Genomic DNA, 914524 nt, shown 5'->3' with positions numbered 1-914524 from the left:
GCGACGCGGAGGGCGCCAGGTCCACAGCTGTGTGGGAGCAGGTCCCTGCGCGGCATCGGTCTTGGCCGTTGCCGTCTCGGGCGCGGCGGTCTCGCCCTCGGCGGGAGCCTCCTGTGCCTTGTCCTCCCTGGCGGGCTTGCCGCGCGGTTCGACCGGCTGGAAGCCGCCCAGACGCAGCAGGCGCTCGTAGCTCTCGGGTGTCAGGCCCATCGAGATCGCGCGGGCGGGATCGAGCGGGAAGTTGGGACGCGGGCCCCGGCCACGACCCTTGTCGCGGCCGCGATCTTTGCCCTTGGTCTTGCCCTTACCCTTGCCATCCTTTGCTTCGGTGGCCAGGGGCGCATCCTGGGCCGCAACCTGGGCTGGTGCCTCGGTGGGGACTTCAGCCGGAGCGTCCGCAGCCGCATCGCCCGCGGGGGCCGGGGTGTCGGCCGAGGCCTGCACGTCGGCGGTTTCGGGCTGATCCTGCGCGGGCGTTGCCGCCGCTTCGTCCTCGACCGCCGCCGTGTCGGTCGGGGCGTCCGTGGTCGCTGCGGGCGGGGTCGGTGCCTTGGCGGCGTCCTCGCGCTGGGTGTGCGCTTCGCGCAGGAGCTTTTCGGCCATGTCGATGCGGATCAGCTGCTTGCCGAGACTGCGGTAGCCGGGCAGGCGGTCGCGCTTCCCGGCGGCCAGGGCCGGGGGCATCGTTTCGTCGGGAGCGCCGCCGCGCGGGGCCTTGCCGGCGAGGCGGGCCAGTTCGCGCCACAGGTTGATCGGGTTCGGGCGCAGCATGGCGGGCACGAACAGGTCGAGCGCGCCGACACGTACGCCTAGGCGCGCCAGCATCGTACGGCGTTCCTTGTCGAGCTTCTCAAGGCCCGACTGCTCGCGCGCGAGAATCCCGCCGCGTTCGACGAGAAGGATGAGAAGGGCGCGAAGGTCCGGGCCGGCTTCTTCCGATCGGCTCGCCTCGTCCAGCTTGCCCAGCGGGGCGAGCGGTTCGAGCTGCTTCTCGAGCCAGACTTCGAGCGCGGCGACGAGGTCCTTGCGCGCAGGAGCCGGGATCGCATCGAGCAGACGGTCGGGCACGAACACGGGCGCCAGCAGACCGCGTCCGGCGCCGAGCGCGCCCAGCGGTTCGCCGTCCCAGGTCATCGCCGTGCCCGTCAGCGCGAGCGTGGCCGTTCCTTCGTGAATCGCCTTGGTCAGCTCGGCTGCACGGGCTTCGAGAAGGCCGGGCAGGTGCTTTTCGGCGGCCGAAAGCAGGAGCTTGCGGTCGGTCAGACGGGTTTGCGGGTCGATCTGGAAGGCAAAGCCTCGCAGCGAGCCGATATGCTCGCCCTCGACCAGAACTTCTTCGTCTTCGAGCCGTACAGAGAGCAACCCTGTGTCCGGTCCCAGTTTTTTCATGAGCAGCGCAGTCCTGCGATTAATAAAACGTTCGGTAAGCTTGCCGTGCAGGGCATCGGAAAGCCGGGCTTCGACCGCGCGTGCCCGCGCGGCCATCTCATCGCGTGCGAGCACCCAGTCGGGTCGCTGCGCGATATAGGCCCAGGATCGGATTGCGGCAATCCGCCCCTGAAGCGTGTCGATTTCGCCGCCGGTGCGGTCAAGATGGGCGATCTGCTGGGCGACGAAATCCGCGCCCAATTCGCCATGTCGGAGGTCCTGCCACAGCCGCGCGACGAAGCGCGAATGGGTCTCGGTGCCCTGCTGGCGAAAGTCGGGCAGGCGGCACACGTCCCAGAAGCGCTCGACCCGGGCGCGGCCGCGCACCGAATCGACGATCTCGGGATCTTCGGCGAGACGCTTGAGGACGGCGAGGTCGATGGCCTCGGGCGCAAGGCGCAGTTCGGGGCGCTCGGGTGGCGTCTCCAGGTCGGCGATGAGCGTGTCGAGGCTGTCGAAACGCGGTTCGGGATCGCGCCAGAACAGCTTGGTCAGCGGCGGGAAGCGATGCTCCTCGATTGCGTAGACTTCCTCGGGCTCGAATTCGATCTCCTCACCGCCGCGCCCGCCCCGGTGCATGCCCGCAAGCGTGCCGAAGGTACCGTCGGTCTGGTGGCGCCCGGCGCGCCCGGCAATCTGCGCCATTTCGGCCGAGGTCAGCCGTCGGTGCCGCTGGCCATCGTACTTGGCGAGTCCGGCAAACGCGACATGCTGGACGTCGAGATTGAGGCCCATGCCCACAGCATCGGTGGCGACGAGGTAGTCGACTTCGCCCGACTGGTAGAGTTCCACCTGTGCGTTGCGGGTCTGCGGGCTGAGCGCGCCCATGACGACGGCTGCACCGCCCCGGAAGCGCCGCAGCATTTCGGCAAGCGCGTAGACCTGCTCGACCGAGAAGGCGACGATGGCGCTGCGCGGCGGTACACGGCTGAGCTTCTTGGGGGCGACGTGGCTGAGCGTGGAGAAGCGCGGGCGGGTGATGACCTCGACACCCGGGATCAGGGCCTTCACCATCGGTTCGAGCGCCGAGGAGCCCAGGATCATCGTCTCTTCGCGGCCACGGGCATGTAGCAGGCGGTCGGTGAAGACATGGCCACGTTCGCGATCCGCGCCCAGTTGGGCTTCGTCGACGGCGACGAAGGCAGTCTGACGGTCGGTCACCGGCATCGCTTCGACGGTGCACAGGAGGTAGCGCGCGTTCTTCGGCTCGATCCGCTCTTCGCCGGTGATGAGGGCGACGTTGGCCTCGCCCTTGATCTTGCACACACGGTCATAGACCTCGCGCGCGAGCAGGCGCAGCGGAAAGCCGATCATGCCGCTGGAATGCGCGCACAGCCTTTCGATCGCCAGGTGGGTCTTGCCGGTGTTGGTCGGTCCCAGGACCGCCTTCACCCCGTCTGAGGTGTCTTTGCGCACCATCGCAGGTGGGGGGGTAAGCATTATGGGGTCAAGTGTGGCACTGCCGCTTACCGCTCGCAAGAGGCGTCTCGCCCCCAATGCCGGTTATAATCCACAATGTAAGGCTGGAATTAACCTTGGGCAGGCACGACGCTTCGCGGATTTCGGCGTAAAGCGCCCCGCAGGTGCCACATGGGGTGGCGCCTTTCGGGTAGATTGACGCAAGGCAACAAGGGACGGTGCGGGTGTTCAAGGGCCATGGCAGGGGATCGCAGGACGGGGCGCAGGATACGCGCACGCCTGCCAGTCTGTCACATGACCAGATGATCGGTGCGGACAGGGCGGGCACCAGGAGCGCGCGCGCCGGTCTGCGCGCAGGCGTCGAGGCCTGGTGCCAACGGGTCGATCTTGCCCCGGATCTTGCCAGCGACATCGGCAGCCGCCGCTGGTTCCGTGGGCTTGCGACACTGGTGGGGCTCGGCGCGGTCGCCTTTGCCTTCTGGCCCGATTTCTCCGCCGTGGAAGCCGCGACGTTCACCCCGCTCGAAGAGCGCGTGCGCGACGAATTTCGCAGCCAGACCATTGCCCCGCTTGCGCTGGGCGCGGACAGCGGACGGCACATGGGCGCCAGTCCGCTGGTGCGCCCGCTCGCCAGCGTGCCCGAGCGTCCGCGCATCGATCTCGTTTCCACGCTGGGGCGCGGTGACAGTCTCTCGCGCATGCTTGGCCGGGCCGGTGTCGGTGCGCTCGACGTGGCCGAAGTCGAGAATCTGATCGAAGGCACGCTGTCGCCCTCCGAAATCGAGTCGGGAACCCAGTTCGACATCACGCTGGGCCAGCGGCCGGGGCCGCGCTCTCCGCGCGTTCTGGAATCGCTCAATTTCCGGGCGCGCTTCGATCTCGATCTCTCGGTCGAGCGCGGGGAGGGGGATACACAAGGGCCGCTGCGGCTGGTGCGCCATCCCATCCATGTGGATGCGACGCCCTTGCGCATTCGCGGCAAGGTCGGCTCCAGCCTCTACCGCTCGGCGCGTGCCGCCGGAGCCCCTGTGGCCGCGATCCAGGCCTACCTGCGCGCCATCGACAAGTATATCAGCCTCGACAGCGACATCGGCTCACAGGACGAGTTCGACATGATCCTCGCCTACAAGCGCTCGGCCAAGGGCGACCGCAAGCTGGGTGAGCTGCTCTATGCGGGAATCGCGCATGAGGGAAAGAAGCGCCTTCAACTGCTGCGCTGGGGCGAGGACGGCCAGATGCTGGCCGCCGATACGGCGGGCAAGGCGCGCGAAGTGCCCATCGGCGCGCCGGTCGCCGGGCGGGTCACCTCCAACTACGGCATGCGCCGCCACCCGATCCTGGGCTACAAGCGCATGCACGCCGGGATCGACTACGGCGCGCGGCATGGCACGCCGATTCACGCGGTGGCTGCGGGCCGGGTCAGCTTTTCCGGGCGCCACGGTGGGCACGGCAACTACGTGCGGCTGGAGCATTCGGGCGGTCTTGCCACGGGCTATGGCCACATGAGCCGCATCGCGGTGAAGCGCGGGGAGCGCGTGAAGGCGGGCGAGGTGATCGGCTATGTCGGCTCGACGGGTCTTTCGACGGGGCCTCACCTCCACCTCGAAGCCTACCGCGGCGGGCGTACGATCAACCCGGCGGGGCTCAAGATTCTCGCCAGCCCGCAGCTCGACAAGCGCGAACGCGCGGCCTTCGAGACGCGCCTGCAGAACCTGCTCACGCTCGAACCGGGCGCGGCGCTCGCGGACATCGCCCCGCCCGCTGATGCCGAGGCGGAGACCACGCGTGAGATCGACCGGCTCGCGCCGCAGCAGGTTGGATGAAGGCAAGAGAAATACGAGTTTGATTCAAGGGGCCATCGCCCCTTGACCCCGGAATGGGCGACTTCACCTTTCTCGGCCAGGGCGGCGCGAGAAGCCTGAGGTCGTCGGTTCGGGGAGCCCGAGGGCGATGGCCCTCGGAGTGTCTCTCTTTATCTTGCATGTGACCGGAAGTCCGTCCCGGTGAGGGCAATTGAATTGCCTTGCGAATTGCGGCATCTCCTGCGCCCATGACCTATCCGCACACCCGTCTGCGCCGCGCGCGGGCCACGGCCTGGAGCCGGGCGCTCCATCGCGAGACCATTCTCACGCCTGCCGATCTCATCTGGCCGGTCTTCGTCACCGACGGCGAGGGTGTGGAAGAGCCGATTGCCTCGCTTCCCGGCGTGTCGCGCTGGTCGGTCGATCTTCTGGTCGAGCGGGCGAAGGAAGCGGTCGAACTGGGCATTCCGTGCTTGGCCCTCTTCCCCAACACCCAGCCTGAGCGCCGCAGCGCCAAGGGCGAGGAAGCGCTCAACCCCGACAATCTCATGTGCCGTGCGATCCGCGCGATCCGCGAGGCCTGCGGGGATTCGATCGGCCTTCTCACCGACGTCGCGCTCGATCCCTATACCGACCACGGTCAGGACGGCCTGATTGACGCCGAGGGCTATGTCCTCAACGACGATACGGTCGAGGCGCTGGTCGGCCAGGCGCTCAACCAGGCGCGCGCAGGGGCCGATATCATCGCCCCCTCGGACATGATGGACGGGCGCATCGAGGCGATCCGCGCCGCCCTCGAGGCCGAGGGGCACATCAACGTCCAGATCATGTCCTACGCGGCCAAGTACGCCTCGGCGTTCTATGGCCCGTTCCGCGATGCGGTGGGCTCGCGCGGGCTTCTGAAGGGCGACAAGAAGACCTACCAGATGGACCCGGCCAACACCGAGGAAGCGCTGCGCGAGGTCGAACTGGACTTGGCCGAGGGCGCAGACAGCGTGATGGTGAAGCCGGGCCTGCCCTACCTCGACATCGTGCGCCGGGTGAAGGAGGCTTTCGAGGTTCCGGTCTTCGCCTACCAGGTCTCGGGTGAGTACGCGATGATCGAGGCGGCGGTCGCGGCCGGCGCGGGGGACCGCGATGCGCTGGTGCTCGAGACGCTGCTCGCCTTCAAGCGTGCGGGCTGCTCGGGAATCCTGACTTATCATGCGGTGCACGCCGCGCGCCTGCTCAACGGCTGATCGCGGGCACATGGGGGACGCGCTGCCGATCCGGACCGAGCGGCTGGTCCTGCGGGCCTGGGACGCCGCGCGTGATCTGGCGGCATTTCATGCGATCTGCAGCGATTCCCTCGTGATGGCCACGCTCGGCACGCCTCTGACACGGGAAGAGACGGCCGCGGCCATCGCCCGGATGGAGGCAATGCAGGCCGAACATGGCCACTGCTTCTGGGCGGTGGAACGCGGCGAGGATGCACGTCTGATCGGCTGGTGCGGGCTTATTCGCGGTCGCACCGGGCCGGTGGCCGGCAAGGCGGAACTGGGCTGGCGGCTCGCGTCCGATTGCTGGGGGCAGGGCTATGCCAGCGAAGCCGCGCGCGCGAGCCGGGACTGGGCCTTCGCCAACCTCGGCGATGATGCGCTCTACGCGATCACGAGCCTTGGCAACGTGCGCAGCCGCGCGGTGATGGAGCGCCTGGGCATGACCTATCAGCCTGACCTGGATTTCGCGCATCCTGACGTGCCGCACTACAGCCCGCTCTGCCCGCATGTGACCTATCGCCTGGCGCGGGGGGACCATTCGGCACGGCCGGGCGTTGCCCCGGCATGAGTTCCACGCCGCGCCGCTCCCATAGCGACCGAATCCTCTTCCTCGTCACGATCCTTGTCGGCAGTTTCCTGCTGTTCCTGGTCCAGCCGATGGTGGCGCGCATGGCGCTGCCCTTGCTGGGGGGCGCACCCAATGTCTGGAACAGCGCGATGCTGGTCTATCAGGCGCTGCTCCTGGGCGGCTACGCCTATGCGCATTGGCTGGGGCGTTTTGAACTGCGCACGCAAGGGTGGATTCACGGCGGCCTGCTGGTGCTGGCCGGACTGACTCTGCCTATCGGCCTTGTCGATCTACCTCCGGCGCCCGAAGGCCGCGAAGTGCTCTGGGTGCCGCTGCTGTTGGGCCTCAGTGTCGGGCCGGTGTTCTTTGCCGTTTCCGCGCAGGCCCCCCTGATCCAGCGCTGGTTTGCCGCCGATCCCGAGGCCGGGCAGCCCTGGGCCCTTTACGCTGCCTCGAATCTGGGAAGCTTCGGTGGCCTTCTCGCCTATCCTCTGCTGGCCGAGCCGCTGTTTTCGCTCCAAACGCAGAGCCTGGGGTGGGCGCTGGGCTATGGCCTGCTCGTCCTGTGCGTGCTGGCCTGTGTCTATGTACGGCGCGCGCGCTCGGGGCGTGAACGGGGCTTTGGCGAGGACACGGCGCAGGCATCCGCCCCCTCGGCGCGGCGCATTGCCGTGTGGCTGGCGCTGGCCGCGGTGCCCTCCGGGCTCATGCTCTCGACAACGACGCATCTGACCACCGACATCTTCGCCGCGCCGCTGCTCTGGGTGATCCCGCTCGGCCTCTACCTGCTGAGCTTTACCGTCGCCTTTGCGGACTGGCGCGCACCTGCCCGCCTGATTTCACGGCTCGCGCCGGTCGTCGTGGTGCTGGGTGGTGGCTATGCAATGGCCTCGAACGGGATCGGTGGTCTGGGCGCGGTGGCGCTTTCATGCCTGCTCCTGTTCTGCGTCGCGGTTGCGCTTCACACGCGCCTTTATGACTTGCGCCCGGGGCCGGAGCGGCTGACCCAGTTCTATCTGGTCCAATCGGCGGGCGGCGCACTTGGCGGCCTGTTCACGGCATTGGTCGCCCCCATGATCTTCGACTGGAGCTGGGAGCATCCCCTGTTGGTGCTTGCCGCGGCACTGCTCATGCCGCTGCGCCCGCTGCTCGGCTGGCGCGAGCGGGACGATATCGAGCCGGGCATGGCAGTTCTGGCGCAGAATATCCTGTTGGCGCTGGCCATATTCCTGGCCTGGCAGCTCAAGGACCTGGTGGTCGATCCGGCCGCGGGCATCTGGAGCGTGCTCCTGACCGTGTTCCTTGTCGGTATCGGTGTTCTGCTGATGGCCTCGCGCGCGGCCTTCACTGCCCTCGTGCTGATCGCGATGATCGGGCAGGGCGGAGCCTGGACGGTGCTCTCATCCTGGCGCGGTGAGCGTACGCGCAGCTATTTCGGCATCTACACCCTGCGCGACTACCCCGAGAGCCGGACACGCACCCTGGCGCATGGGACAACGCTTCACGGCAAGCAGTCGCTCGACCCGGCCCAGGCCCACGAAGCGCTCACCTACTATGGTCCCGGTTCGGGTGTCGGCCTTGGGCTGAGGGCCTTGCCCCGGCTCTACGGAGCGGGGGCCAGCGTGGGCGTAGTGGGCTTGGGCACTGGCTCGCTCGCGTGCCTTGCCCGTCCGGGCCAGGACTGGACCTTCTACGAGATCGACCCGGTGATCCGGCGCTATTCGACCGATGGCACCTTCACGTTTCTGAGGGACTGCACGCCGGAGGCGCAAGTGGTGATCGGCGATGCTCGACTGAAACTGGAGGACGTTGCCCCCGGGCGCTTCGATGCGCTGGTGATCGACGCATTCTCCTCGGATTCGATCCCGCTCCATCTCCTCACCCGCGAGGCGCTGGCGGTCTATATCCGCGCGCTTTCGGAGGATGGCGTGCTGCTGGTCCATATCTCCAACCGCTACATCGATCTCGACCCGGTGATTGCCGCGCTGGCAAAGGATGCTGGGCTGGCAGCGAAGTCGCGGTTGGACCTCCCGCAGGACCGCGAACGCTACACTCCCTCGCGCTGGATCGCGCTCTCGCGCAGCGAACAGATCCTCGAGGACCTTGCCGCGCAGCGCCCTGACATGGCCTGGACTGCGCTGCCCGAGGCGCAAGGGGTCCCATGGACGGATGACCATGCCTCGATCCTGCCCTATATCCGTTGGTCCCAGCTGACAGGAACGCCATGACCGAGATTTCCCGCCCCGACATCACAATCGCCGCGATCCACGGCAAGGTGCCCCGGATTCACGAGAGCGCCTTCATCGCACCGGGTTGTCGCATCATCGGCGATGTCGAGATCGGCCCCGAGGCCTCGATCTGGTACAACTGCGTGATCCGCGGCGATGTGAACCGGATCGTCATCGGCGCGCGCACCAATGTCCAGGACGGAACCGTCATCCACTGCGACAGTCCCAAGCCGCAACGCCCCGAGGGCCACGCGACGATCATCGGCGCCGACTGCCTGATCGGCCACATGGCCATGCTCCACGGCTGCAGGCTGGAGGACCGCGCCTTCGTGGGCCTGGGCGCGGTGGTCATGGACGGCAGCGTGATCGAGAGTGACGGCATGCTGGCGGGCGGCGCGATGCTGACCGGCAAGCGCATCGGGGCCGGGCAGCTGTGGATGGGCCGTCCGGCCAAGTTCGCCCGCGATCTCGATGAGGCGACCAAGGCCGCCAACCAGGCCGGGGTGCGCGGCTACGTGCAGAACGCGAAGGATCACGCGGCCGCGCTGCGCGGCGCCTGACCTGCCATGGCGCGGCCCAAGCTTGATCTGCCCGAGGCGGACGATGTCGAAGCCCTGCTAGATGCCGAGGGGCGCCTTGCTGTACGCGTGACTCCCGGCGCCAAGGGGGAGGGGCTGACCATCGAATCCGGGCGGCTTCTTGCCAAGGTCCGCGCCAAGCCCGAAGGCGGCAAGGCGAACGAGGCGGTGCGCGCGCTCGTCGCCAGCGCGCTGCGGGTAGCGCCCTCGCGGCTGGAACTGTTGCGCGGCGCAACTTCGCGTGAGAAGCAGTTTCGCCTTACCCGCTAGGCGGGAGCCTGCTTTTCAGGAGGTGACGGGGTTCTGCGGCGGGCGCGCGGCCATGGCCGCGCACAGGTCTGCGAGAATCTCCCCCATGGCATCGGCGACGCGCTTGGGTTCGGGGGCAACGTCCGCAATCGCGCGCTGCATGGCGCCGGCCCACTGGTCGGCGGCCGAAGCGGTGATGCGAAACGGCTTGTGAATGCTCATCATGCAGCGGTCCGGGTGCGCCTCGAACCAGTCGCGTGGGCCGCCCGCCCATCCGGCGAGAAACTGCGGCAGGGATTCGCGCATGGGGGAGAGGTCGGCGGCATGCATCGCGCGCAGTTCGGCGTAGGCCGGGTCTTCGTCCATGAGGTCGTAGAAGCGCTGGGCGATGGCCTCGAACACCGGCATGCCGCCCAGTATGTAGAAGGGCGTGCGCGGGGTCTCGGGCGCGGGAGCTTCGGCAGTCGGAGCAGGGGCAGACACGGAGCGACATCCTTTGCAGACAGCGTGCGGGATGGTGTGAGAGTACACGTGCAGGGCCAAGCCGAACTTGATGTTGGTCAATTGGAAAAGGCAAAGAGACAGCTCCGAGGGCCATCGCCCTCGGGCTCCCCGAACTGTCTGGCTCACCTTTATCCGGTTGCCGTGGCTGAGTAGGGTGAGGTCGCCGATTCCGGGGTCAAGGGGCGATGGCCCCTTGAAAGGCACTTTCTTGGTCAGTCCCGTATCAAGGCTCTGAGAGATTCGATCCGGTCCGCCTCGTGCGCGGGCTTGTCCGAACGGATGCGGTGGATGCGCGGAAAGCGCATGGCAAGGCCCGACTTGTGGCGCGCGCTGGCGTGAACCGAATCGAAGGCGACCTCGAGAACCAGCGACTTGTCGGTCTCGCGCACCGGGCCGAAGCGGTTGACCGTGTGCTGGCGCACGTGGCGGTCGAGGTCCTTCAGCTCGGCATCGGTGAAGCCGAAGTAGGCCTTGCCGACAGGCAGCAGCTGGCCCTCGCCGTCGGGATCGCCGTCCCAGCAGCCGAAAGTGAAATCGGAATAGAACGAGGAGCGTTTGCCCGATCCGCGCTGGGCGTACATCAGCACGCAGTCGATCAGCAGGGGATCGCGCTTCCACTTGTACCACAGGCCGGTCTTGCGGCCCGCGACGTAGGGGCTGTCGCGCCGTTTGAGCATCACGCCTTCGATGGCCGCGTCGCGGGCGTTCTCGCGCAAGGCGGCCAGTTCGGCAAAGCCGGGCACGTCGATCAGCCGTGAGAGGTCGAAGCGTTCCGGGTCGAGCCGGTGCAGCAGCGATTCGAGGGCTTCGCGGCGCCGGGACCAGGGCAGAGGGCGGAGATCCTCGCCTTCGATCTGCAGAACGTCGTAGAGCCGCACGAAGGCGGGGGCCTCGCGCAGCATCTTCTTCGAGACGGTCTTGCGCCCGAGGCGCTGCTGCAGCGCGTTGAAGCTGGCTGCGCCGCCCTCCTTGCCGCCTTGCGCCTCGCCGCGCACGAGCAGTTCGCCATCCAGGACACAGGCCACGTCGAGCGCGGCCGGGATTTCCGGGAAGCTGGCCGAAATATCGTCGCCCGAGCGGGAGTAGAGACGGCTCTCGCCCGTGCCGCTCTCGCCGGGGGCATGGACTGCCTGCACGCGGATACCGTCCCATTTCCATTCGGCCACGTAGGCGTCGAGGTCGAGGTCGTCGGCCTCGAAGGCATGCGCAAGCATGAAGGGGCGGAAAAGGAGCAGGTTCTCGGTGTCGGGCGGGGCTGAGCCGTGGGCGGCCCAGTCGAACAGGGCGGTATAGGGGGGCGATTGCCCGTGCCAGTGCTCCTCCACGTCTTCGATCGCCACATCGAAGGCTTGCGCGAAAGCCGTCTTGGCGAGGCGCGCGGAGATGCCGATGCGCATGGCGCCGGTGGCCAGCTTGAGGAGCGCGTAGCGTCCCTCGGCGTCAAGCCGGTCGAGAAGGGCAGGAAGTTCGCTTGCGACCGTGGAGCGTGTCATCGCGGCCAGCGCGTCGACGGCCTCGGCAACCGTTGGAGGCGGTCCGGGAGCTTCCTCCGGTTCGGGCCAGAGCAGACTGGCGGTTTCGGCGCTGTCGCCCACGTAATCGCGGCTGAGAGTCCAGAGTTCGGGATCGACCCGTTCGCGCATCAGCGCGCGGATCGTGCTGCCTTTCACGGCCGCAAAGTCGAGTCCATCGGACAAGGCGGCCAGCGCATAGCCCCGGTCGGGATCGGGCGTGTCGCGCAGGTAGCGCGCGAGGGCGGCGATCTTGGCGTTGCGGCTGCGGGTATAGACCAGCGTGTCGAGGAGCGCGGCGAAGGCTTCCATATCAGTCGTCGCCCCCTTCGTCCTCGTAGCCCACAAGGGCCAGGGCGCGGGCCTTCTTCTGGTGCAGCTCGCACCAGCGCAGCATGGCTTCCTCACGGCCGTGGGTGATCCATGTTTCACGTGGAGCAACTTGCGTGACGGTGCGGGTAAGCTCGTCCCAGTCGGCGTGGTCGGAGATGATGAGGGGGAGCTCCACCCCGCGCTGGCGGGCGCGCTGGCGCACGCGCATCCAGCCCGAGGCCATCGCGGTCAGCGGATCGGGCAGGCGGCGGCTCCAGCGGTCGTTGAGAGCGGACGGCGGGGCCAGCACGACATGGCCTGCCATGGCCTCCTTCGAGGGCGCGTCGCTGACGAGGGACAAGGCCCCCAGATCGACGCCGAAATCTTCATAGAGGCGGCACATCTTCTCCAGCGCGCCGTGAAGCCAGATGGTCTGGGTATGGCCTGCTGCGCGCAGTTCGGCGATGACCCGCTGCGCCTTTCCCAGGGCGTAGGCACCGACCAGCACGCAGCGCTCGGGCTCTGCGGCCAGGGCATCGGTCAGCTTGGCGATCTCGTGCTGCGTGGGGGGATGGCGGAAGACCGGCAGGCCAAAGGTCGCCTCGGTGATGAAGACGTCGCAGGGCGTGACTTCAAAGGGCGGACAGGTCGGATCGGCGCGGCGTTTGAAATCGCCGGTGACGAGAATGCGCTCGCCTGCGTGTTCGAGCAGGATCTGCGCCGAGCCCAGGACGTGCCCGGCGGGAATCCAGGTCGCCTGTACCCCGCCGGGAAGCGTGATCGTCTCGTGGTAGGCGACCGGCACCGCGCCGTCCGAAGTTGCGTAGCGCAACTTCATGATCGCGAGAGTCTCGGGCGTGGCAAACGTCTGTCCATGGCCGCCGCGGGCGTGGTCGGCGTGGCCATGCGTGATAAGGGCCCGGTCGACCGCGCGCGCCGGGTCGATCCAGCAATCGGCTGGAACGACGTGAATCCCCCAGGGTTCGGGGCGTATCCAGGAAAACGCGCGCGCCACCCGAGCACAATGGAAGGCGCGCGCGCTTGTTCCCTTCAGGTCGGGATTCTCGGACATGGGAGAAGAGGAAGAACCTATCCAAGGGGCCATCGCCCCTTGACCCCCAAATGGGCGACCTCACCTTTCTCAACCAGGGTGGCGCGCAAAAGGTGAGGTCTACAGTTTGGGGAGCCCGAGGGCGATGGCCCTCGGAACCCTTTTACTGCCTCCTTCTCAATCCACCGAACGCGCAACCCGGAAGCCCACGAAGGCGGAGCGGGTCGCGTTGGTCATCACGCGGCTGGCCGAGCGCATCGAGCCCGGGTGCGGGCTGTGCGAGCCGCCCCGGATCGGGTGCATTTCGCAGGCCGAGCCGTCCTTTGTGCCATCGGTCCAGGCGCTGCCGTCGCTGGGGGCGCCTTCGTAGGTGTCGTGCCAGCAGTCCTCGACCAGCTGGTAGAGGTTGCCGATCATGTCGTAGAGGCCCCAGGCATTGGGCGCGAAGGTCGCGACGGGGGAGGGGCCGTAATAGTCGTCATGGCACTGGGCCGTGATCCAGTCGCTGTCGCGTTCCTGCACGGTGATGTCCGCGCCGTTGGCGTAGGTGCACTGCAGGGTGATGTCATCGCCCCAGTAGCGCGAGGTCGTGGTGCCCGCGCGGGTGGCGTACTCGAATTCGGCCTCGGTCGGCAGGCGATACGGCGTGCCCGTTTCCTGCGAGAGCCAGGAGACGTAGGCGCTGGCATCGTCGTAGTTGACGCAGGTAACCGGGTGCTGGTCGGACTGGGGGAAGCCGATCGACTGCCAGTCGGCGTCCTCGCGCATGCCGTATTTGGTGCCGAGGTACGCGTAGCAGCCCTTGGCCGTGTAGCCGGTCGCCGCGACGAAGCGGGCGAACTGGCCGCGCGTCACCATGGTCGCGGCGATCTCGAAGGCGGGCACGTGGACTTCGTGCTGCGGTTTCTCGCGCGGCGCGAAATCATCGTCGACGGCAAGGCCGGTGTGGTGGGTGAGGGCCTGTTCGGCGTCGGTCTCGGCCTTGGTCGAACCCATCAGGAAAGTCCCTGCGGGAATCGCCACCATGTCGGCAGGGCCGGTTTCGCCGGCCAGAGCCTGCTGGGGCAGGGCTGTGCCTGCAAGTGCCGAGCTGGCGATCAGGATCTTGGAAATGTGCATGGTTCCCCCGTTGGTCGTGTGGGGGCAGGCTATGGGTATTGGTCGGGGGACGGCCCGAACGGGTGGGAGTGATCGCCTTGCGGATAGGCCTCCACATGCAGAAGAGCCCGACCTCGCGGGAGGCCGGGCTCTTCGTGTTGCGTTGGGGACCGGGCGAGCCGGGCCGGATCAGTCGTCCGAGCTGGCCTCGGGCTTGGGATCGGCCGAGGAGTCCGGATCGGTCGTCTTGGGCGGGGCCTTCTTTGCGGCCGGCTTGCGCTTGCGGGTCTTGGAGACCTTGGGCGCGGACGGGGTCAGCTCGAAGTTGAGGCCGTTCGTGTCCTTCACCGTCACGTGGACCTCGCCGCCGTGGGCGAGCTTGCCGAAGAGGAGTTCCTCGGCGAGCGGCTGCTTGACCTTCTCCTGGATCACGCGGCCCATCGGACGCGCGCCATAGAGGCGGTCATAGCCCTTGTCGCCCAGCCAGGCGCGGGCCTCCGCGTCGAACTGGATGTGCACGTTCTGGTCCGCCAGCTGGAGCTCGAGCTGGAGGATGAACTTGTCGACGACGCGGCTGATGGTGTCCTTGGCAAGGTAGGCGAAGGGCACGATGGCATCGAGACGGTTGCGGAATTCGGGGGTGAAGAGGTTCTTGACCGCTTCCTCGCTCGCGTCCGCCTTCGAGATATCGCCAAAGCCGATGCCGTTGCGCGCCATGTCCGAGGCGCCCGCGTTGGTGGTCATGATGAGGACCACGTTGCGGAAGTCGACGGTCTTGCCGTGGTGGTCGGTCAGCTTGCCGTTGTCCATCACCTGCAGGAGGATGTTGAACAGGTCCGGGTGCGCCTTCTCGATTTCGTCGAGGAGGAGCACGCAGTGCGGCTGCTGGTCGATGGCATCGGTGAGCAGGCCGCCCTGGTCGAAGCCGACATAGCCCGGAGGCGCACCGATCAGGCGCGAGACCGAGTGGCGCTCCATGTACTCGGACATGTCGAAGCGCTGCATCGGAATGCCCATGATCGAGGCCAGCTGCTTGGCAACTTCGGTCTTGCCGACGCCGGTGGGGCCCGAGAACAGGAACGAGCCGATCGGCTTGTCCGGATCGCGCAGGCCCGCACGGCTGAGCTTCATCGCGGTCGAGAGGACGTCGATGGCCTTGTCCTGGCCGAAGACGACGCGCTTCAGGTCGCGTTCGAGGTTCTCGAGCGCCTTCTTGTCGTCCTTCGACACCGACTTGGGCGGGATGCGCGCCATCGTCGCGATGACCTGCTCGATTTCGCGCGCGCCGATCGTCTTCTTGCGGCGGCTGGGCGGGACCAGCATCTGCATCGCGCCGACCTCGTCGATCACGTCGATCGCCTTGTCGGGCAGCTTGCGGTCGTTGATGTAACGCGCCGAAAGCTCGACCGCGGTCTTGATCGCGTCGGGGGTGTACTTGACCTTGTGGTGGTCCTCGAAGGCCGAGCGCAGACCCTTGAGGATCTTGATCGTGTCTTCCACCGTGGGCTCGTTCACGTCGATCTTCTGGAACCGGCGCAGCAGGGCGCGGTCCTTCTCGAAGTGGTTGCGGAATTCCTTGTAGGTGGTCGAGCCGATGCAGCGGATCGTGCCGCCCGACAGCGCGGGCTTCAGGAGGTTGCTGGCATCCATCGCGCCGCCGCTGGTCGCGCCCGCACCGATCACGGTGTGGATCTCGTCGATGAAGAGGATCGCGTGGGGCATCTTCTCCAGTTCGGAGACGACCTGCTTCAGGCGTTCCTCGAAGTCGCCGCGGTAGCGCGTGCCCGCCAGCAGCGAGCCCATGTCGAGCGAATAGATCACGGCCTCGGAAAGCACCTCGGGGACTTCGTCCTCGACGATCTTGCGCGCCAGGCCCTCGGCGATGGCGGTCTTGCCCACGCCCGGATCACCGACGTAGAGCGGGTTGTTCTTGGAGCGGCGGCACAGGATCTGGATCGTGCGGTCCACTTCGGGGCCGCGGCCGATCAGCGGGTCAACCTTGCCGTTCAGCGCCTTCTCGTTGAGGTTGACGCAGAACTGGTCGAGCGCGGAGTCCTTCTTGTTGCCAGCGCTCTTGGTCTCGGCCTTTTCCTCGGGCTGCGGAGCGGCGTCCTCGGCACCCTTGGTGCTGCGGTCCTCGATGCGCTTGCCGCCCTTGCCGATTCCGTGGCTGATGTAGCTCACCGCGTCGAGGCGGCTCATGTCCTGCTGCTGCAGGAAATAGACCGCGTAACTGTCACGCTCGGAGAATAGGGCGACCAGCACGTTGGCGCCGGTCACGGTGTCCTTGCCCGAGGACTGGACGTGGAGAATCGCGCGCTGGATCACGCGCTGGAACCCGGCCGTGGGCGAGGGGTCGCCCTTGTCCTCGGTCTTGAGCGACTGGTATTCCTGGTCGAGGTACTGGCGTACCACATCGCCCAGGTCGCCGAGGTCCACGCCGCATGCCTGCATGACCTGCGCCGCGTCGGTGTCGTCGATCAGCGCGAGCAGCAGGTGCTCGAGCGTCGCGTATTCGTGGCTGCGCTCCGACGCATGGGACAGGGCCGAATGCAGTGTCTTTTCAAGGCTTTGGGCGAAACTGGGCATTTAGGACTCTTTCCAGTTGGAGGATAGCTCCTCTTGCGGGTGAAGGGTGATGGATCGTCGTTGCAAATTCAATATAGGCAGTCTCAGGAGGCTTACGAGGTCGCGTTGTGCAACCGATCTTGATCCTGAGGCGGCATTCATGATTGCGGCCTGAATGGATCGGGCGGTGTGCCGGGACCTTCGTCGCCCGCCGTTACCGGGGGCGTTGCGGGGGCAGGGGATTTTCCAAAGAGCGCTTCGGCGGCGATACGATGCGAGGCCGCCTGTGCACGGTGCGCGGTGATCCGCGAAATCTCGTTTTCCAAGAGCGCTTTACGGCCGTCGAGTTCATCAAGCGAGTAGCTGTCCAGACTCTCTTGGGAGAGGAGACTGGCCGCGCCGAACTTCTGTTCGGACGCCGGGGGGCGAGGTCGCTCGTCGTCGTCCATTGCCAGCAGCATCGGACCATGACGGGCCCGTGTCAATGCCTTCGAAAACTGTTCCCAAGGTCTATGGGAATGTGGCAACACGAGGCCCATGATTTCCCTTTTGCCCAAGACGATGACCGCGGTGGGATTCGAATCGCCCGGCGGCCCCGAGGTTCTCCAGAGCATGGCCGTGCCGGTCCCCGAGGCGGGACCCGGCGAGGTCCTCATCGAAGTCGCCTTTGCCGGGGTCAACCGGCCCGACGTGGTCCAGCGCCAGGGTAACTACCCCGCACCGCCGGGCGCTTCGCCGCTTCCCGGGCTCGAGGTTTCGGGCCGGATTGCGGCGCTGGGCGAAGGCGTGACCGACTGGGCGCCGGGCGATGCGGTCTGCGCGCTGGTGGGCGGGGGAGGCTATGCCACCTATTGCCTGGCGCGCGCGGACCACTGCCTGCCGGTGCCCGAGGGGCTGGCGATGGAGGAGGCCGCCGCGCTTCCCGAAACGCTCTTTACCGTGTGGCACAATGTCTTTGAACGCGGCCATGCCCGTGAGGGGGAGACGCTCCTTGTCCATGGCGGGACCAGCGGCATCGGGTCGATGGCGACGCGCCTGGGACGCCTGTTCGGCCTGACCGTGATCGTCACCTGCGGCTCACCCGAGAAATGTGATCGCGCGCGCGAAATCGGGGCACACCATGCCATCGATTACAAGGCCAGCGACTTCGTCGAGGAGGTCAAGGCGATCACGCAGGGGCGCGGCGTCGATGTCGTGCTCGACATGGTCGCGGGCGATTACGTGCCGCGCAACCTCAAATGCCTCGCGATGGACGGCCGCCACGTCACCATTGCCATCCAGGGCGGGGCCAAGGCGCAGATCAACATGGGAATCGTGATGATGCGGCGCTACACTCTCACCGGCTCGACGCTGCGCGCGCGCTCGGACACGTTCAAGGCGCTGCTGACCCAGGAGCTGCGCGCCCAGGTCTGGCCGCTGGTGGCTTCGGGCGAGCTGCGGCCCGTCATGGATCGCCGTTTCGCTCTGGCTGAAGCCGCCGCGGCGCACCGCCACATGGAAGAGGGCGGGCACGTCGGAAAGATCGTCCTGGAGGTCTGACAGCGATCGGCCGGGACCTGCGGGCCAAGGCCCCGAAGCGGGAAAGGATGCGCCATGCGCGAACAACTGGTTCTCCACGAGGATCCCCGTAGCGGCAACTGCTACAAGATCCGGCTGACGGCTGCCCTGCTGGGTCTGCCCCTGCAGCGTGTCGATTACGACATTTTGCGCGGTGAGACCCGCACGCCCGATTTTCTGAGCAAGATCAATGCCCATGGACGCATTCCCGTCCTGCAGGTGGGCACCCGCTTCCTGCCCGAGAGCAACGCGGCCTGCTGGTACCTGGCCGATGGGGGCGAGCGTGAGGGCACGGAAGGGGTGGGGCTCATCCCCGAGGATCGCTTCGCGCGCGCGGAAATGCTGCGCTGGATGTTCTTCGAGCAGTACAGCCACGAGCCCAACATCGCGACGCTGCGCTTCTGGCTGCTCTACGTGGGCGAAGCCAATCTGGCGCCCCAGCAGCGTGAGCAGATCCTGATGAAGCGCGCGGGCGGCGAGGAGGCCCTGCGCCAGATGAACGAGCACCTGGCCACGCGCGACTGGTTCGTGGGCGAGGCGGTCTCGCTCGCCGACATCGTTCTGTTCGCCTATACCCATGTCGCCGAGGCGGGCGGTTTTCGCCTGTCCGATTACCCCGCGATCTGCGCCTGGCTGCACCGTGTCGCCGCTCTCCCGGGTTTCGTCGCCATGGATTCGCCCTGATCCTGATGGTCAGCGCGCCGCATGGTTGGCGTGCATAATGTGCAATCGGGTTTGAATACGGGGCTTTCCGTCCCTATCAAGTGGGCGTGGAAACCGACCCCCCGACACACCATGGGCGCCCGCGAGCGGATCGGCCGAAGGCTGGGCAGGCCGCGGATCCGGGCCTTGCCGAGACCCTGCGCCAGCGCGCGGGGCCGGGCACGCGCACGTTCGCGATTGCGAGCCGGGTGCTGACCGGGGCGTGGAACGACGGGTTCATCCACGCCGGAAACCTCGCCTACATGACACTGCTGGCGCTCTTTCCCTTCTTCATCTGCCTGGCGGCGATCTTTTCGGTACTGGGCGAGGCCGGGCGGCTCGACGCCTCGATCGACACGGTGCTTCTGGCCATGCCGCCGCGCGTGTCCGAGGTTCTCGCGCCTGTCGCGCGCGACGTGGTGGCCGCGCGCCATGGCTGGCTTTTGTGGGTGGGCGGCCTGTTCGGCCTATGGACCGCGACCAGCCTCATCGAGACGATCCGGGACATCCTCTATCGCGCCTATGGCAGCCCCAAGCGCCGCGCCTACTGGCACTATCGTCTCTATTCGACGGGTCTCATCTTCGGATCGGTGCTGTTGCTGCTCGTCTCGCTCTCCTCGCAGGTGCTCATCAGCGCGATCCAGGAGATCGTTGCGATCCTGTTCCCCCGGCTCGACGGCGTACTTGACCGCATCCTCGTGACCCGCAGTGTCAGCGCACTGACCCTGTTCGGCTCGATCTACGGGCTTATTTACCTTCTGACGCCGGGCCGCTATCAGGCGCGAGAATATCCCAAGTGGCCGGGTGCCGCGCTTGTCACCGGATGGTGGCTGCTCGTTGCCTGGGCGCTCCCGCGCGTTCTGCGCAACTTTTTCGTCTACGATCTCACCTATGGAAGCCTCGCGGGGGTGATGATCGCACTTTTCTTTTTCTGGCTGGTCGGCTTAGGGATGGTCGTCGGGGCGGAATTGAATGCAGCACTTGCGGAATCGCCCGAAGATCGAGACAGGGGCGATTCAGGCGCGCGCACCGATGGTGCACGCGACAACGAAACACGGGAAGACAACGAATGACCGGTCTGATGCAGGGTAAACGCGGCCTGATCATGGGCCTCGCCAATGACAAGTCGCTGGCCTGGGGTATTGCCAGGAAGCTGCACGAACAGGGCGCCGAGCTCGCCTTTTCCTATCAGGGCGATGCCCTGCTCAAGCGTGTGAAGCCGCTGGCCGAGAGCCTGGGCAGCGACTTCCTGATCGATTGCGACGTGTCGAGCATGGACGCGCTCGACACCGCCTTTGCCACGCTCGCCGAGCGCTGGGAGACCATCGACTTCGTGGTGCACGCCATCGGCTTCTCGGACAAGAGCGAGCTGCGGGGCCACTACTACGATACCAGCCTCGATAACTTCCTGATGACGATGAACATCTCGGCCTACAGCCTGGTCGCCGTCACCAAGCGCGCGATGCCGATGATGTCGGAAGGCGGCTCGATCCTGACGCTGACCTACTACGGCGCGGAAAAGGTCGTCCCGCACTACAACGTCATGGGTGTGGCCAAGGCCGCGCTCGAGACCTCGGTGCAGTATCTCGCCAACGATCTTGGCCCCAAGGGCATTCGCGTCAACGCGATTTCGGCCGGACCGGTCAAGACGCTGGCTGCGAGCGGCATCGGCGACTTCCGCTACATCCTCAAGTGGAACGAGCTGAACTCGCCGCTGCGCCGCAACACCACCATCGATGACGTGGGCGGCGCGGGCCTGTACCTGCTTTCGGACCTGTCCTCGGGCGTGACCGGCGAAGTCCACCACGTCGACTCGGGCTACCACCTGGTCGGCATGAAGCAGGAAGACGCTCCCGACATCGCGCTCAGCTAAGGCGGGAACACGCACACGAAAAAGGGGCTGGAACGGTGACGTTCCGGCCCCTTTTTCGTGGGTTCAGGGGAACAAGAGATGATTCAAGGGGCCATCGCCCCTTGACCCCGGAATCGGCGACCTCTCGGTTCTCAGCCAAGGTGGCGGGCGAAAGGTGAGGTCGACAGTTTGGGGAGCCCGAGGGCAATGGCCCTCGGAAATCCTCCTTCCTTCCTACGGCTGCGGCGTTTCGCCGTCCTCGGCCTCTTCCTGTGCGCGCTGGCGGGCGAAGTAGGCTTCTTCGGCTTCCTCGACGCGTTCCTGCTGCGCTTCGGCCTCGGAATCGATGGTCGAGAGGCGCTTGGCGCGTTCCTCGGCGATCAGTTCGGAGAAGCGCACGTCGCTGCCGTTGTCGCGTTCCGAGGCGGCGCGGTTGATGAGCTGCTGGGTGCAGCCTTCCTGGCCGGCCGGGCCCACCGGCGAGCAACTCAGCGTGCCGAACGCGCCGACCGTCTCGTAAGCCTCGACGCGGTTGGTCCAGGCCTGCGAGGTGGGGTTGTCGACGCCGCGCAGCGGGGCGGGAATGCGATAGCGCTCTTCCTCGGGCTTGCGCGCGCAGACGGTGATCTCGGCGTCGGAGGACTGCGGGCAGGGGTCCTCGCCATAGACGATGACCTGATTCACGCGGTCGCCGCCTTCGTCCTGCGCGGCGGCGGGGACGGCGCCGAGGGAAAGCCCTGCGCCCAGGGTAGCAAGCGCTGCGGCGGCGGTCAGAAGGCGGGTCATCGTCTCGAACTCCAGTTTGCGGCGGATGGGCTCCGCCATTCTCGTTCTATACCCGGCAGGGACGGGGAACGACACCCCGACGGACGGAGCGAGTTCCATTCCTCTCTCCTGTCCGGAAATGCAGGCGCGTTCAGATTCGTTCCGAGAGCTTGATCGCCGCGCGGCAGCCCATGCGGATGGCGTTGAACAGGAGCGGATAGGCGGGGGCCTTTTCCGCGCCCGAGGCCAGTGCGGTATCGCGGTGCTCGCGCTCCTCGTCGCGGAACTGGCGGATCGCCGCGCCCAGCTCCGGGTCATCCTCGCCCAGTTGGTCGAGCTGCTCGGTGTAGTGCTTGTCGATCTCGGTCTCGATCGCGGCGGTGCAGGCCATGGCCGCTTCCGGGCCGATCAGCGCGGTGCCAGCGCCCAGCGCAAAGCCCGCGACCTTCCAGATCGGTTGCAGCAGCGTCGGGCGCACGCCGCGCTCGGCGATGAACGCATCGAAGCGCTCGCGGTGGACCTCCTCCTGCTCGGCCATGTGCACGACTTCCTGCGAGAGCGCCGTGCGGTTGCCCATCACGGCCATCTGCCCGGCATAGATGCGCACCGCGCCGTACTCGCCGGCCTGGTCCACGCGGATCATGCGGTCGCTCAGCGCTTCGCGGGCCAGCGCCCGGCGGGAGGGAGAAGTCATGTCGTTCAGGCCTTTCTGCCAAAGCCGATCAGGAAAAGGATGGCGAGCGCCGAGGCGGTCGAGATGAGGAAGTTCCAGCCTGCCATCGAGACGCCGAGGAAGCTGAACTGGACGATGTCGCAGCGGATCACGGGTGCGGCCATGATCGCATCGAGCGGGTTGCCACCGCCCGCTGCCGTCGTTGCGCAGGACGTCACGCCTTCCCACCAGCCCAGTTCGACCCCTGCGTGGAACGCGCCGATCAGGCCGGAGGTCAGGATCGCCAGCGCGGCCACCGCGACAAGCGGGCGGACCGGCGCGCGCGCGAAGGCGAGGGCGGCGAGGGCCAGCGCGAAGAAGTGCGGGTAGCGCTGCCACCAGCACATCTCGCACGGATAGAGGCCGAAGACGTACTGGCTGATGTAGGCGCCCCCCAGCAGCCCTGCGGGCACGAGGAAGGCGAGGGCGCGTGCGGCGCGCACCGGGGCAGGAACGGGAACGCTCATGGCGCGAAGGTCTCAGTTCTTCTTGGGCTTTGAGGCGGCGGGCTTGGCCGCAGCTTCGGGAGTCTTGGCCGCAGCCGGCTTGGCGGCGACGGCGGCCAGCGCGGCGGGCTTGCCTGCGGTGCGCTGGAGCGTCGAGATCGCGTAGTGCAGCTGGAAGTCCTCGATGCCCTGCTCCTCCAGCTCCTCAGGCGTGGCCGAGAAGCGCGGATCGGTGGCCTTGTCGCTTTCCAGGTCCTTGTCCTCGAGCCCGGCCTCGTTGATGAGGTGGCCGCGAAGATCGGACTCGCGCACCGCGCGCTCGGCGCGGCGGCGCGCGTCGGGGTCGGAGAGCTGGGGCACCTCGATGTCGGGCTCGATCCCGCCTTCCTGCACCGAATGGCCCGAGGGCGTGTAGTAGCGCGCCGTCGTCAGCTTGATCGCGCTTTCGCGGTCAAGCGGCAGGAAGGACTGCACCGAGCCCTTGCCGAAGGTGCGCTCGCCCATGACCACCGCGCGGTGCTGGTCCTGCAGCGCGCCCGCAACGATCTCGGAGGCCGAAGCCGAGCCCGCATCGACGAGGACGGCGATGGGCAGGCCCTTCACGGCATCGCCCTTGAACATCGATTCGGCGCGATAGTACTGGTTCTCACTTGCCCGGCGGCCGCGCTGCGAGACGATCACGCCCTTCTCGAGGAAGATATCGGAGAGCGCGATGGCCTCGTCGAGCGATCCGCCCGGGTTCGAGCGCAGGTCGAGGACGAGGCCGACCAGCGGCCCGGTGCCGGTGGTTGCCGCCTGCTTCTTGAGATCGGCGATGCCCTTGGCGACGTCGTTGCCGACATCGCGCGAGAACTCGTTGACCGAGATGTAGCCCACGTTGTCCTTGAGCTCCCAGGTCACCGGCTCCAGTTCGATCACGCCGCGCGTCACGGTCACGTCGAAGGGCTCGTCACGGCCCGGGCGGTAGACCGTGAGCGTGATCGAGCTCCCCGCAGGACCGCGCATCTTGGAGACCGCCTCGTCGAGGTCGCGCTCGTAGTAGAGCACGCCGTCGAGGTGGGTGATGTAGTCGCCCGCCTTCAGGCCCGCCTTGTCAGCGGGGCTGCCCTTGAACGGAGAGATGATCTTGACCGCCCCGTCTTCTTCCACGACCGAGAGGCCGAGCCCTGAATAGTTGCCGTCGATCATTGTCTCGAGGCGCTGCAGCGAGGGGCCGTCGAGGTAGTTGGAATGCGGGTCGAGGCTTGCCAGCATGCCGTCGATCGCGCCCTTCAGGAGCTTGTCGTCATCGACCTGGTCGACGTAGTTGTCCTTGATCAGCGCGTAGATGTGAAACAGCTTGTCGAACTCGGGGTTCACCTGGCTGTCGAGCGCGGCAAGGCCGGATGTCGCGACGGGTACGGCGGCAACGGCCGAAACCAGCAGGGCGGCGCGCATCAGGGGTGCGAACTTCATCGGGCGTCTGCCTCTTCTTCGTGGCGGGGCCGTGGCCACCGCCGGTTTGTGGATGCACCCTACCGGGGGCGCTCCTCTCACGCAATTGCGCGTCCCTCCCATATAAACGCGTTTGCAGGCATTTGGAGGGGGCAGGGCCGGGGAACCAAAGCTGTACGGGTCGCATTGAACGAGGGACAACCCGGCGTTCATGGCAGGGACAGGATGAACACATCCTTGCGCATGGCTGGTGGCAGGGAACGAGGACGATGGCTCTTCAGAAATACACGATGGTCTTTCCGGACGCAGCCGGAGGCCCCGGGCGCCGCAAGGCCTTCAAGGCGGTGAGTGTCTCGGATGCCTTTCTGCAGACCCGCAACGCCTCGCTCGAGCATGAGGTCGAGTTATGGAAGGGGCACTCGCGCATCTGCCGCCTGATGCCCGGGGGATGACCCGGCAGACGGTGGCGGCGCTCAGAGTTCGCGGATGAACTGGAGCGGATTCACCGGCTCTCCGCCGCGCCGCAATTCAACCATGACTTCAGGATCGCGCGGTCCGGCAATGCCCATCGGTGCACCTGCAACGAGAGTCTCGCCCACCTCCACGTCGAGTCGGGCCAGGCCCGTTACCAGCGAAATCCAGTCGCCGTCGTGCTCCAGGATGACGATGCGTCCGTGTCCCCGGTAGGGCCCGGCGAAGGCAACGCGTCCCGCCGCGGGCGCGACGATCTGCGCGTTGGGCCGTGTCGCAAGCGTGATGCCGCGCGCACGAATTTCGCCCGGCGCATCTTCTCCGAACCCGGTGACGAGGCGGCCCATGACTGGCAGGCTCCAGCTCGACAGGCCTTCGGGGGGCGGTACGAACTGCGAGGCGTCGATGACGCGCGGCGCATTGGGATCGGCGGGGCGCATCAGCGGACCGGGCAGAGCGGCCAGCTCATCGCGCAGCCGTCCGCGCGAGTCCATTGCCGCGACCAGCTCGCCAAGATCGTTCGCGCGTTCGGCGAGCGCCAGGGCGCGTCGGCTTTCGCGCGCGGCGTTGCCGCCGACTTCATGGCTGGCAAGGCGCTGGCGGGTTTCGAGCGCGGCCAGTTCCTTGCGCTTGGCGAGCATGTCCTTGTGGGCCTTGCGCAAGTTCGCTTCGGCCGCCTGGGCCTGCCGTTCAAGCTTGCGGCCTTCCTCGATCTCGCGCCGCAGTGCCACGGTGCGTTTTTCGACTTCGGGCAGCATCGTGTCAAACAGGGCGCGCATGTAGACCGCATCGCGCACCGATCCCGGGCGCAGCAGCGCCAGCAGGGTGGGGCGGCGCGAGAGGCGCTGCAGCGCGCCGGTCAGCCGGGCAAGCGGCCCCTGCCGCGTGGCGAGCCGTTCACGCAGATCCCGGCGCTGCGCGGTCACCAGCGCGACCTTGCCTTCCTGCACCGCGATCTCGGCCTCGTTCTCCTGGATGCGCGCGGCGAGAGCTGCGGCCTCGCGGGCGGTCTTCTCCACCGCTTCGGAGGCAGCGCGGGCCCGCTTTTCCAGCGCTTCGGCGCGCTTGCGCACCTCGGCCCCCTCGCGCTCGGCGGCGCGGATTTCCTCCCGGGTCTTCGCGGCATCGAGCCTGGGCGCGGCGTCCGAGAAGGGATCCGTCTGCGACAGCGCATGGCCTGCGAGCAGGCCTCCGGCGGCGATGCCGGAGATCAGGAACAGGCGCAGCGTGCGGGTCATTCCCGGTTTCCTAGGCCAGAGCGGGGCAGGGCGGAAGGGGGAGAGGCGGCGCAAGGGCTGACATTCTCAGGAAAATACTTATCTGCGCGGGCAGAAGCGGATAGAAGTGAAGACCAGACATGTTTGCCATCGGGTGCCTCATGCCCGCCGTCCTGTTCGTGGCCGGCGCCATCCTCGGAGCGATTCTCGGGGGCAACAGCGGATCGATGTGGGGGGCAGGCATCGGTTTCCTGGTCGGCTGCCTGATGCCCGTGGCGATGTTCCTGATGGCGAAGAGCCATGGGAATCGGAAAGGCAGATAGCCATAAGGGCGATGAGTCACGAGATTGTGCTCGGATCATCGGGCCTGAAATTTCAGGACAGGACCTGACAGGCAGGAAGATGAATCCGAGGGCCCTCGCCCTCGGGCTCCCCGAACTGTCGACCTTACCGTGCGCGCGCCAGGTTGTTTGAGAATGGTGAGCTTGCCCATTCTGGGGTCCAAGGGGCGATGGCCCCTTGAATCAAATCCTTCTCTTCCCCGCTTCACCCCGAACGGTGATAGGGATGCCCGGCCAGGATCGCGGTCGCGCGAAAGAGCTGTTCGGCCAGCATTGCGCGGGCCATGAGGTGGGGCCAGGTCATCTTGCCGAAGCACAGCAGGTGGTCGGCCTTGGCGCGGGCTTCGTCGCCGTGGCCATCGGCCGCACCGATCAGGAAGCGGCATTCGCGCACCCCGTCGTCGCGCCAGCGGCCAAGGAGAGCGGCGAAGTCTTCGGAGGACATCGCCTTGCCGCGTTCATCGAGGAGAACCTCGCGCACGGGTGTCTGCACCGGAGCAGGAATCTTGCCCCCGACATCGGGCAGTTCGGTGTGCTTGAAGGGCCAGGTCAGGCGCTTGGCGTAGCGTTCGAGCAGTTCGGCCTCGGGTGACCGGGCGATCTTGCCGCGCGCGATGATGTGAAGGAGCATGGCGCGTGTTCTAGAGCGCCGGGGCGCCTGTGAACAGCCCTGCCCCGTGTGGGGAGGATTGGCCCTCGGTGGGCGTGCAAGCGCGCGGCACCGGAGGCGCAAAGGGCAGGTTGGCGCACGGGCGTGCGTCCACGCACCCTGCGGCAATCCCTTCGCGGTTGTCCGGCCCTGTCAGCGGGCCGGGTGATCGTCTTCGGCGTGGGCGGGCGGCCTCAAGCCGCGCCGGACGGTCCGTCAAAGCCCCACATGCGCTCCAGATTATAGAACGTGCGCACTTCGGGACGGAACAGGTGGACAATCACGCCGCCGGCATCGACCAGCACCCAGTCGGCGGCCGGAAGGCCTTCGATGCGGGGGTTGCCGAAGCCGTTTGCTTTCAGTTTTTCGCCGAGTTTCTGCGCCATGGCGGCGACCTGGCGGGTCGAACGGCCAGACGCGATGACCATGAAGTCGGCGATGCTCGACTTGCCTTCAAGGTCGATCGTCACAAGATCCTGCGCCTGATCGTCGTCGAGCGACTGCAGGACTACGGCCAGAAGCGGATCGTCGTTGTCCGTCACGGCCGGGGGCGTTTCGCCGGTCGGCACCGGCTGTACATGTGCCTGTGGCATCTAGGGGTTTACTGCTCCTTTCAGGGGACCATGCAGGACCGGCGCAGACACCCCGAAAGGGTGGCCAGGCTGGAAGCACGATCGGTTTTGCGGGTTTGGCCGGAAGATACGCGGGAAAGGCGGGGCGCCTTGCTCACGCAGCATCTCCACCAATGGGGCGGTGCGTGACGGCATCGCGCGAAAGCCTGTGGCCGGATTGGCCGTTCAGGGACTTCCGGGCCCAGTCCGGATCGGCCTTGCGGATATCCGTGGCCGACCGCGTATCGGGGTCGAATCGCAATGTCACCAGCGCGGGTGCGCTCCATCTCACCGGACGTCTGAGACTGGCAACGGGCGTCCGGTAGCGCCTGAACCAGGCCATCGCGGGGCTCGCGAAAGCAGGGCCATCATACCCCGGACGGGCGATAACCGCAATCGGCATGGTGCGCGCGATGCCGCGCCAGTCTTTCCACTTATGGAATTGCGCGAGGTTGTCGGCGCCCATGAGCCAGACGAAGCGCCGCTTGGGGTAGCGCCGGACCAGCGCGCGCAGGGTGTCGGCGGTAAACCGGGTGCCCAGCTCGCGCTCGATCGCGGTCGGGCGAATCCGCGTTCGGCGGCTCTGCGCGCGGGCCGAGGCGTAGCGCGCGGCGAGCGGCGCCATGCCCTTTGCAGACTTGAGCGGATTGCCCGGTGAGACCAGCCACCAGACCTCGTCGAGGGCCAGGGCCTCGCGCGCAAAAAGGCTGATGCGCCGGTGCCCGCCGTGCGCCGGATTGAAGCTGCCCCCCAGAAGGCCGGTGACGGGGCCCTGTTTCGTCATTGGCGTATCCGAATCACGAACGGGGTGCCTCGCCCGCCTTGGCGCCCTGGCGGTAGCCGCCCTGACGCTCGATCATCCAGCCCGGATAGAGGGGGCTGCGGGGCATCGCTGAATCGAGCGTGGCCATCTCGTCTGCAGTGAGCTCGAGGTCGCTTGCACCGAGGTTGTCGGCAAGCTGCTCGGGCCGCTTGGCGCCGACGATCACGCTGGTGACGGCGGGCTTGGCGAGCAGCCAGGCCAGCGCGATCTGCGGCACGCTGCAGCCCTTGTCGGTGGCCATCGCCTGCATCGTCTCGATCACGTCGAAGGCGCGCTCCTTGTCGACGGGGGGGAAGTCGAAGCTGGTGCGACGGCCGCTCTCGGCCTCGCCCGAACGGGTGTACTTGCCCGAGAGGAAGCCGCCGGCGAGCGGGCTCCAGACCATCAGGCCCAAGCGTTCGCTCTCCAGCATCGGCGCGATCTCGTGCTCAAGGTCGCGCCCGGCGATCGAGTAGTACGCCTGGAGCGAGGCAAAGCGGTGGAGGCTGAGGCGCTCGGAGATGCCCAAGGCCTTGGCGATCTGCCAGGCCGCCCAGTTCGACACGCCGATGTAACGCGCCCGGCCCGAACGCACGATGTCGTCGAGCGCGCGCAGGGTCTCGTCGACCGGCGTCAACGGGTCCCACCCGTGAATCTGGTAGAGGTCGACATGGTCGAGCCCCATACGCGCCAGGCTCGCGTCGATCTGGTCCAGGATGTGGTAGCGCGAGGCGCCGCGCTGGTTGACGCCTTCGCCCATGGGACCCAGCGCCTTGGTCGCGATCACGACCTCGCTGCGCGAAATGCCAAGATCCTTCAGCGCCTTGCCGGTCACTTCCTCGGAGCGCCCCTCGGCATAGACGTTGGCGGTATCGATGAAGTTGATGCCCGCATCGAGAGCCTGGCGCACGAGGCCGTTCACCGCCTCCTGCTGCAGCCCACCCATGACAGACCACATCCCCTCGCTCTCGCCAAAGGTCATCGTGCCCATGCACAGTTCGGAAACGAGCAGGCCGGTGCGGCCGAGGCGGTTGTACTTCATGGGAGCGGGCTCCTTGAACTCAGTTTGAGAAGGGGGGATCGGTTCGGATCTATAGGGTTGAGCTTCTGCGCAATCCGAATTCCCAGAAATCGAAAAACAAGCCGAAAGATGAATCCGAGGGCCATCGCCCTCGGGCTCCCCGAATGGTGCGCCTCACCTTACGCGCGCCAACAGAGCCTAGAAAGGTGAGGTCGCCGATTCTGGGGTCAAGGGGCGATAACCCCTTGAGAAGGTCATTTCCTCTTCTGCCTTTCATGGCTCCTGGGGGCTGAACTCATGATCTTCAGATAGGAAAGCGGCCGCGAAGCTGCAAAGCTCGCGGCCGCTCGTGCAGTCCATTTCAGCGCCCGGAGGCACCTAGATCAGGGACGTGCCTGTCCGGTTCCGCGCACCTGCCACTTGTAGGTGGTGAGGCCTTCCAGGGCGACCGGGCCGCGCGCGTGGAGGCGGCCCGTGGCGATGCCGATCTCGGCGCCCAGGCCAAACTCGCCGCCGTCGGCGAACTGGCTCGAGGCGTTGACCATGACGATCGCGCTGTCGACTTCGGCAAGGAAGCGTTCGGCCGCTTCGTCATCCTTCGTGATGATGACGTCGGTGTGGCCCGAGGAGTGCGCGGCGATGTGGTCGAGCGCCGCGTCGAGGCCGTCCACTATGGCGACCGAGGCGATGGCGTCGAGGTATTCGGTATCCCAGTCCGCCTCGTCGGCCGACAGGATGCGCGAGTCGAGCGAGCGGGCGCGGGCATCGCCGCGCAGTTCGCAGCCCGCCTCGATCAGCGCCGAGACGACCTCGGCCGAGCCGGGGAACTGCGCGTCGAGCAGCAGCGTCTCCATCGCGCCGCAGATGCCCGTACGGCGCATCTTGGCGTTGACGGCCACTTCCTTGGCGACCTTGGGGTCGGCGGCGGAGTGGATGTAGGTGTGGTTGATCCCGTCGAGGTGCGCGAGGACGGGGACGCGGGCGTCCGACTGCACGCGCGCGACAAGGCTCTTGCCCCCGCGCGGGACGATCATGTCGATAAGGCCGGCCGCCGTCAGCATGGCGCCCACGACCGCGCGGTCCTGGGTCGGCACGAGCTGGATCGCGGCGGCGGGAATGCCCGCCTCTTCCAGGCCCTTGGCAAAGGCGGCGCGGATCGCGTGGTTGGAATGCACCGCTTCGCTGCCGCCGCGCAGAAGTGCGGCGTTGCCCGAGCGCAGGCACAGCGCGGCCGCGTCGGCGGTCACGTTGGGGCGGCTTTCATAGATGATGCCGATGAGGCCGATGGGGATGCGCACGCGGCTCATCCTGAGGCCGTTGGGGCGGCTCGATTCCTCGATCACCGAGCCCACCGGATCGGGGAGCGAGGCGACCTGGTCGACCGCATCGGCGATCCCGGCGAGGCGTTCGGCGTCGAGGCGCAGGCGGTCGAGCATGGCGCCCGAGAGGCCCTTTTCCTCGCCCGCGGCGATGTCCTTGGCGTTGGCTTCGAGAATTGCGGCTTCATCCGCGCGCAGCGCCTTGGCGGCGGCGCGCAGGGCCTCGGCCTTCTGCGCATCGCTCATGCGGGCGAGCACGCGCTGGGCGGCGCGGCCGTCGGCGGCAATGCGGGCGACGAGGGCTTCGGGGGTTTCGACAGCGTTGCTGTCGGCGGAAAGAGTTTCAACTGTCATAGGGTGCGGCCTACCATCTGTATTGCAGTGTGTCACGGTCGCGCCCGGCAAGCAGGAGGCCCGATTGGCCCGCCTGCGCCGGTTTTTCTGCGTTCACCTAGGGTTTGTACGAAGTGTACATTCATGAACGTGCAATCTTGAGCGCATTACTCAAACAAGGACTGGGAGCGCAAATGGTTCCTTCGGTTCATCGCTTTCGATGAACGGTTCACCCTGAAATGCGCATGGTGCGCGGCGGCTCGATTCGCCTTGTTAACCCTCCCCTGCTAGCCGGTCTGCCGGGGACTGGTAATAAGCCACAGCGTGGGGTCGTTTTGAAGCTTACATCTGTCAGGGCGCTATGGTCGCGCCTGCGGGCAGGCTTCCCGGATCGCGAATTTATCATGCGTTCTCAGGGGCATGTCCATTTCATCCGGATTTCGTCGCGGACCCAGATGGTCGCCGCGGGCGCCGCTGGTGCGCTTGCCACCGTCTGGCTCGGGTCGATGGGCGCGGTCGCGATCGAGCGCCTGAGCGCGTCGTCGCAAGAGGCCGAACTGCTCAGCCGCGAGGCCCGGGTCGCCCGCGCCGAGGACCGCGTCGAGAACTACCGCGATGGCATCGACGAGGTCGCCTCCGACCTCGCCCGCCGCCAGAAGTTCATCGAACAGATGGTCGAGGCGCACATCGGTGACCTTCCGCGCGACACGAAGGCTGGTGAAACCGTCTCCAACAGCGACGCGGAAGCCAAGCGCACCATCGAGAAGGTCAGCGCGGCCGTTCCCGAGGCAAGCGAACTGGCCCATCTCGAAGCGCGCCAGCTCGCCTTCGTCGAGAATCTCACCCGTTATGCCGACCGCCGCGCCGAAAGCGCGAGTGCGGCGATCCGCAAGCTGGGCCTCAATCCCAAGACGATGGTGGCCAATGCTCCGGCAAGCCGCGCCTCGGCGCGCGGTGGTCCGCTGATCAAGCTCGCGACCCGCGCCGATGGAAGCGTTGATCCGCGTTTCCAGCGCCTGGGCGTCAGCCTCGCGCGGATGGATGCGCTGGAAAATGGCCTTGCCTCGATCCCGCAGGTGAAGCCCGCTTCGGTCGCCTATGTCTCGTCCAGCTATGGCTACCGCTCGGACCCGTTCACGGGCGGCGCTGCGTTCCACGCCGGGCTCGACTTTCCCGGACCGCTGGGCTCGCCGATCTACGCCGCGGCCAAGGGGAAGGTGACCTTCGTCGGGCGCCGCCACGGCTATGGCAACTGCATCGAGGTGCGTCACGGCAACGGCCTGATGACCCGCTATGCGCACCTTTCGCGTTTCAAGTCCAAGGTGGGCGACAAGGTGGAAGCCGGCTCGACCATCGCCCTGATGGGCAGCACCGGCCGTTCCACCGGCTCGCACCTCCACTTCGAAGTGCGCCTCAACGGAAAGCCGGTCAATCCACGTCCCTTCCTCGAGGCCTCCGCCCATGTTCAAAAGCAGTAAGGCCGATCCCATGCCCAAGCCCGTTGCCACCTCGCGTTCGAGCGGCTCCGCGACCTTTTCCGTGCTCGGCAGTGACACGCTCATCACCGGCGACATCGAGGCGAGCGCCGATCTGCATATCGATGGCCGGGTGACCGGCGACATTACCTGCGCCGCGCTGGTGCAGGGCGTCGAGAGCGAGATCACGGGCGCGATCAAGGCGGACAGCGTGCGCATTTCGGGCACCGTGCGCGGCACGGTCGCTGCGCGCGAGATCGTCATTCTCGCCTCGGGCAAGATCGAGGGCGATGTGGCTTACGACACGCTGACGGTCGAGCAGGGTGCGCGCATCGAGGGACGCCTGGCACCCAACGGCGGCGGCATGCCGCCTGCGATCGGTGTCGTGGCGGACGACGTCAAGGACGCCGTTCCGGCTTGAAACAAGTTCCGAGGGCCACCGCCCTCGGGCTCCCCAAACTGTCTGGCTCACGCCCCGCGCGCAGTGGCGGTTGAGAAAGGTGAGGTCGCCCGTTTGGGGGGCAAGGGGCAATGGCCCCTTGAATCAAAACCTTCTTTCTCTGTCTTACCAACGAAAAAGGCCCGCACTTTCGTACGGGCCTTTTTCGTATGCGCGTGTGCGGGGGACGGGCTTATTCGCCGCGTTCCTCAGCTTCGGCGGCGCGCTTGGCCTGGAGCCAGGCGGCGGCTTCGGCTTCCTGCGCGGCTTCGTTGGCGGCCTTGGCGGCGGCGTCACGTTCGGCGCGCAGTTCCTCGATGAGGGCCTGGCGGTCATCGACGAGGCGTTCGTCGGTCGCGCCTTCGTTCTCGATACCGGCCTTCTTGGCGGCCTTGAAGACCATCGCGTCCAGCTCGCGCTGCGAGCACAGGCCCAGCGTGACCGGGTCCTTGGGCGTGATGTTGGCGATGTTCCAGTGCGAACGGTCGCGGATTGCCGCGATGGTGTTGCGGGTCGTGCCGATCAGCTTGCCGACCTGCGCGTCCGAGACCTCGGGGTGGTTGCGCAGGATCCAGGCAATGCCATCGGGCTTGTCCTGGCGCTTGGACACCGGCGTGTAGCGCGGGCCCTTGGTGCGGCTGACGGTTACCGGTGCGCGGTGCATGCGCAGACGGTATTCCGGATTCGCCTGACCCTTCTCGATCTCTTCCATCGTCAGCTCGCCCGCGCGTACGGGGTCGCGGCCGGTGTACTTGGCCGAGGCCAGATCGTCGGCCATGGCCTGGACTTCAAGCATGTGCAGACCGCAGAAATCCGCGATCTGTTCAAACGAGAGCGCCGTGTTGTCGACCAGCCACGAGGCGGTCGCGTGCGGCATCAGCGGAGTGGGCTGGCTCATGTCTCTATCTCCGGCGGAAACAATAAGGGCCGCCCCTTCGCGGAGCGGCCGTACCGGCCCGACTTAGGTGAGTTTTGCGCGTTGGGCAAGGACTAGCGCCCGATTTGCGCGCAAAATCGGTGCTGGAGGGGCCGAATCGGAGCGCGCAGAGCCCATAGCGCAGGTGTGGGAGCCGGGCAGGGAGGGCTAGCAGGGGGGGCGAGCAGGGGATTGCCCGCCCGCCATCAGGCGCGGCGCATTCAGCCACCCATGCGTTCGCGCACGTTGCGGGCATCCTTCCAGCCCTCAAGCCGCTTTGCGAGATCCTCGTCGCCCTCGGGCAGGGTGATTTCGAGGCGGATAAGCTCGTCGCCGCGCGTGCCGTCCTTGCGGGTCATGCCCTTGCCCTTGAGGCGCAGGGTCTTGCCGGAGCTGGACCCGGCCGGCACCGTCAGCATGACCGCGCCGGACGCGGTGGGCGCGCGCACCTTGGCGCCGCTGAGCGCCTCGTCGAGGGTGATCGGCAGGTCGAGGCGCAGGTCGTCGCCGTCGCGCTCGAAATAGGGGTGGTGCGCGATGGAGATGGTGATGATCGCATCGCCCGCGCCGCCCGGACCCGGCTCACCCTTGCCCGAAAGGCGCATCTGGGTGCCGTCCTCGACCCCCTTGGGCAGCTTGAGGTCGATGGTCTTGCCGTCGGACAGGGTGATGCGCTGGTTGGCGAGTTCGGCCGCGTCGGTCAGCGAGACCGAGAGGCGGTAGTTGACGTTGGCGCCGCGCGGGGCCGAGCGCGAACGTCCGCCGCCAAAGCCTCCGCCCATTCCGCCACCCATGCCTCCGGGGCCGCCGCGCTGGCCGCCGCCGCCGAAGATGCCGCCGAACAGGTCCTCAAGGTCGATCCCGTCGTTTCCGCCGAAACCACCAAAACCGCCCGCGCCGCCGCCCATGCCGGACCGATGACCGCCGCCACCGCCGAAACCACCGGCCCCGAAGGGCATGGTAGGGTTTCCCTCCGCGTCGATCTCGCCGCGGTCGAACTGGGCGCGCTTTTCCTTGTCGGAGAGAAGGTCGTAGGCGCGGGTCACGTCCGAGAAGCGTTCGGCCGCCTTCGGGTTGTCCTTGTTCCGGTCGGGATGGAGCTCCTTGGCGAGCTTGCGGTAGGCGGACTTGATGTCCTTCTCGCTAGCGCCACGTGCGATGCCGAGAGTGGTGTAAGGATCTGTTGCCATAATGCCACTTAGCTAGGTTGTAGAGCGCGTTCCGACAAGTTCTTCGCGATGCTCGGGCGGTGCTTTTTCGTTTGCTGTGGCTGCAATACCCGCCCCGGACCTTCCCAGGCGCGGCGGGGCGGGCTATTCGGCGGCGCGAAGCGGCCACGTGCCGCCGATCAAGGTCGCTTCCCTGTACGGGTGTACCTTGCTGGCGACGTGGAGCCTACGGCCACAGCAACAGGACGAGATACGATGGAATCCGAACAGACCCGCGAAGTCATCCCCGATGGCGATCCCTTTGCCCTGTTCAGCGCCTGGTACGACGAGGCGCGCGGGACCGAGCCCAACGATTCCAACGCGATGGCCCTGGCAACGGCAACGCCCGACGGCGTTCCCTCGGTGCGTATGGTGCTCCTGAAGGGCCATGGCCCCGATGGCTTCGTGTTCTACACCAATGGCCACAGCCGCAAGGGCGGTGAGATCGCGGCGAACCCGCACGTTGCGCTGCTGTTCCACTGGAAGAGCCTGCGCCGCCAGATCCGCATCGAGGGAGCCCTGAGCCCGGTGACGCCCGCCGAGGCCGACGCGTACTTCCACTCGCGCCACCGCGATTCGCAGCTGGGTGCGGTGGCCTCCGACCAGTCCGCCCCGCTCGACAGCCGCGAGACCTTCCTTGCCCGCTACGAAGAGGTGCGTGCGCGCTTCGAGGGCGGCGAGGTCGAACGCCCCGCGCACTGGGGCGGCTACCGCGTGGTGCCCGTCGCCATGGAGTTCTGGCAGGACCGTCCCTACCGTCTCCACGAACGCCGCCGCTTCGAGCGGGTGGGCGAGGGGCCCTGGTCGAGCACGCTGCTCTACCCCTGATGTCTCTGGTTACGATGGGAATTGATTCATGAGCGATGGACGCAGCCAGGTCCGCGCAATGCTGACCCGCAGTGCGGCGTTCGCCAGTATCGCGGCGGCGCTGTTTCTGCTCGTGCTCAAGATCTGGGCGGCGATCACCACCGATTCGACCGCGATGCTGGGCAGTCTTGCGGACACCACGCTCGATCTCGTCGCCAGCCTGGCGACGCTGCTGGGTGTGTGGATCGCCGCGCAGCCGGCCGACGACAAGCACCGCTTCGGGCACGGCAAGGCCGAGGCGATCACCGCGCTGTTCCAGATCGTGCTGATCGTCATCTCGGCGTTGGGCATCGCGGCGCGCGCGGTGGAGCGGCTGCTCGTGGGCAACGAGGTGCAGGCCGCCGAGCAGGGCATCGGCGTCTCCATTGCGGCCATCGTGGTGACGATTGCGTTGCTGGCCTGGCAGCGCCACGTCATCCGCCGCACTGGCAGCCTCGCGATCACCACCGACAGCGTGCACTACCAGTCGGACCTGTTTCTCAACCTCGCGGTGATCGTGGGCCTGGTGCTTGAAACCTATGTGGGGCTTGCGGGCGCGGATGCGGTGTTCGGCTTCGGTATCGCGGCCTGGCTCGCCTATGGGGCCTGGGGCGCCTCGGACGAGGTGCTCGACCAACTCATGGACCACGAGTGGCCCGAGGAGAAGAAGCAACGCTTCCTGCAACTTCTGGCGACGTTTCCAGATATCAGCGGGGTCCACGACCTGCGCACCCGGACCTCGGGCGACAAGGACTTCGTGCAGTTCCATATCTGGGTCGACCCGCAGATGACCGTGCGCGAGGCGCACCGGGTGATGGACGGGATCGAGCACCGCCTCGAAGCCGACTTCCCCGGCGTGGAGATCCTCATCCACACCGATCCCGATGGCCTGGTCGATGAGAAGGGCGAGGCAGGACGCGACGTGCTGCCGCCGATCCGTGTCGGGTTGGAGCAGGACGTGAAGCTTTAGAAATGAATATTTTTCAAGGGGTCATCACCCCTTGACCCCCAAATGGGCGACCTCACCTTGCGCCGCCAACGTGGCGCACGGAAGGTGAGGTAGACGGTATGGGGAGCCCGAGGGCGATGGCCCTCGGAATCGTCTTTCCTGCTCTGTGAACTGTTACTTCCCGCCCGGAAACAACGCCAGAAGCGCTCCGATGCGCTCGTGCACGGCGCGTTCCTGGTTGGGCGCGCTGCGGCCCAGGCGCACCACGGTCAGGAGCTGTTCGGGTGAGCTTACGACGTACTGGCCGTACTCGCCCAGGCACGCGAAGACGTCGGCCGGTGCGGTGGCGGGCCAGAGCCTTGCGGTTTCACCGGGAGGCGCGGTGTTGAGCCAGACCCCGGCGCCGTAGGCCGCGTTGCGCGGGCTCGGCTCGCGCATGAACGAGATCCAGCGGCGCGGCAGGATCTGCGCGCCAGCGACCGACCCACGGTGGCGCAGGAATTCGGCGAGCTTGGCCCAGTCGCGCGCGTTGGCGTGAATCATGCCCGAGCCGATCAAGGTGCCCGCCCGGTCGAACCCGGCCTGGGTCGATTCCATGCCGATGGGGGTCAGGACGCGGCTTTGCAGGTAGCCCATGACCGCGGCTCGGCGCGCTTCGGGGGATCCGTCGGGGGCGAGGACCCGTGCGGCAAGATCGGCGAGGATGATCGCGTTCGCGCCCGAATCCGCGAAAGTCTGGCCCGCAGGGGACTCGAGCGGCTGTGCCTCGGCGTAGGCGGCCATGTCGTCGCGCCCGTCGAGGTAGAGGAGGCGCATCGCATCGGACTGCTCCGCGATGCCGCCTTCGCGCCCCGGGCGGCCTTTGGCAAAGCGCAGGCCCGAGCGCATCTGGAGAAGCTGGCGCAGCGTCACTTCGCCGCGCGGATCGCCGGGCCGGCGCCATTCGGGGACAGGCGCGGATTCGTTGAGGCGCAGGCGTCCGTCGCTGACGAGCTGGCCGATCATCAGGCTGGTGAGGCACTGGCCCGCGCTCCATCCCGGCAGGCGCGTCGTGTCGGAGATACCGGGGCCATAGCGCTCGGCGATGACCGACCCGCGCTTCATGATGACAAGCGCGTGCGTCGGGCCGACCGCATCGGTGTTGAACAATCCGTCGATCGCGCGGCCGAGTTCGGCGTGGGGTGCCCCGCCGTCGTCGGCGATGGCGGCTTCGGCCTCTGTGCTGGGCGGGGGCGGGCCCTCGCTCGCGGGTTCTCCACAGGCCCACAGGCTTGGCAGGGCCAGCAGCGGGAGGATAAGGCGGATCGGATGCACCGGCATGACGCGCGGTGTAGTGTGCGAGAAGATCGGGAATGGCAACACCGCCCAAATCGGGAGCCGGGGACAAGCTGCGGCAGGCCTGGCAGCAGCGGCAGGCATCGCGTGGGCTTTGGCGCGGGCGCGCTCCGGATGGACAGGCTGCTTCCGGGGCTGCGCGTGCGCGTCACGCTGCGCGCCAGCCTTCGCGCTGGCTGCGTAACCTGGTGGTCCTTGCGCTGCTGGTGGGGGCCGGGCTCCTGGCCTGGCAGTGGGCGGACCTGCGCGAGCGGACACGTATTGGCGCCGCCTATGCCGCGCGGCTCGGCTGCGTGTGCCGCCATGTCTCGCAGCGCGATCTCAAAAGCTGCGAGGCCGACCTCGCGGTGGCCCCGCTTGGCGGTATCGCGGGGCGCGTCTGGCTGAGCGAGGATACCGAGACGCGCAGCGTCAGCGCCGGGCTACCGCTGCTCGGCTACCAGAGTGCGCGCTACGACAGCCGCCATGGCTGCCGTCTCGAACCCTGGGACGAGTGATCGAGTGATCCGACGCGTTGCTCAGAGCGGAGTGGCGGGCGTGGTGTCCTCGATCCAGCCTCCGCCGACCACGCGCTCGCCCGCATAGATCACCGCGGCCTGTCCCGGCGCGACGCCGTATTCGGGATTGGCGAAGCGCAAGGTGGTCTCCGCGCCCTCGCCGAGCGGACCTTCGAGCGTGACGGGCACGGGCTTGGCCAGCGAACGGACCTTGGCGGTGAGCGGCACCTCCTCGGGGAGGGGGCCGATGCGGTTGGTCTCGATGATCCGGGCCGAGGCGACCGCCAGCAGATGGCGCGGGCCGACAAGGACCCGGCGCGAGGGCGCATCGATCCCCACGACGTAGAGCGGCTCGGGCTGGCCGCCGATCTCGAGCCCCCGGCGCTGGCCTACGGTGTAGTGGATGACGCCCTGGTGCGATCCGAGGACTGCGCCGGTCTCGACATGGACGATATCGCCGGGCGCGGCCCCCTCGGGACGGACCGAGCGCACGATCTTGGCGTAGTCGCCATCGGGCACGAAGCAGATGTCCTGGCTGTCGGGCTTGTCCGCGACCCGCAGGCCCGCCGCTTCGGCGAGGCGCCGTGTCTCGGTCTTGGGCAGGCCGCCGAGGGGAAAGCGCAGGAAGTCGAGCTGGGCCTCGGTCGTGCCATAGAGGAAGTAGCTCTGGTCGCGCGCCGGGTCGGCCGCGCGGTGCAGTTCGGAGCCCGCCGGGCCTTCCACGCGGCGCACGTAGTGGCCGGTCGCGAGGCAATCGGCGCCAAGGTCCCGGGCCATCTGCAGGAGGTCGGTGAACTTGGGCCCCATGTTGCAGCGGATGCAGGGGATGGGGGTGCGGCCGGCGAGGTAGTCGTCGGCGAAACGGTCGACGACCTCTTCGCGAAACGCGCTCTCGTGGTCGAAGACGTAGTGGGCGATGCCGAGGCGGTCGGCGACCGCGCGCGCGTCGCGAATGTCGTCGCCCGCACAGCACGCGCCCTTGCGGCCCGTGGCTGCGCCGTAGTCGTAGAGTTGCAGCGTGATGCCGATGGTCTCGGCCCCGGTGGCTGCGGCCAGCGCGGCGACGACCGAGGAATCGACGCCGCCCGACATGGCCACGACGATGCGGCGCGCCGAGAGCGGCGCGGGCAACTGGAACAGGTCGGCCGGATCGAGGCCGTTGAAGAGATCTGCGTCAGGGGACATGGGCAGCGCTCATACAGCGCCTTGTCGCGAATTCCTACCCGATCGGCGCGAAGGCAGGGCCATTGGGATCGCACCAGGCCTGTCATTAATCTTCCATTGACCATGTGAGCCCTATCCTGCCGCCATAAGCCAGGTCGTTTCGGTGTGGTCCTGCCTTGGCGCGACGGGAAGGTTGCCTGCGCCGAAGGGCTCCTTGACTGGCCATGTGCGTCGGGCCGGAGGTGCGGGAGGCAGGAATGACGATGCAACTTAATGAAAGCTCGAGTTTTTCCTACTTGATGAAAGCCCCCAAACGCCCCGTGGAAAATCCTTAATAAGAGTCCCTAATGCTCGTTAACCGTACTGCTTCAAGCAATGGCAAGTCCGCATGGACAAAGAGAGGCTCACCACCGGCTCCAGCAAAACCGGTGGGCGAGGGCTAAGATGATCGAAAATCAGAAAATCAGACCCGCGCAGGTAATCGGGCCACTGGGTGAACCGCTCACTCTCGAGTCGCTTCCCCCCGCCAATACCACGCGCTGGGTCGTGCGCCGCAAGGCCGAGGTCGTGGCCGCCGTCAATGGCGGTCTGCTGACCATCGACGAAGTGTGTGAACGTTACCAGCTGACGCTCGAGGAATTCGCCTCCTGGCAGCGGGCCGTGGATCGCTCTGGAATGCAGGGGCTGCGCGTCACGCGCATCCAGCACTACCGCGATCTCTACGAGCGCCAGCAAAAGTACTGATCACCCCCCGATCAGTTCCGCGGGACCGACAAACGGCGACGAACCTTCCGGGTTTGTCGCCGTTTTTCTGTGCCTGTTGTTTTCATGCCGTTGAACGAGGCGAGAAGTCGTTGGTCGATCCGGGGGCGTATCTGGCGCCAGATCGCGTTGCCACCCGTCGTAGGCACACGTATACGTCAGGATCAGGGATTAACGGCCATGATCCGGGCCGTGCGGGGCGATGCGTGACCTTGCACGGGAAACTGGGGGACCTGTGAGGGTGCCGGGACGATGCGGCCAGTGCGGTGACGGAATGAATTACACGAGCAAGTTGGACAAGGATCGCGCCGAAGTCGTGAGCAAGGAGGACCTGGGCGCACAGACGGGCGCGGACGGGGCTTTCGAGGCGCACGAGGCGCAGACGCAAGGGCCCGAAAAAGGCTCCTCGCGGCTGATCTGGCTTGGCGTTGCCGGGGCTTTCGTGCTCATCGTGGGAATCTGGTTCTACCTCCACAGCGGTTCGGAAACCGGCCCGGTCGAGGCGGCACAGGTGCCGGTCGTGACCGTCGTCAAGCCGGGCCGCTCGACCGTCGTGGGCACGATCACCGCCACCGGATCGCTCGCCGCGCGCCGCGCCATGCCGATCGGTTCGGTGGGTGAAGGCGGGCAGGTGCGCAGCGTCCTCGTCGAACCGGGCGACTGGGTGAAGGCCGGCCAGGTGCTCGCCGTCGTCGACAGTTCGGTGCAGGTCCAGCAGCAGGCCAGCCAGGCCGCGCAGATCAAGGCCGCGCAGGCCGACGCGCGGCTCGCCCAGTCCAATCTCGACCGCGCGCTCCAGCTGGTCGATCGCGGCTTCATCTCCAAGGCCGACGTCGACCGCCTGACCGCCACGCGCGATGCGGCACTGGCCCAGGTCGAACTGGCCCGCGCTTCGCTGCGCCAGCTTCAGGCCCAGGCCGCGCGCCTCAACATCGTCGCGCCCGCCGCCGGGCTCGTGCTTGAACGCAATGTCGAGCCGGGCCAGGTCGTGGGCGGCGGCTCGAGCGTACTGTTCCGCCTTGCCAAGGGCGGCGAGATGGAACTGCTCGCCAATCTCAGCGAGGACGACCTGGCGCGCGTGCGCGTCGGTGCGCAGGCCGAGGTGACTCCGGTCGGCTCGGAGCGCGCCTTCACCGGGCAGGTCTGGCAGGTCTCGCCGATCATCGACCCGACCTCGCGCCAGGGCACCGCGCGCATCGCGCTGGCCTATGACCGTGCGCTGCGTCCGGGGGGCTTTGCCAGCGCCACGCTGACCAGCGGCACCGTGGTGGCGCCGATGCTTCCGGAATCGGCGATCCAGAGCGATGCCGAGGGCAGTTTTGTCTATGTCGTGGGCAAGGACAACAAGGTGGCGCGGCGCGGGGTCGAAACCGGGCTCGTTACCGCCGATGGCATCGTCATCTCCAAGGGCCTTGCCGGCACCGAGACGGTCGTCCTGCGCGCCGGTGGCTTCCTCAATCCCGAGGACACCGTCGAGCCGCGCATGGCCAAGACCGCGGACTGACGCGTCGGGCAGGGACAGACATGAACTTTCGCAACATCTCGGCCTGGTCGATCCGCAACCCGATCATTCCGATCGTCTTCTTCATCGGCCTGATGATCGCGGGGATGGTCTCGTTCGGGCGCATGAATGTCAACAACATGCCCGATGTGGACTTCCCGGGCGTGGTCGTGCGCATCAGCCAGCCCGGCGCCGCCCCGACCGAGATCGAGACCCAGATCACCCAGATCGTCGAGGGCGCCGCCCGCTCGATCAGCGGGGTCGAGGAGATTGAATCCAACGCCTCGGAAGGCAGTTCGGTCACCTTTGTGCGCTTTGCCATCGGCACCGATGCGGACGTGGCCACCAACCAGGTGAAGAACGCGGTCGACCAGGTGCGCGGCGACCTGCCCGATGGCATTCTCGAACCGCAGATCTCCAAGGTCGAAGCGGGCGGCGGGGGGACCCTTGCGGTCTTCGCGGTCAGCGCCGATGACATGACCATCGAACAGCTGAGCTGGTTCATCGACGATACCGTCTCCAAGAACCTGCTTTCGGTCCAGGGGCTTGCCTCGGTCAGCCGCAACGGCGGCGTGGACCGCGAGATCCGCGTCGTGGTCGATCCCGACAAGATGATCGCCTTTGGCGTGACCGCGCGCGACATCAACACAGTGCTGCGCCAGGTGAACACCGATGCGGCGGGCGGCGAGGCGGAAATTGCCGGTTCGCGCCAGTCGGTGCGCGTGCTGGGCAATGCCGACAGCGCCTACGACCTTTCGCAGACGCGCATCAACCTGGGCAATGGCCGCCAGGTCAAGCTTTCCGATGTGGCCAAGGTCTACGACGGCTATTCCGAGCGCTACCGCATGGCCAAGCTGCGCGGGCGTGAGGTCGTCACCTTCAGCTTCGACCGCGCCATCGGCGCCTCGGACGTCGCGGTCTACGACGGCGCGATGGAAAAGCTCGACGCGATCCGCAAGGCCAACCCGTCGGTCCACTTCACCCGCCTGTTCTCGCAGGTGGACTACACCCGCGAGCAGTACACCAGCTCGATGGAGATGCTGGTGGAGGGCGCGGTGCTGGCCATCGTCATCGTCTACCTGTTCCTGCGGGACTGGCGCGCGACCTTCATCGCCGCCATCGCCATCCCGCTTTCCGCGATCCCGACCTTCTGGTTCATGGATCTCATGGGCTTCACGCTCAACTTCCTCTCGCTGCTCGCGCTGAGCCTGGTGGCCGGTGTCCTTGTCGATGACGCCATCGTCGAGATCGAGAACATCGTGCGCCACATGCGCATGGGCAAGAGCGCCTACCAGGCCTCGATCGACGCGGCCGACGAGATCGGCCTCGCGGTTGTCGCCACCACCTTCTCGATCGTGGCGGTGTTCTTCCCCGTCGGCATGATGCCGGGCATTTCGGGGCAGTTCTTCAAGGCCTTCGGTCTTACAATCGTCGTGGCCGTGCTGATCAGCCTTGCGGTCGCGCGCATGATCACGCCGATGGTCGCGGCCTATTTCCTGAAGTCGCATGGCCATGCCGAGCACGGCGGCGGGCGGATCATGGACCTTTACGTGAAGATCCTCGCCTGGACGCTCGACAGCCGCGAGGCGCTGCGCCGCAAGGCCGCGCTGGTGCGCCCGGAGCATGGCCGCTGGTATGCGCTCCCGGCCGTGGCGCTGCTCTTTGTCCTCCTCCTTGCCGGTATTGCGGGGGCCGTCGCCGCGTTCCAGGCGCTGGCCGCAGGCGTGGCCGCGCTGGGGCTTGGCAACAGCGCGCAGGTCGTCCTGCCCTCGCTTATTGCCCCGCTGGCCGTCCCGCTCGTGATCTTCGGGCTGGGCAAGGTGTTCCGACTGGTCTGGGGGCTCATGGGCACCTTTGGCCAATGGTACCGCTACTGGCACGACCGCGTGGCCGCACGCACACGCGATCACCGCTTCTACGCCTTCCTCGCCGGTGTCTACGCGTTGGTGGTGACCTTCGCGTTGCTGCTGGGCCTGCCGCAGGAGTTCATGCCGGCCAACAACTCCGACACGAGCCGGGTCAATATCGAGATGGTGCCCGGCACCACGCTCGAGCAGACCGAGGCCGTGGCCGACGAGGTGACCCACATCATCGAGGCGCAGTCCGAGGTGGAGCTGGTCATGGCCGCCTCGCGCGAGGGTGAGGCGACGCTCTACATCACGCTCAAGCCTGCCGATAAGCGCGATGCGACCAGCATCGAGTTCGAACGCCGCCTGGCGCCCGAACTGCAGCGCATTCCCGATGCGCGCGTGAGCTTTGCCACCCAGTCGGGCGGCTTCGGGTCGGGCCGCGACATCTCGGTCATGCTGTCGGGCAGCGATTCCGACCAGCTCAACAAGACCGCACAGATCCTGGTCGACCAGATGCGTTCGATCCCGGGCGTCGTCGCGCCGCGTATCGCGGCCGACCTCCAGCGCCCTGAACTTGTCATCGTGCCCCGGCTCGACCTCGCTGCCCAGCTTGGCGTGACCACCACCGCGCTCAGCCAGACGATCCGGATCGCGACCCTGGGCGAGATCGACCAGAACGCGGCCAAGTTCTCGCTCTCGGACCGGCAGGTGCCGATCCGCGTGGTGCTCGACCGGGATTCGCGCCGCGACTTCTCGACCATCGAGAACCTGCCGGTGACGACCAGCGCAGGGGGCAGTGTTCCCCTGAAGCGCGTGGCTGAAATCCGCTTTGGCGCAGGTCCGACCGAGATCGCGCGCTACAACCAGGCGCGCCGCGTCTTCGTTGGCGCCGACCTTGGGCCCGGGCAGATCAAGGGCACGGTGATGGAGGCGATCCAGCAGCTGCCGATCATGCAGAACCTGCCGATGGGCGTCTCCAACGCGCCGGTGGGCGAGGACCAGTGGCAGGCCGAGATGATCACCAACTTCATCATCGCGGTGATCAGCGGCATTTTCCTCGTCTTCGCGGTGCTAGTGCTGCTCTACAAGCGCTTCGTCTCGCCGCTGGTGAACATGGCCTCGCTCCTCCTGGCGCCGCTCGGCGGCCTGCTGGCCATCGCGATCCGGGGGGAACCGATCTCGATGCCGGTCTTCATCGGCATTCTCATGCTGCTGGGCATCGTCGCCAAGAACTCGATCCTCCTCATCGATTTCGCGATCGAGGAAATGCACCGCGGCGTGGAGAAGGTGACCGCGATCATCGATGCCGGGCACAAGCGCGCGCAGCCGATCGTGATGACCACGGTCGCGATGACGGCGGGCATGGTGCCGACCGCGCTGTCGATCTCGGGCGACGGGGCCTTCCGCGCGCCGATGGGCCTCGTGGTGATCGGCGGGCTCCTCCTTTCCACCTTGCTTACTCTGGTAATTGTGCCCGCAGCCTTTAGCCTTGCCGATGGTTTCGAGAAGCGGATCGGACCCAAGCTGCGCACGACGCTGCTGACGTTCGAGCCGCACCATGCCGAGGAGGCGCACGCCCGTTCGCAAGGGGGGACCGCGCTTCCCGCCGAATAAGGGAAAGGCGCGTAGTTTTGGCGCAGGACAGTACATTCAGGGAGATCGGCGCCGGGATTGGCGCCGGTATCGGCAAGGCCGACAGGGCGCGCCGCATGCGCCTCTTCGCGACCGGTCTTCTCCTGACCATGGCCGCGCTGTTCCTGGCGCTTCACCGCCTGCACGGGCTCTTTCCCGCCTGGGACACGCCGCTGGGCTACGCCATCGCCTTTACCGAGGCGGCGATGGTGGGCGGGCTGGCTGACTGGTTTGCGGTCACCGCGCTCTTTCGCCGGCCGCTGGGCCTGCCGATCCCGCACACCGCGATCATTCCGGAGAACAAGGACCGGATCGCCGATTCGATGGCGCGCTTCCTGCGCGAGAATTTCCTGACCCCGCAGGTCGTCGCCCGGCGCCTGCAGGGCTTCAACTTTGCCGCGAGCCTGGGCGGTTTCCTCGGCGATCCGACGCGGGGCGAGAATCCGAGGATCCGGGCGGGCGCGGCCAATCTCCTTGCCGATGTGCTGGAATCGCTCGACCCCGAGCAGATGGGAGGCATGGTCAAGACCGGCCTCAAGTCCCAGCTCGCGCGGATCGATGCCGCGCCGCTCCTTGCCCAGATGCTCGAGAACGCAATTGCCGACCAGCGCCACCTGCCTGTCCTGGAGGCGATGCTGCGCAAGGTGGGAGAGGTGATCGAGGCCAACGAGCCGATGATCCGCGAGATGATCCACGCGCGCGCCAACACGATCATGCGCTGGACCGGCCTTGATGAGCGCCTTGCCAACGGGGTCCTCGACGGAACCTACCGCCTTCTTGCCGAAATCATCGTGCAGCCCGACCATCCCTTGCGCGGCAAGGTCGACGAGGCGCTGACGGCCCTCGTGCGCGACTTGCGCAGCGATCCTGAAATGCAGGCGCGGGTGGCGCGCATCAAGGCCGAACTGCTGGCCAATCCGGCGCTGGGCGCCTGGATCGAGGCGATGTGGGAGCGGGGCCGCACCGCGCTGCTCGAAGCCATGCGCAACCCCGAGGCCGCGCTCTCCGGCTCGCTCGGCGCAACGCTGGGGCAGGGGCTTGGCCAGCTGGGTGCGGCGCTTGGCGGCGACGCGCGCCTGCAGGTCATGGTCAACCGCTTTGCCCGCCGCACGCTCGTCGGCGTGAGTGCGCGCTACGGCAGCGAGATCGTGCGGCTCGTCTCCGAGACGGTGAAGCGCTGGGACGCGCAGACGGTGTCGGCCCGGATCGAGGGGGCGGTCGGCCGCGACCTCCAGTTCATCCGCATCAACGGAACGCTGGTGGGCGGCCTCTTCGGCCTTGCCATCCACACCGTGGAGCGCTTCCTGTGAGCCAGGAGCCGTGGCCCGAGGGCCTGACCGCGCCCCTTCTTACTACCACGCGCTTTGAATTGTGGCAGCCGCGGGTGGGGGATCTGGTGGCGCACATGGCGCTGCTCGCCGATCCGGAGGTGACGCGTTATCTCGCGCCCACGCCCCCCGACCCGGAAAAGCACATGGAGCGTCTGATCCGCCATGCCGAAAGCTGGCTCCAGCACGGCTATGGGCTCTTCGCGGTGCGCCCCCACGGATCGGAGGCGATGATCGCGAGCTGCGGCCTGTTTCACTCCAACCGGGGCTTCGGCAAGGGGTTCGACGATGCCACCGAGGCGGGCTGGATCGTGGCGCGCGACTGGTGGGGCCAAGGCGTTGCGCGCGAGGTCATGGAGGCGAGCCTCGCCTGGTTCGAGGAACGCCATGGCCCGCGCCGCATGGTCTGCATGATCGAGGAGGGCAACCTTGCGTCCGAGCGTCTTGCCGCTGCGCTGGGCTTTGTCGCCTACGACCGCAAGGAGCCCGACGCCGAGGACCCGGTCGCGCTCAACCTTTACGAGCGTCAGCCTTGAGACCTGCCCTAGTTTAGCCGGAAGATGGTCGTGACAGCCCAGTAGCTCGTCACCGGGGTATCATCGGCAAGCCGCGCCGGCTCGAACGTGAGATTCGTCATCCGTTCGCATACCAGTTCGTCGAACCTGGGATCGTTCTGGGATAGGGGGACGCGGCATCCCTGCATCTTCCCTTGCGGATCGACAGTGACGACGACGTTGACGCGGGCTTGTGCGCCTTTTCGAATGAGGTTGCTTGGGAATTTCAATCCCATCTGCCGGCGCAGTTCACCATCTCCGGCCGGGCGAGCTTCGTAGGCAACCTGATCCTGCACATCGGGATCGACGCCCCATTGGCGCAAGAGATCCCGAGTGCATGTGCGCAAGGCGGCCAGAGGCTTCTCGAGAGCGCCGGTATTGAATCTGAGCGTGCGGGGGCCGAGGTCGACATCGAAGTGATCGACCTCGCCGGCGACGGGACGGACGAAATGCCGATCGGGCTCCTCGCCTTTGGCGAGGGCCGAGGTGCGCTGATCGGCGTCCATGCGATCGAGTTCATCGTGATCGATGGCGATCTCGGTGGTGAAGAGCAGGGAGTCATAAGTGTCATCGACTTTCGCGGCGATTGCATCGGCTTCGTAGGAGGGGAAGGGTGCAAAGGCGACTTCGATGTCCCGGTGCGGCAGGTTGAGCTTGGCCGGGCCTCCGGTGAGCTGGATCTGGTAGGTGTAGTCCGGCGTGAAGTTCAGGAAGCGCAGGAGGACGCCTTCGTCGCCTTCGCCGTACATGCGTTGCAGGACGCAGGCGTTGTCGGCCCAGTCCACGTTCCAGGGCGAGGAGGCTTCCAGAACGAAGGTGTCCGGCTTGGCCTGAGCGCCCTGCGCCGTCAGCAGCCCACATACCGCCGCGATGGCCCAACCTGTTCTGCGCATCTCGATATCCCCCTATCCAGTTGACCAAGAATGGCATGAGGCAGGGTAGGGGGCAAGACTCTTGCGGGGAAGCAATGTCGCGTCGATCTACGAAAAAGCCCCCGCCGGGCCGGAGCCGGACGAGGGCTTTTCAAACCTTCGGGCCGAAGCCTCAGAGCTTGCCGGTAAGTTCCGGCACGGCGTCGTAGAGGTCGGCGACAAGACCGATGTCTGCGACCTGGAAGATCGGGGCGTCCTCGTCCTTGTTGATGGCGATGATGGTCTTGGAGTCCTTCATGCCCGCAAGGTGCTGGATCGCGCCCGAGATGCCGACCGCGATGTAGACTTCGGGCGCCACGATCTTGCCGGTCTGGCCGACCTGGTAGTCGTTGGGGACATAGCCCGCATCGACCGCCGCGCGGCTGGCACCCACGGCGGCGCCGAGCTTGTCGGCGAGCGGCAGGATGGTGGCCTCGAAGGTGTCCGCGTCCTTGAGGGCACGGCCGCCCGAGACGATGACCTTGGCGCTGGTGAGCTCAGGGCGCTCGCTGGTCGCGATCTCCTGGCCCACGAAGCTGGAGAGACCCGCATCGCCCTTGCCCGAGACGGCCTCGACGCTGGCCGAACCGCTCTCGGCATCGGCCTTTTCGAAGGCGGTGCCGCGCACGGTGATGACGAGCTTGGCGTCGGTGCTCTCGACCGTGGCGATCGCGTTGCCGGCATAGATCGGACGGGTGAAGGTCTTCTCGCCCTCGACCGAGAGGATGTCCGAGACCTGCATGACGTCGAGCAGGGCGGCGACGCGCGGCGCGATGTTCTTGCCAGTGGTCGTGGCGGGCGCGAGGAAGGCGTCGTGATCGCCCATCAGCTCGACGATGAGCGGGGCGACGTTCTCGGCGAGGCCATGCTCGTAAGCCGCGTCGTCGGCGAGGTGCACCTTGGCGACGCCAGCGATCCTGGCGGCTTCGTCGGCGACGGCCGCGCAGCCTGCGCCTGCAACGATGAGGTGAACTTCACCCAGCTTTGCAGCGGCGGTGACGGTGGAGAGCGTCGCGTCCTTGACGGCGGCGTTGTCGTGTTCGACCCAAACAAGCGTCTTCATTACGCGACTCCCATTTCCTTGAGCTTGGCGACAAGCGCATCGACGTTCTCGACCTTGATGCCGGCGCTGCGCACCGGCGGTTCGGCGACCTTGAGCGTCTTGAGGCGCGGCGCGATGTCGACGCCGTAATCGGCGGGCGTCTTGGCATCGAGCGGCTTCTTCTTGGCCTTCATGATGTTGGGCAGCGATGCGTAGCGCGGCTCGTTCAGGCGAAGGTCGGTGGTGACGATGGCGGGCATCGCGAGCTTGACGGTCTCGAGACCGCCGTCGACTTCGCGGGTGACGGCCACGCTATCGCCCTCGACCACGACCTTGGAGGCGAAGGTGCCCTGCGGACGGCCGAGCAGGGCCGCGAGCATCTGGCCGGTCTGGTTGGAATCGTCGTCGATCGCCTGCTTGCCCAGGATCACGAGGCCGGGGTTCTCTTCCTCGACCACGGCCTTGAGGATCTTGGCGACCGCGAGCGGTTCGACTTCCTCGTCGGTGGCGACATGGATCGCGCGGTCCGCGCCCATCGCCATGCCCGTGCGCAAGGTTTCGGCGGCCTTGGCCGGGCCGATCGAGACCACGATGACCTCTTCGGCGTTGCCCGCTTCCTTGATCTGCAGCGCTTCCTCGACGGCAATCTCGTCGAAGGGGTTCATGCTCATCTTCACGTTGGCAAGGTCCACGCCGGACCCGTCCGCCTTTACCCGCGGCTTCACATTGTAGTCGATCACCCGCTTCACGGGCACGAGGATTTTCATGAGAATATGTCCTCTCAAACTCTGCTGCAGGGCTGTTTAGCCATGCGATTAAATTGCGCGGTGGATGCCATCGCGCCCCACGCTCAAGACGTCAACCCCCGCAATTGTTCCATCGCCCCAAGAGGGGCTTTAGTCGCGCCGGGCAATTGGCCCGCGAAGTGCATGAGGAGGTCTGCTCCCGGCGTACAGAGCGGGGCCGGGCCCTGTTCGAAGGGCAAAAAGAAAGCGGCGGGAGCCCGAGGCCCCCGCCGCTTTGCATGTCGTATCGGTGCCTGTGGGGCCGATCAGGCCGCCTGAACTTCGGCGACGATCTTCTTGGCCGCATCGCCCAGGTCGTTGGCCGGAACGATCGGCAGGCCCGAGTTGGCGAGGATGTCCTTGCCCTGCTGCACGTTGGTGCCTTCGAGGCGAACCACGAGCGGCACGCCCAGGTTCACTTCCTTGGCCGCGGCCACGATGCCCTCGGCAATGACGTCGCACTTCATGATGCCGCCGAAGATGTTCACGAGGATGCCCTTCACGTTGGGATCGCCGAGAATGATCTTGAACGCCGCAGTCACCTTTTCGGTGGTGGCGCCGCCGCCCACGTCGAGGAAGTTGGCGGGGAACGAGCCGTTGAGCTTGATGATGTCCATGGTCGCCATGGCAAGCCCTGCGCCGTTCACCATGCAGCCGATGTCACCATCGAGCTTGATGTAGGCGAGGTCGTACTTCGAAGCTTCGATCTCGGCCGGATCTTCTTCGGTCTCGTCGCGCAGTTCGCGCACGTCGGGGTGACGGTACAGCGCGTTCGAATCGAAGCTCATCTTGGTGTCGAGGACGAGCAGTTGGCCGTCGGCGCTTTCCACCAGCGGGTTGATCTCGAGCATGTCGCAGTCGAGGTCCATGAAGGCCTCATAGATCTGCTTGGCGATCTTCTGCGCCTGCTTGTTGAGATCGCCGGTCAGCTTGAGACCGAAGGCGACGGCGCGGCCGTGGTGGGGCTGGAAGCCTTCGGCCGGGTCGATCGTGATCGTGGTGATCTTTTCCGGAGTCGAGTGGGCGACTTCCTCGATGTCCATGCCGCCTTCGGTCGAGGCGATCATCGCGACGCGGCCGGTGGCGCGGTCAACGAGCATCGAGAAGTAGTATTCCTTGGCGATGTCGACGCCGTCGGTCACGTAAAGGCGGTTGACCTGCTTGCCGGCATCACCCGTCTGGATGGTGACGAGGGTGTTGCCGAGCATTTCCTTTGCGAATTCCTCGACCTCGTCGATCGACTTGGCGAGGCGCACGCCGCCCTTGGCGTCGGGGCCGAGTTCCTTGAACTTGCCCTTGCCGCGGCCACCGGCGTGAATCTGCGCCTTGACGACGTAGAGCGGTCCGGGGAGCTGCTTGGCGGCGGCAACGGCTTCTTCGACGGTCAGGGCGGGGATGCCGGCGGGGATGCCCACGCCGTACTTCGCAAGCAGTTCCTTGGCCTGATATTCGTGAATGTTCATCGGTCAGTCGCTTTCTGCTGGAGTTTCCTCGAAGGAGGGCGCGAATGGTGATTTTTGCAACGCCGCCTAAGCATATCCCTGCGCGCTTGAAAAGGCCTCTAAGGCTCCGCATGACGTGGGAAATGGACATCCGGGCGACTTTGTCGGCAAATCGCGAGGGAGTTTCGGCATAATGCGAAGCAATATCAATAGATCGACGCCGGAGGGCTTCCCACGATGATCGACCGCGCACGTCTCGAAGCGATCGTGCGCGAGGCCGGGCGTATTGCGCTTGCGGCCTGGCCGGGCGACGGACACGTCCTTGCGCACTGGGAAAAGGACCCGGGCAGTCCGGTCAGCGCCGCCGACCTCGCCGTGGATGCCTATCTGAAACGCGAGCTGCGCGCGCTGCTGCCCGCTGCGGGATGGCTGAGCGAGGAGACGCTCGACAGCGGCGCGCGCTGCGCACAGGACCTGGTCTGGCTGGTCGATCCCATCGACGGCACGCGCGACTTCATCGGCGGGCGCGATGGCTGGGCGGTTTCCGTGGCGCTGGTCAACCGCCACCGTCCGCTCTTCGGCTATCTCTACGCGCCCGCGCGCCGGCGCGCGGAAGGCGGGGAGTTCTGGAAAGGTGAACTGGGGCGGGGCGCCACGCGCAACGGCATCCCTCTCACGGCGAGCGCACGTCCCGCCCTGGCGGGGGCGCGGGTGCCTGCGCGCAAGCTCGCGCCCGAAGACGCGGATCTGTTGCGCATCGAGCAGCCCAACTCGATCGCGCTGCGCATGGCGATGGTCGCGGCCGACGAGGCGGACCTGCTGGCTACGCTGCGCTGGGGGTTCGAATGGGACATTGCCGCCGCTGGGTTGATTGCCCGCGAAGCGGGCGCGGCTGTGACCGATGCCTTCGGTAAGCCGCTCAACTACAACAAGCACGATCCGCGTGCCTTCGGCGTCCTGTGCTGTTCGAGCGCGATGCACGGCGAGGCGGTGGCCCGCCTCGCCGACCGGGCCGCGCGTTACTCGGCGTAAGCCTGGGGGGCGTGGCTTTCGTTCGAGGCCCGCCACAGCTCGCGCATCTGGCGAAGACCCGCATCTTCCTGAGGCTGGATCACGCTCGGGGCGAGTTGGGGAAAGACGCTCTCCGGTTCGCTGGTCGCCAGTGCCTTGGCAGAGTGCGCTGCGGCCACAGAGAGCAGCGTCGACTTCAGTTCCTCGGCGCCGCAGGGCCAGGGCAGGTAGGCGCCCGCACCCTTCAGGAGCGCTGCGGAACGGCGCTGCGGGCTCGCGTCGGCCGAGAAGGCAACGAAGGGTAAGTCCTTCTGGTGCATCTTGAGGAGGCGGCACAGAGAATCGACGGTGCCTCCGGAATCCTCGACCAGCAGGACAGCATCCCTTGGCCAATATTGTGTAAGCTCCGAATAATGTTCAAGTGGAATTACGTAACTTGCTAGATTTGTCAGCTCATATGCGATTCGCGCGCGCCGATGAACATCGCTGTCTATCAATACAACCTGCGCTCTTTCCACTTTATCCTCCATACTCAAAACAATCTCTCTCAATAAATTTCATAAAATCAGGAATGAATTGAGTTCGTATTTCACGTAATGGATAACCAATAGTGATTTGAGTATAAGTGTAATTACTAAGAGGTGGGCCCGTATGGTGGAGGAAGGCCTGATTAAGCGTCAATGTGGTGGAAAAAGAACAAGAAGCGAGAGAGGGCGGGTGAGTCAGGCGCAACTGGAGCCTGATTCCCTAGGCCCCGGAAAAGCGTTATTGTTGCGCATTGCGCAACCACATTCGCCGTTTCGTCATTTGCCCGCATCCGGGCTTGCACCTAAAGAGGAAACGCCTTTCAGGCATCCTCTCCCAAATGAACTAAAACGGCCGGTCCGACATGGACCGGCCTTTTTTTTGCCCGGCGCGGGGGCGGATAGGGAAGCGTGCGGCCCCTGGGGACGCACGCTTCGCATGTCGGGGCGATCAATTCGCCGAGCGGGCGTCCTCGGTCGTGACCGGGGTGATCTTGATTTCCACGCGGCGATTGAGCGCACGGCCCTCGGCGGTGGTGTTGTCGGCGACGGGGTAATCCTCACCCATGCCCTGGGTCTGCAGACGGGCCGAAGCGACGCCGCGACTGATCAGGTAGCGCGCGACCGAATCGGCGCGGCGCTTGGAAAGGTCGAGGTTGTAGCTGGCCGCGCCCGTCGAATCGGTGTGGCCGTAGACGTCGACGAGGCTGTTGGGATACTCGACCATCGACTGCGCGACCTTGTCGAGCGAGCTCTGGAACGAGGGGCTGATCGCGGTCGAATCGACGGCGAAGGTCACGTCGGGCAGGTTGACGAGAATGCCGTCGCCTTCCTGCGTCACGTCGATGCCCGAGCCCGCGGTGTCTTCCTTCAGCTCCTTGATCTGCTTGTCCATCTGGTAGCCGACCACGCCGCCTGCGACGCCGCCAATGCCTGCACCGACAATACGTGCGGTCTTGCCGCCGATGACGCTGCCCAGAAGGTAGCCCAGGCCCGCACCGCCGGCACCGCCGATGGCCGTGCGCGACACCTTGCGCTCGCCCGTGTTGGGATCGGTGACACAGGCCGAGAGGCCTACCAGCGAAAGTGCGGCCGCTGCACTGATGAACAAACGCGATTTTTTCATAACGATGCCTTTCCTAGATCCGCATGCCTGCAGGAGGTCTGTGCTGTCGTGCACATTAATCCCTCCTGTCCACCTTGCCCACAACGAACAATGGGTCAGGGTGTTCCGCAGGCAGGGTCAAAGTCGCTTTTGCGAGACAAGGGCTACGCAACCGCTTCGCGCCGCCGTCGAACTCTGCTAGCGCTGAGCCATTGTGACGCCATTTCCCTGGACCGACCTTCTCGTCATCGTTGGGCTGATCCTGCTCAATGGCCTTTTCGCCATGTCCGAGCTCGCGATCGTGTCGGCGCGTGTCCCGCGCCTGCAGGTCAGCGCGGACAAGGGCAATGCGGCGGCCCGGACCGCGATCGCGCTGGCGCAGGACCCGGGCAAGTTCCTCTCCACCGTCCAGATCGGCATCACCCTCATCGGCATCGTCGCGGGCGCCTATTCGGGCGCGAGCCTGGGCGGTCCGGTGGGCGAGCGTCTGGCCATGCTGGGCATGCCCGCCGCCTATGCCGACGAAGCGGGCTTTGCTCTCGTGATCGTGGCGACGACCTACGCCAGCCTGGTGGCGGGGGAACTGGTCCCCAAGCAGCTCGCGCTGCGCGCTGCCGAGCCGGTGGCCATCGTGATGGCCCTGCCAATGGCCTGGATGGCGCGGATCATGGCGCCGTTCGTGTGGCTGCTCGACCGCTCCTCAGGCCTGATCCTGCGCCTCCTGGCGATCCGAGGCGGCGCGCAGGAGCGACTGACCTCCGAGGAACTCCAGATGATCTTCGCCGAGGCCACGCGTTCGGGCGTGATCGAGGAAGAGGAGCGCGCGATGATGGCGGGCGTCATGCGTCTGGCCGACCGTCCGGTGCGCGAACTGATGACGCCGCGCAACCAGCTCGACTGGATCGTTCTCGACGCCAGCGAGGAGGAGCTGCGCGCGCGGATCGAGGAGACACCGCACTCCCTCCTGCCCGTGGCGCAGGAGGAATCGCGCGACACCATCGTCGGCGTCCTCAAGGTGCGCGAAGTTCTCGCCGCGCTGGTCGCAGGCGAGCGCGTCGACATTGCTAAGATGATGACGCGCGCCGAAGTCATTCCCGACCAGCTCGATGCCATGGACGCGCTGCGCAAGCTCCAGAGCGCGCCCGTGGCGATGGCCTTCGTCCACGACGAATACGGGCACCTGGAAGGCATCGTGACACCCACCGACGTGCTTGAGGCGCTGGTGGGCAACTTCGCCAGCCATCAGGACGTGGGCGATGCGCCGCTGGTGATCGACCGCGAGGACGGCTCGATGCTCGTCTCGGGCGCGATGCCCGCCGATGCGCTGGCCGACCGCCTTGCCATGACGCTGCCCGAAGACCGCGAATTCGCAACGGCCGCGGGCTATGTCCTCGCCGTCCTCAAGAAGGTGCCGGGGGAGGGCGAACACTTTACCGAGCAGGGCTGGCGTTTCGAGGTGGTCGACATGGACGGCCTCAAGATCGACAAGATCCTCGTCCACCGGCAGGGCGACGAGGCGGAAGGCGACGGCGTCACCGGCGAGGGGTGAGATGCCACCAGAAGCAGCTTTCCGAGGGCCATCGCCCTCGGGCTCCCCAAACTGTCGAGCGCACCTTACATGCCTAGCCTTGATTCAGGCGGCGTGGGCAGATTCGTACCTCGGGCTTCGCCCCATGACGGACATTCATCAAACCAAACGATATTTCTAGTGGATTGACTCCAACGTTTGGAACCCTCGATTTCGAGCGGCGATGATGTCATCCGGATTGGCCTTCCAGATGAAGGGCTTGGGGTTATCGGCATTGTACTCCCGGATGAACCGGTTGATGGCAGCCTGGAGCTCGACGACGGAGTGGAAGACGCCGTGCTTGAGGCGCCGCCTGGTCAGCTTTGCGAAGAAGCCCTCGACGGCATTGAGCCATGAGGAAGAAGTTGGCGTGAAGTGGAAAGTCCAGCGCGGATGGCGGGCGAGCCACTCCTGGACCTTGTCCTTCTTGTGTGCGGCATAGTTGTCGAGGATCACGTGGATCGCCTTATCCTTGGGCACTTCGCGCTCGATCCGATTGAGGAAGCGGATGAACTCCTGGTGGCGGTGACGCTGCATGTTCTGCCCGATGACGGTTCCGTCGAGTACGTTGAGTGCAGCAAACAGCGTGGTCGTGCCGTGGCGCTTGTAGTCATGGGTCAGGGTACCGGCGCGGCCCTTCTTCATCGGCAGGCCGGGCTGGGTGCGGTCGAGCGCCTGTATCTGCGATTTCTCGTCGATCGACAGGACCACCGCATGGGCGGGCGGATCGACATAGAGGCCGACGATCTCGGTGAGCTTTTCGGCGAAAGCCGGATCGTTCGACAGCGAAGCTGCGCCAGCGATGCGGAGCAAGCCCATGCGCCTTCCAGATCGACTGCACTGTCGAAACGGCAAGCCCGACCGCTTTGGCCATCGCGCGCGCCGTCCAGTGGGTTGCCTCATGCGGCGGCGGTTCCTGCGTCAGCCGGACAATCTCGGCCACGCGCTTGGGCAACACTGGCGCCTTGCCGGGCGGACGGGACTTGTCGCGAAGAAGACCATCTACACCTTCGTGCATGAAGCGCTCCTGCCAGCGCCACACGCAGGTCTTCGACTTGCCTGTGGCCGCCATGATCGCCGAGGTCCCCAGGCCATCGCTGCTCAAAAGCACGATACGGGCGCGCCAGACATGTTTCTGCGGGCTCAAGGGAGCCGACACGATGTCGTCCAGGCGTTGACGGTCGGAAGCCGAAACGGTGAAGCTGATCCCATCGCGCATCCTCCGAGACTGGCACGCCTGCAAGCCGGTGGGAATCCCCAGACGGACTCTTTCGTTGCGGTCAATCCACTAGAACCCGTTGTTGAAAGCCTTCGGTGCAAAGCTATCGTGCAGGTGAACAGCACCGGGATATGTTGATGTCGGACCACTGGAATTTTTATCCGCTTCTCGTAGATGGCGAACCTGCATCCATCTTTGTCGATCTCGGTATCGCCAGGGTCGCGCCAGTGGCCAAATTCCCGAACATGGCTTATCTTCGTGTGCGAATGAATCATCCCCGCGAAGATGGCCTGTCGAGCCAGCAAGAGTTCGACACGCTGGTTGCGCTCGAAAAGGACGTTGCCAAAACTATCGGGAGCAACGGTAGAGCGCTCTATGTTGGCCGCAACACATCAAGCGGAAATCGCGATTTCTACTTCTATACGAATGACCCCTCCATTGAGGCGAAACTAATCGAGGCAATGGAAAACTGGCCTTCTTTCCAGTTCCAGACTGGCACTCGCTTAGATCGCGAATGGTCAACTTACTGGGGGTTCCTCCATCCCTCGCCGGAGGATTTGCAGAGAATTGGGAACCGTGACGTAATTGATCGGCTGCTCGAAAACGGTGATCATATCGACCGTCCCCGGAAAATAGATCACTTTGCAGTGTTCAAAACACCGACTGATCGCGACCAGTTTGCTCGATATATTCTCGCACAGGGCTACTCGGTTTCACAAGAAAGAGATGCAAGCGAGTTCGAATACGGGATCGAGTTCGATCGAACAGATAGGCCAGACCAGATCGACGAAATAACGATCGATCTCTACCGCAATGCGAAGGTGAGCAATGGCGACTACGATGGCTGGGGCTGCGTTGTTGAGGATTGAACGAGGCAAGCCATAGCTTCGTCACCAAGACCCAACCGTCTTGAATCGACCCATTCCAGTCGTTCCGATCAATGCCGAACTTGTTCACGCGGCCTTAGTGCGGTGAGGTCGCCGATTTCGGGGGCAAGGGGCGATGGCCCCTTGAATCGGGCTTTTCTTCTTTCCCGACTTCACACGCAAAAAGGGCCGGGAGAGCATCGCCCTCCCGGCCCTTTTCGTAACTCTGGAAGCCGGGTTCAGCCGCCGACGGCGACCTGGGCTTCGCGGCCGTCGCCTTCCGGGGCGGACAGGATCGAGCGGGTCACCTGGCCCTTGGCCACGGTGTAGGTGTCGGGATCGCCCACGGTCGAGCGGATGCCGGGCTCCGCCTTGCCGGCCATGGCGAGGGTTGCCGTTTCCACGTCGCTGCGGGCTTGCGGGCCGCCGAACAGCGCATCAAGGGTCTGCTCCTGAAGCGCGCCGTCGGAGGGGCGCGGTTCGCCCTGCTTGGGCGGCTGCAGCGAGAAGTCGGGCGGCACGACCAGCGGCGTCTGGCGCTGGACGGCGAATTCGTCCGGCCGCGCGCGGTTGAACAGGCCGCTGCTGCCACAGGCCGAGAGCAGGAATGCGCCGCTCGTGACAAGGATCAGGGCGCCGGTCTTCTTAACGAACATCAAATCAACTCTCCGGAGCGGGGCTTGCTGTGGTTTCGGGCTTGTCGCGCGAAAGGAGCGTGCGGGCAAGGATAATCAGGACGCCCAGGGTAATCGCGGCATCGGCGATGTTGAAGACCAGGAAGGGCCTCCATTCGCCGAAATGCAGGTCGGCAAAGTCGACCACGTAGCCGAAGCTGAAGCGGTCGCGGATGTTGCCGAGCGCGCCGCCCAGCACCAGGCCGAGCGCGCCGATCTCGGGCAGCTTGCGCTCGCGCAGCAGCCACACGAAGACGAACAGCGCGATTCCCGCGGTCATCGCCACCAGCGCCCAGCGCCCCTCGGGCGAGCCCGCGGTAAAGAGGCCGAGCGAGACGCCGAAGTTCTGCGTGAAGCGCAGCGCGAAGAAGGGCAGGATTTCCTGCACGTCGCCCACCCGGTCGATGCCGAGCGGGCCCGTGACCCAGGACTTCACGCCCTGGTCGACAAGGAACACAAGGGCTGCGGCCAGAAGGCCGAGCAGGCGCTTGCGCATGAGGGTCACGCGGGGGTCTCCGGCGCGTCCACCACGTCCTCGCAGCGCCCGCACAGCGCGCCGTCTTCCGAAACTTCGGGAAGCAGGCGCCAGCAACGGCCGCACTTGTGGTGGGTGGTCTTGGTGACGGTCACGTCCTCGCCTTGCCCGCGGCTCACTGTCGCGGTGATGAACAGCGCGGCCAGATCCTCGTCCGAGAAGCCCTCGGGCACGGCGCTGGCGGGAACGGTGACTTCGGCCTCGAGGCTGGAGCGCACGGTCTTCTCACGGCGCAGCGGTTCGATGGCTTCCGTGACCTTCTCGCGCAGGGTGCGCAGGGCCGTCCAGGTGTCCTTGTCGGCATCCGGTGCGGGCACTTCGGGCCATTCCAGAAGGTGGACGCTGCCGCCTTCGGGATAACGCGAGGTCCATACTTCCTCGGCCGTGAACACGGTGACAGGGGCCGCGTAGCGCACCAGTGCGTGGAACAGCGTGTCGAGCGCGGTGCGGTAGGCGCGGCGCTCCAGGCTGGCCGGATCGTCGCAGTAGAGACGGTCCTTGCGGATGTCGAAGAAGAAGGCCGAGAGGTCCTCGTTGCAGAAGTCGAGGAGACGCCGCACGTAGGTGTTGAAGTCATAGTCGGCGACGGCCTGCTTCAGGTCCGCGTCGAGATCGGCCAGCAGCGCGAGCATGTAGCGTTCGAGCTCGGGCATGTCGGCGAGGGCCACACGCTCATCCTCGGCGAAATCGCTGAGCGCGCCGAGCATGTAGCGGAAGGTGTTGCGCAGGCGGCGGTACTGGTCGCCCACGCCCTTCAGGATCTCATCGCCAATGCGGTGGTCCTCGGTGAAGTCGACCGAGAGCGCCCAGAGGCGGATGATGTCTGCGCCTCTGGTTTCCATGACCTTGATCGGGCTGATCGTGTTGCCCAGCGACTTCGACATCTTGAAGCCCTTGGAGTCCATCGTGAAGCCGTGGGTGAGCACCGCCTTGTAGGGCGCATGGCCGCGCGTGGCGCAGGCTTCGAGCAGCGAGGACTGGAACCAGCCACGGTGCTGGTCGGAGCCTTCGAGGTAGAGGTCCGCGTGCGGGCCTTCATAGCCTTCGGGGCGCAGCAGTTCGGGCCACTTGCCCGATTCGAGGACAAAGGCGTGGGTCGAGCCGGAATCGAACCAGACATCGAGAATGTCGACGACGCGCTCGTAATCCTCGGCCTTGTAGGCCCCGCCCAGGTATTCCTGCGCGCGCTCGTCCGACCAGGCATCGACGCCGCTTTCACGGATGGCCGCGATGATGCGCGCGTTGACCGCCTCGTCGACGAGGTATTCGCCGGTTGTGCGGTCGACGAAGAGCGTGATCGGCACGCCCCAGGCGCGCTGGCGCGAGAGCACCCAGTCGGGGCGGCCCTGGACCATCGCGCCGATGCGGTTGCGGCCCTTGGCGGGCACGAAGCGCGTGTGGGCGAGCGCCATCTCGGCGGTTTCGCGCAGGGTCATGCCATCGGGCATGCCCGAGGTGGCGGAGGGCTTGTCCATCGGTACGAACCACTGCGGGGTGCAGCGGTAGATGACCTTGGCCTTCGAGCGCCACGAATGCGGGTAGGAGTGGCTGTAGTCGGCCGAGGCCGAAAGCAGCGCGCCAGCCTCCTTGAGGTCCGAACAGATCGGGCCGTCAGGCGCGGTGAACTTGGGGTTGATGACCGACCCCTGACCGCCCAGCCACAGCCAGTCTTCGCGGTAGCGGCCATCGGCTTCGACCACGAACTTGGGATTGAGGCCGTTGGCCTTGCACAGCTCGAAGTCGTCCTCGCCGTGATCGGGGGCGAGGTGGACAAGGCCGGTGCCCGAATCGGTGGTGACGAAATCGCCCGCCAGCATCGGGCGCAGTTCGGCGTAGAAGCCGCCCAGGTGATGCATCGGGTGGCGCACCTTGGTGCCTTCGAGCCCTGCGCCCTTCATGAAGAAGTGCAGGTCGTGCGTTTCATGGCCCAGGCGCTTGATGAAGGCGTCGACCAGCGGCTCGGCGATGAGGTAGCGCCGACCATCGGCCTCGATCAGGTGGTAATCGATGTGGGAGCCGTAGGCGAGCGCCTGGTTGACGGGGATCGTCCAGGGCGTGGTCGTCCAGATCACTGCGTAGGCGCCGACAAGGTCGGGGTCCTGCGATTCAACGATCTCGAAGGCGACGTCGATCTGGGTCGAGACGATGTCCTCGTACTCGACCTCGGCTTCGGCGAGCGCGGTCTTCTCGACCGGCGACCACATGACCGGCTTGGCGCCGCGGTAGAGCATGTTGCTCTGCGCGAACTTCAGGAGTTCGGTCACGATGGTGGCTTCGGCGTCGAAGTCCATCGTCAGGTAGGGCTGGTCCCAGTTGCCGTTGATGCCCAGGCGCTTCAACTGCTCGCGCTGGGTATCGACCCACTGGCGCGCGTAGGCGCGGCATTCAGCGCGGAATTCCTCGGCGGGAACCTCGTCCTTGTTCTTCTTCTTCTTGCGGTAGGCTTCTTCCACCTTCCACTCGATGGGAAGGCCGTGGCAGTCCCAGCCCGGCACGTAGGGCGCGTCCTTGCCCAGCAGCGTCTGCGTGCGCACGACCATGTCCTTGAGGATGTGGTTGAGCGCATGGCCGATGTGCATGTCGCCATTGGCGTAGGGCGGGCCGTCGTGGAGGATGAACTTTTCCCGGCCTGCGCGCGCGGCGCGAACCTGGTCGTAAATCCGCTCGCTTTCCCAACGCGAAAGAATACCGGGCTCCTTCTGGGCGAGGCCGGCCTTCATGGGGAAATCGGTCTTCGGCAGGAAGACGGTGTCTTTGTAGTCGCGTTGTTCAGTCATGACCGGCCGCCACTAGAGCAATTGCGCGGTTCTTGGAAGGGAGGAAGAGTCCATGAATGGACTCTCTTTTGCCGATCAGGTCAGGGGAGCGAGAAGTTCGCGTGCCTTGACGCAGTCGCGCCCGATCTGAGTCATCATTTCCTCGATCGAGGCGAACTTGGCCTCGGGGCGGATGAAGTGGTGGAATTCCACCTCGATGACGAGGTCGTACATGTCCTCCGACACGTCGAAGAAATGCGGCTCCAGGAGTTCGACAGGCGGCTGGATCGTGGGGCGGATGCCCAGGTTCGCCGCGCCCGGAATCCGGCGTCCGTCCGGGAAATGGCCGATCACCGCGTAGATCCCGTAGTGCGGACGCAGGTAGCTTGCCATGTCGATGTTGGCGGTGGGGAAGCCCATCTGGCGTCCGAACTTGTTGCCGTGCTGGACGGGCCCGCGCACCGCGAAGGGGCGGGTGAGGAGGCGTGCGGCGGCCTCGCAGTCGCCCGCGATGAGCGCTTCGCGCACGCGGCTCGACGAGATAGGTCCATACTGGTCGTGAACGGCGGGGACGGTGCGGTTGGTGACGCCGAATCGGGCTCCGATCTCGCGCAGCACGTCCGGATTGCCCCCGCGGCCCTTGCCGAAGGTGAAATCCTCGCCGGTGACGACGCCGGCCACGCCAAGCTGGCGGTGGAGGACTTCCTCGATCCATTCCGCCGCGGTCATGCTCGCCATCAGGCGGTCGAAGTGGAGCACCAGCATGGCGTCGGCCCCGGCCGCGCCGAACAGGTCCTCGCGCTGGTCGAGGGTGGTCAGCCGGAAGGGCGCCGCGTCGGGCTGGAACAGGCGCACCGGGTGCGGATCGAAGGTCGCCACGATGACCGGGCGGCCCTCGGCGCGCGCCCAGCGGATCGCTTCGCCGACGACGGCCTGGTGGCCCTGGTGGAAACCATCGAAGTTGCCCAGCGCGACAATGGCGCCATGGAGCGAATCGGGGACGGGTACGCGGTTGTCGAGGCGAATCATGTCTGGCGGCTATAGGTTGCGCTGGAGGGTCACGAAAGCGTGAGGCGGAAAATTGCCGTTTGCCGGATGTTCCTCGCGCGCGGTCTCGCGCCAGGTGTCGTCCAGAATCGGGAAATGCGTGTCGCCGACGTAGTCCTCGTGGATTTCGGTCAGCTCGATGCGGTGGGCGTGTTCCAGGAACAGCGCGTAGATCTCGCCCCCACCGATGATCGCGATTTCGCACTCACCGGCCAGCTCCAGCGCAGCGTGCACGGTGTGGACCACTTCGGCGCCCTCGGCCTGCCACTTGGTATCGCGGGTGAGCACGATGTGGCGGCGGCCGGGAAGGGGCGAAGGGAAGCTCTCGAAGGTCTTGCGGCCCATGACCATGGGCTTGCCCATGGTCAGCGCCTTGAAACGCTTGAGATCGGCTGGAAGGCGCCAGGGCAACTGCCCGCCGAGGCCGATCACGCCGTTCGCCGCGCGGGCGGTGATGAGGAAGATGTCCTGCACCTGCCCGCTCAGTCGAAAGTCAGGCGGGTGACGTGGCCCATCTTGCGGCCGGGGCGTACATCGCCCTTGCCGTAGAGATGCAGGTGGTTGGCCGGGTCCTTGAGAATTTCGGCCCAGTCGTTCGCAGCCTCGCCGATGAGATTGCGCATTTCCACAGCGTCCGCGGCAAGTTCGGTGCTGCCTAGCGGCAGCCCACAGATCGCGCGGATGTGGTTCTCGAACTGGCAGGTGACCGCGCCCTCGATGGTCCAGTGGCCGGAGTTGTGGACGCGCGGGGCCATCTCGTTGAAGACAGGGCCCGCCTCGGTCGCAAAGAACTCCAGGGTCAGGACGCCGACGTAGTCGAGCGCGTCGGCGACCTTGGCGGCCAGGTCGCGCGCGGCAGGCACCTGCGCGGTGATCGCATCGGGTGCGGGCACGGTGCTGAGCGCGAGAATGCCGTCTTCGTGGCGGTTGTGCGCGGAATCGAAATAGCGGATTTCGCCGTCCTGGCCGCGGCACAGGATCACCGAGAACTCGGCCGAGAAGTGGACGAAGCCCTCGTAGATGAGCGGCTGGTCGGGCAGGTCGAGGCCCTCGGCGTCTTCGGGCGACATGATCCGCCACTGGCCCTTGCCATCATAGCCGTCGCGCCGGGTCTTGAGGATGCCGGGCGTGCCGATCCTGGCGATCGCGGCGCGCAGGTCCTCGGGCGAATCCACAGGCGCGAAGGGGGCAGGGGTGCCGCCCAGCTTGGTGACGAAGGTCTTCTCGGCGAGGCGATCCTGCGCGGTTTCCAGCGCGCGCGGGTGCGGGAAGACCGGCACCTCGCCCAGCGCGGCGAGCGGGGCTACTGGCACGTTCTCGAACTCGTAGGTCACCACCGCGCAGTCGGCCGCGAAGGCGGAAAGGCCCGCCGCGTAGTCGAACGCGGCCTGGGTGTGCGCCGCACTCACTTCGGCGGCGACCGAGTGGTCCTCGGGCGCGTAGATATGGCAGCGGTAGCCAAGCCGCGCGGCGGCCATCGCGAGCATCCGGCCAAGCTGGCCGCCACCAAGGATTCCGATGGTTTCGCCGGGAGCAATCATGCGCTGTCGTATCTGCCTTTGCGGTCGTGGGGGGGAGAGGGGTGGATCAGTCGGACGTCGGGCGCTCGGCGACGCTCTGCGTCTGCTTTGCGCGGAAGGCCTTGAGCCGGTCGGCGAGGCCCTCGTCCGAGGTCGAGAGGATCGAGGCGGCGAGCAGGCCGGCATTGGCCGCACCCGCCTCGCCGATGGCGAGCGTGCCGACCGGGATGCCGGCGGGCATCTGCACGATCGAGAGAAGGCTGTCCTGGCCCGAGAGCGCGCGGCTCTGGACCGGAACGCCCAACACCGGAAGATGGGTCATCGAGGCGACCATGCCCGGCAGGTGGGCGGCACCGCCGGCACCTGCGATCACGACCTTGAACCCTTCCTCTTCCGCGCTCTTGGCGAAGTCGACGAGGCGGTCGGGCGTGCGGTGGGCCGAGACGATGCGGGCATCGTAGGTGACCTCGAGCGTGTCGAGCATGTCGGCGGCGCGCTGCATCGTCGGCCAGTCCGACTGGCTGCCCATGATGATGGCGACGCGGGGCTTCTCGCTCATCTCAACGCTCCGAGAGGTAGTAGCGGTCGAGAACCGCAAGGTCGGTGTCGAGGTCGTAGACGATCGGCTGGCCGGTCGGGATCTCGAGGCCGGTGATCTCTTCATCGGAGATGCCCGACAGATGCTTCACCAGCGCGCGCAGCGAGTTGCCGTGCGCGGAGACGATCACGCAGGCGTCCGCGCTCGTCTTGAGGTGCGGCACGATTGAGCTCTCGTAATAGGGCAGGACGCGCGCGATGGTGTCCTTGAGGCTCTCGGTCTGGGGCACGTCGATCCCGGCGTAGCGCGGGTCGGAGGCGAGGTCGAACTCGCTGCCGCGTTCGAGCACCGGCGGGGGCGTGTCGAAGCTGCGGCGCCAGATCTTGACCTGGTCCTCGCCGTGCTTCTCGGCGGTCTCGGCCTTGTTGAGGCCGGTGAGGCCGCCGTAGTGACGCTCGTTCAGGCGCCAGTCCTTGGTCTCCGGGATCCACAGGATGCCCGCCTCTTCCAGCGCGAAGTGCAGCGTCTTGATCGCGCGGGTCTGCAGCGAGGTGAACGCGACGGTAGGCAGGATACCCTTGTCCTTGAGCAGGCGCCCCGCCGCGCGGGCTTCGCCTTCGCCCTTCTCGGTAAGATCGACGTCCCACCAGCCGGTGAAGCGGTTTTCGAGGTTCCACTGGCTCTGGCCGTGGCGGACAAGGATCAGACGGGGCAAGGCAGGTATCCTTTGCTGGTATCGTCGCCCCGGTGGCATCCGGCTGATGCCCCGCGCGGGCAAGGCTACGGGTCTTGGCGCAAGCCCCTAGCTTTCCGGGGGCGGTTTGGGAAGCCTGCCTGATTCGTGTCCGGCGCGCGGAGAGGGCGAGTCGCTTGCCGATTCGCTGTCGGATCCGGCCGATTCGGGTATGGCAGTGGCGCGGGCCTGCGCCTTGCGGCGGCGCAGGTTCTCGCGCAGCTTGGCCGCGAGGCGTTCCTCGCGAGTCAGGTTCTTCCCCCCGGAAACCGCAGACTTGTCGGGCTTGGGAGAGGATTTGTCGGGACCGCTCATGGCCTGTGCAATGGCCCTGCGCACGAGAAAGTGCAAGCAGCGCTTGACAATTCATTCCGGCGCGACCAATAGCGCCCCCCTGTCCTCGGGACGCTTCACTTCTCCGCGAAGAGAGGCCCATTTCCAGGACGGCGCTTTGAAATTTTCAGCGCCCGGTTCGGCGCTGCTGTAGCTCAGTGGTAGAGCGCACCCTTGGTAAGGGTGAGGTCGGGAGTTCAATCCTCCCCAGCAGCACCATTCCTCCTTTTTCCAGATATATCTGTATGACGCATTGCAGCATCTGCAGTGCGTCTTTTTCCTGCCTGTTTCCCGCAGGTTGCTGTCATGCAAGTGTGTCGCACCTGTCATGGAACTGACAGAATAACAGCATTCGCCTGTCATATTGCGCGCTTAGGGGGCCCTTCAAACACGTTTGATCAGGGTACACAGGGGCTCTCTTCCTTATGAAAAATTCCGTCCGCATTCTTGCAGGGCTGCTCGCCACCGCCGCATTTCCGGCCATGGCCCACGCCGGCGAGGTCGCCGGTCACGTCTCGGACGCCACCGGCACCCGGGCGCTGCAGTCCGCGAGCGTGCGCATCGTCGAGCTCAACCGCATCGTCGAGACGAGCCGCGATGGCAGCTACATCTTCGGTGATGTGCCCGCCGGCGACTACACGCTCGAGGTGACCTATGTGGGCGCGATCGTCGAGACCAAGACCGTCTCGGTCCCCGCTACCGGCCGGGTCGAGGGCAACTTTGCGCTTGCCGGCATCGGCGGCGAGGCGATCCTGGTCGTCGGCCAGACCGCGAACCTTGCCAGCTCGCTCTCGCGCCAGAAGGCGGCGGACGGTGTCTCCTCGGTGCTGACGCGCGATGCCATCGGCCAGTTCCCCGACCAGAACGTCGCGGAATCGCTGCGCCGCCTGCCCGGCGTCAACATCCTCAACGACCAGGGCGAAGGGCGCTACGTCTCGGTGCGCGGCCTGGCTCCCGATCTCAACGCGACCTCGCTCAACGGCGTGCGCGTGCCTGCGCCTGAATCCGATTCGCGCGGCGTCGCGCTCGACGTGGTCTCCTCCGACCTCATCGAATCGGTCACCATCAAGAAGTCGCTGACCCCCGACATGGACGCCGACACCATCGGCGCCTCGATCGAGATCAAGACCACCAGCGCCTTCGACCTCAAGAAGCCGACCTTCACGGTCACCGCCGAGGGCAGCTACAACGACTATGCCGACACGGTCACCCCCAAGGGTGCGTTCAGCTTCTCGGCGCCTGTCGGCGACAGCTTCGGTATCTCGGGCGGCGTGAGCTACTACGAGCGCAAGTTCGAGACCGACAACGTCGAGTCCGACTTCTGGGACGAGGCCGACGGCGAGGCGTTCAGCCCGACGGTCGAGTACCGCGACTACGACGTGAAGCGTAAGCGCCTCAACGCCAACCTCAACTTCGACTGGCGCGCCTCGGACACCACCACCGCCTACATCAAGGGCGTGTGGAGCCAGTTCGACGACCACGAGTACCGCAACCGCACCACCTTCGACTTCGGCGAGGATCCGAGCGCCTTCGGTGCGAACGGCCCAAGCTTCAGCGACGAGGACGGCGAGATCACCGTCGAGCGCGATCTCAAGGACCGCTTCGAGCGCCAGCGTATCCGCACCGTTGCCCTGGGCAGCGACACCGACACCGGCACCTGGAAGTTCAACTGGGTTGCCAGCTGGTCGAAGTCCACCGAACTGGAGAACAACTCGGTCGACCCGATCCGCTTCAAGCGCGATTTCGAAGGCGATGGCCTGACCATCGATTGGGACTACTCGGATCCGCGCGTGCCGACTTACACCGCCTCGAGCGGTGCGGCGCTGCTCAACGATCCGGACTCCTATGAATTCGACAAGATCGACCACACCACCCTCTCGGACAGCCAGGACGAGGAATGGGCGATCAAGGCCGACCTTGCGCGCACCTTCGCGATGGGCACCGGCGACCTGACCCTGCAGGCAGGCGGCAAGGCGCGCTGGCGCACGAAGTCCTATGACTTCAATGTCACCACCTACAAGGACGGCGACATTCCCTACACGATGGACGGCTGGACGGGCGAGCAGACCTATCGCCTCGCCGACATCGACCTGGGCCCCGTCAGCTACAAGGGTGCGGGCAAGGACTTCCTCGCGCAGTACGGCGACACGCTGGAAATCGACACCTACGGCTCGGCCTACGACTCGGCGGTCAGCGATTACCGCGTGAAGGAAGACATCTACGCCGGTTATGCACTTGCCCGCTGGGACTCGAGCGACCTGCGCGTGGTGGGCGGCGTGCGCATGGAGCACACGAAGAACACGCTTGAAGGCAGCACCGTCACGGACGACGAGGACAACTTCGAGCTGCCTCCGGTCGAAGCCCTGCGCTACAAGCGCAGCTATACCGACTGGCTGCCCAGCCTGACCTTGCGCTACTCGCCGCAGGACAACATCGTGGCGCGTATTGCCGGCTCGAAGAGCCTCGTGCGCCCCAAGTTCTCCGAGCTGGCTCCGCGCAACATCGTCAACGAGGACAACGAGGCCGAGTTCGGCAACCCCGACCTTCAGCCCTTCATGTCGTGGAACTTCGATGCGGGCGTGGAGTACTACTTCTCCTCGAACGGCGCGCTGACCTTCAACGGCTTCTACAAGTCGATCGACAACTACACCTACACGCAGACCTTCGACGACTACACCTACGAGGGCCGCACCTACGACGAGTTCCGCACCGCGCTCAACGGCGAGACCGCCGAGATCGTGGGCTTCGAGGCCAGCTACAGCCAGGCTTTCTCGATGCTGCCCGCGCCTTTCGACGGCCTGCTGACCCAGGTCAACTACACCTACACCCACTCGAAGGGTGAGCTGGCCGATGGGCGTTCGATCTCGCTGCCGAGCACCTCGAAGAACACCTTCAACGCGGTGCTGGGCTACCAGAAGGGCCCGCTCAACCTGCGCTTCTCGGGCACCTACCGCGATCGCTACCTCGACGAGGTGGGCGACGACGTGACCGAGGACCGCTACGTCGACAACCACTTCCAGCTCGACTTCTCGGGCAAGGTGCGTGTCACCGAGAACGTGCGCCTCACGCTCGACGTCATCAACATCAACAACGCCAAGTACTTCGCCTACCAGAACCTTGCCGGCGCGCAGCGCCTGCTGCAGTTCGAGAAGTATGGTCCCACGGTGAAGTTCGGTGCACGGGTGAACTTCTGATGAGAACATCTTTCACGACTCTCAGCATGATCGTGAAGCAGGGGTCGGGCGCATTGCTCCCGGCCCTTCTGCTTGGCGCCTGTGCGACCACCCCCGAGGAACCGGCCGTGCGGCTCCCCGCCGTCGAGGTGCCCGCTAGCGGCGAGACGAAGCCGGTGGGCACGGTCAACGACGATGCGGCCGATGACCCGGCCATCTGGCGCAACCGGGGCGATCCGGCCGCAAGTCTGGTGCTGGGCACCGACAAGAAGGCGGGTCTCTACGTCTATGGGCTGGACGGCGAGGTGCGCGATTTTGCCGCTGCGGGCCGCCTCAACAACGTCGACCTGCGCGAGGTCACTCTGGCTTCGGGGCAGACGGCGGTGCTGGTGGCCGCCAGCGACCGGGGCGATGAGGCCGAGCCGCGCATCGCGCTGTTCTGGCTCGATACGGCGACCGGCAAACTGCGCGACCTGGGAACGCAGAGCTTCCTTGCATCGGGGCACCGCGCGATGGAGGCCTATGGCTTCTGCATGGGCGCGCCGCTGGGCGAGGGGGAACTGGCCCGCGCCTACGTCGTGATGAAGGACGGGACCGTGGCCGAGAGCGCGCTCACCGAGGCGGATGGTCGTATCCGCGCCGCCTTCACGCGCGAGGTCAAGGTCGCGACGCAGGCCGAGGGCTGCGTGATCGACGATGCCACCCATACGCTCTACCTCGCCGAGGAGGACGTGGGGATCTGGCAGGTCGCGCTTGGCGCGGCCACGCTCGTGCCCGAGGCGCTGGCGAAAGTCGGGGCCAGGGACGGTCTTGTCGACGATGTCGAGGGCCTGGCCCTGGCGCGCGGCGAGGACGGTAAGGCCTGGCTCATCGCCTCCAGCCAGGGCGACAGCGCCTATGCGGTCTTCACGCTGCCCGATGGCGTCTACGCCGGGCGCTTCCGCATCAACGGCGGTGAACTTGGCGGCACCAGTGAGACCGACGGGATCGAAGTTGCGCTGGGTGACTTCGGCCCGAAGTATCCGGGCGGCCTGTTCATGGCGCAGGACGGCGACAACGCGCCCCATGCCCAGAACTTCAAGCTGGTCGCCTGGGACGCCATTCGCGCGGCGCTGAAGCTCGACTGACGGCGCGCGGCGGGTGGGCTGCAAAGAGCCTGTCCGCCGCCGCGTTCCTGGAGTAAGGAACAGGGCATGAAACACGGGTGGGCACGGCATCGCGGCAAGCGATTCGCACTGGTGGCAGGCGCCACCGGTCTTGCTGTGTTCAGTGCGCTTCCCGCGCAGGCCGACGTGCTCGAGGTCGGGCAGTCGGGCGCACAGTGGGTGGCAGGTGGCCCGCAGCCGAACGCCGAGCCGGATCTGGCCCTGGACGAGGGCGCGCTCGCCATCGACCAGGCTTCGCTCACACAGGCGCTCGATGCGGCCGGGCCTGAACGCTGGCGCGCGCATGTCGCGCAGCTTGCGGCCAAGTACGACATCAGCCCTGCGCTTCTCGAAGCCGTGGTCTGGCAGGAAAGCCGCTGGAACGAGGGGGCCCGCTCGCACGCGGGTGCACGCGGCCTTGCCCAGCTCATGCCGGGGACCGCGCAGCAGATGGGCGTCGATGCCGACAACCCGCACGCGAACCTGGAGGGCGGCGCGCGCTATCTGCGCGAGCAGCTCGACACCTTCGGCGGGGATATCGAGAAGGCGCTTGCGGCCTACAACGCAGGCCCCCGGCGGGTGGCGCAGGCGGGTGGCATTCCCCGCATCCGCGAGACCCAGGCCTATGTCGCCGCGATCATGGGGCGCCTCGCCGATCCGGTTCGCAAGTAACCGTCTGGCGCGAAGCTGGCCGCCAAGGATGGTCGGCGGGGCAGGGCGCTGCTACGGGCGCGGCCTTGAACCCTGACGAATTCTTGCGGAAAGGCCGCCGATGATTACCCCCACCGACACCTTCAAGGACAACCTCGCCCAGCTTCCCTCGATCGAGGGCGTGGAGCGCATCGACTTCGTCGATGGGACCGGGACCGTGCTCGACACGATCCCCAATGCGCCCGGCAAGAAGGGCTCGCTGGCGCTTTACCAGTATCTCCAGCAGGAATTTGGGACGCTTGATGCCAAGGCCGCGGACCATGGCCTCGCCATCTTCGCCGAGATGGTCGAGGACGCCCAGGCCAATCCGGGTGCGCACCCTAACATCGACCGCCTCGTGGCCATCGTCAACGGCGCCGCGCCGCTTGGGATCAAGGTCATTCCGGCTTCTGAGTAAGGTTCCATTTCAAGGGGCCATTGCCCCTTGACCCCAGAACGGGCGACCTCACCTTCCCCAGCCAGCTGGGCGGGAGAAAGATGCGGCAGCCAGTTCGGGGGCCCGAGGGCGATGGCCCTCGGATATCTCTGTCTGGCACATCAAAAAAGGGCGCTGTTCGTGTGAACAGCGCCCTTTTTTGCAGCAAGGTCCGGGCCAATCAGCCCAGGATGCGCTTGGCCATCGCGCGAACGTCCTCGCCCATGTCCTCGCGGTCGAGAGCAATCGAGAGCGTCGCTTCGACGAAGCCCAGCTTCGAGCCGCAGTCGAAGCGCTGGCCCTCGAAGGTGACGGCGTGGAAGGGCTGGGTGTCGATCAGCTTGGCCATCGAGTCGGTCAGCTGGATTTCGCCGCCCGCGCCCTTGTCCTGGCTGGCGAGCAGGCCCATGACTTCGGGCTGGAGGATGTAGCGGCCCGAGACGATCTTGTTGGAGGGCGCGTCTTCCACCTTGGGCTTCTCGACGAGGCCCTTCACTTCGGTCAGCTTTCCATTCACCGCACCGGGCTTGATGACGCCGTAGCTGGAAACCTCGTTCTCGGGCACTTCCAGCACCGAAACCAGGTTGCCGCCGACTTCGTTGTAGGCCTCGATCATCTGGGCCATGCAGCCCGGCGAGCCGTACATGAGTTCGTCGGGCAGGAAGATCGCGAAGGGTTCATCGCCGGTGACCGCGCGGGCGCACCAGACCGCGTGGCCCAGGCCCAGCGGCACCTGCTGGCGCACGGTGACGAGGTTGCCGGGCTTCATGCGCGTGGGCTCGAGCGGTTCGAGTGATTTACCACGACCGCTCATCGTGGCTTCGAGTTCATAGGCCGTATCGAAGTGCTCGACAATCGCGGTCTTGCCGCGACCAGTCACGAATACGAATTCCTCGATACCCGCTTCGCGCGCTTCGTCGACCGCATACTGAATAAGCGGGCGATCTACGACGGGGAGAAGCTCTTTTGGAATGGCTTTAGTTGCGGGGAGGAAGCGGGTTCCAAGTCCGGCCACCGGGAATACGGCTTTGCGGACTGGCTTTCGGAAGTTGTTGGCAGTCATGGACCTCGCAGTACCCTTCAGATGTTGCAAAGCAATTAAAGCGTTTTCGGCGCTGCAGTGCAACCAAGCCCTTCCACAAACACATGAAGCGGCCAATGGTTGCGCGCTTGCTGGCGCGCCAAATCACGCTAAATGGGTGGGGATGGACAAGATCGTTATTCAAGGCGGCAAACGCCTTTCCGGCACTATTCCCGTTTCCGGCGCCAAGAACGCAGCGCTCACGCTGCTGCCCTGCGCCCTCCTGACCGAGGAGCCGCTGACGCTGCGCAATCTGCCGCGTCTCGCGGACATCGACGGCTTCCAGCACCTGATGAACCAGTTCGGCATCTCGACGGCCATCGCGGGCTCGCGGCCGGAGGATTTCGGCCGGGTGATGACCCTGCAGGCCACCCGTATCACCAGCACGGTTGCCCCCTACGATCTGGTCCGCAAGATGCGCGCCTCGATCCTGGTGCTCGGCCCGATGCTGGCGCGCATGGGCGAGGCGACTGTCTCGCTGCCCGGTGGCTGCGCCATCGGCAACCGCCCGATCGACCTGCATTTGAAGGCGCTCGAAGCGCTCGGCGCGCAGATCGAGATGGCGGCGGGCTACGTGAAGGCGATTGCACCCGAGGGCGGCCTTCCGGGCGGACGCTTCTCGTTCCCGGTGGTCTCGGTCGGCGCGACCGAGAACGCGCTGATGGCTGCGGTCCTGTGCAAGGGCAAGTCGACGCTCCACAACGCCGCGCGCGAACCGGAAATCGTCGACCTGTGCAATCTGCTCACCGCGATGGGCGCCCGGATCGAGGGCATCGGCACGTCGGACCTTACCATCCATGGCGTGCCGCGCCTGCATGGGGCGACCTACATGGTCATGCCCGACCGCATCGAGGCGGGGTCCTATGCCTGCGCGGCGGCGATCACGGGCGGCGAGGTCCTCCTCAAGGGCGCGCGGATCGAGGATATGGAAGCAACCGTGCAGGCGCTGCGCGATGCGGGCGTGCTTGTCGAGCCGCGTGAGGACGGCCTCTACGTCGCGGCCAATGGCCCCTTGCGTCCGGTTACGCTCTCGACCGCCCCGTTCCCGGGCTTTGCCACCGACATGCAGGCCCAGCTCATGGCGCTTCTGTGCAAGGCGGAAGGCTCCAGCGTTCTGACCGAGACGATCTTCGAGAACCGCTACATGCACGTGCCCGAGCTCAACCGCATGGGCGCGCATATCGAGACCAAGGGCCGCACGGCCATCGTCCATGGCGTCGACACGCTGACCGGCGCCGAGGTCATGGCGACGGACCTGCGCGCCTCGATGAGTCTTGTGATCGCGGGGCTGGCCGCCGAGGGCGAGACCCAGGTGCACCGCCTCTACCACCTCGACCGCGGATACGAGCGTCTGGAAGAGAAACTGGCGCTGCTCGGCGCACAGATTGAACGTATCGGCGCCGATTGAGGAACCGCACGGGCCCCTTGTGCATTTTCCCATCAAACGCCCGCAAGGGCGCCTGAGAGGAGATTGGACAATGGGCCTTATGCGAATGGCCGCGCTCGGTGCGGCAGGCTACGCGTTCTACAAGTACACGCAGAAGGACAAGGGCGAGACGCCCAAGGTCCGCGATGCCGGTGCCGCGAACATGGAAACCACGCCCAGGACGTGGTCCAAGACCGACGAAGCGCTCGACGAGACCTTCCCGGCCAGCGACGCGGTCGCCAACTACTGATTACACGTGCATGTCCCTGATGCAGCGTACCCGAGGGGCGGGGCCGAAAGGCTGTCCGCCCCTTTCCCGTTGGGGCGTTGGAAGGCGAAGAGAGAAGGAAAGCCGGATTCAAGGGGCCATTGCCCGTTGACCCCGGAACTATCTACTTCACCGCTCCCAGCCAAGGGTGCGCGCGGAAGGTGAACTGGACAGTTCCGGGAGCCCGAGGGCGATGGCCCTCGGAACTATTCTTCTGATTCCCGTGTCTCCTCACTCTTCAAGCGGGGTCACCGAACTTGCAAAGCGCAGCATCAGCCAGACGCGGATCGCGCTGGCAAGGCCGGGAGGCACTTCGGCCTGCGCGCGTTCGAGGTCGATGCGCGCGACAAGCGCGTTGATCGGCACGCGCTCTTCCTCGGCGGCCGAGACCAGCGCGTCCCAGAACACCGGTTCCAGGCTGATCGAGGTCTTGTGTCCGGCGATTTCCACCGAGCGTTTGACGGGCGGGTGAAAGGGGGAGACCATCCCCCTGCAATAGGGGCACGCCCCCGGGCCGCCTACGATTTTTTTGGGGTGCCCTGTATGCGGTTCGCTCCCTAGGCTTTGCGGGGCAAGTGATTGCGATTACGCGTGGAGACAGATGGGATCATGGCAGAAGGGGACCTTCAGGACGGGTACGCGGCCCTCACTGAGCGGGAGAAGGAAACGCTGCGGCTGATGGCGCGCGGGCATGACGCCAAGTCGCTGGCGCGCCACTTCGAATTGTCGGTCCACACGATTCACGAGCGCCTGCGCAACGCGCGTCGCAAGATGGCGGTCTCGAGCAGCCGGGAGGCCGCCCGTCTGCTCCTGGATCGCGAAGAGGGGCTGGGAGCGGACTCGACCCCCAAATTGCAAGGGGACACGGAAATGGGGGCTGCGCCCGGCCCGGATCGCACAGCAGACCGGGAGGAGCCGAAACGCGCTTCGAAGACCCGGTCCCTTCTTGTCTGGGCGCTCGGTGGAGTCCTTGCCATGTCGTTTGCCCTTGTTGCCGCTCTTCTGATGCTGTCCCCGTCCGCCTCCCTTCAATCCGCACCCGAGGCGCACGGCGTGGAGAGCGCGCCGGTCGCCTCGGCGCGCGCCTGGCTGCACCTTGTCGACGAAGGCGAATGGGAAAAGAGCTGGGCCGAAACCGGAGAGGCCTTCCAGGCTCAGAATACGGCCGCGCGCTGGGCAAGCCTTGCGGGCCAGGTGCGCCCGCCGCTCGGCGAGGTCGTCACCCGCCGCCTGCTGGGCGAAGAGGCCGTGCCCGGCCCGCCGAGCGGGCTCAAGGTGGTCAAGTTCCAGAGCGCGTTCGCCCATAAGGCGAACGTGATCGAGACCGTCTCGCTCAGCCCGGAAGAGGGGCGCTGGAAGGTGGTTGGATACTGGATGTCCTGAGTCCAGGTCGGGGAAAGAGGATTGCCGAGGGCCATCGCCCACGGGCTCCCCATCCCGGCAACCTCACCTTCCGCGCGCCGCCTTGGCTGAGAAAGGTGAGGTCGCCCGTCCTGGTGTTTTAGTACATGTGCTGGCCGCCGTTGATCGACAGCGTCGAGCCGGTCACGAACTCGGCGTTTTCCGAGCACAGGAATGCAACGCCGCGGGCAATCTCGTAGGCGTGGCCGAGGCGGCCGACCGGGATCTTGGCGACGATCTTTTCCAGCACCGGTGCGGGCACGGCGGCGACCATGTCGGTGTCGATGTAGCCCGGCGCAATCGCGTTGACGGTGACACCGTACTTGGCGCCTTCCTGGGCGAGCGCCTTGGTGAAGCCATGGATGCCCGACTTGGCCGCGGCGTAGTTGACCTGGCCGTACTGGCCGGCCTGGCCGTTGATCGAGCCGATGTTGACGATGCGGCCCCACTTGCGCTCGCGCATGCCGGGGAAGGTGGCCTTGGCCATGTTGAAACACCCGCCGAGGTTGATGCGCATCACCTCGTTCCAGTCCTCGAAGCTCATCTTGTGGAGCACGCCGTCGCGGGTGATACCCGCGTTGTTGACGACGATGTCGACCGGACCGACTTCCTCGGCGACCCGGGCCACGCCTTCGAGCGTCGCTTCGTGGTCGCCCACGTCCCACTTGTAGGCAGGGATTCCCGTCTTGTCGGTAAAGGCCTTGGCCTTTTCATCGTTGCCTGCGTAGCTCGCAACAACCTTGTGGCCCCTGTCCTGCAGAGCCAGGGAAATAGCCTCTCCGATACCGCGGGTGCCGCCAGTAACAATCGCAACGCGTGCCATATTCAGCCTTTCGCTTTCGTGTGCATCCACCAAGCACATTGCTAAGAAAGGAATAGGAATGCGGCAAGCTCAGTGTGGCGATATTTGCATTCGCCCTGGCGAATTAAGGGTGCGACAAGTGCAACTGCGCTTGCGTGCCTGCGAATTACAGGCAGCTAGCGGTCACATTTCAACAATTTAGCAATAGTGTCAGAAGCTGAACTGGGTTCCGACATAGACCGCCTGGCTGTCCTGGCGGCCATCGGTGAGCGGCTGCAGGCGTTCCCGGTCCTGCGAGTAACGCACGCCCGCCGTGACGTTGAGGTTCTTGGCCACGCGGTAGGCGCCGCCCAGGTCCACCTCGCCTTCGATCCCCGCGAAGGTGCGGGGGGCACGCCCCGCCGCGCGCTTCTCGTCGATCGAGATGCGGGGGGTGAAGCGCGATTCCTTTTCCTCCCTGGTGCCCGGCGTCAGGCTGTAGGACTGGAGGTCGGGCAGGGCGGCCACGGAGCGCTTCTCCGAAGGCTTGACGAGGTCCTGTGCAAAGTTCTGGTACCCGCGCGACGTACCCAGGCTGAACGAACTGGCGGCGATCTGCGGATTGGCGGCTGCGCGCGGGCTTTCCGCCTTGGGCGCTTGATAGCGTCCGCGCACGATGATCGCCTTGGCCGCGACCGGATCGTCGCGCACGACCACCAGCACCGAGCGTTCGGGGCGATGCGGGGTACCGGCCGGGGTGAAGGCGAATTCGCCGCCCTTGGCGAGCGAGCGCATGGCAACCGCGCGCGAGAGCGTTTCGCCCGAGGCCTGCGATTCCAGCGAGCCCAGGCTTTCGCCTTGCGGATCCTCGCCATGGAACGACGCGGAAAAGGCCATGACTGCGCTGGGCAGCGCGAGCAGACCGACCGATCCTGCCAGCAGGGCACCGGCTCGCACACCGCCGCGCGAAGCGGCCGGGGCTTCTGTCGGGGGTGGAGCAGGGGTCTGCGCGGTCACGTCGAGGCACTCCCGTGTGGTGGCCAGCGCACTGGCCATGATCATGGCGTCTTGGTCTTGCACGATTCTTCTTAACACAGTCTGAGCCGGAAGGGGAAATGGTGATCGCACCGGCGTGGCTCAAGAGGGAGGCCAAGGCCGAGGACAGGCCACCATTCATCGCGGGTTTACCTGCCAGCGGCTCTACAGGGCGCCAGATCCAGGCTCGCCCACGGCCTGGGCTGTCCCGTTTGCGGCAGCATCAAAGGCAAGGGCGCTCTTGCTCCGAGGCAATGGCGGTTATAGAGGCAATGCAACATGTCGGGGACCGCAGGGCCAACCTCTGGGCCGATCCCTGCCGACACAGACCAGGAACCGGGAAGTAAAATGACAGGCAGCACTGAATTCGGCCTTTTCGCCCCGCGCAAGACGATGACCGCCGCGGTATGCGTGGTCGCGGCCCTCGCGCTGGCCGGCTGTGGCGGCAAGAAGAATGACGTGTCGGGCGCGCTGGCGCCCTCGCATGTCACCACCATCGGCGTGAACAGCTACCTGTGGCGCGCGAGCCTCGATGCGCTCTCGTTCATGCCGCTGGTCCAGTCCGACAGCAATGGCGGCGTGATCATCACCGACTGGTACGTGAACCCGGACAAGCCGAGCGAGCGCGTGAAGGTCTCGGTCACCATCCTCGACCAGGACCTGCGCGCCGATGCGCTGCGCGTCTCGGCCGCCCGCCAGATCCGCGAAGGCGACGCCTGGGTGGGGGCTCCGGTCCAGGCCGCGACCGTCCAGAAGCTGGAAAACGTGATCCTGACCCGTGCGCGTGACCTGCGCCGCGATTCGGTCGGCGGCTGATCCGGCCCTTCGCCGACCCAACCCGAATTTCGAAAGGTCCCCTGCGTGGGGGCCTCCCCCATGAAAGAACGCAAGGGCCGCAAGGGTCCTTGCAGGAGACCAGACTGAAATGACCGAGCGGTTCGACCCGGCGCAGGCGGATGTCCGCTGGCAGGCAGCGTGGGACGAAGCCCAGTGCTTCAAGGCGGACGACACCTCGACGAAGCCGCGTAGCTACGTCCTGGAGATGTTCCCCTATCCCTCGGGCCGCATCCATATCGGTCACGTGCGCAACTACACCATGGGCGACGTCCTGGCGCGCTACAAGCGCATGCGCGGCCACGAGGTGCTCCACCCGATGGGCTGGGACGCCTTCGGTATGCCGGCTGAGAACGCGGCCATGGAAAAGGGCGTCCATCCGGGCGGCTGGACGCGCGACAACATCGCCAACATGAAGGCGCAGCTGAAGCGCCTGGGTTTCGCGCTCGACTGGTCGCGCGAACTCGCCACCTGCGAGCCGGACTACTACGGCCATGAGCAGGCGCTGTTCCTCGACATGTACGCGCACGGCCTTGTCTATCGCAAGGAATCGGCGGTGAACTGGGACCCGGTCGACATGACCGTGCTCGCCAACGAGCAGGTCATCGACGGGCGCGGCTGGCGTTCGGGCGCGCTGGTCGAGAAGCGCAAGCTGAACCAGTGGTTCCTCAAGATCACCGACTTCGCCGATGAACTGCTCGAGGGGCTGGGCAGCCTCGACAAGTGGCCCGAAAAGGTCCGCACGATGCAGGAGAACTGGATCGGCAAGTCGCAAGGCCTGCAGTTCAGCTTCGACCTTTCGGACGGCGGCAGCGTCGAAGTCTATTCGACCCGTCCCGACACGATCTTCGGCGCGAGCTTCGTGGCTGTTGCCGCCGATCACCCGATTGCGCAGGGCGTGGCGAAGGACAGTGCCGAGGCGCAGGACTTCATCGCCGAGTGCAAGCGCGGGGGCACCACCGCGGCCGAGCTCGAAACCGCCGAGAAGCTGGGCTTCGACACCGGCATTACCGCGAAGCACCCCTTTACCGGCGCCGAGCTTCCGGTCTTCATCGCCAACTTCGTGCTGATGGACTACGGCACCGGCGCGGTCATGGCCGTTCCGGGCCACGACCAGCGCGACTTCGAGTTCGCGACCAAGTACGAACTGCCCATCCTGCGCGTTGTCGCGGCCAAGGCTGAGGATGCCGATGCGCCCTTCGCGGGCGAGGCGGAAGCCGGGGACGGCGTGCTCGTCCACTCCGATTTCCTGAACGGCATGAGCGTGGCCGAGGCCAAGGCCGAAGTCATCCGCCGTGCCCAGGACGGCGGCTGGGGCGAAGGCAAGACGGTGTGGCGCCTGCGCGACTGGGGCATCTCGCGCCAGCGCTACTGGGGCACGCCGATCCCGTTCATCCACTGCGAGGTGTGCGGTGTGGTGCCGGTGCCCAAGAAGCACCTGCCCGTAACGCTGCCCGAAGACGTCGATTTCCAGACGCCGGGCAACCCGCTCGAACGGCATCCGACCTGGAAGCATGTCGACTGCCCGCAGTGCGGCCATGCGGCGCGCCGCGAGACCGACACGCTCGACACCTTTGCCGACAGCTCGTGGTACTTCCTGCGCTTTGCCAGCCAGCCCGGCGACAAGCCTTTCGACAAGGAGGCCATCGCCAAGTGGCTCCCGGTCGAGCAGTACATCGGCGGCATCGAGCACGCGATCCTGCACTTGCTCTACGCCCGCTTCTGGACCCGCGCGCTGGCCCGCATCGGCCTTGTCGACGTGAAGGAGCCGTTTGCGAGCCTGTTCACGCAAGGCATGGTCACGCACGAGGTCTACTCGCGCAAGGAAGGCGGACGCGACGTCTACTTCGCGCCCTCCGAGATCAATGTGGGGCAAGAGGGTGACAAGCGCGTCGCGACGCTCAAGGCCGACGGTTCGGCCATCGAGGTCGGCAAGGTCATCAAGATGTCGAAGTCGAAGAAGAACGTGGTCGATCCCGACGAGATCGTCGCGACCTACGGCGCCGACGCGATCCGCTGGTTCATGCTGTCCGACAGCCCGCCCGAGCGCGACCTGCCCTGGTCGGAAGCCGGGATCGAAGGCTGCGCACGCTTCGTGCAGCGTCTGTGGAGGCTCTTTGCCCAGTTCGACGCTTCGGCGGAAGGCGAGGACAAGGCGCTCGACCGCAAGCTGCACCAGACGATTGCGGCGGTGGCCGAGGACATCGAATCGCTCGGCTTCAACAAGGCCGTCGCGCGCATCTACGAGCTGACCGGCGCGGTCGAGAAGGCCAAGCCTTCGGCAAGCCGCTCCACCGCGATCCGCGAACTCCTGCTGCTGATCGCGCCGATGATGCCGCACCTGGCCGAGGAAGCCTACGCCACGTTCGGCAAGGGTCTCGTCGCCGAGGCGCTGTGGCCCGAAGTCGATCCGGCGCTGCTGGTCGAGGACGAGGTCACCATCGCGGTCCAGGTCAAGGGCAAGCTGCGCGACACGCTGACGGTTGCCAAGGGCGCGTCGAAGGAAGACCTCGAGGCGCTTGCGCTGGCCAGCGAGAAGGTCCAGCGTGCGATCGATGGCGCTGAAATTCGCAAGGTAATCGTCGTGCCCGATCGTCTGGTCAATATCGTCGCGTGAGGTCCCTTCGCGCCTTTGCGGCCGCGCTTGCGCTGGCCGTTCCGCTGGCTGGATGCGGCCTCTCGCCGATGTACGCGGGCGGTGGCAGCGGCGAAGTCGCGCGCGGCCTCTCCGACATCCAGGTCGCCGCGATCGAGGGGCGCGCGGGCTGGCTCGTGCGCAACGCGCTGATCGACAAGATGGGCGAGCCGCCGGCCGGCACCACGCCGCGCTACCGGCTTGACGTGCGCCTTGACGACCAGCTCGAAGGCTTCGGCCTCCTTTCGGATGACACCATCGGGCGCGAACGGCGCACGCTGCGTGCGCGCTTCCAGCTTGTTGATACGGCCAGCGATGAGATCGTCGTCGACGCGACGGCGGGCTCGGATGCGGGTATCGACGTGGTCTCGTCCGACTACGCCACCATCGCCGCGGAACAGCGCGCGCTGGAGAACCTGGCCAAGGACGTCGCCGACCGTATCGTGACCAATCTCGCGCTGCGCCTGCGCGACGATGCACGTCCCTAAGGTCCCGTGAAGGCCACCCAGAAGGACTTCGCCTCGGTCGCGGCCCGGGTCGCGCGTGAGGCCCGGCTGTTCTTCCTGTGTGGGCCCGACGAATCGGGCGCGAGCGATGCGGCCGCGAAGATCGTCTCGCTTCTGGACGACCCGGGCGAACGTATCGAGATGAGCGGAGCGGAACTGCGCCGCGATCCGGTGCGCCTGGGTGACGAGGCCCGCTCGACCTCGCTGTTCGGCGGCACCCGCCACATCTACGTGCGCGCGCAGGGCGACGAAGCACACGATGCGGTCAAGACCCTGATCGAGAACGAGGTCGAGGGCTGCCCGGTCCTGATCGTGGCGACCGGCGCGACCGACAAGTCGCGCACGGCCAAGCTGCTTTCCGGGCGCGGCGATGCGCTGGTGGGCATGTTCTATCCGCCCGATCTCGCCTCGGTGACCGCCACGGTGCGCACGCTGGCCAACGGGGCGGGGCTCAAGATGGGGAGCGAGGTTGCCCAGCGCATTGCCCGTGCGGCAGGGCTCGACACGCGGCTTGCGCGTTCCGAGGTCGAGAAGCTGGCGCTCTATCTGGATGCCGTGCCCGAGGCTCCGCAGGCGGTGACGATGGAGGCCCTCGATGCGATCGGCGCCTCGACCGAGGACGATGCCTTCGGTCCGCTCGTCGATACGATCCTGGGGGGGAAGCGCGAGCTTCTCGCCTCCGAACTCAAGCGCATGCACGACCTGCAGATCAATCCGGTGGGACTGTTGCTGGCCTTGGAGCGGCGTGTGGCTCAACTGGCCGCTCTCAATGCCCAATTGGGAACGAACGGCGACGTCGGCGCTTTACTCGAAGCCGAAGCCAAGGCGCGTCGGGTATTCTGGAAAGACAAACCGGCCCTGGCGCAGCAATTGCGGGTCTGGCGCGGCCCGCGTCTCGACCGTCTCGTGTCGCGTCTTGTTGCACTGCACCAGAGTCTCCTGTCCAATAGTCAGGATTCGGAGCTCTTGTTGGCCGATGGTCTCGTGCGAATTGCTCGAATGGCGATAGGATCTACAAAACAACGCGCAAGCAGAACCGTCTAAGGTTTTTCGATTGCTACTTGGTGGCCATGGGGACTATACGTATTGCACTGCAGCATTACCGTCTTCGAACTAACGCAGGGGGGCAGGGCAAGGTGAAGCTGGCTGTCGGGAGTGCCGAATCCATGAATGCGCCGTTCGCGCCACGTGCCGTGCTCAATACTTCGCCGGAGCAAGGGGTTAGCCCCGTTGCACCGGCTCTCGTGCGTCGGCGTTTGCAGTGTTACCTGGGCATCATGCTCGGCGATATGCTGGCGATCGCGATCGGTTTCGCGGTGATCGGCTGGGCGATTCACGGCCAGCTCGGGTTCTCGCGGGCGCTCGTCTACGGACAGCTGGTCCTTCCCATCTTCCTGACGCTGGCCCTCTACAACGGCAGCTATTCCCTCACCACGCTGCGTAACGCCTGGTCCGGGGTAGCCCGCACGATGATGGCGATGACGCTGTCGGTCGCGGTCGCGGTTTTCGTGCAGTTCCTTATCCGTCCCTCCGGTGAACTGCCCCGTCTTGCCTTTGTCCTGGGGTCGGTCACGGCGATGATCCTGATGGCCATTTCGCGCCGTCAGATGCGGGCGCTTGTCCGCTGGCGCTGCGGGGCCCAGGTGCTCAACGAACTGGTCATCGACGATGGCGGCCCCAAGGTCGATTTCCCCGGGGCCATTCGCGTTTCGGCCGCTGCAATGGGGCTGCGTCCCGATCTCAAGGACCCCGATGCGCTTGACCGCTTCGGTCTGGTGCTGCGCAATATCGACCGCGTGATTGTAAGCTGCCCGGTCGGCCGCCGCGCGGAATGGGCGATGATGCTCAAGGGCGCCAACGTCGATGGTGAAGTGCTGGACGATGTTGTTGTGCGGCTCGGCGCGCAGGGGGCCCGAGTCTCGGGCCAGCATGGCCTCCTCCTGGTTTCGGCAGGGCCGCTGGGGCTTCGCGAGCGGGCGATCAAGCGCATGTTCGACCTTGCCTTCGCGGGCAGCGCCATCCTTGCGCTCTCGCCGCTTCTGATCGTGATCGCGCTGGCCGTGAAGTTCTACGACGGGGGCTCGGTGCTCTTCGTCCAGCGGCGCATGGGGCGCGGCAACCGCTTCTTCAACATGTACAAGTTCCGTTCGATGACCGAGGCCTTGTGCGATGCCGATGGCAACCAGTCGGCCTCGAAGAATGACCAGCGCATCACGCCGGTCGGCAAGTTCATCCGCAAGACCAGCATCGACGAGTTGCCCCAGCTCTTCAACGTGCTCCTGGGCGACATGAGCCTCGTCGGCCCGCGTCCGCACGCCACGGGATCGCTGGCGGGCGACAAGCTGTTCTGGGAGGTGGACCTGCGCTACTGGCAGCGGCACAGCCTCAAGCCGGGCCTGTCGGGCCTTGCGCAGGTGCGCGGCTATCGCGGCGCGACCGACAAGGAATCGGATCTGGTCAACCGCCTGCAGTCGGATCTGGAATACCTCGAAGGTTGGACGATCATGCGCGATGTGCAGATCATCTTCCTGACCTTGCGCGTCCTGGTCCACGACCGCGCGTTCTGAGCGCCAGCCAAGCCAGGCACGAAAAAGCCCGCCCGGTCCAATGACCCGGCGGGCTTTTTCGTGCCTGTGTCGGCGAGGGTGCCGGCGAAGGTGCCGGCCAGGATCAGTTGGAGGATTTGGGTACGTTGAAGGTGCCCTTGACGCGCCCGCCCGAGGCCGAGGAGACGCCGGTCTTGAGATCGACCACGAAACGACCGCCGCGCAGCGTATCGGTGCTGCCGCGTTTGAGCGAGGCGTTGCCGACCATGGTGATGATGCGTTTGTTGAAGTCGTAGACGGCCACGTCGCCGGTGGCGACTTCGTCGCGCCGGGTCACACGTACACCGCCGGTTGCGGTGATGCGCTGGACCTCGAGGCGGTCGGCGTTGGTGAAATTGACCACGGTGCGCGCGGCCTTCAGCGTCAGGCCGGCCTGGCGGATGTCGACATTGCCGGTGAGCACGACGCGGTCCTCCCGGTCCTGCAGCTCGATCTTGTCGGCCGAGAAGTCGACAGGGGCGTCGGTGTTGTGGCCTTCGAGGGCCTGCGCCCCGATCCGCTGGGAGGCGACAAGGCCGCCAGTTGCCAGGAGCGCGAGGGCAAGGGCCGAACGCAGCGCAAGGGAGGGCAGGCGAACGGACGTCATTGGGGTATCTCCAGCTTGCTGCCGGGGGTCATCCGCAGCTTGGCATTGCCTTCAAGGGTTACGGTGCGCGCTTCGAGGTCGGCCTGCATGGTCTCGGCCTTGAAGGTGCCGCTGGGCACCCGACCTTCGACGCCGCCGGAGCCATGGGCGAGCTTGGATGCGATATCGACCGAGACGTTGTTCGCGGTCATGTGGTAGCCATCGCTCGCGGCGAAATCGACAGGTCCATCGACGTCGAGCAGGTCCTCGTCGTAGTTGTAGCGCCCGCGCGGGGCGACGATCTTGCCGGGCCCGTCGCTGAGTGCAAGCTGGGCGGCGAGGTCGAACATCTCGACGATGGGACTGGCCGCGCTTTCCTGAACGGCCGTGCCTGCCGTGACGGTGAAGGCGCGCCCCCGGTCGTCTTTGCCGCTGTAGGCGGCGTCGTCGACCGAGAGGCGGTTTTCGGTGACCTCGACCTTGTTGCGATCAAGCAGGAAGCTGACTTCGCCGCGCGGGCTGAGGGGCACGAGGATCATCACCGCAGCGACCACGCCGATCGCGGCCGGCAGGGCCTTTATCAGGAAACCCACCAGGCGGTCGTGCGAGCCGCCGGGCGCGGCAAGGTGCCGGCGGCGGTTGCGGATCTGTCTGGCTTCCTCAGACATGGGCGCGTGGTTCCTGCAGCGTCAGGCCGCTTGGTGGCTGAAAATGTCGTGGTCAGGCCACCCGGCGAGGTCGAGACGCGCGCGGGCGGGAAGGAAATCGAAGCAGGCCTGGGCCATCTCGGTGCGGCCCTCGCGGGCGAGGCGCTCGACCAGGATGGTGTGCATCGCGTGGAGGTGACGAACGTCGGAGGCTGCATATTCCTTCTGCGGGTCGGACAGGTCCGGCGCACCCCAGTCGCTCGACTGCTGCTGCTTGGACACTTCCTTGCCGAGAAGTTCGCGCACCAGGTCCTTGAGGCCGTGGCGGTCGGTGTAGGTGCGCACCAGCTTGCTCGCGATCTTGGTGCAGAACACAGGCGCAGCCATCACGCCCATGTAGTGCTCCATCGCGGCGAGGTCGAAGCGCGCGAAATGGTAGAGCTTGAGGCGCGCCGGATCGGCCAGCACCGCCTTCAGGTTGGGCGCGGCATAGTCGCTGCCCGGCGCGAAGCGGACGAGATGCTCATCGCCTCCGCCATCGGAAATCTGGACCACGCACAGGCGGTCGCGGCGGGTGATGAGTCCCATCGTCTCGGTGTCGACGGCAACGGGCCCCGGCGCCAGGACGCCCTCGGGGAGATCTTCTTCGTGGAGATAGACAGCCATGATGCGAAAGTGCTTAGGGATTGCCGGTCGGTTGCGCAATGGGCGCAAGCCCACCTTGTTGCCGGGCGCGGAGGAAATTTGCGATGAGCGGATCGGACAGCCACGCCGGTGCCGAAGGCGCCGAGGCGGTGCCGGAAAGCTGGCGCGCCGCGCTTGCCCCGGTTCTGGAAGCTCCCGAGGCGCGCCGTCTGGGCGCCTGGCTGCATGCCGAGGAGGCGGGTGGCAAGACCATCTATCCCCCGCGCGGCAGCCGCCTGCGCGCATTGGAACTGACCCCGCTCGATGCGGTCAAGGTCGTGATCCTGGGGCAGGACCCTTATCACGGTCCGGGACAGGCGCACGGGCTGGCCTTTTCGGTGCAGAGGGGCGTGCGCGTGCCCCCCTCGCTGGTCAACATCTACAAGGAACTGGCTAGCGACTGCGGTGTGACGGCGCCCGGGCACGGCAACCTTGAAGGCTGGGCTCGCCAGGGTGTGCTGCTCCTCAACAACGCCCTGACGGTCGAGGCGGGGCAGGCCGGTTCGCACCAGAAGCGGGGTTGGGAGGCGATCACCGATGCCGCCGTGGCCGCGGTTGCGGGGCGGCGCGAGCCGTGCGTGTTCCTGCTGTGGGGTTCGCATGCGCAGAAGAAGGCGCAGCGGGTGCCGGGGCTCATGCAAAGTCAGCACCTCATCCTGCAGGCGCCGCATCCCAGTCCGCTCTCGGCGCACCGCGGGTTCCTGGGATGCGGGCATTTCAGCCGTACCAACGCCTTTCTGGAAGAGAACGGGCGTCAGCCGATCGATTGGGGCTGCGTCTGATAGACACAGCCGATCAGGCTGATCGCAAGCCCTGCGGCAACCACTTGCGGGCCTGACGCATTCTTCTTGGCGAACCCCCAATCGCCGAGAGGACCCATCCATGGCCGACAAGCCCACCCTGACCACCAGCGCCGGTGCCCCTGTTCCTTCCAACGAGAACTCGCTGACCGCGGGCACGCGCGGGCCGGTGCTGATGCAGGACTACCAGCTCCTGGAGAAGCTCGCCCACCAGAACCGCGAGCGCATCCCCGAGCGCACTGTCCACGCCAAGGGCTGGGGCCTGCAGGGCACTTTCACGGTGACCAAGGACATCACGAAGTACACCTGCGCGAAGATGTTTTCCGAGGTGGGAAAGCAGACCGAGGTGCTTTCACGCTGGTCGACCGTCGCGGGTGAGGCGGGCGCGGCCGATGCCGAACGCGACGTGCGCGGCTTCTCCCTCAAGTTCTACACCGAGGACGGCAACTGGGACATGGTGGGCAACAACACGCCGGTCTTCTTCGTGCGCGATGCCTACAAGTTCCCGGACTTCATCCACACGCAGAAGCGCCATCCGCGCACCAACCTGCGCAGCCCCGAGGCCATGTTCGACTTCTGGGCCGCCCAGCCCGAGAGCGTGCACCAGGTGACGATCCTGATGTCGGACCGCGGCATCCCCAAGAACCCGATGCACATGAACGGCTATGGCAGCCACACCTTCTCGATGTGGAACGCGGCTGGCGAACGCTTCTGGGTGAAGTTCCACTTCAAGACCCAGCAGGGACACAAGTTCTACACCAACGCCGAGGCCGAGAAGCTGATCGGAAAGACGCGCGAATCCTATCAGGAGGACCTCTACAACGCGGTCGAGAAGGGCGAGTACCCCAAGTGGACGCTCTACATCCAGGTCATGCCCGAGGAAGACGCGCTCAAGACGCCCTACAACCCCTTCGACCTCACCAAGGTCTGGCCCCACGGCGACTACCCGCTGATCGAGGTGGGCGTCCTGGAGATGAACCAGAACCCGGACAACTACTTCCAGATGGTCGAGAACGCGGCGTTCAGCCCCTCGAACATCGTGCCGGGGATCTCGTTCTCGCCCGACAAGATGCTGCAGGCACGCGTGTTCTCCTATGCCGATGCGCACCGCTACCGCCTTGGCACGCACTACGAGGCGCTGCCCGCCAACGCCGCCAAGGCCGCCAAGGTGAATCATTATCACAAGGACGGCGCGATGCGCTTCTTCACCAACGACTTCGGCAACCCGGACGCCTACTACGAGCCCAACCAGTACGATGGGCCGGTCGCCGATGCGGGCGCGCAGGAGCCGCCGCTGCGGATCGACGGGGACATGGATCGCTATGGCAACCCGCAGGAGATGGACGACTTCACGCAGCCCCGCGCGCTCTATGAGATGTTCACCGACGAGCAGAAGCAGCGCCTCTACACCAACTACGCGCAGGCCATGGGGCCGTGCTCGAAGGGCGTGAAGGAACGCTGGTTCGCGGTCCTGGAGAAGGTCCACCCCGACTATGCGGCCGGCGTGCGCAAGGCCTGCGAGGAACTCGACAGCGACGTGAACGCAGTGCCGATCACGAGCGAGACCGCGACCGACGCCGAAGAGGTGAATACGGCGCCCGACACCGTGAAGGCGCACGCGGAGTAAGCGACGAAGTAGAATTCTTATCTTAAGGGGCCATCGCCCCTTGACCCCGGAATCGGCAACCTCACCTTTCTCAGCCAATCTGGCGTGCGCAAGGTGAGGTCGACCGTTCGGGGAGCCCGAGGGCGATGGCCCTCGGATATCTCTTTCTTTCTGGCCGCTCAGGCCGCCGCGCTGGTCCGCCGCAAGGGCTCGCCCTGTCCCGCGATCTCGGGGCGGTCCTCGCGCATGCGGGTGCGGAAGCCCGCCATGAGTTCGCTGAGGCCGCGCGCTTCGCTTTCCAGGCTTCGGGTCGCGGCGGTCGTTTCCTCGACCATGGCCGCGTTCTGCTGGGTCATGCGGTCCATTTCGCCGACCGAGGTGTTGACCTGATCGAGGTCGCTCGCCTGCTGGCGCGCCGAGGTGGCCATCTGCGCGATGAAGCTGCGCAGTTCGCTCACTTGCGCCAGGATGGCCTCGAGCCGGGTGCCGGTCTCGCCGACCAGCTCGACGCCGCCTTCCACTTGCGCGCTGCTCTTGGTGATGAGCTCCTTGATCTGGTGCGCCGCGTCGGCCGAACGCTGGGCGAGATCGCGCACCTCGTTGGCGACGACCGCGAAGCCCTTGCCCGCATCGCCTGCGCGCGCGGCTTCGACCCCGGCGTTGAGGGCCAGGAGATTGGTCTGGAAGGCAATACCATCAATGAGGTCGATGATGGTCGAAATCTCGCGGGCCGAGGTCTCGATGGCGGACATCGCGGAGACGGCGGCGCGGACCACTTCGCCGCCTTCGCTGGCCTCGTCGTGGGCCGTGGTGATGGCCTCCTGCGCCTGGGCGGCGGTGCCTGCCGATTCGCGGATGCGGTCGGTCACTTGCGCCATGGCCGCGGCGGTTTCCTCCAGGCTCGCGGCCTGCTGCTGGTTGCGCTGGGCAAGGTCGTCCGAGCCCGCGCGAATCTCCGAGATCGCGTTCATCACGCTGGAGGCCCCGACGCGCACGGTGCCCATGGCCTTGCACAGTGCGGAGACGGCCTCGTTGAAGTTCGTGCGCAGCGCCTCGTAGCTTTCCGGGAAGGGTTCGGTGATGCGGTATTCGAGGTCCTTGCCCGCAAGCTTGTGGAGGCCGACCGAGACATTCTCGACCACGCGCCGCTGTTCCTCGTCCGCGCTGGCCTTCTCGATCCCGGCGCGGCGGAAGACGTCCATCGAGCGGGCCATCGTACCGAACTCGTCGCGCCGCTCGGTGCCTTCGATGACGATGTCGAAGTCGCCTGAGGCGAGGTGTCCGAAGCTGCGGCTGGCGTTCTCCAGAGGGGTGACGATCCTACGGTCGATCAGCCGGGCGGCATAGGGGATGGCGGCCGCCAGCAGCAGCGCTATGAGAGCGCTGGCCAGCAGGCAGGCGGCGGTGATCCAGGTGTCGGTGCGCATCTCGGCCGTGGTGAAGGCGCGCGAGAGGGCGACGAGCTTGAGCACTTCGTGGCGTTGGCGGTCGTAGATGGGGGAGAGTTCGCGCTCCTGGATCCAGTACATGGCATCCCGGTCGCGGCCCTTGGCGGCCTTGGCGAACTTGCCATCGACGATGCGCCAGAAATGGTCCGCGACCCGGATCACGCGGGCCAGCTGGTCGCGCACTTCGGGAGGCACCTCGTTCTCCTGCCAATAGGCCTGGCGTTCGCGGAATTCGCCTTCGAGGCGCTCCAGCTCGTCAAGGACGAGCGGGGCTTTCCCCGGGTTGGCGGTGGCCTGTGTGACCTGGAGGTAGGGTTCGACGACAAAGGCCGGCGGGGGCAGGATGTCGGCCAGCATCTCGTTCTGGAGGGCGTGCTTGCGCTCGATCGGACCGCCAAAGCGGATCATGTAGACGGCAAGGCCGGTCAGCAGCACGGCGAGCGCAACGAGCGTGGTGAGCCCGCGTCCGGCCTTCCGGGTCTGGTCCTTGATCACCGTCTCGCTCCATCCCTTCTGCGCATCCCGGCGCGCGTCCTTGCAGGCGGCCCGTGGCCGGGCTGCCGCGAAGAGGAGGTAACGGCGCACGGTGAAATGGGCGCCAAGGCGCACCTAGGCGACTTTGCGGGGGAGCCGGGCAGGAACCGGCAAGATGCCAGGAGGTCGCACAGGGCGCGCGCAACGCTTTCGGGAGCCATGAAAAAAGGGGCGCCCTTGCGGACGCCCCTTCGTATCTCGGTTGCCGTGTGGCCCTGTCTCAGCGCGGCAGTTCGCTCGCGCCCATCAGGGCCTCGTCGACGGCGCGCGCGCACTGGCGGCCTTCGCGGATGGCCCAGACGACGAGGCTCTGGCCACGGCGCATGTCGCCGCAGGCCCAGATCTGCTCGTCCGAGGTCTGGTAGACCTGGGTGTCGGCCTTGACGTTGCCGCGCGCGTCGAGCTCGACGGCGGCCTGGTCGAGCATGCCGGCCTTCTTGGGGCCCACGAAGCCCATGGCGAGAAGGATGAGGTCGGCTTCGAGCGTGAACTCGCTGCCCTCGACCTCGACCATCTTGCCGTCCTTCCACTCGACGCGGACGCATTCGAGGCCCTTGACGTCGTTGTCGCCGACGACGCGCTTGGTGAGCACGGCCCATTCGCGCTCCGCACCTTCCTGGTGGCTGCTCGAAGTGCGCAGCTTCAGGGGCCAGAACGGCCAGGACATGCCCTTGTCCTCGTGGACCGGGGGCTTGGGCATGATCTCGAGCTGGGTGACCGACTTGGCACCCTGGCGGTTGGAGGTGCCCACGCAGTCCGAACCGGTATCGCCGCCGCCGATGACGATGACGTTCTTGCCGGTCGCGGTGAGCGAACCGCGCGGTGCGGCGCGCAGTTCATCATCGCCCGCGTTGCGCTTGTTCTGCTGGGTGAGGAACTCCATCGCAAGGCGCACACCGGGCAGTTCAGCGCCCGGGATCTGCAGCTTGCGCGCATCCTCGGCGCCGCCGGCAAAGACGATCGCGTCGTAGTTTTCCTTGAGCGAGCTCACCGAGACGTTCACGCCCACTTCGGTGGAGGTGCGGAAGGTCACGCCTTCGGCTTCCATCTGCGCGGCGCGGCGGTTGATGAGGTGCTTCTCCATCTTGAAGTCGGGGATGCCGTAGCGCATCAGCCCGCCCACGCGGTCGTTCTTCTCGAACACGGTGACCGAGTGGCCCGCGCGCGCCAGCTGCTGCGCGCAGGCGAGGCCCGCCGGGCCCGAACCCACGACCGCCACCGACTTGCCGGTCTTCGCCTCGGGGATCTTCGGCGTGATCCAGCCTTCCGACCAGCCCTTGTCGACGATCGCGCATTCGATCGACTTGATCGTGACGGGCTCGTCGATGAGGTTCAGCGTGCAGGCTGCCTCGCACGGAGCGGGGCAGATGCGGCCGGTGAACTCGGGGAAGTTGTTGGTCGAGTGGAGGACCTGCAGCGCGTTGCGGAAGTCGTCCTCGTAGACCAGGTGGTTCCAGTCGGGGATGATGTTGTTCACCGGACAGCCGGTGTGGCAGTGCGGCACGCCGCAGTTCATGCAGCGTGAGGCCTGCCCCTTCAGCGTTTCCGCCGAAAGGGGGACCACGAACTCCTTGTAGTTCTTCAGACGCTCGTCGACGGGTCCGTACGTACGGTCCTGGCGGTCAAGCTCGAGAAAGCCGGTTTCCTTGCCCATGTCTTCTATATTCCTTCGAACTTATTCCGCCGCGACCGTGGCGGCTTCGAGACGCTCGGCTTCGAGCATCTTGAGCGCCTTGGCGTAGTCGCGCGGCATCACCTTGACGAACTTGCCCAGCGCATCCTCGAAGTTGTCGAGGAGTTCGCTGGCCCGGCTCGAGCCGGTGTGCAGCTTATGGCGTTCCAGCAGGACGCGGATGCGCTCGGCGTCGTGACGCAGCATGTCGCCCATGCCCAGGTCGTTGACGCTGACCGTGCGCTGCTGCGGACGGCCGGTGCCCTCGTCCTCGTCCGGGGTCGCCGAGACGCTTTCGAGATCCACCATCGCGGTGTTGGCCAGGTCCTTGAAGCGGCCTTCCTCGTCGTAGACGTAGGCGATGCCGCCCGACATGCCGGCTGCAAAGTTGCGTCCGGTCTTGCCCAGAACCATCACCACGCCGCCGGTCATGTACTCGCAGCCGTGATCGCCGCAGCCTTCGACAACCGCGATGGCGCCCGAGTTGCGGACCGCGAAACGCTCGCCGCCCACGCCGTTGAAGAACGCCTCGCCCGAGACCGCGCCGTAGAGCACGGTGTTGCCGACGATGATGTTCTCGGTGGGAACGCGCTTCACGTTGTCCGGCTGGCGCACGATCACGCGGCCTCCCGACAGGCCCTTGCCGACGTAGTCGTTGGCATCGCCGACGAGGTCGAGCGTCACGCCATGGGCGAGCCAGGCCGCGAAGCTCTGGCCGGCAACGCCGGTCAGCTGCACGTTGATGGTGTTGTCGGGCAGGCCCTCATGGCCGTAGCGACGCGCCACCTCGCCCGAGAGCATCGCGCCCACGGTGCGGTTGACGTTGATCACCGGCTTCTCGATGCGCACGGCCTCGCCGTTCTCCAAGGCCGGGGCCGCGGCGGCGATGAGCGCGTTGTCGAGCGCGTTCTCGAGGCCGTGGTCCTGGCGCTCCGACCAGTTCAGCGAGGGGCTGTCGCCCAGCGGTGCCTGGTAGAGGATGCGGGAGAGGTCGACGCCCTTGGCCTTCCAGTGGGTGATCGCCTTCTTCATGTCGAGCTTGTCGACGCGGCCGACCATCTCGGCGATGGTGCGGAAGCCCAGCTGGGCCATGATCGCGCGCAGTTCCTCGGCGACGAAGAAGAAGTAGTTGATCACGTGCTCGGGCTGGCCGGTGAAGCGGGCGCGCAGAACGGGGTTCTGCGTGGCAACGCCGACCGGGCAGGTGTTGAGGTGGCACTTGCGCATCATGATGCACCCGGCCGCGATCAGCGGCGCGGTGGCAAAGCCGAACTCGTCGGCACCCAGGAGTGCGGCGACCGCCACGTCACGGCCCGTACGCAGCCCGCCGTCCGCCTGGACAGCGACGCGGCTGCGCAGGTTGTTGAGGATCAGCGTCTGCTGGGTCTCGGCCAGGCCGATTTCCCACGGGCTGCCCGCGTGGGTCAGCGAGGTCAGCGGCGAAGCGCCGGTGCCGCCCTCGTAGCCCGAGACGGTGATGTGGTCTGCACGTGCCTTCGAGACACCGGCGGCAACCGTGCCCACACCCACTTCGGAGACGAGCTTGACCGAAACGCGGCTCGTCGGGTTCACGTTCTTGAGATCGTGAATGAGCTGCGCAAGGTCCTCGATCGAGTAGATGTCGTGGTGCGGCGGCGGCGAGATGAGGCCCACACCCGGGGTCGAGTGACGGGTCTTGCCGATCACCTTGTCGACCTTGTGGCCGGGCAGCTGGCCGCCTTCGCCGGGCTTTGCGCCCTGCGCCATCTTGATCTGGATGTCGTCGGCGTTGACGAGGTACTCGGTGGTGACGCCGAAGCGGCCCGAGGCAACCTGCTTGATCGACGAACGCATCGTGTCGCCGTTTTCCAGCGGCTTGAAGCGCTTGGGATCCTCGCCGCCTTCACCGGTGTTCGACTTGCCGCCGATACGGTTCATGGCGAGCGCCAGCGTGGTGTGCGCTTCCCACGAGATCGAGCCGTAGCTCATCGCGCCCGTGGCGAAACGCTTGACGATCTCGCTGGCCGGTTCGACTTCCTCGATGGGAATGGCCGTGTCGGCCAGCTTGAAGTCGAGTAGGCCGCGGATGGTCAGCATGCGGGCCGACTGGTCGTTGATGCTCTCGGCAAACTCCTTGTACTTGGCGGGCACGTTGCCGCGCACCGCGTGCTGGAGGTTGCCGATGTTGTCGCTGGTCCAGGCGTGGTCTTCACCGCGCACGCGCGAGCCGTAGATGCCGCCCACGTCGAGCATGCCCGCGTAGATCGGGTTGTCGCCATAGGCCTCGGCGTGGCGACGCACGGTCTCTTCGGCGATTTCGGCCAGGCCAGCGCCTTCGATGGTCGTCGCGGTGCCTGCGAAGTAGGTCTCGATGAACTCGCTCGAGAGGCCCACGGCGTCGAAGATCTGCGCGCCGCAGTACGACTGGTAGGTCGAGATGCCCATCTTGGACATCACCTTGCGGATGCCCTTGCCCACGGCGTAGACGTAGTTCTTGGCCGCATCGTCGGCCGAGATCGGCAGCTTCTTGCGGACCCGCATTTCCTCGATCGTCTCGAAGGCGAGGTAGGGGTTGATCGCTTCGGCGCCATAGCCGGCCAGCGCGCAGAAGTGCTGGACTTCGCGGGCTTCACCGGTCTCGATGACAAGGCCGGTCTGCATGCGCAGGCCCTGGCGCACGAGGTGGTGGTGCACCGCTGCGGTCGCCAGCAGCGCAGGCATCGGAATGCGGTCCGGGCCCTGCGCACGGTCGGACAGGATCAGGATGTTCTTGTCCGCGAGCACGGCTTCGGTTGCCGCCCAGCACATTTCCTTGATCGCCATCTCAAGTCCCGCGGCGCCGCTCTCGGCGTCCCAGGTCATGTCGATGGTCTCGGTGCGGAAGGCGCCGTCAAGGGCGGCTTCCACCGAGCGGATCTTGGCCAGACCCTTGTCGGTCAGGATCGGCTGGCTGACTTCGAGACGCTTGTGCGTTCCGGCATCGTGGCCAAGCAAGTTCGGGCGCGGACCGATCATCGAGACGAGGCTCATGACCAGTTCCTCGCGGATCGGGTCGATCGGCGGGTTGGTGACCTGCGCGAAGTTCTGCTTGAAATAGTCGTAGAGCAGGCGGGCCTTGTTCGACAGGACCGGGATCGGCGTGTCGGTGCCCATCGAGCCGATCGGATCATCGCCGTTCATGGCCATCGGCTCGAGGAAGCGCTGAGTGTCTTCCTGCGTGTAGCCGAAGGCCTGCTGGCGGTCGAGAAGCGTGCCGGTGGGCGCGGGGATCTCGGCCAGTTCGGGCTCGATCACGTCAAGGTCGGCGAGCTTGTACTGCGCCTTGTCGAGCCACTTCTCGTAGGGTTCCTCCTCCGAGAGCTTGGACTTGATTTCCTCGTCCTCGATGATGCGACCTTCTTCGAAGTCGATCAGCAGCATGCGGCCGGGCTGGAGGCGCCACTTGCGCACGATGCGCTCCTCGGCGATCGGCAGGACGCCGCTTTCCGAGGCCATGACGCACAGGTCATCGTCGGTGACGAGGAAGCGCGCGGGGCGCAGGCCGTTGCGGTCGAGGGTGGCGCCGATCTGGCGACCATCGGTGAAGGCCACGGCGGCCGGACCGTCCCAGGGCTCCATCAGCGCGGCGTGGTATTCGTAGAAGGCGCGGCGCTTGGCGTCCATCAGCGGGTTGCCGGCCCAGGCTTCCGGGATGAGGATCATCATCGCGTGGACCAGCGAGTAGCCGCCCGCGAGCAGCAGTTCGAAGGCGTTGTCGAGGCACGCGGTGTCCGACTGGCCGTGCGGGATGATCGGCCACATCTTGTCGAGGTCCGCGCCCAGGAGGTCGCTTTCCATGGTGCGGCGGCGCGCGTTCATCCAGTTCACGTTGCCGCGCACGGTGTTGATTTCACCGTTGTGCGCCATGAAGCGGTAGGGGTGCGCAAGGCGCCAGCTCGGGAAGGTGTTGGTCGAGAAGCGCTGGTGCACGAGGCCGAGCGCCGAGACGAAGTCCGGATTGCGCAGGTCGTCGTAGAACGAGCCGACCTGGGTTGCCAGCAGCAGGCCCTTGTAGACGATCGTGCGGCTCGAGAAGCTGGGCATGTAGAGCTCGGTCAGGCCGGGCAGGTCGTTCTTTTCGGCCAGCTTGTGCAGCGGGTTCTGCGTCTGCTTGCGGATCACCAGCAGCTTGCGTTCGAACGCGTCCTGGTCGGGGCAGTCGCCGTCGCGTGCGATCACGCACTGGCGCACCACCGGCATCGATTCCAGAACCGCCTTGCCCAGGCCGTCGAGCGTGACCGGCACGTCGCGCCAGCCCACGAGGCGCTGGCCTTCCTTGGCAATGAACTTCTCGAAGGTCGAGACCACGAAGTCGCGCGAAGCCTCGTCGCGGGGCAGGAAGCACATCGCCACGGCGTAGTCGCCCGGTTGGGGCAGCTCATGGCCATTGTCCTTGGCCCACGTGCGGAAAAGCTGATCGGGAATCTGCGTGAGAATGCCCGCACCATCGCCCAGCAGCGGGTCCGCACCCACGGCGCCGCGGTGGTCGATGTTTTTCAGAATCTCCAGAGCCTGGGTAATAATGGCGTGCGATTTCTCACCCTTGATATGGGCTACGAAGCCCACACCGCAGGAGTCATGTTCATTTCGCGCATCATAAAGGCCCTGGGGCTTAGGAAATCCCATCGATAATACCCATCCTGTCATTTTGTCAGGGGTCGCAAAACCCGCTTCGCCCGCGCAGCGCGCACGAATCGAGCGCCGCTCTTGAGCGACATAGTGACCCCACGGTCCCCATGCAGATTGAGGGGCGGTTTTGCAACCGACTTCGGGCCTCGACGGATGAAAAATTCCAATTGACGCCGATTTTAGGCCATTTTGTTATCAAGAATCAGCGTTTGAGAACTGTCGCAATGGTTTGGTGATACAAGTGTCCGCGGAGCGGAACCCGCTTCGGGGAACAGAAGGCAGGCGATTGCCTCCGCTGCCCCTCCAGCGATCAGGCGGCGCCGCTCATCCGCTGGAGCGTGGCGAGGGCCGCGCGCAGGGCCTTCTCGGTCTCTTCTGCGTCTTCGCGCGCGGGGGCATCGAAGGGGCGGGACTGCGCGAGGGAGGCATCGGCCTGCATTTGACGCGGGAAGGCCAGGGGTTCGGACCCTCCGGCTGGGGCCGCATCGAAGGGACGCGGAGCCTCGCTCGATGCGCGGGCGGTCTGGCTGCGCGCCTCTTCGCCCGGGAAGATCACGACCGGTTCGATCTCGTCGTGGTCGTCGGGTTCCTCGACGCGCACGAAGGACGGCGCAGCTTCGCTCGGGCGCGACAGGCCCAGCAGCGAGGAGTAGCCCTGTTCAAGCACGCTTTCTTCTTCGGCGTCGTTTTCCTCGGGCTCTGCGGGGGCAAGACCGGCGGGCGCCGCGAACGGGGCCGGTGCAGACGGGGGCGCAGGTGCGCGGATGTGGCGGGCCGGGATGTAGTCAGGCAGCGCCTCGTCGTCCTCGTCCTCGAAGGCATCGAAGTCGATCCCGCGCATGGCGGCGGGCAGGCCCGGCTTTGCGGCGGACGCCTCTTCGGGAGTCGTCTGTGCCGCCTCGTGCGTGGCAGGCTCGCGGGTGGCCTCGGAGTTCGGCGCGGCGAAGGGGCCGCGGGCCAGTGCGACCGGGGCCGGTTCGGGCGCTTCGACCTGCGGGCGTGTTGCCTCCTCTGCGGCCGATGGCGTCGGTAGTGGCGGTGCCTCGGTGGCGGCTTCCGGCGAATAGGGCTCCGGGATGGCGGGGCCGCTCGTGGACGGCGCCGGGGTCGGTTCGTCCGATGTCTCCGGGGCCGGGTCCAGCGCCTCGGTCTCGCGGCGGCGCGTCATCGCCAGGGCGAGGCGCTCGAGCAGCTCGATCGGCGAGAGTTCATCGAGTTCGCGCGCGGCGATGCGCTCGGCGCCGCTGCGCGGGCCTGCGCCTGCGGTGAATTCGGCCATGGCGGCTGCGGCGAAGGGCAGCACATCGGGCGCTTGGGCCGGAGCGGTCTGGGCGCTGCGCAGTTCGTCCGTTGCGACGGCCTCGGACACGGTCGGAATCTCGTCCAAAGTCTCTGTGCCTTCGTCGATTTCCTCATCCTTGTGCGGGAGCAGCGAGAAGCCAGGGGCCGCGGTCCTTGCGGCGATAGCTTGCGAATAGGCGTCGAACAGGCGCTGGCCGGGGGCTGCCGGTACGTCGGCCTCGGGCGCAGAGGCGGACGGGGTGCCTGTCCGGAAGACCTGCGCCTCGGGCGGGATGGGGCGCGACGGGGACACGCTGGACTCCAGGGCAACAGGCGCATCCGGGGCGACAGCGGTCGCGGCTGGGGCTTCAGCTTCGGCTTCGCGGGGGGCGGGCATCACGTCCGGCTCGGCAGCGGGGGCCTGTGCATTGTCGAGATAGGCCTCGAGATCAAACTCGCGCATGTCGAGGATGCCTTCGGCGATTTCGCCACGTCCGGTTTCTTCAAGGGGCGCTGCGGCAGATGCAGGCGCAACGATCGTCTCGAACTGCGCGGGGGCCTTGGGAGCCTCGGGCGCGCTATTTTCCAAGGCCTCGGCGGTCTCTGCACTCGCTTCCTGGGCGCTCGCGGTTTCCAGTTCCATGTTGGCCAGTGCCCGACGACGGCCCGCAGGCGCGCGTGTGCTGGCGGGGGCTTCGTCCCGAGCCATTTCGGTGCGATCCACGTGGGCGCGGGCATGGGCGCGGGCAGACGGGCGCGGGCGCACGATGCGCAGGGCCAGGAATCCGCCAAGAAGGGCGCCGAGCCCGGTCATGGCAAGGGCAAGCGCGATGCGGAAGGTGGCCCCCAGCGGCGGCGCGGCCATGGGTACGAGCGTGTCGAGGCCGGTGGCGAGAATCGCCTGCTCGACCACGGCGGGGCGCAGCGCGATGCTGCACAGCCCCGCCAGCGCGCCGCACCACAGCGCGATGATGGCGGGGAAGATCGGATGCTGGCTGATCGGCGGCTTTCCGCCTTTGGTCTTGCGCATCTTATCGGCCACGTCGCACACCCCCAGGAGTGATTATCGGGCCGGGAATCGCGGAACCGATCGCGTTCTAGTGCCCATGTTGCGCCACCACTGGTGACAGCATTTGGTAAACGTCTTGATAACGCCTGGCATTGGCGGACCAGTCGTGCGCGCGGCGCACATGGGCAATGCCCGCGGTGCGAAGGCGTTCCCAACTATCGCGCGCGCCGAGCAGTTCGGCAAGCGCGCGCGCCAGATCCTGTGGATCATCGGGCGCGAAGAGCACGCCGGTCTCGCCATGGGTGACCAGTTCGCGATGTCCGCCCACGTCACTGGCCGCGACGATCTTGCCTTGGGCCATCGCTTCCAGCGGCTTGAGCGGGGTGACGAGGTCGGTGAGCCGGCTGCGCTTGCGGGGGTAGGCCATGACATCGCACAGCGCGTAGTAGCGTTCGACCTCGGCGTGGGGAACGCGCCCCACGAAGCGGATTGCGTGCGCGGCCGGAGACTCTTTGGCCTGCGCGCCAAGCGCCTCGGCACGCGGGCCCCCGCCGACCAGCAGGAGGCGTGCGTCGGGCTCTCGGGCGAGCAGGGCGGGCATGGCCGCGATGAGGTCGTCGAGCCCCTCGTAATCGTAGAAGCTGCCGATGAAACCGATGACGGGGCATGGCCGCCCGTCCGCGCGCTGGAAGCCAAGCGTCCGGGCCAGTGCCTCGTCGCGCGGCGCAGGCGTCCCGAAGAGGTCGAGATCCACGCCGTTGGGCATGACCGTGATCTTGTCGGCGGGCACGCCGCGCCCGGCAAGATCAGCGCGCAGGCCCTCGCAGATCGTCACCACTGCATCGGCGCGGGCAACAACATGGTTTTCAAGGCCGCGGGTCAGCCGGTACTTGATCGAGCCTTCGCGACCCGTGCCGTTGCCTACCGCGGCGTCTTCCCAGAAGGCCCGGATCTCGTAGACGAGGGGGAGCGCGTGGCGCCGGGCGGCCCGCAGCGCCGCGGCGCCGCACAGCGCGGGCGAATGGGCGTGGAGGATGTCCGGGCGCCAGGCCGCGATCGCGGCCTCGATCCCGGTGTGGAAGCGGGCGATTTCGCGCGCCTCGCGCCAGACCGGCGGGCCCTTGGCGGTCCCGGGGGTGCGGTGGAAGAGCAGGCCATCGGCCTCTTCAGGCGCCGTGTCACCTGGGGTGTCTCCGGCCTTGTGGCGCAGCCCCGTGACGCCGCGCACCTCGTAGCCCATCGCCTGCTGTGCCTTCAGGATCGCACGGGTGCGGAAGGTGTAGCCGCTTTGCAGGGGCAGCGAATGGTCCAGCACGTGCAGGATGCGGGGCGGGCGTGTGCTCATGGCGCTCGTTTGCTACAGGACAACGCTTAACGCGGCGTCAACCCGGGCGCCTTAGCAGGTTTTGCGATGGTCGACATCTTTGCCCTTGCCCTCTCCCACGGCCTGATCGCGCTGGCCGTGTGGCGCCTGTTGCAGCGGCCCGATCTCGACCGCGAGGGCGAACCCCCAGCGCCGCGTCGTGCCCCGGGTGGGCAGGGGATGCGCGTTCCCGGCGCCGCTACCGAGCCGCAGTCCGAAGAGGATGCGCGCGCGCCGCGCCCGGGAGCGCCCGGTGCTTAACCTCGCCTTCACCGGCTTCTTTGTCGCGCTTCTGCTGGCCGGGCTGCGCCGCCCGTTCCTGTGGGTGCTGTGCTATCTCTACATCGACATCGTTGCGCCCCAGATCATTTCCTGGGGGTTCCTCTCGGTCATCCCCACTTCGCTGATTGCCTTCGTTGCGGCCTTTGGCGGCTGGCTGGCGCTCGACGGGAAGGAGGGGACGCGCTTCACCTGGCGTCAGGGGGTGATGCTGGCGCTGCTCACCTACTGCGCGATGACCACGCTGCGCGCGGACTATCCGCTGCCCGCGCTCGAGAAATGGAGCTGGGTGTGGAAGGCGCTGGTCTTTGCGATCTTCCTCCCGCTCACCCTGCGCACGCGCCTGCGCATCGAGGCCGCCGCACTGGTGATGGTGCTGGCGGCCAGCGCGCTCATCATCGATGGGGGGATCAAGACCGCGCTGGGCGGTGGCGGCTATGGCACCTTGCGCATCTTCGTGGAGAACAACACGGGCCTCTATGAAGGCTCGATCCTCTCGTGCGTGGCCATCGCGATCATCCCGATCATCCTGTGGCTGGCGCGACATTCGACGATCTTTCCCTCCGACTGGCGGGCCTGGACTTTCGCGGTGGCGCTCATCTTCGCGTGCTGCCTGATCCCTGTGGGCACGCAGGCGCGCACCGGCCTCGTCTGCCTTGCGGCCCTATGCATCCTCTACCTGCGCACCGCGCGCCACCGGGTCCTGATCCTGGCGGGCATGACGCTGGTCGCCTTTGCCGCGATTCCCTTCCTGCCCCAGTCCTTCGTCGCGCGCATGAACACGATCGAGAACCACGAGGCCGACCAGTCGGCAGGCACGCGGCTGGGGGTCTGGAAGTGGACCTGGGACTACGTACGGGAGAACCCGCTGGGCGGTGGTTTCGAGGCCTACCTCGCGAGCCGGGTCGAATACGACACGGTCGTGCATGACACGAGTGGAGACGTGACGACCGTGCGCCGCGAGCATGTCGTCGAGACAGGCCGCGCCTACCACTCCAGCTACTTCGAGATGCTGGGCGAACAGGGCTATCCCGGCCTGTTCCTGTGGCTGCTGCTCCAGGCTTCGGGGCTGTGGCAGATGGAGGCGCTGCGCCGCCGCTACCGCAAGCGGAGCGCGCCGGAGGAGGCCTGGGTGGCCCCGCTTGCCAATGCGCTCCAGCTCTCGCAGGTGTCCTACCTCGTCGGCTCCCTGTTCGTGGGCATCGCTTTCCAGCCCTTCATCCTGATGGTGATCGGCCTGCAGTGCGGCCTGTGGAGCTATCTTGGGCGGGTCGGTACGTCACAGGTGAAGGCCGACCGCGCGAAGCCCCGTGCTCGCGTGGAAAGGAAAATGAAGGTGCGCCCCTTAACCTGAAGGGCACTTCGCCGTTTTGGTTACCGTGGGGATGTGCGGTGGCACGACTAAGAATCTTTCCATAGTCTGCACTTCGCGTCCGCATTTACGGCAAATTAACCTTTAACCTTCATCCCACCTATGGTTAATTCTCGGCAAGGTCCGTTGCGAAGCGGTTACCGCAGTCTACACCGGGAGCCGATAGGGTCGGCACATAAGGGCAACAAGGGGATCACCCAATGCGAGTTCTGTTGATCGAGGACGAACCCACCACTGCGCGTGCGATCGAGCTGATGCTCACGGCCGAGGGGTTCAATATCTACTCGACCGACCTGGGCGAGGAAGGCCTCGATCTGGGCAAGCTGTACGACTACGACATCATACTGCTCGACCTCAATCTGCCCGACATGCACGGGTACGACGTGCTCAAGAAGCTGCGCGTGGCCAAGGTGCAGACCCCGGTCCTCATCCTGTCGGGCATCTCGGAAATGGATTCCAAGGTCCGCTCGTTCGGCTTCGGCGCTGACGACTACGTCACCAAGCCGTTCCACCGCGAAGAACTTATCGCGCGTATTCATGCGGTTGTGCGCCGTTCCAAGGGGCACTCGCAGTCGGTCATCCGCACCGGCAAGCTGGTCGTCAACCTCGATGCCAAGACCGTCGAGGTCGATGGCGCGCGGGTGCATCTGACCGGCAAGGAATACGCGATGCTGGAGCTGCTCAGCCTGCGCAAGGGCACCACGCTGACCAAGGAAATGTTCCTGAACCACCTCTATGGTGGCATGGACGAGCCCGAGCTGAAGATCATCGACGTCTTCATCTGCAAGCTGCGCAAGAAGCTCAGCCATGCCTGCGGTGGGGCCAACTACATCGAGACCGTCTGGGGCCGTGGCTATGTCCTGCGCGATCCGGACGAGATGCAGGAAGTCGCCTGAGCGCACCCGCATCCTGATCTGACCGAATCGAAACGGCCGGCGTTCCTTGAGGGAATTGCCGGCCGTTTCGATTCGCGCTTTTCGCGATTCGGGGAGGATCAGAGCAGCGCGGCGAGGAGCGAGAGCAGGGCCGCCGTCATCACCGCGTTGAGCGCCATGCCCAGGCTCGCAAAGGCGCCTGCTGTCTCGCTGACCTGGAATGCGCGTGCGGCTCCGAACCCGTGCGCGGAAACGCCAAGGGCAAAGCCGCGCGGGCGATAGTCGTCGAACTTCATTGCGTTGAGGAGCGGGGTGGCCACCATCGCCCCCACGATCCCGGCGAACAGGACGATGCAGGCGGCCAGCGCGGGCACGCCGCCCAGCTGCTGGGCGATGGCCATCGCCACCGGCGTCGTCGTCGCGCGTGGAGCAATCGAGGCGAGAATGTCGGCAGGCGCCCCGAAGAGGGAGAGAATCCCGACCGCGCTGACGATCGAGGTGACCGCACCTGCCGCGAGCGACAGAACAATCGGCACGGCAAGCCGCTTGATGCGCTCGCGCTGCGCCCAGATCGGGACGGCGAGACCGACCACGGCCGGGCCGAGCAGGAAGCTGAGGAGGAAGGTGTCGGCCTGGTAGTCGGCATAGGGTGTCCCCGTGGCCCAGAGCAGCGCGATCAGCACCGGCGTGGTCCAGAGCACCGGGTGGCACAGCGGATGACGCCCCGAGCGCTGGGAAAGGCGCTCAAAGATCTCGAAGACGCCCAGTGTCGCCGCCAACCACAGGAGCGGGGTAGCGAGAAGACCGGCGAGAGCGCTCATGCGCCGGGCTCCGCAAGCTGCACGGGGCGCTTGCCGACTTCGTCCGGGGTGAAGCGGCGAAGCGCCCAACGGAACACCAGCGCGGTGACGACGATGGTCAGCACGGTCGAGACCCCGGTCGCGAGCGCGAGCCCCAGCCCATAGCGGGCAAGCGCAGGACCTTCCTGCATGAGGCCGACCGCGGCGGGCACGAACATGATCGAGAGATGCGCGGTCAGCCAGCCACTGACCGCGCCCAGCGTCGGCCGCTCGCGCCGCACCAGCGCCAGCCATCCCAGCAGCAGCACCATGCCGATGACCGAACCGGGAAGCGCAAGCCCGGTGATCCGGTGCAGCGCCTCGCCAACGAGCTGGCAGGCAAGAAGGAGGAAGATGGCGGAGAGCATGGGGAAAGGTCCGGTTCTGGGAGAGGCGGTCGGCGCGGGCTGATCCGGGAGGTATGGCCGGGCCGGGGCGTGCGTGCAATTCGTCCTTTGCGTGGATTCAAGGCACGAAGCCATGTGCGGACAAGGATAGAAAGGTGATTCCGAGGGCCATCGCCCTCGGGCTCCCCAAACTGGCGACCTCAGGGTTATCGCGCCACATGGCCTGAGAAAGGTGAGGTCGCCCATTTGGGGGTCAAGGGGTAATAACCCCTTGAATCAGGACTTCCTTCTTCTTCTCTTCTATCATCCGCCCTGCACCGGGAAAGCGAGGCCAAGCTGCCCCGCCCACCACGTGCAATATTGACCCGCACGCGCTTGCCTGCCAGTGCCGCGGCCCATGACTGCGCACAAACCCGGCGATCCCACGACTCTCAACCGCCTCTACGGCCGCTCCAAGGGCAAGCCCCTGCGTGCGGGCCAGCAGGGCCTTGTCGACAACCTCCTGCCCAAGATTTCGATGCCCGAGGACGGGCCGATCACGGCCGAGGGGCTGTTTGGCGATGATCGCCCGCTCCACTTCGAGATCGGCTTTGGCGGCGGCGAGCACATGGCCGCGCGGGCCGACATGCTGCCCGGCCACGGTTTCATCGGCGCCGAGCCCTTCATCAACGGCGTCGCGCAGGCGCTGATGCACGTTGCGGGCGACAACGGCGCGCATCCGCCCCTGGGCAACGTGCGCATCCACCACGGCGATGCGCTGGAAGTCCTCGCACGCATTCCCGACGCTTCGCTCTCGTTCCTCTACCTGCTGCACCCCGATCCCTGGCCCAAGGCGCGCCACGCCAAGCGGCGCATGATGAACGATGGTCCGGTGGACATGTTCGCGGCCAAGCTGAAGCCCGGCGGCGAGTTCCGCTTCGGCACCGACCACGCCATCTACCTGCGCCATGCGCTGATGGTGATGCAGCGCCACACCGACCAGTTCGAATGGCTCTGCGACAAGCCCCTCGACTTCCAGAAGCGCCCGGGCGGCTGGCCCGAGACCCGCTACGAGGCCAAGGCCCGCGCGGTCTACAAGCACGAGGTCTGGTACTTCCGCTACCGTCGCAAGGGCTGAGCGGAAAAGCAAAAAAATGGTTCCGAGGGCCATCGCCCTCGGGCTCCCCAAACTGTCGACCTCACGGATCTCGCGCCACGTGGCCTGGAAATGGTGAGGTCGCCCGTTTGGGGGTCAAGGGGTGATGACCCCTTGAAAAATGTCTTCCTGCTTCTGCCTCTTCGTACCTCAGAGGTACTGCTGCACCTTGTTCAGCAGATCGCGGCGGCGGCGGCGCTGGCGGATCTGGTCGGTGGCGATGCTGAGCGGCTGGACGCGCGGGCCCTTGGGCACGTTGCGTTCGAAGTGGAAGCTGCGCGTCGCGCCCACGGGCAGGTCCTCCAGCGCGTAGAGCGCGACCACGGTGAGGTCGAACTGGTCGACCTCCTCTTCCTGCACGTCGGTTTCCTCGTTGGCGTCGAGCAGGGTGCGCACGATGTCATCGAAGTGGCCGATGTTCATGAACTGGCCGGTCGCAAGGCTGCCCTGGCCCATGATCGAGCGCGGGTCTTCGCCCAGATCGCCTGGCAGTTCGCGCAGGTCGGTCAGCGCCAGTTCGATCTGGCGCCCGCGCACATGGACTGTCGCGATGAGACTGGAGACGTAGAGCGGCTGGCTGCTCATGTTGGTGACGAGGCAGCGGCTGCGCATGCCCCGGCCCGCCGCGCGGGTGATGAGGATCGTCGAGCGCTTGGTGCCCCGGAACTGGACCAGGAGCAGCTGCAGGTAGATCACCCAGACGATCAGCATGGCAAAGCTGAGAGCGACGCTGACGACCTGCGTGTTCCCTGTAAACCACTGCCACACGGGGGCACCTCCTTCGATCCGCAGCTCCAATACACGTCCGCGTCCCCATGGCGCGGCGTGAGCCAGCCTTTAGGATGGACCCGGGGCGGGTCAATTGAAATTCGCGCCGATCAGGCCGCGTTCGGGCGCCGGACGGCACTTCGCAGGCCAGGCGTTGCAAAAAGGCCCCGGCAGGAGGGTCCTGCCGGGGCCTTTTGGTCAGGTGTCGCCGGGAACAGGGCCGTCCGGGAAGGCGGCCCTGTGCGGCGGTGTTGCTGTGACCTCAGCCAGCGATGCCGGCGGCCGCGAGCACGGCGCTCGTCAGCACGTCGGGCGCGATCGCGGTCATCGGTACGATCTGGACCGGCTTTTCCATGCCCAGCAGGATCGGACCGATCGAGGTCGTGCCGCCGATCTCGCGCAGCAGCTTGGCCGAGATGTTGGCCGACTGCAGGCCCGGCATGATCAGGACGTTCGCCGGAGCCGAGAGGCGGCAGAACGGGTAGAGCGCCATGATCTTGGGGTTGAGAGCGGCATCGGGGGCCATCTCGCCTTCGTACTCGAAGGGCACGTCGTCACGCTCGTCGAGGATGTGCACGGCATCGCGGGTGCGCTCGACCCACTGGCCTTCCGGGTTGCCGAAGGTCGAGTAGGAGAGGAACGCAACGCGCGGCTCATGGCCCATGCGCTTGGCGACCGAAGCGGCTTCGGTGGCGATGATCGCCAGTTCCTCGGCGCTCGGACGCTCGTTGATGGTGGTGTCAGCCAGGAACACGGTGCGGTTCTTGCCGACCAGCATGTGCATGCCGAAGGGCAGCTTGTCCGGGGCCGGATCGAGTACGCGGCGCACGTTCTTCATCGACTGCGCGAAGGGACGCGTCATGCCGGTGATCATCGCATCGCCCACGCCCATCTTGAGCAGGCCCGAGGCGAAGGTGTTGCGGTCGGTGTTGACCATGCGCTGCACGTCGCGTTCCAGATAGCCACGGCGCTTGAGGCGCGCGTAGATCATCTCGACCATCGGGGCGACGTGGTCCGACACCATCGAGTTCTCGATGTGGAAGCTTTCCGGGTTGGGCACGCCCAGCTCGCCCATGAGGTCGAGGATGTTCTGGGTGCGGCCGACCAGGATCGGTTCGCCGTAGCCGAAATCGCGGTACTGGATCGCGGCGCGCAGCACCACTTCGTTGTCCGCTTCGGCGAAGATCACGCGCTTGGGGTTCGCGCGGACCTGCGCGTAGACCGAGCTCAGCACCGAGGTGGTCGGGTTGAGGCGGCCCTTGAGCTGCAGGCGGTAGGCGTCGAAGTCCTCGATCGGGCGCTGCGCGACGCCCGAATCCATCGCCGCCTTGGCGACGGCGGCAGGCACCACTTCCATCAGGCGCGGATCGAAGGGCGCGGGGATGATGTAGTCACGGCCGAACTGCTGCACCGCACCGCCGTAGGCCGCCGCGACGTCCTCGTGGACCTGTTCGCGCGCCAGTTCGGCGATGGCGGTTGCCGCCGCGATCTTCATCTCTTCGTTGATCGCGGTTGCCGACACGTCGAGCGCGCCGCGGAAGATGAAGGGGAAGCCCAGCACGTTGTTGACCTGGTTCGGGAAGTCCGAACGGCCCGTGGCGATGATCGCGTCCGGACGCACGGCCTTGGCCTCGTCGGGATTGATCTCGGGAACGGGGTTGGCCATCGCGAAGATGATCGGCTCGTCGGCCATCTTCTTGACGTATTCGGGCGGCAGCGCGCCAGCGGCCGAGAGGCCGAGGAACACGTCGGCGCCGACCAGCGCCTCTTCCAGCGTGCGCGCTTCGGTGTTGGCCGCGTGCGCGCTCTTCCACTGGTCCATCTGCTCGGTGCGACCCTGGTAGATCGTGCCCGAACGGTCGCAGATGATGACGTTGTCGTGGCGCACGCCCATCGACTTGATGAGCGAGGTGCAGGCGAGCGCCGCCGCGCCCGCGCCGTTCACCACGACCTTGATCTCGTCGATCTTGCGGCCGGTGATGAGGCAGGCGTTGATGAGACCGGCCGCGGTGATGATCGCGGTGCCGTGCTGGTCGTCGTGCATGACCGGGATGTTCATGCGGTCGCGCAGGGTCTGCTCGATCATGAAGCACTCGGGCGCCTTGATGTCTTCAAGGTTGATGCCGCCAAAGCTCGGCTCCATCATCGCGATGGCTTCGATGAGGGCCTCGGGGTCCTCGCTGTTCAGCTCGATGTCGATCGAGTCGACGTCGGCGAAGCGCTTGAACAGGACCGCCTTGCCTTCCATCACCGGCTTGGACGCAAGCGCGCCCAGGTTGCCCATGCCCAGGATGGCCGAGCCGTTGGAGATGACCGCGACCAGGTTGCCCTTGGCGGTGTAGTCGTAAGCCTTCTGCGGATCGTCGGCGATGGCCTGGACAGGCACGGCGACGCCGGGCGAGTAGGCGAGCGACAGGTCGCGCTGCGTTGCCATCGGCTTGGAGGCGATGATCTCGATCTTACCCGGACGGATTGTCTGGTGGTAGAACAGAGCCTCGCGCTCGGTAAACTGGACCTTGCTTTTCTCGGACAATGAATTTCTCCCGGATGAGCGAGGGCCGATAACGAAAGAATCCGGGACGCGATAGGGGAAAGGCAAGGGGCTTGCGCTTCACAAGCCCCGGGGAGCGGGGCTAACGCAGCGCCATGAGTTCCGGCGCAACACCCATGATGGCCCAGTATCTCGCGCTTCGCGAGGAGGCTGGCGAATGCTTGCTGTTCTACCGTATGGGGGACTTCTTCGAGCTTTTCTTCGAAGATGCAAAAATCGCAAGCCAAGTTCTCGATATCGCACTCACCACGCGCGGTGAGCACAACGGAACCCCGATCCCGATGTGCGGCGTGCCGGTCCATTCGGCCGAAAGCTACCTTGCCCGGCTGATCAAGGCGGGCTGCCGCGTGGCCATCGCCGAGCAGACCGAGACGCCCGCCGAAGCGAAGAAGCGCGGAGGCTCCAAGGCCCTTGTCGCGCGCGATATCGTGCGCTTCGTGACGGCAGGGACGCTGACCGAGGAAGCACTCCTCGAACCGCGCCGGGCGAACGTCCTGGCCGCGGCCTGCGAGGTGCGCGGCGCGATCGGTCTTGCCGCCTGCGATATCTCGACCGGGCAGATGGTGCTTGAGGAATGTGCACCTGATCGCTTTCTTGCAAGCCTTGCACGTCTGGGCGCGCGCGAACTGGTCGTGCAGGACGGCTGGGAGCTGGCGCCCGAGGATGCAATCGGGCGTTCGGGCCATGAATTCTCCTCCGAGGGCGGCGAGGAGCGCCTGAAGGGCATCCACGGGGTCTCCACGCTCGACGGCTTTGGGGCCTTTACCCGCCCGATGCTGGCCGCCGCCGGTGGTCTCATTGCCTATCTCGACCATGTCGGGCGCGGTGCGCTGCCCCTGCTGCTTCCGCCCGAGGCGCGTTCGGGCGAGGCGACGCTGGCAATGGACGAGGCCACGCGCGCGAGCCTGGAAATCCTCGAATCCGCGCAAGGTTCGCGCAAGGGCAGCCTGATCGACGCGGTCGACCGCTGCGTGACCGGCGCGGGCGCACGCCAGCTGGCTGAGGACCTTTCCGCGCCGCTGACCGACCGGCCTGAGATTTCGGCACGTCTCGAACTGGTCGGCTGGCTGCATGAGGACCCGATGCTGCGCGAGGACCTGCGCGCGGCGCTGCGCGCGCTGCCGGACGTGGGCCGTGCGCTGGGCCGCGTGGTCGCGGGGCGCGGATCGCCGCGCGATCTGGGCCAGCTGCGCGATGGTCTGGCCGGAGCGCATTCCATCGGCGGGCGCCTTGCTGGCCGCGCGGACCTGCCGGTGCTGCTCGACAGCCTGCTCCCCGCACTGGGCGGCCATGTCGCGGGCTGGGGCGCAATGGTGGAGCATTTCACCCGCGCGCTCGTCTCCGCGCCGCCGACCGAACGCGGGCAGGGCGGCTTCATCGCCGAAGGCTACGACGCCAGCCTTGATGAACTGCGCGTCACCTCGGGCAACGCGCGCAAGGCGATTGCTGCGCTCGAGGCGAAGTACCGCGAGGATACGGGCGTTACCGCGCTCAAGATCAAGCACAACAACGTGCTGGGCTACTTCATCGAGGTCCCCTCGCGCCACGCCGACACGCTGATGCAGGCCGAGAGCGGCTTTACCCACCGCCAGACGATGGCCGGCGCCATGCGCTTCAACGCGCTGGCGCTGCACGAGGAGGCGAGCCGCATCACCGAGGCGGGCGCCCATGCGCTCGCGGCCGAAGAGGCGCATTTCGAGGCGCTGGTCGAGGAGGCCGTCGCTGCACGCCAAGTGATCGCGGCCACCGCGGCCGCGCTCGCGCGCATTGACGTTGCCGCTGGGCAGGCAGAGCGCGCCGCAGAAGGGGGCTGGGCGCGACCCGAAGTGGTCGAGGGGCTCTCGCTGGAAATCGAGGGCGGCCGCCATCCGGTGGTGGAAGCGGCCCTCAAGGCGCAGAACGAGCGTTTCGTCGCCAACGACTGCCGTCTCGCCAGCCACGACCGGCTCTGGCTGATCGGCGGGCCCAACATGGGTGGTAAGTCGACGTTCCTGCGCCAGAACGCGCTCATCGTCCTGCTCGCGCAGGCGGGCGGATTCGTGCCGGCGGACGCCGCGCGGATCGGTCTGGTGGACCGCCTGTTCAGCCGCGTGGGGGCCTCGGACAACCTGGCGCGCGGGCGCTCGACTTTCATGGTCGAGATGGTCGAGACCGCCGCGATCCTCTCGCAGGCGACCGAGCGCAGCTTCGTGATTCTGGACGAGGTCGGGCGCGGTACATCCACTTACGATGGCCTCGCGCTGGCCTGGGCGGTCGCCGAGGCGGTCCACGAGACCAACCGCTGCCGCTGCCTTTTCGCGACCCACTATCACGAGATGGCGCGCCTTGCCGAAACCTGCGAGGCGCTTTCGCTCCACCATGTGCGCGCGCGCGAATGGAAGGGCGAACTGGTGCTCCTGCACGAACTGGCCGAAGGCGCGGCGGATCGCAGCTATGGCCTTGCCGTCGCGCGCCTTGCGGGTGTTCCCCCCAAGGTCATCAGCCGGGCCAAGTCGGTGCTCGAAAAGCTCGAAAAGGGCCGCGCGGAAACGGGTGGTCTGGCCGCTGGCCTTGGCGAGCTTCCGCTGTTCGCCGCCGCCGAAGAAGCTCGCGAAGAGGCCTGCGACAGCTTGCGCGAAAAGCTGCGCGACATGGATGTCGACGCGCTTGCCCCGCGCGACGCGCTGGAAATTCTCTATGATCTCAAGCGCGAGGCGGGAACCGAGGATTAACCGGGAAGACCCACAAGGGGGCCATGATGTTCCTCGGTCCGCGCCTCACTCGCGTCTTCCGCAGCCGCTGGCACGCTCTGTTCTGGGCGGCCAGCGTGCTGCTGACCGCCTATTGCACTGTCCCGGCGTCCGAAGACGGGGGGCGCGACAAGCCGGAAGCTGTCGCCAAAACGCATGGCAAGCATAAGAACCCTTGGGCGAAGGAAACGCCCACCTCTCCCGATTGATTTTCGTGTTTCTGGCGTGAGGCTTTAGCCTCAACTGCCGTCGGATGCCAGATCGGGTTCGGGGGCGCTTTCGCGGCCGTAGCGGTCTTCCAGGTCATCCATCGCTTCCTCGCCCGCGTAGGCGGACATGTCGATGGTGCCGCTCGTGTCCATCTGGCGCATGTGATCGACCAGGTCCTGCGCGTTCGCGCCGTCAAGGCTGGCGGAGAGCTTCTCGCTCTGTTCGAGCCCCAGCACCGAGGTCGAGTGGTTCAGGGCCTGCTCGGCCACTTCCTGGGCCTGCATGGGCGCATCGGCCTGTTCGGAGTTGACCGTCTCGGGGGCGAAATCGTCGTTACGTTGGGCCATCGGATATCTCCTTTGCCACCTGTAACGGAGCGGATGCGAGTCGCGTTCCCCGTGCGGGGCAAGGAGGAAGGGAAAAGGAAGATTCCGAGGGCCATCGCCCTCGGGCTCCCCGAACTTGAGGCCTCACCGCCCGCGCGCCAGGGTGGCCGAGAAAGGCGAGGTCACCCGGTATGGGGTCAAGGGGCGATGGCCCCTTGATTCCTCTTGTTCTTTCAACGCGTGGGAACCGGCTCCTCGCCCGAATAGTCGTAAAACCCCTTACCGCTCTTGCGGCCATACCACCCCGCCTCGACGTACTTCTGGAGCAGCGTGGCCGGGCGGTACTTGGGATCGCCGGTGCTCTCGAAGAGGACCTTCATGATCTCGAGCAGGGTGTCGAGGCCGATGAAGTCGGCGAGCGTGAGCGGGCCCATCGGGTGGTTGGCGCCCAGCTTCATGGCCGCGTCGATGTCCGCGACATTGGCAACGCCCGCGCCCAGCACGCAGATCGCCTCGTTGAGCATCGGGCACAGCACGCGGTTGACCACGAAGCCGGCCTCGTCGCCCGCGAGCACCACGGTCTTGCCCAACTTCTCGCCAAAGGCCTTCATCTTCGCGACGGTGTCCGCGCTGGTGGCAAGGCCCGGGATCACCTCGATCAGGCCCATGACCGGCACCGGATTGAAGAAGTGCAGGCCGCAGAAGCGGGCCGGGTCGATCGTGCCTGCCCCCATGCGGGTGATCGGGATCGAGCTGGTGTTGGAGGCCATGAGCGCGCCGTCCTTGAGTACCTTGCCCGCTGCCTCGAAGATCTTGGCCTTGATGTCCTCGCGCTCGGTCGCGGCCTCGATGATGAGGTCGCATTCGGCCATCGCTGCGTAATCGCCGGTGGGCGTGATGCGGGCGAGGAGCGCGTCGGCATCGCCTTGGGTGATCTTTTCCTTGGCGATCAGGCGGGCCAGGCTCTTCCCGATCTTGGCCTTGCCCTTTTCGGCCGCCTCGAGGCTGACGTCGGTCAGGACCACGTCCATGCCCTTGCCCGCGACGGTCTGGGCAATGCCCGTGCCCATGATCCCTGCACCGATGATACCGACTGTCTGCACGCTGTGTGCTCCCTCTCGAACGTCTGGCCACAGGGACGCGCAGGTCCGGGGCCTTGTGGAAATTATCTCTGTGCGTCTTACCGATTCTGTCCGGGGACCCACAATACGTCGCGCGCGCCGTTCTCGTTCAGCGCACGGGCGAGTACGAAGAGGTAGTCGGACAGGCGGTTGAGATAGGCGAGCGCGGCCGGGTTGACCGGCTCCTCCCCCGCCAGCGCGGTGGCGCAGCGCTCGGCGCTGCGGCAGCGCGCGCGCGCGATGTGGACGCGGGCCGCCGCTTCGCTGCCCCCAGGCAGGATGAAGCTGGTGAGCGGCTGGAGATCGGCGTTGACGGCGTCGATGGCGCCTTCCAGCCAGTCGACCTGGGCATCGACCATGCGCAGGGTCATCTCGCCCGGGGTGAAGTCCTCGCCGGGGGTTGCAAGGTCCGCGCCAAGGTCGAACAGGTCGTTCTGGATGCGGGTGAGACTGGCCGCGTGCGCATCCTCGGCCGCCAGCGCGCAGACAGCGAGGCCGATCGCACTGTTGGCCTCGTCGACGCTGCCGATGGCCTCCATGCGGCGCGCGTGCTTGGGCAGGCGCGATCCGTCGACAAGGCCGGTGGTGCCGTCATCGCCGGTGCGGGTGTAGATCTTGTTGAGCTTGACCATGGTTCTCTCTCGCCGGGGGCGCTGTTCCTAGTGCGCGGCCAAGGCGCGTGCACCACCCAAAGGAAGGGCAACTGCCTGTCGGATCGCTTCCTGGAAAAAAGGTGGCGGGGCTTAACGCGTGAAGGCCAGAAGCAGCGCGCAGACCAGGACCGCGGCGGCCTGGTACTTGATGCGGTTGAACATCATGCGGTTCTGCATCTGCTGGTTCTTGGAGGGGCCGGTTTCGTTGGGATCGCGGTTGAGGTCCTCCTTCGTGCTGTTCAGGAACGCGATGATTCCGCGCACGAGGCTGATCACGACTGCGATCATCAGGGCGACAATGACGATGACGAGTAGAGTGCTCATGGCCTCAGGCTACGCCTTCGCCCAGCGAAAGGCCAGCGGGGAAGGCATGGGCGCGCAGGGCCGCCGCGAGTGCGGGGCCATCTTCGCCCGCGCGGCGCCGGTCGGCGAGCGAGGGTGAGCCGCGCCGCTTGGCCAGCTTGCGCCCGTCCGGCTCGACCAGCAGGGGGTGGTGGTGCCAGGTGGGCACGGGCAGGGCGAGCAGGGCCTGGAGCAGGCGGTGGATGTGGCTGGCGCCGAACAGGTCCATGCCTCGCGTCACGAGCGTGATACCGTCTGCGGCATCATCGAGCGTGGCGGCGAGGTGGTAGCTGCCCGGAAGGTCCTTTCGCAGCAGCACGACATCGCCGTAGGGCGCCGGATCGGCCAGCTGCACACCGGCCCGTCCGTCCTCCCAGGTGAGGGGCCCGGCGCGTGAGATCGCCGCCTCCATGTCGATGCGCCAGGCCGCGCCTTCGGGATCGAGGGCGCGGTGGTTGCAGGTGCCGGGGTAGACCGGCCCATCGGGTCCCATTCGGGTGGCATTTGCGGCTATTTCGGCGCGGGTGCAGCGGCAGGGATAGAGGAGGCCCATTGCCTTCAGGCGCTCGCCCGCGGCCACGTGCGCGGTGACGTTGCGCGACTGGATGCGCACCGGTCCGTCCCAGGCGAGGCCCAGCCAGGCAAGGTCTTTCAGCGCCTCCTCGGCGAGTTCCTGGCGGCTGCGCGCACCGTCGATGTCCTCGATGCGCACGAGGAATTCTCCGCCGCGTTCGTGGGCCAGATCGTGCGCAACGATGGCGGCATAGGCATGGCCCAGGTGAAGCGAGCCGTTGGGGCTGGGCGCAAAGCGTGTACGGGTCATGAAAAAGGCTCGTGAAGTGAAGATGTTGTTCTGATCAGCGCGCAGGTGTTCGTCGCATTTCGGCAGGGCTGTACCATAGGGGACTTGACGCCGAGTCGCGCAAGTGCTGCAAAAGACTTCATGTGCTGCCATGAACTTGTCATCACGGCCTGCGACAGGAGGCCATGCTCAGATCGGAGCTGATAGAGCGCGCGGCCCGTTTCCGCAGCGCGGAGGATGATCCCTCCCGAAGTCTTTCGGACTGCCCTGCGCTCGTTCTCAATGCGGATTACACGCCGCTCTCCTATTACCCGCTCAGTGTCTGGCCCTGGCAGACCGCGATCAAGGCGGTGGTGCTGGAGAAGGTGGACGTGGTCTCGTGCTACGACCGGGCGGTGCGCAGCCCCAGCTGGACGATGCAGATCCCCTCGGTGATCGCGCTCCACGACTACGTCAAACCCTCCGAGTTTCCCGCCTTCACGCGCTTCAACCTGTTCCTGCGCGACAAGTTCACGTGCCAGTACTGCGGATCGCCGCACAACCTGACCTTCGACCACGTGGTCCCGCGGCGTCTGGGCGGAAAGACGAGCTGGGAGAACATCCTCACCGCCTGTTCGCCCTGCAACCTTAGAAAGGGGGGGCGCACGCCCAAGCAGGCGAACATGCCGCCCATGGTTGCGCCCATCAAGCCGACCAGCTGGCAGCTGCAGGACCGCGGAAAGGCCTTTCCGCCCAACTACCTGCACGAGACCTGGCGCGACTGGCTGTATTGGGACATCGAACTGGAGCCTTAGGCACTGGGTCCTAGTGGACTGTGGGCGCGTCGGGCGCGGCATCGCCTTCGCCTCTCTCTTCTCCTGCCACCGCCGTCGTCACCGCGACATCCATCGTCACGTTGCCCAGCGTGCGCATGATGTCGGGCAGCATCTCGACGGCGACAAGGATGCCAAGCGGCCAGAGCGGCGCGCCCATCGCGGCGGCAATCGGCCCGGTGGAGGCGATGAAGCTGACCGTGCCGGGAAGCGAGACCGTGCCGAAGGTGGTGACGAAGGCGACGAGGACACCCGCCGCGATGGCGCTGGCCGAAAGTTCGTACCCGGCGAGCTGCGCGGCGTAGACGGCGACGCCGACGTTCATCGCAGGGCCCGTCGCGCGAAACAGCGTGACTGCGAGGGGCAGCGCAAATTCGGCTGCCGTGGCAGGAACCCGCAGCGCGCGTGCGGCGGCCAGCATTGCGGGCAGGCTGGCGAGCGAGGATTGGGTGGAAACCGCCACGACCTGCGCGGGCAGGACCGCGCGGGCAAAGGCACCGATCCGTCGCCGCCCGACCAGCACCGCGAGCGGATAGGCGGTCAGCAGGAACACCGCGCCCAGCGCCCCGACGAGCAGAATGTAGTGGCCTAGAGTGCCGATCGCCGCCGCGCCGGTGCGCGCGGCAAGCGACAGGCCGAGCGCAAAGACGCCGAGCGGCGCCAGTCTGAGCACCCACCCGATGACGACGATCATCGCGCCGGCAAGCCCCTCGAACAGGAGGGCGAGCTGACGGCGCGGTTCTTCGGCGAGGCGGGTGGAGGCCAGTGCGAAAAGCGCGACGAAGACGATCACCGGCAGCATCGCGTCCTCGGCCGCCGCGCCCAGCACGTTGGAGGGGACGAGCGAGCCGAGGAAATCGCCAAGGCCGGGGAGGTTGGCTTCGGGCGCCTCGCCGTGGCCTGCAAGATCGAGCGTGGGGGCGGGAAACAGACGCAGGAGAAGCGGCATCAGGAGGCCGCCGAGGCAGGCGCTGGCCGCCAGCACGCCCACGATGAGGCCGAGCGTGCGGCGAGCCATGGTGCCCGCCTGCGCGGCCGCGGCGGTCTCGACGATGCCGGTGAACAGCAGCCCTGCGACCAGCGGCAGGATCGTCATCTTGAGCGCGCGCAGCCACAGGTCGCCCAGCGGCTCTGCCAGAATCAGGATATCGCGCAGCGGTGCCGACCCCTTGAACAGGGCGCCCGCGGCCAGCCCGGCCAGAAGGCCGCCCAGCGTGAGGAGACCCGGAACGCGGATCTCGGGCATGCGGCTGGCGCTGGAAGGCTCGGTCATCAAGGTCCCTGGTCGTGTCTGGAGGGGGTAGGAAAAGGCGCATCCGGGTGAAAGGACGGGCGAGGGGGGTGACATTACCAGCCCGGCGCGGCATGGCAATTTGCAAGACGCACGGCAGGTGACGGACAGGCATGAGCAAGCAATTCTTCGGAACCGACGGCATTCGCGGCCGCACCAACCAGGGCGCGATGACCGCCGCGATGGCCGCCAAGGTCGGCCAGGCAGCGGGCAAGCTGTTCCAGCGCGGCACCCACCGCCACCGCGTGGTGATCGGCAAGGACACGCGCCTGTCGGGCTACATGCTCGAGAACGCGATGACCGCCGGCTTCACCAGCGTGGGGATGGACGTGATCCTGCTGGGCCCGATGCCCACGCCCGCGGTCGCGCTGCTCACCCGCGAATTGCGCGCCGATGTCGGCGTGATGATCTCGGCCAGCCACAATCCCTACGAGGACAACGGCATCAAGCTCTTCGGCCCCGATGGCTTCAAGCTCTCCGACGCCGACGAACTGGCGATCGAGAAGATGCTGGGCGAGGACCTGGAGCTTGCCGATGCCGAGGAGATCGGCCGGGCGCGGCGTATCGATGACGCGCGCGGGCGCTACATCCACGCCGTGAAGGCCTCGCTGCCCAATACGGTGCGGCTGGATGGCCTCAAGATCGCGGTCGACTGCGCCAATGGCGCGGCCTACCAGGTCGCCCCATCCGCGTTCTGGGAACTGGGCGCCGAAGTGGTGACGGTGGGCGTGACGCCCAACGGCAAGAACATCAACAAGGCCTGCGGCTCGACCCATCCCGACCTCTTGCAGGAGACGGTCGTCTCGGGCGGCTGCGACATCGGCATTGCGCTCGATGGCGATGCCGACCGGCTGATCGTCGTCGACGAGAACGGCAAGGTCGTGGACGGGGATCAGATCATGGCGCTGCTCGGCACACAGATGGCCGCGCGCGGCAAGCTGCGCGGCGGGGGCGTGGTGGCCACGGTCATGTCGAACCTGGGCCTGGAGCGCTACCTCCAGGGCCTTGAGCTGACGCTGGAGCGCACCAAGGTGGGCGACCGGCACGTGCTCGAACGCATGAAGTCGGGCGGCTTCAATGTGGGCGGAGAGCAGTCGGGCCACATGATCCTGCTCGACCATGCGACGACCGGCGATGGCACCGTGGCGGCCCTCCAGGTGCTCGCTGCGCTGGTCCAGTCGGGCAAGAAGGCGAGCGAGGTGCTCCACCTCTTCGATCCGGTCCCTCAGCTCTTGCGCAACGTGCGCTTTGCAGGCGGCAAGCCGCTGGAGGATGCGCGGGTGCAGGCCGTCATCGCCGAGGCCGAGAACACGCTGCGCGGCGAGGGCCGCCTTGTCATCCGTCCCTCGGGCACCGAACCGGTGATCCGGGTCATGGCCGAGGGCGACGATGCCGCCAAGGTCGAGGCGGTGGTCGCCGCGATCTGCACTGCGATTGAAGAGGTAGCCGGCTGATGGCCCTGGAAATGCGTCCCGATTGCGCGCGCTGCGGCGCCAATCTTCCCGCCGAAGCGCCCGGCGCCTTCATCTGGTCGTTCGAGTGCACCTACTGCGCGGAATGCGCGGAGGATCTCGATGACCTGTGCCCCGAATGCGGGGGCGAGCTGACCGACCGCCCGACCCGCGCCAAGAAGCACCACGACGCCGCGCCGCCGTCCAAGGTGCGCCGCTACAAGGCCAAGTGACAAGCCTCAGGCCATGACCACACCTCCTCGTATTCTTTCCATCGCCGGCTCGGATTCCTCAGGGGGAGCGGGCATCCAGGCCGACATCAAGACGATCACGATGCTGGGCGGCTACGCCATGACCGCGATCACCGCGATCACGGCGCAGAACACCTGCGGAGTGACCGACGTCGTCGCGCTCTCGCCCGAGATGGTGGGCGCGCAGATCGATGCCTGCGTCAGCGACATTGGGGTCGATGCGGTGAAGATCGGCATGCTGGGTTCGGCCGAGATCGCGCACGTGGTGGCCGCGCGGCTGGAGGAACTGGGCGTGCCTGTCGTGTTCGATCCGGTCATGGTCGCGACATCGGGATCGGTGCTGGCCGATGCGGCAACGATCGCGGCCTTCTCCCGGCTCATGGCCTGCGCCGCGCTGACGACGCCCAACGTGCCTGAACTCGAAGCCCTGGGCGGCGATGCGGCCCTGGAAGCGCTAGGCGTGGCCTACCTTGCCAAGGGCGGCGATGCCGAAGGCGACGTGGTCGAGGACCGGTTGATGGTGCCGGGCGAGGCCCCGGTCATCTGGCGCGCACCGCGCATTGTCACCCGCCACACCCACGGCACCGGCTGCACGCTTTCGAGCGCGATTGCGACGGGCCTGGGGCAGGGCCTGTCGCTGCCCGAGGCGGTCGAAGGCGCGCGCGAATTCGTGCGCCGCGCCCTCAGCGCGGCCCCGGGGCTGGGCGCCGGGCATGGCCCGATGGGGCACCAGGCGGTCCGATAGGATTCTTTCAAGGGCCCATCGCCCCTTGACCCCGGAATGGGTGACCTCTCGTTTCCCGGCCAAGGTCATGCTCTCAAGGTGAAGTCGACAAGTTCGGGGAGCCCGAGGGCGATGGCCCTCGGATACGTCCTTTTCTTGCCCTGCCTTACCCGCAGTCGAGATCGTAGAAGGCACGGATCGCCTTCCACCCGTCCTCGGCGGTCTCGCACCAGGTGAACAGGTCGAGGTCCTTCCTCGCAATCACGCCTTCCTCAGCCAAGGCCTCGAAATTGATGACCTTTTCCCAGAACTCGCGTCCGTAGAGGAGCACCGGGATCGGCTTCATCTTGCCGGTCTGGATGAGGGTGATCATCTCCAGCATCTCATCGAGCGTACCAAAGCCGCCCGGGAACACGGCGACCGCGCGGGCGCGCAGCAGGAAGTGCATCTTCCTCAGTGCGAAGTAGTGGAACTGGAAGGAGAGGCGCGGCGTGACGTAGGGGTTGGGCGCCTGCTCGTGCGGGAGGACGATGTTGAGGCCCAGCGATTCCGCGCCGACCTCGTGCGCGCCGCGGTTGGCCGCCTCCATGATCGAGGGGCCGCCGCCCGAGCACACGACGAACTGGCGCATGCCCTTTTCCACCAGGCCGCACTGGCTGGCGATGCGGGCGAGCTTGCGCGCTTCCTCGTAGTACTTGGCCTTGGCGACGAGTCGCTCGGCAACCTTCCTGTCCTCGTCGCTGGAGGCCTTCGCGAGCACGTCGTCGCACTTTTCGGGCGAGGGAATGCGGGCCGAGCCGTACATGACGAGGGTGGAGCCGATGTTGGCTTCTTCCAGCAGCATCTCGGGCTTGAGCAGTTCAAGCTGGAAGCGGACCGGACGCAGTTCGTCGCGCAGCAGGAAATCGGTGTCCTGGAAGGCCAGCTGGTAGGCCGGGTGCTGCGTCTGCAGGGTGCCGGTCTGTTCGCCGGCGAAGGTGGCTTCCTGTTCCGCCTTGTAGAAGCGGCGGTCGGTGAGTTTCTTTTCTTCTTCTGTCATTTGCCTATCCATGGACCGGGAAGGCCGGTCCGTCGAGAGATTTGCCGAGACGCCGCCGCGGGGCGTGGCTAGGGTGCCACACCATGCAGTCCAGACGTCAATGCCTGAAAACCGTCGCGACCCTGGCCGGGGGGCTTGCCCTTTCGGGTCTCCCATCTGCCGTCGCCGATCGCGCGCATGCGAAGGACAACGCGGGCAGGGGCGAAAGGCTCCGCGCCCCGCGCCTGCGGCCCGGCGACGGGCTGGGGCTGGTCGCGCCGGCGGGCTTCATCGGCGACCGGTTCGGGATCGAGGAAATCGCCGAGGCGGTGCGCGCGATGGGGCTGGAGCCGATCCTCGCGCCCAATCTGACCGCGCGGGCGGGCTATCTTGCGGGGGAGGACGCGGCGCGCGCGGCCGCCTTCATGGAAACCTGGCAGGACCCCCGCGTAAAGGGCGTCATGGCCGTGCGCGGCGGCTGGGGCACCGCGCGCATCCTGCCCCGGCTGGACTTTGCCGCGCTGCGCCGTCACCCCAAGCTCTTCACCGGTTTCAGCGACAACACCGCGCTCCACGCCGCGCTGGCCGCCCATGGCTGCGCGCCCAGCCTGCATGGCCCCAATGCCTCGGCCAGCTGGCCGCCCGTGGCCTGGGAAAGCTGGCGCGCGCTGGCCTTCGAGGGCGCGACCCCCACGCTCTCGGTGGCAGGCTACTCCGGTCCCAGCCTGGGCGGAGGTCGCCGGGGCCCGCGCGTCTTTGCGGGCGGGCAGGCGGAAGGTCGGCTTCTGGGCGGCAATCTCAGCGTGCTTTCGGCGCTGGTCGGTACGCCCTATTTTCCCGACATGCGCGGCGCCGTCCTGTTCCTGGAGGACACCAACGAGTCCGAGTACCGGATCGACCGCATGTTGACCCAGCTTGCCCTGGCCGGTGTTCTCAAAGGCCTGGCGGGCGTCGTCTTCGGCCAGTGCACCAATTGCCGCAACCCGGGGCCCGGCTATTCCAACTTCACGATCTACGAAGTGCTCGACCAGCATTTCGGCGGGCTTGGCATTCCGGCTTTCCAGGGGCTCTCGATCGGTCACATGGCCGCGCAGGCGAGCGTGCCGGTGGGGTGCCAGGTGCGCCTCGATGCCGATGCGGGCACGCTCCAGGTCCTCGAACCGGTCGTGACCTGAGCGCGCGGCCCATCGTGGGCGGGTCAGTCCCGCTCTCCGGGCAGCGCGTAGCGCCGCACGAGATCTCCGTAGACATAGAGGTCGAGCGGCTCTGCGAACTCCAGCCCGGCGCAATGCGCGTTGGACCAGGCGACGAAGGCGAGGGCCGGGCGCTGGCCGGGCAGGGCGAGGCGCACCGCTTCGTCGGGTTCGAGCCCCTCCACGCCCTCGATCCGGGCGCCATAGGGGGTCAGATCCTTGAGCATGACCGTGCTGCTGGAAATGGTGCGGCGAAAGCGCGCCAGCATCTCTACGTGCTCGCGCGGCGCCCGCCGCCCGAAGGGTGAGCTGGGGGCACCAGGCGGCGCCTCGACCAGGCTCTCGCTTCTAGCCCGCGATGCCGCGGGGAACAGGGCACGGACCATCCGATCTCCTTCCGGCCATTCGGTTAGCCAGCCAATCAAGCGGCCTGGAGAGGCAATCTAGGTCGGATAGGGTTAGCGGATCGCAAGCGGCAGCCTACGGACATGTGCGTGGCTTGCGGACACGAAAAAGGGGCGGCCTCGTGGGGAGGCCGCCCCTTCTCGGGGCCCGGTCGGTCCGGCGGGAGGATGCGCCGCGGTCAGGGTTTCGGGCAACCGCGGCGGGGAACCGGACGACGGGCGCCGTCCTGTCCGACGGTCCACAAGGGACCGGACCGCCGGACGAGACGCGGGTTGCCTTAGAAGTCCACCTTCGCGCCGATGCGGAAGTAGCGGCCCATGAAGAGCGAGCCCTGCCACGCGGCGTTGAAGTTGTAGATGCCGTAGGCAGCGTTCGGGTCGTACTTGGGCTTGCCGTCGAGGATGTTCATGACATCCGCGTAGAGCGTGAACTTGCCGTCGGCGATCTTCGTCTCGGCGTGGCCGTCGAGGTTGAAGGTGCTGGGGCCATGGCACTGCACGGCACGGCCGCTGTCCGGGTAGGTCACGAGCTGACCGGCCGCCGCGCTGGCTTCGCAGTCCTTGTAGGTGCCGCCGGCATCCGACGCGGTGCTCGAATAGCCGCTGGTGTAGTACGCGGTGAGCGTCACGCTGGTGGTGTCGGCGAAGTCCAGCGTGTTCTGCCACGAAGCGCGGAAGCGCGGGGCGCCCGAGCACGAGGTCCAGTTGCAGCCACCCAGCGAACCGTCGAAGCGGTTGATCGTGCCGTCGATGTCCTGCTGCAGACGGATCAGGTACGAGGCCGTGGCGTTGGTGCGCCAGGTGATCGTGTCGGTGAGCCCGAAGTAGGCCGAGCCCGAGACGTCGATACCCTTGCCGAGCATCGAGTTCGCGTTCTGGAACGAGCTGCCGACTTCGCCGATCAGCGGAAGTGCACCCAGGTTCTCCGGATCGGGCGCACCCTGCGTCACGGTGATGCCGGGCATGTTCACCTGGCCGTTGTTGCCGTAGTACGCGGCGTAGAGCTCATCGGTGGGGTTCACCGAGGTGATCAGGTTCTTGATCTTGGTGCGCCAGTAGTCGACCGTCAGCGTGATGTTGCGGGTCGGCTGGATCACCGCGCCGAAGGTGTACGAGGTCGACTTCTCGGACTTCAGGTCCGGGTTGCCGGCCGAAGTGATGCCCACGCTGTAGCCGCCCTCGTAGTAGCCGGGGTTGCTGGCGTGTGCGTCACAGAACGACTGGAACGCGGCATTGCTGCAGTTGATCGTCGAGGTGATGTAGCCGGTCGAAGGCAGCTGGAACGATTCGTTCAGGTTCGGGGCGCGGAAGCCCTTGGTGAACGTGCCGCGCAGCTTGATCTCGTCGATCGGCTGGAATTCGGCCTCGAACTTGGGCGCGAAGTTTTCCTGGCCGGTCGAGTAGTGGTCATACGAGCCGTCGGCCTTCACGCGGAATTCGTCCACGATCGGAACCGAGATTTCGTAAGCCGCCGACCACACGTCGCGGTGACCCTTCACGCCGATGGCGTTGATGCCATAGTAGCGATCCGCCGGGTTGACGTCGTTGGGGGCGTTCGAGCTCGGGTTGTTGATCGACTCGTAGCGGTACTGGCCCTGGATGGCCACGTTGACCATGCCGCCCGGCAGCTCGAACACGTCCTTGCTGAGGGTCGCCATGACCTGCGCCAGCTTCGAGGTCGCGCGCTTGTGCTGGTCGGGGAACACGCCCTGGATGGCTTCGGCCGAGTTGGCCGAGGGATCCATGAAGTTGTAGGTGCCCTGCGCCACCGCGTCCATCAGGCCCTGGGCGTTGATGTAGCCGGTGTTGGTGACGTCCAGCGTGACTTCCGAAGCGGTCGCGCCGATCATGTAGTCCCAACCGTCACCGAACGAGCCGTCGACGCCGCCCGAGATGCGGTAGGTCTTGGCGTTGGTGTAGGTGTAGCGCGGCATGTCGGGCATGCCGAGCAGGCGGGCCGACTGGCTCTGCGCGGCAAACGGGTTGTTCGGGTTGAGCGTGCCGTTGCTGGCATCGCAGCCCGTGCCGCTCAGGATGTTGTTGGCCTCGCCCGACAGCGTGCCCACGCCGTTCGCGCAGACATAGGCGGGCAGGTAGATCTGGCTGATCGTGACGCGATCGCCACCCGCCGCGGTGCGGCCGGTCCAGCCCGAGGGGGCCATGCGGTTCGCGGTGGTCACGTTGTAGTAGTTGAACATCAGGAACGCCTCGGTGAGGTCGTTCAGGCGCACCGTGCCGCGCAGCGTGCCACCGATACGCTTGGTGCGCGCGGTGTAGGCTTCGTAGTCGTTGGTGAGGTCCTGCTGGCAGACCACCGAGGGGGTGCCGACAACGGTGGCGTTCTGCTGCTGCTCCGGCGTCAGCGTGAGCGCGTTCAGGCGGCCGCAGCCTGCGCTCGGGTTGAGCATCTGGTAATCGCCTTGCGCGACGTAGGCGCCCGTGGCGTCCTGCGTGAAAGGCTGGACGAAGGGCACGATGGTCGACTGGATGCCGCCGTAGCCGCCGTCGGCCTGGATGCCGTTGCGCACGTTGTTGGTCAGGCAGCCGTCGGTCGGGCCGCCGCAGATCGAGGACTGGTCGGCCGTGCTCCACGGACCCTTGCGGGCCGAGAGATCCATCGCGGCGTTCTTCTGGTATTCGAAGTTCGCGTAGATGTTGAAGCCCTGGTCGTCGAGATCGCCGTAGCCATACGTGCCGTTGATGCGCTGCTCGTCACCGTCGCCGCGCTGCGAGACGCCCATCGAGGCATCGAGGTGCAGGCCCTGGATCTGGCGCTTGGAGATGACGTTGACCACGCCCGCGATCGCGTCCGAGCCGTAGGTCGCCGAGGCGCCGTCGAGCAGGGTGTCGACGCGGTCGACAATCGAACCGGGCATCGAGTTGATGTCGACGATGTTGCGCTGGCCGTCGTCCGCAAGCGGGTAGTAGGCGGTGCGCATGCCGTCGAACAGCGTCAGCGTGTAGGCGTTGTTGAAGCCGCGCAGCGACGGGGCGGTGGCGCCCGTGGTGAAGCCGTTGCCCGACCAGCTGGCGGGGATCGTGCCCGCGTTGTTGGCGGTCAGCGTCTGCAGCGTGTCGGCGACAGTCTTGATGCCGCGCTTCTCAAGATCGTCCGAGGTGATCGAGACGACCGGCGAGGCCGTGGCGGCCGCCGGGTTGCGGGTGATCGAGCCGGTGACGATGATGACATCGTCGGCGCCTTCGCTGGCGGCCGGAGCCGGAGCGGTGGCGTCCTGGGCCTGGGCGGTGCCGCACAGCAGGGCGAAAGCGGTCAGGCTGGTGGCGCCGCGCAGCGCGGCCTTCCGGAAAGTGGGTGTCACGTAGTTGTCCTTGTCCCTTGGAACCGGACAGCGTGGGGGCGCTGGGGGATCCGGCTCGGTTGCAGGGCTCCGCGATCGGCAGACGCGAAAGCCATGAGCGCTGCCTGTTGGCGGGCAGGGAAAGGACGTTCAATGCTTTTGGAAACGTTGAAGCAATATATTTGTGAGGCGTTGCAATCATGCAACGCTTTGGTTTTAAATAAAAAATGTATCCTTTGGCCGAATTACTCCAACAAGATATCGGTATTGCAGAAACAAACTGCAACAATGTGATCGGGTGCAAGAAGGCTGCATTGTGCGACGCAATATTTGCGGGGGAGCGGCTCTCGTTGCTCTTTCAAGTTCGATTGCGTCTGTCAACTGATCTGCAGGATGTCCTCTAGGTTTTTCGTGGGCGTAGTGATGCGAACAAAATTGCCATAAAAATGTAATGAAGTTGCCTTTTTCTCCAAGAACTGGTGCGTCGTACGAACCCTTCGTTGCCAGGTCCTCCCGAGCGAGCGGGGGCGTCAGAGACGAGGCCCGAAATTGCGGTCCCGCCCATCCGAGGGGGGATCAGAGCACCTTGAAGCCGACCAGGAGCGTCCTCTGGCTATGCGCCGAGCCTTGCACACGCCATGGCGGGAGGGGCGACCTCAGCTCTCGGGGAGAGCGGGCGCACCCTGAAGGTAGGCGGTGAGCTCGGCCGGGGTCACCGGGCCCAGCGCGGCGTCGAGGTCAGCAGGCGCTGTGCGATGGGGGCGAGTATTGCCTCGTCCGTCCGGCCCGTGGCCTGGGCCCGGCGCAGGCGCCAGGCGGCGAGCCTGGTGGCGTCGACGAGCGCCAGCACGCTCCGGTTATGGGCGAACCGCGCGTCGAGATCGGCCCGCCCATTCGCTGTCCTGGCAGGTCGGCCGGTCCTGGGCCAGGGCGGGCGTGTTCGGGGCTGTCGTGGTCCGGGCCGTACTCGCGGTGAACAGAGCCAGCGTGCGGATCAGTTTCATGAATCGCCCCTTTTGTGCTTCGTGGCGCCGGGTGTCCTGGGATCTAGTCTGCCTTGGCGAGGAGCAGCAGCGTGGCGAGCCCGGCGCTCATGCTGGCAAGGTCGTTCTCGCGGTCGAGTTCGAGGTACTCATCGAGCGAGTGCGCGCGGTGCGTGGTGAAGCCCGAGCCCAGCGTGACGGCGGGAATGCCCAGGCTCATCGGGAGGTTGCTGTCGGTCGAACTGCTGCCGTAGTGGACTTGGAAGCCCATCGCCTCGCTGCTGGCGCGCGCATATTCGACGATCGGCGCGGAGCGCGCGGTGAGGCCGACCGGGCGATCGCCGATGAGCGTTGTCTCATAGGTGATCTCGCCCTGTTTGGTCGAGCGCGCGGCGTTCTCGCGCGCGGCGGCGCCGGGCAGGATGGCGAGGAAGGCGGCTTCCTCCTTTGCCAGTTCCTCGGCGCTCTCCGAGCGCATGTCGACAGTCATCGTCGTTGCGAAGGGGATCGAGTTGACCGAGGTGCCGCCCTCGACGATCCCCACGCTGTAGGTCGTCTTCGGCGAGGCGGGCACCTGCATCCTGGCGAACTGGGTGATCGCATCGCTCATCGCGTAGGCCGGGTTGACCAGGCCAAAGGCGCCGTAGCTGTGCCCACCGGGCCCCTTGAAAGTCACCGTGTAGCGCCTGGAGCCGATGCCGCCATGGGTAATGCGCCCGGCCTTGCCCGGCTCAAAGGAGATGAAGGCATCGATCTTGCCTGCGTAGGGGCCTTCGTTGAAGAGATGGCGCATGCCGCGAAGGTTGCCCGGGCCCTCTTCGCCCACATCGCCCAGGAACAGGATATCGGCCCTGGTCGTGTATCCGGCCTTGTCCATGGCACGGATGAAGGCGAGGAGCACCGGCAGGCTGCTGGTGTCATCGCCGATGCCGGGGGCCGCCAGGCGATTGCCCTCGCGCTTTACGGTGACGTCGGTACCCTCTGGGAAAACCGTGTCGAGGTGTGCGGCGACCGCGATCAGCGGGCCACCACCCGATCCTTTGCGCAGGCCCATGACATTGCCTTGGGCATCGGTCTGGACGTTCTCGAGCCCGGCGGCCTTCAGCATCTGCGCGTAGGCGGCGGCGCGCCTGGCCTCCTTGAACGGGGGCGCCTCGATCTCGGTCAGGGTGATGAGATCGGCGACAATGGTGTCGTAGTCGGCCGCGAGCGATTGCCTGGCGGCCTCGAACCTGGGGCTGGCGAGGAGGCGGCTGGCCTCAATGTCATAGTCCTGCGCCTCGGCGGGCAGGGGTGCCAGCGCAAGGGCTGCGAGGCCAGCGGCAACGCCCCATGCACGCGCCATTGCAGATGTACGTGGGTGCGGGGACGCGTGGCCGCGTGCCGAAAGAACGTGCTGTATGGTCATGAGATCGGCAGGGCCCCCTGTGTTTTCGGACGCGCGCGCCTCGCGGTGCGGATGGAACGGCGCGCCCATTCCGGAGCCACTCTACCGATGGTGTGGGCGCTGGCAATGCGCGGGGATCATGGCGGGATCAGGTATGGTCCCAACCTTCGCAAGCCGAGGCGGCCCTTAATCGTTCGCGTTCCCTTCCTGTGGAGCGGCAAGTCGTCTGGCCAGGATCACCATCGCCCAGGTGTCGCGGGTGCAATAGGCCCGCAATGCCTCTTCCAGCGCGCGGCGGCGCTCGGGCGAGGTGGTGGGCGAACTGGCTTCCAGAAAGCTGTCCTGGGCCATCGCGCCGTCCTGAACGGCAAGCTGCGTGTAAGCGAGTTCCGGGGCAATCGTGGGCAGCACCGCCTTGATCGACCAAGAGCCACGCTGGTCGCGGTGGTACCAGTGGTTGCGGGTGACGGGGAGCAGGTCGACCGTGCGTTCGGCAAGCGCCATCAGGGGGGCTTCGAAGGCAGGGACCTGGCGTGCCAGCGCGCGCAGGATCGCGCGCTCGAACCCGGCGTTGTAGGCAATGATGGTCGCGTTGGGTGGGATCGTGCGCGCCAGCGCCTCGGCGCAGCCCGGTCGCGGGTCGCTGCCATCGACGCACAGGTATTGATGGTGGGTCATCGTGCCATCGGCCTGCTCGAGGTGAAGCGAGAACTGGAAGGGAACCTGCTGGTAGGGCCGGGTGCCCGCCCAGAGCGGTACCGAGGCGGCAATCGTCTCGAAATCGAGCCAGGCGCGTGGCCAGCTCCAGGAGGCCATGGCGCGGCGCGCGCCCTGGGCGTCATGAAACGGTGTGCCGCTCTGGGTGGCCGCCACGATGCGGGCCTCACGTGGCTTGGCCATGGTCGCGGCGTCAAGTTCCAGAAGGTCGCACACGCCCTTGCGGGCCCACTTGCGCCCGCCTCCGTCCGGAAGCAGCGTGACCGGCCATTCCGGCGCGTCCTCCAGCGCCTGGCAATGCGCGGCGAAGGGGCAGGGCGCAGGCTTGCGGCAATGCGGGCCGGTCGGGCAGTCCGGTTCGAGTCCCGCGACGATCCGGCGGGCTTCGCCGAGCAGATCGGCCATGTCGGATTGCTGCGCGCGCGCGGAGGCGGTGACGTCGGTGTCGGCGAAGAGGCCACGATACTCCCCCGGCGTGTCGAGCACGAAGTCGGGGGCGATATGGCGGATCCGGGCGCGCGAGATCGGCAACCCGCACTGCTCGACGATCCACATCTGGGCCGCCAGCCTGGCGACATGCTGAGGCTTGGGCTTGGTGGTCCTGTGGACGGCATGGAGCCGCCAGCGCCCCGGCGCCAGGGGATCGCGGATGAGCAGGTCCGCATCGGCTACGAAGCCTTCGTGGTCGAAGCGGGCCTCGAAGATAGGACCCGGATGCCCAGCGGCCAGGATCTGGCGGGTACGTCGCAGCGCCGTTTCGTGGCTGTGGTGCGGGCCAAGGCGCGTGCCGGCGCCTTCCTGCTCGCGGGCAAGTTCGTGAATGTCGAAGGGCGCGCTCTCGAAGTGGGGCGTGGCTCGCGCCAACTCGGGGTGATGGACCTCCAGCCAGAGCCGACGCGGGCACTGGGCCAGCGCGGCCAGATGGCGCGGAGTTAGTAGCCGGTCAGATCCGGGCAACGTGAGGATCGAAAGCAGGCATCGAATGGAGCGCTCCACGGGCAGGCCGCGCTCGGCCAACCCGGACAGGCGTGTGGTGCGGGCGGCGGGACTCGAACCCGCACGATCAAGGATCAGGGGATTTTAAGTCCCCGGCGTCTACCATTCCGCCACGCCCGCACAGGCGTGGGCAGCGATCTGGCAGATCGCGGGGCCGGCGGCAACGGGGAACTTGCGAGGACCTGGCCGGCGCGCCCGAAGCCCGGCGTGCGGCGGCGCGCCCGGCCCGTTCAGGTGACGTTGAGGCGCGCGCGCATTTCCTTGCCCGGCTTGAAGTAGGGCACCCGCTTTTCGGGGACCTCCACGCTTTCGCCGGTGCGCGGGTTGCGGCCCACGCGGCTGTCACGGTGGCGTGTCGAGAAGGCGCCGAAACCGCGCAGTTCCACGCGTCCACCGTCGGCGAGGCGCTGGCCGATCTCGTTGAAGAAGGTGTCGAGCGCACTTTCCACGTCTTCGGCGCGCAGCTCTGGATTTTCCTTGGCGAGTGCCTGCAGCAGTTCGGATCTGATCATTGCATCCCCCAATTGCACCGGGTCCGACCATGCCGGACGTTCCGGAACTGGTTCCAACAGCGGCCCGAAAAAAGGACCGCACCCCTTCGAATCATAAAATTGCGTATTCAAACGTCCGCGTCGAAAGGGAAAATGACATTTCGTGGCGCATGACGCAACGCCTAACCTTTGCCCGTCCATTTCCAGGCCGAATCGCGGGCCTTCGCGCCGTGACATGGGTGTGCACGAGGCAAGGTCCCCCCTTCACAATGACCGTTTTGGCGCTAGGCTCGCCCGTCATACGCGGCCCGCGCCCCTTTGCTGCGCGGCGCACAGGGCCGAACAACACGATCAATCAAGGGAATTCCGGGGTCGATGGCGACACACTATGCCGAAAGCGGGGATGCCCGCGGCACCATATTGGGGCATCCGAAAGGCCTCTTCGTCCTGTTCTTTGCCGAGATGTGGGAGCGCTTCTCCTACTACGGCATGCGCGCGCTGCTCATTTTCTACCTGACCAAGCACTGGCTTTTCTCGGACGGGGAAGCGGGTGTCATCTACGGCGCCTACACCGCGCTCGTATACATCACCCCGGTGCTGGGTGGCTATCTGGCCGACCGCTACCTGGGGCAGCGCAAGGCCGTGGCCTACGGCGCTATACTCCTGACATTCGGCCATTTCCTGATGGGCTTTGAAGGTTCGGGCGGACAGGATGCGGCCAGCCTCAACGTGTTCTGGCTGGCGCTCGCCTTCATCATCGTGGGCTCCGGCTTCCTGAAGGCGAACATCTCGGTGATCGTCGGCCAGCTCTACCCGCGCACCGATGCCCGCCGCGATCCGGCCTACACCATCTTCTACATGGGCATTAACCTAGGCGCCTTCCTCGGTTCGCTGCTGTGCGGCTACCTGGGCGAGGTCTACGGCTGGTCCTACGGCTTTGGTGCGGCGGGCGTGGGCATGCTGCTCGGCCTTGTCGTCTTCGTCGTCTTCAAGCCGCTCCTGATGGGCCGCGGCGAAGCGCCCAAGCCCTTGTCGAAGGGCTTTGAATGGGCGCTCTACGGCGTGGGCCTCGTGGCCGTGCTGGCCTGCTGGTGGCTGGTCCAGAACCAGGCCGTGGTCGGCACGCTGCTCGGCGTCTTTGGTGGCATTCTGGTCCTGGGCGTGATCCTCTATTCGGTCGTGAAGCTGCCCGGCCATGACCGTGACCGCATCTTTGCCGCGCTGTTCCTGATCTTCGTCTCGATCGTGTTCTGGGCGCTGTTCGAGCAGGCGGGCAACTCGCTCTCGCTCTTCACCGACCGTGAGGTCGATCGCAACATGCTCGGCTTCGAGGCGCCTGCCTCGATGTTCCAGTCGCTGAATGCGGCCTATATCTTCCTTCTGGCCCCGCTTTTCGCCGGGATCTGGACGATGCTGGGCCGCCGCGGGTTCGAGCCTTCGGCCCCGTTCAAGTTCGGCCTGGGCGTCATCCAGGTGGGTCTTGGCTTCCTCGTTCTCGTCTGGGGCGCGAAGGCTGCGGGAATGGACAACGCCGTGCCGGTGCTCTTCATCTTCCTCATCTACCTTCTCCACACCACGGGTGAGCTGTGCCTCTCGCCGGTCGGCCTTTCGGCGATGAACCGACTGGCGCCCGCGCACATGGCCTCGCTCATCATGGGCACCTGGTTCTTTGCCTCGGCAACGGGCAACTTTGCGGCGGGCCTCATCTCGCAGGCGGCAGGCGGCGATGGCCTCGAAGGCGGCGAAGCGGGCAAGGAACTGGTGCTGGGCGTCTACAACACGGTGGGCTGGTATGGCGTGGGGATCGGCGTGGCCGTCCTCGTCCTCAGCCCGCTGGTCAAGCGCCTCATGCACCTCGACAGCTTGCGCGACGACAGCGCGGTGGACGACCTTGCCGGGCAGGGCGAGGCGGGCCTTGAAGCCCAGGAAGGCGGCGTTCACCCCGAGGTGAAGCCGAACTAAGGACACAACCCTCCGGCCCGGTCAGCGATGATCGGGCCGGAGTTCTTTCAAGCAGGGGCATGACACATGAGGATGACGTCGCAGATCGGGCGGTGGAGCAGCGCACTGGCGCTGACCCTCGCGCTTACGCTGGCGCCGGGCGCGCAGGCGAAGAAGAAGGAGAAGGACGCCGAGGCGTCGCGCGAGGTGCCCTACGCCTCGACTTACCGGGCCTATCCCGGGCGCCCGACGGCGCTGGTGGGCGCCACCGTCTATGACGGGCGTGGCGGCCGGATCGACAACGGCACGGTGCTCTTTGCCGAGGGCAAGGTCGTGGCCGTGGGTGCCTCCGACCTCGCCATCCCCGAAGGCTACGACCGCATCGATGGCACGGGCAAGTTCGTGACGCCGGGCGTCATCGACGCGCACTCGCATCTGGGCGACTACGCCTCGCCCGGTGTCGATGCCAACTCGGACGGCAACGAGGCCACCGCGCCGACGACGCCCGATGTCTGGGCGGAGCATTCGGTCTGGCCGCAGGATCCGGGCTTCAGCCGCGCGCTGGCGAACGGCGGGGTGACCTCGCTCCTGATCCTGCCGGGGTCGGCCAACCTCATGGGTGGGCGCTCGGTCATGCTCAAGAACGTGCCCGCGATCACCGTGCAGCAGATGAAGTTCCCGGGCGCGCCCTATTCGCTCAAGATGGCCTGCGGCGAAAATCCCAAGCGCGTCTACGGCTCGCGCGGGATGAAGCCGTCCACGCGCATGGGCAACTTCGCGGTCAATCGCCAGACGTGGATCGACGCCAAAGCCTACATGGAGGGCGACCACGAAAAGCGTGACCTTGCCAAGGAAACGCTGGAGGGCGTGCTGAAGGGCGAGATCCTCGTCCAGAACCACTGCTACCGGGCCGAGGAAATGGCGCTCGTGCTGGATATGGCGAAGGAGGCGGGCTACAGGGTCACCACCTTCCACCACGCGGTCGAGAGCTACAAGATCGCCGACATGCTGCGCGAGGCGGACGTGTGCTCGGCGGTATGGGCGGATTGGTACGGGTTCAAGATGGAGGCCTACGATGGCATCCCCGAGAATGCCGCGCTGATCGCCAAGGAAGGCGCCTGCGTGGTCATCCACTCGGACGACCAGAACGGCATCCAGCGCCTCAACCAGGCGGCGGCCAAGGCGCAAGGTGCCGGGCGCCGGATGGGGATCGACATTCCCGATGCCCAGGTCATTTCCTGGTTCACCTACAACGCGGCCAAGGCGGCGGGCATTTCCGATCAGACCGGCAGTCTGGAAGAAGGCAAGATGGCCGACGTCGTCCTGTGGAACGGTGATCCGCTCTCGGTCTACACCCGCCCGGAAAAGGTCTGGATCGACGGCGCGATGCTGTTCGATGCCACCAATCCCCGGATGCGTCCGGTCAGCGATTTCGAACTTGGCCAGCCCGGTGAAGGAGACGTGAAATGAGCCGTATCCTCGCATTTGCCGCCAGCCTGGCGGCCATCGCCGCGCCGCTTGCCGCGTCCGCGCAGAACCTTGCCGTTACCAACGCCACGCTGGCGAAGGGCGATGGCAGCGAACCCGTCGAAGGTGCGACTGTTCTTGTCCAGGCGGGCAAGGTCGTGGCCGCAGGCGTGGGCGTCGCGGTCCCGGCCGGGGTCGAGACTGTGGACGGCACCGGCAAGTGGGTGACGCCCGGCATCTTCGCGGCGGTCTCGGACATGGGCCTGTGGGACGTGCAGGCGGTCGGCGACAGCAACGATCTCTCGGCCGACAAGAGCCCGTTCAACGCCAGCCTCGATGTCGTGCCCGCCTTGAACCCGGCCAACGAGCATATCGCGGTCAGCCGCGAAGGCGGGGTGACGCGCGCCAGCGTGACGCCGTTCCCGGGCAACGCGATCTTTGCCGGGCAGGGTGCACTCATCGATCTGGGCGCGGATGCCGGGTTGGTCGACAAGCCCCGCGCCTTCCAGTTCGTGGTCCTGGGCGAAGGCGGCGCGCGCGAGGCCGGGGGCAGCCGCATGTCCGCGCACGTCACGCTGCGCAATGCGCTGCGCGAGGCGAAGGCGCTTGCAGGCGCTTCGGCTTCCGCCGAACGGGCCTCCGATGCGCTGCTGACTCATGCCGATGCGATGGCTCTCGCACCTGTCCTCTCGGGCGAACAGGCGCTCTACGTCCATGTCGAGCGCGCTTCGGACATTCGCGCCGTGCTCGCGCTCAAGAGCGAGTTTCCCGCGCTCAAACTCGTGCTGATCGGCGCGAGCGAGGGCTGGATGGTGGCGAACGAGATCGCCGCCTCGGGCGTCCCGGTCCTGACCATGCCGCTGCGTGACTTGCCCGAGCAGTTCGAGGTGCTGGGCGCGACCCAGTCGAATGTCGGGCGCATGGTCCAGGCGGGCGTCAAGGTCGGCATTGGCCTTTTCGTGGGCGACAACCAGCCCCGCCGCGCGGCCGAGCAGGCCGGGAACCTTGTGGCGCTGACCAAGCTGCCGGGAGCGACTGGCCTCACCTGGGCGCAGGCCTTTGCCGCGATCACCTCGATCCCGGCCGAGATCAGCGGCATGGGGGGCAAGGAAGGCGTCCTGGCACCTGGTGCGGTAGGCGACGTGGTGATCTGGGACGGCGATCCGCTGGAGCTCTCCTCGGCGCCCGAGGCGGTCTACATCGACGGGGTCAAGCAGCCCTTCGACAGCCACCAGGCACGGCTGCGCGAACGCTACAAGGACCTCGATCGCACCTACCTGCCCAAGGCCTACAGCTGGTAAGCTGGCCGTCGCGACACTTTCGCGCTCCGCAGGCGTTCATCCCCTGAAACGACGAAGGGACACACGAGGACACCATGCGGATCGCGATTGTGACGGGCGGCGCTCAGGGTATCGGCAAGGGGGTGGTCCTCCATCTCCTTGGCAAAGGGTGGAAGGTGGCTGCCTTCGACCGTGACGACGAGGCGCTGGCCGACCTCGCGGCCGAGAGCGGCAGTCAGCCGCTTCTGACCCAGGCCGTCGATGTGGCGGACGAGGATGGCATGGCGCACGCCTTTGCGCAGGTCGCGCGGTGGACGGACAATGCCGGCCTTGATCTCCTCGTTTCCAACGCGGGGATCGCGGATCCGGTCTCCGGGCCGATCGAGGAGCTTTCGCTACAGGAGTGGCGGCGCTGGCAGGACAGCCACGTGACAGGGGCGTTCCTGGCCGTGCGGGGGGCGGTCGCGCCCTTGCGCGCGCGGGAGGGAAGCATCGTCCTCATGGCGTCCACCCGCGCGCTCCAGTCCGAACCCGATACCGAGGCCTACGCGGCGGCCAAGGGCGCGCTATGCGCGATGACCCACGCGCTTGCCATCAGCCTTGGCCCCGACATTCGCGTGAACGCGATCCTGCCGGGCTGGATCGAGACGGCCGACTGGCAGAAGGCCAGCGCGCGCAGCGAACCCGAACATCGGCCCATTGATCGCACGCAGCATCCCGTGGGGCGGATCGGCGTGCCGGCCGATATCGCCGGGGCTGTCGAATTCCTCGCCTCGGATGCGGCGGGCTTCATCACCGGGCAGCAGTTCGTCATCGATGGGGGAATGACGCGCAGGATGATCTACGCGCATTGAAGGAAGGCGAATGATTCAAGGGGCCATCGCCCCTTGACCCCCAAATGGGCGAGCTCACCTCTCTCCACCAGAATAGCGGGTTAAGGTGAGGTAGATTGGTATGGGGAGCCCGAGGGCGATGGCCCTCGGAACTTCATCCTTCGTTCTTTCGCTCAGGCCCGCGCTTCGCTCACGCCCTGGCTGTTGTGGCGCAGCGCTGAAAGCACGGTGTCGACGATCTGCGGCGCGTTGAGGCCGGCATCGTCGTACTGCTTCTCGGGCTTGTCCTGGTCCTGGAAGACGTCGGGCAGGCGCATGGTGCGGATCTTGAGGCCCGCATCGGTAAGGCCCTCGTCGCTCGCCATGGTGAGGACGTGGGCACCAAGGCCGCCGATCGACCCTTCCTCCAGCGTGATGACCACTTCGTGGTTCAGCATCAGGCGACGGATGAGGTCGGTGTCGAGCGGCTTGGCAAAGCGCATGTCGGCGACCGTCGTCGGCAGGCCCTTGGCCTCCAGCGTGTCGGAGGCCTTGAGCGCTTCGCCAAGGCGCGTGCCGAGCGAGAGAATGGCGACCTTGCCGCCCTTTTCCGCCGAACCGCGCACCACGCGGCCCTTGCCGATCTCGAGGCGCAGCGGGGTCTCGGGCAGTTCCACGCCCACGCCGTTGCCACGCGGGTAGCGGAAGGCGATGGGGCCACTGTCATGCTGCGCGGCGGTGTGGGTCATGTGGACCAGTTCCGCTTCGTCTGCAGCGGCCATGACGACCATGTTGGGGAGCGTCGCCAGGTAGGTGATGTCGAACGACCCTGCGTGGGTGGCGCCGTCTGCCCCGACAAGCCCGGCCCGGTCGATGGCGAAGCGCACCGGCAGGTTCTGGATCGCGACGTCGTGCACGACCTGGTCGAAGGCGCGCTGCAGGAAGGTGGAGTAGATCGCGCAGAACGGACGCATGCCCTGTGCGGCCAGACCGGCTGCGAATGTCACGGCGTGCTGTTCGGCGATGCCGACATCGAACGAACGCTCGGGGAAGGAGGAGGCGAACTTGTCGAGCCCGGTGCCCGAGGGCATCGCGGCGGTGATCGCGCAGATCGTGTCGTCCTTCTCGGCCTCGGCAACCAGCGCCTTGGCAAAGACGCCGGTGTAGCTGGGCGGACCGGCGGGAGCCTTGGTCTGCTCACCGGTGACGACATTGAACTTCTGGACGCCGTGGTACTTGTCGGCGGCATCCTCGGCGGGTTGGTAGCCCTTGCCCTTCTGCGTCACGACATGGAGCAGGATCGGACCTTCGCCCGCATCGCGCACGTTTTCGAGGACTGGAACCAGCGAATCGAGGTCGTGGCCGTCGAGCGGGCCGACATAATAGAAGCCCAGTTCCTCGAACAGCGTGCCACCCATGGCGAGGCCGCGGGCGTATTCGTCGGTCTTGCGGGCAGCCTGCGCCAGCGGGCGCGGCAGGCGGCGGGCGAAGCGGCGTGCAAGCTCGCGCAGACCCAGGAACTTGCCCGAGGACACAAGCCGCGCGAGGTAGGACGAGAGGCCCCCGACCGGCGGTGCAATCGACATGTCGTTGTCGTTGAGGATCACGATCAGGCGGTTGCCCGCGGCCTCGGCGTTGTTCATCGCCTCGTAGGCCATGCCTGCGCTCATCGCGCCGTCGCCGATCACCGCAATGCCGCGTCCGGCCACGCCCTTGATCTTGTTGGCCATGGCAAAGCCGAGCGCAGCCGAGATCGAGGTGGAGCTATGCGCGGTGCCGAAGGGATCGTACTCGCTCTCGGAGCGCTTGGTGAAACCCGAGAGGCCGCCGCCCTGGCGCAGCGTGCGGATACGGTCACGGCGGCCGGTCAGGATCTTGTGCGGATAGGCCTGGTGGCCCACGTCCCAGATCAGGCGGTCGACGGGCGTGTCGAAGACGTAGTGCAAGGCGACCGTAAGTTCGACCACGCCGAGCCCCGAGCCCAGGTGCCCACCGGTCTGCCCCACGGCCGAGATCGTCTCGGTGCGCAACTCGTCGGCAAGCTGGCGCAGCTGGCCGGGCGCAAGCGCACGCAGGTCTTCAGGGGTGGAAACGGTATCGAGGAGGGGCGTTGCCGAGCTGGCGTTCATCAGGTTAGCCTTACACGTGTGCGGCGGGCATGTCGATCTGATCGACTTCGGAGCCATCGGGTCCTAACGGCCGTCCGTAAGGATTGTGCCAAGGAAAAGTCAAGAAATTGGCGGGCGTTTCAAGTTGGCACTGGGAAAAGAGAGCGCTTCAACTGCATGAGGCGCAGGTTCCGCGCAGTTCGACGACCGGACGCACGTCGGCAAAACCGTTGTCGCGGGCGGCCTTGATGAGCGCGCCGGTCAGTTCGTCGTCATCAATGTGCACGACTTCGCCGCAGGCATCGCAGATCAGGAAGATGCAGTCGTGACGACAGCCGGGATGCGAATTGGCGATGTAGGCGTTCGCGCTTTCCACCCGGCGCGCCAGGTTCGTGCGCACGAAGAGGTCGAGAATACGGTAGACGCTGTTGGGGGCTACGCGCTTGCCGCGCAGCGCCGAAACGCTTTCGGCGAGGTCATAGGCCGAAGCGGGCGTGGTGCGTTCGGCCAGCGAGGCGAACACGTCCGCGCGCATGTCGGTCCACTGCTCACCCGCCGATACCAGCACGTCGCGCGCCGCCCTCTTCAGGCCTTCGCCGCTGTGCTCGTGGTGGCCGTGCGTGATTTCGCAGTCGTCGTGAAGATCGGTGCCCATGCTTCCAATATGGGCCATTCGGCCCCGCTTCGCAATGTCGGGTGGGGCCGTGAGTCCGGACGGCTGTGCGCCGCGTCCGGCGTGCCTCAACGCGTGGTGGCGGCTTCGGCCGGGGGGACCATCGAGTCCGAAAGCGAGGTGCCGGTGTCGATGCCCATGACGCCGAACACCAGCACGGCCCCACCGGCGAAGCCGAGAGCGAAGAAGCGGGCGAATTGGGTCTTGAGCAGGCGCATAGGGTATCCAGGCAATCTAAAAGGTTCGGGTCAGAGGTTCTGGCGGCGCGGGCCGCCGGTTTCTTCCGCGCCCTCTTGTCCCAAAACGGCTGACCGTCGAGTGAATAAAGGGCATCATCCGTTGACCGGACGATGAGTTGTTTCATGTGGGCGGCAGGGCGAGGAAATCGGCGGGAACTTGTCACATTCCTGTCGAAGGACTGTGCGTTTCCATCAGCATTTCGAAGAGCGAAAGCGCGGCCAGAATCAGCACCGGCAAGGTCGCGCAGCCGAAGGGAAGGCCGAGCGCGGCGATCCAGCTGGCCGGGCGCGAGAGGCGCCCCATGCGCAGCAGGATGGCCGAAATCAGGAACCCGGCCATGAAGCCGAGCGTCACGAGGGGGCCGAGCCAGAGCAAGGTCATGTTCGCAGCGGCCCCCGGCGTGTCGGTGTCTTAGTGACGGAAATGGCGCATTCCGGTGAAGACCATCGCCAGACCGGCCTCGTTGGCCGCCGCGATCACTTCATCGTCGCGGATCGAGCCGCCGGGCTGGATGATCGCGCTGGCACCAGCTTCGGCGGCGGCGAGGAGGCCGTCCGCGAAGGGGAAGAAGGCGTCCGAGGCCACCGCGCTGCCATGGGTGCGCGGCTTGTCCCAACCGAACTTTTCAGCCGCTTCGGCGGCCTTCACCGCGGCGATGCGCGAGGAGTCGCGGCGGTTCATCTGGCCTGCGCCGATGCCTGCGGTGGCGCCGTCCTTGGCGTAGACGATGGCGTTTGACTTGACGTGGCGGGCCACGGTCCAGGCGAAGAGGCAGTCGGCGAGTTCCGCGTCGGTGGGCGCGCGCTCGGTGACGACCTTGAGGTCATCGAAGCCGATGGCGCCGTTGTCGCGGCCCTGGACGAGCAGGCCGCCGGTGATGGGCTTCACGTTGAGGCCGCCGCGGCGCGGGTCGGGCAGTTCGCCGGTGAGCAGGAGGCGCAGGTTCTTCTTCTTGGCGAAGAAGGCGCGCGCGTCCTCGTCCGCGTCGGGGGCGACGACGACTTCGGTGAAGATCTGGCAGATCGCCTCGGCGGTCGGGCCATCGAGGGTCTGGTTGACCGCGACGATCCCGCCGAAGGCCGAGACATCGTCGCAGGCCAGGGCATCGTTCCAGGCGCCCAGCAGCGTGTCACCCTGGGCAACGCCGCAAGGGTTGGCGTGCTTGACGATGACGACCGAGGGCTTCTGGCCCTTGAACTCGGCGGCGAGTTCGAAGGCAGCGTCGGCGTCGTTGTAGTTGTTGTAGGAGAGTTCCTTGCCCTGGATCTGCTCGGCCTGGGCAAGACCCTTGGTGTAGGGGCCGACCGGCGTGTAGAGCGCGGCCTTCTGGTGCGGGTTCTCACCATAGCGCAGGGTGGTGGAGAGGCGGCCGTTGACGGCGAGCATCTCGGGGAATTCCTGGCCCTGGTCGGCAAAGGCGAACCACTGCGAGATCATCGAATCGTAGGCGGCGGTCTGGGCAAAGGCGCGCGCGGCCATCAGCTTGCGGAACGCCAGCGTGGTGGCGCCGTCGGTGGCCTCCAGTTCGACCATCAGGCCCTCGTAGTCGACCGGGTCGGTGACGATGGTGACGTAGGCGTGGTTCTTGGCCGCCGAGCGCACCATCGAGGGGCCGCCGATGTCGATGTTCTCGATGATCGTGTCGCGGTCCGCGCCCTTGGCGACAGTCGCCTCGAAGGGGTAGAGGTTGACGACGACGAGGTCGATCGCGCCGATTTCATGCTCGGCCATCGCGGCGGCATGTTCGGCGTTGTCGCGCACGGCCAAGAGCCCACCGTGGACCTTGGGGTGCAGCGTCTTGACGCGGCCGTCCATCATCTCGGGGAAATTGGTCACTTCCGAGATGTCCTTGACGGTCAGGCCCGCCTCGCGCAGCGCCTTGGCGGTACCGCCGGTCGAGACCAGCTCGACGCCGCGATCGGCAAGGACCTTGCCCAGTTCGGCAAGCCCGGTCTTGTCGGAAACCGAAAGCAGGGCGCGGCGGATCTGGACAGTATCGCTCATGGTCGAAAGGCTTCCTTGCAAAGAAGAGGGCGTCAAGTCTTTGCGCGCGCCCTTAGGCCGCGGACGGGACAGGAGCAAGGGTACGTGCGGCAAAAAGTGGCCCGCAAGGCCGCGTCCGCACCCGAAGGGCGGACAGGGTGACACAAAGTTGACACAGGTGACACGGTCCAGGGGGTGTCACCGGCCCCCGCGTGTCACCTTCAAAAAACGTTCGGTTCCAAAGGGAGAGTGAGGCGTGCGACCGCATCCGTCCCGTCTCGCACAAGGGCCCGTGTGTAGGAAAGCAAAATCCAAAGCCGCACAGAAACGAAGCAAGGCCAATGCGAGGGCCATCGCCCTCGCGCTCCCGGAATCGGACAGGGCAGGGCGCGGGGTGAAGCCTGCGCTTGGGACCCTCGCGACGGTCGGCTTCAGAGGAAGCGTTGCAGGAAAGCGGCCATTCCCGGACCAGCGAAAGTCCTGTTGGAGCGCAGCTACGCGCCCTTGTCGGCCGTTCGTTGGCCGATTTGGCACGCCAGGAATCTGACGTTCCGCTTTGTGGAGGGGGAGCGCGAATAGCTGGAAATGTGATGCGCCCCCGCTAGCCATCATCAGCTACTCACGCTTATCGTGTCCATCTTATGGGGTTAATAGAGCGGTGAGGCATGAAAGAAGTGATCTACAATATCTTTCTGATGTGGGAAGGCAACGTCTGCTGCGCGATCCGCTACGCTACCCATGAAGTCGAAATGGACGATGAAGCTGCCGTCACGTTCCTCCAAGGCCGAGTTCAAGCGGACCTCCATGCGTCCAAAAAGTTCAAATTGGACACAACATTCACGATAGACGAATACAACGCAAGGATGCGCCTTGGCCAAGGCCATTGGCTCTACGATCCAGTGTTCATCGCCCTTGGAGCAGGGGAACAGCCGCTTCATGTTGCCACGCAGGTCGTCAACAATATCCCGCAAGTGCGCTTCTCAGGCGCTATTGGTGATCCGGATATTTATCTGCGCGAGGACATGACTGATGGCGTTAGCATGCCCGACTGGATAATAAAATACACCAAAGGCAATACGATCGACCTCAGCCAGCTTATCAATGATGATTATTTCCTCGCTATCAAACTCACGTTCAACGCGAAGCTTTATGTCTCGTCGATGAAGCTGCTGCTCAGCGCCATCGATAGCATCGCCTACATCGAATACGGCGACAAGCAGGGCATCTTTGAGAAATGGCTCACGTCCTATGCGGACATTTCGCACCTTGGCATTATACCAAGGCGCGCTGAGGCTGACTCACGCCGGGGATTCCCAAGCGGATGAAAATCTGATTCGACGTTGCGAGCACATGGAGGCTTGCGATGGCGGCAGCGATTGGGGTTCGATCTGACTACACATCGGCGGATTTGCGCCAGTTTGCGCGACGAAGTGGCGATGCCGGTCAGGTCCGGCGTCTGTTGGCTGTTGCACTGATCCTGGACGGCAGGAGCCGCAGCGAAGCGGCGAAGTTTGCCGGAGTGACGCTGCAGATCGTGCGCGACTGGGTTCTGCGCTTCAACGAGGGAGGTCCCGACGGTCTGGCAACGCGCAAGGCTCCGGGGAGAGCGTCGATCTTGAACGACGAGCAGCGCGCGCGGCTTGCCGAGATCGTCGAGACTGGGCCGATTCCTGCAGCGCATGGCGTGGTGCGCTGGCGGCTGTGCGATCTGGCGCAGTGGATCTGGGACGAGTTCGAGTTGTCGGTCACACGTCACACTCTTGGGCGCGAGCTTCGCGCCATGGGCTACCGCAAACTCACGGCGCGGCCACGCCACCGTGGCCAGAAGAGCGATGACATTGCCGATTTTAAAAAAGGTTCGCCGCCCGTCTGGCGCAAATCAAGCGGCGGCTCCCGAGAGGAACGCCGATAGAGCTGTGGTGGCAGGACGAAGCCCGCGTCGGCCAGCAGACCAAGCTCACCCGGCGCTGGGCGAAGCGCGGCACCCGGCCATCAGCGCCGAAGGACCAGCGTCGCTCCTCGGCATGGCTGTTCGGCGCGATCTGTCCCGCCGAAGGCAAGGCCGCCGGTATCGTCATGCCCCGTTGCAACAGCGAGGCGATGAGCATGCACCTCGAGGAAATCGCCTTCCACGTCGCGCCGGGCGCGCATGCGGTCCTCCTGCTCGATCAGGCCGGATGGCACGGTTCGGCCGAACTGGTCGTGCCTCCCAATATTACCCTGATGCCGCTGCCGCCACGATGCCCGGAGCTCAACCCTGTTGAGAACGTATGGCAGTTCATGCGCGACAACTGGCTGTCGAACCGCATCTTCAAATCCTACGACGACATCGTCGACCACTGCTGCTTCGCATGGAACAAGCTCGTCGATCAGCCCTGGCACATCATGTCCATCGGAATGCGCCAATGGGCGCATGGGTACTGATCTATGCACCTTGGTATTACGCCCAAGGAACTATGGGAAATGCGCAATGGCCTACTTCACATGACCAACCTGAATTCGCGCGAGGTCAGCAAGAAAAAGGTGCGTCAGATTTCCTTCTCCGTGGGCACTAAAGATTTTCATGAGCGTGATGGCATCCACTATTTCAGTTTCTATGGCCTCATCAAAGCCTACGGCGCTGCGCTAGTGAAATGGCTGGAAACCTACAACAGCGACACAGAGAAGCGCGTCGATTTCGTTGATCGCTACGACAAAACTATCTCGGACAGCCGCCTTGCGGTTCATACCAATCCAGTCGTGGCCGGCGAATAAGCTAGAGGGAAGAAGGCTATATGAAGTTCATTTATGTCGACGAGAGCGGGGCGCGTGATCAGGGCGACGTGTTCGTAATGTCAGGGCTAATGGTCGACGCCTACAAGTTGCGCAAAAAGACGGCAGACTTCGATGCGAAGCTCGAGGCTATTTTTGCCCAGCATCCTGGCGCACGCGGCGATCTCAAGACGAAGCGCTTCATCAACGGTGCTGGCGCTTGGAAACAAGTGCCCGCCCAGCAGCGCAAGGACTTCCTACGCGAGATATGTGAACTCGCCGTTGCAAATGGTGGTAAGGTCTACGGGATCGCCCTCTCTTACGAACGGTTCGACGCGGCGGTCGCTGCCGGTCATGGCCATCCGTTCGCGAACAGCTACTGGATTGCTAGCGCGATGTTCGTCTCCTCGCTGGTGCAGAAGAAAATGCAAGGGGTGGCGAATGCTAAGGGCCTCACCGTCTTTATAATGGACGACAACAAGCAGGAGATGGCGAACCTCTCCGACGGTCTCTACAAGTGTAGCGAGTGGTATGACGGCTTGTATCAATACCGGGGCACGAAGCGCGGCAAGAGCGTTTGGATGGAACGTAGGCCGAAGGATCGCTTCGACCAGATCATCAATACTGCGTTCGCAATCAAGTCAGATCATTCCTCGCTAGTGCAGGTCGCCGATGCGCTGAGTTGGGTCTACCGACGCCATCTAGAACTGACGTCTCAGGCCGAGGCCTACGCCGGTGAGAAGGCCTATTACCAAAGTTTAGTCGATATTCTTGAGCCGCAGCGTCAGAAGCTCGGACAGTGTCCGAAGGGGGCGTGCGTAACGTTCTATCAAGCCGCTCGTCACGAAGCATGGGACGTTTGACAACCTCTATCCGGGGGAGATGGCTCAGATGTCGCTCAGACCTAAGCTAGAACAATCGACTCTGGTGATTGCGCCCGGCGTCGACTATCCTCGCTGCCCGGCTTCAAACCGGACAGTCTCCTACCGGCCCAGAGACGAAGCTGGGCGAATTGCAGCTCGCCCAGCCTCAACATTCCCAGGTGCCTTAGGCCTGAAGCTGGAGGTGGTCTCCGCGGGTCTGGCTCAGCGCCATGGTGAGGTCGTTGTCTTCGGCGTCGTCGAGCAGGGCAAAGGTCAGCAGGTCGCCCGTGGCGTCGAGCTCGACCCGTTGATGGCCCGGCGCGGCTGCGCTGGCTGCGGCGAGGGCTTCATCAAGGCGCGGCGCGAGCGCGCTGGAGCGGCGCAGCAGTAGGTTGCGCAGCCGACGGTCCACCACGACACGGTCCACGCGCCAGCCCTGCTGGGTGACCAGTGCGTCCTCGTGCATCAGCAGGTTGTCCATCACCAGTGTCGCTCCGATGTCGCGCAGCTCGGCCAACTGTTCCTGCAGGTCGTCGGGGTTGATCCGCGCCATCCCGCGCTCGAGGTGCAGCTCCACCCGCTCGGGGCTGACCCCGCATTCGCGCAAGGCCAAGTTGAGCATTTCCGGAACATCGCTGGCGAGCAACTGCTTGGGATAGAGCGGGATGGCGACCGTCGCCCCGGGCCAGCGCGCGGCCATCTGGCATCCGGCCTGCAGCGTCCAGTCGCCCAGCGGCACGATCAGCCCGCTCTGCTCGGCCACGCGCAGGAAGCGATCGGGACCGATGCGGCCAAGCTCCGGGTGATTCCAGCGCGGCTCGACCGCAATGATCACCTTGCCATCGCTGCCGACACGCAGCTGATACCAAGGTGCATTGATCAGTACCCATGTGCCCATTGGCGCATTCCGATGGACATGATGCGCCAGGGCTGATCGACGAGCTTGTTCCATGCGAAGCAGCAGTGGTCGACGATGTCGTCGTAGGATTTGAAGATGCGGTTCGACAGCCAGTTGTCGCGCATGAACTGCCAGACGTTTTCGACTGGGTTGAGTTCGGGGCATCTCGGCGGCAGCGGCATCAGGGTGATGTTGGGAGGCACGACCAGTTCGGCCGATCCGTGCCATCCGGCCTGATCGAGCAGGAGGACTGCATGCGCGCCTGGCGCGACGTGGAAGGCAATTTCCTCGAGATGCATGCTCATTGCCTCGCTGTTGCAACGGGGCATGACGATGCCGGCGGCCTTGCCTTCGGCGGGACAGATCGCGCCGAACAGCCATGCCGAGGAGCGACGCTGGTCCTTCGGCGCCGATGGCCGGGTTCCGCGCTTCGCCCAGCGCCGGGTAAGCTTGGTCTGCTGGCCGATGCGGGCCTCGTCCTGCCACCATAGCTCTATCGGCGTTCCTCTCGGGAGCCGCCGCTTGATTTGCGCCAGACGGGCGCCGAAGTTTTTTTAAAATCGACGATGTCATCGCGCTTCTGGCCACGATGGCGCGGCCGGGCCGAGAGCTTGCGATAACCCATCGCACGAAGCTCGCGCCCGAGAGTGTGGCGTGTGACCGACAGCTCGAACTCGTCCCAGACCCACAGCGCCAGGTCAGCAAGCCGCCAACGCACGACGCCATGCGCCGCGGGGATCGGCCCCGCCTCGACGATCTCGGCGAGCCGGGCGCGCTGCTCGTCGTTCAGGATCGAAGCCCGCCCCGGAGCTTTGCGCGTTGCCAGACCGTCGGGACCTCCGTCGTTGAACCGCAGAACCCAGTCGCGCACGATCTGCAGCGTCACGCCGGCAATCTTCGCCGCTTCGCTGCGACTGCCGCCGTCCAGGATCAGCGCAACAGCCAACAGGCGTCGGACCTGATCGGCATCGCCACTTCGTCGTGCAAACCCTCGCAAATCCGCCGATGTGTAGTCAGATCGAACCCCAATCGCTGCCGCCATCGCAAGCCTCCATGTGCCTGCCATGATGAATCAGAAAATCACCAGCTTGGAAAGCGAGGACGTGAGTCAGCCTCAGCGCGCCTTGGTATGACGCGTCAGTTCGAACGTGCGCGACTTGATCGCGAACAGCATTTCCTGGGCGAGATGGCGTTCGTCCTGCGTATCCGTACCAAGATCTTCGCCATAGAATGTGTAGGTGCCGCGTTGCTTGCCCTTTGAACGGTAGAGGGCAACGTCGGCAAAGCGGAAGAGTTCATCCTCCTCCAGCGTGTCGTGCGGGGTCTGGGCGATCCCGATCGACAGGCCCACTTCCAGCGTCCGGTTGCCATGGGCAATCGGCTGTGAGATTGCGTGGATCAGGCGCTCGGCCAGTTCCTCGATATCGGCGCGCGCAAGGTCCGTGGCGGCGACCACGAACTCATCCCCGCCGATGCGCGCGGCCAGTTGCCCTTCGCCCGTTTCGCTTTGCAGCCGTGCGGCCACGGTGCGCAGCACGAAGTCCCCGACATCGTGCCCGAAGGTGTCGTTGATGGGCTTGAAGTGATCGAGGTCGAGATAGAACAGCGCCAGCTCGCTGTCGTTGCGGTTGAGGACCTGGTGCATGAACTGGCGCAGGCCCAGCCGGTTGGGAAGGCCGGTCGCGGGATCGTGCCGCACTTCGCGCTGCGCCCGGCTGAGGTCGGCGGCCCGGGCCACGTCGGAGCTGATATCCGTCGCGATCTTGACGATCTTGAAGGGCTGTCCGTTAAGATCGTAGATCGGGTTGTAGGAAGCCTGGATCCAGACCGGCGAGCCATCGCGCGCCACCCGCTGGAACTTGGCGGACATGTATTGCCCCTCGCGCAGCGCGGACCAGAACTGCGCATAGTCGGCCCCGGCGGCGTCCTCGGGGTCGATGAAGATGCTGTGATGGCGTCCGACGATGTCGTCCAGGCCGTACTTCATCAGCGCGAGGAAGTTCTCGTTCGCCTCCAGGATCGTGCCGTCCAGGTCGAAGGAGACAACCGCCTGCGAGCGGTGAATGGCCGCAACCTGCCCCTCGTAGTCCCCCTGACGCAGCTTCTGCTGGGTGATGTCGACGGCGTTCTTGACCACCTTGAAGGGGCGCCCGTTCATGTCGAGGATGGGATTGTAGGAGGCCTGAATCCAGATCTCGCGACCATCCTTGCCGACGCGCTTGAACTCGCCGCTCTTGTACTGGCCGCTGGCAAGTTCCTGCCAGAATTTGCGGTAGGCGGGGCTTTCGCGATCCTCCGGGGCGACCAGCATCTCGTGATGACGTCCGCGCACCTGCGACAGGCGATATCCGGTCAGCTCGAGGAAGTTGTCGTTGGCATCCAGGATCGTTCCATCAAGGTCAAACGTCACGACGCTTTGCGATTTGTGGATGGCCGCGATCTGCCCCTGATGGTCGGCCTGGCGCAGCTTCTCGCGCGTGACCGCCGTTGCATATTTGACGATCTTGAAGGGGTTGCCATCCTGATCGAGCACCGGGCTGTAGATCGCCTGGAACCAGATTTCGCGCCCGTTCTTGCCGAGGCGGCGGAACTCTCCGCTGCGATGGCGCCCTTCGGTCAGGTCGCTCCAGAAGATCTCGTATTCCAGGCTGTGCGCATGGGCCGGCTCTACGAAGAGGCGATGATGGCGGCCTTCGATCTCCTCCAGCGTGTAGCCCACGGCCTCGAGGAAATTGTCGTTGGCATCGAGAATGGTGCCATCGGGCGCGAACGTGACGACGCACTGCGACTTGTCGATGGCGGCCAGCTGTCCGTGGAAATCGGCGGTCTGCTTCTTTTCCGGGGTCACATCGACCGCGTACTTGACGATCTTGGAGGGACGCCCCTCCAGATCGAGGATCGGGTTATACGTGGCGCGCAGCCAGACGGAGGACCCGTCCTTGCGCAGCCTGCGATATTCGCCCGAGGTATGCCCCCCCTCGCGCAGCGTTCTCCAGAACTGCGCATAGTCCTCGCTCTGCGCTTCCCCGGCCTCCACGAACAGGCGGTGGTGGCGCCCGATGATCTCGTCCAGCGCGTAGCCCGTCGCCTGCAGGAACCGGTCATTGGCATGAAGGACGTGGCCGTCCATGTCGAAATGGATCACCGCCTGCGACGTGTTGATGGCAGCGATCTGTCCGGCATGGTCCACCGCGCCCGTCTTGCGGCGGGTGACATCGTGCAGGAGCACGATGACTTCGTGAACCGTGCTGGCCTTGTCGCATACCGGCGTGCACGAGACTTCGGCCCAGAAGGGTTCGCCGTCGCGCCGCTTGAGGGCGATATCCGCATGGACGACCTCGCCGGAGGCAAAGGCCTGTCCGATCGGATCCGATTCGCTTTCATCCTCGCTCTGGCCTGCGTTCACCGGCAGCAGGACCGAGCGGTTGCGGCCGACCATATCCCACCCGGCATACCCGAACATGGCCAGGCAGCGGGCATTGACGCGCAGGATCGCGCCATCACCTGACAGCACGATACGGCCCACCTGATGTTCGAGTGCCTCGATATCGGCAGGCGTCAGGTCAGGTTCGAGAGTCTTGTGAAGCATGGGCCGGTGTTGATCCATTCTTGGTGGGGCGCTGAGAACCGTTGGGCCCAAGCTGGTTAATTGCGCGTGTAAGGGCGTTGCATTTCTCGGAATTCTTCGAGTGTCCCGTGCACGCCGGAGCACCTGACGGGACATTATCGATCCGGCCCTTCCGCTCAGGAGGGAGTGGAATCCGCGGTGGAGCGGCCACAAGGGGGCGCAAGCCGCAAGGCGGCAAGGCATGGGCGGACGTCGCCGGCGTGCGCCTGGCGGGAGGGTTCGGGGAGCCCGGGGGCGATGGCCCTCGGATTCGTCCTCTCTTACCATCGTCAAGAACCCGTGAGGGTTCAGCCCATCTTCTTGAAGAGCCAGCTGAAGGTGCCGCCGCCGCGCGAGGCGAGGCCCTGGAGGACGATCTGGTGGGTAGCCTGGGGGCGGCCCTGGCCATCGACCCACAGCGAATCCTCGATCTCTACCGAGCCCGCGCCCGCGCGGAACTGCCAGTAGCTGCCGTCGGCAAGGACGAGGGCGGCGCCCTGGCCGTCCTCGGTGGGGGCGACGGTGACCTCGGGCGCGAGGTGGAAGCGGATCGCAAAGCCGACCTTGCCGCGCTTGGCCTTGCGCCCGGAAGGCAGCAGCATGTCCTCGCCGCGCAGCTCGGTGCCGTCGTCGCGCAGGATCAGGATGCGGCGGTGGGTCAGCGTGTAGCGCTGGGCATAGCCGTTGTGGCTGGCCTCGAGCCGGGTCGCGCGCGCGCCGCTGTCGGTCTCCATCGTCTTGCGGTCGACATCGACGGCGGTAACACCCTGGCCGATCGCGCCGTTGATGAGGATGGCGGTGGAATTGGCATCGTCGAGCGTCAGGGTGGAGTGCGCGGCGGTGGCGCGCAGGCCCTGGTCGAGGCGCGCGGGGACGAGCCCGCCCGCGCTCGCTGCGCCGCCGCAGTTGACGATCATGCGCTGGCGGTTGTGCGAGAATTCGAAGGCGAGGGTGGAGGCGCAGCCAAAGCGCCCGTCGCGCGGCATCGGCGGCGGGGCGGTGTCGAACTGGAGGATCGACTTGTGTGCGGCGACGCGCTGGTAGCCCCACTGGCGCACGTCGCGCAGCGGGCGGGTGCGCACGCCGCTGGCCGCCACGAGGCCGTCGACGGTGTCGGCCGGGACCGCCCAGCCGCCCTGCCAGGAGCCGAGCGAACCATCGCCGTGGCACAGCGCGAGGAGCGGGGGCACGAGCATTTCGATGACGTGCTCCATCGCCTCGGTGCTGTCGCGCCGTGTGGCCTGGTAGCAGTTGCGCAGGCGCACGAGGAGGGCGATCGCCTCCATCTGCGCGAGCGGGCTGCGCGAGAGGACGCCGCCGTCATCGCCCATCAGCTCGCCCAGCGCCTTCATCAGTCCGGCTTCGCCGTAGAGGCGGCGCGGGCGGCCTTCGGGCAGCAGCAGGCCGCAGGCGACAAGGCCGCACCAGCCCGCAACCGCGCCCAGCGAATCCTCGGCGTGGTGGACCTGCCGGTCGAGCCAGCGGGCGGTCTCGGCAATGTGGCGCAGCATGCGCACGCGCAGCGCCTTTTCGCCCGAGAGGATGAGCGGGGCGTGGACCAGCCAGTTGAGCAGGCGCGCGCCGGTGTGCCCCACCGTCCAGGCCGGGCCGCGGCTGGCCTTGCCGGTCTTGGCAGGGGCCTTCGGGTTGGCCTGGAGCCAGGAGGTGAGGATGCGCTCGGCCACGGGGGCGACCTGTTCGCGGGGCCCGCAGGCTTCGAGGTCGGCGAGCCAGGCGAAGCTGTGCACGGTGCGCTCGAGCGGCGGGGGGACGCGCGCCGCGCCGCCGAAATCGACCTGGGTGATCGGCGTGCGCGCGCCATGGACGAGGAAGTGGCCTGCGCGAAGGGCCGTGCCGGCCGCCTTGTCGCCCGGGACGGTGCCGCGCACGGTGGCGAGCAGGCGCATGCGGGCCTTCTTGCCCATGGGCGCGGTCAGCATCGTGCCCGGCACGCCCAGCTTGTAGGCAAAGCGGATCAGGCGTTCGCCCGCGCTGACGGTGGGCGCCGCGAAGTCGACCAGCGCAAGCGCGCGGCCGGTCTCGGACTGGTCGGCCCCGACGACGGGGGGCTCGGCACCCTTGGGCACGGATGTATCTCCCAGAGGCGGATCCACGCGGCGCGCGGCGCTGTCTTCTGTGGGTTTGTACATGGAGCCCTCCTCGACGCCCGGCTCGGCGGCGTCAGCCGGTAGCGGAACGGCCGAAGGGGGCTCCTGGTTGCGCGCGGCGGCGTCGATGGGAAAATCGCGCCGCACCGTGCTCAGTCGAGGCCCTTGAGCCTGCGGATGTTGGCCGCGTAGTGGTCGGGACCGCCCTTGAAGGTGGCAGACCCAGCGACCAGCACGTCGGCACCGGCGGCCACGCACTGCGGCGCGGTGACGGCATCGACGCCGCCATCGACCTCGATCTGGATGTCGCGGCCCGACTTCTCGATCATCTTGCGCACGGCTTCGATCTTGCGCAGCTGGCTGGAGATGAAGCTCTGCCCGCCGAAACCGGGGTTCACGCTCATGATGAGGACCAGGTCGATCTCGTCGATGAGGTAGTCGAGCATCTTGGCGGGCGTTGCCGGGTTGAGCGAGACGCCGGCCTTCTTGCCCAGCTTCTTGATCGTCTGCACCGTGCGGTGGATGTGCGGGCCGGCCTCGGGATGGACGGTGATGATGTCCGCGCCCGCGTCCGCGAAGGCTTCGAGGTAGGCATCGACCGGCGAGATCATGAGGTGGACATCGAAGGTCTTGGCCGATTGCGGGCGCAGCGCCTTGACCACGGCCGGGCCAATCGTGATGTTGGGCACGAAGTGGCCGTCCATGACATCGACGTGGATCCAGTCGGCCCCGGCTTCATCGATCGCGCGCACTTCTTCGCCCAGGCGGGCAAAGTCGGCGGACAGGATCGACGGGGAAATAAGCGGCGTGGTCATGGATCTCGTGAAACTCCTCTAGCCATCCAGATACGGCACCCCATGTTGGGGCGACAAGGCGGGATCGGGCCGTTTTCCACACACGATGTGGGGTTTGCCTCCGATCCGGATCGACGCGCGGATAGCGTCTTTCGCCCCGCGCGCAAGCCCATGCAGGGGGCTGCGTGACGGGAATGCTTGAAATTCAGAGCCTATTCAGCGCGCCGGGCCTAGGAACCTGCTTCAAGGCCTGCCGGTTGTGCAGGCGCGGTCCTGTCCGAAGTGAGGACAGAGCGCCGGAAAAACGAGTTGTCTTGAGGATTGGATCGACATGATTCGACGTAGAATGGGTGCCCTTGCGCTGGTCGGCCTCGTGGCCGTGGCAGGCGCGGCGCCCGCATCCGCGCAGTACCGCAACGAGATTGCGAACAACCTGCGCAAGTGCACGAGCGCGAGCGGGCCGGGCCTGCTCGTCACGGTCGACGGGGTGAAGGCCTCGCAAGGGAACATGCGCGTGCAGTCCTACCGCGCGACCAAGGCCGACTGGCTCGAAAAGGGCCGCTGGCTCTCGCGCATCGAGGTTCCGGCCAAGGCGGGCACGATGACCTTCTGCCTGCCTGTTCCCGGCCCGGGCACGTACGGGGTGGCGGTGCGCCATGACCTCAACGGCAACGGCAAGACCGACATCAGCGAGGATGGCGGTGCCATGTCCAACAACCCTTCGATCAACATCTTCAACCTGGGCAAGCCGAGCTACTCCAAGGTCGGCGTCGAGGTCGGCTCCACGGTGAAGTCGATCCGGGTGCAGATGAAGTACATGTGAGGGGTGTAAAAAAGGTTTCTTTTCAAGGGGTCATCGCCCCTTGACCCCCTTACTGTCTTGCGCACTTCGTGCCGGGATTGCCGCGCGCGAAGCGTTAAGCCAGCAGGCATGAAAGAGAGGGGCAAAGCCCCTCAATCCAACAGTCCCCTTCCTTTGTCGCGGCCCGGCATCCGGCACACCTGCGCTCGACAGTTCGGGGAGCCCGAGGGCAATGGCCCTCGGCAAACCATCTTTCTGCTTATCTGCTCTTCCGCGCGGCAAGAATCGCGCGCACGTCGGCAAGGTCCGAGGGCTTGTCGACATCGACCGCGGCAAGGCCGTCGCGCGCGGCGACACGCACGGCGGCCACCCCGATCTTGCCGCCGAGCCGGGCAATCGCCTCGGCCATGGTCAGGCGTCCCAGCGCAAAGCGCGGGAGGATGCCGGGGCCAAGGCGCAGCGCGATGCGCCAGGGGCGTTTGCGGTCGGCCTCGACCGCTTTCCAGGTCTCGATCGCGCCTTGCGCGCCGGGACGGGCGAGGAGGAACAGGTTGCAGCCCGACCAGGCGCCGTCGGCCATCTTGAGCCAGGTGCGCTTGCTGCCGGGCAGCGCCTTTTCCACCGCCTCACGCCGTGCAAGCAGGATCGCGACGTCCGCCGCCTCTCCCGCATCCGCGACGAAATCGGTGATCCACTGCGCGTCGAGCAGCGCGTGGTCGGCGGTGGTGACGAGCATCGGCGCGCCCAGGTGCGCGAATCCGGCCGCGACGCTGGCGCTGGGGCCTGCCTCGGCCGGCAGGACTTCGCAGCCCAGATCCTGCGCCAGCGCGTTCACTTCGGGCGTGCTGGTGATGACGGCCACGCGCGCAATTCCGGCGGTCTTGAGGGCGGCCACCACGCGCGCGAGCATCGGCTGCCCGTCGATCTCGATCAGCGCCTTGTGCGCGACCCCTTCGGCGCTGGCGACCGGATCGGGCGCGCCCGGGCGCGAACCGGCCAGCACGAGCGCGCTCAGGGGGCGGGCCTGAGCGGGGGCGGGAGAACCTTGCGAGAGTGTCACGCGGCGCGGTCGTCCGTATCGTTGGGGGAGTTGGCGGCCGCGAGACTTGCGGCCTTGCGCGCGCGCCACACGCTCCACAGCACGCTGGGCGCGGCGAGCACGGGGTGGCGTTCGCGCCAGGGCGTGACAAGGACGGGCACGCCGGTGTGGCGCTCGATCTTCCAGGCGGCGTAGCGCGCGGCGCCTTCGAACGTGGTCGAGGCCTTGATCAGGCGCAGCACGTTGTAGGGCTTGCCCAGCCGCTGGCGGCGCTGCCACCAGGCAAGGATACGGGCCTTCGCCGCCGCATCCAGCTCGGGCCGGATCGTGCCTTGCGGCCCGCCGCGCGCAAAGGGGATCCCCTGCGCGACAAGGGCGAGCGGGAGCAGGCCGTCGAAATGCTCGCGGTTGGCCGAGAGGATCGAATCCTCGCGCCCCGCCTTTTCGACCCGGAATTCGGCGGCGTAGGTGGCGCGGAACAGCGCGCGCCAGTAGTCTTCGGGCGTGCCGCTGTCCGGGCCGAGCGCAACGGCCAGGCGTGCGGCGGTTTTCGCGGCGCCCGCGACGGCCTCTCCGGCGGCGCGCGAGGCGGCGCGGTCGTGGCTCCAGACCAGCGCGCTGGGCTGGACGAAGCGGGCCCAGATGGTGGTGTCGAGGCGCTCTCCGGCGGCGGCCGCGCGGAAGGTCTCGAGCGGCATCGTCGCGACCTTGGCGCGCAGGTCCGCGTCCGGCAGTGCGGTGCCGTCGGGCGCGGTGTCGGCGGGCGAGCAGCGCCATTCGTGGTAGCTGACGCGCGGCCAGATCTTCTCGATCTGCGGGGTGTCGGTCAGGACATAGAAGTCGAGCACGCCCTCCAGCGAGCCGGTGCGCAGGTTCGAGCCGTAGAACAGCACGGCGAGCACGGGCACGGGGGACTGCGCGGCCAGACGGTGCGCGAACGCCGCCACGGCCGGTTCCACCGGGCGTTCGAGTGCGGTCCGGATCCGCCCCAGGAGGTCTACGCTCATGTCCTTATGCTCAGGCAAGGACGCCTCGAAATCAAGACAGATGGAGAAAGGGGTGAAAATGCCTGCGCCCGATGGCGCGCGCTGGGTGGGCTCAGGGCACCACGAAGGTCAGCTGCGGGCCTTCGTCCATGATGTAGCGCCCGGCCGGGAAAGCCTCGCCATCGAGGATGAAGGGACCTTCGATGTCCATGTCGACGTCGCTGGTGGCAAAGCGGTGCAGGCCATGACGGCCCAGCAGGCGTCCGCCCAGGCCCATCATCACCAGCGGCGCGAGGCCCAGTACGAGGCGGCTGGCGCGGTCGAGCACGAGGAGCTTGAGGCCCGGTGCCACCTTGCGCCCGAAGGGGCGCATGCCCAGCGGGAAGCGCTCGAAGGTGGTGGCGATGGTGAGGAAGCGGCGGTCGGTTTCGCCGCTGCCGCGCCTGGCTCCGGCATGGGGCAGCGCGCGGCCCGTCATGCGGTCGATGAGGCGCGTGGGCGTGCCCCGGCGCCAGGTGTTGGCCTCGCGGCCGAAGAGCGCCTGGAGGATGCCCGACAGGATCGAGATGCCCACCGCCAGCGAGTTGAACGCGCCGCGGCGGTGCGCTTCCTGGCCCGCTTCGGTGCACAGCGTGTAGACGCCCGAACCCAGAATGAAGCCCTGAACCGCGGCAAGGCCGGTGTCGGCCGCGTCGGCAGAGGTGATGCGCAGCGGGTGGCGGGTGACCGTCTTGCCCTTGTGGGCCGCGGCCAGCGCCTCGGTCAGCGACCATTCGCCGGGAAGACCCAGGTCCACCGTCAGCGCGTTGGTCTTGCCCTTGGGCAGCACGATCAGGCGCGGCCAGTCTTCACCGAAGATTTCGGTGCCGCAGGTCAGCACGTCGCGCACGGTGCCATCGCCGCCGTCGATCACGAGATAGTCGATCCCGCGGCGGGCGAATTCGCCCAGCGTGTCGAGCAGGGCCTTGCGGTCCCGCGGGGTTTCGGTCAGGATATTCGAGCAGTCCGCCATTTCCGCGGCCTTGCCCTTGTTTCGGTGGCTGCGCGGATTGCGGATGATGCCCACGAGCGGCACGGCGCGTCCGGCCCGGGCACGGGCGACCGCTGTGCGCGAAGGGCGCTGCACGCGATTGCCGAAACGCGGCATCGCTTCAAATTCGTAAATTGATCCGTTCACGCGCTCCACATAGGGACTCACGCGGAAAAAATCATCCCGAAATACGCTCTGACATATTTGTGTGACATATTGATGGCTGTTTTGCGCCCAAGTGATGCCTGGAAGGCACGAAATGGTGGGGGCATGCGGTCCCGTCAGGCCCCCCGACAGTCTGCGCCCGCGCCGCGGCAGGCCCGGCGTGCTGTCTATGCGCCGACTCGTGGCGGCGGGCCCGCCGCGTGGATTGCCAGTCTGTGAAACTCGCAGTAGGGGCCAGTCATGGCACAAGGTGAAAATGCAGTGGGTGGCCCGACGGTGGCGGTCGTCGTCGGGCACAACGACGTGGTCCTGTGGGGCCTTTCGGTGACGGAGCGGGTGGGGCGGATCGCGCGTGCCTCGGGTCTGGAACTGGCCGCGCAGGTTTCCGCTGCGACGCCCGAGTCGGGTACGATCCTGGCCCATGCCGATTTCGCCTGGGACCCCTCCTGGTTTCGCCATGTCCTCGCGCATCCGGGCATGGTGCTGACGCTGGGCGGCGTGCCCGCGCTCGCCCATGCGCGCTCGGGCGAGGAAGCGGCCGCGCTCGCGGCGGCCATGCGCGGCGAGGCGGGGCAGGGGCTTGCCCTCCCGGGGCTGCAGGTCCTGGCCTTCGAGGATGGCCCGACCATCGAGAACAAGCAGCTGCGCAAGCGCGAGACGCCCTTCCTGATGCCGCTGCGCTCCGACAACGTGCGCGCGATCGAGAGGGCCAGCTATTTCGGCGCCTACAAGGGCGTGACCGATATCCTGACCAAGTACCTCTGGCCCGAATGGGCGCTGGTGCTCACCCGCATCTGCGCGCGCTGGCGCGTGACCCCCAACATGGTGACTTTCGTGGGCGCGGTGTTCTGCGTGGTCGCGACGGTGCTCTTCGCCTACGGCCACTACTGGGCGGGCATGGCGACGGGCCTCGTGTTCATGGTGCTCGACACCGTCGACGGAAAGCTGGCGCGCTGCACGATCACCTCCTCGGCCTGGGGCAACGTCTTCGACCACGGCATGGATCTCATCCATCCCCCGTTCTGGTGGTGGCTGTGGGCGACGGGCCTCGCCAGCTGGGGGCTGGCCTACGATGACACCACGTTCTGGTGGATCCAGGGCGTGATCCAGCTGGGCTACTGGGTCCAGCGCGCGATCGAGGGCATCTTCATGCGCATGGCGGGCGGGCTCCACATCCACGTGTGGACGCGCTTCGACAGCTGGTTCCGCCTGATTACCGCACGGCGCAATCCCAACATGGTGATCCTTTTCGTCGCCATGCTCTTCGCGCGTCCCGACATCGGTCTGGCCGTGGTCGCGGCGTGGACCGGGCTGAGCTGTGCGATCCATGCGGTGCGTCTGGTCCAGGCCCTTGTCTACAAGGCGCGCGGGGGCCAGATAACCTCCTGGTTGGCGGAAGGTTGACGATGCACGCGACGCTCGAGAAATTCGGTTACCCGGCCAGTGAAGTGAAGGCCTACGAGCACTGGGTGGTGCTTGTCCGGCCCGCCCAGCCTACGCTTGGCAGCCTGGTTCTGGCCGCCAGGAGCACGGCGACTGCGTTTGGCGACCTGCCAGCCGGCGCGCACGCCGAACTGGCCGAGATCACGCGCGACATCGAGGCCGCGCTCGCCACCTTCTCGGGCTATGAAAAGCTCAACTACCTCATGCTGATGATGGTGGACCCGCAGGTCCACTTCCATGTCATTCCCCGCTACGAAGGTGCGCGCGAATGGCAGGGGATCGCCTTTGCCGACGCGGGCTGGCCCGGCCCCCCGGCGCTGGGCGACGCGCACAAGCTGACAGGCGACGAGCCGGACGCGATGCGCGCCGCGCTTCAGGCGCTCTGGGCCTGAGCCGGGGTCACATTTCGTAGGTACAAGAGAGATCCGAGGGCCATCGCCCTCGGGCTCCCGGAACCGGCTTGGCGAGCTTGCGCGAGGAGCGCAGCGCAACAGGTGCGAAGGCGCGCGTGGAAAACAGAAGGGGCAAAGCCCCTTCATCCTCCTCCAATCCGAATCCTCTCAACCCCGCGGCCCGATGGCAGGCCCGCATGCGCTCGACAGGATGGGGAGCCCGAGGGCGATGGCCCTCGGAATCACCTATCTTTCTGACGTCCCGGCTGGCGCGATCAGGCGGCCCACTGGTCGGTGAGCTGGGTCGCGATCTCGATGTCGTTGAGGAAGTCGACTTCGGCCCAGTCCATGCCCTCGATCGAGAGCGTGCCGACCTTGCCGGTGGGGGCGATCGAATCGATGACCTTGAGGTACCAGTGCTGCACGCCCTCGGGCGTGCGCATGGCCTTGCGCACGGTTTCGCGGAAGAGGTCTGCGCCTTCGCCGCGGAAGGCCAGGAAGCCGATCGATTCGGCGTTCGACTGCTCGGCGGTGAGCGTCTTGCCGATATGGACGAGGCGCCCCTCGGGGGTGCGTTCGACCTTCATGTCGTCGCTGTCGTAGCCCTCGGCCTTGACGTCGACGGTGACCGCGATGGGCCAGGGGTTGGGTTCGGCCAGCACCGCGCGGGCAATGTCCTCGGAGACCAGCGTGTCGCCGTTCAGGATCACGAAGTCGCCGCGCATCGCCTCGCGCGCGATCCAGCATGAACCCAGGTTGTCGGCGACCTTGAAGAAGGGGTTGAAGCGCACCGTGATCTCGACGCGCGGGTCCTCGATGGTGGCGAGGTGGGCTTCGAGCATGTCGGTCATGAAGCCGGTGACGACGTCGATCCGCTTGATCCCCGCGCGCGCCAGCATCTCGATCTGCCAGGCGATCAGCGAACGGCCCGAAAAGTCGATTAGGCACTTGGGGCGTTCGGCGGTGAGGGGGAGGAGACGCGAGCCCTGGCCGGCGCTCAGGAGGATGGCATGTTCGATCATGGGGGTCACTATATGGTCTGCTGGGGAGGCCTAGGCCTCTAGCGCGCGGCGCGGCGAAGGGAAAGGCAAACGCGCCGTTTCGCGTTGAATTGCGCGCGGGGCGTGTATCGACAGCTTGCAAGTCGGCGCGCGCTCGTCCACATGCCCGCCAATGTCGGCCAAACCCAACCGCCCTAAGACCGAATCTTCGCTGGGGCGGATCCTTCGTAACACCGCCTGGCTGCTGGGCGGCAAGGGCTTCGGTGCTGTGTGCAGCATCGCGTATCTTGCCATCCTGACGCGCACCCTGGGCCTGAAGGACTTTGGCCACTTCTCGCTCATCTTCGGAACCGCGCAGGCGATCATCGCGCTGACCGGTTTCCAGACCTGGCGGGTGGTCGTGCGCTACGGCAGTGCCCACGTCCATGAAAAGGAATGGGGCCGCTTTGGCCGTCTCGCCATGCTGAGCGGGGGGCTCGATGCCATCGGCGCGGTGCTCGGCACCGTGGTTGCGGCGGTCGCGATCTTCGGCTTCGGGCACATGCTCGAATTGAACCAGGCCTACGTCAATGTCGCTTTCTGGTTCTGCTGCGCTTCGCTCTGGGCGCTCGTCTCCGCGCCCACGGGCGTGGTGCGCGCGCTCAACCGCTTCGATGCGGCGGTCTATGTCGAGGCGGTGGTGCCCACCGGGCGCCTGCTCGCCGCACTGGTGATCTGGTTTACAGGACCCAGCGTGGCCCGCTTCCTGTTCGCCTGGGCCGCGATCGATATCGTGGAGGCTGCACTCTACTGGATCGTCGCGCGCCGGCTGTGCCCGGAGGGTATCCGCCTTTCCAATTTCTGCCGCCTGGGCACGGCCCTGCGCGAGAACGAGGGGCTCGCCCACTTCTTTCTCGTCTCCTACTTCGGCTCCTCGATCGACGCGCTGATGAAGAACGGCCCGCTCTTGATCGTGGGCGGCTGGGTCAGCACGAGCGCGGCCGGTCTCTACCGCCTCGCCTCGCAGCTCTCGCAGGCGATGAGCAAGCTTTCGACCCTGCTCACCCGTTCGGTCTACGCCGAGGTCGCCCACGTCAGCGCCTCGTCCGAGGCTTCGGAACTGCGCAAGCTGGTCGGCCAGACCAGCAAGATCGCGGGCGGCGCGGCGCTGGTTGTCGTGCTCCTCGCGCTGGTGGCGGGCAAGTACCTCCTGCAGCTCATCGGTGGCGACGATTTCGAGCAGGGCGCGGCGATCCTTGTTCCGCTCGCCATCGGCGCCAGCTTCGATCTGGCCAGCGTCTCGTTCGAGCCGGTGCTGCATTCGACCGGGCGGGCCAACCTCTCGCTCTTCGCGCGCGTGGTCGCACTCATCGCGATGGGCATCAGCCTGATCTTCCTGATCGGCTTTGGATCGACGGGCGTCGCCTGGGGCGTCGCCATCGGCGGGGCGTGCTCGTACCTGTTCATGGGTGGCTTGGCGCTGCGCACGCTGCGCCGCCTTGAGCGCGAGGAGAAAGCCGCCGCGGCGGCCTCCTGATTCGCAGCAGCGCTCGACACCCTGCGCGCCGTGCGTATCATGGCGCCATGAACGTATTCCTCGAGGCGGACTGCCCCGCCGCCATTTCCGAGCGCATCGTGGCCCTGCGCCGTGCGATCCATGCCGAGCCCGAACTGGGCCTCCACACGCCCCTGACGCGCGACAAGATCCGCGCCGAACTGGCCGACCTGCCGCTCGCATGGGAGGAGGGCCCCTCGACCACGGGCCTTGTCGCGACCTTGCAGGGGGGCGCGGGACCGGGGCGCAGCGTACTCCTGCGCGGCGATACGGACGCGCTCGCCATGCCCGAGGAAACCGGGCTCGAATTCGCCTCCACCATTCCGGGCGTGATGCACGCCTGCGGGCACGACACCCACGTCGCCATGCTGGCGGGCGCGGCGCGGCTGCTGGCGGAAAAGGCGGACACGCTGACCGGCGAGGTGCGCTTCATGTTCCAGCCCGGCGAGGAAGGCTGGCACGGCGCGCGCTACATGCTCGACGACGGCCTCCTGGGTGGTCCCGGCACGGCCCGCGCCCTGCCCGAGGCCGCCTTCGCGCTCCATATCATGCCCAACGCGCGCCACGGCATGATCGGCGGGCGGGCAGGGCCGCTGATGGCCTCGGCCGACCAGCTTGCGATCACCGTCAGGGGCCGGGGCGGACACGCCTCGATGCCGCACGACACGATGGACCCGATGCCCGTGGCCTGCGAGATCGTGGCCGCCATCCAGACCATGGTCGCGCGGCGCTTTTCGGTCTTCGACCCGGTCGTCGTCACCATCTCCAAGATCACCGCAGGCAGCGCGCACAACGTCATTCCCGACCATGTCGACATGCTGGGCACGATGCGCTCGCTCTCGGCCACCAACCGGGCACGCCTGCGCGAAGAGGTGACCGCGCTCGCCGCCGGGATCGCCGGTGCCCACGGCCTTGCCGCCGAGGTCGAGATCATCGAGGGCTTCCCCGTTACCGTGTGCGACGCGCGCGCGGTCGATTTCGGCGAAGGCGTGGCGCGGGATCTGTTCGGCGCCGACACTTTCGAGCGTCTGGCGAACCCCATCATGGGCGCCGAAGACTTCGCCTATGTGCTGGAGAAGACACCCGGCGCGATGTTCTTCCTGGGCGTGGCGGCCGAAGGCGATGACTGGAGCCAGTGCTGCGGCATCCACTCGACCCGGATGATGGTCGATGAGAGCGTGCTGCCCCGGGGCGCGCTGTTCCTGGCTGGGCTGGCCGAGCGGTACCTTGCGAGGGGATTTAGGTAGAAGAACAAGGATCGATCCGAGGGCCATTGCCCTCGGGCTCCCCGAACTGTCGAGCGCAGGTGGGCCGGACAGCGTGGCTCGGGGGTGAGAGGTCTCGTCTCGATAGGGATTGAGGGGCTCTGCCCCTCTATTTTTGTCCGCAATCCTCACGTTTCATCCGCTCCGTTCCAGGCTCGAACTGCCCAGGACGGTTCCGGGGTCAAGGGGCGATGGCCCCTTGAAGCTTCTCCTTCTTCCCCCTTGATTTGCGCTTTCCCCCCTTGGTCGCCATGTAGGTCCCCATGACGGACAACTGGCAATTCTGGGTCGATCGCGGTGGCACATTCACGGACGTGGTGGCGCGCGCGCCGGACGGGCGGTTCGAGCGGCTGAAGCTCCTGTCCGAGGACCCGGGCCGTTACGAAGACGCGGCGGTCGAGGCGATGCGCCGCCTGACGGGTGTCGAGGAGGGCGATCTCCCGCCCAGCGAGCTGCGTCTGGGCACCACGGTCGCCACCAACGCGCTGCTCGAAGGCAAGGGCGAGCCGGTCCTGCTCGCCATCACGCGCGGTTTTGGCGATGCGCTGCGGATCGGCACGCAGGAGCGTCCGGACATCTTCGCGCGCCACATCGCTCTGCCCGATCCGCTGGCCGCAAAGGTGCTGGAGATCGACGAGCGGATCGGCGCGGATGGCACGGTCCATCGCCCGCTGGACGAAGCGGCCGCGCGTGCGGGGCTCGAAGCGGCCTTCGCGGACGGGTTTCGCGCCATCGCCGTGGTCCTCATGCACGGCTATCGCCACACGCAGCACGAAGCCGCGCTGGCCCAGCTCGCGCAGGAAATCGGCTTTGCCCAGGTTTCGGTCAGCCACGAGGTGGCCCCGCTTATCAAGCTCATCGCGCGCGGCGATACCAGCGTGGTCGATGCGCATCTCTCGCCCGTGCTGGACCGGTACATCGACGGGCTCGAAGCCGGTCTCGGGCCTCATGTCGATGCGCTCTACATGCAGTCGAACGGCGGGCTGACGACGGGCGGCATGCTGCGCGGCAAGGACGCGATCCTGTCCGGGCCTGCGGGCGGCATCGTGGGCATGGCGGCCATCGCGAAGGAGGCCGGTTTCGGGGAAGTCGTGGGCTTCGACATGGGCGGCACCTCGACCGACGTGTCGCACTATGCAGGCGCGTACGAGCGCGACAGCGAGACGCGCGTCGCGGGCAACCGCGTGCGCACGCCGATGATGCGCATCGAGACGGTGGCCGCGGGCGGCGGCTCGGTCTGCGCCTTTGACGGCGCGCGCTTCCTGGTCGGTCCGGAAAGCGCGGGCGCGGTGCCGGGCCCGGCCTGCTATAGGCGCGGCGGTCCGCTGGCGGTGACCGACTGCAACCTGCTCCTGGGCAAGCTGCGCCCCGCGCACTTCCCCCACGTCTTCGGCCCCGAGGGCGACGAGCCCCTCTCGCTCGAGGCCGCGCAGGCGCGCATGGACGCGATCCTGGCGGAGGCAAAGGCGGCGACGGGGCGCGAACTCACCCGCGAGGAGGCCGCCGAGGGCTTCCTGGAAATTGCGGTCGCCAACATGGCCAACGCGATCAAGACGGTCTCGCTGCGCCGGGGCCATGACGTCACCCGCGCGGCGATGGTGACCTTCGGCGGGGCGGGCGGGCAGCACGCCTGCAAGGTCGCCGACGCACTGGGGGTGACGACGGTGCTGTGCCACCCGCTGGCCTCGGTGCTCTCGGCCTACGGCATGGGCCTCGCCGACCGCCGCGTGCTGCACGAGCGCACGCTGGGTCTCGACCTCGCGGGCGAAAGCCAGGCCGCGCTCGATGAGGCGGTGTCCGCACTGGGCGCGGCTGCGCGCGCGGACCTTGCCGCGCAGGGCGTTCCCGAAGGAACCATCGCGCTCGAAGCCTCGCTCGCGATCCGCCCGCGCGGCAGCGAGAGCACGATTTCGGTGCCGCTCGGCGATCTCACGCAGATGCGCGCGGCCTTCCACGAGGGCTGGGACCACCTGTTCGGCTTCGCGCCGGGCGAGGATCTCGTTGCAGAGACTCTGCGGGTCGAGGCGGTCGCGGGCGGCCATGCGGGCGGCGGCGCGGTGATGCCGCTCCCGGCGACCTCGGGCGCGGCGGCCGAGACGGTGCCGGTGTGGACCGGCGGCGCGCGCCATCAGGCCCCGCTCTACCACCGCCGCGATCTTGCCGAGGGGTTTACCGCTTCGGGCCCGCTGCTCGTCGTCGACGATGTGTCCACCACTGTTGTCGAGCCGGGCTGGTCGGTGCGTGTCGATGCCGTCGGCAATCTCATCCTGTCGCGCAGCACGCCGCAGCAATCCGCGCTTTCTGCCAGCACCGAGCGCGATCCGGTGCGGCTCGAGATCATGGGCGCGCTGTTCATGGCGATTGCCGAGGAAATGGGCGCGGCGCTGCAGCAGTCGGCGCGCTCGGTGAACATCCGCGAGCGGCTCGATTTCTCCTGCGCGCTGTTCGATGCGGCTGGAAACCTCATCGCCAACGCCCCGCACATGCCGGTGCACCTGGGCTCTATGGGCGAATCCGTGCGCACCGTGCTGGAGCGGCGCGGGAACGCGGCGGATGGGCGCGGCATTCGGGCGGGCGACGCCTATGTCCTCAACGCGCCTTATGACGGGGGCACGCACCTCCCCGACATCACCGTGGTCATGCCGGTCTTCGCCGAGGATGGCGATGACGCGCCCGCCTGGTTCGTCGCCGCGCGTGGGCACCATGCCGATATCGGCGGGATCAGCCCGGGATCGATGCCGCCGCGCAGCCGCACGCTGGACGAGGAAGGCGTGCTGATCGACAACGTCCTCCTTGTCGATAGGGGCACCCTGGAGGAGGCGGCGATGCGCGACCTTCTGGCCTCCGGCCCGCACCCCTCACGCGCGATCGAGCAGAACATCGCGGACCTGCGCGCCCAGTTGGCCGCGTGCCGGCGCGGGGCCTCGGAACTGCGCCGCATTGCAGGCGAGCAGGGCCGCGCGATGGTCGATGCCTACATGGGCCACGTCCAGGCCTATTCCGAAGAGGCCGTGCGCCGTCTGATCGAGCGCCTGACGGACGGCACCTTCGTGCTGGAGATGGACAACGGCGCGCAGATCCACGTTGCCGTCACCATTGATCGCGACACGCGCAGCGCCGTCATCGACTTTGCCGGGACCTCGCCCCAGCTGCCCGACAACTTCAACGCGCCACTGCCGGTGGTGCGCGCGGCGGTTCTCTATGCGGTGCGCACGCTGATCGACGATCCGGTGCCGATGAACGAGGGGTGCCTGCGGCCCATCGCGGTGCGCGTGCCCGAAGGCTCGATGCTGCACCCGGTTGCGCCCGCCGCGGTCGTTGCGGGCAATGTCGAGACCAGTCAGGCGATCACCGATGCGCTGTTCGGCGCGCTGGGCGCCATGGCGGCGGCGCAAGGTACGATGAACAACTTCACTTTCGGCGATGCCGCGCACCAGTACTACGAGACGGTTGCGGGCGGTTCGGGCGCGGGGCCCGACTTCGACGGGACGAGTGTGGTCCAGACCCACATGACCAATTCGCGGCTGACCGACCCGGAAGTTCTGGAAACCAACTTCCCGGTCCTGCTGGAGGAATTCTCGATCCGTACCGGCTCGGGCGGGGCAGGGCGGCATCGCGGGGGCGATGGGGCGGTGCGCCGGGTGCGCTTCCTGGCCCCCATGCAGGCGGGCATCCTCTCGCAGCGCCGCAAGGTTGCGCCCTTCGGGCTGGCCGGCGGCGCCGATGGTGCGGCGGGCATCAACCGCATCGAGCGCGCCGACGGCACCGTCGAGGAGCTGGGCCCCACCGCCAGGGTGGACCTTGAACCGGGTGACGTCTTCGTGATCGAAACGCCCGGAGGTGGCGGCTTCGGGGGTTGATACCGCCCCCCCGTTACCCGTCGCACAGGGCAACCTTTGCCTTGCGCGGCGCGTTTGTCCTGTGCCACCATGCGCGAAAATAAATTAGGCACGGGAACAGGATGATGTCGCGTTTGCGAAATGAGAGTGCGCTGCGATGAGCGGGCCGGTCTTGCCCACGACGCTCGATTCCAGCGCCCCGGAGGCGCAGGCGCGCACCCGGCACAACCGCGCTCTGGTCGAAGATCTGCGCGAACGCGTGGCGCAAGCCGCGCTGGGCGGCTCCGAAAAGGCGCGGGAACGCCACGAGGCGCGCGGCAAGATGCTTCCGCGCACCCGCGTCGAAGCGCTGCTCGATGCGGGCGCGCCGTTTCTGGAGATCGGCCAGCTGGCCGCCAACGGCCTCTACGAGGACGAGGTGCCCGGCGCCGGGATCATCGCGGGGATCGGGCAGGTTTCCGGGCGCACCTGCATGATCTTCGCCAACGACGCGACGGTGAAGGGCGGCACCTACTACCCGATGACGGTCAAGAAGCACCTGCGCGCGCAGGAGATCGCCAAGGCTTGCCGCCTGCCGTGCATCTATCTGGTCGATTCGGGCGGGGCGAACCTGCCCAACCAGGCCGAGGTCTTCCCCGACCGCGACCACTTTGGCCGCTTCTTCTTCAACCAGGCGCAGATGAGCGCGGCGGGCATCGCCCAGATCGCCTCGGTCATGGGCAGCTGCACGGCGGGCGGCGCCTATGTGCCCGCGATGTCGGACGAGACCGTGATCGTGCGCGAGCAGGGCACGATCTTCCTCGCCGGTCCCCCGCTGGTCGAGGCGGCGACAGGCGAAGTCATCTCGGCTGAGGAACTGGGCGGGGGCGAACTGCACGCGCGGACCTCGGGCGTTGCCGATCACCTCGCCGACGACGATGCCCACGCGCTCTCGCTCGTGCGCGACATCGTCAGCCACCTGGGGCCGGGCGAGCGCGCCAACGTGGAGCGCCGCGCGGCGCGCGATCCGCTCTACCCCGCCGAGGACCTCTACGCGCTCATCCCCGAGGACGTGCGCGCGCCCTACGAAGTGCGCGAGGTCATCGCGCGGCTGGTCGATGGCTCGGAATTTCACGAGTTCAAACCGCTGTTCGGCGCCACGCTTGTCTGCGGCTTTGCGCATATTCACGGGTTTCCGGTTGCGATTCTCGCCAACAACGGCGTGCTCTTTTCCGAATCCGCGCAGAAGGGCGCGCACTTCATCGAGCTGGCCTGCCAGCGCGGCATTCCGCTCCTCTTCCTCCAGAACATTTCCGGCTTCATGGTCGGCGGCGCCTACGAGGCGGAAGGGATTGCCAAGCACGGCGCCAAGCTGGTGACGGCGGTCGCGACCGCGCAGGTGCCCAAGCTGACCGTCATCATCGGCGGCTCGTTCGGGGCGGGCAACTACGGCATGTGCGGGCGCGCCTATGACCCGCGCTTCCTCTTCACCTGGCCCAACGCGCGCATCTCGGTGATGGGGGGCGAGCAGGCCGCCTCGGTGCTCGCCACCGTCCACCGCGACGCGAAAAGCTGGTCGGAGGAGGAGGCCGAGGACTTCAAGGCGCCGATCCGCGCCAAGTACGAGGCCGAGGGCAACCCCTATTATGCGACCGCGCGGCTGTGGGACGATGGCGTGATCGACCCGGCCCAGACTCGCGACGTGCTGGGCCTCGCGCTTGGTGCCGCGCTGGAAGCGCCGTTTCCCGCAAGGCCGCAGTTCGGCGTGTTCAGGATGTGATGATGACGATGGCCAAGGACACTCTCTACGTACTCGACACTGATTGGGCCGACCCGGCGCTGGGCGGTGTGCGGCGCTTCTACTGCAAGGACTGCGTGACGGTGGAGGGGCTGCTCGCCCTCTTCCCCGAGCGCGCGGCCGGAATCGAGGTGGTGCGCGTGCCCTGGCCGCGTCCGCGTGCGGCGGTGATCGACCGGTTGGGCGAAGCGCACCAGGATCTTCCCGCGCTGGCCTTTGCCGAGGGCGGCTTTGCGGGCGATATCGAAAGCGTGCTCGCCGCGCTCCACACTCGCCATGGCTTTCCGGAGCGTCACCCGTGATCGGCGCGCTGCTTATCGCCAACCGGGGCGAGATCGCCTGCCGGATCATCCGCACCGCGCAGCGCATGGGGATACGCACCATCGCGGTCCATTCCGATGCGGACGCTGAGGCGCTCCACGTCCAGATGGCCGACGCGGCGGTGGCGATCGGTCCCGCGCCTGCCAGCGAAAGCTACCTGTGCGGGGACAAGATCCTCGCCGCGGCACAGGCTGCGGGCGCGGATGCGATCCATCCGGGCTACGGTTTCCTGTCCGAGAACGCGGACCTTGCGCAGGCCGTCCTCGATGCCGGACTGACCTGGGTGGGCCCGTCCCCCGCCTCGATCCGCGCGATGGGCCTCAAGGATGCGGCCAAGGCGCTGATGGAAAAGGCGGGTGTGCCGGTGACGCCGGGGTACCTGGGCGAAGACCAGTCGCCCGAGCGGCTGGCCCGCGAGGCCGAGGCCATCGGCTATCCGGTGCTGATCAAGGCCGTCGCGGGCGGTGGCGGCAAGGGCATGCGTCTTGTCGAGGAGGCGCAGGGCTTCGCCGACGCGCTCACCTCATGCCAGCGCGAGGCGCGTTCCAGCTTCGGCAACGACCGCGTTCTGATCGAGAAATACATCGCCACCCCGCGTCACATCGAGGTGCAGGTCTTCGGCGATACGCAGGGGTCCGTCGTCCACCTGTTCGAGCGCGACTGCTCGCTCCAGCGCCGCCACCAGAAGGTGATCGAGGAAGCGCCCGCACCCGGCATGGACCCGGCCACGCGCGAGGCGCTGTGCGCCGCCGCCGTGCGCGCGGCGAAGGCGGTTGACTACGTGGGGGCGGGAACCATCGAGTTCATCGCGGACGGGTCGGGGCCGCTTGATGCGGAGAAGATCTGGTTCATGGAAATGAACACGCGCCTCCAGGTCGAGCATCCCGTGACCGAGGAGATCACTGGCGTTGATCTCGTCGAATGGCAGCTGCGCGTGGCAAGCGGGGAGCCGCTGCCAGCGGCGCAGGAGGACCTCTCCATTTCGGGCTGGGCGATGGAGGCACGCCTCTACGCCGAGGACCCGGCGCGCGGGTTCCTGCCCAGCACCGGGCGGCTGGAAATGCTCGAATTCGGGGACGCGCCGGGCGGGCGGATCGAAACCGGGGTGGAGACAGGCGATACCGTCTCACCGCATTACGATCCGATGATCGCCAAACTGGTTGCGCATGGCGAGAGCCGCGAGGAAGCGCGCGAGAGGCTGTGCGACATGCTGGCCGAGAGCGCGGTCTGGCCGGTGAAGTGCAACGCGCCTTTCCTCGTGCGCGCGCTCGAACATCCCGAGTTCGTCGCAGGCACGGTCGATACCGGCCTCATCGCGCGCGACGGTGAAGAGATGGCGCAGCCCTCAGCGCCCTCGGCCGAGACGCTGGAAGCCGCCGCGCGCGCGCTCGTCCCGGCCGATCCGTTGCTGGGCTTTCGCCTCAACGCCGCGCCCCGGCGCAATGCGCGCTTCCTGTTGGATGGCGAGCCGTGCGAAATCGCCTTCGAGGGCGGGAGCGAGGACCCGGTCGAGGCCGTCCTGCTCGCCGAACGCGGCGAGGCCTGGCAGCTGACCCACTGGCGGCGCGATGGCGCCCATGGCGCGAGCGCAGGCTCGGGCGCGATCCTGGCGCCGATGCCGGGGCGGATCATCGCGGTGGCCGTTTCCGAGGGCGAGGAAGTCGTCCGCGGGCAGAAGCTCGTGACGCTCGAAGCCATGAAGATGGAGCACACCCTCGTCGCGCCGTTCGATGGCGTGGTGGGCGAACTGGCCGTGCGTGAGGGGCAGCAGGTTGCTTTGGAGGCTTTGCTGGTTCGGATTGATGAGGTGGGTTGAGTAGAAGAGAGAGAATCCGAGGGTCATTGCCCTCGGGCTCCCCGAACTGTCTGGCGCAGTGTATTCGCGCGGAGTTGGTGGAGATGGGAGAGTCTGGGGCTTGGAAGATTGAGGGGCAAAGCCCCTCTAAAATCTTCTGATACGAGCCCTCACGTCCCGCACGCTGTGCAGGCTGCGAAAACCCAGGTCGCCGATTTTGGGGTCAAGGGGCGATGGCCCCTTGAAAATCCCTCTTAAACCCCTCGCACCTGCGCCAGCAACGCGTCGAACTCCCCGGGCCAGGTCGCACTCCACTGCGCGCGCTGATCCTCGCTCGCCCACGAGCCTTCGATCCCGTTCAGCATCATTTCGCGCAGCTGGGACAGTTCGAGGCCCAGGTGGCTGTAGAGCAGCTGCCAGGCCCCGGCCGGCGTCACCTGGTGGAGCGTGGGATCGTCGGAATTGGGGTGCAGTTTGAGGCCCATCTCGGCCATGCGGCGGATCGGATGGTCGAGCGCCCAGCGCTCGTGGTCGAGCGTGCGCAGGTAGTAGGAATTGGTCGGGACGATGGTGAAGACGAGGCCGCGCGCGGCATAGTCCTGCGCCAGTTCGGGGTTGTCGATAATGGTGTAGCCATGGTCCACGCGGTCGACGCCGATGGTGTCGATAGCCATCGCGACATTGGTCCAGGGCATGCCGAATTCGCCCGCGTGCGCGGTGGTGCGAAGGCCGTGTTCCTTGGCGAGCGCGTAGGCCTTGGCGAACATCTCGGGCGGGCGGTTGTCCTCGCGGTAGTCGATGCCGATGCCCACGACCTTGGGGTGGGGATGGGCGATCATCTCTTCGACCATGAACACGGCTTCCTCGGCCGGGGCCTCGCGGTCGATCGAGGGGGTGAGGAGCGAGGAAATGCCAAAGTCCGCCTCGGCCTCCTCCATGCCCTGGAGGATACCGGCGACGGCCTTGGCGTAGGGCAGGCGTCCATCGCGGATGGTGGCGGTGGGGTTCCAGAAGAACTCGGCGTGGCGCACGCTCTCGCGCGCGGCGTCCTCGAGGTACTCGTAGGTGATGCGGCGCAGGTCCTCGGGCGTCATCAGGAGGTAGTCCTCCAGCGCGCGCAGCACGCGCAGCACGCCGACCGGGCGCTCGCCGCGGGTGTAGAAGGCCTCGATCTCGGCGCGTTCGAGCGGGGCGTCGTACTTGGCGACGAGGTCGAGGAAGGTCTCCTTGCGCACGGTGCCCAGCAGGTGGCAGTGCAACTCGACCTTGGGCATCGCCACGAAGAAGGCGCGCAAGGCCGCATCGACGTCGCGCCCGATCGGGGACGCGGGGACGCAGCCGATCGCCAGCGGGGCGACCGAGGGGGGAGGGGTCTCAGGCATGGGTTATTCCCGGTATGCGGCGCAGGCCTGCGTCAGTGGAGCGTGGCTGCGGTGTAGAAGTAGTAGCCGAGCGGAAGGCTGAGGACGAAGAGGCCGACAGGGATCTGCCGCCAGCGCCCCGCCAGCACCTCGACGAGGACGTGGACGAGCAGGCCTCCGGCGATGCCGGTGCCAAAGCTGTTGGAAATGAGCGTGAGCAGCATCATCGCGATGGGCGCGAAGAGCGAGATCGTGTCCTCGCCCGGGGCCTGGCGGATGGTGCCCATCATGGCGATGCCGATGAGGATCAGCGCGGGCGCGGTGGCCTCGCGCGGGATCGCCATGGCAAGCGGCATGGCGAGGAGCGTGGCGGCGAACAGGATGGCCGCGACCATCGGAGTCATGCCGGTGCGCCCGCCCGCCTCGACGCCGGCGGCCGATTCGACGAGCGCGGTGCCGCCCGGAACGCCGACGAGCGGGCCAAGCGTGGCGGCGAGCGAATCGATCAGGAACGGGCGCTCGATCTGCGGGAGGTTGCCTTCCGTGTCGGTGAGGCCCGCCTTGCCGCCGATGGCGAGCGTGGTGCCCAGCGTCGAGAAGAACTCCGAGGCGAAGAAGGTGAACATGTAGGGCAGCGCAACGAGGCTGATCGCGCCCAGCATGTCGACCTTGCCGGTGACCGGCGCGGGCGAGTGGGGCAGCGAGAACACGCCGTCGAAGCGGGTCAGGCCCAGCGGCACGCCGACGAGCGCAGCGACGATGATACCGGCGAGGACGGCGCCCGGCACGCGGCGGGCCTGGAGCGCGATGGCAACGGCAAGGCCAATGAGCGCGCAGACAGGGCCGGGCTGGCCGAAGTCACCGAGTTTGAGCGCATGGCGCGCGACGTCGACCGAGACGAGGCCCGCATCGCGGCAGCCGAGCATGGCGATGAACAGGCCGATCGAGGCCCCCAGCCCCAGCTTGATCTGGGGCGGGATGATGCGCACGACCATTCCGCGCGCGCCCGTCAGCGTGAGGATGATGAAGGCGATGCCCGAGAAGGCCGCGATGCCAAGGCCGGTCTGCCAGGGTACGCCCTCGATCTGGGCGAGCGTGATGCCCAGGATCGCCGAGCCGCCGATGCCCGGACCCACGATGAAGGGCAGGTTGGCGTAGAAGGCCATGGCCAGGCTGCCGATGGCCATGACGAGGATGACGCCCGCGGTCACCGCCGCGCGGTCCATGCCGCCGCTCGAAAGCAGCGAGGGAATGACGACGATGAGATAGGCCGCCGCGAGGAACGTGGTGAGCCCCGCAAGCGTCTCGCGCGCGGGCGTGGTGCCGCGTTCGCTCAGCGCAAAGCGGCGTTCGAGGAAGCCTGCGATCACTGCTGCGCCTGCGCGATGAAGTCCTTGAGGAAACGCGCCTCGTCGATGCCCAGGATCAGGTGGACGGGGCGCTCGCCAGCATTGGGGGCCATGTCGTCCTTCCACACCTGCGGCTCGCCGTAGTGCATGCCGGGCATGGTATCGACGTCCATGCGCACGACGAGCTCCTCGGTGACGAGCGAGCGGTCGATGGCGACGGCGACGGTGATCTCGTCCCACAGCGGCTGGCCGAGGCGGGCGTAGGTCTCGAAGTAGGTCGCGACCGGGGTTCCGGCCTTGCCGATGCGCTTGGCGACCTCGGGCGTGACCTTCACTTTGGAGCTGACGTTGCCGACCAGCGTGATGCGCTTCCAGGGGGCGGTCAGCACGATGTGCGCGGCCTCGGGGTCGAACAGGAAATTGAAGTCGGTCGAATAGTCGGTGTTGCCGGTGGCCCGCCCGAGGGCGGTGTCCAGCTTGCCCGGTTCGATCACGATCTCCCTGGCCAGCGTCGCGATGTCCGGTGCGACTCGAAGGGCCAGCGCGATGTTGGTGAGGGGGCCGGCCGAGACGATCGTGATCTCACCGGGGTGCTGGCGCACGGCCGACACGAGCGCGTCGACCGCGCCCGTGTCGGCGACCGCGACGCTGGGCATGCCCTCGGGCATGGGGGGGACCAGGTCGGGGTCTTCCGGGTGGTACGTGCGACCCGGACGGGGCGTGCTCCACGCCCCCTTGAAGGGAATGCGCCCATAGCGCGCTTCCCAGTTGGCCATTTCCGCCTGCGTGCGCAGCAGGGGCATCTTCGCGCCGGCATGAACCGGCACGTCGGTGCGCCCGGCGATCTCCAGGAAGCGCAGGAGGTGCTGCGTCTCCTCGGTCATCCAGGCATCGCCCGTCACCACGCCCACGCCCATGAGGTCCACCCGGGGATCGCGCAGCAGCGGGATCATCGACTGGATGTTGCTCTGGCCGGGGCCAAGGAAGTCGTTGTCGAAGAAGATCCGGACCTTGCCATCCTGCGAGGCCTCCGTGGGGGCAGAGGCGGGCGCAGCCGTGGGGGCGGCCGCGTCCTTCGCCAGCGCCGGGACCGTGGGGGCGATCGCCAGCGCTGCGGCGGCAAGGAGGGTGGGGAGGATCTTCGTCATGTCACGCGTTTCCCTGGACAGGAGCGGAAAGAGGGCCCCCCGGACGCGCCGGATGGGGGGAGGGGGACGCGTCCGGGAAGTTCAGGTGGCCAGGCTCAGAACTTGGCCGTGACGCTGGCGAAAAGATAGCGGCCAAGCGAATCGTACATGCCCGCAAAGAACGCGCCGTTCGAGGTCTGCCCGCTGGTGCTGGCGGTGAGCGGCGGATCGCGGTCGAACACGTTGTTGACGCCCAGGCGCAGCGTGTAGCTGTCCTCGATGAAGAAGCTGGCGGCGAAATCGATGTAGTCCATTGCCTTCAGCTTGCCGTCGTAGGGCTGGTAGCTGCCCGAGAGGAAGTCGGCATCGCTCGCGCGGTCGTTGCGGGTCGAACTGATGTGACGCCAGGTGGTGGCGAGCTTCACGTCGCCGCCCGGAGCCGTCCAGTCGAACTGCGCGCGGTGGCGCCAGGTCGGGATCGGCTGGCCGCAGGTCGCGCCGAAGTAGCCGTCGCAGCCGTAGGGCTGGGTGCCCGGCACGATCTCGACTTCGTACTTGTTGGTGCGCGTGCCCGAGAAGGTGACCGAGACGAGACCCAGGTCCGCGCCGAGGAGGTCATAGAGGTCCTGGCGGGCCGAGGCGGAGACGTCGATGCCGGTGGTCTTGAGGTAGCCCGCGTTGACATTGGTGGTCAGCACGTAGCCACTCGTCACCAGCGAGCCGGTCGCCGGGTTACGCTCGATCTGCTCGCAGAAGGTGCCTGCCTCGATGCACTGGCTGAGCGTGATCGTCGCCGGGATCGTGGTGATCAGCTTGTCGACCTTGATGTCGAAGTAGTCCGCGGTCAGCGTCACGCCCGGCAGGAACGAAGGCGTGAGCTGGATGCCGAAGGTCTTGGTGTTCGACTTTTCCGGGCTGAGGTCGGGGTTGCCGCCGACAAGGGCGCCCGAAAGCTGGCCTGCCGCCGGAGCGATCGAGCCGTACTGCGCCGCCGTCACGCCCGAGGCCGCGCAGGCCTCGAAGGTGGCGACCGGGTTGGCGCCCTCGCACGGGTCAGAGAGGCGCGCGGTGCTCACGCGCTGGGGACCGTAGAGCTCGACCAGGTTGGGCGCGCGCACGGCGTGCTGGAAGCTGGCGCGCAGGCGCACGTCGTTGACGGGCATCCACTCCGCCCCGGCCTTCCAGGCCACGGTGTCGCCTGCGGTCGAGTAGTTGGAGTAGCGGATGCCGCCTTCGAGCGCGAGGCTCTCGAGGAAGGGGCGGTTCTCGGCCAGCGGCACGCGGATTTCGCCATAGACTTCCTTGACGTCGAACGAGCCCGAGATCGGGTATTCGCCGCCCGAGTTGCCCGCGACATCGCGGCTGGAATAGTGCGTGTCGGGGGTGAAGCCGATGCGCTCCTTGCGGTATTCCGCACCGAAGGCGACGCTGATCGGGTTCGCGGCGAAGGGCAGGGTGAGCCCGAGGTCGCCGGTGACCGAGCCGCTGACGATGCTCTCTTCGGTGAAGCCGGTGCGGGTGAAGGTGCCCTGCACGTAGCCCAGCGCTTCCTCGGTCACGCCGGTGGGCGAGAAGATGTTGATGGGCACGCAGGCCGGGTCGCTGCCCTCGCACACGACCGTGCCATTGGCTCCGGGCACGGCGCGCAGCGCGTTGGCGAAGCGGTCGAGCGAGATGTCGCCGGTCAGGCGCGAGGAATAGTTGGTGCGGCCGTACTGGGCGTAGGCGTCATAGCTCCAGCCCGGCGCGAACTCGCCGCGAAGGCCGCCCACCGCGCGGTAGGAGGTGTGGTTGGTGTAGTCGTGGCGCGAGCCGCCCGGCGCGTTGCGCATCGAGACGTTGACGGTGGCATCGTCCTGCGGACCCAGGCCCACCGAGTTGCACATCAGGTCCTGCTGCTGCGCGGAAAGGTACGGGTTGGAGCAGTTGATGCTCTCGGCCACGGTGAAGATGCCGGTGGGCGAGAGGCGGATGTCCGCCTTGTCGCGCATGTACATGAACTCGCCGTAGACCTCGATTGCGGGCGATATCTCGAAGTGGCCCATGATGTCGGCGTTGATGCGCTCGTCGGGGGCCTGCAGGTCGTAGGTGTTGCCGTTGTTGAAGCCGTCCGAGCTCTGGTAGGGGCGGAAGCCCTCGCCGCCCAGCGTGTAGCTGCCGCGCGTGGTGCCCGTCGCCGGATCGGTCAGCTGGAACTGCGCCGGGTAGGTCGTGGACGAGAGCGAGCAGGCATAGCCGGTCGCGTTGGCGCGCAGGTTGCAGGTCGCAAAGTCGCGCGAATCGGTGCCCACGCCGTTGATCTTGCGGTAGTTGACGAAGGCGGTGATGTTGCCGCGCCCGTCGGCAAAGTTGGTGCCCGCAGTCAGCGCGAGGCTGGTCTGGAAGCCGTCGACCGTGCTGCCGGTCGGCACGCGCTGGCCCGCCGCTTCGGCGACCGAGGCAATCGCGTTGCCGTTGTCGTGCTGGAAGACGCCGGTGCTGCCGTCGAACTGCAGGCCCTCGAAGTTCTGCTTGAGCTGGAAGTTGACGACACCGGCCAGCGCGTCCGAGCCGTAGACCGCCGAGGCGCCGCCGGTGACGACGTCGATGCTCTCGACCAGGGCGGCGGGGACGTTGTTGATGTCGGCGGCTTGCGCGGCCGAGCGGGCGGGATCGCCCTGCATCAGGCGGCGGCCGTTGATGAGGACGAGCGTGCGCTGGTTGCCCAGGTTGCGCAGGTTGATCGTCGCAGTGCCGCTGGCGCCCACGGTGCCGCCGCGGTTGCCGCCACCCTGGTCGGCGTAGACCTGGGGCAGGGTGTTGAGGAGGTCCTCAAGACGCGTGGCGCCGCGCGCGGAGATGTCCTCGGCGCCGACCGTCGAGATCGGGCTGACGCTGGTCGCGTTGGGCGAACGGATGCGCGAGCCGGTGACGACGATCGCTTCCGAAGCGCCCTCGGCCGGTGCGGCGGCAAGATCCTGCGCGGCACCGGCGGCGGGCACGAGCGCCAGGAAGGTGGCGCTCAGAAGTGCGCTGCGACGGCGCGCGAAGATGGACCCAACGGTGTTGGCAACAGACGACATGACTGACCCCCTGGAAAGAACTTCGGACCCCTTGCGGGATCTCCCGTGCCACCCGAACTCCCATGGCAGACCCGGCATGGGGGATGGAACGGGCCGCCGGAACCCTCATTTTTTCGCACCGGCGGTCTGGATGGGTGGGACCCTATGGTGGCCCGGTTATCAGGGGAAACTGTTTATATTTATCATTCTATAATTCCGTATTATAAGAAGGGCCGTGCCGTGCCGCCCGGAGTCCCGCCTAGCCATGTCCACGCCCGCCGTACCGCCCTTGGGGCCTGTGGCTAACTCCCCGCCGCACATGCCGATTTCGATCCGGCAACTGCGCTTTTTCGTGGCCTTGAGCCAGACGGGCAACTTCAGCCGGGCGGCCGAGGCAATGGCGGTTTCGCAACCGGCGCTCAGTGCTTCTATCCGACAGGTGGAGACGATTCTCGGTGTACGGCTGTTCGAGCGCACGACTCACCGGGTGAATCTGACCGAGGCGGGCGAGGCCCTGCTGCCCCACGCCTGGCGCCTCCTGACGACGGCGGACAACGCCTTCCGGGACATGAACGACACGCTGCGCCGCCGTACGACGACGGTGCGGATCGGCACGATGCCTTCGGCGCTCCCGGCGCTGGCGCAGTTCGTCGCCGGGCTCGATCAGGACGCGCGCGCGATCAGCGTCGACATCACCGATGGCACGAGTGATACGCTTATCACCGGGCTCCAGCGCGGCGCGCTCGACATGGCGATCTGCGCGACTACGCTGATCGAGGAGGGCCTCTCGGGCACCCCACTGATCGAGGACGAAATGGCCCTCGTGCTCGGCGCCGAGCATCCCTTGCCGCGCGCGGCAGCGTGACCTGGGCGGAACTTGCCGGGCTCGAGGTCGTCCACTTCCGCTCCGGCAGCATCGGCGAGATCAGTACCGCGGCGATGCGCGAGGCCAACATCGTCCATTCGCGCCACTACCGCGTCGATCACATGGAATCGCTGTTCGGCCTTGTCGCCAGCGGCCTCGCGGTCGGGGTCATGCCGCGTCTCTACGTGCGCGGCTACGACCCCGCGCGCCTCGCCGTTGTCGCGCTCACGGGGCCCGTCGTGCGCCGCCGCCTCATCTTCCTCCACCGCGATCGCCTTGCCGAGGAACACCCCGAAGCCGCCGCTCTCGCCCGCGATCTCGTCCAGATGCTCCCCGCCGCCCTGCGCGAAAGCTGACCGCTACCCACCGCACGCCCGCGCATGGCGAGTTCAGATTTTCCATAGATTGAGGGGAAATTGGAGGTGAAGGGAATCGCAAAGTGTGCTGTAAGTCCTAATATTCCGGCATATCCAAATGGCGCATGGCGCAGCATACCCCCAATCATACCCCCAAAGGTGTTTGCTAGGCTACTTGGGTAGATCCCGAATTCGGCTGTTTCGTCCGAGATGTATCGATCTAGGCCGTTCAACAGAGCTTGTGTCGATCACATCGAACCGCGCCTCCCCCGGCGCCGGACAGGTTTGATCGTCGAAACGCCCAAAGGACTTCCCGAGCTGCCAGTCGGCCGTGTGAGGAAATCGCATCAGAAAACTCTATCCGTAGCGCTGGCGGTATCCAACTGGGGGGGGCGGTAGAGCCGATGGCTGCGACAAAGCCGATCGTTCAGGAAATAAATGTATTTTTTCAGTGCTTTGTCACATGAAATGTGTGGGGCTGCCAGTTCCCTGCGCCGACGGCTCTCGGGCATCGGCCGGTGTCGTAGGTTCATCGCTCAAGGCGCCGCTCAAAGGGCTCCAGGATGGCATCCGCCCTACCTTGCATACCGACCATGGCCTAACAGGCGTGCCGGATGAGGAGCCGACAGCAATTCGCGACGAGCTTGAGTATTATCCCTTTGTGAACGTACTGGCTCGCGAAGGCAGGACGATGCCGTCTCGACAATCGCCGCATTCAGACTTCAAGAAGATCGCTGGACGATTTCAACCAGTCAGCCAACTTCGACGCCACTTTCTGAGCGCCAGATTCCTTGAGTGAACATTCCCAGACGATCCCTGTTCGCCAGCCCGCAATCCTCAGTTGACTTCTGTTCCGGCGATCTCTCGCAACATTCGCATCGAATTTCTGCTGCCAGAACTCGGTTCTCGTTGCCGGTGTCGTCGCAAATCGACAGTCGCTGTGGCGATGCCAGAAGCAGCCATTCACGAAGATGACTGCCTTGTATTGCGCGAAGACGAGGTCCGGGCTCCCGGGCAGGTCTCTGCGATGAAGTCGATATCGGTAGCCTGCCGCATGAAGTGCACGGCGCAAGGCCAGTTCCGGCCTGGTGTTCCGCCCGCGAATCCGGGACATCATTAGCGACCTGGTCTCGGGATCAACGATATCGACCAATTCTACCCCTGGCACTGTTCGGGCAACCTGGTATCAGGCGGCTTCAAAGGAGAATGATCGTCGCTATGGGCTGCACTTACAAGACTATAGACCTATTTGCTGGCCCTGGAGGTCTTGCAGAAGGCTTCTCGACAATCCGGAACGGCGATGGCGACCGCGTGTTTCCGATCGCGCTTTCGGTCGAGAAGGAGCCCTCAGCCTTCGCCACTCTGCGCCTGAGGTCGTTTTTCCGGCAGTTCGAGAGCCCGCCCGAAGACTACGACAGGTATCTGGCTGGGCAGATTTCGAAACAGGACCTGATCGACGCCCATCCGGACGAGTGGGCGCGCGCTGTCGCCGAAACCGCAATGCTCGAGCTGGGATCCGAGCAGGCAGCCGCCGAACTCGACGAGAGGTTGAGTTTGGTCGAGAGCGAGAAGGGTGTGCGCACAGTCGTTATCGGTGGTCCACCGTGTCAGGCCTATTCGCTGGTGGGGCGCGCGCGAAACAAGGGTATCGCAGGATACGATCCGGCCGAAGATCATCGCCATTTCCTGTATCGGGAATATATCGGCATTCTTCAGCGCCTGCAGCCGGCCGCCTTCGTGATGGAGAACGTCAAGGGGTTGCTCTCTGCCAGGGTCGCGGGCGAACGGATCATCGAAAAGGTGCTGGCTGACCTGGAAACAGCTGGCGGTGGGCTTGGAAGCTACGTGCTCTTTCCGCTGGTTGACGATGATCGCGGCGGGCTTCCGGGCCATCTGATCCGAAGCGAGAACTTCGGCATCCCGCAATGCCGGCACCGTGTCATCCTTCTTGGACTCAGGAGGGATATTGCCGACGTACTTCCGGACAGCATGAAGGCTGGTCTCCGCCTCCAGCCGGTCGATCGACAGGTGACAGTGAGGGATGCCATTTCGAGGATGCCGGAGCTGCGCAGCGGGCTGAGCCGTGGCGGAGACAGTCCGGGCGCCTGGGTCGAGGCTGCAATCCGGGCCTTGCGGTCGGCTTCTGCCGCATGCCGTGAGGATGGTGACTGGCTTGCCGATGTCCAGATGCGGCTGCTCGATTGCGCCATGGAGCTTGCGTCACGCGAGAAGATCCTGCCCAGAACGAGCAGAATCGTGACGCCCCTGAAGGACAATGCGCTCGGTGCCTGGATCTCGAAGGATGCGCCGACGACCCTGCCCAACCACGAGAGCAGAGGGCACATGGAAGGAGATCTCGCGCGCTACGCATTCGCAGCGGCTTTCGCTGAAGTGTTCGAGCGTTCGCCCAAGGCAGGGGAGTTTCCGAAGGCGCTGGCGCCCGATCACGGCAACTGGGAATCGGGCAAGTTCGCGGATCGGTTCAGGGTCCAGGCCTGGGGGCGAGCGTCAACCACGGTGACGAGCCATATCTCGAAGGATGGGCATTATTTCATCCATCCCGATCCCATGCAGTGCCGCAGTCTGACGGTTCGTGAAGCAGCGAGGTTGCAGACCTTCCCTGACAACTACTTCTTCGAGGGGAACCGTACCCAGCAATACGTGCAGGTTGGCAACGCGGTCCCGCCACTTCTTGCCCGGCAGATTGCCGAGATCGTCGCGAGGATGTTGGGGGCGATAAGCTGAAATATTGCAAAATTAAGTTATTGAAAATAAATGAATTACTAGGCTCAGGACCCATTGATTGGCATGCCGTGATGTGATTCAGGCTCTGCGAGGAGACTGAGGATGAGCGACCTTTATTGGCTGACGAACGAGCAGATGGCGCGTCTTTCGCCGTATTTTCCCAAGCGTCACGGAAAGCCGCGTGTCGATGATCGGCGCGTTCTGAGCGGGATCATCTTCGTCAATCGGAACGGCTTGCGTTGGCGTGATGCACCCAGGGAGTACGGGCCTCACAAGACCTTGTACAATCGCTGGAAGCGGTGGGGTGAGATGGGCGTGTTTAGCCGGATGATGGAAGGTCTGTCCGCCCAGAGGGCCGAACCCCAGACCGTCATGATAGATGCGACCTATCTCAAGACCCACCGCACGGCTTCCAGCCTTGGGGTAAAAAAGGGGATCTCGGACGCCTGATCGGACGGACCAAAGGCGGCATGAATACCAAGCTCCACGCCGTCACCGATGCCAACGGACGGCCTTTGAGCTTCTTCATTACGGCGGGCCAGATCAGCGATTACACCGGCGCAGCGGCTTTGCTCGATGACTTGCCAAAGGCACAGTGGATGCTGGCCGACCGGGGCTACGATGCCGAATGGTTCCGGGACGCGCTTGAGCAAAAGGGCATCAAATCTTGCATTCCTAGCCGGAAATCCCGCTCGATGCCCGTCAAATACGACAAGCGTCGATACAAGCGTCGCAACCGCATCGAGATCATGTTCGGTCGCCTCAAGGACTGGCGCCGCGTCGCAACCCGCTACGACCGCTGCCCGACCGTATTCTTCTCAGCCCTCGCTCTCGCAGCCACTGTCCTCTTCTGGCTTTGATCAACGAGTCATCGTGTAATTGCGGCTGCTTCCCTCGGGCCTCGGTTGAGGCGCACACTTCTGGTTGTCGAATCTTGAAGGAAGGAAGCAGCCATGAAGCATTATGCCGGACTGGACCTGTCGATGGAAAGCACGCAGGTCTGCATCGTTGACGAAAACGGTCGGAAGCTCGTGTCGGAGAAAACGGAGAGTTCTCCGGAGGCGATCGCGGCGATGCTGGAGCGCTACGGCCCAATCGAGCGTGCAGTGATCGAGACGGGGCGCATGTCGCCGGCGATCTGCCTGGGCCTACGCGAACTCAGCGTGCCGATCGTATGCATCGATGCCCGCCAGGCGCACCAGAGCCTGAAGGCGATGAAGGCGAACAAGACCGACCCGCACGATGCCGCCGGGCTCGCACAACTGGCGCGGACGGGGTTCTACAAGGAGGTGCACGTCAAATCCCCGGCAGCGCATGGCGTGCGCAGCGTGATCACCGCGCGTGGCCATCTGGTCGAAGCACGTGTGCGGCTCGACAACATGATCCGCGGTCTTTGCGCCACGTTCGGTTATCGCCCCGGTCCGGGACAGGGGAAGGCATTCCTTGAGCGGATCATGCAGGCTGCCCACATTCCCGGCTTGGGCGAGGCCATTGTATCTCTGCTGGCTGTACGCGCTGAACTGGTCGAGCAGATCAAGGAAATGGATCGCCGGCTGCGCGTCATCACCAGCCAGTCTCAAGCCTGCGAGATCCTCATGACCATCCCAGGCGTTGGTGTGCAGACATCCGCCGCCTTTGCTGCGGCGGTGGATGAGGCAGGCCGCTTCCGACAATCCCGCAATGCCGGCGCATACTTCGGCCTGGTGCCCAGACGCCACCAATCGGGCGAACTCGACTGGACGGGCCGGATCACCAAACAGGGTGATGGCACGGTGCGCAAGCTGCTCTACGAGGCGGCTAACTCGATCCTCACCCGCAGCCGCGAGACCTTTGCTCTGAAAACATGGGCCATGAAGATCGCCAAGCGCCGAGGTCTTAAGAAGGCCCGCGTCGCGCTTGCACGCCGCCTCGCGGTGATCATGCACGCCATGCTGCGCGACGGCACTTTGTTCCAGGCATGAGGTAGGGTAGAATGTGTTTGCCAGCGGTGAAGCGTCAAAGCTGATCCGAGGGCGGTGTCCCGCGAGGGAACGCAGGGACGGACGATCTGCGAAGGTGCTCAGATGGGTCAACAAGCCCGCGTCGAGTCAATGCAACGTTCGCCTCTGTGAGACCCGATACAGCACGACCAGCTTCCGGCTCGGCCAGTGCGGACAGATCCATGAAACCCTCAAGGGATCGCACCGCCTAGCTCTGCAATTACAGATCCTGAGCCTAGCACTACTTTGGCAGAAGTTTACTGGGACGTCTGATGAGGCAACATCCGCAGTGAGGGCAATGCCCCGGCGGTGAGCGAGACAGGCGGTCAAGGATGGCCTGCCGCACTGCTGGCAAGGTGGGTTGGGGAGGCGGACCGAGGTTTCTTTTTTTTTCGCCCCGCCTGAGCGAGCCTTTGAGATTGCAGGAAGGCGTAGGCCATCATCGACATCAAGGCGTGGCGGTGAAGCCCGGTCCAGGATCGTCCTTCGAAGTGATCGAGGCCGAGTTCCTCCTTGAGTTGCTGATGCGCTTGTTCGCAAACCCAGCGCGCCTTGATCGCACCGGCGAGAGCCTTGATCGGGGTGTCGCCGGGCAGATTGGAGAGATAGTATTTGCGCTCGCCATTCGAGCGATGCTCACCAACCAGCCAGGCTTCCTCGCCCGGCATGTGCTGGGCCCCGGCAGAGCCGATCCGTTGAGGCGCACCATCGGCAATGCGCACGCGCATGGCGGCAAAGCGGGCCGTCAGCCGTCCCTTTGTTCCTTTGCGCCAACTGACCTGTCGCCACTTCGCGCCTTCGAGCATTGCGTGCGCGGCCATGGATTTGACGTCGGGCACATGTCGCACCCGTGGGCGACCGCGTCCTGCGACTGGGAAGATCAGTTGCACATCGGCCGGATAGACCTTCTGATGCCGGGGGATGCCAACCGCCCAGCAAAGGCTACGCGCACTCAGTGCCTGCCGGAACGGAGCCGACAGCCCGTAACCCGCATCGGCCAGCACGCAGCCAAAGCGCACCCCGGCAGCGATAATGCGATCGATCTCCTCAATCGCGATCTCTGGCTTGGTGCGGTATTCCTGCAAGGGCGTAGGCACGCCAACCTTGTCCATGCGCGCAGCATCGCTCGTCCAGCTTTCCGGCAGGAACAGCCGCAAGCTTAACATGAGGGGAACTTCGCCCGAGGCCAGTGTCACCGATACCATCGTCTGGCAGTTGGCATTCTTGCCCAGCGCCGTGGCGTATTGGGGCGCGACGCCAACCGAAGCCTTGCCCTTCTTGGGCAGGGCGGTGTCGTCGATGATCAACCAGGCTCCCTCACCGCCAACCAATTCATCCGCCTGGTTCCACAAGGTCGCTTCCAGTGGGGCGCTGTCCCATAAGCCAGCCCCGATGAAATGATGTAGCCGGTCGTAGGGTATCGCATCCGAACGGGCTGCCATGGGTTGGATGCTCTTGCGATCGCCGGGCCCGATCAGACCGGCGATATAGGCCGGGCACATTCTACGGCGAGTCTTGTTCCCCAAGGCTTCCAGATATGGCGCAAGCCACCGTTCAAGATCCGCCTGCCACGCCTCTTCCATCGCCAGCCTCCATCAAAGCTGGCTCCCCATGAATCACGCATTCAGCGACATGGGAATCCCGAAAATCAAACTTCTGCCAAAGTAGTGCTAGTGCAACAGTGTTGGACAAGAATACCATGGATAAGCGAATTCAACTAGCGGCCGACATGTTTGATCGCCATAGGCCGATTATCGGAAATACGACTTTGGCGCGCGCACTTGGATTCGCAAACTTGGCGGCCCTTCGACAAGCCCGCAGGCGCGGCCATATTCATCTTCACATTTTCAAAGTTTCCGGGCGACGTGGCTTCTTCGCTCTGACGGCCGATGTCGTTGAGTGGTTGCAAGCCGCTGCGGCAGACAATTACGGCTCTGCGCAAGAACAGGGGCTTTTTCAAGGTCATCCAAATTTCGCTGATGAGGGAAAGGCATGATGATCGACGCTGAACTCATTGAACTGGCGAAATTGCTTGCCCGGACTGCAGCGGCCGAAGACAGTTCTGTATGCAAGGTACAGCACCGGCCTCCAAAATCCGCGTTCGACAGATGATCAACTGCAGGACTTGAGGAATAGGTGCGCCCGCGAAGGTTGGGAAGTCATTGGCGAATTCAAAGACGAGGCAATCAGTGGCGCAGCCGGTATCAAAGCCGATGTTCGCCCAGGCTTCGCAGCGATGCTGGAGGTAGTGGAAGCCGGACAAGCCGATCAGATATTAACGGAAGCGACAGATCGGCTTGCCCGTCATCAGCGAGACGCCCTCGAGATATTCGAACGAGTTACATTCGCCGGCGCGCGAATATTTATACCAAGGTGCATTGATCAGTACCCATGTGCCCATTGGCGCATTCCGATGGACATGATGCGCCAGGGCTGATCGACGAGCTTGTTCCATGCGAAGCAGCAGTGGTCGACGATGTCGTCGTAGGATTTGAAGATGCGGTTCGACAGCCAGTTGTCGCGCATGAACTGCCAGACGTTTTCGACTGGGTTGAGTTCGGGGCATCTCGGCGGCAGCGGCATCAGGGTGATGTTGGGAGGCACGACCAGTTCGGCCGATCCGTGCCATCCGGCCTGATCGAGCAGGAGGACTGCATGCGCGCCTGGCGCGACGTGGAAGGCAATTTCCTCGAGATGCATGCTCATTGCCTCGCTGTTGCAACGGGGCATGACGATGCCGGCGGCCTTGCCTTCGGCGGGACAGATCGCGCCGAACAGCCATGCCGAGGAGCGACGCTGGTCCTTCGGCGCCGATGGCCGGGTTCCGCGCTTCGCCCAGCGCCGGGTAAGCTTGGTCTGCTGGCCGATGCGGGCCTCGTCCTGCCACCATAGCTCTATCGGCGTTCCTCTCGGGAGCCGCCGCTTGATTTGCGCCAGACGGGCGCCGAAGTTTTTTTAAAATCGACGATGTCATCGCGCTTCTGGCCACGATGGCGCGGCCGGGCCGAGAGCTTGCGATAACCCATCGCACGAAGCTCGCGCCCGAGAGTGTGGCGTGTGACCGACAGCTCGAACTCGTCCCAGACCCACAGCGCCAGGTCAGCAAGCCGCCAACGCACGACGCCATGCGCCGCGGGGATCGGCCCCGCCTCGACGATCTCGGCGAGCCGGGCGCGCTGCTCGTCGTTCAGGATCGAAGCCCGCCCCGGAGCTTTGCGCGTTGCCAGACCGTCGGGACCTCCGTCGTTGAACCGCAGAACCCAGTCGCGCACGATCTGCAGCGTCACGCCGGCAATCTTCGCCGCTTCGCTGCGACTGCCGCCGTCCAGGATCAGCGCAACAGCCAACAGGCGTCGGACCTGATCGGCATCGCCACTTCGTCGTGCAAACCCTCGCAAATCCGCCGATGTGTAGTCAGATCGAACCCCAATCGCTGCCGCCATCGCAAGCCTCCATGTGCCTGCCATGATGAATCAGAAAATCACCAGCTTGGAAAGCGAGGACGTGAGTCAGCCTCAGCGCGCCTTGGTATGAGATGAACAGGTCAGCCAAAGCCGCCAGAACATCCTCATGCTTGAGCTGCCGTGCAACGATGAGCGCCAGGCATTCCCTGCTGGCCTCGTCGATGATGGTCAGGATACGGAACTTGCGGCCATCGTGCGTGCGCCCTTCGACGAAGTCGTAGGCCCACACATGCCCCGGATACTCAGGCCGCAGGCGGACGCATGATCCGTCGTTGAGCCACAGGCGTCCCCGTTTGGGCTGGCGCAGCGGAACCTTCAGTCCCTCGCGCCGCCATATCCGCTCGACCCGTTTGTGGTTCACCGTCCACCCCGCATGGCACAGCAACGCCGTCACCCGGCGATAGCCATAGCGACCATATTGCTTCGCCAAGGCGATGATGTCCTCCGTCAGCGCCTGTTCGTCATCCGCCCCACGCGGCACTTTACGCTGCGTCGATCGATGCTGCCCTAGCACCCGGCATATCCGTCGCTCGGACAACCGGATCGGCAGATCTCGTCGTACTTGCTCGATGCAGCGCCGCCGCCGCGCGGGGCTCAGAAGTTTCCCTTGGCAGCTTCCTGCAGGATCAGCTTGTCCAGCGTCATACCAAGGCGCGCTGAGGCTGACTCACGTCCTCGCTTTCCAAGCTGGTGATTTTCTGATTCATCATGGCAGGCACATGGAGGCTTGCGATGGCGGCAGCGATTGGGGTTCGATCTGACTACACATCGGCGGATTTGCGAGGGTTTGCACGACGAAGTGGCGATGCCGATCAGGTCCGACGCCTGTTGGCTGTTGCGCTGATCCTGGACGGCGGCAGTCGCAGCGAAGCGGCGAAGATTGCCGGCGTGACGCTGCAGATCGTGCGCGACTGGGTTCTGCGGTTCAACGACGGAGGTCCCGACGGTCTGGCAACGCGCAAAGCTCCGGGGCGGGCTTCGATCCTGAACGACGAGCAGCGCGCCCGGCTCGCCGAGATCGTCGAGGCGGGGCCGATCCCCGCGGCGCATGGCGTCGTGCGTTGGCGGCTTGCTGACCTGGCGCTGTGGGTCTGGGACGAGTTCGAGCTGTCGGTCACACGCCACACTCTCGGGCGCGAGCTTCGTGCGATGGGTTATCGCAAGCTCTCGGCCCGGCCGCGCCATCGTGGCCAGAAGCGCGATGACATCGTCGATTTTAAAACTTCGGCGCCCGTCTGGCGCAAATCAAGCGGCGGCTCCGAGAGGAACGCCGATAGAGCTATGGTGGCAGGACGAGGCCCGCATCGGCCAGCAGACCAAGCTTACCCGGCGCTGGGCGAAGCGCGGAACCCGGCCATCGGCGCCGAAGGACCAGCGTCGCTCCTCGGCATGGCTGTTCGGCGCGATCTGTCCCGCCGAAGGCAAGGCCGCCGGCATCGTCATGCCCCGTTGCAACAGCGAGGCAATGAGCATGCATCTCGAGGAAATTGCCTTCCACGTCGCGCCAGGCGCGCATGCAGTCCTCCTGCTCGATCAGGCCGGATGGCACGGATCGGCCGAACTGGTCGTGCCTCCCAACATCACCCTGATGCCGCTGCCGCCGAGATGCCCCGAACTCAACCCAGTCGAAAACGTCTGGCAGTTCATGCGCGACAACTGGCTGTCGAACCGCATCTTCAAATCCTACGACGACATCGTCGACCACTGCTGCTTCGCATGGAACAAGCTCGTCGATCAGCCCTGGCGCATCATGTCCATCGGAATGCGCCAATGGGCACATGGGTACTGATCAATGCACCTTGGTATTACGCTTTCGGACGGAGAGGTGACCGAGATCACAGCCGTTTTCAAAGGCTTGATGGATGCCAATTACCGCAAGGACCTGGGTGCCAAGATCCGAAGAGGCCAGCGTGGGGCGGTGCAGCGCGGGCGAATACCCGCAGGCCGAGCCTATGGCTACGAAGTCGCCAATCAGCTGGCGGCTGACGGCTCACTGACACGTGGTCTTCGACAGATCAAAATCGAAGAGGCAGATGTCCTCCTGCGCATTTTCCGCGAGTTCGCGGCTAATACTAGTCCGAGGTCAATCGCAGAGCGTCTGAATCGAGATAATATACCGGGGCCAAGTGGTGGACCATGGTTGGCAAACACTCTGACGGGCGATCGGAAGCGGCGGAACGGCATTCTGCAGAACCGGTTGTACCGGGGCGAGCTGATTCATAATCGGACAAGCAAGGTAATCGACCCAATTTCCAGAAAGACTCGGATCAGACCTAACGCTGAGAGCGAATGGGTGATCGAGAACGTGCCTGAGCTTCGGATCATTCCCGAGGAGCTCTGACAAGCTGTTCAAGAAAGGCGAGCACAAAGTTTCGGAACGCCATTCTCTCGGCAACAGCTGCCGAAGCGCTTGTTGTCAGGGCTGGGGGTCTGCGGAATCTGTGGTGCGCGATGGATCGTCTTCGGCAAGGAACGATGGGGGTGCTCCGGCCACCGCAATGGACGGGGGTGCACGAACTCGAAATCCATAACTACGGCGAGTTTCGAGCGACGCGTTCTGAAAGGCTTGCAGGAGAGAATGCTCGATCCCGATTTGGTCAAGGCCTTCGTAACCGAGTACCATCAGGAATTCGCACGCCGCACAGCCGACCAAGCTGCTCGTCGACGGAAGCTCGAGCGTCAAATCGACGAAGAGGGCAGGAAAGTTCAGCGACTGGTGGATGCCATCGCCAACGGAGCGGAATTTGACGAGATCAAATCCGCCTTGGCAAAAGCCCAGCAGGCCCGGGAGCGGTGCAAACTTGAACTCTCGGAGCTTGCCGCAGTGCCGGTGATCGCGCTTCACCCGGAGATTGCGAAGACCTATCGCAAGCAGGTCATGGACCTCACCCGCTCCTTGACAAGCGATGAGCAAACGACGTTACAAGCACAAACGATCATCCGCAGCCTGATTGATCAGGTCATACTCTACCCTCGTGATGCGGAGCGCGGGGTTAACGTTGAGGTTTCCGGCAGACTTGCCTCTATCCTCGCGCTCGCAACCGGCGAGCAGCCTTCGACAGCCATGTATGCTGCCGGTGGAGCGGGTGAAGGGAATCGAACCCTCGTCGTCAGCTTGGGAAGCTGCTGCTCTACCATTGAGCTACACCCGCGAAGGCAGGTCCGATTGCACCGGTTTGGTCGTTTGGTCAATGGGGTTTTGTGGCCCGTCCAGGGCCGCGGGGGCTCGGAGCGTCTTCGGGACGTGCGTATTCCTGCGGGGGCGAGGCTTCAGGGCTTTGTTCAAGGGCGCGTGGTACCCGCGCCGGGGTCACGACAGGGCGTGGCGGGAAGACGGACATCGCGATGGTACTGCTGGGCAATCTCAAGATTCGGACGGTCACTCTGGTGACGACGCTGCTCATCGGCGCCCTGGCGCTGGTGAGCGGGGCGATGGCGCTGCGCTTCATTGATGGGCTGGGCGATAGCCTGTCCTATTCCTCGGACAACACCGTGCCCAGCCTGTCGGTCCTGGGCGAGGTCGCGCAGCACCAGGCCCAGGCGCGCATCCTCATCTCGCAGCACATCCTGGCCGATACGCGCAGCGAGACGCGCCGCATCGACGAGGAACTTGCAACGACGCTCAAGGAGACCGACGCGCGGCTCTCCCATTACCGGAACCTGGTGTCCGACGCCGAGGAGGAAAAGCTCTTCAGCCAGCTCACGACGACCTGGAACGAATGGAAGCGCGAGGTACAGGGCGTGCGCTCGGCCTCGATGGGCCTGCGCACCGATGAGGCGACCGGGCTCTACAACCGTGACTTGAAGCCGCTGGGCTACCGTCTCGACTCGCTGGTGAAGGAGGAATTCGCCTACAACGTGGAGATCGGCAACGCCGCGGGCGAAGAGGGCAAGGCGACGGTCGCAAGCTCCTTCAACTGGATCGTCGGACTGCTGGTCCTGATCGGCGCGGCCTGCGTCCTCGTCCTGGTAGTGATGACCAACCGCGTGGTGCGCCCGCTCGCCGGGCTGACGCGCGCGATGGAGGACATGGCGCGCGGCGACCTCGAGCGTGCCGTGCCCGGGCGCGAGGGACGCGACGAGATCGGCGCGATCGCCCGCGCGCTGGAGGCCATCAAGGAGGCCGTTGCCGAGCGTGCCCGCAAGCGCGCCGAGGCGGCGGCCAAGGCGCAGCGGGTCGTCGTCGAGGAACTGGCCGGTGGGCTCGAGGCGCTGAAGGGCGGCAAGCTCGATTGCGCGATCACCACGCGCTTCCCGGAAAATTACGAGCGCTTGCGCGTCGACTTCAACGAGACCGTGACGAGCCTCGCCACGGTGCTGGGCGATGTCGCAGGCGCGGCGGACAACGTCAACAATGGCGCGAGCGAGATCGCCAGCGCCGCCGACGATCTGGCCGGACGCACCACCGCGCAGGCGGCGGCGCTCGAGCAGTCGGCCGCGGCCGTGCGCGAACTGCGCGAGTCGGTTTCGGACACCGCCCGCGTGGCGCAGGACGCGCGCGACAACGCGCAGGCGACCGAGCGCGAGGCCGAGGATGGCAGCCAGATCATGGTTCGCGCGAGCACCGCGATGGAGGCCATCTCCAAGTCGAGCCAACGCATGGCCGAGATCGTCACCCTGATCGATGGCATCGCCTTCCAGACCAACCTCCTGGCGCTCAACGCCGGGGTCGAGGCCGCGCGTGCGGGCGAGGCGGGCAAGGGCTTTGCGGTGGTCGCGACCGAAGTGCGCGCGCTGGCCGAGCGTTCGGCCGAGGCCGCGCGCGAGATCAGCGGGATCATCCAGACCAGCTGCGGCGAGGTGCACAACGGCGTCGAGATGCTGGGCCAGACCCGCGAGGCGCTGGGCAAGATCGTCACGCGCACCGGGGAGCTGGCGAACATGATCGGGCGTATCGCGGAATCGGCGAACGAACAGGCCAATGCCATCGGCCAGGTCGACCAGGTGGTGGGCCAGATGGACACCACGACCCAGCAGAACGCGGCGCTGGTGGAGGAATCGACGGCCGCCTCGCGCAGCCTGGCGCAGGAAGCCCAGCGTATGGGGCAGCTCGTCGGACGCTTCGATCTTGGCGCCCATGCGCGTGGCGGCATGGGCGGGGCGAATGTCCAGCGTCTGCCCGTGCGCGGCCCGGCGCGCGCACCGTCCCCCGCGCCGATGACGCAGGGCAACCTCGCCGTGCAGGACGATTGGGCCGAGTTCTGAGAGGTCAGGCGGCCTCGTCGCGGGAGGTGGCCGTCCTCTTTTCGCGCAACGTGCGCTCGATCTCGATCAGGCGCTGCTTGCGCCACAGGCCGCCTGCATAGCCGGTGAGTGAGCCGTCCGCGCCGATCACGCGGTGGCACGGGATCATCAGCGCGATCTGGTTCGCGCCATTGGCCCTTGCGACCGCGCGCACCGCGCTGGGGCGCCCGATCTGGCGGGCAAGTTCGCCGTAGCTGCGGGTCTCGCCGGGGGGGATCGTGCGAAGCGCCTCCCAGACCTGGCGGGTGAAAGGCGTTCCGGCCATGGCGATGGGGGTCTCGAAGGTGCCCGATTGCGCCGCGAAGTAGGCGGACAGCTCCTGGCTGGCCTGCTCGATGGGCCCGAGCGCGCCGATGCCGATCCGCGCGTTGGTTCCGGCCTGAAGCTTCTTCAGCTCGGCCGGCAGGCCCTTGCGGTCGACGAATTCGAGCAGGTGCAGGTGATGCGCGGAGGCGACCGCGATCATGTCGCCCAGCGGGGTCGGGATCCAGCTGGCGCGCAGCAGCCCCTCGCCGTGGACGAGCTCGCCCGGAGCGCAGCCCAGGAGGCGTGCGAAAGCGGCGCGAAAGGCGCTGGGGGATTCGAAGCTGGCCTCCAGCTGCGCCTCGATCACGTTGCCGCCCTCGGCGAGCGTGGTGAAGCCTTCGCGCACCCGGCGCTGCCGGGCCATCTCCAGGAAGGTCATCCCGAAATGGCGCTTGAAGGCGCGCCGCACGGTCGAGGCGTCGAGCCCCATGGCGGCGATGTCGCCCTCGCTCCAGCGGCGGGCGGGCGCGCGGTCGAGTGCGGCCAGCAGCGTCTCGATCACGGGCTCGGCCCTGGCGGCGGCTTCCAGCGGGTGGCAGCGCTTGCAGGGCCGGAAACCCGCCTCGATGCACTCCCCGATGGTGGGGCGAAAGGTGCAGTTCTCGGGCCTGGGCTTACGCGCCGGACAGGTCAGGCGGCAGAACACGCCCGTCGTCGCAACGCAGACATAGGCCTGCCCGTCGAAGCGCGCATCGCGGGCAAGCAGGGCGGCATAGAGCGCCGCGTCATCGGGAAGATCGAACAGCATGGCCCGCTTGTACCACTTTGGCCGCCGCCTTGGCGCCGGATTTCGGGCGTCTATTTCTGCGGGGGCTAAAGTGTTGGAAGACGAGGATATCCGAGGGCGGTGGCCCTCGGAGTCTCGCCTTTGTCTTCTTACGACTTCGCTTCGGCGATCAGCTTCAGGGCCTCCGCGCTGGTCCAGTCGTTGCCGCCGGTCCAGCGCCACACTTCCTTGCCCTTGGCGTCGAACAGGATCGTGACGGGCAGGTTGCCGCCGTACTGGAAGGAGAGGTCGGCTTGCTCGTCGATCCAGGGCTCGATGTTGTCGAGCTTGCGGCGGCGCAGGATCTCGACGACCTTGCCGCTCTGGCCCGCGTCCTGCGAGATGGGCAGGACGGTGACGCCCAGGTCGTCCTCGCGCCCGATCAGGGTGTTGAGCGTGGGCAGTTCCTCCACGCACGGCGCGCACCAGGTTGCCCACAGGTTCACCAGCACCGGCTTGCCCTTGAGCGAAGTCAGATCGAGGCTTTCGCCGCTGGGGTCGCTGAGCGCAATCACGGGCATCGGCTCGCCCTTGTGCGAACGGTCCAGCTTGCCCTGCGCTGTGGGCACGGTGGGCGCCTCGGCGCCCCCGCCTGCCGGAGCCTGCGAAGCTGTTGGTTGCGCGTCGGGTGCGCTTTGCCTATCGCAGCCCGCGAGCAGCAGGGCACAGGACCCGGCAAACGAATACAGGACGAGCGACGTGAGCGATTTGGACAATGGCACGGGCGGGGGCTCCAACCAGATGTGGGGCGGACGGTTTGCGGAAGGACCGTCGGCGATCATGCGCGAGATAAACGCGTCGATTCCCTTCGACAAGGCACTGTGGCGTCAGGACATCGCGGCAAGCAAGGCGCACGTCGCGATGCTGGGCACGCAGGGCATCGTGACTGCGCAGGATGCCAAGGCGATCACCGAGGGTCTCGACCAGGTCGCCGCCGAGTACGAAGCGAACGGCGTTCCGGAGAACTGGGACCTCGAAGACATCCACATGACCACCGAATCGCGTCTGGCCGAACTGATCGGCCCGGTCGCGGGGCGCCTCCACACCGCGCGCAGCCGCAACGACCAGGTCGCGACCGACTTCAAGCTCTGGGTGCGCGAGGCGATCGACGAGGTCGACGCGGGGCTCGAGGCGCTGCAGAAGGCGCTCGTGGCGCAGGCCGGAACCCACGCGGCCTCGATCATGCCCGGCTTTACCCACCTCCAGACCGCGCAGCCCGTGACGCTGGGCCATCACCTGATGGCCTATTACGAGATGATCGCGCGCGACCGTTCGCGTCTGGCCGACAACCGCGTGCGCATGAACCGCTCGCCGCTGGGCGCCGCGGCGCTCGCGGGCACGGGCTTCCCCATCGACCGCGCGATGACCGCAAAGGCGCTGGGCTTTGATGGGCCGACCGCGAACAGCCTCGACACCGTCTCGGACCGCGACTTCGCGCTCGACTACCTGATGGCCGCGGCGCAGTGCTCGCTGCACCTCTCGCGCCTCGCCGAAGAGTTCATCATCTGGGCGAGCCAGCCCTTCGGCTTCGTGCGCATGGCCGATTCGCTCTCGACCGGCAGCTCGATCATGCCGCAGAAGAAGAACCCGGACGCCGCCGAGCTGGTGCGCGGCCACGCGGGCCGCATCGCGGGCTGCCTCACCGGCCTGATGATGACCATGAAGGGCCTTCCGCTCGCCTATTCCAAGGACATGCAGGACGACAAGCCGCCCGTCTTCGAGGCGCACGGCCTGCTCGCGCTTTCGATCGCGGCGATGACCGGCATGGTCGCCGACAGCGACTTCAAGACCGAGCGCATGCGCCAGGCCGCCGAGATGGGCTTTGCCACCGCGACCGACCTTGCCGACTGGCTGGTGCGCGAGGGCGACATTCCCTTCCGCGAGGCGCACCACATCACGGGCGCGGCGGTGAAGCTGGCCGAGGCCCGCGGCGTCGCGCTCGACCAGCTGCCGCTTGAAGACCTGAAAGAGATCGACAGCCGCATCGACGAGCGCGTATTCAAGGCGCTCTCGGTCGAGGCGTCGGTTGCCGCGCGCATGTCGCACGGGGGCACCGCGCCCGACCAGGTGCGCGCGCGCGTGGCCGAGGCCCGCGCCGCGCTCGGCATGGCCTGAGGACAGGCGAGGAGACACGGGAATGCGCAACGTAGCGGCTCTTCTGGTCCTGGCGGCGCTGGCGGCCTGCGGCCAGCGCGCGGATCTTGCGGTCAAGGAAGGCGCGAGCCTGCCTCCGGCGCCGTACGGGCGGGCGCAGAAACCCGCGCCGCGCGAACTGCTCACCATCCCGACCATCGCCATTCCCAAACGCAGCGTCGAGCTGCGCACGCGCTCGGAGGAACGCGAGGACGATCCCTTCGATCTTCCCCCGCCCGAGCGCGCGGTGGATCCGCAGTAACCACGCCTCACTCATGCAGCGGCCCGCCCCGGTGGCGGGCCCACACCGAATTTTCCGACAGGACACCCATGGACCATTTTCAGCTGATCGACGGCCAGCTTTGCGCCGAGCAGGTGCCGCTCGCCGACATCGCCCGCGACGTCGGCACCCCCGTCTACGTCTACTCGCGCGCGACCTTCGAGCGCCACGCCCGCGTCTTTCGCGAGGCGCTCTCGGGCCTGCCGAGTGTGCACATCGCGTTCGCGGTGAAGTCGAACCCGAACCTGGCCGTGCTGCGCCTGCTGTCGAAGGAAGGCTATGGCGCGGACGTGGTCTCGGAAGGCGAGATGAACCGCGCGCTGGCCGCCGGAATGCCGGCTGAAGACATCGTCTTCTCGGGCGTGGGCAAGTCGAAGCGCGAGCTGACCGCCGCGGTGAAGGCCGGGATCGGCCAGTTCAACCTCGAGAGCGAGGAAGAGGGCGTCGAATTGGCGGCCATCGCCTCCGAACTCGGCGCCACGGCCACCTGCGCGCTGCGCGTCAATCCGGACGTCGATGCGCGCACCCACGAGAAGATCTCGACCGGCAAGGCCGAGAACAAGTTTGGCGTCTCCTATGACCGCGCCGCCGGGATCTACGCGCGCCTCTCCGCGCTCGAGGGCCTCAACATGCGCGGGCTTGCCGTCCACATCGGCAGCCAGATCAGCGACCTCGAACCCTCGCGCCAGGCTTTCGTGAAGATGGGCGCGCTGATGGAGGAGCTGCGCGCGCAGGGCCTTTCGGTCACCCACATGGACCTGGGCGGAGGTCTCGGCGTTCCCTACAAGGGCAACGAGAGCCTGCCCACGCCCGCCGATTACGGCGCGATGGTGGTCGAGGTGACGAAGGGCTGGGACGTGACCGTCATGTTCGAGCCGGGCCGCGTGATCTCGGGCAATGCGGGCGTGCTCGTCTCCGAGGTGATCCGCGTCAAGGAGGGGACCTCCGCGCCCTGGATCGTCGTTGATGCGGCGATGAACGACCTTGCCCGTCCGGCGATGTACGATGCCTGGCACGACTTTGCCGCGGTCAAGCCGACTGGTGAGACCTTCACGGCCAATGTCGTGGGTCCGATCTGCGAGAGCTCGGACACCTTTGCCAAGAACCGCGAGGTCGACGTGGTCAAGGCGGGCGATCTCGTCGTCTTCCGTACCGCGGGCGCCTATGGCGCGACGATGGCCAACACCTACAACAGCCGCGCGCTGGTGCCCGAAGTCATGGTCGATGGCGATGCCTGGGCGCTGGTTGCAGGTCGGATCGAGCCCGAGACGATCCTCGCGGCCGAGAGCGTGCCGGACTTCCTCGTCTGATTGAGCCCCTCGCGCTGGCTTGGTAAGGAGCGGCGATGATCGACAATCTGCCGCTCTTCCACGCCGTCCGGGACCGGCCCGTCCTCGTCCTCGGACGCGGCGAGGCCGCTCTTGCCAAGCGCCGCCTGGTCGAGCGGGCGGGCGGCCTTGTGATCGACGATTTTCGCGAAGGGCTGCTGCGCGGCGCGCGGTTGGTCTTCATCGCGCACGAGGAGGAAGAGCTTGCCGCGCGCGATGCGCGCCGCGCGCGGGGGGCGGGCCTGCTCGTCAACGTCACCGACCGGCCCTCGCTCTGCGATTTCACGGTGCCCTCGATCCTTGACCGCACGCCGGTCCTCGTGGCCTTCGGGACCGGCGGGGCCTCGGCGGGGCTGGCCAAGCACTTGCGCCTGCGCCTTGAAACGCTGCTTCCGCAGTCGCTCGGCCAACTGGCGGGGGCCTTGCGCGATGCGCGCGGGGCCTTGCGCAGCCGCTGGCCCGCTGCGGCCGACCGGCGCCGCGCCATCGATGCTGCGTTGACTGCAGGAGGTCCGCTCGACCCCTTGCGCGAGGACAGCGCGGACAAGGTCGAGCAATGGCTCTCGGGCACGGTGCAGGAACAGGCGCGCGGCCTGTTCGAGATCGCGCTCACCAGCCTTGACCCCGACGACCTGACCCTGCGCCAGGCCCGCCTCATCGGTGAGGCCGACACGCTGGCCTGTGAACCGGGTATCCCCGAAGCGCTCCTCGTCCGGGCCCGCGCTGATGCGGTACGCCATGGGATCGAGAATGGCGCTGCGGTCGAGGCCGATGCGGGGCTGACCGTGGTGATGCGCGCGCCAAGGGATTAGCTTTTCAAGGGGCCATCGCCCCTTGACCCCAAAATGGGCGACCTCACCTTTCACAAGCTACGTGGCGCGCGGAAGGAAACCTCGACAGTTCGGGGAGCCCGAGGGCGATGGCCCTCGGATAAATATTCTTCTTTCTACTCGCGCGCGCCGGATGCGGCGAAACGCCGGTTCGAGGCCAGCTCCGCCGTGGTGTAGGGGCTTTCGTTCCACACGTTGCCCGGCGGATCGTAGCGGCACACGAGGTATTCGTGGTGGGCGCTCTGGGCGAGGGCGCAGCCGACCGCGCTCGTGCGCGCCCAGATCATCTGCGTGTAGTGTCCCACGCGCGGGAAGTTGGCCTGCCAGGAGGTCCGGGCGCTCAGCGCGGTTTTCTCGTGGGCCCAGCCTGCGACCATGTCCGCGAGGCTGTAGGCGCCGCGCGTACCCATCCACAGGTTCTCGCCGGTGTCGCGGTTGGAGGTGTCGTGGCGGAAGGTGCCGGTGGCCGCGAGCCGCTGCGCCCAGCCTTGCGCCTCGCGGGCCAGGGCGGGGCTCCAGCGCAGCGGTGGGGCACCGACGGCGGCGCGTTCCTGGTTGTGGATGGCAAGGACGACATCGGCCAGGCCCGACCTGTCTGCCGCGCTGCCGATAGCGGTCGCACCGCCACTGCCCGATACCGCCACGGCCGCGGCGGCGAGTATGCCCAAACCCATCTTGCAACCCCGTCTTCGTGACAGCGGCGCCTAGAGGCGCGTTCCTGTCAATTTCCGGAACATTGCAGGGCTTGGAACTGAAATCGTTAAAATCCGATGTGCGGGACGCCGGGACGGCTCAGAACATGCCCCCGGCCAGTCCGTCGATGGCGCCCTGCAGGATGACGGCGGCGGCTGCGCTGTCGATGCGCTCCTTGCGCTTGGCGCGGCTCATGTCCTGGTCAAGTAGGCCGCGTTCGGCGCCCATGGTCGACCAGCGCTCGTCCCACAGCAGGATGGGCAGGCCCAGCGCGGCGAGGTTGCGCGCGTAGGCGCGGCTCGACTGCGAGCGCGGGCCTTCCGAGCCATCCATGTTGAGCGGCAGGCCGATGACGATGCCGGTAATCGAACGCTCCGCGACAAGGGCGGAGAGCGCGGCCTTGTCGGCGCCGAACTTGCCACGCTTCAGGGTCTTGCCGGGCGAGGCGAAGCGCCAGCCCGCATCGCAGAAGGCGGTGCCGATGGTCTGGGTGCCGAGGTCAAGGCCCAGGAGCGCGCCCGCATCGGGCAGGGCGTCGCGAAAGTCGAGCGCGCTGGTGGTGACGGTGCTCATCAGCCGACGGCCTTCACCTTGGGGGCGCTTTCCTCGGGCGCTTCGTCTTGCGCGGCGAGCCAGGCGGTCAGGCGCTTGCGGGCGTCGGCGCGCAGGTTCTCCCAGAACAGGAGGATGTCGTAGACGTGGTAGTTATTGCCCGGCAGCACGTAATCGCCCAGCTCCAGCTTGGGCGGCGCGCCGATGTGCAGGAAGTTGTCGAGCTCGCAGGCCGCGGGCACGACCTGCGGGGCCAGCGTGCCGGTCTTCTCGGCGAAGTCGGGGACCAGCGTGCCGGTGTTGGCGCGCGCATCCGCCGCGCCGTCCTGCGCGCCGATCAGCGGGTTGGTGCACAGGAACGGGCTGCCATCCAGCTTCTGCCCGTCAAGCCCGGTCTGGCGCAGGTAGCCCGCCGTCAGTGCCGAGGTGTCGGCCGGGTCGGCGACCGAGAGCCAGGAAAGCACGCAGCCCGCCTGGTTGTCGCTGGTGCACTGGGGCAGGCCCATCTTCGGCAGGTCATGGTCAAGCGAGACCGGCCAGCCGGGCAGGTAGGCTGCGGCCACGCGCGCGGCGACGGGCGTGCCCGCCACGTGGTCGCGCAGCAGGCGGCGCAGCAAGAGCGCGCCCTGGCTGTGGCCGACAAGGACGATGGGCCCTTCCGGGTTTTCGCGCAGGAACACGGCAAAGGCGCTCTCAAGGTCGCCATAGGCAAGGTCGAGCGCCTGCTGCGCTTCGGGCCGGGCGGTGAAGAAGGCGCCGATCGTGGCCTGACGATAGCGCGGGGCCCAGACATCGCCCGCGGCGGTGAAGGCGCTGGCCATGGTCTGCGTGAAGAGCGCGGCGCGATTGTTCGCGTCCTCGTCGTCGAGCGGCGCGTTCCAGTGCGCCTTCTCCATGTAGCTGGTGGGATGCACGAAGAAGATGGCCGCGCGGGCCGAGCCCACAGGTGCCGTGCTCGCCCCTTCGGGCAGCCATTGCGCGGGATCGTTCTGAAGGCCGGGCCGCGCAACCCACATCGCGGGCGCGTCCCAGTCGCCTTCGGGCTTGGCGGGCCGGGTCTCGAACTCGCCCGAGGGGACGAAGGTGAGCTCGGTCAGCTCGTCCGACCAGAAGGTGAGCGCGAGGCGTGCGGCCACGAAGAGCACGAGGCACACGGCGACGACGTAGAGGAACTTGCGGGCCATGGTCTCTCCTGTTGCCGGTTCGGCCGGATCGGTCAAGCGTCGCCGCAGAGAGTGGGCCTTACGCGTGCAGCGCGCCTGCAGGATCGGTGTCGGCCTCGGGCGGGACTTGCGTGCCGGGGGGCAGCACGCGGTTGCGCGCGGCTTCGCGCTCCAGCCAGATCTTGAGCATGGCCACCAGCGGGTCGGCAAGGGCCAGGCCCAGGATACCGAACAGGACGCCCAGAATGAGCTGGGCGGCGAGCACCAGCGCGGGCGGCAGGTCGACCGTCTTGCGCGCGATCATGGGCACGATCACGTAGCCATCGATGAGGTGGACGATGAGGTACACGAACATCGTGTAGAGCCCCATCTCCATGCCGCCCGAAAAGCCGACAAGGATCATGATCGCGCCCGAAATCGGCGCGCCGATGTTGGGGAGGAAGGCGAGGAGCGCGGTGATGATGCCCAGGAGCGCGGCCATCGGCACGCTGTAGGCCTCCAGCATGGCCCAGGTGAACAGGCCTTCCACACTCATGCCGATGACGCGCCCGAACAGCAGGCGGCGCAGCGCCGCCCCCATCGCGCGCGCGGTGCCCTCGAAATGGTCGCGCCGGTCGACCGGCAGGAACCAGCCCACACCCCGGCGGTAGAGGCGCGGCTCCAGCGCGAAGTAGATGCCCAGGACCAGGATCAGGAAGAGCGTGGTGACCGCGCCGATGAGGCCGCCCACCACCGCCGTGACCTGGCTCATCCCGCCCATCGCCTCGCGCGCCATGGACCGCAGGTCCACTGCCGTGACGTTGAGACCATGGCCGCGCAGCCATTCCAGCGCGAGGTAGTATTGCCCTTCGATCGTGGCGGGAAGTTCGGCGGCTTGGACCGCGATCTGGCTCCCGGCAAAACGCGCGATCCATATGACCGCCATCAGAGCGAGGGCGAGCACGATGGCCACGCACCAGGTGCGCCCGAGCGGCACCACCCGGCCCAGCAGGCGCGCGCCGCCATCAAGCAGCGCGCCGAACACGATGCCCCCGAAGATGACCAGCAGCGATTGCGAGAGGAAGATCGCCAGCGCGAAAAGCAGCAGCATGCCGATCCACACGAAGGCCTTGCGCGCCTCGGTGCGGATCAGCGGATCGGCGATGTCGGTGGGGCCGACGCGGCGCACGCGCGAAGGCGTCTCGGGGGCGGGGGAGGGCGCCGCAGGTTCCTCGGCGCCCGGAGCGGTCTGCGGGGGCTCCCCCGCAGCAAGGCTCACTGCGCGGCCTTGCTCGCGTCGAGGGCAGGGCGCAGGCTGGTCAAGGCGCGGCCGGGGCGCAGCGCGCTCCACCAGGTCAGCGGGTTCCAGGTCTGGGTGCCATCGAGCGAGAACGTGATGAACTCGGCGCGCCCGCCAATGTCGGAGAGCGGCACCGGGCCGTTGAGGCCGCCTCCGGGCACCCCGGCCCAGTCGTCGAACGGGGCACGGCTGTCGGACGAGCGGTCACGGTCGTCGCCCATCAGGAAGACGTGGCCTTCGGGCACGCGGGTCTCCGGGTAGTTGTCGAGGCGCTGGTTCATGTAATCGATGACGTTGTAACTCGCGCCGTTGGGCAAGGTTTCCCGGTAGGTCGGCATTTCGTAGACTTCGCGGCCCGAGGGCAGGCGGGTGCGGAAGGCTTCGAAGCCGTCGTAGCAGTGGCCCACCTCCTGCCCGTCGCACTGGAGCGCGGGATCGGCGCCCAGCTGCGTGGCGGGCACGACCTCGCGCGGGATGAAGCGGCCGTTGAGGCGAATGCGCCCGTCGATCACCGCGATCCGGTCGCCGGGGCGGGCGACCACGCGCTTGATGAGGTCTTCCTTGCGGTTGCCCGGCACGACGATGACGATGTCGCCGTATTCGGGCGTGGAACCCAGGATCCGCCAGTCGCTGCGCGGCAGGGCGTGGAAGCTGATCGAGGACCAGTTCCAGCCATAGGCGTACTTGGAGACGACGAGGCGGTCCCCCACCAGCAGGCCCGGCATCATCGAGATCGAGGGAATGTAGAAGGGCTTGGCGACGAACGAGTGGAACGCCAGCACCCCCAGCAGCATCAGCGCGAGGCCGCGCACTTCGTGCAGCCAGTTGACCTTTTCCTTACCCTTACCCTTACCCTTACCCTTCGCCTTGGCGGATGTGGAGTTTTCGGAAGAGGGGGCGGACGGTTCGCGCATGGTCTGGGACAAGAAACTCTACTCGGTAGCGGCGCAAGGGGCGAGCGGGCGCGCCTCGATGACGACGAAAGCCTGCGCCCATGGGTGATCGTCGGTGAGCGTGAGGTGAACCACGGCTTCGTGCCCTGCAGGGGTCATCGCATCAAGCCGCTCCTTCGCGCCGCCCGACAGCGCCAGCGTGGGCGCGCCGGACGGGGCGTTGACGACGCCGATGTCCTTCATGAAGACACCTTGCTTGAAGCCGGTCCCGACCGCCTTGGAATAGGCTTCCTTGGCCGCGAAACGCTTGGCCAGCGTGCCTGCGACGGTGTGTGGGCGCCGCGCGGCCTTGGCGCGCTCCTGCTCGGTGAAGACGCGATTGAGGAAGCGGTCCCCGTACCGTTCGAGCGAATTGGCGATGCGCTCGATGTTGCACAGGTCCGAACCCAGGCCGATGATCACTTGCGCCTTCTCCTGTTGCGCCAGTCTGCACGAATGCGCTCGGCCGCGGTCAGCGCGGGGCCCGAGAGCACGAAGACGGCAAAGCCCCAGCCGATGAGCCCCAGCCCCGAAAAGATCGGGTGCGGCTCGAACGGCCGTCCGGCGCGGTAGTCGCTCCAGAGGGCAAGTGCCGTCGTGATGCAGGCGACTATGGGGACGAAACCCAGGCAAACAAGGCGGATGCGGCGTTTGAGGCGCGTAAAATCCGCACCTTCACGTTTCACCGGACCTCGTCCATCAGCGCGCGCATCTTTGCGATGCTGGCCTCGAGCCCGGTAAAGATGGCCTCGCCGATGAGGTAGTGGCCGATGTTGAGCTCGGCGATCTGGGGGATGGCCGCGATCGGCTGGACGTTCTCATACGTGAGGCCGTGCCCGGCGTGGGGCTCGATCCCGTTCTTGGCGGCGAGCGCGGCCATGTCGGCGATGCGCCTGAGCTCTGTCGCCACGTCCGGGCCGGTGGCGTGGGCGTATTCGCCGGTGTGCAGCTCCACCACCGGGGCGCCCAGCTTCATCGCCGCCGCGATCTGGTGCGGTTCGGGGCCGATGAAGAGGCTGACGCGCACGCCCGCCTCGGTCAGCCGGCCGACGATGGGGGCGAGCTGGTTGTGCAGGCCTGCAGCATCAAGCCCGCCCTCGGTGGTGCGCTCCTCGCGCCGCTCGGGCACGATGCAGGCCGCGTGCGGGCGATGCCTGAGCGCGATTTCCAGCATCTCCTGGGTCGCGGCCATCTCCAGGTTGACGGGCAGGCCGGTTGCGTCCTGCACGCGCTGGATGTCACCGTCGACGATGTGGCGGCGATCCTCGCGCAGGTGCACGGTGATGCCATCCCCGCCCGCCTGCGCCACGATCTGCGCGGCACGGGCCGGATCGGGATGGAGCCCGCCGCGCGCGTTGCGGATGGTGGCGACGTGATCGATGTTCACGCCAAGGCGCAGGTGCGCGGGATTAAGGACGCTGGACACGGGAGGCGGGCCTTTGCGTTGCGGGAGGACAAACGGCGAGGACGGCGCCCGGGGCTACCGGGCGCCTGTGGCTCAGGGCTGCTGGCGGCTGCCCGGCTTGATCGCGGGGGTGGCGGCAAGCTCGGCCGGAAGCTCGTCCTCGGCATACGTCGGGAAGCTGAGCGCGACGAGCGGATAGAACGGGACGCCCAGGTCCACAGCGCCCGCCGAACGGTCGACGAGGGCGGCTGCGGCAATGACCGTGCCGCCGGCGGCCTCGATCGCCTTGATCGCCTCGCGGCTGGACTTGCCGGTGGTGACCACGTCCTCGACCATCAGCACCTTGTCGCCCGGATCGAGCTCGAAGCCGCGGCGCAGCTCGAACGTGCCGGTCGGGCGCTCGACGAACATGGCATCGACCTGGAGCGCACGGCCCATTTCCTGGCCGATGATGACCCCGCCCATCGCGGGCGAGACGACCTTCTGGATCTGCTTGCGCACGTCGTGGGGGAACGTGGCGGCCAGCGCGACGGCCAGGCGTGCGGCGCGGTCGGGGCTCTGCAGAACGCGCGCGCACTGCAGGTAGTGGGCGCTGTGGCGGCCCGAGGAAAGAAGGAAATGTCCTTCCAACAGGGCCTTGCTGGCGCGGAACTCGGCGAGGACCTCTTCTTCCTGCATGGCGGTCAACTTCCTTTCATTAAAAACACGTAATTCGGCGGCCTTGCGCGGCGCCCAAAGTCAAAAATTCCCTAGTAGCGCTTGAGACGCGCAGCAAGCGCGCGTATAGGCCAAGATGGAAGGGGGGCAAGAGCCTCCGCATTTGGGGTGCGTGCAGGCGGGGCGATTCGCGTGTACGTTATAAAAGAGAAACGGAAGCGCTATAACGATGATATCCGGACACATCGCCCGCTCACCGCGCCTTTTGGGGAAGGCCAGCCTTTTTTTCGCAGCTGCATTTCTGGCCGCGCCCGCGCTGGCGCAGGAGGAAGGTAGCTACACGCCGATGACGCCGACCGAAGGCGTGGGCATGCCGACGCCGGGCGGGATCGGCTTCCAGGAACAGTATTCGCCGATTGGTGAATACGCGCTGAAGATTCACAACTACGCTCTGATGCCGATCATCACGATCATCACGCTGTTCGTGCTCGCGCTGCTGATCTGGGTCGTGGTGCGCTACAACCGCCGCGCCAACCCGGTCGCCTCCAAGACCAGCCACAACACCGCGATCGAGGTCGTCTGGACGATCCTGCCGGTGTTCATTCTGCTCGGCATCGCGGTCCCCTCGATCGACCTCATCGCCAAGCAGTACAAGCCTGCGCCCAAGGAAGCGCTGACCATCAAGGTCACCGGCAACCAGTGGTTCTGGACCTATGGCTACCCCGACAATGGCGAGTTCGAGGTGATCTCGAACATGCTCAACATTCCGGGCCAGCCGGTCATCAACAACGGTGTGCGCGAAGTCGGCTCGCAGGCCTGGGATGGCCCCTCGCACCTCGAAGTCGACAACCGCCTCGTCGTGCCCGCGGGCGAACCGATCCGCCTGCAGATCACCGCGGCCGACGTGATCCACTCGTTCGCCGTGCCCTCGCTGTGGTTCAAGCTCGACGCGGTGCCGGGCCGCATCAACGAGAAGGTCCTCTTCGTCGAGAAGCCGGGCGTCTACTACGGCCAGTGTTCGGAACTGTGCGGCGCGAAGCACGGCTACATGCCCATCGCGCTCGAGGCGCTCCCGCGCGAAAAGTACAACCAGTGGGTCCTGACCCATCCCGGCGCCGTGATCGACGGGCGTGAAGAGCCGGCCGCGGCCGCTCCGGCGGGCGAGGGCGAAACCGTCCCGGCCGACATGCCGGAAGACGCCGCCACCGAAGCCGCCGCCTGACGGCCCCGCGAACGCAAGGATTAGGGTTTACCACCATGGCAACCACCGCAGACCAGTTCCAGGGCCACGTCGCAGACCACGGCCACGATCACGGGCATGACCACCCGGGCTTCTTCGCCCGCTGGTTCATGTCGACCAACCACAAGGACATCGGCACGATGTACCTGATCTTCGCGATCATCGCGGGGATCATCGGCGGCGCCTTCTCGGGGATGATGCGCGTCGAGCTCGCCGAGCCCGGCATCCAGTACCTCGACATGTTCGCCAAGTGGTTCGGGGCCGAGAATCCCGATTTCACCACCACGCTCCACACCTGGAACGTGCTGATTACCGCGCACGGCCTGATCATGGTCTTCTTCATGGTCATGCCCGCGATCATCGGCGGCTTTGGCAACTGGTTCGTGCCGATCATGATCGGCGCGCCGGACATGGCCTTCCCGCGCATGAACAACATCTCGTTCTGGCTGACCGTGGCGGGCTTCGTCTCGCTCTTGTGCTCGGCCTTCGTACCGGGCGGTACGGGGCTTGGTGCGGGGACCGGCTGGACGGTCTATGCGCCGCTCTCGACCTACGGTTCGCCCGGACCTGCCGTCGATTTCGGCATCTTCGCGCTGCACCTTTCGGGTGCGGGCTCGATCATGGGCGCGATCAACTTCATCACCACCATCTTCAACATGCGCGCGCCGGGCATGACGCTGCACAAGATGCCGCTGTTCGTGTGGTCGGTGCTGGTCACCGCGTTCCTGCTGCTGCTCTCGCTGCCGGTCCTGGCCGCGGCCATCACCATGCTGCTGACCGACCGCAACTTCGGCACGACCTTCTTCGATCCCGCCGGCGGCGGTGATCCGGTGCTCTACCAGCACCTGTTCTGGTTCTTCGGCCACCCCGAAGTCTACATCATGATCCTGCCCGGCTTCGGCATCATCTCGCAGATCATCTCGACCTTCTCGAAGAAGCCGGTCTTCGGCTACCTCGGCATGGCCTACGCCATGGTCGCGATCGGCGTCGTCGGCTTCATCGTGTGGGCGCACCACATGTATTCGACCGGCCTTTCGGTGAACACCAAGATGTACTTCACCGCGGCCACCATGGTCATCGCGGTGCCGACCGGCGTGAAGATCTTCTCGTGGATCGCCACGATGTGGGGCGGCTCGATGGAGTTCAAGAGCCCGATGATCTGGGCCATCGGCTTCATCTTCCTGTTCACCGTGGGCGGCGTCACCGGCGTCGTGCTCGCGAACGGCGGTGTCGACGACAACCTGCACGACACCTACTACGTCGTCGCGCACTTCCACTACGTGCTCTCGCTGGGCGCGGTGACCGCGCTCTTCGCCGGCTTCTACTACTGGTTCCCGAAGATGAGCGGCAAGATGCACTCGGAGTTCCTCTCCTACGTGCACTTCGCGGTGTTCTTCGTGGGCGTGAACATGATCTTCTTCCCCATGCACTTCCTGGGGATGCAGGGCATGCCGCGCCGCTACCCGGACTACCCGGAAGCCTTCACCTACTGGAACCACATCGCGACGATCGGCTACATGGTCATGGCCGCCTCGCTGGTCGTGTGGTTCGTGAACATTGCCTACGCCTTCCTCGCGGGCCGCAAGGCCGAGGACAATTACTGGGGCGAGGGTGCGACGACGCTGGAATGGACGCTGACCAGCCCGCCGCCGTTCCACCAGTTCGAGACCCTTCCGGTCATCGAAGAGGCCGCGCACCACTGATCGGTCCCGGTCCCTCCCAACGGCGCACACGCGACGATTTGCCGGGCCTTCGGGTCGGGCAAATTGTCCGTCTCGCCTGAAAGGCACGAACGGTGTATGGGCACGCCACCATGACCACCTCGATTACCCCCCCGAATCCGGCTCCCGCCCGGCGTCCGGCCGAATGGCGTGACCTCATCGCGCTGACCAAGCCGCGCGTGATGAGCCTTGTCATCTTCACCGGCCTGTGCGGCCTCATCGCCGCGCCTACGCGCATCCACCCGGTCCTCGCCTTCACCGCGATCCTGTGCATCGCCATCGGGGCCGGCGGCGCGGCCGCGCTCAACCAGTGGTGGGAAGCCGACCTTGATGCGGGCATGAAGCGCACCGCCAAGCGCCCGCTCCCGCAGGGCCGTCTCGACCGCACCACCGCGCGCGACTTCGCGCTGGTGCTCTGCTCGGGCTCGGTGTTCCTGATGGGCTTTGCGATCGGCTGGCTGCCGGCCGCGATCCTGGCCGTCTCGATCGTCTACTATTCGGTCATCTACACTATCTGGCTGAAGCCCCGCACACCGCAGAACATCGTCATCGGTGGCGGCGCAGGCGCGTTCCCGCCGCTGATCGGCTGGGTTGCGGCCACGGGCGAGATCACGCTCATGCCAGTGGTGCTCTTTGCCATCATCTTCATGTGGACGCCGCCGCACTTCTGGGCGCTCGCGCTCTTCGTGAAGAGCGACTACGCCAAGGTCGGCATCCCGATGATGCCGGTCGTCGCGGGTGAAAAGGCCACGCGCCGCCAGATCCTGATCTACTCGGTGCTGCTCCTGCCGCTCACGATGGTCCCCTGGTGGATCGGCGGTACGGGCCTCGTCTACGGCGCGAGCGCATTCGTGCTGTCCGCGCTGTTCCTCGCGCTCTCGGTCCGGGTCGGCCTGCGCACGCGGGGCGAAGAGGACACGATGAAGCCCGAGAAGCAGCTCTTCGCCTACTCGGTCATCTACCTCTTTGCGCTCTTTGCCGCGCTGGTACTCGACCGGTTCATCGTCATCTGAGGGAGTTTATGGACGAGGAAAAGCCCGACACCCCCGTGCCCGATACCCGCAGCGTCGAGCAGATCCGCAAGGACCGCAATCGCGTGCTTGGCCTGGGTCTCGCCGCCTTCGTGGTCCTCGTCTTCTTCATCTCGATCGCGAAGATGGGCTGAGCCATGGCGAGCCTGTCCACGCCCCACGATGCCACGAGCCAGGCCGCGCAGACGCGCCGCCGCAACCGCAAGGTCGGCCTGATCGGTCTTTCGATGGCGCTGGGCATGCTGGCGCTGGGCTTTGCGGCGGTTCCGCTCTACCGCATCTTCTGCCAGGTGACGGGCTATGGTGGCACCACCCAGCGCGTCGACGGGGCGACGGCTGAGGCTGTCCAGGTTGCCGCGCGGCCCATGTCGATCCGTTTCGACGCCAATGTCGCGCACGACATGCCCTGGAATTTCAAGCCGCTCCAGACCACCCACGACATCACCGTGGGTCAGCGCGACATGGCGCTGTTCGAGGCCACCAACACCTCGGACAAACCCGTGACCGGCACCGCCAGCTTCAACGTGGAGCCCGAACAGGCGGCCAAGTATTTCAACAAGATCCAGTGCTTCTGCTTCACGCAGCAGACACTCCAGCCCGGCGAAACCGTGAAGATGCCGGTGCTCTACTACGTCGATCCGGCGATCCTTGGCGATGAAGACAACAAGGACGTCGAACAGATTACGCTCAGCTACACCTTCCACCTCAACGAAGTTCAGACATCTCCTGCGGATGCAAAGGGTCTGGACCGCGCCGGGGCGGGAAGTTAAGGCTCATTTGGGGACCGTTTCCTCCGGCACGTGGCGCCGGGCGCAGCGGCTAGAACAGTATTCGATAAACGGGGATGAAGGCACATGGCCGGTACCAAGAACCACGATTACCACATCCTGCCGCCGGACATCGCGCCGCTGGCGACCACGCTGGGCGCGCTGATCTTCACCTCGGGCATGGTGCTGTTCATGCACGACATGCCCGGCGGTGCCTTCGTGCCGTGGATGGGCTTGGCGCTCCTCATCGCCTCGATGTGGATGTGGTTCTCCAAGATCGTCCACGAAGCGCGCGCAGGTGACCATACCCCGGTCGTCCAGTTGCACCAGCGCTACGGCATGATCCTGTTCATCGCCTCGGAGGTGATGTTCTTTGTCGGCTGGTTCTGGGCCTTCTTCGATTTCTCGCTGTTCCCCTCCACTCTTACCGAGGTGGTGGACGGACAGTGGCCGCCCAAGGCGATCGAGGCGGTCATGGATCCCTTCGCGCTGCCGCTGCTCAACACGCTGATCCTGCTGACCTCGGGCACCACGGTGACCTGGGCCCACCACTCGCTGATCCACGGCGACCGTGAGGGCCTCAAGAAGGGCCTGTGGGCGACGATTGCGCTGGGCGTCCTGTTCAGCGCGATCCAGGGCTACGAATACCTGCACGCGCCGTTCGGCTTTGGCGGCAACACCTATGGTTCGGCCTTCTACATGGCGACCGGCTTCCATGGCTTCCACGTCATCGTCGGCACCATCTTCCTCGCCGTGTGCCTCGTGCGCAGCTACCAGGGCGACTTCACGCCGCGCCAGCACTTCGGCTTCGAGGCCGCGGCCTGGTACTGGCACTTCGTCGACGTGGTGTGGCTGTTCCTCTTCGTCGCGGTCTACATCTGGGGCGGCTGGGGCTATCCCACGCACTGATCCGCGCAGGTCTCGCAAAGCCGCAAAGGGCAGCCCGCGTTCGCGCCGGCTGCCCTTTCGGTTTGGTGGGGCCTCACGTGCGATTGTTAGTAGAGAGATGATTTCCGAGGGCCATCGCCCTCGGGCTCCCCAAACTGTCTACCTCACCTTTCGCGCGCTGCGGTGGCCGGGAAAGGTGAGGTCGCCGATTTTGGGGTCAAGGGGCGATGGCCCCTTGTATCTCTCTTCCTGATTCCCGTGCCCGACGAAAAGGCCCTGATCCATGCGCTCCATCCCCATTGTCTCCACGCTGGTCGTACTCCTGGCCGTCGGCGTGATGATCGCGCTTGGCCTCTGGCAGCTGGAGCGCCGCGAGGAGAAGGCCCAGCTGCTCGCGCACTACGCCGGGGCGGCAGGCCTCACGCAGGAGATCGCCTGGCCGAGGCAAGGTCCGGGCGCGCAGCTGCTCTATCGCCGCGCCCATCTCACCTGCACCGCCGTGACCGCGACCAGCGCGGTGGCGGGCCGCAATCGCAACGACGAGACCGGCTTCGCGCGCACCGCGACCTGCGCGCTGGCAGGCGGCGGCGAGGCGCGGGTGGTGCTGGGCTGGACCCGGCGGCCCGATGGCAAGGGCACCTGGCAGGGCGGCGAGGTGCACGGCGTGATCGCGCCGGGCCCGCGTCTGGTGGCCGACCCGGCGCTGGGCGGACTCGAGGCGAACGCGCTTCCCGACCCGTCCGATCTGCCCAACAACCACCTCTCCTACGCGGTCCAGTGGTTCTCCTTTGCACTGACCGCGCTGGTCATTTACGCAATGGTCTTGCGCCGGAAGGGGCGTTCATGAGCCTTGCGTTTCGTGGGGCCGCGTTTCACAGCGGGATTGCCTTGCCGCCTCGCGGGCGCTAACCGCGCCTGCAAAGGCCGCGGGCACACCGGGCAGAACCACCGAGCAAGGTCCGTTTCGGCAGGCCGGATCCGACGAACAGGGAAGTCATGGACTACATCAGCACCCGCGGCAGCGCACCGGCGCTCGATTTCGAAGGCGCCACGCTGGCTGGCCTCGCCAGCGACGGCGGGCTCTACGTTCCGCGCGAATGGCCGCGTTTCTCCAAGGACGAGATCGCGGGCATGGCCGGTCTCTCCTACGCCGAACTCGCCGCGCGGGTCATGGCGCCGTTCGTCGGCCAGAGCCTGACCTACGAGCGCCTGCTCGAACTCACCACCGAGGCCTATGGCCGATTCGCGCACAAGGCGGTGACACCGCTCAAGCAGCTCGACGAGCAGCACTGGGTGCTCGAACTGTTCCACGGCCCCACGCTCGCCTTCAAGGACGTCGCGCTCCAGCTGCTCGGCCTCTTCTTCGAGGAATTCCTCAGCCGTTCGGACCGCAACCTCACCATCGTGGGCGCGACCTCGGGCGACACCGGCTCGGCCGCGATCGACGCGGTGGCGGGCCGCGCCAAGGTGGACATCTTCATGCTCCACCCGCACGGCCGCGTCTCGGACGTGCAGCGCCGCCAGATGACGACGGTGCTCGCGCCCAACGTCCACAACATCGCCATCGACGGCTCGTTCGACGACGCGCAGGCGATGGTGAAGCGCATGTTCAACGATACCGCGATGACCGACCGCTTCGCGATCGGCGCGGTGAACTCGATCAACTGGGCGCGCCTGATGGCCCAGGTCGTCTACTACTTCGCCGCCGCGCTCCAGCTTGGTGCGCCCGAGCGCGAGGTCGCCTTCTCGGTGCCGACCGGCAACTTCGGCGATGTCTTCGCCGGCTATGTCGCGGCGCAGATGGGCCTGCCCGTTGCCAAGCTGGTGGTGGCCACCAATGTGAACGACATCCTGCACCGCGCGCTCTCGAGCGGCGACTACTCGCAGGGGACCGTGACGCCGACCGCCGCGCCCTCGATGGATATCCAGGTCTCCTCCAACTTCGAGCGCCTGCTGTTCGACCTTGGCGGCCGTGACGGCGCGGCCATGGCCGAGCAGATGAAGGGCTTTGAGGCGACCAAGGCGATGCAGCTTTCGAACGCGCAGCGCGAAGGCGCGGCTGCACTCTTCCAGTCGGCCCGAGCCGACCAGGACGAGATGGCCGAGACGATCCGCTGGGCCTGGGAGAACTGCGGCGAGCTGATCGATCCGCACACCGCCTGTGGCCTCTTTGCCGCGCGCACCGCCGGGATCGACGCGAAGACGCCCGTCGTCACCCTGGCGACCGCGCACCCGGCCAAGTTCCCCGAGGCGGTCGAGCGTTCGACCGGCCACCGGCCGAGCCTGCCCGCGCGCGTGGGTGACCTGTTCGACCGCGAGGAGAAGTGCACGAAGCTGGCGGGCGAATACGACGCCGTGGCCGAATTCGTCGCGGGGCTTGCCGCACCCAAGGTCTGAGGGCTAGGGCACAGCCCATGGCAACGCTCTTAACATCCCCCGTCCTGATGATCGGCGAAGGCTGGGACGACTACGGCCTCGTCGACTCGGGCCACGGCCGCAAGCTCGAACGCTATGGCGCGCGCCGCTTCGTGCGGCCCGAACCGCAGGCGATGTGGAGCCCGCGCACCGAGACCTGGGATGCCGACGGCGAATTCGTTCCCGGCTCGGACGAAGATGGCGGGGGCAAGTGGCTCTTCGACCGCGACGTCCCGCGCGAAGGCTGGCCGCTCGCCTGGAACGAGGTGGCCTTCACCGCCAGCTGCACGCCGTTTCGCCACCTCGGCTTCTTCCCGGACATGGCGCCGGTGTGGGACTGGATGCGCGCGCAACTGGCCGGGCGCGACGATGCCGAGACGATGAACCTGTTCGGCTACACCGGCGTGGGCACGCTGGCGCTCTCCGCGCATGGCCGCGTCACCCACGTCGATGCCTCGAAGAAGTCGGTCGCACAGGCGCGCGAGAACGCCGCGCTGGCAGGCCTTGAGGATCGCCCGGTGCGCTGGATGATCGACGATGCCGCCAAGTTCGCCGCGCGCGAAGTGCGCCGTGGCCGCCGCTACGACGGCATCATCCTCGATCCACCCAAGTTCGGCCGCGGCCCCGGTGGCGAGACCTGGCGCCTTGAAGAGAACCTGCCCGAGCTCCTCTCGAACTGCCGCCAGCTGCTCGACGGCGACAGCCGCTTCCTGTTCCTCACCGTCTACGCGGTGCGCATGTCCTCGCTCGCGCTGGCCGGGCTGATGGATGAACTCTTCACAGACCTCCCGGGCACCATCGAACACGGCGACCTCTCCGTGCGCGAGGACGGCGAAGGCCGCCTCCTCCCCACCGCCATCTTCGCGCGCTGGTCGAACCCGGCGTAAGGAAGGGAAGGCGATCTACTGTCCCCTGACCGCGTGAACCGGCGGTCTGATCGAGCGCCCTTCGGAAGGGGGCTGGGGATAGAAGGCCATGGATATTCGATCCCGGAGAGCGCGGCCTACCGGTCTGCGGCCACCGCGGTTTGGGTCTGCTCGTCAAAGCGCGCGTAAAGGTCGTAGACCTTCAGTGCCGGATCAAAATGGTCCCAGCGGACGGCGGCCTTGCCGTATATGACGTTCTGCGGCGTGACCTGATCCGGCTCGTCCAGCGAGCCCGCCTGAATCATGATGAGGTGGTGCCGGTTTTCTGGACAGGGTGTTAAGCTAGTCCCGACCTGGTGGATTGGTACGGAAATGAAGGCGACGAGGAAGCGCTACAGCGCGGATCTTAAGGCCAAGATCGCGCTGGAAGCGATCCGGGGCGATCTGGCGCTGGCGGAGCTGGCAGCCAAGCATGGCGTGCACCACACGATGATCCGTCGTGGAAGTGGCAGGCCATCGACGGGATCGCAGGCACGTTCTCCGGGGCTGGCGATGTCGCCAAGGCCGTCAGCAAGAGCGAGGTCGAAAGGCTGAACGCCAAGATCGGGCAATTGGTCGTCGAGCGGGGTTTTTTAGCGAAAGCCTTCGGTCGATGAGCGTGGACCGGAGGCGGGCGATGGTCGAAGCTACTCACCACCGCCTATCGATCACGGCGCAGTGCCACCTGCTGCGGATCAGCCGCTCGTCCTATTCCTATGCCCCGGTGCCGGAGACGGATGAGGCGCTGGCGATCGAACGGTCCAATCATGTGTGGTGCGCCGACATGACGTACATTCCGATGCGCCGTGGCTTCCTCTATCTGATGATCAAACAGTCGGCATGAACGACAACCGGGATTAGCTTAACTCAGCCGCCAAACTGTCGAAGAAGGCTGAACCACCTCACTCCAAGGCCGGCAGGGTCACATGGGATAGTGGACCGTCAAGCTGTAATAGCTTACAACCGGCATGCCATCAGCCAATCGAGCTGGTTCGTACTGAGTTCGCATAAGTTCCTCGCAGACGAGATCATCGAAGCGCTTATCATTAAGCGACTGAGGGACCCTGCAACTGGTCGCTTTGCCATCGCCGTCGACTGTGACGACGGCACTGACCAGCCCAATTTCGTTCTGCCGCGCAAGATTCAAGGGATATTGAAACTGAATCTTACGCACAAAGGCTTGATTGTCCCTGAGCTTGGCGGGCGTTACGACGAGCCGATTGATCTCGGGATCGATGCCCCACGTCTTCAACAGGTTGTCTGCACAGCGATTTAAGGCGGCAAGGGCTTTGTCGAAGGCCCCCGTTTCGAGCTCCAACTGTCGGGTGCCGAAATCAAGTCTCATACCGGTCACGTCTCGGGCCAGTGCCGGAGCTAGGACCGCATCGGGGAAATCGTTCGGATGCTGGTTTGCATCAGCTTTCATCATCTCCAATTTCTCAGCCTGTTCAACCTCATCGCGGGCAAACGAGCTGGTGAAAATGAGAGTGGGGATCTTGTCGGGACCATCTACGCCCGCCCGCATCCCCACCTTTCGACTGGGGTCCGGCAGATAGGACAATCCGATTTTTTGTCCCTTTCCATCAACATGTGCGAGCTGACCTGACAGTTCTGTTCGGAAACTCGAACCCGGCGTAAAGGCCGAAAAGCGCAGCAGGACGAGATCATCTCCCGTGCCGAACACACGCTGCAATCTGCAAGCATTTTCGGCCCAATCCGCGTTCCAGGGCGAACTGGGCGACAATCTACGCAGCGCATCATGGGCCTGAGCGTCGCTGATTGAGGCGAGCACAGCGATTGCCCGCATCGACGCACGATAAATCCACTTAATGATTCAATCCTTTCGCCACACTCTATCCGGCCGCCAATAATGTGCAGGAAAAACCAGCAAGATCCCTGAACATCCTGCGCCCTCCTATGGCAGAATACCGAAATGCCCAAAAGAAGGTTGCTCTAATTGCGCGGAATGCGAACTTTCTTGGAATAGGTAAGCACACGGGAGATCCGTGCTGTTAGCAAAACGAACGGCTCGGGAGGAATGCAGGCTGACAGCGCCTGTCTATTGAAGTCATCGCATCCCTTAGGCATTTTGATGTCAATGCAAAGGCAACGCCCCATCCGTCACGATTGTCTTTTCAGATTGCCAACGCCCCCCGACATTTTTGCAATCATCTCTTTTGCAAAGTGCAAGGTTCGCCCTGGCCACTGTCCATCGCGTTCTTATTCGCAGCTTCACTGCTCGTTGGCATGGATCTCGAGTGTTCAAGCCTCCATCGCGGTGTGGACGCGCTAGCGGCCGCTCCGGTCCCACCCAAGCCTCTCCGATTCCGGGAGCCCGAGGGCGATGGCCCTCGGTCATCTTCCTTCTTTCTATCTCTCTGCCTGCGTCTTGATCGCGTGGTAGGCCGCCTCGCGCGGTTCGGGCTCCAGCGAGAGCAGGTAGCGTTTGGCCTCCTGGAAGGTCAGCAATTCGCGCCCGTCGACGCAGATGGGCGTCGTGCGGGCGTTGAACAGGCGGGCGAGCAGGCGGCGCTGCGGGCGCGGGAGCGTGGTGTCGCTTGGAGGGGTGTCTTGTGGGGTGGTCATGGCATTAAGTCCTGTCACAGCCGCGCGCTCTATGCCAACAGGGCGCGCGATCAAGCCTTATCGAAAGCACACCATGGCCCGCAAACGCCGCAATGACTGGGAATTGGACGACGAGACCGAGGAAGAGGCCGCGCCGCCGCCCGACTGCTGGCTGTGCGGGCGGATGACCGGGTCGGAGATCGTCTGGCACCATCCCATTCCCAAGAGCCGGGGCGGCAAGGATACGGTGCCGATGCACCCGATCTGCCAGCGGACGATCATCACCCACTTCACCAACTCGCAGCTGGAGCGTTTCGGGATGGAGGCGCAGGGGCTTCTGGACGATCCGACCATCGCCAAGTTCGTCGCCTGGGTGGCCAGGAAGGACCCCGATTTCAACGCGCCGATCACGAAGAAGAAGCGCTAGGGCATTCTCCAATCAGGTGATGCAACCTGACTGGAAAATGCTCTAAGGGGCGCCATGACCGATTCGCTTATCCTTGAAGTCGCGGACTTCGAACAGGACGTCCTCACCGGGATCTACTCCGAAGAGACCGGCAAGCCGCAGCCGCTGCGCTTCACGATCTCCGTCGCTCTGAAGCCCGCGGCGCACTACACGCCCGACACCCCGCTCGAGGCGAGCAAGAACTACATGGACCTGAAGTTCGCGGCCTCGGGCGCGATTCCCGAAGGCGTCCACTTCACGCTGATCGAAGCCGTGGCCGACCATGTCTGCGACACGCTGTTCCTGCAGGACGCGCGGATTACCGCGGTCACCGTCAAGATCGTGAAGCTTGCGATTGCCGAGGCGGGCGAGAAGATCGGCATTACCCTGACCCGGCACCGCCGCTAAGGGCATGGGCATGGGCGAGCTGCTCTATGTCGGCCCGCTGGCCGAGGATCCGCTTGAGGCGTCGAGCGATTTTCACGCGCGCGTCCTGCCCGGCGTCGAGCTGACACTGGGCGGCGGCGCGGACCCGCTGACTCTGGTGTTCGAACCTGCGGGCGCGGACCACCGGGCCTGGCGGCTCGCCACCGTGCAGGGGCTGGCCCGCCGCTATGCCCCTTCGCGGGTCAATGCGGTGGAGACCGACAGCACAGAAGCGCTGGCCGCTACAAGGCAGTGGCTAGAGGGGGTAAAGGCCATAACCGGCCAGCTGTTCGCTCTTGATGGTAATGGTGCCATGTCAATGGTATGACGGGGCGGATGACCTCAGCTGCTCCCCTTGTCGACCAGTTCCAGCGCCGGATCACGTACCTGCGCCTTTCGGTTACCGATCGGTGCGATCTGCGCTGCTCCTACTGCATGCCCGAGCGCATGACCTTCCTGCCGCGCAAGGACGTGCTCAGTCTGGAGGAACTGCACGAGCTCTCGCTTGGCTTCATCGCGCGCGGCATCCGCAAGATCCGCCTGACCGGCGGCGAGCCGCTGGTGCGCCGCGACATGATGGAGCTGGTTCAGGCGCTGGGGCGCAAGATCGGCGACGGGCTGGATGAACTGACCCTCACCACCAACGCGACGCGGCTGGCCGAATTTGCCGATGGCCTGGCCGCCGCCGGGGTAAAGCGCGTCAACGTCTCGCTCGACACGCTCGACCGGGAGGGGTTTGCCGCTCTTGCGCGCCGCGATTCGCTGCCGCAGGTCCTTGAAGGGCTTCAGGCCGCGCGCGAGGCGGGGCTTGTCGTCAAGCTCAACACGGTCGCCCTGAAGGGCATCAACGAGGCCGAGATTCCCGACATCATCGCCTGGGCGCACGGGCAGGGCTTCGAGATCACGCTGATCGAGGTCATGCCGCTGGGCGAGGTGGAGGAAGACCGCTTCGACCACTACCTGCCGCTCCTGGCCGTGCGCGAGGACCTGGAAAAGCGCTGGACGCTCCAGCCCAGCGAGCACCGCACGGGCGGTCCGGCGCGGTACTTCGACATTGCCGAGACCGGCGGACGCCTGGGGCTCATCACCCCGCTCACCCAGAATTTCTGCGAGGGCTGCAACCGCATCCGCGTGACGGCGACGGGCCAGCTTTATGCCTGTCTTGGCGGGAACGAACAGGTGGACCTGCGCGCCGCGCTGCGCTCCGACGCGCCCGACCGGGCGCTTCAGGACGCGCTCGACACCGCCATGCGCATCAAGCCAGAACGCCATCACTTCGCCATCGAGGAACCGGGCGCCGCGCCAGCGCTTTCCCGTCACATGTCGATGACCGGAGGATAACGCGAAGATGGCGCTCAACATGGTGTTTCTGGGCAAGCTCGAAGACTTGGCGGGCTGCGGCGCGCGCGAAGTGGAACTGACAGGTACGCTCGATGACGCGATCGACAGCCTCGGTCCCCAGCTGGCGAGCGCCCTGCGCGAACCGCGCGTGAAGCTCGCCGTCAACGGCATCCTGCTTCAGGACCGGGACGCGCCGGTGCTGCGCGATGGCGACGAAATCGCCTTCCTGCCCCCGGTCTCCGGCGGATGAGTGCAGAGCCGACCCGCAGCGACGTGCGCCTTCTGACGCAGGCTTTCACCCCCGGCGAGGAAGTGGACCGCTTTACCCGCGCCCATCCCGCAGCCGGGGGTATCGTCAGCTTCCTGGGGCAGGTGCGCGAGGGCGGCGGGGTCGAGGCGCTCGAACTCCAGCATTACGAACCGCTCACGCTTCCCGCGATGGAGGACCTGGCTGCCCAGGTGCGCGGGCGCTGGGCGCTCGACGGGCTCCTCATCCTGCACCGCAGCGGCGAGATGGCACCGGCCGATCCCATCGTGCTGGTCGCCGCGGCGGCCCGCCACCGCCGCGATGCCTTTGCCGCGGCGGACTTTGCGATGGATCACCTCAAGAGCCAGTCCTGGTTCTGGAAGCGCGAAAAGGTGGACGGCACCTGGCGCTGGATCGAACCACGCGAGGAAGATTTCGAGGATATCGCGCGCTGGGACAGCGCGGCGGCCGAATAGAAGGCGCAAGCCAGTAAGAAGGTGGATTTTCAAGGGGCCATCGCCCCTTGACCCCGGAATCGGCAGCCTCGTCTTTCTCAGCGCCCGCAGCTTGCGGAAGGTGAGGGCACGCATCGGATGATTCTAGAGGGGCTTTGCCCCTCGATATCCACCAACGCGGCGGGAGACTGCTGCGCTGGACAGTTCGGGGAGCCCGAGGGCGTTGGCCCTCGGAATCATCTTTTCTCGTAGTTCGCTTCATCGCGTGCCTCTGGCCTGCGGTCTTACGCGAAATGTGCAAAGTTGATCCGCATCAATTCCCCCCATCCCAAGCCATGGCAAGCCCTCCTTCAGGCCCTGCACGAGACTGTCTGAGGGTACATGGTCTTCTCGTCGCTGGAGTGTGCGCGCCTCGTCATGGTGGCGGCGCACCGCCGGTCGGGACCTTTGCGGTTTTGACCACCTGATCCTGGAATGCCGGTGCCGGGGGGCTTGCAGGCGTTTTACGGATCAGGCGTTCGGGAACCCCTTCTCGCATACGCGGGGAGGGGTTTTCACGTTCTGGAGGTGGCGATCAGCCCGCGAGTCGTGCCGAGAGACCGTCGATCACGGAATCCTGAGCCGAGATGATGTCGCTGACCGTATCGCGCGCGGCCGCGATCGATTCGGCCTTGGGCGAAGGGGCGAGCGGGGCTTCGTCGCGCGCATCGACATAGAGCTGGTCGAGTTCGGCCAGCGCGGTCATCGCGTGCGAGCGGTGGCTTTCGAGCGCGGCGAGCGCGATCTGGGCCGCGCTCCACGAATCGCTGGTACGCCCGCCCGCTGCGGCCACCGCGCGCTCGGCCCTGTTCTTTTCATCCGCAAACTGGCCATCGGCGGTGCGCGCCATCGCGACCAGACCGTCGAGGCGAGTTGCAAGGTCGGCGCTGGCGGCGGGCAGCTGGGGCGTTTCGGCTTCCTCGGCCTTGCTCGGGCGGGCGCGCATGTTGCGTTCGACCTCGCGGATCGAGAGCGAGGGATAGTCGCGCGTGCTCGCGCACCCGGAGGAAAGAAGGGCGGCGGCAAGCGGCAGGGCAAGCGCGGCAGGGCGCGCGAAACGGCGGATGAAGCGGGCAGGGCGCGTGGTCATGGCGCCGCTCATAGCACGCGCGCGCACGGGATCGACAGCGAATCGCTTGGCGCTCCACGCGATTCGTGCAAAGGAGCGCGCGATAGCGGGCGCCATGGTGGCGTCCGGTTGGAAAGCCTCGGGCGTCTTTCCCGATATGGGAAGGCGCAGGAGAGCCGACTCTTTCGGTTGACACGAATCGTCGTGTGCCCTAACGGCTCGCTCTCTTTCCGGCATCGCGCATTCAGATCCTCGATTTGCAGCGTGTATGTCGGTGCGTCGCCCGCAAGGCTTCCCACGGTTCTTCGTCGGACCAAAGCGGCCGGGGCAAAAACATTGTTTCGGCTCGTTTCGGGCACACACGAGATTAGGTAAGGGCACCATGTTCGCAGTAGTGCGCACGGGCGGCAAGCAGTATCGGGTTGCCGCCGGAGACAAGATCGCGGTTGAAAAGCTGGCTGGTGAAGCTGGCGAGACCATCACGCTGGGTGATGTTCTGATCGCAGGCAAGGACGGCGATGTCGTCGACGCGTCGAAGGTTTCGGTTTCGGCCGAGATCATCGCGCAGGCCAAGAGCGAGAAGGTCATCGTCTTCAAGAAGCGTCGCCGCCACAACTATCGCCGCAAGAACGGCCACCGCCAGCAGCTTACGCTGCTTCGCATCACCTCGGTCGGCTAAGCGCCGAATTTCGAAAGGAAAACGAGATGGCACATAAGAAAGCAGGCGGCTCGTCGCGTAACGGCCGCGACTCAGCAGGCCGCCGCCTTGGCGTCAAGAAGTTCGGCGGTCAGGAAGTGATCGGCGGCAACATCATCATCCGTCAGCGTGGCACCAAGGTGTACCCGGGCGTCAACGTCGGCATGGGCAAGGATCACACCCTGTTCGCGCTGGCCGAAGGCCGCGTGCGCTTCCACGATGGCAAGCTCGGCCGCAAGTACGTGTCGGTCGACGCTGCGATGGCTGAAGCCGCCGAATAAGCGGATGGTCGCCATAGGGGCCATCCGGACAGGATGGCCCTGCCGAACCTTGTAAGGTTTCGGCTGCACGAGGGAGAGGGCCTGGCCTGTCTCCCTCTTTGCATGTCTCCCTCATTTCATCGCTTCGGTTGACCGGCACGGCCGGCGACGGGGCTCGAACCTCCGGGATCGCCGCGCACCTGTGGATGCGGCGTAACCGGGTTGTCACGCGCAGCGCCTAAGCGGCCGCGCGGGGCTGATGAATGGAGAGAGACAATGTTCCTTCGCAGCGAACGGCTGTTCCTGCGGCCCGGCTGGGCCGAGGACCGGGACGAACTCTACGCCGCGATCGCGGATCCCGAGGTCGTCTGCAACCTGGCGTCCGCCCCCTGGCCCTATGCGCCGGGCGATGCCGCGCGCTTCCTGGCGCGCCCGGCCGAGCACGGCCTGCCCACCTTCCTCATCACGCGTCCGGACCTTCCCGGCGCCCCGATCCTGGGCTGCATTGGCCTTGCCCATCTCGGTGACGGGGCGGCGCAGCGTGACGAGGTCGAGCTCGGCTACTGGATCGCACGCCCCCACTGGGGGCAGGGTTACGCCAGCGAGGCGGCGCGCGGGGTCCTTTCGCTCGCCCGTACGCTGGGCCACACCCGCCTTGTCGCCAGCCACTTCATCGACAACCCCGCCTCGGGCGCGGTCCTGCGTAAGGCCGGTTTCCGGCCTACCGGACGCCTTGTCGAGCGCTACAGCTCGGGCCGGGGCGAGAGCGCGATGGCGCTCGAGTACACGCTTGCGCTGGAAGATGGGGGCTCGGACGGGGACGCGGATCGCGGCGATGGCGCGGGCGATGCGGGCATGGTCCGCAAGGCGGCCTGAAACCCGCGTTCGCTCCTGTGCGAATCGGGTGGCCCGACCCACCCTGCGATTCGGTGCGTGAAGGCAATCCGCAGGGCACCGGAGCCGCCTGCTGTCGTGTTCTTAATGTCCAGACTTCAGACCCTTTACGGCAGGAGCGAAGCTCTTTTGCGCAATTTCCGTGCAATGTGAGTTGGGGTGTTGCATAAGGGCGGTTGCGGAAAAGAAAAAACGACGGAGAGACGTACGATGTTCATCCGCACGGAGAGGTTGTTTCTGAGGCCCGGCTGGCCGGAGGATCTCGAGGATATCTTCGAGGCCCTCAATTCGGATGCCGTGCCCCGTACACTGACTGTGCCCGGGTTGCCCCGGTCCCTTGGTGAGGTGCGCGCGCTGCTGGAAGGCGAGCGTGACCAGCGCCTGCCCCAGTTCATGATCTATCTGCGTGCGCCGGGAGGGGCGCGCCTGGTGGGGCATATCGGCCTTGTGGCCGGGGAGCGCGGCGAAGTGGAGCTTGTCTACTGGATCAAGGGCCGGTTCTGCGGCCTGGGCTTCGCCCGCGAGGCGGTGCGGGCCATGCTCGACCACGCCCGCGCGCTGGGCCACCACCGTATCGTCGCCTACGAACCGCTCGACAGCGAGAGCGACGCGCGCGTCCTGCTTGCCGCAGGCTTCGAGGACAGCTTCCGCATCGAGGAGCGCTTCAGCGCGGCTCGCGGGGAAGCCGTCGCGGTGCATTGTTACGAGGCGCCGCTCGAATGGCGGGCCATGCCCCCAGTCGGCCGGGTTGCCTACGAACGCAGCAGCGCGCAGCCGCTCAGCGCCTGAAGAAGGGGACCGCTTCAAGGGGCCATCGCCCCTTGACCCCGGACTCGGCACCCTTGGCTTTCTCCGCACGCGCAGTTTGCGCAAGGAGAGGGCACGCATCCACGCATCGGATGATTTTAGAGGGGCTTTGCGCCTCCATATCCGCCAACGCGCCGGGCGACAGCTGGGCTGGACAATTCGGGGAGCCCGAGGGCGATGGCCCTCGGAAAATCCCTTCTGCCTTACTCCGCCTCGTCCTTGGCCAGCTCCATCCAGCCCGGCACGCATTCGGCGGGAATATCCGCGACGCGCAGGTGATCGACGGCAAGGCCCAAGTCGGTGTAGGCCGCGCGGCGGCGTTTCTCGTTCGAGCTTTCGAGCGGGACCACGACCAGGCGGCGGTTGATCTTCTGGCGCCAGTTCATGCGCGCGGTGTTCTCCTGCCCCACGTAGCAGCCCTTGGTGAAGCTGACGCCGTGCAGTTCGGTCGCGTTGCATTCCAGCCAGAGCAGTTCGCCATCGCCCAGTTCCGCGCGGCCCTCGCACACGCCGTGCCTGAGGCGATGCGCGCGCCAGGCCTCGTCGGCGCCGGTCACGATATCGTCCGGGTCATTGGGGTCAAAGGGCGCGATCCAGCGTTCGCCCAGCGCGGAAAGGCGCGGGTCCGAGGCCGCGCCGTCCCCGGTGTGGGGGCGCCAGTGGACGACGAGGTGATCCTCGCGCGCGATGTCGATCGCGCGGCGCAGGCGGTACATCGAGAGGCGCTTCGCCAGCGCGTCGGCGACATTCGCCTCGCAGTCGATCAGGAGGTCCTCGCCCGAGGGCCAGACCAGGAAATCGAACAGGACCTTGCCCTGCGGGCTGAGCAGCCCGGCCCAGACGGGAAGCGATCCCTTCACATCGGATGTGACGAGCCCCTGCAGGAAGGCGGCGACGTCCTCGCCGGTGTCGGGGCGGGCGGAAAGCCGGATCACGGCTCGGTCGAACAGTCGGGTGGCGCTCATGTCTGAGCACATGGGGAGATTGCGCCCAAGTGCAAGATCCCAAGGTGCGAATCAGGCCGTGCTCGCGGCGTGTTCGGCAAGGCGCGTGCGCAGTTCCTCCAGCACCCACAGCGCGGCGGGGCCAGGCCGGTTGTCGCGCCGCCACAGCGCGAGGAGGTGGTAGGACATCATCCGCCGCTCGGGCAGGTCGAGCGCGACGAGCGTGCCATCGGCAAGGTCGCCGTGCACCGCATCGCGCGGCATCGAGCCCCAGCCGATGCCTTCGCGCAGCAGCGCGTGCTTGGCGCCCAGATCGGCAAGGCGCCAGGTGTGCGGGCTCATCACCGCGAAATCGTGGCCCTGCGTCAGCGTCGAGCGGTCGGTAAGGACAAGCTGGAGATGGCGGCGTGTGTCGCCCGGTGCGATCCGGGCCTGCTGTGCAAGCGGGTGCGAGGGTGCGGCGACCGGGACCATTTCGACCGCGCCGATCACTTCGCGCTCGAAGTCGCCAAGCTGGGGGAGGTCGGGCCCGGCGATGGCGAGGCTGGCGCGCCCCTCGATAAGCGAGGCGGCGACCGCGCCCAGCGCCTCGATGTGAAGGCGCAGCGGCACGCGCGGGTAGCGCTCCTGGAAGGCGCGCAGGAGGGGAGCGAGGACCTGTCCCGGCACCATGACGTCGACCGCAAGGGCGAGTTCGGCCTCCAGCCCCTGGCGCAGGCTGCGCACGCGGGCGAGCAGGGCCTCGCTGTCCTCGCGGATGATCTGCATGTCGGCGAGCAGGGCCCGCCCGTTCTTCGTCAGCACGGGTTTGCGCGAGCCTTCGCGTTCGAACAGCACCAGATCGAGCTGGGCCTCGACTTGCGCCACGGCATAGCTGACGACCGAGACCGCCCGCCCCAGCTTGCGCGCGGCGCCCCCGAAGCTGCCCTCCTCGACGACGGCGAGGACGATGCGCAGGTGGTCGAGACTGGGCGTCACCAGGTTGGGCATTCAAGATCCTTGAACATTTCCATCCATTTTATCGCAATTTTCCGATCAAATGAAAATGCCTATCTGGGACGGGACACGCGAAAGCGCCCCTCCCATCGATCCCGGGGCCCTTCGGTTCGCAAAAATGGTCCGCAAGAGCCCTTCAAGGGCCGGACCGCCTTTTCGAGGGGCCGCCGCAGGATGGGACGGCGGCCTCTTCGCCCCAGGAGTTGAATAGCATGATCGAGCTGCGTCCCTTTGCGGGGCTCGGAGCGGCCAACCATGGCTGGCTCGATGCCCACCACCACTTTTCCTTTGCCAACTACCATGACCCTGCGCGCACCAACTGGGGGCGCCTCAGGGTCTGGAACGATGACACCATCGCGCCGCAGACGGGCTTTCCCCCGCACCCGCACCGCGACATGGAAATCGTCACCTATGTCCGCAAGGGCGCGATCACCCACCAGGACAACATGGGCAACGCGGGCCGCACGGTCGCGGGCGATGTCCAGGTGATGAGCGCGGGCACCGGCATCCAGCATGCCGAATACAACCTGGAAGCCGAAGAGACCCAGATCTTCCAGATCTGGATCCTGCCCGACAGCCGCGGCGGGGCGCCTGACTGGGGCACGCGGCCTTTCCCGAAGGACGACCGCGCGGGCCGCTTCGTGGCGCTTGCCAGCGGGCAGGACGGGGACGGTGACGCGCTGCCGATCCGCGCCGATGCGCGCGTGCTGGGCGCGACCGTTCCCTTGGGCGAAACCGCGCACTACGAAGCCGCGCCGGGCCGCCATCTCTACCTGGTCTCGACGCGCGGGCGCATCCGCGTGGCCGATGGAGCGTCGGGGGGCGAGGCTGTGGAGGCTGAGGCGCGTGATGGCGTTGCGATCACGGGCCTTTCCAGCCTCGCGGTAACCGCGCTAGAGGATGCGGAAATCGTTCTGGTGGATGCCGCCTGACGGTTGTGGCGAAGGACGCCGGTGCGTCGACCCTGTCGGCACGCTAGCGTCCTTTGCTGCCATTTCTTTCGCCTCTCTCCCATCCCGATTGCCAAGGATATCCCGACATGACTGCCCAATCGCTCGGACGCACCGCCCACGCCAAGGTCGAGAAGCTGATCGTCGATCGCTGGTCGCCCCGCGCCTTTGACGGAAGTGCGATTCCCCAGGACGACCTCGACGTGATCTTCGAGGCGGCCGGTTGGGCGCCTTCGGCCTACAACGTGCAGCCCTGGACGTTCCTTTACGCGGTCAAGGGCGATGCCAACTGGGACCTGTTCCTCTCGCAGCTGATCGACTTCAACAAGGGCTGGGCGCAGAGCGCCTCGGCGCTGGTCTTCGTCGTCTCGGACACGCAGATGCGCTCGGAAAAGGGCAACTCGGACAACTACAGCGCCAGCTTCGATGCGGGGGCGGCCTGGATGGCCGCGGCCCTCCAGGCGCAGGCACTGGGCTACCACACCCACGGCATGACCGGCATCAAGTTCGGTGAGGCCGAAGCGGCGCTGGGCGTTCCGGCCGACCACCGGCTCGAAGCCGCCTTCGTGATCGGCAAGATCGGCGACAAGGCTACGCTTCCCGACTACCTGCAGGACCGCGAGGCGCCGGTCGGCCGCAAGGCCGCGAGCGAGATCGCGCGCGCGGGCACGTTCGCCTGACGGGATAACCCGGCAGGCACCCCGGCACCTGCCAACCACCACCATCACCGGCGGGTACCGAACCGGGCCCGGTCCGCGGGCCGATCTTCTGGCAAGGTCGGCGTGCGGGCCGGGCCTTTTCGCATGGGCTCAGAACGTGACCTTGCCCCCGAACATGACCCTGTTGCTGACCATGCCGTTGGGAAGGCCGTACGAATCGAGGTGGACGTCGGCCTCGATATTCTCGGTCAGCTTGATCGCCGCGCGGGGCGGGCCGGTATCGGCCGGTTCGAAGTCCTGCGCGCCGGCTATCGTGCCAAGGCGCTCGGCCTCGGGATCGGGGGCGCAGACCACGATCTCGCCGGGCCGCGAGGCGGGCGCGCAGCGCCGCTGCACCGCGCTGAAATCGATTGTCTTTTCCGCGGCGCCGAGGTCCGCAAGGTCGAAGCTCTGCGCCGTGCTCTGCAGGGAGAGGATCGGCGGGGCAGGCGCGGGCTCGGCGAGGGGCATGGGCGCTCCTGTTGGACAGATGTGCAGGCGAAATTGCCGTCCAATTGGGGCCGAAAGAGGGCGGTTTGGCGCTCTCGTGCCTTGCGCCCCCCGCGCGCCGGTCCTAGTTCGACGTGCATGACCCCCGCCTTCACGCGCGGGACCCCAGGACAAAAGAGGCGCAAGCGACATGACTGACCCGGCTGACATGGCACCCGAACTCGTACTTTCCGGCGGCACCGTGCACACGCCCAACGGTTCGGGCGTGGCGGACGTCGCCGTGCGCGGCGGCAAGATCCTGGGCGTGGGGTCCTACCCCGATGCCGCGCGCCGCATCGACTGCACCGGGCTCGACGTGCTGCCCGGCGTCATCGACAGCCAGGTCCACTTCCGCGAGCCGGGCCTCGAACACAAGGAAGACCTCGAAAGCGGTGGCCGCGCGGCGGTCATGGGCGGCATCACCGCCGTCTTCGAGATGCCCAACACCAACCCGAACACCGATTCGGTGATGCGCATCCAGGACAAGCTCGACCGCGCCTACCACCGCATGTACTGCGACCACGCCTTCTACGTCGGTGCGACCGCCGAGAACGCGCCCGAACTGGCCGATCTGGAGCGCATTCCGGGCACCGCGGGCGTCAAGATCTTCATGGGCGCTTCGACCGGCAACCTGCTGGTCGCCCACGACCCGGAACTGGCCCGCGTGCTGGCCAGCGGCACGCGCCGCGTCGCGATCCACTCCGAGGACGAGGACCGCATGAACGCGCGCAAGGGCGAGCGGGTCGAGGGCGATCCCTCCAGCCATCCGGTCTGGCGCGACGATGAGAGCGCTATGCTCTCCACCAAGCGCATCCTGCGCCTCGCGCGCGAAGCCAAGCGCCCGATCCACATCCTCCACATCACCACGCCCGCCGAACTGGAGCTGATCGCCCAGCACCGCGACATCGCGACCTGCGAGGTGACCCCGCAGCACCTCACGCTCTGGGCCGAGGACGCCTATCCGCGCCTGGGCTCCTACGCGCAGATGAACCCGCCGATCCGCTCCAAGGCGCACCGCGACGGGCTGTGGCACTGGCTCCAGCAGGGCGTGCCCGATGTGCTGGGGTCCGACCACGCACCCCACACCAAGGAGGAGAAGGCCAAGAGCTACCCGGCCAGCCCCTCGGGCATGCCCGGCGTGCAGACGCTGCTGCCGCTGATGCTCGACCATGTCGCCAAGGGCAACATGACGCTCGAGCGTCTGATCGACATGACCTCCTCGGGCGTGCAGCGTGTCTTCGGCCTTGTCGGCAAGGGCCGCATCGCGACCGGCTATGACGCCGACTTCACCGTGATCGACCGCAAGGGCCGCTTCACCATCACCGAGGACTGGCTGGAAAGCCGCTGCGGCTGGTCGCCGTTCACCGGCATGGAGCTGGAAGGCCGCGTCGTCGGCACTATCGTGCGCGGCCACACCGCGATGTGGGAAGGCCAGCTGGGCGAGCGCGCGCAGGGCGAACCGCTGCGCTTTGCAGGCGCTCTCTAAGGCTCAGGCTGCCTTTGGTCTCACTCCTGCGCGCGTCCGCTTGCGGCGACGCAGGAGGTCGAGGCTGAACAGCACGATCGCGCTCCAGATGAAGGCGAAGCACACGATCTGCGTCGTGCGCACCTCTTCGCGAAAGACGAAGACGCCGAGCAGAAAGACCAGCGTGGGCGTCACGAACTGGACGAAGCCCAGCGTCGAATAGTCCATGCGCCGCGCGGCAATGGCGAAGAGCAGCAGCGGCAGGCCGGTGAATACCCCGGCGAGCGCCAGCAAGGCGTCGGTGGTGAGCGACTGCCCCAGGCTCGAGCCCGCAGGTGACAGCGCCTGGTTGGTGACGATGGCGATCCCCGGGATCAGCAGGAACAGCGATTCGACCGCGAGCCCGGGCAGCGCCTCCACCGCCACGCGCTTGCGCAAGAGGCCATAGCAGCAGAACGAGAGGCTGAGCCCCAGGCTCACCCACAGCATCGTCAGCGCGTTGAAGGCGAGGATGGCGACGCCCAGCGCGGCGAGCGCTACCGCGCCCCACTGCAGGCGCGAGAGCCGCTCCTTCAGGAAGAGCGTGCCCGCCAGCACGTTGAGCAGCGGGTTGATGTAATAGCCGAGACTCGCGGCCAGGACGTGGCCGCTCTGTACCGCCCAGACGTAGATCGTCCAGTTGGCCCCGATGAACAGCGAACTGGCTGCGAGGATGCCGAGGGTGCGCGGATTGCGCAGCGCGGCCAGCACCGCGCCCACGTTGCGCCGCCACAGCACCAGCACCGCGCAGAAGGGCAGCGTGAAGACAATGCGCCAGCCCACCATCTCGAACGCGGGCACATGGCGCAGTGCCGCGAAGTAGAGCGGGAACAGGCCCCAGAAGACATATGTCCCCAGCGCGTAGGGCAGGCCGCTGGCAGGGCTTGGGGTGGGGGCGGTCATCGGGGGGACTTTCGAGGAGGGGGGGGGGGCAGGCAGGGGCCAGAAGAATAGGGAAGAGAGGACTTTTTCAAGAGGCCATCGTCCCTTGACCCCCGAATTGGCGAGTTCACCTCTCTGCGCCGCCGTGGCGCGGGGAGGTGAGTTTGGCCGTTTGGGGCGCATCTCACCCCCGCAATCGTATCATTTCGTCGCAAAAGGGGAATCTGACAGCGCCGTTGCACTCCGTTCAGCTTCAGTGCTCTAAACCTGAATGCGTACCGCGGATAGGCCCCCGTCCACCGGGCCCGGGTCCCGCAATCGAGGAGAACACCGATGCACGCATTCTTCAAGGCAACCGCGCTGGTGGCGGCGAGCGCCAGCATCGCCACCGCCGTTCCCGCTTCGGCGGCCATTCAGAGCCAGGCCGCGCAGCCTGCGCCTGCGGCGGTCAGCGCGTTCGAGGTGAACCAGGCCGATACGCAGAGCTATGGCCGCGACCGTTACCGCTATTCGCGCGAGGATCGCCGCCGGGGCTACGGCCGCAGCAGCTATCGTGGCTACGACGAGCCCCGCCGCGTGTGGCGCGGCAACAACGGACGCTACTACTGCGAAAAGAAGGACGGCACGACCGGCCTCCTGATCGGCGGTGCGGCGGGCGCGCTGCTCGGCCGTGAGATCGACGGCGGACGTGACCGCACGGTCGGCACGCTGATCGGCGCGGCGGCTGGTGCCCTGCTCGGCCGAGAGGTCGACCGTGGCGGCCAGAGCTGCCGCTAAGGGCGATAGGGCCTCACGCGCTGCGGACAGGGTCGCTTCGACCGCTCTCTCCCTCCCCTGATGGAGCGGCCCTGTCCCGTCCGTGAGCTCCCCCAATCCTTGAAATCCCTGTCCGCGCAGACGGCGATGCGCAGGTGGGGGCACGCCCGGCGGTGCTGGCACGCTTCACGGCCTGCCCGCTCGGGTGGAAGGGCGTCTGCACCACATGTGCAGGCGCCCTTTTTCGTGTGCGGTGCTTCACCCACGGCAAGGATTGTGCGCGTCCGTTTCCCGAAATGGGACGCTGGGGGTCAAGGCGCTGGTCTTTACCTGCCGTTTGCCCTTTGAGTGCATGTCCCCGGTGCCATGAGGCACGCGGGCAGGAAGGATACCGGGACGATGCAGGAGTTGGTGCGAGGAAAGCGGACGGGCGGCTGGGCCTGCGCGGCGCTGGCGAGCGTTCTCCTGGCAGGCTGCGGCACCTCCGAGGAGCCGACCTCTCCGGCCAGCGATCCGGCGATGAGCGGGGCTCTGGGGGAGGACATCATGGTCGACCCCGAGATGGCCGGCCAGGCCGGCGCGGCGCTCGAAGCTGACGAGGGCGAGGTGAGCCTGCCCCCGGCCGATCGCTCGCCCGAGGCCATCCGTGATGCGCGCGCGAAAGCCGAAAAGCTGGTGGGCCACCCGATCCAGCCTGCGCCCGAAGCGCGCCAGGGCGGGGTCAACGTCCTCACCGAAAGCGCGGCGACCGCGGCGCAGGTCGCCAAGGCGACCAAGCTGGCCAAGACCGACTGCACGACCAAGCTCGCCTTTTCGAACACTTGGGCGGCCAAGGTGCCCACGGCGCTTCCCGTCTACCCGCGCGGCGCGGTGCAGGAAGCGGCCGGTGTCGCGGGCGAAGGCTGCGCAATGATCGTGGTGAACTACGCCACGCCCATCGGCGCGGGCGATGTCGTGGCCTTCTACCACGCCATGGCCGACAAGGCGGGCTACAGCGCGCAGGTGCGCCGCACCGGCACGAACTACGCCATCGGCGGGCGCAAGGGCGATGCGGCCTATGTCGTCTACGCCGGGCCGTCCGGGCCGGGGACGACCGAGGTCAATCTCGTGACTACTGGCAAGTAGGGCGCCAGAGCAGCAGAAAGAGAGTGATTCAAGGGGCCATCGCCCCTTGACCCCAAAATCGGCGACCTTGCCTCTTTCAGCCACCGTGGCACGCGCAAGGTGAGGTGGACCGTTCGGGGAGCCCGAGGGCGATGGCCCTCGGATTCATCTTTTTGACCTGTTCCTCAGATCAGGACTTCAGTCCCACGCCGATCACGGCGCGGGGCTGTTCCATCTCGCCCGAAGTGACCGGGTAGGCGCAGTAGTCCGCGGCGTAATAGCCGGTCGGGCGGTGGTTGCCCGAAAGGCCGATGCCGCCCATTGGCGCGGCGTGGCTGGGGCCCACGGTCGCGCGGTTCCAGTTGACGATCCCGGCGCGCATGTTGGCCCAGAAGCGGTTGTACTCCTGCGGGGTGCCCCCGATCAGCGAGGCGGCGAGGCCGAAGCGGGTGTTGTTGGCTTCCGCGATGGCCTGGTCGAAGTCGTCGACCTTGATGACCTGCAGGATCGGGCCGAACAGTTCGACGTCGGGGCGGCTGGCCATCGCGGTCGTGTCGATGATTGCAGGCGAGAGGAAGGGCAGCGTGCCCTCGGGGCGCTGGAGGTGCTTGATCGCCTTGCCGCCGTGGCTCATCAGGTAGAGGAAGCTTTCCGACAATCCGTCGGCGGCCGCGTTGTCGATGACCGGGCCCATGAACGGGGCGGGCTCGTCGAACGGGGCGCCCACGATGATGCGGTCGGCAAGGCTTTTTACCAGCGGCACGATCTGGTCGTAGAGCGAGGCCTTGACGATCAGGCGCCGCGCGGCCGTGCAGCGCTGGCCCGCGGTCGCAAAGGCGGACTGGACAATGAGCGCGGCCGCATCGGCAAGCTTGGGCGTGTCCCACATCACCATCGCGTTGTTGCCGCCCATCTCCAGCGCCACGATCTTGTCGGGGCGGGTGGCGAGCTTGCGGTTGATGGCGATGCCGGTCGGCGCGGAGCCGGTGAACAGCACGCCGTCGATCCCGTCGTGGGCAACCAGGCGCTGGCCTTCGCCCGGGCCGCCCGGTGCGAACTGCATGACCGCGGCCGAGACCCCGGCGCGCTGGAAGCAGCGGGCGAGCAGCTCGCCCGAAGCCGGAGCCTTCTCGCTCGGCTTGAAGACGATGACGTTGCCCGCGATCAGCGCGGGCACGATGTGCGCACCGGGCAGGTGGCAGGGGTAGTTGAAGGGCCCCAGCACGACGAGCACGCCGTGCGGCTTGTGGCGCAGTGCCATCTTGCCCTGGAGCGCGGAGTCGAGCTTGCGCTGGCTGGTGCGCTCGGCATAGGCGCGGATCGAGATCTCGACCTTGGCGATGACCGCCTCGACCTCGTTGTGGGCCTCCCACAAGGGCTTGCCCACTTCGCGCGCGATGGTGCGCGCCAGCGTGTCGGCCTCCTTGCGGACCTCGTTGGCAAAGCGGCGCATGAGCTCCATGCGCGTGGTCAGCGGCTGGGCGGCCCAGGCCGGCCAGGCGCGCCGTGCACGCGCAACGACGTCGTCGACGTCGCAGGGCTTGCCACGCCAGACCTCGGCGCCGGTCGCCGGTTCCAGAGAGATGATATCCGGTGCGCTCACGTTCCCGGCCGTTCCCCGATCGTTTGTCTGTGCTTAATGCACGTTACTGAGAAGTCCCCTTAGAGCCTGCGATCCCTAAGGGGAAGAAGTTGGAAATCCTGCATTCCCTTGCACAGGTATCCCTACCGGGTTCCTAATGCGAGTTACAAAAGCGCGCAGCGGCCTGCTGGCTTCGGTTTTGCCCCCAGCCGGTCCCCCAGCGTCCGGATCGCTTGTATCTTGGTTTCGAGTTCGCTCCAGTCGTCGTGTTCGGCAATGGCGGCCCAGATGCGCTCGACTTCCTCGATGTGGAGGTCGGGCGGGGTCTCCTCGTGCCAGAACGGATCGTCGAGCCCGGCGGCGGGGGCATAGGCGGCAAGGCGCTGGCCGAAGGCGTCCTCGCCCGCGTTGCGGGCCGCGCGGTGGTGGAAGAAGAAGCGGTCGGGCGAGAAGCCGGTCTCGACCATGGCGTCCTCGGCGGCCTGGATGAGCGCGGTGTCCGCCTCCTGCCCGCGCGACTGGACGCCCAGGCGCCAGCAGAAGCGCCGCGCCATGGCGGCCTGGTAGAGCGGGGCGAAGCGGTCGAGCGCGGCGATCAGCGGCTTCGTTTCGGCAAGGGGGCTCAGCGCCTGAGCCAGCTGGCCGCAGTTCCACAGGAGCGCCTCGGGCTGGCGGCCGAAGGCGTAAAGGCCGGTGCGGTCGAAGTAGGCGGCGGTGAAGCGCGGGTCCCAGCGCGGTGCCCAGCGCCAGGGGCCGTAGTCGAAGCTCTCGCCCGAAATGTTCATGTTGTCGGTGTTGAGGACGCCGTGGACGAAGCCCGCGACCATCCAGGATGCGGCAAGATCGGCGAGCCGCTCGACCACCTGGTGGAGGAGCACGATGGCGGGATTGGCGCGGTCGGGCGCGTCCTCGGGCGGCTGGCCTCCCGGGTACTGGGCCAGCGCGTAGTCGACGAGGCGGGAAAGGTGTTCCCTCTCTTCCAGCGCGTAGAGGCGCTGGAACGAGCCGATGCGGATGTGCCCGTGCGAGAGGCGCACCATGACCGCCGAGCGGGTGGGGGAGGGTTCATCCCCGCGCCACAGTTCCTCGCCGGTCTCGACCACCGAAAAGGTCTTGGAGGTGTCGACGCCGAGCGCCTCGAGCATTTCGGTGGCGAGGATCTCGCGCACGGCCCCTTTCAGCGTCAGGCGCCCGTCGCCATCGCGGCTCCAGGGTGTCTGGCCCGAGCCCTTGGTGCCCAGATCCAGCAGGCGTCCGTCCGAGCCTCCTTCGCGCATCTGTGCGAACAGAAAGCCGCGTCCGTCGCCAAGGTCAGGGTTGTAGTTGCGGAACTGATGCCCGTGGTAGCGCAGCGCGAGCGGGCGGGGAAGATTGCCCTCCAGCGGCTCGAACCGGCCGAAGTGGGCAACCCACTGGTCTTCGCTGAGCTCGCCAAGGCCCACCGCCTGCGCCCATCGGTCGTTGCGAAAGCGCAGCGTGTGCGCGGGGAACCGGGCGGGCGAGACCGAATCGGCCAGCCAGTCGGCCAGCGCGGTGATCGGGGTGTCGGGGCAGTAGGGGGCGGACGCAGGGGGGGAGCTTGCCATCCCTCCTAGGTGGACGTCTCCGCGCGCGGCTTCAAGCGCTAAGCGCGTGCGCCGCGCGCAGGGCGAGCGTCCCTTCGCAGCGCCTCGGCCAAGCCGGGTGTTCAGATGGATCGGGGAGGGCTATCAGTCGCTTGCCCCTGGCGCCGGCAATGCGCAGAGCGCCAGGCAACCGCAACAGGACGAGACCGGGACGCCATCGCGACATGACCAATTACGAGGAACGGCTCTGGGAGGATCGCTACTGGTCGAGCGCGGACGGTCTCAAGCTCCACTACCGCGACTATCTTCCCGCCAGCGTGGAGGGCGCGCAGGTGCTGGACGAGGCGCGCCCCGTGGTGCTGTGCCTCCACGGCCTCAGCCGCAACGCGCGCGATTTCGACGGCCTTGCCCCCCACCTGGCGCATCGCGGCTGGCACGTGCTGTGCCCGGACCTGCGCGGGCGGGGCGAGAGCGACTACGCGAAGGAGGCCTCCAGTTACGGCCCTGTCCAGTACGTCGCCGATATCCTCGATCTCATCCGCCACGAGGGGCTCCAGAAGGTCGTTGTCATCGGCACCTCGCTGGGCGGGCTTCTGGCCATGGGGCTGGTCCAGGAGATCCCCGAGCGGATCGCGGGCGCGGTCATCAACGATGTCGGCCCCTGGCTTGAACCGGCAGGGATGGAGCGCATCCGCGAGTACCTGGGGCAGGGGCGCAGCTATCCCACCTGGGTCCACGCCGCGCGCGGGATCGAGGACGCGCACGACGGCTCGCACCCCGACCAGCCATTGGACTTCTGGATCCGCATGGCCAAGCGGCTGATGACGCTTTCGAGCAGCGGTCGCGTGGTCTTCGACTACGACATGAAGATCGCCGAGCCGGTGCTCGACATCGACCTTGCCGACCAGCCCGACCTGTGGCCCTCGTGGGAGGCAATGGCGGGGCGTCCGCTGCTGGTGGTGCGCGGCGAACTTTCCGACGTGCTCTCGCTCAAGACCCTGGCGCAGATGCTGGAGCGGGTGCCCGGCGCCGAGGCGCTGACGCTGGCCCACGTGGGCCACGCCCCGACGCTTGATGAGCCCGAGGCGCTCGCCGCGATCGAGGCGCTGCTGGCGCGCACGCTCTGAACGGGGCGGGGAGAGGAAAGGGGGCGCCTGTGCATGTCCTGCACCTTCATTCGGGCTTCAACGCAGGGGGCAAGGAACTGCGCGCGGTGCGCCTGATGCAGGCGTTCGGGCCGGACATCGCGCACACCGTGGTCTCTGCCCAGCCCGGCGCCTATGGCGCGGCCGATGTGCTCGATCCGGCCTTGCAGGTGACGCTGGGAGGCGATTTTCCCGCGCTTCAGGGGCGGCCCACACCCGCCCGCCTGTGGCGTATCGCCCGGGCGATGCGGGGGTACGATCTTGTCCTCAGCTACAACTGGGGCGCCATGGACGCGGTGCTGGCGCACCGTCTTTTCGTCCGGCGCCTTGGCCTGCCCCCGCTGGTTCACCACGAGGACGGCTTCAACGAAGACGAGGCGGGCGGGCTCAAGTGGCAGCGCAATCTCTTCCGGCGCGTGGCGCTGGCGGGGGCGGCGGCGCTGGTCGTTCCTTCGCAGCGCCTTGCCGCTATCGCGCGGGACGCCTGGCACCAGCCTTCCGCGCGCGTGCGGCTGATCGGCAACGGCATTCCCACCGCGCGCTATACCGTGCGCCCGGCGTCCGATTCCCTTCCCGGCCTCACCAAGGCGTCCGGCACGTTCTGGCTGGGGACGCTCGCGGGCCTGCGCGCGGTCAAGAACCTGCCCCGGCTGGTGCGCGCCTTCGCCGCGCTGCCGCAGCCATGGCAACTGGTGATCGTGGGTGAGGGGCCCGAACGCGCGGCGATCCTCGCCGAAGCGCAGCGGCTGGGGGTGGCGCAGCGTGTCCACCTGCCCGGCTTCGTTGCCGATCCGGCGCGCGTGGTGGGGCTCTTCGATCTCTTCGCGCTTTCCTCCGACAGCGAGCAGTTTCCGATCTCGGTGGTCGAATCGATGGCGGCGGGCCTTGCCATCGCCGCGCCGGCCGTCGGAGACGTGGCGGCGATGGTGGCTGGGGAAAACCGCCCCTTCATTACCGCGCCTGGCGATGAGGCCGCACTGGCCCGCGCGCTGGGCGAGCTTGCCGGGGAGGGGGCCCTGCGCGCCCGGATCGGTGCGGCGAACCAGGCCCATGCGCAGGCCTTCTACGATGAAAACGCGATGATTTCGGCCTATCGGGAAACCTACGCAGCGGCTATGGGAGGCGCGCAAGGCTGGCCCTTGCCGTCCTGAAAGGCCCGTTCAGTTCCGCTTCAGAGCGGGACGTGCAGCGATGATGGCCGTTGAAAAGCCGCATTCATACGCTAAACAGCCCCAAACCCACCTCGTACCGCAGAAAGCGCCCCGATCTTGGCCCTGCCACCTGACACGAATTCCGCCTCCACCGGCTCCGACAAGAACGACAAGGCCGCCGCCCAGAAGGCCGCGCAGCAGGACGTCTTCGTCCGCGAGGTCGACGATGCCCTGCGCCAGGACCAGATGGAAAGCTTCCTGAAGGGCAAGGGGCTGGCACTCGCCGTGCTGATCGTGCTTGTCCTTGCTGGCTTTGGTGGCTGGCTTTACTGGAACCACCACCAGAAGACCCTGCGCGAAGAGCACGCCGAGGCCTATATCCAGGCGCTCGACAGCGTCCAGTCGGGCAATCTCGACGACGCCAAGGCCAAGCTTCAGGCGCTGAGCGGCGAGGATGCCAAGGGCAACGCCGTGCCCGCCAGGCTGATGCTGGCCGCGATCGCGCAGGAGCAGGACGACGTTGCCGGTGCCGCCAGGATCTACGAAGGCGTCGCCGCCGATGAAGCCGCACCCAAGCCGCTGCGTGACCTCGCCACCGTGCGCCTTGTCGCGGCGCGCTTTGACGAGATGAAGCCGCAGGACGTGGTGGACCGGCTCAAGCCGCTCGCCGCGCCCGGCAACGCCTGGTTCGGCGTTGCGGCCGAGATGGTCGGCATGGCCTACCTCAAGATGGACAAGCCCGGCCAGGCCGGTCCCCTCTTCGCCGAGATCGCCAAGGACAAGAACGCCAGTGAAGGCCAGCGCAGCCGCGCGCGCCAGCTTGCCGCCGTGCTGGGCGTCGATGCCGTGCCCGACGTGGTCGATGCGCGCGGCGAGGCAATCGAGGACGCCGAGACCACGTCCGAATCCGAAGCCGCGCCCAAGGGCGCCAAGGCGCAGGCCGCCGACAGCGGCGATACGGCCGCCGAATGAAATCTACCTGTAAGGATAAAGGCATGACCGCAGTCGACCTGACCCATCGGGCCCCGCGCCGCGCCGTGTGGCGCCGCCGCGCCGCTCCGCTCCTGGCGCTCGCGCTGGTGACGGGCCTTTCGGGCTGCAAGCTCTTCGGCGGTGGCGGAGACGGTGGTCCCAAGACCCCGACCGTGGGTGAGCGTATCCCCATCCTCTCGCGCATCGAGAGCGGCGCCGAAGTCGATCCCTCGATGGCCGGCGTCTCGGTGATCCTGCCCCCCGAACAGGTCAACGCCACCTGGGCGCAGGGCGGTGGCAGCGCCAGCAAGTCCTACGGCCACCTCGCGCTGTCCTCCAACCCGTCCGAGGTCTGGAGCGCCAGCATCGCAGGCTCCACGCAGCGCGCGCGCCTCGCCGCCTCGCCGGTGGTGGGTAACGGACGTCTCTACGTCATCGACACGCGCGGTGTCGTCCACGCCTTCAACGTGGAAACTGGCAGCGAGGTCTGGACCAAGAGCTTCAAGGTCTCTGGCGAGGACGAGAAGTCGATCTTCGGCGGCGGCGTCAGCTTCGATGGCGGCAAGGTCTTCGTCACCACGGGCGTGGGCGAAGTGGCCGCGCTTGACGCGCGCACCGGTGAGCAGAGCTGGTCGGTCAAGCCCGCAGGCCCCTTGCGCGGCGCGCCCACGGTCGCCTTCAACGCGATCTACGTGATGACGCAGGACAACCAGATCTTCGCGCTCAACGCGGCCGACGGCAAGGTGCTGTGGAGCGAATCGGGCTCGATCACCCAGTCCGGCGTCTTCGGCGTGGCCTCGCCCGCCGCCGCGCGCGGCACCGTGATTGCCGGTTATTCGTCGGGCGAGCTTGTCGCCTACCGCTACGAGAACGGCCGCCAGCTCTGGTCGGACGCGCTCGCACGCACCTCGATCTCGACCGAAGTAGGCAGCCTCACCGACGTCGATGCCGATCCCATCATCGACCAGGGCCGCGTCTTCGCGCTGGGCCAGGGCGGGCGTATGGCGGCGTACGAACTGCTCACCGGCCAGCGCGTGTGGGAGCTGAACCTGGCAGGCATCTCCACCCCGGCGGTCGCGGGGGACTGGGTCTTCACGCTTGACGACAAGGCCGAGATCCTCGCGATCTCGCGCGCCAACGGCAAGGTGCGCTGGCTGACCCAGCTGACCCGCTACGGCAACCCCAAGAAGCGCAAGAACCCGGTGTTCTGGGTCGGTCCGGTGCTGGCGGGCAACGCGCTGTGGACGGGCAACTCGGACGGCGAGGTCTACCGCATCGACCCGGCAAGCGGTGAGGAAACCCTCTTCACCAAGGTCAAGGACGCGGTCTCGCTCGCCCCTGTGGTGGCCAACTCGACGCTCTTCGTGCTCGACGATTCGGGCCGCATTACCGCGTTCCGCTAAGGACGGTGGGGCGCGTGTTCGGCTCCGGACATGCGCCCTTATCCTCTCTTCGCGCCGATTTCCTCCGTTTCGGTCGCTTTAACCAATTGCGGGTAGCTCTCTTGGCATGACGAGCCAGAGGGACACGGGGGATAGCGAGACAGGCGCACAGCGCCCGGCCAGTGACGTGTCGGCGGGTGTCGGCCTTGTCGGGCTGGCTGCGCTCCTGTGTTGGCTGCTGATCTGCCGCAACTGGGCGAGCCTGGCCGCGATGTTCGGCATTCCCGGCCCCCGGGCCCCGATGAGCGGTCCTTACGCCTCGCTCGCCGCGCTCTTCGTGACGGGCACCGCGATGAGCCTCTATGCGCTCTTCGTCGACAAGGTTCATCGCAACCCCTCCACCGGCATCGACTGGGCCCGCCCGCGCCCTTGGCGCGCGGTCCGCGAGATCTCGATCACCAAGATCGCCGGGCTCTGGGCGACCTGGGTCGGGATCGGCCTCTTCTACTGCATCGCGCGCTGGTACTGGGACGGGCAGTATCTCTTCGCCATGCAGGTGATCGGCGCGGCGGCGCCGGTCCTGTTCCTCCTCTCGATCCCCTATGTCCTGTGGCTCGACCGGGTCCTTGTCGAACCGCGTGACGCCTCCTGGCACTTCGGCGCGCTTCTTCTGGGTCGCGAGGCATGGGAAGCCGAGCAGGTGAAGAAGCACTGGCGCGCCTGGGCGATCAAGGGCTTCTTCGGCGCCTTCATGATCTCGATCCTGCCCGGCGGCTTTGCCCAGATCGTCGAGGCGGACCTGTCGCGGATCGGCTCCGACCCGGTCGAGACGGGCTCGCTCCTGATCGGCCTTCTCTTCCTCATCGACGTGCAGATCGGCACGGTCGGCTATATCTTCACCTTCCGCCCGCTCGACGCGCATATCCGCAGCGGCAACCCGTTCCTGGCGGGCTGGGTGGCTGCGCTCCTGTGCTACCCGCCCTTCGTGTGGGGCACGATCGGGCGTTCGGACGTGCTGGGCTATGAAGTCCACACCGGCGGGTGGGCCTACTGGCTGGAGGGCTACACGCCGCTTCTGTGGCTCTGGGCAGGGCTGATGGTGGTGCTGACCGCGATCTACGCCTGGGCGACCTTTGCCTTCGGCCTGCGCTTTTCCAACCTCACCTATCGCGGCGTCCTGACGAACGGGCCGTACCGCTTCACGCGCCACCCGGCCTACCTGTCGAAAAACGCCTTCTGGTGGCTCTCGACGCTGCCCTTCCTCGTCACCAACGGGTCGCTCACCGACATGGTGCGCAACACCGTCCTCCTCGCCATCGTCAGTTCGATCTACTTCTGGCGCGCGAAGACCGAGGAAGCGCATCTCCTGCGTGAGGACGCGAAATACCGCGAATACCACGCGTGGATGGCGCGCAACGCCTTCATTACGCGCACCATCTCGGGGCTCTGGACGCGCGTTGCGCCCAGGCCGGTATCCGCGCAGGCCGCCGAGTAGGGCGGCCCGGCCGGATCAGAAGCTCTTGACCTTGTAGACAGGGGCGATCTCGCCCTGCCACTCGCCGTTGTAGAGGTCGAGCAGGCGCTGGGCGGGAACCCGGCCGCTGGCGACGATCTCGGCGAGCGGTTCCAGATAGCCGGTCTCGTTGTCGCCGCTCGCGTTGAGGCGGCCACGTGCGGCAAGCCCCTGCCGCGCGATGTCGAGCACTTCGCCCGCGATGTCGCGCAAGGTGCCCCCGGTCGGGATCGGCGCGTCGAGGCCGAGTTTCGGGACCGAGCTGCGCAGCGTTTCGCGCCCTTCCATGTCCCAGTCCTTGACCAGGTCCCAGGCCGCGTCGAGTGCGCCCTGGTCATAGAGCAGGCCGACCCACAGCGCGGGCAGCGCGCAGATGCGGTTCCACGGGCCACCATCGGCGCCGCGCATTTCCAGGAAGGACTTGAGGCGCACTTCGGGAAAGGCGGTGGAGAGGTGGTCGTTCCAGTCCGAGATGCGCGGCTTCTCGCCGGGCAGGACCGAAAGTTCGCCCTTCAGGAAGTCGCGGAAGGAGAGGCCGGCGGCATCGATGTACTTGCCGTCGCGGAAGACGAAGTACATCGGCACGTCGAGCATGTACTCGACATAGCGTTCGTAGCCGAAGCCCTCTTCGAACACGAAGGGCAGCATGCCCGTGCGCGCCGGGTCGGTGTCCGACCAGATGTGGCTGCGGTAGGAGAGCATGCCGTTGGGCTTGCCCTCGGTGAAGGGCGAATTGGCGAACAGCGCGGTCGCCAGCGGCTGTAGCGCCAGCGAAGTGCGGAACTTCTGCACCATGTCCGCCTCGCTCGAATAGTCGAGATTGACCTGGATGGTGCAGGTGCGCAGCATCATGTCGAGGCCCATCGAGCCGACGCGCGGCATGTGCCGGGTCATGATGTCGTAGCGGCCCTTGGGCATCAGCGGCAGGTCCGCGCGGGCCTTGTCGGGCCACATGCCCAGCCCCAGGAAGCCCTTGCCGATGCGATCGCCGATGGTCTTGACCTGGGCCAGGTGACGTCCGGTCTCGGCGCAGGTCTGGTGCAGGTTTTCCAGCGGCGCGCCCGACAATTCGAGCTGTCCGGCCGGCTCCAGGCTGACGGTGCCGTCCGAACCCTTCATCGCGATGACCTTGCCGCCCTCCAGGATCGGCTCCCAGCCGAATTCCTCAAGCGCGAGGAGAAGGTCGCGGATGCCGCCTTCCTCGTCGTAGGAGGGGGCGTGGTGGTCGCTCGTGTCGTAGACGAACTTCTCGTGCTCGGTTCCGATCCGCCACGCCTCGCGCGGCTTCTCGCCCGCGGCCATCGGCGCGGCAAGCTGGTCCAGGGTCTCGATTACCGGATCGTCACGATCCGAAGCCTCGCGGGTACTCATGGGCCCGGAGGTAGAGATGCGAAGGCCTTAGCGCCAGCCCCATTTTTGTTTCCAGGCATACAATATGGCTAGGTATTCACACGGTGGACCAGTCGCCCCGCGTTGCCATCCACACCGCGCAGGCCGCGATCGTGGCGGTTTCACCGCGCAGGATGCGCGGGCCCAGCGTGATCGCGCGGGCGGCGGGATGGGCGCGGATGGCGGCACGCTCGGCATCGTCAAAGCCGCCTTCCGGGCCTACCAGCAGCGCGGCGGGGCCGCTGTGCGCGGCAAATTGTGCGGCGGCCGGTTCCCCGCCCTGCTCGTCGGCAAAGAAGAGGGCGCGGTCCTCCGGCCAGTCGGCCAGCAGCGCGTCGAGCTTCATCGGGCCTGTCAGTTCGGGCAGCGCGGTGCGCGCGCACTGCTCGGCCGCTTCGGACACGATCGTCTGCGCGCGCTCGGGGTTGAGCTTGTCGGCAACGCAGCGCCGGGTCAGTACCGGCTGGATCCGGGCGACGCCCAGTTCAGTGGCCTTTTCCAGCACGAGATCGAAGTTGGGCTTCTTCAGAAGCGCGGCGCAGAGCCAGAAATCGGGCACCGCCTCGCGGTCGCGCAGCTTGTCACGAAGGGCGAGGGTGACGTGGCGCTTGCCCGCGTCGAGCACCTCGGCCGCCCATTCGCCGGTCACATCGTCGCACAGGATGACGGCATCGCCCGCGCCCACGCGCATGACCCGCGCGAGGTAGTTCGCCGGGTTGCCGTCAAGGGTCAGCTCCTGCCCCTCGGCGAGCGGGCCGGAAACGAACAGACGGGGGGCCGAACGCGGCGGCCAGGCGGGAGTGGCGGGCATGGGCGGATCTCGTTGCAGCAGATGGGGGCGCCTTAGAGGGGGCGGGCAGGGGAGATCAAAGGGAAAGATTGAAGAAGGTGAGGTCCGAGGCCCATCGCCCTCGGGCTCCGCAGCCCGTCCAGTTTACCTTTGGCCTGTGATCTTGGCTGAGAGTCCGCCAGAAACCAGAGGGGAAGGGCGTGAAGGAAATATCTTTTCAAGGGGTTATTACCCCTTTACCCCAGAATCGGAGGGCTCGGAGTTCTCGGCCAGGGCGGCAGGAGAAAGCTGAGCTCGACCATTTGGGGAGCCCGAGGGCGATGGCCCTCGGAAACTCCCTCTTCTTATTTGCTCACTTCAACAGCGTACGCAGCAGCGTCTCCCACTGCTTCACCGCCGGGTCGAGCGTGGCGAGCGGCAGGCGTTCGTTGAGGCCGTGGGCAAATTCGTCCTTGGGCTCCATGAACACGGCCGAGACGCCGAAGGCGGGGATGCCCTTGGAGCGAAAGTGCATCGAATCGGTGGCGCCCGCGCTCATGCCCGGAACGATGGAGAGCCCGGGCGCGCGTTCGTGGACGGCGACCTCGACGGCTTTCAGGACGTCGCTGCGCAAGGGGCTCTCGATCGATTCGAGCGTGCCGTTGTCCTGGAAGGCGCAGGTGATCTCGGGATCGGCGATCACCTGCGCCAGCGTCTCCTGCACCTTGGCGCGGGAGGTGCCGGGGAAGATGCGGCAATTGACGTTGGCGCTGACCGACTGGGGCAGCGCGTTGGGGGCATGGCCGCCCTCGATCATGGTGGGCACGCAGGTCGTGCGGATGAGGCCGATATATTCGGGCCGCGCGGAGAGCGTGGCGGCGGCCTTCGCGTCGGTGGGATCGGCGATGAGCGCGCGCATCGCGGGCGCCACTTCGGCGGGGGCAGCAGCCACGCTGCTCTCGAAGTAGGCCTTGGTCAGCGGGCTGACGGTGACCGGGAATTTGTAGGCCCAGATCTTCTCCATCGCCGCGCTCATGGCGGCAATGGCGTTGGTCGCGCCCGGACGGCTGGAGTGGCCGCCGGGATCGGTCAGCGTCAGCTTGTAGTCGGCGTAAGTCTTCTCGCCCGCCTGGACCTCGTAGACGAAGGGCTGGCCCGCCTCGTCGAGCGTGCCGCCGCCCGAATCGGCGTTGAGGACGAGATCGACCTTCCCCGCCTCCTGGACGATGGCGCTGGCCATGGCGGCGGTGGTCGCCATCTGGGTTTCCTCGTCGCCCGAGAAGCCGAGCACGATGTCGTGGGCCGGGACCCAGCCCTCGCGGCGCAGTTTCATCATCGTCGCGGTCACGATGGAGAGCCCGGCCTTGTTGTCGAGCGAACCGCGCCCGAACAGGTAGCCGTCCTCGATCACCGGGTTGAAGGGATCGCGCTCCCAGTCCTCGGGCTTGGCCTCGACGACGTCCATGTGCGCGATGATCGCGGTGACCGGCGCCTTGCGGTCGCGGCCCGGGTAGCGGGCGAGGAGGTAGCCGGTCTCACCCTGGGGCACGAAGGTCACCTCGTCCTCGGCGAATCCGGCGTCGAGCAGGCGCGCCTTGAGCTTGGCGGCGAGCACGGGGACCTGTCCGCGGCCCTGAACGGTCGGAATGGCGACGGCTTCCTGGAGGACGGTGAGCGCTTCGCGGCCCGCGGGCGTCTCGGGCGCCTGGGCCATCGCGGGCGGTGTGGCGAGTGCCAGGACGCTTCCCATCGCGGTGCAAAAGGCGAGTGTGTTCAAGCGCATCGTTTTCGTGTCCCCCGTTCGTGATCGCGTTGTGAGCGAGCCTGTGTTGTTGCGCGTTCAGGCACCTGGCGCAACGCCAAAGCGGCAAGGCTGTGTGCATGGGACACGCAGGACATGACAGGGGCGTCCCGATCCGGTATTTCCCGGGGGGTGAGTGATCCTACCTTCGTCCCCGACAGCCAGCAACGTGGCCTCGTCGCGGCCCTGCCGCCCCAGCTTCGCGATTACGCGATGCTGGCCCGTTTCGACCGTCCTATCGGCTGGTGGCTGCTGTTCTGGCCCTGCGCGTGGAGCGTGATGCTGGCGGGCGGCGAACAGCGCCTGGGGCTCATCGCCTGGCTGCTGGTGGGCTCGATTGCGATGCGCGGCGCGGGCTGCGTGCTCAACGACATTGTCGATGCCGACCTTGACCGCAAGGTGGCGCGCACCGCGCAGCGCCCGGTGGCAAGTGGTCGGGTGAGCAAGAAGGCGGCCTGGGGCTGGCTCCTGCTGCTCTGTGCGGTGGGCCTTGTGGTTCTCTTCCAACTGCGCCTTGAAGCGCAGCTGGTGGCGCTGGGCAGCGTGGCGCTCGTGGCGGCCTATCCGTTCATGAAGCGCATCACCTGGTGGCCGCAGGCCTGGCTTGGCCTGGTCTTCACCTGGGGCGCGCTGGTCGGCTGGATCGAGATCCGGCAGGACCAGCTGGGCGCGCTGGCCGCGCTTTACGCAGGCTCCATCGTGTGGTGCATCGGCTACGACACGATCTACGCCATCCAGGACCGCGAGGACGATGCGCTGGTGGGCATCCGTTCGTCTGCGCGGCGGCTGGGCGAGCACGTGCGGCTGGGCGTCGGTGGCTTCTACGCGCTGGCCGTGGCGTTCTGGGGGCTCGCCTTCTGGACGGTGCGCCCGGACTGGGTGGGCCTGATGGCGCTGGTGCCCGTCGCGATGCACCTGGGCTTCCAGGTCGTGACACTCGACACAGCAGACGGCGACAACGCGCTGGCGCGGTTCCGCTCGAACCGGGATCTGGGTTTCGTGATGGTGCTGGCCTGCTGGGTGGTGGGCAACGCCGGGGTCGTCTGAGGACGCGCCCCAACGGCCATCATGTGCAATCTCTACCGCATGACCAAGGGCACCGCCGAGGTCGCCGCCCTGTTCGAGGTTCTGCCCCAGGAAGGTGCCAACTTCGCCGAGGAAGTCTATCCCGGTTACTCCGGCCTTGTCGTTGCGGAGGGGCGCGCGCAGACGATGACCTGGGGCTTTCCGCTCGTGCTGAAGGGCCGGCAGGGCCAGCCCCTCAAGCCCAAGCCCGTCACCAACGCGCGCGACGACAAGCTGCACACCCGTTTCTGGAAGGACAGCTTCGTCCACCGCCGCTGCCTGGTGCCCGTCACACGCTGGGCCGAGCCCGAGGGGAACGCGGGGCAGATGACGCGCACCTGGTACGGGATCGAGGGGGTGGACACTTTCGCGGTTGCGGGCCTGTGGCGCGACAGCCCGGAATGGGGCCGGGTCTACACCCTGGTCATGGCACCCGCCTGCGAACAGATGGTCGATGTCCATGACCGCATGCCCGTCCTCCTCCCCCGGCGCGACTGGTCCCGCTGGATCGAGGCCGCGCCGGAAGAGGCGTTTGGTCTGTGCGTTACCTCCCCGGCGCCGCTGACGGTGGAGCGAACACGGCGGCTATGGACCGGCGCAGGCGATCTGCCAGCGTCGGCCGAAGAGGGCGCGGAGCCCGACGGGGACGCGGACGAGACCATGCCCCGGCTTCTCTGAGCACGGGCTCATTCATAGCTGACCACCTCGAATTCGATGTGGTCCCAGTCGAAGAAATAGAAGCGCCGCCCCGGCTCGTAGTCGCCATGGTTGAACGGGGTGAGCCCGGCTGCGATCACCACCGCCTCGGCCGCGTCGAGATCGTCCACCACCAGCCCGATGTGGTTGAGCGGCTGGCCCTTGGCGAACCCTTCGTGCGCCTTGCGGTCGGTATAGACCGCCATGTAGCTGAACGCCTCGCCGACATGGATCGTCTCGCCGCCGTTGATGGCGGGCCCGCGCCAGCGCTCGTGCCAGCCGAGCAGGCTCTGCAGCAGGCGGGACGAGCGATCAATGTCGCTGACGGTGATGTTGGCGTGCTCCAGACGGCCACGGGCCATGACTTTTCTCCTGTTGTGTCACCGGCGAATCAACCGGCTTGGAGAAAGTGCAAGTTCAAGTTAGGTTGAGATCAAGCGGGAAATGTGCGTCCTGTGTGAAGGCGGCGCGACAAAGGTGAGCTCGACCGTTTTGGGAGCCCGAGGGCGATGGCCCTCGGAATCATGCCTGTTCCTTTTTCCATCTTCCCGGAGACCGCGATGCCCAGCTTCATCACCATCGGCGAACTGGCCCGGCGCACGGGCGTAAAGACCTCCGCGATCCGCTTCTACGAGGAGAAGGGCCTGCTCCAGGCGCTGCGCACGAGCGGGAACCAGCGGCGGTTTCTGCGCTCGGACATCCGGCGCGTGAGCTTCATCCTCATCGCGCAGAAGCTGGGGCTGCCGCTTGCCGAGATCGAGCGGGAACTGGCGCGCCTGCCGCAGGGCCGCACGCCGAGTGCACAGGACTGGGCGCGCATCAGCCGTTCGATGCGCCGGGCGATCGAGGACCAGATCGCCATGCTCGAGCGCACCCGCGACCGGCTCGACGGGTGCATCGGCTGCGGCTGCCTCAGTCTTGCCAAGTGCCACCTCTACAACGCCGAGGATGTGAAGGGGCGGGAAGGCCCGGGGCCGCGTCTGGTGCTGGCCCCCGACTGAGCGTTCACGAAAAAGGGGCCGCGCATCGGCGCAGCCCCTTCGTGCGTCTCGACGAGGTGGAGCCTCAGACGTCGGGCGCGTCCTCGTTGGTGAAGTTCTGCCAGTCGGGGGTGATGAACTTCTCGTCGATCAGCGTGCGCTGGTAGCAGATGCCGTCGCGGAACCACTGCCAGGTGCGCGAGCGGTGGGTGCGCGCGTCGTTGTTCTGGATCATCTCGTAGAGGTAGATGCCCGGCTCGTTCTTGCGGGTCCAGTTGAGGCAGGTCGAGCGGTTGAAGTCGTCGGGCTGCATCTCGGCGGCCCAGCCCTTGATGAGATCGTTGTCCCACCAGATGCGGCCGTCCTTGTAGACCGCGGGGAAGTCGCGCACTTCCTTGCGGCCGTCGTCCCAGAAGTAGTGGTTGGTCTGGTGGTAGTGATCGACGCCGTCCTTGTGGATCAGGCGGCAGATCAGGCGCGAGCGGTGCTGGTCGACGAGTTCGCCGGTCTTGGCATCGTAATAGCGGTACCAGCCTTCCCACACACCTTCGTTCGAGGCGAGGATCGGCATGGCTTCGCGCACGCCGGGCTGGTTGATCAGGTCGGTCACGGGTACTCTCCTTCCGGGGGATCTTGCGCGCCACCTTCGTGGCAACGTGGGCCTATTCTTGGAGGATCGCGGCACCGGGGGAGAGCTCTTTGCGGGGCTATCCGGGGTGCGATCAATTGGTATGCCATTAAGCCAATTGATCGGGAGGGCAAGTGTTTTGGATGAAAGATGAAAGGACATTTCCGAGGGCCATCGCCCTCGGGCTCCCAAAATGGTCGAGCTCAACTTGGTCGCGCTACGTGGGACTAATGGGGTGAGGTCGCCCATTTCCGGGGTCCAAGGGGCGATGGCCCCTTGTATCCTCTTTTCTTCTACTCTGCCGCGAGCAGCTCTTCCGCCCCGCCCAGGTCCACGCTGACAAGGCGCGAGACGCCCTTTTCGACCATCGTGACCCCGAACAGGCGGTGCATCCGGCTCATGGTCACGGCGTTGTGGGTGACGATGAGGTAGCGGGTCTGCGTCTCGCGGGTCATGGCGTCGAGCAGGTCGCAGAAGCGCTCGACATTGGCATCGTCGAGCGGGGCGTCGACCTCGTCGAGCACGCAGATCGGCGCGGGGTTGGTGAGGAAGAGCGCAAAGACGAGCGCGACCGCCGTCAGCGCCTGTTCCCCGCCCGAGAGCAGCGTCAGCGACTGGAGTCGCTTGCCCGGCGGCTGGGCATAGATCTCGAGGCCCGCTTCGAGCGGATCGTCCGAATCGATGAAGGCCAGGTGCGCGTTGCCGCCCATGAACAACTGGGTGAAGAGGCGCTGGAAGTGCGCGTCGACCGCCTCGAAGGCCGCGCGCAGCCGCTCGCGCCCCTCGCGGTTGAGATTGCCGATCGAACCGCGCAGGCGCGCGACCGCCTCGGCCAGTTCGTCCTTCTCGCTGACCGAGGTGCCCAGCTGCGCTTCGGCGGCGGCGAGTTCGTCGGCGGCGACGAGGTTGACCGGGCCGATCCGTTCGCGCTCGGCGGAGAGTTTTTCCAGCTGCGCATTCTCGGCCTCGGCGGAGCCCACGTCGGCGGCGGTGAAAGCGTAGCGTTCGGCCAGGACCGGGGGCGGGCACTGGAAGCGCTCGCCCGACAGGCGCGCAAGTTCGACACGGCGCGCGTCCTCGTTTTCGGCGCGCGCGTTGGCCCCGGCGCGGGCCTCGCGGGCGCTGGCGAGCTCCTCTTGCGAGGCGGCGAGCGCCGTGTCGGCGGCCTTGGCAGCCTCCTGCGCGGCCTCCACGGCCTCTTCTGCGCGGGCGAGGTCGTCCGCGAGGCGGGTACGGACCGCTTCGGCCTCGGCGATCTGGTCGTGGAGCGCCTCCGGCTTGGCCGCGACGATGCGCAGCTCGGTCTCGATCTCGTCGAGCCGCCCGGCCATCTGCGCGAGGCGCGACGCTGCATCGCCCGCGCGAGTCTGCCAGCTCTGGATGTCGCTGGCTTGCGTTGCGTGCCTCTCGCGTGCGACGGCCAGCGCCTGGTCGTGCGCGGCCAGCTGGGCGGTTGCGGTCTGGTGCGCGTCGCGGGCCTCGGTGTTGCGGGTGCGCGCGGCGTCGAGCGCGGCGCGGCCCGCTTCTGGATCGGGGAGCCCCGCGCGCTTCGCCTCGGCCTGGGCAAGCTCGTCCTGCGCGACCTCGCGGCGCTGGGCGAGGTCCTCCAGGCCCGTGGCGACTTCGGTGGACCGGGCGGCGTGGCGTTCGCGTGCGGCCTCGGCCTGATCGACGCGGCGCAGGGCCGCGCGGTCGGTGTTGGCGGCCTCGGCTACCGTGCGTTCGGCGGCCACGATCTCGCTCTGAAGGGCGGACAGCGCGTCCTGCGCGTCCGTCTGCTGCGCTTGGGCCGACGTGACCGCCGCGTGCAGGGGGGGCAGGCGCTCCTCCAGTTCGGCGAGCCGGTTTTCCGCTTCCAGCCGCGCGGCTTCGGCCCCGCCTTCGCCGCGCGCGACAAAGCCGTCCCAGCGCCGCAACACGCCGCCCAGCGTCACCAGCCATTCGCCCGGGGCGAGCGCGCGGCCATCGTCTTCGGGCGCGACATGGACCAGTGCGAGCCGGGCGGCCAGTTCCTCGGGGCATTCCGGCACGTGGGCGGCGAGGCTGTCCGCCACGGGGTCAGGGGCCTGCGCCCCGCTCCAGAAGCGCCCTTCGGCCCCATCCACGAGCCCGAGCGGCACTTTGGCGTCGCGCCCCAGCACGGCGGCGAGCGCGCGTTCGTAGCCGGGCTCGGCGCGCAGGGCGTCGATCGCGCGGGGGAGGCCATGTGCCGCCTTGGCGCCCTTGGCGCGGGCCTCGCGGTCGCGCATGAGGGCGGCGTGCTCGCGCTCCACGCCGGTCAGGTCGGCCTTGGCGCCCGCCAGCGCGGAGGCGGCGGCGTCACGCTCGGCCTGCAGCGCGCTCTTGCGCTGGCCCAGCGCTTCGAGCGCGGCGCGCGTGTTGGCCAGCGCGGTGCTGGCCGCTTCGGCCTGGGTGTGGGCGGCGGCGAGGGCCGTGTCGGGATCGTCCTCCTGGGCGAGGGCGGCGCGCTGCTGCTCCAGTTTTGCAGCTTCGGCGGCGAGCCGGTCGAGGCGGCCCTGTGCCTGCTCCAGCTCGGCGGCGGCGATGCGCCATTCGGCGTCGACCCCGGCCTGCGCGGCGGTGGCCTGCGCAAGGTCGAGTTCGGCGCTGCGGGCGGCGCGCTCCACCCCTTCCAATGCGTTGGCGAGGCGCGGGCGCAGGGCCTCGTCCTCGGCCAGCTTCGCGGCGCCCTCGGAAAGGTCCGTCTCCAGCTTGGCCAGCGCTTCGGCGGCTTCGCGCGTGACGCGGTCGGCGTGGTCGCGGTCTTCCTCCAGCCGGGCCTTCTGGCGGTCGAGGTCGGCGCGCCGCTCCTCGGCCGCGTCCAACTGGTTGGTAAGGGTGGACAAACGGTGCGCTTGGGCCTGGACATCGTCGCGCCGGTCGGTCTGCTCATCGCGCGCGGTGACAAGGCCTTGCGCGGCGGCGCCTTGGGCTTTCTGTGCCTCGAAGGCGGCGCGCTGGGCAGCCCCGACGCGGGTGTCGGCGGCCTCGGCCTCCTTCTTCGCGGCCTCGGCGGCGGCGGCGGCATCGCGCCAGCGCGCGTAGAGGAGGCGCGCCTCGGCGTGGCGGATCTGCTCGGAGATTTGCTTGTAGCGTTCGGCCGCCTTGGCCTGGCGGCGCAGCCCGGCGACCTGCTTGTCGAGGCCGGCCATGATGTCCTCGAGCCGGGCAAGGTTGGTCTCGGTCGCGCGCAGCTTCTGCTCGGCGTCCTTGCGGCGCACGTGGAGGCCTGAGATCCCCGCGGCATCCTCCAGCATGGCGCGGCGCTCGGCAGGCTTGGCCGCGACGACCGCCGCGATGCGGCCCTGGCTGACGAGCGCGGGGCTGTGCGCGCCGGTGGCGGCATCGGCAAAGATGAGCGCGACGTCCTTGGCCCGCACGTCGCGCCCGTTGACGCGGTAGGCCGAGCCTGCGCCGCGCTCGATCCGGCGCACGACCTCGAGCTCTTCGTCGTCGTGCGTCCGGGCCTGGAGGACGACTTCGGCAAAGGCGCGCGCGGGGCGGCCCGACGTGCCTGCGAAGATCACGTCCTCCATGCCGCCGCCGCGCATCGACTTGGCCGAGCTTTCGCCCATGACCCAGCGCAACGCTTCGAGGAGATTGGACTTGCCGCAGCCGTTGGGGCCCACGACGCCTGTCAGGCCGGGCTCGATGTGCAGTTCGGAAGGTTCGACGAAGCTCTTGAAGCCGGTGAGCTTGAGACGCCGGAAATGCACGGCGGTCCTACGCCCGCTCGGGGCAGGGAAGGACCGCCCGTAGCATCAGCGCGCGCCGGCCTGCTGCAGCTTGGCTTCAAGCGGCTTCCATTCCATCGATCCGACGTTGGCGCCGTTGATGAAGAAGGTGGGGGTGCCGGTGATGTTCTTTTCCTTGCCGGCCGCATCGGTCTGGTCCGCGAGGGCCTGCGCGGTCTCGGTCTTGGCGAGGCACTGTGCGCCCTGCTCCTTGGAGATCCCGCGCGAGGCGAAGAAGTCGGTCATGCCCGAGGCCTCGGCAAGCGCGGCGAACTGCTTGTCGCGCGGCATTGCGCCGATCTGCTGGAGCTTTTCCTCGCCCGCGCTCTGCAGGTTCTCGAACATGTTGGGCTGCCAGGCCCAGAACTGCTCGGCCAGCGGGATTACCGCCTCGTCCGAGCCGCAGGTGGCGAGCATCGTGGCCGAGAAGTCATAGGGGTTGAGCATGAAGAAGCGGATCTCGTAGCTGACGCGGCCGCTCTTAACGTAGTTATCGCGCAGGTCCGCGAAGCTTTCCTCGGCGAACAGTGCGCAGTGCGAGCACGACAGCGCGCCGTATTCGACGAGCTTGATCGGCGCGTCGGGGTTGCCCATGCGGTAGCCGCCGTCCTCGGTCTTGCTGATGACGCTGGCCCATTCGGTGCCCTCGGGCGGCGCGACGGTGGCGAGTGCCTCGCTGGCGACCGGCGCTTCGCTTTCAGCGGCCTTGTCGCCGCAGGCCGCGAGGCCAAGAGCGAGCGGGGCCACGAAGAGGCCGAGGGCGATCTTGCGCAGGGCAGGGGAAGTCATGTGTCGCGAATCCTTGGTTGATGAAGCAGTCTGGCAGAAACCGGGCGCAAGGTTGAGGGGCGCGCAGCCCCGCATGGCCATCTTTGCACAGTTGGGGGGCACAGTTGGAGGCGGAAAAAAGGCGGGCTCAGATCTGCCCGGCGGTGTTGGCGGCGAGCGCCTTGGTGATCGCGGCGGACAAGTCCTTCCACTGCGTCGCCTGGAGCGGGCCGCCCATCGGGCTCTGGAGGACCTTGCCGTCCTTCGTGGCGTAGAGGACCTTGCCGTTGATGACGATCCCGGGCGTGCCGGTCAGCTTGAGCTGCGAGGCGGCCTCGTACTGCGCCATGACCTTGTCGAGTTGGGCCTTGTCGGCGAGGCACTGGTCGGCCTTGCTGCGGGTGATGCCGAAGTGTTCGACCTTCTTGTAGAAATCGAGGTCGCTGGCGATGGCGCGCAGGCGCTGGGGCAATTCGCCTTCGGCCCAGCGCGTGCGCTGCGCTTCGCTGGCCGATGCCGCCTTGGGAAGCCAGGTGTCCTGCGAGGCGAGGAAGGCGTTGTGGCGTACGAAGAAGGTCTTGGGATCGCCGCACGAGGTGAGGAGCGCAATGGTGATATCGACCGGGTTGCGCACCAGGTTCGAGACGGTGAGCGCCACCTTGCCCTGCGGGATCGCGGTCGTGCGCAGGACGGGATCGGATTCGCGGTGGAGCGCGGCGCAGTGCGAGCAGGTGTAGCTGATGTACTCGGTGACCTTCACCGGCGCGGCGGGGTTGCCCAGCGTGTAGCTGCCGTTGCCCGTCACCGTGACCTGCCCGTTGCGGTTGGTCTTGCTTTCGGCGGCACTGGCGTGCGTTGGCGCAGTCAGGCTGCCCGCCGCCAGCGCGGCCGCGCCCAGCGCGAGGAGGGAGAGGGTCTTGGTGGCAGGTGTCATGTCTCGTCGTTCCGTTCGGCTTTGGCGCCCATGCTGCGGGCCAGCGATTCCAGCACCGCGCGCAGCTCCGGGTCGCCGATGTCGCGCAGCGATTCGCCCAGTTCGTAGGGGACCGGTTTGAGGGAAGGCGGCGCGGCGCGGCTTTGCGTGGCAGGCGGTGGCTTAACCTCGCCTTGCCGGATCTTGACCTTGGCGACCGCCTTGTAGCCGAAGAAGCGGTTCACCCGGTCCATGATCTCGGGGATCACGTGCTGGATCAGCGTGGCGTGGGCGGGCTTGACCACCAGCTGCAGGATGCCGTCGCACTTCTCTCCGGGCGGGAAGCGGATCGCCTCGGGCGTGCAGACGCGGGCGTGGCGCGCGCCCACGATCTCGGGCCAGCGCGTCACCACGCTCGACTGCACGAAGCCGAAGCGGCGAAAGGCGGTGCGCCCGACATTGGGCATGAGGTCGCTGATCGCGCGGGCCTGTCCGCCGCGCGCGCGTTCGAAGGCCTTGGGCGCGGCCTTGCCCTTGGTCTTGCTCGGCTTCTTGTCCACGGTGCTGTCCAGAGTCTTGCTGTGCCTTTTGCGCGATTTGGGCCGTTCCCTTGCGCGGCCTCCAATGCCATAGGGGGCGCATGGATGCCAGCCGCGAAACCACCGCCGAGCGACTTCTCGACTGGTACGATGTGAACGCGCGCACGCTGCCCTGGCGCGCGCCGCCCGGAACGCCCGCACCCGATCCCTACCGCGTCTGGCTTTCCGAGGTCATGCTCCAGCAGACCACCGTGGCTGCGGTGAAGGAGTACTTCGCCAAATTCATCCGCCTGTGGCCGAGTGTGGCCGACCTTGCCGCCGCGCCCGACGAGGAGGTCATGGCCGCCTGGGCGGGGCTGGGCTATTACGCGAGGGCCCGCAACCTGCTCGCCTGCGCGCGCGAGGTGGCCGCGCGCGGCGGGACCTTTCCCGAGACCGAAGCCGAGCTGCGCACGCTGCCGGGCCTTGGCCCCTATACCGCTGCCGCGGTCGCCGCGATTGCCTTTGGCGCGCGCGCGGTCGTGGTTGATGCCAATGTCGAGCGCGTCGTCTCGCGCCTTTTCGCGATCGAGATACCGCTGCCCGCCAGCCGTCCCGAGATCCGCGAGCGCACCGAGGAAATCACGCCCGATGCCCGCGCGGGTGACTTTGCCCAGGCGATGATGGACCTGGGCTCGGGTATTTGCACGGTGCGTGAGCCCAAGTGCCTGCTCTGCCCGCTCTCGGACACTTGCGCCGCACGCGCTTCGGGAGACCCGGCGCGTTTGCCGGTCAAGGCACCCAAGAAGGCGAAGCCCACCCGCACGGGCCGGGCCTTCTGGATCGAGACACGGATCGCCGGCGAGGACCATGTCTGGCTGGTGCGCCGCGCGGGCAAGGGGATGCTGGGCGGGATGCGCGCGCTTCCCGACGATGGCTGGGCCGCGCGCCAGGACGGCCATGGCGAGGACCTGGCGCAAGGGCCCTGGGAGCCGGCGGGCCGGGTTTCCCATGTCTTCAGCCACTTCGCGCTGGACTTGCGCCTCGCCATCCACGCCGGAGCGAGCCCGCCTCAGGACCTGGGAGAAGGCGAGTGGTGGCCGCTTGAAAAGCTGGATGAAGCCGGGCTCCCCACGCTCTTTGCCAAGGCCGCGCGGCTGGCGCTGGCGCACACGGGAGAGGATGCATGACGCGCGAGGTCGAGGGTTTGCAGCATGCGCTCGACCGGCGCCGTCTTCTCATGCTGGGCGCCGCGGCGGGGCTGGGCGCGCCACTGCTGCCCCGGCTGGCGCTTGCTGCGCAGGACCGTGACCTGTTGCCGCGCGTGCGCGCCGTCCTCGCGCGCTGGACTGGGCCGGGGCGCTTTCCGGGCATGATCGCGACGCTGGGGCTTCCCGGGCAAGCGCCCGAATATGTCCTCTCGGGCATGCAGAGCTTTACCGAAGACTCGGCGATGCGGCCCGACAGCCTCTTTCGCATCTATTCGATGACCAAGCCGGTCACCGGCATGGCCGCGATGCAGCTGATCGCCGATGGCCTGCTCGGCCTCGACCAGCCGCTGCACGAAATCCTGCCCGAATACGCGGACATGCAGGTGCAGGACCGCTACGACGGCTCGCTCGATGCGCTGCACGACGCGCCCCGCGCGATCACCATCCGCCATCTCCTCACCCACACCGCCGGGATCGGCTACACCATCGTCCAGAAGGGGCCGATCAAGGACCTGATGGAGCAAAAAGGCCTGATCCCGGGGCAGGTCAGCCGCCTGAAGGTGCCGGGCATCTTCAATGGCGAGACGGTGGGCAGCCTCGACCTTTTCGCCTCGCGTCTCGCGCAGGTGCCGCTGGTGGCCGATCCGGGCACCAAGTGGATCTACTCGATGGGGCTGGACCTGTTGGGCCGGGTCATCGAGGTGGTCTCGGGCCTTGCCTTCGACAGGTACCTGCGCGAGGTGATCTTCGCGCCCGCAGGCATGGAGAGCACCACCTTCCAGGTCCCGCGCGAGGAGGCGGGGCGTCTTACCACCAACTACGGGGCGCTCGGGCAAGGGCTCGTGCCCATCGATACGGGCGCGGATTCGATCTACCTCGATCCCCCGCCCTTTCCCTTCGGTGGTGCCGGGCTGGTCAGTACCCCGGCCGACTATGACCGCTTCCTGCGCCTGCTCGCCCAGTTCGGCGAGCTGGACGGGCGGCGCATCCTCTCCGAACTCGCCGTGCGCACGGGCACCCGCAACCTCCTGCCCGAAGGCGTCGCAGGCCCGGTCACGCAAGGGCGGCCGTCCAGCTTCGGCGCGGGTGGGCGCGTGGGGATGGGGCCGGAGAGCGGTATGTTCGGCTGGTCGGGCGCGGCCGGAACGGTCGCCATGGTCGATATGGCCAAGGGGCTGCGCTCGCAGATCTTCGTCCAGTTCATGCCGCCCGAGGCCAGCCGCCTGCTTCCCGAATTCCAGTCGGCGCTCAAAGCCGACGTGACCGCGCTCCTGGAGAGAACCTGACATGCCCGCCCGTCCTGCCACCGTCCCGATCGCGCCGATTTCCTACGCTGGATCGCCGCTCGACCGGGCCGATCACATCCGCACCAGTCCCGAGGCGCTGGCGCAACTGCGTGGGCCCGGCGCGCGGGTGCTCCTGCTCGACGGGCTCGACCCGGTGCTGACCTCGCAGGACACGCTGCGCTGGGGCGATCTCGATGCCGTGTCGCCCGAGGCTGAACTGGTGTTTCTGGGCCTCGACGGTGAAGGCACGGAGCGCCGCGCCTGCTTCGCGCCCGTCCCCGTGGTCAAGCCGGGCGAGACCCCGCACGCCGGGCCCGCCAGCTGGAGCGCGATGGCGGTGCTCTCCCACGAGGAACTGGCGATCTACGGCGGCGCGCGCGCGCTCGTCGGCTGGCACGCGCGGCACCGCTTCTGCGCGCAGTGCGGCAGCGAAACCGTGCTCGACAAGGGCGGCTGGCAGCGCACCTGCACCTCGGCCACGTGCGGCGTGCCCCATTTCCCGCGCGTCGATCCGGTCACGATCATGTCGGTCGAGCATGAGGACCGGCTGCTCCTGGGGCGCCAGCCGCGCTTTCCCGAAGGGCGCTACTCCGCGCTCGCCGGGTTCGTGGAGCCGGGCGAGACAGTGGAAGAGGCGGTTGCCCGCGAGGTTTTCGAGGAAGCGGGCGTGCGCGTCCATGACGTGACCTACATCGCCAGCCAGCCCTGGCCCTTCCCGTCCTCGCTGATGATCGCCTGCCACGCGGTGGCCAAGGACGATGCCATCACCATGGACGAGACCGAACTCGACGACGTGCGCTGGTTCACCCGCGCCGAAGTCGAGGAAGCCGTTGCGGCCAAGACCGAGCGGGGCGAGGCGGGCCTCGCCTTCGACGCCCCGTCGCAGAGCGCGGTGGCCTATGTCCTGCTCAAGTGGTGGCTGGATCGCGGGCCGGTGACGTAAGGGAAGAAGTGATGATTCAAGGGGCCATCGCCCCTTGACCCCCAAATGGGCGACCTCACCATTCTCGGCCCACGCAGCTGGTGAGAGGTGAGGTCGACGGTATGGGGAGCCCGAGGGCAATGGCCCTCGGAATCATCCTTCTGACGTCCTCATTTCGTCTTGAAACCCGGCTTTCCGATGTTCGACGACGCCTTAAACCAGCCCCAACTTCATCAGCTCGCGCGCCAGCTTGGGGGGCATGATGTCGCCGCTGTCCTCGCCGTCGGTGAGGTCGCGCGGGGCGTCCTCGTCCTTGAGGTAGCGCCAGCCCTGGTGGGCGCGCTTGGGCTTGGTGACGACCGGGATCAGGCGCGGTTCGAGGCGGATGTGCCAGCGCCCGTCGCTCTCGCGTTGTTCAAAGCCCAGGATCGGCGAGCGTCCGATGAGCGCGTGCTCGAAGATCCAGTAGAGCGATCCGCCCACCATCTCCTCCTGCCGCTTGGGCACGTAGCGGGTGGTGAGGCGCGCCTCGCCGAAGGGCGCGTGGCTTTCCAGCCAGGCGCGCAGGTCGGCGGGGCTCTGGGCGGCAAAGGCAATCTTCGTCATGTGCAGCGGCATCACAGGCTAGATAGGGAGGATGGGCGCGAACGCCAACACGGTTCTTGCGTGTGCGCTCAGCCCACCAGCCCGGACATCGTGGCCAGGCCCAGGAAGACGAGGAAGCCCATCGAATCGGTCGTCATCGTCACGAAGACCGAGGACGAGATCGCCGGGTCGGCGTTGAGGCGTTCGAGCGCGAGCGGGATCAGCACGCCCGCCATTCCCGCGATCACGATGTTGGTCATCATGGCCGCGGCGATCACTCCGCCCAGCATAGGATTGCCGAAGATCAGCGAGACCGCGAGGCCGATGATGACGGCGACCGTGCCGCCATTCAGAAGCGCGATGGACATCTCGCGCCGGACCGCGCGCCAGGCGTTACTCGGGGTAAGCTGGTTCATCGCGAGCGCGCGCACGGTGACGGCCAGCGTCTGCGTGCCTGCGTTGCCACCCAGCCCCGCCACGATCGGCATGAGCGTGGCGAGCGCGACCATGGCCGCGATGGTGTCCTCGAACATGGCGATGACCGCCGAGGCGAGCGTGGCGGTGAGCAGGTTCGCGATCAGCCAGCGCACGCGCCCCGACCAGGCATCGCGGATCGGCTCGTTGATGTCGCCGTCGCCCGCGCCGGAGAGGAGCAGGGCGTCCTCGCCCGCTTCCTCGGAAATGATGTGGACCACGTCGTCGACCGTGATCTGGCCGATCAGGCGGCCCGAGGTGTCGACCACCGCGGCCGAGATCAGCGCGTACTTCTGGAAGCGCAGCGCGACCTCTTCCTGGTCCATGTCGACCGGGATCAGCGTCTGCTCGCGCTTCATCACGTCGTAGAGCGGGATGTTGCGCGGGCAGCGCAGGATCCAGGACAGGACGCAGGTGCCGATCGGGCGGTGCATCGGATCGACGATGAACACTTCCCAGAACTCGGTCGGCAGTTCGCGGTGTTCGCGCAGGAAATCGATGAGGTCGCCCACCGTCATCGTCTCGGGCACGGCCACGAACTCGCGGCTCATCATGCGCCCGGCGGATTCGTCGGGGTAGGACAGCGCCGATTCGATGGCCGCGCGGTCTTCCGGCTCCATCTCGGCCAGGACCGCGCGCTGGTTGTCCTCGTCGAGGTCCTCCAGCATCGCGACGGCATCGTCGGTGTCGAGCTCGCCGGCAAAGCCCGCGACCACTTCGGCGGGCAGCGTCTCGACGAGGAGCTCGCGCACCCAGTCGTTCAGCTCGGCGATGACCTCCACGCCCATGAGGTCGCGGATCGAGCGCGCCAGCACCGGGCGCTCGTCGGCATCGACCAGCTCGAACAGGTCGGCGATGTCGGCGGGGTGGAGCGGTTCGACCAGTTCGTAGACGCGGTCGAAGTCTTCCTCCCACAAGGCGTCCTTGACCGCGCGGACGTAATCGGCCTTGAGGCGGTTGTCCTCGTCGAGGCTTTCGCTCTCGGTTTCAGGCTCACCGTCCGGATCCTCGGGAAATTCGGACGCAGCAAGGCTCTCGTCGCGCAGATCCGCGTCCTCGATGCGTTCGTCCTTGAGATCCGTATCGCTCATGGGGCGGGTCTACGCGGCAATTTCGCAATTGCAACAGTTCCCCCCGGCGCGGATGAATTTCGTGCACGCTGGCCGCGCGGAACGTGACAACGGCGCACCATCGCCTATATCGGGGGCCGGTTCACATGGCGCCCGCCCCCGCGCGGCCTGCCAGCCCACCTAACGGCCCGCATCCGCGCGGCGACAGGAGTTTTCGATGGCTGATGAATTTCTCACCTTCACGCTCGACACCGGCAACGGCGAAGGCGGCGACGTCAAGATCAAGCTGCGCCCCGACCTGGCCCCCGGTCACGTCGAGCGCATCAAGGAGCTGACCTCGGAAGGTTTCTACGACGGTATCCTCTTCCACCGCGTGATCCCCGGCTTCATGGCGCAGGGCGGCTGCCCCAACGGCACCGGCATGGGCGGTTCGGACAAGCCCGACCTGCAGGCGGAATTCAGCGCCGAACCGCACGTGCGCGGCGTGTGCTCGATGGCCCGCACCAGCTACCCGCACTCGGCCAACAGCCAGTTCTTCATCTGCTTCGACGATGCGCGCTTCCTCGACAAGCAGTACACCGTCTGGGGTGAAGTGGTCGAAGGCATGGATCACGTCGACGCGCTGCCCAAGGGCGAGCCGCCGCGCGAGCCGGGCAAGATCGTGAAGGCCGCGCTCTCGTAAGAGTGCGGGCCGCATCCGCGCCCCATGTGGGGGGCGGATACGCTGAAAAAGGGCGCTTCCTCTTGAGGGGGCGCCCTTTTTTCGTGGGCGTGATCCAGAACACACCCCTTGCGGCGAATCGCTTGGTATCCTCGCCCCTTGATGGAGGGTGTGATGAGCAGCGAACGGGTGGCGGTGCACATACGCGCAGAGGATTGCGGGGCCGGGCGGGAGGAGCGCCCTGGTCCCGTGATTCCCTGGCAGGACTATGCGCCCGGTTGGGCGCTGCTGGGCTTCATGGCTTACGTCTTCGTCGTACGCCTGTTCGACACCGACCGGATGCTGGCCTGGCGGGTCTCGCGCGAGGCGCTCGGGGAGGGGCACCTCGCCACGCTGCAGATGCACATGTTCGCCCATGCCTCCGCGCTGCACCTTGCGATCACGGCCTTTGCCTTCGTGCCGCTGGCCGCGCTGGCGGTGCACCGGCTGGGCGGGGGGCTGTGCGCCTGGCTGCGCCTTGGCCTGCTGTTCGAGGCCAGCGGGCTGGCCGGGGGGCTGGCCTATCTTGCGCTCCACCGCGCGGGAGGCGAGGGCCTGCTGGGGGCCTCGGGCGTGGTGTTCGGGCTGATCGGCTTTCTCGCCCGGCACAAGGCGATGACCGCGGGCGTGGGCGAGGTCTGCTCGGTGGCGATGGGGCGCGAGGTGCTGGCCATGGCGCGGACCCAGTTCTGGGCGGTCTGCGCGCTGGGCGGGGTGCCGGTGCTCTTCGAGGCCGCCTCGGGGCTCGCCTGGGAGGCCCATCTGGGCGGATTTGTCACCGGGTTCCTGCTTGCCCCGGCTCTGGTGGCGCTGGGCGCGCTGGGCAAGACGGGCGCTTGCGGCGAGGGATAGACCGACGGGCCGGATCGCGCTGATCCGGCCTGACGGACGTAAGGGGGGGGCTTGCGGTGTTCGGGCCTTGGCCCGGAAGTCTTAGAGGCCAGCCTGCTGCAGCCACTCGTGGAACATGCGCACGGGACGCGTTTCGAGCGCCTTGGGGCGGCACACGAACCAGTAGCGGTAGGGGCTTTCCACGTCGATGTCGTAGAGGCGCGCGAGGCGGCCGTCGTTCGAGCGGCGGAAGTGATCATCGTGCATGATCGCGATGCCCAGCCCCTGCGCGGCGGCTTCGAGCACGAGCTGGCCGGAGTCGAACTTGTCGACCGAGGCGGGCTCCAGATCGGGCAGGCCGATCGCCTTCTTCCACGCATCGAGGCTGTCGGGCAGATCCTGGTGGATCAGGAAGGTCTGTTTGGAGAGCTTGTCCTTGTCCGGGCGCGGTCCCAGGTCGTTGGCCATCTCGCGCGAGACGATGCCATAGACCTTGTTGTGGTCAAGCTGGACACGGTAGAAGGCCGGGTCGGGTTCCTTGGCCAAGATCACCGCGGCGTCGAGCGTGTCGCCCACGCGCGCTTCGAGGTGCGTGCCGGTGTCGATGTCGATGTGCAGGCGCGGGTGCAGCTTGCGCAGCTCGGGCAGGCGCGGGAACAGGCGCTGGCCACCGAACAGCGAGGGGACGCCCAGGTGCAGGCGCAGGACCTGGCCGCGGTCGATCTGCGATTCCACCGCCTCGGCCAGCTCCTCGAGCTTGGGGCCGACGACGTTGTAGAAGGCCTGGCCTTCGTCGGTCAGCTTCATAGCCTGGTGCTGACGGGTGAACAAACGCTTGCCGGTGAAGTCCTCGAGAGCGGCGACACGGCGGGAGAGGGCGGACGGACTGAGCGCGAGCTCGTTCGCGGCGGCCTTGGCGGAACCTAGGCGGACGACGCGGACGAACGCTTCAAGCGCGCGCAGTGGGGGAAGTCGACGTACGGGCAATGTCTCTGGTCTTTTCGCTTCGGTTCACCGCGCGCGGGAGTGCGCCGGTGTGCATGGGTACTCTCAGTCTTCCTCTCGGACGGGCTCTTCGAGAGGCGGGTGGAGGCGAAGCCTCGTGACGTGCCGCTCGTTGCCGTCGGTAATTTCTATGCGCCAGCCGCTGTCGTGCTCCAGGATCGTGCCGACCTGGGGGACCTGCTCGGCGAGGACGAAAGCCAGGCCGCCCAGAGTATCCACGGCTTCCTCGATCTCGGCAAGGCGCGGGTCGATGCGCTCGGCCACATCCTCAAGCTCGGCGCGCGAATCTGCGTCCCAGACCCCGTTCTCGAGCGGCACCAGCCACTCCTCGGCGGCCTCGTCGTGCTCGTCCTCGATATCGCCGACGATTTCCTCGACGAGGTCCTCGATGGTGATGATGCCGTCGGTGCCGGTGTACTCGTCGATGACGACGGCGAGGTGCACGCGCTGGGCGCGCATGTCGGCCAGCACGTCGAGCGCGCCGCGCGACTGGGGCACGAACAGCGGCCGGCGCAGCAGGCTGGTCCAGTCGGCCGGGGCCGGCTCCCCGCGCGCGAGGATCGGGAACACGTCCTTGATGTGGATCATGCCCTTCACGTCATCGAGCGATTCGCCATAGACCGGCAGGCGCGAATGGCCGTGCTCGGCAAAGGCCTCGACCACTTCGTCAAAGCTGGCCGAGGCGGCAATCGCCACGATCTCGCCGCGCGGGATCGCGATGTCGTCGGCATCGTGCTCGGAAAAGTGGAGGAGGTTGCGCAGCATCTGGCGCTCGAGCGGCGACAGGTCGCCGCTGGGCGCTCCGTTTGCGTCGGTCTCGCCCTCATGGTTGTTGATGACGTCTTCCAGCTGCGCGCGCAGCGACTGGTCGGCGTCCCCCTGGAACAGTTTGCGGAATGCACGCCAGAGCGTGCCGGTACTGTCCCCGTCTCCTGGGTCGGTGTGGCGGCCATTTTCGGCCATCGTGATTGGGTATCCCTCGAAGGTTAGTTGCGGTCCCCATATGGGTCGGCAATGGCAAGAATCGCAAGTGCCTTTGTTTCGAGCGCCTCCATGGCCTCGGCATCGGCGTCGGAAATCTCATGGTCGAGGCCCGCCAGGTGCAGCAGGCCGTGGATCAGGAGGTGTGTTGCATGTTCCTGAATAGAAACGTTTTTCTCGCTTGCTTCGCGCGCGCAGGTCTCCGCGGCGAGAGCGATGTCACCCAGCATTTCGGGCGGGCCGTCTTGCTGTAAATTCAACAGTTCGACACGTTCCAGCATGGGGAAGGAAAGAACGTTGGTGGGCTTGTCCTTGGCGCGCCACTCGCGGTTGAGCGTGTGCACCTGCGAATCCGAGGTGAACAGAACGCTGGTAAGCAGCCGTTCGTGCCCCAGTTCGGGAGCCACCTGGACGAGCGCCTCGAGCGCCCGTTCGGCCAGGTCCACCCAATCGGTGTCGCCGGGCCAGGGGGCTTCGATGTCGATCTCGAGTTCCATCGCCGCCCCTTAGCGCTCCAATGCGTCCGGGTCGAGCGGGGAAAAGCGGGAATTCGGCCCTTTTTGCAATCGATATTGCAGGGCGCGCGTCACGTTGAGGTCACAAAGCGCAAGGCAATAATCCAGGCCGAAAGGTCTGTGCGCAAACTGCAAGGGCGCCTGGCAGGGAGCAAGGAAGAGACCTTCCGAGGGCCATCGCCCTCGGGCTCCCCAGACTGTCTGGCTCACCCTTGTCGCGCTGCGTTGGCGAAGGACGGTGAGGTCGCCCATTCTGGGGTCAAGGGGGATGACCCCTTGAATCGTGTCTTCCTTCCCTTCTTAGCCCTCGTCGTACTGCGAAAGCGGGCCCTCGTAGGCTTCGACGATGCGGCCCACGATGGGATGGCGCACAACGTCGGCGGCGGAGAAGCGGGTGACGGCAATCCCGTCCACGCCTTCGAGCTTGGTCACGGCATCGGCAAGGCCCGACATGCGGTCGCCACCGGGAATGTCGACCTGCTTGGGGTCACCGCACACCACCATCCGGCTGTTCTGGCCGAAGCGGGTGAGGAACATCTTCATCTGTTCGCGCGTGGTGTTCTGCGCCTCGTCGAGGATGACGAAGGCATCGGCCAGCGTGCGTCCGCGCATGAAGGCGATCGGCGCGATCTCGATCTCGCCGCTGGCGAGGCGGCGTTCCACCTGCTCGGGCGGCATGCAGTCATAGAGCGCGTCGTAGAGCGGGCGCAGGTAGGGATCGACCTTGTCCTTCATGTCGCCGGGCAGGAAGCCCAGCTTCTCGCCCGCCTCGACCGCGGGGCGCGAGAGGATCAGGCGCTGGACCGAGCCGGTCATCAGCTGCGAGACGGCCTGCGCGACCGCGAGGTACGTCTTGCCCGTGCCCGCCGGGCCGAGCGCGAAGATGACGTCCGACTTGGCGAGCGCGCGCATGTACTCGATCTGGGTGGTCGAGCGCGGCACGATGGTCTTGCGCCGGGTGCGGATCATGATCGGCGGGCCCTTGCCGCCGTTGTCGGCATCGCCGGTGATGATGCCATCGAGAGTGGGTTCGGCCGACATCGAGATGAGCGCCTCGATCGCGCCCGAATCAAGCTCCTGGTGGCCCTGTTCAAGCTGCCGGTACATGCCCGTCACCGTTTCGCGCGCGCGGGCGACGGCGTCTTCGGGGCCCTCGATCTGGATCTTGTTGCCGCGCGCGGCGATGTAGACGCCGAGGCGGTTCTCCACCTGCACGAGATTGGAATCGAACTGTCCGAACAAGGCCCCCAGCAGCGTGGGTTCGTCGAATTCCACTTCGACACGGGCGCGACGGTGGGTGTCGGGCCTCAGGTGCACCGTATCGTTGTCGGCGCGGGCTGCTTTACGGGCCATGCGTTCCTTTCTGATGAGGATGGTTTGCTTCCAAGGCGAAAGATGGCCCTGTGCGCGCCCGCTTGCAAGAGGGGGGTGGATCGCAGGGGCGTTGGCGGTGGAAAAGAATCGGCCCGGAAAGCCCGCACGGGGCATCGCCCAAGCCGTGCAATCTATCGGATACTGGAATTATTTTCAGAGGGTTGCTGTTTCAATCTGGCGGGCGATCCCACGCATTTGCGCGGGTTTCCCGGGACCTGTCGCAGCGCTGCGACACTGCTGAGCGGGAGGTGTACGGCGCGCTCCTGCTTCGTTCATTTAGGGTGGGTAAAACCTGAATGCACAGACCGCCACCCCGGCTGCATGTTGAAGGAGTTTTTTCATGCGTAAGTTCATCCTGATGGCCCTTGCCGCCAGCGTTGCCGTTCCCACCCTGGCGGTGCCGACGATGGCCTCGGCCCAGAGCTACCGCGAGGCGCGCGAAAGCCAGCGCGACCTGCGCGAGGCGCGCCGTGACCTGCGCCAGGCCGAGCGCCATGGCGACCGCCGCGATGTCCGCGAGGCGCGCCGCGACGTGCGCAGCGCGAGCCGCGAGGCGCGTGAGGACTGGCGCGACTACCGCCGCAGCCACCGCAACGTCTACCACCGCTCGGCCTACCGCGGTCCCTCGGGCTATCGCTACAGCCCGGTTGCGGTGGGGCACCGCTTCCAGCCCGCCTATTACGGCAGCCGTTACTGGGTGAACGACTACGCCCGCTATCGTCTCCCGGCGCCCCGCGCCGGTGCGCGCTGGGTGCGCTACAACAACGACGTGGTCCTGGTGAACGTCCGCAATGGACGTGTTCTCACCGTCTACAACGGCTTCTTCTGGTAAGTTGCCCCCTTCCAGCGAGTCCCCTACGGCGGCCCCGGTGAGCAAGCACCGGGGCCGCTTTGTATCTGGGGAATGCGAAAGGGAGAGGGCGAAAACGTCAGAAGAGATATATCCGAGGGCCATCGCCCTCGGGCTCCTCGAATTGTCGAGCGCACCTTTCACGCGCTAGCGCGGCCGAGAATGGCGAGGCTGCCCATTCTGGGGGCTAGGGGCGATGGCCCCTTGAAATGATGCCTCCCTTCTCCCCCTCGAAAAGGCGCGCCTTTGCGGCGAGTTGGGGCCTGCGCGGCGCGGGTGCGCTTGCCCGGGCCGCACAGGGCCGATAGCCTGAGCTACATGAACCAATCTCTCGTGGCTTCGTCCGCCGCTCCGTCGGCTCGTCTCGGTCTCGCGCGCAAGGGTGTTCCCGTGGCAGCGCTCGCCCTCGCTCTGGCGCTCGCGGGCTGCAAGGGCGATGCGCCGCCCGCCGGAGAGCCGAGCGCGACAGCCAGTGCGGGGGCGTCCGACGCGCTCGTCGCGGATCCCGAGGCCTTCGTGCAGAACTACGTCGAGGACGAACTGGGCGGCGATCTGGGCGTGGTGCATGTCAATAGCGCGAAAATGGACCTCGATGGCGATGGCACCGAAGAAGTGCTGGCCTACGCCAGCGGGGCAATGATGTGCGGGACGGGTGGGTGCAACCTGCTCGTGCTCAAGCCCGAGGGCGACAGCTTCCGGATCGTGGGCGATCTTTCGGTGGTGCAGCTCCCCGTCGGTGTGCTCGACAGCACGACCAACGGCTGGCGCGACCTTGCCGTTTCGGTTTCCGGTGGGGGCATGGCCGCCGGTATCCGCCGCGTTCCGTTCGACGGAGAGCGCTACGCCTCCAACCCGACGAGCGCCGGGGTGGATGAGGCGGCAGGCATGGGCACCGTGCTCATCACGCCCGACGATCTCAATCCGCCCGAGGACGAGGACGCCGCCGCGCAGCCCTGAATCGGGGCCCTGAGGCGGGGCCAGAGCTGGCGCGTCAGGCGGCGAGCCAGTCGCGCAGGTGCGCGGTGACCGCCGCGCCCTTTTCCATCGGCGCCATGTGGCCGCATTGCTCCACGAGTTCGAGCCGCGCACCGGGCGTGTGGGCGGCAATGTCGCGCGCGCGCTCGGGCGGTGTCAGCTTGTCCTGCGCGCCCGCCAGCACCAGGGCTGGAACATTGATCCGGGCAAGGTCGGCGCGCGAATCGGGGCGAGCCATGATCGCGCGCTGCTGGTTGGCGTAGGTCTCCAGTCCGACGCCAAGCGCCATTGCGACGACCGCTTCGGCCGTGGCGCGCGCCGTGTCGGGATGGACGAGCCGTCGCAGGCTGCCGCGCAGCACCGCCTCCAGGCTGCGCTTGCGCGCGGTGGTGATCGCGGCCTGGCGCAGCCGCGCGGCGTCGGCATCGTCCGCGCCCGCGCTGGTGTCGAGAAAGGCGATCCGGCTGATCCGTTCGGGGGCCTGGCGCCAGATTTCCATCGCCACGTAGCCGCCCATCGAGAACCCTGCGAGCGCGAAGCGCGGCGGAGCCGCGGCGAGGATTCGGCGTGCCATCGCGGGCAGGGTGTCGTCGTGCAGCGTGTCGCCGATCATGGGTGCGGCGACATCGGCAAGCCCCTCGACCTGCGCGGCCCACAAGGTCTCGTCGCACGACAGGCCCGGGACGAGCACGAGCGGCTGGCGCGCGTCGGCGCCCCTCGGCATGTCGGTCATGGTCGCAGCGTCAGGCCGAGGCCGGGACCTTCAGCGCACCCGCGATCGAGTTGGGCCCGGCTTCGACCAGTTCGACGGTGACGACATCGCCCACGGCGACATCGCCCGTGAAGTGGACCGACTGCAGCCAAGGCGACTTGCCCAGCCATTGGCCGGGGTGCTTGCCACGCCGCTCGACCAGGACCTCGCAGGTCTTGCCGACAGAGGCGGTGTTGAAGGCGTACTGGTCGCGGTTGAGCGCTGTCTGCAGGCGCTTCAGGCGCTCGTCCATGACGGCCATGGGAACCTGCTCGCCCATCGTCGCGGCCGGGGTGCCCGGGCGCGGCGAATACTTGAAGCTGAAGCACTGCGCGTAGCCGACCGTATCGACCAGCCCGAGCGTTTCCTCGAACTCGGCGTCGGTCTCGCCGGGGAAGCCGACGATGAAGTCGCCCGAAAGCGCGATGTCGGGACGTGCCTTGCGCACCTCTTCCAGGATCGTGAGGTATTTCTCGACCTGGTGCGCGCGGTTCATCGCTTTGAGCACGCGGTCGCTGCCCGACTGCACGGGAAGGTGCAGGAAGGGCATGAGCTTGGCGACATCGCCGTGCGCCTCGATCAGGCCCTGGGTCATGTCGTTGGGGTGGCTGGTGGTGTAGCGGATGCGGGCCAGATCGGGGATCTCGGCCAGCTCGCGGATGAGGCCGTCGAGCCCGACGCTCTGCCCCTTCGCGTTTGCGCCGGTCCAGGCGTTGACGTTCTGGCCCAGGAGCGTGATCTCGCGCGCGCCGGCCTCGACAAGGCGCTTGGCCTCCTCGATGAGGTCGGCGTGCGGGCGCGAGATTTCCGCGCCGCGGGTATAGGGCACCACGCAGTAGGTGCAGAACTTGTCGCATCCTTCCTGCACGGTGAGGAATGCGGTGGGCCCGGAGCGGCGGCGCTTGGGCAGCGCGTCGAACTTGGTCTCGGCGGGCATGTCCGTATCGGTCATGCGCCGACCTTCTGAGGCCGCCTTCACCATGTCGGGGAGGCGGTGGTAGGCCTGCGGGCCGACGACCATCTTCACGGCAGGGGCGCGCGCCATGATCTCTTCGCCCTCGGCCTGCGCGACGCAGCCCGCGACCGCGATCAGCGGCGAGGAGCCATCCTCACGGCGCAGGCGGCCGATGTCCGAATAGACCTTTTCGGCGGCCTTTTCACGGATGTGGCAGGTGTTGAGGACGACGAGGTCGGCGTCCTCGCCCTCGGGCGCGGGGGTGATCCCCTGCTCGGCCAGGAGTTCGGCCATGCGATCGCCGTCGTAGACGTTCATCTGGCAGCCAAAGCTCTTGACCCGGTAGGTCTTCGGATTCGCAGGTGGGGGCGCGGAATGGGACATGGCGCGCCGTTACACGCCTTTGCGCGGGTTTTGAAGAGGGGGAGGTGCCGGGAGCGACGCGCAAGGGCGCTCCCGGCGGGCAAAGGTTTCAGGAGACGGAGGCTGCCGCAGCGTCCAGGGCCGGTTCGTCAGCACCTGTCTCGCCGCCCTGGGTCATGGGAACCTGGAGGGGGCGACAGGCTGCGCGGCGAAGGCAAGTTCGACGTCTTCGTCGATGAAGCCGCCCACCTGGCCGCCCATGGGAAGAACGGCGCTGGTCCCGGTCATGAAGAAACCGGCCACGGGCACGAGCGCGATGGCCCCGACCACCCCGGCCGTTCCGGTGACGCCCTTGTCATCGAAGTTCCCGGTCAGGCGGATCTGGCGCCCGTCGACGCGCAAGTACAGGAGCCGGGCTTCCAGCTTGCCCGACTTGCCCCACATGCCCTTGTTCCGCACGCTCGTGAGTTCGCCCCACGCGGGAGACCCCGCCGGAATGACCTGGACGCCATTGACCTCGACGGGGGCGGCAACCTCCAGCTGGAAGCGCTGCCCGACCTTGGCGACCTTCTTCTTGGTGGTGATCTCTTCAAGCAGGCGGAGCTGGATGGGGGTTCCCGCGCGAAGGACGGCGTTGCGCGTCGCCGGGGTCGCAGGAAGGAGGGCAGGTGCGGCCTGCGTTGCCAGGGGTGACCTGGAGGCATCCCCCATATCGGTGTCCTGGGCGTGCGCCGTGGAGGCCAATACCGAAGCCAGGAAGAAAGTCGTTGCGATGCGTTTCAATCGAAGAGCCCCCGATTCAGGAAAATCTCGACATGAGATCTTCGTGGTCGGGCTATGGCGTCGTCTCGGCAAAAGAGTAGTTAATCGATTTTCATCACAATTTCTTTTGCCGGGGGGTGGCCGAAAGGATGCACCAGGTGGGCAGGGCGCTCAGGTCAGCACATAGCCGTCCGGTTCGAGGACAGGGGGCAGGTCGCGGTGGCCGGCGGCGTGGAGGAGGTCGCGCTCGATGGTGCGGACCATGGCGGCAAGCGGCAGGTCGTTCTCGTCGCGGCCGAAGGGGTCGCTGAGCTGGTCACCCAGCGCATCGAGACCGAAGAAGGCATAGGCGACGAGGAAGGCCGGGAAGGGCGCCCATAGGCCCAGCTGCGGGACCAGCGCGAAGGGCAGCAGCAGGCAGAAGGCATAGGCCGTGCGGTGGAGCAGCAGCGAATAGGAAAAGGGCACCGGCGTCGCCTTGATCCGCTCGCACCCGCCCTGGACCGAGGCCATCTCGCTCAGTTGCGTTTCGAGGACCGAGTAGTGGATCGCATCGATCGCGCGCGCGTCCGCCAGTGCGCGGCAGCCCATGCCGACCGCGCGCAGGACGGCGTCTGTGGGGTTGGGCGCGCCCGTCCACTCCGCGTCGCGCGCGGCGTGGCGGGCAATGGCGGCGACCTCGTCCTCCTCGCGCAGGCGTGCGGCCAGCCCGGCGGTGAAGCCCGCCAGCGTTTCGAGCAGCGGGGCGGCGTGCGCGCGCTCCAGCGTCGCGGTCTGGCGCGCGAAACTGCGCGCGGCGACGATCAGGCGGCCCCACAGCTGGCGGCCTTCCCACCAGCGGTTGTAGCACACCGTGTTGCGAAAGCTCATGAAGATGGAGAGCGAAAGGCCGATCAGCGTGAAGGGCATCGCGTGGAGCGGGGCCAGCCAGGACGGCGCGGCCTGTCCGATCAGCACGGCTATCAGCGAGGCCGCCAGAACCACCAGGAGCGGACGCAGGATCTGCGGCAGGATCGAGCCGCGTGTGGCGATCAATACATCGCGGAAGCTGGGGGTGTTGCGTACGATCATCGGGGCAGGGCTCTGGATGGGGCGCGAGTCGCGCCGGGAACGGACGCCTTAGCCAATCCGAAGGAGAGTTCCGAGGGCTATCACCCTCGGACTCCCCATACTATCTGGCTCACCTTTCGCGCCCATCCTTTGCTGGGACGCAGGAGGTTGCCGATTCTGGGGTCACGGGGCGATGGCTCCTTGAACGAGTCTTGTCCTGCCTGCTTTCGTCGCGGCTGGAGAACGGCCTGCCAGCGCAATTTGTTGCCTGTTTGTCAACGGCTTCGTTTTGTCTCTGGAGAGCCACGCGGCGTCAGGTGCGCGCTTGCATCGAGGGCCCGCGTGCCGAGATTGAGGCTCGAACGTGACGAAAACGATCGGAGAACGACATGAACCGCATGAAGCTTGCCCTCGCGGGCACCGCAGCCCTTGGCGCCGTCGCAACCGGCGGTGCCGTCCAGGCCCAGAGCGCACCGCAATCTGCCCCCCAGCAGGCCCCCGGCGCAGCGGCCTCGAGCGCGGATTTCAGCGACCAGGAGGTGAAGCAGTTCGCCACCGCCGCGGTCAGCATCCAGAACATCCAGAAGGACACCGCGGTCTCGGCCGAGGAAAAGCAGACCAAGATGGCTGGCGCCGTCCAGAGCTCGGGCCTGTCCCCTGAGAAGTTCAACCAGATCGCGGTCGCCTCGCGCAGCGACACGACCCTCATGCAGCGCATCCAGTCGGCCGCAACCGGCAATCCGTGATGGCGTGATGCGTTGTTGCGGCCCTGCCGGGCCGCATGGACCGGGAGGCCGCTGCGTCTCCCGGCTGTCTCTCCCCGCCTTTGCCCCTCTGATTCCGGCGGGTCGGGAGACAGGGAACAGGCAGGCGTCCTCCGGGATGCCTGCCTTTTTTCGTGGGATGGGCGGCTGCGCGCGGATCGGGGGCGCTACGGCCTGTTCCCCTTTTCGCAAACTTGGGCTATCCGCGCGCCATCATGACCACGATCCAGACCCTTTACGCCGCCTTTGCAGGCCACCTTTCGACCGCACTCGACGCGCTGGAAGCCGCCGGAACCTTGCCGGGCGAACTGAAGCGAAGCGCGATCACGGTCGAGCCGCCGCGTGATCCCTCCCACGGGGACCTCGCCACCAACGCGGCGATGGTCCTGGCCAAGCCTGCCAAGATGAAGCCGCGCGACCTTGCCGAGGCGCTCGTCGCCGAGCTTTCGAAGCTCGATGCGGTGACCTCTGCCGAGATCGCGGGACCGGGCTTCATCAACCTGCGCCTGGCACCTGCCGCGTGGATCGATGAGCTGGGCGCGATGGCCGCGCTGGGCGCCGACTACGGCCGCTCGACCCTGGGCGGGGGCAGCACGGTCAACGTCGAGTACGTCTCGGCCAACCCGACCGGCCCCATGCACATGGGCCACTGCCGCGGCGCGGTGGTCGGCGATGCGCTGGCGACCCTGCTCGAATACGCGGGCCACAAGGTCATCAAGGAATACTACGTCAACGACGCGGGCGCGCAGGTGCAGGTCCTCGCCCGTTCGGCGCACATCCGCTACCGCGAGGCGCTCGGCCTTGGCGAGGCGGTGATCCCCGAGGGGCTCTACCCGGGGGATTACCTCAAGCCCGTCGGTGCGAAGCTCGCCGAAGAGTTCGGCGACCAGTACGCCGAGGCGCCCGAGGCCGAATGGCTGGCCCTGTTCCGCGTCAAGGCGGTCGCTGCGATGATGGACATGATCCGCGCCGACCTTGCCCAGCTGGGCATCCGCCACGATGTGTTCAGCTCGGAAGCCGAGCTGCAGGCGAGCGGCAAGCCCGACGAGGCCGAGGCGTGGCTGCGTTCCAAGGGCCTTGTCTACGACGGCGTTCTCGAAGCGCCCAAGGGCAAGACGCCCGAGGACTGGGAGCCGGTCGAGCTGCCGCTGTTCAAGTCGACCCAGTTCGGCGACGATCAGGACCGCCCGATCAAGAAGTCGGACGGGACCTGGACCTACTTTGGCGCCGACCTCGCCTATCACTTCCAGAAGGCGCAGAGTGCCGACGCGCTCGTCGACATCTGGGGCGCGGACCACGCAGGGACGGTCAAGCGCATCAAGGCCGCGGTCAAGGCGATGACGGGGGCAGAAGGCGAGGCGACTCCCTTCGAGATCAAGCTGGTGCAGATGGTCCAGCTGCTGCGCGACGGCGAGCCGGTCAAGATGTCCAAGCGTTCGGGCAACTTCATCACCATCGCCGACATGGTCGAGGAAGTGGGCAAGGACGTGGTGCGCTTCACCATGCTCACCCGCAAGCCCGACGCGCAGATGGACTTCGACTTCGCCAAGGTGGTGGAGACGAGCAAGGACAACCCGGTCTTCTACGTCCAGTACGCCCACGCGCGCATCCAGTCGATCCTGCGCAAGGCCAAGGCCGATCTCGACACCGTCGCTTCGGCCGAGCACGTCGCGCTGCTGGGCGAGGACGATCTGGAGCTGGCCAAGCTGCTCGCGCAGTTCCCGCGCGTGATCGAGGCGGCTGCCACCGCGCGTGAACCGCACCGCGTGGCGTTCTACCTCCACGATCTGGCCGCCGCGTTCCATGGGTATTATAACCTGGGTAACGATAGTCCGGAAAAGCGGATTGTTAACGCATCGGACGTTAACCTTACATCCGCGCGGCTGTTCCTGGCCGTGCAGGTGGGGCAGATCATTCGCAACGGCCTGGCGCTTCTGGGCGTCGAGGCCGTGGAGGAAATGTGATTTATGACGCATGGGGCTTCGGACAGGACTGAGGACGGCATGTCCGCGGCAAATGGATCTGGCCTGGGTCCGGGCGCAGGTGCGGGAGGGGCCTGGACCTCGGCCAATGGCCTGGGCACCGATCCCCAGACGCCCGGTGCCGAGCCCGACCCCTTCGGTCCGGATCCCTTCGCTCCGGATACTTTCGGCGAGGAGCACGATCCCTTCCCCATGCCCGGCGCCGCCCCGGCTGCAGGTGTGGCGGCGAGTTTCGGCACGGCCGCTCCCGCTGCGTCCGAGAACGCTGGCGAGCTGGACCTGGGCGATGGCGAGATGCGCCTGCCCTGGCTCGAAGGCGACGATGAGGACTATGAGGACGAACGCGGCGGGATGGGGCAGACCACGATCCTGCTGCTGGCCGCGCTCGTGGCGATTGCGCTTCTGGGCGGCGGTATCCTGTGGGCGCTCGCCGGGCGTTCGGACGAGGAGCTCGTCGCCGATGGCGGCGTGATCGAGGCGCCCGAGGAACCCTACAAGACCCGTCCCGAGAATCCCGGCGGCGAAGTCGTGAGCGGTACCGGCGACACCAGCTTCGCGGTGGCCGAAGGCGAGTCGCGCACCCCCCAGATCGCCGAGGAGGAACTTCCGCAGCCCGGCTTCGGTGGCCTGGAGGACGAAGAGCCCAGTGCCGCCGCGGCCCAGCCCCAGTCCAAGTCCAATCCCAAGCCCGCGCCTGCCGCCAAGGCCGAAGAGCCCGCCGCACCGAGCGGCGTGGGTGTCCAGGTCGGCGCCTACACCTCGCGCGAAGGGGCGGAGAAGGGCTGGCAGACGCTGAAAGGCCAGTACGCGCCCTTTGGCGAGATGAACCACCGTGTGGTGCAGGGCCAGGCCGACATCGGCACGGTCTACCGTCTCCAGGCGGTTCCGGGCGATCTCAAGGCGGCCAGGGCGCTCTGCGCGAACATGCGCGGCGCAGGTCTGGCCTGCCAGGTCAAGAACTGAGCGGAGCATCGCGGCGGGCGGGGGCGGCGTATCCGCCTCGCGCTCGTCCACACATCGTGCGTGGGCCTTGCTTGCCTGCGCGCGCGGATTGGGCGATAAATCGGCATGGTTCCTGCGATTTTCGGCCTTTCGGGGCACGTCCTCACGGCGGATGAAGCCGCCTTCTTCCGCGACGCCGATCCGGCCGGCTACATCCTCTTCGGGCGCAATGTCGCCGACCGCGCCCAGCTGCGCGCGCTGACCGACGCGCTGCGCGACCTCCACGGACGGGCCGACCTCTTCATCTGCATCGACCAGGAAGGCGGACGTGTCGCGCGCATGAAGCCGCCGGTCTGGCCTGCCTATCCGCCGGGCGAGGTGTTCGACCGCGTGTACGATCACGCACCCGCCAGCGCCATCGAGGCCGCGCGGGCCAACGGCGAAGCGCTCGGGCTCGATCTTGCGCAAGCGGGCATCACGGTCGACTGCCACCCCTCGCTCGACGTGCGCCAGACGGGCGCACACGATGTCATCGGTGACCGCGCCTTCGGCCACGATCCGATGCGCGTGGCCGCGCTCGGCCGCGCGACGCTTGACGGCTTGGCGCGCGCGGGCGTGGTGGGCTGCATCAAGCACATTCCCGGCCACGGACGCGCTCTGGCCGACAGCCACAAGGAACTGCCCACGGTGACCGCCAGCGCAGAGGAGCTGGAGACGGACCTGCGCCCCTTCCGCACGCTGGCGCACGCGCCCATCGGCATGACCGCGCACGTGCGCTACACCGCCTGGGACGCGGACAATCCGGGCACGCTCTCACCCTTCGTGGTGCAGGAGATCATTCGTGGGCGCATCGGCTTCGATGGGCTGCTCCTGACCGACGATCTCGACATGGAGGCGCTTTCGGGCTCGGTGCCCGAACGCGCGGCGCGCGCCATTGCAGCGGGCTGCGACATCGCGCTCAACTGCTGGGCGAAGATGGACGACATGGTGGGGATCGCGAAGGCACTGCCTGCAATCACGCCCGAAGCCCGTGCGCGGCTGGAGAGAGCCATGGCCTCCTGCCCCGAAGGGGCAGGCACTGGCGATCACGCCGCGCTCGTTGCCCGGCGCGAGGCGCTTTTGGCGCAGGGCGTCGCCTGAGACGTGGCCGGGGACGGCGAACCTGCGCCTTCGCGCGGCGAGCCCCGCGGATCGGGCCCGCGTGAACCGGTCGGACGTGACCCCGGCATCGCGCTGGGCGAAGCCGAGGCGGTGTGGGACGCGGTCTCGCCCGCCGAGCAGCGGCGCCAGGCGCTCTACATCGAGATCGAGGGCTGGGAAGGGCCGCTGGACCTGCTGCTCGATCTCGCGCGGCGCCAGAAGGTGGATCTGCGCCGCATTTCCATCCTCGAACTCGTCGATGCCTATCTCGATTACATCGACACAGCGGGCGAGATGCGTCTGGAAATCGCGGCGGATTACCTCGTGATGGCGGCCTGGCTCGCCTATCTCAAGTCGTCCTTGCTGCTCCCCAAGGAGGAACAGCCCGATCCCAGCCCCGAGGAACTGGCGATGCGCCTGCAACTGCGTCTCCAGCGCCTGGGCGCCATGCGCGAGGCGGCGGCCCGGCTGATGGGGCGTGACCGGTTGGGGCGCGACGTTTTCCCGCGCGGTGCGCCCGAGGGGCTGCGCGTGGAAAAACGCAACGCCTGGCAGTGTTCCTGGCTCGACCTCGTGCGGGCCTATGGCGATGTGAAGCTGCGCGCGCAGCCCGCCGTCCATCTCGTGCGCGAGCGCATGGTGATGAGCCTCGACAGCGCGATTGCGCGGGTCTCGGCGATGGTGGGCGTTGCCCTCGACTGGATGGAACTGCGCGAATTCGTGCCCCCTTGCAAGGAGGACTGGGCCGATCCGCAGCTGCGCAAGTCCGCGCTCGCCTCCAGCTTCGTCGCCGCGCTCGAACTGGCCAAGGCGGGCAAGGTCGAACTGGTGCAGGAGAGCGTCTTCGGGCCGCTCCAGGTGCGGGCGCTGTCGACATGAGCGCGCCGGATAGTCCTGTGCCCGACGATATGGAACGCGCGGTCGAGGCGACCCTGTTCGCCGCCGAGGCGCCGATGACGGCCGAGCAGATCTCCCGGCACTTGGGCGATGGCGAGGTGCGTCCGGCGCTTAGGGCGCTCCAGGCGCATTATCAGGGGCGCGGCATCCAGCTCGTCGAGCGGGGGCGCCACTGGCACTTCGAGACCGCACCCGACCTGGCCCACCTCCTGCGCCGCGAGAAGGAGGAGGTGCGCCGCCTCTCGCGCGCGGCAACCGAGGTCCTGGCCATCGTGGCCTACCATGAGCCCGTCAGCCGCGCCGAGATCGAGGCGATCCGCGGCGTGCAGACCGCCAAGGGGACGCTCGACGTGCTGATCGAGGCGGGCTGGGTGCGCACGGCGGGGCGCCGCGAAGTGCCCGGCCGGCCCGTGATCTACGCCACGACCGACGCATTCCTGGCGCATTTCGGACTGTCGTCGCGCAAGGAATTGCCCGGACTTGACGAATTACGCGCCGCGGGGCTGCTCGAAGCGGTCGATGATGCTATGGTAGAGGACGCATTGCGACCCGGAATTTCAGCGGAAACCCAAGAAGGTGACCGTCCTGCGACCGAACCGGGTCTAAACGATGACAGGCTTTCAACTTAGTTGGAAAACGCCTAGATGACCCGTGAAGGGCCGGAATCGGTCGCACGTATTTTTGGAGTTGGGATAATGGGTAGCTTCTCGATCTGGCACTGGCTGATTGTCCTGGTGATCGTGCTCGTGCTGTTCGGTCGCGGCAAGGTCTCCGAAATCATGGGTGACTTCGGCAAGGGCATCAAGAGCTTCAAGCAGGGCATGAACGAGGACGAGGACGAGGCCAAGCCCGCCAAGTCGGACGCCAAGCCCGCGCAGATCACCTCGGCCGACCCCGCGCCCAGCGCGAGCGAAACCACCAAGAGCGACCAGGCCTGAGCCTGACGGCCGGATACGGCTATGCTGGATATCGGAGCCACGGAACTCCTGATGGTCGTCATCGTGGCGGTCGTCGTCATCGGGCCCAAGGACATGCCCCTGGCGATGCGCACGGCTGGCCGCTGGATCGGCAAGTTGCGCAAGGTTACGGGGCACTTCCGCGCCGGGATCGACGCGATGGTACGCGAAGCCGAGCTCGAGGAGATGGAGCAGAAGTGGCGCGAACAGAACGAGGCGATCATGAAGGCGGCCCCCAAGCTGCCGACCGCCGAGGACATGGAAGCGCCGCGCAAGGCCAAGACCGACGCGGAAAAGGCGAACAACGTCGAGGGTGACGCCCCGGCAGAGCCCGAGGCGCTGCCCGCGCCCGAGCCGGCCTCCACGCCCTCTGGCGAAGTCTCTGCGCCGGAAACCACGTCCGAGCCCCAACCCGTGCCGGCCTCCGACCCGGCCCGCCCCGCGTCCTGATCGAGCATTCGCGCCATGGCCTTCAAGATTTCCGACATCGACGATTCGCAGGCTCCCCTGCTCGATCACCTCGTCGAACTGCGCGCGCGCCTGGTGCGCGCGTTCCTGGCCTTTGGCGTTGCCTTCGGCATCTGCTTCTATTTTGCCGACGACATCTTCGGCTTCCTGGTCCGCCCGCTGACCGCCGCCTTCCCGGCGGGCGAGGGCAAGCTGATCTACACCAAGCTCTACGAAGCCTTTTTCGTGGAAGTGAAGATCGCGGTCTTCGCCGCCTTCTTCTTCAGCTTCCCGGTGATCGCCAACCAGATCTGGGCCTTCATCGCACCGGGCCTCTACGCCAAGGAAAAGAAGGCCTTCCTGCCGTTCCTGATCGCCACCCCGATCCTGTTCACGATGGGCGCGGCGCTGGCCTACTACGTGGTGATGCCCACCGCCTTCCACTTCTTCCTGGGCTTCCAGGGCAGTGCAGGCGGGCTCAAGCTCGAGGCGCTCCCTGGGACGGGCGACTACCTCTCGCTCGTGATGCAGTTCATCCTCGCCTTCGGCATCAGCTTCCTGCTGCCCGTGCTGCTGATGCTGCTCAACCGCGCCGGGATCGTCAGCCGCGTCCAGGCCGTGGCCGCACGCCGCTACGTCATCGTCGGGATCTTCGTGGTCGCCGCGATCGCGACCCCGCCCGACGTGATCTCGCAGGTCCTCCTCGCGGTGCCGCTGCTGCTCCTCTTCGAAGGCACGCTGCTGCTCATGTGGTTCACCGAACGCCGCGATGCGAAGGTCGCGCAAGATGATCCGGTCGAGGCTGCGGCGGAGTAGGAGAATGATTCAAGGGGCCATCGCCCCTTGACCCCAAAATGGGCGACCTCACCGTTCTCGGCTACGAAAGCGTGGGAGCCTTGAGGTCGACGGTTTGGGGAGCCCGAGGGCGATGGCCCTCGGATTCGCTTTTACCGCCCTTCCTGGCCGTCTTCTTCTTCGGGCCGCAGCGCTTCTTCGCTCTTTGCGCTTTCTTCCGCCGCCCAGGCCTGCTGGCCGCCGATCCAGGTTTCCTTGACCGTGAGGTCACGCAGGGCTTCGGGGCTGACCGTCATCGGGTCCTTGTCCACGAACAGGAAGTCCGCGCGGTAGCCCTTGGCGATGCGCCCCAGGCGATCCTCGGCGAACATCGCGTAGGCCGCGCCTGTGGTGTAGGCGGTGAGCGCGGCTTCGCGTGAGATCGTCTCCTGCGGTTGCCAGCCGACCAAGGGCTGGCCGTCCGCGCCCTGCCGGGTCACGGCAACCGCCATGCCGGTGAAGGGGCGCGCGGGTTCGACCGGGGTGTCCGATCCAAAGGCGAGCGTGGCCCCGGCGTTCGCCAGCGACTTCCAGGCATAGGCTCCGGACAGGCGCGCAGGGCCCAGGCGCGCTTCGGCCATGGTGCGGTCGCTCGCCTCGTGCTGGGGCTGCATTGAGGCAATGGTGCCGTGCGCGGCAAAGCGCGCGATGTCGGCGGGATCGAGGATCTGCGCGTGTTCGATGCGCCAGCGCCGGTCGCCGGTGTAGGTCGAGGACAGTTCCTCGAGCGCGTCGAGCACGACCGCGTTGGCCTCGTCGCCAATGGCGTGGACCGCGACCTGGAAGTGGTCGAGCGCGGCGCGGCTCATCATGTTGGAAAGCTGGGTCTGCGAGAGGAGCGGCAGGCCGCGTGTTTCGGGATCGTCGGCGTAGGGCTGCTTGAGCCAGGCCCCGCGCGAGCCGAGCGCACCATCGAGGAACAGCTTCACGCCGCTGAGGCGCAGGCGGTCGTCGTAGACCCAGGCCGAGGGGCCGGGCCCGCCGATCAGCTCCATGTTGGCAATCGAATCGGCGTAGGAGACGATGCGCACGCGCAGCCGCCCGGTATCGCCCGCGCGGCGGAACGCCTGCCAGTCCTCGATGCTGGTGCCCATGTCGGCAACCGCCGTGACCCCGTTCTTGAGGAAATCGAGCTGGGCTTCGGCGAGCGCGGCGTCGCGGTCCTCCGGGCGCGGAGCGGGGAGCTTGGCCGCGACCAGTTTGGCCGCCGCATCGACAAGGACGCCCTCGGGCGCGCCCGAAGCGGTGCGTACGATGCGCCCGCCCTTGGGGTCCTTGGTCTTGGCGGTGATGCCTGCCGCTTCGAGCGCGGCGGTGTTGGCCCAGCCTCCGTGCGCATCGATGCGGGTCAGCCAGGCAGGCTTGCCGCCGGTCACGCGGTCGAGTTCGGCGGCGGTAGGTAGACGGCCCAGGCCCCACTCGACCTCGTTCCAGCCCGTGCCCAGGATCCAGGGCGCCTCGGGGTGGGCGGCGGTCCAGGCCGCGATGCGGGCGAGCGCCTCGTCGAGCGAGTGGGTGGAGGACAGGTCGAGCGTCAGCTTGGAAAAGCCCAGCATCATGACGTGCGTGTGCGCGTCGATCATGCCCGGGACCACCACCTGGCCCTCGCCATCGAGGCGGTAGTCGGCGTATTTGGGGCGCTTCTCGCCCTCGTGGTAGACCTCAGCGACGTGGCCGTCCGGCGCGATCAGGAAGCCGTCGAAGTGCTCGATCCCGCCCTTGCCGTCGGGCGAGAGCCCTTTGATGTTGTCGATGAGCGTGCCGGGGACCGGCTTCTCGACCTCCTCGGCCTTCTTCTTCTTGCGGGCTTCGGCGGGCACGGCGACAAGCGCCGTTCCCAGCATCGCGGTCAGAACCGCACGGCGAGCGAATGTCACGGACGGCTTTTCCTCGGCAGCCGCTTGACGATGGCACTGGTGTCGAGACGTCCCCCGCCCATCGCCTGGATCTCGGCGAAGAACTGGTCAACGAGGCCCGCGACGGGGAGCGAGACGCCCAGGCCCCGGCCTTCCTCAAGGCTGAGCCCCAGGTCCTTGCGCATCCAGTCGATGGCGAAGCCGAAGTCGAATTCGTCGGCGTCCATCGAGGACCAGCGGTTGTCCATCTGCCAAGACTGCGCTGCGCCGCCCGAGATCGCCTCGTAGACCTTGTCCATGTCGAGGTGGGAGGCCTGCGCGAAGCGGACCGCTTCGGCAAGGGCCGCGATGTTGCCCGCGATGCAGATCTGGCAAGCCATCTTCGCGGTCTGCCCCGCGCCCGCCTTGCCGACGTGGACGATACGGCTGGAGTAGGCCTCCATGACAGGACGGGCGGCCTCGATGGCCGCATCGCGCCCGCCGCACATGAGCGTGAGCGTGCCCTGTTCGGCGCCGATCTGCGAGCCGGTCATCGGCGCGTCGACACACTGGATCTGGAGGTCGCGCGCTTCCACCGAGATCTGGCGGGCGATGCGCGCCGAGACCGTGGTGTGGTCGATGAAGGTCGAGCCCTTGCGCATCGTGCGAAAGGCGCCATTGGGGCCGAGCACGACGTCGGCCAGATCATCGTCGTTGCCCACGCAGGTGATCACCACATCGGCGTCGAGCGCGGCGTGCGCGGGGTTGGCCGCGACGCGCGAGGCGAGGCCCGGGTTCTCCTCCTGCCAGCGCTTGAGCCGGTCGGGGGAGCGGTTGTAGATCGTCAGTTCATGGCCCGCTTCGGCAATGTGCCGCGCGATTTCGCCGCCCATCACCCCAAGGCCGATGAAGGAGACCTTGCGCGGGTCCACGGGAGGCCGCTCCGGCGTGGTCTCCGCGCCGGTCTGCGGCTCCTCGGCGTGTGCATCACTCATCTGTTCGGTCATGGCCTTGTCCTTAACGTGTTTTGGCCAAATGCAAACCGTCGTGCGACGGCGCTGCGCCCAGTCGAGAGGATAGGCGGCCCTTTGCCGCCTTTCAATTCCCCGGTAATTCCTTTAGGCGCCCCCGGATGGAACAGCCTGTATCGAAGCCTGCCGAAACGGCCGCAGACGCGGTCCTGACCCTCGATGATGTCCGCGCGGCATCGGGGCGCATTTCGGGCAATATTGTCCGTACGCCCACGATGCGCAGCCAGACGCTCAGCGAGATTACCGGCGCCGATATTTGGCTCAAGTTCGAAAATCACCAGTTTACCGCATCTTACAAGGAGCGCGGCGCGCTCAACGCGCTCATGCAGCTGAGCGAGGAGCGCAAGAGCCGCGGCGTGATCGCGGCCTCGGCCGGCAACCACGCGCAGGGGCTGAGCTATCACGGCACGCGCCTGGGCATCCCGGTCACCATCGTCATGCCGCGCACGACTCCGCTCGTGAAAGTCATGCAGACCGAGAGCGTGGGCGGCAAGGTGGTGCTGGAAGGCGAGAGTTTCGACGACGCCTATGCCCACGCGCGCAAGCTGGAGGCCGAGCACGGCTACACCTTCGTCCACCCCTTCGACGATCCGCATGTCGCGGCCGGGCAGGGCACCGTGGCGCTGGAGATGCTGGAAGACGTGCCCGATCTCGACACGCTGGTCGTGCCGATCGGCGGGGGCGGCCTCAGTTCCGGGATGGGCACGGCCGCGCGCGCGCTGAGGCCCGAGATGAAGATCTACGGCGTCGAGGCGCAGCTCTACCCCTCGATGTACAACGCCCTCAAGGGCATGAACCTGCCGATCGGCGGCGACACGCTGGCCGAGGGCATCGCGGTGTTTTCGCCCGGCGCGTTCACCTCGCGCACCCTGAAGGGCCTGCTCGACGACATCCTGCTGGTGAGCGAGCCCAAGATCGAGAGCGCGCTGGCGCTGCTTCTCCAGATCGAGAAGACGCTGGTCGAGGGCGCGGGCGCCTGTGGCCTGGCCGCACTCATGGACAACCGCGACCTGTTCAAGGGCCGCAAGGTCGGCATCGTGCTGTCGGGCGGCAACATCGACACGCGCCTGCTCGCCAACGTGCTGCTGCGCGACCTGGCCCGTTCGGGGCGCCTCGCTCGCCTGCGCATCGGCCTGCAGGACCGCGCGGGCGCGCTGTTCAAGGTCGCCAAGGTGTTCCACGAGCAGAACGTGAACATCATCGAGGTCTTCCACCAGCGCATCTTCACGCATCTTCCCGCCAAGGGGCTGGTGACCGAGATCGAGTGCGAGGCGCGCGATTCGGCGCAGCTCGACGCGCTGATCGCCGCGCTCCACCGCGAGGGCTACGAAGTGCGCCGGGTCGAGACCGACTGAACTTCGCGTCCGGACTTCCGCCGGGGTGAACGCCTGGCCTCGCACGGCCACCTGGGTGTGAATACTTGGGGTGATACCCGGCCCGATCCGGGACAAGGCTCCGGGATGGCGTGAATTTCGCGCGATCCCGGAGGCGCTTGCGCCACTTTTGTGGTTAAAACACTTTCAACGGCGGATACGCTTGGGCATATTTGCCGGAACAAGGGGCCGCCGTGGTGCCTTGATCGACCACGCAGGTAAGAAACAAGAGGACGCAGCGCCCCCGTGACGGCACCGGTTCGATTTCCCCGCTTCTTCGTGACCAGCCCCGCGCCGTGCCCCTATCTGCCGGGCCGGAGCGAGCGCAAGGTGTTCACGGAGCTCAAGGGGCCGCACGCGGATTCGCTCAACGATGCGCTCAGCCGCATCGGCTTTCGCCGCAGCCAGACCGTTGCCTATCGTCCCTCCTGCATCGACTGCAGCGCCTGCATCTCGGTGCGCGTGGTCGCCAGCGAATTCGCCGCCTCCTCTTCGCAGAAGCGCGCGCTCAAGGCGAACGACGATCTGGTCGTCACCGTCTGCCGCCCCTGGTCCACCAGCGAGCAGTTCGAACTGCTTCAGGCCTATCTCGCCGAACGCCACCCCGAAGGCGGGATGACCGCGATGGACGAGATCGACTACGCCGACATGGTCGAGCATACCCCTGTCACCAGCTACGTGGTCGAATACCGCGAACCGTCCGAGGACGGGGTGACGCCGGGCCGCCTTGTCGGCGCCTGCCTGACCGACCGCCAGTGCGACGGGCTGTCGATGATCTACAGCTTCTATGACCCGCAAAGCCCGCGCAAGGGACTGGGCAACTTCATCATCCTCGACCACATCCGCCGCTCGGTGGAGATGGGGCTGGGTTATGTCTACCTCGGTTACTGGGTCGAAGGCTCTGCGCGCATGCAGTACAAGGTGCGCTACCGCCCGCTTGAAAAGCTGGGCCGCGCCGGGTGGGAGCGCATGGCTCCTGAAGACCAGGACCGCCTCATCGCCGATGCGGTTGCCAATCCCCGCAAGGAAGAGGGCCTCGGCACCACGATGGGCAAGGACGGGATGACCGCCATTTCGCGCGACTGAGGCGTCGGTTCGGGGTTTTGCGAAGAATTGCGGGATTGAAGGGCGCGAATCCTGGCGCGATCGTCCGTGGCCCACTGTATCTGCACGTTTGACTTCTGCCTGCGCAGAAGAACTTGAAGGTACGGTGCCGACCCCTTGCCGTCATTTGGGCAGTGGGTCACAAGTTCATTCCGGTCATCTTGGAATGGACAGGCGATGAGAGCGAACCACTTTCTCCAGATTTACAACCAGGTTGCACTGGCCGTTTTCCTCACATGCGGCCTGGTTTTTCTTGGCGCGATTGCTGTCGCATGGTGGAATTCGACGCAAGGGGAGTTGATTGAGGAGCCCTGGGACACGGCGAGCGCGACACCGCCCGCCGGAGAAGAGCTCGAAACTTCCCAAGGGACAATCACCGTCTACAAGTCCAGATCGCCAGATGATCCCGAAGCGGTCCGAAACGTCCGGTACGTGGCCATGTCTTCGGGCAAGATCGCTAGGATCACAGACGATACGAACGCGTCTGTCTATGGTGAAAGGGGTGTTGGCGAACTCGGGCGCGTGGCTCTGGTCAAGACCGGGATGCGCCAGGACAGGCCCGTCTTCGACATCGTCTTCATCGCTGTTCCCAAGCTGGACAGGCATGTGATCGCGAAGTCCGTGGACGCGCTCGACACCGTGCAGAAACTGGACGATTCTCTTTTCAGTGCGATTATCTGGGACAGCGTCGAGGACGCGCGCTTTGTCATCGTTGATGCGCACACGGGCGCGATACGGGACACGCGCAGCCTCAACTTTCCAGATACCCGGCGGACATCGGGCGATAGCTAGGCGCCGCGCTGTTCGGGTCAGATCCCTGCGGACCACGCCAATGCGTAGCCAGTCGGGCTTGGCGTGGCCGTCCGCCCGTGTTGACAAGCCCGCGTGCATTGCCTCTTGGGGCGCCATGACGACCAACTCCCGACTTCTCCTTGGTAAGGTGCGCTGATGCCCCATGGCTGGATCATTCTCGACAAGCCGGTGGAGCTGGGCTCCACGCAGGCCGTCGCCGCGGTCAAGCGCAACTTGCGCGAGGCGGGCTTCAACGTGAAGCTCAAGGGCGGGGTCAAGGTCGGCCATGGCGGCACGCTCGATCCGCTGGCCTCCGGCGTTCTTCCCATTGCGCTGGGCGAGGCGACCAAGCTGACGGGCCGGATGCTCGATGCGGACAAGACCTACCTCTTCACCCTGCGCTTCGGCGAGGAGACCGACACCCTCGATGCCGAGGGCAAGGTGATCGCGACGAGCGATGTCTTGCCCAGCGCCGAGGAGCTGGCGGTGGTCCTGCCGCAGTTCACAGGCCCCATCACCCAGGTCCCGCCCGCCTATTCCGCGCTCAAGGTCGACGGCAAGCGCGCCTATGATCTGGCGCGCGCGGGCGAGGAAGTCACCCTTAAGTCGCGCGAGGTGACGATCCATGCCCTTGAGATCCATGGCTTCGATGCCAGTGACGGGGTGACCTTGCAGGCGCAGGTCTCCAAGGGGACCTATATCCGCAGCCTCGCGCGGGACATCGCGCACGCGCTGGGAAGCTGCGGCACGGTGACGATGCTGCGCCGGATCAAGGCCGGGCCCTTCGACCTCTCGGGGGCGATTTCGCTGGACAAATTGAACGAAGTCGGTAAGGGCGCGCCTCTTGAGCAGTTACTCTTGCCGCTGGAGGCGGGGCTGGACGACATCCCGGCCATCGACCTCGACCCGGAGCAGGCAAGGGCGGTCCGACAGGGCCGCGTTCTGACCGGGATGCCCCAGGATGACGGGCTCTACTGGGCACGGCTGGAAACCATTCCGGTCGCGCTGGTGGAGCTTTCACACGGCGAAGTCCGCGTGGTCCGGGGGTTCAACCTCACAGATGTCGCGGAGTGAATGACATGACGGTTACTGCCGAAAAGAAGACGGAAATCATTACGGACAACGCCCGCGTTTCGGGTGACACCGGATCTCCGGAAGTTCAGGTCGCGATCCTCACCGAGCGTATCCGCAACCTGACCGAGCACTTCAAGGCTCACCACAAGGACAACCACTCGCGTCGCGGTCTTCTCGCCATGGTCAACAAGCGTCGTTCGCTGCTGGCCTACCTCAAGAAGAAGGACGTGCAGCGTTACAACGACCTGATCCAGAAGCTGGGTCTGCGTAAGTAACAGCCAAATGTTTCGGCCCGCCTCTGGCGGGCCGTTTCATATTTCCGGCCAGCGTACGGGACCTATCCACCTGCGTTCCCCGTTGTGCTAAGGAAGACTCCGCCGGGGCCGGATGGCCGGCCCGGGCACCGAAATAGACAGGTATCCTCGCAATCCGGCGAGGGGCCTTCGGGGCATGACAGGCCCCGTACCGGACCGGGACGGCATCCCCGGCAGTAAATCCCGCAGGCAATAGGGCCGGCGGGCTGAGGAATATTCTATGTTCGACGTCAAGACCGTATCGATGGAGTGGGGCGGCAAGACCCTCACTCTCGAAACCGGCCGCATCGCCCGCCAGGCGGACGGTGCCGTTCTCGCCACCTACGGCGAAACCGTGGTGCTCTGCGCGGTGACCGCCGCCAAGTCGGTGAAGGAAGGCCAGGACTTCTTCCCGCTGACCGTGCACTACCAGGAAAAGTTCTCGTCGGCGGGCCGTATCCCCGGCGGCTTCTTCAAGCGTGAGCGCGGCGCGACCGAAAAGGAAACGCTGACCAGCCGCCTGATCGACCGTCCGGTGCGCCCGCTGTTCCCCGAAGGTTTCTACAACGAAATCAACGTCATCTGCCAGGTCCTGAGCTATGACGGCGAAACCGAGGCCGACATCGTCGCGATGATCGCCGCTTCGGCTGCGCTCACCATCTCGGGCGTGCCCTTCATGGGCCCGATCGGCGCGTGCCGCGTCGGCTTCGAGGATGGCGAATACACGCTCAACCCCAAGCAGACCGCCGCGCTCGAGAACGGCCGCCTCGACCTCGTCGTCGCCGCCACCGGCAACGCCGTGATGATGGTCGAATCGGAAGCCAAGGAGCTGACCGAGGACGAGATGCTGGGCGCCGTCATGTTCGCGCATGACGAGTGCAAGAAGGTCGTCGACCTGGTCATCGACCTTGCCGAGCAGGCCGCCAAGGAGCCTTGGGAAATCGACCTGTCGGACAACACCGCCGACATCAAGGCGAAGCTCAAGAAGGCCGTCGGCAAGGACGTTGCCGCCGCCTACAAGCTGACCGACAAGTCGGCCCGTTCGAACGCGCTCAACGCGGCGCGCGCCAAGGCCAAGGAAGCTTTCGGCGAGGAATCGGCGCAGACCCAGATGGTCGCCATCAAGACCATGAAGAAGCTCGAAGCCGAGATCGTTCGCGGCGCCATCCTCAAGGACGGCACCCGTATCGACGGCCGCAAGCTCGACCAGGTCCGCCCGATCGAATCGATGGTCGGCTTCCTGCCGCGCACCCACGGTTCGGCGCTGTTCACCCGCGGTGAAACGCAGGCGATCTGCACCACGACGCTGGGCACCAAGGACGCCGAGCAGATGATCGACGGCCTCGAAGGCCTGTCGTATTCGTCGTTCATGCTGCACTACAACTTCCCGCCCTACTCGGTCGGTGAAGTGGGCCGCTTCGGCGCGCCGGGCCGCCGCGAAATCGGCCACGGCAAGCTGGCATGGCGCGCGCTGCACCCGGTGCTGCCCGCCAAGGAAGACTTCCCCTACACCATCCGCATCCTCTCGGACATCACCGAGTCGAACGGTTCGTCCTCGATGGCGACGATCTGCGGCGGCTGCCTCTCGATGATGGACGCGGGCGTTCCGCTGGCACGTCCGGTTTCGGGCATCGCCATGGGCCTGATCCTCGAAGGCGATGACTTCGCGGTTCTTTCGGACATCCTGGGCGACGAGGATCACCTCGGCGACATGGACTTCAAGGTCGCAGGCACCGAGAACGGCATCACCACGATGCAGATGGACATCAAGATCGCCGGCATCACCAAGGAAATCATGGGCAAGGCGCTCGAGCAGGCCAAGGCCGGCCGCGCGCACATCCTGGGTGAGATGACCAAGGCTCTGGGTTCGGCCCGCACCGAGCTTTCGGCCCACGCGCCGCGCATCGAGACGATCCAGATCGACAAGTCGAAGATCCGTGACGTCATCGGCACCGGCGGCAAGGTCATCCGCGAGATCGTCGCCGAGACCGGCGCCAAGGTCGACATCGACGATGAAGGCGTGATCAAGATCTCCTCCTCGGACATCAACCAGATCGAGGCCGCCAAGGCCTGGATCCAGGGCATCGTCGAGGAAGCCGAAGTCGGCAAGATCTACAACGGCAAGGTCGTCAACATCGTCGACTTCGGTGCCTTCGTGAACTTCATGGGTGGCAAGGACGGCCTCGTCCACGTCTCCGAAATGAAGAACGAGCGCGTCGAAAAGCCGACCGACGTCGTCAAGGAAGGCCAGGAGGTCAAGGTCAAGGTCCTCGAGATCGACAACCGTGGCAAGGTCCGCCTCTCGATGCGCGTCGTCGACCAGGAAACCGGCGAAGAGCTGGAAGACACCCGTCCGCCCAAGGCGCCGCGCGGTGATCGTGACGGCGGTGGCCGTGGCGGCGATCGCCGTGGCCCGCGCCGTGGTGGCCGTGACGGTGGCCGCGACCGCGGTCCGCGCGGTGGCAACGAAGGTGGCGATCCGGGCCACATGCCCGCCTTCCTCAAGGAAGACTGATCAGCACCTCGGAGCTGTCCGAACAAACCTGGAAAGGCCCTGCGAAAGCGGGGCCTTTTCTTTGTGTGCCGGGCACGGCGTTGATGCAGGAGGTGTAAGTCCTTTGCAGGCCTGCTGGTGGGAACTGCTAGCTGAAGGCAACTGCGTCGCCGCGAGGCGGGGTGGGGAGGAAGCCGGAGGCAAAGCTCGGAGCTGACGAACAGGAATCGGATAGAAGGCCGGTGCGGCGGGATAACCCAGCAATGGATGGGGATGTCCGATAGCCAGACAGACGCGCGCATTGGTAAATCCGGCAGCGACCGAGTGAAGGATCAACGTCTTACCCCGGGAGATCTCCTGGCCTCTCCGGACGATCCGGAGAACAGCGGCAGTGATGTTGCTGGATGGGCCCGGAGAAGTCAGCAGCGGTCATAGTAGCGGGCGCAAGCCGGCGAAGGACCAAATTCGGTACCCAAGGAGCAAGACTGGGCACATTCGATGGGTGTGGAGCGGCAGCAAGGTAGCGGGAAGCAGCAGGACTTCTTCGATGAAGCCCTGAAGGCATCGCTTGGCCACGACGTCACCGGCAAAGGCGGAACTGGCGCTGGGACGATCGAGGAGCGGCAATCACCCACGGCATGGGCCGAGCCCCTCGCCTTGACGCGTTACGTGATGGAGGAGGTGGCCAGCTCGGCCAACCTGAACCAAGCCTACAAGCGGGTGAAAGCGAACAAGGGGGCGCCGGGCGTGGACGGGATGACCGTCCCCGACCTGCGTGACTGGATTGCAGGAAACCGTGAGAGGCTGATCGCCTCGTTACTCGACGGTACTTACCGTCCAAGCCTGGTGCGCGGAGTTGAAATTCCCAAACCCGGCGGGAAAGGAGTGCGCCAGCTGGGCATTCCGACGGCTGTCGACCGGCTGGTACAACAGGCGATACTGCAAGTCCTGGATCCCGTCCTTGATCCGACATTCTCGGCATCGAGTTTTGGGTTCCGCCCCGGACGCGGCGCACACGATGCGCTGCGTCAGGCCCGGGACTATGTGCGGGACGGCTATGCGATCGTCGTAGACCTCGACCTGGAGAAATTCTTTGATCGGGTGAACCACGACATCGTCATGGCCCGTCTGGCCCGGCACATCGCCGACCCACGCCTGCTCGTCATCATCCGCCGGTTTCTACAGGCCGGGATGCTGTCGGGTGGTGTGCACGTCGAACGGCAGGAGGGGACCCCGCAAGGCGGCCCTCTCTCGCCGCTGATCGCTAACCTCATTCTGGATGACCTCGACAAGGAGCTCGAACGCCGGGGCCACCGGTTCTGCCGCTACGCCGACGACTGTAACATCTATGTACGGTCACAGGCAGCGGGGGAGCGCGTCATGGCTTCGGTTACCGCCTTGCTGGAAGGCAAGCTCCGACTCCGCGTCAATCAGGCCAAGAGCGCGGTTGCACACGTCCGGGAACGTACCTTCCTCGGCCACCGTCTGACAGCGGGAGGCTTTTTGAGCATAGCGAACAAAAGTCTCACGCGGCTGAAGGAGCGGCTCAGGGCGATTACGCGCCGCAACCGAGGCATCAGCCTCGCGGCGATGATCGCACAGACCAATGCCTTCACTACAGGGTGGGTCACCTACTACCGACACGCCCGGGCTCAGACGGTTTTGCGCGAGATCGACAGCTGGCTCCGGCGCAAGCTTCGCTGCGTCCGGCTCAAACAGTGCAAGCGCACCATGACGATCGCCACTTTCTTAAGGGAAAACGGCGTCCCAGAATGGCAGGCTTGGATCTTCGCGCTCTCGGGAAAGGGCTGGTGGCGCCTGTCGGGCAGCCCTCAGGCCGCCCACGGCATGCCCAACGCATGGTTCGATCAGGCAGGTCTCTCAAGCCTCGCTCTCCAACATGCCGCCTTAAACCGTACCGGAAACCGCCGTGATACGCAGTACGTACGTCCGGTGGTGTGAGAGGGGGGCGCCGTGAGGCGCCCCCCTACTCGATTGTCCTATGGACTTGTGAGGGGGGCTCCGGGCAGGGTATCTGCACGAGTGGGGACACCAGGCAGGCAGGTAGGGGCAAGAATACCATGCGGGGATCGAGTGGGCGCTGGGCCCTGGCAATGGCCACCGGGATGGCACTGGCGCTGGGGTTGGCGAGCGGGGCGGGGGCAAGCGGGGACTTCGGCTGCACGCCAAGCTGGCGTCTGGGCCTCTCCGATTACGAATGCGCCGGCGTTCCCTTCCTCTCGGCCCGCAACGATACCCGTACCAACCTGGCCTGGCTGATGATGGAGGCAGGGGGCGGTATCCCGAAGCAGGCCGGCACGCCCGTGAACTCCTGGGAAACCGCGCCGCTCGGCCATGTCTTCCTGACCTGGGACGCCATGCGCAGCGCTTTCTGGCCCGGCGTGCAGGCCGAGGAAGAGACCTGGCCACTGCCCGCCTACAGCGGCACCTTGTGCCAGACCCTGGCGAGTGGTGGCGAGGCTTTCGCGGCCGCCCTGGCAAACACGCGATCCATTCCCGAGGCCGAACGCGGGGCGCTTGTCAGCGCGCGCACCAACCTGAAGGCGGCGTGTGACGGGACGCGGGAGGAGCCCTCCTGGCCGGCCTCCGTCACCAGCCCGGCAGGGCGCGATTATCTGGCCTACCTGAAGGGCGCGCGGGCCTTCTACGCCGAGGACTTCGGCTCTGCGCGGGCCACTTTCGCGGGTCTCGAAGACAGCGGGCAGGACTGGGTGGCCGAGACCGCGCGCTACATGCAGGCGCGCACCGCGCTCGCCGCCGCGCAGGTGCCCGCCATCGACGAATGGGGCTGGTACGACAACACGAAGACCGATGCCGCGCTGGCCGCGCAAGGACAGGCCGCGCTTGAAGATTACCTGCGCAGCTATCCCGAAGGGCGCTACGCGGCCTCCGCGCGGGGGCTCACGCGCCGGGCCTTCTGGCTGCGCGGCCAGCGGCCCGAGCTGTCCCGCGCCTATGGTGCGCTGCTGGAGCGGGAGAGCGCAGCGGATCCGGCAGCGGCCCACCTGATCGAGGAAATCGACACCAAGCTCTTCTTCGAGGCGGCCGGGGACGGGGACATCGACAGCGCGCTGAGCCTCGCGACCTGGGACCTTTTGCGCTTGCGTGCGAGTGAGCCGGTGATGTCCGAACGCCGCACTGCGCGTCTGGAGGCGGCGGAACTTGCTGCGCAGGCGCCGCACTTTGCCGGGCATCCCAAGCTCTACACCTATCTCCAGGCCGCGCAGGCCTTCCATGTTCAGCGCGACTATGCCGCCGTCCTGAAGCTCCTGCCCGACGATGCGCGCAAGGGGCAGTACACGCCGCTGGCCTTCAGCGCGCAGATGCTGCGCGGGCTTGCGCTGGAGGCCTTGGGCGATGCCAACGCGGTGGGCTTCTGGGAGCAACTGGCGAAGGGCGCGGACCCGCGTTTCCAGCGTCCGGCGGTCGAACTTGCGCTTGCCCACCACTGGGAGCGCAGCGGCGAACTGGCGAAGGTCTTTGCCGCGAAGAGCCCCGTGCAAGTGCCCGAGATCCGGGCCATTCTCCTGGAACATGTCGCGGACGGGGCGATCCTGCGCGCGCAGGCGAAGGCAGGCACGAGTAGGCTGGAACGCGAGGTCGCAGCGATGACGCTCCTCTACAAGGACCTGACGCGCGGGCACTTTGCTGACTTTGGGCGCGACCGGGCGCTGGTGCCGCAAGGTGCTGCGCGCGAGGGCTGGATCGGCGGATGGCTGCGCGATGCGGCCCGCGCAGTGCCGCTCGGCAGCTTCACGCACGGGCGCTGGCAGCAGGATTTCGCCTGCCCGGCGCTGGCCGAAACGGCGCAGGACCTGGCGCGCGATGCGTCCGATCCGGGCGCACTTCTGTGTCTTGGCGACTTCTACCGGCTCAACGATTTCGACAGCTACATGGCGGGTGAGCGCTGGCGCGGGCGCGAGGAACTGGGCGGCACGCCGTCGCGCTTTGCAGGCGAAATGACGGACCGCGCGGCGATCTATGCGCAGGTGCTGGCGGGTTCGCGCGCAAGTGCGGACGAGCGCGCCTATGCGCTCTACCGCTCGGTCATGTGCTACGCGCCCTCGGGCAACAATTCGTGCAGCACAACCGATGTCCCGGAAAGCCAGCGCAAGGCCTGGTTCCAGCGTCTCAAGCGCGAGTATCCCAAGAGCCGATGGGCGACCAAGCTCAAGTTCTACTGGTAAGCCGCCGCGCGCTGCTGGGCGCTGGCGTGGCGGCGTTCGCGCTGGTGGCCTGCGGGACACGCCGGGAAGGCCCTGTCCGCGCGCGCGACTACGACGCCTTCTTCCTGTGGGCGGGCGTCGCACCTCCGCCCTGGCTGGGGGAGGCGTCGCGGGTCTATCTGCTGGCGGGCGAAGTACGCGCCACACGCCTCAGCGGTTACGTCCCCTTGCGCGCGGTTCCCCGTGTGACGGGGCCGCGCGTGTGGATGAGCGTGCGGGTCGAGCGGCTCGACTGGGAGGAGAGGCTCTACGCGGGGGTGCTGGGCCAGCTCACCCGCTGGGCCGCGGCGGGCAATGCGGTGGAGGGCCTGCAGATCGATTTCGATGCTGCGACGCACGGGCTCGCCGGATACGCGCAGTTTCTCGAAGGCCTGCGCGCGCGACTGCCCGTGCGCTTCAAGCTGGGGATCACCGGGTTGATGGACTGGAGCGCGGGAGGTGCGGCGGATGCGCTTTCCAGCCTCGCCGACTGCGTCGATGAGATCGTGGTGCAGACTTACCAGGGGCGCGCGACGATTCCCGGCTACGAGCGCTATCTGTCCTCGCTCGAGCGCCTTCGCCTGCCCTACCGCATCGGGCTGGTCGAGGGCGGCGCGTGGCGCGCCCCACCCGGCCTGGAGGCCGGGGCGGGGTTTCGCGGCTACGTGGTGTTCCTGGTCGGCGGCGCACAGGCCGCCGAAGGCCCGCCTCAGACGTAAGGCGGCTTGTGGCGTTCGCCCGGGCTCAGCGTGAAGATCTCGCAGCCATCCTCGGTAATGCCGATCGAGTGCTCGAACTGGGCCGAGAGCGACTTGTCGCGGGTCACCGCGGTCCAGCCGTCGTTGAGAAGCTTCACCGCCGGTTTGCCCAGGTTGATCATCGGCTCGATGGTGAAGAGCATGCCCGGGCGGATTTCCGCGCCGGTGCCCGCGCGCGCGGCGTGGACGACTTCGGGCGCGTCGTGGAACAGACGGCCCAGGCCATGCCCGCAGAATTCGCGCACGACACCGTAGCGGTGCGATTCGGCGTACTGCTGGATGGCCGCGCCGATGTCGCCGATGTGGTTGCCCGGCTTGGCCTGTTCGATGCCGATCATCAGGCACTCGTAGGTTATCTCGACCAGGCGGCGCGCCTTGAGCGAGGGCTCACCCGAGAAGTACATGCGGCTGGAATCGCCGTGCCAGCCGTCGAGCAGCGGGGTCACGTCGATGTTGAGGATGTCGCCGTCCTTGAGCGTCTTGTCCGACGGGATGCCGTGGCACACCACGTGGTTGATCGAGATGCAGCACGAATGCTGGTAGCCGCGGTAGCCGAGCGTTGCGGGAACGGCGCCCGCATCGAGGGTCATCTCGCGCACCTTGTCGTCGATCGCGGCGGTCGTCACGCCCGGCTGCACCATGTCGGCGATCTCGTCGAGGATCTCGGCGGCGAGTCGTCCGGCCTTGCGCATGCCTTCGAACGCTTCTGCGCCATGCAGCTTGATGGTGCCGTCGCGAAGGACGGCCTGGTCGTCAGGTTCCACAGTCTGGTATTCGGTCATGCCCCTCCCATAGCGGGAGGGGGCGCGAAATGCGAGAAGATCTCAGTCCGGTATCGAAAAACTGGCGCGGTACTGCGGTTTGAGCGCGCGCATCACGGCGCCGTCGACGGGCAGGGTGATCTCGTAGCTGCCCTCGGCGTAGGGGCCGGCCTCGTAAGGCGCGATCTGGAAGCCGATGCGGTCGAAGGTGGCGCCGTTGGAGGAGCCGAGCAGCACCGTCTGGCGCACGGGATCGATGCACTCGCTGAAGGTGCCCTCGGGGTCGAGCGGGCCGCCGCGCCTCTCGATGCGCTTGTCATCGAGCGCCTTGCAGAAGCGCGTGCGCAGGGCGCCCGAAAGCGCCTCGGGGCTGGTGAAGAGGTCGGTCGCGCGCTGGAGCGTTGCGGTCTTGCGGTTCCAGACACGGGCATCGAAGCCGCTCATGCCGTGGGCGCCGCCGGTAAAAGTGTAGAACTCGGAGGAAAGCGAGAGCCAGTCGGGCAGGTCGGTGACCACCTGCCAGTTCGCCCCGAAGCTGTGGGGGTGAAATGGATAGCCGCTTTTCTCCGCCTCCTCGCGGTCGCGCCTGGACGCGCTTGCAAGCTCGGCCCGTGCCGCGCTGCGGCGCGCCTCGAACCAGGACCTGAGTTCGGGGATGGCCGCGGCCTTCGCCGGGTAGGAGAACTGGAATTCGTACGAGTCGGTGTCTTCCTCGAGGTTGAGGTCCGCGACATCGACGGCGGGATCGTCCACCTCGGGCGCGGAGGCGCTGGCCTCGTCCTGCGGCGCGGACGGGGCCGCGGTGTCCGAGGCCGTGGGCGGGCTTGCCGTTCCACCTGCGTCCGGGGCCGCGGCCCCGCTGCATCCGCCGGCCATCAGTGCCAGTGCTCCGGCGCATCCCAGTGCCAGCTTCGCGCGCATCGTCCTTAATCCCTGTCCGGTGTTCGTAGTGCCCCGTAAGGCGCTGAAGAGGGACCATGAAGCACGCGGCGACCTGAATCCAGCCTGAGCGTTGGCGCGCGGCGAACCACGCGCGCCTGCGAAGTGGGGGTTGGGGGGGACTCCGCACGGCCGGGCGCGCATTGGGCAATTGCCCTTTGCCGGACCTGCGGTCTAGATAAGCGCCATGAGCGACAAGAACGCATTGATCCAGCCTGACCGCGGCCAGAACGCGGTTTCCCTCCACCTCGTCGACAAGAACGGTCTCGACGCCTTCCGCAAGGGGCTCAACGCCGCCCAGCGCACCGCGCTCGAGGCGCAGCGCTTCGAGGGCGATGCGGGCAGCCATGCTATCCTTCCCGACGGCGAGGGCTGGATGGCCGTTGCTGGTGTCGCCGATGCCGGCAAGCTTTCCAGCTGGTGCATGGCCAGGCTGGCCGAGACGCTGCCCGCAGGCACCTACCGCCGCATCGGCGGCGAGCCGGGCGCGGCGATGTTCGGCTGGGTCACGGGCCAGTACCGCTTCGACCGTTACGTCTCCGAACCCAAGGAAGAGGGCCCGCGCGTGCTCCTCACGAGCGAGGTCAAGGCGATCGAGCCGATCCTCGCCGAAGCCGAGGCGGTCATGCTGGTGCGCGACCTTGTCAACACGCCCGCCGAGGACATGGGACCTGCCCAGCTCGAGGCCGAGGCGGAGAACCTGCACAAGGCCTACCGCGCCGAGATCCGCGTGACCCGGGGCGATATGCTCGAACATGATTTTCCGATGGTCCACGCGGTGGGGCGTGCCGCGGCGCGCAGCCATGCACCGCGCATGATCGAGCTGGAATGGGGCAACCCCAGGCACCCGCGCATTGCCATCGTGGGCAAGGGCGTGTGCTTCGATTCGGGTGGTCTCGACGTGAAGCCGAGTGCGGGCATGCTGCTGATGAAGAAGGACATGGGCGGGGCGGCCCACGCCCTCGCTCTGGCGCGCCTCATCATGCAGGCCCAGCTGCCGGTCCGTCTGCATCTGCTGGTCCCGGCGGTCGAGAACGCGATTGCAGGCAACAGCTTCCGACCGGGCGATATCCTGAAGTCGCGCGCGGGGATCTCGGTCGAGATCGGCAACACCGACGCGGAAGGGCGCCTTGTCCTGGGCGATGCGCTGGCACGCGCGGGCGAGAACGAGCCCGAACTGGTGATCGATTTTGCGACGCTGACGGGGGCTGCACGCGTGGCGCTGGGCCCGGACCTGCCCGCGCTCTTCGCGCGCGAGGATGCCACGGCCAATGCCCTGCTTGAAGCGGGAATCGCCACCGACGATGCCTGCTGGCGCCTGCCGCTTCACGAAGGGTACCGCGAGTACATGAAGTCGGACATTGCCGATATCAACAACGCAGGTTCCGGCGGGGGCTTTGCAGGTTCCACCACGGCCGCGCTGTTCCTCGACCGTTTCGTGCCCAAGGGCGTGGACTGGGTCCACTTCGACACCTTCGCATGGCGCCCTTCGGCCAAGCCCGGCCGCAGCAAGGGCGGCGCGGCGCTGGGTCTTCGCGCGGCCTGGAAAATGCTCCGCAACCGCTATGAGGAGGCCGGTTAACGGCGTGTAACTCTCTGTTTATCAGATGTTTCCAGACGTGGTTACCGCATCGTTAGTTATGTGAGATCAAAGTCAGGGGATGGCGATTCGGATTAGTCCCCGCGTGTCCAACACGCAGGGACAAGGAGCCATCCATGACATTCGAACCGACAGGAGCATTCCACGAGGTCGCCCTCGATGACCTGTTCTTCTCGACGACCGATTCCAAGGGGGTCATCGAGCAGGCGAACCAGGTGTTCGTCGAAATGGCGCGTCTCGATCGCAAAGATCTGATCGGCGCGCCGCACAACCTCATCCGCCATCCCGACATGCCGGGCGGTGTCTTCCGCCTGATGTGGGAGACGATCGGGGCCCGCCGCGCGTTCAGCGGCTACGTCTTCAACCTGGCGGGCGACGGCAGCAGCTACTGGGCGCTGGCGACCGTTTCGCCGCTGGGCAAGGGCTATATCTCGGTGCGCGCGCGCCCGATCGACCTGGGCATTCGCGATGCGGTCCACACCGTCTACGAAACCGCCCGCGAGGCGGAGGTCCAAGCCATGGCGCAGGGCGAGAGCGCGGGCCGCGCAGCGCGCATCGGCGAAGAGGTGATCCTCGCCGAACTCGAGAAGCTGGGGTACCCAAGCTACGAGGCGTTCCAGAACGCCTTTCTCCCGCGCGAGCTGGAGCTGCGCTTCCAGGCCGGCGTCACCATTCCGACCCGCCCGTCCGCGACCGGCGGCGCGCGCGCGCTGCTCGACGCGGGGGCCGCGATCGAGGGGCAGGTGCGTACGCTGGCAGACGCACTCGCCAACGCCGACCATCTGGCTGAAGCGCTCGACGCGCGGGTCGCCAAGGCAGTCCATAGCCTGGGACGGCTGGAGGAGGCGGTTGCCAACGCGCGCTTCGTCGTCACCGGCAATGCCAAGGTTGAGCCGCACGTCGCCAAGGCCGCCCCGGCGCTGGAGGACCAGTGCCACAAGGTCGCGGCAACCATGCAGGGCGTGCTCGATGCGGTTGATCAGACCTGCGTCCAGCGCCACGGCCTGCGCGCCTCTGTCAGCATTGCGCAGCTTCAGGCCGAATCGGTCTGCCGCTTCGCCGCCGACACGATCGACGGGCGCGAGGACCTGGAAACCTCGAGCGCGGCCACCCAGACGCTGGTCCAGGCGCTCGAGAACGGGATCGATTCGATGCACACCAGCCTCGACGATGACCGCGACCAGGCCCGGCACATGGCGGCGCAGATCAAGGCCACCGAGAGCACGCTCAAGGTCACTACCCTGTTGCTGCGCAAGTGGCGCAGCCTGATCGAGAAGTCGGACATTCGCCATGAAATGGAAGCCCTTCTCCCGGTCCTCGACGACGCGCTGGCGGGTCTTGTCGACGAACTGGCGGGGCTTCACGATACCGCCGAAGCCTTCGCAGGCGGCGTGGTGGCTTTCGAGAGCGCCGAACTCCAGCGCAGCCTCGATACGATTCTCTCGCTCAACACGGTTGCCGCCTGAGACGCTCGGGCCCGACCTTTTCCCTATCGATACACCTCTCGCGCCGAGCGCTGCCCCTGAGAGTGCGCGCAGCCGGGCCGAGACACAGCTTTCAAGGATTTACACCATGGATTTCGAAGCCAAGCTCGCCGAACTCATGACCATCAACGGCGCCATCGCCGCCGCCCTCGTCGACAGCGCGAGCGGCATGACCATCGCGACCGTTGGCGAAATGCGCGACGGCGGGGACCTCGACCTTGCCGCGGCGGGCAGCAGCGAGGTGATGCGCGCGCAGATGAACGTGCAGGACCTGCTCAAGCTCAACGATCCCGTCGAGGACATGCTCATCACGCTGGGCGAGCACTACCAGCTGATCCGCCCGCTGACCGACGATTCGGGCGCGGGCCTGTTCGCCTACCTGCTGCTCGACCGCAAGCAGGCCAACCTCGCGCTTGCCCGTATCAAGCTGCGCTCGGTCGAAGCCGAACTCGCGATCTGAACCTGACCGAACCGCCCGGCGCTCTTCGAAAGCGCCGGGCCACGCGTCCCTGCGTGAGGGAGGGGGCCGCATGACTGGACATGTGGCCCCCGACTTGTGCGTGGTTTCCGGGGGTGCTTGGAAAAGCATAGTATTCCAAGAATGATGTATCCGAGGGCCATCGCCCTCGGGCTCCCCATACCCGAAACCTCAAGGCTCTCGCGCCGAGCTTGCCGAGACCGGTGAGGTCACCAGTTCCGGGGTCAAGGGGCGATGGCCCCTTGGAAAGGCCTCTTTCTTCCGTTCTTGCCCTTTTCGGGTTTGCGCCTTCGGGGTGTTGGCCGCACCATCTTCTTTTCAATCAGGCGTGTGACCTCGCGCAACGAAGGAGAGCAGAACCCCATGTCCGATCGCCTCCGTAGTAAAGCCCGGCATGGGGCGATTTGCCCTGCGGACCCTGTGAAACTTGCGTATTTGCGATGAGCGGGATAAGCGCCCCAATCTTCCGTTTCACCGATGGCCTCAACGTGACCGAACACGACACTTATACACGCACCCTCCCGCTTGACGGCATGCTGGCGATGACCGGCCCTTCGGTAACCGCCGAACCGGGCTGTCTGCCGGTGCGCGGCGATCTTGCACACATCAAGCTCGCGGGTCTGTGCTTCGTGCCGCACTACGCGGTGCCGGTGGCCTACACCGCGAAGGCGGGCGCGCAGCTGGTCTCGGCGCCCACCACGACGGGCGAGGTTCTGGCTGCGCTGGACGAAGGCGCGGTCTTCAACGTGCTCGACATTGCAGGCGTCTGGAGCTGGGGCCAGATCGGTGAGGACGGCCTTGTCGGTTACGTGGCGCTCGACCAGATCGAAGCGCCGCAGGCAGGAGAATAAGCGCAGATGGCACAGACGGTCTTCATCGACGGCGCGGCCGGAACCACGGGCCTTGAGATCGCCGATCGTCTGGGCGCCCGCCCGGAGTTCGAGCTGGTCATTCTCGATGATGCGCGCCGCAAGGACGATGCCGCGCGCGCCGAGGCGCTCAACGATGCGGACTTCGTGATCCTGTGCCTGCCCGACGAGGCCGCAAAGGCCGCCGTTGCGATGATCCGCAACGACACCACGCGCGTGATCGACGCCTCTTCGGCGCACCGCACCGCACCCGGCTGGGCCTACGGCTTTCCTGAGCTTGTCGGGCATGAGACGATCGCGGGCGCGCGCTTCGTCAGCAACCCGGGCTGTTACCCCACCGGCTTCCTCAGCCTCGTCGCGCCGCTCGTGCGCGCAGGCCTGCTGCCCGCCGACTGGCCCTATGTCTGCCATGCGGTCTCGGGCTATTCGGGCGGAGGCAAGGCGCTCATCGCGCGCTTCGAGGACGAGGGCGACATTGCCTTTCGCGCCTATGGCCTGGCCATGGGCCACAAGCACCTGCCCGAGATGAAGGCGCACTCGGGCATCGCGCACGATCCCGTCTTCGCGCCCGCCGTGGTGCCTGCGCACCGGGGCATGCTGGTCGAAGTGCCGCTGCACCTTGCGATGATGGACAAGGCGGGGAGCGCCGATACCCTGCGCGCCGCGCTGGCCGACTTCTACGCTGGTAGCCCGGTCGTCTCGGTGCTCGACGAAGAGCCGGGCGAACTGCTCCTGCGCAGCGCGATGGAGCCGAGCGACGCGCTCACCCTGCGTGTCTTCGGTTCGGCGGATGGCAGCCAGGCACGCATGGCCGCCATGCTCGACAACCTGGGCAAGGGGGCGAGCGGGGCTGCGGTGCAGAACCTCAACATCATGGCCGGTCTCGACGAGACCGCGGCCTTGCGTCTCTGACATCGGCGCCGGGTCCTTCGGGACTTTCCGAAAAAAAGAGCATCTCGTGCGGGCCGACAAGGCTCTGCGCGTTAACCTTCGTACGCGCTGGTGCCGGGGGCACGTGCGTGCGCCGAGCGCCCCTCTCTTTGCGACGATGTGCGATTGCACAATTTTCAGGCAGCGATTGCCCGAAACTTGCACACACTCTTGCGGGCCTTGCTGTTAAAACTTTGCGAAAAAGCCACCCTTGCGGGGCAAATCATGCAAATCCGGTCTTTTCGCGCCTGCGCAGTTGTCCTACGACTGTATGATATCCAATGGCACGATTCTTGTTAGGATCGGCAGCGAGGAATCTGGGTCCCGGACGGGATCCTCGTGAATGCAGTCCGGGCGCAAAGGCAAGAAGGTCCAGTCAGGCGTGAAGAAGATCGAAGCTATCATCAAGCCCTTCAAGCTCGACGAGGTCAAGGAGGCGCTGCACGAAGTGGGCGTATCCGGGATCACCGTGACCGAAGCCAAGGGCTTTGGCCGTCAGAAGGGACACACCGAACTCTACCGCGGCGCGGAATACGTCGTCGATTTCCTGCCCAAGGTGAAGCTGGAAGTCGTCGTTTCGGATACGCTGGCCGAGCGGGTGGTCGAAGCCATTGCCGATGCGGCACAGACCGGACGCATCGGCGACGGCAAGATCTTCGTCGTTCCCGTCGAGACCGCGATCCGCATCCGCACCGGAGAGCGCGACGACGAGGCTCTGTGAGCGCCACGAACCACACCGTCCGAGCCATCTGGCTCCGGGCATAACCATTCTGGGCCGGTTCGCCGGTCGGATACTCGGGAAAGCTACCGGCAGGGGGCCCGGCGCGTTCCCGGACAGCGCATCCACCCCTATGCCTTTTCCCGAGGCGGAAAAGTAAGATTGGAGAACCACACATATGGCTACTGCAAAGGACGTCCTTGCCAAGATCAAGGACGAGGAGATCGAATGGGTTGATCTGCGCTTCACCGATCCCAAGGGCAAGTGGCAGCACCTGACGATGTGTGCGGGCGTCCTGGGTGAAGACGAGCTCGAAGACGGCCTGATGTTCGACGGTTCCTCAATCGAGGGCTGGAAGACGATCAACGAGTCGGACATGATCCTCAAGCCCGACCTCGAAGCCGTCTACACCGACCCGTTCTCGGCCAGCCCGATGCTGATCGTGTTCTGCGACATCGTCGAGCCCTCGAACGGCGAACTCTACGCCCGTGACCCGCGCTCGACCGCGAAGCGCGCGGAAGCCTTCGTCAAGTCGGCCGGTTTCGGCGACACCGTGTTCGTCGGCCCCGAGGCCGAGTTCTTCATGTTCGACGACGTGAAGTTCTACGACGGCTACGACGGCAACGGCTTCAAGATCGACGACGTCGAGCTGCCGACCAACACCGGCCGCGACTACGACACCGGCAACCTGGGCCACCGTCCGCGCGCCAAGGGCGGCTACTTCCCCGTCGCTCCGGTCGACAGCTGCTCGGACATCCGCGCCGAGATGGTCACCACCATGCTCGAAATGGGCCTGCCCTGCGACAAGCACCACCACGAAGTGGCGGCTGCCCAGCACGAGCTCGGCCTGACCTTCGGCACGCTGACCACCACCGCTGACCGCATGCAGATCTACAAGTATGTCGTGCAGATGGTTGCGCAGGCCTACGGCAAGTCGGCCACCTTCATGCCCAAGCCGATCCAGACCGACAACGGTTCGGGCATGCACACGCACATCTCGATCTGGAACGACGGCGACAACACCTTCGCGGGCAATGGCTACGCTGGCCTCTCGGAGACCTGCCTGTACTTCATCGGCGGTGTCGTGAAGCACGCCAAGGCGCTCAACGCCTTCACCAACCCGACCACCAACAGCTACAAGCGCCTGGTCCCGGGTTACGAAGCTCCGGTTCTGCTCGCCTACTCGGCGCGCAACCGTTCGGCCTCGTGCCGCATCCCCTACGGTGCGGGCACCAAGTCGAAGCGCGTGGAATTCCGTTTCCCCGACGCGATGGCCAACCCCTACCTGTGCTACTCGGCGCTGCTGATGGCCGGCCTCGACGGCATCAAGAACAAGATCCACCCCGGCGAAGCCATGGACAAGAACCTCTACGACCTGCCGCCGGCAGAGCTCGCCGAAGTTCCGACCGTGTGCGGCTCGCTGCGTGAGGCTCTCGAAGCCCTGCAGGCCGACTACGCGTTCCTGCTCGAAGGCGACGTGTTCACCGCCGACCAGGTCGAAGCCTACCTCGAACTCAAGTGGCCCGAAGTGCTGCGCTGGGAAACCACGCCCTCGGCGGTCGAGTTCGACATGTACTACAGCGCCTGATCGCGCATTTCCCTCCCCTTCGCGGGGAGGGGCAAATCGGTTCGCCGAGTGGGGCGCCTGGAGCAATCCGGGCGCCCTTTTTGCATGCCGTTTCGGGGCAGGGAGAGGGCCGCGGGCGAGCGTGCATCGCGACCTTGCGGGGAACAGGCACGCCGATTGCCGCGTTGAAAGGCCCCGAAAGGAGATTTTCGATGCGGCAGGCGCAAACGATTTTGGCCGGAACGGTTGCGGGGTTCGCCCTCGTGGCGGGCGCGGCGCTCGCCCAGCCCGGGAATGGCAACGGCAACGGGAAGGGCAACAACGGCGGCAACGGCGGTGGCCCTCCTGCCGCGCAGGAACGGGGTAACGGCGGCGGCGGCCCCGGCAACAAGGGCGGCAACAGGGGCGGCAACAAGGGCGGAGGTCCGGCCAAGGCCCAGAACCGGGGGCGGCGGTCCCGACCGCGGCGCAGGCAACGGTAAAGGCGGTGGCAACGGCCCCGGCAATGGCAGCGCGGTCGCAAAGGGACCGGGCAATGGCCCTGCGCGCGGGGCCGGGAATGGTAACGGCAATGGCAACGGCGGGGGCAACGGGAAGGCCCCGCCCATGGCTGGTGCGCCGGGTATCGGCAACAGCAACGCGCGGCTGCGCGGCAATGCCCACCCTTCCAACGTGGTCCATCGGCCCGAGCGCGGCGACATCCGCCGCGTCAGCTACAGCGGGCCGGGCGGACGCGATTTCATCGTGCCCACCAACGATCGTGTGCGCGTGCTGACGCGGGATCGCACAATCGACTGGGGCCGGATCGACCGGCGCCGGGTCTACGACGGCTGCCCGCCCGGCCTCGCCAAGAAGTACAACGGCTGCACCCCGCCCGGGCTCGACCGGGGACCGCGCTATTCGTGGTCGCGCCCCGACTGGTACTGGAGCGGCTTCAACCGGGGCGGCAACTACCGCTACCTTGATGGTTACATGGTGCGCACGGGATCGGGTTCGTCGATCCTCGACTACATCCCGCTGCTCGCGGGCGCGCTGGCGATCGGCAACGTCTGGCCGGGGTCCTACGACAGCGTGGCGATGCCGGACTACTACAACAGCTACTACGGCCTGGGGGGCGGCAATTCGTACCGCTACTATGACGACACGCTCTACCGCGTGAACCCAGGTTCCTCGCGCATCGATTCGATCGCGGGGCTGCTGATGGGCAGCGACATCGCGGTCGGCCAGCCGATGCCGCGCGGCTATGACGTCTACAACGTCCCCTACGGCTATCGCGACCAGTATTACGACACGCCCGACGCGCTCTACCGCTACAGCGACGGCTACATCTACCAGCTCGATCCGACCTCGCGCCTGGTCCAGGCCGCCATCGAACTGCTCGTCTGAGACCCCCAGGAGAGACCCCAAGATGACACAGATTTTGCACCGCGCCTCCGGCCTTCGGGCCGGGACGCTCACGCTGATCGGGGCCTGCGGGCTCGCTTTGGCCGGCTGCTCGGGCGAGACCCCGGCGTCCGATGAAACCGGTGCGGCCGTGCTGGCCGAGCCCGCTTCGGATCCCGTGCCCGAACTCCTGGACGATACGGACGGCATGGAGACCGTGGCCGACGCGCTGGACGATACCGGCCTTGCGGGTATCTTCGAGGGCAACGCCAGCTACACCCTGCTGGCGCCCGACGACGCCAGCTTCGCCGCGATGGGCGAAGGGGGCAAGGCCCTCATGGAGGGCGAGGACGAAGCGGCCATGGCCGCGCTCCTCAAGCAGCACCTGCTTCCCGGCTATCTCACGCCCCGTGACATCGAAGGGGCAATCGGGCGCAGCGATGAGGGTTCGGTCACGATCACCAGCCTGGCCGGTGAGGACCTGACCTTCCGCCGCAACGGCGATGCGATCACCGTGACGTCACCTGATGGCGCGGAAGCCACCTTCAAGGGCGAGGCTCTTGCGGGCGGCGCGAGCGTCGCGATCCCCGTATCGGGCCTGCTACGTCAGGCGGAGAGCTGAAGACCAAGGGGCAAGAAGGAAGTCTTTTTCAAGGGGCCATCGCCCCTTGACCCCAAAATCAGCGACCTCACCATTCTCAGCGAGGGCCGCGCGCGGGAGGTGAGGTCGACATTATGGGGAGCCCGAGGGCGATGGCCCTCGGAATCATCCTTCTTCTTGTCCCGCGGCCCGATTTCCAGGCTTCAGAAGCTCAGGACGGCCTCACCGATGGCGTCCCACACGGTGGCAAGTTCCTCGTCGGTGATGCCATAGGGCGGCATCACGTAGACCGTGTTCCCGAGCGGGCGCAGCAGCACGCTGCGTTCGCGGAAGAAGGCCATGAGCCGGGGCGCCAGGTCGTTCATGTAGCCCGTTGCCCCGTCGCTCTTGAGGTCGAGCGCGGCAATCGTGCCAAGGCTTCGTGCGTTGTCGAAGTGGTAGACCTGCCCCAGCTTGTCGAGCCAGGATGCCTGGCTGGCGCTCAGCTGCGTGATGCGTTCGCGCACCGGTTCCTCGCGCCAGATCGCCAGGTTCGCGGCAGCTGCGGCGCAGGCGAGCGGATTGGCGGTGTAGCTGGAGGAGTGGAAGAACATGCGCGCGCGGTCGGTGGAGAGGTGCGCCTCGTAGATCGCCTCGCTCGCCATCGTCACCGCGAGCGGCACCGCGCCCCCCGTCAGGCCCTTGGAGAGGCACAGGATGTCGGGTTCGATACCTGCCTGTTCGCAGGCCAGCAGCGTGCCGGTGCGGCCCCATCCGGTCATGACCTCGTCGGCGATGAAGAGAACGCCGTGCCGTGCGCAGATCGCGCGCATCTGGGCCAGCACGTCGGCGCTGTAGAACAGCATGCCGCCAGCCCCCAGTACCAGCGGCTCGACGATCAGCGCGGCGGTGTCGCCCATCGCGCAGTAGCGTTCGAGCGCTTCGAGCGTGGCGTCTTCGCAGCCTGTGGCCGGGAAGGGAATGCGCCCGACATCGAAGAGCAGCGGGTCGTAGGGCTGGTTGAACACGCCGCGTTCGCCCACCGACATCGCCCCGATGGTGTCGCCGTGGTAGGAGTGTTCCATGACGAGGATGCGCGAGCGCGCCTCGCCTTGCCAGTGCCAGTAGCCGAGGGCCATCTTGAGGGCGACCTCGACGCTGGTCGATCCGGAATCGGAGAAGAACACGCGCGTCAGGCTCTCGGGCATGATCGCGCGAAGACCTCGGGCGACCTCCTCGGCGGGGCCGTGGGTCCAGCCTGCAAAGATCATCTGGTCGAGCTTGCCCGCCTGCTCGGCGATCGCGGCCATGATCCTGGGATTGCAGTGCCCGTGCGTCGTCACCCACCAGGATGAGATCGCATCGATCATGGAGCGCCCGTCGGCAAGGTGTAGGACCGCACCCTGCGCGCGGGTGACTTCGGGGATCGGCTCGCCCAGGCCGTGCTGGGTGAAGGGGTGCCAGATCGACGATGCGGGGGGCGTGCTCATGGGGCGAAGTCCTCCAGGTTGAAGTTCGCGGCGAAGGCGGCGGCCAGCGCCTCGGGGCTGAGCGGATCGAGGCGCGGCAGGCGGCCCAGCCGCTTCGCGCCGCTCATGGCGCAGATGATGTCCTCGCTGTCCTTCACTTCCTCGCCCACGAAGGCAACCCCGAGCACAGGGATAGCGCGGGCGCGCAGCGCTTCGAGCGAGAGTAGCGTGTGGTTGATCGTGCCCAGCTGCGTGCGGGCGACCAGGATCACCGGCGCGCGCCAGCGCACGAACTGGTCGGCGTAGGTTTCGCGCCGCGAGATGGGGACGTGGACGCCGCCCGCGCCCTCGACCACCAGCGGGCCGGACACGGCGGGGAGCGCCAGACGCGCCGGGTCGATCTCCACCCCGTCGATCTCGGCGGCGAGGTGGGGCGAGCAGGGGGTGGCCAGGCGATAGGCCTCGGGCAGGATCTTTTCGCGCGCCAGCCGGGCCAGCCCTGCGACGCGCAGCGCGTCGGTTTCGCCAAAGGCGTCTTCGGGCTCGACGCCGGCCTGCACCGGCTTCCAGTAGTGCGCACCAAGGGCGCCTGCCAGCGCGGCGGCAAAGACCGTCTTGCCGATTTCGGTGTCGGTGCCGGTGACGATCAGGGTGTGGCGGGCGGAAGGCAGGTCGGTCATCGGTACAATCACCTTGTCCGGATCGGGGGGCGGGTCAGGTGGATCGTCACGACTTCGTAGGTGGCCGTGGATCCGTTAATGTCGAATTGCGCCATGACCTCGCGAAGTTGCGTAGGGGTGAGCGGCGTGTGGGCGGCATGCGCGGTGCCTGCACCGATCGCCTTGACGCTGCGCAGGAAGGCGCGCGCGTCCGCGCTGCGCTGGACGTGGTGCGTGACGGTGACGTCGGCTCCGGGAAGCTGCGTATAAGCTTCGGGCGGGAGAAAGGCGGGGGTGCCAGGCGTGAGGCCGAGCGCTTCGTGCGCGGCGCGCCACTCGGCAAATGTCGCGGGCCCCAGCGTGGTGACGACAAGATGGCCGCCCGGCGCCAGCCATCGGGCCATCCGGGCAAGCGCTGCGGGCGCATCGGTAAACCACTGCAGGGCCAGACTGGAGCAGAGAAGGTCGAAGGGGCCGCCCTCGGGGGTTCCGGTCTCACCGTCGAGCGGGGCGAAACGGTGGCCGGAGCTCTCGCCCAGGGCCGCGCGGCAGCGTGCGAGCATGTCGGGCGAAAGGTCGGTGACGAGCCAGTCCCCGGTGACGTGGGCGGCCTGCAGTTCGCGGGTCAGGAAGCCGGTGCCACAGCCGATTTCCAGGCCGCGAAGGTCACAGGGCAGATCCAGCGCGGCGATGCGGGCGGCCAATGCGCGGGCGACCTCGCGCTGGACCGGCGCGTGGGCCTCGTAGCCGTGGGCGCCCGAAAAGGCGCGGGCGATCTGGTCGCGGCGGACGCGCAAGGCCGGCCTCAGGCGACCAGCGCGCCGACCATGGCGCGCACCGTCTCGGCGCAGAAGGCCGGGTCCTCGACCGGGAGGAGATGGCCGCCTGCATGGCTCACCCGGCGCACTTCGCCGCGTGGAAAGACGCTCTCACGCATCTCGCGCGCAAGGAGCGGATCGGCGCGGCCCTGAACCGACGTGAGCGGGACGGCAGGCGTCGGGCATTCGCCGTCGCGCAGACGCAGCAGGTCTTCGCGCAGGGGATCAGGGACGGGCGTGGGCACCGGCGCCGTATCGCCGCAGGTCGCGCGAAATTCGGCAAGCACGGTCTCGGGGCTCTGGATGAAGCGGCGCAGCATGCGGTCGATCACGCGAACAGGGACCCCGGCGCGTCCGGTGCGCGCGCTGAAGCGGTCGAAGCCGTTGAAGGCGACGATGCCGACAAGGCCCGGCGGCGGATCGGAAAGAACGCGCATGGTGCCGAAGCTGTGCGTCACGGCAAGGCAGGGGCCTTCGATTTCCGCCGGGGTGGGCGCGCCGAAATAGCCGCGGTCGTCGAACACGTGCGCGTGCTCGGGCAGGAGGGCGGCGAGCGGCTCCCAGAAGGCGGCATCAAAGCCCCAGCCGTGGGCGAAGAGAAGGTTCACAAGGCGTCCTTGAGCGCTGTCAGCAGCGCGTCGATGTCGTCAAAAGAATGGGCGGCGCGCAGCGCGATGCGCAGACGGCTGGACCCGGGGGGAACGGTGGGCGGGCGGATCGCCGAGACGAGGAACCCGGCCGTATCGAGCCGCGCCGAGAGCGCGAGGGTCTCGCCTTCCGGGCCGATCACGGCCGGTACGATCTGCGTGCTGGAGGCACCGCAGTCGAGCCCGAGCGCGCCGAGCCCTTCGCGCAGCCGGTCGCCCAGAGCGGCCAGATGCGCGCGCTCGGCGTCCAGGGAGGGCACGAGATCGAGCGCGGCGTCGATGGCGCCGAGCACCGCAGGCGGCGGCGCGGTGGTGAAGATGAAGCCGCTCGCCGCGTTGACGAGGTAGTCGATGAGGACACGCGAGCCTGCGACATAAGCGCCAAAGCCGCCGAGCGCCTTGCTGAAGGTCCCCATGACGAGATCGATGCGCCCGGGCACCTCGCCTGTGAGGCCGGTGCCGCCCGGTCCCAGGACGCCGGTCGCGTGGGCCTCGTCGACGTAGAGCGCGGCCTCGTGGCGCTGCGCGATGTCGGCGAGGCGAGCAAGGTCGGCGCGGTCGCCGTCCATCGAGAACACGCTCTCGGTCAGGATCAGGCGTGCGGGTGCCTCGCGGCCCTTGCTTTCCAGCAGCGTTTCGAGGTGGTCGAGATCGTTGTGGCGAAAGCGCACCTGGCGCACGCCCGCGCTCGCCAGCCCTGCGTGCATCGAGGCGTGGATCAGCCGGTCGGTGAAGACCACGCAGTCCGGCACGGCGGCCAGCAGCGCGGGGATGACGGTGGCATTGGCCTGCCAGCCGCTCGCAAAGACCAGTGCGGCCTCGGTGTGCTTGAAGCGGGCAATCCGCGCCTCCAGCGCCAGCTGCCCGGCGCTGGTGCCCGTGACGAGGCGCGAGGCGCCCGATCCGGTGCCGAAGCGCTGGGTCCAGGCGATGGCGCGCGCGCGCAGTTCGGGGTGGCGGGCGAGGCCGAGGTAGTCGTTGCTGGAGAAGTCGACGAGAGTGCGCCCCGCGCGCACGATCCGGCCTGCGCCTTCGAGATGGGCGGGGCGCAAGGTGCGGCGCTGCCCGGCCGTGTCGATCCGCGCGAGGGCCTGGGTCAGAAAGGGGTCGAGCCGTGTCATTCTCGGTGCCGGTTATGGCAAGCGGGCCCAAGAGACAATGGCGCGGGGGGAACTTCCTGTTGCGCGCTCAGGCATCGCGGCCTGGCAGGCGCCGGGAAATCGCGTCGCCCCAGATGGTTGTCATCGGAACACCGCGTTCCGACATGGGTTGGCAAGGATACGGAAAAAGGCAGGCGTGCTGCGCCTGCCTGTCGCACCAGAACAGGAACGAATACCATGAACGTCTTCATCATCGGTGCCGCTGGCAAGGTCGGCTCGCGTCTCGTCCCCCTGCTGGCCGATGCGGGCCATGTGCCGCTGGCCATGCACCGCAAGAGCGAACAGGCGCAGATCCTCGCCGACAAGGGTGCCAAGCCGGTGGCGGGCGACATCACCGCGCTTACCGTCGATGAGCTGGCCGAGCTTATGGAGAGCGCCGATGCGGTGGTCTTCTCGGCCGGCGCGGGCGGGGCGGGCTACGACCTCACCCAGGCGGTCGATGGTGACGGGCTGGTCAAGGCCGTCGCAGCCGCGCGCAAGGCGGGGGCCACGCGCTTCCTCCTCGTCTCGGCCTTTCCCGAGGCAGGGCGCGATGCCGAGCCCAAGGAAGGGCTTGAGAACTACATGCGGATCAAGAAGCTGACCGACGCGCACCTCTCGCAGAGCGATCTCGACTGGGTGATCGTGCGCCCGGGCACGCTCAGTTCCGAGGGCGGCGATGGCAAGGTCGCGCTGGGCCTCGCGCTGCCCTATGGCAATGTGTCGCGCGATCACGTGGCGCAGGTTCTGGCCGGGATTCTGGAGCGCCCGCAGCTCTCGCGCGTGATCCTGGAATTGACCGATGGCGATACGCCGGTGGGCGACGCGCTCGACGCAATGGCCTGACCAGGGCTTTGCCCCTACCTAAACCCACGGTCCGGCGCGTTTCTTGTACGGGATAGCGGTGAGGTGACGGGGTGGCGGGACGGGCTGCGTGCGCCCTGCTTGTCGCTGCGGGGCGCTATGCGCAACAGGGCCGTCTGCATGCGCGGGGGAGGCCGTGTGTGCCTCTTTGTGCATACCCGAAAAGGATACGAACCATGTCGCACCGCCACATCCTCGCCCTAGCCGCTGCAGCCCTGGGCGGATCGCTGCTGGCCGCCTCGCCCGCTGCGGCGCAGGTCACCGCCGAGGCGAATGTCGCCAAGTGGAAGGGCCAGTGGGGCGGCGAACTGGGTGTGGGCTACCCGATCCTGCGCGACGGCGGCTTCGCCGTGACGCCCTCGGTCGGCGCCTTCATCTACGACAAGGACCACCCGCGCTACACCTCGGACGATGGCGTGTGCTACCGCCGCATCGACGATGTCGCGGTGAACGACGACCATTGCGACGGCACCGGCCTCAAGGCTTATGGCCGCGTGGAAGCCAGCTACAGCCTGCCGATGGTCACGCTGGGCGTGGGCGCGCGCTACATGGGCGATTCGGTGCGCGCTTACGGCACCGCCTCGATGCCGGTCATGCCGATGCTCGATGCCAAGGTGAACGTGGGCGACGGCTATGTCGCAGGCGGCCTGCAGGCGCGCTTCTAAGGATCCGATAGGGATCGGCAATCGCCGGTCCTTGCGAACTGCCTGTCCCACCGCGTACGGCCACCGAGGCACCTGCGGGGTGGGGCAGGTAGAAGAAAGGTTTCCGAGGGCCATCGCCCTCGGGCTCCCCGAACTGTCTACCCCACCTTTCGCGCGCGGCGTTGGTTGAGAATGGTGAGGTTCCCGATTCTGGGGTCAAGGGGCGATGGCCCCTTGAAATATCGTTCAACCTTCCAGCAGGTCGAGATAGGCAACGACATCGTTGTCGGTCGCGATGAACAGGCCTTCCTGCGTCGCCTCGTCCTGCTGCGCGGCGATCTGCATGGCCTCGGTCAAAGTGCCGTAGAACAGCGTTTCGGCCGCGCCGCCCTCCATCGCATCGCTCAGGTGGTAGAGGCGCACGGTCGCCTCCAGATAGGTCGATCGCATCAGTCGGTGTCCTTTTTGCGGCGGGCGCCCTCGACAGTGCGCTCCAGCCGGGCGATCTCCGCCGATGTCTTCTCGCGCGTTGCCTTGGTGGCGCCATGACGGGCGCGCGCTTCCTCGGCCTGCGCGCGGGCATCGGCGCGGGCCTTCGCCTTGCGGGCCATGCGAAGGTTGACGATCTCGGCCATGTGGAGGGCTTTTACGCCTCGACGGCGGCGGTTGTCACGCCCAGATCGGGCACGCCGACCGAGCGCTTGCCCGCAAAGTCGGTGCGCACCACGATCAGCCCGTCCTTTTCGAGGTAATCGAGCAGACGCTGGATGCGGCGCGGCGAACTGGTGCCGTAGATCTTGGCGAGCCGGTCATCGTCCGGGCACGGCTCGTTGTCCATCGCCGCGCGGGCGATGACGTAGAACGGGGCAAGCGCGTCGTCGGGGACGTGCTTGGCCAGGTTCACAAGGTCGAACCAGCGTTCGTCCTCAGGGTCCTCGATTCCCGCGACGGCGGCGGCAAAGCCCCGGCGGAACATCGTTGCATCAAGGCTGCGCACCGAGATGCCCTTCATCCGGCAGCGGATCGTGAAGTCCTGGAACAGCGTGGTCGAGGACTGGAACAGGCTGTCCTCGTCGCGCGCCATCGCGTTCAGGATCTCGAGCATGGCGGCGCGGTTTTCCTCGGGCTCGGGCTCGGGGCGTTCGGGGCGCGGGGGCAGGGCCTCGGCGGCGGGGCCCGATGCGATGCTCTGGTCGAGCTCCTCCATTTCCATGCGGCGGCGTACGGGCCGCACGAAGTCGGGCTTTTCCGGCTCGACGTGCAGGTTGTCGTGGAGCAGCTCGCGCATGTCCTCGGTGGAGGCTTCAGGGAGCGGCATGAGGCCGGGCGTCACCGACTTGGCACCGGTCTTGACCGAACCGATCTGCGTCTTGACCGGGCGGCGCGAGATCGCAGGGCCAAGCCCGAGGAACTGGCCGCGTCCCAGGTCTCGGATTTCCTCGGCCTGGCGGCGCTCCATGCCCAGCAGGTCCGCCGCGCGGGCCATGTCGATGTCGAGGAAGGTGCGGCCCATCAGGAAGTTGGAAGCCTCGGCGGCCACGTTCTTGGCGAGCTTGGCAAGGCGCTGCGTCGCGATGACGCCGGCCAGGCCGCGCTTGCGCCCACGGCACATGAGGTTGGTCATGGCACCGAGCGAAATGCGGCGCGCCTCTTCGGAGACTTCGCCCGCCGCGGCGGGGGCGAACATCTGCGCCTCGTCGACGACGACGAGCGCGGGGTACCACTGGTCGCGCGGGGCATCGAACAGGGCGTTGAGGAACTGGGCCGCGCACTTCATCTGGCTGTCGATTTCCAGCTCGTCGAGCGCGAGCACGACCGAGGCGCGGTGCTGGCGGATGCGTGCGCCGAGCTTGACGATCTCGGCCTCGCCATAGGCCGCGCCGTCGATCACGACGTGGCCGAATTCCTCGGCCAGGCTGACGAAGTCGCCTTCGGGGTCGATCACGATCTGCTGGACAAGGCTGGCGCTCTCTTCGAGCAGGCGGCGCAGCAGATGCGACTTCCCGGACCCGGAATTGCCCTGCACCAGCAGGCGGGTCGCCAGAAGTTCCTTGATGTCGATCTCTGTCGGCTGGCCGTGTGGCCCGTCGCCGATGACGATATTCGCGCTCACGGGAGCCCTATTGGCAAATGCGGGTGGGGGGAGGCAAGGGGCGCTTGTCCGGTTTTCCAGAAGAGCGGCGGTTTCTTGCGGGCGAGGATTTGTTTCGACATGAAATTGGATCCATTGGTTCGCCGGACCCTCCGATCCCCGACCAAGGTCTATCGTCCCATGGTACAATTGGCTCTGGCGGCCCTGCGGCCCAATGTGGCCTTCCAAAAATCGCGCAAGAGCGATGTGGTCACGTTTGGAGATATGGGGATGCTGGAGCAGGCCATGAGCAAGTTCTCGGGTGAATCGCTGATCCGGGACAAGTTCGACAATTTCATCGGCGGCAAATGGGTCGCGCCCGTGAAGGGGCAGTACTTCGACAATGTCTCGCCCGTCACCGGACAGGTGGTGTGCCAGGTGGCGCGCGGTACGGCCGAGGACATCGAGCTCGCGCTCGATGCCGCGCACGCGGCGAAGGACGCCTGGGGGAAAGCCTCCTCGACCGAGCGCTCCAACACGCTGCTGAAAATCGCCGACCGGCTGGAAGCCAACCTCGACAAGCTCGCGCTGGTCGAGACCATCGACAACGGCAAGCCGATCCGCGAGACGACCGCGGCCGACGTGCCGCTGGCGATCGACCACTTCCGCTACTTCGCGGCCTGCGTGCGCGCGCAGGAAGGCTCCATCGGCGAGATCGACCACGACACCGTGGCCTATCACTTCCACGAGCCGCTGGGCGTCGTGGGCCAGATCATCCCGTGGAACTTCCCGCTGCTGATGGCGGCCTGGAAGCTTGCTCCGGCGCTGGCGGCAGGCAATTGCGTGGTGCTCAAGCCCGCCGAGCAGACCCCGATGTCGATCCTCGTGCTCGCCGAGATGATCGCCGACATCCTGCCCGCGGGCGTCCTCAACATCGTCAACGGCTTTGGCGTCGAGGCGGGCAAGCCGCTCGCCACCAACAAGCGCATCGCCAAGATCGCGTTTACCGGGGAGACGACCACCGGCCGCCTCATCATGCAGTACGCGAGCGAGAACCTCATTCCCTGCACGCTCGAGCTGGGCGGCAAGAGCCCCAACATCTTCTTCGAGGATGTGATGGCGCAGGACGACGATTTCCTCGACAAGGCGCTCGAAGGCTTTGCCATGTTCGCGCTCAACCAGGGTGAGGTCTGCACCTGCCCGAGCCGCGCGCTGGTGCACGAATCGATCTACGATGCCTTCATCGAGAAGGCGATCAAGCGGGTCGAGGCGATCAAGTTGGGCAGCCCGCTCGATCCCGCCACGATGATCGGCGCACAGGCCTCGAACGACCAGATGGAGAAGATCCTCTCCTACATCCAGATCGGCAAGGACGAGGGCGCCAAGGTCCTCACCGGCGGCGAACGCGCGCTCCACGAGGGCGACATGGCGCAGGGCTACTACGTGCAGCCCACCGTGCTCGAAGGCCACAACAAGATGCGCATCTTCCAGGAGGAGATCTTCGGGCCGGTGCTGTCGGTGACCAAGTTCTCGACCGAGGAAGAGGCGCTCAGCATCGCCAACGACACGCTCTATGGCTTGGGCGCCGGTGTCTGGACCCGCGACGGCACGCGCGCCTACCGCTTTGGCCGTGGCATCCAGGCCGGGCGAGTGTGGACCAACTGCTACCACATGTACCCCGCCCACGCGGCCTTCGGCGGCTTCAAGCAGTCGGGCATCGGGCGCGAGAACCACAAGATGATGCTGGACCACTACCAGCAGACCAAGAACCTGCTTGTCAGCTACAGCCCCAAGGCGCTCGGCTTCTTCTGATCCGAACGTCCTGGGCAAGCCCCCCAAGGAGCCCTGCAGAGCTCCGCTCCCGGCGCCCATCTCTCACTCCACCAGTCCAGTGGCGCCGGGTCTCTCGGGTCGGTGGATGGCCCTCGGGTCATCCACCGTCTTTTTTTAGAGGCGAAGAAGAAGAGGGATTTTTCAAGGGGCCATCGCCCCTTGACCCCCAAACGGGCAACCTCACCTTGCTCCCGCAACGGTGCGGGTGTCAGGTGAGCAGGACGGGTTTGGGAGCCCGAGGGCGATGGCCCTCGGAATTGTCTCTTTCCTTCTTCGGGACCGTAACGAAGGGAGCGCAGCGATGACCGACACGACACCTCCCCCGCGCATTTGCGCAACCGCTGAGGCCGAGGACTGGATACTGCGCCTGCGCGCGCAGCATGGCCCTCTCATGTTCCACCAGTCGGGCGGGTGCTGCGATGGGTCGGCGCCGATGTGCTTTCCGGCAGGCGAGTTTCGCGTGGGCGGGCAGGACGTACGGCTGGGCACGCTGGTGGGCGATACCCCGGTCTGGATCGGGGCGGCGCAGTTCGAATACTGGCGCCACACGCAGGTGACCATCGATGTCGTGCCTGGGCGCGGTTCGGGCATGAGCCTGGAGGCGCCCGAGGGAGTGCGTTTCGTGATCCGCAGCCGTGTTTTCACCGACGCGGAAAACGCTGCGCTCGAAGCCGCCGGTGCGCCGCCGCGCGGCGATGCCGCAGTGTCCTGAGGCAGGGCCGTGTGCGCACTTGCGCCATGTCGCAAATTCCTTGGCCTATGGGCTTTCCCGGCGTAAGACTAAGGTCTGCAAAACGATTGCACGGCACCTTTGCGGGCCGCGCAGGGTTGCAAGGGCCTCCCACCGAACGAGGAGGTCCGATGGGAGAAATAGTCAAGGCATGCAGATCCAGCTGGAGCATGGCGATACGCCCCTTCTGACCTGTTCCTCGCGCGCGGCCGATGTGGCCAGCGTCGTGGCCGATCTTGCCGCCGCTGTCGGCACGATGGAGCTGGCGGGCGCGCTCCTGTTCTGCTCCAACCGTTTCCCGCGCGATGAACTTGCCAAGGCCTTGCGCGAAGGGCTGCCCGGCGTGCCCCTGATCGGTTGCACCAGTGCAGGCGAACTGACCGACCGGGGCTACGACACCGAAACCGTGGTGCTTGTCGGCTTTCCGGCGGAGAGCTTTTCGATGGTATCGCTGCGCTTCGATGCGCTCGACCATTTCGACCCGCAGGAAGCGCAGGGCGCGATCCGCCAGCTGGTGGCCGGGGCACGGCTCGACCATGCCGCGGTCCAGGACGTGCACCAGGTCGCGCTTTTCTTCGTCGATGGGCTCTCGCACCGCGAGGAACTGCTCACGATGACCGCGCAGCACGCGCTGGGCGACATCCAGCTGATCGGTGGGTCGAGCGGGGATGGCCTCTCCTTCAGCGAGACCGGCGTGTTGCACGAAGGGCGTTTCCATGGGGACTGCGCGGTGATCGCGGTGCTCACCAGCCGCCGCCCGATGCACGTCTTTTGCGAAAGCCCCTATCGGCCCGGCCCCGCGCGCATGGTCATCACCGAGGCCGATCCCCAGACGCGCACCGTCTACGAGATCAACGCCGCGCCCGCCGCCGAGGAATACGTGCGCCTCACCGGCCAGACGCCCGATGCGCTCGATGCGCATTTCTTCGCCGCGCACCCGCCCATGGTGCGCACGGGCGGGCAGTACCACGTGCGCTCGATCCAGTCGGCCAACCCGGACGGTTCGCTCACCTTCTACTGCGCCATCGACACCGGCGTCGTCCTCACCATCGGCGAGCCGATCGAGCGCATTGCCTGGATGAACGAGCTGATCGGAAAGGTGTCCCAGCGCATTGGCACGATCGATCACGTGACCGGCTTTGACTGCGTGCTCAACCGTCTGGACGCCGAGGACCGCCAGATCGTGCGCGAACTCTCCCGGCTCTACGTCGACAACAAGATCATCGGTTTCAACACCTATGGTGAGCAATTCCTCGCAGCGCACATGAACCAGACCTTCAGTGGTCTGGCGATAGGGCGCTGAGCCAGGACGGGAGACACAGGAGCGGGAGAGAGACCGGCCATGCTGCGCGAAAAGTCGGGGGAGACACCGGCGCCGGGGGCGAAGGCCCTGGAGGAGACGACCGAGGACCGGGACGCCGAACTGGCGCGGCTGCGCACGCGCGTGAAGCAGCTGGAGAAGATCAACGCCGCGCTGATCGACCGGGTGGAGCGCTCGACCGACCTGCAGGGCGGGGCCTTCTCGATGTTCGAGACGGCGATCTCGCTCGAAGCCATGGTGCGCGACCGCACCGGCGCGCTGGAGATCGCACTGGAGCGCCTGAACACGGTCAACGCCGAGCTTGCCCAGGCCCACGCCGATGCGACCGCCGCGCGTGTCCTCCTGCGCGATGCCATCGAATCGCTTTCGGATGGTTTTGCCCTGTTCGACGATGAAGACCGGATGATCCTGTGCAACCGGGCCTTCCTGAAGATCTTTCCCTACTTCGAGGCGATCTCGGACCGCGCGCCGGAATTCTCCGAACTGGCCTCGCGCGTGGCGCCCGAGCGCTGGCTGAAGGACCGTGTGGCGCAGCATCGCCGCGCGCAGGGCGCGCATGTCCAGGCGCTCTCGGACGGGCGCTGGATCCAGATCAACGAGCTGCGCACCAGCCAGGGCGGGACCGTCGGGATCTACACCGACATCACCTCGGTGAAGGCCGAGGACGCGCGCCAGCGCGCGCGCGAACTGGCCGAACGCAACCTCGCGCTCCAGGCAACGCTCGACACGCTGTCCGAAGGCGTGTGCCTGTTCGATCAGACCGGTCACCTCCAGGCCTGGAACGAGGGTGTGCTTGCGATGCTGGGCCTCGAAGGCGAAGCCGGCGAAGGGGCACCCGAGATCGAGAATCACGAGATGCTGCGCAGCTGGTGCCTCGAACGCCAGGAGCTCGACCGGGCCGAGGCGCTCGACTGGCGCGAGGAGGGGGAGGCGCGCTCGCTCGGCCAGCTGGAGACGATGTGCATGATGGGCGAGCGCCACGTCGTGATCCGCTCGGTTCCGCTCAAGAACGGGGGCATGGTCTTCACCTTCGACGATGTCACCGACCATGTCCGCTTCCAGCGCTCGCTGACCGAGACCGCCGAGACGCTGGAGCGGCGCGTGGAGGAGCGCACCGCCGAACTGGTCGAGGTCAACCGCCAGCTGGTCGATGCCAAGAACGAAGCCGAGACCGCCAACCGCTCCAAGACGAGCTTCATTGCCTCGGCCAGCCACGACCTGCTCCAGCCGCTGAACGCGGCGCGCCTGTTCGTCTCGGCGATGGACGGCATGGCCATGCCCGAACGCGCGGCGAGCCTTGTCCAGCAGGCCTCGACGGCGCTCGATTCGGTGGAAGAGCTGCTGGAAGCCCTGTTCGAGATCTCGCGCCTTGATGCGGGCGCCGTCCAGCCCGAGATCCAGCCGCTGGCGCTCGACCCGATCCTGACGGCACTGCGCATCGAGTTTGCCCCCCTCGCCCAGGCCGGGGGGCTCGAGTTCGCCATCCCCGAGACGGACCTGTGGGTGCGTTCCGACCCGCGCCTCTTGCGCCGGGTGCTGCAGAACTTCGTCTCCAACGCGATCCGCTACACCGAAGTGGGGCGTGTCTGCGTGGAAGTCAAACATACGAAGGACGAAGTCAGCGTGCGCGTGCGCGATACCGGGCCCGGCATTGCGCAAGAGGACTGCGCGCAGATTTTCGAGGAGTTTCGCCGGGTCGGCAAGACGCAGAAGATCCCCGGCAAGGGCTTGGGCCTGGCCATCGTGCGCCGCGTGACGGCGGTGCTGGGCCACGCCATCGAACTGGAGACCGCGCCCGGACAGGGGGCCTGCTTCACGATCCGCGCGCCGCGCTGCGCGCCCGAAGCGCGCGCGCCCGAATTGCCCGCCAGCGCGCAAGGCACGCGTGCGGAGGAAGGCGGGCTGGTGCTTGTCGTCGACAATGACCCCGCGATCCTGCGCGGCATGGAGGCGCTGCTGGAGAACTGGGGGCTCGATGTCGTGGCGGTCCCCGACCCCGGCGATCCGGCGGCTGCGGCCGCGCTGGAGCAGGGGCCCGTGCTGATGATCGTCGACTTCCACCTCGACGAGGGGCGCACGGGCGACGAGGCGGTGGCGCTCCTGCGCGGCCAGACCGAACGCGAGATCCCCGCGATCCTCATCACCGCCGACCGGGGCGACGAAGTGGCGGAACTGGCCGCAGGGCAAGGGCTGCCCGTGCTCAACAAGCCCGTGAAACCGGCACGCCTGCGCGCACTTCTGCGCCAGCTCGACGTGCTCTGAGCGCTCAGGTCAGCGCGGCGAAGGCGGTGCGCCAGTCCTCGGGCAGCGGGGTCGGGCGGCGGCATTCCCGGTCGACATAGACGTGGGTGTAGTGCGCTTCGGCGGCAGGCGCGTCCTCGCCCGCAACGAAGAGGCCGAGGTGATAGGTGACGCTGGAGGAACCGAGCCGCGCCACGCGAAGGCCCACCTCCAGCTTCTGCGGGAACTGTACCGAGGCGGCATAGCGGCACCCTGTCTCGACGACGAGCCCGATGGGACCTGTCGGCGCTTCGCTTTCAAGGTCGAGCAGGCCCGCCTCGATCAGCCAGGTGTTCACCACCGTGTCGAACCACGAATAGTAGACCACGTTGTTGGCGTGGCCGTAGATGTCGTTGTCGCGCCAACGCGTGGCGACGGGGACAAAGGCGCGGTAGTAGGCGCGCTCGCGCAAGGGTTCACGGCTCATGGGAGGGGGCTACCAGCCAGGCGGCCGAAGGCAAAGAGGATCAGAATAGATTATCCGAGGGCCATCGCCCTCGGGCTCCCCGAACTGTCCACCTCACGGTGCGCGCGCCGCCGTAGCCGAGAAAGGTGAGGTCGCCGATTCCGGGGTCAAGGGGCGATGGCCCCTTGGAAAAATCTTCTTCTTAACTACCCGCGAAAGCCGATCTTTCCGGCCATGATCACGGCCTGCGTGCGCGAGAAGACGTTCATCTTCTGCAGGATTGCGGAAACGTGCGCCTTCACCGTCGTCATCGAGACGTCGAGTTCGTAGGCGATCTGCTTGTTGAGGCGGCCCGCGACGAGGTGGCCCAGGACCACGCGCTGCTGGGGGGTGAGCGTCTCGATCCGGGCGCGGATCATGTCTTCCTCGGCGGCCTGGGTCTCGTCGCATTCGAGTTCGGGCATGTAGATTTCGCCCGAGAGGACAAGTTGCAACGCCTCGACGATGGCCGTGCGCTTGAGCGACTTGGGCACGAACCCGGCGGCCCCTGCGGCCAGCGCATCGCGCACCACGTTGCGGTCGGTCACGCCCGAGACCATGACCACGGGGGTGGCCGGAAACCGGTCGCGCAGCGCCTCAAGGCCGGAGAGGTGCGAGACGTCGGGAATGTTGAGATCAAGGAGGACAAGGTCGACATCGTCGGCTGTGTCCAGCGCCTGGAGCGCGCTCTGCAGGCTGTCGGCTTCCAGGATTTCGCAGGTGGGAAAGGCGTCGTCGAAGATCGAGCGCAGGCCATCGCGCACAAGCGAATGATCGTCGACGATCAGGACCTTGTCGGGGCTCGTCAGTCCGCCCATTGCGCGTTCCATTCCTGCCAGTGCGTTCATGTTCCTATCCCGGGGAGGGAGGGAGCGCCAGCCTCGGGATGATCCCTTGTGCCAGCGCTCCGGTTACTGTTCTGTTGCGTCTTACTTGGGCAGCTTGAACACCCAGAGCATGCCGCCCTGGCTGATGTCCTTGAAGGTCTTGGCGACTTCGCCGCCCCACAGCGGCACCGCGCCGCCCCAGCCCGACATCACCGCGACGTACTGTTCGCCGTCCTGCTCCCAGGTGACGGGCGAGCCGACCACGCCTGAGCCAGTCTGGAACTTCCAAAGCTCCGTGCCGGTCTTGGCGTCGAAGGCCTTGAGGTAGCCCTCGGGCGTGCCGGTGAAGACGAGGTTGCCCTTGGTGGTCAGCACGCCGCCCCAGAGCGGGGCTGCGTTCTTGTATTCCCACACGATCTTGCCGGTCTTGGGGTCCATGGCGCGCAGGGCCCCGATGTGGTCCTCGGCAATCGGCTTGATGGTGAAGCCCGCACCCAGGTAGGCTGCGCCCTTCTTGTAGGCGATGGGCTCGTTCCAGATGTCCATGCCCCAGTCGTTGCTGGGGATGTAGAACAGGCCGGTGTCCTGCGAATAGGCCATCGGCATCCAGTTCTTGCCGCCCAGGAACGAAGGCGAAGAGAACACGACCTTGCCCTTCTCCGCGCCGCTCGGAGCGCCGGGGCGGCCATCGCCGATGTAGTTGGGGCGGCCGGTCTTGAGGTTGATGCCGTCAGCCCAGGTCGTCTGCATGACGAACTTGTGCGCGCCCAGAAGCTTGCCGTTGGTCCGGTCGAGCACGTAGAAATAGCCGTTGCGGTCGGCCTTGGCGCCCAGCTTCATCGGCTTGCCGTTCATCGTCGCATCGAACGGGATGAACTCGTTCACGCCGTCAAAGTCCCAGCCATCGTGCGGGGTGGTCTGGTAGTGCCACTTGATGACGCCGGTGTCGGCGTCGATGGCGAGCGTCGAGGAGGTGTAGAGGTTGTCGCCCGGACGCAGGTGGCTGTTCCAGGGCGCCGGGTTGCCGGTGCCGAAGTAGAGGAGGTTGGTGCCCGGATCGTAGGTGCCGCCCAGCCAGGTGGCGCCGCCGCCGGTCTTCCACAGATCGCCTTGCCAGGTCGCGTTGAGCTTGCCGGTCATGCCGTTGGGCTGGCCGTTCAAGGTGCCCATGTGGCCTTCGATCACGGGGCGTTCCCAGACCAGCTCGCCGGTGTCGACGTTGCGGGCCTGGACCGCGCCGACCACGCCGAATTCACCGCCCGAGTTGCCGGTGATGACCATGTCCTTGACGATCAGCGGGGCGGCGGTGGCCGAATAGCCTTCCTGATAGTCGGCGGTCTTCTTGTTCCAGATGACCTTGCCGGTCTCGCGGTTGAGCGCGATCAGGCGCGCGTCGAGCGTGGCAAAGATGATCTTCTCGCCGTGGATCGCGGCGCCGCGGTTGACGACGTCGCAGCAGGGCATGATGCCGTCGGGGAGGCGCGCGGTGTATTCCCACTTCTTCTCGCCGGTGCGCGCGTCGAAGGCGAACAGGCGCGAGTAGGAGCCGGTGACGTAGATGGTGCCGTCATAGACCAGCGGCTGGGCTTCCTGCCCGCGCTGCTTCTCTCCGCCGAGCGAGGCGGCGAAGACGGGGACGAGCTTGCTGACGTTATCGGAATTGAGCGCGTCGAGGCCGGAGAAGCGCTGCTGCCAGGGACCCATGCCGTAGCTCAGAACGTCGCCCGCGCTGGCCGCGTCGTTCATCAGGTCGGAGCTGGTGGGCCCATGGTGGTCGGCCAGCGCCGGGGCTGCGACCAGTGCGGTGGCGGCCGCAAGGCCGGCCAGAAAATGTGAAAAACGCCGCTTCATCCTATCCCTCCGTTATTGGGGTGACCTCGCCGGGGATTCGTTGCTCGGGATGTGCCCCCATGATCTCCGGTCGTCGGCGGTCAGCCTAGACCTCGCAGGGGCGCAAACAATTGCACCTTGGGATGAGGGGTATGGCGATTGGGTGTGCGCCAAGTCCCGGGAAAGTCCCGATTCCGAAGCGGTCGGATGGTGTGCGGGAGGGTTCCGGGACGGTTCGGGGGGCGCCGGTCGCAGTCGGCACCCCCGTCCCCCCGTTCACGCTGCGCTCTGGCTCGCCAATGCGGGCTGCCAGTTCACACCGTGCCTGGAAAACAGGGCGGCCATCCGGCCATCGGCGATCATCGCGTTCATCTCGTCCTCGAGCGCGAAGCCGAGTGTGCGCGAGTTCTCCTTGACCGCGATGCCGATGTCCCAGCCGGGTGAAAGCATCATCGGCAGGGGCCCATGGCGTTTTCGGATGCCCGCTTCGGGCGCGTCGGCCAGGGCGGCCTCGATCTGCGCGCGGCTGGCCACTGCGAAGTCGGCTTCGCCCGTGCCGAGCGCGGAGATCGCCTCATAGCCGGTGCGTTTGTGGACGAGGTCGCTGGCCAGGACCCCTCCGGCATGGCCCAGAAGGTAGAAGTCGGGGATCGAATCGAGTTCGGCCGCGATCGGGTGGCCCTTGAACTGCGCAGGCACGACCTCGCAGTTGCCCGCATCCGGGCTGCAGGCCGCGCCGAAACTCTCGCGGTAGTAGGGCGCCATGAAGGCGACGTTGTCCTCCTGCTGCATCAAGGTGCGGTCGAAGGGGACGTGGAGCATGACATCGCAGGGCTGGAAGCCGAGCAGGCCCCCGCGCCAGACCACGTTGCGCAAGTCGTCGGAGACTTCCTCGTCGGCGATGAACAGCGCGATGTCGGCGCGAAGGCCCAGGCTTTCGGCAAGCGCGCGGGCAAGGTCGGCATCGATCCCGGCAGGTGTGCCAGCCTCATCCCAGGACCAGGGCCGGTTGTCGGTGTAGAGCCCGACGCGCAGCACGCCGGCCTCGCGCACCTTGGCAAGCGGGGCGGCCCACAGCGACGAAGGCCGCAGGGCCGCTGGCATGGCCAGCGCCCCTGCGGCGGCGAAAAGGCTCTTCAGGAGAGTCCTGCGACCACTCTCCATCGGTTTACTCGTCGGTGTACTTGGTTTCGAGCCAGGCGCGGATCGCCCAGCCTGCCTTCTGGCCGAGTACCTCGCCGAAGGGTGGCATGTAGACTTTGCCGTCGTGGCTGGAGCCGTTGCGGAAGCGCTCGACGAACCATTCATCGCCCGAGGGGCCGGGTTCGAGGTAGCGCAGGTCCGGGGCGATGCCGCCCGAAATGGCTTCGAGGCCATGGCAGCGCGCGCAGTTCTGGCCATAGGCGCTTTCGCCGATGGCAATGGCTGTCGCGTTGCCGGAATAGGGGTTCTCCGCCATCCAGGTGTCGTTGCCGCCCTCGATGTCGGGCAGGGCCGAGGTGTCGACCGCCTGGGGGGTCACGTTGCCGTGGGCCAGCAGGCTGGTGCCTGCGGTAAGCGAAGCAATGGCCGCCGCCGCGATCAGGGCCGCGCGGCCTGTACGTATCGTCATGGTGTCAGTCATCCTCTGCGACCTCAGGGCTCGGTCAGGCGTCCCCGAATGGTGTCCATGATCTAGCGCAAGCCTTTAACTTTCCCCAATTGGACCATGGTACAAGACCAAGGTGCAATGGGCCCGGGGCGCGCAAATGCCTAGGTTTGCAAGGCAAATGGAGAGGATCATGGACATGTCAGCCCGCCGCGCGTTCACAGCGTTTCTGACCCTTGGAACAGCGCTTGCCGCGAGCGCCCCGGCAAGCGCGGGCACGCGCGTCTATATCAGCAACGAGCGCAGCTCGACGGTCTCGGTCGTTGACCTGGAGAGCCGCGCGATCGTGGCTGAATGGCCGGTCGGCCAGCGCCCGCGCGGGATCGTGCTGACGCGCGATGGCAAATATCTTCTCATCTGCGCGAGCCTCGACAATGCGGTCGAGGTGCGCGACCCGGCAACGGGCGCGCTCGTGCGCACGCTTCCCTCGGGCGCGGACCCCGAGCAGTTCTTCCCGGCCTTCGACGGGCGCTACCTGTTCGTGGCAAATGAGGACAACGCGGCGGCAACCGCGGTCGATCTGGTGGAAGGCAAGGTCGCCTGGCAGGTTGCGGTGGGCGAGGAGCCCGAAGGCATCGCGCAGAGCCCGGACGGCACATGGCTGCTCGTGACGAGCGAGGAGGACAACACCGTCGCCTGGGTCGATGTCGCCAGCCACGAGGTCCGCCTGGAAATGGAGACCGACGCGCGCCCGCGCCATGTCGAGTTCACGCCCGATGGCACACAGGTCTGGATCGGGGCGGAAATGGCGGGCACGGTCCACATTGCCGATGTTGCGACGCGCACGATCACGCGCACCATCGCCTTCGCGCCGCCGGGAGTGCCCGCCTACAAGGTCATGCCCTGCGGCATCCGCTTCACGCCCGACGGCCGAACCGCCGTGGTGGCGCTGGGACGCGCGAACGCGGTGGCCGTGGTCGATGTCGCGAGCGGGGAAGTGCGCGGCTATGTCCCCGTGGGCGAACGCCCTTGGCACCTGGCGATCCTGCCCGATGGCGGGAGCGCGCTGGTCGCCAACGGGGCGAGCGACACGCTGTCCCTCATCGACATTGCGATGCGGGAGGTCATCGCCACGATCCCTGCCGGAAAAGGCCCCTGGGGCGTCGCGCTGGGCCACTGAGGGCGCGGTTTGCACCGAACCGGGTCAGTTCGTCCCAAAGTCCAATTTCGCACATTCCCATCCGCTCCCATGCTGAGAACAGTCGCAGGAAAAGACGACACATAAACCTCAGGAGGGGATGAACGATGATCGGCAAGATCATGCTGCGCAGCACCGCTGCGCTGGGGGCTATCGCCATGTCCACGACGCCGGTCTTTGCCGGTACGGGCGAGACCCTGCTCAAGCGTCTGCATGAAAAAGGTATCCTGACCGACGAGGAGTACAACGAACTCCTCGCCGAAGAGGCCACCGAGGCCGAGACTACGCCTGCTCCGGCCGTGGCCGTGCAGGGCGGCGAGGTCGACACTGGCCTTCTCGTCAAGCGCACCCAGAGCGGCATCGGCTTCGAGGTCGGTCCGGCCACGATCCAGTTCGCAGGCTCGGTCAACGGCTTCTACGTTCACGACAATCCCGATACGCCCTCGGCCACCACCCCGGTCGTGGGCGGCATCGCCAGCGTGGGTACGAAGAATTCGAGCGCGGTGCGCAACGGCCTTCTTCCCGGCTTCCTGACGGTCTCGGTCTCCACCCAGCAGGCAGGCTGGGACATCAACGCCTTCTTCGGCCTCTACCCCGGCATCAACTCGGCCGCCTGGGGGACGCTGGGCGCCAACAACGGCGGCCAGCCCACCGCGCTCGCCACCTCCGGCATCGACGCGCGCCAGACCTACATGAGCTTTGGCCGCGCGAATTTCGGCACGGTCAAGCTGGGCCGCGACATCGGCCTGTTCGGTTCCGACGCGATCCTCAACGACATCACGCTGCTCTCCTCGGGCTCGCCCGGAGGCAACGTGGCGCCCGCCAATACCACACTGGGCCGCATCGGCTCGGGCTACATCTACACCGATTTCCAGCCGCAGATCACTTATACCAGCCCCAAGCTGGGCGGTTTCCAGGCCGCAGTCGGCGTGTTCCAGCCGCTCTCCTCGCTGACGGGGCCGGCGCAGGCCAACTCCGAGCCCGGCTTCCAGGGCAAGCTCACCTACGACGGCCAGTTCGGCGGCGTGGGAGCGCACCTGTGGGCATCCGGCATCACCCAGAAGCACGACATGCTGACCGGCGGCGATTACACCGGGCGCGGGCTCGACATGGGCGCCAAGGTCACGGCGGGCCCCATCGCGGTGACCGGCTACTACTACACCGCCAAGGGTCTGGGCACGACCGTGCTGGGCCTGTTCGACACCGACGCGCAAGGCAACCCGCGTTCGAGCGATGGCTTCTACGTCCAGGGCCTCGCCACCTTTGGCAAGTTCGCGGTGGGCGGCAGCTATGGCGAGAGTTCGCTTGATTTTGCCAACCCGGCCGACGCGCTCGCCAACCCGGACCTCGTCAGGACCAACTCCAGCTATGTCGGCCAGGTGCGCTACAGCCTGACCAGCTGGGTGACGCTGATCGGCGAGTACATCCACTCCAAGGCCGAGGCCCATTCGGGCAACGAGGCCGAGAGCGATGCGCTTGCCATGGGCGGCATCCTCTTCTTCTAGGCGCTTTCCCCGAGGCACCACCGAACCGGGGGCGCTGTGCGTCCCCGGTATCTTCCCGGAAGGCCGGTTGTCCGCAGGACAGGTCTTCCGGGACCACATTGTCCCGACATATCCCCCCTCGTCACCCGGAAAAGGTCGCAGCCATGGATGACTTCACTCCCAAGCGGCGCGCGCGCGCTGCGCAGATGGCTGCCAGCGCGCTGGCGCTGGCCCTGCTTGCCTCCACGTCCCTTTCCTCGCCTGCCCACGCCGAGGATGCCGACGACGCCGCGTTCGCGGGCGAGATCCTCGTCACCGGGCGCGGTCTTTCCGAGACGCCCGGACGCCCGGCCTATTCAACCCGCACCCTGGAACGCCGGGACATCGTCTCGTCGGCCTCGGGCCGGGCCGAAGACGTGCTCTCCTCGGTCGCGGGCTTCCAGCAGTTCCGCCGCGCGGACAGCCGCTCGTCCAACCCTTCCGCGCAAGGGGTGACCTTGCGCGCACTGGGCGGCAACGCCACCAGCCGCGCGCTCGTCCTCCTTGACGGTTTGCCGATGGCCGATCCCTTCTTCGGGTATATTCCGCTCACCGCGCTTTCGCCTGACACGCTGGGCGCGGTGCGGGTGACGCGCGGCGGGGGCTCGGGCCCCTTTGGCGGCGGCGCGCTTTCGGGCACAATCGAACTGGAAAGCGCAGGTGCAGAGCAGCTGGGCCTCCTCACCGCCAGTGCACTTGGCAACCAGCGCGGCGAGAGCGAGCTGAGCGCAGCCATCGCGCCCCAGCTGGGCAGCGGTTTTGCGGTCGTCTCGGGCCGCTGGGACCGGGGCAAGGGCTTCTGGACGACCCCGCGCGATCAGCGCGCCGAGGCGAGCGTACGGGCGCGCTACGAATCCTGGTCGCTGGGCCTGCGAACCGTCGTCCCGATCCGCGAGGACGTAGAGCTCCAGGCGCGCGGCCTGATCTTCCGCGACGATCGCACCTTGCGCTTTGCCGGCGCCGATAGCGCGAGTGAGGGGCAGGACGCGAGCCTGCGTCTCGTCGGGCGCGGCGCCTGGCAGTTCGACGCGCTGGCCTATGTCCAGGCGCGCAATTTTGCCAACACGGTCATCTCCTCCAGCCGCTTCACCCCCGTGCTCGACCAGTACAAGACCCCGGCGACGGGGATCGGCGGCAAGTTCGAGCTGCGCCCGCCCGTAGGCGATGCGCACACGCTGCGCCTGGGGACCGACTGGCGGCGCTCCTCGGGCACGATGAACGAGATCGCGATCAGCGCCTTTTCGGGCAACGTGACCGAGCGGCGCCAGGCGGGCGGGGTGAACAGTGACCTCGGGTTCTTCGCCGAGGACGACTGGCGCCCCGGCGCGCTCACCCTTACCGGAGGCGTGCGCGCGGATCGCACGGTCATTGCGGGCGGCTATTACGCCACGCGCGATGCGCAAGGGACGCCGACCGGGCGCACCGACTACGCCAGGCAGGCGGACTGGACGGTGACTTGGCGTAGCGGCGCGCGGCTGGCGCTGAGCGAGGCGCTGGCCCTGCGGGCGGCGGCCTATTCCGGCCTGCGCTTGCCCACGCTCAACGAACTCTACCGGCCCTTCGTGGTCTTTCCTGTGGTCACTGAGGCCAACGCGCAGCTGCGCAGCGAGAGGCTGGAGGGCTACGAGGCCGGGCTCGATCTGACGCCCATGTCAGGGATGACGTTCACGCTGACCGCCTTCGACAACCGCGTGAAGCACGCCATCGCCAATGTCACGCTGGCGCCCAACGTGCGCCAGCGCCAGAACCTGCCTGCCATCGCTGCGCAGGGGATCGAGCTGGGCGCGCATCTGGCGCGCGGGATCGTGCGGTTCGACGGTTCGCTGCTGTGGAACGAGAGTAAGGTGGATGGGCAGGGCGCCTCGGCCGATCTGGACGGCTTGCGCCCTTCGCAGACCCCGAACTTCGTCACTTCGGCCACGCTCGGGCTGGAGCCGAAGGAGGGGTGGCGGATCGCGGCCACGCTGCGCCATGTCGGCGCGCAGTACGAGGACGACCGGGAAAGCGACGTGCTGCGCGCGGCCACAACGCTCGATCTCTTCGCGCAGGTTCCGCTTGGCGGGAAGGCCAGTCTGGTGCTGCGCGCCGAGAACGTGACCGACGAAACCATCGTGACGCGCAACCAGGCAGGGTCTATGGATACAGGTGTGCCCCGCACGCTGTGGGCGGGGCTGCGTTGGGGGATGTGAGGACATGGGGACCGTACGGTACAATGCAGGTGCGCGCACGCTGCACTGGCTGATTGCGCTGCTGATTATCGCCAATATCGCAGGGGGCCTGCTGCACGAGCCGCTGGACGGGGTCATCTCGATCATGCCGCTGCACAAGGCGGTGGGGATGAGCGTTCTGGTGCTCTCGCTGGTGCGGCTGGGCTGGCGCATGGCCTGGACCGCGCCCGCCTATCCCGCGACGATGACACGGGCCGAAGTCGGCCTTGCGCATCTGGTCCACGTCGTGCTCTATCTCTTCATGATCGCGATGCCGCTGACGGGCTGGATCATGTCTTCGGCCAGTCCCTATCCGCTGACCTGGTTTGGCCTGTTCGACATCCCCCGCCTGCCGGTGGTGAAGGACAGCCTGCTCGCAGGTCTGGGGCACGAAGCGCACGAGATCGGCGGCTACCTCCTGATCGCGCTTGTCGCCGGCCACGCCCTTGCGGCGCTGCGCCACCATTTCATGCTCAAGGACGATATCCTCAAGCGCATGCTCTGAACGGTGATCGCCATGTCAGCGATTGCATAAGTGATTGCATCTCAACTTTTCTTGTCTGCTCCGGTGGCGTTGACTTAGGGTGTCGCACCGGTGCCGGTCGTGACCTGACCGACGCTCCGCGTCATTGGCGGCGCGCGCCGGGGGACGCGCAGATCCGGCGAGCGACAAGGAGAGTGCGAGGACGTGATTTTCCAGGCCATGACGGCGGCCCTGCTGGCCGCCCTTCTGCCCACGACGGCCCTGGCGCAGATAGCGGATATCCGCAGCTACTCATCGGTCCCGCCCGAAAAGCTGACATCCATCATGGTTCTGGGAACGCCGCATCTCAGCGCTCTTGAGGATGTCACCCCCTCGCACGTCAAAACGGTCGTCGACCAGATTGTGGCCGCGAAGGCGCGCGTCATCGGCATAGAGCGACTCTCGGCGCTCGAGATCGTGACCATGCAGGCAAGTCCTCTCCTCGCACCGGCGCTCGAGCAGTTCGTGGGCCCCACGTTGCTGAAAATCGCCGCTGCCGCCCAGTCCCGCACGGGCATGGGCGCTCTCGAAGCGGCGGAAGTGACCTCTGCGTGGACGAGCGGGTCCGCAGGTCTGACGCAGGAGGAATGCCTGGAGCGGCTGGACATTGCCCTGGCTGCCTATCAGCCCGAAACGGCCCTGCTCTATCGCGAACGCATCGCTGCGGACGCGCTCGACCAGGAAGCGGCGCGCTATCTCGACACGCAGCGTACCTCGATGAACGAGCGGGTGAGCGTGGCCTTGGCCGCGGCCAGAAAGCTGGGCCTTGCGAAACTCTGGTCGATCGATTCGCACCTGGACAAGCGCCTGATCCTGCCCCGAATGAAGGAGCTCCAGGCCGCCTTTGCCAAGGCGCCGCCGGTCACGCAGATGCCCCATTTCGTGGAGCAGGAAGAGATCACAGATCGCGCTATCACAAAGGGCGACCTCCTGCCTGTCTATTGCCATATCAACGCGCAGAGCTTTGGTGCTGCGGATGTGCGCGGGCAGTTCGACTTGCCCAATCGCCTGGAGTTCGAGGGCGATATGGGCCGTATCCGGGAGGCCGCCTGGGATGAGCGGAACCACCGCATCGCCGCCCATGTTCGCCACGCCAGCGCCTCGGCCGTCGGCGGGGCGATGGTCGTGCTGATCGGGGTGGGCCACAAGCCGTTCCTCGACGAACTTCTCCTCACCAGCCTCGACAGCACCACGCAAGGCGAAATCCTCGCCTGCGATTGACGCCTGCCCGCCGGAGACCATGTCCGGGACTTTTCAGAGGGCGGGGAGCAGCTCGGCCTCAAGCGCGGGGTAGAGATGGCTGACGCTGCGCTCCAGTTCATAGCGCGCGGCCTTGAGCGGGGCGAAGCGGGGCGGGATCTCGGTGTATCCGGCCTCCACCATCGACAGGCCGCGGGTCACGGCTTCGCGTAAGAAGCTCTCCAGCCAGTCCAGCCAGTCACGGGTCTGCGCGATGGCGCGTGCGCCCGTATCGGGCGGGCCATGGCCGGGCAGGAGCTGCCGGTGGGAGAGCGCCTGCAGTGTTTCCAGCGCCCGGCGCCAGCGATCAAGGTCGGCGTGCGGCGTGGACGGCGCACGGTCGTGGAAGACGAGATCGCCGGCAAGCAGCGTGCCCGTAGCATGGTCGAGCAGGGCCAGATCGCCCCCGCTGTGCCCGTCCAGCGCCAGGAGCTGGAAGGTGCGTCCTCCAAAGGTTACTTCGCCCGCGGCCACATCGCCCCGGGGCAGCGCGATCTGGGTGCCCTTCATCCAGTCGGCAAGCAGGCGGTACATGGCATCGGAAAACCCCTCCACATCGCGCAGCAGGCCCTCGCGCGTGGCGGGAAGGGCATGGACGATGGCGGGATCGAACGCGGCCGCGCCCATCGCGTGGTCGGGGTGGAGGTGGCTGACATAGACACGCGCGACCTCCCGCCCGGTCGTGCGACGGGCCAGCGTGGCGAGCGCCGTGCCATGGGCGAGCGAGACTCCCGGATCGAACAGCACGGTGCCCGCATCGGTTGCCAGGAACGCGCTGTTGGCAATGGCGCCGCCGTTCTTGAACAGGATCGGCGCGTCAGCGCCGCGCACCATCCAGACACCATCGCCGATTGCCTCGGCCCGTGGGGCATAGCTCCCGGCGAAGACTTCGGCTCTGGCAAGAGCGGGGGCAAGGGCAGGGGCGAGCGCGGGGAGGGCCATCGCCCCGGCCACCATCGTGCGGCGCGAAAGGGTCATGGCGTGGGGCCTTCGATCCTGGCTTCGAACTCGCGGCCCGAGGTGTCGCGCGCGATGACCCGGTAGCGCGCTTCGCGCCCGGCCAGGAGCAGCGTGAAGGCCGGGTCCTCGGCCACCGCGCCCGAGACGGCGACATGGGCACGTTCGCGCCCGTCCTCGCCCAGCACGCGCAGCGTCTCCAGATTGTAGGCGGGAATGTTCTCGACAAGCCCTGTGTCCATCGGGTGGCGCAAGGTCAGGCGCAGGCGCGTGTCCTCGCCTTCCGCCCAGGTTTGCCCGCGCATCTCGCCCAGGTGTTCGGCCCAGTCGCCCTTCACCCGGCTGACCGGCGGGGCCGAGCAGCCTCCGCCTGCCGCATCGATCCACTGCCCCGCGACATGCCAGGTGCCGTCCCGGGTCTGCACTGCGGCGCGTACCGGGGTGCGCTGGTCGAGCTTGATGCGCGTTGCCAGGAACGAACGCGCGGCCAGCGGGCGGTAGTCGATGGCAAGCGGGATCGGGTTGAGATCGGCGAAGATCAGCAGACGGGTGACATCGGGCAGGGCGCGCGCATCGACCATGACCGGGAAGATGCGCTGGTTCTCGGCAATGCCCGGGATCGCGAGTCCCACCTGCGCATCGAAGACGACGCGCGCGCCTGCGAAAAGGCGCTCGGCATGATAGGTCCACATCGGTGAGCCGAGCGGATCTGTGGGCAGGTCCGTTGCCGTTGCCGCACGGGCCGGGGCGACCTGGCCCATGAGGGCCGAGAAAAGAGCAAGGCGCTTCATACCAATGGGCAATGTAGGCAGGCGCAGGGCCTTCCCATATTGCACCTTGGACCGAGACGGGAGGCACGATGGCAAGGCACGCGTGGCAAAGGGGAATGGCACTGGGCGCGCTGGCCCCGGCCCTGCTGACGCTGGCCTGTGCGCCCTTGCCCGGTCGGCCTTCGCCCGAGCGTGCTTTGTCCGAAGAGGGCCTGTTCGATGCCGAGGGCTACCGCACCGCGCGCTTCCGAGCCCCGGTCACGCGTGATCCCGCTCCGGCACGGCGTATGGCCGAGGTGGAGGTGCTGGCGTTGCAGCCGGGGCGCGATGCGCTGTTCCTCGATGTGCTGCCCGTGACAGGCGGCTGGCGCGATCCGGCGACGGGGCGCTGGCACCTTTCCGAACCCCACCGCAGTGTGCCCGGCGCGCACTGGCACCCGGAAACGGGGCGCAGTCCGCCTGATGCACGGCTCTGGGAGGCCCTGCGTGGTGCCATTGCCGAGGCGCGGCGCGAGGACGCGCACTTGCCCGTCATCGTGTTCTGCCGCTCGGATTGCTGGATGAGCTGGAATGTTGCCCGTCGCCTTGCGCGCGAGGGCGTGGGACAGGTCTACTGGTACGAGGAGGGCATCGAGGGCTGGCACGCGGCAGGCCGTGATCTGGTGGAGGTCACGCCGTTGACAGTGCCGCCCTGAGCCTGAAGGAAGCAGGAAGGCCGGTCCGAGGGCCATTGCCCTCGGGCTCCCCGAACCGGGCAACCTCGCCTTTCCTGCGCTGCCCTGGCCGAGAAAGGCGAGGTCGCCGATTCCGGGGTCAAGGGGCGATGGCCCCTTGAATAGGATCCTCTTCCCTTGTCCTTCTTCTCAGCGCAGCTTCTTCAGATAATCGATAATTTCCTGGCGCTTGGCTGCGTCCTTGATGCCGGGAAAGCTCATGCGGTTGCCCGGGACCAGCTTGCGTGGGTTCTCCAGCCACTGGTGCAAGGTGGCTTCGTCCATGGTGAGCCCCGCGTTCTTGAGCGCGTCCGAATAGGCGAAGCTGCCCTGGCCCATCGGGTGGCCGAAGGTGCCGAAGAGGTTGGGCCCCAGCTTGTCGGGCGCGCCTTTCTCCGCGTTGTGGCACACCGCGCAGCGCCCGAAGGCGGCGGGCGGGCCGGCTGCGGCTACAGGTTCCGGGCTTGGTGTCGGCGCAGGTGCGGGTTTGGGTGCCGGGGCGGCCTTGGTCTCGGTGGGCGTGGGAGTTGGGCTCGGCTCCGGGCTGGCCTCGGCTTGCGGGGAGGGGCTTTCGCTCGGCTGGCTGGCGGGCGGGCTGTCCGGTTCGGCCGGGCTCTCGGGCAAGGTCGCGCTTGCGCTGGGTTCCGGCGTGGTCGGAGCCTCGCTCTGCTCGCCGCCCGAACAGGCGCAGAGGGCCAGCGCAAGACCAAGGCCAAGGGCGATGGACGAGGTCCCAGGGCCTCGCGAATGGGCGCGTGGATGACGCATGGCGAAAAATTCTCCCCGTTCATGATCTTTGCGCAGGGTTTCGCATGGAAGGCGCGGCGTCCGATATTGCACTTTGGTCCGCATCACTGCGGCTGCCTGAAACTTTTTTTGCGCGCCGAATTTCAACTGAAATGGCGGAAATGCGGGAGTTTTTGCCATGCGGGTGCGGTGGGAGCGCAGGCGCTGCAAAAATAATCGAAACGAATCACTTGCCGGGTCCGGAAAGCCTTGCTAGGGGCGCGCTCCTGCCGAGGGACGCTTTCAAAAGCTCCTCTGATTTAGCGGTCGTGGCGGAATTGGTAGACGCGCAACGTTGAGGTCGTTGTGGGCGAAAGCCCGTGGAAGTTCGAGTCTTCTCGACCGCACCAGGCAGATTTCTGAAAAGAAACGGATAAAAGCCTTCGGGCACCCCTCCCGGGACACCGGAAGGCTGGTGCCTTTTGGCGTGTCTGCGTGGTGCGCGTGGTGCGTGCAGGGGGGGCGTCAGGAGGCGCTGAGGGCAGTGTCCTGAACTGTTGCCACCGCGCGCGCGCGCGCCTCAAGCTGGTGGCGCACGATGGCGTAGCTCTGCTCGTTTCCGACATCGATGGCCTGTGTGCCGTCCGGCGTGATGACCGCCTCCACACGGGCCCGCAGGCGGCGCGAGGCGCGTGCAAGAGCGCCGCTGCGCGTCTCGAGGCCCAATGCCAGCAGGAGCAGGCCGACAAGGCCCATGGCGCGTGCAATGCGCAAGGCCACCCGCACCGAGGCGCGGCGTCCCCGGAAGATCGAGGCGGCCCCCAGGAAGTCCGCGCTGCGCACACCGTAGAGGTCGCAGGGCGCCAGGTGCCCGTCACGCAAGGTCAGGTAATGCGGTGAGCCGCTGGGGTGGACCGCCTCGACTGCGTCGCGCGGGGCGAGCGCGAGCGCGATGTCGGCGCTCTCCAGGGCCGTGACCAGCTGGTCGATGGTCTCGCCGCTCAGGAGCGCATGGTCGGCGGTGGTGACGAGGAGCGGGCCATCCCACCCTTGCGCGGCGGCGCGAATGCTCTGGGCAACATCCTCGCGCGCTTCGACGAGAGTGACCGCGCCCCGGCCGGGAAGGCGGGTGAGCACGTCCCAGACCGGATCGAAGGCCTCCTGCTCGATGCAGATGGCGAGGCTGCCGACCTTGGGGTGCTGCGCGCCGGTCTGCAGGACATGGGCAATCAGCGGGCGGCCGGCGAGTGGGATCAGGCTGCGGTGGCTGACACCGAAGCGTTCGGACAGCGGGTCAGAAGACGGGCAGCGCTGCCCGGCCAGAACGATCAGGCGGACAGGGCCGGTTTCGGCCACGGTCGTCGGGTGTGGGGGATGGGAAGGCATGCCCGGCCCCTATGGCGCGGACGTATGACAACGGCGTGACCGGTCTATGGGGCGCGGCGCTTTGTCAGGCCCCGTTCGCTGCGGGGGTTCAGTCGGGCTTCCAGCCGATCTCGGCGGTGGTCGCGGCCTTGGGGATGTCGGTCAGGGCCTCGTTGATGGTGATGACTTCCCCTGCCGCCAGCTTGCGCGTGGGGGGCACGATTTCCTTTTCGTAGATGATCCGCTCGCGCGCGTCGCGCAGGACGACCAGCAGCGAGGGCACGTAGCGGGTCTCGCTGCCGATGTTGCCGATCGTGCCGCTGACGCTGAAGAAGTCGCTGCCATCGGCCAGGCGCTGGCGGTCCTGGCGCTTGCGCGGAAAATCGAGCTGGAGGTCAGGTTCGCCCTGCCGGAACGTCTCGTGCGGGGTGGGGATCCAGTTGGGCAGGCCGCCCCAGGCGATGGCGCCGGTCAGGCCCAGCGTCACCACCGCAAAGATCGAGGCCGCGTAGGTGCCGATCTTCGCCCAGTTGCGGCGGGGCTGGAAGGGCGGTGCGAAATCGAAGCTGGAGCTGCGCTCGTCGGCGTAGTGGACCGTGTTCTCGGTGTCGTCGTAGACCGCCGCCGGGGGCTTTCGCAGCGAGGCGGGCGTCGCCATCTCGGCGCGTTCCGCATCGGTCCGCACCTTGGGCTTGCCGGCTGGCCTGGGCGCTGCGCGTGGTGCCGGGGCAGGTGCGGGAGCCGGTGCCGGTGTGGGCGCTGCGGGAGCTGGCGTTGCGGCCACCGGCTCGGGAGCGGGCGGGGGAGGTGCAGCCTCGGGTTCCCGCGCCGGCTGCGGGCTCGGCGCCGGTGCGGCCGCAGGTGCCGGGCGGGGCTGGGGAGCGGGCGCGGCCAGTTCCTCGGGGGAAGAGCCGTCCTGGTACCAGCTGTGCTTGCACTTGGCGCAGCGGACCGTGCGGCCTTCCACGCCGATGGCGTTATCCGGTACGGCGTAACGCGTAGAGCAGGCAGGGCAGGCGATAATCATACGAGTACCTCATAAGCACCATTCGCTAAGGGACGACAAGCACCCGACTTGTGGGTACGGGGCGTATTGCCCTTTTTTCCACATGGATTGCTCGCTATAGCGCGCAAGGCCGCATCTTTTCGGCCCTGCCAGGACTATTCACCAGAAGACGAATGACTGCCGAGGGCGAAATCATCCACTTCGACAATGTCGGGCTGCGCTATGGCACCGAACGCGAGGTGCTGAGCGACCTGACGTTCACCCTCTATGCAGGGCGCTTCTATTTCCTGACGGGCGCCAGCGGTGCGGGCAAGACGTCGCTGCTGAAACTTCTCTATCTCGCCCAGCGCCCTTCGCGCGGCGCGGTGCGCATGTTCGGCAACGATGCGATCACGCTCTCTCGCGCGAGCCTGCCCGCGCTGCGCCGCCGGATTGGCGTGGTCTTCCAGGACTTCCGGCTTGTCCCCCACCTCTCCGCCTTCGACAACGTGGCCCTGCCGCTGCGCGTGGCCGGCCACGGGGAGAAGGACATCGCCGGCCCCGTGCGCGACATCCTCGAATGGGTGGGGCTTTCCGAGCGGATCGACGCGGTGCCCGCCACGCTTTCGGGCGGTGAGCAGCAGCGCATCGCCATCGCCCGTGCGGTGATCGGGCGCCCGGCCGTCCTCGTCGCCGACGAGCCGACCGGCAACGTCGATCCCGAGATGGCGCTCAAGCTTCTGCGCCTGTTCGAGATGCTCAACCGCCAGGGCACGACCGTGGTGGTCGCCACCCACGATCTCGATCTCCTGCGCAAGGTGCCCGACAGCCTGATCATGCGCCTGGAGCGCGGGCGGCTGGCCGATCCGACCGGCGCGCTGCGCCATTCTCCGGCCCGTCGGACATGAGCGGGAGGCGCACATGAGCCGCGATGGGACGACACGGCGCGAGCGGCGTCTGGGCCCTTCGATGCTGCACGGGATGCGGCGTCTGGGCGGGGGCGGTGCCGAGCTGATCCCGCAGGGGCGCATGTCCGGGCCCATGCCCTGGGTGATCGCGATCATGGTCGCCCTGACCGCGATTGCGCTCGCCGCCGGGCTTTCCATCGGCAACGCGGTTTCGGCCGCGAAGGCCGAGATCGAAGGCGGCGTCACCATCCAGATCATCGAGCCGCGCGAGGATACCCGGGATCGCCAGACGCGCGATGTGGCGAAGGCCGTGCAGCAGCTCCCCGGCGTCAGCGGCCTGCGCATCGTGCCGCGCGAGGAACTCGACAGCCTGATCGAGCCGTGGCTGGGCAGCGGCATCGCCGAGGCGACCGGCTCGGCCATTCCTGTCCCTGCGCTGATCGACGTGCGCCTCGCCACCGGCGCGACGCCGCAGCGGGTCGAGACGATCCGCGCCGCCGCGCGCAAGGTGACGGAGGCGGCCCGCGTCGATGCCCAGTCGAGCTGGCTGCGCCCGGTGTTCGAGGCGATGGTCTCGCTCCAGATCCTCGCCATTGCGCTGGTCGCACTGCTTACCCTGGCGCTGGCCGCCGCGGTACTTCTGGCGGCGCGCTCGGCGCTTGGCGCCAACCGCGACGTGATCGAGATCGTCCACCTCCTGGGCGGAACCGACAAGCAGGTGGCGCGGGTGTTCCAGCGTTCGATCGGCTTTGATGCCGCGGGCGGCGGCGCGGTCGGGCTGGCGCTGGCGCTGGTCGTCATCGTGCTCCTGGCTCGCCGATTCGAGGGGCTGGGGGCAGGCCTTGTCGACAACGGTGCGCTGGTCTGGAGCGACTGGTTTCTGCTGGCGCTGGTGCCGATCCTCGCCACGCTTCTGGCCATGATCACGGCCCGCTTCACCGTGCTTCACGCCCTGCGCAAGATGCTCTAGGGCAAAGAGCACTGGTACACGCGGGCAAGTGTCGCCATAAGGCCCGCGAAAGCAATCAACCGCTATTTCCTGCAAGGTCATGTTTCGTCGCACCGCCGCCTTTGTCGTGCTTGTCTGGTTCTTCGGCTTCGTCTGGTTCGCCGTGACGCTGCCCGGGCCGATGGTGGGTGCGTCCAAGAGCGATGCGATCATCGTGCTGACGGGCAGCAGGGGGCGTATCGAACATGCGCTTGATGGGCTGGAGAAGGGCGCTGCGCCGCGCCTGTTCGTTTCCGGCGTCGATCCCGAAGTGCGTCCGGTCGAGTTCGCGGCCGAGTTCAAGGTGCCTGCGCGCACCATGCAGTGCTGCGTGGACCTGGGTTTCGAGGCCTATGACACGCGCTCGAACGGGGTCGAGACCGCGCGCTGGGTGGAGCGGCACAAGGTGCGCACGATCCGCCTGGTGACCGCCGACTGGCACATGCGCCGCGCCGAACTGGAATTGCTGCGCGAACTGCCCGAGGGCGTTGAGGTGCGGCGCGATGCGGTTCGCTCGCGCCCCAGCTTCAGCGCCCTGTTCCTCGAATATCACAAGCTCCTCTGGCGCCTCGCCAGCAACCTGTGGGAGCAATGGAGCCCGTGATGGAGACCCGTTTCGCAGACGTCGTGCGCAGCCTTGCGTTCTACGCCATCTTCTATCCCGGCTCGGTGATCATGGTTTTCCTGGCCCTGCCGTTCGCGGCGCTGGGTGAGCGCCAGATCTGGCTGCTGGCGTACAGCTGGAGCGCCTTTCACCGCTTCTGCTGCCGTTGGCTGCTGGGCATCCGGGTGGAGATAAAGGGCGAATTTCCCGAAGACGGCGTGCTGGTGGCGATGCGCCACGAGAGCTTCTTCGAGGCGATCGAGCTGCCGCTGCTGACGCCCTGGCCCACGCCTTTTCCCAAGTCCGAACTTCTCAAGATTCCGGGGTGGGGCTGGGCTCTCTCGCGCTTTGGCGTGGTCGCGGTCGAACGCGCGGGCGGAGCGGCCTCGCTGCGCCGGATGATCGCGACCGCGCGCGGGTTCGCGGCCAGGGGGCGCCAGCTGGTGATCTTCCCGGAAGGCACGCGCATGCCGACCGGCGCCACCGCCCAGCTGCGTTCGGGATTTGCCGGAACCTACAAGATGCTGGGCCTTCCGGTCGTGCCGGTCGCGGTCGACAGCGGGCGGCTCTATCATCGCATCTGGAAGAAGGCGGGGACGATCACCTACACGCTGGGCGAACGCATCGAGCCTGGCCTGCCCCGCGCCGAGATCGAGGCGCGCGTAGGCGCCGCGATCACCACGCATCACTAAGGGGTGAATGAAGATTTCCGAGGGCCATCGCCCTCGGGCTCCCCAGACTGTCCAGCTCACCTTCCGTGCGCCACGGTGGCGAAAAGCGGTGAGGTCGCCCATTTAGGGGTCAAGGGGCGATGGCCCCTTGAATCACTCCTTCATGGCCCTGCGGGCGGCGGCGCTTCGGCCTCCCGCTCGATCCTCCGGCGCGCCTCCTCCAGCGTTCGTTCGCCCTGAAAGCGCAGGCCCTCGCTGTCGAGCTGGATATCGAGCGGCAATCCGTTGAGGTCGGTGGTGATGATCGCGGTTCCGTCCTCGATGCGCAGGCGGTTGCCTTCGCCCAGCGGCAGGCCGCCGTCGGGGATCTGGTCGAGCCCTTCGATGTCGAGCGGCTGCACCGGGCCTTCGGGGCGCGGCTTGGGGGCTGCGGGAGCCGCACGCTCGCCCAGCGCCTGCTGCATGAAGCTGCGCCAGATGCGTGCCGGGGTCGAGCCGCCCGACACCCGCCCGAGCGGGGAATTGTCGTCGTTGCCGACCCACACGCCCACCACGTAATCGCCCGCATAGCCGACGAACAGCGCGTCGCGGTTCTCCTGGCTGGTGCCGGTCTTGCCGAAGTTGGCCGAGCGCAGCATCGCGGCGCGCCCCGTTCCCCGGTTGACCGCGGCGCGCAGCATCTTCTCCATCGCTGCGTGCTGCGACTTGGACAGGCTGTGCTTGCCATCGAGCAGGCGGGCGAACCAGCCCTTCTCCTCGACCGGGAAGGCGCGTGGCTCGACCGGGAAGCTGTTGGCGGCCACGCCCGCATAGGCGGCCGTCAGTTCGATCAGCGGCATTGTCGCGGTCCCCAGCGCCAGGCTGGGGTCGCCTTCGGGCAGGGGCTCGGTAATGCCCAGGCGCCGTGCGGTCTTGATCACCTTTTCATCGCCTACCTGCTGGAACAGGCGCACGGCCGCGACATTGCTCGACCGCGCGAAGGCGTCCTCCAGCGTGATCGTGGGCGAATAGTGCCCCCCTGAGTTCTTGGGGCGGTAGCCGCCGGTCTCGATGGCCGCGTTCGAGATCGTGTCCTCGGGGCTCCAGCCGTCCTGAAGCGCGGCAAGATAGACGAACAGCTTGAAGGTGGAGCCGGGCTGCCGCTTGGCCTGCGTCGCGCGGTTGAACGGGCTCTTGGCGTAGTCCTTGCCCCCGATCATGGCGACGACCTCGCCGTTGCGGCGCATGGCGACGAGCGCGACCTGCGCGGAGCCCAGTGCGGCGCTGTCGATGGCGCGCCGGGCGGCCAGCTGCAGACGTGCATCGAGCGTCGTCGTCAGCGTCTGCGCGGCGTAGCCCTGTTCGGTCATGCTGCGCGCCTGGGGCAACGCCCAGTCGGCGAAGTAGGTGCCGGTAGGAAGATCATTGCCGTCGCGCACGTCGAGCGGGGGAGGGGGAATGGCAGCGGCTTCCTCGCGCGTCATGTAGCCGGCATCGACCATCGCGGCGAGGACCACGCGCATGCGCTTTTCTGCGGCCTCGTAATGGTTGGTCGGTGCAAGGCTGGAGGGCGCCTTCATCAGTCCGGCCAGCATCGCCGCCTGCCCGGGGAGCAGGCGTTCGGGGCGACGGTGGAAGTAGTGCATCGAGGCCGCGCGCAGACCATAGGTGTTGTCGCCGTAATAGGCGTTCGAAAGGTAGCGCTCGAGGATCTCGTCCTTGCTCAGCCAGGCTTCCAGCCAGAACGCGATGAGCGACTCGCGCGCCTTACGCGTCAGGCTCTGTTCGGGCGAGAGGAAGGTGAACTTGGCGAGCTGCTGGGTGATCGTGCTGCCGCCCTGCGTGGTCCCGGTGGTGAGGTTGGTCCAGGCCGCGCGCGCGATGCCGTAGGGATCGATCCCCCAGTGCTCGTAGAAGCGCCGGTCCTCGGTCGCGATGAAGGCCTGCTTGACGTGGTCGGGCAGGTCCGCGGCCTTCACGGGCGCGGCGACAATGGCCCCGTTGCGCGCGATCGGTGTGCCGTCGGCCGCCAGTAGCGTGATCTGAGGGGGCGAGACAGGCTGGAGCGACTTGGAGAGCGGCGCGGTAAAGGCCAGCCAGGCGATCAGGAGCAGGAAGGCAAAGAGGACGCCTGCCACCCCGCGCGAGATCCACCACCAGCGCGAACGCCCGGCGCGCGGCGTCTCGGGCGCGGCATCGACGCCCGGGGCATTGTCGGAAAGAGGCTGGGTGTCCGCGACCGGCTCAGTCGGTTCGGGAGCGCGCTTGAATCTGAACATGGCCTCGTCACGAATACACGATCGGGCGCGCAGGCGCACCACCTCGTCTCGTGCGATATCGTGGAGAACCTTTCGCGCAGCCGAACGGCCCTGTCACGCAAGAGAGCTTGACGCCCTCGCAAAATGGCGTAATGGGCACCTCTTCTGCGGCGCAACAGCGCCTGCGGGCGGTTAGCTCAGTTGGTAGAGCATCTCGTTTACACCGAGAGGGTCGGGGGTTCGAGCCCCTCACCGCCCACCATGGATTACACCTCATCACATCTCACTGAGCGTTGTAACCCGCAGAAAACTGCGATATTTTTAGGGCCTTCCTGCTCATCGCGTCCGCCGCCATCTCATGACTGCCCATCCTTTTGGGGCATATTTGGGGGCCTCGCGATTCTCAATTCGGGACGAGGCCCCCAATCATGTCGCTGACCGACTTTACCATCAAGAACGCGAAACCCCAGGCGAAAACCTACAAGCTGGGTGACGGCGCCGGTTTGTACCTTCAGGTCAACCCGTCCGGAAGCAAGCTGTGGCGGATGAAATACCGCTGGGAGAAGCGCGAGAAGAAGCTGGCCATTGGCCCTTATCCGCTTATCTCGCTGGCCGAGGCGCGCGCCAGACGCGACCAGGCCCGCCTGCAGCTTCTCGAAGGCATCGATCCTTCGCGCGAGAAGATCCTCGCCAACTATCTGGCCCAGGCCAGCGGTGATGATCCTTTCGGCAAGGTCGCCCAGGAATTCATCGACAAGCGGCGGCGTGAGGGCATGTCGGAATCGACGGCCACGAAGAGCGAATACTACATCACCCGGCTTGGCTCGGCGATCTCGCGGCTGCCGATCGGTGCAATCACCACGATCGAGATTCTCGTCGCGCTGCGGCGGATCGAGGCCAAGGGCAACTACGAGACGGCCAAGCGCGTCCTGCAGCTTGCCGGGCGCGTCTTTCGCTATGGGGTCGCAACCGCCCGGATCGTCTCCGATCCCACGCGCGACCTGCGCGGCGCCCTCATCGCGCCCCGCCCCAAGCATTACGGCGCGATCGTCGAGGCCGACCGGGTCGGTGAACTGCTGCGCGCCATCGACGGCTATGATGGGCAGGAACTGACCCGGCTTGCCATGCAGATCCTCCCGCACGTCTTTGTGCGCCCCGGCGAACTGCGCCATGCGGAATGGCATGAGGTCGACTTTGATGCCGCGATCTGGACCATTCCGACCGAGAAGATGAAGATGCGCCGTGCGCATCAGGTGCCCCTTTCGCGCCAGTCCATCGAAATCCTGTGCCGGGTCGAGGAGATTTCAGGGCCGACTGGCTATGTCTTCCCTTCGATCCGCAGTCGGCGGCGACCGATGAGCGAGAACACGATCAATGCGGCCCTGCGCCGGCTTGGATTCTCGGGCGACGAGATGACGGCGCATGGCTTTCGGGCGATGGCGAGCACGCTCCTGAATGAATCGGGGCAGTGGTCGCCCGATGCCATCGAGCGCGCGCTGGCCCACGGCGACAGCAACAAGGTGCGTGCTGCCTATCATCGCGGCATGCACTGGAAAGAGCGCGTCGAAATGGCGCAGTGGTGGTCCGACAATCTCGATACGCTCCGCAAGGCGGCTGGCAGGAGAACTGGTCACGGGCGTCCTGCGGGCACGGGTCCGGTGCGCACACGCCGGGGCGACGCGATCCGCGAGGACACGCGGCGGGGCCCGCGTGAGCGTGGTGGGAACCGGACATCGTCGCGGTCTTGGAGTTGAAGTTCGGCCAGCACGCTCAGCAATCCTGCGCCAGTGCAGGGAGGTGGCTCTCAGTCTTCGGCGGTTTCGACCAGATATTGATCAAGTTCAGCGACCAGATCACTCTCGCGTATATCTCCGGTGACGGCCGCCTTGAAGAGTTGCCCCAGGGTTTCGTCATTCGGCATGTCTAGGCCGTAGCCATTGATGGCGAAAAATTCGAGCATGGCGAAGGCGCCAGCGCGCTTGTTCCCGTCAATGAAGCCGTGATTGTCGGCAATCGACAGTCCGAGCCGCACTCCGAGAACGAGAACATCTTCTTCGCCTTCGTAGTGGTAAAGCGTGCGGGGCCGATCGACGGCACTTTCAACGAGAGTGAGGTCCCGCACACCGTGGGGACCTCCATAAAGTTCGATTTGCTCTTCGTGAATTTCGACGACCTGATCGGCGTCGATCCAGTATGGTTCGCTCACTGAGCCAGATAGGCAAGCGACTTGGAAAACTTGGTATTGATTTCCGCACGGAGCTTCTTGCGGTCAATTTCGCGCTTCGGCTTCGCCTTGCGGGGTTCGCGATTCTTCGCGTCAGGCTTGTCTGCGTATTCGAGCATGCCTTCCTCCATATGCGCTGAAACACCAGATATGTCACATATAGTGTGACGGTCAACGTGACTCTTCAACGACGTTGATATTCGTTGGTTTCAAAATTTCGAGTTAATGTGTGCATAGCACATTCGAAATTTCTGCTGTCTGAACCACTCGCATGAACGATACCATTGCGGTCACAAGTCCATAACAAGCTGCAAGCATAATGGTTCGGCAACGGCCAGGTCGTTTGCGCGGCAAGCGTGCAATGACAGGCTTACGGCTTGGATTTCAACGACCCTGCTGTCACGCAGACGACTTCACAACAGATCAGCATCATCAGAAATTAGCTCGTCCAATGCTTGCGAGCGGAGACGATCTCTGTCCGCCTTGTAGCGGAGCACGTCGTCGGCCTGGATGCGGCGATGCCGGCCGACCCATGTGTAAGGCATTGTTTCCTGGTCCAGGAGCTTGACGAGGTGCGGGCGCGACACATTGAGCAGGTCTGCGGCCTGCTGTGTCGTCAGCATTGCCCGGATCGGCGTAAGCCTCACCGCATGACCCTTGCCGATTTGGTCAAGCATTTCGCGAAGCAGATCGAACAAGGTGGGTGTGAGCTTGATATCGACCGACTTCCCGGACTCCCCTGCCTGTACGCTCAGGGATGCCTCATCTGACTTCTGGACCGCGAGCAGGTCGCGAAGCTGGTTGGCAATCTGGCGGTCTTCAACTGAAGGGATGTCGCCGTTCAACGGCCTGGAATTCGCGGGAGGTGTCATGATGGCTCTCCGAAGAGCAATCTTCGTTAGCGCATATTCGAAATAAACGAAAGATCACGCGGCGAGCCAGACCTGATTGAGAATTTGCGCTGCCAAGGCCGATTTGTCCTGTGGAAGGAAGCGCCCGTAGTGCTTGGCGACCATGTCGGGCGTGTCCTGGATCGCGTAGCTCGCGCGCTCGTATGACCCCGTCTGCTTGAGGATGTGGGTCGCCAGAACGTCGCGAATGTTGTGCGGCCCGTGCGGAAGCAGTCCCTTGATGACGCCTCTTTGCGTGTAGGGATTGAAAATGCCGTAGCGCTGGATCACGAGCCGCCAGGCCTCGTAGAAGGTGTTCTGGTCGTATTCTGCGGTTCGGCTGGTGACCTTGGTGGTCTTGACGAAGAAGGTGCCCGGATCGGCGATTGTGCCGAGCAGCACCGGGCGGTGGCGGCGGATGAATTCGTCGATGTGCCGGTGCAGGCCTCCCAGGTCCGGAAGGACGAGCCGGAACGGGCGGCCATCGAAGAACGAGGACCCCGCGTTCTTGAAGGCGTTGGCGGGGATGACGACTTCCCAGCCGTGGTCGCGTTCGCTCCAGCGGATCTCGCCACGCTTCAGCGCTTCGAGCTGACGCTCGGACCGGGGCAGGCGGTCACGCGGGCAGACCATGAGCTGGCGCAGGTTCTTCTGCCGCAAGCCCAGATGGAGGCCGAGGCGAATGAGCAGGAACGCGCGCGCAGCTTCCGCCGCCGCGCGCGGATAGCGATCGGGATCGGGCGCGAGCCGCAGAACTTCATCGGCGATCTTGCGGTACTCGCCCACCGGGCTGTCCGCTTCGAGAACGGGCAGGATGGGCTCGAAGGGATCGCGATGCACGCGCGCGACGCGCTCGATTTCCTTGGCCCGGGCGACGGCGTGCGCGTGGAGCCGGTCGCAGGCCGTATCCCAGTCCTGCCGCGCGGCCTCAACGTCGGCCGCGCTCAGCAGGCCCTCGATAGGCAGAAGCCGCATTGCCAGTTCGGGCATCTGGCGCAACCATCCGGTACGCTTGCGGGTCAGCGCCGCACCGAGGCGAAGCATGTCCACCTCCCAACGGGTGAAGAAGCCGCGCCGTGCCTCGCGCCACTGGATATACCAGTCCCAGGTTCGCGGAAACACGAGCAGGGCCAGCGTGAGCTGCCCTGCGGGAACGCCGAGACCCGCGACAGCGTCATCCGGCCCGGCGTGCATGGCGCCGAACAGAAGGCCCAGGTGCTCTACCTTCTGTTGAATGGTCTCGTCGTTCCAGACCCCGTTCCGGTGAAAGCCGATGTCGGTGAGCGTGCTCGATTTGAATCGGATCAGTTCCGCGAGTTCGCCGGTGAGGCGCGGCGGAGCCTCCTTTGCCGTGCGGGAAAGGCTGGTGCCGGGAAGCGCTTCGCCGTCTTCGTCCTGGCCCTGTATCGGTGCCGGTCGGCCTTGAGGCTTGCGCCCGGTCAGCGAAGGGAACCGCAGGCCATAGCGCAGCTTGGCGGCATCGGCCTGATAGCGTCGATATTCGGTCGAACCGGAAACGATGACGGTGCGGACCCATTCGAGGATTTCCGCCCGCTCCTTGCGCGAGCGCTGGGCGAAATCGTCTGGCAAATGCCAGGACAGGCGGCGCTGTTCGGCCGGGGCAATGCCTCGCACGCCGTGATCGGCGGGAGCGCGTCCTGGATGCGGCAGCTTCGCCTTGAAATAGTCCGAAGGCAGCCCGTAGCGCGCCTCGATGCGCGCAAGCACGTCCAGGCTCGCGACGTTGCGGGGCAGACGCTTGCCCCGGCTCCAGCCCTTGAGCGTGTCGGTATGGAAGGTCTCGTCGGGGCGAATGATCGCGCGATGGAGGAGAAGGCTTGTTTCGTTGAAGCGTTTCAGGTGCAGGCGCAGAGCCTCGTCGAAGCTGTCTGGTTCCTCCCATTCGTGGAACTGCGCAACGGGACGTTCGGCCGGTTGCCTGCGCTTCGCTCCCCGTTTGCCCTGGCCCTGCTTTGAGGCCGCTGTTGGTTTCTGGGAGCTGGGGCGGGGCATGGAATTCTTTCGGCCAGGGTGTGAGGCTTGCCGGGCGAGTGAAGCCCGATCGCGAGGGCGCGGGCCTATTCCTCAACGAGGTGACTAAGTCACTATGCTGGAATGAAAATTCAGAGGGTATCTTGTGGTTCGATGTTGGTAGCAGGTTGTAGGCGGGGGCTGACCCGCGCCTGCGGCGCGGCCGGGCTCTATTTCGCTCGGTCTCAACCGAGCCACCGGCTGCGCCGCCGTCTCGTCGGCAGAGCCGTGACGATCCCTGTCAGGTTGCGGACTGCCCTTGGCATCCCGTCAATGGTCACCGCGCATGAGGCGCGGCGGCGTTGAGCCTTGACGGCTCCGTGGTGGCGGGGGGCGTCGCGGCCCTCTAGCCCCGCCTCGACGGCGCGCAACCCGTCCGCTGCGCTCCCGGGTGCTCCTCTTCGTTTCGCCCCTTCGGGTGCGCCCCGCTTTTAGCCGGCGGGGCTTCTGGTCTGCTCCTGCCGCCCCCCGCCACCCTGGCGCCGGTCAATGGCGGTTGAGGAAAGGAGCAGGAGTTATGGCCGACCGTCAGAGCCTTTATGGCGAGGTGACCGCACGTGTGATCGCCGAGCTGGAAGAAGGACGCCTTCCGTGGGTGCAGCCTTGGGACAAGGCCCGGTGTGCATGCACGATGCCGCACAACGCGGTGTCTGGACGGGTGTACTCCGGAATTAATGTGTTGATCTTGTGGTGCGAGGCGGTGGAGCGCCAGTTCACCTCGCAGCGCTGGCTTACCTACAAGCAGGCCGAGAAGGCAGGCGGGCATGTCCGGCGCGGAGAGAAAGGCACGGTCATTTGCTATGCTGATCGCTTCACCCCAAAGGACGAAGCCGCGAAGGCCGCAGGCGAGGACCGCGAGGCGCGTACGATTGCCTTCCTGAAGCGCTTCACGGTGTTCAATCTCGACCAGATCGAAGGGTTGCCCGAACAGCATGCCAACGAGCCGGTGGTGCCTGATCCCGTGATGGCGATTGCCGAAGTGGACAAGCTGATTAGGGCCAGCGGTGCCGACTTCCGGATCGGCGGGAGCGAAGCCTTCTATTCGCCCAGGCAAGACTATGTGCAGGTGCCCCCGCAGGCAGCCTTTCATGAGCCCGTGAACTGGTTTCGCACGGCGCTGCACGAGCTTGGCCATTGGGCTGGCGGCAAGGGACGGCTGGAGCGCGATCAGAGCGGTAAGTTTGGTTCAGCCTTGTACGCCAAGGAGGAACTCGTCGCGGAGATGACATCCGCCTTTGCCTGCGCATCGCTGGGTATCGAGCCCACGGTTCGCCATTCCGATTACATTGGGGCGTGGCTTGAAGTCCTGCGCGCCGACGAGAAGGCTATCTTCCGGGCGGCGAGCGCGGCCAGCAAGGGCGCCGACTACCTACTGGCTTTCGGGGAGGACGTGGCATGATGCGGCGTTTCTACCAGCTGGAGCAGCTTATCCGCGAAGTGTTCCTGCGCGATGCCTTCCCCGAGTATGAGGACCCGCAAGTGCGGCGGATGGCGCGGGCGGTCCATTCGCTGCCGCGCTTCCACCGTCAGCTGTTCTGCCTCGTGCGCTACGAGAACTGGTCCTACGACGAGATCGCCGCGTGCTTCGACATCAGCGTGCGCAGGGTGGAGATCGAGATGGGCCGTACCTTCTTCATGTTGAGCCTGTCGCTGGATCGGCAGAAGCGCAAGGGCTGGTGAGCAAACGGGCGCGCCAGGCTCCAATTGGATTGGGGTGGCTGCTCATGCCTGTGGCGGGAAGTCATCAACTGAGTAGAAGATGGGATTGCGCATCCATTCGGTGACGGCGCTTTCGCGCCAGCCGCAGCATCGTTCGGCGAGGCGTACTTGCCTCGGAAAGGTCCCGCTCTGAATCTTGCGATAGAGGGTCGCGCGGGAAAGCCCCGTACGGTCGAGCACATCGCCGAGGCGAAGAAAGCGGTCAGGTGGCGACATCATATTCATGTGGCATGTCCTCCGATTTGGTGAGGTGGACTGGCCGGCCACGAACAAGAATGGGCTAAAACGAGCCGGGATCAAGGGTATGCAGACATCGCCGGGAGCGCAGAACCTAGCGAAGTGAACGATCCGGGACGTCTAAGGACGATCGGGGATGATCAAAAAAACATGTCGCCAGAATTTCCATTTTGACGTTTTGCTCGCAGGCCGTCTCAACAGGCATCGGGAGCCACCCGATATACCGAATATCTGACCGAATCACTCAGCGTAACGCAATGCTGGATGGACGGCGATACGGCATACAGGCCACGCAGATCTGAACTCAATTCGGGCTGAAGGCAGAATGGAGGCTTCTGACCAGTTGTGCCAGAAAAGCGGACACGCCAGTGTTGTAGGGCAACGGTCGCAACAGAATGGCGTCGCACCCATGTGCAAATGCCCCGCTCAAGACTATCGACCCTTTGTCGGCGTAGGGCAGGCGATATACGGATCAATAATATTACCGAGTAATATGTCCGCGATATGGTGGCCCGAGACTGCCGCCATGCTTCTCTCAAGCGACATCTTTCTTGCCCAATAGCAAATGAGTTCGACTTAACGCAGCTAAGGCGCTGAGCGCGGGAGGCTGCTCCAAATGCACGCAGGAGGGCGTTGAAAATTTGCGGTAACCGGCGCTGGCGATGATAGCGGCGAGCAGCGCTGAATACAGGTCATTCATGCACGGGATGCTTTACGTCCTAAGGACGTAAAGCATCCCGTGCTGCATCGAAACTACCAATTATTTACGTACTGATTGGCCGTAACGCTTGACAGTTCATGTACCGAACTCCATACGTCCTAAGGACGTATGGAGTTCGGTACTGTGTCACTCTACCTTAGTCAGGCGATTGCTCGAATGCTGGAAGAGGCCGATCTTCCGCTCGTTACCGAGTACCAGCTATATCAGCGGGTCCAGCCGCTTTTGGCCGCCGGGCAATATTCCGGAGAGCGGATTCTGCGCCTCCCAACCTACTGGTCGCAGCCTCAACTCCGCGCGATGATCCGCACATTGGAAAAGCGTAGGGTTCTCGCGCCAGACGAAGACTTCAAAGCTGGCGTATGGCGCGTCGTTCAGGCAGCGGCAGCGCCCACTGCGGAAGAGGCTATCTGCCTTGTCGATCCCTTCTCGTACATTTCGCATCTGTCTGCCATGCAGCGATATGGCGTCACGGATCGTTCGCCCGAGGCGCTGCACGTTACAACACCAGCTCGCACGCTATGGACACATATGCGGGACGTCCAGATGGCCGAGGATTACGAAGGCGAGCTAGCCGGATCTCTCTTACCGCAACTCAGCAAGATCGGCATTCGCGAACAGGTTCGACGTCGCCAGGTTATCATACACGAATCGAAGCATCCTGCCGAACCGGTACCTATCGCCGGGAGCGTCAGCAGGATCGCCACGATCGGTCGTGTCTTCGTCGACATGCTCGACCAACCGCAGCTCTGCGGCGGTATTCGCCATGTGCTAGATTGTTACGATCGGCACGCCGAACAATGGTTCGATGAGATCGTTGCCGCAGTGGATACGACCGACAGCCCGATCGTGAAGGTGCGAGCCGGCTACATCCTCGATGAGATGTTGGGTCTATCGCACCCGAACATCAATGGATGGACGCGATGCGCACAGCGGGGAGGCTCTCGCAAGCTCGACCCGCAGGCGCCATACGGGCATGTCTTTTCGGAGAAGTGGATGATAGCGCTCAATGCCTAATATGGACCCAGTCGTCGAAATCGTCGATGTCGATGTTCGCGCATGGGTCGAAAATGCCCGCGCCGACCCCCAATTATATCGAGACCGACAAGTTACCGAGATCGTCCTCGCTGCAATCGGGCTTTCACCTTCGCTTAATCAGAGCCTTGTTTTGAAAGGCGGCACGCTCATGGCACTCGCCTTCGGTTCGCGCCGCGTGACTGGCGATGTCGACTTCTCTGCGACCGTACCGCCGGATGGCTTCGACGACCTGCTAAGAGATGAGCTCAATGCGAAATTTCGCGTGGCGGCCATCAAGCTTGGTTATCTTGATCTCGTCTGCCGGGTGCAGGGCGTGAAGCGACGCCCACATTCCAATTTGTTCGAGAATGCTGAATTTCCAGCGCTCGAGTTGCGCGTGGGTTCGGCAGAGCGGGGCAGCAAGCAGGAAGCGGCGCTGGCAGAAGGAAAAGCGAGCCGCATCTTGTTCGTCGAGGTCAGCTTTCGCGATCAGGTCTACGCGTTCCAGGAGCTGAATCTGGGACAGGCGGATGCTGCCCTCCGCGCGTTCACGCTCGCCGAGCTCATCGCCGAAAAATTACGTGCGCTTCTGCAACAGCCGATCCGCAACAGAAACCGGCGACAGGATGTCTATGACATCGCTTTGCTACTCGACGACAACCCGCCGGACGATGCGCTTCGAACAACGATTTTGGAGACGTTGATCGAAAAGTGCCGATCACGCGAGATCGAGCCGACGCGCGAGTCGATCGATGACCCGGAGGTGGCGAAACGCGCGCAGCGGGATTGGGAAACGCTACGGCTCGAAGTGTCCGACCTGCCGCCCTTCGAAGAACGCTTCGCTGCCGTCAGAGAGTTCTATCACTCCCTGCCGTGGTGAGTACTCCGTCCGCCTGAAGGACGGCTGATCATTTTGCCGCAGGGAATGGGCGAGGGGGACGTCACTCCGGCTTTAATCCTCCCCTCTCTGGAGGAAAGCCTGGGGTCGCGTCACCTCTTCTCCCAGGATCAAGAAGGCCTGCCCCGTGCCCTTCCCCGCGATCGCGCATGCCCCGTCACATGGCACACATGATCGACGAGCCCGCAGACCAACGCGCGAACCGTGTCCGGCGTGAACCCGCCATCGTCCGGTAGCTGCCCGCCAACCACATTCTGCTGGTTCCATTTCCAGTACGGCGAGAGCACCTGCATCAACCGCTCCGTCTCGGGGCAATCGTAGCCAAACGCCGTGACGTTCGCATAAGCCAGCGAACGATCGACATGCAGGCCGACATGCCGCGCGCACCAGCTGTCCGGAAAGCCTACATCGAGCAGATGCGAGGAAAGCGCGAGCTGCGTCACGATCCCGGCGGTGTAGAGAAAATAGGGCCAGTCGCTCCGGCCATTGGGTTCGAGCCCGTGCATGAATTCCAGCGCCCGTTCGTAGCGCGCCCGGCTGAGGCTTCGCCCCTCCTGGGTGCGCAGCAACCGAACGGGCTGTGCACCGTAGATCTTCCAGAGCGCAGCGAGCGCGGAATTGTCGTTTGGCAGGGAACGCAGCGCTGCGGAAACAGCGGCGATCTCATCGGGTGAAGCAACAGAAACAATGCTGTCCATCGGCACCTCCGGGTCCGCATCTGGGCGGTTGAGCGGAAGAGGCGAGACATCATGCGGACCAGTCCCGAACTCCCGCACACTGGGCGCGGGAGCCGCCGGAGCTGGTAACATGCGAAAGCACATGCGCCGCCGCCTTTCACCCGAAGGTTTGGACATACGCGACGGCACCCCGGAAAACTGAGTTTTCCGAGCCGTTTGCTTTCGCGGGATTACCAGTCCCGGCGCTGCCCTTTGCGCAGCGCCCTTGCACGTTACCAGACGCGAATCTCTACGCCAAGGCCGGTTCAGTAGCGGGCCGTTTTGTGCGGTGTGATGGCTACGCGACGGCGTCTTGGGCGAAGGCCCGCTTGCCCCTTCGCCGCCACAGCGTCAGGGCTTGCTCACGATCCTCGGTTCGCAGCCTGGCTGCGGCTTCGACAAGCAGGCCAAGGATCACGGCGCGATCGTCGTCGGCTAGCTCGACAAGTCCGGCTTTCACGACCAGCCCGCCCAGTTCGATAAGCTGGCGGGTACGTTCGCGCCGCTTCACCTGCCATTCCCGTCTATCATGCCGCGCCTGGCCCATCGAACAGCGGTTGCGCGCTGCCCGGTTCCGTCGGAGCGCGGCGCGGCTCGCGTTCAGTTCGCTGGCGAGCCTTTGCTTTCCCTTCGCCCGAAAAGAACGCCGCGCCCCGTTTGCGCCAGGCCTCCTTTCGTGCCGCGTCCGTGTTGCTGGCGGCATCGAGCAGAACGCCCGCCAGTTCTTCTGCCGTGAGAGCATCGGCGCCGGTCGCGGTGACCAGCTCGCCAAGCTGGCTCACCTTGCGGCTTTTGAGTTGCTTTGCCTTGTCGGTCAGCGCCTTCAGCTCGGCATCGTAGTCCCTGGGTTTGCGCATGGTCCGTCCTTTCGTTGAGGAAGTCGGACCATTCCGCTATCGGGAGTCTCAGCCCCCCTCAATAGCGTGAAATGCTCTGGGATTTCGTGTTCCCGAGTGCGATGAAATCGTTCGAGGGCGCGCTTATACGTCGTGCCGACGTGCGCTTTTAGGGGTAATTGGTAGGTCGCCATGGCGATCTACCACTTCTCGGCCAAAGTCATTTCCCGCGCCGCCGGATCGTCCGCCGTGGCCGCCGCCGCCTACCGCTCGGCCTCGCGGCTCCACGATGCGCGGTTAGAGCGCAGCCACGACTTCACCAACAAGGCCGGCGTCGTCCATTCCGAAGTCCTGCTCCCCGAGCACGCACCCGACGAATGGCATGACCGCGAGCGGCTGTGGAACGACGTCGAGGCGGCCGAGAAGCGCAAGGACGCACAGCTCTCGCGCGAAGTCGAGTTCGCCATTCCGCGCGAGATGAAGCAGGCCGATGGCATCGAACTGGCGCGCGACTTCGTTCAGCGCGAGTTCGTCGACCGGGGCATGGTTGCCGATCTCAATGTGCACTGGGACATGGGAACGGACGGCATGGCCAAGCCGCACGCCCATGTGATGCTGAGTTTGCGCGAAGTCAGCGAAGAGGGCTTTGGCGCGAAGGTGCGCGACTGGAACCGCACCGAGCTGCTCACGCACTGGCGCGGAGCCTGGGCCGAGCACGTCAACACCCGGCTGGCCGAACTCGATATCGACGCGCGTGTCGATCACCGCTCGCTGGAAGCGCAAGGCATCGAGCTGGAGCCACAGAACAAGATCGGCCCAGCCGCTTCGCGCATGTTCGAACAAGGGCTCGAAAGTGAACGCCTCGACGAGCACCACGCCATTGCAAGGGCCAACGGCGAGAAGCTGCTCGCGGCCCCGCACATCGCGCTCGATGCGATCACGCACCAGCAGTCGACGTTCACCAACCGCGACCTTGCGATGTTCGTCCACCGCCACAGCGAGGGGAAGGACCAGTTCGACCAGATCATGGCCGTGGTGAGGGCCTCACCCGAGCTGGTGAAGCTGGGCAAGGACGGGCGCGGCGAAGACCGCTTCACCTCGCGCGCCATGCTGGAGACCGAACAGCGGCTTGAACGGCAAACCGTCCGGCTTGATGCCGAACGTCATCACAGCGTGCCCGACCGGCATCGTGACCGCGCGCTCACGCGCGCCGAGGCGCGCGGCATGGTGCTCTCGCCCGAGCAGCGCGGGGCCTTCGAGCATGTCACCGATGCGCGTGGGATCAGCAGTGTCATCGGCTATGCCGGGACCGGCAAGAGCGCGATGCTCGGAGTTGCGCGCGAGGCCTGGCACTCGGCGGGATATTCGGTCCACGGCGCAGCGCTCTCAGGGATAGCGGCTGAGAACCTTGAACAGGGTTCGGGCATCGCCAGCCGAACGCTCGCCAGTCTCGAACACCAGTGGGGAAAGGAGCGCGAGTTGCTGACCAGCAAGTCCGTTCTTGTCATCGACGAGGCGGGCATGATTGGCACGCGTCAGATGGAGCGCGTGATGCGCGAGGCCGAGAAGCGCGGCGCCAAGATCGTGCTTGTCGGCGATCCCGAGCAGCTCCAGGCGATCGAGGCGGGCGCCTCGTTCCGCAGTATCGCCGAGCGGCACGGCGCGGTCGAGATCACCGCTATTCGCCGGCAGTCCGAAGAATGGCAGCGCGAGGCGACGCGTCAGCTTGCCACGGGTCGAACCGGTGAGGCACTCGCCGCCTATGAAGACGCGGGGCATGTTCATGCCGCCGAGACGCGCGAGGACGCGCGCGCCAATTTGATCGATCGCTGGGACGCGGATCGGCAAGCGCATCCTGACGCCAGCCGTATCATCCTCACGCACACCAATGATGAAGTGCGCGAACTCAACGAGGCCGCGCGCAACCGCCTGCGCGTCGCGCAGATGCTCGGGCAGGACGTGGGGCTGACAGTCGAGCGCGGCGAGCGGACCTTCGCCTCGGGCGATCGCGTGATGTTCCTCAAGAACGAGCGCAGCCTTGGCGTAAAGAACGGCACGCTGGGCACCGTCGAATATGCCAGCGCCGCCGACATGCGCGTGCGCACCGATGATGGGCGGTCGGTCGCTTTTGACATCAAGGACTATGCCCACGTCGATCACGGCTACGCAGCGACGATCCACAAGTCGCAGGGCATGACGGTGGACCGGGTCCATGTGCTGGCAACGCCGGGGCTCGATCGGCATGCCTCGTATGTCGCGCTGTCGCGCCACCGGACGCAGGTCGATTTGCATTATAGCAAGGACGACTTTGCCGAGCGCAGTCGGCTTGTCCGCGCGCTCAGCCGGGAGCGCGGCAAGGACATGGTCTCCGACTACACCCGCGTGCCCGAGCAGGTGCCGAAGCCGGAGCCAGCGCCGACACCGAAGAACGAACCCGAGGTTCGGCGCAATCCCTTCGCCGGGATGCGCTTCAAGGTGCAGCCGGAACCGGCCATTCAACAAGCCCAGCCACTCGACGCCGCCGTCGCGCGCTACGGGCGGGCGCTGCGCGACATTGACCGGATGCAGCGCCAGCGGCTCAATCCGATTATCAGCCAGGTGCACGCCCTCGATCGCGCGGCCAAAAGCCTCGATGCGCAGCGTCCGCACGCGGCAGAGGACATGTACGCCGCCATGAACAAGGACCCGTCGCTGATCGATGAGGCGGCCCAGGGCAAAAGCGCGCGAGCCATTCAAGCGATGCGCCTGGAGAGCGAGATCCGTGTCGCGGGCGATGAGCGAGCCGATCGCTTCATCGAAGAATGGCAGACCCGCACCCGCCAGTTCCTGCGCATGCAGAAGATGGGCGATCCCCTCGGCGCCGAACGCGCGGCGGAACGAATCGATTACCTGTCGAAGAGCTTTCATCGCGATCCGGAACTGGAATCCCGGCTCCACAGGAGATCTTATGAGCTGGGCTTCAAGCCCCGCGAAGGCAGTACCCTGTCTCGGGACATGCAGGATTGGATCAGCCGCTCGCGCTCACGCGGGCTTGAGCGGTAGCCTTCGCGCATGACTGAAACCAACCCACCTGAAGAGCTCGACGCTGCCGAAGCGTTCGAGGCCATGAACCGCCGTCTTGCAGGCATGTCGGCGGCCATCGATGGCTTTGCTGCGCGCTTCGATCACCTGCAGGAGCGCGACTACAGCACGGATCTGGCCAGAATCGATGGGCGGATCAATCAACTCGGGAAAGAGGTCCTATCCCTGAAGGGCCAGCCCGCGATGACCTTGACGCCCGAACGTGTAAACAGCCAGATCAAGGCGGCTGCACATGAAGCGCGGCAGGCGGAGCAAGTCGCCTGGACCCGGGCACGCAATGAGCTGAACATCGAGGCAAACTCGATCCGTGAAGTCGTTTATTCAGCTCGGGAGGCATACAAACAGGACAAGTTGCTTCTCTACGTTTTGGGTGGTGGCTTCGTGATGGGCGCACTACTGATGTTCTCTGCCCCAACTGTCGCCCTGGATATCGTACCGGACAGTTGGCACTGGCGCGAAAAATCCGCTGTGGCGGCCATGAAGCGCGATGGCTGGACTGCCGGTCAGCGCCTTATGCAGGTCTACGATGAGAAGCGCTGGGAGGAAGTGGCTCACTTCCTGCGATTACCGGACGAGGAGCGCGCAAAGTTCGCCGATTGCGCGGCGAAGGCGGAGGAGAAGGAGAGCGAGACCACCTGCCCTATCCACATGAGTTCGACGGGCGGCAAATAAGGGCGGGCCTTGGGACATTCGCGACAGTCGGCTCTGGAGTGGCCGCCTTGGGTAAGCCGACGTTCACTCTACGGCTGTGATGAGAATCAGCCAATGCTGCTCTCCAAATTTTGGCGTACCCATCCGGTGAAGGCCGCAGTGGCCGTGGCTAGGTCGCCTTTGGTTTGATGATGCGCTTTGCTGCGGCGTTGCGTCTGACAGCGATACGAGCGAGCCCCGCTTCGATCGGCAAGATGTCGAGTTCGTCCGGGTCGTAGCCGTCGAGCCAGTCGTTGATTTCGATATGCTGCTCGTGCGTGGGATCAGACCTGATCTCCAGCATCTCGTAGAAGCCGGAGATCCCGCCGCAATCCTCGGGTGGACACTCGCGCTCGCCGCCGATGAAGCGGGGATAGGCGAGAGCCGGATCTCCCTGCCGAACGTCGCTCAAGGTGAGCGTGTGCTGCCAGTCGTCACCAAAGTCGTAGGAATACGCGATCGTGGTCGCGCCGGGAGCGAGTACGTCGCGCAGGCGGATGCGCGCGGCAATCTTGCGCGGAGCGGTTCCCCAGTCGTCTTCCATCGGCAGGCCATAAGTCTGGTCGTCAATGCGCATCTCCCAGAGATGGTAATCGAACCATCCCATCGCGGCCTGCACGATGTCGTGCAGGACCTTGAGAGTGACCGAGGTCGGCACTTCGACCAGGCGCCAGATTGGCGGATCGCTGTCCTCAAGCTCGATGCGCAGCCTTGCGATCTGCAGGAAACTGTCGGTGGCTGTGGGCCTGTCTGTCGATCGGGCGGTCATGCCACCTGCGATAGCACTCCGGGCCGGACTTGCCAGTTCCAGGGGAGCAGTTCGTCGATCCGGTTGACGGGATGCTCGGCAATGCGCGCGAGGACATCGGCCAGCCAGGCCTGCGGATCGACATCGTTGAGCCGGGCGGTCTGGATCAGCGTATAGAGCACGGCGGCGCGCTGTCCGCCGCGATCGGAGCCGCAGAACAGCCATGCCTTGCGCCCGAGGGGCACGCAGCGCAGCGCCCGCTCGGCTGCGTTGTTCGTGAGGCAGATCCGGCCATCTTCGAGGAAGCGGGTGAAGGCCCCCCAGCGTCGGAGCATGTAGTTGATGGCCTTGGCCAGATCGTGGCTGCGCGAGAGCTTCGCGAGCTGGGCGGTGAGCGGGCGTGCAGATCCGCCATCTGCGGTGCGCTGAGGTCCTGCCGGACGGCGAGGCGCTCTTCGGTGGCCTTGCCGCTGATGCCACGCTCGATCTCGAACAGGGCATCGAGGCGCTGCACAGCTTCCAACGCGATCGGATAGATCATGCCGGTACGCTCGCCGCGGCTCTTCCTGCGTGCGGCGGCCTCGACGTCGGCGAGTTCGAAGAACTTGCGCCGTGCATGCGCAAAGCAACCCGCCTCGGTCACGGGTGCGGGCTGACGGCCGGGCGCGTAGAGCTCGTTGTAGCCGCCATAGGCATCAGCCTGCAGAATCCCGGCCCAGGACGCCAGATGCGCCCGAGGATGCTCGCCGCGCCGGTCGCGGGAATAGTGGAACAGGGCTGCGGGCGGATCGCTGCCGGCAAAGGACCGGTCATCGCGGACGTAAACCCACAGGCGCGCGGTATCGGTCTTGCCCTTGGCCAGGACCGGCACGGTTGTATCGTCGCCATGCAGCCGCCGGGCCGCAAGCACGTGCGCCTCGATCCGTCGATAGAGCGGCATCAGGGCGAAGGCCGCCGCGCCCACCGTCGGCCAGCGTCGAGTGCTGAGCGCCACGCCTTCGCGCGCGAAGCGCTCGGCCTGGCGGTTGAGGGGCTGATGCTGGCCATACTTCTCGAACAGCAGCATGGCGAGGAAACTGGGGCCGGCCCATCCGCGCGGCACGACATGGAACGGCGCTGGAGGCTGCGTGATCGCCTCGCAATCCCGGCACGAGAACTTCTCGCGTACCGTTTGGATCACCTTCCACTGGCGCGGGATCACTTCGAGCGTCTCGGTCACGTCTTCGCCCAGCTTCGACAGGCGCACGCCGCCGCAGGACCGGCATGAACACGGTGCGGGAATGACAACGCGCTCGCGCGGGAGGTGTGCGGGGAGCGGCTTACGGCTCGGCCGCTTGCGCGCGAAGGCGGCAACGTCGGCTGTCCTGGCGGCGGCAACTTCGGCGGCTAGGTCATCCTCGCAGGCATCGGCCTCGAGGTCTTCCAACTGAAGCTCAAGCTGGTCGAGAAGTCGACGGCTGCGCTCGGCACTGGCGCCATATTGCTCGCGGCGCAGCGGCGATCTGCAGCTTGAGGTGGGCGATCATCGCCTCGGTCGCGCTCTCGCGGGCCCTGGCATTGGCGAGGCGCGCCTCGGCCTCGTCGGCGCGTTCAAGCGCGGCGGACAGCAGCGCCTTGAGCGCTTCGACGTCGTCCGGAAGGGGCGATGCGGCCGTGTCCATGACGAGCATGGAATCACAGATCGGCGCAGCATTGAAGCCGAAAATGCGCCGGAAGGCGAAGAAAGTGGCTGGTCTATCCGGCGCTCTGCGGGCGCCAGGAATACTGCGGGTTACGCCAGTCGATCCCTTCCAGCAGGCAGGACAATTGCGCGTTGGTCAGCGAGACGATCCCGTCCTTCGCCGAGGGCCACACGAAGCGTCCTTCTCGAGCCGCTTGGAATAGAGCGACATGCCTATCCCGTCGTGCCAGATGATCTTGATCAGCGATCCCGTCCGTCCGCGAAACACGAACAGGTCGCCCCCATGCGGATCGCGCTTCAGGCCCTGCTGGACCTGCAAGGCCAGCCCTTGCATCCCTTTGCGCATGTCCGTGTGCCCCATGGCGATCCACACCCGCGCGCCCGCTGGGATCACCGCAGCGCCTTCAAGGTCGCGGTGACCAGTGCAGCGGGAGCTTCGGCCGAAATGCGAACGCGCCGACCTTCGCCCAGTTCGACGGTGATCACGCCGCAGCGATCACAGCCGTCCACCTTCTCGTCCTTAGTGAGGACCGCCTGGGCAAAGGCTGCCTCCACCATCGGAAGGGATGCCCCTTTGGCTTGTTCGCGTCGCAGATTGCGCCGCCAGGTGTAGATCAGGCTGGTCGATACGTCCCGCCGCCGGGCTACGTCCGCGACACATGCGCCCGGCGCGAAGGCCTCGGCCAGGATCTTGAAGCGCTCCTCGTCCCGCCACCGACGCCGCCGCTCCGGCCCCGTCATCACCGTAATCTGCCCCATGCTGCGCTCCTAAGCTCGCTCATACGAGCGCTCTTAAGACCGGTCGTTCACTCACCGGACAAGGCGGGGCTCACCGGATGGGTACATTTTGGCCGGCGGAGGACGCAAAGATATTTCACTTGAGCATCGCTGCATCCCGACAGTAGCAAGGACACTACCGGGATGCAGCTTTCTTTAAATTACTTCGTTTCAGCGTCCTTAGTAGTACTGACTTCCTCCGCCTTAGGAGCGAGCAAGCCGGGTGCGGCAACAGCTTCTTGACGGGAATCCGTCAGAAGGCCTGAGCCGGTCGCGGGCCAAGACTTACGGTTGTTCCGTGAAAGTGGATTACGTTCACCGAAAGGCAGGCCCTGACCTGGTGCAGACAGAGCAGCCAGATTTGCTTGCATCGCCATCGGAGTAAAATCAGATCTGGTATTGTTGATTAGAGCAGTAACTGCTGTTGCGAGCAAATCGGCGAAAATGTTGCCAGACGACGAGTTCGGAGCGTAAACATACTCCTGTTGATCTTGCCAGAGCACCTCGCCAGTGCGGCCTGACTTGAGAGTGTAAAGGAACTCAGTCTCGATCGACGACGAGATGACCTGATATTTCGAGCTCCAGTCAAGCACTTCTACATAAAGAACTGCGTCGGCCCCGAACAACCCTGCCAGATCCTGTGCCTTTGCCTGATGAACGAAACCAGGGTCGCCTAGCCCCTCTGCCTGCATGAGGGTTTTGATGGCATTGGTTGGAAAGGCGTAATATCCGCGCTCGGCCAGAGGTGCAGCCATCGTGGCAAAAAACAAGTCGGAGGCATCGACCTCGTTCGAATTGTTGATCACAGGAACAACGAGAATTGAGGCTGGTTGCTGAGCGTAATAGGCGGTGTAGTCCTTCGACGGAGGCGCGTTTCCGGCACAAGCACCAAGCAGCGGCGTGGCCGCAAGTGCGGCAATGGCGAGTAGCCGCTTCATTGCGCAGTCTCCTCTGACTGACTTTCAGCCCCAGCAATAAGTTTGGTCATAAAAACGCCGGATTCCGGGAAACGTTCGCGTTCTTTTACAAAGTAGGTCGCTGCCTCGGCGCCTTTTCCCTGCTCCATAAGCAGGTAGCCAAGGTCCGCGTAAACGCCCGGCGGAACGCGATCCTTCTTCTCAGCCTTGGCGATGGTTTCGCGAAGTTCTTTTTCGAACGCAGTCTTATCTGCATTCTTTGCGTAGTTTACCAGTGCTGGCTGGTAGCTACCCCACTCGTACATTGTCTTTTGCCCTGCGCAGCCAACAAGCAAAAACGCAGCGCCTACAATCGGCACCAACTTCATGAATTGCCCCCTAGTTTCTTAGAAGCCCTGTCGCCCACCCGGCTTAGGGAACCAGATCGATAATCTTGTGCGATCCGTCCTGAAGAAAGACGCGTTGGTGGTGAACAACATCGCCGCCACTCATCACGTCGACATCATGCCATCCGTCCTGAACGGAAATGAGCGCCCGCCCCTTGCTGTCGACCGGAACGGCTTTTTCATCGATCACGACAAGGGCCCCTTTGGGAGCGTCGATGACCTCGACCGCGGACGCTTTCGTTCCTCGCACCAGATCGTGGCGAGGGCTCATCCCGCAAGCAGAAAGCGCAGTGAGGGTCGCAAAAGCAAATGCCCAACGGAGCAGGCGTGATTTAGGTTGAATCGTCATTTTGCCACCACATAAATCTGCTCATCGTCGAGACCGACAACAGAGCCGGAAACCACTTTGGCGATAGATCCCTCGCCGAGTTCCCCACTGCCGAAGTGCGAAACGACCTGAAGCTGCGCGACTTCCGTGGACGGAAGCTGGATATCAAGCCCGGTCTGGCGACTTTTGACCGAGCGCCCGGCCTTCATCACCTTGAGCTGCGCGCCGCTCTGCAACCCTTGGCTCGGGCCACCAGATACAAACACTTGGCCATCTTCGATTGCGAGAATGTCTGTACGCCACTCTCTAGCCTGAATGGTGTTTGACAGCTCTTCGAGAACATCCTCAATCGCGACAGACAAAGCCTTGTCCGTCAGGGAACCGTCGAAGCGTGCAGTACTGCCCATGCCAAGGGTGGTCTTTGTCTCAGTGGTGGCCTCGCCAGAGCCGGTAGCGGAATGGAATGCAAGGCCGGTCCGCACGTCGACCAAGCGGATGGCGACCTTCGCGTGCGCACGCTGAGTTCGCTCACGATTCAAAAATCCCCGCTTTCCGTCTTCACTGCGACCGAATTCAACGATTGACCCGATGATGAGCGTATCTACGCCGACCATGGATTGGTCGCCTTCCCCGAGACGCTTCTGCTCACTTGCAATCTGGCTCATATCTCCCCGCTCAAAGACAAGGAAATCACCAGACTGGACTAAGTATGCGGCCAAGATGTCAGCGGCCTGCTTGCCCAGAGGATCCAGGTTGGAATCTCGTAGCAGCGTCTGGCCGTATCGCGTTTCGTTAGTGAAGCGGCCGATGGCAATCTTTCGCTTCAGAGACAAGTCAGAACCAATGGCCCCATTTGGAGCTTCTTGTGCTGCCGCCTCTGTGACCGTGAGGTCGCCACTTCCGGAAATCAATGCAGCAGCCGCAAGTGCTGCGCAGCCACGCGCGGAAAATACTTTAAACATAATCCCCCTGATTGTCCCGCAGCCCCTGAGCGCTCGGCTCACCACCAACCAAACCCAGTCCGTTAAGGATAAATCGCCAATATGCTATTAACGCTGGCGGATCTTTTTTAAAGCTCCATCTTATGCAATCGATACTCCAAGTGCGCCAGTTGGTATCGAGTGGCATTAACCAGTCTGCTCAAAGGCAGCATCCCTCAGATGACCAGTAAGGCATAGACAGCTGCTCGGCCGCCTACGAGAACTGGAAATTCGCACCTCAGCGGCGGGACGTGATAGGTCGCATAGTGCCTTCGTGCGTAGCGCAGTAGACAGAATTTAGCTGGATCGTTTGTCAGGAGTGAGTGAACAATCTGCAAGCTATCCGTCCGGAGCTAGAAGCCTTTACGAAACTGCTGAACGGCAACAATGGGTCGGCTGCGGCAGCCGGGATCACCAATCAAAAAACGTTATGGAGTATGACCTTGCGCGCTCCGCTATATTGCGTAGCCAATGCATCGAAGCGAAGCCTCTGATAGGCCTCCAGCTTGGCGGGCCGGATCGACGAAGGGGGGACGGCGCGGAATTTGTCGGGCGACGCTGAATGGTGCTTGTCTGATCGAGGGGTGGGTAAATGTTTGGTTCGATCCTTGGCTTTCAGATCGCGATTTTTCTATCGATCTTGGCTGTACGTGTCCTCGCCAGAGGCAAACTTGAACTGCTGTGCATTGGCTGGACGATCTTCACGTTCGTAATGGTCTACGCATCGCCACTGATTCTGCTGCAATTGCTTGTCATTTGGGGAAGTTATGGCCTCTTGTCAGGAGGCGGCGGCAGCGGTCACTCCTCGGCAAACAGTGATAATCGCCCAAGCGCGTCCGTTCCATCCGCGGCGAGCACGGCTCCCGTGCTCAACCGGGTAGAGGTCCAGGCTGGCAGAAGCACAAAGACCGCGCAGCCGGTGACCCCGCCGGCTCCGGTTGAAGGATTTATCGATAGCCTCTCGACTGGCGCGGAACATCTTCAGCGCAAATCTGAAAAATTGCTGGATGCCGTTCAGTTCAAAGTCGCAATTCAGGAAAGAGTATCGGCGGTCGTTGGTACGACCTACCCTGAGCAGGCCGTTTTGAATGCGGCACTCAAACAAGCTGCTGAGCAGGACCGGATTGATCGGACTTACGATACGCCGGAAAAGCGCGCCCGGTACGACAAGAAATTGGCTGAACTCACATCAGCCTTAGAGCAGACGAAAACTGCACCTCCTCCGCGTGCGCACTCGGCACCGCCGAATTTCAGTTTCCCGCCACGGCATCCCGACGCGCGAGTGGCCGACGGAGTGGAAGCGGGTATCCTGCAGGCAAAAGAAAAGCATGAGCGCTTTCTTGATGATGTTTGTTCGCAGCTGAGGGCGAATGCAAACCTTGCAGGGCATTTTTGGCGGAAGCTGGACAAATTGGACGAGCCGGCGATTGCAAGAGGGTTTGAGCGATACGCGAAAAGTCGGGGAGGTGTCGATCCTTCTGCGGTCCACGCGCAATTGGCCTTCGCGCAAACCGAAAAGAAGTCCGCCTCGCCCGACATTGTGCCAGCACCGGCGTCCCAGCATCCATTTCGTGGCGCCATTGCTGCCGCCCTGGCGGAAAATAGGCGGCTTCAGGTTTCTCCGCTCAGCCCCTTCAAGCAGGAAGCGGAGCAGATCCGTGCCATCTGCGAAATGCAGGGAATTGCCTCGCTCTATCATTTTACGCGGGTCGAAAATCTCCCATCCATCTTCCAGCACGGATTGCTCCCGGTAAAGGCGTTGCAGGCCAACCGGATTGCGTTTCGCTGGAATGACGAACACCGGATCGATGGGCATGAAGACGCAATCTGCGTTTCCGTCTCGCATCCGAACGAGAGGCTTTTCTATCGTTGGCGGATGACCAATCCGGCGCAGCGCTGGGTTGTGCTCTCGCTCGATCCGGCCATTCTCTGGAAGAACGAGGTGGCGTTTTGTGCTCACAACGCTGCGGATAGCCGGATCAGCAAGCAGGACAGGATAAAACTGGGAAGCGCCACGGCCTTCGCTGGTCTTTTCGTGAATAGCGATGCCCGGCCCACTCGAGCAGAGCAAGGATTGGCACCGTGCGATCCAACTGATGTACAAGCCGAAATTCTAGTCTTCGAGAACATTCCAGCCTCAGCGATCACGGGAGCCGTTTTCAGTGACGCGGCGAGTCTGGCCCGGTGGCAGTCTGTCGTTGGCAATCGAAATGCGATCGTCCATCCCGACCGCACGGGCCTGTTCGGGCTTCGCAGCGTAGCCCGCAAGATTAGAGGTAATTGAGACGATGGCGGTTCGGCCAGTATTCATTCCCGTCAATGATGGACCTGTCTTCGTGCGGACGGAATTGGTGCCCTTCACCTGGCATCCGGGCCTCTCCGCATCGCAGAAGCAGAAATCGGTGGCCTCGCTTCACGAGGCAGCCAGCGAAACTCTGGGGCTATCTACCATCTTGGAAGTGTCGAGCAAATCGACCGAACAGCTTGGCATTATTCTCAGTGCGTTCAATCTGCCGATCTTTCATCCCGTCGTCGGGCGGCAGGTAAGCGTCGAATGCGCTTTCCAGGCCGGTAAGGTTTTTCAGAGAGGAGGCCCCTTTCTTGACCTTCTCCACGTGACGTCACGCGATGCGAAGCGCGACCCCCGCCTTCGAGAGTCTGGACAACTGACCGAATTCCGGTTCGATGAGCAGAAGTGGCCTATTGAACCGCAAACAGCGTTCTATGACTGGCTCTACATTACGGCTCTGCTGAGTAGGCCGGAACTCGCCAAGCCCATCCTCGCCCATGACGCGTTCACCGACATTGAGTTTAACCCGCAACAATCGATCAACTGTCAGGCCTACGCGGTGGCCCTGTGTGTTTCGCTCGCGCGAAGGGGGATCGTGATGGACGTGGCCAGCACCCGCGAGACTTTCCTGGATTGCGTGAAAGGCGCAGCAACGAACAATGTGCGGCAGAACGACGTTCAACAGGGCTTCCTGTTCTGACAACTGCCTGGTGGCTTGCCGTTTGCGATACATTCAAAAACGCAGGTTGGCTCACTTCCCACACCGGATGGTCGGAAATGGTGGAAGCCGAATTGGGTAGTCGGCGGTTCACCCAGCACTGATGGGGTAATCTCACTAAGAACGATACCCGAACCTCGCAATGCCAGATTGGCATGGTTTGGTGGTGAACTGACGGGATAGCGGAACGTCCGCACCTGGTAACGCGAAATCGGCGTCTGAGTGGCCGGGAAGGGTCGACGGCTGAAACCACTTCAGAACGCCAAAGGCAGCCATCACAGACGCCCGCCAGATTGCGCTAAATTCGACTTGTCGATTCTCTTGCCAACTTCGACGGGAAGCAAGGGAGATAGGATTTGGAGACAAGGGGTAAAATCGGAATGAGCCCTTGTCTGATGCCACAAGATCATATGTCACGACAGCATTCCCGTTTACAAGACACTGAGACCGGTCACATGTCGCGCGAAAGCGAAATTGGGCAGGAAGAACGGCATACCAACCATGGGAACTTCGGAAGTCTATTTAATCGCTCTCACGGTGATCCTCTGCGTGCCCTATCTTGTCTGGCGCCTGCTGCGCACCGAACACTGGGCGCCGCTTGTCGTGGTGCAGATCGTCGGGGGCATCCTGCTTGGCCCCGGCGTGCTCGGCGCCCGGTTCCCCGAGATCCATGCCTTCGTGTTCAACCCCCAGGTCATGATGGCGCTCAACGGTGTCGCCTGGTGGGCGGTGATGATGTTCGTCTTCGTTGCCGGCCTCGAGCTTGACCTCACCGACGCCTGGACCCACCGCCGCGAGACGTCGATCACCGCCGCCTGCGCGCTGCTGACCCCGCTCGCCTTCGGGGCGCTCGCCGCGGCGCTGCTCCTGCGATCGCCTGGCTGGATCGGTTCGCGCGGCACATACCCGCAGGCGGTGTCAACGGCGGAGCAAAAGTCGGCCATGGGGCGGCGTAAAACCAGGCCATCGTGTTACACGCCGGGGGGAGTGGCGTGAGGGCGTAGCCCGAGGGCCACTCCCCCCGGCATTGGCTTGCTTTTCAGGGTCTGATTTTGGCCTTGCGGGCCCGGCTGTGAGCGAGGCGATAGCTTTCGCCGTTCATCTCGAGGATGCTGACGTGATGGGTCAGGCGATCGAGGAGCGCGCCTGTGAGACGCTCGGATCCGAAGGTTTCGGTCCATTCGTCGAAGGGCAGGTTGCTGGTGATCAAGGTGGAGCCGCGTTCGTAACGCTGGGAGATCAGCTCGAACAGCAGTTCGGCGCCGGTCTTGGAGAGCGGTACGAAGCCCAGTTCGTCGATGATGAGCAGTTTGTATCCGACCATCTGCTTCTGGAAGCGCAGGAGACGCCGCTCGTCGCGCGCCTCCATCATTTCGCTGACCAGCGCCGCCGCAGTGGTGAAGCCCACCGACAGCCCTTTCTGGCATGCTGCCAGTCCGAGCTAACGCTACGTGCGTCTTTCCGGTGCCCGATGGCCCCAGAGCGATGGCGTTCTCACGCCGCTCGATCCACTCGCAGCGCGCCATCTCGAGCACCTGCATCTTGTTGAGCACGGGATGACGGTGAAGTCGAAGCTGTCGAGGCTTTTGACGGCGGGGAAGCGCGCGGCCTTGATGCGCCGCTCGACCATACGACGCTCCCTGTCGATCATCTCCATCTCGACAAGGCGGGCGAGGAAGCGGATATGATCGACGCCTTCAGCGGCACATTGCCGGGCGAGCTTGTGGTGCTCTCGCAGGCACGTAGGCAGCTTGAGTGCCTTGAGATTGTGAGCGAGAAGAAGCTCCGGGGTCTGATCGCTCATGCGGCCTCCTGCTGGTCGGAGAGCAGGCTCAGATAGGCTCTGGCAAAGGTCTTCTCGACCGTTGTGCGTGGCAGGAAGGGATAGACGTCGGTCCAGCACGGGCGGTACGCGTTCGACCCGGCACAGGGCGAGGTGCTTGACGGCATCGAAGCCGATGGCGCCAAGATCAATGGCCTGTTCCACCGCCGCACGGAGATCGGCGAGGGTGAACGTTTCCAACAGGCGCAGCACCTGTACATATTCACGCCTGCCATGCTTGTGCATGCGGCCTTCCATCAACCGCTGCAGTGTCGTGAACGCTTCGGGCAAATCCCAGCCCTGCAAAGGCGCGGCACGGTCGAATGCGTTGATCTTCTGCTCGATCAGCGGGAGATAGTGGAGCGGGTCGAAGATAACCTCCTCGCGGGCATAACAACGAGGATGACGGGCGATGACTTCGCTGCGGCAGCCGACCACCACCTCATCGACATAGGCCCTGATCCAGACCTCCTGATGGCCCCGGCCACCGGAACCGAATAATCGTTGGTCCTGTAGCGCACGGGGATTGCGAGGAGACCCGCCCGCTCGTCTGATCGCAGGCCTCGAAGGGTGTAGCGGGCAGAGGCTGCATGGCTGCCAGATCGCGTTGCAAGCGCTCACCGATCGTCTCGCTCTGTCCGCGCACCTTGTCCTGCTGGCGCTTGCGGCATTGCTCCTCCAGCCATAGGTTGAAGGCCTCCCAGGTCGGGAACTTCGGGATCGGCACCATGAAATTGCGGCGGCAGTAACCAACCAGCCCTTCCACATTGCCTTTCTCGTTCCCCTTGCCCGGGCGGGCATAGCGGTCGCGGATCACGTAATGCGACAGGAAAGCGCTGAACAGCGTGGCACGCTTACGCGTGCCGTCTGGCAGGATCTTCGCCACAAGGCAGCGATCGTTGTCATAGACGATCGAGCGCGGCACCGCGCCGAAGAACGCGAAGGCATGAACGTGTCCGTCCACCCAGGCCTCCGCCACCGCCGCCGGATAGGCCCGCACATAGCAGGCATCACTGTGCGGCAGATCGAGTGCGAAGAAGTAGGCCTTCTGCTGCACCCCGCCGATCTCCACCAGCGCTTCCCCGAAATCGGCCTGCGCATCCCCCGCCGGGTGGGCCAGCGGCACGAACATCTCCCGGCTGCGTTGCTCACGCTCGCGGATGTAATCCTTGATGATCGTATAGCCGCCGGTGAAACCATGCTCGGCGCGCAAGCGGTCGAATACCCGCTTCGCCGTATGGCGCTGTTTGCGCGGGACGCAGCGGTCCCCTTCAAGCCATCCATCAATGATCGCCACAAACCCGTCCAGCTTCGGACGCTGCGGGACAGATTGACGCCGGTAACCCGGTGGCGATGAAAACGACAGCATCTTGCGCACCGTGTCGCGCGACACATTGAAACGCTTCGCCGCCGCCCGCTGGCTCATGCCATCCGCGCAAGCCAAACGGACCTGAAGATAAAGTTCCACGCTGTAGATCCCCACACCTCCCTGACTTGGCAGAAAGGCTTCAAGGTGGACGACTTTTACGCCGCCCGCAGCAGGACTATCCCGCCGCTAGCGTGGTCGAATATTGCTCCGCCGTTCTCATCCCTCAGCAGCTACTGCCCGAGGCTGCTGTTCAACTAGTGGTTGGAGAATGGCTGAACCTGGTCGCGAGCTGCCGAAATTGCAGACGGTCCGCACCTTGGGACTGAAAATCGGCGTCTGAACGGCCATAAAGGTTCGGCGGCCGAAGCGGCGAAACCACCAATACAATGTTCGGCAGAACGGGCCGTCGATCGGGAAAATACGTGGTCCGACACCTGCTCAATCCCATTTAGCGAAGTGCATCGAGCACGTTATGCAGGTCCGTAGTAAGCTTGCGTCCGCACTTGGCGACGGCTCGAACAGGTCTTCATCCCAAGCTTGAATCGCGCCCAAGTCGCCGCATCAACCCATTTCAAAACAGCCTCTTAGAGCTGGCTCACTTCTTCGGCCGAGAAAAAACGCTTAATCACGTCGCTTGCCAAGCGCGCGGGCCGCATGGTCGCCGCATCAAGACAACACCAACTGGACTTCACTTCAGCCAGAACCTCTTCCCCACGCCTGATCACCGTTTCGTAAAAAGCTCTGGCCCCTTGCACTTTTTCCAAAACCACCGTGGCTATGACATCATCTTCCAGAAAAGCCGGTCGACGGTAAGTGATTTCGTGCTTGATCGCTACCCACAGATGCTGCCTGATTGCTTCTGCAGGCGCCAACGCAAGCCAATGATCGATGACAGCAGCCTGCACCCATTTCAAATAGCTGGCGTTGTTGACATGTCCCATGAAGTCGATGTCACTCGGGGCGATGCCGATCGGAAACCGGTGGGGAATGGAATGGGTCACGTATACGTCAATATCACGCCCCTTGGGTCAAGGAAAGCGGCCCTTCCGAACCTGGAAAGTAACCACCGCCCCCTGAGCGGCTTGAATGGGTCGTTACGCCCTTCTCGTTGGGACCTAGGCTGCTGCGCCACTTGACGAACTGGGGCGTGCAAGCCTCTGCGGCCTGTTAATGCGGAAGACTGCGACATGCAGTGCAATGTGATACCCCTTGAGATCACGTCACATCACAGTGTGACGTGGGCGGGGCTGGCTCAGGGCCTTGGTTAGCGCAATTTTGAATTTTAAAATTTAGATTCAGTCGCTTGTACTGTTTTTTGTGAGCCCCTCACCGCCCACCAGTACTAAAACGCTGTTTTTAAAGAATTATTCGGACATTTTGAGAGCCGGCCAAATCGCCTGCTTGAGCGAACGATTTCGCTTCGGGCCGTAACGCCCGGCGTGCTCTCGGACCAGGCTTGCGCATTGCTGCGGGCGGGAATGATGGCGCAGGCATCGCGCGCGGCAATGGCTTCGTGACTAGCAAAGGCGCCACCGGCGCTGACGGTCGCGATGGCTTGATCGGGTGGGATCTGGTCCGGCAGTTCGGCCAGCATGGGGGCATCGGCCAATCAAGCCCGGCCATCTCGAGAAGGCTGGCAACCATGCGTGTGGCCCCTGGCGCAAGGGCAGCTTGAATACGCGCTTCAGTGTCAGGCAGGCCTGGATCGCGGCGTCCGAAAAGACAGGCTGGCGCCCGCGCTTGCCGGTTGGCGCGGACAGCCATTGGATCCGGGGATCAAACCCGACCTGAAGCGAACCTCTCTGCGCCAGCGCTGCGGTGTAGGACTTCCAGTTTGTCGTGCGGTGGCGGGGCCGGGGCGGCTTGCTCATGGCCTCTCCCTGACCAACTGAATTCACGAACGGAAACCCTCGGTCATTTGCGCAACCAAGCCTGTTTCAAGGTCTCGGTTCAGTCATTCTGCTGCGAGGATGAACCGTTCCCCTTTGCCATCAATGCTTCCGTGTCGAGATAAAGGTAATGCGAATTGAAGTTGCCGCGTCGGGCGAGGCCTGTGGGATCGAGAAGTTCAACTGTGGGGGCATGAACCTCGCACAATCCGGCTTCGCGCAGCTGGCGCAAGGCGCGGTTGGTGTGGACGGTGGTGAGGCCGCAGATTTCGGCGATATCGGCCTGGGTCAACGGCAAGGCAAATCGCATGCCGTCAGACAGTCCGATAGCCTGGAGGCGCAGGTTCATCTCGCTCAGAAAGTGGGCCACACGGCCAACCGCATCGAGCCGGCCAACTCGAAAGAGCCACGCACGATGTAGGGCCGCGTCAAGCAGTGTCGAGAACCAGAGCTTGCGAGCAAGCTCGGGCCGTGGATCCAGGATGCGCCTCAGGGCATCATGCGGGACAATCGCGACCCGCGCAGGTGTCAACGCGCCGATGCCATGATCGAGCTCACGCATGGGGTAGGCGTGCAGATCGACGAACTCGCCGGGAACGTGGACGGCGACAAGCTGGCGAAGGCCATGGCGGTCATCGATGAAGCGAGAGACCAGACCCTCGATCAGCAAGGTGCTGATCTCGACCGTGGTTCGTGGAGGAACAATGACCTGTCGACTTTCGATCTCGCGGACTTCTGCAATCGCGGTTTCAAGCAGAGCCCGGTCTTCCAGACTGAGGACGACATCGCGACGATTGGCAAGAAAGGCATCCATTAGCACGACGAGGAGGGCTCCATTCGAGTACACGGCACGCACCGAAGTAATTCGTGAAAGGCCACGGTGCTCCCGGGACAGGTGCCTTTTTATTGCGGGTCCGTGTCCGGGGCGGATGGTGGGGCAAGCTTTCGTCCTCGCCAGGCTTCAGCCCACGGCGCGCGTGTGCACTTGATAACTATCAAGGGGATTTGGCGCGTGGTGCCTTCGTCGCCATGCTATCCAGATGGCGCACGAAAGATGCTCGGGCCGTGAGAGCTGCGGGCAGAAAGGTACTTCATGCCCATCTATACGTTGACGTTTGCCGACGACGATCATGGTCTCGCCAAACGCCTGGATTTTACAGCGCCTGACGCCGGTGGCGCGCTTTCAGCGGCGAGGATCGAGGCCGAGAACCGGCCTGCGGAACTGTGGCTTGGAAAGAAGCGGCTGTGCCGTGTCCAGCGCACCAACGAAGTCTGGTATATTTCACCCTGACAAAGCGCCGCAACAACCTGTCTCCAGGAGTGGACCGTGTCAGCCGAAAGGCTGGAGTTCCCGCTCCTGGAAAGCGAGGTCGAGCGCTTTGAGGCTCGAGCGCAAGACATTCAGAAAATTGTGTGCCCAGGACGTGGCATCGGTCTTGCGCACAACTTCAAGACAATGCCGATAGCGCCGCTGGCGTTCGCCCAGAGGCATGCGGAACGCTTCATCGATCCTGTGCGCCATGGCCTCGATATCGTAGGGGTTGACCAGAAGAGCCTCGGTCATGTCTTCGGCTGCTCCGGCGAACTGCGAAAGAACGAGCACGCCGGGATCCGCCGGATCCTGCGCGGCGATGTATTCCTTGGCGACCAGGTTCATCCCGTCCGCAAGAGAGGTGACGAGGCCGCAGCGCGCCATGCGGAAGAGGTGGGCTAACCGGGCGCGCTCCACCGAGCGATTGATGAACCGGATCGGCGTCCAATCCAGTTCGGCAAACTGCCCGTTGATCTTGCCGGTCAGGCCCTGAAGTTCTTCCGTGATGTCTTCGTAGGCCTGGACGCCGAGACGGGTCGGAGGGGCTATCTGGATCAGGCAGGGGCGGGTATGCTCGGGACGCAGGTCCGCAAGGTATGTGCCGAAGGCCCGAAAGCGGTTCGGCAGGCCCTTGCTGTAGTCCAGGCGATCGACCCCGATCGCGAAGGGCGCGGGACTGGCACCGCCAAAGACATCGGGCAGCTCGCGCCGGGCTTCGTCCTCGAACGCCTTGGCGTCGATCCCGATCGGGAACGAGTGCACCAGCGAGACATGCTCGCCGAACTTGATGGACCCATCCGTCATGAACTCCGCGCGCGGATCGTCGCGGAACATCTCCAGACAGCGCGCGACGTCTTCGCGTGTCTGCAGTCCGATGAGATTGTAGTGCGCCAGGCATTCGGCAAAGGTTTCGGCCTGCGGCATGATCGAGAGGTCTGCCAGGACGGGAAAGGGAATGTGCAGGAAAAAGCCGATGCGGTTGGTGACGCGCAGTTTGCGAAGCTCTCTGGCCAGCGGAATGAAATGGTAGTCCTGCACCCAGATGATGTCCTCGGGGGACACTTCGTGTGCGATCATGGCCGCAATGCGGCGATTGACCGCTTCATAGGCCTCACGATACGCGGGCCGGATCTTCACCAGGTCCGGACGGCGATGGCACAGCGGCCAGAGCACCGAGTTGGCATAGCCGAGATAGTAGTTTTCCATCTCGCTTTGGGTGAGTCGGAAAGCGAGGCGCTGGTAAGGCTCCTCGCCGATGCGCTCGAACGCTCCGTGATCGTCTCCGGCCTCGGGGTGCGAGCCGATCCAGCAGCCGCCCGATGCTGCGAGGACGTCGTGGAGCGAAACCACGAGCCCACCTGATGGCGTGTCTCCCATCGGCAGGCGGTTCGAAACCACGATCAGGCGCTCATTCATTGGTCTTACTCCACCTGCATGTGAAAGCTGGTGCAGCGAGAATGCGGCAGTCGAGCGCCTCGTTCCGCTCGTCGCGGGTCAATTGACAATTATCATAGGCTTTGACCGGCCTGCGCGAGACAGGCCTCTCTGTGGGCCTGTTCAGAGGCTTCTTTCGCCGCTGAGGAACTGTTTGGATCAGATCACGTTCCGTTGGGGAGCGGGCAATGGATACACTCCGAAGGGCTTGCGCGCTTCGACGAGGTCTCGTTCCTACCACGTATTCCGTGGCTGCTTGTGCCCTGCGCCTACCCGGAACGTAAATTCCCGGTTGGCGCCCCCATTTCACGCAACACCCGAGAATCGCAGAGCGTAGGGAGACTGGAGCCAGGTCCGTGAACCAATTCTATTTCCAAGTTCGTGACGGCACGCCCGACGCTGGCGACGTGTCGGCGGACTTCGCGAACGAGGAAGCCGCCATCCTTGCCGCGATCCAGCTTGCAGGGGAGCTCCTGCTCGAAGCTCCGCAGCGCTTCCGGCAAACCCAGCCCTGGCAGGTACGTGTCGTGGACGAGCGCCGCGAAGAGCGCTTTGCGATCGCGCTTGGTTCGGAGCAGGACGGCTAACGGGCCAAAGCGGCTATCGAGAAAGTCCGCGGATCAGCCGGTCGAGACCATCTTCGAGCCGTGCGCACGGGCAGGCGAAGTTGACGCGCACGAAGCCTTCCCCCTGTGCTCCAAAGATCGAGCCGGGCGTGACACGCACGCCAGCCTCGCGAACCAGGCGATCCGCAAGAGCCTCACTGGACAAGCCCAGCCTTCGGCCGTCGATCCAGGCGAGGTATGTTCCCTCCTGCTGGATCACATCGATGTGGGGAAGGTGCCGGGCAAAGGTCTGGCGCAGCAGGCGCTCGTTGCCTTCCAGGTAGGCGATGAGTGCGTTCAGCCAGGCTTCCCCTCGGGTGTAGGCGGCCGTCGTGGCGGCCAGCCCCATCGGGTTCAGGTCGCGGATCTGATGCGCGGTCATGGCGGCCTCCACAAGCGCTCGCAATTCGGGATCGCCTACGACCACAAACGCGTTCTGCAGCCCCGAAATGTTGAACGCCTTGCCAGCCCCGGTGCAGGTGATGCAGCCTGCTGCCGCGTCTTGCGCCATTGCGGCGAAAGGGGTGAAGGGGTGGTCGGAGAAAGCCAGGTCGCCATGGATCTCGTCGCTCACCACCCTGACGCCATGGCGCGCACAGATCCGGGCGAGCTGCTCCAGTTCCGCGCGTGTCCAGACGCGACCGCCCGGATTGTGCGGGTTGCACAGCAGGAGCACGCGCGCCTGCGAACACGCCGCCTTTCGTTCCAGGTCGGCGAAATCCATTTCGTAGCGGCCCTGGCGCAGCACCAGCGGGTTCTCGATCCGGCGGCAGCCCATGTGCTCAAGTGCGGAAAGGAAGCGGTTGTAGACCGGGGGCTGCACGATCACCCCGTCACCCGGGGCGCACAGGGCACCCAGGATGGCTTGGATGGCTGGGACGACGCCGATCGTCGGGATGATGCCGCTGCGGCGCACGCGCACGCCGTGGCGCCGCGCGAACCAGTTTGCGATAGCCTCGAAATAGGCCGAATGGGGTGCGGGGTAGCCGAACACGCCGTGCGCCACCCGCGCTTCGAGCGCCGCTTGCACGGCCGGTGCGCTGCGAAAGTCCATGTCGGCCACCCACATCGGGAGGATGTCTGGACCCTCCTGCCACTTGGCGGCGTCCGATCCGCTGCGATCCACAGCAGTGTCAAAGTCGAAAAGTCCCTCAGTCACGCCGAATAGCCTTATTCGCAGGCAAGGGTGCGGTCACGCTAGCCTTGTTCGGGCCGCTCGAATGCGGCACCCTTGGCAGATGCACGGCGAAGCCAGCCACAGCGCGCACAGCGCCGAACCCTTGCCTTCTGCTCGTCACGTGCCGATGCCCCGGCGTTCGATGGTCATTGCCGCGCTCTCGACGATGGTCGAGTGGTACGACTTCACGCTCTATCTCTATTTCGCGACTGTGTTGGCGCGGGTGTTCTTCGCAGCGGACGGCCATTCGATGACGCAGACGCTGGGCGGCTTCGCCATCGCCTACCTGCTGCGTCCCATCGGCGCCCTGGTGTTCGGCCACCTTGGCGACCGCTTCGGGCGGCGCGTTGCGATGCTGGGCTCGATGGCATTGATGACGGCGGCCATGCTGGCAACGGCGGTCCTGCCCACCTACGCACAGGCGGGCCCTGTGGCGGGCGTGCTGCTGGTGCTCCTGCGCTGTGTGATGTCGTTCTCGGTCGGCGGTGAATATACCGGGGTTGTCGCCTACCTGCTCGAAGGCGCGCACGCGCATCGCCGTGGCCTCGTTGCCAGCTGCGCGTCGGCATCGAGCGAGATCGGCGCTCTTCTGGCGGCGGGCGCCGCGGCGCTGACGGTCTGGGCCTTGCCGCCCGACGCGCTTGTCGTATGGGGCTGGCGTATCCCGTTCCTGTTTGGCGGGGCGCTGGCAGGTTGTGTGCTGATCGCCCGCGCCGCGCTTGCCGAAACCCCCGAATTCCATGCTCAGCAACGGAGCGGCACGGTCCCCGATCGGCCGATCCGGCACATCCTGTCGGGACATCGCGCCGCCATCGCACGTGGCTTTGCGATCTCGGCCCTGGGGTCGATCACCTACTACGTGGGGATCACCTATGTGCCCGCGTTTCTCGACGCGACCGGAACCATGCCCGAAACGCAGGCCCTCTCGATCTCGACCCTGGCCGCGCTGACGGTGATCCTGGTGACGCCGCTGACGGGCATGCTGTCGGACCGTATCGGCCGTCGCCCGGTGCTCGTCGCGCTGGCGCTGGTCGCGATCGTGGTGCCTTCGGCGCTCTTTGCGGGGATGACCGCGAACGGCCTCGCGACCTGGACAGGAGCTCTGGTCATGGCGGCGCTGGGCGGAGCGGTCAGCGCAGTGGGGGCGGTCACCACGGCCGAACTGTTCCCGGGCGAGGGGCGCCTGAGCGGCCTGGCCCTGGGCGCGACGAGCGCGACCGCCATCTTCGGAGGTCTTACCCCCGTGATCGCGCATCTCCTGGTGACCGGTACCGGTTGGGCCGGGGCGCCGGGCGCCATGATATCGGCTGTCGCCCTGTGCGTGATCGCGGTGTTCGTGCGCATGCCCGAAACCGCGCCTCTTCGCCAAACCCGCTAGCCTCTCAGCCGCGCGCGTGATCGTGCGCGCGGGCCAGCAACAGGGAATAGTCCCCATCCGCATCGCTCCAATGGCACTGCGTGGCCCAGCCCCCCGCGGCGAGCAGGCCTTCCATGCCCTGAGGCGTGTACTTATGGCAGTTTTCCGTATGAATGGTCTCGCCATGGTCCATGGTGAACGGCGTGCCGGCGACTTCGAAGCGGACATCGCGAAGCGCCTCGAGGTGCATCTCGATACGGCTGCGCTCGTCGTTCCAGAGAGCCAGATGGCGGAAGCCGTCGAGGGGGATCGAACCATCGAGTTCCCGGTTGATGCGGGTCAGGAGGTTGAGATTGAACCGGGCGGTCACGCCCAGGGCATCGTCGTAGGCGGCAATGAGCCGGTCCGGCTCCTTTGTGCGGTCCATGCCGATGAGCAGCCATGCGCCTTCGCCGAGGGTGCGGCGCATCGCGCGCAGCATGTCGATCGCTTCGGCGTGAAGCAGGTTGCCGATGGTGGAGCCGGGAAAGAAGCCGAGCGCTTCAGGGGACGCGCCGTCGGAGGACTTCACGCAGGAGGGCAGCGGCACTTCCTGCATGAAATCGCCTTCGACGGGCAGGATCTCCAATCCGGGGAAGCGCGCGCCGAGCTCCGCGCAGGCGGCATCCATGAATTCGCCGCAGATATCGATGGGGACGTAGGTTGTTTTCGGCATGTGTTCGAGCAGGATGCGCGTCTTGAGCGAACTGCCCGATCCGAATTCGACGACCGGCGCGTCCGCGCCGCTCTGGCGCACGACGTCCGCGCTGTGAGCTTGCAACAAGGAGGTTTCGGTGCGGGTCGGATAGTATTCCGGAGCCTGCGTTATGGCCTCGAAGATCTCCGAGCCTGTCTCGTCGTAAAGCCATCGGGCCGGGATGGACTTCGCTGGTCCCGCAAGGCCGCGGAGCACATCGGCCCGAAAGGCAGGGTCAAAGGAGGGCTGTAGCGCCCGCCGGGGGGCGTCGAGCGGTGATGTGGCCATGTCTAGAGGTCCCTTGCAAGTCGCAGGCCGGTGAATTGCCAGCGCTGGTGCGGATGGAAGAAACTGCGGTAGGTCGCGCGCACGTGGCCGCGCGGGGTCGCGCAGCTTCCTCCGCGCAGCACGAACTGGTTGGACATGAACTTGCCGTTGTATTCGCCCACAGCGCCGGGGGCAGGGCGAAAGCCGGGCCAGGGGCGGTAGGCCGACCCCGTCCACTCCCAGACGTTGCCGAAAATCGAGGCAAAATCCCCTTCCGGACTTTCGGCGCGTGGCTGCACAGCCGCTGCGCGGTCGAGTTGAATCCCGTGCGTCGCCGGATGAGCGCTGGCGGCCGCTTCCCATTCCTGCTCGGTCGGGAGGCGCGCGCCGGCCCATGTCGCATAAGCATCCGCTTCGTAGAACGAGATGTGGGTGACGGGCGCATCGAGGTCGATCGCACGCCAACCGGAAAGCGTGAAGGTCTCGCGCGCCTCCGGCTCGCCCTGCCCACGCCAGTAGAGCGGAGCCGCGACGCCCTCGCGGCGGACCCAGTCCCACCCATCGGACAGCCACAGGGAGGCCGTCTCATAACCTCCATCGGCGATGAAGGCGCACCATTCGCGGTTGGTAACAGGGCGATGGGCAAGGGCGTGGGGCGCAAGCCATTGCGTGTGGGCTGGGCCCTCGTTGTCGAATGCGAACCCCTTGCCGGCGTGGCCGATGGTCCGCGCGCCGCTCGGCCCTTCCAGCCATTTTAGTTCGGCGGCAACGCTTGTTGGCGGCGCGGCGCCTTCCTCGCGGTAGGCCGGGCCAAGCGGGTTGCAGGAAAAGAGATGCTTCAGGTCGGTCAGGAGCAGTTCCTGGTGCTGCTGTTCGTGCTGAAGGCCCAGTTCCAGCAGGGCGGCATGGTGCTCCTGAAGGTCGGGCCAGACGCGCGCGAGCGCAGCGTCGACATGCGCGCGGTAGGCGAGGACCTCCTCCAGGGTGGGGCGGGTGAGCAGGCCGCGCTGGGGGCGAGCGAGCCGGGCCCCTTCGGCTTCGTAGTAGCTGTTGAAGAGGAAGGGCCACTTTGCGTCGAACAGGCGATAGTCGGATCGCGTGTCGCGCAGCAGGAACGTCTCGAAGAACCAGGTCGTATGCGCCAGATGCCATTTGACCGGAGAGGCATCGGGCATCGACTGGACCGTTGCGTCGGCTTCGTTGAGCCCGCTGGCAAGGGCGACGCTCAGGTCGCGAGTTGCCCGGAAATGCGTCAGGTCGGGTGGACCGGCCCGGACCCGTTCGGTTCCAGCGGACGCGATTGGAGCGCGGGGTGAATACATGCCTTCGGCCTCGATCCCGGTGGACGGTCGGTATGGCCGCCCTTCCCAATCAAAGGCCGTTCACCGCGAAAGTTCCAGGTCGGCACGCCGGATATGGCCGTGAGGCCGCTTTGACGTCCCACATCGCGGCATGTCCGGGGGGCCTTGTCGCGCAAATGGCCGAGGAATTCCTTTGGTAAATACAGTCGGTTGATTGGCGTCGATGAGCAAACCGTCCCGGGCCATCGCCCGCTATTTCACTGCCGACGAGACGAAGGATCCAGAGCGCGTGGCGCAATGCCTCACGCAGGCCCCGCTCGTTCGGGACGAAGGCGAAAACCATGAAGGGCGCGCCGCGATCAGGAACTGGAAAGCGTCATCCTCGACGAAATACAGCTATACGGTCGAACCGTTTTCGATTGAGGTCGACGCGGATCGCATTGTCGTCACCAATCACCTGGAGGGCGATTTTCCCGGCAGCCCGGCCGATCTTCGCTACCTCATCGTGCTGAAGGGAGTGAAGATCAGCGCGCTGGAGATCAAGCCGTGACAGACTTTCTCAGCCTGAAGGGCAAGCGGGCCTGATCACCTCGGGCACGCGCGGCGCGGGGGGGCTGCAACAGTGAGCCTCTTTCGCGAGCCTGGTGCCCAGGTTCTAACGTGTCGGTTGCGATGTCCGCTCCTTGTTTCGTTTGTCCGCGACATAGCTCTGACCATTCTCGTTCCGCACTACCTGGAACAAGCCCGTAGCCTCGAAGAGCGCGGTGAAATTCCGAACGCCATAATTGCGTGGATCGATCGGAGCCTGCCGTCGGGCGGCAAGTCCGGCCGCCGCCATATGGGCCCAGCCATCCTCGCGGGCCGTGGCTTCGACTGCCCCGCGCAATATAGTGACAAGCTTCGTGTCCTGCGACAGGATCGTGCCCGCTGGTTTGGGGGCGGGCGAGGTTGCTCCGTTGCCATTCGGCTTGGCTTTGGGCTTGGATTTTGCAGCCGGCGCTAAAGGAGCTGCGGCAACAAGCGGTTCACCCAGAGTATCGAGGAAAAGGAATGCCGTGCAGGCATTGACGAATGGAGAAGGTGTTTTGCGCTCACCGAAGCCGTAGACCTCGTGCCCGTTCGCTCGGAGCTGCATCACCAAAGGCGTGAAATCGGCATCGCTGGAGGCGATACAGAAAGCTTCCAGTTTCCGCGTGTAGAGCAGTTCCATGGCGTCGATCACCAGCGCCATGTCCGTGGCGTTCTTGCCTGTGGAATAGCTGAACTGCTGAACCGGGCGGATCGCGAAATCGTGCAGTTTGTCCTTCCAGTTCTTCAGGCCTGCGCTCGCCCAATCTCCATAGGCGCGTCGAATGTTGGCTGTCCCATATTTGGAGAGTTCTGCCAGCATCTCCGCGATCTTGCCATGCGGCACATTGTCGGCATCGATAAGCAATGCGATCTTGCGATCCTGCGTACTACGCTCCCGGTCTTCCAATTCCACCGTGTTCCCCAAAATGTCAACGGCGGAGCAAAAGTCGGCCATGGGGCGGCGTAAAACCAGGCCATCGTGTTACACGCCGGGGGGAGTGGCGTGAGGGCGTAGCCCGAGGGCCACTCCCCCCGGCATTGGCTTGCTTTTCAGGGTCTGATTTTGGCCTTGCGGGCCCGGCTGTGAGCGAGGCGATAGCTTTCGCCGTTCATCTCGAGGATGCTGACGTGATGGGTCAGGCGATCGAGGAGCGCGCCTGTGAGACGCTCGGATCCGAAGGTTTCGGTCCATTCGTCGAAGGGCAGGTTGCTGGTGATCAAGGTGGAGCCGCGTTCGTAACGCTGGGAGATCAGCTCGAACAGCAGTTCGGCGCCGGTCTTGGAGAGCGGTACGAAGCCCAGTTCGTCGATGATGAGCAGTTTGTATCCGACCATCTGCTTCTGGAAGCGCAGGAGACGCCGCTCGTCGCGCGCCTCCATCATTTCGCTGACCAGCGCCGCCGCAGTGGTGAAGCCCACCGACAGCCCTTTCTGGCATGCTGCCAGTCCGAGCCCCAACGCTACGTGCGTCTTTCCGGTGCCCGATGGCCCCAGAGCGATGGCGTTCTCACGCCGCTCGATCCACTCGCAGCGCGCCATCTCGAGCACCTGCATCTTGTTGAGCACGGGATGACGGTGAAGTCGAAGCTGTCGAGGCTTTTGACGGCGGGGAAGCGCGCGGCCTTGATGCGCCGCTCGACCATACGACGCTCCCTGTCGATCATCTCCATCTCGACAAGGCGGGCGAGGAAGCGGATATGATCGACGCCTTCAGCGGCACATTGCCGGGCGAGCTTGTGGTGCTCTCGCAGGCACGTAGGCAGCAGGTGCCTTGAGATTGTGAGCGAGAAGAAGCTCCGGGGTCTGATCGCTCATGCGGCCTCCTGCTGGTCGGAGAGCAGGCTCAGATAGGCTCTGGCAAAGGTCTTCTCGACCGTTGTGCGTGGCAGGAAGGGATAGACGTCGAGTCCAGCACGGGCGGTACGCGTTCGACCCGGCACAGGGCGAGGTGCTTGACGGCATCGAAGCCGATGGCGCCAAGATCAATGGCCTGTTCCACCGCCGCACGGAGATCGGCGAGGGTGAACGTTTCCAACAGGCGCAGCACCTGTACATATTCACGCCTGCCATGCTTGTGCATGCGGCCTTCCATCAACCGCTGCAGTGTCGTGAACGCTTCGGGCAAATCCCAGCCCTGCAAAGGCGCGGCACGGTCGAATGCGTTGATCTTCTGCTCGATCAGCGGGAGATAGTGGAGCGGGTCGAAGATAACCTCCTCGCGGGCATAACAACGAGGATGACGGGCGATGACTTCGCTGCGGCAGCCGACCACCACCTCATCGACATAGGCCTGATCCAGACCTCCTGATGGCCCCGGCCACCGGAACCGAATAATCGTTGGTCCTGTAGCGCACCAGGGATTGCGAGGAGACCCGCCCGCTCGTCTGATCGCAGGCCTCGAAGGGTGTAGCGGGCAGAGGCTGCATGGCTGCCAGATCGCGTTGCAAGCGCTCACCGATCGTCTCGCTCTGTCCGCGCACCTTGTCCTGCTGGCGCTTGCGGCATTGCTCCTCCAGCCATAGGTTGAAGGCCTCCCAGGTCGGGAACTTCGGGATCGGCACCATGAAATTGCGGCGGCAGTAACCAACCAGCCCTTCCACATTGCCTTTCTCGTTCCCCTTGCCCGGGCGGGCATAGCGGTCGCGGATCACGTAATGCGACAGGAAAGCGCTGAACAGCGTGGCACGCTTACGCGTGCCGTCTGGCAGGATCTTCGCCACAAGGCAGCGATCGTTGTCATAGACGATCGAGCGCGGCACCGCGCCGAAGAACGCGAAGGCATGAACGTGTCCGTCCACCGGGCCTCCGCCACCGCCGCCGGATAGGCCCGCACATAGCAGGCATCACTGTGCGGCAGATCGAGTGCGAAGAAGTAGGCCTTCTGCTGCACCCCGCCGATCTCCACCAGCGCTTCCCCGAAATCGGCCTGCGCATCCCCCGCCGGGTGGGCCAGCGGCACGAACATCTCCCGGCTGCGTTGCTCACGCTCGCGGATGTAATCCTTGATGATCGTATAGCCGCCGGTGAAACCATGCTCGGCGCGCAAGCGGTCGAATACCCGCTTCGCCGTATGGCGCTGTTTGCGCGGGACGCAGCGGTCCCCTTCAAGCCATCCATCAATGATCGCCACAAACCCGTCCAGCTTCGGACGCTGCGGGACAGATTGACGCCGGTAACCCGGTGGCGATGAAAACGACAGCATCTTGCGCACCGTGTCGCGCGACACATTGAAACGCTTCGCCGCCGCCCGCTGGCTCATGCCATCCGCGCAAGCCAAACGGACCTGAAGATAAAGTTCCACGCTGTAGATCCCCACACCTCCCTGACTTGGCAGAAAGGCTTCAAGGTGGACGACTTTTACGCCGCCCGCAGCAGGACTATCCCGCCGCTAGCGTGGTCGAATATTGCTCCGCCGTTCTCAGTGTTGAACATCGTTGCCCCGTTGGTGTCTTCGGACGGATCGTCCCTGCCCCCCAGAACGAGTGACGCGCAAAACACCCCGACACCGTGTGACGGTTTTTTGATCTTTTTTTTGCGCAGTGCACAATTTGGCGTAAGGATATGCCAAACGGACCTGCACAGCAGGCCGCTCAGGAAGGCGTGCCTCAGGGGGCACATGACGGGGCCGATGAACGAGACACTTGAGAAGATTGCCTGGTTCCAGGAGGTTATACTCCCATGTGAACCGGCGTTGCGGGCGCGATTGCGCCGCATGGTGACGAGCGAGGCCGATCTTGACGATCTGGTTGCGGAATCGCTCAAGCGCACCTACGAGGCCGCCGACTGGCGCACGATGCACCAGGGCCTGCGCTTTCTCACGCGGGTTGCCCGCAACATCCTGATCGATCAGGCCCGGCGCGACCAGGTGGTCTCGTTCGACTACATGGCCGACATCGAGGACCTGCAACGCAGCTTTTCTCCGGAACCCCTGCTCAATGCCCGCGACGAATTACGACGCCTGGAAAGCGCCATTGCGCAATTGCCCGAGCGCCAGCGCCGGGCCTTGCTCTTGCGGCGTGTCCATGGCCATTCGCGGGCCGAGATCGCGGCGATAATGGACATTTCGGTGTCGACCGTGGAAACTCATCTTACCCGGGCGCTTTCAGGTCTGGCCCGTATCAAGTTGGAAATCTCAGAGTATGTCGCAGCAGGATCGGACGGAGAGGGCAGAGCAGCAGGCGCGCATCGACGCGAAGGCGGCCGCGTTCGTCGTTCGCCGCGATAGCGCGCCAAGCGCAGCGCTCGAGGCCGAACTGTGCGCCTGGATCGAGGCCGATCCGGCCCATGCCGTGGCCTTTGCCCGCGCGGACGCCAACTGGCAGGCAATGCCTCGGGTGCGTCTGGATGCGGACCATCCCCTTGCCCCTGATGCCGGGCATCTGCCCGTTCGCTCCGTGGCCGCGCGGGCAGGCGCGGCGGTTCCTTTCCTGACCCGGCGCCGGGCGCTGGCGGCGGCCGCGTCGGTGGCCGCAATCGCCGCGCTGGGGTGGTACCGCTACACCCCGGCCGAACGGCGCAGCACCGGCTTTGGCGAACGCGCGATCAAGTCGCTGGCCGATGGCTCGACCATCGCGTTGAACACCGAGACCAGCCTGACCATCGCGCTTGGCCGCACGCAGCGCGCGATCGTTCTCGAGAAGGGCGAGGCCTTTTTCGAGGTCGCCCGCGACCCCGACCGCCCCTTCACGGTGGAGGCGCCGGATGTGCGTGTGCGTGTGCTCGGCACGAAGTTCAACGTCAGCCGCAGTGGAGATACCACGCGCGTGGCCGTGACCGAGGGAAGCGTAGCCGTCACCGGCCCTGACGGGACCGTGCACCAGCTTACCCGCAACAGTCTTGCCGAGATCACCGCCTCTTCGGTTGCGATCCGCCACAACGACGCCTTCGCGGTGGAACGCAGCATCGCCTGGCGCGAGGGTTTCATCCAGTTCGACGGCGAGCGTCTTGCCGACGTGCTGGCCCAGTTCAACCGCTACCGCGCCAAACCGCTGCATGTGGCCTCGGGTGACCTTGCCGACTTGTCGATCACGGGCCGCTTTGGGGTCAACGAAAGTCGCGAATTCCTCCAGGCGCTGGAAAGCAGCTTCGGCCTCGTGACCCGCACGGGGCCAAGCGGGATCGAGGTCGTGCGCAAGGGCGATGCGGGCCGTGAAAACGGCAGCGTGCTACGCGAGTAACCGCAGGCGATCGCGAACATGCGGGCCCGAAGGATGGCGTCGAGGTGATCCGTTTCTAGTGAAGTCAGAGCCTTGCACCGCTCCCCCAACCCTTCAGAACACGGGCGGAAGAATAGGACGGGCTAGTCGGCCAAGTTTGCAGTGATCTTGCGTAGCAGGACGTTGAGGTTCGCGATCTCGGCTTCGCTGACCTCTTCGAATGCCCGCCGGTAGATCCGGTTCGCCACCGCCCAGGCCTTCTCTCCAGCCTCATGCCCCTGGCTTGTCAGGCGCACCTCGGTCACGCGCCCATCGGTCGGGCTTTGCTGCGCAATAACCAGGTTCTCTGCCTGCATGCGCTGGATGATCTTGGTCATCGTGGGAAGTTTGACGATAGCATGATCGGCGATTTCGCTCACGCTGAGAGACTCTCGACCGCGCAGCGACATGAGCACGCGCCAGCGTGGAATGTCGAGGCCAATGCCTTTCAGGCCCAGTTCGATACGCCGCAGATAGCTCCCGGTGAACTGCGTCATCCAGTAGAAGGGCCATTGCTCCATGCGAAAGCTGGTCACGTCAGTTCCGTTCTGGACGGCCTCGTCTGCATTCACCTGGTCATGTCTCCCTTTTGCACCCGAACCTGAAGGTTCGGATATATGCGCTTCATACGCTCTTTGGCGGAATACACAATTGCTTGAGAAATTAGTTGACATTTCACGCGAAAAATACACCAATTGCAGGGTGAGGAACGCGAAACCAACGCCTCTCGGGAACGACCACGCACCATGGAGGGCAGTATCTCCATGAGCGGGTCGGCCATCGCCCGCACGGCACTGCACGGCGCTGCGTGCGCACCAGGGACAGCTTCTTCGCGGCACAATTCGTGCCACTCCCCGGTGCCGATGCGACCCTGCGCGCCAAGGCGCACGGTCGTTCTCAACACTGATCCGGCTTAAGGATTACGCGATGGATATGGTCACAGCCAAAGACACCGGCGCGCCGCCTGCGGGCGTGGGACGTCTGCCTGCAGAGCAGGCGATACCCGATAGCTTTCTCGCATCCCTCAAGGCACGGCGCCGCGAATTCGATGCGCTTGGCCAGTTGCCTGCCGACGTGGTTGAAACGCTTCGCGAACTGGGCATCTACCGCGCACTCGTCGCGCGGGCCTACGGCGGCGACGAGTGTTCGCCCGAGCAGTTCCTGCGCGCGATTGAGCGTCTGTCCATCGGCGATGGGTCGGTCGGATGGGTGGCCAGCTTCGGGGTCTCGTGCATGTACCTTTCCTCGCTCGGAAAGGAGACACTGGACCGGCTCTACGCCGACAGTCCCGACCTGATCTTCGCAGGAGCCCTCTTCCCGCCGCAGCCGGCCGAGCGCGTGGACGGCGGTATCAAGGTGCGCGGGCGCTGGCAGTTCGGCAGCGGCGCGACCGGGGCGGACCTGATCGGGGTCGGGGTCAAGGTGACCGGAGCGGACGACGGCGGCTTGCCGCGCATGGCGGTGATGCCGGCCTCGGCCGTTCGCATCGAGCCCAACTGGGACGTCATCGGGCTGCGTGGTACCGGCAGCCATGACATCGTGGTCGAGGACGTGGTCGTACCCGAGGCCTGGACCTTCGTGCGCGGCGGCGCACCCACGCTCGATTCGCCGCTCTATCGCTACCCCTCGATGGCCTTCGCCGCGCAGGTGCTTGCGGTCGTGGGGCTGGGTGTGGCCCGGGCCGCGCTTGATACCGTCACCGAGATGGCCGGGACGCGCGGCTCCATTACCGGGGCGCCCACTCTGGCCGACCGTGCCTACGTCCAGAGCGACCTTGCCAAGGGCGAAGCCGCACTGCGTTCGGCCCGCGCGTTCTTCTACGAGGCGACGCAGGACGCCTGGAGCACCATTTGCGCGGGCGACCCGGTCTCCGCCCAGCAGGCCAACCTTCTGCGCCTTGCCTGTTCGCATGCCGCGAAAACCGGCGCGGAGGTGACCCGGCTCGCCATCCAGATGACCGGGACCACCGGTATCTTCAACGACCACCCGCTGTCGGGGTACGTCCAGGATGCCCTGGTCGTCTCCCAGCACGCATTTCTCTCCGAAGGCACCTGGCAAAAGGCCGGGGGCGTTTTCCTGGGCCGCGATGTCGGCCCCGGCTTTCCCTGATTTCAGACAAGGATACCTACGATGACAGACCAAGCCCCCAAGCCCCTTCGCGTCCTGTTCTGCGGCGCGGTCCTGCAGAATTTCTTCGACCTTCCCGCCGCCGAGATCGGCAAGGTCTGGGCGGGCGTTTCCGAGATGCTGACCGGCATCCGCGATCTGCCCGGCGTCAAGGTGCTCGGCACGCTCGACGATGACGAGACGATGGTCGGCACCTCCCCCAATGGCTGGCCCTGGACCTTCTACATTCTGGCCGAAGCGCCCGACCGCGACACCGTGAAGGCGGCCTGCAACTTCTTCCGTACCGTTGAAGTGGGCGAATACCGCCTGTGGAAGTACATCCGGGTCGAAGCGCGCATTGGCCGGGAGCTGGTCATCCCCAACTGATCGGGACGGAGTAGCTCGCGTTTCGGGTCGGGCCCCTTGCGTGGCCCGGGACGCGCTGCGCCTTGCCGCCCGGCCCCTTCGCGCCTGTGCGGCACATGGGTCTGCCACGGGCCCCGAGGGGCAGGGCATGGCCGTGACCGAAGGGTCTGGCCGGGCGTGAACTCGGCGATTTTCAACACACTATCAGGTGCTTGCTTTGAACACGACTGTCTCTTCCTCCCGTTCGCGCACGGTCCTTGTGACCGGCGCCTCACAGGGTCTTGGCGCTGCGATCGCCGGGGCCTTCCACCGCGCGGGCTACAACGTGGGCCTTTCCGACATCGACGAGGAGGGGGTCTGCGCTGCGGCGCGCGCGCTCGATCCCACCGGTGAGAGCGCCATTGGCCTGGCTCTCGACGTGCGCGAGCAGACCGCCTTCGAGGCGGCCCGCGATGCGCTTGTCGCGCGCTGGGGCGGTGTCGATGCGCTGGTCAACAACGCGGTCGTCACCATCGTGCGCCCGGTTCTGGAGATCGCGCCGGACGAGTTCGACCAGGTTGTCTCGGTGAACCTTCGCGGCACCTTCGTGGGCTGCCAGGTCTTCGGGCGCTATTTCAAGGAGCGCGGGGTCGGGCGCATCGTCAATATCGCTTCGCTGGCAGGGCAGAACGGGGGCACGGCGACGGGCGCGCACTATGCCGCCTCCAAGGGCGGTATCATCACGCTGACCAAGGTCTTTGCGCGGGATCTGGCGCCCTTCGGCATCACCGTGAACGCGATTGCGCCGGGCCCGCTGGACCTTCCGTCCGTGCGCGCGCTGGTCCCGGCCGACAAGCTGGCCGGGATCGTCGAAGGCATTCCCGTGCGCCATCTCGGCTCGCCCGATTTCGTGGCCGAGACCGCCGTCCATCTGGCCTCTGCACAGGCCGCGTTTGCCAATGGTGCCGTCTGGGACATCAACGGCGGCCTGTTGATGAGGTGATCGTATGATTGAGATGAAGGACTTTCGCACCGCCATGTCGCGTCTGGGAGCGGCGGTGAACATCATTACGACAGATGGTCCCGAGGGCCGCTTCGGGATGACCGCGTCGGCCGTGTGCAGCGTGAGCGACGAGCCCGCCTCGCTGCTGGTGTGCATCAACCGTTCGGCGCGGATGAACCGGTATCTGAAGGCCAATGGCCGTTTTGCCGTCAACGTGCTTACGGCGGCCCAGGAAGGGCACTCGCGCACGTTTTCGGACAGTGCGCTGACCATGGATCAGCGCTTCGAGGGGTGCGGCCCGTGGATCGAGACGGGCGGCCTGCCGGGACTGGGCGAGGCTCTGGCGGTGCTGGGCTGCTCGGTCGAGAGCGTCGCAGAGGTGGGCACCCACAGCGTCTTCTTCGGCACCGTGGAGCATCTCGCCCTCGGCTCGGAAGCGGACGGTCTGGCCTATTTCGCCCGGCGACACCACCTGGTTCGCCGCTGCGGACAGCCGAGGGCAGGTCGTGAGCTGCATCCAGAGCACCTACTTCGAGTTCGGCTCGGGGCTGGTCCTGCCCGAAACCGGCATCATCTGGCAAAATCGTGGCTCCAGCTTCCGCTTGGCACCGGGCTGGAACGCGCTGGAGCCGGGGCGCCAGCCTTTCACCACGCTCAATCCCGCGCTTGCGCGCTTCGCCGATGGCCGCGTCATGGCCTACGGCACGATGGGCGGTGAAGGCCAGCCCCAGACCCAGGCCGCGATCTTCGCACGCTATGCCCGCGGCGTTGCGCTGCAGGAAGCCGTGACCGCGCCGCGCTGGCTCCTGGGCAAGACCTGGGGGCAGGAAACACACACCCTGAAGCTGGAGGACAGTTTCGCGCCGGACCTTCTGCAAGCCTTGGCCAGCGCGGGCCACGACGTGGAAGCGGTGCCTTCCTTCAATTCGATGATGGGGCATGCCGGGGCGATCGTGCGGCATGACACCGGGCTCCTCGAAGGGGCGCAGGACCCGCGCAGCGACGGCTGCGTCGCGGCATACTAGGAACTGGATTGCACGATGGCTCGTCTTACCCGCTTTTTCGATCCCTTCATCGGCTTCCTGGTCGGCACGGTGGTACTTGCCTCGCTGCTTCCGGCCCGGGGGGCCTGGGCGGATCGGGTCGATGTCCTGGCCGATATCGGCATCGTCCTGCTCTTCTTCATTCATGGCGCGAAGCTCTCCCGGCGCAACCTGATCGATGGCGGGCGCAATCTGCGCCTGCAACTGGCAGTCCTGGCGTGCACGTTCCTGGTCTTTCCGGTCCTTGGACTGGCGCTGTCGAGCCTGCCGATGCTCAGCGCGTCGCTGGCCACCGGCTTCCTTTTCCTCGCGCTCTTGCCGTCGACCGTGCAATCCTCGATCGCGCTCACGGCGATCGCGCGCGGCAACGTGGCTGCTGCGGTCTGCAGCGCGACCTTTTCCAACTTTGCCGGGATCTTCATCACACCCCTGCTGGTGGGCCTCCTCCTGGGAGGGGCCGGAGAGCTCTCGATCATGGCCTCGGTCCAGAAGATCGTTCTGAACCTGCTGCTGCCGTTCCTGGCGGGCCATCTCCTGCGCCCGCTCGTCGGCGACTTCATTGCCCGGCACATGGCGGGCGCGCCATCGGGGGCAGGCGAAGCGCCGCTCCCGGCCGCGCAGCGCTGAGGCACGCCCAGGCCGTGCCGGCTTTGATCCCAATTTTTCCCGGTGCGCCGAGGGGCCGCCACCAGAACGGAGGCCATATCGCCATGCCCAAGCTCTCGCCTGCTTGCCGTGTCGTCCTGCTGTTCGCGTTCGGGCTCGGGGGCGCGGCAGCGATGCCGGCCCTGGCCCAGACTGTCGAGATCGCGCAAGGTGCCGTGCGCGGAGAGGCCCAGAGCGACGTCACCGCCTATCGCGGCATACCCTATGGGGCGCCGCCCGTCGGTGCGCGGCGCTGGTCCCCGCCCGAGCCCGCTCCGGCCTGGCAGGGCGTGCGCGACGCACGCCGCTACGGCCCGGCCTGCATTCAGCCCGAGATGTGGCAGGAACGCGCGCCAGACCAGTCCGAAGACTGCCTCAACCTCAACGTCTGGACACCGCGCAAGGCCGGATCACACGAAGCGCCGCTGCCGGTCATGGTCTGGATTCACGGCGGCGGTTTTGTCGTCGGCTCGAACGCCATGCCGGTTTATGACGGCGCGCAGTTCGCCCGGCGCGATGTCGTACTGGTGTCGATCAACTATCGGCTCGGACTGCTCGGCTTCTTTGCCCACCCGGCGCTGCTGGCCCAGTCTTCCGATGCGCCGACCGGTAACTTCGGGCTGCTCGATACGGTGGCTGCGCTTGAATGGGTGAAGCAGAACATCGCCGCATTCGGAGGCGATCCGCAGAATGTGACGATCTTCGGGGAAAGCGCGGGCGCGGCAATGGTCAATGACCTCATGGTCAGTCCCCGCGCGCGCGGTCTCTTCCACAAGGCCACAAGGCGATCTCGCAAAGCGGTTTCAACCGCAATCCCGCCCCGCCGGCGCTGGGTGACGGACCGTTTACCGGCGAGGCGACGGCGATGCTCTTTGCCGCAGGGCAGGACATTGAAGGGCGCGACGCCACAGCGGCCGCGGCCCTGCGCGCGCTGCCCGCAGAGCTGTTTGCCGGTCCCGAAGTCGCACTGGGCATGGCCCTTCCCATGATCGATGGCTATTCCCTGCCCGAGCAGTCCGAGGAAGCCTTCGCGGCGGGGCGCGAAGCACAGGTTCCCTTCATCACCGGGAGCAACAGCTGGGAAGCTTCCTTGATGCGCGAGAGTATCGCGCAGGACCCGGAACGGGCGCTGGCCTCGCTGGGCCCGCTGCAGAGCAGGGTAGAGGCGGCTTATGCAGGTTCAGGCGACCGGCTGGCCATGGCCCAGGTTGTTCGCACCGACGTGACCAGCACCGAGCCTGTGCGCCATCTGGCACGGCTGCACGCGGCGAACGGGCAGCCATCCTATGCCTACTTCTTCGACTACGTGCCCAGGGCGCTGCGTGCGCAGTTTCCCGGCGCCGGGCATGGCAGTGAAATTCCTTTCGTGTTCGACAACCTGACGGACGAAGGTTTCACGTTCTACGGCGCGCCGCAGCCGCCTGCGACGGCGCAGGACCATGCAATCGCGAAGGCCGCAATTGGCTATTGGGTGAATTTCGCGCGGGATGGTTCGCCCGGTGCGGTCGACGGCCTGGAATGGAAGCCGATCACGCCCGAGGATGCTTTTCTTACCTTCAGAGACGAAGGGCCTGAAATGCAATTGCATTTCCGAAGTGACAAGCTCGACCTGCTTGAAGCAGTGCCTGCCCAGACGCGCAGCCCGATCGGATAGGATCAAGCGGGAGGGGCAGGAAGTGGCGCGCTGGCGCGAGCCTGGATCAACCGCCTGCCCTGGAACGAGGCCGCAACGCCATACAGGCCGGACAGTGACGCTCTGGCCGCGTTCCCAGGGCGAAAGAGCATTCGTCATGCGCTAGCAATTCAGATGATGATGGCGCGGCGGCCAGCAACCGGGGCGCGAAGCCCGTTCGCTCACACCTTTAGGCTATCTCCATAGCGGCTGGAATGAAGTCCTGACCGGCCGCGATCCAGGGGAAGCCGCCTCCGTCCTGCAGGAACATGGGCTCCTGGTTCCCGGTGACGGTGGACGGCCCAAGCGTACACAGCGTGTCGGACGTCAAAGCCTGCGCTTCTACTTCGAAATCACAAAGGTCGGATACCTGGCAGATCGCCAGTGCTATGCCAGCGAGCGCAGCAGGATGCTCGTCTCACTGTTGAGCACGCCTTCGATCATGCGCACCTCGCGCAGGACCCGGTCGAAGTCGGGAAGCGTCGGGCTGACAATCTCGGCGACGAGGTCCCAGGCACCGTTGGTGGTGTGCAGGGCATGGATCTCGCGGATCCCGCGCAGGAGGCGGATCACCGCATCGGTCGAACGGCCGGCGACCTCGACCAGCATGATCGCCCGGATCGCCCCTGTGGGCGCTTCCTCCTGCGCGCGGATAGTGAAGCCCAGGATCGCGCCGCTCTGCACCAGACGGTCGAGCCGGGACTGGACCGTCGCGCGCGACACGCCCAGGATCTGCGCGATCTTGGAGACGGGCGCGCGGCCATCAGTGCGCAGGATACCGATCAGGCTCTGGTCCAGCTTGTCGAGACTTATCATGTCAAATTGCTCGTCATGGCCATGCAAATAGCCTAATATCTAGCACAAATGTAGCCATTTTCGACATTCACCATGAAACCTGCCTGCCTATCCTGAGCGAAAATCAGGAGACACAGCATGGTACCTTTCATTGGCGTTGCAGATCTGGCCGAGATCGTCGAAGCGGTCGGCCTCGAGGCTTTCCTGCGCGGCCTCGCCGAGCGGATCGAGGCCGATTTCGAGCGCTGGGAGGAATTCGACAAGTCCCCGCGCTATGCCAGCCACGTGCCCGGCGGCGTGATCGAACTCATGCCCGCGGCCGACCGTGAATATTTCGCCTTCAAGCAGGTGAACGGCCACCCCGGCAACACCGCCGCGGGCCTTCAGACGGTCGCGGCGCTGGGCGTGCTCACCCGCGTCGATACCGGCTACCCGGTCATGGTCAGCGAGATGACCTTGCTGACCGCGCTGCGCACGGCCGCGATGTCGGCCCTTGTCGCGCGCTATCTCGCCCGGCCCGCCTCGCGTGTGCTGGCCATGATCGGACAGGGCGCGCAGTCCGAATTCCAGGCGACCGCGTTCAAGGCCCTGCTGGGCATCACCCGCGTGCAGGCCTGGGACATTGATACGGCCGCGTCGCGCAAGTTCGCCCGGAACCTCGCCGACAGCGGTATAGAGGTCGTGATCGCCCCGTCCGCCGACGAGGCCGTGATCGGCGCGGACATCGTCACCACCGTCACCGCAGACAAGGTGAACGCGCGCATCCTCAGCGCCAACATGACCGGCGCAGGGCTGCACATCAACGCGGTGGGCGGCGACTGCCCGGGCAAGACCGAGCTTGCCCCCGAGATTCTCCAGCGCGGCCGTGTCTTCGTGGAGTATACCCCGCAAACCCGCATCGAAGGCGAAATCCAGCAGATGCCCGACGATTTCGAGGTCACCGAGCTGTGGTCGGTCTTCTCGGGCAAGGCGTCCGGGCGCACGAGCGACGAGGAGATCACGATCTTCGATTCGGTGGGCTTCGGCATCGAGGACTTCTCCGCGCTGCGCTATCTCTACGACCTCCTGCCCGAACACGCGCCGCACACCGAGCTCGATCTCATTGCCCAACCGCAGGACCCGCGCGACCTGTTCGGCCTGCTCGCGCCCCGCCAGCCCGCACACGCCTGATGCCCTCGGTCCAGGCGCCCGGGGCGGTCGTGATGATCCGCCCCCATTTCTTCGCGCCCAACCCGCAAACCCGATGTGACAACGCCTTCCAGAGCACGGCCGCCATCCGGGCCGATGCCCGCGCGGCGCTGGCCGAGGCCGCCCATGCCGAGGTCTCGCGCGCGGCGGACCGACTGGAGGCGGCGGGGATCCGGGTCCACCTGTTCGAGGACAGCACCGCGGCGACACCCGACTCGGTCTTTCCCAACAACTGGTTCTCGACCCACTCCGGCGGGCATCTGGCGATCTTCCCGCTCTTCGCACCCAACCGCCGTCCGGAACGCCGCGAGGACATCGTCACTTTCCTCAAGCGGGCCTACCGTGTCCAGGAAGTGACCGACTGGTCGGGGCTGGAACATGATGGCCTCTACCTCGAAGGCACGGGCGCCATCGTGCTCGACCACTGCGAGCGGGTGGCCTATGCGGCCCGTTCCAACCGCGCCAGCGAGGTCCTGCTCGAGCGGTTCTGCACCCGCTTTGCCTTCGAACCGATGATGTTCGAGGCAACGGACGCAGACGGGATGGCGATCTACCATACCAACGTCATGCTCAGCATTGGCACGCAGCTGTGCGTCGCGGGTCTCGACACGCTGCGCGATGCGCGCCGCCGCGATGAACTCTACGCCAGGCTGACCGGCAACGGGCGCGAGCTGATCGCCATCGATCAGCACCAGGTCGGCGAATTCTGCGGCAACCTGATCGAGCTCGACGGGCGCTCCGGGCCGGTCATCGCGCTGTCGTCGCGCGCTCTGCGCGCGTTCGATGCCAGGCAGATCGCCCGGCTGGAGCGGGTCGCCCGCCTTGTTCCGTTGGACGTGCCGACCATCGAAATGGCCGGAGGCTCGGTCCGCTGCATGCTGGCCGGCGTCCACCTCGCGCCGCGTCCCGCTTCCTGAGGCCCTCCATCTCCCGGATCGTGGCAATGCGAAAAAGCGCACTTGCATCCCGGTCCGGGATTTGGTCCCCTCGCGCGTGAAGGGAAGCGGCGTCTTCAATGAGTTCCAAATCCACATCGAAGGACGTCGTCACGCCCGCCCCGTCCGGTTCGGGCGAGGAGCTCGATCGGCTCTATCGCGGCTACCGGGACCGGCTGCGCCGTTACGTCGCGGCGAACTTCGGGCCGGGTCCACCCGATCCGGAAGACGTCGTCCAGATCGCCTTCGAGAAATTTGCGGTGCGCGAGGACCGTCATGCCATCGAGAGCCCGGAGGCCTTCCTGGCCCGTTCGGCGCGCAACTACGTCCTCGACCAGCGCCGCCGCCAGAAAGTGCGCAGCGACCATGCCGAGGGCGAAAAGATTCTGGGCGCCCTGCATGACGACTGCGATGCCGAGCGCGTCTTATCGGCAAAGCAACGATGGCAGATCCTCGAGCGGACAATCCGCGCGATGGATCCCCGCCGGCAACAGGTCTTGATTATGAACCGCATTCACGGCGTAAGCTACGCAGAGATAGCGCGCCAACTCAAATGCTCGCCGACCCTGGTGAAGATGCACGCGGCCCAGGCCCTCGTGCAGTGCGAGCGCGCGCTGAGGGAGGCGGAGGAAGAAACATGACGTCGCAGGCCGCCCGCGAAGACAGGGACCGTATCGACGAGCAGGCGAGCTACTGGGTCGTGCTCGCCAGTGAACGCGAGCTTGGCGCAGAAGAACGGCGCGAACGCGATGCCTGGCGCGCGGCCGACCCGCGCCACGAACGCACCTGGCAGGAGCTTTCGCGCACCTGGGGCGATATCGCTGCCCTGGAAGGCCTCGCCGATCTGGCCCCGCCGCCGGAAGCAGAGGCGGACGGCGCGCCTATGCACTCATCTCTTACCCGTTTCGGACGGCACCCGATGGCATGGGCCGCGATGGCCGCCGTGCTTTTCGCCGTCGTGGCCATCTCGCTGCTGCTGCGCCCGCTTGCCCCGGAACGCTACGAGACCCGCCTTGCCGAGACGCGGCTCATCACGCTGCCCGATGGTTCGCAGGTGACGCTTGCGCCGGCCTCCACGCTCGAGGTGCGCTTTGCCGATGCGCAGCGCCGCGTTGCGCTGACCCGCGGCGAAGCGTTCTTCGAGGTCGTCCATGACGCCAGTCGGCCCTTCACCGTCGAGGCCGGGCAGTCACGCGTGCGCGTGCTGGGCACCAAGTTCGACGTCAACTTCACCGACCAGTCGGTGCGCGTCGCAGTGCTCCAGGGCAAGGTCGAAGTGGCCCATCCCGGAGGCGATGGAGCGCCTTTGCGCGCCACCCGGCTTCGCGCCGGGGAGCGCACCGAGGTCCAGTTCGCCGCTGCCGCAGCAGCCCCGGCAGCACCGGGCCCATCTCGCGAAATGTCCGCCGGAGCATCGCGTCCAGCCCCGCCATCGCCTGCCCCTTCCCCCGGGGCCTGGCGCGAAGGGCGCCTCGTCTATGACAACGTGCGGCTTGCCGATCTCGTCTCCGATGTGAACCGCTACTACGCGCCGGGGGTGACGATGCGTGATCCGGCCATCGGGGGCCTGCGCGTCACGGCCGCCTTCAAGGTCAGCGAGATCCCCGCCTTCATCAGCGCGCTCGACGGGGTCATCCCGGTCACGGCACGGGAGGCCCCGGACGGCGCCTTCCGCCTTGACCGCGCCCGCCGCTGAGAACCTCCCGACCCCGTCTTTCCGACATATTGCATCGCGTGCAGTTCCCTTGTGACAAAAAAATTTCACCCACCCCCTGACGATCGCCTGACCGCGTGCGTCACCGGGGTGTTGGTCGGTGCATGCGGACACTGCGTCGCGGCACCGGGCAGCGCCACCGTTCAGGGACGGATCAGGGGGAAATGCAAATGTTGAGCCTATTCAAGTCGCGTCTGGTGCTGGCCTCGGCGCTCGGGGTCTCCGTGTCGGCACTCGCCACGGCCACGCCGGTCATGGCGCAGACGCAGGTGCGTCAGTTCGATATCCCGGCCCAGGCGCTGGCCTCCAGCCTGCTGGAGTTTTCGCGCCAGTCCGACATCATGGTCGTCGTCGCGCCCGATCTTGCCGCGGGCCGGACCGCGCCTGCGCTGCGCGGTCGCTATGCCAGCGAAGAAGCCATCGCCCGCCTGCTGCGGGGAAGTGGCCTTCGCGCGGTGGCCAACGCGCGCGGAGGATATCGCATCGAACGCGTGGACAGTGCGCCCTCCGCGACCCGCCAGGACGCCGCCACGAGGCCGGGCTCTTCGGGTGAAGGCATTGTCGTGACGGGCTCGCGCATTGATCTTCCGGGCTACGAATCGCCCACTCCGCTGCTGCGCATGACCCAATCGGACCTCCAGGTCGTGAGCCGTCCGAACCTGGGCGCCGCCTTCGCCGACCTGCCCCAGTTCAAGGCCGCCGAGTCCCCGGTGACGTCGAGCACGAACACCGGCGCTGGGCGCTTTCCGATCAACATCCGCGGCCTTGGCGCGCAGCGCTCGCTCCTGCTCATGGATGGCCGCCGCCTGGTCGACGGGGACCTGAACTCGGTTCCCTCGATCATGATCGCCAACGTCGATGTGGTCACAGGCGGCGCTTCGGCCGCCTGGGGTTCGGACGCGGTCGCGGGCGTCGTCAACCTCATCGTCGACGGCGACTACGAAGGCGTACGTCTGGGCGCCCACGGCGGCATTTCCTCGCGCGGGGACGCGCAGGAGTACGGCTTCTCGGGCAAGTTCGGGACGCGCTTCGCAGATGGTCGGGGCCATTTCGTGATCGGCGGGGAATACGTCGACAACAAGGGCATTCCCCGGCGCACCGACCGGGCCAACACCGGCCGCTGGTCGAGCCTTGGCAACACCACGCTGACGCCGGACATCGGCTATGCCACGCGCCTCAAGGGCGGCTACATCACCTCGGGCGTTCTGCAGGGGCAAGGCTTCAACCCGGACGGCACCTTGCGCACCCCCGACATCGGTACGGTCATCGGCAGCAACATGATCGGGGGCGAAGGCCCCTCGAACGACGATTACAGCGTGCTCGTCACCCCCCAGCGCCGCTACGCGATCATGGGAAAGGCTTCCTATGAACTGACCGATACGCTGGAGATCAGCGCGGACCTTCGCTATTCGCGCTTCTACAATTCCTATGCCTGGTTCGGCAGCCACATCGACAACTGGACGATCCAGGCCGACAACGCCTTTCTCAACAACGATATCCGCCAGGCGCTGGCCGCGGCCGGGCAGGACAGCTTCACGCTGTCGCGCTTCAACGGCGATCTTGCCTTCGCGGACATCGACGTCGACCGCCGCAACATCCAGGGCACGATCGCCCTTGATGGCAGCTTTGGCGACGGACGCTGGCGCTATGGCGCCTATTACAGCCACGGCGAATACCGCAACAAGCTGCGCACGCCCGGCTTCCTCATCGCCGAGAACTTCGCCAACGCGGTCGACGCCGTCATCGACCCGGCCACCGGCGCGCCGGTCTGCCGTGTCCAGCTGACCCAGGGCGACAGCGGCTGCGTGCCGCTCAACCTCTTCGGCGAGGGCGCGCCCAGCCAGGCCGCGATCGACTACACGACCGGAACTCCGCGCTTCAACGGGCTCGACAAGCTCGACACCTATGGCGCCTCGCTGCGCGGCGAGCCGGTGGACCTGCCCGCAGGCCCCGTCTCGATTGCCGTTGGCGTTGAGGGTCGCCGCCTCTCCACCCGCGCCAACATCAGCGAGATGGACGCAGCCGGTGCCTTCCGGACCTTCAACTTCAGCGGCTTTTCGGGCAGCTACAACGTGAAGGAAGCCTTCGCCGAAGTCGTCCTGCCGCTCGTCCACGACACCCCGCTGCTGCGCAATCTGCAGCTGAACGGCGCGGTGCGCGCCTCCGACTACAGCACGAGCGGCACGATCTGGTCCTGGAAGCTGGGGCTGACCAACGAGTTCTTTCCGGGCGTTATCGGCCGCGTGACCCGTTCGCGCGATATCCGCGCGCCCAATCTGACCGAGCTCTACACCACCCCGACGATGAGCTACGGCGGCATCGTCGATCCGCGCAATCCGGATGCCGGGACCACCAGCACGCTGATCTACGGCGGCGGCAATCCGCAGCTGCAGCCTGAACTGGCGAACACCTGGACCGCGGGCCTGACGATGGCTCCCCTTCCTGGCCTGACCGCCTCGATCGACTACTTCAACATCGCGATCAACGATGTCATCTCGACGCTGGGCGGACAGAACATCGTCGACCGCTGCGAGGCGGGCAACACGAACCTGTGCGGCTACATCAACCGGGACAGCGCGGGCCGGATCACCAGCATCACGTCCTCGCAGGTGAACCTCGCGCAGTTCAAGACCGACGGGATCGACGCCGAAGTCGCCTATAGCCTGCCGCTCAACAATTCGGCGAACGGTCGGATCGACGTGCGTCTCATCGGGACCTGGGTGAACAGCTTCACCCGCGACGATGACATCACCAAGATCGAGTACGTCAAGACCCAGGGCTATGCCTTCACCGACGGCACCCCGCGCCTGCGGGCCAACCTTTCGGTCGGCTACGCCAGCGACGGGTTCAGCGGCCTCGTGCGCGGGCGTTTCATCTCGGCCGGCTACTGGGACCGCACACGTCCCACGCTGACCAACAACGACTACGCCGCCTTCATGTATTTCGACCTCAACCTCAGCCAGAAGGTCGCGGTAGCAGGCGGCAAATTGCTGGAAATCTACGGCAACGTCGCCAACCTGTTCGACAAGGACCCGCCGATCTACTCCACCTTCACGCCGTACTACGACGTGATCGGTCGGTACATGACGATCGGCGCCCGCCTCGAGTTCTGATCGGGTCCCGACCGGACTGCGGGGCACGCGTACCTGCCCCGCAGTCCTTTTTTGCGCCTTGAACATTCCACCCCGCGCATGAGGACATTGCAAGTGAAGGGACTTTCACGCGCGGCGAGCGCGCAGCTCCGGCAGGTTCTGCTGGCCGGCGGACTGGTCGCCAGCCTCGGTATGGCATCCCCGGCCCAGACCGCCGAGCCAGACGACACGGCCCGACCCGCATCCAAGGTGCAGGACGCGCGCCCGATCACGCCGGACGACATCCAGGCTCTGACCGGAGTCCATGACCCGCAGATCGCGCCCGATGGCGCGCAGGTTCTCTACGTCACCCAGCCCCGCCTGGCGACGGGCGCGCCGGATCGTTCGGAAATCTGGATCGCGGCGCGCGACCGCGCCTCGCCCCCGGTGCGCCTGACGCAGGGCACGTGGAAGGAGGGGGGCCCGCGCTGGTCGCCCGATGGCACGGCCATCGCCTACCTCTCGAACCGCAAGGCACCTGACGATGCGACCGGCACCGCCACGCGCCAGATCTGGATCGTGCGCCCCGGCCGCGAGGCACCTCGCCCCGTCACGCGCTTCGAAGATGGAGTGCGCAGCTTTGCCTGGGCCCCGGACGGCCAGAGCCTCGCGGTGCTGGCGCGCGCACCGCACGAGGACACCGCCCACCCGATCAAGGAGGTCGATGCGCCGGGTACCCCTGTCGACCTGTGGATCCAGGACCTCGCCTCGGGCGCCGTGCGCCGCATCGCGGTCAAGGGGCGCACGCTGTCCGATGTCAGCTGGTCGCCCGATGGGACGCGCATCGCGGTTCGCGCGGCCGCGACCTCGGGCCTCAACGACCGCTTTTACCATTCCGAACTGCGCGTGCTGGATGTTGCCAGCGGCACGAGCCTGCGCACCTTGCGCGAGAGCGCCTACAGCGGAGCCAGCTGGTCGCCGGACAGCCGCAAGGTCGCCTTCACCGCACCCGCCCAAGGGACCATTGGAATCGACGCCTTCGTTGCCGACGTCGCCTCAGGCAGAGTGCGCAAAGTCGGTGCCGATCTCGACGGTACGATCCGGCAGATCGTATGGTCGGGCGAGGCCGACACGCTCCTCGCCCGCGCCGTCGTCCATACCCGCCAGCAAATCGTCCGCATCGACGCCAGAACCGAACGGGCCAGCCCGTTCGTCCCCTTTGAGGGACGCATCACGGACTTTTCGGTGGCGGCGGACGGCCAGATTGCCTTCGCGGCGAGTACGCCCGAGCGTCCTGCCGATATCTGGATACACGGGGATGCCACGCTCACCGCACTCACCGATCTCAACCCCCAGATCCGCGGGATTGCGCTCGGCTCCGTCGAGGAAGTGCAATGGACCAGCCAGCGTGACGGGCAGACGATCTATGGCGTGCTGGTGCTCCCCCCGGACCACGTGCCGGGCAGCCCGCGCAAGACGGTCGTCCTCGCGCATGGTGGCCCGCACGAAGCCTGGGCCACGGCCTGGCAGGGCAGCTGGATCGACTGGGCGCAGCTTCTCGCCAGCCACGGCTATGCAGTCCTCCTGCCCAATCCGCGCGGTTCGGCAGGTCAGGGCAACGCCTATGCGCGCGGGGTTATCTCAGGATGGGGCACGCGGGACTACCAGGACCTGACCGACGGCGTGGACATGCTGGTGGCGCGCGGCATCGCCGACCCGGCACGTCTGGGTATCGGAGGCTGGAGTTACGGCGGCTTCCTTTCGGCCTGGGCGGTGACCCACGACCGCCGCTTTCGCACCGCGGTGATCGGCGCGGCCCCCACCGATCCGCTGACCCTCGCGCTCGCCACCGACACGCCCGACTTCGTGACGGCCTATTTCGGCCTTCCGCCCGAAGCGATCGCCCGGATGGACCGATCCGCCCCCTTGCGCGCGCTCGACAAGGTCTCGGTGCCGGTGCTCGTCCTTCATGGCGAAGAGGATGCGCGCGTTCCCCTTTCGCAAGGGCTCGCCTTCTATCGCGGCCTGCGCCTGCTCGGAAAGCCGGCCAGCATGGTCACCTATCCGGGCGAGCCGCACCGGATCGGCGGTCCCGATCATCAACGCGACATCCAGGAGCGCGTGCTCGCCTGGTTCGATGCGCACCTGTGACCCTGTACCCCTGTGACAAGGAGACTTCGGCATGACACAAGGAACCACCCCTGTGGGTCTGCGCCGGCGCGACGTGCTGACCCGCTCCGCCGCGCTGGCCCCCGCTCTGGGCTCTGCCCTCACCGCCCCGGCCGTGCTGGCCGCTTCCAGGGAGAATGCGCCTGTGAATGACATCCTCGACATGAGCGCGGTCTCGCTCGCCAAGGCCTTGCGCGGTAAGGAACTCTCTGCGCGCGAAGTCATGTCCGCGCATCTCGAACGGGTCGATGCCCTCAACCCCCGATTCAACGCCATCGTCTCGCGGATCGATGGCGATGCCGCGCTCGCCCAGGCCCGCAGGCTGGACGAGGACGCCGCCAAGGGCCGCTTCCACGGACCTCTCCATGGCTTCCCTCACGCGGTCAAGGACACCGCCTCCACCCGCGGCATCGCCAGCACGCAAGGCTCGCCGATCCTGAAGGACAACATCCCCGACGCAGATTCGCTGGTCGTCGCCCGCATGCGCGCAGCCGGAGCGATCTTCGTGGGCAAGAGCAACGTGCCCGAATTCGCGCTGGGCTCGCATTCCTACAACCCTGTCTTCGGGATCACGCGCAACGCCTACGATCCGCGCAAATCCGCCGGGGGCAGCACCGGGGGCGGCTCGGTGGCGCTGGCGCTGCGCATGGTGCCGCTGGCCGATGGCAGCGACTTCGGCGGTTCGCTGCGCAACCCGGCCGGATGGAACAACGTCTTCGGCTTCCGCCCGTCCTGGGGCCGGGTTCCCTCGCTCCCCAACACCGACCTGTTCTGGCAGAACTTCGCAACGTCAGGACCGATGGGCCGCCATGTCGAGGACGTGGCGTTGCTGATGTCGGTCCAGTCCGGCCCCGATCCACGCGCCCCCTTCGCGCAGGACGACGACCCGGCCCTTTTCGCGCAGCCGCTCGCGCGCGACTGGAAGGGCGCGCGCATCGGATGGCTGGGCGATCTGGGCGGAGCCCTACCCATGGAAGCGGGCGTGCTGGAGACCTGCGAGAAGGCGCTGGGTGCCTTCGCATCCCTGGGCATGGAGGTGAGCGAGGCGAGCTTGTCCGAAGACGCCGAGGCGAGGTGGCAGACCGCCGTCACGCTGCGCCATTGGTCAGTAGGCGCCGACCTTCAGGGCTTCTACGACGATCCCGAAACGCGCCGTCTGATGAAGCCCGAGGCGATCTGGGAAGTCGAAGGCTACAAGCGCCAGACCGCGCCGCAGCTGGTCGCCGCGAGCGAAGGCCGCACCCGCATCGCCAAGGCGTTCCAGGAGGCGTTCACCCGCCATGATTTCCTTGCGCTTCCGACCGCGCAGGTCTTCCCCTTCGATGTCGATCAGCACTGGCCCCACGAGATCGCCGGACGCCGCATGGATTCCTACCACCGCTGGATGGAAGTTACCCTGCCTGCCACCATGGCCGCCCTGCCGGTCCTCGCCATTCCGGCAGGTTTCGGCGGCGCGGGGAAGCTTCCCATCGGCATCCAGCTGATCGGCCCGCGCAACGCCGATCTGGCCGTCCTGCAACTGGGTCACGCCTACGAGCAGGCCAGCGCCTGGATCGCGCAGGCCCGCCCGCCCGTGCTGCGCGCCTGATTTCCCATGCGGGCCGCGCCCGCGCGCCCCTTCCCGACAAGGCTTTCGACATGACCTTTCCGACAGGCGCCCCGGGCGACCTTGCCGACCTCATCCGCTCCCACCCGCTGGCCTGGCTCGTCACTTCGGGCGCAGAGGGTTTCGATGCATCTGCGCTTCCGCTCGTCGCCGAGACCGGCCCGGACGGAGAGGTCAGTGCGCTCATCGGCCATTGCGCGCGCACGAACCCGCAGGTCGCGGCCCTGCGCCAGGAGCCCCGCGCCTGGGCGCTGTTCATGGGGGCGCAGGGCTATGTCTCGCCCGGCCATGTGTCGAGGGCCCACTGGGTTCCGACCTGGAACTACGCCGTCGCCGTGCTCACGCTTGAGGTCGAACTGCGCGAGGAGGGCACCGAGGAGGCCGTGCGCCAGCTGGTCGACGAGGCCGAGGCGGACCGGCCCGTGCCCTGGCGCATGGAAGATGCGGGATCGCGCGCGCCGCAGATGCTGTCACGGATCATCGGCTTTCGCGCCGCGATCACCGACCGGGACCTGCGCTTCAAGCTGGGACAGGACGAGGACCTGCCCACCTTGCGCGAAATCCTGACCGGGCTGGAAGGGACCAGGCTTGCCGCCGCGATGCAGCGCGCAAACGCGGGGCGCCTCGGCACTGACCCGCAGGGCTCGCCCCGTTGGTGAAGGAGCCTCCGTTGGAAAACGCGGCGCGTCACCGGTTGCTGCGCCGTCGCCACCGGCATCGCCGCTGGCTGCCAAGATTGCAGACCGAAGCCGCAGCCGGCAACGATGTCCCGCTGAAGGGCCTCGAGGGCATCACACCGCACCTGCGTGATTGAGGCCAGCCTAGCCTGCCATCGCCACCACATCCTGCGGATACCGGGCAGGTCGACAATTCTTCTCGTTGCTTGGTGCGTGAGGAAGCCGAACATGCGCTCGACGCGATTGCGATCTCGATCGCGTCGATAGTTCGGATGCTCCGGAGCAGGTTCTCGCGCAAGCGGTCGCCATCCTGGCCTTTGTCGTCAAGCAAGGCGGCGGCCTCTGCTGTGATGGAAGTTGGTGCCACTTCATGGACTTGGGGGGCAAATGGGGGGTGCTTTGCGGAATGCGATTATAGAGATCGTTTATTCGTAAAAATTTGAAGCTGAAATCTCAGCCCCTCATCGATCAGGGGTGCGTCAGGGTCTCGATCAGGGTGACGCCGTTGTCCGCGCAGGCCTGGCGCAGGTCCGGGTCGGCCAGGGTGTCGCACACGAAATAGTCGATCGCTTCCATTCCGCAGACCCGCACCGGGGCCGAGCGGCCAACCTTGGAGCTGTCGGCAACCAGGATCACCTTGCGCGCATTGCGGATGATCGTTTGCGAGACTTCCACCTCGTCGATGGCGAAGTCGAGCAGGTTGCCGTCGGGATCGAGCGCGGAGATGCCGATGAGTGCGTAGTCCACGCGAAAGCTCTCGATGAAGCGCATGGCAAGGGCGCCCACCACCGCGCGGTCGGCGGTGCGCACCTTGCCGCCCACGCACACCAGTTCCATGGACGGGTGGACCGAGAGCGTGTCGATCACGTTGAGGTTGTTCGAGATCACCATGAGGTTGCGATGGTTGCCGAAACTGGCCGCGACGGCCTCGGTCGTGGTGCCGATGTTGACGAACAGCGAGGCTCCGTCGGGTACCAGCGCGGCGGCAGCTGCGCCGATCCGGGCCTTGGCGTCCGAGGCGACCGAACGGCGCGCCTCGTATTCCAGGTTGATGACGCCCGAGGTGACCACCGCGCCCCCGTGCACGCGCGAGAGCAGCGCCTGCCCGGCCAGCACATTGAGGTCCTTGCGTATGGTCTGGGGGGTCACATCGAGCCGTGTGGCGAGATCGTCGACCTCGACGCGGCCCGCGCCGCGCGCGATCTCCAGGATGCGCGTGCGCCGGCGCGTCACGATATCGCCCTGGCCGTCCTCGATGCTCGTGTGTGCGCTCATGCGCCTGCAGCCCCCGTCATGGCGCCACCCTAGCGGCGCGCACGCGCCGTGCAAAGCGCAGGCGCTCAGGCGTCCTGCGAAAGATAGGTGGCAAGCCTGGCGGCGGTACCTTCAGGAACATGCAGGCCCAGCTTGGAGCGGCGGTAGAGGATGTCCTCGGCGCTGCGGGCCCATTCGTGGGCGACCAGATAGTCGACCTCGGCAGCATGGAGGCCGCCGCCGAAATCCTCGCCCAGGTCTGCAGGGCTCTGCGCGCCCGACAGGATCGTCTCGGCGCAGGTGCCGTAGGCGCGCGCGAGGCGGTGGAGAAGGGCGCCGGGCATCTGCGGAAAGCGGCGGGTAAGGTCCTGCACGAAGCGGGCGAAGTCGCCGTTCGGGATATCGCCGCCGGGCAGCACTGCGCCGCCGGTCCAGGCGGTCTTCGCCTGCGGGAAGACGTGCGCGATATGCTCCAGCGCGTGTTCGGCGAGCTTTCGGAAGGTGGTGATCTTGCCGCCAAAAATGCTGAGCATCGGCGCGCCGCTCTCCGGCCGGTCGAAGTCGAGCACGTAGTCGCGCGTCACCGCCGAGGCGTTGGCGGCGTGATCGTCATAGAGCGGGCGGATCCCGGCGTAACTCCAGGCGATGTCGGCGGGGGTAATGGCGCGATCGAAATAACGGTTGGCGGTCTCGCACAGGTAGGCGGTCTCGGCCTCGCTGATCTCGGCCTTGCCGGGCTCCTGCGTCCAGGGCTCGTCGGTCGTGCCGATGAGCGTGAAGTCGCGTTCGTAGGGAATGGCAAAGACGATGCGGCGGTCCGGGTTCTGCAGCATGAAGGCGTGATCGCCCTCGTAGAGCCTGGGCACGACGACGTGGCTGCCCTTGACGAGGCGCACGCCGCGATCGTTCTTGGCCCGGCCCAGGCGCTGGAGCACCTTGTCGACCCAGGGGCCGGCCGCGTTGACGAGCATTTTCGCACGCACCTCGCGCGCGCCATCGGGACCTTCGATCTGCGCGGTCCAGGTGCCATTTGCGCTCGTCGCGCCGGTGAGGCGGGTGCGGGTCTCGATCCGCGCGCCGCGCGCGGCCGCGTCCATGGCGTTGAGGACGACGAGGCGGCTGTCCTCAACCCAGCAGTCGGAATAGACGAAGGCCTTGCCCTTGCCCTTGCCCTTGTGAGCGCCCGTGTCCGATACGGGAGAGAGGCCGCGTCCCTGCGGCGCGGTGTCGAGGTTGAGCGTCTCGGTGCCCGGCAGGCTCTTTCGCCCGCCGATGTGGTCGTAGAGGAAAAGGCCGAGGCGCACCATCCAGGCCGGGCGGGGGGACTGCGACTGGGGCAGGACGAAGCGCAGCGGCCAGATGATGTGCGGGGCCATGGACAGCAGGCGCTCACGCTCGATCAGCGCTTCGCGCACGAGGCGAAATTCATAGTATTCGAGGTAGCGCAGCCCGCCGTGGATCAGCTTGGTCGAGGAGGAGGAGGTGTAGCTGGCAAGGTCGTCCTGTTCGACCAGCAGCACCGAGAGCCCGCGCCCGGCCGCATCGCGCGCGATGCCAGCCCCATTGATGCCGCCGCCCACGATCAGCAGGTCGTAGGTGGGCTCTTGCGAGGGAAGGGGCGTTGCAGATGGCAAGGTGGGGACTCCACTTCGGTGTGGCCGGGCCGGGAAACACATCCCGGTGAATTTCGTTTCAAGGTATAGTTTGTCAAAAACGAAAATTCAAACGAAAGTCTTGACCTTCGTATGAAGGTGCGTGCAGGGAGGGGCCGAAAACGAAGACCAATAGAGGGGAGATCTCGGATCGTGCCTGCCGGGACCGAAGATTCGCGCAAGCTGCGCGGCGAACTGATTGCCGAGATGATCGCGGTGATGATCATCGTGACGCTGGGCGATTCCGCGGCGGCCATGATCACGCTCTATGATCCGAGCCCCTATGCGCAGGCCTACTGGGGCGTGTGTATTGCCTGGGGGCTTGCGGTGACGCTGGCGATCTACGTGACCGGCTCGGTCTCGGGGACCCACGCCAATCCGGCGGTGACCCTCGCGCTGATGGTCTATCGCGGCTTTCCCCGGCGCAAGGTTCTCCCGTATATCGCCGCGCAGGTCGCAGGCGGCGTGATCGGCGCTGCGCTCGTCCTTCAGCTGTGGCATCCGGTGATCGACGCGTTCAACGCCGCGCAGGGCCTGACCCGGGCTGAAGGCGGCGCGGCTGGCGTTTTCTTCACGCTGCCCGGCGCGCACATCACCCCCTGGCACGCCTTCTGGGACGAGGTGATCCTGACCGCATTCCTGCTGCTGGGCATCTTTGCGATCACCGACGAGTACAACGAGATGGCGCCCCGGGCGAACTCGGGCGCGTTGATGATCGGGCTGCTCGTTGCGGCCATCGGCGCCTCGGGCGGCTACCTTGAAGGCTGGCCGATCAACCCTGCACGCGATTTCGGGCCGCGCCTCTTTGCGACGTTCACGGGCTGGGGCGCCTCGGCCCTGCCGGGCGCGGGCGTCTACTTCTGGGTGCCGATTGCCGGGCCCTTCGTGGGCGGCCTTGTCGGCGCAGGTCTTTATCACTTCGCGATCAAGCCCTACCTGCGCCCCGCCGCGAAAACCGAAACCGCATCTGAAACCGGCGCTGAATAAGCCGGCCCCGTTACCCCAGTTACCCCGACGGAGAGTTCCCGCATGTCCCAGCCCGGCCATCTACTTGCTATCGACCAGGGGACGACCTCGACCCGCGCCATCGTCTTCGACGCCGAGGCGCGCGCAGTCGCAACCGCGCAGTGCGAGTTCGAACAGCACTACCCGGAACTGGGCTGGGTCGAGCACGACCCGGAGGACATCTGGCGTGATGTGGTGAAGACCGCGCGCGAGGCCATGGCCCAAAGCGGCGTCGCGCCGCGCGACATCGCCGGGATCGGTATCACCAACCAGCGCGAGACCGTGGTGGTGTGGGACAAGGCGACGGGCACGCCGATCCACAAGGCCATCGTGTGGCAGGACAGGCGCACCGCGCGGCTGTGCGCCGACCTCAAGGCCGACGGGGTGGAGGCCGACGTGCGGGCGCGCACCGGGCTCCTTGTCGATCCCTACTTCTCGGCGACCAAGCTCGCCTGGATCCTCGACAACGTGGCGGGCGCCCGCGCCGCGGCCGAGCGCGGGGAGCTTGCTTTCGGCACGATCGATTGCTTCCTGCTGTGGCGCCTGACCGGCGGCAAGGTCCACGCGACCGACGTCACCAACGCCGGGCGCACGATGCTCTACAACATCCGCACGCAAGGGTGGGACGAGGAACTGTGCCGCCTGTTCCGCGTGCCGATGCAGATCTTGCCCGAGGTCCACGACAACAGCCATGTCTTCGGCACCACTGCGCCTGGCCTGTTCGAGGCCGAGATTCCCATCGCGGGAATGGCGGGCGACCAGCAGGCCGCGCTGTTCGGCCAGGCCTGTTTCGCGCCGGGCATGGCCAAGTCGACCTACGGCACGGGCTGCTTCATGCTGCTCAACACGGGCGAGGAGGCGCTGGCCTCGGACAACCGCCTGATCACCACGCCCGCCTATCGCCTGAATGGCCAGATGACCTACGCGCTCGAAGGCTCGATCTTCGTGGCGGGCGCGGCGATCAAGTGGCTGCGCGATGGCATCGGGGTCATCACCCATGCGCGCGAGACCAACGACATGGCGACGCAGGTGCCCGATAACCATGGCGTCTACATGGTCCCGGCCTTTGTCGGTCTGGGAGCTCCGCACTGGGACCCCGACGCGCGCGGCGCGATCTATGGGCTGACGTTGGGGGCCGGGCAGGCGCATCTTGCCCGCGCGGCGCTGGAGGCGGTGGCCTACCAGACCATGGATCTGGCCGATGCGATGGTCGCCGATGGTGGTCGCACGCCCGAGCGGTTGCGCGTTGATGGCGGGATGGCCGCGAACGACTGGCTGTGCCAGTTCCTCGCCGACATGCTCGATGTGCCGGTCGAGCGTCCGGTGCACCTGGAAACGACGGCGCTGGGCGCGGCCTTTCACGCTGGCCTTGCGACAGGCGTCTGGAGCGATCTCGACGCGCTCTCGCGCACCTGGCGGCAGGGCGAGCTGTTCCGCCCGGCGATGAAAGCCGAGCGCCGCCGGGATCTTGCCGCTGGCTGGAAAGATGCTGTGCGCCGGACGATCTCCAAATGATCTGGCCCGAAATGAGCCATCACGGCATGTATCTCTCAGACGTGCGCAATTTCTTGCCCTGAGTGAAAAAATGCACCAGATCGTTGCGCCCTGAACAGCCACCCCACCGGGAGAAGAGCACCGTGGCCGCAATGATCGATACCAGCCCCAGTGGCGATGCTGAAACGTTCGGGGAAGAAGTCCCGGGCGGCCACGTCGATGCGCCGGAGTTGCGCTACTTCGTGTTTGCGCTGTTCTTCATCTTCGGGGGCATCACCAGCCTTAATGATGTCATCATTCCCAAGCTCAAGGAGCTGTTCACGCTCAGCTTCACCGAAGCGATGCTGGTGCAGTTCTGCTTCTTCACTGCCTATGCGGTGATCGGCATTCCGGGCGCGATGCTGGTGCGCAAGCTGGGCTACATGCGCGGCGCGGTGGTAGGCCTGGTGGTGATGATTGCGGGCTGCCTTGCCTTCATCCCGGCCTCGCAGACGGCCTACTACCCGCTGTTCCTGGCCGCCTACTTCGTGCTGGCCGCGGGCGTGGTGATCGTCCAGGTCGTCTCCAACCCGCTGATCAGCCTGCTGGGCCCGCGCAAGACCGCGTCCTCGCGCCTGACGTTCGCGCAGGCCTTCAACTCGCTGGGTACCACGCTCTTCCCCATTGCCGGTTCGGTGCTGATCCTGGGAAGCCTCGCCAATGTCTCGGCCGGTGAACTGACCGGCGCGGCGCTCGACACCTACCGCCGCCAGGAAAGCCAGGCGATCGTCCATGGCTACCTCGGCATTGCCGCGGCGCTGGCGCTGGTTGCCCTCGCGGTCTGGATGTTCCGCAATCGTCTTCCCGTCGAGAAGCACGAGGCGCACGCCAGCAAGGGTATGCTCGAACGCTTCGGGCTCGATCTCCTTGCGCGCCTGCGCTTTGGCTACGGCGCGCTGTGCATCTTCCTCTACGTCGGCGCCGAGGTCACCATCGGCTCGCTCATCGTGAACTACCTGATGCAGGACCACGTGATGGCGCTGCCCGAAGCGAGTGCGGGCAAGCTCCTGGGCTTCTACTGGGGCGGAGCGATGGTCGGCCGTTTCCTCGGTTCGGCGGTGCTGCGCCTCGTCAGCCCGGGCAAGGTGCTGGCCTTCAACGCCTGCGCGGCCATCGTCCTGATCGCAGTCTCGACCACCGGCACCGGACCGCTCGCGGGCTACACCCTGCTGGCCGTGGGCCTCATGAACTCGATCATGTTCCCCACCATCTTCAGCCTTGCCTGCGAGAAGCTGGGCACGCGCGCGGCCGATGGTTCGGGCATCATCAATGTCGCGATCTGCGGCGGGGCGGTTATCCCGGTCCTTACCGGCGCGCTGGCCGATGCGACGGGCGGCAACCTCTCGATCGCCTTCATCATCCCCGCGCTGTGCTATGCGGTGATCGCGGGCTTTGGCCTCTACGCGCGCCGCCCGGCTTGAACCGGGCGGACCGCAAGAGGTTAATGGAAGGTCAAGAAAACAGGGCTATTGATACCTGAATGAGCCGTCCGATCATCCCCCGGCGCTCCGTGCGCAAGCCGGTCTCCATGACCGTACAGTGCCGGACCCACAGCGGTCTGCGGGACACAGGCGAGATCTACGATCTTTCGCCCGAGGGGTGCTGTATCCAGATCACGGGCATGTTCTTCAAGGTGGGCGGGCGCATCGTGCTGCGCCCGGCCGGGCTGGAAGCCTTCAGCGGGGTCGTGCGCTGGATCAGCGGCGACTTTGCCGGGGTCGAGTTCGACCGGCCGCTCTATGGCCCGGTGGTCGACCACCTGGCGCTGCACAACCCGTCCAAGGGCATGCCGCGCGGCTTCTGATCCGCGTGCAAGGGCGCGGCGCTCAGCCGCGCTGGACGCTGGCCATGGGCTCGGCGCAGACCGGGTAGCCACGTCCTTCCGGAATCGTCAGCCAGTCCCCATCCTCGCGGTGCTCGATCACGGGCCGGATTCGGCGCGGGGGATGGGCCTGCGCGTCGGCCTTGGCCTCTGCAAAGGTGGCATGTCCGGCGAGGCGCTCCAGGTTGCGGCGGGTGGGGAATATGACCCGTCCCTCGCCGCGCTCGCACAGCGCCAGGGTGTCGCGCGCGCTGGCCCAGAACAGGTGCGTGTTCTCGGTCTCGTCGACCGCGATTTCGACCTGCCCGCGGCCAAGATCGGTCAGGAAGAAACGGGTGTCGAAGGGCCTGGTCCCCGGCGCGCACCAGTGGGCGTAGAATGTCAGGCGCCCGGGATCGAGCTCCCAGCCCATCCGTTCGAGCACCGGGGCAAGGGCGCCCTCGCGCAGCAGCAGCTCGCGGCCCTCGCGCACGGCCTGCGGCGAGACGGCGGCCGGGTTGGCGATGAGCAGGCCGGTCTCTTCCAGTGTCTCGCGAATGGCGGCGATCCGCCCCGCTCCCAGCGTTTCGTCCTCATCTGGCAGGAGGCGGCGGGCAAGGGCGGTGTCCTCGGCATCGACGCGCCCACCCGGAAAGACGAGCGCGCCTGCGGCAAAACGCATCTTCGGCGCGCGTTTGACCATCAGCAGTTCGGGCGGGCCGCCGGGCCGGGGGCTGCGCCGGAAGATGACGACGGTAGCGGCGGGCACCATGTCCTCGGGCGGGTCGGTGGGAGCGTGGGACGCGGTCATGGAACAGCTTTCGCGCGCCGTGCCGCCGGGGGCAAGAGGTCGGTTGCCTTGCAGGTAAGGCGCGCGCACGGTTGACGCCCTCCGGGCCCCAGGGAGAAGGGGGCGGCGCTGGCCGCAGGTGCGTTGGTCCCGATGCGCCTCCCGGAGCCAGAACGGGGTTCCGTTGTGTCGAGATTTCTTACACATCGTCCTTGAGGCATGATCGCGTCGGAGGCTCGAATGCGGGTTTTGCGTAATTTCGCGAGTTTGGCACGGACCATGCTTTGTATCCATTGTACCCAAAGCAGTCTCGATGGGGCAGGGCCATCATGTCTCCTGGCCCTGCCTCCCCGACAGACGCACGAAGGGCCCGGACACCGTAGTGGTCTCCGGGCCCTTCTTGCGTCGGGTGACGGTGCTTGCGAACGCGAATCAGGCCTGGGGCGCGATTCCCGCATCGGTGACGAGCTGCTGCAGTTCGCCCGCCTCGTACATCTCCATCATGATGTCGCTGCCGCCCACGAACTCGCCCTTCACGTAGAGCTGCGGGATCGTCGGCCAATCCGAGTAGGCCTTGATGCCCTGGCGAATTTCCTGGTCCTGCAGGACGTCGACCGATTCGAACGGGACGCCGATGTGGTCGAGAATGGCGCAGGCGCGGCTCGAGAAGCCGCACTGCGGGAAGAGCGGCGTGCCCTTCATGAACAGGACAACATCGTTGGCCTTCACGAGGTCGCCGATACGGGCGTTAACGTCGGACATCTGATTCAAATCCTCAAAAGCGTATGCGCGTCACTTGGGAACGGCGGTGGTGAGTTGCAAGGCGTGGAGCTCGCCGCCCATGCGGCCTCCAAGCGCTTCATAGACCATCTTGTGCTGCGCGACACGCATCTTGCCCGCGAACTGGGGCGCGACGACGTGCGCTGCGTAGTGGTCGCCGTCGCCGGCAAGGTCGGTGATCGTGATTTCGCAGCCGGGCAGGGCCTCTGCAATGAGGCGCTCGATCTCGCTGGCGGGCATCGCCATATGGGCTTCTCCTATGGCCGTCGTTGGGGGGCAGGGTGCGGCCGGCACCTTGGTCTTGCGCCTCGCCCTAGCACCGCTGGCGCACGGTTTCGAGCCGTTTCGGGCACGGGGCTTACGAGGTGGGCGAGGGGTCAGGCCGTGCCGAGAAAGGCGCGGCGCGCTTCGACCTGCTTGGCTTCCAGGGCGGCGCGCACTTCGCTTTCGGTCGTATCGACACCGGCGGCGGTGATGTCGCCCAGGAGCTTGCGGATCACGTCCTCATCGCCCGCTTCCTCGAAGTCGGCCTGGACCACCGCCTTGGCGTAGGCTTCGGTCTCGGCCTCGGAAAGGCCCATGCGCGCAGCGGCCCATTCGCCCACGAGGCGGTTGCGGCGCGCCTGGATGCGGAAAAGCACCTCGGCGTCATGCTCGAGCCCGGTCGGCTCGCCGCCATCTGCGCCGTGCCCCTTGCTGCTGAAACTCTTCATCACACAATCCCGCAAAAGCGTGAGCCCGGCGCACCTGCGCGCCGCGTCACGGTTCGTTCCCATTGCGATAGGGCCGAGCGGGGCCGGGTTCAATCCCGATTCCGGCATCGTGCGCGGGGCCCAAAGGCAACCGGCCCGGCGGGAGGGTCCCGCCGGGCCGGAAAAAGTATCCCAAAGGGGATGCGAAGCGCTCAGGCCTCGGCGAGCTTCGGACTGGCCAGGAAGGGCAGATCTTCGCGCGCCTTGGCCTCGTAGGTACCGATCTCGGCGTCCTGCGCCAGCGTCAGGCCAACCTCGTCGAGGCCGTTCAGCAGGCAGTGCTTGCGGAACGGGTCGATCTCGAAGGTAAAGCGATCCTGGAAGGGGGTGGTCACCGTCTGGGTTTCCAGGTCGACGCTGATCGGATCGGTCGTGGCGACCTCCATCAGGCGGTCGATGGCTTCCTGCGGGATGGCCACGGTGAGGATGCCGTTCTTGAACGCGTTGCCCGAGAAGATGTCCGAGAAACTGGGTGCGATCACGCAGGTCACGCCCATGTCCAGGAGCGCCCAGGCCGCGTGCTCGCGGCTCGAGCCGCAGCCGAAGTTGTCGCCTGCGATCAGGATCGGCGCGCCTTCGTAGGTCGGGTCGGTGAAGACGTTGCCCGGCTCGGCCTTGACCGATTCGAGGCAGCCCTGGCCAAGGCCCTCACGGGTCACGGTCTTGAGCCACTGGGCAGGGATGATGACGTCGGTGTCGACGTTCTTGCGGCCGAACGGGTAGGCCCGGCCGGAAACCTGGGAAATCGGGTTCATGGGTGTGCTCGTCTCAATCCGTCTCGTGGGCCTGTTCGGGGTGCGCAGGCGCGTTCTTCTCGGCGCGCGACTTGCGGCGCTTCACGAAGAGCAGCGCAGCGGCAACCGCCGCCGAGCCAATGGCCGCACCGGCCGCGATCGCGGCGCGTCCGGCGAGCGAGGTATCGGGTTCGTCTGCCATCTTGCGTTCGTCCTTCAGGCGTTCTCGGCCAGCTCGCGCACGTCGGCGAGGCGTCCGGTGACGGCGGCTGCGGCCGCCATGGCGGGGCTGACGAGGTGGGTGCGCGCACCCGGACCCTGGCGCCCGGTGAAGTTGCGGTTGCTGGTGGACGCGCAGCGCTCACCGGCGGGCACCTTGTCGGGGTTCATCGCAAGGCACGCCGAGCAGCCCGGCTCGCGCCATTCCAGGCCTGCCTCGATGATGATCTTGTCGAGCCCTTCGGCCTCGGCCTGCGCCTTGACCAGGCCGGAGCCCGGCACGACGATCGCCCAGGTCACGTTGTCGGCCTTCTTGCGGCCCTTGAGGACCTGGGCTGCGGCGCGGATGTCCTCGATGCGGCTGTTGGTGCACGAGCCGATGAAGACGTTCTGGACCTCGATGTCGGTCAGCTTGGTGCCGGGCGTCAGGCCCATGTAGTCAAGGCTGTGCTGGACCGCCTGGCGCTTGGAGGCGTCGGCGAAATCGTCCGGCGAGGGGACGACCGCGCCGATAGGGGCGGTGTCCTCGGGGCTGGTGCCCCAGGTCACGGTCGGCTCGATGTCCTCGGCGCGGATGTGGATCGACTTGTCGTACGTCGCGCCCGGATCGCTCGCGAGGCTCTTCCACCAGGCGACGGCCTTGTCCCAGTCCGCGCCCCTGGGCGCGTAGGGACGGCCCTGGACGTAGGCGAAGGTGGTCTCGTCGGGCGCGATCAGGCCCGCGCGCGCGCCTGCCTCGATCGACATGTTCGAGACCGTCAGGCGGCCCTCGATCGACATTTCGCGGAACACGTTGCCGGTGTACTCGATGACGTAGCCGGTGCCGCCTGCGGTGCCGACCTTGCCGATGATGTGCAGGATCACGTCCTTGGGCGAGACGCCTGCACCCAGGGTGCCCTCGACGTTGACCTGGAAGGTCTTGGACTGCTTGAGGAGCAGGGTCTGCGTCGCCATGACGTGCTCGACCTCGCTGGTGCCGATGCCGAAGGCCAGCGCGCCCAGGCCGCCGTTGCAGGCGGTGTGGCTGTCGCCGCACACGATCGTGGCGCCCGGCAGCGAGAAGCCCTGTTCGGGGCCCACGACGTGGACGATGCCCTGTTCGGGGTCGGCATCGCCAATGTAGCGGATGCCGAATTCAGGCGCGTTCTTCTCCAGCATGTCGAGCTGCTGCGCGCTCTGCGGGTCGGCGATGGGAACGCGCTTGCCGGCTGCATCGCGGCGCGCGGTGGTCGGCAGGTTGTGGTCGGGGACCGCGATGTGCAGGTCCGGACGGCGCACCTTGCGCCCGTTCGCGCGTAGCGCCGCGAAGGCCTGCGGGCTCGTCACCTCGTGCACGATGTGCCGGTCGATGTAGATGAGGCAGGTACCGTCGTCGCGGGTGTCGACAACGTGGGCGTCCCAGATCTTCTGGTAGAGTGTGCGCGGCTGTGTGGTCATGATGCGAGCCGATTAGGCCCCTGCGCTTTGCAATTCAAGCAGTACAGCGCAGGGCGTGTGTTCGATTTATCCGGCAGGAGGACGAACGGCGTATTTTTCAACCCGGTAAGGGGCAAGTTGCGCCACGAAGATGCGGTGAACGGCGTGCGATCAGGCGCTGACACGGGCGCCGCATCGGTCTAGGAGAAGGGGGTGACTGTTCTTATCGCCATTCTCATCGTTCTTGCGAGCGCCGCCGCCATGGAGCTGGTCGCCTGGTCGAGCCACAAGTACATCATGCACGGCTTTGGCTGGGGTTGGCACCGCGACCACCACGAGCCCCATGACAAGCTCCTGGAAAAGAACGACCTCTACGCGCTGGTCGGTGCGGGGATGAGCATTTCGATGTTCGCGCTCGGCTCGCCGCTCGTCATGGGCCAGCACGCCTGGTGGCCGGGGACGTGGATCGGGCTGGGGATCCTCGTGTATGGCATCATCTATACGCTGATCCACGATGGTCTCGTCCATCAGCGCTATTTCCGCTGGGTGCCCAAGCGTGGCTATGCAAAGCGTCTGGTCCAGGCGCACAAGCTGCACCATGCGACGATCGGCAAGGAGGGCGGGGTCAGCTTCGGGTTCGTCGTGGCGCGCGATCCGGTCCGGCTCAAGCAGGAGCTCAAGGAGCAGCGCCGCCGGGGCATCGCGGTGGTGCGCGAGGCGGTGGAGGACTGAGCAGAAGGTCACACAAGCGGCAACCTGCCACGATCTGGCGCGTTACAGGCGTTCCAGATCTTTCAGGAGACATCCGAACGTGATCGATACCGCCGGCTCCGGTGCAGGGACCTCTTCCGGTCCTGCCGAGGCGGAGCAAACCGAAGAAGAACGCGAGGAGGAACTGCGCCGCGCCGAACAGAAGGCCGAGCGCGAGAACGTCGAGCGTGAAATCGAAAGCGGCAATTCCACCCTGACCCGCCGCGAACGCCGCCGTGTGTCCGCGCACAGCCGCCTGTCCGCTCTCACCGTCTTTTCGATCATCCGCAGCGAGGGCGAGGAGGAACTGCGCCGTCCGACCTCCTCACTGTGGTGGTCGGGCATTGCCGCTGGCATCGGCATTTCGACCTCGGTCTTCGCCCAGGCGCTTCTCTACGAGGCGCTGGAAGGTAGCCCCAACCGCTGGGTCGTCTCGAGCCTTGGCTATTCGGTGGGCTTCATCCTCGTCATCCTCTCACGCCTCCAGCTCTTTACGGAAAACACGCTGAGCGTGGTTCTGCCGATGCTCTCCGAGCCGAGCTGGGGGAAGCTGGGCCTCTCCGCCCGGCTCTGGGCGATCGTTCTTACCGCCAATTTCATCGGCACTTTCCTCACCGCCTTCTTCGTGATGGTGATGTCGGATGGGGGCGATGCCGAGGCAAGCAGCCATGTGACCGCCATGCTCGAGGTCTCGAAACACGCCGCGCAGTCGCAAGGCTGGACCGCGCTGGTAAAGGGCATTCCGGCAGGCTTCTTCATCGCGGGCCTTGTCTGGATGCTGCCCAGCTCCAAGGGTTTCGAGCTGTGGGTCATCATGGTCTTTACAGCGCTGATCGCGGCGGGCGGCTTTACCCACGTCATCGCGGGATCGACCGAGATGTTCATGCTCGTGATCGACGGGCAGAAGTCCATCGAGGCCGCCTTTACCGGCTATCTCCTGCCCACGTTCGCGGGCAACGTGATCGGGGGCACCGGGCTCTTCGCGATGCTCTCCTACGGCCAGATCCACGCCGAGATCTGAGCAGGACCACCGGCCCGGGGGATTACTCGGGCCGGGTCCAGATCCACGGGCCCAGTAGGGCGAGTACGCCAACCGGGATGAAGGCCAGCGGGAAGCCCGCCACGAACCAGGTGAAGGGAATGCTCGCGCTCATCGCGAGGATGGCCGAGACCTTGCCCTTGCGGCTGATCGCCCGCCGGTCGCGCCAGGCGACGAGATGGGGGCCATGCTTGGGATGGTTGTACAGCCGCTCGGCCCATTCCGGGTGGCTCTTGGAAAAGCACCAGGCCGCCGCGATGTAGAAGACGACGGTGGGCATGACCGGCAGGAAGATGCCGATGGTGCCCAGCGCCACGAACAGTACGCCGCCAAGCATCCAGACCGAGCGCTTGACCTTCTTCAAGCTCGCGCGCTCCGGTCGGAGGAAGGCTGGGTCAAGACTGCGGGTCCGCGTAGCGCGCCGCGGTTTCCCGGATCAGAGCGATCATGTTGGGAACGCCTTGCGTGCGGTTCGAGGAGAGCTGGTTCCTGAGGTCGAACGGCTCGAGCGCGGCGACGATGTCGGTCTCGGCAACCTCGGCGGCAGGCTTGTCCTGCACGCCTGCAATGACGAGTGCGACGATGCCCTTGGTGATCGCCGCGTTGCTGTCCGCCAGAAAGTGAAGCGTGCCACCTTCCGCTTCGGTGGGGTAGACCCAGACCGAGGCCGAACACCCGCGCACCTTGGTCGCGTCGGTCTTGAGCGCGTCGGGCATCGGGTCGAGTTCGCGTCCCAGCTCGATCAGCAGGCGATAGCGTTCATCGCCCTCAAGGAATTCATACTCTTCGCGGATGTCATCAAGGCTGCGCATGCAACGTCATTTAGGGCCGTGTCGCCACAGGGCAAGGGGGCTTGGGCGTGGGGCGCGGTCCGATAGGGCTGCAATCGAAATAAAGATACAGGCAGAGACGAAGAAAGGACAGATTCAAGGGGTCGTCACCCCTTGCCCCCAAACGGCGACCTCACCTTGCTCCGCCAGGGTGGCGGGTGTGAGGTAAGGTCGACGGTATGGGGAGCCTGAGGGCGCTGGCCCTCGGAATTATCTTCCTGCTTCCTCCTGTTTTTCGGCATCACGCCAATTGCACCCGCGCGCGGTTCCTGTCAGGGAAAAGGCCATGAACGCTTCTGCCGCCGCCGACCGCAGCCATCCCTTCTTCTCGCTGCACGAGCATGGTTTCGTGCGCGTCGCGACCTCGACCCCGCACGTGCGTCCTGCCGATGTCGCCGTCAACCGCGATGCGATTCTGGCCGAAGCGCGCCGCGCGCATGAAGCGCATGTCGATCTTCTGGTCTTTCCCGAGCTGTGCCTTTCGGCCTACGCCATTGATGATCTGCACCTGCAGGGCGCGCTGATCGCGGCGGTGGATGCCGCGCTCGCCGAGATCGTCGCGGCCAGCGCCTCGCTTTCGCCGGTGCTGCTGGTGGGGGCCGCGCTGGTCCACGGCTCCAGCCTCTACAACTGCGCGGTGGTGATCGCGCACGGCAAGCTCCTGGGCGTGGTGCCCAAGTCGTTCCTGCCCAACTACCGCGAGTTCTACGAGAAGCGCTGGTTCGCAAGCGGCAAGGCCGTGCGCGGGCAGTCGATCACGGTGGCCGGGCAGAACGTGCCGTTCGGCGTCGACCTCGTCTTTGCATCCGAAGTGCTCAAGGATTTCCGCTTCTTCGTCGAAATCTGCGAGGATGTCTGGGCGCCCACGCCTCCCAGCACGCTGGGCGCGCTCGCCGGGGCGACGATCCTGTGCAATCTCTCGGCCTCCAACATCACCATTGGCAAGTCGGACGAACGCCACGCGCTGTGCAAGGCACAGTCGTCGCGCACCTCCGCGGCCTATGTCTATTGCGCCGCAGGGCACGGAGAGAGCACGACCGATCTGGCCTGGGACGGGCAGGGCATCGTCTACGAACTGGGCGAATGTCTCGCGCAGTCCGAGCGTTTTGCTTTGGAGCCGCAGCTGTGCATCGCCGATATCGACTGCGAACGTATCGTCGGTGATCGGCTGCGCCTGCCGACCTTCGCCGACGCGGCCGAACTTGCCGGATCGCCCGCGCAGACGTTCCGAACCGTTCCCTTCCGTCATGCGCCGGTGCGCGGGGATATCGGCCTCCAGCGCCCGATCCGCCGCTTCCCCTTTGTGCCCAACCGCCCGGAAAAGCTCGACGCGGACTGCTACGAGGCGTTCAACATCCAGGTCGATGGCCTCATGCGGCGCCTGGAATCGACGGGCTCCAAGTCGATGGTGATCGGGATCTCGGGCGGGCTCGATTCCACCCACGCGCTGATCGTCGCCGCACGCGCCTGCGATCGCCTGGGCCTGCCGCGCACCTTCATCCGGGGTTACACCATGCCCGGCTTCGCGACGAGCGAGGGGACGAAGTCGAACGCCTGGAAGCTGATGGATGCGCTGGGCATCACGGCCGAGGAAATCGACATCCGCCCGGCCGCAACGCGCATGCTGGAGGACATCGGCCACGCCTTTGCCGATGGCGAGCCGGTCTACGACGTCACCTTCGAGAACGTCCAGGCGGGGCTTCGCACCGACTATCTCTTCCGACTCGCCAGCCAGCACAGCGGATTCGTGATCGGGACGGGTGATCTTTCCGAACTGGCGCTGGGCTGGTGCACCTACGGCGTGGGCGACCAGATGAGCCACTACGCGGTCAATGCGGGCGTGCCCAAGACGCTGATCCAGTACCTCATCCGCTGGTGCGCGGATGGCGAGGACTTTGCGGCCGAGGCCGGGGCGATCCTTCACGCCATCCTCGATACCGAGATCTCGCCCGAACTCGTGCCCGCCGGCGCGGACGGCGCGATCCAGAGCACCGAGGAGAAGATCGGGCCCTACGCGCTCAACGACTTCTTCCTCCACCACATCATGCGCTACGGCCAGACGCCCTCCAAGGTCGCGTTCCTCGCCTGGCACGCCTGGCACGACGCCGCGCAGGGCCAATGGCCCGACGGCTATCCCGCCGACAGGCGCCTTGCCTATGACCTGCCGGTGATCCGCGGGTGGCTGGAGAAGTTCCTGCGCCGCTTCTTCGCCTTCAGCCAGTTCAAGCGCTCGGCGATCCCCAACGGACCCAAGGTCTCTTCGGGCGGAGCGCTCAGCCCGCGCGGCGACTGGCGCGCGCCGTCCGATGCCCGCGCCGAGGTGTGGCTGGCAGAGCTGGATGCGAAGGTGCCTTTGGAAGGGTAGGAAGATAAGGGGAGGTTCCGAGGGCCATCGCCCTCGGGCTCCCGGAATCGGTGAGGGGGCTTTTGCGGGCAGTGCGGCGTTGAAAGACGAAGCCACAGGATAAGAAAAAGAGGGCTTCGCCCCCAATACCTTTTCCCCGACCTCACCATTCCGACGCCAGGTGGCGGCGTGAACGGTCCCAGACAGTTCGGGGAGCCCGAGGGCGATGGCCCTCGGACCTACTCTTTTACCTTCAATCCCTTAAACTCTCGATCTCTTTCGCAAGATCCTTGCCCCGGCGTTCGTCGGTGGCGATGCGTTCAAGGACATTGATGCGTTCGCGCAGCTGGGCGATCTCGTCCTCGAGTTCCTGCTCGTGGGGATCGCGCCGACCGATGGTGCGACCATGGTCCGAGCGTTCGGAGGGCAGGTGCAGCTTCTTGGCGCGCAGCCAGGTAATGCAGCCGATGACGAACATGACCACCACGGCCGTCCAGAAACTCATTGTCGTGGTACCTTATGTATGCGCGAGGAGGGGCATGGCCTGCTCCTCGGTCGGGTGGGTCAGCTGGTGCGCGCTATCCTGCGCATCGCGGTGGGGCGAGGCAAGGTTTTCGAGGTGGCGCAGGCGTTCTTCAAGGTCGCTTTCGCGGGCCTTGAGGGCGTGGGTGTCCGCCGCCAGTTCCAGCTTGCGTTCCAGGTAGGCGAGGTAGCGCTTGTAGGCGCTGGCAAGAGTCGCGAAAAGCAGCACCACCGTTCCCATGACAATGGTGACGGTAAGAAGGTCTCCCAGATTCACTGGCGCGTCTCCACAGGTACGTCGGCGCGGGCGAGATCGCGGGCTTCGCGCAGCGATTCGATCTGGCGCGCCACGTCATAGCCCTTGTCGGTGACGATGCTCTCGACTGCGGCGAGGCGGTCCTTCACCGCGCTCATCTCGGCGCGCAGTTCCGCGTTCTCCTGGGTGAGGAGCTGGACGCGGGCCTGCGCCTCGCCGTCGGTCCTGGGGTAGATGCTCTTGCCCCAGGAATTCTCCAGCGGATAGCCGTGGCGCATGCGCAGCCAGTTGTTGAAGATCCAGCCCGCCGTGGCGACGGCGGTGCCCACGATGATGACCGGGCTGAGCATTTCGATGGTCGCGATATCGAGAGCCATGACGGTGTCCTTTCGGGAAACGGTGGCCGGCGTCAGCGCGCGCGGGAGGCAGGGGCGGGCGTTGCGGCCGGGCTGCGGGCGGTGTCGAGCGCGCTCAGCGCCTCGATCTGGCGGGCGAGGTCGTAGCCGCTGTCGGTGACGATGGCCTCGAGCGCGGCGGTCCGCTTTTCGAGATACTCCACGCGTTCGAGGAGTTTGGCATGGGCTTGCGTCTGGTGCCGTGCGGCAGCCGGGTCAGTCTTCTCGGTCTTGCCGAACCATTCATCCTCCAGCGCGTAGCCGTGGCGCGCGCGGATCCAGTTGTTGAAGATCCATCCGCCGGTCGAAAGGGCGATGATGGCAAGGACGAATTCGGGGCTTCCCCAGTTCATGCTCGCTCTCCCCTCAGTTCACGCGCTTGGCGGGGGCGGGCGCACGCTGGGCGTCGGCCTCGCGCTGGTCGCGCAGGGCTTCGATCTGGAGCGCGGTGTCGTAGCTGCCATCGGTCACGATGCGTTCGAGGACACGGACGCGTTCTTCCAGTTCGCGCGCGTTCGAGGCGTACTGGGCGGCCTTTTCCGCGGTCGCCTCGACCTGGATCTCGGCCATCTTGCGCTGGTGCTTGGTCCAGACCACGAGGGCGCCGACCAGAAACGGTGCAAGGGGAATGAGAAGCGCGAGTGAGCTGGTGTCCATGATGATCGTGTCCCTGTCTGATGCCCGGTAGAAGAGATGCGCCTTAGCGCAGGCTCTCGATCTCGGCCGCGAGGCGCGAGTTGCTGTTGGAGTAGTGCGCTTCCATGTCGGCGACGCGCCGGTCGATGTCGCTCAGCTCGCCGCGCAGGCGTTCGCCGCGGCCGATCCCGGCCTTCTTGGCGCGACGGCGTTCCATGCGGCGCAGCAGGCGCTCTTCCTCGTGCGCGCTGTAGTCGGACAGCGGGCGCTTGTCGGCGATGAGCGCGACCGCGATGTAGATCGCGATGACGATGGGGAAGCCGAAGAGCAGCAGGAGCACGGCGCCGAGCCGGATCCAGAGCGCATCGACATCGGTGAAGTCGGCGATGCCCGCGCAAACGCCTGCAAGCTTGGCGTTCGACTTGTCGAGATAGAAATGTCCACGTGACACTGTGCTGGTCCCTTCCCTTGGGTTGTCCCTTGCAGGAGACCTTCGTGTCTCCCGCGCCCCCGGACCATGGCCCCTTGCCACGGATGGCTGAGGGCCCTTGATGAGGGCTCGCGCGGCGATCCGGGTGTCTGCCGCGCGGCCCGGTGGCCTTTGGTTTACTGCCCGGTGGTGTCCGAGCCCTGGCCCATCGTCTTCTTCATCTGCGCCAATTCGGCCTCGATCGAGTCGCCATCGGCGAGCGCGGCAATTTCATCGGCGAGCGTCGGCTGGCGGCTGTCGTCGCCGATGTTCATCGCCTCGGCGCGGCCTTCGGCATAGTCCACCCGGCGTTCGAGCTGGTCGAAGCGGGCCAGCGCCTCGTCGACGCGCTCGCTGGCAAGCAGGGTGCGCAGCTTCACGCGGTTCTCCGCGCTCTTGAGGCGCGCGGCAATCGCGCTCTGGCGGCTGCGGGCTTCGCGCAGGCGGCTCTGCAGCTTCTCGATGTCCTGTTCGTAGGCGCCGAGCGAATCGTCGAGCACCGCGATCTCGGAACGCAGCTGCTCGGCCATGTCGGAGGCCTTCTTCTTTTCAAGGAGGGCGGCGCGGGCAAGGTCCTCGCGGTTCTTGCTCAGCGCCAGCTGCGCCTTGTCGGCCCAGTCGGCCTGGAGCGCGTCGAGCTTGTCGGCGTGGCGGCGCAGTTCCTTCTGGTCGGCGATCGTACGGGCCGAGCTGGTGCGCACCTCGACGAGGGTCTCTTCCATTTCCAGGATGATCAGGCGGATCATCTTGGCCGGGTCTTCCGCCTTGTCGAGCATGTCGTTGAAGTTGGCGGCGATGATGTCGCGGGTGCGCGAGAAGATACCCATGCTGGCTATTCCTTTGTTGTGGCTCGGGCGGCGGGTGGTGGTGGTGAACGAGGCGTGGCTGTCGTTGGCGGCGTGCCAGGTGCGACCGCCCTGGCGTTGTCCGCGATCATCGCACGCATCGCTGGAGGCGTGAAGGATTTCGATTTCGGTGTCGAGGCGGCTCATGCGAGGGGTACTCCGCAGATGGGGGCAGCATAGGCCTTGGCCGGGCCGAGCTGGTCGGCCATCGCCATCAGGTTGAGGGCACCCATCGCCAGCAGGCTGGCAATGATCGCCCAGTCGAGCTTGGTGCGGGCAAGGGTCGCACGCGGCTGGCGGGCGGCGAGGTCGGAACCGGTCTGGTCGGAGCTGGCGGTACGCAGCGGCATGGCGAAAAATCCCTGTTGCAGTGTGCCTTTCGGCGTGTCGCCCAAGACATTGCAGGAGCCGTGCCAAATGCGAAAAATGGCTGAATTGCAGCCTTTGCTAACTGTCTGGCTGATGAACCGCATTTTGCATATTGCCAAATAATGGTAAAATACGCCAAATATTGGTAATGGATCGTGATGTTCAGTTCGTCGGCCAGTCGGTCGCCTTTCTCGATGCGGTGGAGCGCACCAGTCGCGCGGCTCCGATCACCCGTCCCGTGCTGGTCATCGGGGAGCGCGGCACGGGCAAGGAACTGATCGCCCAGCGCCTGCACCGCCTGTCGCCGCGCTGGGGTGAGCCGCTCGTCACGCTCAACTGCGCGGCGCTGCCCGAAACTCTCATCGAGGCTGAGCTGTTCGGTCACGAGGCGGGCGCCTTTACCGGCGCGACGCGCGCACGGGCGGGCCGTTTCGAGGAGGCCGACGGGGGCACGCTGTTCCTCGATGAGCTGGGCAATCTCTCGATGGCCGCGCAGGAGCGCCTCCTGCGCGCGATCGAATATGGCGAGGTTGCGCGCATTGGCGCCTCGCGTCCGATCACGGTTGACGTGCGCATCGTTGCGGCCACCAATGCGGACCTGCCGCGCATGGCGCGCGAGGGGGCGTTCCGTTCCGACCTGCTCGACCGGCTGAGTTTCGAGGTGATCACGCTTCCGCCGCTTCGCGCGCGCGAAGGCGATGTCTTCGAGCTGGCGGATTACTATGGGCGGCGCATGGCGGCCGAACTGGCCTGGGAGGGGTGGCCCGGCTTTGCCCGCCCGGCGCTGGACGAGCTGGAGGCCTACGCCTGGCCGGGCAACGTGCGCGAACTGCGCAACGTGGTCGAGCGCGCGGTCTACCGCTGGGATATCCCGGAGGAGCCAATCGGGCAGGTCGTCTTCGACCCCTTCGGCAGCCCCTGGCGGGTGGAGGACGCGTCCGAGCCCGGCCAGCTTGCACCTGCATCTTCCCTGCAGGCGCCGCCTGCCACTCCAGACGCGGTGCGCCGGAGCGCCGAGGAAAGGGTGCCCGCCTCCGGCCCGCTCCCGGACGACCTGCGCGCCGCGGTCGATGCCTTCGAGTGCGATCTGCTGCGCCGGGGGCTCGAGGCGAATCGCTGGAACCAGCGGCGCGCGGCCAAGGCGCTGGGGCTCAGTTACGACCAGCTGCGCCACGCGATGAAGCGCCATGCGCTTGCTCCGGGCGCCTAGCGCAGGGCGGCTGTGGGCCGGGGTGGATCGCAACAGGGGGCGAATTCGCGCACTTTGTCGATAGGGATAGCCGTTTTGACGATGATCGGGCAGGGGCGGCTGTTCTTGTTGATGGCTCTGTTGCAATATCGGACACATGGGGAATTTCGGTCCCGTGGCGATTTTGCTACAGTCCGTGCCCCGACGATGAGCGATTGTAACGTGAGCCATGCCTGCTGAGATGGATGAACACCGCGCCCGGGCGCTGCTGGATGGCCTGACCGCCAAGCAGCGCGAGGTGCTCGATCTGCTGGTCCTGCACCGCACGACCAAGGAGATCGCGCGCGAGCTGGGTATCGCGCCCAACACGGTCGACCAGCGCATTGCCGGGGTGCGCGACAAGTGGGGGACCTCCAACCGCAAGGAAACCGCGCGTTTCTACGCCCGTCTGTGCGACCTATGTGGAAAACCCACATGTGATTTTTCGCGTGTCGACGAACCGGGGGCAGACGTCGAAAGTCTGCTCCATGACCTGCCGGAAACGCCGCAGTTCGTTCTCTCCGATGCCCGCCCCATGATGGGGTTTCCCGAGTGGCTGGAGGAGGAGCGCGAGCCTGTCGTGACCGCTCCGGTGGGCCTGGAGACCCTGGACCAGAAGTTCGGGCGTATTGGCCGCGTTGCCGCGATCCTCGTTCTTGCGATGGTCATGGCGATGACGCTGGCCACCTCGCTGGCGGTAGCCGACGCGTTGGAGCGCCTTATCTGACAGTTCGTGCCGGGGTCTTCGCCAGACCCTGGTCGACCTCCTTCAGGTCGGCCGCTCGCGCCGCGGCCCTGCTTTCTCGTGTGGCCCCGGCATTAGGACCGGAGACGACGACATGACCATGACCCCTGAAGTTGCCAGCCTGCGTATCGGCCGTTCGGTGACCTCGCTCGAGGATGCCATGGACGAACTGCTTGCCCGCTCGGGCGATCTCATGGCCGAAATGGCCCGCGCCCGTGTCGCCACCGCCGAAGCCGCGCACGCCGGCCAGCGCCCGATGATGCGCATTGCCGCCATGCAGAAGAACCTCATGGCTGCCCGCGGCGAACTGCTGCGCGCCCACGGCGACCTCTCGCAGCTTGCCGAAACCATGGGTATTCCGGTAGCCGGGTGCCCTGAAGAGGGAAGCCTTGCCAGCGCCGCGGGCGAGGATCTGGAAGGTGACGTTGCCGTGGAGCGCGCCGCCTGACACCCACGGGTGCGGCTGTAATGGGGGAATCTGCGATGCTCTCGGGCATCTTCCTGCCCGCGTTCTTCCTGCTTCTGGTCGTCAGTCCCGGACTGGCGGCCTGGAAGGGGGGCGAGCCGGAACGCTGGGGCGGCATGGTCATACTGGCCATGTGGGCGCTCCAGTCGGTCGGAGAATTCGTTCTTCCCAGCCAGTATTACGCGGTCGATCCCGTGGCCTTCCTGACCGACGTCGTCGGCATGCTGGGCTTTGGCATCATCGCGCTCAATGCAAGGAGGGTCTGGCCGTTATGGGCAGCCGCGTTGCAATTGCTGAGTCTGAGCGCGCACTTCGCCCGCTGGGCGGACCTCGACATTCCCGCGATTGTCTACGCGCTGATGCGCGATGGTCCGACCTTCGTGGTCATGATCGCGCTCCTGATCGGCACCTTGTGCCACATGCGCCGTGTGCGCCGCGAGGGGACGGACATCGCCTGGCAGAGCTGGCCGACCAGCTAGCCCGGGTGCGGGTGCTGAGCCGGGATTTCCCGCCGCTCCTTGCCGACATGATGGGGCCCTTGGCGCGTGAGGTCCTGCTGATCGCCTATCTCGATACGCACGGGCATGCGCTTGGCCATGTGTTTCTTGGGGGCGAGGATGCGAATGCCGTCCATGGCCGCTACCGCCCGTTGATAGCGCCCGCGCTGCGGCTGGGGGCGGCGGGTTTCCTGCTCGCGCACAACCATCCCTCGGGGGATCCGCGGCCCAGTGCGGCGGATATCCGCGCGACTCATGGCCTGCAGGCGCTGGGCCGCGCACTCGAGCTGGAATTTGCAGATCACCTCGTGGTCGGTGGCCGACAGGTGACGAGCATGCGGGCCTGTGGCCTGCTGGGAGGACGTATCGAGCGCCGCCGCCGCGCGGCGTAATGGAATTTCGCGATCTTCGCGCAGGGACTGCACTTCAGACGCACAGCACCTGCGTGGAGCACATGGGGGAGTGATGACAGGCCCATGTGGATCGGTTTGTGCCGGTCCGGGTCCGTCTCGCTTCGTGGCGGCGGGAGGCCTTCAGGGCGTCTCGCCGCCCTTTTTGTCCGGATCATGGCGCAGGTCTGTCCGGTGCCCGGCGGTGCAGGCCGTGCCTCGGCCCGAACGTGACCCTTGCATCTTTGCGCGAAAGAGCCTATCTGCAGGCTCATCCCGACATTGGTGAAACATGGATCGGGCTGGCGCCGGACAGGGGCCGGCGCGAAACCGCGTTTCCCGATGCGTTTTATCCCGCGACTCGCCCGAGGGCGAATCGCCTTGTTCTGTAGCTGGAGTTCCGCTTGGCCGATCTTGCACGCCTTACCGAAGTCATCGAACCGGAGGTCACCGCCCTCGGCTTCGAGCTCGTGCGCGTGCGCCTGTTCGGCAAGAGCGAGGTCGGCGACGACGAGATCGCGCTGCAGATCATGGCTGAGCGTCCCGAGACCGGGCAGCTCGTGCTGGACGATTGCGTGGCGCTCTCGCACCGCATCTCGGACCGCATGGATGCGCTCGAAGAGGCCGGTGACGTGCTGATCGAGGAAGCCTACCGCCTCGAGGTCAGCTCGCCGGGCATCGACCGTCCGCTGACGCGGCCCAAGGACTACGCCAAGTGGGTCGGCCACGAGGCGCGCATCAACCTGACGGTGCCGGTCGACGGCAACCGCAAGGCTCTCACCGGCGATCTCGTCGGCATCGAGGGCGAGGCGGGCGCCGAGGTCGTGACCATCGAGGACAAGAAGTCGGGTCGGGTTTCCTTCCCGCTCGGTGACATCCATTCCGCCAGGCTTGTCCTTACCGACCGCCTGATCGCAGCCACCCGCCCGCTCGACACCGACGGTGCGGACGACATTCTTGAGGAACAGGAAGACTAAGCCATGGCCAGTGCGATTTCCGCCAACCGCGCCGAGCTGCTCGCGATCGCGAATGCCGTTGCCTCCGAGAAGATGATCGACAAGGCGATCGTCATCGAGGCGATGGAGGAAGCCATCCAGAAGTCGGCGCGCAACCGCTACGGCGCCGAGAATGACATCCGTGCGAAGCTCGATCCGCGCACCGGCGACCTGCGCCTGTGGCGTGTCGTCGAGGTGGTCGAGGAAGTCGACGACTACTTCAAGCAGGTCGACCTCAAGCAGGCGCAGAAGCTCGACAAGGAAGCAAAGCTGGGCGACTTCATCGTCGATCCGCTGCCCCCTGTCGACCTTGGCCGCATCGACGCGCAGTCGGCCAAGCAGGTCATCTTCCAGAAGGTGCGCGACGCCGAGCGCGATCGCCAGTACGAGGAATTCAAGGACCGCGCGGGTGAAATCATCACCGGCGTCATCAAGTCCGTCGAATTCGGCCACGTGATCGTGAACCTGGGCCGCGCCGAGGGTGTGATCCGCCGCGACCAGCAGATCCCGCGCGAAGCCGCCCGTGTCGGCGAGCGCGTGCGCGCCCTGGTCCTGCGCGTCGAGCGCCAGAACCGCGGTCCCCAGATCTTCCTTTCGCGCGCCCACCCGGACTTCATGAAGAAGCTCTTCGCGCAGGAAGTCCCCGAGATCTACGACGGCATCATCGAGATCAAGGCCGCCGCCCGTGACCCGGGCTCGCGCGCCAAGATCGGCGTGATCAGCCACGACCACTCGATCGACCCCGTCGGCGCCTGCGTCGGCATGAAGGGCAGCCGCGTCCAGGCGGTCGTCCAGGAAATGCAGGGCGAGAAGATCGACATCATTCCCTGGAGCGAGGACACCGCGACCTTCGTCGTCAACGCGCTCCAGCCCGCGACCGTCAGCCGCGTCGTCATCGACGAGGAAGAGAGCCGCATCGAGGTCGTCGTGCCCGATGACCAGCTTTCGCTCGCCATTGGCCGCCGCGGCCAGAACGTGCGTCTCGCCTCGCAGCTCACCGGCTCGCAGATCGACATCATGACCGAGGCCGAATCCTCGGAGAAGCGCCAGAAGGAATTCACCGAGCGCTCGACGATGTTCGAGAACGAGCTGGATCTCGACGAGACGCTCTCGCAGCTGCTGGTGGCCGAAGGCTTCACCGAGCTGGAGGAAGTCGCCTACATCGACATGAGCGAACTCGCCTCGATCGAAGGCCTCGACGAGGAACTCGCCGAGGAACTCCAGAACCGTGCTCATGAGGCGCTCGAGCGCCGCGAGGACGCCTACCGTGAGGAGCGCCGTGCGCTTGGCGTCGAGGACGGCCTGGCCGAACTCCCGCACCTCACCGAGGGCATGCTGGTCGTGCTCGGCAAGGGCGGCATCAAGACGCTCGACGATCTGGCGGACCTTGCCACCGACGAGCTCATCGCCAAGAAGCGCACCGAGCAGCGTCGCCGCGACGGTTCGGTGAACCGCCGCGCCCGCGACGAGGACAAGGGCGGCGTGCTCGGCGAGTACGGCCTGACCGAAGAGCAGGGCAACGAGATCATCATGGCTGCGCGTGCGCACTGGTTCGACGACGAGGAGCCGGTGGAAGCCGACGCCGCGATCGAAACCGAAGCGGACACGGCCGACACGGCCGCTGCGCCCGAAACCGAGGAGGCCGCCGATGCGGAATCCTCGCAATGAGCGCGTAAGCTCCGACATCGATAGCACCGGGACGGAGAGGACCTGCATCCTCTCCGGTCGGAAAGGTGCGCGCGAGGACTTCATCCGTCTGGCGATCTCGCCGGACGGTCTGGTCCTTCCCGATATCCACGCACGTGCCCCCGGGCGCGGGGCGTGGATCGGCGTTTCGCGCGACACCCTTGAAAATGCACTCGCGAAGGGCAAACTAAAGGGAGCGATGGCGCGTGCCTACAAGGGCGCGCCCCTGTCGATCCCCGAGGACCTTGGTGCGCGCATCGCGCAGGGGCTCGAGAAAGCCCTGACCGAACGCCTGGGGCTGGAATTGAAGTCCGGGCGCCTCCTCATGGGATCGGACCGGATCGCGCAGAACGCACGTGAGGGGAAGGTGGCCTGGCTTGCCCATGCCGCCGACGCCCGCGAGGATGGATCGCGCAAACTGGACCAGGCTTGGCGTGTCGGCCGCGATGCCGAAGGCTCGGGCCTGAAAGGCGCGCGCTTGCCACTGGACCGCACCACACTGTCTGTGGCATTGGGCCGCGACAATGTCGTGCACCTGGCGCTGAACGATCACGGCGCGGCCCAGAGGGTCAATTCGCTGCTGACGCGCCTCCTGAATTTCCAGGGGCAGGACCCACCCGATGACGGGGCGTCCACACACGAAGATGGCAAGGGGCAGGCCCAAAACGCTGTGCCCACGACGACACCCGACATGGGTCGGGCACACGCAGATTGAGATTTGAAGGGCAAAACGAGAATTATGAGCGAGACCGATAACAAACCGACCCTGGGCCGCAAGCCGCTTGGGCTGAAGCGTTCCGTGGAAGCCGGTGAGGTCAAGCAGACCTTCAGCCACGGCCGCACCAACAAGGTCGTGGTGGAAGTCAAGCGTCGCAAGGTGATTGGCAAGCCGGGCGCGGACACCGCGAGCGAAAGCAAGGCGGCCGAGACCAAGGCCCCCGAAACGAAGGCTCCCGAGGCCGAGGCCCCGGCGCCCGCGCCGACCCCGGCTCCGGCACCCACTCCGGCTCCGGCCCCCGAGGCCAAGACCGAAGCGCCGGCCGCTCCGGCACCCGCGCCTGCGCCCGCTCCCAAGGCGGACGCGGCTCCGGCACCCGAGGCGAAGGCCGCTTCCGAGCCCGAGGCCAAGGCGCCCCCGGCCCCCAAGCCCGCTCCGGCACCTGCTGCAAAGGCGGCGCCTGCGCCCAAGGCCGCTCCGGCGCCCCGCCCGCGCAAGCCCGCGCCGCCGCGCAAGGGCCCTCCCGGTGAAACGCCGCAGGAGCGCGTGAAGCGTCTCCAGCGCGAGGCCGAGGAAGACCGCCTGCGCATGGGCGAGGAAAACCGTCGCCGCGAGGAAGAAGCCAAGCTTCAGGCGATCGAGGAAGAAAAGCGCCGCGCCGAAGACAACCGCCGCGCCGAGGAAGAAGCAGCTGTGAAGGCCGCTGCCGACGCCAAGGCCAAGGCGGAAGCCGAAGCACAGGCCAAGGCCGAAGCCGAAGCGGTGGCCAAGGCCGCGCCTGCGGAGGACAGCAAGCCCGCCGCCGCGACGCCGGCATCGGATAACGGCGCTGCCGCACCCGGTCCGCGCCGCTTCACCCCGGTCAAGCGTCCCGAACCCGCGCGCAAGCCCGAGGGGGCCGGTGCGGCTGGTGGTGCCAAGCCGGCGGTCGCCAAGAAGGGCGGCGCGCCTGCGCGCGGCGCCGAGCGCAAGAACGACCGCCGCCAGTCGGGCAAGCTCACGGTCAACCGTGCGCTGAACGACGACGAGGGTGCACGTGCACGTTCGCTCGCCGCGCTCAAGCGTGCGCGTGAGAAGGAGCGCCGTGCGCAGTTCTCGGGCCGCTCGCAGCCGCGTGAGAAGCAGGTGCGCGATGTCATCGTGCCCGAGGCGATCACCGTTCAGGAACTCGCCAACCGCATGGCCGAGAAGGGCGCCGACCTTGTGAAGGCGCTGTTCAACATGGGCATGATGGTCACCGTCAACCAGACGATCGACCAGGATACGGCCGAGCTGCTGGTCGAGGAATTCGGCCACAACATCGAGCGTGTCTCCTCGAGCGACGTGGACATCAACGTCGACAGCGACGTCGATGCGCCCGAGACGCTGAAGCCGCGTGCGCCGGTCGTGACCATCATGGGCCACGTCGACCACGGCAAGACCTCGCTGCTCGATGCCCTTCGCGGCACCGACGTGGTGCGCGGCGAAGCTGGTGGCATCACGCAGCACATGGGCGCCTACCAGATCAAGACCAAGGGCGGGGACAAGATCACCTTCCTCGACACCCCGGGTCACGCGGCCTTCACCCAGATGCGCATGCGCGGTGCCAACGTCACCGACATCGTCATCCTGGTCGTGGCCGCCGACGACGGCATCATGCCGCAGACGATCGAGGCCATCAATCACACCAAGGCCGCGGGCGTTCCCATGATCGTCGCGATCAACAAGTGCGACAAGGAAGAGGCGAATGCCCAGAAGGTGCGCGAGCGTCTGCTCGAGCACGAGGTCATCGTCGAGGCCATGTCGGGCGATGTGCAGGACGTCGAAGTCTCGGCCAAGACCGGCAAGGGCCTCGATGAACTGATCGAGAAGCTGCTGCTCCAGGCCGAGTTCATGGAGCTCAAGGCCAACCCGGACCGCAACGCAGTGGGCACCGTGATCGAAGCGAAGCTCGACAAGGGCAAGGGTCCGGTCGCCACGGTTCTCGTCAACCGCGGTACGCTCAAGCGCGGCGACATCTTCGTCGTCGGAACCGAGAGCGGCCGTGTGCGCGCCATGAACGACGACAAGGGCAAGCAGGTCAAGGAAGCTGGCCCCTCGATGCCGATCGAGGTGCTGGGTCTTGGCGGCGTGCCGATGGCCGGCGACGTGCTGACCGTGGTCGAGAGCGAACAGCGTGCTCGCGAGGTCTCCTCGTGGCGCCAGGAGCAGGCAACCGCCAAGCGCACCGCCACGGCTCCGGCCTCGCTCGACACGATGTTCTCCGCGCTCAAGGCCAAGCAGGACGTCATCGAGTACCCCGTCGTCATCAAGGCCGACGTGCAGGGCTCGGTGGAAGCGATCGCAGCCGCGCTCCACAATCTCTCGAACGACGAGATCAAGGTGCGCATCCTGCACTCGGGCGTGGGCGCCATCACCGAGACCGACGTCTCGCTGGCATCCGCTTCGGGCGCTCCGATCATCGGCTTCAACGTCCGTCCGAACGCCAAGGCGCGCGAGCAGATCGAGAAGAGCAAGACCGCGATGATGTATTACGACGTCATCTACGAGCTCACCGAGGAAGTCGCCAAGCAGATGGCCGGCATCTGGGGCCCCGAGAAGATCGAAACCGTCGTCGGCCGCGCCGAGGTCAAGCAGGTCTTCCCGGCCGGCAAGAAGGACAAGGCAGCGGGTCTTCTCGTTGTCGAGGGCGCGATCCGCAAGGGTCTCCACGCCCGTCTTACCCGCAACGACGTCATCGTTTCGGCAACGACCATCGCCTCGCTGCGTCGCTTCAAGGACGACGTGGACGAAGTGCGTACCGGCCTCGAGTGCGGTGTGGTCCTGGCCGACACGAACGACATTCGTGCGGGCGACCAGCTCGAAGTCTTCGAGGTCAGCCATCGCGAGCGTACGCTGGGCTGATAGGCCTTGCCCGTCTCGCGAAAGCGACACAGACAGCTGCGGCCCGCGTCGGACACCACGTCCGGCGCGGGCCGTCGCCGTTTGGGGCGCGGCAAAAAGGGGATTGGGGGAAAACTGGCTGGCGGACTTGCCGATGCGGCTGTCTCCCAGGGGCTGGAACGGCTAGGCTGCGGGTGCTTTTCCGCGCTGGCCTGTCTGGGCGGCGTGGCCTTGTTCGGAGTTCTTCGCTGATGCCCCGCTACTGCGCCTTCTTCAGTTCGCTCAACGTGGGCGGCAACCGCCTGACGATGGAGGAACTGCGCCACGCGCTGCGGCGCGAGGAGATCGACAACGTCGAGACCGTGATCGCCAGCGGCAACGTCCTGTTCGATTACGAGGACCGTCCCACCGAGGGGCTGGAGGAGCTCTTTGGCTTCATCATGGCCGAGCGCTTCGACATCGACAGCTTTGTCGCGATCCGTACGAAGGACGAGGTGCGCGCGGCGCTGGAGGACAACCCCTTCGTGGGCTTTGGCGAGGACGCACAAGTCCACACCCATTTCCTGCAGTCCCAGCCCCCTCAGGAGAACTTCGACGCGCTCCTCGCCGCCTACAAGGGCCGCGGCGAGGAGAAGTTCGCGCTCGGCGAACGCTGCCTCTTCGTGGATTACGTCCACGGCGTGGGGCAAAGCCGTCTGACTCCGGCCTTCATCGAGCGGCGTCTGGGGTGCCGCACGACCGCGCGCAACGCCCGCTCGCTGGGACGCATTCTCGCCAAGATGTGAAAGCCATCCGGGGCCGGTTTCACAGCTGCGGAACGAGTCGTCGGATGCCGGGTTGTCCCTGCAAAGGAGATACCCCGATGATGTCACTGATAACGCTGGTCGCGACCGTTCTCTTGCCGCCGCTTGGCGTCGCCCTGAAGCATGGGCTGGGCAAGACATTCCTGCTCAACCTGATCCTCACGATCATCCTGTTCCTGCCCGGTCTGCTGCACGGCATCTACGTCAATTACATGCGCTGAGCTGGCTGTCTGTGTCGGCACCAGAAGGGCAAGCGAAGGGAGGATGCGAGGGCCATTGCCCTCGGGCTCCCGACTTGTCGACCTCATCGGTCGCGGCCCGCGTGGCGCGTATACGGTGAGGTCGACCGTTCGGGGGCGGGGGCCATGGCCCCTTGAGAGCGGGTCTGCCCCCCCAGTTCGTCGTCCTAGCGGAACAGTCCGCCATAGACCTGGAAGACCTTGTAGCTGGAGGTCCCGATCAGAAGCACGTCGTTACCCGCGCGCACGTAGCGGTAGCCGCGCTTGGGGGCGGGCAGCTTCCTGAAGCGCTTGTAATCGACGATCTGGTAGTTGCGTGCGTGGGCCTGGTCGAACCTGTCGCCCTTGCGAAAGCTCTTGTAGCTCTTCGGGCTGGCCTTGGCCTTCTTCACATATTTCGCCGGAGCCGGTGCGCCGTGGCGGGTCTGGCTCTTTGCCGTGGGCGCGTGGCCATGTTGCGGCGCGGCCAGGGCAGGCGCGCCGGCGAGGGGAAGGGCCAGGGACGCGCCGAGGAGGGTTGCGGCAAGTTTGTTCATTTTATTGTTCCTTTATGTGAACGCCTGTACCTCCTTAACCCCACGCCGCATGGAAAGTGGCGTAATCAATTGTTGCAAATTGTCGTGTTCGGCCCACATGGAGGACAACCATGGCTCGACAGCAAATCACACCCGAACAGCACTCCGTCCGCCTGCTCAAGGTGGGCGAGCAGGTGCGCCACGTCATCTCCGAGATCCTCACCCGCCAGCAGGTGCATGACGCTACGCTGAGCGGCCACTCGGTCTCGGTCACCGAAGTGCGCATGACGCCGGACCTGCGGCAGGCGACCGTCTACGTGAAGCCGCTCCTCGGCGAGGACGAGGAGGCGGTGCTCAAGGCGCTGCGCACGAACACGGCCTATTTCCAGAAGGAGGTGGCCCAGCGCCTCAAGCTCAGGTTCGCGGCCAAGATCCGCTTCCGCGCCGACGAGACCTTCGACGAGGCGAGCCGGATCGACGCGCTTCTGAACGACCCGCGCGTCCAGCGCGACCTCGACGACGAGGAAAAGGACGGCGACGAAGACTGATCGCGCCATCGCCTTGCACCAACCAAAAGAGGCCCGGACACTGTGTCCGGGCCTCTTTTGGTGTGTGGGGCTGGAATGGCTGGAGCTATCAGCTGGGCACGAACAGCGCGCGCGCGCGGTCCCAGTTGCCGTGCGCGGCGTCCTCGGGCGCGATGCGGATCTGGAAGCGGGCTTCCTCGGGCCAGCACCATTCGATCATGTCGTCCCAGGCGAGGTCGACGAGCACGATCTCGTCGCTGTCCTGGGCGGGCACGAACAGGCGGTGCGTGCCTTCGGCGGGGAGGCGGTACTCGGCGTTGAGGCGCGCGAGCATGGCTTCGGGAATCGCCGCGACCGCTTCGGGGGGGCCTGAAATCGCCGCGCGCAGCGAGACCGTCGCCATTTCGCCCAGCGAGCCGGGAATGCTCTGGCCGATCAGTTCGCCATAGCGCTCGTGCGCTTCGGGCAGGAGGTCGCGCACGATCTCGAGTTCCTGCTCGCTCAGCACACCCCAGGGTGCGCGGCCCTCGGTGAAGCTCTCAAGCGCGGCCAGCATGTCAGGCAGCGAGCCGCGTTGTTCCTCGATCCGGGCGAGGTCGGCTTCCAGGCCTTCGATGTCCTCGCGCGCGTCTTCCAGCTCGTAAGGGTCGGTGTCGGGATCGTTCTCGATCCGCTTCAGTTCCTCGCGGGCCTGAAGCAGGTTCGCGCGGTGCGCCGCGATCGGCGCGTCGGCCTGTTCAAGTCCCTCGCGCAGGCGATCGGCGAAGTGCTGGACCGAATGCCACCACAGCGTCTCGACCGGCTCGCCCACGCCCACTGCGTAGAACGGGTGGTCGCGTTCAAGCGGGGTGCCGATGGCGTCTCCGGCATGGACCTCGATGGGCCAGTAGGGAAAGAGCCAGCGGGTCAGGCGCGAGGTGTGCTGCGGGAAGGGCATGGCCGCACCTTCCTCGAAGGCGGGGGGCAGGTCCTGCGGGGGATCGGTGAAGTCGGCGGTAACGTCTACGGCAAGCGGCACGACGCCGCCGTCGCCGAGGAACACCGCCAGCGAGCCGGCGCGGGGCAGCGAGCCTTCCGCGCTGCAGGCGGCGATGTCGGCGAGGTCGATCTGGGCGAGGAAGGGCAGGGCGATGCCGGAAAGGTCGCGCGGCCAGGGCGTATCGCCCAGGCGCGGGAGGCCGCCGAACCAGCTGCTGTCGCCAAACCAGTCACGGCCCGGTTCCCGCACCTTGCGCACCAGGGTGAGCGGGGTGGCGGTGAAGGGCTCGGGCGTGGGCTGCGCAGGCAGAGGCTCGGCCGCAATGGGCTCTGTCGGTACGGGCTGGGCGGGTACCGGCGCGGGCTGTGCCGCGCGTTCGACCTCGGGGGCCGGGGCTGGCCGGGGAGCGGGTGCAGGCGCTTCGACAGGCGCATCTTCGTCCTGTTCGGCCTCGATCAGGTCCTGCGCGCCGGGGGCCTGGGGGTAATGGTCAAGATCGAGTTCGTCGGACGGGTTGAAGAAGGGCTCGCCCTCCTCCTCGTAGCGCGTGCGCGTGGGGATCAGCGCCAGGACGAGCGAGAGCGCGAGGCCGATCCCGATCGCGATGAGGGCACCGGTGCTGCGCCCGACTGCGGCCTCGATGCCGTCGACCAGGCCGTCGAGCCCGGCGAGGAAGCCGTTGAGCGCGCCATCCGCCGTCGGCGAGGCGACCGGGGCCATCGCGATGTAGATCGCGACCGCTATCGCCAGTCCCATCAGGACGAAGGCGGCGATCATTCGTTTCATGGCGTGCTCCACTGCCGTGCTGTGCTCTGTCGACGGCCGCGCAGGCCGCCTTGCGGACGCGCGCGCCCGGTGCAACTTGGCGTTGATCCTTCCTGCCGGGGAGAACGCAGAGCAAGCCCGTAGACAGCGGCGCGAGCCCTGTTATCCCCAGCAGCGATGGCCAAGCTCTACTTTTACTACGCCAGCATGAACGCCGGGAAGTCGGCGACCCTGCTCCAGGCGAACTTCAACTACAACGAACGCGGCATGCGCACCATGCTGTGGACCGCCGCGCTCGACAGCCGCTCGGGTGGGCTCGACGATGCCTACGCGATCGAGAGCCGGATCGGACTTCATGCCAGCGCGCACCGCTTTGCGCCCGAGACGGACCTCTATGCGCGGGTGAGCGCCGCGCACGCGGCCGAGCCGCTGTCCTGCATCCTCATCGACGAAGCGCAGTTCCTGACAGCAGGGCAGGTCTGGCAATGCGCGCATCTGGCCGACAAGGCCAATATCCCGGTGCTGTGCTACGGCCTGCGCACCGACTTCCAGGGCGCGCTCTTTCCGGGCTCGGCGGTGCTGCTGGGCATCGCGGACACGCTGGTGGAGCTCAAGGGGGTATGCCACTGCGGGCGCAAGGCCTCGATGAACCTGCGGGTCGATGCCACCGGCGGCGCAGTGAGCGAAGGCGCGCAGACCGAGATCGGCGGCAACGAGCGCTACGTGGCCTTGTGCCGCAAGCATTTCAGCGAGGCGCTGGGCCACTGATCGCGCGGGCTTTCGGGCGGGCGTTCAGCACCCGGCCATAGGGGCCAGGCTAAGGGACGGGACCATGGAACTTACAGCTTTGCAGATGGCGGCGATCCCTCTGCCACTGATCCTCGCCATCGTCTTTCACGAAGTCTCGCACGGCGCCGTGGCGCGCCTGCTCGGCGATCCCACGGCGCACGCGGCCGGGCGCCTGACGCTGAACCCGCTGCGCCATGTCGATCCGGTGGGGACCCTGCTGGTGCCGGGCTTCCTGGCGCTGGTCCACGCGCCGGTCTTCGGGTGGGCGCGGCCGGTTCCGGTGAACAAGCGCCGCCTGAACCATCCGCGCCGCGACATGATGCTGGTGGCCGCGGCAGGCCCGGGGAGCAACCTGGTGCTGGCCGCGCTTTCGGCGGTGCTGTTCGGCCTCCTCGCCCGTTTCCTGCCCGAAGAGGGTGGCGGTGTGAGCGAGTTCGCCGCGCTCAGCCTGACGCTGTTCATCCAGTTCAACGTCTTTCTGGCGCTTTTCAACCTGCTGCCTGTGCCGCCCTTCGATGGCTCGCACATCGTCGAGGGCCTGCTGCCCCCGCCCGCCGCGCGCGTCTATGCCCGGGCGCGGCCCTTCAGCCTGGGGCTCATGTTCCTGATCCTGCTCGGCGTGCCCTATGTCTTTCCCGACTGGAACATCGTCGAGCGGGTGGTTGTCCCGCCCTTCCTGTGGGTGATGGAGCAGTTCTTCGCCCTGGCGCAGGCGGTGGCGGGGCTGAGCGGCTAGGCCGCGGTCCCGGAGGCGGGATCGGGCGGAATGACGCGAAAGCCGTTCCAGTCGTCATGGCCTGCCGCGATGACCCGGTTGCGTCCGGCCAGCTTGGCGCGGAACAGCGCCTCGTCGGCTGCGCGCAGGGCGCTCTTGCGGTTGGGGTAGGCGTGGACGTCGGCGACCCCGGCCGAGAAGCTGATCCGTCCGAAAGGGGTGTTGGTGGCGCGGTTGACGAGACGGCGCGCGGCGATCGACGCGCGCGTCTCGTCGAGGATCGTACAGGCCGTGGCCAGGTTCGATCCACGCAGAAGCACCACGAATTCCTCGCCGCCATGACGTGCGACATGGCACTTGTCGTTGGACAGTTCGGCCAGAGCCTGCGCGACGGTGCGCAGCACGCGGTCCCCGGCCTCGTGGCCGTGGGTGTCGTTGACGCGCTTGAAGCGGTCGATGTCACAGAAGGCAACGCACAGGGGCTCGTTCTTGTCCTTGGCCTGGGCCAGTTCGTCCTCGAACACGGCCTCGAAGGCGCGGCGGTTGGGAAGGCCGGTGAGGTGGTCGATCTCGGCTTCGCGGCGGGCATCTTCGAGGCTGCGCTGGAGTGCTTCTGTCTCGCGCTCGGAGCGGGAGATCTCGCGCTCCATGTCGCGGGTACGGCGCAGCATCTCACGCGCGACAGAGGTCAGCGCCGCGATCGCGCTGCTGGCCTCCTGGCACGGCGCGATGCCGCCCAGGGCGTCGACCTGCTCGGCAAGGGTCTCGTTGTAGCTGGTGGTGGCAGAGCGCGCAGCGGTGGCGGTACACCCGAACTTGGCAATGGCGCCCTCAAGCTTGCGGACAAGGGCGTGGATCTGGCGTGCACCGCTTTCCTCCTCGTCGCAGCGCACCGTCTCTTCAAGCCATTCGACGGTGAGCGGCGCGCCGCTCGCGACATGTTCTCCGACCAGGCGCACCAGCGCGGGGTTGGCGCCGGTCACGACATCGTGCGCGATGGTGAGCGTGTGGGGGCTGACCGGCAATCCGTGCCCCATGAGAAAGCGGGTGATGTCCTCCAGCACATGGCGCCGGCGCTTGTCGGCAGGGCTTTCCGCAGGCCCCGGCAGTGTGTCCGTGGTCGGCGGGGGCGGGGGAGGAGGTTCGTCCTCGCGCGCAGGTCCCAGGCCAAGCCAGCGGGCCCAGCCGGGGCTTCGGGAGGTGCCGGGATCGTGCGCGTTCATGGGCGAGGCTGACCGATAGCTGCGTTGCTCCAGTCCATCGGCGGGCCTTTGCGGGCTCGCTTCCGGGGAGAGGGCAGACTAGCCGGGCACGGTTTCGCCTCGGTTGCGCGCGGGCGCAGGGATTTCCCCTGCGTTGGTGGCGCTGTTCCCCGTCAGCTGGTCGGAGTGGGCGATTCCGCTTCGGTGGCCGGAGATTGGGGCGTCTCGGGCGCCTTGGGCGGCGCGGAGGTGCGCCGGGCGCTCAGGATGGGGACCTCGTTCTCCAGGATGTCGCCCTTCATGACGCCTTCGCCCTTGGTGGCCGAACGTGGCTGCGACCAGATCGCCTTGACCACGTCCATACCCGCAGCAACGTGGCCGAATGCGGCGAAGCCTGCGCCCGGATCTTCGCCGGTGTTGCCGTCCTCGGCGTCGAGGGCAGGCATGTCCGAAAGCATGATCATGAAGTCGGCCGTGGCCGTGCCGGGCGCGAAGCGGGCCATCGAGATCGTCCCGGTGGTGTGCTTGATGCCGGTCTCGTTGGTGCTCTCGTGCGCGACGGGGGCGAAGAGCTTTGCGGCGTTGCGCACGCCGCCCTGGAGCAGGCCCTGGTCCTCACCTTCCCCGTAGGGCAGGTGCATGGCGCGGTAGAACAGCGCGCCATCGAGGTTCTTCGCATCGACGTACTTGAGAAAGTTCGCCGAGGTCTTGGGCGCATGGGTGGTGTCGAGCGCGAGCGTGATCGTGCCCTTGGCGGTCTTGAGCGCGACGTAGGCGTATTCGGCCGGTTCGGGTGCGGGCTCGGCCGGGGCTTCTACCGCAGGCGTCATCGCGCCGGGCGCAGGAGCGGTTTCCTGGGCGGCAAGGCCCGCAGGCACGAGAGCCAATGCGGCGGCAAGGCTAGCGCAGAAGGTCAGGCGGCCCATGGTCGAACTCCCGGTGGCAGTGATCTCGCTGGCTGGGTTTCGCATCCCGGCCCGATGCTCGGGAGCAGCGGGCCGGGATCCGGAATTTTTCAAAAGTGGCGGGCGGGTGCCTCAGCGCACGCGCGGACCGCCGAAGGGCAGCGGCGGCGGGGGACGGCGCGAACCGCGCGGCAGCTGTGCCTGGTAGGCCCGGCCGCAATGCTCGACGCAGTACGGGAAGCCCGGATTGACCTTGTCGCCGCAGAAGTGGAAGTCCGGCTCACCCGGGTGCCCCATCGGCCAGCGGCAGATGCGGTCGTTGAGGTCGAGCAGGCTGGTCTTGTCGGCGATCTCGGGGCTCGGCTTGGCGGGCACGAGGCGGCGCGGCGGTGCCGGCGGGATCGGCGGCTGCTGATCGCCGGGGCCCTGGCGCAGGAAGCCGCCGGGGCCGACCGAGACGATTCGCGGCTTGTCCGAAGCGGGCGTGTCGGACGCCTCTTCGGTTTCTGGCTCGGGCGCGGGGGCAGGGGCCTGCGGACGCGCTGCGGCCGGCGCGCGGGCCGGAGCCGCGGGCGCGGGACGCGCTTCGCTGGGCGCGGCCGGGGCTGCTGGCGCGGGCGGTGCCTCGCTTGCCGGTTTCGCCTTCTTGGGCGCGGGCGCGCGGGCGGGCTTCTCGTTGGCCTTCACCGGGGAAGGACGCGCCTTCAGGCCCAGGCGGTGGGCCTTGCCGATGACCGCGTTGCGGCTGACGCCCCCGAGTTCTTCCGCGATCTGACTGGCGGTGGCCCCGCCTTCCCACATCTTGGTCAGCTTCTCGATGCGCTCGTCCGTCCAGCTCATTCCTGTTCCGTTCCTCACAGGACAACCGCGCGCGGGTTGTCCGAAATTCAAAAGGTGGCGCTTGCCATGCCAAACGTCAGCCGATAGTCGCCGGGGCATGGACGATCAAACGAATTCGACCGAACTCCACAGTGCCGAGAGGCCCGTTGAGCCCCGCCATTTCCCGGCCAAGGGCGAGCCCATCATCCACACGGTGAACTGGGTCGGGCTCGGAACCCTCTATATGAAGGAGGTGCGCCGCTTCTTCAAGGTCCAGACGCAGACGATCTGGGCGCCTGCGGTGACCACGCTTCTGTTCCTGGTGATCTTCTCGCTGGCGATGGGCCGCGGGGACCGCATGGTGCTGGGCGTGAACTTCGCGACCTTCGTGGCGCCGGGCCTGATCGTGATGGGCATGATGCAGAACTCGTTCGCCAATTCCAGCTTCTCGTTCCTGGCCGGCAAGATCCAGGGCACGATCATCGACTACCTCATGCCGCCCCTGAGCGAAGCCGAACTCATGGCCGCGATGGTCGGGGCTGCGGTCACCCGTGCGGTGATGGTGGGCCTGGCGCTGTCGATCGCAATGCTGCTCTGGCCCGGGGTCGACCTCTCGATGGCGCATCCCTGGGCGGTCGTGTGGTTCGGCCTCATCGGGGCGGTGTTCCTGGCGCTGCTGGGCCTCCTGTCCTCGATCTGGGCGGAAAAGTTCGATCATAACGCGGCGGTGACAAACTTTGTCATTGCCCCTCTCTCGCTGCTTTCAGGTACGTTCTACGTCATCGACAACCTGGCGCCTGCATTCCAGGTCATCAGCCGCATCAATCCCTTCTTCTACGTGATCTCGGGCTTCCGCTTCGGATTCCTGGGCGAAAGCGACATCGGTGATACCAACATGGACGTGCTGCACAGCGCGCTGGGCATGACGCTTGTCGATGCCGTGCTGGCCGTCGTGGTCTACATGATCCTGCGCTCGGGCTGGAAGCTCAAGGGATAGTTCTCGCGCATGCCGTATCTGCCACACACGGGAATTTGTTGGGGAAGGCAGAAGGTGGCTTGGGATATTAACCAAATCGCATCCCTTGCGGGGGCAGTCTGGCGCCCGTGAAGGAACGGCGTGCCCATCCCCCCGGGGGCGGTTCGGACCGACGCGGTTCGGCCTTTGCCTTGTCGCTGGCTCTCGCCATCATGGTTCTGGGCACGCTGCTGGTCGCGCTGCTCCAGTGGTCTGGCAGCCAGGTCGATCGGATCGCCCGCGAGCGGGACCAGGCGACCGCGAAGACCGTGGTGGCGCAAAGTGTCGAGCAGATGAGCCATGGGCTCGAGGTCGGCGCGTCCTCCCGCGCGCTGCTGGGCCAGTTGTCCGGCGGCGATCCGGATCTCGAATGGCTCGATGTCTTCGCCGAGCGCTGGTTCACCGACTACGCGGGCCTCGCCGAGACCTATCTCCTGTCGCCGGAAGGCGCGCCGCTCTACGCGATTCGGGGCAACGCACGGGTCGCAGCGCACAGCTACATCGGGATCGAGCAATACGCCGCTCCGCTGGCCGAACAGATGCGCGCGGCCACCATCCGCAACCGCACCCAGAACGACGGTTCGAGCACGCGCACGCCGGTGGTGGCGGATCTGCGTTTCCTGCGCGGCCGCCCCGCGATCCTCTCGGTAAAGCCGGTCCTGGCCGGCCAGGCGTCCGATGGCGAGCGCGTGGGCGCGGTGCCGATGGTGGTGGGGGTCGCCTATCTCGACGGGTCTTTCTTCGAGCGTTTGGCGCAGCACTACGGGTTGGCCGATATGCGCTACCAGTCCGGTCCACGCACCGGACCGGGTGAGACCTCCGCGCCGCTGCGTGATCGCTCCAGCCAGGTCATGGGCTATCTTGTCTGGCGGGCCTTCGCGCCGGGCCAGCAGGTCGTCTCCGCGCTCGGCCCCGTCTCGATGCTGTTGGTGCTGGTCGTCGCCTCGGTGGTCTTTTTCCTCGCCAGCCGCCTGACCCGGCGGACTCGTGACCTGGCCGAGAGCCGCAGCGAAGCGCACTATCAGGCGCTCCACGATCCGTTGACGGGACTGGCCAACCGCATGATGTTCGAGGCCTGGCTCGATGAGGCGCTCGAGCGCTGCGAGCAGGGCCCGGAGGGGGCGGGCCACCTGGCGCTGCTGTGCATTGACCTCGATCGCTTCAAGCTGATCAACGACACGCTGGGCCATCCGGCGGGCGACGAACTGATCCGCCAGGTGGCCGCGCGCCTGCGCGCCGAAGTGCGTGACTACGACATGGTCGCGCGCATGGCGGGGGACGAGTTTGCCATTGCCATCTGCGAGCCCGAGGACCGCGCGGCGGTCGAGGGGATCTGCGCGCGCATTATCGAGCAACTGGCCCGGCCCTTCGACCTGTTCGGCGCACGCGCCTATATCGGCGGCAGCATTGGCGTTGCCCTCGCTCCCGATGACAGCCGTGAGCGGACCGAGCTGACCCGACGGGTCGACATCGCGCTCACGACGGCCAAGGCCGAGGGGCGCGGGCGTTACCTGTTCTTCACCCCGGCAATGGATGCGAAAATCCGTGCGCGCGAAGAGCTGGTGCAGGCGCTGCGCCACGCCGTGCACGAAGACCCGGCGCAGTTGCACGTCCATTATCAGCCCATGTACTGCGCGCGGACCGGTGCCATTCGGGCGGTCGAGGCGTTGTTGCGCTGGGAGCACCCTGAGCGCGGTTTCATCGGCCCGGGCACCTTCATCCCGCAGGCCGAGGAATCGGGGCTGATCGAGGCGCTGGGCAACTTCGTCCTGCGCCGCGCGCTCGAGGACGCGCGGGCCTGGCCCGACGTGCGGGTCAGCGTCAACATCTCGCCCTCGCAGATGCGGTGTACCGATTTCGTGACCCGTGTCCGGGACCTGCTCGAGGAGAGCGGGGTCGCTCCGCAGCGTCTCGAACTGGAGATGACCGAGACCGCGCTCATGGCCTCCTCGCGCGACGTGCGCCGCACGATCGCGGCGCTGCGCGAGCTGGAGGTGGCCTGCGCGCTCGACGATTTCGGGACGGGCTATTCCTCGCTCAGCCACATCCGCGACATGGCGGTCGACCGCATCAAGGTCGACAAGTCCTTCGTCGCGGCGATATCGACGCCGCAGGGGGCAGGGCTGGTGGAGGCCATCGTCAGCGTGGCCCGGGTGCACGGCATGGCCGTAACAGCCGAAGGCGTGGAAACCCCGATGCAACTGGCGTTCCTGCGCGACCTGGGATGCCACGAGTTGCAGGGCTTCCTGCTGTCTCATCCGGTCTGTGCGGAAAACCTGTCCGCGCTCCTGGCGGAAAGCCGAGCGGGGCAGGGCCCGGCGCTGCAATGGGCCGGAAGCGACGGCTGGGCGATCTGAGATCGCCGAATAGCGCCGCAAACCGCCGCGCTTGGAGCATTTTCCAATCAGATGGAATCATCTGCTGGTTCAGAAAATGCGTCAAGCCAATGATCTAGAGCGGTTGATCCGATGTAATCGGATCGGAAACCGCTTGTCTTATGACATCGCCGTCCGTTTGGGCCATGCTGGATTGCCCGGACCGGGGTGGCCACCCCGGTCCGGGCGGAAGGGGACGGATCGCGAAACCGCCGGTCGTTAAGGGACCGGGTTAGAGTAGGATCGCCCCTTTCTTTTCCATCAGGCCCGAACGGATACCGGGGTTTTGGACCCGGATGACAAGCATGGGACAGCGGAAAAGATGAGCGACAATCTACCACAGACGATCGGCATCGACATCTCCAAAGCGAGCCTCGATTGCCATGCCTACCCCGTCGGCGCCGAGCGCCAGTTTGCCAATACCGCCAAGGGGCACAAGGCGCTGATCGCCTGGCTGCGACAATGGCCGATCGAACGGATCGCCTACGAGGCAACCGGCACCTATCATCGCGCACTGGAGGCGGCGCTGACCAACTGGCCCTGTGTGAAGCTCAACCCTGAACGGGCCCGGCGCTTCGCCCAGGCGACTGGCACGCTGGCCAAGACTGATCGCATTGACGCCATCCTGCTGGCTCGTATGGCCGCAACCTTGCAGCCAGTGGTCAGACCCGCTCGAAGCCCACAGCAGACCCAAATGGCGGAACTCATCAATGCCCGAGATGGCCTGGTTCGTGATCGCACCGCGCTCAAAAATCGTGAGAAAAATCTCACCATCGCCTTTCTCAAGCGCCAGTGTCGCCAGCGGCTCGAACAGATTGATCGACATATCGCGGCCCTCGATGCTGAGATCTCCAACCTGATCGCCGCCGATGCCGTACTCGCTCGTCGACACCAGATACTGACCAGCATCGCGGGTGTGGGAACGCTGACCGCCAACCAGCTCATCGCCACCATGCCCGAACTCGGCAGCCTTGAGAACAAGCAGGCCGCGTCCCTTGCCGGCCTTGCACCGATTGCGCGGCAATCCGGACAATGGAAAGGCAAAAGCTTCATCCGCGGCGGACGTGCTAACGTGAGGCAGGCCCTCTATATGCCGGCCCTCGTCGCCGCCCGATACAACCCTGACCTCAAGGCAAAGTACCAACAACTCGTCACCGCAGGAAAGCCCGCCAAAATCGCCATCACCGCCGTCATGCGAAAGCTCGTCGTGACCGCAAACGCTCTGCTCAAAGCCGATAGATGCTGGGCGCAATCTCAGACTTGATCATCACGGATACTCTAATGCGCGAGGCTGCGACGAAGCTGGTAGCGGCCGTTGCGGTAGTCTTCAAAGATCTGTGAAAGCGAGGGGTGGTCGACCGGACCGCCTTCGTCATCGGCCATCAGGTTCTGTTGGCTGACATAGGCGACGTAGCTCGAATCGTCGGCTTCGGCGAGGAGGTGGTAGAAAGGCTGCTCGCGCAGGGGGCGGATCTCGGCCGGGATCGATTCGTACCATTCCTCGCTGTTGGCGAAGACAGGGTCGATGTCGAAGACGACGCCGCGGAAGTCGTGATCGCGGTGGCGCACGATGTCGCCGATGGCAAAACGGGCGCGCATCTGGCGCGGCGCATCGATCACGCGTCCGGCCTGAGGCGAGAAAAAGGACGCTCTGTTCATATGTGCAATATAGGCCCCGCAAGGGGAGCGGACAAGCAAGCTGAAAAAATGTTCCCCTTTTTTGTCATTTAGGGGCTTGGCAAGCTCGCAAAGTTGGATTAGTGGCGCGCTTCTTCCTGACCTCGCAGGCATATCCTGCAGATGGCACTTCGAGCGGAGAGGTGGCAGAGAGGTCGAATGCGCCGCACTCGAAATGCGGTGTACGGGCAACCGTACCGTGGGTTCGAATCCCACCCTCTCCGCCACTTACTCTTCCAGACACATCCAGAGCGATCCATCGGTGTCCGATTGGTCATGTGGGATAAAATGTGGGAAGGTTTAGGTCATGGGAAAGCTGTCCGCAACGAGTGTGAAGGCTGCCACGCGGCCCGGCCGAATGGGCGACGGTGAAGGGTTGTACCTCGTCGTGCATCCGACCGGCTCGAAGAGCTGGATATGCCGCGTTCAGAAGCACGGGATGCGACGAGACTTCGGTCTTGGCAGCGCTGCCAAAGTTTCGCTCGCCACCGCCCGGGACAAGGCGAGGGAAATCCGGAGCTGGGTAGAGATGGGCCTTGATCCCATCTTCGAGCGGCGCAAGGCTCAGGGCATCCCAACGTTCCGTGAGGCAGCAGCCAAGGTCATCGCCGCGCACAACAAGACCTGGCGCAATGAGAAGCATGCAGGGCAGTGGTCGAGCACGCTCGAGGCCTATGTCTTCCCCCATATCGGCGATCGCCAGGTGAGCGAGATCACGGGGCCGATGATCCGAAACCTTCTTTCTGAAATCTGGCTCTCGAAACCCGAGACGGCGAGGCGGGTGCGCCAGCGGATCGGGGCCGTTCTCGATTGGGCCTACGCCTCGGGCTATCGCGAAACAGAGGCTCCTATGCGCGCGATCACGAAGGGGCTTCCCCGCCAGCCCAAGAAGGATGGCCATTTCGCTGCCATGCCCTACGACAAGGTACCGACATTCCTGCGGCGTCTGCGTGAACGCGAATCGTTCAGCCGCCTTGCGCTCCAGTTTGCGATCCTGACGGCCGGACGTTCTGGAGAGGTGCGCGAGGCGACTTGGGATGAGATCGATCTCGAAGCCAAGCTCTGGACCATCCCCAAGGATCGGATGAAGGCCCAGCGCGAGCATGTCGTGCCATTGGGCGAGGGCGCCTTGAAAATTCTGCGGCGATGCGAGGAATTGCGCCTAGGGGCGGCTACCTTGGTATTTCCTGGGGCGCGGCCGAAGTCCCCGCTGTCCGACATGACCCTTACCAAACTGCTTCGCGAGATGCGCGAGCCCTATACCGCGCACGGTTTTCGCTCGTCTTTCCGAGACTGGGTCAGCGAGGAAACCCAGCATCCTGGCGATGTTGCGGAGGCGGCGCTTGCCCACGTGGTGAAGAGCAAGACCGAGGCAGCCTATCGCCGAGGCAATCTGCTGGAGAAGCGCCGGGCGATGATGGGCGACTGGGATGCTTTTTGCGGAGGATCGAACCCCAAGACAGATGGGAAGGGTGTTTCAGAAAGCTCGCAATGATCCTTTGAGCTAAATCTCTTTTGGGCCTACTGATAAAGTCATATTTGATAATTTATTTTCCTTAAATCATCAAATATGAATTATAAATTCAGTGCGAGTCCCATCTCGTCGTGAACGAACGCTGGCTCATATGATCTTGCCGGCGCTCCGGACACGCCGACCTCTCGAAGCGCATTGCGCCATGAGGAGGACACCGTCTGTGCCAGCCCTTGAATGGTGTCGCGGGCTTCCTGCTCCCCGATTTCGAAGAACTCGCAGGCCTCCAGCGCAAGCGCCATCGAGCGGTCATGCGCGCCGCCTTCCAGGATCGCCGTTTCTAAATGCGGGTTGCGGTCGGGGGCAGGATTGACGTCGAACACCGGCGACAGGCGCCATTGCCCGCCGCCGACATACAGGAAGCCATGGTTCTTCAGGTGGTCGTCCTTGTTGGACACAAGGATGGTGAACGCCAAGCGCCGGTAGAGTTCGCGAAAATCTTGCCTGGGCTGGGGCGAGTATTGCCGGATGAAGTCGACGATCTCGGTATAGGAGCCCAATTCCGCACCGCTCTTGCCGAGCGCGGTACGTGCCGAAATATAGGGAATTCGGTTCACGCCTCTGCGGTCGAACCGCTGGATCAGCGCTACGGGAAAAGGCGTATCGGCCAACTCGAGACGCGCCACGGGCGTGCGGATGCCACAGGCGGCAGCAAGACGTAGCGTCGCCACTTCTACCCGTTCGATCGGTTGCTGGTCGTGAACCGAAGTGAATTTTGCGAGCCACAGGTCGTCCCCATCCCTGACATTGGCTTTGGGACGGGCGCCGCCGGAGCCACCCGCACCTGCGAGCGCTTGCATGGCCTCGGCGGACACCTCCTTGCCCTGCTCATAGGCGCGTGCGATCGCTGTGATCGCTTCCAAATCGACGAGGCGAGGGACAGCATCCTCTGCGTTGCCGCGGATGACCTGACCATCCTCATCGAGAAAACGCATGGCTCCCTGACGGCAGGTGTCATCAGACAGCGTAAGGTACTCGAACTCACTGAGGCCATTGCCGTAGGCACGTTCAAGCAACCGTCGCCCCCAGCTATCGGGCGCAGCATCGGCAAATACGCCTGCCAATGCGTCGCGCGTGTTGGCGGACTGCCCTGATCGGTGGAAGGGCCCGGCCTCAAGGGTGAAATCCGGCTCGATGGCAAATGCGCGCGGATTTTCGATCCATGCCGGTTCATAGCTGAACGTCGAGAATTGGCGCGGGCCAGCATGGGTGAAGCGAAGTTGCCCGACCGGCGTCAGGCTTTCTCCGAGCGCGACATGGGCACTGAAATCGGCCATCAGAAGGCCGCCCCATCGGGGTCGATGATGTCTTGTTGGCCTTCGCCCTTACTGGATTTTGCTTTTTGCGATTTCAGACGGGCGGCGAACGTGCGTCCTCGGCGCGGACCGCGCTCGCCCGCCAATGCAAGCCCGAGGTCGTCCTTGCGCACGTCTACCAGGTCGGTAAGCCGCTCGATCAGCCCAAGTGCGACCAAAACCTCGGCAAGCGTGCCTATCGCGACGCCGCTATCACCCTTCTCAAGCCTGCTGATGGAACTGGGAGATGTACCTGCTCGTACCGCCAAATCGGCCACGGCGACCCCGCGTCGCAACCGGGCGGCGCGAATATCATTGCCGAGGCGTTCCAAAGCTTGCTTCGCTTTTGGGGATCCCATCGCATGCATCCAAATATGACGATAAAAATCTATTATCGCGTCATATATGATGTATTAAATAACCGCACAAGGAGGCGCGACCTCGCTTCTCCGCATCTTCGCCCACTTTCTGCATCGCTGGGAGATGCGCCGTGGCACCGCTCCAAGGGGATTTGCGAAAACAGATCAGCAGTCACCTCTGTGTCTTTCGAATAAAGCTTGGATGACGCCGCTAGAGAAACTGCCAGGCGATCTGAGAATTGCGCCTTTTCTCCTGATTGCGATCTGAAATTCCCATTGCATATGACGGCGAACTGAGAGTCGGTTTCGAAACTCACGCTGACCGAGCCAAACGGCGTAGCATGAGCATGGCGGCGGCGGCGTAGAGGAAGGCTGCGGCGGATTTGAGGGTGGCTTCCACGTCCTTGGCCAGACGGCGGTTTCGATTGACCCAAGCGAAGAACCGCTCGACCACCCAGCGCCGAGGGAGGACGACGAAGCCGGACTGCCCGGCGATCTTGCTGACTATCTCGACGGTGATGCGGGTCGCCTCGGTGACACGGTGATGGTTATAGCCGCCATCGGCCCAGACCTTCTCGATGAACGGGAAGAGGCCGCGCGAGATTTGCAGCAACGCGCCGCCGCCATCACGATCCTGGACATCGGCGGTGTGCGGCTCGACAAGCAGCGGCCTGCCGTCAGTATCGACCAGAGCATGGCGCTTGCGACCTTTGATCTTCTTGCCAGCATCGTAGCCGCGCGGTCCGCCGCTCTCGGTGGTCTTGACGCTCTGACTGTCGATGATGGCTCCGCTTGGCGAGGCGTCCCTTCCGGCTCGCTCGCGATCGAGCGCGACCAGCGCATGGTTGATCCGCTCGAACAGGCATTCGTCACGAAACCGGGCAAACCAGCGGTAGACCGTCTGCCACGGCGGGAAGTCCTTGGGCAGCAACCGCCATGCAATCCCGCCGCGCAGAACGTAGAAGATGGCGTTCACGATTTCGCGCATTGGCCATTGCCGTCGCCGCCCCGTCGTGCGCGCCTCGGGAACAAATGTCGCGATCAGCGCCCACTCGGCATCGCTCAAATCCGTCTGGTAACGCTTCGAAACACGCGTATGCTGCACGCGGGTGGCTGGGGTCCACATCAAGATCTCCGGGTTGTCTGCAAAACCCCCGGAATCACACGAACCTCAGCCGCTCAACCCCTTTCGAAACGGCCTCTGAGCTCATCGGGAGCATGCGGCAGTGATGGCACATCTGCACAAGTTTCCAGCCATTTTCTCTCACTAATACCGTGACTTGTCGATGATTTTCTAGGATAGGCGCGCGCCTTTCGTGAGCCGGCGACCCGACTGGCGCGAGCACAATCTCCTTTCGGATCGCACTATGCCCCGCACACCTCGGCCAACACCGACCGTAAAATCCAAGCGCAAATCCAAAGTCACGAAATCTGGACCGCAGTTGAAGCAGCCAACGGAGAACCCGCTGCCCACGACTACGGAATGGGAAGAACCTGAAGGCTTCGGCGATGCCTTGCGTCTTCTGAGAACGGCGGAGCAATATTCGACCACGCTAGCGGCGGGATAGTCCTGCTGCGGGCGGCGTAAAAGTCGTCCACCTTGAAGCCTTTCTGCCAAGTCAGGGAGGTGTGGGGATCTACAGCGTGGAACTTTATCTTCAGGTCCGTTTGGCTTGCGCGGATGGCATGAGCCAGCGGGCGGCGGCGAAGCGTTTCAATGTGTCGCGCGACACGGTGCGCAAGATGCTGTCGTTTTCATCGCCACCGGGTTACCGGCGTCAATCTGTCCCGCAGCGTCCGAAGCTGGACGGGTTTGTGGCGATCATTGATGGATGGCTTGAAGGGGACCGCTGCGTCCCGCGCAAACAGCGCCATACGGCGAAGCGGGTATTCGACCGCTTGCGCGCCGAGCATGGTTTCACCGGCGGCTATACGATCATCAAGGATTACATCCGCGAGCGTGAGCAACGCAGCCGGGAGATGTTCGTGCCGCTGGCCCACCCGGCGGGGGATGCGCAGGCCGATTTCGGGGAAGCGCTGGTGGAGATCGGCGGGGTGCAGCAGAAGGCCTACTTCTTCGCACTCGATCTGCCGCACAGTGATGCCTGCTATGTGCGGGCCTATCCGGCGGCGGTGGCGGAGGCACGGGTGGACGGACACGTTCATGCCTTCGCGTTCTTCGGCGCGGTGCCGCGCTCGATCGTCTATGACAACGATCGCTGCCTTGTGGCGAAGATCCTGCCAGACGGCACGCGTAAGCGTGCCACGCTGTTCAGCGCTTTCCTGTCGCATTACGTGATCCGCGACCGCTATGCCCGCCCGGGCAAGGGAACGAGAAAGGCAATGTGGAAGGGCTGGTTGGTTACTGCCGCCGCAATTTCATGGTGCCGATCCCGAAGTTCCCGACACGGGAGGCCTTCAACCTATGGCTGGAGGAGCAATGCCGCAAGCGCCAGCAGGACAAGGTGCGCGGACAGAGCGAGACGATCGGTGAGCGCTTGCAACGCGATCTGGCAGCCATGCAGCCTCTGCCCGCTACACCCTTCGAGGCCTGCGATCAGACGAGCGGGCGGGTCTCCTCGCAATCCCTGGTGCGCTACAGGACCAACGATTATTCGGTTCCGGTGGCACGGGGCCATCAGGAGGTCTGGATCAGGGCCTATGTCGATGAGGTGGTGGTCGGCTGCCGCAGCGAAGTCATCGCCCGTCATCCTCGTTGTTATGCCCGCGAGGAGGTTATCTTCGACCCGCTCCACTATCTCCCGCTGATCGAGCAGAAGATCAACGCATTCGACCGAGCCGCGCCTTTGCAGGGCTGGGATTTGCCCGAAGCGTTCACGACACTGCAGCGGTTGATGGAAGGCCGCATGCACAAGCATGGCAGGCGTGAATATGTACAGGTGCTGCGCCTGTTGGAAACGTTCACCCTCGCCGATCTCCAGGCGGCGGTGGAACAGGCCATTGATCTTGGCGCCATCGGCTTCGATGCCGTCAAGCACCTCGCCCTGTGCCGGGTCGAACGCGTACCGCCGGGCTGGACACGGACGTCTATCCCTTCCTGCCACGCACAACGGTCGAGAAGACCTTTGCCAGAGCCTATCTGAGCCTGCTCTCCGACCAGCAGGAGGCCGCATGAGCGATCAGACCCCGGAGCTTCTTCTCGCTCACAATCTCAAGGCACTCAAGCTGCCTACGTGCCTGCGAGAGCACCACAAGCTCGCCCGGCAATGTGCCGCTGAAGGCGTCGATCATATCCGCTTCCTCGCCCGCCTTGTCGAGATGGAGATGATCGACAGGGAGCGTCGTATGGTCGAGCGGCGCATCAAGGCCGCGCGCTTCCCCGCCGTCAAAAGCCTCGACAGCTTCGACTTCACCGTCATCCCGAGGCTCAACAAGATGCAGGTGCTCGAGATGGCGCGCTGCGAGTGGATCGAGCGGCGTGAGAACGCCATCGCTCTGGGGCCATCGGGCACCGGAAAGACGCACGTAGCGTTGGGGCTCGGACTGGCAGCATGCCAGAAAGGGCTGTCGGTGGGCTTCACCACTGCGGCGGCGCTGGTCAGCGAAATGATGGAGGCGCGCGACGAGCGGCGTCTCCTGCGCTTCCAGAAGCAGATGGTCGGATACAAACTGCTCATCATCGACGAACTGGGCTTCGTACCGCTCTCCAAGACCGGCGCCGAACTGCTGTTCGAGCTGATCTCCCAGCGTTACGAACGCGGCTCCACCTTGATCACCAGCAACCTGCCCTTCGACGAATGGACCGAAACCTTCGGATCCGAGCGTCTCACAGGCGCGCTCCTCGATCGCCTGACCCATCACGTCAGCATCCTCGAGATGAACGGCGAAAGCTATCGCCTCGCTCACAGCCGGGCCCGCAAGGCCAAAATCAGACCCTGAAAAGCAAGCCAATGCCGGGGGGAGTGGCCCTCGGGCTACGCCCTCACGCCACTCCCCCCGGCGTGTAACACGATGGCCTGGTTTTACGCCGCCCCATGGCCGACTTTTGCTCCGCCGTTGACAGTGGGCTTTTTTTCGGGAAACTGAAACCGAACACTCTTCGCTCGCACGCAAGGCGCTTTGCCGTCGGCCAGTAGACCGCGTGCCAGTAGCGCAGGCCATTCTGGTGATTATTTTCCGTCAGCCATGCCGAGATGGTTGCAGGCAATGGTGGATCGGGCTCCTTGTCGCGCCAGCGAAAGGAGAGCCAGGTGAGACCTAAGCCGATCGCCAGTATTGCGAGCGCGACGGCGACTGGCGGGGTGGGGAGCGGGAGGGGCGTTGCCGATCCGATAGCGTGAAGCAGCGCAGACACGCCGAGACTGGCGAGGCCGCTTGCAACCATGAACGACCCTGCAAAGCTCGCGGCGCGCTGGCGGTTGTAGTGGCTGTCCCGGGCGCGGATTGCGCTGAGAATGAGCCGGTCGATAGTCAGGGCGCCGGCTGCGGGATTAACCGGATCGATGTGTTTCGCCAGCGCCTGATAAGGTGTTTCCGGATCGAGTTCGCCAGCGGCTTCCGCTTCGGACAGCGCGGCGAACAGCTCCTCGAGGCCATAGCGTGCCATAAATGCGCTATCCTCGAGTTCGACAAGATCGTCGGTGATGCGCTGGACCTGCTGGATCGAGAAGCCTTCCACCTCGTCCGTGTAGACAATGACCTCGATGACTTGCGGCGCGCGCTCAATAAAGCGCTCGAGGTGCTCTGCGAACCGCTTTCCTTTCATCGCCTCTGCATGATGCGATTGGATTCGCTGCGTGAAGATGTCTGCGATGAAGGCACGGACTGTTGCCTCTCCAGCCTTCTTGCTTTCAAGCATGGCCGCGACGTGCGGCGACATCACATAACCGTGGCCATCATTGCCTTCATCGAGGGACATTGTGCGTCTCCAGTGGTTAGTCGCCGAACAGCCGCTCGACTAGTTCGGTGCCCTAGGCATCGAGCAGCTACGCGCCAGTGCCGATCCGGGCTTGTCCAGCGCCACGAGTTCGCGGTCCTGGGCGGGACGGATCAAGGCTGGTTCCTGATGAGTTTGATCTCGGCGCCGGGCACCGCGAACTTCAGCCAATCACGATCGGCGGTCCAGATCGTCAGTCCCGCTATCTGGCCCGTGGCGATGCAGGCGCAGTCCCCGAGGCCGATGTTCAGTTTTCGTGCGGGCCCGATCAGTCTGCCAACGATGTCCGCTTCGGCTTCACCGAACGGCAGGATCTTGAAGGCGAAGTCTTGCACGGTTTCGGCGATGGTTTCCTCGGCCACGCCATTCTTTGCCAGGACCGCGCGAAACTCGGCGAGGTTCACGGCCGACATACAGGCGCCAGCGAGGAGCTCGTTCTCGTCCACGTCATGCGGTTCGCCAAGGACGAACGCGGCGAGCACCGAGGTGTCGAGGATCTTGTCAGCCACGCCCGGCGTCCCTTTGCGCATCTTCGATCCGCATGGCTTTGAGGTCCCCTTGCAGATCCGCGTCCGGAGCCAGGTAAGGCGCCAGCCTGGCGCGGATTCGTTCCAGCGTCTTGGATGGGCGCCGCACCGAAAGCGTGCCGTCATGCAGTTCGAGATTAAGTGTCTCTCCGGCACGAAGGTTCATTTCGCGGCGAAGTTGGGCCGGTATCTGGATGCGCCCGTCGCTGGTGATCTTGACGCTGTGCATGGTCATGGTGGTAGTCCTGATCGGTTGCGGATTGGCAACGTACAGCACATGGCGATTCTACACCAGAACAAAACAGGATTGGCGCAAATTTCGCACCCCCCATCTATGTCCGATAAGCGGCTCTGTTGCAAAGATCGTCCGCGAGCGAGTGAGATCCGCCGCTTCATGGCAATCAAGCGGCCGTGGCCAGGTGTTGGTTTAGTAATTCCATGGCCTCGGTCAGGGCTGATGGTCCAATGCCGAAAGCTCGCTCGACAAGACGCACCTCGCCCATGATCCCTGGTTGCAGGCACCATGGTCGGGCCTGTCCTTTGCGTAGGGCGCGCATGACCTCGAAGCCTTTGATCGTGGCGTAGGCTGTGGGCATCGATTTGAAACCACGGACGGGCTTGATCAATATCTTGAGCTTGCCATGATCAGCCTCGATCACATTGTTCAGGTATTTCACCTGCCGGTGTTCAGTCGCCGCCGCGAGCTTTCCTTCTCGTTTCAACTCAGCGATTGCGGCGCCGTAGCTTGGTGCCTTGTCGGTGTTGAGTTTCGTCGGCTTTTCCCAGTCCTTTAGACCGCGAAGGGCTTTTGCCAGAAAGCGCTTCGCAGACTTGGCGCTGCGAGTCGGTGACAGGTAGAAATCAATCGTGTCGCCCCGCTTGTCGACCGCCCGATACAGGTAGGTCCATTTGCCCCGCACCTTGACGTAAGTCTCATCGAGGCGCCAGCTCAGATCAAAACCACGCCGCCAGAACCAGCGGAGTCGTTTCTCCATCTCCGGCGCGTAGCGCTGCACCCAACGATAGATAGTCGTATGATCGACATCGATCCCACGCTCAGCCAGCATTTCCGCGAGATCACGATAGCTGATGCCGTATCGACAATACCAGCGCACCGCCCATAGGATGACCTCTCCGGTGAAGTGCCGCCCCTTGAAATCGTTCATCGCAACCGATCCTGCCAATCCAGCAGCCCAATCTTGGCCACTGCGCCAGAGTTTGCAACAGAGCCGGATACGGAACTTGCGGCCATCGTGCGTGCGCCCTTCGACGAAGTCGTAGGCCCACACATGCCCCGGATACTCAGGCCGCAGGCGGACGCATGATCCGTCGTTGAGCCACAGGCGTCCCCGTTTGGGCTCTGTTGCAAAGATCGTCCGCGAGCGAGTGAGATCCGCCGCTTCATGGCAATCAAGCGGCCGTGGCCAGGTGTTGGTTTAGTAATTCCATGGCCTCGGTCAGGGCTGATGGTCCAATGCCGAAAGCTCGCTCGACAAGACGCACCTCGCCCATGATCCCTGGTTGCAGGCACCATGGTCGGGCCTGTCCTTTGCGTAGGGCGCGCATGACCTCGAAGCCTTTGATCGTGGCGTAGGCTGTGGGCATCGATTTGAAACCACGGACGGGCTTGATCAATATCTTGAGCTTGCCATGATCAGCCTCGATCACATTGTTCAGGTATTTCACCTGCCGGTGTTCAGTCGCCGCCGCGAGCTTTCCTTCTCGTTTCAACTCAGCGATTGCGGCGCCGTAGCTTGGTGCCTTGTCGGTGTTGAGTTTCGTCGGCTTTTCCCAGTCCTTTAGACCGCGAAGGGCTTTTGCCAGAAAGCGCTTCGCAGACTTGGCGCTGCGAGTCGGTGACAGGTAGAAATCAATCGTGTCGCCCCGCTTGTCGACCGCCCGATACAGGTAGGTCCATTTGCCCCGCACCTTGACGTAAGTCTCATCGAGGCGCCAGCTCAGATCAAAACCACGCCGCCAGAACCAGCGGAGTCGTTTCTCCATCTCCGGCGCGTAGCGCTGCACCCAACGATAGATAGTCGTATGATCGACATCGATCCCACGCTCAGCCAGCATTTCCGCGAGATCACGATAGCTGATGCCGTATCGACAATACCAGCGCACCGCCCATAGGATGACCTCTCCGGTGAAGTGCCGCCCCTTGAAATCGTTCATCGCAACCGATCCTGCCAATCCAGCAGCCCAATCTTGGCCACTGCGCCAGAGTTTGCAACAGAGCCGCCGTGATGATCGCCCCGGTCTTGCCGCCTGCCTGAAATCGTTGCGCGACGGCGATGTCCTCATCGTTTGGAAGCTCGACCGGCTCGGCCGAACGCTCACCCACCTGGTCAGCACGGTGCAGAATCTGTCGGATCGCGGTATCGGTCTGCGGGTGCTCACCGGCAAGGGCGCGCAGATCGACACCACGACGCCATCGGGCCGGATGGTGTTCGGCATTTTTGCCACACTGGCGGAGTTTGAGCGGGATATGATCCGCGAGCGCACCATGGCTGGCCTGGCCGCTGCCCGCGCGCGGGGACGCAAGGGTGGCCGCAAGTTCGCCCTCTCCAAGGCCCAGGTGCGGCTCGCTCAGGCTGCTATGGCCCAACGCGACACGTCCGTTTCCGACCTCTGCAAGGAACTCGGGATCGAGCGCGTCACTCTCTACCGCTATGTCGGTCCCAACGGGGAACTCCGGGATTACGGTCAGCGCGTGCTTGCTGCCAAAACGCGATGATGATGACGGGAGCCCCGATCAAACTTACCCAAGCGGACGCCGCAGACGTTGCAGACCTGTACAACCGTTGCAGCGACTATTTCCTGTTGCAGGACGGGGCCGCGCCCACGCTGGACGATGCTCGCGAGCTTTTCTCCGATGTGCCGCCCGAAAAGAGCGCCCACAATCAAGCTGTCCTGGGATGGAAGGGGCCTGGCGGCCTATATGCAATCGCGGCCATCCTCCGCGATTATCCGCGTGATGGCACATGGTATCTCGGCTTCATGATCGTAGATGCCGCACAGCGTGGTCGTGGCGTCGGACGCTCAATTTACTCGACGGTCGAAAGCTGGGCCGCTGCGAGAGGTGCCACAGAGATTCGGTTGGCCGTGCTGGAAGCGAATGAAGCGGCAGAGCGATTTTGGCGTTCTCTCGGCTTCATTGAGTATCGGCGCGTTGGGCCAGACACCTTCAAAATGCGTAGCCATCGCCGGATAGAACTGAGCCGTCGCCTTTCTGGCGCGACCGTAGAAGGCAGCAACAAGTAAGATCTCGCGCCGGCTATCTGGGCGAGCTTGGCGTAGGATTCCGCCCCCTCCCGCAAACGCCCCCTTTCAGGGAAGGGGGCTTGAGATCGCCTTGATGGCCTTCAATCCCGTTCCAAAACGAGCGATCGCGTCCCTGTTTCTCTCCAGCTCGCCATAGGGCAGATAGGCGAAGTCGAGATCGGCAATACGGCTGAAAGCCGGGCGACGGAGTTGCGCGCGAACGTCCTGCTCGCGCGCATTCGGTGCGACCAGGAATAGCCCGGCGGCAGCGTGCAGATCGCTCCCCGACAGCGCCAGATCGAGCATGCGCACGATCCCCGAGTAGATCGAGGTCGAATGTTCAACCTCGAACGCGGCGGCGACGCCGTCGCCACCCTTCGCCAGCCACAACACGTCGATGAGGCGGATCGAGTCCGCTCCGGGAGAGGTCGCAATGGCGTCTGGAAGGCGCTCGAGGCATCCCTGTCCAAGCGGGCAGCCAGCGTGAAGTCGACCGCGGTCATTGGCGGCGATCCACACATCGTAACCGAGGGCATGGCCGAGGTCGCGCAGCCAGGCCTGGATTTCGGCGTGCGTGCGATCGGTTTCGCCCTGCGCGGCGGCTGTCTTGTCGAGCCGGCTTGCCTCCGCTCTGGCATGTTCCAATCTGCCGAGCCAGTCGTCGGCCGCCGTTGCGTCATCCTCCAGCGGTGGCGCGGGATAGCGGCCCGAGCCAATGTCGAACAACAGTCCGCCGATCGCGCCGAGATCGTTGGAGAGCAACTCGCGGTAACGGTCGTTGAGGTCGAGGATGCCGGCGCGCATGGCGAGAAAATGATCCCATGACCCGAGCTTCACCTTGGCGCCGGTGACGGCATTGTAGCCCTTGACGATCGCGGTATTGAAGGGCGGCACCAGCGTCGGGTGAAGGAAATAGAGCAGGTTGGCCGCCGCCGGCCCCAGCCCCTTGATCTTGAGCGCGTCTATGCTGCGGATGTGGCTGATGATCTCCTCGGCGGTATCGCAGCACGAGCAATTGTCGAGCAGGCGACCGAACGCCCGCTGGTTGTCCGGGCTTTCGTAGATGTCTGGAATGCGCAGCTTGGGCTTCCACAGCCAGGCATGGTCGGCGCCCTTGAAGATCTGCCGCTGTTCGGCGATCGAGTGGACAACCGTTTCCAGTGACGAGCCGCGATAGGCGACGCCGAACCGCCCACTTTCGATTTCTGCGACCACCTGCTGCAGCCCGCGACGGATGGAGCGGAAGTTTTTCAGCCGTTCGTCCCACAGAAACCAGGAGCGATAGGTGGCGCCGGGATCGTCTCGCCAACGACGGACAAGCTCGCTCACGAGATCATGATGTGTCGCGGGTAACAAGGTCATACTGGCTGGGTCATCTAAACTGGGCTCCTTGCCGTTCAGGCTATCGCGAGCAAGGGCGGCTTGCACGTTCAATGTGCGATCCGCGAAGCGTGCTCAAATTGTCGGTGATCGCGCAGGGAAACGCCGCTGGCATTGGGCGTTGCCGGTCGCAACCGTCGACCGGGCGCACAGCCAGGCAGACGGCCGGCACGGGCGTCGCCGCCCGGGAGCGGCGCCGCAACCAGCTTTTTCCGGTCGAACTTAGCGGATCACTGCTTTGCGATCGCGGTGACCTCGCCATCGCTGCCCTTGAGCGAGAGGTCGAAATCGACCTTGTCGCCGACCTTGACCGCATCGGTGATCGACGGCGCGGCCTTGAACGCCATCGTCATCGCGGGCCACTTGGCCTCCGGGATCGGACCATGATCGAGCGTGATCGTGCCTGCCGCCTTGTCGATCGCGGTGACGGTGCCATGGCCCTTGGCCTTGATCGCGGCGTTCGCGTCAGGCGCCATCGACATGTTGCCCATGTCGCCGCTCATGGTCGCGGCGGGCGCCGCCTCGTTGGTCTCAGTCGCAACGGGGGCCTCCGCCTTCTTGCCGCACGCGGCAGTCAGGGCGGCGAGGCCGAGGGCAATGGTCAGTCGTGCATGGTTCATCGTCTTCTCCTTCATGATGAAACGGGTTGAGGGATGGGATCGGTCTTGGGCCGGCGCAACAGCAGGTAGGCGGCGGGCAGGACGAACATTGAGAGCAAGGGCGCGGTCAGCATGCCGCCGATCATCGGCGCGGCAATCCGGCTCATGACCTCCGAACCCGCGCCTGATCCCAGCAGGATCGGCAGCAGGCCGGCCAGGATCACCGCCACCGTCATCGCCTTGGGACGGACGCGCAGCAGCGCGCCTTCGCGCACGGCGGCCTCGACCTCGGCAGCGTCCGGATGTGCGCCGCGCTCGGCCAGCGCGTTCTTGAGATAGATCAGCATCACCACCCCGAACTCGGCGGAGACGCCGGCGAGCGCGATGAACCCGACCCCGGTGGCGATCGACTGGTTGAACCCCAGCAGATAAAGCGTCCAGATGCCGCCGGTCAGCGCAAACGGCAGCGTCCCCATGATCAGCGCCGCCTCGTCGAAGCGGCCGAAGATGAGGTAGAGCAGCACGAAGATGATCAGCAGCGTCGCGGGCACGACCAGCTTCAAGCGGTCGACCGCGCGCTCGAGATATTCGAACTGGCCAGAGTAAGCGATGCTGACCCCAGGCGAGAGCCTGACCTGTTTCGCCACCGCACGCTGCAGATCGCCGACCACCGAGGCAAGATCGCGCCCGCGCACATCGACGTAGACCCAGGTCGAAGGCCGGGCATTCTCGGTCTTGAGCATCGGCGGTCCCTCGGCGATCGAGACGTTTGCCACGGTGCCCAAGGTGATCTGCTGGCCCGCGGGCGTCAGGATCGGTAGCGCCCGCAGCCTTTCGAGGCTGTCGCGCAATTCGCGCGGATAGCGCACGCTGATCGGATAGCGGGCGAGGCCCTCGACCGTCTCGCCGATCGTCTCGCCGCCGATCGCGCCGGAGACGATGGCCTGGACGTCGGCGATGTTGAGCCCGAACCGCGCGGCGGCGGCGCGGTCTATGTCGACATCGACATAGCGTCCGCCGGTCAGCCGCTCGGCGAGCGCCGAGCTGACGCCGGGCACGCTCCTGGCCACGGTCTCGACATCATGCGCGATGCGGTCGAGCTCGGCGAGGTCACTGCCCGACACCTTGACCCCGATCGGGCTCTTGATGCCCGTCGCGAGCATGTCGATGCGGTTGCGGATCGGCGGCACCCAGATATTGGCGAGACCCGGAAGCTTCACCCGGCGATCGAGCTCGTCGACAAGGCGTTCGGGCGTCATGCCCGACCGCCACTGGTCGCGGGGCTTGAATTGGATCGTCGTCTCGAACATTTCGAGCGGCGCGGGATCGGTCGCGGTCTCGGCGCGGCCGGCCTTGCCGAACACGCTTTCGACTTCGGGCACGGTCTTGATCAGGCGGTCGGTCTGCTGGAGCAGCTCACTCGCCTTGGCGGCCGAGAGGCCCGGCAGCGCCGAGGGCATGTAGAGCAGGTCGCCCTCGTCGAGATTGGGCATGAACTCGCCGCCGAGCCGGCTGAGCGGCCAGGCCGTGGTGGCGAACACCAGAGCCGCGATCAGCAGCACTGCCTTGGGCCGCTTCATCGTCCAGTCGATCGCGGGCCGGTAGATATTGGTGAGCCAGCGATTGACCGGATTGGCCTGCTCGGCCGGAATGCGGCCCCGGATCAGCCAGCCCATCAGGATCGGCACCAGGGTCACCGACAGGATCGCGGCCGCGCCCATCGCATAGGTCTTGGTGAAGGCGAGCGGCGCGAACAGCCGGCCTTCCTGCGCCTCCAGGGTGAAGACCGGAATGAACGACAGCGTGATGATCAGCAGGCTGAAGAACAGCGCCGGCCCGACCTCGGCCGCCGCCTCGGTGACGACGATCCAGCGCATCTCGCCATCGAGATGTCTGTCCGGGTGATCCTGCTCCCAGCGTTCGATCCTCTTGTGGGCGTTCTCGATCATGACGACCGCCGCATCCACCATCGCGCCGATGGCGATGGCGATGCCGCCCAGCGACATGATGTTGGCGTTCACCCCCTGGAACCGCATTACGACGAACGCGGCCAGCACACCGAGCGGCAAGGTCAGGATCGCGACCAGCGCCGAGCGGACGTGCCAGAGGAACAGGGCGCAGACCAATGCGACGACGATGAACTCCTCGACCAGCTTGCGGGTGAGGTTCTCGACCGCGCGATCGATCAGCTGCGAGCGGTCATAGACCGTGACCACCTCGACGCCCGGCGGCAGGCTTTTCCTGAGATCGGCGAGCTTGTCCTTGACCGCCGCGATGGTCTCACGGGCGTTCTTGCCTGACCGAAGAATAACGACGCCGCCGGCGACCTCGCCTTCGCCGTTCAGTTCGGCGATGCCGCGCCGCATCTCGGGGCCGACCTGGATCGTGGCGACATCGCCGAGCCGGACGGGCACGCCGCCCGCCGCAGTCTTGAGCGGGATTGCCCGGAAATCGTCGAGCGTTTTCAGATAGCCCGAGGCGCGGACCATATATTCGGCCTCGGCCATTTCCAGCACCGAGCCGCCGGCTTCCTGATTGGCTTGGCTGATCGCCTGCACTGCCTGGGCGTGGGTTACGCCGTAGGCCGCGAGCTTCACCGGATCGAGCAGCACCTGGTACTGCTTGACCATGCCGCCGATGCTGGCGACTTCGGCCACGCCGGTCACGGTCTTCAGCTCGTAGCGCAGGAACCAGTCCTGCAACCCGCGAAGCTGCGAGAGATCGTGCCGGCCGGTGCGGTCGACCAGCGCATATTCATAGACCCAGCCGACCCCGGTCGCGTCCGGCCCGAGCGCGCTGCGGGCGCTGGCCGGCAACCGACCCTGGACCTGGTTGAGATATTCGAGCACGCGGCTGCGCGCCCAGTAGAGATCGGTGCCGTCCTCGAAGATCACATAGACGAAGCTGTCGCCGAAGAAGGAATAGCCGCGCACCGTCTTGGCGCCGGGCACCGACAGCATGGTGGTGGTGAGCGGATAGGTGATCTGGTTCTCGACGATCTGCGGCGCCTGACCCGGATAGGAAGTGCGGATCACGACCTGCACGTCGGAAAGATCGGGCAGCGCGTCGATCGGGGTCGAGCGCACCGCCCACAGGCCCGCGCCGACCAGCGCGAGCATGCCGAGCACGACGAAGAAGCGGTTCCTCACCGACCAGCGGATGAGATGGGCGATCACTGGCCCGCCACCTTGGTCATGCGCCGCACGGTCGGCCCCGCCGGTGGCTGGTCGAAGCCGAAGCGCACGTGGTCCCCCGTCTTGAAGCCGCGTACGATGCCGGGATCGGGCAGCGCGAAGGTCATCGTCATCGCCGGCCAGCCGAGCGCGGGGACCGGCTCGTGGCTGAGCGTCACCGAACCGGGAGCAATCCGCTCGATCCTTCCGACGGTTTCGTAGAGCGCGGGCCTGGATGCGGGCTTGGTGGCATTCGCCGGCGCACCGCCGCCGATGGGCCGCGCCTCGATTCCCGAAAGGCTCGCTTCCGAATCGATCAGGAACTGGCCGGAGGCAACGACCTTCTGGCCGGGGGCGAGGCCCGCGAGCACTTCGGTCTGGCCGCCCGCATCGCGGCCGATCCGGACCTCGGCGGGATGGTAGCGCCCGTCGCCAGCCGCGAGCATGACGAGCGTTCGCTTGCCGGTGCGGATCACCGCTTCGCTCGGCACCAGCAGGGCGGATCGGGCATTGCCCCCGAGCGCCACGCTCGCGAACATGCCGGGCCGCAACCGGCCGCCACGGTTGGGCAGCTCGATCCGGACGGTGAGCGTCCGGCTGTCGGCCTGCGTCGTCGGCAGGATCGCGATCACCCGGCCGGCGAAGCTCTCGCCCGGAAAGCCGGTCAGGGTTGCGCTGGCGCTCTGGCCGATGCGGACTTCGCCCGCCCGCGCCTCGGGCACCGCGGCGTTGAGCCAGACGGTGCCGAGGCCGTTCACCTGGGCGAGCGTCCGGCCCATGCCGAGCGTCACGCCGGCCCGGGCGTCGAGCGTCTGGATCACCCCGGAGATCGGCGTCGTGATCGTCACCGTGCCGCCCGGCCGGCCGCTCCGCTCGACGCTGGCGATGAGGCCGTCGGACATGCCCATCAAGCGCAGGCGCTGGCGCGCGGCGGCGGTGAGATCGGGCTTGCCGAGCCGCTTGACGCTCAGGAACTCGGTCTGCGCGCCGCCCCACTCGGGCAGCAGCAGGTCGACGATCGGGGCGCCGGCGCGGACCACGTCACCCGGCGCGCGGGCATAGACACGGCTTACGAACCCGCCCGAGCGCGCCTGGATGATCGCGATGTCGCGCTGGTTGAAATCGACCGTGCCGGTGACTTCCAGCGTGCTCGCAAGGCTGCCCATGCGGGCCTCGGCCACGCGCAGGCCGAGGCTCTGGCGCGCGGAGGGATCGACCGTCACCCCGGGCGCCGCGCCGGCACTTTCGCCGTCGGCATATCTGGGCACAAGCTGCATATCCATGAACGGCGACTTGCCGGGCTTGTCGAACTTCTGGTTGGGAAACATCGGGTCGTACCAGTAGAGCACCTTGCCCGAGCCTGTGCCCGCCTCGCCGGACGCGGCGGCCTGCGGTTGCGGCGACCTGTGGCCCGCCCAATAGCCCGCGCCACCGGCGGCCAGCGCGACGACAAGGATCGATGCGCCCCAGCGCACTGTGTCCGACTTGAGCGTCATGGCCGCTCCTCCCCATAAGTGATGTTGATACGGACCGCGTCGCGCGCGACATCGGCCTCGCGGTTGAGCGTTTCGACCTCGGCCTCGGCGAGCGCCAGGGTCGAGAGCAGCGCGGTTCCCAGGTCGAGCTTGCCCGCGGCATAGCTGTCGCGGTCGAGTTCGGCGCGGCGCCTGGCGAGGGGCACCAGCGTCTCGCGGGCATTGCGCAACCGGGAGAGATGCATGGCATGGTCTGCGAGATCGGCGTCGAGTTGCGCCACCAGCTCGCGGCGGATCGCCTCGCGGTCGAACCGACCCCCTTGCACAAGGCTCTCGCTGGCAGCGATCCTGGGATTCTGGCGCTTGCCGGCGAACATTGGCAGGTCGATCGACACGCCGACCGAGGCCATGTCGCCGTACATGGGATCGCGCCGGCCATAGGTGACGCCGACCTTCCAGTCGGAGCGCTTGTCGGCGCGCGCGAGGCGCACGTCCGCTTCGGCGACTGCGATCCGCGCGTCCTGCGCGCGCACGGCGGGAAGCGCATCGATCCCGGCCCGCAGCCGGATCGGATCGACATCGAGTATCGGCGGGTCGCCCGTCGCCTGCGGGTCGGGGTCGCCGGTATAGCGCGCGAGCCGGGCCCGCGCCTGCGCCACCACCGCAGCCATCTCGGCGCGGCGATCGGCGATGGCGGCGCGGAGCTGGTCGGGCTCGAGCGCCTGGCTCGGGCGCGCGCTGCCCGACGCCAGGCGTGCGGTCACGGTCTTCTGCAGGTCGTCGAGGCTGGCATCGAGCAGGTCGAGCTGCCGGAGCCGGCGTTCTCCATAATAGAGATCGACCCAGGCGAGGGCGGTCTCGAGCCGCACGTTGCGGCCTTCGACCAGCTCGCCCGCCTCGGCGATACCGATATCGGCCGCGGCGCGCGCGGCGCGTGCATGGCGCTTGGCGAGATTGGGGAAGGTCTGGCTGAACCCGATCGTCGCCATAGTGAAATCGTCGCGCGTGAAGCTGCCGGCATTGGGGCCGCTCACCGGGAAGTTCTGCAGGCCCAGGTCGAGCGTCGGATCGGGCAGGCGATCGGCCGCGACCGCCGAAGAGCGGGCGCCGGCTGTCGCCGCCGCGCGCGCCTTGAGGCTTGGCGCGTTGGCGGCAGCGAGCCTCACTGCCTGCTCGTAGGTGAGCGGGCCGGCCGACACCGGCACGGCCCAGGCGCTCGCAAGCGTCGCACCGATAGAGAGCAACAGGCGTCGCACAGCGCGCCTCGGCATCATGATCATGGATATCATCCCCTCATGACAGAGGCGGCGCGCCAAGATGTGACGCGCCGCTCCGGAGCGGGTTTAGCCCTTGTCCGACCTGACTGCGCCGCGCATGCAGTCGGCGGCGCTTGCCTGCATCATCGCGCAATCGCAGCTGGCCATGTCCCGGCTGTCGGGCACCCATATGCGGACACGCGCAGGGCTAGTCGCCCGCGGACCATATTGCGGCGCCGACCGCCATTCCCAATGGCCTTGCGGCGTGCGGCTCGCGTCGGTTGCAAGCGCAGGCGCGGCGAGACCGAGGGCCGCCACAAGGGCGGCCGGAAGTATTTTGGTCATCACGAAAACCTTTGACTGAAAAGAAGGAAACCGGGCTGCGCGCATCGATCGATGCGCGCAGCCCGTGCTCGTTCAATCAGGCAAGGCTGGTGGGAGGATCCGGCTCGGGCACAACCGCCTTGCCGGTCAATATCGTATCGGTCGTCCAGAAGCTGGGCGCGTCGTAGAGACGCGCAGGCGCAATGCCGCCTGTCAGGTCAGCTGCGACCAGCGGGATCACGCACCCCATCGCGGCGATGCAATCGAGCGTCAGGCCCTTGCAAGGCTTTTCGCTGGGCGCAGGATGCTGCTTGGCCATCATCGCCATGCAGTCCGCATCCATGCCCTTGGCCAGCGGCGCGCCTGCCGCCTCAGGCACGCTGTGCGCGGCCGCCATCTGGGCTCCGAAGAGACCGGACAGCGCTCCGATGACGAGCAGAAGCGCGAGCAGGCGTTTCACGAACGACTATTCTAGCGCGCTGGAACCGAAGTTACAAATGGAGCTTTCCCCTTAGTGCCTTGCGAACACGCGCTGGCCAGACGGGCCGAATGCTACCACCTGATAGGACTGTGCCGGCTGACTGGGGATCTCCATGCCCGGTGATCCCAAAGGCATTCCCGCAACGGCAAGGCCAGCCACCCCGCGCGGGCGCACTGCCAGAACCCGCTTGATGTCATTGATGGGCACATGCCCCTCGAACACCATGCCGTCGATCACGGCGGTGTGGCAGGAGGCGAGACGCAGCGGCACACCATGCGAGCGCTGGAAGGAAGATCGCGAGCGGTCGTCGACGATCGTGACGGAACGCTTGAACTGTGCGCGGATCTGCGCGGCCCACTTTTCGCAGCAGCCACAGCCGGGATCGCGATGCACGAGGATCGGCGTCGCAGAGCTGGCCGCTGTCGCCATGAAGATGGCGGCCAGCGCCGCGATCGCCTGCTTCTTCATCTTTCGAATCTCAAGTTCCTGCTTCGGTCACTGTGTCCGCTTGCCATGCTCACGCAGCCAGGCTTGCAGTTCGTCGATTTCGCGTCGCTGTTCGGCAGAGCTCTTGGTGGCCATGTCGCGAACCTTGGCGTCGCGCGTTTCGCGGAGCACGATCTGTGACATGGCGATCGCGCCGCGGTGATGCTCGATCATCTTGCGGGCCCAGGTCTCGGTCGCATCGGTGCCAACGGCCGACATCATCTTACGATGCATCTCCATTTCGGCACGCGGGTATGGATTGGCGGGTGTCGGTTTCATCATGCCCGTGTCGGAGTGGCCCATCTTGCCATGATCCATGCCGTGCATGGCCTCCTGGGCGAGGACCGGGCCGGCGGCCAGCAGTAAGAGGGGAGCGAACGCCATTCCTGATCTTTTCATCATCGTCTCCTTTGTTGCCCCTAGGTAATACGCACCGTGAAGGCGGAGCCCTCACGGTTGGGGGGAAACGGCGTAACCCACCACATCTGCAAAAGGTGCCCGGAACCAAGTGGGCGCACCCGGACAGATCAGTTGCAACCAATGCTGGACGACGCCCACCGAGGAGGCGGCAGGTGCCATCCGTTTGGCGAGGTACGGACAAATCAACGACGGTCCCGGGGGATCTACTCAAACCGACAGTCGCTGCGAACAATACGTATACCGAGCTTGGACCAGGGACCATACTCCTGAAGGCGAAGAAACAAAGTCTTCCCCTCGAGAGATCGAGCGGCAGTGTTCAACACTTCTCAGAGGAGTCCAAGATGATCAAGAACTCCATCATGGTTGCGCTCGCCGGCATCTCGATGCTCGCAGCGGTCCCTTCATTCGCTCAGGGTATCGGACATACCTTCTTCATGCGCGGCTCGATCGTTGACACGGGCAGCAACGGCACGGTCGTCTGCATCGGCAAGGCCGATGGCGCCGAGGTCGGCCAGAAGCTCGAGGTCTATCGCGTTGTGACCCATCCGGGTCCGTCCAAAGGCGTGGCGCCGACTTATCACCGCCAGCTCATCGGCCATGTGACGATCGATCATATCTTCGATGATCACTTCGCGCACGTGTCCGTCGCCGACGGCACGCCTGCCAAGCACGACATCGTCGAGCTTCGCAAGAACTGACGAGCCGGTGGCCCGGCGGCACAAGCTGCCCTGACGCGAGACGTCGGGGCAGCGGGCTGGCGGCGGCAACGGACCGTTCGGGGTCAAAGCGAACCGCTTGACCCTGGACCATGGTCCAACCGGCATGATGATCGAGCGGATGACATGGGCAATTTCAAGATCGGCGAACTGGCCGCCGCTGCGGGCGTGGGCCGCGACACGATCCGCTATTATGAGCGGATGGGTTTGCTGCGCGAACCCGCGCGCACGGCGGCGGGCTACAGGCTCTACGACGCGACCGACCTCGAGCGCGTCAATTTCATCCGCTCGGCGCAGGAGCTTGGCTTCACACTCGAACAGGCCCGGCAGTTGCTGGCGCTCAGGGCGTCGGACACCGCGCATGCCCAGGCCGTGCTCGATATCACGCTCGCCAAGATCGCTGACGCCGAAGCCCGGCTCGAGCGCCTGTCCGATATCCGCGACATGCTGCGGATGCTCGCCGACGAATGCCCGGGCGAAGTGCCCGTCTCCGATTGCCCGATCCTCGCCTTCCTGACGGCGCGGCGGAAAGACCAGCAGCATAACAAGAAACATCAGGCAGCGCAGGACGAACGATCACCACGAGCGAAAGGGGTTTTGTTATGAAGAAAATGCGTTTGATCGGCGTCCTCACGCCGGCGCTGCTTCTGGGCGCCTGTGTAACCACGCGGCCGACCTCGGCGCAGGTCGAGAGTTGCCGGGCGATGGAGGGCAATATGGGTCTCCAGACGCCGCATGATCATGGCGAGATGAAGGGGCAGGGGCGCAACCCGATGAACCTCTCGCACGACCGGTGCCTTCAGATCCTGCGCAACGCGCAATGATCCGGTCCGGGCGCCAGCCCTGGCGCCCGGACACAGTTTTCAAGCCAAGGAGCAAGCTATGATCGACCATGCGAAAAAAGCCCTTCCGCTTGTCGGCGGAAGCCTGTTGCTGGCGCTCGCGCTTTCGGGCTGCGACCGCCAGGCCGACCAGACGGTGCCGCCCGCGGCGAACAGCGTCGCCGCCACCCCGGTCCTGACCGACAGCGGCAACGCTGCAGACGCGGCGCCGATGGACGCGATGAGCAACCAGGCCGAGATGGAGCGGCATCACCGTCAGGCGATGGACCATGACGCGATGCGCGCCGGGGCCGGCAACCAGACCGCGCCGGCACCCGATCCCGCGCCGGGCAATTCGGCGATGCCGATGAAGGATATGTAAGCGCGCTGAAAAAGGGGATGAGGATGTCCAGGCGGATCAGCCTTCGACGCTTGAGCCTCGGCTGCGCAATCGCTCTCAGCCTGTCCGCGGGCGCGGGCGCGCAGGAGGGCGAGGATCATGCCGCGCATCATGGCGCAGGCATGCCGGCCGGCGGGGGCATGTCCGCACCGGCATCGTCGGGGTCGTCGGACATGGCGAAGATGATGAACCCCATGATGGATCGCATGATCAATGGGGAAGGGGAGAATGAGCACGGCCACGAATCGCGCCGGACCGGCTTCATCTCGCAACTGCTCGCCTTTCCCGCGCTCGACGAAGCGGCAAGGCAGCGGGTCGCTGCGCAGGCTGGCGAACGGGTAAGCACGGGCCTAGCGATGATCAACGCCGCCTCGGCCGACGGCGCGCGTGCAACCACGGTCTCGGCCCGACTCGATGCGGCGCGCCGCCTGCGCGAGGGAACCGACCTGTTCCGGTCCGGCACCGCCGCGCAGGGCGCGATCGGCGGCTTGCAGCCGCCCCGGGAGGTCGGGCTTGCCTGGCTGCGCGATCAGCTCGACATCGACCAGGCCGCGCCCGGCCATGCCGACCACTGGTTCGGCATCTCGCCCTCACACCTCCTTCTCATGCTCTTCCTGGGGCTGGTGAGCGCCACGCTGATCGCGCTGCAGATCTTCCGCCTCCGGCGGATCGGGGCGATCGCCGGCGGTGTCGCCACCGCCAAGACCTCGGAAAAGCCGGAGCCGAAGGCTGTCCCGCCCGCTGCGAAGTTCGCGCCCGCACCTGCCCCCGTTGCCGGCAGCGCCGGGCTCGCCTCGAGCAATGCGGCCGCGCCCGCGGGAGCTTCGCTGCGCAAGCCCAAAAGCTGGGCGGGGCAGCTGCGCGTGGTCCAGATCGTGCGAGAGACGCCGAGCGTGCTGACCTTCCGGCTCGCGGACCCGGCCGCCGACCGGCTGCCGTTCGACTTCCTGCCGGGCCAGTTCCTGCAGGTCGAGGTAGAGCCCGAAGCGGGCAAGACCGCGCGCCGTTCCTACACGATCGCCTCTTCGCCGACCCAGCGGGCCTATGTCGAACTGACGGTCAAGCGCGAGGAGCAGGGCGTGGTCTCGCGATACCTGCACGACAAGGTCGTCGCCGACGATCTGCTGAAGGTCAGCGGACCGTTCGGCGCCTTCACCTTCACGGGAACGGATGCCCAGAGCATCGTGCTGATCGCGGGCGGGGTCGGCATCACCCCGATGATGTCGGTGCTGCGCTATCTCACCGACACCGCGTGGAAGGGTGATATCTTCTTCTTCTACGGCGCACGGTCGACCGAGGAATTCGTGTTCCGCGACGAGCTCGAACGGCTCGAACGCCGTTTTCCCAACCTCCATGTCGTCGCCGCGATGCAGCGCGCGCCCGGCACCGTCTGGATGGGCCCCGAAGGGCCGATCACCCGCGAGATGATCCTGGCCGCGGTGCCGGAGATCGCGAGCCGGCGGATCCATATGTGCGGCCCGCCGGCGATGATGGGCGCGATGCGCGGCGTGCTGGCGGAACTCGGCGTCCCCGAAGCGCAGCTGCACACCGAGGCGTTCGGTCCGGCCTCGCTGCCGGCCGACCACGAGGATCTCGAGGTCAAGCCCGCGCCCGCGCCAGCAGCTAAGCCGGCCCCGAGCGCCGAGGTGGCACCGAGCACGGTGACCTTCTCCGTGTCGGGGGTGTCGGCGGCTTTGCCCGCGGACGAGACCGTGCTCGAGGCGGCCGAGGGCGCGGGCGTCGAGATCTCCTATGCCTGCCGTGCGGGCACATGCGGCGCCTGCGTCGTCAAGCTGCTGCAGGGCGAGGTGACGATGGAGGTCGAGTCCGGCCTCGCGCCCGCCGACAAGGCGCAGGGCTATGTGCTCGCGTGCCAGGCGAAGGGCACGGGCACGCCGCTCGTGGTCGAAGCCTGATGCGCGAACGCAGCGACATCGCCGTCGGCCTGCTGGTCGCGTTCCTGCTGCTGTTCCCGTTCGGCTACCTCGTGCATGTGTCACCGCGCTTTCCGGGCAGCCTGGCCGGCGGGATCATCGGGATCGCAGCGCTCGTGCTGATGCTGCTGACGCTTCCCTATGTCGCGGCCAAGCATATCGCCTGGGTCGACAAGGCGCTCTCCCGGCTCGTCAGCAAGCCGACCCTGCTCGCCATCCACATCTATGCCGGCGTGCTGGCGCCGATCCTGGGTCTGGTCCACGCCGCGCACAAGCTCGAAAGCCCGGTCGGACTGCTTCTGACCATCCTTCTGCTGATGACGGTCATCACCGGCTTCATCGGCCGCTACCTGCTTGCCCAGCTTGGTCGGGCGCTGCGCGGACGCAGGTCGGAACTGGCTTCGCTTCGCGCCGCCTTCCTCGAGGAGCCGGCCGCGCCGACGCAGGCCGATACCGCAGCCGCGCCGCTGTCGGGCTGGAGGCGCTATCTGTTCGTCGCCGGGGATGCGCCCGCGGGCCAGCACCCCCAGGACAAGGCGGGGATCGCCGCGGCGCTGGCCGATACCGAATTCGCGATCCGCGCCGAAGAGGCGACCAACACCCTGTTCGCGCGATGGCGGTTCCTGCACATCCTGCTGGGCTGTCTCATCTTCGCGCTGCTCGCGCTCCACGTCGGCGCGGCGATCTATTACGGGCTGCGCTGGCTATGAGCTGGCAGCGTCTTTCCTACGCCGTCTTCATCGCGGCCCTGCTGGTGATGGTCGCCGCGGTCGCGATCCGGATGCGATCGGACGCGCCGAGGGATGCCGGCCTGGTGGCGCAGCTCGTAGCGCCCGGCCCGCTCTCGAGCGCCCACCAGTCCTTCGCCGGCCAATGCACGGCCTGCCACACGCCGGGCAAGGGCGTCGAAACCCGGACCTGTCTCACCTGCCATGCGGGCACGGATTTCGGGACGAAGCAGTCGACGCAGTTCCACGCGAAAGCGACGCAGTGCACCTCCTGCCACGTCGAACATGAGGGAGAGCGCGGCATCATCCGCATGGATCACGCCGCCTTGCTCGACATGGCAAAGTGGCGGCAGCCTTTGGCGGGCATGTCGACAAACACTCGAAGCCTGACCCCCGAGACCGCGCTCAATTGCGCGAGCTGCCATGCGTTCCGCGATCCGCACCAGGGCCTGTTCGGCACCGACTGCGCGAGCTGTCACAAGACCGACAGCTGGAAGATCGCCAATTACCGCCATCCATCGGTCAATTCGACGCAGTGCGCCGAGTGCCACAAGGCGCCGCCCAGTCACTTCATGGAGCATTTCAGCATGGTCTCGCAGCGCGCAGCCGGGTCGAAGGCGCGCGTCGACCAATGCTATGCCTGTCACGCTACCGACAGCTTCAACAATATCCGCAAGCGAGGCTGGTATGATCACCATTGAGGTCGACTGGCTGAGCGCCTTCTTCCGGCTCGCGGTGATCGGCCTGGAACTGGCGGGCACGCTGACCATCCTGGTCGGCGCGGGGCTCGCAACCTTTCTGTTTGCGCGGCGGGCGAGGGCGGGCGACCGAACCGAGGCCTATAGCGCGTTCCGATCGGCGCTCGGCCGCAGCATCCTGCTCGGCCTGGAATTTCTGGTCGCCGGCGACATCGTCAAGTCGCTGGTGATCAACCCGACGCTCGACGATCTCATCGTGCTGGCCGGGCTTGTGCTGGTGCGGACCTTCCTGAGCATCTCGCTCGGGGTCGAGATCAACGGCCACTGGCCCTGGGAGGAAACGCGGATGGCGCGGGAGAAGGCGCGTGCGGCGTCGGATGGGTCGCCGGCTACGGCTGAGGCCGCCGGATGCGGCACAGCGCTCAAGCGATAGCAGATGGAAGGCGCATCATGATCGAGAGACGCGAATTGCTGATGGCGGGCGCCGGCCTTGCCGCCGCCGGAACGCTGGCTGCGCCGGCGGCGGCGCAGCAGCATCGAATGGAAGGGATGGCGATGTCGATGACGGACTGCATCGACGATTGCGTGGCGTCTCACCGCATGTGCCTGGAAACCGCCGCCTGGCTGACGAAGCAAGGCGGCGCGTCAGCCACGGCGTCGCTGATCGCCATGCTGAACGACTGTGCGGAACTGTGCCAGGCGACCGCCAACTCGATGCTGCGCGAATCCCCGCTCCATACCATCCTGTGTCGCGCCTGCGCTGACGCCTGCGAACGATGTGCGCGGGAATGCCTGAGCCACGTCGTGGGCGAGCGGATCAAGCGTTGCTCGGCTACCTGCAAGGATTGCGCCGCCAGCTGTCGGATGATGGCGGACATGGCCAGCTGAGTGTCCTAGAACGCGCCCAGGCGTAGTGGGGTCAAGCAGCTCCGGCACGATTGAAGCGATCCGTCGGCTCCACGATGTGGGACCGCTGCGAAGCTGGGTCGTACGGGCGCGAAAGCGGGACTGGTTAGGTATCGGCGGTAGCGCTTTTAGACTAGCCAGGCAGCGATCGCGCCAACCACCGACTTGGTTTCGGCAACGTCGCGGACTCGAACGGTATCCAGCCCGAGGTGCTTGGCCGGATAATCATTTCCGCCCGGGAAGATCGCGTCACCGAAGAAGATCATCTCGTCGAGCGCGACGCCGGTCTGCTCGGAAAGGCGCTTAAGGCCATAGGCCTTGTCTATCCCTTCGCGCGTGATGTCGATCGATGTCGCCCCGCCGATATTGATGGCAAAGCCTGGCAGCAACGGCTGGAGCAGGGCCTGCAATTTCTTGCGCTTGGCGTGATCGGGATCCCACGTGTCCTTGGCCTCGAGCGGCGCCTCCTGACCGAGCGCGGAGAATGTGATCTGGCTGCCGCGATCCTCGATCTGCTCGCCCCAGATGTTCTCGTTTGGATAGCCCGCCTGCTCGACCGCCTTGGTCAGTGCTTCGCGGATGCGCTGGCTTTCGTCGCCGGTGAACAGATCGGCATAGATACGCGTCCATTGGCCGTCGGCGTGACGATAGAGCTTGGTGCCCGTGGTCGGCTGGATGATGAAATTGTCGAGCCGCGCCCGGGCGGGCATGCGCGACACCACCTGTTTCTCGAATTGCGGCCAGTCGCCTCCGGAGATGATCGCTACCATCGTCACGTCGAGCAGGCGGGTAAGCAGATCCGCCATTTCATCGTCGAGCGGCTGCTTGCTGAGCGCGAGCGTTCCGTCGAGGTCGAAAGCGGCCAGTCGCTTCATGATGATCCTCCCACAAGCGGCAGCAGAAATGCGTCGATGGCATCGGCGATGCCATCTTTGTCGTTGCTGGTTGAAATGTAATGCGCTGCGCTACGGATCTCCTCAGGCGCCTTGCCCATGGCGTTCGTTAGTGCAACGTATGGCCCGCCCCGTCGGCAAGCGGTTTGTGTTGGATGTACTGAGCAGTCTGCGAAAACGTATCCGGCCTTTCGATGCGAGATCGTTGGCCAAGATGGAGATCCGCGCGTCCTGGTCCTCATAAAGGGGCCGGCATCGAGTGCCATTTTGCGCCATAGGGTTCCAAGACACCGGTCGACTGTCAGGCCATCTGTCACTTACCTCCCGCAGACGTCATCCAGTCGGTGCGAGGTGCATCGACCGAACTCATTCAGGCCGCTTGCGCAACCGGATTGAAGGTGCGCTCGTGGCGGAGCAGCGCCCAGACTATACGTGCCATCTTGGCAGCCAGGGCGACCACGACGGTGTTGGCGTGGGAGCGCGCAAGCAGACCGCGCAGCCAGGCGCCAAGGCGTGTGTCACTCTTGCTCATCGTTGGTAACGACGAACGCGCTCCCTGGATAAGGATCTTGCGAAGATAACGGCTACCGCGCTTGCTGATTCCCAGCAGTCGCGGCTTGCCCCCCGTTGTCGCTTGTCGTGGTACCAAGCTCAGCCACGCGGCAAGATCACGGCCACGCCCGAAAGTGCGGGCATCGCCAACTGCGGCCACAAGCGCGGTCGCATTAAGCGCCCCGATGCCGGGTATGGTCAGCAGGCGCCGCGTGCGCTCGTCCTCCTGCGCCGCTTGGGTGAACTCGGCATCGAGATCGCCGATCCGCTCGTCGAGTGCGGTCCAGCGCTGCCGCATATCACTTACAAGCCGGTGGATGCGGCAGCCAAGCACTGGCTCGTCTGCGTCAAGCAACTCGGCAAGCCGGACGGCGAGCTTTGCACGGCCTTGGGGTACGATGTGGCCACGTTCCAGAAGCAGGCTCCGAATCTGGTTCATTAGCGAAGTGCGTTCACCGACGAGCTGATCACGAATGCGATGCAGCGTCTGCATGTCCAGCTGTTCTTCGGACTTCAGCTCGACAAATCGCATAGTCGGCCGTGTCGCAGCTTCCGCGATCGCCTCGGCATCGCGGTCGTCATTCTTCTGGGCCTTGACGTAGGGGCGGACATACTCAGGTGACATCAAGCGAATGGTATGTCCCTGCCGCTCCAGCGCACGGCCCATGTGATGCGCACCGCAGCAGGCCTCCATGGCCACGACGCACGGCGGCAGAGTGCCTGCATATGCGATGACCGTCTCGCGCCGCATTCGCCGGCGGACGACGACCTTCCCGGTTGCATCCAGACCAACCACGCTGCAGCTGTTCTTGCCCAGATCTACTCCAAGAACCGATACGTCCATGACCGTCGCTCCTTCCTAAATCCCTCCCGCTGCTACGAGATGATAGCGGTTCGGTTTAGGGGCGGGCCATCCATAAAGGGGGAGCGACTTGAGGAAAAAGTTGGGTGAAACCCGTAACGATCATTTCAAGACAAACGATACGTAGCATGGTCGTGTCCCACGGGGTGGTGTAGGAACCGTCGATCCTCGGCAGGACCGGGTTCGGGTCAGGCAGCCAGGGCTGGCAGGCTGACGATTGGATTATGGCTCACCGAGCCGAGGGTTTCCAGCGTCATGTAGCGTCGGGATACCGCCCACTCATCGTTCTGCTCCAGCATCAGCGCGCCGACGAGACGTACGACGGAGGCATCGTTCGGGAAGATGCCGATGACGTCGGAGCGGCGTTTGATCTCTTTATTCAACCTTTCCAGCGGGTTGGTGGAGGCGATCTGCGCCCAGTGGTCCTTCGGGAACGTCATGTAGGCGAGCACGTCCTCGCGCGAAGCGTCCATCATGTCGGCGAGCTTCGGGAACTTCTCGCGCAGGGCATCGGCAACCTGTTCCCACTGCTGGAGAGCCGCCTCGGCCGTTTCCTGCGCGAAGATGGTCTTGATCATGGCGATGACGGCGGGCCGCTGCTTGGGCGCAGCATGGGCCAGCGCATTGCGCATCCAGTGCACCCGGCATCGCTGTTGGCTGGCGCTGAACACCTTGCTCGCGGCGGCGCGCAGCCCCTTGTGATCATCGGCGATGACAAGCTTCACTCCGCGCAGGCCTCGGTCGGCCAGAGAGCGCAGGAAGGCTTTCCAGAAGGGCTCCGCCTCCGAAGGGCCGGTGGCGACGCCCAGCACTTCGCGGCGGCCATCGGTGTTGACACCAACGGCGATTATCGCCGCCATCGAGACGATCCGTCCGCCCTCACGCACCTTGAGGTAGGTGGCGTCGATCCACAGGTAGGGCCACTCGCCCTCGATCGGCCGCGTGAGGAAGGCGTTCACCCGCTCGTCGATCTCGGCGACCAGGCGGCTGACCTGGCTCTTCGACACATCGCTGGCCCCCATAGCCTTTACCAGATCATCGACCGAGCGCGTCGAGACACCGTGGACGTAAGCCTCCTGGATCACCGCCGCCAGAGCCTTCTCTGCGGTGCGGCGCGGTTCCAGGAAGCTGGGAAAGTAGCTGCCTTTACGCAGCTTCGGAATCGCCAGTTCGATCCGCCCGGCGCGCGTATCCCACCCACGCTCGCGGTAGCCATTGCGGTGGTTGAGCCGCTCCGGGCTGCGCGTGCCGGCGCGAGCACCGGTCTTCGCCTCGATCTCCAAATCCATCATGCGCTCGGCGGCGAAAGCCAGCATCTCACGCACCAAATCACTATCAGCCCCTTGCTCAATCAGCTCAACAAGGGCCATTCTGTCGTCGGTCATCGTCTTCTTCTCCAGATTCGAGTTCGCATCCGAACCCTACCAGAAGATCGACGGTGGCCACCCTCTCAGGGAAACCTTCCTACACCACCCCGTGGGACACGACCACGTAGCATCGTAGGAATCGCCCAGGTTTCAGCTATGCTGAGCGGCATCTTATTCTGATATCGAACGACGAATTCGACAGCCGAGGACAGTGAGACTTGCAGGTGAGACGCCAGAAGCAGAGACTGCGCGACTTGATGGGCGCGTGGTCGCCTGAGGCCGTCTTCAGCAAGACCGGGAAGTTTCGCGTAGAAAGCCTTCGGAAGACCCTCACCAATTTGCAGGATCGCGCGCTGGATCTGATAGTCGTTGTCGAGTAGCCATTCGGCTGCGGCGCTGCCGCGCTGGTCGGCTTGCGTGGCTGCCTGGCGGGCTCGAGCCAGCCAGTCTTTCATGGCGTCGAGATGCGCCCAGATGGGAAGAGGCGCTGAGCGACCGATCAATCCTGTCAGCTGATGGCGTGTGGCGGTCTCGTCGGCCGCCCCCGAAATAGGGTCGGTCCCCTCAATATCGGCCATGATCAGGCTTGGGCGGCGAGGGGTAGCCGGAGGCAATTATGCCCTACGGCGATCTGCGCTTTTCCCGAGCGGATTGTCGCAGGCGTTACGAGCATTGGTACATTGCAATGCGTCATCAGGTAGGAGGCGACCGTTCCATAGGGTACGTCGGAAACATGCCGATGGCTGTGGCCGCGCGCGGGCAGGACGGCAATATCGGCCCTCTCGCGCTGAATAAGATCGCACAGCACCTCGCGTACATCCTCGCCACGGATCGAAATCGTACGCATTCGTAGACCGGACGCCGAGAGGTTGGATTTCGTTCGATCCAGGTAGCTGCGTGCTGCTTGCTCATTTCGCTCTATAAGGGCTTGTTGAAGCTTCTTGTCCTCGACTTCCAGGGGCCGTGCCTCGATCATCTCGGGCGTAGGGACGACATGGACGAGCAGGAGTTCCGCTTCCGAGGCCTTCGCAAGACGCACAGCTAGGGGCAGCACGCTCTCAGCCCAACGAGAGCCGTCAAGCGGCACCACAACCCTTCTGTAGGGCGCTGCCGGAAGCGGGGCCTCTACCGGTACGAGCAGGACCGGGGCTGGCGTCTGCATGAGCACCTTGTGCACGGTTGCCCCCATGCCCGGGCGACCGGCCTCTTGCCTGCCTCGTCTTCCCAGTACGACCATGCCGTCGTCGCACTCTCGGACAAAGCGGCAAATTTCCTCCGCGGTTTGGCCTTCGGCCAATTCGATGGAGGTTTTGGTTGGAGGTGCGCTGGTCGCGGCGGCGCATCGATCGAGGGCGCGCAGGGCTTCGCGCCGCCGGAGGTTACATTCAATCGGGTCTGGACGAGAGCGCGTCGAGCCCTCGCCGTCAAGTACTTGTAGCAGGGTAATAGGGACGTCGAGCGTTGTCGCGAGCGCACGAGCGTGTGAGTAGATCCACGCATCATGATCGGAGCAATCGATACAGGCGACAATCCCGGACTGCGGTCGGGGGGACGCCTGCGCCAGAGCTGGAAATGCTGAAGCGGCTGATATCAAATGCTCCTCTTGCCTTGGATCTCCATCGAATTCGTGGCGGCTAGGACAGCGGGAACAACCGGCATTTCGGCCTGGCGTCCCCTCCCGTAGGGGTCACCAGAACGCTTGAAGCGCGCGGAATCTCAGGATTCAGCCCTTTTTTACCGCTGCTTGTACAGTAGACTTGTACAGCGAGACGGTATGAAAAAGACAAAAACCCCAGGACTCTACGTTCACCAAAACGGCGTCTATTACCTGCGCCGAGAGATCCCCGAAGCCCTGCGCAGCCAGTTCGGCGGCAAGTCCGAGTGGAAACAGTCGCTCGGCGTTCGCGACTATGAAGCCGCAAAGCAGCTGTTCGCGGCCGAAGATGCCAAGTGGCAGGCCCGAAAGAAGGTCGCCCTCGCCGCCCTCGGGCCGGACGCCGCGCCGATGACGGCCGAGCGAGCAGCGGACATCGCGGCCGAGTTCCTGCTCGGGAATCGGCGCGATGCTGCTTCGGTCAGGAAGGCGTCCGACCGCGCGGCCTTTGCGCTCGCCTTCGTCGCGGGCCACATCGAGATCGAGCAGACCGCCAAACAGAACCAACTGGCTGACGACGTGGAGTTCGGCCCCGACGGGACGGTCGCGGACGCCCGGGCGATGCCCTTCCCCGATCCGATCGAGGCGTTGCGGCAGGAGTTCGAACGCGGAGATTACAGCCGGGCGAGCATCATCCTTCCCGAAGTGCGCGAGTTTGCCGGTTTGCCCGACAAGCAGCCCGGCCGCCGCGAATCGCGTCTCCTCGCAGAAGCCTTGCTAGCCGAGCTCCTGAAGCCCGAGGTTCACAAGAATCCCACCAGCGTCGTGCCGGCCACCTGGGCTGCCCAGCTGGCGGCAGCGCCGCCGCCGGCCTGCGGCACCATGCGGGACGCCTATGAGCTGTGGAAGGAGTTCCAGGGCCCCAGCAGCCAGACTGCAGGCGAGTATCTGGTGGCCGTGAATCGGTTTCACGATCTGTTCGGCGACATGCCTCTGACGGCCGTCACCGCGCGGCATGGCCGGATTTTCCGCGACGCTCACATGGCGATCCCGGCGTACCTCACCAAGGATGAGCGCAGGCTCTCCTTTCACGATCTCTACGTCCATTTCGACCGGGTCGGACGCGAGGACCGTCCCGCGCTCTCGCCGGCATCGATCAAGAAGTATGTCGGCGGCCTTTCGGCGATCATCTCCTCTGTCCTGGAAGAATATGATCTGGACGGAAACCCGATGGCTCGCATCCGCATGATCGGGGAGAAGCGCGGGCGGGTGGTCGCCCAGACGGAGCGTCGACCGTTCACGGACGCGCACATGCACAAGATCTTCGCCTCGCCCATGTTCACAGGCTGCGCGGGCGAGGCGGATTTCCGGCGCTGCCTGCCGGGCGAGGAGGTCTATGCGGACGATCTCTACTGGGTGTTCCTGCTGGCGGCTGCCACCGGAGCCAGGATCGAGGAGCTCGGCCAGCTCCTTGTCAGCGACGTGAGGACCGAGAAGGGCATCCACTATCTCTGGCTGGATAACCTGGGGGATGATCAGGAGCTGAAGACCGACAGCTCGAGGCGCCGGGTGCCCTTGCACCCGAAGCTGATCGAGCTCGGCTTCCTGGAGTGGGCGCGGCGGGGTCGCCAGCCGGACCAGCGGGTGTTTCGGGACGTGAAGCTCAATTCCAACGAGAAGCTGACGCACAATCTCAGCCGGCGTACCAACCGCTATCTCGACCGGATCGGCATCGATGAACGCAACTACGTGTTCCACAGCTTCCGCCACAAGTTCAAGGACGAGTGCCGGGACGCCGGGATCTCGAAGGAGATCCATGACCAGCTGACCGGGCACTGGAGGCCCGATATCGGCAGCAAATACGGCGATGGCGCACCGCTCACTCGCCTCGCTCGTGAGGTGGCCAAGCTCGAGCTGTCCTACTTCCCCGCGCCGGTGGCTCGGCGGGAGGCCGCCTGACGAAGATGCGCGGCGAACAGGCGTTCGCCGCTCACAAGTGGAGCAAATGAACAAGCGGGAAGCTGCGACTTCCTGAAGAGATGAAAATCGAAGGGAAGCCTAGGAGCCGATCAAACGGATCGGCTCCTCTCCAGCAAGAGGGTTTTCCCTGATGAACTATACCGAACCGCACTATGAAGGCTCGCGCACGTCCTCCAGCGTCCTGCGCCACACTCTGAAAATCCTGCCGCACCCGATGGGCCGCGCCGTCGCTTATGGCCTACCTGCCGGATCCATCCGCCTCAGCCAGGCTGGACTGATCCTCGCCGCCACTCCCTGTACCTATCCGCTCTTCCGCGAGGCGATGGAGCGTGCGGCAATGAAAACGGGCTGCGACGTCCTCCTGGCGCGGCACGGCCTCCATCCGGAGGTTCTGGATCCGGTGCTGTGGGATGCGGTGATCTGGAGCGGCGATCAGACGATCATGCTCCCCGATCTCATTCTTTATTCGGGGAATGGCGACCATTGGCTCGTGCCGTCCCGCAAGGGCGCCCACGTCCGAATGGCCGCTGATGGTCTGCATATCGAGGCGGAGCCAGATTTCGTCACCTGGCAGGAGCGCTGCGACGGCGTGTGCCGCGCGGCCAAGGAGATCATCAAGGCCACGCGCGGAACGGAGGTGCTGTGATGCCGGTCAGGAAGCACAACGCACCGCCAGGCCTCGATTACGATCCGATCACCGGCGAGGAGCAGAACATCTCCTATGGGGTGGTCGGCGCCGATGCTGGTCAATCTCAGCCGCGTCGCAGGCTGGAGGATGTGATTGGTCGGCGCCTCTATCCGACCGACAGGCCGGCTGTCGGCACGAAGTGGAACGATCCGACAGCGGAGCGGTGGGATGTCCTGCTGCCGCGGGGGGCGCCCGATGAATTTCGCGATCCCCAGCGAATGTGCGAGGCCTTTCACATCAACGACGATGGAGCCATCAAGCACCTTGCAGCCGTGATGACCTTGAAATTTCCGGAGGCAGACAGCATACCTTCCGAGATGCGCCTGCACGAGGTCTGGGAGCTGTCGCGAGGCTTCGGACTCCTGCTTGCTCTCCAGCTCGAGGTGGCGGCTGTTGCCGTTCTGCATGTGCCCGGAAGGCATTGGGGGCATGGTGTGCCCCACTGCCATCTGATCTGCCCGGTGCGGACGGTGCGACCCGGCTCGGGCTTCTCGACGTTCGTCATGCCCCTCATCAACGGTGAGGAAGGCCGCTACCGGCTCGGCAGATCGAGGCGATCCTCTTCCTCGTCGCGCACGTAGATCGGGGCAGCAAGTCCGGCATAGACCTGTGGTCCGGCCCGGCGATGCAGATGCGAATGATACCAGTATAACGAAGCGCGCTGGCGTAGTTCGAAGGACGGGCTCCAGCGCTCACCGGGCCGTATGAGCTGGTGCGGCCCGCCATCCGCTGTGGCGGGAAGTTCGAAACCATGCCAATGGACGGTCGCATCTTCGGCAAGCTTGTTGTCGATGTGAAAGCGAACCTGTTCGCCGCGGCGCATTTCGAGGGTCGGGCCGAGATAGGATGCGTCGATACCGATCGTCGGAGACGGAGTGCCGGGCACGAATTCTTTCTCGCCCGGTGTCAGGGACAGGCGAAAGACACGCTCGCCCCGTTCGATCGTTCCTGCTTGTAGCGGAGGAATAGCAAGGGGACTGCTTGCGCCTGATCGATCGAGCGACATCTTGCCTTGCGTGTCGCAACCCAGCAGCGGCAGCGCCGCGAAACCCGTCGCCGCGAGGCCGGCGCTTTTCATGAAGTCGCGGCGATCCTGAAAGTTGGGCCTGTCGATACCTGGCATATTCACCTGTTTTCGCGTGGGAGGCACCGGCGCAACCGAGCGCCTCCCACCCACCGTCCTATCGCGGCGTTACCGAGGTAACGACGCTGCCTTCGGTTCCAGTACGAAATTCAAAGGCTATCCCCTCACCGACACTGACCTGTTCGAGGATTGGTTCGTCGGCTTCGAAGGCCATGGTCATCGCGGGCCATCCGATACTTTCGACCGGACCATGCTCGATGGTCACGGTGCCCGCCTCGGAATCGATGGCTGTTACCGTTCCCTCCGCGCTGGCGCTCTGCTCGCCGCCGGTCTCTTCCGCCATCGGCATTTCGCCTGACATGGGCATGCTGTCCGAGTTCGCCATGTCGTCAGACATCATGGTCTCTGAGCTGTCGTCTGCAGCGTCGCAGGCTGCAAGCGCCAGCGGTGCCGCGAGCAGGATCATGTAGGTTGGGGTACGCATTCTTCTTCTCCTTGAGAATTGGCCGATTTTTCCGGACGGGGGCGCCGCAACAACAGATAAGCGGCGGGAAGCAGGAACATGGACAGGAGCGGCGCGGTAATCATGCCGCCGACCATCGGCGCGGCGATGCGGCTCATGACTTCCGAGCCCGCGCCGGTGCCGATCAGGATCGGAAAGAGACCGGCAAGGATGACTGCGACGGTCATCGCCTTGGGCCGCACGCGCAGGAGCGCGCCCTCCCGGATGGCCTCGTCCACTTCTTCGGCGCTCAGGTCAGCTTGTCGCCGTTCCAGTGCGGCTTTCAGGTAGATCAGCATCACGACGCCGAATTCGGCGGAGACGCCGGCGAGCGCGATGAAGCCTACCGCAGTCGCCACCGACTGGTTGTAGCCCATCAGATAGAGCAACCAGTATCCGCCCGTCAGCGCAAAGGGCAGCGTGCCCATGATCAGCAAGGCTTCGTCCCAGCGTCGGAAAATGAGATAAAGCAACAGGAAGATGATCGCGAGCGTCGCGGGAACCACGATCTTTAGTCGCTCATAGCCGCGCGTCAGATATTCGAATTGGCCCGCATAGGACAGACTGACGCCGGCAGGCAGATCGACGCCCGCGGCGACGGCCTCCTGAAGATCGGCGACCACCGAAGTAAGATCGCGGCCCCGGACATCGACATAGATGTAGCTGGTCAGACGACCCTGCTCGCTCTTGAGCATCGGCGGACCGTCGCTGACGGCGATACGGGCGACAGTGCCGAGCGTAATCTGTTGGCCGGACGGCGTCAGAACCGGCAGGGCCCTGAGTTCATCGACGCTGTCCCTGATTTCGCGGGGATAGCGCACATTGATCGGATAGCGCGCCAGCCCCTCGACGGTCCGTGCGACATTGGCGCCGCCTATTGCACCAGAGACGATCTGCTGGATGTCGGCAATGTTGAGTCCGTATCGCGCGGCCGCCATCCGGTCGATATCGACATCGACATAGCGACCGCCCGACAGCCGCTCGGCCAGCGCGGAACTCACGCCAGGCACGGTCTTGGCGATACGCTCCACATCGAGTGCAACGCGTTCCAGTTGATCGAGATCGTCGCCTGACACCTTGACCCCGATCGGGCTCTTGATTCCGGTCGCGAGCATGTCGATCCGGTTGCGGATCGGCGGCACCCAGACATTGGCGAGGCCCGGCACCTGGACGACCCGGTCGAGTTCCTCGACCAGCAGATCGGGCGTCATTCCCTCGCGCCATTCTTCGCGGGGCTTGAAGCGGATCGTCGTTTCGAACATCGTCAGGGGAGCCGGATCCGTCGCCGTATCGGCGCGCCCCGCTTTACCGAACACCGTTTCCACTTCCGGGACCGACTTGATCAGGCGATCGGTGCGCTGCAGCAGCGCCGACGCCTCGCCGGGGGAAAGGCCGGGCAATGCACTCGGCATATAAAGCAAATCGCCTTCATCGAGCGGCGGGAGGAACTCGCCGCCAAGCCGGGTGAAGGGGATCGCGGTGGTCAGAAAGATCAGCGCCGCGATCGCCAGCGTTGCCTTGGGGCGCCGCATGACCCAGTCGAGCCCCGGACGATAGATTTTCGTCAGCCAGCGGTTTAGAAAATTGGAATCTTCCGAAGGGATCTTCCCACGGATCAGCCAACCCATCATCACCGGCACCAGCGTTACCGAAAGAATGGCCGCGGCAGCCATCGCATAGGTCTTGGTGAAAGCAAGCGGTGCAAATAACCGCCCTTCCTGCGCCTGCAGGGTAAAGACCGGTAGGAACGACAGCGTAATGATCAGCAGGCTGAAGAACAGCGCCGGTCCCACGTCCTTCGATGCATCGGCGATGATCCGCCAGCGTTCCTTCACCGCGAGCACGGTATCGGGATTCTCGTGTTCCCATCGCTCGAGATGCTTGTGCGCGTTCTCGATCATCACAACGGCGGCATCTACCATCGCACCGATCGCGATGGCTATTCCACCCAGCGACATGATGTTGGCATTGACGCCCTGGAAGCGCATCACGATGAAGGCTGCGAGCACGCCCAAAGGCAGGGTGATAATGGCGACGAGTGCCGAACGCGCGTGCCAGAGGAACAGTGCGCATACGAGCGCCACGACAATAAACTCTTCGATAAGCTTCGTGGTGAGGTTCTCGATCGACGCATCGATGAGCTGGGATCGGTCGTAGGTCGTGACGATCTCGACGCCTTCGGGAAGGCTTGCCTGCAACTCATCGAGTTTGAGTTCCACGGCCTGTATTGCGCTTCGCGCATCCGCCCCCTGGCGCAGGACGATGATGCCGCCGGCAACCTCGCCTTCGCCATTGAGCTCGGCGATGCCTCGGCGCAGTTCGGGGCCGACCTGGATCGTCGCTACGTCGCCCAGCGTGACCGGAACGCCGCCGCTCACCGCGCGCAGCGGGATCGCCCTGAAATCGTCGAGGTCGCCGAGATAGCCCGAGGCACGCACCATATATTCGGCTTCGCCCATCTCGACGATCGAGCCGCCCGCTTCCTGGTTGGCGGCCTGGATTGCGCTCACGATCTCGGCGTGAGTCACGCCGAGCGATGCCATCCGGTAAGGTTCCAGCACGACCTGGTATTGCTTGACCATTCCGCCGACGCTGGCGACCTCGGCAATGCCGGGAATCGTCTTGAGCTCGTAGCGCAGGAACCAGTCCTGCAGGCTGCGCAGTCCGGCAAGGTCGTGCCCGCCGGTCCGGTCGACGAGCGCATATTCGTAGATCCACCCCACACCGGTTGCATCGGGCCCAAGCGTGCTCGTGACGCCATCGGGCAGGCGGTTCTGCACCTGGTTGAGATATTCGAGCACGCGCGAGCGTGCCCAGTAGAGGTCGGTACCGTCCTCGAAGATGATATAGACATAGCTGTCACCGAACATCGAATAGCCACGGACGGTTTTCGCCCCCGGCACCGAGAGCATGGTCGTTGCCAGGGGATAGGTGACCTGTTCCTCGACGATCCGGGGGGCCTGACCCGGATAGTTTGACCGGACCACAACCTGCACATCGGACAGATCGGGCAACGCGTCGACCGGCGTCGTGCGCACCGCCCAGAAACCGGCCAGCGTTACCGCGACGGCGGCGAGAACGATAAACAGGCGGTTGGCGATCGAGGCATCGATTATCCGAGCAATCATTGTCCGGCCCTCGTGATAGACTCGATCCGGGGGCCGGCATCCTGCTGGGTGAAGGTGAAGCGCACCCTGTCTCCCGTCTCGAGCCCGCGCATTTGCGCCGCGCTCTTCGTGCGGAAGGTCATGGTCATCGCGGGCCAATCGAGCCGGGGCACAGGACCATGCCGCAGCGTCACCGAACCATTGGCGATCGACTGGATCGTGCCGGTGGCACCGAAGGTCGCTGGTGCGTCCTCGCCGCCGGTGGAAGCGTCATCTGCCTGATCTATCGGACGGACGTCCAGTCCGGTGAGGCTTGCTTCGGAATCGAGCAGGAACTGACCCGATGTCACGACCTGGTCGCCTGCCGACAGACCGGCCAGCACTTCGGTCCTTCCACCCGCTTCGCGGCCGATCCGGACCTCGGCGGGCATGAAACCGCCCTCGTCCTGCTTCACCATCACGATGGTTCGACGTCCGGTCCTGATAACCGCTTCGGACGGTACCAGCAGCGCGCGGCGTGTGTCCGGGGTCAGCGAGACCTGTGCGAACATGCCCGGCTTGAGGCGCCCGGATGCATTGGGCAGTTGCGCACGAACGGTGATCGTACGGCTTGCATCCTGCGCGCTCGGCAGGATAGCGATGATGGGCCCGGAGAAGCGTTCCTCGGGGAATGCGGTCAGCGTCGCGCTGACAGGTTGCCCGACGCGGACAGTCGCCGCCTGCCTTTCAGGCACCGCGGCTTCGAGCCAGATCGGTGAGAAACCGGTTATCTCGGCGAGCGTCTGTCCGGCCATGACTGTCATTCCCGGACGCACGCCGAGCGATGTGATGGCACCTCCAATCGGCGCGGTAACGGTGATCGTGGACTGCGGACGTCCATTGCGCCCTACCGATGAGATCAGGCCTGGAGGCATGCCCAAAAGGCGCATGCGTTCGCGCATGGCCTGCGCAAGTTCTTCATCACCGCTGTTCAGGACGGCCAGATACTCCTGCTGCGCTCCGCCCCATTCGGGAACCAGGATATCCGCGAGCGGCGCGCCCCGTCCAACGACATCGTCGGGCGCGCGGCCGTAGGTTCTTTGTACATAGCCTCCGGCACGTGGCTGGACGATCGCGACGTCGCGTTCATTGTAGGCCAGAACGCCTGTGACGGTTATTTCCGGCTCGAGGACGCCGTACTCGGCTTCAGTGGTGCGGATGCCGAAATTCTGCACCAGGCCGGGATCTATCCTGACGCCTGCAGTGGCCTCCTCGCCCGCGCACTTGGGCACCAGCTGCATATCCATGAAGGGCGACTTGCCCGGCTCGTCGAAGTGCTGCCCCGGCACCATCGGGTCGTACCAGTAAAGGACCTCCTCGCATTCGGTCGCACTGCCGCCCGCGTCGCTTGCACCACCCTGGCCTTCGCCGAGCTGCGAGAGACCATAGCCGGCGGCAAGACTGATGAGCGCGACCGTGCCTGCCATCATCCAGGATTTCTGGCGCGGCGACAGCCTGTCCCACGCGGCTCCCATTGCGGGTCTCATCGGCCATACTCCCCATAAGTCAGTCGCAGGTTCGCGGCGGCCTCGACGGACGCCTCTTCGCGTTGCAGAATTTCCACCCGCAGCATGGCGAGCGTTTTGATGGCGTCGATGATGTCGAGCAGATCCGCGCGGCCTGCGGCAAAGCTCGCGCGTTCGAGGTCCACGCGGCTTTCGGCAAGAGGGAGCAGTTCGTCCGTCGCGCGCTGCCATTGTCGATAAGCGCTGCGCCATGCGGCGAGATCGGTCTCGAACTGGGCTTCGAGTTCACGGAGCCGGTCTGCTCTGGCCGACTGCGCCGCCGCCGCCTCGGCGTCGGCGGCGGCTACACGCGGGTTTTGGCGCCGGTCGGCGAAAATCGGGAGCGTGATCGAACCCATCACCGAGACGACATCGCCAAAGTCGGGATCGCGCCTTCCATAGCTCACATTGACGCCGAAATCCGGACGCCTTTCCGATCGGGCAAGATCACTTCGCGCTTCCGCTTGACGAACCTGCGCAAGCGCCACGACAAGTTCCGGATTGCTTTGCAAACTTGCCCGCAAACCTTCGGGATCGAGATCGGGCGAAGGCGTGGTTCCGGTCGCGATAGCGTTCGTCAGAGCGGTATAGCGCGACAGCATGGCTTGCGCGGCCTCTCGGTCGGCTTCAATCTTGGTCCGCATATCTTCGACCTCGAGCACGGCACGGCGTATTTCGAGACTTTCGGCGGGTCTGGCCGAACCGGCGGCTACAGAACTGCGCGCAAGTGGCACGAGCCCCCCGATTTCAGCAAGCGCATCGTCGGCCACGGTCAGAGCCCGTTGGGCGTAAGCCAACGAGATCCATGCCTTTCCTGCGCTGACGCACACCCTGTAACGGGTTTGAATCAACTGTGCTGCGGCAAAGTCGATGTCGGCGTCCGCCATTCCAGACCGGGCCCTGCGCTTTGCGAGATTGGGAATCTCCTGTTCGATTCCGACTTGGATCTGCGTGGGAAGCTGGCGACCCAGATCAAACGCGGCCGGCCCGCTTACCGGCAGGTTCTGGATGCCCGCGCGAAGGCGCGGGTCAGGCAGTTCATCGGCAGCGTCGGCGATCTCGCGCCGGGCGTCCAGTCGCAGCTCGCTTGTTCGAACCTGCGGCTGGTCGCTAGCCGCTGCTCGCAAAGCTTCTTCATAGCCCACCGACTGGGCATTACTTGCCGGCGCAATGGCCAGCAGGACCGGAAGCGCGGTCCAGCATACTCGTTTCATGATTGTTCATTCCGCAAAAGGAGCGCGTCAGGCACGCGTTCCGGATCACCGGCCCGCGTCGAGCGCAGGCCGTTCATCCAGAGGCAGGAGCGCGCAGGCTTAAGCCTGCACGCGGGTCATGCCGGAAATTGCGGAGGTGGCGGTTCTGGCCCCAGCCTTGGGGCGGCGAGCGAATTGGAGATCAAACCGCTGAATTGAGCAGCCTGCGCCGGTAAGTCTTCGGAAAGGGTCGCATCAGCGCCGGGAGCGAGCGGCGCAATGCACCCGAGCGCCACCAGACAATCCAGCCGAAGGTTCTTGCAAGGTGCGCTGCCGTCATCTTCCGTGGAAGTCGCGCCCGCCATCGTTTCCATCTCTGCGCAGGCCGGATCGCCTGCGTCGACGACCTGAGGAAGAGCAGAAGCATGCGCGGCCGACTGGACGAATAGCCCGCAGGCGATCAATAACAGTCCTAGGGTACGCAAGGCTCGCATCACACTCACCTAGAGCTTTGCCGCTTTTAAGACAAGGTCATGCAGCCTGCGGAGAGTCTCAAAATTATCGTGACCCCTCCCGATTGTCGCCGTACGTGTCTCGAACATGCCGCCTCCTCCTCAGTCGATTCCCAGTTCGGCTTTCAGCGCTGTCATGCTTTCGAAGCGGTCTTCTTCTGGGCGGGCTATTGCGGGCTTGGCGTTGACCCAGGTGTTCTCGCAGACGAATTCGAGCATCGCTGCCGCAAGATCCGCGTGCCGGCAGCGAAAGCAACCTTCGGCAAGGCGCTCGTCGGAAATGACGGCTTCACCGGTATAGGGTTCGTCCAGGAGCCAGCCCGGTCGCGCAGCCGTCCATTCCAGGCCTTTCGCGCGCTCCAGAAGATCTTCCATTGCGCGCATCTGTGCGAGAATTTTGTGCAAGGCTGGTCTTGCTGTGAGCTCGAACCATGCAGGAACGCTGGACTGCGCCTCTACGAACGCTGCCGATATCACGACGATCCGGGAAATGCCGGTTGCCGACATCGCTTCCACCAGCCTGCGGGTTCCCTCCGTGTAAAGCGGAGGCGGATCGATCGCCGTCGATGGACTAAACCCTATACCGAGTGCGGAAATAACAGCACGGCAACCTTCGAGCTCGCTGCTGAAGTCGTCATTGAGTACATCGCATTGGAAGTACTCGACGTTATCGACCCGGTCCGATGGTTCGGGCAAGGTGTGCTCGAACGCTCGAACCGCGATGCCCTTGCGAACCGCATGGCGCAGTATTTCCGTACCGGTCTTTCCTCCGGCACCGAAGACCGCAATGGGTGCTGCATCGGTCACAGGCTCTGCTGCCACTGTCGTACCTCATTATGAATCTGGCCGCGCGTGCCGGGCCCGTCGTGATCATGGAGCGGGCGCCGACGCACGCTGGCGCCCGCTCGCTCGTGTTCACGCCTCGCTGTTGCCGCAGGTCGTGTACCCCCAGAACCCGAACTCGTCCTTCATCCGAGGTCCGGCGACGATGAGTTCCTGCATCTGCAGGCCCGCGTCTCCTTCGTCATCGAGAAGGCGCGTGCGGATACGAAGCTCACCATTCGCATACTCACCCGAGGCGCTTGCTGTGACAGGGATCAGCTTGCCGTTGATCTTGATCGCGCCGCCACCGCTGTTGTCGTAGACGAACGACGGAAACGCGACCTCAGTCAGGCGAAACTGACACGTGTTCTCGGCTCCCAGCGTGGCGAGGTCCGCGTCGCTCATGGTCTCGGGCAGCATGAGGCCCGGGCTGAGGTTGGCAAGAGCGCTCGCAGCACTCTCTATCGGCGCCGCAGTTGCCGGGGGATCGAGCTGTGCTTCGCGATCATTGCCGACCGCGGTATTGGTGTTGCAGGCCGCCAGAGGGAGGGCTGCAAGCGTCAGGATTGCGATCTTGTTCATTGCTGCATCTCCTCGGGCAGGCGTTCTTCGGTGCGCGGACCGTTTTCCTCGATGTCCTGGATGAGATATTTCATCTCGGCGATCTCGCGCCGCTGCGCGACGATGATGGCCTGCGCGAGTTCGCGAACCCGCGGATCCTTCAGGCTCGCCCTCTCGCTAGTCATGATCGCGATCGAGTGGTGCGGGATCATCGCGGCCATGTATTCCGTATCGTCCACCGTGGTCTGGCTGCGTACGAGCCATAGCGCGAGCGCGAAGACGACGGCTCCGACACCCAAGATGATGAAGTTCTTGGTCCGGTCCTTGTACATGCCCCACATGAAGAGAAGCATGACCACCATCATCATCGCGCCCATGACGAACATCATCCAGAAGCGCGTCTCGCTCCAGAAAACGTCGTCCATGTCGAAGCTGTTGGCATACATCAGGAAGAACATGATCACGGTCGAGGTCGATACCATTGCCATGAACCGCCAGTAGTTGCCGCCCCCTCCACCTTTTTCGTGTGCATCGTGCCTAGCTTCAGCCATATCAATTCTCCTTTTCGCTCATGGTTTGATAGACATATTGGGCGGTGCAACTGATCATCAGGAACCCGGTAAGGGCGGCGATGCCGGAAATGGCGCGCATGTGCCCGGCGGGCAGAATATCGCCGAGACCGACCGTCGAGATCGTGATCAGCGCGAAGTAGTAATAATCCATCCAGCTGTTGATGACGTCCTTCTCGAGCCCGCCAAGGCCCCAGACGGAAGCGAGATACATTCCGCCCGCGAATATGCCGGCGATGACCAGATGGCTGAGAAGAACGAGGCTGGAGCCTGCAAGCAGCGGAAATGGCGTGGGTCCTTGCCTGGCGGAGAAACGGCTTTCGCCCCGCGCAGCATCAACATGTGGAAGTAGAGAGAGATCGCGAACAGCGCGAAACCGAGAAGCAGTGCCCAAATCATAGCGAGACCCAACCCAGGGCCTTGGCACCCATCCAAAGACCCATACCGATCATGAACAGGTTCTCGGTCAACGATACGAAGCCGAGCGGCACGTTGCTGCTTCCGCCGACGCAAGCGCATTTCAACTCGCGCTTGTCGATGTAGACCGCCTTGAACACGCTGACCGCGCCGACCGTCCCTATGAACAGCGATACCGGAACCGAGACGATCGGAAGCGCGTGCGCGACCATTAATATTCCAGCCAAACCCTCACCGAACGGATATAGAAATCCATATCGTACCCAGCGTCGCGCCAGCAGATCGTAGTTGAGGAACATGGTCGAGAAGCTGCGCACGTCCTGCAACTTCTGGATCGCGAGCAAGGCCATCGATAGGCTGACAAACCATTCGACCGCTTCCACCGTGAAAATCGTGTCGAAAACGTACCAGCTAATTGCCAGACCCAGGAGGAAAGCGACGCCGAAAATGGCAATGACGGGCTGGTAGCTGGTCTCGTCATCACCGGCTTGCGTTCTTTTCTTGCCGACATGCTCACGGACATCGTCGTAACCTCCGATGCGCTTCCCGCCGATGAAGGTTTGGGGGGTGGTTTCTACCCCATGCTGCTCTTTGAACGCATCGGTCTCCTCGCGCGTTTTCAAATGGTGGTCGTCCACCTCGAAACCTTCGCGTTTGAGCAAATCGACCGTTTTCAATCCATACGGACAAACGTGGTCCGGCATGACCATTCGGTAAACGGTGGCAGTTTTAGTCGTCACGATATGCTCCGTCTTGAATTTCTTTTGATCCGCGAACTTGGCGCCTCGATCCTCGTCGGCTTTTGGTCGCTGCCTTTGCGCTCGTGTTCTACTAACGGGGTCACCGCCTCTCTTCCGCCGGTCTTTCTGAAGCGGAGTCCATCGCTTGCGAACGCCTGGACAAATAGAACCATTCGGCGATGAAAACGGCGGCAATGCCTGCGACCGCATAGGCGACGACCGCAGGGTCGGTTTTGAGCTTGGCGAAGGCAAAAGCGGTCAGGACTACGCTGTCCGCCACGAGTGCCGACCATAGCACCCAGGCACGCGCACCGATCTCTTCCCGCAAACCGCGCAGCACGCCCCAATGCACAAGCATGTCCATTACGAGATAGAAAAATGCTCCGAGCGAAGCGATCCGCGACAGATCGAACAGGACCGCGAGCGTGCCGGCAATCACTACGGTATAGACCAGCATGTGACTGCGGATCGGTCCGCTCATGCCGAAATGGCTATGCGGGATCATCTTCATCTCGGTCAGCATCGTCAGCATTCGCGAAACGGCGAAAACACTGGCGATGACACCCGAGGTCGTGGCTGCGATCGCGATTGCGACTGTGAAATAGAAGCCAAGCTCTCCGAGCGCGGGGCGCGCAGCTGCCGCAAGAGAGTAATCGCGCGCCTCGGCTATTTCTGAAGTGCTGAGGCTGGCGCCGACCGCCACCGCGACGAGAAGGTAGACGACCACGCATACTGCGATCGAAATGATAATGGTTCTGCCGACATTCCGATGCGGATCGATGATTTCGCCGCCGCTGTTGGTGATGGTGGTGAAACCCTTGAAAGCGAGGATCGAGAAAGCGACCGAAGCGAGCAACGCGTCGAGGCCCGAAAGCGCGACCGGCTCTGCGAAGGCACCGCTTGAAAATCCGGTGGCCCAGATCGCCGCAATTGCGAACAGGGCGATGCCGCCGATCTTGATTGCCGACATAATGAGCGAAAACCCGCTGACCGATTTGTTGCCGGCAGCATTCACGAAATAGGCGAAAACGATGAGGGCCAGTGCCGCGACGGAGACCAGAATGCCGCTGCTTTCGAGCCCAAAGGGCCGCAAGGCATAGGTCGCGAAGGTCCGAGCGACCAGGCTTTCGTTGATGACCATCGACAGCGCCATCAGGAGCGATGCCGATGCTGCAACGACGCCCGGTCCGTAAGCCTTCTGAAGGATCATCGCGATGCCGCCAGAGGAGGGCCAGCGGTTCGACATCTTGATGTAGCTGTAGGCGGCAAGCGAGGTAACCAGCGCGCCGACTATGAAAGAAAGCGGAAATAACGGTCCAGCCAGTTCGGCAATCTGGCCGGTCAGTGCGAAGATACCTGCGCCAATCATGACGCCGGTCCCCATCGCGACACCGCCCAGCAACGTTATCGAGCCCGCATTCTCGCTATGTTGATCGTCGCCATCTGTCTGCAAGTCTTTCCCCTGTCTATGTCATCCCGTCCGAGAAGCATCACGACAAGCAGTACGTTGGGCAGAGGTTCACCCCTTAAAAAGATCCAGCATTTCTGACCGAGCTTTTGACTATCGCATTTCTCCTATTTCGTGCGTGCTGCAATCATACAAATTGGAAGGGTCCGGGACTGTGGGGGCAGCCAGCCCGGACCCGGCGAGAAGTTCGACAGGCTTCTGTGTCGCTTCCCGCAATTAGTCCTCATCGCCTGCAACCTTTCATGCCGACGCATGGAGTGGCTTCACCCCCTTACGGAAAGGACGCGAAGACGCTCTGTCCGGTTGGGCCAAAGGCGATGACGTCGTAAGGCTGGATCCGGTTTCCGGCCTCCATGCCGGGCGATCCCAGAGGCATTCCCGGAACCGCGAGGCCGGCAACGCCGGCGGGCCGTTCGCGCAAAAGCTTGGCGACGGCTTCTGCAGGCACGTGACCTTCGATGATGTATCCATCGACCTCCATCGTATGGCATGACCATAACTCTTGGGGTACGCCCCGCGCGGTCTTGATCGCCGCCATGTCGTTGCTGTCGACCGATGCCACCTTCGTGTTCATCCCGTCTTCGACATGGCCTGCCCAGTTGAGACAGCACCCACATCCTGGATCCCGGAACATCGTATAGGTCGCTGCCTGAGCCACGTTCGAACAGGCTGCCAGCACGAGCAAGGCCGCGCCGCTAATCGATCGCCGGAGCAGCGAAGGCTTTTTCAAATTCATTGTGCAATTCCTTTCTTGTATCCGCGCCATAGCGAGATCGTCCCGGTTGCCGTCGGGAACCGTTGGAGCAGGCATGGCTCGGTGAAGATTTCGGCGAACAGTTTTTCGACTTCGCCGTCGGCGCTGGGCTGCGTGTCGCTTATGCCGTCAAGAGACTGGACGGTCGCCCGGAAGAGGCTCCGCATGAGTGGGCTATCCTGCTTCATATAATCGGAGATCAACACGGTTCCGCCTGGCACGAGCAAGCTTTCGATGGTTTCCGGGATTGTCTGCTTCTTGCGCAAGGGGACCTGGTGCAGGACGAGGCTGCTGACGATCTTGTTCGGCTGCCACCCTGCGGGTAGCTTGAGGCTTTCGAGAAAGCCATTGTGCCATTTCACGAGATCGGCTCCCGCGCCAAACTTGCGCCGCGCAAGCGCGAGCGCATCCGGGTCGGGTTCGACACCGATCAGACCCGCTTCCGGACAATCCGTCATCAAGGCCTTGAGAAGAGTGCCGGTTCCGCTGCCAACATCGATCACCCGGTCGCCGGGGACAAGGTGCAGCTCTTCGACAATCCTTTGGCGCCAGAGATGTTCGCGGGTGAACAGACCGATCGCCCGGTCGTAAAGCGGCGTCAGAAAGCTCTTGCCAAGAAGAGGCGTAAATTCGCCGTGATCTTCAGGTGCGGTGATATTGCTCACGAGTTGGTTTCCATTCATCCCGGGTTCGACCCGATTCTGACAGACCCGTCTCGATTACGTATGGTGGTGGACATTCCCTCAAAAAACGTATGGCCCGCCCCGTTTGCAAGCATGATTTTGAGGTGATCTGATCAGTCTGCGTCAACGTATACGGTCTCACGAGCAAGCCCGTGGCCAAGATGGAGATCCGCGCATCTGGAGCCGCAATAAAGACGTCGGCAGCAAGTGCCATTTTTTTGACCGGGCTTTCCAGATGCTGGTCGACTGTCAGGCCATCTTTCCAATCCTTCCTGCAAACAACGTTGGCCTATGCCCAGATGAGCATCAGGCCGATCGGTTCAAACGGCGACGGGGTAGCTGCGTTCGAAGGTTGCGCCCTTGCGCAAAGCGGCCCAGGCGATCCGCGCCAGCTTATTGGCCAGGGCGACCACGGCAGCATTGCGGTGAACACCTCGTTCCAGCATCGCTTTGAGCCATCGCCCGAGCGGTGTGTCACTTCGAGAGATCGAGGGCAGGCTGGCCCTGGCACCATGGATCAGCAGGGTTCGCAAGTAGGTGTTGCCGCGTTTCGAGATGCCCAGCAGTCGTGGTTTGCCTCCGGTGGTATGCTGGCGTGGGACAAGACCAAGCCATGCCCCCAGATCTCGGGCCTTGGCGAAGCTACCGGCATTGCCGACCGCTGCGATCAGCGCGGTGGCGTTGAGCACCCCGATTCCGGGGATGGATGTCAGACGCCGGGCGGCGGCATCATTGCGGGCAAGTTCAACAAACTCGGCGTTCAGGCTCTCGATTTTCTCGTCGAGGTGTCGCCATTCTGTACGAAGATCGCCGATGAGCCGGCGAATTCGAGGGGACAACCCTGCCTCCCCCTGAAGGAGCAAAGCATCAACACCGAGTTCCAGCTTGCGGCGACCAACCGGAAAAATCGTGCCGCGCTCCAGCATGATGGCGCGCAACTGGTTGATCAGGCTCCTGCGCTCAGCCACCAAACGGGACCGGACGCGGTGAAGGGTCTGGATATCTAACTGATCCTGGCTTTTGAGTTCTACGAAGCGCATCGTCGGGCGTGATGCTGCCTCAGCGATGCCTTCGGCATCCCGGTCGTCATTTTTCTGCGCTTTCACGTAAGGGCGAACGTATTCCGGTGACATCAGCCGGATCTCGTGCCCATGACCGGCGAAGAGACGGCCCATATGATGAGCGCCGCAACACGCCTCCATCGCTACAATGCATGCTGGTAGCTTCGAGACGTAATCGATCAATGTTTGTCGGCGCATCGACCGGCGCAGGACAACCGCCCCGGTCGCATCCACACCGACGATGCTGCAAGCGTTCTTGCCCAGATCAACGCCAAGGATCACAATAGACATCGGTCCGTTCCTTTCCCTTCTCAAGCACCGGCATCATACCCGCTGCCGGGGAAAAGGGGCGGGCCATCCTATAAAGAAGTTTAAGGGATTGTGCAGGCGAGCGCGTATAGGACACGTGCAACCCACAGGAGTTTTTCGGATGCGTGACAATCACTCTCTTGATGCGGTGCTCGGAACCCTTTCCGCCACCGGCACCAGCGAGGTCCCCGCGGACTTCATGGATGGCGTTTGGCAGCGCGCCGGACAGCTTGGCGAAATCGCCGACCGACGCCGCCGGACGGCTCTGTTCGTCGGTCTGTTCGTCGTCGGGCTTGGAGCTGGCGCCGGAACGAGCGGTTGGCCCGGCGGCTATGGCACGTCTTCCGCGTCATTTGGCGAGAGTCTTATCCTCGGCGAACAGCTGTCCCCATCGGCGCTCCTCCATGTGGAGCAATAGGGTTTGAAGACGACGCATATCGTTCTCGCGGTGCTTCTCGCAGCACTTGCAGGATGCCTCGGCGCGATTGCCGCGGACCGCTGGGCCAATCACGAGGCTGGCTCCGGCCTCCACGATTTCGTGCACGACGAACTCACCCTGACGGCCGACCAGGAGCAGCGTCTCGATGCGCTCGAGGCTCGTTTCGCTGTCGAAAGGGCACGGCTCGAAGGATCGGCGCGTGCAGCCAATGCCCGGCTCGCCCAGGCGATGGAAACCGAGCATGAGTACGGTCCCGAGGTCTCGGCCGCGATCGACGAGGTGCATGCACGCATGGGCGATCTGCAGAAAGCAACGGTGCGCCATGTCTTCGACATGCGCGAAATTCTCGAACCCGAGCAGCAACGCCAGTTCGACCGCAAGGTCTCCGACGCCTTGACCCGCGACCCTCGCGACTGAAGCGCCATGTCGGGGGCGGGCGACAATCCGGATGAGGCCCTTGTTTCGCAGGCGAGGGCTGGAAACAAGCGGGCTTTCAGCCAACTCGTCGAGCATGAAACTGGTCGGCTTCTCGCGCTCGTGACACGCATGCTTTCCTCTCCTTCTCAGGCCGAGGACGTTGTTCAGGACAGCCTCGCTTCGGTGTGGCTGACGCGCCATCGGCTTGATCCGGACAAGCCGATCGGACCCTATCTGACAACCGTCGTCCTCAACCGCTGCCGGGACCGTTTGCGCAGGCGCAAGGTCGCGGGCTTTTTCGGACTGTCGGGTGATGACGAACTCCATTCCATCGCCGACGATTTGCCGGGTCCTGAAGCGTTGGCCGTTTCCAGGGAAGAGCTCAATCTCGTTCAGGCCGAGATCGCGCGAATGCCTGTAAGGCTGCGCGAAGCGCTTGTGCTCGTGACCATCGAGGGGCGTAGCCAGGCCGAGGCGGCCGATCTTCTCGGAACGACCGAAAAGGCGATCGAAACCCGCGTATATCGCGCGCGCAACAGGCTGAAGGAGCGCTTCGAAAAACTTTGGGGGGTTGGCTGGGCGCGCGCGTAAGTAACGGTAAACGCCAAGTCAGGAGCCCTTTATGATCGCCGTCAATCGACGCAAGTTTCTCGGAGCCGGAGCAGGAGGAATGGGTCTGCTCGGCCTTGCCGGGGCGATGCCTGCCTGGGCACGGGGCGCGGACATCCTCGCAGGTAACGCCCGCAAGGGGCTGGACGAGATATCCGGCCCCAATATCGACCTCACCGTTGCCCGATCGGCCTTCGCGACCGGCAACAGGCGCGGCGGCGCGATCGCCGTCAATGGCACGATCCCCGGTCCGCTGTTGCGATTGCAGGAAGGCACGACCGTCCGGCTCAATGTCCATAACCAGCTCGAGGAAGATACCTCGATCCACTGGCACGGTCTGCTCGTGCCGTTTCAGCTCGATGGAGTGCCTGGCGTGAGCTTTCCCGGCGTCAAACCGGGAGAGACCTTCACCGCCGAATTTCCGGTTCGCCAGTCGGGTACCTACTGGTGGCACTCGCATAGCGGCCTGCAGGAACAGGCCGGGCATTACGGCGCGATCGTGGTCGACCCCGCCGGACCCGATCCGGTCCAGGCCGACCGCGAATATATCGTGGTGCTGAGCGAATTCAGCGAAATGTCGCCCCACACGATTTTCGACAAGCTCAAGAAGGGCGAAGGCTACTTCAACTACAACCAGAACACCTGGACCGACGATTACCCGCTTTCGGGCGAGGATCGCCGGATGTGGGCGAAAATGCGCATGATGCCGACGGACATCCTCGACGTGTCGAGCGCGGCTTATACCTATCTTCTGAACGGCCATGGCCCGCTCGACAATCTGGAATACCTCTTCCGCCCGGGCGAACGCGTGCGGCTGCGCTTCATCAATGCCGGCGCCATGACCTTCTTCAATATTCGCATTCCCGGCCTGCCGATGACCATCGTTCAGGCGGACGGGCAGAACGTCGAGCCGGTGGAGGTCGACGAGTTCCAGATCGGTGTGGCCGAGACATACGACGTCGTCGTGACGCCGGGCGCGCAACAAGCCTACACGCTGGTCGCGGAGTCGATGGACCGCTCGGGCATGGGTATTGCCACACTCGCGAGCGCACCCGGCGCTCGCGCCGCCATTCCGCCGCTGCGCGATCCGCCGCTTCTGACCATGGCCGACATGGGCATGAGCGGCATGGACCACGGCTCGTCTGGCGATGCCGGCATGTCGGGCATGGACCACGGAAGTGGCGGCGACATGGCGGGGATGGATCATGGTTCGTCCGGCCAATCCGAGATGGCAGGCATGGCCGGCATGTCGGGGATGCAGATGCGCGACACGTCGCTTCTGCCGCCCGATGTGAAGGTCGGGCCCGGTCTCGACATGGTCTCGATGAACCCGGTCGACCGCATGGGCGATCCCGGCATCGGTCTCGCCGATGTGCCGCATCGTACGCTCGACTATCGCAAGCTGCGCGCTCTGACTCCACACCGCGAGGGCCGCACGCCGTCCCGGCGAATGGAAATTCATCTGACCGGCAATATGGAGCGCTACATGTGGTCGTTCGACGGCAAGAAGTTCTCCGCCGTCTCAGACGAGCCGATCCGTTTCGCCTATAACGAGCGCGTGCGCGTGAAGCTCGTCAACGACACGATGATGGCGCACCCCATTCACTTGCACGGTCATTTCTTCGAGCTGGTCAATGGCGCGCCGGCCGATCGTCAACCGCTCAAGCACACGGTAATCCTGCAGCCGGGTGGCAGCGCGCAGTTCGACCTGACGGCGGACGAGCCGGGCGACTGGGCCTTCCACTGTCACCTTCTCTACCACATGCATGCCGGGATGTTTCAGATCGTCACGGTCGCCAATCCCGACGGGAGCGAAGCATGAAAATTCGTATTGTCAGCCTGCTCGCATCGGTCGCAGCCGGCTCAGTTCTCGCCTCCCCCGCGGCGGCGCAGCATGCCGGTCATTCGCCGGCGGAGCCGCAGCAAAGCGCCGAGGCGCAGGCTGACGCGAAGACGAAGTGCGAGGAAGAAGCCGAGCGCCATCGCGCGATGGGGCATCCGGTTGCAGATGGAGCATGCGAACCGGCTGCTCAACCTGAAGCCGCCATGGACCGCTCGCAGATGGATCACTCAACCATGGATCATGGTGCGATGACCGCTCAGGATGGCCATTCTGGCATGACAATGCCTGTGGACGCTGCCCGTCCACAGGCATTGCCCGAAAGTCATGAAGGAATGGATCACGGCTCGATGCCGCAGGGCAAGCCCGCCGAAGGCGCGATGGATCATTCGCAGATGAATCACGGCGAGATGGGTCAGGCGGAGGCCAGTTCGTCGATGGACCATGGGCAGATGGATCACAGCCAGATGAACCATGGGGAGACGCCTTCGCAGGACAGGCAGGGCATGGACCATTCGGCGATGCAGATGGGCTCGGACGATGATATCCCGCTGCTGCCGCCTCCTCCAGAAGCAGGGAGCGGCCCAGCGCGCGCGGCGGTCGCCATCTGGGGCGAGGAAGCCATGAACGAAGCGCGCCGCGAGCTTGTCCGCGAGACCGACGGAGGAATGCGCTTCTGGTTTCAGGGCGACCGGCTCGAGTACCGCGCCCGCGAGGGGAAGGATGGATATCTGTGGGACATCCAGGGATATTATGGCGGCGACATCGACAAATTCTGGTTCAAGTCCGAGGGTGAGGGCAGCTTCGGCGAACCCATAGAAGGCGCCGAGGTCCAGGCGCTCTGGAGCCGCGCCATTGCGCCCTTCTTCGATTTCCAGGCGGGTGTTCGCCAGGACCTGACCGGTCCGGAACGCACGCACGCGGTTATCGGTATCCAAGGGATCGCGCCTTACCAGTTCGAGGTCGATGCCGCGGCCTTCGTCTCCACCAAGGGCGATGTGACGGCGCGTTTTGAGGGCGAACTTGATCAGCGCATCACGCAGCGGCTGATCCTTCAACCGCGTGCCGAAATCGCACTTTCCGCTCAGGATATTCCCGAACTCGGCATTGGCGCTGGCCTCGACCGGATCGAGGCAGGTCTGCGTCTTCGCTACGAGTTCGCACGCGAATTCGCGCCCTATGTCGGCGTTTCCCAGGAATGGCGCATCGGCGACAGCGCGGATTTTGCGCGGGCCGCCGGAGAGGATCCGAGCGTCACCAATTATGTCGTCGGTGTGCGATTCTGGTTCTGAAATCTCAAAAAGGATAGAACTTCCATGACCAAGACTTTGACACGCATCGCGGCGACTGCGCTTGTTGCCACGCTGATACCGCTGCCAGCCTTCGCGCAGCAGATGGACCACTCTTCCCATGCGAACCATCAGATGCACGCGATGGACGCTTCGGCGGACGATGTCGCGGGCGCTGAAGAAACCCTCAAGGCCTATCGCACCGCTCTTGAAGCGCGCGACGCGCAGGCAATGCGCGCGCTCTTCGCCGAGGACTCGGCGATCTTCGAGAATGGCAAGGCCGAAGGAAGCTTTGCCAATTACATGGAGCACCATTTGGGCCCCGAGCTCGACGCGATTGTGAGCTTCACCTTTACCGACCCCACGCTGACCGTCACCCGGATGGGGCACATGGCCCATGCCTATGAGACGTATGGCTATCGCATCGAACTTAGCGATGGCCGGGTGATCGAGCGCGACGGCGTGGCGACATCGGTGCTTGCTCACGATGCGGACGGGTGGAGAATCGTCCAGTACCATTCCTCGTCGCGCGCGCCGCGCAACTGATTACGGCTTTCGAAGAGGTAGCACCGGTTGGCAACGCCGTCGCTGAAGCTGCGCCTGCATGTGCTCGGCAGCAAGATCCACAAATGGCTGGCGATTTTCGTCGGTGTCCAGGTTCTCTTGTGGATGGGAACCGGCGCCCTCATGTCGTTTCTCGACCTGGAAGAAGTTCGCTCCGAACATGTCGTTTCGCGTGAACAAGAGGCGCTGCCCGCCGATGCCCCGCTCCCGGCCTGGGTCGCAAACGACGGTACTCTTGCAGCGGTAACGACACGTTCGCTCGACGGCGATGCCGTGACCGAGGTCCGCAAGGTTGACGGTAGCGTGAGCCTCCACGATCCGGTGACTGGGCGTAAACTCTCCCCCATCTCGGCGGCAACGGCAAAATCCATCGCCTTGCGCGCATGGACCGGGCCGCGCACGACCATCGAGGCCGCACGGATCGTCGATGACCCCATCGGAACCGAGTTTCGCGGCCCTTTTCCGGCCTGGCAGGTCACCTATGCTGACGAGGCTTCGACGCGCATCTACATCGATGCCGCCAGCGGCACGCTCGGGGCAGCGCGCAGCGATACATGGCGCCTGTTCGATTTCATCTGGGGCCTCCACATCATGGACTGGACCGAGCGCGACCGCATCAACAGTTGGTGGCTGCTGCTGTTCGGCATTGGCGGCACGATCATAGCCCTGTCGGGTTTCGTCCTGCTGGCGAACCGGATGCCGAGGCTGCGCCGCCGCGCAAAGAAGAGCAAGCTCGCCTGAGCCCATGGGGCTTATTCGCGTGGGCGAACGCTTTACCCTCGTTCGCCAGGCCGAACGCGGCCAGGAGCCGAATGCGTTCGACGATCGCGATGATGCCGCCAGCAAGCGTGACCACCCGGGCGCACTTCAGTCGCGCTGAACTATCAAATTAATGCGAGGGGCACGCGGCTGCCGTGCGTATCAGGCACATAGGTCGCACTTTAACTGCAGGGTCGGGAGACATACGAGACATGAAAGCCCCCTCATTTCTGGCGCTGCTCGCCGCAAGCCTGCTCTTCGTCGGACCCGTTCAGGCTCATGGCGACGAAAAGCACGGCGAAGAGGCGAGCGCCGCGCCTGCTGCCACCAATGGCGATGTGCACGACCAGGCGGCCATGGCGCAGATGGGCGAGACTGCGGATGCTGGCGAGTCCTCCGGCGCGCACGATGAAGCGGGCGCAGCCCATGACGAGGCCGGTGGCCATGCGGATGAGAGCGAAACCGGCGTCATGGCCGTACTGAAAAAGCTGCATCCGGCAACGATCCACTTCCCGATCGCCTTGTTTTTCATGGCTGCGGCCACCGAATTGTTCGTGATGCGCCGGAAAGGAGCGGGCCTGGAAAGTGCGGTGCGCGTACTCGTCTACGGCGGAGCAATCGGCGCAGTCGTCGCAGTTCTGTTCGGATGGATTCACACCGGTCTGTGGTTCGGCGGCGATACTGTCATGCAAGTCCATCGATGGACCGGTATGCTGATCGCGGTTCTCGGTATTGCGATGGCATACCTTGCGAGCAGGCCGAGCCAGAGCCGCGCATGGTTGCGCGCGTCGATCTTCTCCATGGCGGCACTCGTTCTCATCCAGGGGTTCCTTGGCGGCGAGCTCGCGCACGGACCGGACCATCTTGGCGTTTCGTGGCTCTGAAGGAGTTGAATAACATGCGAATTCTGAAATCGAACACCGCGATAGCATTTCTCGCGACCGCGCCATTGACGTTCGCTCTCGCCGCTTGTGACCAAGCGCAGGAGAGCACACCGGCTGCTGAGGTTTCGCCTATGGGCGGAACTGCGGTGATGCCTGGCACGGCACCCGAGGCGGGTCTTGCAGACCCGGCAACCTCTCCCTCCGAAAATGAGGCAGCGGCCGCACGTCAGGACGCTCTTTCGACAATTGGCGCCGCCACGCCTGCGTCACGGCGCGCTGTCCCGCCCGCATCACGCGCAACTGCCACACCCGCAGCGCCAGCAACGCGCACGCAACCCGCGAGCGAGGCGACCCCGCCCGCCGATCCCCATGCGGGCCATGACATGTCCTCGATGGCCGATCACGACATGGACAGCATGTGATCGGGCGCGTTCCCCGGTGACACGGCTATTCAGGAGATACCCTGGGCAGGAAACCGCAACGAACATCGCAAGATCAGGAAAGGACGGCCCCGCCTCCCCCCGAAGCCCTGCGGGTCGCAGGTGCCCCCAAGGGGCCGTCCAGGAACCCCACGTGAAGCCCAACCCGACTCGCGGGGTTCCGCTTGCCCGGCTTTGCTGTCCCGGTGCCAGGCGCTTGCCGGCATGGCATTGTGCTATGTGAGCAGCGCGCAGAAAATCGCCTCGATGATTATGAAAGCAACCGCATCTGTCGGAATCGGGAAAAGCCGGAGCGTTGTCGGCTTGGGAGGACGAAGGTAAGCGGTTCACTTAGCGTCTATGGATTGAGCCCGAAGTAGAACGGCCGCATTCGTCCAATCGACGAGCAGAGTATTTCATTCGATCTCAGACGCAAAACCAGCGCGCGACCGATATCGGGCCGTGAGTTGCCAGGCAGCTTATATATTGCAGAGAGTACCAAAGCCGACGTTCGAACCAGCGGTACTGTCGATGTAAACGCGAGGCTCTACTAGCCGGCAGAATGGGGCGGTAGCGGAAAAGCAGGTTTTGGCAAACGGACGCGACGGGCGAGAGGGTGCAGCGGCAATGTTTCAACCACGCTGTAGAGCCACGGCAGGCGCGGAAGGCTTAGTGCCCGAATTCTCGATCGGCAATGTCACAGCAATGACACGCGGGGCTAAGGAGCCTGCCACCAAGTCGGCGAGACCGGCACATTGGCGGCGTGCAGCTCGGTGACAAGCTTGCGCTGCCATCCTTCCTGATCATCGAAGGGCACGTAAACGATGCCATCATAGTCGGAAGGCCGTTCGACGTTCGGCGGAACGAGCGCGCAAACGCGATCGGCGCCGAGCTGGCCGATGAAGAAGCCCATCTCGAAAATCACGTTCTGGCGCGGGCGCGGCGCGGGATCGGCGGGCGCCACGCCGGCCGGCAGAAGCCCCGGACGCAACTGGCCCAGATCATCGGGCGTCATCAGGATGACAGCGTAGGCGGCGCCATCGGCCTCCTCCTGGAACTTGGTGAGGATCGACCGACCCTGATTGGGGCGCTCGCTCAGGATGATCACGCCGAGGCCGACACGGGTTTCTAGGAACCGCGCGACCGCATGTTTGGCGGCCTCGTCACGGCCATGGACGAGAAAGACCTTGGCTGGCACGACATCAACGGCGGGCGCGGCTTCCGGCTCGGCCGGCGCTGCGACCGCCTCCGGCGCGGCGTCCGGGATCAGCCCCTTTTGGCGCAGGATGGCGTAGAGATCGCCTGCCTTGACCGCCCAATGGGTGCGGCTGAACTCGAAATCAGCGAGCTGCAGATCCCATTTGGTCGCCGCGATCTGCTCGAGCGAGAGCGCTGGCACGTCCTCGTCGAACTCAAAGATCACACGAAATTCCGAGCCGCGCTGCTGGATGCGCTTGATCGTGCCGAGGCGCGGCGTGCCTTCGGTGTGCTGCTCGTACATGAAAAGGGTGGGAAGCTTGGCGAGCTCCTCCAGCGCGTCTGGGGTCAGCGCCTTTAGGGCATCGCGAATGACGTCCTCGGTATATTCGAGCATCCGGGTGCGATCCCAGACATAGACGCCTTCTTCCCAGGCATTGTCGCCAGCGGTGACCATCACATTATACATTGGCGCCCGAACCTTCCCCGTCCGACGGCGGATCGGAGCCGATCCCGCTCCAATCTTCTGCCCAATCGCCATCCTCGCGCGAGCCGGCCGGATAGACTAGCGCGTAACCCTTGGGCGTCTCCCATTGTCCCAGGCTGTCGAGCACATAGGCGCGATCGAGCGTCCGCCCGACCCCGACGCGCAGCACCGCGATGGTCTCGTCCCATTGCGCGAACAGGATGGCGATGCCGGCGCCGCCGTCATCGTCGACCTCATGTGCCGTGATCGCGAGCGCCGCCCCGCTCACGACGAAGCCGCGCTCGGACAGCGCCGTCAGCTTCGCACGCCCCTCGAGCTCGCTGCGAGTGATGGCGAGCGGTGTTGCCGGGGCGCCATCGCCGACCAGCCCGGCGCAGAAATCGTGGAACGCCTCCAGCATCTCGGCCTGATCCAGGGTGTCGAGCTCGTCGAACCCGAAATCGAGACGCGAGCAGCCCGTCATCAAGCCGACCAGCGCGCGGCCGCCATTGATCGTCGCGAGCGGCAGATAGGGGCGGTCATCATTTGGCGCGGCGGTCAACGCCTCGGCGGTAATGTCGAACGCGGCGGCGATCGAGGCGATGGTGTAGGCGCTGACCTTTTCGCCGCGTTCGATCCGCTGCACCGACGCGACGCTGCGCCCCGCCAGGGCGGCGAGGTCTTCCTGTGTCAGCGCGCGGGCGGCGCGCAGCGCTTTGATTCGGTCGGCGGTGGCCTGCATCAGCGGCGAAGCAATCATAGTGGCGTCTCCGTGTCGATGCGTTTTCATCGCGCGGTCGCCGCCCATCAGGCCACGTCAGAAATCCTTCAGCGCCTCCGCAATCGCGGGCACAGTAGGGCCAGCGAAGACTCGAGAGTAACGACCCATGGCCAAAGTGACGTTCGGCAACCGCCAGGCCGGCATCTTGTGTAATCTCCCTACCGAGCGGCGACTCGACCTGATCGCTGAAGGATTGCCGGTGATCCTCGCCAGCGCCGAGAGCTTCTGGACGGCGGCCGCCAGCCTGACGCAGGCGCCCCGCGAAGCCCGCGTGCTTGAAGGGTTCGCCGAGGAGGAAGCCGCCAAGATCCTGATCCTGATGGATCTGGTGCGCTGCCCGCCCAAGCTAGTCGCGAGCCTCAGCGGCAAGATCGTGCGGACCTTCTACGATCACCTCGGCCGATTGATCTATGGTGACGCGCAGAGTTGGCGTCCGGTCGATGTGGCGCAGCTGCGCGACTATGTCGATAACACGCGACAGGGCCATTATCTCGAAGGCTATGCCGGCGAATATATCGTGCCGAACTGGAGCCGCTATAGCCGCGAGGCGGCGATGTACGCCGATATCGAAGTGCTCGATAATGGCAGCGCGCACTGGAGCGAGCCGCTGCAATTCGGTTCGGTCAGGAGGCCAAGCGAGCCAGCCGCGCTGATGCTCGGCAAGGCGATGGCGGCGGTGGGGATGTTCACCCGCGCGGGGCTGCAGGCGGTCGCCGAGGTCTGGGGCGAAGTCGAGTTCGTCGACACGCAGGGCTATACCGAACAGGAAAAGCTGACGCAGGCGATGTTCGAACGGCTCGATGCGGCGCAGGTCGTAACGGAGGCGGCCAGCGCCGATCACGTCAGGTTGCTGCGGCATTATTGGCAGCTTCCGATGTACCACCTCGACTTCAAGGAGGCGGCGGTGCCGCTTGAGACGCTGCAGGCGGATCGCGAGGCGCAGCTTTGGGCCGAAGCCGGCTATGGGCCGGAATACGGCTGATTGTCGGCCGCCTCCCAGCGCTAAACCTGGCGAGAATACGCGGCACGGCGACTTTCTCGACCTCCAGATGGCTTCGTCAGCAGCGAAATGACGCCTCGTAAGACGCCATGACATCAAGGTCCAAGAAGCGCGAGGCGGCGTCTTTTCATCCGACGCCGTGCCTCAGCCGCTTACAGCAGAGTATAAGTGATCGCCTGAGCCTGGTCATAAAGGCGTCACGGAGATGGCCACCACGATCTCGACCAATGGCTCCTGTTGGGGTTACAGGGCGTCTCACGAGCGACCGGAAAGGGCGCCTTGCTGCCATCTCTGCGTTGGATGAACGAACGACCGCTCCAGCCAGGTGGCCGCCCGGAAGCGGACTTACCGGACAGTCCGACAGCGCCGCCATTCCACCCGCATCGTCCGCTTTCAGGCTGCCGGCAGCGAGGGTTTCAACGACCGAGATGGGCGCAAGCCGCCTTAAAAAGGATTGATCATCCCAGTGTAGCGTGCTTCAACAGCCTCGTTGCGTGACCAACTGGTACAGCAGCATGGTACAGCAGTGGTTTCTGTGGGAAGAAAAATCCTCGGATTTCCGCCGTTTTCTGAGTTCCAAGACCCCTCCACGACTCGAACCTGCTCTGACCCTATCTGGGGGGAACGACCCGCGAAATTGTGATATATACGAATGGCGATCGGTCGGTTGACTGGGGCGCAAGAGCATCAGAACCGAAAACCGGTCGCTTGCGATTAGTACATCGGGCGGGCCTATATGCCTCCGCCTCGGCACCCGGCTTGAGCGTCCAAACCAACATATCGGGATAGAATGAAGGTCACCTGGTCACCTTTTCCTCGTCCGGAAGCGAACTCGTCACCCCCGTTACCGCTCATGTGGTTGCTCGCTTGCACTGCGCATGAGACGATCACCGTCATCCCAAGTTCTGCGCCGGCTGCCTTGTCCTGGGCGATCTGCGATCAGATGCCATCGCAGGCGTCTCTTCTGTCTAGCGACAAATACGCATTACCACCGGCAGATGGTCGGCATAGTCTGCCCAGGGCAACCAACGAAGCTCGCAGCGGAGTGAGTGTGGATCGGAAGGGAACAGTATGACGATCGCGCTTAACGGGTTATATCGATGCCGGCTGCTCACTTTCACACGGTGGTCGTGTTCCATCTGGGCGATTTTCGCCGCGCTCACTGTGCCAACGCTACCTTCGCCGGCCAGGGTCGTTCCCGCAAGGGAAGATACCTCGACCACCAAGCTCGCGGGTGTCTGGTCATTTGATGGCCGATCCGGCTGTAAGTCGGGGATGGCCTGGGTTCTTAATCGCAACGGATCTTACAGCGAAATCCGATTGCCTGACCAGACGCCGCTTGGCGGAGGAAAGTGGTATGAACGCGGCGATACCATCTATTACTCATTGCCGCGAGTACTGACAGCGGCCGCGGGACGGCCCGACAAGCGTATGGTCATTATAGAGCGCGGCCCGCGGCGCCTGGTGGCCGTGACGAACCGCAGGGTTCGTCATGTGATGCACAAGTGTCCGGGATGATCGAATGCCTTCGATCGAGATGTGCGAAACGTTCTGGCCCAAGCCCGAAAAGGGAACAAAAACGAGAGTGGAGTTCGAAGTCACACGTCGAGCATTGCCCCCTTATTGGCATATGCAGGATTTCGCTTCTTGAGTTGTTCCCACTACGTCACGGAAAACTGACCCATCATGCCTTCGTCCTCGTGCTCCAGGATATGGCAATGGAACAGGAAGGGCGCTTTTGAAGCAGGCTGGTCGAAGCGGATTAATAACTCGACCGGTTCGTCCACGACGATGGTGTCACGTGGCCCCTGATCAAGAAGATCTGGTTCCTCGCCATCGCGACGTAGCACGTCGAAGTGCACTCCATGAATGTGGAAGGGATGGGCCATTTTCTGCCCGGAGACTTTCCATATCTCGACGGCGCCAAGCTCGACTTCCTCATCGATGCGATCAATATCGAATCGCCTGTGGTTGATCGTTAGCGGCTCTTCGTCGCTATCCATCATACCTCCCAGCCTCATGTTGAGCACCAGACGTCGCCGTGCGACGACCGTCGCCGGATCTGGCACCGCGCGGGACGCCAGGAGGAGCGGAAGCGTGGTGCTACCTCGCTTACTCGATGCCAAGCGCGGTGAAAATGTGAGGACAGTTTCATCCCCTGCGTTGTTTTCGCTAGCCTCGTGCCGATGCATCATGCCCATGCCATGCATCCTGAGGGTGCTTTGGTCCGGAGCCGATACCAACGAGACCGGTTTGCCATCGCTGAAGTCCACCAAGATCTCAGCCCGCTGACCGGAGGCCAGAGTGAGGGACTGCAATTCAACGGACTTTTCCAAAAGGCCGCCCTCGGTGCCGATCCAATAAAAGGCTCGTCCGTCGCTGAACGAAAGATCGTAAGTCCGGGCATTCGAACCATTTACGAGCCGCAGCCGCACTAAGCTTCTGGGAACGTCTGCTCGCGGGTTGTACGCGCCGTTTACGAGAATAACGTTGCCCCGCCTCCCGTCCAGCGCCACCATCATGCCCGCCGGTAACACCAGACGGCCATCCACGAACTGCCGATCCTGGATCAAGATTGGTAGATCGTCGACGCCGTAATCCGAAGGCAAACCGAGACCTTGCTCTTCCTCGTCGGTGACGAAGAGCAATCCCGCTAGGCCTGCATAGACCTGCTCCGCCGTTCGGCCGTGTGCATGCGAATGATAAAAGAGAGTGGCCGCCGGCTGACGGATCGGCAGCGTCGGACGCCAAGTCTCGCCTGGACTAATGGTCTGGTGGGGGCTGCCGTCCAGCTCTCCCGGTACGAGCAGCCCGTGCCAGTGAACCGTGGTATCAGCAGACAGATTGTTGCTGACAGTCACCGTCACGTCGTCCCCGCGATGTACCCGCAGAGTCGGGCCGAGATAGCTTCCGTTGTATCCCATGGTGGCGCTCCGCCGCCCTGGGAAGAAAGTGGTTTCCCCTTCCTGCGCCCTCAGTCCAATTCTCTGCCCATGGTCGCGTGCATCTAACAGGCGAGGAATGGGCAGCGTGCCTGCTTGGTCCGGCGTCGCAAATCTGCGCGTGCATGCCGCCCCCAGCAGGAGGCCTCCGCCCGCCAAGACAGTTCGCCGGCTCAGAAAAGTCATTTCGAAGCCCCTCCTGAGCAATCGTGAAACTGACGCAAACGCGCTTTTCTCGATCCGATGAGATCCACCGAGGCGAAGCGCCGCTCTTCCCTTAAAGGGCGCGCGGGAGGGCAATATCCGTAATACCCGAACCGATCGCTTTTGTGCCCGCCCCCTCTGGGAAGACAAAATTGCCCTTCTAAGCTGGTTGCGGCCCTCGCCAGTTGATCCATAATCAGCCAGGCGAGCGTTCAATCACTGCGGCACCGATCCGAGCGAGCGTCTATTCCGACAATTTAGCCTGGGCCAGTCCGAGTGGCTGGTTCGGCGGTGGGCCTTGCCACGATCGCGCCGAAGCAAAAGCGGCGTGCGATTTACGTTTCGCTGTTCGCCACTGCAGCAGGCGGCGTCGCTTTCCAGTGCTCGGGCTAGGCGGAGGCTTTGATGGCCGCCGTCGTCGGTCATCCGCGCCCAGCTTTTGCTAGTAGCCGAACTAAAGCTGACATTGCAGGCTGACCGCCAGCTTCGCAAATTACGTATACTGCCACCTCCAGGCCGATACCATCTCAACGGCAAGCTCCCTGGGGAGCGAGAATCGACCGGGCATGTGTCCGGTCGCACTGAAACTCAGACTTGAAGGAATCATATTTGCGCAAGAAAGCAGCGATTATCGCTTCGCTCGCAGCCTTTGGCGTCCTTGCCGTCGGCGCCGGGCCAGTTCTCGCCGATGGGATGCCGCCGGGCATGCCCGACCTTGAACAGACGCTCAAGGCGAAGCCGGCGCCGGCTCGGTCCGACACGGCCCAGATGCAAGGCATGCGACACCGCGAAGTACGGATGCACGGTGAGATGATGCAGGACCATCGGATCGCTATGCGGGAGATGGGAACCCAGGACGGAGCCTCCCGCATGTTGCATAGGTCGCGGGGCGGTTGCTGACCCTGCATTAAGCCAGCTCCGACCACGAGGCTGGGCGGCCAACGACCGTGGCCTAGTTCAACCGCAGCTTTGGCCCGCCGTTCTCCCACGGCGGGCCAATTGGCTTTTGCACTTCGCTGCCGGCCGCCATCAAGCGGGATCATGAATTCGCTTGAACTTGGGCCATGGTCCACCCCGCACGATCCCGCGCATGCTTGTCGCGATCCAAAGCGGATTCGTAAGTTACGTATACAGACTGCGTCTCGCTAGCAGCATTGAAGCTTCGGAATTGCCGGGATCGGAACGTCGACCGGGCAACAGGACGAACACTCGGAGACCCTCAATGCGACAGACGACATTTCGCGCGGCGACCATCAGCCTCTTCGCGACGCTAACTTTCGCCGCCGGCACCGCTCTCGCCCAGTCGACGCCCGCGCCCGCGCAGACTGCGCCGGCCCATGCCCACCAGCAGGGCATGGATCATGGCGGGCAGCAGATGCACGATCAGATGATGAAGGATCATCAGGCCGGCGCGCAGAAGCAGCAGCGGCAACCGGCCCAGCAGGATCAACAGGGCATGTCGGGGATGGCCGGCATGTCCGGCGGGTCGCCTGCATCGAACGGCTCGGGCATGGCCGGTAAGGCGAAGAGTGGCTGCTGCAAGATGCCGATGAAGAAGGCCAAGCCGGCCGCGAAGAAGACCGCCAAGCCCATGGCCGACAAGCCGATGAGCGACATGTGAAGTTTCCAGCCCCGATAAAACACCCCCCGGGGCTGAGGGCCCGCCGCCGCCCCCGCGGCGGGCCAGTTCTTTGACGATGCCCAGCGTCGCCCCGTGCTCCCAACTTTCAAAGCCGGGACCGAGCAACTGACGTGAGAGAGGAAACAGTGATGCGAAAACATCTTGGCGTCGGTGCTGCTGTTGGCTTTCTGCTCTTTGGCAGCACGCCGCTCCTCGCACAGGGTATCGGCCATAGCTTGTTCATGCGCGGCAAGATCGTCCGTACGGATGCGGGCGGCACAGTGGCCTGCCTGGGCAAAGCCGATGGCGCGCACATCGGGCAGATACTCGAAGTCTATCACGCAACGCCGCGCCACCGCCGCCTTGTCGGTCATGTCGAAGTCGACCAGATTTTCGACGACCATTACGCTCATTTCCGCGTGAGGGACGGGACGCTTCAGAAAGGCGATTGGGTGAGCCTAAAGCGCGTCCGGGCGTAACGCCAGAATTGGAATGCCAAGCGCCGCCCTCCCCAAAAGAAGAATCAGCCGAGTAGCGTGTCTCGGCATAATTCCGATCATGCGTGCGCGAATAGGTTCGGGAGTCGATGAATACTCATCGGCTCCGTTGGCGTGTCTGACCCTCAAAGACCGCGACACCGATACCAAACTACCTTCTGCGGAACTTACTTATAGGCCGCCCGGGCAAAGAGATTACTCCGTCAGGCCATCGATAGAGATGGAGTCAGGTAATGTTCGAGAAGGCGATCGGGACCATCAATGCGGCGGCCTCCTTCCGACACCGCTATGATAATTTCATCGGTGGTCGATGGAATGCTCCTGCGAGCGGCGAGTATTTCGCCGACAAGAGCCCGATCAATGGTGCCCAGATCGCAGAGTTCGCGCTGTCGACGCCGGAAGATGTCGAGCGCGCGCTCGATGCGGCGCACGCCGCCAAGGATCAATGGGCAAGAATCGCCCCCGCCGAGCGCGCCAGGATTCTCAATCGCGTCGCCGACCGGCTCGAGGATAATCTGGAGCTGCTGGCGCTTGCCGAGACGATCGACAATGGCAAGCCGATCCGCGAGACGCGTGCTGCCGACGTTCCGCTTGCGATCGACCATTTCCGCTACTTCGCCGGCTGCATCCGGGCGGAGGAAGGCGGCATCTCGACGATCGATGCGGACACCATCGCCTATCATTTCCGCGAGCCGCTCGGCGTCGTCGGCCAGATCATCCCGTGGAACTTCCCGCTGCTGATGGCGGCGTGGAAGATCGCGCCGGCGCTGGCGGCGGGCAACTGCACCGTCATCAAACCCGCATCCCAGACGCCGCTCACCTTGCTGATGTTCGCCGAGCTCACCGCCGACATCCTGCCGCCCGGCGTGCTCAATGTCGTCACCGGCCCGGGACGGACCGTTGGCCAGGCGATCGCCGCCAATCCGCGCATCGCCAAGGTCTCGTTCACCGGCGAGACCGTCACCGGCAAGCAGATCATGCACGCCGCGGCGGACCATCTGATCCCCCAGACGATGGAGCTTGGCGGCAAGTCGCCCAACATCTTCATGGCGGACGTGCTCGACGAGGACGATGCCTTCTTCGACAAGGCGCTCGAAGGCTTTACTTTGTTCGCCTTCAACAAGGGCGAGGTCTGTACCTGCCCGTCGCGCGCCCTGATCCATGAGTCGATCTTCGACCGCTTCATCGAGCGCGCCGTGGCGCGCGTCGCCGCGATCCGCCAGGGCGATCCGCTCGACCCGTCGGTCCAGGTCGGCGCGCAGGCGTCGGAGGACCAGCTCCACAAGATCCTGGGCTATATCGATATCGGCAAGGCCGAGGGCGCGCAGTGTCTGGTCGGTGGCGCCAGGGCGCTGCCGGGCGGTGCGCTCGACCAGGGCTATTTCGTGCAGCCGACCGTGTTCGTGGGTCAGAACCACATGCGCATCTTCCAGGAGGAGATCTTCGGTCCCGTCCTGTCGGTCACCACGTTCAAGACGGTCGAGGAGGCGATCGCACTTGCCAATGACACCGCCTACGGTCTTGGCGCGGGCGTCTGGACCCGAAGCGGCAACACCGCCTACCGGCTCGGCCGCGCGATCGAGGCCGGGCGGGTCTGGACCAACTGCTATCATCAGTACCCCGCCCATGCCGCCTTCGGCGGATACAAGGCATCGGGCTTCGGGCGTGAAAACCACCGGATGATGCTCGATCATTATCAGCAGACCAAGAATCTGCTCGTCTCCTATGACGAGCACGCGCTCGGCCTATTCTGACCCCCCGCTTAAAAGGAGAAACGGACATGGCGAAAACCATGAAGGCGGCGGTCGTCCGCGAATTTGGCAAGCCCCTGGTCATCGAGGACGCGCCGATCCCGACGGTCGCCCCCGGGCAGGTCCTGGTCAAGATTGCGGCAACCGGCGTGTGCCATACCGACCTGCACGCGGCAGAAGGGGACTGGCCGGTCAAGCCCAACCCGCCCTTCATTCCTGGCCATGAGGGCGTCGGGCATGTCGCCGCCGTTGGTGCCGGCGTCACCCATGTGAAGGAAGGCGACCGGGTCGGTGTGCCCTGGCTCTACACCGCCTGCGGGCACTGCGTGCATTGCCTGGGTGGCTGGGAGACGCTTTGCCACGAACAGCAGAACACCGGCTATTCGGTCAATGGCAGCTTTGCCGAATATGTCCTCGCCGATCCCAACTATGTTGGTCACCTTCCCGACAATGTCGACTTCCTCGACATTGCGCCGATCCTCTGCGCGGGCGTCACCGTCTACAAGGGATTGAAGGCCACCGAGGCCCGACCCGGCGAGTGGGTGGTCGTCTCCGGCATTGGCGGGCTCGGCCACATGGCGGTGCAATATGCCCGAGCCATGGGTCTCAATGTGGCCGCGGTCGACATCGACGATAGCAAGCTCGACCTCGCTACACGCCTTGGCGCCACACTGACGGTCAACGCGCGCAACGAGGACCCTTCGGCAGCGCTCAAGAAAGCCATTGGCGGCGCGCACGGGGCGCTGGTGACCGCCGTTTCGCCCAAGGCGTTCCAGCAGGCGCTCGGCATGGTCCGGCGCGGCGGCACGGTCGCGCTCAACGGCCTGCCGCCGGGCGACTTCCCGTTGTCGATCTTCGACACCGTGCTGAACGGCATTACCGTGCGCGGCTCGATCGTCGGCACGCGGCTCGATCTGCTCGAGGCACTGGCGTTCGCCGGCGAGGGCAAGGTCAAGGCCACGGTCCATGCAGACAAGCTGGAGAACATCAACGACGTCTTCTCCCGCATGCATCATGGCGACATCGAGGGCCGGATCGTCCTCGACCTCGCCTGAAGCCGACTTCGCGAAAGTACAGTTCATGTCTCCCTTACATATCCGGCCGATCGCGCGGCGCCGTTTCGTCCAGGGGCTGGCGATCGGCGGCGCGGTCGCCGGTTTCGCCCCGGCGCTTCTCGCGCGATCCGCACCAACCTTGCCCGCTGAGCTGAGCGGGACCGAGTTCGACCTCGAGATCGCCGAGCTGCCGGTCAACTTCACCGGCAAACGCCGTATCGCGACCGCCGTGAACGGCAGCGTGCCCGCGCCGGTCCTGCGCCTGCGCGAAGGCGACACGGTCACGCTGCGCGTACGCAACGGCCTCAAGGAGATGTCGAGCATCCATTGGCACGGCATCATCGTGCCGGCGGAGATGGACGGCGTGCCCGGCATCAGCTTTGCCGGCATCGCGCCGGGCGAGACCTTCACCTATCGCTTCGAGGTCCGCCAGAGCGGAACCTACTGGTATCACGCTCACACGCTCGCCGAGCAGACGGGACTCTATGGAGCGATCATCGTGGAGCCAAAACAGGTGCCGACGGCGCGGGCGCCCGATCGCGACTATTGCATCGTGCTCAGCGACTGGTCGGACGAGCCGCCGCTGCAGATCTTCCTCAATCTCAAGAAGCAGAGCAGCTACTATAATTTTGCGCAGCCGACCGCCGGCGATTTCCTCAAGGATGTCGGCACCATGGGCTTGGGCAAGGCGCTCGAGCGGCGGCGGATGTGGAACAGCTCGCGGATGAACCCGACCGACTACAGCGATGTCTCTGCCGCGACCTACACCTATCTGATGAACGGCGCGCCGCCCGCCGGCAACTGGACCGGTATCGCCGCGCCCGGCGAGCGCGTGCGCCTGCGCTTCGTCGGCGCGGGGACGGCGACGTTCTTCGACGTGCGGATCCCCGGGGTCGAGCTGACGGTCGTATCGACCGACGGGCAGCCGGTCGAGCCGGTCACGGTCGAGGAATTCCGGATCGGCCCGGGCGAGACCTACGACGTCGAGTTCACCATGCCCGAGGGCGGCGCCCGCACCATCTTCGCGCAGGCGATCGATCGGAGCGGCTATGCGCGTGGCACGATCGCACCGGCCCCGGGCATGGCGGCAGCCGTGCCGCCGCTCGATGCCCGGACCTGGCTCGAGCCGGTCGACATGATGGGCGCGATGGCGACGATGGGCGCAATGGGAGGCGACGCGCATGCCGGGCACGGCATGACCGAGATGCCGGCCAGGGCACGGCACGCCCGCACCGAATATGGCGCCAATACCGACATGCGCGTCGACTATCCGCGCACCAATCTCGACGATCCCGGCGCCGGGCTGCGCGGGCGCGGCTGGCGCGTGCTGACGCTGGCCGATCTGCGCACGCCGGGCGGCGATCCCGACCCGCGCGAGCCCGAGCGCGACATCGAGCTGCATCTGACGGGCAATATGGAACGGTTCATCTGGTCGCTCGACGGCATCAAGCTCAACGATTCCAGGCCGCTTCATTTCAAGCCAAACGAGCGGCTGCGCGTCACCTTCGTCAACGACACGATGATGGCGCATCCGATGCATCTGCACGGCATGTGGAGCGATGTCGAAGGCCCGGACGGCGCCTTCCAGGTCCGCAAGCATACGGTCGTGGTCCAGCCCGCCCAGCGGGTGAGCTTCCGCGTCACCGCCGACGCCATGGGCCGATGGGCCTTCCACTGCCATCTGCTCTATCACATGGCGGCCGGCATGTTCCGGGAGGTGGTGGTCGCATGATCCGGATTTTCCCCTCGCGCGGCATCGCTCTTGGCGCTGCCCTCTTCCTGGCGCCGGCGATCACGGCTCCCGCCCTCGCGCAGGATGCCTCGCCCCCGTCGCCCGCCGCCACCCCTGCCCAAACGGCCACTCCCGCTCAGCACACCCCTTCCGCGCAAGGCTCTCAGGACCATGCGGGCATGGACATGCCGGGCATGGATATGACCGACACGAAGGCGTCCGGTAACGGCGCCACGATGGACATGGGCTCGATGCAGGGCGGCCAGGCCCCGCCGGACGCGCGCAACTCGGACGATTATGCCGACGGCTACCGCAACTCGACGCTGCCGGGCTATGAGATGGCCGACAAGCTCTCAATCCCCAAGATACTTGTCGATGAGCTTGAGTTCACCAGCGGCAACGAGGGTCAGGGCGTGGGCTGGACCGTGCTCGTCACCAAGGGTCAGGACAATGACAAGCTCTGGCTGCGCAGCCAGGGGCTCAAGAACTCCCGCGACCAACGTCTCGATCCGGAGAGCAGCGTCGAGGCGCTGTGGTGGCACAGCAAGAACCCGTTCTGGGGCACGCTGCTCGGGGTCAGGCAGGATCTCGGCAAGGGTGCGACCACCTGGCTGGCCGCCGGCGTCGAGGGACTGGCGCCCTATTGGTTCGACGTCCAGCTCACCGGCTATGTAGGAACCGATGGGCGTCTCGCGGCGCGCGCCAAGGCGTCCTATGAGGTCTTGTTCACCAATCGGTTGATCCTTACGCCGCAGGTGGAGACCAATATCTATTCGAAGCGGTCGAGCGATCGGCAGCTCGGCAGCGGCTTCAGCAATGTCGAGCTGAGCGGACGGTTGCGCTACGAGGTGTCGCGCAAGTTCGCGCCCTATATCGGCTTCGTCTGGGAGCGCGCATTTGACGGCACGGCCGATTTCCGTCGCCTGCGCGGGGAAGGGCCTTCCGAACACAGGCTGGTGATCGGCTTGCGCGCCTGGTGGTGATCCGCGGATGGCCACTCGAGGGGTCGACCGCGAACACGCCGCGTGACAAGGCTGGATCGCAAGCCAACGGTCGCTGGCCGGCCTCCTTTTTCGTCTTGTTGCTCGCGGCGGCTGCGGCGTCGGCGGGACAGACGGCCATTCTCGCCTTCCTTCCGGCACTGGTCGACCCGGCTCGTGGCGCGCTATCGTCAAGCGCTCATGATTTTCATGTCGCGAGCCTGACCGCGGTCCATCCCCTGGCAGCCTTGCTGGCGGCGCCGCTCTGGGGCTGGATCGCGGACCGGGTCGACTATCGGGCGATGTTGCGCGCAGCGCTGGTCATCCTCGCCCTGGTGACCGCGCCGATCGGCCTCGTCGGGCTGCCTGAGCTTTATGCATTGCGCCTGGTGGCGGGGATGGCGTCGGCCGCCATCATACCGTTGGGCTTGCTCTGCGCGAGCTTTGCCGCAAACGAGCGCGCGGACCAGGCGCGGCGCTTCACCTGGCTGACCGCCTTCTTGTTTCTGGGCGATCTCGCCGGTCCGCTGGTGGCGGAGGTCTCGGCCGCGATCCTGCCCCGCGCTCCCCTCATGATCCTCGCTTTCGGCATCGGTGCCGTCGGGGCGGCGCTTTGCGCCGTGCGTCTGCCGCGCTGGTGTGCACCTTGCATCGATGGCGGAGACCTGCCCGCGCCGACGCTCGGCGCGACGCTGATCCTGCTTTTCGTCACGATCGTCGCGGGCGGCGGGCTGGCGGCGATGCATGTCAATCTCCTGGTGACGCGGAGCGTCATTTCGCTGAGCCGCGAAGAGATCGCCTGGATGCTCAGTCTCTGCGGATTGGGCATGCTGGCAGCACAGATCTTCCATGCGAGGCTCGATTGGCTGGTGACCATGCCGAGGCGGCTTGCGGGGCTGACGCTCGGCCTGCTGGCTGCGGCGCTCTTCCTGTTCCCTGTCGCCGCGAGCATGGCCGAACTCAGTGGGATCATCGTTGCTGCCGGCTGGAGCTCGGCAACCCTTCGATTGGTCACCAGCTTCTGGATCAGCGGTGCGGCAGCCCCTTCGGGTCTGAAGCTCGGTCTCCAGCATTCCGCCGCCAGCATCGGGCAGGCGCTCGCGCCGCTGGCGATCGCCGTCGTCGCTCCCGGGGCGCAGCACTTAGTCTTGTGGGGGATTGGTGGTCTGTCGCTGGCGCTGCTTGTGTCCTTGCCGCTCGCCTGGAGGCCGCGCGCCATCGTGAAATCTTCAGCGTGATGAGGGGTAGGGGGCATCAATGCGTATAGATCATTAGGAACCCTATCGCATGCTTCCGGGAGCCGTTCATGAAGACCCGTCTTTCTGCCGCCTTGCTGTTCCTCGCCCTGCCCGGCGCAGCGCTTGCGGCGAATGATGTCGTCGTCCACCGGGACCCGGGTTGTGGATGCTGTGAGAAGTGGGCCCAGGCGCTTCGCGCGAAGCTGGGCCGCACGGTCGTCATGCGCGACGATGCGTCGCGCGGGGCGCTTCAGCGGAGGGCCGGCATGCCGGGCACGCTGGCATCCTGCCACAGCGCGATGGTTGATGGCTATCTGATCGAGGGCCATGTCCCGGTCGCCGATATCAAGCGCCTGCTGGCAACCCGTCCCGTAGGCGTCAGAGGCATTGCGGTGGCGGGGATGCCGATCGGCTCGGAGGGCATGGAAGTGGCAGGCGCCGCCCGCCAACCCTATGCGGTGGTGTCGTTCGGCAGTTCGGGCCAGAAGGTCTTCGCGCGGCATTGATCACGCACGCCTCGGCTCTCGCTGGTGATTTCCTGTTTGAATGACTGGGACTTGCTCGCCCCCACCTGTATAGTCATTTGATGCATGCTCCCGCTCGCCCCCATAGCCGCGCATCCGCTCCCCGGACGAAAGCTGCTTCTGTGGGCGAACCCGCGGTCGACGCTGCCGGTGCGGAGAAGCAACCTCGCTATGTGGCGATCAAAGACAGCATTTTCGAGGACATCCGGGAAGGTCGCCTGAAGCCCGGCGACCAGACGCCGTCAGAGGCCGAGCTCGTCGAGACGTTCAAAGTCTCGCGCATGACCGCAAACCGGGCGTTGCGGGAACTGCAATCGGCCGGTGTCGTGGTACGGCGGGCGGGGCGGGGCAGCTTTGTCGCCGAGCCCCGGCCGATCGGGCAGCTGATCGAGATCCGCAACATCGCGGAGGAGGTGCGCGGCAGGGGCCACGCCTATCGCGCGCGCGTCATTTATAATATCGAGATACGGGCTGATGCGGAAAGGGCAGCTCTGCTGGAAGTCGGCTTGGGCACGCGCCTCTTCCATTCGCTTATCGTCCATCACGAGACCGAATTCCCAATTCAGGTCGAGGAGCGCTTTGTACTGGCATCTGCTGCGCCACGCTACGGAGAGAGGGATTTCAGCGCCTCGACGCCGAATGAATATCTGACACGTGTTGCCCCGCTCGAGCGAGTAGAGCACCGGGTGTGCGCGGCGATGCCGGATACAGCCATGCGAACAATGCTGGGCCTCGCTGAAGGAGAACCAGTGCTAATGATGACGCGCAGAACCTGGAGTCGCGGACGTCTCGTATCGCACGCTTGGCTCACGCACCCGGGCAATCGGTTCGAGCTATCGGCGGCTTTTTCTGTTGGGACCTAGCGATCAGCCCGCGCCCAACTTGACGGCCGATTTGCGCCTGCGCCGCAACCATCGCACGTCGGCGCGACTGAAGCTCTTAAACAGCAGGTAGAAGCCCGTCCCCGACAGCCACAAAGTACCGAACGCAACGAAGACGATCAGCGGGTGATTGAAGCTGGTGCGGTTCACATAGTCCATATTGTGGAGCATCCAGAAGAAATCCCAGGTGCGCCATGTGTCGCCGCGCATGACCAGGAATCGGCCGGTGTCGGCGGAGATGTAGGCGCTGCTGTTCTCTGCGTCCGCGAAATCCAGTCGCCACATGGTGCCTTCGTGCTCGCGCGCTTCCACATTCGGTTCGGCGAGCAACGTTGCCTTGCGGATCGGTGCTTCATTCACCATCGTCGCGACGTCGCGCGCGACCTGCTCGTCGACCCGAACCGGGGCGCCGCTCGTCGCGTCGATTAGCCGCGTGCCCGTGGTGGATCGAAGCTCGTAGACGGGGCGTGTGGCAAGGGACCGCAAGGCGATGCCGAGCACGGGACCATCAAGAGCGAGCTTTGCCGGCGCAATATAGTCACCGGCAGGTAGGGCGTGCTGATGGCTGGCCTGCGCACTGTGTCCGCCGACCTTCTCCTGATCGAGCAAGGCCATCATCGAGCCGCTCAGAGCCCAAAGGAGAAACTGCACGCCCAGGATCAGGCCGACCCATTTGTGGATACGCCGAAAAAAGAGCGGGGTGAACCGGATTTTCTTCATGCCTTCTTCTTCCTGCGCCGCGGGAACGACCAAAGCAGCAGCCAAGCCCCGGCCAGCGCCATGGCAAGGGCACTCCAGGTCGCCACGCGCAGCAGCGGATTGTTGACGTCGGAGCGATCGTCATAGTCCATGATGTGCAGCATCCACGCGAAATCGAACACGCGCCACAGCGCATGGCGGCGCGAGATCAGCTCACCGGTCTGCGGAGAGAGATACAGGGTTGGCCGGTTCCAGGCATCGAATTCGACCTGCCAATAGGGAGGCTTGCGCGCCTGCATTTCCAGTGGCGCCGTCGTCAGCAGCCGGGCTGCGACGATGTCCCCGGTGCCGCTGTAGATGCGCCGAGCGGCGGCGCGGATTTGTGCCTCGCTCAAATCGGGGATGGGCTGTCCCGAACCTGCATCGAAGAGTCTTGGACCACCCGGGGTTTGCGCGCGCCAGACGGGCTGATCCATGAACCGTTGCAGGCGGATCTCGGACGCGTCGGGAGCCGATTGAACAATCCGCGCCGGCGGGACGAAGCTCGCAAGGTCGATGGGGGCGACGACCGGTGGGCGGACCAGATCGTCGCCATGGATGATGTCGATATGGACGGCCACCATATAGAAGCCGGTCAGCGTCCAGAGCAGAACCTGGACGCCGACGATCAGGGCCAGCCACTTGTGCGTCCGGCGGATGACCAAAGGCCAGCGAATTGCCATGTGCTGCCCTTCAGAACGCGGTTCGGAAGCCGGCGTAGAAGCGCCGTCCGAGCAGATCATAGGTCATCGTGTCGGTGTTGGCATCGGTGAAGCTCTGGATATAGGGCGCCTTGCGGTCGAACAGATTATCGGCCCCGATCTGGAAACGTGTCTTCTCGTCGATCGCGAAGGCAAGCTGAAGATTGTGGTAGAAGACGTTCGGCGTGCGGTAGCCGATGTCGCCGGCCGATGCGTTGAAGTCGGTCGCCTTGCCGATCCATTGTGTCGACCAGGTCGCGCTGATGCCGTCCTTTTCCGCCGTCAGCACGCCATAACCACGCCATTTCGGATAGCCGCCATTGCCGCCCCCGATAAACCCGTCGAAATAGATCGGCGCGCCGCCGGGGAAGGGGTTTACGACATATTTGTTGAGATAGGTCATGTTGAGATCCAAGGAGATCTTCACCTCGCCCACCGCACCACTGTACACCAGACCCAGATCGAGACCATTCATCTCCTCGCGGCCGGTGTTGATGGGCTGGGCGGAGAGGTAAGTGACCTCGCCGGTCAGCGCGCTGCGCGTAAAGTCGCTGCAGAACGGGTGCGACAGGTTCTGGCTCGCATAGCAGACTGCGAGCTTGGTCGAGCCGGGAATGGCCCGGATCGCGTCCTTGATCTTGATGTCGAACCAGTCTGCCGTCAGCGACAACCCTGGGATGATGCCGCGCGGCGATATCACCGTACCAACGGTCCAGGTCGTGGAGCTTTCGGGCCGAAGGCTCTGGTTACCGCCCACTGTGGTGAGGATCGTGGTGCCGAGCTGCGTATAGTTGGCCGGCACACCGGACGCCTGACAATTGGCGATCAAGGTCACGTTGCCGCTGGAGGTGTAGCGCGAGCAGGGATCGGTCGTGGTCAGATTGCCTTCCGAGACGCCGCCGAAAAGCTCCGGCACGTTGGGAATGCGAAAGCCCGTCCCATAAGTGCCGCGCAGACGGATGCTGTCATTGACTACCCAGTCGGCACTGAGCTTGTAATTCCAGTCGCTCCCGAAGAGATTATAGTCTGAGTAGCGGACTGCGCCATCGAGCGTGAGCGCCTTGGCGAAAGCTGTGTTGGCAAGCACCGGCACCGATAGCTCGAGATAGGCTTCCTTGGCGGTGCTCGAGCCCGAAATAGGATCCTGCTGATTGACGTTCGCCACGCCGAGCACCGTCAACGGGTCGGGATCGCGCCAGCCTTTTTCGCGCCGATAGACCACGCCGGTGGCGAAGGACACCGCGCCGGCTGGAAGGGAGAAGAGATCGCCGTTGAGGTCAGCCGTGACCGTGCCGAGTTCGTTGCCTCCGCGATCGCGCGAGGTGAACAGAATATAATCCAGAACCTGAGGTGTCAGGTCTCCGAACCCAAGATAGTCACCGCAGGGGATGGCCGCGCCCGCCGTGCTGGAGCATTTGCTCCTGTCGAGCGTGTTCGCGACGCGCTCGAGATTGGCGATGTTGGTCGAGCCGTCGACGGCCGTGTTACGCCCGAAGCTGCCCGCGACTTCCCAGGCCCAGTCGTTCGCCAGCTTGCCGCGCAGCCCGAAGGTGCCTTGCCAGGTATCGGTCTCCTGGAAGAAGTGGCGCGCGCCGGGTTCGGCGAGGCGGCGCTGGGCCAGGACCAGGTTCTGGCCGGTCGGATTGGTCGGATTGCTGGCTGGTATCGAGAGATTGCGCAGCGTGCCGGGTGTCGCGATCTGATTCGACTTGCGGAACGTATAGAGGAACTCGCCGAACGCCTGGATACCGTCGGTCAGCGCATAGTCCGCGAAGAAGGCCGTGCTGACGCGCTCGACTGGGCTGACCGCATTGAGAAACGGGTTCGAGTTGAAGTTGTGCTTGGCGGGACTGTAAGGCTCGTAGAAGTTCCCGTTCCCTCCGGGTACCTGGTTGAAGTTGATCTGTTGGCCGTTGGGCAGCACCGCGCGTCCGCCGATCGTCGAGGCGCTGTTGACGCAGCTCAGCGAGCCCGGCGTCGTTTCAGCGAGCGAGCAGGGCGCACGCGAGGCCATGTTGACGGCGCTGGTCTTCTGGTAGGTGACTGCTGCCATGAACCCGCCACGATCGTTGCGAATGCCCCAAAGTAGGTCCGCGGTGAGATCGGAGCCGTCGCCGCGCTCGGTAATGCCTTGTCGGACGCTGAGACCCAGGCCTTCATAATCGGTGCGCGTGACAAGGTTGACCACGCCGGCCATGGCATCGGCCCCGTAGATAGCGGACGCGCCATCCTTGAGGACATCGGTGCGTGCCAGCGCCACGACCGGGATCATGTTGAGATCGGGTGAGGAATTGGCGCCGGTGCCGCCCGCGACGAGGCGTCGGCCGTTGAGGAGCACGAGTGTGCGCTTGATGCCGAGGCCGCGCAGATTGACCTGAGCAGTGCCATAACCGTTGTTGGTCCAGTAGGCCGATGTCTGGTTGCCCGCGAAGCCGGCATTGGCCGGCAAACGCTGCAAGGCGGTTTCGATATTGACGATGCCGGTATTTTGGATCTGCTCGGCGGTGACCACGGTGGCCGGTCCAACCCCGGCCAGATCCTGCCGACGGATTCGTGAGCCGGTAACGACGATGTCGCTGTCATCCCCCAGGACTTGTGCTTTTGGCTGCGGTGTCGGATCGGCCTGAGCGAGAGCCGGCGCGGCGTAGCCCGCGACGATGGCGGCGCTGCCGAGCAGGGCCATCCTGATGGTCATGTGCAATCCCCCTGACGTTTTAGAACAGCCACAGACAACATCAGTTGTATATACAGGTCAACAGTATTTTTCCTGTTTTTCCAATACCTTATTCTCGTGAAATTTAGATATAGATATAGCTATAATACGCACGCCAGACGTCGAACCCTCATGACTGAAGAGATATTTTTGCGAGCGCTCATTTGCAAAGCTGCTGAGATAGGAGATAGAATATCATATCGTAATACAGCCTCGCACGCTTCGATTTGATGATCGGAACATTTGGCCGGCAAGAATGCGAAGCGGCATGATCACATGTTATTGGTGTCGGCGTGATATACCTAGGTATAGCGCTAGAGCGGTTTTCGACCGTTCTGAATCGGTCTGGGATTCCCTTCGGGCGCGATTTCTGATTCAGAATCCGTGCTGGTGAAGGAGGCCGGCATGGATGGCTCTTTCGATGGATTTGCGCACTCGGCTGTTGGCAGCGGTGGACAGTGGATCGAGTTGCCGTGCTGCGGCGGCCCGGTTCGGTGTTGCACCATCAACGGCGGTCCGTTGGCGGGCACAGCAGCGCGAGACGGGTGACATAGCCCCAAAGCCGCGCGGCGGGGATATGCGCTCGCGGCGGGTGGAAGAGCGGGCAGCGGACATTCTGGCCATTTGGGAGGAGCGCAGGGACATCACCCTCGAAGAACTACGTCTGGCGCTTGCGGACAAGGGAATGGCCGTTTCCGTAGCCGGGCTACATCGCTTTTTTGTTCGCCGTGGCCTGACGCGCAAAAAAAGACAGGCCATGCGATAGAGCAAGATCGACCAGACGTCCTGAAACAGCGTCAGGACTGGTTCGAGGGTCAACTCGATCTCGAACCGGAGCGCCTGGTCTTCATCGACGAAACCTGGACCGCGACCAATATGACCCGCAGCCACGGACGTTGCCCGAAAGGCGAGCGACTGCGGATGGGCTTCCCGCACGGGCACCGCAAAACCACCACTCTCGTCGCTGGCCTGCGCATGACTGGCATGGTCGCGCCCATGGTGCTCGATGGACCGATTAACGGTGACTGGTTCGAAGCCTACGTCGCTCAGGTCCTCGTCCCGGAACTGCGGCCCGGCGACGTCGTCATCATGGACAACCTGTCGAGCCACAAGCGCGCATCGGTGCAGGTGCTCATCGAGGCTGCAGGCGCAACCCTGCGCTTTCTCCCGCCCTACAGCCCAGACTTCAACCCGATCGAGAAAGCGTTCTCCCGCTTGAAGGCCATGCTCCGTAAAGCGGGCGAGCGAACGGTCAGCGGCCTGTGGAGCTTGATCGGCAAACTCGTCGATATCTTCCAGCCTCAGGAATGCGCCAACTACTTCAGATCGTGCGGCTATGAACCAGAATGATCGAAAACTGCTCTAGAGATGCTCCGGGAACATTAGTCCTTTGCTGAGCTTGCACGCGCCAGGGAAAGTAATACCGATGCGGACCGCATTTGATCCTCGTTTCCTGGATGTGTCGCGCCTTCTTCCGGATTGAGCCGCAGGTTCGCCTTTTGAGGCAGATGAAACGACTCCTGACGAAACGTCGTGCGACGAGTCCGGCGACCTGAGATTGTCGCGCAGCCACTGGGTCACTTGGCGATGATCCAATCCGGTTCGGCAGTGGCGGCGCAGTCCTCGAACGTCGATCGCATCCGCGGAGCCGACGGGCCGGCTTGTGCATGAGCCGCCCTGATTTTGCCGCTGGGCAGTACGGCAGGTTGCGAAAAATGCTTGCTGTGTCCCGGTCGGCGCGCGGGCGTGCAGCTCGCGCCTCGCACGATCACACGCGCAGCAGTCGCCCCACCGCCCGCATGATCGTCGCCCGGCGCGCCGCGTGCTCGGCAGCGTCGCGTGCAGCTCCGGTCATGCACCAGAGCTGGGTGAGGGCGGCGACAAGCCGGACGACATCCAGGGGCGTGAAGTCGGCGACGATCCGCCCCTCGGCCTGCGCCGCTGCGATCCCGTCCAGCTTCTCCCCGAGAAGGACCTCGCCGGCCGGGAGCATCAGAACATCCTGGCCACGCTCCAAATGATGCCAGGTCAGCAGCCTCCACAGGCGCGGGCGTTCGACCAGCAAGTCATAGGTGCGCCCCGCATAACCCTCAAGATCATTGGGATCGAAGCGATCGGCCTGCGCCGCGTCCATCACTTCCTGCGTCAGCGCGGCATCGAAGAGCGCCTCCTTGTCCCCGAAATAGGTGTAGAGCATCGGCTTGCTGATACCCGCCGCCTGCGCAATCCGGTCGATCCGCGCGCCCGCCAGCCCATGGGACGCGAACTCCTCGGTCGCTGCAGCCAGGAGCGTCTCGCGGCTCTGTGCGGCATTCCGCCGGGTTCGTTGCTTCATCACACCTCCAAGCATTGACGCATTCCAGGTTTCAAGTTACCGACCAGTTGGTAATATATGGAGTAACATATGTCCAATCACTGGTTTCTCACGGGCGCGTCCAGCGGCATCGGCCGCCATCTGGCCGAACTGATCCTGGCCGCTGGCGACGACCTTACCGCGACGGCCCGCAAGCCCGAAAGCCTCGATGATCTCGCGGCGAAATATCCGAGCCAGCTGCGCGTCGAAGCGCTCGACGTCACGGTCAAGGACGATATTGCTGCGGTCGTGGCCCGGGCGCAGGCGCGTCGACCCGTCGATATTCTGGTCAACAACGCCGGCGGCGGCGTGATCGGCGCCACCGAAGAGATGTCGGACGCCGAGGTCGAAGGCCAGATCGCGCTCAATCTCATGGCGCCCATCCACATCACCCGCGCCTTTGTCCCCGCCATGCGGCTGCGCGGGAGCGGCCGGATCATCCAGATCTCCAGCGCTAGTGGTCAGGGCTCGCTTCCGACGAGCAGTCTCTATCATGTGGCCAAATGGGGCCTGGAGGGCTTCAGCGAATGCCTCCGCCAGGAGCTTGAACCCTTCAACCTGTTCGTGACACTGATCGAGCCGGGCGGGGCGCGCACCAGCTTCAGCCACAATCTGCAATTCGCCAGCGAGATCGCCGCGTATCGCGATACGCCCGCCGGCCATATCCGCAAGATGTTCGAGACCGCCGGAAACGAGCTCTACACGCTCGACCCGCAAAAGATCGCGCAAGCGATCGTTGATGTCGCAACCAGCGACCATCCGCCGCTGCGCGTGACTCTGGGGGGTGACGCTTTCGGCGTTGTCCAGGCGGCGCTGCAATCGCGGCTCGCCTTTCTGCAGTCCCAGGAAGCGCTCGCGCGCTCGGTCGCTTTCGACAGTTGAGCTTTTCCGTCTTCCAGCTTTCGTCTCCGCGCGGTGCGACGCGCCTCACCGGGGCCCGGCAACCCTGTCGTCAGCGCCGTTATCCGATACTTAGGTATAGTCATCCGACACGATTGCAGAGGCGCCACACGGGCAATCGCTTGGTACCATCGCAAGAGAGGAAAACCCTCGCGGTCGCCAATCAAGGGTGCGCAGACCTTCGCAGTCTGCGTGCCCTTGATGTGGCAGCGCGCCGCCCAGCCACGCGCGTCATGAACGGGAGCGGCCTTCTGCGAAACCCAACGCTCCGCCGCATTTTCTATAAGCTCTCGCTCGAATTGCTGCGCGCCGCCTTCTTCTTCCTGCGATTGGGCTTGAAGAATGACGAGTGTTTGTGCGCGCGTCTCAATAGGCGAGGCACACGGCTTCCGGTCGCCGCCGCCGTTCTTTGTCACAATGGCAAACGGCTACGGCCGGCGACCCTGATCGATCCGGCGTGCGAGCACGTCGGCAAGGATGACTTCGTGTGGATCAAAATGTCCCAGCCCAGCGAAACAGAACTTGCCGACATCGCCGGGAATTACGGCCTTCACCCGCTTGCCATGGAAGGTGCCGACAACGGCCACCAGATTTCGAAGCTCGACGATCACATGCTCAGGGTTGAGAGCGCCATCACCGGCATCCGCGACATCCTGATCTCGGTGTTCGAGGCGAGTCACCTGCTCGAACAGCAGCGCCAAGGTGCGATCACCCGTTAGCTTGCCGCCCGGGCTGCGATCCTCGCGGTGCCTACCGCGATTGCCGGAATCTACGGCATGAATTTCGAGAATATGCCCGAACTGAAGACGCAATGGGGATATTTCGTCATCCTCGGCGTCATCGCTGCGGTCTGCATTGGGCTCTACATCCGGTTCAAACGTAGCCACTGGCTTTGACGGCGCAGATCGGCTTTCCACATCGCGCCGGGCTGAGGCTGCCGGGGGCCGGCCGCCACAATTCAATGCTTTCGAAGCGTCTCGATGCGGTGCCGGTCCAACGCTTCGAGCAAAGCCCTGCCGATCAGCGGCTTTGCGAGAACATGATCGAAGCCCGCCTCAGCGGCCCGCGAGGCCAGCAGCGTGTCATGAAAGCCTGAGATCATGATCGCGCGTCCCGACCATCCGATCTCGCGAAGGTGACGCAGCATCGCGAATCCGTCGATGTCGGGCATGCGATAGTCGAGGATGACGCAGTCTGCCTCCTTCGCGCGGGGGTCGGCCAACAGCGCGTGGCCGGTCGTATATCCCCACACGGCATAGCCGCGCGATCTCAGCAGCAGCTGGAGGCCACGCCGCACGCCGGGATCGTCGTCGGAGACGAGGATGGTGTATCTGCCATCATGCTGAGTGGAACGGACCGATGGCATTGCGAGAAGCGGACACCCGTGTGACGATTGCACCATCGATCGCATATCGCGCCTCGTCCCGTCGCTACGTAGAGGTCGCAGTCACTTCGGCTTGCGGCCCATGCCCGCGGCAAAGGCGATCCGCAGGGCTTCGGACAAATTGCGGACCTCGAGCTTGGCCATCAGGCTCGCGCGATGGACCTCGACCGTTCGCGATGAACAGCCCAGGTCATAGGCGATCGTCTTATTGGGCAGGCCGTTCGCCAGCCCTTCCAGCACTTCACGCTCCCGGGGCGTCAGTGCAGCGACCCGCACGCCGGCTTCAGAGGTTTCCAGAGTGCGAAGGTCGACATCGTCGAGACGCGCGAACGCGCGGCTGACGGCGCCGAGCAGGGCGGCTTTCTCGAAGGGCTTCTCGAGAAAGTCGACCGCGCCGCCTTTCATGGCCTGCACCGCAACCGACACGTCGCCATGGCCGGTCAGGACGATGACCGGCATATTGACCCCGCGTGCTGCCATGGCGGCCTGAATCTCGAGACCGTCCATCTCGGGCATGCGCACGTCGAGGATGACGCAGCCGACGGCCGCCGACTTCGCCTCCTTGAGAAACTCCACGCCCGAGGCATAGGTCACGACGTCGTAGCCCGCGGTCTTGAGCGCAAAGCTCGCCGCCTTGCGGATGCTCTCCTCGTCGTCGACCAGATGGATGACGCGTCTATCCCCCATGTTCCTCCTCCGCCCGCGCATGGATCAAGGTAAAATGAAAGCGCGCGCCGCCGCGGTCGGGGCGCTCCATCCAGATACGGCCCCCATGCGCTTCGATGATGGTCCGGCAGATCGAAAGGCCGAGGCCCATGCCGTCGGCCTTTGTCGACTTGAACGCCGTGAAGAGCTGCTCCCGGACCTCGTCGGCGATGCCGGGGCCGGTATCCGCCACGGTCACCTCGATCAGCCCGTCAGGGCGCAACCTGGTCGCCACCTTGAGGTCGCGAACCGGACACTCCGCCATCGCCTCGATGGCATTGCGCATCAGGTTGACCAGCACCTGCTGGATCTGCACCCTGTCGACGAGGACCGGCGTCGCGGCGGGATCGACTGCAAAGAAGCTGCGGATGCCGCGCTCGCGGGCGTCGACCAGCGCGAGCTGGCTCGCCTCGGCGATGACCCGCGGCAGCTCGTGGAGGCTCTTGTCGACCTCGCCGCGGGCGACGAAATCGCGCAGGCGCCGGACGATATGGCCGGCCCGCAGCGTTTCCTGTGCCGCATCATCCATCACCGACCGTAGCGACACGAAGGGTTCGTCGTCCCGCTCGTCGAGCATGTCGCGGATCGTCTCGAGATAGAGCGCGACCGCGGCAAGCGGCTGGTTGAGCTCATGCGCGAGGGTCGAGGCCATCGTGCCCATCGCGCTCAGCCGGGAGACATGGACCAGCTCTGCCTGCAGTTCCTTGAGCCTGAGCTCATCCTGCTCCTTGGCGGTGAGATCCCGGATGAAGCCGGTGAACAGCCGCTGCCCGTCTTCACCGGCCTCGCCAACCGACAGCTGCATCGGGAAGGTCGAGCCGTCACGGCGCTGGCCGACCACGACGCGGCCGAGGCCGATGATCCGGCGCTCGCCGGTCTGGAGATAATGCGCGATATATTCGTCGTGCCGGTCGCGATCGGGCTGGGGCATCAGGCAGGAGACGTTGCGGCCGACGAGCTCGGTTTCCGAATAGCCGAACAGGCGTTGGGCGGCCGCGCTGAACGACGTGATGGCGCCGGTCTCGTCGATGATGATCATCGCATCGGGGACGGTCGCCAGGATCGACTGGAGATGCTGCTCGCGGGTCTCGATTGACGCCCGGACCGCCGCCTCGTCGGTGACATCGCGACTGATGCAGGCAAAGCCTCGATGTGCGTCTCCTTCGAACAGGGCGCTGATCGTCAGGCGCGCGAGATACTCCGCTCCGTTCTCGCAGACCCGCCACGCTTCGCGCTCCAGCGTGCCTTCGTGAAGGGCGGCCGCCAGGTCTGCGCACGGGCGGCCGGCCGCAATCTCGTCGGGCGGGTAGAACAGGTCATGGGGCTGTCCTAGGACGCGATCGAGGGGCCAGCATTCGGCACGCTCGCCTTCTTCATTATAGCTCAGCACGATCCCGGCAGGATCGAGCAGCGTCAGGACGTGGCCGCCAGCCTGTCGCAGGAACTGCGGCGCAAGCCGCGCTACGTCGCTGGCAATCTCGTCCGGCCCGCGCCTCGTGTCGACCATCGTCCCGGCTCACATGCCTGGCCGGGCGCACGGATCCGGGCGTAGCCCGACCGTGCCACTCAGCGCCGCGCGAGTATGGCCTTCATCTCGTCGATTTCCTGCCGCTGCGAGCGCTTGATCGCTTCGCAAAGCCGGATGACTTCCGGATCGCTGAGCTTTGCTTCCTGGCACATCAGGATCGCCCCGGAATGATGCGGGATCATCGAGCGCAGAAAGGCCGTGTCGCCGATCGTGGTCTGGGTGCGGATGAGTGCAAAGCTGCCGAAGAAGGCGACCAGCGACGCGGCGATCAGCGCGATGTTGGCGGCCTTCGACACGAACATGTGTCGCATGGCGAGGATCATCAGCACCACCATCGGTGCGACCATCATCAGCGTCATGTAGAGCATGTTGAGGTTGTTGTAGAAGCTGTCGAGCCCGTCGATCATAACGAACATCACCAGATACATGATGACGCCGCTGATGACGGTCTGAACGGCAAGGCTCCAATAGGCACCCATCTTCCGGGTGTTCATGTGGGACGAATGGTCCATGGCGTATCTCCTTCGCTCGGCGCCGGCCGACCTGGGTATGAGTGTAACGCCCCGCTCTCTTGTTCGCCCCCGCCATCAGCTGTCCCGATCCTAGAACCAGAAGCGGATGCCGGCGACGAAGCTGGTGGCATGGACGTCCTCGCCCGCAAGCCTCGACAGCCGCGCCGTGTCTCCGGCTTTGCGCAGATAGGAAACGCCGATGTAAGGTGCGAACTGGCGGCTGAATTCGTAGCGCAGGCGCGCGCCGAGCTCTATGTTGACCAGCCCCGAACCGATGTCGTTCTCCGGAATATCCTGCGCGGCGAAATTGACCTCGGCGCGCGGCTGCAAGATCAGGCGCTGGGTGATGCGCTGGTCGTAATAGCCCTCGACCCGGCCCAGAACATCGCCCTTGGTCGAGAGGAACAGCGCGCCTTCGACCTCGAACATGCCAGGAGCCAGGCCCTCGACGCCGATCGTCGCGTAGGTGCGGTCGGGCCCGCGGCCGAAGTCCTGGCGGATACCGCCCTGAAGATTGAAATAGGGGTCGATGGCCCGGCTATAGAGCACCTGCACCTCCGCGCTGTCGATGCCGCGGCCGAACTCGCCTTCGCCCTCGCTCTTGAGCCAGAGCCGGTTGATATCGCCGCCGTAAAAGCCTTCGCCATCCCAGCGATAGCCATCGCGACCGCTATGCGCTTGATACTCGAACAGGTTGAGCAGCACCTGCCCGAAATTGTTGCCGCCGCTGTCCTTCATCATGATGTCGCGTGAGCGCGCCATCTCGGCGCCGGGAAAATCACGATCGGCGAAGTGGTCGCTGGGGGGAGGCGGCGGGGGCGCATTGCCGGCCGGAAGCGCCGTGCCGGTCATTTGCATGCCGGGCATGGCGGTCTGGCCATGCTGCGAATGGTCCATCCCGGGCATGTCCGGCATCGCGCCGTCCTGATGCTGGGAGTGGTCCATGCCCGGCATGTCCGGCATCGCGGGAGACGCGGGTTGCGGCTGACCGGCCGCATCTCCCTGCGGCGCAGGACTGGCCTGGTGCTGCGAATGGTCCATCGCCGAGGCGGCGTCTGGCGCTGGTGTCTGAGCGCGCGGCCTGGCGGCGGCCTTGTCCTTCTTCTTCTCCTGCGCCGGCGGCACCTCGCCCGGCGGCGCCATGCCGGGCATGCCGTGCATTGAATGATCCTGGGCAAAGGCGGGCGCGGCAGCGAAAAGGGCGATCGCGCTCACCAGCGGCGTGAGGATGCGGGTCATTACGCGTCTCCCTTCGGACGGACGCTCACGACCCGCATCATCCCGGCATGCATGTGGTAGAGGAGATGACAGTGGAAGGCCCAGTCGCCGACCGCGTCGGCGGTGAAGTCCCAGGTCACCTTGCCGCCGGGCTGGACGATTACCGTATGCTTGCGTGGCGCATGATCGCCATGCCCCGTCACCAGCTCGAAAAAATGCCCGTGAATATGGATCGGATGCCCCATCATCGTGTCGTTGATGAGATTGACGCGCACCCGCTCGCCTTCGATGAAGGGGATCGGCTCGTGATGGTCCGACATTTTTTCGCCGTCGAACGACCACATGAACCGCTCCATGTTGCCGGTGAGGTGAATGTCGATGCTGCGGCTCGGCGCGCGCACGTCCGGATTGCGATCGAGCGCCATCAGGTCCCTGTAGACAAGCACCTTGTGGCCGACGTCGGCGAGGCCCTGGCCGGGCTCGCCGGTGCGGTCGACGGGCATCGGCGAGATGGTCTGGACGCTCGGGTCGCGCTTCACCTGCGGCGCGTTCGAGAAGTCTCGCATCTTCATCGACCCCATCGCGTGCCCGCCATGGTCCATGCCCGCCATCTGGCCATCGGCGCCCATCGCGCCGTGGTCCATCCCGCTCATCGCGGAATGATCCATCCCCGAATGATCCATGCCTGCCATGGCGCTATTGTCCATGGTCGCCATCGCTGCCGCCGCGCCGGTCGCGAGGCGCGCGGACGCGTTCTTCTCGGCCGTCGGATCGACGCCCCGCATAGCGCCGCCCGACATGTCCATGCCTTCCATGCCCGGCATCGAGGACATGTCCATGCCCATGTCCTTCATGTCGGCGAGCGGCCGTTTGCGTAAGGGGGGAACCTCGCCGGCCATGCCGGCGCGCGGCGCGAGCGTGGCACGCGCCATGCCCGAGCGGTCGATCGCCTCGCCGACAAGGGTGTAGGCCTTGTCATCGCCTGGGCTGACAACGACGTCGTAGGTCTCGGCAACACCAATCTGGAACTCGTCGACGGTGACCGGCACCACATTCTGCCCGTCGGCCTGGACGATGGTCAGCGGCAGGCCGGGGATGCGGACGTTGAAGGTGGTCATCGCCGACGCATTGATGACCCGCAGCCGCACCCGTTCGCCCGGGGTGAAGAGCGCGGTCCAGTTGTCCATCGGACCATGGCCGTTGACGAGATAGGTGTAGGTGGATCCGGTCACATCGGAGATGTCGGCCGGGTCCATCCGCATCTGGCCCCAGTCGAGCCGGTCCTTGAGCGGCTGATCCTTGCCCGACAGGAGCCCGGCCAGGGTCTGGCGCTGGAAATTGAAATGGCCGGGGTTGACCTTGAGGCGCCGGAAGATCGCCTGCGGCGAGAGCGCGCTGTGATCGGCGAGCACGATGACATGCTCGCGGTCATAGGCGACCGGATCGGCACCGGCGGGATCGATGATGATCGGGCCGTAATGGCCTTCCTGTTCCTGCAGGCCTGAATGGCTGTGGTACCAGTAGGTGCCGCTTTGCACGACGGAGAACTGGTAGAGGTAGTTCGAGCCCGGCTTGATGCCCGGAAAAGACACGCCCGGCACACCGTCCATATTGGCCGGCAGGATCAGCCCGTGCCAGTGGATCGAGCTGTCCTCCTCCAGCTGATTGATGACGTTGAGCCGCACGCGCTGGCCTTCGCGCAGCCGGATGAGTGGCGCAGGGACCGTGCCGTTGACGCCGATTGCCCGGAACTGGCGACCATCGATGCTCATCGACTGCCGGGCGATCGTCAGCGTGATGTCTTCGCCCGACACGGTCGGCAGCGTCGGCCGCATCCCCGGCGAGATCGTCTGCGCCCAGGCCGGCAGCCAGGCTGACAGTGCGGCGCCACCACCGGCGAGGGCCGCTCCGCGAAGGAACTGGCGGCGGTCGAGAGCAGAAATCATTCGGTTGTCTCAGCTTTAAGAAAGAGGGCGGACCTATTGGGAATACGCAGCATGGCCTCATCCCCCTCAAACTTTCTTTAATATTTCCGAAAGGCGTGCCCTAGCTCGATAGAGGCGCGTTTCGACCGCCTTCTGGCTGATCCCGAGAATTTCGGCGGTTTCAGCTTCCGATTTCTCGTCGATCGTACGCAAAATAAGCGTGTCCTTGAGGGAAGACGGCAGGGCAGCAATCGCTTTCATTGCTTGCGCGAGCTGCTGTTCGGCCCCGATCGCCTGATCGGGCAGCGGTGCGTCGTCGGCGACGCCGTCCGCCTCGCCGAGCGGTAGGGCTAGGGCAAAGAAATTTCGAACCGCTCGCCGACGCTGCCAGTCATGGCATTTGTTGATGACAATCCGGGACATCCAGACCTGGAAGGGTCGGGTTACGTCATAGCGGTTGAGTGCGGCAAAGGCCGCGACGAAGCTCGCCTGGGTGACATCCAATGCCTCATCCATAGATCCGACATGGCTGCGCACGAGCCGGTGAACCCAACCTTGATGCCGGCGGACCAGCTCGCCATAGGCCGCTTGCCGGCCTCCAAGCGCCAGAGCCGCGAGCTCCCCGTCCGAGCAGTCGGGGAGGCACGCGGTCATTCGGATTTGGCCGTCAGCGCTTTCACCACGGCGTCGTCGAATTTGTCCGTCTGATCCGGGCGCAGCACGGCCCGCATCGCGAAGATATGCTCAAGTGTTTCTTTCTGCAGCGCGCCCATGGCCTGGTGCGAGCGATCCACCGCAGTTGCGACTTGCGGGCCATAGCCATGCTCCGCTTCGATCGCTTCCGCGAGACGCGCATTGTCGGCGCGCAATTCGGCCTCCAGCGCTTGACGCCGGATCGCGTAGTTCTTCTCGATTGTCTCGAGTCGGCTGTGTTGCGCTGAATTCAGCTTCAGATCGCGATGGAGCAGCTCGTGCAGCTCATTTTCGACCGGGCGCACTGGAACCACATAGACGCGGCCAATGACAACGCCAGCGATCGCCGCGGCGAAGGTCACCAGGACGAGGAGCAGGAGCCGGCGGCGGTCGCGCATCACTGCGAGCTCAGCAGCGTCGAGGGCGCAAGCGCGAGCCGAGCATCGAAGGGCGATAGCGGTTTGGCATCAGCAGACCGTGTCGGAACTGCCGAGCCGGCAATTCCGATGAACAGCGCGGTTGCGGCCGCGATGCCGAACGTCATAGCGCCAAGGCTTGGTATGGCCCGGATGCGCGCTATTTCCGCCATGACCCGGCTTTCCAGGCCGCCGAGCCTGGGATCGAGAGGCGCATCGCGCAACCGCGAGAGCAGGTGGTCAAGTTCATCCATGGTGCTTCTCCGTCTTCATCCTTCAATACGCACGATGGTCCAGGAACCCTTGCTGTAGATTGAAAAGAATAATTGCGAGGGGTGGGGGCTCGGGCTGCGTATTGTCTCATGGGATCTACAGGAGAATGTTCCAATGCGTTTCTTTTCGCCTCTCGCAGTTATCGCCGCCGTCGGCCTGAGTGTTTCTGCTCCGGCCTACGCGCATCCCAAGCTTGTGTCCTCGACGCCCGCCGCGAACGCCAGCGTCTCGGCGCCTTCGCGTATCACGCTCACCTTCAGTGAAGGTCTGATGCCGAAGCTGTCGGGCGCCGAGATCGTGATGACCGGCATGCCCGGCATGCCCAACCACCGCATGGCGGTAACCGGCTTCAAGACGTCCGTCGAAGGCGACAAGACGCTCGTGCTGACGCTCGCCAAGCCGCTCATGGCGGGCAGCTATCAGGTCGCCTGGCACGTCGTCTCGACCGACACGCACCGCATCCAGGGCAATCTCGCCTTTACCGTCAAGTGACGCCATGAACGACGTGGCACTCGTCGCCGTCCGCTGGGCGCTCTACGTCGATCTCGGCCTGTTGTTCGGCCTGCCGCTGTTCGCGCTCTATGCGCCCGGCGGCGGCCGGATGGTACAGCGGCATCTGCCGATGGTAGCAATGGTGGCCGGTCTCGCCTGTCTCGCCCTCCTGCTGTCGGCGCTGGGGTTCGCGTTGCAGGCAGCGGCCATGACCGGGCTGCCGCTCACCCAGCCTGATCTTTCCATGGTCGCAGAGCTGTTCAACGGCACGTCCATGGGAACGGCGCTGAAGGCGCGCCTCGTCGCGCTCCTCGTTCTTCTGCTCTCCATCCCCTTCTATCGCCGGCAATCCCGTCCTGCCTTCATCGCCTCCACTCTGGCAGGCGCGGTCGCACTCGCGACCCTCGCCTGGAGCGGGCATGGCGCGGCCGGCGAAGGCGAGGCGGGCTGGCTGCAACTGGGGGCCGATCTCATCCATCTGCTCGCCGCGGGCGCCTGGGTCGGCGCGCTTGCCGCATTCCTTGCGCTGGTTCTTACCAGGCTCGCAACCGATGATCTCGCCACTGAAGACATGGACCGGGTCATGCTCGCCGAGGAAGCGCTGCGGGGCTTCTCCCTCGTCGGCACGATCATCGTCGCCCTGCTGATCCTGACCGGGACGGTGAACGGCTGGTTCCTGGTCGGCCCGGGCAACATCGCGTCTCTCGGGCAGTCGACCTACGGCCTGCTGCTCATCGCCAAGCTGCTGCTCTTCGCCGGCATGCTGGGCCTGGCCGCGCTCAACCGTTATCGCCTGACCCCGGCACTTGCGCAGGCGATCGAGGAAGAGGACGCGCCACGGGCGCAGGCGCTGCTGCGCGCGAGCCTCGTCGTCGAAGGCGGTCTTGCGATCGTCATTCTCGGGCTGGTCGCCTGGCTGGGGACACTGTCGCCACCCATGTCGATGTAGTTTATCGTTTCGAACGCCTCGCGTTGGGAGAAGCCAATGCAATCGTACACCCCGCCGCGCGGGACTGGATCGACGATAGACTATGATCGCGCGATCCGCCTGTGGGCGCGGGAGAAGCGGTGGCGTGCCGCCATGCTTGCCATGCTGCGCCCGGATTGGCGCCTGGTAATCGCCGATTATGGCCGCCAGCACGGGTCTCATGCGGCTCGCCTTCCGCCTGACCGTGCAGCGGCTCGATGGCATCGACGATACCCAGCCCAATGCCGACGGCGTGCTCCCCGGCCTGATGGCGGCCAAGCGAACGGGCCCGCCGATTTGGCCACTTAGGCGATTACGTATTGACCCTGACACGGTGTCAGACCCTAGATCGTCAGGCGTCGAAAGGAGCGAGGCGATGAACGAGACACATGGAGCGGCGCATGGCGGCGGTTGCTGCGGCGGCCACGGCACCGCTAAAGCGGCGACCGGCGTCAAGGACCCGGTCTGCGGCATGACCGTCGACCCGGCGACCACGGCGCATCACGCCGAGCATAGCGGTGAAAGCTATCATTTCTGCAGCGCGGGCTGCCGGACCAAATTCATCGCCGATCCCGAGCGCTATCTCGGCCCGCCGACGCCGCCGGTCGCGGCGCCCGAAGGCACGATCTGGACCTGCCCGATGCATCCCGAGATCCGCCAGGACCATCCCGGGTCCTGTCCGATCTGCGGCATGGCGCTCGAACCCGCGACCGTGACCGCCGACAGCGGCCCCAGCCACGAGCTAGTCGATTTCACGCGGCGCTTCTGGGTCGGCCTCGTGCTGGCTCTCCCGGTGCTGATCCTCGAGATGGGCGCGCATGTCTTTCCCGCGATCCATCGCCTCGTGCCGATGTCTATCTCGGTATGGATCCAGTTCGTGCTGGCGACACCCGTCGTGCTGTGGGCGGGCTGGCCGTTCTTCGAGCGTGGCTGGGCCTCGCTCAAGACCCGCAACTTCAACATGTTCACCCTGATCGCGATGGGGACCGGGGTCGCCTGGATCTACAGCGTCATCGCGACGCTCGCGCCTCAGCTGTTCCCGCCGGCCTTCCGCGGCGAGGACGGCATGGTTGCCGTCTATTTCGAGGCGGCCGCGGTGATCACCGTCCTCGTGCTGCTCGGCCAGATGCTCGAACTGCGCGCGCGGGAACGCACCTCGGGCGCGATCAAGGCGCTGCTCAACCTTGCACCAAAGACCGCGCGCCGGATCGGTTCTGATGGGAACGAAGAGGAAATCAGCCTTGATCTGGTTGCGGTGGGCGACCGCCTGCGGGTGCGGCCGGGCGAGAAGGTGCCGGTCGACGGCGTAGTCGAGGACGGCCGCTCCTCGCTCGACGAGTCGATGGTCACCGGCGAATCCATGCCCGTCACCAAGGCAAAGGCCGACACAGTGATCGGCGGCACGCTCAACCAGACCGGTGCGCTGGTGATCGTCGCCGACAAGGTCGGCCGCGATACCATGCTCGCACGCATCGTCCAGATGGTCGCTGAGGCGCAGCGCTCGCGCGCGCCGATCCAGCGCATGGCCGATCAGGTGTCGGGCTGGTTTGTGCCCGTGGTCATCGCGGTCGCGGCCGTCGCGTTCATCGCCTGGGGCATCTGGGGTCCCGAGCCGCGCTTCGCCTATGGGCTGCTGGCGGCGGTCGCCGTGCTGATCATCGCCTGTCCCTGCGCACTGGGGCTGGCAACGCCGATGTCGATCATGGTCGGGGTCGGCCGCGGCGCCGGGCTCGGTGTCCTCATCAAAAATGCCGAAGCACTCGAGCATATGGAGAAGGTCGACACTCTCGTCGTCGACAAGACAGGCACGCTGACCGAAGGCCGGCCTGCCGTCACCCAGGTCGTGCCGGCGCCCGGCTTCGACGAAGCCGAGCTGCTGCGTCTTGCCGCCTCGGTCGAGCGGGCGTCCGAGCATCCGCTCGCGTTGGCGATCGTCGAGGCCGCGAAGGATCGCGGCATCGTCACGAGCGACGTCATCGACTTCGACTCGCCGACCGGGCGCGGCGCGCTCGGCACGGTCGAAGGGCGGCGCATCGTCCTCGGCAATGCGCAGTTCCTTGCCGACGAAGGGGTTGCGACCGATGCGCTCGCCAGCCAGGCCGACGCGCTGCGCCGGGATGGCGCCACCGCGATCTTCATCGGGGTCGACGGCACAGTCGGCGGCGCCTTCGCGATCGCCGATCCGGTGAAGGCCACGACACCAGAAGCGCTCGCCGCGCTCAAGGCGGAGGGCATTCGCGTGGTCATGCTGACCGGCGACAACCGCACGACCGCGGAAGCGGTCGCCCGACGCCTGGGCATCGACGAGGTCGAAGCCGAGGTGCTGCCCGATCAGAAGAGCGCCGTGGTCGCCAGGTTCAAGCGCGAGGGGCGGGTCGTCGCCATGGCCGGCGACGGTGTCAACGACGCCCCCGCGTTGGCCGCCGCCGACGTCGGCATCGCCATGGGTTCCGGCACCGACGTCGCGATCGAGAGCGCTGGCGTCACGCTGCTCAAGGGCGACCTGACTGGCATCGTCCGGGCGCGGCGGCTCAGCCAAGCGACCATGTCGAACATCCGCCAGAATCTCGTCTTCGCCTTCATCTACAATGTCGCGGGCGTGCCCGTAGCGGCGGGTGCGCTCTATCCGCTGTTCGGTATTCTGCTCTCGCCCATTATCGCGGCGGCGGCGATGGCGCTCTCTTCGGTGAGCGTGGTCACCAACGCGCTGCGCCTCAACCGGAAAGCACTGTGAACATCGGCGAGACGTCACGGCAGAGCGGCGTCTCTGAGCGGATGATCCGCCATTATGAAAAGATCGGCCTCATCCCGGCGCCGGCGCGTCGGGGTGCTGGCTATCGTGACTATGGCGAGCGCGACCTCCATCGCCTCCGGTTTATCGCCAATGCCCGCGATCTCGGCTTCCCGATCGAGGAGATCCGCACGTTGCTCAGCCTTTGGGCCAATACCGGCCGTGCCAGCGCGGAGGTGAAGCGGCTTGCCCTTGCCCGCGCCGATGAGTTTCAGCGCAAAGCCGAGGCGTTGACGGCGCTGCGCGACACGCTAATCGACCTGGCCGAGCGCTGCCAAGGCGACGAGCGGCCGGATTGTCCGATCATCGCCGAACTGGCCGCGGCCCGATCCGCATAGCATCCGGCATCGCACGGCCGAGAATTTTAGGGGTGCCCGTTTTCGGTCGATTCGTGCAGGTCGACGGCGAAAGCGATCCGCAACAGGTCAGGCAGGCTTTGCGCGTTGAGTTTGATCATCAGACTGGCCCGATGCAGCTCGACCGTGCGCGACGTGACGCCGAGTTCATCTGCGATAAGGCTATTTGGATAGCCTCGCGAAATTCCTCTCAGAACGGCCCGTTCGCGCTGCGTCAGTCTCGCGGCTTTCGAAAGAGCGTCGGCCTGTTCGGAGGCACGACGGGCTATACTCTCAAGCCAGCTGAAGCCGCGGTCGATCGCGCCGAGCAATGCGGCCTTCTCGACCGGTTTGGCGAGAAAGTCGGCAGCGCCCGCCTTCATCGCCTGTACGGCGAGCGTAGGATCGCCATTGCCCGTCAGCACCACGACGGGCATGTCGATACCGCGTCGCGTCAGCTCCGCCTGAACCTGCAGGCCGTCCATGTCGGGCATGTGCATGTCGAGAACCACGCAGCCTTTCTCGGCGTCCTCTGCGCTCAACAGAAACTCCGGCCCCGAAGCGTAGGCTTCTACGGCAAACCCTGCGGTCCGCAACGTGAAACTTAGTGCTTTTCGTATTGTCTCTTCGTCATCGACGATATGCACGACGCGCTTGTTCCCCATAGCCCCCGAGATCGATCAATACGCAGTGCCGCGAGGGCAGCGCTTCAAGGGATACTTCTCTGCACGTTGGACTATGGTCCCAGGTCAAGAGTAAAAATTTGGCGAGGCAAAACGGCGAAGGACAGCGAAACTGTGAGGGTTCGGCTACTCCGCTCACACCAATGCCGCGGTCGCTGCGGCTCATTGCCGGGTCTCTGCTCCGGACGATGCATGCGAGTTGCCCGCGCCGCCCTCGGCGCGATCGAGCCATCGCTACGCTTCCATCACATCGTCGACCGGCAGCGGGTTACTGGCGCCCGGCGGGCGAGGGGGGCGGGTTGGCCCTTGACGGCTGCGCGATCGGACGCCCAGGATAGCAGGGTGGCGCGCTTTACTTCGGGCTCAAGCTTCAGGTGCCCAGCAACGTCGAGGGGATCGATGAACGAGCGTGTGTGCGACACGACATATCCTCCTTCCCTGCCGCGATTTTCTCCGAAAGGGAGATCTCAGGAGATTGGTTCGGACTCGTTTAGGGTCAATGGATGAGGACGCGCACAGCGTTTGCCGGGCGTTCATTTCCGTCTTAGAACTGACGCGCAGCACGCCATTCAATCCGGTGGCGAACGGCCTCCGCGATCGCTGGCATGACGTCTATATCATTCGACGCATGTGCAACCGCGTTCGTGCTGACGATCCTTTCGACAAGCCCACCCAGAACCTGCGCTGCATCGCCGGCAAAAAGCGGATGCACGACCACGCAATCCGGTCGCGCGAACCCCATGCCGACCAGTTGGCGCGCCGCCTCGGTGAGGGTCCGACCGGATGAGGCGATATCGTCGACCAGCACTGGCTGGCGATCGAGAAACGCTGGGGCATTCGGAATCGAGATGGTGACGTGACGGTCGCCGGATCGGATTTTCTCGCACACGAGAAACGGAGCATCGGCATCGGCCGCCACCTGCGAGACCCACTGTTCGCTTTCCAGGTCCGGACCGATGATCAGCGGGCGAGCGACATTGCGCTTGATCCACGAGGCCAAAAACGGCGCGGCATGAACAACCTGGGTTGGGATGCGGTAGATTTCCGACAATTCATGGTAGCGATGGAGATGCGGATCGACCGTCACCAGCCAGTCGAGATGGCGAGACAGGATCGCAGCAAAGGTTCGCGACGTCACCGCCTCGCCGGCATGGAAGCGTATGTCCTGGCGCATGTAAGCGAGGTAAGGGGCGACGAGCCCGATCCTGCGAGCGCCAAGATCGCGCGCGGTGTCGGCTGCGAACAGCAGCGGCAACAGCTTGGCGTCCGGATGATCGAGACTGGACAGCAGGATGACCTCGCGGTCGCTGACGTCGTTTCCGACCCTGAGATAGGTTTCCCCGTCAGGAAACTGACGATGCTCGATCGTGCCGACCTCTGCATCGAGCGCGGCGGATAGCGGCTGTGCCAGGGCCTCGCTGCCAGGCAGCGCGAACAGGACGGGACGGTTCATAGCGCTTCAATCCCGAAGATCGGCCCGTCGCTCACGGCATAGGCCGCCGCATAGTCGAGCTCGCCCGGGCTCTCGGCATGAATGCTACACAAGGGAGCCCCGGCATCCACCATCTGGTTCAGCCGACACTGCAGTGCGACGCCAGCGGCCTTGGCCACCGGCGCGCCGGCGAGCTTCGCGACCGTCGCGAGCTTGCGATTGTCGATACTCACCAGGCGGCCGCTATAGGGAGCGATCATATCCTGCTGAAACCGGGCGACCGGTGGAGCCCGCATGCCGCCCTGCGCTTCGCAGATACGTTGGAACTTGGCCCAGGCCCCGCCGCTTTCGAGACACGCCCGCGCACGCGCATAGCCTTCGCCGGCCGGGGCCGCGTCAGCGAGCTCAAGCAGTCCTCCCGCCAGCTCGCAGGCCCGGTGGGCGAGATCCTCGGCGCCCGGCTGCCCCTGGAGGACGGCAAGGATATCCTGCGCCTCGAGCGCCGGGCCGATGCCCCGTCCGATCGGCTCCGCGCCGGGGCCGCGCATCACGCGCGTGCGAAGCCCGAAGGCTTGGGCGACCGAGCTCAGCGCGCGCTCGAGCGTATCGGCGGCATCGGTTCCGCGTACCTTGGCGGTCGGCCCGACCGGGATATCGATGACCAGATGGGTCGCACCGGCCGCGATTTTCTTGGACAGCACCGAGGCGACCATCTGCCCTACGGCATCGATATCGAGCACTCGTTCAACGCCGATGATCACATCGTCGGCCGGGCTGAGATTGACGGCGCCGCCCCAGGCGATGCAGCCGCCTTCGCGCTCGACCACCTTGCGGATGGCGGAAACGTCGAGGTCGACAGGTGCAAGCACCTCCATCGTGTCCGCCGTGCCGGCCGGCGAGGTGATCGCCCGCGACGATGTCTTGGGCATGATCAGGCCCTCCGCGGCCATGATCGAGACGATGATCGGCGTGGTGCGATTGCCCGGCAATCCACCGACGCTATGCTTGTCGACGATGACTGATCTGCCCCCCGCTGAGTGGCCCAGAGACTATGATAGTCTGGACCACGAAAGGGACGATGAATGCCGAGCAAGAAGCACAAGCCGGAAGAGATTATCGGCAAGCTGCGTGAAGCTGAGATTGTGCTGGCGCAGGGAGCCTCGACAGCAGAGGCGTGCCGCCGGATCGCAGTCAGCGAGCAGACATACTATCGCTGGCGCAAGGAATATGGCGGCCTGAAGACCGACCAAGCGCGGCGGATGAAGGATCTGGAGAAAGAGAACCAGCGGCTACGCCGGGCGATTTCGGATCTGACGTTGGACAAGCTGATCTTGCAGGAAGCTGCCAAGGGAAACTTCTAAGCCCCGCGCGGCGGCGGCGCTGCATCGATCAGTTGCGACAAGATTTGCCGATCCGGGTGTCCGAGCGACGGATATGCCGGGTGCTAGGGCAGCATCGATCGACACAGCGCAAGGTGCCGCGTGGGGCGGATGACGAACAGGCGCTCACGGAGGACATCGTCGCGTTGGCGAAGCAATATGGTCGCTATGGCTACCGCCGGGTGACGGCGTTGCTGTGCCATGCTGGGTGGACGGTGAACCACAAACGGGTCGAGCGGATATGGCGACGCGAAGGACTGAAGGTCCCGCTGCGCCAGCCCAAACGGGGACGCCTGTGGCTCAACGACGGATCATGTATCCGCCTACGGCCTGAGTATCCCGGGCATGTGTGGGCCTACGACTTCGTCGAAGGGCGCACGCACGATGGCCGCAAGTTCCGGATCCTGACCATCATCGATGAGGCCAGCAGGGAGTGCCTGGCACTCATCGTTGCCCGGCAGCTCAAACACGAGGATGTGCTGGCGGCGCTGGCTGACCTGTTCATTTCTCGCGGTCCTCCGGTACATATACGGTCCGACAACGTCCTGGGTCACGAAGGAAAGCGAGATTTGGTCAACAGATCTCTATGCGCCGACATTGAGCGGCGGGGCATGCATTCTGAGCCAGACGGCTTCCACCGTCAACGGGATCGCTCCCTGCCATAGCAAACACAGGATCCAGCGGCGCCGAAGCGGCCGTGGTCCTCACCGTCCTTAGAACGAGATACGCACCCAGGTGGAAGGCCCGAACATTATCTACAGGGTCGCTTTCGCGCCCTCACGGCACTTGCAGAGAGGGGTCCTTCCACCTGGCATCCGACCGTTCAAGGAACGGTCGGTACTCTGTCCCCGTCTTGATGACGGCATGGGCAACGCGCGCCATCTTGGCGGTGAGCGCCGTCATCGCCTTGCGGCGACGATCGGCATCATCCGCGTGCCCGGCAGTGTATCGTCCGAGCTTGTCGCGGAAACTGTTGTTGCGCTGACGTGCGGCGACCTGGGCAGCCATCCAAAAGGTCCGCCGCAATCGCGCATTACCGTACTTGGACAGCATCGTGCGGCCTCGGAATGTACCGGACTGCCGGGTCGCAAGATCAAGACCGCAGAACTTCAGGAACTGACGGTGATGGCTGAAGCGGCGTAGATCGCCTGCCTCGGCGAGAATGGTCAACGCATTGATGGGCCCAATGCCAGGGATCATGCGCAGGAGCTGATAATCGCGGTTTTCGGCCAGCATGGCATGCGCCGTTCGCTCGATCTCGTCGCGCTGCCGGATCAGGTTGCGTGCTTGGGCGATCGCCATGCGGAACATAGCGATCGAGACGGAATCCTCGTCGACAGGTAGCGCCACGGAGGCGCAGGCGGTCTCGTAGATATCGTTGATCAGCCGGGCCTTGGACACCTTGCGGCCGACCAAGTCCCATGCTTCGCGGGAGAAAGTCTCCTGGCCGAGCACAGTCATGCTGGCTGGAGTCGGGAATCGTTCGAGCAGAGCAAGGAACCAGTCGGATCGGCTGTTGCCAGCGAAGCGTTCAATCTCCGGGAAATAGAGCGGCAGGTAGTGGGTCAGGATGCGATGCCATGTCTGCGTCTTAGCCTTGGAGATCGCCTCGTGCGTTTTCGACATCTCCTGCAGGTCGTTGATCCCGGCGGCGAGCGGATCGACGTATCGCTGGGTGGCGCCAATCCGCAGCATGTGCAGGATCACTTGCGCATCCTTGGAATCGTTCTTGTCCCAGCCATTGTGCAGAGCCTCGCGCGTTCGAGCCAAGGCAACGGACGAGATCAAGCGCAACTCGAAGCCGGCGGACAGCAGGCGATGCGCCAGCGTGCGGTGGTAGTTACCAGTAGCCTCGAAGCCGACGATGATCGGACGCCCGATGTCGCTAAGATCCGTGGCCAGGCGATCATAATCTGCCTTTGTCGCCATCACCGTCATGCGACGTCGGCGTCCGCCTTCTGGACGTTCGATCAGGACCTCCTGGCGGTGTTTGGACATATCGATGGCTACCAGCACGGCGTCGGTGGGATTAGAGCTACGCTTGGTCATGGTCGGTCTGTCTCCAAAGGGTTGAGTCGACAACTTCACTCTAGAGACCTGCGGGCCGATCATGACCGCCTTGATAAAGCCTGCGGGCGCTACGCGCCCTTGCCTTCATCAAGGCAGTGCGCCCCTTCGAGGGGCCGCTTCCCAATGTGCTACGGAAGCGAATTTATCGCGACCGCTGTCCAGAAATGGTTGGGGCAGATCGGCGTGAAGACGCTCTACATCACGCCGGGATCACCATGGGAGAATGGCTATAACGAAAGCTTCAACGGGTCGCTTCGCGACGAACTGCTCAACGGCGAGATCTTCTACAGCCTTGCTGAGGCCAAGGTGCTGATCGAGGCATGGCGGCGGCATTACAACACCGTTCGCCCTCACAGCAGCTTGGGCTACCGACCGCCGGCACCGGAAACGGCGACACCGCCATATCCGGCCTCCGGTTCCGCTTCGCTCCACCTCCGTCCGAATATGGCGGCGATGGGCTTAATCCACTAACAAACCAATCGGTCCACTCGGTGGGGGCAGAACATGGTCGCGATCAAGGTCACAGCACTGGCGGTCTTTGTCGGGCTCACCATCCCCGTTCTCAAGGGCGCCCATTTCACGCCGTTTCTGCCTAATGGCTGGTTCGGTGCCGGCCACGGTGCCGGACTGGGCGCGGTTGGCGCTGCAGCATCGATCTTTTTTGCCTACGTCGGTTTCGATGCGGTCTCCACGGCAGCGGAAGAAACACGAAACCCGCAGCGCAATGTCCCTATCGGACTTGTCGGCAGCCTAGCGATCTGCACGGTGTTCTACCTGCTGGTTGCGGCCGGCGCCATCGGCGCGATCGGTGCACAACCTGTAACCGGTTCACATGGCGAGATTCTTGCCCCTGGAACGGCCGCATCGGCCAACCGCTGCGCGTCACTGGCCGCGGCTGGCACGGAACCGCTGGTTTGCTCGAAAGAGGCACTGGCTCATGTTCTTCGCCAGATCGGCTGGACCCGGCTCGGAGACCTCATCGGCATCGCCGCCTTCCTTGCCCTGCCATCGGTCATCCTGATCATGGTTTTCGGGCAGACCCGCATCTTCTTCGTCATGGCCCGAGATGGGCTCCTGCCCGAGCGCCTGGCGACGATACATCCCCGCTGGAAGACTCCGCACCTGGTGACATTGATCACTGGCGGCGCCGTTGCCGCCTTTGCGGCATTCCTTCCCGTCGGCAAATTGGCCGATATCTCGAATTCGGGAACGCTGTCTGCCTTCTTCATGGTGGCGTTGGCGGTCATGATCCTGCGTCGCACCCAGCCAGGGCGTCACCGTCCTTTCAGGACGCCGGCGGTCTGGCTTGTTGCTCCGCTAACAATGGCCGGCACACTCGGGCTCTTTCTCAATCTTCCCTTCGAAGCGAAAATGGTGTTGCCCGTGTGGGGCGGTATGGGTCTCCTTGTCTATTTTGCGTACGGCTACCGCAAGAGCCATGTCGGGAAGGAGCAGTGTCGCGCGACATTCAGGTTGAGAAAGCGCGACAAACAAGATGAGAATCTTGCGTTCCGGGATTGGCGAAGGGCGTAGCCCGTAGCCGATGCCGGAACGCAGGGGGCGCCTTTTGAAGGGTGCCTGTGATGGTCGTGGTGGTCGCTATGCATTGGGTTTTCCTAGGGAGGAGGACCTGACGTGTGGCGGGCCGACACATCAACGATCATCAGGTGAGACTTTTCATGACCCACAGACGTAACGATCCCGTCGCCCTGGCGGCGGCCAAGGCCGGTTTCAGCCCGGCGACAGGCTACCGGGTGCTGCAGGATGCGCGCCTGCCTTCTCAGCGACAGGCGCCGCGCGGCCGACGGCGGCCTGATCCGCTATCAGGCATTTTCGAAGAAGTCGTCGTGCCGATGCTGGAGGCCGCCCCCGGTCTTCGTCCTGTCGCGATCTTCGAGGAACTGCGCCGCCGGTACCCGGATACCGAGTTCGGCTCACGACGAACCCTGGAGAGGCGTATTCGCGACTGGCGCGCTCTGAACGGCCAGGATCGGGAAGTCATCTTCAGGCAGGTTCATGAACCGGGACGGCTCGGCATGTCCGATTTTACGTGCATGAACGATCTGGACGTCGCCATCGCCGGGGCCCCCTTGGATCACTTGCTCTATCACTTCCGCCTGCCTTGCGGTGGCTTTGAACATGGGCACGTCATTCTGGGCGGCGAGTTTCGTCGCCCTGGCCGAAGGGCTGCAGAATGCGCTCTGGTCTGCTGGCGGAGCGCCCAGGCTCCACCGTACCGACAGCTTGTCGGCCGCCTTCCGCAACCTGGACGCAGATGCGAAGGCCGACCTGACCAAGCGCTATGACGCCCTATGCGCCCATTATGGAATGGAGCCGACGCGCAACAACACAGGCATTGCCCACGAGAACGGTGCGATCGAGAGCGCCCACGGCCATATCAAGGCTGCAGTCAAGGACGCGCTGTTATTGCGCGGGACCACCGACTTCACCGACCTTGCCGCTTATCGCCGCTTCATCGACGAAGTCGTGACCGCAAGGAACCGGCGCCACGGTCCCGGCATCGATGCTGAGCGCAAGGCGCTGCAATCCCTCCCGAACGCACGGACTACCGATTACGAGGAAGTCCTCGTGACGGTGACGTCCTCGGGCGGCTTCACTCTGCGCAAGGTGTTCTACACGGTCCCCTCGCGCCTGATCGGACATCGCCTGCGCGTGCGCCTTTACGACGACCGTCTCGATGTCTTCATCGGCGGCACAAGGCTCATGACCCTGCAGCGCGGCCGCGCCGGTGTGAACGGTAAGCACGGCCACGTCGTCGATTATCGCCATGTCATTCATTCCCTGCGGCGCAAGCCGATGGCGCTACGGGGATTGGTCTATCGTGACAGCCTGTTCCCCCGCGCGCCCTACCGCCTCATGTTCGAGCACTTGCTGGAAGCTGTGGGCGAGAAAGAAGCCTGCCGGATCATGGTCGAGCTTCTGGCCATGGCCCACGAGCGCGCCTGCGAGGCGGAGCTCGCCCATATCCTGGAGGAGGACCTGGCAATCCGCAGGACCCCATGCCTGTCGGCACTACGGGCCCGCTTCAGCCCCGATCCCGCCACTTTGCCCGAAGTCGTGGTCGAGATGGTCTCGCTCTCGATCTACGACGGGCTGATCGAACAGGGAGAAGCGGCATGAGCACGGCTCCTATGATCGACGCACAGCGCCTGGGCCTGATGCTCAATGAACTGCGCTTGCCAACCATCAAGCATATCTGGGGAGATTTTGCGGCCCAGGCGGACAAGGAAGGATGGCCCGCGAGCCGGTTCCTTGCAGCCCTTGCCGAACATGAACTCGCCGAACGCGATCGCCGCCGGATCGGGCGTCATCTGGCTGAAGCCCACCTGCCGGCAGGCAAGACGTTGGACTGCTTTGCGTTCGAGGCCGTGCCGATGATCTCCAAGGCCCAGGTCATGGCCCTGTGCGCCGGCGATGGCTGGCTCGACCAGGGTTCCAATCTCATCCTGTTCGGCCCGCCAGGCGGCGGCAAAAGCCATCTGGCGGCGGCGATCGGCCTGGCGTTGGTGGAAAATGGCTGGCGAGTGCTGTTCTCCCGCACCTCTGACCTCGTCCAGCGTCTGCAGGTCGCTCGCCGCGAACTGACGCTGGAATCCGCAATCGCCAAGCTCGACAAATATCATCTGCTCATTCTCGACGACTTTGCCTACGTCTCACGCGATCAGGCGGAAACCTCCGTCCTCTTCGAACTGATCAGTGCCCGATACGAGCGCAGATCCTTGCTCATCACCGCCAACCAGCCCTTCGGTGAATGGAATCGCGTCTTCCCGGACCCGGCAATGACGCTCGCTGCGGTCGACAGGCTCGTGCATCACGCCACGATCTTCGAGATGAACGTCGAAAGTTATCGCCGGCGCACGGCTCAGGCCCGCCGCACCGGGGCTGGACGTCCTGCCGCCTACACCACTCCGAAAGTCCTCGAGACCATCCGCGACAATCAGGATGAGAACGAGGTCCTTGCCAGCGACAATTAAAATCGGCACTGAATGACGCGCCGCGACAATCACATTCTCATCCTGATTGACGCGCAATCCTCATCCTGTTTGTCGCGCTACAGAGCAGGCTGCAGCGAGATTGCTCGTGGCAGACAGTGCCTCGCCCCGGCTCTGATACACCCATTGCGCGTCCCGTTCCCCTCCCGGCGATCCTTCAGGAGGGATCGGCGGAGGGTCCGCAATACCTGCTTCATGCAGCACGAACAACGCTAGGCATCAGACCCAGCAGCAATTTGAAAAAAGGGAGAACCACACCAACTCGATGAGGATCAGATGCAAAGTATCACTACCCCGCCAGCCAATGCCGACGTTCTCCTGTCGCCTGCAGACGCCAGACCGCACACAGTCGTCGAAGACACATATGCCGGTGTGATCGCTTGCACCTTTATCGCATTTGGCGTGGTCATGCTGCGGCAGGCAGGCCTCGTGACCGGCGGCATGGCGGGCGTTGCCCTGCTATTGTCTTACTATCTGCACTATCCGGCCACGACGCTTTTCGCGGTCACCAACATTCCCTTCTTCTGGCTCGCCGGGAAACTCGTAAGCATCCGGTTCGGCCTGAAGACGATGGTTGCGAGCATGGCGATCATGGGCTTGGGGCTCCTCCTTCCCGTCAGCTTCGGCTTTGCCTTTCTCGATCCCTTGTTCGCGGCAATCTTTGGCGGAACGCTGTGCGGGATCGGTATTCTCGTGCTGGCCCGCCATGGAGCGGGCGTTGGCGGGGTCGGCGTGGTGGCGCTCATGCTTCAGCGTTTCAAGGGCTGGAATGCAGGGACCACGCAGCTCGTTTGCGACATAATGATCCTGTCCACCTCACTCCTTATCCTCGACATGCACAAGTTCCTGCTCTCGCTGGTCTCAGCGTTTGCGGTCAATGGCGTCATGATCGTCAATCATCGTCCGGGACGCTATATCGGCCACTGAATAAGTGCCCAATGGCCATTGGACAGATCATAAAGGCGGAAGGGTGGAGGGGGCATTCAAATCAACTGCCGCCGGGGAGCTGAGCCGTCTATGCGGCGTGGAATGTGTCCACAGCGCCAGACGCTGGGTGCTTGTAGCTCAACTGCCTTTGATCTTTGGGCTCTTCACGCAGAACTGTCCGCTGCGATCAGTTTCGATTTTGTGGTTACCCCCCGATAGGTGTCCGGCGTCAGCACCCATGGCACAGATTATGGGTTGAGATTTAAGGAGGGTTTGGGCTTCTTCGTAGTGACGAAGGAACGCATCTATGGACGCCTCCTGCGCAAGGTGATTTCTCGATGTTGCTTCGGCATTGGATGCGTGAATCTATCCGGCCTATTGATTGAGGCAGATTTGCCCCTGGCCATGATGGGAATCCGCTCGTTTCAGTGCCTTTTAAGATGAGCGGCCTCGAAGGCCATCGTTCCTTGCAGGCTGTGAAGCGGCGGTCCGTGCCGTTACACTATCAAGTCTTCCACCTCGCATTCGTAACATCTGATAAGACTGTGGCCCGCTACCGGACGGTCAGGCCATTTTGTAGTTTTCGCCGCTTCGCAACATCGCCCAGGCCATGCGTGCGGTCTTGTTCGCCATCGCGACGAGTGTCTTGTTGTGGCCCGCCCTCGATTGCAGTTCCTGCGCCCATTTTGAACGCCGGTCGTCATGCTTAGCTGTGGAGCGGCGTGCAAAATTGCCCCCCTTAGCGGGGTGATCGGCGTCTAAAATTGACCCCCTTCATCTCATTGTGTGAAGCGCCGCCGTTTGGGTTCCGAACGGCGGGTACAAGGATGTTGGTTGTGGAGACGATTACGAGGATCCGCCGGGAGCACCGGGACGGTAAGCCGATCAAGGCGATAGCGCGGGATTTGCGGCTGTCGCGCAACACGGTGCGCAAGGCGGTCCGGGCGCCGAACGCAGATGCCAGTTACGAGCGCAAGGAACAGCATCGGCCGCAGACTGGTCCTTTCAGCACTCGCCTGGAAGAGCTGCTTGAAGAGAACGAAGGGCTGCCCCGGCGTGACCGGCTTCGCATGACGCGGATCCATGATCTGCTCCAGCGCGAAGGGTTTGGCGGCTCTTATGACGCTGTGCGGCGCTATGCTGCGCGCTGGAAGCGTGAGCGTCGCGTCGAGGCCGGCGATATGGCCAAGGCGTTCATTCCGTTGATGTACCGGCCCGGCGAGGCTTACCAGTTCGACTGGAGCCATGAGGACGTCGAGATCGCCGGCAAGCCGATGCGCGTGAAGGTCGCGCATATGCGGTTTTGCTGGTCACGGGCACCATTTGTCCGTGCCTATCCTCGCGAGACGCAGGAGATGGTGTTCGACGCACATGCCCGCGCCTTTGCCTTCTTCGGTGGGGTTCCGACGCGCGGCATCTACGACAATATGAAGACGGCGGTGACGACGGTGTTCACCGGCAAGGAACGCCTGTTCAACCGGCGGTTCCTGATCATGACGGACCACTATCGCGTTGAGCCGGTAGCCTGTAGTCCTGCCGCAGGGTGGGAGAAGGGACAGGTCGAGAACCAGGTTCAGACCAGCAGGGAGCGCCTGTTCAAGCCGCGCCTGCGCTTTGCCAGCCTCGAGGAACTGAACATCTGGCTGGAGGCCGAGTGCCGGCGCTGGGCGGAACGCAACCAGCATCCAGACCAGGAAGATATGACGATCGCGCAGGCGCTGGAGGCGGAGCGGCCGATGCTGCAACCGCTACCGGTTCCCTTCGACGGGTTCTTCGAGAGCGAACACGTAGCCAGTTCGACGTGCCTCGTGAGCTTCGATCGCAACCGGTACTCGGTGATGGCAAAGGCGGCCCATCAGGCTGTGCAGGTGCGGGCCTATGCAACGCGCATCGTGATCCGCTGCGACGGCGTTGTCGTGGCCGAACACGAACGGGTCTTCGGTCGGAACCAGACGATCTTCGATCCATGGCATTACCTGCCCATCCTCGCCCGCAAGCCCGGTGCGTTGCGCAATGGCGCCCCCTTCCAGGACTGGGCTCTCCCACCTGCGCTGGCCCAACTGCGGCGCAAGCTGGGCAAGGGCGACGATGCCGACCGGCGCTTCGTGCGCGTCCTCGCCGCTGTCCCCGAAGATGGCCTGGAGGCTGTCGAGGCCGCAGTGCGCGAGGCACTCGGCGCCGGTACTGTCAGCGACGAGATCATCCTCAACATCCTGTCCCGTCGACGCGAGCCTCATGACGTCCAGGCTATGGACGTCGTCGTCAACCTGAAGCTCAAGCATCCGCCAGAGGCGAACTGCGGCCGCTACGATACCGTGCGAGACCTCGATGCAGCGGCATGAGATCATGGCCGCCCTCAAGGGACTGGGGCTCAAGGGCATGGTCACAGCCTTCGATGATGCCGTCACCAACGGCATCCGCCGCGACAGAACGGTCATGGAGATGTTGGGCGACCTGTTGCGTGCGGAGACGGCGCACCGGGATGCGGCATCGATCCGTTATCGCATGACCGCAGCCAAGCTTCCGGCGATCAAGGACCTGGATGGGTTCATGTTCGATGGCACGCCGATCAACGAAGGACTGATCCGCTCGCTTCATACGGGCTCGTTCCTGCCGGAACGGCGCAATATCGTGCTGATCGGCGGAACAGGCACGGGTAAGACCCATCTGGCTCTCGCTATCACCGCCGCGGTGGTGCGCGCCGGTGCCAGAGGCCGATACTTCAATACGGTCGATCTGGTGAACCGGCTTGAGGAAGAGGCTCGCCTAGGCAAGGCCGGCAGCCTTGCCACCCAACTCTCGCGGCTTGATCTCGTGGTACTTGATGAGCTGGGCTACCTGCCGTTCGCCCGGTCCGGTGGTCAGATGCTCTTCCACCTGATCAGCAAGCTCTACGAAAAGACCTCGGTCATCATCACGACCAATCTCGCCTTCGGCGAATGGCCGAGCGTCTTCCACGACCCCAAGATGACCACCGCGCTTCTCGATCGCATCACGCACCACTGCGACATCATCGAGACGGGCAATGACAGCTGGCGGTTCAAAAACCGGAACTGAGCCGAAAACCCCTTCCCCCGGACCCCCATCCCCGGCGGTTAACCCGGTGGGTCAACAGGGACCTCCCACGGACGCCGCCGCCAGCACACCTGACGGTGCGCGTCGTCGTCCGTGGGCCCCTCCTATCGACTACCGGGATAACCGCCAGACTACCGAAAGGTGGGGTCAATATTGGACGCCGATAGGGGGTCAGTTTTGCGCGCCGGTTGACACTTCGAGCCCTTCACGAATGGCTTCACGAAGCGCGGATGGATCAGGTGTACCGTATATCCTAGCTCCTCGAAGACCCGTCCCCAATGGTGCGAACTGGCGCAAGCCTCCATCGCGACCGATTGCGGTTGCAACTTGGTCACCGCATCGGGCAACTTTGCCCTGCTGACCTTACGCGAAACCAATTCGCCATCGCCAGAGATCCCATAGATATGAAAGGACTGTTTGCCCAAATCGATCGCCAACATTTGCATGTGATGAACTCCTCGCCTTGGTCGCTGTGGCACTATGCTCGGCCCGATTGCAGGAGGCGTCCATCCCATAAGATGAAGCCCAAACCCTCCTTGCGGAAATCGCCGACCAAGGCCCCTGCTGAGGCCGTGATGAAAGACATCCGCCGACAGACGCGGCGGCATTTCTCAGCCGAGGACAAGATCCGCATGGAGGTGTTGCAGGAAGTGGTCCGTCATGCCTATGAATTTCGTATCAACACGCTTCCAAAGACAGTGTGATCGATAGGCTTTATCTTTATCTTCTACATTAATTATCAAGTGGGCTGAATCTGTTAGCTCCAAAAATTAGGTGCATTAGTTATTTTAAGTACTGCGATAATTACTGCGCCGCAGTAAATTTTACGAAGAATGCCGCCCCTTCGAGTTGCGCCGAAAATGTTCCCGAAAGGCAATCTAGCTTGTCCAGCCAGATGTCGTGGTGACGTTGCCCAGATAAGGCAATGACGAAACAATCCTGCGTGCAATCGACGATATCCCCGGCGGCAAGTCGGGTCATCGACACTGTAAAATGGCCACGGCGCACCATGGCGTTGAGATCGAGGGCAGGGCCATCGATCGGCACGCTATCCACTGGCAGATCGGCGCGGAAAGGCAGGGGCGCCGATACTTCGTCCAGCGTTACGTTGACGTCCGACCCGTTCAGCGCAAGCTGCCCTTCAATGAGGCCAAGCGTGCGGTCCGTTCCGGGAAAGATCGAGAATGGCCCTGCCTCTTCGACCTTCGCCATGCTCAGGCGCCAGAGGAAATCATCCATTCCAGCGCCCGGCGGGAAGACGGCGATCTCGCGCGTCGTCCCGCCGCCGTTCTTCCACGGCACTTCCGGGCGGTCCGCCGCCCGGATCACCGTAATGCTCACCCGAGGATGCCCGGAAGGTCGAGGTCCTTTTCCGCCGCACAGCTACGCGCAATGTCGTAGCCCGCATCGGCGTGGCGCATGACGCCAGTGGCCGGGTCGTTCCACAGCACACGCTCAAGCCGTGCTGCCGCCTCGGGCGTGCCGTCGGCGACGATCACCATGCCCGAGTGCTGCGAAAAGCCCATGCCCACACCGCCGCCGTGGTGCAGCGAAACCCAGGTCGCGCCGCTGGCGGTGTTCAGCAGGGCGTTGAGCAGCGGCCAGTCGGAAACAGCGTCCGAACCGTCCTGCATGGATTCCGTTTCACGGTTAGGAGAAGCAACGGAACCGCTGTCGAGATGATCGCGCCCGATCACTACCGGAGCCTTCAGCTCGCCATTGGCGACCATTTCGTTGAAGGCAAGGCCAAAGCGGTGGCGATCGCCGAGGCCCACCCAGCAGATGCGCGCCGGCAGGCCCTGGAACTGGATCTTCTCGCGTGCCATGTCGAGCCAGTTGTGCAGGTGCGTGTTGTCGGGCAGCAGTTCCTTCACCTTGGCGTCGGTCTTGTAGATGTCCTCGGGATCGCCCGAGAGCGCTGCCCAGCGGAACGGCCCGACGCCGCGGCAGAACAGCGGGCGGATATAGGCGGGCACGAAGCCGGGAAAGTCGAAGGCGTTCGCCACGCCCTCGTCCAGCGCGACCTGGCGGATGTTGTTGCCATAGTCGGTGGTGGGCACGCCTGCCGCCTGGAAATTGAGCATGGCGCGCACGTGCTGCGCCATCGATGCCTTGGCGGCCTTCGCCACCGCTTCTGGCTCACGCTCGCGGCGCTCGATCCATTCAGCGGCGGTCCAGCCTGCGGGGAGGTAGCCGTTGACCGGATCGTGGGCGCTGGTCTGGTCGGTCAGCAGGTCGGGGCGGATGCCGCGCGCGAACATTTCGGGCAGGATCTCCGCCGCATTGCCGAGCAGGCCGACAGAGACGGGCTTGCCGTCCGCCTTGGCCTGATCGAGGATCGCCATGGCCTCCTCGACGGTGGTGGCCGACTTGTCGAGGTAGCCGGTGCGCAGGCGCATCTCGATACGGCTGGGCTGGCATTCGATGGCAAGGCATGATGCGCCCGCCATGACCGCCGCCAGCGGCTGCGCGCCGCCCATGCCGCCAAGGCCCGCCGTCAGCAGCCACTTGCCCGAGAGATCGCCGCCATGATGCTGTCGGCCCATCTCCACGAACGTCTCGTAAGTGCCCTGAACGATGCCCTGCGTGCCGATGTAGATCCACGAACCGGCGGTCATCTGCCCGTACATGGCAAGGCCGCGCTTATCGAGTTCGTTGAAATGTTCCCAGTTTGCCCAGTGCGGAACGAGGTTGGAATTGGCGATCAGCACACGCGGTGCATCGGCGTGAGTGCGGAACACGCCCACCGGCTTGCCCGACTGCACCAGCAGCGTCTGGTCGGCTTCGAGGCGCTGCAGCGTCTCGACGATCTTGTCATAGCTTTGCCAGTCGCGCGCCGCGCGGCCGATGCCGCCATAGACAACGAGTTCCTCGGGGCGTTCGGCGACGTCTGGGTGAAGGTTGTTCATCAGCATGCGCAACGGGGCTTCGGTCAGCCAGGACTTTGCGGAAAGCGTCGTGCCGGTGGCGGGCTTGATGACGCGGCTGTTGTCGATACGGGTCATGTCAGGCTTCCTGAAAGGCGAAGGCGCGAACCGCCTTCATGATCTGGGAAAGGGTGTGGGTAAGCGGGGCGGCGCGCGCCGGATCGAAAGGCGTGGGCCAGTTGGTTTCGTCCGGCGTTTCGGGCTCGTCCATGTAGCCACGGATGGCGAGTTCCATCTGGATGGCGTGGACGCCGTTTTCGGGCCGACCATAATGGCGGGTCGTCCAGCCACCGCGAAAGCGGCCATCCAGAACGTGGCTCTGGTCCGAGGCGGCGCAGATTGCTTCCACCGTGCTAGCCAGTGCCGGGTCGCATGTCCTGCCGCCGTTGGTGCCAATGTTGAACTGCGGCAATTCGCCTTCGAACAGGCGGGGCACATGGCTGCGGATCGAGTGTGCGTCGTAAAGAACTACCCGGCCGTGAAGGGCGCGCAGGCGTTCGATCTGAGCAGCCAGTGCGGCGTGGTACGGATCGAACCAAAGCGCACGGCGGCGGGCGATTTCTGCGTCATCCGGTGCTTCGCCGCTATAAAGCGGTTCACCGTCGAACGTGGTCGTCGGGCACAGTTCGGTCGTCGCCTGCCCCGGGTAGAGCGAGGCACCGGAGGGATCGCGGTTGAGGTCGATCACGCTGCGCGAAATGCGCGTGCTGACCAGCGTTGCGCCTAGGTCGGCGGCGAAGGCGTAGAGGTCATCGACCCACCAGTCGGCATCGCGCCGTGCGAGCCAGTCGGAACGGAAGAGGTGCCCCACGTCGGCGTGGGTAGTACCGGCGTGGGGGAAGGCGACGAGGATGGGGGCATCGCCTTCAATGACTTTGAGCCAGTCGCTCATGCCACCCCCGGTAGCGCATTGCCTGCCGAAGCGAGCAGCGCGCCGGAGCGGATGATGCGGTTGGCGGCCTCCATATCCGGGTGGAAGTGGCGATCGTTCTCCAGCGTGGGCACGTGCTGGCGCAGGGCCGCACGGGCGGCTTCTAGCGGTGTGCTGGAAGCCAGCGGCGCGTGGAAATCCACACCCTGTCCGGCTGCGAGCAGTTCGATGCCCAGCACGGCGGTGGCGTTCTCGGCCATGTCGAGCAGGCGGCGCGCGCCATGTGCGGCCATCGAGACGTGGTCTTCCTGGTTGGCAGAGGTCGGGATCGAATCGACGCTGGCCGGGTAGGCGCGCTGCTTGTTCTCGCTGACGAGCGCGGCGGCGGTCACCTGCGGGATCATGAACCCCGAATTGAGACCGGGGCGCGGCGTCAGGAACGCGGGCAGGCCGGACAGAGCCGGGTCCACCAGCATGGCGATGCGGCGCTCGGCGATCGAGCCGATCTCGCAGATGGCCATGGCGATCATGTCGGCGGCGAAGGCGACCGGCTCGGCATGGAAGTTGCCGCCTGACAGCGCCTCGTCCGTTTCGGGGAAGATCAGCGGGTTATCGGAGACGCCGTTGGCCTCGATCTCCAGCGTGGTTGCGGCCTGGCGCAGAATGTCGAGCGCTGCGCCCATGACCTGTGGCTGGCAGCGCAGGCAATAGGGATCCTGCACGCGCGCGTCGTTTTCCAGATGGCTGGCGCGGATGGCGCTGCCGGTCATCAGGTCGCGCAGGGCATCGGCCACCTCGATCTGGCCGCGATGGCGGCGCAGGGTGTGGATGCGGGGATCGAACGGCGTATCGGAACCCTTGGCCGCCTCGGTCGAGAGTGCGCCGGTGACAAGCGCGGAGCGGAACAGCAGTTCGGCCTCGAACAGCCCGGCCAAGGCATTGGCGGTGGAGAACTGGGTGCCGTTGAGCAGGGCGAGGCCTTCTTTGGGGCCAAGCTCGGTGGGGTCAAGACCTGCATCGCGCAGTGCCTCGGCGGCGGGGAGGCGTTCATCGTCGACGAATATCTCGCCCACGCCGATCATTGTTGCGGCCATGTGCGACAGCGGGGCAAGGTCGCCGCTCGCGCCGACCGAGCCCTGGCTCGGCACCACCGGGGTCAGGCCCTTGACCAGCATCGCCTCCAGCAGCGCCACCGTCTCCGGCCGCACGCCCGAGGCACCCTGCGCCAGGCTGGCGAGTTTCAGCGCCATCATCAGCCGGATCACCGGCACCGGCGAAGGCGCGCCCGTGCCCGCCGCGTGGCTCAGCACGATGTTGCGCTGGAGCGTCGCGAGATCTTCGTCGCCGATCCGAACGCTTGCCAGCTTACCGAAACCGGTGTTGATGCCGTAGACTGGCGCGCCCTTTGCCAGAATGCGCGACACGGCGGCGGCACTTGCCGCAACGCGGGGCGCGCAGGCCGGGTCGAGCGTGACGGCAGCGCCGCGATAGACCGCGCGCCAGTCCGTCAGCGGGACACTTCCAGGCGTGAGCAGGACAGGATTCATTGACCACTCCAGATGCGGGCATGGAGCGGATTGAACCCCATGCGATAGACAAGTTCGGCGGGACGTTCGACGTTCCAGATGGCAAGGTCACAGCGCTTGCCCGCCTCCAGCGTGCCCCGGTTCGCAAGCCCGAGGGCGCGCGCGGCGTTGCGGGTGACGCCGGCAAGGCATTCGGCAACGGTCAGGCGGAACAGCGTCGCGCCCATGTTCATCGTCAGCAGCAGTGAGGTGAGCGGCGACGTGCCTGGATTGCAGTCGGTCGCCAGCGCGATGGGCACGCCTGCGGTGCGCAGGGCCGCGATAGGCGGCAGCTTCGTCTCGCGTACGAAGTAGTAGGCGCCCGGCAGCAGCGTGGCGACAGTGCCCGAGGCTGCCATCGCGGCGATCCCGGCCTCGTCGAGATATTCGAGATGATCGGCGGAAAGCGCACCATGACGGGCCGCTAGCGCCGCGCCATGGAGATTGGAAAGCTGCTCTGCATGCAGCTTCACCGGCAGGCCGTGGCGAACCGCCGCATCGAACATGCGTTCGGTCTGACTGACGCTGAAGCCGATGCCCTCGCAGAAGGCATCCACCGCGTCGGCAAGACCAAGCGCGGCGATTTCCGGCAGGACTTCGTCGCACAGCAGGGCGATGTAACCGTCCGCATCACTCGCAAATTCCGGCGGCAGGGCGTGCGCGCCAAGGAAGGTCGTGGCGATGGACACCGCGCGCTCCTCGCCAAGGCGGCGTGCCGCGCGCAGCATGCGGATCTCGCTGTCGCGGCCGAGGCCATAGCCGGATTTCACCTCGACCGTGGTGGCGCCTTCGGCGATCAGCGCATCGAGGCGCGGCAGGGCATCGGCGACGAGTTCGTCCTCGCTGGCCGCGCGGGTCGCGCGCATGGTGGAGACGATGCCGCCCCCCGCTCTTGCGATGTCTTCGTAAGTCGCACCATCGAGCCGCATTTCGAATTCTGCGGCACGGTTGCCGCCATGAATAAGGTGGGTGTGGCAGTCGATCAGGCCCGGCGTGATCCAGCGGCCTTCGCAATCGACAACCCGCTTCGCGTCGAGCGAGGGCGCTTCGGCGGCAGGGCCGGCGTAGGCGATCATGCCATCCTTTGCCGCGATCACCCCATGCTCGATCGCGCCGACATCTGCGCTCGCGGCCGTGGCGCCCGCCATGGTCGCAAGCCGGGCGTCCTTCCAGATGGTGTCGTAAAGCATGGCTCGCGGTCCTGTGTTGGCCTCGCCCATTGTGATTGCACTGTTCTGAAATAATGTATAGACAATAATTGCAGCACGGAGAAGATTCATGCCGAAAGGATCGGGAAGGGTGACCATGTCATTGTTTTTCAATCATTGCCTTCTGCCCGATGGCTGGGGGCGCAACGTCCGTGTCACGGTTGCGGATGGCCTGATCACCGCAGTGGAGGCGAATGCCGAGCCTTGCGCAGCGGATGAGCGCCACGCCTGCGCGCTTGCCGGAATGCCCAACCTGCACAGTCACGCCTTCCAGCGCGGCATGGCCGGTCTTGCCGAGCAGAGTGGCCCTGCGAACGACAGTTTCTGGACCTGGCGCGAGATCATGTACCGCTTCGTCGATCGCATGACGCCGGACGATGTGCAGGCGATCGCCGCGCTCGCCTATGTCGAGATGCTGGAGGGGGGCTTCACCCGCGTCGGCGAGTTCCATTACCTCCATCACGACCACGCTGGCCGCCCCTTCGCCGATCCCGCGCAGATGAGCGCGGCGGTGCTGGCAGCGGCCACGGATAGCGGGATCGGGATAACGTTGCTGCCGGTGCTTTACAGCTATGCCGGGTTCGGTGCCCAGTCGCCGAGCCCGGCGCAGGCGCGCTTCATCAACGATCTGGACGGTTATGCCCGCTTGCTCGAAGGCGCGCAGGCCCATGCCAGCGCCTTGCCCGATGCAGTGGTCGGCGTCGCGCCGCACAGCCTGCGTGCGGTCTCGCCTGCGCAACTGCGCGATCTTGCCCCGTTGGCCAAGGATCGGCCAGTCCACATCCACATCGCCGAGCAGGTGAAGGAAGTGGACGACTGCCTGGCATGGAGTGGCCAGCGCCCCGTCGAATGGTTGCTGGACAATGCCGACGTGGATGGCCGGTGGTGCCTCGTCCACGCCACGCACCTGACCGAGGCGGAGACGCTGGCCATGGCTCGCAGCCGCGCGGTGGCGGGGCTATGTCCGATCACCGAGGCGAACCTGGGTGACGGGCTGTTCCCCGTCGAGGCGTTCCTCGCTGCCGGTGGGCGCTATGGCATCGGCAGCGATTCCAACGTCCTGATCGATGCGAGCGAGGAACTGCGGCTGCTTGAATATGGCCAACGCCTGACCCGCCGCGCGCGAAACGTGATGGCGCGGGGCGCGGGGCGTTCGACTGGCGCGGACCTGTATTCCGGTGCGCTCGCGGGCGGGGCTGCGGCGCTTGGCGTCGAGGCGGGGATCGCGGTGGGCCTTCCTGCCGACATCGTGACCCTCCGCCTCGATCATCCGGCGATGGCGCACCGACAGGGCGATGCGATAACCGACAGCTTCCTGTTCGCTGCCGGACGCTCGGCCATTGACTGCGTGTGGCGCCATGGCGAGAAGTTCGTCAGCGAAGGGCGGCACCGCGCGCGCGACCGCGTTGCGCGTGACTACACCAAGGTACTGGAGACATTGATCGCGTGAAAACGCCCCTGCACGAACGCATTCGATCGGATTTCGAGCGCCGCATCCTCGGTGGCGAACTGGCTCCCGGCGATCGCCTGCCCATCGAGCAGGACCTGATGCAGGAATATGGCTGTTCGCGCATGACCGTGAACAAGGCGCTCTCCGCGCTCGTCGGGGCGGGGTTGATCGAGCGGCGCAAGAAGGCGGGGACGTTCGTGATGCGGCCCAAGGTTCATTCCATGGTGCTCGACGTACCCGACATCGCAGCGCAAGTGCGCGAACGTGGGCAGGATTACGCCTTCAGGCCGATCCGCCGTCGGCATCGTCCCGCCGGAAATGACGAGGAGGAAATCCTCCTCGCCGGCGGTGGTGCGCTGGTGCAGATCGACGGACTTCATCTGGTAGACGGTGCCCCGCTGGCCGTCGAGTTTCGTCGGGTGAGTGCGAGCGCGGTGCCCGATTTCGTCGACGCCGAACTCGACGACGTACCGCCGGGAACGTGGCTCTTGCAGCATGTGCCCTGGACCGAGGCCGAGACGCGCATCTCCGCCGTCGCTGCTCTGGGCGAGGCAGCGGACTGGCTTGGCGTCGCGGTGGGGACGCCATGCCTGTGCGTGGAACGCCGGACCTGGCGCGGCCCGGAGCGGATCACTTCCGTGCGCCAGATATTCCTCGGCGATGCCTATGACCTGGTGGCGCGCTTCGGACCGACTTCGCAGCCCTCGCCATCCTGATCGAGGCGAGGCCTTATGCCGCAGCCTTCCAGGGCCCCTTGAAGATCGCGAACCAGATCACCACCGTCACGAGGTAGCCCTCGATCGCGGGGGCGGGCAGCAAGAAGCCGCCTTGCGACTGGCTGGCATAGCCCGCCACTGCGCCCAGAAACCACGCCAGCGTATTCAGCTCCTTGTTGCGGGACGTAAGTCTCGTAACATCGTCGGCGGCCCGGTCTTGCGCAAGGAAGTAGCCGCAGCACCAGACCGCCGCGATCGGCGAGGCCGCCACGCCCAGGATTTCCAGAAATGGCACGAAGTGCTGCGAGACGCGGAACCACGCCGCGATCAGCGCGATCGCTGCGCCGAACAGGCCCAGTTGCCAGACGGGACGCTTTGGCAGCAAGGGTCAGTTCCGGCTGAGTGTGGAATCGTACGTTAAGGTCAGGGGAACGTCACTTCAGCGATAAATCGGATGTTTCAATCCTGTAGCGGCGGCCATTGCCGTGCGGTGTGGATCACAACCAATATCCAAATCGTATCACCTGCAACCTCGTAAACGATGCGATAGCTTCGGTGCGGCGTCAGTTCTCGCGTCCCTGCGACTGTGCCGACATGGCCAAGCAAGGGGAAGTCGGCCAGCCTGGCAACGGCATCACTGAATAGCTGATCGATCCGAAGTGCCGCAGCAGGATCGTGCCCCACGAGATAATCCCAGATCGCGATGCGATCGTGCTGCGCCTGCGGCGTCCAGATGATTTTCACGAATGGGCGGCGCGCAATGCGGCAAAGGCGGCTTCGACCTCTTCGTTCGACCGGCCAAGTCCGTCCCGCATCGAGGCGCGGGCGACTTCAACCTTGCGTTGCAGGAAGGCGTCATGCTCGCGCTGCGCGCGTTGCTGCTGGACGAATGCGCGCATGAATTCGCGAACCACCTGCGAAGCCGAGCGGTGGCTGGCCTCGGCCTCGGCCATGAACTCGGCCCGCAGGTCAGCTTCCAGCTTCATCGTGAACACAGCGGCTTTCAACGGGATATCTCCACAAGGTACTGACGTTGTATATACTGACTAGGCCAGCGTTAGGTCAAGATTTCAAGAGCGCGGGTTCAGAGATTTCCTCGGCTTCCCCGGCCATCGCATAGAGAGGTGGCCTGGAGAATCTGCACACTGAGATAATTGGATTTTCTGCCTGAGAGCAGCCAGATGGGCTGCGAGACAGGAGCAGAGAATGAGCAGACGACCTCGGCGCAACCACAGCCCAGCATTTAAGGCGAAGGTGGCGCTTGCCGCGATCAAGGGTGAGAAGACGTTGGCAGAGCTGGCGCACGACTATGATCTGCATCCTAACCAGATCACGACGTGGCGCACGCAGTTGCTTGAAGGGGCAGCCGGCGTGTTCGGCTCGGTGAGAACGGCGGAGCAATATTCGACCACGCTAGCGGCGGGATAGTCCTGCTGCGGGCGGCGTAAAAGTCGTCCACCTTGAAGCCTTTCTGCCAAGTCAGGGAGGTGTGGGGATCTACAGCGTGGAACTTTATCTTCAGGTCCGTTTGGCTTGCGCGGATGGCATGAGCCAGCGGGCGGCGGCGAAGCGTTTCAATGTGTCGCGCGACACGGTGCGCAAGATGCTGTCGTTTTCATCGCCACCGGGTTACCGGCGTCAATCTGTCCCGCAGCGTCCGAAGCTGGACGGGTTTGTGGCGATCATTGATGGATGGCTTGAAGGGGACCGCTGCGTCCCGCGCAAACAGCGCCATACGGCGAAGCGGGTATTCGACCGCTTGCGCGCCGAGCATGGTTTCACCGGCGGCTATACGATCATCAAGGATTACATCCGCGAGCGTGAGCAACGCAGCCGGGAGATGTTCGTGCCGCTGGCCCACCCGGCGGGGGATGCGCAGGCCGATTTCGGGGAAGCGCTGGTGGAGATCGGCGGGGTGCAGCAGAAGGCCTACTTCTTCGCACTCGATCTGCCGCACAGTGATGCCTGCTATGTGCGGCCTATCCGGCGGCGGTGGCGGAGGCCGGGTGGACGGACACGTTCATGCCTTCGCGTTCTTCGGCGCGGTGCCGCGCTCGATCGTCTATGACAACGATCGCTGCCTTGTGGCGAAGATCCTGCCAGACGGCACGCGTAAGCGTGCCACGCTGTTCAGCGCTTTCCTGTCGCATTACGTGATCCGCGACCGCTATGCCCGCCCGGGCAAGGGGAACGAGAAAGGCAATGTGGAAGGGCTGGTTGGTTACTGCCGCCGCAATTTCATGGTGCCGATCCCGAAGTTCCCGACCTGGGAGGCCTTCAACCTATGGCTGGAGGAGCAATGCCGCAAGCGCCAGCAGGACAAGGTGCGCGGACAGAGCGAGACGATCGGTGAGCGCTTGCAACGCGATCTGGCAGCCATGCAGCCTCTGCCCGCTACACCCTTCGAGGCCTGCGATCAGACGAGCGGGCGGGTCTCCTCGCAATCCCTGGTGCGCTACAGGACCAACGATTATTCGGTTCCGGTGGCACGGGGCCATCAGGAGGTCTGGATCAGGGCCTATGTCGATGAGGTGGTGGTCGGCTGCCGCAGCGAAGTCATCGCCCGTCATCCTCGTTGTTATGCCCGCGAGGAGGTTATCTTCGACCCGCTCCACTATCTCCCGCTGATCGAGCAGAAGATCAACGCATTCGACCAGGCCGCGCCTTTGCAGGGCTGGGATTTGCCCGAAGCGTTCACGACACTGCAGCGGTTGATGGAAGGCCGCATGCACAAGCATGGCAGGCGTGAATATGTACAGGTGCTGCGCCTGTTGGAAACGTTCACCCTCGCCGATCTCCGTGCGGCGGTGGAACAGGCCATTGATCTTGGCGCCATCGGCTTCGATGCCGTCAAGCACCTCGCCCTGTGCCGGGTCGAACGCGTACCGCCCAGGCTGGACCTGGACGTCTATCCCTTCCTGCCACGCACAACGGTCGAGAAGACCTTTGCCAGAGCCTATCTGAGCCTGCTCTCCGACCAGCAGGAGGCCGCATGAGCGATCAGACCCCGGAGCTTCTTCTCGCTCACAATCTCAAGGCACTCAAGCTGCCTACGTGCCTGCGAGAGCACCACAAGCTCGCCCGGCAATGTGCCGCTGAAGGCGTCGATCATATCCGCTTCCTCGCCCGCCTTGTCGAGATGGAGATGATCGACAGGGAGCGTCGTATGGTCGAGCGGCGCATCAAGGCCGCGCGCTTCCCCGCCGTCAAAAGCCTCGACAGCTTCGACTTCACCGTCATCCCGAGGCTCAACAAGATGCAGGTGCTCGAGATGGCGCGCTGCGAGTGGATCGAGCGGCGTGAGAACGCCATCGCTCTGGGGCCATCGGGCACCGGAAAGACGCACGTAGCGTTGGGGCTCGGACTGGCAGCATGCCAGAAAGGGCTGTCGGTGGGCTTCACCACTGCGGCGGCGCTGGTCAGCGAAATGATGGAGGCGCGCGACGAGCGGCGTCTCCTGCGCTTCCAGAAGCAGATGGTCGGATACAAACTGCTCATCATCGACGAACTGGGCTTCGTACCGCTCTCCAAGACCGGCGCCGAACTGCTGTTCGAGCTGATCTCCCAGCGTTACGAACGCGGCTCCACCTTGATCACCAGCAACCTGCCCTTCGACGAATGGACCGAAACCTTCGGATCCGAGCGTCTCACAGGCGCGCTCCTCGATCGCCTGACCCATCACGTCAGCATCCTCGAGATGAACGGCGAAAGCTATCGCCTCGCTCACAGCCGGGCCCGCAAGGCCAAAATCAGACCCTGAAAAGCAAGCCAATGCCGGGGGGAGTGGCCCTCGGGCTACGCCCTCACGCCACTCCCCCCGGCGTGTAACACGATGGCCTGGTTTTACGCCGCCCCATGGCCGACTTTTGCTCCGCCGTTGACACCGGCCAGCGCCTGGAACTGGCGCACATCCCAGACCGAGCCCAGCGCCGCGCGGCTGAGGTGGAAGCCGGGATTGCCTGCGACCACGCCGTCGAATTCGGTAGGAAAGCGCATGGCTGCCTGCATTGCCTCGCGCCCGCCGTTCGAGCAGCCCATGAAGTAGGAGGTTTGCGCCGCGCGGCCATAGCGCGCGCGGATAAGCGCCTTGGCGGTGTCGCTCACCTTGCCGATCGAGGCGTAGGCCAGGTCGAGCACGGCCTGCTGGTCGACCGCGAAATCGAGGTTGGGCTTGTCGTGGCCGCTGTCCATGCTGACGACGGCATAGCCGCGCTGCAGCGCGGGCGTTGCGGTTGAGCCGGTGCTCGGGATGGCGCCGATGGCGGGCGCAATGAAGCCGTCGGTGCCGCCACCGCCCTGGAACAGGAAGCGTCCGTTCCACTTTTCGGGCAGGCGCATCTGGAAGCGGATGGCGTAGTGCCCGCCCACGCCCTCACGGTCGCCGATGCGGCCTTCGACAAGGCAGTGCGGGCCTGCGGGCACGGGGCGCGGCGAGCCTCCGGTCATGGCGCTCATCGGGTCGGCCGGGATCGGCGCGCTGCCCTGGGCCTCGGCCTTGGTGAAGGTGACGCCGGGAAGTTCAAGCGTGAGAAGGTCCGAACAATCGCGCGCCATGGCGGGCGAGGCCGAAAAGGCGATGGCGGCCGCTGCGGCCGTACCCATGAACCGGTATTTCATTCTGGTTTCCCTGCTCTTGTCGTGCCCGAAAGTATCGGAACGGGGCTCGGTTGATCGTGTGCCAGCACCATAGAGGCGGGAAGCGCGGCTGTTCAGTGCCGTATCGCTCCATGCCGTGTGAAGCGCAGTTCACCATCGGGTTTTGCACAAGGCAACCATGGAACGGCTTTTCGCCGCGCACGTGGCGCGGATCGGGACGCCATGGGGCAACGAGCGCATCGCCAACGGATCGGGCCGTGTCCGCGCCAGAGCGGCGTTGACGAGACAGGCTCCCCCGCGCGGGTTCAGTCGGAGCCGAACAGGTCGCGGGTGTAGACCTTGTCCGCGACATCGCGGATGGCATCGGTCTGGCGGTTGGCGATGATGATGTCGCAGTCCTGCTTGAACGCGTCGAGATCGCGCATGATCTTCGAGCCGAAGAAAGTCTCCTCGCTCATCGCCGGTTCGTAGATGACCACCTCGATACCCTTGGCCTTGATCCGCTTCATGATCCCCTGGATCGAGGACTGGCGGAAATTGTCGGAACCGGCCTTCATCACGAGCCGGTAGACGCCGACTTTCTTCGGGCTGCGGGCGATGATCTGGTCGGCCAGAAAGTCCTTTCGGGTCCGATTGGCATCGACGATCGCACGGATCAGGTTCTGGGGGACTTCGGAGTAGTTCGCGAGCAGCTGCTTGGTGTCCTTGGGGAGGCAGTAGCCGCCGTAGCCGAAACTCGGGTTGTTGTAGTGCGTGCCGATCCGCGGGTCGAGGCCAACCCCTTCGATGATCTGGCGGGTGTTGATGCCCCTGGAAATGGCGTAGCTGTCGAGCTCGTTGAAGAAGGCCACGCGCATTGCAAGATAGGTGTTCGCGAATAGCTTGATCGCCTCGGCCTCGTCGGCGTCGGTGAACAGGACCGTGATATCGTCCTTCTCGGCACCTTGCACCAGCAGGTCGGCAAAGATCCGGGCGCGCTCTGAGCGTTCGCCCACGATGATCCGCGACGGGTTCAGGTTGTCGTAGAGGGCGCGGCCCTCGCGCAGGAATTCCGGGCTGAAGATGACCTGCTGTGTGTCCATGCGCTGGCGCACGTCCCGTACATACCCGACCGGAACCGTGGACTTGATGACGATCGTGGCCGCAGGCGCGTGGGTGGTTGCCAGCCCTATGACGGCTTCCACCGAGGAGGTGTCGAATTTGTCGGTCTCGACATCGTAGTTGGTTGGTGTTGCGATGATGACATAGTCGGCATCGGCGAGCGCCTCCTCGGCAGAGGTCGTGCCGCGCAGGTCGAGCTTGCGCTCGTGCAGGAACTCTTCCAGTTCCGCATCCACGATCGGAGACTGGCGTGCGTTGAGCATCTCCACGCGCTCGGCCGAAATATCGACGGCCACGACCGTGTTGTGCTGCGCGAGCAGGACGGCATTGGACAGGCCGACATAACCGAGGCCAAAGACAGCAATTTTCATCTACGAGTACTCTTGCGGTGGTAGTGCGGTGGTGCCGGAACGTTCGCGAACGATCAGACCTGTCGCCTCATACTGCGAACTTGGCCGGGGAATGTCACGTTTCGAAGAGTGGTAAGCCATCTGGGCTGCCTGGCGTAAGGCGCGGACATCGAGCGGGCTTCCTTTTCGTGGCATCGGGCCTTTCGTGGCGCCGGGCCTTTCTTGGCGCCGTGTCACGGAAGGCGGGTCCGGACCTATGCGAGAGCCCGTAGTCGAACTCGACCCCTGCGACAACGGCGACGTCGACCATCCGTGCGAATTCCTTGCCGAACATGCCCGAACGGGCCCGACGCGGAAAGATCGCGGCGAGCCCGTTGGTGGATGGGCAGGATTATGTCGCGGCGCGGGGGGCAGTACGCAGACCAGATCGATCCGCGCGCGTCTCGCTGGTCAGTCGGGCAGCATGGCGGTGGGCCACCAGGTGATGATGTGCTCGTCGTGGGCGGAGGTCCACACGCCCTCGGGGGTGTAGCGCAGCGCCCCGCTGCCCGCGGGCTTGCCCATGCGGGCGATGATTTCCGACTTCGCCGCGTCGATGACGACGAAGCGCTGGTCGTCGGTGGTGCGCAGCCAGACCTTGCCCGCGCCGGTGTCGATGTCGCCCCACTTGAGGTTGTCGCCCACCTTGATCCGGCCGGTCACCTCGACGCTGGCCGGATCGACGCGCGCCAGCGTGCCGTCGCCCTGCTCCTGGACCCAGACCGCGCCTTCGCCCGCAGCGAGGAAGCCGGGGGTGGTGCCAAGAGGCGTGCTTCCGGTCACTTCGTTGGTGGCCGGATCGATGCGCTGGAGCGTCTGCTTCTCGGCGCTGACGGCCCACACGGCATCAAAGCCATAAGCCAGGTACCAGGTGCCCGGATCGACGGTGACTTGCGCGGTTACCGCGTTGGTGGCGGGGTCGATGCGCGCGACCTGTCCGTTGGGATTGCTCGCGACCCAGATCGAGCCTGCGCCGAAGGCGACGTTCAGCTCGCCCGCCTGGTTGGCGATGCCGGTGTAGATCGCGGCGACGAGCTTGCCGCTGGCAAGATCGATGCGGTTGATCGTGCCCGCGCCGCAGTCGGCCACCCACAGCGAACCGGCCGCGATGCTCATGGTGCCACACGGGCGCCCGAGCGGGACCTGCGCCTGCTTGCCCGCGCGCGACCATTTTTCGACCCGGCCCCGGTTGGTGGCCCAGACGCTGTCGCCATCGACGGCCAGGAAGTCGGCGAAGTCGGGGACATGGACGACAGTCTCATCCTGCGCCAGCGCAGGGCTGGCGAGCGAAACCATGGCGGCGACAGCGCCTGCCGCCAGAGTGCGCGTGTACCTGTTCATCCGATGTCCCCCATTCAACGTAGTGTGCGCAAGAGTGCCCGGTGCGACCCGAAGCGTGGCTTTCGTCTCAGCCGAGGCTGGCGATATAGTTGCGCCAACCGCCAAGAGCGGTGATGTCGGTGGCACCGATCGTCGCGCGCGGTTCGGACACGAAGCCCTTGACGCTGGAGCCATCGGCCAGCGTGACCGTGCCGATGGCAAGCGGGGCGGGCACTTCGGCGACGAAGCTGCCGAATTCGGCCGCGCCCAACTCGTAGACTTCGACCGGCAGGCTGGTGCCGCCTTCCTCGAAGACGAGCGCGGGCTTGGGGGGCGTGCTGTTGGCCAGCGCGTAGAGGCGGTAGCTGGGCGCGGTGTCGAAGGCGCCGATGAATGTGGCGTCGCGCGAGGTCAGCTGCCAGTGGAGCGGCATGTCCTTCAGGTGGGCGCCGACAACGGCCAGTTTCACGGCTTCCATACGTCCCTCAAGATCAAGCGGTGGCAAAGGAGAAGATGTGCGCGCGGCAAGGTAGCCATCGGCGACGTCAAGCAGCGCGCGGTCGGTGTCGGCAGGCCCGATCAGTGTCACGCCAAAGCCGGTGCCGTTGTCGCGGATTCCGGCCGGGACCGCGAGCGCGGCCATGTCGAGCAGGTTCACGAAGTTGGTGTAGTAGCCAAGGTTGGAATTGAGCGCGACGGGCGCTTTGGCCAGCTCGGCCACACGGTAGGTGGTGCCGGTGGTGGGGAAGGCGAGCATGTCGACCTCCTCCCAGAGAAGGTCGGCGTGGCGCTTCAGCTCAGCCATGCGGTAGATGCCGTTGAAGAGCTCGACCGCGCCGATCTTGAGGCCCGGTTCCACGACCTCGCGCACGACCGGGTCGATCGCCTCGGGATCGCTCGTCAGCAGGCTTTCGATGGCCGCAGTACGCTCGGCAACCCACGGCCCGCCGTAGAGGAGGAGCGCAGCTTCCTGAAGCGGGGCGTAGTCGATCTCGACGATCCTGGCCTCGCGGCCCAGCACCTCGAGCGCCTGCTCGTAGAAGGTTTCGGCTGCGGCATCGCCGAAGAACTGGCGCTGATCCTTGCGCGGCACGCCGATGACCCTGGGCGCAAGCGGTGCGTCGGCCAGCGGCTTGGAGTAGGGATCGGCGACATCGAAGCCCGCAATCACGCCGTCGACAAGGCGCGCGTCGGCGGTGTCGTCGGTGAAGACGGTGATGCAGTCGATGGTGCGGCAGGCCGGGACCAGCCCCTTCGTGCTCCAGCGGCCCTTGGTGGGCTTGAAGCCGATGAGGTGGTTGAAGGCGGCGGGAACGCGGCCCGACCCCGCCGTATCGGTGCCCAGCGCAAAGGGCACGATGCCCGCCGCGACCACGACCGAGGAGCCCGAACTGGACCCGCCGCTGACGTAAGCCTGGTTATAGGCGTTGCGCGGGATGCCGTAGGGGCTGCGTGTGCCGACAAGGCCGGTGGCGAACTGGTCGAGGTTGGTCTTGCCGATGAGGATGGCGCCCGCCTCGCGCAGCCGCGCGACCACGGTGGCGTCCTCGTCCGGGGCATAGGCGAAGGCGGGGCAGGCGGCGGTGGTCTGGAGCCCGGCCGCATCGATGTTGTCCTTCACCGCGAAGGGCACGCCCGCAAGTGGCAGGCTCTCGCCCGCCGCCACGCGCGCGTCCACCGCGCGGGCCTGCGCCAGTACGGCCTCGGGCGCGGCGCGGCTGATCCAGATCTGGGGCTGGATCGCGTCGTAGCTCTCGGCCCGCGCGAGGGTTTCCTCGGCAACGGCAAGGGCGGTGAGGGTGCCCGCGTTGACACGGGCGGCAATGTCCGCAGCGCTGCGGCGGCTCAGGTCCATCATGCGGTCCTCGACAGGGCGAGCATCGGCGAGCCAGGCTGCAACGACTTGCCCTCTTCCATGTAGATCGCCGAGATTGTGCCCGATCCCGGGCTCTCGACAGGGGCTTCCATCTTCATCGCCTCGACCACCGCGATACGGTCGCCCGCCTTCACGATGTCGCCGGGCGAAACGAGAAGCTGGGCGACAACGCCGCCATAGGGCGCCTCGATGAGGTCGGCGCCTTCGGGCACGTCGACGGCGACGGGTTCGAGGTCTTCGACGTCCTCGGCCTCAGCCACACGGTCGAATTCGCCGTTGCGGCGCCATTCGGCGCGTTCCTCGTCGAACGCGGCCTGGCGGGTGGCCTGGAATTCCCCGATCGATTCCGCATTGTCGGCCAGGAACTTGCGGTAGTCGGCAAGGCGGAACTCGCTCTCCTCAATCTGGATCGAGCGGCGCCCGTTGGGAAACTCGCGGCGCCATTCCATCAGCTCGTCCGGGCTTACCGGATAGAAGCGGATCTGGTCGAAGAAGCGCAGCAGCCAGGGCTTGCCGTCTGTGAAGGCGTCGGTCTGGCGGTAGGTGTTCCAGACCTGGATCGTGCGCCCGAAGAGCTGGTAGCCGCCCGGACCTTCCATGCCGTAGATGCACATGTAGGCGCCACCGATGCCCACGACGTTGGGCGGTGTCCAGGTGCGCGCCGGATTGTACTTGGTGGTGACGAGGCGGTGGCGCGGGTCCATCGGGGTCGCCACCGGTGCGCCGAGGTAGACGTCGCCCAGACCCAGCACGATGTAGTTGGCGTCGAACACGATGTTGTTGACCGCATCGGCATTGGGAAGCCCATTGACGCGGCGGATGAACTCGATGTTGTCGGGGCACCAGGGCGCATCGTCGCGCACGATCGACATGTACTTCTCGATTGTCTCGAGAGTGGCCGGATCGCGCCAGCTCAAGGGCAGGTGGACAACGCGCGAGGGGACGGTGAAGTCCTCCAGGTCGCCCAGACGCTCCTCGGCGGAGATGAGGGCGTCCAGCGCGTCCTTCTGGCGCAGCACTTCGCCATCGAAGTGGAACTGGAGCGAGCGGATGCCGGGCACGATGTCGATCACGCCGGGCAGCGCCATCTTCTCCAGTTCGGCCATCAGCGCGTGGACGCGGATGCGCAGCTCCACGTCGAGGACGATGTCGCCGTACTCGATGAGGATGTTGCGGTCGCCCTGCTGGCGGTAGACCGTGCGCGGACGGCCCGGGCCTTCGGGAAGCTGGGCGAGGATCGGGTCGAGGTCCGCGACGTCGCGCAGGGGCGTGGCCGGTACGGGCGTGCCGCTTTCGAGGAAGGCGCGCTGCGCGGCGTGGGCCGCGTCGGCGTCGTCCATGGTCACCGGCACGAAGCGTACCTTGTCGCCTGCGGTGAGCTGGCCGACCTTCCACAAGTCCGCCGCGATCACGACGAAGGGGCACACGAAGCCGCCCAGCGACGGGCCATCGGGGCCCAGGATGATCGGCATGTCGCCGGTGAAATCCACCGCGCCGATGGCGTAGGCGTTGTCGTGGATGTTGGAGGGGTGCAGGCCCGCCTCGCCGCCGTCGGTACGCGCCCATTGCGGCTTGGGGCCGACCAGGCGCACGCCGGTGCGGTTGGAGTTGTAGTGGACCTGCCAGCTCGCCGAGACGAGCGTGCCGATGTCATCGTCGGTGAAGAAGTCGGGCGCGCCGTGGGGGCCGTAGAGGACGCGCAGCGTCCACTCGGTCGAAACTTCGGGGATCTCGGGCGTGGGGAGCGCCGTCCCCGTGGGCTTGCCGCCCAGGTGCAGGGTGTCACCTGCCAGCAGGCGGCGCGCGGCGGGGCCGCCGAACTGGCCGAGCTCGAAGGTCGAGCAGCTGCCCAGGTACGGCGCGACATCGAGGCCGCCCGCAAAGAGGATGTAGCCGCGCATGCCGCCGCCGGTCGCCCGGCCCATCGAGAGAGTCTGGCCGGCTGCAATCTCAAGCACGGTGCCGCGCGCGACCGGCTGGTCGTCGAGCCGCGCGCCGAAGTCCGCGCCCATCAGGCAGATGCGGGCAGGGGCCGTGAAGGCAAGCGTCGGGCCGGTGACGGTGATCTCCAGGCCCTCGGTGCCTTCGGGATTGCCGAGCAGACGGTTGCCGAGGCGGAACGACTGGTCGTCCATCGGGCCCGAAGGGGGCACGCCGACCGCCCAGTACTTCTGGCGGCCCGGCCAGTCCTGCACGGTCGTCGCCGTGCCGCCTGCAACCACGCGAAAGCCGGTGGGCTGGTAGGAAATGGTGTCGAGGACGCGGGTGGAGACCGCGCCGCTGGTGAATTCCTCGCAGCGGGTAACGTCGCGCAGCCAGCGCAGGTTGGTCTCGATACCGTCGATGCGGGCCGTGTCGGCGACCTTCTGCACGGCCGCGACCGCGTCCTCGCGGGTGGGCGCGTGAACGATCAGCTTGGCGAGCATGGGATCGTACCAGGCGGTGATCTCGCTGCCGCCCGCGACCCAGGTCTCGACGCGGATGTCGTCCGGGAATTCCACGTTGGTGAGGATGCCCGTGGTCGGGCGGTAGTCGAGCGAGGGGTCCTCGGCGTAGATGCGCAGCTGGACCGCGTGGCCCCGGGGCGCGCCGTGATCTTCGGACAGGAAGGCGTAGTCGCCCGCGCCGCCGCGGATCATCCACTCGACAAGGTCGATGCCGAAGACTTCCTCGGTCACGCCATGTTCGACCTGGAGACGCGTGTTCATTTCCAGGAAGAAGAACTGCTCCTTGTCGGCATCGTAGAGGAATTCCACGGTGCCGGCCGAGCGGTAGTTCGCCGCTTCGCCCAGGCGAATGGCCGAGGCGATGAGTTCCTCGCGCACGGCTTGGGGAAGGCAGGAGGCGGGGCTTTCCTCGACCACCTTCTGGTTGCGGCGCTGGAGCGAGCAGTCGCGTTCGCCGAGCGCCACGACCTTGCCTTCGCCATCGCCGAAGAGCTGGACCTCGATGTGGCGCGCGCGGCGAATGTAGCTTTCAAGGAACACGCCCGCATCGCCAAAGCTCGCCTGGCCCTGGCGCTTGACCGAGGCGAAGCCCTCGCGCACGTCACCTTCGTTCTCGCACACGCGCATGCCGATGCCGCCGCCGCCCGCGGTGGCCTTGAGCATGATCGGGTAGCCGATCCTGGCGGCGGCCGCGACGGCCTCTTCCTCGTCGGTGAGGAGGTCGGTGCCGGGCGCCAGGGGCACGTCGTGCGCGGCGGCGAGCGCGCGGGCAGAGTGCTTGAGGCCGAAGGTCGAGATGTTCTCGGGCGTCGGGCCCACGAAGACGATTCCCGCATCGGCGCAGGCCTGCGCGAATTCGAGGTTCTCGGAAAGGAAGCCGTAGCCCGGGTGGATCGCCCCCGCGCCGGTTTCCCTCGCCGCCGCAATGATCGCTGCGATGTCGAGGTAGCTCTCGGAAGGCTTGGCTTCGCCGATGCAGACCGCGACGTCGGCCTCGGAGACGTGGAGCGAGCCCTCGTCGGCCTTGGAGTAGACCGCCACCGAGCGCAGGCCCATGCGGCGCAGGGTACGGATGATGCGGGTTGCGATCGCGCCCCTGTTGGCGATCAGGACGGTGTCGAAGGTCATGCGGTCACGATCATCCGGACGGGGCTCGGGTTGAAGCCGTTGCAGGGGTTGTTGATCTGCGGGCAGTTCGAGACGACGACGATGACGTCCATCTCGGCCTTGAGATCGACGGTGAGGCCCGGTGCCGAAATGCCATCGACGATGCCCAGCGACCCGTCCGCCTCGACCGGAACATTCATGAAGAAGTTGATGTTCGAGACGATGTCGCGCTTGGTGCGCCCCTCGGTGAGGTTGGCGTTGAGGAAGTTCTCGACGCAGGCGTGCTGGGCCTTGGTGTGGTGGCCGTAGCGCAGCGTGTTCGATTCGCACGAGCACGCGCCGCCGATGGTGTCGTGGTAGGCGACCGAGGTGCCCGCGATGGTCATCATCGGGTTGCCCTCGTTCGAGCGCAGCACGGTGCCCTCGCGCAGGAACAGGTTGCCCTGCGCCGAAACGGTGTCCTGCGCGCTGTAGCGCTCGGCGTCGTCGGCCTCGGAATAGAGCAGGAAGTCGACGGCCTGGTTGCCCTCCAGGTCCACGATGCGCAGCGTTTCGCCCGCCTTGATGTGGTGCAGCCAGGGGCCGCGCGCGGGAACGGTCTCGTCGTGGACAACGGCGCCGGAAAGATCGGCCAGGTAGGGATCAGCGGTCATGGCACTTGGTCCTTTCAGCGACGGAAGTAGTCTTCGACATTGAGGAAGGCGCGGCGGCCTTCGGGCGTGGCGTTGCGCACCGCATCGTCCTCGGGGGTGATGGGCCCGCGCCAGGCGGTCGCGCGAAGGGGGGTGCACGACCATTCCTCGCGCGGGTCCATCACGTGGGGGCAGTTGGCGATCACCACGATCACGTCCATTTCCGCGCGCAGGATCACGCTGCGCCCGGCATCGAAGGGGCCGGTGAGGGGGGTGATGACCCCGTCGTCCTCAACCCGCACGCCCTTGAACAGGTTGACGCACGGGTGCACGTCGCGCGGGCCCAGGCCATGCTTGGCCACCCCGTTCAGGAAGCGGTCGCGGCCGTTGGAGAAGTAGGGGGCGGGCTCCTGGCCCTTGCCGTACTTCGCCGCGCTCAGCTTCGCGTTGGAGACACCGCAGAAGCAGTCGTGCGTCTCGGCCTCGTCCTCGACCAGGCTCATCAGCACGCGGCCCATGTCGGAGAGGAGCAGGCGGCCCTTCTCCAGATAGGCATTCCACTGGACCTTCACCGTGTCCGCGACGTTGAGGCGTTCGCTGGGCATCTCGGCGTTGAAGATCAGGAGCGAGGCGCAGGCATCGCCCTTGAGATCGATGAGGCGCAGGCGCGCGCCGCGCGCCAGGCGCCGCGTGGCATAGCCGCCCGCCGCGATGGTCTCTTCCCAGACAAGGTCGCTGGGCGAAATGCCGGCGGGAAGATCGTCGGCCACCGGCGGCAGCACGGGCATGCTTTCCACCACGGTGCCTTCCATGCTGCGGGCATGGTCGCGCGCGGCCAGGGGATTTTCCAGGGTCTGTGTCATGGATGCGCTCCGGGAATGTGAGGGGGCGTGTCGGGGGCGCCGCGGTCCTGCTTGTGGAGCGGCGGCAGAAGCGAGGTGGTGGTCACCAGTTCGAGCTGCTGAAGGCCGCGCAGGCGGCGGATCGCGTCGCACAACTCCTTGAGGCGGGCGTAGGGGCCCTGCACCAGGAGCACTTCCAGCGAGCGGTCGTGCTCAAGGAAGATGTGCTGCGAGGAGATGATCTCCTTCAGGAAGCCGGACTGGGTGCGGAAGAGCTGGTGGCGCATGCGCCCGCGCTCGCCGCGGTAGACCATGGTGATCGTGCCCGCGAGCATCTCGTCGGGACGGAACAGCGATTCGTGCTCGGCCAGGGCCTGGCGGATCAGTTCGGCGATCAGCTGCGAGCGCGAGGGCAGGGCCCGTTCCGCCACCATCACGTCGAGCTGCCGGAACAGTTCGGCGGGCAAGCTCATGCTGAGACGGGCAAGGGAAGCGGATTCGGAGCTCATGCCTCTGGTCTCTCAGTTATTACGAATTTCGTCAATAGTAATACGCTCGGCGTGGTAGGTGACCTGCGCATTCTCCTTGTCGAGCGGCAGGTCGTAGACCACCGTCGCGCCGTAACGGTGCGGCGCCTGGGGGTCGTGGCGGCGCTTGTCGAGCGTGAGCACACGGGTCCCCAGGGTGAAGGCCTCGCGGATGTCGTGGGTGACCATGACGATGGTCAGCGCATAGTCGCGCCACAGCCGCGAGATGAGCTCGTGCATGTCCGCGCGGATGCCCGGATCGAGCGCGCCGAGCGGCTCATCTAGAAGCAGGATGCGCGGGCGCTTGATGAGCGCCTGGGCAATCGCCAGACGCTGTTGCATGCCGCCCGACATCTCGGCCGGGTAGCTGTCGAGATTGGCGCCCAGCCCCACCGCGCTCAGCATCTCGGCGGCTTCCTCGCGGGCCTTGCGTTTGGCCGAACCGAACAGGCGGGCGGAAAAGGGCGCGCCGTCGCATTCGTGCCCGAACATGACGTTGCGCAGGGCGGTCAGGTGCGGGAAGGTGGAATAGCGCTGGAAGACGACACCGCGGTCGGGCCCGCATTCGGGCGGCAGCGGGGTGCCGTCGAGCAGGATCTTCCCGCGGCTCGGGCCTTCCTGGCCCAGGATCAGGCGCAGGAAACTGCTCTTGCCTGCGCCCGAGGGGCCGACCACCGAAACGAAGGACCCTTCCTCGATGTCGAGGCTGAGGTTCTCGATGATGACCTTGTCCCCATACTCGACCCAGACGTTGCGGAGGCTGAGAAGGCTGCTCAATGGTCGTCTCCATGGGCCCAGGCAAAGCCGCGCTTGCTGATCGTGACGAGGACGAAGTCGATGGCGATGGCGAGGAGCGCGATCCAGGCGACGTAGGGCAGGATCACGTCCATCGAGAGATAGCGGCGGACCAGGAAGATACGGTAGCCAAGCCCGACATCCGACGCGATTGCCTCGGCCGAGATCAGGAACACCCAGGCCGGGCCCAGCGCGAGGCGGATCGCCTGGATCAGGCGGGGCATGGCCTGGGGCAGCGCGACGCGGATCATCACCTGCCAGCTGCTTGCGCCCAGCGTCTGGGCCTTGATGATGAGTTCGCGTGGGAGCGCCTGGACGTGGGCGGCAACGTCGCGGATCATGACCGGCGCAATGCCCACCACGATCAGCGCTACCTTGGCCGTCTCGCCAAGGCCGAGCGCGATGAAGAGGATGGGAAGAAGGGCAATCGGGGGGATCACCGCGATGCCCGTCACCAGCGGCCCGAAGGTAGCGCGCACAGGCGGCAGGATGCCGAGCACGAGGCCGACCGCGAGCGCCATCAGCGTCGAGATGCCAAGGCCGATGCCCAGGCGCTGGAGGCTGGCCAGCGTGTCGGCCCAGAAGATGAACTGCCCGGAGAGCTTGTCCGGCTCCATGATGAGCGCGGACATGCTCGAGACCATGGCCGAGGGAAGCGGTAGGATCTTGTCGGCCGGGTTGGCCTCGTGCCGCTGGACGGCCAGGAACAGGTAGGTCAGCACGAGGAGCAGGATCGGCAGCGATCCGAGGAAAATCCGGTTGCTCCGGCCGACCTGGCGATTCACCCAACGCATAAGCGGCGCCTCACCTCAGGTTCGATATTTCGGGGGGAAGAGAAGGGAAGCGGCCGCTCAGAGCTTCTTGTCGGCCGCCATCTTCATGAAGCTGTCGTCGAAACGCAGCGTGACGTTCTGCGCATTGCCCAGCGTCTTGCCGCCGGGGAAGGACATGCCCACGGTGTCGGCCGAAGGCGCACCGCCGAAGAGCCCCTGCGCGAAGCTGAAGTCGCGCACGCGGGTCATGGTGGTGACAAGCGCAGCATCGTCGGTCGCCTTCACCGCCTCGGCCGGGTCGGCGTAGAGGTGAGTGGTGGCAAGCTGGCTGTCGAACTGCGCGGGGCTGGCGCCGGCGAGCTTGGCCATCGCCGCGCGCGCCTCCTTGCCCTGTTCATTCTGCTGCTGCATCAGCGCGACCGTTTCGTACCAGATGCCGGTCAGCGCCTTGCCGAGCTTGGGGTTGGCCTTCAGCGTCTTGGTGTCGACGACGAGAAGGTCGAGGATTTCGCCGGGAATATCGGCCGAGCTGAAGACCTCGTGGGCGCCGTCCTGCGCCTTCATCGAGGAGAGCTGCGGGTTCCAGGCCACCGCGGCCTTGACGTCGGGGCTGGCAAAGGCGCCCACGATGTCGGCATCGGCGGTGTTGATGGTGTTCACGTCGCGCAAGGTCATGTTCACCGATTCGAGCGCTCGGGCGAGCAGGTAGTGCGAGACCGAAAGCTCGACCAGGTTGACCGGCTGGCCCTTGATCGCCTTGAGATCCGATGCGTTCTTGAGGAGGACGCCGTCGTTGCCGTTCGAGTAGTCGCCCACGATGATCGCGCTGGTGTCCTTGCCGCCCGCGGCCGGGATGGTGAGCGCGTCCATGTTGGCGACCGTTACGCCGTCGAGCTTGCCCGCGGTGTACTGGTTCACCGATTCGACGTAGTCGTTCACCTGCACGATGTTGATCGTGATGCCGTACTTGTCGGCCCACTTCTTCACGATGCCGGCCTGCTGGGCATAGGGCCAGGGCATCCAGCCGGCGTAGATCGACCAGCCGATGTTGAACTCGGTGCGCGGGGTCTCGGGCGCGTCCGCAGGCCCGGAGCACGACGCGGTGAAGAGTGCTCCGGCGGTCACGGCGAGGGCGGCGGCCTTGCGGATGGATGCGAGCATGAATCAGTCCCCTTTCGCAGCGCAACATTGCGCGTCTGGAAGGGCTTGTCCATCCAAAATGTATTACTTCGTGAAGATTGTGTAATACCGACGCGGGCGCAGTGCTGACAGGTCGTCACCTGGGATGCCGCGCGCAGGACACGGCTTCAGGGTCGCATTTCTGCGGCTTTGCGCCCCTGTTCAGCCCCGCGGGGCTTCTCTTCGCGCGCGATCGCTATCCGTGCGCGAAGAAGCGCATTCAGGCCGCTTCGGCGCCGCGCGCCGCTTTCCCGGTCACCGCCGAGGTTGCGGCGTCCAGGCCGTCCTGCTCGTGCAGCGGGGGGAGCAGTGCGGTGGTCGTGACGAGTTCGAGCTGGCTGACGCCGCGAATGCCGCGCAGCGCGTCGGCCAGGTCGGCCAGACGCACGGCCGGGCCCTGGACCAGCAGCACCTCGAGCGACTGGTCATCCTCGAGAAAGACATGTTGCGAGGAGATCACTTCCTTGAGGAACTCGGTCTGGCGCTCGGCAAGCTGCTGGCGCACACGGCCCCGGTCGCCGCGATAGACAATGGTGATCGTGCCCGCGAGCATCTCGTCGGGACGGGTGCGCGCCTCATGCTTGGCAAGCGAGTGGCGGATCAGTTCGGCGATCAGCTGCGAGCGCGAAGGCAGGCCGCGTTCCTCGACCATGATGTCGAGCTGGCGGAACAGGTCGGCGGGCAGGCTCATGCTGAGGCGGGCAAGTTCGGTGCTCATCGGTCTCTCAACTCGTCTCGTCTTGGGGCCCGCGCCGGGGCAAGGCATCCTTGAAGGATCGGGCGCGCTGTCTCTCCTCAATCGCGAAAAGTATTCGGCTTGTCCATCGGCAATATTACCACGTTCGCTCTTCGGTAATATCAAGGCGGGGTGGGAGGTCATGTCCGGGGTGTGGTGCCCGAAAGTCCGCTCGCATCCGGGTGTGGCATAAGGGGTACAGCACGAGGCCAGAGTGCGGCGAATCACGCTTTCGCACTGCAAAACGCCAGCGTCCCGGAGCGATTTGCACACGCGGATAAGGAGGCAAGGGTAAGCATTTCCGCGAGTTACGACTTTTCAATGCGCAATGTTGCGGTCGCGAATTAATACTCTTGACGCAAACTGTAATATCAATACCGTGTCCGTATTCGCCACTGAGAGCGAGCTTGGACACGGGGAGGAGAACGCAAGGGTTGCGCCGTATTTCGGCGCGATGAGGGAGATTCGTAATGGCTCGAACGCCGACCTTCAGTCCGGATTACCACGAGGAGCACGAACCTGTGTCTTCCAACGCTTCGGCTGTCGGAATTGACTTTGCTCCGGCGCCGCGTGCGGCAGGACTCAAGGCGCTGTTCGTCGATCTTCTTCCGCCCTTCACGGTTCTGGCCGTCGTTCTCTTCTGGATGTTCGCGCCCGCCTCGCTGACGCAGAGCCCCTGGTCGCTGGTTGTTGCCGGACTTGTGGTGACGACGTTCGTGCAACTTCTCGAGTGGGCGTTCGAGCGCCACGAAGGTTGGCGCATGAACGGCCGCGAATTCGCGACCGACGTCTTCTACGTTGCGCTGGGCTACACCGCCATTGGCTGGCTGGTCGAGGTGGCGGGCGATGGACCGCTGTTCGCGCTCAAGGAAACGCTCGGCATCGCGACGCCCTGGGCGGGTGAACTGCCGTTCCTCGTGCAGGTCGTGATGGTCATGGTCCTGTTCGAGTTCGGGCAGTACTGGATGCACCGCCTGATGCACAATTCGACGCCGTTCTGGCTGACCCACGCGCCGCACCATCACGTCACCCAGCTCAACGCGATGAAGGGCTATGTCGGCAACCCGATCGAGCTGTTCCTGATCGGTCTAAGCGTTCTTGCCTTCTTCGATTTCGATATGGTTCCGGTGTTCTGCGCCTTCAACGTGCTCGGCGTCGTCTCGACCTACGCCCATGCCAATGTGCGCGCGAACCCGCCGGCGTTCTACGCCTTCTTCTTCACCACCATCCGCCACCACAGCCTGCATCACTCGACCGACTACGAGAGCACGCGCTGCAACTATGCCAATTCGCTGATCCTGCTCGACCGCCTGATGGGCACCTACCGCGAGGGTGAGGCGAGGGTGGTCGGCCAGGACGACCTGCGGCGCCTCACGATCCGGGAGCAGTTCCTGTTTCCCTTCCAGCCGGTGATCGATCGCCTGCGCAGCACGACCAAGACCACGAAGGCGTCGACCGGCCAGCCGTAACGCACCGGGAGCATCCGGCGCGCGCAGCATCCCGTGTGCGCCGGGGTCTTCATTCCACCAACCAATCGGATCCGGCCCTGGCGGTGTGCTGTCAGGGAACGGGCAAGCTTTAACTAAAATCTACAGGGGGTTTGCATGTCAATTCGGGGACAATTCAAGGCCGGACTCTTGTGCGCGACCGGCATTACCTGCGCGGCGCTCGCTTCGCCCGCGCTGGCCGATGAGGCGGCCGACGTACCGGCGGATGTCGCGGCTCCGGCTAGCGCTGCGGCGGCTGCCGATGCGCCTGCACTGGTCGGCTCGGCGATCGTCGTCTCGGCCACCCGCCGCGACACCACGATCATGGAAACGCCGATCAACATCAGCGCGATCAGCGGCGATGATCTGCAGGAACAGCACATCGACGACATGCGCAACCTGGGCGCCTTCACGCCGGGTGTGACGATCCTCGACAACGGTCCGCGCGGCGCGGGCACGATTGTCATGCGCGGCCTTTCGGCCAGCGACACGTCGGCCACCGCCGGTGACAACTCGAACTCGGCCGTCGGCATGTACCTGGGCGAAGTGCCCATGTACTACGACTTCAAGCTGATCGACATCAACCGCGTCGAGACGCTCCTTGGCCCCCAGGGTACGCTCTATGGTCTGGGCACGCTGGCGGGCGCGATGCGCAACATGCCCAACCGCCCCGACGCCGGCGAATTCTCGTTCGAGGGCAGCGGCCGCGTCTTCGACATGGCCCACTCGGGCGATACCGGCTACAACGGCTACGGCGTCGTCAACGTGCCGCTCGTGGAGGACACGATCGCGTTCCGCTCGGCGACCGGCTACTACTTCACCCCGGGCTTCATCGACTATCCCTACCTGCTGCAGGAGCCGGGCACGTCGCTTCCGCAGCCGGGCGGTGTCGACAATCCGCTGGGCAGTGAGGCGGACCAGGACGCGAACTTCACGCGCGGCAAGGATCTCAACTTCGAGCGCACCTTCACCACGCGCAACCAGCTCGGCTTCTACGCCGACGATCTCAAGGTCTACGTGACCTACGCGCATCAGGAGACCAAGACCGACGGCCGTTCGGCCAATGGCGGCGGTGTCGTGGGTGAGGGCCGCTACGAGGGCCCGTGGCGCTACATGGAGCCCGCCAAGCGCAGCGGCGACCTCCTCTCGCTCGAGGTCGAGGGCAACGTCGCGGACGCGGTCAACGTGGTGTTCGTCTCGGCCTATACCCAGCGCAAGGCCGAGTATCAGGGCGACAACACCGACCTCCTGATCGACCTCGACTACGACTACGAACATTTTCCCGGGTTCTCGAGCTACAACCAGTCGAACCAGAAGGAGCACGCCTTCACCAACGAGTTGCGCTTCGTCTCGACCTTCGACGGACCGTTCAGCTTTGTGGCCGGTGCCTTCTGGAACCGCCAGTCGTACCGCTCGAACTACGACGAATACGTGCCCGGCTTCCCGGCTTGGGCGAACGAGAATTGGGGCACTGACCTCGAGACCGACCCCTCGGTGGACGGCTACGCGCATGAGTACTCCTCGTTCGTGCGCTCGACCAACGATGAGAAGGGCCTCTACGGCGAGGCGAGCGTCCACTTCACCGATGACCTGCAGGTCACCGGGGGCTTGCGCTACTACAAGTACGATGCCTGGGTGAACGGGGGCTCCTACCTGCCGCTCTGGGACGATGACTACAGCTCGCGCTCGGGCAGCACGTCGAAGGACGGCCTTGTCTACAAGATCAACGCCTCGTGGAACATCGCGCCCGAGTTCATGGTCTACGGCACCTGGTCGACCGGCTACCGCATTGGCGGCGTGAACCGCGTGGCGCCGTGCAGCCAGGAAGTCATCGACATCCACGAGGCTGGCGGGCAGCAGAACGGCCAGACGCTGTGCGCCCTGCCCAACGAACTCGACTTCGGTCCGGACGAAACCAAGAACGCCGAAATCGGCATGCGCGCTCAGCTGTTCGACAACAAGCTGATGCTCACGCTGGCGGCCTTCCATGTTTCTTGGGATGGCATCCAGCTTGATGGTCAGACCACCTACGGCGCCATCGGCATCACGTCGAACGGCGGGAAGGCGGTGTCGAAGGGCATCGACGTCTCGTTCCAGGCGCAGCCGCTGCCCGGCCTCTCGATCCGCGGCAACTACTCCTACCTTGATGCGCACCTGACCGAGGACGTGCCCGATCTGCTCTCGATTGCCGGTGGCGATCTTGTCGGTGCCTTCTCGGGCGACCGTCTGCCCGGCTCGGCCAAGAACAAGGGCGCGATCGGGGCGACCTACGAGCTGCCGGTGGGCGACAACGCGCTCAACTTCGGCTGGACTGCGACCTATACCGGGAACATCCTGACCCGCGTGGGCAGCCGTGGCGGCGGCGAGAAGCTGCCGGATTACTGGATGCACCAGGCCAACATCACCTACAAGACCGACCGTTTCGACGTGGGTGTCTTCGCGACCAACATCTTCGACACCTACGCGGTAACCGGCGTCAGCAACGACCTGACCCGCCGCAACCTGGTCAACGACGGGGTGATCTCGCGCTACTACGCGCGCTCGGTGGCCCAGCCGCGCACTATCGGCGTACAGGGCACCGTGCGCTTCTAGAGCAGTTTTCGATCATTCTGGTTCATAGCCGCACGATCTGAAGTAGTTGGCGCATTCCTGAGGCTGGAAGATATCGACGAGTTTGCCGATCAAGCTCCACAGGCCGCTGACCGTTCGCTCGCCCGCTTTACGGAGCATGGCCTTCAAGCGGGAGAACGCTTTCTCGATCGGGTTGAAGTCTGGGCTGTAGGGCGGGAGAAAGCGCAGGGTTGCGCCTGCAGCCTCGATGAGCACCTGCACCGATGCGCGCTTGTGGCTCGACAGGTTGTCCATGATGACGACGTCGCCGGGCCGCAGTTCCGGGACGAGGACCTGAGCGACGTAGGCTTCGAACCAGTCACCGTTAATCGGTCCATCGAGCACCATGGGCGCGACCATGCCAGTCATGCGCAGGCCAGCGACGAGAGTGGTGGTTTTGCGGTGCCCGTGCGGGAAGCCCATCCGCAGTCGCTCGCCTTTCGGGCAACGTCCGTGGCTGCGGGTCATATTGGTCGCGGTCCAGGTTTCGTCGATGAAGACCAGGCGCTCCGGTTCGAGATCGAGTTGACCCTCGAACCAGTCCTGACGCTGTTTCAGGACGTCTGGTCGATCTTGCTCTATCGCATGGCCTGTCTTTTTTTGCGCGTCAGGCCACGGCGAACAAAAAAGCGATGTAGCCCGGCTACGGAAACGGCCATTCCCTTGTCCGCAAGCGCCAGACGTAGTTCTTCGAGGGTGATGTCCCTGCGCTCCTCCCAAATGGCCAGAATGTCCGCTGCCCGCTCTTCCACCCGCCGCGAGCGCATATCCCCGCCGCGCGGCTTTGGGGCTATGTCACCCGTCTCGCGCTGCTGTGCCCGCCAACGGACCGCCGTTGATGGTGCAACACCGAACCGGGCCGCCGCAGCACGGCAACTCGATCCACTGTCCACCGCTGCCAACAGCCGAGTGCGCAAATCCATCGAAAGAGCCATCCATGCCGGCCTCCTTCACCAGCACGGATTCTGAATCAGAAATCGCGCCCGAAGGGAATCCCAGACCGATTCAGAACGGTCGAAAACCGCTCTAAAGCGCAGGGCCGGGCTGACGGCTCCTGGAACGAGAGGGCGCGGGGACTTCAGTCTCCGCGCCCTTTTCGTGTGCCGGCTGGGTAAGGATGTTCAGTTGAGCGCTATGCCGCGCGCGTGGAAGAAGGCGGCAACCTTCTCCATGTCGGCGGCGTGGGTCTTCCAGCGCCCGATCCCGTCGCGGTTGAGCGTGCGGCGCACCTGTGCGGCGCTGGGCGTTGCGACGGCGGCGGTGTTGCGATGAAAGTCGAGGCAGGCCGCATCCCAGTCGAGCTCGCAATGGGCCAGGAGACGGCGGGTTTCCTCCTCCTGGTTATCGACCAGCGCCTCGTAGCCGAACTGGAGTACCCGTCCCGGAAAACGCGTCTCCCAGAACGCCATCAGCGCATCGAAACGCGCGTAGTAGCGGGCGGTGTCCATGAGGTCATAGGAATAGGCGTAGTAGGCCGACGTCGTGGCGAACAGATTGCGCAGGTTGCTCCAGACCGTGTCCATAGCGCCGCGGCGCAGGCACACGATCCTGGCATTCGGCAGCGCTTGCAGGATGTGGCCGATATAAAGGAAATTGGCGGGCAGCTTGTCGGTGAAGCGGGGCGTCTTGCTGCGCCGATGATGGCGCGCGCGGACAAGGTAGGCCTCACCGATGGCGGCGGGCGCGCAGTTCGCGCTTGCCGCGATCGTCGGGGCATCGATGACCTGGCGCGAGGGCGTGCGGGCCATCTGCTTTACCGCCAGCGGCATTGCCTGCAGCTCGCCGGTCGCCTCCACGTCGCGGTGCGAGGAGAGGATACGGTCGACCAGCGTGGTGCCCGTGCGCGGCATGCCGACCACGAAGATCGGAGCGGCATCGGGGCAGCCCGGCTGGGTGGCGAGCGCGGTGTCGGTGCGCTGGAAGAGCGTTTCGAGCGCCTCGAAGATGGCCGCGTCCTGCGCAAAGTCATAGCCCGTCGCGCGCTTGTGCGCGGTGTTTGCGGCGTGAAGCTGGGCAAAGGCCTCGGCCGGGGCGCCGATATCCTCCAGTTCCTTGGCCAGCGCGTAGCGCAGGCGCAGCGTGTCGCCGGGCGGCGGGTCGCTGGCGAGCACGTTTTCAAGGCGCGCCACATTGTTGGCCTCGCGCGTCTGGCGCGCCACGATCGAGAGGGCGTAATGCACCCGCGCATTGCCGGGATCGGCGGCGAGGATCGTCTCGTAATGCGTACGGGCCTCCTCGACTTTTCCCGTAAAGCCCAGCGCTGCGGCAAGGTTGTAGCGGTAGTCGAAGTTGTCGGGCGCGCCGTCCACCGCGCGGGTGAAAGGGGCAAGCGAGGCTTCGTGGTCGCCCAGCCGCGCCAGCACGCAGCCCAGCGTGTCGAGCGCGAGCGGATCCGTGCAGGGGAGCGCCAGCGCGCGCGCGGCCACTTCGCCGGCCTCGCCGTCGCGTCGCAGCAGGATCAGCGTCTTGGCCAGCTGGGCGAGATACTCGGCGTTCCCGGGTGCCATCTGCGCGGCGCGCTGAAGCAGGGGAAGCGCCTTGCCGAATTGCCCGCTTTCCGCCGCGGCCATTCCGGCCAGGAACGGGCCTGCGGGATGGCTGGGTTCGCTCTGGCAGAGAGTCTGCGCGGCCGTGGCGGCTCCGGCGATGTCGCCGCGTCGCAGGGCCGTGCGGGCCTGGTCTTCGAGTGTCATGGCATCCTTGCTCGCTGTCGCGGGGGCGCTCCGGTCCCGCGCGACGGCGCGGCGCCGGTTTATCCGAGCCTAACCGGGCAGGCGGGGGGCGGCAATTGCCTTTGCGCATGCCGGGCCGGGGCCATGCGCCCGAACACGCCGCGCGCGGGACCCTCACGCGCGGGCGCGCGCGAATCAGCTCTGTGTGGAGGTGCCCGAACGGTCGGGTTTGCACGGCGGTCCAAGGGCTTGTCGGCCCGGCCTTGCGCGCAAAGGGCCTTCGTGAGACGCTTGGCGTTTAGGGAGCGGGCGATCCGGCCGGCAAAGCGGTCGGGCGCAAACTTCGGGATTCTGCGCATTTTGTGCCTGCAGGTGCCTTTCGGCGCACCAAGAAAACCGGAAAAAACAGTGCTGCGGCAATAATATGCGCTCCAGGCCCAATTGGGCATGGACAGCTGCGGAATCGATTATTACGATACCTGTATTCAGTATTACTAGAACGATTGGCTGCGTATTACGGGGGTAGGTAATATGGACGGAGTTCGCGTAGGAAAACGTATCATCGGGGCTGACTCTCCCGTCACTATCGGCTGGGAAAACCTCGGCCGGGTCGAGGGTGGCCCGGTAAAGCGTTTCATCTTCACCTGGTTTCAGCCCGCGGTGCTTGTCGCGCTCGTGCTGTTCTGGATGTACGCGCCCGATTCCATTGCCAAGACCTCGACCGCAATCGGCATCGGCATCGGCTTCAAGGCGCTGCTCTACGTGCTGGAATGGGTGAGCCCGCGCTACCAGAGCTGGCGTCTTACCTGGAAGGAACTGGTCGTCGACCTGTTCTACGTCGCCATCGCCTACACGCTGATCCGCGCGGTGGGTAAGCACTTTGGCAGCGATGTCTGGGCCGAACACATCCTGGCGGCCTTCAACTGGGAAAAGTTCGCCTGGTTCACGGACATGCCGCTCCTGCTGCAGGCCTTCCTGATCACGCTCTTCGCGGACATCTGCTACTACTGGATGCACCGCGGCATGCACAACTGGTACCCGCTGTGGCTGACCCACTCGGTGCACCACTACATTACCCAGCTCAACATCAACAAGGGATCGATCGGCAGCCCGATCGAGATCTTCCTGATCGGCCTTGGCATCGGTGGCTTCTTCGACTTCCTGCCGCGCGCCGCGCTGCTCGCAGGTTCGCTGGGTATGGCGATCAGCATCTACCAGCACGCCAACATCCGCTTCAACACGCCGCGCTGGTGGGGCTATGTGTTCAACACCACCGAACACCACAGCGTGCACCACTCGCAGGATTTCGAGGGCAGCCGCAGCAATTACTGCAACACTTACATCTTCCTTGATCGTATCTTCGGCACCTGCGTCGATGGCGAGGCGGAAGTGCTGGGCATGGAAGGCGGCCGCCGCATGTCGGTCTGGGAGCAGATGCACTATCCCTTCACCGAGGCCTGGAAGACCAGCAAGGCGTTCGTCCAGCGTCGCCTGCATCCGGGCGCCTCGGGTTCGACCGTACCTGCCGAATGATGCCGGCCGGGCGCCCTTTGCGGGGCGCCCGCCTGCGCCCCTATCGCTTTTCGGGACCGGTGCGCCGGTCCGCAGGACAGCCATGTCCGCCGTACGCCATTGCGGGAGTACCCTTCGCGTGAACTTGCCCCTTATCGACACCCTCTGGCGCGTGCGCGGGTCGCTCCCGCTCGACACCGCCGCGCCCGCCTCGGAGATCTTCGCGCGCCTTGAAAGCCTGTTTCAGGTGGCGGGCACAAACTACGAGGTCGAGAACGATGCTCTGACCTTCCACAAGAAGGATCCGCTCTCGCAGGACAAGATGTCGATCTACAAGAGCGGCACCTTGAACGTGCGCCACGAAGGCGAGGGCCGTTCGATCGCCTGGGACATGCACAGCCCGGCGCTGATGTTCTGCTTCTGCCTACCCTTCTTCTTCCTCGGCGTTGCCTGGCTGCTGGAGGAATCGCGCACGCCCAGCTTCGTCTTCACCGGGATCTTCGCGTTCCTCTACGTGGTGGGGCGCATTCTCGAACCACGCCTGTTCCGCGCCGAGCTGCGCCGCCGCATCGCGGGCGAGGTGAACGGCGATATGGGCGCTCCCGCCCACTCCTGATCGGAGCGTCGCGCGCTTTCCCGGAAAAGCGCGGTTTCTTGATCCATGTCGGGTTTGCCGGCCCGCCGCCATGCTAGTCTTCGCCGCGAGGAGCGAGGGAGAATACGCAGCATGGCGAGGGTCGAGGCAACCACGAGCGCGGGCACCGGCGCGGCACGGACTGCGCAATTCCACCTTCTGGCCAAGCCGAGCGGCCCGGCCTGCAATCTCGACTGCGACTACTGCTTCTATCTGGAGAAGGAAGCGCTTTACGAGCGGCCCGCCAAGCGCCGCATGGCGCCCGACGTGCTCGACGCCTACGTACGCAACGTGCTCGCATCGACACCGCCCGAGGCCACGCCGCTCTTCGCCTGGCAGGGGGGAGAGCCCACCTTGCAGGGCCTGCCCTTCTTCCGCGAGGCGGTCCGCCTGCAGAAGCTCTACGCCGCCGGTCGACCCGTCACCAACACGCTCCAGACCAACGGCGTCCTGATCGACGAGGACTGGGCGCGCTTCCTGGCCGAGGAGCGTTTCCTCGTTGGCCTCAGCCTCGACGGGCCGGCCGAGGTCCACGACCGCTACCGTCGTTACCGTTCGGGTGCGCCTTCGCACCATCTGGTGATGGCTGCGCTGGAACGGCTGCAGCGCCACGGTGTCGACTACAACGTGCTGACCTGTGTGGACCGCCATTCCACGCGCCAGCCCCAGGCGATCTACGATTTCCTGAAGGCCGCAGGTGTCGAGTTCATCCAGTTCACCCCTGTGGTCGAGCGGGTGGCCGGGCGGGATTACGCGGCGCAGGGCTTCGACCTTGAAGGTCCCGGTGCGTTGCCCGCGCAGGGCAAGTCCCCGCAGGTCGCGCCCTTCGCGGTTCTGCCCGAGGCCTGGGGTGACTTTCTCGTCGGCGTGTTCAACCGCTGGCGCAAGGCCGATATCGGGCGCGTCTTCGTCATGAACATCGAGTGGGCGCTGGCCTCGTACATGGGGCAGCCGGGCGCGGTGTGCCTGCACCAGAAGCAATGCGGGCACGCCCTGGCGAGCGAATACAACGGCGATGTCTATTCCTGCGACCACTACGTCTATCCCGACTATCGCCTGGGCAACCTTGCCAAGGACAGCATTGCCGACATGGTCCTTTCCCCGCGCCAGCAGGCGTTCGGGGAGGCCAAGTGGCGCGATCTACCGGGCAAGTGCCATTCCTGCGCGCAGCTGACCCTGTGCTGGGGAGGTTGCCCCAAGCATCGCTTCACCCGCACGCGCGACGGGGAGGCGGGGCTCAATTACCTGTGCCGGGGGTACGAGCGCTATTTCCGCCACATCACCCCCTGGCTGAACGTGATCGCCCAGCGGGTTATGGCAGGCCAGTCGCTCGATCCGGTTATGGCCATGAGCCCGGCACAGGTACGCGCGCAGGCATAGAAGGTAGAAGGTCAGATCCGAGGGCCATCGCCCTCGGGCTCCCCGAACTATCCACCTCACCTTTCGCGCGCCGCGCTGGCTGAGAGAGGCAAGCTCGCCCGTTCTGGGGGCAAGGGGGGATGACCCCTTGCAGCCTACTTGCGCCTGCGCCCGGCGGGGTGCCCCCCGCGACGGGCGGATCGCCACGCATCTTGACGGGCCCGCATATGGCTTTCTAGGTGTGAGACATTCCCTGTACTTCCGCGCCTTGGGCGTCGTGGCTGCGGCCCCGATGCGCAGATTGCGCCGGTGCCCTTTCGGATCGCCCCTGCCTGTGTTGACTTTGCCCGTGTTGACCTTGTTCCGTTCCCGACGTCTGCCGCGCGCGCTTTGCGTGGCCTCTGCGCTTGCCTTGTCCTGGGGCGCCTGCGCGAATGCGGCCAGCAGTGGTGGCTCCGGTTTCGAGCTGCGCGGGCCGGAGCTCGTGATGGAGGTGACGCGCGGGGACACGACCTTGCCCGCCGCGCAGGTGCCTAGCCTTCTGGCCGGGGACAAGGTGAGCCTGCATCTGCCGAAAAGCGAGGACCCTGACGACAAGCTGCGCGATTTCCTGTTCGTTGCAGCGTTCCTGCGCGGCGCGGTCAACCCGCCGCCGGACGACTGGATCGCCACCGGACAGGGCTGGAAGGACAAGGAAAAGGACAACACCCTGCAGCTGACCGTGCCAGAGGGCGCGCAGCAGATGGTGGTGCTCATGGTCCCGCGTACCCAGGGCGCGCAAGGCGTTCTGGAGGATGCGGTACAGGGAAAGCCCGGCGAGTTCGTGCGCGCGGGCGGTGAGCTTTACGAGGCCTCGCTCGACCATGCGCGGCTGGAAACCTTCATGGCCTCGATCCGCGCGCAGGGGGATCGCAACCCCGAAGCCCTGCGCAAGGTCGCCCCGGTGCTCGCCTCCAGTCTGGGCATGCGCCTTCAGGCCGACTGCCTCGACAAGGTGCTGGAGGAGCAGGCCGCCTGCCTGATCGAGGGACGCGGCGCGCTGGTCCTGAGCGATGTCCACACCAGTTCGCTGGCCGATACGCTGGCAGGCGCACCGACCGACCTGGCCCTGCAGCTGAGCGCGACACCGCAGGCCGGCTCGGGCTCCTACAGCGCCTATATCGGCGTTGCACGTGACATCGCGCGCCTGTTCGGCGCGTTCAACAACCCGCAGTTCGACTATCTCCCCGCGCTGACCGAGCGGCGGGCGGACCGTCTGGCTCTGCGGCTCAACACCGCCCCCTCCTTCACCAAGCCCAAGTCGGTGCTGGTCGTGGGCATGCCCTCTGTCGAGGCTGATGTCCTGCCGCGTCTGCGCAGCACGCACACGGCGCCGATCTGTGCCGCGCAGGGCCACGTCCTGCTGCCGGTGGAAGGCGCGCCGCTGGTCTACGCAAGTGACTTCGCGCACGCGATGGCGCTGCGCATCACGGCCTCGGACGGGCGCACGGTGGACGTGCCGGTCTCCGCGCGCGCCGACCGGGGCGGCTATGTCTTCGATGCCCGCGCGATCCCTGCGACCTTCTCGGGATCGTTGCGCGCGCACCTTCATGGCAACTGGGGCTTCGCCCCGTTCGAGGGGCCCGACTTCACGCTCCAGCGCCCCGGTCCCGGGGCCTGGCACTCGGTGGGCGACAACGGCACGCTCGTCGTCGGGCGCGACAGTGTGGCGGTGCTGGCGGGCTCCGCTCCCGCCTGCGTCAGCGCGATCACGCTGACCGGAGGGGGCTCGCGCCGTAGCCTGGAGTGGGAGGTGAAGGATACAGAACGCCTTGCCGTGACTGTCCCGCTGGAAGGCGCACGGCCGGGGCCGGTGCAGCTGGCACTGCACCTTCAGGGGGAGGCCGATCCGGTCGCTCTGACGCTGGAGAGCCGTGCGGAGGCAAGCCGGATCGATACGCTCCTGGTGCACGAAGGCGACAGTGAGGCGCGGCTGAGCGGGCAGCGGCTCGACCAGGTCCGGGCGCTGGCTCTCGGGGACCTGACGCTCGAACCCGGCGAATTGCAGCGCCGTGATGGGCGTGATGTGCTGACCTTCGCGCTGGATTCGGCCGGGATGCCCAAGGCGGGCTCCACGCTGGAGGCCCGCATCGCGCTGGCCGACGGGCGTGTGCAGACCCTGCCGGTGACAGTCGCGCCGCCGCGCCCCGATGCGCAGGTTCTGTCGCGCTCGGTGCGCATGCCCGAACCGGCGCAGGGCACGCGTCCCTTGGAACTGACCTCCGACGAGCTGCTTCCGGCGGGCGGCGAGCTTGTCTTCTCGCTCCAGGCGGCGGGGGGGCAGAATCTGGGCCGCGATACCGTGGTCGAGGTTGCGCTTGCGGGAACGGCCGAGACGGTGCGCCTTGGCGTCGGATCGGGGCTTATGCCCTCCAGCCCGGGCGTGCTGATCGCGCGGCTCGATACCGGCGCGCTTGCGCCCGGCAGTTTCGGACCGCTGCGCTTTCGGCTCGTCGCGAACGGCGTGGCGGGGCGCTGGCAGGATCTCGCGCGGCTGGTGCGTCTTCCGGCGATTGACGAGGTGGCCTGCGCCAAGGGCAAGGACGCCACGTGCACGCTGGAGGGGCGCAACCTGTTCCTTGTCGCTGCCGTGGCGCAGGGCGCGGACTTCGCCGGTGCGCGTTCCGTTCCGCCCGGCTTCACGGGAGAGCGCCTGGAGGTGCCCGCTCCCGGTGCGGAGGGCCTCTATCTGCGCCTGCGCGATGACGGCGAGGCGGTGGCGCGGCTCCGGCCGGACGGCGCGTGACCGCGCCTCAGCTGCGCCCGGTGGCGCTCGACTTGTCCTGCTGCGGCCGGCGGCCACTCAGCCGCTGGTAGAAGCGCGAGAAGTACGAGGGATCGGAAAAGCCCAGGTCATTGGCGACCTGGACCACGCTGGCGTTGGTGAAGCAGAGCAATCGCTGCGCCTCCAATAGCAGGCGCGCGTGCAGCATTTCGGTCGGCGTGCAGCCTGCCGCACGCTGGCAGATGCGGGTGAGCGTCTTGCCACTGACGCGCATCTGCGCCGCGTACCATTCGACCCCGCGGTGTTCGGTGAGGTGCAGCTCGATCAGCTGGCGAAAGGCGGAGAGGCGCGCTTCGTCCGACTGGGCGGGCGGGGCTTCGTTCTGAGGGGCCTCCAGGCTGCGCACGAGCGCCTCTGCGAGCGTCAGGAACAGCGCGGAAGGGAGCCGCCAGTCGGCCTGGATCGCCAGCATTTCGCGGCACAGCCAGTCGACCCGCGCGACAGCGCCGGGCGCGACCTCGCCGCTCGCCCCATGGGTGAGCATGTGGAGCAGCGGGTCATGCGCGTCCACGCCGCGCGCCACGAAGGCCGCGGAGAGGGAAAGCACGTAACCGCGGGTGTCGGGCTGGAACTGGAAACCGTGTACGCTGCCGATCGGGACCGCCATGAAACAGGGGCCTTGCAGCGTCTCCACCCGGCCGTCGCAGCGGAAGGTGACCTGTCCTTTGGATACCAAGAGAATCTGCACGCTGTGAAGGTGCCGGTGTGCGCCAATTTCCCAGTCGAGCAACGAACTTCGCGCAGCAATGGTCTCAATATGCGCGAATTGGGCGGGAATTTCGCCAAGGTCCTCACCATAGAGGAGGAAGGTGGGAATCGTGCCGGGTGCCATGTCCTGTGTCCGAATAGTACCTGAAGTGTGACGCTCCCAGCCCTTCCTGTCGAGAGGCCATGCGCGCATTACAGGGTCAAGAGTAAGAACAATCAGGGCGCGCACGTCGCGCCGCATGTGCAGCGCCGACATGGCGCGCATCGGGAAAGGAGCACGGCATATGCGTACACAAGTCGCCATCATCGGTGCAGGACCTTCGGGTCTCCTCCTCGGGCATCTCCTGCGCCAGGCGGGGATCGACTGCGTCGTCCTCGAACGCCAGAACGGGCCATATGTCCTCTCGCGCATCCGTGCGGGCGTGCTGGAGCAGGTGACCGTTCAGCTTATGGAGCGTCTCGGTCTCGATGCGCGGATGAAGGCCGAAGGCCTGCCGCACGATGGCTTCAACCTTGCCGATGGTGAACGCCTCATCCGCATCGATATCAAGGCGCTGACCGGCAAGGAAGTCATGGTCTACGGCCAGACCGAACTGACCCGCGACCTCATGGAAGCTACGGGTGAGCGCGGGCTGGAAGTGGTCTACGAAGCGTCCGATGTCGCGCTCTTCGATATCGAGAGCGATGCCCCTTACGTCACCTACACCAAGGACGGCGTGGAGCACCGCGTCGATGCCCGCTTCATCGTGGGCTGCGACGGCTTCCATGGCCCGTCGCGCAAGGCCATCCCGGAATCGGTCGGCCGTAGCTTCGAGCGCGTCTATCCCTTCGGCTGGCTGGGCATCCTTGCCGACGTGCCGCCGTGCAACCACGAGCTTATCTACGCCAACCACGAACGCGGCTTCGCGCTGGCCTCGATGCGCAGCGAGACGCGCAGCCGCTACTACGTCGACGTGCCGCTGACCGAGAAGATCGAGGACTGGTCGGACGAGAGGGTCTGGGACGAACTGGCCGTGCGCCTCGGCCCCGAGGCCGCCGCCAACATCACCCGTGGCCCCTCACTCGAAAAGTCGATCGCCCCTTTGCGCTCCTTCGTCTTCGAGCCGATGCGCCATGGCAGCCTGATGCTCTGCGGCGATTCCGCGCACATCGTGCCGCCGACCGGCGCCAAGGGCCTGAACCTGGCCGCCAGCGACGTGCACTACGCCGCCGAGGCGCTGCTCGCCTTCTTCAAGAGCAACGATGCCGACGCCATTGCGGGCTACTCGGAGAAGGCGCTTGCCCGCGTGTGGAAGTCGGAACGCTTCAGCTGGACGGCGACCAAGCTCATGCACCGCTTCCCCGAAGACGGCCCGTTCGAGCGCCGCATGCAGCAGGCCGAACTGGACTACATCGCCAGCAGCGAAGCGGCGCAGCGTTCCATTGCCGAGAACTATGTCGGCTTGCCTGTCTGAAGGATAGAAGAAGAGGGTTTCCGAGGGCCATCGCCCTCGGGCTCCCATTACCAGTCGACCTCACCGGTCTCAGCTACGTTGGCTGGGAAAGGTGAGGTCGACGGGTATGGGGTCAAGGGGTGATGACCCCTTGAATCTCTTTTACTTTCATCAGGGTGTTGTCTGGGAATACCGCTCCCAGTTCCCCAGCAGTTCATCGACCAGTACCGAACCCACCGTGTAGAGGTTCTCCACCGCCGCCTCGAGCCCGGCGTAGCCCTCGTTCTCGCGAAGGAGGTAGCTCGCGGCATCGGTGCCGGGCGGCGGCATCGTGAAGTTGGAGCCCGCGCGCAGCACCAGCACCCGGTCGCGGTCCGCGCGGCCGGCCGCATCGAGGTAGGTCATGGCCTGGAGGATGCCGGTGTCCTCCATCGCGGAGGTCACGAATTCGCCCTTGCCGCCGGTCCATTGCCGTACCCAGTGGTTGGCCCAGTCGGTCATGCGCGCGCCGTGCCAGAAGGTCATCGCTGAGAGCTGCTCGCCTTCGAGCACGCGCGGGGGCTCCAGCGCCTTGGGAAAGCCGGTAAAGCTGGCGCGTTCGCGTGCGATCTCGGGCGTGTCGGGCAGGGCAATGTCCCGGGTGAGCGCAAAGGCCCATTGTTCGAGCGAGGGATTGATCTGGAACACCTCACCGCCCGAGGGATCGAGCGGTGTCTGCGCGTCGTGGGGGCCTTGCGTGCCGCGTGCGAAGTAGCCGAAGTCCCAGTCCACCGGGATCTCGCGCGCGTCGATTTCGTGGGCGAGGTCGCCATCGACGACATAGCGCGCGAGCGCGACCGAACCGATCGAAGCGTCCTGCGGATCGATGCCGGCAATCCCCGCGACCAGCCAGTAGGCCTGGGTGAGGTCAAGGCGATCATCGAGGCCGAGCGCCATCGTGGCGGCCGTCGAGCGTGCGGTGCCGATCCCGGTCACCACGCCCAGAACCTGCGTGTCGGGGTTGTAGTAAAGGTCGTGGAAGCCTTGCGGAAAGGGAATTCGGGTGGTGAGGCCGCGCCGTTCTTTCCAGAGCTGGAATTCGCCCGCGGTGTCGCCCTCGTCCTCGCCGATCTCGAAGAGCGAGACGACGACGACCTTGACGGGCAGCGGGCTGTCGCACGGGGCGGCGGGCTTGCAGGTGGCGAGCGTGCGGGCTGCACGGGCGGCGGCGTCCTGCGCCTGGGCTGCCGGAGCAAGCGAGCAGCTTGCCAGAAGGGGTGCGGCGAGGAAACGCAGCCGGAATGGGCGCCGCGAACGGAGCGGGGAAAGGCGCATGCTAGGTCTCGTCTGTGTGAGAAGGTGCGACGCAGGGACGGTGCCGTGGGGGGAGCTTTGTCCCTGCGCCTGGGGGAGCGTCAGAAGTTGTAGGACAGCGTGGCCTGGACGCTGCGCGGACGTTCGGGCAGTGCGATGGTCGAGCCGAACAGTTCGGTGAAGTTGGCGCGGAAGTACTTCTCGTTGGTCACGTTCTTGACCACGACGCGAAGATCCCAAGGGCCCGTGCTGTACGACGCGCTGGCATCAAACAGCGTGTAGGCGGGCAGGCGCACCGCCTGCGACTGGCCCGAATAGACCGAATCCACCGCCACCATGCTGCCCGCAAAGGCCAGGCCATTGTCGAAGGCGTAGGTCGCCGTCAGCGCATAGAGGTTGGTGGGAATGCCCGCGCGCCGCGAATCGCTCTTGGACGTGATGGGGATCAGGCCGCCGGGCTGGCCGCCCAGGTGCAGGGTCTGGTCGGTGACGTTGACGAGGTCCTCCATGCCCAGGAAGCTGAAGGTGCTGCCCGCCTCGTAGAAGGTGAGGTTATAGACCTTGGTGCGGGTATAGGCGCCGGTGATGAGCAGGTGCTCGTCCACCGCCCAGCGCAGTTCGGCCTCCAGGCCCTTGGTCTCGACGGCCTGGTTCACCGTGCTCGACTGCGCGTTGTAGTCGGTACGCTCCTGCTTGTAGACCGAGATCGCGGCGTAGAGCGTGTCGTCGAGCCACGATCCCTTGATACCGCCTTCATAGAGCTTGGAAGCGGTGATGAAGGTATCACCCGCGATGTTCGAGACCGCGATTTCCGCGCCCTGTCCCGCGATCACGACCGACTGGCGCGCGATCGTGGCGTAGGGGACGAGGCCGAGCGGGAGCTTGTAGTTGGCGCTCGCCGACCACGACCAGGCGCCCTTGCTGCCCGAAGCGCTGTCCGGGATGCCATCGGCGCGGTCGGAGGCGACCTGGGCGGCCTCCATGCGGCCGATGTCCGAGGTCGACTTGGCCTTCACGTGGTCGTAGCGCGCGCCCAGTGTGACATCGAGGCCGAAGGCAAAGTCGAGGTCGGTCAGCGCGGCAAAGGCGACGTCGGTATAGTGGCCATCGACGTAGGAGGTGTAGTTGCAGTCGCACTCGGTCGAGAGCAGGCGATCGCTGGCCGGGTCGTAGCCCTGCGTCAGGTCGACGCGGTGGAAGTACTCGTAGTTGAAGTCTTCCCCATGCTCGAAGCTGGTGTAGCGGATCGAGGGAGAGAACTGGAAGGCGAAGGTGCCCGCGCTCGATTCGAAGGTCTTGGAGACGACGATCTTGTCCTCGAAGACCCAGGAATCGTGCAGCTGCGAGAAGCCGTAAGCGTTCTCGTTGATGTTCTCGTAGCTGTCGTAGAAGGCCTGGTTCTTGATCTCGATGTCGCCGGGACCCGTCCAGATGAGGTCGGCGTAGAGCGTGGTCGCGTTGTTGTCGAGCCGGTCGTCCTTGCCGGTCAGCGTCTTGCGGCGGCTGAGCGTGGTTGTGCCGGTGTTCTGCAGATTGAGCAGGTTGTTGGGGCTGGAGGTGTAGCACGCATCGGTGATCGAATCCGCGAACACGCCGCCCCCGCAGGCAAAGCCGCCGAAGATCGAAAGCCCGCCGGGCACCGCCGCGTTGATCTCTTCCACCGACATCTGCCCGTCGCCATCGGTGTCGAGCGAGATGGCGTTGCCGGTGATGTAGGTGCCATCATCGACCAGGTCCTGCGTCAGGCGGTTCCAGCCGCCGTTCTGCTGGCCGCGGAAGCGGTGGTACATGCCACCGAATTCCAGCCGCAGATCGGGTGTCAGGTCGGTGTCGAAGGCAGCCTGCAGGATCGTCTGGTTGGTGGACATGTTGTCCCAGTAGCTGCCCGAATCCTCGACCTCGGCGTAGAGGCTGTACCCGAATTCCTGCGTGCCGATGTGGCCCGGGCCGCGGATCTGGGCGGTGAGGTCGGTCTTGTTCCAGCTGCCCAGCGTAAGGCCGATCTTGCCTTCCGGGCTGGCCATGAAGGCGCCGCCCTGCGCGCGCGCGGAACGCGGCACGAAGTTGATGTAGCCGCCGGTCTTGGAGGGGCCGTAGATCGGCGAGGCGGGGCCGCGCACGATGTCGACCCGGTCCGCAGCTGCAATCGGGGTGGGATAGTTGCCCGGGTTGTCGAGGCGACGCACGCCGCGGAAGTAGACTTCTCCGGGCGTACCGCGAATGTCGAGCGCACCGCCCACGCCGAAGAACGAGTTGGTGAAGGTGCCCGGCGACTGCGCGACGAGGTCATAGATCTCGGTGATGCCGAAGCGTTCCATCTGCTCGGCGCTGACGGTAGAGGCGGAACGCGGCGTTTCGACGATGGTCTTGTCGAAGCCGAAGACCGAGCCGACGTCGGCGACAGGCAATGCGTCCAGCGAGCCGGTGACGACGATCTCGGAGGCCGGATCGCGCTCCGCCGGTTCCTGCGCGAGCGCGGGCGTGCTCAGCGCGGTGCAGCCCAGAAGGCCTGCAACAAGCGCATGACCGCGCGCTGCAGATCTGCGCGACCTGCCTGTAAAATAACGTGAAATCCGCATTTTAACCCCCTCATGAATGCCCCGGCGCGTCGTCCCTGTCTGACGCGGCCGAACAGTTCTGCTCTCCCTTTCAGTTGTCCTCGCCCTGTCTTGGTGGTCGTTACGTCCTCTATTGTCATGCATTTCTGCACGGTCTCGGACTGTTGTTCCCTATTCTTGGTGCGTAGGGCTAGTGGCGCATTGATGTGCAAGCAAATGCAATGAATTTTACAAGGTGTTGCGAAAATTAGAGCGCCTGCAGTGCCCCCGACAGGGGCGCTCTCTTTTTTGCAACGATCTGTCCAGATCATTGCGTTTGCTGGATAGGGTGGCGGCAGGCAGGAGAGGGGCATGCGCCGCGCCTTGCCTTTCTCCCGGATCGGACTCGATCCGCGCTCCGTCTTGCGCCAACCTTGCGTGGGAGGGGGCAATTGGCCCGTTGCCCGCAGGGCTGCAACGGGGCATGATCGCGTGGTTGCACAGGGGCTTGGCGCATGCCTTCCCGTGCTGGCGCGCGCTGTGCGCGTCCTCCAGCCAGGAGATGAGGCCGCATGACCACGTCCACACCGCCCCGGTCCGGCGGCGCTGCCGTCCCGCGCTCGCACGCGGCCATCGATGCCGCCGCCGCCGCTGTCGGACTGCCGATCCCGCAGGCATGCCGTCCCGGCGTCGAAGCCAACCTGGAGCTGCTCGAAAGCCATGTGCGCCGCATGCGCGCAGAGGACGGGGAATGATCTCCTGGCACCGCACGACGGCCTGCGACATCGCTCGGGCGGTACGGGGGCGCGAGGTCACGGCCCGCGCGGTCCTTGAAGGCTGTCTTGCCGATATCGAGGCACGGGCCGCGCCGCTGGTCGCGGTGACGCAGCTTCTGGCCGAGCGCGCGCGCGCTGAAGCGGACGCCGTCGATGCCCGGATCGCGGTGGGCGAGGATCCGGGGCCGCTGGCGGGTGTGCCCTACGGGGTAAAGGACCTTTTCGACGTCGCCGGACGGCCCACTACGGCAGGCTCGCGCGTCTATGCCGATGCGCCGCCTGCGCCGTGCGATGCCAAGGCCGTGGCGCGGCTGAAGGCGGCAGGCGCGGTGCTGGTCGCCACGCTCAACATGGATGAGTTCGCCTATGGTTTTGCGACCATCAACGCGGCCTATGGCACCACGCGCAACCCGCACGACCTGGCGCGTCTTGCGGGCGGGTCATCGGGCGGCTCGGCGGCCGTCGTGGCGGCCGGGCTCCTGCCGCTGGCGCTGGGATCGGACACCAACGGCTCGGTGCGCGTGCCCGCCAGCCTCACCGGGCTCTATGGCCTGAAGCCCACGCATACCGCGCTGCCGCTGGACGGGGTCTTTCCGTTTGCCGAAAGCTTCGATGATGTCGGGCCTTTCACGAGGTCGGTGGAAGACATGGAGCGGGTCTGGGCGGTGCTGCGTGGGGAGCCGAACGTCCCGCTCACGGCTGCGGACCTGCGCGTTGCGCGGCTGGGCGGGCGCTTCCGGGTGAACGCCGATCCCGACCAGCTCGCCGCGATGGACGCCATTGCGGGCGAGGGGCCCTTGCTGGAGATCCCCGAGATTGGCCGGGCGCGCTCGGCGGCGTTTCTGATCACCGCGCACGAGGGCGGCATGCTCCACCGCGCCATGTTGGCGGAGCGGGCCATGGACTACGATCCGCAAGTGCGCGACCGCCTGATCGCAGGCGCCCTCCTGCCCGAGACCATCGTGGACGAGGCGCGCGCGTTCCGGGCGGACTATATCGCCAGGGTCACGGCGATGCTGGCGGACACCGATGTGGTCCTGGCACCGGCCACGCCCTGTACCGCCCCGCGCATCGAGGATCCTCGTATCGCGATCGATGGCGGGATGCGGCCCGCGCGCGCGGACCTTGGTATTCACACCCAGGCGATCACGTTCCTGGGCTTTCCCTCGCTGGCCGTGCCTCTGAAGCGACCAGGCGCCTTGCCGCTCGGCCTGCAGCTGATCGGCAAGCCGGGTGAGGAGGACAAATTGTTCGCGCTGGCACGCCAGCTGGAAATGCGCGGGTTCACGGGGGTGAGCGCGCCGGCCTGCATGGCCGAGACACGCGAAGAGGGGACTACGCAATGAGTGACACAGAGACGCTGGCCGGGCAGGGCAGCGCCTGGGACGCGCGGCTGGAACGCCGCTTCGAACTGCGCGCGCGCGGCACCACGCCGCGCACCGAGGTGCTGGCCGGGTTCACCACCTTCCTGACGATGGCCTACATCGTCCTCGTCAATCCCGCGATCCTGGGAACGGCGGGCATGCCTGTCGCGGCGGTCGCGGCGGCGACATGTTTTGCCGCAGCCTTTGCCTCGATCCTGATGGGCTTTACCTCCAATACTCCGCTTGCGCTGGCGCCGGGCATGGGGCTCAACGCCTACTTCAGCTTTACCGTGGTGCAGCAGATGGGCGTGCCCTGGCAGGTGGCGCTGGGCTGCGTGTTCATTTCGGGCGTGGCCTTCCTGCTCCTGACGCTGACCGGCATCCGCCAGCTGATCGTCCACTCGATCCCGCAGTACCTCTTTGCCGCAGTCGCGGGCGGTATCGGCCTGTTCATCGGCTTCATCGGTCTTCGCGATTCCGGCATTGTCGTCGCCAACCCGGCGACGTTCGTTGCGCTGGGCGACCTGCGCCAGCCTGCCCCCGCGCTTGCGCTCTTCGGGCTGATCCTGATCGGCGGGCTCAGCGCCTGGAACGTGCGCGGAGCCATGCTGATCGGGATTGTCGCGACGACGGTTCTGGGCTGGCTGTTCGGCCTCGTCAGCTTCACGCCCGAACCCTATTCGCTCGAGGCGATGACCGGCACGCTGTTCCAGCTGGACCTGGGCGGTGTGTTCGGCTCCGAAGGCCAGCATGGCCTCGGCCTTCTCGAAGTGCTCTTCGTCTTTCTCTTCGTCGACCTGTTCGACAACATCGGCACGCTTGTCGCCGTGACCAAGCGCGCGGGGCTGATCGGTTCGGACGGAAAGATCCCGCGTCTCAACCGCATCCTGGTCACCGATGCGGTGGCGACCATGGTCGGCTCGATGGCGGGCACGAGCACGGTGACAAGCTACGTCGAGAGCGCCTCGGGCGTGCAGGTGGGCGGACGCACGGGGCTTACCGCCATTGTCACCGGCCTCCTGTTCTTCGCGATGATGTTCGTGGCGCCTTACGCGCAGCTCATTCCGCTTGCCGCGACCGCACCTGCGCTGATCATCGTGGGCGGCATGATGTGCCTGCCGCTGACCGAGGTGGAGTGGGAGGATCCGCTCTGCGCGATCCCCGCCTTCCTGACTGTCGCGATGATCCCCTTCACCTTCTCGATCGCCAATGGCCTTGCCTTCGGGATTACCGCCCACGCGGTGCTCAAGATCGTGCGCGGAACCTTCGGCAAGAGCGACCTTTTCCTGCTGGTCCTTGCCTCTCTCTTCGTTGCCCGCTTCATCTGGATGGGAGCTGCCTGATGCGTCGTGCCATGTCTCTTCTTGCCACCGCGCTCGCGCTTGTTTCTGCCCCCGCGTTGGCCGAGCCCTTCGACACGACCCCGCGCACGGTGGTGATGACCGCCTTTGCGCCCGAATGGGATGCGCTGGCCCCAGCCATTGCCGAGCCGCACGAATACAGCGCCAATGGCCTCACCTTCCTGGCCGGAACGCTGGAAGGAAAGCCCGTGGTGCTGATGCAGAGCGGGGTGAGCATGGTCAACGCGGCGATGAACACCCAGCTCGTGCTCGACCGTTTCAAGGTGAAGCGCATTGTCTTCTCCGGGATCGCGGGCGGGGTCGATCCGGCGCTTTCGATCGGCGATGTGGTGGTGGCTAGGGACTGGGCGCAGTACCTTGAAGTCTCCTTCGCGCGCCGCACCGGCGAGGGCTGGGTGACACCCGAGCCGGTCGACGAAGGTGCCCCCGCCAACTGGGAGATGATGTTCCCGCGCGGCGTGCGCGTGGGCAACGCGAGCGAGGCCCCGGTGCGCCACTACACGCTCGGTGCAGACCCCGCGCTGCTCCAGCTGGCCGAGGATGTGACCGCCCGCATCAGCCTGCAGCGCTGCACCGGGCCTTCGGGCACGGCAAGCGGTACGCACTGCCTGGTCGAGGAGCCCAAGGTGGTGGTCGGCGGCACGGGCGTGAGCGCGGGCGTCTTTGCCGACAACAAGGAGTTTCGCGAGTACCTTCAGGCCGCCTGGGGCGCGCGCGTCGTCGATATGGAAAGCGCCGCCGTGGTGCAGGTCGCCTACGCCAACGAGGTGCCTGCCATCGTCTTTCGCAGCCTGTCGGACCTCGCCGGCGGCGACGATGGCGAGAACCAGATGAACACCTTCATGGCGCTTGCGTCTGTCAATTCCGCGCATGTCGTGCGCGCGTTCCTCGCCGCGCTTCCGGACTGAACAGAAGGCCCAGACCCATGCAGACCGTCACCGCGCAAAATGGCATCGCCACCGCTCCACACCACCTCGCCGCGCAGGCGGGCCGCGACGTGCTGGCCGAGGGCGGAACGGCCCTGGAGGCCTGCGTTGCCATCGCGGCCACCCTGAGCGCGGTCTATCCGCACATGACCGGGATCGGCGGGGATGGCTTCTGGCTGATCCGCGAGCCCGATGGGCGCCTCCACGCGATCCACGGCGTGGGCGGGGCGGCGGCGAGCGCGGACCTCTCCCTCTATGCAGGCCTCGATGCGGTGCCCCAGCGCGGTCCTCTGGCCGCCAACACGGTGGCGGGCACGGTCTCGGCCTGGGAGGCGGCACTGGCCGACCCGGCCTGCACCCTCCCGCTCGACCGACTGCTGCGCGATGCCATCGTCCATGCCGAGACCGGCGTTGCCGTGACCGCAGGCGGGGCCGGGATTGCACAGGCCAAAGGCGAGGAACTGCGCAGCCAGCCCGGCGCCTATGCCGACATCTTCGAACCCGAAGGCCGCCCGCTTGCCGAAGGCGACGTGCTGCGCCAGCCTGCGCTCGCCGAAACGTTGCGCACGCTCGCGCGGGAGGGCCTGGCGAGTTTCTACACAGGTTCGCTGGCCGCGCGCCTGGCCGAAGACCTCACGGCGCTGGGCAGTCCGGTCTCGGCGGCTGACCTCGCCGCGCATGCGGTGAGCCGCCCCGCGCCCCTCTCGGTGCCGATCACGGGCGCGCGGCTCTTCAACACCGCGCCCCCCACGCAAGGGTTCGCCTCGCTCCTGATCCTCGCGCTGTTCGACCGCCTACAGGCCGACGCGCCGGACGGTTTCGATCACGTCCACGGCCTCGTCGAAGCGACCAAGCAGGCATTTCTGCTCCGCGATGCGCACGTGGGCGATCTGTCCTTCACCGATTTCGATTTTCAGGGCCTGCTCGCCGATCCCGATGCGCTCGACGCCCTGGCTGCGCGCATCGATCCCGCGAAGGCTCTCACTTGGCCGCAGCCCCCGCAGTGGGGCGATACCTGCTGGTTTGCCGCCGCCGACGGAGAGGGCCGGGTGGTCTCGTGCATCCAGTCGACCTACTTCGAGTTCGGCTCGGGGCTGGTGCTGCCGCAGACCGGGATTACCTGGCAGAACCGGGGCTCCTCCTTCCGTCTCGCCGAAGAGGGCTGGAATGCCCTCAAGCCCGGGCGCAAGCCCTTCCACACACTCAATCCCGCCATGGCGCTCTTCGACGATGGCCGGATCATGGCCTACGGCACGATGGGCGGCGAGGGGCAGCCCCAGACGCAGGCCGCGCTCTTTACCCGCTACGCGCGCTACGGCGTGGACCTGCAGGAGGCGATTTCGGCACCGCGCTGGCTGCTCGGGCGAACCTGGGGCGATGTCACGACCTCGCTCAAGCTGGAGGACGGCTTCGATCCTGCGCTTTACACGGCGCTCGAAGCGGCGGGGCATGATGTCGAGCGGGTCGGCCCACCCAGCGCCATGATGGGGCATGCGGGCGCGCTGGTGCGCCCGCCCGAAGGCGGCTTTGCAGGCGCGAGCGATCCGCGCAGCGACGGGGCGGCCCTGGGATGGTGAGCGCGCTCTCCATGCCGGGCGGCGCGCGCGCTGTCGCGCGCTGCGATGTGCTGCGCGAGGCTCCCTATTCCGACATCGAAGGGGGGCTCTACCGCGGCTACCTGACGCCGGCCTATGCCGCCGCGCAGGAGGCATTGACCGGCTGGATGGAAGAGGCCGGGATGAAGGTGCGCCGCGATGCCGCCGCGAACCTTATCGGTCGTTACGAGGCGAGCCGCCCCGATGCGCCCGCGCTGATGATCGCCAGCCATCTCGATTCGGTGCGCGATGGCGGTGCCTACGACGGACCGCTCGGCATCATGCTGGGGATCGAGTGCGTGGCCGCGCTGAACACAAAGGGGCGTCGCTTTCCCTTCGCAATCGAGGTCTATGCCTTTGGCGATGAGGAAGGTTCGCGCTTTCCCGCCGCGATGCTGACCAGCCGTGCGGTGGCCGGCACGCTGGAGCGCGGCGCGCTCGACATTGCCGATGGCGATGGGGTGACGCTGGCCGAGGCCGGAGTGGACTTGGGTGCATACCTCACCGCCCGGCGCGCGCGGGGCGAGATCTTTGCCTATCTGGAAGCCCATATCGAACAGGGCCCGGTGCTCGAAGCCAATGGTCTTGCGGTGGGGACAGTCACCGGCATTGCCGCGCAGCTGCGCTATGCGATTACTCTCAAGGGTCTTGCCGGACACGCGGGGACGAGCGCGATGCCGCTGCGCCGCGATCCGCTTCCCGGTGCCGCGCAGATGGTGCTTGCCGCCGAGGAACTGGCCGCCGCCGACATGTCCGATGCCGTCGCCACCGTTGGCCGGATCGAGGCACTGCCCGGCGCGCCCAACGTCATTCCGGGCGAAGTGCGCTTCACTCTCGACGTGCGCGCGGGCGATGTACGCCGCCGCAACCGCGTGGCCGAGGCAATCCTGACGCGCTGCCAGGCGATTGCTGCGGCGCGCGCGCTCGACCTGGACGTCGCGTGCATCCACGACCTGCCGCCCAGCCCCTGCGATGAGGGTCTGATGGAATTGCTCGACGCCGCCCACGAAAGCGCAGGCCAGCGGGTCTTTCGCCTCGTTTCGGGCGCGGGCCACGATGCCATGAACATGGGCGCGCTGTGCCCCACCGCCATGCTGTTCCTGCGCTGCAGGGGCGGCATCAGCCACAACCCGGCCGAACATGTGGAGCCTGCGGACGCGCAAGTCGCGCTCGCCGTCATGCTCGGTTTCCTCGACCGTCTCGGAGAGCGCCACCATGCCCGTTGAACTCGATCCCCTTCTCTTCGGGGAGATCGACCCGCCCCAGCGCCTGCTCATGGGGCCTGGCCCCGTCAACGCGCACCCGCGCGTGCTGCGCGCGATGTCGGCCGACCTGCTCGGCCAGTTCGACCCCGAGATGACCGGCTACATGGAGCAGGTCATGGCGCTCTACCGCCCGATCTTCGGCACGAAGAACCGCTGGACGATGCTGGTCGATGGCACCGCGCGCGCAGGGATCGAGGCCGCGCTCGTCAGCCTTGTCGCGCCGGGCGAGACCGTGCTTGTCGTCAATTTTGGCCGCTTCGGCCTGCTCCTGACCGAGATTCTCACCCGCATCGGCGCGCGCATCGAGACGGTCGAGGCGTCCTGGGGCGAAGTTGTCCCGCTCGCGGCAATCGAGGAGGCCATCGCGCGCACCTCGCCCAGGCTGGTGGCGACGATCCACGGCGATACCTCGACCACGATGGCGCAGCCGCTTGAGGGTTTCGGCGCGCTGTGCCGTGCGGCGGGCGCGCTCTCCTACGTCGATGCGACCGCGACCATCGGCGGCATGGAGCTCGCCGCCGACCGCTGGGATGTCGATGTCGTGACGGGCGGCCTGCAGAAGTGCCTGGGAGGGCCTTCGGGCTCGGCCCCGATCACCATCTCGGACACAGCGGCAGAGCACATCTTCGCGCGCCGGCACACTGAGGCGGGCATCCGCATGAAGGGGCTTGAGGACGGGCAGGGACCGCGCATTTCCTCCAACTATTTCGACCTCGCCATGATCATGGACTACTGGTCGGAAAAGCGCCTCAACCACCACACCGAGGCGACCTCGATGCTCTACGCCGCGCGCGAATGCGCTCGTGTGGCGCTGGGCGAGGGACTGGCCGCGCGCTATGATCGCCACACCCGTTCGGGCCGCGCGATGGCGGCGGGTCTGCGCGCGATGGGCCTCACCGTCTTTGGCGATGACGCGCACCGCATGTCCAACGTCACGGGCGTCCACATCCCGGACAGCGTCGATGGCGAGGCGGTGCGCGCGATGATGCGCGATACCTTCGAGATCGAGATCGGCACGGCCTTCGGCCCCTTGCAGGGGCGGATCTGGCGGCTGGGCGCGATGGGCTACAACGCGATGAAGCACAAGGTGCTGATCACGCTCGGTGCACTCGAGGCGAGCCTGCGTGCCCATGGGTTCGTGCTGCCGCTGGGCGAGGCAGTGCCCGCTGCGATCGAGGCCTGGGACAGTGCCGGAGTGGGAGAAACCGCATGAACACGACGCCGCGCGACCTTGTCGGCTACGGTGCCAGCCCGCCCGAGGCGCACTGGCCGGGCGGCAAGCGCGTCGCCCTCCAGTTCGTCATCAACTACGAGGAAGGCGCGGAGAACAACGTCCTCAACGGCGACAAGGGTTCCGAGGCCTTCCTCTCCGAAATGGTCGGCGCAGCCAGCCACCCGGACCGCGCTATGGCGATGGAAAGCCTTTACGAATACGGCAGTCGCGCCGGGTTCTGGCGTCTTCACCGCCTGTTTGCATCGCGCGGCCTTCCGGTGACGGTGTTCGGCGTGGCGAAAGCGCTCGAAGCCAACCCCGAGGCAGTTGCCGCGATGCGGGCGGCCGACTGGGAGATCGCCAGCCACGGCCTGCGCTGGATCGACTATCAGAATGTCCCCGAAGAGGTCGAACGCGCGCACATCGCCGAGGCCATCGCGCTCCACGAAACGGTAACCGGCACCCGCCCGCTCGGCTGGTACCAGGGGCGGACGTCGCCCAACACCGCACGTCTCGTGGCCGAGGAAGGCGGTTTCGTGTACGATGCCGACAGCTACGCCGACGACGTGCCCTACTGGGATGACAAGCATGGCCGCGCGCAGCTGGTCGTGCCTTATACGCTCGACGTCAACGACATGAAGATCGTCGCCTACAACGGCTTTACCGAAGGCGAGCAGTTCTTCCGCCACATGCGCGACACGTATGACCAACTGGTCGAGGAAGGCGGGCGGATGATGTCGGTGGGCCTGCATGCGCGCATCGCCGGAAAGCCCGGCCGCGCGCGCTGGGTCGGCCGCTTCCTCGATCATGTTGCACAAAGCGGCGAGGCCTGGATCGCGCGCCGCATCGACATCGCCCGCCACTGGCAGACCACGCATCCTTACGCCGGAGAGACGACATGAAGATCAACGATCCCGTTCTCCTCGCCGAAGTCACCGCCGCGTTCCACGAATACGAACGCGCGCTGATGGAGGATGACATTGCGGCGATGGACGCGCTCTTCCACGAGGCTGAAACCACCAACCGCTATGGGGTGGGCGAAGTGCTCTACGGCATCGAGGAAATCCGGGCGTTTCGCAAGGGACGCGGCGGCTCGCCCCAGCGCACGCTCGGCAAGATCTCGATCGTGACTTACGGCGATGCCTTCGCGACCGCGGATGCCGAGTTCTTTCGCGAGGGATCGGAGCGGCGCGGGCGCCAGACGCAGAGCTGGGTGAAGTTCGATGACGGCGATTTCGGCGGCTGGAAGGTCGTCTCCGCGCACGTAAGCCTCGAAGGAAACACCCACTGATGGCGGCGCTTTTCGAACACAGCCCCTGGGTCGAGGCGCGCGCCGATGCCGCACCGTCTCACGGAAACCGGCACGCCGATCTCATGGCCGTGGTCCACGCCGCGAGCCGCGAGGAGCAACTCGCGCTCATCCGCGCGCACCCCGAACTTGCCGGCAAGGCCGCCATCGACCGCACCTTGACGCAGGCGAGCGCGTCGGAGCAGGCGAGCGCCGGGCTCGACCGCCTTTCGCCGGCCGAATACGAGGAGTTCCACGCGCTCAATGCGGCCTACCGCGAGCGCTTCGACTTCCCCTTCATCATCTGCGTGCGCCTGACCGACAAGGCCGGGATCCTTGCCGCCATGCGCGCGCGCCTCGCCAACGACCGCGAGACCGAGATCGCCACTGCCCTCGCGCAGATCGGCGAGATCGTCCGCCTGCGCCTGGAAGACCTCGCATGACCGAACAGATGGGCCTGCGCGCGCTGGAACAGCGCCTTGAACGCGAGCTGGAGCTTGTCGCCTTCAACCGCCCGCAATGGGTACGCCCGCGCCAGTTCGAGGGCGAGGATGTGCTTGATGTTGCCGTGATCGGCGGCGGGCAGTGCGGCCTTGCGACGGCCTTTGGCCTCAGGCGCGAAGGCGTGACCAACGTCATGATCTTCGATGAAAGCCCGGCAGGCTTCGAGGGGCCGTGGGAGACCTATGCGCGCATGGTCACGCTGCGCACGCCCAAGACGCTCACCCCGCTTGATTTCGGTGTGCCTTCGCTCACCTACCAGGCCTGGTGGGAGGCGCAACATGGCGCTGCGGGCTGGGCCGCTCTCGACAAGATCGTCCGCGGGGATTGGATGGAGTATCTGCGCTGGTACCGCCATGTTCTCGACCTTCCCGTGGTCAACGAGGCGAAGCTGGTACGCATCGAGCCTGTGCCGGGTGAAGCGCTCCACCGTCTGCACTTTGCCGACGGCACGAGCGAACTCGCGCGCAAGGTGGTTCTTGCCACCGGCATCCAGGGCGGGGGGGAATGGCACACGCCTGCCATGGTGCGCGACAACCTGCCCAAGGCGCTCTGGGCGCACACCAGCGAGCCCATCGACTTTGCCGCGCTCCACGGGAAGCGCATTGGCATCCTGGGCGGCGGAGCCTCCGCTTTCGACAACGCCCATTTCGCTCTTTCGCAAGGGGTGGAGGCGGCCGAAGTCTTCATCCGCCGCAGCCAGCTTCCGCGCGTCAATCCGATCCGGTTCATGGAGAAGGTGGGCTTTGCCGCGCGCTATCCTGCGCTCGATGACGCGACGAAGTACGCGGCGATGGACTGTTTCCTGGGGCACAACCAGCCCCCGACGAATGATACATTCGCGCGCGCTGCGTCCTGGCCGGGCTTTCATCTCCACACCGGGGCGCCCTGGCTGGACGTTGCCGAGCACAACGGGCTGGTGCGCGTGACCACGCCGCATGGCCATCACGAATTCGACTTCGTGGTGATCTCGACCGGGCTCATCAGTGACCCGGCGCTGCGCCCGGAACTAGCCGAAGTTGCCGATCTCATCGCGCGCTGGGGTGAGGTCGTGACGCCCAAGGGGCCACGTAACGCGCTGATCGATGCCCATCCTTACCTGGGTGACGGTTTCGAGTTCTGCGCGCGCCAGGGCGTTGACGGTGCACCGCTCCATGGCCTCTTCGCCTTCAACTATTCCGCGCTGATCAGCCTGGGCCTCTCGGCCTCGGCGCTCTCGGGCCTGCACCTTGCGCTGCCGCGTTTGCTGCGCAGCATTGCCGACCAGCTGTTCCTCGATGACAAGGACGTGCTGGTCGAGGAATTCCTCGCTTACGATGATCCCGAATTCGTCGGCGAATGGCCACTTCCCGAAACCGGAGACGCGGCATGAACACACTTTCGACCCACGTTCTCGACACCGCCCACGGCACGCCCGCCAGCGGGGTCGGCATAGAATTGATCGCCGAGGGCGGCTCGGTGCTGTTCACAGGCACGACCAACGCGGACGGGCGTTGCCCGGACCTGCCGCAGGTGCCCTCGGGCGGATACCACCTGCGCTTCGCCGTCGCCGACTACTTTCGGGGCAAGGGCGTGCACCTGCCCGAACCGCCGTTTCTCGATGTTGTCCAGATCGACTTCGGCATCGCCGAGACGGGCGCGCACTACCACGTGCCGCTGCTCGTCTCACCCTACGGCTACTCGACGTATCGGGGCAGCTGACATGGCCATCTCGTTTCTTCTTGATGGTGAGCGGATTGATCTCGAGACGCTCGATCCGACCGCTTCGGTGCTCGACTTGTTGCGCACGCAGCTTCGCCGCAGCGGCACCAAGGAGGGCTGCGCGGAAGGCGACTGCGGTGCCTGCACGGTGCTGGTCGGGACTCTGGAAGCGGGACCCAAGGTTCAGTGGCGCGCGCTCAATTCCTGCATCCAGTTCCTCCCCATGCTGCACGGCAAGGCGCTGATGACGGTGGAGAGCCTCGCACATGACGGTATTCCCAATCCGCTGCAGGCCTGTATGGCGGCCAACGGTTCCTCGCAGTGCGGCTTCTGCACGCCGGGTTTCGTCATGTCGCTCCATGGCCGCGCCATTGGCGCAACCGGCTGCGAGCTCCCGGTCGAGGACGTGATCGCGGGCAACTTGTGCCGCTGCACCGGCTATGGCCCCATCCTGGAGGCCGCGCAGGAGGTGCCGGTTCTTGCGCAGGACGATGCCGCCCTGATCCCGCAACTTGCCGAGATCGCAGGAACACCGGCCTCGGGCGAGTGGCAGGGGCGGCGCTGGTTCGCCCCGCGCAGCTCGGATGAGTTGGCTGGGCTCCTGCGCGAGCATCCCGATGCCACGCTTGTGGCCGGAGCGACCGACGTGGGCCTGTGGGTGACCAAGGGCCTGAAGGTCCTCGAGACGGTGATCTTCATCGGGGATATCGCCGAGCTGGCCGCAATCGAAGCAACCGATGAAGCGTTGTTTCTTGGGGCCAATGTCCGTCATGCCGAGGCTCATGCGGCCTTGGCGCAGCTTCATCCCGACCTGGGCGAGTTGTGGCGCCGCTTTGCCGCGCTGCAGGTTCGCAACGCGGGTACCATCGGCGGCAACATCGCCAACGGCTCGCCCATCGGCGATGGCCCGCCGGCGCTGATCGCGCTTGGCGCGCAGCTTGTGCTGCGCAGCATCGAAGGTACGCGCACGCTGCCTCTCGAGGACTTCTTTCTCGCATATGGCAAGCAGGACCTGCGCGACGGCGAGTTCGTGGCCGGGGTGCGCATACCGCGCCCCGCGCCCGGTACGGTGATCCATATCGCCAAGCTCTCGCGCCGTTTCGACAGCGATATTTCGGCGGTGTGCGGGGCTTTTGCTCTGACACTGGAGGACCAGCAGATCGCGTCGGCCCGCGTGTCCTTTGGCGGTATGGCGGCGACCCCGCGCCGCGCGGCGGCGTGCGAGGCCGCGCTGGTCGGCGCGCCCTTTACGATGGAAACGATGGAGCGTGCAGCCGAGACTCTGCGCGAGGATTTCACGCCGCTCGACGACGTGCGTGGCTCATCCGCCTACCGCCTCGAAGCGGCGGGCAATCTGCTGCGTCGCCTCTGGCTGCGCGAACAAGGCGGGGCGGTTTCGGTGCTGGACATGGAGGCGCTTGATGGCTGAGCGCGATCCCGAACCGGGCGCGGTCGTTCTGGCCAGGCCCTCGCACCCGCACGAGAGCGCGCATCTGCACGTGACGGGCGCAGCGCGCTATGCCGATGACCTCGCCGAACCGGGCGATATGCTGCACTTGTGCTTTGGCCAAAGCAGCGAGGCCCACGCCCGTATCGTGTCGATGGATCTCGAGGCGGTGCGCACGGCGCCCGGTGTTCACAGTGTCTACACCGCCGCCGACATTCCCGCCGCCAACGATGTCGCACCCGTCGCGCACGACGATCCGCTGCTGGCCGAAGACGAAGTGGTAAGCCACGGCCAGGCGCTGTTCCTCGTCGCGGCAACCAGCCGCGAGGCCGCACGGCGCGCGGCACGCCTTGCGAAAGTCGAATACGAACCGCTTGACGCCGCAATCACGCCGGCACAGGCGCGCGCGGCAAACAGCCTCATCGAGCCCACGCAGCGCATGGTGCGCGGCGATGCCGGGGCCGCGCTGGCCCGTGCTCCGCACCGCGCCCGCGGTGCCTTCGAGATGGGCGGCCAGGACCACTTCTACCTGGAAGGCCAGATCGCGGTGGCGACTCCCGGCGAGGATGGCGCGGTGCATATCGTCAGCTCCACCCAGCACCCCAGCGAAGTGCAGCATCTCGTCGCGCACATGCTTGGCCTGACCTCGGCCGATGTGACGGTGGAAGTGCGGCGCATGGGCGGGGCCTTCGGCGGCAAGGAGACGCAGGCCGCGCTTTTTGCTGCGGCGGCCGCGCTGGTGGCTGCGAGGACCGGCCGTCCTGCCAAGCTGCGCTGCGACCGGGACGACGACATGGTGATGACCGGCAAGCGTCACCCCTTCGAAGTCGCCTACGAGGTCGGCTACGATGAGGAGGGGCATCTCCTGGCGCTGTCGCTGTTCCTGTCGAGCCCGTGCGGGGCAAGCGTGGATCTCTCGCCCGCGATCAACGACCGCGCGATGTTCCACGCGGACAACTGCTACTACCTGCCCGACGTGGAGATCGTCTCGGAACGGCTCAAGACCAACACCGTCTCGGCCACCGCCTTCCGGGGCTTCGGCGGTCCTCAGGGGATGCTCGCGATCGAGCGTATCCTCGATGATGTCGCCGCGCGCCTTGGCCGTGATCCGCTCGAGGTGCGTCTTGCCAATCTCTACGCGGCCGGACGCAGCGAAACGCCCTATGGCATGGAGATCAGGGACAACATCGCGCCCGAAATGATCGCGCGCCTGCGCGAAACCGCGCGCTACGATGCGCGCAGCAAGGCGATTGATGCGTTCAATGCGCAAAGCCCTGTGATCAAGCGCGGCCTTGCGCTGACGCCGGTCAAGTTCGGCATCAGCTTCACGACGACGCACCTCAACCAGGCGGGCGCTCTCGTCCATGTCTATGCGGACGGTTCGATCCAGGTGAACCATGGCGGGGCCGAGATGGGGCAGGGGGTCTACGTCAAGGTGGCGCAGGTTGTCGCCGATGTCTTCGGCGTAGCGCTCGACACCATTCGCTGCACCGCGACCCGTACCGACAAGGTACCCAACACGTCCGCGACGGCGGCGAGTTCCGGGGCCGACCTCAACGGCATGGCCGCCTTCAACGCGGCTTCCACGATCAAGGCGCGCCTCGTCGATTTCCTGTCGCGCACGTACGCTTGTGCGCCCGAGGATGTGACGTTCGGGGCCGATGGTGTGCAGGCAGGCGCGGCCAGGCTCACCTTCGGCGAAGTGGCGCGGCGCGCGCAGATCGGCCGCGTATCGCTCAGTTCCACCGGCTTCTACGCGACGCCGGACATTGCCTACGACCGGGCTGCCCACAAGGGCCGTCCGTTCTACTACTTCTCGTATGGCGCGGCGGTGAGCGAGGTCGCGGTGGACACGCTGACCGGCGAGCACAAGGTGCTGGCCGTCGACATCCTCCACGACGTGGGCGCCTCACTCAACCCGGCCATCGACAAGGGCCAGATCGAGGGCGGGTTCGTACAGGGGCAGGGCTGGCTCACCACCGAGGAACTGGTCTGGGATGCGAAGGGGCGCCTGCTCACCCACAGCCCGGCGACCTACAAGATCCCGACCGCTTCGGACCGCCCGAAACGCCTGACCATCGAACTGTGGGACGGGCAGAACGTGGAGCCCACGATCAACCGCTCCAAGGCCGTGGGCGAACCTCCCTTCATGCTTGCAATCTCGGTCTTTTCTGCGCTCAACCGCGCGGTCGGGGCCTGTGTGCCTGAGGCGCGGTGCCTGCCCCCACTCGATGCACCGGCAACGCCGGAAAAGGTGTTGGCCGCGATTGCGGGGCATCGCAAGGAGGGCACGGCGGCATGACCCAGTGGATCGGTTGGCTGCAGCGTCTCGAGGCCGGCCCTTGTGCCATGGTTTCCGTGCTCGCGACCGAGGGCTCGGCACCGCGCGGGGGCGGCACGCGCATGCTGGTGACTGCGAGGGACCAGCAGGGCACCATCGGCGGCGGTCAGCTGGAATACCGCGCAGTCGAACAGGCGCGCGCGATCCTTGACCGGCCGGTCGGGACCTGGCGTGTGCAGGACTATCCGCTCGGGCCTCTCCTTGGCCAATGCTGCGGCGGGCGTGTGCGTCTCCTCATTGAGCATCTGGATCCCGCAGGGCTCGACTGGCTGCACGAGGCCGAGCCCGGTCGCATGCTGGAGACCTGCTTCGAGGACGGCGCGGTGCGGCGGCGCATCCATGACCGCGAGACGGCGACACGCCAGTCCGCGCGCGGAGACAAGCCGGTCGCGGGCGCGCGGATCATCGAGCCGGTGGGGGAGCGTCCGCGTCCGGTCTACCTGTTCGGGGCGGGGCATGTCGGGCAGGCCATCGCGTGGCATGCGACGGGCCTTCCGCTTCAACTGGCCTGGTTCGACATTCGCCCGGAACTGGCCGATCTCGACGGGGTGACCATCGTCGATGTCGAGGACATTGCGACCTGCATCGAGGAAGCGCCGCCCGAGGCGGCCATCGCGATCCTGACGCACGACCATCCGCTCGACTACCACCTGACCCTGGCCGCGCTGCGACGCGATCCGGTCGCCTTCGTGGGCCTGATCGGCTCGTCCACCAAGATTGCCCGCTTCCGCTCGCGCCTCAAGGCCGATGGTATCTCCGATGAGGCCCTCGCGCGCCTGACAACGCCCATCGGGGTGCCGGGGGTGAAAGGCAAGGAGCCCGACGTGATCGCGATTTCGGTGCTCGCCCAGCTTCTCCAGCTGAGGGGGCAGTAATGGCCTTGCGCGCGTTCCGGGGGGAGTTCCTGTCGCTGACCTGTGATCCGCGCGATGCAGGGCCCGACGGTGAGAGGGCGATCCGTTACGAGGCGGATGGTCTGCTTGTGGTCGAGGACGGGATCGTCGTGGCGCGCGGGCACCATGCCGACCTGTCCGGGCGCTTCGCCCAGGTGCCGACCGAGAGGCTGCCCGGCCTTGTCGTGCCGGGCTTCATCGATGCCCACGTCCACTATCCGCAGATGGACAGCATGGCCGCGCATGGCGAGCAATTGCTCGACTGGCTGGAGCGCCACATCTTCCCGGCCGAGATGGCCTTTGCCGAGCGCGCCCACGCTGACGCGCTGGCGCAGGCATTCCTGACCGAAATGCTGCGCAACGGAACGACGAGCGCGCTGGTCTTTGCAACGGTCCATGAACACTCGGTCGACGCGCTGTTCGAGGCGGCGCTGGCGCGGCGCATGCGGGTCATCTCGGGCAAGGTGCTGATGGACGAAGGCCCCGAGGGCCTGCGCGACAGTGTCGCCTCGGGCCGGGCCGGGAGCGAGGCGCTGCTGCGGCGCTGGCGCGGACGTGGGCGGCTGGGCTATGCACTGACCCCGCGTTTCGCGCTGACCTCCAGCGACGCGCAGCTCGCCGATGCGGGCGCCTTCCTGGCCGAGCATCCCGAGGTTCTTCTGCACACGCACCTGGCCGAGAATGTCCACGAGTGCGCGGCCGTCGCGTCGCGTTTCCCCGATGCGGCGGACTATCTTGATGTTTACGACCGCTTCGGCCTCGTCGGGCCGCGCTCGGTCTTCGCGCATGGTATCCATCTGCCCGACCGGTCCTGCGCGCGCCTGCACGAAAGCGGGGCGGGCATCGCGGTCTGTCCCAGCTCCAACCTGTTCCTGGGGTCGGGCCATTTCGACTTCGGGCAGGCGGACCGTTTTGGTGTGAAGCTGGGGCTGGGCAGCGACGTCGGGGCGGGCACGACCTTCTCGTTGCTGCACACGGCGGGCCTTGCCTACCAGGCGGCGCTGGCGCGCGAGGACCGGCTTTCTCCCTTCCGTGCGCTGTACCTCGCAACACTGGGAAGTGCGCAGCTTCTGGGCATTGCCGACAAGGTCGGGGCGCTGGAGGTCGGGCAGGAGGCGGACTTTGTGGTGCTGGACCCTGCCGCGACCCCGCTTCTTGCACGCCGTACACAGGACGCTCCTCTTGCGCAGCGGCTGTTTGCGCTTCAGGTTCTGGGCGATGACCGGGCCGTGGCCCGCACCTACGTTCTGGGCGGGTGCGCCTGGGAAAGGACAGCATGATGACCGATCTCGACACGTTTATTGCAAGGCTTCCCAAGGCCGAACTGCACCTGCATATCGAGGGGAGCCTCGAGCCTGAGCTGATGTTCGAGCTGGCCCGCCGCAACCAGGTCGAGATCCCCTATGCGAGCGTGGAGGAGGTGCGCGCGGCCTATGCCTTCACCAGGCTTCAGGACTTCCTCGACATCTACTACGCAGGCGCCAATGTGCTGCGCACGCGGCGCGATTTTCACGACATGGCCATGGCCTATTTCGACCGGGCCGCGAGGGACGGGGTGGTCCATGCCGAGCTGATGTTCGACCCCCAGACCCACACCGATCGCGGCATTCCCTTTGCCGAGGTGATCGAGGGGCTGCTCTCGGCAATGGAGGAGGCGCGTACGAAGCACGGCATGACCAGCTGCCTCATCCTCTCCTTCCTGCGGCATCTGAGCGAAGAGGCCGCCTTTGAGACCCTTGCGGCGGCCGAGCCCTGGCTCGACCGGATCGCGGCGGTGGGGCTGGATTCCAGCGAGGTCGGCCATCCCCCGATCAAGTTCGCACAGGTCTTTGCTGCGGCGCGCGAAAAGGGCCTGAAGCTCACCGCGCACGCGGGCGAGGAGGGGCCGCCGGAATATGTCTACCAGGCGCTCGACCTGATCGATGTCGACCGGATCGATCACGGCAACCGCGCGCTGGAGGATCCGGTACTGACCAGGCGGCTGGCGGACAGCGGCATGACGCTGACGGTCTGTCCGCTCTCGAACCTCAAGCTCTGCGTGATCGACGACATCGTGCAGCACCCCATCGACGCCATGCTCAAGGCGGGCCTGAAGGCGACGCTCAATTCCGATGATCCGGCCTATTTCGGGGGCTACATCGCGGACAACTATCGGGCCGTTGCAGAGGCGCGCGGGCTGGGGCGCGAGGACCTGGTGACGCTGGCGCGCAACAGCTTCACCGGATCGTTCCTGCCGGAAGAGGACATCGCGCGCCATCTGGCTGCGATCGACGCCTTCGTCGCCGAGGTCGCCTGATGCACAGGCGTGCCTGCGCTGCACTGGCGCTGCTTGTGGCCCTGTTCCTCGCGCCGGTGGCGGCTCTTGCGGCGCAAGCCGAGGAAGGGGCACCGCGCAAGGTCATCATCGAGGATGAGGGCTTTGCGCTCATGCACCTCATGCTTTTGGAAAGCCGCAAGATTAACGTCGTGGGCATCACCACGGTCTCGGGCGATGTCTGGGCCAACCGGGCGACGGCGCTGGCGCTGCGCGGGCTGGAGCTGACGGACCGCGAGGACATCCCCGTCGCGCAAGGGGCGACCTTTCCGCTTCTCAACTCCGAGGCGGCGACCGCGCGCTGGGAAGGGCTTTACGGCAAGCTTGTCTGGAAAGGCGCGTGGATGCGCGACTGGGTCGAGCCCACCGTGCAGTCGACCCCCGAATACCATGGCCCCTTCGATCCGGTGGAGCTGCCCGGTGGCAACTCGCACTTGCAGAAGTCGGAGGAGATCGCGGCGAATTTCCTGATCCGGATGGTGCACCAGTACCCGGGCGAGATCACGATCGTGGCCTGTGGGCCACTCACCAACCTCGCGCTCGCCCAGCGTCTCGATCCCCAGTTCGCAAGCCTGGTGGGCGAACTCGTCTACATGGGTGGCAGCTTCAATCCGCAGCAGGTGCTCAAGGACCAGTCCGCAGCGGAGTTCGCGCGCGAGTTTGAGAACACACCGCGCCGCGAGTTCAACGTCGCCTTCGATCCCGAGGCGGCGAGCATTGTTTCGCGCAGCCCCTGGCGCAAGCTGACGGTGATCCCGGTCGATCCCTCCACCGCGACCCAGCGCACGCCCGGACTTCTGGCGCGGCTGGAGAAGGCGGCGCCCAGCAAGGTCGCGGCGTTCATCGCAGGCCTTGAACCGGGCTTCCCGCTCTGGGACGAGATCGCGGCGGGCTATGTGCTGGATCCGGGTATCGTCACCAAGGCGGACCAGCTCTACGTCGATTACGTCACCGATTTCGGGCCCAAGTACGGTGCCACGCTGAGCTGGCACGAACACTACCAACCCGGTCTCGGCGAGCGCAAGGCGAACGTGGTTCTGGCAATTGACCCGGCGAGGCTGGAGGACCTGATGGTCACGGCCATGCGCGAAGGGGCCCAGCGGCAGGGCAACTGATCGGATGGATTGGCGCGGTATCCTCGCGTCGAGCGGATTGCCCGATGTCCTGGCGGCCTATGATGCCCGTGTGGTCGGCACCTTCCCGCTCGGACTGGACGTCGCGGGCAGCGATGTGGACATCGTTTGCCATGCGCCCGATGCGAAGGCGTTTGCGCACGAGCTTTGGGCGCGTTTCGCACAGAGCGAGCACTTCGCCCTGCGGCAGTGGACGCAGGGGGAGCGGGCGGTGATCGCGCAGTTTTCCATCTGCGATCTGCCCCTCGAAGTCTTCGGCGCGCCAGTGCCGGTCGCGATGCAGGCGGGGTGGCGCCACTTCGAGGTGGAACGGCGCTTGCTGGCCCTGGGTGGAGTTGCCTTCCACGCTGCGGTGCGAGAAGTGCGGCGCAGCGGGGTCAAGACCGAACCGGCCTTCGCACAGGTTCTGGGACTTGCAGGGGATCCTTACGCGCGGCTGTTCGAGCTGGCCTCGGCGCGCGATAGCCAACTGCGCGGCACTCTTGCGCAGGCGGGCTTTGCCTAGAGCCACATGCGAAACGGGCCGGCGGAAGGTGTCTCTCCGCCGGCCCGCGTTAGCTGTGCCTCAGTTCTCGCCTTCGTGGAGCCAATGCTCGGTCTGGGGCGGAATGAACTCGATGATGCGGTCGAGGAGGCGCTCGGGGTTGTCGTCGACCAGCAGCATGTCGCGGTGGCGGTCCTGGAGGAAGCCCTCGGAAACGATCTTGTCGACGAACTGGATGAGGCCATTGTAGAAATCGCCCACGTTGAGCAGGCCCACGGGCTTGGCGTGGTAGCCCAGCTGCGACCAGCACCAGGCCTCGAACATCTCCTCGAACGTGCCGATGCCGCCCGGAAGCGTGACGAAGCCGTCGGAGAGCTTGGCCATCAGTGCCTTGCGTTCGTGCATGGACTTGACCACGTGCAGCTCGGTGATGCCCTGGTGGTCCTTCTCGCGCGCGCGAAGCGCCTCGGGGATCACGCCGATCACCTCGCCGCCCGCCGCGCAGACCGCGTCCGCGATCACGCCCATCAGGCCCACTTCGCCCCCGCCATAGACAAGGCCGATGCCCCGCTTGGCGAGAAGCGTGCCGAACTGCTCGGCCGTCTCGCGGTAGATCGGGTTACGGCCGGGGGAGGAACCGAGGTAGACACAGATGCGCATGAACGGGATCTTCTTTCTGCTATCGCACGGGAGGGGCAGGCACGAAGGCCTCAGGCAAGCCTTTCAGGTACCGAAAGCGCTTCGGCGGTAATGGTTTCCCGGGTCGAGACCGATTCCCAGGGGAAGACGAACCAGCGCTTGTCGTGGCTGCGATCGATGGTCTGGGCCCAGTAGTCGGTCTTCGCGCGCGAGCTGGTGTTGGTGATGATGACCGCAAAGCGCACGAAGCTGGCGTCCGCGCCCAGTTCGGCAAGGCGCGCGCGCAGGAATTCGATGGTGCCGCCGCTGTCGTTGATGTCGTCGATGAACAGCAGCTTCTTGCCCTCGCCGCTCATCACCGCGAGCTTGGCGAGGAGCTCGTCGGCGAAGTCGGGCTGCTTGGCCGAGTGGTCGATCGAGAGCATGGGGACGTCGAGCTGGTGCGAGACGTAGCACCCCGGAACGAGGCCGCCGCGGCCGATCCCGATCACGAAATCGGGCATCCAGTCGCTGTCGGCGACCTTGCGCGAGACAACGCGCACCTTGGCAAGGAAGTCCTCGTAGTATTCGAGGTACTGCAGTTGGGGCTCGGACGTGTCGTCCATGGGGGACTCCTGAGAGGAAAGCTTGGAGGAGGGAGAGCCTTCCGAATTACCCAATTCCGGCCCTGCAAACAATATTGGAACGCGCGCTATTCCCCCGCCTCGCGCGCCGTATCTGTCCCGAAACCGGCCAGCGCGCTGCGGTGGTCAAGGCGGGTGTAGCCATTGCCGATCTCGCGCAGGACCAGCGCCGCGGCATAGGACGGCGTGCGCGTCGAGGCGGTGCACAATGCCAGCGTCATGGGCCGCAGCAGCGGTTCGGCAATGCGCGTGAACTGCAGTCGGCCTTCCTGCACTTCGGTCATGACATCGAGCGAGGTGAGGATGCCAATCCCTGCGCCCTGGCGCACAAGTGCCGATATCATCTGGATATTGTCCGAGGTGACGCGCCGTTCAAGCGGCACGCTGGTGGCCGCTTCGAGAAGGGCGACCTGCTGGCCGACGGCAAGCGGTTCGCCCGGCGCGATGATGGGTTCGCCCACGCATTGCGAGAAGCGGGCCTCCTCGCGCGCGCCGAAGGGATGGCCGGGCGGGGTGACGAAGCCGAGCACCACTTCCACGTAGGCGCGCACGTTCAACTCGCGCAGCGATTGGGGATCGAACATGATCCCGCAATCGACTTCACCCTCGGCGACCGCGCGGCGTACCGAATCGTTGTCGAGCACGCGCAGCGAGATCGTGATGCCGGGATAGTCGCGCTGGATGCGGTGGACGGTCTCGGGAATGTAGCCGCGGGTGAGGGCATCGATCACCGCGATCTCGACGTGGCCGCGCTTGAGCCCGCGCAGGTCCTCGATCCGCGCGCGGACCTCGGTCATGCCCTTTTCCCACTGGTGGGCGCTGGCCATCATCAGTTCGCCCGCCGCGGTCAGCTTGAGGCCGGTGGGCAGGCGCTCGAACAGCGGCATGCCCAGCTCGGCCTCGACGTTGAGGATCTGGCGGTCGATGGCCGAGGCCGACAGGTTCAACTCGTCCGCAGCCTTGCGGATCGAGCCGAGGCGGCCCACGGCCATGAAGTAGCGCAGGAAGCGCGAGAATGCCGGCATCGCGTGATGGTGTCCCCAAGGTGCGCGCTTTTCGGCAACGCATTTCGGGTCAGCATTGCATTTTGCCGGGCGCTGTCAAGCGCGCCCGGCGCGGCTAGGCCAGGGAACTTAATCAGCAAACCGCAGAGTTTGCAGGAAAGAAGCCGGGTGACGGAAAGAGGATTTCCGAGGGCCATCGCCCTCGGGCTCCCCAGACTGTCGAACTCACCTTTGTCGCGCCGACTTGGCCGAGAAAGGTGACGTCGCCGATTCCGGGGGCAAGGGGTGATGACCCCTTGCAGAGGCAGTTCTTTCCATGGCCCTTTCCCTCTAGGCGGCCACCGCGCGGCATTCGAGCCGGTCGGAGATGCGTGAGGCCACCGCGTGGAGGCGGTTGGCGTAACGCTCGATTGCGGTCTGCTCGTTCATCGCGTTGAAGAAGTAGGTCAACGTGAGTGTCGCTTCCACTTCGCCGTCGGCCACGATCGGCACCGCGATGGAGGCGGTCCGGTTGGCCTCGCGCGAGGTGTAGGGAGCCGCGCTTACGCCGCGGGCGCGGATCTGTTCGAGGCGGGCGAGGAAGGCCTCGCGCTCGAAGTTGGGATCAAGGCCCCAGCGGTTGCGCTCCGCACTGTCGAGGATCGCGTGGACGCGCGCGGTCGGCAGGGCCGAGAGGTAGGCGCGGCCGGTGGTGCTGCTGAGCAGCGGGATGGTGACGCCCGGATTGCACGGTTCGAAGGTCATCGAGGTCTGGGCGTGCGTCGATTCGCGCACGACCATGCGCTGGCCAACGCGTACCGAGACGAAGACCGGCCAGCCGATGTCGCGGGTGAGCGTGGCGATGGGCTCGCGGCTCGCTTCGCTCAAGGGGCCGTCCGAGCGGTAGCCGTGGGCCAGCGATTCGACGAGCGCGGTCGGGCGGTAGGTCTTGGACGTCGGTTCCTGCTCGACCAGTCCCTCGTGCACGAGCGTCTGCACGATGCGAAAGACCGTGGGATAGGGCAGGTTGCCGATGCGCGCGATGTCCATCAGCGGCAGTGGGCCATGCGAATTGATGACTTGCAGGACCGAGATGGACCGGCAGACGGAGCGGATAGGAACCCCTTCCATTTGTGTACTTCCCCCTGTGTTCGCGCGGTTTCGCGTCGTGGTGGGAGGAGGATCGGCAAATTGCGCTGCGCTGCAGCCGAAAATGCAAAGTGTTTCCACCTAATGGAAACTTTTTCAAAAAATTCGTTCTGTGAGAAGAGCTTCAGGTCGATCTCAGGGGCAATTCGGCGTGACGTCGTGCGCGATGTGGGCGGCGGTTTCCCTGAGTGGCTGCACATAGCGTTCCCGCGCGACATCGGACTTCATCGCGGCGGAGAAGTAGGTCAGCGTGAGAACCGCGAGGATGCGCTCGCCATCGAGCACCGGCACCGAGATCGAGGAGGTCTTGTTCTCATCGCCGAACAGCGAGGGGCGCCAGGCGTAGCCCTCGTGCCGAATGCGGGCGAGTGCCTCGAACATGGTCTCCTGGCGGTCCGCATCCGCCGCTTCGCCGCCGGTGTGGTAGTCGCTGCCCCAGTTCACCAGGTCGCGGGCATGGTCCTCGGGCAGATAGGCCAGCCAGGCAAGGCCCGTCGCGCTTCCCTCCATCGGCATGGCCGAACCCGCTTCCCAGTTGTGGAAGGTGAGCGTGGTCTCGTGGTGGGTCGAGGCGCGAATGACCATGCGCGAGCCGACCCGCACCGACAGCAGCAGCGGCCAGCCCACCTCGCGGGTCAGCGCGCTCATGTGTGGCTGCGCGCGCGAGCGCAGGGCGCTGTCGTCGTACCCGCTCGACAGCGTGTGGACGAGCGCGGTCGCCCGGTAGCGCTTGCCGCTGGCGTCACGCTCGATCAGTCCTTCGTGGACCAGCGTCTGCACGATGCGGAACATCGTGGGGTAGGGCAGGTTCTCGATGCGGACGAGGTCGGTGAGCGAGACTTCGCGCTCATGGTTGATCGTGCGCAGCACCGAGAGCGTGCGGCTGACCGCCCGGATGGGAACCCCGTTGTCCACTGCCTGCGCCTGTCCTTCCGCGTTGCTCGTGCCGGTGCGGGCCCAGAGTGCGGCTCGGTCGGGAGGCCAGCAAGCGGTTCGTTCGCAAGTTGGGCGCAGGAGGGCCGAACTTGTGCCTGTTCCTCCGCCACGCGGATAAACAGGGCGGTGTCAGGCGGGGGCTTCGCGCGGCGGCAGTGTGACGAGCGGCATGGCAAGCAGCGTCGCGGCAAGCAGCGCACCGCCCCAGAACAGCGGCGCCGCTTCGCCCTGGAGGTCGTAGAGCGGACCTGCCGCCAGTGGCCCCAGAACGCGGCCCAGGGCGTTGGCGGACTGCATGACCCCGAGCCCGGTCCCTTGCGCATGTGCGGGTGAGGCCATCGAGACCAGCCCCGAGATCGCCGGGTTGACGAGGGCGAAGCCGCTGGAGGTCAGGAACAGGCCGATACCGGCCAGCACGAGGCCATGGGCAAAGCCGAGGACAACCAGCCCGGCGGCGATGATCGCGAGTGAGAGGGCGAGCATGGCGGCCTCGCCCAGATGCTTGGCAACAGGGCCTGTGACAGTGAACTGGGTGACCGTGGTGACAAGGCCCATGGCGCCGAACAGCAGGCCAATGCCAAGCGGATCAAGGCTCAGCACGTCGTCCGCAAAGAGCGCGAGGATCGCCTCCATCTGGGCAAAGGCGATCGAGACCATGAGCGCAAAGCCAATGGCCGCGGCAAAGCCGGGGCGGCGCAGCAGCGGGCCCTTGTCGGCCGCGCTGGGCTCACTGGTGATGGGCGCGGCCTCGGGCCGCGTCTCGGGCATCAGCCACCAGGTCAGAAGCGCGGCGACCAGGCCCAGCAGCGCGCCCACCACGCAGACCAGCGCAAAGGCGCTGTCTTCGCCTGTAAAGCTGGCGGTCACGCCGCCGATGGCCGGGCCGAAGATGAAGCCGAGCGAGAAGCCGGCGCTGACGATGCCCATGACATGTGTGCGGTTGTCGCGCGTGGAGAGGTCCGAGGCCACCGCGAAGGTGATCGAGAAGCTGCCCGTGGCAAGCCCGCTCACGAAGCGGGCAGCCAGCAGGGTCAGGGGCGAAAGCGCGAAGATGTGAAGGACATAGACGAACGCGCCCACGGCCAGACCACCGATCATCACCGGGCGGCGCCCCCAGCGGTCCGACCAGCGCCCCCACAGCGGACTGGAGAGGAACTGGCCGAGCGAGAAGGCGGCGACCGCGCCTGCAATCTCGATCCCGCTCGCCCCGATCTGGCGGCTGTAGATGGCGAAGACCGGGAACATCAGCCCGAAGCCTGCCAGGGAGACGAAGTTGACAAGGATGATCGCGATCAGCGCGCGGCGCCGAAGCGACTGGGCCGTGGTGTCATCGCGGGCAGCAAGCGGGGCATCGGACATCGGGAAGCTAGGCCTTGGATTGGGGAACCTGACGAGGAACGTCTGGCCTGATTGCCTGTGAAGGGAAAGGGGCCGCGTGGCCGTGGTCGCAAGCCGGAAAGGAAACCATTTCGAGGGCCATCGCCCTCGGGCTCCCCAACCTGTCCACCTCGCCCCTCATGCGCCGTCGTGGCGCAGCCAGGTGAGGTGGACTGTTATGGGGGCAAGGGGGGATGCCCCCTTGAATCGATTGCTTCCTACTCGCCCTCTGTTCCGGCCAGCGCGGCAACGATCGTCTCGACGAGGTGCTTGCCGCGCGCGTCGAGCTTTTCCTGCATTGCGGCGCTGGGCTGGAAGGTCTCGATCTGCCCGGCGATGTCGATGCCGCTTTGCGTGAGCAGTTCCTCCATCACCGCGACGCGGTCGGTCAGGACCCAGAGCTCGCGGGTGAGGGCGAGCACCGCGCTACCCACCCGGCCCACGTCCGCATCGACTAGCGTCGGGCGGTCGGGGTGGTTGTAGGACTTGGGGTTGGTGGGCGTGGCAATCGTGTTCATGGCTGCGGCGTTCATTTCGGTTTGTGTCCCTTCACGACGTGGGGATAGATGCCTTGCGCACTGACATCGACGAAGCCCGCCGCGCGGGCCACTTCGGCAAGATCGAGGCTCGCGGATTCGCGCCAGTAGGGCTCGCCCCCGAGGCGCGCGTTGCTGTCCGCGCGCCAGACCGAGAGCTTGTCCATGTCGGCGTAACGGGTGACGTCGGACATGATCATGTCGCCGCCTGGCTCCAGCACGCGGAAGGCCTCCGCAAAGACGCGGCGGATCACGTCGGCGGGGATTTCGTGGAGCAGGATGTACGAGGCGACGAGGTCGAATGAGGCGTCGGCAAAGCCGGTGTCCTCGGCGGGACGCTGGTAGAGTTTCCAGGCCCAGCCGTGCGCGTTGCCGATGCGCTGGGCGTGCTCGAGAACGCGCAGCGAAAGGTCAACGCCGGTGATTTCGGCCTCGGGGTAGGTCTCCTGCAGGGCCTGCGTGAAATGGCCGGTGGAGGCCCCCATGTCGAGGATGCGCTTATAGTCCTCGCGCGGCGCCATCGCGGCGACCGCGCGGCGCTGCTTGAAGATGCCGCCCGGGAAGAAGGCGTTGACGAGCTTGCGGTGGACGATCTCGCCGTGGATGTAGCCTTGCATCTCGTGGTCTTCCCAGCCGCCCGCGGTGCGGTGGAAGTTGACTCCCTCGAAGTAGGCGGGGGGCTCGGTTCCTTCGGGGGCCGGCTCCAGCGTGGTGGCGCCTTGCGACTGGTAGCGCGCGATCACGGGATCGAGGTCTGCGCGCACTTCCTCGAAGGCTTCGCGCGCAATGAGGCCGTGGTTGCGCGCATTCCATTCCCCAATCAGGGCCTGGGTGCGCCAGAGCGGGCTGGCCATCAGGCGTTGCTCGATCTGCTTGCTGCGCTGGTCGATGTCCTGCGGCAGCTTCTCAGGGTCGGGCACGACGCGGGCGATGTCCTTCTCGACCTCGCCGCGCAAGCCTTGCGTGCCGCGTCCGAAGTGAAGCAGGAAATCGAGCGAGGCGCGCCCGCGCTGGCGGACGGGCGGTTCAAGTGGGTTGGTCATGCGCATCCTCTTCTCAAGCTCTGGTGGGCGTGGGGCTCAATCGGCCCCTGCGGGTATCCTTAGTGGGCGCGGGCCTCGGCCACGGCGTCGCTGCGCTGGGCCCAGGCTCTGGCACCGGGGAGCGTGCCGCCAAGGGCCCCGCGCATGAAGTCCCCGGTTTCGCGGGTCATCCGGGCAAGCGCGTCGGCGGACTCGCGCGCGCCGTCCTCGCTCGGGCGGCCGAAGGCCCCGTTGAAATAGTGGTTCATGCCCGCAAAGACGAGCGCGTAACCCAGCCCTTCGGGTGCAGCTTCGTAAGCGTCGAGGTGCTGGTGCCAGTCGTCGATGAAGCCGGGCAGAACATCGCTGGTCCCGGTGACGACGAGCGCGGGACGCGCCAGTGCGCCGAGCCCTTCGCGCGTCGCCAGCCCCTTCATCTCGCCCGGCGGAGACAGTGCGATGACCGCCTCAGGGGCGCGGGCCGTGCCCAGCGTCCAGGCCGGATCGGCGAGCGTTGCCCCGCCCGCGACCAGCGCGATGAGCGCGCCGTAGCTATGTCCGGCCGCGATTACCTTGCCCGACAGGGTCGTCGCGCCAAGGTCCAGCTCCTGGGGAAGCCTTGAGGTGAAGGCGGTATCCACGGCCCGCCAGTCGGTGAGGCGGGTGGCGCGGCTGTCGGGGTACTTGTCCGGCGCGGGATATTCCTCGGAATCGGTGTGGAGCGGGGCGGCAACCACGAATCCCTGCGCGGCCCACGCGCGCAGCACGCGGTCATAGCGTTCGGGCGTGGCGAAGTTGCCATGTGAGAAGATTACCAGCGCGCAGGCCTCGCAGGCGGCCTCGGGCGCGTAGACGGTGACCGCAAGCTTGCGTGCGTCTTCGGTTGCTAGCGTCACGGTTTGCCTGCGCACGCCCGGCACGCTCTGTTCGGCAGCACTCTCCCGCATCGTGGGGCCCCCGGGTGCGGTGGACGCACAGGCCGGAAAGCTTGCCAGAAGGGAAAGCGCGGCCGTTGCCTGAACCAGTGTTGGTAACCTCGTCATGGCCGCAATGATCGACGAGTTGGCGGCCGAGCGCTCCCCGTTTTGTGCGCCGTGTTCGTCAGTTGAAAACGCGTGCAGTTCTGCATTCAGGTGCGCGGGAGGGCGGTGCAGAACAAGGGCCACGAGATCAGGAGAAACTCTGCATGAAGCGATCCTTCGCATCCCTTGCCCTGCCCACGCTGTTGCCCGCGCTGCTGGCCGGATGCGCCGCTTCGCCGGTATCCCGGACGCCCGCGCATGCCGATACCGCATTGAGCGAGGCCGAGGCCGAGGCGCTCTACCAGGAGCGATTTGCGCGCTACATGCGGCGCGAGCCCGGCGCAGGACTTGCCGGCTACGACACCCTCGCCCCGGTTGAGGGGACGGCGGACTGGACGCCGTTCCCGAACGGGGGCGGCGTGGCACCCGATGCCCTGGCGGCCGCGCGCGCCTATGCCGCGCAGGCCAACAGCTCCGCGTTTCTCGTCTGGCAGGGTGGGCATATCGTGAGCGAGGACTACTTCGGCGATATGACCGCCACCAGTCCGGTCGTTTCCAAGTCGCTGGCCAAGCCCCTGGCCACGATTGCAGTGGGCCGGGCCATGGCGGCAGGGCATATCGCCTCGCTCGACCAGCCGATGTCCGATTTCCTGACCGAATGGCAGGATACGCCCAAGGCCGCGATCACCATCCGGCAGGTCCTGGGGATGCGCTCGGGGCTCTTGCCGCAGGGCAGTTCCACCGATCCTGACAGCGTGCTCAACCGTTCGTACCTGCACCCCTTCCACGACCGGGTGCTGATCGAGGACTACCCGCTCGTGGATACGCCGGGCAGCCGCTATGAATACTCCAACGCCAATGGCGATCTTGTCGCGCTCTTGATCGAGCGCGCGACGGGTACCCCTTACGAGGAGTGGGTCGGCCGGGAGGTGCTGGCGAAGATCGGTGCGCGCGGGGGGCAGATCTGGATGGACCATCCGGGCGGCACGCCGCATTCGGGGTGCTGCGTCCTGCTTCCCGCCGAAAGCTACCTGCGCCTTGCCGTGCTGCTGGCGCAGGACGGAACCTGGGAGGGCGCGCGCCTGCTGCCCGAGGGCTTCGTCACGGCCATGCGCACGCCTTCGGCGCAGAATCCGCACGCCGGGCTCGGTGTCTACGTGGGCGCGCCCTATGTCGAGTGGCGCGGGCCGGCCAACCCGGAGCTGACCTATGGGCGCAGCTACCATTCCGAGCCTTACGCAGCTGATGACCTGTTCCTGTTCGACGGCAATTCCAACCAGGTGGTCTATGTGGTGCCCTCGCGCCAGCTGGTGGTCCTGCGCACCGGCGATAGCCCGCCCAAGGAGCCGGTCTGGGATAACACGGTGCTGCCCAACCTCATCCTGCGTGGGCTCTCCGCAAACTGAGCTTTCGCGCGCTGCGCAGATAAAAATGAAAGGGGCCCGGATCGTATGGATCCGGGCCCCTTTCTTTGGCTGCCTTGCCCCCGCACCTCGCGGCGCGGGGACAGGGCTTTCGATCAGTACTTTGCCTTGAGCGTGAGGCCCATGGTGCGGCGCTCGCCGTAGAACAGCTGGTAGCTGTTGCCCGAGGGAAGCAGCACGACGTAGGCATTCGAGACGTACTTCTTGTCGAAGACGTTACGCGCCCAGATGCTGAGGTCGAAGTTGCCGAAGGAGATGCCCGAGCGCGCGTTGAACAGCGTGCGCGAGGGAATCGTCGCCTCGTTGGCGGGCGTGGTGTACATCTTGTCCTGCCAGCTGACATCGCCGCGCAGGAAGAACGACCCGTTGTCCCAAGGCAACTCGGTCTGCCACTGCGCGCCGAACGAGCCCTTGGCGCGCGGCGTACGCTCGATCTGGTTGCCACCGACGCTGCCATCGGGGGTACAGACGATGCCGTCGCAGGGCGAAACCGTGCGGCTGAAACGCGCATCGACCGTCTCGTCGCTGTACTCGCCATGTGCATAGGAGAAGTTGGCGTCGAAGGACCAGTGCTCATCGGGATAGAACGCGGTGTCGAACTCCGCGCCATAGACGGTCGCGCTGCCCAGGTTCAGGACGATGTTCACCGCGTTGGGATCGTTGGCGTAAGTGTCTGCCGAATTGATCTGGATGTCGCTCCAGTCGGTGTAGAACAGGGCCGCGTTGAAGGTCAGGCGTCCGCCCATGAGAGTGTTCTTGGCACCCACTTCGTAGGTCCAGTTCGATTCCTCGCCATAGGTGCGCTGCGTGTCCGAGGCGGCCGTGGCGTTGAAGCCGCCCGCCTTGGTGCCGCGCGCGGCCGAGGCGTAGAGCAGGGTGTCGGCCGAGGCGTCGAATTCGGCGGTGAAGCGCGGGGTGAAGGCGCGGAAGGTGTCCGCATAGCCCATGCCATTGCGGTTGTTGAGGACCGAGAGGTCGGTCCAGGAATAGCGCCCCTCCGCCCCCAGGCGCAGGTTGCCCGAGGGCGAAGTCCACTGCGTTTCGCCGAAGACCGAGCGCACCAGCGTCGTCGTTGTCGTGTTGGTGAGCGTGAGGTTGAGCGTCGCATTCTCGGTGAAGGGCACGACCGGCTGGCCCTCGCTCAGCGGCGGGGCGTAGACGAGGTTGAAGTTGTAGTCGTCATCGCCCTTGGAGATGAACCCGCCGAACGCGAAGTCGAAGCTCGAGCCATCGTAGTCGACGCGCCATTCGTGCGAATCATAGTCGATCTCGCCGACCGGCGCGTTCTGGAAGACGCAGCTGGTAACGCAGTTCGACGGGTCGGACACGGTCATGTTGCCGATGCTGACATCGCCGGTCACTCGGCCGAACAGGTAGCTGGCGTTCCAGTGCGGGGCGAACTCGTAGGCGGCGTGGATGCGGGCGATCTGCGTGCTGGTCCAGGCGCCGTAGCTGCGCGGATCGACATTGGCGCGCGAACCGGTGCCAGGCACTTCGCCGCACATCAGGCTGGGATTTCCGCTGGCACGAATGGCGCCGCAGTTGAGCTGGCCGCTGGCTTCCTCATAGTCGGCGTTGGGGTTGGATTCGCGCTCGATGTCGAACTCGGAGTAGCTCGCCTCGATGACCATGCCGTCCGTCGGCCGGGCAATCGCCGAGACCGACCAGGAATCGTTGTTCCACCCGCCAATGCGCCCGTTCGTACCGGGGCTCACTCCGGCATCGGCCCAGGGGTTGGAGTTCTTCCAGGTGCCGTCGAACTCGGAGTGGTTGTAGGTGGCGGCAAGGCCGAACTGGTCGCTGATCGGCAGCTTGGCCTTCACGCTGGCATCGTAGCGATCATAGATCCCGGCGGTCACTTCGCCCTCGGCGGTGAAGCCGCCCTCGGTGGTGGCCTTGTAAGCGATGAAGTTGACGGCGCCGGCAAAGGCGTTGCGGCCGTAGCGTGCGCTCTGCGGGCCCTTGACCACCTCGACGCGATCAAGCGCGGCCACGCCCATGTCGACCGACCAGCTGCGCGGCATGTAGATGCCGTCGTAGAAGGTGGCGACGTTGGTTTCGAGCGCGGTCACGCTGGTCTGCGCCTGGGCGCGGATGACGGGGACCTGGAAACCGCTGGAATAGTTCTCGAAGCTGAGGCCGGGGGTGAAGCGCGCAATGTCGCTCATGCCTTCGACCGACTTCTTCTCCATCGTCTCGTCGCTGAGCGCGGTGATCGACATCGGCACTTCCTGGATGCTCTCCGCACGGTTGCGCGCGGTGACCACGATGGTGCCGGCCGGCTGGTTCTCGCTCGCGGCCGGAGCCTCCTGGGCCTGAGCGGTACCGGGCAGCGCGATGGCGAGCGCGCCCAGCGCGATCGAACACAGGGCCTGCGTCTTGTAGGTATGGCGATGGATCATGGTTCCCCCTGGATGGTCGTAATCGGGCGCATCGGCCCGCGTCTCCTCGGGGGGAAGGTGTCCCGTTGGCAGCGCGCCCCCAAACCATTTGGGGGGCGCTGTTCAAGGGGTGAATTTGCAAGGCGCTCTTGCGTTCCTCGCTGTTCGCAGGGTGAACGCAGGAGCGCGGAAAGGAGGCTTCAAGCTGGCTTGCGGCCCTGGACGACGTGGGGATAGATGCCGTGCGCCGTCACGTCGACGAAGCCCGCCGCGCGCGCCACCTCGGCAAGATCGAGGCTGGCCGATTCGCGCCAGAACGGCTCGCCGCCCAGCCGCGCGCCGCTGTCTGCGCGCCAGACCGAAAGCTTGTCCATGTCGGCGTAGCGGGTGACGTCGGACATGATCATGTCACCACCCGGCTCCAGCACCCGGAATGCCTCGGCGAAGACGGCGCGGATCACGTCGGCGGGGATCTCGTGGAGCAGGATGTAGGAGGCGACGAGGTCGAAGGAGGCATCGGCAAAGCCGGTGTCCTCGGCGGGGCGCTGGTAGAGCTTCCAGGCCCAGCCGTGCGCGTTGCCGATGCGCTGGGCGTGTTCGAGAACCCGCAGCGAAAGGTCGACGCCGGTGATCTCGGCCGCGGGGTAGGTCTCCTGCAGGGCCTGCGTGAAGTGGCCGGTCGAGGCGCCCATGTCGAGGATGCGTGTGTAGTCCTCACGCGGGGCCATCGCGGCGACCGCGCGGCGCTGCGTGTAGATGCCGCCGGGATAGAGCGCTTCCACCAGCTTGCGGTGGACGATCTCGCCGTGGATGTAGCCTTGCATCGCGTGGTCTTCCCAGCCGCCCGCCGTGCGGTGGAAGTTGACGCCCTCGAAATAGGCCGGGGGCCCTGCGCCTTCGGGCGCGGGCTCGAGCGTGGTTGGTCCTTGCGACTGGTAGCGCTCGATCACGGGATCGATGGTTTCGCGCACGTCCTCGAAGGCCTCGCGCGCGACGAGGCCGTGCATGCGCGCGTGGTATTCGCCAAGCAGCTGGCTGGTGCGATAGGCGGGGCTTGCCAGGCAGGACTGGCTGAGCTGCCGGTCGCGCAGGTCGAGATCATCAGGAAGAACCGCCGGGTCGGGCAGCATCTCGGCCTGCTCCGCGCTCACCTGGCTGCGCAGCGGCTGGCCGCCGCGCGCAAGGTGGATCATGAAGTCGAGCGAGGCGCGCCCACGCTGCTGCGCGGTGAAGGCCAGCGGGTTGTCGGTGTGAGGTGCGGCAAGGGTGTCGGTCACGAGACGTCCTCCTGCTTGAGTTTGTATCCGGCAAGCAGCGTGATCGCCGCGATGCTCAGGAAGCCGGGAATGTAGCATACGCCGAGCAGCAGCGCCTGCCGGATTTCCGGCGTGCGCATGGCCTCGGGCGGCAGCGTCTTGTCGAACCCGGCGAGCGAGAGCGCGATGCCCACGATCAGCGGTCCGACGGCGAACGTGAATTTCTCGGTGAAGCTGTAGAAGGCGGTGTAGACCCCCTCGCGGCGAACGCCGGTGCGCAGCGCGTCGAAGCTGATGATGTCGGTCAGCATGGACATCGCCATGATGACGTTGGCGCAGGCCCCGAACGAAACCACGGCCATGCGCAGCACGTAGAAGATCAGCGGCTCGGTCGGCGAGGCGAAGTACCAGCTTAGCACGGCCAAGAGGTAGAAGCTGCCGCCCACGATGTAGGTCTGGCTCTTGCCGATCTTGCGCGAAAGCCGGACGAGGAGCGGGGCGGAGGCGAGCTGGACCAGCGTGCCCACGACGGCAGCGGGCGCCAGGATCGTGAGGTCGCGCTGGAGTACGTTCAAGAGGAAGAACATCGCGGCGGCCTGCGAGGATGCAACGCCGATCAGCTGCGTGGCCTTGACCCCGAGCAGGCGGATGAAGTGGCGGTTGGAGAAGACGTGGCCGATTTCGCTGAGGATCTTCGGGCGCTCCACCTGGCTGGCGGTGAAGCGCGCGCTGCGCGTGCCCAGATAGGCGATCATGGTCGCTCCGAAGATAATCGCCCCGCCGCATAGGCCAATCACTGTGTAGGAGAACTGGCTGGTGCGCCCTAGCGCCTCGAGCGCGATGGGCGAGATCGTGCCCACCACCAGCGAGGCGATCGCGACATACATCATGCGCACGCCGTGGATGGCCGAACGCTCGTGGTAGCTGTCGGTCATCTCGGCTGGCATCGACATGTAGGGCACGTTGAAGAGCGCGTAGCCGCAGGTGTAGATGAGGAGGGCGCCGAACACGTAGGAGGCGCGCAGGACTTCGCTCGCGAACATCGGTGTCGTGAAGATCATGATGTACGAGCCCGCGCAGGCGAACGAGCCCCACAGCAGGAACGGGCGGCGACGGCTGCCGGTGGTGCGCAGACGGTCGCTCCAGGTGCCGACGACCGGATCGGTGACCACGCCCAGCAGCTTGCTGACGAAGATCAGGGTCCCTGCCAGAGCCGGGTCGATCTGCAGCACGCTCACCATGTAGAACAGGATCAGGCCACCGATCGAGTTCATCAGGATCGCGATGCCCAGCGCGCCCGAGCCCCAGCTGTACTGCAGGCGCAGCGGAACCTGGCGCGGGTTTTCGATGGTATCGCGGGCCGGATCGGGCAGGAACGTGGCCTCCCCGCTGGCGTCGGCGACCTTGCTTGTCATCTTGGCTTCTTCCCCACTCGTCTCGCACGCATCGTGCACGAAGGGCAAGGCTACCGCGCACATGGGCGCAAGGCGCGCGCTCATTCGGTGCGAATTCATGTGATGAACAGCCGCTTGCCAGAGGCCGGGGGCGCAGCTGTTCACCTGCTGAAAACAGCGCGCTTCAAGGCAGGACAGGCGGGCATGCGACGCTAGTGTGCGCGGTCTGTTTCGAGATGACGAAGGAAGACCAGACGATGAGCGATACCCTGCATTTCCCGGTCGTTGTCGTGGGCGCCGGGGGCACGGGGCTCACCGCCGCGCTGGCCGCGCACGATGCGGGCGTGGAGGCGCTGGTGATCGAGCGCGACGCGACCCCGCTCGGCTCCACGGCGATGTCGACAGGGCTCATTCCGGCCTCGGGCACGCCCGAACAGGCTGCGCAGGGTATTGCCGATTCCCCGGAACTGTTCGCGCAGGACATCATGGCCAAGACCAAGGGGCTGACCGATCCCGATATGGCGCTTGCCATCGCGCGCGAGTCGGTCGAGACGATTGCCTGGATGCGCGACGAACACGGCGTGCCGCTCGATCTGGTCGATGGCTTCCTCTATCCCGGCCACAGCGTGCGGCGCATGTACGGGACGCCCAACCGCACCGGGGGCGAGCTGATGGCCGCGCTGGAGGACGCCTGCGGGAAGGCCGAGATCCCGATCCTGACCGAGGCGACCGTGGAAGAGGTGCTGCATGACGGCGCGCGGGTGACAGGCGTGCGCTACCGCCGTCCCGATGGCGCGCTGGAGGATGTCACCTGCGATGCGCTGATCCTCGCCTGCTCAGGCTTTGCGGGCAATCCCGAGATGGTGGCAAAGTTCATCCCCGACATGGCCGCGGCCACCTTCCACGGTCATCCCGGCAACAAGGGCGACGCGGTGCGCTGGGGCGAGGAACTGGGCGCGCAGCTGGAAGACATGACCGGTTACCAGGGGCACGGGGGTCTGGCCATGGGGCACGGTATCCCGATCCTGTGGCCGCTCATCATGGAAGGCGGCTTCCAGGTGAACCTGGAGGGCAAGCGCTTCTCCGATGAAAGCGCGGGCTATTCCGAGCAGGCCGCCAAGGTCAACGCGCAGCCCGAGCATGTCGCCTGGTCGATCTTCGATGAGCGCCTGCACCAGCTCATGTGTGCCTTTGACGACTACCGTGATGCCCTGAAGGCAGGCGCGGTGGTGAGCGCGCAGACCCTCGAGGAACTGGCCGAGAAGACCCGCCTTCCGGCCAGGGCGCTTGGCGCCACGCTGGCCGATGTCGCCGCGATCGCGCGGGGGGAGGCGCAGGATGCCTGGGGGCGCCGTTTCGAGGAGCGCCACTTGCTCGAAGCGCCCTACTACGCCGCGCGTGTCACGGGAGCGCTGTTCCACACCCAGGGCGGCCTCGTTGTCGATGCCGAGGCGCGCGTATGCGGCGTGGACGGCACGCCGCTGCCCAATCTCTTTGCCGGTGGCGGCGCGGCGCGCGGGATCTCGGGCACGGGCTCCTACGGGTATCTCGCGGGCAACGGGCTCCTTGCGGCAACGACGCTGGGCAAGGTGGCCGGGCGCAGCGCGGCGCGGCTGGTCGAAGGCTGAGTTCAGGGCGTTCCGTCCGCTCCGTGCGGGCAGAGAACCCGCGAAATGAGCGCAGCCCTGGCTCCTCAGGGCAGAGGGCCGCCGGTGTAGTACCACTCCAGCGCCGCGGGATCGGGGCAGGTGGCCTCGCCCACCCGGCGCAGGTCTGCAGCAATGCTGGCGGTCATGCCATCCTCACGGGCGTGGCCGGTCTCGCCCTTGCGGATCATCGCGCCTGGCCCCAGCACCGGGCTGGGGCATACAGTGGGCAGCTCGAAGCGTGATTGGTGGGCCTTCATCCACGCGAACGAGGTGTATTCCAGGACCCGCGACCAGGCCGCATCGTCGAGCGAGATCCCGAGGAAATCGGCGACCTTGTGGATCGTCCCTGCATGGTCGCGCTTCATGTCGCCAAAGTGCAGGAAGAGCACGTTGGGCGCGGCGCGCAGTGGCCACCAGGCGTTGAGGAAGCCGAAAAAGCCCTGCGCGTGCATGCCGCTCTTCGCGATGATGTCGGCATAGAAGGTGGCGAAGTCCGAACGGCACAACATGTTGCGCGGGAGGCCCCAGAGGTCGAACCAGGCATCGGTATGCTGGGCCAGGAATGGCATCACCGATACGAGCGCCTCTTCGGGATTACGCAGCACCACGATGTAGCGAACCTGCGCGCTATCCCGTCCGTCCAGATAAGGGACCACGGGCGGCGGGGAGTGGGTCTTGAAGGCGCGCGGACGGTCGGCAGGCATGGTGCACAGGCGCGCGTGGACATCCGCAGGCGTATCGCCCGGATGGCGCAGGAACTCGATCCACGGGACTTCGGCGTAGATGTCCTCGAAGGCATGGCAGCCAGCGTTCAGCAACTGGTGGACGATGTTCATCGTCCAGGTCGTGCCGCTTTTGGCGGGAACCGAGATGACGATGTCGCCGTCGCGCCAGGCGATGTCCTGCTGGATCGCGGGTAGGATCCAGGGAATGCCTGCTTCGTCCCTGGTCCCGCTCATGTCGTCGGTCCCGCTCATATCCTTACCCCCCTCTCCCGGAAGGAGGCAGGTTAGCGCGTGATCGAGGACAGAAGCGAGCCTTGCCGCAATTTAATCGGGCTGCGCCTCAGGGCTTCACCGCGCGCGTGACCCAGGGGTAGGACTGGGCGCCCAGGCCATAGGCCTCGACCTCGACGAAGCCCGCTGCGCGCAGTTCGTCCTCCCAGTTGGCAAGGCACGCTTCGCGGAAATAGGGTTCCTCGCGGTGGTCGTTGTCCCATTCCAGCAGGACGGCGGTGAACATGTCGACCGCGCGGAACGGGGGCGGGTCGGAGATCACGATCTCACCTCCGGATTTGAGGATGCGGAAGGCCTCGGCGAACATCTCGCGGTTCACGGGAACGGGCGCTTCGTGGTGAACGGCGTAGCTGAAGACAGCGTCCACGCTTTCGTCGGCCTCGCCCGTCGTGCGCGCGTCGCACTGGCGCAGGTCCACCTTGAGGCCCATCTTCTCGGCGAGGCGGTGGCCCTCTTTCAGGCCCCGGCCGTTGAGGTCACAGCCGATCAGTTCGGCCTCGGGGAAGACCTTGGAGATCGCCAGCAGGGTGAACACGCTGCCACAGCCGATTTCAAGGATGCGCGTGTGGTCCCGGCGGCGGAACTGCTGGACGACATCGATGCGCTGCCCGCCAATGTTCGAGCCCGGCGGCACGGCAGCAAAGCCGCCGTAGCGGAACACGCGCCCGATCCCGGCGCCCTTGGTGCCCAAATCGTAGCCATCGACGCCGATGGGCGCGAGGTGGAAGTGGATGCCCTCGTACCAGTCCGGGAGCGGTGCCTCGGGATCGAGGGCGAGGCTGCCGCCCGCGCTGTTCACCGGCAGGCTATCGAGATGCTCGTGCATCGCGCGCATTTCCTCGGCGGCGACGAGGTTGCGGTTCATCATCTCTTCGGCGACGTAGCGCTGGGCGAAGCGTTCCATGCGGTAGTTGGGAAGGCTGGCGGCCAGATCCTTGGCCTTGTCGACGCGCTCCGCAATGGCTTCGGGCGTATCGGCGGTGCCGGTCGCATGCGCTTCGGTGAGCGCGCGGCCTTCAGGGCTTGTCTCGAAGTCCTGGCGTGCGGCCTCGCGCGTGGCGACCGAGGTGAACTTGAGGATGCCGCCCAGCACGTCGAGCCCGGCGCGGCTGCGCTGCGACATGGTCTGGGACGCGACGGGCATCCGCACGGCTTGTGTGCCGGTTTCTTCCGATTTCGCCTCACTCATTTCTCGCCTCCATCCTCGGCTCGGGCATCAGTGTCTACCTCCTGGCAGGGTGCGGCAAGGGCCCCGGCCACGCGCGCTTTTTCCGAGGCGCTGTTCAACAGGTGAGCAGGCGGCGCATCGGGACTGCGGGAAAGGCCCTGGGGCGTGCTGCGATGCGCGCACGATCCAGCACAGGAGGACAAGGACGATGACGGGTTCGAAATGGCGCATCGGCGCACTGATGGCCGCACTTGTGGCCGGGGCGGGCAGCGCGCCTGTCCGGGCGGACGAGACCGAGAACGCGCGCGCGGCGATCTGGACGCTGGAGCAGGCGATCTACGATGGGCGGAGCAAGGGCGATGTCTCGGCCTACGCGAACACGACCGCAAAAGGGTACATGGCCTGGCCGCCGGTGCTGGCGGCGCCGATGCGGGTGGACGGGTTTGATGCCGCCCTTGCCAATCCGCAGGCCTCGCAGGAGGAACTGGCGATGGAGCTGATCGACTTCACCCTGCACGGCGAGACGGCGATCATCTACTACCGTACCCACCGCACGCGGCTTGCCGACGGGACGCCCGCCGACGACCGCTTCGATGTCACCCACACCTGGATCCGAGAAGATGGCGCCTGGCGTGTTCTGGGCGGCATGGCGCGCAGCCAGGTCCTTCCCTGATCGCCCGGGAGCGTGCCGGTTACTCGGCGGTGAAGCCGGCGCGCTCCAGGATCTTCTGGTAGGTGCGCTCCTTGGCCGCAAGTGGCGCGCCCATGACCGAGGCGATCATGCGGTCGCGCAGCGCTTCCACCTTGGGCTCGCGCTCGGGCGTCCATTCAAAGCTCTCCACGCTGCCGGCTTCGAGCACGCCCTTGTCCTCGAGCAGTTCCTCCACGACGGCGAGGCGGTCGCGCGTGATCCACAGCTCGGAAAGCAGGCTCATCACCATGCGCGCAAGATCCTCGGTGTCCATGGCTTCGAGATAGCGGTGTGGGGGCGGGGTGGATGGACTGGACATGGAAGAGGTGGCCTTTCGTGGAAATGGGATCATGCGGGTGCGAGCGGCATCCGGGCTTCGAGCTGGCGGGTCTCAAGCTGAACGATGCGCCGCTGGATCACCGCGTGGCGGCGCTGGTCGATGGGAAAGCGCCAGATGATGAGCGCGCCGCCGATCTTGAGAATTGCGGGAAGCAGCGCGACGGTGAAGAGCATGCCGAAGGCGGCGGTCGCATCGTTGGTGGCGTCCGCGCGGGCATCGTAGCCAAACAGGCTGAGAAGCAGGAACGCCGCGCCCGCGCCGATGGCCAGCGCCACCTTGTTGGTGAGAAGGTAGAAGGCGAAATAGCCCCCGGTGCGCTGCTCGCCGGTGCGCAGGCGCCCGTAGTCGGCAACATCGGCCAGGATCGCGGGGCTGATGACGACGATGGCCGAGGCCCCCGCACCGATGAAGACGATGACGACGAAACTGATCGCGAGGATCGTGTCGAGGCTCATCGTGGCGACATCGACGAACCAGTAGCCCTGCATCGCAAGGCTGGAGATCGTGACCGCCACGACATAACTCTTGTGCTTGCCGAAACGTCCCGCCGCCCAGATCCACAGCGGCATGGAGGCGGCCATGGTGATCGCGAAGACGGTCATCAGGTAGGGGTACCAGGCGCCGAGTTTCAGGTAGCCATCATAGAACGTGAAGATGATCTGCAGGATCCCCATGCCCATCCCGCACAAGGTGAAAGAGGCCAGGTAGATCCACAAGGGCTTGTTGGAACGCACCGATTTCAGGAAGCCGATCAGTTCGGGGCGCTTGGCGGGAAGCGCGATCCCCTTGGGCGCGAAGAAGAAGCTGATGCCGATGGTCACGGGAAAGATCACTGCGGCCGCCACGAAGAAATAGGCGAGCATGTCGATCGAGTAGGCCGAGCTTTCGCTGAGGCCGAACCAGGCGACCGCGATCGGCAGGACGTAGTTGCCCAGGCTCCCCAGTTGGGTGACGATGGCCTTGGCCCCGGTGATCTTCGAGCGCGCCTTATATTCGGTGGTCAGCTCCGCGCCCCAGGACTGCTGGTTGATGTCGATCATCGTGAAGCCGAAGTCGTAGAGTGCCTTCCACGCGACGAGGTAGACAAGGCCGACCGGTCCGCTCGGGCGCAGCAGGAAGAAGGAGGCGATGAGGCACAGCAGGCCGCCCGCCACGATCCAGGGCTTGCGTGCGCCCCAGCGCGTGCGCGTGCGGTCCGAGACGTAGCCCATGAGCTGGTCGGTGACGGCATCGAACACCCGCAAGGTGACAAGCACGCCGCCCAGCGCGGCAAGGTCGATCCCGAATTCCTTGGCGTAGAGCTGGGACACGTAGGCCATCATCGGCATCTGCAGCAGGCCCGGCCCGAAGGCGGCGAGTGCGAAGGTGATGAGGGCGACGGTGCTTGGCTGCGTGGCGGCTCGTCTCGTCTGGGTCATGGGGCGAGTGTGCCGCAAGAGGTGCGTTGGGGCAGGGGGCTTTGCGCAGCGCTGTTCATCTGCCGAGAACGGAGGGAAAAGAAAGGAGACTAGTACAAGGGGGCATCGCCCCTTGCCCCCCAAACGGGCGAGCTCACCTTTTTCAGCCAACGCCGCGTGCGGGAGGTGAGCTGGACAGTTTTGGGAGCCCGAGGGCGATGGCCCTCGGAAAGATTCTAGGGTCTTCGCTTGTCTCGCCTCATCCCCCAGGAAGGTTCGCTTGCGATGCACCGCCCGCGAGCTCGGGATAGGCCGAAAGCACTTCGCGCCGACCACTGCGGGCGCGTTCGCGGATCTTGCGGCGGGTGAGCCAGTGGAAGGTCTTGCCGTGCTTGGTGTTGGTGTCGACGATGCGCGCGGCCCAGCGCCCGATGGTGGCGGGGTGATCGGCAATGAGGTTGACCTGGGCGCGGCGTTCCGGGGGCATGCCGCCTGTCTTGCGGTTCTCGCGCAGGAACCCTTCGGTGATGACGAGGCCGGGGCTCAGCGATCCGGTGAGGACGGGCGTGCCCAGCGTCTCCTCGGCCAGGCAATCCATGAGATAGGTGACCGCCACCTTGCTGGCTGCATAGCCGCTCATCTGGGGGACAAGGCTGCCGTCGGCCCCTGCGCCGAGCATGGTGTAGAGAGCGCCGGCGTGTTCGGCCTGCGCGAAGCCGCGAATGGCGGTGCGGCAGCCGTGGACCACGCCCATGACATTGACGTCGAGCATGGAGCGCATGTCCTCGTCGGTGATCTGCATGAGCGGGCCACCAAGCGCGAGACCGGCGTTGTTGATCCAGATATCGACCTTGCCCATCTGCACGCAGGTCTGGGCCCACAGCGCGTTGACGTCTTCGGGGCGGGTGACGTCGCAGGCAAGGCCCAGCGCACTTGCAGGCATGTCGCGGCCGATCTCCTCGGCGACCGCGCGGGCCTCCTCGGCGTTGGTGGAAGAGACGACCACGTTGATCCCGCGCGTCAGGAGCGCCTCGGCAAGTGCGCGTCCGATCCCGCGTGTGCTGCCGGTGACAACGGCGGTCTTGCGGCTCTCGGGCATCCTCGTGTGTCCTTTCCTTCAATCCCTGGTGCTGCCCAGGTCCCCTGCCGGGCAATGGGCCCTGCCGGTGCGCAAATGGCCAGCGCGGCGAGAGGGGCTGTTCAAACAGCGAGAGACGGTGGATCGTGTCCTGTCACACCTGTGACCTGCTGCGTAGCGAAGAGCATGGATCACAGGAGAAGGTGCACAGTGGGAATTTCGGGGGGTGTCATGCTGAGAGGAATACTTGCATTCGGTCTGGGGACGGCGGGCACATCAGGCCCGGCGTCTGTGGGGGAGGAAGGGCCAGCGCCCTTTGCTGAAAGTACGGCTCCGCCTGCGCCTGACTATGCCCACCCGCGTACCTGGGCCGCCTGGCCCGGACGCCCTTCGCGCGCCTTGCAGCAGCCCGGCGGTGGGTTGGCGCAGGGCAGAGCGCACGCGGTCGACGTCTTCTACGTCCACCCGACGAGCTTCCTGTCACGCAGCGCCTGGAATGCGGATGTCGCCGATGGCCCGACCAATCGCTGGACCGATATCTCGGTGCTGGCGCGTCAGGCGAGCGCGTTCAACGCCTGCTGCCGGATCTACGCGCCGCGCTACCGCCAGGCCTCGCTTGCGGCCGTCCTCGACGGCGAGGAAGGGCCGCGCGCCTACGATCTGGCCTATGGTGATATCTCCCGCGCCTTCGCGCACTATCTGGCTGAGGCCAACGACGGTCGGCCCTTTGTTCTCGTGGGCCACAGCCAAGGGGCCTTGATGGTGCGTCGCCTGCTGCAGGAGCACGTGCGCGGCACGCCGCTCGCCGCGCGCATGGTTGCGGCCTATGTTGTCGGGGTGGCCGTGCTCGAGGGGGATTTCGCCCATGATCTGGCCGGGCTTTTGCCATGCCGGGGAGAGGATGACACCGGCTGCGTGCTCAGCTGGAACACCTTTCAGGCGGGCAGCGATGCGCAAAGCTACCGCGCGCGGGCGCAGGGCCCCTTCCTCGCCGCCCATCCCGAAGGGGATGCACGACTGCTGTGCAACGACCCGGTGACGCTTGCCGGGCGCGCACGCGGGAGCGGGGCTCTGCCCGGAAAGGCGGGCGAGGGGAACCTGCAGGCGCTTGTCGCTGGCGCGGTCTCGGTGACCTGCGAGGAGGGCATTGCCATGCTCGAGGTCGATCCGGCGCTGGAATATGCACCGCTTCCCGCCGGGAACCTGCATTACCACGACATCGCGGCCTTCTACGCCGATATTGCGGCGGACGTTGCGCGCCGGATCGCGGCGTTCCAGGGTGCGCACAGCTGATGCGAAAAGCCCTCCCGCGGCAGGCCGGGGGAGGGCTCTTGGGCTGACGCCGGGGCGCTGTTCGTCAGGCTCTGGGGCTCAGACGTAGTCCTCGGTGTCGATGGTGCCGCGCATCACTTCGGGATAGCGGTGGCCATGCACGCTCTCCTGGTTGATGAGGGCGGCGGCCTTTTCCAGCACTTCGGCCGGGACATCGCATGTGGCGGCCGCATTGTTCTCTTCCCAGTGCGCGACCGAGCGGGTGCCCGGGATCGCGTGGACGTTCTCGCCCTGGGCAAGGACCCAGGCCAGCGCCAGCTGGGCGGGCGCCACACCGGCCTCGGCGGCGAGCGCGTTGAACTGCTGGATGAGTTCCAGGTTGGCGGGCCAGTTCTCGGGCAGGAAGCGCGGATGCGTGCGGCGCAGATCCTTCTCGGTGAGCGTGGCCGGATCGGTCAACTCCCCGCACAGTGCGCCGCGCGCGACCGGCGAGAAGGCCACGAGGGCGATGCCCAGCTCCTTCGTCGCTTCCAGAACGCCCAGTTCGACGTTGCGCGTCCACAGCGAATACTCGGTCTGGACCGCGGCCATCGGGTGCACGGCATGGGCTTCACGGATGTGGGCCGAGGACCACTCCGAGACGCCGTAGGAGCCGATCTTGCCCGCTTCCATGGCGCGCACCATGGCCCCCACCGAATCCGCGATGGGCACCTTGGGATCGAATCTGTGCATGTAGAACAGGTCGATGTGGTCGGTGCGCAGGCGCTCCAAGCTCGCCTCGATCGAGGCGGTGATCGCGTCCGGGCTGCAGTCGATGCCGCGGCGGGCGCCATCGACGATGATCCCGGTCTTGGTGGCAAGGAAGAACTCGTCGCGCCGGTCCATGATCGCGGTGCCCAGGATCTCTTCCGAGACACCCTTGCCGTAGATGTTGGCCGTGTCGAAATGGTCGCAGCCATTGTCGAGCGCGTGGCGGAACAGAGCCTCGGCATCCGCCCTTTCGGGCGGATTGCCATAGGCCCAGGCCACGTTCATGCAGCCAAGCCCGACGGGATTGAGGGCCTTGCCGTTGATCGTGCGGGTCATGCTCAGGACCAGCCGTCCTGCGCTTCGAGGCTGGCGGCGAGTTCACCGATCACGCGGTAGCAGTCGAGCACCTTGCCGACCGAGGAGTTGGGCTCGCGCCCTTCCTGGATCGCGGCCACGAATTCGCGGTCCTGCAGCTCGATGCCGTTGTTCGAGACGGTCACGCCGGTAAGGTCGATTTCTTCCTCGCGGCCGTTCACAAGGTCATCGTAGCGCGCGATGTAGGTCTCGCTGTCGCCGATGTAGCGGAAGAACGTGCCGAGCGGGCCGTTGTTGTTGAACGAGAGCGAGAGCGTGCAGATCGCGCCGGTTTCCGCCTTGAGCTGGATCGACATGTCCATCGCGATGCCGAGTTCGGGGTGCTTGGGCCCCTGCAGGACGTTGGCCGAGACGATCTTGCCCGACTGGTAGGCGAACAGGTCGATGGTGTGCGCGGCGTGGTGCCACAGCAGGTGGTCGGTCCACGAGCGCGGCTGGCCCTTGGCGTTCATGTTCTTGCGGCGGAAGAAGTAGGTCTGCACGTCCATCTGCTGGACGTTGAACTCGCCGGCCTCGATCTTGTTGTGCACGTACTGGTGCGAGGGATTGAAGCGGCGGGTGTGCCCGACCATGCAGACAAGGCCCGTTTCCTTCTGCTTGGCGACGACCGCTTCGGCCGCTTCCCAGCTGTCCGACAGGGGGATCTCGACCTGCACGTGCTTGCCCGCATCCATGCAGGCGATGGCCTGTTCGGCGTGCATCTGGGTCGGCGTGCACAGGATCACGGCATCGACATCGGGCAGGGCGAGCGCTTCGGAAAGCTCGGTGCCCGAGTGGGGTGCGCCGTACTTGGCGGCGACTTCGGCGGCCTGGTCGGCACGGCGCGAGATGACCGAGGCGATTTCGACACCGTCGATGTTCTTGAGGCCGTCGAGGTGCTTTTCACCGAAGGCGCCGGCGCCGACGAGAGCTATACGCATGAGGGGGAACTCCTTGGTCTGTTCGTACATGTGAGCGGGGCGGCGCCGGGATTGTTCCCGCGCCGCCCGTCTATCGGTTCAGATGGCGGCCTGCGCCGCGTCGTTGTTGCCTTCGAGCGTGGGGCTGGGCGGCACGCTCCCGTCCACGGGTTCGAGCACGATATGCCCGATCGCGGTGTTCGAACAAGGCACGTGGTAGTGGCGGTGCAGGCACTTCGTGCTCTTGCCCAGGGCGCCGCGCATGATCAGCCACATGACCATCTCGATGCCTTCCGAGCCCGTTTCGCGCAGGTACTCGATGTGAGGGACATGGCGCAGGTCCTGCGTGTCGCCGATCAGCTTGTCGAGGAACATGTTGTCCCACTCGGCATTGATGAGGCCTGCGCGCTGGCCCTGAAGCTGGTGGCTCATGCCGCCCGTGCCCCAGATCTGCACGTTGAGGTCCTCACCAAAGGAGTTGACCGCGCGCGCGATGGCTTCGCCCAACGACCAGCAGCGGTTGCCCGACGGCGGCGGGTAGGTGACGACGTTGACCGCGAGGGGGATGACCTTGACCGGCCAGGCATCGGGCTTGTCGTACATCATCGTGAGCGGCACGGTGAGGCCGTGATCGACGTCCATCTCGTTGATGATGGTCATGTCGAATTCATCGAGGATCAGGCTCTGCGCGATGTGCCAGGCAAGGTCCGGGTGGCCCTCCACGTCTGGCACCTTGCGCGGGCCCCAGCCCTCGTCGGCGGGGGCATAGCGCTCTCCGCAGCCGATCGCGAAAGTCGGGATGATGCTCATGTCGAAGGCCGAGGCGTGGTCGTTGTAGACCAGGATCACCACGTCGGGCTTGTTCTCGGGCTTGGCGATCCACTCGCGCGTCCAGTCGTACCCGGCGAAGATCGGGCCGAAGTAGTCGTCCCGGTCCTTGCCCTGGTCCGAGGCCACGCCGAGCAGCGGCACGTGGCTGGAGGCCACGCCTGCAGTAATCTTGGCCATCTCAGCTGTCTCCCTTGATCGAACGCTGGCCTTCGGGCGAGCGGCCGCCTGCGACCATCATCGCCTGGTAGTCTTCCACGCTCATGCCGGTCATTGTCGAAACCGCCTGCACGAAGCTCAGGCCATCGGTCGAGAAGACCTTGGCGAGGAAGTAGATATTGCCGCCAAGGTCGAGCAGGCGGTTGTAGTCGCGCGCGAGCACGGCCTCCCTCTGCTCCTGCGTCATCGGCCACTCGTTGATGTAGGCCCGTTCGTCCGCCAGCCAGCGCTGGCGGTTTTCCGGTTTCATCAGGCTCATCGCGAACTGGTTGAGGTGGTAGCCCTTGCGGGCACGCGCGGCGGTGTAGACACGCGTGCCGGGAATGTCCTCGAAGTCGGCGAGGTACTCGTGAATGTCGCTGTGTCCAGCCATGGACCTCTCCCTTGGGTCGGTTGGGTAGGGGAAGGAAGGCGGCCCCTTAGAGGCCGCGCGCCTTCAGCTTGGCGTCGAGACGCGGGAACACCTTGCGCACGTTGCCCTCGAAGATCGCGTGGCGTTCCTCCTCGGTGATGTCGAGCGCGTCGACATAGCGCTTGGTGTCATCGAAGTAGTGGCCGGTCTGGGGGTCGATGCCGCGCACCGCGCCCACCATTTCCGAGCCGAACAGGATGTTCTTGTTGTCGATCACGTCGGCCAGCAGGTCGACGCCGGGCTGGTGGTAGACGCAGGTATCAAAGAACACGTTGTTCATGATGTATTCGTCGAGGCTGGGCTTCTTGAGCATGTCGGCCAGGCCCCGGTAACGGCCCCAGTGATAGGGCACCGCGCCGCCGCCGTGCGGGATGATGAAGCGCAGCTTGGGGAATTTCGCGAAGAGATCACCCTGCATCAGCTGCATGAAGGCGACCGTGTCGGCGGCAAGATAGTAGCCGCCCGTCGCGTGCATCGCCGGGTTGCAGGAGCCCGAGACGTGGATCATCGCGGGAACGTCAAGCTCGCACATCGCCTCGTAGATGGGGAACCAGTACTCGTCGGTGAGCGGGGGGTGCTCGAAGTGGCCGCCGCCCGGATCGGGATTGAGGTTGCAGCCGATGAAGCCCAGCTCCTCGACGCAGCGCTTCAGTTCCTTGACCGAGGCGGTCAGGTCCGCCTTGGGGCTCTGGGGCAGCATGCACACGCCCACGAACGTCTCGGGGAACATCTGCGTGACGCGGTAGATGAGGTTGTTGCAGTGGGTTGCCCACTCGGCCGCGACCGCCTGGTCGCCGACATGCGGGGCCATGGCCGAGGCGCGCGGGGAGAAGATCGTGAGGTCCGCGCCGCGCTCCTTGATGAGCTTGAGCTGGTTGCCCTCGATCGTCTCGCGGATTTCCTCGTCGGTGATCTCGGGATAGGGCGGGGGCGTGGTGCCGGCCTTGAAGGCGGCCTTCTGTTCCTCGCGCCAGGCGTCGTGGCCCTTGGGCAGGACGGTGTAGTGACCGTGGCAGTCGATGACGAGCGACATGGCTTCAGCTCTCTCCCTTGTTCGAATTCGGATGGTTTTTCGGTGATGCGGTGATGGCGTCGAGCTTGGCCGCGTAGCCTGCGGGCGGCGGGTTGAGGCCGAGCTCACCGATGTCCTGATGGCGCGCGACGGTGCCCTGCGTCATCAGCGGATCGATGCCCAGGTCGCGCAGCATGGCGGCGGCCTCGGCCATTTCGGCCGAGCGGCGGCGGCCGTGGATCATCATGCGGTCGAGGTTGTAGTCGGCGCGTTCGGGCCAGGTGATCGTCTTTTCGCTGGCGTCGAGCGAGGCGAGCACGTCCTCGGCCACGCCTTCCGCATGGGCCGCCAGCATCATCTCGGCAGTGAGCGCCTCCAGCCCCTTGACCATGACCGAGCGGACCAGCTTGATCGCCGAGGCGCGGCCGATGGTATCGCCCACAATGCGGGTCTTTGCAAAGCCCATTCCGGTAAGGAGGTCTTTCGCCTCAGCTGCGTCGGGCCCGGAGATGTTGAGCGGTACACCAAGGCGCGCGGGGTTCACAGGCGCCATGATGGCGACGTCCACATAGCGCTTGCCCGCCGCGGCAAAGGCCTCGGCCGCCGCGCGCTTGGTACCGGGGGCGACCGAGTTCATGTCGCAGAACAGCGCGTCCGGAGAGATCAGCGCAGCGCAGGTGCGCGCGACCTCCAGCGCCTGGTCGGCGGTGACGAGCGAGAGCACCAGCGAGGCTCCGGTAAGCGCCTCTTCCGCGCTGGCGCAGGGCGTGACGCCCAGTTCTTCCATGACCGCGCGGCGCGGGGGCGCAATGTCGAAGGCAGCGGCGCGCGGCCCCCAGCTTCCAGCGCGGGCAAAGGTCGATCCGGCTTCCCCGAAGCCGATAAGGCAAGCGAACTTGGTGCGGGCCTGTGTCATGGCGGGCATGTCTGCCCCCGGTGGCGGCGGGCGGCTAATCGGAACTGCCTTGCTCTTATAAGCTTTGCCTAATCAACGTGTTTTTGTGCCTGTTGCGATTTCGTGCGCGGCCTGCTCAAGATCCGCGAAAAACTCCTCCTGAACAGTGGTCGGACGTAGCGAGTGGCGGGTGGTCATCCCGATAACACGGTGGAATTGAGCGGGGAGTTGAGCAACCTGCGAAAGCCACTTGGCTTCCAGTTCGACGGGCACCTGGTCGCGCGAGAGGAGGGTCAGGAAATCGCTGTCCATCATGACCTGCCGGATCATCATCACCGAGCCCGATTCCAGTGGGACCTGCGGGCTCTGGCCATGGCTTTCGAAGTAGCGCTCGAAGCTGTCGCGAAGCGGTGTGCCGCGCGCGGGCAGGCAGAACGGGTAGCGGGCGAGATCGGCGGCTTCGGGCTCCGTGCCGACGAGGGGGTGGTCGTGGCGGCCCAGGAAGACGGGCACGTCCTCGAACAGGGTGCGCTGTTCGAGGTCGGTCTCGACGAGCGGGCTGCGCAGCGCGCCGACCATCACGTCGAGCGAGCCGTTGCGCAAGGGCTCGACCAGTTCGGCGCGCGAGCCCTCGACGATGGTGAGCCGTACTTGGGGACGGCGCGCGTGGAAACGGGCTACGGCCAGAGGGAGGATGCGGGCGCGCGAGAGCGGCATCGCGCCGATCGCGATGCGGCGCGTCTCGTGGCCGCGCAGCGCCTGGATCTCGGAGAGTCCGGCTTCCAGCTCGACCACGGCGAGGCGAAATTCGCGCGCGAACTGCGCGCCGGTATCGGTCATGACCACGTGCTTGCCCCGGCGTACGACCAACGGGCGGCGCAGCGCGAGGGCGAGGTCGTTTACCGCGCGGTGGATCGAGGGGAGCGAAAGTCCCGTTTCCTGGCTGGCGCCCGCGTAGCTGCCGCTGTCCGAAAGCGCGAGGAGCGCGCGCAGGCGCGACATCGTGACGTGGGGGCTGCGCACGTGCAGGAGCGCGGCCGAAATACGGCTCCTGAGAATCTGTCCGGCGTGCGTGGGCACCATCCCGTCGTGGCGCCGCTCGAACAGGGGAACCTGCAGCGCCGCCTCCAGGCGTCCTAACGCCTGTGTTATTGCGGGCTGGCTGAGATTGACCGCACTCGTCGCCGCGCTGACCGTTCCCAGTTCGGCAATTTTCAAGACCGCGCGCAAGTGGCGCAAGTTCAGTTCCCAGACGTTCATGCGGGCATCTTTAGCCAAATCCAATGGCGATTGCCAAAGTTCTCTTTCCCCCTCGCACGCGCGAAGCCCATGTCAGGGCCAACCTGAATTGATAACGAGCGAAGAGGAGTGCTGCCATGTCGGGTGTCGTCGTCCAGAATATCGAGCGGGCCGATCCTGCGATCATCGACGGTCTGGCCGCCTGCGGCGTTGCCACCGTCCACGAAGCGCAGGGGCGCACGGGCCTGCTCGCCAGCTACATGCGGCCGATCTATTCGGGCGCGCGCATCGCCGGTTCGGCCGTGACCATCAGCTCGCCCCCGGGCGACAATTGGATGGTCCACGTCGCCATCGAGCAGCTGCAGGAGGGCGATGTGCTCCTGCTCGCGCCGACCTCCCCGTGCGAGGACGGTTACTTCGGCGACCTTCTGGCGACCAGTGCGCAGGCGCGGGGCTGCCGGGGCCTGATCATCGATGCGGGTGTGCGCGACGTGCGTGACCTCACGGAAATGCAGTTCCCGGTCTGGTCCAAGGCCGTCTATGCGCAAGGTACGGTGAAGAACACGATCGGCTCGGTCAACGTGCCCGTCGTCTGCGCGAACTGCGCGGTGAACCCGGGCGACGTGATCGTGGCCGATGACGATGGCGTGGTCTGCGTGCCGCGCGAAAAGGCGGCCGAAGTCCTCAAGGCCGCGCAGGCCCGCGAAGCCAACGAAGGCGAGAAGCGCGAGAAGCTGGCCTCGGGCGTCCTTGGTCTCGACATGTACAAGATGCGCGAGCGTCTGGAGAAGGAAGGCCTGAAGTATGTCTGATCCTGCCCCTTCAGCGGAAGTGGGCACCGGTTCCGCGCCCGGAAGGGGCAGCGACCAACGCAGCGCTCCGGTCATGTGGATGCGCGGGGGGACGTCGAAGGGCGCCTATTTCCTCAAGGATGATCTGCCGAGCGATCCCGCCGCGCGCGATGCTTTCCTGCTGCGCGTGATGGGCTCGCCCGATCCGCGTCAGATCGACGGCATGGGCGGGGCGGACCCGCTTACCAGTAAGGTCGCGGTGGTGTCGGCGTCGGCGCGCGAAGGCATCGATGTGGAGTACCACTTCTTCCAGGTCTTCGTGGACCAGGCGACGGTCTCGGACGCGCAGAACTGCGGCAACATCCTGGCAGGTATCGGTCCTTTCGCCATCGAGCGCGGACTTGTCGCGGCGACGGGCGAAGAGACCCGGGTGACGATCTACATGGTCAATACCGACCAGGTTGCTGTCGAGACGGTGCAGACGCCTGGCGGTCGGGTAACTTACGCGGGTGAGGCGGCCATCGATGGCGTGCCTGGAACCCATGCGCCGATCCCGGTCGAGTTCCGCGACACGGCAGGCTCCATGTGTGGCGCCTTGCTGCCGACCGGGGAGGCCGTCGAGGAGGTGAACGGGGTGGCCGTCACGCTCATCGACAACGGCATGCCCTGCGTCGTCATGAAGGCGATGGACATGGGCATCACCGGCACCGAGACGCGCGAGGAACTGGAGGCCAACACCGAGCTTCGCGAGAAGGTCGAGGCGATCCGGCTTGCCGTAGGTGAGCGGATGAACCTGGGCGATGTGACCGAGAAGTCGGTGCCCAAGATGTTCCTCGTCTCCCCGCCTGTGAACGGGGGGGCGATCAACACCCGCTGCTTCATTCCGCACCGTGCCCATGCGACGGTCGGCGTTCTGGCGGCGGTGACGGTGGCGACCGCGGCTCTTATCGAGGGAACGCCTGCGGCCGAGGTCGCGCAGATCCCGGACGGCGCACGCAAGACCCTCTCGGTCGAGCACCCGACCGGCGAGATGAGCTGCGTCCTGGAAGTGAACGAAGAAGGCTCGGTGACGAGCGCCGCCCTGCTGCGCACCGCGCGCAAGCTGATGGATGGAGAGGTCTATGTCTGATCGTATCGTCTGCTGGCATTCCGCGCCCAGCAAGCCCACGTTCGTGCCGCCCGAGGGTGCGATCGACGCGCACTGCCACGTCTTTGGGCCGATGGCGGAATTTCCGTTCAGCCCCAAGGCGAAGTACCTGCCCGAGGACGCCGGACCCGACACGCTGTTCGCGCTGCGCGACCATCTGGGCTTTTCGCGCAACGTGGTCGTCCAGGCGAGCTGCCACGGCACCGACAACGCCGCGACGCTGAACGCCATTGCCCAATCGAACGGCAAGGCGCGTGGCGTGGCCGTGGTCGATCCTGACATTTCGGACGCCGAGCTCCTTGCTCTTCATGAAGGCGGCATTCGCGGCATCCGCTTCAACTTCCTGAAGCGCCTCGTCGACAATGCGCCCAAGGACAAGTTCCTCGAAGTCGCCAAGCGCCTGCCCGAAGGCTGGCACGTGGTGATCTACTTCGAGGCCGACATCCTGGAGGAACTGCGCCCGTTCATGGACGCGATCCCCGTGCCGCTGGTCATCGACCACATGGGCCGTCCGGACGTGACGCAAGGCCCTGATGGTGCCGATCTGAAGGCCTTTCGCGCCTTCCTCGACAGCCGCGAAGACATCTGGTTCAAGGCCACCTGCCCGGAGCGTCTCGATGCGTTGAAGGAAGGCGGCATGGGCGATCCTTGGGACAACTTTGCGGCCGCCGTCGCGCCGCTCGTTGCCGATTACCCGGACCGCGTCATCTGGGGCACCGACTGGCCGCACCCCAACATGCAGGACGAGATCGCCGACGATGGGCACATCGTCGACATGATCCCGCGCATCGCGCCCACGGCCGAACTGCAGGAGAAGCTGCTCATAACCAACCCGATGAAGCTCTATTGGCCTGAGGAGCTCTGAGCACCCCGCCTTTTACAAACTCTGACGACTGAAGGGGGAGGGCGCCAAGCGCTCTCCCCCTCTTTGTGTGCCGGGCACGGCGTTGATGCAGGAGGTGTAAGTCCTTTGCAGGCCTGCTGGTGGGAACTGCTAGCTGAAGGCAACTGCGTCGCCGCGAGGCGGGGTGGGGAGGAAGCCGGAGGCAAAGCTCGGAGCTGACGAACAGGAATCGGATAGAAGGCCGGTGCGGCGGGATAACCCAGCAATGGATGGGGATGTCCGATAGCCAGACAGACGCGCGCATTGGTAAATCCGGCAGCGACCGAGTGAAGGATCAACGTCTTACCCCGGGAGATCTCCTGGCCTCTCCGGACGATCCGGAGAACAGCGGCAGTGATGTTGCTGGATGGGCCCGGAGAAGTCAGCAGCGGTCATAGTAGCGGGCGCAAGCCGGCGAAGGACCAAATTCGGTACCCAAGGAGCAAGACTGGGCACATTCGATGGGTGTGGAGCGGCAGCAAGGTAGCGGGAAGCAGCAGGACTTCTTCGATGAAGCCCTGAAGGCATCGCTTGGCCACGACGTCACCGGCAAAGGCGGAACTGGCGCTGGGACGATCGAGGAGCGGCAATCACCCACGGCATGGGCCGAGCCCCTCGCCTTGACGCGTTACGTGATGGAGGAGGTGGCCAGCTCGGCCAACCTGAACCAAGCCTACAAGCGGGTGAAAGCGAACAAGGGGGCGCCGGGCGTGGACGGGATGACCGTCCCCGACCTGCGTGACTGGATTGCAGGAAACCGTGAGAGGCTGATCGCCTCGTTACTCGACGGTACTTACCGTCCAAGCACGGTGCGCGGGTTGAAATTCCCAAACCCGGCGGGAAAGGTGCGCCAGCTGGGCATTCCGACGGCTGTCGACCGGCTGGTACAACAGGCGATACTGCAAGTCCTGGATCCCGTCCTTGATCCGACATTCTCGGCATCGAGTTTTGGGTTCCGCCCCGGACGCGGCGCACACGATGCGCTGCGTCAGGCCCGGGACTATGTGCGGGACGGCTATGCGATCGTCGTAGACCTCGACCTGGAGAAATTCTTTGATCGGGTGAACCACGACATCGTCATGGCCCGTCTGGCCCGGCACATCGCCGACCCACGCCTGCTCGTCATCATCCGCCGGTTTCTACAGGCCGGGATGCTGTCGGGTGGTGTGCACGTCGAACGGCAGGAGGACCCCGCAAGGCGGCCCTCTCTCGCCGCTGATCGCTAACCTCATTCTGGATGACCTCGACAAGGAGCTCGAACGCCGGGGCCACCGGTTCTGCCGCTACGCCGACGACTGTAACATCTATGTACGGTCACAGGCAGCGGGGGAGCGCGTCATGGCTTCGGTTACCGCCTTGCTGGAAGGCAAGCTCCGACTCCGCGTCAATCAGGCCAAGAGCGCGGTTGCACACGTCCGGGAACGTACCTTCCTCGGCCACCGTCTGACAGCGGGAGGCTTTTTGAGCATAGCGAACAAAAGTCTCACGCGGCTGAAGGAGCGGCTCAGGGCGATTACGCGCCGCAACCGAGGCATCAGCCTCGCGGCGATGATCGCACAGACCAATGCCTTCACTACAGGGTGGGTCACCTACTACCGACACGCCCGGGCTCAGACGGTTTTGCGCGAGATCGACAGCTGGCTCCGGCGCAAGCTTCGCTGCGTCCGGCTCAAACAGTGCAAGCGCACCATGACGATCGCCACTTTCTTAGGAAAACGGCGTCCCAGAATGGCAGGCTTGGATCTTCGCGCTCTCGGGAAAGGGCTGGTGGCGCCTGTCGGGCAGCCCTCAGGCCGCCCACGGCATGCCCAACGCATGGTTCGATCAGGCAGGTCTCTCAAGCCTCGCTCTCCAACATGCCGCCTTAAACCGTACCGGAAACCGCCGTGATACGCAGTACGTACGTCCGGTGGTGTGAGAGGGGGGCGCCGTGAGGCGCCCCCCTACTCGATTGTGTGCCGGGCACGGCGTTGATGCAGGAGGTGTAAGTCCTTTGCAGGCCTGCTGGTGGGAACTGCTAGCTGAAGGCAACTGCGTCGCCGCGAGGCGGGGTGGGGAGGAAGCCGGAGGCAAAGCTCGGAGCTGACGAACAGGAATCGGATAGAAGGCCGGTGCGGCGGGATAACCCAGCAATGGATGGGGATGTCCGATAGCCAGACAGACGCGCGCATTGGTAAATCCGGCAGCGACCGAGTGAAGGATCAACGTCTTACCCCGGGAGATCTCCTGGCCTCTCCGGACGATCCGGAGAACAGCGGCAGTGATGTTGCTGGATGGGCCCGGAGAAGTCAGCAGCGGTCATAGTAGCGGGCGCAAGCCGGCGAAGGACCAAATTCGGTACCCAAGGAGCAAGACTGGGCACATTCGATGGGTGTGGAGCGGCAGCAAGGTAGCGGGAAGCAGCAGGACTTCTTCGATGAAGCCCTGAAGGCATCGCTTGGCCACGACGTCACCGGCAAAGGCGGAACTGGCGCTGGGACGATCGAGGAGCGGCAATCACCCACGGCATGGGCCGAGCCCCTCGCCTTGACGCGTTACGTGATGGAGGAGGTGGCCAGCTCGGCCAACCTGAACCAAGCCTACAAGCGGGTGAAAGCGAACAAGGGGGCGCCGGGCGTGGACGGGATGACCGTCCCCGACCTGCGTGACTGGATTGCAGGAAACCGTGAGAGGCTGATCGCCTCGTTACTCGACGGTACTTACCGTCCAAGCCTGGTGCGCGGAGTTGAAATTCCCAAACCCGGCGGGAAAGGAGTGCGCCAGCTGGGCATTCCGACGGCTGTCGACCGGCTGGTACAACAGGCGATACTGCAAGTCCTGGATCCCGTCCTTGATCCGACATTCTCGGCATCGAGTTTTGGGTTCCGCCCGGCTTTGTTGCGCAAATGCCCAAGGGATTCCGTTGGTGAATCCAGTTGGTTAGGAGGCGGCGATGAGCAGACCGCCCCGCGCCCGTTACCGCACGACGAATTGGAAGTCCTACAACGCAGCGCTGGCGCAGAGAGGTTCGCTTCAGGTCTGGTTTGACCCCGAGATGGAGTGGCTATCCACTCCGACCGGCAAGCGCGGGCGTCAGCCGGTGTTCTCGGATGTCGCGATCCAGGCCTGCCTGACGCTGAAGGGCGTGTTCAAGCTGCCCTTGCGCCAGACCACCGGCATGGTCGCCAGCCTTCTCGAGATGGCCGGGCTCGATTGGCCGGTGCCGGATTTCAGCACGCTGAGCCGAAGGCAGAAGACCCTGCTTGTCGAGATCCCCTGCCAGCCCAGTTCCGGACCGTTGCACCTGCTGATTGACAGCACGGGCATCAAGGCCGTTGGAGACGGGGAATGGTGCAGGCGCAAACATGGCCCGTCCAAACGTCGCCAGTGGCGAAAGGTTCACTTGGGTGTGGACCTCGGATCGTTGGATATCCGCGCTATCGAAGTGACGGGAAGCCGGGTTGGCGATGCCCCCGTGCTGCCCGAACTGCTGGACCAGATCCCATACGATCAAGCTATCGCGAGCGTCAGCGCCGATGGCGCTTTTGACACCAGGGCCTGTCACGAAGCCATTGCCGCACGCGATGCCTGTGCGATCATCCCTGCCCGCAGTAATGCGCAAGCCTGGCCGGAGAGTACGCCGGGCGTCGCGGCCCGCAACGAAATCGTTCGCTCAAGTCAGCGGTTTGGCAGGACAATCTGGAAACGATGGAGCGGCTATCACCAGCGCAGCTTGGTCGAAACCAAAATGCATTGCTTCAAACTCCTGGGCGAACGCATCATGGCACGCGACTTCGATCGCCAGGTCGCCGAAATGCAAATCCGCGCCGCCATCCTCAACCGCTTCACCGCACTCGGAAGGCCCCAAACTCAGCGTGTCGGGTGATCGATGCCTTCAAAGGCTAACTGCTGCCTTGGATCTATTTATGCAACAAAGCCGTTCCGCCCCGGACGCGGCGCACACGATGCGCTGCGTCAGGCCCGGGACTATGTGCGGGACGGCTATGCGATCGTCGTAGACCTCGACCTGGAGAAATTCTTTGATCGGGTGAACCACGACATCGTCATGGCCCGTCTGGCCCGGCACATCGCCGACCCACGCCTGCTCGTCATCATCCGCCGGTTTCTACAGGCCGGGATGCTGTCGGGTGGTGTGCACGTCGAACGGCAGGAGGGGACCCCGCAAGGCGGCCCTCTCTCGCCGCTGATCGCTAACCTCATTCTGGATGACCTCGACAAGGAGCTCGAACGCCGGGGCCACCGGTTCTGCCGCTACGCCGACGACTGTAACATCTATGTACGGTCACAGGCAGCGGGGGAGCGCGTCATGGCTTCGGTTACCGCCTTGCTGGAAGGCAAGCTCCGACTCCGCGTCAATCAGGCCAAGAGCGCGGTTGCACACGTCCGGGAACGTACCTTCCTCGGCCACCGTCTGACAGCGGGAGGCTTTTTGAGCATAGCGAACAAAAGTCTCACGCGGCTGAAGGAGCGGCTCAGGGCGATTACGCGCCGCAACCGAGGCATCAGCCTCGCGGCGATGATCGCACAGACCAATGCCTTCACTACAGGGTGGGTCACCTACTACCGACACGCCCGGGCTCAGACGGTTTTGCGCGAGATCGACAGCTGGCTCCGGCGCAAGCTTCGCTGCGTCCGGCTCAAACAGTGCAAGCGCACCATGACGATCGCCACTTTCTTAAGGGAAAACGGCGTCCCAGAATGGCAGGCTTGGATCTTCGCGCTCTCGGGAAAGGGCTGGTGGCGCCTGTCGGGCAGCCCTCAGGCCGCCCACGGCATGCCCAACGCATGGTTCGATCAGGCAGGTCTCTCAAGCCTCGCTCTCCAACATGCCGCCTTAAACCGTACCGGAAACCGCCGTGATACGCAGTACGTACGTCCGGTGGTGTGAGAGGGGGGCGCCGTGAGGCGCCCCCCTACTCGATTATGGGTGGCAGGGTGCTTATTTGAACAATTATTCAATTGACGGGCGCTCCTGGTTCTTCTCACAACCCGAAAGGTGCCCTGAAATCCAGGAATTGTGGGGCTTGCCCTTGAGGAAGGGCGGGTGAATGGCTATTCAGCCGGTCATGCACACCGGAGAATGCCCATGATCGATCGTCGCCTGTTCCTCCAGCGCCTTGCCGCGGCAAGTGCGGCCGGATCCGTGCCCGCGCCGATCGCCAAGGCGCTGGCGCAGCCTGCCAACCGCCGCAACGCTCAAGGATGTCGAGCACGTGGTGATCCTGATGCAGGAGAACCGCTCGTTCGATCACTACTTCGGCACGCTGCCCGGTGTGCGTGGCTTTGCCGATCCGCGTCCGATGCCGCTGCGCTCGGGCACGTCGGTCTTCCACCAGCCGCGCCCCGAGGGGGGCGAGATCCTGCCCTTCCGCATGAACGGGCAGACGACGAGCGGCCAGCTTCTCAAGAGCCTTGACCACAGCTGGAAGGGTGAGGGTGGGCAGACCTCGGCCGAGTGGGCCGACTACGCCAGCTGGATCCGCCGCAAGGGCGCGATGACGATGGGCTACTTCACACGCGAAGACGTGCCCTTCTACCACGCGCTCGCCGACGCCTTCACCGTGTGCGATGCCTATTACTGCTCGCTCCACGGGCCGACCAACCCCAACCGCATGTACCTGTTCACCGGGACCAGCGGCATGGCCGTGGGGGACATGCGCCGTCAGGCCGTCCACAACGAGGACGATGCCAACTGGACCGGCGACATGGCGCGCGACAAGGCCGATTTCGACCAGGTCGCACGCTGGACGACCTACGCCGAGCGCCTGCAGGAGGCCGGTGTCGACTGGAAGGTCTATCAGGAATACGACAACTTCGGCTGCAATTCGCTGGCCTATTTCGAGCAGTTCCGTGGCCTCGACACCAAGAGCGACCTCTACCGCCGGGGCCGCGCCATCGTGCCCGGCTCGACCGCCGAGAACGCCGCCGACAGCACCGGCCAGCACCTTGTCGATGCAATCCGCGCGGACGTCGAGGCCGACCGCCTGCCGCAGGTCTCCTGGGTGGTGACGCCCACCAAGTTCTGCGAACATCCCGAGGCGCCGCCCGCCTTTGGTGAGGACATGGTCTCGCGCATCCTCGACGCGCTGGTCGCCAATCCCGAGGTCTGGTCCAAGACCGCGCTCATCATCAACTACGATGAGAACGACGGCTTCTTCGACCACATGCCCGGGCCCGTTCCGGCGGTCGCCGGAATCGAGGGTGCGAGCACGGTCGATACGCGCGGCGAAGTTTACGAAGACAACGCGGTGGGCCTGGGTATGCGCGTGCCGCTGATCGTGGTCTCGCCCTGGTCGCGCGGGGGCTGGGTCAATTCGGAAGTCCACGACCACACCTCGGTGATCCGCTTCCTAGAGAGGCGCTTCGGAGTGATGGAGCCCAACATCACGCCCTGGCGCCGCCAGGTGACGGGTGATCTTACCAGCCTGTTCGACTTCGCCGATCCCGATGGCTCGGCGCTCCACGCGCTGCCAGCCACCGACGATTATCTGCAGAAGATCATGTCGGTCGCGCAGCTTCCCTTGCCCGAGGTGCCCGAAGCACAGGCGCTTCCGGCGCAGGAACCGGGGCGCCGTCCGACCCGCCCCTTGCCCTACCGCATGGAGGCGAGCGCACGGGGCGCCGAGGATGGCCTGGAACTGACTTTCGCCAACCCGGGCACACGCGGCGTCGTCTACCAGGTCTACGCCAGGGGCAGCGCCGAACTCGGGCCCTGGAGCTATACCGTCGAGCCGGGCAAGCAGATCGCGGCGAGCCTGCCCGGCCTGCCGCGCACCGGTGCCTATGATCTGGCCGTCTTCGGCCCCAACGGCTGGCTGCGCGAACTGGCGGGCGAGGCCGCGGACGAGGGCGTTACGGCCCCGGTCGTGACGCTGGACGAGCGCGCGCGCGATACCGTCCACCTCGTGATCCGTAATCCGGGGCAGGCGCCGGAGACCTTCACCATTGCCGCTCCGACTTATGGCGAGTTGGCCGAGCAGAGCGTGACCGTGGCCCCGGGCCAGGAGCAGCGGGTGCCGGTGTCGGTTGCGTCCAGCGACCATTGGTACGATCTGGTGGTGACGCAGCAGGGCTCGCCCCGCCGCCGTCGCTTCGCAGGCCACGTCGAGACCGGCAAGGCGAGCCGTTCCGACCCGGCCTTCGAGCAGGGCGCGGTGGCATGAAGGTGCGTCTCCTTTCAGGGTTTCTCGGCGCGGTGGCGGCACTGACGGCGACCGCCAGCGCCGCGAACGAGCCGCTCGCGCATTGGCCCGACGAGGCGCGCGCGACGATCGAAAGCGTCCTTGCCGATGCGCCCGAAGGTTCCTTCGCGGTCTTCGATGCCGACAACACGATCTGGCAGAACGACCTGGAGGAATCGCTCCTCCCCTTCATGGAAGCGCGCGGCAAGCTCTCGCCCGAGACGCTCGATCCCTCGCTGAAGCCTATTCCCTTTCACAAGGGCGAGACGCTCTACGGCTATTACCTGCGCCTGTGTGCGATCGATGACAACTTGTGCTACCCGTGGATCGCGCAGGTCTTCTCCGGGCACACGCTGAGGGAGCTGAAGGGGGAGGTCGACGCGCTGATGGCGCGTACCGCGCCCATCCCGGTGCGCTACGAAGAGAACGGCAAGGTCGTCTCGGGCGCGGTCGAGAGGCCACATATCTTCGAGGCGCAGCGCGAACTGCTGGACGAACTGCGCGCGCGCGGTGTTCATGTCTATGTCGTGACAGCGGCCTCGGAGGAGCTGGCGCGCATGGTGCTCTCTGATCCGCTTTACGGCCTGAACCTTGCACCGCAGGATATCGTTGGGGTGACGATGGTACTGCGCGATCCCGAAAGCGGCGCGCTCACCACCGCGCGCAGCCAGGTCGCCAGGGGGCACTTCCTCGATGCGGACTACCCGGCCGAAAAGCACATGGGCATGGAGATGACCTCCACCCTCTGGGCGCCCAACACCTGGTACGAGGGCAAGGTCGCGGGCATTCGCATCTATATTGACGCGGTGAACCGGCCGCTGCTCGTCGCCGGAGACAGTCCGAGCGACCGCGCCATGCTGTTCGAGGCTTCGGGCCTTCGTCTCTGGATCGATCGCAGCGCGGCCAAGACCGCCGCGCTGGAAGAGGCGAAGGCCGCGCGTGCCAAGGCGCAGAGCGAGAGCGGCCAGCGTGTCGATGCGGACATCAACTGGCTGCACCTGCGCCAGGAGGAGCTTGCGCCGCGCCCCTGAAGCACGATAGGCGCTGCGCCCATGACGGGACATGCACTCGAACGCGAGGCCGCGCTGCTGGCCGATCTTCACAGCGCGGGCACGGCGTTTCGCGTCTTCGAACACGAGGCGACCGCAACGGTGGCCGAGAGCGCGGCGGTCAAGGACCACATCGCGGGCGCACACACCAAGAACCTGTTCCTGACCGACCGGCGCGGCCGGTTCTGGCTGGTGACGATGCCCGCCGAGGAGCGCGCGGACCTGAAGTTCATGGCCAGCCGCCTCGGCGCGCCGCGCCTCTCGTTCGGCAAGGCCGAGGACATGGTGGCGTTCCTGGGCGTCGTTCCCGGCTCGGTCACCCCGCTTGCCGCCTTCAACGACACCGAGGGCCGTGTGCAGGTGGTCCTCGATGCCGCCTTCGCGCCTGATGGAACGATCAACATCCACCCCTTGCGCAACACCGCGACCCTCTCGATGCAGGCGGCCGACCTGGTGGCGGCGCTCACCCGCTGGAACCACGCCCCCCAGGTCCTGACCCTGAAGCCGGACCAGGCCTCAAGGTGACACCGAAGTTGACACAGTTGACACGGTCCAGAGGGAAAGTGGTGTCACCTGTCATCCCCTGCAAAATTACCCGCCTGCGCCCCGCAATCCCGACCTGCCATGTCGTGCCGACACGCACCTCTCTCCTTACCCGTACCCACCGACGCGATAGCCTGACCCCACCATAGCGCAGGCGCCCGGGTGTAGGAAAACCCTATCGCACCGCGCACGGACGAACACCTGCGGCTTCTCCCTGCGGACCCGGCCCCAGGGAAGTCGGAAAGACATGGAATCCGAGGGCCATCGCCCTCGGGCTCCCCAAACTGTCGAGCGAAGTCGTGCCCTTCCATGCTCCTCTACAAGCGAGGGCCTCGTCTCCTCTGGGCCGGTTGCGGAATGTCTGGATTGGAGCTGGGTGGTGGGGATAGCTGCCGCTCATGCTCAGGCAAGAGCGGCGTGCCTGAGCATGAGCGGATTGACAGCATCCAAGCGCGTCAAATCGGCCTTTGAACTGCCAACTCAGGCGCATTTCAGGCTAACTACACGCGCGCCATAGAAAACCCCTGACCGCTTAACGCCGCGTAGCCTTGTGAGGTTGATCTCTCTTTCGCGTCATCAGACAACACGCTGATGGCTCGCCCGGGGCTCTCAACCAGTCTTGCGTTCAAAATAGGCTACGAAAGACTGACCAAACCCTACTTTTAGAGGTTTCAGCCCTTTTTTGGCAAAGTTATCATATAGCAAACTAGACTGGAGATCTTCGACAAGAAGGTTCATTTCCTGGTCGGTGAGGCCTTTCGGCAGTTGAGCAGCGACCTCGCATAACGTCGCGCCGCAAATAACTCGGACCGTGTTTCCATTCGCGAAAAGGTCAGGGATTTTGGAATAGCTGGAGCGCAGCGTTTCTTCAGAAGCCGTCGCCCACCTTTCATCACGACCTTCCCTCCGTACGCTCTGATGAAGCTCAGGGAGATCCGCCTGCTTCTCAACTAAACTACCCAGCAAGGGGTCGACGTAGGTCGGTTCAGCCGGTTGATTCGACGTTTCTGCCTGGTCATACATCAAAGCCAGCGCACCCACGGACATCGCTGTTAGGACGGAAATTGCCATAATAATGCTCCTCGGGCGGGACTGCCGTGGAGAAGAAGATGAAAAATTGTCTGGAGTGCGAACCTCTATTTCCGTGTGACGATTTTTTTGTAGGTCGACCTCGCGGGCTAATTCGCGGCTGCTTGAAATCCCAGTCTTGCGTCGAGCGGACCTAAGGCGCTCGTTGACGGCGTACACCGTCAGACCTTGATCGGCAGCAATGCTTTTAGCCGTGTGGCCATCTGCAAGCATTGCTAAGACTTGGATCTCCGCGCACGTTAAACGGGTGATATCAGGGCCACTATTTTTCTGCGGATCTCTTGAAGCGCGCGCGCTCGATTCAAGAGCTTCAAGAGAGGGGCCGATCGCTTCTTCGCCCCCGCCTTCGTTCAGTTCTCGCACCACCGGTCCGCCTACGAATGACTCTGGTCGCTTCATGGTTAGTGCTTAGAAATTTCGAATGCAAAGTTTGACGTTTGGGTGCCGTCGATATTAGCGCCTGAAACCTAATCGTAGCTGGGCACGCCCATTCCAATTGGCGGTCAATCGGAACACATGCGACACCGGACCGTCGGCTCCTTGGCGCACCGGACCAGGCATGGAGCGGCCGACAAGGGCGCGAAGCGGACGTGTGGTCTTCGCTTGCAGCCTGTTGGTGGAGGCAAAAAGAAGGGGGCGGACCTTGCGGTCGCCCCCTTCCTTGTGTGCCGTTGTCGGGCCGGTCTGCAGATCAGAACGCCTTCTTGAGCGTCACGAACCACTGGCGCGGCGCGCCGACCATGAAGTACTGCCAGTCGCCCGGGGCGTAGCTGGCCTGGTAGCCGCCCGACTGGCCGATGGTGGAGACGTACTTCTCGTCGGTCACGTTGGTGACGTTGAGCTGGATCTCGGTGCCATCGAGCGCATCGTCCGAGTTGATGCGGTAGCCCACGGTCAGGTCGACCAGCGCGCGGCCCTTGAACGAGAGGTCGTTCTCGTAGGTGGCGTAGCGCTTGGACTGGTAGTTGACGTGCGCACGGCCGATGAAGGTGCCATCGTCGTACGAGATCTCGCCGTTGATGAGGTGCTCGGGCTGGTCGACGACCGACTTGCCGCCCGAGGCCGCAACCAGCTCGCCTGCGCCGTTCAGCACGTCATCGTCATAGGACGCATCGGTGTAGGCATAGGCCGCGTAGAGCGAGAGCGCGGGGGTCACGCGGTACTGGCCGGTGACTTCGACGCCCTTGGTCGTGACCGAGCCGACGTTGTTGAGGACCGACGGGCAGCTCTCGATCGCCGAGCAGGGCGAGACCGAGAAGAGGCGGTTGTCGAACTTCACGTGGTAGCCCACGACCGAAGCCTCGAACTTGGGCAGGTGGAAGCGCAGGCCGCCCTCGAAGGTCTTGGACGTTTCCGGCTTCAGGCCCTGCTCGCGGATCGCGGCGAACTGGTCGGGCGAGGTGATGAACGGCGTCGTCGTGAAGGCGCGCATGTTCTCGGCGTAGCTGCCGAACAGTTCGACTTCGTAGATCGGACGGTAGTTCACGCCGACCTGGGGCAGGAACATGTCCTTGGCCGTAAGCGAGCCCTGCGTCGCCCAGCTGGCGCTGGTGCGCGAGGGGTCGTTGCTGGCGTCGATGTCGACCTGGATGCCCTTCCAGCCGCCCGAAACCTTGAGGCTGTCGGTCAGCTCCCAGGTGTCCTGCACGTAGTACTGGTAGGTGTTGATGTCGAACTTGTAGAAGTAGTCGTACGCGAACGGGTTCTTGGGGAACTCGTGGTGCGAGATGCTCGAGGTCGGCGCATCGTCGAGGCCGAAGTAGTCGCGCGCGGTGTCGTAGTCGTTGATCTCGTACCAGCCGCCCACTTCGATCTGGTTGCCGCGGAACAGGTCGTACGACAGGCTGCCGGTCACGCCCATGCGGTTGATGAAGTATTCCGTGCCGCGCACCGAGAGGCTCGAGCCGCCCGGGGTCGGGACATAGGGCGTCCACCAGGTGCCGATACCACGGTTGTTGTGGTAGTAGGGCGAGACGCGCACGTGCAGTTCGTCGGTGAGGTCGTAGTCGACGCTCATGCCGATCAGCAGGTCCTTGCGCAGGCCATAGCCGTCGTAATAGGCATCATCGCCCGTCAGCGTGCCGTAGCCCTCGTAGTCGTCGGTGTAGACGCCGTTCTGGAGGTTGGTGGCGATGTCCTGCGCGGTCTCGAAGTCATAGCGCAGGTAGTCCCAGTCGTAGCCGTGGCGATCCAGGATGTCGGGCGTGAGGTCGGCGTAGTCGGCGTCGGCCATCTCGGAGTAGTTGGCGAAGATCTTGAGCTCGCCGCGGTCGCCCATCGGCGCGACCAGCTTGGAGTTGATCTGCCACAGCTCCTGCGAGCCCTTGCCCTTCCACTTGGGCGTGTCCGAGTAGGTGCCCGAAACGTAGGCGCGCACGCCGCCGCCAAGGTCGCCGGTCTCGAAGCGGGCGAACACGCGCCAGGCATCGTTGCTGCCGAACGTGGCCGAGGTGGTGAGGCCCATGTCGTAGCTGGGATCGAGGCTTTCAAAGGCGATCGTGCCGCCCAGGTTCGAGCTCGAGGCCGTCGAGAGCGCGCCCGCACCCTGCGACAGCTCGGTCATGCCGATGTTGTCCGAGGTGATCGCGCGGCTGATGTGCAGGCCATTGAAGTTGGAATAGCTCATGTCGCCCAGCGGCACGCCGTCGAGCGTGAAGCCCAGCTGGTTCTGCGTGAAGCCGCGCACCGAGATGCGGGTCGTCCATTCGTTGGTGCCCAGCGGCGAGGCCGACTGGAAGTTGACGCTCGGCAGCTTGCTGAGAACGGCAAGCGGGCTGGTGCCGGGCGTGGCGATGGCGATGTCCTCGGCGGTGAGGCTCTGGACCTGGCGGGTCTGGCCGGTGCCGATGACGACGATCTCGTTGCGGGCCGAACCGGCGGCGGCGGGCGCCGCGGCGGAGGTGGCGGCATCGGTGGCGGGGCTCGCGTCGTTCGCGGCCAGGGCTGGGGTCGCCAGCACGGATGACAGCGCCAGCGCGCTGGCGTTCAGAAAGGCATTTGAGCGCATCGTATCCCTCATGCGTTGCGGCAGAATCGCCGTTTTCAAGAGCGCGCGTGTCAAACGCGCAGGCGCGGTACCAGGGCCTGGGGCGCGTGGAAGGCGCAGGTGGCTGCGCGGCGCGAGGAGGCCCGTCCGGTTCCGCTCGGGTGGTGCCCGGAGACGTCGCTTACGCAACCCGGGGGCTCGGTGGGAGCTGACGCGCTCATAACGCTCACGAGATATTGTTCAACCGTTCAATTTCCATAAATGCAAATTGATAAGGCATTTTGCGGCCTAAATGGCACACTCACCCCGCCATCTGGAAAGGTTCCCGCGAATGTGACATTTTTTTGAATGTTTGTTCAGTTGCAAAAGGCTGTTCGGTTACCGGATAGATTGGGGCGCTGTTCAACCCGGATGCGAGTCGAAACGGCGCGCGCAGACCAAAAAGGCCCCGCGCTTGCGCGCGAGGCCTCGGTTGGGTCAGGGCAGGTGCCACCCGGGCCGGGTGGCCGTGGCTCAATCGGCCTTGGCGGTCCTGGGCTTCGCCTTGGCGTTGTGCATCCAGAAGGGATCGTCGGGCAGGCGGTGGATCTGCCCGTAGACCTGCTCCAGCAGGACCGCGAGCGCGGGATCGCGCGCGGCCATCTCGGCATCGGTGCGCACCAGCGTGTCGCCCATCTGCGCGGGGAAGTTGCTGTTGAACCAGAACTGCGTGCCCTCGGCCCAGTACTCGTCGATGGTGTTCTCCATGTACTGGTCCTTCCAGGTGCCGCGCTGGCGCGCGTTGGCATAGGCGGCGTGGATCAGCGCATCGAAGGCCGGGTCGATCTCGAGGAGGGCCTGGTACATCGCGTGCGAGAACTCGTGGACGAGGATCGTCTCGCCGAAATAGCGCGTGCCGGGCACGGCCTGGATGTTCTCCTCCGCCCCGCTGGTGAGCAGGCCGCCCATGCCGCGCGCGCGCTTGGCCCAGTATTCATAGGGCGTGAGCGGGGCGATCTCGGTGTCGTAGTTCTCCCGCTCAAACGGCGTGAGGACGATGTCGTCGCGGGCCGGCTTGTCCCAGTCGCGCTGCTCAGGCAAGTCCATGGTGGTCTCATCCTCGGCCATGATCGCGATGCGAAAGCCCTGGCGGACCAGTTCGCGTGCGATTTCGGGCCGGTGGGCGAGCATGGCGTGGACCATATTGCGCGCCTTGACGAGGGTGCTCGGCTTCACTTTCGACGAGCTGGTGATCCACACGCCGTCGGTCTGGAGAGCCTGGGTGTAGAAGGGATCGAGCGCCAAGTCGGCGGGCGGGGCGACGATGTCCGCCGCGCTGGCCGTGGCCGCGCCCGCAAGCGCCGCGCCGCCCACGAGCGGCAGGGTCAGGGCAAGGGCGCTCAGCGCGCGGCGGCGGAACGAGGAAAGGCGCAAGGTCGATATCTTCCAGGCTTGGGGCGGCCGCCCGCAGAGGGGCGGCGCCGGTGGCGGGAGCGGCGGCGCACCGGCGCCGTACCGCTCAGGCGAAGGGGCGTTCGAGCGCGGTCTGGGGCTCTGTGAACCAGGCCGCGCCCGTCTCGGTGACATGGAAATGGTCTTCCAGCCGCACGCCGAAGCGCTCGGGATGGACGATCATCGGTTCGTTGGAGAAGCACATGCCCGGTTGCAGAGGCGTGGTGTCCCCGCGCACGAGGTAGGCGGGCTCGTGGATGGACAAGCCAATGCCGTGGCCGGTGCGGTGGGGCAGGCCGGGCAGGGTGTAGTCGGGGCCAAGGCCCGCGGCGGTGAGGACATCGCGCGCGGCCGCGTCGACTTCCTCGCAGGGCACGCCCGGACGCACGGCGGCAAAGGCGGCGGCCTGCGCGGCCTTCTCCAGCTCCCAGGTCTCGGCCTCGAGCGCGCTCACCTTGCCAAAGGCGTAAGTGCGCGTGATGTCGGAGTGGTAGCCCTCGATGCGGCAGCCGGTGTCGATGAGGACGAGCTGGTTCTCCTCCAGCTCCTGGTCGTAGGGCAGGCCATGCGGGTAGGCGGTGGCGTGGCCGAACTGCACCGCGCAGAAGTACGAGCCCGAAGTGCCCAGCGTGCGGTGCGCATCGTCGATGAAGCGGATCACCTCGCTCGCGCGGATGCCGGGCGCCAGGATGCGCGCGGCGGCCTTGTGGACCTCCAGCGTCATTGTCTTGGCCTGCTGCAGAAGCGCCAGTTCCTGCGGCGACTTGATCATGCGGCCCGCATCGATGATCGCGCCCGCATCAAGGGTGGAGCCGACCAGCGCCATGAAGCGGCGGGCATGGCCAAAGGAGAGCAGCGGGTCGAGCGCCAGGCAGGTCGCGGGCCCATGCGCGCGGCATTCCAGGGCGACCGGGTCCTCTTCCTCTTCCCACAGGACGTACTCGGCCTCGATCTGGAGTTCGGCGTCGAGCGAGCCGCGCTCGAACACCGGGCAGATCACGCGCGGGGTGCCGCTCCTGGGAATGACGAGCGCGACGAGCCGCTCGGTCGGGGACCAGGCGAGGCCGGTGAAGTAGCGCATCGACGGGCCGACATTGACGACCATCGCGTCCGCGCCAGCGTCGATCATGCGCGTGCGGGCCGCCTCGATGCGCGCGGTGTATTCCGCGCGGCTGATGGCGGGCGCCCAGTCGCTCCAGCGGCCCAGCCGGGCCAGTTCGGTCTCGCGGTCGGATCCGCCAATCATCGTCGTCATCGTCCTGTCCATCTGCAGCTGGGGGAAGGGGGGGGGGGGGGAGGGGTCCTTCTCCTGTCATGGTCCGGGGCGGTCGGCAAGGATGGGAAAAGCGTGCCGACCGCCCGGTGCCGCACCACTTAGCGCGGGCTAAGCGTCACGACCTTGGGGGCGCTGTCCAGGTTGAAGGCGTAGGCGCCGCGCTCCAGCGTGCCGGTGTCGCTGGCGTAGGGCGTGCCGTCCTTCGTGGTGGTCTCGAAGAGCAGGCGCGCGCGCGGCGTGATGGCGCTCGCCGGATCGAGGGTCAGGCGCACTTCGCCGGTCTTGGTATCGTAGTCGGCCGAGGCGATCTTGCCCGCCTCCAGCGTGATCCAGAGGCCCGCAGGCGCGATAAAGAGGCGGCGGCGCGCGCCGTCCTGGGGCACGACGTGGATGGTGTCGCCCTTTGTCTCCAGCTTGCCGCCAAGGCCCAGCCAGCCGAACTCGGGATGATCGACAAGGTAGGTCGCGGCGGTGATGGCATGGCCATAGAAGCCCATGCCGTAGTCGCCGGTGATCGCATCCCACTGCATCATGTCGGGATAGGAGTGGAACGCGGCCGAACCGAAGCCTTCCTGATCGATGTTGGTGATGCCGCCCATCATGCCGCCGTAGGCGACGCGCAGGAGGTGGAAGTCCTTGGGGTTCTTGCGGTAGGCGGTGAACAGCGGCACCGCGTTCAAGGCCGAACCGTAGTGGTGGATCTGGCGCTCGATGCGGCTGACCTTGCCGCCATAGAGGAAGTCCCAGTAGCGGCGCGCGTTGCCGTTGTAGCCCCAGCTCGGGATCGTCGGGTCATAGCCCAGGATCACCTCGCGGGTGGCCTCGGCCTGGGGCTCGTAGCCGAAGTGGTCCATCCAGGCGTAGACTTCGGGCTGGCCGGTGGAATCCCAGGCCATCTCCGAGCCGAACGGGTACTTGAGCGAACGCCAGTGGTCCGCGCGCTCGGTCATCAGCCGCTTCATGTTGGCCGCTTCCTCGCTCATGCCCTCACGCTCGAGGTCCTTGAGGATGTCGAGGAAGACATCGCCTTCCATGAGGCCGAAGCGCGCGTAGTAGGGCGCATCGCGCATCATCGCGACGCTCGTGACGTAGGCCCACTTGAGGTAGAACTTCCAGTCGTGGCGCGTGACCAGACCTTCGCTGTCGCGCGCGAGGCGGTAGAGCACCCAGTGTCCGATCGCGACGTGGGGGTAGTTGTAGGTGCGGCCAAGGTCGTTGGAATGCTCCTTGTTCCACGCCGTCCAGCTCGACCAGTCGATCTTCGGATCGTAGTAGTCGGGGAATTCCTCGGGCTCGTAGTAGAAGATGCTCTTCTTGACGCCGCCCTTGTGCTCGCCCTCGTCGATCTGCAGCGTGCCGAGCACGGTCTCGTCGACCAGGCGCTCGATGCGTGCGACTTCCTCGGGATCGGGATTGTCGAGCTGCTTGATGGCGGCCGCGACCCACGAACCGGCGCCGCCCTCATCGCTCATGCCAGCGACCCAAACGCGCCCGTCCTGGGTGAGGATCCTGTTTTCCTCGCGGTCGTAGGAGAGGATGGCGGGCGTGCGGTGGAAGGGATCGCCCTTGCCCTCGAACCACTGCTGGTGCGTGGTGAAGTGGCCAAGGTCGGCAACGACCTTCTCCATGGGCTTGGTGATGTAGTAGCTCACCGTCTGCTTCTGGCCATCGGCGTAGGTCAGCGTCAGGCGCGCGCGGCCCCAGCCGCTGGCCTTGACCTGATAGCGCGCCCAGCCTTCGCCGCTGCCCTCTTCGCTGAGCGACAGGGCGCCTTCGGGGAAGCTCTCGATCCCCGTCACCTTGCTTGGGGCCTTCAGGAACAGGCTCGCGCTCTGGTCGGTGGGCAGGACGTAGCCGGGAATGCCGACCGCGACCGGGCGCTTGTGGGCGACCAGCGTGTCCTCGATCGCGCGGATGCTGGGGGCGGTCACGAACTTGACGCCAAAGCTGCGGCGCTCGCCCGGCTGGAGGGTGATGCTGGTCGGCTCGTTCCATTGGCGGGATGCCTTGGACCATTCCTTCTCGGCAAAGCCCTTGCTGGCGACCGTCCAGTCGTAGAAGCCTTCGGAGACCTGGCCGCGCGGCGAGAGGTCGGTGAAGTTGTCGTCCTTCTTGGCCCAGGCCTTCTCGTAGATCGGCTTGTAGGCTTCGAGCGGGGTGCCCTTCTCGGGCAGGACGAGAAGCGCGGGCCCCTCGCCCGAAAGGCGGGTCACCTGCAGGTAGCCCGCATCGCGCCCGATATAGGGATCGACAAAGCTGGCTTCCTGGTGCGCGGCGTCAAGGTCGCGGTCGAGGATGATGTTGTCGAAGACCATCGGCATGCCCAACACGCCGATCTCGACCGCCTCGGCGCTCGTGTTTTCCAGCGTGAAGCGCATGGCGAGGACACCGTCCTCGTTGAGCCAGCGGCGCTCGACCTTGAGCGGGATACCCTCGCCCATCGAGGTGGTGATGTCGGCGGCGGCCAGCACGTCCTTGCCGCCGCGCAGCGCGGTGATCTGCTTGCGCAGGGCCGAGGAGTTGTAGTCCTGCCAGGCCCCGCCGCCGGTGCGCAGGCGCAGGTGCAGGTCGCCGATGTGGACATAGCCGTTGGCCGCGCGCTCGGCCTCGCGCCCGGCGGGCACGAAGTCGAAGGCGCTCACGCCCTTGGGGGCGAGGCTCGCCAGCGTCTGGGTGTCCGCGCGCAGCGCCAGGTTGAAGTCCTGCGTCGTCATCTCGGTCGTGATGATCGGCGGGTAGACCTTCCTGGGCTTCTCGTCCTGGGCCTGGACGGCGGCGAGAGGAAGCACGGTGGGGGCCGCCGTGGCGATGGCCAGGGCAAGCAGCGGGAGGGGGCGCAGTACGCGGTTCATGTCAGGTCCTCATTTGCGGCCGATGCCAGCCAGGCTCGTGTCTCTTGATCGTGGGATGACGATTGCAGCGGGGGGCGTCAAGGAAAATATACGATATATAATCGGAGTAATTGTGGAGAGGGCGTACCCCGCTCTGGTCTTGGTGTGCGTCACTTGCTCCTGTGTTTCTGCGGCCTTGGGGTGTGTTTCGGGGGTGGCCCACAGGGGATTGACTCGGCGATCACTCAGGCTATCAATAACGTATACGATATTCGATAGGAGTGTTTCGGGATGAAAGCCAGTCGGCGCCAATGGATGTCTGGGGTTGCCGCGCTTGCGCTGTGCGGAGTGGCGCCGCGCGGGTTCGCCGCGGTCGTGAAGCCGGTCATGCCCCTGCGGGCAACGCCTCTGCCCCTCAACGACGTGCGCCTCACCGCGTCCGACTGGGCCACCGCGGTCGAGGTCAACGAGGGCTACCTGCTCTCGCTCAGCCCGGACCGCTTCCTGCACAACTTCCGCAAGTACGCCGGGCTCGAACCCAGGGCCGAGATCTACGGCGGCTGGGAATCGGACACGATCGCGGGGCACACGCTCGGCCACTACATGACCGCGCTGGTCCTCACCTGGCAGCAGCGCGGCACCGCCGAATGCCGCCGCCGCGCCGACTACATCGTTGACGAGCTGGCCGATTGCCAGGCCGCGCGCGGCAACGGCTACATCGGCGCGCTCGGGCGCAAGACCAAGGATGGCGAGATTGTCGATGGCATCACCGTCTTCGACGAGGTGCGCGAGGGCATCATCAAGTCGGGTGGGTTCGACCTCAACGGCTCGTGGTCGCCGCTCTACACCGTGCACAAGATGTTCGCCGGCCTGCTCGACATCCACGCGGCCTGGGGCAACGACAAGGCGCTCAACGTCCTGATCGGGCTGGCCGCCTACTTTGCGGACATGTTCGACGCGCTCGACGAGGCGCAGATGCAGGAGCTTCTGGGCTGCGAATACGGCGGTCTCAACGAAAGCTATGCTGAACTCTACGCGCGCACCGGCAATGCGCGCTGGATGCAGATCGCCAAGCGCATCTACGACAAGCGCGTGCTCGACCCGCTGGTTGCGCAGGAAGACAAGCTGGCGAACTTCCACGCCAACACGCAGGTCCCCAAGCTGATCGGCCTTGGCCGCATCCACGAGCTGACCGGCGAGAAGGCCCCGGCGACGGCCGCGCGCTTCTTCTGGGACATCGTCACGCAGCACCACAGCTACGTGATCGGCGGCAATGCGGACCGCGAGTACTTCTCCGAGCCTGACACCATCGCCCAGCACCTGACCGAGTCCACCTGCGAGCACTGCAACACCTACAACATGCTCAAGCTGACCCGGCAGCTCTATTCCTGGCAGCCCGAGGCGGCGCTGTTCGACTATTACGAACGCGCGCACCTCAACCACGTGCTGTCCGCGCAGAACCCGCACAACGCGGGCTTCACCTACATGACGCCGATGATGAGCGGGGCCGAGCGCGGCTATTCGCAGCCGGGCGAGGAAGGCTTCTGGTGCTGTGTCGGCTCGGGGATGGAGAGCCATGCCAAGCACGGCGATTCGATCTACTGGCAGGGCGAGGACACGCTCTTTGTAAACCTGTTCATCGCCTCGCGCGCGGTCTGGAAGGAAAAGGGCGTCGCCCTGAGCCTCGCGACCGACTACCCCTTCGAGGGCGACGTGCGCCTGACGCTCGAGACGGTGAAGTCCTCGCAATTTGCGCTCGCGCTGCGCATTCCGGGCTGGAGCCAGGGTGCGGTGGGCTTGCGCATCAACGGCGAAGTGGTCCAGGTCACGCCGGTGAACGGCTATGTGCGGATCGAGCGCCGCTGGCAGGCGGGCGATGTGATCGACTATTCGCTGCCGCTCGACCTGCGCCTCGAATCCGCGCCCGGCGCGCCCGAGGTGGTCTCGGTCCTGCGCGGGCCGATGGTCATGGCCGCCGACCTTGGCCCTGTCGAGATGGAGTGGAAGGACGTTGAGCCTGCAATGGTCGGCGAGAACCCGCTGGAGGCCTTCTACCCCATCGTCTCGGACCGCCCGCGCTATGTCACGCGCGGCATCGTGCGCCCGGGTGACCGCAACTTCGTGCCCTTCTACAGCCAGTACGAGCGCCGCAGCGCGATCTACTTCAAGCGCTTCAGCGAAGGGCAGTGGAAGCAGGAAGAGGCCGCCTACCTGGCCGAGCAGGCCCGCCAGAAGGACGTTGCGGCACGTTCGATCGACGTCATGCACCTGGGCGAAATGCAGCCCGAGCGCGACCACAACCTGATCTCGGAGAACTCCTGGCCCGCCGCCTACCGCGGGCGCAACGGGCGCGATGCGCGCTCGGGCGGCTTCTTCGAATTCTCGATGAAGGTGAAGCCGGGGCCGCTGCTGCTCCAGGCGACCTACTGGGGCAGCGAGCGTGGCCGCGCCTTCGACATCCTCGTTGACGGGGTGAAGGTGGCAACGCAGGTTCTGGGCGAGGACCGCCCCGGCAAGTTCTTCGATGTCGAGTACCCGCTCCCGCAGGCGCTGACCAAGGACAAGGACAGCGTGCGCGTGCGCTTCGTGCCGCACGAGCGCAACACCGCAGGGCCGGTCTTCGGGGTTCGCCTCTTCACCGCCAAGCCTGGCACCGCGACGTAACCGCAGCCCTCCCGGCTGCCACGAACAAGGCCCGCATCTTTTCCATGACCGATACCGTAGACCTGACCCTCGAGGAGGCCGATGCCCTGGCGCGCGACGTGCTGGAGGCCTGGGGCCTGGCGCCCGATCACGCCGCCGCCGTCGCCGCGACGATGGTGGCGGGCGAGCGCGACGGGTGCACCTCGCACGGCCTCTACCGTCTGCTGGTGGCGGCCGCCTCGGTGGAGAAGGGCGTGGTGACGCCCGACGCCGTGCCGGAGGTGAGCGAGCCTGCACCCGCGCTGGTGCGGGTGGACGGGAAGGGGGGCTTTGCCCAGCTCCCCTTCGCGCGCGGCGTGCCGCTGCTGGTGGAAAAGGCGCGGGCCAAGGGCGTGGCGGCCATGGCGCTCAACAACGTGGTGCACTTTGCCGCGCTCTGGCCCGAGGTCGAGGCGCTGGCGCGCGAGGGGCTGGTGGCGCTCGCCTTCACCGCCAACCACGCCTGGGTGGCGCCAGCGGGCGGCACCAGGCCGGTCTTCGGCACCAATCCCATCGCGTTCGCCTGGCCCCGGCCGGGGCGCGAGCCCTTTGTCTTCGACTTCGCCACCACGGTCATCGCGCGCGGCGACATCGAACTGCACCGCCGTGCGGGCAAGCCCGTGCCCGCCGACTGGGGCTATGATGCCGAAGGGCGCGAGACGACCGACGCCAAGGCCGTCCTCGACGGGGCCATGCGCACGTTCGGCGGGCACAAGGGGTCCGCGCTCGCGGCCATGGTCGAACTCATCGCAGGGCCGCTGATCGGCGACATGACGAGCGCGCAGTCGCTTGCCAGCGACGCCGGACGCGGCGGCTCGCCCTTGGGCGGGGAACTTCTCATCGCCATCGATCCGGCGGGCTTCCTCGGCGACCGGGTCGAGGAATACCTCGCGCACGGCGAGACCATGTTTGCGGCCATCGAAGGGCAGGGCGCGCGCCTTCCGGGCGCCCGTCGCATCGCCGCGCGCCGCGAAACCATGGAGAGGGGGCTACGCATCCCGGCCGCCTTCCACGCCGAACTTCTCGACCTCCTGCAAAAAGGCAAGACCCATGCAACGACCGGCCCTGCGCGCGCTGCTTCTGGCGGCAACGACACTGGCGATGGCGCCGCTGCCGACTGAGGCCGCCGCGCCCGCCGCGCCCGCGAGCGAGGCCGGGGCGAAAGCTACGTCTGCGGCCGACGCCGCGTTCGAGGCGCTCTACACCAGCGAATGGGAATGGCGCCGCTCCTTGTGGGGCCCGGACGAGGACAACCCGCAGGACACCCCGGCGCTGCCCGATGTCGGCCCCGAGGCGCAGGCGGAAAAGCTGGCGCGCTGGAGCAAGGTCAAGGCGAAGCTCGCCAGGATCGACACCGCCGCGCTTTCGCGTGAGAACCAGATCAACTACGCGGTCTACGCCAATCAGATCGACGCGCTGCTGACCGAGCAGCAGTACCGTGACTACGAAAAGCCCTTCAACGCCGACACCAGCTTCTGGGGCAACCTGGCGGCCCGTGTGCGCGAGCCGGTCAAGGACGAGCCGGGTGCGCGCGCGATGCTGGCGATGCTGCGCGATATTCCGCGCTATTACGACCAGCAGATTGCGAACATGCGCGCCGGCATCGCGCGCGGCTTCACCGCGCCGCGCGTCACGCTGGCCGGGCGCGACGAGGGCATTGCGCAGGTCATTGCGGCGGGCGCGAGCGAGGAGAACGTCTTCTTTGCGCCCTTCGCCGACCTTCCCGACACCATTCCCCAGGCCACGCGCACCCAGATCGAGGCCGACGCGCTGCGCGTGATCAAGGCGGACGTAATCCCCGCGCACGGCAAGCTGCTGGCTTTCCTGCGCAACGAGTACACACCCGCCGCGCGCACCTCGCTGGGTGCTGACAAGCTGCCCGACGGACGCGCCTACTACCTCTCCAAGATCCGCGAGTTCACGACTCTGGAGAAGACGCCCGAGGAGATCCACCAGCTGGGCCTCGCCGAGATGGCCCGGATCCGCGCGCGCATGGACGATGTCATGCGCGAGGTCGGTTTTACGGGCACGCTGGGCGAATTCTTCGAGCACCTGCGCACCGATCCGCAGTTCTATCCCAAAACGCCCGAAGAGCTCCTCTACCGCGCGGCCTGGATCGCCAAGAGCTTTGACGGCAAGGCCTCGCAGTATTTCGGGCGCCTGCCGCGCAGCCGCTTTGCGATCAAGCCGGTGCCCGATGACATCGCGCCTTTCTACACCGGCGGGCGCGGCGGTCCGGGGATCTATCTCGTCAACACCTACGACCTGCCCTCGCGTCCGTTCTATTCGCAGGTCGCGCTGACCCTGCACGAGAGCGCGCCGGGCCATGCCTTCCAGATGCCGCTCGCGGCCGAGAACACCGCGCTCCCCGCCTTCCGGCGCGACACGTACCTCTCGGCCTATGGCGAGGGCTGGGCGCTCTACTGCGAGGCGCTGGGCGAGGACATGGACATGTACGAGACGCCCTACGACCTGTTCGGGATGCTGAGCTATCAGGCCTGGCGCGCCTCGCGGCTGGTGGTCGATACCGGCATCCACGCCAAGGGCTGGACCCGCGAAGAGGCACAGGACTACCTGCGCAGCAACACCGCGCTTTCCAACCACGAGATCGAGACCGAGGTCGACCGCTACATCTCCTGGCCCGGGCAGGCGCTCAGCTATTACATGGGTGAACTCGCCTTCCTCGACGCGCGCGCGAAGGCGAAGGCGGCGCTGGGCGAGAAGTTCAACATCCGCGCCTTCCACGATGCCGTGCTCGAGATCGGGTCGGTGCCGCTTCCGCTCATCGACGCGCGCGTCGACCAGCTCATCGCCGAGGGCGGTGTGGGCCCCTATCCCGACGAGGAATGACACCATGATACGTACCGCTCTTGTGGGCGCGCTCCTGTCGAGCGCGCTGGCGCTGCCCGCTTGTGCGCAGCAGGCGCCCGTCTCCGCGCCCGCCAACACCACCACCGCAACCGCGCCCGCGCCGCGCGAGCTGCATGTGCCGGGCAACCCGATCCTGGCGGACGGGGACTACTATTCGACCGACCCGGCCCCGTTCGTGGCTAAGGATGCGCTGTGGATCCTCGCCGGGCGCGACATGGCCGAGCCCGAGGTCAACGACTTCATCATGCCCGAATGGCAGTTGCTCACCACGAAGGACCCGGCCTCGGGCGACTGGACGCATTACCCGGCCGTCGCGCGCCCGCATGTGGTGTTCGACTGGGCCGAGGAAGGGCGCGCCTACGCCGGGCAGATCGTGCCGGGGCCGGATGGGCGCTACTACTTCTATGCCCCGGTGCTGGAGAAGGATTCCGACGCCAAGGACCGCTTCGCGATCGGCGTGGCCGTGGCCGACAGCCCGACCGGTCCCTGGCGCGACGCGCACCCCGAAGGGCCGATCATCTCGCAGCGAGTGCCGGTGGCCAAGGACATCCAGAACATCGACCCCACCGTCCTCATCGACGAGGATGGCAAGGTCTACCTCTACTGGGGCACGTTCGGGCAGGTGCGCGCGATCGAGCTCGAACCCGACATGGTCCACACCAAGGGGCGCGAGCGCGAGATCACGGGGCTTACCGGCTTCTTCGAAGCGCCCTGGATCCTGAAGCGCAAGGGCACCTACTACATGCTCTATGCGGGCAACAAGGCGGGGCCCGATTCCGACTGCACGCCGGCGGTCTACCACGCCTGCATCGGCTATGGCTCGGCGCCTTCGCCCTTCGGGCCCTGGACCTATCGCGGCGTGGTGCTGAAGCCTGTTTCCTCCACCACCTCGCACCCGGGCGCGGCCGAGTTCAAGGGGCAGTGGTACCTCGCCTACCACACCGCCGATGCGCAAGGGGGCGGGCACTTCCGCCGCTCGGTCGCGCTCGACAAGCTGGAGTGGGACGACAGCGTCCGTCCCGCGCGCATCCGCGAGGTGGTGCCCACGCGCCGGGAAGGCCCTGCGCCTGAGCCCACCCGCAACATGGCCGCCGCCGCCATGCCCGGTGCCTCTAATACGCCCGTGCCGGTCCAGTACTGGATCGCTGCGCTCAACGACGGGGTGACCAGGGCCAACCCGCTACCGCCCGAGATGTGGGGCAGCTGGCGTCCGGACAATCCGCCCAGCCAGTGGATATCCTATGCCTGGGACGCGCCGGTCACGCTCAATGGCGCTCGCCTGTGGTTCTGGAACGACCAGCCTGCCGGTGCGTCGATCGGGGTGGCGCCGCCTGCGGCCTGGCATCTTGAGTACTGGGACGCGGCGGCCAGGGGCTGGGCGCCGGTCAAGGCCGAGGGACCCTACGGCACGCAGCCGGGCCGCTTCCAGGAGGTCGCCTTCGCGCCCGTCACCACACGGTGCCTGCGCGCGGTGCTGGAGGCCTCGGGCAAAGGCGGCGAGCACGCAGGCCTTGCCGTGCAGGAGTTCGAAGCGCTCGCGCCCAAGGCCGCGCTGCCCCGTCCCCGCGCAGAGGATGCCCCGGCACCACAGCCCTGCGGCTGACGCTATTTGCCGGACAAAATTTTGCCTGAAGGTGGCATGAAGATGGCGGGGCTGGGCAACCAGGTCCGCCATTTTTGTTGAAAATCAAAGATTTTCTGCGGTTGTGAGATAGGCCGGAGCGTGTTTCCCAACCATGACAAATCCCTTGACTCATACCAAATATTATAGTTCGTATACGATATATAGGGGTAACAAGAACACTACGGTGAAGGGGAATCAAAATGAGGTTCAGGGGATTTTTGCACGTGACCAGCGCGATGACGCTGGTTGCCATGGCGTCGGCACCCATGGTGGCCCATGCGGCTGCTCCCGCGGAGACCGAGGACGCATCCAGCCTGGAAGGCGATGATCCGATCATCGTCAACGGCGTGCGCGGGGCGGTCGAAGAGGCCACCGAGAAGAAGCGCAACTCCAAGCAGATCGTCGACTCGGTCGTCGCCGAGGACGTGGGCAAGCTGCCCGACAACAACGTCGTCGAAGCGCTTGCCCGCGTGACCGGCGTCCAGATCGACCGCGCGCGGGGCCAGGGGCAGAGCGTCACCATTCGCGGTCTTTCCGAGATCCAGACCACGGTCAACGGCAACCAGACGAACCTGGGTGACGGGCGTTCGCTCAACCTCGCCGACATCCCGGCCGAGCTCCTCAAGCAGGTTGACGTCTACAAGACCCGCAGCGCCGACCAGGTCGAAGGCGGCATCGCGGGTACCGTCAACGTCGAGCTGCGCCGTCCCTTCGATCTGGAGGATGGCTGGACCATCGCGGGCAGCGTGCGCGGGTCCTACGACGACATTTCCGAGAAGGTCAGCCCCTATGGCTCGCTGCTGCTGGCCAACCGCTTCGACACCGGCATCGGCGAGATCGGCTTCCTCGTGAACGCCTCGTGGACGCGCACGATCTACCGCGAGAACTACATCGAGAGCGAATCGCCCTTCGAGCGTGAACTGGACGATGGCTCCATCGGGATCATCCCCTACCGCGCCTACTATGGGCTGGAGAACGGCAACACCAAGCGCCCCTCGATCAATGGCGTGCTGCAGTGGAAGCCCACCGACAACCTCGAGTTCGTCCTCGAGGGCGGCTACATCGGCTCGCGCGAGAAGCGCGCGCTCGAACGCCTCTATGTGCAGGACATGCAGGTTCAGGACCTGAGCAACGTGGTGATGATGGACGACGGGCGCACGATCGCCTCGGCCACGGTGAGCAACGCGAACGGCCTGCCTGCGGGTATCGACACGCAGTACAACTCGTTCCACTCCAACCTCTACACCACCAACTTCGAGGCCAACTGGCACTCGGACCGCGTGACGCTGCACGGCAGCGTCCAGTACAACTGGTCGAACGAGGGCAACTACTTCGTCGAGACGATCCTGCGGCCCGAGAACCTGACCTCGGCCGACGTCAACTTCAATTCGGACATCTATGGTCGCGGCGCGCCCTCGATTTCCTTCAACGACGTGGATCTGACCGATCCCTCGCAGTACGTCGTCGACCGCTTCCAGGACAACCGCGGCGGTTCGAACAACAAGGAATTCGCCGCCCAGGCCGACATGACGATCGAGCTGGGTGACAACGGCTTCCTGCGCACGCTGCAGGTCGGTGGCCGTTACAACCAGCGCAAGGTCGATCGCTACTACGGCTACCGCGACGGTTTCCCGCGCGTCGATGGCACCTTCGCGCCCTTCGAGACGTTCCCGGGCTTCGGCGATGCCTCGATGGTCGGGCCCGACATCGGCGGATCGAGCATGGAATGGCTGCGCATTCCGGGCGCCATCACGCGCGCGAATGTCGCCGAGATCCGCCAGTACATCCAGGAGTACGATCCGGGCAACGCGCAGCGTTTCTCCAGCCTCTACCCGCCGAGCGACCAGGGCCAGACCTTCGAATCGAACGAGAAGAACTTCGCGGCCTACGCGCAGGTCAACTACGGGTTCGAGCTGGCCGGCATTCCCATCGACGGCCTTGCGGGCGCGCGCTTCACCAACACCTGGGGCTCGTCCACCAGCTACAACTACCGTCCGGGCAACGAGGACAACGGCTGGCTCGACATCGTCCAGGTCTCGCCGGGCAAGGGCAACTACTCTGCGATCCTGCCGACCGCGACCGCGATCCTGCACTTCGATCCCAAGGTCCAGCTGCGCCTGTCGTACAGCACCAACGTGTTCCGTCCCAGCTTCTACGATTCGCGTCCCTTCTACTTCGCCGAGACGCGCTCGACGCCGCCGATCGTCTTTGCGGGCAACCCCTCGCTCAAGCAGCAGCGTGAGCATTCGTTCGATGCGAGCGCGGAATACTACTTCGGGCGTGGCGGGCAGATCTCGCTGGCGGGTTACTACAAGAAGGCCTCGAACTTCCTGTACTATGACCGCAACGACGCGGATGCCGAGGAGATGCTCAGCTACGGCATCGACCTTGCCGACTACGACTCCGATTTCGGCTACGTCGAGATGCAGCGCAACGCGGGCGATGGCACGTTCATCGGCCTGGAAGGCACGGTGCAGACCTTCTTCGACTTTGCGCCGGGCATCCTCAAGAACTTCGGTGTGAGCCTCAATGCCAGCCATATCTTCAAGGCGCGCATCGAGTATCCCTACCCCGAGGATTTCCCCGGTGCCTTCGATTCGCCCAACACCTCGAAGTGGACCGCGAACGCCGCGCTGTTCTACGATACCCCGCAGTTCAGCGCGCGCGTGGCCTACAACTACCGCTCGTCCTACCGCATGGGTATCTGGAACCAGAATCCGGAATATTCGCCCTATCAGGACGCGACCGAGCGTCTGGACGCGGCGATCAACTACACGCCGGTGAAGTTCATGACCCTCTCGGTCGAGGCGTCGAACATCCTGGGCAACGACGTGTACCGCTACCACGGCAACCAGGCGCTGCTGCCGCTGGGCGTGCGCACACTGGCCCGCACCATCCAGTCCAGCGTGCGCTTCCGCTTCTGATCACACGCATCGCGTGACCGAATGACGAACGGAGCCGTACCCTGCCACGAGGTACGGCTCCGTTTTCGTTTGAGGCGCAACCCATCAACAGGAGGATCCCATGCGCTACTCCTTTCGCGCGGCAGCGCTGGCAGGGCTTGCCGGTCTGGCCGCGCTCCCCGCGCAAGCCCAGGATTTTACCGTGAAGGTCTCCGGGCGGACGATGCCCTGGAGCCCGGCAATCAACAAGGACATGGATTTCGGCATCCGCGACGGTACGCGCCCGGCGATGCTCTTTGGCGCAAGCCTCATCGCAGGCAGCACCATCACCTTTCGCGCGCACGGCGAGACCACGACCCTGCCGGGCGGCGCGCGGTTCGGGCCCGAAGGGCAGATCGACTACGTGACGGAAAAACGCCCGGGCGGCTCGGGGCGGCTGTTTCCCAGTTACTACCTCGACAAGGCGGACTACCCTGCGCACCTCAACGCGCTGATCGGTGCCTTCGTCAGCGCGGATGGCAAGGTCATCGGCGCGCCGTTCCTGATCGGCCGGGAGACGGCGCGGCAGGTCCCCGAGGGGGCACAAGCCATCACCTTCGGGATCAACGACGATGTGTTCCATGAAAACGAAGGCGAACTCCTCGTCGAGGTCCATGTGCCCGAAGCCCGTGTCATCCTTGAACAGGAGCAGGCGCAATGAAGGCGGGGCTGACGTTTCTCGCCGCGCTGGCGGCGGTGAGTTCGGGGCCGGGCCTGGCCCGTGACGTGACGGTCGAGGTGGACGCGCGCGCGCAGCCCTGGGACGAGGATGCCTTTGAAGGCATGTCCTTTGGCAAGGGCGACGGCGAGGCCCCGGTGCAGATCATGGGCTTCGAGGATCTGGCCGGGGCGAATGTCGCGATCTTTCCGGTGTCCGGCGGCGTGACCCTGGTCGAGGGGGCCGAGGTCGGGCCGGAAGGCATCGTGGGCGATGCGGCCGATGACCTGCGCGTCAAGAAGCGGGTCTATCCCAGCCTCTACACGCCCAAGATCCTCTATCCGGTCTATCGCCATGCCCTCATGGCGGTCTTTACCGATGAAGACGGGCGCCCGGTGGGCAGGCCCTTCCCGGTCGGGACGGGCGTGCGGGTGGGCGTGCCGGACGAGGCGCGCGGGCTTAGCCTGGGCTTCAACGACATTACCTTCAAGGACAATGCCGGGACACTCCAGGTCGTCGTCCAGATCCCCGACTGATCACGCAGCGTGCCACCGCTCGGGCGCACGATGTCGCCCGCGCGGTGAGCCGTGCGGTGTGCGCGGCCTGATCGTCGCCTGGTCCAAATGTGCTCTTGCTAGACCTTTTATGATATCGTATACGATATCTCGATATTCGCATTTCACCTCCTGAGGAACAGTTTTCATGTCAATTGATTGGAAGGGCGTTTTCCCGGCCGTTACCACGCAGGTGCGCGAGGATCTGTCGATCGACGTCGCCGATACGCAGCGCGTCGTGGACGATCTTATTCGTGACGGCGTGACGGGTGTCATCGCCCTTGGCACGGTGGGCGAGAACAACTCGCTGGAATTCGACGAGAAGGTCGAAGTCCTGACCGGCATCGTCGAGGCCGTGGCCGGGCGCGTTCCGGTCATCACCGGCGTTTCGGAATACGACGTGCGCCGCGCCTCGCGCTGGGCCCAGCAGGCCGAAAAGATCGGCGCGGACGGCCTCATGTTGCTGCCGCCCATGGTCTACGTGCCCCAGCCGCACGAGCTGGTCGCCCACTTCAAGGGCGTCGCCGACAGCACCGGCCTGCCGATCATGCTCTACAACAACCCGCCCGCCTACCGCACACAGATCACCGCCGAGGTGCTCGAGGCGCTGGTCGATGTGAAGAACATCGTCGCGGTCAAGGAATCGGCCCCCGACAGCCGCCGCTTCACCGACGTGAAGAACGCGTGCGGCGATCGCTTCGTGCTCTTCGCCGGGCTCGACGACGTGGCGCTCGAAGGTCTGTACCTGGGCGCGCAGGGCTGGGTCTCGGGCCTCACCAACGCCTTCCCGCGCGAATCGGTGGAACTGGTCAACGCCTTCCAGCGCGGCGACCACGCCAAGGCGCTGGAGATCTACCGCTGGTTCATGCCGCTCCTGCACCTCGATGCCGAACATGACCTCGTCCAGTCGATCAAGCTGGCCGAGCAGGTCATGGGCCGTGGGTCCGAGCGTGTCCTGCCTCCGCGCCAGCCGCTGGTCGGCGCACGCCGCGCCGAGGTGATCGCGATGGTCGAGAAGGCAGCCGCGACGCGGCCCGTGCTCGCCGATCCCGTCGTCGCCTGATACAGGAACCTCGATGCGACACACCTTCTTCTGCATCGATGGTCACACAGCCGGGAACCCCGTCCGCCTTGTCGCGGGCGGGGCTCCGCTGTTGAAAGGGGCCACGATGTCCGAGCGCCGCCAGGACTTCCTGGAGCGCTTCGACTGGATCCGCACCGGGCTGTGCTTCGAGCCGCGCGGCCACGACATGATGTCGGGCGGGTTCCTCTATCCCCCGACCGATCCCGCCAACGACATCGGCATTCTCTTCATCGAGACCTCGGGCTGCCTGCCGATGTGCGGGCACGGGACCATCGGCATCATCACCTTCGGGCTTGAGCATGGCCTGATCCAGCCCGCGACACCGGGCAGCCTGCGCGTGGAGGTCCCCGCCGGGCTCATCGAGATCGCCTACACCGTCGAAGGCGCGAAGGTGACCTCGGTGCGCATCACCAATGTGCCTTCCTATGTCGCCGCGCGCGGGATCGAGATCGACGTGGAGGGGCTCGGCCCGCTCACCGTCGATGTCTCCTACGGGGGCAACTACTATGCCATCGTCGAGCCGCAGGGCGCCTACACGGGCCTCGAGGCGATGAGCGCGAGCGAGATCCTCACCCTCTCGCCGCGCGTGCGCGAGGCGGTGCGCGCCGCGTTCGAGCCGGTCCATCCGCTCGACCCCACCATCCGCGGCGTCAGCCATGTCCTGTGGGCCGACGTTCCGCAAGGCGAGGGCGCGGACGGGCGCAACGCGGTGTTCTACGGCGACAAGGCCATCGACCGCAGCCCGTGCGGGACGGGCACGTCCTCGCGCCTGGCCCACCTGGCCGGGCAGGGCAAGCTCAAGGTCGGGGACCGCTTCGTCCATGAAAGCTACATCGGCAGCCAGTTCATCGGACGCGTCGAGAAGGAGGTCACGCTGGGCGACACGCCCGCCATCGTGCCCTCGATCGAAGGCTCGGCCATAGCCACCGGGTTCAACACCATCTGGATCGACCGCGAGGACAGGTTCTGGGACGGTTTCCAGGTCACCTGATCCAAGTACGGCGGGGGCGGGGGGATAACCTCGCCCCCGCTTCGCATTTGTAGAGCGGGCCCTGCTGGCGGGCCCCACGCACCACGAAAACAACAGGGTTGCCCATCATGTCCGCTGCGTCCCGTTCCCCGCTCCTTGGCCTTGCGCTGGCGCTCTCGGTTGCCGTTCCCGCGCTCGCGACGGGGCTTCTCGCCTCTCCGGCCCACGCCGAGCCCACCCGCGCCGAAATCGCACGTTCGGTACACCTGCGCGAGGATTGGCAGTACCTGACGCGCGGCATTGCCTGGCCCGCCAGCTGGACGCCGGACAGCACGGCCTTCTCCTACCGCCGCACGGTGGAAGGCGGCTTTGCCTTCGAGACGGTGGCGCTGGACGGCCTGACCCGCGCGCCCTCCTTTGACCATGCCCGGCTCGCCGAAGGTCTGGGCCACCTGCTCGGCCACGAGATCGCGCCGCTGCGCCTGCCGTTCGAGGAGTTCAGCTTCACCGACGCCGCGCGCCAGACGATCCGCTTCCATATCGATTACACGCCCTACGAATGCGATCTGGCCGACTACACCTGCCGCAAGCTGTCCTCTCCTGGACGCCCGCGCGGCTTTGGCGTGGTGCGCGATCTCTCGGTGCCCGCCGACAACACCCCGCGTGTCTCACCCGATGGCGCGCTGGAGGCGCTGGTAGAGGACAGCAACCTCCTTGTGCGCAGCGCGCAAGGGGGCGAAGTGCGCCTGCGCACGGCGACAGGGACCGAGGGCAACTTCTACGATCCCGAGACCATCGCCTGGTCGCCCGACAGCCGCCACCTGATGATCTACCGCGTGCGCCCGGGCTTCGCGCGCCATGTGCTGCGCGTCGAGGCGGCGCCTGCGGGACAGCTGCAGCCGGGCCTGCAGACCCAGCTTTACCCCAAGCCCGGCGATGCCATCGACCAGGAGCAGCCCGTCCTCGTCGATGTGGCGACCGGCGTGGTGACCGAGATCGACCCCGCGCTCTTTCCCAACCCCTACGAACTCTCCGCCCCGCGCTGGCGGCGCGATGGTGAGAGCGCCGAGTTCGACTACATGCAGCGCGGTTTCCAAGAGGCCAAGGTGATCGCCGTCGACGCCGCCACGGGCCGCGCGCACGCCGCCGTGACGGAGACAGCGGACACCTTCGTCTTTGGCGAAAAGCGCTTCGTCCACGACGTAGATGGCCTGGGCAAGGAACTGCTCTGGACCTCCGAGCGCGATGGCAACCGCCACATCTACCTTGTCGATGGAAAGAGCGGGAAGGTGGCCCGTCAGATCACCAGGGGCGACTGGGTCGTGCGCGAGGTCGTGCGGGTGGACGATGCGGCGCGCCGGATCTGGTTTGCCGCAAGCGGCATGACCCCGGGCGAGGACCCTTACTTCGTGCACTATTACCGGGTTGATTTCGACGGGCGCAACCTTGTCGCCCTGACGCCCGAGAGGGCCAACCACCAGGCCCGCTTCGCGCCCGACATGCGCCATTTCGTCGACACCTATTCGCGCGTCGATGCGCCCGAAGTCACCGTGCTGCGCCGCGCCGAGGATGGCGCGAACGTGGCCGAGATCGCGCGAGGGGACATCACGCGGCTCACCGAAGCAGGCTTCCGGCCCCCGGAAGTCTTCACCGCCAAGGGGCGCGATGGCACGAGTGACATCTGGGGCCTTGTCGTGCGCCCGCGCGACTACGATCCGGCCAAATCGTACCCGGTCATCGAGAACATCTACGCCGGGCCCCACGACAGCTTCGTGCCCAAGAGTTTCTGGCCCTTTGGCTACCATTCGGGCGGCGACAAGGTGATCGGGATGCAGGCGCTGGCGGACCTGGGCTTCATCGTCGTCCAGATCGACGGCATGGGGACGGCCAACCGCTCCAAGGCGTTCCACGACGTGGCCTGGAAGAACCTGGCCGATTCCGGCTTTCCCGACCGCATCGCCTGGCACCGTGCGCTCGCCGCACACGATCCCTCCTACGACATTTCGCGCGTGGGGATCTACGGCGCGTCGGCGGGCGGGCAGAGCACGCTCAACGCGCTCCTTTTCCATGGCGACTTCTACAAGGCGGGCTTTGCGCTGGCGGGCTGCTACGACAACCGCATGGACAAGATCAGCTGGAACGAGCAGTGGCTCGGCTGGCCGGTCGATGCGTCCTACCTTGCGGCCTCGGGCGTGGAGCACGCCGACAAGCTTCGGGGCCGCCTCTTCATGGTGGTGGGCGAGCAGGACAGCAACGTCGATCCGGCCTCGACGATGCAGGTGGTCGATGCGCTCATCACGGCGGACAAGGATTTCGACCTGCTGGTCGTGCCGGGCGGCGAACATTCGACCGGCCGTTCGAGCGGCCCGATCGACTATGTGACGCGCCGCCAGTTCGATTTCTTCGTGGACGCGCTGCAGACCCACGGCGCCGAGGCCGCCGCGCTCTGATGGGCCACGAGGGGGCGGGCGGCCCGCCCCCTCGTGGCGCTTACGCGGTGACGCGCAGCATCACTACGCCGTGCGCGGGGACTTCGTAGCTTCCCGCAAGGCCCGACGTGACCGCGCCCGACCACAGATCCTCGACCTTCGACACGCTCGCCAGGCCCGCATCGCCCGCGCTCATCGTCGCGGTGATCGGCGCCTCGGCGCGGTTGAAGAGGGCCAGCGCCACCGACCCGTCGGCGAGCGGCTTGGCCCAGACTTCGGTCGTACCCTCGGTGCGCACGGCCTGGCCCTGGATGCCGCGCGTGTCCTGATCGACCGCAATGACGCGGCGGTTGGCGAGGATCGCCAGCATGTCTGCGCTCGTCTCGCGCAGGTCATGGCCCATCATCAGCGGGGCGGCCGACATGGCCCAGAGCGACATGTGCGTGCGGTATTCGTCCGCGCTCATCCCGCCGTTGCCGATTTCCAGCATGTCGGGGTCGTTCCAGCCGTGGGGGCCGGCGTGCTCGGGCTTGCCGTTGTGATCGAAGCCGATTTCGGCCATCGTCTTGTAGTCGTCGGTGATGTCGCCGGTCGTGCGCCACAGTTCGCCACCGACATCGCGGCCCCAGCTGCCGACCTCGAAGCGGCCGTACTCGCACAGCGAGAAGAGGATGTCGCGGCCCGTCTCGCGCAGCGCCTTGCCCATCTCGTAGTAGCTGCGCACCACGGTGTCGCGGTCGTTGTAGAACCACTCGCCCGAGCACAGGTCGTACTTGAGGTAATCGAAGCCCCAGTCGGCAAAGGTCTGCGCGTCCTGCTTCACGTGGCCGTAGCTGCCCTCGTAACCCGCGCAGGTCTTGGGCCCTTGCGAGGAGTAGATGCCGATCTTGAGGCCGCGCGCGTGGACGTAGTCGGTCAGCGCCTTCATGTCGGGGAACTTGGCGTTGGGCTGCAGCGCGCCACTGGCATCGCGCGTGCCCTGCCAGCCATCGTCGATGTTGATGTAGGTGTAGCCAGCGTCGCGCAGGCCGGTCGCGACCATGGCGTCGGCCATCGCGCGCACCGTGGCATCGTCGATGTGCTCGTCGAACTTGTTCCAGCTCGACCAGCCCATCGGCGGGGTGGGGGCCAGCGTGCCGGGGATCGGCGCGCCCATCTCGGGCAGTTCGGTGAACGCGAAGGCGCGCGCCTTCGCGTCCTTCGCGGTGCCCTTGTGGCCGGTCTCGTCGATCTCGCTGAACCAGATCTGGCCGGTCAGCTGGACCTTTCCGTCCGCCATGGCGACGTGCCAGGTGCGGGTTGGGTGGTCCCAGTCGTTGATGTTGGTGGCCTCGAAGGTGAGCGTGCCATCTTCGAGGCGCGCGTTTTGCATCGTGACCGGGCCATACCACTGGGTGGTGACTTCGCCCTCGATGGCATCGCCCTTGGAGCGCACCTCCATCATGGTGACGCCGGGGCGGTCGGGGGCCTCGTCGAACAGCCAGACGCCGTCAAACGGGGTCTTGGCCTGCGCGGCGGGCGCAAAGGGAAGGGCCACGGCGGCAAGCGCGGCGGCAATCACGGCGGAACGTGACACGGGAGGTCTCCTCAGGGTTCGTGGATGGCGGGGGCAGGACGCGCCGATGCGTCCTGCCCGGTATGCAGGGTCAGGCGCGCTGGGCGGCCAGATCGCGCCCGGCGCTGCTGCGCGGGCGGCTGTAGAGGCAGTAGAAGATCAGCCCGGCAACGTTCCAGATCGCAAAGCGGATGAGCGTGTCGGTGGGCAGGCTGAAGAGCAGGTAGGCGCAGCCCGCAATGGCGAGCGTGCCGACAAGGTAGGGCTGCGGGCAGCGGAACAGGCGCGGCAGCGCGGGCTCGCGGCGGCGCATGATCATGAGGCACGCGCCGACCGCGATGAAGGCGATGAGCGTGCCCGCGTTCGCCATCTCGGCGATCTTGTCGAGCGGGAAGATCCCCGCAACCAGCGCGATGGACACACCGGTCATCAGCGTGATGCGCGTGGGCGCACCGGTCTTCGGGTTGATCCGGGCAAGCGCGCGCGGCAGCAGCCCGTCGCGCGCCATGACGAAGAACACGCGGCTCTGCCCGTACATCATCACCAGGATGACGGAGGGCAGCGCAATGATCGCGGCGAGCGCGATGACGTGCGCGGCAAAGGGCTGGTCGAGCGCGCGCAGCACCAGCGCGAGCGGCTCGGCGCTGTGGCCCAGTTCCTGGAACGGGAGCGCGCCCACGGCGGCAAAGGCCACCGCCATGTAGATCACCGTGCACACCAGCATCGAGCCGATGATGCCGATGGTAAGGTCGCGGCCCGGGTTCTTGGCTTCCTCGGCCGAGGTGGCCACCGCATCGAAGCCGTAGAAGGCAAAGAAGACGATGGCCGCGGCCGCCATGACCCCGCGCTTGGCACCGCCGATCTCGCTGCTGCCAAAGCCATAGGGCATGAAGGGCTGGAGATTGTCGGCCTGGAAGGCGGGAAGGGCGATCGCGACGAAGACGCTGAGCGCGGCAAGCTTGATGATGACGAGTATGATGTTGAGCGTCGCGCTCTCGCGCGTGCCCCCGATCAGCATGCCCATGATGGCAAGCGCAACCAGGACGGCGGGCAGGTTGATGAGGCCGCCGGTGAACGGGCCTGTCAGCAGCATCTCGGCCAGCGGCACGCCCGCCGACTGGATCCAGCCGACCAGATAGCCCGACCAGCCCACCGCCACGGTCGAGCAGGCGAGCGAGTATTCCAGGATCAGGCTCCAGCCCACGATCCAGGCGACGGTCTCGCCCATGGCCGCGTAGCTGAAGGTATAGGCGCTGCCCGCCGCCGGGATCAGCGTGGCCATCTCGGCATAGGCGAGCGCCGCGCAGGCGCAGACCGCGCCCGCAATGGCGAAGGCCAGGATCACTGCGGGACCTGCACGCTCGGCGCCCACGCCTGTCAGCGTGTAGATACCCGTGCCGACGATGGCGCCGACCCCCAGGGCCACGAGGTGCGGCCAGCTCAGGGTCTTGGCAAGGCTATGCCCGGTTTCGCGGTGAGCGAGAGATTCGAGTGTCTTTCTCGGTCCGAGCATGCAGTCCCCTTGCTGTGCAGTGCGTCAGCCGGTCAGGCTGACGGCGAAATGGGCCCGAAGGTCTTCGAGCGTGTTGGCGATGTGATGGGTCAGCTGGGCGCGCACGGCGTCCTCGTCGCGCGCGAGCCAGGCGTCGAGCAGCCCCTTGTGCTCGGTGTGCGCGCGGTTGCCGCGTCCGGCGGGCTCCAGGTGGGCAATGACGTAGCGCTCGGCGAGCACTTCGAGGCGCTCGACCAGTTGGGTGGTGAGCAGGCGCTGCCCCGGGCGCACCAGCGTCACGTGGAATTCGCGGTTGCGCACGCCCACTTCGCTGAGCGCGGAATTGGCGGCCGTGTCGAGCCGTTCGAACGCGGCGATGGCGGCCTGCTGGTCTTCCTCGGTGGCCATGCGCGCGCCGCGTGCGGCGGCGACGGGCTCGAAGGCGAGGCGCAGCTCGTAGATTTCCTCGGCCTGGTCGCTCGTCATCGGCTGGACGAACCAGCCGCGGTTGGGCTGGCTGGTGAGGAGCCCCTCATGCTCGAGGCGGGCGAGCGCTTCGCGCAGCGGGATCTTGCTGACCCCCAGCTCCTTGGCGAGCGCGTCCTGCCGGACCGGCTCCATGACCGAAAGCTTGCCTTCGATGATCCGCTCGCGGATGACTTCGAAAATCCGCTCTGCCAGTGTCCGAACTACAATTGTCACGACTCAAATCTCCAGGAATGCATCACGCCCGCAGGGCGCATGCGACAACCGTATAACGTAGACGGTTGTTCCGGTTCCCGCAAATGAACCTTTGGGCAGGGCTCCACCCTGGCCAGGCCGAGTGTCGGGAAGGGACAATTTGCGGGTCATTGAGTCTTGCTGCCTCGTCGAATTAGATATACCGTATACGAAATAAGTTTGTGGTCAACGGAGTTTTTGATGGGGCACGTGGGGATCATCGGAGGCGGTGTTGTGGGCTTGTCCGCAGGGCTGGCGCTGCTCAAGGCGGGCCACCGCGTCACCCTCCTCGACAACGATCCCGGCGCCGCCGCCCCGTCCTGGGGCAACGCCGGGCACATCGCGGTCGAGCAGGTCGCTCCGCTGGCCTCGATGGAGCAGGTGCGCAGCGTACCGGGGCGTCTGTTCGCCGCAGGCGGCCCGCTCGCGCTGCCCCCGCGTGAGATCGCGACCTGGCTTCCCTTCACCACACGCCTTCTGGGCGCGTCGGGTGCGAAGCGCTTTGCGGCGGGGCGCACGGCGCTCTCCCGGCTGCTGGCCGAGGCGCTTCCCGCCTGGCGCGCGCAAGTGGAGGAGATCGGCGCACCGGACCTGCTGCGCGAAGGTGGGCACCTGGTGACCTGGCTGGATGAACGCGCCGCGCGGGAAGGCACGCGCGATCTTGCGGCGGCGGACACGGGCACCGCCAGTGCCGCACCCGCCTCGGCAGCGGATCTGGCGCGTCTTTCGGCGCTCGGTGCCGCGCACCCTGCAGGCGCCATGCGCTTTACCGGCACCGCGCAGATCGCCGATCTGGATGAACTGCGCGGGGCGCTTCACGCCGCCTTTGCCGCGCGCGGCGGCACGCGGATCGAGGGGGAGGGGCGCCTGGTGCGCGAGGGCCGACGCATCTCCATCGCGGGCGTCGAGTGTGACCAGGTGGTGGTCTGCGCGGGCGTACGCTCGGTCGCGCTGCTGGCGCCTGTCGGCCACAAGGTGCCGATCATCGCTGAGCGGGGCTATCACGTGCGCGCCGACGCGCAGCACTGGCCCGAGGACCTGCCGCCCGTCGTCTACGAGGAGCGCGCGATGATCGTCACGCGCTACCGCACGTGCGTGCAGGCGGCGAGCTTCGTCGAGTTCGCGCGCGCCGATGCCCCCGCCGACCCGCGCAAGTGGGCGCGGCTGGAACGCCACATCGCCGAGCTTGGCCTGCCAATCACCGGGCCGTTCCAGCGCTGGATGGGCGCGCGCCCGACCCTGCCCGACTATCTGCCCGCGATTGGCCGTTCGGACCGCGCGGATAACCTCTACTACGCCTTCGGGCACCAGCACCTGGGGCTGACGCTGGCCGCTGTCACCGGACGGCTCGTGACCGAGATGCTCGATGGTCGCCGCACCAGCCTGCCGCTCGCGCCCTTCGCCCTTTCCCGTTTCGCCTGACCTCTTGCCCACACGTGAAGCGGCGCTCGGCCCGCTCGCGTGGCAGACCTGGATGATGCCCGGATGACTTCCCCCCGTGTCCGTTTCGCCGCTTCTACCGGCTCGCCTACGGCCTCGCGCCGCGCGCTTCTGAAAGGCGGTGTCGGCGCGCTGGCGCTGCCCGCGCTCGCCCCGGCCATCGCCCGCGCGGCCGAGCCGGGCGTGCGCCGCGTCAGCCGCGCATTGGCAGAGGAGGGGGCGGCCTTCGTGACCGGATGCGAGGGTGGCTGCGTCACCAGTCTGCTCGCCGCAGGCCAAGAGGCGCTTGGCGACTTCATTCGCGCCGGCGGACGTCTGGGCGAGGTGCGCGGACGCTTCCGCCTCGGCGGGGGCGAATGGCGCACCTTCGCCACCACGGCGCTGGCGGGCGACGTCGCAGAGGCGACCGCGAACACGCTCGCCACCCGCTATGCGCTGGGCGCGGGCCTGGTCCTTGTCGTACGCTTCGCGCTGGAGGGGGGCGATCTTGCCCTCACGCTCGATCTGGCGAACACGGGCGGCGAGGCGCTCGAACTGGGCGATCTGGCTCTGGGCCTGCCGATCAACGAGCTGCAGGCAAGCGACGGCAAGGACCCGCAGGGGCTCTTGAAGCACAGCTTCATTTCGGGCGCGGGCTCGCACGTGTTCTGGCAGCGCAAGGACAGTGCGACGCCCTGGCTGGCGATGTTCCCGCAGGAGGGCAGCGCGCTCGAATACTGGGAGGGCTTTCGCCGCGAGGGCCCCTGCTACCAGGTCTATTTCCACGCCGCGCGCGCGGTGGACGAGGTGCGCAAGGCCCATTCGCGCTGGCGCCTTCCCGCGACGTCGTTGCACCTTGCCGCAGGCGCGCGCGCGCAGCGCGGTGTGACCTTTGCGCTGGTCGAAGGCTATGCCCAGATGCGCGCCGCGATTGCGGAGCGCGGCCTTGTCGATGTCGAGCTGAGCCCGGGCATGACCGTGCCCACCGATCTTGCGGTCACGCTCTCGCTGGGCTCGCGCATTCCCATCGCCCGGATCGAGGCCGAGCATCCCGGCGACACGCGCATCACCGCGCTGGGGACGCGGGCGGGGCGCCAGCTCTACCGCGTGGAACTTGCACGGCTGGGCGAGAACCACCTGACGCTGGTGCAGGAAAACGGCGCGCGCACGACTCTCGAATTCTTCGCGACCGAACCGGTCGAGACGATGATCGCCAAGCGCGGGGCCTTCATCGCCGCCCACCGCCACACCGATCCCGCCATGTGGTACAACGGGCTTCTCGCCGAATGGAACATGCAGAGCGAGGTGTTGCTGGGCCCCGACAACTACGACCGCATCGGGGGCTGGCGCATCTACGAGGTGACCTGCGATGATCCGGGCCTGTCCAAGCCCGCGTTCCTCGGCGCCAAGCTTGCCGAATACCCGGTCCAGGCCGAGATCGATGCGCTCGACGAGTATATCGCGCACTTCGTCTGGGGCGGTCTCCAGCAGACGACCGAGGAGCCCTGGCCTTACGGCATCTACGGCATCCTCGACTGGAAGCGGAACCGCGAGAGCGAGGACCCCGGCCCCAAGGGGCGCGAGCACCTGTGGCGCACCTACGATTACCCGCACATCGTCGTCATGTACTTCGGGATGTACCGCGCCGCGCGGCTCCATCCGGGCGTCTCGACACGACTTTCGGCCGACGCATACCTTGAACGCGCCTTTGGCACCGCGCGCGCGATGTTCACCGTGCCCGACACGCTGGTCGGCTGGGACGCGAACAATATCGGCTACTACAACGAGATCGTCCTGCCCGAGCTCATCGACGCGCTCGAGGCCGAAGGCAAGGATGTCTGGGCGGGCGAACTGCGCGGCTTCTGGGAGCGCAAGGTGCGCCACTTCGTGGAGGAGGTGGAGGACCTCTTCGTCTCGGAATACGCCTTCGATTCCACCGGCTTTGAATCGACGCAGGCCATGGCCCGCTACGCGCTGGAGCGGCCCGGCACCTTCGCGCCCGAACGCGCCCGCGCCTTTCGCGAGCGCCAGTTTGCCGCCAACCTGTTCTGCCGGGGCTGGCTGGAGCCTTCCTACTATTACCTTGGCAGCGATTACCGCGGGCAGGGCGGCGATGCCTATACGCTGACCTACATGGCGCAGATGGGCGGCTGGGGCGTGCTCGACTACGCGCTCCACGATGCGCCGGACCCCCACGCGCTGCTGCGTCTTGGGCATGCCTCGACGCTGAGCAGCTGGGCGCTGCTCAACAGCGGGACACCCGAAAGCGACCACGGGTACTGGTATCCGGGCAAGGCCAACGACGGCGCGGCGGGCGGCGGGTTCGAGCCCGCGGCGCTGGGGCAGACCTGGCTCGACCAGCCGCACTGGCACGGGTCCTGGTACTATTCGTGCGAGATCGACCTGGGGTTCTGCGGCGCCTTGCGCGCGGCCGCGACGACCCTTGCCGACGATCCGCTGCTGGGGCGTATCGCCCATTGCGGACGCCTTGAGGAGGCAGGGGGGAGCTTGCGCGTGGTCCCGCGCGACGGGGTGCGCCGCCGTTTCCACGTCCGCCTTCAGGACGCGGCGTTCGATCTGCAGCTGGCACCCGGTGTGCGCTTCGCGCGCGAGGAGGCCATCGAAGTAGTGTCCTCGGGCACGCGGTGCCGTGTCGTGCTCGAACACGCGGCGGGCCCCGCGCGCACCAGCCTGCTCACGCTCGGGCGTGGGCGGGAGCAAAGGCGTGGCCTGCGCATCAATGGGGCGGCGCGCGATGTCGATGCGCGCGGACGGGTCGCGCTGGAGATCGCGCAGGGCACCACGCGCACGGTGGTCGACCTCGCCTTCGCCTGAGCGGCGGGAAATTCGCATTCCGGACAGCGGCGCGCGCAAAGCCTGACAGGAAGGGCCTTTTCGGGCTAGGGCGACCGGTGCGCAGCTTTGCCCCCCTGTTGGAATGAGAAGACCCGCCATGACCCCGCCCTCCACGCCGCTTCCTGTGACACCCAGTTTCCGCCTCGACGGGCGCCGCGCGGTGGTGACGGGGGCAGGCCGCGGGATCGGCCTTGCCGCCGCGGCCGCGCTGGCCGAGGCGGGGGCCGAGGTGACTCTGGTGGCGCGCACCGGACGCGAGATCGAGGCCGCCGCCAGCCAGTTGCGCGAGGCGGGCTACCGGGCCGAGGCGGCCCCGCTCGATGTCTCGGACACGGGCGCGGTGCGCGCCTTCTTCGCCGCGCGCGAACCTTTCCATGTCCTCCTCAACAACGCGGGCACCAACCGCCCCAAGCCGATGTGGGAGGCGAGCGAAGATGATTTCGATGCGGTCATGGACCTCAACGTCCGGGCCGCATTCTTCGTCGCGCAGGCCTGCGTGGAGCGGATGATGGCGACGCGCACCAAGGGCAGCCTCATCCACATGGGCTCGCAGATGGGCCATGTGGGCGGCCCCAACCGCGCGCTCTACTGCGCCAGCAAGTGGGCGCTGGAGGGCATGAACAAGGCCTTCGCGCTGGACCTCGCCGTCCACGGCATCCGCTCCAACACGATTGCCCCGACCTTCATCGAAACCCCTCTTACCAAACCCTATTTCGAGGACCCGGCGTTCAAGGCCAGTGTTCTGGAGAAGATCAAGATCGGCCGCATCGGCGCGCCCGAGGACCTGATGGGCGCGGTGCTGTTCCTGGCGGGCGATGCCTCGGCGATGATGACCGGCACGAGCCTTGTCGTGGATGGTGGCTGGACCGCGGAGTAGCCATAAGTTCAGGCTAAGTATCATCCGATCCCGCGCGTCTAGCAAGGCGCTTGATCGCGATCAAGAACGGGGCTTTCCCGCGCGCCTATCCTCGTTTCCGATCTAACAGGACCGGATAAAGAGGATAGCCCGAATGACCCTAGCACCCGATACCCCGCCGCCGCCGGGCGACAGCGCGCCGATCTTCGGCACGCATCTGTTCGATGGCTGCGCGGCGGCCAAGGGCTACGCGCTCAACGCCATGTGCTTCTCCTTCAACGAGGCGGCCAACCGCGAGGCCTTCCTCGCCGACGAGGACGCCTATTGCCAGCGCTATGGTCTGAGCTCCGAGCAACTCGCCGCGGTGCGCGCGCGCAATGTCCTCGCCATGATCGAGGCGGGCGGCAACATCTACTACCTTGCCAAGCTGGCGGGCATCTTCGGCCTCAACGTGCAGGATGTGGGCGCGCAGCAGACCGGCATGAGCGTGGACGAATTCAAGGCGATGCTGCTCGCGCAGGGTCGCAAGGCCGGGGAGGACTGAGACCATGGCGCGGATCATCGGAGGTTATTTCACCAGCCACGTGCCCGCCATCGGCGGCGCCATCGTGCGCGGCGACCAGGAAGAGCCCTACTGGAAGCCCTTCTTCGACGGCTTCCCGCCCGTGCGCGAATGGCTGGAGGCCGAGCGGCCCGACGTGGCGGTGTGCTTCTACAACGACCACGGCCTCAACTTCTTCCTCGACAAGATGCCGACTTTCGCGGTGGGCGCGGCGCACGAATACCGCAACGAGGACGAGGGCTGGGGCCTGCCGCTGTTCAAGTCCTTCGCGGGCCATCCGGACCTCAGCTGGCACATCATCGAGCAGCTGGTGGGCGATGAGTTCGACGTGACGACCTGCCAGTCGATGCTGGTCGACCACGCGCTCTCGATCCCCTTCGAGCTGGCCTATCCCGACGCGCAGGAATGGCCCCTGAAGCTGGTGCCGATCGCGATCAACACGGTGCAGTATCCGCTGCCTTCGGCCAAGCGCTGTCTCGCGCTCGGCCAGGCCGTCCACCGCGCGCTGGCAAGCTGGCAAGGGGCCGAGAAGATCGTGGTGATCGGTACGGGCGGCCTCTCGCACCAGCTGGACGGCGAGCGTGCGGGCTTCGTCAATCCCGACTACGACCGCTTCTGCATGGACAGCCTGGCCGCCAACCCGGAAGCGATCTGCGTCGACAGCACGAAGGAGATCGTGCGCAAGTCGGGCTCGCAAGGGGTGGAGATCCTCAACTGGATCGCGGCGCGCGGCGCGCTGGGCGCGGCGCCTGCGCGCGAGACGCACCGCAACTACCACATCCCGATCTCGAACACGGCGGCGGCGACGATGCTGCTGGAGACTGCCTGACCGGCGTTCGCATGAGACAAAGGCCAGGAGCCCCGCCGAACCTGTCTATCGGCGGGGCTCTCGTGCGTGCCGGCCTCAGCCGCCTGCGGCCAGGAAGGCACGGAACGGGGCGAGGCCGGGGACGTGGCTGGCGCTCCCGCCATCGCAGACCAGCACTTCGCCCGTCACGTTGCGCGCCGCGTCCGAGGCGAGGAACGCCACCGCCTCGGCAATGTCCTCGGGCGCGCCAAGCCGGTCGCGCAGGGTCTCGGCCTCGACAGCTTCCCGAAGGCCTGCGGGGAAGGCTTCGAGCAGCGAGGGCGTGACCGTCATTCCCGGGGCAACCGCGTTGCAGCGCACGCCATGGACGCCGTGGCTTGCCGCGATGGCGCGCGTCATCTGGATGATCGCGGCCTTCGAGGAGGAATAGGCGGCCTGCACGATGTGGCCCTGCAGGGCGAGGTTGGTGACCGTGTTGACGATGTTGCCCTTGCTCGCGCGCAGGTGCGGCAGCGCGGTGCGGCAGGCGATCATGGTGCCGCGCACGTTGATCGCGAAGGTACGGTCCCAGAACGCGGTGTCCATGCTCTCGACATCGGTATCGGCGAGCGCGACGTCGGGGCCGAGCAGCGCGGCGTTGTTGTGCAGTACGTCGAGGCGCCCGAAGTGCGCGAGCGTTTCCTCGACCATGTTCTCGACCGACTGCGGGTCTTCCAGATCGACCTCGAGGGCATGCGCGCCGGGCAGTTCGCGTGCGAGATCTATCGCACGCGCAAAGGCAATGTCGGCAATGACGACCTTTGCCCCGCGCGCGGTCAGAAGGCGCGCGGTCGCGCCGCCGATCCCGCCCGCGCCGCCGGTGACGATGGCGACCTTCCCGTCCATGCGGATTGCGTCCTGGGCCATAGTTCCTCTCCTCTTCCTCAGGTGTTTTCCCCTGCATAGGGATCGGGGCGGGCTGCGAAAGTCGGTACTTTTTCCACCCCCCTGAGGATCAGGCCCGCGTGATGCGGCGAATCGCGGCCTTGCTCCGGGGCGGAGCGCGAGGCGCCAGCGGGTCTCCCTATCCGCGTGGCGGGTAGCCCTATCCGCTCTTCGAACGCCAAGGTTAACGCGCTTTTGCGCGTGCGCTCTGGCGTGCGTTCGCGGACTTTGCCGCGGCGGCACCTGCAAAAGGTGTGCTAAATTATATCGCTTTAGTTCAGATAGATAGAATGGTCCTGAATCCCCGGCCACCCACAAACATTCGTGGCGTGGACATTTTGGGCGTTCGCCGTCGATCCCGCGGACAAAGCCAAGCAGCTTTCACGAGGGCGCCGCCGCGTTTTCGTCCCCGTCCGGTCACGAGGCCGGGCTCGGGGGAGCTTCCGGGCAGAAGGCATGCATGGGGGCATGCCTTCTGCCGGGGAAACGGGGCGGCCCACCGACAACAACGACGACACCAGGGGGAAGCATGAAGATCAGGACCAGGAACACGCTGCTGGCAAGCGCGATGGCGCTGGCGCCGCTCATGATGGCGAGCGGCGGCACGGCATGGGCGCAGGAAGCGCCGACGGCCGCCGAGGACGAGACCGCGACGCGCACGCCGGGCGTCATTACCGTGACCGCGCGCAAGCGCTCGGAAAGCGCGCTCGATGTGCCCGTGGCGATCAGCGCCTATTCGGGCGAGGACCTCAACGCGCTCAACGTGCAGACGGTCGAGGAACTGACCGCGATCACGCCGGGCATGAATCTCAACAACTCGATTGCCGGCTCGGCGCGTTCGGACCGCAGCCAGACCGCGCTCATCATTCGCGGCATGGCGCCCAGCCGTGGCAACCGGACAAGCTCGACGTTCGTCAACGGTGTTCCCATTTCCGATGGCACGGTGACGGGCATCTTCGATTTCGACCATGTCGAAGTGCTCAAGGGCCCGCAGAGCGCCTACTTCGGCCGCCAGACCTTTGCCGGCGCGATCAACATGGTGACCGCGCAGCCGACCGACTACTTCACCGGCTACGTCAGCGCCCTTGGCGGCTCGCGCGACTACCTGGACCTGCGCGGCGCGGTGGGCGGTCCGATCGTGCCGGGCGTGCTCTCGTTCCGGGCGAGCGGGCGCTATTTCACCCGCGACGGGTCGTGGAAGAACAACGCGATGCCCGGTGAGATGCTGGGCGACCAGTCGACCCGCAGCGGCTCGCTCCAGCTGGATTTCACGCCGACCGACAATCTCTCGGTCAAGCTCTTCGGCATGATCGCGCACGACGATGACGGCGCGGGCGCGACCGGCGTGCTGCTGCCCGAGCAGGCCAACTGCGAGATCGGCGGCAATCCCTTCTTCTGCGGGCAGCTGCCCGACCTCTTACCCGGCCAGCCGAGCGCGAACACCCAGATCACGCCGGGTCTCCAGGAGATGTTCGCCAACTATTCGCCGATCATGTCGCAGGACGAGAACATCGACCACTACGGCATGGTGCGCGACAGCAACCATTTCAGCGCGACGGTCGAATACGTCACCGACAGCGGCATCAGCCTGACCAGCATGACCGGGCTCAACCGCAATTCCTGGACCGTTCTCTATCCCATCACGGGCGTCGCCTCGCCCTATGAAAACACCTTCACGAACGACGAGTTCGCGATGGAGAACACCGACTGGCCCTTCACGATCCAGCACCGCCAGAAGGACTTCTCGCAGGAATTCCGGGTCTCCTCCGATCCCGACGCGCGCCTGCGCTGGATGGCGGGCGGCAGCTACCTGTGGGCCAAGGGCTATGAAGGCTACGCGCAGCTCTACTTCTTCAGCGGGCTGTCCTCGGACTTTTCCTCGACCAGCGAGAACGAGACCTGGGGCGGCTTCTTCGGGCTGTCCTATGACCTGACCGACACCATCACGATCGACCTCGACGGGCGCTACCAGTCCGACACGATCATGAGCCGGGACGGCGCGACCGACGTGATCGGCTACGAGAAGACCTACAATAACTTCCTCCCGCGCATCAGCGTGCAGTACAAGCCCAACCCGGACCTCATGCTCTATGCGACCTATTCGCGCGGCGTGAACCCGGGGCTGGGCATCGACCCGCTGCTTTCGGTCCCCCCCGAGTACGCCGCGGACCTCGAAGCGCAGGGCGTCACCCACGGCGTGAAGCCGGAAATCCTCGACAACTTCGAGGCCGGCTTCAAGGGCAGCCTGTTCAATGGCCGCCTGATCTTTGCCGGCGATGTCTACTACGACATCTGGTCCGACAAGATCACCGAGACGACGCTCCTCATCCCGCGGCCCAACGACACGCCGCTCTATGTCTCGGTCTTCACCAACCAGGGCCGCGTCGACCTCAAGGGGCTCGAGCTGGAGATGACCGCGCGTCCGACCGACGAGCTGACGATGTTCCTGGCTGGCGCGATCAACGACAGCACGATCAAGCGCGGCTCGTGCGCCTTCTGCCAGACGATGACCGGCGACGGCGACGCGACGGGCAACCGCCTGCCGTTCACCTCGAAGTACTCGCTGCAGGGCTGGGCGGAATATGCCGTGCCGGTGCCGTCGATGGGCGACTATTCGGTCTATGGCCGGGGTGAGTTCACCTACAAGTCGGGCGTCTACGCCAGCGAAGGCAACTACGCGAAGACCGACGATGCCGCCGTCGTCAACTTCCGCCTGGGCCTGCGCTCGGACGGTCTCAGCTTCGAGGGCTTTGTCACCAACGCCTTCAACAACAAGACCTATACCAGCGTGCAGCCCAACTGGGAGTTGGCGAACCCGGCGCAGAGCTTTGCCACCTACGACACGATGGTGGTGGGCCTGCCCCAGCTGCGCACCTGGGGCTTGCGCGTCCGCTACGACTTCTGATGCGCGAGGGGAGGGGGCTACGGCTCCCTCCCTGGACTGTCCCACGAAAAACCCCGGCGGTGTGCGAACCGCCGGGGTTTTTCGTGGGCGCTGTCGGGGCGGCCGACCGCGAGCTCAGACCGGGCGGTAGGGGAACGACGTCACAGGCTTTGCGCCCATGCGTTCGAGCGCGTTGATGACGGCGGCGCCTGCCAGCAGCGAGCCCGGCTCGCCAATGCCGGTCGGGGGCTCCTGGCTGTCCACGATGGCCACCTCGATCCGGCGCGGCATGTCGTACATGCCCTGGATCGGGTAGTCGTGGAAGTTCGACTGCACGGCCGCGCCGTTCTCGATTGTCAGTTCGCTGACGAAGGTGTTGGAGAGCGCAAAGGCGATGCCGCCCTCGATCTGCGCGCGCACGATGTCCGGGTTGATGGCAAGGCCCAGGTCCACCGCGCACACGATCCTCTCGATGCGGTAGTCCTCGGGCGTGCCGGAGACTTCGGCGATCTGGGCGATGTGGGTCTCATCGGCGAACTGCACCGCGACGCCCCGGGTGATCCCCTCGGGTGCAGGGCTATCCCAGTCCACCATCGCGGCGGCCCGGCGCAGGACCGCGGCGGTACGGGGGCGCTCGGCAAGGAGGCCAAGTCGCAAGGCGACCGGATCGGTCTTCGCCGCGCGGGCAAGGCGCTCGAGGAAGATCTCCTTGGTGGGTGCGGTATGGTTGTTGGCGATGCCCCGGTAGGTCTCCACCGGGATGTCGAGATCGGCGCGCCACCAGTCGAGGCGGCCCGCCGGAAAATCGTACTGCGCAAAGGCATTGCCCAGGATCACGCTGAAACGATGGACCTCGGGGGCGATCTTGAGGAGATGCGGAAACACGCCTTCGCCCCCGATGCCATGCTCGATGGCAGTGGGGCGCCCCGTGGCATCGAGCGCGGCGCGCAGGCGGTGAAGCGCTTGCGGGCGGTAGCGCATGGCGGCCATCTCGTCCTCGCGCGTGCGCATCAGCTTGATCGGCCAGTGCCCCTGCGTCGCCTTGAGGACCTGCGCCAGTTCGCGGATCCAGTCCGAATCCGCGGCCGCGCGCCGCCCGAAGCTGCCGCCTGCGGCAATCGTCTCGAGATGGACCTTCTCGGTGGGCAGGCCCAGGATCTCGGCGGCGGCCTGCTGGTTGATCGTCTGCGACTGGAAACCGGCGCGCAGGTAACATTCCCCGTCTTCGATCCGCCCCATCGAGGTCAGCGGCTCCATCGGCGCGTGGGCGAGGGAGGGGAAGGTGAACTCCGCTTCGAGAACCTGCGCGGCCTTGGCAAAGGCTGCCGCACTGTCGCCGCGCTCCTCGCTGAACTCGGGCTCGGCGCTGTCCATCGCCTCGGAGAGGGTGTCGAGGTAGCCTTGCGAACTGGTGGTGCTGGCCGCGCTTTCGTCCCAGGTGATGTCGAGCGCGTCGCGCGCCTTCATCGCCTGCCAGGTGCCATCCGCGACAACGGCAAGGCTGCCTGGAATTTCAACGACCGCGCGCACTCCGGCCATGGCCATCGCGGCGCTGGCATCGAAGCGCGCGATGCGCGCGCCAAGGCGCGGCGGGCGGGCCAGCAGCGCAACCTTGAGGCCGGGCCAGCCCCCGTCGATGGCGTAGAGCTGGCGCCCGGTCGACTTGGCGCGCGCATCGAGCGCACCCAGCCCGCGCTGGCCGACGAGGCTGTAGGCGTCGCGCGGCTTGGGGCTGGCCTCGGGCACGTCCTGGGCTCCGGCCTCGGCGGCGAGTTCGCCGAAATGGGCGCTGCGCTCTCCAGAGCGAACCACGCCTTGTGCGACCGTGATGTCGGCTGCGGGAACCTGCCAGCGCGCGGCGGCGGCGGCAACCAGCATGGCGCGCGCGTTCGCCCCGGCTTCGCGCAGCTGCAGCCAGCTTTGTGCGATCGAGGTGGAGCCGCCGGTGGTCTGCGCGCCGTAGTCGAGGTGGACATAGTCGGGGAGACGTGCGGGCGCGCCTTCCACGCGGACCTGCTCCCAGTTGGCATCGAGTTCCTCGGCAAGGATCGTGGCGAGCCCCGTCCAGATGCCCTGCCCCATGTCGAGGTGCTTGGCAAAGACGGTGACGGTGCCCTGTGCATCGATGCTCAGGAACGGGCTGGCCAGGTGGGGGGCGTCCGCTGCGCGCCTTGTCGGGGTGTCCGTCGCGGCGCCCCGGGCCAGCTTCGGGGCCATGATGCCGAGCACCAGGGCCGTGGCCGAGAGCGAGACGAACCGGCGGCGATCCAAGCCACCGGAGGCTCGGGGCAAGGAGGTGTCCGGTTCGTGTCGCATCAGGTGAGGAACTCCGTCAGGGTCTTCGTCCAGGCTTCGGGCTGCTGGTCGATGATATCGACGCCGCCGCCCTCCAATTCGGCGTAGGCCATGTCCGGGCGCAGGGCGCGGGCGCGCTGGGCGTGTGCGTAGATCTGGTCGCCGGTGTTGGTGAGGATCAGCGTGGGGCAGGCAAGGCGCGGCAGGCTGTCCTCGTGGCGGTACTGGAAGCCGGCGTTGTGCCCGTACCAGAACGGCGAGGGGGCCCCCAGAGCCTGAAGGACGTAGCTGTTGACGGTCTCGAGAGGAAGGCTGCCTGCCACGAGGCGTTCGCGGATCGCGGTGAACTCGGCGAAATGCTGGCCGCCGGGCTTGGGGACGATTTCCTTTTCGCGCAGATGCTTGTCGGCGAAGAAGGCGCTGCGCTCGGCGTCGGTCAGCGGCATCGGGCCGTTGAGGACCAGGCGCTGGACCCGTTCGGGCAGGGCCAGCGCCACTTCGGTCGCGACCATCGCGCCGGTGTGGTGCCCGGCCATGTCGAAGCGCTCGAGCCCGAGCGCGTCGATGGCTGCGACGATGCTGGCCGCAAGGTCCTCGACGCGCGGCGGGAAGGGCGGGCAGTCCGAGTTGCCAAAGCCGGGCAGGTCGATGCCGATGGCATCGAAGCCCGCCTCGGCGAGGAGGCCATAGACCGCTGTGAACTGGCGGCTGTCCATCGCCGCCTGGTGCACCAGCACGAGCGGGCGGCCCGTGCCGGTACGGCGGTAGTGGATCTGCCCGAAGGGGCCGTCGACATAGCCCCGGCGCGGAGGGCTGGCGGTGCTGCCCGCAGCCATCAGGCGAGCAGCGTCTGGCCGAGCTTGCGCCCGAAGGTGACCGCGCTCGAGACGATGGCGCCGCTCAGGAACGAGTGGCCGAGGAAACCAATGCCGATGGCCTCGCCCGCAGCGTAGAGGCCCTCAATGGCCTCGCCGTTCGCGCCGGTGACGCGCAGGTCATGGTCGACCTGGATGCCCGGGTAGCAGGTGATCGAATAGCCGTAGTGGCGCACCGCGTAGAACGGGCCATTTGCGATCGGGGCGGGCAGGTGCTGGCGCTTGAACATGTCCGAGCCGACCTTCTGGCCGCGGTTGTAGGTGTCGATGGTCTGGGTGAAGGTGCCGACGGGCAGCTTGCAGCGCGTGGCGAGTTCTTCCAGGCTATCGGCGCGCACGTAGTCTTCGTCAAAGCCTTCGAAGAGCTGTTCGAGCTTTTCCGGTTCCCACTTGAAGAGCGGCGGTGCCTCACTGCGGATGGCCTCGTCGTAGATCACCCAGAACGACCAGTCGGACTGGCGCATGATGGCGCGTTCGCGCGAATCGATGATGGGCTCGTCCTCGGGCATGAAGCGCTCGCCCTCGGCGTTGACGTAGACTTCCCAGGGCTGGCGCACGCTGGGCACGATCACCGTGTGGACCCAGGCGGCCGCCGGAGCGCCGAGGTCGCGCGTGCCGCCAAAGGACGGGAGCAGGGTGTCCTCGAACCAGCTCGTGCCGCCCGCCTTGCGCGCCAGCTTGAGGCCGTCGCCGACCACGGTGTCGATGTGGTAGCGCAGCGGCACCACGCCGTGGATCTCCTGCCACAGCTCCTTGCTGCCGCCAAAGCCGCCGGTGGTGAGCACCACGGCCCTGGCTTTGAGGCGAATTTCCTCGCCCTTGTGAGTGGCGACAACGCCCCTGGCGACGCCGTCCTCGACGATCACGTCCTCGACCCGGGTTTCGAGGAAGAGTTCCAGGTTCCCGGCCGCAATGGCGGGCGCAATCGCGTTGCGGTAGGCCCTGATGAGCGAGAAGCCCTGCTCGGTGCTGCGGTAGGTGCGCGGCGTCGTGTAGAGATCATGCTCGGGCGCGAAGACGGGCTCGAAGGGGGTGCAGGTCCAGCCCGATTCCAGCAGCCAGTCGATGGCTTCGGGCGCGCGCTCGATCCAGTCGCGCAGCAGCACGTGGTCGCCCGTGCCGTGGTTGATGCGCATGGCGTCGGCAAAGTGGGTGTCGGCATCGTCGGCCACGCCCGCGGCGCGCTGCATCGCCGTGCCCGCCGCGCTGATCGAGCCGCCCGAGAGGACCAGCGTGCCGCCGATGTCATCCGCAGCCTCCACCAGCGCGACCTTGAGCCCGCGCGCGGCGGCCGCGGCCGCTGCAGGAACGCCGGCCGTGCCTGCCCCGACCACGATGATATCGAACCCGTCCGTCATGTTGTCTCCGCTTCTCGAGCCTGGATCTGGTGCCTTGTTGGCTTGGAGCAAAGACTGACGTGGCCGGTGCCCGGCGGCGAGCCGTGAGACCTCGATGATCGCGCCGCGAACATTTTTTCGTCCGGGTCCTCGGCCCGGCCCGGATGGAAGTGGGGCGGGAGGGAGCCGATCAGGCGGCGCCTGCGGGCACGCTGCGACCCATGTCCTCGCCAATGCGCCGCGCGGTCTGGAGCACCGGGTCGAGGTACTTGGCCAGCGCATCCTCGAGTGTCATGGCCGTGGCGAAGAACACCAGCGTCAGCGTGCCGAGCAGGTTCTCGCCCTCGAAGATGGGCACCGCGAAGGAGGATGTGCGCCCCGGATTGGCCGAATAGGCGGTGCGCGAGATCGCGACATAGCCCTGCTTGCGGATCTTCTCGGCCTCGCCGCTGCTCTCGAAGACGCGCAGCATCTGCACGTCGCCTTCCGAGCCGGTCGCTTCCACGTGGCGGATCAGCGAGGCGCGCGAATCGGGCGTGGCGTGCGCCAGATAGGCCCGCCCCGAGGCCGACTGGATCAGCGGCACCTGCCAGCCGGGGTAATAGTGGTTGAAGGTCAGCGGGGTCTGGGTGCTGGTGGAATCGCGCACGACCATCATGTTGCCCATGCGGGTGACCACGCTGATCGGCCAGTGGACGATGCCGGTCAGTGCCTCGATGTGCGGGCGCGCGGCGGTGACGAGCGCGTCGTGGCCCTGGAAGCCGTAGGACAGCGCCTGGACGAGCGGGGTCGGGCGGTAGCGCTTGCGCGAGGGTTCGCGCTCCACCACGCCCTCCTCCACGAGCGCGCGCACGAGCCGCAGCACGGTGGGATAGGGCAGGTCCACCGCTCGTTGGATCTCGGAGAGACTGGGCGAGCCCTTCAGATTGATGACGCGCAGGATTTCCAGCGCGCGTCCAATCACGCGTATCGATGAATCGGCGGTCAATAGCTTCTCGGTTTTCAGGTTTTATTGTTCTGGAATGGAGGACATCTTGTCGTGTTTCGGGCGAGACATGCAAGCCGAATTGTTCATTTCACGAACATCGCATTCCCCGAAGCTGGCATCACGCAGGCCCGGCCCGCATCCCCGGGGCTCGAAAAGCGAGATACGCCACGACAGGGGATGTGCGTGCGGGCGACCGAAGTTCTGATGGCCGACGTCTTCGCGCGGATCGTGCCCGGTACGCCCGTGGTGACGACCTTCCGCAAGATCTACCGCGGGCACCAGCGTGTCGTCTCGCTCTTCGACCGCCAGCGCCGCGGGATCACCAAGGCCTTCATGGAGCACGCTCCGGGAGAGGCCCACGCCGCCCGCCTCGCACGCATGGCCGGGATCGCCAACGATCCGGGCAGGCGCCGCGAATACCTTCTGAAACAGGCCATGGTCCAAAGTCTGGCCGACGCGGAGAAAATTGCATGAGCATCGATACTGTACCCGGACGCGTGAACCGCGACCAGCTGGGCTTCCGCCGCAAGTTCGGCGTCCTGGGCCCTTCGACCAACACCAGCGTCCAGCCCGATTTCGACGACCTGCGCGTGCCCGGGGTCACCAACCACTACAGCCGCATCGTCGTCGACAACGCCAAGGCGGTCTCCAACGAGACCTTCATGGCGGGCGCCTGGGAGATCAGCGATAACACCGTGGACGCGGTCAAGGGCGTGCTCACCTGCGCACCCGACTACCTCGTCATGGGCATGTCGGCGGTGACCTTCTTCGGCGGCGCGGAAGGGGCCGACACGTGGCGCCGCAACGTCGAGGAGATTTCGGGGCTGGGCGTTTCGACCGGCGCGGATTCGGTCGTCGCCGCGCTCAAGGCCTATGGGCCGGGGATCAGGAAGGTCGCGTTCTTCTCGCCCTACTTCCCGACCGCCAATGCCGAAGTGAAGAACTTCCTGGCCGACCACGGCTACGAGACGGTGCGCGACATCGCGCTGCAGTGCCCGTCCTGGCTCGCCATCGCCGAAGTCGAGGAGCGCCGCACCATCGACACCTTCAAGGCGCTCGACGGCGATGACGTGGACGCGCTGATCCAGGTGGGCACCAACATCTCGGGCATCCGCGCGGCGGCGGCGGCCGAGCTGTACCTGGGCAAGCCGGTCATCGCGATCAACACCGCAACCTACTGGCACGCGCTGCGCGCCAATGGCATCCAGGACCGCCTGATGGGCTTTGGCCGCCTGATGAGCGAATTCTGATCGCCCTCGGCGAGGCCCTGCGCGGGAGGCATAGTCGTGCCGCCTGTGCAGGGCCTCGCCGCACCTGCCTTGTTTCTTTCCCGCTAGACGTCGAGACCTTCGAGCCATGACCACGACCGCCACCAGCTGGCTCTGTTGCAAAAATCGTGAAGCTTGAGCATGCTTGGCGGAGATTGGACGGACGGAACGATGACGGATTTCAAGTGGCGCCATTTCCAGGGTGATGTGATCCTGTGGGCGGTGCGCTGGTATTGTCGCTATCCGATCAGCTATCGCGACCTTGAGGAAATGCTGGCGGAACGCGGCATTTCGGTCGACCATACGACGATCTATCGCTGGGTCCAGTGCTACGCCCCGGAGATGGAGAAGCGGCTGCGCTGGTTCTGGCGGCGTGGCTTTGATCCGAGCTGGCGCCTGGATGAAACCTACGTCAAGGTGCGGGGCAAGTGGACCTACCTGTACCGGGCAGTCGACAAGCGGGGCGACACGATCGATTTCTACCTGTCGCCGACCCGCAGCGCCAAGGCAGCGAAGCGGTTCCTGGACAAGGCCCTGCGAGGCCTGAAGCACTGGGAAAAGCCTGCCACGCTCAATACCGACAAAGCGCCGAGCTATGGTGCAGCGATCACCGAATTGAAGCGCGAAGGAAAGCTGGACCGGGAGACGGCCCACCGGCAGGTGAAGTATCTCAATAACGTGATCGAGGCCGATCACGGAAAGCTCAAGATACTGATCAAGCCGGTGCGCGGTTTCAAATCGATCCCCACGGCCTATGCCACGATCAAGGGATTCGAAGTCATGCGAGCCCTGCGCAAAGGACAGGCTCGCCCCTGGTGCCTGCAGCCCGGCATCAGGGGCGAGGTGCGCCTTGTGGAGAGAGCTTTTGGCATTGGGCCCTCGGCGCTGACGGAGGCCATGGGCATGCTCAACCACCATTTCGCAGCAGCCGCCTGATCGGCGCAGAGCGACAGCCTACCTCTGACTGCCGCCAATCTTTGCAACAGAGCCATCCTGCTCGTCGTGGATGGCTACGACGTCTTCATCTACGGCGCGGTCCTGCCGCGCCTGATGGACGAATGGGGCCTCAGCCCGACCGAGGCGGGCTCGCTCGCCAGCTGGGCGCTGTTCGGCATGATGGGCGGCGCGCTCGTCTTCGGGCCGCTCGGCGACCGCATCGGGCGCAAGACCTGCATCACCTTGTGCTTCACCCTGTTCAGCGCCTCCACCTTCCTCAACGGCTTCGTGACGACCCCGCTCACCTTCGGGCTGCTGCGTTTTGCCGCCGGCCTTGGCTGCGGCGGCCTCATGCCCAACGCGGTTGCGCTCACCAACGAATATGCCCCCAAGCGCATCCGCTCCACGCTCGTCGCGCTCATGTTCAGCGGCTATGCGGTGGGCGGCATGGTCGCGGCCGGGCTCGCCATCTACCTCCTGCCCGCCTTCGGCTGGCCCTCGATGTTCTTCGCTGCCGCGGTGCCGCTCGTCTGCCTGCCGCTGATCCTGAAGGCGCTGCCTGAATCCATCGGCTTCCTCATCCGCAAGGGCGAAATCGAGACCGCCCGCGCGCACCTGCGCCAGCTGGCGCCCGAGGCCAACCTGCCCGCCGACGCCCCGCTCGAATACCACGAGGCCAAGGGCGCTTCGACCTCGGTTGGCGAACTGTTCCGCCAGGGCCGCGCGCTGGGCACCTTCGCGATGTGGCTGTCGTTCTTCTGCTGCCTCCTCATGGTCTACGGGCTCAGCTCCTGGCTGCCCAAGCTCATGGTCAGCGCGGGCTATTCGCTGGGCTCCAGCCTCTCCTTCCTCCTCGCGCTCAGCTTCGGGGGCATGTTCGGGGCGATCTCGGGCGGACGCCTTGCCGACCGCTTCGGCCTGCCGCGCGTGGTCATGGCCTACTTCGCGCTCGGCTCGGCCTGCCTCATGCTTCTGGGCCTCAACAGCCCGATGCCCGTCCTCTACCTGCTGATCTTCATCGCGGGCGCAGGCACCACCGGCACGCAGATCCTGCTCTACGCCTGCGTCGCGGAGTTCTACACCCTCTCGGTCCGCTCGACGGGCCTGGGCTGGGCGTCGGGCATGGGCCGCGTGGGCGCCATTGTCGGGCCCATGCTGGGCGGCATTCTCCTCTCCGCGCAGCTGCCGATGGGCTGGAACTTCGTCGCCTTCGCCGTGCCGGGCTTCATCTCGGTGGCCGCAACCGCGCTCTTCACCCTGAGCCTGCGCCGCCAGGCGGCGGCAACGGTGGCCGCCACCACGGCCAGCCCCGCCCCTAATACCCCCGAACGCGCGCTCACTGCCTGAGCCCGCCCAAGGAGAATTCCATGCCCCTTCGGCATCTTACCTGGCTGCCGACGATTCTCGCCGGGATCATCGCCACCACCATTTCCTACGCGGGACCGCTGGTCATCGTGTTCCAGGCCTCTGCAGGCCTGGAACAACCGCTGGTGGCCTCCTGGGTCTGGGCGATCTCGATCGGCAGCGGGGTGCTGGGCATCGTGCTCAGCCTGCGCTGGAAGGTGCCGATCGTCATCGCCTGGTCGGCGCCCGGCTCCGCTCTCCTGGTCACCATGCTGCCCCAGACCGACTTTGCGACCGCCATCGGCGCCTATATCGTCGCCAATGTCGCGGTCTTCCTGGTCGGCATCTCGGGCGCCTTCGACCAGCTTACCCGCCGCCTGCCCCCCGCGATCACTGCGGCCATGCTGGCGGGCATCCTGTTCCGTTTCGTGATCGACATGGTCGGCACCCTGCCCGAGGCCCCCCTGACGGTGGTGGCAATGATGGGCGCCTTCTTTGCCGGGCGCGTCGTCTCGCCGCGTTATGCCGTCGTGGCCGTGCTGGTGGTGGGCGTGACCCTGTGCGCGCTCACCGGTTCGCTTTCGGGCACCATTGCAACGCCCAGTCTCACCCTGCCGGTCTGGACGACGCCCCGTTTCGACCTTGCCGCAGCCGCCAACATCGCGGTGCCGCTGGCCGTGGTTGCGCTGACCGGCCAGTTCCTGCCCGGGATCGCGGTCCTGCGCACCGCCGGTTTCGAGCATCCCCCCGCGCGCCCGCTGATTTCGGCAAGCGCGATCACCTCGGTCGTGCTCGCGCCCTTCGGGTGCCACGGCCTCAACCTTGCCGCGCTCACCGCCGCGATCTGCCTGGGCGAAGAGGCGCATCCCGAAAAGGAAAAGCGCTACGTCGCCGGGGTCGCGGGCGGGGTGACCTACCTTGTCTTCGGCGCCTTCGCCTCGACCGTGCTCGCGCTCTTTGCGCTGCTGCCCGAATTCCTCATCGCCGCGCTGGCAGGCCTTGCCCTCTTCCCCGTTGTCGCCGGATCGCTGAGCGCGGCGCTGAAAGCCGAGGACGGGCGCGACGGCGCGCTCGTTACTTTCGCGGTTTCGGCCTCGGGGCTCACGCTGTTCGGTCTGGGCGCGGCGCTGTGGGGCCTCGTCTTCGGGATCGCGGTCCACCTGCTTCAGACCTTCGCCCTTCACCGCCGCCCCCCGGCACCCACCGCGCCCCGGCCTTCAAAAGACAGGACCGCGCGCCAACCCGGATAACCGGGACGAGACCTTTCGGGAGAGTTCAAGATGATCGCATTCATGGCACCGCTGGTGCTTGCCAGTGGAGCTGCGTCGGCTGCGCCCGCGCCTCAGGAGCAGGCGCAAGAGCAGGAACCACGCCAGCCCGTTCCCATCCCCGCGCCGCTGCCGATCCCGCAGGACAAGGCGTCCGCCGATACCACCCAGCTGCCGCAGGGGGCGTGGGCCCCCATCGTCACCTGGGACGGACGCGTTCTGCAGGAGCCCGACCCGGCCTTCCACCCGATCAACCACGAGGAAAACTACGCCAGTTTCCGGGACGTGCGCGATGCGAACCTGTGGACCAAACTGAAGTACATCCCCATCGCGCCCGACGTCTACGGCACGCTGGGCGGCGAACTGCGCCTGCGCGGCGAACTGCGCCCGGGCGAGCGTTTCGGAGCGGGTCCCCAGGACGATGACGGCAATTTCCAGATCCGCGCGCGCCTCTGGGGCGATGTCCATATCGGGCGGCAGGACAGCGCCTCGCTGCGCGCCTTTGTCGATATCGAGCACGCCACCACCTCCGGCCTCGAGTCCGTCGAGGCGACCATCGACGAGGGCCGCGCCGACTTCAACCAGGCTTTCCTAGAAGCGCGCGTGCCGATCGGTTCGGGCGAGATCAAGGCCCGCGTCGGGCGTCAGGAAGTGGGCCTTGGCGGCTATACCGTGTTCGACATGCGCGAGGGCGCCAACACCCGCCGCTCGCTCGACCTGGTGCGCGTGATCGGCAAGGCGGGCCGCATCGACGGGGGCTTCATGATCGGCCACCCGGTGACCGAGCGCAAGGGCTCCTTCGATGATGCCACCAACACCGACTATGACCTGTGGGGTCTCAACGCGGGCTACGGCTTTGGCAAGGGCGCGCACTCGGGCCGCGTGGAAGCGATCTACGTCGCGACCGACGCGCTGCGCGGGTTCGACAGCGTGGACCCGGCTGCGCGCGACGAACGCCGCACGCTTTCGCTGCGCCTGGCCGGGATCGACGGCCGCTGGAACTACAGCCTCGAAGGCATCCGCCAGTGGGGCACCAACGGCCCGCGCGACATCGACGCGTACTATCTGACCGCGCAGGGCTCCTACTCGTTCAAGGCGCCGTGGAAGCCGCAGCTGGGCCTGCGCTTTGACCTCGGTTCGGGCGACAAGGACCCCAACGACGGGAAGCTGGGCACCTATGGCCCGCTGTTCCCGCGCCCGCTGACCTACAACGGCGACCTTGGCCCCCACAACCTCACCATCCTCCAGCCCTCGCTCGGCCTCGCCCCCGCCCAGGGGCTGTCGCTCAATCTCTCGATGGCCGGGCTCTGGCGCACCTCGGTGCACGATGCGGTCTATTCGCTGGGCGGCGCGGTGATCCGCAGCGGCGATTCGAGCGACGCGCGCTACTTCGCGACGCGCTATTCGGTCTCGGGCCGCTATGCCCTCAATCCGTTCACCACCATCGGTTTCTACACCAATTACAGTGACCTGGCCGACGCCTTCAAACCGGGGCGCGACCTCTTCTACGGCGCGACCTACGTGACCTTCCGCTTCTGATCCCGCTCTCCCGGCGTGCGAAGAAACGCAGTTCGTCGCACGCCGGGAACCGCACGGGACGAGCCGGGCACGAAGCGCGGCAAGGCGTGGAACGCCTGTCTGGCCCCAAGATACAACATCACCTAGACGCGCCCCGGGTTCGCAAATTCAAGGGTCGTTCATGAAATTCCTGACGGGGGCACTGCGCCGCACATTCTCGCCGGCGCCGCGCAAGGCGGGTGCAAAAGTTGTCTCGGGCCGCCTCGCACAGGCCCTGTCCGCGCTGCTGGGAACCGCCCTTGCCCTGACCGCGCTTCCGGCCTCGGCCCACGTCCTGCAGTGCGTACCCTATGCCCGCGAGCAATCGGGCATTTCGATCCACGGCGATGCGCGCACCTGGTGGAAGCAGGCCGCAGACACCTACGCACGCGGCGGTGAGCCCGAAGTCGGCGCGGTCATGGCCATGGCCCCCTCGCACGACATGCCGTTGGGCCATGTCGCGGTGGTGTCCAAGGTCGTCGACACGCGCCATGTCCTTCTCAACCACGCCAACTGGTCGCGCCCGGGCATGATCGAGCGCGGGGTCCTCGCCGAAGACGTGTCGGACGCGGGCGACTGGAGCGAAGTGCGCATCTGGTTCGCCCCCATCGGCGCGCTCGGCTCGCGCCACAACCCGGTCTACGGTTTCATCTACCCCGAGGCTCCGCACGCCGAAGCCGCCCCGGCGCTCGAACTTGCCAGCGCCGACACGGCGACCAGGGTGGGCACCGCCACGATGTAATTCGCGCAAGAGCCCTTGCCATCTTGCCCATGAGGATGCGGCACAAGGCTCTTGCATTTACCATGTGACAACATCACATGGCGGCGATGTCCGGTTCCCCTACACTCTCGCTCCTCCTCGTTGGCCTGGCGACGGCGTTCGCCACGTATGCGGGCGGAGTGATTACCCTGCGCCTCGTGCGAAAAAGCACGCTGATCTTCGGCGTGACCAGCGGTTTCGTGCTGGGGCTGGCCCTCTTCGACCTCCTGCCCGAGGCGCTTCACGGCCAGACCGGGCCGGGCGCGACGGCCAGTGTCCTTGTCATGGCGCTGATCGGCCTTGGCGCAGGCCTGCTGCTGCATCACCTGCCCGAAACCGCGGCCCCCAAGGGAAGCGCGGGGCGCATCGCACTCCTCGCGCACAGCCTGCTCGACGGGGTAGGGATCGGCCTTGCCTTCCAGATCTCGCCGACGACAGGCTGGATCGTGGCCGCCGCCGTGCTCACGCACGATCTCGCCGACGGGGCCAACATGGCGGGTCTCAGCCTGGCCCATGGCCATGCGCACACCGCGCCGCGCTGGCTGCTTGCCAACTCGCTCGCCCCGCTTCTGGGCATTGGGCTGGGCCAGCTCCTGCCGATGGGCGAGGCGCATTTCGCGCTGCTCCTCGCGCTGTTTGCGGGCAGCTTCCTCTATATCGGCCTGTTCGAGCTGTGGCCGCGCAGCGCGGCGGGCGAAGGCCGGCTCAGGACGGCCGTGGCCAGCGGCGCGGGGCTGGCCTTCATGGGCACCGTGATCACGCTCGCGCACGGCTGACGCAGACACTCGCGTCTTCTCCTGACGGCCATTTGCCTGCTCGCGCCTGTCCTGACTGCATGCGCCGCGCTACCCCGAACCTAGCCCGGTACACCCGGGACCAGACCGGCTAGGAGAACCTGCACATGTCCTCGAATTCCCCCGCTTCGCCCGTGCGCCGTGGCTTCGTCGACGTGCCGTTCGGCCAGGTCCATTACCGCGAAGTGCAAGGCACGGGCCGCCCGCTCGTCCTCCTTCACGCCTCGCCGGGAAGTTCGCGCCAGCTGGTGCCCCTGATCGAGCAGCTGGCGAGCGGGCGCCGCGTAATCGCGCCGGACACCGCCGGGTTCGGAGACAGCTCGCCCCACCCGCTGGCGGCTCCCGATGCGCGCGATTTCGCCGCGACCACGCTGGCCGCGCTCGACGCGCTGGGGCTGGAGGAGTTCGACCTCTATGGCTCGCACACCGGGGCGTGCATCGCCGCCGAGATCGCCATCGCCCAGCCCGGGCGCGTCGCCCATCTCGTGCTGGACGGAGTGGGCCTGTTCGAAGGCGCGTTCCTCGAAAGCCTGATGGCCAACTACGCGCCCGCCTTCACGCCCGATCTGGACGGCGCGTACTTGTCGCGCGCGTTCCAGTTCCTGCGCGACCAGTGCAGCTTCTGGCCCTGGTACAACCGCACGCGCGAAGGGCGCCGCGAGGCCGGGATCATGCCCGCGCCCGCGCTCCACGCCTGGCTGCTGGAACTGCTGAAGGCGAACGAGACCTACCCGCTGGGCTACCACGCCGCCTTCACCTGGCCCGTGCGCGAGCGTCTGCCGATGGTGCCCGTGCCCACGCTGATGATGGCGGCCAGCGACGATCCGCTTGCCGCCAACACCGCCGAGCTGGCCCCCACCCTCTCCGGCGCACGCTATGAAAGCCTGCCTGCCGCCTCCGACCCCGCCTTTGCCGCAAGGCGCAAGGCGGTGGTCGAAAGCTTCCTTGGCTAGGACGTCGGCTCGGGCGCGGGGGCGTGGTCGCGGCCCAGCGCCTGCAACCGCTCGCGCACCTGCGTTTCGACCGCGATCATCGCCGCAAAGCCTGCAGGCGGCGCATCGCCAAAGGCGTTGGAAGGCCAGAGCGTGAGCGCGCTGCGGTCCTCCTCGATCTGGGGCAGCATTCCGGCAAGAAGGTTGCCCGCCGGTTGGCTGCGCGCACGGCGCAAGGCCTCGATGTCGATGGTCGAGAGGTGGAATTCCTCGCTCACGGCCGCGCCGATGGGACGTCCTTCATAATCCCAGGCCTGCGAGGCCAGCTCCCCTTGCGCAATGTTTGCCATGCCAAAGTAGACTGCGTTCTCGAAGGCGCGCACCGGACGGCAGAGCTCTGCGCCCGGACGGTTGAGGTAGTCGATCCCCTGCATCGCGGCGACCGGATTGAGGATCACTTCTGCACCTTTCAGCGCCATGGCGCGGATCGGTTCGGGCCAGTGCGGCTCGGCCCCGATGGTGACGCCCAGCCCGCCAATCGGCGTGTCGAGGACGGGGAGGAACGCCGCGTGCCCGAAGGTCTCGACGAAACGGTCGTAGACGTCGACCGGGCTGGTGCGCAGCGAGAGCGAGTAGTTCTTGCGGTAGGCCAGATCAATCTCGCCCTCGGGCGTCAGCACCGCAACCGAGAAGAAGTAGCGGCCCGGAAAGGCCGCGTGCTTCTCGGCAATCTGCACGGCGGCATAGACGCCTGCCTTGCGCGCGGCCTCGCCCAGCCGCTCCATTTCCGGTCCCGGAAAGGTGACCGCCGCGCCCAGCCAGGCCTCGGGGCCAAGCGGGGTGTAGCCGGTCATCGCGAACTGGGGAAAGACGACCAGGCGCGCGCCGTGCTCGCCCGCCGCGCGCGCAATGGCGTCGCAGGCGATGGCGATGTTGGCGTCGAGCGCGCCGTCGAGCGGCATGCCGTCCGCGCCAAAGACACTGCCCGTCGCCGGACGGCACAGCGCCATGATGTAGGGAGCGATGCCGCTCATGCCAGCGCCGCCTTGGCCGCGGCCATCTGTGCCTTCAATTCGGGTACGAGTTCGCGCCCGATGAGCGCAGCGTCGGTGTCCTGTTCGGGGCTGCGCAGAAGGAAGCGGGTAATGCCAAGGCGGCGGTATTCCATCAGGCTGTCGGCGACCTGCTGCGGCGTTCCGACCAGAACCGAATTGTTGCCGCGCCCCTTGAAGGCCTTGTTGAGCCCGGTCCACAGGCAGCGGTCGAGGCGGTCCCCCTCCTTGGACTGCGCCAGCATGCGCTGGAAGGCGCCCGCGGCGGCCTTGTCCTCGTCCTTGTCGTGCTTGCCCATGACGATGCCGCGCTCACCGCCCGCGATGCGCTCGGTCACCTGCTGCTCCAGCTTCATCGCACGCTCCCAGGCCGCATCCTCGGTCTCGCCCAGGAGGATCACCATGGTCATCAGCACCTTGATGTCGCGCCCGTGCCGCGCGGCCGCGGCATGCGCCTTGCGCGCCAGCTCGCCCGCCCCCTCAAAGGTGTCCCCCCCTTGCGCGTAGACGTCGGCGACCTTGCCGCACAGGTCGAGCGCCAGGTCCGAGGTGCCTCCCCAGTAGACCGGCATGGCCCCGCCGTGCGGGCGCACCATCGCAAAGGCGTCACGGTATGTGTAGAACTCGCCGTCAAAGTCGAACGGCTGCTCGCTCGACCAGACGCGGCGCATGACTTCCACGTATTCGGCGGCGATGCGGTAGCGCTCTTCCTTGGTGTTGAAGGCGCCGTCGGCCTGGACTTCGCGGTCATCGGCCCCGGCGATGACGTGGACCGCCGCGCGGCCCTCGCTCAGGCGGTCGAGCGTTGCGAGATGGCGCGCGGCATAAGTGGGCTGCACCGGCCCCGGGCGATGCGCCATCATGAAGCCAAGTTTGGAGGTCACGCCCGAGAGGTGCGCGCCGATGGCAAAGCTCTCGGGCATGACCGCAGCGTTGGCGATCAGCACCCGGTCATATCCCGCCGCTTCCTGCTCCAGCGCGGCCTTGCGGATATAGGCGGGATCGAAATCGCGCCCTAGCGGTCCACTCGCCACCGATCCGGGACGGTGGTTGACGATGCCGACGATCTCCAGATCGTCCTGAATATCCGCGTACATGGCTGCTCCCTGGCAATGGCTGAGTGCCCTTGCTGCCAGAGAGCTATCGAAACTCCAGTCGAATTATTCGACCTGATATACGAAAAATGCATAAGCGAGATGCGCATAGGATGTTCATGTCGCGAACAGCGCACGCCCCCACATTGCAGAGGGCGACCTCCTGCGCGAGACTTCCTTCATGGCCCAGAACGACACCTTCACGGCGCGCGACTTCGCGTTCACGCCCAACCACGACGAGACCGCCCGGCAGAATTTCATCGGCGGCTTCAAGAAGTTCATCAATTTCGATGTCGAGGCCGCGCTCGACCGGCGCTTCGATGCAACCCTGGCCCCGGCCTACGAGGCCGCCCACGGCGCCCCTCCCGCCACCCGCAAGGACGCGGTCGCCGCGGTTGAGAACGACCCGCTGTTCCAGACCTGGTCCGCGCTCACCTTCCACAGCCAGAACCTGATGTGGGACGCGGTGCAGGACACGACCGACCGCATCATCGAGGACCGCATCGAAACCTACCGGCAGCTGCGCGATGCGCGCCCGGCCGGCGGCAGCGTGAGCTTGCGCGACGAGCTGGTTGTTCGCGCCCCGGTCAGCACCACCGAGATCCACCGCCAGCCCGGCGGCTACTGGCGCGAACGCCGCGCCGACGACATCGAACAGGGCCTCAACTACACCGGCACGGTCGAACTCTACCGCAGCGCCAAGGGCATGTCCGCGCGCGGCTCGCTGGAGAAGGACACGCTGGGCCAGTTCGTGGCCGAAGTTGCCCAGCGCCGCGCGCCGGACCTCGTGCCCGCCCGCGTCCTCGACATGGGCTGCGGCACGGGCGAGCAGACCCACGCCTACAAGAAGGTCTGGCCCCAGGCCGAAGTCATGGGGCTGGAGTGCGCCCGCCCGCTGGTGCGCTTTGCCCATGGCACGGCCGAGGCGAACGGGCTTGCCATCGACTTTCGCGAGGCCAACGCGGCGGACACCGGCCTTCCCGACGAGAGCGTCGACTTCATCACCTCGATCATCATGTTCCACGAGACGACCGCGGCACAGACGCAGGAGATCCTCAAGGAATGTTGGCGCCTCCTGAAGCCGGGCGGCCTCGTCCTGCATCTCGACGTGCCCTACCACGCGCACCGCATCCCGCTCATCAAGCAGGCCACCAACGACTGGCAGGTGCGCCACAACGGCGAGCCCTTCTGGACCGGCTTCGTCGAGCTCGACATGATGGCCGAACTGGCCCGCGCCGGGTTCGATCCCGACCACGCCTTTGCCGACTACGAAAGCGCCGGCGCGGCCACCTATTTCTTCTTCGGAGGGCGCAAGCCATGACCACCCCGGCAGATACCCCGGCACAGGATGCATTTCCCGCAGGCCCCAAGCCCGGCGACCGCACCGTCACCTTTCTTGAGAACCCCATCGTCGACCAGATGCTGCGTTCGATGGTGACGCTGACGATGGAACTCTCGGTCACGCGCGAACGCATGCGCGCGATGGAACAGGTGCTGGACGCGCAGGGCCTTGCCCTCGCCAGCGGGATCGAGAGCCTGACGCTCTCACCCGAGGAGGACGATGCCCGCCGCGCGATGCGCGAGAAGCTCATCGCGGACGTGCTTGGCCCGATCATCGAGCGGCTGGAGAAGGCCTGAGCCTTCTCCCCCTTCCATGCCGCGAACGGTCCATCTTTTCGCGATATGGACATCTGCGCCACGCAGCGTTCCCGCACGGCCCGGTCCGCGCCAAGTCGGCCTCATCCATGACGACACATGACGAAGGGTAGAGTGAAGATGGCGCAGTATCTGAAGCGCGGCGCAAGCGCCGAGACGCGGGCCGATGCCGACCGCAAGGTCCGCGATATCGTCGAAGCCGCGCTGGCCGACATCGAACAGCGCGGCGATGCCGCCGTGCGCGACATGTCGATCCGCTTCGATGGCTGGGACCGCGAGGACTATCGCCTGACCGACGCCGAAATCGAGGCCTGCGTCGACAGCCTGACCCCGCAGGAGCGCAAGGACATCGAGTTCGCGCAGACGCAGGTGCGCAACTTCGCGCAGGTCCAGCGCGCCTCGATGAAGGACGTCGAGGTCGAGACGCTTCCCGGCGTTGTCCTCGGGCACAAGAACATCCCGCTCAACTCGGCCGGGTGCTACGTGCCGGGCGGCAAGTACCCGCTGCTGGCCGGCGCGCACATGTCGGTGATCACCGCCAAGGTTGCGGGCGTGAAGCGCGTCGTCACCTGCGCCCCGCCGTTCCAGGGCCGCCCGGCCCGCGCCATCGTCGCCGCACAGGCGCTCGCCGGGGCCGACGTGATCTACGCGCTGGGCGGCATCCAGGCGGTGGGCGCCATGGCCATCGGCACGGCCTCGATCGATCCGGTCGATATCCTGGTCGGCCCGGGCAACGCCTTCGTCGCCGAAGCCAAGCGCCAGCTGTTCGGACGTGTCGGCATCGACCTTTTCGCAGGTCCCACCGAGACGCTGATCATCGCCGATGAGGTGGGCTGCGATCCCGAGATCGCCGCGACCGACATCCTCGGCCAGGTCGAGCATGGCCCCGACAGCCCGGGCGTCCTCCTGACCAATTCGGAAAAGTTCGCGCGCGAGACGATGGCCGAGATCGAGCGCCTCCTGCAGATCCTCCCCACCGCCGAGCATGCCCGCAAGGCCTGGGAGACCTTCGGCGAGGTCATCGTGGCCGACAGCACCGAGGAAATGGTCGCAATCGCCGACGAGATCGCCTCCGAGCACGTCCAGGTGATGACCGCCGATCCCCACTACTTCCTCGACAACATGACCAACTACGGCGCGCTGTTCCTGGGCAGCCGCACCAACGTCAGCTTCGGCGACAAGGTCATCGGCACCAACCATACCCTCCCCACCAGGAAGGCCGCGCGCTACACCGGTGGCCTGTGGGTCGGCAAGTTCCTGAAGACCTGCACCTACCAGCGCATCGAGACCGACGAGGCCTCCGCGCTGATCGGCGACTACTGCTCGCGCCTGTGCGCGCTCGAAGGCTTTGCCGGGCACGGCGAACAGGCCAACATCCGCGTGCGCCGCTTCGGTGGGCGCGAGGTGCCCTACGCCGGCCAGACCGAACCGACGAGCGAAACGGCGGCCTGAGAGACGGTCAACCAAGACTTCAAGAAATAACAAGGCAATCAGAGAACGAGAATCCGAGGGCCATCGCCCTCGGGCTCCCCGAACTGTCGACCTCACCTTTCTCACGCCATCCTGGATCGAGAAAGGTGAGGTCGCCGATTTTGGGGTCAAGGGGCGATGGCCCCTTGGAAATCGGCTTCCTGCATGCCTCCCTTCCTTCGCCGCGCGAACATCGGCGCGCTGCAGAATTGATCGCCATGCCCTTGCGCGATCTGTTGCGCACATGCCCTTCACACGCATCACCGGCTCGTACGTCACCCATCCCCTCGATGCGCCCGAGCGCACGGCGGACTGGGAGGACTTCATCCTCACCTGCAACCCGGACGGGTCGCGCACGGCGATGACGCTCTCGCGTTTTCCGGGCAATTCCATCGTGCGCCAGGTCATGCAGACAGTGGAGGCCGACTTCACCCCGCGCGACGGTTTTGCGCGCCTCTATGCGGATGGGCGCTATGCGGGATCAGTGGTGCGCCAGGTGACCGGCGGCGAAGTCACCTCTGTCGTCCTCGGCCCCGACGGCGCGCCCATCGACGTCTCCGCCTTCCCTTTCGAGGCCGCGCGCGAGGTGCTGGGCTACCACCCGACCGCGGCGGAAGGCTGGAAGCTGATGAAGCTCGACCGCAGCGTACCCGGCGTCCAGACCATCGAGCTGCTCACCACCTCGCTCACCTGGAACGGGGGCACGATGGGCCATGGCCGCAAGGTCGAGATGCCGGTCGAGTACCTGGGCGAGGAGGACATGCACGTGCCCGCGGGCACCTTCGCGTGCCACCGCTTCCTGTGGCGCACGGGCGACATCGACGGCGACCTCGACATCTGGGTCACGCGCAAGGATGCGCTCATGGTGCGCATGAACGGCTATGCCAAAGGCCACGCCTATGTGCTGGCGCGCTGTGAGGAAACGGTCTTTCCCGACACCAACGAGTTCGGCGACTACTGAGCCACCCGAACGAAAAGGGCCGCGCCCGCACCTTCGACACGGCGCGGGCGCGGCCCTTTTTCTTGCGTCTCTTGCGGATCAGGCGCCGAGACGGCGGATCGGCGTATCCTCCAGCGGGATCGAGGTGGTCTTGGCCTCTGTAAAGAAGTCCGCGCAGTGGCGCGCGCCGTCGCGGCCGATGCCCGATTCCTTGTAGCCGCCGAACGGCGCGCGCAATTCGCGCATCATCGGCGTGTTGACCCAGATCGTGCCCGCGCGGATGCGCGCGCTGCAGGCCATGGCCGTCGCCAGATCGCGCGTCCAGACATAGGAGACAAGGCCGAAGTCGGAAGCGTTGGCCATCGCGATCGCCTCGTCGAGGTCGGAATAGGTGAGGAACGTCGCAAAGGGCCCGAAGATCTCCTCCTGGCAGATCCGCGCCGCATTGCTGGGCGCGCGCGCGACGATGGGCTCCATGAACCAGCCTTGTGTACGGCCTTCGGGAGCGGTGCCGCCGTGCAGGATCTCGGCCCCGTCCTCGCGCGCCACTTCCAGGTAGTGCTGCACGTGCGCGCGGTGCGCCTCGAAGGCGAGCGGGCCCATCTCGGTCGCCGGATCGCACGGATCGCCGATGCGGATGGCCTTGGCGCGCGCGACGAAGGCGGCGATGAATTCCTCGGCGATGGATTCGTGGACAAGGATGCGCGAGCCGCCCAGGCACTGCTGGCCGTTGCTGGCGTAGATGGCGAGCAGCGTGCCGTCGAGCGCGCGTTCCAGGTCCGCATCGGGCGCGACGATGGCCGCCGACTTGCCGCCCAGTTCCATCGTCACCGGGGTCAGCCGCTCGCCCGCCGCCGCCATGATCCGGCGCCCCGTGGTGGTTCCGCCGGTAAAGCCGATCATGTCGATGTCCGGGTGGGTGGTGAGCGCTTCCCCGGTCACGCTACCCCGGCCGTTGACGACATTGACCACGCCCTTGGGAAGGCCCGCCTCGTGCATCAGCTCGACCATGCGCAGGGTCGACTGGGGGGTGTATTCGGACGGCTTCAGAACGCAGGTGTTGCCAAAGGCGATGCAGGTCGCAAGGCGCATCGAGCCCAGCGCCAGCGGCGCGTTCCACGGCGCGATGAGCGCGGCAACGCCCTTGGCTTCTCGGGTGGTGTAAGTGAGGTACTTCTCGTTCTGCTGGAAGGTCTCGCCCGCCATCATGCTGGCGACCTCGGCAAAGCGCTTGAAATTCTCGGCGGCGCGGTCGATCAGCGGGCGCACGCCCGAGATCGGGAGGCCCGAAGTGCGCGCTTCCAGCTCGGCAAGCTCATCGCCGTGCGCGCGCAGCTTGGCATCGATGGCCTGGAGCACATTGCTGCGCGCCTCGCTACCAAGCGCGCTCCACGGCCCGAACGCCGCGCGCGCGGCCTTGACCGCCGCATCGACTTCAGCCGCATCGGCCTCGCGCAGCGCGCTCGCCTGCTGGCCACTGGTCGGATCGAAGACGGGAAGCTCGAAGCCGTCCCCGGCCGGAAGGAAGGCGCCGTCAATGAAGCTGGTGGGCTCTGTTGCAAAGATTGGCGGCAGTCAGAGGTAGGCTGTCGCTCTGCGCCGATCAGGCGGCTGCTGCGAAATGGTGGTTGAGCATGCCCATGGCCTCCGTCAGCGCCGAGGGCCCAATGCCAAAAGCTCTCTCCACAAGGCGCACCTCGCCCCTGATGCCGGGCTGCAGGCACCAGGGGCGAGCCTGTCCTTTGCGCAGGGCTCGCATGACTTCGAATCCCTTGATCGTGGCATAGGCCGTGGGGATCGATTTGAAACCGCGCACCGGCTTGATCAGTATCTTGAGCTTTCCGTGATCGGCCTCGATCACGTTATTGAGATACTTCACCTGCCGGTGGGCCGTCTCCCGGTCCAGCTTTCCTTCGCGCTTCAATTCGGTGATCGCTGCACCATAGCTCGGCGCTTTGTCGGTATTGAGCGTGGCAGGCTTTTCCCAGTGCTTCAGGCCTCGCAGGGCCTTGTCCAGGAACCGCTTCGCTGCCTTGGCGCTGCGGGTCGGCGACAGGTAGAAATCGATCGTGTCGCCCCGCTTGTCGACTGCCCGGTACAGGTAGGTCCACTTGCCCCGCACCTTGACGTAGGTTTCATCCAGGCGCCAGCTCGGATCAAAGCCACGCCGCCAGAACCAGCGCAGCCGCTTCTCCATCTCCGGGGCGTAGCACTGGACCCAGCGATAGATCGTCGTATGGTCGACCGAAATGCCGCGTTCCGCCAGCATTTCCTCAAGGTCGCGATAGCTGATCGGATAGCGACAATACCAGCGCACCGCCCACAGGATCACATCACCCTGGAAATGGCGCCACTTGAAATCCGTCATCGTTCCGTCCGTCCAATCTCCGCCAAGCATGCTCAAGCTTCACGATTTTTGCAACAGAGCCCGCGGGGGATCGCGTGGCGGTGGAAGCTCGGGCGGCACTGGCGGCGGCGAGTTCGGCTCGTATGGATCAACAACCTCGCCGATCGGCTCCTATTCGTCCGGTAGTTCGGGCTCGTTCGGTGGTGGTGGCTCTGACGGCGGCGCGCTCGATGGCGACGGCGGCCCTTCGGAAGCGATCGGCGCGGACCCCGGCGGGTTTGGCGGCGACGCGATCTCGGGAAGTCAGCGGGGTAGCAACCCCTCAACTCGTGTGGACGCCAGCAATGAAGTTTCCGAGTTTGTGAATCGGGGGAATAATCCATGATGCCAGCGGATATCCCGCCCGCGATCCATGAAAAGGTCGTCTGCTCGATCGGCGCGGCGGCCAAGTATGGCGTGCCTGCCAACATCATCCTTGCCGTCGCTCAAAAGGAAGGCGGCAAGCCGGGGCAATGGGTCCGCAACACCAACGCGACCTATGATATCGGCTCGATGCAGTTCAACACCGCCTATATTCGCACGCTCGCGCGCTACGGGATCGGGACGGCGGACGTGGCGCAACCGGGCTGCTATTCCTACGATCTGGCGGCGTGGCGGCTGCGCGGACACATCAAAAACGATCGCGGCGATATCTGGACGCGGGTGGCGAATTACCACTCGCGAACGCCGATCCACAACGCCCCTTATCGGGCGGCGATCATGGTCTATGCACACCAATGGGGTAGCTGGCTGTCGTCGCGCTTCCATACCTATGACACTCTGACCGTGACGCCTCAGACGATCGCGACGGTGAATAATGCGCCGGTCACAACCGCCCCTGTCATCGCTGCGAGGCCGACTCCCCAAGCCTCGCCTGTTCGGGTGGCGGCCGTAGCGAAGCGCGCTCCTCGGGCCTCTCCGAAGGCCGGGAGCATGAACCCCTATTCGTCGCCGATCCGGGTGGTTTCCTACAATCCCTCCGGATACGTCCCGCGCTCGATCGCGGCCGTGGAGGAATGACGGTGGGCGGCTCTTGGCCCCCGCACGCAACGGAAGGTGACGTGCCACTGATCCTCGACGCTCACGATATCAATCGGGCGGTCTTGGAAATGCTCTCGACGGGTGGATTCAAGGATACGCCGGCACTGCGGCGCTGGGCGCGAACGCCGGGAGCTAATGCGGTCCTGCGCTATTTTCTGATCGCGCGAACGATGCCGCTTCCAACCGAATATTTCCAAATCGATCTGGAAGCGGCGTCGGCTGAAATAGCCGCGCAAGACATGCTTGCGGCGGCAATAGAGGCGAATTTCGGTGATGCTGCTCGCGTCCTGCCTGATCCTTGGCGATAGTCACGCGGACGGCACGGCCGCTGCGGTGCGGGCTGCGCTCGGCAACCGCTGCACGGTCGTAGCGAGGGCCGGGATCGGCTCGGCCGCGATCCTCGATCGGACGCCTGCGGGTTCCTATGGTAGCGCCGTGATCTCGGCCGGCGCGAATGATGCCGGCAATCCGCACCTCGCCGACAATCTCAACGCGATCCGGGGCAAGCTCCAGGTCGGCAAGGTCGTTTGGCTTTTGCCCTATGATCGCCGCGCCACGGCCGCGATCGAAAACGTCGCTAAACGGTGGGGCGATCTCGTGATTGATCTGGCGTGGGCTCGCGCGCGCCGCGATGGAATCCACTGTCAGTCCTATAGCTGGGTGGCGCGCTCGATCGCGCGTGCCGGCTATGCAGGATCGGTTCGTGTGGCCTTTTGAACCGAATTGCCGTCGCGATCGGCGCGGGCGGCAGAAGGGGGCGGGTTGCCCCGCCCCCCTGTTAGCTTCGATTAGGGCGTGACGGTCAAAGCAGCGCCCGTGTTGAGATTGGCGTTGTAGTTGCAGCCGCTTCCGAAGTTCACCGAGTTGAAAAAGAACGACGTTGCAGCGTTGCCGTTCTTCATGATCGTGAACGGCACGTCAGACGAGGTAGAGCAGGAAAGCCCGCCTCCCGAAATGGTGAGGCCGTGGAAAACGCCCGTGGTGGCCGAAGTGACGGCTGTGCATGGCGGTGACAAACCAGGCCAATGGAGCGCCGGCGTTTTGCTGAGCGCGGCGGTGTAAAAACCGGCCATTGGATAAGGTTGCTCTTTTTGGAGCGGCCAGGGATGTTTGCCGTGGAGGTCTACGCAGCGGTTCGCCGTTTTGTGTTTGTGGAAGGGAACAGTCAGCGTGAGGCGGCGAAGGTCTTTGGCCTGAGCCGTGATACGATTGCCAAGATGTGCCGGTTCTCGCTGCCGCCGGGCTACACGCGCACGAAGCCGGTGGCGAAGCCGAAGCTGGGGCCGTTGCTGCCGGTGATTGACCGGATCCTGGCGGAGGACCGGATAGCGCCGGTGAAGCAGCGGCACACGGCCAAGCGGATATTCGAGCGTTTGCGCGACGAGCATGGCTATGGCGGTGGCTACACGGTGGTGAAGGATTACGTTCGGCAGTGCCGAGCGCGCAGCCGCGAGACGTTCGTACCGCTGGCGCATCCACCGGGCCACGCGCAGGTGGATTTTGGCGAGGCGGTGGGGGTGATCGGCGGCGTCCGGCAGAAGGTGCATTTCTTCTGCATGGACCTGCCTCAGTCGGATGCCTGCTTCGTGAAGGCCTATCCGGCGGAGACGACCGAGGCTTTCCTCGACGGGCACGTTTCGGCATGTGCGTTCTTCGGCGCCGTGCCGTGCTCGATCCTGTACGACAACACGAAGATCGCGGTCGCGAAGATCTGCGGTGACGGCAAGCGCGAGCGCACCCAGGCCTTCACCGGACTGGTCAGCCACTACCTGTTCACCGATCGCTTCGGGCGCCCCGGCAAGGGCAATGACAAGGGAAAGGTCGAAGGGCTGGTCAAGCACGCGCGGACACACTTCATGGTGCCGATCCCGCAGGCGGCGAGCTACGACGACTTTAACGCGGAATTGGAACGCCGCTGCCGCGCTCGGCAGGAAGAGCGGGCCGGACGGCACAGCCAGACGATCGGCGAGCGGCTCGTGGCCGACCTGGCTGCGATGCGTCCCTTGCCGTCAGGGACGTTCGAGCCGTGCGAGACGCGGATCGCCCGCGTATCGTCGACAGCATTGGTGCGCTACCGGACCAACGACTACTCGGTTCCGACCCGCTACGGCTTCCAGGACGTGGTGGTGAAGGGCTTCGTCGATCAGGTCGTCATCCTGTGCGGCAGCGAGGAGATCGCCCGTCACCCGCGCTGCTATGGCGAGGCCATGTTCGTGGCGAACCCGCTCCATTATCTGGCGCTGATCGAGACCAAGCCAGGAGCACTCGACCAAGCTGCCGCGTTGCAGGGCTGGGACTTGCCCGAGGTGTTCCAGCATCTGCGTCACCTCCTGGAGGCGCGGATGGGCAACAAGGGCAAACGCGAGTTCATCCAGGTGCTGCGTCTTCTGGAGGCCATCCCGATGGAGGTGGTCACCTTGGCGATAAACGAGGCGATCCATATCGGCGCGATCGGCTTCGATGCGGTCAAGCAGATCGCGCTGGCGCGCATCGAGCGCAGACCCGCCCGGCTCGATCTGGCCTCCTATCCGCACCTACCCAAGATGGAGGTAAAGACGACCCGCGCCGCCGACTATGCCACGCTCCTGCCGGAACTGGCAGCATGAGCAGGGCAACGGACGACAAGATGCCGGCCGGCACCACGGCAGGCACGCCTCAGGTTCTGCTGACGCATCACCTCAAGCAGCTCAAGCTGCCGACGGTACTGCGCGAGTATGAGAAGCTGGCCCGGGAATGCGCGCGTGATGGCGTCGATCATACCCGCTACCTGCTGCGCCTCATCGAACTGGAGCTGATCGACCGGGAACGCCGCACGGTCGAGCGCCGGATCCGTGCCGCCCGGTTCCCGGCGGTGAAGAGCCTCGATACCTTCGACTTCACGGCCATCCCCAGCCTCAACAAGATGCTCGTCCTGGAGCTGGCGCGTTGCGAATACATCCTGCGGCGGGAAAACATCATCGCGCTGGGTAACAGCGGCACCGGCAAGACCCACGTCGCGCTCGCGCTGGGCCTGGCGGCCTGCCAGAAGGGCTTCACCGTCGCGTTCACCACCGCCGCGGCGCTGGTGAACCAGTTGATGGAAGCCCGCGACGAAAAGCGGTTGCTCAAGATGCAGCGCGACCTTGCCGCCGTGAAGCTGCTGATCGTTGACGAACTGGGCTACGTTCCGCTCTCGCCCACGGGCGCGGAACTGTTGTTCGAAACCTTCTCGCAGCGTTACGAGCGGGGATCGACGATCGTCACCTCCAACCTGCCGTTCGAGGACTGGACCCAAGTTCTGGGGTCCGAGCGGCTCACCGGAGCGCTGCTCGACCGGCTCACCCACCACGTCAGCATCCTCACCATGAACGGCGACAGCTACCGCCTCAAGCAGTCCGCCCACCGCCGCCGCGCTGCCGGGGCGGAGCAAAACCAGGCCACTCCCGCCCACGCCACCGACTGACCCGCCGCAAAACGGCAAATATGCAAAGGGCCCCGATCGGGGCCCTTTGCATATCATCCGCGCTCATCTTCAATGGCCTGCTTTTACTCCGCCATCATGGCCTGGAATCCGACCGCCGTTGACACCTTGACTGGAGTACGGTAATACGCAATTATAGTTGGATAACTAAGGATATGGCCATGGAGAGAGGATTGCCGACAAAGGCGCTATGGGATCGCCTTCCCGAAATCGTTCGCTTCCGCGATCAACCGGGGATGACGGAGACCTACAGTTTTGCGGGCGCCGAGGGCACGACCGAGCTGGAAGGCCAGCTGTTCCGGCAGAGAGCGCGGCCATCTAAGGCGGTCTATTTGTTCATGCACCCCACAGCCACGGTCCAGCTGCTCCCAATGCCTGAGGCGCTTGCCGATGCGGGGTTGCACGTACTTTGCGCGTCGAGTCGCTACCCGAGAAACGATAGTGCGCTGATTATGGAAAAGGTCGCCTACGACATGGGCCAGTGGGTGCGCCACGCGCGCGAGTCGCTGGGTTATGAAAAGGTGATCCTGGTGGGATGGTCGGGCGGCGGCTCGCTATCGCTGTTTTATGCGGCCCAGTCTGAACATCCGACAATCACCCACACGCCCGCCGGCGACCTTTATGACCTGACAGCAGCGCGGCTGCAGCGGGTTGACGGAATAGTCCTCATCGCCGCCCACCTCAGCCGGGCGGAAGTGCTGACCGAATGGCTTGACCCCTCCGTCATCGACGAATTCGACCCGGACACGCGCGATCTCGAATTCGATATCTATAGTCCGGACTGCCCGAACAAACCACCATTCACCGCTGACTTCATCGCCGCCTTCCGCGAGAGGCAGCGGGCCCGCAATCGCAGAATTACCGCCTGGGCCGAGGAAATGCTTGCCACGCTCCGTCGTCGCAACGACGGCGAAACCGAACGCGCCTTCGTCACGCACCGCACGATGTGCGACGTGCGCTGGATTGATCCGACGATCGACCCCAATGGACGCGCGCCGGGGGCATCCTATCTTGGCAATCCACGCACGGTGAACGTGGGACCCGCTGGTTTGGCGCGATTCTCAACCCTGCGCTCGTGGCTGTCGCAATGGTCCTACGACCTATCCAACTCCAAGGCTGCCGTTAACGCGACAAAGATCCATCGGACCCCTGTGCTGCAGATCGAGAATGAAGCGGACGACGCGGTTCCCGCGAGCCATAATCCGATCATTCACAACGCGCTCACCGTTGCGAACAAGGAATTTGTGAGCATCAAGGGCGCGACCCATTTCTACCAGGGCCAGCCCGAACATGTCAGCGCTTGTATCGACGGGATCATCGACTGGAGCCACCGCAACGATTTGTGATCTGGCCGCCGCGATCGACGCGGCGCCTCCGCATTTTCGCTGCGGCGCGGCCGGCTTACGCCGGCCGGTCGCGGATTCCTTGCGGGGATCAGTTGTAGACGGCGTCCCGGATGTCGGACACGAACTTCCCCGACATACCCTCAAAGGCCGTGTTGGTCATGGCCACGACCGTCAGCGCGTTTGCACGATCGATGAACCAGCTATTGCCGTATCCGCCGGTCCAGTGAAGCGTTCCGGGAGACTGCGGCGACGGGACGGCGTGCGGATCTGCAAGCACTGCCCAGCCGAAGCCGAAGCCCCAACCCGGCCCCCAGGCCGCAGCCTGAGGTCCGAGCTGATCGGTCGCCATCATCTCGACTGTTTCAGGCTTCAGGATCGGACCACCCCCGAGCCGGATGGTTTCCAGAAAGTGCAGGACGTCGCCCGCAGTCCCCACCATCCCACCCCCGCCTGACGGATAGGAGTTTGGATCCAGGATACGGCTCGGCGCGAACGTTAGCGACCCGTTGAAGGCATCCAGAGGCACTACCATGCCGTCCGTGATGCGGACGGGAACGGATTCGCTGTTGAAGTAATTCGTCGCGAGCCGCTCAACATCCGCAACGGCAAAGCCGGTATCGACGATACCCAGCGGATCCGTGACCAGTTTGCGCACAGCATCGCGTAGCGAACCACCGGTAACGCTCTCAACCACCCCTCCCATCACATCCATGCCAAGGGAATAGCGAAAACCCGACCCCGGTGCGGCGGTAAGCGGGGCGGCAGCCAGGCGCCGAAGATTCTCGGATAGCGACAATCCCGGTTGATCCAACCCGTCGGAGACGTCGAGGCGACGATAATGGCCATCGCTCCCTTCCTGAAACGGATAGCCGAGCCCCGATGTGTGCGTGAGCAGATGGCGGATCGAGATGACCGGAACCGATCCATCGGACAGGCGCGGCTGAAAGTCGGGCAGGAAGCGCGTCACTGGATCGTCCAGCCTCACAACACCATCCTCGATCAGGCGCATCACGGCGGCGGTGACAAAGGGTTTGGTCACCGATGCAAATCGGAAAATGCTATCCGTTTGCATCGGCTTTTGCGATTCACGGTCTGCAAATCCCGCCGCGCGGCGATAGGCGATCTTGCCGCCCCGGGCGACGATCACGACCGTTCCCACCAAACGATTGTCGGCGAGAGCATTGTCTATCGCGCGATCCAGGCGATCGGACACATCCGCGCCTTTAAAGGCTGATGAACTCATAAGTTCAAACTCTCCCGATACTCTCGCAGACCGGACGCGGCCCGCACTGTCAACGGCGGAGCAAAAGTCGGCCATTCGGCGGCGTAAAACCAGGCCATCGTGTTACATGCCGGGGGGAGTGGCGTGAGGGCGTAGCCCGAGGGCCACTCCCCCCGGCATTGGTGTAATTTTCAGGGTCTGGTTTTGGCCTTGCGGGCCCGGCTGTGCGCGAGGCGATAGCTTTCGCCGTTCATCTCGAGGATGCTGACGTGATGGGTCAGGCGATCGAGGAGCGCGCCTGTGAGACGCTCAGATCCGAAGGTTTCGGTCCATTCGTCGAAGGGCAGGTTGCTGGTGATGAAGGTGGAGCCGCGTTCGTAACGCTGGGAGATCAGCTCGAACAACAGTTCGGCGCCGGTCTTGGAGAGCGGCACAAAGCCCAGTTCGTCGATGATGAGCAGCTTGTATCCGGCCATCTGCTTCTGGAAGCGCAGAAGACGGCGCTCGTCGCGGGCCTCCATCATTTCGCTGACCAGCGCTGCCGCGGTGGTGAAGCCCACCGACAGTCCTTTCTGGCATGCTGCCAGTCCGAGCCCCAACGCTACGTGCGTCTTTCCGGTGCCTGATGGCCCCAGAGCGATGGCGTTCTCACGCCGCTCGATCCACTCGCAGCGCGCCATCTCGAGCACCTGCATCTTGTTGAGCCTGGGGATGGCGGCGAAGTCGAAGCTGTCGAGGCTTTTGACGGCGGGGAAGCGCGCGGCCTTGATGCGCCGCTCGACCATGCGACGCTCCCTGTCGATCATTTCCATCTCGACGAGGCGGGCGAGGAAGCGGATATGATCGACGCCTTCAGCGGCACATTGCCGCGCGAGCTTGTGATGCTCACGCAGGCACGTAGGCAGCTTGAGCGCCTTGAGATGGTGAGCGAGAAGGATCTCCGGGGCCTGATCGCTCATGCGGCCTCCTGCCGGTCGGAGAGCAGGCTCAGATAGGCTCTGGCAAAGGTCTTCTCGACCGTGGTGCGTGGCAGGAAGGGATAGACGTCCAGGTCCAGCCTGGGCGGTACGCGTTCGATCCGGCACAGGACGAGGTGCTTGACGGCATCGAAGCCGATGGCGCCAAGATCGATGGCCTGTTCGACCGCCGCCTGGAGATCGGCGAGGGTGAACGTTTCCAGCAGGCGCAGTACCTGCACATATTCGCGCTTGCCATGTTTGTGCATGCGCCCTTCCATCAACCGCTGCAGTGTCGTGAACGCTTCGGGCAGGTCCCAGCCCTGCAAAGGCGCAGCCTGGTCGAATGCGTTGATCTTCTGCTCGATCAGCGGGAGATAATGGAGCGGGTCGAAGACAACCTCCTCGCGGGCATAGCAACGAGGATGACGGGCGATGACTTCGCTGCGGCAGCCGATCACCACCTCATCGACATAGGCCCTGATCCAGACCTCCTGATGGCCCCAGGCCACCGGAACCGAATAATCGTTGGTCCTGTAGCGCACCAGGGATTGCGAGGAGACCCGCCCGCCTTTCTGATCGCAGGCCTCGAAGGGTGTAGCGGGCAGAGGCTGCATGGCCGCGAGATCGCGTTCCAAGCGCTCACCGATCGTCTCGCTCTGCCCGCGCACCTTGTCCTGCTGGCGCTTGCGGCATTGCTCCTCCAGCCACAGGTTGAACGCCTCCCAGGTCGGGAACTTCGGGATCGGCACCATGAAGTTGCGCCGGCAATAGCCTACCAGCCCCTCCACATTGCCTTTCTCGTTCCCCTTGCCCGGGCGAGCATAGCGGTCGCGGATCACGTAATGTGACAGGAAAGCGCTGAACAGCGTGGCACGCTGCCGCGTGCCGTCGGGCAGGATCTTCGCCACAAGGCAGCGATCGTTGTCATAGACGATCGAGCGCGGTACCGCGCCGAAAAACGCGAAGGCATGCACGTGTCCGTCCACCCAGGCCTCCGCCACCGCCGCCGGATAGGCCCGCACATAGCAGGCATCACTGTGCGGCAGATCGAGCGCGAAGAAGTAGGCCTTCTGCTCCACCCCGCCGATCTCCACCAGCGCTTCCCCGAAATCGGCCTGCGCATCTCCCGCAGGGTGCGCCAGCGGCACGAACATCTCCCGGCTGCGCTGTTCGCGCTCCCGGATGTAATCCTTGATGATCGTATAGCCGCCGGTGAAACCATGCTCGGTGCGCAAACGGTCGAATACCCGCTTCGCCGTATGGCGTTGCTTGCGCGGGACACTGCGGTCACCCTCAAGCCATCCATCAATGATCGCCACAAACCCGTCCAGCTTCGGGCGCTGCGGTACGGACTGGCGCCGGTAACCCGGCGGCGATGAAAACGACAGCATCTTGCGTACCGTTTCGCGCGACACATTGAAACGCTTCGCCGCCGCCCGTTGGCTCATGCCATCCGCGCAAGCCAGACGGACCTGAAGATAAAGTTCCACGCTGTAGATCCCCACACCTCCCTGACTCGGCAGAAAGGCTTCAAGGTGGACGACTTTTACGCCGCCCGCAGCAGGACTATCCCGCCGCTACCGTGGTCGAATATTGCTCCGCCGTTCTCAGGGCGCTGAAGGTCTGCGCGTGCTGGGCTTTCCCGAGGCTGAGATTGCTGACGTTGCTGAAGATATCCGCCGTCGCGACGATGAGCGCCTTTCCGAGCAGGTCCAGGGAGACGCCATGTCAGGAAGCGATCGGCTGCTCCTTCAGCCCCGGCCCGAACCGCTAGTGGGCACGCTCGCGCGCGAGTCCGGGAATGAACGAGTGTTGTAAGAGCCGGACGGCCACTCACGTGGAAAGTGAACCAGCCAACAATGCCGACGAACGAAAGCGACCAGAAAAATGCAATTGGAGATTAAAGCGGCCATCACTACTTCCGATGAGGGCCCTCAATCAGGATTATCGGCCAATCTGAAAGTCATCATGCGATGTAAAGCGATACAGCTGTCGCTCTTGGTAGCGTTGGTGACACCTCTATCTGCGACCGCCAATCCTCCAATCTCAACCAAATCAGACCGCGCTCCGGAAATGCGGCTGGCCGGCAAGACAGTTACACTGCCTCTTGTCATGGTCCGGGAGTTTCCCTTCATCGAGGGCGAGATCGCAGGTGTGAGGGGCAAGTTCATGCTCGACACCGGTATGCAGGATGCCCTTGTGATCAACGATCATCGGGTGCCGTTAGTTGGGGGAAGCAAGATAGGCACCGGTCATTTCGGCAGTGGCCAGACCTACGATGTGCGCCTCCATTCTGAGGTCCGGAAGATTCGTATCGGGGATATCGACTATCCGCGCGTAACCAGCGTGCGGAGCCAGGACGCGCGTATGCTCGAGAAGATCACGCCAGATTTTTTAGGCTGGATCGGCTACGGATTTTTCTCCAGCTACGCTATGAAACTTGATTATCAGCATTTAGAAGTAACCTTCTACGAAGAAGGTCCTGACAGATTTCTGGGTGGCGAAAAGCTCGTTGCAGCATTGCCGTTCGAAACCCGGAAGCTCCCCAACATCCCTTTGATACGGGCGCGTATCGGCGATGTGGATGCGATCGTCAGCCTGGACACCGGCATGTATGGGTCTCTGAATATCGGTGAGGAAAAAAGACGGCGCCTGCTTGACGGTGGTCAGCTAAGCTCAACGGAAAACCCGGACACATTCGACCTAGCGACTGTTCGGATTGCCGATAGGATCGACGTCAGCGCTCCGGGCATCGAGGTCGAAGAGGGCGCGTCGGCCAGCGCAGCGCCGGTTGGAATTACCGAAGATACAGAACTCGAACTCGGTTTTGTCTTCCTGCGGAATTTCAAGACTGTCTGGGACTACCGAGAGAAACAGCTCTACCTCCTTGCGCAATGATTTCTGACGGACGGCGAAATACGTGTCTCGACCGTCCCGTTGCACGCGAGGACCCGGGTTTCTCAGCATTTGTTCCTGCTGAACATCATCAGGTCAGGTCAGCGCTGCAGATCGATCAGCGGTGAGTTGCCGAACATGTTCTTGTATTCTCGGCTGAACTGGGCCGGGCTTTGATAGCCCACCTCGAATGCAACACGCGCCACATTGGTGCTGCCAGCCACAAGCAACTTTCTAGCTTCGAGAAGGCGCATTTGACGCTGAAAGGCGAGCGGGCTGTATCCGGTAACAGCCTTGAAGTGCCTATGAAATGAAGTCACGCTCATGCCTGCGCTTGCTGCCAATTCCTGGATGATCACTGGTTCGTCGTTATGGGCGCCTAGCCAGTCTGCGGCCGCCTTGATTTGCCGAACACGATCGTTCCGCTCCACGATCTGACGTAGCGTACCGCCCATCGCGCTTTGCAGGAGACGATAATAGAGTTCGCTTTCGTAGAGTGGCGCGAGCACCCCTATGTCGTCAGGCGCGTTCACAAGGCCGACGAGCTGCGTGAACGCTTCGCCGACCACGCCACCCAGATCGCCCGCCGCTACCGCGCATGTCCATCGCTCCTGATGTTTAGGCATGTCGAGTACGACCCTTGTGAGCCTATCGACGTCCAGATGGAGGCTGATGCCGACATACGGAGCATACGGCGTCGCGCCAATGAGCTGATGAGAATAGGGCAGCCCAAAGGATGACGCAGCGCAGTCGCCGGCCGACATCTCGAAACGGTTGGCGCCCATCGTCAGGACTTTTGCGCCACGCGCGACGGCATAGAACATAGGCTCAAATACCGCCGCTGTGGGGGGCGTGACACTCGTGCTCGTCCATAGCGTCAAGCGTGGAACAGGTGTTGCCTGCCCAACAAGCCCGCCACGCGGAGCAATATGGGGTGCGATATCGTCAAGCAGGCGGCGGGTCGCGATCTCGAGATCAAACATACCCATTAGTTAGTCACTTGGTAGGATCAGGCAAGGGTAAGGTAGTATCGGGAATGCCGTTTCCTTGTCGCTGACCTATCTCAAGGACAAGGAAATGCGAAGCGATGACGAGGCTCCGAACCAAATTGCCGACGCCAATCGTGCACTTGCGCGAGGCGGACGTGACGGGCGGCGATAGCTTTCACACAACATGACGAGCTGAGACTGAGCTGCACACTGCTCGCGCCTTGCATCATACGGACTCGCGCCACCGGCAGCGTCAAAATGGTAGAAAAGGACAAATATATGATCGATCTGAATGGAAAACGTGCGTTGGTTACGGGAGCTTCGCGAGGCATCGGAGCCGCGATCGCGCTGGCGCTGGCCGAAAGCGGCGCGGACATCGCGTTCACCTACCAGCACGCCGCCGAAAAGGCTGACGAGGTCGCTCAAGCTATACATGGTGTCGGACGTCGCGCGGTCGCCATACAGGCCGATAGCGCAGACCCGGATGCGATCACGCGCGCCGTGAGCGAGGCCGTCTCGGCGCTCGGTGGTCTTGATATTCTCGTCAATAGCGCGGCGATCGGCCATTCCGGTCTGATCGCCGACCTCGATGTGGCCGAGTATCAGAAGCTGATGGACGTCAACGTGCGAGCACCAGTGCTATTCGCGAAGGCCGCCATTCCGCATCTCTCCGCTGGGGGGCGCATAATCTCGATTGGGTCGGGGCTCGGCGAACGCGTCCCATTTCCGGGCGTAACGGCCTATGCGATGTCCAAGGCCGCGCTTACGTCCTTCACTCGCGGGTTGTCACGTGAACTCGGGCCGCAGGGCATCACCGTGAACCTCGTGCAGCCCGGATCTGTGGATACTGACGCGAACCCCGCAGACGGCCCGGCGGCAGATTTCCAACGGAGTTTGACGTCTCTGGGCCGCTTCGCCAAGCCGAGTGAAATCGCGAATGCGGTCGTGTTTCTATCAAGTCCCGCGGCGAGTGTAATTACAGGCGCCACCTTGACCGCCGACGCGGGCGCGATCGCCTGACAGCGGGCGCTCGGTAGCGGTTGGGCGCGAAATCGGCGTCAGGGGATCAGCACGATACGGCCGAGGACCTTGTTGTCCTCGGCATACCGATGGGCGGCCCCTGCCTCGGCGAGCGGAAACCTTCTGTCGATTGGCACGGTGAGACTGCCTTTCGCAACGTCGGCGAGCATCATGTCGATGGTTTGGCGCACCGCTGCACGTGACAGGACGGTTCCCATGAATACGCCGATGACCGTTTGATTTCGCTGCACCGCTGGCCAAAAATCCACTGTCAGAGCCCCGCCGCCGGCATTGCCCACGGACACCAAGACTCCTTCGTCGCGGAGCGCGGCGAGGGATGTCGCCAAGGTGGAACCTACCGGATCGACGATGAGGTCAACGCCTCGGCCGCCGGTGAGGTCACGGACCACGTCCACGACCGATTCGACGTTATGGTCGATTACACGCGATGCACCGAGCTCGATGACGCTGCGGACGCGATCCTCACCGCTAGCGACGGCGATTACGGTCGCGCCGGCCTGGCGGGCGAGCTGTACTGCCGCGACCCCGACACCCCCCGCTGCACCTTGGATGAGGACGGAGCTTCCGCTTGAGAGCCGCCCTCTCGCGAACAGGCAATGATGGGCAGTTCCGAAGCCGATCGGGATCGCCGCGGCTTCTGCTACGCCTGCGCCTGCGGGCAGCAGCCAAGTCTGATCTGTCGGAACTGCGCGGAGTTGGGCGTGGGATCCATCCAAGCCCCATGAGGTAACTCGGTCGCCGGGCTTGCGGTCCGTGACCGCGTCACCGATCGCCACCACCGTGCCCGCTGCGGCATAGCCGACGACATATGCGGGGTGCCCCGGCGGCGAACTGCGACGGTTGATCAGGTCTCCGCCCTCAACGGATATCGCCTCGACCTGGATCAGGACATCCCGCGAACGAATTTTGGGGTCGGGCACGTCCGTGTAGCGAAGGACTTCCGGTGGACCGTTATGATCGTAGACAGCCGCTTTCATCGTCGTTCCTTTCGATGCGCGACGGACCGAGGCGGTTGCGTAGGAATTGCTGGGACCGGAACGCAAATTTATCTGCATGTGGCACTGCCGATCACGATCCGGTAGCATCGGCGAACGTGCATCTGTGTTGCATAATCAGGAGCGCTGCCGCCGACATCAATCGCCATCGGTGGAGTTAGGTGCTTCCTCAGCGTGCGCAGCTGCTGTCATCAGTGTTCCCCTATCGGCGACGGAGTTTTCAGGACGCGGGACTACCGAGACGGTGTTGGCAACGCCAAACTCCGGCACAAAACGCGGCCGTCCGAAGCGGATATTGGCATGGGGGAGTGATGTTTGCCGAATATGATCTTGGATCTGCGAAATCTGCGCTGCGCGATCGCGGCGGCGGAAACTGGCAGTTTCGATGAGCGAGAGAGATGCTGGCATTGTCCCAATCGTCACTCAGCCGACGCATTCAGCATCTTGAGCACCGATTAGGCGTTCCCCTGTTCAAGCGAAGTCGAATTGGTGTTTCGCCCACAACGGCAGGCGCTGCCTTCTTGGAACGGGCAATGGCCGGCGCCCAGCAATTAGATCTCGCCGCTCGTTACGCAGTTGCTGTCGACAGTGGGGAGGCGGGGCAAGTCCGCATCGGAGTTACATCATCGCGCACCGGCGGGTTGTTTGGTGATGTGCTGCGTCAGTTTAAAGCTCTATTTCCATCGGTGAACATCACCCTCACGGAAGATACGACGAGTAGGACAAGCCATAACGTGGCCATGGGAACGCTCGACGTCGCCTTCGCTGATGATGCCGAACGAAAAGGTATCGATAATCACGTCCGTGGGTCCAGGTCCATCACGAGCGCAATGGTCCGCGCATTTTGCTGATCCATAGGTCCGTTCCTCGACCTGCGGCAAGGGGTCGAGAAACGGCCTACGCGTGGGTGGTCGTGATCTCCATTGCGAAAGCCTCTGGCCGAACAACAAGATTTGCTCACGCCAGTCCGAAATTGCCTTGGCTCGCGTCCGACGTGCTGCTTGTCGGGCGGAATATCGGCGGATGGCTCCTCGCAAATATGACAGGAGAGATAGCAATCCTGTTTTGATCGGCCTGGATGCCGAAGCTCTCGGTTTGATCCATCTGCCAAGGTGAAACCTGACGATACGGGTGTCCGAATACACCTGTTCTATTTCGTTACAGTTAGCTGAGACGCGTTCCCCCAACCGTGGTCATTTTCCAGCAGATTGGACAATCTCCGATTTGGCACGCTTTGTGCTTAGGGGTTACCAACTATGATATAATGGAGGGAGAGGATAATGGGTAATCTCAATAAAGGTTCGCTTTTGAAGGCGGCCCTGTGGGGAGGCGTTGCGTTGTGTACGCCGATGGCCAGCACGGCGGCATGGGCGACCGACGTTGATGCCGGCGACTATGTCGCACTGCCGCCGGGATCCAATCTGGCCATTGTCTATGCGCAATTTGCCGAGCGCGACGCCATCTATGCCAAGGGCGACAAGCAGCCGGGTGATCCCGGATTGGACTCGACCGTATTCATTCTGCGCGGCGTTCACTATATGGACATTGCCGGCCTGACGGTCGACCCGCAGTTTCTGCTTCCGCTCGGTCAGCTGGAAGGGAAGGGCGATACGCACGCTTTGGGTAAAAGCGGCGGCGCGGCCGGCGATCTTATCCTCGCAGCCACCGTTTGGCTGGTGAACAAGCCCAAGAGCAATACCTATTTCGGTATCACGCCATTCGTCTATGTGCCGACAGGATCATATGATCGCACCCGCCCCCCTGAACCTGGGCGAGAACCGTTGGAAGTTCGTGCTCCAGGGCGGCTTCGTTAAGGGGGTCACGCCCAAGATCTCGATCGACCTCGTCGGCGACGTGACCTTCTATGGCAAGAATAACGACTTCGGCTCGTCTTCCGCGCGTCTGACGCAATCCGCAAGCGGGCAGTTCCAGGCTTTCGCCCGTTATCAGCTCAAGCCGAACCTCGATTTCCGCGTCGGCGGCTCGTTCGTCACGGGTGGCGAGACGAGGATCGATGGCATCAGGCAGCAGGATCAAGCGAGCAATTGGAAGGGCAATGTCGGAATGGCCTGGTTTCCGGCGAAGACCGTGCAATTGCTCGCCACCTACGGCCGCGACATTTCGGTGAGGAGCGGATTTCGGGAATCGAACCGCCTCAATTTGCGTCTTCTGAAGGTCTTCTAAGTATTTGAGAGAAAGAACAAAGACATGTCGATCATCTTTTTCGGGCGGGGAAAGCCGGGGCGAATGGCCCTTGTGGGGGCGGGCTTCCTCTTGCTGGGTACGACACTGAGTGGTTGCTCGCGGTCGAACGAAGCGAGCAACCGGGCACCCGTCGATACCTCGAAAATCGCCGGGAAAATTAACGGTGACTTTATTGTCAAGAACGCTGCGACTTCCGAGGAATGGCCCAGCTACGGCCTCGACTATTCGGAAACGCGCTTCAGCAAGCTGTCCCAGATATCCACTGACAATGTCGCCCGACTGGGTTTGGCCTGGACCTATGATCTGGGCTCGACCCGCGGCGTAGAGGCAACGCCGCTTGTTGTGGACGGGATCATGTACGTGACAGCATCCTGGAGCGTCGTGCATGCAATCAATGTACGGACGGGGAAGCAGTTGTGGACGTTCGATCCGCAAGTGCCGCGCAGCGCGGGCGGCAAGGGGTGCTGTGACGTCGTGAACCGGGGCGTGGCCGTCTATGAGGGAAAAGTCTTCGTCGGAGCCTTCGATGGTCGTCTCATCGCGCTTGATGCGGCGTCCGGCGCCAAATTGTGGGAAGAGGACACCAGACTATCGCCGGACTCGCCAGCCACCATCACCGGCGCGCCGCGTGTGTACAAGGGCAAGGTCATCATTGGTAACGGTGGCGCGGAGCTGGGGTTGCGTGGCTATATCACCGCCTATGATGCGTCGTCGGGCAAGAAGCTCTGGCGCTGGTTCACGGTCCCGGGAGATCCATCGAAGCCGTTTGAGAACAAGGCGATGGAAGCCGCCGCCAAGACCTGGGACCCCAGCGGACGCTATTGGGAGGCGGGCGGTGGCGGCACCGTCTGGAACAGCATGGCGTTCGATCCGCAGCTCAATCTCATGTATATCGGCGTCGGAAACGGGGCGCCTTGGTCGCGCAATCGCCGCAGTCCCAAGGGCGGCGACAATCTCTATCTCGGATCGATCGTCGCGCTCAATCCTGATACCGGCGAATATGTCTGGCACTATCAGGAGACGCCGGGGGACAACTGGGATTACACGTCGACGCAGGATATGATCCTGGCCGACATGACGGTCGACGGCGCGCCGCGCAAAGTGATCCTGCATGCGCCCAAGAACGGCTTCTTCTTCGTCATCGATCGGACAAACGGCAAATTCATCTCCGCGAAGAATTTCGTGCCGGTGAACTGGGCCTCGGGCTATGACAAGGCGGGCAGGCCTATCGAATTGCCCGGCGTCCGCTCGGCCACGCCCTATGAGATCATTCCCGGTCCTTTTGGCGGGCACAACTGGCATTCCATGTCGTTCAATCCGGCTTTGGGGCTGGCGTTCATTCCCGCGCAGCATGTGCCGCTTTCGCTGGCGGACGATCCGAAATGGAAATATCGCTCCAACATTCCAGGCCAGCCCATGAGCGGCATCGGTTGGAACACAGGCAGTTTGCTGGGAGGCGCGGCGACGAAGGCCAAACCCTTCGGTCGCCTGATCGCATGGGACCCGGTGCGCCAGAAGCAAGTCTGGAGTCAGGAACAAGTTTCGCCGTGGAATGGTGGCACGCTGACCACAGCGGGGAATCTGGTGTTCCAAGGAACCGCAGATGGGCATTTCGTAGCCTATGATGCGCGCAACGGCCATAAAATGTGGGAGTCGCCGGTAGGCAGTGGCGTCATCGCGGCTCCGATCACCTACCAGATCGATGGCAAGCAGTATGTCTCGATTGCGGTGGGTTGGGGCGGTGTTTTCGGTGAGTCCCAGCGCGCTACCGACCGCAGTTCGCCTGGTACGGTCTACACCTTCGTCATCGGCGGCAAGGCGCCGTTGCCGCAGTTCGGAAAATATGAGCAGGGGGAACTGCTCTCGGGCGTGCCCTATGACAAGAAGGACGTCGCTCCTGGAGGCGCACTCTACGTCAGCAACTGTCTGTTCTGCCATGGCGTTCCTGGCGTCGACAAGGGAGGCAATTTGCCCAACCTGGGTTATGCGCCCCGCGAGGCGATCGCCAATCTTGAAGCGTTCGTTTTCGAAGGTGCGATGGCCGAGCAGGGTATGCCCGATTTCAAGGGCAAGCTTACCGCAGAGGACGTCAAGAAGCTCAAGGCGTTCATTCAAGGCACTGCAGATTCTGTGCGCGGACAACCTGCCGCGAGCGCAAAACCGAAAAAATAGGCTCGCTTAGAGAGGATGACCGGCGGTTTCGGCGCCCGCCGCCGGTCATCCGATCCTTTGTGAAAAGGCGGCGACAAACGCTTGCGCCGGTCAGGACTGAAGACCGGCGACCATGGGGCGCTCTGGATGCCCTGCATATTCGATTTTCCCACGTATGTGGCTGGAGACAAGCATGTCTGATTATAAGTTGCTGATTGGGGGCCAACTCGTGGAGGGCGATGGCACGCTCGAGGTCATCAACCCCGCACTCGGCGAAGCGTTCGTGACCGTGCCGCGCGCTTCAGCGGCTCAGGCCGACGAAGCCATCAAAGCCGCCAAGGCAGCCTATCCCGGCTGGGCCGAGACGCCCTTCGCGCAGCGCCAGGCCAAGCTCATCGAGCTTGCCGATGCCATCGCGGCCGATGGCGACAATCTCGCGCGCCTGCTGGTGCAAGAACAGGGCAAGCCCTTTGCCGAGGCCCAGGGGGAAGTTGCGTGGACGGAAGGATATCTCCGGCACTACGCCACTCTCGAGCTTCCCGACCGGGTCATACAGGACGATGAGCAGGCCCATATCGTCGTCAAGCATCGGCCGCTAGGCGTGGTCGTCGGGATCATCGCATGGAACTTCCCGCTGCTCGTCGCCTGCTGGAAGATCGGTCCCGCCGTGCTGGCGGGAAACAGCATCATCTTGAAGCCGGCCCCTACCACGCCCGTCACCGCCCTTGCATTAGGCGCGCTGTGCCGAGACATCTTCCCGGCGGGCGTGGTCAACATCATCACCGACGATAATGACCTGGGGCCGCATCTCACCGCCCATCCGGATGTCGCCAAAATTGGCTTCACGGGTTCGACCGCCACCGGCAAGCGGATCGCGGCGAGCAGCGCTGATACGCTCAAGCGCGTCACGCTCGAGCTGGGCGGCAACGATCCGGCCATCGTGCTGGAGGATGTCGATGTGCGTGAGACGGCGCTGGCGATCTTCAACGGCGCGTTCCTCAACTGCGGACAGGTCTGCCTGGCGGTGAAGCGGGCCTATGTGCATGAATCGATCTACGAGGCGATGTGCGACGAATTGGCAAGGCTGGCGCAGGAAGCCGTCGTCGATGACGGACTGAAGCAGGGAACGAATATCGGTCCGATCCAGAACCGCGCGCAATTTGAAAAGGTGAAGGGATTCCTGGAGGCGGCCCGGCGCGACGGCAAGATCATCGCCGGTGGCGAAGCCATGGAGCGAGCCGGCTATTTCATCCAACCGACCATCGTCCGGGATATCAGCGACGGCCATACGATCGTGGATGAAGAGCAATTCGGACCCATATTGCCGGTCATCGCCTTCTCGGATGTGGACGACGTGGTACGCTGCGTCAATTCCTCCGAATACGGCCTGGGTGGATCCATCTGGTCGAAAGATGTCGAGCGCGCCGCGGCGATCGCCGAGCGTATCGAAAGCGGTCAGATGTGGGTCAACCAGCATATCGCGATCGGCCCGCACATCCCCATGGCCGGCTTCAAAAATTCCGGCCTGGGTGTCGAGCAGTCCGTCGAGGGCCTCGCCGAATATACGCAGCTCCAAGTGATCAACATCAAGAGGTGACCGTGCTCTCAATTGCGAAAGGCGCGGCTGATGTTCCGCTGCTGGAGATGACGCTGGGAGAAGCCCTATCGGTGGCTGCCCGGCGCTGGGGGAGTGAACTGGCATTGGTTTCCCGGCATCAGAATATATGCTGGAGCTGGCAGGAACTGAACCGCGAAGCGGAACGGGTCGCGTGCGGACTGCTCGATCATGGGGTGCGTCGCGGCGATCGGGTCGGCATCTGGGCGCCCAATTGCGCCGAATGGACCGTGATTCAATTCGCGACCGCCAAGATCGGCGCGATCCTGGTAAACATCAATCCTGCCTATCGTGTCAGCGAAATCGAGTATGCGCTCGCAAAGGTCGGCTGCAGCGTGCTGGTGACGGCATCTGCCTTCAAAAGCAGTAACTACATCGCCATGCTACGCGAGATCGGGACGCGTAGTTTACCTGACCTTCGCCTGGTGATTTCGCTTGGTGAGCAGGCACATGACGGTTTCATTCCTTGGGAGCAACTGCGCGTGTCGGCGGATCCCCTGCTGCTGGGCGCGGCATCGGAAAGTCTGCGACCGGACGATGCCATCAACATACAATTCACCAGCGGCACGACGGGTTTTCCAAAGGGGGCAACGCTTACGCATCGCAACATTCTCAACAATGGTTATTTTTCGGGACAAACCATCAATCTCACCGTCAAGGACCGCATCTGCATTCCGGTTCCGCTCTATCATTGCTTCGGCATGGTCCTGGGTAATCTTGCATCCGTGACGAGCGGGGCTGCGATGATCTACCCCGGAGAGGCTTATGATGCGCGGATGACACTTGAGGCGGTGCGAGATGAACGTTGTACGGCGCTTTACGGAGTGCCGACCATGCTGATCACGATCCTCAACCATCCGGACCTCGATCAGTTCGACGTCTCGTCCTTGCGCACCGGGATCATGGCGGGCGCCCCTTGCCCGGCGGCCATGATGGAGCAGATCATGGATCGGTTGAACATGCGCGAGGTGACTATCGGCTATGGCATGACCGAAACCAGTCCCCTGACGACGCAGACGTCGATAGACGATCCCGTCGCAGAGCGAGTGGCGACGGTGGGCCGCGTCCACCCTCATGCCGAAGCAAAGATCGTAGGGTTGAACGGCGAGACATTGCAGGTGAACCAACAGGGCGAATATTGCTCGCGCGGATATGCGGTGATGCAGGGATATTGGAACGATCCGGAAAAGACCGACGATGCCATCGACGCGGAAGGATGGATGCACTCGGGCGATCTCGCGGTGATGGATGAGCGGGGCTATGTTCGCATTACCGGCCGCATCAAGGACATGATCATCCGGGGCGGCGAGAATATCTATCCGCGCGAGCTCGAGGAATTCCTGCTTGGCCACCCGTTGATCGTCGATGTGCAGGTCTTTGGCGTCAGCGACGCTAAATTTGGTGAGGAAGTCTGCGCATGGGTCATAGCGCGAGCCGGCCATCGGCTGAGCGCCGACGATGTGATTGCCCACTGCCGGGGTAAGATCGCCCACTACAAGGTTCCCCGCTATGTCCGCATCGTCGAGGGCTTCGCTATGACGGTCACGGGCAAGGCGCAGAAGTTCGAGATGCGCAAGACGATGGAAGCTGAACTGGGCTTGGTGGCTTGAGTATTCCTCTCCCCTTGAGCCACTATGGTCGGCCAGGCGCATGTGTCGCCTGGCCGACCATTTTTGTGATCGCCAGGCATCGATCTGTTTCGGCACGATCGGATCTTCCAGAGAAGGAGAGATGGTTGTTCGCGTCCGTCGAACAAGCTAGCATGACGGGCGATAAAGATGTTCGAATGGAGAGAGGGATCAGCGCCGTCCGGTCCAGGCGCCGGGCACCCCACCGTTCGGAAAGACAACGGTACGAGAGGCAATCCATGAATCTGGAACAGGTCCGCCAGACAAGGAGGGCACGAGATCTTTTCTTCTCGGGCGAGAGTATCGTGTCGCAGTGGGTGCCCGAGCCGATCACGCGTTCCTGGGAGCGATCAAGACGCCTGGGTTTGAGCGCGTCCGACAAGAGGTTGTTCGACATGGCGGCGCCTGGCGAACGCCGGATCGCCACAGAAAGGGGTGAACGGCTCATTCGCTATGCGATGCCGGAGATGACACGGCTTTACAAAGCGTTTCACACGCAGGATTGGGTGCTGGCCTGCCTTGACGTCAGCGGATTTGTCATTTGCTCGATCGGCGACGCCGAAGGGCCGTGCCGCGAACTGGAGAGTCTTTTCCGGAACGGGGTTTCCCTCAGCGAAAGTGCGATCGGCACCGGAGCGCCGGGATGCGCGCTCGTGGAACAGAAACCCTTTATTGTCCACGCCAACGAGCATTTCCTTGACGAGATTCATGGCTATTCTTGCGCGGCCGTTCCTCTGTTCGACGTTAACGGGGACCTGATCGGCGTCTTGAATGCCACCTGCCGCAGCGGCAGGGATCTGTCATCAGTTTGCGAGGCGTTGCGGGTTGCCGCCCGAGCCATAGAAAATCATATGCTGCTTGACCTTCCGGGCGCTCTGCACGTCTCGTTACATTATCACCCTGACCTGCTTCGCACGCCCTTGGCTGCCGTTCTCGCTTTCTCGGAACATGGGCAATTGCTCGGTGGGAACCAGATCGCGCGCAAGCTGCTTGGGCATACGCGTTCGGCGACAGAGTTCGATCACATGTTCGACCTGCCTTTTGCGCGTGCGGTTGACGAGCTTAGCGGCCGCAATGCCGAACCGATCGTGACAGACACGCCGGCCGGCATCCGCGTCCACCTCAGTCTCGCCCGCCATGCAGATGACGTTATGCGGGTTGGTAAGGCGCTCTTGCCGCCGCCCTCGGGCAAGCGTTCGTCTCATGCCTCTTCTGACATGTTCTGTTCCGATCCCGCCCTGCTGGACACCATTGGCGACGCGAAGCTGGCGTTCGCTCGTGATATTCCTGTTCTCCTAACCGGCGAGACGGGAACTGGAAAGGAGGTTCTTGCGCGGGAGCTGCACGCCTCAGGGCCGCGGCGAAACGGGCCGTTCGTGCCGGTAAATTGTGCGTCCATTCCCGACGGACTGATCGAGGCCGAATTGTTCGGATATGTGGAAGGGGCGTTTACCGGCGCTCGCCGGGGAGGCGCTCCGGGTAAATTTGAGCAGGCCCATGGTGGAACACTCTTCCTGGATGAGATCGGGGACATGCCGCTCTCGCTACAGGCTCGTCTTCTGCGGGTTCTGCAGGAGCGGGCCGTCATGCCGGTGGGCGGATCGAAGGACAGGCCGATCGATATCTCTCTGGTCTGTGCGACCCATCGTGACCTCAAGGCGCTCGTCGCCACGGGCGAATTTCGGGAAGACCTTTACTACCGCATTGATGGACTCTGCGTCACCTTGCCCCCCTTACGCGAGCGAGCGGATTTGTCGGAACTCATAGGACAAATCGTCGATCGCGAAATCGGCGATCGTTTGACACTTTCCCTCTCGGATGACGCACTGGAATGTCTGCGGTCCTTCGCATGGCCCGGGAACATCCGCCAACTGAGCCTCATTCTTCGTCGGGCCATCGCGCTCGCTGCCGGGAGCGCGCTGATCGCGCCAAGGCATCTTCCAGAGGAGATGAGGCAAACTCGTTCGAATGTGGGGCGCGAGGTGGCTTCGCTCGAACGAACGGAGCGGGATGCGGTATTAATGGCGCTCCATCAATGTGCGGGAAATATTGCCGCTACGGCTCGTCAATTGGGGGTCGGCCGGCCGACGCTTTATCGTAAGATGCGTAAGTATAATATCGAAGTGCAGGGCGTTAAGACCATATTTTAACTCTCCATGACGTGTTAGTTGGTTGCGCATTAGCCTTACCGCAAGGTTTTTCGGTTATTTGCGCGAAACAGATAAATGAGAATCATTACGTAGATTTGATCTGCATCTGCGACTTGCTCGGGCAATGTTGAGTGATATCCTGCTCATCTCATGCCGGCGCATGCTGTGATCTAACTCAGCTCTGTTAAGCCCGGGTTTCCGCGGCGTCGGCACATGCGTGCGACGCGCGATGGCCCAATCAACGAAAGCTCCAAACTCCAGAGGGCGTGGACGCATCATGAAAGACTATCTGCTGCTGATACTTCTGCTGGTGCCATCCGGAGTGCTGGCGCAGCCCCCCGATGATGCAGGCGCCGATGCACCTTCGATCATCGTAACGGGACAGGGGCTGGGCCTGCCACCCGGTACGCCCGCCTATGGATCGGTGGCGATCGACCGGCAACGGCTGCTCGACAATGCGTCGGGCCGGCTGGAGAATGTGCTGGCCAACGTCGCCGGCTCCCAGCAGTTTCGTCGGTCGGACAGCCGGGCGTCGAACCCGTCCAACCAGGGCGCGACCCTGCGGGCGCTGGGTGGCAATGCATCCAGCCGGACGCTGGTGTTGCTGGACGGCGTGCCCGTGGCCGATCCCTTCTTTGGCTATATTCCTTTCTCCGCGCTGGTTCCGGACCGTCTGTCCGTTGTGCGGGTGACGCGCGGCGGCGGGTCGGGTGCGTTCGGCGCGGGCGCTGTCGCCGGCACGATCGAGCTGGCCAGCGCCACGCGCGACCAGTTGCCGGATTTCGCTGCCAGCGCCTTCTATGGCAGCCATGACGCCGCCGAGATGTCGGCCAGCGTCACGCCGGACCTAGGCGGCGGCTATGTTTCGCTGTCGGGGCGCTGGGACCGGGGGAACGGCTTCCAGACCACGCCAAAGTCGCAGCGCGTCGCGGCGACCGTGCCCGCCGCCTATGATAGCTGGTCCACCAATTTACGCGCGGTCGCGCCGCTCTCCGTGACGTCCGAATTGCAGTTCCGCGCCACGATCTTTCAGGACGACAGGACGCTGCGGTTCAAGGGCGCGGACTCCGCGAACGAAGGGCAGGACGCCAGTGTTCGCTTCATCTCGCGCGGCGATTGGCAGGTTGATGCGCTCGCCTATATCCAGGCGCGCAACTTTTCCAATATCGTGATCTCCGCCTCCACCTTCCGCAAGTCGCTCGACCAGCGCAACACGCCGTCCATGGGGCTTGGCGGCAAGATCGAGATCCGCCCGCCGGTCGGGTCGGATCATGTACTGCGGCTGGGCGCGGATACGCGCTTCGCGCTGGGCGACATGTATGAGGACGCCTATGACGCCAATATCGCCAGCAATCCCGTCACCTTCCGCCGCCATGCCGGTGGGCAGCAGGTGACGACCGGCCTGTTCGCCGAGGACGACTGGACGCTAGAAGGCCTGGTGTTGACCGGCGGCGTGCGGGCGGATCACTGGACGATCAGCGACGGCTTCTATCATCAGGCCAACGCCAGCACCGGTGCAGTGACAGCGACCGATTACGCCAACCGGTCCGACTGGCAGTTTTCGGGGCGGGCGGGCGCGATCCTGCGCCTGAGCGGCGCGCTCGCGCTGCGCGGGGCGGGCTATACCGGCTTTCGCCTGCCGACGCTGAACGAGCTGTACCGGCCATTCGTGGTCTTCCCGATCACGACGCAGGCGAACGCGGCGCTGAAGCCCGAGCGCCTGAAGGGCGTGGAGGCGGGCTTCGACCTGACCCCGCTGCCCGGCGTGACCCTGGGCGCGACCGCCTTCTACAACCGGCTGGACGATGCGATCGCCAATGTCACCATCGGCACCAACACCCGCCAGCGCCAGAATGTTAACCGCATCGTCGCCAAGGGGATCGAACTTACGGCCAGCGCGCGTCTGGGCGATTTCGGCCTGTCGGCCTCCTATGCCTACAGCCACAGCGAGGTCGATGCGCCAGGCAAGGCGTTCGACGGCTTCGCGCCCGCGCAGACGCCGCGCAACAGCGCCAGCGCGACGCTGGCCTGGACGCCGGCGCAGGGGCCGACGCTCTCCGCGTCGGTCCATTATGTGTCGAGCCAATATGAGGATGATCTTCAGATCGACACACTGCCCAGGGCGCTGACCGTGGATGCGCTCGCGCGCTTGCCGCTGGGCCATGGCGTCGCGCTGACGGCGCGGGGCGAAAATCTGTTCGACGAGAAGGTGGTGACGCGCAACACCGGCGGATCGATGGACCTGGGCACGCCGCGCACGCTGTGGATCGGCGTCAGTTTCAAGGGCTGATTGTAGGATTACCCAGTCGTGGCCGCGGAACGAAGAGTCTCGGCGAAGAATTTGAGGCTTTGACTGTCTTTTACCCTGCCGGCCGTCACAGGATCGATCAGCATTCCGATCTTCCGGCGCATATGAAAGCCTGAAAGTTCCGGCATTGCGATACCTGGCTGCCGGAAGCAGCGTGGCATTACCGTCATGCCAAGACCCGCCCGTACAAAGACGACCGCACGGTCGTCATTGAATGTGCGGGCGGAAAAAGAAGGTCTGACGCCGCGCTGCGTGAAAAACCGACTGACATCGGACAGGGCTTCGCAGCTTCGACGAACGATCATGTCAGCATCTGCGATTTCCTGAGGATCGACGCTGCTACGCGTCGCGAGAGGATGGTTGTCCGAGAGCGCGAGACTGTAGGGCTCCTCAAAGAGAAGCCGTTCATCATCGACGTCCCCGTTCACGATGCCGATGACCACGTCTAATCGCCCTCGCTCCAGGCGTGGCGCGAGTTCGCTCATTCGTCCTTCGACGATCTCCAGCTTTTCGCCTTCAGCAATGCTCGCTTCACGCGTCGCGCTTTCGATCCACAGCGCGGGCAGGGTCGAAACGAGACCGAGCCGTATAAGTGTTCGCTTTTGATCCACGGCCATTGCCAATGTCGCCTTGGCAAACTCGGCTTCGATGCGGCGTGCGTGGAGAGCGAAAGTCGCGCCATGAGTGGTCAGTTCGACCCGCCTGTTCGTACGCTGGAAAAGCATATGCCCGACGAGGCTCTCGAGCTTGGCTATCCCGACTGACAGGGTGGGCTGGGAAATGCGGCACTGCTGTGCTGCACGCGAGAAATTTCCCTGATCCATTACTGCCAGAAAATAATGGATGAGGTAGCGCTCTATCATAGATGACATCTATCAAATGCTTGCGGTCCGGTCAATTTTTCTAGGGGAATGCCCGATGCTATGCCTGGGGTAGACCCGGCACAATGGAGTGGGCATTTGGCTGCTGATTTTGACTTCGGACTCGGCGACAACGCCGATATGGTTCGCGAGACGACAAGACGCTTCGCGACCGAACGCATTGCTCCGCTGGCAGTGAAGATCGATGCCGAGGACTGGTTCCCGCGCGACGAATTGTGGACCGCGATGGGAGATCTGGGCCTGCACGGCATCACTGTGGAAGAAGAATGGGGTGGTCTCGGATTCGGTTATCTTGAGCATGTTCTTGCCTGCGAGGAGATCAGCCGGGCCTCCGCCTCGATCGGCCTTAGTTATGGCGCCCATTCCAACCTTTGCGTCAACCAGATCCGCCGCTGGGGCAATGAGGATCAGAAGGCGAAATATCTGCCGCGGTTGATTTCCGGCGACCATGTGGGATCGCTGGCCATGTCCGAGGCGGGAGCCGGCTCCGACGTCGTGTCGATGAAGTTGAAGGCGCGAGAGACGAGTGTCGGCTTCGTTCTTGATGGCACGAAATTCTGGATAACCAATGCCACCTATGCCGACACGTTAGTCGTCTATGCTAGGACCGGCGAAGGCAGCAAGGGGATCACCGCTTTCCTTATCGAGAAGGGCATGGCGGGCTTTTCGATCGGGCAGAAGATCGACAAGACGGGAATGCGCGGCTCGCCGACGGCAGAGCTGGTGTTCGACGGCTGCGAAGTCCCGCGCGAAAATGTCATGGGACCGCTCAATGGCGGCGCGAAAGTGTTGATGAGCGGCCTCGACTATGAGCGTGCGGTTCTGGCGGGCATCCAGCTGGGCATCATGCAAGCCTGCCTCGATACGGTCATCCCTTATGTCCGGGACCGCAAGCAGTTTGGCCAGCCGATCGGCTCCTTTCAACTGATGCAGGCGAAGGTCGCCGATATGTATGTCGCGCTCAATTCAGCGCGCGCCTATGTCTACGCCGTGGCACGCAATTGTGACGCGGGCAGGACCACCCGCTTCGATGCGGCCGGCGCAATCCTTCTGGCAAGCGAAAATGCCGTGCGCGTCGCCCTGGAGGCGGTGCAGGCGTTAGGCGGCGCCGGTTATACGAAGGATTGGCCTGTCGAACGCTATATGCGCGATGCCAAGCTTCTGGATATCGGCGCAGGCACCAATGAAATCCGCCGTATGCTGATCGGTCGCGAACTGATCGGCGTGGCGCAATGAGCGGACCTGTCATCCAAACGGCGATCTCGCGCGAAAGCGACATATTTCGCGACAATGTCGGGCATAACCGTGCTCTCGCCGAGGATCTGCGCACGAAGGTCGCGGCCGCCGCGCGGGGCGGATCGGATGCGGCGCGCGAACGGCATGTGGCCCGGGGCAAGCTGCTGCCGCGCGACCGGGTGGAGCGGTTGCTCGATCCCGGCGCGCCTTTCCTTGAAATCGGGCAGCTCGCTGCCGGCGATATGTATGAGGGCGCGGCGCCTGGCGCTGGGGTGATCGGCGGTGTCGGCCGGGTTTCGGGTCGCGAGTGCATGATCCTTGCCAATGATTCGACGGTGAAGGGCGGCGCCTATTTCCCGATGACGGTGAAGAAGCATCTGCGGGCGCAGGAGATCGCCCGCGAGAACCGGCTGCCGTGCCTCTACCTCGTGGACTCGGGCGGCGCGAACCTGCCGCATCAGGCGGACGTCTTCCCCGACCGCGATCATTTCGGGCGCATCTTCTATAATCAGGCCCAGATGTCGGCACAGGGCATCCCCCAGATCGCCTGCGTGATGGGCAGCTGCACGGCGGGCGGCGCCTATGTGCCCGCCATGTCGGACGAGACGATCATCGTGCGAAACCAGGGCACGATCTTCCTCGCCGGTCCGCCGCTGGTGAAGGCCGCGACCGGCGAGATCATCTCGGCCGAGGATCTGGGCGGCGCCGAAACCCATGGGCGCAAATCCGGGGTCGTCGATCATGTCGCAGAGAGTGACGCGCACGCGCTCACGATCGTGCGCGACATCGTCGCGACCCTCAATCGGCCCAAGGCGCTCGACATCGACCTGCAGGCGCCGCGCCCGCCTCTCCATGCGCCAGAAGACCTCTATGGCATCGTGCCGCAGGACGTGCGCGCGCCCTATGATGTGCGCGAGGTCATTGCGCGCATCGTCGACGGATCGGAACTCCATGAGTTCAAGTCGCTCTACGGCACCACTCTGGTCTGCGGTTTCGCGCGCATCTGGGGCATGCCGGTGGCGATCCTCGCCAATAACGGCGTGCTGTTCTCTGAAAGCGCGCTCAAGGGCGCGCATTTCATCGAACTGGCTTGCCAGCGCCGCGTGCCGCTCCTGTTCCTCCAGAACATCTCCGGTTTCATGGTCGGTGGCAAATATGAAGCGGAAGGAATCGCCAAGAACGGCGCCAAGCTGGTGACGGCGGTCGCGACCGCGAGCGTCCCCAAGATCACCGTGCTCATTGGCGGGAGCTTCGGCGCAGGCAATTACGGCATGTGCGGGCGCGCATACCAGCCTCGCTTCCTGTTCACCTGGCCCAATGCGCGGATCTCGGTGATGGGCGGCGAGCAGGCGGCCTCGGTGCTCGCCACCGTCCACAGGGATGCTGACAGGTGGACGCATGAGGAAGCCGAGGCGTTCAAGGCGCCGATCCGCCAGAAATATGAGGAGGAGGGCAATCCCTATCATGCGACGGCGCGGCTATGGGACGATGGCGTGATCGATCTGGTCCAGACCCGCGACGTGCTCGGCCTCGCTTTCGCCGCCACGCTGAACGCGCCGATCCCGGATCGGGCGCAGTTCGGCATCTTCCGGATGTGATGGCGATGCGGACACCCATCACCCGGCCAGCGATCGCGGCCCTTTTCAAGCGACCATTGCTCGATCTCCTGGGCGAGGCCCAGGCGATCCACCGTTGGCACCATGACGCTAATGCCATCCAGCTTTCGACGCTTCTCTCCATCAAGACAGGCGGCTGCGCCGAGGACTGTGGCTATTGCTCGCAATCGGCCCACCACAAGACCGGGCTCAAGGCTGGCAAGCTCGTCGATGTCGACAACGTCGTCACCGCCGCCGCCGTCGCGAAAGCCGCGGGATCATCGCGCTTCTGCATGGGGGCGGCCTGGCGCAGCCCAAAGGCGCGCGACATGCCGGCGCTGCTCGACATGATTGCGCGGGTGAAGGCACTGGGTCTTGAGACCTGCATGACGCTCGGCATGCTGGAAGACGATCAGGCAGAGCGCCTCGCAGGCGCGGGGCTCGATTATTATAACCACAATATCGACACCTCGCCCGAACATTATGGGGCGATCGTCTCGACGCGCCGCTTCGAGGATCGGCTCGACACGCTTTCGCGGGTGCGGGCCGCCGGCATGGCAGTCTGTTGTGGCGGCATCCTCGGCATGGGTGAAAGCCGCGAGGATCGGGTGAGCTTCCTCCACGCGCTCGCCAACCTGCCCGAACCGCCGGAAAGCGTTCCCCTCAACGCCCTCGTACCGGTGCCGGGAACGCCGCTGGGCGACATGCTACGCGATGTGCCGTCGGCCCGGATCGACGATATCGAGTTCGTCCGTACCGTCGCGGTTGCCCGGATCCTGATGCCGAGGTCGGTGGTGCGCCTGTCGGCGGGCCGGGAAAGCATGTCCGAGACGATGCAGGCGCTGTGCTTCATGGCGGGCGCCAATTCCATCTTCACGGGCGACCGATTGCTGACAGCCGGCAATGCCGGCGCGAACAGCGACGCGGCCCTTTTCGCAAAGCTCGGGCTCTTCGCCCTCGACACACAAGATGGCGGCCAGGAGGCGGCCGCATGAAAGGCCGGACGTCCATGATAGAGAGCCTCCTCATTGCCAATCGCGGCGAAATCGCCCGGCGCATCATCCGCACGGCCCGCAGGCTCGGCATTCGCACCATCGCGGTGCATGCCGACGTCGATGCGGCAATGCCCTTCGTGCGTGAGGCCGATGAGGCGGTGTGCATCGGACCGGCGCCGGCGAGGGACAGCTATTTGCGCCAGGATCTTCTCCTCGAGGCCGCGCGTGCCACGGGCGCGCAGGCCATCCATCCGGGTTATGGTTTCTTGAGCGAAAATGCCGAGTTCGCCGAGGCAGTGATCGCGGCCGGGCTGGTCTGGGTGGGCGCGCCGCCGGCGGCCATCCGCGCCATGGGTCTCAAGGATGCCGCCAAGGAGCGCATGATCGCCGCAGGCGTGCCGGTGACGCCCGGCTATCTCGGCGCCGATCAGTCGCCCGATCATCTGCAGCGCGAAGCCGATGCGATCGGCTATCCCGTCCTTATCAAGGCGGTCGCGGGTGGCGGTGGCAAGGGGATGCGGCGGGTCGAGGCGGCGCCGGATTTCGCCGAGGCGCTCGCCAGTTGCAAGCGTGAGGCGGCGGCATCGTTTGGCGACGACCGCGTTCTCATCGAGAAATATATCCTCTCGCCCCGCCATATCGAGGTGCAGGTATTCGGCGACACCCATGGCCATGTCGTCCATCTGTTCGAGCGCGACTGCTCGCTTCAGCGCCGCCACCAGAAGGTGATCGAAGAGGCGCCTGCACCTGGAATGGACGCCGCGACGCGCGACGCGATCTGCGAGGCGGCGGTGCGGGCAGTCAAGGCGGTCGACTATGTCGGCGCGGGCACGATAGAGTTCATCGCCGATGGCTCCGAGGGCCTGCGCGCCGACCGGATCTGGTTCATGGAAATGAATACCAGGCTTCAGGTCGAGCATCCCGTGACAGAGAGCATCACGGGTCAGGATCTGGTGGAATGGCAGCTGCGCGTTGCATCGGGCGAGCCGCTGCCGAAGCGGCAAGAGGATCTCACGATCGACGGCTGGGCGATGGAGGCCCGCCTCTATGCCGAGAATCCGACCACCGGCTTTTTGCCGTCTACCGGCCCGCTCGATCATCTGCGCTTTCCCTCCGATCTGCGCATCGACAGCGGTGTCAAGCAGGGCGGCGAGGTCACGCCCTATTATGATCCCATGATCGCCAAGATCATCGCTCATGCGCCTTCACGCGAACAGGCCGCACAGCAACTTGCGCAAGGGGTCCGCCAGGTCGAGGTCTGGCCTGTCCGCACCAACGCAGCCTTTCTGGCGCGCGCGGCAAGCCATCCCGATTTTCTCGCCGCGCATATCGATACCGGCTTCATCGAACGTCACGCTGAAACGCTGATCCCGTCTGCCGAACCGGGAGCATCCGTGCTGGATGCGGCGGCGCGCGCCTTGCTCACGAGCGATGGCGACGATCCGTGGACGGCACTGCAGGGTTTCCGCGCCAACCGGCACGCTTCGCAGGAGATCGAGGTCGCCGTTGCCGGCAAGCCTTATCTGGTCAGTCTGTCCAAGAACCCTTCGACTGCTCGGGTGGAGGACGGCCTGATATTCGTCGACGGCGAAGCCTGGGCTTTCGAGCCGTGGCGTGCCGAGCCAGGGACGACCGGCGCGGCAGGAGGCGACGGAGCGATCCTATCGCCCATGCCGGGCCGCGTGATCGCGGTCGCGGTGAGGCAGGGTGATGCCGTCACAAAGGGGCAGCGCTTGGTCGTCATCGAGGCGATGAAGATGGAGCAGGCGTTACTCGCGCCCTTCGACGGGATCGTTGCCGAGTTCAAGGCCAGCGAGGGCGCGCAGGTTTCGGAAGGCACGCTGCTGGTCCGCGTCGAGGGAGAGGCCTGATGACTGGTCGCTATTATGACGAATGGCAGGTTGGCGACAGCGTCACGCATGACATCCGCCGGACGGTGACCGAGACCGACAATCTGCTGTTCTCGTGCATGACCCATAATCCGCAGCCGCTCCATCTTGATCGGGAGGCAGCTGAGGCCAGTGAATTTGGCCGGATCCTCGTCAACGGCACCTTCACCTTTGCGCTGATGATCGGCCTGTCCGTCGGTGACACGACGCTCGGCACGCTTGTCGCCAATCTGGGCTACGACAAGCTGGCCATGCCGGCCCCGGTGTTCATCGGCGACACGCTGCGCGCGGAAACCGACGTCGCGCAGCTGACGGATAGCCGCTCGCGTCCCTCAGCCGGCATCGTCACGTTCGAGCACAGGCTGCTCAACCAGCGCGACGAGATCGTGTGCAGATGCCTGCGATCCGCGCTGCTGCATCGGAAGGGGGAGGCATGAGGCTGCGTTCGCTGCTGTTCGTGCCCGGAGATCGTCCCGACCGGATGGAGAAGGCGCTACGAACCGGTGCAGATGCGCTCATTCTCGACCTGGAGGATGCGGTGGCACCCTCGGCCAAGCTCGCCGCGCGCGAGGCGACGGCGCGCTTCCTGCGCGAACAGGGCGACCGTCAGGTGAAACTTTTCGTTCGCGTGAATCCTCAGGATAGCGGATTGCTCGAAGACGATCTGACGGCGGTTTTGGATTGCGCACCCGATGGTTTCCTGCTGCCCAAGTCGGAAGGCGCATTAAGCGTGATGTCGCTCGCGCAGCGCATCGGCGCAGCACCTATTTTGCCGATCGCGACCGAGACGCCGCGTGCGATCTTCGGGCTCGGCAGCTATGCCGAGGTTTCGCGCCATCTTCTCGGTCTGACCTGGGGCGCTGAAGACCTGCCCGCCGCGATCGGCGCGGCGACCTCTCGCGAGGAGGATGGCCGCTATACCCCGCCGTACGAGCTCGCACGGTCGTTGACGCTCTTCGCCGCGCACGCCGCCGATGTGCCCGCTATCGAGACGGTGTTCCCGGCCTTTCGCGACCTCGACGGCCTTGCCGACTATGCGCGCCGCGCGCGGCGCGACGGCTTCACGGGCGTAATGGCGATCCACCCGGCGCAGGTCGCGATCATCAACCAGGCTTTTACGCCGGACGAGGACGAGCTCGTTCGGGCCCGCGCCATCGTCGCGGCGTTCGCCGCCCGGCCTGACGCCGGTGCGCTTCAGCTCGAAGGACAGATGATCGATGCGCCGCACCTCAAGCAGGCTCGGCGCATCCTTCAGACAGCAGGAGAGATTGCGTGAGAAAAATCTATGCCGACGCCGATACGGCGCTGGCCGGTCTATTGACCGATGGCATGACGATCGCGAGCGGCGGTTTCGGGCTTTGCGGCATCCCCGAGCGGCTGCTCGACGCAATCGAGACCTCGGGCGTGCGCGATCTGACCTTCGCCTCGAACAATGCCGGCATCGATAATGAAGGGATCGGCAAGCTCCTTCGCTCCCGTCAGGTGCGCAAGATGATCGCCTCCTATGTCGGCGAGAACAAAGAGTTCGAGCGACAATATCTGACCGGCGAACTCGAGGTCGAATTTTGTCCGCAAGGGACGCTCGCCGAGCGTATGCGGGCGGGAGGCGCGGGCATTCCCGGATTCTATACCCGCACCGGAGTCGGGACTCTCGTGGCCCAGGGGAAGGAGGTCCGGCGGTTCGGCGAGCATGATTATGTGCTGGAGCTCGCCATCACGGCCGACCTGTCGATCATCAAGGGCTGGAAAGCCGATGAAAGCGGCAATCTGGTCTTCCGTAAGACCGCCCGCAACTTCAACGCGCCGGCCGCGACCTGCGGGCGCATCTGCATCGCCGAGGTCGAGGAGATCGTGCCGACCGGCACCCTCGAGCCCGATCAGATTCATTTGCCGGGGATCTACGTGAATCGCCTGATCTGCGGCGCACCTTACACGAAGAAAATTGAGCAGCGCACGGTGCGCGCGCGGGAGGAGGCATGATGAGCGGCAGTTCGCAAGGCTGGACGAGGGACCAGATGGCGGCGCGTGCCGCGCGCGAGCTCCGGGACGGATTCTACGTCAATCTCGGGATCGGCATCCCCACCCTGGTTGCGAACCATGTGCCGCCGGGCGTCGAGGTCACGCTGCAATCGGAGAATGGCATGCTCGGCATCGGTCCCTTTCCCTACGAGGGCGAGGAGGATGCCGACCTCATCAATGCGGGCAAGCAGACCGTGTCCGAGCTTCCCCAGACATCCTATTTCTCGTCCGCCGACAGCTTCGCGATGATCCGCGGTGGCCATATCGATCTCGCGGTCCTGGGCGCGATGGAAGTAGCAGAAAATGGCGACATCGCCAACTGGATGATCCCCGGCAAGATGGTGAAGGGCATGGGCGGCGCCATGGACCTGGTCGCGGGTGTGAAGAAGATCATCGTCGTGATGGATCATGCCGCGAAGGACGGCACGCCCAAATTCATTCCCGACTGCACGCTGCCGATCACCGGGCTCAATGTGGTCGACATGATCGTCACCAATCTCGCGGTGTTCGAGCGACCCGATCATCACAGGCCGTTTCGCCTCGTCGAGATCGCACCCGGCGTGGATCTCGAAACGATCGAGGCGCTGACAAGCGCGCGCTTCGAACGCTGATGCAGGACAGTACTTCTTTTCGCAGATCGACATCCCCTCAAGGTCGACAGGCTTCGGCGATATTCGTCAGATCGCCACTTTCCTTTTCGCTGATGATGGGATCGTTGGCGAACGACAGCGCGCCTGTTGCGACGCTTAGTTACGGCACCCTCCTCATCGCGGACTACGTTTCATTTGGCAGTTGCTCCGAGCGAAAAGCGAGGTCGTTTAGCGATGTGCCATTTGGAGGAGGTTCATGATTCTCACCGAGACCCAGTCCGCCATCCGCGACGCAGTGCGCGATTTCGCGCAGGAACAGATTCGCCCGAACAGCGCCGCCTATGAAGCGGCGAAGGCCTATCCGCCCGAATTGTTCGAAGAACTGGCAGCGCTGGGCCTGCTGGGCATGACCGCGCCGGAAGCAGTCGGCGGCGCGGGCGCGGACTATGTGTCCTACGCACTGTCGCTGATGGAGATCGCCGCGGCGGACGGCGCGCTCTGAGAACGGCGGAGCAATATTCGACCACGGTAGCGGCGGGATAGTCCTGCTGCGGGCGGCGTAAAAGTCGTCCACCTTGAAGCCTTTCTGCCGAGTCAGGGAGGTGTGGGGATCTACAGCGTGGAACTTTATCTTCAGGTCCGTCTGGCTTGCGCGGATGGCATGAGCCAACGGGCGGCGGCGAAGCGTTTCAATGTGTCGCGCGAAACGGTACGCAAGATGCTGTCGTTTTCATCGCCGCCGGGTTACCGGCGCCAGTCCGTACCGCAGCGCCCGAAGCTGGACGGGTTTGTGGCGATCATTGATGGATGGCTTGAGGGTGACCGCAGTGTCCCGCGCAAGCAACGCCATACGGCGAAGCGGGTATTCGACCGTTTGCGCACCGAGCATGGTTTCACCGGCGGCTATACGATCATCAAGGATTACATCCGGGAGCGCGAACAGCGCAGCCGGGAGATGTTCGTGCCGCTGGCGCACCCTGCGGGAGATGCGCAGGCCGATTTCGGGGAAGCGCTGGTGGAGATCGGCGGGGTGGAGCAGAAGGCCTACTTCTTCGCGCTCGATCTGCCGCACAGTGATGCCTGCTATGTGCGGGCCTATCCGGCGGCGGTGGCGGAGGCCCTGGGTGGACGGACACGTGCATGCCTTCGCGTTTTTCGGCGCGGTACCGCGCTCGATCGTCTATGACAACGATCGCTGCCTTGTGACGAAGATCCTGCCCGACGGCACGCGGCAGCGTGCCACGCTGTTCAGCGCTTTCCTGTCACATTACGTGATCCGCGACCGCTATGCTCGCCCGGGCAAGGGGAACGAGAAAGGCAATGTGGAGGGGCTGGTAGGCTATTGCCGGCGCAACTTCATGGTGCCGATCCCGAAGTTCCCGACCTGGGAGGCGTTCAACCTGTGGCTGGAGGAGCAATGCCGCAAGCGCCAGCAGGACAAGGTGCGCGGGCAGAGCGAGACGATCGGTGAGCGGCTGCAGCGCGATCTCGCGGCCATGCAGCCTCTGCCCGCTACACCCTTCGAGGCCTGCGATCAGAAAGGCGGGAGGGTCTCCTCGCAATCCCTGGTGCGCTACAGGACCAACGATTATTCGGTTCCGGTGGCCTGGGGCCATCAGGAGGTCTGGATCAGGGCCTATGTCGATGAGGTGGTGATCGGCTGCCGCAGCGAAGTCATCGCCCGTCATCCTCGTTGCTATGCCCGCGAGGAGGTTGTCTTCGACCCGCTCCATTATCTCCCGCTGATCGAGCAGAAGATCAACGCATTCGACCAGGCTGCGCCTTTGCAGGGCTGGGACCTGCCCGAAGCGTTCACGACACTGCAGCGGTTGATGGAAGGGCGCATGCACAAACATGGCAGGCGCGAATATGTGCAGGTACTGCGCCTGCTGGAAACGTTCACCCTCGCCGATCTCCAGGCGGCGGTCGAACAGGCCATCGATCTTGGCGCCATCGGCTTCGATGCCGTCAAGCACCTCGTCCTGTGCCGGATCGAACGCGTACCGCCCAGGCTGGACCTGGACGTCTATCCCTTCCTGCCACGCACCACGGTCGAGAAGACCTTTGCCAGAGCCTATCTGAGCCTGCTCTCCGACCGGCAGGAGGCCGCATGAGCGATCAGGCCCCGGAGATCCTTCTCGCTCACCATCTCAAGGCGCTCAAGCTGCCTACGTGCCTGCGTGAGCATCACAATCTCTCGCGGCAATGTGCCGCTGAAGGCGTCGATCATATCCGCTTCCTCGCCCGCCTCGTCGAGATGGAAATGATCGACAGGGAGCGTCGCATGGTCGAGCGGCGCATCAAGGCCGCGCGCTTCCCCGCCGTCAAAAGCCTCGACAGCTTCGACTTCGCCGCCATCCCCAGGCTCAACAAGATGCAGGTGCTCGAGATGGCGCGCTGCGAGTGGATCGAGCGGCGTGAGAACGCCATCGCTCTGGGGCCATCAGGCACCGGAAAGACGCACGTAGCGTTGGGGCTCGGACTGGCAGCATGCCAGAAAGGACTGTCGGTGGGCTTCACCACCGCGGCAGCGCTGGTCAGCGAAATGATGGAGGCCCGCGACGAGCGCCGTCTTCTGCGCTTCCAGAAGCAGATGGCCGGATACAAGCTGCTCATCATCGACGAACTGGGCTTTGTGCCGCTCTCCAAGACCGGCGCCGAACTGTTGTTCGAGCTGATCTCCCAGCGTTACGAACGCGGCTCCACCTTCATCACCAGCAACCTGCCCTTCGACGAATGGACCGAAACCTTCGGATCTGAGCGTCTCACAGGCGCGCTCCTCGATCGCCTGACCCATCACGTCAGCATCCTCGAGATGAACGGCGAAAGCTATCGCCTCGCGCACAGCCGGGCCCGCAAGGCCAAAACCAGACCCTGAAAATTACACCAATGCCGGGGGGAGTGGCCCTCGGGCTACGCCCTCACGCCACTCCCCCCGGCATGTAACACGATGGCCTGGTTTTACGCCGCCGAATGGCCGACTTTTGCTCCGCCGTTGACAGGCGGCTATCGGTGTCTGGCTGCTCCACTCTTTCGACGCGGTGAAGGGCCCGGCAGACTGGTCGGCCGCCTTGCTTGAAGCCGTCGAGCGCATTCCCGCCGTTTCGATCCACATCGGCAAGGTCATCAATGATGAGTGGCAGTATGACCTATACATGGAACTGGGGTTCAATGACCTAAAGGCCGCCTCGGCCGCCTTCCGGACAGTCACGGATCTGACCGATCCGCGCACGAAGGTCACCGGCTTTTCAACGCCGCTGACAATCGTGCCTGTCTGGCGCCACATACTCTACGACAAGGGTCGATGCCTGGGTCCCGGCAATACGGATTGAACAATGGCGCCTGCCGGCACCGGGAGCTGGGTTTACTCCACAGGCGTCAACGAGTTGATGAAGTCGGCACAGTCGGACAGCAAGGTCTGGGCCGGGACGACCACGTGCGGGAGCGAAAAGAAACCATGCACCGTGCCAGGATAAAGCTTGTAGCGCACCGGCACGCCTGCTTCCGCCAGCTTTGCGGCAAAAGCCTCGCCTTCGTCGCGCAGCGGGTCATGTTCCGCCGTGACCACGAAAGCCGGCGGCAGACCTTTCAGGTCTCCGCGCAGCGGCGAAGCCTCGGGGTGAGTTCGGGCGGATTCATCCTTCACATAGTGTGACCAGAACCAGCGCATGTCACTCGAACTGAGCGGCTTGTCGGCCTCATAGTCGATGTACGAACCGGTCGTAAAATCACAGTCCGTGACCGGATAGATCAGAATTTGCCCGTCAATCCGCGGACCAGAGCAGTCGCGCATCCTGAGGCAGACGACAGTCGCCAGATTGGCGCCGGCGCTGTCTCCGGCGATGACGATCGGATGCCCTTCCCCCTCGTGCCGCCGGACGAAATCGGCGGTCCAGCGCAAGCCCGCTTCTGCATCATCGACCGCAGTCGGGAACGGGTACTCAGGCGCCAACCGGTAGCCGACCGAGACGACGCGCGCACCTGTGCGCGCGGCGAGATGGCGAGCCGCGAAGTCCGACGTTTCGACATCGCCAACAACCCAGCCCCCGCCGTGGAGGTAGACCACTGTGCTCCGGCACGACGGGACCGGTTCATACACCCGCGCGCCAATTTCCGCCTCGCCGCTTTTCACGAGCACATCCTCGATCCGCGCCATGTCCGGACCAACCGGCGAAGCTTGGCGCAGGGCCGCGAGTTGCTGGCGCGCCTGTTCCGGTGTGCATTCGATGAAGGGCCGCAGTCCAGCTGCGCGAAAGGCTTCGAGAAACGCCTCTACCGTCGGCTCGTAGATCCTGCTCATCGCGTGAGCCGATTCACAGGACGATTGCGGTGCGGATGGATTCACCACGGCGCATGAGGTCGTAGCCCTCGTTGATATCCTCAAGCTTCATGGTGTGGGTTACGAGTTCATCGACCATGATGTCGCCGTTCATATACCAGTCGACGACCTTGGGCAGGTCGGTCTTGCCCTTGGCGCCGCCGAACACGGAACCAGAGATGCCCCGACCGAGGATCAGGCTGATTGCATCGAACGATACCTGCTTTCCGGCCGGCGCGATGCCGACGACGATGGCGCGACCCCAGTAAGGGTTCGTAGCGGCAAGCGCCTGGCGCATCACCTCGACATTGCCGATGCACTCGAAGCAGTATTCGGCACCGCCGCCGGTGATCTGCTGGAGGTGCTCGACGATCTTGTCGCCATGGTCGTGGACGTTGACGAAATGGGTGGCGCCGAACTTGAGCGCGGATTCCTCTCGAAGGGGATTGGCGTCCACCGCGACGATCTGCTTCGCGCCGGCCAGGCGCGCACCTTGCAGCACGTTCAGACCGATACCGCCGACGCCGAACACGATGACCCGGTCATCGCGCTTGACCTTGGCCTGGAACATGGCCGCGCCGACCCCGGTGGTGATGCCGCATCCGCAGTAGAAGACCTTGTCGAACGGCGCGTCGTCGCGAATCTTGCACACGGCGTGTTCGGACAGCACGGCATGGGTCGCGGTGGTCCCGAGCGAGGCACGATAGACCGGCTGTCCGTCGAGCGTCTTCATCCGCGACCGTCCCGGGACTGTCGCGGGCCTAAGACAGAAGTTGGTCCGGCCTGACAGGCAATTAACGCACTGACGGCACTCAGGGCTGAACAGCGGAATCACGTGGTCGCCCGGTTTCAATCCGGTGACCTTGTCACCAACCTTCACCACCACTCCGGCGGCCTCGTGGCCTAGCACCATCGGAAAAGTCCCCCCGATGTGTCCTTCGATGTAGTGAAGATCGGAATGGCACAGCCCGGCGGCGCGGATCTCGATCAGCACCTCATCCGCGTCAGGATCGTCAAGGATAAGGCGCTCGATACGGATTGGCTCATGGGGCGCATGCAGCACCGCGGCTCTGATCTCAGTTGGCATTTCGGGTTCCTCTGACGGGCTACCACGTAGCAAGAGCCGGGGGCACTTGGCGGGCAGTCTTTCTGATTAGGTGAGCCATTCTACTTAGCAGAATATCATCCTACAAGATGGAAGATTCGGATCAGTGGTTCTCGTGTGGGAGTTGCCTCCGACTTAGACAGTTCCACCTGAGATGAAATGACCTGGCCTTTGGAAGGTGGCAGTGCAAATAGGGTAAAACAAGAGCATGCAGCGGTCGATCTGGTTCACTGGGTCACAGCCCACTCCAGGATGAGATCAGCGGCAGCCTGAACCTTGTCGAAGCGGACTGCCTCGTAGATCAGGCGAGGTCCAGGTCGCGCTTCATGCCACCATTGGTGCGCCAGTCCCGGATCAATTGCGCATACTCCAAGGGGCCGCCTCCGTAGGGGTCGACAAGCAGCGACAGGTTCTCGGTGTTGCCTTCGCCATTGTAGGAGCCGGGAGTGCAGTTCCTCAGGTAGGCCAGATCACGCCGGGATTTTTGCTTGCACTGATCGGTCCATGCATCTTCTGCGGCCTGGGTCACTTCCATCCGAGTGGCCCCCAATCGCAGCAATATCGCGATAGTCTCAGCGGCATGCTCGGCCTGATCCCCGAACGAGTAGGGGACATTGATAGTCCCTGCTGACTGGCGGAAGGTACCGATAACAAACAAGTTGGGGAAGTCTCGAGTGCTCATTCCATGAAGCGAGCGGAATTCCTGATCCCATTTATCGGACAGCGCTCGACCCCCGACCCCTTCGAGCGTGAACCCGCCTGACCTGTCGGCCCGGGCCGCAAGTTCGAATCCAGTCGCGAAGATGATGCAGTCGACCTCATACTGCCTGCCCGCAAGCTCCAAGCCGGTCGGCGTGATTCGTTCAACGCCGCGACTGCCCGTGTCGACCAGAGTGACGTTCTCACGGTTGAATGCCTCGAGGTACTCGTCATGAAAGCACGGTCGCTTGCAGAAGCGGCCATAATAGGGCTTCAGGGCCGCTGCGGTTACGGGGTCTTTCACAACCGCGTCGATGCGCTGACGTACGCGTTCCATGCGGCGGAAGTCCGTCAGTTCGTAGACTTCGGCCAGCGACATTGCACCCGCATCCTCGCCCTCGAGCATGACTGGTTCCGGTGACCAGATATTGCTCCACTCGTCGCCCACCAGATTTTCGGTCTGAGGTATGCCCGCTAGAATCGCATCGAAGTTTTCCATGCGCTGGCGCTGCCATCCGGCCTTCAGGCTCTTGAACCACGCCATGTCTGTCGGCGCGTTGTCGCGCACCCCGACGGCGGACGGGGTGCGCTGCACGACAATAAGCTCCTTCGACGCGATCGCGAGTTCGGGGACTACCTGTACGCCAGTCGCTCCGGTACCAACAATCGCAACGCGCTTGTCGGCCAGGCGGTCCATCGAGGTGGTCGGGCTGCCGCCGGTATAGTCATAGTCCCACCGACAGGTATGGAACATGTGACCGGTGTAGCTCTCGATCCCCGGTATGTCTGGCAGGCGGGGCAAATTGAGCGGCCCACTGCCAAGGATCACGAAGCGTGCGCGAATCACATCGTTCTGGGCGGTTTCGACGCACCAACGTTGCTGGTCTTCAGCCCATTTGAGACTCGTGACCTGGGTCTGAAACAGGGCATTGGGGTAGAGTTCGAAGTGACGACCAATGGCGCGGCTATGTTCAAGGATTTCGTGACCCGGAGCGTAGCGCTTGGATGGGATTGTTCCAATTTCCTCAATCATCGGCAAGTAAATGTAGGATTCGACGTCGCACATCACCCCGGGGTAACGGTTCCAATACCAGGTTCCGCCGAAGTCGCCGGCCTTGTCGACTATGACGAAGTCCTGAATTCCCGATCGGCGAAGGTTTGCCGCCGCAAGCAGTCCGGAAAAGCCGCCGCCAACAATTAGAACATCGACGTCTCGCGAGATCGGATCGCGACGTGCAGCCAAGTCGACATACGGGTCCGCGAACATTTCGGCGAAGCGGCCTTCCAGTTCCATGTAGCGGCCCGCCCCGCCTTGCATCCGACGCTTGCGTTCACTTGCATACCGTTCCCGGACATCGTCGATTCCGTCAGGTATTTTACGAGCCTCCAATTCCCAAATGGCGTGGCTGTCCGAGACATTATCGCTGGTTGGCCAGCACAGACGCGCGGCAGAAATCCTAATGAATCACTCACTCGCAACGTGCCATCGGGGTGCCGATACGGGATTGCGTGTCGATAAAAATTGCCCGGCAAAGCAAGTGGCGTGCCAAAGCGTTCACCCCGATTGTCACGACGCCTATATGTCGAACCGGACTTTACCGTGCGGACTGAAAGCCCCCCTTGTCAAGCAAAGCGCGGTGCAGTAAAACCCGTTCTGACAAGCGGAATTGCGTCCTGTAAAATGAGACGATCGGCAGAGTTTTGAATCGGAGACTTCGCTTCGGCGCTATCGTCGAGGCAACTGCCGAAAAGGAAATCTCCGGGTGCACGAGAGGAAAGATCAAGCGATGGCAGCCGTTGAAGACGTGCGTAATTATGCATCTGTTTCCCACATGTTCGATGGGAAGCCGAAAAAGATGTTCATTGGGGGTGAATGGGTCGAAGCGGCTTCGGGCAAAACTTTCGAGACCAGTAACCCCGCAAACGGCGATTTGCTTGGCCATATAGCCGAGGGCGATTTAGAAGATATCAACCGTGCGGTCCGCGCCGCGCGCAAGGCATTTGAAGGCGAGTGGTCCAAGTGGACACCCCAGGATCGGATGGCGCTGCTGCTGCGTGCCGCCGATCTGATCGAAAGCCATTTTCAAGAACTCCTCACCATCGACACTCTGGAAATGGGAGCTCCCATTTCGCGGGGCCCATTCATGAAGCAGATGATTGTCGGGGCGATCCGGTTTTATTCATCGCAAGTTTTCAACACCGCCGGCAATACTCGCCCGAACTCCCTGCCTGGCGATTTTCGCACGTTCACGCTGCGCGCTCCTGTCGGTGTGGTTGGCGGCATCATACCCTGGAACAGCCCGATCCTGAGCCAATGGTGGCTCATTGGTCCGGTGTTGGCTACGGGTTGCACGCTCGTCCTGAAGCCCGCCGAAGATGCTTCGCTAGTGGTGCTCCGCACGGCGGAACTGCTGGAACAGGCAGGCCTTCCCAAGGGCGTGTTGAATGTGGTCACAGGATTTGGCCCGACGGCGGGGCAGGCGCTGGCCGAGCATCTCGACGTCGATCGGATTGGGTTTACTGGCTCCACACAGACTGGCCAGGGGATCATCCGGGCCTCGGCCACCAACATCAAGCGCGTGCAGGTGGAGCTTGGCGGCAAGTCTCCGGACATCATTTTTGCCGACGCCGATCTGGATAAGGCAGTGCCCGGAGCGGCGATGGCTGTGTTTGCGAACAGCGGGCAGGTCTGCTTTGCCGGCACGCGCCTCTTCGTGCAGAAGTCCATTCAGGAAGAATTCCTTGAGCGTTTGCAGGCCTTCACAAAGACGCTGAAGGTTGGGCCCGGCATCGATCCGTCAACGCAATTGGGCCCCTTGGTCAACCGCAAGCAGCTCGAGCGCGTCACCGGCTATTTCGAGCTCGGCACCCAGGAAGGTGCCCAGTTGGTCGTCGGAGGCAAACGCCTCGGAGGAAACCTCGCCGATGGCAACTTTGTCGAGCCGACTGTCTTCTCGAATGTGCACAACGACATGCGCATAGCCCGCGAGGAAATCTTCGGCCCAGTCATCTCCGTGATCGGCTTTGAAGATGCGGAAGAGGCGCTGAAGCTCGCCAACGACACCAGCTTTGGCCTGGGCGGAGCAGTTTGGACCCGCGATCTGTCAACGGCAATGACGATGAGCGAAAAGATCAAATCTTCGACCGTCTGGGTGAATTGCTACGGCATCATTGATCCCAGTGTCGGCTTCGGCGGCTACCGGATGAGCGGGTACGGCTGGAAAGGCGGCCCGGATCAGATCGAGGGCTTCCTTTATCAGAAGAACGTCACGATGAACCTCGGCTGATACAGGCTGGGCGGGAGAGACGCGTGCGCGCATCAAGTCTGTCCCGCCTCCCGAACGAGTGCGGTCACTAGAACAGGAGCGGACGATGAGAGCGGATATTCAAAGGGCGTTCGAGCATTTGTCGGCTAGCATGAACGTCGATCCCCCGCCCCAGTCTATCGGGGAAATGATCGATCTTCTGCGCAGCACAACCGAGACCTACGGCGACGTAGTGCCACGCACGCCAATGACCGGCGTAAATTGCATATCCGTCGACGCGGGCGGCGTTGCAGCCGAGTGGATCGTTCCGGACGGGGCTACGTCCGACGCTATCACGGTTTATCTCCATGGTGGCGGATGGGCGGCAGGTTCGCTCAACAGCCATCGCCCTATGATCTCGGTTCTCGCCAAGGCCACCGGCATGCCCATCCTGAGCGTCGGGTACAGGTTGTCTCCGGAGAATCCCTATCCCGCCGGTCTGGAAGACTGCGTCACGGCGCTAAAGTGGGCGGAGACCAATGCTCCGGAAGGATTCGCAAAGGCGGCAAGTATCTTCCTCGCCGGTGATTCCTGTGGCGGAAACCTGACCGCAGCCACTTGTCTTCACCTGATCAAGCATGGTGGGCGCCTGCCCGACAAGGTGGTGCTGATCTCGCCGATGCTGGAGGCGTCGTGCAATCCTGATCGACATGACCGCGAAGGCGACCCGGTGGGTAGCAACGCCGGCGTCATCTACGTGCCGTAGATCTATGGGATCGATCAAGAACGCCTTGCCGACCCCATGGTCTCGCCGGTGCACGCCCCGGCCGAGCTGCTCGAAAAATTCCCGCCCACCCTGATCCAGGCTAGCGGAGCCGAGTTTTTCTACTGGGATGCGAAGACCTTTACGGATCGTCTAGCCGCCGCCGGCGCGCGCGTGACGCTGAGTGTGTGGCCGGACCTGCCGCACGTGTGGCATTTGTTTGCGAACTTTCTACCCGAAGCAGAAGAGGCAAGCGTGGAGATTGCTAAATTCCTGCGCTGAATGCATTATGTTTCCAAAAATAAAAGAACAAGTTTGTTTGGGCATGATCACAAATGATCAACATGAGGGGATAGTGTGAAATGAAAGCTTTTAATCAACTACTTTGCGGAGCGGCTACTGTTGCGCTACTTGCAGGCACCGCACACGCTGCGGACGAGCAGCCGGCGACCGATAGTGCGCCCTCTAACGAAATTGTCGTGACCGCGCAGAAGCGCGAACAGTCTATCAATTCCGTGGGCATGTCGATCACGGCTGCGTCCGGCGACACCCTGTTAGCCCGAGGCGTGACCGGCCCCGCTGACCTCACGCGTGTTGTTCCGGGCTTCACGTTCACCGCTTCGGGCTATGCGACGCCGGTCTATACGCTGCGCGGCGTCGGCTTGTATGAGTACAGCTTCGGCGCGTCGCCGTCCGTGGCGCTGTACCAGGACGAATTCTCGATTCCTTTTCCGACCATGAGCCTTGGCCTCGGGCTCGACGTGCAGCGCCTGGAGGTGCTCAAGGGACCGCAGGGCACATTGTATGGTGCAAGTTCGACCGGCGGCGCCATCAACTATATCTCCAACAAACCGACCGACACGCTGGCTGCCGGCGGTGATCTGTCCTATGACAAGTTCAACAAGCTCGACGTTTCCGGCTTTGTCAGCGGCCCGCTGTCGTCCACACTCAAGGGCCGCATCGCGGTCCGCGCGGTTCAGGGCGGCGACTGGCAGTACAGCCTTTCTCGCCGGGAAGACAAGAACGGTGCGAGCCGGCAGCTGATCGGGCGCGCCATTCTCGATTGGGAGCCGACGAACAACGCCAGGTTCGAGCTCACGCTTTCGGGCTATCAGGACAAGTCGGATACCCAGCAGGCGCAATTCATCTCCAACCAGCTCAACATTGTCCCGACAGCTGGATTCATCCCGGCTGGAGCCACGCGGAGCAATCCGTTCGAGGTGGTCAATCCGGCCGCCTATGCCGCGTTCACGAACCCGGCGAGCCCGAACTTCGACGCGAGCCTGGCTGCTCGGCAGGCGAAGGTCGCCGGTCGCATCGGCGAGCCGGGCACGAACTCCTATCTCGGCATGACGCCGATCGGCCTTGGCGACAACGCGCGAGTGGCAGAGTGGAGCCCTGAGTGGCCGCATCAGATGAACGATCGCATGTTCCAGGCTGCGCTAAGATCTTCAGTCGATCTCAGCGATACGCTGACCTTGACCTCGCTGACTTCCTACATTGATCAGAAGATCAACAGGGCGCAGGACAATGATGCGACCTTGGCCACGGCGCTTCCGGTGCGGGTGTTCGGCGGCGTCGAGTTCTTCAGCCAGGAATTGCGGCTGGCCCACGACAGTGAGAGTGTCCACCTCGTTGGCGGTGTCAACTATGACCACGCCAGCGTCGACGACACCCAGCGGTCCCTCAGTGCCTTCGACCTTTCCGTGGGTGAAGCACTGCCAGGCCTGCGCTTCACTGAAAACAGCCATGAGCTTAAGCAGAAGATCTCGAACTTCGCGGTGTTTGGAAATGCCGATATCGAGGTTGCGCCCAACCTGACCCTGCAGGCAGGCGCCCGCTGGACCAAGTCGAAGCGCGATGCCGCCTATTGCGGTTATGACCTGACGCCGGAGCAGCTGTTCTCGAAGACGTTCGGTAACGCAGACGTGGTTCCGGGCTTCGGCTTCTACGATCTGCAGACAGCGTTCGGACTCAATCCGGCCGGTCACGTGGTCGTGCAGCCGGGGCAGTGCATCGCGCTTAATGATAGTCCGACGGCGGGGGCCGACCTCTTTCGTCCGGCGATCACCCCGATTGAGAGATCTCTTAATGAAGACAATGTCTCCTGGCGGTTGGGCGCGAACTACAAGTTCGACAGCGGAACCCTGGTTTACGTCAGTGCCAGCCAGGGTTACAAAGCCGGCGTCTTTGGCAATGCTGCGGCTACTGCACAATCGCAGTTCCAGCCGGCAAAGCAGGAGCGCCTGCGCGCCTATGAGTTCGGCTTCAAGGCACCTCTGCTTAACCGCCGTGCCCAGTTCAATGCCGCGGCATTCTACTACGACTACGCTAACAAGCAGGTTCGTGCTAAAACTTCGGATCCAGTGTTCGGACTGCTGGAGAACATTCTCAACGTGCCTAAGTCCAAGGTCCTTGGGGTCGAGGCCGAACTTCAGCTCTACCCCGTCGACGGTTTGAACATCTCGCTGAGCGGTTCCTATCTCGACTCCAAGGTGAACGGCAAGTTCGACAAGACGATTGCCGGCCTCGCGATCTACAACCAGGCAGGTTACAAGGGGGACTACAACGGCTCGACTCTGCCATTCACGCCGAAGTATTCGGCCGTTGTCGATGCGGAATACAAGTTCCCGGTTTCGGCCAGCACGGAGACGTTCTTCGGTGGCACCTTGACCTACCAGGACAAGACGAATGCCACGTTTGAAACGGCGGTGCTGAAGGCGGACGAGTATCGCATCCCGGCCTATGCGCTGCTTGATCTGCGAGCCGGTATTCAAAGTGCTGACGGGAGCTGGAAGGCGTCGGTGTTCGGCCGGAACGTGGGCAACAAGACATATGCCACCACGATCTTCTCCGGCAGCGACGTGCTCTACCGCTACACCGGGCGACCTGCCACTTACGGCGTCTCGCTTACCGTGCGCTACGGAAATTAGAACCACTCGGCAGAAAGTTCCGAGTAGAAAACAAGGATGAAATGGCAGTGGATATGAAGAAAAGCGCCAGCATCGCGGTTCTGGGTGCTGGCGCCGCCGGACTAGTGATGGGTTACAAGCTGAAAGCTGCGGGCTTCGAGAATTTCACAATTTTCGAGAAGGACGATGCGGTCGGCGGAACCTGGAAGCGTCACAATTATCCCGGATTGTGCTGTGACGTTCACAGCCATATCTACAGCTATTCATTCGATCGGAACCCTAACTGGAGCTCCACTTTTCCCCGCAGGGATGAGCTTCTGGCGTATTTTTCCGGCTTTGCGGAAAAGCACGGGCTCATGCCTTATGTCCGCCTTCGCACCGCAGTGACGAAGGCGGACTATAATGAGGGCGAAGGCACATGGACGCTTTCATTCGATGGGTGAGAACGGCGGAGCAATATTCGACCACGGTAGCGGCGGGATAGTCCTGCTGCGGGCGGCGTAAAAGTCGTCCACCTTGAAGCCTTTCTGCCGAGTCAGGGAGGTGTGGGGATCTACAGCGTGGAACTTTATCTTCAGGTCCGTCTGGCTTGCGCGGATGGCATGAGCCAACGGGCGGCGGCGAAGCGTTTCAATGTGTCGCGCGAAACGGTACGCAAGATGCTGTCGTTTTCATCGCCGCCGGGTTACCGGCGCCAGTCCGTACCGCAGCGCCCGAAGCTGGACGGGTTTGTGGCGATCATTGATGGATGGCTTGAGGGTGACCGCAGTGTCCCGCGCAAGCAACGCCATACGGCGAAGCGGGTATTCGACCGTTTGCGCACCGAGCATGGTTTCACCGGCGGCTATACGATCATCAAGGATTACATCCGGGAGCGCGAACAGCGCAGCCGGGAGATGTTCGTGCCGCTGGCGCACCCTGCGGGAGATGCGCAGGCCGATTTCGGGGAAGCGCTGGTGGAGATCGGCGGGGTGGAGCAGAAGGCCTACTTCTTCGCGCTCGATCTGCCGCACAGTGATGCCTGCTATGTGCGGGCCTATCCGGCGGCGGTGGCGGAGGCCTGGGTGGACGGACACGTGCATGCCTTCGCGTTTTTCGGCGCGGTACCGCGCTCGATCGTCTATGACAACGATCGCTGCCTTGTGACGAAGATCCTGCCCGACGGCACGCGGCAGCGTGCCACGCTGTTCAGCGCTTTCCTGTCACATTACGTGATCCGCGACCGCTATGCTCGCCCGGGCAAGGGGAACGAGAAAGGCAATGTGGAGGGGCTGGTAGGCTATTGCCGGCGCAACTTCATGGTGCCGATCCCGAAGTTCCCGACCTGGGAGGCGTTCAACCTGTGGCTGGAGGAGCAATGCCGCAAGCGCCAGCAGGACAAGGTGCGCGGGCAGAGCGAGACGATCGGTGAGCGGCTGCAGCGCGATCTCGCGGCCATGCAGCCTCTGCCCGCTACACCCTTCGAGGCCTGCGATCAGAAAGGCGGGAGGGTCTCCTCGCAATCCCTGGTGCGCTACAGGACCAACGATTATTCGGTTCCGGTGGCCTGGGGCCATCAGGAGGTCTGGATCAGGGCCTATGTCGATGAGGTGGTGATCGGCTGCCGCAGCGAAGTCATCGCCCGTCATCCTCGTTGCTATGCCCGCGAGGAGGTTGTCTTCGACCCGCTCCATTATCTCCCGCTGATCGAGCAGAAGATCAACGCATTCGACCAGGCTGCGCCTTTGCAGGGCTGGGACCTGCCCGAAGCGTTCACGACACTGCAGCGGTTGATGGAAGGGCGCATGCACAAACATGGCAGGCGCGAATATGTGCAGGTACTGCGCCTGCTGGAAACGTTCACCCTCGCCGATCTCCAGGCGGCGGTCGAACAGGCCATCGATCTTGGCGCCATCGGCTTCGATGCCGTCAAGCACCTCGTCCTGTGCCGGATCGAACGCGTACCGCCCAGGCTGGACCTGGACGTCTATCCCTTCCTGCCACGCACCACGGTCGAGAAGACCTTTGCCAGAGCCTATCTGAGCCTGCTCTCCGACCGGCAGGAGGCCGCATGAGCGATCAGGCCCCGGAGATCCTTCTCGCTCACCATCTCAAGGCGCTCAAGCTGCCTACGTGCCTGCGTGAGCATCACAAGCTCGCGCGGCAATGTGCCGCTGAAGGCGTCGATCATATCCGCTTCCTCGCCCGCCTCGTCGAGATGGAAATGATCGACAGGGAGCGTCGCATGGTCGAGCGGCGCATCAAGGCCGCGCGCTTCCCCGCCGTCAAAAGCCTCGACAGCTTCGACTTCGCCGCCATCCCCAGGCTCAACAAGATGCAGGTGCTCGAGATGGCGCGCTGCGAGTGGATCGAGCGGCGTGAGAACGCCATCGCTCTGGGGCCATCAGGCACCGGAAAGACGCACGTAGCGTTGGGGCTCGGACTGGCAGCATGCCAGAAAGGACTGTCGGTGGGCTTCACCACCGCGGCAGCGCTGGTCAGCGAAATGATGGAGGCCCGCGACGAGCGCCGTCTTCTGCGCTTCCAGAAGCAGATGGCCGGATACAAGCTGCTCATCATCGACGAACTGGGCTTTGTGCCGCTCTCCAAGACCGGCGCCGAACTGTTGTTCGAGCTGATCTCCCAGCGTTACGAACGCGGCTCCACCTTCATCACCAGCAACCTGCCCTTCGACGAATGGACCGAAACCTTCGGATCTGAGCGTCTCACAGGCGCGCTCCTCGATCGCCTGACCCATCACGTCAGCATCCTCGAGATGAACGGCGAAAGCTATCGCCTCGCGCACAGCCGGGCCCGCAAGGCCAAAACCAGACCCTGAAAATTACACCAATGCCGGGGGGAGTGGCCCTCGGGCTACGCCCTCACGCCACTCCCCCCGGCATGTAACACGATGGCCTGGTTTTACGCCGCCGAATGGCCGACTTTTGCTCCGCCGTTGACATCCGGAACTTGCGTCCGTTGCGCGTCTTATCCTCGACGAAGTCGTAAGACCACACATGCCCGCGATGCTGTGGCCGCAACCTTATACACGACCCATCGCCCAGCCAGAGCCGACGTCGTTTCGGTTGCCTCTTCGGCACTTTAAGACCCTCCCGCCGCCAGATGCGTTCCACTACCGACAAGCTGACCTGCCAGCCTGCATGGCCGAGCAAGGCATGGATACGGCGATAGCCGTACCGGCCATAATCCCTGGCCAGCGCGATGATGTCGGCCGTCAGATGCCGTTCGTCGGCATCATCCTTGGGACGATGTCGCTGCGTTGAACGATGCTGAACCAGAACACGGCAGGTCCGCCGCTCCGATACCGGAAGAACCCGGCGGACCTGCTCGATCGCTTCACGGCGACGGGAGGGACTCAAAAAGTCAGCTTCGACGCCTCTTGCAGGATCGCCTTGTCCAGCGCCAGATCCGCAACCAGCTTCTTCAGCTGCGCATTTTCCCGCTCCAGATCCTTCATCCGACGCACCTGGTCGACCTTCAGGCCACCATATTCCTTACGCCACCTATACAGCGTCTGTTCGGCAATCCCGATCTGCCGACAAGCCTCGACGGCGGTCCCGCCTCGACCGACAATCACATCCACCTCACGCAGCTTCGCGATGATCTGCTCCGGCGTAAATCGCTGACGTCCCATATATTTCTCCAATTCTTATGCCCTCTCGGGCTCTCTCCAGAATTGGACCAATTTTCTCAAGGCAGACCAATTCCAGGATTGCGGTTCATAATTCGCTTTCGAATGCGCGATCAATATATTCCAGAGAATATAGCAATTCATGGTCCCCGTCTCCAGCTGGATTGGGCACCGGGACATAATTGGAAGGCCGCTCGGATAACATAGCTGGCGCGACTGCTGATATAAGCGTCTTCGCGTACTTCCCTCCGCATGGTCCTGGAGAGCCGGGTCAGTCCCTGGAGACAGGCTCTGCGGCATGGAGGAAGCATGAAACAATTCGTGCCCGCAAGTGGGCATCGCGCAGGGAGACGCCGCGTGAACATACATCAAAGAACGATACCCCGCGATGACGGCACGGTGCTGGAGGATCTGTGCGACCGGGTCGAGAGAGGCTTGGAGCGTGGCACTTTGCCCGTGGAAGTGTTTGCGGACGATGCGGTGTTCCGCGCGGAAGTAGACCGCATTTTCACGCGCGCCTGGGTGTTCGTGGCGCATGAAAGCGAGTTGCCCAAGAACGGTGATTATGTGCTGCGCAAAATCGGGCTCGACAATGTCATCGTAACTCGCAGTTCGAAGGGCGAGTTCAGCGTCCTGCTCAATCATTGCTGGTCTGCCTTGAGAAAATTGGTCCAATTCTGGAGAGAGCCCGAGAGGGCATAAGAATTGGAGAAATATATGGGACGTCAGCGATTTACGCCGGAGCAGATCATCGCGAAGCTGCGTGATGTCGCGCGACATTCAGGTTGAGAAAGCGCGACAAACAAGATGAGAATCTTGCGTTCCGGGATTGGCGAAGGGCGTAGCCCGTAGCCGATGCCGGAACGCAGGGGGCGCCTTTTGAAGGGTGCCTGTGATGGTCGTGGTGGTCGCTATGCATTGGGTTTTCCTAGGGAGGAGGACCTGACGTGTGGCGGGCCGACACATCAACGATCATCAGGTGAGACTTTTCATGACCCACAGACGTAACGATCCCGTCGCCCTGGCGGCGGCCAAGGCCGGTTTCAGCCCGGCGACAGGCTACCGGGTGCTGCAGGATGCGCGCCTGCCTTCTCAGCGACAGGCGCCGCGCGGCCGACGGCGGCCTGATCCGCTATCAGGCATTTTCGAAGAAGTCGTCGTGCCGATGCTGGAGGCCGCCCCCGGTCTTCGTCCTGTCGCGATCTTCGAGGAACTGCGCCGCCGGTACCCGGATACCGAGTTCGGCTCACGACGAACCACGGAGGCGTATTCGCGACTGGCGCGCTCTGAACGGCGAGGATCGGGAAGTCATCTTCAGGCAGGTTCATGAACCGGGACGGCTCGGCATGTCCGATTTTACGTGCATGAACGATCTGGACGTCGCCATCGCCGGGGCCCCCTTGGATCACTTGCTCTATCACTTCCGCCTGCCTTGCGGTGGCTTTGAACATGGGCACGTCATTCTGGGCGGCGAGAGTTTCGTCGCCCTGGCCGAAGGGCTGCAGAATGCGCTCTGGTCTGCTGGCGGAGCGCCCAGGCTCCACCGTACCGACAGCTTGTCGGCCGCCTTCCGCAACCTGGACGCAGATGCGAAGGCCGACCTGACCAAGCGCTATGACGCCCTATGCGCCCATTATGGAATGGAGCCGACGCGCAACAACACAGGCATTGCCCACGAGAACGGTGCGATCGAGAGCGCCCACGGCCATATCAAGGCTGCAGTCAAGGACGCGCTGTTATTGCGCGGGACCACCGACTTCACCGACCTTGCCGCTTATCGCCGCTTCATCGACGAAGTCGTGACCGCAAGGAACCGGCGCCACGGTCCCGGCATCGATGCTGAGCGCAAGGCGCTGCAATCCCTCCCGAACGCACGGACTACCGATTACGAGGAAGTCCTCGTGACGGTGACGTCCTCGGGCGGCTTCACTCTGCGCAAGGTGTTCTACACGGTCCCCTCGCGCCTGATCGGACATCGCCTGCGCGTGCGCCTTTACGACGACCGTCTCGATGTCTTCATCGGCGGCACAAGGCTCATGACCCTGCAGCGCGGCCGCGCCGGTGTGAACGGTAAGCACGGCCACGTCGTCGATTATCGCCATGTCATTCATTCCCTGCGGCGCAAGCCGATGGCGCTACGGGGATTGGTCTATCGTGACAGCCTGTTCCCCCGCGCGCCCTACCGCCTCATGTTCGAGCACTTGCTGGAAGCTGTGGGCGAGAAAGAAGCCTGCCGGATCATGGTCGAGCTTCTGGCCATGGCCCACGAGCGCGCCTGCGAGGCGGAGCTCGCCCATATCCTGGAGGAGGACCTGGCAATCCGCAGGACCCCATGCCTGTCGGCACTACGGGCCCGCTTCAGCCCCGATCCCGCCACTTTGCCCGAAGTCGTGGTCGAGATGGTCTCGCTCTCGATCTACGACGGGCTGATCGAACAGGGAGAAGCGGCATGAGCACGGCTCCTATGATCGACGCACAGCGCCTGGGCCTGATGCTCAATGAACTGCGCTTGCCAACCATCAAGCATATCTGGGGAGATTTTGCGGCCCAGGCGGACAAGGAAGGATGGCCCGCGAGCCGGTTCCTTGCAGCCCTTGCCGAACATGAACTCGCCGAACGCGATCGCCGCCGGATCGGGCGTCATCTGGCTGAAGCCCACCTGCCGGCAGGCAAGACGTTGGACTGCTTTGCGTTCGAGGCCGTGCCGATGATCTCAAGGCCAGTCATGGCCCTGTGCGCCGGCGATGGCTGGCTCGACCAGGGTTCCAATCTCATCCTGTTCGGCCCGCCAGGCGGCGGCAAAAGCCATCTGGCGGCGGCGATCGGCCTGGCGTTGGTGGAAAATGGCTGGCGAGTGCTGTTCTCCCGCACCTCTGACCTCGTCCAGCGTCTGCAGGTCGCTCGCCGCGAACTGACGCTGGAATCCGCAATCGCCAAGCTCGACAAATATCATCTGCTCATTCTCGACGACTTTGCCTACGTCTCACGCGATCAGGCGGAAACCTCCGTCCTCTTCGAACTGATCAGTGCCCGATACGAGCGCAGATCCTTGCTCATCACCGCCAACCAGCCCTTCGGTGAATGGAATCGCGTCTTCCCGGACCCGGCAATGACGCTCGCTGCGGTCGACAGGCTCGTGCATCACGCCACGATCTTCGAGATGAACGTCGAAAGTTATCGCCGGCGCACGGCTCAGGCCCGCCGCACCGGGGCTGGACGTCCTGCCGCCTACACCACTCCGAAAGTCCTCGAGACCATCCGCGACAATCAGGATGAGAACGAGGTCCTTGCCAGCGACAATTAAAATCGGCACTGAATGACGCGCCGCGACAATCACATTCTCATCCTGATTGACGCGCAATCCTCATCCTGTTTGTCGCGCTACAGCGTGAGGTGGATGTGATTGTCGGTCGAGGCGGGACCGCCGTCGAGGCTTGTCGGCAGATCGGGATTGCCGAACAGACGCTGTATAGGTGGCGTAAGGAATATGGTGGCCTGAAGGTCGACCAGGTGCGTCGGATGAAGGATCTGGAGCGGGAAAATGCGCAGCTGAAGAAGCTGGTTGCGGATCTGGCGCTGGACAAGGCGATCCTGCAAGAGGCGTCGAAGCTGACTTTTTGAGTCCCTCCCGTCGCCGTGAAGCGATCGAGCAGGTCCGCCGGGTTCTTCCGGTATCGGAGCGGCGGACCTGCCGTGTTCTGGTTCAGCATCGTTCAGCGCAGCGACATCGTCCCAAGGATGATGCCGACGAACGGCATCTGACGGCCGACATCATCGCGCTGGCCAGGGATTATGGCCGGTACGGCTATCGCCGTATCCATGCCTTGCTCGGCCATGCAGGCTGGCAGGTCAGCTTGTCGGTAGTGGAACGCATCTGGCGGCGGGAGGGTCTTAAAGTGCCGAAGAGGCAACCGAAACGACGTCGGCTCTGGCTGGGCGATGGGTCGTGTATAAGGTTGCGGCCACAGCATCGCGGGCATGTGTGGTCTTACGACTTCGTCGAGGATAAGACGCGCAACGGACGCAAGTTCCGGATGCTCAATATCATCGACGAGTTCAGCCGCGAATGTCTGGCGATGGTGCCGCTGCGACGGTTCCGGTCCAACGACGTGATCGACGTGTTGGCCGACCTGTTCATCGAGCATGGGCCGCCTGAACATATCCGGTCCGATAATGGTCCCGAGTTCGTCGCCCATGCGGTGCGAGAGTGGCTGGGTCGGCTCGGTGTCACCACCCTCTACATCGAACCCGGCAGCCCCTGGGAGAATGGATATATCGAGAGCTTCAATGCCCGCCTTCGCGATGAACTGCTCAATGGCGAGATCTTCTACAGCCTGGAGGAGGTCCGCTGCGTCACGGGCTGGTGGCGCGAGCATTACAACCGACTGCGCCCACACAGCAGCCTCGGCTACCGCCCTCCAGCCCCGGAAACAGTCAAGATGCCAGCCTGGCCGCTCGGCTCCGCTACGCTCCGCCTCCCGCCCAGGCTGGCATCAGAAATCCAGATCAGCTAACTATGCAACCGGACCAATCATCGCGGGCAGTCCATTGCCCGCATCGCGGCAGCCATGTGTGCCAGGAAGACTACGGCAACGCCTCCCATTTCAAATGCCCCTATCATGGGTGGGTTTTCAAGAACGACGGCAGCTTCGTCGGCGCTCCGGAAATGCAAGCTGCCTATGGAGGCCGGCTCAATGCTTCTGAATGGGGCCTGCGGCGTGCGCCCAAGGTGGACAGCATCCACGGATTCATATTTGCTTGTCTGTCGGAAGAGGCCGAGAGCCTGAGAGACTATCTAGGCGGTGCCGCCTGGATGTTCGATGCGATCTTTGGCCTTCATCCCGACGGCGTCAAAGCCCTTGCTCCCCCGGAGCGCTTCATCCTGCACGCCGACTGGAAGAGCGGTGCCGAAAATTTCGTGGGTGACACCTACCATATCGGCACGGCGCATCACTCCGTAACATTGACGGGCTATCTGCCTGGCGACGTGCGCGAGGGCGGCCAATATGCGCACGGCTTCCTCTTTGAAAACGGTCATGAGTTTCTCGGTTACCGGCTACCCGAATGGTTTGGTCCTCCTTTCAAATATTGGGGTTTTCCCGAGGAACTCGCCAGCCAGTTCGACCTTAGCGCCTTGGATGAGACGCAAAGAGAGCTGCTCGTGACTGTTCCTCCTTCTGTCGGGACGATCTTTCCTAACTTCAGCTATTTGCGGATGCCCGAACCACCGGGGCCGGGAGAGTTTCCGATACCGAATACTGACATCCGGGTGTGGAGCCCGATCGCACCCGGCGTAATGGAAGTCTGGCACTGGCAGTTCAACTTTGCCTTCATGCCGGAGGAATATCAGCGCAAGGCTTACCTATCCGGTCAATATACCTTCGGCGCCGGCGGCATCTTCGAGCAGGACGATATGACGATCTGGGAAGGCGCGTCCAAAGCCGCACAGAGTCCGTGGAACCGCAAAGTGGGCGCAGAACTCAACTATCAACAGAAGCGTCCCGAACCGAATCCGGACTGGAAGGGACCAGGGCAATTCTTCGACACCTATTATGGTGAGTATCTCCAGGCCGGCTTCTGGAAACAGTGGCTGAAAATGATGCGGAACGGGTGAGGTCGACATGAAAACTATGCTCATGGAAAGGTCGGTTGGGTCGACGATGGAAATGTCTCATCTCGCTTCACGGTTTCTTTCGCTGGAGGCGAAGCTGCTGGATGAACGCCGTTACGATGAGTGGCTCGACATGCTCGGTGACCAGATAACATATGAGGTCCCGATCCGCCTTTCACGCCGCGAGTTTGTCGATGAAACCAAGAGCGGCTGTTACCATATTTGCGACAACAAGGAGTTGCTGAAGCTTCGCGTCGCGCGTTTCCATTGTGGGGAGGCCTGGGCGGAACGCCCGGCATCGCGGACGCTGCGTGTTGTCGGGAGTGTCCTCGTCAATCCAACGGATGAGGAGGCGATATTTGAGGTCGATAGCGCCCTTCTGCTTTGCCGCCAGCGCAACTCTGATCGTCCATGCGATACAATCGCCGTACGGCGATCCGACAGGATTTCACTGGGAGCGGAAAGGCCGCTGCTGCTGAGCCGTCGGGCAATTCCTATTGACACCGTCTTGCACACGCCCAACCTGAGTGTCTTCGTCTGACGACCCGAGCGCGTCACACTTAAATCTTTGCTGCCGTGAGACTTCCCTTCTCGCAAGCATGGCGAGCGCCTGCAATCCTTTCATAGCTGGGAGTTGCGGGACGTGCCTAAGGGCTCGAGAAGTTAGATATGGAGAGATGTTCTCATCATATCTTCAAGGCGGGCTGGTCGATCTGCCGGACGATGATCGCGCCAATGCGCTGGCTCTGTGGCATCGCAGAGGCAAATGCACGTTCGAGGCGGAACAGGGAACCGCGAGGGGGTGACGGAAAACCCGGTGATCGGCGTTGTCTTGCATTTTGCCAATCCGGCAGCGTTTGTCGTGCGATCTCCGCCATCCCGCCGGGGTAGGTCAGACATGGGACGGAATTGATGTGTTCGCCGGCGTCTTGAGTTTTCCCGTTCCTCCATGTTCGATGGTACATTTTGGGAATTGGCAATTGTGAACCGGTTTGGGAAAAGCGGAGCCCGCCTTCGAGATCGTTGGGGGCGCGTTAAATGGGTTTAACCGCCTCGTAGTAGTTGTTCCCGCCCTCATCGGAATGGCAGTGTGCCAAACTGAGTCCTACTATGGCGAGATGCGCCGCATAGGCGTCCGCTCCTAGCGACATTGATGTGCGGCCGGTCAGTGTATCACTCCATTCGCAAACCTCGCGCGGGGCGCTGAACAGAAATCGTCCGCCCGGTTCCAACACGCTTGCCGCATTACTGAGAAGCTTCCGCTGGTCGGCCGCATGAAGCAGGAAGACGAGGCCGATCGATACGGCACCGACAAAGGTGCGGCCAAAGAAGTCACTGTTCTGCACTGGTTCACAGGCGGCAGGCATGTCAGGCAGCTGACGCCGGTAGGCCGAGATAAGTGAAGGCGACGCATCGATCCCCCAGACAGAGAAGCCATCGTCTACCAATGCTTGGGCAATTGGCACGCCGGACCCGCACCCTATATCGAGTATAGCGGCTGATGAAGGCAGACTGTCCCGCGCCCAAGATCGGACTAATGTCACACCGATCTCCGAACGGATAGCCATGAACCGCTCAGCGACGGCATCCCAGCCAGCGGAATGGTCGGTCGTCATGTTGTGCCTCCCCGATCAGTCAGTGTTATTAGAGTATCAGCGATTTGCCTGCGCCATTCCTAAAACTATCATCTTCGGGAAAGCAGGGAATTGTAACGGGAGTTGGATGACTCCCGCCATACGCGGGCATCACCATCCCAATTCCGCGTGCGATCCCAAGCGCACAAGCTGAAAGGTTTCATCGTCAGGCGTAATATGGCAATCCCGGTGGTCGTGCCAGTCGCTGTTCAGCGCATGGTCGCGGTGGCGCGGCGCCAATGGCTCGTCATGCGCCAGCGCCTCGATGACGGGATCACGGCAGCGTCCTGCCGATCAGGTCAGGCATCTTCGGGTTCGGCGGCAAGAGCAAAGTGTCGGTATTCGCTTGGCGGCATGCCGCGGGCGGCTCGGAACTTGCGTGAGAAGTGGGCGCCGTTGGCAAAGCCACATTGCAGGGCGACTTCCTTGATGCTCAATCGACGGCCATATGGCCCCAGCATCCGCATGGCCAGATCGATCCGCATGCCATCCAACTCACGCCGGAACGAGGTGTCGGCTTTGGCAAGCAGGAGATTTAGGTAACTTCTCGAGATGCCCACGTCATTCGCGATCTCCCTGGGCGACAAGCCTTCCTCGTTCAATCTTTCGCGCATCGCCTGGCGGATCCGTGTGAGCGTTTTTGCCTGGTGATGCGAAATATCCGAAATCGAAGGACCGATTGCGAGGCGAACGAGGCTTACGATCTGCTCGGCGAACTGCGAGGCCGGCTGCAGGCTCAGATGGTCCCGGCCGGAGGCCTGCAGGGCGCCGATATAGGCAGCCAGTGCCTTGGACCAGTGGCCCTCGGCATCGATCTTGCGCGCGCTTACATCCTCGACATTGGGGATTTGGCTCGTAAGGAACCGACGTGGAATTCTGAAAGTCTGGACCGCAATGGGGTCGTTGAAGAGATAGCTGAATGGCGAAGCGCTATCGCTGAGGAACATGTCCCCTGGCCCAACGATATCCTCACGGCCAAATTGATAGAATTTGAGATAACCGCTTTTGATCGTGTTAATCAGAATATCGTTACAGCTGTCATCGACGATATATTCTGGGGTGCGCTCAAAAGTATGGGGAGAAACCTTTATGTCGAGCAGGTCGAATTCATCGAATGAATGCCTTTCGATCCGACCGAGAAAATCATCTTGCGCCCGGGAATGAATGTTGACCCGGCAAAATGTGGCTAGCACCGCGTCCTGCCAGAAATTCAGGTTCGCGTGTCGCTCCTCCCCGGGAGTCTCCCATATGCTCCGATGGTCTTTCATCGATTGCTCCCGCCAGACTTCTTTCCTCATGGAAGGCGTCTTGTGCTCGTTGCGCCCCACAGCCTCGTGCAATCAAGCTGAAGCCTCGGGGCCGTAAGGCGTGACCATAGCATATATCGGCAAAGGGTCCTAAGCGAGCCGGCATAATGCGCTATGGAGCGCGCAAGCTGACCCTCTGCCTCCCGGCAGTTCCGAAACATCAGGCTGCCGGGTTGATTTGGCTTTCCGGTGCACGCGCGCTCAGATTGCGCGACTGCATGATCTCGGCAACGATCGAAACGGCGATTTCCCAAGGCGTCTTCCCGCAACCAGCGATACCGATTGGCGCGTGGATCCGGGTTAGGTCATGTTCGCCGAAACCCGCTTTTATCAATCGGTCACGTCTCGATCCGATTCTTGAGCGGGCCCCGAGGACACCGATATACCCGGCGCTGGAGCGCAGGGCCGAAGTTACGACATCGTCGTCGACGACATCGTCGTGCGTGACCGAAACCACAGCGGTCCAGGGATCCGGGCTCATCGCGTGCAACGTGGCCGCAGGAGCGGTTCTCAGATAGGTCAACCCGCCGATTGGAGGCGTGGTCCCAGGTCCGTTTCCGCGAATCAGATAGGTTTCGAAACCCGCATCGGAAGCCAACTTTGCCAGAGCCAGTGCGGTCGGATCTCCGCCGACAACGACTAGGCGACTTTTGGGGTCGTAGCGAAGGCTATATTTCGTCCCATCCGCGGCCCAGGTGGGGCAATCGGGGGGAGCTGGTTCGACTGTGCGGGCATAGCCGTCACTACGCCACAGAGCGGGTATTCGAGCTACCTCAAGGCGCAGCAATTCGGCGACCGCGGGTTCCTCGGAATCGATGGATTCGAGGAGGATTTCTATGGTTCCGCCACAAAGAAGCCTGATGTCGATCCAGGGGCTTCCCTGTCCGTAAAGCAGTGTCTTGGGAGTGCGATCGCGGAGCACTTCAGCGGCATGGTTGGCCACATCCGCTTCCAGGCATCCTCCGGAAAAATAGCCGCCGGCCCGATCCTGATCGAACACCATCTGTGTTCCTGCTGGACGCGGCGAAGAGCCGACGAGGCGTGTGATCGTTCCCAGGACGACATTGCGATGCTGCCGGCGGGCGCTCTCAAGGCACGGGCGGATATCGGAAATCCAACCGAAGGTAGGCCAATCATTGCCCTCAAGCTGCATGCGCCCCTCCCCGTGCCAAGGATTCACGCGCTATACTTCTTGGTCCTTTGACAGCCGATGGCTGCTTGTATCGGTCCCTCCAAAGCCCTCTGCTTGACGCAGCCCAACGCCGCCATCGCAGGAGCCCCCTATGATATGCTCGGCCGCTTGGACCGGTGATGGGGGAGCTATGAAGAGCATGGGTACGAACGGTGCGCAACGATGTGATCGCGCCCGCCGCTGAAGCTGGGGCAAACTCGGCGGATGGAATTCCCCACTTTTCTATGAAAACCCCATCTTGTCCGATCGATAAAACAGCATTGGCATCCGCCTGATCCACTCGATTACACTCTTTTGAACGCCATGGCGATCGCATCGCCGCGCTCTGGAATGCTGGTCCACCGATCGAAGCGAGCAGTTGCTTCTTTTTCCGGTTTCCGTCTCCATTTCGCGGCTGAAAACGATCGAGCGAAAGGCCAACCTTCTTGTAAACGGTTCTATATCGAAGTATGTTGTGAAGAGCAAGAATTAGGCATGCGGCGGACAATTCCTTCCGGTCTTTAGCCGGTGGTCAAGCCGTTGGCATTACGCTGCCATTCCACAGTAGTTGGGGGGATTTCCTTGTCGCAAGAGGTTGGTTCGCTGCAGGCTCGTCCGAGGGTCCTGGCGACATATGCAATGCCCGCCAGGGTTGTCGGGGAAATTCAATCTTTCGCCGATCTTTCGATCCTTCCCGGTGAGTCCGCTCCTGAGCGCGTTCTTGAGAATTGCAACGGTTTTGACGCTCTCATCTGCACCTTGATGAACAAGGTGACCGCGGATTTTATCGATCGGTTACCCCCTTCCATCCGGCTTGTAGCGACTTACTCCGTGGGTATCGACCATATCGATCTCAGGGCGCTGCAAGCTCGGAGAATAGCATTGGTGAACACGCCCGACGTGCTCACCGAAGCCACGGCGGACATAGCCTGGCTCCTCCTCCTCGGAGCGGCCAGGCGCGCAAGCGAAGCGGAGGCTTTGTTGCGGTCGGGGATGTGGACCGGTTGGGAACCGAACCAGCTCGTCGGTACGGATATTCACGGCTCGACCTTGGGTATTCTCGGTTTTGGCCGGATCGGCCGCGCGGTCGCTCGCCGAGCGGCAGGGTTTGGCATGAACATACTGACCTCGGTCCGTTCATCGTCCGCGGGTGATCCACCCCCTCCCGGGACGATCATTTGTTCATCGATGGAGGAAGTCCTGGCTGGCAGCGATTTTCTATCTTTGCATTTGCCATTGACCGAGGAGACGCAAAACTGGCTCAATGCAGAGCGCATAGCTTCGATGAAATCTGGTGCGATCGTGATCAACACGGCACGGGGAGGGTTGATCGATGAAACAGCCCTGATTGCGGCGTTGCAATCCGGCAAGCTCGGCGGCGCCGGGCTCGACGTTTTTGTCGGCGAGCCCGATATTCGCCGCGATCTTGTAGAGGCACCTAACACCTTCCTCCTGCCGCATCTCGGAAGTGCGACGAGACGCGCAAGGGAAGGTATGGGCTTAAGCTTGGCGCGCGATATCGCCGCTTTCTTTGCCGGCCGGCCGGTCGAAAATGGCGTAGGTGTCTCGAAATGAGCGCGCTCGTTGATCTCGAGGCGAGGCAAAGGGTACAGCTTGATGCTCTCCTGTCGACAGCATTGAACGCTGCCGGCGTCGAAGGCAAGCTTGAGCGCTTTCTCCCCTCAGTTCCTCTCGGTCGAACCGTCGTCATCGGAGGGGGCAAGGCCGCGGCAGCGATGGCGAATGAGCTTGCCAGACTTTGGCCGGCCCCGCTTTCCGGCGCCGTCGTTGTGCCTTACGGCCATCAATCGCCTTCCTATTCCGGTCCAATTCAGATTTTGGAGGCTGGTCACCCGGTTCCCGACGGGAACAGCGTGGTGGCTGCGGACCGCATGATGGAGTTGGTCAAAGATCTTTCTCACGATGATCTCGTCATCGCGCTGATGTCTGGCGGGGCTTCGGCGCTTCTTGTCGGCTTGCCCGAAGGCGTCAGCCTTGAAGATAAGCAAGGACTGAACAAGGCCTTGCTGAAAAGCGGGGCAACAATTTCCGAAATCAATGCGGTGCGCAAGCAGATTTCCACGGTGAAGGGCGGCCGACTGGCGCATGCGGTAGGTAAGGCGCGCCTGCTCACTCTTGCCGTCTCAGACATACCGGGAGACGACATTCGCAAGATCGGGTCTGGTCCGACGATTGCCAATGCGGCGGAAGCCGTTGCGGCGACACCGATTCTCGAGCGATATGGCATAGATGTTCCGGAATCCATCAACCGGCACCTGCGGAAGGGTTTGGATAATCCCTCACCTGACGATCGATCAAGACGGGCAGGTGATAGTGCGTTCCTGATCGTCAAGCCGGGCGATATTCTCATTGCAGCAGCCCGGTGCGCCGAAAGCGTCGGCTACAAGCCGATCATTCTGGGGGATGACCTGGAGGGGGAGGCGCGTGAATTGGGTTCCGCGCATGCAAAGCTGGCGCTCGAAACGCTTCGAGCGGGGCGTAGGGCATGCATTCTGTCCGGCGGAGAGACGAGCGTGACCGTCTCCGGCCGAGGCAGAGGAGGCAGGAACAGCGAATATCTTCTGGGCTTTGTGCTGGCGACAGCGGGGCAGGAAGGGATTGCGGCGCTGGCAGTCGATACCGATGGCCTGGATGGCGCCGGCGACAATGCGGGAGCTGTTGCGTTCGCGTCGACCTTGACGCGCGCTGCCGGGAAGAAACTGGATGCTGCGGCCTATTTGCGCCGCAACGATTCCTATAGCTTCTTCGCTGCGCTGGACGATCTCGTCGTAACAGGACCCACATGCACGAACGTCAACGATTTCCGGGCCATTCTCATCGATCCGGTGATTGATCGCTAAGCTTGGTCGGTAGTCTGGTTAAACCATCGTGCCTCTGATTCCATTGACTTTGTGCGGCCGCCAACGCTGCCGGTGTGTCCAGGTCAAAGTGAATACCGGGATCGTCAATATGGATGGGAACGACAGACGCGCGATATTTTTCGAGAAGTGAGCGTGCGCCAGTATCACCTGAGAGATTCAGCAGCGCGGGGAAAAAATCAGAACCCCATGTGATCGGATTCCCCCTTCGCCCATCGCTTATAGGAACCAAAATCGTCGATGGGGTCGCTTGCTGAGCCATCCTTTGCAAGAGGCTTGCCGGGACAAATGGCATGTCGCCCAGACAAATGATCGCAGCACGCGTATCTTGCGGCAGCGCGGAGATCCCAGCGATCAATGAATGGGCCATTCCCCGACGGGCGTCGGAAGCTCGGGTCTGGCATAGTTCGCGCTTCCCAAGGATATCCCTGAGTTCAGCGGCATCCGCGTCCGTTACGATATGAGGCGGCGGTAAACCCGCCTGTTCGATTGTATCGACGATATGCGCCAGCACTGGCCGTCCGCCCAGATTGGTCCGGAGCTTGTCGAAGCCCATCCGGCTCGAACGGCCGGCGGCCAGCACTATCGGTCGCACGCACATGTGCATTCGTCTTTAGTAATTGCCGGAGAGCACGTCATGCGCCCAGCGGTTGGATAGGTTCGTATAGGGGTGCGCTACCCTTTCCGATCATACTCCCGTCCCATTCCCGCACAGCCATCTCCAATCCTCCCCACCATTTCCGCGACTGGCGGTTCATGTGTTCAGATGGCGTTAGTGGATATTTGCACCATCGTCGATCATGCCGCCCGTCGGCTGGATGGTAAGGAGTGTTATCAAAGCAAAGATGACGCAGGCCAGGCCGAGAAGGGCAAAGTACCACCAGATACCATTGGCCAGTAAAGAGAAGTAAATTGCGGGTACGAAGAACGCGGCGGCAGAGCCGCTCTGGACGACAACACCGTTAGCCAGGCCAACAATAGCGGTGTTCTTGAGAACGCGTGGAATCATGATCATGACCACCGCCACCATCGTACCAGGCGTGGCGAAACCCCAGACCATCAAGCTCACAATCGTTAAGGTTACGCTCGATTGAGGCAGGAAAAGAGAGATGCTCGCCATACAGGCTAAGACGGATATGGTTGCGGCAACGAGCTTGAACGAGTGACCGCGGGAGAGAAGAAAGCCGGTCAATATCCCTCCGCAGATACTGGCGATATTCGAGATCGCTACGGCAGCAGATCCCATGGATACGGAAACACCAAGAGTCTTGGCCATGTATTGAGGCATGACGATATTGACGCCAAAACCAGCGATGGTGAGTATCGCGAATGCGGCCGCCAACCGGAGTACGCCCGATTCTCCGATCACCGCCCGCAAGGCGTCGTCGTTGCCAGCGGTTCCGCGGGACGTCTGTCCAGGCACCGGGAGCAAGCCGACGGAAAGGGCAAGGCCGGCTGCCGCCGCACCATGAATGACGAATGGCAGACGCCAGTGTTCGGTTGCGGAGAATGGAGCGGCAAGGAGCAGACCGGCGCTTATGCCTGCGGCGAAATAGGTCGACCAGAGCGCCATGGCCCCGGTTTGCCGTTTTCCCGATGTAGTCATGATGAGGAGCGAAGGAGCGGCAGCGGTGATCGCTACAAAGCCGATACCTTCGATCAGACGTGCCGCTTCGATCAGGCCCAAGCTGTCGCTTATGTAGCAAATGGCGTTTGCGATCACGATGAGCACACATGCGCCAGCGAGCATGGGCCGAGCACCGTACCTATCGACTGCTGACCCGCCCAGGGTTGAGCCGAGTGTGGGAGCAATGAACAGGAGACCGATAATCCAGCCGATCTCCTGCGGAGAAGAGCCGAGCGCCTTGCCCATATCCGCTGCGATCGGCGCCATCTTGCCGGCGGACGCTATGGCAAGCAGACCGTAACAATAGACAAGAAAGATTGAGCCCCAGCCTGCGCTTTCGGCTTTCGATGTCGTGACGGTCATAAGGTATCCCCCTCTATGCCCGCCCTCCGTCTGCGTGAACTCAACTGCGGAACCGCCGCAGCCTGGTTCAGACTGGTTGGCGGCTATCGATCTCCATGCCAATGAAGCGCATGCCCCCGTTTCGACGGTGACAGCATCCATGCTTTAATCATGCCAGTAGAGTCTGGCCGGGTTGTCCACGAGCAGGCGATGTTGCAACTCAGGCGTCGGTGCGATGCGGGGGATCATATCGACCAGCGCGCCATCGTCCGAAATTGCATCTTGCATGTTCGGGTGCGGCCAGTCGGTGCCCCACAGGACGCGATCCGGATAGTCTTCGACAAGGGGGCGCACGGCCTGTGCGAAAGCATCCCATGGCGGGCCGCTGCCATCGAGGCGGTCGGGACAGGTCACCTTGGTCCAGATATCGTCGCGGCTGTCGAGGAGTGCCCGGAAGACACGCATATCCGGTCCATCCGGTCCTTGCGTGACATCGGGCCGCCCCATATGGTCGACGACGATCAGCGTAGGGATGGCGTCGAGGAACGAACGGAGTTCTTCCAGGATATCCGCCTCGAAATAGACGACGACATGCCAGCCGAGGCCCTGGATGCGACGGGCGACCTCAAGGAATTTGTCCTTGGGCGCATCGTCGACCAACCGTTTCAGGAAGTTGAACCGCACGCCGCGAATGCCGCCTTGGTGCAGGTTTTCAAGTTCGGCATCGCTGATGGCTGGATCGACAACCGCTACCCCGCGCGCGCGTCCATCGGATTTTGCGATTGCATCCAGCGTCGCACTGTTGTCCGTGCCGTGGCAACTGGCCTGCACGATGACGTTGCGGGAGAAACCGAGCCTGTCGCGCAACGCGAACAACATGTCCGGCCCGGCATCTTCGGGAAGATATTTGGCCTTCGCGCTGAAGGGGAACTGCGCCATCGGTCCGAAGACATGGCAGTGCGCATCGACCGCGCCGGCGGGTGGTACAAACCGCGGGCGTGAGGGATCGGCGTGCCAGCTTACGATACGACTCATGCGAAAATCTCTCCATCCATAAGCTTGCGCGCGGTACGCAAGATGGCGGCGCTGGTGACCTGGCCGTCTGCATCCGTCTCCATGACGCAGCTCATCTCGCCGGTAGGATGCTCCACCGACAGGGTCTTGCGGGCACCGCCTGGGATTGACGCGACCTGCGCGGCGGGCGATCCCTCGATCAAGCAGGCGGTGGCGACGCTGACCGCGCCGAGAACACCGATCGAGGCATGTGCGCGGTGGGGGATGAAGCTGCGTACCGTGACGGCGCCTCCGTCGCGCGGTGGTGCAACCAGCATCATCTTGGGTACGGATTTCTCGCGCACGTCGCCGAGGTTCATTCGTTCGCCGACGGCAAGGCGGATCGCCTCGATCCGTGCCTTGAGATCGCTGGCGCCGTCCAGCTCGTCACGACTCTCGTAGCCGGCCGCACCGACGTCTTCGGCCTTCATCACGACGCAGGGCATGCCGTTGTCGATCAACGTGACCGGCACGCCGTTCACGATGTCACAGGCATTTCCGGTAGGCAGCAGCGCGCCGCAGGATGAGCCTGCCGTTTCGCGGAACTCTAGCGGGATCGGAGCCGCCGTGCCCGGTACGCCGTCGATCCTTGCCGCCCCGTCATAGCGCACGCGCCCTGACGGTGTTTCGATTGTCGCCACGGCAATCTGGCCGGTGTTCATCATGTAGATGGTGACACGCGTCTCGCTGTCCTGTGCCGGCACCAATCCGCGTTCGATCGCGAACGGACCGACGCCGGCCAGGATATTGCCGCAATTTTGTGCATCGGTAACGATAGGCTTGTCGACGAATACCTGAAGAAACAGATAGTCGACATCGATGCCGGGACGCTCGGATTTCGAGATCACGGCCACCTTGCTTGTCAAGGGATCCGACCCGCCCATCCCGTCGATCTGGCGGGGATCGGGCGATCCCATCGCGCGGAGCAGGAAGGCGTCGCGTGCCGCGATATCGGCAGGGAGGTCATCTTTGAGGAAATAGCCCCCTTTGGATGTGCCGCCACGCATCCACATGACGCGGGTGGGGTCAGACATATTTCAGGCCCATTTCGGCGAGGCGGCCACGCATATCGTAAATGTCGAGGCCGAGTTCCCCGGCAGCGAGCCGTTGACGCTTCGTTTCCTCATTGGCTTCGCGTGCCTGGGCCTTTGCCAACACGTCGGCGGCGCGTTCGCGCTCGACCACACAGACCCCATCGTCATCTGCAATGATCACGTCACCGGGACGGATCACGGCGTCTGCGCAAACGACGGGGACATTGACCGATCCCAGCGTCGCCTTCACCGTACCCTGTGCGAAGATGGCCTTCGACCAGACAGGAAAGCCCATGGCCGTCAGATCGCGCACGTCACGTACCCCCGCATCGATTACCAGCCCCCGGCAACCCCGTGCCATCGCCGAGGTGGCGAGAAGGTCTCCGAAATAGCCGTCTTCGCAAGGCGAGGTGGGGGCGAGCACGAGAATGTCGCCGGGCTGCAGCTGCTCGATGGCGACATGCACCATCCAGTTGTCCCCGGGAGGCGCGGAGATGGTGACCGCCGAGCCCGCGATACGGGCGCCTGCATAGATCGGGCGCATGCGGGAGGCGAGCAGCCCTGTGCGGCCTTGCGCTTCATGGACCGTCGCAACGCCGCAAGAGGCGAGGGCGTCGATTACCGGCGCTTCCGCTCGCTCGATAGATTGGACGACTAAACCCGACACAACGCTCTCCTTGGCAACGATAACTGGGAGAATGCGCGCCGTTCCGTCCTTGCAGCAAATCCGTTCTTTGCCCGATGAATAAGAATTTGCTAATCGTGCAGCATGGAACGGCTGGACGTGAATCTGCGGCATCTGCGCGCCTTTCTGGCGATCATGGAAAGTGGAAGCGTGACGGCAGCCGCGCGTGAGGTTCACCTTACCCAGCCTGCAGTGACGCAGGGAATCGCCAAGCTGGAGTTGCGGTTCGGGGTGCCGCTTTTCGAACGGCAGCCGCGCCGCATGATCCCCACGGATGAGGCACGAATCCTGGCGCCGCGCGCTACCGCGATCATTCGGCTTCTGGGGCAAACGCGCGCGACGGCGGCGCAGGTTTCCGCTTTTCTCGGCTTATCGCGAGCGGGAAGTTATGCAAATGCTGCGACGGCCATGGGTCTGAGCGAAGCATCGCTGCATCGGGCGGTGAGCGACCTTTCGCTCGCTTTGGGACAGGATCTTGTGAGGCGGCGCGGCAAGGGTGTTGTCCTGACGGCGCGCGGCTTGGCGATGGCGCGCAATTTCCGGCTCGCGCTTGCCGAGCTTCGATCGGCGGATATTGAGCTGGCCGCATTGCGAGGCCACGAAAGAGGGCGCATCACGATCGGAGCGATGCCGCTTTCGCGTGCGCGCCTGTTACCGAGCGCCGTCGCAGCGTTTCATCGCGCGAAGCCGGATATCGATATCGTCATCATGGAGGGCTCCTATGCCGAGCTGACGGGGCCGCTGCGTGACGGCGATATCGATATGATGGTCGGTGCGGCGAGGACAAATATATCGGCAGATATGGCACAGAGAGAACTTTTCGACGATCCGCTCATCATTCTTGCCGGCGCGCACCACCCGCTGGCGCAGGCCCGCCGGCCCCCGACGATTGCGGCGCTCGCGCGGTATCCATGGATCGTGGCCGCGGCTGGTACGCCGTTAAGGGCGCATTGGCAGTCGATGTTCGAGGAGGTCGGCGTTACGCCACCACGCGTGCCGATGGAATGCGGCTCAGTCATGATCGTCCGGCAAATTCTTGTCGAAAGCGATTTCCTCACTCTGCTGTCGCCCGATCAGGTCAGTGTGGAACTGGAGGCGGGGTGGCTCGTGAGAATTGCAGGCCCGGTGCGTCCGATGTCGCGCACCATCGGTTTGACCGTCCGATCGGATTGGCGGCCTACGCCGGCACAGGCTGCTCTGATCGAGGTTATCGAGGAACAGGCCGCAGTGCTGCGCGACGAACACACTTCGTAATTTCTAATGCATTAGGTGCCAATCCGATTGGCGGTGCGTGGACGGTTGCCGCTAATCTCGGCAAATGGATCAGATTGCTGTCGCTTTGATTGGTTTCGGAGAAGCGGGCCGCAGCTTTGCGGAAGCAGGGTCCTGGTCGACTTCGGCGCGTGTCTTCGACGTTTTGACCGATGATCCGGCCAGCGCCGACCGCAAGCGTCGTGAGTATCTGGCAGCTGGCGTTGCGGGAAGCGACACGCTTGCCGATGCGGTGAGCCGCTCGCCGCTGGTGCTTTCGCTGGTGACGGCAGATCAAGCCGTCGTGGCCGCGCGCGCCGCCGCCTCGCTGGTCGCTCCTGCTGCGATGTTCTGTGACATGAACAGCGTGGCGCCTGAAACCAAGCGCATCGCCGCACAAACGATTGAAGCTGCCGGCGGGTGGTATGTGGACGTGGCGGTCATGGCGCCGGTCAATCCCGCCAAGCTCTCCGTACCGCTGTTGCTGAGCGGCGTCAGAGGGAGCGACGCGGCGGCGGCACTGGAGCGGTTGGGTTTCACGTACCCATCCGGTGAGCCCCGCCTTGTCCGGTGAGTGAACGACCGGTCTTAAGAGCGCTCGTATGAGCGAGCTTAGGAGCGCAGCATGGGGCAGATTACGGTGATGACGGGGCCGGAGCGGCGGCGTCGGTGGCGGGACGAGGAGCGCTTCAAGATCCTGGCCGAGGCCTTCGCGCCGGGCGCATGTGTCGCGGACGTAGCCCGGCGGCGGGACGTATCGACCAGCCTGATCTACACCTGGCGGCGCAATCTGCGACGCGAACAAGCCAAAGGGGCATCCCTTCCGATGGTGGAGGCAGCCTTTGCCCAGGCGGTCCTCACTAAGGACGAGAAGGTGGACGGCTGTGATCGCTGCGGCGTGATCACCGTCGAACTGGGCGAAGGTCGGCGCGTTCGCATTTCGGCCGAAGCTCCCGCTGCACTGGTCACCGCGACCTTGAAGGCGCTGCGGTGATCCCAGCGGGCGCGCGGGTGTGGATCGCCATGGGGCACACGGACATGCGCAAAGGGATGCAAGGGCTGGCCTTGCAGGTCCAGCAGGGCCTGAAGCGCGATCCGCATGGGGGCGACCTGTTCGTGTTTCGCGGACGGACGGGATCGCTGATCAAGATCATCTGGCACGACGGGATAGGCATGTCGCTCTATTCCAAGCGGCTCGAGAAGGGACGCTTCGTGTGGCCCTCGGCGAAGGACGGGATCGTCTCGCTGACCAACGCGCAATTGTCCTGCCTGCTGGAAGGGATCGACTGGCGTAACCCGCAGTATTCCTGGCGCCCGCAGAGCGCCGGATAGACCAGCCACTTTCTTCGCCTTCCGGCGCATTTTCGGCTTCAATGCTGCGCCGATCTGTGATTCCATGCTCGTCATGGACACGGCCGCATCGCCCCTTCCGGACGACGTCGAAGCGCTCAAGGCGCTGCTGTCCGCCGCGCTTGAACGCGCCGACGAGGCCGAGGCGCGCCTCGCCAATGCCAGGGCCCGCGAGAGCGCGACCGAGGCGATGATCGCCCACCTCGCTGCAGATCGCCGCTGCGCCGCGAGCAATATGGCGCCAGTGCCGAGCGCAGCCGTCGACTTCTCGACCAGCTTGAGCTTCAGTTGGAAGACCTCGAGGCCGATGCCTGCGAGGATGACCTAGCCGCCGAAGTTGCCGCCGCCAGGACAGCCGACGTTGCCGCCTTCGCGCGCAAGCGGCCGAGCCGTAAGCCGCTCCCCGCACACCTCCCGCGCGAGCGCGTTGTCATTCCCGCACCGTGTTCATGCCGGTCCTGCGGCGGCGTGCGCCTGTCGAAGCTGGGCGAAGACGTGACCGAGACGCTCGAAGTGATCCCGCGCCAGTGGAAGGTGATCCAAACGGTACGCGAGAAGTTCTCGTGCCGGGATTGCGAGGCGATCACGCAGCCTCCAGCGCCGTTCCATGTCGTGCCGCGCGGATGGGCCGGCCCCAGTTTCCTCGCCATGCTGCTGTTCGAGAAGTATGGCCAGCATCAGCCCCTCAACCGCCGTGCCGAGCGCTTCGCGCGCGAAGGCGTGGCGCTCAGCACCTCGACGCTGGCCGACCAGGTGGGCGCGGCGGCCTTCGCCCTGATGCCGCTCTATCGACGGATCGAGGCGCACGTGCTTGCGGCCCGGCGGCTGCATGGCGACGATACAACCGTGCCGGTCTCGCCAAGGGCAAGACCGATACCGCGCGCCTGTGGGTTTACGTCCGCGATGACCGGTCCTTTGCCGGCAGCGATCCGCCCGCAGCCCTGTTCCACTATTCCCGCGACCGGCGCGGCGAGCATCCTCGGGCGCATCTGGCGTCCCGGGCGGGATTCTGCAGGCTGATGCCTATGGCGGCTACAACGAGCTCTACGCGCCCGGCCGTCAGCCCGCACCCGTGACCGAGGCGGGTTGCTTTGCGCATGCACGGCGCAAGTTCTTCGAACTCGCCGACGTCGAGGCCGCCGCACGCAGGAAGAGCCGCGGCGAGCGTACCGGCATGATCTATCCGATCGCGTTGGAAGCTGTGCAGCGCCTCGATGCCCTGTTCGAGATCGAGCGTGGCATCAGCGGCAAGGCCACCGAAGAGCGCCTCGCCGTCCGGCAGGACCTCAGCGCACCGCAGATGGCGGATCTGCACGCCTGGCTCACCGCCCAGCTCGCGAAGCTCTCGCGCAGCCACGATCTGGCCAAGGCCATCAACTACATGCTCCGACGCTGGGGGGCCTTCACCCGCTTCCTCGAAGATGGCCGGATCTGCCTCACGAACAACGCAGCCGAGCGGGCGCTGCGCTGCGCCCTCGGGCGCAAGGCATGGCTGTTCTGCGGCTCCGATCGCGGCGGACAGCGCGCCGCCGTGCTCTATACGCTGATCCAGACCGCCCGGCTCAACGATGTCGATCCGCAGGCCTGGCTGGCCGATGTCCTCGCGCGCATTGCCGAGCATCCCGTCAACCGGATCGACGAACTGCTCCCCTGGAACTGGCAAGTCCGGCCCGGAGTGCTATCGCAGGTGGCATGACCGCCCGATCGACAGACAGGCCCACAGCCACCGACAGTTTCCTGCAGATCGCAAGGCTGCGCATCGAGCTTGAGGACAGCGATCCGCCAATCTGGCGCCTGGTCGAAGTGCCGACCTCGGTCACTCTCAAGGTCCTGCACGACATCGTGCAGGCCGCGATGGGATGGTTCGATTACCATCTCTGGGAGATGCGCATTGACGACCAGACTTATGGCCTGCCGATGGAAGACGACTGGGGAACCGCTCCGCGCAAGATTGCCGCGCGCATCCGCCTGCGCGACGTACTCGCTCCCGGCGCGACCACGATCGCGTATTCCTACGACTTTGGTGACGACTGGCAGCACACGCTCACCTTGAGCGACGTTCGGCAGGGAGATCCGGCTCTCGCCTATCCCCGCTTCATCGGCGGCGAGCGCGAGTGTCCACCCGAGGATTGCGGCGGGATCTCCGGCTTCTACGAGATGCTGGAGATCAGGTCTGATCCCACGCACGAGCAGCATATCGAAATCAACGACTGGCTCGACGGCTACGACCCGGACGAACTCGACATCTTGCCGATCGAAGCGGGGCTCGCTCGTATCGCTGTCAGACGCAACGCCGCAGCAAAGCGCATCATCAAACCAAAGGCGACCTAGCCACGGCCACTGCGGCCTTCACCGGATGGGTACGGTTTCACGAATATCCGGGTAGTGGGCGACAAGGTCGGTCAGGCCTCGGCGATCAAGATGATCCGTTCGGTGATGGTGAAAGGTATCGAAGCCCTCACCGCAGAATGCGTGCTCGCGGCGGAAAGGGCAGGGGTCACGGCTGAAGTGCTCGGCTCGCTCGGCCCCGAATGGGATGCCAAGGCGGACTATAATCTCGACCGGATGATGGTTCATGGCCTGCGCCGCGCCGCCGAGATGGAAGAAGTTGCGCTCACGCTCGAAGGGTTGGGGGCAGCAAGCGGGATGACTCGCGAGGCTGTCGCGCTGCATCGCCGTCTGGGTCGATTGGGGGTCACACCTCCGCCGGAAGGGCTTTCCGCGAAAATCGAGAAAATCACCGATCTGGAATCCAAACTAGTGGGGAGGGTTGACGCCGCATGAGTCTGATTATCGACTGCCATGGTCATTATACCGTGCTGCCCAAGGGGCACGATGCCTGGCGAGAGGAGCAGAAGGCGGCTTTCAAAGCGGGCGTGCCTGCGCCGGCCTATCCGGAGATTTCCGACGATGAAATCCGTGACACCATCGAATCCAACCAGCTTCGCCTGATCAAAGAGCGTGGCGCCGACCTCACGATCTTCTCTCCCCGGGCGTCTGCGATGGCCCCGCATGTCGGTGATGCCGGTGTCGCGAAGGAATGGGCGATCCGCTGCAACGACCTGATCTCGCGCGTGGTCGGCCTTTATCCGGAAACTTTCGTTGGCGTGTGCATGCTGCCGCAATCGCCCGCAGCCGACATGGTGAACAGCATCGCGGAACTGGAACGCTGCGTCGATATGGGATTTATCGGGTGCAATCTGAACCCCGACCCGGGCGGCGGCCATTTCCAGCATCCGCCGCTGACAGACCGTTACTGGTATCCCTTTTACGAGAAGATGGTGGAGCTGGACGTTCCGGCGATGATCCACGTGTCGGGCAGCTGCAATCCCGCGATGCATGCCACGGGCGGATACTACATCGCGGCCGACACGATCGCCTTCATGCAGTTGCTCGAGGGAGATCTGTTCAAGGATTTCCCCACCTTGCGCTTCATCATCCCGCATGGCGGCGGTGCCGTCCCCTATCATTGGGGGCGTTACCGGGGCCTGGCCGACATGCTGAAGAAGCCGGCCCTCGATGCGCATCTGATGAACAACATCTTCTTCGACACCTGCGTCTATCACCAGCCAGGCGTCGACCTGTTGGCCGATGTGATCGACAACAAGAATATCCTGTTCGGTTCGGAAATGGTCGGTGCGGTGCGCGGCATCGATCCTACCACCGGCCATTATTTCGACGATACCAAGCGTTATGTGGACGCGCTCGTGATCAGCGACGCGGAGCGTCATGCGATCTTCGAAGGGAACGCCCGCCGGGTTTTTCCGCGGCTCGATTCCCGATTGAAGGAGAGAGGGCTGTGAGCTTCGTTTCGAAAGCCTTCGTTTCGACTGCTTCCGGTGACAAATATGTCCAGCAGCTCATCAAGCATTGGAGCCACCGGTTCGAGACGTCCTATGCCGATGGAGAAGGCCTAGTCCCCTTTTCTGACGTGGCTTCAGCGAGCTTTACCAGCGATCCGGAGGGTATCCGTATCGTCCTGCGCACATCAGGCGCGGAAGAGGCTGAAACCCTGCGGGGGGTAATCGAGAGCCATCTCGACAGGTTCGCCTTTCGGGAAGCCCCTTTGTCTTATACCTGGGAGGATGGGCGGTGACTGGTCGAACAAGGGATATTCACGCCTATTTGGCCGAGTTCGACGATATCCCCGGCACGCGGGTCTATACGGCAAAACGTGCCCGGCAGGGCTATTGGATGAACCAGTTCGCGATGAGCCTGATGAAAGCCGAAAACCGTGAGCGCTGGAAAGCCGATGAGCGTGCCTATATCGATGAATGGCCGATGACCGAGGATCAGAAGCAGGCCGTTCTGGATCGGGACTATAATCGCTGCCTCGATCTCGGCGGCAATATCTATTTTCTGGCCAAGGTCTTCTCGACGGATGGGCTCAGCTTCCTACAGGCCGTCGGCACGATGACCGGCATGAGCCCCCAGGACTATCAGGCGATGATGATTGCCGGCGGCCGCTCGCCTGAAGGCGTCCGCTCGATTCGGGAGAAAAGGTGATGGCCCGCATTTCCGCCGGCGTCGCGACAAGCCATATTCCCGCGATCGGCGCCACGATCGACAACGGCAAGACGGGCGAGCCTTATTGGGCGCCGGTATTTGCCGGCTATGACTGGTCGAAGCAATGGATCGCCGAAGAAAAGCCCGACGTAGTCATCATTGTCTACAATGACCATGCGTCGGCTTTCGACATGCGGATAATCCCCACTTTCGCGATCGGCTGCGCCGATCGCTACGGTATTTGTGATGAAGGCTGGGGACCGCGGCCGGTGCCGGAGGTGATCGGGCATGCAGACCTTGCTTGGCACATTGCGCAAAGCCTGATCCTGGACGAGTTCGACATGACCATCATCAACGAGATGGACGTCGACCACGGCTTGACCGTTCCGCTCAGTCTCATGTTCGGTCAGCCCGAGGCCTGGCCGGTAAAGGTCATTCCGATTGCCGTGAATGTGGTCACATATCCGCCGCCATCGGGCAACCGGTGCTGGCAATTGGGCGAGGCGATCGCGCGGGCAGTGGCGAGCTTCCCCGAAGATCTCAACGTGCAGGTCTGGGGTACGGGTGGTATGAGCCACCAGTTGCAGGGGCCTCGAGCGGGCCTGATCAATGCGGAATGGGACAACCGCTTCCTCGATTTGATGAGCACAAATGACGGGGAGACGCTTCGTACCATTCCCCATATCGAATATCTGCGCGAGACGGGCTCCGAAGGCATCGAAATGGTGATGTGGCTCATCATGCGCGGGGCGCTGGGCCGCATGGTCAAGCCATTGCATCGGCACTATCACGTCCCGGCGTCCAATACCGCGGTCGGACATCTCATATTGAGGCCGGCTGAGAGTTCGTCATCGGAGGTCTAGTGGACTTCGAAGACCTCAAGGCCAGAGTGATCGAACTGCGTGAGACGCAACAATCGATCGCCTCGGTTGTCCAGGACCAACCGCCTGACTGGCGGAAGGAAGTGGTTCGTTTGAGGCTCGAATTGTCGCGCAAGCTGGGCTTTGTCAGCAATTCTACGAATGACTGGCAAGCGCACGCGAGTGCTTCGGCTGCCTGGTCGCGGTTTCGCAAAAACCTGTCGGTCTTGCGCGCCGCGCTGGCTGAGCATCAAGCTCGCTGGCCGGCGGTGGCGCTAGACGAGAGAGCGACTGATTTTCAGGCGTCTACTCGACGCATACGCAAGGCCTTTGATGACCTCGAGCAGGGGCTCGCTGAACTGCAACTGGCTGCTTCGCGAAGCAACCCAACATAAGGAAATGTCACATATGCGGATTGCACTGGCTGGTGCGGGCGCCTTTGGCGAGAAGCACCTGGATGGCCTCAAGAACATCGATGGCGTGACCGTCACTTCGCTGGTCGGCCGCGAGCTGGAGCCGACCCGGGCGATAGCCGAGAAATACGGTGTCGGCCACGTCACTACAGAACTCGATGAAACGCTTGCCCGCGACGACGTCGATGCGGTCATTCTATGCACGCCTACGCAGATGCACGCTAAGCAAGCTATTGCCTGCATGGAGGCAGGCAAGCATGTCGAGGTAGAGATTCCGCTGGCGGACAGCTGGGCAGACGCGCAAGCGGTCCTGGCCAAGCAGAAGGAAACGGGTCTGGTCTGCATGGTGGGCCACACCCGTCGGTTCAATCCGTCGCACCAATATGTGCACAACAAGATCCGGGCCGGAGAACTGAACGTCCAGCAGATGGACGTCCAGACCTATTTTTTTCGCCGCAAGAACATCAACGCGAAGGGTGAGCCGCGTAGCTGGACGGACCATCTGCTGTGGCATCATGCCGCGCATACGGTGGACCTTTTCGCCTATCAGGCCGGAAAGATCGTCGAGGCACATGCGCTGCAGGGGCCAATCCATGCGGAACTTGGGATCGCGATGGATATGTCGATCCAATTGAAGAGCGAAACCGGCGCTATCTGCACCCTTTCGCTGTCGTTCAATAATGACGGACCGCTCGGCACTTATTTCCGGTATATCTGCGATAACGGCACCTACATCGCGCGCTACGACGACCTGGTGAACGGCAAGGAGGAGCCGATCGACGTTTCCCAGGTGGATGTGTCGATGAACGGCATCGAGTTACAGGATCGTGAGTTCGTCGCGGCCATCCGCGAGGGTCGCGAGCCCAATTCCTCAGTCGCCGGCGTATTCGATTGCTATCGCGTGCTTGGCGAACTGGAAGCGCAGCTTGTCCGCTGATCCCTTCGCGCTACCACAGGCAGGAAGAGCATAGTATGACCGCGACCCTTCCAAAGCGCGCTTTAGGCCCGTTTTCCGTGTCAGCAATTGGTCTTGGCTGCATGAACCTTTCGCATGGGTATCAGCCGCGTCCCGAGGCTGAAGCAGCTGAACGGCTACTGTTACATGCGTTGGATAGAGGCGTCACGTTCTTCGATACGGCTGCTCTCTACGGGTTCGGAGCAAATGAGACGCTGATCGGGCGTGCCTTGGGACATCGCCGCAAGGATTTCGTCCTTGCCAGCAAATGCGCGCTTGGCGAGATCAATGGAAAACGCGGTCTCGACGGTTCGGCGGCGGCGATCACGCAGACATTGGATGAAGCATTGATACGATTGAGGACCGATGTCATCGACCTCTACTATCTTCACCGCCTCGATCCGAAGGTACCGATGGAAGAGTCGGTCGGCGCCCTGTCGCGGGCAGTGGAGGCAGGAAAAATTCGCACGATCGGTTTGTCGGAAGTATCGGCAGAAACGATCCGCGCGGTACATGCGATCCATCCGGTGACAGCTGTCCAGACCGAATATTCGCCCTGGACGCGCAATGTGGAACTTGCCGTACTCGATTGCTGCGAGGAGCTCGGGATTGGCTTTATCGCCTTCTCGCCTCTGGCTCGCGGCTTGTTGGCGGGAAGTGTGGGTACGGCAGGTTTCCAGCAAGGCGACCTGAGAGCCGCGATGCCGCGGTTCCAGGAACCTCATTTGACGCGGAACCTCGGGCTTTATGATCAGATGGCTGGGTTGGCCCGGGCTGCAGATTGCACTCCGGCGCAGCTCTGCCTCGCCTGGCTGCTTTCAAAGCGCGACTTCGTCGTTCCGATCCCCGGGACCACGAACATTGATCATCTCGATGAAATTCTGGATACCCTGTCGTTGACCATCTCCGAGGTCGTGTTTGACCAAGTGGACGCCCTTTTCGCTTTTGGCGCCGTTTCGGGACCTCGTTATTCAAAGGAAGCCCAATCGCAAATTGGTACCGAGATTTGGGAGGGTGAGCCGCTTGCCAGCTAGACTGTTCAGGTGAAACGGGTCGTTCGGGACCGGCGACGCAGGGTCGCGGCCGCAGTTCGCCGGCCGGCCGGTGCCCCGCCCGGTCCGAGGAAGGCTCAGCTTCGGCGCGTCGAAATTCTGGAAGCGGCGAGGCGATTGTTTGTTGAGCGAGGCTATGACGCGACGACGATGGATGACGTTTGCGTTGAAACTGGCCTCGCTAAGGGCACACTTTACCATTATTTTTCAAGTAAGACCGAATTGCGTGCGGCACTTCGGGACAACTTCTGCAACATGATATTGAACCGTGTCAAAAGCAGGATCAGTCTTTGCGAATCCGACGATTTTTTCACGCGGATCGATCTTCTGGTCGAGACGGCGGTGGAAAGTTATCTGGACACGCCCGAGTTGCGGGATGTGATCTTCTTCAGTGGGGATACGCCGCTCAGATCCGTGGCCGTGAACGACGGGCTTGTGGGCTATATCAGCGATCTGCTTTCACAAGGAACGCTGGAGGGCGCATGGTGTGTGGATGATCCCCACGCGCTATCAACGCTGATCTATTATAGCATCCATGCGATCGCAGACGATGCCTTGATGAGCGGTGCGCGACGCCCTCGAAGCGCGGTGCGTGTCTCGAAACTGGTCGCTATCACGCCGGACTAACGCTTCTCATCTGGTTTCGCGCAATCAAGATTCCGCGAGTATCGTCGGGCGTTTACATGCATCAGCTATCAGAATGGATGGCTTCTCATCAAATGAGAGTGTCCATACCGCGAAGGCATCCATCGGCCGGATTTGTTAGGGAATGCCAAACTGGATTTCAGGGAAATAGCAAACGTGAATCTTAGCCTTGCGGAGCCAAAACTGCTCCGGGCGCAAGCTTTTGTCGATGGCGCATGGATCGACGGCGAAGCGCGAATCGACGTCTTGAATCCGGCAGACAGCTCCTTGGTCGGCTCGGTCCCGGATCTCGGGTATCGCGAGGCCGAAGGTGCCGTCGACGCGGCCTATCGTGCCTTGACCGATTGGCGAAAAGCTACAGGCAAGCAGCGGGCCGCGATTTTGCGGCGCTGGTATGATCTGGTGCTCGTCCATACGGATGATCTGGCGCGCCTTCTGACGGCCGAGCAAGGCAAACCGTTGCACGAGGCCAAGGCCGAGGTGGTGTATGCGGCATCGTTCATCGAATGGTTCGCGGAGGAGGCGAAGCGTGTGAACGGAGATGTCTTAGCACCTCATGCGGCCGACCACCGTCTCCTGGTGCGACGCGAACCCGTGGGTGTGGTAGGCGCTGTAACACCCTGGAATTTTCCGCTCGCCATGATCACCCGAAAGGCAGCGCCAGCTCTGGCTGCCGGCTGTACCATGGTGCTGAAGCCGTCGGAATTGACGCCGCTTTCAGCGCTCGCTTTGGCGTGGCTGGCCGACCAGGCCGGAGTGCCGGCGGGAGTTTTCAATATCGTGACCGGTCAGCCCGCGCCGATCGGCGATGTGCTGACGGCTGACAAGCGCGTTCGCAAGTTCACCTTCACTGGTTCGACAGGCGTTGGCAAGATGCTCGCCGCCCGTTGTATGAGCACCGTGAAGAAGGTTTCCCTCGAATTGGGTGGAAACGCGCCGTTCATTGTCTTTGATGATGCGAAACTCGACGATGCGGTTGAAGGCGCAATAGCATCAAAGTTCCGGAATTCAGGTCAGACCTGCGTCTGCACAAATCGCATTCTGGTCCAATCCGGCGTTTATGAAGCCTTTTCCCGGCAGCTGGCGGCACGTGTTCGCGCGCTTGCCGTCGGGCCGGGTCTTTCGACCGGCGCGGATCAGGGGCCATTGATCGATGAACGTGCCGTTGCAAAGGTCGAAAGCCATATCGAAGACGGCGTCAAACATGGTGCCAGGATATTGACCGGAGGGCGACGAGTGCCCGGGGCAGGCCATTTCTTCGAGCCGACCGTTCTCGTAGATGTTTCGCCGGATGCTCTCCTATGTCGGGAGGAAACCTTTGGCCCCCTTGCCGGCCTCGTCCGTTTCCAGACAGAGGATGAGGCGATCAATTTGGCGAATGCCACGGACAGCGGCTTGGCGGCTTATGTATACACGCAATCCCTTGAGCGCAGTTGGAAGGTGAGTGAGGCTCTTGAATATGGGATGGTTGGGCTCAACACCGGCCTGATTTCGACGGAGGTCGCGCCTTTCGGTGGGGTGAAGGAATCCGGTCTCGGGCGGGAAGGATCACGATATGGGATCGATGAGTATCTCAATTTGAAATTCGTCTGTCATCAGATCGGTTAGGACGCATCCGATTCCAAGCGTTTCTTTAGAACTGGATTGTCAAAGAGAAACGGCAAAAAACGAACGCGCTGGCTGTTGATGACAGGCCGTTACTACGGTAGCTGAATCGACCGCGCGATTAAGCTCGTGCGACAGTCGAACAACGTAGTGCGTACGAGCTTATCATGGCGAAGAAGACCGACATTATCAACGAATATGAAGCAGCGGCTGTCGCCTTACGCCACCTATATAGCGTCTGTTCGGCAATCCCGATCTGACGACAGGCCTCGTCGGTGGTCCCGCCTCGCCCGACAATCACATCAACCTCACGCAGCTTCGCGATGATCTGTTCCGGCGTAAATCGCTGACGTCCCATATATTTCTCCATTCCTTTCGCCCGCTCGGGCTCTCTTCAGAAATGGACCAATTTTCTCAAGGCAGACCAATTTTATGAAAATCAATCGACCAGCCGCGCAAAAAGTAACGGCCATACTGCGTCGGCGAACAAAAGATCATGGAGGCGCTCAACCGCCAGTGACGTTCATATGGCGTTCGACAGCCGGCTGTGATCGCGCAATGTCGAACTCGTGGCGGAGTGGCTTGGCGGTCATTACGGCATCCAGCGCCGCGTCGATCGCATCCCGGCCACCAACACGCATCGCATCGCGCAGTTCGATGCGCTGGTCGCGGCCGAGACAACCAAAAATGGTGCCAGTAGCCGATATGCGGATGCGGTTGCAGCCGGCGCAGAAATTGTCGGTGAGGGGCGTAATGAAGCCTATCCGCCGACTGGTTTCGGCAACGTCATAATAGCGCGCCGGTCCGCCGGTTCGGTGGAGCGACGGAATCAGGACATATTCGCGCGCCAGCCGACGTTTCACGAGGTCGAGGGGCAGATAATGATTGGTCCGGTCTTCTTCCACCGCACCCAACGGCATCGTCTCGATCAGCGAGAGATCGAATCCCCGTTCGCCGCACCAGCCAACCATTGTTCCGATTTCATCTTCGTTGAGCGCCTTGAGCGCAACCATGTTGATCTTCACGGCGAGGCCCGCGTCTTGCGCGGCGGCGATCCCGGCCAACACCTGGTCCAGGTCGCCGCGCCGGGTGATCGCCCGGAAGCGCTCGTGGTCGAGGCTGTCGAGGCTGATGTTGAGTCTGCGAATGCCATATCGATGGAGGTCGCGCGCGACTGTGGCGAGCTGGGTAGCGTTGGTTGTCATCGTCAGCTCATCAAGGCCGTTGCCGATGTGTTGGCCGATCGCCTCCACCAACCCGACGATGCCGCGACGGACCAGAGGCTCGCCACCGGTCAGGCGGATGCGTCGCACACCTCGCGCGATCAGGGCATCGGCCAGTTCCGCCAGTTCCTCCAGGGTGAGGAGGTCCTGGCGCGGCAGGAACTCCATGCGCTCGGCCATGCAATAACGGCAGCGCAGGTCGCACCGATCGGTGACGGACAGGCGGACATAAGTGATCGTTCGGCCGAAACGGTCGGTCAGGCTGCGCCAAGGCTTCCCTCTATCGGGAGTTGGAGTGGCCGTGAGGCCTTCCCGTTCAGCCATGGCGCACACGTCCCTCCCTGTTCATGGCCTGTTGCCCCTGATCCAGGGATGATGTGGAGGAGTCATCCTTCGTCAGCAGGCTTCGCAGGCAGCCTATCAAATTCGGCAGCGAGATTGGCTGATATGCGCTCGAGGACCGATCGACAGATTTCAACTTCGCGCGGCTCGATGCCAGCAACAGCGACCTTGTTGATGTCGATCGCGTATTGCATCAGCTCCTTTTCGAGCGCACGGCCATGATCTGTAAGAGTAATCCGCAATTTTCGACGATCATCCTTGTCCTTGGCGCGTTGCACCAGCCCTTGCCGAAGCATGGCGTTTATCATGGCGACCGTCGTATTTTCGGTGACGTTAGTCATGTCGCTCAGATATTTTTGGGTCACCCCGTCCCTGAGCCATAGGACACGAAGATAGTACCAGAAACCGGTTTTGAGTTCGTGCTTGGCCAAATAGGCACTCAAGAGCCGATCGAACCGTCGGTGGCAGCGCCGAACCTGATAGCCCAAACTCAGTTCCGGATCGAGTTTGGGGGCGTGCTTCGACATCTGTTCACTCCTGACGGGTTCAACCGATCCTCCACTCGCACAGACGCCGCACGAACGCATCGCAAAACCGTACCCGGCACCCGAAACCCATATTCCTATGATGGTCCTCGGGATATTAAACGTGTCCCGAGGACCATCATGTGAGCAGTAGACTGGCCTCGTGCAGGATGGTTTCTTAGATGCGGAACTCGGCGAAAGTCTCGGGCGCGAACATCTCTTCTATGGTGAGCTGGCGGGGCGACAGGCCCTGCTCGTGATGGTAACGCGTGAATGTCTCGATGACGTGGCGGTTCTTTTCGATGCCATAGGGCCACCATTCCCTGCCCATCGTAGCAATAGTGTCCTCCACTGCGGCGATCTGCCATGGCAACATCGTTTTCAGCGATGCCGACACCAACAATTGTTCATAGCTCAACCGCTGGGCTTCTACGAATGCCTTGTAAAGCGCCTGAGCAATCCATCGATTCTTCTCATACACGTCTCGCCGGATGGCCACGACATGCATGATCGGGAAGATTCCTGTCTTCGCGAAATAGGCTTTTTCAACGTCCACAAAATTGGGGAAGAGGCGCCGAACCTTGCCCGGCTCCGAATAGAAGGTCGACGGCGCCCGCGCAGTATGCAGCGCATCGATCTCTCCATCCGCCAGCATGCGCTTCAAGGTCTGGGTGGGTCCGATCGGCTCGACCTTGAACTTGTCGGGTAGATTGAGCTTCAGCTTCTCCTCGCGCCCCGGCTCCTCTTCACCACCCGTGACGTAGGTGACCGACGCAGGATCAATGCCATACTCGTCCTGCAGGATGCCGCGGATCCAGACCGGAGCCGTCATCTGATATTCAGGCACGCCGATCCGCTTGCCGACGAGATCCTCGGGCTTTTCGATGCCGCTTTTGGCGGAGACGAAAATGCAGGAGTGGCGGAAGAAGCGCGAAGGAAAGACGGGAATGGCGATGAAGCCAGGATTCTCGCGGCCCAGGGTCACGCAATAGGACGACATCGACAGTTCAGCGACATCGAATTCTCGATTGCGCAGCATGCGGAAGAAGGTTTCCTCGACATCCAGAACCTGAAAGTTGAGGTCGATGCCGTCGGGCCGGACCGCGCCCGTCTGGAGGGCTTCGGTGCGGTCATAGCCCCAACAGGCGAGGGAAAGGCTCAGTCTGGTCATTGTCACGGTTTCTCCGATAGAGTGTCGAGAAGTTGGTTGGGCGCTACGTCCGTATTGCGTCGGCTCGATTCGAGGAGCGCGACGCAACAGGCCATGGTATCAAGTCCCCAGCGCCCGTCATGGATCGGGCGGCGAATGCCTAGGCAACCGCCGACAAACTCGTCGATGACTTCCTTGCGCGGCAGGGCAGGGGGCTCGATCGGCTGGAAATCGCGTTCGGTGTCCCCATAAATTGAGAGCCCCTTGGGCGACAGTTTCAGGTCCGCGCGGTCGCAGCTGACGATGATGAAACCGAAATGCTCATGATGCGGCGCTGGCGTGTCGGCAGCGACAGCCGGGACGCCGTATGTGCGCTTCAGTTTGGCTTCGATTTCATCCTGCGATGATAGCGTCGCAAGCCTCTTACGCGCCTCGCCGTAGCGATCCGGGTCCTTGTCATAGCCAAGCTCCGCTATCCACCCCACCAGTTCGTCGCTGTCATAATGCGCATATCCGCTATAGGTCAGCGACGCTGCAGCACCGGCTTCAAATGTCACCAGCGCCGTATAGGCGCCTTCGCTCGGGCGGCTGCTATCCCAGTTGGCGGCGACGGCGCGAACAGATGAAACGGGCTGCCCGACAAGGCGGCGCACGACATCGATCTGGTGCGCCGCTTGGCTGTAGACGACGCCGCCGCCACGGGCGCTATCCAGTTCTTCCGGACGCCTGGGCCGGAACATGAAATCGGTGAAGTTGAGCGCCGTGACCATCCGCACGGCACCGAACCTGCCTGAGGCAACCAATTGCGCGGCAGCCTGTACGGGTGCATCGAAGCCGTGGCTGGGTCCGACCACGAGCACCTTGCCGGCATCGGCGGCGGCGCGCTCTATACGCGCGCAATCTGCAAGCGTTGTCGCCATCGGCTTTTCGACCAGCACATGCTTTCCAGCCCGCAGAGCGGCGATGGCCTGCTCGGCATGCAACTCATGCGGGGTGGCTATATAAACCGCATCGATAACCGGCGAATACAAGAGCGCGTCGAGCGTATCGAACGCCGGCGCGCCGAATTCGTCCGCGAAGCGTTCCCGAGCTTCGCGGCGCAGGTCGAAAGCCCCGGCAAGCGCTACGCGAGAATCGGCCTTCAGCGCGGGCAGAGTGAGCATGAAACCCCGGCCGAGCCCAATGATTCCTAGTCGCAACGCATTTGCCATTCTTTGCCTGCCGCTCCCTTCAACCCGAAAATCAGGCTTGAAAAAGCCATTACTACGATATAGAAGTAATTTCAAGGGCGCATCCTGAGGGTGATTCGTCTTCGTGCCAAGCCAAAATGAGGAGGGTAGCTAATGACTCCGGAACAAAATGATCTGCTTTGCCGTGTGGAGGGCGAGGCCCCAATGGGGAAGCTGATGCGGCAGCACTGGTTGCCCGCCTGCATGATCGAGGACGTCGCCGAGCCAGACGGCACGCCGTTGCGTGTTCGCTTGCTGGGTGAGAACATGGTCGTGTTCCGCAATACGGAGGGGCGCATCGGTGCGCTCGACGAGCTGTGCCCGCACCGGCGCGCTTCCCTTGCCTTCGGTCGCAACGAGGAATGCGGCCTGCGTTGCCTTTATCATGGCTGGAAATTCGATGTGGACGGCAATGCCGTCGACATGTCTTCCGAGCCGGTCGATGCAAAGCTACGCGGCACGATGAAGACCAAGGCATATCCGGTGGTAGAATCTGCTGGTTTCGTCTGGGTGTGGATGGGTGACCCGGAAAATGTCATCCCTTTCAGCCCGCCGAACTGGTCGGCCGCGCCGGCTGAGAAGATCAGCATCGTGAAAATGCATGGCGGCTGCAACTGGGCGCAGGTTCTCGAAGGGTCGATCGATTCGGCGCACAGTTCGAGCCTGCATTCATCGAACATGCCGACGGCCACCGAAGTAAGCGGCTCGACGGCTACGGACACCGCGTGGCTTCGCCCGTCGGCCGACAAGGCGCCCAAGATTGAAGTGCAGAAAACGCCGTTCGGCTTTCGTTATGCTGCTATCCGCAAGCCGATCATCGATGCGGACAAGCAGGACTATGTACGCATGACTCTGTTCCAGGCTCCGTTCACGGTGCACATCCCGTCCAACGACCAATATCATCTGTCACAGATGCTGGTTCCGATCGACGATGTGAACACCATGTTCTATTGGATCGCCTGGCATCCGACGAAGGGCATCAGTCAGGATGCCTGGCGCAAGTTCTGCGGGGCGGAGATTGGCAAGGACGTCGAGCCCGTTACCTTCAAAAAGCGGCGCAACGCCGAAAACAACTATCTGCAGGACCGGGCCCTGATGAAAGCCGGCGACTTTACCGGCATCTACGGCATTCCCTGTCAGGACATGGCGATGTGGGAATCGATGGGGCCGATCGCCGACCGCAGCGAGGATCTGCTCGGCTCGAGCGACAAGGCGATCTTCACCTTCCGCACCCAGATGTATCGCGCCGCCCAGGCTGTTCAGAAAGGCGAGCCGGCACTGGGTGCTGTAGAACCGCGCGTGCCACTGGCGAAGCTCATGTCGTTCGAGGGCATGGTCCCCAAGGGCGATGACTGGCGGCTGATCAACGTCTCCGAGGAGGAGAGGCGCTTGACCGGCGTCTTCGCCGACAAGGAAGAAGTTGAAGATCTGGCGGACGCGGTTTCCTGATGCGTGAGTCGGATTTGATCGCGGGCCTGGATCAGCAACAACTCGACAACTTCGTCGATTATGTTCTGAGTGAGGATCTGGGGAGCGGAGACGTCACGAGCCGTGTGTCAGTCCCCGCCAGCGCGCGCTTTTCCGCCGTTCTGGCTGCCCGGCAACCGATAGTGGTTGCCGGGCTCCAGCTGGCAGCCGCGTTTTTCGGTAAGCTCGACCCCGAGGTCGCTATCGAATTCCTGGTGCAGGATGGGGACAATGTTGCCGCTGGGCAGCCCCTCATGCGAATTGCGGGAAGCGCGCAGCTCATGCTCGCGGCCGAGAGGTCCGCTCTCAATACGCTCCAGCACCTGACCGGCATCGCGACGGTGACGCGATCTTATGCCGAAGCGATCGCCGGTACGGATTGCGTCCTTCTCGATACGCGCAAGACAATTCCCGGTCTTCGGGCGATCGAGAAATATGCCGCCAAGGTGGGCGGGGCGCGGAATCATCGCATGCGTCTGGATGACGGTATCCTGATCAAGGACAACCACATCGCCGCCGCTGGCAGCATTGTCGAAGCGGTCAAGGCTGCGAAAGCCGCCAATACCGGGCTGGAAGTCCAGGTCGAGGTTGACGGGATCGAACAAATCGAGCCTGCGCTGATGGCGGGGGCGGATCGTCTGCTTTGCGACAACATGTCTCCTGCCAAGCTCAAAGAGGCCGTCGCCCTTGTCGGCGGCCGCGTCCCCATCGAAGCGTCAGGCGGCGTGCGGCTCGATACGATTAGGGAAATCGCGTCGACTGGCGTCGATTTTGTATCAGTCGGGCGCATCACCCAAAGTGCTCCCGCGGCCGATATCGGATTGGACTACGCGCTTTCCCCATGAGCCTTGCGCGCCAAGGCGGCGTGGAGGTTTTTCAGTCGATAGCAGACTGCCAAAAAGCATATTTGGAAATTAGAGGACTAATGGAGATTACCGTTACAACGCGCACTGGCGAGCGCGTGACCGTCACACCGAATGGCGCAACCACGTTACTGGAAGCGATCCGCGACGCAGGCATCGACGAGTTGCTTGCATTGTGCGGAGGGTGTTGCTCCTGCGCAACCTGCCATATCCAGGTCGATGAAGCGTTTCTCGATCGCTTGCCACCCATGAGTACGGATGAGGACGATCTTCTGGACTCGTCCGAGCACCGTTGCTCAAGATCTCGGTTATCCTGTCAGTTGACTATCTCTGATGCTCTGGACGGACTTTGCATCACGATTGCGCCGGAAGATTGAGGGCACTTGAGTTCGCAAAGAGAGCTCAATCAGGCTCTTGCCGTTAACCGACGGCGTGACAAGCAAAGCACGGCTTATGTAATCCTGTAAGGAAGCTATCTATCCCATGAGCGAGCGGTACGATGTTCTTATTGTTGGGGCCGGGCATGGGGGAGCTCAAGCCGCGCTCGCGCTGCGCCAGCATAAATATGCGGGAAGTGTGGCACTGCTGGGAGATGAGCCAGATCCGCCATATGAACGCCCGCCGCTCTCCAAGGAATATTTCTCAGGCGAAAAGAGCTTCGAAAGAATTCTCATTCGACCTCAGGCAATCTGGGCCGAGCGCGATATCGAGTTGCAGCTCCTGCGACGGGTTGTGGCCGTCGATCCGGCGGAGCAAAATGTTGTGCTCTCCGACGGAAGCCGCATTGGCTATGGCAAGCTGATCTGGGCAACTGGCGGTGCGCCTCGTCGCTTGAGCTGTTCGGGAAGCGATCTCATGGGTGTCCACAACGTCCGCACTCGTGCTGACGCTGACCGCATGCTGGCCGAGACGCCGAAAGTGCAGAATGTCGTGGTGATCGGTGGCGGGTATATCGGCCTCGAGGCGGCTGCGGTACTCGCCAAGCTCGGCAAGCAAGTGACGGTGCTGGAAGCGATGGATCGTGTGCTGGCAAGGGTCGCTGGTGAACCGCTTTCTCGTTTTTATGAGGCTGAACATCGGGCGCATGGCGTTGAGATCCATTTGAACGCCAAAATGGATTGCCTGATTGGACATGATGGATGGGTAACGGGTGTCCGGATGTCTGACGGCTCGGTCTTACCCGCAGACATGGTTGTCGTCGGCATCGGGATCGTTCCGGCCGTAGAGCCATTGATCGCGGCGGGTGCGGCAAGCGGGAACGGGGTAGAAGTCGATGAATTCTGTCAGACTTCGTTGCCGAACATTTACGCGATCGGCGATTGCGCGATCCATGCCAACCCCTTTGCTGGCGGTCAGCGGATCCGGTTGGAGTCAGTTCAGAACGCCAATGACCAGGCCATAACGGCCGCCAGGCATATTGCTGGTGACGCCGCGCCGTACCACGCCGTTCCCTGGTTCTGGTCGAACCAATATGATCTCAAGCTCCAGACTATCGGGCTTAGCTTGGGATACGATGAAGTCGTCGTGCGGGGCCAGAGCGCAGCGCGCAGCTTCACGCTCGTATATCTTAGCAAGGGTAAGGTGCTGGCCCTTGACTGCGTCAACTCTGTGAAGGACTATGTTCAGGGTAAGGCACTCGTTATCACGCAGGCCACTCCTGATAAATCTGTACTTGCAAACCCTGAGATTCCTATCAAGTCACTTTTGGTGAGTTGATAGAACTGTTGTTATAATAACAATTCTGATAAATTTCTGAGTATATACAAAATTAACTGAAACTTTCTCTTTACACATGTGAAGGTTTTTCTTGTATTTTCTAGAATCAGTTTGGCAGTACATAGACATAGTTGATATGTATTTTTGATTTCGGGTGGCCGGAATTGCATGTTTTGCGACGAAAAGGCAGGTCGTGCCTGCCCGTACTGATTTGCCGCTTACGATGGATAGCATCATGCACGCCTCCGTCCTTATCATCCTGCATGAGGGTCATAAGATGCTCCAGGTCCACGCAAGCGAGGCGGCTTCCTGGAAGGCACTCCTGGGTTTTGTAGAGCAGCAATGGCAGGCCCGCTTCGGTTCGCTTTTGCCACCTCTGGACGAAACGAAGCGGATTGAGGCGTTTTTCAAGGATGAGGGGGATTACCTGATCGGCAAGGTGGACGTATCGGAAATCCGGCAACAAATCGAAGACCAAGACAGCAACGTTCCCGATGCCGGGGAGCAGGTCCGTATTTGAGTGCCTCATATTGGGCGACAGCATCGGGCTGGGGACCGCACGCGCCATCAACGCGAAATATGCCCCCCAGTGCGATGTGCTAGCGGCCGAGCGTGTGCATGCACATCAGATACTTGGATGGCGTTTCCCAACGAAGAAGTACGGCGCATGCGTCTTTTCGGTCGGATCCAACGACGATGCAAGGTCTGATCTCGCCGCCAGGCTGACGAGTATCCGTATCCGGACCATCTGCCATCGGGTCATTTGGCTTCTTCCTTACAGTCGTCAACATGCCTACATTGTGAACTCGGTCGCTGCGACCTATGCTGATGAGACGATCGATCTGCTGCGCTTTCCGACGCGGGATCGGATACACCCGACGCGCTACGACCTCGTAGCGCGGGTACTACTGCGGTCGGACCCGGACTGACGCGCACGCATCTTCTGCATCGCGTTGCAACGCCGACCTTTGGCATCTGTGCATCTCAGATGAGGCAAGTTCCAATTTTGCGGTACCTGATACTCCGATTAGCCTTTGTGCACGATTATCGGCTATACAGGTTGCTGAGATGCGATATCTGACGGCGATCGAACTGGCGAACTGGATGGCGCTTTATGTCGCTGCCGGTTCGTGCTGCGTGATCGCCATGGCGCTCTCCTGCGCGACGACAATGGTGGAAGTGGTTCGCGAGCGCGGCTGGTCCAGCGTCAATTCCCTTCGGTCCGCCATCCTGTTTGTCCCGAAAATATGGTGGCGCTGGCAAAAGCTGTACCTGACTTCCATGCCTGTGACGCTCGGCATCGTCATTCTCTTCGCCACATCGATGCGCTGGAGCTAGGCGCCCGCCGCGCGACGGACGATAGCGCCGATGCGGCCCGTTTCCACATCCGCCGGTGATACACACACGAGTGGACCAATTTGCGCCATGCGCGGATGAGTGACAGCTTTTGCGGCTAGATACGTCTCATCAGTTGATCCCATGGCTTCCACGATGATCGACCTGATCTCGCCGGTTTCGCGAGAGCGCAGTTCCAGGATGAAGTCAGGCCGGCAGGCGCCGATCGGCGTAAGTGTGTCGAAAACCGGTTTCTCAATGGTGAGGTCGATTCCGATGCGATCGAACGTCCATTGGAGTTTGATCAATTCGCGGAGCACTGCGCGTTCAAATTCGGAATCTACCGGAACGAAGCGTTTCCCTGAGAAAATAGGCTGGGCGTAGGCACGGAGCGGCGCATACCCATGGGCTTCAGGATATTCCCCAGCAACGACGATCGTCAGGTAAGGCCCCTTGATCTGGTTTCCACGGATCGACGGCGATTGGACGCGATTGGCGAGGACAACCGGATCGCTTCCCGGCACATATATGGTGGAGCCGCGGACATCCTGAGCAAATAGGGCCAGGAACGCCTGCGGAGCATGGCCGCGGGGCCAGCCTCGGGCAAGTTCACGCAGACGCGCGTACATGCGTCGGCTGTGTAGCGCCTGAGCATGCGTCCAGAACGCGCGACCCAGTTCAATGCCTGGCGCGATTTCGACTTTTCCGGCCGCAACGGAGAGCACGCGGAATTCGGTTTTGATGGAACGCTCGGCCGTATCGAACGATGGAGGCAGGCAACGATTCAAGCCGGAAAGAGCAAGAAGCCGCCAAAGCAACCGCGCCAGGCGCGGGATCGATGCCTGACGGGTACGATCATCGGTGCTGTCCTCCTCGGGACGTTGGGCAAGCTTCTCGGGCGCGGGGCGCAGAACCTCGAAATAGCCGGCGGGCGGTTCCGCAGGGCTTTCCTGTGTCCACACTTCGGTGATGCGGTTTGTTGCCTGTTCGCGGAAAAACGGGCAATCGGGTTGATGCTCGGGCCGATCAGTGCTCGTAAGACGCCGCAGGTAGTAGGTTTCAGCTTCCGAGAGGAAGGCGGGAGTCAGGATGGGCGGCGGTTCACCTGGCGGCAAGCAGTCACAGGCGATCCACTTTTCGCCGATGCGCGCTTGCTGGACGAGCATGATCCCCGCTTCTTCATCGGCCCGGGCACCTTGGCCGATGTACCAGCGAACCAGGGCATTCCGAACGGCCTCTGGAAGAGGAATTCGGCCCTTTCCGCAGCCATTGCTGTATCGCGCGATCAGCCACATTTCGCTCTCGCAAGAGCTGTGCGGCCGGCCGTCAGAGTGTCTCGGGGCGGATTGACAAGATGGACTCGGCTGGCGTCCATTTTCCTCGGTTCAAGAATGGGGAGGTCGTCATGCGTGCTTTTTTCTTGGGTGTCGCCACCGTCGGCCTGATCTGTTCCGTCGAAGCGCCCGCCGTCTCGAGGCCTGAACACGCGGTCCGAAGCGTCCAGCTCATCGCGATGGGCGCCCCGGTGAAGCAAGACGTCGCGGCGCCGGCTGCGCCAGTTCGGGATCTGCCAGATGCGACACTGTTGCCGCCGGTTGGGGACTTTCGGGTGCATGACCTCAGTCGGCAATGGGTGGAATTCCAGATGGCGAACAATTTCATGGACACAAATCCCCGGTCGGCGCCTGCCGATGCCGAAGATCCGTTCGCCCATGTGGGCGTCGCGCAGTTGGGCGCGATGGCGGTCGAAGCACAGCTCCCGCCTGCATCCAGCGTGCCTGTCCCGCTCTGGATGCGAGGCGGCGCCATGTTCGCGTCGGCGGCTTATCATTATGTGCCTGGCTGCTCTTCGCCGGGTTACCGGCCGACCGGATTTCTGACGTCCGATGCCGAGATGCGCCGGGCTAGTTACTACGACATGATGAGCAACATCGCATGCCAATATGGCATTCCGGTTGGCCTGTTCGATGCCATGATCATCCGGGAAAGCCGGTATCGGCCCGACGCTTTCTCGCGCAAGAACGCATTCGGGCTCACACAGTTGATGCCCGACACGGCAGTTGCACTGGGCGTCAACCGTTACAGCATCAATGAGAACCTGCGCGGGGGCGCGAAATATCTGCGCCAGCAGCTCGACCGTTTCGGCCACTATCATCTCGCGCTCGCCGCCTACAATGCAGGACCGGGGCGGATTCGGAATGGCCTGGTCCCGCAGATCCCTGAAACGCAAGCCTATGTGGACAATGTTCTGCTCAACTGGTCGCGATTGAGCGGGATCGGGCGCCAGGCGACAATCATTTCGACGACAGCCGGCCCTAACACGCAGCTGCGCCCAACAATCGGAAGGAAGGCGTCCGTCTCGACATTCTAGCCGCATGGTTTGCTGATCCATGTCCACGAACAGTTCGGCTAGAGGTCGAAATCGTCGCCATGGGTGAGGCGATTTCTGCGCTCATGAATAGCTTGGACCTCCTCGGTCACCTTCTTGATCAATGCGTTTTGGAGCGACGGGCTCCAGGCCAGCCTGATCTCGGTTCCATCGAAGCCACCCAATTCCTCGAGCACATCAATCATTCGCTCAGGCGCGCGCACGCATATGTCGCAGAGCATGAAGACAGCCGTCGAATAACATTTCTGATAATATTCATCGAGACCTTTGAAGGTTTTCAGGCACACATATGCGTGCACTAGATTCATGCCGAGCGCGTGCAATATTGTTTCAAATTCAGGAAGCGTCATGGTGACGCGTTTTTCGGGCTTGCTGTGCAGCAAAACGCCCAGCCTCGATTTGCTGATACCGGTCAGGTGGGCGAGTTTGCGTTGAGTTGCTTTCTTGCAAGCCATCGCCCGCAGGATCAGAGGCACATAGTCCCTCTGCAGCTCGTCGCCTTGGGCGAGCTCCACAACTTACGCCCCTAACTTGGCAAGAGATGTCATATCGATCCCCCAATGCCGTTCGGATGGGGAAGACAATCATAGCAGAAAAGGGCTCTGTTGCAAAGATTGGCGGCAGTCAGAGGTAGGCTGTCGCTCTGCGCCGATCAGGCGGCTGCTGCGAAATGGTGGTTGAGCATGCCCATGGCCTCCGTCAGCGCCGAGGGCCCAATGCCAAAAGCTCTCTCCACAAGGCGCACCTCGCCCCTGATGCCGGGCTGCAGGCACCAGGGGCGAGCCTGTCCTTTGCGCAGGGCTCGCATGACTTCGAATCCCTTGATCGTGGCATAGGCCGTGGGGATCGATTTGAAACCGCGCACCGGCTTGATCAGTATCTTGAGCTTTCCGTGATCGGCCTCGATCACGTTATTGAGATACTTCACCTGCCGGTGGGCCGTCTCCCGGTCCAGCTTTCCTTCGCGCTTCAATTCGGTGATCGCTGCACCATAGCTCGGCGCTTTGTCGGTATTGAGCGTGGCAGGCTTTTCCCAGTGCTTCAGGCCTCGCAGGGCCTTGTCCAGGAACCGCTTCGCTGCCTTGGCGCTGCGGGTCGGCGACAGGTAGAAATCGATCGTGTCGCCCCGCTTGTCGACTGCCCGGTACAGGTAGGTCCACTTGCCCCGCACCTTGACGTAGGTTTCATCCAGGCGCCAGCTCGGATCAAAGCCACGCCGCCAGAACCAGCGCAGCCGCTTCTCCATCTCCGGGGCGTAGCACTGGACCCAGCGATAGATCGTCGTATGGTCGACCGAAATGCCGCGTTCCGCCAGCATTTCCTCAAGGTCGCGATAGCTGATCGGATAGCGACAATACCAGCGCACCGCCCACAGGATCACATCACCCTGGAAATGGCGCCACTTGAAATCCGTCATCGTTCCGTCCGTCCAATCTCCGCCAAGCATGCTCAAGCTTCACGATTTTTGCAACAGAGCCAGCAGGATGGCGCAGGCGACAATGATCTTCTTGTGCAGTGAACTCAGAGGCGCCTGCTCGATCAGGCGGCCGACATCGATACCTTGCATATCGATACTCTCCCGGTTTGTGATTTTGTATTTTTCAGGAGACTGAGTGATTTAGTAGGGGGTGCCAAATACCGATTGAGTGCCAGGTCGATACGCTGGGAGTATTCGGGTGGAATTTGCGCAAGGCGCTCAGGGGGTTAACCGCTCGCGATTGCGGCCTCGTGCGCGTCGAGCGCGGTGGGAACGTCGTAGCCCCAGTCGCGGTATTTGCGCGCGATCGTGGCAATCATCAGCGCCAGTTCGGGCGAGTGGTCGCCGGGGCGGTGGCTCATGATGATGGGCGAAGTCGCGGTCTCGGCAAGCTCGCGGTAGACGACGTCGTGGCTGCGCGCGCGGCGCACCGATTCGGGCACGATGGCGATGCCTTCCTCGGCCGCGACAAGGCCGATGGCGATCTGCAGTTCGCGCGCCTCGTGCGCGATCCTTGGCTCGATCCCGTAGTCGCGCCAGAGCGAGAGGACCTGGTCGGCATAGCTGGGGCGGGGCTGGCGCGGGTAGATGATCTGCGGCTCCTGCGCGAGGTCGCTCAGCGACACCGGCCCGGACCCGCTCGCCATGGGGTGGTCGGGCGAGAAGGCGGCGACAAGCTTCTCGTGGCGCAGGATCACGCGCTGCACCGCCGGATCATCGAAACGGATGCGCCCGAAGCCCACATCGATGCGCCCGTCCTTAAGCGCGGCCAGCTGGTCGAGCGTGGTGCTCTCGACCATGACCAGTTCGACGTTCTTGGCGACCTTGCGGAATTCGCGGATGAGCTCGGGCAGGCGCGCATAGATGGTGGAGGCGACGAAGCCGATGACAAGGCGCCGCCGCTCGCTGGTCGCGGCCGCGCGCACCATCGCTTCCACGTCCTCGATCCGCGCGAGCACCTGGAGCGCCTGCGAATGGAGCAGGCGGCCGACCTTGGTCAGCTGGAGGGGGCGGCTCGAACGGTCGAGCAGGGTTGCCCCGACATGCGCCTCAAGTTGCTGGATCGCGCGGGAAAGGGGCGGCTGGGCGATGTGCAGCCGCTCGGCCGCGCGGTTGAAATTGCCTTCGTCGGCGACTGCGACGAAGTAGCGAAGGAGGCGCAGGTCCATTCAAGATACCTCTCAGGTATAATCCCATGACCCGATTGATCTTTGAATGCGGGCACGGGGAGTACTAAATTTCCCTCGAAACGTAATCACACGGGAGAGAGGCTGCAATGGCTGCGTTGGATCGCGCTGATACCTTCATTGTCGATGTGCCGACAATTCGCCCGCATGTTCTGGCCATGGCCACCATGCATTCGCAGGCGATGACGATCGTGCGCCTGGTTGACGGTGATGGCGTGGAGGGCCTCGGGGAAGGCACCACCATCGGTGGTCTCAGCTACGGCGAGGAGAGCCCCGAGAGCATCAAGTCCGCGATCGACACTTACATCCTGCCCGTGCTGGAAGCGAGCGACATCTCCCGCGTGGGCGAGACGATGGCGCGGATCAACGCCTGCGTGCGCGGCAACCATTTTGCCAAGTGCGCCGTGGAAAGCGCGCTCCTCGACATGGCGGGCAAGCGCCTGGGCGTTCCCGTCTCCGAGCTGATCGGCGGCGGGCGCGTGCGCGACACGCTGCCCGTGGCCTGGACGTTGGCGAGCGGCGACACCGCCCGTGACATCGCCGAGGGCGAGCAGATGCTGGCCGAGCGCCGTCACAACATCTTCAAGCTCAAGATCGGCAAGCGCGCCGTGCGCGATGACGTCGCCCATGTCGGCGCGATCTGCAAGGCGCTGGGCGACCGCGCGAGCATCCGTGTCGACGTCAACCAGAACTGGAGCGAGCCCCAGGCGCGGCTTGGCATGGCGATGCTGCACGATGTGGGCTGTGACCTCGTCGAGCAGCCCACCGCGGGCGATGACATCGCGGCGATGGCGCGTCTCTCGCAGGGGCAGACCATTCCGCTCATGGCCGACGAGGCGCTGCACGGGCCGCGTTCGGCGCTGCGCATTGCCGAGGCGGGCGCCGCGTCGGTCTTCGCGCTCAAGATCGAGCAGTCGGGCGGTCTCTTTGCGACCGCGCAAGTCGCCGCGATCGCAGAGGCTGCGGGCCTTGGCCTTTACGGTGGCACGATGCTGGAGGGCAGCGTCGGCACGGCCGCCTCGGCCCATGTCTTTGCGACCCTGCCGCAGCTCGACTGGGGTACCGAACTGTTCGGCCCGCTTCTCCAGACCGACGAGATTCTGGCCGAGCCGCTGCACTATGCCGACTTCGCGCTGAGCGTGCCGACCGGCCCTGGCCTGGGTATCGCGCTCGACGAGGACAAGATCGCCTATTTCCGGCGCGACCGCGATGGTCCGCGCCTCCACGCCGTCACTACAGGAGCCTGATCCCCCATGCTTTTCATGGTTGAAATGGACGTCAACATCCCCCTCGACTTCGACGCCGAGGAAGCCGCGCGCCTCAAGGCCGAGGAGAAGGCCTACTCGCAGAAGCTGCAGGCCGATGGCACCTGGCGCCACATCTGGCGCAAGACCGGGCTCTATTCGAACGTCAGCATCTTCGATGTCGCGAGCAACGAGGCGCTTCACGACGTGCTCATGGCGCTGCCGCTCTACCCCTTCATGGTGATGAAGGTGACGCCGCTCAACCGCCACCCCTCGGCCATTCGCGACGACGACACCTGAGGGCGCCCAAAGCCCAACCAATTTCTATAATCGGGAGAGTTCACCATGGATGTGACCTTTGTAAGAACACCGGAAATTCAGAAGCTGCTCGATACCGCGGCGGGCATCGGCCAGGAGGGCGGCGACACGCGCCTCAAGGGCATCGTGCGCGACCTGACCGAGTCGATCATGGAAGTGATCGTCAAGCACGACATCTCGGAAGACGAATTCTGGGGCGCCATCAAGTTCTTCGCCGATGGCGCGGGTGAACTCGGCCTGATTGCTCCGGGCTCGGGCCTCGAGCACTTCATGGACCTCTACATGGACGCCAAGGACGCCGAAGCGGGCCTTTCGGGCGGCACGCCGCGCACCATCGAGGGCCCGCTCTACGTCTCGGGAGCCCCGCTCGTCGAGAACGGCGCGAACCTCACCAGCGACCCCGATCCCGAAGCGGACAACCTCACCATGACGGGCGCCATTACCGGCCCGGACGGCGAGCCCGTCAAGGACGCCATCGTCCATGTCTGGCACGCCAACTCGCAGGGGTGGTACTCGCACTTCGACCCCACCACCGAGCAGACGCCGTTCAACAACCGCCGCCGCATCAAGCTGGGCGAGGATGGCACCTACGTCTTCCACTCGAAGATGCCGAGCGGCTACTCGTGCCCCCCGGGCGGCGCGACCGAAACGCTCATGTTTGCGCTGGGCCGCCACGGCAGCCGTCCCGCGCACGTCCACTTCTTCGTGGAAGCGCCGGGCTACCGCACGCTGACCACGCAGATCAACTTTGGCGATGATCCTTTCGCCAAGGACGACTTTGCCTTCGGGACCCGCGAAGGCCTGCTGCCGGTGCCGAGCCGCCAGGGCGACCGTGTCGACCTCGCGTTCGACTTCCAGCTGCAGAAGGCAACTTCGCAGGACGACGAGCAGCTCTCGACCCGCCGCCGCGCCAGCGCCGAGGCGGAAACCGAAGCCGCCTGAGAATAGCCCGCACACGGGCACCACGATCACGGGAGACAGGATCATGACGCATCGTTTGAAAGAGAAGGTGGCGACCGCCGTCGTCGACAACCCGGAGACCGGCGAGTTTCGCTGCCGCCGGGACGTCTTCACCGACCCGGAACTGTTCGAACTGGAGATGAAGTACATCTTCGAGAGCAACTGGGTCTATCTCGCCCATGAAAGCCAGGTCGAAAAGAAGAACGACTACTTCACGACCTTCATCGGCCGCGTGCCCGTGATTCTGACCCGGGGCAAGGAGGACGCGCTCCACTGCGTCGTCAACGCCTGTGCCCACCGTGGTGCCCAGCTGTGCCGCAAGAAGCGCGGCAACCAGCCGCTCTTCGTGTGCCCCTTCCACGGCTGGAGCTTCAAGAACGACGGTTCGCTGCTGCGCGCCAAGGACGCCAGCACCGGCGCCTATCCCGAAAGCTTCAACCTCGATGGCTCGCACGACCTGACGCGCGTGAAGATCGAAAGCTACCGTGGCTTCATCTTCGGCTCGCTCAACCACGACGTGCTCCCGCTTGAGGAGCACCTGGGCGAGGCCAAGGTCATCATCGACCAGATGGTCGACCAGGCGCCCGAAGGCCTGGAAGTCCTCGTCGGCAATTCCAGCTACACCTTCGATGGCAACTGGAAGATGCAGATGGAAAACGGGTGCGACGGCTACCACGTCAGCTCGGTCCACGAGAACTACCAGTCGACCATGGGCCGCCGCGCTGAAGGCGGCACCAAGGCGGTCGACGCCAATGGCTGGTCCAAGGCCCCGGCAAGCGGTGTCTACGGTTTCGAGCATGGCCACATCCTGCTCTGGACGCAGGTGATGAACCCCGAAGTGCGCCCGATCTGGAACCGCAAGGACGATCTGGAAGCCCGGCTTGGTGAACAGAAGGCCAAGTTCATCATGGAGCAGACGCGCAATCTTGCGCTCTATCCCAATGTCTTCCTGATGGACCAGTTCTCGACCCAGATCCGCGTCGTGCGCCCGCTCGACGTGCACACCACCGAGGTGACGATTTACTGCTACGCTCCGAAGGGCGAGAGCGCACAGGACCGTGCACACCGCATCCGCCAGTACGAGGACTTCTTCAACGTCTCGGGGATGGGAACGCCCGATGACCTCGAAGAATTCCGCAGCTGCCAGCACGCCTACGAAGGCGCCGGTTCGCTCTGGAACGACCTCAGCCGCGGCGCGACCCGCTGGATCGAAGGTCCCGACGCGAACGCCAAGGCCATGGGCATGAACCCGCTCCTTTCCAGCGAACGTTCGGAAGACGAAGGTCTCTTCGTGCGCCAGCACGAGTTCTGGGCCCAGATCATGCTGGACGGGATCGAGAAGGATGCAACGCCCGCAGAAATGATGGAGGCGGCAGAATGACCATGACGCTCGAAAAGGACACCGCCACGCTTTCCTACCAGGACATCTGCGCGTTCCTCTACCGCGAGGCGCGCCTGCTCGATGATCGCGAGTACGAGAAATGGCTCGAATGCTATTCGCCCGATGTCGAGTACTGGATGCCGGCCTGGACCGACGATGACGAACTGTGCACCGATCCCCAGACGCAGATCTCGCTGATCTACTACCCCAACCGCAATGGTCTGGAAGATCGCGTCTACCGCATCCGCACCGAGCGCTCCTCGGCCTCGATGCCCCAGCCGCGCACGGCCCATTCGGTGAACAATGTGGAGGAGCTGGAAACGCGCGAGGGCGAGATTGACCTGCGCTACAACTGGCACACGCTCAGCCACCGTTCGAAGACCACGCTGCAGTTCTTCGGCACCACCTTCCTCACCCTCGATGTCTCGGGTGAGACCCCGAAGATCGTGAAGAAGAAGATCGTTCTCAAGGACGATTACATTCACCAGATCATCGACATCTACCACGTCTGAGGAGGCTCCCCGTGATTTTCGAAGGACGTTTTGCCGATAAGGTCATGATCGTGACCGGGGCGGCGCAGGGTATCGGAGCGGGTGTCGCCACCCGCGCCGCGGCCGAAGGCGCGCGCGTGGTGCTTGTCGACCGCGCCGAGTTCGTCGCGGACGTCGAGGCGGAAATCACGCAGGCGGGCGGCACCGCGATCTCGGTCGTGTGCGACCTTGAAACCTACGAGGGCGCACGTTCGGCGGCCGAGGCCGCGGTGGCCGCGTTCGGCCGCATCGATATCCTCGTCAACAACGTGGGCGGCGCGATCCGCATGCGGCCTTACGCCGAGTTCGAGCCCGAGCAGATCGACGCGGAAATCCGCCGCTCGCTCATGCCCACGCTCTATGGCTGCCACGCGGTCCTGCCCGCGATGCTGGAGCAGGGCGCGGGCACCATCGTCAATGTCTCGTCCAATGCGACGCGCGGCATTCGCCGGGTGCCCTATTCGGCGGCCAAGGGCGGGGTCAACGGCCTCACCATGAGCCTCGCCATGGAATATGGCGAACAGGGCATCCGCGTCGTCGCCACAGCGCCGGGCGGCACGTCCGCGCCGCCGCGCAAGGTGCCGCGCAACGCGTCTGGCGACACCGCGCAGGAGCAGGCCTGGACGGCCGAGGCGGTCGAACAGGTGACCACCTCGACCTTCGTGAAACGCTACGGCACGCTGGATGAGCAGATCGCCCCGATCCTGTTCCTGGCCTCCGACGAGGCCAGCTACATGACCGGCTCCGTCCTGCCCGTTGCGGGCGGCGACCTGGGATAAGGAAGACCATGAGCAAGATTTACGAGAGCCCCGCAGCCGCGCTGGACGGCGTGCTGTTCGACGGGATGACGATCATGTCGGGAGGCTTTGGCCTTTCGGGCAACCCGGAGAGCCTGATCCCCGAGATCCGCAAATCGGGCGTGAAAGACCTCACCGTCGTCTCGAACAACGCGGGCGCCGACGGCTTTGGCCTCTGGATGCTCCTGGAAAGCCGCCAGGTGAAGAAGATGATCTCCTCCTACGTGGGCGAGAACAAGCTCTTCGAAAGCCAGTACCTTTCGGGCGAGCTGGAACTGGAACTGAACCCGCAGGGGACGCTTGCCGAGCGCATCCGTGCCGGTGGGGCAGGCATTCCCGCTTTCTACACCAAGACGGGCGTGGGCACCGTGGTCGCCGAAGGCAAGCCGGTCGAAACCTTCGAGGGCGAAGACTACGTGCGCGAGACCTGGCTGCGCAGCGACCTTTCGATCATCAAGGCCTGGCGCGCGGACCCGGAGGGCAACCTCATGTTCCGCAAGACCGCGCGCAACTTCAACCCGAACATGGCGACCGCGGGCAAGGTGACCGTCGTCGAGGTGGAAGAGATCGTGCCCGAGGGTACCTTCGATCCCGACTGCATCCACACGCCCGGCATCTACGTCGACCGCGTGGTGCTCTCCACCATCAACGAGAAGCGCATCGAGAAGAAGACCGTGCGCGAAAGGGAGGCCGTCTAAATGACCTGGGACCGCAACCAGATGGCCGCGCGCGCGGCCAAGGAACTCAAGGACGGTTTCTACGTGAACCTGGGCATCGGGATCCCGACGCTCGTCGCCAACTACGTGCCCAAGGGCATGAAGGTGACGCTCCAGTCCGAGAACGGGATGCTGGGCATCGGGCCGTTTCCCTATGACGGCGAGGAAGACCCGGACCTCATCAACGCGGGCAAGCAGACCGTCACCGCGCTGCCGACGTCCAGCTTCTTCTCCAGCGCCGACAGCTTCTCCATGATCCGTGGCGGCCACATCGACATGGCCGTGCTGGGCGCGATGGAAGTGAGCGCGAACGGCGATTTGGCCAACTGGATGATCCCGGGCAAGATGGTCAAGGGCATGGGCGGCGCGATGGACCTTGTCGCGGGCGTCAAGAAGATCGTCGTGGTCATGGATCACTGCACCAAGAAGGGCGAATCCAAGATCCTGCCCGAGTGCACCCTGCCGCTGACCGGCAAGGCCGTGGTCGACATGATCATCACCGACCTGTGCGTCTTTGCCGTCGACCGCGCAAAGGGTGGCCTCAGCCTCGTGGAACTGGCACCGGGCGTCACCCTCGACGAAGTGCGCGAAAAGACCGCCGTGCCCTTCGATACCTCCGCGCTGGAAGAGGTGGCCTGATGCCCTTTACCCAGGTTTCGGGCGCGCAGATCTACTGGAAGATGGATGGGCGCGAAGGTGCGCCGGTCCTCGTCCTTTTGAACTCCATCGGTTCGGACATGGACCTGTGGGACCCCGCGCTGGCGCATCTGCGCGATCAGTTCCGCCTGCTGCGCATCGACACGCGCGGCCACGGCGCCTCGCAGGCCGAGCCGGGCGACTATACGCTCTCGCTTCTGGCCGAGGACATCCTCGCGGTCGCGAAGGAGGCGGGTGTCGAGAGCTTTGCGCTTGCGGGCGTGTCGCTGGGCGGCATGATCGGCATGGAGATCGCCCTCTCCCACCCCGGCGTGCTGGAGAAGCTGGTGCTGGTCTGCACCTCGGCCACCATGGACGCGGCCTCGTGGGCCCAGCGCATTGCGACGGTGCGCGAAAAGGGCATGGTCGCCATTGCCGAGATGGCGATGGGCCGCTTCCTCTCGCCCGAATTCCGCGCCGAAGAGCCTGCCGTCTATGACGCCGTGCTGCGCCAGCTGATCGCGACCAATGCGCAAGGCTACGCGGGCTGCGGCGCAGCAATCCGCGACATGGACCTGGCGGGCCGTATTTCCGCCATTGCCTGCCCGACGCTGGTCGTCACCGGCACGCGCGACACCTCGACCCCGCTGGAGGGCCACGGTGAAACCCTGCTGCAGACGATCCCTGGCGCGCAGCATCTCGCGCTTGAGGCCGCGCACCTTGCGCCCCTCGAAGCGCCCGAGGCGCTGGCCGCGGGCATGACGTCCTTCCTTACGAACTGAAACCGAGACCTGACGTGACCCAAGCCTTCATCTGCGATGCCATCCGTACCCCCGTCGGCAAGCTCGGCGGCTCGCTCTCGGGCATCCGCGCCGACGATCTGGCCGCCGTGCCGCTGGCCGCTCTGGTTGAGCGCAACCCGGACGTGGACTGGGCGCGCGTCGATGACGTGATCCTGGGCTGTGCGAACCAGGCGGGCGAGGACAACCGCAATGTCGCGCGCATGGGGGCGCTGCTGGCAGGCTTGCCCGAGAACGTGCCGGGCGTCACCGTCAACCGCCTGTGCGCGTCCGGTCTCAACGCGCTGGGCATGGCCGCGCAGGCGATCAAGGCGGGCGATGCGGACCTGATGATCGCGGGTGGGGTCGAGCACATGACCCGTAGCCCCTACGTTCTGGGCAAGGCGGGCAGCGCGTTCGGGCGCGACCAGAAGATCGAGGACACGACGCTCGGCTGGCGCTTCGTCAACCCGAAGATGAAGGAACTCTACGGCGTCGAATCGATGCCGCAGACCGGCGAGAACGTGGCCGAGGACTACAACGTCACCCGCGAGGACCAGGACCTCTTCGCCTTCAACAGCCAGGAAAAGGCCGCCGCCGCGCAGGCGAGCGGGCGACTGGCGAAGGAGATCGTCCCGGTCACGATCCCGCAGCGCAAGGCCGACCCGATCGTCTTCGACACCGACGAGCATCCCCGCCGCTCCAGTCTTGACGTGCTTGCCAAGCTCAAGAGCGTGGTGAAGCCGGGCGGCACGGTGACGGCGGGCAACGCGTCGGGCCTCAACGACGGCGCGGCGGCCATGCTGGTCGCCTCCGAAGAGGCCGCGAAGATCCACGGCCTGACCCCGCGCGCGCGCGTTCTGGGCATGTCGGCCGCGGGCATCGCGCCGCGCGTCATGGGCGTTGGCCCCATCGAGGCCGCGCGCCGTGTTCTCGCGCGTCAGGGCATGACCATGGACCAGGTCGACGTGATCGAACTCAACGAGGCGTTTGCCAGCCAGGCCATCGCCACGCTGCGCGCGCTCGACATCGACCCGCTCACCGACCCGCGCGTCAACCGCAACGGCGGCGCCATTGCGCTGGGCCATCCGCTCGGCATGTCGGGCGCGCGCATCGCGATGAGCGCGGTGGAGGAACTGCATGTGACGGGCGGCACCTACGCGCTCGTCTTCCTGTGCATCGGCGTCGGGCAGGGCCTGGCGGTCCTGCTCGAGCGCGTCTGAGCGCCGCCCACCCGAAAACCACGCGAAAACAAGAAGGAGAGGTCGCATGACGGATCAGTCGTCTGTCGTTATCGTCGGAGCCGGACACGGGGGCGCGCAGTGCGCCATTGCGCTGCGGCAGAACGGTTTTGAAGGCGCGATCACCGTCATCGGCCGCGAACCCGAACTCCCCTATGAGCGCCCGCCGCTTTCCAAGGAGTACTTCGCGCGCGAGAAGACCTTCGACCGGCTCTACATTCGCCCCGAAACCTTCTGGGCCGAAAAGGACGTGACCTTCCGCCTCTCCACCGAAGTCACCGGGGTCGACCCGGAGGCGAAGACGGTGGCGCTCTCGGATGGCGGGACGCTGGACTACACGTACCTCGTCTGGGCGACGGGCGGCGATCCGCGCCGCCTGACCTGTGCGGGCGCGGACCTGGCGGGCGTTCATGCGGTGCGCACCCGTGAGGACTGCGACCGTCTCATGTCCGAAGTCGACGCAGGGATCCGCCGCGTGGTCGTGATCGGCGGCGGCTACATCGGTCTGGAGGCCGCCGCTGTCCTCTCCAAGCTCGACCTTGAAGTTACGCTGCTCGAAGCGCAGGACAGGGTGCTCGCGCGTGTTGCGGGCGAGGAACTGTCCGCCTTCTACGAGGCCGAGCACCGCGCCCACGGCGTGGACCTGCGCACCGGAACCCTGGTCGAGTGCCTTGAAGGCGATGGGCACAAGGTGACGGGCGTGCGCCTCGCCGATGGCGCGGTCCTGCCCGCCGACGCGGTGATCGTGGGCATCGGCATCGTGCCCGCCGTCGCGCCGCTCCTGAGCGCGGGCGCCGAGGGCGCGAACGGGGTTGCGGTCGATGACCACTGCCAGACAAACCTGCCCGGCGTCTACGCCATCGGCGACTGCGCGCAGTTCGCCTGTGCCTATGCGGGCGGCGCGGATATGCGCGTGGAATCGGTCCAGAACGCGACCGACATGGCGACCTGCGTCGCCAAGGCCATCTGCGGCAATCCCGCCCCCTACAAGGCCTTCCCCTGGTTCTGGTCGAACCAGTATGACCTTCGCCTGCAGACGGCGGGGATCAACGCGGGCTACGACGAAACCGTGCTGCGCGGCGATCCGGAAACCCGCAAGTTCTCGGTCGTGTACTTGCGCGAAGGCAAGGTCGTTGCGGTCGATTGCGTGAACAACGCGAAGGACTTCGTGCAGGGGCGCAAGCTGGTCGAGGCCGGCGCCCAGGTTCCGGCGCAATTCCTCGCCGATCCCGCAAAGCCCCTGAAGGAACTGCTGCCCGCCTGATCGGACAGAGCTATCGAAAAGATGGCGATCAGCGTGTGCCTGCTATAGTTTCTCTCGATCATTCGGGAGGAGCGCAGGCGCGATGGATATCCGGCAACTCGAACGCTTCGTGGAAGTCGCGAGCTTGGGCAGCGTCAACCGCGCGGCGGACGCTCTCAGTGTGTCGCAGCCCTCGCTCTCGCGCAGCCTGCAGATGCTGGAGGAGAGCCTTGGCGCAGCCCTCTTCACGCGGGGGCCACGCGGTGTGGAGCTGACACCGCACGGCATCGAACTCCTACCGCGCGCGCGGCTGATCCTCGCCGAGCGGGACCGGGCGGTAGAAGCGGTGCGGGCCGCGGCAGGCCAAGGCCGCGAGACCTTGCATGTCGGCACGGACGCCGCCTTTGCCATGCAGCGCCTGCCGCGCGCGCTTGCCGCGCTCGCGCGTAGCCATCCTCGGGTCCAGGTGCAGGTGCGCGAGGGGCCGCTCGGCGCGCTGCTCGACGCCTTGCGCGAAGGGGCGGTGCGGCTCGTCTTCGGCGCGCGCGGGCCCTATGTCGATCTGGAAGGCCTGGCGTTCGAGACTCTCGCCATGGAAAGCGCAGGCGTCATCATGCGCGCCGACCATCCGCTGGCGGCACGCGCGCAGGTGGGGCTCGCCGACCTTGCGCAGGAGCGCTGGATCGTGCCCGACCACCCGGCGCTGGTTGCAGGCTGGCGCGAGATGTTCGCGCGCTCCGAACTGACCGAGCCGCCCATCGCGCTGCGCACCTCCTCGCTCCATGTGGTCAAGGGCTGCCTGCTTGAAGGGCCCTTCGTGTCGCTCGGCGACCGCAGCAGCTTCGCCGCCGAGATCGCCTCGGGCCAGTTGGTCTCGCTCGACCTCGGCCTCTCCCGCTACGAGCGCCCGACCGGCCTCTTCACCCGGCCCGAAGGACGGTTGTCCCCTTCCGAACACGCGCTGGTCGCGGCGCTGCGCGAAGCTTGATTACAGCCCGGGGATCGCGACCGCACCGGGCGTTTCGGCCTCGAAGCTGGCAATCGGATAGGCGCAGTAATCGGCGGCGTAGTAGGCGCTGGGGCGGTGGTTGCCCGAATCGCCAAGGCCTCCGAAGGGCATGTTGGCGGCCGCGCCCGTGGTCGGGCGGTTGCGGTTGACGACGCCAGCGCGGCTCTCCTCCACGAAGCGTTGCCACAGCGCTGCATCGGCGCTGACAAGCCCGGCGGACAGTCCAAAGCGCGTGGCGTTGGCCTCGGCCAGTGCCGCGTCGAAGTCGGGCACGCGGCGCACCTGCAGGACCGGCGCGAAAATTTCCTCGTCGGGGACCTCGATCCCGGTGACATCGAGGATCGCGGGCGCGACGAAGGCGGGCGCGCGGCCCTCGATGCCGTGAAAGGCGCGGATCGAGGTGGCGCCATGGTCGATCAGCGCGCCGACCTGACGGTGGGCCTGCTGCGCGGCCGCGGTGGAGGCGAGCGGGCCCATGAAGGCCGCTTGCGTGGGTTCCTCGTTCCAGGCGGCGATGCCGAGCTTCCCGGTCAGCGCGTCGAGCGCCTCGATGATGGCCGTGCCCATCGCGCCTTCCGGCACGATCAGGCGCCGCGCGCACGAGCAGCGCTGGCCCGAGGTGACAAAGGCGGACTGGACGATGATCGAGGCGGCTTCCTCGGGGCTGTCCCAGGCGATCAGCGGGTTGTTGCCGCCCAGTTCCAGCGCAAGGATCAGGTGGGGGCGGTCAATGGTGGCGTGCCTGAGCGCGCGGCCCGCGTGGGCCGAGCCTGTGAAGAGCAGGCCATCGATGTCGCCCGCCACCAGCGCCTCGCCGGTCTCGCGACCGCCCTGAACCAGGTTGAAGACGCCTTCGGGAAGCCCGGCCTTGTCCCAGGCCGCAGCCATGCGCGCGCCGGTCGTGGGCGCGATCTCGCTGGGCTTGAAGACCACCGTGTTGCCCGCAAGCAGGGCGGGCACGATGTGGCCGTTAGGGAGGTGCCCGGGGAAGTTGTAGGGGCCCAAGACCGCCATCACGCCGTGGCCACGATGGCGCAGTACGGCTTCGCCAAAGGGCATGTCCTGGCGCCGCTCGCCCGCCCGTTCGGCCTGCGCGCGGATGGAGACGGCGACCTTGCCGACCATGCCCTTGGCCTCGGTGCGGGTCTCCCACAGGAGCTTGCCGGTCTCGCGCGAGATCGTTTCGGCAAGGCCCTCCTCGTCTTCGGCGATGGCGGCGGCGAAACGCTCCACGGCGGCGATCCGTTCGCTGAGCGGCGCAGCGCGCCAGGCGCCAAGGGCCTTGCGCGCCTTGGCGATGGCGGCCTCGCAATCGGCGGGCGTGGCGCTTGCGCCCTCCCAGACCACCTCCCCGGTGGCCGGATCGAGCGAGGTGAAGGTGGGGCCGTTGTGGGGCGTTGTCATGTTTTCTCTCCCGGAAAATTCAGCGCGTGGGGCCAAAGCGCACCCGGCCCATCGGGCGCGGGGCGATCAGGTCCTGGATCTGTCCGGACAGCGCGCGCACGTCTTCGGGAATGAAGCGCGCGTACCAGTCCGCGTTGGCAGGCCCCACGCCGTGTTCGGCGCTGAAGCTGCCGTGGTAATCCTCGACGACGGCGGCGAAGATGGTTTCGCGCGCGGCGTCCGCAATGGCGGGATCGAACGCGCCTGCGCTCTCGGGCCAGACGCTGTTGCAGTGCAGGCCTCCATCGCCGATGTGGCCGAAGTCGCACAGTTCAAGCTGCGGGGCGACCTTGGCAAGACGCGCGGCAATATCGGTGCGAAAGCGCATGACATCGCCGCGCTTCATCGCGATGTCGCAGGCGACGACCTTGCCCGACTTGCGCAGGCCTTCGGGCACCGCGTGGCGCACGGCCCATAGCGCCGTGCCGCGGTCGATGCGGGTGTCGGCGATGGTGCCGTCCTCGAACAGGGGCTCGAGCGTTTCGGCGAGCTTTTCCTCCAGCCATTCGGCTTCGATCGCGGCGCCGCCCGAAAGCTCGAGCAGCACGCAATAGCCCGGGATCTCGCCCGCGAAGGGATCGCGCAGCGAGGAGACATGGGTGATGGCTGCGGTCAGCGCGGGCTTGGAGATCCCCTCGAAGGCGGTGAGCAGCGTGCCAAAGGCGCTTTCCATGCGCGCCAGGACATCGAGCGCGGCCTCGGGATGGGGAAGTGCGAGCAGCGCGGTCACGGTGTTGACCGGCTTCGGGCTCAGCGCGAGCGTCGCGCCTGTCACCACGCCCAGCGTCCCCGAACTGCCCGCGACAAGGTCCTGAAGCGCGAGCGCGCTGTTGTTCTTCCAGAGCTCGGAGCCGAGCGAGAGGATGCGGGGGGCGTCCTCGGAGGTGACGAGTTCGAGGCCCATCAGGTTCTGGCGCACATCGCCATAGCGCAAGAGCCGAGCCCCGCCGGTGTTGGCCGCAACCATGCCGCCGATGGAAGGGTCCGCGCCGAGGTCGATGGGGAAGAACAGGCCATGTTCCTCGGCCGCCGCGTTGAGCTCGGAGAGGAGTACGCCTGCGCCCACCCGCGCCGAGCGGTTGACCGGATCGATGGCGATCTCGCCCTTCAGCCGCTCGAGGCTGAGCACGATCTGGTCCTCCGCGCTGGCGGCAAGCCCGGCGGCGGCGAGGCCGGTGCGCGCGCCTTGCGCAATGACGGTCACGCGATGGGCATGGGCCGCTTCCAGGACCTGACGTACCTCGCCGGCGCTGGCGGGGCGCACCACGCAGGCCGCCGCGCCGCGCGTGCCGCGTCCATCTTCGGCGTAGGCGTCGATGTCGGTTTCGGTGCTGAGGACATTGGCCTCGCCGACAATCGTCTCAAGGGCAATCCGGGCGTCGCTGGAAAGGGTCATGGGGTCCGTGTCATGGCAAAGATGCCCGTGGCATTGCCGCTGTCGAAACCGAGGTCGAGGGCCTCGCTGCCGGGCAGGGTGTCGCGGGTGATGAATTCGAAGAAGGAGCCGGGCACCGTGCGAGTGACCGGCGCGCCGTCGGCGCGGCGCAAGGGACGCTCGACCATGTCGGCGCGAAAGGCGGTCTGGTGGACGCGGCCCGAGGCGGAGTGCTCGACCTTGTCCTTGATCGGCTTGCCCGCCGCGCGCAGGGCGTCGGCAAGCGCGCCCACATCGGCTACGCGGTCGGTCGCGTGGTTGAAGGCGTTGCCCTCGGTGGCGATCCAGGCCGCTTCCTTCGACTGGGCGAGCAGCGTTTCGTAGTCGTCTTCGAAGGCGGGTTCATGCGCGCGGTCGAAGGCGGAGACGAGGACGGGGAGAAGCGCCTCGGCCTCGGCAAAGGGCACGCTGCCCTCGGCCGCGAAACGGTCGAGCACGGCCTTGGCCTGTGCGCTCAGCGGATCGAGTGACGTGTCGAAGACACGGTGCGCGGCGGCGGCAAACTCGGCGTCGAACTGGTCGACATGAAGCTCGCTGACGAAGTACTGGAGGATGTCCTCGGGATGGTCGAGGTGGCACCAGGCGTGGCCGGTCATCCGGAGGCGCGGCAACGGATACTGCGCGGCCTCGACATAGCCGAGCGGGCGCAGGATGCGCGCGAAGGCCTCCTGCCCGCCGGGAAGGGCACCGGTGGGGCCATCGGGAAAGAGGATCGTGCGCAGCGCGCCGTGGTCGAGCGTGATGCGTGTGTCGATTTCCAGGCGCTCGCCGACATAGCCCGCCGCGCTCGGCACGCCGTCGAGAACGGTGCGGAACAGGGCCGCGCCAAGTGCGGTAGCCATGCTCGCGCGCGAGACGCGCTCGCCCTCGTCGCTCAGCAGCGCAGGCGTCATATTAAGTGCGGCAAGCGTGACGGCGCCGATTTCGTCACCCAGGTGCGCGCGAACCAGGCGTGCAACGGTCGATGTGTGCAGATCCTGCATCGATTGTCTCCTCTGCCCTTGCGCTTACCACGCGAAATTCTTGCCCTGCAAACGACAAGCTATCATCAATGCATGATGAAATGGAATGACCTCGCCGGCGTGCATCTGCCTTCCTCGCAATCCTTGCGCAGCTTCCTGGCCGCGGCCCGCCATGGCAGCTTTTCCGAGGCCGGGCGCGCGGTCGGGCTGACCCAGAGCGCGATCAGCCGTCAGATATCCCAACTCGAGGCGCGGCTGGGTGTTCCCTTGTTCGTGCGGGCCGGGCGGCGTGTGGAGCTGAACGCGGCCGGGCGCGCTTATGCCGAGGCGGTGGAGCCTGCGCTCGCGCAGATCGCGCGGGCCAGCGCGCGGCTGGGCGAACAGCGCGGGGACAACAGCCTCACGATTGCCTGCCTGCCCAGCCTGGGCATGCGCTGGCTGGCGCCGCGCCTGCCCCGGCTCTCGGCCCGGCACCCCGAGCTTGTCATCAATATCGCGGCGCGCAGCTGGCCTTTCGGCGAGGACGAGGAGGCGGGCGAGTTCGATGCCGCCTTCGATTTCGGGCAGCCGCCCTGGCCGGGGATGAACCATGCCTTCCTGTTTCAGGAGGAAGCGGTCCCGGTCTGCGCGCCCACCTGGCTGGAGGCGAACCCGCTGGAACGCCCGGCTGACCTGGCGGACAAGCCGCTGCTCTTCCAGTCCTCGCGCCCCAGGGCCTGGGACCAGTGGTTCGCGGCGTGCGGCGTGGAACTGGCGCGTCCTTGCGAGGGGCCCCGCATCGGCCACTTCCTGATGCTGGCGCAGGCCGCGGCGGCGGGCGCGGGTGTGGCGCTCATCCCAAGCTTCCTGATCGAACCCGAACTGGCCGCGGGCAGCCTGGTGGTTCCTTTCGAGACCGCGCTGTCGACCCGCGATGCCTACCATCTCGTCTGGCGCGGCGACCCCGAGGGAGGATCGCCGCTCGGCCGGTTCGTGGCCTGGGTGCGCGACGAGGCCGACGCGCCGACAGCCGATTGAGGCGCTTCGGTCCTCCGTGTCAGGCCGCTTCGGGGATCAGGATGCGCAAGGTGCGCTTGCACAATTCCATGCCCCGCTCGCGCGAGAGGCGGTTGGGCGAGAGGCAGAACTCGAACCACAGGCCGTCCATGGTCGCGGCCATGATGGCGACGGCATCGTCCATCGACGAGGCCTGCGGGCGCTCGGAAAGGCGCGACATCGCATCGGCCAGCAGGCGCCGGACTTCATTGTTGAGGGCATCGTTGCGCGCCGCGAATTCGGGGTCGCTGCGCACCAGCGACCAGAACGCCAGCCAGGCGCCCAGGCTTTGGGTGTTGGCCCATTCGTCGGAGAACAGCTTGTCGAAGAAGGCGTCAAGCGAGACCCAGGCGTCGCGGTCGGGCACCGTGAGTTCGGCGGCGAGGCCCGTGATGACCTGGTTGCAGAGCTCTTCGTAGGTTTCGAGCAACAGGTTCTGCGGGTTGGTGAAGTAGTGGCGCAACAGGCCATGCGAGACCCCGGCCTGTCGGCAGATTTCGCGCCCCGTGGTGCCCCGTGGCCCCAACCTGGAAAGGCATTCGAGGGTCACCTGGAGCAGATCCTGCCGCCGCACGCCGGGTTGCTGGCGCTTGATGGTGCGACGTGGCCTCTGTGCCCCGGGCTGCGGCGTCTCCGTCGGACGAGTGTTCATTTTTATGGTCCCGCTTCTTCTTGTTCTGTTTCGTATCGCGCCCAAAGGCCCCAGCGTTATATTGCAATCGATTCAACGCTAGGCAAGTGGCCATTCGTTGCGCGCCAGAGTGTCTCTTAGTGGTACAGACAAGTGTTCCAACGCGCTTTGCGGCCATGGCTTGCCACGCGAATGGATCCGGGCCAAGACGGGCAGATGAGCCAGAGCGCACCAGTCTTGAAGATCAAGTTGCAGATCTATTCAGGGGATGAGATCGCCATGGGGCCGGGCAAGGCGGACCTGCTCGATGCCATCGGCGAGGAAGGTTCGATCTCGGCCGCGGCGCGCAAGATCGGCATGAGTTACCGCCGGGCCTGGCTCCTGGTCGATACGATGAACCGCTGCTGGCACGAACCGCTGGTGGAAACCGCGCCGGGTGGTTCGGCGCGCGGCGGTGCGCGGATGACCCCCTATGGACGGGGCATACTCCAGCTCTACCGCAGCCTCCAGGAGGAGAGCCGCGATCTCAGGGATTGTGCGGAGTGGACGGAACTGGGCGCAGCGCTGCGCGACGCGCCGCTGGCGCATCAGAAGTCCTGATCCCGGGCGTCACCCCGGTGCCGTCGGGGCTCAGCGTCACGACATGATCGGCAAGCCGGTCCACCTCGCGCCGGTCATGGCTGACGTAGAGGATGGGCAGGGCCAGTTCGTCGCGGATGCGTTCGATCACCTGCATCACCCCGCCGCGCCGTTCCTCGTCGAGCGAGGAGAGCGGCTCGTCCATGAGCAGGAAGCGGGGCCCGGAAAGGAGCGCGCGGCCGATCGCGACACGCTGCATTTCGCCCCCCGACAGCGTGCGCGGCATGCGCTTCAGAAGATGCGCGATGCCCAGGAATTCGCTCGCTTCCTCCAGCGCCATCCAGCGCCGGGCGGCGGGCGCGAGCTTCCAGCCGAACAGCAGGTTGTCGCGCACGGTCTTGTGGGGGAACAGGCGGCTGTCCTGGAAGACGTAGCCGCAGGCGCGCTTCTCGGGCGCGAGGTGCAGGCGCGTAGTGCCATCGTAGAGCACCTCCTCGCCCACCGCGATGCGGCCGCTCTGCGGGCGGATCAGCCCGGCGACGGCGTTGAGCACGCTCGTCTTGCCCGCCCCCGAGGTGCCGAACAGGGCGGTGAGGCCCGGCCCGACGCGGAAACGGGCCGCGATGTGCGCGCTGCCGCGCTGGAGGGCGATGTCGACGTCAAAGGGCATGGCCGGCCTTCCTCTGTCCGGAGCGCCGGGTCAGTGTCTCGGAGATCACCAGCGCGGCGAGCGAGAGCAGCACCGAAATGATCGCGAGGCGCGCCACGTCGCCCTCGCTGCCCGGGATCTGCAGCGCGGTATAGATCGCGAGCGGCAGCGTGCGGGTCTCGCCCGGAATGTTCGAGGCAAAGGTGATCGTCGCGCCAAATTCGCCGATGGACCGCGCAAAGCCCAGGACAAGCGCGGCCATCACGCCGGGAAGCGCGAGGGGCAGCGTGACGCTGGCAAAGGTGCGCCAGGGCCCTGCGCCCAGCGTGCGCGCGGCGCTTTCCAGGCGGCGGTCGACTTCCTCGAGCGAGAGCCGGATCGCGCGCACCATCAGCGGCAAGGCCATGATCGCCGCCGCAAGCGCTGCGCCGGTCCAGCGGAAGATGAGACCGAGCCCGAAGGTATCGAGCAGGAAGCGCCCGACCGGCCCGTTGCTGCCAAAGGCGAGCAGCAGCATCCAGCCCGTCACCACCGGCGGCAGGACGAGCGGGAGGTGGACGATGGCATCCAGCAGCACCTTGCCGGGGAAGCGCCCGCGCGCGAGTAGCCAGGCCAGCGCAAAGGCCAGTGGCAGGTCGATCAGGATCGCCACGCCGCTCACCTTGAGCGAGAGGACGACGACCTGCCATTCCTCGGGGGAGAGGAGGCCCGCCATGCTCAGTTCGTGCGGAACCCGAAGCGGGCGAAGACGGCCTTGCCCTGGCTGGAAATCAGGAACTTTCGGAACGCCTCGGCCTCCCGGTTGGCGGCCTTTGCGGTCAGCGCGACGGGATAGCTGATCGGGGTGTGGCTGGAGCGCGGGAAGGTGCCGACGACGCGCACGCCCGGATCGGCCTTGGCATCGGTGGCATAGACGATCCCCAGCGGGGTCTCGCCCCGGCTGACGAAGGCGAGCGCGACGCGCACGTTCTCGGCGCTGGCAACCTTGCCCGAAACGCTGTTCCACACGCCCAGCTTCTGCAGAGCTTCCTTGCCGTAGCGTCCGGCGGGCACGGCGTTGGTGTCGGCCATGGCGAGACGGCGGTTGCCGAGCGTGCGCGCGAGCGGGAAGCCCGGCTTGATCGTCAGTTTCAGAGCACTGGACTTGGGGGCGATGAGAACGATGTCGTTGGCAAGGAAGGAGCGGCGCGTGGACGTGCGGATCAGCTTGCGGGTCTGGAGATAGTCCATCCACTTCTCGTCGGCCGAGACAAAGATGTCGGCGGGTGCCCCGGCCTCGATCTGGCGGGCGAGCGCGGAGGAACCGGCGAAGGAGATGACCGGGCGATCATGGCCCTTCGCGGCCCAGGCATCGGCCGCCGAATTCATCGATTCGCGCAGGCTTGCCGCCGCGAGCACGGTAGGGCCTGCCGCCCATGCGGCCGGGCCGGAAAGGCCGATGGCCAGCAGCAGCGCGAGGGCCGCGCACCCGCGGCCGATTCGGTTCAACATGATCCCTCCGGAAATTGCTATATCCATCTGTATATTGAAATGGCTGTGCGGAAAAGATGTGAAACAGGAATTTGCTGCGGTGCAGCGGGCGTCATGATGCGTTGCATCATCCGATTCTGGCGGGCGATCTGTCTCTAAGTCACGAGAAATAGGCGTGTTCCTCAAGCTGCTTATTGCGAGTGAAGAATATTTTTCGCAAGAGCGCGTGGGGCGTGGTCTGGACTCTCAGCAACATTAATATACACTTGGATATAGAAAACGGTGCCGCGACCCCAACGTTTGTCCCGTGCCAGGCACAGGGACAGGTCGTGCGCATGCTCCAGGGAGTTCCCATGACGACGATATTGCAGGGCGCCGTGCGCGCCCGTGGCGCGGGCGTGTTGCGCGCGCTGGTCTTGCCCATGCTGCCCGTCCTGCCCCTTCTTCCAGGAGTGGCCCATGCCGGGGAGGGGGATGCCCCCACACTTCAGAAGGCTCTGGGAAATCCCGAGGGGCTGACGGTCGAGGGCCATGTGCGGGCGCGCTACGAGGCGATCGACAACCAGTTTCGTCCCGGCCGTGCGCGCAGCAGCGATGCGCTTCTTTTGCGCAGCGACCTGCAGGTGACCTATGACGCAGGGCCGGTGCAGGTGGGCGGCGAGATCACCGACTCGCGTGCCTATGGTGGGGGTGAGGGCAGTTCGCTCGGCACCACCGAGGTCAACGCGCTGGCGGTGACGCAGGCCTATCTGGCCTTCGATTTCGGCACGGCGCTGGGCGAGGGCACGTCCGCGCGGCTCCAGGCCGGGCGCTTCACCATGGACATGGGCTCGCGCCGCCTTGTCGCGCGCAATCGCTTTCGCAACACAATCAACGCCTTCACCGGCTTTCGGGCGGATTGGACGGGTAAGGGCGGAGAGTCCGTCTCGGCCTTCTACACGATGCCGGTGCGGCGTCTGCCCGGCGACCGGGATGGCATCCTGGACAACCACGTCCACGCCGATAGCCAGGGTTTCGACGAGACCTTCTGGGGCGCTTTTGCGCGCACGCCCATCGGCCTTCGCGGGGCAGCGCTGGAGGGTTATTTCTACGCCCTCGACGAGGATGACACGCCCTCGCGTGCCACGCGCAACCGGCATCTGCGCACGGCCGGGGCGCGGCTGTCGCGCAAGAGTACGGCGGGGCGCCTGGATTTCGACGTCGAGGGGGCCTACCAGTTCGGCAATATCCGCAATTCGACGGCACCGGGCGCGCTGAAGCGCGACGTCTCGGCCTACTTTGCGCACGCCGAGGTGGGCTACCGTTTTGCCGGCGGCTGGAGCCCGCGCGTGGCGCTGGAGCTTGATCTCGTCTCGGGCGACAAACCGGGTGAGAACGGGGGAGGTTCCTACAACCGCTTCGACACGCTGTTCGGCGCGCGCCGCTTCGAGTTCGGACCGACCTCGCTCTACGGAGCGCTGGGCCGTGCCAATATCCGCTCGGTGGGGGCGCTGGTCCAGGCCAGCCCGGCCAAGCGCCTTTCTCTGGCGGCGATGGGCCGGGCGAACTGGGCGGACAGTCTTGAGGACAGTTTTTCCGCGACCGGTGTTTCGGACGCCGAAGGGAACGCGGGCCGTTTCGCGGGCTACCAGCTGGAGGCACGCGCGGGCTATTGGCTGGTGCCCAGGGTGCTGGAAATCGACACCGGCGGGGCGGTGCTGTTTCGCGGCGATTTCCTGAAGAATGCAAGCGGCGCCAACGGCTGGGGCGATACGCTCTATGGCTATACCAGCGCGACCGTCCACTTCTGACACGCGCCGGAACGATGGACGAAAACGGACACGTTTGTCGGGTCCCGGACAACACGCTGTAATCCTAACGTACTATAAGTCCTGACCTTTCTGGCTGGCACGCTTCCTGCTTTCACTCGAGCGGACACAGGCAGGAGGACTACCATGGCCTACAAGATCATCGCCTCGCAGTGCACCGGGTGCAGCGCGTGCGAATTCGAATGCCCCAACGCGGCGATCTCGATGAAGGGCGATACCTTCATCATCGATCCCGCCAAGTGCACCGAGTGCGCGGGCGAGTACGACCATCCGCAGTGCGACACCGTCTGCCCCGTCCCCAAGACCTGCGTGCCGGCCTGACCGGCGCGCAAGGGGCATGGGACGGGCCGTGGCCTTCGAGGACAACGCCTTCGAGGACAACCTGGGTGCCGCGCTCGACTGGAAGGGGCGCCCGGTGCGCTGCCGCGAGTGCGACCACCAGGCGATCAACGCGATGGGCCTGTGCGCCAAGGGGCGCGCCTGCATCCGCGACCGCCGCGCGCGCCGGGTGGAAACGTTCCTGCGCGCCAATCCCGAACTTGCCGACCAGTACCTTGACCATCCCTATTTCGAGGTGCGCGCAGGCGCCGCGCGCCACGCCACGGTGTTCCGGCTCGCTCCCCTGCTGGACGATCCCGAACCCGAAGTCCGCGCGATGGCGACGCTGCGCCTGCCTGCAGAAAGGATCCGCGACATGATCCACGACGAGGACATCGACGTGCGCATCGCGGCGGCCTCGCGCCTGACCGGGGCGGACCTGGTGCCTGCAATCCGCGACGAGGCCTACATGGTGCGCATCACCGCGGTGCGGCGCATGCCGGTCGAGATGCTGCCACTGGTACGCCACGACCCGGACCCCGAGGTGCGCGCCTGGGTCGCCCGGCGCATCGATGTGCGCGCGCTGCCCGACATGGCGTTCGACCCCGACCCGCTGGTGCGCCGCGAGGTTGCCGGGCGGTTGCCGCCCGATCCGCTGCGCCTGCTGGTCGAGGACAGCGACATGCGCGTGCGCTTCACCGTGGCCGAGCGGCTGGCCGAGGAGGATCTCTTTGCGCTGCTCGATGACGAGGAACCCGCCATTCGTGAGCTGGCGCGCACGCGCATCGAGGCCGTGCCCGAACTGGCGGGCCGGCTCGCGGACCATACCGGGCATGACGGTGCCGCCGTGGTGGCTTTTCCCGCGCCCCATGATCCCGGAAAGGAGACCTAGCCTGTGAAAGTCATGATCCGCCGCGCCGAGGGACAGCTCTCGGCCTACGTGCCCAAGAAAGACCTGGAGGAGCCGATCGTGGAGGTCGAGAAGGAAAGCCTGTGGGGCGGCTGGGTGCGCCTTGCCAACGGATGGGTGCTCGAACTGCCCTGGCTGGCCGAGGACACGCGCTTGCCGATCACTGTCGAGGCGAAGAAGCGCGCCACCGTGGAAGAGGACTGAGCGTGATGGCGACACATGTTCTGGAAAATCCCGAGGTGCTGCTTGATGAAGTGGGCGAGGGGCTGCGGGCCGGGCAACTGGTGCCTTTCGTGGGGCCGGGTATCTCGGCGCTGGGCGCGCATGCGGTGCCGCTCTCGACCGGCGCACTGGCCGACTTCTTCGCGACGAAGACCACCCTGCCACGCCGCGCGAAGGGCAATTGCTGGGCTGCCGCGCAGTACATCGAGAGCACGCGCTTTCGCGATACCGTGACGGCCTGGATGAAGGAGGCTTTTGCGCAGGGCGTGCTGCCCTCGGCCTTCCACCGCTGGCTGGCGGGCCTGCCGCTGCCGCTTGTCGTCGATGCCTGGTATGCAGGCGAGATGCGTACCGCGCTTCTTGCCGCAGGCCGCGAGGACTGGGCCGAAGTGCAGGGGATCACCCGCGCGCACATTGGTGAGGACCGCTGGTTCCGCTTCTACACGCCCGGTGGCGATCCGGCGAAGGCGCACGATGCCGAGGCCGCGACGACGCTGCTCTACACCCCCCATGGCGGCATCGCGCCCGATGCGAATTTCCTCATCACCGATGCGGACTACGTCGAGGTCCTCACCGAAATCGACATCCAGACCCCGATCCCCGAGGAGGTCCGGCATCGCCGGACAGGTCTTGGCTTCGTGTTTCTGGGCTGCCGCTTCGACGACCAGCTCCTGCGCACCTATGCCCGCCAGATCATGAAGCGCTCGTCCGCGCGGCACTATGCCGTGCTCGACGTGGAAACGCTCACCCGCAACGAGCGACGCTTCCTGGAGGAACAGAACATCTCTCCCATCGCCAAGCCTCTGGGCGAGGCGCTGGGTCAGTTGATGGGCTGAAGACGCAGAGGCTCTCAGTCGCGCGCGGCGCGGCGTTCGGGCGCGGCGGCAGGCGCGGGGGTCTTCATCCGCGTGGCGGCCTCGGCGCGTCGGCGCGAGAGTTCGCGGGCGTATTCCTGCAGATCGTCGACCGCGTCGAGTTCGTCCACGATCTCGAAGCCGAAGATCGTCTCCAGCACGTCCTCCAGTGTTACCAGGCCCAGGAAGCTGCCGTATTCGTCGACCACCATGAGGATGTGGTGGTGCTCGGAGATGAAGCGGTGGAACAGGCGGTCAACGCTCAGCTGGTCGAGCACGCTGGGCAGCGGGCGGATCAGTTCGGCAAAGCCCTGCTCGTCACAGTCCTCGTCCATGAGCAGGTCGAGCACGTCGTGCTTGATGACGAAGCCGCGGATTTCATCGACACCCTCGCCCGAGACGGGAATGCGGGTGAAGGGGGACTTGCGCACCTTCTCGGTCAACTCGTCCAGCGCGATGTCCTGCGACAGGCTGAAGACCACCGTGCGCGGGGTCATCACGTCGGCCGTCTTGATCCGGTCGAGCTGGAGCAGGTTATTGAGGAAGCGGGCTTCGGCCGTGTCGATCTGGCCCGAGGCCTGGCCCAGGCTGGTGACGGCAAGGAGTTCCTCGCGGTGGCGCGGTGTCTCCGCGGTGCGCCCCAGCGCGATAAGCTTGGTGATCTGGCGCGAAAACCACACCAGCGGGGCGAGCACAACCATCATCGGCGGCAGGATCCAGGCGCAGAACGGGGCAATCCCCGTCGCGTAGCGCGCGCCGATGGTCTTGGGGATGATTTCGGTGAGGATCAGGATCGCGACCGTCAGCAGCGCGGCAAACACCGCTTCGCTGCCACTGCCGTAGAGCTTGGCGTACTGCGCGCCCGCACCTGCCGCGCCCATCGTGTGGGCAATCGTGTTGAGGGTGAGGATCGCGGCCAGCGGGCGGTCGACATCGTCCTTCAGCCGCTTGAGCTTGCGCGCCCAGGGCGTGCCGCGCTGCTCGAAGGTGCGCACCTGCGAGGGCGTGAGCGTCAGCATCGAGGATTCGAGCAGCGAACACAGGAACGAGACGCACAGCGCCAGGGCGACATAGAAGACCAGCAAGGCCATGCGGCTATTCGTACTCCGTTGCGCGAGTGTGCGCGAACCCGTTCTGGTAACGGGGATTCTCCGCCTTGCCTAGGTGCCTGATCGTGCACGAACTGCACCTTGTCGTGTCGCGAGCCGGACAAAGCGGGCGTACCAAGCGTGACAATCGCGACAGGGGCCTTCGGGCACCCTGTGCTGCGATGCGGCATGAAGTGGCCGAAAATCGGTAGTTTCCGATATCTGGCACGCAGGTTGCTGAGCCTCTCCCATCAGCAGAAAGCCGGTGGTGCCCCCTCCGCCGGCTGCGACTTGGGGAGTTTTCCATGACCGACACCCTTTTCAGCCAGGATCCGGACAGCACACGCGAGGCCAGTTCCGCAGACGGCGTCGTCGACATTTCCGACGTCATGCAGAAGGTGGCCGAACACAAGGGCTGCGGGACCGAAGGCGGTTCGGGCAAGGCGAGCTGCGGATCGAGCGCAGGGCCGGCCGACATGCCGCCCGAGATCTGGGAGAAGGTGAAGAACCACCCGTGCTATTCCGAAGAAGCCCACCACCACTACGCACGCATGCACGTGGCCGTCGCGCCCGCCTGCAACATCCAGTGCAACTACTGTAACCGCAAGTACGACTGCGCGAACGAGAGCCGTCCGGGTGTCGTTTCCGAACGCCTGACGCCCGAGCAGGCGTCGAAGAAGGTGCTTGCGGTGGCCTCGACCATTCCGCAGATGACCGTGCTGGGCATTGCCGGACCGGGCGACCCGCTCGCCAATCCGGCCAAGACCTTCGAGACCTTCCGCCTCATCAGCGAGGTCGCCCCCGACATCAAGCTGTGCCTCTCGACCAATGGCCTCGCGCTGCCCGACTGGGTCGACGAGATCGCCAAGTACAAGGTCGACCACGTCACCATCACCATCAACATGGTGGACCCCGAAGTGGGCCAGCACATCTACCCCTGGATCTTCTGGGAGAACAAGCGCCTGCAGGGCTATGAAGCCGCCAAGATCCTGACCGAGCGGCAGATGCTGGGCCTCGAGATGCTCACCGAGCGGGGCATCCTTGCCAAGATCAACTCGGTGATGATCCCGGGCATCAACGATGCGCACCTCGTCGAGGTGAACAAGGCGGTGAAGAGCCGGGGCGCGTTCCTGCACAACATCATGCCGCTCATTTCCGCGCCCGAGCATGGCACCGTGTTCGGTCTCAACGGCCAGCGCGGCCCTTCCGCGCAGGAGCTCAAGGCGCTTCAGGACGCGTGCGAGGGCGACATGAACATGATGCGCCACTGCCGCCAGTGCCGCGCCGACGCGGTCGGGCTGCTCGGCGAAGATCGTTCGGCCGAGTTTACCACCGAGAAGATCATGGCGATGGACATCGAATACGACGCCGAAGGCCGCAAGGCCTACCAGCAGGCGGTCGAAGGCGAGCGCCAGGCCAAGGTGGCCGCCAAGGCGAGCGAACTGGATGGCCTTGAAAAGGCGGGCGATATCTCGGTCCTGGTCGCGGTTGCCACCAAGGGCCACGGGATCATCAACGAGCACTTCGGCCACGCCAAGGAGTTCCAGGTCTATGAACTGAACGCCAAGGGCGCCAAGTTCGTCGGCCACCGCCGCGTCGACCTCTACTGCCAAGGCGGCTATGGCGAGGAGGATGCGCTCGACACCGTGATCGCGGCGATCAACGACTGCCACGCGGTCTTCGTCGCCAAGATCGGCGGCTGTCCCAAGGCCGACCTCCAGGCAGCGGGCGTCGAGCCGGTCGACCAGTACGCCCACGAGTACATCGAACAGTCCGCGCTGGTCTGGTTCAAGGACTACCTTGAACGTATCGCGAGCGGCGAGATCGTCCACCAGCAGCGCGGCGATGCGGCCATCCGCCAGGGTGCGCTGCTCAGCCAGGCGGGGTGAGCGGCGATGGCCTACAAGATCGTCGCCAGCCAGTGCACCAACTGCACGGCCTGCGAGGCGCTGTGTCCCAACATGGCGATCTCGGAGGCGAAGGGCACCTTCGTCATCGACCCGGCGCTCTGCACCGAGTGCATCGGCCACTTCGAGGACCCGCAGTGCGTCGCGATCTGCCCGGTCGATGACACCTGCGTGCTCGACGCCAGCGTGCCGCGGTACCAGCCGGCATGAGCGGGGCGCGTGAAACGCTGCCGTTCGAGGGCTTTGGCGGGGCATCGGATGCGTTCGAGCGTTCGATCCTCGCCAGCCCCCTCCTGGGAGGGGGCCTGCCCGAGGAGGCGCGCGCTCACCTCGAACGTGCGGCCACGCGCTATCACCTGACCGATGTGGCCGAGACGCACCTGTTCGAAGCCGAGAAGATCGCGCCCGACCATGCCGCCGTCCTGATCGCGCTCTACCGCTTCTATTTCTACAAGGGGCGGCTGAACGAAGCGCTGGACGTGGCGCGCGCCTGCGTTGCCAAGGCCCTGCGCCTCAACGTCCTGGGCGAGGACTGGCGGCGGGTGCAGCCGGGCGATGCCGCCTTCGGGGAGTGGGAGGCGCTGTTGCCGCGCTTTTTCCTCTTTAGCCTCAAGGGCTACGCCTACCTCTCGCTGCGCACCGGCCATCTCGAAGCGGGCCGGGAGGCGGCCGAGAAACTGCTCGAACTCGACCCGCGCGACCGCATCGGGGCGCAGGTTCTCATCGATGTCCTGAACCGCATGGAGGATGAGGAGGAGGCCGATGGCGAACATCGTTCGTGACAGCGAGGTCGTTGAACTCAATGGCCCGCCCGCCTTCCGCTATGGAGAACGCGTGCGCGCGCGGCGTCTTGTGCGCAACGACGGCACCTACGCGGGCAAGGAGATCGGCGAACTGCTGGTCAAGAAGGGCGAAGAGGGCGTCGTCGTCTCGATTGGCACCTTCCTCCAGCAGTTCTACATCTATGGCATCGAGTTCTTCGAGAGCGGCCACCGCGTGGGCATGAAGCGGCGCGAGCTCGACCCGGTCTGGGCAAGCGAGGAGGACGAGGACGAACTGCCTGTCGCGCGTGCGCCGCGCCCTGCATCGCCCCTTCCGAGTGCGGCGCCATGATGGACATTCGCGAGCCCGTCTACGGCTGGGGCGAGGCCGTGCGCGCCGTGGTGGACCTTGTCAACGACGGTTCGTTTCCGGGCGCCCCGCCCGAAGCGATCCTGGCCCCGCGCGGGACGCGCGGCGAAATCGTCAACGTGGGCCACCACGAGGAGAGCAACCAGCCGGTCTACCTCGTCGAGTTTGCGCGCGGCGAGGGGGCCGGGTCCCCGCGTGTCGTCGGGTGCCTCGAAGAGGAGATCGAACGCGCCGAAGCGGGAGGGACGTTGCCATGAGCCTTGCCGCTGCCTCCGCCCAGGCCCCCGCGTCGCGGGCGCTTCTCGCCCGCCAGCCCAACGAGTTCGACCTGGCGCGGATCGAGCGCCTGCTCGTTCGGCGGCGGCGCTACCGCTACGTCGAGCCCGTGGTCGTGCCCATCGAGGACGGTTACCTCGTGCGCGCGCCCTGCTGTTCACGCACCGTCGATCCCGAAGGCGGGGAAATCGACATCGCGCGCCTCCTCTGGGACGAGCGCGCGCGCGAATGGAGGCTCTACCGGCGCGATCATGGCACGCACAGCTGGATCGAGGACGGCCCGTTCGCGCGCCTTGGTGAGCTCATGGGCTGGCTCAACGCCGATCCTGCCCGCGTTTTCTGGCAATAGAGGAAGGAGACGAAGGCCCATGCCGCTCAGCGAAATCGATCTCGCGCGCATCGACGCGCTGGTACAGGCGCTGGGCGACAGTGCGCTCCCGGAGACCCTGGGCGTCGCGCTGCGGCGTCTCGTCCCAAATCTCGCCCTGCGCCAGTGCGATGCGGGCGACGTGCTGGAGGAACCCTACCGCTCGGCGGGTGCCTGCGACCTGCATCTGCTCGACGTTTCCGCCCACTGCATCCGCGTCACCGGCGATCCGGCTGAGGCGAGCGGGCTTCTGGTTGCAGGGAGGGCTCCGGCATGAGCGGGCAGGTCGTCTCGATCGCCACGGGCGAGGTGCTGCAGATCCCGATGAGCGACCCCGACCTGACGCTGGAGGACGTGGTCGCGGTCGAGCAGGTCTTGCGCGGCGCGCAGCTGGGGCAGGGCGCGCTGGTCGAGGAACTGGAGCAGGCCTTCGCCGCCCAGTGCGGCCGTGCGCGCGGGGTTGCGGCCTCCAGCGCGGCGATGGCGCTGGTCATGGTGCTGACGGCAAAGGGGATGGGGCCGGGCGACGAGGTGATCCTCTCGGCCCACTCCTTCCACGAGCTGGGCCACGCGGTCCTGCGCTGCGGGGCGACCCCGGTCTTTGCCGACATCGACTACTGGTCGGGTTGTCTTTCGGCGACGAAGAGCGCGGACAAGGTGACGAGCCGGACCCGCGCGATCCTGGCGGGCAACACCTGCGGGCACCCCGCCGACTGGCCGGGCCTGCGCGCGCTGGCCGATGCGCACGGCCTCTTCCTGATCGAGGATTCGAGCGAGGCGATCGGCTCGCGCCACAAGGCGGGCGTGGTCGGCAGCTTCGGCGATGTCGCGCTTTTCGATTTCGCCCAGCCCGGCGTCATCGCCTGCGGGGAGGGGGGCATCGCGCTCACCGACGATACGCAGCTGGCCATGGCCCTGCGGCGCCTGCGCAGCCGCAGCCTCTCGGACCGCACTTCGGTCTCGGCCGGGGTGGATGCGCCCTTCGGGGCCGCGATGGGCGCGATGGTGGCCGCGCTTGCGCTCGCGCAGCTGCGCCGCCTCGACGTGCTCCTGGAACGCCGCCGCGGGGTGCAGGCCATGTACGATGGCTTCATGCAGAGCTTCGAGGGGATCAAGCCGCCCTACATCTCGCCCGATGTCGAGGAGGTCCACTGGTTCCTCTATACCGTGCATCTGGGCACGCGCTTCACCAAGGGGTCGCGCGACGCGATCCTGGAGGACATGCGCACCGAGGGCGTCGAGGCCCACGCCTATTCCAGCCCGCTCCACCTCCAGCGCGCCTACCGGGCGCTGGGCTGGACGCGCGGTGACCTCTTCGTGACCGAGAAGGTCGCCGACCGCGCGGTCGTGCTGCCCTTTCACGCCCACCTCACGCCCGAACAGATCGCCTTCATGGTCGCGCGTCTCAAGGACGCCTCGATCAACGCAGGCGCTGGGGCCGCCATCTACTGACCACCGAAAGAGACCCAGAAAGAACGCCATGACTACGCTCACCATCCTGCCGTCCGCCACCTCCATCGCCGTTGCCGAGGGGGACAGCCTGCTCGCCGCCATGCTCGCCAGCGGGGCACCGGTCGCCCACAAGTGCGACGGGGAAGCCTCCTGCGGCCAGTGCCACCTCTTCGTGATCGAGGGGCGCAAGGGCCTCTCGCGCATCAGCCGCGCGGAGAACGACATTCTCGACACCATCGTCGGCGTCGGTTCCAAGTCGCGCCTTGCCTGCCAGGCAACGCTGACCGGCACCGAGGACGTGACCGTCGAGGTTCTGAGCTTCGTCTGACGACGTGCCAAGGAGAGACAGCCTATGCCCATGGATGCCACCGAGATCGAACGCCGCATCACCGCGGCCTTTCCCGACGCGGACGTGCTGATGGTCGATATGGCCGGGGACGGCGACCACTGGGCCGCGCGCGTCACCTGCGCCGCCTTTGCGGGCAAGAGCCGGATCGTCCAGCACAAGATGGTCTACGCCGCGATCGGCGCGGACATGGGGCATGAACTCCACGCGCTGGCGCTCCAGACGTTCGTTCCTGCCGTCCCCCCCACCACCCCTGCAACCTGAGGAGAATGGCCATGGCCACGTCCGACCGTATCCGCGCGCTTGTCACCGACAACGAGATCGTCGTCTTCATGAAGGGCGTGCCCGCCGCCCCGCAATGCGGCTTTTCCGCAGGCGTGGTGAAGGTGCTGGACGCTATCGGGCGGCCCTATGTCGGGGTCAACGTACTCGACGATCCGTTCCTGCGCGAAGGCATCAAGGAATATTCCGACTGGCCCACGCTGCCCCAGGTCTACGTGCGCGGCGAGTTCATCGGTGGCTGCGACATCGTGCGCGACATGTACGCGGCAGGTGAGCTTCAGGCGCTCCTCGCCGGGCAAAGCGCATGAGCATGGCCTCCGCGACGGGAGCGGCCGGAGCCGCCATCGTTCCTTTCGTACCGCCGGGCGGGCGCCGCCTGCGCGCGAGCGAGCGCAACATGCTGGAAGGCATCGTGACCGCCATCGTCCACGGCGCGGTGAGCGCCGAAGTCGGCCTGCTCGTCAACGAGCGGATCGTGATCGATGCGCTGGTGCCCAACTCCACTGTCGCCGCGCTGGGGCTGAAACCGGGAGGGCGCGCGGTTGCGCTCATCAAGCCCAGCTTCATCACCCTGATCGACGATGTCCCGGGGCTGGCGCTTTCGGCGCGCAACCTCATCGGGGGCACCGTCGTCAACGTGCTGACAGGGCCGGTCGAGGCCGAATGCGTGCTCGACATCGGCGAGGGGCGCGAGCTGACGGTGCTGGTGACCAGCCACAGCGCGCGGGCGCTGGAACTGGAGGCCGGGCGCCAGATCCTCGCCAGCTTCAAGGCCTCGCACATCATCGTCTGCGCGCTCGACGGGTAACGTGCCCGGATGGGCCAGGGCACCTGTGATAGGTATGCCCCATTGCAATCGGTGACAGGGCGCCTACATTCCTTCTTGCAAGTTTATCGCAATAAGGAAGCCCCCGCCATGGCCAAGCCCCAGTCGCGCACGCTGACCGTCCTCGCCCGCCAGCAGGTCTCGCCCTCGATGATCCGCCTGACGCTGGGCGGCGAAGGGCTCGCCGACTTCCCGCACGGGCAGGAAGGCGGCTATGTGAAGCTGATGTTTCCGCCAGCGGAAGGCAAGGCCAAGCCGACCTTGCGCACCTACACCATCCGCGCCCAGCGTGCCGGCGAGATCGATGTCGATTTCGCGCTCCATGGCGTGGAAAACGGCGTCTCGGGCCCGGCGACCAACTGGGCGGTCAGCGCCGAGATCGGCTCGACCATCGAGGTCGGCGGGCCGGGGGCGGCCAAGCCGCTGCCCGAAGGCTTCGACTTCTATCTCGTGGCCGGGGACATGACCGCGATTCCCGCCATCTCGGTGAACCTCGAAGCCCTGGATCGCGAGGCCAAGGGCTACGCGGTGATCGAGATCCAGCAGGAGGACGACCGCGTGGAGATCGACGCGCCCGAAGGCGTGGAGATCCGCTGGGTCGTGAACCCCGAACCCGGCCAGCAGCCCCAGTGGCTGGTCGAGGCGCTGCGCGCCTACGGCTGGCCCGAAGGCCGGGTCTACGCCTGGGCGGCGAGCGAATTCTCGGCCATGCGCCTTATGCGCACCTACCTGCGCGAGGAAAAGGCGCTGACGCCCGCCGAACTCTACATCTCCAGCTATTGGAAGCAGGGCCTCGACGAGGAAAGCCACAAGGTGGTCAAGCGCGAGGACGCCGAGGCGACGGCTGCCTGAGGGAAGAAGTTAAGTCTTTTTTCAAGGGGCCATTGCCCCTTGACCCCAAAATGGGCGACCTCACCAGTCTCAGCCAGGGCAGCGGGCGTAAGGTGAGGTCGACAGTTCGGGGAGCCCGAGGGCAATGGCCCTCGGAACACTCCTCTTTCCTATAACCCTCCCAGCTGTATCAGCGCCGCGCCGCCCGCGCGCCCGAGGATCGTGTCGACCTTCTGGCGCACCGCCTCCATGCGCAGCGGCTTGATGAGCGCGCCGTGGGCGCCCGCTTTCAGCGCGGCGATGCCCAGTTCCTCTTCCTCCGGGCTGGCGACGATGAGCACGCGCGCGGCCGGGTAGCGCGCGGCGATCTCGGCCAGCACCTCCAGCCCGTGCGCGCGCAGGATCGAAAGACCCAGGATCAGTACATCAGGCCGCAGCCAGTCCTGCCCCTTGGCGTAGGCTTCCTCCAGGCTCGCCAGTTCGTGGGTTTCGATCTCGTCGTGCAGCATGAACTGCAAGGCGGCGCGGGTGATCTCGTCCTCGTCGACAACGAAGATGCGGCGCTGGTCGACGGCCTTGGCGGTTTCGACACCGATCTGCATGGGCTTCTCCTGTGCATGGGAACTCATCCCTCCCACGCAAGAAGCGTTCCATCCCGATCTAGCACGCAAATGCGCGGACATGCCGCCGGCGGGGCCGGGCGAACGTGTGTCCTTTGCGACATGCAACGCCCCATTGTTCGCTTTGCCACATGCCCGTGCGGGCTCCGACATTCGCACCAAGTCACCTATTTAATGCGATTTTATGTGGTTGCGCCACGTTTGGCACGCCCCGTGCAAAGAGGTCGGCACAGCGGGCACATCCTGCTGGCCCGCCGCAACGAGAGAGGACGCGTCGGGGAGAGAACCGGTCCGGGCCGACCCCCTGTCCGATCCGGTGCACACGGCTTTAACAGCTTAGGAGCCAAGCAATGTCACTTCGTCAAATCGCCTTCTACGGCAAGGGCGGCATCGGCAAGTCCACCACCTCGCAGAACACCCTTGCCGCGCTCGCCGACCTTGGCCAGCGCATCCTCATCGTCGGCTGCGATCCCAAGGCCGACTCCACCCGCCTGATGCTGCACGCCAAGGCGCAGGACACCATCCTGTCGCTCGCGGCCGAGGCCGGCTCGGTCGAGGACCTCGAACTCGAGGACGTCATGAAGATCGGCTACAAGGACATCCGCTGCGTGGAATCCGGCGGCCCTGAGCCGGGCGTCGGCTGTGCGGGCCGCGGCGTCATCACCTCGATCAACTTCCTGGAAGAGAACGGCGCCTACGAGGACATCGACTATGTCTCGTACGACGTGCTCGGCGACGTGGTCTGCGGCGGCTTTGCCATGCCGATCCGCGAGAACAAGGCCCAGGAAATCTACATCGTCATGTCGGGCGAGATGATGGCCATGTACGCGGCCAACAACATCTCGAAGGGCATCCTCAAGTATGCCAACTCGGGCGGCGTGCGCCTGGGCGGGCTCATCTGCAACGAGCGCCAGACCGACAAGGAGCTGGAGCTGGCCGAGAACCTGGCCGCCAAGCTGGGCACGCAGCTCATCCACTTCGTGCCGCGCGACAACATCGTGCAGCATGCCGAACTGCGCCGCATGACGGTCATCGAATACGCCCCGGAATCGAATCAGGCGCAGGAATACCGCAACCTCGCGCAGAAGATCCACAACAACTCGGGCAACGGCATCATCCCCAGCCCCATCACCATGGACGAGCTTGAGGACATGCTGATGGAGCACGGGATCATGAAGGCGGTCGATGAATCGCAGGTGGGTCTCACCGCCGCGGATCTCGCCGTCTGACCTGAGCCTTCGCGCCAGTCCCCCGAACGTCCGGTCCTCCTACGCGCCTCTTGTTGGCATGCGAAGCGGGGGAGGACCGGACAACCGGTCCCAGTTCGATCTGAGCCCACTGATCTGAGTCCATTTCAATCTGAGTAGGGACGGATCAACCAGGAGTGCATCCAAATGAGCGTCTCAACCCCTACCGACATCGCACAAGTCAAGGAACGCAACCGGGCGTTGATCCAGGAAGTCCTTGAAGTCTATCCGGCGAAATCCGCCAAGCGCCGCGCCAAGCACCTCAACGTTTCCGAAGAGGGCAAGAGCGACTGCGGCGTCAAATCCAACATCAAGTCGATCCCCGGTGTCATGACCATCCGCGGCTGCGCCTACGCAGGCTCCAAGGGCGTGGTCTGGGGCCCGATCAAGGACATGATCCACATCAGCCACGGGCCGGTCGGCTGCGGCCAGTATTCCTGGGCCGCGCGCCGCAACTACTACATCGGCACGACCGGCATCGACACCTTCGTGACCATGCAGTTCACCTCCGATTTCCAGGAGAAGGACATCGTCTTTGGCGGCGACAAGAAGCTCGCCAAGATCATGGACGAGATCGAGATGCTGTTCCCGCTGAACAAGGGCATCACGGTCCAGTCCGAATGCCCGATCGGCCTTATCGGCGATGACATCGAGGCGGTCTCCAAGTCCAAGAGCAAGGAATACGGCGGCAAGACCATCGTGCCCGTGCGCTGCGAGGGCTTTCGCGGGGTCTCGCAGTCGCTTGGCCACCACATCGCCAACGATGCGGTGCGCGACTGGGTCTTCGACAAGGTGGGCGACAAGGAACCGACCTTCGAGCCTTCGCCCTATGACGTCGCGATCATCGGCGACTACAACATCGGAGGCGATGCCTGGTCGAGCCGCATCCTGCTGGAAGAAATGGGCCTTCGCGTCATCGCGCAGTGGTCGGGCGACGGCTCGATCGCCGAGCTCGAAGCGACGCCCAAGGCCAAGCTCAACGTCCTCCACTGCTACCGCTCGATGAACTACATCTCGCGCCACATGGAAGAGAAGTACGGCATTCCCTGGGTGGAATACAACTTCTTCGGGCCCTCCAAGATCGAGGAATCCCTGCGCAAGATCGCCAGCTACTTCGACGAGTCCATCCAGGAAAACGCCGAAAAGGTGATCGCCAGGTACCGCGCGCTGACCGACGCCGTCATCGCCAAGTACAAGCCGCGCCTTCAGGGCAAGACGGTCATGCTCTATGTCGGCGGCCTGCGTCCGCGCCACGTCATCGGCGCCTACGAGGACCTGGGCATGGAAGTGGTCGGCACCGGCTACGAGTTCGGCCACAACGACGACTACCAGCGCACCGCCCAGCACTACGTCAAGGACGGCACGCTTATCTACGACGATGTCACCGGCTACGAGTTTGAGAAGTTCGTCGACAAGATCCAGCCCGATCTCGTCGGCTCGGGCATCAAGGAAAAGTACGTCTTCCAGAAGATGGGCGTGCCCTTCCGCCAGATGCACAGCTGGGACTACTCGGGCCCCTACCACGGCTATGATGGCTTCGCGATCTTCGCGCGCGACATGGACATGGCGATCAACTCGCCGGTCTGGTCGATGGCGCCCACGCCGTGGAAGGCCGGCGAGAGCGACACCATGGCCATCGCGGCGGAATAACCGCGGCTTTTTCCAACCCCATCCAGTTCAAGGGAGGCACCCATGCCCCAGGACGCAGACCAGGTAAAAGACCACTTCGAGCTGTTCCGCGGTGACGAGTACAAGGACATGCTCGCCAGGAAGCGGTCCGAGTTCGAGAACCCCCATCCCGACGCCGAGATCGAGCGCGTCAAGGAATGGGCCAAGACCGAGGAATACAAGGACCTCAACTTCTCGCGCGAGGCGCTGACGATCAATCCGGCCAAGGCCTGCCAGCCCCTGGGCGCGGTCTTCGCTGCGGTCGGCTTTGAAGCGACGTTGCCTTTCGTGCACGGCTCGCAAGGGTGTGTGGCCTACTACCGCTCGCACTTCTCGCGCCACTTCAAGGAGCCGACCTCGTGCGTCTCCTCCTCGATGACCGAGGATGCGGCGGTGTTCGGCGGGCTCACCAACATGGTCGACGGGCTTGCCAACGCCTACTCCATGTACAAGCCCAAGATGATCGCGGTTGCGACCACCTGCATGGCCGAAGTGATCGGCGATGACCTCAACGCCTTCATCAAGACGGCGAAGGAAAAGGAATCGCTGCCCGCGGAATTCGACGTTCCCTTCGCGCACACTCCGGCTTTCGTGGGCAGCCACATCACCGGCTACGACAACGCCATGAAGGGCATCCTGGAGCACTTCTGGGACGGCAAGGCCAAGACCGCGCCCAAGCTGGAGCGTGTCCCCAACGGCTCGATCAACTTCCTCAACGGGTTCGATGGCTACGCGGTCGGCAACCTGCGCGAGGTGAAGCGCATCTTCGACATGATGCAGGTCGAGTACACGATCCTGGGCGACCAGTCGGACGTGTGGGACACGCCGACGGACGGCACCTTCCGCATGTACGATGGCGGCACGACGCTGGAAGATGCGGCCAATGCCATCCACGCCAAGGGGACGATCTCGATGCAGGAATACTGCACCGAAAAGACGCTGCCCTTCATCGCTGTGCACGGGCAGGAAACCGCCGCCTTCAACCACCCTATCGGCATCGAGGCGACCGACAGCTTCGTGATGGAAGTGGCGCGCATGGCAGGCGTAGAGATCCCCGACGAACTGGCGAAGGAGCGCGGCCGCCTGGTCGATGCCATCGCCGATTCCAACGCCCACATCCACGGCAAGAAGTTCGCGATCTACGGCGATCCCGACCTTGCCTATGGCCTCGCCAAGTTCGTGATGGAACTGGGCGGTGAGCCGGTGGTCGTGCTCTCGACCAACGGGGGCAAGGCCTGGGCGGCCAAGATGCAGGAGCTCTTCGACAGCTCGCCCTTCGGGGCCAACTGCGAGGCCTATCCGGGCAAGGACCTGTGGCACATGCGCTCGCTCCTTTTCACCGAGGCGCCCGATTTCCTGATCGGCAACACCTACGGCAAGTACCTGGAGCGCGACACCGGCGTGCCGCTGATCCGCATCGGCTTCCCGATCTTCGATCGCCACCACAAGCACCGCTACCCGGTGTGGGGCTACCAGGGTGGTCTCAATGTCCTCGTCACGATCCTCGACCGGATCTTCGAGCACATGGACGCGACCACCAACGTGCCCAGCAAGACGGACTACAGCTACGACATCATTCGCTGAAGGTCCCTTGGTCTCCCCGCCGCTGCGCCATGTCGCGGGGAGCCCCCTTTTTCCCCATCCCCCACCCGCCGGAGTGCCTGCCATGACCAGCCTGAACCAGACGATCCAGGACGTGTTCAACGAGCCGGCCTGCGGGAAGAACCAGGCCAAGTCCGAGAAGGAGCGCAAGAAGGGCTGCACCAAGCAGCTCCAGCCCGGCGGGGCGGCGGGCGGCTGCGCGTTCGACGGGGCCAAGATCGCGCTCCAGCCGATCACCGATGTGGCCCATCTGGTTCACGGGCCCATCGCGTGCGAGGGCAATTCCTGGGACAACCGCGGCGCGGCGTCCTCGGGCTCCACGCTCTACCGCACCGGCTTCACCACCGACATGACCGAGAACGACATCGTCTTCGGCGGCGAGAAGCACCTCTTCAAGGCGATCCGCGAGATTGTCGAGAAGTACGCCCCGCCCGCGGTCTTCGTCTACGAGACCTGCGTGCCCGCGATGATCGGCGATGACATCGACACGGTGTGCAGGAAGGCCGCCGAGAAGTTCGGTACACCCTGCATCCCCATTCACTCGCCCGGCTTCGTGGGCCCCAAGAACCTGGGCAACAAGCTGGCGGGCGAGGCGATGCTCAAGCACGTCATCGGCACGAAGGAGCCGGAATACACCACGCCCTACGACATCAACGTGATCGGCGAATACAACCTCTCGGGCGAGCTGTGGCAGATCAGGCCGCTGCTGGATGAACTGGGCATCCGCATCCTCTCGTGCATCTCGGGCGACGCGCGCTACGAGGAAGTGGCCTGGTCGCACCGCGCGAAGGCGGCGATGATGGTCTGCTCGAAAGCCATGATCAACGTCGCGCGCAAGATGGAGGAGCGCTATGGCATCCCCTTCTTTGAAGGCTCGTTCTACGGCATCGAGGACATGTCGGACACGCTGCGCGAGATTGCGCGGCTGCTGATCCAGCAAGGCGCTGATGCCGAACTGATGGCGCGCACCGAGGCGGTCATCGCGCGCGAGGATGCGCGCGCCTGGGCCGCCATCGAACCTTACCGCGCGCGCCTTTCGGGCAAGAAAGTGCTGCTTGTCACCGGCGGCGTGAAAAGCTGGTCGGTCGTCGCTGCGCTGCAGGAGGCTGGGCTTCGCATCGTGGGCACGTCGGTCAAGAAGTCCACCCGCGAGGACAAGGACAAGATCAAGAAGCTGATGGGCGATGAAGCCCACATGTTCGACAACCTCGCCCCGCGCGAGATGTACCGCAAGCTGAAAGAGGCCGAGGCCGACATCATGCTTTCGGGCGGACGCTCGCAGTTCATCGCGCTCAAGGCCTCGATGCCCTGGATGGACATCAACCAGGAGCGCCACGTCGCCTTTGCCGGCTACCACGGCATGGTTGCGATGGTGGCCGAGATCGACCGCACGCTGGCCAACCCCGTCTGGCAGGAGGTGCGTCGCCCCGCCCCCTGGGACGAGGTGGAGGTGCCGCAGCACGCCGGACGGGAGGCCGCATAGCCATGGCCCAGCTCATCAAGTCGAAGAAGGCCTGCACGGTCAATCCGCTCAAGATGAGCCAGCCCATCGGCGGCGCGCTGGCCTTCATGGGGATGCGCGGCGCGATGCCGCTGCTTCATGGCTCGCAAGGCTGCACCAGCTTTGGCCTTGTCCTCTTCGTGCGCCACTTCCGCGAGGCGATCCCCTTGCAAACGACCGCCATGTCCGAGGTGGCGACGGTCCTGGGCGGCTTCGAGAACGTCGAGCAGGCGGTGCTCAACATTGTCGAGAAGACGAAGCCCGAACTGATCGGCATCTGCTCGACCGGCGTCACCGAAGTGAAGGGCGATGACCTCAAGGGCTTCGTGCAACAGATCCGCACGCGCCATCCTGAACTGGGCGGTGTCGAGATCGTGCCGTGCGCGACCCCGGACTTTGCAGGGGCGTTTCAGGACGGCTGGGCCAAGGCGGTGACCGCGATGATCGAGGAGATGGTGGTCTCGCCCGAGCCTGCGATCCGCGATCCGCGCCGCATCAACGTCCTGCCCGTCTGCCATGTGACGCCGGGCGACATCGACGAGTTGCGCGCCCTGTTCGAGGACTTCGGCCTTGTCCCGACCTTCCTGCCCGACCTCTCGGGCTCGCTCGACGGGCATATCCCCGAGGATTTCACGCCCACGACGCTGGGCGGCACGGGCCCCGAAGAGGTGCGCGCAATGGCGCTCGCGGGCTGGACCCTTGCCATCGGCGAACAGATGCGCGGCGCTGCCGAGGCGCTGGAAGCGCGCGCGGGCGTGCCGTTCCGGCTTTTTCAACGCCTCACCGGACTTGCGCCGTGCGATGAACTGATGGCCTTCCTCTCGCAGATTTCGGGCAAGCCGGTGCCGGTGCGCTACCGCCGCCAGCGTGGCCAGCTGGTCGATGCGATGCTCGATGCGCACTTCCACATCGGCGGGCGCAAACTGGCCATCGGGGCCGAACCGGACCTGCTCTTTGCGCTCGTTTCGGCGCTGGGCGAAGTGGGCGGCGAGGTCGCCTGCGCGGTTACCACCACGACCTCAGCCATCCTTGCGCAGGTCCCGTGCGAGGAGGTCCTCCTGGGCGACCTCGAAGACCTGGAAGCCGGAGCAAAAGGTGCCGACATTCTCATCACCCACAGCCACGGCCGGCAAGCGTCGGCCCGGCTGCACATCCCGCACTTTCGCATCGGCATTCCCATGTTCGACACGCTGGGCGCCGCGCACCTTGTGACTGTGGGCTACCGCGGCACGCGCGACCTGCTCTTCGCGGTCGGCAACATGGTGATGCACCACCACCAGAGCCACGCACCCGGTCCCGAGGACTGGCGCGATGCCTGGCCCGAACCATCCGCTACCTCCCATCAAACCGTACAGGAGCTCGTGCCATGAAAGTCGCCTTCGCCACGCAGGACCTTGTGCGCATCGACGCGCACTTCGGCTGGGCCCGCAACATCGCGATCTACGACCTGACGCCCGAAGGCTGGTCGCTTGACCGGGTCGAGGAATTTTCCGGCGAACTCAACGAGGACGGCAACGAGGACAAGCTCGAACCCAAGCTCAAGGCGCTCGAGGGCGTCGCGATCCTGGTCGTCGCGGCCATCGGCGGGTCGGGCGCGGCGCGGGTCGTGGTGCAGAACATCCACCCCATGAAGGTGGCCGAGCCCGAGCCGATCGAGGGCATGCTCGCCAGGCTGCAGGAGGTGCTGAAGGGCACGCCCCCGCCCTGGCTGCGCAAGGTCATGGCGAAGACCGGCGAGCGCGTCGCCGATCTGGAAGACGATTTCGAGGAAGAGGAGGCCTGAGCGATGCCTGAAGATCTGATCGACGCCCCCGCAATCGACGGTTTTGCCCCCGCCCTGGTGCGCCAGGTGCGCGCGCAGGACACGCACGGCCACTGGGAGAAGAAGTCGGACGTGGAACTGCTCGCGCCCTACATCCTCGACAAGGAGGCGCGCCGCGCGATCCCGATCATCGGCGATCCCGACCCGGATACGCTCTGGCGTCTCGAACTCTACTACGGCGCGCTGTGTCTCGAGATCGAGCGGCGCACCCGCCGCATGGTCCAGCCGATGATGAAGATGAGCCACGAAGGGTTCGGGCGCATGGTCCTCATCGCTGGACGTCTGGTCGTCGTGAACAAGTCGCTGCGCGACGTGCACCGCTTCGGCTTCGACAGCCTCGAAAAGCTCAACGCCGAGGCGGAAAAGCTGATCGTGCAGGCGAGCGACATGATCGGGAAGTTTCCCGAAGTCGCCGACTACTGAAGAGGAGCGCAGGGCCCATGTCCGATCTTGAAGCGATGAAGGCCGAGGTGAAGAAGCTCTCGGCGCGCGCGATGCAGGCCAGGATGGACCTGCACGATCTGTCCGAGGAGCTGCCTGTGGGGCTGGAGAACGTCATGGCGACGGCCAGCCGCGTGTGCGAGAGCTACGCTGCGCTCGCCGCCAAGAAGGCCGAGATGAAGGCGCTGGAGAGCGCCTCGTGAGCGCCCCGGCCCTGACCCGTGGTGGACGCGCGTGGGTGCCCGATTACCTGCTCTCCATCGACCCGGACCTGTGCATCGGGTGCGGACGCTGTTTCAAGGTCTGCGGGCGCAACGTGATGACGCTGAAGGGCGTCAACGAGGACGGCGATGTGGTCGAGCTCGACGAGGACGATGACGAGATCGAGAAGCGCGTCATGGCGATGAACGATGAAGACGCATGCATCGGCTGCGGCGCCTGCGCGCGCGTATGCCCGACCAATTGCCAGACCCACGCCAAGGCGGCCTGAGAGCACGCCAGCGTTCATTCACCCCGGGAGAGGGGGCCGACAACAGGAGCAGAACCGGACAACCAGACGAGAAGGAGACACAGACGATGGGACGTGGCGAAGAGATCTATGCCGAACTGCTCTGGCAGGGCGCACGCTCGGACGTGCCGCCGGTGGACGTGCACCTGGCCGCCTCGATCCTGGCCCTATCCTTCTTCGAGGCGGAACGCGGCGGCTTGGCGCTGGCCGAGGCGACCGGGCTCGACGGCGAGGAACTGGCCGAGCTGTGCCGCATCGCCTTTCCCCACGTGACGCTGCCCGAGGCGGGGACGCCCGTGGTCGCCAAGGAGGAGCAGGCGCTGCGCGACATCCTGTGGATGAACTGCGGCGAGGCTTCGGTCTTCGAACTGCTCCTCACCCGCCTGGTCGCGCGGCGCTGCCAGCGCCCCAACCACCTGTGGCAGGACCTGGGCTTTGCCAGCCGGGATGAACTCTCGATGCTGATGCAGCTCCACTTCCCGCGCCTTGCCCTGAAGAACGCGAACGACATGAAGTGGAAGAAGTTCTTCTACCGCATGATGTGCTCGTCGGAGGGCTTCCGGCTCTGCTCGGTGCCGGTCTGTGCCGAGTGCGACGATTTCGACGCCTGCTTCGGGCCGGAGGACGGCGAGGCGCTGCTGGCGCGCATCGCCAACGGCAAGACGGCGCCCCAGCAGATGGGGCACGCATGAGCGGGTGCGATATCGGACCTGCCCTCGCCAAGGGGGAGAGCGCGGAGATCGCGATCGATGCCATGGTCCGCCGCTTCTATGCGCTGTGCAACCAGGACGACCGGCTGGGCCCGATGTTTGCCGCGATGATCCCGGACTTTCCCGAGCACTATGGCTTCGTGCGCGATTTCTGGTCGCACGCGCTGCTGGGCACCGACCGCTACCAGCGCGGCACACCCTACAGCCATCACCTCAAGCTGAGGGTCGAGGAAGAGGACTTCACGCGCTGGATGGCCGCTTTCGGCCGTGCGGTGGAGGAGTGCCTTCCCGAGGAACTGGCAGCGGCGGCCATGCAGCGCGCCGCGCATATGACGCAGAGCTTCAAGATGGGCATGCTGCCACTTCCCAAGCCCGTCGCCCGGCCGGCAGGTGCACCATGAGCGGCGGAGCCGAGACGATGACCCTGCCGCCTTTCGCAATCTGCGCGGTTGCCGACATTCCCAACCGCCGCGCGGTGCCTTTCGTGCTGGCCCGGCGTGAGGAGGACGGGCGGGTCGGACCCTGGCCGATCTTCGTCCTGCGCTGGGGGCGCAACGTGCGCGCCTTTGAAAACCGCTGCCCGCACCAGAACACCAACCTTGATTGGGAAGAGGGCGAGTTTCTCGATGCTGAGGGCACGCGTATCCAGTGCGGCAAGCACGGCGCGCTCTTCGACCTGGGCTCGGGCGAATGCGTGGCGGGGCCCTGTCTTGGTGAGCGGCTCACCGCCATCGAGGTGGAGATCGATGCCGACGAGGACATTTGTCTTCGCGCACCGGGCCTTGTCGAGGACGACGATGTCGACAGCGGCGAGGGTCTGGAATAGCGCCGCGTGCCGCGCCTTACAGCGTCATCGGCCGCGCCAGCATCCAGGGCGCGGTCGCAAAGGTGCCGGTCAGCCATTGCGGCAGGTCGAGCACGGTCGCGGCCTGCGCGTTCGTGTTGGTGGGCGGTCTTGGCGTATCCAGCAGCGGCAGGACGGTCTTGAGGACCTTGGTGACGTCGATCCCCATGCCCATCGGGAAGTTCGGGTTGGTCGAATGCCAGGCACCCGGGACCAGGTAGTCGGCCTTGATGTCGGGACGCGAATTGAGTGCGCCGAAGCTGTCGAATTGGCCCATCACGTCAAAGACCTTGCCGATGAATTCGCGCGGCATGCCGACCTTGGCGCTGATCGTGACGATCTGCGTGCGCTTGGCGACAGGCCCCAGTTTCTCCTGCTTGCGCAGCGCGTAGAGCGCTTCGGACAGGACGAGGTTGCCCTTGGAGTGGCCGACCATCATGGGGATCTTGCAATGTGGGCTTTCCAGAAGTGCGATCAGCGTCGCGGTGTCCTTCGACAGCCTGAGAAAGCTGTCCGCCTCGATCGAGGTGAGCGAGGGCGAACGGTCCGAGAGCGTGCGCGCCGCGCGGTCGAGCCCTTCGAAGGCGTGGCGCATCGAATTGAGCGCGCCGAACCAGAAGAAGCCGCCCAGCGCCTCGGTCAGGGCATCGGAGAGGCCGTAGCCCGACACGACCGCCGCCACCGAACCGCCCAGAGCCTCGGCAATGTCGCGCGCGAAGGCGGCCGAGCCGATGGCCGAACTGCCCACACCCGCAACAGCAAGCGCCCGGGCTTCGCCGCCGCCCGCGTCGAGAAAGGCCTGAAGCTCGCTGAAGACCTGTACCTCGCCCTTGCCCGCAGGTGGTACGAGCAGCAGCGCGCCCTCGGGCGCATCCCAGGCCGCGAGCCTGGCCACGTCCTCGCTCTCCAGGCCCTCGATGTCGTAGAACAGCGCGTCGAGCGCGGCGTTGCGCCATTCCAGTCCCAGGAGCGAGGCGGTCATGGGCGCGCGCAGCGCCTTGGCGGGCGCGCTTTGCAGTTCGGCCTGCTCGGCCGTGACAAGATGGGACACCGTGGATGCCATCGCCTCTCTCCCTTGCGATTCGCCCCTCTAGGCTACCACGACCCGGGCCGGATGCGATAAGGGGGACACCGCATCCGGCCCGGGAGGCCCGCCCGTTCCGGGGCGGGCGTCAGACGGGGCGGTTCTCGTTGCGGTTGCGCACCGGCTCCATCGCGGCGACCCCGTCCTCGTAGGAAATCGCGGGGTAGTCCATCTTCGTGGCCGCCAGCTGGGCAAGCACGTATTCGAGCTTTTCCGGCCCGCTCATCTTCTTGACGTCGGTCTTTTCGACGCCGGCCAGTTCCAGCACTTCCTTCCACACCGTCGACTCGTCGAGGGGCAGGACCTTGGCGGTGGCCCCGCCCGGCAGGGCCACGCTGTAGGTCTTCAGGAAGTCGATGTTGTTGACGAAGAAGACGTAGGTGCCCTCGGGCATGAGATAGTCAGCCAGCACCTCGCCCGCGTCCTTGAGCCAGGCGAAGTTGTGCAGGTAGCCGGCCAGCACCGGGATCTTCGCGCGGGCCGCATCGCCCACCGCCAGCACCTGTTCGAGCGAATAGGCGGGTGGACGCGCCTCGTCGGCGACCTGGTCCTGGAAGGCAAGGGCAATGTCCCCACGAAAGCCGAAAGTGCCCAGAGCGGACATCGGCTCCTTGAGGACGGCGTTGTGGAGGCGGTGCTGCGCGGCAAGCGCGCCGAAGGGGGTATCGCTGATTGCGGGGGCCGTAAGCGTCGACATGACTTCACTCCTTGAAAGGGGGCGCTCGCGTCATGCACGAAGCGGGCCGTTTGCCGTTTCGTGTGCGCGAAGGCGCGCGCCCGGCCCCCTTTGTGTGCAACGCAACACCGGCGCTGTCCGGAATGTGACGAAACCGACAGGAACGGGCCCCTGAGGACGCCTGCGTGTGTCCGCCCTTCCTGCAATTGCGGGCTTTTGCGCAACTGGCACGCGCCTTGCTGATGGTCCTTCGCAACATCTGCGAGGAGAAGCCTTGTGATCGTTCTCACCGACAGTGCCCAGGACGCCGTGCGCTGCGCCATAGCCAAGGCCGACAGCGCGCCGGCCGGCCTCAGGATCCAGGTCGAGGCCGGGGGATGCGCGGGCTACAAGTACATGATGGGGCTCGTCGCCGAGCCCGAGGCCGACGACGCCGTGGTCGAGAAGGAGGACCTCAAGGTCTTCATCGACCCCGTCAGCCAGCCGCTCCTGGCAGGCACCACCATCGACTTCGTCGTGGCGCTCGAGGGATCGGGCTTCACCTTCGAAAATCCGAACGCATCGAACAGCTGCTCGTGCGGCAAGTCATTCGGCTGAGGGAGACCGGCACATGTGGGAATACAGCGAGAAGGTCAAAGACTACTTCTTCAACCCCAAGAACAGCGGGGTTCTGGAGGACGCGGACGGCGTGGGCGATGTCGGCGCGATCAGCTGCGGGGACGCGCTGCGCCTGATGATCAAGGTCGAACCCGTCAGCCAGGTCATCACCGAGGCCAAGTTCCAGACCTTCGGCTGCGGCTCGGCGATTGCCAGCTCCTCGGCGCTGACCGAGCTCATCATCGGCAAGACCATCGAACAGGCGATGCAGATCTCCAACCAGGACATCGCCGATTTCCTCGGCGGCCTGCCGCCCGAAAAGATGCACTGCTCGGTCATGGGCTACGAGGCACTGCAGGCGGCCGTTGCCAATTACCGCGGCGAGGAATGGGTCGATGACCACGAGGAAGGCGCGCTCATCTGCAAGTGCTTTGGCGTCGATGAAGGCATGATCGAGCGCACGATCCGCGCCAACACCCTGACCGCAGTCGAGGAGATCACCAACTTCACCAAGGCGGGCGGCTCGTGCGCAACCTGCGCCGAAGGTATTGAGGCGGTACTCGAACGCGTGAACGCGCAGATGGTCGAGGAAGGCATCCTTGCCACGCAGGAGGCCTTCGTGCCCGGCGCCGTGCCGGTGCTCGCCAAGCCGAAGAAGGTCGTCGTCAAGCCCACGGAAAGCAAGGCGCCGCTGACGACGCTCCAGAAGATCCGGCTGATCGAGGAAACCATCGAAGCGATCCGCCCCTCGCTCCAGCGCGATGGCGGGGACTGCGAACTCATCGATGTCGAGGGCAACCGCGTCATCGTCAAGCTGACGGGCGCGTGCGTGGGCTGCCACCTCTCCGGGGCGACCATCGAAGGCGTGCAGGCACGGCTGGTCGAAGCCGTTGGCGTGCCGCTTCTCGTCATCCCCGCCGCCCCCGTCCACTGAGCACACGAACCGACGCGAAGGAGCCCCCACCATGGCCAACGACCCGGTCTATCTCGACAACAACGCCACCACCCGCTGCGATCCGCGCGTGGTCGAGGCGATGATGCCCTACTTTTCCGAGCAGTTCGGCAACGCCTCCTCGATGCACGCCTTCGGCTCGGAGGTGGGCGGGGCGCTCGCCAAGGCCCGAAAGCAGCTCCAGGACCTGCTCGGCGCCGAGTTCGACCACGAGATCGTCTACACCTCGGGCGGGACCGAGGCGGACAACATGGCGATCCTCTCCGCGCTTGAAACCCAAAAAGGGCGCGACGAGGTCATCACCTCGGCGGTCGAACACCCGGCGGTCCTCAGCCTTGTCGCGCATCTTGAAAAGACCGGGCAGGCCAGGGTCCACATCATTCCGGTCGATGCCAAGGGCCGTCTCGACATGGAGGCCTACCGCAAGGCGCTGGGGCCCCGGACCGCGATCGTCTCGATCATGTGGGCCAACAACGAGACGGGCACGATCTTCCCTGTCGCCAAGCTCGCCGAGATGGCGCACGAAGCTGGCGCGCTGTTCCACACCGATGCGGTGCAGGCGGTCGGCAAGATCCCAATGGACCTGAAGGCCACCGAGATCGACATGCTCTCGCTCTCGGGTCACAAGCTGCACGGGCCCAAGGGCGTGGGCGCGCTCTACGTGCGCAAGGGCGTGCGGCTACGTCCGCTCGTGCGCGGCGGCCACCAGGAGCGCGGCCGGCGTGCCGGGACCGAGAATGCGCCGGGCATCATCGGCCTTGGCCGCGCGGCTGAGCTTGCGGGCGAATACATGGCCGAGGAGCAGACCCGCGTCGCCGCGCTGCGCGATCGGCTGGAGGAGGGGCTGCTCGGCGCGATCAGCCATTCCTTTGCAACGGGCGATGTCGAAAACCGCCTGCCCAACACCGCCAATGTCGCCTTCGAGTACATTGAGGGCGAGGCGATCCTTCTCCTGATGAACCGGGAAGGCATCGCGGCAAGTTCGGGGTCGGCCTGCACGTCTGGTTCGCTCGAACCCAGCCACGTGCTGCGCGCGATGAACGTGCCCTATACCGCGGCCCATGGCGCGATCCGCTTTTCCTTCAGCCGCGAGAATACCCAGGCCGATGTCGATCGTGTGCTGGAGGTGATGCCCCAGATCATCGTGCGCCTGCGCGACATGAGCCCCTTCTGGCGCGAACGCGAGAAGGAAGGGGCCTTCAACCCGACCTACGCCTGATCTTGTCCATTCCCCCTTACTGGAGTTGACTGCCATGTCCGGTTTCCTGCCCAATTTCCCGCCTGTCGTCGTCAATGACAGCACCTTGCGCGATGGTGAGCAGTCTCCGGGCGTGGCCTTCAGCTTCGCCGAGAAGATGGCGATTGCCTCCGCACTTGAAGCCGCTGGCGTCGACGAGATCGAGGCGGGCACCCCGGCCATGGGCATGGAGGACGAAGCCGCGATCCGCGCGATGGTGCAGCAGGCCAGGACAGCCCAGATCATCCCCTGGTGCCGCGCCACGCGCAGCGATGTCGACGCCGCCGCGCGCACCGGGGTGGAGCGCGTGCACCTCTCGGTCCCTGTTTCGGACCGCCAGATCCGCGCCAAGTTCGGCACCGGCCGCGCCGACGTGCTCGCGCGCATCGAGGAAGTCGTGGGCTACGCGCTCGACCGGGGCCTTCGCGTCTCCATCGGCGGCGAGGACGCCAGCCGCGCCGACCTCGATTTCCTGAAGCGCGTGGTCGTCGCCATCGAGGAGGCGGGCGGGCACCGCTTCCGCTACGCCGACACGCTGGGCGTGCTCGACCCGTTCGGCACCCACGAAATCTTCCGTGACCTCGCGCGCGAGACTGACATCGAGCTCGAATTCCACGGTCACGACGACCTGGGCCTAGCCACCGCGAACACGCTCGCCGCCGTGCGCGGCGGCGCGACCCACGTTTCGGTCTGCGTGCTGGGGCTGGGCGAGCGGGCAGGCAACGCGCCCCTTGAAGAAGTGGTGACGGCGCTGGGCGAAACGCTCGGGCGCACCACGCGCATCGACTTTCTCCAGCTCGCCCGCCTTGCCGAAACGGTGGCGCTTGCCGCCGGGCGTCCGATCCCGGAGAACAAGCCCATCGTCGGCTCGATGGTCTTCACCCATGAAAGCGGCATCCACGTCTCGGGCCTCCTGCGCGATGCCGAGACCTACGAGGCGCTCGACCCGGCGCGTTTCGGGCGCGAGCGGCGGATCATGCTGGGGCGCCATTCGGGGCGTGCGGCGATCACTTCCAGCCTGCGCTCGATTGGCCTCGAGGCCGACCAGGAGCGGCTGGGGCGCATTCTGGCCGATGTGCGCGCCAAGGCGCTCGACACCAAGAAGGGCGTGGAACTGGCCGATCTCGCGCTGATCTACTGCCGCACCGGCATGGTCGAAAGGGCGCTGTGATGCCTGTCGCCACGCCCTTCGATACGCTTGGCGCACGGCCTTCCAGGGCGCGGCCCTCGCTCCTTGTCCTCCTGCGCGAGGACGTGGGGTGCGTGGCCGCGCGCGATCCGGCGGCGAACGGGGCGCTGGAAGTCCTGCTGACCTATCCGGGCGTTCACGCGATCATCTGGCACCGGCTGGCCCACGCGCTGTGGCAGGTGGGTCTGCGCTTCCCGGCCCGGTTCCTGGGCTGGCTGGCGCGCCTCCTCACCAATGTCGACATCCACCCTGCCGCCACCATCGGCCGGCGCTTCTTCATCGATCACGGCGCGGGCGTCGTCATCGGTGAGACCGCCGAGATCGGCGATGATGTGACGCTCTACCACGGCGTCACGCTGGGCGGGACAAGCTGGGCGCCGGGCAAGCGCCACCCCACGCTGGAGGACGGCGTGCTGGTGGGTTGCGGCGCCAAGATCCTGGGCCCGATCACCGTGGGCAAGGGCGCGCGCGTGGGGGCGAACAGCGTGGTCGTCGATCCCGTGCCGCCCGCAATGACGGTGGTCGGCATTCCGGGGCGCGTGGTGCGCGGGGCCACCGAGCGGCGCCGCGTGTCGGGCCGGATCGACCTTGACCATCACCTCATGCCCGATCCCGTAGGCGAGGCGGTGTCCGAACTGCTCGACCGCATCGAGTTCCTGGAGGCGCGCCTTGCTCACAGGGACGGGCGAGCCCCGGTCTGCCCCGATTTTGCTCTTCAGGAGGACAGCCATGAGCCTGCTTGACGAACTGCACCAGCTCTCGAGCGCGGAGGACTTCTTCGAACTGCTCGGCGTCGATTACGACCCGCAGGTGGTTCAGGTCGCGCGGCTCCACATCCTTCGCCGCATGGGCCAGTACCTGCGCGGCAGCGAGGTCGAGGGCGCACTGGAAAGCGCCGATGATACCGAACTTTACGCGCTCTGCGGCGAGCACCTTGCGCAGGCCTACGCCGACTTCGTGGCCTCCTCGCCGATCGCGGAGCGCCTGTTCAAGGTTCACAAGGACGCCGTCGCGCCCAAACCCGAACCCAACCGGCCCTTCGTGCCGCTCGACGCCCTGACAGGAGGCTGAGACAATGCATATCGTGGTGTGCATCAAGCAGGTGCCCGACAGCGCGCAGATCCGTGTCCACCCGGTCACGAACACGATCATGCGCCAGGGCGTGCCGACGATCATCAACCCTTATGACCTCTTCGCGCTGGAAGAGGCGCTGCGCCTGAAGGACCGCCTTGGCGCGACCGTCACGGCGCTGTGCATGGGCCCGCCCACGGCCTCGGAATCGCTGCGCAAGGCGCTGACCTTCGGGGCGGACCGCGCGGTGCTGTTGACCGACCGCTACTTTGCGGGTTCCGACACGCTGGCGACGAGTTATGCGCTCTCGATGGCGCTGACGAAAATCGGCGAGGAATTCGGCACGCCCGAGATCGTCTTTACCGGCAAGCAGACCATCGACGGGGACACCGCGCAGGTCGGGCCGGGCATCGCCAGCCGCTTGAAGCTCAACCAGCTGACCTACATCTCCAAGATCGTCGCGACCGACCTTGAGGCCGGACGCATCACCGTGGAGCGCCGCGCCGAGACGGGGACGCAGGTGCTGGCCACCAGGCTGCCAGTGCTGATCACCATGCTCGAGGCGACCAACGAGATGCGGCGCGGCACGATCGCGCAGGCACTGGAGGCCGCGCGCGCCGAAATCATCACCTGGAATGCGTCCGATGTCGGCATCGAGGACCTCACCAGATGCGGCCTGCGCGGCTCGCCGACCATCGTGAAGAAGGTCTTTGCGCCCACCGCGCGCTCGGAAGCCGCCGAGATGATCGCGGCCGAAGGCACCATGGACGCAAAGGCGCGCGCCGTCATCGACGCGATCTTTGCAAGGGCGCCGGGCGTCGAGGACGACCTCACCGCCCAGGCCCTCCACCACTACGTCTGAGAGAAGGAGCCGGACCGATGGCCGATGCAGCAAAGCCCGCTCCCGCCAAGGGAGGCCGTGCCAACACGAAGAAGGAACTGCCCGAGCACTTCAAGGCGTACAAGCACGTCTGGGTGGCGGTGGAGATCGAGCATGGGAGTGTCCATTCGGTCTCCTTCGAGCTTCTGGGGGAAGGGCGCAAGCTGGCCGACAAGCGCGGCGTGGAACTGGCCGCGGTTCTCATGGGCGATGACCGCGAGGCGCTGGGCCAGGCGGCGCAGGATTGCTTCGAATACGGCGCGGACTGTGTCTACATCGCCTGCGACCCGGCCCTGAAGCACTACCGCAACGAAACCTCGACGCAGGTCCTGACCGACATCGTCAACACCTACCAGCCCGAGATCCTGCTCCTGGGCGCGACCAACCTTGGCCGTGATCTGGCCGGTTCGGTGGCGACCACGCTCAAGACCGGCCTCACCGCGGATTCGACCGAGCTTGCCATCGACGAGGACGGCTCGCTTGCCGCGACGCGGCCCACTTTCGGCGGCTCGCTCCTGTGCACCATTTTCACGCTCAACTTCCGCCCGCAGATGGCGACCGTGCGCCCGCGCGTCATGGCCATGCCCGAGCGGGAGGAAGGGCGCAGCGGACGCATCGTCGAGTTTGCGCCCAACATCGTCGAGGACGATGTTGTCACCAAGGTGCTCGACTTCATCGACGACCGCGATAGCGACACGGCCGCGCTGCCCTATGCCGACGTCGTCGTGGCTGGCGGCCTGGGGCTGGGCTCGGTCGAGAATTTCCAGTTGGTGAAGGAGCTCGCCGCGGTGCTGGGCGCCGAATATGGCGGCTCGCGCCCTCTGGTGCAGAAGGACTGGATCACCTCGGACCGCCAGATCGGCCAGACCGGCAAGACGATCCGGCCCCGGCTCTACATCGCGGCGGGGATCTCGGGCGCGATCCAGCACCGGGTCGGGGTGGAAGGTGCCGACCTGATCCTTGCCATCAACACCGACCCCAATGCGCCGATCTTCGAGTTCGCGCACCTGGGTATCGTTGCCGACGCGGTCACGCTGCTGCCCGCACTGACACAGGCCTTTGCGCGGCGCCTGCGCGTCACCCGGATGGCCAGCTGAGAAGGAGAGAGACCATGGCCGAGATGGAGGACACGTTCGATGCGATTGTCGTGGGGGCCGGGCCTTCGGGCAATGCGGCGGCCTATACCCTGGCGAAGGAGGGGCTGAGCGTCCTCCAGATCGAGCGCGGCGAGTACGCGGGCTCGAAGAACGTGCAGGGCGCAATCCTCTATTCCGACGCGCTCGAGAAGATCATCCCGGAATTCCGCGAGGAAGCGCCGCTGGAACGCCACGTGATCGAGCAGCGCATGTGGTCGATGGATGACACGTCGCACACGGGCATGCATTACCGCTCGGGCGACTTCAACGAGGAGAAGCCCAACCGCTACACGATCCTGCGCGCGCAATTCGACAAGTGGTTCTCCGCCAAGGTCAAGGAGGCGGGCGCGTTGGTCCTGTGCGAGACGACCGTGACCGAACTGGTCGAGGACCTCACAGGCCGGGTGATCGGTGTGCGCACCGACCGCCAGGGCAACCCGATCTTCGCGCCCGTCGTGATCCTGGCCGAAGGGGTCAACGGACTTGTCGGCCAGCGCTCCGGGCTGCGGCCCGAGATCGCGCCGGAAAGCGTCGCGCTGGCGGTCAAGGAAATGCACTTCCTGCCGCGCGAAACCATCGAGGCGCGCTTCAACCTGAGGGGCAACGAGGGCGTGGTGATCGAGGCCATGGGCACGATCACGCGCGGCATGACCGGCACGGGCTTCCTCTACACCAACGAGGAATCGATCTCGGTCGGCATCGGCTGCATCGTTTCGGACTTTGCCGAAAGCAACGTGACGCCGAGCCAATTGCTCGAGGCGTTCAAGGCGCATCCCTCGATCGCGCCGTTGCTCGAGGGTTCCGAAGTCAAGGAATACGCCGCCCACCTGATCCCCGAGGGCGGGTACAAGGCGATTCCCAGGCTGACCGGCGATGGCTGGATCGTCGTCGGCGATGCCGGGCAGTTCGTGAATGCGGTGCACCGCGAGGGCTCGAATCTGGCGATGACCACCGGGCGCGTCGCGGCCGAGACTGTGGTCGCGCTCCACCGCCGCGGCGAGGAGATGGATGCGCTTGCGCTCAAGGACTATGAGCGGCGCCTGGAAGCCACCTTCGTGATGAAGGATCTTCGGAAGTACAAGGGCATCCCCGCCCTGCTTCACGCCAACAAGGGCACGTTCTTCGGCGCCTATCCGCGCCTTATCAGCCAGGCCATGCAGACCTGGTTTCGCGTCGACGGGATCGACAAGAAGACCAAGGAAAAGGCCATCTTCCGTAATTTCCGCGAGACCCGCAGCGTGTGGGGGATGCTCGGCGACGCCTGGCGTGTCGCGCGCGCCTGGCGGTGAGGGAAGGGGTACCAGGCTTTTTTGAACCAACGAACCTGAGGAGAAGCGCATATGACAGATCTTGCCATCGCTCCGGGACCTAAGGTCGAGGAGAAGCTGTTCCAGAACCGCTACCTGGTCGACGCCGGCAAACCCCATATCCGCGTGCGGCCGCACGAGGTACCCTCGGCGAGCCTGCTGGCCATGACCACGTTGTGCCCGGCGGGATGCTACGCGCTCGCCGAATCGGGCCAGGTCGAAGTCGCGGCCGACGGTTGTCTTGAATGCGGGACCTGCCGCATCATCACCAAGGCTACCGGCGAAGTCGAATGGAACTATCCGCGCGGGGGATTCGGTGTCCTCTACAAGTTCGGATAAGACCATGTTCGGTTGCGTCTTTGTTAAATCTCAATGACGGGAAGCCAGATTTTCGCATCTCGCCCCTTGTCGAATCGCGCTGAATTTGAGACGTTTGTCTACCGCAGGAAATGGCGGGCCGACTGTACGATGCAGCGGCGTTGGGAACAGGATAGGGAGAGGGTCGCGCTGAAGGCAGAAAGGTTTCTGTCATGCCCGCGCATGCCTCGACAATCGAACCAAGCGCTGCAGGTCACGCCGTGAGCGGCTACAACCGTGGCCCCAGCCACACGCGCAGCGACATCGCGCTGCGCGGCGTCTACGAAATTTCCAAGGTCCTGGCGGTGCCGGGGCGCCTTGAAGTGACCTTGAACAACGTGTTGACACTCCTGTCGAGCTTTCTCGACATGCGTCATGGGCTCGTCACCATGCTCGACGAGGGCGGCACGCCGATGAGCGTGATCGGTATCGGCTGGAGCGAGGAGCGGGCGCACGCCTGGATGGGGCGTCAGCCCGCGCGCGCGGTCGCGCAGATCACGAGCACGGGCATGCCGGTGGTGGTCCACAACATGGAACGCAGCGCGCTGTTCCCCGACTGGTCGTTCGACGGCCCGCTTCCGCGCGACGCGCGTGTCTCGTTCATCGGCGTTCCGATCAAGGACCAGATGCGGGTGGTGGGCACGCTCACCATCGAGCAGATCTGGGACGAGACGACGACATACCACGCGGCCGACGAGGACGTGCGCTTCCTGACCATGGTGGCCAACCTGATCGGCCAGACGATGCGCCTGCTCACGCTTGTCCAGCGCGATCGCGAACGGCTGATGGACCAGCAGCGCCTGCTCGAGAAGGGCCTCGCCGATGGCGCGCCCCGCCGCGAGGGCAGCGCACAGGGCGGGCCCAGCGAGCGTAAGGGGGATGTCGGCAAGACCGGGATCGTGGGGACCAGTCCCGCGCTGCGCCAGGCACTGCAACAGATCCAGCGCGTCGCGCGCAGCCATTCGGCGGTTCTGCTGCGCGGCGAGTCGGGCACCGGCAAGGAGCTTTTCGCGCGCGCCACGCATGATTTCAGCCCGCGCGCGAAGAAACCCTTCATCAAGCTCAATTGCGCCGCGCTTCCCGAATCGGTGCTTGAATCCGAGCTTTTCGGACACGAGAAAGGCGCCTTCACCGGAGCCGTCGCGCAGCGCGAGGGTCGCTTCGAACTGGCCGATGGCGGCACGCTGTTCCTCGACGAGATCGGCGATACGTCGCAGGCCTTCCAGGTCAAGCTCTTGCGCGTGCTCCAGGAAGGCGAGTTCGAGCGGGTGGGTGGAAGCCAGACGATCAAGGTTGACGTGCGGCTCGTATGCGCCACCAACCGCAATCTGGAAGAGGCCGTCGCCAAGGGCGAGTTCCGCGCCGACCTCTATTATCGCATCAACGTCGTCTCGGTGCGACTGCCCGCGCTGCGGGACCGGCGAGAGGACATTCCCCAGCTCGCGCGTGAATTCCTGCGTCGCTTCGATCGTGAGCATCACACCGAGCACGAACTGAGCCCCTCGGCGCTTGGCGTGCTGGAAAACTGCTATTTCCCCGGCAACGTGCGCGAGCTGGAGAACTGCATAAGGCGCACCGCCACGCTTTCGCTCGACGACCGTATCGACGCTGCCGATTTTGCCTGCCGCAACGACGAGTGCCTTTCGGCGACGCTCTGGAAAACCGCCGTCTCCGATCCGTTCCCCATCATCCAGCCACGCGTTCGCGACCGCCTGTTCGCGCCGCCGGGCGGAGGCGAGACGCCGCGCGAGGCCTTCGCCGAGAACGTTCCGGCGGTGCCGTTGCGCGAACGCGAGGCGGACCGGGACATCCCCATCGACAACGTCAAGGTGAGTCGCACCGAACTGCTGGACGCGCTCGAGGGCTCGGGCTGGGTCCAGGCCAAGGCCGCCCGCCGGCTCGGCCTGTCCGCGCGCCAGATCGGCTACGCGATCCGCAAGTACGACATCGAAGTGCGCAAGTTCTGAGATTCACCCGCGAATTAGCGGAAATGACCCAGGTCTTACAAAAATGTCAACCTACATGCCTGATTAACCATCCGCCGCTATGACTGTGTCGTAATGGTGGAAGATGGGCTTGATCTACGTGCCGCACTCGAGCGGCGCGCCGATGCGGCAGTTGTCGCGGCCATCGGCTATTTTCTGCTGTCCACTCTCGCCATCGCCCTGACCGGACCGGGCCATGCGCATGCTGCGATCTGGCCTGCCGATGCGCTCATCCTCGTGCTTTTGCTGCGCGAATCGCGTTCGGCCTGGGCTTGGGCCTGGGTGCTGGGTGCGGGCTGGGTCGCCAACCTCGCGGCCAACGTGCTGGCCCGTGACTGGTCGCCGATCCTGATCGCCTATGGCGCCATCAACATGGGGCAGACCGCGCTCGCCGCCTGGCTCATGCTGCGCCATTACATCCCCGGGCCGACACTCGACCACGATCTGTCGATCAAGCCGTTCGCCTTGCGGGCCATCGCCGTCGCGGTGGCGGTGGGGGCGTTGCTCGGCTCACTGGTGACTTCGCTGGCTTTCGGCGAGCCGTTCGTGGCATCGCTGCTGCGCTGGTATTGCAGCAACGCGCTGGGGCTGCTGATCCTGACGCCGTTCCTGGCCGCGGTGCTGGATGGCAGCTATCTGAAATGGCTGCGCCTCGCGGGGCTGCGCGAACGGCTCCACGCCGCGCTCGCCTGTGGCGGTCTCATGGCCGCGAGCGTGCTGGTTTTCGCGCAACCCCACGTGCCCTTGCTGTTCGTTCCCATTTGCGGGGTCACCTGGATGACCTTCCGGTTCGGCCGGCTGGCGACGATGCTGGGGGTGATCATCGTCTCGCTCGTGGCCTTGGCCACCACGCTCTCGGGCCGTGGGCCGGTCGCGGTGATGCCCGAGCCGAGCGAGGTTCAATCGTTGTTCCTCCAGTTCTACCTGGGCGCGATCCTCCTGACCTGCCTCCCGATCGCGGCCCTCGTGGCGTCGCGCAAGCAGGCGGTGATCCGGCTCGCGGAGCGCGAGGAAGCGCTGCTCCAGACGCTCCAGGACGCGCCGATGGCCTGTCTCGGCTTCGATCGGACGGGCGCGTGCAAATGGGTGCAGGGGCCCGTCCGCAGCTTGCTGGGCTATACCGCGCAGGAGATCATCGGGCGTTCCTGGGAATCGCTGTGCCTTGAGATCGACGGCGTGGTGCAGGAGCTTTCGAAGGCGCCGGTCGCGGACCAGGAACGTTCCACGCGCACGATCGAATTTTCGCCGATCCGCCGCCCACAGCTGCGCCTGCAAGGCATCGTCGGCCTGCTGGCGTCGGATGGCGGCGGCCACGGCGGTGCGGTGATCACCTTGCGCGACGTGACCGAGCGGCGCGTGGCTGAACCGTCGCAGGCCTCGCCAGAGCAGTCGGACGAACTGACCGGCCTTTTCAACGGCCCGGCCTTTCGCGAACAGCTCTCCGAAGCCGTGCGGCTTCCCAGCGGCCCGGTCTCGCTGGCGCTCATCGACCTCGACAGCTTCTACACGATCAACGAGGCCCACGGCTACGCCATCGGCGATGCGGTGCTGGTCGAAGTGGCGCGGCGGATCCGCCGCGCCGCGCGCGACAGCGACGTGCTGGCGCGCATGGGCAGCGACGAGTTCGCGTTGCTGCTGCACTGCGACCTCAACACCGCCCGCGGCATCTGCGAGCGGATCGTCGAGGCGGTGCGCCACAGCCCGGTCTACCGTTCGAACACGGTTTCGGTGCTCTCCTCGCTCAGTTGCGGCATCGTGCGCCTACGCCCCGGGCAGCGGGGCGAGGACGCCCTCGCGGCGGCGCACGACGTGCTTCAGGAAATGAAGCAGGCCGGCCGCAACGGGGTGCGTGTCGCGGCCTGATCAGGTCGTGAGCGGCTCGGTCGGAAGCCGCATTTCCACGCAGAACCCGCCGTCGGTACGGTTGCGCGCGGCGATCGTGCCGCGATGGAGGCGTACCGCGCGCGAGGCGATCGCCAGTCCGAGGCCGAAGCTGCTCGTGTGTCCGGACCCGCGGACGAAGGGCTGGAACATGGCATCGACCTTGTCTGCAGGGATGCCGGGCCCCTCGTCCGCGATCGTGATGAGGACTTCGCGGTCGCGTTCGGGCTCGGCGACGCGCACCGAAATCCGCCCGCGCAACGGCGAGAAACGCAAGGCATTGCGCAGCACGTTCTCGATCGCGCGGCGCATGAGTTCGGAATTGCCGCGCACGAGCGGGACGTCGTTGCGCAAATCCGTGGTGAGGGCGATGGTGATGTCTTCGGGTTCGGCCTCGTAGCGCACGTCCTCGACCACGCTTTCGGTGACCCCGGCGATGTCGAAGTAATCGTCACCAGCCGAGCCGTCGTTTTCGGCACGAGCTAGCGTGAGCAGTTCGCCGACGAGCGCGTCGAGGCGGGCGACTTCGTGGCCGACCCGTTCGAGCGCCTGTCCCGAGCGTTGTGGCGAGCGCTCGGCGAGCGCGAGCGCGAGCTGGATCCGCGCGAGCGGCGAACGCAATTCGTGGCTGACGTCGTGGAGCAGCCGGTCGCGCCCTTCGACGAGCTCCTCGAGTTGGCGGGCCATGCGGTCGAAGTCGCGCGAGAGGTCGGCGATCTCGTCGCGGCGCGAGCCCATGCGCGGCAGGAGCCGGACCGACAGGTCACCCCGCGCGAGCTGTTCGAAACCGCGCCGCAGATGGTTGATCGGAGAGGCGAGATACCAGGCGAGCAGGCTGGCGAAGACCAGTCCCGCCGCGATCCCCGGCAGAAGGACGACGGGAGGCAGATTGAGAATCCGAACCGGGCGCGCGTCGGGAAAGCTGAAGCGCACGATATAGGCCTGCCCGTCGGGCGCGGTGGTGGCGGCATCGTGCACGCCGGTCTGGGGCGGGACCGGGGGCCGCTTCCATTGGCCGTTGGCGGCCGCCTGCGCGGGGTGGAGCGAGAGGTGTTTGCGCGTGACGGCGGGCAGGGCGAGTTCGAGCGCGCGGTATTCGGCAAGGCCGCCGTGGTGGAGCGCGTTGCGCGCGGCCATGACCACGCCGGGCGCGACGTCGTTCCTCAGCACGATCGCAGGGGGCTCGCCCTTGTCGAGGGTCAGCGTGACGAGCAGCCAGATGCCTTGCGACACCGCGAAGTAGGTGAACAGGAAGGCGACCAGGATCTTCCAGAACAGGCGCTGGCGGATCATGACAGGTTCAGCCGGTAGCCCACGCCGCGCACCGTCTCGATCCCCGCCGCGCCCCCGCTCCCCGCCTCGAGCTTGAGGCGCAGGTTGCTGACGTGGACGTCGATCGAACGGTCGTAGGATTGGCGGGCACGGCCAAGGCCTCTCAGCGAAAGTTCGTCCTTGGTCGCCACAGCCTCGCCGCCACGCACGAGCAGGACAAGGATGTTGAACTCGGTGGGTGTGAGCTCGAGCGCGCGCCCTTGCCACAGCGCCCGCCGCTCGGGGACCTGGATCTCGAGCGCGCCGGCGCGCAGGGTGGGCGTGGCCGCGAAGGTCTGGCCCGGGAGCGGTCGCTGGCGGCGCAGGATGGCGCGCAGCCGGGCGACCAGTTCGCGCGGGAAGCAGGGCTTGGCGACATAGTCGTCGGCGCCCAGTTCGAGACCGATCACACGGTCGATCTCGTCGCCGCGCGCGGTCAACATGAGCACGGGTACCTCGCTCGTCTCGCGAAGGCGCCGCAGCACGTCGATGCCGCTGAGGCCCGGCATCATGATGTCGAGCACGACCACGTCGTGCCCGCCTTCGAGCGCGCGCGCGATGCCCTGTACGCCATTCGCGACGGCATCCACGACGAAGCCTTCGCTCTCCAGGTATTCGCCCAGGAGCGCGGCCAGCTCGACGTCGTCGTCGATCAGCAGGATGCGCTTGGCGCCCTCGTCGCTTGCTTCGTTCACCGCCCGCAGATGCCGCATCGGCTTTTCCTTGTCAGCGCCGGAAAGGGCATCTTTACATAAACTTTACGCGAGACTTGCGAACTTTTTACCCACAAGGACATTCATCCGTTCCATGGCTGGCAGCATGTTGAAATCCCGTCGCACCCTGATTGTCGGCGCCGTCCTCGGTGCCCTGGTTCTGGCTCTGGTCGTCTGGAAGGTCTTCCTGACCGAACCGGCGGGGCCCGACGTTGCGACCGCCAAGGTCGCGCGCGGCGACATCGAGAAGACGGTCGAGGCCACCGGCACGCTGATGCCCAAGGAGCTGGTCAGCGTCGGTGCGCAGGCTTCGGGGCGGATCGAGACGCTTGCGGTCGAAGTGGGCGACACGGTCAAGAAGGGCCAGCTGATCGCGCAGATCGATTCGCGCACGCAGGAAAACACGCTCAAGACCGCGCAGGCCGACGTCGCCAACATGCAGGCCCAGCTCGCCAGCGCGAAGGCGACACTGGCGCAGACGCGCGCCGCTTTTGCGCGGCAGAAGGCGCTGGGCGTGGGAGAGGCGACGTCGCAGGCCGATTTCCAGGCCGCCCAGGCGGAGTACGAGGCGGCGCTGGCGAGCGTCGATTCGCTGAACGCCCAGATCGAATCCGCGCGCGTTTCGGTCGATAACGCGCAAGTGACGCTGGGCTACACCAAGGTCACCGCGCCGATGGACGGGGTGATCGTCGCCATCGTCAACAAGCAGGGCACCACGGTCAACGCCAGCCAGACGACGCCGACCATCGTCGTGCTCGCCAAGCTCGACGTCATGACCGTGGAGACCGAAGTCTCCGAGGCCGACGTGATCAACGTTACCCCCGGTCTTTCGGCCTACTTCACGATCCTGGGTGACCCGGACACGCGCTACAACGGCAAGCTGCGCCTGATCGAGCCCGCGCCCGAATCGATCGTCGACGAGGTCAGCACGAGTTCGTCGAGCTCCTCGAGCTCGTCGAGCAGCTCGGACTCGGCGATCTACTACAACGCGCTGTTCGATGTCGCCAATCCCGACAACCGGCTGCGCGCGATGATGACCGCCAAGGTGACGATCCTGCTCGACAGCCGCAAGAACGTGCTGACGATCCCTTCCTCGGCGCTCGGCGCGCGCAACAAGGACGGCACCTATGTCGTGCAGGTGCTCGGCGAGGACAAGCAGGTCGCCAAGCGCAACGTCAAGATCGGCCTCAACAACAACGTCTCGGCGCAAGTGCTCTCGGGGTTGAAGGAAGGCGAGGCGATCGTGGTGAGCGAGGCGAGCGCGGACAGCAGTTCTTCCGGACGCCGCATGGGCGGTCCGCCGCCGTTCTGATCGGGCTGAGGCGATGAACCAGGAAACCGACGTGCAGGCTGCCACCGACCAGACCCCCGGGGCGGGCGCGCGGGCGCCGCTCCTCTCGCTTGCCCACGTGCGGCGCGAGTACCCTTCGGGCGACACCGTCTTCGCCGCGCTCAAGGACATCAACCTCGAAGTCCACGCGGGCGAGATGGTCGCCATCGTCGGCCAGTCGGGCTCGGGCAAGTCGACCCTGATGAACATCCTGGGCTGCCTCGATAGGCCGACTTCGGGCAGCTACAAGGTCAACGGACGCGACGTCAGCCAGTTCGAGCCCGACGAGCTGGCCGCGCTGCGCCGCGAGCATTTCGGCTTCATCTTCCAACGCTACCACCTGCTGACCGACCTCACCGCGACCGGCAACGTCGAGGTTCCGGCGGTCTACTCCGGCAGGCCCCGGCGCGAGCGCGCCGAGCGGGCGCAGCAGATCCTCACCCGCCTTGGCCTTGGCGAGCGCACCGGGCACCGGCCGGGCATGCTCTCGGGCGGCCAGCAGCAGCGCGTCTCGATCGCGCGCGCGTTGATGAACGGGGGCGAGGTGATCTTCGCCGACGAACCGACCGGCGCGCTCGATTCGGCGAGCGGCGTCGAAGTGATGAACATCCTGGGCGAACTCCACGCCGAGGGCCACACCGTCATCATCGTCACCCACGACATGGAGGTGGCCGAGCACGCCGAGCGCATCATCGAAATCCGCGACGGCGACATCATCGACGATCGGCGCAACCGCGCGCGCACCCACACCGAGCCCCTGTCGCGCCCCGCCGCGGCAGGGAGCGGGGTCGAGCAGGTCGTCGACCGCTTTCGCGAGGCCTTCCGCATGGCGGTGCTCGCGATGTCGGCGCACAAGCTGCGCACCTTCCTGACGATGCTGGGTATCATCATCGGCATCGCCGCGGTGGTCTCGGTGGTGGCACTGGGCAAGGGCTCGCAGGAGAAGATCCTCTCCAACATCTCGAGCCTGGGCACCAGCACGCTGACGGTCTACCCCGGCAAGAGCTTCGGCGACATGCGTTCGGGCAAGATTGAGACGCTGATGGACACTGACGCCGACGCGCTCTCGAGCCTGCCTTACGTCGACAGCGTGACGCCGAGCGTCTCGACGAGCGTGACCGCGCGCTACCGCAACGTCTCGGCCACCGCCAACGTCAACGGCGTGGGCGCGGAGTACTTCCGCGTGCGCGGGCTCGAGCTGGAATCGGGCAGCCTGTTTGACGCCGACGCGGTCACCCGCCTCGAACAGAACGCGGTGATCGACGAGAACACCCGCGACACGCTGTTTCCCGATGGCGAGGAGGCGCTGGGCAAGGTGGTCGTCTTCGGCAAGGTTCCGATGCGCATCATCGGTATCGTCGGCACGCAGCAGCAGGGCTTTGGCGGTTCGGATTCGTTGACCGTCTACGTGCCCTACACCACGGTCATGAGCCGCATGCTCGGCCAGTCGTTCCTCTCCAGCATCACCGTGCGCGTGAGCGACGAGGTCTCGACCGACGCCGCCGAGAGCGGGGTCACCAAGCTGCTCGAGACGCGCCACGGGACCAAGGACTTCTTCATCTCCAACTCGGACGACATTCGCGAGACGATTACCGCGACGACCCAGACGATGACGCTGCTGATCGCGGCGATCGCGGTAATTTCGCTGATCGTGGGCGGCATCGGGGTGATGAACATTATGCTCGTCTCGGTTACTGAGCGCACCAGCGAGATCGGCGTGCGCATGGCGGTGGGCGCGCGCCAGTCCGACATTCTCCAGCAGTTCCTGATCGAGGCGGTGCTGGTGTGTCTGGTCGGCGGCGTGATCGGCGTGCTCATCTCGCTCGGCATCGGGGTGCTGTTCTCGATGGCCAATCTCGGCTTCGAGATGGTCTATTCCCCGTTCTCGATTGGCGCAGCCTTCGCGTGCTCCACGCTCATCGGCGTCGCCTTCGGTTTCCTGCCCGCGCGCCGGGCCGCGCAGCTCGACCCCGTCGATGCCCTCTCGCGCGATTAAGGATGCAGCTTCCATGACCTCGCTTCGCTCCGCGCTTCCCACGCTTTCGACGCTCGCCGCGCTCGTTCTCACCTCGGGCTGCGCGGTGACCCGCAGGCCTTACGAGGCGCCTGTCCTGCCAACGCAGGAGGCCTTCTCCTTCGATCAGCCCGGTTCCGCACGCAGCGCCGATGCGCCGTGGTGGAACGAGTTCGCCGATCCGCAGCTGACCGCGCTCGTGGACCAGGTGCTTGCCGCCAATGCCGATCTGGCCGCGGCGGGCATCCGCTTGCGCCAGGCGCGCGAGAACGCCGCGCTGACGCGGTGGAACCAGGCCCCGACCCTCGATGCGAGTGCCAGCTCGAGCGCGTCCAAGGCGCTTTCGGGCAATTCGGCCTGGGACAAGAGCAGTGGCCTCTCGCTCGGCGCGTCCTGGGAAGTCGACCTGTTCGGCAAACTCGATGCCCAGGCCGACGCGGCGCGCTGGGAAGCCGACGCGACGCAGCAGGATCTGGCCGCAACCCGCCTTGCGCTGATCGGCACGACCGCCAGCGCCTGGTGGCAACTGGGCCTTGCCAACGAGCAGGTGGCCATCGGCGAACAGAGCCTCGCCTACCTCCAGAAGCTGCTCCAGCTCGTCCAGCGCCAGTACGATGCGGGGGCTGTCTCGCGGCTCGAACTGCGCGACGCGCAGCAGAGCGTCGCAGCGCAGCAGGCTTCGCTCACCCAGTTGCGCCAGACCCGGGTGGAAGTGCTCAAGGCGATTGCCGCGCTGCTTGGCCAGCAGGACTACACCGGTCCCGAACTGACCCGCCTGCCCGAACGCGAATTGCCGGCGATCGCGCCGGGCGTGCCCTCGACCCTGCTCGCGCGTCGCCCCGATCTCGCGGCGGCCGAGCTGCGCCTGCGCGAAACGCTGGCAACGAGTGACGCGACGGTCGCGAGCTACTTGCCCAGCTTCAGCCTCACCGGTGCGCTCGGCACGGCGAGTTCGGCGCTGCTCGGCTTCGTCTCGAATCCCGCCGCCAGTCTGGGCGCGGCGCTTTCGGCGGCCGAGCTCAACCCCGAGAAGATCCGCCTCGGCACCTCGGTCGCGCGCGCCGAGTACGACGCGGCGCGCGAGGACTTGCGCCAGACCTTCTACGACGCCTTGCGCGACACAGAGATCGCGCTCTCGGCGCGCAACCAATACATTGCGCAAGGGACCGCGCTCGATGCCAACTACCTCGCCGCGATGGACGCCGAGGAACTCTACGAGCGGCAATACCGGGTCGGCTACATTCCGCTGCGCGATTTGCTCGACGCGCAGGAGCGCCTGCGCACCGCGCGCAGCAGCCTGATCCAGAACCGCTACGACAAGCTTTCCGCGCAAATTGCCGTCTATCAGGCGCTTGGTGGTGATCCCACCTCCTGACCCTTGCGTCCTGTTGCGTCGCGGCGGGGGTGTGGTATTTGAATCGGCGTCGGGGGCTTCTGGTAAAACAAGCGTTTACGAAGCCTCCCGGGGGTAACCGCGTGAAATTCCGGCGACTGGCGGTAGGCCGGGAGCGGGTCGGCGGTGGTTGAGGGTCGCTTGCGATGAATGCACCAGAGGCTGGTAACGCGCAGGAGGGGGGCGTGGAGGCGTCCGGCCGGCACTACCACGCCTTCATCAGCTACAGCCATGCCGACGAAGTGGCCGCGGGCAACCTGCACCGCTGGCTGGAAGGCTATCGTATCCCCGCGCGTCTGGTGGGTACCCGCACCGAGCGCGGGACGGTCGGCTCTCGCATTTCCCCGATCTTTCGCGACCGGGCCGAACTGCCCGCGGCGAGCTGCCTTGATTCCGAGGTCGAACGTGCGCTCGCGCACTCCGGGGCACTGCTCGTGCTGTGCTCGCCCGAGGCCGCCAGCTCGCGCTGGGTCAACGCCGAGATCGGGCTGTTTCGTCGGCTCCATCCCGACCGCCCGCTGATTGCGGCCTTGCTGCGCGGCGAACCGGCCGAGAGTTTTCCCCCCGCGCTGGTCATGCCGGGGCCCGACGGCACCCCGCGCGAGCCGAACGCGGCCGATTTCCGGCGCGACAAGGACGGGCGGCACCTTGCGCGCCTCAAGATCGTGGCAGGCCTCACCGGCCTCGGCCTCGATCACATTATCCAGCGCGACGCGCAGCGTCAGATGCGACGCGTGATCGGGATCACGGCTTTGGCCATCTGTCTTGCTTTAGCAATGGCGTTGATGCTGGTGTTCGCGATCCGCGCACAACGCGAAGCGGACGAGCAACGCCGGCAGGCCGAGGGACTGATCGAATTCATGCTGACGGATCTGCGGGACAAGTTGAAGGGGGTTGGCCGCCTCGACGTTCTGCAGACGGTCAACGAGCGGGCACTGGGCTATTACGCGGAGCAATCCGACCTTGCCAACCTGCCCGCCGATTCGCTCGAGCGGCGCGCGCGCATCCTCCACGCCATGGGCGAGGACGATCACCGGCGCGGCGACGTGGCGGGTGCCCAGGCCAAGTTCGAGGAAGCTTCGCGCGTGACCGCCGCGCTCCTTGCCGCCGCTCCCCAGGATCCCGAACGGATCTACGCGCAGGCGCAAAGCGAGTTCTGGCTCGGCTACGTGGTCTTCATGGGCTTCCATCCACGCGAAGCCCTGCCGCATTTCCGTGCCTATCGCGCGCTAGCCGGCAAGCTGGTCCGGATCGCGCCGAAGAATCCCGACTACCGCCACGAACTGGGTTATGCGCAGGGCAATCTATGCTCGGTCGGACTGGACGAGCGTGGCGACCCGGCCTTGCTGCCCGAATGCAAGGCCGCGCTCGAGACGATGCTCCAGGTCAGCCGCATGGAGCCGGGCAACCGCGCCATCGAGGCCGACCTTGCCAACCGCCATGCCTGGTACGGCGATGCCTTGCACAAGCAGGGTGACGACCGCGCGGCGCTCGTCGAACGCGAGAAGCAGCTTGCGATCGCGCAGGACTTGCGTGCCTTCGACCCTAAGAACGCGACCTACCGGGTCAGTTGGCTGCTTGCGCAGCATTCGACCTCGCTCTTGCGCTACGCGCTGGGGGACAGGGGCGAGGCGCAGCGCATGCGGGCCGAGGCCCGCGCCGAACTGGCAAGGCTCGTGGCATCGGACCCCGAAAACAACGATTGGAAACTTTGGCAGAAACGTCTGGCGGAACCGTGGCCGAAGGACATGGTGCACTAAAATGGAGAGTGTCCCCTGAAGGAGGGGACGAGAGATAGAGAGAACCTTCCAATGTCTACGATCAATTACACCCAGTTTGGGCTTTCGCCCCGTTTCGACCTTGGTCTCGATGAAGTGAACGCCTGTTCGGTCGTCTACGAAGTGTCGCTGAGCGTGGTGGACGGCCAGATCGTCCTGACCCATGTCGATGCCAAGACCGGCCAGGACTACATTGCGGTTACCGAGAACTGCTACATCACCGTCACGCTGCTGGGCGACCAGCTCTACTTGTCCAAGGCCTACGACGCGATCACCACCAAGGAGGAGCTGTCCTCCTACTACGGCGGGCTGGTCTACGAGGACTACAACGAGAAACTCGACCGCTACAAGACCGTGCGCTTCCAGGCGCTGTTCAACGATGGCGGCAAGTACGGCACGGTGCACCCCTTCAACATCAACGTCGATCTGCTGCAGAAGGCGGCCGATGGCACGGTGAGCTGGACGGGCCTGTCGATCGACCCGGACATCCAGAACCCGCCGCCGCGCTAAGTCTGAGCGCAGGACACGGAAGCTTGACCATGAACATCTCCGTCTTCGCCCGGATTCGACAGATCGCCCGCGCGGGCGACACGGTGCGGGCATGGCAGATGTTCGAGAGCGCCGGACTCGGGGCGCAGGACAGCCCCGAGTCCCTTGCGCTCAAGGGGCGCCTGCTCAAGGATCGCGCCCTGCGACTCGAGGGAGAGGCCCGTATCGCGATGGCGCGTGCGGCCTCGGCCGCATATCGTGCCAGCGCGGGGTCCCGACGCGCGACCTACCCGCTGATAAACGCCGCCACGATCGCTTATCTGTGTGGCGACGTCGCGCAGGCGCGGGCGGATGCCCGGCACATTCTGGCCATTCTCGAAAGCGGGGATCACGAACCCGAAACCTCGTACTGGCTTCATGCGACACTTGCCGAGGCGCGCCTCCTTCTGGGCGACAAGGCAGGGTGTCGCGCAGCGCTGCTCGATGCGCTGGAGGTCGCTCCCGAAGCCTGGGAGGACCGGGCGGCGACGATCCGGCAATTGCGCGAGATATTGCTGGCGACGGGAGAGGGGCCGGAACTGCTCGAGGGGCTTTCGCCTCCTCCCAGCCTCTACTTCAGCGGCATCATGGATCTGGGCGAGGCGCAAGAGATCGTTCTGCACCAGGTCGAGGATCTGTTCATCCGAGAACGGCCCGGCGCGGCATTCGGCGCCCTGGCGGCCGGCACCGACATTCTCGTCGCAGAAATGGCCCTGGCACACGAGGTCCAGTTGCATGTCGTGTTGCCGGGCACGCTCGAGCAGTTCCGCGCGGTGTCGGTCGAACCTTTCGGCTCGCACTGGGGCGCACGTTTCGATCGACTCGTCGCCGAGGCGCACAGTGTTTTCGAACTGCCTGGCCAGGCCGTGTTGAGCCAGGCCGGCATTGGCCAGGCGTGCGAGATCGCGATGGGGCTTGCACTGCGTCGGGCCGAACAACTGGCCAGCGAAGCGCTTGCGCTCCACGTCGGGCGCGAAGGCGACGGCGCCGCGCATGGCTATGAGAAATGGCGCGAGCGCGGGTTGCCGGTCTTCGAGATCCGCCGTGATTGGCCCGGTCGCGACGAGGGCAGGGCCCTCACGTCGGGCCGGATGCAGGCGATCCTGGCGAGCCCGTCGAAGTTCGCGCTGGCACCGGACTGTCCCTGCGAAATCGGCGAACTCGACGAAGGGGTGTTCGTCGCTGTCTTCGAAGATGTACGGGCTGCCCTTGGTCACGCCCGGCGTACGCTGGCGGATGCGCCCAAGAGCCGGCTCGGCCTCGTCTGGATGGCCGCGACGCAGCCGGGGCCGTGCGCGCAAGCCGCCCAGCTTGCCGCCTGCCTGGTACAGGCGGCGGACGAGAGCGAGATATGCGCACCTTGGCCTGAACTGGCCGGCCTCGAGCTGCTTGAGCCCGGGACACGCTTCGAAGTCGCGGGTGAGATCGTCACGCCCCTGGGAGACATCCCGATCGCCCGTTTCACGCCGATGGGCGTGGGGTGACGCGCTGGCCGCGAGAGAGCTCTGCGGATCAGTAGATAAGTTCGGCGATCATGCGCGGCGACTGGATGACCATCCGGGTCTCGTCGCGCGACACGATGCCGCGCCGGATCAACTCGTTGATCGCGCGTGATGCGGTCTCGCGCGTGGTGTTGGCGGCAAGGGCCAGGTTGGTGACCTTGGGCGGCGGGGCAATCACACTCGAGGAGTCCGCCAGCGCCATCAGTTCGGCATAGACGCGGCCCGCTGCGGTGTAGGTCGTGCGCATGACCATGCGGTCGAGCGCCCGATCGAGCTGGCGGGCGAGGAGCCGCGCCATTCCCGAGGCCAATTGCACATCGGCTTCGATCATTTCCGCAAGTCGGGGAGAGTCGGCGCCGAGCAGGACCGAGCGGTTCGCTGCGCTGATTTCGGCGCGTCCGATGCTTTCCTCGGGGTAGCTTCCCAGAAATTCGCCGGGGCCGTAGTGGGACAATTGCTGCAATTGCCCGTCGAGCCCGATCGTGTCGACGCGTATCGCCCCCTCGATCACGATCCAGCATTGCCGGCAGGGCATGCCCTGGCTGGCGAGGACCTGACGGCTGGCGACCTTGCGGGTTGAGAAGACGGGAAGCAGGAGGCGGGCCGAATCCGCGCCGCAGCGAAAAATCGCGCAGATGGCGTCGATCTTCTCGTCCTCCGTCACCACGTTCCGCCTTTGATCCGCCCGCATTTGTCAGGCTGCACCCTTGATGGAATGTGCGTGAAATATCCAGATAATTCAATTGTTGCTCATGTGGATGAGCAGAGCGTGATCTATGTCACGCGATCCGCGCAAGAATCGAGCTAAGATCTCGCTGCGACCCGAAGGTGGCTCTGTTAGAGCAACCTTTTTACCTGGCCCGGAAGTCTAATGGCTTTCGGGCCATTTTTGTGTGCCGGGCACGGCGTTGATGCAGGAGGTGTAAGTCCTTTGCAGGCCTGCTGGTGGGAACTGCTAGCTGAAGGCAACTGCGTCGCCGCGAGGCGGGGTGGGGAGGAAGCCGGAGGCAAAGCTCGGAGCTGACGAACAGGAATCGGATAGAAGGCCGGTGCGGCGGGATAACCCAGCAATGGATGGGGATGTCCGATAGCCAGACAGACGCGCGCATTGGTAAATCCGGCAGCGACCGAGTGAAGGATCAACGTCTTACCCCGGGAGATCTCCTGGCCTCTCCGGACGATCCGGAGAACAGCGGCAGTGATGTTGCTGGATGGGCCCGGAGAAGTCAGCAGCGGTCATAGTAGCGGGCGCAAGCCGGCGAAGGACCAAATTCGGTACCCAAGGAGCAAGACTGGGCACATTCGATGGGTGTGGAGCGGCAGCAAGGTAGCGGGAAGCAGCAGGACTTCTTCGATGAAGCCCTGAAGGCATCGCTTGGCCACGACGTCACCGGCAAAGGCGGAACTGGCGCTGGGACGATCGAGGAGCGGCAATCACCCACGGCATGGGCCGAGCCCCTCGCCTTGACGCGTTACGTGATGGAGGAGGTGGCCAGCTCGGCCAACCTGAACCAAGCCTACAAGCGGGTGAAAGCGAACAAGGGGGCGCCGGGCGTGGACGGGATGACCGTCCCCGACCTGCGTGACTGGATTGCAGGAAACCGTGAGAGGCTGATCGCCTCGTTACTCGACGGTACTTACCGTCCAAGCCCGTGCGCGGAGTTGAAATTCCCAAACCCGGCGGGAAAGGAGTGCGCCAGCTGGGCATTCCGACGGCTGTCGACCGGCTGGTACAACAGGCGATACTGCAAGTCCTCGGATCCCGTCCTTGATCCGACATTCTCGGCATCGAGTTTTGTTCCGCCCGGACGCGGCGCACACGATGCGCTGCGTCAGGCCCGGGACTATGTGCGGGACGGCTATGCGATCGTCGTAGACCTCGACCTGGAGAAATTCTTTGATCGGGTGAACCACGACATCGTCATGGCCCGTCTGGCCCGGCACATCGCCGACCCACGCCTGCTCGTCATCATCCGCCGGTTTCTACAGGCCGGGATGCTGTCGGGTGGTGTGCACGTCGAACGGCAGGAGGGGACCCCGCAAGGCGGCCTCTCTCGCCGCTGATCGCTAACCTCATTCTGGATGACCTCGACAAGGAGCTCGAACGCCGGGGCCACCGGTTCTGCCGCTACGCCGACGACTGTAACATCTATGTACGGTCACAGGCAGCGGGGGAGCGCGTCATGGCTTCGGTTACCGCCTTGCTGGAAGGCAAGCTCCGACCCGCGTCAATCAGGCCAAGAGCGCGGTTGCACACGTCCGGGAACGTACCTTCCTCGGCCACCGTCTGACAGCGGGAGGCTTTTTGAGCATAGCGAACAAAAGTCTCACGCGGCTGAAGGAGCGGCTCAGGGCGATTACGCGCCGCAACCGAGGCATCAGCCTCGCGGCGATGATCGCACAGACCAATGCCTTCACTACAGGGTGGGTCACCTACTACCGACACGCCCGGGCTCAGACGGTTTTGCGCGAGATCGACAGCTGGCTCCGGCGCAAGCTTCGCTGCGTCCGGCTCAAACAGTGCAAGCGCACCATGACGATCGCCACTTTCTTAAGGGAAAACGGCGTCCCAGAATGGCAGGCTTGGATCTTCGCGCTCTCGGGAAAGGGCTGGTGGCGCCTGTCGGGCAGCCCTCAGGCCGCCCACGGCATGCCCAACGCATGGTTCGATCAGGCAGGTCTCTCAAGCCTCGCTCTCCAACATGCCGCCTTAAACCGTACCGGAAACCGCCGTGATACGCAGTACGTACGTCCGGTGGTGTGAGAGGGGGGCGCCGTGAGGCGCCCCCCTACTCGATTATGCGCATTTGGTGTGGCGAGAAGGTGTGCGCGGGCGTGATGACGCGTGGCGATCGGGTGTCTGCCCTTTCGGCAGGGGTCTGATGTTCGAGGAGAGGCCGCGCGGCTGGTGTCACGGGGCCCGCCAAGGACCCCACGCCAGCCTGCTTGGGTCGAATTGAGAGGGCGACGAAGGTCCCGGCCTCGGCCCCGCGCCGTGCCGCAATGGCAGGCGTGGGCCGAGGAGGCGATTAGTTGCGTCCGACCGAAACGTAGGTGAAGCCCGCCTTGCGGATGTCTTCGGGATTGTAGATGTTGCGCAGGTCCACCAGCACGGGGTTGTTGGCCAGTTCCTGCACACGCTTCAGGTCGAGCGCACGGAACGCATCCCATTCGGTCACGATGACGATCGCATCGGCACCGCTGATGGCGGCGTAGGGATCTGTCGTCATTTCGACGAAGGGCATGAGCGGGCGGGCCTGCTCCATGCCTTCGGGATCGTAGGCTGTGGTCGTGACGCCAGCGTCCTGGAGGGTCTGCGCGATCGCGATCGCGGGCGAATCACGCATGTCGTCGGTGTTCGGCTTGAACGTCAGGCCGAGCAGGGCGACCCGCTTGCCGCGCGCCATGTCCAGGCCGCCGAGCGCTTCGATGACCTTGCGCCCCATCGCACGCTTGCGCAGATCGTTGACCTTGACGACGGCCTCGACGATGCGAACCGGGCTTTCGTAGTCCTCGGAAGTCTTGAGGAGGGCGAGAGTGTCCTTGGGGAAGCACGATCCGCCATAGCCGGGGCCGGCGTGGAGGAATTTCGAGCCGATGCGCTTGTCGAGCCCGATGCCGCGCGCGACGTCCTGGACGTTGCCGCCCACCTTTTCGCACAAGTCCGCCATCTCGTTGATGAAGGTGATCTTCACCGCCAGGAAGGCGTTCGCCGCGTACTTGGTCAGCTCCGAAGAACGGCGGCTGACGAAGAGCAGCGGGGATTCGTTCAGGAACAGTGGGCGGTAGACCTCGCGCATGACGTCCTGCCCGAATTCGTCTTCCGCGCCGATGATGATGCGGTCGGGACGCTTGAAGTCGCCGATCGCCGCGCCTTCGCGCAGGAACTCGGGATTGGAGACGACCGAGAAGCGGTGTGCCGGATTGCAGGCAGCGAGAATGCGCTCGACTTCGTCGCCCGTGCCGACCGGGACGGTCGACTTGGTGACGATCACCGCATCGTTTGCCAGGTTCTCGCCGACTTCCTGGGCGACGGCGTAGACGTAAGTGAGGTCAGCGTGACCATCGCCGCGCCGCGATGGCGTCCCCACCGCGAATGCCTTCGGGAAGGTCGGTGGTGAATGAGAGGCGACCCTGTTCGACGTTGCGTTGGACAAGCGCGTCGAGGCCGGGTTCGTAGATCGGCATGATGCCCTGGTGCAGGCGATCGATCTTGCCCTGGTCCTTGTCGATACAGACCACGTCATGACCGAAATCTGCAAAACAAGCACCGGACACCAGGCCGACATAGCCCGATCCTACCATAGCAATCTTCATTGTGCCCTCGTCAATTGGGAAGCGCGGCACTCCATAGACCCATGGTCATGAATGTCCACTTTCCAGCTCATACTGCGTGGTAGGTCCGGAAGCAGCCGACGAAGTGCGGTACGCCGTTGGTGATCGAAGTCGTCGGAAGGTATCCTGTGTCGCGTGTATGTGCGGTGATGTCGGCGTACGTGGCGGGGACATCGCCCGGCGGCATCGGCAGGCAGTTGCATTGGGCCTTGATGCCGCGGCGTCTTCGAGAACCGCGATCAGGTGCATGAGGTTTTCGGAGCGGTTGCTGCCTATGTTGTAGAGAGCATGCGTCTTCACGCTGCCACCCGGTTTGGGCAGCCCGTCGTCGTCGGGAGGCCGCTCGAGGCAGGCCAGCACGGCCGCGACGATATCGTCGATGAAGGAGAAGTCGCGGCCCGTCTCGCCGTGTTTGTAGGCGTCGATCAGGCGTCCGGCCGAACATGCGCTTGGCAAACTTCCACATGGTCATGACCGGGTGACCCGATGGGCCGTAGACGGTGACGAAGCGCACACGGGCCTGCGCCCCGAGATGGACGATCGATGGGGTCGTTGCCTCTGCGAGAGCTTGGCCGCGTTGCATGAGGGCATTGGCCAGGGCGGCTCCGATGAAGCCGGCGACACCGGTTACTAGAATGGCGGCTTCTGCTTTCATACGGCTCGTCGCGTTTAGAAATATAAGGCATGGATTGGATTTACGGGGCGTGCATCGTTTCTTTTCAGAATTTGCGGTAGTACCATCGGGCTGGCAAGATTTATTTAGTCGCGCGCAGGCAGAAGAGGCGCGAATTCGGCCTCAGGCCGTGGGACTCCAGAATTCGGGATGGCGCAACATCAAGGCTTGGGCCGCGACGAGCGTCTTGGCGTCGGGCAGCAGGCCTTCGGCAACGAGAGTTTGCAAGTGCGCGAAGGGAACTTCGGCAACGGTGATGTGCTCATCTTCGTCTTCGGCCCCACCGCCTTGGGATATCCGATCAGCCAAGGTGTAGGGCGCCAGATACAACTGTACCCGCTCGGTAGAGACGGGAGGTATCGGCCAGATGTTTGCAATCGGCTCAAGTTTTCCAAGGATGAGCCCGGCCTCCTCGAGTGCCTCCTTGCGTATACAGGTTTCGGGCGTGTCGCCGTCGAGATTGCCGGCAATGCATTCGAACAGGGGCGGTTCGCGGGCATCGATGACCGCAGCGCGTGGCTGCTGGATGAGGAGGATGCAGCGACGTTCGACGTCGTAGGGCAGAACAGCCGCAGCGGATCCGTTGTGGAGCAGGTGGCGCTCGACTGCCTTGCCATCGGGCATCTTGAGACTAAGTCGCTCGAAGCGATACCAGCCGTCGTACAGCAATTCCCGAGCAATGATCTCGGGGGACGTGGTGGTGGCAGTCGAGGTCATGCAGAACTTCTTTCCGCCATGCGGTAATCGTCCTTATAGACGAAAAGAGGGGCGACAAGCGCCCCTCTTGAGATCGTTTCGAAGTGCGTCGGGTCAGCCCTCAAGGCTGACGGGCACAGCCAAGCCGTGTTCCTTGAGCAGCGCATGGCGACGGGCCGACTTGTGGTCTTCCGCGACCATTTCTGCGCACATTTCCTGGGCCGTGATCTGAGGCGTCCAGCCGAGCAACTCCTTAGCCTTGCTCGGATCCCCGAGCAGGGTGTCGACTTCGGCCGGGCGGAAGTAGCGCGGGTCAATCCGCATCACGACGTCGCCGACGGCCAGCGCCGGAGCCAGATCGCCTTCGATCGCGGCTACCGTGGCGATCTCATCGACGCCGGTGCCGGTGAATTCGAGCGTCACGCCCAATTCTTTGGCCGCCCAGGTGATGAACTCACGCACCGAGTACTGCACCCCGGTCGCAATCACGAAATCACGGGCCTCTTCCTGCTGCAGCATCATCCACTGCATGCGCACGTAGTCCTTGGCGTGACCCCAGTCGCGCAGTGAATCGATGTTGCCCATGTACAAGCAGGGCTCCAGACCGAGTGCGATGTTGGACAGGCCGCGGGTGATCTTGCGAGTCACGAAGGTCTCGCCGCGACGCGGGGACTCGTGGTTGAACAGAATCCCGTTGCAGGCGTACATGCCATAAGCCTCGCGGTAGTTCACCGCGATCCAGTAGGCGTACATCTTGGCAACCGCGTAAGGCGAACGCGGATGGAAGGGGGTCGTTTCCTTCTGGGGAATTTCCTGCACGAGACCATAGAGTTCGGAGGTCGAAGCCTGGTAGAAACGGGTCTTCTTCTCGAGGCCGAGGAAGCGGATGGCTTCCAGAATGCGCAGGGTCCCGACAGCGTCGACGTCGGCGGTGTATTCTGGCGCTTCGAAACTCACGGCGACGTGCGACTGGGCTCCGAGATTGTAGACCTCGTCGGGCTCGATGTCGCGGATGAGCCGGGTCAGGTTCGACGTGTCGGACAAGTCACCGTAATGCAGCTTGAGCTGCTGGCCGTGCGCGTGCGGGTCTTCGTAGATATGGTCGATACGGCTCGTATTGAAAAGCGACGTGCGCCGCTTGATGCCGTGGACTTCGTATCCTTTTTCCAGCAAAAATTCAGCAAGATAAGAGCCGTCCTGCCCTGTGATGCCCGTGATTAGGGCCCTCTTTCGGCTACTTCCAGTGTTGCTGCTCATCTCACCGCTCTTTGACGTTGTCTGAAGCTGTTGCATAGTGGACTTCTGATTTTGCTGCAATGCAAAATCAAAAATTGTGCAGATACTTGTCGCGTGCGCGGTGCAGTTGGCCGATCAATCGCGAAGGACGTCCAATTGGGCGTCGTGACTGCCGTCGGGCAGCGCCGGCGACACGGATGAAGTGTGGCCGGTTGGCTGCGCTGCCTGGGGGAAGGCTCGGTCGAAATCGCGGCCGTCAAGGCGCGATATGGAGCGATCAGTCTTCCGATTTTGCCCGCATTGTCGTCAATTTGCGTTCCCACGCAAGCGCGTGCTCCACGATCACCGGCAAATCGTCGTACCTGGGTTCCCAAGGCAGGATGGACTTGATCCTCGAATTGTCCGAGACCAGAGCTGCGGGGTCGCCGGCGCGGCGTTCCTCCATCCGTCGATCGATTTTGCGATTGGTGACGCGGTCGACGGCGTCCAGGACTTCGAGGACCGAAAAACCCCGGCCATAGCCGCAGTTCAGGGTCAGCGAACGAGTTGGCTGCTCGATCAGAGCCTCGAGCGCAAGGAGATGCGCGGCGGCGAGGTCCGACACGTGAATGTAGTCGCGCACACCAGTCCCGTCGGGAGTGTCGAAGTCCGTGCCGAAGACGCCGACATGGTCGCGCTTTCCGAGAGCAGCTTCCACCGCGACCTTGATGAGGTGCGTAGCCCCTGCGGTGGACTGGCCCGTACGGCAGAGCGGATCCGCCCCGGCGACATTGAAGTAGCGTAGTGCGCCAAAGTTGAGCGGATGCGCTTTGCTGACGTCGGCGAGCATGCGCTCGCTCATCAACTTCGACATGCCGTAGGGATTGATGGGCTCCTTCGGGCACTCCTCGTCGATCGGCGATACTTCGGGTACACCATAAGTCGCGGCGGTCGAGCTGAAGATGAAGTGGGGAATCTCGGCCCTCACCGCCGCCTCGAGCAGGGCCTGGGTCTTGACTGTGTTATTGCGGTAATACTTCAGAGGATCGGTAACGGATTCGGGGACGATGATGGACCCTGCGAAATGCATGATCGCCTTGCAGCCCTGTTCCGCAAAGATTTGCGCCAGCAGGTCCTGATCCCCGATATCTCCTTCGTAGAAATTCACGCCCTCGGGAATGGCGAAGCGAAAGCCCGTCGAGAGGTTGTCGATCACGGTCACTGGCCAGCCAGCATCGGTGAGCGCGAGCACGGCATGGCTGCCAATGAAGCCGGCACCCCCAGTGACAAGAACGGGAATCGGTGTGGTCATTGGCCTTCGCAATCCTTTCCTCTAGGTCATGTCACCCGTTGCGCACGTGTCGGCGGACTGGCGGGCGGGGATGTCGTCCGGTGCAATCTCGTTGCCGGGCTTGTGCGTGCCGCGGCTGGGGTGGTTCCTATCGCTTCAGGAGATAGAAGAGGCCGTTGAAGGCCGGGGCGGCCTTGAGGACATTCTCGAGTGCCTCGCGCTTGCCCGAGCGCCCGACGACGACGATGTCGTTGTTCATGATGATAGGATCCGGGGCGGCACCACCGCGAATGTCGCGCAAGTCGAAACGGGCGGCCATCTTCTGGCCGTTGAGGTCACGCAACACGACCACTTCCTCCAGCTTGGCGATCGTGGAGGTACTTCCGGCGCGCGCGATGGCGGAAAGCAGCGTGAAGTTGTTCGACATCTCGTAGACGCCGGGATCCTTCACTTCACCTTCCACGGACACGTACCGCGGAGCGGCCTCGGCGATGGCAAGCGTGACTTGCGGATTGACGAGGTAGCGTTGGCTCAACTTGTGCGCAATTTCGCTGCCCACCTCGACCGCGTCGCGTCCTGCGGCCTGAATTTGCCCGGCGAAAGGCACCTGGATGGCGCCGGCGGTGTCGACCCGCAACTTGGGATTGCTGATTTCCTCCTCGCCGAACACGCGAAGGTCCAGAACGTCTTCCGGCTGGATCAGGTACTGGGTCGGAGCGGGTACGCCTGCCGCTGGAATGAGTTCATATGCGGCGGGGCCCGATGCGAGGCCTTCGCTGTTCATGTTACCGGCGCAACCGCTAAGGGCAACTGATGACAGAACGAGGGCGGTCATCGCAAATTTCTGGAAATCAGGCACGAATTCGTGTCTCCTCAAACATGCTCGCGCATGTGTATACCCACTTTAGGCGTGCGGTATCGACATGACAACACCGGGCGGGGCTCGATGTGCCATTGCATACCCGTGCAAATCAACCCCGCAAATGCTGCGATGCGAAAGTAACCGTGGGCCTGCGCATCGTTACAAGGCAAGGCGAGCTTTGGAGGCGATGGAAAGTGTGCGGCCGCTGCGCCCGAGTTCGGCTCACGGGGCTGGTCTACGGCGATATTGGGCTGATCTGCCTCTGTTTTTGATCCTGTCGCCGGACCATTTCGCCGCGATTACGTTGCATTGTTCATCTGCGGTTGAAACTTCGGCGTCGAAAATGCGTTGCGCAGCAGACCAGCGGTGAAACCGCCGAGGTCGCAGAATACAGGATGACGCCCTTGCCCGAGCCCGAAATTCATGAGCACGAAGCCGACGGCATGCCGTCCACGATCGCGAAGGCTGACGGGCCGGGAGGAGGGCTCGGGCGGCGCTCGTTCCTGATCGGGCTGGGCGTCGGAGGGGGCTCCGCAGGTCTGCTGATTGCCGGGGGCAGCTTGTCGGCACAGGCTCCGGCCGGCGCGGACGTGGCGGCTGATGGTGACGCAGCCACGGACGGCGTGGTCACATTGTACGTCCGCAAGCAGAAGCGCGAGGGGCAGCGCATGCCCGGGCGGACAATCGCGGCGCGCGGTTCGTGGAACGATGCAAGCACCCGGCCAGGCAAGGTTGCTCTTGGCGGTGACGATGAGGCGCGCGATGTCCTCGTTGGTACCGCCGTCGATGCTGCAAACCTCCAGGCCCAGCTGGATGCCAAGGGTGGCAAGACCGTTGTCATTCCGCCTGCTACCAATATCGATCTAGGGAACACGCTGTCCTATGCGCAGGCCGGAAGTCTCAACTCGACGTGGATCAAGGGAGCCGGTGCGCGCTTTTCGAGCCGGATCACATTCACGCCGTCGGCGCCGCAGCCCGACATGGCCAGGTTCGGCAACGGGCGGTTCGGCCAGTTCCAGACCGGCTTCAGTGATCTGCAACTCGACGGTGCCGATAAAGTCACGCGTTCGGTGGTGTTCTTCGACAAGACCAACTTTTCTCGCTTCGAGAACGTCTGGATCCAGGGTACCAACGGGAAGATCGGCTTTCTTGGGCGCCCCGGTGCGGAGGGAGCCTTCTTCCAGGAAGTAAGCTTCCGCAACTTCACGGTCATGCCCGAACAGGAGAAGCAAAAGCGCGCGGGGTGTGGTGTCGACATCGACGCGACCGGCAACATCGACTTCTGGCATTCGAACGTCGAATTCGCGGACGTGGGCTTGCGCCTGTATGGGGCTGGTTCGACGGCATCGCTGACCTGGATTGGCGGTCGGATGGAGCGCATTTCCGGTTATTGCTTCGAACTCGAGCAGTGTCAGGCGCTGATCCAGTGTGAGGCCGCCACCGGAGCGCTGTGGCTCGGCGGCGGGGTGACGAATAGCCGCATAGCCTTGACGGGTGCCAATTCCGGCTTCCCGGGGGCCTCGACGGCGATTGTCGACAACGGACTTGCCAATGAAGTGACGCGCGGCCTCGCCTTGCCGCAGGGCGGCGGTGAAAAGGCGGGGCGCGTGGGCAACCCGGGGCACGTACAGCGCGGTGACGAATGGCTGCGTGTGCCCGACATCAACGTCTTTCCATTGTTCGAGGACGGCGCCGAGCCCTGGTCCGTCCAGGGGGGCGCGCTCTCCACATCCGGCAATCCGCTCTCTTTCTTCGCGCGCGAGGGCGCACAATCGCTGGTCTGGCGCGACGCCGGGCGTGGAAGTGCGCTCGAGCGCGGGTTCGTCACGAGCGCCGGCACGCGCGATTATCTGGTCGTGGTGGCGGCGTCCTTCACGTTGGCCGGCAACGGTCGCTTCGCATTGGTGCTGCGATCGGACAAGGGGCAGGAACTCGCGCGGCAGGTGATTTCCGGTTATGTCGAAGGTGCTGACAAGCCAAACAAGACGATGATGAAAGTCGTCAAGCTTGGGGTCAGCGACTACGCGGGGCCGCGTCTCGTGGTGCGGCTGGAGGCCCTTTCGGACACGGCCGAAGTCGCCTTGCACTGCTGTATGGTCAAGCCGTCGCTGATGCGCCATTCCGCGGCGATTGCGGGCTCGACCCGAGGTGGCGGCGGCGGTTTCACGGGCGTACAATCGGTGGGATTGACACCGCGGGGCGTCCCGATCGCGCCCGCGATGCCTGCGACGGGAGCCGGCGGAATGATTTTTCGTTGCAGTCTTGGCAATGGCCCCTCGCCGGTCCCTTCGTTCCTAGGGTTGTTCGGGACCATGCGGGATCCGCAGACGCGGGCGATGTTGGCTCTTGGGCGTGATCCGCAAGCCCGCGAATACACGATGTACGTTCCCTCCATCGTTCCCGATGCTCCCGCAGCGCAGCTTTTTGCCGGAGGGCAGTCCGCCGGCCGGGTCGAGGTCGCCCAGCGCGGTCTCTACCCGGTCTATTCGCAAGCGGCGAAGGTTCCCGCCCACGCCAGTCTGCAAGGGCAACTGGCGCCAGGAGCGCGCACCGTGGTGAGCGCCAGCGGGCAGGGGCCGCGTCAGTTGCTTTCAGGGCGGATCGAACTCCAGGCGACCGATGACGTCCCAGCCGGCTGGGCACTGGAACTGCGTAGCCGTCTCGGCAACGATCGACAGGTCCTGTTCCGCGAGCAAAGCGATGGCAAGGGCTGGTCGCGTGGCCAGCGCCACACTTTCGATCTGGCCCGGGCGCTGGAGGGGAATTGCCGGTTGCTGGCGAATGAGGAAGAGCTTGAACTCGTTCTCGGCGGCGAGGGCGGAGCTCGCCCCGTGGCATTCGAGGTCAGCGCTTCGCTCACCCTCGTGCAGTACGCCTGAGGATGTGCGCATTCGATACGCGGTGAAGGCCGGGTCTGGCGCTTCAGGTGGTTGCCTTGTCCGGAATGGCGGGCGGGCATGCCGAGGGAGTGGCGACGAGGTGATCGTGCATGCGCCGGATGCGTTCGGGCACGTTGCGATGGCTCGGTGAGCGCAGCCAGCGAAGCCAGTCCTTGTCGTTGTAGCGTTTCCAGAAATCCAGCGCCCGGACTGCATCGTAACCGGCGCAGCGGGCAAGGTCGGCGCCAAGAATGTCGGCCCTGTCCTCCATTCGGCGACGATCGTTCAGTCCGCTGGCCTTGCCGTCGCCGGCCACGATGTGCGCCAGCTCATGCGCCGCAACGAGTGCCAGTTCGTCGTCGTTGGCGGCGTGGCGCAGGAGGTCAGCTTCGATTGCGACGTTCGTGCCATCGGTGTGGGCCAGGCCGCCGGAATCGCTCAGCACGAAGCGGGTCGCGCACGATTGGCTCGGGGACAATGTCGCGGTGATCGAGCTGTCGCCGCGTCGCAGGTCCAAGGTGATCATCTCGGATGCGGGGAGTTGGGCAATCCGGTCGAGCAGCTCTTCTGCGAAAAGGCGGCGGTCGGCACTTTCGGCGATCAGCTGTTTCAACGGCGTGCCATTGAGGCGAACGAGAGTGTCGCCAGCCTTGACGCCGGCTTTTTCGGCCGGTGAGCCGGGAACCACGCCCGCTATCTGCGGCAAGTCTCCCATGCCTGTTGCTGCGGCGACCTCTGCGCGGGCTCCGGGGTCGTAGGCCTCAAGATAGTCGATAACCAGGCCCGTGGCGGAGTTGGTGCGCCTGCAAAGCGGAGTCGCCGCTTCCCGCAACCGGAATTCCACGTCCGCAACGCGTTGAAGCTCCTCGCGAACTGCGATCGGCCAAGGGGCAGGGGCGGCCCTTGCAGGAAAATCTACGCTGTATGAGGCGAGCAGTGCAACGAGTAGGGTCAGCCGTTGAAGCCTAGGGAATCGGGCCCTTTTGAGGTTGCTTTGCATTGTGCGCTGCGGTATTCTCTAAATAGCTGGAATTGGTTTGACCATAATGCAGCGAAACAGGAGATTGTAAATGAAGTTTCATCAAATACTATCGTCGGTTGCAGCTGCTGGGATGTTGATGACCCCCGTCATCGCCCAGGCTAACACCGCCGCCTCTTCGTCGGTGGCGAGCAGTGCCTTGGCGAGCGCTTCGCTCGGCAAGCGCGCATCGTCGCAGGTCTCCAAGTCGCACAACGCGGCCTCGGGCGTGCTTATCGGGGTGCTTGCGGCTGCCGTCGTCGTTGGTGGCGTGGTCGTTCTCGCAGACGATGACAAGTCGAACGGAGGCTAAGGCCTTCCTCGTCTTTATGTATAAAGGGCCCGGCTATCATGACGTGATAGCCGGGCTTTTGTTCTTGTTGTCTGGCATTTGAATGTCAGGCGAGATCTTGTGAGAATGCCTTGCGAAACGAATCGCGAAAAAGCCCTCGTGCGAAGGGCTGGATTCAGCTCAAGGGACTCGAAAGTCCGCTCGTTCAAATTCAGGCGTTGCTCATCGTCGGGATACTTGCCGGAGGGGGCGGCTCAGGTTCGGCACTAGCGAATGGCCTGGTGCAACTTGCTGCGCTCGGTGTCCTGGCTCTCAATGTCGAGCGACTGATTTGTTTCTTCTCGACCGGGCCGCTGGTTCTGAAAGTTCTCGTCCTCGCGGCTCTCCTTCTCCCGCTTCTGCAGCTCGTCCCGCTTCCGCCGGCAATCTGGCACATGCTTCCCGGACGCGATCTTGTCAGCCAGTCGTTCGAGGTGCTTGGCAAGCCGGGCACGGCCTTCCCGCTCTCGGTCAATTCCAATCGAAGCTTCATTGCGTTCCTGTCCTTGCTGCCGGTCCTCGCGATACTCGTCGCGGGGCACGATTTGGGATTTGCCGACCTGGAGCGTCTCGTCTGGACGGTCGTGGGTTGTGGTCTGACCTGCCTTTTGCTCGGTGCCGTGCAGCTGGCGTCGGGAAACCAGTTCGGGTTGCTTCATCCCGGAAACATCGAGCGTTACGACCTCTACGCCACGTTCGCGAACCACAACGCCACCGCGATCTTCTTCGACATGGTCATCGCATTCCTCATCGCCCTGCCGATCGGCCGCCGGGATTGGCGGACGAACGCTTTTGTGCGGGGTTGCCTCGTTGTCGTCTTCGCCGTGGCGGTTGTCTTGACGCGTTCGCGTTCGGGCATGCTCGTTCTGCCTCCGGTTCTGATGATCGCCGGATATCGGCAGGCGCGTGGGCGGTTGGCAGGCTGGCGTCGCAAGTCCAAGCCTTCGGGCAAGCCGAAGTTCGCGATCATGGCTAGTGTCGCGGCGGCCGTTTGCGCAATCGTCGTCGTCGTGGCGGTGGCTGGCAGCGCCCGTTTTCAGAGCAGTCTTGAGCGGTTCGAAAACCTGACTCAGAATGAACGCGTCCAGATCTGGGCCGACGCCCGCTACTCGGTCGCGCGCTTCTGGCCGGTGGGCAGTGGCATCGGGACGTTCGACGACGTGTTTCAGGTTGACGAGACGCTGGAGCGCGTGACGACGGGGCGAGCGCGGCGTGCGCATAACGATTACATCGAGGCGGTCCTGGAATCCGGGTTGCTCGGAGGTGTTTTGGTGCTGGCGTGGTTGGCTTTTGTTGCAGTGCAAACCTTGCGCGTGATCCGCATGCGGGGCGGTGGGCTTTGTGCGGCGGGCGGGGCCGCGTTGCTTGGCGTCGCGATGCAGTCGTTGGTCGACTATCCACTGCGCTGCCAAACAATCCTATGTGTCTCCGGGTTGGCTCTTTTGTTGTTGATGCGCGCGCGCCCAGTCGTGATGGAACGTGCGGAATTGCAAGGCGTGCTTCTCAAGGAAGTGGACACGCCACGACAATCCGCTATTCCTCAGCGGGTACCGTCGCTACGTCCAATTGGGTGAGCTTGGAATTTAGCTTTATGCTGCATCGCGGCGAAATATGAATTCTGCGTTTCGGTGTGTCGCTGTACGTTAAATCGTCTGCCAAATTTGCGGGGCTTACTTTGCAAGACAATCAATTCGAAAACTTCGGCGATGGTAGCGCACCATTTGCGGGAGAAGAGAAGCTCTTCAATATTAACGTCAGCAAGATTATTGCGGCTATTCGCCGCAATCTGGCCTGGGGCGTGGGCATCATCATCGGGACGGTCCTGCTTGGCGTCGTGGTGACGCTGCTTATGGTTCCGCGGTATCTCGCGGTGTCCCAGGTCCTGGTCGAGCAGGAAGCCGAACAGATCATCGAGGGTACGGACCTGCAATCGCAGAGTACGGCGATTCAGGATGCGGATCGTTTTCTCAAGACGCAGACCGACATGTTGCAGAGCCAATCGCTTGCTGAACGTGTCCTCGAAAACGGAAAGTTCATCGACAACGAGCGTTTCTACGTCGCGATGGGCGGTAAAATGCCCGAACCGAGCGACGTCGAAAAGGGCGATTCCCTCAAGAGCTTGCGGCACGATGCCGGAATCAGGCTTCTGCTGGAAAATCTGGAAGTCTTCCTTCCGGCCGACAGCCGCATCGTGCAGATTCGGATGAAGAGCTCGGACGCGGATTTGGCTGCCAAGATCGCCAATCTCTACGCGACCAATTTTATCGACGCGAACCTGAAGCGTAAATTCGAAAGCTCCTCATACGCGCGGGATTTCCTGGCCAGCCAGTTGCAGGATGCGCGCTCGAAGGTCGAACAGTCGGAACGCGATTTGAATCAGTTCGCGAATGTGGCGGGCCTGCTGCGCATCGACGGCAAGGACGCAAACGGCGCCGAGACTGCGATTTCGATCACCAACGAGGCGCTGATCCAGGTCAATGCGGAAGCCAGCTCGGCCAAGGCGGACCGGGTCGCGGCGGAAGAGCGTTGGAACTCCGTCTCGGGTCAGCCGATCCTTTCGGTTCCCGACGTCATCAAGAACCCCGCCATCCAGAATCTCGTGCAGGAAAAGGCCGCTCTGGAGGCGAGCCTTGCCGAAGAGCGCGTGACGCACCGCGAGGATTATCCCAAGGTCAAGGCCCTGCAGGGGCAGATCGCGGAGCTTGATCGCCGGATCAATTCCGTGGGCAACAACATCAAGCAGTCAATCCGTCTCGACTACGAAGCTGCCAAGGGCAAGGAATCGACGCTGGACGGCGCGGTCGAACAACTGCGCACGGATGCGCTCAAGGAGCAAAGCCGTGGCGTCTCTTACAACGTTCTCAAGCGCGTGGCCGAAACCAACCGTGCGTTGTATGACTCATTGCTCGACCGTTATAATCAGCTGACCGCAAGTGCCGGTGCCACCACCAGCAACCTGACGATCGTCGACCTCGCCGAGGTCCCTCGTGAGCCGGACTCGCCGCACCTTGCGCTGAACCTGGCGATCGCGTTGTTCGCCGGCATCGCTCTGGCCGTGGCCTACATCTTTGCCCGCGAATATTTCGACGGGACGATCCGTCGGCCGGAAGAACTGGAAGAAAAGCTGGGTCTCCCGCTCATCGGCCTCATCCCGCTCGAGGACCCGGCAGGTATCCAGAACAAGCTGGGCGACAGTCGTTCGGTGCTGAGCGAAGCCTACCATTCGCTCGTCACCAACTTGCGCTTTTCGACCATCAACGGTTTGCCCAAGAGCCTGGTGATCACGAGCGCCTCGGAAGGCGAAGGCAAGTCGACCACGGCACTGGCGATCGCGCAGGATGTCGCGCGGCTCGGCAAGTCTGTCCTGCTGATCGATGCCGACTTGCGGCGCCCGACCGTCCATGCGCGCATCAATGCAAGGAACAAGGCTGGTTTGACCGACGTTCTTGTCGGCAATAGTACCATTGACGAGGTGTTGCATCTTTCGGAAGTGCCCAACTTGTCGATGATGACGGCCTTGCCGCAGCCGCTTGACCCTTCGTTGCAATTGGGCAGCGAGCGCTTCGCCGAATTCGTGCGCGAGGTGACGAACCGCTTCGATCTGGTCGTGTTCGACTGTCCGCCGCTTCTGGGCTTGTCGGACACGCCGTTGGTTGCACAGCATGTCGAAGCGACGCTGTTCGTGGTGGGGGCGGAGAATTTCCGTCGCGCCGCCTCCGCCTCGGCTTTGCGTCGTCTCAAGCTGGTCAAGGCCTATGTCCTGGGCATTGCCCTGACGAAGTTCGATGCCCGAACCGGGGATTATGCTCACTACGGTTACAACTACTATTCGTACGGGGAACCCAGCGGCGAAGAGCATGCCTGACAGCAAGCGGCAGCCTGGCGCGATGAAGTGGAAGTTGATCGGGATCGGTACGGCGATCATGCTCGCGATTCCGGGGGCGGCGGTCCAGCTGGATCTGCAATCTGCAAGGGATGCCTCTCTCGCCAGGTACGTCCCAAAGTTTGCGCGCAGCACGGCCCTCGAGGTCACTGCACGCGATCAGGACGCGGGCAGCGACAAGGCGCTGGCCTATGCCGAAAGCGAACGCCTGCTTGCGCGGCGTCCGGTGCCCGCCGAGAATTTGTCGCTGTATGGCTTGCTTGCGTTCGAGACGGGCAAGCCGAAACAGGCGGATGCGGCATTCGCACTCGCGGCGCAACGGGGATGGCGCGACACGTTGACGCAGGAGCTGGTGATCAATGCCGCGCTTCAGACACAGGACTGGCAGGTCGCCGCCGACCGCCTCACGGCGCTGTGGAGCGCGAACCTGGATGCGCCGAATATTACCGAGGTCTCGAAGGCAGCGCTCGGAGTGGGTGCCGTTCAGGAGGCATTTGGGGCCAGACTTGCCCACAAGCCCAGATGGCAAAGCGATTTCCTGCGCTGGGCTGGCGAAAATCTTTCGCTCGAGAGCGCCGCGAACACAGTGCATGCGGCAATCGTGCAGCGTGCAGAGTTCAAGTGCAATGAACTTGCCGCGCTTGCGCGGAACATGGCGTTCGGGGGGCAGCCGGATGCCGCGGCACTCGCTTGGAGTGGTCCCTGTCGCAACCCCAAGGCGCTGAGTGCGTCGGATTTCGGCTTCGACGAACCGGATGAGGGGTACGAGCGAGGCCCGTTCGAGTGGATATATCCCGAGTTTGCCGCTTTCTCACGCACGTTCAACAGTGATGGCAAGCCCGCGGTGATGACGGTCAGCAACAGCGATCCTGAAAACCGAACTGCGGCGATGCGGCTCGTACGCCTGGCACCGGGTGCCCATAGCGTGACGGTTTCCGCGCAAGGCAGCGCCGCGAGCCGGGTCTTCGTTCGCGTGGAATGCATTGCCCAAGACGGTGAGCGTGGGCTTATCGCGCGCGACTACGCAACGGCGGGGGCGATTGCCTTCGAAGTGCCCGCTGTGTCCTGCAGCGAACAGCTTCTGACCGTAATGGTTGGCCGTGGTGAAACAGCTGCAATGTACCTGCAGCTGAGCTAGCGAGATGCCGAGCCAGCGGTGGCTAGAGTATCCGTGATGATCAAGTCTGAGATTGCGCCCAGCATCTATCGGCTTTGAGCAGAGCGTTTGCGGTCACGACGAGCTTTCGCATGACGGCGGTGATGGCGATTTTGGCGGGCTTTCCTGCGGTGACGAGTTGTTGGTACTTTGCCTTGAGGTCAGGGTTGTATCGGGCGGCGACGAGGGCCGGCATATAGAGGGCCTGCCTCACGTTAGCACGTCCGCCGCGGATGAAGCTTTTGCCTTTCCATTGTCCGGATTGCCGCGCAATCGGTGCAAGGCCGGCAAGGGACGCGGCCTGCTTGTTCTCAAGGCTGCCGAGTTCGGGCATGGTGGCGATGAGCTGGTTGGCGGTCAGCGTTCCCACACCCGCGATGCTGGTCAGTATCTGGTGTCGACGAGCGAGTACGGCATCGGCGGCGATCAGGTTGGAGATCTCAGCATCGAGGGCCGCGATATGTCGATCAATCTGTTCGAGCCGCTGGCGACACTGGCGCTTGAGAAAGGCGATGGTGAGATTTTTCTCACGATTTTTGAGCGCGGTGCGATCACGAACCAGGCCATCTCGGGCATTGATGAGTTCCGCCATTTGGGTCTGCTGTGGGCTTCGAGCGGGTCTGACCACTGGCTGCAAGGTTGCGGCCATACGAGCCAGCAGGATGGCGTCAATGCGATCAGTCTTGGCCAGCGTGCCAGTCGCCTGGGCGAAGCGCCGGGCCCGTTCAGGGTTGAGCTTCACACAGGGCCAGTTGGTCAGCGCCGCCTCCAGTGCGCGATGATAGGTGCCGGTTGCCTCGTAGGCGATCCGTTCGATCGGCCATTGTCGCAGCCAGGCGATCAGCGCCTTGTGCCCCTTGGCGGTATTGGCAAACTGGCGCTCGGCGCCGACGGGGTAGGCATGGCAATCGAGGCTCGCTTTGGAGATGTCGATGCCGATCGTCTGTGGTAGATTGTCGCTCATCTTTTCCGCTGTCCCATGCTTGTCATCCGGGTCCAAAACCCCGGTATCCGTTCGGGCCTGATGGAAAAGAAAGGGGCGATCCTACTCTAACCCGGTCCCTTAACGACCGGCGGTTTCGCGATCCGTCCCCTTCCGCCCGGACCGGGGTGGCCACCCCGGTCCGGGCAATCCAGCATGGCCCAAACGGACGGCGATGTCATAAGACAAGCGGTTCTCGATCCGACCGCGCCAGATCGACCGCTATAGCTTCCTGTTTCACCGCGTTTTCTGAACCGGCAAGTGATTCACGACGGCTGGAAAACGCTCTGGGGAGCCGCTGGCTTCGTGAAACGTGGCCCCATCGCTTTCGCAAGGGCGAGGTTGCAGGACAAGAGCTGGCGGCCGTGTCGAGCGCCGAAACGCGCTTGGGCCTGCATACCTTCTTGGAAGGACCTCGACGCCGGGGCCTGCGCCCTTGTTCGAGGCCGTTCTCAGCGGGATTGGGTGAGGATCGTGCGCATGGCATTTTCGAACACCGACAGATCGAACCGTTCGATGAACGCCTTGCGTGCCGCGCAGGACATGGCGGGCAGTTCGCCCGAGGCGTGGGCCAGGGCGATCCGATCGGCCATCGCCTTGGTGTCATGCGGCGGATAGACGAAACCCGTCTCGCCGTCCGTGACGATGCTGCGCAGCCCACGCCAGTCCGATACCATCGCCGGAACCCCCATCGCGAGCGCCTCGATTACGACGAGCGGTTGCGTCTCGGCACGGAAGAAGGTGGGGAAAACGAGGAAGGTCGACGAACGCAAGATCCCGAATTTTTCACGTCCGCGCTTGATGCCGAGCCTATCGATATACCCCTCCAAGCCATGGTGCGCCACGAGCGCGTCGAACTTGGCGATTTCGTCTTCGGTTCCTTCACCGATCATCCGCACCTCGAAATCGAGGCCCAGCTGGTGGAGATGGTGGGCGATCTCGACCACGTCGAAGATGCCCTTCTCCTCCGTCATAGCGCCGATGAAGGTCAGCGAGAGCTTCTCAGGCTGTGTCCATTCGCAGCCTTCAGGGAAGAGCTTGGCGGGATCGGGAATGCCGTTGCGCACGATGCGTGTTTCGCGCGCTTCGCAGATCTCGGCGTCGTTGGGTTCGACTTCGGCGCAGCGGATGGCAACATCGGGTCGCCAGATCGTTTTCTTCGCCAGTTTGACGATGGAGTCATTCAGGCCGAGGAGGTATTTCATCCCGCCTGTCGCGTGAAAATGGTAGATCGTGCGCCGGCAACGCGGGCGCAGCATGGCCAGGCAGATGATGTCCTTGATGATGCCGATCTTGCTGGGGCCGGCAGGGCAGTAATAGAGGACATCGAACGATTTTCCGAAGACGGCCTTGCGCACGATCGCGCTGATGATGTTCGCGAACTTGAGCAGTTTGCGCGTCGACAGAAGTCCGGATTCGCCGATGTTGTCCTGTACCTGCAGGTCGATCGTGGTCACCTCGGCATAGCCATCGAGGCTCTGGACCGCAGTCTCGAACATCATCGCCTGCCCTCCGAGCGGAGGGGGCAGCATGCCGGCGGCAAGCACCCGTAAGCGAGCTCCTGTCGACGCCTCGTCCGCGCCGGGCGCGTTCGTGGTGGGGCTCACCGTGTCTCTCCCGCCCAAGCTGCCGTCTTCTTGGCCGCACTTGCGTAGTCGGTACGGCAGGGGACAAGGTCGGTGGTGCGACTGGTGGGAACAGGGAACGCCGTCGTCGTTTCACGCGCCTGTGTTCCATTGATCGGAGCGGGAAGGCCGAGTTTCTTCATGGCGTTGCCGGCCACGCCAAGCAGGCGGATCAAGCGGCTGGGCACCTTGTGGTAGCGCCCTTCACCCATCGCGGACGTAAGGTAATCGCAGAATTCGGAAAGCGCGATGGGGGGGTCCGTCACATAATAGACCTTGTGGGGCAGCGCGGCGAAGTCGAGTTGAGAGAAGCAATAAGCTTGGCACGCGACCGTTTCGACGTAGCCATAGCTGCGCTTGAGGGCGCGCGAGTTCGAGACGAGCATACGACCCTTGCGCAAGTTCTTGAGCAGACCATCGCGGAAGCGGTGCAGGCCGGGCCCCCAGATGTACGAAGGCCGCAGGATCAGGAACTGCTCCTTGGGAAGGCCCGCGTAGATCGTCTTTTCGGACAGCACCTTTGACTCGCCATAGGCTTCGACCGGATGATAGTCGGTGTCGCTGGCCGGTAGCGTCTCGGCGACCCTGTGCACGAACTGCGTCGAGAAGAAGATGTACTTGATCTGCGGGCGCGGTGCGAGATAGCTGACCATGGCTTCGGTAGCTTCGACGTTGCGGCGATAGGCGGCACGGTCGAGATCGACTTCGGTGAAAGAGGCGAGGTCGTAGACACATGCGAAGGGGTGGGCAGCGAAGACTGCCTCCATCCGTGCGCGGTCCCGCAAGTCACATTGCACATCGGTCAGGCCTTCCGGGGGGCTGGAACTCGGCTCGACGGTGTCGACGGAAACGACCCTGAGCCCCTTCTCGAGCAGCAGGCGGACGAGGTGCGTACCAATGAACCCGCGGCCTCCGGTGACCATTACCCAGGCGTTTTCGGGGATCTGCATTCAGGCGTTTCCTTCGGCTTTGTTCGATTGGTAGTTAGGGAAGCAGGCGTGCCGGATTGCCGACGGCTACCGTATGGGCGGGGACGTCGCGGATGACGACGGCCCCGGCTCCGATCGTGGCGCCGTCGCCTATCCTCACGCCACCGATGATCACGGCGTTTGCTCCGATGTCGACGTCATCGCCGATGACGGGGACCTGTGGTTTGCCTTGCGTGTATTTCATCCCGATGGTCACGCCGTTGCGCAACTTGACGCGCGCGCCGAGGCGCGTGTCGCTGTGCACGACCAGGCCGTAACCATGGTAGATCGAGGCGCCAGGTCCCAGCGTGCACTTCCAGTGCAATTCGATGCCCACGATCCACTGCGTGTAGAACTTGTACGCGAGGATCAGCGGCGCGCCCGCCAACTTGAACCACCGGGGGCCACGGCTGAGGGGATTGACCAAGCGAAAGAATACCAGCAGCAGCCGTATCCTGATGCCGCCGGGATTGCTGGACCAGTCCTGGAAGAGCCCGCGGCGCGCCGAGGCCTGCTGGCCGGGACGCGGTGGGTTCTGGGCGGTTCCACTAGCCATTGCGCGGCGCTCCCGGATTTGCGGCGGTACGTATGGGCTGGGTTGGCCATGGGCGTTGGATAGCGCCGCCGGGCTTGTGGACGGGCTTGCGTTGCGCGGAGGCGTTCGGCGAATAGTTCAGGCAGATCGCGAACGTGATCCAGTAGAACGCGTAGGTCAGCACATTGTCCGAGGCCATCACGACAATCGTATAGACGGCCATCGGCAGGCCAAGGCGTCGATGCCAGGCAAGGAGGCAGAAGCCGCCGATGATGGCGGCAAGGCCGATCAGACCGTAGTCGGTCATGATGCGCAGCCAGTCATCGTGCAGCAGCTTGTAGGTCTGGGATTGCTTCAGACTGAGCGACATCGACAGGACCGACGTGGTGAAGCCTGTGCCGTGGCCGATGATGCTCGTGATCAGCGACTGGTGTATCGCCATGAACTGTTCGAAGGCGTTGATACCATTGTAGCGACCGGAAGACAGCGCGTTAGGGCTGATGTTGAAGGAAAATTCTTCGCTCAGGAGGACCGACAGCCAGCGGTAGAAGCTCGCCGCGTTGACGCCGAGCGTCGCCATTCCGACGCCCAGGGCCGCCGTCGCAATCGTCCCGAAGCCACGGCGCAAATGCCCCAAGGCCAGAGTCGCGAACAAGTCGAGCCCTACGCCCGCGACAATCCCGATCAGCGCGATCCGCTTGCCGAACAGCAGGGTGATGAGAAGGGCGATCACCCCCAGCACGGGCATACGCCGGATGTAGGCAAGAAGGACGATCAAGGCGGAGGCGAGGCCGATCGAGGATTCCGAGGAAGACTGTGCCGATTCCGCCTGGAACTGATTGGTGACGTCGAGGCTTATTCCCCCGCGCGACAGGCCCAGGATGATTGCCGCGGCGACCTGGCATCCCAACAGAAGGCGAATGTGTCTGGGGTTGACCTTGAACCCTTGTGCCAGCACCAGCAACGAGACGGCCGTGAAGACGAACTCGCTGTCGAACTTGCCCAGCCGCAGAACCGCCGAGACGCACCAGAACAGCCACATAAGCAGGGCTGGACCCAGCCATGGCTTGAGGTCGAGCCGACCCTTGAGCCAGCATTCCATGACCAGGACCAAGGGCACGGCGTTGTAGAGCGGCCTCAGCACCGTCACCGTCTCGACCACCATCGTCAATCCGCAGAAGAGCAGGATCCCGATCGTCCCTTCCGGAATGTCCGGAGTGCGACGGCGGGTAATGGCGAATTGGATGTCCTGGGGTCCGCGTTGTATCATTGGTGAAACTCTACCCGGCATGAATCATTCCTGCCGGGCAGGCCTCGCACAATCGGGCGGGCAGCTCAATTTTGCGCAGCGAGGACACGCCTACTTTTCCCATGCGGCGAAGCGCTCGAGCACGTCGCCGATTTCTTCGTTGATGTAGGCGATGGTCTCGGGCTTCAGCATGGTCTCGAATTGGCGCGAGGCGCCGCTGCGCCGGTGGCTATTCTTGTCGTTGGCCTTGTCCCCGGTCGGCAGGCCATCCGAGTAGGCCGCGACGAGCCGGTTCAGCGACGTGGGGACGGGTTCGAGGCCCATGCCGACGAGGAAGCGCTCGGCCCAGTCCTCGGGGTCCTCGATGAGGTTCTCATACGTGAGAAAGGTAAGGTTGGGGCGGCCCAGGAGGTTGTCGGCGTAAGCCTTGTAGCGTGGGAAGAAGTTGCGCGTGGCTTCCTTGACGAAGGCGTCGATGTCCATCGCTTGCGCCTTGCTGCGGCGTTCCTCGAAGGCCTGCCGGGCGGCCTTTCCTCCGGGAAGATTGTGGCTGTAGGCAACCGAGTAGTAGGAACTCACGAGCACGTCGCGCGGGTCGCGCAGCATGAGCACGAGCGGCCGCTTCTCGAGGTTGGGGACCGGGAAGAAATTGCGCATCGGTCCGTAGATTGCATTGGGTTGCACGAAGAGCTTCTCGGCGTCGCGGTGAATCGAGCGGACCATGTCCGGGTCACCGCTGCTCCAATAGAGACCCTCGAAATTGTAGACGGTCTTCGCGTAGCATTCCTCCACGATCGCCAGCGCCTTGGTGATGTAGGTGCTGGCGCACTTCTGCATCGTGAAGAAGACGGCCCCGTCGGAACTGGTGCGGCGGGCCGGCAGGAAACGCGCACGGGTCTCGCGCGAATAGTAGAGATAAGCGGCGGCGGCCTTGAGCGTGCTGCTTTTGGAAACGATGGACTTAAGTCCGTACTTCGACATAGCTGGCCTCGGTCTCGCTGATTTCGTCCTGTCGGTGACGGACGGATGGCGCCGTTACGGGCGTTAGATGAAAGGGGATCGGGCTCAGGACAGCTTGTAGCCGTACCGGCGCATGAGGGGGCTGCACAAGGCGGTGACCATCGCGCGCACACCAGGCTTCATGCCCGTACGCCAGCGTTCGTCGATCGAGAGTTTGAGATCCTTGCTGCGACCGATCCGGACCGGATTGCCCGAGATCGAATGAAGCAGTCCTTCGGATTCATCCTCGGCGGCCGCGAAGAGGTCATCGACCGTAGACTTGAGCTGCTCGACGCTGACAAGGTCGCGTTCGTAGATGATCTGCCGGTAGTCGGTGCGGCCGCGCTGACTTTCGGTGAACACATTCAGGGCCATCCAGAGCAACGCCGACTTGAACGGGCCGCGCTTGTCCATGAATTCTTCCTTCCACGTCACCTCGGTACGGCGCTTTGGGGTGAGGTAGGAAAACACGAAACCGCGTGGGTCGCGGATGAGGTGCAGGACGATCGTCTTGTCCGGGAAGAGCTCGGTCACGAGGTCGACGTGGGCCGGATCCTTGCTTCCGTCGATGATCAAGTTGCGCCCGCTCTGTTCCCAGATGAGCCCGTAGAGCGTACGCAGGATTTCCGCGTATTCCTGCCGGCGCGCGGCGTAGCGGCTCGAAGGGATCTTGAGCAGGCGGTGCATGACGAAATAGCGGTTACGCTCGACCGAGAAGCGCAGCGCCTCGATTTCCTCTACGGTCTTGCCGGTGCGCTGGAGCAATTCGGTCAGCACCGGCTGCCAGAACGAGCATTCCTTGCCCGGCGAACCGCACGAGCAGAGCTCATTGCGCTTGAAGCCGCGCTGCCAGCTGCATTTGACTTCGCCGATACCGATCGAAGGCAGCTGGTCGGTCAGGACCATTTCCATGACCGTGCTGCCCGAACGTGTGGCGCCAGAAATGAGTACGATCTTCTTGTCCATGCTGTCTTATCCTGAAAGGGCGGATACGGCTGTCGCGCGTGTCGCGGGGGCGATTTCGCGGCAAAGCCGTGCGGTCCGGCTCACGCTCGCACCTGGTGCAGGCGGGGGCGCATGTTGTGCCAGGTGAGCAAGGTGGTGACCAGCAGGCTGACCGCGTTCACCACTGGAGCCGCGATGGGACCCAGAGGAAACAGGAGCAAATATGTGCCTGCCGTCGCGAGTATGGCGCCGATCACACTGGCCGCGGCCTGGGCGCGCGGTACGCTGAGCA

General features: G+C 65.2%; 841 protein-coding genes, 6 tRNA genes and 36 pseudogenes (2 of these 883 only partly in view). 489 read left to right on the top strand and 394 right to left on the bottom strand.

Annotated elements, in window-relative coordinates; genetic code table 11:
* On the bottom strand, positions 1-2847 hold the 5' portion of the coding sequence (locus HT578_RS12835) for a helicase-related protein (protein WP_422394396.1). Its footprint begins 87 nt before the window's first position; the window shows 2847 of its 2934 coding nt (coding positions 1-2847); the start codon lies at positions 2845-2847; its stop codon lies off the left edge, out of view.
* 218 nt (positions 2848-3065) lie between these two features.
* Between HT578_RS12835 and HT578_RS12830 the strand changes: the two genes are divergently transcribed.
* The 6 genes from HT578_RS12830 to HT578_RS12805 all read left to right on the top strand — a co-directional run bounded on the left by HT578_RS12830 (position 3066) and on the right by HT578_RS12805 (position 9552).
* On the top strand, positions 3066-4670 hold the full coding sequence (locus HT578_RS12830; protein WP_239026276.1) for a M23 family metallopeptidase: 1605 nt from the start codon (positions 3066-3068) through the stop codon (positions 4668-4670).
* A 227-nt stretch (positions 4671-4897) separates the two neighbouring features.
* Positions 4898-5887 (top strand): porphobilinogen synthase, encoded by a 990-nt coding sequence (gene hemB, locus HT578_RS12825; protein WP_039389951.1) that lies wholly within the window; start codon positions 4898-4900, stop codon positions 5885-5887.
* A gap of 10 nt (positions 5888-5897) precedes the next feature.
* On the top strand, positions 5898-6476 hold the full coding sequence (locus tag HT578_RS12820) for a GNAT family N-acetyltransferase (RefSeq protein ID WP_213499894.1): 579 nt from the start codon (positions 5898-5900) through the stop codon (positions 6474-6476).
* Positions 6473-8704, top strand: coding sequence for a fused MFS/spermidine synthase (locus HT578_RS12815; protein ID WP_213499892.1), 2232 nt, complete (start codon positions 6473-6475; stop codon positions 8702-8704). The genes HT578_RS12820 and HT578_RS12815 overlap by 4 nt, the downstream gene beginning before the upstream one ends.
* Positions 8701-9264 (top strand): gamma carbonic anhydrase family protein, encoded by a 564-nt coding sequence (locus HT578_RS12810; RefSeq protein ID WP_213499890.1) that lies wholly within the window; start codon positions 8701-8703, stop codon positions 9262-9264. Before HT578_RS12815 ends, HT578_RS12810 begins: the two co-directional genes overlap by 4 nt.
* 6 nt (positions 9265-9270) lie before the next feature.
* Entirely contained in the window at positions 9271-9552 is a 282-nt protein-coding gene (locus HT578_RS12805; protein WP_213499888.1) for a DUF167 domain-containing protein, read from the top strand.
* A gap of 15 nt (positions 9553-9567) precedes the next feature.
* Here HT578_RS12805 and HT578_RS12800 read toward each other — a convergent pair whose 3' ends face one another.
* The 6 genes from HT578_RS12800 to HT578_RS12775 all read right to left on the bottom strand — a co-directional run bounded on the left by HT578_RS12800 (position 9568) and on the right by HT578_RS12775 (position 17024).
* Positions 9568-9939, bottom strand: coding sequence for a globin domain-containing protein (locus HT578_RS12800; RefSeq protein WP_213504304.1), 372 nt, complete (start codon positions 9937-9939; stop codon positions 9568-9570).
* A 308-nt stretch (positions 9940-10247) separates the two neighbouring features.
* Positions 10248-11858 carry a cisplatin damage response ATP-dependent DNA ligase gene (locus tag HT578_RS12795; RefSeq protein ID WP_213499886.1) on the bottom strand — a complete coding sequence of 537 codons (1611 nt, stop codon included), beginning with the start codon at positions 11856-11858 and terminating at the stop codon, positions 10248-10250.
* Between the two features lies 1 nt (position 11859).
* Positions 11860-12930: a ligase-associated DNA damage response exonuclease gene (locus tag HT578_RS12790; RefSeq protein WP_213499884.1), complete on the bottom strand. Its 1071-nt coding sequence runs from the start codon at positions 12928-12930 to the stop codon at positions 11860-11862.
* A gap of 156 nt (positions 12931-13086) precedes the next feature.
* A complete protein-coding gene (locus HT578_RS12785) occupies positions 13087-14028 on the bottom strand; it encodes a formylglycine-generating enzyme family protein (RefSeq protein ID WP_213499882.1) in 942 nt (313 codons plus the stop codon).
* A 168-nt stretch (positions 14029-14196) separates the two neighbouring features.
* Positions 14197-16596, bottom strand: a complete 2400-nt coding sequence (clpA, locus tag HT578_RS12780; protein ID WP_213499881.1) for an ATP-dependent Clp protease ATP-binding subunit ClpA — start codon at positions 16594-16596, stop codon at positions 14197-14199.
* 137 nt (positions 16597-16733) lie between these two features.
* Positions 16734-17024, bottom strand: coding sequence for a DUF1192 domain-containing protein (locus tag HT578_RS12775; RefSeq protein WP_084592133.1), 291 nt, complete (start codon positions 17022-17024; stop codon positions 16734-16736).
* Between the two features lie 88 nt (positions 17025-17112).
* On the opposite strand from HT578_RS12775, the gene HT578_RS12770 reads away from it, so the two are divergent.
* The 4 genes from HT578_RS12770 to fabI all read left to right on the top strand — a co-directional run bounded on the left by HT578_RS12770 (position 17113) and on the right by fabI (position 20707).
* On the top strand, positions 17113-18114 hold the full coding sequence (locus tag HT578_RS12770) for an NAD(P)H-quinone oxidoreductase (protein WP_213499880.1): 1002 nt from the start codon (positions 17113-17115) through the stop codon (positions 18112-18114).
* 54 nt (positions 18115-18168) lie between these two features.
* Entirely contained in the window at positions 18169-18816 is a 648-nt protein-coding gene (locus tag HT578_RS12765; RefSeq protein WP_039389969.1) for a glutathione S-transferase family protein, read from the top strand.
* An 86-nt stretch (positions 18817-18902) separates the two neighbouring features.
* The gene (locus HT578_RS12760; RefSeq protein WP_213499879.1) at positions 18903-19907 is read left to right on the top strand and encodes a YihY/virulence factor BrkB family protein; all 1005 of its coding nucleotides are present in this window, start codon (positions 18903-18905) and stop codon (positions 19905-19907) included.
* Positions 19904-20707, top strand: a complete 804-nt coding sequence (gene fabI / locus HT578_RS12755; RefSeq protein ID WP_039389971.1) for an enoyl-ACP reductase FabI — start codon at positions 19904-19906, stop codon at positions 20705-20707. Before HT578_RS12760 ends, fabI begins: the two co-directional genes overlap by 4 nt.
* A gap of 213 nt (positions 20708-20920) precedes the next feature.
* On the opposite strand, the gene HT578_RS12750 is transcribed toward fabI, so the two are convergent.
* The 4 genes from HT578_RS12750 to HT578_RS12735 all read right to left on the bottom strand — a co-directional run bounded on the left by HT578_RS12750 (position 20921) and on the right by HT578_RS12735 (position 24064).
* On the bottom strand, positions 20921-21472 hold the full coding sequence (locus HT578_RS12750; protein WP_213504303.1) for a hypothetical protein: 552 nt from the start codon (positions 21470-21472) through the stop codon (positions 20921-20923).
* Between the two features lie 130 nt (positions 21473-21602).
* On the bottom strand, positions 21603-22145 hold the full coding sequence (locus HT578_RS12745; RefSeq protein ID WP_039389972.1) for a demethoxyubiquinone hydroxylase family protein: 543 nt from the start codon (positions 22143-22145) through the stop codon (positions 21603-21605).
* A 5-nt stretch (positions 22146-22150) separates the two neighbouring features.
* Positions 22151-22630 (bottom strand): disulfide bond formation protein B, encoded by a 480-nt coding sequence (locus HT578_RS12740; protein ID WP_213499878.1) that lies wholly within the window; start codon positions 22628-22630, stop codon positions 22151-22153.
* A gap of 12 nt (positions 22631-22642) precedes the next feature.
* Positions 22643-24064: a S41 family peptidase gene (locus HT578_RS12735; RefSeq protein WP_213499877.1), complete on the bottom strand. Its 1422-nt coding sequence runs from the start codon at positions 24062-24064 to the stop codon at positions 22643-22645.
* A gap of 248 nt (positions 24065-24312) precedes the next feature.
* On the opposite strand from HT578_RS12735, the gene HT578_RS12730 reads away from it, so the two are divergent.
* Entirely contained in the window at positions 24313-24495 is a 183-nt protein-coding gene (locus HT578_RS12730) for a hypothetical protein (RefSeq protein WP_039389976.1), read from the top strand.
* 21 nt (positions 24496-24516) lie between these two features.
* Here HT578_RS12730 and HT578_RS12725 read toward each other — a convergent pair whose 3' ends face one another.
* The 6 genes from HT578_RS12725 to HT578_RS12700 all read right to left on the bottom strand — a co-directional run bounded on the left by HT578_RS12725 (position 24517) and on the right by HT578_RS12700 (position 30828).
* Positions 24517-25752: a murein hydrolase activator EnvC family protein gene (locus HT578_RS12725; protein ID WP_213499875.1), complete on the bottom strand. Its 1236-nt coding sequence runs from the start codon at positions 25750-25752 to the stop codon at positions 24517-24519.
* A 525-nt stretch (positions 25753-26277) separates the two neighbouring features.
* Positions 26278-26703 (bottom strand): 23S rRNA (pseudouridine(1915)-N(3))-methyltransferase RlmH, encoded by a 426-nt coding sequence (locus tag HT578_RS12720; protein ID WP_039389982.1) that lies wholly within the window; start codon positions 26701-26703, stop codon positions 26278-26280.
* Positions 26704-26915: 212 nt separating this feature from the next.
* A complete protein-coding gene (gene rsfS, locus HT578_RS12715) occupies positions 26916-27314 on the bottom strand; it encodes a ribosome silencing factor (protein ID WP_199904354.1) in 399 nt (132 codons plus the stop codon).
* Between the two features lie 133 nt (positions 27315-27447).
* Positions 27448-28116, bottom strand: coding sequence for a nicotinate-nucleotide adenylyltransferase (locus HT578_RS12710; protein WP_213499873.1), 669 nt, complete (start codon positions 28114-28116; stop codon positions 27448-27450).
* 13 nt (positions 28117-28129) lie between these two features.
* Positions 28130-29176, bottom strand: coding sequence for an aldo/keto reductase (locus tag HT578_RS12705; RefSeq protein ID WP_213499871.1), 1047 nt, complete (start codon positions 29174-29176; stop codon positions 28130-28132).
* A gap of 362 nt (positions 29177-29538) precedes the next feature.
* On the bottom strand, positions 29539-30828 hold the full coding sequence (locus HT578_RS12700) for a glutamate-5-semialdehyde dehydrogenase (protein WP_213499863.1): 1290 nt from the start codon (positions 30826-30828) through the stop codon (positions 29539-29541).
* 383 nt (positions 30829-31211) lie between these two features.
* Here HT578_RS12700 and HT578_RS12695 point away from each other — a divergent pair, with 383 nt between their 5' ends.
* Entirely contained in the window at positions 31212-32285 is a 1074-nt protein-coding gene (locus HT578_RS12695) for a peptidoglycan DD-metalloendopeptidase family protein (RefSeq protein ID WP_213499861.1), read from the top strand.
* Between the two features lie 10 nt (positions 32286-32295).
* Positions 32296-32703, top strand: coding sequence for a bactofilin family protein (locus HT578_RS12690; protein WP_213499859.1), 408 nt, complete (start codon positions 32296-32298; stop codon positions 32701-32703).
* Positions 32704-32914: 211 nt separating this feature from the next.
* Here HT578_RS12690 and HT578_RS12685 read toward each other — a convergent pair whose 3' ends face one another.
* Entirely contained in the window at positions 32915-33619 is a 705-nt protein-coding gene (locus HT578_RS12685) for a DUF1013 domain-containing protein (RefSeq protein WP_039389995.1), read from the bottom strand.
* Positions 33620-33858: 239 nt separating this feature from the next.
* Complete coding sequence (locus HT578_RS12680; protein ID WP_039389998.1) at positions 33859-34827, bottom strand: DnaJ C-terminal domain-containing protein; 969 nt, start codon at positions 34825-34827, stop codon at positions 33859-33861.
* 234 nt (positions 34828-35061) lie between these two features.
* Here HT578_RS12680 and pdxH point away from each other — a divergent pair, with 234 nt between their 5' ends.
* Both pdxH and HT578_RS12670 read left to right on the top strand, forming a co-directional pair.
* Entirely contained in the window at positions 35062-35673 is a 612-nt protein-coding gene (gene pdxH / locus HT578_RS12675) for a pyridoxamine 5'-phosphate oxidase (RefSeq protein ID WP_039390000.1), read from the top strand.
* Between the two features lie 28 nt (positions 35674-35701).
* Entirely contained in the window at positions 35702-36661 is a 960-nt protein-coding gene (locus HT578_RS12670) for a cation diffusion facilitator family transporter (protein ID WP_039390002.1), read from the top strand.
* A gap of 153 nt (positions 36662-36814) precedes the next feature.
* Here HT578_RS12670 and HT578_RS12665 read toward each other — a convergent pair whose 3' ends face one another.
* Positions 36815-37960, bottom strand: coding sequence for a serine hydrolase domain-containing protein (locus tag HT578_RS12665; protein ID WP_213499858.1), 1146 nt, complete (start codon positions 37958-37960; stop codon positions 36815-36817).
* 32 nt (positions 37961-37992) lie between these two features.
* Here HT578_RS12665 and HT578_RS12660 point away from each other — a divergent pair, with 32 nt between their 5' ends.
* A complete protein-coding gene (locus HT578_RS12660) occupies positions 37993-38472 on the top strand; it encodes a hypothetical protein (RefSeq protein ID WP_239026275.1) in 480 nt (159 codons plus the stop codon).
* Between the two features lie 21 nt (positions 38473-38493).
* Here the strand turns inward: HT578_RS12660 and mnmA are convergent, their stop codons facing one another.
* Positions 38494-39657 (bottom strand): tRNA 2-thiouridine(34) synthase MnmA, encoded by a 1164-nt coding sequence (gene mnmA / locus HT578_RS12655; protein ID WP_213499857.1) that lies wholly within the window; start codon positions 39655-39657, stop codon positions 38494-38496.
* Positions 39658-40080: 423 nt separating this feature from the next.
* Here mnmA and sciP point away from each other — a divergent pair, with 423 nt between their 5' ends.
* From sciP to HT578_RS12630, 5 genes are all read left to right on the top strand, one after another.
* The gene (gene sciP, locus HT578_RS12650) at positions 40081-40380 is read left to right on the top strand and encodes a CtrA inhibitor SciP (RefSeq protein WP_039390007.1); all 300 of its coding nucleotides are present in this window, start codon (positions 40081-40083) and stop codon (positions 40378-40380) included.
* A gap of 292 nt (positions 40381-40672) precedes the next feature.
* Positions 40673-41902, top strand: a complete 1230-nt coding sequence (locus tag HT578_RS12645; RefSeq protein ID WP_039390009.1) for an efflux RND transporter periplasmic adaptor subunit — start codon at positions 40673-40675, stop codon at positions 41900-41902.
* A 20-nt stretch (positions 41903-41922) separates the two neighbouring features.
* Positions 41923-45363, top strand: coding sequence for an efflux RND transporter permease subunit (locus tag HT578_RS12640; RefSeq protein ID WP_213499856.1), 3441 nt, complete (start codon positions 41923-41925; stop codon positions 45361-45363).
* Positions 45364-45458: 95 nt separating this feature from the next.
* The gene (locus tag HT578_RS12635; protein ID WP_213504301.1) at positions 45459-46691 is read left to right on the top strand and encodes a DUF445 domain-containing protein; all 1233 of its coding nucleotides are present in this window, start codon (positions 45459-45461) and stop codon (positions 46689-46691) included.
* A complete protein-coding gene (locus HT578_RS12630) occupies positions 46688-47245 on the top strand; it encodes a GNAT family N-acetyltransferase (RefSeq protein WP_239026274.1) in 558 nt (185 codons plus the stop codon). Before HT578_RS12635 ends, HT578_RS12630 begins: the two co-directional genes overlap by 4 nt.
* Positions 47246-47253: 8 nt before the next feature.
* On the opposite strand, the gene HT578_RS12625 is transcribed toward HT578_RS12630, so the two are convergent.
* The 4 genes from HT578_RS12625 to sucC form a co-directional block, all read right to left on the bottom strand.
* Positions 47254-48048 carry a TonB family protein gene (locus HT578_RS12625; RefSeq protein WP_213499855.1) on the bottom strand — a complete coding sequence of 265 codons (795 nt, stop codon included), beginning with the start codon at positions 48046-48048 and terminating at the stop codon, positions 47254-47256.
* 259 nt (positions 48049-48307) lie between these two features.
* Positions 48308-49237: an electron transfer flavoprotein subunit alpha/FixB family protein gene (locus tag HT578_RS12620; protein ID WP_213499854.1), complete on the bottom strand. Its 930-nt coding sequence runs from the start codon at positions 49235-49237 to the stop codon at positions 48308-48310.
* Complete coding sequence (locus HT578_RS12615; protein ID WP_039390014.1) at positions 49237-49983, bottom strand: electron transfer flavoprotein subunit beta/FixA family protein; 747 nt, start codon at positions 49981-49983, stop codon at positions 49237-49239. The genes HT578_RS12620 and HT578_RS12615 overlap by 1 nt, the downstream gene beginning before the upstream one ends.
* Positions 49984-50267: 284 nt before the next feature.
* Positions 50268-51464 carry an ADP-forming succinate--CoA ligase subunit beta gene (gene sucC, locus HT578_RS12610; RefSeq protein ID WP_039390015.1) on the bottom strand — a complete coding sequence of 399 codons (1197 nt, stop codon included), beginning with the start codon at positions 51462-51464 and terminating at the stop codon, positions 50268-50270.
* Positions 51465-51680: 216 nt separating this feature from the next.
* Between sucC and HT578_RS12605 the strand changes: the two genes are divergently transcribed.
* A complete protein-coding gene (locus HT578_RS12605) occupies positions 51681-52475 on the top strand; it encodes a 3'(2'),5'-bisphosphate nucleotidase CysQ (protein ID WP_213499853.1) in 795 nt (264 codons plus the stop codon).
* On the opposite strand, the gene HT578_RS12600 is transcribed toward HT578_RS12605, so the two are convergent.
* The gene (locus tag HT578_RS12600) at positions 52463-52990 is read right to left on the bottom strand and encodes a response regulator (protein WP_213499851.1); all 528 of its coding nucleotides are present in this window, start codon (positions 52988-52990) and stop codon (positions 52463-52465) included. The two genes, HT578_RS12605 and HT578_RS12600, sit on opposite strands and share 13 nt — an antisense overlap.
* Positions 52991-53429: 439 nt before the next feature.
* A complete protein-coding gene (locus tag HT578_RS12595) occupies positions 53430-54104 on the bottom strand; it encodes a YiaD family glycine zipper/OmpA-like lipoprotein (RefSeq protein ID WP_213499849.1) in 675 nt (224 codons plus the stop codon).
* Positions 54105-54297: 193 nt separating this feature from the next.
* On the opposite strand from HT578_RS12595, the gene HT578_RS12590 reads away from it, so the two are divergent.
* Complete coding sequence (locus tag HT578_RS12590; RefSeq protein WP_213499847.1) at positions 54298-55632, top strand: hemolysin family protein; 1335 nt, start codon at positions 54298-54300, stop codon at positions 55630-55632.
* Positions 55633-55788: 156 nt separating this feature from the next.
* Here HT578_RS12590 and HT578_RS12585 read toward each other — a convergent pair.
* Positions 55789-56869, bottom strand: a pseudogene (locus HT578_RS12585) (IS630 family transposase).
* Between the two features lie 137 nt (positions 56870-57006).
* On the opposite strand from HT578_RS12585, the gene HT578_RS12580 reads away from it, so the two are divergent.
* Complete coding sequence (locus HT578_RS12580; RefSeq protein WP_213499845.1) at positions 57007-57738, top strand: DUF695 domain-containing protein; 732 nt, start codon at positions 57007-57009, stop codon at positions 57736-57738.
* A 236-nt stretch (positions 57739-57974) separates the two neighbouring features.
* On the opposite strand, the gene HT578_RS12575 is transcribed toward HT578_RS12580, so the two are convergent.
* The 9 genes from HT578_RS12575 to HT578_RS12535 form a co-directional block, all read right to left on the bottom strand.
* Positions 57975-58391 (bottom strand): DUF3035 domain-containing protein, encoded by a 417-nt coding sequence (locus tag HT578_RS12575; protein WP_039392019.1) that lies wholly within the window; start codon positions 58389-58391, stop codon positions 57975-57977.
* Between the two features lie 4 nt (positions 58392-58395).
* Positions 58396-58905 carry a signal peptidase II gene (gene lspA / locus HT578_RS12570; protein ID WP_213504298.1) on the bottom strand — a complete coding sequence of 170 codons (510 nt, stop codon included), beginning with the start codon at positions 58903-58905 and terminating at the stop codon, positions 58396-58398.
* A gap of 5 nt (positions 58906-58910) precedes the next feature.
* Entirely contained in the window at positions 58911-61721 is a 2811-nt protein-coding gene (gene ileS, locus HT578_RS12565; protein WP_213499843.1) for an isoleucine--tRNA ligase, read from the bottom strand.
* Between the two features lie 75 nt (positions 61722-61796).
* Positions 61797-62729 carry a bifunctional riboflavin kinase/FAD synthetase gene (locus tag HT578_RS12560; protein ID WP_213499841.1) on the bottom strand — a complete coding sequence of 311 codons (933 nt, stop codon included), beginning with the start codon at positions 62727-62729 and terminating at the stop codon, positions 61797-61799.
* A gap of 9 nt (positions 62730-62738) precedes the next feature.
* Positions 62739-63221 carry a dihydrofolate reductase gene (locus HT578_RS12555; protein WP_213499839.1) on the bottom strand — a complete coding sequence of 161 codons (483 nt, stop codon included), beginning with the start codon at positions 63219-63221 and terminating at the stop codon, positions 62739-62741.
* A gap of 8 nt (positions 63222-63229) precedes the next feature.
* The gene (locus tag HT578_RS12550; RefSeq protein WP_213499837.1) at positions 63230-64288 is read right to left on the bottom strand and encodes a 5-(carboxyamino)imidazole ribonucleotide synthase; all 1059 of its coding nucleotides are present in this window, start codon (positions 64286-64288) and stop codon (positions 63230-63232) included.
* Positions 64289-64334: 46 nt separating this feature from the next.
* Positions 64335-64826: a 5-(carboxyamino)imidazole ribonucleotide mutase gene (gene purE, locus HT578_RS12545; RefSeq protein ID WP_213499835.1), complete on the bottom strand. Its 492-nt coding sequence runs from the start codon at positions 64824-64826 to the stop codon at positions 64335-64337.
* A gap of 1 nt (position 64827) precedes the next feature.
* Positions 64828-65520, bottom strand: a complete 693-nt coding sequence (gene gpmA, locus HT578_RS12540; protein ID WP_213499833.1) for a 2,3-diphosphoglycerate-dependent phosphoglycerate mutase — start codon at positions 65518-65520, stop codon at positions 64828-64830.
* An 87-nt stretch (positions 65521-65607) separates the two neighbouring features.
* The gene (locus tag HT578_RS12535) at positions 65608-65853 is read right to left on the bottom strand and encodes a hypothetical protein (protein ID WP_239026273.1); all 246 of its coding nucleotides are present in this window, start codon (positions 65851-65853) and stop codon (positions 65608-65610) included.
* Positions 65854-66015: 162 nt separating this feature from the next.
* On the opposite strand from HT578_RS12535, the gene HT578_RS12530 reads away from it, so the two are divergent.
* The 5 genes from HT578_RS12530 (at position 66016) to HT578_RS12510 (ending at position 71297) form a co-directional block, all read left to right on the top strand.
* Positions 66016-66090, top strand: a tRNA-Thr gene (locus HT578_RS12530).
* Between the two features lie 206 nt (positions 66091-66296).
* The gene (locus tag HT578_RS12525; protein WP_213499831.1) at positions 66297-69065 is read left to right on the top strand and encodes a TonB-dependent receptor; all 2769 of its coding nucleotides are present in this window, start codon (positions 66297-66299) and stop codon (positions 69063-69065) included.
* Positions 69065-70171, top strand: a complete 1107-nt coding sequence (locus HT578_RS12520) for a phytase (RefSeq protein WP_213499829.1) — start codon at positions 69065-69067, stop codon at positions 70169-70171. Before HT578_RS12525 ends, HT578_RS12520 begins: the two co-directional genes overlap by 1 nt.
* A gap of 66 nt (positions 70172-70237) precedes the next feature.
* Positions 70238-70861, top strand: coding sequence for a lytic transglycosylase domain-containing protein (locus tag HT578_RS12515; RefSeq protein ID WP_213499827.1), 624 nt, complete (start codon positions 70238-70240; stop codon positions 70859-70861).
* Positions 70862-70961: 100 nt separating this feature from the next.
* A complete protein-coding gene (locus HT578_RS12510) occupies positions 70962-71297 on the top strand; it encodes a DUF2322 family protein (protein ID WP_213499825.1) in 336 nt (111 codons plus the stop codon).
* A 199-nt stretch (positions 71298-71496) separates the two neighbouring features.
* Here HT578_RS12510 and HT578_RS12505 read toward each other — a convergent pair whose 3' ends face one another.
* Positions 71497-72378 (bottom strand): UTP--glucose-1-phosphate uridylyltransferase, encoded by an 882-nt coding sequence (locus HT578_RS12505; RefSeq protein WP_213499823.1) that lies wholly within the window; start codon positions 72376-72378, stop codon positions 71497-71499.
* A gap of 142 nt (positions 72379-72520) precedes the next feature.
* On the opposite strand from HT578_RS12505, the gene murA reads away from it, so the two are divergent.
* Positions 72521-73804, top strand: coding sequence for a UDP-N-acetylglucosamine 1-carboxyvinyltransferase (gene murA / locus HT578_RS12500; RefSeq protein ID WP_039390048.1), 1284 nt, complete (start codon positions 72521-72523; stop codon positions 73802-73804).
* 70 nt (positions 73805-73874) lie between these two features.
* On the top strand, positions 73875-74072 hold the full coding sequence (locus HT578_RS12495; RefSeq protein WP_039390049.1) for a hypothetical protein: 198 nt from the start codon (positions 73875-73877) through the stop codon (positions 74070-74072).
* A gap of 249 nt (positions 74073-74321) precedes the next feature.
* On the opposite strand, the gene HT578_RS12490 is transcribed toward HT578_RS12495, so the two are convergent.
* Positions 74322-74576, bottom strand: a complete 255-nt coding sequence (locus tag HT578_RS12490) for a ribbon-helix-helix domain-containing protein (protein WP_039390051.1) — start codon at positions 74574-74576, stop codon at positions 74322-74324.
* A gap of 123 nt (positions 74577-74699) precedes the next feature.
* On the opposite strand from HT578_RS12490, the gene HT578_RS12485 reads away from it, so the two are divergent.
* Entirely contained in the window at positions 74700-75473 is a 774-nt protein-coding gene (locus tag HT578_RS12485) for a helix-turn-helix domain-containing protein (RefSeq protein WP_213499821.1), read from the top strand.
* A gap of 118 nt (positions 75474-75591) precedes the next feature.
* Here HT578_RS12485 and phbB read toward each other — a convergent pair whose 3' ends face one another.
* Together phbB and HT578_RS12475 are read right to left on the bottom strand one after the other, a co-directional pair.
* Positions 75592-76314, bottom strand: a complete 723-nt coding sequence (gene phbB, locus HT578_RS12480) for an acetoacetyl-CoA reductase (RefSeq protein WP_213499819.1) — start codon at positions 76312-76314, stop codon at positions 75592-75594.
* Between the two features lie 189 nt (positions 76315-76503).
* Positions 76504-77334 carry a cupin domain-containing protein gene (locus HT578_RS12475; protein WP_239026272.1) on the bottom strand — a complete coding sequence of 277 codons (831 nt, stop codon included), beginning with the start codon at positions 77332-77334 and terminating at the stop codon, positions 76504-76506.
* 321 nt (positions 77335-77655) lie between these two features.
* On the opposite strand from HT578_RS12475, the gene HT578_RS12470 reads away from it, so the two are divergent.
* The 5 genes from HT578_RS12470 (at position 77656) to HT578_RS12450 (ending at position 83849) form a co-directional block, all read left to right on the top strand.
* Positions 77656-78123 (top strand): DUF3576 domain-containing protein, encoded by a 468-nt coding sequence (locus HT578_RS12470; protein WP_084592006.1) that lies wholly within the window; start codon positions 77656-77658, stop codon positions 78121-78123.
* Between the two features lie 109 nt (positions 78124-78232).
* Positions 78233-80758, top strand: coding sequence for a leucine--tRNA ligase (gene leuS / locus HT578_RS12465; RefSeq protein WP_213499817.1), 2526 nt, complete (start codon positions 78233-78235; stop codon positions 80756-80758).
* Entirely contained in the window at positions 80755-81264 is a 510-nt protein-coding gene (lptE, locus tag HT578_RS12460; protein WP_039390055.1) for an LPS assembly lipoprotein LptE, read from the top strand. Before leuS ends, lptE begins: the two co-directional genes overlap by 4 nt.
* 6 nt (positions 81265-81270) lie before the next feature.
* Positions 81271-82326 (top strand): DNA polymerase III subunit delta, encoded by a 1056-nt coding sequence (gene holA / locus HT578_RS12455; RefSeq protein WP_039390058.1) that lies wholly within the window; start codon positions 81271-81273, stop codon positions 82324-82326.
* A gap of 122 nt (positions 82327-82448) precedes the next feature.
* Positions 82449-83849 (top strand): sugar transferase, encoded by a 1401-nt coding sequence (locus HT578_RS12450; protein WP_213499815.1) that lies wholly within the window; start codon positions 82449-82451, stop codon positions 83847-83849.
* 103 nt (positions 83850-83952) lie between these two features.
* Here the strand turns inward: HT578_RS12450 and HT578_RS12445 are convergent, their stop codons facing one another.
* The 3 genes from HT578_RS12445 to HT578_RS12435 are packed head-to-tail and all read right to left on the bottom strand — an operon-like array spanning position 83953 to position 85766.
* Positions 83953-84474, bottom strand: a complete 522-nt coding sequence (locus HT578_RS12445; RefSeq protein WP_213499813.1) for an LptA/OstA family protein — start codon at positions 84472-84474, stop codon at positions 83953-83955.
* On the bottom strand, positions 84471-85121 hold the full coding sequence (locus tag HT578_RS12440; RefSeq protein WP_213499811.1) for an LPS export ABC transporter periplasmic protein LptC: 651 nt from the start codon (positions 85119-85121) through the stop codon (positions 84471-84473). Before HT578_RS12440 ends, HT578_RS12445 begins: the two co-directional genes overlap by 4 nt.
* A 21-nt stretch (positions 85122-85142) precedes the next feature.
* Positions 85143-85766 (bottom strand): ribonuclease D, encoded by a 624-nt coding sequence (locus HT578_RS12435; protein ID WP_213499809.1) that lies wholly within the window; start codon positions 85764-85766, stop codon positions 85143-85145.
* Positions 85767-85849: 83 nt separating this feature from the next.
* Here HT578_RS12435 and ung point away from each other — a divergent pair, with 83 nt between their 5' ends.
* Entirely contained in the window at positions 85850-86566 is a 717-nt protein-coding gene (gene ung, locus HT578_RS12430) for a uracil-DNA glycosylase (protein ID WP_213499807.1), read from the top strand.
* Positions 86567-86666: 100 nt separating this feature from the next.
* Positions 86667-88211, top strand: a complete 1545-nt coding sequence (locus HT578_RS12425; RefSeq protein ID WP_213499805.1) for a catalase — start codon at positions 86667-86669, stop codon at positions 88209-88211.
* Between the two features lie 158 nt (positions 88212-88369).
* Here the strand turns inward: HT578_RS12425 and HT578_RS12420 are convergent, their stop codons facing one another.
* The 5 genes from HT578_RS12420 to HT578_RS12400 form a co-directional block, all read right to left on the bottom strand.
* Positions 88370-90247 carry a methyl-accepting chemotaxis protein gene (locus HT578_RS12420; RefSeq protein WP_213499802.1) on the bottom strand — a complete coding sequence of 626 codons (1878 nt, stop codon included), beginning with the start codon at positions 90245-90247 and terminating at the stop codon, positions 88370-88372.
* Positions 90248-90392: 145 nt separating this feature from the next.
* Positions 90393-91826, bottom strand: a complete 1434-nt coding sequence (locus HT578_RS12415; RefSeq protein ID WP_213499800.1) for a glutamate synthase subunit beta — start codon at positions 91824-91826, stop codon at positions 90393-90395.
* A gap of 21 nt (positions 91827-91847) precedes the next feature.
* On the bottom strand, positions 91848-96488 hold the full coding sequence (gltB, locus tag HT578_RS12410) for a glutamate synthase large subunit (protein ID WP_213499798.1): 4641 nt from the start codon (positions 96486-96488) through the stop codon (positions 91848-91850).
* Between the two features lie 313 nt (positions 96489-96801).
* Positions 96802-98814: a hypothetical protein gene (locus HT578_RS12405; protein WP_213499796.1), complete on the bottom strand. Its 2013-nt coding sequence runs from the start codon at positions 98812-98814 to the stop codon at positions 96802-96804.
* Between the two features lie 55 nt (positions 98815-98869).
* Entirely contained in the window at positions 98870-100126 is a 1257-nt protein-coding gene (locus HT578_RS12400; RefSeq protein WP_213499794.1) for a TIGR04063 family PEP-CTERM/XrtA system glycosyltransferase, read from the bottom strand.
* Between the two features lie 66 nt (positions 100127-100192).
* On the opposite strand from HT578_RS12400, the gene HT578_RS12395 reads away from it, so the two are divergent.
* From HT578_RS12395 to ctrA, 3 genes are all read left to right on the top strand, one after another.
* The gene (locus HT578_RS12395) at positions 100193-100405 is read left to right on the top strand and encodes a hypothetical protein (RefSeq protein ID WP_039390072.1); all 213 of its coding nucleotides are present in this window, start codon (positions 100193-100195) and stop codon (positions 100403-100405) included.
* On the top strand, positions 100398-101777 hold the full coding sequence (locus HT578_RS12390; RefSeq protein ID WP_239026271.1) for a putative O-glycosylation ligase, exosortase A system-associated: 1380 nt from the start codon (positions 100398-100400) through the stop codon (positions 101775-101777). The genes HT578_RS12395 and HT578_RS12390 overlap by 8 nt, the downstream gene beginning before the upstream one ends.
* Before the next feature lie 218 nt (positions 101778-101995).
* A complete protein-coding gene (gene ctrA / locus HT578_RS12385; RefSeq protein ID WP_039390074.1) occupies positions 101996-102691 on the top strand; it encodes a response regulator transcription factor CtrA in 696 nt (231 codons plus the stop codon).
* Positions 102692-102789: 98 nt separating this feature from the next.
* Here ctrA and HT578_RS12380 read toward each other — a convergent pair whose 3' ends face one another.
* Together HT578_RS12380 and HT578_RS12375 are read right to left on the bottom strand one after the other, a co-directional pair.
* The gene (locus HT578_RS12380) at positions 102790-103491 is read right to left on the bottom strand and encodes an LrgB family protein (RefSeq protein WP_213499790.1); all 702 of its coding nucleotides are present in this window, start codon (positions 103489-103491) and stop codon (positions 102790-102792) included.
* A complete protein-coding gene (locus HT578_RS12375) occupies positions 103488-103877 on the bottom strand; it encodes a CidA/LrgA family protein (RefSeq protein WP_213499788.1) in 390 nt (129 codons plus the stop codon). The genes HT578_RS12380 and HT578_RS12375 overlap by 4 nt, the downstream gene beginning before the upstream one ends.
* A 376-nt stretch (positions 103878-104253) precedes the next feature.
* Between HT578_RS12375 and trmB the strand changes: the two genes are divergently transcribed.
* Positions 104254-104973, top strand: a complete 720-nt coding sequence (gene trmB, locus HT578_RS12370) for a tRNA (guanine(46)-N(7))-methyltransferase TrmB (RefSeq protein WP_213499786.1) — start codon at positions 104254-104256, stop codon at positions 104971-104973.
* 168 nt (positions 104974-105141) lie between these two features.
* Here trmB and HT578_RS12365 read toward each other — a convergent pair whose 3' ends face one another.
* Positions 105142-105759, bottom strand: a complete 618-nt coding sequence (locus tag HT578_RS12365; RefSeq protein WP_052322114.1) for a hypothetical protein — start codon at positions 105757-105759, stop codon at positions 105142-105144.
* Positions 105760-106021: 262 nt separating this feature from the next.
* Positions 106022-108292: an NADP-dependent malic enzyme gene (locus HT578_RS12360; RefSeq protein WP_213499784.1), complete on the bottom strand. Its 2271-nt coding sequence runs from the start codon at positions 108290-108292 to the stop codon at positions 106022-106024.
* 113 nt (positions 108293-108405) lie between these two features.
* Here HT578_RS12360 and mutS point away from each other — a divergent pair, with 113 nt between their 5' ends.
* Positions 108406-111021: a DNA mismatch repair protein MutS gene (gene mutS, locus HT578_RS12355; protein ID WP_213499783.1), complete on the top strand. Its 2616-nt coding sequence runs from the start codon at positions 108406-108408 to the stop codon at positions 111019-111021.
* Between the two features lie 23 nt (positions 111022-111044).
* Positions 111045-111248, top strand: coding sequence for a hypothetical protein (locus HT578_RS12350; protein ID WP_239026270.1), 204 nt, complete (start codon positions 111045-111047; stop codon positions 111246-111248).
* Between the two features lie 30 nt (positions 111249-111278).
* On the opposite strand, the gene HT578_RS12345 is transcribed toward HT578_RS12350, so the two are convergent.
* The 5 genes from HT578_RS12345 to gluQRS all read right to left on the bottom strand — a co-directional run bounded on the left by HT578_RS12345 (position 111279) and on the right by gluQRS (position 114514).
* The gene (locus HT578_RS12345) at positions 111279-111596 is read right to left on the bottom strand and encodes a hypothetical protein (protein ID WP_213499781.1); all 318 of its coding nucleotides are present in this window, start codon (positions 111594-111596) and stop codon (positions 111279-111281) included.
* A gap of 212 nt (positions 111597-111808) precedes the next feature.
* Positions 111809-112678, bottom strand: coding sequence for a 3-hydroxyacyl-CoA dehydrogenase family protein (locus HT578_RS12340; RefSeq protein WP_213499779.1), 870 nt, complete (start codon positions 112676-112678; stop codon positions 111809-111811).
* 77 nt (positions 112679-112755) lie between these two features.
* The gene (locus HT578_RS12335; protein WP_213499777.1) at positions 112756-113328 is read right to left on the bottom strand and encodes a cob(I)yrinic acid a,c-diamide adenosyltransferase; all 573 of its coding nucleotides are present in this window, start codon (positions 113326-113328) and stop codon (positions 112756-112758) included.
* Between the two features lie 111 nt (positions 113329-113439).
* On the bottom strand, positions 113440-113673 hold the full coding sequence (locus HT578_RS12330) for an HIG1 domain-containing protein (RefSeq protein ID WP_039390087.1): 234 nt from the start codon (positions 113671-113673) through the stop codon (positions 113440-113442).
* A gap of 4 nt (positions 113674-113677) precedes the next feature.
* Positions 113678-114514 carry a tRNA glutamyl-Q(34) synthetase GluQRS gene (gluQRS, locus tag HT578_RS12325; protein ID WP_213499775.1) on the bottom strand — a complete coding sequence of 279 codons (837 nt, stop codon included), beginning with the start codon at positions 114512-114514 and terminating at the stop codon, positions 113678-113680.
* 164 nt (positions 114515-114678) lie between these two features.
* Between gluQRS and HT578_RS12320 the strand changes: the two genes are divergently transcribed.
* The gene (locus tag HT578_RS12320; protein WP_213499773.1) at positions 114679-115287 is read left to right on the top strand and encodes an HNH endonuclease; all 609 of its coding nucleotides are present in this window, start codon (positions 114679-114681) and stop codon (positions 115285-115287) included.
* Between the two features lie 10 nt (positions 115288-115297).
* Here HT578_RS12320 and HT578_RS12315 read toward each other — a convergent pair whose 3' ends face one another.
* Entirely contained in the window at positions 115298-116578 is a 1281-nt protein-coding gene (locus HT578_RS12315) for a dicarboxylate/amino acid:cation symporter (RefSeq protein WP_239026269.1), read from the bottom strand.
* Positions 116579-116709: 131 nt separating this feature from the next.
* On the opposite strand from HT578_RS12315, the gene glmM reads away from it, so the two are divergent.
* Genes glmM through thiD form a run of 3 tightly spaced genes read left to right on the top strand, consistent with a single transcriptional unit; the run spans position 116710 to position 119043 of the window.
* Positions 116710-118050 (top strand): phosphoglucosamine mutase, encoded by a 1341-nt coding sequence (glmM, locus tag HT578_RS12310; RefSeq protein WP_213499771.1) that lies wholly within the window; start codon positions 116710-116712, stop codon positions 118048-118050.
* Complete coding sequence (locus HT578_RS12305) at positions 118050-118280, top strand: DUF1272 domain-containing protein (protein ID WP_213499762.1); 231 nt, start codon at positions 118050-118052, stop codon at positions 118278-118280. Before glmM ends, HT578_RS12305 begins: the two co-directional genes overlap by 1 nt.
* 13 nt (positions 118281-118293) lie before the next feature.
* Positions 118294-119043, top strand: a complete 750-nt coding sequence (gene thiD, locus HT578_RS12300; RefSeq protein WP_213499760.1) for a bifunctional hydroxymethylpyrimidine kinase/phosphomethylpyrimidine kinase — start codon at positions 118294-118296, stop codon at positions 119041-119043.
* A 145-nt stretch (positions 119044-119188) separates the two neighbouring features.
* Here thiD and HT578_RS12295 read toward each other — a convergent pair whose 3' ends face one another.
* Entirely contained in the window at positions 119189-120061 is an 873-nt protein-coding gene (locus HT578_RS12295; RefSeq protein ID WP_039390103.1) for an LOG family protein, read from the bottom strand.
* Between the two features lie 83 nt (positions 120062-120144).
* On the opposite strand from HT578_RS12295, the gene HT578_RS12290 reads away from it, so the two are divergent.
* Positions 120145-121215 carry a S66 peptidase family protein gene (locus tag HT578_RS12290; protein ID WP_213499758.1) on the top strand — a complete coding sequence of 357 codons (1071 nt, stop codon included), beginning with the start codon at positions 120145-120147 and terminating at the stop codon, positions 121213-121215.
* 23 nt (positions 121216-121238) lie between these two features.
* Here the strand turns inward: HT578_RS12290 and HT578_RS12285 are convergent, their stop codons facing one another.
* The 6 genes from HT578_RS12285 to HT578_RS12260 form a co-directional block, all read right to left on the bottom strand.
* The gene (locus HT578_RS12285; RefSeq protein ID WP_239026268.1) at positions 121239-121502 is read right to left on the bottom strand and encodes a hypothetical protein; all 264 of its coding nucleotides are present in this window, start codon (positions 121500-121502) and stop codon (positions 121239-121241) included.
* A gap of 413 nt (positions 121503-121915) precedes the next feature.
* Positions 121916-124957 (bottom strand): TonB-dependent receptor plug domain-containing protein, encoded by a 3042-nt coding sequence (locus tag HT578_RS12280; protein WP_213499756.1) that lies wholly within the window; start codon positions 124955-124957, stop codon positions 121916-121918.
* Between the two features lie 1026 nt (positions 124958-125983).
* Positions 125984-127264: a M20/M25/M40 family metallo-hydrolase gene (locus HT578_RS12275; protein WP_213499754.1), complete on the bottom strand. Its 1281-nt coding sequence runs from the start codon at positions 127262-127264 to the stop codon at positions 125984-125986.
* Between the two features lie 228 nt (positions 127265-127492).
* On the bottom strand, positions 127493-129019 hold the full coding sequence (locus HT578_RS22260; protein WP_239026267.1) for a DUF2779 domain-containing protein: 1527 nt from the start codon (positions 129017-129019) through the stop codon (positions 127493-127495).
* Positions 129020-129054: 35 nt separating this feature from the next.
* A tRNA-Leu gene (locus tag HT578_RS12265) sits at positions 129055-129139 on the bottom strand.
* A 110-nt stretch (positions 129140-129249) separates the two neighbouring features.
* On the bottom strand, positions 129250-129531 hold the full coding sequence (locus HT578_RS12260) for an integration host factor subunit beta (protein ID WP_039390108.1): 282 nt from the start codon (positions 129529-129531) through the stop codon (positions 129250-129252).
* A gap of 354 nt (positions 129532-129885) precedes the next feature.
* Here HT578_RS12260 and HT578_RS12255 point away from each other — a divergent pair, with 354 nt between their 5' ends.
* The 4 genes from HT578_RS12255 to HT578_RS12240 all read left to right on the top strand — a co-directional run bounded on the left by HT578_RS12255 (position 129886) and on the right by HT578_RS12240 (position 135052).
* On the top strand, positions 129886-131472 hold the full coding sequence (locus HT578_RS12255) for a peptide MFS transporter (RefSeq protein WP_213499752.1): 1587 nt from the start codon (positions 129886-129888) through the stop codon (positions 131470-131472).
* 66 nt (positions 131473-131538) lie between these two features.
* Complete coding sequence (locus HT578_RS12250; RefSeq protein ID WP_213499750.1) at positions 131539-132921, top strand: amidohydrolase; 1383 nt, start codon at positions 131539-131541, stop codon at positions 132919-132921.
* On the top strand, positions 132918-134219 hold the full coding sequence (locus tag HT578_RS12245; RefSeq protein WP_213499749.1) for an amidohydrolase family protein: 1302 nt from the start codon (positions 132918-132920) through the stop codon (positions 134217-134219). The genes HT578_RS12250 and HT578_RS12245 overlap by 4 nt, the downstream gene beginning before the upstream one ends.
* Before the next feature lie 74 nt (positions 134220-134293).
* Positions 134294-135052: an SDR family oxidoreductase gene (locus tag HT578_RS12240; protein ID WP_213499747.1), complete on the top strand. Its 759-nt coding sequence runs from the start codon at positions 134294-134296 to the stop codon at positions 135050-135052.
* 152 nt (positions 135053-135204) lie between these two features.
* Here the strand turns inward: HT578_RS12240 and dxs are convergent, their stop codons facing one another.
* The 5 genes from dxs to purH all read right to left on the bottom strand — a co-directional run bounded on the left by dxs (position 135205) and on the right by purH (position 140035).
* Positions 135205-137139, bottom strand: a complete 1935-nt coding sequence (gene dxs, locus HT578_RS12235; protein WP_213499745.1) for a 1-deoxy-D-xylulose-5-phosphate synthase — start codon at positions 137137-137139, stop codon at positions 135205-135207.
* Positions 137140-137287: 148 nt separating this feature from the next.
* Positions 137288-137791, bottom strand: a complete 504-nt coding sequence (locus HT578_RS12230) for a Fur family transcriptional regulator (protein WP_239026266.1) — start codon at positions 137789-137791, stop codon at positions 137288-137290.
* A 68-nt stretch (positions 137792-137859) separates the two neighbouring features.
* Entirely contained in the window at positions 137860-138009 is a 150-nt protein-coding gene (locus HT578_RS12225; RefSeq protein ID WP_213499743.1) for a hypothetical protein, read from the bottom strand.
* Between the two features lie 181 nt (positions 138010-138190).
* Positions 138191-138412, bottom strand: a complete 222-nt coding sequence (locus HT578_RS12220) for a hypothetical protein (RefSeq protein ID WP_213499741.1) — start codon at positions 138410-138412, stop codon at positions 138191-138193.
* 30 nt (positions 138413-138442) lie between these two features.
* The gene (gene purH, locus HT578_RS12215; protein WP_213499739.1) at positions 138443-140035 is read right to left on the bottom strand and encodes a bifunctional phosphoribosylaminoimidazolecarboxamide formyltransferase/IMP cyclohydrolase; all 1593 of its coding nucleotides are present in this window, start codon (positions 140033-140035) and stop codon (positions 138443-138445) included.
* A gap of 644 nt (positions 140036-140679) precedes the next feature.
* Between purH and HT578_RS12210 the strand changes: the two genes are divergently transcribed.
* From HT578_RS12210 to HT578_RS12195, 4 genes are all read left to right on the top strand, one after another.
* Positions 140680-141339, top strand: coding sequence for a hypothetical protein (locus HT578_RS12210; RefSeq protein WP_213499737.1), 660 nt, complete (start codon positions 140680-140682; stop codon positions 141337-141339).
* 38 nt (positions 141340-141377) lie between these two features.
* A protein-coding gene (locus HT578_RS12205) for an IS630 family transposase (RefSeq protein WP_130752786.1) occupies positions 141378-142438 on the top strand; the annotation gives its coding sequence in 2 pieces (ribosomal slippage) (positions 141378-141885 and positions 141885-142438; 1062 coding nt in all).
* 60 nt (positions 142439-142498) lie between these two features.
* Positions 142499-142768: a hypothetical protein gene (locus HT578_RS12200; protein WP_213499735.1), complete on the top strand. Its 270-nt coding sequence runs from the start codon at positions 142499-142501 to the stop codon at positions 142766-142768.
* A gap of 20 nt (positions 142769-142788) precedes the next feature.
* Positions 142789-143628 carry a DUF3800 domain-containing protein gene (locus tag HT578_RS12195; RefSeq protein ID WP_213499733.1) on the top strand — a complete coding sequence of 280 codons (840 nt, stop codon included), beginning with the start codon at positions 142789-142791 and terminating at the stop codon, positions 143626-143628.
* A 184-nt stretch (positions 143629-143812) separates the two neighbouring features.
* Here HT578_RS12195 and HT578_RS12190 read toward each other — a convergent pair whose 3' ends face one another.
* From HT578_RS12190 to rpe, 5 genes are all read right to left on the bottom strand, one after another.
* Positions 143813-144526 (bottom strand): EAL domain-containing protein, encoded by a 714-nt coding sequence (locus tag HT578_RS12190; RefSeq protein WP_213499730.1) that lies wholly within the window; start codon positions 144524-144526, stop codon positions 143813-143815.
* Positions 144508-145568 (bottom strand): IS630 family transposase gene (locus HT578_RS12185; RefSeq protein WP_144401094.1). Its coding sequence is split into 2 segments (ribosomal slippage): positions 144508-145076 and positions 145076-145568, totalling 1062 coding nucleotides; the frame shifts between segments, so codons are not numbered across the junction. The genes HT578_RS12190 and HT578_RS12185 overlap by 19 nt, the downstream gene beginning before the upstream one ends.
* Positions 145569-145640: 72 nt before the next feature.
* Entirely contained in the window at positions 145641-148115 is a 2475-nt protein-coding gene (locus HT578_RS12180; RefSeq protein WP_213499728.1) for a PAS domain S-box protein, read from the bottom strand.
* A 326-nt stretch (positions 148116-148441) separates the two neighbouring features.
* Positions 148442-150283 (bottom strand): heparinase II/III family protein, encoded by a 1842-nt coding sequence (locus HT578_RS12175; protein ID WP_052322347.1) that lies wholly within the window; start codon positions 150281-150283, stop codon positions 148442-148444.
* A 110-nt stretch (positions 150284-150393) separates the two neighbouring features.
* Entirely contained in the window at positions 150394-151056 is a 663-nt protein-coding gene (gene rpe, locus HT578_RS12170) for a ribulose-phosphate 3-epimerase (RefSeq protein ID WP_213499725.1), read from the bottom strand.
* Positions 151057-151366: 310 nt separating this feature from the next.
* Here rpe and HT578_RS12165 point away from each other — a divergent pair, with 310 nt between their 5' ends.
* A complete protein-coding gene (locus HT578_RS12165) occupies positions 151367-151858 on the top strand; it encodes a DUF2141 domain-containing protein (protein WP_084592008.1) in 492 nt (163 codons plus the stop codon).
* A 238-nt stretch (positions 151859-152096) separates the two neighbouring features.
* Here HT578_RS12165 and HT578_RS12160 read toward each other — a convergent pair whose 3' ends face one another.
* The 3 genes from HT578_RS12160 to HT578_RS12150 all read right to left on the bottom strand — a co-directional run bounded on the left by HT578_RS12160 (position 152097) and on the right by HT578_RS12150 (position 155039).
* Positions 152097-152897 (bottom strand): nucleotidyltransferase family protein, encoded by an 801-nt coding sequence (locus HT578_RS12160; RefSeq protein ID WP_239026265.1) that lies wholly within the window; start codon positions 152895-152897, stop codon positions 152097-152099.
* Positions 152894-153883 (bottom strand): hypothetical protein, encoded by a 990-nt coding sequence (locus HT578_RS12155; protein WP_052322120.1) that lies wholly within the window; start codon positions 153881-153883, stop codon positions 152894-152896. The genes HT578_RS12160 and HT578_RS12155 overlap by 4 nt, the downstream gene beginning before the upstream one ends.
* A gap of 91 nt (positions 153884-153974) precedes the next feature.
* The gene (locus HT578_RS12150; RefSeq protein ID WP_213499723.1) at positions 153975-155039 is read right to left on the bottom strand and encodes a diacylglycerol/lipid kinase family protein; all 1065 of its coding nucleotides are present in this window, start codon (positions 155037-155039) and stop codon (positions 153975-153977) included.
* 258 nt (positions 155040-155297) lie between these two features.
* Here HT578_RS12150 and HT578_RS12145 point away from each other — a divergent pair, with 258 nt between their 5' ends.
* Positions 155298-156461: a CDP-alcohol phosphatidyltransferase family protein gene (locus HT578_RS12145; RefSeq protein ID WP_213499720.1), complete on the top strand. Its 1164-nt coding sequence runs from the start codon at positions 155298-155300 to the stop codon at positions 156459-156461.
* Between the two features lie 2 nt (positions 156462-156463).
* Positions 156464-156892: an HIT family protein gene (locus HT578_RS12140; protein ID WP_039390135.1), complete on the top strand. Its 429-nt coding sequence runs from the start codon at positions 156464-156466 to the stop codon at positions 156890-156892.
* Positions 156893-157167: 275 nt separating this feature from the next.
* Here HT578_RS12140 and HT578_RS12135 read toward each other — a convergent pair whose 3' ends face one another.
* Positions 157168-157914 carry a phosphocholine cytidylyltransferase family protein gene (locus HT578_RS12135; protein WP_213499718.1) on the bottom strand — a complete coding sequence of 249 codons (747 nt, stop codon included), beginning with the start codon at positions 157912-157914 and terminating at the stop codon, positions 157168-157170.
* Positions 157915-158065: 151 nt separating this feature from the next.
* Between HT578_RS12135 and HT578_RS12130 the strand changes: the two genes are divergently transcribed.
* The 6 genes from HT578_RS12130 (at position 158066) to HT578_RS12105 (ending at position 168445) form a co-directional block, all read left to right on the top strand.
* Positions 158066-159409: a lipopolysaccharide biosynthesis protein gene (locus HT578_RS12130; RefSeq protein ID WP_213499716.1), complete on the top strand. Its 1344-nt coding sequence runs from the start codon at positions 158066-158068 to the stop codon at positions 159407-159409.
* Positions 159410-159456: 47 nt separating this feature from the next.
* Positions 159457-160674, top strand: a complete 1218-nt coding sequence (locus HT578_RS12125; RefSeq protein ID WP_213499714.1) for a M20 metallopeptidase family protein — start codon at positions 159457-159459, stop codon at positions 160672-160674.
* A 281-nt stretch (positions 160675-160955) separates the two neighbouring features.
* Positions 160956-164552 (top strand): hydantoinase B/oxoprolinase family protein, encoded by a 3597-nt coding sequence (locus HT578_RS12120; protein ID WP_213499711.1) that lies wholly within the window; start codon positions 160956-160958, stop codon positions 164550-164552.
* 136 nt (positions 164553-164688) lie between these two features.
* Positions 164689-166290: a carboxyl transferase domain-containing protein gene (locus HT578_RS12115; RefSeq protein ID WP_213499710.1), complete on the top strand. Its 1602-nt coding sequence runs from the start codon at positions 164689-164691 to the stop codon at positions 166288-166290.
* 8 nt (positions 166291-166298) lie between these two features.
* A complete protein-coding gene (locus HT578_RS12110; RefSeq protein ID WP_239026263.1) occupies positions 166299-166610 on the top strand; it encodes a DUF3088 family protein in 312 nt (103 codons plus the stop codon).
* On the top strand, positions 166607-168445 hold the full coding sequence (locus tag HT578_RS12105) for an acetyl/propionyl/methylcrotonyl-CoA carboxylase subunit alpha (RefSeq protein WP_213499706.1): 1839 nt from the start codon (positions 166607-166609) through the stop codon (positions 168443-168445). Before HT578_RS12110 ends, HT578_RS12105 begins: the two co-directional genes overlap by 4 nt.
* Before the next feature lie 233 nt (positions 168446-168678).
* On the opposite strand, the gene add is transcribed toward HT578_RS12105, so the two are convergent.
* The 4 genes from add to HT578_RS12085 form a co-directional block, all read right to left on the bottom strand.
* The gene (gene add / locus HT578_RS12100) at positions 168679-169806 is read right to left on the bottom strand and encodes an adenosine deaminase (RefSeq protein WP_213499704.1); all 1128 of its coding nucleotides are present in this window, start codon (positions 169804-169806) and stop codon (positions 168679-168681) included.
* A gap of 32 nt (positions 169807-169838) precedes the next feature.
* A complete protein-coding gene (locus HT578_RS12095; RefSeq protein ID WP_213499702.1) occupies positions 169839-171155 on the bottom strand; it encodes an NCS2 family permease in 1317 nt (438 codons plus the stop codon).
* Positions 171152-172282, bottom strand: a complete 1131-nt coding sequence (locus HT578_RS12090; RefSeq protein ID WP_213499700.1) for a nucleoside hydrolase — start codon at positions 172280-172282, stop codon at positions 171152-171154. Before HT578_RS12090 ends, HT578_RS12095 begins: the two co-directional genes overlap by 4 nt.
* Positions 172283-172377: 95 nt before the next feature.
* The gene (locus HT578_RS12085; protein ID WP_213499699.1) at positions 172378-175323 is read right to left on the bottom strand and encodes a TonB-dependent receptor; all 2946 of its coding nucleotides are present in this window, start codon (positions 175321-175323) and stop codon (positions 172378-172380) included.
* Positions 175324-175567: 244 nt separating this feature from the next.
* Here HT578_RS12085 and HT578_RS22595 point away from each other — a divergent pair.
* Positions 175568-176523: pseudogene (locus HT578_RS22595) on the top strand (LysR family transcriptional regulator).
* 715 nt (positions 176524-177238) lie between these two features.
* Here the strand turns inward: HT578_RS22595 and HT578_RS12070 are convergent.
* Positions 177239-177676, bottom strand: coding sequence for a very short patch repair endonuclease (locus HT578_RS12070; RefSeq protein WP_213499695.1), 438 nt, complete (start codon positions 177674-177676; stop codon positions 177239-177241).
* A gap of 53 nt (positions 177677-177729) precedes the next feature.
* Here HT578_RS12070 and HT578_RS12065 point away from each other — a divergent pair, with 53 nt between their 5' ends.
* The 3 genes from HT578_RS12065 to HT578_RS12055 all read left to right on the top strand — a co-directional run bounded on the left by HT578_RS12065 (position 177730) and on the right by HT578_RS12055 (position 181229).
* The gene (locus HT578_RS12065) at positions 177730-179268 is read left to right on the top strand and encodes a DNA cytosine methyltransferase (RefSeq protein WP_239026262.1); all 1539 of its coding nucleotides are present in this window, start codon (positions 177730-177732) and stop codon (positions 179266-179268) included.
* A 102-nt stretch (positions 179269-179370) separates the two neighbouring features.
* Positions 179371-180128 (top strand): IS5 family transposase gene (locus tag HT578_RS12060; protein ID WP_213499693.1). Its coding sequence is split into 2 segments (ribosomal slippage): positions 179371-179704 and positions 179704-180128, totalling 759 coding nucleotides; the frame shifts between segments, so codons are not numbered across the junction.
* A 93-nt stretch (positions 180129-180221) separates the two neighbouring features.
* Positions 180222-181229 (top strand): IS110 family RNA-guided transposase, encoded by a 1008-nt coding sequence (locus HT578_RS12055; RefSeq protein ID WP_213499691.1) that lies wholly within the window; start codon positions 180222-180224, stop codon positions 181227-181229.
* Positions 181230-181573: 344 nt separating this feature from the next.
* Here the strand turns inward: HT578_RS12055 and HT578_RS12050 are convergent, their stop codons facing one another.
* On the bottom strand, positions 181574-182830 hold the full coding sequence (locus tag HT578_RS12050) for an IS701 family transposase (protein WP_213499689.1): 1257 nt from the start codon (positions 182828-182830) through the stop codon (positions 181574-181576).
* Between the two features lie 134 nt (positions 182831-182964).
* Positions 182965-183213, bottom strand: a complete 249-nt coding sequence (locus HT578_RS12045; RefSeq protein WP_213499687.1) for a hypothetical protein — start codon at positions 183211-183213, stop codon at positions 182965-182967.
* Positions 183214-183261: 48 nt separating this feature from the next.
* Here HT578_RS12045 and HT578_RS12040 point away from each other — a divergent pair, with 48 nt between their 5' ends.
* Positions 183262-183684, top strand: coding sequence for a recombinase family protein (locus tag HT578_RS12040; RefSeq protein WP_338422134.1), 423 nt, complete (start codon positions 183262-183264; stop codon positions 183682-183684).
* On the opposite strand, the gene HT578_RS12035 is transcribed toward HT578_RS12040, so the two are convergent.
* Together HT578_RS12035 and HT578_RS12030 are read right to left on the bottom strand one after the other, a co-directional pair.
* Positions 183630-184690 (bottom strand): IS630 family transposase gene (locus tag HT578_RS12035; protein ID WP_144401094.1). Its coding sequence is split into 2 segments (ribosomal slippage): positions 183630-184198 and positions 184198-184690, totalling 1062 coding nucleotides; the frame shifts between segments, so codons are not numbered across the junction. The two genes, HT578_RS12040 and HT578_RS12035, sit on opposite strands and share 55 nt — an antisense overlap.
* A gap of 91 nt (positions 184691-184781) precedes the next feature.
* Positions 184782-185356: pseudogene (locus HT578_RS12030) on the bottom strand (IS3 family transposase); the annotation flags it as partial.
* Between the two features lie 87 nt (positions 185357-185443).
* On the opposite strand from HT578_RS12030, the gene HT578_RS12025 reads away from it, so the two are divergent.
* The 3 genes and pseudogenes from HT578_RS12025 to HT578_RS22590 form a co-directional block, all read left to right on the top strand.
* A protein-coding gene (locus HT578_RS12025; protein WP_213499685.1) for an IS630 family transposase occupies positions 185444-186500 on the top strand; the annotation gives its coding sequence in 2 pieces (ribosomal slippage) (positions 185444-185946 and positions 185945-186500; 1059 coding nt in all).
* A 36-nt stretch (positions 186501-186536) separates the two neighbouring features.
* Positions 186537-187052, top strand: coding sequence for a recombinase family protein (locus HT578_RS12020; protein WP_213499684.1), 516 nt, complete (start codon positions 186537-186539; stop codon positions 187050-187052).
* A gap of 69 nt (positions 187053-187121) precedes the next feature.
* A pseudogene (locus HT578_RS22590) lies at positions 187122-187220 on the top strand (hypothetical protein); the annotation flags it as partial.
* 569 nt (positions 187221-187789) lie between these two features.
* Here HT578_RS22590 and HT578_RS12010 read toward each other — a convergent pair.
* A tRNA-Gly gene (locus tag HT578_RS12010) sits at positions 187790-187863 on the bottom strand.
* A 193-nt stretch (positions 187864-188056) separates the two neighbouring features.
* Here HT578_RS12010 and HT578_RS12005 point away from each other — a divergent pair.
* The gene (locus HT578_RS12005) at positions 188057-189916 is read left to right on the top strand and encodes a methyl-accepting chemotaxis protein (RefSeq protein ID WP_213499682.1); all 1860 of its coding nucleotides are present in this window, start codon (positions 188057-188059) and stop codon (positions 189914-189916) included.
* A 4-nt stretch (positions 189917-189920) separates the two neighbouring features.
* Here the strand turns inward: HT578_RS12005 and HT578_RS12000 are convergent, their stop codons facing one another.
* Both HT578_RS12000 and HT578_RS11995 read right to left on the bottom strand, forming a co-directional pair.
* Positions 189921-191009, bottom strand: a complete 1089-nt coding sequence (locus HT578_RS12000; RefSeq protein ID WP_213499680.1) for a bifunctional transcriptional activator/DNA repair enzyme AdaA — start codon at positions 191007-191009, stop codon at positions 189921-189923.
* A 128-nt stretch (positions 191010-191137) separates the two neighbouring features.
* A complete protein-coding gene (locus tag HT578_RS11995; RefSeq protein ID WP_338422133.1) occupies positions 191138-191596 on the bottom strand; it encodes a TlpA family protein disulfide reductase in 459 nt (152 codons plus the stop codon).
* Between the two features lie 172 nt (positions 191597-191768).
* Here HT578_RS11995 and argH point away from each other — a divergent pair, with 172 nt between their 5' ends.
* The 4 genes from argH to HT578_RS11975 all read left to right on the top strand — a co-directional run bounded on the left by argH (position 191769) and on the right by HT578_RS11975 (position 195580).
* Positions 191769-193142 (top strand): argininosuccinate lyase, encoded by a 1374-nt coding sequence (gene argH / locus HT578_RS11990; protein ID WP_213504285.1) that lies wholly within the window; start codon positions 191769-191771, stop codon positions 193140-193142.
* Between the two features lie 22 nt (positions 193143-193164).
* Positions 193165-193422: a hypothetical protein gene (locus tag HT578_RS11985; protein ID WP_039390177.1), complete on the top strand. Its 258-nt coding sequence runs from the start codon at positions 193165-193167 to the stop codon at positions 193420-193422.
* Between the two features lie 68 nt (positions 193423-193490).
* Positions 193491-194750: a diaminopimelate decarboxylase gene (gene lysA, locus HT578_RS11980; protein WP_213499676.1), complete on the top strand. Its 1260-nt coding sequence runs from the start codon at positions 193491-193493 to the stop codon at positions 194748-194750.
* Positions 194751-194785: 35 nt separating this feature from the next.
* Complete coding sequence (locus HT578_RS11975) at positions 194786-195580, top strand: precorrin-2 dehydrogenase/sirohydrochlorin ferrochelatase family protein (protein WP_213499674.1); 795 nt, start codon at positions 194786-194788, stop codon at positions 195578-195580.
* 134 nt (positions 195581-195714) lie between these two features.
* On the opposite strand, the gene HT578_RS11970 is transcribed toward HT578_RS11975, so the two are convergent.
* From HT578_RS11970 to pyrE, 9 genes are all read right to left on the bottom strand, one after another.
* The gene (locus HT578_RS11970; RefSeq protein ID WP_213499672.1) at positions 195715-196272 is read right to left on the bottom strand and encodes a CAP domain-containing protein; all 558 of its coding nucleotides are present in this window, start codon (positions 196270-196272) and stop codon (positions 195715-195717) included.
* A gap of 118 nt (positions 196273-196390) precedes the next feature.
* Entirely contained in the window at positions 196391-196864 is a 474-nt protein-coding gene (gene ruvX / locus HT578_RS11965) for a Holliday junction resolvase RuvX (protein WP_039390185.1), read from the bottom strand.
* Complete coding sequence (locus tag HT578_RS11960; RefSeq protein ID WP_213499671.1) at positions 196864-198027, bottom strand: DUF3089 domain-containing protein; 1164 nt, start codon at positions 198025-198027, stop codon at positions 196864-196866. The genes ruvX and HT578_RS11960 overlap by 1 nt, the downstream gene beginning before the upstream one ends.
* Positions 198028-198085: 58 nt before the next feature.
* Positions 198086-199264, bottom strand: a complete 1179-nt coding sequence (locus HT578_RS11955) for an AI-2E family transporter (RefSeq protein WP_338422132.1) — start codon at positions 199262-199264, stop codon at positions 198086-198088.
* Positions 199261-200199 (bottom strand): signal peptidase I, encoded by a 939-nt coding sequence (gene lepB, locus HT578_RS11950; protein ID WP_213504283.1) that lies wholly within the window; start codon positions 200197-200199, stop codon positions 199261-199263. Before lepB ends, HT578_RS11955 begins: the two co-directional genes overlap by 4 nt.
* 18 nt (positions 200200-200217) lie before the next feature.
* On the bottom strand, positions 200218-200640 hold the full coding sequence (gene acpS / locus HT578_RS11945) for a holo-ACP synthase (RefSeq protein ID WP_213499668.1): 423 nt from the start codon (positions 200638-200640) through the stop codon (positions 200218-200220).
* Positions 200637-200903, bottom strand: coding sequence for a hypothetical protein (locus HT578_RS11940; RefSeq protein ID WP_039390190.1), 267 nt, complete (start codon positions 200901-200903; stop codon positions 200637-200639). Before HT578_RS11940 ends, acpS begins: the two co-directional genes overlap by 4 nt.
* The gene (locus HT578_RS11935) at positions 200900-201643 is read right to left on the bottom strand and encodes a pyridoxine 5'-phosphate synthase (protein ID WP_213499666.1); all 744 of its coding nucleotides are present in this window, start codon (positions 201641-201643) and stop codon (positions 200900-200902) included. The genes HT578_RS11940 and HT578_RS11935 overlap by 4 nt, the downstream gene beginning before the upstream one ends.
* A gap of 72 nt (positions 201644-201715) precedes the next feature.
* Positions 201716-202300: an orotate phosphoribosyltransferase gene (gene pyrE, locus HT578_RS11930; RefSeq protein ID WP_213499664.1), complete on the bottom strand. Its 585-nt coding sequence runs from the start codon at positions 202298-202300 to the stop codon at positions 201716-201718.
* A gap of 208 nt (positions 202301-202508) precedes the next feature.
* On the opposite strand from pyrE, the gene coxB reads away from it, so the two are divergent.
* From coxB to HT578_RS11885, 9 genes are all read left to right on the top strand, one after another.
* Positions 202509-203501, top strand: coding sequence for a cytochrome c oxidase subunit II (gene coxB / locus HT578_RS11925; RefSeq protein WP_213499662.1), 993 nt, complete (start codon positions 202509-202511; stop codon positions 203499-203501).
* Positions 203502-203536: 35 nt separating this feature from the next.
* Complete coding sequence (gene ctaD, locus HT578_RS11920; protein ID WP_039390197.1) at positions 203537-205222, top strand: cytochrome c oxidase subunit I; 1686 nt, start codon at positions 203537-203539, stop codon at positions 205220-205222.
* A 110-nt stretch (positions 205223-205332) separates the two neighbouring features.
* Complete coding sequence (locus tag HT578_RS11915; protein ID WP_213499660.1) at positions 205333-206253, top strand: heme o synthase; 921 nt, start codon at positions 205333-205335, stop codon at positions 206251-206253.
* A gap of 8 nt (positions 206254-206261) precedes the next feature.
* Positions 206262-206405 carry a hypothetical protein gene (locus HT578_RS11910; protein WP_213499658.1) on the top strand — a complete coding sequence of 48 codons (144 nt, stop codon included), beginning with the start codon at positions 206262-206264 and terminating at the stop codon, positions 206403-206405.
* Between the two features lie 3 nt (positions 206406-206408).
* Positions 206409-207041 carry a cytochrome c oxidase assembly protein gene (locus tag HT578_RS11905; RefSeq protein WP_213499656.1) on the top strand — a complete coding sequence of 211 codons (633 nt, stop codon included), beginning with the start codon at positions 206409-206411 and terminating at the stop codon, positions 207039-207041.
* An 84-nt stretch (positions 207042-207125) separates the two neighbouring features.
* Complete coding sequence (locus tag HT578_RS11900) at positions 207126-207947, top strand: cytochrome c oxidase subunit 3 (RefSeq protein ID WP_039390199.1); 822 nt, start codon at positions 207126-207128, stop codon at positions 207945-207947.
* Between the two features lie 262 nt (positions 207948-208209).
* A complete protein-coding gene (locus HT578_RS11895; protein ID WP_213499654.1) occupies positions 208210-208773 on the top strand; it encodes an SURF1 family cytochrome oxidase biogenesis protein in 564 nt (187 codons plus the stop codon).
* Between the two features lie 149 nt (positions 208774-208922).
* On the top strand, positions 208923-210323 hold the full coding sequence (gene thrC / locus HT578_RS11890) for a threonine synthase (RefSeq protein WP_213499652.1): 1401 nt from the start codon (positions 208923-208925) through the stop codon (positions 210321-210323).
* A gap of 17 nt (positions 210324-210340) precedes the next feature.
* Entirely contained in the window at positions 210341-211228 is an 888-nt protein-coding gene (locus HT578_RS11885; protein ID WP_052322132.1) for a class I SAM-dependent methyltransferase, read from the top strand.
* A 116-nt stretch (positions 211229-211344) separates the two neighbouring features.
* Here HT578_RS11885 and HT578_RS11880 read toward each other — a convergent pair whose 3' ends face one another.
* Complete coding sequence (locus tag HT578_RS11880) at positions 211345-211512, bottom strand: hypothetical protein (RefSeq protein ID WP_213499650.1); 168 nt, start codon at positions 211510-211512, stop codon at positions 211345-211347.
* Positions 211513-211579: 67 nt separating this feature from the next.
* Here HT578_RS11880 and HT578_RS22250 point away from each other — a divergent pair.
* Positions 211580-212072 (top strand): annotated as a pseudogene (locus HT578_RS22250) (transposase); the annotation flags it as partial.
* A 96-nt stretch (positions 212073-212168) separates the two neighbouring features.
* On the opposite strand, the gene HT578_RS11870 reads toward HT578_RS22250, so the two are convergent.
* Complete coding sequence (locus tag HT578_RS11870; RefSeq protein ID WP_213499640.1) at positions 212169-213053, bottom strand: energy transducer TonB; 885 nt, start codon at positions 213051-213053, stop codon at positions 212169-212171.
* 563 nt (positions 213054-213616) lie between these two features.
* Positions 213617-213832, bottom strand: coding sequence for a hypothetical protein (locus HT578_RS11865; protein ID WP_213499638.1), 216 nt, complete (start codon positions 213830-213832; stop codon positions 213617-213619).
* 73 nt (positions 213833-213905) lie between these two features.
* Here HT578_RS11865 and HT578_RS11860 point away from each other — a divergent pair, with 73 nt between their 5' ends.
* Genes HT578_RS11860 through HT578_RS11835 form a run of 6 tightly spaced genes read left to right on the top strand, consistent with a single transcriptional unit; the run spans position 213906 to position 216746 of the window.
* Positions 213906-214238: a hypothetical protein gene (locus HT578_RS11860; RefSeq protein ID WP_213499636.1), complete on the top strand. Its 333-nt coding sequence runs from the start codon at positions 213906-213908 to the stop codon at positions 214236-214238.
* Positions 214239-214292: 54 nt separating this feature from the next.
* Positions 214293-214664: a dihydroneopterin aldolase gene (locus tag HT578_RS11855; protein WP_039390294.1), complete on the top strand. Its 372-nt coding sequence runs from the start codon at positions 214293-214295 to the stop codon at positions 214662-214664.
* 10 nt (positions 214665-214674) lie between these two features.
* Entirely contained in the window at positions 214675-215010 is a 336-nt protein-coding gene (locus HT578_RS11850; protein ID WP_039390296.1) for a Rossmann fold domain-containing protein, read from the top strand.
* A gap of 8 nt (positions 215011-215018) precedes the next feature.
* Positions 215019-216023: a GTP 3',8-cyclase MoaA gene (gene moaA / locus HT578_RS11845; protein WP_213499634.1), complete on the top strand. Its 1005-nt coding sequence runs from the start codon at positions 215019-215021 to the stop codon at positions 216021-216023.
* Between the two features lie 7 nt (positions 216024-216030).
* Complete coding sequence (locus tag HT578_RS11840) at positions 216031-216273, top strand: MoaD/ThiS family protein (protein WP_213499632.1); 243 nt, start codon at positions 216031-216033, stop codon at positions 216271-216273.
* Positions 216270-216746, top strand: coding sequence for a molybdenum cofactor biosynthesis protein MoaE (locus HT578_RS11835; protein WP_213499630.1), 477 nt, complete (start codon positions 216270-216272; stop codon positions 216744-216746). The genes HT578_RS11840 and HT578_RS11835 overlap by 4 nt, the downstream gene beginning before the upstream one ends.
* Positions 216747-217299: 553 nt before the next feature.
* Here the strand turns inward: HT578_RS11835 and HT578_RS11830 are convergent.
* Positions 217300-217854, bottom strand: coding sequence for a hypothetical protein (locus tag HT578_RS11830; protein ID WP_239026258.1), 555 nt, complete (start codon positions 217852-217854; stop codon positions 217300-217302).
* 361 nt (positions 217855-218215) lie between these two features.
* On the opposite strand from HT578_RS11830, the gene rplU reads away from it, so the two are divergent.
* The 4 genes from rplU (at position 218216) to HT578_RS11810 (ending at position 220473) form a co-directional block, all read left to right on the top strand.
* Positions 218216-218512 (top strand): 50S ribosomal protein L21, encoded by a 297-nt coding sequence (gene rplU / locus HT578_RS11825; protein WP_039390312.1) that lies wholly within the window; start codon positions 218216-218218, stop codon positions 218510-218512.
* A 26-nt stretch (positions 218513-218538) separates the two neighbouring features.
* A complete protein-coding gene (gene rpmA, locus HT578_RS11820) occupies positions 218539-218811 on the top strand; it encodes a 50S ribosomal protein L27 (protein WP_039390313.1) in 273 nt (90 codons plus the stop codon).
* A 255-nt stretch (positions 218812-219066) separates the two neighbouring features.
* A complete protein-coding gene (locus HT578_RS11815; protein WP_039390314.1) occupies positions 219067-219666 on the top strand; it encodes a GNAT family N-acetyltransferase in 600 nt (199 codons plus the stop codon).
* Positions 219667-219894: 228 nt separating this feature from the next.
* The gene (locus HT578_RS11810) at positions 219895-220473 is read left to right on the top strand and encodes a GNAT family N-acetyltransferase (RefSeq protein ID WP_052322143.1); all 579 of its coding nucleotides are present in this window, start codon (positions 219895-219897) and stop codon (positions 220471-220473) included.
* A gap of 221 nt (positions 220474-220694) precedes the next feature.
* Here the strand turns inward: HT578_RS11810 and ygfZ are convergent, their stop codons facing one another.
* Both ygfZ and HT578_RS11800 read right to left on the bottom strand, forming a co-directional pair.
* Positions 220695-221456, bottom strand: a complete 762-nt coding sequence (gene ygfZ, locus HT578_RS11805; protein ID WP_213499628.1) for a CAF17-like 4Fe-4S cluster assembly/insertion protein YgfZ — start codon at positions 221454-221456, stop codon at positions 220695-220697.
* A gap of 51 nt (positions 221457-221507) precedes the next feature.
* Positions 221508-222425, bottom strand: a complete 918-nt coding sequence (locus HT578_RS11800) for a LysR family transcriptional regulator (RefSeq protein ID WP_213499626.1) — start codon at positions 222423-222425, stop codon at positions 221508-221510.
* Positions 222426-222643: 218 nt separating this feature from the next.
* Between HT578_RS11800 and HT578_RS11795 the strand changes: the two genes are divergently transcribed.
* Entirely contained in the window at positions 222644-223363 is a 720-nt protein-coding gene (locus tag HT578_RS11795) for a pirin family protein (protein ID WP_213499624.1), read from the top strand.
* Positions 223364-223470: 107 nt separating this feature from the next.
* Positions 223471-224061 carry a nitroreductase family protein gene (locus HT578_RS11790; protein ID WP_039390318.1) on the top strand — a complete coding sequence of 197 codons (591 nt, stop codon included), beginning with the start codon at positions 223471-223473 and terminating at the stop codon, positions 224059-224061.
* Positions 224062-224190: 129 nt separating this feature from the next.
* On the opposite strand, the gene HT578_RS11785 is transcribed toward HT578_RS11790, so the two are convergent.
* On the bottom strand, positions 224191-224550 hold the full coding sequence (locus HT578_RS11785) for a hypothetical protein (protein ID WP_213499623.1): 360 nt from the start codon (positions 224548-224550) through the stop codon (positions 224191-224193).
* Positions 224551-224719: 169 nt separating this feature from the next.
* Between HT578_RS11785 and HT578_RS11780 the strand changes: the two genes are divergently transcribed.
* On the top strand, positions 224720-226054 hold the full coding sequence (locus HT578_RS11780; protein WP_422394350.1) for a dihydroorotase: 1335 nt from the start codon (positions 224720-224722) through the stop codon (positions 226052-226054).
* A gap of 3 nt (positions 226055-226057) precedes the next feature.
* On the opposite strand, the gene rarD is transcribed toward HT578_RS11780, so the two are convergent.
* Positions 226058-226975, bottom strand: a complete 918-nt coding sequence (rarD, locus tag HT578_RS11775) for an EamA family transporter RarD (protein WP_213499621.1) — start codon at positions 226973-226975, stop codon at positions 226058-226060.
* Positions 226976-227287: 312 nt separating this feature from the next.
* On the opposite strand from rarD, the gene HT578_RS11770 reads away from it, so the two are divergent.
* Both HT578_RS11770 and HT578_RS11765 read left to right on the top strand, forming a co-directional pair.
* Positions 227288-227731, top strand: a complete 444-nt coding sequence (locus HT578_RS11770) for a glycine zipper 2TM domain-containing protein (protein WP_213499619.1) — start codon at positions 227288-227290, stop codon at positions 227729-227731.
* A 378-nt stretch (positions 227732-228109) separates the two neighbouring features.
* Positions 228110-228835, top strand: a complete 726-nt coding sequence (locus HT578_RS11765; protein ID WP_213499618.1) for a hypothetical protein — start codon at positions 228110-228112, stop codon at positions 228833-228835.
* A gap of 169 nt (positions 228836-229004) precedes the next feature.
* On the opposite strand, the gene HT578_RS11760 is transcribed toward HT578_RS11765, so the two are convergent.
* The gene (locus HT578_RS11760) at positions 229005-230417 is read right to left on the bottom strand and encodes a succinylglutamate-semialdehyde dehydrogenase (protein WP_039390322.1); all 1413 of its coding nucleotides are present in this window, start codon (positions 230415-230417) and stop codon (positions 229005-229007) included.
* A 143-nt stretch (positions 230418-230560) separates the two neighbouring features.
* Positions 230561-231982: a protein adenylyltransferase SelO gene (locus HT578_RS11755; protein ID WP_213499617.1), complete on the bottom strand. Its 1422-nt coding sequence runs from the start codon at positions 231980-231982 to the stop codon at positions 230561-230563.
* A 203-nt stretch (positions 231983-232185) separates the two neighbouring features.
* Between HT578_RS11755 and HT578_RS11750 the strand changes: the two genes are divergently transcribed.
* From HT578_RS11750 to HT578_RS11730, 5 genes are all read left to right on the top strand, one after another.
* A complete protein-coding gene (locus HT578_RS11750; protein ID WP_213499616.1) occupies positions 232186-233088 on the top strand; it encodes an alpha/beta fold hydrolase in 903 nt (300 codons plus the stop codon).
* A 29-nt stretch (positions 233089-233117) separates the two neighbouring features.
* Complete coding sequence (locus tag HT578_RS11745) at positions 233118-234257, top strand: glycosyltransferase (protein ID WP_213499615.1); 1140 nt, start codon at positions 233118-233120, stop codon at positions 234255-234257.
* Between the two features lie 117 nt (positions 234258-234374).
* A complete protein-coding gene (locus tag HT578_RS11740; protein ID WP_213499608.1) occupies positions 234375-235229 on the top strand; it encodes a tetratricopeptide repeat protein in 855 nt (284 codons plus the stop codon).
* A 23-nt stretch (positions 235230-235252) separates the two neighbouring features.
* Entirely contained in the window at positions 235253-236632 is a 1380-nt protein-coding gene (locus HT578_RS11735; RefSeq protein ID WP_213499606.1) for an outer membrane protein assembly factor BamB family protein, read from the top strand.
* 106 nt (positions 236633-236738) lie between these two features.
* Positions 236739-238106 carry a methyltransferase family protein gene (locus tag HT578_RS11730; protein WP_213499604.1) on the top strand — a complete coding sequence of 456 codons (1368 nt, stop codon included), beginning with the start codon at positions 236739-236741 and terminating at the stop codon, positions 238104-238106.
* Between the two features lie 15 nt (positions 238107-238121).
* On the opposite strand, the gene HT578_RS11725 is transcribed toward HT578_RS11730, so the two are convergent.
* The 3 genes from HT578_RS11725 to HT578_RS11715 form a co-directional block, all read right to left on the bottom strand.
* A complete protein-coding gene (locus HT578_RS11725; RefSeq protein WP_039390333.1) occupies positions 238122-239495 on the bottom strand; it encodes a glutamate--cysteine ligase in 1374 nt (457 codons plus the stop codon).
* A gap of 76 nt (positions 239496-239571) precedes the next feature.
* Positions 239572-240324: a 16S rRNA (uracil(1498)-N(3))-methyltransferase gene (locus HT578_RS11720; protein WP_213499602.1), complete on the bottom strand. Its 753-nt coding sequence runs from the start codon at positions 240322-240324 to the stop codon at positions 239572-239574.
* Between the two features lie 331 nt (positions 240325-240655).
* A complete protein-coding gene (locus tag HT578_RS11715) occupies positions 240656-242065 on the bottom strand; it encodes a M20/M25/M40 family metallo-hydrolase (RefSeq protein WP_213499600.1) in 1410 nt (469 codons plus the stop codon).
* Positions 242066-242179: 114 nt separating this feature from the next.
* On the opposite strand from HT578_RS11715, the gene ubiA reads away from it, so the two are divergent.
* Together ubiA and HT578_RS11705 are read left to right on the top strand one after the other, a co-directional pair.
* A complete protein-coding gene (gene ubiA / locus HT578_RS11710) occupies positions 242180-243130 on the top strand; it encodes a 4-hydroxybenzoate octaprenyltransferase (protein WP_213499598.1) in 951 nt (316 codons plus the stop codon).
* Between the two features lie 21 nt (positions 243131-243151).
* A complete protein-coding gene (locus HT578_RS11705) occupies positions 243152-243826 on the top strand; it encodes an SOS response-associated peptidase (protein WP_213499596.1) in 675 nt (224 codons plus the stop codon).
* Between the two features lie 8 nt (positions 243827-243834).
* Here the strand turns inward: HT578_RS11705 and HT578_RS11700 are convergent, their stop codons facing one another.
* Positions 243835-244206, bottom strand: coding sequence for a VOC family protein (locus tag HT578_RS11700; protein ID WP_213499594.1), 372 nt, complete (start codon positions 244204-244206; stop codon positions 243835-243837).
* Between the two features lie 162 nt (positions 244207-244368).
* Between HT578_RS11700 and soxR the strand changes: the two genes are divergently transcribed.
* Positions 244369-244845: a redox-sensitive transcriptional activator SoxR gene (gene soxR / locus HT578_RS11695; RefSeq protein WP_338422131.1), complete on the top strand. Its 477-nt coding sequence runs from the start codon at positions 244369-244371 to the stop codon at positions 244843-244845.
* Positions 244846-244909: 64 nt separating this feature from the next.
* Here soxR and HT578_RS11690 read toward each other — a convergent pair whose 3' ends face one another.
* The 5 genes from HT578_RS11690 to HT578_RS11670 form a co-directional block, all read right to left on the bottom strand.
* Positions 244910-245434, bottom strand: coding sequence for a hypothetical protein (locus HT578_RS11690; RefSeq protein ID WP_052322148.1), 525 nt, complete (start codon positions 245432-245434; stop codon positions 244910-244912).
* 311 nt (positions 245435-245745) lie between these two features.
* Positions 245746-249168, bottom strand: coding sequence for an AAA family ATPase (locus HT578_RS11685; RefSeq protein ID WP_213499592.1), 3423 nt, complete (start codon positions 249166-249168; stop codon positions 245746-245748).
* Positions 249169-249213: 45 nt separating this feature from the next.
* On the bottom strand, positions 249214-249975 hold the full coding sequence (locus HT578_RS11680; protein WP_039390342.1) for a thioredoxin domain-containing protein: 762 nt from the start codon (positions 249973-249975) through the stop codon (positions 249214-249216).
* A gap of 127 nt (positions 249976-250102) precedes the next feature.
* A complete protein-coding gene (locus HT578_RS11675) occupies positions 250103-250888 on the bottom strand; it encodes a DsbA family protein (protein ID WP_213499591.1) in 786 nt (261 codons plus the stop codon).
* The gene (locus HT578_RS11670; RefSeq protein ID WP_239026257.1) at positions 250885-251427 is read right to left on the bottom strand and encodes a DUF721 domain-containing protein; all 543 of its coding nucleotides are present in this window, start codon (positions 251425-251427) and stop codon (positions 250885-250887) included. Before HT578_RS11670 ends, HT578_RS11675 begins: the two co-directional genes overlap by 4 nt.
* 80 nt (positions 251428-251507) lie before the next feature.
* Between HT578_RS11670 and HT578_RS11665 the strand changes: the two genes are divergently transcribed.
* Genes HT578_RS11665 through nudC form a run of 3 tightly spaced genes read left to right on the top strand, consistent with a single transcriptional unit; the run spans position 251508 to position 254825 of the window.
* Entirely contained in the window at positions 251508-252575 is a 1068-nt protein-coding gene (locus HT578_RS11665; RefSeq protein WP_213499590.1) for an A/G-specific adenine glycosylase, read from the top strand.
* A complete protein-coding gene (locus tag HT578_RS11660) occupies positions 252572-253882 on the top strand; it encodes a serine hydrolase domain-containing protein (RefSeq protein WP_213499589.1) in 1311 nt (436 codons plus the stop codon). The genes HT578_RS11665 and HT578_RS11660 overlap by 4 nt, the downstream gene beginning before the upstream one ends.
* 1 nt (position 253883) lies before the next feature.
* The gene (nudC, locus tag HT578_RS11655; RefSeq protein ID WP_213499588.1) at positions 253884-254825 is read left to right on the top strand and encodes an NAD(+) diphosphatase; all 942 of its coding nucleotides are present in this window, start codon (positions 253884-253886) and stop codon (positions 254823-254825) included.
* A 192-nt stretch (positions 254826-255017) separates the two neighbouring features.
* Here the strand turns inward: nudC and HT578_RS11650 are convergent, their stop codons facing one another.
* Positions 255018-255422 (bottom strand): DUF1489 family protein, encoded by a 405-nt coding sequence (locus HT578_RS11650; RefSeq protein ID WP_039390352.1) that lies wholly within the window; start codon positions 255420-255422, stop codon positions 255018-255020.
* 56 nt (positions 255423-255478) lie between these two features.
* A complete protein-coding gene (gene mgtE, locus HT578_RS11645; protein ID WP_213499587.1) occupies positions 255479-256954 on the bottom strand; it encodes a magnesium transporter in 1476 nt (491 codons plus the stop codon).
* Positions 256955-257150: 196 nt separating this feature from the next.
* On the opposite strand from mgtE, the gene HT578_RS11640 reads away from it, so the two are divergent.
* Together HT578_RS11640 and HT578_RS11635 are read left to right on the top strand one after the other, a co-directional pair.
* Positions 257151-257615: a peptidylprolyl isomerase gene (locus HT578_RS11640; protein ID WP_039390356.1), complete on the top strand. Its 465-nt coding sequence runs from the start codon at positions 257151-257153 to the stop codon at positions 257613-257615.
* 153 nt (positions 257616-257768) lie between these two features.
* On the top strand, positions 257769-258485 hold the full coding sequence (locus HT578_RS11635; RefSeq protein WP_213499586.1) for a rhomboid family intramembrane serine protease: 717 nt from the start codon (positions 257769-257771) through the stop codon (positions 258483-258485).
* 81 nt (positions 258486-258566) lie between these two features.
* Here HT578_RS11635 and HT578_RS11630 read toward each other — a convergent pair whose 3' ends face one another.
* The 4 genes from HT578_RS11630 to HT578_RS11615 all read right to left on the bottom strand — a co-directional run bounded on the left by HT578_RS11630 (position 258567) and on the right by HT578_RS11615 (position 262318).
* Positions 258567-259451 carry a LysR substrate-binding domain-containing protein gene (locus tag HT578_RS11630; RefSeq protein ID WP_052322151.1) on the bottom strand — a complete coding sequence of 295 codons (885 nt, stop codon included), beginning with the start codon at positions 259449-259451 and terminating at the stop codon, positions 258567-258569.
* A gap of 63 nt (positions 259452-259514) precedes the next feature.
* The gene (locus HT578_RS11625) at positions 259515-260432 is read right to left on the bottom strand and encodes a hemolysin family protein (protein ID WP_039390358.1); all 918 of its coding nucleotides are present in this window, start codon (positions 260430-260432) and stop codon (positions 259515-259517) included.
* A gap of 23 nt (positions 260433-260455) precedes the next feature.
* A complete protein-coding gene (ybeY, locus tag HT578_RS11620) occupies positions 260456-260947 on the bottom strand; it encodes an rRNA maturation RNase YbeY (RefSeq protein WP_039390360.1) in 492 nt (163 codons plus the stop codon).
* Between the two features lie 318 nt (positions 260948-261265).
* Positions 261266-262318, bottom strand: coding sequence for a PhoH family protein (locus tag HT578_RS11615; RefSeq protein WP_213499584.1), 1053 nt, complete (start codon positions 262316-262318; stop codon positions 261266-261268).
* Positions 262319-262679: 361 nt separating this feature from the next.
* Between HT578_RS11615 and HT578_RS11610 the strand changes: the two genes are divergently transcribed.
* Both HT578_RS11610 and HT578_RS11605 read left to right on the top strand, forming a co-directional pair.
* The gene (locus tag HT578_RS11610) at positions 262680-263171 is read left to right on the top strand and encodes an RcnB family protein (protein ID WP_213499582.1); all 492 of its coding nucleotides are present in this window, start codon (positions 262680-262682) and stop codon (positions 263169-263171) included.
* A gap of 408 nt (positions 263172-263579) precedes the next feature.
* Complete coding sequence (locus HT578_RS11605) at positions 263580-264146, top strand: hypothetical protein (RefSeq protein ID WP_213499580.1); 567 nt, start codon at positions 263580-263582, stop codon at positions 264144-264146.
* 34 nt (positions 264147-264180) lie between these two features.
* Here HT578_RS11605 and HT578_RS11600 read toward each other — a convergent pair whose 3' ends face one another.
* The 4 genes from HT578_RS11600 to HT578_RS11585 form a co-directional block, all read right to left on the bottom strand.
* Positions 264181-264897, bottom strand: coding sequence for an alpha/beta fold hydrolase (locus tag HT578_RS11600; RefSeq protein WP_239026256.1), 717 nt, complete (start codon positions 264895-264897; stop codon positions 264181-264183).
* A gap of 10 nt (positions 264898-264907) precedes the next feature.
* Positions 264908-266254: a tRNA (N6-isopentenyl adenosine(37)-C2)-methylthiotransferase MiaB gene (miaB, locus tag HT578_RS11595; RefSeq protein WP_213499578.1), complete on the bottom strand. Its 1347-nt coding sequence runs from the start codon at positions 266252-266254 to the stop codon at positions 264908-264910.
* Positions 266255-266407: 153 nt separating this feature from the next.
* On the bottom strand, positions 266408-267016 hold the full coding sequence (locus HT578_RS11590) for a hypothetical protein (protein WP_239026255.1): 609 nt from the start codon (positions 267014-267016) through the stop codon (positions 266408-266410).
* A 150-nt stretch (positions 267017-267166) separates the two neighbouring features.
* Positions 267167-268066: a bestrophin family protein gene (locus HT578_RS11585; RefSeq protein ID WP_213499576.1), complete on the bottom strand. Its 900-nt coding sequence runs from the start codon at positions 268064-268066 to the stop codon at positions 267167-267169.
* Positions 268067-268434: 368 nt separating this feature from the next.
* On the opposite strand from HT578_RS11585, the gene HT578_RS11580 reads away from it, so the two are divergent.
* The 9 genes from HT578_RS11580 to tatC all read left to right on the top strand — a co-directional run bounded on the left by HT578_RS11580 (position 268435) and on the right by tatC (position 275989).
* Entirely contained in the window at positions 268435-268791 is a 357-nt protein-coding gene (locus HT578_RS11580) for a DUF4168 domain-containing protein (RefSeq protein WP_052322153.1), read from the top strand.
* A gap of 233 nt (positions 268792-269024) precedes the next feature.
* Positions 269025-270773: an arginine--tRNA ligase gene (gene argS, locus HT578_RS11575; RefSeq protein WP_213499574.1), complete on the top strand. Its 1749-nt coding sequence runs from the start codon at positions 269025-269027 to the stop codon at positions 270771-270773.
* Between the two features lie 39 nt (positions 270774-270812).
* Positions 270813-271754, top strand: a complete 942-nt coding sequence (locus HT578_RS11570) for an SPOR domain-containing protein (protein ID WP_239026254.1) — start codon at positions 270813-270815, stop codon at positions 271752-271754.
* Positions 271755-271859: 105 nt separating this feature from the next.
* Complete coding sequence (nagZ, locus tag HT578_RS11565; protein WP_213499573.1) at positions 271860-272873, top strand: beta-N-acetylhexosaminidase; 1014 nt, start codon at positions 271860-271862, stop codon at positions 272871-272873.
* 93 nt (positions 272874-272966) lie between these two features.
* Positions 272967-273752 carry a segregation and condensation protein A gene (locus HT578_RS11560; RefSeq protein ID WP_239026613.1) on the top strand — a complete coding sequence of 262 codons (786 nt, stop codon included), beginning with the start codon at positions 272967-272969 and terminating at the stop codon, positions 273750-273752.
* Positions 273749-274399 (top strand): SMC-Scp complex subunit ScpB, encoded by a 651-nt coding sequence (scpB, locus tag HT578_RS11555; protein WP_213499571.1) that lies wholly within the window; start codon positions 273749-273751, stop codon positions 274397-274399. Before HT578_RS11560 ends, scpB begins: the two co-directional genes overlap by 4 nt.
* Positions 274400-274465: 66 nt before the next feature.
* Positions 274466-274708 carry a twin-arginine translocase TatA/TatE family subunit gene (locus tag HT578_RS11550; protein ID WP_039390370.1) on the top strand — a complete coding sequence of 81 codons (243 nt, stop codon included), beginning with the start codon at positions 274466-274468 and terminating at the stop codon, positions 274706-274708.
* Positions 274709-274729: 21 nt separating this feature from the next.
* On the top strand, positions 274730-275176 hold the full coding sequence (tatB, locus tag HT578_RS11545; RefSeq protein WP_039390372.1) for a Sec-independent protein translocase protein TatB: 447 nt from the start codon (positions 274730-274732) through the stop codon (positions 275174-275176).
* Positions 275177-275191: 15 nt separating this feature from the next.
* Positions 275192-275989, top strand: coding sequence for a twin-arginine translocase subunit TatC (gene tatC / locus HT578_RS11540; protein WP_039390374.1), 798 nt, complete (start codon positions 275192-275194; stop codon positions 275987-275989).
* A 131-nt stretch (positions 275990-276120) separates the two neighbouring features.
* Here the strand turns inward: tatC and HT578_RS11535 are convergent, their stop codons facing one another.
* Together HT578_RS11535 and HT578_RS11530 are read right to left on the bottom strand one after the other, a co-directional pair.
* Positions 276121-277851: an amidohydrolase gene (locus tag HT578_RS11535; protein WP_213504271.1), complete on the bottom strand. Its 1731-nt coding sequence runs from the start codon at positions 277849-277851 to the stop codon at positions 276121-276123.
* Positions 277852-277880: 29 nt separating this feature from the next.
* Positions 277881-278849 (bottom strand): NAD(P)-dependent oxidoreductase, encoded by a 969-nt coding sequence (locus HT578_RS11530; protein ID WP_277884171.1) that lies wholly within the window; start codon positions 278847-278849, stop codon positions 277881-277883.
* 125 nt (positions 278850-278974) lie between these two features.
* Here HT578_RS11530 and HT578_RS11525 point away from each other — a divergent pair, with 125 nt between their 5' ends.
* From HT578_RS11525 to HT578_RS11485, 9 genes are all read left to right on the top strand, one after another.
* A complete protein-coding gene (locus tag HT578_RS11525) occupies positions 278975-280228 on the top strand; it encodes a threonine ammonia-lyase (protein ID WP_039390375.1) in 1254 nt (417 codons plus the stop codon).
* 264 nt (positions 280229-280492) lie between these two features.
* The gene (locus HT578_RS11520; protein WP_213499569.1) at positions 280493-281332 is read left to right on the top strand and encodes an arginyltransferase; all 840 of its coding nucleotides are present in this window, start codon (positions 280493-280495) and stop codon (positions 281330-281332) included.
* A gap of 195 nt (positions 281333-281527) precedes the next feature.
* Complete coding sequence (locus tag HT578_RS11515) at positions 281528-282142, top strand: hypothetical protein (protein WP_213499567.1); 615 nt, start codon at positions 281528-281530, stop codon at positions 282140-282142.
* A 156-nt stretch (positions 282143-282298) separates the two neighbouring features.
* Positions 282299-283216, top strand: coding sequence for a tRNA pseudouridine(55) synthase TruB (gene truB / locus HT578_RS11510; protein ID WP_213499559.1), 918 nt, complete (start codon positions 282299-282301; stop codon positions 283214-283216).
* 5 nt (positions 283217-283221) lie between these two features.
* On the top strand, positions 283222-283491 hold the full coding sequence (rpsO, locus tag HT578_RS11505; RefSeq protein WP_039390382.1) for a 30S ribosomal protein S15: 270 nt from the start codon (positions 283222-283224) through the stop codon (positions 283489-283491).
* A gap of 259 nt (positions 283492-283750) precedes the next feature.
* Entirely contained in the window at positions 283751-286024 is a 2274-nt protein-coding gene (gene pnp / locus HT578_RS11500; RefSeq protein WP_039390384.1) for a polyribonucleotide nucleotidyltransferase, read from the top strand.
* 477 nt (positions 286025-286501) lie between these two features.
* A complete protein-coding gene (gene ltrA, locus HT578_RS11495) occupies positions 286502-287965 on the top strand; it encodes a group II intron reverse transcriptase/maturase (protein ID WP_213499557.1) in 1464 nt (487 codons plus the stop codon).
* Positions 287966-288084: 119 nt separating this feature from the next.
* Complete coding sequence (locus HT578_RS11490) at positions 288085-290211, top strand: PA5441 family protein (RefSeq protein WP_213499555.1); 2127 nt, start codon at positions 288085-288087, stop codon at positions 290209-290211.
* Positions 290181-290948 (top strand): DUF3142 domain-containing protein, encoded by a 768-nt coding sequence (locus HT578_RS11485; RefSeq protein WP_239026253.1) that lies wholly within the window; start codon positions 290181-290183, stop codon positions 290946-290948. The genes HT578_RS11490 and HT578_RS11485 overlap by 31 nt, the downstream gene beginning before the upstream one ends.
* On the opposite strand, the gene map is transcribed toward HT578_RS11485, so the two are convergent.
* Together map and HT578_RS11475 are read right to left on the bottom strand one after the other, a co-directional pair.
* On the bottom strand, positions 290939-291769 hold the full coding sequence (gene map / locus HT578_RS11480) for a type I methionyl aminopeptidase (RefSeq protein WP_213499553.1): 831 nt from the start codon (positions 291767-291769) through the stop codon (positions 290939-290941). The two genes, HT578_RS11485 and map, sit on opposite strands and share 10 nt — an antisense overlap.
* Positions 291770-291811: 42 nt before the next feature.
* Positions 291812-292669, bottom strand: a complete 858-nt coding sequence (locus tag HT578_RS11475) for a PdaC/SigV domain-containing protein (RefSeq protein WP_213499551.1) — start codon at positions 292667-292669, stop codon at positions 291812-291814.
* Positions 292670-292874: 205 nt separating this feature from the next.
* On the opposite strand from HT578_RS11475, the gene HT578_RS11470 reads away from it, so the two are divergent.
* The 10 genes from HT578_RS11470 to HT578_RS11425 all read left to right on the top strand — a co-directional run bounded on the left by HT578_RS11470 (position 292875) and on the right by HT578_RS11425 (position 302338).
* Positions 292875-294269 (top strand): leucyl aminopeptidase family protein, encoded by a 1395-nt coding sequence (locus HT578_RS11470; protein WP_213499544.1) that lies wholly within the window; start codon positions 292875-292877, stop codon positions 294267-294269.
* 134 nt (positions 294270-294403) lie between these two features.
* Positions 294404-295753 carry a PAS domain-containing protein gene (locus HT578_RS11465; protein WP_213499542.1) on the top strand — a complete coding sequence of 450 codons (1350 nt, stop codon included), beginning with the start codon at positions 294404-294406 and terminating at the stop codon, positions 295751-295753.
* A 106-nt stretch (positions 295754-295859) separates the two neighbouring features.
* Complete coding sequence (locus tag HT578_RS11460) at positions 295860-296231, top strand: roadblock/LC7 domain-containing protein (RefSeq protein ID WP_039390392.1); 372 nt, start codon at positions 295860-295862, stop codon at positions 296229-296231.
* Between the two features lie 458 nt (positions 296232-296689).
* The gene (locus HT578_RS11455; RefSeq protein WP_239026252.1) at positions 296690-297100 is read left to right on the top strand and encodes an SH3 domain-containing protein; all 411 of its coding nucleotides are present in this window, start codon (positions 296690-296692) and stop codon (positions 297098-297100) included.
* Between the two features lie 6 nt (positions 297101-297106).
* Positions 297107-298030, top strand: a complete 924-nt coding sequence (argC, locus tag HT578_RS11450) for an N-acetyl-gamma-glutamyl-phosphate reductase (protein ID WP_039390394.1) — start codon at positions 297107-297109, stop codon at positions 298028-298030.
* 400 nt (positions 298031-298430) lie between these two features.
* Positions 298431-298769 (top strand): P-II family nitrogen regulator, encoded by a 339-nt coding sequence (locus tag HT578_RS11445; RefSeq protein WP_039392137.1) that lies wholly within the window; start codon positions 298431-298433, stop codon positions 298767-298769.
* 175 nt (positions 298770-298944) lie between these two features.
* Positions 298945-300354, top strand: coding sequence for a type I glutamate--ammonia ligase (glnA, locus tag HT578_RS11440; RefSeq protein ID WP_039390395.1), 1410 nt, complete (start codon positions 298945-298947; stop codon positions 300352-300354).
* 212 nt (positions 300355-300566) lie between these two features.
* Positions 300567-300815 (top strand): hypothetical protein, encoded by a 249-nt coding sequence (locus tag HT578_RS11435; RefSeq protein ID WP_213499540.1) that lies wholly within the window; start codon positions 300567-300569, stop codon positions 300813-300815.
* 124 nt (positions 300816-300939) lie between these two features.
* Complete coding sequence (locus HT578_RS11430; protein WP_213499538.1) at positions 300940-301719, top strand: hypothetical protein; 780 nt, start codon at positions 300940-300942, stop codon at positions 301717-301719.
* 22 nt (positions 301720-301741) lie between these two features.
* Entirely contained in the window at positions 301742-302338 is a 597-nt protein-coding gene (locus HT578_RS11425; RefSeq protein WP_213499536.1) for a fasciclin domain-containing protein, read from the top strand.
* Positions 302339-302520: 182 nt separating this feature from the next.
* On the opposite strand, the gene HT578_RS11420 is transcribed toward HT578_RS11425, so the two are convergent.
* The 5 genes from HT578_RS11420 to bioF are packed head-to-tail and all read right to left on the bottom strand — an operon-like array spanning position 302521 to position 307010.
* Positions 302521-303786: an adenosylmethionine--8-amino-7-oxononanoate transaminase gene (locus tag HT578_RS11420; protein WP_213499534.1), complete on the bottom strand. Its 1266-nt coding sequence runs from the start codon at positions 303784-303786 to the stop codon at positions 302521-302523.
* Positions 303783-304445, bottom strand: a complete 663-nt coding sequence (bioD, locus tag HT578_RS11415; RefSeq protein ID WP_213499533.1) for a dethiobiotin synthase — start codon at positions 304443-304445, stop codon at positions 303783-303785. Before bioD ends, HT578_RS11420 begins: the two co-directional genes overlap by 4 nt.
* Positions 304446-304453: 8 nt before the next feature.
* The gene (locus tag HT578_RS11410; RefSeq protein ID WP_213499532.1) at positions 304454-305221 is read right to left on the bottom strand and encodes a methyltransferase; all 768 of its coding nucleotides are present in this window, start codon (positions 305219-305221) and stop codon (positions 304454-304456) included.
* 8 nt (positions 305222-305229) lie between these two features.
* Positions 305230-305850, bottom strand: coding sequence for an alpha/beta fold hydrolase (locus HT578_RS11405; RefSeq protein ID WP_213499531.1), 621 nt, complete (start codon positions 305848-305850; stop codon positions 305230-305232).
* A complete protein-coding gene (bioF, locus tag HT578_RS11400) occupies positions 305847-307010 on the bottom strand; it encodes an 8-amino-7-oxononanoate synthase (RefSeq protein ID WP_213499528.1) in 1164 nt (387 codons plus the stop codon). Before bioF ends, HT578_RS11405 begins: the two co-directional genes overlap by 4 nt.
* A 216-nt stretch (positions 307011-307226) precedes the next feature.
* On the opposite strand from bioF, the gene HT578_RS11395 reads away from it, so the two are divergent.
* Positions 307227-307874 (top strand): NAD(P)H-binding protein, encoded by a 648-nt coding sequence (locus tag HT578_RS11395; RefSeq protein ID WP_213499527.1) that lies wholly within the window; start codon positions 307227-307229, stop codon positions 307872-307874.
* Between the two features lie 194 nt (positions 307875-308068).
* On the top strand, positions 308069-308557 hold the full coding sequence (locus HT578_RS11390) for a hypothetical protein (protein WP_052322158.1): 489 nt from the start codon (positions 308069-308071) through the stop codon (positions 308555-308557).
* 225 nt (positions 308558-308782) lie between these two features.
* Here the strand turns inward: HT578_RS11390 and HT578_RS11385 are convergent, their stop codons facing one another.
* Genes HT578_RS11385 through HT578_RS11375 form a run of 3 tightly spaced genes read right to left on the bottom strand, consistent with a single transcriptional unit; the run spans position 308783 to position 310649 of the window.
* Positions 308783-308986 carry a hypothetical protein gene (locus HT578_RS11385; RefSeq protein WP_213499526.1) on the bottom strand — a complete coding sequence of 68 codons (204 nt, stop codon included), beginning with the start codon at positions 308984-308986 and terminating at the stop codon, positions 308783-308785.
* The gene (locus HT578_RS11380; protein WP_213499525.1) at positions 308986-309171 is read right to left on the bottom strand and encodes a DUF4169 family protein; all 186 of its coding nucleotides are present in this window, start codon (positions 309169-309171) and stop codon (positions 308986-308988) included. Before HT578_RS11380 ends, HT578_RS11385 begins: the two co-directional genes overlap by 1 nt.
* An 11-nt stretch (positions 309172-309182) precedes the next feature.
* Positions 309183-310649 (bottom strand): helicase HerA domain-containing protein, encoded by a 1467-nt coding sequence (locus HT578_RS11375; RefSeq protein WP_039390415.1) that lies wholly within the window; start codon positions 310647-310649, stop codon positions 309183-309185.
* A 249-nt stretch (positions 310650-310898) separates the two neighbouring features.
* Here HT578_RS11375 and adh point away from each other — a divergent pair, with 249 nt between their 5' ends.
* The 4 genes from adh (at position 310899) to HT578_RS11355 (ending at position 316753) form a co-directional block, all read left to right on the top strand.
* The gene (gene adh / locus HT578_RS11370) at positions 310899-312419 is read left to right on the top strand and encodes an aldehyde dehydrogenase (protein ID WP_213504263.1); all 1521 of its coding nucleotides are present in this window, start codon (positions 310899-310901) and stop codon (positions 312417-312419) included.
* A gap of 322 nt (positions 312420-312741) precedes the next feature.
* The gene (locus HT578_RS11365) at positions 312742-313152 is read left to right on the top strand and encodes a DUF779 domain-containing protein (protein WP_213499524.1); all 411 of its coding nucleotides are present in this window, start codon (positions 312742-312744) and stop codon (positions 313150-313152) included.
* Positions 313153-313321: 169 nt separating this feature from the next.
* Positions 313322-314473 (top strand): FIST N-terminal domain-containing protein, encoded by a 1152-nt coding sequence (locus HT578_RS11360; RefSeq protein WP_213499522.1) that lies wholly within the window; start codon positions 313322-313324, stop codon positions 314471-314473.
* A gap of 39 nt (positions 314474-314512) precedes the next feature.
* Complete coding sequence (locus HT578_RS11355; RefSeq protein WP_213499520.1) at positions 314513-316753, top strand: hybrid sensor histidine kinase/response regulator; 2241 nt, start codon at positions 314513-314515, stop codon at positions 316751-316753.
* 4 nt (positions 316754-316757) lie between these two features.
* Here HT578_RS11355 and HT578_RS11350 read toward each other — a convergent pair whose 3' ends face one another.
* The 5 genes from HT578_RS11350 to pedF all read right to left on the bottom strand — a co-directional run bounded on the left by HT578_RS11350 (position 316758) and on the right by pedF (position 321485).
* Entirely contained in the window at positions 316758-317198 is a 441-nt protein-coding gene (locus HT578_RS11350; RefSeq protein WP_039390419.1) for an acyl-CoA thioesterase, read from the bottom strand.
* Positions 317199-317383: 185 nt separating this feature from the next.
* Positions 317384-318064, bottom strand: a complete 681-nt coding sequence (locus HT578_RS11345; protein ID WP_213499518.1) for a response regulator transcription factor — start codon at positions 318062-318064, stop codon at positions 317384-317386.
* An 81-nt stretch (positions 318065-318145) separates the two neighbouring features.
* Entirely contained in the window at positions 318146-319894 is a 1749-nt protein-coding gene (locus HT578_RS11340; RefSeq protein WP_213499516.1) for a methanol/ethanol family PQQ-dependent dehydrogenase, read from the bottom strand.
* A 255-nt stretch (positions 319895-320149) separates the two neighbouring features.
* The gene (locus HT578_RS11335) at positions 320150-320977 is read right to left on the bottom strand and encodes a substrate-binding periplasmic protein (RefSeq protein WP_239026251.1); all 828 of its coding nucleotides are present in this window, start codon (positions 320975-320977) and stop codon (positions 320150-320152) included.
* A gap of 64 nt (positions 320978-321041) precedes the next feature.
* Entirely contained in the window at positions 321042-321485 is a 444-nt protein-coding gene (pedF, locus tag HT578_RS11330) for a cytochrome c-550 PedF (RefSeq protein ID WP_213499512.1), read from the bottom strand.
* 175 nt (positions 321486-321660) lie between these two features.
* Between pedF and HT578_RS11325 the strand changes: the two genes are divergently transcribed.
* The 5 genes from HT578_RS11325 to HT578_RS11305 all read left to right on the top strand — a co-directional run bounded on the left by HT578_RS11325 (position 321661) and on the right by HT578_RS11305 (position 328133).
* Complete coding sequence (locus tag HT578_RS11325) at positions 321661-322641, top strand: PQQ-dependent catabolism-associated beta-propeller protein (RefSeq protein ID WP_213504261.1); 981 nt, start codon at positions 321661-321663, stop codon at positions 322639-322641.
* A gap of 125 nt (positions 322642-322766) precedes the next feature.
* Positions 322767-324164: a porin family protein gene (locus tag HT578_RS11320; protein WP_213499510.1), complete on the top strand. Its 1398-nt coding sequence runs from the start codon at positions 322767-322769 to the stop codon at positions 324162-324164.
* Between the two features lie 143 nt (positions 324165-324307).
* Positions 324308-326371 carry a TonB-dependent receptor gene (locus HT578_RS11315; RefSeq protein WP_239026250.1) on the top strand — a complete coding sequence of 688 codons (2064 nt, stop codon included), beginning with the start codon at positions 324308-324310 and terminating at the stop codon, positions 326369-326371.
* 4 nt (positions 326372-326375) lie between these two features.
* Complete coding sequence (locus HT578_RS11310; RefSeq protein WP_039390425.1) at positions 326376-326894, top strand: cytochrome b; 519 nt, start codon at positions 326376-326378, stop codon at positions 326892-326894.
* Positions 326895-327077: 183 nt separating this feature from the next.
* Entirely contained in the window at positions 327078-328133 is a 1056-nt protein-coding gene (locus HT578_RS11305; protein ID WP_213499508.1) for a DUF5694 domain-containing protein, read from the top strand.
* Between the two features lie 33 nt (positions 328134-328166).
* Here the strand turns inward: HT578_RS11305 and HT578_RS11300 are convergent, their stop codons facing one another.
* Both HT578_RS11300 and HT578_RS11295 read right to left on the bottom strand, forming a co-directional pair.
* Positions 328167-329129 (bottom strand): quinoprotein relay system zinc metallohydrolase 1, encoded by a 963-nt coding sequence (locus HT578_RS11300; RefSeq protein WP_213499507.1) that lies wholly within the window; start codon positions 329127-329129, stop codon positions 328167-328169.
* The gene (locus HT578_RS11295; RefSeq protein ID WP_213499505.1) at positions 329126-329899 is read right to left on the bottom strand and encodes a quinoprotein dehydrogenase-associated SoxYZ-like carrier; all 774 of its coding nucleotides are present in this window, start codon (positions 329897-329899) and stop codon (positions 329126-329128) included. Before HT578_RS11295 ends, HT578_RS11300 begins: the two co-directional genes overlap by 4 nt.
* A 95-nt stretch (positions 329900-329994) precedes the next feature.
* Here HT578_RS11295 and HT578_RS11290 point away from each other — a divergent pair, with 95 nt between their 5' ends.
* Positions 329995-330573 carry a rhodanese-like domain-containing protein gene (locus HT578_RS11290; protein WP_213499503.1) on the top strand — a complete coding sequence of 193 codons (579 nt, stop codon included), beginning with the start codon at positions 329995-329997 and terminating at the stop codon, positions 330571-330573.
* A gap of 168 nt (positions 330574-330741) precedes the next feature.
* Here HT578_RS11290 and HT578_RS11285 read toward each other — a convergent pair whose 3' ends face one another.
* Positions 330742-331359, bottom strand: coding sequence for a c-type cytochrome (locus HT578_RS11285; protein ID WP_213499501.1), 618 nt, complete (start codon positions 331357-331359; stop codon positions 330742-330744).
* Here HT578_RS11285 and HT578_RS11280 point away from each other — a divergent pair.
* Positions 331351-331554, top strand: a complete 204-nt coding sequence (locus HT578_RS11280) for a hypothetical protein (RefSeq protein ID WP_213499499.1) — start codon at positions 331351-331353, stop codon at positions 331552-331554. The genes HT578_RS11285 and HT578_RS11280 overlap by 9 nt on opposite strands.
* Positions 331555-331640: 86 nt before the next feature.
* Positions 331641-331727: transfer RNA gene (locus HT578_RS11275), tRNA-Leu, on the top strand.
* 115 nt (positions 331728-331842) lie between these two features.
* On the opposite strand, the gene HT578_RS11270 is transcribed toward HT578_RS11275, so the two are convergent.
* Complete coding sequence (locus HT578_RS11270) at positions 331843-332703, bottom strand: nucleotidyltransferase family protein (protein ID WP_213499497.1); 861 nt, start codon at positions 332701-332703, stop codon at positions 331843-331845.
* Positions 332704-332791: 88 nt separating this feature from the next.
* The gene (locus HT578_RS11265; protein WP_213499495.1) at positions 332792-333709 is read right to left on the bottom strand and encodes an MJ0042-type zinc finger domain-containing protein; all 918 of its coding nucleotides are present in this window, start codon (positions 333707-333709) and stop codon (positions 332792-332794) included.
* 152 nt (positions 333710-333861) lie between these two features.
* On the opposite strand from HT578_RS11265, the gene ftsE reads away from it, so the two are divergent.
* From ftsE to HT578_RS11245, 4 genes are all read left to right on the top strand, one after another.
* Positions 333862-334575 carry a cell division ATP-binding protein FtsE gene (ftsE, locus tag HT578_RS11260; RefSeq protein WP_213499493.1) on the top strand — a complete coding sequence of 238 codons (714 nt, stop codon included), beginning with the start codon at positions 333862-333864 and terminating at the stop codon, positions 334573-334575.
* A gap of 61 nt (positions 334576-334636) precedes the next feature.
* Positions 334637-335545, top strand: coding sequence for a cell division protein FtsX (locus HT578_RS11255; protein ID WP_039392156.1), 909 nt, complete (start codon positions 334637-334639; stop codon positions 335543-335545).
* A 79-nt stretch (positions 335546-335624) separates the two neighbouring features.
* Positions 335625-336167, top strand: coding sequence for a YdcF family protein (locus tag HT578_RS11250; protein WP_039390439.1), 543 nt, complete (start codon positions 335625-335627; stop codon positions 336165-336167).
* Positions 336167-336859, top strand: a complete 693-nt coding sequence (locus HT578_RS11245; protein WP_213499491.1) for a lysophospholipid acyltransferase family protein — start codon at positions 336167-336169, stop codon at positions 336857-336859. The genes HT578_RS11250 and HT578_RS11245 overlap by 1 nt, the downstream gene beginning before the upstream one ends.
* A gap of 140 nt (positions 336860-336999) precedes the next feature.
* On the opposite strand, the gene HT578_RS11240 is transcribed toward HT578_RS11245, so the two are convergent.
* Positions 337000-339096: a transglycosylase domain-containing protein gene (locus tag HT578_RS11240; protein WP_213499489.1), complete on the bottom strand. Its 2097-nt coding sequence runs from the start codon at positions 339094-339096 to the stop codon at positions 337000-337002.
* Between the two features lie 165 nt (positions 339097-339261).
* Between HT578_RS11240 and HT578_RS11235 the strand changes: the two genes are divergently transcribed.
* Both HT578_RS11235 and HT578_RS11230 read left to right on the top strand, forming a co-directional pair.
* A tRNA-Val gene (locus HT578_RS11235) sits at positions 339262-339337 on the top strand.
* A 166-nt stretch (positions 339338-339503) separates the two neighbouring features.
* The gene (locus HT578_RS11230) at positions 339504-340829 is read left to right on the top strand and encodes a tyrosine-type recombinase/integrase (protein ID WP_084592021.1); all 1326 of its coding nucleotides are present in this window, start codon (positions 339504-339506) and stop codon (positions 340827-340829) included.
* A 50-nt stretch (positions 340830-340879) separates the two neighbouring features.
* Here the strand turns inward: HT578_RS11230 and HT578_RS11225 are convergent, their stop codons facing one another.
* The 4 genes from HT578_RS11225 to HT578_RS11210 form a co-directional block, all read right to left on the bottom strand.
* The gene (locus tag HT578_RS11225; RefSeq protein WP_052322163.1) at positions 340880-341281 is read right to left on the bottom strand and encodes a type II toxin-antitoxin system death-on-curing family toxin; all 402 of its coding nucleotides are present in this window, start codon (positions 341279-341281) and stop codon (positions 340880-340882) included.
* Positions 341278-341418 (bottom strand): hypothetical protein, encoded by a 141-nt coding sequence (locus tag HT578_RS11220; RefSeq protein ID WP_159108040.1) that lies wholly within the window; start codon positions 341416-341418, stop codon positions 341278-341280. Before HT578_RS11220 ends, HT578_RS11225 begins: the two co-directional genes overlap by 4 nt.
* Before the next feature lie 294 nt (positions 341419-341712).
* Positions 341713-342171: a helix-turn-helix domain-containing protein gene (locus HT578_RS11215; protein ID WP_039390443.1), complete on the bottom strand. Its 459-nt coding sequence runs from the start codon at positions 342169-342171 to the stop codon at positions 341713-341715.
* A gap of 54 nt (positions 342172-342225) precedes the next feature.
* Positions 342226-344202 (bottom strand): hypothetical protein, encoded by a 1977-nt coding sequence (locus HT578_RS11210; RefSeq protein WP_039390444.1) that lies wholly within the window; start codon positions 344200-344202, stop codon positions 342226-342228.
* A gap of 535 nt (positions 344203-344737) precedes the next feature.
* Here HT578_RS11210 and HT578_RS11205 point away from each other — a divergent pair.
* Positions 344738-345619 (top strand): ArdC family protein, encoded by an 882-nt coding sequence (locus HT578_RS11205; protein ID WP_039390446.1) that lies wholly within the window; start codon positions 344738-344740, stop codon positions 345617-345619.
* Positions 345616-345900: a sigma factor-like helix-turn-helix DNA-binding protein gene (locus HT578_RS11200; RefSeq protein ID WP_039390447.1), complete on the top strand. Its 285-nt coding sequence runs from the start codon at positions 345616-345618 to the stop codon at positions 345898-345900. Before HT578_RS11205 ends, HT578_RS11200 begins: the two co-directional genes overlap by 4 nt.
* Before the next feature lie 42 nt (positions 345901-345942).
* Here HT578_RS11200 and HT578_RS11195 read toward each other — a convergent pair whose 3' ends face one another.
* Both HT578_RS11195 and HT578_RS11190 read right to left on the bottom strand, forming a co-directional pair.
* Positions 345943-346155, bottom strand: a complete 213-nt coding sequence (locus HT578_RS11195) for a helix-turn-helix transcriptional regulator (RefSeq protein ID WP_422394395.1) — start codon at positions 346153-346155, stop codon at positions 345943-345945.
* Between the two features lie 556 nt (positions 346156-346711).
* Entirely contained in the window at positions 346712-346876 is a 165-nt protein-coding gene (locus HT578_RS11190) for a hypothetical protein (RefSeq protein ID WP_159108041.1), read from the bottom strand.
* Positions 346877-347005: 129 nt separating this feature from the next.
* On the opposite strand from HT578_RS11190, the gene HT578_RS11185 reads away from it, so the two are divergent.
* Positions 347006-347911: a type IV toxin-antitoxin system AbiEi family antitoxin domain-containing protein gene (locus HT578_RS11185; protein WP_039390451.1), complete on the top strand. Its 906-nt coding sequence runs from the start codon at positions 347006-347008 to the stop codon at positions 347909-347911.
* 1 nt (position 347912) lies between these two features.
* Positions 347913-348791, top strand: coding sequence for a nucleotidyl transferase AbiEii/AbiGii toxin family protein (locus HT578_RS11180; RefSeq protein ID WP_039390452.1), 879 nt, complete (start codon positions 347913-347915; stop codon positions 348789-348791).
* A 128-nt stretch (positions 348792-348919) separates the two neighbouring features.
* On the opposite strand, the gene HT578_RS11175 is transcribed toward HT578_RS11180, so the two are convergent.
* The 3 genes from HT578_RS11175 to HT578_RS11165 all read right to left on the bottom strand — a co-directional run bounded on the left by HT578_RS11175 (position 348920) and on the right by HT578_RS11165 (position 350382).
* Positions 348920-349507, bottom strand: a complete 588-nt coding sequence (locus HT578_RS11175; RefSeq protein ID WP_052322165.1) for a hypothetical protein — start codon at positions 349505-349507, stop codon at positions 348920-348922.
* A gap of 316 nt (positions 349508-349823) precedes the next feature.
* On the bottom strand, positions 349824-350036 hold the full coding sequence (locus HT578_RS11170) for a conjugal transfer protein TraD (RefSeq protein WP_039392162.1): 213 nt from the start codon (positions 350034-350036) through the stop codon (positions 349824-349826).
* A 16-nt stretch (positions 350037-350052) separates the two neighbouring features.
* Positions 350053-350382, bottom strand: coding sequence for a conjugal transfer protein TraD (locus HT578_RS11165; protein ID WP_039390453.1), 330 nt, complete (start codon positions 350380-350382; stop codon positions 350053-350055).
* Between the two features lie 171 nt (positions 350383-350553).
* On the opposite strand from HT578_RS11165, the gene traA reads away from it, so the two are divergent.
* Together traA and HT578_RS11155 are read left to right on the top strand one after the other, a co-directional pair.
* The gene (gene traA / locus HT578_RS11160; protein WP_213499487.1) at positions 350554-353403 is read left to right on the top strand and encodes a Ti-type conjugative transfer relaxase TraA; all 2850 of its coding nucleotides are present in this window, start codon (positions 350554-350556) and stop codon (positions 353401-353403) included.
* 9 nt (positions 353404-353412) lie between these two features.
* Complete coding sequence (locus HT578_RS11155) at positions 353413-354114, top strand: DUF6118 family protein (RefSeq protein ID WP_213499485.1); 702 nt, start codon at positions 353413-353415, stop codon at positions 354112-354114.
* A 148-nt stretch (positions 354115-354262) separates the two neighbouring features.
* On the opposite strand, the gene HT578_RS11150 is transcribed toward HT578_RS11155, so the two are convergent.
* The 8 genes and pseudogenes from HT578_RS11150 to HT578_RS11115 all read right to left on the bottom strand — a co-directional run bounded on the left by HT578_RS11150 (position 354263) and on the right by HT578_RS11115 (position 359931).
* Positions 354263-354901: a plasmid pRiA4b ORF-3 family protein gene (locus tag HT578_RS11150; protein ID WP_039396108.1), complete on the bottom strand. Its 639-nt coding sequence runs from the start codon at positions 354899-354901 to the stop codon at positions 354263-354265.
* A pseudogene (tnpC, locus tag HT578_RS11145) lies at positions 354898-356541 on the bottom strand (IS66 family transposase). Before tnpC (HT578_RS11145) ends, HT578_RS11150 begins: the two are co-directional and overlap by 4 nt.
* Positions 356542-356614: 73 nt before the next feature.
* A pseudogene (tnpB, locus tag HT578_RS11140) lies at positions 356615-356895 on the bottom strand (IS66 family insertion sequence element accessory protein TnpB).
* A gap of 56 nt (positions 356896-356951) precedes the next feature.
* Positions 356952-357320, bottom strand: a complete 369-nt coding sequence (gene tnpA, locus HT578_RS11135; protein WP_039396105.1) for an IS66-like element accessory protein TnpA — start codon at positions 357318-357320, stop codon at positions 356952-356954.
* A gap of 179 nt (positions 357321-357499) precedes the next feature.
* Positions 357500-358276, bottom strand: a complete 777-nt coding sequence (locus HT578_RS11130) for a GNA1162 family protein (protein ID WP_052322166.1) — start codon at positions 358274-358276, stop codon at positions 357500-357502.
* On the bottom strand, positions 358273-358623 hold the full coding sequence (locus tag HT578_RS11125) for a DUF4810 domain-containing protein (protein ID WP_039390458.1): 351 nt from the start codon (positions 358621-358623) through the stop codon (positions 358273-358275). The genes HT578_RS11130 and HT578_RS11125 overlap by 4 nt, the downstream gene beginning before the upstream one ends.
* Positions 358624-358666: 43 nt before the next feature.
* Positions 358667-358990 carry a hypothetical protein gene (locus HT578_RS11120; RefSeq protein ID WP_144400885.1) on the bottom strand — a complete coding sequence of 108 codons (324 nt, stop codon included), beginning with the start codon at positions 358988-358990 and terminating at the stop codon, positions 358667-358669.
* Positions 358987-359931: a CsgG/HfaB family protein gene (locus HT578_RS11115; protein WP_084592022.1), complete on the bottom strand. Its 945-nt coding sequence runs from the start codon at positions 359929-359931 to the stop codon at positions 358987-358989. The genes HT578_RS11120 and HT578_RS11115 overlap by 4 nt, the downstream gene beginning before the upstream one ends.
* Before the next feature lie 610 nt (positions 359932-360541).
* Here HT578_RS11115 and HT578_RS11110 point away from each other — a divergent pair.
* From HT578_RS11110 to HT578_RS11100, 3 genes are all read left to right on the top strand, one after another.
* Positions 360542-362233: a DarT ssDNA thymidine ADP-ribosyltransferase family protein gene (locus HT578_RS11110; protein WP_213499483.1), complete on the top strand. Its 1692-nt coding sequence runs from the start codon at positions 360542-360544 to the stop codon at positions 362231-362233.
* A gap of 4 nt (positions 362234-362237) precedes the next feature.
* The gene (locus tag HT578_RS11105) at positions 362238-362939 is read left to right on the top strand and encodes a DarT1-associated NADAR antitoxin family protein (protein WP_213499482.1); all 702 of its coding nucleotides are present in this window, start codon (positions 362238-362240) and stop codon (positions 362937-362939) included.
* A gap of 519 nt (positions 362940-363458) precedes the next feature.
* Complete coding sequence (locus HT578_RS11100; RefSeq protein ID WP_213499481.1) at positions 363459-363953, top strand: cation:proton antiporter domain-containing protein; 495 nt, start codon at positions 363459-363461, stop codon at positions 363951-363953.
* A 43-nt stretch (positions 363954-363996) separates the two neighbouring features.
* On the opposite strand, the pseudogene istB (HT578_RS11095) reads toward HT578_RS11100, so the two are convergent.
* From istB (HT578_RS11095) to HT578_RS11075, 5 genes and pseudogenes are all read right to left on the bottom strand, one after another.
* A pseudogene (istB, locus tag HT578_RS11095) lies at positions 363997-364761 on the bottom strand (IS21-like element ISSsp5 family helper ATPase IstB).
* A pseudogene (istA, locus tag HT578_RS11090) lies at positions 364758-366247 on the bottom strand (IS21 family transposase). Before istA (HT578_RS11090) ends, istB (HT578_RS11095) begins: the two co-directional pseudogenes overlap by 4 nt.
* A gap of 485 nt (positions 366248-366732) precedes the next feature.
* A complete protein-coding gene (locus HT578_RS11085; RefSeq protein WP_039390471.1) occupies positions 366733-367149 on the bottom strand; it encodes an acyl-CoA thioesterase in 417 nt (138 codons plus the stop codon).
* Positions 367150-367532: 383 nt separating this feature from the next.
* Positions 367533-368019: pseudogene (locus tag HT578_RS11080) on the bottom strand (transposase); the annotation flags it as partial.
* Positions 368020-368098: 79 nt separating this feature from the next.
* Positions 368099-368851 carry a Crp/Fnr family transcriptional regulator gene (locus HT578_RS11075; RefSeq protein WP_213504257.1) on the bottom strand — a complete coding sequence of 251 codons (753 nt, stop codon included), beginning with the start codon at positions 368849-368851 and terminating at the stop codon, positions 368099-368101.
* A 279-nt stretch (positions 368852-369130) separates the two neighbouring features.
* Here HT578_RS11075 and HT578_RS11070 point away from each other — a divergent pair, with 279 nt between their 5' ends.
* A complete protein-coding gene (locus HT578_RS11070; protein WP_213499475.1) occupies positions 369131-369328 on the top strand; it encodes a hypothetical protein in 198 nt (65 codons plus the stop codon).
* Between the two features lie 39 nt (positions 369329-369367).
* Here HT578_RS11070 and HT578_RS11065 read toward each other — a convergent pair whose 3' ends face one another.
* Positions 369368-370765: an alpha,alpha-trehalose-phosphate synthase (UDP-forming) gene (locus tag HT578_RS11065; protein ID WP_213499473.1), complete on the bottom strand. Its 1398-nt coding sequence runs from the start codon at positions 370763-370765 to the stop codon at positions 369368-369370.
* A gap of 374 nt (positions 370766-371139) precedes the next feature.
* On the opposite strand from HT578_RS11065, the gene HT578_RS11060 reads away from it, so the two are divergent.
* Positions 371140-371370 (top strand): DUF6894 family protein, encoded by a 231-nt coding sequence (locus tag HT578_RS11060; RefSeq protein ID WP_039390476.1) that lies wholly within the window; start codon positions 371140-371142, stop codon positions 371368-371370.
* Positions 371371-371383: 13 nt separating this feature from the next.
* Here HT578_RS11060 and HT578_RS11055 read toward each other — a convergent pair whose 3' ends face one another.
* Positions 371384-372547 carry a MalY/PatB family protein gene (locus HT578_RS11055; RefSeq protein WP_213499471.1) on the bottom strand — a complete coding sequence of 388 codons (1164 nt, stop codon included), beginning with the start codon at positions 372545-372547 and terminating at the stop codon, positions 371384-371386.
* Positions 372548-372692: 145 nt separating this feature from the next.
* Here HT578_RS11055 and HT578_RS11050 point away from each other — a divergent pair, with 145 nt between their 5' ends.
* Complete coding sequence (locus HT578_RS11050) at positions 372693-373943, top strand: MFS transporter (RefSeq protein ID WP_213504254.1); 1251 nt, start codon at positions 372693-372695, stop codon at positions 373941-373943.
* A gap of 4 nt (positions 373944-373947) precedes the next feature.
* Here HT578_RS11050 and egtD read toward each other — a convergent pair whose 3' ends face one another.
* Both egtD and egtB read right to left on the bottom strand, forming a co-directional pair.
* Complete coding sequence (egtD, locus tag HT578_RS11045) at positions 373948-374946, bottom strand: L-histidine N(alpha)-methyltransferase (RefSeq protein ID WP_213499469.1); 999 nt, start codon at positions 374944-374946, stop codon at positions 373948-373950.
* Between the two features lie 2 nt (positions 374947-374948).
* A complete protein-coding gene (gene egtB / locus HT578_RS11040; RefSeq protein ID WP_213499466.1) occupies positions 374949-376247 on the bottom strand; it encodes an ergothioneine biosynthesis protein EgtB in 1299 nt (432 codons plus the stop codon).
* A gap of 202 nt (positions 376248-376449) precedes the next feature.
* Between egtB and HT578_RS11035 the strand changes: the two genes are divergently transcribed.
* Complete coding sequence (locus HT578_RS11035) at positions 376450-376776, top strand: DUF4440 domain-containing protein (protein ID WP_213499464.1); 327 nt, start codon at positions 376450-376452, stop codon at positions 376774-376776.
* A 105-nt stretch (positions 376777-376881) separates the two neighbouring features.
* On the opposite strand, the gene HT578_RS11030 is transcribed toward HT578_RS11035, so the two are convergent.
* The 3 genes and pseudogenes from HT578_RS11030 to istA (HT578_RS11020) form a co-directional block, all read right to left on the bottom strand.
* Positions 376882-377709, bottom strand: a complete 828-nt coding sequence (locus HT578_RS11030; RefSeq protein ID WP_039392175.1) for an NYN domain-containing protein — start codon at positions 377707-377709, stop codon at positions 376882-376884.
* Between the two features lie 137 nt (positions 377710-377846).
* Positions 377847-378493 (bottom strand): annotated as a pseudogene (istB, locus tag HT578_RS11025) (IS21-like element helper ATPase IstB).
* Positions 378494-378607: 114 nt separating this feature from the next.
* Positions 378608-380097, bottom strand: a pseudogene (istA, locus tag HT578_RS11020) (IS21 family transposase).
* A gap of 327 nt (positions 380098-380424) precedes the next feature.
* Here istA (HT578_RS11020) and HT578_RS11015 point away from each other — a divergent pair.
* The gene (locus tag HT578_RS11015) at positions 380425-381021 is read left to right on the top strand and encodes an RNA polymerase sigma factor (protein ID WP_159108042.1); all 597 of its coding nucleotides are present in this window, start codon (positions 380425-380427) and stop codon (positions 381019-381021) included.
* On the top strand, positions 380936-381973 hold the full coding sequence (locus tag HT578_RS11010) for a FecR family protein (RefSeq protein ID WP_213499462.1): 1038 nt from the start codon (positions 380936-380938) through the stop codon (positions 381971-381973). The genes HT578_RS11015 and HT578_RS11010 overlap by 86 nt, the downstream gene beginning before the upstream one ends.
* A 122-nt stretch (positions 381974-382095) precedes the next feature.
* On the opposite strand, the gene HT578_RS11005 is transcribed toward HT578_RS11010, so the two are convergent.
* A complete protein-coding gene (locus HT578_RS11005; RefSeq protein WP_039390485.1) occupies positions 382096-382563 on the bottom strand; it encodes a MarR family winged helix-turn-helix transcriptional regulator in 468 nt (155 codons plus the stop codon).
* Positions 382564-382924: 361 nt separating this feature from the next.
* Between HT578_RS11005 and HT578_RS11000 the strand changes: the two genes are divergently transcribed.
* The 8 genes and pseudogenes from HT578_RS11000 (at position 382925) to HT578_RS10970 (ending at position 388787) form a co-directional block, all read left to right on the top strand.
* Positions 382925-384100 (top strand): acyl-CoA dehydrogenase family protein, encoded by a 1176-nt coding sequence (locus tag HT578_RS11000; protein WP_213499460.1) that lies wholly within the window; start codon positions 382925-382927, stop codon positions 384098-384100.
* A 21-nt stretch (positions 384101-384121) separates the two neighbouring features.
* Positions 384122-384484, top strand: a complete 363-nt coding sequence (locus HT578_RS10995; RefSeq protein WP_213499458.1) for a hypothetical protein — start codon at positions 384122-384124, stop codon at positions 384482-384484.
* Between the two features lie 196 nt (positions 384485-384680).
* On the top strand, positions 384681-385445 hold the full coding sequence (locus tag HT578_RS10990) for an SDR family NAD(P)-dependent oxidoreductase (RefSeq protein ID WP_213499455.1): 765 nt from the start codon (positions 384681-384683) through the stop codon (positions 385443-385445).
* A gap of 4 nt (positions 385446-385449) precedes the next feature.
* Positions 385450-385851: pseudogene (locus HT578_RS22585) on the top strand (flavin reductase family protein); the annotation flags it as partial.
* 43 nt (positions 385852-385894) lie between these two features.
* Positions 385895-386470, top strand: a pseudogene (locus HT578_RS10985) (gamma-glutamyltransferase); the annotation flags it as partial.
* Between the two features lie 15 nt (positions 386471-386485).
* A complete protein-coding gene (locus HT578_RS10980; protein ID WP_213499454.1) occupies positions 386486-387115 on the top strand; it encodes a bile acid:sodium symporter in 630 nt (209 codons plus the stop codon).
* Positions 387116-387198: 83 nt separating this feature from the next.
* A complete protein-coding gene (locus HT578_RS10975; RefSeq protein ID WP_213499452.1) occupies positions 387199-388122 on the top strand; it encodes a carboxylesterase family protein in 924 nt (307 codons plus the stop codon).
* Positions 388119-388787: a carboxylesterase family protein gene (locus tag HT578_RS10970; RefSeq protein WP_213499450.1), complete on the top strand. Its 669-nt coding sequence runs from the start codon at positions 388119-388121 to the stop codon at positions 388785-388787. Before HT578_RS10975 ends, HT578_RS10970 begins: the two co-directional genes overlap by 4 nt.
* A 405-nt stretch (positions 388788-389192) precedes the next feature.
* On the opposite strand, the gene HT578_RS10965 is transcribed toward HT578_RS10970, so the two are convergent.
* Positions 389193-389621, bottom strand: a complete 429-nt coding sequence (locus HT578_RS10965) for an Lrp/AsnC family transcriptional regulator (protein WP_213499448.1) — start codon at positions 389619-389621, stop codon at positions 389193-389195.
* 117 nt (positions 389622-389738) lie between these two features.
* On the opposite strand from HT578_RS10965, the gene HT578_RS10960 reads away from it, so the two are divergent.
* From HT578_RS10960 to HT578_RS10920, 9 genes are all read left to right on the top strand, one after another.
* Positions 389739-390770 (top strand): ornithine cyclodeaminase, encoded by a 1032-nt coding sequence (locus HT578_RS10960; protein ID WP_213499446.1) that lies wholly within the window; start codon positions 389739-389741, stop codon positions 390768-390770.
* 32 nt (positions 390771-390802) lie between these two features.
* Positions 390803-391705, top strand: coding sequence for a citrulline utilization hydrolase CtlX (ctlX, locus tag HT578_RS10955; RefSeq protein WP_213499444.1), 903 nt, complete (start codon positions 390803-390805; stop codon positions 391703-391705).
* 98 nt (positions 391706-391803) lie between these two features.
* On the top strand, positions 391804-392364 hold the full coding sequence (locus HT578_RS10950; protein WP_213499442.1) for an RNA polymerase sigma factor: 561 nt from the start codon (positions 391804-391806) through the stop codon (positions 392362-392364).
* Positions 392361-393419, top strand: coding sequence for a FecR family protein (locus tag HT578_RS10945; protein WP_213499440.1), 1059 nt, complete (start codon positions 392361-392363; stop codon positions 393417-393419). Before HT578_RS10950 ends, HT578_RS10945 begins: the two co-directional genes overlap by 4 nt.
* Before the next feature lie 188 nt (positions 393420-393607).
* The gene (locus HT578_RS10940; protein WP_239026248.1) at positions 393608-396550 is read left to right on the top strand and encodes a TonB-dependent receptor; all 2943 of its coding nucleotides are present in this window, start codon (positions 393608-393610) and stop codon (positions 396548-396550) included.
* A gap of 93 nt (positions 396551-396643) precedes the next feature.
* Entirely contained in the window at positions 396644-398659 is a 2016-nt protein-coding gene (locus HT578_RS10935; RefSeq protein WP_213499438.1) for a S9 family peptidase, read from the top strand.
* Between the two features lie 31 nt (positions 398660-398690).
* Entirely contained in the window at positions 398691-400265 is a 1575-nt protein-coding gene (locus HT578_RS10930) for an amidase (RefSeq protein WP_213499436.1), read from the top strand.
* Between the two features lie 50 nt (positions 400266-400315).
* A complete protein-coding gene (locus HT578_RS10925) occupies positions 400316-400942 on the top strand; it encodes an FMN-binding negative transcriptional regulator (protein ID WP_213499434.1) in 627 nt (208 codons plus the stop codon).
* An 11-nt stretch (positions 400943-400953) separates the two neighbouring features.
* The gene (locus HT578_RS10920) at positions 400954-401097 is read left to right on the top strand and encodes a hypothetical protein (protein ID WP_213499432.1); all 144 of its coding nucleotides are present in this window, start codon (positions 400954-400956) and stop codon (positions 401095-401097) included.
* A 331-nt stretch (positions 401098-401428) separates the two neighbouring features.
* On the opposite strand, the gene HT578_RS10915 is transcribed toward HT578_RS10920, so the two are convergent.
* Both HT578_RS10915 and HT578_RS10910 read right to left on the bottom strand, forming a co-directional pair.
* The gene (locus tag HT578_RS10915) at positions 401429-402235 is read right to left on the bottom strand and encodes a DeoR/GlpR family DNA-binding transcription regulator (protein ID WP_213499430.1); all 807 of its coding nucleotides are present in this window, start codon (positions 402233-402235) and stop codon (positions 401429-401431) included.
* Between the two features lie 65 nt (positions 402236-402300).
* Complete coding sequence (locus tag HT578_RS10910) at positions 402301-403848, bottom strand: glycerol-3-phosphate dehydrogenase (RefSeq protein WP_239026247.1); 1548 nt, start codon at positions 403846-403848, stop codon at positions 402301-402303.
* 171 nt (positions 403849-404019) lie between these two features.
* Between HT578_RS10910 and HT578_RS10905 the strand changes: the two genes are divergently transcribed.
* The 4 genes from HT578_RS10905 to HT578_RS10890 all read left to right on the top strand — a co-directional run bounded on the left by HT578_RS10905 (position 404020) and on the right by HT578_RS10890 (position 408208).
* Entirely contained in the window at positions 404020-404853 is an 834-nt protein-coding gene (locus HT578_RS10905) for an MIP/aquaporin family protein (protein ID WP_239026246.1), read from the top strand.
* A 42-nt stretch (positions 404854-404895) separates the two neighbouring features.
* Positions 404896-406386, top strand: coding sequence for a glycerol kinase GlpK (glpK, locus tag HT578_RS10900; RefSeq protein ID WP_213499419.1), 1491 nt, complete (start codon positions 404896-404898; stop codon positions 406384-406386).
* 131 nt (positions 406387-406517) lie between these two features.
* Positions 406518-407825 carry a sugar MFS transporter gene (locus HT578_RS10895; RefSeq protein ID WP_213499417.1) on the top strand — a complete coding sequence of 436 codons (1308 nt, stop codon included), beginning with the start codon at positions 406518-406520 and terminating at the stop codon, positions 407823-407825.
* 59 nt (positions 407826-407884) lie between these two features.
* The gene (locus HT578_RS10890) at positions 407885-408208 is read left to right on the top strand and encodes a PilZ domain-containing protein (protein ID WP_084592033.1); all 324 of its coding nucleotides are present in this window, start codon (positions 407885-407887) and stop codon (positions 408206-408208) included.
* Positions 408209-408230: 22 nt separating this feature from the next.
* Here HT578_RS10890 and HT578_RS10885 read toward each other — a convergent pair whose 3' ends face one another.
* The 7 genes from HT578_RS10885 to leuC form a co-directional block, all read right to left on the bottom strand.
* Positions 408231-409016 carry an NUDIX hydrolase gene (locus HT578_RS10885; protein ID WP_213499416.1) on the bottom strand — a complete coding sequence of 262 codons (786 nt, stop codon included), beginning with the start codon at positions 409014-409016 and terminating at the stop codon, positions 408231-408233.
* A 411-nt stretch (positions 409017-409427) separates the two neighbouring features.
* Positions 409428-409757, bottom strand: coding sequence for a Grx4 family monothiol glutaredoxin (gene grxD, locus HT578_RS10880; protein ID WP_039390507.1), 330 nt, complete (start codon positions 409755-409757; stop codon positions 409428-409430).
* Positions 409758-409787: 30 nt separating this feature from the next.
* On the bottom strand, positions 409788-410021 hold the full coding sequence (locus HT578_RS10875) for a BolA family protein (protein WP_213499415.1): 234 nt from the start codon (positions 410019-410021) through the stop codon (positions 409788-409790).
* A 131-nt stretch (positions 410022-410152) separates the two neighbouring features.
* On the bottom strand, positions 410153-410488 hold the full coding sequence (locus HT578_RS10870) for a DUF1476 domain-containing protein (RefSeq protein ID WP_039390509.1): 336 nt from the start codon (positions 410486-410488) through the stop codon (positions 410153-410155).
* A 191-nt stretch (positions 410489-410679) separates the two neighbouring features.
* A complete protein-coding gene (gene leuD, locus HT578_RS10865) occupies positions 410680-411282 on the bottom strand; it encodes a 3-isopropylmalate dehydratase small subunit (RefSeq protein WP_039390510.1) in 603 nt (200 codons plus the stop codon).
* A gap of 13 nt (positions 411283-411295) precedes the next feature.
* Entirely contained in the window at positions 411296-411463 is a 168-nt protein-coding gene (locus tag HT578_RS10860) for a hypothetical protein (RefSeq protein ID WP_199904367.1), read from the bottom strand.
* Positions 411464-411477: 14 nt separating this feature from the next.
* A complete protein-coding gene (gene leuC, locus HT578_RS10855; protein ID WP_039390511.1) occupies positions 411478-412917 on the bottom strand; it encodes a 3-isopropylmalate dehydratase large subunit in 1440 nt (479 codons plus the stop codon).
* A 192-nt stretch (positions 412918-413109) separates the two neighbouring features.
* On the opposite strand from leuC, the gene HT578_RS10850 reads away from it, so the two are divergent.
* The gene (locus HT578_RS10850) at positions 413110-413628 is read left to right on the top strand and encodes a sterol desaturase family protein (protein ID WP_039390512.1); all 519 of its coding nucleotides are present in this window, start codon (positions 413110-413112) and stop codon (positions 413626-413628) included.
* Between the two features lie 79 nt (positions 413629-413707).
* Positions 413708-414667, top strand: a complete 960-nt coding sequence (locus HT578_RS10845; RefSeq protein ID WP_239026245.1) for a formate/nitrite transporter family protein — start codon at positions 413708-413710, stop codon at positions 414665-414667.
* 22 nt (positions 414668-414689) lie between these two features.
* Here the strand turns inward: HT578_RS10845 and HT578_RS10840 are convergent, their stop codons facing one another.
* Together HT578_RS10840 and HT578_RS10835 are read right to left on the bottom strand one after the other, a co-directional pair.
* The gene (locus HT578_RS10840; protein WP_213499414.1) at positions 414690-415049 is read right to left on the bottom strand and encodes a YbaN family protein; all 360 of its coding nucleotides are present in this window, start codon (positions 415047-415049) and stop codon (positions 414690-414692) included.
* A gap of 31 nt (positions 415050-415080) precedes the next feature.
* A complete protein-coding gene (locus HT578_RS10835) occupies positions 415081-415497 on the bottom strand; it encodes a SufE family protein (RefSeq protein ID WP_039390515.1) in 417 nt (138 codons plus the stop codon).
* A 304-nt stretch (positions 415498-415801) separates the two neighbouring features.
* On the opposite strand from HT578_RS10835, the gene HT578_RS10830 reads away from it, so the two are divergent.
* Positions 415802-417880, top strand: a complete 2079-nt coding sequence (locus HT578_RS10830; RefSeq protein WP_213499413.1) for an NAD(+) synthase — start codon at positions 415802-415804, stop codon at positions 417878-417880.
* Positions 417881-418112: 232 nt separating this feature from the next.
* On the opposite strand, the gene HT578_RS10825 is transcribed toward HT578_RS10830, so the two are convergent.
* The 8 genes from HT578_RS10825 to HT578_RS10790 form a co-directional block, all read right to left on the bottom strand.
* Complete coding sequence (locus HT578_RS10825) at positions 418113-418364, bottom strand: hypothetical protein (protein WP_039390519.1); 252 nt, start codon at positions 418362-418364, stop codon at positions 418113-418115.
* Positions 418365-418376: 12 nt separating this feature from the next.
* Positions 418377-418658 (bottom strand): hypothetical protein, encoded by a 282-nt coding sequence (locus tag HT578_RS10820; RefSeq protein ID WP_213499412.1) that lies wholly within the window; start codon positions 418656-418658, stop codon positions 418377-418379.
* Positions 418655-419014 carry a hypothetical protein gene (locus HT578_RS10815; protein ID WP_239026244.1) on the bottom strand — a complete coding sequence of 120 codons (360 nt, stop codon included), beginning with the start codon at positions 419012-419014 and terminating at the stop codon, positions 418655-418657. Before HT578_RS10815 ends, HT578_RS10820 begins: the two co-directional genes overlap by 4 nt.
* 32 nt (positions 419015-419046) lie before the next feature.
* Positions 419047-419385, bottom strand: a complete 339-nt coding sequence (locus HT578_RS10810) for a hypothetical protein (protein WP_213499410.1) — start codon at positions 419383-419385, stop codon at positions 419047-419049.
* A gap of 13 nt (positions 419386-419398) precedes the next feature.
* Positions 419399-419689 (bottom strand): hypothetical protein, encoded by a 291-nt coding sequence (locus tag HT578_RS10805; RefSeq protein WP_039390520.1) that lies wholly within the window; start codon positions 419687-419689, stop codon positions 419399-419401.
* A 43-nt stretch (positions 419690-419732) separates the two neighbouring features.
* Positions 419733-420119: a PspC domain-containing protein gene (locus tag HT578_RS10800; RefSeq protein ID WP_039390522.1), complete on the bottom strand. Its 387-nt coding sequence runs from the start codon at positions 420117-420119 to the stop codon at positions 419733-419735.
* Positions 420120-420274: 155 nt separating this feature from the next.
* A complete protein-coding gene (gene pspA / locus HT578_RS10795; RefSeq protein ID WP_213499408.1) occupies positions 420275-421129 on the bottom strand; it encodes a phage shock protein PspA in 855 nt (284 codons plus the stop codon).
* Positions 421126-421332, bottom strand: coding sequence for a hypothetical protein (locus tag HT578_RS10790; RefSeq protein WP_039390526.1), 207 nt, complete (start codon positions 421330-421332; stop codon positions 421126-421128). Before HT578_RS10790 ends, pspA begins: the two co-directional genes overlap by 4 nt.
* Before the next feature lie 167 nt (positions 421333-421499).
* Between HT578_RS10790 and pspF the strand changes: the two genes are divergently transcribed.
* From pspF to HT578_RS10735, 11 genes are all read left to right on the top strand, one after another.
* On the top strand, positions 421500-422561 hold the full coding sequence (gene pspF, locus HT578_RS10785; protein ID WP_213499406.1) for a phage shock protein operon transcriptional activator: 1062 nt from the start codon (positions 421500-421502) through the stop codon (positions 422559-422561).
* A gap of 208 nt (positions 422562-422769) precedes the next feature.
* Positions 422770-423306: a sigma factor-like helix-turn-helix DNA-binding protein gene (locus HT578_RS10780; RefSeq protein ID WP_239026243.1), complete on the top strand. Its 537-nt coding sequence runs from the start codon at positions 422770-422772 to the stop codon at positions 423304-423306.
* Positions 423307-423418: 112 nt separating this feature from the next.
* Complete coding sequence (locus HT578_RS10775; RefSeq protein ID WP_213499404.1) at positions 423419-423772, top strand: hypothetical protein; 354 nt, start codon at positions 423419-423421, stop codon at positions 423770-423772.
* 20 nt (positions 423773-423792) lie between these two features.
* Positions 423793-424269 carry a hypothetical protein gene (locus tag HT578_RS10770; protein ID WP_159108044.1) on the top strand — a complete coding sequence of 159 codons (477 nt, stop codon included), beginning with the start codon at positions 423793-423795 and terminating at the stop codon, positions 424267-424269.
* Positions 424270-424280: 11 nt separating this feature from the next.
* Positions 424281-424679: a JAB domain-containing protein gene (locus tag HT578_RS10765; protein WP_052322182.1), complete on the top strand. Its 399-nt coding sequence runs from the start codon at positions 424281-424283 to the stop codon at positions 424677-424679.
* 401 nt (positions 424680-425080) lie between these two features.
* Positions 425081-425653 (top strand): ribosome maturation protein RimP, encoded by a 573-nt coding sequence (gene rimP / locus HT578_RS10760; protein ID WP_213499402.1) that lies wholly within the window; start codon positions 425081-425083, stop codon positions 425651-425653.
* Between the two features lie 3 nt (positions 425654-425656).
* The gene (nusA, locus tag HT578_RS10755) at positions 425657-427339 is read left to right on the top strand and encodes a transcription termination factor NusA (RefSeq protein WP_039390534.1); all 1683 of its coding nucleotides are present in this window, start codon (positions 425657-425659) and stop codon (positions 427337-427339) included.
* Positions 427320-428072 carry a DUF448 domain-containing protein gene (locus HT578_RS10750; protein WP_039390535.1) on the top strand — a complete coding sequence of 251 codons (753 nt, stop codon included), beginning with the start codon at positions 427320-427322 and terminating at the stop codon, positions 428070-428072. The genes nusA and HT578_RS10750 overlap by 20 nt, the downstream gene beginning before the upstream one ends.
* A gap of 24 nt (positions 428073-428096) precedes the next feature.
* On the top strand, positions 428097-430958 hold the full coding sequence (infB, locus tag HT578_RS10745; protein WP_213499400.1) for a translation initiation factor IF-2: 2862 nt from the start codon (positions 428097-428099) through the stop codon (positions 430956-430958).
* Between the two features lie 230 nt (positions 430959-431188).
* Positions 431189-431722 carry a DUF1697 domain-containing protein gene (locus HT578_RS10740; protein WP_039390539.1) on the top strand — a complete coding sequence of 178 codons (534 nt, stop codon included), beginning with the start codon at positions 431189-431191 and terminating at the stop codon, positions 431720-431722.
* 77 nt (positions 431723-431799) lie between these two features.
* Entirely contained in the window at positions 431800-431961 is a 162-nt protein-coding gene (locus tag HT578_RS10735) for a YqaE/Pmp3 family membrane protein (RefSeq protein WP_226635131.1), read from the top strand.
* A gap of 185 nt (positions 431962-432146) precedes the next feature.
* On the opposite strand, the gene HT578_RS10730 is transcribed toward HT578_RS10735, so the two are convergent.
* Positions 432147-432515: an RcnB family protein gene (locus tag HT578_RS10730; RefSeq protein ID WP_213499398.1), complete on the bottom strand. Its 369-nt coding sequence runs from the start codon at positions 432513-432515 to the stop codon at positions 432147-432149.
* Positions 432516-432625: 110 nt separating this feature from the next.
* Here HT578_RS10730 and rbfA point away from each other — a divergent pair, with 110 nt between their 5' ends.
* Complete coding sequence (gene rbfA, locus HT578_RS10725; protein ID WP_213499396.1) at positions 432626-433042, top strand: 30S ribosome-binding factor RbfA; 417 nt, start codon at positions 432626-432628, stop codon at positions 433040-433042.
* Between the two features lie 88 nt (positions 433043-433130).
* Here rbfA and HT578_RS10720 read toward each other — a convergent pair whose 3' ends face one another.
* Entirely contained in the window at positions 433131-434786 is a 1656-nt protein-coding gene (locus HT578_RS10720) for a DUF1963 domain-containing protein (RefSeq protein ID WP_213499393.1), read from the bottom strand.
* A gap of 156 nt (positions 434787-434942) precedes the next feature.
* Between HT578_RS10720 and HT578_RS10715 the strand changes: the two genes are divergently transcribed.
* Both HT578_RS10715 and HT578_RS10710 read left to right on the top strand, forming a co-directional pair.
* Complete coding sequence (locus HT578_RS10715; protein WP_213499391.1) at positions 434943-435533, top strand: thymidine kinase; 591 nt, start codon at positions 434943-434945, stop codon at positions 435531-435533.
* A gap of 64 nt (positions 435534-435597) precedes the next feature.
* Positions 435598-436290 (top strand): site-2 protease family protein, encoded by a 693-nt coding sequence (locus HT578_RS10710; protein ID WP_039390544.1) that lies wholly within the window; start codon positions 435598-435600, stop codon positions 436288-436290.
* On the opposite strand, the gene HT578_RS10705 is transcribed toward HT578_RS10710, so the two are convergent.
* From HT578_RS10705 to HT578_RS10695, 3 genes are all read right to left on the bottom strand, one after another.
* Complete coding sequence (locus HT578_RS10705; RefSeq protein WP_213499389.1) at positions 436287-437492, bottom strand: GGDEF domain-containing protein; 1206 nt, start codon at positions 437490-437492, stop codon at positions 436287-436289. The genes HT578_RS10710 and HT578_RS10705 overlap by 4 nt on opposite strands.
* A 152-nt stretch (positions 437493-437644) precedes the next feature.
* On the bottom strand, positions 437645-438397 hold the full coding sequence (locus HT578_RS10700) for a peptidylprolyl isomerase (RefSeq protein ID WP_039390558.1): 753 nt from the start codon (positions 438395-438397) through the stop codon (positions 437645-437647).
* Between the two features lie 111 nt (positions 438398-438508).
* Positions 438509-439216: a GcrA family cell cycle regulator gene (locus HT578_RS10695; RefSeq protein ID WP_213499387.1), complete on the bottom strand. Its 708-nt coding sequence runs from the start codon at positions 439214-439216 to the stop codon at positions 438509-438511.
* A 97-nt stretch (positions 439217-439313) separates the two neighbouring features.
* Here HT578_RS10695 and HT578_RS10690 point away from each other — a divergent pair, with 97 nt between their 5' ends.
* The 3 genes from HT578_RS10690 (at position 439314) to HT578_RS10680 (ending at position 443849) form a co-directional block, all read left to right on the top strand.
* Positions 439314-440192, top strand: a complete 879-nt coding sequence (locus HT578_RS10690) for an ABC transporter permease (RefSeq protein ID WP_039390560.1) — start codon at positions 439314-439316, stop codon at positions 440190-440192.
* Positions 440193-440299: 107 nt separating this feature from the next.
* Positions 440300-442567, top strand: a complete 2268-nt coding sequence (locus HT578_RS10685) for a putative bifunctional diguanylate cyclase/phosphodiesterase (protein WP_239026585.1) — start codon at positions 440300-440302, stop codon at positions 442565-442567.
* Between the two features lie 340 nt (positions 442568-442907).
* On the top strand, positions 442908-443849 hold the full coding sequence (locus HT578_RS10680) for an IS110 family transposase (RefSeq protein ID WP_039396878.1): 942 nt from the start codon (positions 442908-442910) through the stop codon (positions 443847-443849).
* A 14-nt stretch (positions 443850-443863) separates the two neighbouring features.
* Here the strand turns inward: HT578_RS10680 and hspQ are convergent, their stop codons facing one another.
* Positions 443864-444244 carry a heat shock protein HspQ gene (gene hspQ, locus HT578_RS10675; protein ID WP_213503889.1) on the bottom strand — a complete coding sequence of 127 codons (381 nt, stop codon included), beginning with the start codon at positions 444242-444244 and terminating at the stop codon, positions 443864-443866.
* Positions 444245-444399: 155 nt separating this feature from the next.
* Between hspQ and HT578_RS10670 the strand changes: the two genes are divergently transcribed.
* Both HT578_RS10670 and HT578_RS10665 read left to right on the top strand, forming a co-directional pair.
* Positions 444400-444489 (top strand) — tRNA-Ser (locus HT578_RS10670).
* Positions 444490-444569: 80 nt separating this feature from the next.
* A complete protein-coding gene (locus HT578_RS10665) occupies positions 444570-445757 on the top strand; it encodes a tyrosine-type recombinase/integrase (protein ID WP_213503888.1) in 1188 nt (395 codons plus the stop codon).
* A gap of 80 nt (positions 445758-445837) precedes the next feature.
* On the opposite strand, the gene HT578_RS10660 is transcribed toward HT578_RS10665, so the two are convergent.
* From HT578_RS10660 to HT578_RS10650, 3 genes are all read right to left on the bottom strand, one after another.
* The gene (locus HT578_RS10660; RefSeq protein WP_213503887.1) at positions 445838-447070 is read right to left on the bottom strand and encodes a type II toxin-antitoxin system HipA family toxin; all 1233 of its coding nucleotides are present in this window, start codon (positions 447068-447070) and stop codon (positions 445838-445840) included.
* Positions 447070-447420, bottom strand: a complete 351-nt coding sequence (locus HT578_RS10655) for a helix-turn-helix domain-containing protein (RefSeq protein WP_213503886.1) — start codon at positions 447418-447420, stop codon at positions 447070-447072. The genes HT578_RS10660 and HT578_RS10655 overlap by 1 nt, the downstream gene beginning before the upstream one ends.
* Before the next feature lie 340 nt (positions 447421-447760).
* Positions 447761-448573 (bottom strand): IS5 family transposase, encoded by an 813-nt coding sequence (locus HT578_RS10650; protein WP_213500422.1) that lies wholly within the window; start codon positions 448571-448573, stop codon positions 447761-447763.
* Between the two features lie 518 nt (positions 448574-449091).
* On the opposite strand from HT578_RS10650, the pseudogene istA (HT578_RS10645) reads away from it, so the two are divergent.
* Positions 449092-450583 (top strand): annotated as a pseudogene (gene istA / locus HT578_RS10645) (IS21 family transposase).
* Positions 450580-451347, top strand: coding sequence for an IS21-like element helper ATPase IstB (istB, locus tag HT578_RS10640; protein ID WP_213500153.1), 768 nt, complete (start codon positions 450580-450582; stop codon positions 451345-451347). The pseudogene istA (HT578_RS10645) and the gene istB (HT578_RS10640) overlap by 4 nt, the downstream one beginning before the upstream one ends.
* Before the next feature lie 43 nt (positions 451348-451390).
* On the opposite strand, the gene HT578_RS10635 is transcribed toward istB (HT578_RS10640), so the two are convergent.
* The 6 genes and pseudogenes from HT578_RS10635 to HT578_RS10610 form a co-directional block, all read right to left on the bottom strand.
* Complete coding sequence (locus tag HT578_RS10635) at positions 451391-452326, bottom strand: hypothetical protein (protein ID WP_213503885.1); 936 nt, start codon at positions 452324-452326, stop codon at positions 451391-451393.
* A gap of 131 nt (positions 452327-452457) precedes the next feature.
* Positions 452458-452853: a type II toxin-antitoxin system VapC family toxin gene (locus HT578_RS10630; RefSeq protein WP_213503884.1), complete on the bottom strand. Its 396-nt coding sequence runs from the start codon at positions 452851-452853 to the stop codon at positions 452458-452460.
* Positions 452846-453106 (bottom strand): AbrB/MazE/SpoVT family DNA-binding domain-containing protein, encoded by a 261-nt coding sequence (locus HT578_RS10625; protein ID WP_213503883.1) that lies wholly within the window; start codon positions 453104-453106, stop codon positions 452846-452848. Before HT578_RS10625 ends, HT578_RS10630 begins: the two co-directional genes overlap by 8 nt.
* Before the next feature lie 166 nt (positions 453107-453272).
* On the bottom strand, positions 453273-454037 hold the full coding sequence (locus tag HT578_RS10620) for an IS6 family transposase (protein WP_213503882.1): 765 nt from the start codon (positions 454035-454037) through the stop codon (positions 453273-453275).
* Between the two features lie 66 nt (positions 454038-454103).
* Positions 454104-454232: pseudogene (locus tag HT578_RS22655) on the bottom strand (IS3 family transposase); the annotation flags it as partial.
* Between the two features lie 49 nt (positions 454233-454281).
* Entirely contained in the window at positions 454282-455046 is a 765-nt protein-coding gene (locus tag HT578_RS10610; RefSeq protein ID WP_213503882.1) for an IS6 family transposase, read from the bottom strand.
* A gap of 40 nt (positions 455047-455086) precedes the next feature.
* On the opposite strand from HT578_RS10610, the gene HT578_RS10605 reads away from it, so the two are divergent.
* On the top strand, positions 455087-455608 hold the full coding sequence (locus HT578_RS10605; protein ID WP_422394394.1) for a recombinase family protein: 522 nt from the start codon (positions 455087-455089) through the stop codon (positions 455606-455608).
* A complete protein-coding gene (locus HT578_RS10600; RefSeq protein ID WP_007686150.1) occupies positions 455605-456135 on the top strand; it encodes a GNAT family N-acetyltransferase in 531 nt (176 codons plus the stop codon). Before HT578_RS10605 ends, HT578_RS10600 begins: the two co-directional genes overlap by 4 nt.
* Before the next feature lie 66 nt (positions 456136-456201).
* On the opposite strand, the gene HT578_RS10595 is transcribed toward HT578_RS10600, so the two are convergent.
* The 8 genes from HT578_RS10595 to HT578_RS10560 all read right to left on the bottom strand — a co-directional run bounded on the left by HT578_RS10595 (position 456202) and on the right by HT578_RS10560 (position 465693).
* On the bottom strand, positions 456202-457464 hold the full coding sequence (locus HT578_RS10595; protein WP_007683327.1) for a hypothetical protein: 1263 nt from the start codon (positions 457462-457464) through the stop codon (positions 456202-456204).
* 281 nt (positions 457465-457745) lie between these two features.
* Positions 457746-458150 (bottom strand): copper-binding protein, encoded by a 405-nt coding sequence (locus HT578_RS10590; RefSeq protein ID WP_007406376.1) that lies wholly within the window; start codon positions 458148-458150, stop codon positions 457746-457748.
* Positions 458147-461290, bottom strand: a complete 3144-nt coding sequence (locus HT578_RS10585) for an efflux RND transporter permease subunit (RefSeq protein ID WP_007406408.1) — start codon at positions 461288-461290, stop codon at positions 458147-458149. The genes HT578_RS10590 and HT578_RS10585 overlap by 4 nt, the downstream gene beginning before the upstream one ends.
* Positions 461287-462783 (bottom strand): efflux RND transporter periplasmic adaptor subunit, encoded by a 1497-nt coding sequence (locus tag HT578_RS10580; RefSeq protein WP_213503881.1) that lies wholly within the window; start codon positions 462781-462783, stop codon positions 461287-461289. The genes HT578_RS10585 and HT578_RS10580 overlap by 4 nt, the downstream gene beginning before the upstream one ends.
* Entirely contained in the window at positions 462780-464042 is a 1263-nt protein-coding gene (locus HT578_RS10575) for a TolC family protein (protein WP_066520056.1), read from the bottom strand. The genes HT578_RS10580 and HT578_RS10575 overlap by 4 nt, the downstream gene beginning before the upstream one ends.
* A 397-nt stretch (positions 464043-464439) precedes the next feature.
* The gene (locus HT578_RS10570) at positions 464440-464802 is read right to left on the bottom strand and encodes a hypothetical protein (protein ID WP_066708097.1); all 363 of its coding nucleotides are present in this window, start codon (positions 464800-464802) and stop codon (positions 464440-464442) included.
* A gap of 51 nt (positions 464803-464853) precedes the next feature.
* The gene (locus HT578_RS10565) at positions 464854-465291 is read right to left on the bottom strand and encodes a DUF411 domain-containing protein (protein WP_066708094.1); all 438 of its coding nucleotides are present in this window, start codon (positions 465289-465291) and stop codon (positions 464854-464856) included.
* A 27-nt stretch (positions 465292-465318) separates the two neighbouring features.
* A complete protein-coding gene (locus HT578_RS10560) occupies positions 465319-465693 on the bottom strand; it encodes a DUF305 domain-containing protein (protein WP_093067936.1) in 375 nt (124 codons plus the stop codon).
* 377 nt (positions 465694-466070) lie between these two features.
* Here HT578_RS10560 and HT578_RS10555 point away from each other — a divergent pair, with 377 nt between their 5' ends.
* The 9 genes from HT578_RS10555 (at position 466071) to HT578_RS10515 (ending at position 471914) form a co-directional block, all read left to right on the top strand.
* Entirely contained in the window at positions 466071-466427 is a 357-nt protein-coding gene (locus HT578_RS10555; RefSeq protein ID WP_170172205.1) for a hypothetical protein, read from the top strand.
* Between the two features lie 144 nt (positions 466428-466571).
* Positions 466572-467051 carry a heavy metal-responsive transcriptional regulator gene (locus tag HT578_RS10550; protein WP_213503880.1) on the top strand — a complete coding sequence of 160 codons (480 nt, stop codon included), beginning with the start codon at positions 466572-466574 and terminating at the stop codon, positions 467049-467051.
* Positions 467048-467269: a hypothetical protein gene (locus HT578_RS10545; protein ID WP_086491595.1), complete on the top strand. Its 222-nt coding sequence runs from the start codon at positions 467048-467050 to the stop codon at positions 467267-467269. The genes HT578_RS10550 and HT578_RS10545 overlap by 4 nt, the downstream gene beginning before the upstream one ends.
* Before the next feature lie 58 nt (positions 467270-467327).
* Positions 467328-467648, top strand: coding sequence for a hypothetical protein (locus tag HT578_RS10540; RefSeq protein ID WP_093067934.1), 321 nt, complete (start codon positions 467328-467330; stop codon positions 467646-467648).
* 23 nt (positions 467649-467671) lie between these two features.
* The gene (locus HT578_RS10535) at positions 467672-469582 is read left to right on the top strand and encodes a 2Fe-2S iron-sulfur cluster-binding protein (protein WP_213503879.1); all 1911 of its coding nucleotides are present in this window, start codon (positions 467672-467674) and stop codon (positions 469580-469582) included.
* Positions 469582-470310, top strand: coding sequence for a hypothetical protein (locus HT578_RS10530; RefSeq protein WP_017503491.1), 729 nt, complete (start codon positions 469582-469584; stop codon positions 470308-470310). The genes HT578_RS10535 and HT578_RS10530 overlap by 1 nt, the downstream gene beginning before the upstream one ends.
* Positions 470307-471029: a hypothetical protein gene (locus HT578_RS10525; RefSeq protein WP_004212662.1), complete on the top strand. Its 723-nt coding sequence runs from the start codon at positions 470307-470309 to the stop codon at positions 471027-471029. The genes HT578_RS10530 and HT578_RS10525 overlap by 4 nt, the downstream gene beginning before the upstream one ends.
* A complete protein-coding gene (locus HT578_RS10520) occupies positions 471016-471459 on the top strand; it encodes a DUF1622 domain-containing protein (RefSeq protein ID WP_213503878.1) in 444 nt (147 codons plus the stop codon). The genes HT578_RS10525 and HT578_RS10520 overlap by 14 nt, the downstream gene beginning before the upstream one ends.
* Positions 471460-471473: 14 nt before the next feature.
* Entirely contained in the window at positions 471474-471914 is a 441-nt protein-coding gene (locus tag HT578_RS10515) for a four-helix bundle copper-binding protein (protein ID WP_213504248.1), read from the top strand.
* A 146-nt stretch (positions 471915-472060) separates the two neighbouring features.
* On the opposite strand, the gene HT578_RS10510 is transcribed toward HT578_RS10515, so the two are convergent.
* From HT578_RS10510 to HT578_RS22410, 6 genes are all read right to left on the bottom strand, one after another.
* The gene (locus tag HT578_RS10510) at positions 472061-472807 is read right to left on the bottom strand and encodes an HAD-IIB family hydrolase (RefSeq protein ID WP_062788722.1); all 747 of its coding nucleotides are present in this window, start codon (positions 472805-472807) and stop codon (positions 472061-472063) included.
* Entirely contained in the window at positions 472804-472926 is a 123-nt protein-coding gene (locus HT578_RS10505) for an HAD hydrolase family protein (protein WP_009824012.1), read from the bottom strand. The genes HT578_RS10510 and HT578_RS10505 overlap by 4 nt, the downstream gene beginning before the upstream one ends.
* Positions 472927-473195: 269 nt before the next feature.
* Positions 473196-474221, bottom strand: coding sequence for an IS110 family RNA-guided transposase (locus tag HT578_RS10500; RefSeq protein ID WP_213503877.1), 1026 nt, complete (start codon positions 474219-474221; stop codon positions 473196-473198).
* 206 nt (positions 474222-474427) lie between these two features.
* On the bottom strand, positions 474428-475624 hold the full coding sequence (locus tag HT578_RS10495; RefSeq protein WP_213503876.1) for an IS256 family transposase: 1197 nt from the start codon (positions 475622-475624) through the stop codon (positions 474428-474430).
* Between the two features lie 65 nt (positions 475625-475689).
* Positions 475690-476184, bottom strand: coding sequence for a hypothetical protein (locus tag HT578_RS10490; protein ID WP_213503875.1), 495 nt, complete (start codon positions 476182-476184; stop codon positions 475690-475692).
* 2 nt (positions 476185-476186) lie between these two features.
* Positions 476187-477200: a universal stress protein gene (locus HT578_RS22410; RefSeq protein WP_083784943.1), complete on the bottom strand. Its 1014-nt coding sequence runs from the start codon at positions 477198-477200 to the stop codon at positions 476187-476189.
* Positions 477201-477380: 180 nt separating this feature from the next.
* Between HT578_RS22410 and HT578_RS10480 the strand changes: the two genes are divergently transcribed.
* The 3 genes from HT578_RS10480 to HT578_RS10470 all read left to right on the top strand — a co-directional run bounded on the left by HT578_RS10480 (position 477381) and on the right by HT578_RS10470 (position 480449).
* The gene (locus tag HT578_RS10480; protein WP_213503874.1) at positions 477381-479159 is read left to right on the top strand and encodes a site-specific integrase; all 1779 of its coding nucleotides are present in this window, start codon (positions 477381-477383) and stop codon (positions 479157-479159) included.
* A 151-nt stretch (positions 479160-479310) separates the two neighbouring features.
* Complete coding sequence (locus HT578_RS10475) at positions 479311-479826, top strand: hypothetical protein (protein WP_009824005.1); 516 nt, start codon at positions 479311-479313, stop codon at positions 479824-479826.
* Positions 479826-480449, top strand: a complete 624-nt coding sequence (locus tag HT578_RS10470; RefSeq protein ID WP_050763084.1) for a hypothetical protein — start codon at positions 479826-479828, stop codon at positions 480447-480449. Before HT578_RS10475 ends, HT578_RS10470 begins: the two co-directional genes overlap by 1 nt.
* Here HT578_RS10470 and HT578_RS10465 read toward each other — a convergent pair.
* From HT578_RS10465 to HT578_RS10395, 15 genes are all read right to left on the bottom strand, one after another.
* Positions 480401-480991 carry a multicopper oxidase domain-containing protein gene (locus HT578_RS10465; protein WP_239026583.1) on the bottom strand — a complete coding sequence of 197 codons (591 nt, stop codon included), beginning with the start codon at positions 480989-480991 and terminating at the stop codon, positions 480401-480403. The genes HT578_RS10470 and HT578_RS10465 overlap by 49 nt on opposite strands.
* Before the next feature lie 58 nt (positions 480992-481049).
* Positions 481050-481436: a copper-binding protein gene (locus tag HT578_RS10460; RefSeq protein WP_228222244.1), complete on the bottom strand. Its 387-nt coding sequence runs from the start codon at positions 481434-481436 to the stop codon at positions 481050-481052.
* Entirely contained in the window at positions 481415-484582 is a 3168-nt protein-coding gene (locus tag HT578_RS10455; RefSeq protein ID WP_009824002.1) for an efflux RND transporter permease subunit, read from the bottom strand. Before HT578_RS10455 ends, HT578_RS10460 begins: the two co-directional genes overlap by 22 nt.
* Positions 484579-486075 (bottom strand): efflux RND transporter periplasmic adaptor subunit, encoded by a 1497-nt coding sequence (locus tag HT578_RS10450; protein ID WP_009824001.1) that lies wholly within the window; start codon positions 486073-486075, stop codon positions 484579-484581. Before HT578_RS10450 ends, HT578_RS10455 begins: the two co-directional genes overlap by 4 nt.
* Before the next feature lie 8 nt (positions 486076-486083).
* Positions 486084-487319: a TolC family protein gene (locus HT578_RS10445; RefSeq protein WP_009824000.1), complete on the bottom strand. Its 1236-nt coding sequence runs from the start codon at positions 487317-487319 to the stop codon at positions 486084-486086.
* A 116-nt stretch (positions 487320-487435) separates the two neighbouring features.
* Positions 487436-487792 carry a hypothetical protein gene (locus HT578_RS10440; protein ID WP_144400834.1) on the bottom strand — a complete coding sequence of 119 codons (357 nt, stop codon included), beginning with the start codon at positions 487790-487792 and terminating at the stop codon, positions 487436-487438.
* Between the two features lie 120 nt (positions 487793-487912).
* Positions 487913-488617, bottom strand: coding sequence for an NAD(P)-dependent oxidoreductase (locus HT578_RS10435; protein WP_009823999.1), 705 nt, complete (start codon positions 488615-488617; stop codon positions 487913-487915).
* A 108-nt stretch (positions 488618-488725) separates the two neighbouring features.
* Positions 488726-489214, bottom strand: a complete 489-nt coding sequence (locus HT578_RS10430; RefSeq protein WP_009823998.1) for a DUF6692 family protein — start codon at positions 489212-489214, stop codon at positions 488726-488728.
* Positions 489211-489675: a DUF305 domain-containing protein gene (locus tag HT578_RS10425; protein WP_008603933.1), complete on the bottom strand. Its 465-nt coding sequence runs from the start codon at positions 489673-489675 to the stop codon at positions 489211-489213. The genes HT578_RS10430 and HT578_RS10425 overlap by 4 nt, the downstream gene beginning before the upstream one ends.
* Before the next feature lie 70 nt (positions 489676-489745).
* The gene (locus HT578_RS10420) at positions 489746-490156 is read right to left on the bottom strand and encodes a potassium channel family protein (protein ID WP_239026582.1); all 411 of its coding nucleotides are present in this window, start codon (positions 490154-490156) and stop codon (positions 489746-489748) included.
* 1 nt (position 490157) lies between these two features.
* Entirely contained in the window at positions 490158-490889 is a 732-nt protein-coding gene (locus HT578_RS10415) for a glutaredoxin family protein (RefSeq protein WP_009823997.1), read from the bottom strand.
* 130 nt (positions 490890-491019) lie between these two features.
* The gene (locus HT578_RS10410) at positions 491020-492372 is read right to left on the bottom strand and encodes an APC family permease (RefSeq protein ID WP_213503873.1); all 1353 of its coding nucleotides are present in this window, start codon (positions 492370-492372) and stop codon (positions 491020-491022) included.
* A 286-nt stretch (positions 492373-492658) separates the two neighbouring features.
* Positions 492659-493123 carry a DUF411 domain-containing protein gene (locus HT578_RS10405; protein ID WP_008603937.1) on the bottom strand — a complete coding sequence of 155 codons (465 nt, stop codon included), beginning with the start codon at positions 493121-493123 and terminating at the stop codon, positions 492659-492661.
* Positions 493120-493824, bottom strand: coding sequence for a class I SAM-dependent methyltransferase (locus HT578_RS10400; RefSeq protein ID WP_009823995.1), 705 nt, complete (start codon positions 493822-493824; stop codon positions 493120-493122). The genes HT578_RS10405 and HT578_RS10400 overlap by 4 nt, the downstream gene beginning before the upstream one ends.
* A 320-nt stretch (positions 493825-494144) precedes the next feature.
* Positions 494145-495176: an IS110 family RNA-guided transposase gene (locus HT578_RS10395; RefSeq protein WP_009823918.1), complete on the bottom strand. Its 1032-nt coding sequence runs from the start codon at positions 495174-495176 to the stop codon at positions 494145-494147.
* Positions 495177-495315: 139 nt separating this feature from the next.
* On the opposite strand from HT578_RS10395, the gene HT578_RS10390 reads away from it, so the two are divergent.
* From HT578_RS10390 to HT578_RS10355, 9 genes are all read left to right on the top strand, one after another.
* A complete protein-coding gene (locus HT578_RS10390) occupies positions 495316-495612 on the top strand; it encodes a hypothetical protein (protein ID WP_009823994.1) in 297 nt (98 codons plus the stop codon).
* Positions 495613-495615: 3 nt separating this feature from the next.
* Positions 495616-496050, top strand: a complete 435-nt coding sequence (locus HT578_RS10385; RefSeq protein ID WP_009823993.1) for a Spy/CpxP family protein refolding chaperone — start codon at positions 495616-495618, stop codon at positions 496048-496050.
* Between the two features lie 6 nt (positions 496051-496056).
* Positions 496057-496641, top strand: coding sequence for an RNA polymerase sigma factor (locus tag HT578_RS10380; protein WP_009823992.1), 585 nt, complete (start codon positions 496057-496059; stop codon positions 496639-496641).
* A 31-nt stretch (positions 496642-496672) separates the two neighbouring features.
* Positions 496673-498481, top strand: coding sequence for a copper resistance system multicopper oxidase (locus HT578_RS10375; protein WP_054522842.1), 1809 nt, complete (start codon positions 496673-496675; stop codon positions 498479-498481).
* Positions 498478-499791 (top strand): copper resistance protein B, encoded by a 1314-nt coding sequence (locus HT578_RS10370; protein ID WP_009823990.1) that lies wholly within the window; start codon positions 498478-498480, stop codon positions 499789-499791. The genes HT578_RS10375 and HT578_RS10370 overlap by 4 nt, the downstream gene beginning before the upstream one ends.
* Before the next feature lie 24 nt (positions 499792-499815).
* A complete protein-coding gene (locus tag HT578_RS10365) occupies positions 499816-500334 on the top strand; it encodes a YybH family protein (RefSeq protein WP_009823989.1) in 519 nt (172 codons plus the stop codon).
* A gap of 27 nt (positions 500335-500361) precedes the next feature.
* Positions 500362-501093, top strand: coding sequence for a PepSY domain-containing protein (locus HT578_RS10360; protein WP_009823988.1), 732 nt, complete (start codon positions 500362-500364; stop codon positions 501091-501093).
* Between the two features lie 4 nt (positions 501094-501097).
* Positions 501098-501232: a hypothetical protein gene (locus HT578_RS22405; protein ID WP_266101055.1), complete on the top strand. Its 135-nt coding sequence runs from the start codon at positions 501098-501100 to the stop codon at positions 501230-501232.
* A 91-nt stretch (positions 501233-501323) separates the two neighbouring features.
* Positions 501324-501995 carry a DUF2231 domain-containing protein gene (locus tag HT578_RS10355; RefSeq protein WP_009823986.1) on the top strand — a complete coding sequence of 224 codons (672 nt, stop codon included), beginning with the start codon at positions 501324-501326 and terminating at the stop codon, positions 501993-501995.
* A 1137-nt stretch (positions 501996-503132) separates the two neighbouring features.
* On the opposite strand, the gene HT578_RS10350 is transcribed toward HT578_RS10355, so the two are convergent.
* Together HT578_RS10350 and HT578_RS10345 are read right to left on the bottom strand one after the other, a co-directional pair.
* Positions 503133-504068: a TIR domain-containing protein gene (locus tag HT578_RS10350; protein WP_239026581.1), complete on the bottom strand. Its 936-nt coding sequence runs from the start codon at positions 504066-504068 to the stop codon at positions 503133-503135.
* 4 nt (positions 504069-504072) lie between these two features.
* Positions 504073-504837 (bottom strand): helix-turn-helix domain-containing protein, encoded by a 765-nt coding sequence (locus tag HT578_RS10345; RefSeq protein WP_167381850.1) that lies wholly within the window; start codon positions 504835-504837, stop codon positions 504073-504075.
* Between the two features lie 127 nt (positions 504838-504964).
* Here HT578_RS10345 and HT578_RS10340 point away from each other — a divergent pair, with 127 nt between their 5' ends.
* The gene (locus tag HT578_RS10340) at positions 504965-505840 is read left to right on the top strand and encodes a hypothetical protein (protein WP_009823983.1); all 876 of its coding nucleotides are present in this window, start codon (positions 504965-504967) and stop codon (positions 505838-505840) included.
* 1679 nt (positions 505841-507519) lie between these two features.
* On the opposite strand, the gene HT578_RS10335 is transcribed toward HT578_RS10340, so the two are convergent.
* Both HT578_RS10335 and HT578_RS10330 read right to left on the bottom strand, forming a co-directional pair.
* Positions 507520-508986 carry a multicopper oxidase family protein gene (locus HT578_RS10335; protein ID WP_009823982.1) on the bottom strand — a complete coding sequence of 489 codons (1467 nt, stop codon included), beginning with the start codon at positions 508984-508986 and terminating at the stop codon, positions 507520-507522.
* 621 nt (positions 508987-509607) lie between these two features.
* Entirely contained in the window at positions 509608-509829 is a 222-nt protein-coding gene (locus HT578_RS10330; RefSeq protein WP_009823981.1) for a hypothetical protein, read from the bottom strand.
* A gap of 397 nt (positions 509830-510226) precedes the next feature.
* Here HT578_RS10330 and HT578_RS10325 point away from each other — a divergent pair, with 397 nt between their 5' ends.
* From HT578_RS10325 to hutC, 9 genes are all read left to right on the top strand, one after another.
* Positions 510227-510625 carry a hypothetical protein gene (locus HT578_RS10325; RefSeq protein ID WP_066764827.1) on the top strand — a complete coding sequence of 133 codons (399 nt, stop codon included), beginning with the start codon at positions 510227-510229 and terminating at the stop codon, positions 510623-510625.
* Positions 510626-510774: 149 nt separating this feature from the next.
* Positions 510775-511104: a hypothetical protein gene (locus HT578_RS10320; RefSeq protein ID WP_021224454.1), complete on the top strand. Its 330-nt coding sequence runs from the start codon at positions 510775-510777 to the stop codon at positions 511102-511104.
* 251 nt (positions 511105-511355) lie between these two features.
* Positions 511356-512876 (top strand): aldehyde dehydrogenase family protein, encoded by a 1521-nt coding sequence (locus tag HT578_RS10315; RefSeq protein ID WP_017501291.1) that lies wholly within the window; start codon positions 511356-511358, stop codon positions 512874-512876.
* A 26-nt stretch (positions 512877-512902) separates the two neighbouring features.
* Complete coding sequence (gene adhP, locus HT578_RS10310; RefSeq protein WP_213503871.1) at positions 512903-513928, top strand: alcohol dehydrogenase AdhP; 1026 nt, start codon at positions 512903-512905, stop codon at positions 513926-513928.
* Positions 513929-513953: 25 nt separating this feature from the next.
* On the top strand, positions 513954-515660 hold the full coding sequence (locus tag HT578_RS10305; protein ID WP_015449263.1) for a copper resistance system multicopper oxidase: 1707 nt from the start codon (positions 513954-513956) through the stop codon (positions 515658-515660).
* Positions 515657-516643: a copper resistance protein B gene (locus HT578_RS10300; protein ID WP_015449262.1), complete on the top strand. Its 987-nt coding sequence runs from the start codon at positions 515657-515659 to the stop codon at positions 516641-516643. Before HT578_RS10305 ends, HT578_RS10300 begins: the two co-directional genes overlap by 4 nt.
* Positions 516637-517878 carry an MFS transporter gene (locus HT578_RS10295; protein ID WP_213503870.1) on the top strand — a complete coding sequence of 414 codons (1242 nt, stop codon included), beginning with the start codon at positions 516637-516639 and terminating at the stop codon, positions 517876-517878. Before HT578_RS10300 ends, HT578_RS10295 begins: the two co-directional genes overlap by 7 nt.
* A gap of 68 nt (positions 517879-517946) precedes the next feature.
* Positions 517947-518384 carry a DUF411 domain-containing protein gene (locus tag HT578_RS10290; protein WP_004213035.1) on the top strand — a complete coding sequence of 146 codons (438 nt, stop codon included), beginning with the start codon at positions 517947-517949 and terminating at the stop codon, positions 518382-518384.
* Positions 518385-518575: 191 nt separating this feature from the next.
* Positions 518576-519265 (top strand): histidine utilization repressor, encoded by a 690-nt coding sequence (hutC, locus tag HT578_RS10285; protein WP_230588639.1) that lies wholly within the window; start codon positions 518576-518578, stop codon positions 519263-519265.
* Positions 519266-519268: 3 nt separating this feature from the next.
* Here hutC and HT578_RS10280 read toward each other — a convergent pair whose 3' ends face one another.
* The 3 genes from HT578_RS10280 to HT578_RS10270 are packed head-to-tail and all read right to left on the bottom strand — an operon-like array spanning position 519269 to position 523417.
* Complete coding sequence (locus HT578_RS10280; protein ID WP_004213137.1) at positions 519269-520003, bottom strand: PepSY domain-containing protein; 735 nt, start codon at positions 520001-520003, stop codon at positions 519269-519271.
* Positions 520000-520704 carry a PepSY domain-containing protein gene (locus HT578_RS10275; protein ID WP_004213138.1) on the bottom strand — a complete coding sequence of 235 codons (705 nt, stop codon included), beginning with the start codon at positions 520702-520704 and terminating at the stop codon, positions 520000-520002. The genes HT578_RS10280 and HT578_RS10275 overlap by 4 nt, the downstream gene beginning before the upstream one ends.
* A 10-nt stretch (positions 520705-520714) precedes the next feature.
* Positions 520715-523417 (bottom strand): TonB-dependent receptor domain-containing protein, encoded by a 2703-nt coding sequence (locus HT578_RS10270; RefSeq protein WP_015449259.1) that lies wholly within the window; start codon positions 523415-523417, stop codon positions 520715-520717.
* Between the two features lie 427 nt (positions 523418-523844).
* On the opposite strand from HT578_RS10270, the gene HT578_RS10265 reads away from it, so the two are divergent.
* Positions 523845-524785, top strand: a protein-coding gene (locus HT578_RS10265) for an IS630 family transposase (protein ID WP_235054464.1) whose coding sequence is annotated in 2 segments (ribosomal slippage) — positions 523845-524190 and positions 524190-524785 — 942 coding nt in all. Because the reading frame shifts where the segments join, the coding sequence is not laid out codon by codon here.
* Between the two features lie 418 nt (positions 524786-525203).
* On the opposite strand, the gene HT578_RS10260 is transcribed toward HT578_RS10265, so the two are convergent.
* Positions 525204-525770: a TetR/AcrR family transcriptional regulator gene (locus HT578_RS10260; protein ID WP_015449258.1), complete on the bottom strand. Its 567-nt coding sequence runs from the start codon at positions 525768-525770 to the stop codon at positions 525204-525206.
* A 69-nt stretch (positions 525771-525839) separates the two neighbouring features.
* Between HT578_RS10260 and HT578_RS10255 the strand changes: the two genes are divergently transcribed.
* Together HT578_RS10255 and HT578_RS22580 are read left to right on the top strand one after the other, a co-directional pair.
* Positions 525840-526670 (top strand): SDR family oxidoreductase, encoded by an 831-nt coding sequence (locus HT578_RS10255; protein WP_037479754.1) that lies wholly within the window; start codon positions 525840-525842, stop codon positions 526668-526670.
* Positions 526671-527281: 611 nt separating this feature from the next.
* Positions 527282-527584: pseudogene (locus HT578_RS22580) on the top strand (CorA family divalent cation transporter); the annotation flags it as partial.
* A gap of 62 nt (positions 527585-527646) precedes the next feature.
* Here the strand turns inward: HT578_RS22580 and HT578_RS10245 are convergent.
* From HT578_RS10245 to HT578_RS10205, 9 genes are all read right to left on the bottom strand, one after another.
* Positions 527647-528054 carry a response regulator gene (locus tag HT578_RS10245; protein WP_016743851.1) on the bottom strand — a complete coding sequence of 136 codons (408 nt, stop codon included), beginning with the start codon at positions 528052-528054 and terminating at the stop codon, positions 527647-527649.
* An 81-nt stretch (positions 528055-528135) separates the two neighbouring features.
* Positions 528136-528759 carry a response regulator transcription factor gene (locus HT578_RS10240; protein WP_015449255.1) on the bottom strand — a complete coding sequence of 208 codons (624 nt, stop codon included), beginning with the start codon at positions 528757-528759 and terminating at the stop codon, positions 528136-528138.
* A complete protein-coding gene (locus tag HT578_RS10235; protein ID WP_213503869.1) occupies positions 528749-530284 on the bottom strand; it encodes a PAS domain-containing sensor histidine kinase in 1536 nt (511 codons plus the stop codon). Before HT578_RS10235 ends, HT578_RS10240 begins: the two co-directional genes overlap by 11 nt.
* 59 nt (positions 530285-530343) lie before the next feature.
* On the bottom strand, positions 530344-530817 hold the full coding sequence (locus tag HT578_RS10230; RefSeq protein ID WP_015449253.1) for a DUF305 domain-containing protein: 474 nt from the start codon (positions 530815-530817) through the stop codon (positions 530344-530346).
* Positions 530818-530907: 90 nt separating this feature from the next.
* Positions 530908-532056, bottom strand: a complete 1149-nt coding sequence (locus HT578_RS10225) for a copper resistance protein B (RefSeq protein ID WP_213503868.1) — start codon at positions 532054-532056, stop codon at positions 530908-530910.
* Positions 532056-533981, bottom strand: coding sequence for a copper resistance system multicopper oxidase (locus HT578_RS10220; RefSeq protein ID WP_213503867.1), 1926 nt, complete (start codon positions 533979-533981; stop codon positions 532056-532058). The genes HT578_RS10225 and HT578_RS10220 overlap by 1 nt, the downstream gene beginning before the upstream one ends.
* A 66-nt stretch (positions 533982-534047) precedes the next feature.
* Positions 534048-534614, bottom strand: coding sequence for an RNA polymerase sigma factor (locus HT578_RS10215; RefSeq protein ID WP_213503866.1), 567 nt, complete (start codon positions 534612-534614; stop codon positions 534048-534050).
* The gene (locus tag HT578_RS10210; RefSeq protein ID WP_007683368.1) at positions 534611-535051 is read right to left on the bottom strand and encodes a periplasmic heavy metal sensor; all 441 of its coding nucleotides are present in this window, start codon (positions 535049-535051) and stop codon (positions 534611-534613) included. Before HT578_RS10210 ends, HT578_RS10215 begins: the two co-directional genes overlap by 4 nt.
* Positions 535051-535323: a hypothetical protein gene (locus HT578_RS10205; RefSeq protein WP_004212738.1), complete on the bottom strand. Its 273-nt coding sequence runs from the start codon at positions 535321-535323 to the stop codon at positions 535051-535053. Before HT578_RS10205 ends, HT578_RS10210 begins: the two co-directional genes overlap by 1 nt.
* 133 nt (positions 535324-535456) lie before the next feature.
* Here HT578_RS10205 and copC point away from each other — a divergent pair, with 133 nt between their 5' ends.
* The 4 genes from copC (at position 535457) to cueR (ending at position 539930) form a co-directional block, all read left to right on the top strand.
* On the top strand, positions 535457-535834 hold the full coding sequence (gene copC / locus HT578_RS10200; RefSeq protein ID WP_007683372.1) for a copper homeostasis periplasmic binding protein CopC: 378 nt from the start codon (positions 535457-535459) through the stop codon (positions 535832-535834).
* A 4-nt stretch (positions 535835-535838) separates the two neighbouring features.
* Entirely contained in the window at positions 535839-536783 is a 945-nt protein-coding gene (gene copD, locus HT578_RS10195) for a copper homeostasis membrane protein CopD (RefSeq protein ID WP_020820523.1), read from the top strand.
* A gap of 394 nt (positions 536784-537177) precedes the next feature.
* Positions 537178-539535: a heavy metal translocating P-type ATPase gene (locus HT578_RS10185; protein ID WP_213504247.1), complete on the top strand. Its 2358-nt coding sequence runs from the start codon at positions 537178-537180 to the stop codon at positions 539533-539535.
* Entirely contained in the window at positions 539532-539930 is a 399-nt protein-coding gene (cueR, locus tag HT578_RS10180) for a Cu(I)-responsive transcriptional regulator (RefSeq protein WP_004212744.1), read from the top strand. The genes HT578_RS10185 and cueR overlap by 4 nt, the downstream gene beginning before the upstream one ends.
* 26 nt (positions 539931-539956) lie before the next feature.
* Here cueR and HT578_RS10175 read toward each other — a convergent pair whose 3' ends face one another.
* The 3 genes from HT578_RS10175 to HT578_RS10165 form a co-directional block, all read right to left on the bottom strand.
* A complete protein-coding gene (locus HT578_RS10175; protein WP_007683376.1) occupies positions 539957-540592 on the bottom strand; it encodes a response regulator transcription factor in 636 nt (211 codons plus the stop codon).
* Positions 540593-541154: 562 nt separating this feature from the next.
* Positions 541155-542063, bottom strand: coding sequence for a ribose-phosphate pyrophosphokinase (locus HT578_RS10170; RefSeq protein WP_004212748.1), 909 nt, complete (start codon positions 542061-542063; stop codon positions 541155-541157).
* Positions 542060-543058 (bottom strand): thymidine phosphorylase, encoded by a 999-nt coding sequence (locus HT578_RS10165; protein ID WP_479684958.1) that lies wholly within the window; start codon positions 543056-543058, stop codon positions 542060-542062. The genes HT578_RS10170 and HT578_RS10165 overlap by 4 nt, the downstream gene beginning before the upstream one ends.
* 66 nt (positions 543059-543124) lie before the next feature.
* Here HT578_RS10165 and HT578_RS10160 point away from each other — a divergent pair.
* Positions 543125-543963: pseudogene (locus HT578_RS10160) on the top strand (IS3 family transposase); the annotation flags it as partial.
* A 213-nt stretch (positions 543964-544176) separates the two neighbouring features.
* Here the strand turns inward: HT578_RS10160 and HT578_RS10155 are convergent.
* Positions 544177-545470 (bottom strand): annotated as a pseudogene (locus HT578_RS10155) (IS110 family RNA-guided transposase).
* Positions 545471-545623: 153 nt separating this feature from the next.
* On the opposite strand from HT578_RS10155, the pseudogene HT578_RS10150 reads away from it, so the two are divergent.
* From HT578_RS10150 to HT578_RS10130, 5 genes and pseudogenes are all read left to right on the top strand, one after another.
* Positions 545624-545962: pseudogene (locus HT578_RS10150) on the top strand (integrase core domain-containing protein); the annotation flags it as partial.
* Positions 545963-545965: 3 nt separating this feature from the next.
* Positions 545966-547024: pseudogene (locus HT578_RS10145) on the top strand (APC family permease); the annotation flags it as partial.
* Positions 547025-547128: 104 nt separating this feature from the next.
* Positions 547129-548632 (top strand): annotated as a pseudogene (gene istA, locus HT578_RS10140) (IS21 family transposase).
* Positions 548629-549486, top strand: coding sequence for an IS21-like element helper ATPase IstB (gene istB, locus HT578_RS10135; protein ID WP_213503864.1), 858 nt, complete (start codon positions 548629-548631; stop codon positions 549484-549486). The pseudogene istA (HT578_RS10140) and the gene istB (HT578_RS10135) overlap by 4 nt, the downstream one beginning before the upstream one ends.
* 294 nt (positions 549487-549780) lie before the next feature.
* Positions 549781-550431 carry a YitT family protein gene (locus HT578_RS10130; RefSeq protein ID WP_213503863.1) on the top strand — a complete coding sequence of 217 codons (651 nt, stop codon included), beginning with the start codon at positions 549781-549783 and terminating at the stop codon, positions 550429-550431.
* Positions 550432-550995: 564 nt separating this feature from the next.
* Here HT578_RS10130 and HT578_RS22225 read toward each other — a convergent pair.
* Positions 550996-551142: pseudogene (locus tag HT578_RS22225) on the bottom strand (IS110 family transposase); the annotation flags it as partial.
* A 116-nt stretch (positions 551143-551258) separates the two neighbouring features.
* Between HT578_RS22225 and istA (HT578_RS10125) the strand changes: the two are divergent.
* Both istA (HT578_RS10125) and istB (HT578_RS10120) read left to right on the top strand, forming a co-directional pair.
* Positions 551259-552773: an IS21 family transposase gene (gene istA / locus HT578_RS10125; protein ID WP_103730415.1), complete on the top strand. Its 1515-nt coding sequence runs from the start codon at positions 551259-551261 to the stop codon at positions 552771-552773.
* On the top strand, positions 552760-553488 hold the full coding sequence (istB, locus tag HT578_RS10120; protein ID WP_213503862.1) for an IS21-like element helper ATPase IstB: 729 nt from the start codon (positions 552760-552762) through the stop codon (positions 553486-553488). Before istA (HT578_RS10125) ends, istB (HT578_RS10120) begins: the two co-directional genes overlap by 14 nt.
* Before the next feature lie 212 nt (positions 553489-553700).
* Here the strand turns inward: istB (HT578_RS10120) and HT578_RS22220 are convergent.
* Positions 553701-553952, bottom strand: a pseudogene (locus HT578_RS22220) (IS110 family transposase); the annotation flags it as partial.
* Here HT578_RS22220 and HT578_RS10115 point away from each other — a divergent pair.
* Positions 553911-554210, top strand: coding sequence for a hypothetical protein (locus HT578_RS10115; RefSeq protein WP_213504560.1), 300 nt, complete (start codon positions 553911-553913; stop codon positions 554208-554210). The pseudogene HT578_RS22220 and the gene HT578_RS10115 sit on opposite strands and share 42 nt — an antisense overlap.
* Before the next feature lie 100 nt (positions 554211-554310).
* On the opposite strand, the gene HT578_RS10110 is transcribed toward HT578_RS10115, so the two are convergent.
* Genes HT578_RS10110 through hutI form a run of 5 tightly spaced genes read right to left on the bottom strand, consistent with a single transcriptional unit; the run spans position 554311 to position 560059 of the window.
* Positions 554311-554847 carry a HutD/Ves family protein gene (locus tag HT578_RS10110; RefSeq protein ID WP_213503861.1) on the bottom strand — a complete coding sequence of 179 codons (537 nt, stop codon included), beginning with the start codon at positions 554845-554847 and terminating at the stop codon, positions 554311-554313.
* On the bottom strand, positions 554844-556511 hold the full coding sequence (hutU, locus tag HT578_RS10105) for a urocanate hydratase (protein WP_213503860.1): 1668 nt from the start codon (positions 556509-556511) through the stop codon (positions 554844-554846). The genes HT578_RS10110 and hutU overlap by 4 nt, the downstream gene beginning before the upstream one ends.
* A gap of 1 nt (position 556512) precedes the next feature.
* Positions 556513-557325: an N-formylglutamate deformylase gene (gene hutG / locus HT578_RS10100; RefSeq protein ID WP_213503859.1), complete on the bottom strand. Its 813-nt coding sequence runs from the start codon at positions 557323-557325 to the stop codon at positions 556513-556515.
* Positions 557322-558851, bottom strand: coding sequence for a histidine ammonia-lyase (hutH, locus tag HT578_RS10095; protein WP_213503858.1), 1530 nt, complete (start codon positions 558849-558851; stop codon positions 557322-557324). Before hutH ends, hutG begins: the two co-directional genes overlap by 4 nt.
* Entirely contained in the window at positions 558848-560059 is a 1212-nt protein-coding gene (gene hutI, locus HT578_RS10090) for an imidazolonepropionase (RefSeq protein ID WP_213503857.1), read from the bottom strand. The genes hutH and hutI overlap by 4 nt, the downstream gene beginning before the upstream one ends.
* A 115-nt stretch (positions 560060-560174) precedes the next feature.
* Here hutI and HT578_RS10085 point away from each other — a divergent pair, with 115 nt between their 5' ends.
* Together HT578_RS10085 and HT578_RS10080 are read left to right on the top strand one after the other, a co-directional pair.
* Positions 560175-561527, top strand: coding sequence for a formimidoylglutamate deiminase (locus HT578_RS10085; RefSeq protein ID WP_213503856.1), 1353 nt, complete (start codon positions 560175-560177; stop codon positions 561525-561527).
* Positions 561524-562243 carry a UTRA domain-containing protein gene (locus tag HT578_RS10080; protein WP_213503855.1) on the top strand — a complete coding sequence of 240 codons (720 nt, stop codon included), beginning with the start codon at positions 561524-561526 and terminating at the stop codon, positions 562241-562243. Before HT578_RS10085 ends, HT578_RS10080 begins: the two co-directional genes overlap by 4 nt.
* A 13-nt stretch (positions 562244-562256) precedes the next feature.
* On the opposite strand, the gene HT578_RS10075 is transcribed toward HT578_RS10080, so the two are convergent.
* The 3 genes from HT578_RS10075 to HT578_RS10065 form a co-directional block, all read right to left on the bottom strand.
* Positions 562257-562628 carry a purine-cytosine permease family protein gene (locus HT578_RS10075; protein WP_213503854.1) on the bottom strand — a complete coding sequence of 124 codons (372 nt, stop codon included), beginning with the start codon at positions 562626-562628 and terminating at the stop codon, positions 562257-562259.
* 74 nt (positions 562629-562702) lie between these two features.
* The gene (locus HT578_RS10070; protein WP_213503853.1) at positions 562703-562987 is read right to left on the bottom strand and encodes a type II toxin-antitoxin system RelE/ParE family toxin; all 285 of its coding nucleotides are present in this window, start codon (positions 562985-562987) and stop codon (positions 562703-562705) included.
* Positions 562984-563250, bottom strand: coding sequence for an antitoxin of toxin-antitoxin stability system (locus tag HT578_RS10065; protein ID WP_239026579.1), 267 nt, complete (start codon positions 563248-563250; stop codon positions 562984-562986). Before HT578_RS10065 ends, HT578_RS10070 begins: the two co-directional genes overlap by 4 nt.
* A gap of 199 nt (positions 563251-563449) precedes the next feature.
* Here HT578_RS10065 and HT578_RS10060 point away from each other — a divergent pair.
* The 3 genes and pseudogenes from HT578_RS10060 to istB (HT578_RS10050) all read left to right on the top strand — a co-directional run.
* Positions 563450-563623: pseudogene (locus HT578_RS10060) on the top strand (transposase); the annotation flags it as partial.
* 124 nt (positions 563624-563747) lie between these two features.
* Positions 563748-565239: pseudogene (istA, locus tag HT578_RS10055) on the top strand (IS21 family transposase).
* Positions 565236-566003, top strand: a complete 768-nt coding sequence (istB, locus tag HT578_RS10050) for an IS21-like element helper ATPase IstB (RefSeq protein WP_213500153.1) — start codon at positions 565236-565238, stop codon at positions 566001-566003. Before istA (HT578_RS10055) ends, istB (HT578_RS10050) begins: the two are co-directional and overlap by 4 nt.
* A gap of 83 nt (positions 566004-566086) precedes the next feature.
* Here the strand turns inward: istB (HT578_RS10050) and HT578_RS10045 are convergent, their stop codons facing one another.
* From HT578_RS10045 to HT578_RS09990, 12 genes are all read right to left on the bottom strand, one after another.
* The gene (locus tag HT578_RS10045) at positions 566087-566860 is read right to left on the bottom strand and encodes a tannase/feruloyl esterase family alpha/beta hydrolase (RefSeq protein WP_213503852.1); all 774 of its coding nucleotides are present in this window, start codon (positions 566858-566860) and stop codon (positions 566087-566089) included.
* Between the two features lie 284 nt (positions 566861-567144).
* Entirely contained in the window at positions 567145-568311 is a 1167-nt protein-coding gene (locus HT578_RS10040; RefSeq protein ID WP_213503851.1) for a nucleotide sugar dehydrogenase, read from the bottom strand.
* 429 nt (positions 568312-568740) lie between these two features.
* Positions 568741-569670, bottom strand: coding sequence for a Vgb family protein (locus HT578_RS10035; RefSeq protein ID WP_213503850.1), 930 nt, complete (start codon positions 569668-569670; stop codon positions 568741-568743).
* A 67-nt stretch (positions 569671-569737) separates the two neighbouring features.
* A complete protein-coding gene (gene atzF / locus HT578_RS10030) occupies positions 569738-571507 on the bottom strand; it encodes an allophanate hydrolase (protein ID WP_213503849.1) in 1770 nt (589 codons plus the stop codon).
* Entirely contained in the window at positions 571504-575100 is a 3597-nt protein-coding gene (gene uca, locus HT578_RS10025) for an urea carboxylase (protein ID WP_213503848.1), read from the bottom strand. Before uca ends, atzF begins: the two co-directional genes overlap by 4 nt.
* Positions 575097-575732, bottom strand: coding sequence for an urea amidolyase associated protein UAAP2 (locus HT578_RS10020; RefSeq protein WP_213503847.1), 636 nt, complete (start codon positions 575730-575732; stop codon positions 575097-575099). Before HT578_RS10020 ends, uca begins: the two co-directional genes overlap by 4 nt.
* A 14-nt stretch (positions 575733-575746) precedes the next feature.
* On the bottom strand, positions 575747-576574 hold the full coding sequence (locus tag HT578_RS10015; RefSeq protein WP_213503846.1) for an urea amidolyase associated protein UAAP1: 828 nt from the start codon (positions 576572-576574) through the stop codon (positions 575747-575749).
* On the bottom strand, positions 576571-577062 hold the full coding sequence (locus tag HT578_RS10010) for a CopG family ribbon-helix-helix protein (protein WP_039390659.1): 492 nt from the start codon (positions 577060-577062) through the stop codon (positions 576571-576573). Before HT578_RS10010 ends, HT578_RS10015 begins: the two co-directional genes overlap by 4 nt.
* A gap of 12 nt (positions 577063-577074) precedes the next feature.
* Complete coding sequence (locus tag HT578_RS10005; protein ID WP_213503845.1) at positions 577075-577857, bottom strand: ABC transporter ATP-binding protein; 783 nt, start codon at positions 577855-577857, stop codon at positions 577075-577077.
* Positions 577854-578669 carry an ABC transporter permease gene (locus HT578_RS10000; protein ID WP_039390662.1) on the bottom strand — a complete coding sequence of 272 codons (816 nt, stop codon included), beginning with the start codon at positions 578667-578669 and terminating at the stop codon, positions 577854-577856. The genes HT578_RS10005 and HT578_RS10000 overlap by 4 nt, the downstream gene beginning before the upstream one ends.
* 57 nt (positions 578670-578726) lie before the next feature.
* Positions 578727-579809 carry a putative urea ABC transporter substrate-binding protein gene (locus tag HT578_RS09995; RefSeq protein WP_213503844.1) on the bottom strand — a complete coding sequence of 361 codons (1083 nt, stop codon included), beginning with the start codon at positions 579807-579809 and terminating at the stop codon, positions 578727-578729.
* Positions 579810-580047: 238 nt separating this feature from the next.
* On the bottom strand, positions 580048-580545 hold the full coding sequence (locus tag HT578_RS09990; RefSeq protein ID WP_039390666.1) for a CopG family ribbon-helix-helix protein: 498 nt from the start codon (positions 580543-580545) through the stop codon (positions 580048-580050).
* A gap of 488 nt (positions 580546-581033) precedes the next feature.
* Here HT578_RS09990 and HT578_RS09985 point away from each other — a divergent pair, with 488 nt between their 5' ends.
* Together HT578_RS09985 and HT578_RS09980 are read left to right on the top strand one after the other, a co-directional pair.
* Positions 581034-582032, top strand: coding sequence for a sterol desaturase family protein (locus tag HT578_RS09985; protein ID WP_213503843.1), 999 nt, complete (start codon positions 581034-581036; stop codon positions 582030-582032).
* Positions 582033-582167: 135 nt separating this feature from the next.
* Positions 582168-584642: a TonB-dependent receptor gene (locus HT578_RS09980; RefSeq protein ID WP_213503842.1), complete on the top strand. Its 2475-nt coding sequence runs from the start codon at positions 582168-582170 to the stop codon at positions 584640-584642.
* Between the two features lie 12 nt (positions 584643-584654).
* Here HT578_RS09980 and HT578_RS09975 read toward each other — a convergent pair.
* Together HT578_RS09975 and HT578_RS09970 are read right to left on the bottom strand one after the other, a co-directional pair.
* Positions 584655-585595, bottom strand: a protein-coding gene (locus HT578_RS09975; RefSeq protein WP_235054464.1) for an IS630 family transposase whose coding sequence is annotated in 2 segments (ribosomal slippage) — positions 584655-585250 and positions 585250-585595 — 942 coding nt in all. Because the reading frame shifts where the segments join, the coding sequence is not laid out codon by codon here.
* Between the two features lie 186 nt (positions 585596-585781).
* The gene (locus tag HT578_RS09970; RefSeq protein WP_213503841.1) at positions 585782-587353 is read right to left on the bottom strand and encodes a tetratricopeptide repeat-containing sulfotransferase family protein; all 1572 of its coding nucleotides are present in this window, start codon (positions 587351-587353) and stop codon (positions 585782-585784) included.
* Positions 587354-587863: 510 nt separating this feature from the next.
* Here HT578_RS09970 and HT578_RS09965 point away from each other — a divergent pair.
* From HT578_RS09965 to HT578_RS09950, 4 genes are all read left to right on the top strand, one after another.
* Positions 587864-588865 carry a sterol desaturase family protein gene (locus HT578_RS09965; RefSeq protein WP_213503839.1) on the top strand — a complete coding sequence of 334 codons (1002 nt, stop codon included), beginning with the start codon at positions 587864-587866 and terminating at the stop codon, positions 588863-588865.
* 118 nt (positions 588866-588983) lie between these two features.
* The gene (locus HT578_RS09960; protein ID WP_213503837.1) at positions 588984-589460 is read left to right on the top strand and encodes a hypothetical protein; all 477 of its coding nucleotides are present in this window, start codon (positions 588984-588986) and stop codon (positions 589458-589460) included.
* A 111-nt stretch (positions 589461-589571) separates the two neighbouring features.
* A complete protein-coding gene (locus HT578_RS09955; RefSeq protein WP_213503836.1) occupies positions 589572-590858 on the top strand; it encodes an anaerobic sulfatase maturase in 1287 nt (428 codons plus the stop codon).
* A 373-nt stretch (positions 590859-591231) separates the two neighbouring features.
* On the top strand, positions 591232-593622 hold the full coding sequence (locus HT578_RS09950) for a hypothetical protein (RefSeq protein ID WP_239026578.1): 2391 nt from the start codon (positions 591232-591234) through the stop codon (positions 593620-593622).
* A 7-nt stretch (positions 593623-593629) separates the two neighbouring features.
* On the opposite strand, the gene HT578_RS09945 is transcribed toward HT578_RS09950, so the two are convergent.
* Positions 593630-594493: a helix-turn-helix domain-containing protein gene (locus HT578_RS09945; protein ID WP_213503833.1), complete on the bottom strand. Its 864-nt coding sequence runs from the start codon at positions 594491-594493 to the stop codon at positions 593630-593632.
* Between the two features lie 160 nt (positions 594494-594653).
* Between HT578_RS09945 and pobA the strand changes: the two genes are divergently transcribed.
* On the top strand, positions 594654-595823 hold the full coding sequence (gene pobA, locus HT578_RS09940) for a 4-hydroxybenzoate 3-monooxygenase (protein WP_213503831.1): 1170 nt from the start codon (positions 594654-594656) through the stop codon (positions 595821-595823).
* A gap of 150 nt (positions 595824-595973) precedes the next feature.
* Here pobA and HT578_RS09935 read toward each other — a convergent pair whose 3' ends face one another.
* Complete coding sequence (locus tag HT578_RS09935; RefSeq protein WP_213503829.1) at positions 595974-597116, bottom strand: purine nucleoside permease; 1143 nt, start codon at positions 597114-597116, stop codon at positions 595974-595976.
* A gap of 80 nt (positions 597117-597196) precedes the next feature.
* On the bottom strand, positions 597197-599674 hold the full coding sequence (locus HT578_RS09930) for a TonB-dependent siderophore receptor (protein WP_213503827.1): 2478 nt from the start codon (positions 599672-599674) through the stop codon (positions 597197-597199).
* A 530-nt stretch (positions 599675-600204) separates the two neighbouring features.
* Here HT578_RS09930 and HT578_RS09925 point away from each other — a divergent pair.
* The 19 genes from HT578_RS09925 to HT578_RS09835 are packed head-to-tail and all read left to right on the top strand — an operon-like array spanning position 600205 to position 620255.
* Entirely contained in the window at positions 600205-600387 is a 183-nt protein-coding gene (locus tag HT578_RS09925) for an AtzG-like protein (protein ID WP_213503826.1), read from the top strand.
* The gene (locus HT578_RS09920) at positions 600384-601754 is read left to right on the top strand and encodes an AtzE family amidohydrolase (protein WP_213503825.1); all 1371 of its coding nucleotides are present in this window, start codon (positions 600384-600386) and stop codon (positions 601752-601754) included. Before HT578_RS09925 ends, HT578_RS09920 begins: the two co-directional genes overlap by 4 nt.
* Complete coding sequence (locus tag HT578_RS09915; RefSeq protein WP_213503824.1) at positions 601751-603115, top strand: NCS2 family permease; 1365 nt, start codon at positions 601751-601753, stop codon at positions 603113-603115. Before HT578_RS09920 ends, HT578_RS09915 begins: the two co-directional genes overlap by 4 nt.
* Entirely contained in the window at positions 603115-604041 is a 927-nt protein-coding gene (locus tag HT578_RS09910) for a 5'-methylthioadenosine/S-adenosylhomocysteine nucleosidase (RefSeq protein ID WP_213503823.1), read from the top strand. Before HT578_RS09915 ends, HT578_RS09910 begins: the two co-directional genes overlap by 1 nt.
* Before the next feature lie 17 nt (positions 604042-604058).
* A complete protein-coding gene (locus tag HT578_RS09905) occupies positions 604059-605636 on the top strand; it encodes a gamma-glutamyltransferase family protein (RefSeq protein ID WP_213503821.1) in 1578 nt (525 codons plus the stop codon).
* Positions 605630-606880 carry an allantoate amidohydrolase gene (locus HT578_RS09900; RefSeq protein ID WP_213503820.1) on the top strand — a complete coding sequence of 417 codons (1251 nt, stop codon included), beginning with the start codon at positions 605630-605632 and terminating at the stop codon, positions 606878-606880. The genes HT578_RS09905 and HT578_RS09900 overlap by 7 nt, the downstream gene beginning before the upstream one ends.
* Positions 606870-608132, top strand: a complete 1263-nt coding sequence (locus HT578_RS09895; protein ID WP_213503819.1) for a pyridoxal-phosphate-dependent aminotransferase family protein — start codon at positions 606870-606872, stop codon at positions 608130-608132. Before HT578_RS09900 ends, HT578_RS09895 begins: the two co-directional genes overlap by 11 nt.
* Positions 608129-609034: an allantoinase PuuE gene (gene puuE, locus HT578_RS09890; RefSeq protein WP_213503818.1), complete on the top strand. Its 906-nt coding sequence runs from the start codon at positions 608129-608131 to the stop codon at positions 609032-609034. The genes HT578_RS09895 and puuE overlap by 4 nt, the downstream gene beginning before the upstream one ends.
* Positions 609031-609423 carry an oxalurate catabolism protein HpxZ gene (hpxZ, locus tag HT578_RS09885; RefSeq protein WP_213503817.1) on the top strand — a complete coding sequence of 131 codons (393 nt, stop codon included), beginning with the start codon at positions 609031-609033 and terminating at the stop codon, positions 609421-609423. The genes puuE and hpxZ overlap by 4 nt, the downstream gene beginning before the upstream one ends.
* Positions 609423-609863: a 2-oxo-4-hydroxy-4-carboxy-5-ureidoimidazoline decarboxylase gene (uraD, locus tag HT578_RS09880; protein ID WP_213503816.1), complete on the top strand. Its 441-nt coding sequence runs from the start codon at positions 609423-609425 to the stop codon at positions 609861-609863. The genes hpxZ and uraD overlap by 1 nt, the downstream gene beginning before the upstream one ends.
* Positions 609860-611293 carry an FAD/NAD(P)-binding protein gene (locus HT578_RS09875; protein WP_277884196.1) on the top strand — a complete coding sequence of 478 codons (1434 nt, stop codon included), beginning with the start codon at positions 609860-609862 and terminating at the stop codon, positions 611291-611293. The genes uraD and HT578_RS09875 overlap by 4 nt, the downstream gene beginning before the upstream one ends.
* Positions 611290-611622 (top strand): hydroxyisourate hydrolase, encoded by a 333-nt coding sequence (gene uraH / locus HT578_RS09870; protein WP_213503815.1) that lies wholly within the window; start codon positions 611290-611292, stop codon positions 611620-611622. The genes HT578_RS09875 and uraH overlap by 4 nt, the downstream gene beginning before the upstream one ends.
* 1 nt (position 611623) lies before the next feature.
* On the top strand, positions 611624-613051 hold the full coding sequence (xdhA, locus tag HT578_RS09865) for a xanthine dehydrogenase small subunit (protein WP_213503814.1): 1428 nt from the start codon (positions 611624-611626) through the stop codon (positions 613049-613051).
* A complete protein-coding gene (gene xdhB / locus HT578_RS09860) occupies positions 613044-615371 on the top strand; it encodes a xanthine dehydrogenase molybdopterin binding subunit (protein ID WP_213503813.1) in 2328 nt (775 codons plus the stop codon). The genes xdhA and xdhB overlap by 8 nt, the downstream gene beginning before the upstream one ends.
* Positions 615368-616285, top strand: a complete 918-nt coding sequence (gene xdhC / locus HT578_RS09855) for a xanthine dehydrogenase accessory protein XdhC (protein ID WP_213503812.1) — start codon at positions 615368-615370, stop codon at positions 616283-616285. The genes xdhB and xdhC overlap by 4 nt, the downstream gene beginning before the upstream one ends.
* Positions 616285-617583 carry a guanine deaminase gene (gene guaD / locus HT578_RS09850; protein WP_213503811.1) on the top strand — a complete coding sequence of 433 codons (1299 nt, stop codon included), beginning with the start codon at positions 616285-616287 and terminating at the stop codon, positions 617581-617583. Before xdhC ends, guaD begins: the two co-directional genes overlap by 1 nt.
* Complete coding sequence (locus HT578_RS09845; RefSeq protein WP_213504244.1) at positions 617583-618599, top strand: adenosine deaminase; 1017 nt, start codon at positions 617583-617585, stop codon at positions 618597-618599. The genes guaD and HT578_RS09845 overlap by 1 nt, the downstream gene beginning before the upstream one ends.
* The gene (locus tag HT578_RS09840; RefSeq protein ID WP_213503809.1) at positions 618599-619732 is read left to right on the top strand and encodes a nucleoside hydrolase; all 1134 of its coding nucleotides are present in this window, start codon (positions 618599-618601) and stop codon (positions 619730-619732) included. The genes HT578_RS09845 and HT578_RS09840 overlap by 1 nt, the downstream gene beginning before the upstream one ends.
* Positions 619733-619736: 4 nt before the next feature.
* On the top strand, positions 619737-620255 hold the full coding sequence (locus tag HT578_RS09835; protein ID WP_213503808.1) for a DUF4269 domain-containing protein: 519 nt from the start codon (positions 619737-619739) through the stop codon (positions 620253-620255).
* Positions 620256-620315: 60 nt separating this feature from the next.
* On the opposite strand, the gene HT578_RS09830 is transcribed toward HT578_RS09835, so the two are convergent.
* The 9 genes from HT578_RS09830 to HT578_RS09790 form a co-directional block, all read right to left on the bottom strand.
* Complete coding sequence (locus HT578_RS09830) at positions 620316-620894, bottom strand: LOG family protein (RefSeq protein ID WP_039390710.1); 579 nt, start codon at positions 620892-620894, stop codon at positions 620316-620318.
* Between the two features lie 50 nt (positions 620895-620944).
* On the bottom strand, positions 620945-621478 hold the full coding sequence (locus HT578_RS09825) for a phosphoribosyltransferase (protein ID WP_039390713.1): 534 nt from the start codon (positions 621476-621478) through the stop codon (positions 620945-620947).
* An 86-nt stretch (positions 621479-621564) separates the two neighbouring features.
* A complete protein-coding gene (locus HT578_RS09820; protein ID WP_213503807.1) occupies positions 621565-622521 on the bottom strand; it encodes a LysR family transcriptional regulator in 957 nt (318 codons plus the stop codon).
* Positions 622522-622830: 309 nt separating this feature from the next.
* Positions 622831-623610: an IclR family transcriptional regulator gene (locus HT578_RS09815; RefSeq protein ID WP_213503806.1), complete on the bottom strand. Its 780-nt coding sequence runs from the start codon at positions 623608-623610 to the stop codon at positions 622831-622833.
* Positions 623611-623763: 153 nt separating this feature from the next.
* Positions 623764-624543, bottom strand: coding sequence for an IclR family transcriptional regulator domain-containing protein (locus HT578_RS09810; protein WP_213503804.1), 780 nt, complete (start codon positions 624541-624543; stop codon positions 623764-623766).
* A gap of 150 nt (positions 624544-624693) precedes the next feature.
* Positions 624694-625923, bottom strand: a complete 1230-nt coding sequence (locus HT578_RS09805) for an MFS transporter (protein WP_213503803.1) — start codon at positions 625921-625923, stop codon at positions 624694-624696.
* Between the two features lie 236 nt (positions 625924-626159).
* A complete protein-coding gene (locus HT578_RS09800) occupies positions 626160-626474 on the bottom strand; it encodes a hypothetical protein (RefSeq protein ID WP_144400892.1) in 315 nt (104 codons plus the stop codon).
* Entirely contained in the window at positions 626471-627520 is a 1050-nt protein-coding gene (locus tag HT578_RS09795; protein ID WP_213503802.1) for a class I SAM-dependent methyltransferase, read from the bottom strand. Before HT578_RS09795 ends, HT578_RS09800 begins: the two co-directional genes overlap by 4 nt.
* Before the next feature lie 59 nt (positions 627521-627579).
* Positions 627580-628446: an alpha/beta hydrolase family protein gene (locus tag HT578_RS09790; protein WP_213503800.1), complete on the bottom strand. Its 867-nt coding sequence runs from the start codon at positions 628444-628446 to the stop codon at positions 627580-627582.
* Between the two features lie 239 nt (positions 628447-628685).
* Between HT578_RS09790 and HT578_RS09785 the strand changes: the two genes are divergently transcribed.
* Positions 628686-629927: a serine hydrolase domain-containing protein gene (locus tag HT578_RS09785; RefSeq protein ID WP_213503799.1), complete on the top strand. Its 1242-nt coding sequence runs from the start codon at positions 628686-628688 to the stop codon at positions 629925-629927.
* Positions 629928-630040: 113 nt separating this feature from the next.
* Here the strand turns inward: HT578_RS09785 and HT578_RS09780 are convergent, their stop codons facing one another.
* The 3 genes from HT578_RS09780 to HT578_RS09770 form a co-directional block, all read right to left on the bottom strand.
* Positions 630041-632347 (bottom strand): TonB-dependent receptor, encoded by a 2307-nt coding sequence (locus HT578_RS09780; protein ID WP_213503797.1) that lies wholly within the window; start codon positions 632345-632347, stop codon positions 630041-630043.
* 179 nt (positions 632348-632526) lie between these two features.
* Positions 632527-633603, bottom strand: a complete 1077-nt coding sequence (locus tag HT578_RS09775) for a class I SAM-dependent methyltransferase (RefSeq protein WP_213503795.1) — start codon at positions 633601-633603, stop codon at positions 632527-632529.
* Entirely contained in the window at positions 633600-634997 is a 1398-nt protein-coding gene (locus tag HT578_RS09770) for an MFS transporter (RefSeq protein ID WP_213503794.1), read from the bottom strand. The genes HT578_RS09775 and HT578_RS09770 overlap by 4 nt, the downstream gene beginning before the upstream one ends.
* A gap of 236 nt (positions 634998-635233) precedes the next feature.
* Here HT578_RS09770 and HT578_RS09765 point away from each other — a divergent pair, with 236 nt between their 5' ends.
* The gene (locus HT578_RS09765) at positions 635234-636604 is read left to right on the top strand and encodes an FAD-dependent oxidoreductase (protein ID WP_239026577.1); all 1371 of its coding nucleotides are present in this window, start codon (positions 635234-635236) and stop codon (positions 636602-636604) included.
* Positions 636605-636669: 65 nt separating this feature from the next.
* Here HT578_RS09765 and HT578_RS09760 read toward each other — a convergent pair whose 3' ends face one another.
* On the bottom strand, positions 636670-637602 hold the full coding sequence (locus HT578_RS09760) for a sulfotransferase domain-containing protein (RefSeq protein ID WP_213503793.1): 933 nt from the start codon (positions 637600-637602) through the stop codon (positions 636670-636672).
* Between the two features lie 88 nt (positions 637603-637690).
* Complete coding sequence (locus tag HT578_RS09755) at positions 637691-638830, bottom strand: class I SAM-dependent methyltransferase (RefSeq protein WP_213503792.1); 1140 nt, start codon at positions 638828-638830, stop codon at positions 637691-637693.
* A gap of 187 nt (positions 638831-639017) precedes the next feature.
* Here HT578_RS09755 and HT578_RS09750 point away from each other — a divergent pair, with 187 nt between their 5' ends.
* On the top strand, positions 639018-639482 hold the full coding sequence (locus HT578_RS09750) for a nuclear transport factor 2 family protein (protein WP_213503790.1): 465 nt from the start codon (positions 639018-639020) through the stop codon (positions 639480-639482).
* Between the two features lie 19 nt (positions 639483-639501).
* Here HT578_RS09750 and HT578_RS09745 read toward each other — a convergent pair whose 3' ends face one another.
* From HT578_RS09745 to HT578_RS09735, 3 genes are all read right to left on the bottom strand, one after another.
* The gene (locus HT578_RS09745; RefSeq protein ID WP_213503789.1) at positions 639502-639819 is read right to left on the bottom strand and encodes a hypothetical protein; all 318 of its coding nucleotides are present in this window, start codon (positions 639817-639819) and stop codon (positions 639502-639504) included.
* A gap of 29 nt (positions 639820-639848) precedes the next feature.
* Positions 639849-641258, bottom strand: a complete 1410-nt coding sequence (locus HT578_RS09740) for an MFS transporter (RefSeq protein ID WP_213503788.1) — start codon at positions 641256-641258, stop codon at positions 639849-639851.
* Between the two features lie 238 nt (positions 641259-641496).
* Entirely contained in the window at positions 641497-642336 is an 840-nt protein-coding gene (locus tag HT578_RS09735) for an SDR family oxidoreductase (RefSeq protein WP_213503786.1), read from the bottom strand.
* Between the two features lie 399 nt (positions 642337-642735).
* On the opposite strand from HT578_RS09735, the gene HT578_RS09730 reads away from it, so the two are divergent.
* The gene (locus tag HT578_RS09730) at positions 642736-643608 is read left to right on the top strand and encodes a DUF3089 domain-containing protein (RefSeq protein ID WP_213503785.1); all 873 of its coding nucleotides are present in this window, start codon (positions 642736-642738) and stop codon (positions 643606-643608) included.
* Between the two features lie 78 nt (positions 643609-643686).
* Here the strand turns inward: HT578_RS09730 and HT578_RS09725 are convergent, their stop codons facing one another.
* The 7 genes from HT578_RS09725 to HT578_RS09695 form a co-directional block, all read right to left on the bottom strand.
* Positions 643687-644673, bottom strand: a complete 987-nt coding sequence (locus HT578_RS09725) for an aldo/keto reductase (protein ID WP_213503783.1) — start codon at positions 644671-644673, stop codon at positions 643687-643689.
* Positions 644674-644675: 2 nt separating this feature from the next.
* Positions 644676-645632 carry a Gfo/Idh/MocA family oxidoreductase gene (locus tag HT578_RS09720; protein WP_213503782.1) on the bottom strand — a complete coding sequence of 319 codons (957 nt, stop codon included), beginning with the start codon at positions 645630-645632 and terminating at the stop codon, positions 644676-644678.
* 78 nt (positions 645633-645710) lie between these two features.
* Positions 645711-646619 (bottom strand): class III extradiol dioxygenase subunit beta, encoded by a 909-nt coding sequence (locus tag HT578_RS09715; protein ID WP_213503781.1) that lies wholly within the window; start codon positions 646617-646619, stop codon positions 645711-645713.
* 1 nt (position 646620) lies between these two features.
* Complete coding sequence (gene ligA / locus HT578_RS09710; protein ID WP_213503780.1) at positions 646621-647031, bottom strand: protocatechuate 4,5-dioxygenase subunit alpha; 411 nt, start codon at positions 647029-647031, stop codon at positions 646621-646623.
* A 46-nt stretch (positions 647032-647077) separates the two neighbouring features.
* Positions 647078-648103, bottom strand: a complete 1026-nt coding sequence (locus HT578_RS09705) for an amidohydrolase family protein (RefSeq protein WP_039390732.1) — start codon at positions 648101-648103, stop codon at positions 647078-647080.
* A 4-nt stretch (positions 648104-648107) separates the two neighbouring features.
* Positions 648108-649007 carry an NAD(P)-dependent oxidoreductase gene (locus tag HT578_RS09700; protein WP_239026576.1) on the bottom strand — a complete coding sequence of 300 codons (900 nt, stop codon included), beginning with the start codon at positions 649005-649007 and terminating at the stop codon, positions 648108-648110.
* A gap of 63 nt (positions 649008-649070) precedes the next feature.
* A complete protein-coding gene (locus tag HT578_RS09695) occupies positions 649071-650237 on the bottom strand; it encodes a LysR family transcriptional regulator (RefSeq protein ID WP_213503779.1) in 1167 nt (388 codons plus the stop codon).
* Positions 650238-650353: 116 nt separating this feature from the next.
* Between HT578_RS09695 and ligK (HT578_RS09690) the strand changes: the two genes are divergently transcribed.
* The 11 genes and pseudogenes from ligK (HT578_RS09690) (at position 650354) to HT578_RS09640 (ending at position 661792) form a co-directional block, all read left to right on the top strand.
* Positions 650354-651028, top strand: a complete 675-nt coding sequence (ligK, locus tag HT578_RS09690; RefSeq protein ID WP_213503778.1) for a 4-carboxy-4-hydroxy-2-oxoadipate aldolase/oxaloacetate decarboxylase — start codon at positions 650354-650356, stop codon at positions 651026-651028.
* A gap of 73 nt (positions 651029-651101) precedes the next feature.
* On the top strand, positions 651102-652136 hold the full coding sequence (locus HT578_RS09685; RefSeq protein WP_213504241.1) for a 4-oxalomesaconate tautomerase: 1035 nt from the start codon (positions 651102-651104) through the stop codon (positions 652134-652136).
* Positions 652129-653019, top strand: a complete 891-nt coding sequence (locus tag HT578_RS09680; RefSeq protein WP_039390736.1) for an amidohydrolase family protein — start codon at positions 652129-652131, stop codon at positions 653017-653019. Before HT578_RS09685 ends, HT578_RS09680 begins: the two co-directional genes overlap by 8 nt.
* A 479-nt stretch (positions 653020-653498) precedes the next feature.
* Positions 653499-654263 carry a reverse transcriptase domain-containing protein gene (locus tag HT578_RS09675; RefSeq protein ID WP_213503777.1) on the top strand — a complete coding sequence of 255 codons (765 nt, stop codon included), beginning with the start codon at positions 653499-653501 and terminating at the stop codon, positions 654261-654263.
* Positions 654199-654714, top strand: a pseudogene (locus tag HT578_RS22575) (reverse transcriptase domain-containing protein); the annotation flags it as partial. The gene HT578_RS09675 and the pseudogene HT578_RS22575, both read left to right, overlap by 65 nt.
* A gap of 690 nt (positions 654715-655404) precedes the next feature.
* On the top strand, positions 655405-656064 hold the full coding sequence (locus HT578_RS09665; RefSeq protein WP_213503774.1) for a reverse transcriptase family protein: 660 nt from the start codon (positions 655405-655407) through the stop codon (positions 656062-656064).
* Complete coding sequence (locus HT578_RS09660) at positions 655970-656902, top strand: IS5-like element ISNov2 family transposase (RefSeq protein ID WP_213500911.1); 933 nt, start codon at positions 655970-655972, stop codon at positions 656900-656902. Before HT578_RS09665 ends, HT578_RS09660 begins: the two co-directional genes overlap by 95 nt.
* A gap of 3 nt (positions 656903-656905) precedes the next feature.
* A complete protein-coding gene (locus HT578_RS09655) occupies positions 656906-657925 on the top strand; it encodes a reverse transcriptase domain-containing protein (protein WP_213503772.1) in 1020 nt (339 codons plus the stop codon).
* Positions 657926-658166: 241 nt separating this feature from the next.
* Positions 658167-660200: a phosphocholine-specific phospholipase C gene (locus HT578_RS09650; protein ID WP_277884195.1), complete on the top strand. Its 2034-nt coding sequence runs from the start codon at positions 658167-658169 to the stop codon at positions 660198-660200.
* Positions 660197-661249: an HAD family hydrolase gene (locus HT578_RS09645; protein ID WP_213503770.1), complete on the top strand. Its 1053-nt coding sequence runs from the start codon at positions 660197-660199 to the stop codon at positions 661247-661249. The genes HT578_RS09650 and HT578_RS09645 overlap by 4 nt, the downstream gene beginning before the upstream one ends.
* 21 nt (positions 661250-661270) lie before the next feature.
* Positions 661271-661792 carry a prolyl-tRNA synthetase associated domain-containing protein gene (locus tag HT578_RS09640; RefSeq protein WP_213503769.1) on the top strand — a complete coding sequence of 174 codons (522 nt, stop codon included), beginning with the start codon at positions 661271-661273 and terminating at the stop codon, positions 661790-661792.
* Between the two features lie 627 nt (positions 661793-662419).
* On the opposite strand, the gene HT578_RS09635 is transcribed toward HT578_RS09640, so the two are convergent.
* From HT578_RS09635 to HT578_RS09615, 5 genes are all read right to left on the bottom strand, one after another.
* The gene (locus tag HT578_RS09635; RefSeq protein ID WP_213503768.1) at positions 662420-663298 is read right to left on the bottom strand and encodes a helix-turn-helix transcriptional regulator; all 879 of its coding nucleotides are present in this window, start codon (positions 663296-663298) and stop codon (positions 662420-662422) included.
* A 292-nt stretch (positions 663299-663590) separates the two neighbouring features.
* Positions 663591-665906, bottom strand: a complete 2316-nt coding sequence (locus HT578_RS09630) for a TonB-dependent receptor (protein ID WP_213503767.1) — start codon at positions 665904-665906, stop codon at positions 663591-663593.
* 492 nt (positions 665907-666398) lie between these two features.
* Entirely contained in the window at positions 666399-667298 is a 900-nt protein-coding gene (locus HT578_RS09625) for a glycoside hydrolase (protein ID WP_213503766.1), read from the bottom strand.
* Between the two features lie 85 nt (positions 667299-667383).
* Entirely contained in the window at positions 667384-668571 is a 1188-nt protein-coding gene (locus HT578_RS09620; protein ID WP_213503765.1) for a M24 family metallopeptidase, read from the bottom strand.
* 119 nt (positions 668572-668690) lie between these two features.
* Positions 668691-671444: a DUF5695 domain-containing protein gene (locus HT578_RS09615; RefSeq protein ID WP_213503764.1), complete on the bottom strand. Its 2754-nt coding sequence runs from the start codon at positions 671442-671444 to the stop codon at positions 668691-668693.
* Positions 671445-671738: 294 nt separating this feature from the next.
* Between HT578_RS09615 and HT578_RS09610 the strand changes: the two genes are divergently transcribed.
* The 10 genes from HT578_RS09610 to HT578_RS09565 all read left to right on the top strand — a co-directional run bounded on the left by HT578_RS09610 (position 671739) and on the right by HT578_RS09565 (position 687258).
* A complete protein-coding gene (locus HT578_RS09610) occupies positions 671739-674087 on the top strand; it encodes a glycoside hydrolase family 127 protein (protein ID WP_239026575.1) in 2349 nt (782 codons plus the stop codon).
* Between the two features lie 44 nt (positions 674088-674131).
* Positions 674132-675226: an Ldh family oxidoreductase gene (locus HT578_RS09605; RefSeq protein WP_213503761.1), complete on the top strand. Its 1095-nt coding sequence runs from the start codon at positions 674132-674134 to the stop codon at positions 675224-675226.
* Complete coding sequence (locus HT578_RS09600) at positions 675156-676955, top strand: DUF885 domain-containing protein (protein WP_213503760.1); 1800 nt, start codon at positions 675156-675158, stop codon at positions 676953-676955. Before HT578_RS09605 ends, HT578_RS09600 begins: the two co-directional genes overlap by 71 nt.
* A 4-nt stretch (positions 676956-676959) precedes the next feature.
* Positions 676960-678579, top strand: coding sequence for a family 43 glycosylhydrolase (locus tag HT578_RS09595; RefSeq protein WP_213503759.1), 1620 nt, complete (start codon positions 676960-676962; stop codon positions 678577-678579).
* Between the two features lie 245 nt (positions 678580-678824).
* Complete coding sequence (locus tag HT578_RS09590; RefSeq protein WP_213503758.1) at positions 678825-681524, top strand: TonB-dependent receptor; 2700 nt, start codon at positions 678825-678827, stop codon at positions 681522-681524.
* 100 nt (positions 681525-681624) lie between these two features.
* Positions 681625-682203, top strand: a complete 579-nt coding sequence (locus tag HT578_RS09585; protein WP_213503757.1) for a hypothetical protein — start codon at positions 681625-681627, stop codon at positions 682201-682203.
* Positions 682200-682736, top strand: a complete 537-nt coding sequence (locus tag HT578_RS09580) for a hypothetical protein (protein ID WP_213503756.1) — start codon at positions 682200-682202, stop codon at positions 682734-682736. Before HT578_RS09585 ends, HT578_RS09580 begins: the two co-directional genes overlap by 4 nt.
* Positions 682737-682902: 166 nt before the next feature.
* A complete protein-coding gene (locus tag HT578_RS09575; protein ID WP_213503755.1) occupies positions 682903-683817 on the top strand; it encodes a dihydrodipicolinate synthase family protein in 915 nt (304 codons plus the stop codon).
* 13 nt (positions 683818-683830) lie between these two features.
* Entirely contained in the window at positions 683831-684829 is a 999-nt protein-coding gene (locus tag HT578_RS09570; RefSeq protein ID WP_213503754.1) for a 4-hydroxyproline epimerase, read from the top strand.
* A 107-nt stretch (positions 684830-684936) separates the two neighbouring features.
* Entirely contained in the window at positions 684937-687258 is a 2322-nt protein-coding gene (locus HT578_RS09565) for a DPP IV N-terminal domain-containing protein (protein WP_213503753.1), read from the top strand.
* A 40-nt stretch (positions 687259-687298) separates the two neighbouring features.
* Here the strand turns inward: HT578_RS09565 and HT578_RS09560 are convergent, their stop codons facing one another.
* The 3 genes from HT578_RS09560 to HT578_RS09550 form a co-directional block, all read right to left on the bottom strand.
* Positions 687299-688813 (bottom strand): glycoside hydrolase family 27 protein, encoded by a 1515-nt coding sequence (locus HT578_RS09560; RefSeq protein WP_239026574.1) that lies wholly within the window; start codon positions 688811-688813, stop codon positions 687299-687301.
* Between the two features lie 70 nt (positions 688814-688883).
* Entirely contained in the window at positions 688884-690305 is a 1422-nt protein-coding gene (locus HT578_RS09555) for an amino acid permease (RefSeq protein WP_213503752.1), read from the bottom strand.
* Between the two features lie 24 nt (positions 690306-690329).
* Complete coding sequence (locus HT578_RS09550; protein ID WP_039390751.1) at positions 690330-690986, bottom strand: GntR family transcriptional regulator; 657 nt, start codon at positions 690984-690986, stop codon at positions 690330-690332.
* 219 nt (positions 690987-691205) lie between these two features.
* Here HT578_RS09550 and HT578_RS09545 point away from each other — a divergent pair, with 219 nt between their 5' ends.
* The 5 genes from HT578_RS09545 (at position 691206) to HT578_RS09525 (ending at position 697526) form a co-directional block, all read left to right on the top strand.
* Positions 691206-692426: an NAD(P)/FAD-dependent oxidoreductase gene (locus HT578_RS09545; protein ID WP_213503751.1), complete on the top strand. Its 1221-nt coding sequence runs from the start codon at positions 691206-691208 to the stop codon at positions 692424-692426.
* 63 nt (positions 692427-692489) lie between these two features.
* Positions 692490-695258, top strand: coding sequence for a DUF5695 domain-containing protein (locus HT578_RS09540; protein WP_213503750.1), 2769 nt, complete (start codon positions 692490-692492; stop codon positions 695256-695258).
* 118 nt (positions 695259-695376) lie between these two features.
* Positions 695377-696156, top strand: a complete 780-nt coding sequence (locus HT578_RS09535; protein WP_213503749.1) for an SDR family NAD(P)-dependent oxidoreductase — start codon at positions 695377-695379, stop codon at positions 696154-696156.
* Positions 696157-696289: 133 nt separating this feature from the next.
* The gene (locus HT578_RS09530; protein ID WP_213503748.1) at positions 696290-696679 is read left to right on the top strand and encodes a protocatechuate 4,5-dioxygenase subunit alpha; all 390 of its coding nucleotides are present in this window, start codon (positions 696290-696292) and stop codon (positions 696677-696679) included.
* Positions 696680-696683: 4 nt separating this feature from the next.
* Positions 696684-697526 (top strand): class III extradiol dioxygenase family protein, encoded by an 843-nt coding sequence (locus HT578_RS09525; protein WP_039390755.1) that lies wholly within the window; start codon positions 696684-696686, stop codon positions 697524-697526.
* Positions 697527-697601: 75 nt separating this feature from the next.
* Here HT578_RS09525 and HT578_RS09520 read toward each other — a convergent pair whose 3' ends face one another.
* Positions 697602-698411 (bottom strand): SDR family NAD(P)-dependent oxidoreductase, encoded by an 810-nt coding sequence (locus tag HT578_RS09520; protein ID WP_213503747.1) that lies wholly within the window; start codon positions 698409-698411, stop codon positions 697602-697604.
* A 547-nt stretch (positions 698412-698958) separates the two neighbouring features.
* Here HT578_RS09520 and HT578_RS09515 point away from each other — a divergent pair.
* Positions 698959-701334 carry a TonB-dependent receptor gene (locus HT578_RS09515; protein ID WP_213503746.1) on the top strand — a complete coding sequence of 792 codons (2376 nt, stop codon included), beginning with the start codon at positions 698959-698961 and terminating at the stop codon, positions 701332-701334.
* 114 nt (positions 701335-701448) lie between these two features.
* On the opposite strand, the gene HT578_RS09510 is transcribed toward HT578_RS09515, so the two are convergent.
* The 4 genes from HT578_RS09510 to HT578_RS09495 all read right to left on the bottom strand — a co-directional run bounded on the left by HT578_RS09510 (position 701449) and on the right by HT578_RS09495 (position 706808).
* On the bottom strand, positions 701449-703629 hold the full coding sequence (locus HT578_RS09510; protein ID WP_213503745.1) for a xanthine dehydrogenase family protein molybdopterin-binding subunit: 2181 nt from the start codon (positions 703627-703629) through the stop codon (positions 701449-701451).
* A complete protein-coding gene (locus HT578_RS09505; RefSeq protein ID WP_213503744.1) occupies positions 703629-704444 on the bottom strand; it encodes an alpha/beta fold hydrolase in 816 nt (271 codons plus the stop codon). Before HT578_RS09505 ends, HT578_RS09510 begins: the two co-directional genes overlap by 1 nt.
* On the bottom strand, positions 704444-705841 hold the full coding sequence (locus tag HT578_RS09500; RefSeq protein ID WP_213503743.1) for an FAD-dependent oxidoreductase: 1398 nt from the start codon (positions 705839-705841) through the stop codon (positions 704444-704446). The genes HT578_RS09505 and HT578_RS09500 overlap by 1 nt, the downstream gene beginning before the upstream one ends.
* 169 nt (positions 705842-706010) lie before the next feature.
* Entirely contained in the window at positions 706011-706808 is a 798-nt protein-coding gene (locus HT578_RS09495) for a helix-turn-helix domain-containing protein (protein WP_213503742.1), read from the bottom strand.
* A 183-nt stretch (positions 706809-706991) separates the two neighbouring features.
* On the opposite strand from HT578_RS09495, the gene HT578_RS09490 reads away from it, so the two are divergent.
* From HT578_RS09490 to HT578_RS09450, 9 genes are all read left to right on the top strand, one after another.
* The gene (locus tag HT578_RS09490; RefSeq protein WP_213503741.1) at positions 706992-707282 is read left to right on the top strand and encodes a hypothetical protein; all 291 of its coding nucleotides are present in this window, start codon (positions 706992-706994) and stop codon (positions 707280-707282) included.
* Complete coding sequence (locus tag HT578_RS09485; protein ID WP_213503740.1) at positions 707279-708058, top strand: maleate cis-trans isomerase family protein; 780 nt, start codon at positions 707279-707281, stop codon at positions 708056-708058. The genes HT578_RS09490 and HT578_RS09485 overlap by 4 nt, the downstream gene beginning before the upstream one ends.
* A 189-nt stretch (positions 708059-708247) precedes the next feature.
* Entirely contained in the window at positions 708248-709012 is a 765-nt protein-coding gene (locus HT578_RS09480) for an IS6-like element IS6100 family transposase (protein WP_015449415.1), read from the top strand.
* 66 nt (positions 709013-709078) lie between these two features.
* The gene (locus tag HT578_RS09475; protein ID WP_239026573.1) at positions 709079-710359 is read left to right on the top strand and encodes an MFS transporter; all 1281 of its coding nucleotides are present in this window, start codon (positions 709079-709081) and stop codon (positions 710357-710359) included.
* 20 nt (positions 710360-710379) lie between these two features.
* Positions 710380-711606, top strand: a complete 1227-nt coding sequence (locus HT578_RS09470; protein ID WP_213503739.1) for a benzoate/H(+) symporter BenE family transporter — start codon at positions 710380-710382, stop codon at positions 711604-711606.
* Between the two features lie 30 nt (positions 711607-711636).
* Positions 711637-713163, top strand: a complete 1527-nt coding sequence (locus HT578_RS09465; protein ID WP_213503738.1) for an alginate export family protein — start codon at positions 711637-711639, stop codon at positions 713161-713163.
* Between the two features lie 160 nt (positions 713164-713323).
* On the top strand, positions 713324-713923 hold the full coding sequence (locus HT578_RS09460) for a CHAP domain-containing protein (protein ID WP_213503737.1): 600 nt from the start codon (positions 713324-713326) through the stop codon (positions 713921-713923).
* 86 nt (positions 713924-714009) lie between these two features.
* Positions 714010-714717: a ZIP family metal transporter gene (locus HT578_RS09455; RefSeq protein WP_213503736.1), complete on the top strand. Its 708-nt coding sequence runs from the start codon at positions 714010-714012 to the stop codon at positions 714715-714717.
* 125 nt (positions 714718-714842) lie between these two features.
* Positions 714843-715688 carry an alpha/beta fold hydrolase gene (locus HT578_RS09450; RefSeq protein ID WP_213503735.1) on the top strand — a complete coding sequence of 282 codons (846 nt, stop codon included), beginning with the start codon at positions 714843-714845 and terminating at the stop codon, positions 715686-715688.
* Here HT578_RS09450 and HT578_RS09445 read toward each other — a convergent pair.
* A complete protein-coding gene (locus HT578_RS09445; protein WP_213503734.1) occupies positions 715685-716701 on the bottom strand; it encodes a nitrilase-related carbon-nitrogen hydrolase in 1017 nt (338 codons plus the stop codon). The genes HT578_RS09450 and HT578_RS09445 overlap by 4 nt on opposite strands.
* On the bottom strand, positions 716698-717816 hold the full coding sequence (locus tag HT578_RS09440) for an LLM class flavin-dependent oxidoreductase (protein WP_213503733.1): 1119 nt from the start codon (positions 717814-717816) through the stop codon (positions 716698-716700). The genes HT578_RS09445 and HT578_RS09440 overlap by 4 nt, the downstream gene beginning before the upstream one ends.
* Positions 717817-717994: 178 nt before the next feature.
* On the opposite strand from HT578_RS09440, the gene HT578_RS09435 reads away from it, so the two are divergent.
* The 4 genes from HT578_RS09435 (at position 717995) to HT578_RS09420 (ending at position 721900) form a co-directional block, all read left to right on the top strand.
* On the top strand, positions 717995-719134 hold the full coding sequence (locus tag HT578_RS09435) for a class I SAM-dependent methyltransferase (RefSeq protein WP_213503732.1): 1140 nt from the start codon (positions 717995-717997) through the stop codon (positions 719132-719134).
* Complete coding sequence (locus tag HT578_RS09430) at positions 719131-719451, top strand: hypothetical protein (RefSeq protein WP_213503731.1); 321 nt, start codon at positions 719131-719133, stop codon at positions 719449-719451. Before HT578_RS09435 ends, HT578_RS09430 begins: the two co-directional genes overlap by 4 nt.
* Before the next feature lie 117 nt (positions 719452-719568).
* Positions 719569-720921, top strand: a complete 1353-nt coding sequence (gene hisD, locus HT578_RS09425) for a histidinol dehydrogenase (RefSeq protein WP_239026572.1) — start codon at positions 719569-719571, stop codon at positions 720919-720921.
* 262 nt (positions 720922-721183) lie between these two features.
* Complete coding sequence (locus HT578_RS09420) at positions 721184-721900, top strand: hypothetical protein (RefSeq protein WP_213503730.1); 717 nt, start codon at positions 721184-721186, stop codon at positions 721898-721900.
* Between the two features lie 78 nt (positions 721901-721978).
* On the opposite strand, the gene HT578_RS09415 is transcribed toward HT578_RS09420, so the two are convergent.
* Together HT578_RS09415 and HT578_RS09410 are read right to left on the bottom strand one after the other, a co-directional pair.
* The gene (locus HT578_RS09415; protein ID WP_277884200.1) at positions 721979-723418 is read right to left on the bottom strand and encodes an aldehyde dehydrogenase family protein; all 1440 of its coding nucleotides are present in this window, start codon (positions 723416-723418) and stop codon (positions 721979-721981) included.
* 64 nt (positions 723419-723482) lie between these two features.
* A complete protein-coding gene (locus HT578_RS09410; RefSeq protein WP_015449415.1) occupies positions 723483-724247 on the bottom strand; it encodes an IS6-like element IS6100 family transposase in 765 nt (254 codons plus the stop codon).
* A 360-nt stretch (positions 724248-724607) separates the two neighbouring features.
* On the opposite strand from HT578_RS09410, the gene HT578_RS09405 reads away from it, so the two are divergent.
* From HT578_RS09405 to HT578_RS09395, 3 genes are read left to right on the top strand one after another with little or no spacing between them, the layout of a single operon-like run.
* Positions 724608-725285: a transglycosylase SLT domain-containing protein gene (locus HT578_RS09405; protein ID WP_213503729.1), complete on the top strand. Its 678-nt coding sequence runs from the start codon at positions 724608-724610 to the stop codon at positions 725283-725285.
* A 41-nt stretch (positions 725286-725326) separates the two neighbouring features.
* The gene (locus HT578_RS09400) at positions 725327-725614 is read left to right on the top strand and encodes a hypothetical protein (protein ID WP_213503728.1); all 288 of its coding nucleotides are present in this window, start codon (positions 725327-725329) and stop codon (positions 725612-725614) included.
* Positions 725580-726023 carry a hypothetical protein gene (locus HT578_RS09395; protein ID WP_213503727.1) on the top strand — a complete coding sequence of 148 codons (444 nt, stop codon included), beginning with the start codon at positions 725580-725582 and terminating at the stop codon, positions 726021-726023. The genes HT578_RS09400 and HT578_RS09395 overlap by 35 nt, the downstream gene beginning before the upstream one ends.
* A 71-nt stretch (positions 726024-726094) precedes the next feature.
* Here the strand turns inward: HT578_RS09395 and HT578_RS09390 are convergent, their stop codons facing one another.
* Positions 726095-726379 carry a hypothetical protein gene (locus tag HT578_RS09390; RefSeq protein ID WP_213503726.1) on the bottom strand — a complete coding sequence of 95 codons (285 nt, stop codon included), beginning with the start codon at positions 726377-726379 and terminating at the stop codon, positions 726095-726097.
* A gap of 33 nt (positions 726380-726412) precedes the next feature.
* On the opposite strand from HT578_RS09390, the gene istA (HT578_RS09385) reads away from it, so the two are divergent.
* From istA (HT578_RS09385) to HT578_RS09375, 3 genes are all read left to right on the top strand, one after another.
* The gene (gene istA / locus HT578_RS09385; RefSeq protein ID WP_184081891.1) at positions 726413-727912 is read left to right on the top strand and encodes an IS21 family transposase; all 1500 of its coding nucleotides are present in this window, start codon (positions 726413-726415) and stop codon (positions 727910-727912) included.
* Positions 727913-727932: 20 nt separating this feature from the next.
* Positions 727933-728748 carry an IS21-like element helper ATPase IstB gene (gene istB, locus HT578_RS09380; RefSeq protein WP_037556858.1) on the top strand — a complete coding sequence of 272 codons (816 nt, stop codon included), beginning with the start codon at positions 727933-727935 and terminating at the stop codon, positions 728746-728748.
* Between the two features lie 179 nt (positions 728749-728927).
* Positions 728928-730112, top strand: coding sequence for an alpha/beta fold hydrolase (locus HT578_RS09375; protein WP_095687544.1), 1185 nt, complete (start codon positions 728928-728930; stop codon positions 730110-730112).
* Between the two features lie 88 nt (positions 730113-730200).
* On the opposite strand, the gene HT578_RS09370 is transcribed toward HT578_RS09375, so the two are convergent.
* The 3 genes from HT578_RS09370 to istA (HT578_RS09360) all read right to left on the bottom strand — a co-directional run bounded on the left by HT578_RS09370 (position 730201) and on the right by istA (HT578_RS09360) (position 733783).
* Positions 730201-731355 carry a serine hydrolase domain-containing protein gene (locus HT578_RS09370; protein WP_130754871.1) on the bottom strand — a complete coding sequence of 385 codons (1155 nt, stop codon included), beginning with the start codon at positions 731353-731355 and terminating at the stop codon, positions 730201-730203.
* 170 nt (positions 731356-731525) lie between these two features.
* Complete coding sequence (istB, locus tag HT578_RS09365; protein ID WP_007686288.1) at positions 731526-732293, bottom strand: IS21-like element ISSsp5 family helper ATPase IstB; 768 nt, start codon at positions 732291-732293, stop codon at positions 731526-731528.
* Complete coding sequence (istA, locus tag HT578_RS09360) at positions 732290-733783, bottom strand: IS21 family transposase (protein WP_213504232.1); 1494 nt, start codon at positions 733781-733783, stop codon at positions 732290-732292. The genes istB (HT578_RS09365) and istA (HT578_RS09360) overlap by 4 nt, the downstream gene beginning before the upstream one ends.
* A gap of 397 nt (positions 733784-734180) precedes the next feature.
* On the opposite strand from istA (HT578_RS09360), the gene HT578_RS09355 reads away from it, so the two are divergent.
* Positions 734181-735191: a pepsin/retropepsin-like aspartic protease family protein gene (locus HT578_RS09355; protein ID WP_125723805.1), complete on the top strand. Its 1011-nt coding sequence runs from the start codon at positions 734181-734183 to the stop codon at positions 735189-735191.
* A gap of 98 nt (positions 735192-735289) precedes the next feature.
* Here the strand turns inward: HT578_RS09355 and HT578_RS09350 are convergent, their stop codons facing one another.
* Complete coding sequence (locus HT578_RS09350; protein ID WP_030540913.1) at positions 735290-736171, bottom strand: AraC family transcriptional regulator; 882 nt, start codon at positions 736169-736171, stop codon at positions 735290-735292.
* A gap of 285 nt (positions 736172-736456) precedes the next feature.
* On the opposite strand from HT578_RS09350, the gene HT578_RS09345 reads away from it, so the two are divergent.
* Positions 736457-737197 (top strand): SDR family oxidoreductase, encoded by a 741-nt coding sequence (locus tag HT578_RS09345; RefSeq protein ID WP_030540912.1) that lies wholly within the window; start codon positions 736457-736459, stop codon positions 737195-737197.
* A 38-nt stretch (positions 737198-737235) separates the two neighbouring features.
* On the opposite strand, the gene HT578_RS09340 is transcribed toward HT578_RS09345, so the two are convergent.
* Both HT578_RS09340 and HT578_RS09335 read right to left on the bottom strand, forming a co-directional pair.
* The gene (locus tag HT578_RS09340; RefSeq protein ID WP_030540911.1) at positions 737236-738195 is read right to left on the bottom strand and encodes a quinone oxidoreductase family protein; all 960 of its coding nucleotides are present in this window, start codon (positions 738193-738195) and stop codon (positions 737236-737238) included.
* A 156-nt stretch (positions 738196-738351) separates the two neighbouring features.
* The gene (locus tag HT578_RS09335) at positions 738352-738621 is read right to left on the bottom strand and encodes a hypothetical protein (RefSeq protein WP_125723807.1); all 270 of its coding nucleotides are present in this window, start codon (positions 738619-738621) and stop codon (positions 738352-738354) included.
* On the opposite strand from HT578_RS09335, the pseudogene HT578_RS22570 reads away from it, so the two are divergent.
* The 9 genes and pseudogenes from HT578_RS22570 to HT578_RS09290 all read left to right on the top strand — a co-directional run.
* Positions 738612-738671, top strand: a pseudogene (locus HT578_RS22570) (hypothetical protein); the annotation flags it as partial. The gene HT578_RS09335 and the pseudogene HT578_RS22570 overlap by 10 nt on opposite strands.
* Before the next feature lie 75 nt (positions 738672-738746).
* The gene (locus HT578_RS09325) at positions 738747-739064 is read left to right on the top strand and encodes a LysR family transcriptional regulator substrate-binding protein (protein ID WP_048939645.1); all 318 of its coding nucleotides are present in this window, start codon (positions 738747-738749) and stop codon (positions 739062-739064) included.
* Positions 739065-739493: 429 nt separating this feature from the next.
* Positions 739494-740027, top strand: a complete 534-nt coding sequence (locus tag HT578_RS09320; RefSeq protein WP_213503725.1) for a transporter — start codon at positions 739494-739496, stop codon at positions 740025-740027.
* Positions 739957-740397 carry a transporter gene (locus tag HT578_RS09315; protein ID WP_213503724.1) on the top strand — a complete coding sequence of 147 codons (441 nt, stop codon included), beginning with the start codon at positions 739957-739959 and terminating at the stop codon, positions 740395-740397. The genes HT578_RS09320 and HT578_RS09315 overlap by 71 nt, the downstream gene beginning before the upstream one ends.
* 24 nt (positions 740398-740421) lie before the next feature.
* Positions 740422-742590 (top strand): PQQ-dependent dehydrogenase, methanol/ethanol family, encoded by a 2169-nt coding sequence (locus tag HT578_RS09310; RefSeq protein ID WP_107917704.1) that lies wholly within the window; start codon positions 740422-740424, stop codon positions 742588-742590.
* Between the two features lie 172 nt (positions 742591-742762).
* Positions 742763-744166 (top strand): aldehyde dehydrogenase family protein, encoded by a 1404-nt coding sequence (locus tag HT578_RS09305; protein WP_011950407.1) that lies wholly within the window; start codon positions 742763-742765, stop codon positions 744164-744166.
* 47 nt (positions 744167-744213) lie between these two features.
* On the top strand, positions 744214-745794 hold the full coding sequence (locus tag HT578_RS09300; RefSeq protein WP_049771327.1) for an AMP-binding protein: 1581 nt from the start codon (positions 744214-744216) through the stop codon (positions 745792-745794).
* A gap of 257 nt (positions 745795-746051) precedes the next feature.
* Entirely contained in the window at positions 746052-747962 is a 1911-nt protein-coding gene (locus tag HT578_RS09295) for a sigma-54-dependent Fis family transcriptional regulator (RefSeq protein WP_030540404.1), read from the top strand.
* 277 nt (positions 747963-748239) lie between these two features.
* Positions 748240-750252, top strand: a complete 2013-nt coding sequence (locus tag HT578_RS09290; protein WP_030540405.1) for a TonB-dependent receptor — start codon at positions 748240-748242, stop codon at positions 750250-750252.
* A gap of 8 nt (positions 750253-750260) precedes the next feature.
* Here the strand turns inward: HT578_RS09290 and HT578_RS09285 are convergent, their stop codons facing one another.
* Positions 750261-751133: a LysR family transcriptional regulator gene (locus HT578_RS09285; RefSeq protein ID WP_030540406.1), complete on the bottom strand. Its 873-nt coding sequence runs from the start codon at positions 751131-751133 to the stop codon at positions 750261-750263.
* A gap of 138 nt (positions 751134-751271) precedes the next feature.
* On the opposite strand from HT578_RS09285, the gene HT578_RS09280 reads away from it, so the two are divergent.
* The 12 genes and pseudogenes from HT578_RS09280 (at position 751272) to HT578_RS09225 (ending at position 762807) form a co-directional block, all read left to right on the top strand.
* Entirely contained in the window at positions 751272-752387 is a 1116-nt protein-coding gene (locus HT578_RS09280; RefSeq protein WP_223810981.1) for an acyl-CoA dehydrogenase family protein, read from the top strand.
* Positions 752384-753985, top strand: a complete 1602-nt coding sequence (locus HT578_RS09275; RefSeq protein ID WP_030540408.1) for a carboxyl transferase domain-containing protein — start codon at positions 752384-752386, stop codon at positions 753983-753985. The genes HT578_RS09280 and HT578_RS09275 overlap by 4 nt, the downstream gene beginning before the upstream one ends.
* 5 nt (positions 753986-753990) lie before the next feature.
* The gene (bioB, locus tag HT578_RS09270) at positions 753991-754977 is read left to right on the top strand and encodes a biotin synthase BioB (RefSeq protein WP_030540409.1); all 987 of its coding nucleotides are present in this window, start codon (positions 753991-753993) and stop codon (positions 754975-754977) included.
* A 14-nt stretch (positions 754978-754991) separates the two neighbouring features.
* The gene (locus HT578_RS09265; protein ID WP_030540410.1) at positions 754992-756848 is read left to right on the top strand and encodes an acetyl/propionyl/methylcrotonyl-CoA carboxylase subunit alpha; all 1857 of its coding nucleotides are present in this window, start codon (positions 754992-754994) and stop codon (positions 756846-756848) included.
* Positions 756848-757303, top strand: a complete 456-nt coding sequence (locus HT578_RS09260; protein WP_030540411.1) for a MaoC family dehydratase — start codon at positions 756848-756850, stop codon at positions 757301-757303. The genes HT578_RS09265 and HT578_RS09260 overlap by 1 nt, the downstream gene beginning before the upstream one ends.
* Complete coding sequence (locus tag HT578_RS09255; RefSeq protein WP_030540412.1) at positions 757300-758142, top strand: HpcH/HpaI aldolase/citrate lyase family protein; 843 nt, start codon at positions 757300-757302, stop codon at positions 758140-758142. The genes HT578_RS09260 and HT578_RS09255 overlap by 4 nt, the downstream gene beginning before the upstream one ends.
* A complete protein-coding gene (locus HT578_RS09250) occupies positions 758139-758846 on the top strand; it encodes a CoA transferase subunit A (protein ID WP_030540413.1) in 708 nt (235 codons plus the stop codon). Before HT578_RS09255 ends, HT578_RS09250 begins: the two co-directional genes overlap by 4 nt.
* Positions 758843-759496 (top strand): CoA transferase subunit B, encoded by a 654-nt coding sequence (locus tag HT578_RS09245; RefSeq protein ID WP_030540414.1) that lies wholly within the window; start codon positions 758843-758845, stop codon positions 759494-759496. Before HT578_RS09250 ends, HT578_RS09245 begins: the two co-directional genes overlap by 4 nt.
* A gap of 235 nt (positions 759497-759731) precedes the next feature.
* A complete protein-coding gene (locus HT578_RS09240) occupies positions 759732-759977 on the top strand; it encodes an acyl-CoA dehydrogenase family protein (protein ID WP_239026571.1) in 246 nt (81 codons plus the stop codon).
* Positions 759978-760094: 117 nt separating this feature from the next.
* Positions 760095-761589, top strand: a pseudogene (istA, locus tag HT578_RS09235) (IS21 family transposase).
* A complete protein-coding gene (gene istB / locus HT578_RS09230) occupies positions 761586-762353 on the top strand; it encodes an IS21-like element ISSsp5 family helper ATPase IstB (RefSeq protein ID WP_063142326.1) in 768 nt (255 codons plus the stop codon). The pseudogene istA (HT578_RS09235) and the gene istB (HT578_RS09230) overlap by 4 nt, the downstream one beginning before the upstream one ends.
* A gap of 193 nt (positions 762354-762546) precedes the next feature.
* A complete protein-coding gene (locus HT578_RS09225) occupies positions 762547-762807 on the top strand; it encodes a hypothetical protein (protein WP_213503723.1) in 261 nt (86 codons plus the stop codon).
* Positions 762808-762839: 32 nt separating this feature from the next.
* Here the strand turns inward: HT578_RS09225 and HT578_RS09220 are convergent, their stop codons facing one another.
* From HT578_RS09220 to HT578_RS09210, 3 genes are all read right to left on the bottom strand, one after another.
* Positions 762840-763775, bottom strand: coding sequence for an alpha/beta hydrolase (locus HT578_RS09220; RefSeq protein ID WP_213503722.1), 936 nt, complete (start codon positions 763773-763775; stop codon positions 762840-762842).
* A gap of 13 nt (positions 763776-763788) precedes the next feature.
* Positions 763789-764880: an alcohol dehydrogenase catalytic domain-containing protein gene (locus HT578_RS09215; RefSeq protein ID WP_213503721.1), complete on the bottom strand. Its 1092-nt coding sequence runs from the start codon at positions 764878-764880 to the stop codon at positions 763789-763791.
* A gap of 319 nt (positions 764881-765199) precedes the next feature.
* Positions 765200-766891 (bottom strand): flavin-containing monooxygenase, encoded by a 1692-nt coding sequence (locus HT578_RS09210; RefSeq protein ID WP_213503720.1) that lies wholly within the window; start codon positions 766889-766891, stop codon positions 765200-765202.
* A gap of 493 nt (positions 766892-767384) precedes the next feature.
* Between HT578_RS09210 and HT578_RS09205 the strand changes: the two genes are divergently transcribed.
* The 6 genes and pseudogenes from HT578_RS09205 to istB (HT578_RS09175) all read left to right on the top strand — a co-directional run bounded on the left by HT578_RS09205 (position 767385) and on the right by istB (HT578_RS09175) (position 775335).
* Positions 767385-768884, top strand: coding sequence for an aldehyde dehydrogenase family protein (locus HT578_RS09205; RefSeq protein WP_129927737.1), 1500 nt, complete (start codon positions 767385-767387; stop codon positions 768882-768884).
* Positions 768885-768969: 85 nt separating this feature from the next.
* A pseudogene (locus HT578_RS22215) lies at positions 768970-769887 on the top strand (alpha/beta hydrolase).
* A 197-nt stretch (positions 769888-770084) separates the two neighbouring features.
* Entirely contained in the window at positions 770085-772538 is a 2454-nt protein-coding gene (locus HT578_RS09190) for a TonB-dependent receptor (RefSeq protein WP_213503719.1), read from the top strand.
* A gap of 41 nt (positions 772539-772579) precedes the next feature.
* Positions 772580-772960 carry an NAD(P)-binding protein gene (locus tag HT578_RS09185; RefSeq protein WP_213503718.1) on the top strand — a complete coding sequence of 127 codons (381 nt, stop codon included), beginning with the start codon at positions 772580-772582 and terminating at the stop codon, positions 772958-772960.
* 117 nt (positions 772961-773077) lie between these two features.
* Positions 773078-774571 (top strand): IS21 family transposase, encoded by a 1494-nt coding sequence (istA, locus tag HT578_RS09180; protein ID WP_011950768.1) that lies wholly within the window; start codon positions 773078-773080, stop codon positions 774569-774571.
* Positions 774568-775335 carry an IS21-like element ISSsp5 family helper ATPase IstB gene (gene istB, locus HT578_RS09175; protein ID WP_007686288.1) on the top strand — a complete coding sequence of 256 codons (768 nt, stop codon included), beginning with the start codon at positions 774568-774570 and terminating at the stop codon, positions 775333-775335. The genes istA (HT578_RS09180) and istB (HT578_RS09175) overlap by 4 nt, the downstream gene beginning before the upstream one ends.
* Before the next feature lie 121 nt (positions 775336-775456).
* Here istB (HT578_RS09175) and HT578_RS22210 read toward each other — a convergent pair.
* Positions 775457-776151: pseudogene (locus HT578_RS22210) on the bottom strand (transposase); the annotation flags it as partial.
* A 306-nt stretch (positions 776152-776457) separates the two neighbouring features.
* On the opposite strand from HT578_RS22210, the gene HT578_RS09160 reads away from it, so the two are divergent.
* The 6 genes and pseudogenes from HT578_RS09160 (at position 776458) to HT578_RS09135 (ending at position 782300) form a co-directional block, all read left to right on the top strand.
* A complete protein-coding gene (locus HT578_RS09160) occupies positions 776458-776850 on the top strand; it encodes a Rieske (2Fe-2S) protein (RefSeq protein ID WP_213503716.1) in 393 nt (130 codons plus the stop codon).
* Between the two features lie 247 nt (positions 776851-777097).
* Positions 777098-778601, top strand: a pseudogene (gene istA / locus HT578_RS09155) (IS21 family transposase).
* Positions 778598-779452 carry an IS21-like element helper ATPase IstB gene (gene istB, locus HT578_RS09150; RefSeq protein ID WP_213503715.1) on the top strand — a complete coding sequence of 285 codons (855 nt, stop codon included), beginning with the start codon at positions 778598-778600 and terminating at the stop codon, positions 779450-779452. The pseudogene istA (HT578_RS09155) and the gene istB (HT578_RS09150) overlap by 4 nt, the downstream one beginning before the upstream one ends.
* 56 nt (positions 779453-779508) lie before the next feature.
* Positions 779509-780662, top strand: a protein-coding gene (locus HT578_RS09145; RefSeq protein ID WP_422394393.1) for an IS3 family transposase whose coding sequence is annotated in 2 segments (ribosomal slippage) — positions 779509-779764 and positions 779764-780662 — 1155 coding nt in all. Because the reading frame shifts where the segments join, the coding sequence is not laid out codon by codon here.
* Positions 780663-780664: 2 nt separating this feature from the next.
* Complete coding sequence (locus tag HT578_RS09140; RefSeq protein ID WP_017184822.1) at positions 780665-781762, top strand: aromatic ring-hydroxylating oxygenase subunit alpha; 1098 nt, start codon at positions 780665-780667, stop codon at positions 781760-781762.
* Positions 781763-781769: 7 nt separating this feature from the next.
* Positions 781770-782300, top strand: coding sequence for an aromatic-ring-hydroxylating dioxygenase subunit beta (locus HT578_RS09135; protein ID WP_239026569.1), 531 nt, complete (start codon positions 781770-781772; stop codon positions 782298-782300).
* Between the two features lie 493 nt (positions 782301-782793).
* On the opposite strand, the gene HT578_RS09130 is transcribed toward HT578_RS09135, so the two are convergent.
* The 4 genes from HT578_RS09130 to HT578_RS09115 form a co-directional block, all read right to left on the bottom strand.
* The gene (locus HT578_RS09130; RefSeq protein ID WP_017184819.1) at positions 782794-783375 is read right to left on the bottom strand and encodes a class I SAM-dependent methyltransferase; all 582 of its coding nucleotides are present in this window, start codon (positions 783373-783375) and stop codon (positions 782794-782796) included.
* 129 nt (positions 783376-783504) lie between these two features.
* Complete coding sequence (locus HT578_RS09125) at positions 783505-783660, bottom strand: type II toxin-antitoxin system YafQ family toxin (RefSeq protein ID WP_081490969.1); 156 nt, start codon at positions 783658-783660, stop codon at positions 783505-783507.
* A gap of 32 nt (positions 783661-783692) precedes the next feature.
* The gene (locus HT578_RS09120) at positions 783693-784691 is read right to left on the bottom strand and encodes a helix-turn-helix domain-containing protein (RefSeq protein ID WP_095687518.1); all 999 of its coding nucleotides are present in this window, start codon (positions 784689-784691) and stop codon (positions 783693-783695) included.
* A 169-nt stretch (positions 784692-784860) separates the two neighbouring features.
* Complete coding sequence (locus tag HT578_RS09115) at positions 784861-785853, bottom strand: XdhC family protein (RefSeq protein ID WP_017184816.1); 993 nt, start codon at positions 785851-785853, stop codon at positions 784861-784863.
* 657 nt (positions 785854-786510) lie between these two features.
* Between HT578_RS09115 and HT578_RS09110 the strand changes: the two genes are divergently transcribed.
* The gene (locus HT578_RS09110) at positions 786511-787446 is read left to right on the top strand and encodes a 2-hydroxyacid dehydrogenase (RefSeq protein ID WP_129927481.1); all 936 of its coding nucleotides are present in this window, start codon (positions 786511-786513) and stop codon (positions 787444-787446) included.
* Entirely contained in the window at positions 787443-788732 is a 1290-nt protein-coding gene (locus tag HT578_RS09105) for a glycerate kinase type-2 family protein (RefSeq protein ID WP_026002710.1), read from the top strand. The genes HT578_RS09110 and HT578_RS09105 overlap by 4 nt, the downstream gene beginning before the upstream one ends.
* On the opposite strand, the gene HT578_RS09100 is transcribed toward HT578_RS09105, so the two are convergent.
* The 5 genes from HT578_RS09100 to ligK (HT578_RS09080) form a co-directional block, all read right to left on the bottom strand.
* The gene (locus HT578_RS09100; protein WP_165418735.1) at positions 788707-789351 is read right to left on the bottom strand and encodes a nucleotidyltransferase family protein; all 645 of its coding nucleotides are present in this window, start codon (positions 789349-789351) and stop codon (positions 788707-788709) included. The genes HT578_RS09105 and HT578_RS09100 overlap by 26 nt on opposite strands.
* Before the next feature lie 171 nt (positions 789352-789522).
* Positions 789523-790740 carry an MFS transporter gene (locus tag HT578_RS09095; protein WP_017184813.1) on the bottom strand — a complete coding sequence of 406 codons (1218 nt, stop codon included), beginning with the start codon at positions 790738-790740 and terminating at the stop codon, positions 789523-789525.
* 144 nt (positions 790741-790884) lie between these two features.
* Entirely contained in the window at positions 790885-791754 is an 870-nt protein-coding gene (locus HT578_RS09090; RefSeq protein ID WP_026002709.1) for an amidohydrolase family protein, read from the bottom strand.
* A complete protein-coding gene (locus HT578_RS09085) occupies positions 791751-792806 on the bottom strand; it encodes a 4-oxalomesaconate tautomerase (protein ID WP_026002708.1) in 1056 nt (351 codons plus the stop codon). Before HT578_RS09085 ends, HT578_RS09090 begins: the two co-directional genes overlap by 4 nt.
* Positions 792799-793473, bottom strand: a complete 675-nt coding sequence (gene ligK / locus HT578_RS09080; protein ID WP_026002707.1) for a 4-carboxy-4-hydroxy-2-oxoadipate aldolase/oxaloacetate decarboxylase — start codon at positions 793471-793473, stop codon at positions 792799-792801. The genes HT578_RS09085 and ligK (HT578_RS09080) overlap by 8 nt, the downstream gene beginning before the upstream one ends.
* A 102-nt stretch (positions 793474-793575) precedes the next feature.
* On the opposite strand from ligK (HT578_RS09080), the gene HT578_RS09075 reads away from it, so the two are divergent.
* The 16 genes and pseudogenes from HT578_RS09075 (at position 793576) to HT578_RS09000 (ending at position 806131) form a co-directional block, all read left to right on the top strand.
* Entirely contained in the window at positions 793576-794745 is a 1170-nt protein-coding gene (locus HT578_RS09075; RefSeq protein WP_017184809.1) for a LysR substrate-binding domain-containing protein, read from the top strand.
* Between the two features lie 64 nt (positions 794746-794809).
* On the top strand, positions 794810-795316 hold the full coding sequence (locus tag HT578_RS09070) for an NAD(P)-binding domain-containing protein (protein ID WP_213503714.1): 507 nt from the start codon (positions 794810-794812) through the stop codon (positions 795314-795316).
* 51 nt (positions 795317-795367) lie between these two features.
* Positions 795368-795736 (top strand): IS66-like element accessory protein TnpA, encoded by a 369-nt coding sequence (gene tnpA, locus HT578_RS09065; RefSeq protein WP_039396105.1) that lies wholly within the window; start codon positions 795368-795370, stop codon positions 795734-795736.
* Complete coding sequence (tnpB, locus tag HT578_RS09060; RefSeq protein WP_079731921.1) at positions 795733-796074, top strand: IS66 family insertion sequence element accessory protein TnpB; 342 nt, start codon at positions 795733-795735, stop codon at positions 796072-796074. The genes tnpA (HT578_RS09065) and tnpB (HT578_RS09060) overlap by 4 nt, the downstream gene beginning before the upstream one ends.
* A gap of 73 nt (positions 796075-796147) precedes the next feature.
* Positions 796148-797788 (top strand): annotated as a pseudogene (gene tnpC, locus HT578_RS09055) (IS66 family transposase).
* Positions 797785-798423, top strand: coding sequence for a plasmid pRiA4b ORF-3 family protein (locus HT578_RS09050; RefSeq protein ID WP_039396108.1), 639 nt, complete (start codon positions 797785-797787; stop codon positions 798421-798423). Before tnpC (HT578_RS09055) ends, HT578_RS09050 begins: the two are co-directional and overlap by 4 nt.
* A 33-nt stretch (positions 798424-798456) precedes the next feature.
* Positions 798457-798876 (top strand): annotated as a pseudogene (locus HT578_RS09045) (DUF1932 domain-containing protein); the annotation flags it as partial.
* Positions 798873-799895 carry an amidohydrolase family protein gene (locus tag HT578_RS09040; protein WP_017184807.1) on the top strand — a complete coding sequence of 341 codons (1023 nt, stop codon included), beginning with the start codon at positions 798873-798875 and terminating at the stop codon, positions 799893-799895. The pseudogene HT578_RS09045 and the gene HT578_RS09040, both read left to right, overlap by 4 nt.
* Complete coding sequence (locus HT578_RS09035; RefSeq protein WP_017184806.1) at positions 799892-800188, top strand: DUF2218 domain-containing protein; 297 nt, start codon at positions 799892-799894, stop codon at positions 800186-800188. The genes HT578_RS09040 and HT578_RS09035 overlap by 4 nt, the downstream gene beginning before the upstream one ends.
* Positions 800185-800598 carry a protocatechuate 4,5-dioxygenase subunit alpha gene (gene ligA / locus HT578_RS09030; protein ID WP_026002706.1) on the top strand — a complete coding sequence of 138 codons (414 nt, stop codon included), beginning with the start codon at positions 800185-800187 and terminating at the stop codon, positions 800596-800598. The genes HT578_RS09035 and ligA (HT578_RS09030) overlap by 4 nt, the downstream gene beginning before the upstream one ends.
* Positions 800598-801461, top strand: coding sequence for a class III extradiol dioxygenase subunit beta (locus tag HT578_RS09025; RefSeq protein ID WP_017184804.1), 864 nt, complete (start codon positions 800598-800600; stop codon positions 801459-801461). The genes ligA (HT578_RS09030) and HT578_RS09025 overlap by 1 nt, the downstream gene beginning before the upstream one ends.
* The gene (locus HT578_RS09020; RefSeq protein ID WP_017184803.1) at positions 801461-801853 is read left to right on the top strand and encodes a hypothetical protein; all 393 of its coding nucleotides are present in this window, start codon (positions 801461-801463) and stop codon (positions 801851-801853) included. Before HT578_RS09025 ends, HT578_RS09020 begins: the two co-directional genes overlap by 1 nt.
* 13 nt (positions 801854-801866) lie before the next feature.
* The gene (locus HT578_RS09015; protein ID WP_017184802.1) at positions 801867-802808 is read left to right on the top strand and encodes a Gfo/Idh/MocA family oxidoreductase; all 942 of its coding nucleotides are present in this window, start codon (positions 801867-801869) and stop codon (positions 802806-802808) included.
* Between the two features lie 35 nt (positions 802809-802843).
* Positions 802844-803860, top strand: a complete 1017-nt coding sequence (locus tag HT578_RS09010) for an aldo/keto reductase (protein ID WP_026002705.1) — start codon at positions 802844-802846, stop codon at positions 803858-803860.
* A gap of 9 nt (positions 803861-803869) precedes the next feature.
* On the top strand, positions 803870-804505 hold the full coding sequence (locus HT578_RS09005; protein WP_081095131.1) for a TetR/AcrR family transcriptional regulator: 636 nt from the start codon (positions 803870-803872) through the stop codon (positions 804503-804505).
* A gap of 174 nt (positions 804506-804679) precedes the next feature.
* Positions 804680-806131, top strand: coding sequence for an NAD-dependent succinate-semialdehyde dehydrogenase (locus HT578_RS09000; protein WP_017184799.1), 1452 nt, complete (start codon positions 804680-804682; stop codon positions 806129-806131).
* A gap of 214 nt (positions 806132-806345) precedes the next feature.
* Here HT578_RS09000 and HT578_RS22565 read toward each other — a convergent pair.
* From HT578_RS22565 to HT578_RS08975, 5 genes and pseudogenes are all read right to left on the bottom strand, one after another.
* Positions 806346-806486: pseudogene (locus tag HT578_RS22565) on the bottom strand (transposase); the annotation flags it as partial.
* A gap of 148 nt (positions 806487-806634) precedes the next feature.
* On the bottom strand, positions 806635-807675 hold the full coding sequence (gene moaA / locus HT578_RS08990; RefSeq protein ID WP_051034329.1) for a GTP 3',8-cyclase MoaA: 1041 nt from the start codon (positions 807673-807675) through the stop codon (positions 806635-806637).
* A gap of 62 nt (positions 807676-807737) precedes the next feature.
* Entirely contained in the window at positions 807738-808220 is a 483-nt protein-coding gene (locus HT578_RS08985) for a MarR family winged helix-turn-helix transcriptional regulator (RefSeq protein ID WP_017184796.1), read from the bottom strand.
* Between the two features lie 175 nt (positions 808221-808395).
* A complete protein-coding gene (locus HT578_RS08980; RefSeq protein WP_017184795.1) occupies positions 808396-809388 on the bottom strand; it encodes a PhnD/SsuA/transferrin family substrate-binding protein in 993 nt (330 codons plus the stop codon).
* Between the two features lie 2 nt (positions 809389-809390).
* Positions 809391-810653: a Gfo/Idh/MocA family protein gene (locus tag HT578_RS08975; RefSeq protein ID WP_230461514.1), complete on the bottom strand. Its 1263-nt coding sequence runs from the start codon at positions 810651-810653 to the stop codon at positions 809391-809393.
* Between the two features lie 108 nt (positions 810654-810761).
* Between HT578_RS08975 and HT578_RS08970 the strand changes: the two genes are divergently transcribed.
* The 7 genes from HT578_RS08970 (at position 810762) to HT578_RS08940 (ending at position 815980) form a co-directional block, all read left to right on the top strand.
* Positions 810762-812045, top strand: a complete 1284-nt coding sequence (locus tag HT578_RS08970; RefSeq protein ID WP_225900033.1) for a Rieske 2Fe-2S domain-containing protein — start codon at positions 810762-810764, stop codon at positions 812043-812045.
* Positions 812045-812908, top strand: a complete 864-nt coding sequence (nadC, locus tag HT578_RS08965) for a carboxylating nicotinate-nucleotide diphosphorylase (RefSeq protein WP_017184792.1) — start codon at positions 812045-812047, stop codon at positions 812906-812908. Before HT578_RS08970 ends, nadC begins: the two co-directional genes overlap by 1 nt.
* 80 nt (positions 812909-812988) lie before the next feature.
* On the top strand, positions 812989-813303 hold the full coding sequence (locus tag HT578_RS08960) for a 2Fe-2S iron-sulfur cluster-binding protein (RefSeq protein WP_037478039.1): 315 nt from the start codon (positions 812989-812991) through the stop codon (positions 813301-813303).
* A gap of 106 nt (positions 813304-813409) precedes the next feature.
* Complete coding sequence (locus HT578_RS08955; RefSeq protein WP_017184790.1) at positions 813410-814642, top strand: NAD(P)/FAD-dependent oxidoreductase; 1233 nt, start codon at positions 813410-813412, stop codon at positions 814640-814642.
* Between the two features lie 235 nt (positions 814643-814877).
* Positions 814878-815162: a hypothetical protein gene (locus HT578_RS08950; protein WP_230461513.1), complete on the top strand. Its 285-nt coding sequence runs from the start codon at positions 814878-814880 to the stop codon at positions 815160-815162.
* 10 nt (positions 815163-815172) lie between these two features.
* On the top strand, positions 815173-815571 hold the full coding sequence (locus HT578_RS08945; protein ID WP_225900034.1) for an SGNH/GDSL hydrolase family protein: 399 nt from the start codon (positions 815173-815175) through the stop codon (positions 815569-815571).
* Between the two features lie 139 nt (positions 815572-815710).
* Complete coding sequence (locus HT578_RS08940; protein WP_017184787.1) at positions 815711-815980, top strand: hypothetical protein; 270 nt, start codon at positions 815711-815713, stop codon at positions 815978-815980.
* Here the strand turns inward: HT578_RS08940 and HT578_RS08935 are convergent.
* Positions 815977-817272: a hypothetical protein gene (locus HT578_RS08935; RefSeq protein WP_017184786.1), complete on the bottom strand. Its 1296-nt coding sequence runs from the start codon at positions 817270-817272 to the stop codon at positions 815977-815979. The two genes, HT578_RS08940 and HT578_RS08935, sit on opposite strands and share 4 nt — an antisense overlap.
* A gap of 110 nt (positions 817273-817382) precedes the next feature.
* Here HT578_RS08935 and HT578_RS08930 point away from each other — a divergent pair, with 110 nt between their 5' ends.
* Positions 817383-818348, top strand: a complete 966-nt coding sequence (locus tag HT578_RS08930; protein ID WP_037515329.1) for a lytic transglycosylase domain-containing protein — start codon at positions 817383-817385, stop codon at positions 818346-818348.
* A 38-nt stretch (positions 818349-818386) separates the two neighbouring features.
* Here the strand turns inward: HT578_RS08930 and HT578_RS08925 are convergent, their stop codons facing one another.
* The 3 genes from HT578_RS08925 to HT578_RS08915 form a co-directional block, all read right to left on the bottom strand.
* Complete coding sequence (locus tag HT578_RS08925) at positions 818387-818881, bottom strand: hypothetical protein (RefSeq protein WP_017184784.1); 495 nt, start codon at positions 818879-818881, stop codon at positions 818387-818389.
* 137 nt (positions 818882-819018) lie between these two features.
* On the bottom strand, positions 819019-819783 hold the full coding sequence (locus HT578_RS08920) for an IS6-like element IS6100 family transposase (protein WP_015449415.1): 765 nt from the start codon (positions 819781-819783) through the stop codon (positions 819019-819021).
* 287 nt (positions 819784-820070) lie between these two features.
* Positions 820071-821012, bottom strand: coding sequence for a LysR family transcriptional regulator (locus tag HT578_RS08915; RefSeq protein WP_213503713.1), 942 nt, complete (start codon positions 821010-821012; stop codon positions 820071-820073).
* 107 nt (positions 821013-821119) lie between these two features.
* Here HT578_RS08915 and HT578_RS08910 point away from each other — a divergent pair, with 107 nt between their 5' ends.
* The 12 genes from HT578_RS08910 (at position 821120) to HT578_RS08855 (ending at position 831863) form a co-directional block, all read left to right on the top strand.
* On the top strand, positions 821120-822277 hold the full coding sequence (locus tag HT578_RS08910; RefSeq protein ID WP_213503712.1) for a muconate cycloisomerase family protein: 1158 nt from the start codon (positions 821120-821122) through the stop codon (positions 822275-822277).
* 6 nt (positions 822278-822283) lie between these two features.
* A complete protein-coding gene (gene catC / locus HT578_RS08905; RefSeq protein ID WP_213503711.1) occupies positions 822284-822574 on the top strand; it encodes a muconolactone Delta-isomerase in 291 nt (96 codons plus the stop codon).
* 45 nt (positions 822575-822619) lie between these two features.
* Positions 822620-823534: a dioxygenase family protein gene (locus HT578_RS08900; protein WP_213503710.1), complete on the top strand. Its 915-nt coding sequence runs from the start codon at positions 822620-822622 to the stop codon at positions 823532-823534.
* Positions 823535-823577: 43 nt separating this feature from the next.
* On the top strand, positions 823578-824933 hold the full coding sequence (locus HT578_RS08895; protein WP_039390793.1) for an SRPBCC family protein: 1356 nt from the start codon (positions 823578-823580) through the stop codon (positions 824931-824933).
* Positions 824930-825445, top strand: a complete 516-nt coding sequence (gene benB / locus HT578_RS08890; protein ID WP_213503709.1) for a benzoate 1,2-dioxygenase small subunit — start codon at positions 824930-824932, stop codon at positions 825443-825445. The genes HT578_RS08895 and benB overlap by 4 nt, the downstream gene beginning before the upstream one ends.
* 11 nt (positions 825446-825456) lie before the next feature.
* Positions 825457-826242, top strand: a complete 786-nt coding sequence (gene benD, locus HT578_RS08885) for a benzoate diol dehydrogenase BenD (protein WP_213503708.1) — start codon at positions 825457-825459, stop codon at positions 826240-826242.
* 8 nt (positions 826243-826250) lie between these two features.
* Positions 826251-826958 carry a CoA transferase subunit A gene (locus HT578_RS08880; RefSeq protein ID WP_039390797.1) on the top strand — a complete coding sequence of 236 codons (708 nt, stop codon included), beginning with the start codon at positions 826251-826253 and terminating at the stop codon, positions 826956-826958.
* Complete coding sequence (locus tag HT578_RS08875) at positions 826959-827615, top strand: 3-oxoacid CoA-transferase subunit B (protein WP_213503707.1); 657 nt, start codon at positions 826959-826961, stop codon at positions 827613-827615.
* Entirely contained in the window at positions 827615-828394 is a 780-nt protein-coding gene (pcaD, locus tag HT578_RS08870) for a 3-oxoadipate enol-lactonase (protein ID WP_213503706.1), read from the top strand. The genes HT578_RS08875 and pcaD overlap by 1 nt, the downstream gene beginning before the upstream one ends.
* A gap of 14 nt (positions 828395-828408) precedes the next feature.
* Positions 828409-829614, top strand: a complete 1206-nt coding sequence (gene pcaF, locus HT578_RS08865; protein WP_213503705.1) for a 3-oxoadipyl-CoA thiolase — start codon at positions 828409-828411, stop codon at positions 829612-829614.
* Between the two features lie 46 nt (positions 829615-829660).
* Complete coding sequence (locus HT578_RS08860) at positions 829661-830896, top strand: NAD(P)/FAD-dependent oxidoreductase (RefSeq protein ID WP_213503704.1); 1236 nt, start codon at positions 829661-829663, stop codon at positions 830894-830896.
* Between the two features lie 82 nt (positions 830897-830978).
* Positions 830979-831863 carry a LysR family transcriptional regulator gene (locus tag HT578_RS08855; protein ID WP_213503703.1) on the top strand — a complete coding sequence of 295 codons (885 nt, stop codon included), beginning with the start codon at positions 830979-830981 and terminating at the stop codon, positions 831861-831863.
* On the opposite strand, the gene astD is transcribed toward HT578_RS08855, so the two are convergent.
* From astD to HT578_RS08840, 3 genes are read right to left on the bottom strand one after another with little or no spacing between them, the layout of a single operon-like run.
* On the bottom strand, positions 831864-833288 hold the full coding sequence (astD, locus tag HT578_RS08850; RefSeq protein ID WP_213503702.1) for a succinylglutamate-semialdehyde dehydrogenase: 1425 nt from the start codon (positions 833286-833288) through the stop codon (positions 831864-831866). It abuts the gene before it with no gap.
* Positions 833289-833307: 19 nt separating this feature from the next.
* On the bottom strand, positions 833308-834723 hold the full coding sequence (locus tag HT578_RS08845; protein WP_213503701.1) for an FAD-binding oxidoreductase: 1416 nt from the start codon (positions 834721-834723) through the stop codon (positions 833308-833310).
* Positions 834720-835745 carry a 2-oxoadipate dioxygenase/decarboxylase family protein gene (locus HT578_RS08840; RefSeq protein ID WP_213503700.1) on the bottom strand — a complete coding sequence of 342 codons (1026 nt, stop codon included), beginning with the start codon at positions 835743-835745 and terminating at the stop codon, positions 834720-834722. Before HT578_RS08840 ends, HT578_RS08845 begins: the two co-directional genes overlap by 4 nt.
* 72 nt (positions 835746-835817) lie before the next feature.
* Between HT578_RS08840 and HT578_RS08835 the strand changes: the two genes are divergently transcribed.
* Positions 835818-836741, top strand: coding sequence for a LysR substrate-binding domain-containing protein (locus tag HT578_RS08835; protein WP_239026567.1), 924 nt, complete (start codon positions 835818-835820; stop codon positions 836739-836741).
* Between the two features lie 19 nt (positions 836742-836760).
* Here HT578_RS08835 and HT578_RS08830 read toward each other — a convergent pair whose 3' ends face one another.
* A complete protein-coding gene (locus HT578_RS08830) occupies positions 836761-837411 on the bottom strand; it encodes a TetR family transcriptional regulator C-terminal domain-containing protein (RefSeq protein ID WP_039390808.1) in 651 nt (216 codons plus the stop codon).
* A gap of 195 nt (positions 837412-837606) precedes the next feature.
* Here HT578_RS08830 and HT578_RS08825 point away from each other — a divergent pair, with 195 nt between their 5' ends.
* Positions 837607-837990, top strand: a complete 384-nt coding sequence (locus tag HT578_RS08825) for a winged helix-turn-helix domain-containing protein (RefSeq protein ID WP_213503699.1) — start codon at positions 837607-837609, stop codon at positions 837988-837990.
* On the opposite strand, the gene HT578_RS08820 is transcribed toward HT578_RS08825, so the two are convergent.
* The 3 genes from HT578_RS08820 to modA are packed head-to-tail and all read right to left on the bottom strand — an operon-like array spanning position 837917 to position 840109.
* Positions 837917-838639, bottom strand: a complete 723-nt coding sequence (locus HT578_RS08820; protein WP_213503698.1) for a molybdenum ABC transporter ATP-binding protein — start codon at positions 838637-838639, stop codon at positions 837917-837919. The genes HT578_RS08825 and HT578_RS08820 overlap by 74 nt on opposite strands.
* Positions 838629-839333 carry a molybdate ABC transporter permease subunit gene (gene modB / locus HT578_RS08815; protein ID WP_039390811.1) on the bottom strand — a complete coding sequence of 235 codons (705 nt, stop codon included), beginning with the start codon at positions 839331-839333 and terminating at the stop codon, positions 838629-838631. Before modB ends, HT578_RS08820 begins: the two co-directional genes overlap by 11 nt.
* 2 nt (positions 839334-839335) lie before the next feature.
* Positions 839336-840109 carry a molybdate ABC transporter substrate-binding protein gene (gene modA, locus HT578_RS08810; protein WP_213503697.1) on the bottom strand — a complete coding sequence of 258 codons (774 nt, stop codon included), beginning with the start codon at positions 840107-840109 and terminating at the stop codon, positions 839336-839338.
* 332 nt (positions 840110-840441) lie between these two features.
* Here modA and HT578_RS08805 point away from each other — a divergent pair, with 332 nt between their 5' ends.
* From HT578_RS08805 to HT578_RS08785, 5 genes are all read left to right on the top strand, one after another.
* Positions 840442-841878, top strand: coding sequence for an alginate export family protein (locus HT578_RS08805; protein ID WP_213503696.1), 1437 nt, complete (start codon positions 840442-840444; stop codon positions 841876-841878).
* Positions 841879-842022: 144 nt separating this feature from the next.
* The gene (locus HT578_RS08800; RefSeq protein ID WP_039390815.1) at positions 842023-842217 is read left to right on the top strand and encodes a 4Fe-4S dicluster domain-containing protein; all 195 of its coding nucleotides are present in this window, start codon (positions 842023-842025) and stop codon (positions 842215-842217) included.
* Positions 842218-842233: 16 nt separating this feature from the next.
* Positions 842234-843106 carry a 4Fe4S-binding leucine-rich repeat protein gene (locus HT578_RS08795; protein WP_213503695.1) on the top strand — a complete coding sequence of 291 codons (873 nt, stop codon included), beginning with the start codon at positions 842234-842236 and terminating at the stop codon, positions 843104-843106.
* A 12-nt stretch (positions 843107-843118) separates the two neighbouring features.
* Complete coding sequence (gene nifT, locus HT578_RS08790; RefSeq protein WP_226635292.1) at positions 843119-843328, top strand: putative nitrogen fixation protein NifT; 210 nt, start codon at positions 843119-843121, stop codon at positions 843326-843328.
* Positions 843329-843333: 5 nt separating this feature from the next.
* Positions 843334-844182: an SIR2 family protein gene (locus HT578_RS08785; protein WP_213503694.1), complete on the top strand. Its 849-nt coding sequence runs from the start codon at positions 843334-843336 to the stop codon at positions 844180-844182.
* A gap of 14 nt (positions 844183-844196) precedes the next feature.
* Here HT578_RS08785 and HT578_RS08780 read toward each other — a convergent pair whose 3' ends face one another.
* Complete coding sequence (locus HT578_RS08780) at positions 844197-845291, bottom strand: CNNM domain-containing protein (RefSeq protein ID WP_213503693.1); 1095 nt, start codon at positions 845289-845291, stop codon at positions 844197-844199.
* Between the two features lie 302 nt (positions 845292-845593).
* Between HT578_RS08780 and nifB the strand changes: the two genes are divergently transcribed.
* The 13 genes from nifB (at position 845594) to HT578_RS08715 (ending at position 852727) form a co-directional block, all read left to right on the top strand.
* Complete coding sequence (gene nifB, locus HT578_RS08775; protein WP_239026566.1) at positions 845594-847177, top strand: nitrogenase cofactor biosynthesis protein NifB; 1584 nt, start codon at positions 845594-845596, stop codon at positions 847175-847177.
* Positions 847178-847183: 6 nt separating this feature from the next.
* A complete protein-coding gene (locus tag HT578_RS08770; RefSeq protein WP_039390827.1) occupies positions 847184-847405 on the top strand; it encodes a 4Fe-4S binding protein in 222 nt (73 codons plus the stop codon).
* Positions 847402-847977 carry a tetratricopeptide repeat protein gene (locus tag HT578_RS08765; protein ID WP_239026565.1) on the top strand — a complete coding sequence of 192 codons (576 nt, stop codon included), beginning with the start codon at positions 847402-847404 and terminating at the stop codon, positions 847975-847977. The genes HT578_RS08770 and HT578_RS08765 overlap by 4 nt, the downstream gene beginning before the upstream one ends.
* Positions 847958-848308 (top strand): nitrogen fixation protein NifZ, encoded by a 351-nt coding sequence (locus HT578_RS08760; protein WP_039390828.1) that lies wholly within the window; start codon positions 847958-847960, stop codon positions 848306-848308. The genes HT578_RS08765 and HT578_RS08760 overlap by 20 nt, the downstream gene beginning before the upstream one ends.
* On the top strand, positions 848305-848583 hold the full coding sequence (locus tag HT578_RS08755) for a nitrogen fixation protein NifZ (RefSeq protein ID WP_213503692.1): 279 nt from the start codon (positions 848305-848307) through the stop codon (positions 848581-848583). Before HT578_RS08760 ends, HT578_RS08755 begins: the two co-directional genes overlap by 4 nt.
* Positions 848580-848951, top strand: coding sequence for a DUF3024 domain-containing protein (locus HT578_RS08750; RefSeq protein ID WP_213503691.1), 372 nt, complete (start codon positions 848580-848582; stop codon positions 848949-848951). Before HT578_RS08755 ends, HT578_RS08750 begins: the two co-directional genes overlap by 4 nt.
* Positions 848952-848970: 19 nt before the next feature.
* Positions 848971-849246 carry a hypothetical protein gene (locus HT578_RS08745; RefSeq protein ID WP_213503690.1) on the top strand — a complete coding sequence of 92 codons (276 nt, stop codon included), beginning with the start codon at positions 848971-848973 and terminating at the stop codon, positions 849244-849246.
* Positions 849243-850421 carry a DegT/DnrJ/EryC1/StrS family aminotransferase gene (locus HT578_RS08740; RefSeq protein WP_213503689.1) on the top strand — a complete coding sequence of 393 codons (1179 nt, stop codon included), beginning with the start codon at positions 849243-849245 and terminating at the stop codon, positions 850419-850421. Before HT578_RS08745 ends, HT578_RS08740 begins: the two co-directional genes overlap by 4 nt.
* Before the next feature lie 28 nt (positions 850422-850449).
* On the top strand, positions 850450-850749 hold the full coding sequence (locus tag HT578_RS08735) for a 2Fe-2S iron-sulfur cluster-binding protein (protein ID WP_039390835.1): 300 nt from the start codon (positions 850450-850452) through the stop codon (positions 850747-850749).
* A 24-nt stretch (positions 850750-850773) separates the two neighbouring features.
* Positions 850774-851031, top strand: coding sequence for a BolA/IbaG family iron-sulfur metabolism protein (locus HT578_RS08730; RefSeq protein WP_039390836.1), 258 nt, complete (start codon positions 850774-850776; stop codon positions 851029-851031).
* Positions 851032-851036: 5 nt separating this feature from the next.
* Positions 851037-851357 (top strand): Grx4 family monothiol glutaredoxin, encoded by a 321-nt coding sequence (gene grxD, locus HT578_RS08725; protein ID WP_371710957.1) that lies wholly within the window; start codon positions 851037-851039, stop codon positions 851355-851357.
* Entirely contained in the window at positions 851354-851857 is a 504-nt protein-coding gene (locus HT578_RS08720) for a TOBE domain-containing protein (RefSeq protein ID WP_039390839.1), read from the top strand. The genes grxD (HT578_RS08725) and HT578_RS08720 overlap by 4 nt, the downstream gene beginning before the upstream one ends.
* A 108-nt stretch (positions 851858-851965) precedes the next feature.
* Positions 851966-852727 carry a siderophore-interacting protein gene (locus tag HT578_RS08715; protein ID WP_213503688.1) on the top strand — a complete coding sequence of 254 codons (762 nt, stop codon included), beginning with the start codon at positions 851966-851968 and terminating at the stop codon, positions 852725-852727.
* A gap of 149 nt (positions 852728-852876) precedes the next feature.
* Here the strand turns inward: HT578_RS08715 and HT578_RS08710 are convergent, their stop codons facing one another.
* Positions 852877-853308 carry a response regulator gene (locus HT578_RS08710; RefSeq protein ID WP_213503687.1) on the bottom strand — a complete coding sequence of 144 codons (432 nt, stop codon included), beginning with the start codon at positions 853306-853308 and terminating at the stop codon, positions 852877-852879.
* 368 nt (positions 853309-853676) lie between these two features.
* Here HT578_RS08710 and nifH point away from each other — a divergent pair, with 368 nt between their 5' ends.
* The 12 genes from nifH to HT578_RS08650 all read left to right on the top strand — a co-directional run bounded on the left by nifH (position 853677) and on the right by HT578_RS08650 (position 863651).
* The gene (gene nifH / locus HT578_RS08705; RefSeq protein ID WP_213503686.1) at positions 853677-854555 is read left to right on the top strand and encodes a nitrogenase iron protein; all 879 of its coding nucleotides are present in this window, start codon (positions 853677-853679) and stop codon (positions 854553-854555) included.
* 165 nt (positions 854556-854720) lie between these two features.
* Positions 854721-856223, top strand: a complete 1503-nt coding sequence (gene nifD / locus HT578_RS08700) for a nitrogenase molybdenum-iron protein alpha chain (RefSeq protein ID WP_213503685.1) — start codon at positions 854721-854723, stop codon at positions 856221-856223.
* A 42-nt stretch (positions 856224-856265) separates the two neighbouring features.
* A complete protein-coding gene (gene nifK, locus HT578_RS08695) occupies positions 856266-857825 on the top strand; it encodes a nitrogenase molybdenum-iron protein subunit beta (RefSeq protein ID WP_213503684.1) in 1560 nt (519 codons plus the stop codon).
* Between the two features lie 82 nt (positions 857826-857907).
* Positions 857908-859326: a nitrogenase iron-molybdenum cofactor biosynthesis protein NifE gene (gene nifE, locus HT578_RS08690; protein WP_213503683.1), complete on the top strand. Its 1419-nt coding sequence runs from the start codon at positions 857908-857910 to the stop codon at positions 859324-859326.
* A gap of 2 nt (positions 859327-859328) precedes the next feature.
* Positions 859329-860714 (top strand): nitrogenase iron-molybdenum cofactor biosynthesis protein NifN, encoded by a 1386-nt coding sequence (gene nifN / locus HT578_RS08685; protein ID WP_213503682.1) that lies wholly within the window; start codon positions 859329-859331, stop codon positions 860712-860714.
* Entirely contained in the window at positions 860711-861127 is a 417-nt protein-coding gene (gene nifX / locus HT578_RS08680; protein WP_213503681.1) for a nitrogen fixation protein NifX, read from the top strand. Before nifN ends, nifX begins: the two co-directional genes overlap by 4 nt.
* Positions 861128-861130: 3 nt before the next feature.
* Positions 861131-861589, top strand: coding sequence for a NifX-associated nitrogen fixation protein (locus tag HT578_RS08675; RefSeq protein WP_213503680.1), 459 nt, complete (start codon positions 861131-861133; stop codon positions 861587-861589).
* A gap of 17 nt (positions 861590-861606) precedes the next feature.
* Positions 861607-861810 carry a CCE_0567 family metalloprotein gene (locus HT578_RS08670; protein ID WP_213503679.1) on the top strand — a complete coding sequence of 68 codons (204 nt, stop codon included), beginning with the start codon at positions 861607-861609 and terminating at the stop codon, positions 861808-861810.
* Positions 861807-862097, top strand: a complete 291-nt coding sequence (fdxB, locus tag HT578_RS08665; RefSeq protein ID WP_239026564.1) for a ferredoxin III, nif-specific — start codon at positions 861807-861809, stop codon at positions 862095-862097. Before HT578_RS08670 ends, fdxB begins: the two co-directional genes overlap by 4 nt.
* Positions 862098-862183: 86 nt before the next feature.
* Positions 862184-862807, top strand: coding sequence for a nitrogen fixation protein NifQ (locus tag HT578_RS08660; RefSeq protein ID WP_213503678.1), 624 nt, complete (start codon positions 862184-862186; stop codon positions 862805-862807).
* Positions 862804-863226, top strand: a complete 423-nt coding sequence (locus HT578_RS08655; RefSeq protein WP_052322216.1) for a group III truncated hemoglobin — start codon at positions 862804-862806, stop codon at positions 863224-863226. Before HT578_RS08660 ends, HT578_RS08655 begins: the two co-directional genes overlap by 4 nt.
* Entirely contained in the window at positions 863223-863651 is a 429-nt protein-coding gene (locus tag HT578_RS08650) for a Rieske (2Fe-2S) protein (protein WP_213503677.1), read from the top strand. Before HT578_RS08655 ends, HT578_RS08650 begins: the two co-directional genes overlap by 4 nt.
* Positions 863652-863667: 16 nt before the next feature.
* Here the strand turns inward: HT578_RS08650 and HT578_RS08645 are convergent, their stop codons facing one another.
* Positions 863668-864732, bottom strand: coding sequence for a hypothetical protein (locus HT578_RS08645; RefSeq protein ID WP_213503676.1), 1065 nt, complete (start codon positions 864730-864732; stop codon positions 863668-863670).
* A gap of 109 nt (positions 864733-864841) precedes the next feature.
* Positions 864842-865450 carry a hypothetical protein gene (locus HT578_RS08640; RefSeq protein ID WP_213503675.1) on the bottom strand — a complete coding sequence of 203 codons (609 nt, stop codon included), beginning with the start codon at positions 865448-865450 and terminating at the stop codon, positions 864842-864844.
* Positions 865451-865705: 255 nt separating this feature from the next.
* Between HT578_RS08640 and HT578_RS08635 the strand changes: the two genes are divergently transcribed.
* The 12 genes from HT578_RS08635 (at position 865706) to HT578_RS08580 (ending at position 878003) form a co-directional block, all read left to right on the top strand.
* Complete coding sequence (locus HT578_RS08635) at positions 865706-866026, top strand: HesB/IscA family protein (RefSeq protein ID WP_213503674.1); 321 nt, start codon at positions 865706-865708, stop codon at positions 866024-866026.
* A gap of 13 nt (positions 866027-866039) precedes the next feature.
* A complete protein-coding gene (nifU, locus tag HT578_RS08630; protein WP_213503673.1) occupies positions 866040-866960 on the top strand; it encodes a Fe-S cluster assembly protein NifU in 921 nt (306 codons plus the stop codon).
* Between the two features lie 31 nt (positions 866961-866991).
* Positions 866992-868197, top strand: coding sequence for a cysteine desulfurase NifS (gene nifS, locus HT578_RS08625; protein ID WP_213503672.1), 1206 nt, complete (start codon positions 866992-866994; stop codon positions 868195-868197).
* A gap of 34 nt (positions 868198-868231) precedes the next feature.
* A complete protein-coding gene (gene nifV / locus HT578_RS08620; protein ID WP_213503671.1) occupies positions 868232-869386 on the top strand; it encodes a homocitrate synthase in 1155 nt (384 codons plus the stop codon).
* On the top strand, positions 869386-870147 hold the full coding sequence (cysE, locus tag HT578_RS08615) for a serine O-acetyltransferase (RefSeq protein ID WP_213503670.1): 762 nt from the start codon (positions 869386-869388) through the stop codon (positions 870145-870147). The genes nifV and cysE overlap by 1 nt, the downstream gene beginning before the upstream one ends.
* Positions 870134-870475: a nitrogenase stabilizing/protective protein NifW gene (gene nifW, locus HT578_RS08610; RefSeq protein ID WP_039390871.1), complete on the top strand. Its 342-nt coding sequence runs from the start codon at positions 870134-870136 to the stop codon at positions 870473-870475. Before cysE ends, nifW begins: the two co-directional genes overlap by 14 nt.
* A 4-nt stretch (positions 870476-870479) precedes the next feature.
* Complete coding sequence (locus HT578_RS08605; protein WP_213503669.1) at positions 870480-871337, top strand: electron transfer flavoprotein subunit beta/FixA family protein; 858 nt, start codon at positions 870480-870482, stop codon at positions 871335-871337.
* 17 nt (positions 871338-871354) lie between these two features.
* A complete protein-coding gene (locus HT578_RS08600) occupies positions 871355-872452 on the top strand; it encodes an electron transfer flavoprotein subunit alpha/FixB family protein (RefSeq protein WP_213503668.1) in 1098 nt (365 codons plus the stop codon).
* A gap of 14 nt (positions 872453-872466) precedes the next feature.
* Positions 872467-873780, top strand: coding sequence for an FAD-dependent oxidoreductase (locus tag HT578_RS08595; protein WP_213503667.1), 1314 nt, complete (start codon positions 872467-872469; stop codon positions 873778-873780).
* Between the two features lie 51 nt (positions 873781-873831).
* Positions 873832-874137, top strand: coding sequence for a ferredoxin family protein (locus tag HT578_RS08590; RefSeq protein ID WP_213503666.1), 306 nt, complete (start codon positions 873832-873834; stop codon positions 874135-874137).
* Positions 874138-874328: 191 nt separating this feature from the next.
* The gene (gene nifA, locus HT578_RS08585; protein WP_213503665.1) at positions 874329-876122 is read left to right on the top strand and encodes a nif-specific transcriptional activator NifA; all 1794 of its coding nucleotides are present in this window, start codon (positions 874329-874331) and stop codon (positions 876120-876122) included.
* A 93-nt stretch (positions 876123-876215) separates the two neighbouring features.
* Complete coding sequence (locus HT578_RS08580) at positions 876216-878003, top strand: sensor domain-containing diguanylate cyclase (RefSeq protein WP_213503664.1); 1788 nt, start codon at positions 876216-876218, stop codon at positions 878001-878003.
* Here HT578_RS08580 and HT578_RS08575 read toward each other — a convergent pair whose 3' ends face one another.
* A complete protein-coding gene (locus HT578_RS08575) occupies positions 878004-879314 on the bottom strand; it encodes a HAMP domain-containing sensor histidine kinase (protein ID WP_213503663.1) in 1311 nt (436 codons plus the stop codon). It lies immediately after the preceding gene.
* On the bottom strand, positions 879311-880045 hold the full coding sequence (locus HT578_RS08570) for a response regulator transcription factor (RefSeq protein WP_213503662.1): 735 nt from the start codon (positions 880043-880045) through the stop codon (positions 879311-879313). Before HT578_RS08570 ends, HT578_RS08575 begins: the two co-directional genes overlap by 4 nt.
* A 106-nt stretch (positions 880046-880151) precedes the next feature.
* On the opposite strand from HT578_RS08570, the gene HT578_RS08565 reads away from it, so the two are divergent.
* The 6 genes from HT578_RS08565 (at position 880152) to HT578_RS08540 (ending at position 888572) form a co-directional block, all read left to right on the top strand.
* Positions 880152-881357, top strand: a complete 1206-nt coding sequence (locus tag HT578_RS08565; RefSeq protein ID WP_213503661.1) for an efflux RND transporter periplasmic adaptor subunit — start codon at positions 880152-880154, stop codon at positions 881355-881357.
* 13 nt (positions 881358-881370) lie between these two features.
* The gene (locus HT578_RS08560; protein ID WP_213503660.1) at positions 881371-883371 is read left to right on the top strand and encodes a MacB family efflux pump subunit; all 2001 of its coding nucleotides are present in this window, start codon (positions 881371-881373) and stop codon (positions 883369-883371) included.
* 13 nt (positions 883372-883384) lie between these two features.
* Positions 883385-884764, top strand: coding sequence for an efflux transporter outer membrane subunit (locus HT578_RS08555; RefSeq protein WP_213503659.1), 1380 nt, complete (start codon positions 883385-883387; stop codon positions 884762-884764).
* A 203-nt stretch (positions 884765-884967) separates the two neighbouring features.
* Entirely contained in the window at positions 884968-886542 is a 1575-nt protein-coding gene (locus tag HT578_RS08550) for a toll/interleukin-1 receptor domain-containing protein (protein WP_239026563.1), read from the top strand.
* A gap of 51 nt (positions 886543-886593) precedes the next feature.
* Positions 886594-887070 carry a nucleotide synthetase gene (locus HT578_RS08545; protein ID WP_213503657.1) on the top strand — a complete coding sequence of 159 codons (477 nt, stop codon included), beginning with the start codon at positions 886594-886596 and terminating at the stop codon, positions 887068-887070.
* A gap of 29 nt (positions 887071-887099) precedes the next feature.
* Entirely contained in the window at positions 887100-888572 is a 1473-nt protein-coding gene (locus tag HT578_RS08540; protein WP_213503656.1) for a TRAFs-binding domain-containing protein, read from the top strand.
* A 28-nt stretch (positions 888573-888600) separates the two neighbouring features.
* Here the strand turns inward: HT578_RS08540 and HT578_RS08535 are convergent, their stop codons facing one another.
* Positions 888601-889254: a Crp/Fnr family transcriptional regulator gene (locus HT578_RS08535; protein ID WP_213503655.1), complete on the bottom strand. Its 654-nt coding sequence runs from the start codon at positions 889252-889254 to the stop codon at positions 888601-888603.
* Positions 889255-889895: 641 nt separating this feature from the next.
* Here HT578_RS08535 and HT578_RS08530 point away from each other — a divergent pair.
* The 3 genes from HT578_RS08530 to HT578_RS08520 are packed head-to-tail and all read left to right on the top strand — an operon-like array spanning position 889896 to position 891354.
* A complete protein-coding gene (locus HT578_RS08530) occupies positions 889896-890654 on the top strand; it encodes a reverse transcriptase domain-containing protein (RefSeq protein ID WP_213503654.1) in 759 nt (252 codons plus the stop codon).
* A complete protein-coding gene (locus HT578_RS22560; protein ID WP_213504211.1) occupies positions 890651-890881 on the top strand; it encodes a hypothetical protein in 231 nt (76 codons plus the stop codon). Before HT578_RS08530 ends, HT578_RS22560 begins: the two co-directional genes overlap by 4 nt.
* A 14-nt stretch (positions 890882-890895) precedes the next feature.
* The gene (locus HT578_RS08520) at positions 890896-891354 is read left to right on the top strand and encodes a group II intron maturase-specific domain-containing protein (protein WP_213501431.1); all 459 of its coding nucleotides are present in this window, start codon (positions 890896-890898) and stop codon (positions 891352-891354) included.
* A 265-nt stretch (positions 891355-891619) separates the two neighbouring features.
* Here the strand turns inward: HT578_RS08520 and HT578_RS08515 are convergent.
* The 5 genes and pseudogenes from HT578_RS08515 to HT578_RS08495 all read right to left on the bottom strand — a co-directional run bounded on the left by HT578_RS08515 (position 891620) and on the right by HT578_RS08495 (position 897584).
* Positions 891620-892907: pseudogene (locus tag HT578_RS08515) on the bottom strand (UDP-glucose dehydrogenase family protein).
* 814 nt (positions 892908-893721) lie between these two features.
* Positions 893722-894315, bottom strand: a complete 594-nt coding sequence (locus HT578_RS08510; protein WP_213503653.1) for an NUDIX domain-containing protein — start codon at positions 894313-894315, stop codon at positions 893722-893724.
* A 93-nt stretch (positions 894316-894408) separates the two neighbouring features.
* Positions 894409-895551: a GDP-mannose 4,6-dehydratase gene (gene gmd / locus HT578_RS08505; protein WP_213503652.1), complete on the bottom strand. Its 1143-nt coding sequence runs from the start codon at positions 895549-895551 to the stop codon at positions 894409-894411.
* 256 nt (positions 895552-895807) lie between these two features.
* On the bottom strand, positions 895808-896821 hold the full coding sequence (gene galE / locus HT578_RS08500; protein WP_213503651.1) for a UDP-glucose 4-epimerase GalE: 1014 nt from the start codon (positions 896819-896821) through the stop codon (positions 895808-895810).
* Between the two features lie 127 nt (positions 896822-896948).
* Positions 896949-897584: a polysaccharide biosynthesis/export family protein gene (locus tag HT578_RS08495; RefSeq protein ID WP_213503650.1), complete on the bottom strand. Its 636-nt coding sequence runs from the start codon at positions 897582-897584 to the stop codon at positions 896949-896951.
* Positions 897585-898066: 482 nt separating this feature from the next.
* Here HT578_RS08495 and HT578_RS08490 point away from each other — a divergent pair, with 482 nt between their 5' ends.
* Positions 898067-900541, top strand: a complete 2475-nt coding sequence (locus HT578_RS08490; RefSeq protein WP_213503649.1) for a hypothetical protein — start codon at positions 898067-898069, stop codon at positions 900539-900541.
* Positions 900542-900584: 43 nt separating this feature from the next.
* Here HT578_RS08490 and HT578_RS08485 read toward each other — a convergent pair whose 3' ends face one another.
* A complete protein-coding gene (locus tag HT578_RS08485) occupies positions 900585-901385 on the bottom strand; it encodes a M48 family metallopeptidase (RefSeq protein ID WP_213503648.1) in 801 nt (266 codons plus the stop codon).
* A gap of 226 nt (positions 901386-901611) precedes the next feature.
* On the opposite strand from HT578_RS08485, the gene HT578_RS08480 reads away from it, so the two are divergent.
* From HT578_RS08480 to HT578_RS08465, 4 genes are all read left to right on the top strand, one after another.
* Positions 901612-901872 carry a hypothetical protein gene (locus HT578_RS08480; RefSeq protein WP_213503647.1) on the top strand — a complete coding sequence of 87 codons (261 nt, stop codon included), beginning with the start codon at positions 901612-901614 and terminating at the stop codon, positions 901870-901872.
* 110 nt (positions 901873-901982) lie between these two features.
* Positions 901983-903464 (top strand): O-antigen ligase family protein, encoded by a 1482-nt coding sequence (locus tag HT578_RS08475; RefSeq protein WP_213503646.1) that lies wholly within the window; start codon positions 901983-901985, stop codon positions 903462-903464.
* A 56-nt stretch (positions 903465-903520) separates the two neighbouring features.
* Positions 903521-905755, top strand: a complete 2235-nt coding sequence (locus tag HT578_RS08470; RefSeq protein WP_213503645.1) for a GumC family protein — start codon at positions 903521-903523, stop codon at positions 905753-905755.
* Positions 905748-906911: a hypothetical protein gene (locus tag HT578_RS08465; RefSeq protein ID WP_213503644.1), complete on the top strand. Its 1164-nt coding sequence runs from the start codon at positions 905748-905750 to the stop codon at positions 906909-906911. The genes HT578_RS08470 and HT578_RS08465 overlap by 8 nt, the downstream gene beginning before the upstream one ends.
* A gap of 40 nt (positions 906912-906951) precedes the next feature.
* Here the strand turns inward: HT578_RS08465 and HT578_RS08460 are convergent, their stop codons facing one another.
* The 8 genes from HT578_RS08460 to HT578_RS08425 all read right to left on the bottom strand — a co-directional run.
* The gene (locus HT578_RS08460) at positions 906952-907893 is read right to left on the bottom strand and encodes an IS110 family transposase (RefSeq protein ID WP_039396878.1); all 942 of its coding nucleotides are present in this window, start codon (positions 907891-907893) and stop codon (positions 906952-906954) included.
* Positions 907894-908363: 470 nt separating this feature from the next.
* The gene (locus HT578_RS08455; RefSeq protein WP_213503643.1) at positions 908364-909518 is read right to left on the bottom strand and encodes a glycosyltransferase family 4 protein; all 1155 of its coding nucleotides are present in this window, start codon (positions 909516-909518) and stop codon (positions 908364-908366) included.
* Positions 909515-910486, bottom strand: a complete 972-nt coding sequence (locus HT578_RS08450) for an NAD-dependent epimerase/dehydratase family protein (RefSeq protein ID WP_213503642.1) — start codon at positions 910484-910486, stop codon at positions 909515-909517. Before HT578_RS08450 ends, HT578_RS08455 begins: the two co-directional genes overlap by 4 nt.
* 34 nt (positions 910487-910520) lie before the next feature.
* Positions 910521-911060, bottom strand: a complete 540-nt coding sequence (locus HT578_RS22400) for a serine acetyltransferase (protein ID WP_277884194.1) — start codon at positions 911058-911060, stop codon at positions 910521-910523.
* Positions 911053-912204 (bottom strand): hypothetical protein, encoded by a 1152-nt coding sequence (locus HT578_RS08440; protein ID WP_213503641.1) that lies wholly within the window; start codon positions 912202-912204, stop codon positions 911053-911055. Before HT578_RS08440 ends, HT578_RS22400 begins: the two co-directional genes overlap by 8 nt.
* 195 nt (positions 912205-912399) lie before the next feature.
* Positions 912400-913269, bottom strand: coding sequence for a sulfotransferase domain-containing protein (locus tag HT578_RS08435; RefSeq protein WP_213503640.1), 870 nt, complete (start codon positions 913267-913269; stop codon positions 912400-912402).
* A gap of 84 nt (positions 913270-913353) precedes the next feature.
* Complete coding sequence (locus HT578_RS08430) at positions 913354-914253, bottom strand: sulfotransferase (RefSeq protein ID WP_213503639.1); 900 nt, start codon at positions 914251-914253, stop codon at positions 913354-913356.
* Between the two features lie 80 nt (positions 914254-914333).
* Positions 914334-914524 carry the final stretch of a lipopolysaccharide biosynthesis protein gene (locus HT578_RS08425; protein ID WP_213503638.1) on the bottom strand. 1105 nt of this gene lie beyond the right edge of the window, so only the last 191 of its 1296 coding nucleotides appear in the window; the start codon falls outside the window, past its right edge; the stop codon is at positions 914334-914336.

It is taken from the genome of Novosphingobium decolorationis (assembly GCF_018417475.1).
Classification (GTDB): domain Bacteria; phylum Pseudomonadota; class Alphaproteobacteria; order Sphingomonadales; family Sphingomonadaceae; genus Novosphingobium; species Novosphingobium decolorationis.
The sequence above is the reverse complement of the archived record's forward strand: the minus strand, read 5'-3'. Positions and strand labels throughout refer to the sequence as shown.

Excerpts from the sequence above, each read along its gene's own strand:
- hemB (WP_039389951.1), top strand. The coding sequence starts at position 4,898 with ATGACCTATCCGCACACCCGTCTGCGCCGCGCGCGGGCCACGGCCTGG.
- HT578_RS12820 (WP_213499894.1), top strand. The coding sequence starts at position 5,898 with ATGGGGGACGCGCTGCCGATCCGGACCGAGCGGCTGGTCCTGCGGGCC.
- HT578_RS12815 (WP_213499892.1), top strand. The coding sequence starts at position 6,473 with ATGAGTTCCACGCCGCGCCGCTCCCATAGCGACCGAATCCTCTTCCTC.
- HT578_RS12810 (WP_213499890.1), top strand. The coding sequence starts at position 8,701 with ATGACCGAGATTTCCCGCCCCGACATCACAATCGCCGCGATCCACGGC.
- HT578_RS12805 (WP_213499888.1), top strand. The coding sequence starts at position 9,271 with ATGGCGCGGCCCAAGCTTGATCTGCCCGAGGCGGACGATGTCGAAGCC.
- HT578_RS12800 (WP_213504304.1), bottom strand. The coding sequence starts at position 9,939 with ATGCCGGTGTTCGAGGCCATCGCCCAGCGCTTCTACGACCTCATGGAC.
- HT578_RS12795 (WP_213499886.1), bottom strand. The coding sequence starts at position 11,858 with ATGGAAGCCTTCGCCGCGCTCCTCGACACGCTGGTCTATACCCGCAGC.
- HT578_RS12790 (WP_213499884.1), bottom strand. The coding sequence starts at position 12,930 with ATGTCCGAGAATCCCGACCTGAAGGGAACAAGCGCGCGCGCCTTCCAT.
- HT578_RS12785 (WP_213499882.1), bottom strand. The coding sequence starts at position 14,028 with ATGCACATTTCCAAGATCCTGATCGCCAGCTCGGCACTTGCAGGCACA.
- clpA (WP_213499881.1), bottom strand. The coding sequence starts at position 16,596 with ATGCCCAGTTTCGCCCAAAGCCTTGAAAAGACACTGCATTCGGCCCTG.
- HT578_RS12775 (WP_084592133.1), bottom strand. The coding sequence starts at position 17,024 with ATGGACGACGACGAGCGACCTCGCCCCCCGGCGTCCGAACAGAAGTTC.
- HT578_RS12770 (WP_213499880.1), top strand. The coding sequence starts at position 17,113 with ATGATTTCCCTTTTGCCCAAGACGATGACCGCGGTGGGATTCGAATCG.
- HT578_RS12765 (WP_039389969.1), top strand. The coding sequence starts at position 18,169 with ATGCGCGAACAACTGGTTCTCCACGAGGATCCCCGTAGCGGCAACTGC.
- fabI (WP_039389971.1), top strand. The coding sequence starts at position 19,904 with ATGACCGGTCTGATGCAGGGTAAACGCGGCCTGATCATGGGCCTCGCC.
- HT578_RS12750 (WP_213504303.1), bottom strand. The coding sequence starts at position 21,472 with ATGACCCGCCTTCTGACCGCCGCCGCAGCGCTTGCTACCCTGGGCGCA.
- HT578_RS12745 (WP_039389972.1), bottom strand. The coding sequence starts at position 22,145 with ATGACTTCTCCCTCCCGCCGGGCGCTGGCCCGCGAAGCGCTGAGCGAC.
- HT578_RS12740 (WP_213499878.1), bottom strand. The coding sequence starts at position 22,630 with ATGAGCGTTCCCGTTCCTGCCCCGGTGCGCGCCGCACGCGCCCTCGCC.
- HT578_RS12735 (WP_213499877.1), bottom strand. The coding sequence starts at position 24,064 with ATGAAGTTCGCACCCCTGATGCGCGCCGCCCTGCTGGTTTCGGCCGTT.
- HT578_RS12730 (WP_039389976.1), top strand. The coding sequence starts at position 24,313 with ATGGCTCTTCAGAAATACACGATGGTCTTTCCGGACGCAGCCGGAGGC.
- HT578_RS12725 (WP_213499875.1), bottom strand. The coding sequence starts at position 25,752 with ATGACCCGCACGCTGCGCCTGTTCCTGATCTCCGGCATCGCCGCCGGA.
- HT578_RS12720 (WP_039389982.1), bottom strand. The coding sequence starts at position 26,703 with ATGCTCCTTCACATCATCGCGCGCGGCAAGATCGCCCGGTCACCCGAG.
- rsfS (WP_199904354.1), bottom strand. The coding sequence starts at position 27,314 with ATGCCACAGGCACATGTACAGCCGGTGCCGACCGGCGAAACGCCCCCG.
- HT578_RS12710 (WP_213499873.1), bottom strand. The coding sequence starts at position 28,116 with ATGACGAAACAGGGCCCCGTCACCGGCCTTCTGGGGGGCAGCTTCAAT.
- HT578_RS12705 (WP_213499871.1), bottom strand. The coding sequence starts at position 29,176 with ATGAAGTACAACCGCCTCGGCCGCACCGGCCTGCTCGTTTCCGAACTG.
- HT578_RS12700 (WP_213499863.1), bottom strand. The coding sequence starts at position 30,828 with ATGACAGTTGAAACTCTTTCCGCCGACAGCAACGCTGTCGAAACCCCC.
- HT578_RS12695 (WP_213499861.1), top strand. The coding sequence starts at position 31,212 with ATGCGTTCTCAGGGGCATGTCCATTTCATCCGGATTTCGTCGCGGACC.
- HT578_RS12690 (WP_213499859.1), top strand. The coding sequence starts at position 32,296 with ATGCCCAAGCCCGTTGCCACCTCGCGTTCGAGCGGCTCCGCGACCTTT.
- HT578_RS12685 (WP_039389995.1), bottom strand. The coding sequence starts at position 33,619 with ATGAGCCAGCCCACTCCGCTGATGCCGCACGCGACCGCCTCGTGGCTG.
- HT578_RS12680 (WP_039389998.1), bottom strand. The coding sequence starts at position 34,827 with ATGGCAACAGATCCTTACACCACTCTCGGCATCGCACGTGGCGCTAGC.
- pdxH (WP_039390000.1), top strand. The coding sequence starts at position 35,062 with ATGGAATCCGAACAGACCCGCGAAGTCATCCCCGATGGCGATCCCTTT.
- HT578_RS12670 (WP_039390002.1), top strand. The coding sequence starts at position 35,702 with ATGAGCGATGGACGCAGCCAGGTCCGCGCAATGCTGACCCGCAGTGCG.
- HT578_RS12665 (WP_213499858.1), bottom strand. The coding sequence starts at position 37,960 with ATGCCGGTGCATCCGATCCGCCTTATCCTCCCGCTGCTGGCCCTGCCA.
- HT578_RS12660 (WP_239026275.1), top strand. The coding sequence starts at position 37,993 with ATGGCAACACCGCCCAAATCGGGAGCCGGGGACAAGCTGCGGCAGGCC.
- mnmA (WP_213499857.1), bottom strand. The coding sequence starts at position 39,657 with ATGTCCCCTGACGCAGATCTCTTCAACGGCCTCGATCCGGCCGACCTG.
- sciP (WP_039390007.1), top strand. The coding sequence starts at position 40,081 with ATGATCGAAAATCAGAAAATCAGACCCGCGCAGGTAATCGGGCCACTG.
- HT578_RS12645 (WP_039390009.1), top strand. The coding sequence starts at position 40,673 with ATGAATTACACGAGCAAGTTGGACAAGGATCGCGCCGAAGTCGTGAGC.
- HT578_RS12640 (WP_213499856.1), top strand. The coding sequence starts at position 41,923 with ATGAACTTTCGCAACATCTCGGCCTGGTCGATCCGCAACCCGATCATT.
- HT578_RS12635 (WP_213504301.1), top strand. The coding sequence starts at position 45,459 with ATGCGCCTCTTCGCGACCGGTCTTCTCCTGACCATGGCCGCGCTGTTC.
- HT578_RS12620 (WP_213499854.1), bottom strand. The coding sequence starts at position 49,237 with ATGAAGACGCTTGTTTGGGTCGAACACGACAACGCCGCCGTCAAGGAC.
- HT578_RS12615 (WP_039390014.1), bottom strand. The coding sequence starts at position 49,983 with ATGAAAATCCTCGTGCCCGTGAAGCGGGTGATCGACTACAATGTGAAG.
- sucC (WP_039390015.1), bottom strand. The coding sequence starts at position 51,464 with ATGAACATTCACGAATATCAGGCCAAGGAACTGCTTGCGAAGTACGGC.
- HT578_RS12605 (WP_213499853.1), top strand. The coding sequence starts at position 51,681 with ATGATCGACCGCGCACGTCTCGAAGCGATCGTGCGCGAGGCCGGGCGT.
- HT578_RS12595 (WP_213499849.1), bottom strand. The coding sequence starts at position 54,104 with ATGAAAAAATCGCGTTTGTTCATCAGTGCAGCGGCCGCACTTTCGCTG.
- HT578_RS12580 (WP_213499845.1), top strand. The coding sequence starts at position 57,007 with ATGTCGGACCACTGGAATTTTTATCCGCTTCTCGTAGATGGCGAACCT.
- HT578_RS12575 (WP_039392019.1), bottom strand. The coding sequence starts at position 58,391 with ATGTTCGTTAAGAAGACCGGCGCCCTGATCCTTGTCACGAGCGGCGCA.
- lspA (WP_213504298.1), bottom strand. The coding sequence starts at position 58,905 with ATGCGCAAGCGCCTGCTCGGCCTTCTGGCCGCAGCCCTTGTGTTCCTT.
- ileS (WP_213499843.1), bottom strand. The coding sequence starts at position 61,721 with ATGACTGAACAACGCGACTACAAAGACACCGTCTTCCTGCCGAAGACC.
- HT578_RS12560 (WP_213499841.1), bottom strand. The coding sequence starts at position 62,729 with ATGATTCGCCTCGACAACCGCGTACCCGTCCCCGATTCGCTCCATGGC.
- HT578_RS12550 (WP_213499837.1), bottom strand. The coding sequence starts at position 64,288 with ATGATTGCTCCCGGCGAAACCATCGGAATCCTTGGTGGCGGCCAGCTT.
- purE (WP_213499835.1), bottom strand. The coding sequence starts at position 64,826 with ATGAGCGAGAAGCCCCGCGTCGCCATCATCATGGGCAGCCAGTCGGAC.
- HT578_RS12535 (WP_239026273.1), bottom strand. The coding sequence starts at position 65,853 with ATGAGCGGTCCCGACAAATCCTCTCCCAAGCCCGACAAGTCTGCGGTT.
- HT578_RS12525 (WP_213499831.1), top strand. The coding sequence starts at position 66,297 with ATGAAAAATTCCGTCCGCATTCTTGCAGGGCTGCTCGCCACCGCCGCA.
- HT578_RS12520 (WP_213499829.1), top strand. The coding sequence starts at position 69,065 with ATGAGAACATCTTTCACGACTCTCAGCATGATCGTGAAGCAGGGGTCG.
- HT578_RS12515 (WP_213499827.1), top strand. The coding sequence starts at position 70,238 with ATGAAACACGGGTGGGCACGGCATCGCGGCAAGCGATTCGCACTGGTG.
- HT578_RS12510 (WP_213499825.1), top strand. The coding sequence starts at position 70,962 with ATGATTACCCCCACCGACACCTTCAAGGACAACCTCGCCCAGCTTCCC.
- HT578_RS12505 (WP_213499823.1), bottom strand. The coding sequence starts at position 72,378 with ATGACTGCCAACAACTTCCGAAAGCCAGTCCGCAAAGCCGTATTCCCG.
- murA (WP_039390048.1), top strand. The coding sequence starts at position 72,521 with ATGGACAAGATCGTTATTCAAGGCGGCAAACGCCTTTCCGGCACTATT.
- HT578_RS12495 (WP_039390049.1), top strand. The coding sequence starts at position 73,875 with ATGGGCCTTATGCGAATGGCCGCGCTCGGTGCGGCAGGCTACGCGTTC.
- HT578_RS12490 (WP_039390051.1), bottom strand. The coding sequence starts at position 74,576 with ATGGTCTCCCCCTTTCACCCGCCCGTCAAACGCTCGGTGGAAATCGCC.
- HT578_RS12485 (WP_213499821.1), top strand. The coding sequence starts at position 74,700 with ATGGCAGAAGGGGACCTTCAGGACGGGTACGCGGCCCTCACTGAGCGG.
- phbB (WP_213499819.1), bottom strand. The coding sequence starts at position 76,314 with ATGGCACGCGTTGCGATTGTTACTGGCGGCACCCGCGGTATCGGAGAG.
- HT578_RS12475 (WP_239026272.1), bottom strand. The coding sequence starts at position 77,334 with ATGATCATGGCCAGTGCGCTGGCCACCACACGGGAGTGCCTCGACGTG.
- HT578_RS12470 (WP_084592006.1), top strand. The coding sequence starts at position 77,656 with ATGACAGGCAGCACTGAATTCGGCCTTTTCGCCCCGCGCAAGACGATG.
- leuS (WP_213499817.1), top strand. The coding sequence starts at position 78,233 with ATGACCGAGCGGTTCGACCCGGCGCAGGCGGATGTCCGCTGGCAGGCA.
- HT578_RS12450 (WP_213499815.1), top strand. The coding sequence starts at position 82,449 with ATGAATGCGCCGTTCGCGCCACGTGCCGTGCTCAATACTTCGCCGGAG.
- HT578_RS12445 (WP_213499813.1), bottom strand. The coding sequence starts at position 84,474 with ATGACGTCCGTTCGCCTGCCCTCCCTTGCGCTGCGTTCGGCCCTTGCC.
- HT578_RS12440 (WP_213499811.1), bottom strand. The coding sequence starts at position 85,121 with ATGTCTGAGGAAGCCAGACAGATCCGCAACCGCCGCCGGCACCTTGCC.
- HT578_RS12435 (WP_213499809.1), bottom strand. The coding sequence starts at position 85,766 with ATGGCTGTCTATCTCCACGAAGAAGATCTCCCCGAGGGCGTCCTGGCG.
- ung (WP_213499807.1), top strand. The coding sequence starts at position 85,850 with ATGAGCGGATCGGACAGCCACGCCGGTGCCGAAGGCGCCGAGGCGGTG.
- HT578_RS12425 (WP_213499805.1), top strand. The coding sequence starts at position 86,667 with ATGGCCGACAAGCCCACCCTGACCACCAGCGCCGGTGCCCCTGTTCCT.
- HT578_RS12415 (WP_213499800.1), bottom strand. The coding sequence starts at position 91,826 with ATGGGCAAGGAAACCGGCTTTCTCGAGCTTGACCGCCAGGACCGTACG.
- gltB (WP_213499798.1), bottom strand. The coding sequence starts at position 96,488 with ATGGGATTTCCTAAGCCCCAGGGCCTTTATGATGCGCGAAATGAACAT.
- HT578_RS12400 (WP_213499794.1), bottom strand. The coding sequence starts at position 100,126 with ATGAGCACACGCCCGCCCCGCATCCTGCACGTGCTGGACCATTCGCTG.
- HT578_RS12395 (WP_039390072.1), top strand. The coding sequence starts at position 100,193 with ATGGTCGACATCTTTGCCCTTGCCCTCTCCCACGGCCTGATCGCGCTG.
- ctrA (WP_039390074.1), top strand. The coding sequence starts at position 101,996 with ATGCGAGTTCTGTTGATCGAGGACGAACCCACCACTGCGCGTGCGATC.
- HT578_RS12380 (WP_213499790.1), bottom strand. The coding sequence starts at position 103,491 with ATGAGCGCTCTCGCCGGTCTTCTCGCTACCCCGCTCCTGTGGTTGGCG.
- HT578_RS12375 (WP_213499788.1), bottom strand. The coding sequence starts at position 103,877 with ATGCTCTCCGCCATCTTCCTCCTTCTTGCCTGCCAGCTCGTTGGCGAG.
- trmB (WP_213499786.1), top strand. The coding sequence starts at position 104,254 with ATGACTGCGCACAAACCCGGCGATCCCACGACTCTCAACCGCCTCTAC.
- mutS (WP_213499783.1), top strand. The coding sequence starts at position 108,406 with ATGAGTTCCGGCGCAACACCCATGATGGCCCAGTATCTCGCGCTTCGC.
- HT578_RS12350 (WP_239026270.1), top strand. The coding sequence starts at position 111,045 with ATGATGTTCCTCGGTCCGCGCCTCACTCGCGTCTTCCGCAGCCGCTGG.
- HT578_RS12345 (WP_213499781.1), bottom strand. The coding sequence starts at position 111,596 with ATGGCCCAACGTAACGACGATTTCGCCCCCGAGACGGTCAACTCCGAA.
- HT578_RS12335 (WP_213499777.1), bottom strand. The coding sequence starts at position 113,328 with ATGGTCAAGCTCAACAAGATCTACACCCGCACCGGCGATGACGGCACC.
- HT578_RS12330 (WP_039390087.1), bottom strand. The coding sequence starts at position 113,673 with ATGAGCACTCTACTCGTCATCGTCATTGTCGCCCTGATGATCGCAGTC.
- gluQRS (WP_213499775.1), bottom strand. The coding sequence starts at position 114,514 with ATGACCCGTACACGCTTTGCGCCCAGCCCCAACGGCTCGCTTCACCTG.
- HT578_RS12320 (WP_213499773.1), top strand. The coding sequence starts at position 114,679 with ATGCTCAGATCGGAGCTGATAGAGCGCGCGGCCCGTTTCCGCAGCGCG.
- HT578_RS12315 (WP_239026269.1), bottom strand. The coding sequence starts at position 116,578 with ATGACCGAGCCTTCCAGCGCCAGCCGCATGCCCGAGATCCGCGTTCCG.
- glmM (WP_213499771.1), top strand. The coding sequence starts at position 116,710 with ATGAGCAAGCAATTCTTCGGAACCGACGGCATTCGCGGCCGCACCAAC.
- HT578_RS12305 (WP_213499762.1), top strand. The coding sequence starts at position 118,050 with ATGGCCCTGGAAATGCGTCCCGATTGCGCGCGCTGCGGCGCCAATCTT.
- thiD (WP_213499760.1), top strand. The coding sequence starts at position 118,294 with ATGACCACACCTCCTCGTATTCTTTCCATCGCCGGCTCGGATTCCTCA.
- HT578_RS12295 (WP_039390103.1), bottom strand. The coding sequence starts at position 120,061 with ATGACAGAAGAAGAAAAGAAACTCACCGACCGCCGCTTCTACAAGGCG.
- HT578_RS12290 (WP_213499758.1), top strand. The coding sequence starts at position 120,145 with ATGCAGTCCAGACGTCAATGCCTGAAAACCGTCGCGACCCTGGCCGGG.
- HT578_RS12285 (WP_239026268.1), bottom strand. The coding sequence starts at position 121,502 with ATGCTGGCGCGCTTTCGCCGCACCATTTCCAGCAGCACGGTCATGCTC.
- HT578_RS12275 (WP_213499754.1), bottom strand. The coding sequence starts at position 127,264 with ATGGCGCGTGCATGGGGCGTTGCCGCTGGCCTCGCAGCCCTTGCGCTG.
- HT578_RS12260 (WP_039390108.1), bottom strand. The coding sequence starts at position 129,531 with ATGATCAGATCCGAACTGCTGCAGGCACTCGCCAAGGAAAATCCAGAG.
- HT578_RS12255 (WP_213499752.1), top strand. The coding sequence starts at position 129,886 with ATGGCGACACACTATGCCGAAAGCGGGGATGCCCGCGGCACCATATTG.
- HT578_RS12250 (WP_213499750.1), top strand. The coding sequence starts at position 131,539 with ATGAGGATGACGTCGCAGATCGGGCGGTGGAGCAGCGCACTGGCGCTG.
- HT578_RS12245 (WP_213499749.1), top strand. The coding sequence starts at position 132,918 with ATGAGCCGTATCCTCGCATTTGCCGCCAGCCTGGCGGCCATCGCCGCG.
- HT578_RS12240 (WP_213499747.1), top strand. The coding sequence starts at position 134,294 with ATGCGGATCGCGATTGTGACGGGCGGCGCTCAGGGTATCGGCAAGGGG.
- dxs (WP_213499745.1), bottom strand. The coding sequence starts at position 137,139 with ATGAACGCCAGCTCGGCAACGCCCCTCCTCGATACCGTTTCCACCCCT.
- HT578_RS12230 (WP_239026266.1), bottom strand. The coding sequence starts at position 137,791 with ATGGCCCATATTGGAAGCATGGGCACCGATCTTCACGACGACTGCGAA.
- HT578_RS12225 (WP_213499743.1), bottom strand. The coding sequence starts at position 138,009 with ATGCGCCTGCTCAAGACCCAATTCGCCCGCTTCTTCGCTCTCGGCTTC.
- HT578_RS12220 (WP_213499741.1), bottom strand. The coding sequence starts at position 138,412 with ATGACCTTGCTCTGGCTCGGCCCCCTCGTGACGCTCGGCTTCATGGCC.
- purH (WP_213499739.1), bottom strand. The coding sequence starts at position 140,035 with ATGAGCGATACTGTCCAGATCCGCCGCGCCCTGCTTTCGGTTTCCGAC.
- HT578_RS12210 (WP_213499737.1), top strand. The coding sequence starts at position 140,680 with ATGAAAGAAGTGATCTACAATATCTTTCTGATGTGGGAAGGCAACGTC.
- HT578_RS12200 (WP_213499735.1), top strand. The coding sequence starts at position 142,499 with ATGACCAACCTGAATTCGCGCGAGGTCAGCAAGAAAAAGGTGCGTCAG.
- HT578_RS12195 (WP_213499733.1), top strand. The coding sequence starts at position 142,789 with ATGAAGTTCATTTATGTCGACGAGAGCGGGGCGCGTGATCAGGGCGAC.
- HT578_RS12190 (WP_213499730.1), bottom strand. The coding sequence starts at position 144,526 with ATGGGCACATGGGTACTGATCAATGCACCTTGGTATCAGCTGCGTGTC.
- HT578_RS12180 (WP_213499728.1), bottom strand. The coding sequence starts at position 148,115 with ATGCTTCACAAGACTCTCGAACCTGACCTGACGCCTGCCGATATCGAG.
- HT578_RS12175 (WP_052322347.1), bottom strand. The coding sequence starts at position 150,283 with ATGTACAAACCCACAGAAGACAGCGCCGCGCGCCGCGTGGATCCGCCT.
- rpe (WP_213499725.1), bottom strand. The coding sequence starts at position 151,056 with ATGACCACGCCGCTTATTTCCCCGTCGATCCTGTCCGCCGACTTTGCC.
- HT578_RS12165 (WP_084592008.1), top strand. The coding sequence starts at position 151,367 with ATGATTCGACGTAGAATGGGTGCCCTTGCGCTGGTCGGCCTCGTGGCC.
- HT578_RS12155 (WP_052322120.1), bottom strand. The coding sequence starts at position 153,883 with ATGAGCGTAGACCTCCTGGGGCGGATCCGGACCGCACTCGAACGCCCG.
- HT578_RS12145 (WP_213499720.1), top strand. The coding sequence starts at position 155,298 with ATGGCACAAGGTGAAAATGCAGTGGGTGGCCCGACGGTGGCGGTCGTC.
- HT578_RS12140 (WP_039390135.1), top strand. The coding sequence starts at position 156,464 with ATGCACGCGACGCTCGAGAAATTCGGTTACCCGGCCAGTGAAGTGAAG.
- HT578_RS12135 (WP_213499718.1), bottom strand. The coding sequence starts at position 157,914 with ATGATCGAACATGCCATCCTCCTGAGCGCCGGCCAGGGCTCGCGTCTC.
- HT578_RS12130 (WP_213499716.1), top strand. The coding sequence starts at position 158,066 with ATGTCGGCCAAACCCAACCGCCCTAAGACCGAATCTTCGCTGGGGCGG.
- HT578_RS12125 (WP_213499714.1), top strand. The coding sequence starts at position 159,457 with ATGAACGTATTCCTCGAGGCGGACTGCCCCGCCGCCATTTCCGAGCGC.
- HT578_RS12120 (WP_213499711.1), top strand. The coding sequence starts at position 160,956 with ATGACGGACAACTGGCAATTCTGGGTCGATCGCGGTGGCACATTCACG.
- HT578_RS12115 (WP_213499710.1), top strand. The coding sequence starts at position 164,689 with ATGAGCGGGCCGGTCTTGCCCACGACGCTCGATTCCAGCGCCCCGGAG.
- HT578_RS12110 (WP_239026263.1), top strand. The coding sequence starts at position 166,299 with ATGGCCAAGGACACTCTCTACGTACTCGACACTGATTGGGCCGACCCG.
- add (WP_213499704.1), bottom strand. The coding sequence starts at position 169,806 with ATGCCTGAGACCCCTCCCCCCTCGGTCGCCCCGCTGGCGATCGGCTGC.
- HT578_RS12090 (WP_213499700.1), bottom strand. The coding sequence starts at position 172,282 with ATGACGAAGATCCTCCCCACCCTCCTTGCCGCCGCAGCGCTGGCGATC.
- HT578_RS12085 (WP_213499699.1), bottom strand. The coding sequence starts at position 175,323 with ATGTCGTCTGTTGCCAACACCGTTGGGTCCATCTTCGCGCGCCGTCGC.
- HT578_RS12065 (WP_239026262.1), top strand. The coding sequence starts at position 177,730 with ATGATCGTCGCTATGGGCTGCACTTACAAGACTATAGACCTATTTGCT.
- HT578_RS12055 (WP_213499691.1), top strand. The coding sequence starts at position 180,222 with ATGAAGCATTATGCCGGACTGGACCTGTCGATGGAAAGCACGCAGGTC.
- HT578_RS12050 (WP_213499689.1), bottom strand. The coding sequence starts at position 182,830 with ATGGAAGAGGCGTGGCAGGCGGATCTTGAACGGTGGCTTGCGCCATAT.
- HT578_RS12045 (WP_213499687.1), bottom strand. The coding sequence starts at position 183,213 with ATGACCTTGAAAAAGCCCCTGTTCTTGCGCAGAGCCGTAATTGTCTGC.
- HT578_RS12005 (WP_213499682.1), top strand. The coding sequence starts at position 188,057 with ATGGTACTGCTGGGCAATCTCAAGATTCGGACGGTCACTCTGGTGACG.
- HT578_RS12000 (WP_213499680.1), bottom strand. The coding sequence starts at position 191,009 with ATGCTGTTCGATCTTCCCGATGACGCGGCGCTCTATGCCGCCCTGCTT.
- argH (WP_213504285.1), top strand. The coding sequence starts at position 191,769 with ATGTGGGGCGGACGGTTTGCGGAAGGACCGTCGGCGATCATGCGCGAG.
- HT578_RS11985 (WP_039390177.1), top strand. The coding sequence starts at position 193,165 with ATGCGCAACGTAGCGGCTCTTCTGGTCCTGGCGGCGCTGGCGGCCTGC.
- lysA (WP_213499676.1), top strand. The coding sequence starts at position 193,491 with ATGGACCATTTTCAGCTGATCGACGGCCAGCTTTGCGCCGAGCAGGTG.
- HT578_RS11975 (WP_213499674.1), top strand. The coding sequence starts at position 194,786 with ATGATCGACAATCTGCCGCTCTTCCACGCCGTCCGGGACCGGCCCGTC.
- HT578_RS11970 (WP_213499672.1), bottom strand. The coding sequence starts at position 196,272 with ATGGGTTTGGGCATACTCGCCGCCGCGGCCGTGGCGGTATCGGGCAGT.
- ruvX (WP_039390185.1), bottom strand. The coding sequence starts at position 196,864 with ATGAGCACCGTCACCACCAGCGCGCTCGACTTTCGCGACGCCCTGCCC.
- HT578_RS11960 (WP_213499671.1), bottom strand. The coding sequence starts at position 198,027 with ATGGCCCGCAAGTTCCTCTACGTCGTCGCCGTGTGCCTCGTGCTCTTC.
- lepB (WP_213504283.1), bottom strand. The coding sequence starts at position 200,199 with ATGCGCGAACCGTCCGCCCCCTCTTCCGAAAACTCCACATCCGCCAAG.
- pyrE (WP_213499664.1), bottom strand. The coding sequence starts at position 202,300 with ATGCAGGAAGAAGAGGTCCTCGCCGAGTTCCGCGCCAGCAAGGCCCTG.
- coxB (WP_213499662.1), top strand. The coding sequence starts at position 202,509 with ATGATATCCGGACACATCGCCCGCTCACCGCGCCTTTTGGGGAAGGCC.
- ctaD (WP_039390197.1), top strand. The coding sequence starts at position 203,537 with ATGGCAACCACCGCAGACCAGTTCCAGGGCCACGTCGCAGACCACGGC.
- HT578_RS11915 (WP_213499660.1), top strand. The coding sequence starts at position 205,333 with ATGACCACCTCGATTACCCCCCCGAATCCGGCTCCCGCCCGGCGTCCG.
- HT578_RS11910 (WP_213499658.1), top strand. The coding sequence starts at position 206,262 with ATGGACGAGGAAAAGCCCGACACCCCCGTGCCCGATACCCGCAGCGTC.
- HT578_RS11905 (WP_213499656.1), top strand. The coding sequence starts at position 206,409 with ATGGCGAGCCTGTCCACGCCCCACGATGCCACGAGCCAGGCCGCGCAG.
- HT578_RS11900 (WP_039390199.1), top strand. The coding sequence starts at position 207,126 with ATGGCCGGTACCAAGAACCACGATTACCACATCCTGCCGCCGGACATC.
- HT578_RS11895 (WP_213499654.1), top strand. The coding sequence starts at position 208,210 with ATGCGCTCCATCCCCATTGTCTCCACGCTGGTCGTACTCCTGGCCGTC.
- thrC (WP_213499652.1), top strand. The coding sequence starts at position 208,923 with ATGGACTACATCAGCACCCGCGGCAGCGCACCGGCGCTCGATTTCGAA.
- HT578_RS11885 (WP_052322132.1), top strand. The coding sequence starts at position 210,341 with ATGGCAACGCTCTTAACATCCCCCGTCCTGATGATCGGCGAAGGCTGG.
- HT578_RS11880 (WP_213499650.1), bottom strand. The coding sequence starts at position 211,512 with ATGATTCAGGCGGGCTCGCTGGACGAGCCGGATCAGGTCACGCCGCAG.
- HT578_RS11870 (WP_213499640.1), bottom strand. The coding sequence starts at position 213,053 with ATGCGGGCAATCGCTGTGCTCGCCTCAATCAGCGACGCTCAGGCCCAT.
- HT578_RS11865 (WP_213499638.1), bottom strand. The coding sequence starts at position 213,832 with ATGACCACCCCACAAGACACCCCTCCAAGCGACACCACGCTCCCGCGC.
- HT578_RS11860 (WP_213499636.1), top strand. The coding sequence starts at position 213,906 with ATGGCCCGCAAACGCCGCAATGACTGGGAATTGGACGACGAGACCGAG.
- HT578_RS11855 (WP_039390294.1), top strand. The coding sequence starts at position 214,293 with ATGACCGATTCGCTTATCCTTGAAGTCGCGGACTTCGAACAGGACGTC.
- HT578_RS11850 (WP_039390296.1), top strand. The coding sequence starts at position 214,675 with ATGGGCGAGCTGCTCTATGTCGGCCCGCTGGCCGAGGATCCGCTTGAG.
- moaA (WP_213499634.1), top strand. The coding sequence starts at position 215,019 with ATGACCTCAGCTGCTCCCCTTGTCGACCAGTTCCAGCGCCGGATCACG.
- HT578_RS11840 (WP_213499632.1), top strand. The coding sequence starts at position 216,031 with ATGGCGCTCAACATGGTGTTTCTGGGCAAGCTCGAAGACTTGGCGGGC.
- HT578_RS11835 (WP_213499630.1), top strand. The coding sequence starts at position 216,270 with ATGAGTGCAGAGCCGACCCGCAGCGACGTGCGCCTTCTGACGCAGGCT.
- HT578_RS11830 (WP_239026258.1), bottom strand. The coding sequence starts at position 217,854 with ATGACCACGCGCCCTGCCCGCTTCATCCGCCGTTTCGCGCGCCCTGCC.
- rplU (WP_039390312.1), top strand. The coding sequence starts at position 218,216 with ATGTTCGCAGTAGTGCGCACGGGCGGCAAGCAGTATCGGGTTGCCGCC.
- rpmA (WP_039390313.1), top strand. The coding sequence starts at position 218,539 with ATGGCACATAAGAAAGCAGGCGGCTCGTCGCGTAACGGCCGCGACTCA.
- HT578_RS11815 (WP_039390314.1), top strand. The coding sequence starts at position 219,067 with ATGTTCCTTCGCAGCGAACGGCTGTTCCTGCGGCCCGGCTGGGCCGAG.
- HT578_RS11810 (WP_052322143.1), top strand. The coding sequence starts at position 219,895 with ATGTTCATCCGCACGGAGAGGTTGTTTCTGAGGCCCGGCTGGCCGGAG.
- ygfZ (WP_213499628.1), bottom strand. The coding sequence starts at position 221,456 with ATGAGCGCCACCCGACTGTTCGACCGAGCCGTGATCCGGCTTTCCGCC.
- HT578_RS11800 (WP_213499626.1), bottom strand. The coding sequence starts at position 222,425 with ATGCCCAACCTGGTGACGCCCAGTCTCGACCACCTGCGCATCGTCCTC.
- HT578_RS11795 (WP_213499624.1), top strand. The coding sequence starts at position 222,644 with ATGATCGAGCTGCGTCCCTTTGCGGGGCTCGGAGCGGCCAACCATGGC.
- HT578_RS11790 (WP_039390318.1), top strand. The coding sequence starts at position 223,471 with ATGACTGCCCAATCGCTCGGACGCACCGCCCACGCCAAGGTCGAGAAG.
- HT578_RS11785 (WP_213499623.1), bottom strand. The coding sequence starts at position 224,550 with ATGCCCCTCGCCGAGCCCGCGCCTGCCCCGCCGATCCTCTCCCTGCAG.
- HT578_RS11780 (WP_422394350.1), top strand. The coding sequence starts at position 224,720 with ATGACTGACCCGGCTGACATGGCACCCGAACTCGTACTTTCCGGCGGC.
- rarD (WP_213499621.1), bottom strand. The coding sequence starts at position 226,975 with ATGACCGCCCCCACCCCAAGCCCTGCCAGCGGCCTGCCCTACGCGCTG.
- HT578_RS11770 (WP_213499619.1), top strand. The coding sequence starts at position 227,288 with ATGCACGCATTCTTCAAGGCAACCGCGCTGGTGGCGGCGAGCGCCAGC.
- HT578_RS11765 (WP_213499618.1), top strand. The coding sequence starts at position 228,110 with ATGCAGGAGTTGGTGCGAGGAAAGCGGACGGGCGGCTGGGCCTGCGCG.
- HT578_RS11755 (WP_213499617.1), bottom strand. The coding sequence starts at position 231,982 with ATGGCAAGCTCCCCCCCTGCGTCCGCCCCCTACTGCCCCGACACCCCG.
- HT578_RS11750 (WP_213499616.1), top strand. The coding sequence starts at position 232,186 with ATGACCAATTACGAGGAACGGCTCTGGGAGGATCGCTACTGGTCGAGC.
- HT578_RS11735 (WP_213499606.1), top strand. The coding sequence starts at position 235,253 with ATGACCGCAGTCGACCTGACCCATCGGGCCCCGCGCCGCGCCGTGTGG.
- HT578_RS11730 (WP_213499604.1), top strand. The coding sequence starts at position 236,739 with ATGACGAGCCAGAGGGACACGGGGGATAGCGAGACAGGCGCACAGCGC.
- HT578_RS11725 (WP_039390333.1), bottom strand. The coding sequence starts at position 239,495 with ATGAGTACCCGCGAGGCTTCGGATCGTGACGATCCGGTAATCGAGACC.
- HT578_RS11720 (WP_213499602.1), bottom strand. The coding sequence starts at position 240,324 with ATGCCCGCCACTCCCGCCTGGCCGCCGCGTTCGGCCCCCCGTCTGTTC.
- HT578_RS11715 (WP_213499600.1), bottom strand. The coding sequence starts at position 242,065 with ATGCGCTTGAACACACTCGCCTTTTGCACCGCGATGGGAAGCGTCCTG.
- ubiA (WP_213499598.1), top strand. The coding sequence starts at position 242,180 with ATGACAGGGGCGTCCCGATCCGGTATTTCCCGGGGGGTGAGTGATCCT.
- HT578_RS11705 (WP_213499596.1), top strand. The coding sequence starts at position 243,152 with ATGTGCAATCTCTACCGCATGACCAAGGGCACCGCCGAGGTCGCCGCC.
- HT578_RS11700 (WP_213499594.1), bottom strand. The coding sequence starts at position 244,206 with ATGGCCCGTGGCCGTCTGGAGCACGCCAACATCACCGTCAGCGACATT.
- soxR (WP_338422131.1), top strand. The coding sequence starts at position 244,369 with ATGCCTGTTCCTTTTTCCATCTTCCCGGAGACCGCGATGCCCAGCTTC.
- HT578_RS11680 (WP_039390342.1), bottom strand. The coding sequence starts at position 249,975 with ATGACTTCCCCTGCCCTGCGCAAGATCGCCCTCGGCCTCTTCGTGGCC.
- HT578_RS11675 (WP_213499591.1), bottom strand. The coding sequence starts at position 250,888 with ATGACACCTGCCACCAAGACCCTCTCCCTCCTCGCGCTGGGCGCGGCC.
- HT578_RS11665 (WP_213499590.1), top strand. The coding sequence starts at position 251,508 with ATGGATGCCAGCCGCGAAACCACCGCCGAGCGACTTCTCGACTGGTAC.
- HT578_RS11660 (WP_213499589.1), top strand. The coding sequence starts at position 252,572 with ATGACGCGCGAGGTCGAGGGTTTGCAGCATGCGCTCGACCGGCGCCGT.
- nudC (WP_213499588.1), top strand. The coding sequence starts at position 253,884 with ATGCCCGCCCGTCCTGCCACCGTCCCGATCGCGCCGATTTCCTACGCT.
- HT578_RS11650 (WP_039390352.1), bottom strand. The coding sequence starts at position 255,422 with ATGCCGCTGCACATGACGAAGATTGCCTTTGCCGCCCAGAGCCCCGCC.
- mgtE (WP_213499587.1), bottom strand. The coding sequence starts at position 256,954 with ATGAGCGATACGGATCTCAAGGACGAACGCATCGAGGACGCGGATCTG.
- HT578_RS11640 (WP_039390356.1), top strand. The coding sequence starts at position 257,151 with ATGGCTGATGAATTTCTCACCTTCACGCTCGACACCGGCAACGGCGAA.
- HT578_RS11635 (WP_213499586.1), top strand. The coding sequence starts at position 257,769 with ATGAGCAGCGAACGGGTGGCGGTGCACATACGCGCAGAGGATTGCGGG.
- HT578_RS11625 (WP_039390358.1), bottom strand. The coding sequence starts at position 260,432 with ATGGCCGAAAATGGCCGCCACACCGACCCAGGAGACGGGGACAGTACC.
- ybeY (WP_039390360.1), bottom strand. The coding sequence starts at position 260,947 with ATGGAACTCGAGATCGACATCGAAGCCCCCTGGCCCGGCGACACCGAT.
- HT578_RS11615 (WP_213499584.1), bottom strand. The coding sequence starts at position 262,318 with ATGGCCCGTAAAGCAGCCCGCGCCGACAACGATACGGTGCACCTGAGG.
- HT578_RS11610 (WP_213499582.1), top strand. The coding sequence starts at position 262,680 with ATGCGTAAGTTCATCCTGATGGCCCTTGCCGCCAGCGTTGCCGTTCCC.
- HT578_RS11600 (WP_239026256.1), bottom strand. The coding sequence starts at position 264,897 with ATGACCGACATGCCGAGGGGCGCCGACGCGCGCCAGCCGCTCGTGCTC.
- miaB (WP_213499578.1), bottom strand. The coding sequence starts at position 266,254 with ATGTCCCATTCCGCGCCCCCACCTGCGAATCCGAAGACCTACCGGGTC.
- HT578_RS11585 (WP_213499576.1), bottom strand. The coding sequence starts at position 268,066 with ATGATCGTACGCAACACCCCCAGCTTCCGCGATGTATTGATCGCCACA.
- HT578_RS11580 (WP_052322153.1), top strand. The coding sequence starts at position 268,435 with ATGAACCGCATGAAGCTTGCCCTCGCGGGCACCGCAGCCCTTGGCGCC.
- argS (WP_213499574.1), top strand. The coding sequence starts at position 269,025 with ATGACCACGATCCAGACCCTTTACGCCGCCTTTGCAGGCCACCTTTCG.
- HT578_RS11570 (WP_239026254.1), top strand. The coding sequence starts at position 270,813 with ATGTCCGCGGCAAATGGATCTGGCCTGGGTCCGGGCGCAGGTGCGGGA.
- nagZ (WP_213499573.1), top strand. The coding sequence starts at position 271,860 with ATGGTTCCTGCGATTTTCGGCCTTTCGGGGCACGTCCTCACGGCGGAT.
- scpB (WP_213499571.1), top strand. The coding sequence starts at position 273,749 with ATGAGCGCGCCGGATAGTCCTGTGCCCGACGATATGGAACGCGCGGTC.
- HT578_RS11550 (WP_039390370.1), top strand. The coding sequence starts at position 274,466 with ATGGGTAGCTTCTCGATCTGGCACTGGCTGATTGTCCTGGTGATCGTG.
- tatB (WP_039390372.1), top strand. The coding sequence starts at position 274,730 with ATGCTGGATATCGGAGCCACGGAACTCCTGATGGTCGTCATCGTGGCG.
- tatC (WP_039390374.1), top strand. The coding sequence starts at position 275,192 with ATGGCCTTCAAGATTTCCGACATCGACGATTCGCAGGCTCCCCTGCTC.
- HT578_RS11535 (WP_213504271.1), bottom strand. The coding sequence starts at position 277,851 with ATGCTGGGAACGGCGCTTGTCGCCGTGCCCGCCGAAGCCCGCAAGAAG.
- HT578_RS11530 (WP_277884171.1), bottom strand. The coding sequence starts at position 278,849 with ATGACCGAACAGATGAGTGATGCACACGCCGAGGAGCCGCAGACCGGC.
- HT578_RS11525 (WP_039390375.1), top strand. The coding sequence starts at position 278,975 with ATGGAACAGCCTGTATCGAAGCCTGCCGAAACGGCCGCAGACGCGGTC.
- HT578_RS11515 (WP_213499567.1), top strand. The coding sequence starts at position 281,528 with ATGAGAGCGAACCACTTTCTCCAGATTTACAACCAGGTTGCACTGGCC.
- truB (WP_213499559.1), top strand. The coding sequence starts at position 282,299 with ATGCCCCATGGCTGGATCATTCTCGACAAGCCGGTGGAGCTGGGCTCC.
- rpsO (WP_039390382.1), top strand. The coding sequence starts at position 283,222 with ATGACGGTTACTGCCGAAAAGAAGACGGAAATCATTACGGACAACGCC.
- pnp (WP_039390384.1), top strand. The coding sequence starts at position 283,751 with ATGTTCGACGTCAAGACCGTATCGATGGAGTGGGGCGGCAAGACCCTC.
- ltrA (WP_213499557.1), top strand. The coding sequence starts at position 286,502 with ATGGGTGTGGAGCGGCAGCAAGGTAGCGGGAAGCAGCAGGACTTCTTC.
- HT578_RS11490 (WP_213499555.1), top strand. The coding sequence starts at position 288,085 with ATGCGGGGATCGAGTGGGCGCTGGGCCCTGGCAATGGCCACCGGGATG.
- HT578_RS11485 (WP_239026253.1), top strand. The coding sequence starts at position 290,181 with ATGGGCGACCAAGCTCAAGTTCTACTGGTAAGCCGCCGCGCGCTGCTG.
- map (WP_213499553.1), bottom strand. The coding sequence starts at position 291,769 with ATGACCGAATACCAGACTGTGGAACCTGACGACCAGGCCGTCCTTCGC.
- HT578_RS11475 (WP_213499551.1), bottom strand. The coding sequence starts at position 292,669 with ATGCGCGCGAAGCTGGCACTGGGATGCGCCGGAGCACTGGCACTGATG.
- HT578_RS11470 (WP_213499544.1), top strand. The coding sequence starts at position 292,875 with ATGAGCGACAAGAACGCATTGATCCAGCCTGACCGCGGCCAGAACGCG.
- HT578_RS11465 (WP_213499542.1), top strand. The coding sequence starts at position 294,404 with ATGACATTCGAACCGACAGGAGCATTCCACGAGGTCGCCCTCGATGAC.
- HT578_RS11460 (WP_039390392.1), top strand. The coding sequence starts at position 295,860 with ATGGATTTCGAAGCCAAGCTCGCCGAACTCATGACCATCAACGGCGCC.
- HT578_RS11455 (WP_239026252.1), top strand. The coding sequence starts at position 296,690 with ATGAGCGGGATAAGCGCCCCAATCTTCCGTTTCACCGATGGCCTCAAC.
- argC (WP_039390394.1), top strand. The coding sequence starts at position 297,107 with ATGGCACAGACGGTCTTCATCGACGGCGCGGCCGGAACCACGGGCCTT.
- glnA (WP_039390395.1), top strand. The coding sequence starts at position 298,945 with ATGGCTACTGCAAAGGACGTCCTTGCCAAGATCAAGGACGAGGAGATC.
- HT578_RS11430 (WP_213499538.1), top strand. The coding sequence starts at position 300,940 with ATGGCTGGTGCGCCGGGTATCGGCAACAGCAACGCGCGGCTGCGCGGC.
- HT578_RS11425 (WP_213499536.1), top strand. The coding sequence starts at position 301,742 with ATGACACAGATTTTGCACCGCGCCTCCGGCCTTCGGGCCGGGACGCTC.
- HT578_RS11420 (WP_213499534.1), bottom strand. The coding sequence starts at position 303,786 with ATGAGCACGCCCCCCGCATCGTCGATCTGGCACCCCTTCACCCAGCAC.
- bioD (WP_213499533.1), bottom strand. The coding sequence starts at position 304,445 with ATGACCGACCTGCCTTCCGCCCGCCACACCCTGATCGTCACCGGCACC.
- bioF (WP_213499528.1), bottom strand. The coding sequence starts at position 307,010 with ATGACACGGCTCGACCCCTTTCTGACCCAGGCCCTCGCGCGGATCGAC.
- HT578_RS11395 (WP_213499527.1), top strand. The coding sequence starts at position 307,227 with ATGAACGTCTTCATCATCGGTGCCGCTGGCAAGGTCGGCTCGCGTCTC.
- HT578_RS11390 (WP_052322158.1), top strand. The coding sequence starts at position 308,069 with ATGTCGCACCGCCACATCCTCGCCCTAGCCGCTGCAGCCCTGGGCGGA.
- HT578_RS11385 (WP_213499526.1), bottom strand. The coding sequence starts at position 308,986 with ATGCGATCGACCTATCTGGAGGCGACCGTGCGCCTCTACCACCTGAGC.
- HT578_RS11380 (WP_213499525.1), bottom strand. The coding sequence starts at position 309,171 with ATGGCCGAGATCGTCAACCTTCGCATGGCCCGCAAGGCGAAGGCCCGC.
- adh (WP_213504263.1), top strand. The coding sequence starts at position 310,899 with ATGCTGGAGCAGGCCATGAGCAAGTTCTCGGGTGAATCGCTGATCCGG.
- HT578_RS11365 (WP_213499524.1), top strand. The coding sequence starts at position 312,742 with ATGACCGACACGACACCTCCCCCGCGCATTTGCGCAACCGCTGAGGCC.
- HT578_RS11360 (WP_213499522.1), top strand. The coding sequence starts at position 313,322 with ATGCAGATCCAGCTGGAGCATGGCGATACGCCCCTTCTGACCTGTTCC.
- HT578_RS11355 (WP_213499520.1), top strand. The coding sequence starts at position 314,513 with ATGCTGCGCGAAAAGTCGGGGGAGACACCGGCGCCGGGGGCGAAGGCC.
- HT578_RS11350 (WP_039390419.1), bottom strand. The coding sequence starts at position 317,198 with ATGAGCCGTGAACCCTTGCGCGAGCGCGCCTACTACCGCGCCTTTGTC.
- HT578_RS11345 (WP_213499518.1), bottom strand. The coding sequence starts at position 318,064 with ATGAACGCACTGGCAGGAATGGAACGCGCAATGGGCGGACTGACGAGC.
- HT578_RS11340 (WP_213499516.1), bottom strand. The coding sequence starts at position 319,894 with ATGAAGCGGCGTTTTTCACATTTTCTGGCCGGCCTTGCGGCCGCCACC.
- HT578_RS11335 (WP_239026251.1), bottom strand. The coding sequence starts at position 320,977 with ATGCCAGCGGCCCTGCGGCCTTCGTCGCTGTGGGCCGCCCCGCTTGCC.
- pedF (WP_213499512.1), bottom strand. The coding sequence starts at position 321,485 with ATGACGATACGTACAGGCCGCGCGGCCCTGATCGCGGCGGCGGCCATT.
- HT578_RS11325 (WP_213504261.1), top strand. The coding sequence starts at position 321,661 with ATGTCAGCCCGCCGCGCGTTCACAGCGTTTCTGACCCTTGGAACAGCG.
- HT578_RS11320 (WP_213499510.1), top strand. The coding sequence starts at position 322,767 with ATGATCGGCAAGATCATGCTGCGCAGCACCGCTGCGCTGGGGGCTATC.
- HT578_RS11315 (WP_239026250.1), top strand. The coding sequence starts at position 324,308 with ATGGATGACTTCACTCCCAAGCGGCGCGCGCGCGCTGCGCAGATGGCT.
- HT578_RS11310 (WP_039390425.1), top strand. The coding sequence starts at position 326,376 with ATGGGGACCGTACGGTACAATGCAGGTGCGCGCACGCTGCACTGGCTG.
- HT578_RS11300 (WP_213499507.1), bottom strand. The coding sequence starts at position 329,129 with ATGACCCTTTCGCGCCGCACGATGGTGGCCGGGGCGATGGCCCTCCCC.
- HT578_RS11295 (WP_213499505.1), bottom strand. The coding sequence starts at position 329,899 with ATGAAGCGCCTTGCTCTTTTCTCGGCCCTCATGGGCCAGGTCGCCCCG.
- HT578_RS11290 (WP_213499503.1), top strand. The coding sequence starts at position 329,995 with ATGGCACTGGGCGCGCTGGCCCCGGCCCTGCTGACGCTGGCCTGTGCG.
- HT578_RS11280 (WP_213499499.1), top strand. The coding sequence starts at position 331,351 with ATGACGCATGGCGAAAAATTCTCCCCGTTCATGATCTTTGCGCAGGGT.
- HT578_RS11285 (WP_213499501.1), bottom strand. The coding sequence starts at position 331,359 with ATGCGTCATCCACGCGCCCATTCGCGAGGCCCTGGGACCTCGTCCATC.
- HT578_RS11270 (WP_213499497.1), bottom strand. The coding sequence starts at position 332,703 with ATGCCTTCCCATCCCCCACACCCGACGACCGTGGCCGAAACCGGCCCT.
- HT578_RS11265 (WP_213499495.1), bottom strand. The coding sequence starts at position 333,709 with ATGATTATCGCCTGCCCTGCCTGCTCTACGCGTTACGCCGTACCGGAT.
- ftsE (WP_213499493.1), top strand. The coding sequence starts at position 333,862 with ATGACTGCCGAGGGCGAAATCATCCACTTCGACAATGTCGGGCTGCGC.
- HT578_RS11255 (WP_039392156.1), top strand. The coding sequence starts at position 334,637 with ATGCTGCACGGGATGCGGCGTCTGGGCGGGGGCGGTGCCGAGCTGATC.
- HT578_RS11250 (WP_039390439.1), top strand. The coding sequence starts at position 335,625 with ATGTTTCGTCGCACCGCCGCCTTTGTCGTGCTTGTCTGGTTCTTCGGC.
- HT578_RS11245 (WP_213499491.1), top strand. The coding sequence starts at position 336,167 with ATGGAGACCCGTTTCGCAGACGTCGTGCGCAGCCTTGCGTTCTACGCC.
- HT578_RS11240 (WP_213499489.1), bottom strand. The coding sequence starts at position 339,096 with ATGTTCAGATTCAAGCGCGCTCCCGAACCGACTGAGCCGGTCGCGGAC.
- HT578_RS11230 (WP_084592021.1), top strand. The coding sequence starts at position 339,504 with ATGTCGCTGACCGACTTTACCATCAAGAACGCGAAACCCCAGGCGAAA.
- HT578_RS11220 (WP_159108040.1), bottom strand. The coding sequence starts at position 341,418 with ATGCTCGAATACGCAGACAAGCCTGACGCGAAGAATCGCGAACCCCGC.
- HT578_RS11215 (WP_039390443.1), bottom strand. The coding sequence starts at position 342,171 with ATGACACCTCCCGCGAATTCCAGGCCGTTGAACGGCGACATCCCTTCA.
- HT578_RS11210 (WP_039390444.1), bottom strand. The coding sequence starts at position 344,202 with ATGCCCCGCCCCAGCTCCCAGAAACCAACAGCGGCCTCAAAGCAGGGC.
- HT578_RS11205 (WP_039390446.1), top strand. The coding sequence starts at position 344,738 with ATGGCCGACCGTCAGAGCCTTTATGGCGAGGTGACCGCACGTGTGATC.
- HT578_RS11200 (WP_039390447.1), top strand. The coding sequence starts at position 345,616 with ATGATGCGGCGTTTCTACCAGCTGGAGCAGCTTATCCGCGAAGTGTTC.
- HT578_RS11195 (WP_422394395.1), bottom strand. The coding sequence starts at position 346,155 with ATGTCGCCACCTGACCGCTTTCTTCGCCTCGGCGATGTGCTCGACCGT.
- HT578_RS11190 (WP_159108041.1), bottom strand. The coding sequence starts at position 346,876 with ATGAATGACCTGTATTCAGCGCTGCTCGCCGCTATCATCGCCAGCGCC.
- HT578_RS11185 (WP_039390451.1), top strand. The coding sequence starts at position 347,006 with ATGGAGTTCGGTACTGTGTCACTCTACCTTAGTCAGGCGATTGCTCGA.
- HT578_RS11180 (WP_039390452.1), top strand. The coding sequence starts at position 347,913 with ATGGACCCAGTCGTCGAAATCGTCGATGTCGATGTTCGCGCATGGGTC.
- HT578_RS11175 (WP_052322165.1), bottom strand. The coding sequence starts at position 349,507 with ATGGACAGCATTGTTTCTGTTGCTTCACCCGATGAGATCGCCGCTGTT.
- HT578_RS11165 (WP_039390453.1), bottom strand. The coding sequence starts at position 350,382 with ATGCGCAAACCCAGGGACTACGATGCCGAGCTGAAGGCGCTGACCGAC.
- traA (WP_213499487.1), top strand. The coding sequence starts at position 350,554 with ATGGCGATCTACCACTTCTCGGCCAAAGTCATTTCCCGCGCCGCCGGA.
- HT578_RS11155 (WP_213499485.1), top strand. The coding sequence starts at position 353,413 with ATGACTGAAACCAACCCACCTGAAGAGCTCGACGCTGCCGAAGCGTTC.
- HT578_RS11150 (WP_039396108.1), bottom strand. The coding sequence starts at position 354,901 with ATGACCGCCCGATCGACAGACAGGCCCACAGCCACCGACAGTTTCCTG.
- tnpA (WP_039396105.1), bottom strand. The coding sequence starts at position 357,320 with ATGGGGCAGATTACGGTGATGACGGGGCCGGAGCGGCGGCGTCGGTGG.
- HT578_RS11130 (WP_052322166.1), bottom strand. The coding sequence starts at position 358,276 with ATGAAGCGGCTACTCGCCATTGCCGCACTTGCGGCCACGCCGCTGCTT.
- HT578_RS11125 (WP_039390458.1), bottom strand. The coding sequence starts at position 358,623 with ATGAAGTTGGTGCCGATTGTAGGCGCTGCGTTTTTGCTTGTTGGCTGC.
- HT578_RS11120 (WP_144400885.1), bottom strand. The coding sequence starts at position 358,990 with ATGACGATTCAACCTAAATCACGCCTGCTCCGTTGGGCATTTGCTTTT.
- HT578_RS11115 (WP_084592022.1), bottom strand. The coding sequence starts at position 359,931 with ATGTTTAAAGTATTTTCCGCGCGTGGCTGCGCAGCACTTGCGGCTGCT.
- HT578_RS11110 (WP_213499483.1), top strand. The coding sequence starts at position 360,542 with ATGTTTGGTTCGATCCTTGGCTTTCAGATCGCGATTTTTCTATCGATC.
- HT578_RS11105 (WP_213499482.1), top strand. The coding sequence starts at position 362,238 with ATGGCGGTTCGGCCAGTATTCATTCCCGTCAATGATGGACCTGTCTTC.
- HT578_RS11100 (WP_213499481.1), top strand. The coding sequence starts at position 363,459 with ATGGGAACTTCGGAAGTCTATTTAATCGCTCTCACGGTGATCCTCTGC.
- HT578_RS11075 (WP_213504257.1), bottom strand. The coding sequence starts at position 368,851 with ATGGATGCCTTTCTTGCCAATCGTCGCGATGTCGTCCTCAGTCTGGAA.
- HT578_RS11070 (WP_213499475.1), top strand. The coding sequence starts at position 369,131 with ATGCCCATCTATACGTTGACGTTTGCCGACGACGATCATGGTCTCGCC.
- HT578_RS11065 (WP_213499473.1), bottom strand. The coding sequence starts at position 370,765 with ATGAATGAGCGCCTGATCGTGGTTTCGAACCGCCTGCCGATGGGAGAC.
- HT578_RS11050 (WP_213504254.1), top strand. The coding sequence starts at position 372,693 with ATGCCCCGGCGTTCGATGGTCATTGCCGCGCTCTCGACGATGGTCGAG.
- egtD (WP_213499469.1), bottom strand. The coding sequence starts at position 374,946 with ATGGCCACATCACCGCTCGACGCCCCCCGGCGGGCGCTACAGCCCTCC.
- egtB (WP_213499466.1), bottom strand. The coding sequence starts at position 376,247 with ATGTATTCACCCCGCGCTCCAATCGCGTCCGCTGGAACCGAACGGGTC.
- HT578_RS11035 (WP_213499464.1), top strand. The coding sequence starts at position 376,450 with ATGAGCAAACCGTCCCGGGCCATCGCCCGCTATTTCACTGCCGACGAG.
- HT578_RS11015 (WP_159108042.1), top strand. The coding sequence starts at position 380,425 with ATGAACGAGACACTTGAGAAGATTGCCTGGTTCCAGGAGGTTATACTC.
- HT578_RS11010 (WP_213499462.1), top strand. The coding sequence starts at position 380,936 with ATGTCGCAGCAGGATCGGACGGAGAGGGCAGAGCAGCAGGCGCGCATC.
- HT578_RS11000 (WP_213499460.1), top strand. The coding sequence starts at position 382,925 with ATGGTCACAGCCAAAGACACCGGCGCGCCGCCTGCGGGCGTGGGACGT.
- HT578_RS10995 (WP_213499458.1), top strand. The coding sequence starts at position 384,122 with ATGACAGACCAAGCCCCCAAGCCCCTTCGCGTCCTGTTCTGCGGCGCG.
- HT578_RS10980 (WP_213499454.1), top strand. The coding sequence starts at position 386,486 with ATGGCTCGTCTTACCCGCTTTTTCGATCCCTTCATCGGCTTCCTGGTC.
- HT578_RS10975 (WP_213499452.1), top strand. The coding sequence starts at position 387,199 with ATGCCCAAGCTCTCGCCTGCTTGCCGTGTCGTCCTGCTGTTCGCGTTC.
- HT578_RS10970 (WP_213499450.1), top strand. The coding sequence starts at position 388,119 with ATGATCGATGGCTATTCCCTGCCCGAGCAGTCCGAGGAAGCCTTCGCG.
- HT578_RS10965 (WP_213499448.1), bottom strand. The coding sequence starts at position 389,621 with ATGATAAGTCTCGACAAGCTGGACCAGAGCCTGATCGGTATCCTGCGC.
- HT578_RS10960 (WP_213499446.1), top strand. The coding sequence starts at position 389,739 with ATGGTACCTTTCATTGGCGTTGCAGATCTGGCCGAGATCGTCGAAGCG.
- ctlX (WP_213499444.1), top strand. The coding sequence starts at position 390,803 with ATGATCCGCCCCCATTTCTTCGCGCCCAACCCGCAAACCCGATGTGAC.
- HT578_RS10950 (WP_213499442.1), top strand. The coding sequence starts at position 391,804 with ATGAGTTCCAAATCCACATCGAAGGACGTCGTCACGCCCGCCCCGTCC.
- HT578_RS10945 (WP_213499440.1), top strand. The coding sequence starts at position 392,361 with ATGACGTCGCAGGCCGCCCGCGAAGACAGGGACCGTATCGACGAGCAG.
- HT578_RS10940 (WP_239026248.1), top strand. The coding sequence starts at position 393,608 with ATGTTGAGCCTATTCAAGTCGCGTCTGGTGCTGGCCTCGGCGCTCGGG.
- HT578_RS10930 (WP_213499436.1), top strand. The coding sequence starts at position 398,691 with ATGACACAAGGAACCACCCCTGTGGGTCTGCGCCGGCGCGACGTGCTG.
- HT578_RS10925 (WP_213499434.1), top strand. The coding sequence starts at position 400,316 with ATGACCTTTCCGACAGGCGCCCCGGGCGACCTTGCCGACCTCATCCGC.
- HT578_RS10915 (WP_213499430.1), bottom strand. The coding sequence starts at position 402,235 with ATGAGCGCACACACGAGCATCGAGGACGGCCAGGGCGATATCGTGACG.
- glpK (WP_213499419.1), top strand. The coding sequence starts at position 404,896 with ATGTCCCAGCCCGGCCATCTACTTGCTATCGACCAGGGGACGACCTCG.
- HT578_RS10895 (WP_213499417.1), top strand. The coding sequence starts at position 406,518 with ATGATCGATACCAGCCCCAGTGGCGATGCTGAAACGTTCGGGGAAGAA.
- HT578_RS10890 (WP_084592033.1), top strand. The coding sequence starts at position 407,885 with ATGAGCCGTCCGATCATCCCCCGGCGCTCCGTGCGCAAGCCGGTCTCC.
- HT578_RS10885 (WP_213499416.1), bottom strand. The coding sequence starts at position 409,016 with ATGACCGCGTCCCACGCTCCCACCGACCCGCCCGAGGACATGGTGCCC.
- grxD (WP_039390507.1), bottom strand. The coding sequence starts at position 409,757 with ATGTCCGACGTTAACGCCCGTATCGGCGACCTCGTGAAGGCCAACGAT.
- HT578_RS10875 (WP_213499415.1), bottom strand. The coding sequence starts at position 410,021 with ATGGCGATGCCCGCCAGCGAGATCGAGCGCCTCATTGCAGAGGCCCTG.
- HT578_RS10870 (WP_039390509.1), bottom strand. The coding sequence starts at position 410,488 with ATGAAGAGTTTCAGCAGCAAGGGGCACGGCGCAGATGGCGGCGAGCCG.
- leuD (WP_039390510.1), bottom strand. The coding sequence starts at position 411,282 with ATGAACCCGATTTCCCAGGTTTCCGGCCGGGCCTACCCGTTCGGCCGC.
- HT578_RS10860 (WP_199904367.1), bottom strand. The coding sequence starts at position 411,463 with ATGGCAGACGAACCCGATACCTCGCTCGCCGGACGCGCCGCGATCGCG.
- leuC (WP_039390511.1), bottom strand. The coding sequence starts at position 412,917 with ATGACCACACAGCCGCGCACACTCTACCAGAAGATCTGGGACGCCCAC.
- HT578_RS10835 (WP_039390515.1), bottom strand. The coding sequence starts at position 415,497 with ATGCGCAGCCTTGATGACATCCGCGAAGAGTATGAATTCCTTGAGGGC.
- HT578_RS10830 (WP_213499413.1), top strand. The coding sequence starts at position 415,802 with ATGAACGCTTCTGCCGCCGCCGACCGCAGCCATCCCTTCTTCTCGCTG.
- HT578_RS10825 (WP_039390519.1), bottom strand. The coding sequence starts at position 418,364 with ATGAGTTTCTGGACGGCCGTGGTGGTCATGTTCGTCATCGGCTGCATT.
- HT578_RS10815 (WP_239026244.1), bottom strand. The coding sequence starts at position 419,014 with ATGGCTCTCGATATCGCGACCATCGAAATGCTCAGCCCGGTCATCATC.
- HT578_RS10810 (WP_213499410.1), bottom strand. The coding sequence starts at position 419,385 with ATGAACTGGGGAAGCCCCGAATTCGTCCTTGCCATCATCGCCCTTTCG.
- HT578_RS10805 (WP_039390520.1), bottom strand. The coding sequence starts at position 419,689 with ATGGACACCAGCTCACTCGCGCTTCTCATTCCCCTTGCACCGTTTCTG.
- pspA (WP_213499408.1), bottom strand. The coding sequence starts at position 421,129 with ATGAGCCGCCTCGACACCGAAATCGAAATCCTTCACGCCTCCAGCGAT.
- HT578_RS10790 (WP_039390526.1), bottom strand. The coding sequence starts at position 421,332 with ATGCCGCTGCGTACCGCCAGCTCCGACCAGACCGGTTCCGACCTCGCC.
- pspF (WP_213499406.1), top strand. The coding sequence starts at position 421,500 with ATGGATCGTGATGTTCAGTTCGTCGGCCAGTCGGTCGCCTTTCTCGAT.
- HT578_RS10780 (WP_239026243.1), top strand. The coding sequence starts at position 422,770 with ATGCCTGCTGAGATGGATGAACACCGCGCCCGGGCGCTGCTGGATGGC.
- HT578_RS10775 (WP_213499404.1), top strand. The coding sequence starts at position 423,419 with ATGACCATGACCCCTGAAGTTGCCAGCCTGCGTATCGGCCGTTCGGTG.
- HT578_RS10770 (WP_159108044.1), top strand. The coding sequence starts at position 423,793 with ATGGGGGAATCTGCGATGCTCTCGGGCATCTTCCTGCCCGCGTTCTTC.
- nusA (WP_039390534.1), top strand. The coding sequence starts at position 425,657 with ATGGCCAGTGCGATTTCCGCCAACCGCGCCGAGCTGCTCGCGATCGCG.
- HT578_RS10750 (WP_039390535.1), top strand. The coding sequence starts at position 427,320 with ATGCGGAATCCTCGCAATGAGCGCGTAAGCTCCGACATCGATAGCACC.
- infB (WP_213499400.1), top strand. The coding sequence starts at position 428,097 with ATGAGCGAGACCGATAACAAACCGACCCTGGGCCGCAAGCCGCTTGGG.
- HT578_RS10740 (WP_039390539.1), top strand. The coding sequence starts at position 431,189 with ATGCCCCGCTACTGCGCCTTCTTCAGTTCGCTCAACGTGGGCGGCAAC.
- HT578_RS10735 (WP_226635131.1), top strand. The coding sequence starts at position 431,800 with ATGATGTCACTGATAACGCTGGTCGCGACCGTTCTCTTGCCGCCGCTT.
- HT578_RS10730 (WP_213499398.1), bottom strand. The coding sequence starts at position 432,515 with ATGAACAAACTTGCCGCAACCCTCCTCGGCGCGTCCCTGGCCCTTCCC.
- rbfA (WP_213499396.1), top strand. The coding sequence starts at position 432,626 with ATGGCTCGACAGCAAATCACACCCGAACAGCACTCCGTCCGCCTGCTC.
- HT578_RS10720 (WP_213499393.1), bottom strand. The coding sequence starts at position 434,786 with ATGAAACGAATGATCGCCGCCTTCGTCCTGATGGGACTGGCGATAGCG.
- HT578_RS10715 (WP_213499391.1), top strand. The coding sequence starts at position 434,943 with ATGGCCAAGCTCTACTTTTACTACGCCAGCATGAACGCCGGGAAGTCG.
- HT578_RS10710 (WP_039390544.1), top strand. The coding sequence starts at position 435,598 with ATGGAACTTACAGCTTTGCAGATGGCGGCGATCCCTCTGCCACTGATC.
- HT578_RS10705 (WP_213499389.1), bottom strand. The coding sequence starts at position 437,492 with ATGAACGCGCACGATCCCGGCACCTCCCGAAGCCCCGGCTGGGCCCGC.
- HT578_RS10700 (WP_039390558.1), bottom strand. The coding sequence starts at position 438,397 with ATGGGCCGCCTGACCTTCTGCGCTAGCCTTGCCGCCGCATTGGCTCTC.
- HT578_RS10695 (WP_213499387.1), bottom strand. The coding sequence starts at position 439,216 with ATGAGCTGGACGGACGAGCGCATCGAGAAGCTGACCAAGATGTGGGAA.
- HT578_RS10690 (WP_039390560.1), top strand. The coding sequence starts at position 439,314 with ATGGACGATCAAACGAATTCGACCGAACTCCACAGTGCCGAGAGGCCC.
- HT578_RS10680 (WP_039396878.1), top strand. The coding sequence starts at position 442,908 with ATGAGCGACAATCTACCACAGACGATCGGCATCGACATCTCCAAAGCG.
- hspQ (WP_213503889.1), bottom strand. The coding sequence starts at position 444,244 with ATGAACAGAGCGTCCTTTTTCTCGCCTCAGGCCGGACGCGTGATCGAT.
- HT578_RS10665 (WP_213503888.1), top strand. The coding sequence starts at position 444,570 with ATGGGAAAGCTGTCCGCAACGAGTGTGAAGGCTGCCACGCGGCCCGGC.
- HT578_RS10660 (WP_213503887.1), bottom strand. The coding sequence starts at position 447,070 with ATGGCCGATTTCAGTGCCCATGTCGCGCTCGGAGAAAGCCTGACGCCG.
- HT578_RS10650 (WP_213500422.1), bottom strand. The coding sequence starts at position 448,573 with ATGTGGACCCCAGCCACCCGCGTGCAGCATACGCGTGTTTCGAAGCGT.
- istB (WP_213500153.1), top strand. The coding sequence starts at position 450,580 with ATGAGCGATCAGACCCCGGAGCTTCTTCTCGCTCACAATCTCAAGGCA.
- HT578_RS10635 (WP_213503885.1), bottom strand. The coding sequence starts at position 452,326 with ATGTCCCTCGATGAAGGCAATGATGGCCACGGTTATGTGATGTCGCCG.
- HT578_RS10625 (WP_213503883.1), bottom strand. The coding sequence starts at position 453,106 with ATGACCATGCACAGCGTCAAGATCACCAGCGACGGGCGCATCCAGATA.
- HT578_RS10620 (WP_213503882.1), bottom strand. The coding sequence starts at position 454,037 with ATGAACGATTTCAAGGGGCGGCACTTCACCGGAGAGGTCATCCTATGG.
- HT578_RS10610 (WP_213503882.1), bottom strand. The coding sequence starts at position 455,046 with ATGAACGATTTCAAGGGGCGGCACTTCACCGGAGAGGTCATCCTATGG.
- HT578_RS10600 (WP_007686150.1), top strand. The coding sequence starts at position 455,605 with ATGATGATGACGGGAGCCCCGATCAAACTTACCCAAGCGGACGCCGCA.
- HT578_RS10590 (WP_007406376.1), bottom strand. The coding sequence starts at position 458,150 with ATGAAGGAGAAGACGATGAACCATGCACGACTGACCATTGCCCTCGGC.
- HT578_RS10580 (WP_213503881.1), bottom strand. The coding sequence starts at position 462,783 with ATGACGCTCAAGTCGGACACAGTGCGCTGGGGCGCATCGATCCTTGTC.
- HT578_RS10575 (WP_066520056.1), bottom strand. The coding sequence starts at position 464,042 with ATGATCATGATGCCGAGGCGCGCTGTGCGACGCCTGTTGCTCTCTATC.
- HT578_RS10565 (WP_066708094.1), bottom strand. The coding sequence starts at position 465,291 with ATGAAGAAGCAGGCGATCGCGGCGCTGGCCGCCATCTTCATGGCGACA.
- HT578_RS10560 (WP_093067936.1), bottom strand. The coding sequence starts at position 465,693 with ATGGCGTTCGCTCCCCTCTTACTGCTGGCCGCCGGCCCGGTCCTCGCC.
- HT578_RS10555 (WP_170172205.1), top strand. The coding sequence starts at position 466,071 with ATGATCAAGAACTCCATCATGGTTGCGCTCGCCGGCATCTCGATGCTC.
- HT578_RS10550 (WP_213503880.1), top strand. The coding sequence starts at position 466,572 with ATGGGCAATTTCAAGATCGGCGAACTGGCCGCCGCTGCGGGCGTGGGC.
- HT578_RS10545 (WP_086491595.1), top strand. The coding sequence starts at position 467,048 with ATGAAGAAAATGCGTTTGATCGGCGTCCTCACGCCGGCGCTGCTTCTG.
- HT578_RS10540 (WP_093067934.1), top strand. The coding sequence starts at position 467,328 with ATGATCGACCATGCGAAAAAAGCCCTTCCGCTTGTCGGCGGAAGCCTG.
- HT578_RS10535 (WP_213503879.1), top strand. The coding sequence starts at position 467,672 with ATGTCCAGGCGGATCAGCCTTCGACGCTTGAGCCTCGGCTGCGCAATC.
- HT578_RS10530 (WP_017503491.1), top strand. The coding sequence starts at position 469,582 with ATGCGCGAACGCAGCGACATCGCCGTCGGCCTGCTGGTCGCGTTCCTG.
- HT578_RS10525 (WP_004212662.1), top strand. The coding sequence starts at position 470,307 with ATGAGCTGGCAGCGTCTTTCCTACGCCGTCTTCATCGCGGCCCTGCTG.
- HT578_RS10520 (WP_213503878.1), top strand. The coding sequence starts at position 471,016 with ATGATCACCATTGAGGTCGACTGGCTGAGCGCCTTCTTCCGGCTCGCG.
- HT578_RS10510 (WP_062788722.1), bottom strand. The coding sequence starts at position 472,807 with ATGAAGCGACTGGCCGCTTTCGACCTCGACGGAACGCTCGCGCTCAGC.
- HT578_RS10505 (WP_009824012.1), bottom strand. The coding sequence starts at position 472,926 with ATGGGCAAGGCGCCTGAGGAGATCCGTAGCGCAGCGCATTACATTTCA.
- HT578_RS10500 (WP_213503877.1), bottom strand. The coding sequence starts at position 474,221 with ATGGACGTATCGGTTCTTGGAGTAGATCTGGGCAAGAACAGCTGCAGC.
- HT578_RS10495 (WP_213503876.1), bottom strand. The coding sequence starts at position 475,624 with ATGACCGACGACAGAATGGCCCTTGTTGAGCTGATTGAGCAAGGGGCT.
- HT578_RS10490 (WP_213503875.1), bottom strand. The coding sequence starts at position 476,184 with ATGGCCGATATTGAGGGGACCGACCCTATTTCGGGGGCGGCCGACGAG.
- HT578_RS10480 (WP_213503874.1), top strand. The coding sequence starts at position 477,381 with ATGAAAAAGACAAAAACCCCAGGACTCTACGTTCACCAAAACGGCGTC.
- HT578_RS10475 (WP_009824005.1), top strand. The coding sequence starts at position 479,311 with ATGAACTATACCGAACCGCACTATGAAGGCTCGCGCACGTCCTCCAGC.
- HT578_RS10470 (WP_050763084.1), top strand. The coding sequence starts at position 479,826 with ATGCCGGTCAGGAAGCACAACGCACCGCCAGGCCTCGATTACGATCCG.
- HT578_RS10465 (WP_239026583.1), bottom strand. The coding sequence starts at position 480,991 with ATGCCAGGTATCGACAGGCCCAACTTTCAGGATCGCCGCGACTTCATG.
- HT578_RS10460 (WP_228222244.1), bottom strand. The coding sequence starts at position 481,436 with ATGCGTACCCCAACCTACATGATCCTGCTCGCGGCACCGCTGGCGCTT.
- HT578_RS10455 (WP_009824002.1), bottom strand. The coding sequence starts at position 484,582 with ATGATTGCTCGGATAATCGATGCCTCGATCGCCAACCGCCTGTTTATC.
- HT578_RS10450 (WP_009824001.1), bottom strand. The coding sequence starts at position 486,075 with ATGGGAGCCGCGTGGGACAGGCTGTCGCCGCGCCAGAAATCCTGGATG.
- HT578_RS10445 (WP_009824000.1), bottom strand. The coding sequence starts at position 487,319 with ATGAAACGAGTATGCTGGACCGCGCTTCCGGTCCTGCTGGCCATTGCG.
- HT578_RS10440 (WP_144400834.1), bottom strand. The coding sequence starts at position 487,792 with ATGCGAGCCTTGCGTACCCTAGGACTGTTATTGATCGCCTGCGGGCTA.
- HT578_RS10430 (WP_009823998.1), bottom strand. The coding sequence starts at position 489,214 with ATGAACAAGATCGCAATCCTGACGCTTGCAGCCCTCCCTCTGGCGGCC.
- HT578_RS10425 (WP_008603933.1), bottom strand. The coding sequence starts at position 489,675 with ATGGTATCGACCTCGACCGTGATCATGTTCTTCCTGATGTATGCCAAC.
- HT578_RS10415 (WP_009823997.1), bottom strand. The coding sequence starts at position 490,889 with ATGGTCATGCCGGACCACGTTTGTCCGTATGGATTGAAAACGGTCGAT.
- HT578_RS10405 (WP_008603937.1), bottom strand. The coding sequence starts at position 493,123 with ATGAATTTGAAAAAGCCTTCGCTGCTCCGGCGATCGATTAGCGGCGCG.
- HT578_RS10400 (WP_009823995.1), bottom strand. The coding sequence starts at position 493,824 with ATGAATGGAAACCAACTCGTGAGCAATATCACCGCACCTGAAGATCAC.
- HT578_RS10395 (WP_009823918.1), bottom strand. The coding sequence starts at position 495,176 with ATGTCTATTGTGATCCTTGGCGTTGATCTGGGCAAGAACGCTTGCAGC.
- HT578_RS10390 (WP_009823994.1), top strand. The coding sequence starts at position 495,316 with ATGCGTGACAATCACTCTCTTGATGCGGTGCTCGGAACCCTTTCCGCC.
- HT578_RS10380 (WP_009823992.1), top strand. The coding sequence starts at position 496,057 with ATGTCGGGGGCGGGCGACAATCCGGATGAGGCCCTTGTTTCGCAGGCG.
- HT578_RS10375 (WP_054522842.1), top strand. The coding sequence starts at position 496,673 with ATGATCGCCGTCAATCGACGCAAGTTTCTCGGAGCCGGAGCAGGAGGA.
- HT578_RS10370 (WP_009823990.1), top strand. The coding sequence starts at position 498,478 with ATGAAAATTCGTATTGTCAGCCTGCTCGCATCGGTCGCAGCCGGCTCA.
- HT578_RS10365 (WP_009823989.1), top strand. The coding sequence starts at position 499,816 with ATGACCAAGACTTTGACACGCATCGCGGCGACTGCGCTTGTTGCCACG.
- HT578_RS22405 (WP_266101055.1), top strand. The coding sequence starts at position 501,098 with ATGGGGCTTATTCGCGTGGGCGAACGCTTTACCCTCGTTCGCCAGGCC.
- HT578_RS10355 (WP_009823986.1), top strand. The coding sequence starts at position 501,324 with ATGAAAGCCCCCTCATTTCTGGCGCTGCTCGCCGCAAGCCTGCTCTTC.
- HT578_RS10350 (WP_239026581.1), bottom strand. The coding sequence starts at position 504,068 with ATGGTCACCGCTGGCGACAATGCCTGGGAAGAAGGCGTCTATGTCTGG.
- HT578_RS10345 (WP_167381850.1), bottom strand. The coding sequence starts at position 504,837 with ATGATTGCTTCGCCGCTGATGCAGGCCACCGCCGACCGAATCAAAGCG.
- HT578_RS10340 (WP_009823983.1), top strand. The coding sequence starts at position 504,965 with ATGGCCAAAGTGACGTTCGGCAACCGCCAGGCCGGCATCTTGTGTAAT.
- HT578_RS10335 (WP_009823982.1), bottom strand. The coding sequence starts at position 508,986 with ATGACTTTTCTGAGCCGGCGAACTGTCTTGGCGGGCGGAGGCCTCCTG.
- HT578_RS10330 (WP_009823981.1), bottom strand. The coding sequence starts at position 509,829 with ATGGTCCTGCATCATCTCACCGTGCATCCGTACTTCGCGGTGTCGCAT.
- HT578_RS10325 (WP_066764827.1), top strand. The coding sequence starts at position 510,227 with ATGCGACAGACGACATTTCGCGCGGCGACCATCAGCCTCTTCGCGACG.
- HT578_RS10320 (WP_021224454.1), top strand. The coding sequence starts at position 510,775 with ATGCGAAAACATCTTGGCGTCGGTGCTGCTGTTGGCTTTCTGCTCTTT.
- HT578_RS10315 (WP_017501291.1), top strand. The coding sequence starts at position 511,356 with ATGTTCGAGAAGGCGATCGGGACCATCAATGCGGCGGCCTCCTTCCGA.
- adhP (WP_213503871.1), top strand. The coding sequence starts at position 512,903 with ATGGCGAAAACCATGAAGGCGGCGGTCGTCCGCGAATTTGGCAAGCCC.
- HT578_RS10305 (WP_015449263.1), top strand. The coding sequence starts at position 513,954 with ATGTCTCCCTTACATATCCGGCCGATCGCGCGGCGCCGTTTCGTCCAG.
- HT578_RS10300 (WP_015449262.1), top strand. The coding sequence starts at position 515,657 with ATGATCCGGATTTTCCCCTCGCGCGGCATCGCTCTTGGCGCTGCCCTC.
- HT578_RS10290 (WP_004213035.1), top strand. The coding sequence starts at position 517,947 with ATGAAGACCCGTCTTTCTGCCGCCTTGCTGTTCCTCGCCCTGCCCGGC.
- HT578_RS10280 (WP_004213137.1), bottom strand. The coding sequence starts at position 520,003 with ATGAAGAAAATCCGGTTCACCCCGCTCTTTTTTCGGCGTATCCACAAA.
- HT578_RS10275 (WP_004213138.1), bottom strand. The coding sequence starts at position 520,704 with ATGGCAATTCGCTGGCCTTTGGTCATCCGCCGGACGCACAAGTGGCTG.
- HT578_RS10270 (WP_015449259.1), bottom strand. The coding sequence starts at position 523,417 with ATGACCATCAGGATGGCCCTGCTCGGCAGCGCCGCCATCGTCGCGGGC.
- HT578_RS10260 (WP_015449258.1), bottom strand. The coding sequence starts at position 525,770 with ATGAAGCAACGAACCCGGCGGAATGCCGCACAGAGCCGCGAGACGCTC.
- HT578_RS10255 (WP_037479754.1), top strand. The coding sequence starts at position 525,840 with ATGTCCAATCACTGGTTTCTCACGGGCGCGTCCAGCGGCATCGGCCGC.
- HT578_RS10245 (WP_016743851.1), bottom strand. The coding sequence starts at position 528,054 with ATGCCATCGGTCCGTTCCACTCAGCATGATGGCAGATACACCATCCTC.
- HT578_RS10240 (WP_015449255.1), bottom strand. The coding sequence starts at position 528,759 with ATGGGGGATAGACGCGTCATCCATCTGGTCGACGACGAGGAGAGCATC.
- HT578_RS10235 (WP_213503869.1), bottom strand. The coding sequence starts at position 530,284 with ATGGTCGACACGAGGCGCGGGCCGGACGAGATTGCCAGCGACGTAGCG.
- HT578_RS10230 (WP_015449253.1), bottom strand. The coding sequence starts at position 530,817 with ATGGACCATTCGTCCCACATGAACACCCGGAAGATGGGTGCCTATTGG.
- HT578_RS10225 (WP_213503868.1), bottom strand. The coding sequence starts at position 532,056 with ATGACCCGCATCCTCACGCCGCTGGTGAGCGCGATCGCCCTTTTCGCT.
- HT578_RS10220 (WP_213503867.1), bottom strand. The coding sequence starts at position 533,981 with ATGATTTCTGCTCTCGACCGCCGCCAGTTCCTTCGCGGAGCGGCCCTC.
- HT578_RS10215 (WP_213503866.1), bottom strand. The coding sequence starts at position 534,614 with ATGACCGCGTGCCTCCCCGACTGCTCGGACGGGGAGCTCGCGGCTCTG.
- HT578_RS10210 (WP_007683368.1), bottom strand. The coding sequence starts at position 535,051 with ATGCGCGACCGCCGCCGGCTCCTGCTCCTCGTCCTGGTGACCTTCGCC.
- HT578_RS10205 (WP_004212738.1), bottom strand. The coding sequence starts at position 535,323 with ATGGATGAACTTGACCACCTGCTCTCGCGGTTGCGCGATGCGCCTCTC.
- copC (WP_007683372.1), top strand. The coding sequence starts at position 535,457 with ATGCGTTTCTTTTCGCCTCTCGCAGTTATCGCCGCCGTCGGCCTGAGT.
- copD (WP_020820523.1), top strand. The coding sequence starts at position 535,839 with ATGAACGACGTGGCACTCGTCGCCGTCCGCTGGGCGCTCTACGTCGAT.
- HT578_RS10185 (WP_213504247.1), top strand. The coding sequence starts at position 537,178 with ATGAACGAGACACATGGAGCGGCGCATGGCGGCGGTTGCTGCGGCGGC.
- HT578_RS10175 (WP_007683376.1), bottom strand. The coding sequence starts at position 540,592 with ATGGGGAACAAGCGCGTCGTGCATATCGTCGATGACGAAGAGACAATA.
- HT578_RS10170 (WP_004212748.1), bottom strand. The coding sequence starts at position 542,063 with ATGAACCGTCCCGTCCTGTTCGCGCTGCCTGGCAGCGAGGCCCTGGCA.
- istB (WP_213503864.1), top strand. The coding sequence starts at position 548,629 with ATGAGCACGGCTCCTATGATCGACGCACAGCGCCTGGGCCTGATGCTC.
- HT578_RS10130 (WP_213503863.1), top strand. The coding sequence starts at position 549,781 with ATGCAAAGTATCACTACCCCGCCAGCCAATGCCGACGTTCTCCTGTCG.
- istA (WP_103730415.1), top strand. The coding sequence starts at position 551,259 with ATGTTGGTTGTGGAGACGATTACGAGGATCCGCCGGGAGCACCGGGAC.
- istB (WP_213503862.1), top strand. The coding sequence starts at position 552,760 with ATGCAGCGGCATGAGATCATGGCCGCCCTCAAGGGACTGGGGCTCAAG.
- HT578_RS10115 (WP_213504560.1), top strand. The coding sequence starts at position 553,911 with ATGAAAGGACTGTTTGCCCAAATCGATCGCCAACATTTGCATGTGATG.
- hutU (WP_213503860.1), bottom strand. The coding sequence starts at position 556,511 with ATGACCCGTATCGACAACAGCCGCGTCATCAAGCCCGCCACCGGCACG.
- hutG (WP_213503859.1), bottom strand. The coding sequence starts at position 557,325 with ATGAGCGACTGGCTCAAAGTCATTGAAGGCGATGCCCCCATCCTCGTC.
- hutH (WP_213503858.1), bottom strand. The coding sequence starts at position 558,851 with ATGAATCCTGTCCTGCTCACGCCTGGAAGTGTCCCGCTGACGGACTGG.
- hutI (WP_213503857.1), bottom strand. The coding sequence starts at position 560,059 with ATGCTTTACGACACCATCTGGAAGGACGCCCGGCTTGCGACCATGGCG.
- HT578_RS10085 (WP_213503856.1), top strand. The coding sequence starts at position 560,175 with ATGTCATTGTTTTTCAATCATTGCCTTCTGCCCGATGGCTGGGGGCGC.
- istB (WP_213500153.1), top strand. The coding sequence starts at position 565,236 with ATGAGCGATCAGACCCCGGAGCTTCTTCTCGCTCACAATCTCAAGGCA.
- HT578_RS10045 (WP_213503852.1), bottom strand. The coding sequence starts at position 566,860 with ATGAAATACCGGTTCATGGGTACGGCCGCAGCGGCCGCCATCGCCTTT.
- HT578_RS10040 (WP_213503851.1), bottom strand. The coding sequence starts at position 568,311 with ATGAAAATTGCTGTCTTTGGCCTCGGTTATGTCGGCCTGTCCAATGCC.
- HT578_RS10035 (WP_213503850.1), bottom strand. The coding sequence starts at position 569,670 with ATGAACAGGTACACGCGCACTCTGGCGGCAGGCGCTGTCGCCGCCATG.
- atzF (WP_213503849.1), bottom strand. The coding sequence starts at position 571,507 with ATGATGGACCTGAGCCGCCGCAGCGCTGCGGACATTGCCGCCCGTGTC.
- uca (WP_213503848.1), bottom strand. The coding sequence starts at position 575,100 with ATGACCTTCGACACCGTCCTGATCGCCAACAGGGGCGCGATCGCAACC.
- HT578_RS10020 (WP_213503847.1), bottom strand. The coding sequence starts at position 575,732 with ATGACCGCTGATCCCTACCTGGCCGATCTTTCCGGCGCCGTTGTCCAC.
- HT578_RS10015 (WP_213503846.1), bottom strand. The coding sequence starts at position 576,574 with ATGACACAGACCCTGGAAAATCCCCTGGCCGCGCGCGACCATGCCCGC.
- HT578_RS10010 (WP_039390659.1), bottom strand. The coding sequence starts at position 577,062 with ATGAGCTCCGAATCCGCTTCCCTTGCCCGTCTCAGCATGAGCTTGCCC.
- HT578_RS10000 (WP_039390662.1), bottom strand. The coding sequence starts at position 578,669 with ATGCGTTGGGTGAATCGCCAGGTCGGCCGGAGCAACCGGATTTTCCTC.
- HT578_RS09995 (WP_213503844.1), bottom strand. The coding sequence starts at position 579,809 with ATGCTCGCATCCATCCGCAAGGCCGCCGCCCTCGCCGTGACCGCCGGA.
- HT578_RS09990 (WP_039390666.1), bottom strand. The coding sequence starts at position 580,545 with ATGAGCACCGAACTTGCCCGCCTCAGCATGAGCCTGCCCGCCGACCTG.
- HT578_RS09985 (WP_213503843.1), top strand. The coding sequence starts at position 581,034 with ATGGCTCGAACGCCGACCTTCAGTCCGGATTACCACGAGGAGCACGAA.
- HT578_RS09980 (WP_213503842.1), top strand. The coding sequence starts at position 582,168 with ATGTCAATTCGGGGACAATTCAAGGCCGGACTCTTGTGCGCGACCGGC.
- HT578_RS09970 (WP_213503841.1), bottom strand. The coding sequence starts at position 587,353 with ATGACACTCGAAGACCAGGCCCGCACGGCCCTGCGACGCGGCGACATC.
- HT578_RS09965 (WP_213503839.1), top strand. The coding sequence starts at position 587,864 with ATGGACGGAGTTCGCGTAGGAAAACGTATCATCGGGGCTGACTCTCCC.
- HT578_RS09955 (WP_213503836.1), top strand. The coding sequence starts at position 589,572 with ATGGCGAGGGTCGAGGCAACCACGAGCGCGGGCACCGGCGCGGCACGG.
- HT578_RS09945 (WP_213503833.1), bottom strand. The coding sequence starts at position 594,493 with ATGGCACCCGGCACGATTCCCACCTTCCTCCTCTATGGTGAGGACCTT.
- pobA (WP_213503831.1), top strand. The coding sequence starts at position 594,654 with ATGCGTACACAAGTCGCCATCATCGGTGCAGGACCTTCGGGTCTCCTC.
- HT578_RS09935 (WP_213503829.1), bottom strand. The coding sequence starts at position 597,116 with ATGCGCCTTTCCCCGCTCCGTTCGCGGCGCCCATTCCGGCTGCGTTTC.
- HT578_RS09930 (WP_213503827.1), bottom strand. The coding sequence starts at position 599,674 with ATGCGGATTTCACGTTATTTTACAGGCAGGTCGCGCAGATCTGCAGCG.
- HT578_RS09925 (WP_213503826.1), top strand. The coding sequence starts at position 600,205 with ATGACCACGTCCACACCGCCCCGGTCCGGCGGCGCTGCCGTCCCGCGC.
- HT578_RS09920 (WP_213503825.1), top strand. The coding sequence starts at position 600,384 with ATGATCTCCTGGCACCGCACGACGGCCTGCGACATCGCTCGGGCGGTA.
- HT578_RS09915 (WP_213503824.1), top strand. The coding sequence starts at position 601,751 with ATGAGTGACACAGAGACGCTGGCCGGGCAGGGCAGCGCCTGGGACGCG.
- HT578_RS09910 (WP_213503823.1), top strand. The coding sequence starts at position 603,115 with ATGCGTCGTGCCATGTCTCTTCTTGCCACCGCGCTCGCGCTTGTTTCT.
- HT578_RS09905 (WP_213503821.1), top strand. The coding sequence starts at position 604,059 with ATGCAGACCGTCACCGCGCAAAATGGCATCGCCACCGCTCCACACCAC.
- HT578_RS09900 (WP_213503820.1), top strand. The coding sequence starts at position 605,630 with ATGGTGAGCGCGCTCTCCATGCCGGGCGGCGCGCGCGCTGTCGCGCGC.
- HT578_RS09895 (WP_213503819.1), top strand. The coding sequence starts at position 606,870 with ATGCCCGTTGAACTCGATCCCCTTCTCTTCGGGGAGATCGACCCGCCC.
- puuE (WP_213503818.1), top strand. The coding sequence starts at position 608,129 with ATGAACACGACGCCGCGCGACCTTGTCGGCTACGGTGCCAGCCCGCCC.
- hpxZ (WP_213503817.1), top strand. The coding sequence starts at position 609,031 with ATGAAGATCAACGATCCCGTTCTCCTCGCCGAAGTCACCGCCGCGTTC.
- uraD (WP_213503816.1), top strand. The coding sequence starts at position 609,423 with ATGGCGGCGCTTTTCGAACACAGCCCCTGGGTCGAGGCGCGCGCCGAT.
- HT578_RS09875 (WP_277884196.1), top strand. The coding sequence starts at position 609,860 with ATGACCGAACAGATGGGCCTGCGCGCGCTGGAACAGCGCCTTGAACGC.
- uraH (WP_213503815.1), top strand. The coding sequence starts at position 611,290 with ATGAACACACTTTCGACCCACGTTCTCGACACCGCCCACGGCACGCCC.
- xdhA (WP_213503814.1), top strand. The coding sequence starts at position 611,624 with ATGGCCATCTCGTTTCTTCTTGATGGTGAGCGGATTGATCTCGAGACG.
- xdhB (WP_213503813.1), top strand. The coding sequence starts at position 613,044 with ATGGCTGAGCGCGATCCCGAACCGGGCGCGGTCGTTCTGGCCAGGCCC.
- xdhC (WP_213503812.1), top strand. The coding sequence starts at position 615,368 with ATGACCCAGTGGATCGGTTGGCTGCAGCGTCTCGAGGCCGGCCCTTGT.
- guaD (WP_213503811.1), top strand. The coding sequence starts at position 616,285 with ATGGCCTTGCGCGCGTTCCGGGGGGAGTTCCTGTCGCTGACCTGTGAT.
- HT578_RS09845 (WP_213504244.1), top strand. The coding sequence starts at position 617,583 with ATGACCGATCTCGACACGTTTATTGCAAGGCTTCCCAAGGCCGAACTG.
- HT578_RS09840 (WP_213503809.1), top strand. The coding sequence starts at position 618,599 with ATGCACAGGCGTGCCTGCGCTGCACTGGCGCTGCTTGTGGCCCTGTTC.
- HT578_RS09835 (WP_213503808.1), top strand. The coding sequence starts at position 619,737 with ATGGATTGGCGCGGTATCCTCGCGTCGAGCGGATTGCCCGATGTCCTG.
- HT578_RS09830 (WP_039390710.1), bottom strand. The coding sequence starts at position 620,894 with ATGCGCATCTGTGTCTACCTCGGTTCCTCCCCCGGCCGTAACCCGATC.
- HT578_RS09825 (WP_039390713.1), bottom strand. The coding sequence starts at position 621,478 with ATGGACGACACGTCCGAGCCCCAACTGCAGTACCTCGAATACTACGAG.
- HT578_RS09820 (WP_213503807.1), bottom strand. The coding sequence starts at position 622,521 with ATGCCGGCATTCTCGCGCTTCCTGCGCTACTTCATGGCCGTGGGCCGC.
- HT578_RS09815 (WP_213503806.1), bottom strand. The coding sequence starts at position 623,610 with ATGGAAGGGGTTCCTATCCGCTCCGTCTGCCGGTCCATCTCGGTCCTG.
- HT578_RS09805 (WP_213503803.1), bottom strand. The coding sequence starts at position 625,923 with ATGTCCGATGCCCCGCTTGCTGCCCGCGATGACACCACGGCCCAGTCG.
- HT578_RS09800 (WP_144400892.1), bottom strand. The coding sequence starts at position 626,474 with ATGAACGCCGCAGCCATGAACACGATTGCCACGCCCACCAACCCCAAG.
- HT578_RS09795 (WP_213503802.1), bottom strand. The coding sequence starts at position 627,520 with ATGACCAACCCACTTGAACCGCCCGTCCGCCAGCGCGGGCGCGCCTCG.
- HT578_RS09790 (WP_213503800.1), bottom strand. The coding sequence starts at position 628,446 with ATGCGGGAGAGTGCTGCCGAACAGAGCGTGCCGGGCGTGCGCAGGCAA.
- HT578_RS09785 (WP_213503799.1), top strand. The coding sequence starts at position 628,686 with ATGAAGCGATCCTTCGCATCCCTTGCCCTGCCCACGCTGTTGCCCGCG.
- HT578_RS09780 (WP_213503797.1), bottom strand. The coding sequence starts at position 632,347 with ATGATCCATCGCCATACCTACAAGACGCAGGCCCTGTGTTCGATCGCG.
- HT578_RS09770 (WP_213503794.1), bottom strand. The coding sequence starts at position 634,997 with ATGACAAGCAAGGTCGCCGACGCCAGCGGGGAGGCCACGTTCCTGCCC.
- HT578_RS09765 (WP_239026577.1), top strand. The coding sequence starts at position 635,234 with ATGAGCGATACCCTGCATTTCCCGGTCGTTGTCGTGGGCGCCGGGGGC.
- HT578_RS09760 (WP_213503793.1), bottom strand. The coding sequence starts at position 637,602 with ATGAGCGGGACCGACGACATGAGCGGGACCAGGGACGAAGCAGGCATT.
- HT578_RS09755 (WP_213503792.1), bottom strand. The coding sequence starts at position 638,830 with ATGAGTGAGGCGAAATCGGAAGAAACCGGCACACAAGCCGTGCGGATG.
- HT578_RS09750 (WP_213503790.1), top strand. The coding sequence starts at position 639,018 with ATGACGGGTTCGAAATGGCGCATCGGCGCACTGATGGCCGCACTTGTG.
- HT578_RS09745 (WP_213503789.1), bottom strand. The coding sequence starts at position 639,819 with ATGTCCAGTCCATCCACCCCGCCCCCACACCGCTATCTCGAAGCCATG.
- HT578_RS09740 (WP_213503788.1), bottom strand. The coding sequence starts at position 641,258 with ATGACCCAGACGAGACGAGCCGCCACGCAGCCAAGCACCGTCGCCCTC.
- HT578_RS09735 (WP_213503786.1), bottom strand. The coding sequence starts at position 642,336 with ATGCCCGAGAGCCGCAAGACCGCCGTTGTCACCGGCAGCACACGCGGG.
- HT578_RS09725 (WP_213503783.1), bottom strand. The coding sequence starts at position 644,673 with ATGACCCGCACGATCAACGGCAAGGCCCTCAATCCCGTCGGGCTTGGC.
- HT578_RS09720 (WP_213503782.1), bottom strand. The coding sequence starts at position 645,632 with ATGCGTATAGCTCTCGTCGGCGCCGGCGCCTTCGGTGAAAAGCACCTC.
- HT578_RS09715 (WP_213503781.1), bottom strand. The coding sequence starts at position 646,619 with ATGGCCAAGATTACTGCAGGCGTGGCCTCCAGCCACGTGCCGCTGCTC.
- ligA (WP_213503780.1), bottom strand. The coding sequence starts at position 647,031 with ATGGCTGGACACAGCGACATTCACGAGTACCTCGCCGACTTCGAGGAC.
- HT578_RS09705 (WP_039390732.1), bottom strand. The coding sequence starts at position 648,103 with ATGTCGCTCGTCATCGACTGCCACGGTCACTACACCGTCCTGCCCAAG.
- HT578_RS09700 (WP_239026576.1), bottom strand. The coding sequence starts at position 649,007 with ATGCCCGCCATGACACAGGCCCGCACCAAGTTCGCTTGCCTTATCGGC.
- HT578_RS09695 (WP_213503779.1), bottom strand. The coding sequence starts at position 650,237 with ATGAACGTCTGGGAACTGAACTTGCGCCACTTGCGCGCGGTCTTGAAA.
- ligK (WP_213503778.1), top strand. The coding sequence starts at position 650,354 with ATGTCGGGTGTCGTCGTCCAGAATATCGAGCGGGCCGATCCTGCGATC.
- HT578_RS09685 (WP_213504241.1), top strand. The coding sequence starts at position 651,102 with ATGTGGATGCGCGGGGGGACGTCGAAGGGCGCCTATTTCCTCAAGGAT.
- HT578_RS09680 (WP_039390736.1), top strand. The coding sequence starts at position 652,129 with ATGTCTGATCGTATCGTCTGCTGGCATTCCGCGCCCAGCAAGCCCACG.
- HT578_RS09675 (WP_213503777.1), top strand. The coding sequence starts at position 653,499 with ATGGGTGTGGAGCGGCAGCAAGGTAGCGGGAAGCAGCAGGACTTCTTC.
- HT578_RS09665 (WP_213503774.1), top strand. The coding sequence starts at position 655,405 with ATGGGTGTGGAGCGGCAGCAAGGTAGCGGGAAGCAGCAGGACTTCTTC.
- HT578_RS09660 (WP_213500911.1), top strand. The coding sequence starts at position 655,970 with ATGAGCAGACCGCCCCGCGCCCGTTACCGCACGACGAATTGGAAGTCC.
- HT578_RS09655 (WP_213503772.1), top strand. The coding sequence starts at position 656,906 with ATGCCTTCAAAGGCTAACTGCTGCCTTGGATCTATTTATGCAACAAAG.
- HT578_RS09645 (WP_213503770.1), top strand. The coding sequence starts at position 660,197 with ATGAAGGTGCGTCTCCTTTCAGGGTTTCTCGGCGCGGTGGCGGCACTG.
- HT578_RS09640 (WP_213503769.1), top strand. The coding sequence starts at position 661,271 with ATGACGGGACATGCACTCGAACGCGAGGCCGCGCTGCTGGCCGATCTT.
- HT578_RS09635 (WP_213503768.1), bottom strand. The coding sequence starts at position 663,298 with ATGAAGCGACCAGAGTCATTCGTAGGCGGACCGGTGGTGCGAGAACTG.
- HT578_RS09630 (WP_213503767.1), bottom strand. The coding sequence starts at position 665,906 with ATGCGCTCAAATGCCTTTCTGAACGCCAGCGCGCTGGCGCTGTCATCC.
- HT578_RS09620 (WP_213503765.1), bottom strand. The coding sequence starts at position 668,571 with ATGACGACGATGATTGGCGGATCCGACCGCGAGACCGAACTGGCCCGG.
- HT578_RS09615 (WP_213503764.1), bottom strand. The coding sequence starts at position 671,444 with ATGAACCGCGTACTGCGCCCCCTCCCGCTGCTTGCCCTGGCCATCGCC.
- HT578_RS09610 (WP_239026575.1), top strand. The coding sequence starts at position 671,739 with ATGTCTGGGGTTGCCGCGCTTGCGCTGTGCGGAGTGGCGCCGCGCGGG.
- HT578_RS09605 (WP_213503761.1), top strand. The coding sequence starts at position 674,132 with ATGACCGATACCGTAGACCTGACCCTCGAGGAGGCCGATGCCCTGGCG.
- HT578_RS09600 (WP_213503760.1), top strand. The coding sequence starts at position 675,156 with ATGCAACGACCGGCCCTGCGCGCGCTGCTTCTGGCGGCAACGACACTG.
- HT578_RS09595 (WP_213503759.1), top strand. The coding sequence starts at position 676,960 with ATGATACGTACCGCTCTTGTGGGCGCGCTCCTGTCGAGCGCGCTGGCG.
- HT578_RS09585 (WP_213503757.1), top strand. The coding sequence starts at position 681,625 with ATGCGCTACTCCTTTCGCGCGGCAGCGCTGGCAGGGCTTGCCGGTCTG.
- HT578_RS09580 (WP_213503756.1), top strand. The coding sequence starts at position 682,200 with ATGAAGGCGGGGCTGACGTTTCTCGCCGCGCTGGCGGCGGTGAGTTCG.
- HT578_RS09575 (WP_213503755.1), top strand. The coding sequence starts at position 682,903 with ATGTCAATTGATTGGAAGGGCGTTTTCCCGGCCGTTACCACGCAGGTG.
- HT578_RS09570 (WP_213503754.1), top strand. The coding sequence starts at position 683,831 with ATGCGACACACCTTCTTCTGCATCGATGGTCACACAGCCGGGAACCCC.
- HT578_RS09565 (WP_213503753.1), top strand. The coding sequence starts at position 684,937 with ATGTCCGCTGCGTCCCGTTCCCCGCTCCTTGGCCTTGCGCTGGCGCTC.
- HT578_RS09555 (WP_213503752.1), bottom strand. The coding sequence starts at position 690,305 with ATGCTCGGACCGAGAAAGACACTCGAATCTCTCGCTCACCGCGAAACC.
- HT578_RS09545 (WP_213503751.1), top strand. The coding sequence starts at position 691,206 with ATGGGGCACGTGGGGATCATCGGAGGCGGTGTTGTGGGCTTGTCCGCA.
- HT578_RS09540 (WP_213503750.1), top strand. The coding sequence starts at position 692,490 with ATGACTTCCCCCCGTGTCCGTTTCGCCGCTTCTACCGGCTCGCCTACG.
- HT578_RS09535 (WP_213503749.1), top strand. The coding sequence starts at position 695,377 with ATGACCCCGCCCTCCACGCCGCTTCCTGTGACACCCAGTTTCCGCCTC.
- HT578_RS09530 (WP_213503748.1), top strand. The coding sequence starts at position 696,290 with ATGACCCTAGCACCCGATACCCCGCCGCCGCCGGGCGACAGCGCGCCG.
- HT578_RS09525 (WP_039390755.1), top strand. The coding sequence starts at position 696,684 with ATGGCGCGGATCATCGGAGGTTATTTCACCAGCCACGTGCCCGCCATC.
- HT578_RS09520 (WP_213503747.1), bottom strand. The coding sequence starts at position 698,411 with ATGGCCCAGGACGCAATCCGCATGGACGGGAAGGTCGCCATCGTCACC.
- HT578_RS09515 (WP_213503746.1), top strand. The coding sequence starts at position 698,959 with ATGAAGATCAGGACCAGGAACACGCTGCTGGCAAGCGCGATGGCGCTG.
- HT578_RS09510 (WP_213503745.1), bottom strand. The coding sequence starts at position 703,629 with ATGCGACACGAACCGGACACCTCCTTGCCCCGAGCCTCCGGTGGCTTG.
- HT578_RS09505 (WP_213503744.1), bottom strand. The coding sequence starts at position 704,444 with ATGGCTGCGGGCAGCACCGCCAGCCCTCCGCGCCGGGGCTATGTCGAC.
- HT578_RS09500 (WP_213503743.1), bottom strand. The coding sequence starts at position 705,841 with ATGACGGACGGGTTCGATATCATCGTGGTCGGGGCAGGCACGGCCGGC.
- HT578_RS09485 (WP_213503740.1), top strand. The coding sequence starts at position 707,279 with ATGAGCATCGATACTGTACCCGGACGCGTGAACCGCGACCAGCTGGGC.
- HT578_RS09480 (WP_015449415.1), top strand. The coding sequence starts at position 708,248 with ATGACGGATTTCAAGTGGCGCCATTTCCAGGGTGATGTGATCCTGTGG.
- HT578_RS09470 (WP_213503739.1), top strand. The coding sequence starts at position 710,380 with ATGCCCCTTCGGCATCTTACCTGGCTGCCGACGATTCTCGCCGGGATC.
- HT578_RS09465 (WP_213503738.1), top strand. The coding sequence starts at position 711,637 with ATGATCGCATTCATGGCACCGCTGGTGCTTGCCAGTGGAGCTGCGTCG.
- HT578_RS09460 (WP_213503737.1), top strand. The coding sequence starts at position 713,324 with ATGAAATTCCTGACGGGGGCACTGCGCCGCACATTCTCGCCGGCGCCG.
- HT578_RS09455 (WP_213503736.1), top strand. The coding sequence starts at position 714,010 with ATGTCCGGTTCCCCTACACTCTCGCTCCTCCTCGTTGGCCTGGCGACG.
- HT578_RS09450 (WP_213503735.1), top strand. The coding sequence starts at position 714,843 with ATGTCCTCGAATTCCCCCGCTTCGCCCGTGCGCCGTGGCTTCGTCGAC.
- HT578_RS09445 (WP_213503734.1), bottom strand. The coding sequence starts at position 716,701 with ATGAGCGGCATCGCTCCCTACATCATGGCGCTGTGCCGTCCGGCGACG.
- HT578_RS09440 (WP_213503733.1), bottom strand. The coding sequence starts at position 717,816 with ATGTACGCGGATATTCAGGACGATCTGGAGATCGTCGGCATCGTCAAC.
- HT578_RS09435 (WP_213503732.1), top strand. The coding sequence starts at position 717,995 with ATGGCCCAGAACGACACCTTCACGGCGCGCGACTTCGCGTTCACGCCC.
- HT578_RS09430 (WP_213503731.1), top strand. The coding sequence starts at position 719,131 with ATGACCACCCCGGCAGATACCCCGGCACAGGATGCATTTCCCGCAGGC.
- hisD (WP_239026572.1), top strand. The coding sequence starts at position 719,569 with ATGACGAAGGGTAGAGTGAAGATGGCGCAGTATCTGAAGCGCGGCGCA.
- HT578_RS09420 (WP_213503730.1), top strand. The coding sequence starts at position 721,184 with ATGCCCTTCACACGCATCACCGGCTCGTACGTCACCCATCCCCTCGAT.
- HT578_RS09410 (WP_015449415.1), bottom strand. The coding sequence starts at position 724,247 with ATGACGGATTTCAAGTGGCGCCATTTCCAGGGTGATGTGATCCTGTGG.
- HT578_RS09405 (WP_213503729.1), top strand. The coding sequence starts at position 724,608 with ATGATGCCAGCGGATATCCCGCCCGCGATCCATGAAAAGGTCGTCTGC.
- HT578_RS09395 (WP_213503727.1), top strand. The coding sequence starts at position 725,580 with ATGCTGCTCGCGTCCTGCCTGATCCTTGGCGATAGTCACGCGGACGGC.
- HT578_RS09390 (WP_213503726.1), bottom strand. The coding sequence starts at position 726,379 with ATGGCCGGTTTTTACACCGCCGCGCTCAGCAAAACGCCGGCGCTCCAT.
- istA (WP_184081891.1), top strand. The coding sequence starts at position 726,413 with ATGTTTGCCGTGGAGGTCTACGCAGCGGTTCGCCGTTTTGTGTTTGTG.
- istB (WP_037556858.1), top strand. The coding sequence starts at position 727,933 with ATGCCGGCCGGCACCACGGCAGGCACGCCTCAGGTTCTGCTGACGCAT.
- HT578_RS09375 (WP_095687544.1), top strand. The coding sequence starts at position 728,928 with ATGGAGAGAGGATTGCCGACAAAGGCGCTATGGGATCGCCTTCCCGAA.
- HT578_RS09370 (WP_130754871.1), bottom strand. The coding sequence starts at position 731,355 with ATGAGTTCATCAGCCTTTAAAGGCGCGGATGTGTCCGATCGCCTGGAT.
- istB (WP_007686288.1), bottom strand. The coding sequence starts at position 732,293 with ATGAGCGATCAGGCCCCGGAGATCCTTCTCGCTCACCATCTCAAGGCG.
- HT578_RS09355 (WP_125723805.1), top strand. The coding sequence starts at position 734,181 with ATGCAATTGGAGATTAAAGCGGCCATCACTACTTCCGATGAGGGCCCT.
- HT578_RS09350 (WP_030540913.1), bottom strand. The coding sequence starts at position 736,171 with ATGTTTGATCTCGAGATCGCGACCCGCCGCCTGCTTGACGATATCGCA.
- HT578_RS09345 (WP_030540912.1), top strand. The coding sequence starts at position 736,457 with ATGATCGATCTGAATGGAAAACGTGCGTTGGTTACGGGAGCTTCGCGA.
- HT578_RS09340 (WP_030540911.1), bottom strand. The coding sequence starts at position 738,195 with ATGAAAGCGGCTGTCTACGATCATAACGGTCCACCGGAAGTCCTTCGC.
- HT578_RS09335 (WP_125723807.1), bottom strand. The coding sequence starts at position 738,621 with ATGCCAGCATCTCTCTCGCTCATCGAAACTGCCAGTTTCCGCCGCCGC.
- HT578_RS09325 (WP_048939645.1), top strand. The coding sequence starts at position 738,747 with ATGGCCGGCGCCCAGCAATTAGATCTCGCCGCTCGTTACGCAGTTGCT.
- HT578_RS09320 (WP_213503725.1), top strand. The coding sequence starts at position 739,494 with ATGGGTAATCTCAATAAAGGTTCGCTTTTGAAGGCGGCCCTGTGGGGA.
- HT578_RS09315 (WP_213503724.1), top strand. The coding sequence starts at position 739,957 with ATGATCGCACCCGCCCCCCTGAACCTGGGCGAGAACCGTTGGAAGTTC.
- HT578_RS09310 (WP_107917704.1), top strand. The coding sequence starts at position 740,422 with ATGTCGATCATCTTTTTCGGGCGGGGAAAGCCGGGGCGAATGGCCCTT.
- HT578_RS09305 (WP_011950407.1), top strand. The coding sequence starts at position 742,763 with ATGTCTGATTATAAGTTGCTGATTGGGGGCCAACTCGTGGAGGGCGAT.
- HT578_RS09300 (WP_049771327.1), top strand. The coding sequence starts at position 744,214 with ATGACGCTGGGAGAAGCCCTATCGGTGGCTGCCCGGCGCTGGGGGAGT.
- HT578_RS09295 (WP_030540404.1), top strand. The coding sequence starts at position 746,052 with ATGAATCTGGAACAGGTCCGCCAGACAAGGAGGGCACGAGATCTTTTC.
- HT578_RS09290 (WP_030540405.1), top strand. The coding sequence starts at position 748,240 with ATGAAAGACTATCTGCTGCTGATACTTCTGCTGGTGCCATCCGGAGTG.
- HT578_RS09285 (WP_030540406.1), bottom strand. The coding sequence starts at position 751,133 with ATGATAGAGCGCTACCTCATCCATTATTTTCTGGCAGTAATGGATCAG.
- HT578_RS09280 (WP_223810981.1), top strand. The coding sequence starts at position 751,272 with ATGGTTCGCGAGACGACAAGACGCTTCGCGACCGAACGCATTGCTCCG.
- HT578_RS09275 (WP_030540408.1), top strand. The coding sequence starts at position 752,384 with ATGAGCGGACCTGTCATCCAAACGGCGATCTCGCGCGAAAGCGACATA.
- bioB (WP_030540409.1), top strand. The coding sequence starts at position 753,991 with ATGCGGACACCCATCACCCGGCCAGCGATCGCGGCCCTTTTCAAGCGA.
- HT578_RS09265 (WP_030540410.1), top strand. The coding sequence starts at position 754,992 with ATGATAGAGAGCCTCCTCATTGCCAATCGCGGCGAAATCGCCCGGCGC.
- HT578_RS09260 (WP_030540411.1), top strand. The coding sequence starts at position 756,848 with ATGACTGGTCGCTATTATGACGAATGGCAGGTTGGCGACAGCGTCACG.
- HT578_RS09255 (WP_030540412.1), top strand. The coding sequence starts at position 757,300 with ATGAGGCTGCGTTCGCTGCTGTTCGTGCCCGGAGATCGTCCCGACCGG.
- HT578_RS09245 (WP_030540414.1), top strand. The coding sequence starts at position 758,843 with ATGATGAGCGGCAGTTCGCAAGGCTGGACGAGGGACCAGATGGCGGCG.
- HT578_RS09240 (WP_239026571.1), top strand. The coding sequence starts at position 759,732 with ATGATTCTCACCGAGACCCAGTCCGCCATCCGCGACGCAGTGCGCGAT.
- istB (WP_063142326.1), top strand. The coding sequence starts at position 761,586 with ATGAGCGATCAGGCCCCGGAGATCCTTCTCGCTCACCATCTCAAGGCG.
- HT578_RS09220 (WP_213503722.1), bottom strand. The coding sequence starts at position 763,775 with ATGAGCAGGATCTACGAGCCGACGGTAGAGGCGTTTCTCGAAGCCTTT.
- HT578_RS09215 (WP_213503721.1), bottom strand. The coding sequence starts at position 764,880 with ATGCCAACTGAGATCAGAGCCGCGGTGCTGCATGCGCCCCATGAGCCA.
- HT578_RS09210 (WP_213503720.1), bottom strand. The coding sequence starts at position 766,891 with ATGGAACTGGAAGGCCGCTTCGCCGAAATGTTCGCGGACCCGTATGTC.
- HT578_RS09205 (WP_129927737.1), top strand. The coding sequence starts at position 767,385 with ATGGCAGCCGTTGAAGACGTGCGTAATTATGCATCTGTTTCCCACATG.
- HT578_RS09185 (WP_213503718.1), top strand. The coding sequence starts at position 772,580 with ATGGCAGTGGATATGAAGAAAAGCGCCAGCATCGCGGTTCTGGGTGCT.
- istB (WP_007686288.1), top strand. The coding sequence starts at position 774,568 with ATGAGCGATCAGGCCCCGGAGATCCTTCTCGCTCACCATCTCAAGGCG.
- HT578_RS09160 (WP_213503716.1), top strand. The coding sequence starts at position 776,458 with ATGAAACAATTCGTGCCCGCAAGTGGGCATCGCGCAGGGAGACGCCGC.
- istB (WP_213503715.1), top strand. The coding sequence starts at position 778,598 with ATGAGCACGGCTCCTATGATCGACGCACAGCGCCTGGGCCTGATGCTC.
- HT578_RS09140 (WP_017184822.1), top strand. The coding sequence starts at position 780,665 with ATGCAACCGGACCAATCATCGCGGGCAGTCCATTGCCCGCATCGCGGC.
- HT578_RS09135 (WP_239026569.1), top strand. The coding sequence starts at position 781,770 with ATGAAAACTATGCTCATGGAAAGGTCGGTTGGGTCGACGATGGAAATG.
- HT578_RS09130 (WP_017184819.1), bottom strand. The coding sequence starts at position 783,375 with ATGACGACCGACCATTCCGCTGGCTGGGATGCCGTCGCTGAGCGGTTC.
- HT578_RS09120 (WP_095687518.1), bottom strand. The coding sequence starts at position 784,691 with ATGAGGAAAGAAGTCTGGCGGGAGCAATCGATGAAAGACCATCGGAGC.
- HT578_RS09115 (WP_017184816.1), bottom strand. The coding sequence starts at position 785,853 with ATGCAGCTTGAGGGCAATGATTGGCCTACCTTCGGTTGGATTTCCGAT.
- HT578_RS09110 (WP_129927481.1), top strand. The coding sequence starts at position 786,511 with ATGCCCGCCAGGGTTGTCGGGGAAATTCAATCTTTCGCCGATCTTTCG.
- HT578_RS09105 (WP_026002710.1), top strand. The coding sequence starts at position 787,443 with ATGAGCGCGCTCGTTGATCTCGAGGCGAGGCAAAGGGTACAGCTTGAT.
- HT578_RS09100 (WP_165418735.1), bottom strand. The coding sequence starts at position 789,351 with ATGTGCGTGCGACCGATAGTGCTGGCCGCCGGCCGTTCGAGCCGGATG.
- HT578_RS09095 (WP_017184813.1), bottom strand. The coding sequence starts at position 790,740 with ATGACCGTCACGACATCGAAAGCCGAAAGCGCAGGCTGGGGCTCAATC.
- HT578_RS09090 (WP_026002709.1), bottom strand. The coding sequence starts at position 791,754 with ATGAGTCGTATCGTAAGCTGGCACGCCGATCCCTCACGCCCGCGGTTT.
- HT578_RS09085 (WP_026002708.1), bottom strand. The coding sequence starts at position 792,806 with ATGTCTGACCCCACCCGCGTCATGTGGATGCGTGGCGGCACATCCAAA.
- HT578_RS09075 (WP_017184809.1), top strand. The coding sequence starts at position 793,576 with ATGGAACGGCTGGACGTGAATCTGCGGCATCTGCGCGCCTTTCTGGCG.
- HT578_RS09070 (WP_213503714.1), top strand. The coding sequence starts at position 794,810 with ATGGATCAGATTGCTGTCGCTTTGATTGGTTTCGGAGAAGCGGGCCGC.
- tnpA (WP_039396105.1), top strand. The coding sequence starts at position 795,368 with ATGGGGCAGATTACGGTGATGACGGGGCCGGAGCGGCGGCGTCGGTGG.
- HT578_RS09050 (WP_039396108.1), top strand. The coding sequence starts at position 797,785 with ATGACCGCCCGATCGACAGACAGGCCCACAGCCACCGACAGTTTCCTG.
- HT578_RS09040 (WP_017184807.1), top strand. The coding sequence starts at position 798,873 with ATGAGTCTGATTATCGACTGCCATGGTCATTATACCGTGCTGCCCAAG.
- HT578_RS09025 (WP_017184804.1), top strand. The coding sequence starts at position 800,598 with ATGGCCCGCATTTCCGCCGGCGTCGCGACAAGCCATATTCCCGCGATC.
- HT578_RS09015 (WP_017184802.1), top strand. The coding sequence starts at position 801,867 with ATGCGGATTGCACTGGCTGGTGCGGGCGCCTTTGGCGAGAAGCACCTG.
- HT578_RS09010 (WP_026002705.1), top strand. The coding sequence starts at position 802,844 with ATGACCGCGACCCTTCCAAAGCGCGCTTTAGGCCCGTTTTCCGTGTCA.
- moaA (WP_051034329.1), bottom strand. The coding sequence starts at position 807,675 with ATGGCTGAACGGGAAGGCCTCACGGCCACTCCAACTCCCGATAGAGGG.
- HT578_RS08985 (WP_017184796.1), bottom strand. The coding sequence starts at position 808,220 with ATGTCGAAGCACGCCCCCAAACTCGATCCGGAACTGAGTTTGGGCTAT.
- HT578_RS08980 (WP_017184795.1), bottom strand. The coding sequence starts at position 809,388 with ATGACCAGACTGAGCCTTTCCCTCGCCTGTTGGGGCTATGACCGCACC.
- HT578_RS08970 (WP_225900033.1), top strand. The coding sequence starts at position 810,762 with ATGGGGAAGCTGATGCGGCAGCACTGGTTGCCCGCCTGCATGATCGAG.
- nadC (WP_017184792.1), top strand. The coding sequence starts at position 812,045 with ATGCGTGAGTCGGATTTGATCGCGGGCCTGGATCAGCAACAACTCGAC.
- HT578_RS08960 (WP_037478039.1), top strand. The coding sequence starts at position 812,989 with ATGGAGATTACCGTTACAACGCGCACTGGCGAGCGCGTGACCGTCACA.
- HT578_RS08955 (WP_017184790.1), top strand. The coding sequence starts at position 813,410 with ATGAGCGAGCGGTACGATGTTCTTATTGTTGGGGCCGGGCATGGGGGA.
- HT578_RS08950 (WP_230461513.1), top strand. The coding sequence starts at position 814,878 with ATGCACGCCTCCGTCCTTATCATCCTGCATGAGGGTCATAAGATGCTC.
- HT578_RS08940 (WP_017184787.1), top strand. The coding sequence starts at position 815,711 with ATGCGATATCTGACGGCGATCGAACTGGCGAACTGGATGGCGCTTTAT.
- HT578_RS08935 (WP_017184786.1), bottom strand. The coding sequence starts at position 817,272 with ATGTGGCTGATCGCGCGATACAGCAATGGCTGCGGAAAGGGCCGAATT.
- HT578_RS08930 (WP_037515329.1), top strand. The coding sequence starts at position 817,383 with ATGCGTGCTTTTTTCTTGGGTGTCGCCACCGTCGGCCTGATCTGTTCC.
- HT578_RS08920 (WP_015449415.1), bottom strand. The coding sequence starts at position 819,783 with ATGACGGATTTCAAGTGGCGCCATTTCCAGGGTGATGTGATCCTGTGG.
- HT578_RS08915 (WP_213503713.1), bottom strand. The coding sequence starts at position 821,012 with ATGGACCTGCGCCTCCTTCGCTACTTCGTCGCAGTCGCCGACGAAGGC.
- HT578_RS08910 (WP_213503712.1), top strand. The coding sequence starts at position 821,120 with ATGGCTGCGTTGGATCGCGCTGATACCTTCATTGTCGATGTGCCGACA.
- catC (WP_213503711.1), top strand. The coding sequence starts at position 822,284 with ATGCTTTTCATGGTTGAAATGGACGTCAACATCCCCCTCGACTTCGAC.
- HT578_RS08900 (WP_213503710.1), top strand. The coding sequence starts at position 822,620 with ATGGATGTGACCTTTGTAAGAACACCGGAAATTCAGAAGCTGCTCGAT.
- HT578_RS08895 (WP_039390793.1), top strand. The coding sequence starts at position 823,578 with ATGACGCATCGTTTGAAAGAGAAGGTGGCGACCGCCGTCGTCGACAAC.
- benB (WP_213503709.1), top strand. The coding sequence starts at position 824,930 with ATGACCATGACGCTCGAAAAGGACACCGCCACGCTTTCCTACCAGGAC.
- HT578_RS08880 (WP_039390797.1), top strand. The coding sequence starts at position 826,251 with ATGAGCAAGATTTACGAGAGCCCCGCAGCCGCGCTGGACGGCGTGCTG.
- HT578_RS08875 (WP_213503707.1), top strand. The coding sequence starts at position 826,959 with ATGACCTGGGACCGCAACCAGATGGCCGCGCGCGCGGCCAAGGAACTC.
- pcaD (WP_213503706.1), top strand. The coding sequence starts at position 827,615 with ATGCCCTTTACCCAGGTTTCGGGCGCGCAGATCTACTGGAAGATGGAT.
- HT578_RS08860 (WP_213503704.1), top strand. The coding sequence starts at position 829,661 with ATGACGGATCAGTCGTCTGTCGTTATCGTCGGAGCCGGACACGGGGGC.
- HT578_RS08855 (WP_213503703.1), top strand. The coding sequence starts at position 830,979 with ATGGATATCCGGCAACTCGAACGCTTCGTGGAAGTCGCGAGCTTGGGC.
- astD (WP_213503702.1), bottom strand. The coding sequence starts at position 833,288 with ATGACAACGCCCCACAACGGCCCCACCTTCACCTCGCTCGATCCGGCC.
- HT578_RS08845 (WP_213503701.1), bottom strand. The coding sequence starts at position 834,723 with ATGACCCTTTCCAGCGACGCCCGGATTGCCCTTGAGACGATTGTCGGC.
- HT578_RS08840 (WP_213503700.1), bottom strand. The coding sequence starts at position 835,745 with ATGCAGGATCTGCACACATCGACCGTTGCACGCCTGGTTCGCGCGCAC.
- HT578_RS08835 (WP_239026567.1), top strand. The coding sequence starts at position 835,818 with ATGATGAAATGGAATGACCTCGCCGGCGTGCATCTGCCTTCCTCGCAA.
- HT578_RS08830 (WP_039390808.1), bottom strand. The coding sequence starts at position 837,411 with ATGAACACTCGTCCGACGGAGACGCCGCAGCCCGGGGCACAGAGGCCA.
- HT578_RS08825 (WP_213503699.1), top strand. The coding sequence starts at position 837,607 with ATGAGCCAGAGCGCACCAGTCTTGAAGATCAAGTTGCAGATCTATTCA.
- HT578_RS08820 (WP_213503698.1), bottom strand. The coding sequence starts at position 838,639 with ATGCCCTTTGACGTCGACATCGCCCTCCAGCGCGGCAGCGCGCACATC.
- modB (WP_039390811.1), bottom strand. The coding sequence starts at position 839,333 with ATGGCGGGCCTCCTCTCCCCCGAGGAATGGCAGGTCGTCGTCCTCTCG.
- modA (WP_213503697.1), bottom strand. The coding sequence starts at position 840,109 with ATGTTGAACCGAATCGGCCGCGGGTGCGCGGCCCTCGCGCTGCTGCTG.
- HT578_RS08805 (WP_213503696.1), top strand. The coding sequence starts at position 840,442 with ATGACGACGATATTGCAGGGCGCCGTGCGCGCCCGTGGCGCGGGCGTG.
- HT578_RS08800 (WP_039390815.1), top strand. The coding sequence starts at position 842,023 with ATGGCCTACAAGATCATCGCCTCGCAGTGCACCGGGTGCAGCGCGTGC.
- HT578_RS08795 (WP_213503695.1), top strand. The coding sequence starts at position 842,234 with ATGGGACGGGCCGTGGCCTTCGAGGACAACGCCTTCGAGGACAACCTG.
- nifT (WP_226635292.1), top strand. The coding sequence starts at position 843,119 with ATGATCCGCCGCGCCGAGGGACAGCTCTCGGCCTACGTGCCCAAGAAA.
- HT578_RS08785 (WP_213503694.1), top strand. The coding sequence starts at position 843,334 with ATGGCGACACATGTTCTGGAAAATCCCGAGGTGCTGCTTGATGAAGTG.
- HT578_RS08780 (WP_213503693.1), bottom strand. The coding sequence starts at position 845,291 with ATGGCCTTGCTGGTCTTCTATGTCGCCCTGGCGCTGTGCGTCTCGTTC.
- nifB (WP_239026566.1), top strand. The coding sequence starts at position 845,594 with ATGACCGACACCCTTTTCAGCCAGGATCCGGACAGCACACGCGAGGCC.
- HT578_RS08770 (WP_039390827.1), top strand. The coding sequence starts at position 847,184 with ATGGCCTACAAGATCGTCGCCAGCCAGTGCACCAACTGCACGGCCTGC.
- HT578_RS08765 (WP_239026565.1), top strand. The coding sequence starts at position 847,402 with ATGAGCGGGGCGCGTGAAACGCTGCCGTTCGAGGGCTTTGGCGGGGCA.
- HT578_RS08760 (WP_039390828.1), top strand. The coding sequence starts at position 847,958 with ATGGCGAACATCGTTCGTGACAGCGAGGTCGTTGAACTCAATGGCCCG.
- HT578_RS08755 (WP_213503692.1), top strand. The coding sequence starts at position 848,305 with ATGATGGACATTCGCGAGCCCGTCTACGGCTGGGGCGAGGCCGTGCGC.
- HT578_RS08750 (WP_213503691.1), top strand. The coding sequence starts at position 848,580 with ATGAGCCTTGCCGCTGCCTCCGCCCAGGCCCCCGCGTCGCGGGCGCTT.
- HT578_RS08745 (WP_213503690.1), top strand. The coding sequence starts at position 848,971 with ATGCCGCTCAGCGAAATCGATCTCGCGCGCATCGACGCGCTGGTACAG.
- HT578_RS08740 (WP_213503689.1), top strand. The coding sequence starts at position 849,243 with ATGAGCGGGCAGGTCGTCTCGATCGCCACGGGCGAGGTGCTGCAGATC.
- HT578_RS08735 (WP_039390835.1), top strand. The coding sequence starts at position 850,450 with ATGACTACGCTCACCATCCTGCCGTCCGCCACCTCCATCGCCGTTGCC.
- HT578_RS08730 (WP_039390836.1), top strand. The coding sequence starts at position 850,774 with ATGCCCATGGATGCCACCGAGATCGAACGCCGCATCACCGCGGCCTTT.
- grxD (WP_371710957.1), top strand. The coding sequence starts at position 851,037 with ATGGCCATGGCCACGTCCGACCGTATCCGCGCGCTTGTCACCGACAAC.
- HT578_RS08720 (WP_039390839.1), top strand. The coding sequence starts at position 851,354 with ATGAGCATGGCCTCCGCGACGGGAGCGGCCGGAGCCGCCATCGTTCCT.
- HT578_RS08715 (WP_213503688.1), top strand. The coding sequence starts at position 851,966 with ATGGCCAAGCCCCAGTCGCGCACGCTGACCGTCCTCGCCCGCCAGCAG.
- HT578_RS08710 (WP_213503687.1), bottom strand. The coding sequence starts at position 853,308 with ATGCAGATCGGTGTCGAAACCGCCAAGGCCGTCGACCAGCGCCGCATC.
- nifH (WP_213503686.1), top strand. The coding sequence starts at position 853,677 with ATGTCACTTCGTCAAATCGCCTTCTACGGCAAGGGCGGCATCGGCAAG.
- nifD (WP_213503685.1), top strand. The coding sequence starts at position 854,721 with ATGAGCGTCTCAACCCCTACCGACATCGCACAAGTCAAGGAACGCAAC.
- nifK (WP_213503684.1), top strand. The coding sequence starts at position 856,266 with ATGCCCCAGGACGCAGACCAGGTAAAAGACCACTTCGAGCTGTTCCGC.
- nifE (WP_213503683.1), top strand. The coding sequence starts at position 857,908 with ATGACCAGCCTGAACCAGACGATCCAGGACGTGTTCAACGAGCCGGCC.
- nifN (WP_213503682.1), top strand. The coding sequence starts at position 859,329 with ATGGCCCAGCTCATCAAGTCGAAGAAGGCCTGCACGGTCAATCCGCTC.
- nifX (WP_213503681.1), top strand. The coding sequence starts at position 860,711 with ATGAAAGTCGCCTTCGCCACGCAGGACCTTGTGCGCATCGACGCGCAC.
- HT578_RS08675 (WP_213503680.1), top strand. The coding sequence starts at position 861,131 with ATGCCTGAAGATCTGATCGACGCCCCCGCAATCGACGGTTTTGCCCCC.
- HT578_RS08670 (WP_213503679.1), top strand. The coding sequence starts at position 861,607 with ATGTCCGATCTTGAAGCGATGAAGGCCGAGGTGAAGAAGCTCTCGGCG.
- HT578_RS08660 (WP_213503678.1), top strand. The coding sequence starts at position 862,184 with ATGGGACGTGGCGAAGAGATCTATGCCGAACTGCTCTGGCAGGGCGCA.
- HT578_RS08655 (WP_052322216.1), top strand. The coding sequence starts at position 862,804 with ATGAGCGGGTGCGATATCGGACCTGCCCTCGCCAAGGGGGAGAGCGCG.
- HT578_RS08650 (WP_213503677.1), top strand. The coding sequence starts at position 863,223 with ATGAGCGGCGGAGCCGAGACGATGACCCTGCCGCCTTTCGCAATCTGC.
- HT578_RS08645 (WP_213503676.1), bottom strand. The coding sequence starts at position 864,732 with ATGGCATCCACGGTGTCCCATCTTGTCACGGCCGAGCAGGCCGAACTG.
- HT578_RS08640 (WP_213503675.1), bottom strand. The coding sequence starts at position 865,450 with ATGTCGACGCTTACGGCCCCCGCAATCAGCGATACCCCCTTCGGCGCG.
- nifU (WP_213503673.1), top strand. The coding sequence starts at position 866,040 with ATGTGGGAATACAGCGAGAAGGTCAAAGACTACTTCTTCAACCCCAAG.
- nifS (WP_213503672.1), top strand. The coding sequence starts at position 866,992 with ATGGCCAACGACCCGGTCTATCTCGACAACAACGCCACCACCCGCTGC.
- nifV (WP_213503671.1), top strand. The coding sequence starts at position 868,232 with ATGTCCGGTTTCCTGCCCAATTTCCCGCCTGTCGTCGTCAATGACAGC.
- cysE (WP_213503670.1), top strand. The coding sequence starts at position 869,386 with ATGCCTGTCGCCACGCCCTTCGATACGCTTGGCGCACGGCCTTCCAGG.
- nifW (WP_039390871.1), top strand. The coding sequence starts at position 870,134 with ATGAGCCTGCTTGACGAACTGCACCAGCTCTCGAGCGCGGAGGACTTC.
- HT578_RS08605 (WP_213503669.1), top strand. The coding sequence starts at position 870,480 with ATGCATATCGTGGTGTGCATCAAGCAGGTGCCCGACAGCGCGCAGATC.
- HT578_RS08600 (WP_213503668.1), top strand. The coding sequence starts at position 871,355 with ATGGCCGATGCAGCAAAGCCCGCTCCCGCCAAGGGAGGCCGTGCCAAC.
- HT578_RS08595 (WP_213503667.1), top strand. The coding sequence starts at position 872,467 with ATGGCCGAGATGGAGGACACGTTCGATGCGATTGTCGTGGGGGCCGGG.
- HT578_RS08590 (WP_213503666.1), top strand. The coding sequence starts at position 873,832 with ATGACAGATCTTGCCATCGCTCCGGGACCTAAGGTCGAGGAGAAGCTG.
- nifA (WP_213503665.1), top strand. The coding sequence starts at position 874,329 with ATGCCCGCGCATGCCTCGACAATCGAACCAAGCGCTGCAGGTCACGCC.
- HT578_RS08580 (WP_213503664.1), top strand. The coding sequence starts at position 876,216 with ATGGTGGAAGATGGGCTTGATCTACGTGCCGCACTCGAGCGGCGCGCC.
- HT578_RS08575 (WP_213503663.1), bottom strand. The coding sequence starts at position 879,314 with ATGATCCGCCAGCGCCTGTTCTGGAAGATCCTGGTCGCCTTCCTGTTC.
- HT578_RS08570 (WP_213503662.1), bottom strand. The coding sequence starts at position 880,045 with ATGCGGCATCTGCGGGCGGTGAACGAAGCAAGCGACGAGGGCGCCAAG.
- HT578_RS08565 (WP_213503661.1), top strand. The coding sequence starts at position 880,152 with ATGTTGAAATCCCGTCGCACCCTGATTGTCGGCGCCGTCCTCGGTGCC.
- HT578_RS08560 (WP_213503660.1), top strand. The coding sequence starts at position 881,371 with ATGAACCAGGAAACCGACGTGCAGGCTGCCACCGACCAGACCCCCGGG.
- HT578_RS08555 (WP_213503659.1), top strand. The coding sequence starts at position 883,385 with ATGACCTCGCTTCGCTCCGCGCTTCCCACGCTTTCGACGCTCGCCGCG.
- HT578_RS08545 (WP_213503657.1), top strand. The coding sequence starts at position 886,594 with ATGTCTACGATCAATTACACCCAGTTTGGGCTTTCGCCCCGTTTCGAC.
- HT578_RS08540 (WP_213503656.1), top strand. The coding sequence starts at position 887,100 with ATGAACATCTCCGTCTTCGCCCGGATTCGACAGATCGCCCGCGCGGGC.
- HT578_RS08530 (WP_213503654.1), top strand. The coding sequence starts at position 889,896 with ATGGGTGTGGAGCGGCAGCAAGGTAGCGGGAAGCAGCAGGACTTCTTC.
- HT578_RS08510 (WP_213503653.1), bottom strand. The coding sequence starts at position 894,315 with ATGACCTCGACTGCCACCACCACGTCCCCCGAGATCATTGCTCGGGAA.
- gmd (WP_213503652.1), bottom strand. The coding sequence starts at position 895,551 with ATGAGCAGCAACACTGGAAGTAGCCGAAAGAGGGCCCTAATCACGGGC.
- galE (WP_213503651.1), bottom strand. The coding sequence starts at position 896,821 with ATGACCACACCGATTCCCGTTCTTGTCACTGGGGGTGCCGGCTTCATT.
- HT578_RS08495 (WP_213503650.1), bottom strand. The coding sequence starts at position 897,584 with ATGAACAGCGAAGGCCTCGCATCGGGCCCCGCCGCATATGAACTCATT.
- HT578_RS08480 (WP_213503647.1), top strand. The coding sequence starts at position 901,612 with ATGAAGTTTCATCAAATACTATCGTCGGTTGCAGCTGCTGGGATGTTG.
- HT578_RS08465 (WP_213503644.1), top strand. The coding sequence starts at position 905,748 with ATGCCTGACAGCAAGCGGCAGCCTGGCGCGATGAAGTGGAAGTTGATC.
- HT578_RS08460 (WP_039396878.1), bottom strand. The coding sequence starts at position 907,893 with ATGAGCGACAATCTACCACAGACGATCGGCATCGACATCTCCAAAGCG.
- HT578_RS08450 (WP_213503642.1), bottom strand. The coding sequence starts at position 910,486 with ATGCAGATCCCCGAAAACGCCTGGGTAATGGTCACCGGAGGCCGCGGG.
- HT578_RS22400 (WP_277884194.1), bottom strand. The coding sequence starts at position 911,060 with ATGGCTAGTGGAACCGCCCAGAACCCACCGCGTCCCGGCCAGCAGGCC.
- HT578_RS08440 (WP_213503641.1), bottom strand. The coding sequence starts at position 912,204 with ATGGTGGTCGAGACGGTGACGGTGCTGAGGCCGCTCTACAACGCCGTG.
- HT578_RS08435 (WP_213503640.1), bottom strand. The coding sequence starts at position 913,269 with ATGTCGAAGTACGGACTTAAGTCCATCGTTTCCAAAAGCAGCACGCTC.
- HT578_RS08430 (WP_213503639.1), bottom strand. The coding sequence starts at position 914,253 with ATGGACAAGAAGATCGTACTCATTTCTGGCGCCACACGTTCGGGCAGC.